This window comes from Campylobacter rectus, from assembly GCF_004803795.1.
Taxonomy (GTDB): domain Bacteria; phylum Campylobacterota; class Campylobacteria; order Campylobacterales; family Campylobacteraceae; genus Campylobacter_A; species Campylobacter_A rectus.
This window is the reverse complement of sequence record NZ_CP012543.1, coordinates 284,827-1,207,572: the sequence shown is the minus strand read 5'-3', so window position 1 is coordinate 1,207,572 and position 922,746 is coordinate 284,827. Positions and strand designations below refer to the sequence as shown.

Genomic DNA, 922,746 nt, shown 5'->3' with positions numbered 1-922,746 from the left:
TTTTCCATATCTTCGAGGCTATTTTGAGCCGAATAATATCCCAAAACCGGTGGCGCGATAACGGCGCCAAGAGCGGAGAGCTTAGCTGCGTGCTCGAGTGCAAGCGTAGAAAACGGCATCTCTCTAACGCCCAAAATCAGCCTCTTTCGCTCCTTTAGCGCGACTGCGGCGGCGCGAGTTATCAGCGTGTCGGCAAAGCCTGCGTGGATTTTGGCTAGAGTGTTGATAGAGCAGGGTGCTATGATAGTAGCGCCTATGCCGAACGATCCCGAGCTCGGCGCTGCGGCCAGATCGGAGTCGCCATAGATAACGGCGCGATTTTGCAAATCTTGCCAAATTTGATGAATTTCGTCTTGTTTGGCGCCGTTTTGAGATAAAAATTTATCAAAATTATCTTTATCTTGAGATTTTACGGCACTAAACTCGCGGGAAATTCCGGCTTTATTTTTTTCATTAAAGCGAGTATCGAATTTATCCGAATTTTTAGCGCTGTTCTCGGCATAAATTTTATCAAAATTATCTTTATTTTGAGATTTTATAACGTCGATTTTGCCGCAAATTTTACCGTCTTGCTCTTTGATTTTATCGTCGTAACCTCCGTAAAATTTACCGCTATTTTGGCAAATTTGACCGTTTGCATCGTCAAGATCGCCGTTATCCCGGCTGCCGACACCGCCTATCGTTTTACAATTTTTTAAATTTTCATCGCTAAAAATTTGCGTGCCGTTTGAAACAAATTCGCTGTTTTTACTTTTAGATTTTTTATCGCTATCGCCAAAATCCGCCTCGCTCTGCGCGAAGCTCAAATTTGCAAATTTTGCGCTTTCGCCGTAGCGCTTTTGCGAGTCGTTTTTATTTGCTCGTTTTAAATTTGGCGCCCAAATTTGAAAATCTGCGTCCGAGTCGTTTTCATCGCCGTAAATTTTGTCAAATTTGACCGCGTTTTGGTCGGTGCGAAAATTTAAAACTTCGCCTCTGCGCGCCGCATTGCTAAATTTAGCCGTCGCTTCGTCAAATTTACCACTCGTCGCGCCGATGGTGTTTAAATTTTCGCCGTTTTTACGGAAAAAATCGGTAAAATTTAACTCTTTTTCCAGCACATTCATCGCGTTCTTACTCACGCACAGGTGCAGTTGCGCTCTTTTTGCTATCTCAAAAGCGAGCTTAAGCCCCAGATTTACGCCGCTAGCGCCGCTGATGCCAAGAAAAATTTTCATCTTATCATCACCTGTTTTTTTGAGACGATTTGCGCGCTAAAGACCTTTTTGTCGTTGTTTTTGACCTTGATCGTATCGCCTAGATTGCCGTTTTCTAGCGCAGTAACCTCGACGATGATGCTAAGCGCCCCATCGCTAAGCACGGCGCCCACGCGCTCGCCTTTTTTGATAAGCGGAAGCGAAGTAAACTGCCGCAGCCGCAAGACTTCGCCGCTTTTTATATTTTGTTTGGCCGCTAGCCTCGCATTTGGCGCCTCGCTCATCATATCGGGGCTAAACTCGCCAAGCTCCACCCAATCCTTTACAAAGTCGCCCACGCCCAACATTTGGCGTGTGGCAAGCGGCCTGGTCGCTCTTAAAACGGGCATTTTCGCGCCGATCTCATATCTAAAAAATACGCTTGGCCGCGAGCCGTTTGGCGTGACGAAACCGGCCCTAAAGCTGCCTTTTGGATTGATTTTGTTTGTGTAAATTTTGTCGAATTTGTATTCATGAAAATTTTTAGGAAGCTCGTTTTGAGGCTCGATGAGCGGAAATTTGACGAATTTTATATCTTTAAACTCGCTCGTAACCGCCTGCAAAAACGCTCGCTGCACCAAATTTAGCGCGTCGCAGTTTTTGACGAAAATCGTCTCTCCGCCGCTTTTATCCTCGAGTCGTACGTCATATTTTTTTAAAATTTCGGCTAATTTTTGAGAATTTATTTTTGCGGCTTTGCTATCGTTTAAATTTAATATTTCATCATTTTTGCCTTCAAAGCCAAGATCAGCTAGCGTTATTTTGCCGTTTGAAACGCAATACATCGGCCAAAGCGCCAAATCCGAAGAAAATAAAAAAATAGGAAAAAAAAGTAAGAAAAAAATGGAGCGGGAAACGAGATTCGAACTCGCGACCCCAACCTTGGCAAGGTTGTGCTCTACCCCTGAGCTATTCCCGCACCGTTTGAGAAGTCGCAATTTTAGCAAAAACGTTTTCATTTGTCAAGAAATTCGCAAAAATTTTACGATTTCGCCCGCTTTTAGCGCGCTATCGCTTTCGCTGGTTATCAAAATCGCATTACTTTTGATAAGAGGCATTATCATACCCGAGCCAAATTTATTATCGTCCGTGACATTAAATTTACCGTCCGCAAAGCTGCCAAATACGATGTTTTGACGTCCTGATTTTATTTTTACGTCTTGGTTTAAAACGGCGCCAAATTTTTCAAACTGCGTGCCCTTTAAAAACGGAACGACCAGCAAAAAAGACATCAAAAACGCAGCCATCGGGTTTCCGGGCAAGATAAAAACGATTTTTTTGTCCTTTATGAAAACTTTGCTCGGTCGTCCGGGGCGTATATTTACGCCGTCAAAAAGCTCGCTAAAGCCTAAATTTAAAAGCGCCGTTTTCATAAAATCGGCCTCGCCCTTGCTGGCTCCGCCGCTTGTGATAATAACGTCAAATTCAGCCGTCTCAAGCGCGCGCGTCGTGCTTTCTAGGTCGTCTTTTATGATGCCCGCATACGAGCTAGCAAAGCCGAAGCTTTGAAGCAAAGAGGCGATGCCTGCGGCGTTTGCGTTGTAGATTTGCCCCTGGCCAGCGTTTTGCCACGGCTCGACTACTTCGTCGCCGCTCGAAAATATACCGATCTTTGGCTCGCGCTCTACGCAGACGCAGTAAATGCCCTGCGCGGCTAGCATCATCACTTTTGCGGGCGTTAAAATTTCACCTTTTTTAAGTAAAATTTCACCCGCTTTGACCTCTTCGCCCTTATATCTCACGGCGTTAAATTTTTTGATTTTGCTTTGCGGCGAGAGCTTGCCGTCCTGCAAAACCGCATCCTCAAAAGGCACGATAGTATCGGTGTTTGCCGGCATTTTCGCGCCGGTCATTATCTTTACGCATTCGCCTTTTTTTAGCGAGATTTCGGCCGTATCGCCCGCCAGCACGGTCGCTACGACGCTTAACGGCTCATTAAAATCGTCAAATTTAAGCGCGTAGCCGTCCAATGCCGAATTGTCAAAAGATGGCAAATTTTTAACCGCTACGACGTCTCCGGCTAAAATTTTACCCGTCGCGCGCTCAAGGCTTATAAACTCGCCGTATCCGTCAAATTTAGCTTTTTCTAAGATCAAATTTTGAGCAAGCTCTAGCGTCATTTTACTCCTCCAGTCTGCGTATTTTTGCGCCCAGAGCCGCTAGTTTGCGCTCCAGCCCCTCGTAGCCTCTATCTAGGTGATAAATTCTATGCACGCGGCTAGTTCCGTTTGCGGCAAGGGCCGCCAGCACCAGAGCCGAGCTGGCGCGCAGATCGGTAGCCATCACGTCCGCGGCGTTTATCTCGCCTCCGCCGTAGATCGTCGCGATGTGGCCGTTTAGACGGATATCGGCACCCATACGCGTGAGCTCGCTAACGTGCATAAAACGGTTCTCAAAAAGCCTCTCGTCGATCGTGCTGACGCCGTTTGCCGTGAGCGAGAGCGCCATAAACTGCGCCTGCATATCGGTCGGAAAGCCCGGAAACTCAGTCGTCACGATCTCGACGGGATTTACGTTTTTAGCGGGCATTATCGTGATTTTGTCGCTGTCCACGACGGTTTCAAAGCCCATTTGGTTAAATTTAGTAAGCACGGCTCGCAGATGCGCAGCGTTGGCTTTTGTTACGGTGATTTGCGAGTTCGTGATCGCTCCGGCGCAAAGATACGTCCCAGCCTCGATCCTATCAGGGATGACCGTTATCTCGCCGACGTCCAGTAGGCGCCTGTCCGTGCCCTCGATCACGAGCTCGTCCGTGCCGATGCCCTCGATCCTCGCGCCTCCGCCGGCCAAAACCTCGCAAAGCTGCACCACCTCAGGCTCCTTGGCGACGTTGATTAGATGCGTCGTGCCGTGAGCGAGCGCGGCGGCCATGATGATGTTTTCGCTGCCCGTTACCGTGATCTTGTCAAAGACGATCTGCGCGCCCTTTAGCCCGTCGGGTGCGGTGGCGACGACGTAGCCTTGTTTGATTTCGATGTTTGCGCCCATTTTTTCAAGCGCGCTTAGATGCAGATCGATCGGCCTTTGTCCTATCGCGCAGCCGCCCGGCAGGCTCACCTCGCAGTGGCCAAACCTAGCTAGCAGCGGGCCAAGCACCAGGATGGAAGCGCGCATTTTACGCACGATGTCGTAGTTGGCCTTCGTGGAGCTGACGTAGTTTGAGTTGATTTTTAACGTATGATCGTCCGTAAATTCGCACTTTGCGCCCAAATTTACCAGCAGAGTAGCCAATGTCTTTATATCGGCGACGTTTGGCATATTTTTTAGCGTCACGTCGTTTTTTATGATTAGAGCCGCGGCTATGAGGGGCAGGGCGGCGTTTTTAGCCCCGCTTATGGCGACCTCGCCGCCCAGTTTCGCGTTTCCTTCGATTTCCAAATAATGCATCATCCCAAATCCTTAAATAAAATCCAAAGTATAGTGAAATTTAGCTTATAATTTAAATTTATGCCGATTTTTACCGATTTATTTATATAATTTTACTTTTAGACGGTTCGTCTCTTGAGTAAATTTAAATGATCCGGAAATTTCCTCCCTCGATGAACTATTGCGTTTTATCTTCGGTCGAAAATTTCGTCGAAACGTTTAAATTTATCACAAGATACTTCGCCTTGAAATTTACATAAAATCAGGATTTAAGATGAAATTTACGATTTTTTTACCGCTCGCATCGCTTGCGGCTTTGATTTTTAGCGGATGCGTGGGCAGTGCGCCCAAAATTTACCCGATCGATCAAAGCGGAGAGATTTTAAACGCGAGATTTTTAAACTCGCAGCAAGACGTATTTAACGATCTGGGCGGTATCGCGCTTTCAAATTTTATGCAGGGTTTTTTGGATAAAAAAGACGGCGGAGACTGCTCGGGATTTGTCTCGCTCGTGAATAAAAACATAAATAATATTTACTTTGCCGAGACAAATTTACTCAAATTTTACGGCGAAAAAGGGCTAAAATCGCAGGCGATTTTTAATTTTTATAAAAAGAGAAATTTGATCTCACAAACAAGCCCGAAGCTCGGAGATTTGGTGTTTTTTAGCAACACCACGAGCCAAACTAAAAGCAAAAACAAACAAATCGTTACTCATCTTGGCATCATAGACCGCATCGAAGACGACGGAACTATAAGATTTATGCATAATACTAGAGGTAAAAATAAGAACGGATTTATAAATCTCTTTCAAAAAAATAGCCATAAAATAGGCGGTAAAGTGGTGAACTCCTATATCGTAGCGTGCAAGGGCGGAAACGCCGACTGTCTAACGTCAAACAGATTCGCCGGCTTTGGCAAGGTTAAATTTTAGCTAAATTTATGTTCAAATTTTATATGATAAGGGCTTTAAAAAGGAGCCGTTTTTGAACGCTACGATATCGCTTATCGCACTAAATTTTCTAGTATATTTCGCCGTTTATTGCGGCATTTGCAGTAGCAATGTGATTCTTGGATTAAATATGTCTTTCACGGACGGGCTTTATGTCTGGCAGCCTGCGACCTCGATGTTTATGCACGCAAATTTGACGCATCTACTGATGAATATGGCGGTTTTGTATCAGTTCGGATCGCTTCTTGAGCGGCGCTACGGCAGCGAAAAATTTGCCGTCATATACTGCATCGGAGGCGTTTTGACCTCGCTGCTTAGTTTTATTTATATATATGTTATATTTAAGATCGACGGAACTTTTATAAATTTAGTCGGAGCTAGCGGCGCGATCAGCCTGTTGCTTGGCATTTTGGCGTTTTTGGACGCGAGCAGCCGAAAGGGGCTAATCATCGCCATCTTGCTAATGAGCTTCGTGCCCGTAGCTATGGGCGTAAACGTCGCCTGGTACGCGCATATCGTCGGCTTTGCATTAGGCTATTTCGGGGCAAAATTTAAGGTGATAAAATGAGATTTTTCGAGCGAATTTGGGAAATTTTAGAGTGCGGCGACAAAGAGCTTAAATTTGACAAATTTAAACGATTTTACGCCGAATACAAGGCCGGTAAATTTGACGCGCAAATAGAAGAGGGCGGCGAATTTGACGAGATAAAACCGCTAAAACGTCCAAGCTACGCGGCATTTTGCGAGGTAGTAGCGATGAGGGAAATCGGCGGCAAAAAGCAAGCGGACAAGCAAAAAGCCTTCCTTCACTCGATCGCGCATATCGAATACGGCGCCGTAGATATCGCGCTGGATGCGGCGTATCGCTTCCGCGCGCTGCCAAAGGCCTACTATGACGACTGGCTCGAGGTCGCGCAGGATGAGATCAGGCACTTTAGGTTGATAGAGGAGCATATGGCTAAATTTGGCGTAAAATACGGCGATTTTGCCGTGCACGACGGGCTTTTTATCGCTCTGCAAAACACATCCGCGTCGCTGCTCGAGCGTATGGCGGTGCTGCCTAGATATATGGAAGCAAACGGCCTTGACGCCAATGCTTTTATGCTAAAAAAGCTGGAAGCCGAGCGCGAAAAAGACGAGAGCAAGGCGCGGCTTTGCGAAATTTTGCAAGTCATATTAGACGAGGAGATCTCGCACGTCTCAAAAGGCGATCGGTGGTTTAAATTTGCTTGCGAAAAAGAGGGCGTAAGCCCCGAAACCTACGCGCAAATCGTGCAAAAAATCTATCCCAAAGCTTTTTTGCGCTCTCGCGAGCTAAACGTGAACGCGCGCCTAAAATCAGGCTTTAGCGAGGCGGAGATCGAGCGCATAAGAGGTCTGGCGCAAACGCAAAAGACAAGGCAGACAAAATGAAAAAAATCTACTTCATCAGGCACGCAAAAGCCGTAGAAGAGAGCGAGGGCGGCGACTTCGAGCGCGATCTAAGTGAGCGCGGCAAAAAGGATCTGGCGCTGATGTGCGAGCGGCTAAAAAAGCATGAGGTGAGGGCGGACGCGATATTTGCCAGTCCCGCCAAACGCTGCGCCAAAACGGTTCAAAAGCTGGCCGCGGCGGTCAAATTTGAAAAAAAAATCAAATTTAAAGACGAGCTCTACGGCGCGCAGATGCACGAGCTTTTGGAGTTTGTGCGGAAGCTGGACGATAAATTTCAAAGCGTATTTATCGTCGCGCACAATGACGCGATAACGGAAATTTGCGAGCTTTTAAGCGATGCCGCGATCGGAAATATCCCTACATGCGGCATCTTTTGCGTCAAATTCGACGGAAATTTCAAAGAGCTAAAAGAACACGGCGCAAAGGCCTTGTTTTTCGACTATCCTAAAAAGCATAAAAAGAGCTAAATTTCTTCAAACATCAAGCTGTTCGTCATCCTCTCTATCAAGCTGCGCAGATAGATGTCCGCAGCCTCGCTAGTGCCGACATTTACGACATTTCCTTTTTCGTCTTTTCTTTGCATCTTTATGCCTTTGCTTTTGATGATATTTTTTACGTCTTTTATGCTATTTTTACCGTTAAATTCCAGTATTATCTCAAGGTCGGCTTTGTTAAATTTGCTAAATATTATCTCGTTAAATTGATTTGAAAAACTAATGGCGGGCTCGTCGTCTTTCAAAAAATATTTTATATATCTTTCGTAAATTTCTTTGATTTTGCTTTTGCCGGGAGCGTATTTTACGCATTTTATCGTGACCGGCGAGATATCGACGCTATCGTTTAGTATCAGCGGAATAACGTTTGAATAAACCTCGTTTTTATCCTCAAATTTATCCACCAGCTCTTTGATGTTTATCGAGCCGGGATAGACCGAGTTTATCGCTTCGACGATTTTGGCGACTTTCGGATTTACGATTCGTCCCTTAATATCAACGATATTGCCGTCTTTTGCCTCAAATTTACCGCGAATATGAAGCACATTTAGACTTTTTTTGTCGTATTTTTTATCAAGCCTTGCATTTTTGGCGTTTATGGAGTGAGTTATTACGCTCCTACGAAAGCTTGAGTTTATCGCAAAATCGGTATATTGCTCCTTTACTATGCGTGCGGGCATATCTTTTATGGCGTCAAAAAGACTGTAAATTTGCTCGTCGTAAAGAGTATTTAAGGACAAATACAAATTCGTATCCGCAAGATACCCGAGCTCAAATTTTTCGATATCTTTTATAAACTCGAAGAAATAGTAAGGGTCGTTGAAAATCTCAAAAAATTCGTGATAGAGATAGTAGTCCATATCGGCATATTTATCATTGACGCTGTCGATGTGTCTTATCAACCACCCCTGATCGTTTTCAAGGCCGATTGTTTTTATGTAGTCTTTTAGAGTTTTTATATTTTCCTTAAAAGCCGCTACTTTCTCTCGCTCGCTCGCATCTTTGTGCGAATTTTGCACGAAGATATCGATAAAATCCCTCAAAACGGACCTTCCTTTCCAGCCCGGATATACATTATACGAAACATAAGCAAGCCCGTTTGGCGTTAGCAAATTTTTTATAACGCTTAAAATCGATTTTTGGACGTTTTTTGGCACCCAACTATAAACGCCGTGAGCTATGATGTAGTCAAATTTACCCAGTTCGTCCTTTAGCTCGCAGATATCTTTTTGATGCAGCTTTAAATTTGAAATCCCGATATCTTCGACAATCTTTTGCCCTTTTGAAATTTGAATACCGGATAGATCGATGCCGACGACGTCTGCGTTTTTATTATTTAGCGCAAACGGGATCAAATTTCCGCCGAACGAACAGCCGATCTCTAAAACTCTAGCTTCCGAAGCCGCGGGAGGATCAAGAGAGATAAGCCTCGCTATGGACTCAAGCTTTTGCGGATGAGTCTCTTTAAAAGACTGAGAAATATAGGGAAGGGCGTCGTAAGTTTGCTCAATATTATTTATAGTCATTTTTGTTCTTTCTAAAAAATTTAAAGCCCATTATAATATAAAATTTAATTTTCGAGAAATTTTACGACAAACTTTTTGTAATACAATGCGAAAAATATTTTATAAAATAAAACCCAAAATCTTGCGTCAAATTTAATGGATAAATTTTTTTAATTCAAAAAGTAAAACGGCTCTAAATACCTATATACCGCCATTTATTTATTTGTTCGGCACGCTTTGAAAGCGGTATCGATATTTATTTGAAAATTACAGTTTTCAATACAAAATAGCAAAAATAGTCTGCATTTTACCTTATCTTATTTTTCTTTACCGACCATTTACTAAACTCCGCTACGATGCTATTATAGATTCAAATATAATGTATTTTATTTTATAAAAATCATAAATATATTATCGTATTTGAAATATATTATATCGTCTATACTTACCTCGTTTTATGAAATAGCATTTTGCTATGCCTAATACTTTAAACATATATCCCTTTACAAAGGAGTCCCAATGTCCCTAACCCAGTCCCATATCTCTGCTTTATACATAGCATTGTTTGGTAGAGCCAGTGAAGGCGCCGGAAATAAATTCTGGCTAAATGCCGCAAATACTCAAAACCTAAGTATGGCGGATATCGCAAATGCTATGCTTAATACCGGTGCGGCAAAAGAGTATTTCGGAGGTAATTTAAATACCGACGAAAAGTTTATAAACCATATCTATGAAAACGTACTGGGTAAAGGTGCGGGTATAGATAAAGAGGGTAAAGCCTTTTGGATAAATAAATTAAAAGAAGGAGCTAATAAAGGTTTTATAGCAAGCCAGCTTCTTAAAGAAGCTCTTGATCCTAAATACTCAAACAGTACCGATGAAGCTACTAAAGCGGCTCACAATCTTTTAGTAAATAAAGTACTTGCTTCAAATATGGTAGCAGATAGCATACAAAACGTTCCTAACTCAAGCATACAAAACGCTTTAAAATCTTTTACGGATATTAATAGCAATATATCCTCTACTTTAAAAGCAAATGATATAAAAAAGGTTATACAAGACAATAAAGGAAATTTAACCGTAGACGAATCCAAACTGGATGAATCCGCAAAACAAAACAATAAGGTTAAGATTTTATCTCAAGTAACGGGTAAGAGTGAAGATGAGATAAAACAGATACTGCCTAAAGAAGATAATCCAAGTACTCCGGATACCCCTACTCCACCCGATAACCCTACTCCTCCTACTCCTCCTGCGCCAAATCCGCAGCCTGAACCAAACCCAAATCCTCCTCAACCGCCGGTACCGAATCCTGAGGAACCAAACAAGATAGTGGGTACTGATGGAACGGATCATATACGAGGAACCGATAAAAAGGATTTCATAGATGCCAAAGGAGGCAATGACTTCGTAGACGGTCTTGGGGGCGATGATGAGATATATGGAGGAAAAGGCAATGACAGTTTATTTGGCGGAGCAGGAAACGATAGTATCTACGGCAATGAAGATAACGACATTATCCATGGAGACGACGGCAATGATATTATTGACGGAGGAGAAGGAAACGATACGATTTACGGCGATAGCGGGGACGATACCATAAGGGGCGGGATAGGAAACGACGGGATTTATGGAGGGGCGGGAGACGATACTCTTTACGGCGGAGACGGTAAAGATAAAATTTCCGGCGGCGACGGCGACGATACGCTTTACGGCGATGATGGCAACGACCAAATGAATGGAGGAGACGGTAAAGATAAAGTTTACGGCGGCAAAGGAAATGATGAAATTTTTACGTATATGGACGATGAGATTGTAGATGGCGGCGAAGGAACGGATAAGCTATTTATCACTTCCAAAGATGATAAGCTAAAGCTTGATTTCGATACTTTGCGTGACGGACTGGACAAGCGGATAAACAGTTTTGAGCTGCTTCATCTGGGAGATGACGGCAAATTTTTCAATAAAGCCGTAGAAATCACAAATTTAACGCCGCAAGACGTCCTTGCCGTAACCGATGATGAAAATACAAAATTACTCATAATGAGCGATGAAAAAGACTCGATAAGATTAAAAAATTTCACGGTTTCAAGTGATACCACAAAGTTAAGAAAAGGCTATACCAGATATGAGGGCAAAGTCGGTGAAAAAACGATAAAAGTCGATGTCAAAGACGACTCAAATGTTATGGGCAAAGTCATAAACGGCGGCAATACAAGCGATAGCCTACGAGGCACTAAAGGCGATGATGAGATACGAGGCGGTAACGGTAACGATACCGTAAGCGGCGGTGTAGGCGGAGCGGACTCGCTTTATGGAGACGGCGGAGACGACCGTATAGAAGGCGATCTAAAAGATATAATCTTAGATGGCGGCGAAGGAGTAGATACGCTTGCTCTCGAAGATCACGAGATCGATCTTAACGCATTACAAGCGGACATGATCAAAAATTTCGAGATACTGGATCTGGGAAGCGGCAATAATCCCAAGACGCTAAGAAACCTTACTCCCCAAAATATCCTCAAAATCACCTCGCATAAAGATACGATCTTAAAAATAAACGGCGACGATAAAGATATCGCGGTTTTAAGCGGCTTTACCGCTTCGGCCGATACGAGCGGTTTGGATGCTAATTACAATCGTTACGAGGGATTAAACGATAAGGGCGAACTCGTCAAAGTCGATGTCAAAAAAACAATCAAAACCGCGCTTGCGACCACCGAAGCGACGGACGGCCCCGACTGCATCCAAGGAACTCAAGACGCCGATACGATAAGCGGAAAAGGAGGAAACGATATCATTTACGGCAACGGCGGAGACGATACGATCTACGGCAATGGGGGCAATGATGTGCTCTACGGTAATGAAGGGGCCGATAAAATTTACGGCGGCACGGGAAACGATCGAATACACGGCGGCGCACAAAACGATATCATCTACGGCGATGAAGGAGATGATGAAATATACGGCGATGACGGGGACGATACGATAAACGGCAATGACGGAGATGATGAAATCGACGGCGGACAAGGGGATGATATCATTCATGGAAATGACGGCGATGATACCATAAGGGGCGGCGCAGGAAACGATCGAATCGAAGGCGGCCAAGGAGACGATAGGCTTATAGGAGATGAGGGTAACGACCATATAGAAGGAGGAGACGGAAATGACCTTTTATACGGCGATAACGGCGATGACACCATAAACGGCGGCACGGGAAACGATCAAATTTACGGCGGTGAAGGAGATGATAAAATTTACGGCGGCCAGGGAAATGATAAAATTTACGGGCTTGAAGGCAACGATACGATTTACGGAGGAGAAGGAGACGATGAGATAGCCGGCGCAAACGGCAATGATATTATAAAAGGGGACGGCGGAAACGATATCTTGCAAGGAAACGACGGAAACGACAAAATTTATGGCGGAGAGGGCGACGATACGATTTACGGAGGAGAAGGTAACGATACGATAGACGGCGAATTCGGAAACAATACCATCTATGGCAACGAAGGCGATGATACGATTTACGGAGGAGAAGGCAACGACAAAATTTACGGCGGTCAGGGAAATGATAAAATTTACGGCTACAAAGGCAACAATACGATAATGGGCGAATCAGGGAAAGACAGCATTTACGGCGGAGACGGGGATGATACGATTTATGGTAACGATGGCAACGATATCATCTTTGGCAACGACGGAAACGATACAATCTACGGTAACGAAGATAACGATCTTGTATTTGGCGGAGCCGGAAACGACACCATAGACGGCGGCAAGGGGAATGATGCCATTTACGGTAATAACGGAAACGACAAAATTTACGGCGAGCTAAACGATACGCTGCTTGACGGCGGCGAGGGATACGATAGCTTGTATTTTAACGAAGATATTGATTTTGATGCGATACGAGATACGTTAAATCAAAAGATTTCAAATTTTGAACAGTTACACTTAGGATATACCGGCGATGATACGGTTAAGCTCAATAATATGACCGCGGCCGATATCTTTGCGATGACGGACAACAAAGATACCATCTTAAAAATCAAAGGCGATAAAAAAGATTCGGTAGGTCTTAAGGGCTTTAAGGTTTCTGCCGATACGAGCGGGCTTGAAGACGGATATACGCGGTACGAGGGTATCTACACCGATGATACCGGAACGCAGTTTAATGTCAAAGTGGATATCGACAGCGATATATCGGTCGGTCTTGCAGGTATGCCGTAAAGAGTCCGATTTACCGCAATTTTTAATTTAATTAAAAAGCTTCGAGGCCTATTTATCGGAATTTGCTTAAAAACTTCCCCAAAATGCTTGGGAAGTAAAATCGGTAAATTTTAAGGCATTAAATTTGATATTTTTCGCATTTAACGGTTTTCGTAAAAGTGTGAATTTTAGGGATTTTTATCGGTTTTGTAAGTATCGTGGTGCGCTCGAAGGAATTCGAATCCCTGACCTTTTGAACCGCAATCAAATGCTCTATCCAGCTGAGCTACGAGCGCACTTAAAAAGAAAGGTAGAGTATAGCAAAGCTTTCTTAAATCTTTCATAAATTTTGCCATATCGGCAAAATTTCTTAAATTTCCGCCCTATTACGTCAAATTTGCGGTAAAAATCCGCACGTAAAGTCTAAAATTTAGAATCAAATTTGATTAAAAAAGATATGCCGGGCGAGCAGAAGACGAAATTTACGTAGAAATAAAAAGCAAAGTCGTCCAAATTTAGCAAATATCCCGAAAAATCAAAATAGCTTAAATTTTCGGTAAATTTTACAGACTTTTTGCTGCCAAATTTTGCTTTCGTAAAAATAAGTTTGCCTCAAGTTTAATGCCCCAACCCAAGCTCAAATTCCCGCAAATTTAACTCGCAACCTCGCAAGCCAAAACCGCTTAAATTTACGCTATCAAGCTTACACGAGGCCCTAATTGCCGTTACGAGGGTCAAATTTCGCTCGAATTTACCGCCGAATTTGCAACCGCTTTTTCAAATTTTTACCACGTTCTCGCCAAACTCTACCATAAACTCGGTTAGCCCCTCCTTGCTTTTGCACGAGATTTTAAATCCCAGCTCGTCGCAAAAGGTTTTGACGATATGAAGCCCGATGCCAAAGCCGCCGTTTCGCTCGTCAAATCGCGCGTAAAGATCGAAAATGCGGGATAAATTTTCTTTTGCGATGCCCGCGCCGCCGTTTGAGATCGTTAGCGCCAAGGGGGTTAAATTTACGCCGACATCGCCGTTTTCGTCGCAATATTTTATAGCGTTGCTAAGCAGATTGTCGATGATTTTTCGCACTTTTTTGTATGACGAGCGCAGCTGCACTTCGGCGATTTGCGCGTTTAAATTTATATTTTTTTGCTCCAAATTTAGACCGAAATAGCTAAGTCTATCGCGCACGAGCTCGCTTAAGCTAAAGGTCGTCACCGCATTATCCTCTTCGCCTCCGAATTTCACCAGCGTTAGGTCTTCGTAGAGCGTCGAGATGGTTTTAGAGGCGGTTTTTATGTTATTTAGATATTTTTGAGGATCGGTTTCAAACATCTCTATACTCATCAAAATGACGCTAAGAGGCGTATTTATCTCGTGCGTCGTATCCCTAATAAAGCCGTTTAAAAAGTCGATGCGACGATAAAGCGGACGCAGCGAAAGACGGATGATAAAATAAGCTATGATTAAAATAGCAAGAAGTATTATAAAAGAAAAAAATATTATTTTAAGCTTTAGCATCAAAATCGCAAACTCGGGGTCGGCGACCTTGACCGCGACGTAATACTCCTCCTCGCCCTGCCCGTTTTTTAGATAAAACTGCACTACCGAATCAAGCCCGTCCTTGTAACGACGCGGCATGCCATCCCTGGGCTCAAAGTCATCTTCGATCTCCTCGCCCGTTTTGAGATTTATCGCAAAAGCTTCGATATCGTCGAAATCGCCGTCGTTTATCTTGCCCGCGATGCGGAGTCTGTTTTGCAGTCCCTGCTCCAGATCTCGCACGACAAATGCGTCGCGGTCGAAGATAAAATATTTCTCCCGCTCAAAAAACATTTGTGCGAAAAATACCAAAAATGCGGCGCTCGTGATGAAATAAAGCAAAAAAATGGGCAAAATTTGACGCTCGGACAGTGCGCGAAAGGCTTTTTTTATCAAATTTACGAATTTCATTTATCGCCTTTAAGTTTTTCTTGCATTTGATTAAAGGTGTTTTGGGGCAAAATTTTGGGTTTGTAGCGGTTATCCTCATAGATATTTCGCGCAAATTTAACCGAGCTTTTGTTTGAAATTTGAGACTTGGAGTCGAAATTTTCGCAAATGCTATCTGTAAATTTAAAAATAACTTGAAAAAATTTTTGAGGCTTAAAACAAATTTTCTCGCAAAAACCCTGTGTAAATTTTAAAAATTTATCTGCAAGAATTTGCGCCTTACGCCCAAATTTTATGCAACCGTTGCGGATAAATTTTAAAACTAATTTTTGAAATTTAAAGCAAAAATCCTCGCAAAAGTCGCGGATGGTTTTGGCTAAAATTTGAATCAATTTTTTAAGCCCAAAAACAAAATACTCAAGGTTTCTGGGCACAAATTTAAATAAATTTTTAGCTCCAAAGCGGGCACGAGCGCATATGCTTTTAACCGAGCTTTTGTTTGAAATTTGAGACTTGGAGTCGAAATTTTCGCAAATGCTATGCATAAATTTAAATAAATTTTGAACTATCATGCAAAATCTCGCACAAATTTTAGGCGCAAAGCCGAACGGTTTTTGCTTAAATTTTGAGCCCTTATTATCGAAAAAACGGGACTGTCGCAAGTAAATTTTAGAGCCGAAATTTGAGCTGCGCGATAGCCGCGAAATTTAAACGGGTTTTGAACCTTAAAGTAAGCATACACACAAACGTTGCGTAAAATTTTAAAATAGTTTTCATCCGGTTTTTGACTTCCGCAGACGCCGGACATTAGTTTAAACGCTTTGCAGTGCAAAATCTGAGCTTCACACCTAAAATCTACACAAATACCGTCCGTAAATTTAAATAATTTTTCGCCTAAAATTCGGCATTTACGATCAAAAAATAAGCAATAATTTTCAAAATTTTCGCAAATAAATTTAACTAAATTTTGAACTCTAGAGCAAATGCGCACGCAGAGGCGATGCGATAATTTAAACGTATTTTTAGCTAAAATTTGAAGCTCAAGGTAAAAAATCTTACAAACGCTAAGTATAAATTTAAATAAAAATTTATCTAAAATTTTAGGATTTTGCTCAAAATTCGCGCGATCGCTATGCATAAATTTAAATAAATTTTGAATCAAACACCGAGCCATGCGATAAAAACCATCGCAGACGTCGCATGCAAATTTAAGCGCATTTTTAGCTCTATTTTGAAAACCGCGATCAAATCTCGCTCGCTCGCTCGCCAAATTTTCAAACATATTTATAGCCCAGTTTTGACGCGCTCGCGATACGTTCCTTGCCCAAAATTTTACGTAGCTCCGCGATATAAACGCGCAGGCTAAGCTCGCTGGGACTCTCGTCATACTCCCAAAGCTCTCCGTATATCTCCTCTCTGCTTAAAAATTTATCCTGATTTTTTAGCAAAAGCGAGAGCAGTTTGGATTGCTTTTTGGGCATCGCGATCACTGCGCCGTCCCGAAATAGCAAGCCTTGCTTTATATCAAAACTCAAATTTTGTCCAAGCTCGATAAGCTCGTTTTTGTTGTGCACGAAAGTGCGTTTTAGCAGATTTTGCACGCGCAAAAGCAGCTCTTTTAGTTCAAAAGGCTTTTTGATGTAGTCGTCGCAGCCGCTGTTAAAGCCGCTTTGCAAATCATCAAGCGTATTTAGCGAGGTCGTAAATATACAAGGCGTGTTTTTACCCGACTTTCGCAGCTCGTCAAGTAGCGCAAAGCCGCTGCCGCCGATAATTTTGACATCGAATATCCAAAGATCGAAGTTGCTTTCGTAGGCCAGGTCTAGCGCCTCGTCGTAGCTCTTCACACCTGCGGTCTCGTAACCCTGCGCTCCCAGATACGCGCGCATCATATCAAGCAGCATATTTTCGTCCTCGACGATCAAAATTTTACTCATTTTCGCTCCGTATTTGCTTGTTTTTTGCGGCTTCTTGGTTAATTTTATCCGGCTAACGCGCTAAATTTGCGCATCCTGCCCGCAAAATTCGCCCTATTTCCGTCACGGTTTTCGTGCGTCAAATTTTTGCTTTTGATCGGTTTGCCGGGTTTGCTAAATTTGCAGTTTTGACGCCTTATAAATGCGCTAAATTTGAGGCTCGTTACGGCGGCTTTGGCTCTGGCCTATCTTGAGTCAAATTTTACAGCCCGCAATGCCGATTTTATCAGTTTGCACAGCTTGACATACGTTAAATTTAGCCGCAAATTTTACCTTAAACGTCTAAATTTTAGCTCTTTGCAAATCGAGCGAGCTTGTTTGCTCATCGCCGGTTTCTTATGTTATGCCGAATTTGACGCACTTTATCTTGCGAAATAAAGCTTTTTAAAAGGCAAGCGCATCAATTTGCGCTAAAATTAACCCGTATAAATTTATCAAATTTAGCTCGAATTTGAGATGAAATTTGATAAATTTATAAATTTGAGCCCTCGAAAGAAGGCTCAAATTTTATCGGTTCGTCGGCTGTTTAGGGCCTCTAAAGCCGCCTATTTGGTCGCACTCGCCGCTGCTTGGGCACTCAGGCGCCATCATGCCGTGACCGCCGTGTCTAAATCCGCCCCTGAAATTGTGCCTAAATTTCTTGTGAAAATCATCGTCATGGCCTTTTAGCTCGATATCCAGCTTCTTAGCTTCCGCTACGCTTAGCGCGTCTACTTGATCGTTGTAGCTCTTGCGAAAATCGCGCATAAAATTTTGCCTATCGGCGATGCTCATAGCCTCAAATTTCTTTCTCATCTCGGCTTTTAGACCGCGTCTGGCCTCTTTTGCCTCATATCTTAGCTTGCCCGCACGCTTGTCTATCTCAAACGCAACCTCGCTAAGCGTCTTTGCGTCGGCATTTGCGACCATAGCGTAGAGCTCCTCGTTGGTGCTTTTCTCAAGCGAAGCCGCAAACAACCCGCCCGCGACCAAAAGGCTGATTAGAACTATTTTTTTCATCTTCCCTCCTTAAAAAATTATGAGTGAAGTTTAAAGAAAAGTTGTTAAAAAAACGTTAATTTAAAATCTCATTGATCTTTTTGACGAAATTTAGCGGATTTACCTGCACTCCGCCTATAATCACGCCAAAGTGCAGATGCGGTCCGCTCACTCGCCCGCTAGCGCCGCTAAGCGCGATGATCTCGCCTTTTTTGACGACCCGCCCTACTTTGACGTTGAGCGCGCTTAGGTGGTAATACTGCGTATAAATCCCCTCGCCGTGATCTATCACCACGGATCCGCCCGCATAGTAGCGATCTTTTGCGATGACGACGGTGCCGTCGTTTGCGGCGATCACCGAGGAGCCTACGGCCGCCCTAAAGTCCGTGCCGCCGTGATAGCTCTTTAAAGTGCCGTTAAAAACGCGCGCGGTGCCAAAGGGGCTTGTTATAACCGAGCTCATAGGCAGGATAAATTCGGAGTTAAATTTTAGCCCTTCATTTACAGTCGCGTAGATTTTATTTGCCTCCTCGCGCTCCTCTTCGATACGCTTTAGCACGTCTTTTGGCGGCGTTACTTTGCTACCCTCGACGCTTATTTTTTCCTTTTTGTATTTGCCTTGGACGATTTTAAATACTATCGTTTCGCTTTTGCCGTCAAGCTCGTTTTTAAGCGTTATTTCGCCTTTTTGGCGGTAACCTGCCGCAACAACGGCAAATTTTAAATCTTCATCCCCCGGCACGCCAAGCCAACGCCAGGCTTTGCCGTCAATGCTCAAATTTCCGGCAAATTTAGACTCCACTCGGACTATCTCAACGTCGCCATTAACGATAGTTTGAGTTTCGCTTGCCGTGCCGCTCTCGGTCTGCGCACCCAAATTTAAACAAAGCAAAACCGTCCAAAAAATCTTTTTCATTTACATCCTTAAATTTGCGTAAATTTAACGAATAATTTTCAAATTTAATAAAAAAATACTATAATAGCAGGCAAATTTTACGAAAAAGGAAATAAAAATGAAAAATTTTTTAAAATTTACGGCTTGCGCGCTTTTGCTGGGACAACTTGCCTATGCGGACTTTACGCAAAATCAAAAAGTGCGAACTTCGCTTGATATTTTAAATGATCTAGGCTCCAAAAAACTGCTAAATTTAAAAGACACCAGCGAAATAAAAGGCATCATCGTCATCCCCGAAGTGGTTAGCGGAGGGCTCATCGCGACTACGCACACGGGAGACGGTATATTTGTCGGCAGAAATGACGATAACGAATGGAGCAGTCCGATATTTATCAATTTTAAAGGCGGCGGCATAGGTCTTCAAGCGGGCTACAAATCAACAGATCTTGTCGTGCTAATCAAATCAAGAAGATCTTATGCGGGGCTGATAAACGGCAAAGGCCAAATCGACCTTAGCGCGGATGCGGTGATAATGGGCGCGGGAGAAAAAGCGGGCGTTATGACCGACTTGCCTGAAATTTCAGCTTGGGCTACGTTAAGAGGTAAAAGCAGAGGGATTTTTGCAGGGGTTAGCGTAAATACGTCTTTAATAGTAGTCGATAAGCAAGCTACGTATGATTATTACGATAGAATGTATGATATGGAAGATATTTATAACAACTCTCCGAAAGACTCAAGATATACGAAAACGTTAAAAGAAGTATTGAATAAATTTTTTAAATAGTAAAAAAGTGCGGTTTAGTCCAAAGACTAAACCGTATAAAGAGAAACGAATCTTTTTTTATTGATCGGCGAAAACTGCGTCATATATTCAAACGCCTCTTCGTAGTCTCCGTCGGTGTATTTTGCGACCTCTTCGATAAGCTCGAAAAGCTCCTCGTCGTCAAGCGATTCAAAATTGCCTCGGTTTTCCAAAACCTCCAGCAAAACAGCTTCAAGCTCTAGCTCATCGTATGTCATAGCTTCCCTTTTAAAATTTTTGCGGAATTATGCCAAAATAACCTTTATAATCGCTTAGCCAAAATCCCTATTTTTTGAGAATTGGTCTTAAATTTATCGCATTATCAGTTTATTTTACTATAATTAAAAGTAATTTTTACCTGGAAAAACGGCGAAAAAATGCACACTTTTGACAAATTTTATATGAAATTTTTAGAGCTTTTGCGGGATTACGGATATAAAAATTCTGCCGCAAAAGAGCAAATTTTAAAAATTTTATTTTCTAGCGACGAGCATCTTAGCGCGAGCGAGATACGAGATAAAATCAAAAGCGAATTTAAGCGAAACGTGAGCCTCACGGCGATTTATCGGTTTTTAAATTTTTTGCAGGATTTCGGGCTGGTTTTGAGCATTGAAGAGAGCGGAATAAATAAATTCGAGCTAAATTTAAAGTCGCATCACGACCATCTCATCTGTATAAAATGCGGCATGACGGAGAGTTTTTTCGATAAATATATAGAAGAAAAACAAGAGCAAATTTGTAAAAATTCAGGCTTTAAACTCGAAGGACATACGATGATTTTATACGGGATTTGTCCAAAGTGCCAAAACAAATAGCCTATTTTGCGCCTCTTTATCAAAAATGATTTGATAACGATATGCAAAAAAGTTTCAGTTAAATTTAAGCGTAGCAAATGGATAATACGCCCAAAAACAAAGGAGAAACATGAGCGCAGCGCCACATATACCATCAGAGTTAGTCTTACGCATAGCTTCGTATTTCACGCCGATCCATCACGTCGCAGGCCGCCTAAGAGTCCGCGTCAGCAGCGATATCAAAAAAGAAGCGGATAGCTTGCCGTTAGAAAAAATAGATCAAACAATCAAGCAAATAGACGGCATAAAAAACGTCAAATTTAACAAACTAATCGGCTCGGCAACGATCGAATACGACAACGAAATTTTCCCGAAAAAGATATGGGACGATCTGCTAAAGGGCGAAAATCTGCACGAGATCTCAGCTCTAATCAACAACCTAGCTCAAAAAGCGACCGGCGGCGCAAGATGAGCAAAGATATAAAGCAAGCCGCAAATGCGGTCTTTTTACTGGAGTCGCAGGGCATTAAATTTTACGAAAACGTCTGTAAAAAAGATGAAATTTTCGGTCAAATTTTAGCGGTTAGACAAAGCGGGCTGGAGCTTTTGAGGCCTTACGCGGATCCTGCCGACTCGCAGGCATTTTGTGCTTTGGCGTGCGAGGATCTTGACGATTGCTTTATAAAAGCCCTAAACTACGAGCTTGAACTAAACGCGTTTTATGAAAATTTGACCGACAACCTGAGCGATGAAAATTTTAAAGACGTCTGCTTTAGGCTCTGGGCGACGTCAAATAACGAATACATCCCGGCTCTAAAAGCAAGGCTGGCTCAAATTTTAGCCGTGCAGTTTCAAGGTGCGGGTAACGCAAGCCAAGAGGAGCAGGCGCAAACGGCTCAAAATCCGAGCGAAAATATCTTAAACGCTTTTGACTCGGAGAGCTTTAAGCAAATCAGCCAAACGCTGGAGCGCATAAGCTCTGGACAAGGCGGCAAAGAGGATGCTATCGCGCTTTTAAACAACCCGAATTTTTCGTTTTTCGGCGGACTGGCGCTTGGCGGGCTGGCGAGCATGATGCTTAGTAAAAATTTAGATAAAGATAAAGAATAAAATTCAACACAAAGGATAAAAAATGGCACTACCGTTTATCGCAGGAGCGATCTTGGGAGGTTTAGCCGTCGCGGCTTTTAACAACAAAGACAAAATCAAATCAGTCCTTGAAAGCGGACTGGATAAAAGCAAGGAGCTTGCCGAAAACGCGAAAGAATTCGCTGAAAAAAAGGCGAGCGAGGCCAAAGAATTCGCCGAGAAAAAATTTACTAAAACAGCCGAAAAAACAACGACTGAAGTAAAAAAACGCAAAAGACGCACGAGCGCTGAAGTAGCGGCCGAAAAGGCAGCAAAAGAAGCGGCAAAAGAAGCGGCAAAAGCCGAAAAAACAAAAACCAAGAAAAAAAGAGCTCCGAGAACCAAAAAAGCTCCGGCAAAAGCGGCTGCACAGACTGAAATTTTGGCCGAAGATATCGCAAACGCACTTGAGCCGAATTTAGAGAAATAATAAGGCTGCAGTATGAATTTAACCTCAACAACCAGACTTCCCGTCGATCATATGATAAGCGGCGCGTTAATCGGCGCAATAGCAGCCGGCGGCATAGGCATACTAAACTATAAAAAAGGCAGCGCGAGCAAGGCTGAAGTAGTCGCCAAAACGACTAAAACCGCGATCCAGGGCGGCATCGTCACGGCCTGTGCCATCAGCGCGTCAAACAAACTAGTCTCCGCGCGCTATCTTGCCGCAGCCGTTACCGTAGCCGTGGGCATCGCCGGCGTGGTCGCTACCGAGAAATTAATCAAAAATTTAGAGGAAAGTAAATGAAAAATCCCTATATCAATCAAACTCAAACCGTAAATCAGCTAAACGACGACGGCAGCACGACCACTACGACTACGACGGTAAAAACTACCGGCGCGCCAAGCGCATTTGACCGCGGTATAAACGACGCGCTAAAGGACTTTATCCCGTCAAATTTTAACGCCGCGGGCTTTATAAAAGGCGCGCTGATAGGCGGCGTAGTCGCATACGTGCTGACAAACGAAAACGCGCAAAAAGCGATATTTTCAATGGTAGCCAAAAGCTCAAATTTGCTTCAAGCGGGATTTGAGGAGCTAAAAGAGAGATTTGAAGACATAAAGGCTGAAATTGACTCCCAAAAATAGCGTTCGCATCGCGCACCTAACCAAAAATCGAGTGCGCTTCGTCTGCGAGCGGATCGGGCTTGAGTGCGACGAAAGCCGCTTGGAAGCTCGAATTTCAGAGTTTAGATATGCAAAAAGCGTTAGGGTAAATAAAAAAGCAAAAAGCGTCATCATCGGCTTTGAGTCAAATTTTGACGAGATTAAAGAGTTTATCGAAAATTTGCCGATCGAAAATTTTAACAAGCGAAAAGTTAGCCCAAACAAGTCCAAAATTTACAAAGCGGCAACGGCTCTAGCCGTCACGCCTTTTATCACCGACAACGGTGCAAAAGCGCTATCTAGCCTCATCGCCGCAGCTCCGCTACTAAAAGAAGGCGCAAGCGAAGCGCTAAAAGGCGGTATCACCTCAAAGGTGCTCGAAGCCACCGCAGTGGGCGTGAGCCTAGCTAGACGCGACTTTTTAGCGGCAAATAGCACAAATCTCATGCTAACCATCGGCGAATACATGGAAGAAAGCGCCGTGCACCGCAGCGACGACCTCATCAAAGAGCTAGCCCGCCCCAACATCGAAGAAGTCTGGATCGAGGTAAATAATCACGGTAAAAAATCCCTCAAAAAAATAGCGACCGCCGACGTCAAGGTGGGCGACATCGTAGTCGTCGGCGCGGGCGAGAGTATCGGCATCGACGGCTATATCGTGGAGGGCACCGCAAGCGTAAATCAAGTCTCGATGACGGGCGAAGCCGAACCCGTCAAAAAAGAGCGCGGCGACCGCGTGATGAGCGGAACGGTCGTCGAGGACGGACGCATAAAAATCTGGGCCGAGAGCATAGCCTCCGAGAGCGCGACAGCGAGGATAAAATCCTACATCCAAAGCTCGCTAAACGAAAAATCGGCCGTCGGACTAAAGGCCACGAAGCTAGCCGACAAGCTAGTGCCCGTGACGCTAAGCCTAGCCGGCGTTTCGTATCTACTTAGCCGAGATATGACTCGCGTAGCTAGCGTCTTGCAGGCGGACTACTCCTGCGCGCTAAAGCTAGCCACTCCCGTCGCCTTTAAATCAAGCATCTCAAAAGCCGGCCGCAACGGCGTGCTGATAAAAGGCGCCAAAGCTATCGAAGCGCTAGCGAGCGCCGATACTTTCGTCTTTGATAAAACAGGCACGCTAACGCACGGCAGCCTAAGCGTCGTGAAAGTTCACTCGTTTAAAAAAGAATTTACCGAAGCGCAGCTGTTAAATTTGACCGCAAGCGCCGAGGAGCACTACTTCCACCCCGTAGCCGAGGCTATCGTAAAGGCCGCTCGCGAGATAGGCTTTCACCACATCCATCACGACGAGGTCGAGTTTATCGTCGCTCACGGCGTGAAAACCTATGTAGGCGGTAAAGAGGTCGTGATCGGCTCGCGGCATTTTTTAGAGGACGACGAGCAAATTTCATTTAGCAAGCACGAAAAGATCATCAAAAACGAAGTAGATAGCGGACTCACGCTACTATACGTCGGCTACGATAAGGAGCTCTTAGGCGTCATAGCTATGCGCGATACTATGCGAGAAAACGCCGCACAGACTCTAGCGAGGCTAAGAAAACTGGGCGTAAAAGAGCTGATAATGCTAACGGGCGACGTGCGGTCTAAAGCGGGTCAAGTAGCAAACGAGCTAGGCATCGACAGAGTTTATGCAAACTGCCTACCGACCGACAAGGCGGGCATCATCGAGCAGCTAAAAGCCGAGGGCAAAAAAGTAGCCTTCGTCGGAGACGGCATCAACGACGCGCCAAGCCTCACCAAAGCGCACGTAGGCATCAGTATGCAAAAAGGCGCCGATATCGCAAAGGCTACAGCCGACATCAGCCTACTAAAAGACGACATAGGCTCGGTCGCAGTCGCAAAAGACGCGGCAAACAAAACGATAAAACTAATAAACGCAAATTTTAACGCCACCGTGGGCATAAACTCGCTTATCCTAGCGGGCGCGACATTTGGGTTTTTTAACCCTATCGCCACAGCGGTGCTGCACAACGGCACGACGATCGGATTACTGGCAAATTCGATGAAAGGCGTAAAACTGAGCGCAAAATAAATTTAAAGGATGATAATTTGGTTGATAAAATTTTAGATTTTTTAAACGGCGAGATGTCGCGGGCAAACGACTTTTTATACGGCTATTTTTTAGTCATCGTGCTTGTTCTTACCGGGGTTTATTTTAGCTATATCACGAGATTTGTGCAGTTTAGGATGTTTTTCGAGGCTTGCAAAGTCCTAGTCGAGAAAAAGGACAAATACAACAAGCATCACCTCACTCCCTTTCAGGCGCTGATGATCTCTACCGCCTCGCGCGTGGGTATCGGAAATATCGCAGGCATCTCCGCCGCCATCGTCGCAGGCGGTCCGGGTGCGCTATTTTGGATGTGTCTGATGGCCTTTTTGGGCTCGGCTTCAGCCTTTGCCGAGAGTACTTTGGCTCAAATTTACAAGACCAAAGACGTCCTGGGCTTTAAGGGCGGACCGGCGTATTACATCAAAAACGGCCTTGGTATCAAGTGGCTGGCGAGCCTTTTTGCCGTCATTCTCATCGTCACCTATGCCTACGGATTTAACGGACTTCAAAGCTACACTATGACCTCCGCTTTTCAAATTTACTACGATCAAAGCGCGGGCGCTACGAGCTTTAGCGACAGCGGTTTGCCCGTGGGTATCGGCCTCATCCTTACTGCATTTGCGGCGGTGATGTTTTTTAGCAAGAGCCACGTCATCGGCAAGGTTAGCTCCTATATCGTGCCTTTTATGGCTCTTATTTACATCTTGCTCGCATTCGCGGCGATATTTTTAAATTTAGAAAAGCTCCCAGCCGTCTTTGATATGATCATAGAAAGCGCCTTTGATTTTAAAGCGATATTCGGCGGATTTGCGGGCAGCGTGATCGTCTACGGCATCAAGCGCGGGCTGTTTTCAAACGAAGCGGGTATGGGCTCTGCGCCAAACGCAGCGGCGGCCGCTCACACGAGCCACCCGGTAAAGCAAGGGCTCGTGCAGGCGATGGCCGTTTTTATAGATATGACGATTTGTATCGCTTCGGGTATGATAGTGCTTTTTTCACAGGCTTATATCACAAAGCAAACGGGCGCTAGCGGCGAGGTTTTAAGCGCGCTTCCTTTGGTGCAGGCTGCGATGCGAGAGTATTACGGCGAGCTAGGTCTTCACTTTACGACGCTTGCGGTGGTGCTTTTTGCGATCACGTCGCTGATCGGCAACTACTACTATGCACAGGCAAACATCAAATACCTCACCAAAAACGGCAACATCGCCACGGCGTTTAAGGTGACGGCGGTCGCGATGATATTCGTGGGCGCGCAGATGAACCTGACCATCGCATGGAACATCGCCGATATCACGATGGCGGCGATGGCTACGATAAATATCGCGGCGATTTTCATGCTATCAAAGGTCGTAATAAAAGCGATGAAAGACTACGAATCGCAAAGAAAAGCGGGGCTAAATCCCGAATTTGACCCTGAAAGCATAGGCATCGCAAATACAACCTGCTGGAGCAAAAAATGAAAATAAGCGGACAACTTTTAAATCTGCAAACACACAGAAAAGTAGCAAAAATCGGTATGAGCGTCACTCTGGCCGCCGTTTGCCTAACGGCGCTGGGGCTCGAGGGCAGAAACAAAGGCCGCTGTAAAAAACTGCACACGATCTCAGGTGTCGCATTCGTAGGTTTTGCGCTTTATCATGCGGGGCTTTACGACAACGGGATCTTTAGAAATATGATCGTAAACGCAAACAAGAAAAACGCCGAGGAAAAGAGGCTAGCAAGCGATGATAAAGATAAGTGACGCCGAAATTTTAAGCTTGATCGACGAAGACCTACCCTACTTCGATCTCACGACATCGCTTCAAGGCATTCGTAAAAACGCCGCTTTAACCATACTACCGCGCGAAAACGTGACGGTTAGCTGCGTAGACGTCGCGGCCGGTATCGCCAGGCTGCTTGACTGCCGGGCGCAAATTTGCGTCCAAAACTCCGCCGTCGTAGCCGCAAAAGAGCCGATCATAAAAATCAGCGGTAGCTACGACAGCGTGCATAAAGCATGGAAACTAGCGCAAATTTGCCTAGAGTACGCCTGCAAGATCGCCACCTACGCAAGAGCGATGAACGAAGCCGCCAAAAGCGTAAATCCAAAATGCGAAATCCTAGCCACGCGCAAGAGCTTCCCGTTTGCTAAGAAATTTTGCCTAAAAGCCGTGCTTGAGGGCGGCTGCGGCATACATAGGCTAAATTTGAGCGATAGCGTGCTGTTTTTCAAAAATCACATCAAGGCTTACGGCTCGTATGATGAGTTTTTGGCTCAAATTTCAACCTTTAAAGCAAAAGCCCCCGAGCGCAAAATCGCCGTCGAATGCGAAAATTTAGATGATTGCAAAGCGCTTTTAAAGGCAGGTGCTGACGTCGTGCAGTGCGATAAATTTACGCCGGGGGCCGTAAAGCGAGCAGTGGACCTACGAGATAAAATCGCCCCAAATGTAGCACTAATCGCAAGCGGTGGGATAAATCTAAAAAACGTCCGAGAATTCGCTAGCGCCGGCGCGGACGCACTCGTGACATCAGCTATGTACACGCAAGGTATGGCCGACATTACCGCGATTTTAGAGATAGTATAATTTATAAATTTTACGAGCAAACAAGGCGCCAAATCCAATTTTAAATAAAATTTAAGTAAATTTGCATTACCTTTTATACTCGCCGAGTAAAGGCTAGACCCATACGAATCTACTTTCGGCGACTATCTTTCAAATTTTCAAAAAACCATCGCCAAAAGCGCTAAATTTTAGCGATAAATTTAAAGCTGCCCTACCGTAACTTAAAGCAAATATGCCGAGTTTGAATTATGAATTTATGAGCTTAACCTTTGTCTGCATGGCCCGAAATCCTTCGGGATTTATTTCGCGTGAACCCAAAGATAAAATTTGCTTATTGCCTGAAATTTTATATAAAGCCGATAAAAACTCGTCAAATTCCGGCGAGCCGTCGGCATGGCAATTTATAATAAGCTTATTGCCATCGTAAAAACAAAGCGACGGTTTTTTAGCGGCTTTGAGCTTTACGCCAAAAAACCAAACGTTCTCAAGCGCAACTTTTTTACCGTTAAAAGTTATCAAAGATTTATTTGTAACTATGAGCCCTTGCCTGATAAATCCGACGACATCCCTATATAAAGCCAGCATTACGAAAAATATCGCAAGCGCGACAAAGAATTTATAAAGTAGCTCGCTAGATTTTACAAAAGAAACAAGCATCGCCGCCGTAAAAATAATCCAAAACAAAATCATAAATGCAACCAAAAGCCTGTTTACGCACGGATATTCGTAGATTATTTCTTCGCCGCTACCCAACCTTATACGCTTTGAAATTTGATCAAAATACCCCACTTGTCGCCTTTTTGCTACCGCTACCCAAACCATCAAAACAGTGTCGTCAATTAGCTATTCATTTATCTACCGCGCTTAAATTCGGCTTCAAAGACATTTTCTTACGCTTACAAAATCCGCACCCAAGCCGCTTTTTAGCAAGCAATTTCAGCCTCCCGCATCACCCGCTCAAACCACTCGTATCTTTCTTTGCTTATCCTCGTTACGCAGCTGTCTTGCTTTTTAGCGACTAGAGCCAAATTTGAAAATTTCTGTTCATCTTCGTTTTCGATCGGCGCGCTGTTGTCGTAAAAATATATCTCGTCGCAAACGCCGATGAGCCGCGCTAAATTTACAAAGCTAGCGTCATATCTGCGCTCCAACACGGCCTCGTCGATAGAGTGCCCGTTTTTAGCCGCACGTATCGCGACTCTGCGCTTTGAGAGCTCCACGCTATCTAGACCTACGTAAAATAGCGCGATGAAGTAGCCGCGCGCCTTGGCGTCTTTGATAAAATTTACGATAGAATGCCCGCTCAACGTCGTTTCGATATTAAAGCTGACGCCGTTTTCAAGGTAGTTTTTGCGAAGGCGCAGAGCCAGCCTTGCTGCACGCTGCTGGTCTTTTGCATTGCGCCAATCGCCGAATTCCCGCACTAATTCGTCGGAGTTTATCCTCGGCCCATAAATTTTATCGTCCTCTAGCTGCCTCACGTAAAAGGTCGATTTGCCCGCGCCGTTCACGCCCGCAAAGACATAGAGTCGCTTCACAAGCTTATCTCTTTTATATCGGCGATTTTGAGGAATTCCGCGTAAATTTGCCCCACGAGCGCAAGGCGGTTTTTACGCACGAGCTCGTCCTCGGCGTTTATCATTACGTTGTCGAAAAACTCGTCTATCGCAGCTTTTAGACCGAAAAGATTTTTTAGGCGTTCGCTGTATGAGCCGCCTGCTTTTACTGCAGCCTTAAACGCATCGTTTAGCTTTTTCTCGCTCTCGTTCTCAAATTTCGCCTCATCTACCACGCCGAAATTTTCGTCCTTGATGATGTTTGCCAGACGCTTAAACGTGCTGAAATTTTGCCTAAAGTCCTCTGCCGCACAGATCGCGCCTAGGGCCTCGATCGCCTCGCACTGCGCAAGTACGTCTCCCTTTTTACTAGCTAGGCAGGCCTTTACGACGGACGGGTTTACGTCAAAGAATGTGTAAAGCCTATCAAATATAAATCCTATCAGCGCCTCGACGTCAAATTTAGCATATCCCTCCGCCGTCTCGCGCAAAAACGCCGCGATGTCAAAGTTTAAATTTTCGTTTTGGATGATCTTGATGACGCCGTTAGCCGCGCGGCGCAGCGCATACGGATCTTTGTTTCCGCTTGGGATCTTGCCCGCGCTAAAGAGCCCGATTAGCGTCTCAAGTTTGATCGCGAGCGCGACGACGGAGCTAAAGATAGTGCTAGGTAGCGCGCTGGCCTCGCCGCTTGGCAGATACTGCTCCTTGATCGCGGTTACGACGTTTTCGTTTTCGCCCTTAGCCGCCGCGTAGTAGCCGCCCATCACACCCTGAAGCTCGGTAAATTCATACACCATCTGCGTGGTTAGATCGGCCTTACTAAGCATCACGGAGCGCTCCAGCAGCGCCTCGTAGTCCTCTCCCGCGCACGCTTTTAGCCTATCGGCGCAGATTTTTGCCAGCCGTTTTGCGACGCCTAGCTCGCGCGCGCTTTTATCGTATGTACTGCCTAGCTCCTTTAGATAGGTGATATTTTTTAGCTTTTCTGGGCCGAACTCATGCGCCAGGTCGCTGCGCCAGAAAAACATCGCGTCGCTAAGTCTTGCGCGCAGGACTTTTTCGTTGCCCTTTACGATGAGCGCAGGCTCGGGCGAGATAGCGTTGCTAACGACTACGAAGCGATTAGCGAGCTTGCCGCTCTCAAAAACGGGAAAATACCTCTGATTTTCCTTCATCGAGGTGATGATGACCTCGCTAGGCACTTCCAGAAACTCCCGCTCAAAGCCGCCAAGCAGCGCGGTCGGATGCTCGGTGATCGCTACGACCTCGTCTAGCAGCGCCTCGTCCACCTCGACCGTTACGCCGTTTTTAGCTTCGATCTGTTTAAACTCGCTCAAAATTTTCTCTCGGCGCGCGTTTTGATCGAGGATTATGCCGATTTTAGGCATCGCGGCGAAATAATCTTTCGCATTCTTGACGGTAAATTTATCGTAGCCAACGCTTCTGTACATAAAAATACTGTCGCCGCTTTCCACGTCAAATTTATTAAATTTAACAACCTCGTCTCCGAGCAAGCACAAAAACGAGCGTACCGGGCGGATAAACTCAAATTTACCCTCGCCCCAGCGCATTGATTTGCCGAAATTTAAGCTCAGCAAAAACTTCTCTATCATATCTCCCAGAAGCTCCGCGCTTGGTTTGCCCGCGACCGGCTTTTTATAGTAGAGCACCTCTTTGCCGCCGACGGTTTCAAATTTTAGCTCAGACTCATCGATGCCGCATTTTTTAGCAAAGCTTAGCGCGGCAGGCGTCCATGCGCCGTCTTTTTGCGCGACTTGCCTTGGCGCGCCGATAAACTCGCTAAAACCGTCCTCCTGGCGCACTGCAAATTTCGGGTGACAAAACGCAATCCTGCGCGGCGTGTAGTAAAACTCGCACTCGCTGTCCAGGCTGTTTTGCGCTAGCGTCTCGCGCCATTTTGCCGCGACGTTGCCGCACTCTTTTAAAAACGGGATCGCCGGCAGCTCCTCGACGCCGATCTCCACGATCAGTTCTTTTGTTTCGCTCATTTTTTATCCTTTTTTAAATTTTGTCTTCTTTTGTTTCTCTCAAGCGTCTGCGTGACGAATCCGCGCATCAAAAATATCGTAAAAAGCACGAATGCGCCAAGCATCACCGCGTCAATTATCTTCATTTTCTATCCAAATTTGAGGTTCGTTTTTATAGCTCACGACGCGAACGGAGGTGAAAATCGCCTCTTTTTCGTTGCGCGGTTTGCCCTTTGCGCCGTAAATTTTAATATCTCCGTAAGGCGTATAGAGTCTGCCGTTTCGCACTTCGCCGCCGATACGGCTAAACACGTCGCCCGGGCGCGCTTGCTTTAGGTTTTTAGCCTCCAGCATCTGCTCACGCGGATCTTGCGTTTCCTCGTAAATTTTCACCGCGTAATGCGAGCTAATCTCAAGATTTCCCTTAAACTCGTCTAGGCGGTTTACCGCTACGTCCATGACCCAGCCGGGCTTTGCGTCGTTTTTTGGCCCATAAACGTAGATACCGCGCTTATCTTGCGCTAGCGTAAAGCCTTTTTTGTCCTTTTGCACGACCGTAGCGCGTTTTAGCAAAACGGGTAAATTTGACTTTTTTGATAGCTCGCTAACCCGCGCCTCGGCGATATTTTGCAGCGTATTTTTAGCGTTTTTATCAAAATTTAGCCTAAAAACTAGTGCAAAATGATCCGAAATTTGCGCCCCGTCTAGCTCAACCTTAAAGCTGTTTAAAACGTAGTTTTGGCTAAGCGCGTCTTTTGAGAGCAGGACGTGATCAAGCGCGTTATTACTAGTATGCGAGTAGCGCTCGTGCTTTGGCAAAAACACCCAAAGATTGGCTAAATTTTTACTAGCCGCAAGATCGCCAAGCAGCTCTTTATCTCCGTAAGGAGCGTTAAAATCGCCCAAAACCACGACCTTTTCAGTATCCGTTAATGCTGATTTTAGCGTGATAAAAGCCGTTTTTCTCTGCTTTAACGGATTTTTTCTAGCGGGAAAATGTAAATTTAAAAGGCTAAATTTTTGCCCATTAACCTCAAAATCAAGCCTTAAAATGTCTCTGGTTTTTACGTTTGGCACGCTAAAGATCCGCGTTTTTTCAGGCTTTACGCGAGATAACACCGCTAGTCCTACGGGGCCGTTTTTACTATTTGAAAAGGCAAAATATTTATAGCTCGCCTCCCTCATCAGCTCTTTTAAAATTTGCTCGTTTTCGATCTCTTGAAGCGCGATGATATCGGCGTTTAGCTCTTTTATCTTTGCGCTTACGGTTTTAAATTTGGCGCTTGCCTTTTTCTCACTCCACTCCGATTTACCGACGACGAAATCTTTATACTCGCTGCCGTCGTTTTTCGCGTCAAATAAATTTTGCGCGTTAAACGTGGCGATCTTTAGCTCGGCGCCCGCCGCAAAAACGACGAAAAACAGGGCCGCAAAAATGAGCGCAAAGAGCCTATTTGCAGTAAATTTCATAGCGCGCTTCCAAGGCCTGACTGGGCGAAATTTTGCCTGATGGCCTCATAGGCGATGATGCCCGCGCTCGTGGCTAAATTTAAGCTTCTGCCGTGCTCGCCCATCGGGATTTTGATCGCGTTTGCGAAATTTCGCTCCATTAGCTCCATAGGCAGACCCGTGCTTTCGCCGCCGAAAAACAGAAAATCGCCTTTTTTAAACTCCGCTTCAAAGTAAAATTTATGCGCCTTCGTCGTCGCGTAAAAAAACCTATCCTCGAACTGGGCGTTTGCGTGTAAAAACTCATCCAAACTCTCCCAAATCACGGGATTTAGCCGCGCCCAGTAATCAAGTCCCGCACGCCTAACGGCCTTTTCGCTGATGTCAAAAACGGTCGGTTTGATTATATGAAGCTTAAGGTTTGCATTTACGCACATACGTCCGATCGAGCCCGTGTTTTGGGGAATTTGAGGATGAACGAGGACGATATTAAACATTTAAAAAGCCGCCTTAGCCCGCATTTTAAAAGACGCAAAAGCGCTTGCAGGGCCGCGTAAATTTAAGCTTTTTGCAAGGCTTGTAAAATTTAAAAAAATATTTTTTAAGTAGTATTTAAAAATATCGCCGCAAACGTATCGCGACGGCTCTTTTTTATTTTGAAAATTTATATTTGAGATTTTTTCCACTTTCGCCTCTTTAAAATAAGCCCTGATTTTAGCTAAGTTGGTCTTTTAAAATGATAAATTTAAACCAAATCCGCCAAATCCGCATACCTTGACAAAGGAAAATTTGCGCCAAGATACTACGATCATATTTTTGCGGGTTTGCTCCACGGGTTATCTCGTGGACGGCGTGATGATTTTTGTATGATTTTTGTTTCTTTTTGCGATTTTTACGGATACTCCCGCCGACGCTCAATGACAAAAAACTATTAACATTTATCGCTCCGACTGTTGCCGCATTTATATTGTATTGGATTTTGCTATTTTTAAAGCACAAATTCGACGACATTTTATCTCTCGTCTCTTTTGCTGTTTTTCTTTATTTTGGGTTTTATCGAGTGTTTTTATTATTTATCGCGCCCGCTGCCGTGCTCATTTTTACATTTAAATAAGCTTATAACGGCGCAAACTCGGACTTTTTAGCCGCTTTTGCATATTTTAGGTGCGATGATTTTGACGCTAGAAGCCGTAAAAAGGCGCCAAATTTAGACGCTCGGCTTAGCCAAACGCTCCTTGATCGCCAAATCCTGCCTGCGCCTTATCTCAGCGCCGATCGCAGCGCCTTTAAAGCCTTGCTTTAAAATCTCGGCCGTGTCGATAGCAGGCTCAAATTTAGCTTCATAAACGCCTAAATTTTTAGCTCTTTTTATGAGACTAGGCGAGTTTAGCCCGAGCCAGTTTTTTAACGGTTTATCAAGGGCGATTTTTAGCAAGTCTTTATCGCTCGGATGACTTTCAAAAAACGGCTCTTTGACGCAGGCTTCAAAGCTTTTTGGTAGTCCTAAATCGTAAAAATTTTTAACTCCGAAATAGCCGTTTAAAAGATATAAAAACTCGCGCTCGTCTTTTTTGCCGTTTTGTTTGGGTAGAAATTTGACCGCGCTTTTTAGCTTTGCAGCAAATTTTTTCGCCTCGGCGCTGCTCAAATTTAGCCCGAAAATTTTACCCAAAAGACCCAGTTTATAAAGATATAAAAAGCCGACCTCTTGAAATTTAGCGCCAAAAAGCTTCATCAGCTCGCCGTTTACGCGCTCACGGCTAAGATCGCTGATGCTTAGGCGTTTCATTAGCCGCAAACTATCACGCGCGATACGGAAATTTAGCCGAGCGCTAAACTGCACCGCCCGCAGTACGCGTAGGCTATCTTCGGCGAATTTCTCGTCGTCGATATGGAGCAAGATGCCGCGTTTTAGGTCGCGCTCTCCGCCGTAAAAGTCCAAAAACGAGCCGTCAAAGATATTTATCATCATCGCGTTTACGGTAAAGTCTCGGCGCAAAGACGCCGCGCGTTCGTCATCGGCGTATGCGACTTCAAACGCTTTGTGTCCCTCGCCAGTTTTGTTTTCGGTTCGCGGTAAAGAAAGGTCGAAGTTTTTAAATTTATAAACGAAGTAGTTTTTGCCCACGCCGCAAGCGCCGATTTGCGCCATCAGCGCGTCAAATTTAGCCGGATCGATGCCGTAAATTTCAACGTCAAAGTCGGAGGTTTTTTTACCGAGCATCGCGTCGCGAACGCAACCGCCGACGATATACGCGCGCTTGGTGTGCGGCGCGAGAAAATCTCGCAGCCATTTTAGATTTTTATTTTTGCAGATTTTCGAGCCGATTTTCGACATTTGCCAGCACGAATTCTAAAAATTTAAGCGTGAGCGAGAGCCTGTCTTTTAGGTTTTCCTCGCTCGTCGCGTTTAGCCCCTCAAAAAGCACCAAAATGCGCTCTTTTAGGTTTTTTAGAAATATCTCCTCGCCCGTAAAATTTGCAACCTCGACCTCAAAGGCTTTTTGCGGTGCAGCGGTCAAGGCGGCCTCCTGGACGCCGTCAAATTCTGCCGAGGTTTTTTGCGAGCTTACCGCGCTATCTAAAGTCTCCTCAAACTCGCTAGCCTCGTCCGCTACGCTTATCTCGCCGACTAAATTTGCAAGCCCAGCGGCATTGGTCAAATTTACGTCACCGCTTGATGCGGGAACGCTCCCCAAATTTGACCCGCTTTCAGCCTCGCGAGCGTCTAAGTTTTCCTGCGCGGCGCTCATTTGCTTTAGCTCCATCGCCACCTCGTCTATCGCCATTTTCGCTATTTCTTCCAGTTTCATAGTTTTATCAGCCACCTTTTAAATTCGGTTATTTCTTCGTCGGTTTTCATCTTGATGAAAAAGTCTCGCATCTGCTCGTTTACGCCCGTTTTTTTTCTGCTAAGGCCGCTTAGACGCCTTATCGCGGCGATCGCGGCGGCGTTTGTCGGCTCGCGCTTTAGGATGTTTTTATAAACTACCAGCGCGTCGTCTTTTAGCCCTTGAGCCTCGTAGATTAGGGCTTCCGTTATTGTATTTTTCATTTTTTTATTAGCGAGGCGATGATGCCGCCCATTTCGCTCGTAGAGCAAATTTCTTTAGCGCCGAATTCCGCTATATCCTTCGTCCTATATCCTTGCGCAAGAGCCGCTTTTACGGCGTTTTCGATCGCTTTTGCAGCCTCGTTTTCGCCGAATGAATACCTAAGCATCATCGCAGCGCTTAGTATCGTAGCGACCGGGTTTGCGATGCCCTGCCCCGCGATATCGGGCGCGCTGCCGTGGATAGGCTCGTAGATGCCTACCTTACCGCCGATGCTGGCGCTTGGCAGTAGTCCGATTGAGCCGCACACCATGCTAGCCTCGTCGCTTAGGATATCGCCGAAGAGATTTTCCGTCAAAATCACGTCGAATTTACTAGGCGCGCGCACCAGCTGCATCGCCGCGTTATCGACGTACATAAACTCCAAATTTACCTCCGGATAGCTCTTTGCGACCTCGCTCGTGACCTCTCGCCACAGCTGACTGGTCTCTAGCACGTTTGCCTTATCGACCATGCAGACGCGTTTTTTGCGCTTCATCGCGGTTTCAAATCCGACCTTTGCGATGCGCTCGATCTCCTCGCTCGTGTAGGTCATCGTATTGTAGGCGCTATTTTCTTTTTTCTCGCGCGGCTGACCGAAGTATATCCCGCCCGTTAGTTCGCGAACCACGATAAAATCGACGCCCTGAAGGACGGATGGCTTTAGCGTGCTAGCATCCACCAGCTCGTCAAATATCATCGCGGGGCGCAAATTCGCATACGCGCCAAGCTCTTTTCGCAGCTTCAAAAGCCCGCTTTCAGGGCGCAGATGACGCGGCAAGCCGTCCCATTTAGGCCCGCCTATAGCTCCGAAAAGCACCGCGTCCGAGTTTATCGCGCCGCTTAGCGTCTCGTTAGGCAAAGGCTCGCCGAACACGTCGATCGCTGCGCCGCCCATCAGGTAAAAGTTATAGCTAAGCTCAAAACCGAACTCCGCGCTAGCCGCATCCAGCGCCTTTATCGCCTCGTCCACTATCTCAGGACCGATGCCGTCGCCCTTTATTACCGCTATGTTATAAATTTTAGCCATTTTATATCCTTGTTTTGGCGTACTCTATGAGGCCGCCGCTTTTTAAAAGCTCTTGCATAAACGGCGGTATAGGGCTAAATTCATACTCTTTGCCGCTCGTTAAATTTACGACCGCGCCGTTATCCACGTTGATTTTTAGCTCGTCGCCGGCGTTTATCTCGTCCGTTTCTTTGATTTCTAATATCAAAAGTCCCGTGTTAAAGCTGTTTCTATAAAAAATCCTAGCAAAACTCTTAGCTATCACCGCGCCTATGCCTGCAGCTTTAAGCGCCAAAGGAGCGTGCTCGCGCGAGCTGCCGCAGCCGAAATTTTCGCCCGCTACGATGACGTCGCCGACGGAGATTTTTTTGCTAAACTCGGGATCGGCGTCCTCCATAATATGAGTGGCCAAGATTTTTTCGTCCGAGGTGTTTAGATAGCGCGCGGCTATGATGATGTCGGTGTCGATATTGTCGCCGAATTTCCAGACTTTTGCTTGTTTCATAATTCGCCTTAAGATTAAATTTGGGCGATTTTATCCAAAAGAAGCTAAATAAACAATCAAAGCGCGATAGGTAGCGGTCGGTGCGGGTAAATTTGAGGTTAAATTTAAACGGTTCGGCTCGCTGGTCAAATTTAAAATTTGGCATAAAAATAAGTGCGCTAAGGCGAGAAATTTAGCAAAACGCATTTTAGCGACGCAAATTTGAGCGCTAAAAGGCTGATTTCGCGACGGCGAGGACGCTCGTAAATTTAGCATTTTACGCGTGATTTTGATTAAATTTGCTTTAAAAACGGACGAGACATCGCCGCATTTGCAAAAAAAGGACAAATTTGCCGTCGATTTAGCTTTGAAGTTTAGAAATTTAAACCGGAAAAGACGAGTCTAACACCTTTTTACAGGAGATTAAACGCGACTAGCCTCCGAGCGACCCGCTCTTGTTTTGTATTTTACGTCGCTTTTAGCAGGTACCGACAGGCAAAACGGAGAGAAACCTCCCTCGAGTCGGCCTCGGACAGATTATTTTAAACGACTAAAATTTGACGAACAAGGCGATAAGTTTGGTTAAATTTATCAAAAATTTGAGCCAAATTGCTTGCGCAAATTTATCTAAACATCATCAAAACGCCGATACCGCAGATGATAACGGCCGTAAAAATCTCCAAAAGGCGCAGGTGAGTTTGCAAAAATTTCTTTAGTATCGCGCCGCCCAGAGCATAGAGGCTAAGCGAGCAAAACTCGATAAAAACGAGCGTAACCGTGATAGAGAGCATACGCGGCAGGCTAAAAGGATCGCTCGCGTCCAAAAAAGTCGGCAGCAAAGCGGAGAGAAAAATCCACGCCTTGGGATTTGATACGCAGACCATAGCTCCGTTTAAAAACATCTGCTTTTTGCTCGGCAGCCGCGAGACCTTCGTGATGCTAAGCTGCCCCTTGCTAAAAAACAGCATAGCGCCCAGATATAGCAGATAAAGCCCCGCGATGACGTTTAGAACCTTAAACGCAAAGCCGTAATGCGCCAAAACAGCGCCCACTCCGAGCATACAGCAGATCGCCACGAAGGCTAGAGACGCGAGCTGTCCCGACATCATCGGCAGCGCGCGCACGTAGCCTAGGCTCATTCCGATACTCATCGCGTAGGTCATGTTGATGCCGGGCATCAGGCTGATAGGAAGCAGCGTCGCGAAAAAAAGCGGATAGTTCATAAAGGGCCTTAAATTTTGAGGAAATAGTAAATCAAATTTGATAAATTTAAGATAAAAAACGGCAGGCGAAAATTCGGATAAATTTGACGTAAATTTTATTTTTGGCGGCTATTTCGGTTTTGGTTTGTGTTTTTGCGGTCAGGGGATTTTAATTTCGGTTATATTTGGCTTTTGAGGCAATGATGAGAAAATTTGAGCCGGGCAAAACCGCCTCGCATTTGATTTTTTATATCGGAACTTGCGATTGGCCAAATTTGAGTTTTGGCTCGCTTGCATGCAAATTTACGTCGCATAAAGCCGCCTTGCGCTTGTCTTTATCGCGCAAATTTGAAATTCGGCAAAATTAATCTTCTGAGCATCGGTTCAAATTTACCCCGCAAAACCCGCTCCGTAATCACTTCGGCCGCCTTTTAGCAAAGCGTTTCTACTCAAATTCGGCTTTTTGGATGCAAGATCCAAAATTTACGCTATCACTATCAGCGCGCCAAGCCCCTTGTCGGCGGCATTTTGATAAAAACCCAAAAGCCCGTTAAAATGCTCTTTTAGCTCCGCTTTGATGTCTTCAAATTCGCTCTCATACCCCATATCTCGGGGTAAGTGCCCACCTCGCCGAAGCCCGTAAAATTTACGCTTGCTAAAAGCGTGTCGATATCGGTACTCTGCATCGCTTTAGCTACGGCTTTTACGTCGTCCACACCCGCGTAAGATACCGCCTCGCTCCCGTCCTCGCCCACCGTGTCGAGTCCAAATATCGCCCAGCTAAGCGGATTTGGCGTCGTGAAAATCTCTCCTGCGCTCATCACCTCGAACACATTTTTGCCAGTTAGCGTTTTATGCATCGCGTCCCACATTTTATCCAGGTCGTATTCGTCCAGCGCCTCACCGTCGCCGCTGTTTTTGATCGCCTCGATAACATCTTGCGCATAGGCGTAGTAGTGCGCACTCATTCCTATTTTTCGCTCCTTAAATTAAAATCAAACAAAGTCTCAAATTTAAGGCAAATTTGCCGCAAGATGCGAGCTAAAACGTCATCACCTGATCACACTCCGCGACCCAGCTAGCAAGGATATCTATGCCGCCTATCTTGCTATCAAAATACGGCTTTCCAACGTGCAGACCGCATCTAGCCTCGTAGCTGACGCAAATTTTAACACTCGGTAAATTTTTACAAGACGCCGTGAAGCTTGACGAGTTTGACGGCTGCTACGGACTTCTAGCTCTACGCCGTTTGCGTGTAGCTCTTTTGGTTTCGCCGCAAGATCAAAGCCGTAGTTTTCGGGCTTTTGCGTGCTATTTTGCGTGAGGATCCGCCGCGTCGTTCATCAAAAATACCCAACCTCTTCGCCTCCGTTTTTTAGCGTCTCGGTTAGCCGCGATACGTTATACGCGTTGTCCGTGCCGTTATAGGGCTGATTTGCGAGGATGAGGCGCTTTTTGCCGCGCGGCCGTCAGGGGCGATCGCTTTTTTAGGCGGTTAGTAGGATTTCGTAGCTCGCTCGATGATGCGGTTTTGCTTAAGCGGCAAATCGGTTAGCGCATAAATGAGGTATGCTTGCAGTTGCGCCGGCAAACCCCACCCGCACCGCCCTTTACAGAAACCTCCCTTCGGGTCGCTTCGCTGGTTTTCGTAATGCAAACTAGGCGAATTTTAGCGAGGCTTGGTATAAAATATCTTAAATTTGAGCTCAAATTTGAAATAAATTCGTCGCCGTAAAGGCAGTCAAAAAAGAAAATTTATAAAAGAGACGGCGGACCATAAATTTAGCAAATCCGCCGTAATATTAAATAAGTGCAAATATCGCGAGATGATTTTTTACTTCGCCCTGCTCGTAACGCCAAAGCGAAGAGAGTTGCGACGTAAAATTTTGGCGCAGATAGAACACATAGTTCATCGAGCCAAAATTTTACTAGCTCTCTCAAAAGCGCTCGCGAGATACCGCACAAAAATAAAGCGCAAATATCGCAAAGCTAGGCGAGGCGAATTTTGCTTCGCGAATGAGGCGGGCTTATCGCCCGTCGCAGTGAAGCGAAGTAAAATTCAACGATGCATAGCAATGCGAGACGCCGCGCGCTTAGTGAGTTAGGAAAAGCTCCTGGATCTTAGCCTTATCCGTAGTCTGCGTAAGCGCAAGCATCAAAAGCACTCTGGCTTTTTGCGCGTTTAGGTTGTCGCTAGCTAAAAAGCCGTATTTGCCGTCGTCCACCTCGCCGTTTAGCGTGGTCTCGCCGCTACCTACGCGGGAGTCGCGCACGACTACTACGCCGCCTTTAACCGCTTCGCCTAAAGCCTCAAGCGCGCTTGGGAATGGATTTCCGTTACCCATGCCGGCGTTTATGATGCCTTTAGCTCCGTTTTTGACGGCTAAATTTACAAAGTCCGGGTTGTCGTTTGAGTGGCTGTAGATGATATCGACTCTTGGAAGCTCTTTGATCTTTGTGATGTCAAATGCCGAATTTACGGTGTGTTTGCGAACCGGATTCATATAAAATTTGACGTTGCCGTAAAACACGGTGCCGATCTTGCCGCTGTTTGGAGATTTAAAGGTATCGACCGCGGTAGTGTTGGTTTTAGTCACCTCTCTAGCCGCGTGGATCTCGTCGTTCATCACGACCATCACGCCCTTGCCTACGGCTTTCTTGCACATCGCGACGTTTACGGCGTTATAGATATTTAGAGGGCCGTCCGCGCTTAGCGAACCGCTGTTTCTCATCGCGCCCACCATAACGATAGGCTTGTCGCTTTTGACGACTAAATTTAGAAAATACGCCGTCTCCTCCATCGTATCCGTTCCGTGCGTGATAACGATGCCGTCGGCCTTGCCGCTAGTTAGTAGCTCATTTACCCTGTTTGCGAGCTTAAACCAAACTTCATTGTTCATCTCTTGAGAGCCGATGTTTGAGATCTGCTCGCCTTTGATGGTCGCTATCTTGTTGATTTCCGGCACCGCGGCGATCAGTTTATCGACCGTAACGGTTCCGGACGTATAGCTCGTATCAAGAGCTCCCGAGCCGCTACCGGCTATCGTGCCGCCCGTGGCCAAAATGTAAATCGTCGGCTTTGCAAAAGCCAAAGTCGCCCCTAAAAGCATAAAAAGCACCGCCTTTACTACAAAACGCATGTTTGCTCCTTGTGTTGAAATGTTGCGAGGATTGTAGCGTTTGTTTCTTAAATTTATTATTAATTCTTAACTTTTATTTTAACTTAAATAGCTCTAACAAGAGCCATATATATCGCAGTCGAAATCACAATGCTAAGCAAGGTGTTTTTAAATTTCAGATGAATAAAAAACGCGCTTAGCACCGCCGCCGCTTCATTTAGTCCGTATGGATAAACGTCAAATTTGACCTCTTTTAGGCCGTAGCAGACCAAGACGACCATTATCATCAGTCCCATATGTCGCTCCACGGCACTAAGCCACGGACTAGGCTTATAGTTTTTTATAACGTAAAACGGCGCGGCGCGCGTCAAAAAGGTTGCAAACGCGCTTAGCAACACGGCGGCGAATATCGCCCACTCGCTAGAATTTACGCTTATCAAATCTTATCCTTAAAAACTAAAATAAAAATAAAGCAAAGCGCCATCGAGCCTACCAGCATCGCTTTTGCAGGTATGAGCGCTACGCCGGCGACCCCGAAAAAGCACGCCGCGCCCAGCACCTTATAGTTTTTATCGTTTTTAAACATCTCCATCACGATCACGATAAAAAGCGCGGTTAAGCTAAACTCAAGCCCGCTCGTATCGACTTTTATCAGTCCGCCGGCTAGGCATCCGACCGCCGTTCCCGCCGCCCAGTAGAGCCACGAGAGCAAATTTAGCCGCGTAAAAACATAGCTGCGCTCCGCCGCGTCCAAGGTCTTAAGCGCCTTAAATATCGCAAAAGTTTCGTCCGTGAGAGTCGCGATATTAAAAAGGCGAAATTTGAGGTCTTTATACTCTTTTAAAAGCGCCAGCTCGTAAAAAGTATGACGTAAATTTACGAGGTAGCTCACGATAAAAACTTCAAAAAGTCCCGTGCCCGCACTAAAAAGCGATAGCATCATAAACTGCGCCGCGCCGCCGTATGCTAGCGTGCTAAGCGCTATGGCGATAAATGCGCTAACGCCCATACTTTTAGCTAAGATCCCAAAGGCGACGCCGAGGGGAAAATAACCCATAAATATCGGAACGCTAAGCTTAAAAACGTAACTGAATGACAAAAATTTTCCTTAATAAAAGCCCTATGATAACTAAAATTTTAAAAAATTTGGATAAAGGCGGGGAAATTTTTAGCCGCGAGTCGGTAGGACAAAAACGCAAAAGGAGACGGCTAAATTTAAGAAATTTTGCGCCGCCTTTAGAGCCAAATTTAGCCCGCACCAACCCAGCGCCGACGCGAGCTAAATCAAATTTAAGCCACCGCGTAGATCCTGATCTGAGAAGCCTTCTCAAGCAGCGGGCCAAGCTCGCGCACGACGTCTTTTTCAAAAAATTCGGTTTTTAGATACGCGTTTGCGAGCCCTACGCTGTCAAAGCCGTGAAGCGCCTGCACGTCCTCATCGCGCACCAAAAGTTCTTTTGATTTTGCGCCCGCGACAGTCTTTAAAAACGACTCTTTGTATTTGGCGTAAAACGCCTGTGCCTGTGTTTTTGACGTAAAGAGCAATCTGTAAATAAGCTTTTATCATTGTTTTTCCTTTAAATTTGATTTTCTTTTATAAAACTCGGGCGTATTATAAGCTAGACCTTGCCGCAAATAAACCATATATGTAGCACAAAGCCAAATTTTCGTATAACCGCCCCAAAGAACCAAAAATGCAGAAATTTGATATATTTAGCTAGCTGGACGCCGCGCGCATCGAGCAGATGAAAGCCGCGTCAAAATACGTCGAGCTACCCAAAGGCAGCATCTTGTTTTATGAAGGCGGACGCGTGCGAGAGCGTGCCATATCTCGCCGAGAGCGAGATCAAGATCCTAGTCGGCGCGCGCGACTACGCAAAAGCCGCGAAGCTCTACGACAAAACATGCGAGCTTAAAAGCCCCATTGGCTGCGCATTTCTCGGGGCTTTTTATAGAGACGGCCGCGGCGTGGCGCAAAGCTACGAAAAGGCTGCGGAGATTTTTACTAAGACTTGCGAGATAGATAGCGGCAACGGCTGCTACGATCTGGCCGAGCTCCACGAGGGCGGCCTTGGCGTAGGGCAAGACATAAAAACGGCGATGAAATATCTAGACAAAGCCTGCGAGCTAGGAGACCTCAAGGCCTGCGATAGACGACCGTGAAGCGAATGCGCAAATTTAGCAAAGCATTTTGTTCGGCTTTTCATCGGTAAATTTGAGCCAAAGCGGCACGGCAAGCTTGCATGGCTTTATGGCGTTTGGGCGGTAAATTTGAGCGAATTTGGCGGCGCACAAATTTAGCTCGCTTCGATTTCGCTACCGTTTGTCACAAAATTACTTTTGTTTTAATGACGAATTTTATAAAATAGCGATAAATTTTTTATAGGATTAAATTTATGAAAAAAGTAGTTATGACCATAGCCTGCGCGGCGATTTTGTTTGGAGCGGTCGAGGATATAAGGGTATTGCAAAAAGCTTGCGACGGCGGTAATACGATCAGTTGCGATTATATTGGATTTTTATACGATAACGGTCAAGGCATAGGACAGGACTACAAAAAAGATAGAGAGCTATACTCTAAAGCTTGCGATATGGGAAATGCAATAGGCTGCTATACACTCGGGATTTTATACGCTGAAGGTAGAGGCGTAAAACAGAACTACAAAAAAGCCGGCGAACTATACTCTAAAGCTTGCGAGATGGGAAATGCAAATGGTTGCTATAATCTCGGGATTTTATATAATAGCGGTCAAGGCGTAAGCCAAGATAAAAAAGCAGCCGAAAAATATTTCGGCAAGGCTTGCGAGATAGGAAATGCAATAGGTTGTTATACACTCGGGGTTTTATACGCTGAAGGTCGAGACGTAAAACAGGACTATAAAAAAGCTAGCGAGCTGTTTTTAAAAGCTTGCGATATGGAATATGCGGACGGTTGCTATACGCTCGGGATTTTATACGCTGAAGGTAAAGGCGTAAGACAAGACTACAAAAAAGCCGGCGAACTATACTCTAAAGCTTGCGAGATGGAATATGCAGATGGTTGCTATAATCTCGGTGTTTTATATAATAGCGGTCAAGGCGTAAGCCAAGATAAAAAAGCAGCCGAAAAATATTTCGGCAAGGCTTGCGATATGGAATATGCAGATGGTTGCTATAATCTCGGGGTTTTATACGGAAAAGGTCAAGGCGTAAAACAAGACCATAAAAAAGCTAGCGAGCTATACTCTAAAGCTTGCGAGATGGGAAATGCAAACGGTTGCTATAATCTTGGAATTTCATATAATAACGGTCGAAGCGTAATACAAGACTACAAAAAAGCTAGCGAGCTGTTTTTAAAAGCTTGCGAGATGGGAAATGCAAATGGTTGCTATAATCTCGGAGTTTCATACACTAACGGTCGAGGCGTAAAACAGGACAGTAAAAAAGCCAGCGAGTTATACTCTAAAGCTTGCGATATGGGAGATGAGATGGGCTGCCATAATCTTGGGGTTTCATATACCGAAGGTCAAGGCGTAAAACAGGACAGTAAAAAAGCCAGCGAGCTATACTCTAAAGCTTGCGAGATGGGATATGCAAATGGTTGCCATAATCTCGGAGTTTCATACGAAAAAGGTCAAGGCGTAATACAAGACTACAAAAAAGCTAGCGAGCTGTTTTTAAAAGCTTGCGATATGGGAAGTCCAATAGGTTGCTATACACTCGGGGTTTTATACACTAACGGTCGAGGCGTAAAACAGGACTGTAAAAAAGCTATCAAACTATACTCTAAAGCTTGCGATATGGGCTTTCAACCGGGCTGCGATAACACTGAGTTGCGATAACTACAAAATCCCGAACAAACAAGGGTCATTACGAAAACGGCCAAAATTTAGCTCAAATTCGGCTGTTTTAATTACGTAAATTTAAAAAGCCGCCCGGTTCGTCAAATTTGCAAAACAAATCCCAAACCAGGCGGCAAATTTAGCCTATTTTAGGTTATCTCTTTAGACTATTTACGATCGAGAGCATATCATCGCTCGTCGTGATCGCCTTTGAGTTTGCTTCGTATGCGCGCTGACCCGTGATGAGGTCGGTCATCTCCTCTACCAGCTGGACGTTACTCATCTCGACAAACCCCTGCCTGATCGTGCCTAGACCGTCAAGACCAGCCGTGCCGACTACGACCTCGCCGCTAGAACCCGTCGGCAGGTAGAGGTTGTCGCCCATAGAGTGCAGGCCTGCGGGATTGATGAAGTTGGCTAGCTCGATGCGGCCGACCTGCGCCATCTCGGTATTGCCGGGCTGGAGCACCGAGACGGTGCCGTCGGTGCCTACCGATATCTGCGTGGCGTCGGCGGGGATGGTCATCTGCGGCTGGAGCACGTAGCCGTCGGAATTTACGACCGTGCCTTCGCTGTTGAGCTTAAAAGCGCCGTTTCTAGTGTAGGCCGTCGTGCCGTCGGGAAGCTGCACCTGAAAAAAGCCGTTGCCGGCGATAACCATATCGAGGTTGTTGCTAGTTTCTTTAAAATACCCTTGCGAAAATATCTTCGTTATCGCCGTCGGACGCGCGCCTAGACCCACCTCGATACCCGTCGGGCTTTTCGTCGTGGCGCTGGTCGCCGTACCCGCGTACTCCATGACCTGATACATCAGATCGGCGAACTCGGCGCGGTTTTTCTTATAGCCGATGGTATTTACGTTTGCGATGTTGTGCGACGTGACGTCGATCTGGGTTTGTTGGGCGATCATGCCGGTGGCGGCAGAATAAATAGACCTCATCATTTTTGTGTTTTCCTTTCTTAGCGCGTTGTAGCTAGAGTGTATACTTCGTTGGGTTTTTCCTCGGCTTCGGTTACGTATTGCATATACGCGCCCTCGCCTCGCAAAAATCCGCCTAGTCTCCATCTCAAGCTACTGCCGCTTATCTTTATGTATCTAATGAGCGGCTCATCGCTTTTGCCATTGCAAAATATATTCCAAATTTGCAGTCTTAAATTTGACGCTTCTGCATAAAACCGTCGCCGCCCGTTTTTTATGCCGGGCGAACGTCTAAATTTTACAAATTTGACGCGATTTCTCGCATTTATTGGGCATTTAGCAAAAGGCGTTCCAAATTTGCAAATTTGGGAAAATTTGAAAATATTTTAGCGGAAGTATTTTTAATTTATATTAGCGGCAGGGATTTTAATGTATAGCGATTTGTGTTTATTGAAATTTAAAAACCTTAGCGGAAATATCTTTGAACGGATTTGCGAGCTGTGCAAATTTTTACGAACGAGACTAGGCATGTAGCCTGTCGCTGCGAGTAAAAATTAAATCTCTCGCAAATACGTCAAAGAGATAACGCTAAATTTAGACTTTCGTGCTAGCGAGCTTACTTATGGCTTCCTGATTTAGATCATCCATATGTGACGTCATCACCTTTTGATACATCTCGACAAAGCGCTGCGTCTCGATTAGTCCGACCATCTCGGTCACGGCATTTACGTTGGAGATTTGAGTGTATTTCCACGCGACCGCGTCTATCTCGCCGCCCACGTCTTCAAGCTCCTTTAAATTCGGTAAAACATAGAGATTATCGCCCTCTTTGGTTAGATTTCGTATCTCTTTTGGCTGCGCGATATAAAGCCTGGCTAGCGGCTCCTCGTTTGAGTATAGATTGCCGTTTTTATCGGCGGAGAAGCGCTCGCCTTCGGGGATCTGGATGCCTTGAAAATTATTCGAAAAATAATCGCTCGGCAGCACCTTGTAGCCTTCTTTAGTTACCAAAAATCCGTCCTCGTCGAGGTTAAACGAGCCGTTTTTGGTTAGGCGCACGTCGCCGGGCTTTACCTCGACTAGGAAAAAAAGATCCTCTCGCTTCATCGCAAAATCAAGGTCGTTGTTTGAAAATTTAAGCCCGCCCTGACTAAAATCCACGTATTGCTCCGAAATTTGCGGCACCCTGTCGATAGTTCTGTTTAGAAATTTCGCCGCGTCTTTCGTATGATTTTTTATCGGCAGCTCATCGCGATACTCTTTGAAAATCCTCTCAAAATCCCCTACCACGACGTCGTCGCGCTTAAAGCCGATAGTGTTTATGTTGGCAAGATTGTTTGCGATGACGTCTAGGCGGTTAAACTGCGTCACCATGGCGCCGGTTGCTTGGTAGTAGCCGTTGTTCATTTACTTTTCCTTATTAGTCGGCTTGTCTTTTGAGTACTTTTTGTGGATTTCGTTAAAATTTGACTCGATAGGCTACATGCCTTATCTTCGTCAAATTTTAACTTCAAAACCCCAAAAATCATCTCAAAATCCTTCGCCTCATTGTTTTATTTTTACAAATTTGGCGCGATTTATCACATTTTTCTGACAACTTTAGCAACTTCCGTTCCAACTTAAATTTAATAAATTTTTCAGCAAATTTATCCAACCTTAAAGCGCCCGAATATTCGTATTTTTATTAATATTTAAAGAAATTTGGGTATAATCCTCATTTTCTACAAAAAGAAGGAACCCCGAATGAGTACCGCAAAAAAAGAGGCATTGACGCTCATAGAAGAGCTTTTTAAAGAAAACGCCAAAGGCTACATCACTTACGAAAAATTAGTCAAATTTTTAGACAAAACGCCCACTGCGGCGATGGCAAAAAAGATAGAATCTCTTGCTAAAGCAAATAAAATCCGGCTCATCACCTCGGCTGAAATCGCAAAAATGCGAAACATCGAGGACGCCAAAAAGCGCCGCGAGGAGCTAGCCAAACTAGCCGATGACAATCTCGAAGAGGAATTTGACCTCGCTAGCGAAACGGACCTGCTCGAGTGGTCGCGCTCGGACAGCCCCGTGCGTATGTATCTGCGCGAAATGGGACAAATCGCGCTGCTAACCAAAGAAGAAGAAGTAGAAATCAGCAAAAAAATCGAGCTGGGCGAGGACATCATCATCGACGCATTTTGCTCGGTGCCCTATCTCATCGACTTTATCCTTGATTATAAAGAACCTCTCATAAACCGCGAACGCCGCGTAAAAGAGCTTTTTAGAAGCTTTGACGACGAAGGCGAAGAAGATAGCGAAGAGGTCGAAGAAGAGGAAGAGGAAGAAATCGAGGACGGCGACAACGAGAGCGAAGAGAAGGCGGTTAAGCCTAAAAAACATAACAAAAAAGACGACAAGCGCGCCGAAAAGGTGATAGAGAGCTTTAAAGCGCTCGAAAAAGCCAAAAAAGAGTGGTTAAAAACGGCAAATAAACAAAACGACGTCGAGACGGAGGATGAGTTTTTAGCAAAGATAACGCTTGCGTTTAAAAAGAAAATTTTAAAAGATAAGCTGATGGACTTAGGGCCTACCAGCAAGCTCATAACCGAGATCGTAAAGTCGATGGAAACGGCGCTAAAAAGCGATGACGACTTTGATAAAGAGCTAAAAAGGCTTGAGTATAAGCTGCCTATGTTTAGCGACGAACTAAAGAAAAATCACAAATCGATCCTAAAAGATATCATCAAGCTAAGCAAAGACGACATCATCGCTAGAGTGCCCGAGGCCACGATGGTCTCGACCTACGTGGAGATCAAAAAACTGTTTGCGACCAAGGAAGCGAGCAAGAGCGGATTTAACCTCGATCCGATACTTTTAAAGGAAATTTTAGAGCAAATCAAACGCGGCAAAAAGATATCCGACGAAGCAAAAGCCAGGATGGCAAAGTCAAATTTACGCCTAGTCGTGAGCATAGCTAAGCGCTACACGAACCGCGGTTTGCCGTTTTTAGACCTTATTCAAGAAGGCAACATCGGACTAATGAAAGCGGTTGATAAATTCGAGTATAAAAAAGGGTATAAATTTTCGACCTATGCGACGTGGTGGATACGCCAAGCCATCAGCCGCGCCATCGCCGATCAGGCCCGCACGATACGCATCCCTATCCATATGATAGAAACGATAAATCGTATCAACAAAATCAACCGCAAATACCTCCAAGAAGAGGGCAAAGAGCCTGATGTGAGCGTCATCGCGCAGGAAGTCGGACTAAGCGTAGACAAAGTAAAGCAAGTCATCAAAATCACAAAAGAACCTATCAGCCTAGAGGCTCCTATCGGTAACGAGGAGGACGGCAAATTCGGGGATTTCGTCGAGGACAGAAGCTCGCTAAGCCCGATGGATCACATCCTAAAAAACGACCTAAAAGAGCAGATAGACGAGGTCTTAGATCAGCTAAACGAGCGCGAAAAAGCCGTCATCAGGATGAGATTTGGCCTGCTCGACGACGAGAGCGACCGCACGCTAGAAGAGATCGGCAAGGAGCTAAACGTAACTCGCGAGCGCGTCCGCCAGATCGAAAGCTCTGCTATCAAAAAACTAAAACACCCGAAAGTCGGCAGAAAACTCAAAAACTACATCGAGGGCTAAATTTAGCCCTCCTTTTTAAACAGATTAGCTGAAAAAACCAACTATCAAATTTAAAGAAAAAATCCAAAAGCGCAAAAGATGCGTCAAGAACTCCTATCCGAGATAAAATTCCGCAGCATAGCTTCTAGTATTTTACTGATAGGCGGCTGTATGTCCATTTGGGCTTTGTGCGAATTTTGCAGCCGCGTCTGGCTGGCTGGATTTTTGACCGCCGTGTTTTTTGTTTGCCTTGTGTTTCTTGCGTCGATGATCTTTAGGCTTCTTGCCGCTAGACAAATTTCCGAACTCTCCGCAAGCAAACTTTTTATCAAAACTTCCCCCGCGCTAATCGCGGCGGCGCTAATAGCGATTTTATAGTTATCTATGGCTTTGCATTCGATAAATTATGTCGGATTTGGTGCAGTAGAGTATGCCGCGGTGCAGATCGGAGGCTCTTTTGCTGACAATGCTTATTTTGTAATCGGAGCAGTCGCAAATAATTTTTTAAATATACGGGACACGACCCTTACGATATTTCTTGCCGTAGATTCTATTTTTACTATCTACTTTTGGCTTATACTTGGCACGTCGTATTACCTGCTCGGCAAAGATACGCAAAGTAAATTTTTCTACCCTTGCACCGGCTTAGCTTTTATGTGCATAGCGCTTCAGTTTATCGATATTTCGCCACTTAACGGTTCGGTAACTCCTCACGCGCTGCTTACGATAGTGCTTTTGATCCCGCTTTGCGAGCTGGCGGCTTGGGTTAAGATCAAAAACATCGCTCTTGCGCAGCCTTAAAATTTAAAATTTTCAAATTTCATCGCAGCTACCATACTTGCCGTTTCGCTAAATTTATCAAAAACCGATAAAACGCTTCATTAAATTTTTCGCTATCAAATTTTATAGTCGCCCAAAGACAAAACGCCGCTCCTCAAATTTACCCTCAAAACAAAAACATAAATTTTATGATAAATTCATCGCTGTTTTTGTAATATACAGCTATTTATGAGCCAAAAATGCTAATTTAAGCCTATAAATAGGCTCAAGATAAGTTAAGCGGATTTTAGCTGCGACTTGCGTTGCTATTTATAAGACCTCTTATCAATTTTAGCACAATATGATAAGGTTTTTATAAAAACATCGCTTCGTGAGCGCTTCGCTTGTTTTGCATCTTTGCTGTTATTGTATCTAAACTCTACTTCGCTACACTCGTAGCTGCGTCTTGAAAAGCTACGAACGCAGTGAAGTAGAGCAGAACACATTCTTTAAGATAAAGCAAGAAATTCTCTTTTCTTAGCTTTCCTAAGATCGCTACCGTCGCTACGCTTGAGGAGATTCCTTTAAATTTAGATAATCTATGTTTAGCATATCTCCGTCTGCTCTACTTCGCTAAACTCGTAGCCTTTCAGGAAGCAGCAGCAACACAAGTCGCAGCTCTTGTGCTTAGCCGCGCTTTGCTTGCTACTGATAAGACGCACTCTCTTTGAGAAAAACTGCTTCAGCACCAAAGCCTAAACGCGCTAAATGAACTAAACGCGCTGGATAAGGTTGTCGGCATACAGGAGTCGTGGGAAAAGTCGCTAGGTAAAAACAAAAAAGCTTAAACCGTGCAGCAAATTTCCATATATTGTCCTTCTGCCGCGATCGTCATTCTTGCCAACCAACTTGCCCTTGTGCTATCATTGTAAATTCTTTTTTAATTTAGCAAATCTGCCACTTATCTTAACATTGTCATTTTCACCAACGCTTGTAGCCAAATCGCTTATAGCACGGTGTTGATTTTCCTTACCCTGCCCGATTAACTCATCAGCTTCACGGCGCGAATAATTCGTATTGTGAGATATAAATTTGTTTAAACGCATTTTTTCATTATTTCAACCACAAGCTTATAGGATAAAATTTCAATCGGTTTGCCGTTTCTAACAACGACCAACAGCTGAATTTTGTGTTTAATCTCGGCCAATGCATCAATAGCTAACATATTTTATTGCCAATTGTTTTTAGATTTTTTGTAGCATATTTTAAAGCCGGATCGTTTATATCAAAATCATCTCTCATCAGTGCTCTACACAAATCGTCATCGCTTAAAATTCCAACCGAAACCGTTTTGATCCACTGACAAAACGTTATCTAGTTTGCCGCGTGTCGTTTCGTTTATCACAAATTTTATACTCGCATCTTTGCGGACGGTTGGCAAAATTTCATCTTTCATAACGTTCTTAGCTTTCATAAACAAACGTTTATCTAAACTCCCGCCGGGTAAAAATTCGCAAAATTTTCGGTCTTAAAATTTCTCATTTTCATTAAACAAACGGCTAATGTGCCGCTAAAACGCCTTTTCTCATCTTTTGCCATACCGATTATTTCTACGCCAAAAAGTTTGATATGAGGTAAAATTTTAATCAATTCTTCACTTTCGCCAATAAAACTATTTTCCAAAACAATGCCATCGTGCCCTATCTTCCAAGATTGCCGTGCATAGCCTCGGTTGGAGTGCAAGAAAAGGCCGAGCGGCGCCGGTCCTTGCTAGGGTTGCCGCGATTTTTGCGCCTTTGTAAAAGCTAAATTTACTTTTTTATACTGCAGCGTCCGAAAATAGAGCACGCAGGGCACCAGCCGCTAAGCCCTATAGCAAGAGGTATAAGACCGATTAGCGCCCACCAAGGACTGCACATACCAAGCGAGCCGGCAATACCAAAACCGACGATCCATAAAAGACCTACCGCGCTTCTTATCGCTCTATTTTTTTTACTAAGCGATGATGGGCGGTCTAGCAACTTATAAGCCGGACAATAACCCGCAACACCGCTTAAAATCAATACCACTCCTATGATCGCCGGCCATAGCGGTAAGTGATTGCAAAAAAATCCAAACAGATAAACAACGATACAACCTATAAGAATTCTTAAAATTCTATCGACTAATTTCATTCAATCTCTCCTTAAATCCTGCCCGATAGCATTCCGCACATTACCATAGGCTTCATTATGTATGCTTTTAGTATCCACATAGTCCATCTTTCTTGCGTAGGATCAAGCGGGAAAGATGGCGCAGGATGTCCGCTCCAATCAAATTCCGCAAACATCACCGTACCTACGCCGGTTATAAGCGGACAAACGGTGTAGCCGTCATATTTCTCTTTAAATTCGGTGCCGCCTTCCATTAAAGTAACCAAATTTTCTACCAAAACTTTATACTGCTTACGTGCGCTTCCACCCGTTTTGCCAAGAGGAACGGCCGCACAATCGCCGATAGAAAACACGTTTTTAAATTTAACGTGTTGAAGAGTTTCTTTATCGACCGGCACGAAGCTAGTCGATGAGCCAAGCGGCGAATCTCCAACGGCTTTTGGAGCGCCTTGATGTGGAACGACATGTAGAAAATCGAATTTCTTCTCAAATGTTTCGGTTTTTTTGATCTCTTCATACTCACCCAAATCTTTGTCGAATTCTCCCTTTTCTATCCAGCTTTTCTCAAAAGTAGCGACTTGATTTTGAGTATCGACTTTAACGAGCCTTGTTTTGAAAAAGAATTTAATATCTCTTGCTTTAAACTGTTTCTCGATCGCTTCGGCATACTCCGGAACGTTAAAAAGCTTACCGGAATTTGTGTAAAATGTTATATTTACTCTATCTCTAACGCCGGCTTTTTTTATCAAATCGTGAGCTATATAAGCAATCTTTTTAGGTGCTCCACCGCATTTTATAGGGGTTGGTGAGTCTGAAAATACCAATTCCAGTTTAGGATCGTTTTTATCCATTTTTTTAGCTCTTTGGACGATGCTTTTTATGCCGTCTCTCGCATCAACCGAGCCGTCTATGAAATATAAAGAATAAACGCCGTTTTTACCGACTTTTTCGCGCACTTCTTTGCAATCTCCGCTCGTAGTGGTTTGTCCGACAAGTCCATCTACTGCGCCGTAATTTAATGCCATACCCATAGCGACTATTAGATAATCGTATGAAATTCTCTCGCCGTTGTCTAAGATTACAGTGTTGTTTTCAGGATCGAAATTTGCAGCCGATCGCTTTATCCATTTAACCTCGCTTGGCATATAGTCTTTTGTGTTATACCAAACGTCTTCTTTTTTATAAACGTCAGCGGCGATTAGAGAAGTACCGGCTTGATATGAAACGGAGTGTTCGTTTGGCTCGATTAACGTAACGTCCGGATTTTTTAATCTCCTGCAAAGCCTAGCCGCCGTTGATAAACCGCTAAGACCTCCGCCAACTATGACGATCTTTCCTTTTGCGTCCGAAACAGGCATAGCCTGAGCTTCCTCGGTCCCAAATATAGACAGAGCAAGAGGAGTAGCCATCGCCATTTTAAGGGCGTCTCTACGGCTCACGCTACTATTTTTGTTTATATCTTTTAAAATTTCTTCGGTTAATTTCTCACTCATTTTATCTCCTTAATAGCGGTATCTTAAACTAGCACGTATTTGTTGAGCTTTTTTCACTGCGCCAGGCGTTTGATCCACGTCCATTGGTGTTCCCGTCCAGCCAAAAAACGTATCACTTCCGGTATAGTCATAATCTATATGCAAAAAGCTTAATTGTGCGGTGAAATTTTTATCCACGATAGGCAAAATATAATACGTCTCATACGCATCGCCTCTTGCGGCTAATTTCGAGCCGATCAAAGTATCTTCGCCATATGTAAAACTTCTCCAATATTTCGAGCCGTGATTGTATTCAAACCCAATCCTATCTTTTTGAAAAAATCCAGGAATTTGAAGTCCGACATAAAGCGAAGATCCGAATTTACTATCTGTGCTTCCAAGCATTCCGGAAACTTTCCCCATTCCATTAGGCGTTATAGCTCCGAGCTTGTTATTGTTTGGTTTTGTTTTGCTAAACGCAAATGAAGCGAAAAATATGGAATCATCTAAAAAATCGCTTATACCGTCTCCTATGCCATTTACTTGCAACGACAACGCGCCACCGGTCATATCGCCTACATCTTTGAAGCTAAAACTAGGTCTGTTTATCGAACCTATCATATGCCCCTGAGCATCATATTTAGGTATGACAGCGATACCGTCAATATCCATATCCATCAAATTCTTAGCTACAAAGTAATTTCCAAGCAGCTTATACTGTCCGTCATCGTAAAACTGCAATATTAGTCCGGCCAAATCCATATTCGGATTTTTGTCATCATTGACGTATCCGGGATTAAAGCCCATTGTGCTCATATTCATAGAATACGCGCCTATCGTGTCAGAAAACCCTCTGCCAAGGCAAAGTTTAGCGTAAAAGCCCGGGATATTAGTCAGTTTATCAAGATCGAATTTAAAGCTCGCTCCGTCAAATTCCATATTGATGTTATGACCGATCGGAGAATTCGGATTTGCATTATCGGCGCGCAAATTCGTCAAAAATCCGTCCGTGCTCGGTCTTCTGCCAAAACTAACGGTATAAGGCACGCTACCCATTTCGTTCATATATAAAAAATAAGCCTCTCTTATACGAAGCGCGGTATCGTTTGGCTTTTGGTTATCATACCAGTCGAAATTCTGAAAATACGACGAATTTGCTATGTTGTTTTGTCCGTAAATTTTATACGCACCAACCGACCCGCGAAATACCAAATTATCCGTTGGAGCGGCGGACATCCCAAGTATAAGTTTGTTTGTCCAAATTCCGTTTCTTCTTTTCTTGCCGGTATTTCCATTGTATTTGTAATTGATCTCATCGTAAGCCGTTCGCAAATCCGCATTAAATTTGATATGATCGCCGGAAGTTTGCTTTTTAACATCGGTAAGATCGGTTCTAATCGATTTTATATCTTGCGCATTTTTGGCTACGCTTAATGTTTCGCCGTTAGCATTTACGACTTGAGTGGAATTTTTTAGCTTTTCTTGATCGGCTTTTAGCTCTTGAATCTGAGCTTGAAGCATCTTTACTTGCTCTTCAAGCGATTTTAGCGTATCGCTTTGACTAGCCGCCATCGATAGCGAAGCCGCTACCGATAAGATTACGAGTTTTTTCATTTTAAACCCCTCTTAGCAAGATGGCACTTTACCGCTATCTACCGCATATTCTATGCAAAAATCTTTAATGTGCGGCATAAATTTAGACCATTTTTCTTCTTGAAAAAATCCCTTTAAATCAGGATATTTTGCAGAAAATTCTTCCACAAATTTCTCGGCATTACCATCAAAAAGAGCTTTCCACTCGGCTTGCGTATGAAGAGCGGCAAATTTATCACCTTTCATTCCGGTAAAATCTTTCATAAATTTCAAATAATACTTCTGACCCTTAACAGAATCAGCCGAAGCGGTGGTCACAACCGCACCTAAAAGCAAAAAAGCGCTCAAAAATACACTAAACAACTTTTTCATAAAAGTCTCCTTTTGGTTAAATTTTTAATCTCGTATTTTACTAAGGAAATAAAATTTTATATGTGATGAAGTTACATTATTTGCCCAAATTTCAATCATCTTTAGAATTTATAAAAAACCGTCAAACTTAATCACCAAATTTTGTATCCGGCGATCAAATTATGTTTATTAGTGATGTATTTGATTTAGGCTCAAGATAAGCTAAGAGGATTTTTTCTTATCATCTTTAGTAAAATATGATAAAGCTCTTTCGTTATTATGTCTAAACTCTACTTTGCTGCGCTCGTTACTTTGCAATAACATCGGCAAAATCATAGTTCTTGCGCTTAACGGCGCTATGCTTGCTACTGCTAGGACGCGCTCTCTTTGAGAAAAACTCCTTTGAAAGTTTTTAACTTATCTTGAGCCAATCAAATTTTGCAAATTTTAACTTTACCTCCGTTAAATTTACCCTCAAAACAAAAACATAAATTTTATGATAAATTCATCGCTGTTTTTGTAATATATCGTTATTTATTTATGAGCTAAAAAATGCTTATTTCAAGCCTATAAATAAATATAATTTTAAAACTTAAGGAAAAGACATGGGTAAGTTTAAAATTTTCGCACTAGCTCTTGCGCTTTGCGCGAATTCGCTTTTCGCAGATCGCGTTATAACCGATCAGTTAGGTCGCGACGTCACGCTGCCTGATGAGGTTAAACGCATAGTCGTGCTTCAGCACCAAAGCCTAAACGCGCTCAACGAGCTAAACGCGCTAGATAAGGTCGTCGGCGTGCAGGAGTCGTGGGAAAAGTCGCTCGGTAAAAACTACATCCGCCTAGCGCCCAGCCTCAAAGATATGCCCACACCGGGCGATCTAAAGGTCATCAACTACGAGGCGGTGCTCAAGCTAAATCCCGACGTCGTGATCGTCACGAACTACATCCCAAAAGAATACATCGAAAAGATGAACGAGCTCAAAATCCCCGTCATTGCCGTTAGTTTTCAACGCAGCGACGCCGCCGATAAGGGCAAGCTAAATCCGACTTTCAAAGACGATGAGGCAGCCTACACCGAAGGCTTTTACGACGGGATCGAGCTTCTTGGCAAGGTGGCAAACCGCGATAAAGAGGCCGCCGAGCTCATAGGCTTCGTAAAAACCTCGCAAGAGCAGCTAAAGGCTAAATTTAGCGACTTCATCGTAGATAAAAGACCTAAAATTTATATGGCAAATCCCGATCTCACGACCTACGGAAGCGGCAAATACACGGGCATAATGTTTATGCGAGCAGGCGCGCAAAACGTCGCGGCGCAGAGTATCAAGGGCTACAAGCAGGTATCTGCCGAGCAAGTTTTAGCGTGGGCGCCGCAGATGATCTTCGTGCAGGATCGCTACCCGCAGGTGCCCGCTGAGCTCAAATCCAACCCTCAGCTTGCAAATTTAAGCGCGGTTAAAGAGGATAAAATTTACATGATGCCCGAATACGCCAAAGCGTGGGGCTATCCGACTGCCGAAGCCATGGCGCTTGGCGAGTGGTGGCTAGCGATGAAGCTCTATCCAACGCACTTTGACGAGGCGGAGTTTGACAAAAAAGTGGAGGAATTTTATCAAAAATTCTACCGCACGAGCTATAAATAATGCTAAATTTGGCGCTGATTGCGATCTGGCTGCTACTTAGCCTCGTATCTTTGTGCTTAGGGCAGTATCACGTAAGCATAGACGAAGCGATTAAAATTTTATTGGGCTCGGACGCCGACGCCACGGCGCGTAGCGTGATGTATGATATTAGAATCCCGCGTATCCTGCTCTCGTCTTTGTGCGGCGGATCGCTCGCGCTTGCGGGTTTGAGTCTGCAAGCGGTGTTTAAAAACCCGCTTGTAGGCCCGCACATCGTGGGCGTCAGCACTGCGGCGGCATTTGGCGGCGCGCTTTGCATACTGCTTGGTTTTGGTTCGTTTTATATCGTGGGTTTTGCCTTCTTTTTCGGGCTTGCGGCGCTTTTTATGCTCTATTTTATCGCCAAGCTCGTAGCCAGAGCCGATATTTTTTCGCTCATTCTAGCAGGCATCGTTATCAACGGCGTATTTGCCGCGCTTACGAGCCTCGTGCAGTATCTCGCCGATAACGAAGAGGTGCTGCCCAACATCGTGTATTGGCTACTGGGTAGCTTCGTTAGCGCTAATTACGACAAGATCACGCTTATGGCGATCGTTGCCCTACCCTGCGCGACGATACTCATAATGCTACGCTGGAGATTTAATCTACTAAGCCTAAACGACGATGATTTAAAGGTGCTCGGGCTAAACATCGTTCGGTTGCGATCGGTGATTTTGCTGCTTTGCACGCTGCTTATCGCCGTGCAAGTAAGCGTCAGCGGAAACATAGGCTGGGTCGGACTCGTGGTGCCTCACATCGTGCGGCTGATCGCAGGCAGCGACCATGTGAGGCTAATGCCCGCCTGCTTCATCGCCGGGGCGGTCTTTATGCTCGCGATCGATGACCTGTCCCGTTGTATCAGCAGCGCCGAGGTGCCGCTTGGAATTTTATCCGCGCTCGTAGGAAGCCCGATATTCGCCTTTTTACTAAAAAGGAGCTCAAAAAATGCAAAATCTAATTGAGGTAAAAAACGCAGGCTTTTACTACGAAGCGGGGAAATTTTGCTTTCGCGGCTTAAGCTTCGAGCTCGCTCGCGCCCAAACGCTAGCTATTTTGGGCCTAAACGGACAAGGCAAAAGCACGCTGATGTTTTGTATGATGGGGATCTTGCAACCCAAAGAAGGCGAGATCGCGCGCGAGGCTAAATTTGCCTTCTTGCCGCAGAGCTTCGGCGTGGCGTTTGATTACAGCGTGCTTGATATCGTGCTGATGGGGCGGGTGCGCGAGATTTCGCTCTTTTCCAAGCCCGGCAAAAAGGATATCCAAATCTGCCTTGACGCGCTAGATACGCTAGGTATCGCTCATCTGCAAAAGCGCAGCTTTAACGCCCTTAGCGGCGGGCAGAGGCAGCTCGTGCTCTTTGCCAGAGCCCTAGCTAGCGGCAGCGACGTACTGTTTTTGGACGAGCCCGCAAGCGCGCTGGATATAAAAAATCAAGACCGCGTGCTAAGCCTCATCGCAAATTTGCGCTCAAATAGCGATGCGAGCATAGTTTTCACCACTCACCAGCCTAACCACGCCCTAGCCGTCGCCGATCGCACGCTGATTTTGCGAAACGATCTTAGCTACGACTACGGCGAAAGCGACGAAATTTTAACCGAATCCGCGCTTAGCTCGCTTTACGATGTGCGGATCAAAACGGCTAAATTTGACGTCGAAGGCGAGCAGACGACCAGCATCACGCAAATTTTCAGCGCGCAGGTGAAGTAGCTTTTTTGGATTTTGATCGGCAAAATTTGCACCGCTAGTAAATTTTGCCGATTTTTTAAATTTTAAATCGGGAGCTCGCGCGACTTGTGAGTTTTTTGCCGCTCATTAAATCCTACGCGTGCCACTTAAATTTGCGGGGCGTAAAATTTAGATTTTTGCAGGCGTATTTGTTTAAATTTTATGCTTATAAATTCGCCGCTCATCAAACCGCATATCACATAAATTTACATGTTTAAATTTACGCGATTAGCCCTATTTTTCGCGCTTGAAATACTTAATTCGCTCCGTATTGCGCTCCTAAATTTGACGCAGACAACGTCCTTTCGTCCGCTCGTCGCTTTGCTAAATTTACTTTAAAAATTCTTGATTTTAAAGATAAATTTTAGCCATTTCAAAGCGAGCGATAATAAATTTAGGCTCTCTTTAACTTAGGCTCAAGCAAAAGAGCAGTAAGCCACGATAAGAACTATGTTCTTGAAAAGTAACGAGCGTAGCGAAGTTAAAAATATCTAAGTTTTCAGGTGAGATTTCCAAGCCCGCCTAGAAGCTTCGCTTTATATAAACCTGCCTGCGGCACCGCTTTCGCTCGTTTTACAGAAACTTTACTTTGCTCGTTTTTAAATAGATGAAAGCTGTTTTTACTTCGTAGTTGCAAGCATAACGGAGCTAAAAGAGTAAGAGGCAAGAGAGGTAGAGGTGCGGCAAACAAAACTTCGGTGCTTAACTTCGCTTACCGTCGCCTAATGGCTCGGGACTGCTCGTAACTGCGTCTTAAAAAGCTACGAGCGTAGCGAAGTAGAGTTTAGATATAATGATAAAACAAGCGAAACGCTCACGAAGTGGTGTTTGTATAAAAGAGCTCTATCATATTGTGCTAAAATTGATAAGAGGTCTTATAAATAGCAACGCAAGTCGCAGCTAAAAATCCGATTAAATTTAACTGAGCCTAAATTTTATACATCCAAGGGGGCAAAAATGAAGTTATATTTACTCCAAAAAAGCGAGCTTATTTTAGGAACGGTATTTCTTGTTTGTAGCCTTTTTTATTTAGATTTTTATTTTGAGCTAGGAATACTTAGAGACGGAACTATAGGGTTTGTCGCATTTTCGTTTCCGCTCACACTTGCATTTAATATTTTAATGTTAGCCATAAATTTCAAACGAACTCGCGCGATATTTTTTGCTTTGATCGGCACTTTTGTTTTATGCATCTTTAACGGATGGAAAAATATATTCAGGTCGTCAATTATCGATATCGGCATACTATTTGGCGTTACTATTTTATTTTACGCTGTCGCCGGCTGGAGACAAAACATCGGACTAAAACTGTTTTTTATTTTATTTGCGGCTACGATGTATTTTTGGTTTCACAACTTTAAGGTTATCGCCCTAAAGGACAGCCTTGTTTTAGCAGGCCTGCTCGCCAGCTGCGCCACAGCGCTTTTTGCCTCGGCTTTTAGCGAAAAACGTTAAATTTTACCGCAGATAAATACATAGATGAATCAAAATTTGATATTAGGCTTGCTCTTATTTTATCGTCAAATTTAACCGCCCCGCAAGAGACGCTACAAATTTCCAAAAACAATAATCATCCAAATTTGTGCGTTGAAATTTGGCAATAAAAACTTACGACAAATTTAAATACAAAAGCCGTCCGGCCCAAATTTAATCCGCCGGAGTCGGCAAATTCGGCCAAATTTAAGCTCAAATTTCTCGCCCAAAAAGTTAAAATAATGATTTAACAATAAGCAAATTTAACTATAAAAATTAGCCAAATTTGACTCTAACAAATCAAATTTAAGAAAAAAATTTGAAAACCTTAAGCTTGATTTCAAACGCCTTTTTAAAAACGGCAATGACGCTAGCAGATACAGCTTTATCGTATCGCTTGTTTTATATCTTGCGCCTGCTCTATATGGTCAAACAAGCTATCTTTAAGCGAAATTTGATGCTTGCGTAAGAGCTAAATTTAATAAAAATTAAAAATTTGTTTTTGTTTAATTCTTATTAAATTGATAAAAGATAAAAAAACGCAAGAAAACTTTATAGAGCGCATAAGTACGGCAAGAGCGCCGAGTGTGACGTCGGGGATTTTAGTTATTTTAAATTTGCTCTCGCAAGAGATGGTTTTTTCCAAAAAGTCTCTCTGGTATCGTAGTAAGCGCGTGTAGCGATGCCGCTTGTTTCCGTTTACACCTTTACGGCGCGATATCAAAGATAAACAATCTCGCAGGCGGAGGCGTGTTTAAGCTTTACCGCATTTTATCGCTATTGACGGCGCGATGATTTTGCTAAGTTTTAGCGCGAAATGCGCGCCCGTTAGCACGCGCAAGGTCCTATTTTTCGTTATTTGCGACACGGCGTGCTTGCATTTTTGCTTTAGATAAAAAATTTAAAACTCGCCGCCGTCACGCAAAAAGTCCTATTTGTAGGCTACGCGGCGCTTTGCGCGGTCGGCACCCTCATCACTGCGACGCTAGATTTCCGCCTGCCAAAAGCCTCGCGCAATCCCTATCTCACCGAAATAATCATACTTGATATTTGCTTAGTGTTAAAATTTATTTACGTATTGGCATAGTCGAGAGAGTTTGTCGAAAATCTCAAGTAAGATTAAGATAATTTTTAAAGCTTTGACTGCAAATTTAGCCGACTTTGGTTCTCTTTTATCAAATTTACGTTTCGCTGCTTTGGCGAAATTAGACGATAAAAACACAAAAACTACTTACTCACGGACTGATTTGCCGGCAAGGAGCCGGTCACTATTTCGCCGTCCGAAAGGTTGCGATGACTAAAAAATCTCATAACGATAAAAGAAATAGCCGCGCGAATTTAAGCCTCAAAAATGCGGGGATTTTATAAACGGCAAGGCTTGGGCAAGGATTAATAGGCAAACGTTTAAAAAGCCGAGCCTGCCGGCAAGCGCATTTTTCGCGATTTTTACGTTAAATTTTACCTCTTTTAACCCAAACCCGTCAAATTTAAGCTAGATCAAATTTAAATTTATCGCAAATCTGCAAATTTGAGCTAACGACGGCTTTAAATTTGGCCCCGCAAAAGTCCAAATTTAACTCGTAAAATGCGCCTAAAAACTTTGCCTCGACTACGTCTGCTTCGTATTTTTCGCCGCTTATGATTAGCTCCGGGCGAAACATAAAGTTTCTTTGCTCCAGCCACGCTTTAAATTCGGCGGGCAGGTTTTGCGCATCCTGCGGGCTAACTAAGTTCATATCGCCCAAAAAGCAGGCGATTTCGTAGGACGCAGGGTGAAAATACAGCTCCCTAGGCGCGCCGAAAGCCAAAACCTTGCCGCCTTTTATCAGCGCGATTTTGTCGCTTAGCAAAAAGGCGTCCTCCTTGTCGTGTGTTACCATGACCGCGCTGATGCCGTTTGCCTTTATCATCTGTTTTAGCTCGCCTCTTAGCGCGCTTTTTAAGTTGCGATCGAGATTAGCGAAGGGTTCGTCGAGCAAAAGCAGCTTTTCGCGGTTTGCTACGGCTCTGGCAAAGGCCGTCCTTTGCGCCTGACCGCCCGAAATTTGATCGGGAGTTTTGTCTTTTAGCTCGGAGATTTTAAATTTCTCCAGCAGCTGCGCACTCCTTTGGGCTCGCTCGGCACTAGGCAGTCGCCACAGTGCGAATTCCACGTTTTTGCAAACGCTTAAATGCGGAAAAAGCGCGTAGCTCTGAAACATCATCGCGGTGCCGCAGCCCTCCTTGACGGCGATTTGGCCGCCGTTTGGCGTCTCAAGCCCTGCGATTATACGCAAAAGCGTGCTTTTACCGCAGCCGCTATCGCCCAGGACGCTTAAAATTTCGCCCTCGTTAAGGCTTAAATTTACGTCCTTTAAAACCTCTAAATTTCCGAATTTCTTGTTTAAATTTATGATTTTTAAAATTTCAGCCATATTTTATCTTTCTTGTTTTTTTCCGGAGATTATCTCGAGCCAAAAGACGGCGACTAGCGACATCAAAACGATGAGAAACGACGGCAGAGCCGCAGCGTAAAGCCTCTCGTCGGCAGCATAAAAAAACGCCCTAATACTAAGCGTCTCAAAGCCCAAAGGCCGCAAAATGAGGCTAAGCGGCAGTTCCTTAATGATGTCGATAAAAACGACAATGAGCGAGAGAAAGAAAAAGTGGCGAAGCAACGGAAAATGCACTTTGAAAAACAAATTTAACCGCGAGTCGTTTAGCAAAAGCGCGGCGTCGTCGATATTTGCCGGGATCTTGGCGTATCCGCTCTCGATAGCATATATCGAGGTCGCCAAAAACCGCACGACGTAACCGAAAATAAGCACCACAAAACTGGACGAGAGCAGATGCGTGCCGAAATTTCTATCAACGTAGCCAAAAACTATCATCACGCAAAGCCCGATACTAGCGCCCGGCAGCGCGTAGCCTAGCGAGACGGATTTTAGCAAAAAAGTATTTAGCGCTTTGTTTTTTATAAGTCTCGTCGCAAAAACGAGGAAAAAACTCACCGCCGTGATCAAAATAGCCGCGATCACCGCCATCAGCAGCGAATTTAGAGCCATCTGCACAAACTCAAATTTAAAGCTGTCTAGCTCGTGCACGCTCCAATACAAAAGCCAGATAAAAGGAAACGCAAACGCTAGGCAAAACACGCTCGAACACCATAAAAACGCCGCTGCCGAGCCGAATTTGCCAAGCTCTTTTTTTTGCGTAAATTTAGAGGTGTCGTGCGCGGAGAAGCTATATTTTTTAGAGGTTTTATTAACGTGTTCAAATATCATCAAAATAAACACGAACATCATCAAAAGCCCCGCTAGCACGGACGCGGAGTACGAGTCGCCCATATCAAACCATAACTTAAAAATGCCCGCGCTAAAAGTCTCCACGCCGTAATATGCCGCCGTGCCGTAGTCGCTAAGCGTCTCCATAAGCACCAGCATCGCTCCGCCCACGATCGCCGGACGCGACAGAAATATCGCAACCCTAAAAAATACGGCAAGACCGGATAGTTTATAAATTTTGCAAACGTCAAAAAGAGCTGCAGACTGCGTTTTAAACGAGGTTTTGGCAAACATATAGATGTATGGATAAAGCGACATCGAGAGCACGAAAATCGCTCCGTAGATATTCATAAACTCCAGCCTAAAGCCGAAAATTCGATGAAAATATCCTCCGTAATCCATAATCCCGACGTAGCAAAAACTAAATATATAAGCAGGAATCGCAAGCGGGAGCATTAAGGCATATTCAAAGAAATTTGAGAGCGCGAAGCGGTAGTTCGCCACCAGCCACGCCGAAACTACGGCTATGACGAGGCTAAGAGTCAGCACGCCAGCAGCTACAAAAAAAGTTCCTTGAAGATACCTTACGAAAAGATACTTAAAAAAATGCTCAAGCAAAGAGTAGTCGCCCAAAGCGATCTCGAAAAATATGCTAAAAATGGGGATCAAAACAACAAGGGCGATAAAAATCGCCCCGAATTTTACTTTCATTATTTCCAACCGGCTACGTCGTAAATTTTAATAGCCTCGTTCGTGTTTTGCACGCTTTTATAAAGCGGAGTGGAGTCTTCTTTAAATTTGCCAAAGCCCTTCACGATGTCGCTAGGCTCGACCTCTGCGTTGATCGGATACTCGAAATTTATACCTGCGAGTATCTTTTGCGCCTCAGGGCTCACCATAAACTCCATAAATTTAACGGCGTTTTCTTTATTTTTGGCTGCCTTTGTTAGCGCGATACCGCTGATATTTACGTGCGTGCCGCGGTTATCTTGATTTGGGAAAATTATGCCAAGATTCTTCGCAGCCTCTACGTCTTCGGCTTTCGGAGAGGTTAGCATCAGGCCTATATAGTAGGTGTTCATCACCGCTACGTCGCCCTCGCCTGCGTAGATGGCCTTAGCCTGATCCCTATCGCCGCCTTTTGGATCGCGGGCTAGATTTTTTAGCGTGCCCTCCGCCCATTTAGCCGCCGCGTCTTTACCGTCAGCCTCGATGATAGCAGCTAGCAGCGACTTGCTATACGGAGCCGTCGCGCTTCTGATTAGCAGTTTGCCTTTTAGCTCGGGTTTTGTCAAATCCTCGTAATCCTTGATGCCTTTAGGATCAAAGTCTCTTTTGTCATAAACGATGATCCTGGCGCGCTTTGAGATAGCAAACCACTGACCGTCGTTATCTCTATACTGCTCTGGCACGATTTTTTCCAGAGTTTCTGATTTGACCGATTGCAACACGCCTTTAGATTTTGCGGTGTAGAAATTTCCCGCGTCTGCAGTGATGAAAATATCCGCCGCGGAGCTATCCCCTTCGACTTCGAGCTTTTTGATTAGCTCGCCGGCTTTTGCCTGCGTAGCATTTACCTTGATGCCCGTCTTTTGCTCGAAAAGCTTATAAAGCTCATTGTCGGCGTCGTAGTGGCGCGCAGAGTAGATATTTACCTCCGCAGCCAGTAAAAAGCTTGAAAGCAAGCTAAGCGCGAAAAAACTTTTTTTCATTTTTATCCTTTGTATTGATGTATATTTTGCGATTATAGCGACTAACCAATGAAAGTAATATTAATTATTAAAAAGGAAAAATTTATTAAGGAGTGATTTTGAGATGATAAAATGTTTAAATTTAAGTGCTAATATTCGCGCCGTTAAATTTGAGGAGAAAAAATGAGAAAAATTTTACTTTTAGGAGTGGCTGCGGCGATGGCTTTTGCGGAAATTTCTACGGTGCAAGTTAGTCCCGAAGCGATCAAAAACTACGAGCAGATCGTAGATATCAGGACGCCCGGCGAATGGATGGAAACGGGCGTGATAAAGGGCGCAAAGACCATCACTTTTAACCCGAGAGATAAAGAGGGATTTTTAAACGAGATAAAAAGCCAAGTCGATCTGAAAAAACCCGTCGCGCTCATATGCAGGAGCGGGCGCAGGAGCGCGATTGCGGCGATGATTATAGACTCGGCCGAGCTAAATATAATAAATCTTGACGGCGGTATGGGCAGCCTCATAAATCAGGGCTACGAAACGGTGCCGTATCAAAAATAGTCCGCCTAAATTTAAACGGGTTTAAATTTTCGTCGAGGCTTTTGAATTTTTCGCGCTAGGCTTAAATTTACGCTAAATTTAAAGATTTACACGCCCTAACCCGCATCTTGAAAACGCTAAAACTCCGTCAAATTTTAAATTTGGCGGAAGGCTTAAATGATAAGCGGATTGCGATACGAGCGCTTGCCTGTCAAATTTGAGCTTACGGCGCGAATTTTTGCGCCGGGACGAAAAAGCAATGCCAAATTTTAAAATACTCACTTTAAAACCTCAAAAATCTAAATTTATCTTTGAACCGTAAAATTTGATTTAAACTTAAGCCAGGCGCATCAAGTTTACCCATAAAATTTGTATTAAATTTTTAACAATCCCACACACTCTATTTAAAGATTTGTTTTTCAAATAATTTTAAAATCATCTTAACTATTTGTTTATTATTTACTGAAATACAAATTTCAAACTACAAATTACTACAAAAATATGTAAATTTTCATAGGTAATATTAAAATTTAAGTAAAATTTTATCCTAGCTGCATTACCATTCAATAACTATTTTCACGATAAGGAGAACGGCATGGAACTACTGATCCTTGTTTTGCTAGCGGCTGCCGTATGGCTAGTGTGGCGAAAGCCCGCGAAAGAAAAAGTTGCCTTTAGGCTCTTTATGATCGGTGCAGGATTGTGCTTTGCGATGTATTTTATCGCGAGTTTTCCTTCCGTATTGCCATTTGGAAGCTATTAGGAGGACGCCATGCAAAAGAGATTTAACCTACTGATGACCACGGCGGTTTTACTGATCCTCGCTATCCCCGTAGGCATCGCAAACATCTATCTCGGATACGTCGTGGGCGAGAGCCCCTGCACGCTATGCTGGTTTGAGCGCATCGGCATGATCTTAATCGGCGTTTTAGGCATTTTCATCTTGCGCTACGGAGCCAAGATCAAATACGTCTCGGCGGTCTTCATCTGCGCGGCATACGGGCTTTTTATGAGTATCCGCCATACCTCGCTCGACGGCTTTGCGTGGGACGTGGGGATGGGCTTTGGCGACGCGATCTTCGGCGCGCACACCTACACGTGGGGCGCATTCGTGTATTGGGCCGTCGTTTTGGTAATGCCCGTGATGTTGCTTTTTGCGCCGAAAGTGCAAAACCTAGACGAGCAAAGCGAAAGCTTCAACCCCTTTAGCGCATACACGACCGCAATCGTCGCGATCTCGTTCGCCGTCATCGTCTCAAACGCCTTTCAGGCCTTCTTCTCCACGGGCGTTCCGCCTTTTAGCGGCAAAGGCGAGCCCGAGAGGATAAGCTTAAATCTAGCTCAAGCGAGCGATAAATGGACCGCTCAAATTTGGACGAGGCTGCAAAGGCCATTTTCGCTTACGGGCAAAAATAAAGTGCAGATGCCCCATATCGCCGGCGCTTTAGAGGAAGGGGCGTTTAAATTTAACGAAAATCCAAACGACGGCGCCGTGAAAAATTTAAAACCAGCCCTTAAGATCAAAAGCAAAAAACCGCTTGCGTTTAAAGCGACGGGGATCTTCGGTCAAGGAAACGCAGGCGGGCTCGCATACGACGCCGCAAGCGATGAGTTCGCTGTCGTCTCGACGGCTGCGGGAGTATATTTTCTAGACGGCAGTCTGCAAAACATAACGCACCGCGCGATCCTAGATAAACCGAACGGATACGACATCAGATACAGCGTCGATAGCACCTTTGCAGACGGCAAGCTCATTACGACCGCTTTTAACAAAACCCTTTGGGCGGTGGAAAAAGCGCCGCAGGGCGAGATCGATAAATTTAAAGAGTGGAATACCTTCCGCGAAAGCAGCGGCGGGCTAAAGACTTCGTGGTATAGAGATCGCCCCGCCGTGCTAACCGTCAGGGCAAAAAAGGCCTACGTCCTATCGATCGCAAGCGACCCTGCAAGCGAGTTTATGTATATGTTCTCGGTGCCGAATGAGGTTTCAAAAAAAGTCGTCGTCATAAAGGTCGATAAAAACGATCAAACCTTAAGCGCCGAGAGCGTACTAAAACCGAGCGCAGGGCTTGAGCTAAAAGACGGACGCGATCTAAACGACTATTACATCACCGGCGCCGACGTGAAAAACGGTAAAATTCTAGCGCTTAGCAAAAACTACAACACCCTACTCGTCGTGGATGCAGAGACGATGAAGGCAGTGGATGCCTACGAGCTGCCTGCCGTCGGCGATATGCACGCTATCGCGATCAAGGGCGAGTCGCTCTTCATCCTAAGCGTAGAGGGCGGACAGGACGTCGTGTATGAGTTAGAAAGTCCTAACATATAGGGCGCTAGCAACGCAAAAGCATCAAATTTTGGCGTTTTTACGGTTTTTTGTTTTATTCGCCAAATTTGAGCTTCATAGCAAACTATATAAAACGTCAAATTTAGCTTGGAACGTGAAATTTACGCCGCAAACCGCCCGTAGCAAGCAGAGACGAATTTAACAAGCGGCGCAAATTTAACCCGAATTTACGCCAAAAATAAACTCGGCTTTAGCTTTAGCAGGCAAACATACGCCGCCAGCGCGCTTTGCTCTCTTATGTAGTTGCGATCTCCGTTTAAATTTAGCCTCTCGATGATACGCTCGCCGTCCTTTGCATAAGCCCCCACAAACACCGTCCCCACCGGCTTTGCCTCGCTACCGCCGTCAGGTCCCGCGATCCCGCTGATAGCTAGCGAAAAGTCCGATTCGCTCGCCTTTAGCGCGCCTTTTAGCATCGCCATCACGCACTGCTCGCTCACCGCGCCGTAGGTTTGTAAAATTTCATCGCTAACGCCCAGCCAGTCGCGTTTCATCTCGTTTGCATAGGTCACTAGCGAGCCGTTAAACGCCGCCGAAACCCCCGCAAAAGCACCAAATTTCGCCGCGGCAAGTCCGGCCGTGCAAGACTCGGCAAACGTAAGCTTGAGCCCGCTTGCCGTAAGCGTGCTAGCAACGTGGCGGAAAACGTCCTCGCCCTCAAAAAATTTGCCCGAAAAGAGATTTTTCGCGCCGTTTATAAAGCCGTTCGTTTGGCCGAATTTGTTCGCCTCCACTCTGATTAACGCCAAATTTGACAAAATTTGAGACGAATAAATCTGCACTTCGTAAGTTTTTGCCAGCGGTTCAAGCAGGATTTTCGCGCTCTCCTCGTCGATATCGACCAGATGAAAATAGCCGAAATCTCGCTGCGTTTTGATCTCTATGGCAGGCAGTTTTTGATTTGCATCAGCCTTTAGCAAATTTACGTAAGTTTGATTTAGTTTGATCAAAAAGCCATCGTCGCTAAATTTCTCGGCTCTGCTGGGAGCTAGCATTTGCGGGGATTTTAGCTCCAAAATATCGCCGCTTAACGTAGCTAAAATTTTAGCCGCGACGGAGCAGTTTTTACTCGACGCGTAGATACAAAGACTATCTGAGCGCGCGCAAAGATGCTCGATGATAAACGGCAACTCCTTGTCGCTTTTGCTAACGAACCTAAACTCGCCCAGCTCGCCGAAATGCCGCTTGTAAGCGCAAAAAATATAATCTAAAAAAGGCGCGTTTACGCCGATATCTTCGCCGATGATCAGTAGTGCGTTTTTCACTGTTTTCTCCTTTAAAAGCCGAAAACATATTACATAAATTTAGCTTAAAATAGCGTTTTTTCAGTAGCATTTAATCGCCGTTTGGATAAAATCTACCAATTTTTTACTTCAAGGCGAACCTATGGATTACAAAGATACATTATTGCTTCCAAACACCGAATTTCCCATGCGCGGCAACCTGCCGGAAAACGAACCCAGACGCTTAAAATCGTGGTTTGACGATAGAAAAATCTACGAAAAAATGAAAGCTAAAAGGCAAAAAGCCGCCAAAAGCTTCACTCTGCACGACGGGCCTCCCTACGCCAACGGCAACATCCACATCGGACACGCGCTAAACAAAACCCTAAAAGACATCATCTTAAAAACGCACTATTTCTTCGGCGAAAACATAAGATTTACGCCGGGCTGGGACTGCCACGGACTACCGATCGAGCAGCAAGTCGAGGTAAAACTGGGCGATAAGAAAAAAAGCCTGAGCAAAACGCAAATCCGCGAGCTTTGCCGCGAGCACGCCAGAGAGTTTATCGACGTGCAAAAGGAGAGCTTTAAACAGCTAGGCGTCGCCAGCGACTGGGACGACCCGTATCTAACGATGAAATTTAAATTTGAAGCCGAAATTTACAAAACGCTTTGCAAGGTCGCCAAGCGCGGACTTTTGATCGAGCGAAGCAAGCCGGTGTACTGGAGCTGGGCAGCTAGAAGCGCTCTAGCCGAGGCAGAGGTTGAGTACGAGGATAAAGAGGACTACAGCATCTACGTCGCGTTTAAGCTAGGCGAAGAAGCCGCCGCAAAAATCGGCGCAAAAGACGCTCGCGCGGTCATCTGGACGACCACGCCTTGGACGCTGCCGGCAAACCAAGCCATCTCGCTAAGTCCGAGCGAAATTTACGTTTTAACGTCTGAAAATTTGATATTTGCCAAAGAGATGCTTGGCGAACTGGAAAAAGAAGGGCTAACTAAGGGCGAAATTTTAAAAGAGTTCGCCGCCACCGAGCTTGAAAACCTGCACGCGGTAAATCCGCTAAACGGCAGAAAATCGCTATTTATCCTAGGCGATCACGTCACGATGGACGGCGGTACGGGTCTAGTACACACCGCTCCCGGTCACGGCGAGGACGACTACCACGTGAGCCTAAAATACGGCATCGAAGTCATTATGCCCGTCGATGAGGGCGGATTATACGACGAGACGCTAAAGGCAAAAAAATTATTCCCAAGCGGCGTAGTAGATGAGCTAATCGGCATGCATATCTTTAAAGCCAACGAGAAAATTTTAGAGCTTCTAGGCTCAAATTTGCTAAAAGTTAGCAAATTCGTCCACTCGTATCCGTTTTGCTGGAGGACGCATAAGCCTGTTATTTACCGTGCGACAAAGCAGTGGTTTATCGCTATGGACGAGCCTAAAATCGAGGGCAAAACGCTGCGAGAAGTCGCGCTAAAAGAGCTCGAAAACGTCAAATTTTACCCTGCAAGCGGCGTAAAAAGAATAGGCTCGATGATAGAAAATCGTCCCGACTGGTGCATCTCTCGCCAACGCGACTGGGGCGTGCCGATAGCGTTTTTTAGACGCAAAGATACAAAAGAGCCGATATTTGACGATGAAATTTTAGATAACGTCGCGGCGATATTTGAGCAAAAAGGCGCAGATGCGTGGTGGGATAGCGAGATCAAGGATCTCTTGCCGGCAAACTGCAAATTTGAGCCGCAAAATTTAGAAAAAGTTATGGACATCCTCGACGTTTGGTTTGACAGCGGCTCGACGTGGGCTGCGGTGCTAAAAAGCGGCGACTACGATGCGGGTAGCTATCCTGCGGATATGTATCTAGAAGGTAGCGATCAGCACAGAGGCTGGTTTCAAAGCTCGCTACTGCTAAGCTGCGCCGCACAAGGAAGAGCGCCGTATAGAAGCGTGCTCACACACGGCTTTACAGTCGATGAAAACGGTCAAAAGATGAGTAAAAGTAAAGGCAACGTCGTAGCTCCGGCAAACGTGGCTAAGACATACGGCGTGGAAATTTTACGCCTTTGGGTTGCGCTTAGCGACTACTCCAGCGACCTAAAAATCAGCGAAAACATCCTAAAGCAAGTAAGCGAACAATACCGAAAAATACGCAATACGATAAGATTTCTACTAGCCAACGTAAACGACCTAGAAGATATCGAAACGTCAAATTTCAACATCCTTGACCGCTGGATACTAAGCCGCGCGAAAAAAACATTCGACGAGACCGAAGCGGCGTTTAGAAATTACGACTTTTCAAAGGGCTTTAGCCTGCTGATGAATTTCTTAAGCGCGGATTTAAGCGGCATATACCTTGATATCTGCAAAGACCGCCTCTACTGCGACGCTCGCGACTCAGACGCGCGCCGCTCGGCTCAAAGCGCGATGGCGCTAATCACCAGAGTGCTCCTGCCGCTCATCGCTCCGACGCTCACATACACCGTGGACGAGGCGATGGACTATGCGCCGGGTATCATCAAAAACGGCTCGGCGGACGCCTTTGATCTAGAGTACGCGCCGCTTGAGCTTGAGTTTAACGTAGACGACGAGCTGCTAGTCGCTAGCCGCGAGAAATTTTTCGAGCTAATCGACGTGCTCAAAAAAGACAAAAAGATAAAATCGACCCTCGAGCTCGTGCTACAAACCAGCTCAAATTTGATCCTGAGCGAAGACATAAACGAGATCAGCGACTGGTATATGGTTAGCGACGTCCAGAGCCTAGACGGCAGCGACAGCCTAGCCGAATTTGACGTCGGAAACGATAAATTTAAACTCGTTTTATCGACGCGACACAAATGCCCGAGATGTTGGAAATTTACCGCTAAGCACGACGGCGAAACCTGCCCGAGATGCGAAAAGGTACTAAAAAATGTCTGAGCCTATCTCCGCTTGGCTCGTCGCGGCGACTATCGCGGCCATCCTTGCGGTCACAGCCGCGGGTATCGTAGCGGTAAATAAATTTAAGGATAAAAAATGATAACTTTAAAAGAAGCTTTAAAGCTAAGCGCCGGCGAAGTAGCCGAGCTTAGAAACGAGCTGGAAAAGAAAATTTTCGCGGATAAGGAGCTTGGCGCTTACGTCGAGCAGTTGGCAAATTTGCCGCTTGACAAACTGGGCGCGGGCATACCGATCGCTATCAAAGACAACATCCAGGTAAAAGGCTGGAGCGTAACGTGCGCGTCTAAAATTTTACAAGGCTACATAGCTCCATATAACGCGACGGTTATAGAAAAGCTGCTATCAGCGGGCTTAGCGCCGTTTGGCCGCACAAACATGGACGAATTCGCCATGGGAAATACGACCGAAAACAGCTACTACGGCAAAACGCTAAACCCTCTAAACCGCGAGCGAGTAGCGGGCGGCAGCTCGGGCGGCTCGGCTGCCGCAGTAGGCGCGGGACTAGCGGTGGCTGCTCTAGGAAGCGATACGGGCGGCTCGATACGCCAGCCTGCGGCATTTTGCGGTTGCGTGGGACTAAAGCCGACCTACGGACGCGTGAGCCGCTACGGCCTGGGCTCATACTCCAGCTCGCTGGATCAGATCGGTCCGATAACGCAAAACGTCGAAGACGCCGCGATCCTATATGATATCATCGCGGGACACGACGACAAGGATAGCACGAGCGCGGATATAAAATTCCAAGGCGTCGCAGACAAACTAAACGCGGATAAAAAACTCACGATCTGCGTCATCGAAAACTACATAAACGAAGCCTCGGAAGAGACCAAAAAAGCGCTTTTAAAAGCGGTCGAAATTTTAAAAGCCGCAGGCCACAAAATAATCTATAAAAATTTAGAAAACTCAAAATGCGACATCGCGACCTACTACATCATCGCCACGGCCGAAGCCAGCGCAAATCTCAGCCGCTTCGACGGTATAAGATACGGACGCAGAGCCGAAGCTAAAAATTTAAAAGAGCTCTACATCAACTCGCGCTCGGAGGGATTTGGCGAAGAAGTAAAAAAACGAATTTTGCTCGGTACCTTCGTGCTTAGCAGCGGCTACTACGACGCATACTACATAAAAGCGCAAAAAGCTCGCGCCTACACTAAAGCCAAGTATGAGCGAATTTTGAGCGAATGCGACCTCATTTTGATGCCGGTCGCCCCTAGCACGGCGTATAAATTCGGCGAACTAAAAAACCCCCTAGATTCCTATCTATCAGACATCTATACGATCAGCGTAAATTTAGCCGGTCTACCCGCCATCTCTGTTCCGGTAGCCAAGGACGCGGACGGCCTAAACGTCTCGGCCCAGCTCATCGCAAAGGCGTGGGACGAAAAAACGCTGCTAGAGGGCGCGCTTAGTTTAGAAAACTCTATAAAAGGATAAATGCATGAAGATAGTTACGAAGGCTCTCACCTTTGACGACGTTTTGCTCGTCCCACAGTACTCGGAGATTTTACCTAAACAAGTCGATATAAAAACGCGCTTTAGCAAAAACGTGGAGCTAAACATCCCGATCGTATCGGCTGCGATGGACACCGTCACCGAGCACCGTGCGGCGATCATGATGGCGCGCCTGGGCGGTATCGGCGTCATACATAAAAATATGGACATACAAAGCCAGGTCAAAGAGGTCCGCCGCGTCAAAAAAAGCGAAAGCGGCGTGATCATCGACCCTATCTCCATCTCGCCAAACGCCAGCGTAGGCGTGGCGCTTGATATGATGGCGGATCTGCACATCTCGGGCGTTCCGGTCGTGGACGAGGAAAATAAACTGATAGGAATCCTAACCAACCGCGATTTGAGATTTGAAAACGACAGAAGCGTCCTCGTAAAAGATAGGATGACCAAAGCCCCGCTAATCACCGCTCCAAAGGGCTGCACGCTAGACGATGCGGAGAAAATTTTCTCTCAAAACCGCGTAGAAAAGCTACCTATCGTCGATAAAGACGGCCACCTAGAGGGCCTCATAACCATAAAAGATCTAAAAAAACGCAAAGAGTATCCAAACGCAAACAAAGACGCATACGGCAGACTCCGCGTAGCGGCGGCCATCGGCGTCGGGCAAATGGATAGGGCAAAAGCCCTAGCGGAAGCCGGAGCAGACGTTATCGTAATAGACTCCGCTCACGGCCACTCCAAAGGCGTACTAGACACGCTAAGACAGGTTAAAGCCGAGCTAAAAGTGGACGTCGTCGCCGGAAATATCGCAAATCCCGCCGCCGTCAAAGACCTAGCGGAAGCCGGCGCCGACGGTATCAAGGTAGGCATAGGACCGGGCTCTATCTGCACCACTCGCGTAGTAGCAGGCGTTGGCGTACCTCAAATTTTCGCCGTCGATAGCTGCTCGGCCGAGGCTGCAAAATACGGCATCCCGGTCATCGCAGACGGCGGGCTAAAGTACTCGGGCGACGTAGCCAAAGCTCTAGCCGCAGGCGCTAGCTGCGTGATGGCGGGTAGCTTGCTAGCAGGCTGCGAGGAGACTCCGGGCGAGGTGATAACCTTCCAAGGACGCCAGTATAAAGTCTACCGCGGCATGGGAAGTATCGGCGCGATGACGAAAGGCAGCAGCGATAGGTATTTCCAAGAAGGCACCGCTCAAGACAAGCTCGTGCCAGAAGGCATCGAGGGCCGCGTACCGTTTGCGGGTAGCATAAAAGAGGTCGTGCATCAGCTAGTGGGCGGCCTACGAAGCGCGATGGGCTACATGGGCTCAAAAGATATCAAAACGCTTCAGGAAAAAGCCCAGTTCGTCGAGATCACGAGCGCGGGACTAAAAGAGAGCCACGTCCACGACGTCGTCATAACACAAGAAGCCCCTAACTACAAAGTCAATTAGTGCTAAATTTAAAAACCGGCAAAGTAAAATTTGACGAGCCGCTCTATCTGGAGAGCGGCCGAATTTTACCCGAATTTGAGCTCGCTTACGAAACATACGGCGAGCTAAACGAGGATAAAAGCAACGTCATAGTCGTCTGCCACGCGCTAACGGGCAGCCACCACGCCGCAGGTAGATATGAAAACGAGCAGAAATTTGGCTGGTGGGACGCGCTAGTGGGCGAGGGTAAGGGCATAGATACGAGCAAATTTTTCGTCATCTGCGTAAATATCCTCGGTTCAAATTTCGGCTCGACAAACCCCCTAAGTATCGAAAAAAGCACGGGCAAGCAGTATCGTTTGCGCTTTCCGGTGCTAACCATCAGCGACGTCGTAAAAGCGCAGATGAGGCTTTTTGAGCACTTAGGCATAGAGAGCGCGCATGCGGTCGTGGGCGGCAGCCTAGGCGGTATGCAGGCGCTTTGTTTTGCGATCGAGTTTCCAAATTTCGCCAAAAACGTCATCATCCTAGCCAGCACCTATCAGAGCAAGGCCTGGGCGATCGCGTTTAACAAAATCGCGATCGAAGGCATCCTGCGCGATCCAGGTTTCAAAGACGGTCAATACGACGAAAACGACATCGCCGCGCAGGGGCTAACCGGCATGGCGCTAGGGCGTATGGCAGGGCACATCAGCTTTCTTTCGCCTAGCTCCATGGACTCCAAATTCGGCCGCAACTACGTCGAAACCGACGGCCTTTACGAGCTTACGGGGCGGTTTCAGGTCGATCGCTATATGGAGTACAACGGCCACGGCTTTCCCAAGCGCTTTGATCCGCTGAGCTACCTTTATATCGTAAAGATGATGAATATCTTTGACTGCACGCGCCACTACGACGACCTAGCGCACGCTCTTTTGCCTATTTGCGCCAAGGTTACGCTGGTTGCATTTAGCGGCGATATGCTATTTCCGCCAAGCTGCATGCGCGAGATGCACGAGACGCTGTGCAGCATCGGCAAGGCGTGCGACTACCACGAGATAGACAGCGACTACGGCCACGACGCGTTTTTGGTCGAAGTGGATAAATTTGAAAAAATCATAAAAAAGGTTTTAGATGAGTGAAAATTTAAGCGAGGATTTTGAGAGCAAACTCGCCAAAGCAAATGAAATTTTAAAACAGCTCGGCGATGAAAATTTAAGCCTAGAGCAAAGCGTCAAGCTGCACAAAGAGGGCAAAAAGCTACTCGAGGAAGCAGACAAAATCCTACAAAACACAAAGCTAGTTGTGAAGGACGCAGACGATGAATAACGCGACCGCAGCCGTTTGCGCCTTACAGCTGCCGACCCAGCCCATGAGCGAGTCGCGGTTAGACTATTATTTTAGGATTTGCGCCGATGAGGGCGCTAGGCTTGTGGTGCTCGGAGAGTACGTGCTAAACAGCTTTTTTAAAGAGCTAGAGCTCATGCCAAAAAGCCTCGTCAAAGAGCAAAGCGAGCGCAAAAAGCACGCGCTTGCCGCGATGGCGCAAAAATACAATCTAGAAATCCTAGCTCCGCTCGTACTACCCAAAGGCAAAGGCTTTGTCAAGGTCGCGGCGAGATTTAGCCCCGCATCGTCGCGCTTTTACGAGCAGCAGATCTTGATGCCCTACCCGCACTGGAACGAGGCGAAATTTTTTGCTAACAAAGAGGATGGCGAGCTAAATTTGCCCGTCTTTAGCTACGAGAAATTTAAAATAGGCGTGATGTTTGGCTTTGAGGCGCATTTTGACGCGGCGTGGACGTATATGTCGCGCAAGAAGGTCGATGCTGTCGTAGTTCCCACTGCATGCACGTTTTTTAGCGAGTCGCGCTGGGAGGAGCTGCTAAAAACCCGCGCCTTTACAAACAACGTCTACGTCCTGCGCGTAAACCGCGTCGGCAATCACAAGGCCGCAAGCGGCGAGCAGTGGAGCTTTTACGGAGATTCGATGCTGATTAGCCCATTTGGCGAGGTGATTTCGCGACTAGGCAAAAATGAAGAGATGATGGTAGCAAAACTCGAAAAAACCGAACTCGCGCAAGCTAGACACCTGTGGGGATTTCCCCAAATTTTAAATAAAAGACTAGGCTAAATTTAGTTTTTAGGCGGCAAATAGGGTCAAATTTGCCGCTTTTTGCAGCTTTGATCTTTTACACGGCGGATTTTTGTGTTTTCCCGGTATATCTGCCCGCGCGGGCTTTTATAACGGTAAATTTTACGGCTTGCCCTGCTTGTTTTTAGCGATGTTAATTTCGTCCGCTTAGACGTTTTTTGCAGGCTAAATTTACCGATTTTACGCTTATTTCGCCGCACCGTTTTTCTGATTTTCTGCGCGAGCAACCGCTTTCTTTACGGCGCTTTTGCTTACTTAAACCCTGCTCTTTACGGCGCGAGCGGTCAAATTTGAGCACACGTCTTTGCGCCGCTATTAAAATCCTAATTTCACAAAATCTCGTTGCGGGTTTTTGATTTTGTAAATTTTACGAACGTTAAAAATATCTCAAAAACCGCAGTTGACGCAAAGACCGCAAAGCCAAATTTGCCCCGCCAATCAAATGCCGCAACCTCAAAAACGTCAAATTCGGCGCCGTAAATTTACCCTCGAGTTTCGCCCTTCGTTTTATTTATATTTAATAAACTTCAAGTTACAATTTTAAATCTAAATTTTAAAATAAAAATTAATACTAAATTTATCCAAAGGAGAAACCATGCAAAAAATCTCAAGACGCGACGCGCTAAAAATGAGTTTGGCGGGCGCAGGAGCTCTCGCGCTTGGCGGAGTGAACGCAAACGCCGCGACAAACGAAAAAGAGGTCAAATTTGACGAGGAATACGATGTCATCGTCATCGGCAGCGGCTTTGCAGGCTCGATGGCGACCCTAAAAGCGCTTGAGCGCGGACTAAAAGTGCTGATGGTAGAAAAGATGGGGCGCTCGGGCGGAAACTCCGTCATAAACGTCGGAAACATGGCTGTTCCAAATAACGAATATCAAAAAGAAAAAGGCATCAAGGACTCAAAAGAGCTATTTATCGCCGACTGCCTAAAAGACGGGCTAAATCTAAATCACGTCGATCTGCTCGAGGTCATCTACGACAGAGCCAACGAAGCCTACGAATACCTAAAAACCATCGGCGTCGAGTTTTCGTCAAAGGTCATCTCGGCTAGCGGCCACTCCGTCATGCGCGCCGTGCAGGTCAAAGTAGCAAGCGGCTCGGGCTACATCCGACCGATGCACAAAAAGATAGAAGAAAATCCAAACGCGCTCATCAAAAAAAGGACGAAATTTGACGAATTCGTGCTGGACGAGAGCGGCCGCGTCGTGGGCGTAAAATGCCGTGAGAACTATAAATTCGACGGCGAGCTAAAAAGCGACGATCTGGAAAACACGAGCGGCGAAGTAAAATTTATAAAAGCCAAAAAAGGCGTCATCTTGGCTGCGGGCGGCTTTAGCTCGGATAAATGGTTCCGTGCGCAGCAAGTGCCGTATCTAAAGACCGACATCGACACCGTCTCGCAGCCCGGAGCCACTGCCGGCGCGCTGACGGCCGCGATAAATATCGGCGCAAATCCGCTGCTTTTAAGCTGGATCCAGCTAAACCCATACACCAACCCGACCGAAAAGGGTTTCGGCACCTCGGCCGTTTTTACCAACCATTGCAGCAACGACTACGGCCTAAGCGTCAATCCAAAAACAGGTAAGCGTTTTATGAACGAGCACGCGGGGCGCAAGATAAAATGCGACGCGATATTTAAAGTGATGGCCGAGGGCGCAAATAACGACAACTATCCCGTAAATATCTGCGATCAAGCTGCCGTAGACGCAAACAACCCGCTTTACACCTCAAAAGGCGTAGAGTCGGGCTCGATAAAGAAATTTAACACGCTAGAAGAGCTGGCCAAAGCCTACGGTATCCCGGTAGAGCCGTTTTTAAAGACGGTCGCGGACTTTAACGGCTACGTCAAAGAGGGGAAAGATCCGGAGTTTGGCAAACCGCTCGCCAAGGCCGACGTGCACGGCATCGACGTATCTAAGCCGCCGTTTTATGCGAGCCTAAGCATGCCAAAAATCCTCTACTGCATGGGCGGCGTGCAGATAAACGCCAAAGCCGAAGTCATCTCTATGAATACGCAAAAGCCGATCCCCGGCCTATACGCATGCGGCGAGATCACCGGCGGCGTGCAAGGCGGCGGCAGGCTGGGCACGATGAGTATGAGCGATTGTATGGTGTTTGGTATGATTGCGGGAGAAAACGTCTAACTCCGCGGGGGGGGGTAAGCTCCCTCTCTTTGTAATGTCACTATCTCCTTTACTCTTTTTATAAAAACGTCTAACTCCGCAGGGGGGGGTAAGAAGCTCCTCTTTTGCGACCAAGTCTAACTCATCGGAGAGTCCCGTTAAACCAACTGCGCAAATCTACCGCTTGGTTTTTATGACATGATCATAGTTTTTTAAATTGGCTCAAGATAAGTTAAAAACTTTCAAAGGAGTTTTTAACTATGATTTTGTCAATGAAAAATAAGTATATCTATCGTTCCCGAATTTCAGAGAAGAAATTTAGAGAAATTCTATGGTATTTTTCATCTGATATAGAAGCTGTAAAAATAGCTGAATTTACTAATATCTCAGAAAAAACAATCAACAAAATAACTAAAAATATCAGAATTTTAATGGCTAGTGAGTGTGAAAAAATTAGCAAGTTTAGCGGTGAGATTTCCAGCTCGCAAGCTCGCCTAGAAGCTTCGCTTTGAGATTGACGAAAGTTACTTCGGATCTAAAAGAGTAAGAGGTAAAAGAGGTAGAGGCGCAGCAAATAAAACTCCGGTATTTGGAATGCTAAAGCGTGATGGTAAGGTCTATACCCAAATAGTTAAAAACTGCTCTGCTAGCGAGTTGATACCTATATTATCGCAATTTAGCGAATTAGACGAGAGCGTTATTTATTCAGATTGCTGGAAGGCCTATGACGGTTTGGTAGATTATGGAGCCAAAGCTCACTACGGAGTAAAACATTCAAAGAATGAATTCGCTAATGGTAAAAATCACATAAACGGTATAGAAAACTTCTGGGGATATGCTAAACATAGATTATCTAAATTTAAAGGTATTAAGAAAGAGAATTTCTTACTTCATCTTAAAGAGTGTGAATTTAGATATAATACTAAAACTACACAAGAAGACCTATATCAGAAACTATTGAAATTGATAAGAGAGAATCCGCTTAACTTATCTTGAGCCTTTAAATTTTACTAAAATATACGGCAAGCTGCAGGTAGGTTTCGCTCCAATCTCTTATCTTACCGTTTTTTCATTTTACGGAAATATTTAAAAGCGCTGTCCATAGCGGGAAAGCCGCCTTAGGCTTGATTTACGCTTAAAATTTGTGGAGCGATAAACTTTTTAGCGAGCTTAAAATGTCTTTGCGACTTTGCCGCTCTGCGAGATATAGTTAGCCCAATGATTATTTTCCCAAGATTTAGCGATATCTGGCGTCTATCTTTCTTGTGCTTAGCCGCACTTTTTGCTATCGCCTGGACGCACTTTTTAAAAACTCATCTAATAATCTTTTCGCCGTTAGCTAACTCTTATCCGCCGGGTAAAGACATTTATTTTATCTAATTGAAATTTTAATTGAAAGGATTTATACGGTTTGGTTTATAAGACAAAGCGGCGATGTTTGGTCTCGCCGCTAGTTCTTAAATTTTAGCTAAATTTGGCTTCAAATTTAGGCTATTTTGCTGCTACGCTTGCTCGCTCGTAGTGCGCGATGATTTTGTTATGTATCAGTAGCGAGATATAAATCACCGCACCGCCTAGGCAGAGCCTTAGTATATCTGCATCCTTATGCCAAAAGACTAAATTTACGATGATGGCTGCAGGTATGAGAGCGTTATTCATAATGGCTAGAGTTCCGCTATCTACCTCGCATGCGCCTTTGTTCCATAAAAAATACCCTAGACCGCTAGCTCCGATACCAAGCCAGAGCAAAACCGCACCCTGCGTGAGGTCGAGATTGATTTTTTCAGGATTGCCAAACATAGCAAAGGCTATGCCCGTAACCGCCGCGGCTCCGACGAAAAAGTAGCCAAAAACCCCTCTTTGCTCGTTAAAACCCTGCTTTTCCAGCAAAAATTTATACGCGCTCTGCCCGACGCCAAAGCACAAATTCGCCCCCTGCACGAGCAAAAATCCATACCAAAAGCCGCTGTTTACGCTGCCGTATTTGATGATGAGCGCGCCCAAAACCGCCGTGCCCACGCTAAACAGATACATCAGCCTCAGCCTGCCTGCGAGCACATCATAGACCACGCTCACGTAAAACGGCGTAAATATCGTAAAGAGCGCGACTTCGGCGACGCTGAGATAAGCAAACGAGTTGTAATAAAAAATATACATCACGCCGATTTGCACCGCGCCGATCGCGGCTACTTTGGCGTAGAGGGCGAGGTTTTTCGCGGCAAAATCCTTAATCATAAAGGGTAAAAATACGCCAAGCGCAAGCACGACGCGCGAAAACGCGGCGAAGTAGCTATCCACTCGTCCCGCCAAAAACTCGCCGATGAGGCTAAAACTAAACGCCCAAAGCACCGTAACAAAAATCAATTTTTTCATACATTCTCCTATTTTCGGATCAAATTTTATGTAAAATATTAGCAAAATAGACTTAAATTTTACGGATTTTTCGGCTAAAAAATTTAAAAAATAGATAGATTTTAGAAATTTACCCGGCACTCGTCGGAAAAATTTGCGCCGTTTGGACACGGTCGTTTTTGCGGTCGGGCATATTAAATTTAGTCCGATTTTTCGGCGTAAAACGCTCGCTAAATTTTGCCGATTTTGCTCGGACTGCTTTTTGGGACGGGTCGGCTCGCTCCAAATATACTAAAATTTAAAAATAACACGATAAGTCTAAATTTTGCCGTCACCGACGGGCGTAAAATTTAATTATGGCGCTATATTTTAAATAAAAACTGCGCGTTTGTTTTTCATCCGTCTTAAATTTGCAAGTCGTAAAATCCGCATAAAGTCGAATTTTGACATTGCGAATTTAGCTGCAAAATCAAGCCCGCTAAGCTAAATGGTTTTACTTGCATTATTTAAGTATTTAAAAACTACACCGAATTTAACGTCGCAACCTTATAAACTCGGTAAATCCAAATTTGCCTAAAATCGTCCGAATCAAATTTCACGCCCGCGTTAAACGGCGCCGTTTTAAACATCGGCGGTTTAAATTTTGACCTAAAAAATGATGTTTAAAAGCGCGTTTATAAAAAAGCACAAAACCGGCGAGCCTTTAAATTTCAGCGCCAAGAGTAAGATTATTTTATAAACGATGAGTTTTATGCCGCCTTAAGATAAATGACTTTTCGGAGAAAAATTATGCAAAATTTACAATCGATTTTAGCGCCGAAACAAAACGGGCAAAACGCTTTTTAAGGACTTCTATCCGCTCACGCAAGCCCCAAAATTTAAGCCTTCTTTAGCTTAAAAATCCTCGCATCATATACGCCCCGGCCGCACCCGCGTCCTTGATCGCGCTTAAATTTTCAAAATTTATCCCGCCGATAGCGTAGGTTTTTATGCTTAATTTCTCGCAAATTTCTCGCAAAAATTTTAGCCCCCTGCCCCGCTCTAGCGTATGAGAGGGCGTATCAAAAACGTGCCCCGCCACGACGTAATCGGCACCGAGCTCCTGCGCCGACAGGGCCTCCTCCAAAGAGTGCACCGAAACGCCGATTTTGCGCTTTTGCGTCAAATTCGGCGCGCGAACGCCTCCTTTACGAAAGCAAGCATCGTCAAATTTGGCTAAAAATAAATCCGTCAAATTTAGCCTGCGCTCGCCGCTTGCCGCACTTACGTCCGCACAAAATTCGTCGGATTTAGACAAATCCGGACTCATCGGTTTTATATCGCGCTCAAATTCGGTCGCATTTATGCCCGGTTCGTCAAATTTACGCAAATTCGGGCTTGTTAAATTTAACTCGCCTGCAGTCCGTTTATCGTTTGCCGTAAATTTACGCGATTTTGAGGTTAAACTTAACCCGCGCTCGCCGTTTTGCCCGCTCATACGCGCTTTGTCGGAGCCGCAAGCTTTATCAAATTTATCGGAAAGTAAATGCGGCGTATTTACGCAAATTTCGTCGCATTTAGCTGCGTTTGAATTTTCAAATTTCAACCCCCCGCTTGTGCACGCTTCGATAAATTTCGCAAAAGGCAGATGCAGCTCGCAAATCCCCAACCTGCCTGCAACATCCGCGTAAGTATGCACGATGAGTCGCGCGTTTTGGCTGTATTTGGCGATGACTTCAAGCGTGTTTCGCGCCAAAATCTCATACTCGCGCTCGGACAAATCGCTCTCGCGCAACAAAATTTTATCCGCTTTGCCGCCCTGAACCACGCGAGCGACATCCGCGAAAAAATCATCGCTCAAGCGACGATTCGTGACCCAGACGAGCTCAAATTTATCCGTTTTCATCGCCTTCCTATTTAAATTTTATTATTAAATGCGCGGCATCGTCGAAGATTAACGCGCAAAATCGTGCCCATCCGCGAAAACGACCGCCCAAAAGCATTAAAGTCTTTAAAAGTCGCATCCTCAAAAGTAAAACCGCCGACATCCCGAAACGATACGCCAGAGCCCGGAATAAGCCTAAATTTACCCGCCGCGAAGGCTAGAGTATCGTTATCTCTGTGTCCGCGTTTTTAAATCCGCCCGGCAATCTCCCGCAAAAGCAAGTTAAATTCGCCTTGCTTATTTGTTTTCAAGCGTCGACGAACTTGCGATCTAAAGTAAATCCACATCCCGCTCGTCAAAACCGCGCCGCGACGCATACTCGCTCGCATAAAAAATGCTCGTCAAAGCCTTAAAACAAGCAAAATTTAGGCTTTCCGCACCGCCAAAGCGCAAGAACAATAAACCTCTCCCGCAAAATCTCGCCAAAATAAAACCGCTCTGCTAAAACGGTAAAACATCTATAAAATAACGCAAAAAACGCAACCGAAACAGACAAAACACCAAAAATGGGCGCGCCAAAATCGCTCAAAAACGCCATCCAAAACGCGGCAACAAAGGCGCATAAAACAAGCGGAAAGCAAACGCCGCCTCAAACGTAAATATGCTCGCTCATCACGGGCTGTAAATTTAGCCCTCGCACGGCGCCTAGTATCTCCTCAACCGTTCGCGCGTCGCTGATCTCAAACTGCTCGTCGCCTTTTTTGGCCTTGTCCGAGTGCGTCCCCACGCCCGTGCTAACGCCGGCTGAGATTTTATTTGCGGCGACTGCGATGACGCCGTCTCGAAAGCGCGCCGACTCGCGCGTAGAGATCGTGATATTTGCGTAGGGCAAAAAAAGGCGGTACGCGCAGATAACCTGAAACAGCACCCTCTCATCGACGTCCCTCGGTCCGACGTGAGCCTTGTTTATCGCGGGGCGCAGGCGCGGGCAAGATAGCGCGATCTCGGCGTGCGGGTACTTTTGCTGGATGAGATGCGCGTGCAGCGCAGTGGCTAGCGCGTCCTTTCTAAAGTCGTCAAGCCCCAAAAGCGCGGCAAACCCGACGCTGCGCATACCGCCCATAAGAGCGCGCTCCTGGGCGTGGAAGCGGTAGGCAAACGAGCGCTTGACGCCGCCGAGGTGAAATCTAGCATACGCCGCCGGATCGTAAGTCTCCTGAAAAACCACAACGTAGTCCGCGCCGCAACCGTGCAAAAACGCGTATTCGTCGGCATTTAGCGGATAGATCTCGACGCCGACGTTGCTAAAAAGCCTAGACGCCTCTTTGCATACCTCGCCGATATAGCTCAGGTCGCTTTTTTTCGCGCTTTCGCCGGTTAGGATCAGCACGTCTTTTAGTCCGCTTTTTGCGATATTTGCTAGCTCCGTCGCCGCCTCGTCCGCCTTTAGCCGCACGCGAGAGATCTTGTTTCGCGAGCTAAAGCCGCAGTAGACGCAGTCGCTGTCGCAAAAATTTGAGATATAAAGCGGCGTAAAAAACTGCACCGAGTTGCCAAACTGCCTGCGCGTCCTATCTCGCGCCGCCTCCGCCATCTCGCCTAAAAATGCGCCCGCAGCAGGGCTTAGAAGTGCTTTTAGGCCCTCTACGCTTAGATTTTCTTCGCTTAGTGCGCGCCTTACGCTGAGGGCGTCAAATTTCTCGTAGTCGTAACCCTCGCGCGCGGCTAGCACCCGTCGCATCAACGTTTCGTCGATACGCTGGGCGTCCTGCGCATACTCCATCACGTCTAGATTTTTCAAATATTTCTCCGTTTTTTCGTCTAAATTTTAGCGATTTTTGCACGGTAAATTTGAGCCGAGATCGCGAGTTTGCTCGTATAAATTTGGCTCGAATTTGCAAGCTCGCCGTTACGAGGACTAAATTTATCGCGTTTGGCTCACTATTTTGAGTAAATTTATGCGGCGTTTCGCTAAATTTTACGACAAAATCGGTAAATTTTAACGCGCCGATATCGCAATGCTTCATCAAATTTCGCTACGACCTCCGCCCAAAATGCCGTGCAACGTCAGGCAAATTTATCATCCGTTTGTTCCAATAAAGCGAAGCGATGCCGACTTTAAACCCTTCCGCTCCGCGCTATTTTACGGGCAAGCTAAATCGGCGTGGTTTTCCTCGCAGCATAAATCAAAAAGGCAAATTTGACGACCCGTTTCGCTGCCGCTTCGCCGAATTTAAAAGCCGGCAAAAACAAATCATTTATCTAAATTTAAAATGCGAAAGTTCATTAAATTTAGGCGAGTTTTACCGCACGTATCAAATTTAAAACCTCAAATTTGCGCGTTAAATTTTACGTTAAATTTAAACCGTCGCGCGCATCGAATTTTACCGCAAAACCTACTAAAATGCCGAGCAAATCGTGTCAAGCAAATAAATTTCAAACCAAAAATCAAGCCTAGCACGCCGCAAAATCATCGCAAACCAAATTTAAAGCCGTTTTCGGCCAAAACAAGCCAAGCGCAAATTCGGCCGACTTTACTCCAAAAATCCCGTAAGCGGACTTGATGCCCTAGCGCTATCGCTCACGCCGCCAAGTCCCGATAGGTACGCCAGCCTGCCCGCTTGAATCGCTAGCGCAAAGGCTCTCGCCATCGTTTTTACGTCGCCCGCGGTAGCGATAGCGGTGTTTGCCATCACGGCCGCGCAGCCCATCTGCATCGCTTCGCACGCCTGCGCCGGACTACCGATGCCCGCATCCACGATCACGGGCAAGTCTATCTCGGCGAGCAAAATTTTGATAAATTCACGCGTACAAAGGCCTTTGTTCGTCCCGATCGGAGCGCCGAGCGGCATCACGCACGAAGCCCCCGCCGACGCCAGATCGCGCGCGACGTTTAGGTCGGGATACATATAGGGCATCACGACAAAGCCCATGTTTGCGAGCTTTTCGGTCGCTTTTATCGTCTCGTAGTTATCGGGCAGCAGGTATTTGCTATCTCTGATGACCTCAACCTTGACGAGATCGCCGCAGCCGGCCTCGCGCGCTAGCTTTGCGATACGCACGCACTCATCGGCATTTCTAGCGCCTGAGGTGTTTGGTAGCAGCGTCACGCCCTTTGGGATAAAGTCCAGGATATTTTCTATCCCGCCCTCGTTCACGCGCCGAAGCGCCAGCGTGACGATCTGTGCGCCCGCCTCGTGCACCGCGGCCTCTAAAAGAGGTAACGAAAATTTACCCGATCCCAGGATAAAGCGCGAGCTAAATTTATGCCCGCCAAGCTCTAAAATATCGTCTTTTTCGTCATTTTTCATCTTAGCCTCCGCCTACAAAATGCACTATCTCGGCCGAGTCGCCGTCTCTTAGCACCGCGTCGAATTTATCTTTGGGCAAGATTTCGCCGTTTAGCTCAACTGCGATGCGCTCAGGTTTTAGTCCCTTTGCGGCTAGCAGCTGCGCTACGGTTTTGCCGATAAATTCGCCCTCGTCCTTGCCGTTTATTTTTAGCATTTTCTTTCCGTTTTATTAAATTTAGCGCGCCCGTGCGGGTCAAATTTTGCACTCCGTGAGTCGCCGATTATACCGCTTTTTGCTAAATTTAAGCCAAATTTTTCATCGCCAGCGTGCAGGCGGCAAGCCCGTAAAACGCGACGCAAAGGCTAACGGCTAGCCCAAAAACGCTAACTGCGGGCGTCTGACTAAAACTAAGCGCAAAAAACGAGATAAAGCTCGTGATAAATGCGGCAAATATCCCAAATACGCGCTCCCGCCGCGACAAGTTCTCGTTTAGCGCAAAGATGAGATAATCGATCCCGACCGCGCTTGCCAAGATAAGCCCGAAAATCGCAAAAATATTTACGTGAATGCCGAGCGCCGCAAAGCCGCAAAGCACGGCTAGCACGCCAAGCGCGATGACGCTCATAACCAAAAACGAGCGCGCCGCCCCGAAAAATGCCCATAAAAGCGCAAACGCAAGCAAAAACGCGCCGCCCTTTAGTATAACGGCCCAGGCCTTAGCCTCGGTCAAATTTTGATTTAGCGCGCCGACGAAATCTACGCTAAAAGCGCCGTTTGCCTTTAAAATCTCATCAGTTTTCGCGCCGCCCGCTAGCCCCTCGGCGTACACCGCGCTACTGTTTTTACTCGGTAAAAATCGCGTCAAATTTTTCGCCGCGTCAAATTCTAAAATCTCGCTAGCGCCGATAATTTTGGCGTTTGCGATCTTTTCTAGCTCGGATTTTACTAGCTCGGCGGATAGGCCGAGCTGAGCGTAAATTTTAAATATTTCCTCATCCTTCACGGCTTCTTTAAAGATATTTTTTACATTTTCCTGCTCGGCTCGGCTTAGGATAAATTTAGAAACCGAGGCGTAGTCTTTGACGAGATTTACCTGCTTTAGCTCGCGCATCAGCCGCTTCTCATCGCCGACCAGATCGTCTCCACCCTTTAGCACGATGACGGAGTTTTGCGGCGCGGCGCCCGTTATCTCGCTGATCTTTTTAGACTGCTCCAGCAGCTCTGCGGGCGAGCTTGCGTAGTCTTTGATCTGCTCGGGCGCGCTTAGGCTTTTAAAATTTAGAGCCAAAATTCCCGCGCAAAGCGCAAATGCGGCAAGTAAAATTTTTAAATTTAGCGCTCTCGCCGCACGCTCGCAAAGTCCTGCAAATTTATCAAAAAATCTCGAAAACGCGGCGCTTTGCGAAAACGTCGCGCCCTCAAAGATAAAAGGCAAGCAAAAATAGGTAAATAAAAACGCCCCAAGCAGCGTAAATAGCGAAAATATCGCGGTTTGGCGCAGCAGCTCAAGCGACGAAAAGGCAAAAACGCCGTATCCGCTCATCGTGATGCAAAGCCCGAGCAAGAAAATTTTAAGCATCGGACGCACGCTCGCGGCCGCTACGGGCGCGTTTTGATTTTTACCCAGCCAGTGCAGCGCAAAGTCAAACATCAGCCCGACCAGGCTCGTGCCGATAACCACGATCATGACGCTAAGGCTCTCGTAGATCAAAAGCGAAGCCGCAAGCCCGCACGCAAAGCCGAAAATCGCGACGAAAACGACGCAAAAAATGCGCAAATTTTTAAACGCGAGCAGCAAAAAAATGGCGCAAAGGCTAAGCGAAACCGCGCTCATAGCGGCGCTTTCTTTGTCGCCGCCCTTTTTTCCGTAGGCTCCGTATAGCGCGCCGCAGCTAGCGTAAGCCTGAACTCCGTCCTGCGCCGCAAGCTCGCGTATGTTTTCGTAAAATTTGATCAAATTTCGCGGTTCGTAGCCGGGCTTAAGGCGCGCTTTTACGAGGTAAAATTTCGCGTCCTCGCTCGCCGCTTCCAGCATCAAATTTGACAAATTTAGGCTGATTTTTGAGCTCTCTAGGCTCATATGCGAACTTAAGGCGAAAAAATCATCCTTCGCGTTAAGCGGCTTAAAGGCAAACTGGTTAAATAAATTTTGCGCGCTTTGTTTAAAAAACTCGTTTTTGTCTTTTACTAAAAGCTCGTAGGTTTGCTCGTTTAAAAGCGCGATTTTTAGGGCGTTTAGCTGAGTTGGATACGAGGTTAAATTTACGTCCTGCTTTGCGCGGTACTCCTCAAAAACTCCGCTTTGCTCGGCTAAAATTTCGCTTTTTTCTAAAAACTCAGGCAAATTTGAAGCTAACAAAAACTCGTTTGAAGCGCTATCTAGCATCGATTTTAGCGCAGTTTGTTCGGTAGAGTTTTCAAAATTTACGAGAGAAAAAATATCCGCATTTATCTTTTTCGCGCTCGTAAAACAAACGGCGAGCGCGGCCAAAAACGCCGCTAAAAAGATAAAAAAACGCGCGGATTTTTTCATTTTACGTTGTAAAAATCATTTACCGTTTTATCGCCGCTAACCTCGTTTAGCACGATCTTGCGGACGAATTTATCGCCTCCGACTAAGATGCGCGTAAAGATTTGCTTTAGCAACAAATTTTTTGGCGTTAGCTCGATATTCCAGTTGCTTTTATCGCCCGAGATTTTAAAACTAAATTCCTTCTCAAGCTCGGCTTTATCAAGCTTTATAATAGATAAAAAGAGCTTTTTATCAAAATTTTGATCGATTTTTATGAGTCCGTTGCCGCTTTTTTGAAAGATCCCGCGCTCGTTTATGACGATGCTAACCGCGACCGGGCTTAGCGTGTCGTAGAGTAGTTCGCTTTGACTGAGTTCAAATTTGCCGTAGCTTTTAAACTCCGCGTTAAAGCCGCTCAAAAACTTCGTCTGAGCGAAATCGCCGCTGATATTTTGCGTTTTGATTTGAGATTTTATCTCGCTAAACTCAAGCCCCAACAGGCCGGCCGCCAGACTAAAAATCACCGCTATTTTTTTCATTTATATACCTTTTTACCGCGTTTTGTAGCTCTTGCGGGATCTCAAAGCACGTCTGCATCGCACGCATATCCACAGCCGCTTGCGAGCTCGTGCCCGTACACAGCGTCTCGCCGCTTTTGGCGCTTTTTACGACGTAGCCGATCTTTAAAAAGCACTCGCACTCCTTTAGCGTCGCCTCCACCTCGATCTCGTCTCCGAAAAACACGGGCTTAATATATTTTGCTTCGATTTTTACGATCGGATAGGCGTAGCCGTCAGCTCTCATCGCCTCGTAGTCGTAGCCTATCTCCTCTAAAAGCGCGCATCTAGCCGTCTCGAAATACTTCACGTAGTTGCCGTGCCACACGACGTTCATACTGTCCACGTCGTAAAACTGCGCCTTTAACGCGACCGATTTTGATATCATCTCATCTCCAAAAATCAAAAAAATTAAACCACTGCGTAGGCGTTTGCTTGCAGCGATTTTCCAGCTCGCGGACGTAAATTTGCAGATATTCGCGCGCTGCGGCGGCTTTATCTCGTCCCAGCTTTACGGCGCTTGCTAGCGGTACGAGCTCGATCCTAAATTTACCGCCCACTTTCTGGCACCACAGCGAGCTTATCTTTACGCCTAAAATCCCCGCGATCAGGTAAGGACCGTAGTTAAAGCTCGCCTCCTTACCCAGAAATTTAACGCGCGCGGCCTTATCGCCGCCAAGAGGCGTCCTATCGCCCATTATACCGATGTGCTCGCCGCTTTCAACGATATTTTTTAGCTCCAGCATCGCGGCTACGTCTAGCTTATTTACCGCCATCATGCGCACACTACCGTCGTTTTTACTGATTTCGCGCAGCACTTCGTTAAATTTACGCGAGTTCTCGTCATAGGTCAAAATCACCATCCTAAAGCCCTCGACCCGCGCGCCCAAAGCCTTGCAAATTTCGACGTTTCCAAGGTGTGCCGTGAGCAAAATTTGCCCTTTTTGCGCGCCGATTAGTTCGCTTTTTATGCGCTCTAGATCTATGATCTCCAGCTCGTCATCCTTGATCTTGCCTTTCCAGACTCTAAATTTATCGCAGATAGCGCCGCCAAACGCCTCAAAATGGCTAAAAACGCTCGTTCCTTTTAGCGTCTGCGCGCCGGCAAATTCGCTTAAATTTCGTCTAAATGCGGCGATGTTCTCGCGCTCGTTTTTTGAAAAAATATAATAAAACCAAACCACGATTTTAACGATAAGTTTTAGCGCAAACTCAGGCAAAATTTGTGCCAAAAAGAGGCTAAGTCTTAAAAAAAACGCCCCGCCCCTTTCCTGCTTTTTCCACCATAGATTTTGCTCGGAGTTTTCTTGGGATACGTTATTTGTTTTTGCGTCTTTTTGCGGCCTTATAGGGATTTGCACGGCATTTGCGACGGAGTTTTCTCGTGCGTCTTGAACAGAATTTTGCAAAGTTTTAAATTTATGCGGCGCGTCAGCCTCCTGCAAATTTATCAAATTTTGCTCGCCTTTCATTTTTTGCGTGCCGTTAAATTTTTCAACACCTCGCTCATTTAGGACAATCTCAAATTTGCTTGCCGCCGCTGCAGTCTGCGACTCCGATTCGCCTTGCAAGCATTCCTCGCGCCCAAACTTATGCGATTTAGCGTTTTCTTGCGGCTTTGTAAGTATCCGAGCACCGTCTGCATCATCAAACTTTAGAGGTTTTGCGACGGTTTGCTCTTGGGCGACGCTTTTAAATTTACTTTCGGTGCGCGTGCCCTCAGACGTCGAGACGGCTTGCTCATCCTTAAATTTGCGCGACATATCAGAGCTTTTTTTCTTTAAATTTACCCCGCACGCTCGCCAAATTTTACCCAGCGCAAATTTGGGCAAAGAAAAGAAGCATTTTGCGTGCATAAGGCTGATTAGCGCGTTATCGCGCAGCATCTTAAAGTGCGAAACGCCACCCTTTTCGTAGCGCACGTATGTATCGATCCAGCACACATTGATGCCCTGTCTCACGGCATTTACGAGGATCTCGATGTCAAACTCCATCCTATTTGTCTTACTTTTTGCCGCCGCTTTTTTTAGCTCCCGCAGAGGATAAACGCGAAAACCGCACATAGCGTCTTTGACGCCAAGGCTTAGCGTATTTATCGCGACCCAAAAATTCGTGATCTTCCTGCCGTAAACGCGGGATTTTGGCGCGTCCTCACCGTAGATGGGATTTGCGCAGACGATGCTTTGCGGGTGCGCCTCGCTCTGCCTCAAAAACTCGCCGATGAGCGCAGCGTCGTGCTGAAAATCGGCGTCGATTTGCAAAACGTGACTAAAACCGCACTCCAGCGCAAATTTAAACCCGTCCTTCATCGCGATGCCCTTACCGCCGTTTTGCGCGCGCGTGAGCAGCAAGATGTCCTCTGCGCGCTCAAGCTCCGCTAAAATTCGCTTACTCGCCTCGTCCGAGCCGTCATCCACGACGATAACGGGCAGCTTGTAAGCTTTTAGCGCGGCAATCAGGGCTTTGATATTTTGCGGGTGATTGTAAAACGGCACCAAAAACGCAAATTTATTCAAAGCGCCGCCCTGCCGACCGAGCACTTTTCGCCATTGCAAAATAGCTCGAAATAAAGCTTGCCACCGCGCTTTTCAAAACAAACGCGAAGCAAATCGCCCGGTCTTACAAACTTCATAAATTTTAAATTTTCTACCGTGCTAGCGCCGCTAACGTCGATACCGACGCCGCAAGCTAGCTCAAAGACGTAGTCAAGCTGCATAAACCCCGGCAGCAACGGTAAATTTGGAAAATGGCTCTCGAAAATCTCAAGTCCCGCGTGCATGATAGCGCTAAATTCGTATTTTTGCGCGTCGTCATCGAGCCGCTCGCCGTCCTCATCGTTTGCGAGACTTACTCGCCCTTCAAGGCTTGTCTCGTTTTGAGCGTCGCCGTCTTTTACGCTCTTGCAGCTTGCATTTTTTTTGCCGACTGCAATATTCTCCAAATTCCCACCGCTTGAGCAGTTTTGAAAACCGACCACGCTCACGGCATCCTTAAAACTCGCGGCACTCGTTAAAATTTGATTTTTTTCTCGGCCTTTTTCGCTTGCGCAACTCGTGCCGTTAGCTTGGTTTTCAAAATTTTTTCCATTTTGGTCGGCGATTTTTTCAAGGCTTGCGCCTTTATGCGATAAACAGTTTTTGCCGCCTCTTAAATTTTCGCCGTTTTTATAAATTTGACCGCCGCAAATTTCGCCCGCCTCATCTACGCGTCCGCCGCTCCAAACGGGCTTGGGGCTAGCAAATAGCGCATTTTCAAATTCGCTTTTTTCAAATTTACCCTGCTGATTTCGCGGCATTTTTTCCACGATTTTAAAGTATCGGACGCTGTTTTTAAACTCAAGCTTCAAAAGCTCTTTTAGCTCGGCTGCCACGCCTTTTTTGCCGATTTTTCTAAATTTTTTAAGCCCCTCGCCGTTAAGCTGTAAAAGCGCGGCGATGCGTTTAAATTTCGGGTGCGGCGCGCAGTAGCAGTCCGCGAGCAGACCGCTCTCTAGCAGCTTTGTTTCGATGCTCTCCAGGCTCACGCGCTTGTCGTTTAGCTTGACGATGCGATCTATCCTGCCTTGTAGCACGAGGCGGCCCTCGTCGATGCTAGCCGCGTCGTTAGTCTGAAAAAACTCGCACCAAGGCGAGCTCACGTTTAGCGCGCCCCTGTCATCCAGCCCCGCGTTCACCGCGCCAAACAGCCTAAGTCCGCACCCCTCGTCCCTAGCCACTATGCCCGTTTCCGTACTGCCGTAGATTTCGATGATCCGCGCGTCGCAGATTTGGCCTAGCTCGCCTCTTAGCTCCTTTTTGAGCGGCGAACCCGCGCTTACGATCCCGCTTAAGCCTTTTAGCGCGCTTGCAGCGGGGCTTTGGGTTATGGTTCTAAGCAGCACCGGACTAGCGATAAATACGTGATTTGCAAGGCCTAAGCTCAAAATCGCCTCGGGGTAGTTTAGCTCGTCCGCGATGACGCGAGCGCCGAGAACTAGCGGTAAAAAAACCTTAAACGTAAGTCCGAACATATGCCTGTGCGAAACGCTCGAAAAAAAGGTGTTTTGGCTGCTAAAATTTAGCTCGGTGGCCAGATACTCGCTCTCTTTTATCATCTGCGCGAGCGACTTTTCTATCATCTTGCTTTTGCCGCTCGAGCCGGAAGTCTGCAGGTAAAATTTAGCCTCCGGATCAAATTTTACCTTCTTTGCAGGCTCCTTTAAAAGAAAATTTGAAAAATTTTCGTCATTTACGGCCGTCAAATTTTCCTCGAAAATAGGCTTTGCCAACACGTAAGGCGCAGCGCCCGCCAAAAGCGAGCCGAAAAACGCGGCGTAAAATTTAAACGCGTCGTCAATGTAAATTTGCAGCTCTTTTATGCCGTTTTTTTCTAAAAATGCGGCAAATCCGAGGCACGCGTCAAAGACGTCGCGCGAGTCGTCCGTAAATCTAAAATTTTTTAAATTTTCTTCAAAGCTCATTATTTTTTATAAATCTCTTTCTAAATAAAATTTCCCCGAAAAACAGCGCTCCCATCAGCGCGTAAGATACTGCGCCGCTATAAACGCTCCAGTAAAATTTATCCTCCATCAAGGCTAGCGCAAGCGAGATAGCGGCGTTAAAAACAAAAAACGCGCACCAAATTTTGGTCAAATTTCGCGTATAAATCACGCCTTTTTCGTCCAAATTTGGCTCTTTTAGCCTTGCGATTTTGGTGATGACGGCTTCGTTTTTTAGACTAAAAGCAAAAAACGCAAAAAACGCCAAACTCACCAAAACGGGATAAAGATACGCTAAAAATCCGCCTCTAAAAATCATACAAACTATGAAAAAAACGGCGGCAAGGGCGCTAAGCTTTCTCTCAAAGCCGCTTGAATACGCCCCGCGCGCTATCCACAGCACGGCAAGCGCCCAAACGACCCAAAAGGCAAAATCGCCCGCGAAAAATAATGCGAACGGATAAAGGACGCTAACTACGCTTAGGGCGATTTTAAGCTTGCTCGTCAAATTTTTTAGCCACCGCGTTTACGATGTCTTCGAGCGTTTTTACGTTTTTAAAGTCTTCAGGCATCAATCGGTGGCCCGTTTTGCGCTTGATATGATCGATAAGATCGATCGCATCGATGCTATCTATCTGCAAATCCTCGTAAATGCGCGTTTGCGGCGTGATTTTGGACTCCTCTATCTCAAAAAGCTGCATGAGCGCGGACTTTAAAATCTCAAAAATTTCTTCCTGCTTCATCGTTATTTCCTGTTTTCAAAGATGTATTGCGCGAGGCTTTTTACGCTGTAAAAAATCTCTTTTAAATTTGCGGTTTTAGAATCAAGCACTAGGCCGTAGTTTTTTTGCACCGCAAGGCCGAGTTCGAGCGCATCGACGCTATCTAGCCCGAGCCCTTCGTTAAAAAGCGGTGCGTTTTCGTCGATATCGCTCGGTTTCATATCCTCCAAATTTAAGCTCTTTATGATGAGCTCTTTTATCTCATCTATTAGTTCGTTCATTGTTTAAACTCCTTTGTATAATTTTCGCTTATAAAAGCGTGCAGCCCTCTAGCCCTGATCGGGTTTGGCCTATCCGCGCAAAACCCGTCCAAATTTAGCCTAAAAAGCTCTTTGAACTCGTATTTTATCATAACGCTCGGGGTTTTGTACCAAGGTTCGTGTTTTTTGAGGCTGGGCGGATCCATTTTGATGGCGAGGGCGACTAGCTGTTTTGCCGAATTTACCGCGATATAGGCGGCGGCTTTATGAAAGACGATCTCGCCCGCCGTACGCGTGCCTTCGGGAAATATTATCAAACTCTCGCCGCTCTTTAGGGCATCTACGCTTTTTTGCAAAAGCTCCTCGTTTGCGGTGTTTGGGATGTATCCGCAAGCCTTTATCGCAGGCGCTAAGAAAATATTTTTTCCCAGGCTTGCTTTTACCACGCAGTTTGCGCGGCGCACGAGAGAGACCAAAAACACGACGTCCAAAAGCGACGGGTGATTTGCGATGATTATCTGCGAGGCGGAGCCAAGCTCGCCTGCAAAACTAAATTTAGTCCGCTGATAGCCGCAAATTTGCGTAGAAAATATAAAAAAACTCCAAGCTAGGCGAACTAAATCTCGGCAAAAATTGCGAATAAATTTAAATTTATAAAGCCCAAGAAGCGCGATAGGGATAAAGATCAAATTTCCGAGGCTACAAATGAGCCCGAAAAGCGCAAAATTCGCCCCTACGATAAAAATTTTAAACCCGTGACAAGGGCTCATAATCCCACCGCCAAGCGGAGTTTTTATCCACACTTTGCCAGGAGCATTTTTGCTTCGGATCAAAATTTTGCAAGAATTTAACGAGCAAATTTTCATCCGTTTCGCCACAGGATTTGCATTGAGATAGGCTCAAATTTTCGCCTTCGCTAACCAGCAAACAAACCATACAAGACGGCGCAAACTCGTCAAAATACTCCTGCGAAATGCTCTCGTGATAGGCTAAGACGAGCGCGTTTTTAGCTCCGCTATCAAGTATGAGGCGAGCCTGCACCAGGGCGTACTCTAGCGGAGCGTATGCCGAAACGGCGGAGATTTCGCTGCGGTTTTTAAAATTTATCGCTAAAAGCGAGGAAAGGGCGTTGTGCACCGAGAGCGAAAACGAGGTCGGCGATATGAGTTCGCCGTGAGCTAGCGTATTTTGCAGCTCAAAACAGCGATTTATCTCGCCTTCATACGAGCTGAAAACGATAGGCATATCAAGCGGCGCGATGTTTTTGGTTAGCTCAAAGGCGCATTTTGCCGCGCGGCTAAGCCTGCGCCGCTCGAGCGGAGGTACGTGCGAGACGTCAAGCTCTCTCTCGTATGCCGCTAGCCTTGCATCCTGCGCGCCGTTAAAAACTACCGCGTCAAAAAAATCGAGTTTAAAATTTAGCCTCATTCGCCCCTCTTGTCGCTTATTTTGCGATATCGCCTTTTAGCGTTACGCCGGCCATCAGCGCGCCCGCACCGCACTGAAACTGCGTTTTGGAGTCAAAAGGCTGTTTTTTGTAATAGCCTGTTAAATTTACCACTCTTGTGCCGCCCTCTTTTACCGCACGCTCTTGAAAAGTTTTTACCGCCGATAAAAACGCCCACTCGCACGCCTCTTTGTCGCTTTTGTTAAAGGCGTTTGTTTTTTTGTTCGCAGTTAAACCGCTTTTGATGATGCCGCCTTTCGTGCCCGAGCCAAAGCTTAGCTTGATGTTTGGATCAAGCACCCCTTTGGCCTTAGGCGAGCTTAGCGCCTCCTCGATCGAGAAGTGATGCACGTCGTCGCGCGCGCTCAAATTTAAGGCCAGGGCGCAAACGCCCGCTAAAACTAATAATTTTTTCATTTTTTCTCCTTTACTTAGCTATGTCGCCTCGTAATCTTACCGTAAATTTATTGGTATATAGACACTGAAACTCTGTTTTAGAGCTAAATTCCTTACCGTATAAAAAGCTTACGATATTTACCGCCTTTGTTCCGCCCTCTCTTTGATTTCGTCTTTGAAAGGCATTGACCGCGTCCAAAAAAGCCGTTTGGCATTTTTGTACCTTTTCGCTCATATCTCCTTTTTGTTTCCTGCTAGCCGTAGCTCCGACGACGATCCTCTCGCCATCGTAACCGCTTGCGAATTCTACCTTAACATTAGGCAAAATATATTTCTTTGCCGCTTCGCTCTCTAGGGCGTCTTTAATGCTTAGATTAAATATCTCTTCGGCGTTTAGGCTAAACGCTAGCACCGCTAAACAAAATATTTTTCTCACCCATTCTCTCCTTAAATTTTCTTAAATATCAGCGAGGTATTTACTCCGCCGAAAGCGAAGTTGTTGCTCATAACAAAATCCGTATCTATCGTCGTTTGTTCGGTCAGGTAAAAAAGCGGCGCGCAACTAGGATCAATGCGAGTCAAATTTATCGTAGGGAAAAATCTCTTCTCCCGCATCATCATCACGCTAAATATCGCCTCCAAACCGCCGCAAGCGCCCAGCGTATGACCGAGATAGCTTTTTAGCGAGCTGATAGCGATCTTATCGCCGAAAAGCTCGTTCGTAGCGATACTCTCGGCGATGTCGCCGTGCTTAGTCGCCGTGGCGTGAGCGTTTACGTAGCCGATCTTTCCCGGCGTTAAATTTGCGTCTTTTAACGCCAAAGCCATCGCGCCTTTCATCGTCGCGCTTTGCGGGCGAGTGACGTGCGAGCCGTCGCAGTTTGAGCCAAAGCCTACGACCTCGGCGTAAATTTTAGCTCCGCGTTTTACGGCGCTCTCTTCGCTCTCTAGCAAAAGTATCCCAGCGCCCTCGCCTAGCACTAGCCCGTCGCGCCCCTCGTCAAACGGAGCGGGCGACATCTCGGGCGAGCTGTTTTTCACGCTAGCGGCATAGAGCATATCAAACACATAAGCCTCGCTCGGACACAGCTCCTCAGCGCCGCCGGCTAGCATCATATCGATCTTACCGCTTTTGATGCTCTCGTAGGCGTATCCGATCGCGTGCGAACCGCTCGTGCAGGCCGATGACGTCGGGATGATGCGCCCTTTTAGCGAGTAAAAAAGCGCGATATTTGCCGCCGTGGTGTGAGGCATCATCTTGATGTATGTGTTGGCGTTGCACTCGTTTTCGCCGCGCTCTAGCAGCTTTGCCATCGCCAGTATCGACTCGGTGCTACCCGTGGACGAACCGCATGCGACCCCTAGTCTGCCCTCTTGCACGCTAGGATCGAGGCTCGCGGCGTCTAAATTTTCGCCTCGCATCAGTCCTGCGTCTCTTAGCGCTAGACCCGCCGCCTCGACGCTATACATAGACACTATGCCTAGGCTCCTTAGTTGTTTGCGGTCCCACGAGATAGGGCGTTCGTAGTCCGCTATGGGTGCAGCCAGGCGGGTGTTTAGATCGGCGTATCTATCCCACTGCGGCATATATCTCACGGCGTTTCGGCCGAGCTCAAATTTAGCCCTTATCTCCTCCCAGCTCTTGCCAAAGGCGCTCACCATACCCATACCGGTTACAAAAACTCGCATCAGCAAAGCCCTCCGTTTACGCCGATAACCTGCCTCGTTATGTAGGCTGCGCCCTCGCTTAGTAAAAACTCGACCAAAGGCGCGACCTCGTCTGCCTTGCCCGCTCTTTTGGCTGGGATGGCCTTTAAAATCTCCTCGATCGGCAAGCCGCCGTCCGTCATATCAGTCTCGATGAGTCCGGGCGCGATACAGTTTACGGTGATATTTCGCGATGCTAGCTCGACGGCGAGGGACTTTGCCGCGCCGATGAGGCCAGCCTTGCTCGCTGCGTAGTTGCTCTGGCCGCGGTTGCCGACGACGCCCGAGACCGAACTCATAACCACGATGCGCGCCGGCTTTCTAGCGCGGATCATAGGCATGAGAGCGGGCTTTAGGACGTTATAAAAGCCGTTTAAATTCGTATCCACGACGCTAAACCAGTCCTCATCCTCGATCGCTACGAATGTATTATCGCGCGTGATGCCGGCGTTTAGCACTACCGCATAATAAGCTCCGTTTGCCTCTATATCGGCCTCGATCGCCGCCCTTGCCGCCTGCGTATCCGCTACGTCAAATTTTAAAGCGCTCAAATTTAACTCGTTTTGCAGTTTTAATAGCCGCTCGCTCGCGCTTTTGCCGTGCAATACAACCTCGTATCCCGCCGCCGCCAGCCGCCTAGCCACCGCTTCGCCGATGCCGCGGCTTGAGCCCGTTATCAGCACTCTTTTACTCATCCAGTATCCTTTTTACGTATTCCTCGTCCGGGCTTAGCACGTTTAGCGTCGCGCGCGCTCCAAGCTCGCCATTTACGTAAAGCTCGCAGTCGTAAACGCCAAAACCGCTTGCGTCTTGTATCGAGCAAGCGGCTTCGACGACGACTTCGTCTCCGATCTTTAAAAACGGCTTAAATATCTCAAATTTTCTACTGCCCAGCAAAAAACCCAGTCCGAATTTCATCCCCTTTAGCTCGCGCATCTTTGAGTCGTAGATGCCCAGCGACTGAGCCATCATCTCGACGGTTTTATGCATGGCGAATTTGCCGTCTGCAAGAAATTTATTATCCTCTTTTATCACGCTTTTAGTTTTTATGCGCCCGTCTTCAAATTTAAGCACCTCGTCGATAAAAATGATCGCCGTGCCGTGCGGGAGATAATCTCCAAGGCTCATCTCGCCCTCCCAAACACGATCGCCGCATTATCGCCGCCAAATGCAAACGACAGCGACATAGCTGAATTTACGACCGCTCTTTGGCCGAATTTTACCAAATTTACCCCCTCTATCTCATCATCGTAAACGCCGTCATATACGTGCGGCGGCAGCGCGGTTTCGCTCTTAGCGCAAAGCATGGCGCAAAGCGCGCTCTCAATAGCTCCTGCGGCTCCTAACGTGTGGCCGATTAGAGGCTTAACGGAGCTGGCAAAAACGCTCGGCATAAGCGAGTGCACGATCTTTGCCTCGATTTTATCGTTTGCCTGCGTGCCCGTGCCGTGTAAATTTATATAATCAACGCTGCTTAAATTTGCCGCCCGAAGCGCCTTTTGCACGCACTTCGTTTGCATCTGAGCGCTAAAATCTGGCTGCGTCATATGAAACGCGTCGCAGTTTGAGTGCTCGCCCGCGATAACGACGTTTGAGATTTCGTCCCTACTCGCCACGAAAAACGCCGCGCCTTCGCCGATATTTATACCGTCGCGATTTTTGGAAAACGGATTGGTCTCGCGCGCGCTTAGGATACCCAGGCTATCAAAGCCGTTTATCGTGAGCGTATTTAGGCTATCGACACCGCCGCAGATCACGGCGTCGCAGATACCGGACTCCAGCAGTCTTTTTGCCGTTATGATCGCCTTGACGCCCGAAGTGCAGGCTGTCGAAACGGAAAACGCAACCGAGCTAAGCCCGTAAAAATCGGCGATAAATTCGGAAGGATTGGCTAGGGAGTTGCGATTTATGCCGAATTTGGAAGCGTTAAAAAACCTCGTCGCGGCAAAATCCTTAAACGTTTCGTAGTTTTCCTCTACGCCGCTAGTGGTCGTGCCCACTACTACGCCGACGCGATTTTTGCCGTATTTTTTGATGGCGTCTCGCACATCTTTATCTATCTGCAAAAGCGCGCTTAAAACCAGAGCGTTCGTGCGAGTTTGCAAGTGTTTCGGCGTATTTTGGCTAAATTTAGCCAGCTGCGCGCTAATCTTGCCGAGGACAAAGCTTTTATCCGCCCTAAAGCCTTCACAAACGCTTAAAAATCTATTTTCACCGCATAAATTTACAAAATTTTCCTCCGCAACGGCCCCGGCTGCGCTGATGATGGCGGGCTTGCTAACGTATATCAAGAGCTCTTACCTCGAAAATTTCATCATTTACGGTTACGATAGCCTCTTTTTGATTTGATTTAATGGTGTTTAGGATTTTTATGAAAAGCTCGTTGTAGGCGCTATTTGGCGGCAAAAAACCGATGGCTTCAAATTCGCCGCTCGGCCTTAAAACTCTCCTAGCCAGCGGAGTGCCCATAGAGTTTATCATCGTAAAATAAAAATCCTCTTTTTCGTGCGAAACATAGAGTAAATTCGAGCCGTTTTTGGAGCTCACTTCAAATTCGCGCTTGTCGAAATTTACGATCTGCGGAACGTCAAATTTAGCTTTCGCCGCACATCCGTAAAGCGCGATCGCCGTCACAAAAATAAATAAAAAATTTAAAACCCTTTTAAGCCTCACTCTTTGGTCGCCTTATTAAAATTTGATCGTTTTGGAATAATTTGTAAATTATATCTTTTTTACCTTTAAAAACAATGCAGAGAACATAATGTTTTCAAGATGCGGGTCTCGGTGGGTAAAATTTGAAGCCGAAATTTGTAAATTTAGCCGAATTTGACTTCAAATTTAAATACAAGAAATCAAGGCGAAGTATCGCGAGATGGATTTAAGGGCTTTGCTTCCCTTGCGGTCGCAACTGCAAGCAGAAGCGACGTAAAAAATTAGCAAAGATAAGGCATATAGCCTATCAAGCTAAATTTTTACTAGCTCCGTTAAAGACACTCGCGAGACAAGCTGCTATTTAAAAATCACTCAAAGATGTTTTTGTGAAGAATTTCCTCTAACACCACCGTCGCGTAGCTGCCTTTTTGCAGCGTGAAATTTATCGTAAAGTGCGCTTTTTCCTCGTTGTATTTGTAGCTCGCATCCTCCAAATAGCACCACGCAAAGCGCCTTGAGCCCGTCATTTTAGCTTTATATTCATTTGCCTGCGCGAAAATTTGATCCTCTATCACCCTAGCCGCGCCCTGCGCCTCATACGCCTTCGCGCCCGCGATCAGTCCGCAGCTAGTGATATCTCTAGCGTCAAAGCGCGCGCCCTCCGCGTCCAAATCCTCGCACAAAAAGCACTTACCGTGCGGGTAGTGCCCCAAAACTTCGCCCTCTATCAGCTTAAAAAATCTCTTTTGCGATTTTAAATTTTTCAAATTTTCGCCGTCAAGATACGGGTAAATTTGAGCTAACTCGCCTAGGCTAAAATCCTGCGCAAACCTCGAAATCTCCACGCGTTTGCTAAGCCAACGGTTAAAAAGATCACTCTGATATGCCGAGATCAAAAAGTCGTTTAGCTTTGGATTTTTGCTCTTTTTGCCGTTTACGGTGCCCGATTTTAACAGCTCCAGCCCGCTTGCGGCATTGTCGCCGTATTTGCCGAAACGCTGATAGCCAAAGTAGTTTGGATACCCGGCCTCATCGATGTTCCGGACGGCTTGCTCCAGCTTAGCCGCTTCGCCAGACATCACTTTTTTTAGGCGGATGAAAAAACTATTGCCCTTTAAGTGCCCGATTCGAAGCTTATTATCGTGCGCGCTAAGGTTTAAAATTTTCATCTTTTCATGGCTAAAATTTGCAATCGCCGACTCAAATTTACGCGGCATCGAGATAAACTGCGTCGTCATGCCTTGCTTATCTTTTAGCCCCGCGTAGCCGAAATCCCGCATCTTTACGCCGCTAACCTCGCTTAGAGCGTGCAAGGCTTCTTGCGTCGTCATATCTTTTTTGCAAATTTCGATTATCAGGTGCTCGCCCTGCCCGCTAAATGCGTAAAGCGGGATCTCGCGCACCACGAAATCGTCCGAATTTTTACTAAAATACGCGTTAATGGGCGCGTGAGTAAGCGCGTAAAGAGGCTTAAAAATGGTGGTTTCTTGCATTGCTTTTAAATTTTCCTTTCGTTATTTTTGCAAAAATCGTGATCTTGGTGCGGGTTTTGCGAGCGAGGCTTAAAATTTTGGCGCGGTTTTTCGTACTAAACGTAAATAAAATCTCGTATTCCTCGCCGCTATTTAGCTCGTGTTTGCTTAGCCGTTTGATAAATTTAGCCCCGCAGCGACTCTGCGCGCAAAGCTTGGCCAGATCTGTGCCAAGCCCGTCTGAAACGTCCATAGCGGCGTTTATCTTATCCGCTGCGGCGTAGAAAAATTTATCCTTTAAAACAGGTCTTTTAAAGCGCGAATTTGACGCTACCTGTCCGCCGTTTAAAAGCGTCCTAAGCCCTTTTAGACTGCCTCCAAGCTCGCCCGTAAAAGCGACTAGATCGCCATTTTTCGCGCCGCTTCGTAAAACCGCCTTGCCTCGGAGGCGCGAGATGATCGTAACGCTAAGTAAAATTTTATCGCTGCCGATCGTGTCGCCGCCGATGATAGTCACGCCGTACTCGTCGCAAACGTCGGCAAATCCCTTGCGTAGCGCCGAGATCTGCGCCGCGCTCGTGTTTTTGGGTAGCCCAAGTCCCAAAAGCACAAATTTAGGCTCGGCGTTCATCGCGACGGCGTCGGAGAGATTTACGAGCATCGCCTTGCGCGCGATCTCCTCCATGCTAAGCCAGCCTGCGCGAAAGTGCGTCCCCTCGCAAAAAAGATCCTTGCTATACACCAAGCGGCCGCGCTCATGCGCCACGACGGCACCGTCGTCGCCGATGAAGGAGTTGCTAAATTTGTCGATTATCAGGCGTTCTTTATCCATACCGCATTTTATAAAATTTGACGTTAAAATCTACTTCAAACGTTAGTTAAGCCGGAAAGTTGATTTTTGGTAGCAGGCGATGAGAGAGCGTTTTATATGTTCGACACCATATCAAAAGAGCTTGAAAAAATTAACGGCGGAAGCTTGCATAATTTTTATATATTAAGAGAGGGCGAGCTAGCCGTTATCGCAAGTAGCGGCGAGACTCCAGAGAGTCTAAAAGAGCACAAACTAAAAGTTCATCCGATATAACTTCACCTATTTTTTGTAATATTGTTACTGAAAAATCACAGCGATGATAGTAGCATAAACAAAAAGGATAAGCGATGGATAGACGAAATTTCTTCAAATTTAGCGCTGTTTCTGCGCTTGGAGCGACCGCTGTAGAGGCTAAAGCACTGCCTGATAAACAGATAGCAAGTATCATCGATATAGATCTTTGCGACGGTTGCGCAAACGAGACTATGCCGCTATGCGTAAAGGCGTGCAAGATCAAAAACGAGCCTATATTTCCCGTTCCAAAAGAGCCTATGATGGACTACTGGCCTCAGACCAAGCACGAGGACTACTCAAAACAAAAAGATAATATCTCAAGGCTTACTCCGTATAACTTCACGTATATAGAAAAGCTCGAAGTAGATGGAAAAACGCTCCATATCCCTAGACGCTGTATGCACTGCGATCACCCTCCTTGTCAAAAGATCTGCCCTTTTGGCGTTATAAGCAAGAGCGAAGAAGGCGCAGTAGATATAGATAAAAATTTTTGCTTTGGCGGTGCAAAGTGCAGGGATGCTTGCCCGTGGGGCGTGCCTCAAAGACAGGCGGGAGTGGGTATATACCTAAAAGTGATGCCAAAACTGGCCGGCGGCGGCGTAATGTTTAAGTGCGATATGTGCAAGGATCTACTAGAGCAAGATAAAAAGCCCTCATGCGAGGTCGCCTGTCCTAAAAATGCTATAAAATTCGGAAAGCGAGATGAAATTTTCGCCATTGCAAACGAGATGAAAAAAACTCGCTTTATATACGGTATGGATGAAAACGGCGGCACATCAACCATCTATGTAAGCTCGGTTGATTTTAATAAAATCGACGGCGCAATATCCAAAAAATACGAAAACAAGCCAAAAATGGGAATAATGGATATGAAAAAACATCCAAACCCTATGGAAAAATCGGAATTTTTAGCCGCTGCGACTCTGGTAGCTCCTCTTGCCGCTATAGGCGCTGCGAGCATAGCCGTCATAAAGAGCATAAAGGACAAAAAATGATCTCAAATGCCGATAAACAAAAAATAAAAAGACAAAGCCTACAAAACCGCGTTATTCATTGGGGTATAGCCATAAGTATATTTGGCCTAATAGTAACCGGGATTTTACAAATGCCGATTGCAAAGAGATACAATATAGCCAAAATTTTTGAATGGAGCGGGGATTATTATTTCACTCTAAGCCTGCACTATGTATTTTCTGCGGCACTTATATTTTTTGCATTTTATCACGTCGTATATCATACTATGAAGCGCGAATTTGATATAGTTCCAAGAAAAGGAGATATCAAAAACAGCTTTCTTGTGATTAAAGCAATGATGACGGGATCAAAAGAGCCCGCAAGCGACAAGTATCTACCCGAACAGCGCATAGCCTACATCGGCGGAGTGCTTATAATAGCGCTTTTGATAGTTACGGGTATGATAAAATCGTATAAAAATATACTCGGATTTGATATCTCAAACGATCTTTATATATGGGCCGCTACACTTCATAATCTAGGTATGGTTTTAATAATTTTGTTCATAATAGCTCATCTAATGGCCTTCGTTCCAAAAGCCAATCGACCTCTTATAAGCGGTATGTTTAGCGGTAAAATAGATGCAAAATACGCCAAACATCGACATAGCTTATGGAAAGATATCAAAGACGAGTCTAAATTTTCTTAGACGCCGACCTTTTATTTTGCCAAATTTACATACTTGATGTTAAATTTGGCGAATTCTTTTTCAAAAAATGTTTTAGACATCTCAACCTATCGTCATTCGTCTTGATTGGCTCGAGATATTTTTTATAAATTTTTAATCTTCCTTTTTTGTGCTTAAAACACTGCTCGCCATATTTTGTAAAAATAGTGAAAAACCCATCATCGCTCCGAGATTCGTCGTATAAATTTTAAGGATTAACGATTTGCCGCCGACGATCCCTTTCATTGCGACAAAGCGGATCGCATTTTTCTTCTGCACCGAATTTTACATTATCAAGAGTTTATCAGATGCGAGGACTAAAATTTTGTTTGGCTCTCTTTAACTTAAGCTCATACAAAGGGGCAGTAAGTTACGATGAGAACTATGTTCTTGAAAAGTAACGAGCGTAGCGAAGTTAAAAAACAAATATATAGTCCGTTCCCGAATTTCAGAAAAGAAATTTAGAGAAATTTTAAAGTACTTCGCAGAGGATATAGAAGCATCAAAGATATCGAATTTAACTAAAATTTCAGAAGTAACACTATGCAAAATCTTTAGAGAAATAAGAATTCTTATGTCTAAAGAGTGTGAAAAGATAAGTAAATTTAGCGGTGAAATTTCCAAGCCAGCCTAGAAGCTTCGCTTTGAGATTGATGAAAGTTACTTCGGATCTAAGAGAGTAAGGGGGAAAAGAGGTAGAGTGCAGCAAATAAAACACCGGTATTTGGAATGCTAAAGCGTGACGGTAAGGTATATACCCAAATAGTTAAAAACTGCTCTGCTAATGAGCTATTGCCGATACTGAAGGAATTTAGCGAGCTTGATAGTTCTACTATCTATTCTGATTGTTGGAAAGCTTATGATGGTTTAGTTGATTACGGAGTCAAAGCACACTACAGAGTAAAACACTCCAAAAATGAATTCGCTAATGGGAAAAACCATATAAATGGCATTGAGAATTTCTGGGGATACGCTAAACATAGACTAGCTAAATTTAAAGGCATTAAGAAAGGGAATTTCTTACTTCATCTTAAAGAATGCGAATTTAGATATAATACTAAAACTACACAGGAAAACTTATATCAGAAACTGTTAAAATTGATAAGAGAGAATCCGCTTAAGTTTAATTGAGCCATGTTTAGATTGTTGGAAAGCTTACGATGGCTTGGTTGATTATGGAGCTAAAGCACACTACAGAGTAAAACATTCAAAGAATGAATTCGCTAATGGTAAAAATCATATAAATGGCATTGAGAATTTCTGGGGATACGCTAAACATAGACTAGCTAAATTTAAAGGGATAAAGAAAGAGAATTTTCTGTTGCACCTAAAGGAATGCGAATTTAGATATAATAATAAGAGAGATACAAGAGAGCTCTATCATATTCTACTAAAATTGATAAGAAAAAATCCGCTTAAGTTTAATTGAGCCTTTTGTTTTTATCCGCTGCAGTTACCTGCACTATGTTTCACACGATAAGCTCGCCGATGATTCCTACGGCTTTATTTTGCAAAATAGGCATTTGAAGCTCAATCTTCTCGCCTATGATTCTAGCAAAAACGACCTTGATGGTATCGCCGTTTTTTAAAGTTAGACACATTTTACAAGGCACCCGCAAACCGCCTGTCCATACGTAGCAACGGGGCTTGTTGCAGGTATAACGGCCACTATGGTTATCTCTTTTGCAAAACCAAATGAGCTGATAGCTGCTAAAAATAGCGCTAAAGTCGTGATCTTTTTATACTCCTTAATAATTTATGCGTTATATTAAATTACATTTTTGAGTTAATCGGTATGATGTTAAATATTGATCGGTTTAGAATTTACTCGTTATACAAAAACAACGACTTTCGGTAATATTTTTATAATACAAAGCAAATTTTAAATATAAAATTTATCAAATTTACTTAAACCAGCCTTGCTTTAAGACCGGTTTAAGCAAAATAGGCTATCCGAAAATCTCAAATTTGCTAAATAGCTCGGGTTCGTCTTTTATTACGCCGCGCTTAACCAGATCCGCCACGACTTCGCGGTCGCAGTCGGTTTGCAGCGGCCAGCCGCGCGTATAGCCCTCGGCCTCACCTTTTGCCGTGGCGTCGATGCAAACCGCACCCTCACGCACGTAGATATCGCGCAAGGCGTCGATGTTATTTGTCACGCACCAAAGCAGCATATACGGGTTTTCCAGGCGGTTTTCGGGACCGACGAAAACGAGCAGTTTAAAGTGCTCTTTAAATTTCAAAAGCTCATCAAAAACCTCTTTTACGAGGCGGTTTTTGTCAAATTTGACGACGCAAATCGGAGTTTTGGTATTTGTTTTAAACTGCACGAGCTGCGTTAAATTCGGCTCTATTTCTTTAAATTTAGCCAGCAGTGCGGCATCATCCAAAAGTGACGGCGCAGGCATCGAAAAATCCTGCGTCGCGTCGATTCCCAGCTTACCGCCAAAGCACGAGTTTGGACTCGCGTGATCTAGCTGATCGCACACGCCTTCGCTGATTAGCAAGCTTTTTTCGCCGAAACGGTTTAAAATGTGCTCTGTAAGCGCGCCATAATCGCTCAAATTTGGCGCATCCTCGCCGACGAAAACTGCGTGTTTAACGAAGCTCATCTGCCCCACGCCCCAAAACGCGTGCATCGCCTGCTTGGCGTGAGCCGGATAAAGGGCGTTGATTTTAGCCAAGATCAGGTTGTGAAAGACGCCGTTTTCAGGCATGTTGTAGTCTAGAAGCTCAGGCACCGTCGTGCGCAAAAGCGGCAGGAAAATGCGCTCGGTAGCCCAGCCCATATACTTATCCTCAAGCGGCGGCTTGCCGACCACGGTCGCGTGAAACAGGGGCTCACGTTTGCTCGTGATCGCCGTAACCTCCATAACGGGAAATGGCTCGATCGGCGTATAAAAGCCTGTGTGATCGCCAAACGGCCCTTCAAACTCAAATTTATCCGTATCCACGAAACCCTCGATCACGTAGTCCGCGTCGTGCGGGACGTAAATTTCATTCGTCAGCGACTTTACGAGCTTGGCGGGCTCTTTGCGGATGAAGCCGTAAAGCAGCAGCTCAAACACGCCCTTTGGCAGCGGCGCCTGACCGCACCAGATATAGAGCGGATCTCCGCCGATAGCCACGGATACGGGCATCTTGCGGCCTGCGCGCTTGTATTCGTTAAAGAAATTCGCGCCGTCTTTGTGGATCTGCCAGTGCATGCCGAGACGATTTTTATCGTAAATTTGCAATCGGTACATGCCGACGTTTTGCAGCTCGCCGCCCGGGCTCTGCGTATAGACCTGCCCCATCGTGATAAAGGCGCCTCCGTCAAGCGGCCACGTCTTTAGCGCGGGAAGAGAGAACAGATCGACCTCATCACCCGTAAATTTGACCTGCTGGCACTCGCCCTCGCCCTTTAATCTTTTCGTGAAAATTTTTCTCATCTCAAACAAATACGCGGCAAAATTTAGCTTTTCGCCAAAGCTCTTAGGCTTTTTGAGTTTTAAAAGCCGCTCGATCTCGTCCGCGATCTCGTCCGGATCCCGTCCGAAAATAAGCTCTAAAGCGCGCTTTGAGCCGTAGATATTGGTTAGTACGGGAGCAAATTTGCGTCCCGTTTTTTTGCAGATAGGATTTGTAAAAAGCAGCGCCTGCGAGTTTTCTCGCTTGACCTCGATGTAGCTTGCGTGTGCGATCTCTAGATCGATATCCGCAGGCTCGTCGATGACGCGCAGTAGGCCGTTATCTTTTAGAAGCTTGATGTAGTCCATATTTCGCCTTTTTTGATTTTTGGGCGATTTTAGCCAAAAATAGCTGAAAAAGGCGAAGCAAAACAGGGAGCGACTATTTATCGCACGCGCCGATAGCTCGCAGGGTATCGATCATACCCTCCGCCGCCACGTCGTTTGCGATCTTGCCTCGCCCTTTAAATAATAAAAATTCATTACGCAAGCGTAAAATTTTCGTCCCGTCGCTGCAACGCCCGTAAAAGTCGTACTCATGCGTACCCGTGCAGAGCCAATACACCGCAACGCAGCGCTCATCGGCTACCGCGTCCACTACACCGTATCTTGCATCGCTCGCTACACGTCAGAGAAGCTATCTCGCATCATTTTTGCTACCACGAAATACCCTCTGCTCAGGCGAAGCAAGCGTGACGAAAGGCGCTTTAAAACCCAAGTTCTTTTAACGCCGCCTCGTCTGCGCTGTTTATAGACTTTTCAGAGCGTTTCATAGTTGCTTTATTTCGCGATACTTTACCCGTATTTTCGCTTTTAGCGCTTAGCGCGATAGGTAGTGCTGCGACCCCGAAACGGCGGCAAATTTTAGAAATTTTTGTCTTTTTATCTCTAAATTTAAACAAATTATTTTGATACGCTACGCTTTAGCAGCTCGCCGAATATCTCTTTGCAGTATTTCATAAAGCGTTCATTTAGCCTCACGCCTTCTATATTGGCGCTGATGACGCTATCCTTCACTTCAAAAACGATGGTTTTATCAGCGACCCTCGCGCATTTGCAAGCGTTGTAGCAAACGTCGCCGCTAAACTCCGCGTATAGGCCGTTTATATCGGCGTTTTCATCGTCATCTTTTTTGAGTTTGATCGGTCTTTGAAAGATTATGTAGTTTGTAGCCCTATTTGCCCTCTGCAAGACCGATCATATAGTAGTTGTCTTTGCTATTTAGTAGTGGTTACGGCTTTTGCTTTAAAATTTAGCTCAAGCACGCCTCTACGCCATCTCCTCGGCGCGTTTTAGCAGCTCTTTTGCGCCCTTGCCGATAAATATCCGTCCAAGCTCGGCGCCCACGCTTTTCCACTCGCTTTTTTGCGCGACGATATTTTCGCGTATGCTCTCGCTACCGTCGGGCAGTCCCACGACGGCGCGTATCTCGATCTTATCGCCGTTTAAATTTGCATTTACGCCGATAGGCACCTGGCAGCCGCCCTCTAGCATCGCGACGAAATCGCGCTCCACGGTCGTCTCTATCACAGCTTTTTCATCTTTCAAAAACTCTATCAAATTTAAAATTTCAGCGTCCTCTCTAGCCTCGATACCGAGCGCCCCCTGCCCCATCGCAGGTATCATCTGATCTAGCTCAAACGGCACTATATGCGCGACCTCGGAGCGTAAATTTAAGCGGTTTACGCCCGCCATCGCTAGTATGATCGCATCAAATTCGCCCTCTTTTAGCTTGCGCAAACGAGTTTGGACGTTGCCTCGCAGCGAGATTATCTCAAGGTCCGGACGCATCGCTAAAAGCTGCATCTTGCGGCGCAGGCTGGTCGTGCCCACGCGCGCGCCCTCGGGCAAATCCTCAAATTTAGCGTATTTTTCGCTTAACATCGCATCTCTCACGTCCTCGCGCGAGCAGATCGCGGCTAGCACTAGCCCCTCCGGAAATACGACGGGCACGTCTTTTAGACTATGCACGGCGATGTGCGTTTCGCCGCTTAGCATGCTGTCTTCTAGCTCTTTTGTAAAAAGCCCCTTGCCGCCGATCTTAGCTAGCGGCGTGTCGAGTATCACGTCGCCTTTGGTTTTCATACCGGTTAGCTCGACCGCAAGCTCCGGGTAGCGCGATAAAATTTTATCCCTGATATGCTCGCTTTGCCACATAGCCAGCACGCTTTTTCTCGTTGCGATTTTTAGTTTTTCCATATTTGCCCCTTTTCTTCTACGACTTCGACGTCGATGATATCGCCGTCATCGCGTGGTTTGCTCTGTTTGCTTTCAAATTTTTCGTAATAATATTCGCTCCCGCTCTTGCGTTCGCCGCCGTTTTTTAAATTTGCAAAAAATGCGACCACTACGATCGCCGCACCAAAAACGTCGGTGATAAGCCCTGGGATAAACATAAAAAAGCCCCCGATCGCCATACCTACGCTACTAAAGACGTCTGATGGCTTAAAAAACGCGATATTGCTCGTGAGCTGAAAAAATCCGACGCGAAACATAAAAAATAGCCCCAAAACGGCCGACGCGATGACCTCAAGGACTAAATTTAAAAATCCGTACGCGTGGATAAAAAAATACGCCGCCACGATCTCCAAAACGACGTAGGGCGTAAAAAAATGCTTTATCATAGGCTCTTTAGGCGCGCTAAAATTTCGCTCGCTTTGACCGTTTCTTTAACTAGGCCACCCCGCGTAACAAGCTCTACCGTGCCTTCTGCCAGCCCCTTGCCCACGATCACGGCATAAGGAAATCCCATCAGTTCAAATTCGCTCATTTTAACGCCAAAGCGCTCATTTCTATCGTCAAGTAGCACCGAAACGCCCGCCTCGCGCAAGTCCTCGTAAAGCCCCTGCGCAAATTTGACGCCCTCTTCGTCCTTTAAATTTGAGATGATGATTTCAAATTTAAACGGAGATAGGGTTTCGTTCCAGATTATGCCTTTTTCATCGTGCTTGGCCTCGACGGCGACGGCTACCAGGCGGCTAACGCCGATACCGTAGCATCCCATAATAAACGGTTTTGCCTTGCCGTTTTCATCCAAAAACGTAGCATTCATCGGCTCTGAGTACTTGGTGCCCAGCTTAAATATATGCCCGACCTCGATACCTTTACTAACGCTTAAATTTCCGCCGCAGCAAGGGCACTTATCGCCCGCTTTTACGGCGGTTAAGTCTTTGAAGCGCTCAGAGTTAAAGCTGCTAACGCTAACGCCGACGAAGTGATAATCCCGCTCGTTTGCGCCGCAGATCATCTGCGACTCGCCTTCAAGCTCTTTATCGATGTAAAACTCCACGCCCTTTAGTCCGACCGGTCCGCAAAATCCGCCGACTAACCCGGCCGCCGCAATCTCGGCCTCGGTCGCGTCCGCTAGCTCGAGCGCTGCGCACGCGTTTTGAGCCTTGACCTCTTGTAGTTCGTCCTCGCCGCGCACGAAAAATACCACGATTTTCTCACTCTTTTCGCCTTTGGCGTCAATAAAAATCGCCTTTTTTATCACAGCTTTTATGCAGTAAAACTCATCAACTCTAAAAAACTCCGCCACGTCTTTGATGGTTTTGGCATCGGGCGTTAAAAATTTAGCCGCATCGGCCTCGGGCCTTTCGGCCTGCGTCGTTCGTTTTGCGCGGGTTGCGGCCTCTATGTTTGCGGCGTAGTCGCAGTTTTCGCAGACGATGATATCGTCCTCGCCGCTATTTGCCAGCACCATAAATTCCTTGCTTCCGCTGCCGCCTATCGCGCCGCTATCGGCTCTAACCGCGCGGAAATTTAACCCAAGACGAGTAAAAATTTTGCTATAAGTTTTTTCCATCAGGTCAAATTCGCGGTCCAGATCCTCGGCGTTTGCGTGGAAGCTATATCCGTCTTTCATCAAAAACTCGCGCCCTCTAAGTAGCCCGAATCTCGGCCTTGCTTCATCTCTAAATTTGGTATTTATCTGATACAAATTTAGCGGCAGTTGCTTGTAGGACGTTACCTTGCCTCGCACGAGCGCGACCACGCTCTCTTCGTTTGTCGGGCTTAGCACAAAGTCGTTTTCTTTGCGGTCCTTAAAGCGCAAAAGCTCCTTGCCGTAGACGTCAAAACGTCCGCTCTCGCGCCAAAGATCCGCAGACGTGACGAAGCTCATCGATATCTCCTGCGCGCCCGCTTCGTCAAGCTCCTCTTTGACGATATTTTTTATATTTTCAAGCACCCGTTTGCCAAGCGGCAAAAAGTTATAAAGTCCGCTACCCACCTGCTCGGCGTAGCCCGCTCGGAGCAAAAATTTGTGGCTTGCCAAACTCGCGTCTTTGGGCGCTTCTTTTGCCGTCGGCGCGTAAAGTTTGCTAAATTTCATTCGTTCTCCCATTCAAATTCATTGTTTTCATCCTGCGTCGATTTCTCTTTAACGTTAAAAATTTGCCCGATCGCTTTTAACTGAGCTTCGCTTTGCTCGGCGCTTGCCAGGCTTTTTAAATTTATAGTCGGAGAGTGCAAAAACGCTTTAAAAACCTGATGTATGAAGCGATACGCCTCTTCTTCGTCGCTATGCTTTAGATAGCCCTTTTTTAGGGCTTTTGCTAGCTCCCTCCCGGCGCACTCTTTGGCTTGCTCTCTGATGCCTTTGATTAGCGGCGTGACGGCTAGCTCGCGCAGCATCTGAAAAAACGCCGCCGTATTTCGCCCGACGATGCCGTATGCGATCTGAGCTTGCTCTTCGCGCAGAGCTAGGTTTTTATTTACGATCTCTTGCAGGTCGTCCACGGCGTAAATTTTGATATTTTCACTCTCCGTGATCGCGATGTCGCGCGGAACGGCGATATCGAAAAAGTAGCGCTTAAACTCCCGCGGTTCGACCATCGCATCAATGAGCACCGGATGCGGAGATGCGGTCGCAGAGAAGACGACTTGGTGTTTATTTATGTATTGCGCAGCATTTGAGAGCGCGTCAAATTTATTATTATCACCCAGCGTCAGGGCTAAATTTTTAGCGTGCTCTTGATTTCGGCTTAAGATCACGACGCGAGCGCCGTTTGCTATGAGGTGCTTTGCGGCAAGCTCAGCCATCTCGCCGGATCCCACGATCACGGCCTCCATACCGTTTAGACTGCCGAAAACCTCCTTTGCCTTCGCTACCGCAACGCTTGAGACCGAGATCGGATTTTTAGAGATATCGGTTTTATTTCGCACCTCGGCCGCGCATTTGAAGGCAAACTCCATCGCCCTGCCCAGCTTCGCGCCGCATTTGCCGTCGGAGCGGGCAAATTTATAAGCCTCTTTCAGCTGCCCTGCGATCTGCGTTTCGCCGATAACCAGGCTATCTAGCGAGCTAGCCACAGCAAAGAGATGATGCACGGCGCCGTTATCCTCGTAGATGTCGGCTCTACTTTGCAGCTCCTCAAAAGGGATACCACAGATGAGCGACATGCAGGCGATGACGTGCTTGCTGGCGCCTTCTAGCTCCTTGACGCTGGCGATGATCTCGACGCGGTTGCAGGTGCTAAGCACCATACACTCGTTGATGTTTTGACTCGAGCCGATGAGTCGCAAAATTTCGTTTTTGCGCTCGATATTTGAGAAAGAGAGCTTCTCGCGCACGGAGATGTCGGTGTTTTTGTGCGTAAAGCTCACGCTTGCATAATGCATTAAAATTCCCTATCTATCATTGATTTTACGATGTTTTCTAGGCCGTCCGGGTTAAATTTCTCTACCGATTTTATCGCCTCAAGACCTAGCTTTTTGGCTAAATTTACGCTTTTTTCTATCGCGCCGGTTTCATTCATCTTTGTTCTCACCCAGCCGCGCTCGGCCTCGCTCAGATCCTTTTTAAAAAGGCTTTTTAGCGCCTCTTTGTCCGCTTCGTTTAAGCTCTTGTAAAGATAAATGTAAGGCAGCGTCGTTTTGCCCTCTTTAAAGTCGCTGAAATTGGGCTTTCCAAGCGTGGCGGCATCTTGCGTGACATCTAAGATGTCGTCGATTATCTGAAAAGCTAGGCCTAAATTTTTACCGTAAATTTTAAAATTACGAGTTTCAAGTCCCACCAGCATTGCTCCGACCGCAGCGGCGGCTTCGATCAAAACGGCGGTTTTATAGTAGATCATCGTTTCATACGCCGCGATATTTTCGTTAAATTTAGCCGATAGCTCCACGTCCATCATCTCGCCCACGCTCAACTTACTCACCGCGCCCGATATCTCGCCCGCGATCTCGTGCGGAAATTTTGAGAGTTCGTAAAAGCCCTTTGAGTAGAGGATGTCACCCAGCATCACGGCGTTTTTGGCGCCGAAACTCGCGTTTATGCTCGGACTGCCGCGTCTGGTGCCCGCGTCATCTATCACGTCGTCGTGAAGCAAGCTAGCTAGATGAATAAGCTCGATAATCGCGCAAATTTTTAGACTTTGTTCGCTCTGCCCCGCTATTTTTAAAAGCAGCTTAGAGCGCAGCTTTTTGCCGGAATTTATCCGCTCGAACATCGCGTTTGCCGGCTCGTATCCTAGCTCCGCGATAAAATTTTTCATTATTTCGTCGATTTTTTCCATTTGGCTCACTTAAATTTTACTTTTATCTGCCGTTTTGTCCGCTATTTTGCGCACTGTTTTGCTTTTTTGACGGGTCTAAAAACTCCACATCCACGCGCTGTTCGTCATCGTTTATCAGCACGCGAAATTTCGCGACGCCTTGCTTAAAATCCTCAAAAACAAGGTAAAGCGCGACGCGGTCGCTAGGCGGATACCTAAGATCCGGTATCAATGTCTGCTTATAGGTCTCAAGGCCGCGCCTTAGCGACATCACGAGCTGACGAGGATAGTTTCGGTATCGCGCGTGCACGATGATGTTCGTGTTATCAAAAAGCGTCCAGCGAAAATCAAAACTCTCGCGCTCGTCCGTGCCTTTTTTCGTCACGAAAACCCGCGCCCACTCGTCTTTTCTAAGCTCGAAAAGATGCTCCTCCTCAAAGATCACGGCGGCATTTACCGACCCGAAAAGCAACAAAAATATAACGGCTATTTTACTCATTTTGACTTAAAATATCCCCACTAAGCCCGATATAAATGTCGTTTAGTCTCTCATTTACAAGAGTCTGATTTTGAGAGATAAACGAATTTTGCGCTATTTCGTCAAAGCCGTTTTTTTCGCAAAATTCGCTCATCGCGATAAATTTTTCAAAGGTCTTTTCAAGCTCGTTTTCGACCAAATTTTTGTTCGCGTTAAATAAAATTTCAAAGAATTTTTCCCTCGGACTTTGAGAAAATATATCATAATCCATAAATTTTAAAACCTTTTGTAAATCTTAAGATACATATTATTTTTTGTAAAATCTTACCTAAAATCATACATACTATAATACGCTAAATTTTTATAATTTCTCGATATATAGGGCTGCTTCAGCCACCGTAAAGACATTGTCGCAGCTTGGACTTTCGCTACCGAAACCCCAACAAACGTTTAGATATTTCATATCTGCGTTACGTGCGGCAAGCTCATCTTTTTTACTATCTCCGACAAATATCGCCTTATCAAATTCGCCCGATTTTAATATCAAATTTAGCATCGCAGGATCAGGTTTTTGAGGTATATTTTCATCCGCTCCTACGATGAGATCAAAAAATTTAAATATCCCGCTTTTTTGTAAAATTTCATCCAAAGTATATCGCGGCGCATTGCTGGCAAGCGCGACGAAATGCCCCGCCTCTTTTAGCCCGGCTAGCAGCTCCCGGGCGCCCTCGTATGCCGCGGCGTATTCGCGGTAGTTTTTCTTAAATTTAGCTTCAAAGTTATCCCGCAGCTTCATATCCGGCTTATCGATACCGTAGAAGTCAAGCCCCAAATTTCGCCCAGGCTCGTTTATGGCCTTTACGATAAACTCCGCCGCCAGATCGCCCTCAAGCCCCAGCTCCCGCCGCACCTCGTTTACCGTCTCGCAGATCGCTTTTGCGCTATCTATGAGCGTGCCGTCCATATCAAATATCACGCATTTCACTCTTCGTCCTTATATTTTTTTCTATGTTTTTCTTTTTTATATGTTTTTTGGTTTTTTAGCTTTTCTAGCGCGTTGGCGCAGGCTATTAACTCGCTTCTCTCGCCGCCCTTTACGATCAAATTTACGAAATTTTCAAGAGATTTCGAGTAGGCGTTATCTAAAAAAACCGGCTCGATCTTGCGTAAAATTTTGGCGTTTTTGCCCACTCTAGCGCGAAATTCGTCCTCGTTAAAATCCTCTCTTTTTAGCGCGCTAATCGCGGCTTTGGCGAATTTTTCCAGGCCGCGCAGGTATTTTACGCGCTTAAATTTGTCGTTTTGTTCAGCCATTTTTTCCTTTCAAAAGCCCAATTATACCAATTTAAACTTTTAGCGGTTATAATGCGTGCAAAATTTACAAGGAGAAAAGATGCAAAAAGAAACGATCGCCACGCATTACGGCTATGATACCAAGGCGGGTCCGGGCGCTACGGCGGTGCCGATTTACCAGACGACGGCCTATGATTTCGGTAGCGCCGAAACGGCCGCGATGAGATTTGCGCTAGAAGCTCCCGGTCACGTATACACGAGGCTGGGCAACCCGACGACCGACGTGCTGGAGAGCCGCATAGCCGCGCTAGAGGAGGGCTCGGCCTCTATCGTGACGGCTAGCGGTCAGGCGGCGACATTTTACGCGATCGCAAATTTAGCCGCAGCGGGCGACAATATCATCATCTCAAAGAAAGTTTACGGCGGCACGATGGTTCTTTGTATGCACACGTTTAAACGTTTCGGCATCGAGGCGCGGGTGTTTGACAGCGACAGCGCGGATGATCTTGAAAATTTGATAGACGGCAAAACGCGCGCGATATTTTTCGAGACGCTCTCAAACCCGCAAATCGCCATCCCGAATTTTAAAAAAATCGTAGAGATCGCGGACAGGCACGGCGTCGTAACGATCGCCGACAACACCGTGCCTACGCCGATCATTTTCCAGCCGCTAAATCACGGCATAGACGTCGTCGTGCATAGCGCGAGCAAATATATCTGCGGCCAAGGCTTAAGCCTAGCGGGCGCGGTCGTAGCTAGCAAAAATTTAAACGCTAAACTAGTCGGCAACGCCAGATACGCGCACTTTAACGAGCCGGATGAGAGCTATCACGGGCTAGTTTACGCTCAAATGGCAGATAAATTCGACATTTATACGCTGCGTATGAGGGTGGCTTTGGTGCGCGATATAGGCGCTACGATCTCGCCTTTTAACTCATGGCAGCTCATCCAGGGGCTTGAGACTTTGAGCGTGCGTATCGAGAGGCACTCGCAAAATGCGCAAAAAATAGCCGAGTTTTTAAACTCGCACAAGCACGTCAAGCGCGTAACCTATCCGACGCTAAAAAGCGACCCGGAGCACGAAAAGGCGCAAAAATACTTCAAGGACGGTATGGCTAGCGGACTAATGTGCTTTGAAACCGATAGCTATGAGCGCGCCGTAAAAATGCTCGGCAAGGTAAAGCTCTTTAAAATCGTCGTAAATATCGGCGACTCAAAGTCGCTCATCACGCATCCGGCTTCCACCACGCATCAGCAGCTCTCAAGCGAGGAGCTAGCAAAAGCGGGCATAACAAAGGAGCTAATCAGAATCAGCGTCGGCCTAGAAAACGCGGACGACCTCATCGCCGATCTCGCGCAGGCTTTGGAGGATTGATCCTCCAAATTTTATTCGTCAAATTTTACTTAAAAATCACACTACAAACAAATAAAATATTTTAGAATAGTTGGCTTTGCATAAAATAAATTATGATAACATACCGCAAAATCATTAATAAGCTTTAAAATTTAAAAGGATGCTTAATGAAAATCTTCAAGATATTTATATTCTTATTTATTATTTACACTATACCGTTTTTGATCGCGCATGTTAGAAAAGCCGAAGTGCTAGAGTATATGAAAGATGAAGTTATAAACTATGAAATAAACTTTCTAAAGAAAAATATCAGAGCGAGAGCTATAGCATCGGGAAAAACCGAACAAGAAGCCGACGAGATAGTATCAAGCTACGAGCCTATATTCAAAAGAGAAAAAGATAAATTTTATAAGTATTGTAGCAAGAAAGTATGGGGAGACTATGATTCGATAGATACTGGGGAATACTATATAAACTCAACCGATCAAAAATCTAAAAAATACATAGGTTGCTTATCAAGCGTAGATTACAGTTTTAATTATTTTTTTGAAAGCGCGGCTTTTTTTCACTTTTTTTACTACTTTGACGACGAAACCAAAGCCCTATATGACAGTCTATCGATGATAGCCTTTGCGCATAATCGGCCAAATGGGCAATATTATAAAGTATCTAAAAGAAGAGCGTACTATATGATACCGTATTGCGCTTGGTGTAACTACGGATTAGGAAAATATCCGTTTGGAGATTTCGAAATAATGGACTTTGAAGGAGGCGAATTGGATAGAAGGGAGGTGTTAACATTAAAAGATGAAGACGTAGTGTGTAGAAAATTTACAAAAGCTTCCGACGACGAAGACCCAGAATGCTACAAATACTATAAAAAACTAAAATAAGGAGAAAAATATGGAAATCGAAATAAAAGTTACGCTAGAAGAGCTAATGGATCCTAAGGTAATAACAAATATATACCTCTACGGTCAAAAAACCACTCCAAGCAAAGAGGAGCTTGCCAACGAAAAATTTATAGGTAGAAAAGATGAAGTAAAGGTAACCGTAAACAAAGAATACATAGAAGAATTTATGAAGACATACGGAAGATTTGCAAATGCTAGCAAGATAAAAGTAGTTCAAAGGTTTTTCAATGAAGATACTCCTCTAATGCCAGGCATATATAGTAGAGAAAAATTCGCATATGGCAAAAGCAAGAAAGAAGCTGAAGGAAATTTAGAAGAATATATACATGCATATCAACACATATACTTCAAAGGAAATAATAATGAGGAATGGGCGAGAAGAACATATATACTAAACTCTCAAGGATATGCTATAAATAAATTTGCTAAATTTATAGTAACAAAAGATGGAGAGCGGTATATAGAAAATCTCACCTTGCTACCCCTAATGGATAATTTTGATTTTAGCTCTAAAAATTGGCTAGCTATACTAGGCAACTATGCATATCTTGAAGACGATATCGATCCCTATAGAATAGGCAAAAGATTTGATATAGAATTTCCTAGTTCAGTCGACCTAAAAGAAGTATATACAAACAATAAACCGTATACCAGATCGGAATTTGAATATGATCAAAATAGACACGCACAGGAGTATAGTCGCATTAACACTGTCAATGTTTTAAAACCTATACTAAATATAGTAGATGAGTTATGGGAAAGCGGCGTTACGCAGTTTATAGACGATAAAGGCAAAGTAATAATATACGGAACTAACGATAGCGAAACGATATCCGGCGTAAAAAGCTCCGCAAGACATTTGTTTAAATACTATCTCGAAAATCAAGATAAAGGCGTAACGATAATAGGAGGAAAGGGGGAGGATAAAATATTAGGAACGACATCTGGAGACGATACTCTATACTCTAGCGGAATCAGCGAACTCGAAGACAATGCGTCAGATACTCTAAAAGGTTTTGGAGGCTTTGATACTTATATAGTAGGAGATAAAGATATCATAGAAGATAGCGACGGTAAGGGTAGAGTATTGTTTGATGGGGTTGAGCTAAAAGGCGGAATATACGATAAAAACAAAGATGCCTATATAGGAAGCAACCAAGAGGAATACAAAATAGAAAATAAAAATGCCAAAACTACTACTCTGACGGTAACGATGAAAAACGGCAAAAAATTAACCATAATGGAATTTGATAAAAATTTTAGAGATAATGAAAGAGGGTTTTTAGGAATAGTCTTGAAAGACGACACACAAAATAATAAAAAATATCGCTATGACGGCATTACTTTTTTCTTTGAGGGGCACGCTTTTTCTGGTTATAGTGATTACTTTGGACGAAATTTAACCCAGTTGTCTGTTTTTGTTTGTTTTGATTTTTTGGGCAATGCTCGCCGCGGTATGCAGTTTTCTTTAGAGGATGGAAAAATGATAGGCCCAAAAATGGATGATGAAAGCGGCGATTGGGAAGATGGCGGCTCCATGTATCTTACTAAAAACAATATGCGCGTTTCTACTTCTAAATTTCAATCTATTCCGTCTTTTTATGAAATGTTTGAAGGAGTATTTAATGATTTTAATAAGAATGCCGACCATTATTATATTTCCTACAATGAGTTTTATTTTAAGCTAGATGAAAAAGCTATCAGATATTCAGATTTTAAAACCCCTTATGATATTTTTTATTCTTTTGCGCTTCAAGTCTATGAAGATTACGTAAGCTCAGGCTATGGTAAGACTTATGATTATTTTAATAAAACTTGCTCTTTTTATCAGGCTATCGAGGACGAAATAGAATAATAAAGCTTCTTGCGGTAATTCTTATTACCGCAAGAAAAATACAAAATTTCGTGGATTTAGGTGGTTACTGTGCCAAGCGTGACCCCCTCCACTACTGCAACTATGCCGTAAACGTCTTTATGATTTCGTTATATTTGTTCTCGTCCTCGCACTGAATGAGCAGCAAGTCGCCCTCCTCAAACACCGATGAGCCCGTCGGTTTGACGTATTCGCCCTTGCGTTTAACCAAAAGCACCAAAAAGTCGCTAGGCAGCTCGAGCTCGGCTAAGTTTTTACCGATGATCTCGGAGCCAAAGCGTATCGTATATTGGCGCAAAGTATGATAAAAGATCGGCAAATTCGACATTTCGACCTCTTCTGCGGCGACTTCTTCTTTGACGCCGCATTTTTGCGCGGCTTTTTCCAGCGTCATACCTTGGATGATGATCGAGATAAATACGACGAAAAATATCGTGTTAAAAATAAGCTCCGAGCGCGGTAAATTTGCGCCGAACGGATAGGTCGCAAGCACGATAGGAACGACGCCGCGAAGCCCGACCCACGAGATAAACATCTTTTCTTTGACGCTATACCTTGAAAACAAAAGCGAGAGAAAAACGCCCATCGGACGCGCGACGAACATAATCCAAAAAGCTATCGCTACGCCCGCAAGCGCGACGGCTGGCAGCTGAGAAGGATTTACCAAAAGCCCCAGCGTCAAAAAGATGACGATTTGCATCGTCCATGCGATACCGTCGTGAAAACCGATCAAATTTTTCTTATGCGCGAACTCTTTTTTATTTATAAACATACCCGCGATATAGACGGCCAGAAAGCCGTTACCGCCGATCTTGCCGGCTAGCACGTATAAAAGTAGCACCCAAGCCATCGAAAACACGGGGTAAAGTCCCCAGTACTCAAGCCTGAGGCGGTTAAAAAGCCCGGGTAGCGCGACGCCGAACATATAGCCCATCAGCCCGCCTAGCAAAAACTGCTTCACCAGCGTCAGCGCCACATCCGGAACGCTAGGGACCGTGGCTACGGAGATGATTTGTATCATCGTAAGAGTCAAAAATATCGCCATCGGGTCGTTTGATCCGGACTCCAGCTCTAAAAGCGGACGGATGTTGTTTCGCAGCGAAATTTCCTTCGCCCCGAGTATCGCAAACACCGCCGCCGCATCGGTCGAGGAGATGATAGAACCAAAAAGCAAAGCCTCGAGCCAATCAAGGCCGAGCAGATATTTTACGAGTACGGCTATCGCGCCGGCTGTGAGCACGACGCCGAGCGTAGCTAGGATGATGCCGTTTATCATAACCGGGCGGATAGATTTTAGATTCGTATCCAGCCCGCCCGCATAAAGTATAAAAATAAGCGCGATAGTGCCCACGTCCTGGGCGATTTGGCGATTATCAAAAGAAAGCCCCAGCAGCCCGTCCGAGCCCGCCAGCATACCGACAGCCAAAAAAACTACGAGCGATGGTATGCCAAATCTGTCTGAAACCTTGCTAGAGACGATACAAGCGATAAGCAGGATAGAGAAAAATAGTAAAAAAGTTTCTAACATTGTGCCTCATTTGAGTTCAAAGCGGGGCAAATTTAAGGCTAAATTTAGCGCCCTTACAGCCTCAAATTTGACGCGTTTTATAAATAAATTTTACCCGATTTTACCTTTTTTAACGATAAAAAGGCTTAACTTTTATCATCGTAAAAGATGAGATCAAAGCTATTTTTGCGCTTTACCAGAGCCTTTTTGGACGGTACGCCGCCCTGCTCAAATTTAGCCAGCTCCTCTTTCATCTGCTTGATCAAATTTTCAGACTGTTCGATCTGCTCTTTTAGCTGCAAGATGATATCGACGCCGGCCAAATTTACGCCCAGATCGCGCGTTAGACGCAGTATCATCTTGATGCGGTCCATATCTTTTTCAGAGTAAAGGCGCATCTTGCCCTCGGTTCTTGATGGCTCCAGCAGCCCCTCGCGCTCGTATTGGCGCAGCGTTTGCGGATGTATGGAGAGCACTTTGGCTACGACGCTGATTAGATAGACCGGTTCTTCGTATTGTTTCATCTTATGCCTCCGGGAGTTTTTGCTTCATAAGCTCGGCCAGCTCGCCGTCCAGGGCATTTACGTCCGGCAATGACACGCGCGCTCGCAGGTATAGATCGCCGAATATCCCGCTTTTTCTATTTTGCACGCCGTATCCTTTGAGCCTGATTTTTTGCCCGGATTTTGAGTTTTCGGAGATTTTTATCGTCACGTCTTTTTTAAACGTTTTTACCTCTATCTTACCGCCGAACATCATCGTTTTTAGCGGGATTAGCACGTCTTTATAGAGGTCATCGCCGTCTCTTTCATACTCATTGCTAGGCGCGACATTTACCGTGAGGATGAGATCGCCGCGACCGCCGCCGCCTTTGCCTTTTATGCGTAACTTTTCGCCGCCCGCAATACCGTTTGGGATTTTTATTTTGATACTCTCGCCGCCGAAATTTATCGTATGCTCTCCGCCTTTTACGGCCACGTCAAAAGGAATCGTTACTTTCGCGCGCGCATCCAAGTCCTCCTCTTCGCCAAATCCTCCAAATCCGCCCGTTTGCGTAAAGTCGCCAAAGCCTCTGCTGGAAAATCCGCTAAATCCGCCTCCGCCGAAGATATTTTTTAAAATTTCGTCCAAATTTCCCATACCCGAGCTTGATGCAAAATCGTGGAAATTTTGCCCGCCGAACATCGCATCGCCGTGTCTGTCGTATTGTGCGCGCTTCTTTTCGTCGCTTAAAATTTCATATGCAGCATTTATCTCTTTAAATTTATCCTCTGCGCTAGGGTCTTTGTTGATATCGGGGTGATATTTGCGAGCCAGCCTGCGATAGGCCTTTTTGATCTCGTCGCCGGTGGCTTTTTCGGACACTCCTAACGTTTCGTAAAGACTATTGCTCATATTATGTCCTTTTAGTCAATAAATTTTATAGAGATTATAGCACAAAGGTTTAGCGTGTGTCAATCAAGTTATAGTAAATAAAATGATTTTAAACGGCTTAAAGAATAATTAACTTTACATTGGACTTAACGCCTTATAATCGCACTTTGAAAAAACTCTATCAAAAGGAAAAGCAATGAAAAAGATAATGGTATTATCTTTGGCTACTTCTTGCGCGATCTTTGCCGCAAGCATAAATTTTAACGAACCCGCCGAGGATTTTACTAGAGTAAATCCCGAATTTAACAAAAATATCGTCCTGTCATATAATAGCTCTATCGCCGACGCTAAAAAATCCGTCGTAAATATCTCAACCACAAAAACCGTTAGCAATAACGCGGTCGGTATGAACGATATGTTTAGCGACCCGTTTTTTAAGGACTTTTTCGGATTTCAGTTTAACATCCCGCAAGAAAAGCAAAAAAGCAACTCTCTAGGCTCGGGCGTCGTCATATCCACCGACGGCTATATCGTGACGAACAATCACGTCGTAGAGGATAGCGACGAGATCGTAGTCACCCTACTGGATAGCGACAAAGAGTATAAAGCTAAAATCATCGGCACCGACCCGAAGACAGATCTAGCTATCATAAAAATCGATGCCAAAGAGTTAAAAGCCATACCTTTTGCCGACTCGGCCAAGCTGATGGAGGGCGATATAGTATTTGCCATCGGAAATCCTTTCGGCGTGGGCGGCAGTATCACCCAAGGTATCGTCTCGGGCCTAAATAAAGATAACATCGGACTAAATCAATATGAAAATTTCATCCAAACCGACGCCTCGATAAATCCCGGTAACTCCGGCGGCGCACTAGTCGATAGCCGCGGCTATCTAGTCGGCATAAACTCGGCCATACTTAGCCGTAGCGGCGGAAACAACGGCATCGGCTTTGCCATCCCGTCAAATATGACTAAAGATATCGCCAAAAAACTGATCGAAGACGGCAAGATCGAGCGCGGCTACATCGGAGTGACGATATCAAATCTCAACGAACAGCAAAAAGAGATCTATAAAAATAAAGAAGGCGCGCTCATTAGCAGCGTAGAAAAGGGCTTGCCCGCCGATACGGCAGGATTAAAAAGAGGCGATCTGGTCATCAAAATCAATGATAAAGAGATCAAAAACGCCAACGATCTCAAAAATATCATAGGCTCGCTAGCGCCGAACAAGGAGATCGCGCTAACATACGAGCGCTCGGGCAAAATCGAAACCGCCAAAGTAAAACTGGCTAACGCCAATACCCGGTCAAGTGGCGCAACGACAAAAGGCGGCGCAGCGATCGAGGGTCTCAGCGTAACGGCGATCGACGACAATACAAGGTATAAATATAGACTGGTGCCGGACGTCACAGGCGTTTTGGTAACGGACGTAAAAGCCGGCTCAAATGCCGAGAAAATCGGCTTTGAAAGAGGCGATATCATCATCCAGATCGCCGAGGAAAACATCAAAAATTTAGACGATTTTAACAAAGCTCTCGCAAACGCAAAAGGCAAAAAGACGCTCGTCTGGGTCAATCGCGGCGGACTTTTCCAAGGCCTTGTTATCAAATAACTTCTACTCTAAAGGCGCGGGCAACTGCGTCTTTTCTTAAATTTATATTTTTTAATATTTTCATTTTCGGATAGGCTTAAATTCGGCAAATTTTATGATATTTGCGCCTATGTCAAATTCGCTCAATGCCGTTTTGCAGGCCAAATTTATCCGCCTTATAACGCCGATTTGCTTGCTTGCGGCTAAATCGGCCGACTAAATTTACCACGCGTTACTCCGCTTTTTTCTAAAATTTTCTTATTTCACGATATCAAGCATAGTAACGAAACGGCTAAATTCTTGATATTTTATCTTAAATTTTACATTCCGACCGCAAGCTGTATTTAAATTTTATCAAAATTTATCCGTTAAATTTTGACGACAAATTTAGACAAATTCACATCTTTTTTTCTGAAAATTTAATCGCTTTTTTAGGCTTAAATTTCACTCGAATTCGACGCATCCTTAAAACTCTTTCCGCCTTGCCTTTTTAAATTTGACTTAATTAAATTTTCTCGATCCAAATTTGCGCGCTTCAAAATAAGCTCAAATTTAACTCGCTCCAAGTCAAATTTGACGACTAAATTTAACGCGCAAGACAATAAAATTTAAGCAAATTTGGGCTAAATTTATCTCAAATTTAAAGGATAGACTATGAACGAAGCTCAAATTTCGCTAGCGGGTAAAATTTCAGGCGCGCTAAAACGCCTGATCGCTAGCAAGCTCGGCTCGCAGTACAAGGGCGAGGCGCCGTATTTGGGGTGCCGCGTACAGGAGGGGTATTTTGATTTTTTGGGCGTGGAGTGCCGCAGATCGCGCATCAGGCTCTACCTTCACGACTTTGGCGCGGACAGCTTTAGAGCCGATGCGCCTGAGATAGACGAGCTAGAGCGCGAGGAGTTTGAGGCCATCGTCCCGCTCATCGCAAAGAGCGTGGAGGAGGAGTTTTTGGCTGAAGCAAATCTGCCGTTTTTTGCGTATAAGCTGGATTTGGCGGTCAAATTTGAAGGCGCGAGCGGTAGCCTAGCGCAGCGCAGCTGCGAGCATAAATTTTATTTTGAAAACACTGCGCGAAAAGCCGAGCTAAAGCGCAAAATGGACGATTATATAGACGAGATCATCATCCGCCGCGATAAAAAGATCAAAGACGGCCGAGAGATTTTCGTATTTATGGACCGCATTTTCGATCTTTCGCTTATGGATTGCGACGAAGCGGCGCTAACGGCGCTGCTTGAGCGGGTTATCACCGCGGTACAGGACGTCAAAAACAGGCGGCTTTTGGGGGATTTTATCATCGCGCTAGAGAATAATCTGCGGCGCTGGAAAGAGGAGAAATTCCTGCCGAAATTTTACGATATTTTAGGTGACGGCTGGAGTAAAGATTACGAGCTTAAAAAGGACTTTACGCGGCAAAGCGTGGACGCGGGCGAGCTTGCGTTTTTCGTGCGGGCGGCGCTTTGGAATATCAAATTTAAGCGCTACAGTTGGGACGTGGATCTTGCGCGCAAGGATTTGGAGTGCGCGGCGAAGATTTTCGGCTCGGCTCAGGCGCAAAGCTATCTGGATCACGGCACGGGCGAGCTTGGGGGCGAGCTAGTAAAATTTAAAGACGCGGACGTAGAGTGCTTGGCAAACGACGTTTTTGCGCAGGTTCGCGTAAAAATCAAAAACGAAACGGCGGGCGCGTATAAAAAGGCGTTAAATTTCATCATAAAGCTGCTGCAAGCGGGCTTTGCTGCGAGCTACGCCGTAAAGCTTAGCTCCAAGGCGCAGAAAACTTATCTGCCGATCAAAGGCCTTGCGCCCACGCCCACGCACCGCTTTTTCGCCGCCGCGCTCGCGCACGGGCTGGACGCCGAGCTTGAGCTTTACGCGAACGAGGCGTTAAAGCACAAGTTTGAGTTCTATGCCGATACGGACGGCGAAAAGTGTCTGATGGGCGGCAGCTACGCAGTTTTCGGCCTCGCGCTAAAGAGCGAAAAATACTTTGGTCTCGCGCGGCGCTACTTTGAGACGGTGGATGCCGAACATCAGAGCGCGCATATAAAATTTATCGAGGCATTTATCGATCGCCACGGCATTAGCGAGCGCAGTTTAGAGGTGATCGTTGCGGGGCTGCTGTCATATCAGGAGGATAAAATTTACAAAAGCTTGAAAGCGCTAATGAAGGGGCCTGCGAACAAAGCTCTGTTTGCGCGCGCGATCTCGGGGCTGAGCGAGTATGAGAAGGAGAGCGCGGCGTATGCCGTGTGGGGTAAAAACTGGCGGAAGGAAATTTCGATCTAGCGGCTATTTGCGGCTTGTCTTTTTTCTTTATACTTCGCTTTGCTTCGTTGCACTCGCAACTGCAAGCAGAAGGAAATTTCGCCGAAGCTCGGTTATATACTATATGTATGCGCCCTCGCTCGGCTCGTTTCCGCCTCGTCTCCTCGTAGTGAAGTTTAGCTTCACTGCGTTCGCTACTGCAAGCAGAGCGTTACGAGCGCTTGCGCGAAGTAAAAAAATACTTCGCCTTATCGTTTTACGCTCACATTTGAAGTCAAATTTGCAAATTTGAGTCGCCGAAACCCGCACCTTGAAAATGTCAAATTTGATTCAAACCTGCGACGCTTTGCGTTAGCAAAGCTATGTCGCCGCCTCTCACGTGCAGTGGGGTTGGTGGGTTTCTGCGTCGCTGCGCTAGCAGCTGCAAGCAGACGGGGGCGGGTCTGCTTCTGGCAGTTGCGAGTGCGTAGCACGACGCAAAGGAAGGCGACGCTCTACTTTAGCTTTACTACGTTCGCTACCGTCGCCCTACGGGCTTGAGACCGCTTCGCTCGTAGCTGTAAACAGAGCGTAAGTAGTTCTGCTCTGCTTCGCATTCTGCTCGCAGCTTTTGGGGAAGCAGTTACGAGCCGCAGGCGAAGTAAAGCCCCTTCCGCCTCCCAAAGAAAAGAGACAAGCGGATATAAAAGTGAGCTCTTTTGCTCTGCTAGGGGCTGTAGCTGATAGTAGAGCGTAATTCAAGCCCCCCCCCTTAACAAGAAAGATTGATTTGTGTAAAAAAATCTAATTTATAACGCCAAATTTAACCAAACCAAATTTAGCATCTTAAAGGTGCGGGTCTCGGCGCGTAAAATTTGGTAAATTCAGCCTAAAATTTGAACGTAGAAAGTTTAGGCGAAGTATCGCGAGATGATTTTTCGAGTTTTCTGCTTCGCAAGCTCGCAGCTGCAAGCAAAAGAAGCAAAATTGAGCGTGCGTTAGGCATATAAGCCTGCGGAGCGAAAATTTTGCAAAATCTCGGAAAGGCGCTCGCGAGACGAGCCGCGGCCGCCATTAAAAATTAAACCAAAACTCGCTATAATCCCCCAAAGGACTCAAAATGATAAAAATTCTGATGATAGAAGACGACCTGGAGCTGGCGGAAATTTTGACCGAGTTTTTAGCAAAAAGCGATATGGAAGTAACGACCGCGGAGGAGCCCTACATCGGGCTTTCGACGCTAAATGTAGAGAAATTCGACCTCGTGATCTTAGACCTCACGCTGCCGGGACTTGACGGCCTAGAAGTATGCAAAGAGATCCGCAAGCGCCACGACGTGCCCATCATCATCTCAAGCGCGCGCCACGACATCACCGATAAGGTAAATGCCCTAGATAACGGCGCGGACGACTACCTGCCAAAGCCTTACGATCCGCAGGAGCTGCTAGCTCGTATCAAAAGCCACCTGCGCCGCCAAAGTGCGGTAGCGGGCGCAAATTTAAGCGGCGCAAAGGAGTCTGTGCGCGAGAAAGATATCACACTAGACGACTTTAAACACGTCATCACGCTAAAAGGCGAGCCGTTAAATTTGACCGCAGCGGAGTACGACATCCTAAAATACATGCTGCAAAAAGAAGGCGGCGCCATCACGCGCGAGGAGTTTATCTACAACTGCGCGAGCATCAACGAGGACTCGACGAACAAGAGCATCGACGTCATCATCGGGCGCATCAGAGGCAAGCTAGGCGACGATCCGAAAGAGCCAAAATACATCCACGCCATCCGCGGCATCGGCTACAAGCTAGTGCAGTAAATTTTAAAGCCCGCAAATGAAACGCTCATCGGTTTTTTACACCATCACTTTTATCTTCGCGCTTGCGCTTACGAGCATATTTCTCGCGTTTTTGTGGCTGATGGACTACGACAAGCAAAACTACGCGCGCGAGCTAAACGCCAAGTACTCCACGATCGCTAGAAATCAACTCTTTTTGATGAGCGGTATCATAAACGAAAAAGAATACGAGCGCCAAACGGGCGACTTTAAGATGCCAGAGATCACGAACGAGCGGCAAAAAGAGGAGATCCTGTCAAACGCAACCGTGCTTGAGGAGATATCCGCAGACATCGGCTCCAGCGCTATAATGATCTATCAAAATCACCACTACCTCAAAGTCCGGCACGTGGATAAAGTCCTGCTTTTAAAGGATAACGACTACCAGCCATACCGCTACGACATCATCAAGATCATCTTTTCGTTAGTCGCGATCATACTTCTTGCCGCTTACGTTTTTGTTATCAGGAAGCTAAAACCGCTAAGAAAGCTAAAGCGCCAGATAGCCAAATTTGCCGCGGGCGAGATCGACGAAGTGCAAAACGTCAGCAGCGGTAACGACGAAATTTCCGAGGTTGCGGAGGCATTTTACGACGCTGTTTGCCAGATCAAAAATTTAAATGCGTCGCGCAAGCTGTTTTTAAGAAACATAATGCACGAACTAAAAACCCCGATCACCAAAGGCCGCCTCGCCGCCGAAATGATCGAAAAAAGCAAAAACCAAGAGCGACTCGTGTCGGTGTTTATAAAGCTTGAAAATCTCATAAACGAATTTGCCGCCGTCGAGCAAGTCACGTCAAACATCGCGCTAAATAACACTAAAATTTGCCGTATCGACGACGTCATCGACGAGGCTCTGGATATCGCGATGGTAGATCCCGGACAGGTCACCATCAGCAAGCTAGAGGACGTGAACCTAAATGCGGACTTTAAGCTACTGGCTATCGCCGCTAAGAACATGATCGATAACGCGCTAAAATACTCTCCAAACAAGCACGTAAATATAACTATCACGCGCGAATCTATCAAATTTATCAACGAAGGCGAGCGTCTGTCAAAGGAGCTGCGTCACTACGTCGAGCCCTTTACCAAGGGCGAAAGCGCGAAAAAGAGCTTCGGTCTGGGACTCTATATCGTAGAAAATATAATCAAAGCTCATAAGCTAACGCTAAGCTACGAATACAAAAACGGACTAAACGTATTTAGCTTTGAAAATCTGCAAAATATCGCGGCGTAGGCGTAAATTTGAGCGTTTTGTAAAATTTACGGAGTGCGAGTAAAATTTGAGTCAAAATTTAAACCGAGCCACATTTGCTTAAATTTTAAAATTCAGCGTATCGTTTGCGACCAATCAAACGCCAAATTTGAGTTATATATTTTGCCGCCCGCTTGTTTTAAATTTGCATCCGATCAAATTTAAGGGCTCCTCGCTACTCATAATAAAAAGACTTTGCGGGCGCAAAATTTAGTCCCGCCTTTTCGCACAGCGCATAAAAACCAACCTCGCCGCCGCGAGATTTAAACTCAAAATAGCACTCGTAAAACTTTATCAAGTATTCAAATTCCAAATTTAGCCGCGCGCTTATCTCGTGCTTTTGCATTACGTCGCGGGCTTCGCGGGTTAGTTGCTCGTAGTATGCGCGCTCTATCAAGCAACCCTCAGGAAAGTGGTGCGCGCCCCAGTCTAGCGCGTCTAATAGCATGCAAAAGTACAGCTCTACGGTGCATGCGTCGCAGCGCTCATGACGGTATGCGCGGCGTAAAAGATCATTCTTATCGAGCTCCCGCAAGCCGTGCGCGCAGATCTGATACGCCCGGCGCAGATGTGGCATCGCGCCTGCGATGCAGCGCCTTTTTAGATACTCGCCGACTAGCTCGCCAAGCCGAAACGGTAGCTCGCCGTTGCCGCGATTTTTAGCTTTTTTAGCTCGCTTTGGTTTTCGTCTAAAATTTCGCGGCAAAGTTTACCCAGCGCATAGTCCCGTTCCGCCTCGCTAAACTCGCTTTTAAATTTACGCACAGCGCCCTTTAGATGCGCGTTTGCTCGCTTTTTTAAGCCTACATCATAGAGCCTTAGGTACTCGCCGAGCTCAAATTTTAGCCGCCTAAAAGCGTCCGTTTGCATTTAGTTTCCTTGCTCACGTAAATTTAGCGAGTAAAAACCACGACCTCGCCGCGCTCAAACGCGACCTGCCGCCCCGCCAAATACAGCTCGAAGTATGGCTTTAAAAAGTCCGCCTGCGGCTTTTGCGCGTAGTTTGGATACTGCAAATATGCCGAGAGCAGATAGTCGCAATCAACCGAGTAATACGCCTCGCCGAGCACCGATAGCTTCGCATCGAGCCCCTGCGTATCTATCATCCACTCCGTGATCGCCTCGTATACGGCGCCCGCAAGCTCGTCTTCATACTCCCTAAAGTCAAAACTTTCCTGCACGCGAGCGGATTTTATTTCGCCAAGCATCTTTAAAAGCTCGTTATCGCCGAGAAACTCGGCAAAAATTTTTAGATTACGAACGTGCGCTAAAGCTAGACTCTTAAGCGCTTCTTCGTCAAATTTAGTATCCTGCGGCGGGCAAAAATACCCTGGCGCCGCGCCCTGATCAAACGCCTCCCGCGTCTGCTGCGCCGTGACCGCATAGATCGGCATTATACGCGCTTGCAGCTCGGAGCCGTTTTGCAGCGGCGCAAACACCGCCCGCGCGCCCGCACCGTCAGGCATAAAACACTGAAAAAGCCCGTAAAATTTATCCTGCAGATTGATCTCTTCGCAATCTAAATCAAGATCCAGTCTCGCCGCCTCGGCAATGCGGCGCGCATACTCGAAATTCGTCATTTTTGCTCCTCAAATTTGAGGCATTATATCCTAAATGGCTTCAAAAGGCGGAAAAAGATTATTTAAAATTCAGCTTTTAAATTTTGCTGGCGTTAAGTTTTTATTGCCTTAAATTTAACAATCCGTAATAAAATCATACGATATGCGTTAAGGTTAAAATCTCAAATCCAACCTTGCCAAACCTATCTTCCAGCTCGTTATTTGCCAAAACCGAAACCACGAATTTATCGTTTTTAAAGATATAGTATTTCTTAAATTTAAATGCGCTCAGCACGAAAAACATCGCCGTAAACGCAAGCTTTAGCGCAAAAACTATCGGAAAAGCCAGAGCGTTTTCATACTTTTCATTAAAATTTTTACCGCCTGATACGTAGTCTTTCACCTCGCCTTCGACAGGATAAAAGCCGTAGCCGATTTGTAAATCATCGTTAAACTCAAGCCGAATTTGATCCGCATGAGCTTTAAAAAATTTAGAGCTCGCCCCGTAAGTACCGTGGAGTAAATAATCGCCGTATATCCTCGTGTAAATCTTTTTTCTGTTTTCAAAAAACAGCACCGCCGAAAAATACGCGCTCCCAAGCATGCCGATAACGCCGGTAGCTAAAGCCGCTTTTCTGATATGTTCGTCAAAAGAGTCGGGCTTTGGCTCAAGGTTGTTGCAAATCAAAAACAAAGATAGCGGGATAAAAACGGCCGTAGTTATAAAAGCGATTTTGATTTTATAGTCATTTTTGACGATAATCGGCTTTTTGTCGTAATTTCTAATGGTATGCCTTTTGAGCGTATTTCGCACTTTTTCTCGCTCTAAATTTTCACTTTTATGCATTTTTGCTTTTACTATCTTTTCAAAGAAAACTACGTATATCGAAGTTAAAATCAAGACAAAAACGGCATAAACACCGAAATAAATGATACCTTCTATAAAGTGCATTTGGACACTCCTTTTTAATTGACCGTGTTTATTTTAAATTAAACCGTCCGAGACTCTATCTAAAATCAACTCCCGCCGTTAAGCAAATTTATTTTTGCTTGCTCTTTGTTCGGCACGATTTTGTTTAAAATTAAGAATTACCGAAATTTATCCAAAAACTAAAAATTTACAATGTTTCGGCATTTAAAAAGGCTAATTTACTCTAAATTTTACTTTCATTGCCCTGCTTATCAGCCCATACCGCTGCATCAATTTGCTTACTAAAATCTGCTACTTGTTTTTGCGCTATGTAGTTTTCACCTTAAATTTTAACACCGCCAAGGTGCAGGTTTTACCGACTATAAAAGTAAAATTTGCACAATAAGGTAAATCCGTTTAAATTTTGAGTTAGCGAATTTTGGTTAAATTGTAAAATAGAATAAATCTTAATCCATTGTTCGGCTTATTCTCATTGCGTAAATTCGGCCGCTTAAACGATCCAAATTTTTATTAGCCCGTAAAAACCAATCAAATACACGCTTTATGGAGCCGCTCACGGTCGATGTTTCTCGTCTCGCGAGAAGCGTGCACCCAGATGAAGCCATCCTTGCCTTTTAGGCAAATTCGGCAAAGCATATTTTACATCGAGCCAAAATCAAGTAAGGCGTGGCCATATAAACCTCAGCGGAGGACAAGGTAAAATTTGGCGTAAATAACGAATCAGAGCGTGAAATTTGCCCTATCGTTTTATGCGATGTCGGATTTTATCGGTTTTTGACCGATGCAAAATAACGGATATTTGCACGGTTTAAATTTGATCCGCCGTCTTTGATTTGATATGCGTCTTTTTATGATGTTATATTGCAGCTCAAATTTACCGCTTGATACTTTGTAAATTTTGCCTTCAAAAAGGAATTTTTTAAGGCAAGTTTGATACTATGCGAATTTTAGCGCCTTTTATTTTTGAGCAAGGTTACGGCGGAATCTACCAAACTATTTTTAGTTAAATTCGGTTTTGAGTTTTAAAGCCAATGATAAATCAAGCATAAACAGTTTTAAATTTATGCTTGATTAGGTATTTTGTAAGACGGCGACGCAGTCAAATTTAAACTTTTTATTAATCCATTTGGTTTCTGATATAAGATGGTGTCTCAAGGACGATCGAGGCCTCCTCGCTATTGTATCCGCCACTGACTTTTAATCTGCTTATCCTTTGATCTAGGAACGAATTTTTAGAATTCGTAACGATAGGAGCAGGAGCGGCTGCGGTAGGATTTTCGTCCTCTCTACCTTTGAAGCCGGTAGCGATGATGGTAACTTGGATTTTGTTGTTCTCAAAACTTTCGTCGCTTGTCGTACCGAATATAATATCGGCGTTGTCATCTACCGAGTTTTGAACTAGGCACATAGCCTCTTCGATATCGCTGAAAGGAGAGTCCGGATGATACTTGAAATGAACAAGAACGCCCACCGCTCCATCTATCGTTATATCGCTTAGCAATGGAGACTGGATCGCATTTTTGATAGCTTCCTGAGCTGCACCCTCGCCTTCGGATTCGCCTATGCCAAGTAACGCCATACCGCGGTGTTCCATTACTTTTTTAACATCCGCAAAGTCGGAATTTATATCGCTGTTTCCGGAGTCAAGCACGATGGTGCACATACCGCTGACAGCGCGAGCCAAAACATTATCAACTATTTTAAAACTTTCTTTGATGCCGGCTTTTTTATCTATAAGCGTTTTTAATCTTTGGTTTGGTATCACGACTATTGAGTCGGACTCTTTTTTTAGCTCCTCAAGCCCCTTTAGAGCTAAGTTGTAGCGCTTTTTGCCCTCGAAATCAAACGGCATAGTAACAACCGATATAGTGAGCGCGCCTATCTCTTTTGCAGCCTGCGCCACGATCGGAGCCGCACCGGTTCCCGTTCCTCCGCCAAGACCCGAAGCCACAAATACGATATCTGAATACTCAAGAGCGGTTTTTATCTCTTCATAGCTTTCCTGAGCGGCCTTGCTACCTACGTCAGGATTCATACCTGCGCCGAGTCCTTTTGTGATCTTCTCTCCAAGCTGAAGCTTAGTAAAGGCTAAAGAGCTGTCAAGCGCCTTTACATCAGTGTTGGCAACTATTAGCTCGATGTCCATCTCGCCGCCTTTTTCTCTGATGATATGATTTATCATATTACCGCCGCCGCCGCCTACGCCTACTACTTTTATCTTAGCACCGTATGAAGGTTTTTTCTCTTCTACCGTAAAGTTACCCATCTTGACTCAGTCTCCTTTTAAAATAGTTGTTTTAGTTTATTCAAAATTTGAGAAAATATGCCAGGCTTTTTCTCTGTTTTGTTTTCATCTTCGTTTAGTTCGTCTTGCAAAGTTCTTTCATCGTCTATTCTTAGATCGTCTATATAGTTGTCGTCCAAAACCGTTCCGTTAAAAATTTTTTCTCCGTTTTCGTCGGACTTTTTGCTATCATCCTTATTTTTAGCTTTTGGATCATCTACTATATTTTTTAAATTTTTATTTCTTAAGATCGCTTCGTCCCTAAAGCGCATTTTCTTCTCGGAGTCGATCTCATAAGGCGTAAAATAGCCCGCGCCATACATACAAAGCCCGATCGCACAAGAATTTGCCGGATCTCGTAAAATTTCGTAAAGCCCTTCCATTTCTTTCGGTCTTGCGATGCGCACAGGCATATTGTCAAATATTACCGTGGCAAGCTCTCTGATGCCTTCAAGCTTGGTCATACCGCCGGTTAGCACCACGCCTGCCGCTATCGAGGCTTTATATCCGCTATCTTCGAGCATCTTGGCCAGTATCATAAGAGTCTCTTCGGCTCTTGCATATATGACGTTTGAGATGACATCAAGAGAGACTTCTTGCATCTTTCCGTCGTCGTTTATAGGCGGAATTTCTACTAGCTCGTTTGCTTTATTGATAAGAGAGCCGTAGTCTAGCTTTATCTCCTCCGCTTTTAAAATAGGCGTATGAAGCGCGGCCGAGAGATCGTTTGTTATATTTGCCGAGCCGATACCTAAAAATTCGTTATATCGTATCGAATTTCCGGAATGAACCAGCATATTGCAAGTAGCGCCGCCCATATCTATAAACGCTACACCCAAATCTTTTTCGTCTTGATTTAACGTAGCGATAGCCGAAGCGTAACTGGAAAGCACGATGTTATCAGGCTGGACGCCGGCCAAATTTAGCGCTTTTCTAAGATTGCTCAAAGATGACTTTTGCGCCATTATGATATGTGTTTGCACCTCGAGCCTGCTTCCGTTCATACCCAAAGGATCTTCTATATGCTCTTGGTCATCTACTTTAAAATTATAAGGAAGTATGTGTAACTTCTCGTAGTCGCTGTGGATCTGCGCTCTTCGCTCGGATTCGGACATCGAGCGGTGGATCTCTTTTATGCCGATTTCGTATGTCGGCACATTTACTACGCCGTTACTATCGACGCTTTTCGTATAGGCTCCCGAGATCGAGACCACTACTTTTTCATAGCGGGTGCCGGCTATCCTTTGAGCGTCTATTAATGCGCTTTTTATCGATTTTGAAGCAAGTTCGATATTTGTTATGACGCCTTTTTTTATGCCCTGAGTTTTTGCGGTTCCTATTCCGATTATTTTAAGCCCTGTCTCATCATGCTGCCCTATGACCGCACAAATTTGAACGGAACCTACGTCGATGCCTAAAATTTTAGTACCCAATTCAATACCTTTTTAAAATATTTTATTTTTTACTAACGTAATATTCTACTTTATAACGCTTAGAAAGCGCGCCGCTTAAATCCCTAATAAGCTCGTTATTTTTCAGATAACCTACGTTTTGCGTTATTATCTCTTTATATTCTTTCTCTTTTTCGCTGTTAGATAGTTTTTGTTCCGTTATCTCATAAACTACCGCCTTGTTACCAAGCGATACGTAGTCTTTTTTGCCGCTTTTTTCAAAAAGGCGATTGACGAAAATATTAAATTCGCCTTCGCTTAGTCCGCTTTCAGCCTTTACGGTGTCTCTACTGATAAAGCCTATATCGGTACCTTGAAATCCTTTTTCAAGTAGCTCTTTTGCTTTCGCTTCTACCGTTTCTTGAGTTTTTTGCTCTTTATAAAGCTCTAAAATTTGATCTTTCGCCTCATCAAAGCTCATTACCCTTGGCGCTACGATCTCTTTTACCTTTACTATCATATAACCGTCTTCGTATTCAAACGGCTTTAAAGTATCGCCTTTTTTTGCTGATTTTAGCTCATCTATCGGCAAACTTGCGTTATCTTCAAGCGTAGTTATCGAGATGTCCGCTTGTTTCTCGTCTTTTTTGATTTTTAGATACTCTTCAAGCGCGACTTTTTTGGTTTGTTTTAGATTGTAGTCTTTTAAAACCTCGTCTTTGACGGCCTCGAATTCTTTTATCTTATCGTCGCTACCTTTATACTCGTTTTTGTTTTCGTTATAAAATTCCATTAGCTCGGTAGTGTTTGCATCGCTTGATATAGTCGGGATAAATTTGGTATCAAGCTTAAATTCGGTCATAGTCTTGTAGTCGTTTTTGCGCTCTTCCCAGAGTTTTTTTACTGCGTCTTCGTCTATTTTTATCTCGTCGGTTGCAGCTTCTACGACTTGCATAGATATTTTATCTTGCATCAAAAAGCTAGCCGTTAGCATATTTATATCCTGCTCTTTTGCAGGGAGGTTTAAAGCGTGTCTGAGTTTGTCTAAAAGTATCACGTTTTTGAGACTATCTTCATATTCGCTCTCTGTTATTCTTGCTCTTTTTAGGGTGTTTTTGTAAAGCTCTTTGTCAAATTTGCCGTTTACGTAAAAATTTTGATCGGCAACGATGTATTTTACTATATCCTCATCATTTACGCCAAGACCCAAGTCATCGGCAAAATTTAAAAGCAACGCATCATTTACCAACTCCTCTAAAGCCAAATTTTCGATGCCTAGCTCGCTTGCTTTTTTCTCGCTTAGCTGTCCGTCAAAAAGCTGGTTGTAATACGCATGAAGCTGTCCGTATCTGTTTTGAAACTCTTGAATGCTTATATTTCTATGTCCGACTTTGGCTACCGAGCTAGCGCGGCTCACATTTAGATCGTATGCTCCCCATCCGACAAAGCCCGCTCCGACGAAAGCTATCGTACTCACCCAAATCGTCACGACAAGGTATTTTCTATGCTTTTGCATCCAAGTTATCATCTGGTTCCTTCAAAATTTATAAAAATTTTATGCATTATTTTACTGAAATTTCGTAAATATCACCTTAAAAACGCACTTTTTATCGCTAAATTTTTAAAAATTTTACTAACATTTTTAAAAACGTTAGTTGCGCTCTACTTCGTAAAAGTGAGCGATGCTTAGCAATTTGCACGTATTTTCAAGGATCGCAACGTCTTTTGCGAGCTGATAGGGCGTCCTGCTATGCACGTATACGCCGTATCCTTTGATGACCATAACGTTAGTTTTATTTTCTAACATATAACGATAAATTTCCGTATCCGCGCGCTCATACCAATCATCAAACTGTTTTGGATCGTAAATCGGTATCTCGTGATGTTTAATATAAGCGAAATAATCCTTCGGGCGAATAAAGGCATGATTTAAGGTATAGGCCGTTAGGTATGGCGGCATAGCATAGCAGACGTATTTGGCTTCGTTTATATTTTTGTATATATTTAGATGGATGTCCGCATCTATGCTCGCGTCGTTCCAGCGATAATCCCTTTTTGAGTTTAACATTATCAAATCTTCTTCTTTGAGGTTATCAAAAATCGTCGTTCTTTTGTTTATCAAAAACGAATCATGCAAAATCCTAGCCGAGATAGAGCCGTGAAAGACGCCGAAAAAGTTTTTTCTAAACATAGAAAGAGCGATATTGCTAATCTCGCTTGCGCAGTATTTTAAGTCCATTTTAACCTTTTATAAACTTTTTTTGTTATTATACACAAAAAATAAAGGCTAAATTTGAACTCCCCCCACGTTCCCGTGCTGCTTGATGAAGTTTTGCGAGCTTTTGAAGGTATAAAAAGCGGCGTTATAGTTGATTGCACGCTCGGATACGGCGGGCATTCCGGCGCGATTTTGGAACAAAATCAAAACGTAAATTTGATAGCCTGCGACCAAGACGAAGAAGCGATAAATTTTAGTTCCGAAAGGCTTAAAAAATTCGGCCAAAGAGCGCAAATTTTTAAGAGCAAATTTTCAGAAATTTTAAACAAAATAGAACAAACTCAAATCCGCGGTATCCTGGCCGACATCGGCGTTTCGTCGCTGCAGCTGGATAAAAACGAGCGAGGATTTGGCTTAAAGAGCGAAAATTTAGATATGCGGATGGATGCGCAGGCTAAATTTTCAGCTTACGACGTCGTAAATTCTTATAGCGCGCGCGAGCTGGAGCGTATCTTTGAGGGCTACGGCGAGCTACCAAATCCAGCCAAATTTGCCGCTAAAATCGTAGAAGCCAGGCAAAACGGCGAGATAAAAAGCGCCGAACGCCTCGCGCAAATAATCGGGCTAAAGGGCGTAAACGGACGCAGCGTTAGCGCGGCTACGTTAGCTTTTCAGGCGATAAGGATAGAGGTAAATAACGAGCTTGGCGAGCTGCAAAATTTGCTCCAAGGCATCGAGGATTCGCAAATCGACGAGTGCGTCGTAGCGATAATCGGCTTTCATTCGCTAGAAGACCGTATCGTAAAAAATAAATTTAAGCAGTGGGCGCAAAGCTGCATTTGCCCGCCGCAAGCTCTAAAATGCACGTGCGGAGGAGATAACGCGCTGGGTAAAATCGTTAGTAAAAAAGCGATAACGCCAAGCGCTGCCGAGGTCAAGGCAAATCCGCGCTCAAGCTGCGCTAAAATGAGGATTTTTAAAATTTCAAGAGGTAAAAATGCAAGATAAAAACGAGCTTTTAGAGTTTGGCAGCGGCGAGCGAAAAAAGGAGAAAAATTTAGACTACAAGGTATTAGCGACAGCATATCTCGGGCTTTTTATCGCGCTCGCTTTGTTTTTGCCTAAAATTTATATCACGAATCAAATTTATTACATCAGTCGCGAAATCGGCGATCTAAGCGGCAAACGCGACGTTTTGCTCGAAGAAAACAGGGAGCTTCGTCTAAAACTTGAAAGGATGAAATATAAAAATCAAATTTTAGATCCGCTCATCCTAAAATAACTAAACTCCCGCCTCCGACTGAGCTACCAAGCGCTCAAGTACGTATTTTTCCAGATCTTTGCGCGGGATCTCGTTTTTTACCGCTTCGTTATAAATCATCTCGACTTTTGTGGAGTATTTTTCGTAGCTAAAATACGGAAAATGCACGCCCCAAGCCTTTTTGATAAGCTCTTTGCTCACGGCCTTTCTCGCCCAAATTTTAAACATATCAAATCCGATAAAAACCGCCGAGGTACCCGCCACTGCGCCAATGATAGAGAGGTGAAAGTCAAGCTTGGTAAAAAGATGGTGCGTAAAAGACAGCAAAGTAAGCAGCACCACAAGACACAAAAGCCCGTAAACCAGATATGTCCTTGCGTAACGAAATTTAAAATTTAACTTGGCCGGGTCGATGAGCATACCTTCGTTAAAGAGGCAGTTTGCTTCGAGTAGATCGCGAAACAGCACGGGCTGTTTCGAGACGACGAAAATATTTTGAAGTATGAGATTTTTAAATGCATGCTTTTCCATTTTGATTCTTTGTTTGTAAAATTTGACCGATTATAGCAAAAACTTCATAACACGAATCAAATTTAGCCTTAAAACAACGCTTTTTTAAGAGTATTTGAGCTAAAATTACTTAAATTTTAAGGAGAAAAAAATGAACGGGATAGTATATCTAAACGGCGAATTTATAGACGCGGCGGCGGCCAAAGTTAGCGCATTTGACCGCGGATTTATCTTTGGCGACGGCATCTACGAGGTGGTGCCCGTGCTAAACGGACGGCTCGTGGATAGGGATGATTTTTGGGAGAGATTTGAGAGGAGCCTAGCCGCGATCGAGCTAAATTTGCCGCTTTCAAAAAGCGATTTTGGGGGTGTTTTAGAGGAAGTAGTCTGGCGAAATAACTTAAAAGAAGGCGGCGTCTATATGCAGATCACTCGCGGTGTCGCTGACAGGGATTTTAAATTTATAAAAGGCTTAAAGCCGACTTGTTTCGTGTTTTGCTACGAAAAAGACATAGTCGCAAACCCTGACGCCGCAACCGGTATCGAGGTCGTTAGCGTCGAGGATATCCGCTGGAAGCGCCGCGACATCAAGTCCATCTCGCTTTTGGCGCAGTGCTACGCCAAAGAACAAGCCGTAAAAGCCGGCGCCTACGAGGGTTTTATGGTCGAAAACGGCTTTGTGACCGAGGCGACTAGCTCGTCGGCGTTTATCATAAAAGATAACGTCCTGATAACCAAACCACTCTCAAACGAGATTTTACCGGGCATCCGTCGCAAAGTGATCCTGGGTTTTGCCGAGAAGGCGGGGCTAGAGATCAGGCAGCGACCGTTTACGATGCAGGACGTTTATGAGGCCGACGAGGTGTTTATCTCGGCTGCGACGCTACCGATACTGCCCGTAGTCAAGGCCGACGGCAAGTCGATAAACGGCGGCAAAGTCGGTAAATACGTGCCGATACTAAGGCAAATGTATATAGATAGGATCAAAAAAGAGGCCGGGATTTAAGCTAAAATTCGGCGTTTTAAGCATAGCCTTGCGCTTGTTTTTGGCGTTTTGTTTGCCTTGAGCTTTGCGCGAGTCGGCTCAAATTCGGCTAAATTTAACGAAGATTTGAGCTTTGCTTGCGAAACGGTTTTATAAAATTTAGCAAAACAAATTTAACGCAGCGTCCGTTAAATTTAAGCCAAATTCGTCAAATTTGACTTGAAGGATCGGCGATAAATTCGACAAACTCAGTTTAATAAAGCGTTAGTAAATTTACTGCAAATAACACTTGCCGGACTATCAAATTCGGAACTAACGATGAAAAATAAACCCAAAATTTTAATCAGCGCCTGTTTGCTCGGCGAAAACTGCAAATATAACGGCGACAATAACGCAAACGCCATTTGCGCAGACGAGCTTGCTAAGCTTAGGCAAATTTACGAGCTCATTGCCGTTTGTCCGGAGTGCCTGGGCGGACTGACGACTCCGCGCGAACCGGCCGAAATTTGCGCAAACGGACGGGTGATAACCAAATTTAGCGGCCGCGACGTGACGCGAGAGTTCCTCTTAGGCGCGCAAATTTGCGCCGATATTGCCCGCGAAAACGGCTGTAAAATCGCGGTTTTAAAAGAGCGAAGCCCAAGCTGTGGAAGCGGCGAGATCTACGACGGTAGCTTTACTGGGCGGCTCATTAGCGGCGACGGGATAGCTGCAGCAGCGCTAAAAAAGCTGGGCGTTCGCATCGTCGGCGAGAGCGCGCTTGCGAAGCTAAATTTAGAAAAAGAGGCGGAAAACGGCCGAGTGGATAAACGTTAAAGATATAAAGGACGGCGCGAAATTTTGCATCGGTGCAGCGATTAAGATAATTTTGGCACCGCGCGGGCTGGAGGCAGAAATTTAACCTGTGCGCGGAGTTATTTATCTTATTGCGGACAGTGCTTCGGACAAGAGCTATTTTAACCGCACATACCTAAGCGTCGGTGAAGAAAGCAACGTGATCTGCCGCCTCGAGCGCAAGCAACTGCGTGCTTGAAGGAGAGATCAAGCGGATGTTTGAGGGCGAGCTGCTAGAGGCGTTTATAAGTAAAAGAATCGAGATCGCGGTGACGTAAAAATAAATTCTCAAGGCGGATGCGTGAAATTTATGGCTCGGCTTGAGTAAATTTGCCGTTTGAAATCAAGCTAAATTCGGCGGTAAAGCATTTAAAAAGCGATACGAGTTTTGCAAAAATTTAAGGTTCAAGATAAATTAAAAACTTTCAAAGGAGTTTTTCTCAAAGAGAGTGCGTCTTATTAGTAGCAAACAAAGTGAAGCTAAGCACAAGAACTATGATTTTATCAATGTTCTTGAAAAGTAACGAGCGTAGCGAAGTTAAAAAGATCTAAATTTAGCGGTGAGATTTCCAAATCCGCCTAGAAAACTTCACTTTATAAACCCGCTTGCAGCACCGCTTCGCTTGTTTTACAAAAACTTTGCTTCGCTTGTTTTTAAATAGATGAAAGCTATTTTTACTTCGTAGCTGCAAGCATAACGGATCTAAACGAATAAGAGGTAAAAGAGGTAGAGGAGCAATCGGTATTTCTACTTCGCTACGCTCGTAGCTGTAAACAGACGGTATGTTTAAAAGAGACGGCAGAGTTTATACTCAGATAGTTAAAACTGCTCTGCAAATGAACTGATACCTATATCATCGGAGTTTTTCAAAGAGAGTGTGTCGCATTGATAGCAAGCAAAGCGCGGTTAAGCGCAAAAGAGCTACGATTTGCGTTGCTACTGCTTACTAAAAGGCTATGAGCGTAGCAAAGTAGAGCAGACGAGGATATGCTAAACATAGATTATCTAAATTTAAAGAAATCTTCTCAAACGTAGCGACTGTAGAAAAGCTAAGCAAAGAGAATTTCTTTCTTCATCCTAAAGAATGTATTCCGCTCTACTTCACTATGTTCGTAGTTTTTAAAGACGCAGCTATGAGCGTAGCAAAGTAGAGTTTAAATTTAATAACGGTAAAAATACAAAACAAGCGAAGCGATCACGAAGTGATGTTTCTATAAAAGAGCTCTATCATATTGTGTTAAAATTGATAAGAGGTCTTGTAAGTAGCAAGACGTAGTCGCGGCTAAAAATCCGCTTGGCTTATCTTGAGCCAAATTTAAAATCTTTAGCACAAGTTACTGCAGTTAAAATTTAAATGCTAAACTTCGCGGCGTTTGGTTTGGCTAGCAAATACGGCGTAAAACTTAAACCCGTCAATTTTCTAAATGGCGTAAAATTAAAAAATCGCAAGCCGTCGCAGTAAAATTTAAGCCGCGAAGCTAAAACCGCTTACGTGGTTTAGTATTTAATTTGCCGACCTATTTAAGTTTTTATGAATCGCAAAACAAAAAAGCAAAATCCCAAACCGCACATTTTTGAGACAAAATCAGATCTCACGCTATTAAATTAGATAAAGGCAAATAGACGGCTTGTGATTGCCGCCCGCTCAAACAATCTTAAATTTTACGGGCAACAAAAATAAACAGATAAAATTAATTGTTGCCGCGCCTAGTTTCAGCCGCTAAATTTGATCCCTCGCCGCTATCCGCTTTAAATTTTGCAGGCGAAAAACTGCCGCGTTTAAGATGATCAAATTTAACAAACGGCAAAAATAAACTTCTCGCCGCCGTAAGCGCACTTAAATTTTAACAAACCGAAAAAGCCGCCGCACCGATTCGTTCGCCAAATTTGATCGTCAAATTTAAGCCGCATTTCGTCTAATTTTACCGCCAAACAAACCTAAATTTATATGAAATTACTATTTGCCCCGCAAGCCGACCGTCCGTTAAATTCGCACAAATTTACCTCAAATGCCCAAATTCCGGCCTATACTCGAAGTGCATCGTATCAAAGCTAACCCAGCGCCCGCCCCAGATGAAGCCGTGTTTTTCAAAAACGCGCACGATCTCCTCGGGGATTTGATTGCGGTAGCTGCCGTCCTTGCTCCAGCGCCAGTAGTCGCTCTTGTCGGTATTTATGTCGATTGCGATGCCGTAGGAGTGCGCACTCTTGCGCTTGGTGCCCGCAATCACGCGCCAGTTAAACGTACCTGACGGATTGTCAAGAAACTTTAGCAGCTCGGGCTTTTTTGCCACTAGCGCGTCAAGCTCGTTTGAGACGGCTTGCAGAGCTGCTGCCGCGCCGTTTTTGGAGTTAAATTTAAACGTTTTACCGCCGTGATCTTTTAGCCAAACGACATCCGTTAAATTTGCCTTCACTTCCGCCTCGCTCGCGCCGTAAATTTTATCCAAAAGCTCGTAGTTTCGGTATCTACCCGCGTCATTGCTAGGTAGCGCCAAAGGCTTAAAGAGCGGATAAGGCTGCGCAAAAGTATCCTCGACGTCCGCGAGATTTAGCAGATGCGCCGTGTCCTTTGCCTCGCCGTCGTCAAATTTAACCTTACTGCCGTCAGCAAAAATCACCTCGTTGCCGACGATTTTCACGCCGTAGGCTTTTTCGATTGCCGATTTTTTCGCGCGCACCGCCTCCTCGCCGCTAGTCACTTCAAAGGTATTCATCGAATTTATCCGCGAGACCAGCAGGCGCTTTGGATCGATTTCGGAGACGTCCGAGCCGATTTTTAGCGTCGTGATCGCCACGCCGCCGATCATAGCTCTGCCGTTATCTTTCGTGCGGATACCCCAGACGTCGTGTACGGCGAGCGGTTCGCCTCCGCGCAGGCCCGCGTATAGCATGATGTGCCCGTTCATGTGAAACAGCGTTCTATACGGCACGGCTTGTGTTTTGATGACGTGCAGTTTTTCTTCCGCGCTTAGATTTGCCAGGCTCACGACCTTGCCGATTTGGCCTTGCGCCTTTGAGTTTCGCGGCAGCCACACGCCAAAGCTACCGAGGAAATCCTGCAAAAACAGCGAGCAGTCTCGCTTGCCGCCGAACCCGCCCCAGCCGTAGCTTTGCCCGAGCAGCGATGACGCCAGCGCTCTTACGTTTTCGTCGCTAAATTTAAGCGGAAAGCGGCTCGCGCTTTGTTTTGATATCTCGTAGTTTTTTAGCCCGCTTTGGGTTTGGATTTTGCCGTAAAATTTAAACCGATCCTCGCTTTGAAACGGCAAAATCGCGCCTATGCGTCCGTAAAATAAAAAGTTGCCGTTTTTGTCGTAGACGGGCTCTTCGTCTTTGATAACGCTTAAAAATTTAGAATTTTTTAGCTCTTGCACGGCGTTTGCGCTTAAAATTTTGATTTCTGTCGATTTTATCCAAGCCCAGACGTTATCGCTACCGACGAATGCCCACGCGCCGTCGGCCGAAAAGTGCGAAACGTAAAGCGGATAGCCGATCGAGATGAAAGAGAGCTGGGCGTAGTCAAACGGCAGCCCCTCGCCCGCGCGCACGGGATTATACAGTACGGCTTCATCGGTCGGTAGATTTCGCAGACTCGCGTTTGCCGTCGTTATCGCAGGCAGCAAAACCTTGCCGAAGCTATCCATGCTCGCGTTTTTGCGCACTTTTTCAAACCATTCGTTCGGGATTTTGCGCATATTTGAGAAATAATACTGCCTTTTTGCCGTGTTTTTGTAGTACTCTAACGCCCAAAACGCGTCTTTTGCGGTTGCTAACGGAGCTTTTAGATCAAGAGCGTTAAAGCGTTTTTGCAGCAGAGCTTCGCCGCTACTTTGCGCTTCAAAAGGCAGCATCGGCAGCGCATTTGCATTTTGATCGACGTCAAATTCCAGATAACTGATATGGCCTAAATTTTCGTCCGCGATCTCCTCCGGCATATCGTGCGCCGATGCCGCGTTAGCGCCTTGACCCTGCAAATTTACCGCGCCCCGGGCATCTTTTGGCGATGCGCAACCGCCTAGTATCGCTAACGTTACCGCCGCAGAGAGTATAAATTTATCAAATTTCAATCTCGCTCCTTAAAAATAAGCTATAATTTTACAAAAAATAGGGAAATTTGTGTTAAACCAGCTGTTAGAAATATTAAAAAAATCAAACGTTTTTCTCACCGGGCGCGGCGGCGTGGGTAAAAGCCACCTCACACAAGCGGTCATCAAGCACTATAAAAGCGAGCTAAAAAACGTCGTGGTGCTGGGCAGCACCGGCATCGCGGCGGTAAACGTCGGCGGAGTGAGCGTGCATAGCTTTTTTAAATTCGGCATTTGCTCAAACCTTGAGGAGCTGCGCGGCTACGACCGCAAACAGCGAAATAAACTTGGCGAACTAAAAAAGATGCTCGACGTCTGCGATCTCATCGTAATAGACGAGATCTCGATGATAAGTGCGGGGCTGATGGATATGATTTATTACCGTCTGATGAGTTCGCGATTCGTCGGGCGCGTGATGCTCGTGGGCGACTTTTACCAGCTGCCGCCCGTGCGAAAAAACGGAGATGACGGCAACTCGCTCTTTAAATTTCTTTATGCTTTTAACTCTAGCTCGTGGCATGAATTTGAGTTTAAAAATATCGAACTAGTCGTCTCAAAACGTACGAAAGATAAGAAATTTTACGATATCTTATCCATGCTTCGCGTCGGGCGGCTTAGCGAAGAGGTATTTGCATATATAGAAAATTTACGCGTGCCAAGCGTGCAGGTAGATGACGATACGAGCGTGCTTTTTGGACGAAACTACGAAGCGGACGAGCTAAATAACAAGATGCTATCTAAACTACCCGCGCCGCTTGAAAGAGCCGAGGCGCTAGTGGAAATTTACGATGAAAATTTAAACGAAAACGCTCTGGATCGCTGGATCGCAAACCTCTACGCGCCTGAAATTTTAAATATAAAAATCGGCGCGAAAGTTATATTTACCGTAAATAAATGGGGTGAGTACTATAACGGCGAGCGCGGACAGATAATGCAAATTTTAAAAGAAAACGGCGAGATAAAAAGCGTCATCGTGCAAAAAGCTGACGGCGAGATCGTCGAGGTGGAGCGCTCAAGATTTGACATGAGCGAATTCGTGATGGCGGGCGAACACCTCGAGGAGCGTGCGAGGGCGTCTTTGACGCAGTTTCCGCTAAAGCTGGCCTACGCGATCACGATCCACAAATCCCAAGGTATGAGCATCGAAAATTTAGTCTGCGACCTAAATCATATCTTTGCCAACGGGCAGCTCTACGTCGCGCTATCTCGGGCGATCGATCCGAAAAAGCTGAGGATATTTTACGGCAAAGCTCGGCCGTTTAGAGAGTATTTGCAAAGCGTCGTTAAAATAGACGAAGAGGTCGAGAAATTCTATCTTGAAAACAAATTTGAAAACATTAAGGAAGACGTATGAAAAAGATTTTTGCGTTGGTTTTTGCCGCGGTTATGGCCTTTGCCGAGACGCTAAATATCGATAACTTTGAAACCGATCTATACTCCAGAGACGCCAAAAACTCGATCAAAAAAGTAAGCGTGAGCCTGCGTCTGGAGGGGCGCGACGTCACGGACAACGAAGCATACGTGCTTGATGCGCTAAACGTCGTTATCGGCAGCTTTTACGTCGAGGATCTGCTAACCTCGCTCGGCAAGGAAAAATTTAAAGATACGCTGGTTAAATACACCGCCAAAAAGCACTCGATCGACATCGACGAGGTGCTCATCATCTCACTAAAAACCGTGCGCGAACCAAATATCGAAGAGCTCATCGAGGCGCTAAAAAACATCAAAACCACGGGCTCTAAAAGATCGCAAAAAGAGCAGGTCGAAGATATATTGCGAGGAAATAAAAATCAGCTAAAGCCGATGGATTTAAATCAGATAGATGATTTTGGCAAAGACTTCGGAGAGCGGTAAAGTTTGAGGTTAAATTTACAAATTTGACCCAACGAGACCCGAGCCTTGACGGTGCTAAATTTTGGTTTCTCTAAAATTTAAGCTTTTTCTTTTTTCTTTCGGGAGAGGAAGGGGCTTTACTTCGCCTGCGGCTCGTAACTGCGAGCAGAACTACTTACGGTCTGCTTGCGGCTACAAGCGAAGTGAAGTAGAACGTCGCCTTCCTTTGCTTCGGCTTTGCCTCGCAACTGCCAAAAGCAGACCCTCTCCCGTCTGCTTGCAGCTGCTAGCGTAGCGAAGCAGAAGCCCTCTCTAACCCCACTGCACGTGAGAGGTTGCTGCGCTACGCGCAGGTTAAATTTAGCGCTTTCGCGCCTCGCGTTTTTAAATTTACGTTTTCAAGATGCGGGTCTAGGTGTATAAAATGAAAAAATTGAAGTCGAAATTTGAGAATTTAGTCAAATTTGGCTTCAAATTTGAACGTAGCAATGATAAGGCGAAGTATCGTGAGATGATTTTTCGAGTTTTGAAGCAAAATTGAGCGTGCGCTAGGCATATAGCCTGCGGAGCGAAAATTTTGCGAAATCTCGGAAAAGCACTCGCGAGACGAGCCGCTTTTTACTAAAAATTTATTGGTTTATGATATCGTAGTACGACGGTATCACCGGCGTCAGCAAATCATCGCTTATCTTAAAATCCTTCTTGGTATTGCTCAGCGTGATTTTGATCTTGTTGCCGAGCTTATCCTCGTAGTCGATCCTTGTCGGGATGTAGTTTTTGACGGTGATTAGGTACTCTACGCCGTCGTATTTGGCCTTATAGAGCGTGTCGGTGATCTTAACCGCGTTTCTAACGACGTCGATCAAATTCGGCGCCTTTTCAAATTTTGAGATGATCGCTTGCTCGAGCGCATCCTCGATCACGACGACGCGGTTTTTATCAAAGTAGATTTTTTTAGGCGTCGGGCGCTCGTAGATCCAGTAGGCGCGGTTGTTGCTTTTTGCGTAAAATTTACCGAAATAATCAACCGTTTCGTTCTCGCTCGTGATGGTTTGCACGAAGTCGCTTTGAAGCGTGACGAAATTTAACGTAACGCCGAAAGCCGAGGCACAAAAGAGCAAAAATGCTAAAATTTTCTTCATATATTTTCCTTTACCCGGCAAAATTCTAGCTAAGTTTAAATAATAAAATGTTAAAATCCAAGCTTTAACAAAATTTAAAAAGGCTAAAAATGATAACGGCGTTTATGCAGAAGGTATTCGGCACGAAAAACGACAGAGAAGTAAAAAAATATTTCAGACGCGTTGCCTATATAAACTCGCTTGAGAGCAAATATCAAGCGATGAGCGACGATGAGCTGAGGGCTAAATTTAACGAATTTAAAGCACAGGTGCAAAACGGCGAAAAGAACCAAGACGAGCTGCTGGACGATGTGTTTGCCATCGTGCGCGAGGCCAGTAAAAGGACGCTAAATATGCGCCATTTCGACGTTCAGCTAATCGGCGGCATGGTGCTAAACGACGGCAAGATCGCCGAGATGAAAACGGGCGAAGGTAAAACCCTCGTAGCAAGCCTACCGGTCGTGCTAAACGCGATGAGCGGTAAGGGTGTGCACGTCGTGACCGTAAACGACTACCTAGCCAAACGCGACGCGACGCAAATGGGCGAAATTTATAAATTTCTAGGCCTTAGCGTCGGCGTGATACTAGGCGGCGAATACGACGACTCGGCGCGAAAAGCCGCATACGACAGCGATATCACGTACGGTACGAATAACGAATTCGGCTTTGACTACTTGCGCGACAATATGAAAATGGATTTCAAAGACAAGGTGCAAAGAGAGCATAACTTCGTCATCGTGGACGAGGTTGATAGTATCCTCATCGACGAGGCCAGGACGCCGCTCATCATCTCAGGTCCCACAAACCGCACGCTAGACGGCTACATCAAAGCAAACGAAGTCGCGCGCCAGATGAAGCGCGGCGAACCGCCTGCGACTCCGCAAGAAAAGGCAACCGGCGACTTTACCGTCGATGAGAAAAACCGCACGATAGCGATCACCGAAGAAGGCATCTCAAAGGCTGAAAAGCTCTTTGGCGTGGCAAATCTCTACGATATGGAAAACGCGATTTTGAGCCATCACCTAGACCAAGCTCTAAAAGCGCACAATCTCTTTGAAAAAGACGTGCACTACGTCGTTCGCGACGGGCAAGTCGTCATCGTCGACGAATTTACGGGGCGTCTTAGCGAAGGACGAAGATTTAGCGAGGGCTTGCACCAAGCGCTCGAGGCCAAAGAAGGCGTAAAGATCCAAGAAGAGAGCCAAACGCTAGCAGATATTACATTTCAAAACTATTTTAGGCTTTATAAAAAACTATCGGGCATGACGGGTACGGCGCAGACGGAGGCGACCGAGTTTTCACAAATTTACAAGCTTGACGTCGTATCGATCCCGACAAACGTGCCTGTTATCAGAAAAGACAACAACGACCTTATCTATAAAACAGAAAACGAGAAATTTAAAGCGGTAATAGACGAGATCAAAAAGGCTCACGACCGCGGTCAGCCCGTACTTGTTGGCACCGCCTCGATCGAAAAGAGCGAAAAGCTGCACAACCTACTCGTAAAAGAAAAGATCCCGCACTCCGTGCTAAACGCTAAAAATCACGAAAAAGAGGCCGAGATCATCGCTCAAGCCGGCGCTCGCGGCGCGGTTACGATCGCTACGAACATGGCCGGACGCGGCGTAGATATCCGTATCGACGACGAGGTGCGAAACCTAGGCGGCCTATACATCATCGGCACCGAAAGACACGAAAGCCGCCGTATCGACAACCAGCTGCGAGGCCGTTCGGGACGTCAGGGCGATCCCGGAGTGAGCCGCTTTTATCTAAGCCTTGAGGATAATCTACTTCGAATATTCGGCAGCGACCGCATCAAGGCGATAATGACTCGCCTTGGTATCGAAGAGGGCGAAAGCATCGACTCGAAGATGGTCACCAGAGCCGTCGAAAATGCGCAAAAAAAGGTCGAGAGCCTGCACTTTGAATCGCGAAAACATATCCTCGAGTATGACGACGTCGCAAACGAGCAGCGAAAAACGGTGTATAAATTTAGAAACGAGCTACTTGATCCGAATTTCGAAGTCGGCGAAAAGATCAAACAAAATCGCGCCGAATTCGTCGAGCACCTGCTAGCTCAGGCCGAAATTTACGCAGGCGAGCCAAAGAGCGAATACAATCTCGAAAAACTAAGCTCCGTGATAATCTCAAACGGTGCGCTAATGCAGCCTGACGAGCTAAAAGATCTCGACTACGCCGAGCTAGAGGAAAAGATAACGGCGAAATTTGAGTCCGACTACGAGGAAAAAATGGGCGTCATAGGCGAGGGTCAGCGCAAATACCTAGAAAAGGTGCTTTGCCTGCAAGTCTTAGATACCGCATGGCGCGAGCATCTATATCAGATGGATATCCTAAAAACCGGCATCGGACTACGCGGCTACAACCAAAAAGACCCGCTCACCGAGTATAAAAAAGAGAGCTTTAACCTCTTTATGGAGCTCGTTAGCCGCATCAAATTTGAAAGCATCAAGCTGCTAACCGCGGTAAGACTAAGCTTCTCCGAGCCTACCGAGTCTGCGCCGCAAGAAGCGCAAGATAATGAAACCGCTAGCGCACCCGAGAGCGATGAAAAGCCCGGCAAAAAGGTATCGCGAAACGCCCCGTGTCCGTGCGGAAGCGGTAAAAAATACAAAGACTGCCACGGCAAGAGCGGCCCTAAAAAAGGAGCTTTTGCGGAGGATTGGGATAAAATTTAGCTTTGGCGTTTTGGCGGCGGTTTGTTAAATTTAGCATTTAAATTTGCCGCCTTTTTGTAGCGGTGTGCTTGATTTCGTCAAATTTGCCGCGCAGCCGCTACGATAAATTTTAAACGCTTGGCGCCGCGAGCGATTTTTAAAATTTGACGTCAAATTCGGCTGATCTAGGCGCGTTAGGTTTGGTAAAATTTAAAGCCGAAGCGCAAAAAGGTTGCGGGTAATTTTAAAGCGAACGTTAAATTTGCAAACGAGTTTTAGCTCAGTCAAATTTGGATTTTTGCCTGACGGGCGTTGCGCTTGCTCAAATTTAGTAAATTTAAATTTGGCGGCCAAATTTGCGCGAACCTAAAGCCAAAATTTAAACCGGCGCTCAGCATAAAATTTGACCAAAACCAAGCGGCGCAAAAGCGCAAATCGGCGCCAAAGCCGCAAAAGCAAGTAAAATTTAAAAGGCAAGCTCTAAAATTTATCAAAAATAAGCCGAGCCGAAAACGAGCTTTGGGATTTTAGCGGCATAGAAGATAAAAGGCGCCAAATTTACAATCGAGCGAAAATCAAGCCCGCAACCTTCGCGACCGACAAAAAGCGAAATCAAGGCGAGAAAACTCAAAATTTAAACAACGGAAAATCAAATGAGCCTAACCAAATATCTACTCTTCAAATATCTACGGTTTGACAAAACCCAGCCATTTATTATGCTTTCGGCGCTTTTGGCGTTTCTGGGTGTGGGCGTCGGGCTCATGGTGCTCATCGTCGCGATGGCGATTATGAACGGCTTTGACAAGGAGTTTGAGCGCAAACTTTTCACGATGAACTACCCGATCACGATCCTCTCCGCCATACGCGGCAACATCGACGAGAGCGACGTTAGCAAGCTGCAGCAAAAGTTTCCGAATCTCAAATTTAGCCCCTATATCATGAGTCAGGTTATCATCAAGGGCGCAAATAGCTTCGAGGGCGGACTGCTTTTTGGCGTAAATTCGACCGACGAAAAGCAGATAAACTCGGTCGTGGCGGCCGGTCTTGAGGACCGCGAGCTTGACGGATACGGCCTGCTCGTAGGTCAAGGCGTCAAAAACGAGATGATGATAAACGAAAACGACAAACTCACGCTCATTTTTACTAAAAACGACCCGAGCGGCTTCGCGCTAACGCCTAAAATGAAGCGCTTTGACGTCGTGAGCTCGTTTAGCTCGGGGCTCGTAGCCTACGACAAAAGCTACCTCTACACGAGCGTGGAGGCGCTGCGCAAGATCTTGGACTATGAGGAAGGCAAATTTGACGGTATACACGTGTTTTCAAACGATCCGTTCGCCGACATCGAAAAGATCTCGCGCGAGCTGCGATTGGGGCAAAAGGCCATCGGTTGGTGGCAGCAAAACGGCAACTTTTTCTCCGCCTTGGCGCTCGAAAAGCGCGCGCTTTTCATCGTTTTGATGCTCATCATCCTGGTTGCCTCGCTAAATATCGTAAGCTCGCTACTTATGACCGTTATGAACCGCCGCCAAGAGATCGCGCTACTGCTCTCGCTCGGCGCCAGTAAGGCCGAGATAAAAAAGAGCTTTTTCGCCCTCGGAGCCACGATAGGCGGAGGCGGGATAGTGTTTGGGCTCGTGCTCGGGCTCTTTGGCGTGTGGTTGCTCGGCAGCTTTGACATCGTAAATTTGCCGGCCGACGTCTACGGTAGCGCGAAACTTCCTATGGAGCTATCTTTACTTGATCTTACTATGATCTTAGTCGGAGCGGTCATCATCGTGGCGTTTTCGTCGTTTTATCCGGCTAAAAAAGCCGCGCAGATAAACGTGCTCGAGACGCTTAGAAACGAGTGATTGCCAAATTTACGAATATACCGGTATTACGTATCGCAATGATAAAATTTAAAAGCATAAAAGAAAATCAAATAGGCAAACGAGGCAAGGCGCTAAATTTGGCGCAAGATTTCAAAGCAGGACAGGCTTTAGCGCACTTGATTTATACGAGCGATTTGGCGGCCGCAAGGAGATGAGGTGGCGTGCTTTGCGCTAGCCGATGCACTACCGTGCGGACAGATAGTATGCGGCACGCGCAAGCTGAAATTTAAACCCGCGATCGCAAAAGAGGTAAAAGCATATGCAAATGATCACCGAGAAGATAAAAAAGAAAAATAACATTTGGTACTTCGACGATTATTTTAAGTCGCTTCGCAAGAGTGAAAACGAGATAGCGGAGCCTATCAGGCAGTTTGTGCTGGATCCTAAAGGTATCTGTTTAATACAAAAGAAACCCTTCACGATGCGGTTTTGACTGAATTCAAATTTGCTATTTTAAAAAACGAAGATAGACTAACGATGAAATTTTTATCGCCTTATCGCGATAGAAATTTTAAATTTATTTTCAAAAACGTCCTAGCCATCCGCTTTAAAACGGACGATAGGGGCTTTAAAAATGACGATTTGATCATTCATCAATTTTCGTTAAAACCTAAAGGCGTCTGCGAGTATGATTTTATCTTTGCAAGCGGGCGGAGGATAAGCGTAAAATTTAAGCGGCTAGAAATCATTGAAAAATTCGTATAAGCGCGCTGTTTTGCGAGCGGACGCGGGTGAGCGCGTATTTTATGCGGCGCAGGCAAAAGCGGAGAATAAAAATCGGCAAAAGAACGAAAAAATTACGGCAACGTTTATGAAATATCTTAATATCGTTAAGTAAAATCGCGCTTTCATTAGATGATTTTATAAACGGTATGAAAACAAAAGAGGAAGCATATGGGTAATATATTCGATCTGAAAGAAGGTATGTTATTTTCAATAAAATTAAATGAGAATGCGTGGACATTGGGACAATTCTGTAATGTATTCAGATTGGAGGGCCGGCGTTATGCACAAATACGCAGTGGCTTTCTTTAATTATTTGTATGTATCGAAACAGGCACTAAAAGAAAATATGGAAACCAGATTTAAAGCAAACCCGTCATAATTCTTACTATAAACGGTAATCCCATCCGAACATATCGGCTTAATGCAATCGGCAAAAGAGCGATCAATTATATAAACGTACCGAATTTTAAAGATGATATTTCAAAATCCTTAGGTTTATACAAAGATATGTCAGAAGACTTCGACCATCTCTTAAAAGCATTCTTCAGGTTTCATCCTTGGGACGGCTTTTATAAAGAGATTATATAGATGAGGTTTTGACCGACGGCACATCGAAACGAAATGATGTGAAATACCTAAATTTCAATATCGAAGAACTTAAAAAAATAATGCCGGCACGGAGCATTAAATTACAACAGCTATTGGAAAAAGATAAAACCTGCATGCCCGAAAAATAATAAACCTGTTTGGAAACTTCAGTTTCAAAGCAGATTTATTATGATACGTTTGATTCGGTAGAATGAAGCGGTATGTAATAACCGCGTCTCGCTTAAAGCCGCCTCAAGATTATCCGACAAAAATATATTCGATGACAAGATCACAGACAGCGCCGTTTTTATCATAGCCGAAATACACCGGATACCGTCGTTACCAAGCGAGCAGCGAGCAAACTCCGAGAAGCTCAAATTTCAAATCCGCTGCGATACCGCGATATAAATTTCGCCAAATTTAGCGCGCGTTTTTCGCTCGCTCGCCGATACGAAGCACGCAAATGTCTCGCAGCAGCGGCAAAAAGGGTGCCATGCCAAGCGACATATCCGCCGCCGCAAATTTAACCCCGCTTGTAAATTTCATCGCGTTTGAATTCGGCTGCGTCTTAGCACCAACGGCATTGCCGACCTCGCACGACGGCCGATTTTAAATTTAATCGCATTTTAAATTTCGCCGTCCTTCATACGCGCGCAAGCCGTAAAGCCCAATCTCACGCTCCTAGCGCCGCCTTCACCTCATCGCTCGCCATCTCGATACTCCACGCGGGCTCCCATACGAGGTCTATCTCGCACTCTTTTACGCCATCGATGCCTAGCACCGCCGTCTCTACCCAGCCTAGTATCATCTCGTGCAGCGGGCATGAGCGCGTAGATAGCGTCATCGTGACTTTCGCCTTGCCGTTCTCGTCGCAAGTCGCGTCGTAAATGAGCCCCAAGGACACGATATCAAAACCGACCTCGGGATCGACGATATTTGAGAGCGCGGCATAGATTTTTTCTTTCATTTTTCTTCCTTTACTCCGAATTTCATAAATTTAAAAACATTTATCATATTTATCGCGACCAAAACGATGCTAACGAGCAGGCTAGCCACGCCGCAGTGCGCGAGCGATTTTATCTCCAGCCAGACGCCAAACTCATAGAGTACAAGTCCAAGAACATTAAAGCCGATACCGATATATGCGGGCTTTTTAAGGATCATCTGATCTAGCAGAGGCACCTCCCTTTTGCCCACAAAGGGCGCGACATAGTGATACCAGATGAGAAACGGCGCGATCTTGTAAAGATGAGCTGCGATAAAGGCAAATAAAAAGCCGTAAATCAGCATAAACACCGCCATATCGTATCTATCTGCGGCGACAAATGCGCAAAACAGCACGAAAGCCGCAAGCGAAAGAGCGATATTGACGTTCCAGTAGTCATACGCCTTACGAACGCGTTTTTTTAGGATATGCAGCGCTTCTGCGACAAAACAAATGATCGCCGCCCCAAAGGCAAAGTACGCGTAAATATCGCTAGAAAAGAGCAAAACGCCGGCCAAAATATAAAACCCGAAGGCAAATTTGCTAAGCGTAAATTTGAGATCGTGCGCCAAAGCAAACATCGGCAGCAGCACGGTCGCCACGCCGACGATGATGAAAAAAACAAAACCGAGCACGAAATAGACGTGAAATTTAAGCGCGAACATAAAATCCATCGGCAAAGCGCCCGAAAGTATCATCAAAAGGCAAAATCCAAGCAAAACTCCGACAAACAAAAACGCCGCCGAAGCAAGTAACATAAACGCTGCAAAACTCTTTTTGCAGCCGTTCATAAAGCTCGCCGCATAAGTCGCGGTAAAAAACAGCAGCGCGATAAAAAGCGCCATACCCCCGCCGTGCATAAAGCCCGTCTCGCCGCTGATCATCCCGTAGCCGATCGACGCCGTGCCCGCGCAGTAAAGGGCTAAATTTACCACCGCGCCCTTGATCGTCGAAAACGGCTTTTCTAAAATCACCGAAGTTAGCTGATAAAGCGCGCCGATGATGACGCTCATCACGAATCCGACGAAAAACAGGTGCAAAAATCCCGCCGTCTCAAGCCCTGCGATCGCCTCAAAATCCGCCGCGAAAAAGGCGGGAATACTCGCGATCAAAAAGCAAATGCCCGCGATAAAATAACCGCCCACTAGCTTAAAAGGCGGCGCAAAGGTGTTTAAAAGCATAACTCAGTGACAAAGGCTAGCGTCGATACCGTCGATACTCGCGCCTTGTTTTAGGCTAAAGGTCATCTTGACCGCTTCGCCCTCCAGATCCTCGCGCTCGATGTCAAATTTCGCTTCGATTTTAGGTATCAAGCCGGCGGGAAATTTATGATTTACCATCACGATTTTGGTGTTTTGGTTTGCAAATTTGATCGCCACCAGCGCGTTTATCATAGGCTCGGGCGGTACGCACGGGCGGCTGTCAAAACCGACGAAATCCACGCCGTCCTCGCTATATCTGTAAAACGGCACCGTCGCGCCCTCAGCGTTAAACCGCTTGGCGTCTTTAAAAAAATCGCTCATTTTTTATCCTTGTTTTAAATTCGCAGGATTATATTCTATTATGCGTGCCGACGTCTTGATTTTGCTTAAGGAGTTAAATTTTAAATTTAGCGGTTGCGGCGTCAAATTTGAGCGGCAAAACCGGGGCCTTGAAGATGTGGAATTTAATCAAATAAATTTTAAAAAGGGATTTTTTGACAGTCAAATTTGATAATGTAAATTCGACCCCGCAAACGGCAAATTTTATGTCTTTAAAGGCGCGCAAATCATAGCGCAGCAAACAAACCGACTCCGCCGCATGGATGCGAGCTTAATACATTTGACTGAAGGGACGCCTAGCAATACCTCTTGTAGCCTTTTTTGCAGAGCTGTTTTTTGCCCTCTTGTTTTAGGATTTCGTTTTTGCTTTCGCCGTTATAGGTCGCATTTTGATCGCTACCGCCGACTTTTTCGCCGTTTACGTAGATGTCGGCCGCGCACAACCCTGCTAAAAATACTAAGAAAATAAAAATTTGCTTCATAGACTGCTTTCGATTAAATTTAATCTCCAAAGCGCAAGCAAATCGCAGTCCAAATTTGAGGGTCGGGCGCGGGAAATTCGGCTTGTTCTTTGTGCAAAATTTAAAAACGGCGCAAGCGTTTCAAATTTGACGCCGCCCGAGTAAAACGAGAGATTTTCGTCAAATTTTAAAATCCGCGACCTAAAAATAAACAGCTTAAATTTAACGCTTGCAAAATTTGAGCAACTCTGTAAATTTAAAGTAAAGCGGCGCGACTAAATTTAAACTTTGAGCGTCAAATTTTATGAAATCAGCGCGTAAAAACTTAAATTTGCTGCCGTTTTCGCTCGTAAAATTTGGGCAAAATCTAAGTCCGTATAATTTTTTTAAAAAACAGGTTTGATTTGCCCGCTCAAATTTGACGCAAATCGCCGAATTTGAGCAAAGTAAAATTTAAATAGATTTGAGCAAAACGGCCAAAACGCAGCCCAAGCCGCTCTGCCGATCGTAAATTTAACGTAGCGAACGCGGTAAATTTACGCCCCCACCGCCGCCAAATATTACAAATAAAATTCTTAAAACCGCTCGGGGCGACATACGATTAAATTTTAAATTTACGTTTTGCCGATAGCCCGCCACGAAATGAATTTTCTCATAGCGCCTCGGTTAAAAGGCGTGCATTTTCGCTCATTGGGCGAGCAAATCCTAAATTTACACGCCGCAGCGACACAAATCGCAAAAATAAAATTTCGCAGCCGCTCGAGAGCTTACGGTTAATTTTAAATTTATACCTACCGTCATCTCTATAACGTCGCACACACCGCACTATCTGCGTAAATTTTAAAATTTCGGGCAAAACGAAGCCGCCCAACTTGCTTAAATTTATCCGATAAATTTATGCCAAACTGCGTGGATACGGCAGCAGATAATATATTTTGCGCGATTAAATTTTAAATTTATGTCCGCAGCATCGCGCAGTTAGATTTATTAAATTTATGTCCGCCCGCCACAATCGCATCCATCGAAAGATAAAATTTTAGCGGCAGTTCAAAACGCCGCACGGTTAAATTTTAAATTTATGCGCACCCTAGACCGCTGCAAAACTAGCGAAATTTTAGTGTAAAAAGTGACGCACACCCGTAAAATACATCGCCATGCCATGCTCGTTTGCCGCAGCTACGACCTCGTCGTCTCGGATGCTGCCGCCCGGCTGTATCACGGCCTTTACGCCCGCCTCGCTTGCGATATCGATGCTATCTCGGAACGGGAAAAACGCCTCGCTAGCAAGCGCGCAACCGCGTAAATCAAGCCCCATATCGCGCGCCTTGGCCACGGCCGCACGTGCGGCGTCCACGCGGCTAGTCATACCCATACCGATGGCGACTACGGCGCTGTTTTTCACATAAACGACGCAGTTGCTTTTCGTAAGCGCCGCGACCTTCCACGCGATCTCGAGGTCTTTTAGCTCGGCCTCGCTAGCCGCGCGCGCGGTTTGTAGTTTCATATTTTCTAGCTCGCTAGCTTTTACCTCGTCGCTTTGCTGATAGACAAAGCCGCCGTCAACGTGTTTGAAGTCGTATTTGTCGTTTGCGCGCTGTAAAAATTTATTGCCCTGGGTGAAAATTTTGATGCGCTTTTTGGCTTCAAATACCGCAAGCGCGTCCTCGTCCACGTTTGCGGCGATGATGACCTCGACGTAGATTTCGTTGATTTTCTCGGCCAAAGCGCGATCTAGCGTGCCGTTTATCGCCACGACGCCGCCGTATGCGCTGACAGGATCGCATTTTAGCGCTTCGACGTAGCTTTCTAGCAGATTTGATTTTACGGCAAAGCCGCAAGCGTTAGCGTGCTTGACGATGGCGACCGCAGGAGCGGCGTCAAAGCTGCTTGCTAGCGCTAAAGCGGCGTTTATATCGGTAATGTTGTTAAAACTAGCTTCGCCTTTTAGCGCGGTGAAGTTGTTGCCAAAAAAATAATCAAATTCGTATAGCGCGCCCTTTTGGTGCGGGTTTTCGCCGTAACGCGCGTCAAAAACCTTGCTGCCGGCGATAAATTTCATCTCGCCAAAGCCGTCGTTAAAGCGCTCGTTCATGTAATTTGCGATCATCGAGTCGTAGGCCGCGGTGTGCTCATAGGCTTTTATCATCAAATTTCGTCTAAAAGCGGCCTTCTCGCTCTCGTCCGCGCCACCTATGACGCGTAAAACCTCGTCGTAATCAAGCGGGCTAGTGACAATATAAACGCTAGCGAAATTTTTAGCCGCCGATCGCACCATCGCAGGGCCGCCGATGTCGATGTTTTCGATAATCTCGTCAAAATCATCTGTGCGGATAGTGGTTTGTTTAAACGGGTATAAATTTACGCAGACCAGATCGATGCCGCCGATGCCGTGCTGCGCGGCTTGGCTCACGTGGTTTGCGTCGTTTCGCTTATGCAATATCCCGCCGTGGATCTTTGGGTGCAGGGTTTTTACGCGCCCTTCAAACATCTCGGGCGAGCCCGTGTATTCGCTCACTTCGACCGCCTTTACGCCCTGCTCTTTTAGCAGTTTGTGCGTGCCGCCCGTGCTTAATATCTCAAAACCGAGTCGCTCGAGTCCTTTTGCAAACTCTACAACTCCTTCCTTATCGCTGACGCTGATTAATGCTCTCATTTTTACTCCTCTTTCTAATATATCTTAAAATTTCAAGTTCGTTTAGCTCTTCATATCGCCTTGGCGCAAAGCTTTCATCGTGCTCAAAGCCAAATTTCTCATACATTTTTATAGCTATTTCAAGCTCTTTATTTGTATAAAGATAGGTTTGATTAAAATTTTCATCGCAAAATTTAATCGCCTCTTTTAAAAGCTCATTTCCAATGCCTCGGTTTTGAAATCTCTCATCAACAACAAACCATCTAAGCAGTCCCGCTTCATGAGCCTCATCAACAGCGATACATCCAGCCAAAACGCTATCTTTTATGCAAGTAAAAAGCTCTCGTTTTCCACTTCCTAGGCTGGCTACAAATTCGGCTATATCTTTAGCTATCTTCGTTTCAAAAGCTTTGCCAAAGTTAAAATTTTTCGCATAATATTTCGCATTAAGCGAGATTATATCGCCCACACACCCGCTTGTGTAGCCTTTAGTTATTCGCACTGCTAGCCTTTATCTCCTCGTAAGCCTCATTAATCTCTTGAAGCTTTCTGGTTGAGCGCTCTATCATCTCCTCGCTCTCGCCGCGCCCCATAAGGATATCTGGATGATATTTTTTCACCAGTTCGCGGTAGCGCTTTTTTACCTCGTCAAACGGCGCGCCCTCTTTTAGCCCAAGCACGGCATACGAGCTTTTCGTGCGCATTTCATAAGGATTTCGCCGCGTCTGCCTTTGATCGTAAAATGCCTCAAACCTCGCCAGTATCGCTTCAAAAATACCCTCGTCAAGCCCAAATCCTGAGGCGATCTGCTCGATGATATTATGCTCGCTTTTGCTAAATTCGCCGTCTATGTAGGCCAAATTTAACAAAAACGATATCTTTGCAGCCGCGGCGTCTTGGCTAAGACGGAAGCGATCTTTGTACTGCCGCGCGATAAAATAGGCGTTATGCACCGTCTCTTTTTCGCGGTTATAGATCTGCTTTAGCTCCGCTCTCATCGCTGCGTCGTTACCGAGCCTTAGCGTGATATCGTCTAGCGTCTCGCTGATGAGGCGAGCCTCTAGCTCATTTACCCTGCCGTCGCTTTTGGCGACTTTTGCGAGCAGACTAACTAAAAATTTAGCCTCTTCAAACATCGCCCGTTTTTGCGAGCCGCCTAAATTTGCGGGATTTTGGCTAAAATTTGAAACCAGATAGTAAATCCCGCAAAAGATCAAAAACCAAAAGAGAAAATTCAAAATATCACCATAAATGATAAATCGTATTTTTGAGTTTGCCGCCCACTAGCTCGTTTTTACGCCACGAGCTCTCGTCGTTCATCACGTTCCAGCGGCGCTCGTCGGGGCGGTAGAACCAGTCCTTGTCGATCTGATAATAAATCTGCTTGCCGTTTGCTTCGATGATGTTTGCGATGTTGTTATCGTGGTAGCTGTTCTCGTCGTAGTCGGTAAACGCGCGCTGTCCCATCTCGGAGTAAAGAAGCGTAAGCTCCTGAAGCATCTCGTTTAGCTCGTTGTCCATCTTTTGCACGTGCAGTCCGATCTCCTCGGCCTCGCGGAAAAGTATCGGATAATCATGCGCCGGATAGTCGCTGTTTAGGCGCTCGGAGATGTTTTGGATCTTTGCCTCGTCGTTCATATGGTAGCGCAAAAGCTCGCAGCAAATCTTTAGCGAGAGCGAGCTGGCGCGGTCTACGGCGCCGAAAACCAGCGGATGGATGTAGTTGTATAGCGATTTATACGGGTTTTCGTCGTTGTCTTTTTCGTGCATTTTCCACAGCTTTATGACGCGGTTTAGCTCGTCCATCGACACGCTAACGCGCTCGTTGCCGTTATCTATCGGGCTCATCGCGTGCTTTAGCGAGGTATCGACGGCTGTTAGATACGCTAGCGGACCCATCACGATCTCGTTTGCGCCAAGCGCCATCATAGTCGCGGCAGACGCGCAGTTAGCCGGGATGAGCGCGGTGATGTTTTTGCAGTAGTTTCGCAGAGTACTGATGATACGAAGCGCTGCGATACCGCTTCCGCCGTCGCTTTTGATAAACAAAAACGCGTTTTCTATCTTTTTGCCCTTTAAAATTTCATACATCGCGCTCGCGTCATTGCCGCAGACGCTGCCCGCGTTTGAGTTGTAGTATGTGATGAGCGTGCCGCCCAGTTTGGCCTCGACCGCCTTTAGTACCTGCTGAGTCTCGCTAAATAGCACCGGCGGCTTAGCTACGCTTTTTTGATCCATTCCTCTGCCCTCCTTTTGCGGCTGTTCTTCTTCTTTGTTGTTTAAAAAGTCCTTCCAAGACATCTACTTTCCTTTCAAATTCGTGTTAAATTTTACTTTTACGGTCGCTTGCAAGCTCGGCAAGATAGCAGATCATCATCGCGAGCTGCTTAAATTTGATCAAATTTGACGCCAAAGCGCGCCGATAAATATCGCCGAGGCAAGCTAAATTTAGCAAACGTCAAATTTACGCCGCTCAAATTTAGTCCGGCTAAACCTGCCGCGCCAAAATTGGGCGTCAAATTTTAGTCCTCTTGGCGGATGATTGCGGCAAATTTATTAAAATAAACCTCGCTCACGTCGCTTAGCTTTTCCTCGATATCGTTTAGCTTAAATTTATCTCCGCCCACGCTACCGATTTTTTCAAATTTGACGCCGTGTTTTGCGGCTAGAGATTCAAATTTAGCCTCGTCTTTTACGCCGACGATCGCGCGCGAAAAGCTCTCGTCAAAGATGAAACTCGGCTTTTTAACGTCAAATTTACACTCCGCGCCAAGCCCGCTTAGGCACGCCATTTTTGCTAGCGTTATGGCTACGCCGCCCACGCCTACGCTGTTTGCAAACTCTAGCGCGCCCGATTTATTTGCCTCGATGACCAAATCCCACAGCGCGCGCTCTTTTTTGTAGTCCACCGCGCACAGCTCGCCGCCCACCGCGTCAAATAGCGCCTTAGCGTAAAGCGACGCGGCAAATTCGCCCTTCGTCTCGCCAAGCACGTATATCGCCGTGCCGGCGCGCGTAAAGACGCTGGACAAATTCGCATTTGCGTCCTCATTCACGCCCACCGTCACGATCGCGGGCGTCGGATAGACGCTCACGCCCTCGGTGTCGTTATATAGGCTCACGTTGCCGCTGACGACGGGCGTATTTAGCTCGCGGCAAGCCTCTTTGATACCCTCGCAACCCTGCGCGAACTGCCACATAACCTCGGGATTTTGCGGATTGCCGTAGTTTAGGCAGTCGGTGATAGCTAGAGGCGTCGCTCCGCTCATAGCGACCTTTCGTCCGGCCGCCGCGACCGCTCTAGCCGCGCCGTTTTTAGGATCGACGAAATTAGCCCGCGGATCGCACTGCGCCGCCATCGCGATCGCCCTGCCCGTTTCTTTCACGCGGATAACCGCAGCTCCGAGGAGTCCGGGCTGCTTGATGGTGTTTGTTTGGATATTTGCATCGTATTGATCGTAGATTAGCGACTTGTTTAGCACCTCAGGCTCGCTAAGCAGCTTCCAAAACGCGGTTTTATTATCCGCGTTCCCCGGGATTTGTAAATTTTTGATTTCGTCTAGGTATTTTGGGCGCGCTGTCGGTCGGTCAAGCACCGGAGAGGCCTCGCTAAGCGGCGCTATGGGTATCTCGCCCGCTAGCTCGCCGTGCCAATAAAGCTCCATCACGCCGCTACTTGTCACCTCGCCGATGATTTCGGCGTCTAGATCCCATTTTTTAAATATCTCGAGTATCTTTTGCTCGCAGCCCTTTTTTGCGCAAATGAGCATACGCTCCTGAGATTCGCTCAGCATTAGCTCGTATGGCGTCATGCCCGTCTCGCGCATAGGCACGCGGTCTAGATACATCTTCATACCGCTACCGCTGCGTCCGGCCATCTCAAAGCTACTAGACGTTAGCCCCGCCGCGCCCATGTCCTGGATACCTACGACGTAGTCAGTTTTAAATAGCTCCAAGCACGCCTCCATCAGCAGCTTTTCGGCAAACGGATCGCCCACCTGCACGGTCGGACGCAGAGATTTGTTCGCGTCGTTAAAGCTATCACTCGCCATCACGGCACCCCCGAGCCCGTCGCGGCCGGTCTTTGAGCCGACGTAGATCACGGGGTTGCCGATGCCTTCGGCCCTTCCGTAAAATATCTCGTCGCTCTTACAAAGCCCGAGCGCAAATGCATTTACAAGGATGTTACCGTTAAAGCCAGGATCAAACGTCGTCTCGCCGCCGATAGTAGGTATGCCCATGCAGTTGCCGTAGTGAGCGATGCCCGCGACCGCGCCTTTTAGCAGATAGCGCTGTTTTTTCGCATTTTCGCTCTCGCCGCGCACCTCGCCGAATCGCAGCGAGTTCATATTCGCCACGACTCGCGCGCCCATCGTAAATACGTCGCGCAGTATCCCGCCCACGCCCGTCGCCGCACCCTGAAAAGGCTCGATGAAGCTCGGGTGGTTGTGGCTCTCCATCTTAAACACCGCTGCGACGCCGCCTCCGACGTCGATGACGCCCGCGTTCTCGCCCGGGCCCTGGATCACCCACGGCGCCTTGGTCGGGAAGCCGTTTAGGTACTTTTTACTCGACTTGTAGCTGCAGTGCTCGCTCCACATCGCAGAAAATATCCCAAGCTCGAGCAAATTTGGCTCTCTACCTAGGATCTTTAAGATCTCCTCATACTCTTGATCGCTGATTTTGTGCGCTTTTACGGTAGCTTTGTCCATTTTTAGCCTTTAAAAATTTTGTTGATTTTACTTAAATTCGCATAAAAAGTTGATAAACCAAAAGGCAATCAAAAAACGAGAAATTTGACTTAGTCGCCAGAATTTAACCTTCACGCAAAACTATAACTTTTCTCGATTTCGTCGATATTTATATCTTTTTGTAAAAAATATTCGCTAACCTCGTCGTAAATTTTCTCGTTGTAAAAATATATCAAAAAATGCCTTCTAGCTCTAAAACCTAGATATTTTGTTCCAAGTTTAATGAAAGGAAACGCCGTAAATCCCCAAAAACTCCCGTTTAAAATCAAATAAAGTAAAAATTTGATCGCCAAATTTGATAAATAATAGGCAAGTGCAAATAATAAAAATAGGCTCTTAGAAATCAGCGTCATGCCTATAAAAATAATAAAAATAAACGCCTTGTCGCCCAAATCCAATCCCTTATTATCTCCTACAAAAAACGGCCTGATCATATCGTGATTTTTAGTTATGCAGTAGCGCCTCTTAACCTTGCCTTTTTGGATAAACTCTATGCACCTGCTCGTAAATTTAATCTCGCGTCGATAGAAAAACATAAAAAACACATACGTCAAAAGCATAAAAGCAAATGCTATCAAAATAGGAGAAAAACAAGTAAAAAAGCTATCGCCCCTATCGTCAAAATAGTTTATCGCAAATAAAAAAAGCGACATGGCGCAAAAAAAACGACGCTCCACAAAGCGTAAAATCGATAAAGTTACTATAATCGGTAATCACGAGCGGATCTTTATCGTAGTCCCTCGCAAATTTATTTGAGCCCGAATTCGTCAAATTTAAGGTCTGTTCGTTTACCGTATTCAAATTTTATCCTCCAGGCCCGCGCTTTAAAAACATCAAATCCAATTTCAGTCAAATTTGGATAAAAATTTTAAATTCTTATTTGAAAAATAAACTCAAATTTGCTTCGACTTTATCTTATAATCATCGAAAGCAAACCCGCTCCTCATCTTTTTTAGGCGACAAAAAGGGTTTTGCTTGGCTTGGCTTGCGGTCGCCACCGTCGCCTTACGGGTTTGAGACCGCCTACGGTTCGTAACAAAAAACAGACGCGAAATCGCTTCGCATCACCTTTTATCTCTCTACCCCTACGACGCTTTTAAAGCGACGAAATAAAGCGTCACAAGATTTTTACATTTTCAGAGTGCGGGTCTCGGCAAGTAGCTCAAATTTTAGGCAAAAACCGCGTTTTGCATTAAATTTTATCTCGCAACTCAAAGCTCACGCAGTTTTTCAAACTCCTTGCAGCCCTCTTTTTCGCCCGTATCGCACGCCTTTTTGAGATACATTTTCATCTTTCGCACATACTCGTCCGTCATCCCGTCCCGAGCCTTATCAAAAAATTTAGCATACAAGCAGTCCATCCCGCCGCGCTCGTCGCAGCTCTTTTGAAAAAGCGCCGACGCTGCCACGCCGCCGACAAGCAAGACCTGATAGTACTTAGCAGCGTTTAGGCATTCGCGGCTTTCGCCGGACTCGCACGCTAGCTTCGTGCAGGCCAGCTTGGAGTCGCGCTCGTCCTTCGAGTCGCAGACTTTTTGCAGCGCCGCCAGCCCCTTTTGTTTGTCGTAAACGGAGCTGTTTTCGTCCAAACGCTTGTCCGCCAGCTGCATGCATGAAGTCACGCTAAATGGTAAAATCGACCCGCAAAACACCTCTAGCATTTTTACTTCTTTTCGGTTGCGAGCGGCATCTGCGTCCGATTTTACATCCTTTGGCGCGTCGCTAGCAAAGGCGAAATTTAAAGTAACCGCGAAAATAAAAATTTTAAACGGATTCATATTTTTCCTTTTATATTTTTCGTTTGACGCAAAGACGTCTAGCGCTCTGCCAAATTTGACCGCAAATTTATCGAGCAAATTTACCCGTCTAAAATACCTACTCGCTCGGCAAACTACAATATCAAAGCACGTTGCTCTTGATTTTTAAAGTCTTGCTCGATGACGTCTTGTCTAAATTTAGCAGAGGTCGCCTGCTCTTTAATCTCGGCTAGCTTACTGCTCGGCAGGTGAAATTTAAAGTCCAAATTTTTTATCTTAAAGCCTTTGTTTCCGACTATCTTTGCGTCGATCACGGTGGCGAAAAACTCGTCAAACGCGCCCACGTAGTAGCTTGTCATGCTTCTGGTGCTTATAGGTTCGCCGCTGAAAAACGCCTTACATACGGGAGATTTTTTGCGCGCTATAAACCAAGCTCTCTGACCGGTAACGCCCGCGCAACCGCTAAACGCTAATGCCGCGACAGTCGCTAGAAATAAATTTTTCATCTCGTGCTTGCGTTTAAATTTGATAAAAGCGATCAGTTTTTAGGCGCGGCGCAAACGATGTTTGATAGGATTTGCTCCTGTTTTTGCGTCGGCGTCTATAAATTTACTCCTAAAATCTCCCGAGCGAGCCAACGTCTGCGTGCTAGCTAGCTTGCCGTCGCTAACGAAAAATTTAAAGTCTAGATCTTTGATCTCGGTGCTTTTGCCTTTTTTCACTCCGATATCCATCACGGTTGCAAAAAATTCGCTATTGTTCGCGCTTTCTTTATCATAATAATTAGTTACGGTATGAGCTTTTACCGCCTTACCCGCCGCAAAACTCTCGCACACGGCGCCCGAGTCCGAGCTATAAACTACGCTCTCTAATATGCCGCCGCCAAACTGATAAATTTTGATCTTTTTAGCCTTTCCTAGGGTTGCAAGCTCGTTTTTATCGCGCATATTTATGTATCGGTAGGCGAATTTTCTTTCTCGTTAAACTCCAAAACCATAAACAAAATCCTGCTTAACGCGTATATAACACCCGGCTTCAAGCCGCGATCGCCTCTTTTTACGATCGCCATCCGATGATCTCGCCGTTTTTGCGCATAAGTTTCGCTTAAATTTCCGGAGTAAAATGCGATATCGCCGACGGTGCCGTCACTTTCCGGATATTTGCTTTACTTTGGCTCGGATGATGTTAGTCCGGTTAGATCATCCCGCGCAGGCCCGTAACCGCCTAGCGGCATAGCTAAAACGGCGACAGATAAATTTTTCATTATCTTTCCTTTTTAAGGAGTAAAATTTGCTCATTTGCCGAGGCAAAAGTTGCTAAACATCTCGTCTAAAATTTCGCTTCGTTCAAACGGCTTTGTGATGGACGAGATTTGCTCTATTGCCGTATTTAGCTCATAGGCAAAAAGCTCAAGCTCGGACTCGGCAAGCAAATTTAACGCCCTTTTTATCGCCTCGCTCGCCGCCTCGCAGCTTGAAATTTGACGAGTGGAATTTAGTAGTATCTCGCTCGTCTCCTGCGCATCAAGATAGGTTTTTAGGCTATTTATTACCTCGCCCGTTCCTTGCTTTGCACAGATTTTTATCGGATTTCCTGGACTTGCGAATTTAACGCCGAGGTCACATTTGTTTAGGACGTAAAAAATCTTTTTTTGCGAGTTTTTTAAAAGCTCCAGGATCTCGCTATCCTGCTCGTCGGCCTCCTGCGACGCGTCAAAAACGGCCAAAATGACGTCGGCCTCCTCGATAGCCCGCAGCGAATACGAAATGCCGATCTGCTCGATCTTACCCGCGTTTTTGCGGATGCCTGCCGTGTCGATGATTCGCACGAGGTGAGTGCCGATTTTTAGAGCCTCTTCGATGCTGTCCCTAGTCGTGCCGGCCTCATCGCTGATGATCGCGCGATCAAAGGACAAAAGCGAGTTTAAGATCGAACTTTTGCCTACGTTTGGCTTGCCTACTATCGCGATTTTAAAGCCCTCGAGCAACCCTTTTCTACTCTGGCTTATGGCGACGATTTTGTCTAGTTTGACGCTGTTTTGTTTTAACATTTGGCTGATGCTCTCTAGCAGGTCGGCAGGCAGATCATCGTCGGCATAGTCGATGCTGGTCTCCACGAATGCCAGAGTTTTTACCAGCTCGGAGCGGATTTCATTCGCAAATTTAGCCAGATCGCCTCTCATCGTGCGGGCGATGATTTTGACGCTATCCTCGCTTTTTGCATTTATGAGCGAGTTTATCGCCTCGATCTTGCTAAAATCCATCTTGCCGTTTATGAGCGCTCGCTTGCTAAACTCCCCGGCGCGCGCGAGTCTGGCGCCGTTTTTGATGAGCTCGCCCAGGATCAAATTCGCCACCACTAGCCCGCCGTGGAGCTGAAACTCCACCACGTCCTCGCCCGTGAAGCTGTGCGGAGCCTTAAAGTAAATAAGCAAGGCCTCGTCGATGAGCTCGCCTTCGGCGTAAATTTTAGTTAGAGTCGCGTAACGCGGAACAAGAGAGGTGATTTTGGTGAGTTTTAGAGCCAGGCTAAGGGCGTCCGCGCCGCTTAGCCTGATGATAGAGATCGATCCTACGCCGTGCGCGGTGGCGACGGCGGCTATGGTGTCGTTCATTTTTTGATAAAGTCGTTCACGACCACGAACTGCCCGTCGCCGCTCGACTTGACGCTGACGTATTTGTCGGGGAATTTTTCGCGTAGTTTTTCAAGGGCGATCTTAACTAAAACGCCGTCTAGAGGCTTGGTTTTAGCCTTGCCCGTTTCCTCTACGCGCTCAAATACCCCTTTTAGATATTGCTCGATCGCGGCTTCTTGATTTTGCAAAAACTGCGCGATCTCAAGCCGAACCGCTAGGCCGTATTTTGAGCTGATCCAGTTATAAAGCAGATATGAGATAGCCTTGTAGCGGTAGCCCTCCTTGCCGATAAGTAGCGCCGCATCCTCGCCGTCAAGCTCGACTAACACGGTCTCGTCGTCAAATTTACTCACATCTATCCTATCTATCGCAAAGAAATTTCCGCCGAAAAGTTTTTCTACGCCCTGCTTTATCTCCGGCAACGCTTTATCGATATCGGCTCGTAGCTTTTGCTCTTTTTGTTTTTGCGCGGACTGGGCGCGGGTTTGACGAGTATCGGAATTTTCTTTTTTAGCCAAATTTGGCGCAACTTGCTTCAAATTCGCTTCGCTCCCTACCGCTTGCGAGTCTAAATTTTCGCTACTGCCCGCTTTTTCCTCGCTATCGTAAAAGTCGTTTTTATTAAAAGTGTCGATGATGGAGTGATCTAGGATGCTTTTGCCGCTCTCTTTTTTCGGTTGTTCTTTCTTGTGCGCTTCTTTTTCCTTGCTTTGCGCTTTAGTTTGCGGTTGCGACTCCTCGAGTTTCGACGCATTTAAGGCGCTATCGTTTGATTTTGCGGCTTGATTTTTGTGATTTTCGTGACGATTTTTATGATTTTTTTTCTTATCGTTTCGGTGATTTTGCTCTTCGCTTAAATTTTCTTTTTTCTTAAATTCTTTCTTTTTCTCGGCGCCGTTTTCCTTTTGTCCGTTTTCGCGAGCGGCTTGAGGGGCTTTTTTTGCTTCTTTATGCGCGCCCTCTTTTACGGCTTCGATGATCGCCGTTTTTTTGAAAAACCCTAAAAATCCCGCGCAAGGATTTTGTAAAATTTTGATATCAAGCTCGGTAACCGAACAGTTTAGCTCCTGGGCGGCCTTTTGAAATGCTTCTTGTAAATTTGCGGCTTCTATTCGCATCAGGCCTTTACCTCCACTTTTTTATGCTTTTCAAATAGTTTATTAACAAAAATTTGTTGAATGACCGAGCAGACGTTGTTTACGAACCAATAAAGCGTAAGCCCCGCAGGGAAAGTTACGAAGAAAAACGTAAAGATAAGCGGTAAAAATTTCATTATCTTTTCTTGCATCGGATCGCTAAACGTGGTCGGCGTGAGCTTTTGTTGAAGAAACATCGTCGCACCCATCAAAATAGGCAGCACGAAATACGGATCCATCACCGAAAGATCATGTATCCACAGTATCCACGGCGCGGCTTTTAGCTCGATCGCGTTTAGTAGTACGCGGTAAATCGCAAAGAAAATCGGGATCTGCATAAGTATCGGCAAGCAGCCTCCCATCGGGTTCGCGCCGTTTTTCTTATATAGCTCCATCATATGCATATTTAGCTTTTGAGGATCGCCTTTATATTTGGCTTGCAGCTCTTTTACCTTCGGCGCCAGATCTTTTAGCTTGTTCATCGATAGCATACCCTTGTAGGTAAGAGGGAAAAGCACGATCCTGATAACCAGCGTTAGCACGACGATCGCCCAGCCCCAGTTGCCGATGTAGCCGTAAAGCAAATTTAAAAACGCAAACATAGGCTTTGCGATAAAGGTAAACCAGCCGTACTCGATGACATCGACAAGCTCCTCGTTAATTTGGCTTAGAGTCGCATGGTCTTTGGCGCCGATGTAGCCTTTGGCTTTAAAATTTTGCTCGCCTTTTACGAATATCACGGCATTGCCCGCGCCGTCTTTTGAAACGACGGGATTTAAAAGTCCGTCAAATTTGAAAAACAAAGCCGTATAGTATCTGTCGCTAGCTGCGGCTATGTTTACGTTGTTAAAGCTTTCGGTCGCGTCTACGTCGCCGTCCTCGATGATGGTTAGCTTGCCGTCGTTATGCTTAAGTAGCGCGCCGTGGACGGTGTAGCTGTCGATAGAGACGTTTGGACGAAAGCCCGGAGTCACGTAGTATTCGCCCGCGCTCACGCTAAGATCCAGGTCGTAGCTTCCGTTTGGATAAAATGTGATTTTTTTAGTTACGCTAGAGCCTTCCAAATTTTGCGTTAAAACAATGCTTTTTGGCTCGCTAGTTAAATTTATCTCGCTAACGTCGCTAGCATAAGCTACCTTAAAGGCCTGCTCGTTTAAAGCCTTGTCGCTAAAGCGAACTTCAAGCGGTAGCGGCTGAGCGCCGGCTAGCTCGATGCGCTCGCCATCGGCGTTTTTGTATTTTTCGTCGTTTAGATAAAATTTAGAAATCCTGCCAAGCTCATCGATACGCGCCTCAAAGTGCTCGCCCTTTATCACGGCGATCTCGCGGCTTTGCGTCGCTACGGCTTGCGGAGCGCTGGCGCCTGATGCGGTATTTGCGCTCGGAGCGGCGTTTGCTTGGCTAGTCTGCTGCGCAGCTACGGTTTGGTTTTGATCTAACGGCAAATTTTTAGGAATAAAAAAATAATCGTAAGCGATAAAAAAGATAAAAGATAAAACGGTCGCTAATATCACGCGTTTTTGAACTGACATATTGTCTAACACTATTTTTCCTTTTGAAAATCTAAATTTTTAATAACGTAGAATTTATTTTTTTTATACGGAACGAACCAAAATGCGATGTGTGATTTTAAATTTTGATTGGATATAAAAAAAGAGTTGAAATTTTTACTGATGACGGGGTAGTCGATGCCGCCCTTAAAGAGTTGATTACAGCGTAAAATTCTAAAAATAACCGCGAAAAGCGCCGAGAAAAAGCCGTTAAATTTAAACTGCCAAACGGCAAATTCCGAGCACGAGGGATAGTATCTGCAAGACTTCGGAGTAAATTTGGAGATATAATCTTGATATGCTTTTATCAAAAATAAAATAGCTTGTTTTATCATTTTCATATGTTTGATTTTATACATCCGAGTTTTTTCATAGCCCAAGAGATATTTTTTTTGAGCTTTAAAAACGAGCTTTTCTCTAGCCCGTTTTTAACGACTATCACGTAAATACCGTCCGCAAGCTCGTTTGAAATCTCGACTACGACCGCTCGCAAAAGCCTTTTGCATCGGTTGCGAACGACGGCTTTGCCTACCTTTTTGCTGGCTACGACGGCTAACTTGTTTTCATTGCAAGGCTTAAAAAAGACTATCGCCTCCTCGCAGTGCCATTTGACGGCCTCTTTGTAGACGCTTGAAAACTCCTTTTGGCTGCTTATAGAGCTAAATTTGCTTAAACGGCCAATCTTGCTCTGCCTTTTGCGCGTCTTGCGTTTAGCACTTTGCGGCCGTTTTTAGTTTTCATACGGACGCGAAACCCGTGAGTGCGTTTTCTAGGGGTTTTATGAGGTTGGTATGTTCTTTTCATAAATTTTTCCTTATGGTGATTTTGATATAAGTCGGTGATTTTATCAACAAATCGCTTAAAATCCTTTTAATAAATTTTTAAACTTCGTTTTAAAATAATAAAAATATAATCGCTCATTAAAATTTAGGAGCAAATTTGACTTACGTTATTAGAAAAGCATCCAGAGCCGATGTCCCGGCCGTTTGCGAGCTGGTTAAAGAGCTGGCCGCATACGAAAAAATGAGCGATGAAGTAAAATTTACGCCGGAAATTTTTGCCGAGTCTGTTTTTAAAAAAACTACGCCCGGATTTTAGTCTGCATAGCAGAGGGCAAAATCATGGCTTACGCGATATATTTTTATACATTTTCCACGTTTTTGGGGCTTGGCGGGATGTATTTGGAGGATTTATACGTCCAAAAAGAGCATCGCAACAAAGGCATAGGAAAAGAGTTTTTTAGGCATCTAGCTCAAATTTGCAAGGACGAAAATCTGCAACGCCTCGAGTGGGCGTGCCTGCACTGGAACGAGCCTGGCATCAAATTTTACGAAAAAATGGGCGCGAAAAACCAGTCCGAGCAGTGGCGAAACTACCGCTTGGACGGCGAAAATTTAATCAAACTAGCGCTTTGATTTATCTATTTTTAACGCCCTTTTGGATATTATCGCGCGATGAGTTACGCAAACGAAATTTTAAGAGAGCTTTACTATCTGAGGGCGTTCGGGTATAAATTTGCCGATTTTTCACCTTCGTCCGTGGCCTTGCCGAGTAGCCTTGCAGAGCTAAACGCAAGCATCAAAGAGTGCAATCTATGCGAGCTTTGCAAGAGCGCAAATCACGCGCTAGCGGGCCTTGGAGATAAAAGCGCTAAGGTTATTTTCGTATTTGACGCGCCAAACGCCGCCGAGGACGCGAGCGGAGAGTTTTTGGCTGGCGACGATAAATTTTTACAAAATTTAAATGAGATGGCCGGGTTAAAAAAGGACGAAATTTACGTCACGAGCCTGCTAAAATGCAAGCCCGCCGCCAAAGCTCCGGCAAGCGCATATGAGCTTTGCGAGCCGTATTTTAGCGCGGAAGTCCGTCTAATCGCGCCAAAACTCATCGTAGCGCTAGGCGAAGAGGTCTTTTACAAAATGATAAAACAAAGCGCGCAAAGCTTTGAGGCAATAAGGGGAAACATAATGAAATTTAAACACAGTGCCCTGCTAGCGACCTATTCGCCGACGGTCATAGCGAAAAATCCAAGCAAAAAAGAGCTGTTTTTCAGCGATTTAAAAAAGATAAAAGAGTACCTATGAGAAAAATTTTAACCGCTTTACTGATCTGTTCGGCGCTGTTTGCCAGGAGTGACAAACCCTCCGATATCCCGCCGGCAAGCGAAATTTATATAAATTTAGAAACCGCCAAATGTAACGACGCTTGTTTGCTTGATCTCGTTAGAAACGGTCTTTTGCATAGCTTTTTGGCTCGCTACGAGGGTAGCTCGAATCAAGAAATCTTGCAAGCCTTTAACGCCCTAAACGGCTCGTTCGCAAACGCCGGCGCCGAAAGCCTGACGCCAAACTCCAGTGCCGAGTTTAAGATCGCCGTCATCATCCCGCAAGATAGCATAAAAAGCTACGCCGGCGTCGTCTCAAACGCGGTTATCGCCTACGCCATAAGACAAAATGCCGCTATCGACGTTAAATTTTACAACATCGGCAACGAGGCTCCGAGCGCTATCGACGGCGCTCTAGCCCGCGCTAGAAGCGAAAATATCGCCTACCTCATCGCGCCCTTTACGCCAGTGGGCGCAAAATATCTAAACGAGGTTTTAGACCCCGCCATGACGGCTTTCGTGCCGACCCTACACATATCTAGCGTCGATTCGCCGCAAGACAATTTGATATTCGGCGGCATAGACTACAAAGGGCAAGTCGAGAAGCTGCTAAATTTCTCAAACGGCCAAGTCGCGGCGTTTTCTGACGGCAGCGCGCTAGGAGCGGCGCTAAATCGCTACGCCGACGAGCTTAGCGGCGGGCTAGCCTACGAAAACGAGATCGCAAGCGGCGTCACCGACCTAAAGCCGATGTTATCCGGCAACTCAAGGCTAAGCGACGCGACCGTTTTTCTAAACGTTCCGCTCGTAAAAGCCTCGATGGTAAGCTCTCAAATGCGCCTTTACGACGTCAAATTTAACGCCCTTTTAAGCACCCAGATAAACTACGCGCCGAGCATTTTCAAACTCACGCAACCGCAAGATAGAGAAAAACTCTACATAGCCAACTCGATTTCTAAAACCGACGGCGCGCTAGACTCAAACAACGAAATTTTGGGGCAGAATTTGAACTTCAACTGGGTGGGCTACTCCGCTAGCGTCGGGCTTGACTACATATACGCGACCTACCTAAACCGCGGCGCGCAGAGGCTTTTTAACGAGAGCGTCGAGGACTCGCAGATCATCTACGATACGAAGGTTTTAAAAGCCGGCGAATACGGCTTTTACGAGCAATAAGAGGAGAGAAAATCCACTATCTCCTCGCTCATCTTAGCAGGTCTCAAGTCGCTAACAAACGCGACTTCGACGTCCGCTTCAAATATAAGCTCGGGTTCGCATTCACCACTTAAATTTGCGATTTTATAAATTTTTTGATTTATGAGCGCGGAGGCTTTTTTCAGGCTTGTCACGCTCGTTTTTACCTCGAGCAGATCGCCTAGGACGGCGGGCTTTTTAAATTTCGCCCGAATCTCGCTCACGACAAAATGCCCATCCTTGCTAAAAGGCTTAACCTCCGAGCCGAAAAACATCTCGCTGCGCGCCCTTTCGCAGTATTTTATATAGTTTGCGTGATAGACTATGCCGCCGGTGTCGGTATCTTCGTAGTAGATTCGTATTTTCATATTTTCCTCTATATTTAAAATATGGTTATTTTATTTAAGTCTATTGGTCTGATTGCATCAAGATTGTAAAAACTATCCTAATTGGCAAGAAAATTAGAATTTTTATTTTCTTGATATTATTTTATTCTTTTATAATCCACTTTAAATATGTCAAATTAATAAAAAGCAACTTTCATAAAATATATTTAATATTAAAATAAAAACGCTGTGTTTATTGTCTACGTATTTTTATCTTAGCCTTACTGTATTTACTTTAATAATTATTTGATTAGATTACTATCTTATAACAATTTTTTAAACTATCCAAAAACTCCAAAATAAATATCTTTTTTTGCCCATAATTGTAGTTTTTGTTTTTTATTGGCTTAATTATCTTATAAAATCAATCCCATAATTTCATGTTTGCAAACTTCTGGTATATTAAGATTTTTGATATCAATTTTTTGAAGAGCATAAAAACAATTAGTAACCGTTGGTTCATCACAACGGAATTTCTTCGACATTTTTAATTTAATACTAGTAAGTCTAGATAATCCTAGCGAAATAAGACTCAAGATAGTTTTGTCTGATGTGCCACACTCTAGATATAATGGTAAATTTGGAATCAAATCAACATTGAAATCTTTACCTCTTTCCAAAAGTGCTAGTTTCAATATATCTAAATATGCATGTGTCGCAATAACATATTTATACCTGATCTGTTTTTCTATTATTTCAAGAACTTCTCTTATAGTAGAATTAATGTTTTCTTTTGTATATTTGTTTCTTTCTAATATAATTTGACTTATCGGCTTATCATGCATCCAAGATGAAGCAATAAAACTAAAAAGTTCATATTGTTTATTTTCATTCCCTTTATTGAACAGTATTAAATCTATAAGCTTAAAAATTAATTTTAAATTATCATTTGTATGTTTCTGATAGGCTTTTTTAGGAATAAATTCATTTAAATCATTACTACTATTTTCCTTAAAATACACATACATCTTTTGTAATCTTGCAGGATGGATTGAATAATGCTTTCTTATAATATTATCTGGTAATTGATGCGCAATTAGTTTGGAAATATCAAATAGATTTTGAATTTTTTCATAGCTTATATGCTCTTTAAATTGATCAATATTTTGTTCATTAATAATAAAATCTAAATAAAATTTTCCGAAAACAGCAACTTCATTGCTATCATTATTCTGATCTTTGGCGATTTCTATAATTTCATCAGTTTTTGTTAATAAGGAAGTTTCAAAATAAGCTCCTATTTCTTGAAGCTTATTACCTTCAAAGCTTTTTAACTCCCACTGATTTGGCTCTATACACCAAATATTTCCTTGAAATTCATATAAAAGCCTCCCGGCCCTTCCAATTAAGTTTAGAAAATCAGCTCGATTCATAGGTTGATTTTTGCCTTTATTGGGGCGAGATATTATAATATTTTTTGCAGGCAAATTAACGCCCTGCAATAAAGTACTAGTACAAAATACAAACCTCAATTTCCCAATATTAGCAAGACGTTCAATCTCTGCTCTAATTGAAGATGGCATATAGCCGTAATGGTAGGCGATTCCTTTTTTGAGACATTGAATTATTGAGTAATCCTTATGTATATCTTCTTTTATGAAATTTATTAAACCAATGATTTCATCATCAGTATCAATATTGTTTATTTTTTCCGTTAGCAACAAAGCCCTTTTTTCTGCCTCACCTGGATCATTACAATATATCAATGTAAGTTCATCTTCTCTACAAATTTGTTTAGCAAGAGAAATTATTTTTTCATTTTTTCTAAATTTAAAATCTAATTTAAATTCGCCTAAATTTTTTCTTTGCGAGTTAAAATCTATATTTTCAATAAATACGCTTTTTGGTTTATTTTTGATTTCACTTAACAATAAAATATTTTGTCCAACGGGCGATATGTTTTCTATAAAATACTCATTATCAAATTTTTGCTCGAACAATTTATTAAAATACTCAGGGTTTTTAATTAATGGGCTAGCAAAAAATAAATTTATATCATGGTTTCTTTTGATTAAAAGCTCAATTGTATTTTGCAGCACCACACCTCTATTATTCTGTATTTCTTGCGCTTCATCTATAAAGCATGTATTAATTTTTATATTTTCTTCCAATAAAGTGCTCAACCTTTCTTGAGTAAGTACATATACCCTGCCTTTGTCATTTGATTTATCTTCCAAAATAGGCAAAATTCTGACATCAACTTTTTCAAATAGATTATAATGTTTTAATTTTTTTATTATTTTTTCACTCAATTCTTTAATCAATGCTCTGGTTGGAACAATTAAAACAATTACCTCATTAGGATTTTTAAGTAGTCTTTTTACTATTGCTAGAGTAAAAATAAACGATTTACCTGCAGATGTTGGAGCAGATACACTAAAGAAATGTCTATCAGTCAATACGTCAAAAAATCGCTTTTGAAAGTCCGTTAAAAAAATTTGCTCGTTATTTTGCAATATGAGTTGATTTTCTTTTTCTCTTGCCATTCTTTCTAGGTCAATCAAAAGACTTTGCGATCGAAATTCTTCAGAAGGTTTATATTTTTTTAATAAATCCCTATTAGGAAAATTACCCAATCTTGAAAGAATGCTAAAAACAATAGAATATAAAGTTGGATATTTTTCATAAAAATTAATAAATAGCTTTGTAGAAATTTCATATGAAAGCATTTGTTCATCATCCTTATCAGATAATGCTAACAAAGAAGCATACTTACATAACTGCAGAATTTCTTCTCCACTAAATTGCTCCAAATTATTGTCCTGTTTAATGTTTAGACCCGATAAATAATTTACAATATCATACTTGACGAGTTTTTCTATTAAAACATTCATTTAGAGCTCCTCATTAAATTTATCTCTTAATTCTTGTACGCTTTTAACCGGCAAAAAGAAAACTTCAAAATGAAATTGCTTTTTTGAAAACTTGTCAAACCGCAACTGTATTAATCTCGCCAACCTAGTGGTATCTTTTTGGTATTTAGTTTTAAATGCATCAATAAATTCTTGCCTTTTGATTTGATCGTCAAGCTTTTTGTATTCACTCCAATTATATCCAACTAAACAGGCATGATTTATTTTTATATCTTGGCTTTTTATTTTACCACTTATAAAATCAAAAACTTTTTGCTTTTCGCCTTCTTTTAGGTATTTAAAATGAGTAGTTACCATATTGTATTCATGCTCCCACATTTTATCTTTATGAAACTTTTCAATACTTTCAAAAATACTATCTATAGCTTTTCCAACATCATTATAAAGCTTTGCTTCTCCAAAAAATATGTTTAAAACATCATCAATTATCTTCATATGAATACCATCAGAACCAAAAGACTCCATCTGTCTATTTGTTTTTAGATCCATTTTTGCAACTATTTGAGGTGATTCCAATACAGCTTCCATTAAAAACCACAATATCATTTCTCCCATCTCACCAGATGTGGACTTATTTTTATCCGTAATCTCTTGCTGCCTCCATTTTCTAAAAAGTTTTTTGGCTTCATGATACATTTCATTTCTTTCTTGTTCAGTGGGAGATTCGTTTATTCTTCGTTTTTGTGCAGAAAAGCAGTAATGGGTAAAATAACTTAGTAACTTTTTTATTAGTAAATCAATTTTTAGATCCCCATTTGGATCAAATTGAATAAATTTAAATCTGAGGTTTACATCTACCCCATTGATACTATTTGAATGTTCAACTTTGTTAAAAATACTATCGTAATCTTTTTTGGCTACAGATAAAAAGTCTTCCAATTTTATACCTCCATTCTTGCTTTTTCATTTAAAGATTCATAAAACCAAATCTCACAAATTTCTATTCTTTATTTTACCTTATTTTTATCAAATTCTGTTCTACTAAAAATAGAAAATCTTTTATATTTTTAATATAAAATAATACTTATTATTTAATTTATAGAGCATTCCCGCAAACACACAATACTTAAACATACTTTATAGATATTTTTACTATGCTTTTTATCTTGCTATATTCTACACTTTCGTTTATTTAGTGATTATTGCTGGATTTCTACTTTATCTTTTCGTCGCCAGATCGCACTTAGCGCCGCGAGTAATCATCAAGGACTGATCGTAAAATAAAATAAGCACCACCGAAACGCCCACACCTAGAGCTAACGAGACCGTCGTGGTCGTGATGGCGTTGTCGAAAAATATGATTAAGTATTCGTTTTTCTTAGCGATATCAGTCTCGTTTAGAAACGAAAACAGCGCCAAAATGCCCTTATATGCGTAAACTCCGGGCACCATCGGCAAAAGCGCCGGAAACGCAATGATCTCGGCGGGCACTTTTAGCCGTTTGGCAAAGAGCATACCTAAAATCCCGCTTAAAAAAGAGACGATGAGCGTGGCGACGCTGATGTTAAAAAATCCCATCTGCATGATCCAAAAGCGGCTAGCGTGCGCAAATGCCGCAAGCAGCGCGCAAAATGCGAGAGTCCTTTTTGGCGGAGAGCTAGCGTAGGCAAAGCCAAGCCCCGCCACCGCGGCAAAAGCGCCGTCTATAAGCGTCGCAGTAAAAAGCTCAAACATGTAAAATCTCCGCGCTGCTAAGCGAGAGCGTGATATAAACGCCCACCGCGATGCAAAGTATCAGGATGCCCGTGCTCACGGCCCTGCTGATGCCCACAAGCGTATTGTCGTTTAGGATATCAAAGACCGAGTTTATGAGAAAAACGCCCGGCATCAAAAAGAGTATCGACGAGCCGATCGCCACGTCGCTAGTGTGCGTAAAGCCGTAAAATACGCCAAGATAGGCGATAAATGAGACGATAAACGAGACCAAAACGTATTGGATTTTTAAATTTACGCCCATTTTAGCAAGCGCAAATCTAAGGCTATATCCCACGAGCGTCGCGAAAAATACGCAAGCCACCGAGCCCGCATCGCCGCCGAAAAGCTTGCAAAACGCCGCATTTGCAAGGCTGATCAAAATAAGCGAGCTTGCAAATTTATGCGCCCCGATGCGCAGGACGCTCTCAAACTGCTCTTTGGCCTCGTCTAGGCTCAAATTTTCATCCAAAATCCGCCAACTAAGCGACGAAAGCTCGGAAATACGGTTAAAGCTCACCTGCCCTACCTTGATCTTTTTCACGTAGGTTCGGCGCAGGGAGTTATCCTGCGAGTCCATCACGCTAATCGTAAAATACTTCACGAAAATCGTCACGCTAACGTCGTAGCCGTAGCGCCTAGCCACGCGGTCTACGCACTTTTCGACGCGCGCGGTGTAGGTGCCGGCGCTCACCATCGCCGTCGTGTAGTCGGAGAGAAAATCGGTTAAAATTTGGATATCGGGCTTCTCGGGCATCTTGCTTTCTTTATTTAAAATTTAGTCGATTTTATCAAAACCTAGCTAAAATAAAATTTTTAACCCAAGTTTTAAACGATAAATTTAGCGATAAAATATATTTTGGCTTTCTATTTTAAAAATTTCCGCCGCCCGCCGAGCCGGGTTAGGAGAAATAAATTTACTCCGCTTGCACCGATGCCAGCTTAGATCGCATAGCCGTTTTACCTAATCACGCGCACCATTCTCATCGGAATTTACCGCGCAAGGGCGCTATCTGCACGCTTTAGACCCTGTCGCCGGGCACATCTTTGCACTACCGCCGAGCAGAGCCGTATGATCGGCAAATTTACTCCGCTTGCGCCTTAAGTTTTTTATAAGAACGCAGGAAAAATAACGCCGTTTGCGCAATCATCATCATTTTCATCGCCCATTCGCTCGCTTTATGCATCGCGTCAAATTCGGCATTTCCGATGGTCGCATCCTGGCCCGCAGCCTGAGCCGCCACGATAAAATCAGTAAAATAAAATACGAAAAGCAAGGCCAAGCTTAAATTTATAAAGCTTAACATAAAGCCTGAAATGCGCACGCCAAAGCTCTCTTTGCCCCTTAGCGAAGCGGCCTCGTAAACAAACGCCAATGCGCTAACGCCCAGCAAAACATAATTGTATTTTATAAAAATTTGCGTCATCATTATTCCGCTTTGAAAATGCGTCAGCACACCTTCGCCTATGAGTTTTTGAGGGAAAAATATCACCGGCGCTACGAAAGCTCCCAGAGCGATCTCTACGCCCACCAAAGCAGCCAGTAAAAATAGATAAATATTTTTCATTTTAGTCCTTTGTTTTAAAATTTTTAGCTCTAGCGCGCTTGCGAAAATTTATAAATTCGCAAATGCATTTCGCGCGACGAATCCGCGATCAAATCCCGCTAAATCCCGATAAAATTCCGCCTCAAATCCACTAAGCTCAAGCACGCTTTCAAGCGAGGCTTTTTGATCGTAGCCCATCTCGCAGGCTAAGTATTTTACGCCGCGATTTTTAGCGACGAAGATTATGTTTTTTAAGATCTCGTCGCCCGCCGCGCCGCCAAACAGCGCCTCATGCGGCTCGTTTAGCACGAATTTATCAAGCTCGTAGTCCTGCGCGATATAAGGCGGATTTGAAACTAGCAGGTCAAACCGTCCGTAAATTTGGTCCAAATACGCGCATTTTACGAACTCTATCCTATCCTCTACGCCAAATTTCGCGGCATTCTCGCGAGCTAAATTTAACGCATCGTCGCTGATATCTGAGGCTATGATTTTGGCGCTTGAGTTTAGCGCGAGGCAGATGCTGATTATCCCGCTTCCGACTCCGATCTCGGCGACTAGGGGCGGCTCGTTTCGCGCAGGCAAATTTGATAAAACTTCAAGCGATTTTTCGACTAAAATTTCAGTCTCGGGACGCGGGATCAAGACGCCCTTTTTTACGTTAAAACTAAGCCCGTAAAAGCCCACCTCGCCCGTGATATACTCTAGCGGCTCGTGATTTGCGAAGCGTTTTGCTAACGCAAAATATCCCTCCGAATCCTCTAGCTCGCGGTTTAAATTTAAAAATATCCATTCGATTTTTACGCCGAGTTGTCGCATCAAAAGCGCCTTGGCTACGCGCGCCGGATTTGCGCCGCTTATCTCGCACGCAGGCGCGATCTGAGATGAGGCGGCCTTTAGCGCGTCATTTACCGTCATTTTCCAGCTCGTTTATACGCTCAAAAAGACTTGGGTGCGAGTGATAGACGAACGCGTAGAAAGGATGAGCCTTCGGGAAGGCCTTGTTTTCGGAGCCTAGCTTTTTTAGCGCGCTTATCATATCGGCTTTGTTTGAGACATCGCCTGCAAATTTATCGGCGCCAAATTCGTTCGCGCGGCTAAAATACGAGCTCACCGGCGAAAATAAAAACCCGAAAATCGGCGAAAAAAGTAGCAAAAACACGATCACTCCGCCGCCTGCCGGGCTGAGTCCCAGCGCCTGATACGCCGCGTCAGGGATGTTGCCGAATATAAAAAACATCGCAAAAAGCATAACCGCGCTTAGAGCAATCATTTTTAGGATATCTTTGTGCTTAAAGTGTCCCAGCTCGTGCCCCAAAACGGCGATTATCTCCTCTAGGCTCAGTTTTTTAACGAGCGTATCAAAAAGCACCACGCGTTTAGTCGCGCCAAGACCGCCGAAATAGGCGTTTAAGCGGTTGTCGCGCTTGCTAGCGTCTATCGTAAAAACGCCGCTGCTTTTAAACCCGCACTGCGCTAAAAGCCCTTCTATACGGCTTTTTAGCTCGCCCTCTTCTAGCGGCTGCATTTTGTTAAAAATAGGCGCGATGAGCGTCGGATAGATGAGATTTATCACAAGCGCGACGCCAAAGCTAAGCAAAAACGCCCAAAACCACCAAAAATCACCCAAAAATCTAATGCAAAGCAGCACCAGCCACACAAACAGCGTGCCAAACACCAGCGTTAGCGCGAGCGTTTTAAGCAGATCAAGCGCGAAAATTTTGGGCGTGACGTTTGAAAAGCCGAGCCTTTTATCTTTGACGAAGGTTTCGTAGATATTTAGCGGTAGCTCCAGCAGCGACGAGATGATCAAAAAGCTCATCACAAAGATGATATGATCTCGCAGTTCTCCCGTTTTATAGGCGCTTTCATACATCTCGCCAAGCCCCCAGCACGCCCACATCATAAATATCGCGGCGTGATAAAACAGGCTTGCTATCTCAAATTTTTGATTAGTTATCGCTGCCGCGGCGGCGGTTTCGTATTCATTCTGCTCTAGCACGACGGCTGGCTTTTTAGCCTCCGCGCGTATAAAGTTTATCTGTAAAATCGCCAAAATCGCCTTTGCGGCAACGTAAAAAAAGTAAATACCGAGTAAAAAATAAAACATATTTTTCCTTAAATTTTATAAAGACTAAAGCAGCCGTAGTCGGTGCGCACGGCCAAAAATTCCTCGCCGTTTATACGCTCAAATTTCGTCTCGCAGCGCTTCACGACGTGCGAGAGCTCAAAGCTAAGCTGCAAATTTTCGCTTTTTAGATCGATGATACGAGCTTTGTCGTAGCTAATTAGCGCCAGCCGTGAACCGTCCGCGCTAACGCAAAGCTCGTCCGCCTCGGCGCATTCGCCTCGCAGCCACGCAGGATTAAGCCGCTCGCCGCTTGCGGTATCGAGGCAAACTGGCTTGCTAGAGTAGCGCTCCTTGCCCAGTAGAGAGCCGTCCGCCAAAAAGCAAATTTTATCAAAAATGCCGAAATCGCCCCTGATCTCGTTTAAAATTTCGCCGCTTAGCGTGCTTAAAATTTTAATCTCGTTTTGCTTGCAGCAAAGCGCAAGTCGCGTACCGTCAGCGTCGAGCGCGGCACAAAGGATCGGCGCGTAGCTTTTCATTTCGGATCTGTACTCGGCCAGAGGCGAAATCTCGCCGCCGCGCAGAGTAAAAATTTGACCGAACATCGCAAACGCCGCCGTATCTTTCGCAGCGCAAACGAAACTCGTAAATTCTTTGCTGTTTTTAAAGCTTAACCCTTGAGAGAGATCGCTAAATTCGCCTCTTGCCGGGTCAAATTTAAAGATAAAATGATCCAGATCCAAAAGCAAAATTTCGCCCGCACGCTCCGCCTGCCACGCAAGCGGCTTTGGCAGGACGATCTGTTGCTTTACGGCGCCGCTCACGTCCAGTCTGATTAGAAAATCATCCAGCGCGCCGCCATCTTTGTAGCCGCCGCATTTATAGACGAAAAGCTCGCCTTCCGCGCCCGAAAAGGCTAGCGCGCCCGTGTATCCGCCGCCGATATAGACGTGCAGACTCGCCTCGCCCGCTTTGGCGCCCGCGTTTTGCAGGACGTAACCTTTTTTCAGGCTCTCCCACTCCTTTTTCGCGCAGGCTTTTTGCGCCTCATCCGTGCTAGCAAACTCCTTTTGCGTCTGCCTCGTTTTGCCGTTTTTGATGCTCTCACTTAGTAAAATTTGACTCTGCACGCGCAAATTTAGGCGATCGCCGTTTGTTAAATTTATAAAATTTTTCATCAAATTTACTTTAAAAAGTTATCGTAAAACGAGCTGATAAAAAGCACCAAAATGATAAACGGCACGACGAATTTGATATACAAAAACCAGATATTTACGAGTTTTGCGTATTTTTCGCTGCCCCGCATTATCTCGCGTTTAGCTTCGTCCTTTAGCACCCAGCCCACAAATATCGCGCATCCTAGCGAAGTCAGCACGAAAAATATCGTAGCGCTGATGGCGTCGTATGCGTCAAAGATATTTTTACCGAAAATTTTAACGTCAGAAAGCAAGTTAGTAGCCATCAAGGACGGTAAATTTCCAAAGATAAATATCGTGCCAAGCACAAGCAAGATCGCGCTTTTGCGTTTTATTTTAAATTTTTCCTGAAGGGTCGTGATGATGACCTCGTAGATCGGCAGCGACGTCGTGAGCGCGGCGATCATCAGTAGCGCAAAAAACGCCACCGCGAAAAATCCGCCAAAAGGCATATGCGAAAAAACGATCGGCAAGCTCTTAAACACGAGGCTCGGGCCGCTATCGGGCGAGACGCCGTAGCTAAAGAGCGACGGAAATATCATAAAGCCCGCAAGCACGGCGATGAGAGTGTTTAGGATGCCCGTGATGATCGAGATTTTCACAAGCCCTTCGTCCTTTTTAACAAAGCTTGAAAGCGTGATCATTACACCAAAACCAAGCGAGAGTGCAAAAAATACCTGCCCCAAAACCTCGACGAAAAGCTTGATATTTATCTTTGAAAAATCGGGCGTGAGGTAAAATTTGACGCCTTCCATCGCGCCCTCTAGCGTCAAGTTTTTTACGATCATCACGATCATGAGCACGAAAAGTAGCGGCATGAGGTACTTTGCCGAGCGCTCGATACCGCCGACCGCGCCCTGCACCAAGATCGCGTAGTTTACAAGCACGAACACGAGCGTCGCAAAGCTGATAGCCAGAGGATCGCTCACGATATTTTGTTCGTAAAACGCGCTCGTAGCCTCAAAGCTCAGCACCCGCGAGAGATCAAGCATGCCAAATGCGATCTGCGCGATGTAGTTTAGCACCCAGCCGCCGATAACCATATAGTAGGCCATGATGCCAAATGCGCCGAGCAGCCCCATCCAGCCCACGATTTTCCATGCCGGGCTGATATTTTTACCGCCGAATGCGTCCACGGCGTTGCATTTTAGGCGTCTGCCGATCGCATTTTCAGCTAAAATCATCGGTATGCCGATCACGATCATCGCGATGCAAAACACGAGCACGTAGGCGCCACCGCCGTTTTGCCCGACCAGATACGGGAAGCGCCACGTCGCGCCAAAGCCCACGGTCGCGCCCGCGACTGCCAAAATATACGTTATTTTCGAACTCCAAGTCCTTCTATCCATCATAAACCCTTTAATAAAACGCGAAATTATATAAAAAAATTGATTAAAATTTGCTAGCGGAGGGCAGTGTCGGCGCATAAGCTCGGCTTTTTTGCTAAATTTGAGGATTTTGCGAGCGAAATTCGTTTTTGACTCTGGGATTTGTTTTTTTGCAAGTTTAGGTTTTTGCGAGCAAATTTATAAAATTTAAACGACTTGACGCCAAGACGGCTCGCCACTCAAAAAATAAATTTAAGCCGCAATACGGGAAAAACGCGATAAACGGATCGAAAGTTAAATTTTGCAATAGAGCGGCAAGGCACAAGAAAGCAAAATTTAAACGACAAGGCCGGCAAGATTGACGGCAGTTTCAAAAAAATCAAATTTATCATTTGCCGAGCTAAAACGGCGATTGCGCAAGCTCGAAATAGCAAACCCGTTAGTCTAAAACGGCAAATTCTACGTATCCTTCCATCGCGACGAGTAAAATCCAGCCCACCTCGGGGCTGCAAAAATAGCGATGCTCGGGGATATTTTCAACCGTAAATTTTAAAAAATCGTAAAAATACTCGGACGCAAATTTGACCCCTGCGCCGGTTAGATTGTCGCCGACGTAGCTTATCTCACCGCTTAAAATTTTACTTTGGACACTTGAATTTGAGCTTAGAAAATTTTTAATATCGGCAAAATTTTTATAATCGGCCGTTTTGTAATCTTTTAAAATTTGCAAAACGGGCTTTGAGCCGACAAAGGTAAAATTTCGCTCTATAAACTCCACTACGCCATCGCTCACGCACCACTTTTGGCCTAAATTTGACAAAAAAGCGAGCATCTCTTCATCGGCTGAAATGAAATTTGAAACGGGATTTTTCGGACTCATTTGTCTCCTTTTGCGAGATTGCCGTAAATTTTATAAAAACGTAAAATTTAGCAAACCGCTCGTATGTTTGTTTTACAAATTTCAAGCACTGGGCTCGCGGCAAAATATTTTTTATCGAAATTTTATCTAAGAACAAAAGAGATATTATATCTTGGAGAGATTTTGAGAGTTACGAAGTGAAAAATAGGAGCAGGCTGGACAAGCCAGCCCGCCGAGCCGATTTTTCACGAGTTCCGTTAAAAGCTCCCGAGAGATAACTACACAAAAAAATCGCCAAATTTCGCGCACCAAACTCGCGGCAAAGAACTCGCCAAAAACCGTAAATTTAAACAAAAAGGCGTTATATCTTGAGGTGATTTTTAAAGTCGCGACGCAAAAATAAGACGGGGCAGATCGGTCGTCCGCGAGTATTTATTTTTACCAGCCCTTCAAAAAGCATCCGAAAAATCACTTCATAAAAGCCGTCAAATTTCGCACGCCAAACTCGCGGCAAAGAATTTTTGAACAAATTTAAATGTTTTTTATCGAATTTCGTCCCAAGATAGGACGCAAAGTCCATCGACGGGCGAAATTTGTAAAATCATTTAAAAGTGCCAAAAAATCAAGCCGCTATTTCAAAGCTTCGAGTCTAACCACGACAGACCGCCTATGCGCCCCCAGCCCCTCGGCCTCGGCTAGCTCCATACATGCATTTGCTAGCTCGCTTATGCCTTTTGCATTTAGCGAGATGAGCGAGGTGCGCTTCATGAAATTTTCAACCCCGAGAGGCGAGTAAAATCTCGCGCTACCGCCAGTTGGCAGCGTATGGTTCGGTCCGGCTAGATAGTCGCCCATAGCTTCGGGCGTAAAGTGCCCGATAAATATCGCTCCGGCATGCCTGATCTGCCTAGCTAGCTCCATCGCGTCATTTGTCGCGATCTCTAGGTGCTCGGGCGCTAGCTCGTTAGCCAGCCTCACGCACTCACCCAGGTCGCTAGCTACGATTATAGCGCCCTTTTTATCGATGCTAGCCTGCGCGATCGGCTGCCTGGCTAGAGTCTTGATCTCCTCGTTGATATGCCTTTGCACCGCCGCGCCGAAGGCTTGGTTAGGCGTGATGAGCACGGCGCTAGCCATCTCGTCGTGCTCGGCCTGCGAGAGCAGATCCACGGCGATGTGACGAGGGTCGGCGCTCTCGTCGGCGATGACGCAGATCTCGCTAGGGCCCGCGATCATATCGATATTTACCTCGCCGTAAACGAGCTTTTTAGCCGTCGCGACGTATATGTTGCCAGGACCCGTGATGACGTCGGTTTTTTTGATCGTTTGCGTGCCGTAGGCCATCGCCGCTACCGCCGACGCACCGCCTACTTTATAGGCCTCCTTGATGCCGCAGATATGCATGGCGGCTAGCAGTAGCGTATTTACCTTACCTCCGACGGCAGGCGTGCAGACCGCGATCTCCCCAACGCCCGCGACCAGAGCCGGGACGGCATTCATGAGAAGCGAGCTAGGATAGGCGGCCTTGCCTCCGGGGATATATAGCCCGGCGCGGTCTAGCGGGGTGTATTTTGCGCCTAGCAAAACGCCGTGCTCGTCGTGCTCCATCCAGGTTTTTGGCAGGCTTTTTTCGTGGTAGCTTTTTATGCGCTCAAAGGCTAAATTTAACGCGTTTCGCAGGCAGCTATCTATGCCGTCGTAGGCCTTTTGCATCTCTTCGGTGCCGATTTTTAGGCTATTTGTGTCAGGTTTCCAGCGGTCGAATTTCTCTATCTGCTCAAAAAGCGCCTCGTCGCCTCTAGCGCGCACGTCCTCAAGTATCTGCGAAACGGCGGGCGTAACCGCGCTCATATCGCCGTTTGAGCGGTTTACCAAAGCCGCAAAATAGTCCTTAAAATTTTCGTTGCTAGTGAGTAAAAACTTCATCTCGTCTCCTTAAATTTTCTTTCGTATCTTAGTTTTTGACTGATATTTCCGAGCGCGCCGCCTTGGTGGATGTATAAAATCTCGTTTTTAAACGCGCCCAGGTTTGCCATCATCGTTAAAAAGCCGACCGGATCGTAAATGAGCTCAAATTCTATCCCGGTTTGCTCGCACGCTTCGCGCCAAATTTGATAAAGCTCCGGCTTTAGATCGCCGAAATGATATTTTTTCGGCGGCGGCAAAATGCGCGCCTTCGAGTTTGGCGTCAGCGCCTCGATCTCGCTTTTTAGGTAGTTTGCGTCGCCCACGCAAGGACAGGTATAGACATCAAATTTGACGTGCTTGGCCAAAAACGCCGCCGACGTGCCGGTGCCTGAAGGCAAAAATATATCCACGATTTTGCCCTCCGCCTCCGCCCAGCGCTCTATCTGCCTAGCCTGCGAGATAAAGCCCTCCTCCGCCTGAGGCTGCCAAACGCCCTCGTTTATAAAAAGCGAATCGCCGATGAAGCAATCCTGCGCGGCGGGTAAATTTGAGCTAGACGGGTTTGCGGATTTTTTAAAATTTGAGTTTTTATGGCTTTTGCATATGCTGGATTTTACGCCCGCGAGCTTTGCTGGTTCGTCAAATTTACTCGAAATTTGCCTGTTTAAATCTTGTGAATTTGATTTTTCTATTTGCAAATTCGGCTCGACTTCGGCTTGCAAATTTGACATATTTTTTGCATTTAAATTTATATCCGTAAAACCGAGTCCTTCGTCAAATTTGCTCAAATTTAACCTGCCGGCATCCTTTAAATTTGAGCAAATTTCGCTGCGATTGTGCGTCAAATTTACCGCCTCGCCGCAGCAAATCTCGCCCTCTTTTAACCTTGCTAGCTCATAAGCTAAAGCCCTGGCTCGCGCTCGTCTATCTTTATCTACATATATTTTCATCCCGTTTTCAAGGGCAAATTTAAAATTTCCGATCGGATTTGCCGCTAAATTTGAGCTTAAATTTGAAACGACGTAGTGAAACTCAAAGCCCTTCATCTTCGCAAAGACGCTTAGGCTATACATCGCGTTTGACTGGCTTGAGCCGTAGCTAACGACGCGCTTTACGCCGCTTAAATCAGCGTGCAGAAAATATTCCAGCTTTCTAGCCTTGTTACCGTTAAATCCGCCCTCTACGAGATCGTCGCGAAGCACGTAAAAATCAGTATCTCGAAACTTAGTTTTTTGAATACTTTTTATTTTGTTGCTCCAAGAAATTTTCCATCTCTCTCATAGATTCTTTGTCGGAAATCGAAATTTTGATCTCTATACGCCTGGATGCATCCGGGTCCTCTTTGCCGTTTTTTATCACCAGATCGCTAAAGCTACGCCCGCTAGCGATGAGATATCGCTCCAGGCGCTTATCCTTGTTCCACGAGTAGATAAAATCCAGCACCGAATACGCGCGCTTTTGCGACAGATCGAGGTTATACATATAGCTTCCCACAGAGTTCGTGTGACCCTCGATCACGATCCTGTCGATGTGCTTTATGATCTCTTCGCTGTTTAGTATCGCTTCGAAATAAGTCTGTAAAATTTCTTTTAGGCGCACCTTAGCCTCGTCTTTTAGCTCGTATGAGCCCGTATCAAAGAGGATAGACTCAGGTAGCGATACGACACCCGAGCTAGGGTCGATATTTACCTTGCCGCCCAGCTTTGCCCTTAAGTTTGAGATGACGTTAGAGCGAAGCGAACTAAGGTCCTTTATCTTGTCTTTTGTTTTGTTAAAATCCTCTTCCAGCGCCAGATACCTTGAAATTTCACTGTTAAATTTTTCATTTAGCACCTTTATGACATCCTCTTTTTGGGCCAGAGTTGCATTTACATCTTTTAGAGTTTCATCCCTCTGGGCTAAAATTTGCCCGAGCTGCAGCACTCTATCCTGCAAATCAGCGATAGTTTTGTTTGCGTCGTTTAAATTTATCTCGTAGGTTTGGGTTAAATTTGTAAGCTCGTTTTTCTCTTTTTTGACGCCCTCAAGCATCTCGTTTACGAGCCTGTTTATATCGGCAAGCTCTTTATTTTCGCTCTTTGCGCGGTCTAAATTTGAAAAAATTTCTTTTATAACGTTTTCTTTGCGCACAAGCTCGTTTTGCGATGAGGCGATTTGCTTCTCGCGCTCGCTCAAATCTTTTTGCAGTTTTGCCAGATCGCTTTGGCTAAGGACGTATTTTACGACGACGGCGCCGATGATGAGCATAAAAACAAACATCAGCCCCGCCATCAGGTCCGCATACGATATCCAAAAGGTCTGATCGCCGCTTTTACCCTCGCTACGCGTTTTCATCTAGCATACTCGCCTTTTCGATGGTTTGCAAGATCTCGTTTGTCTCTTTGTCGAGTTCGTCGATATCTTGCTTTAGCCCTTCAATGAGCGCGCTATTATCCTCGTATGCTTCGCCGGCTTCGGCGTCAAAGGCCTTTTTAAACGCCTGCACGCCCTCGATCAGGCTCTCTTTAAAGCCCTCCATCGCCAGCTTTTGTTTTTCTAAAATTTCGCCGCTAAATTTAGAAAGCGATTCGCTAAAAATCCTGATGTTATGCTCAAGCTCGCCCACGCTCTTTTCAAGCCTTGTTATGCGCTCTCCGCCCACATCGTAAAGGCGGTTGTATTGCTCGGCAAATTTTAACTGCATATCTTTGATACTGCCGTTAAATTTGTTGATAACGTTTAAAATTTCGGCGTGAATTTTAACTAAGTCTTTTTGGTCTTTTGAGGATTTTAGCAGCGTATTCATCGTTTGCTTGATGTGTTCGTCGCTTAGTTTGACGGCCTCTTCTTCGTTTTTCAAGATATTTGTAAAAGTCTTAAATTTGCCATCGATAGTCTTGTCGAGCTCTTCGAAAAATTCGGCATTGCTAACGTGCTCGAATATCGCTCCGATCTTCTCAAAGTGCCTTAAATTCTCTTGCAAATATCTTCTATCAAGCTCCTCTTTTGTCCAAAAAAAGCCGCTTGTCGCATTTTTTTGTCTTCTTACCAGCGTTTCAAATTTACTTGTTCCGTATTTTTCAAAAAATATCCACCAAAGCGCTAAAAAAATACCGTATATAGAGACGTAAAACGCGGTTGCGACACCGCTAAGAAGGGTTGAAATTTCAGTTTCGAGCTGGATCGTATTTGAGGAGTTAAACTCAGGCATAGAAACCGCTATACTGATAAACGTTCCTAAAATGCCCAGCATCGGAAAGATGCCCGCACCTACGGAAGCGAAATTTTCATTACGCAAATTTCTGGTGTAGTAGGCGACAAATTCATCAAATCCTGCATTTGACTTCGTATCTTTGCCGATGACTAAAAGGTGCTTGATGATGTATTCTTTTAAATTTCGCTTAAAATCAGCCCCGCTTTGCTCGAAATAGCAGCAAGCAAGCTCGGCGCTATTTTTAGCAAAAACAAGCGAAATCGCCCAGATAACGCCCATCATAACGACCGTGTGTAGGCCGATCTGAAAATTTATATATCCAAAATACCCAAGAAGCGCGACGAGATAGATCGCCGTCGGTAAAAATACGATTTTCGCATAGACGAAAAATGACTGTCTGCTTTTTACTTCAGGCAGCGCCAAATCGGTAAAATTATCGTTTCTCGCTTCTTTTTTGGATTCCATTATGGGCCTTAATTTCTATTTAAGCAGTTTAAATCTTCAAACGCCGTTAGTAGGCGCTTTACCATCGATTCCTCGCCGCTTCGCAGCCATTTGCGCGGATCGTAGTATTTTTTGTTCGGTTTATCCTCGCCTTCGGGATTGCCGATTTGACCTTGCAGATAGGCTCTGTTTTTGAGCTCATACTCTCTCACGCCGTCCCAAAACGCCCACTGCGTATCGGTGTCGATGTTCATTTTTACCACGCCGTAGCTAACTGCGTCTTTTATATCGGCGATCTCGCTACCGCTACCGCCGTGAAAGACGAAATTTACGGGTTTATCGGATTGCAGATTAAATTTTTCGCGCACGAATTCTTGCGAATTTTTTAAAATTTCGGGTCGCAACACGACATTGCCCGGCTTATATACGCCGTGGACATTGCCAAAGCTCGCCGCGATGCTAAATCTATCGCTGATTTTGCTTAGCCGTTCGTATGCCTGCGCGACGTCTTCGGGCTGGGTATAAAGAAGCGCGTTATCGACGCTGGTATTATCCACGCCGTCCTCTTCGCCGCCCGTTACGCCAAGCTCGATCTCTAGGCTGATACCAAGCTCGCTAAGCTCATTCAAATACTTCTCGCAGGTGCTTAAATTTTCATTGAGGCTCTCTTCGCTAAGATCAAGCATATGCGAGCTAAAAAGCGGTGCGCCGTGGGCTTTTTTATATTTGCGGCTAAATTTAACCAGCTCATCTATCCACGGCAGCAGCTTTCTAGCCGCATGATCGGTGTGAAGGATCACGGGCACGCCGTAAGCCTGGGCTAGCAGATGCACGTGCTGTGCGCCCGCTACCGCGCCTAGGACGCCCGCGTCCTTACATGCTTTACCCGCGTAAAAGCCCGCCCCGCCGTTACTAAACTGGATGATAACGGGTGAGTTAGCCGTCTTCGCCGCTTCTAAAACGGCATTTATCGAGTCGCTTCCGACCACGTTTACCGCAGGCAAGGCAAAACCCTGCTCCTTTGCGTATTTATATAGCCTAGTTACGTCATCGCCGCTTAAAACGCCGGCTTTTACTACGTCTAAAACACCCATTTTACCGACCTTATTTGTATTCTACTTTCGCTTTCGCGCGAAGCTCGTCGCCTCTTTTTCTGATATCGTTTCTAAATTTCTCCATCTTTAGATTGCCTTCGATCTGAGGTTTTACCTCGTTTAGACCCACGGTGCCAGCAGCCTTGCTATCTTCTTTTAAGATCACGTGGTAGCCGAAATTTGATTTAACAGGCTTAGCGGTTATCTCGCCTTTTTTAAGAGCAAAAGCGGCGTCCGCGAAAGGTTTTACCATTTGGGATTGACCGAACCAGCCTAGCTCGCCACCATTTTCGGCAGAACCTTGATCCGTAGATTTAGCCTTGGCCAGCTCTTCGAATTTTTTAACGAGCGCATCGCCCTTTAGTCCTTTTAGCGCGGCTATCACGTCGTTGGCGTCTTTTTCGGCAGCTACTAGGATATGTTTAGCTTTTACTTGAGCGGGCACGGCAAATTCGGCTTTATTTTTGTTGTAAAAATCGCTGATTTCGTTTTCGCTTACTTTGACGTTATCGAAAATTCTCTTCATCCAAAGATCAAGCGCGATGTTATCTTTAACCTCTTCTAGCGCGGCTTTATATTCGTCGGTTTTTTCTAGTCCGCTTTTTTTAGCCTCGTCTAGCAAAAGCTTTCTGCTGATAGTCTCGTCGATCACTTTTTTTTGAGTGTCTTTAGGAAGCTGCTCTAGCGTGACGCCGGGCATCGCCGCAAGCGTGAAAGCTATGTCTTTATCGGTGATATCAGATCCGTTTACGGTCGCATGAACCGCAGCATTTAGGCTCATAGCCGCAGCCAAACTAAGAGTCGCGAATAAAAATTTATTCATTTTTTTTCCTTAAATTTAGATTTTTGCGAGGGTGATTATAGCAAGAAAGTCATTAAATATAAGTTATAATTCATCTAAAATTTAAATAAAAACGGCTAAAATCGGCGCTATGAGAACGAAAAAAGACGTAAACGCTATCAAAAATTTATTTTTGGAAAATTACAAAGACGCCGGCAGCGAGCTTAAATTTCAAAATCTCTATGAGCTGCTCGTGTGCGTGATGCTAAGCGCGCAGTGCACCGATAAGCGCGTAAATTTGATCACGCCTTCGCTTTTTGAGGCCTACCCGGACGTCGCGAGCCTCGCGCGGGCAAATCTAGCCAGCGTAAAAGCGCTCATAAATTCCTGTAGTTTTTTTAACAACAAGGCCGAAAATTTGATCAAAATGGCAAAGAGCGTGATGAGCGAATTTGACGGCGAGATACCCGCGACCGAAAAGGAGCTGATGAGTCTAGCCGGCGTTGGCCAAAAGACTGCGCACGTCGTGCTGATCGAGCATTTTGGATCAAATTTGATGGCCGTGGACACGCACGTCTTTCGCGTGGCGCATAGACTTGGTCTTAGCAGGGGCAAAACGCCCGAAGCCGTCGAACTTGACCTAACCAAAGCCTTTAAAACGCAGCTAAACACGCTTCATCAAGCGATGGTGCTTTTTGGCCGCTACACCTGTAAAGCGATAAAGCCAAACTGCAAGGAGTGCTTTTTAAACGAGCTGTGTAGTAGCAAAGATAAGAAATTTCCTTAATCGCCGAAAAAATTTTTCTTTGAGAGATACGGGTATTGCAGCTGCGACGAGCCGTCTTCGTCTATCAAATTTAACGCCTCGCCGAATGTGCCTTGCTCTACAAGCTCGCTATTTAAAATCGTATGCTTTGAAATAGCTTCGATAAAGCGCTCAAAATCACTCCGCGAAATAAAATGCCCGCCGAGGACAAATATCGGTTCCGAAGTTTTGCGATCGTAAAATTTAATACTACTTTTATCGGCAATCGTCCACTCTTTTCTTATGACAAATTTAATGTCAGCGTATAAAAACTCTAAATTTTTACTATTTTTCTGCACGACGATGCTATTTTCCATCAAAAACACTTTATCTATGCGAAATATCGCAAGCGCCTCAAGCAAAAACATAAAAACAGCGATTCCGAAAACAATAAAATAAAGAGTCTTGACCTCGAAAACAAGGTCATTAGTAGTCGCAATCGCATAAAAAACCAAAGCGGCGCAAGGCAAAAATATGATTATTATTGAGATTAAATTATTTTTGGCGTATCTTGCGTCCAAACGAAAAATGTAGTTATCTTTTTGCAAGTTTGTCCTTAAATTTTAAACTTGGCTTAGAAATCACTCGTTGTTTTTACTGTAATTTTTAAAAACCAAACACCGAATGCAAGTTGCCGCTTATGTCCATATAAACCACTGCAAATTTTAACTTTTATTTGTTAAAAAAGGAGGGACTTGAATTACGCTCTGTCTCTGCTTCACGCCTTGCGTTCGCAGCTTTTGGGGAAGCGGTTGCGAGCAAAGCGAAGCAAAAATCTCTTTCAAAACCAGCATAGAGACGCCGCAAGTGAGGTTTTTATAAAAGCGCTCTCGAGGCAAGCCGCCGCAAAATTTAAAGGCGAAGTATTTTTGAGATGGATTTGAATGTTGTGTAGAAATTTTAAGTCAAGGCTAGACAAGTAGTCTGCCGCAGACTTAAAATTTCAAACTCATTCAAAGACGCTCAAAAGACAAGCCTTTCCAAACTACTGAAGTCTAGCGACGATGTTTCTCACCACATCCACCATCATCTCCACCGACGCTATCTCGCAGTGCTCGTTTACCGAGTGGGGCGAGTGGATGTTTGGGCCTATGGAGCAGGCTTGCAGCTCGGGCTGTTTTGCGACCAGCACACCGCACTCAAGGCCTGCGTGCACAGCGGCAAATTTAGCCTGCGGCTTTTGTTTTTGCAGTTCCTCAAGCACCAGATGCGCGAAGTCGCTGATGCACGGCGCCCAGTTCGCCGAGCGGTCGGCCACTCTGACCTCAAAACCCAGCACACTAGCCAGCGTAGCGGTTTCAAAGCCCAGATTTTCGAGCCCCTCTCGCTTCATCGCGCGAGCGAAAAAGTCAAACTCGATCACGCCCTCTTTTTGCTTAACGGTCGAGAGATTTATGCTTTCATTTACCATGCCAAGCTCGGTGTCGTAGCTGCGCACGCCCTGAGCGAAGGAGTTAATTAGCGCTAAAATTTTGCCGCTATTTACCAGCACGTCCGCTTCGCCCTCGCCGAGGCTCTTTACCCACGCTAGGCCGCGCTGCTTTGGCTCATGCGCGCAGAGCGCCTTACACACGGCGTTTGCGGGGATCGAGTTGCTCCTCTCGCCAAAATCCAGGCTGATTAGCTCGCAGCCCTCCTCGGCGAGGAATTTCGCCAGCAGCTTCGTTGCATTTGGGATATTTTTGTGTATCTCGTTGCCCGAGTGTCCGCCGCTAAGCCCCGTGACGCCGATCTCGTAAATTTTACCGCTCTTTTTAACGCTCTGCGCGCCGATTTTTGCGCTTACGTTTATGCCGCCGGCACATCCTAGCGTTACGCGGTCATCCTCTTCGCTGTCTAAATTTAGAAGATTCGGCGATAAAATTTTACCTTTAAAGGCGTTTGCGCCCACGAGCCCAACCTCTTCGTCGTTGGTAAATAGGCACTCTAAATTTGCAAACTCCCGCATCGCGCCCATCATCATCGCCACGCCGATGCCGTCGTCAGCGCCTAGAGTCGAGTTTTTCGCCCTTAGTATGCCGTTCTCTTCGATGAGCTGCAAATTCGGCGCCGCGCCCACACAAACCATATCGTAGTGGCTTTGCAGGCAAATTTTAGGCTCGCCCTTTACGGCGTGGATATTGCCCGCCTGATCGACGTTCACGCTAAAGCCCTGAGAGCGCGCAAAATCCGCCAAAAACTCCCTCATCTGCTCCGTTTCGCAGCTGCAGTGCGGTATCTCGCACAGCTTCTTAAAATCGTTCATAACCTCGTTTTTTTGCATGTTTGCTCCTTAAATTTACTTAACTATCTCGCCCGTGTAGCCCGTCGTCGCCACCGCATCTAGCAGCTGTTTCTCGCTCACGCCGTCTTTCGTCTCGACGCGGGCGGTTTTGTCGCGCAGGCTAGCCTTGGCGCTGATGACGCCGTCAACGCTTAGCAGGGCTTTTCGCACCATCGCCGTACACAGCGGACAGTGCATCCCCTCGACTTTGATGATGAAATTTTGATTTGCGAAGGCCACGCTTGCAAGCAGTAAAATAGATAGAATTTTATTCATAAATTTTTCCTAAAACTTCGGGATATGATAGCAGAATAATCACAAAAATAGCTAAAAAAACATAGATGAAGATCCATTTTTTGCGGCGATTTGCGATATCGCAGGATTTTGGCTTTTTGAAAAAATAAAACACGCTCGCCGCAAAGCAGATCGCAGCAAGTGCGGTAAGATAAGGCCTTAGCTCAGTTAAGCTCTCTATGGCTTCCGAGCTTAGCAGGCTAAATGAAGCGCCGAAAATCAAAAATAAAAGCGCGGGCAGGCAGCAAAGAGTCGCCGCCAGCGCGCTCGCAACCGACGCCAGAGCTAGCCAAAAGCCCTTCATTTGACCTCTTGCGACTTGTAGTCGTAGCTAAATTCTTTCGGCGAATAGTAATTTAGCACGTTATCGTCCACTTCGCCGTAAGGATAACCGAAGTTATTTAGCGGAAATTCCGCAGGCTTCGGCGATAGGACAAAGTCGCGCGCGTCGTTAAAGCCGATCCAGCACATCTCCCAGTTGCCGAATAAAAACTCGCGAACTTTGGCGAGCTTGCTGTCGTCGTTGCTTAGCTTCTCGCCTAGGCGCACCTTCGCGACGTCTGCGGGATCGACCGGGATCCAGCCGTGGCCTTTGAGATAAAATTCCGCCCTGCAGTGCTGACCGCCAGAGATCGCCGCAAAACCCTTCTCGTCGGCCTTTCCCATCTCGTTTGAAAATCTGCTCTGCCCTACTCTGATACCGAAAATCTCACGCGCAGGGATACCAACAGCGCGGCAGAGTCCCACGAATACGGAGTTTATGTCGGTGCATTTGCCCACCAGCTTGCCGCTTTCAAGTATCGCTTTTACGTCGCCCGTGCCGCAGCCGATGACGCTGTTATCGCGCTGCATGGTGTTTGCCACCCACGTGTAGATCGCTTTTGCGCGCTCTAGATCGCCTTTTATGCCTTTAGCGATCTCCTCCGCTTTTTGCTTTACGATGCCGTCGTTTGGGATCTGCTGGGTAGGTTTTAGATAAAATTCCGTCTCGGCACTTAGCTTTTCGTTCGGGTTAAATTTAACCTTGCTAAAATCGGTGTTTCGCTCGAAGGTCTGGGCTCTAAATTTAACGCTAAGCGTCGGCTTTGCCACCTCGGCGTAATCTACGTAAAGCGTCGGGATCGCGCCATAATTCACCGACGGATTAGCAAAATTGCCGTCAAATTTGATATCGCTCACGCTTTGGTACTCCCTGATGAACGGCAGCGGTATCCACAGCCTGGTTTTCTTGCCAGCCTCTAAAATTTCGTGATTTAGAGTTACGTCAAAAACCCTCTTGTTGCCCACGGCCTTGCTCCCTCCAAAAACGGTGCTCGGAGTTGCCATAACGGCGCCTAAAATCGCAGTGTTTCTTAAAAAATCGCGTCTTTGCATGAAATGCCTTGTATAAATAATAGTTGCCCCGCAACTCTTGGGCGGTATTTTACTAACGAAAGGCTAAATTTGGCTTTAAACAGGGGTGTTTTCGCGAGTTGTTTGGGCGTGGTCAAATTTGGATAATTTTTTAAATTTTACCGGCCGAGACCTGCGTCTTTACGATGCTAAATTTGGGTTGCAAGTTGGATTTATTTGTGTGAAGTTTTAAATGTTAGCATTTTCGGGGTACGGGTCTCGGCGAATAAAATTTGTAAATTTGACTTCAAATTTGAACGCAAAACGATAAGGCGAAGTATTTTTGTTCTAGACGAGGCGCTTTTAAATTTGGCGACGGGAGTTACCGTGTTGGTAATGACCGAGCCGAATTTAAAAGTAACGAAGTATAGAGCAAAAAGACAAGCCGTTATTTAAACGCAACAAACGTTGCAAAATTTGCCCATCTAAACATACACTCCACATTTCTAAACCCCGCGCTAAGCGCCAAATTTCTATTTTCAGCCTCGGTGTAGGGGATCAGCACGTTTTCCAGCGCCTCGCGTTTTTGCGCGATTTCGTAGCGCGAGTACCCTTGTTCTAGCTTGTATTTTTCGTAGATTTCGATCATATTTTTACTTAGCGTCTTATCTTCAAATATCAGCTTCTCGCTAAAAACAAATACGCCGCCGTCATTTAACGCGCGGTAAATTTTAGCTACGAAATCCTGGCGCTTGGGCGGGCGGATAAACTGTAGCGTGTAGTTCATCAAAACGGCATCACGAGCGTCAAATTCGCACTCTAAAATGTCTGCTAGCTCAAGCTCGATCCTAGCGCCGTAGGCCTCTATCTTAGCGCGCGCGTTTTGCAGCATAGCCGGCGCGTTATCTACGCCTTTTAGCGCAAGATCGCTTCTTTTGCGCCAAAGGGCTAGCAGCGTCGAGGCGGTCGAGCAGCCAAGGTCTATCGCGCTTGCGCCTTGCGGTAAAATTTGCGCTAAAAAATCGGCGATCAGCTTTTGCGATGCCGAGTAATACGGCACCGAACGCCCGATCATATCGTCAAACACCGACGCCACGCTCGCGTCAAATTCAAACTGCTTTTTTATCGGCTCCTTAAAGATTTCGTCCTTCACGGCTCGCTCCTTTGAGGCGTAGTATCGCCCACGACGTAGAGATCGCACACGCCGACGAACTCCATCGCCTGCTTGATGTCGATCCCAATTTGCCCCTTTAGCTCCTCTAGACTTTCGAATCTTCGGTTATCGCGCAGCCGCTTGATAAAACAAACCGCGACGTCGCGGGCGTGCGCGATATTTTCGTTTAGCACGTGCGTCTCGATGCTAAAGCTACCGTCCGTGCTCATGCGGTTGCCGATAAACGTGACCGAGCCGTAGGTCTTGTAACCGATGCGGGTCCTCGTCGCATAAACGCCCTCGCGCGGCAAAAGGTAGCTTTTTACGTCCAAATTTAGCGTCGGCACGAGCTCGCGCGACCCGATACCCTGCCCCTTTATCACGCGACCTTCGATCGAGTATTCGCGGCCTAGCAGGCGGTTTGCTCTGTATATCTCGCCTTGCTTGATATACTCGCGTATAGCCGAGCTGTGCACGCCCATACCCTCGAAGCAAAACTCATCCACTATAACCGCCTCGCCGTCAAAGATGCGCCGCAAATCGTGCTTGTCCCATGCTCTGTTTCGACCAAAACGAAAGTCAAATCCGACGACGATTTTTTGCAGATTTTTAAAATCCCGCTTCAAAAGCGCGATAAACTCATCGCCGCTAAGCCCCTTTATCTCGTTAAAATCATACAAAAAGCACGGATATCTCGAGTATTCGGCGCGTTTGAGGCCCGGCGTGATGTTGGCCTTGTTTTTGTCGATCACGACCAGCCCGCCGTAAACGCCCAGGCGCTTTAAAAGCTCCTTGTGGCCGCGGTGCACGCCGTCAAAGTGCCCGATCGCCACGGCCGTGATATTATCTTTTGTTAAAAGCGTAGAAAAATTCGGCATTTCCTTCCTTTCCTTTTACCTCGCATTCGAGCGTTTGGCGCATTATCCAGCCCAAATTTGCCGCCGCAAGCTCAAATTTCGCCCTCGCCTCGCGCACGGCTTTTGCGTCCGTTACGACGCCTTTTTTATTTCGCTTGACGGTCCTGCCGACCTCAAACTGCGGCTTAAAAAGCAAGATAATATCACAGTTTTCGCCGGCAAGCGCATCGATAGAGGGCAAAATTTCTTTAAGCGAGATAAAACTCACGTCGCAGGTGATGAGATCAAATTTTTTCGCGACGTTTTTGGCGGCGCGAGGATTAGATTCGGCTATTTTTTCGGCGTTTGGTCGCAAGTTTGCGCGAGCTAAATTTGCCTCGCTTACATAGCTAGCTATTGCGGCGTTTGGTCGCGCGGTTTTTTGACGGCTTAAATTTGTATTTTTTGACGCCGAGTTCCGCCGTGCTAAATTTCGCTCTTCCGCGGCGGCGGTTTGCGCGTTTATTTTAGTCCGATTAGTTTCGTTTATGCAGGATTCAAATTTAGCATCGGTTTGCGCGTTTGGCTCGCTTTTCTCAGCCAAAACAGGCTTATGCGCTAATTTTTTTTGCGCGTCGGTCTCATTTGTCGTAGCATCGATTTCGCCGTCCATTTGCGCGTTTTTTATAGCGAAATTCGCCTCGTCTAAACGGACGGATCGCGTGCTTGCTTGAGCTAAAATCGGCTCATCCGCACAGCCCGTTTGCGCATTTTTTTTGTTTAAATTTGAGGTTTTATTTTGATGATCGATGCGTTTCACCGCCCATTCGCTCTTACCCGCCTTGGCTAAATTTAACGGCGTAAAATCGGACTTACTCGGCTCGCTTAAAAATCCGTCCCGCTCAGCGAAATTTGATCTGCCGAGTCCAAATTTATCGCATATTCGGCTATCTTTGCTTGGCTTGATTTGGGTTTTTAAATTTTGCGCAGAGCCGTCAAATTTACCGTCTCCGCCCGAGTTTTGAAACCCTGCCGCAAACTCGCGCACGTCGGTATTTTCGACCACTATCACTCGCGAGTCGGCTCGCAGGCTTTTATCCAGCTGAGAGCTGCCCACATCTAGCGCAGTAACGCTTTTTATGCCGTTTTGCAGCAAAATTTGCACGAAACCGCCAGTGCTTGAGCCTACGTCTAGGGCGTTTTTGCCTTGAACTTCGAGCAGATAGGCTGCCAAAAAGCTTTTTAGTTTTAGCGCGCCGCGTCCGACGTAGATTTCGCCGATAAGCTCGATTTTTACGCTGTTTGCGTCTAAATTTTGCTCGCTTTTACGAGCTTTTTTGCGTGTAGCCTCGGCGGCATCCGTCAAATTTGCGCCGCATAAATTTTGAGTCTCGTCCGCCGCGCCTAAAACCGCACTCTTTTGGGCGTCGTCGTTTAAATTTTTATTCTCAAGCATGGTTTTATCGCCGTATGTCGCTTCGTATTCGCCGTAGCTAAACTCGCTCCTACGGCAAAAAGCATCCTCGCCGTCGAATTTTTCTCTCCCCAAGCCGCACGCGCCGCCGATCTCACGCTCTTGAGGGCCGTTTTTGCGCGCTTGCAAACCGCTTTTTTTACCAAATGCGACGCTATTTTTTGCATGCAAATTTTGCGAGCAAAATCCGCCATCGGCATCAAATTCGCCGCCGTTTTCGCAAACTCTCAAATTTACGCTCAAGGTCTCGCTCAAAACCTTATCGCCGTCTAAATTTACTGCATTTGAGCTCTTAAATGCGTAAAATTCGCCCACCTCAAAGCTGGGCTTAGAGCAAATTCGCCCGTTTAGCAAAATCTTGCCGCTTTTTATGAGCTCGGCGGCCTTGTTTCGGCTGATGTTTAGGTGGCGCGCGGTAAATAGATCAAATCTCAATCATCCGCCTTAGCTCGTCCTCGGTTATCGCCTTGACGCCCAGCTCTCTAGCTTTATCCAGCTTGCTGCCGGCCTCATCGCCGTAAAGCACGAAGTCGGTTTTCTTGCTCACCGAGCCGCTTACTTTCGCGCCGTTTGCTTCCAAAACCCTTTTAAATTCATCCCTGCTCTTGCTAAGCGTGCCCGTTATCACGAACGTTTTACCGCTTATTGCGCTTTGTTTCGTCTCGTAAATTTGCGCTTGCGGGCTAACAAAACGCAAAATTTCGTCCAAATTTTGCCTATTTACCTGCATAAACTCTGCGTAACTCTCCGCCATCGCCTCGCCGAATCCTTCGATCGCGGCGACTTCGCCGAAGCTCAGCTCGCGCCAGTTTTGCGGGTAAATTTGCGCTATCTTTTTGGCCGCTACCTCTCCGATATGCTCGATGCCAAGGCTCGCTATAAAGCTGTGCAAAGCCGGCGTGCGGCTAGCCTCGATGGCGCCGAGCAGATTTGCGATCTTTTTATCTTTAAAACCCTCAAGACTTGCCAAATCCTGCGCCGTAAGCTCGTAAATGTCGGCGATTTTGGCGACTAAGCCCGCTTCAAAAAGCTGATTTACGATCGCTTCGCCCAGGCCGTCGATATTTAGGCACTTTTTGCTCGCAAAATGTATGAGCGAATTTATCACGCGAGCCTTGCACTCGAGGTTTTGACACTTGACGAAAACGCCCTCGTCTAGTAGCATCGACCCGCATACGGGACACTCGCGCGGCCGCTCGATAGGCATCTGCGAACCGTCTCTGCGCTGTTTAAAGACGCCGGTGATCTTGGGTATCACGTCGCCCGAGCGGATAATGCTGATAAAATCGCCCTTTTGCACGCCTAGGCGCTCGATCTCGTCGAAGTTGTGCAGCGTGGCGGACTTTACGGTCGCGCCGTCGATATTTACGGGCTCAAGCACGCCCACCGGAGTCACGACGCCGCTGCGCCCGACCTGAAACGCGACGTCAAGCAGGCGCGTGGTCTTTTCGATAGCGGGAAATTTATACGCGACCATAAATTTAGGAAATTTCTCCGTGTAGCCCAGCTCCTCGCTAGCCGCGATACTCTGCACGCGCACCACGAGGCCGTCCATCATAAAGGGCTTGCTATCTCGCTGCGCTACGAGCTGCTTATACGCCTCCTCGATCTGCTCTGCAGTGCGGCAAATTTTAAAAAACTCCTCTCGCTCAAAGCCCTGCGAATAGATAAAATCCATCATCTGCGAGTAGGTTTCAAGGCCCAAATTTTGCTCGCCGTAGCCCCAAGGCTTAAACCTCAGCCTGCGCGACGCCGTCACTGCGCTATCTAGCTGGCGCAGACTGCCGGCGGCCGCATTTCTAGGATTTGATAGCTGCGGCTCGCCCCTTTGCGCGCGAGCGAAATTTATCTCGTCAAAGTCGTTTTTAGCGATCACAACCTCGCCGCGGATCTCGATCCTACCGTTATAGGCGATTTGTAGCGGGATATTCTTGATGACTTTGGCGTTACTCGTGACGTCCTCGCCCGTTATGCCGTCGCCGCGCGTGATAGCTCGCACGAGAGCGCCGTTTTCGTAGAGTAAATTTAAGCTCGCGCCGTCAAATTTAGGCTGAAGCGCAAACTCCAGCCCCTCCTTGTCGCCGCGCTTTAGCCACGCTAGCAGCTCTTCAAAACTAAAAATATCCTCCATCGACCACATCCGCACGCTGTGGCGAGCCTTTACAAACCCATCGCTAACCTCGCCGCCGACGCGCTTTGTCGGACTAAACATCGAGATATCGCCAGGATTTGCTCTCTCAAATTCCAGCACTTTATGATAAAGCTCGTCGTACTCCTCGTCGGTAGCTATGGGTGCATCGTCGGTGTAGTAGGCCTTCGCCCACGCATTTAGCGTATCTACGGCCTCTAAATACTCTTTTTTATCCATTTTTCCTCGTTAAATTTGCTTTGCTTACCACGCCGCGAGCTTTCTCATCGCGTTTTCCAGCCTAAACATCTGCGCATGCTCGGCCACGTCGTGCGTGCGGATGATCTGCGCACCGTTTCTAAAGGCCTCCAGATGCAGATAAAGACTACCCGCCAAGCGGTCTTTTATCTCGCTAGGACTATAAAAATTTATGACCGATTTTCTACTAGCGCCCGCTAAGATCGGCAAACCGAAGCGCAAAAAATGCTCTAAATTTTTTATCAAAATCATATTTTGCTCCGCCGTCTTGCCAAAGCCGATTCCTACGTCTAGCACGATATCGCGACACCCAAGATCCTGCGCCGCGGCGATCTTAGCCTCGAAAAACGCGTCTATCTCGCCCAGCAAATCATCATAATGCGGATTATCCTGCATATTTTCTGGGCTGTTTTGCATATGCATAAGGCAGTAGCTCGCGCCGTACCGCGCCGCTAGAGCGCAGAGACTAACGTCGCCCGTGATATCGTTTATCATCTTAAAGCCGTGATTTAGCGCGTATTCTAGGCAGTACGCATCAAAGCTATCTAGGCTAAATATCGCCTTTTCGTGCAAATTTAGGCGGTAAATTTCGGTGATGATCTTTTCAAGCCTGGCAAATTCGACCTCGCGTCCGACGTATTTGCTGCCGGGTCTAGAGCTCACCGCACCCACGTCGATATACTCGGCGCCCTGCTCGATCATCTCTTCGATGCGAGCTATGCCGCTTTTTTCGTTCACGCGGCTTGCGGCGTTAAAGCTATCCTCATTTACGTTTACGACGCCCATTATCTGCGCGCGCTGCGGTTTTTTAAACGGAGATTTTAAAAATTTAGCCAAATTTTTTAGCCCGAAATCCTGAGCGGCCTCTTTTTTGGCAAGCGCAAGAACTTGCGCATCGGTAGCCATTAAAAGCGCGACCGAGTTTGCGCCACCCAGAATCACGTCGCGGTTAGTCACGAGCTCCGCGCCCACGCTTAGCGCATCTTGCTTTAGGATATTGGCCGCCGGCGAGCGCAAATCTTTGATCAAAAAAAAGTTGATCGCCGACTTTTTTTTCATCAAATTTCGCCCCTCGTCGCTAGGACGGATAACCTCGCAGATCTCGTTGAAACCCGTTTGCGGATTGATTTTAAAAATTTTCATCTAAGCCCTTTTTCGTAAATCATAAGAAGTATCGGCGTAAGAAGCGCGTGGGTTTTGGTATTTAGCTCGGCCAGGCGCACGGCTTTGAAAAAATACTCAAGCTCTTCAGCGCTAAATTTAACCCCCTGCGCCGTAGCCTCGAGAGCTATGGCGGCGATTAGCTCTTTTAGGTCGTTTTTGCCAAGCTTTTCGGAGCGCTCTAGAGCTGATTTTTCATCAATAAACGCGCAAATTTCTTTTAGCTCGAGACGTTTGTAATTTAACCCCGTTTTTTCGCGCTGCTTTTTTATGAGCCGATTTTCGGTAACCAGGCGCGAACGCACGGTCGGCAGGAGCATATTTTTCGACTCGCAAGCTATGATAAAAAAGATATTTTTAGGCGGCTCTTCGATGATTTTTAGTAGAGAGTTTTGAGCCTCGACGCGGAAATTTTTAGCGCCTAAAACCAGTAGTTTGGGCTCGCTCTCGGCGATATAGGCCTCGGCGGCGACCTCTTTTGCATTTTCCAGCAAAAAGTCCTCGGCGAAAAAAAATCTAACCGAATTTACGCCGTAAAGCCCTAAAATTTCCTCTTTCAAGGCTTCAAAGTCGCTCGTGATTACGATCTTGCTTTGCATTAAATTTAAAGTGCGACCTTCGCAAAAAGCACGACATCTACGCTTTTATCGAAGAGTTTGTAAAGAGATAAAAGTTTAATGTCGAGCATTTCGTCGCTTGAGCTGAGATAAAAGCTATTTTGCGCCTGCTCGTCAAAAAGCCACATATAGCTGTCGTCCTTGCCTTTGGCGATCTGAGCGCTTTTATCGGCGCTTTTACCGATATAAAAAAATACGTAACCGTTTGGAAACGCCAAAGAAAGCATATCTAAAAGCAGTGCCGCTTCCTCCTTGGAGCTAATAGCTTCAAAAGAAGGATAAAGCGCCTTTAGCGAAAAAAAGGGCAGCACGGGGCGAGCGTTCGTTGGCTTATTTATATTTTTTAAAAAATACTCCTCGAACCAGCCTCGCTCGCTATCGGTTATCAGGATAAAAGCGCGGCCTTCGAGTAAAAATTTAAGCTTCGAGGCTAGCAGAGGCGTCCACTCGGTGCGCCTCTCTTCCATCCAGCTCATCAGTGAGCCCTCCTCGCGGATCGCCTCGAGCGTCCATTTTATAAAATCGCTCATTTATCGAGTTTGTAGGCTTCGTGTAGTGCGCGGACGGCTAGCTCGCCGTATTTTTGATCGACGATCATCGAGATTTTTATCTCGCTAGTCGAGATCATTTGGATATTTATACCCTCGTTTGCCAGCGTTTGAAAGGCTAGAGACGCCACTCCGGTGTGGCTTTTCATACCTACGCCTACGACAGAGACTTTGACGATCTCGTCGTTATATAAAATTTCTCTTGCCGCATTTAGTCTATCCATACACTCCTTTGCGACGTGAAGTTCGTTTTGCGGCACGGTAAAGCCAAGATTGGTCGTGCCGTCCTGACCTACGTTTTGGATTATCATATCTACGTTTATATTTTTTTCTGCTAGCGCGGTGAAAATTTCGGCTGCGATGCCCGGCTTATCCACCACGCCTCTTAAAGTTACTCTAGCTTGGTTTTTATCTAGCGCGATGCCGCTTACTAGGACTGCTTCCATACTCTCTTCCTTTGTTATTAGTGTTCCTTCGTTGTGATTAAAACTGCTTCTGGTGACTAAATTTACGTTTAGCTTCTTAGCCAGCTCGACCGAGCGGTTTTGCAGCACTTTTGCGCCTAGGCTCGCAAGCTCTAGCATCTCGTCATAGCTGATTTTATCTAGCTTTTTAGCCTTCGGCTCGATGCGAGGATCGGTCGTATAAACTCCGTCCACGTCGGTATAAATCTCGCACAAATCCGCATCCAGCGCGCCCGCGATCGCCACGGCACTTAGGTCGCTACCGCCTCGTCCGAGCGTCGTCACGTCGCCTTTTTCGTCGATGCCCTGAAAGCCCGCAACGACAATGATCTTACCCGCTTTTAGCTCTTCTTTCATACGCTTAGTGTCGATGGCGTCGATCCTGGCCTTGGTGTGCATGCTATCTGTTATGATACCCGCCAGCCTACCGCTAAGACCCACCGCAGGATAGCCTAAATTTATAAGCGCTATCGTTAAAAGCGCGCAGGTGACGCGCTCGCCGGAGCTAAGCAACATATCCATCGCTACGCCGTCAGGCTCTTTGGTGTAGTGCGAGGCGTAGTCCACCAGCTGATTTGTCACGCCGCTCATAGCCGAAACCACCGCTACGACGTCCGCACCGCTATTTTTAGCCTCTATCACTCTAGCGGCGACGTTTTCTATCCTCTCGAGCGTCCCAACGCTCGTGCCGCCGTATTTTTGGACGATCAACATTAGATAAATCCTTTCTCTTTAAAGTAGCCGATAACCTTACCGTAGATCGGCTTTTTGAAGTGGTTTATGCCGTTTAAAACTTCGCGCGAATTTATAAATTTATACTCGCTAAATTCGGGCTTTTTGGTGTTTATGTTTATCTTCGCGCCGGGACGCAACCGCACTAAAAAATACTTTTGCGTCTGCCCGTCAAAGTTGTAAAATTTCCTGCTAGCTACGCCTTCCGGAAAGTCGTAGCTAAGCCACTGCGGATACTCGCTAAGCACGTCTATATCGTCCGTGCCTATCTCCTCTTTTAGCTCTCTTTTTAGAGCTTCGCGCGGCGTCTCGCCCTCGTCTATGCCGCCCTGAGGAAACTGCCAAATGCCTGTCAGATCGCACCTTTGCGCGATTAAAATCTTGCAATCGAACGGATAAGATGACGCGAGTATGACCGCCGCGACGTTTGGTCTATATCTTTTTTGCATCTTTTTTCCAAAAATTTTTAATGGGGATTTTAACGAAAAATAGTTAAGATATAGATAAATATCGCAAACGGGCGAAAAAATTTGATGTTTAGACTTAAAAATTTTATTTAAATTTAAAAGCGTCGAATTTAGCTTTTCCAAAGTGCGGTAAAGGCGGTAAAATTTGCGCGTTTGCTTGGTTATCCATCAAATTTTACCGCCTTGATAGCTAAATTTAAGCCGCCTATTTTAGCTCCAGTATCGCCCGCACCTCTTCGTCGGTAAACAGACTCGCGCTTTCGTGCTTTTTGCGCTCAAGCGCGGCTTTGGGCTCGGCGCGCGGCGTCAAATTTTGCCCGGACTCGTTAAAATCAAACAACGCAGCCTGCGCAGAGTCGTCCGAAACCGCCATTTTTGCGTCTTCGTTTGAGGTAGCCGTTTTGCCAAACGAAGCCGTTTGAGTAGCTCTGCCCAAAACGGAAGCTTCTTGCAGAGCGGTAGTTTGCGGGCTCTCAGTTGGAACCGCGGTTTTTGGCGCTTCGCTCAAAGAATCGGTTTGCAAAATCGCCTCTTCCTCGCGGCCGCCGTCTTGATACGGCGTAGCGTTCTGCATTTCTTGCAAATTTTGCTCCTGCACGGAAGCGGTTTTTCGCTCGCTCATAGCCGTTAAATTTGGCTCAAATTTGGCGTCGTCGTTAGCCTGAATCGTACTCTCAAATTTAACCGCCGTAGCCTCGTCGCTATCGTCAAATTTATCGTCCTGCAAAAACAAAGATTCGTCCGATAAAAGCTCGTCCCGCTCGTCTCGGCGCGCAAAAAGCTCGCTTACGTTGATAGCGTCCGCGTTATCCGCGTCTTTGCTCGGCACTCCCTTGACGCTTTGGCCGAGCTCCTCGATGCCCGTTATACGCAGGCTCGGCATCACGGCCTTGAAGCTTTGCAAAATAGGCAAAAAAGAGCCGTCAAATCCATCTAAAATCACTCGCATATTTAGCCTTTTTCAGTTTTTTCGAACGATTTTATCAAATTTATCTTTTGAGCCGTTTTAAGCTCATCCAAAAGCCGCTTATAACGAAAAACAAAACCGACGCCGAAGCTAAACAAAATATAAATTTACCGACCGCGCCCAAAAAATATCCCGAATGCAAGCTCAAAACCGCTTTATGAATTACAAAAGGCCTAGGCATCGAGCTTTTGGCGTCGTCAAACCTCGCGTGCCTAATAATTTGCCCCTTGGCGGCGTTTATCGTCATCGTATTTACCTTATCGTCCTCTTCTAACCCTTTGTCAAAGTAAAATATCATAAAATTTTCGCCGTCTTCTTGCGTGATGACGTTAAAAAGCTCGTAATTCTCTCTATCTCGTTTAAAAATATCTATTGCAGTTTGTAAATTGGCTATCTTAGCCTCGTCCTCCAGCGAAAATCCCCTCACCTGCGTAAAGCTCTTTTTTCTAAAAATTTCTTTTTCGCCAAGCGCGTTATTTACGAGCTTTGCCGCCCAGTCGTACGACCAGTAAAGCCCCGTAATGCTCATAAAAGCCAAAAATAAACAAAGATAAACGCCCGCAAATCCGTGCAAACTGTACAAAAACGCATAGCCTTTGGCCTTGATTTTTAAAGTAAACGCGCGCATAAATTTAGTTTTAAAACTAGGATAATAAATTATCAATCCAGATATAACCAAGATAACCAAAGCGATAGAGCAAACCGCAACGATATGCTTGCCTATAAGCCGTAGCGTCTCGTTTTCGCTAAGCCCGAGGCCTAAGTTAGTATGTAAATTTAACATTAGTCCGATAAATTTATCGCCGAAATTTTCGCCTGTTATCTCGCCGGTGTATTGATTTATAAAATACGACTTAAACTCGCCCTTAGCATTCGTGCCGGATACGCCTAGAGCGTGATTTGCGTCCGAGTTTATCTTGTAGTAGCTAAGCGTAAAATTTGGTTCCCTAGCTTTAAAAATATCTAAAATTTCTCTCGCGCTAAGCTCTTTTTCGCCTCGCTTGACGAATGTTTTTTGCGAGTTTGCAAGGTCTATAATCTCGTCGTGATAGGATATGACCGCGCCGCTAAGAGTGACGATAAGCAGCGGCAAAACACAGGCTAGGCTTAAAATCAAATGGACATTAAACCAAAATTTCTTTTTCTTTAAAAACGGCATCTTTCTCCTTAAATTTAAACTCAAATTTTAAGAACCGGTAGCAGGGCGGCGATCGCTACGCACCGCCCCGCTTAAATACGGCCAAATTTAAAAATTTACGTTAAATCCGAGTCTATATTTAACCCCGTCAGCGATTAAAATTTCGTAGCGTCCGGATTTTGTCGTTACGTATTCGTTAAAGATATTATAAACGCTAAAATTTACGCTTGCATTTTTAGTTAGCTTGTAGCTTGCGCCCGCGTCAAATAGCGTATAATCCCTTATCTCCTCGTCACCTGGTAGACCGTAAACGGCTCTGGTTTTGCCCAGATAGTTCATCTGCGTCCATAGATTTAGATCAGGCGTCATATCGTAGTCAAGCCCTATTTTTACGGTATGTACGGGTAGATTGTTTAGAGATTTGCCCTCGTACGCGCCCGATTTTTGCTTTGATCTGGTGTAAACGTAGCTTGAGTGCAGGGCTAAATTTGATAAAATCTGCCAGTCTGAGGCGAGCTCGACGCCCTTTACTTCGGCTTTGCCGATATTTACGCTCTCCCAGATGCCGCGCCTATAGGTCTTGCCGTTATGCACGCAAGGAACGCCCGGGCGCGCGACGCAAACTGGTTTCGTGCCTAGACCGTCTTTTATCCGCGTATAAAACGCTATCGCCGAAACGTTAATGCTTTCGTCCCCGTACGCGACGCCGGCCTCGTAGTTTAGGCTGGATTCGGGTTTTAGGTCGCTTTTACCCAGCTGCGCTCCCATACCGCCGGCAAAAGGCAGAGCAAGCCCGTCGGTTCGCATCTTGATATCAGGCGTCGAGTAGCCTGCCGATACGCCGCCTTTTAGCGATAAATTTTCGCTTAGATGATACACGGCATATCCTCGCGGAGATACGTGTCCGCCGTAGTCTTTGTCGTGATTATACCTTAAACCCGCAGTTAGCGTGAGCGCGTCGGTTACGTCAAAATCGTCCTCGCCGTAGAGCGAAAAATCATATCTCTTTACGTTTGCGGCGTCGGCCGTCGTGGCCTTTTCGTTTAGCCTTTCTCTTCTGTATTCAGCCCCAAGGCTCAGCGTGTTATTATCAAAAAAATACGTTCCCTTGGTATTTAGCGTCGTCGTTTTTAACGTGAGGTCTTGCTGACCGCTTTCTTTCATATTATCATGCATTAAAAAGCTTTCAAGCAGCAGTTTGTCGTATTTGCCCGTATGCGAGAGCGAGGCGGTATATCCGCTCATCTTCTCAAAAGCCACGCTCGTGTTATCGCTAGCCGTGCGGTTTAGTGTCTTGCCCTCGGTGCGCTCGTATTTATTTACTACGCGGCGTAGATCCAGCGCTATTTCGTCGTTTTCGGTGGCGTTATACATGATTTTCGCGCCGAAATTTACATCCTCGTTTTTGCGGTTCGTAAAGGCTCGCTCGTCTTCAAATTTATGAAAATACCGCCCGTAAAGCGCGATGCCTAGCACGTCCGGGATCACTGCGCCGTTTGCGTAAAAGCCGGTTTGGTAGTCATCATTTATCCCGCTTTTGCCCGCAAGCGTGTAGTAGCCGTTTACGTTACCGCTAAATTCGTTTGAAAAGCCCTTGGTGATGATGTTTATGACGCCTCCCATCGCATCCGAGCCGTATAGCGAGCTCATCGGCCCTCGCACGATTTCGATACGCTCGATCGTGTTTGCGGGCGGGAGGAAATTTTGAGCGCTACCGACCGCGCGAAGCCCTCTATACGCGCTATCGCTAGTTGCAGGACGGCCGTCTATTAAAATTTTAGTGTATTTTTGACCAAGGCCTCTCATCGTGATACCGCGTCTGCTAGCCGCCCCCAGCGTCGCGCCGAAAACGCCCGGAGCGTCTTTTACGATACTTTCTATATCTTGATGATTGCGCTTAGCTATCTCTTTTTGCGAGATTACCGAAACAGAAGCGGGCGCGTCTTTGATATTTTGCTCAAAACCCGTCGCGCTAGTTACGGTAACTTCGTTTAGTTTTACTTCATCGGCCGCCTGCGCGCAAGATAGTGCTAGGCAAGCTAGCATAGAAATTTTAGGCATACTTTTCATCTTTAAACTCCTTATTTAAATTTAAACCCTATTTTACTATAATCAGATAATTATTATCAATACTCTGATAAACGGTAGAAGGATTTTTTATCAACGCTAAAAGGATAAAATCAAATGAAGGTCGAATTTAAAGATATTTTACGCGCAAACGAGCAAGAAATCGCGCAAAATTCGGTGCGCTACGGACAAAGCGCGTGGCAAGAGCAAGATAGAAAATGCAAGGTCGAGTTTTTTAAAGGCACAAGCGGCGCAAGCTACTGCAGGAGCGAAATAATCTGCAACAAAAGCGTAAAAAGACGGCTTGAAAGGAGCGCGGGCTACTGCTTTTTGCTCTTTAACGACGCAAGAGGGGACACCGGGCTTAAAGCGGGTAAAAAAACTTTTTGCCTAAAGGCCGGAGAGTTTTGGATGGGGCGCGTGGATAGCGGATTTGAGGACATTTGCGAGTATCAAAGTAGCAGCTACGCCGGGCGATGCATCGTGCTAAAAAACGATCTAGCGAACAAACTAGCGGCATTTAAAAATCTAGGCGAAGAAAACGAAATCTGTATCCAAACGGCTAAGATAAATTTAGCCCAAAGCCTGATTTTGCGGGAGCTTTTAGCCTCGAGCGAGTTTGAGGGTAAGATGCGCGAAATCTTTATGGAAGCTAAAATTTTAGAGCTAATCTACAAAAGCCTAGGCACACCCAAAACGCCCAAAGCCGATGAAAAAAAGCGCGATTTTAGCGACGAATACGTAAAAATTTTAAATAAAGCAAGGCAAATTTTACTAAGCGACGTCCAAAATCCGCCCAGCATAAAAGAGCTAGCCAGAGCGTGCGCGACGAATGAATTTAAGCTAAAAACGGGCTTTAAAAGCTACTTTGGCGATACGATCTACGGGATGCTAGCGACCGAGCGGCTAAACGCGGCAAAAAAACTTTTAGAGCGCGGAGACGTCTGCGTAAGCGAAGCCGCAAAAATCGTCGGATACGCTAGCGCTCCGCACTTTGCAAAGATTTTTAGAGAAAAATTCGGCGTTTTGCCGACGCAAATTTTAAAACAAAAGAAATTTTACGCGTAAATTTAACACTCTTGCGGAGCTTTGCGGGCGTTAAATTAAAATCAAATTTAAACGTATCGGCGCGACTTTTTAAATTTAACGGGCAGTAAAAACGGCGGTAAATTTTAAAATTTAAAAGCGTCAAACAACTTATTAGAGTCGGTTTTACGCCCAAACCCGGCCTAAATTTACCGCAAATCTACACGCAGACGGCGTAAAGGCCAAAAATCCAAAATATCAAACGCCGCGCGACAAAGCCTCAAAATCTGCTAAAATACGGCAAAAACAAAGGTCAAAATGCTTCTTTACGTCCATATCCCGTTTTGCGAGAGCAAATGCCCCTACTGCGCCTTTGGCTCGGTGGTCGGCAAACGAAATTTAACGAGCGCGTATTTTGACGCGATGATTGCGGATTTTAGGGAGCAGATTTTAAAATTTGACGTCAGTCAAGGCGCGCAAAACCGGCAGCGCAGCGGCAAGACCGAGGTTTCTAAACAAAACAGCGGCGAATTTGACGATACAAGCGAGCAAACAGCGAAGCCGAATTTAACTACGAAAAATGCTCAAATTTCGCAAAATTTAAATCGCAAAAATATAAAAAACGCCGCCGTAAATCAAAAAAAAGCGGGTTTAAATTTAGCAAACCCAAATTTAAACACAAAAGAATGCGGAAAAATCGAAACCGTTTTCATCGGCGGAGGGACGCCCAGCGCCGTGGACGGGGGCTACTACGAGCGGCTATTTGAGGCGGTCGCGCCATATCTCGCGGCAAACGCCGAGATCACGACGGAGGCAAATCCAAACTCTGCAAGCCAAAAGTGGCTCTCGCAGATGAAATCGTGCGGCGTAAATCGCGTGAGCTTCGGCGCTCAGAGTTTTTTTGAGGATAAATTAAAATTCCTCGGGCGCATCCACGACGCGAGGCAGATCTACGAGGCAGTCGCAAATGCCAAAATAGCAGGACTAGAAAACATAAACGTCGATCTCATCTACGGCACGAAACTAGATACCAAAAAACGCCTCGAGCAAGAGGCGCAAAATATCCGAAATATAGGCGTTTCGCACGTCTCGGCGTATTCGCTAACGCTTGAGGAAAATACCCCCTTTGCCGGCAAAATAAACTACGCAAAAGATAGCCCCAGGCTGGCTAAATTTATGATAGACCGCATCGAGGAGGCCGGACTAAAACAATACGAAATCTCAAATTTCGGTCAAATTTGCAAGCATAACCTCGGCTACTGGCAGGGCAAAAACTACCTTGCCATCGGTGCTTACGCAGTCGGATTTTGGCGAGATCACCGCTTTTATAACGCTTCAAATTTAAACGCCTACGTAAAAAATCCGCACGCTAAAAAAATAGAAAATTTAAGCACGGACGAGCTAAATTTAGAGCGGATATTTTTAGGCGCCAGAAGTATCGTGGGCATCGAGCAAAACAACCTAAACGCCGAGCAAGGCCAAAGAGCGCGCCTACTAAAAAATAGCGGGAAATTAAAATTTGAAAACGGGAGATATTACGCCAAAAATTTCCTTACCGCGGATGAAATTTCTCTATTTATCGCGGGCTGATTTATGCAAATTTGAGATAAAAAACGCTAAAATGAGCACTTTAAAATAAAATTTAGGATAAAAAATGTTTGGCATGAGCTTACCCGAGATCATCGTCATAGCCGTCATCGCAGTGCTATTTTTAGGGCCTGATAAGCTTCCTAGCGCGATGGTCGAGATAGCGAAATTTTTTAAAACCGTCAAAAAAACGGTCAATGACGCAAAAAGCAGCTTCGATCAAGAGATAAAAATCCAAGAACTCAAAGAGGACGCGAAAAAATACAAAGAAAGCATCGCAAAAACCACCGAAACGGTGCGAAAAAAGCTCACCTTTGAGGAACTCGACGAGCTCAAAAAAGGCGTAAACGACGTCACTAGCGGCATCACGGACGGCCTAAACGACGTAAAAAAGAGCGTCGAAGCGGTCAAAAACCCGGGCGAAGCCGTCAAAAACGCCGTGCTGGGCGATAACGAGAAAAAAGAGGCGTAATGTTTGAAGAGCTAAAACCGCATTTAACAGAACTGAGAAAAAGGCTTTTCATCAGCGTTATGACCGTCGCTTTGATGTTCGTCGTTTGTTTTACTTTTTGGAATCAAATTTTAGACTTTATCATCGCGCCGCTGCAAAACACCCTACCCGAAAACCAAAAAATGGTCTTTCTCGAAGTGCAAGAGCCCTTTTTCGTAGCGATGAAGGTGGCGTTTTTCACCGGATTTTTGTTGTCGCTACCGATTATATTTTGGCAGTTTTGGCTGTTTGTAGCGCCCGGGCTTTACGAAAACGAGAAAAAATACATCATCCCTTTCGTGGTTTCGGCGACTTTTATGTTTCTCATCGGTGCGGCGTTTTGCTACTACGTCGTCGTTCCTATCGGCTTTGCTTTTCTCATAAATTTCGGCCAACAGCTATTTTCCGCGATGCTAAACATCGGCGGCTACGTCGGCTTTTTTACGAAATTAGTCATTGCATTCGGTATCGCGTTCGAGCTTCCCGTTATCACCTTTTTTCTCGCTAAACTCGGCCTAGTCGATGATAGGATGCTCAAAAACTCATTTCGCTATGCTATCATTGTTATTTTTATCTTTGCCGCGGTTATGACGCCTCCGGATATCCTCAGCCAGTTTTTGATGGCGGTGCCTCTCATCGGTCTTTACGGGCTTTCTATTTTTATAGCGGCCCGCGTAAATCCCGCTAAAAACGAAGAGCCGGAGCAAGAAAACAGCGAAGAAGAAGAGGACGAATAACTATGAAACCGGGTAGGCTAGCCAAATGAGTCAAATTTTAAACCCAAACTCGCTTGACGCCTACGACTACGAGCTACCGCAGGGGCTCATCGCAAATTTCCCGACTCTTCCCAAAGAGGACGCTAGGCTGCTAGTCTATGAGCGAGCCGGCGAAAAAATCTCACATCTAAAATTCGGCGACCTACCCGAAATTTTACCGCCTTGCGATATTATTTTTAACGATACCAAGGTCGTAAAAGCTAGAATTTTCGGCAAAAAACAAAGCGGCGGCGAGACGGAGCTTTTGCTAAACTCACCGCTTGCGGACGGCAAATTTAGCGTCTATATAAAAGGCAAGGTCCGTGCGGGCAGCATTTTAAATTTCAGCGAAAATTTAACCGCCGAGGTCTGCGAGCTCTTTAAGGACGGCTCGCGCACGGTCAAATTTAGCCAAAACGGAAGGCTTTTAGACGCGGCCGCGCTTTATAAAATCCTATCTCACATCGGTCACGTGCCTCTGCCGCCATACATCAAACGAAGCGACACTAAAGACGACGAGAGCTGGTATCAAAGCGTGTTTGCCAAAAACGAAGGCGCGGTGGCGGCTCCGACGGCGAGCTTGCACTTTAGCGACGAGATGATTGCCGGGCTGGCGAAGGACCGCGAGATAGCCTATCTCACGCTGCACGTGGGCGCGGGGACGTTTAAGGGCGTAGAGAGCGAGGACATCACGCGGCACAAGATGCACGCGGAGTTTTACGATATCCCGCAAGATACGCAAAATTTAATCAACTCAGATAAGCCGCTCCTAGGCGTAGGCACGACGGTGACGCGCTGCGTGGAGGAGTTTGCCAGAAGCGGCAAAGCTAGCGGCGAGTGCAGGCTGTTTTTAAATTTAAACAACAGGCCCATCCGCCAAAACTACCTGCTTACGAATTTCCACCTGCCAAAATCGACGCTAATTATGCTCGTTACGAGCTTTGTCGGACTTAGGCAGACTATGCGGATTTACAAAACCGCCGTGGAGCAAAAGTACAAATTTTACTCCTACGGCGATGCGATGCTGGTTATTTAGCTATGAACTTTGCCAGCATTTTTCTGCTTTTTGCCGCGCTTTATCTGGCTGCACTCGGCGGTTATTATTTTAATGATAAATTTAAAAATAAAAAGCTAAGGTCAAACAAAATCATAACAAAAAAAGAGACGGCAATGCAAAAAAACGAACCCAACGAACCTCGGGAAGTCGATATCGCAGGGAGTTTGCTGTTTTTGACCTCCTCGCTAAATGAGGACGCACAAAAAAACAAAAACTATGTGCTGCTAGACTACGACATCGCCTATCCTAGGCTTTTTTACGCAGATATCGCAACGCTAACGAAACTAATCGACGCGATGGCCCAAATTTTCCTTTTAAACGTCTCGGATTCGACCGTGACGATCAAATTTTTGCTCTCGAACTACTACAAAAACAACATCAAATTTACGCTTAGCGTCTACTGCGACCGCGACTTTTTTGCCAACAAAAATATATTGCAAGTAAATATGAATGCAAAAAGCCGTAAATTTTACGAAATAGCAAAGACTCTGGCCGAGCAAAACGGCTCGCAAATCATATTTGAGTTTGATCCCGGCGCACGCGCGAGCACTGAGATATCGATGACGCTCTCGGATAATAAGTTTGATCTCATGCAAAATCTAAAGATAAAAAATCCGAAAAATTTTAGCGTCCTCGTCGCCGAACCGAACCCTAATGCTTTTTTTGTGCTTAGAAAAAATCTCGAATTTATCGGCATCGACGTAAAGCCAAGCAGCGAGTGGAGCATCGTGAAACGCCACATAGAGGATATGATCTTTCGCCCGGGAGCCGTCTTTATCGAGGAGAACTTGTTAGGCGAGATAGATGACGCTCTGACCGCGCTTTTGATAGAAAAAAAGATCGCGCTAGTCGTGCTAAAAAATACAAATGCGGCGATAAATTTAAACCCGAAAATCCGCGTCTGGACGCTGCCGCAGCCATATTTACCGGACTCCCTTGTGCGCATTTTAAATGAAGCTTATGCATTTGGAGCGCAAAACGGAGATAAAATTTAGCTTTTTTTAATTTTACTTGCATTTGACGGCTAAACTTGCAGCCCTTTGATTACGGCGACGAATCCGATACAAACGCCGCTAACTCAAAAACGATACGATAAACCAAAAGCAACGGAGGCTAAAATGAACAAAATAACCTGCATCTGCCTAGGCGTGCGAAGCATGCAAAGGGCGCTGAAATTTTACAGAGACGGCCTAGGTTACGAAACGGATTGCAAAGACGACAACCCGCCGGTATGCTTTTTTAATACGCCCGGAACCAAATTTGAGCTCTATCCCTTGGGCGCGCTGGCGCGAGATATCGACGAAAACTATCCGCCCAGAGGTAGCGGATTTGGCGGCATCACGCTAGCCTATAACGTAAAAAACAAAGAGGACGTGGGTAGCGTCATAGAGCTAGTAAAAAAGGCGGGCGGAACCATCGTCAAGGAGCCCCAAGATGCGTTTTGGGGCGGATATCACGCGTATTTTGCCGATCCGGACGGATACTACTGGGAGGTGGTTTGGGGGCCCGGTTTTAAATTTGACGAGGATGGGCTGCTCAAATTTTAGAGTAATACAATATCAAAGCGCGTTTAGGCTTTAGCGGCCGGGCACCGCCGAACCGATGAAAGCGTTTTTACGACCTGCGACAAAATACTTGCGTCTTAAAGGTATTTCATCGCCCAAAAAAGAGGTAAAACCAAATCATATATACACCAAAAGCGAATGCGCGAAAGAAGCGTCGCTGCCAACAGCTTTTTGCAGATAGCGACGTGCTCGGATTTGATTACGAGGCTCGCTCGCCGCGCGAGGCGAAAGAGAAATTTGCGCCGTATTTTGATTTCGTTTTTAAAAACCGCAAATCCGCGACGATCGTCGCAAACGGTATCGGCGCGTTTTTACCATAATGCCTTGCGGGGTATAGGTATGAAAAAGGCGTATTTTATCTCCCATATCGTAAATATGGAAAATTTGATCCTAAACTTGATGTCGCAGGCAAACGCGAGCGAGGAGGAGTTACGAGATAAAAGCGAGCCGAATGCCGAATTTAAAGAAAAATTTTCGTGAAAGCATCTTTGTTACGCCAGAGAGCATCCCGCTTGCCGGACGGCGCCGACGCATATTTTATACGGCAAAAAGGATCGTCCAAGCTCTTTTGAAACGATTTGCGAGTTTGCGCAAATCAGATCGGCACAACGCTTACCGTCAGAAAAACAAGGAGCATCGGTTTTGCACAGCTGAGCAAATGCGATTTCTAGGTGATTGGATACGGCGCTTTATCTGACGTCGGCGCTCGGCAGAAATTTAAATTTTAATGCAGTCGTTTGCGCCGAGTACTTTTGACGCCGAGCCGTAGAGCGCTTAACCCGCAAGGTCAAATTTGACTCGCAAATCCGCCGATCAAGCCACCTTTGCCGCCAAAGAGCCTTGTTTAAATTGGCTCAATTAAACTTAATCGGATTTTTAGCTGCGACTTCGTCTTGCTACCTGTAAGACCTCTTATCAATTTCAACAGTTTCTGATATAAGTTTTCCTGTGTAGTTTTAGTATTGCATTCCTTAAGATGAAGTAATTAGCTTCCTTGGGGTCGCTACCGTCGCTACGCTTGAGAAGATCCCTTTAAATTTAGATAATCTATGTTTAGCATATCCCCAGAAATTCTCAATGCCATTTATGTGGTTTTTACCATTTGCAAACTCATTCTTAGAATGTTTTACTCTATAGTGAGCTTTGGTTCCATAATCAACCAAGCCATCATAGGCCTTCCAACAATCAGAATATATAACGCTCTCATCTAATTCACTAAACTCCGATAATATAGGTATCAACTCGCTAGTAGAGCAGTTTTTGACTATCTGGGTATAGACCTTACCGTCTCTTTTAAGCATACCAAACACTGGAGTTTTATTTGCTGCGCCTCTACCTCTTTTCTCAAAGAGAGTGCGTCTTATCAGTAGCATGAAGCTAAGGCACAAGACCCCTTACCCTTTTAGCTCCGAAATAGCTTTCGTCTATTTCAAAGCGAAGCTTCTAGGCGGGCTTGGAAATCTCACCACTAAATTTACTTATCTTTGCACACTCTTTAGACATCAAAATTCTGATATTTTTAGTTATTTTGTTGATTGTTTTTTCTGAGATATTAGTAAATTCTACTATTTTTACAGCTTCTATATCAGATGAAAAATACCATAAAATTTCTCTAAATTTTTTCTCTGAAATTAGAGAACGGACTATATACTTATTTTTTAACTTCGCTACGCTCGTTGCTTTTCAAGAACATAGTTTTTATCGTAACTTGCTGCTCTTTTGTGTGAGCTTAAATTAAAGGGGGTCTAAATTTTAAAGCAGTCGTTTGCGCCGAGTACTTTTGACGCCGAACCGTAGAGCGCTTAACCCGCAAGGTCAAATTTGACTCGCCCTCTACGCTAGCAACGATCGGCCGGGCAGCTTCCTTAAAAATACCGTCGGCGCTCAGCCTTAACGCAAAAACTCAAATTTGCCGCCAACCTCTACCGTTGCACGCAAATTTTGCGCAAACCCGCCTAAAGCCCCAAATACCGCTTCAAAATAATCATCGCCGCGATACTGTCAAGCCGCCCGTCGCGCCTGCTTTCAGCGTAAATTTCGCTCGCCTCAAAGCTGCTCATCGCCTCGTCTTGATAGACCACCTCGCCGTCAAATTCGAGCAGCGACACGAAGTGCTCGATCCGCCGCCGCATCTCGTCCTCGCTGGGTCCCCCAAGCGGCACGCCTACGACCAGCTTTTTTGCTCCGTATTCGCGTAAAACGGCGCTAACGTCGCGCGCTGCTTGGTTGCGATTTTTGCGCAGCACTGGCGTTTGGGGCATCACGGTTTGCCTGACAGCCAGCGCCACGCCGATACGTTTTAGCCCCACGTCGATGGCCATTATGCTCATTTTCGTCCTTTAGATTTTGATTTTTGCACCTGATTTCGGTTATTTGCGGGTAAATTTACATCGCAAAATCGCTGCTGTTTGCCGATTTTGCGAGACATTAAACCAGATAGCTCAAATTTGCATTACAAATAAATCCGCGCAAGGCGGCAAATTTAAGAGATTGCCGAAATAATTAAACCCGCCGCAAACAAATTTGCCGTAAAATTTATCGCACAAATTTGCCCAATCTTGACAAACGCAACCCGTCTTGCAAAAATGCACGGCTCGGCAAGCGCAATCCGCCAAAAATGTTACTCCAAACAAGCTCGTGTAAATTTAAAAAATCCGCAAAAACGAGTGAGCGGATTTCGCTCTCGCACGAAGAAAATTTTACGCAATCCTAAATTTTAAAAATCACCCGCAAACCGCACGAATTTAAAACTAAAAGCCGCTTAAATTTGCCGTCGCTTTTTTATTTTACCGAATTTAAAAGCTCAAACTCTAAGATAAACTTAAGCTTTTACAATGTCAATTTTTAACAAACCGATCCGAAAAACAACCCATTGAAGCCAGATTCACCGCAAATTTGCTATTTAAATTTAACCCGATTTTAAAAACCTCCCTATGAAACGCTTCGTAGGGTCGGCGCAGCCCTCCTAAAACCCAAACTTCGCCAGCCTAAAAAACGGCCGCTAAAAATGTTAGTCCGAATGAATTCACGCAATTTGTAAGCGACAAATTTAAAAACAAAATCCATAAAATAGCTCCAACTCGCACGCCGCAAATCTCACGCCGACGCAAAATTTTACGGCACTCCAAAAATCCTTTGAGTAAAATTTAGCGGTTTTATCGACAGTTTTTTAAATTCAGCCGACTTAAATTTTACCGAATTTGACACCAAACAGGTTCAAATTTGACGATCTCGCTCCGTAAAAATCTCTCAACTCACGGCAAAATTTTGCTTTCAAATTTTATATCGTCCAAGTAAAATTCGTCACCGTCAAGCCGCCTACAAGCTGATAAAATTCAGGCTTAATTTTAAACGTTTTGCCGAACGCAAATTTTAAATTTAACCGCGACAAAAAACGGCCAAATTTACTCCGCAAACACCGTGAGTCCCGATATGCGCAGTTTGCCTTCGAGCTCGTATTCGTAAATTTTATCGCCGAATTTCGCCAAAGCCACATCGAGGCTCGCGCCGTTTTTGCAAAATTTTATCACCTCATCGTCTTGTGCTGACTCCGGTTTGCCGCCGAAACGAAGCGCAAATTCGTCAAAATCGTTTATCAAATTTGCCGTGCCGCTAGCTACCAGCTCGTTCGTCCCCTCGCTCTCGCCTAAGCGCTGGGGCAGCGTAAATATCGGCACGCCAAGCTCTTTTGCCATGCGAGCGCTTTGCATCGAGCCGCTTTTGGCGTCGGCCTGCGCGACCACTAGAGCTTGCGAGAGCGCGACTACGATGCGGTTTCGCTCCAAAAATCTATACGCGAGCGGCGGCTCGTCAGGGTCGTATTCGCTCAGAGCCAGCGCGTTTTGGTAGATTTCTTTGATGATTTTGGCGTTACTTGGAGGATAGATTTTATTTAGTCCGTTGCCAAAAACCGCGACCGTGTGCGGATATGCGCCCCTATGCGCGGCGATATCTACGCCGATAGCCGCTCCGCTAACTACGCAAACGCCGCTGTTTGCCAGCGTCCTAGCCAGTGCCTCTACGCACTGCCTGGTGTAAGCGCTTGCCTTTCTAGAGCCCACGATCGAGACCATCGGACGCTCAAGCAAGGCTAAATTTCCCTCAAAATACAGCTTTTGCGGCGGCTTTTTAAGACGCAAAAGACCGCGCGGGATGCTCGTTAAGACGTTCAAAAAAGGTCCTTTAGATAGACGATCTCGACCTCTTGCAGGAGTTTGGCGCTTTCTCGCAGGACTTCGAGCGTATTTTTGTGCGGGTGACCGATCGCGATGGCGTAGGAGCGCTTTTTAGCCAGCTCGACGGCGTATTTTAGCTGCTTTCGCACCGCCGCTTTTGAGCCGTCGTGATCCAAAAACACGTCGCGAGCGATGTATGGCATCGAGTATTTTTTCGCCGCGCCGTAAACCTTGGTCGGCGAGGTCGTCTTGCTATCGACGAAGATCAGATTTTCGTCCCGCACCGCTCGCATCAGCCTATCCATCGCGGCTGCATCGCTCGTAAAGCGGCTACCCGTGTGGTTGTTGATATATTTTAGATCCGGAAAGTCTCGCTTGATGCTTTGCAGTTTTTTAGCGATCTTTTCGTAGTCGTCGTTGATCGTGAGAGTGCCGATCTCCGCGCCCTTAAAACCGCCTAGAGCCTGCATAGGCAAGTGAATCATATAAAAACTAAAACGTCGCGCCAAAATAGGCGTCTCGGGGTGAGCAGAAGTGCTTGGGAAAAACGAGGGCGTGAGCTTTAGATTTACCGATCTGATCGCGTCTGCTTGGTGCCGATACGCCACGTCGTCGATGATGATGACTAGGCGCGGTTTGGAGCCCGCTTTTACGGCGGCTTTTATCTCGGCGCCGGCTTTTTTGCCCGATTTATTCGAGCCCGCAAATTTAGCCTCGCCCTCTTTTTTAGCTTTTTTCTTTTCGTCTTTTTCTTTCTCGCTTGGCTCGGCGCTTTGCGGTGTATTTTCGGCGTTAAATTTTACTCCAACCTGCCCCACCTGATCGTTTGCATCGCTAAATTCGATATGGATTTTCTCGTTTTTTAGCGTCCGCTCTAACGCTTGATTTTGAGCTTGATTTTGCGATAGATTTTCAAACATAGGCGTATCGTCAAAGATCACGGCTTCGGAATTTGCAAAAATATGCGTTCTCTGAGGCATTCGAGAGGCGTCAAATTTGACGGCATTATCGCTATTTCGGGCGGATTTGGCGGGCTCGCTTTTTGGTCTTAAATTTGACGAATTTAACTCGTCGCCGCCTTTTTTTACATCCGTCTCGCCAAGCCCAGAGGTATCGCGGGAGATCAAATTTCCGCTATCAAGCGAAATTTTATCTTTTATCTTCGGTGCGCTCCATCTTTCTTTATCAAATTTATCCCGCTCTTTTGGCGAATTTAAAGCGTCATTTTCTTCAAATTTAGCTTTCTCGCCGCCGATTTTTATTTTACCTTTAGCTTTTGCCTCGTCAAAAAGCACTTCCATATCAGCCAAATTTGCCCTCGAGTGCGCGCCTGATACGGCTTGCTCGTCTTTTGCGGCGGCTTTTTCGGAGATATTCGGAGCTAAGAGGCTTGATTTTTGGCTTAAATTCTTCTTTTGCGAGGACGCTTCAGAGTTCTTTTTATCGCCCAAATACCGCTCGAGCCCGGCCACTAGCGCGTTGTCGCTCTTTTTTGCTTCGGTTTTAAAGTCCGCGAAATAAAACACTCCCGCAAGCAAGATGCAAGCGATAAAAAAAGCGAAAAATAGCAGCTTTAGGCCGCCGCGCGAGCGCCCCTTTTTGGAGCGCTTTTTGGCGGTCTTTTTTCTAGGTTTCGAGTTCAATTAATTTTTACTTTGGTCGATGAGTTTGCCCGAGCTGATCCAAGGCATCATAGAGCGTAGTTTTTTGCCAGTTTGATTTAGCAGGCTTCTCTCGGCGATGCCGCGCTCTGCGTTCATCCTGACGTATCCCGCCTTGCGCTCGAGGATGAAGTCTTTTGCAAATTTACCGTTTTGGATCTCTTTTAAAATTTCCTTCATCGCTTTTTTGCTGTCTTCGCCGATGACGCGCGGACCGCTCACGTAGTCGCCGTATTCTGCGGTGTTTGAGATAGAGTAGCGCATGTCCGCCATGCCGCCTTGATACATTAGATCCACGATTAGTTTTAGCTCATGCAAGCACTCGAAATACGCCATCTCAGGCTCGTATCCGGCATCCACCAGCGTCTCAAAGCCCGCATTTACCAGCGCGCAAAGTCCGCCGCAAAGCACCGCCTGCTCACCAAAAAGATCGGTCTCGGTTTCATCTTTAAAGGTAGTTTCTATGATGCCCGTTCTGCCCCCGCCGATCGCGCTAGCGTAGCTTAGAGCCAGCTCTTTGGCCTTTCCGCTCGCGTTTTGCTCCACGGCGATGAGATCCGGGATGCCGCCGCCTCGGACAAATTCGCTCCTTACTGTGTGGCCGGGCGCTTTTGGAGCGATCATAATGACGTCGATACCCTCAGGAGCCTTGATCTGTCCGAAATGCACGTTAAAGCCGTGCCCAAAGGCTATCGCGTCGCCCTCGTTTAAATTCGGCTTTATATCTCGCTCGAAAATTTCAGCCTGAAGCTCGTCGGGAGTTAGTATCATTATGACATCGGCCGCCTTTGTCGCTTCGGCTACGGTTTTTACCTCAAAGCCCTTCGCTTCCGCTTTCGCCCAGCTTTTACCGCCCCTTGCCAGACCTACGATCACTTTTACGCCGCTATCGCGCAAATTTTCCGCATGCGCATGCCCTTGAGAGCCAAAGCCTATCATCGCTACGGTTTTGCTTTTTATCAGGCTCAAATCGCAATCTTTATCATAGTAAATATTTACAGCCATTTTTTCTCCTTTTTAATAAAATTTGCGAGATTATACTATCTAAACACTAAAACAAACTTGACTTTAAGTTTTTTAAAAAGCCTTTTAGTGTAAAATTAGCAATTATAAAATTTCGACAAAAAGTGCAGAAAATGAACGAATCAATTTACAAACGCATAAAGGCTCTTCCTCCGCTTGACGATACCGTCACAAAGATCCAAGCCATTTGCAAAAACGAAAATAGCTCGCTTAACGATCTGTCTCAAATCATCGAAAAAGACCCGATGCTGACGGCAAATATCCTACGCTCGGCGAATTCTCCGCTTTACGGGTTTAGCAGAGAAGTAACGACGATATCAAGAGCCGTGGCGCTGTTTGGAATGGCTACGATCCGCGGCTTTGCTCTCTCAAGCGCGGTCAAAAAAAGCTTTAAGATAAATTTAGATCCCTACGGCATCACAAGTCAAGATTTTTTAAACATCTCCATAATACAAAACGCCCTAATGTATAACTGGTACTCGAAAATAAACGCTAGCGAGCTTGCGGTTTTAAGCCCCGCTTCGTTTATGCTCGAAGTTGGTAAGATCGTCATCTCTAACGAATTAAACGAAACGGGCAAAGCGGCCGAATTTAAGGCAAAATTGAAAAATATTTCAAATCCTTTCGACTTATCCGAGCTGGAAAATAAAACCGTCGAGATATCAAACGAGACCGTAACGGCCAAAATTTTCGAGCAATGGAACCTTGAAACCGAGCTTGTCGATGCGATTTTGTATTCAAACAGCCCCGACGATGCGCCTAAGCACATCAAAAACTACTCAAAAGCGCTTAAAGTCGTGAAAAATGCGGTAAATATCTTTAATCAACTAGACGACAATAGCCTGCAAAATACACTGATGTGCCTTGACGAATACGGCTTCGCACAAGATAAATTTTTAGAAGCCGTCGCAAAAGTCAAAGCCAATTTGTGAAAGAATTTTTAACCAAACTACTTGACGGCGTGAGCGAAAAGGAAATCGCCTCCGCCGACAAAGAAATCCTACGAAATTTACTAAATTTAAACGCCGTAAGCCACCACAAAGATCGCTACTACCTAAACAACGGCTTTGTCTGCGGCAAACTCGACATAAGTGCGAACGGCACGGGCTTTTTGGCGCCTTACGACAAACGCTTTAAGCAAGATATAATAATAGAAAATAAAAATTTAAACGCCTCGCACTACGGCGATATCGTGCTGGCAAAGCTTTTGCCGCTAAAGAAAAAACGTCAAAGCGCCAAAGTCGTGATGACGCTAAAACTCGCTAACGAAACGAGCGTGGTTTATACCAAACAAATAGGCTCTGTGATCCTTGGCGTAAACGTAAAAACCGCGATTAGCTCGCCGCTAAAAGCCTCGCAAAAATCGCTAAAAATGCTGCCGCCGGGCACGCTACTAAAAATCAGCAACCTAAATAACGAAATCATCGAGGTCGTCGGCAATATAAACGACCCGCTCAGCGACGAGAAAATCTCGCTCGCCGTATTTAACAAAAACGACGAATTTAGCCAAGAGTGCGAAGCCGAAGCGCTAGCGTGGGGCGACGAGGTCGATGCCGCGATGTATCCGCAGAGGGTAGATTTAAGGGAACTGCCTTTTTGCACGATCGATCCCGTCGATGCCAAAGACTTTGACGACGCGATATATTTTGACGAGAAAAAGCGCGAAATTTACGTCGCGATCGCAGACGTCAGCGAATACGTCACGCCATACTCTCCGATAGACGCCGAGGCCAAAACGCGCGGATTTTCGATATATTTTCCACACAAAGCCGTACCGATGCTGCCGCGAAATTTGAGCGAAAATATCTGCTCGCTCAAGCCAAATGCCGCTCGCCTTGCGTTTTGTTTCAAAATCACGATCGATGAAAACGACGAAGTCGTAAAAGAAGAGCTCCTAGAAGCTCTAATCGCCTCAAAAAGACGCTTTAACTATGACGAAGTCGATCAAATTTTACGCGGCGAACGCGAGGACGAGACCGGCTGGATCAAGCCTCTTTTCACGCTCACCTCGCGCCTACGCAAAAAACGCCTGAAAAACGCGTTTGACTTTAGAACGCAGGAGCTTCGTATGAGCCTTGACGCAGACGGCGGGCTTGCCTCTACGAGATTTGAGACCGATACTGACTCGCACAGACTCGTCGAGGACTGCATGCTGCTAGCCAACGTCGCTGCGGCAAAACGCATCGGCAAAGGCGTTTTTAGAAATCACGGCTCGCCGGATCTGCGAAAAATACAAATTTTACTCGAAGACCTCGGCGCTCTGGGCTTTGACTTCGTTTATGAGAGCGATATCGCAAATTTGGTTCGCAAAATCCAAGCGCAGGCCGATGCAGTAGGCAACCGCGAGGAGATCGACAAGCTCATCATAAAATCGCAAAAAAAGGCCGAATACGGCGCGCAAAATTTAGGCCACTTCGGACTGGGATTTGAGCGCTACACGCACTTTACGAGCCCGATCCGCCGCTACTCCGACCTCACGCTACACCGCCTTTTAAAGGCCAAACTGCGCAACGACGAGAAGTTTTTCAACTACCTACTTTTAAATATAGAATCGACTTGCTCAAATTTAAGCGAACTCGAGCGCGAAGCCGACAGGGTCGCGTTTGACTTTATGGATAGGAAATTCGCGCGCTGGGCAAAAGAGCGCATCGGACAGCGATTTAGCGCCTATATCAGCGAAAATCAAAACGCCGCGGTCGCTAGGCTTGACGACGAGATAAAAGGCGCTAGGATATTTTTGGGCGCGTACTGCGTAAATTTACTGCAAAAAGTTATCGTCGAAATCACGGACGTAAATATCGCAACGGCCGAAATTTTCGGCAAGGTCGTAAAGAAAATCGATGTATAGAAAAGAGCTTGAGGCTGCGCTAAATGCGGCTAAATTTCCAAATCATTTCTTGCTTTACGGCGCGGACGAATACCAAATCGAGCTTTTTACGAAGGAAATTTTAGCCAAATTTAAAGATTTTGAAATTTTGAGTTTTTATTATGACGAGTACGATTTCGACGCTGCGCGTGCGCATCTTTGCGAGCCTTCGCTCTTTGGCGATAGCCCGCTTTTGCACGTAAAAAGCGATAAAAAAATCCCCGCAAAAGAGTTAAAAATCCTGATAGAGGGTTGCAAAAACGGCGGCGCATTCGTTTTCGAGCTTTTTGAGTCCGACGCCAAAGCCGTTTTTGATACGCAAAAAGCTTTTGGGGTAAATTTTGCGAGATTTTTTAAACCAGGCTCGCCCGAAGAGGCCGTAAATTTACTCGGCAGGCAGGCCGCAAAAATGAGCCTAAATATAACGAGAAACGCGCTTTTTGAACTCTACCGCATACATAACGAAAATTTATATTTGGCCGCAAGCGAGCTAAACAAATTAGCCTCTCTAAACGAACCTATAAACGAAAATATCGTAAGAAGCTTGGTTTTTTCGCTATCAAGCGTGAGTTTTGACGATTTTTTCGATAAATTTATCGCGCTAAAAGATATTAGAGCGGATTTTTTCTCCTGCGCAGACGATGGAAATTTTAACGAAATTTTGTTTATAAACTCTCTTTACCGCGCGTTTTTCAGACTTTTTAAACTACATGCCGGCATCAAAATAACAGGCAAATTCGACATAAAAGAAACGCTCGGTTATACGCCGCCTCCAAACGTCGCAAACGAGCTAAAAAGGCAGTGCCTTGCCGTAAATTTAAAGGCATATAAAGAAATATTTACCGCGCTAAATTTGGCGGAATTTGAACTAAAGACAAACTCCGCGCTCGATAAAAAAACTTTTCTGCTCTCCTGCGTGCTCGGCCTTCAAAACCTTATCGGCAAAAACAGCAAATATTAAGTAAAAAAAAGATAAAATCGTCTCTTGTCGAAAGACTTCCTTGCCCGTTTGCAACCGCGCAAGCGAGCTTAATACCCACAAGGAGAATCAATGAAGCACTATGAGCTTTTGTTTATTTTAAAGCCTACTTTAACGGAAGAAGAAGTAAGCGCAAAAGTTGATTTCGTTAAAGAAATCCTAACCAAAAACGGCGCAAATATCGCGTCCGTGCAGACTATGGGCACCAGAAAACTAGCCTATACCGTGAAAAAATACGAGCGCGGAACTTATTTTGTCGTGTATTTCGAGGCTCCGACTCAAGCTATCGCCGAAGTCGAGCGTATCATCAGGATCACCGAAGAGATCATCAAATTCTTAACGGTTAAATTTGAAAACAAAAAAGAGATCGCCGCTTGGGAAAAGATGAGCAAGGGCATCAAACTAAATAAAAAAGAACCCAAAGTCAAAGCAGAAGAAGCTCCGACAGCGCAAGAATAAGGACGAAAAATGTTTAATAGAGTCGTTTTAGTAGGAAATTTAACGAGGGATATCGAGCTTAGATATACGACCGCAGGTGCGGCCATAGGCAACAGCGCCATCGCCGTAACGAGAAAATTTAACGTAAACGGCGAAAAACGCGAAGAAACGTGCTTTATAGACATAACATTTTTCGGAAAACAAGCGGAGATAGCAAACCAATATCTTTCCAAAGGCTCAAAACTTCTAGTCGAGGGTCGCTTAAAATTCGACCAATGGACGGACAATAACGGACAAAACAGAAGCAAGCATACGATCAGCGTAGAAAATATGGAGATGCTAGGCGGAGGGCAACAAGGCGGATACAATCAAAATAGTAATCAAGGCTACCAACAAGGCGGTTACCAAAATAACGCCTATGGCGGCTATCAGGGCGGACAAAACCAGCAACGCAGCGGCGAAGCCGAGGCTTATAAGCGAAGCGGACAAAACAGCTACGCTCAAAACGGCGAGCAAAGGCAAAATTTTAATAAACCGCAGCAAAAGCAACAGCCTAAAAACGAATACTACGGCGATAACGTCCGAGAAATAGATATAGACGCCGACAAATACGACGACGGCGACGAAACGATACCATTTTAATCAAGGAAAAAACGATGGCTGAAAAAAGAAAATATTCACGCAAATACTGCAAATTTACAGAGGCAAAGATAGAATTTATCGATTACAAGGACACTTCTCTTTTGAAGTACTGCTTATCCGAGAGATTTAAAATCATGCCAAGACGCCTAACCGGAACGTCTAAAAAATACCAAGAGATGGTCGAAAAGGCTATCAAACGCGCTCGCCAAGCGGCTTTGATACCTTACGTAGTCGATCGCGACGACGTAGTAACCAATCCTTTTGAAGGACTATGATTTTACCCAAGCCCTATTTTAAGGGCTTGCTTTCTCTTTTTTAATTCAAAATTTTAAATCAAATTTACTTACATTTTTATGTGTTCTTTTGTATCAATTCAATTTTTCGAAATACGCGTAAATAAATTGCGGCTATTTTTATTTGGCTCAATTGCCAAGCAGACTTTAGCTACGACTTGCGTTACTACTTGCAAGACCTCTTATTAATTTTAAGAGATTTTGATATAAGTTTTTCTGTGTAGTTTTTGGCATTATATCTAAACTCTACTTTGCTATGCTCGTAGCTTTTTAAGAGGCGGTAGCAACACAAGTCGTAGCCGAAAGTTTTCTTATAGCGTCTTGTAAAGTAACAAGCATAGCGTAGCTAAAATTTATTCTTTGAGTGTTTTACTCTGTAATGAGCTAAATTTGCATAATCGACTAAGCCGTTATAAGCCTTTGAGTAATCTAAATACTTAGTAGAGCTATCAAGATCGTTTTTGTGCTTAGCTTTAAAGTAACTTTCATCTATTTTAAAACAAGCGAAGCGGTGCTGCAAACAGGTTTATATAAAGCGAAGTTTGCTAGGCGGGCTTGCAATCCGTAAATCTCACTGCTAAATTTACTTATTTTTTTCGCACTCTTTAGACGTAAGAATTCTTATTTCTCTAAAGATTTTACATAGTGTTACTTCTGAAATTTTAGTTAAATTCGATATCTTTGATGCTTCTCTTGCGAAATACTTTAAAATCTCTCTAAATTTAGGCTCTAAAATCTAAAAACGGACTATATGCTTGTTTTTAAATTTGCCATGCTCGTTACTTACAAGAACATAGTCTTTATCGCAACTTAATACCCTCCCCTTTTTGCTTGAGCTTAAGTTAAAGGGGGCCTATGTTTTAAAATCAGGCCAAAATTTAGAGCTCAAGTCGTATTTGTATAGGGTGTCCGCTTTTTATATCGTAAATTTTTTAAAATTTAGTATTTTTTAGTCTTTTTAAAAAGATAAAATACAAAATCAAAATACAAAAGCACGTATCTTACGCTCGATAGAGACATTTTTCCAAAAAGCAAAACTCGATAAAAGCAAAGTTGTCGCCGTATTTTACAAATTTTAAAAAGACATTTTCGACAAAAACGCCTAGACCTAGCGATAAAAGGCGCAAAGACAACTGCCTCATCTGCAAATAAAGCCCCATAAAACAGTATAAGCGTCGGCGGCAATATCAAATTTTCCTAAGTCGCATCGGCCGAGCTATAAATTTGCGCGATTTTAGGACGGGTCGAGTGTGGGCATCACGATGGTAACGACGATCGCCTCGATACCAACGGACACCAAGGTGCGAATTGGCGTGGCGATGACGGGCGAGATCACTCTCGGCACCTATTTATAAAACGACAAAAATACCCGCCTTTCGCAAAAATTTGACGGCAGCGTCCGCGTAAATTCACGCGGTTTTGCGAGCAGTCCGTAAAATTTGGCTGACTATTAAGTGCATTCGCCTGAATTTACAAGACCGCCGGAGCAAAATTAGTAGTCGAATTCGCACATCAAAACCGCGCGCCAAAATTTGCCTTTGTATTATAAATTTACCCTGTCTCGTCGTAAATTTTATTTCAGAGTTAAAAATTTAAGTTGATTTTGCGATGCAATTTTTCTATAAATTTGACCAAGTTTATACCCGTGATTTTTAAAAATACTTTAAATTTCACCGACACCAAACCTCGTAAATTTTAATACGAAAATCAGCTAAATTTAAAAAATCGTAAATTCATAAATTTGGCCGAATTTGCTCCAATCCTTGTATTCAATTTTTAAAAAGAAATTTTATGCGAGTCAAATTAAGCGTATTTAAGTAGAAAATTTAGCCTCGCAAGCAAGGCTAAATTTAGTCGATCGCAACGACGTAGTAACTAATCCTTTCGAGGGCGTGTAATTTATATTTTGATCCGGCTATTTTAGCTAGACCTTTGCTTTTTACATCTATAAAGCCCGGCTTGTGCAACTAGTACAAAATGGCTTAAATCCGATACTTCTAAAAGCTTTTCATAAATTTCGCTCGCCTCTTTAAATTTGCCATCTTTTTCTAGCCTTTGCGCCGTTTGTGAAATTTCGCTTAGTTCTTCGTATCTTTGCGGGTTCTTATCAAATTCTTTTTTAAAATTTTGCTTTAAATCGGGTTTTCTCTCGTATAAAATTTCTCTAGCTTTCCATAGCTCTACTATACTGTTTGTAACTGCGTTTAAAAGCTCTTTGACCTCAACTTTTTCATCTTTTTGAATTTCATTTTTATATTTGACAAGCTCACCACCCGCTTCATCAAGCCGTTCTAGCGCCTCACCGAGACAAATATCTATATACTCCAATGCCATATTTACTCCTTTAGCATCCGTTTAAACATCTATCTATGCATACATTAAAGGGTATGCCTTGAGAAAATTTATCTTTGCCTAGCAGTGGGCACACATACCAAAGCAAAGCTCATATTCACCTTCTTCACTACGCGCATCTATGCACGCCGGTCTCGTTTCTTTGCTATTTGCTTTTTGTGCTAGCGTAACCTATAGAGACTAGCGCAAAAACTGCAAGCAATACCAAAATAATATTTTTTAAATTCTCCTCCTAATATAGATAATTGATATCATAATATTATATTTTAAAAAGCTTAAAAAACCAATAAAATTACTTTGATAAAAAAATTTAAGTAGCATTAAAGTCGGCGCTAACCGACTTTAATATCAACCTTACAAGATAAGCGCGTTTTTTAGTACGTCTTCGATGACGTCCACGGGTAAAATTCGTATGTCGTTTTTGACGTCGGCAGGTATCTCGCCCAGATCTCGCTCATAGTTTTTACGCGGTATCAAAGCGGTTTTGATACCGGCCTTATGCGCGGCGATGAGCTTTTCTTTTAGTCCGCCGATAGGCAGCACGCGGCCGCTGAGCGTGATCTCGCCCGTCATCGCCACGTCGCTTCGCACTTTTGTATCCGTTAGGATCGAGGCGATCGCCGTCACCATCGTGATGCCCGCACTCGGCCCGTCTTTTGGCGTGGCGCCCTCGGGTACGTGGATATGCAGATCGTAGCGGCGATATACTTCGCTCGGGCTTAGCTCCTTTTTCACGCCGTCTTTGACGTCGTCCGGCAGGCTCGGGATGATTTTGGCGGGTACTTTTATCTTTTTAGCATCGATCAGCACTTTAACTAGGCTAAACGCGATATACGCGCTCTCCTTCATTACATCGCCCAAAGACCCCGTGATCTGCAGCCCGCCTTTGCCCTGTATGCGGATGGCTTCGATCTTTAGTACGTCGCCGCCCACGCTCGTCCACGCCAGCCCGTTTACCTGGCCGATCTGCGGTTTTTTGTCTGCGTGCTCGATCTCAAAGACTTTTTTTTCTAAAAATTCGTTCAAATTTTTAGTCGTTACGGTTATCTTTTGCTTTTCGCCTTCAAGTAGCCTTTTAGCGGCTTTCCTAAAGATATCCGCCAGGCGGCGGCGTAGATTTCGCACTCCGCTCTCGCGCGTATAGTCTGAGATGATTAGGCTTAGCACGTCTTTGCCCAGGGTCACTTCGCTCGGCTTTAGGCCGTGTTTTTTGAGCTCTTGAGGGATTAGATATTTTTTAGCGATCTCAAATTTTTCCTGCGGCGTATAGGAGCTAAGTTCGATAAACTCCATCCTATCGCGCAGTGCCGGCGGTATGGCGCTCACGTCGTTTGCCGTCGCGACGAAAACGACCTTGCTAAGGTCGATATTAAAATTTAAATAATAATCCCTAAATTTGTTATTTTGCTCGGGATCTAAAATTTCCAGCAAAACCGCCGTCGGATCGCCGCGAAAGCTCCTGCCGACCTTGTCGATCTCGTCCAGCACGACGACGGGATTCATCTGCTTTGCTTCGATGAGCCCCTGCACGATGCGGCCGGGCATCGCGCCGATATAAGTGCGGCGGTGTCCGCGTAGCTCGTTTACGTCCTCTAGTCCGCCCAGCGCCACGCGCACGAGCTCGCGTTTTAGCGCCTTAGCGATAGAGTTTGCCAGGCTCGTTTTGCCAACGCCCGGAGGCCCCGCAAAACACAAGATCGCGCCGTTATTTACCTTACCCGCGACCCCTCGCAACTGCAAAAGCTCGCGCAGAGCAAAATACTCCTCTATCCTATCCTTTGGCTTTTCAAGCCCGTAATGGTCGGCGTTTAGCTGCTTTGCGACCTCCTGCACGCTTAGTTTTTTGTTGGCCAGATTTTCAAACGGCACCTCCACGACCCAGTCGAGATAGCTTTGTATCGTGTTGGCATCGGCGGAGTCGGGGTGCATACGCGCTAGTTTGTCGATTTGCTTTTTTATCTCTTTATACGCGTCCTCGCCCATAAATTTTTTCTTGACTTCCAGTTTCTTACGATACTCCTCGATCTCTTCCTCGCGGCTCGTGTCGCTGCCCAGCTCTTGTTGTATCTGCTTTAGCTGCTCTTTTAGGAAGTACTCTTTATTTACCTTGTCGATCCTCGAGTGGACTTTGTTTTTTATCTCGCGCTGGAGTTTGTTCGCCTCGATCTCCTCGATGACGTAGTCGATGAGCTTTAGCAGCTTCTGCTCCAAATTTTCCTCGATAAAAAACTCGTATGCCGTCTTTTTCTTTAGCCTTAGCGAGCTTAAAATAAGATCGCAAATACGCACAGACTCGGCGCTCTCCTCGATAGTTTTTAAAAGATCGGGCGGGAAAAAGTGGCTAAGCGCAGCCAAATCTCGTACCTTTTCGCGAAGTACGGTTAGCAGCGCGTCGCTTTTAGTGTTTTCTGGTCTTTTTTCATGCAGTACGTCCACGATCGCCCGTAGCGGCTTTTGACCTACTTTTGATACTATGCGGCCTTTGCTCGTGCCTTGAAATAAAATTTTTACCCTACCGTCAGGCAGCGGCACCTTCCTCATCACCGTGCCGATGACGCCCGCATCGTAGATGGCGTCAAATTCTCGAGCGCCTTCGTTTTGAGACTTTGTCGGCACTACGAGAATGGGACTTTGTGACTCAAGGGCTAAATTTAACGCTTCGATATTTTCTTCGTCGTTCAAAAAAAGCGGCGTGATCATAAACGGATACAAAAACAGCTCGTCCTCTACGATGACGGGTAGCTGCGCGGGGAACATTTTTGATTCGTAAATTTGCAATTTTTCTCCTATTATTCAAACATTTTTCTATACCAAGGAAGCTGCGGAAGCACGATATTCGCGTCGTTTAACGGCGAAGTCCGCACTTTTTCCTTGTAAATTTGCGCCGACTCGCTCCTGCCCGTTCGCTCATAAAGATCGGCTATTTGCACGTCCATACTGTAAATCGCGAGCTTAAATTTGATCAGCATCGTCTCGATCAGCGGGCGATACTGCGTATTTGGGTAAATGTAGAGAAATTTTTCTATCTCGGCGATGCTATCTTGCATTAGCTTTTGATTGCGGTTTGGCTGAGAAAACGAATCGAAATTCGCCTTTATCTTCAGATACTGCGCAAATTCGCTTCTAAGGCCGTTGTCGCCGTATCTTTTAAGATACTCGTCGAGATAAAAATTCGCCATCAGATACTCTTCGTCGTTAGCATGAGCTTGGGCCAGGATCAGTAAAATTTGCTCCAAAAGCGGGCTGGCTACGTGCTCGCTAGACATCGCAGTGTAGTGCTTGTCGGCGCTTTCCAGGTCACGATTTTTGATATCGCCGATGATCTCCGAGTACCACTGTTCGGGCGTCAAGTTGTAAAGTTCGGTGTATTTGTCCGCACAGCCCCCGACAAGGCAAACAAAAAATACTGCGGATAAAAATTTGATCAAATTTTTCACGCTTATCCTTAAAATTTAATTTTTTAAAAACGGCCTATTCTACCATTGTTTTTGTTGCATTTTTATAAATTTAATTTTTTTTATGCTTAAAAATAAGAAAATTTAGATACAATTCGCATAGCAAGGTAATGTTTGTCAAGGAGATACATATGGTTTTTCAGGTCAAAAGCCCGATCCTGGGTTTTGAACACATCAAAAGATACGAGCTAAAAGAGCTTGATAAATTTTTTGTAAAGCTTCAAAGCAAGGACGACGACACCTCTTTTACCGCGATCAACCCGTACGCCTTAAGAAATTACGAATTTGAAATACCGACTTATTATCAAGAATTAATGGATATCAACGATAATAGCGAACTAAGAGTGTATAATATTATGGTTGTGAGTGCTCCGATAGAGACTTCAACGGTGAATTTCATCGCTCCCATCGTCTGCAATATGACCAATATGACGTTATCACAGATAGTTTTGGATATTTATAGTTATCCGAACTATAAACAAGCGGAAAAAATTTCAGATTTTATACAAAAATAGATTTTAACTAATACAAGGAGAATAAAGATGAAAAATTTAAAACTTATTTTGATTGTTTTTATAATGCTGAGCGGCAATGCTTTTGCGCAAACGGATTTAAACGGATTAAACCATCCAATAAAAGCAAGCGGTCCGGGCTTCATAGACATAAACACTGATGAAAATCTTAAAAAAAGAGACATAATGCATGAAGGAAAGGAAGCTAAAAAAATTTATGGTGATATAGCGACTATAGGTGCTACGGTTTCCTTACCCATAGGCAACAGCAGTCAAGGTCACGGGTATGACTATGTTCCTCGCCTAGAATGGTTAAAAGGTTCTGTTGTTAATGTTTATTTCGTAAAAGATGAAAAAACCGGTTTTTCTTTCAACTCAGCAAAAGCCACTTTTGATTTTTCCGATGTAAAAAATATTCAAAACGAAGCGATCGGCAGCAAAATCACCGGCAAAAAGGTGATACTTGCAAGGCTGTATTGGGCCGGTGCGATAGCGAACAAATGGCATAATGCCCATGATTTACAAAAGAGATATTTTAAAGATATCGAAAATTTTCAGACTATTAAATTTAAGACCCCAAAGGGACTGCATACTATAACGGCAACTCAGGAAAATACTAAATGGTATGGCTCCTATACAAAAGATGGTATGCAGTTTATGTATCAGGCAAGCGCTGATGTAACCGATCTTGTAAAAGCTTCGTTGGGGAGTTCGGACAAAGAAAGAACCTTTGCTGCAGGTGATATCAAATCAACAGAAGGCGACCCTTTTGCTTTAAAGGGCTATCGCGACAACGGATGGTCTAACCGCCTATTTGCTCCACATTATGGAGGATGGGCGCTTACGATAGTATATGATTTTGGGGATACAGAAGAAGGAAGAAAAGTTAAACCGAAAGGTGTTAATATCTATGATGGACTTAAGATTTTAGCTCCGATACATTTATCTGGTGGACAATCAACAAGGCTAGACAGTACTTTTGTAACGTTTAGCGGTTTTTATACTCCTATCAGTGGCGCTATCAAATCATCCCTTACTGTCCTTTCTTTTGGCGCAAAATACGAAGTTGACAGCGAAGACTTGCAGTTTAAAAAAGGCAGTGTTTTTAAGTCGGTATCATCTGCAAATAATGGGGTAGGCAGTCAGTTTAACGGTACTATCACTAAATTTGGCAACCATATGAACAAAACCGATAACGGCAAACCAAAACCATATCACAACCAAATGGACCTTGATATATACGATATATCAGAGATGATGTCAAACAGGCAAACAAGTGCGGAGGCAAAACTTACGGCAAAAGTTATAAGAACAGGTAGTGCAACTTTCGGAGAGAGGGAAAATATAGGACTAGTCGCTTTTTCTACGGATCTTTACGAACCGCAGGTTTGTTATCAAGAGGAGTTATTTGTAAAAGGAAAAGACGAAGATGATAGCAAATTTAGACGCGTAGCGGTAAAAGGACAAGGTGAGACTAAGGCTAAAAAAGATGATATTCTAAGAACAAAACTTACCATAAAGAATGAAGGTAACGAGGCTGCAGAGAAAGTTTCTGTCACCACCGAAATCAATCCCAACAGTATGACATATCAAGAAAATACTACCTACATAAACAATAATACAAACGGAAGTTTCACTATTCAACCGTCTCATCACGTAAATGACAATACCGGACTTCAAAAAAAGATAGGCTCAAATCTTCAATTCTTTATCGGCAGAGGAGCTTCTGAGAATGATGGAGGAACGATCGATAACACCAATAAAACATTTATACAATACGATGCTACCTTAAACAAAGAATATAAAGAAACCAAATATACAGTCAAATTTTCCAATAAATCCATCAACCTTGAATATGAAGGACAACTTAGAAAATGCGTAGATAAAACATATAATTTAGTTATTCAAAATGTTAAAATAGATGACTTTAAAGCGGTCAATAAAAATTTCAAAAAAAAGGGCAATCCTGAAAACTTATATACGCAGTTAGCAGGTGAGCCTTTTGATGTAAAAATAGTATATTTTGATGAAAAACTTAATGTAGGCGAAGAGCCTACAGGTCCTGCAAGCAATATAGACGTAGATGTAAAAGTAGTAAGTACATGCGATTCCGACATCTCCGTATTGGATGGAGTGAATACTATAACTGCAAAATTTACTCCACAAAAAGGATTAGTAGAGCTCAAAAATTTGATCATAAAAAATCCATATCCCGTCTTGTATTTTAAATTATCATATACCGATTCATCCGGCAAAAATCATGCTACATGCACATCATCAGACGTATTTTCAGTTAGACCTAAAGATTTTAGAGTTTATGACACGGTTGCGAATAACATTTTAAATACTCCTAGACTCATAGGAGGAAGGCCTTACCCTAATATCGGCCTTATCGCAACAGACAAAAACGATCAGCCTGCAAAAGGTTATAAAAACATAATAAAAACCGATACGGCCAAGGGGAATATGGTGACATTTGTCCCTCAGCTGCCCACTACTTGCACCGCTACAGTACCTCCTGCTGTACTTGTACAATTGCAAGCCGTCTTCGATAAAGAAAACGGAACGGGCATTCTCCAAAAGATTTTACAAGGAGGAGCGGCTATAGCAAATAGAAATTTTTCTTTTGACGAGGTAGGAAATGTTAATTTACAAGTAGTTGATGCTTCGTATACCGCTATAGATAAAACCAATAACGACTGCATAGTAGGAAGTTCAACAACAACAAAAGATTCCTTTGGTAGAATAGGTTGCAATATAGAGTTGACACCAACACCTTTTACGTTTATACCTCAAGATATATCCATCGACAATGTCCGAATAGCAAATTTTCAAGGTGGAAATATGACCTATATCTCAAATCAGCCCGAGATGGCATCTACGGTAACATTTAATCTCACGGCCAGACTGGGCGATACGGTAAGAACAACATCGAGACTTTATACGAACGGCTGCTACTCTAAACAAAATTCATTTACGATAGGTATAGCAGGAAATTTACCCGGCTTTACCGATGAAACCGGACAAGCACCAAACATTGCCGATGCCATACAAAGAGATGTCATATATTCTAGTAACGCAGGCGATGCAAATACGGCAAAGGAAGCCAACACCGCAAACAACAACGGAGCATTTACCGTCAATGCGGCCGCCTTTAACCAAGGCATAGCAACAGCTTCTATAAATCTTAACTTTGCAAGACGAGTAAATGTTGCTAAAAATCCGTTTACTGTTCCGGATAATATATTTACTTTCACAGGAGTAAGAGATGACGATAACGTGCCAGGTGCAACATATACGGCTCCTTTGGCTCCTACAAGTTCAAGTCAGTTCTATTACGGTATCGTCTATGCGCCGGATTATAAAGGACCGTTAAGAGGATTTAACGCTAAAGTTTATTTTGGCGTATTTTGCAATGCTTGCAATACGACTAATTATCCTATAGCAAGCAGCGCTTTATTGCCAAGTGCATCAAACTGGTTTTTAAACACTACACACAATACTACTGCGCAAGGACAAGTAAATTTATACGATAGTGCAAATACCAACAGCCAAACCACTATCACACCAAGGCCAAATATAGCTAACGGCATTCAGATCATAAGATTATTGAGTGCTAGCAGCACGCCTGTGACCGATACGATACAAATGAATGCTTCAAATTGGCTGATATTCAATGCAGCAAATGTAAATGCTACATTCAATACGTTTAACGTATCATTTACAGGTGCGCCTAACTGGGGTGGAAACACAATAGATAGTGAAGGAAATTTACTAAACGGCGCGGGAAGTGCAGGAAATGTGCTGGAAAGCAATACGGGCAGTTTAAGAAACTATACCACCGATAAAACAAATAAGAGGTCGAATTGGTAATGAGACGCGGCTTTTCCCTACTTGAACTTATCGTCTCTATAGTTATAACGGGGCTGATACTTTTGGCGGTCCCGACCATAATATCGCAAACGTCAAATAATAATACGGCAGGGTTGATCCAACAAAGTATTATGGATGCAAAAACAAGAATGGCGCTTGTGTTAAAAGCGCCATATGACTGTCTTGGAGCCGGTAGTCCTCTTGATCATTACTCTGATCCTACGCCGATATTTGGAAATATGCAAAATTTTTATACTCTTAACGGTATAGCAGATGAAGGAAAAAGAAGACTTTATCCTACGCCCGCTATACCTATGGGAAATGCTTGCGACCAAGCAAATGGCGATGTAAATATAAATAGCTTTGCCAATAATATAACCGTGCAAACCTCGACCACCTTGGGTGCAAGAGATAACATAATAGTTTCAAATTTGGCGACAATCATAAACAATAATAGAATAGATGGAACAACCGATATCAATCAAAATATAAAAGAAATCTCGATAAGCACCGTTACTCAAATGGGGGATGACAATAGGACTATTTTGCTCAGAGCATATGCCACCAATATAGGCGATGGACCTGAAATTTTACAAAGGGCTTGGTAATGAAAAAAGCCTTTACGCTATTCGAACTTATTATTGTCATCGTTATTTTGGGGATTTTGGCGTCTTTTGGGGTAAATATAGCTTTGGAAATTTATAGGAATTATTTTCAGGCAAGAGCTATAAATACACTTGAGACTCAAACCGAAATAACTCTTGAGCAAATTTCAAAAAGACTCGCCTACCGAGTCAAAGAATCAACCATAGGAAGGATACCGCACAATACTCAGAATATTTTTGTTTCCACCAGCGATTCGGCATTAACCAACACATATGCTATTTTAGAATGGGTAAATTACAGCTATGAAAGTTTCCAAAACGGCGGTTGGAGCGGCTTTATAGATATAAACAATCCAAATACCGTAAAAAACTCTAATCCTACTATAAACGGCGGAACGCTTGTAACCCCCGGAAGCAACCTGGCCTCAGCAAATACCTATATATCGGATCTCACTCGCGGTCTTGCCGATTTAGCAAATGGACAAGTCGGACTGTTTTTTAGACAGCCTACGACAAATATAAATATAAATAGAGCTTTCGGTTACAACGGAACAAATTCTGACAACGTAGCAATAGCCAGTAGCAATGGGGCGACAAATCTTGTAATTTCAAACTATGCCAGAAATAACGAAATTTATGAGCAGTATTATCTGCTACATACGGCATATGCGGTTGTTCCCGTAAGGCAAAACGCTAGCGACACGGATTTTCAACTTTGGCTACATTATAATTATAGACCGTGGGTAGCACCAGGCTCCGGGACAAGACAAAGCTATAGAACAAGCGACAGAGCTTTGCTTGCCGAACATGTGACAAGATTTAATTTTACCGAATTAAACGGAGTTATGGTGCTTAAGCTTTGTATGAGAGATGCCAGAAGATCTTTAGACGATGGAGCGGAAGTTACGGTGTGCAAAACAAAGGCGGTGTATTAATGAGACGGGGATTTAGTTTGATCATAGCGATAATCTTTTTGGTGCTTGTTGCTACTATAGGTATGTTTTCGTTAAACACTTCTGCAGTTACGGCAAAACAAACGACCGACATATTTTTAAGAGAACAAGCCGATCTCTTGGCTCAAAGTGCGACAGAAGTAGCTATACTTAACCTACTTCAGCGAAACTTCTCGACGAATTGTCCCATTACCGCCGGCAATGAAATCATTGTTAACCAACCTTTTCCGGATGCAGCCAACACTTTATTTAACGTTACCGTTCGAGTAGACAGGCTATTTGGCACTATCGGCACTTGCGTAGGAAATGCTATCAGTACGCCAGGTTCAGTAAGCACGGTGATACTCGATACTGTCGTTCAATCTGCAACACCAATTCCTGTTAGAGTTCACAGACGAACTATTCAAAAGCTCTAAAATAATACTTTATATGCTATAATGGCGGCACTTTAATACCAAAGGAGAGATGATGAATCTAAGCATAGTAGGCAAACAATTTAACCTAACAGACCCTATCAAACAACACATAGAAAACGCATTTGACGCGCTTAACAAATACGGTCTGGATATAATTTCCGGTCGTTGCGTGGTTTCGGCGGATGAAAAAAACGGCAAAAAAGGCTTTAGCGTAGAATTTGCGCTAAATTTGGCAAAAAAGGATACCGTTGTAATCCGCCAAAAAGATAAAGACTTGTATGCCGCTGTCGATCTGGCGCTAGATCGCGCCTCAAAGGTTCTTCGCCGCGAGCATGACAAAAATACTACCGTTAAAAATAAAGACGATGACAAAGCCGCTAGAGCCGCTATCGCAGAAGAGCAGATCAAGGACGGCGAGATAGATGAGATAATCCCTATGGATCTTGAGCTATATAAACCGCTTGAAATCGAAGAAGCTATGCAAAAGCTAAAAGACAGCGATGCGCAGTTTTACGTATTTAACGACATAGATGCCAAAATGCGCGTAATATACAAGCGCTCTGACGGCAAATTTGGACTTTATTAATCAATTTTAGGCGAGAATTATCTCGCCTATTTTATTCTTACAAATTTAGATATTTTTATCACTAACTCTTTATAGACTCAAGAAAATTAATATCAAATTTAGGCGTTTTAAAATTTTACAGCATTTGCGTAAAAGGTATAAAAATTTAGGCTCAATTAAACTTAAGCGGATTTTCTCTTATCAATTTCAACAGTTTCTGATATAAGTTTTCCTGTGTAGTTTTAGTATTATATCTAAATTCACACTCTTTAAGATGAAGTAGGAAATTCTCTTTCTTTATACCTTTAAATTTAGATAATCTATGTTTAGCATATCCCCAGAAATTCTCAATGCCGTTTATATGGTTTTTACCGTTAACAAATTCATTCTTAGAATGCTTTACTCTATAATGCGCTTTAGCTCCGTAATCAACCAAGCCATCATAAGCTTTCCAACAATCAGAATAAATCACGCTCTCATCTAATTCACTAAACTCCGATAATATGGGTATCAACTCATTAGCAGAGCAGTTTTTGACTATTTGAGTATAAACTCTGCCATCTCTTTTAAGCATACCGAATACCGGAGTTTTATTTGCTGCGCCTCTACCTCTTTTACCTCTTACTCTTTTAGATCCGAAGTAACTTTCGTCAATCTCAAAGCGAAGCTTCTAGGCGAGCTTGCGAGCTGGAAATCTCACCGCTAAACTTGCTAATTTTTTCACACTCACTAGCCATTAAAATTCTGATATTTTTTAGAATTTTGTTGATGGAAATTCTAGAAATTCCGGTTAAATTTGCTATTTTAGTAGCCTCTATATCTTGCGCAAAATACTTTAAAATTTCTCTAAATTTCTTCTCTGAAATTCGGGAACGATAGATATACTTATTTTTCATTGACAAAATCATAGTTAAAAACTCCTTTGAAAGTTTTTAACTTATCTTGAGCCAAAATTTATCCTCAAATCTAACAACAAGGCCGCTAATTGTCAAATTTAAATTTTGTGATTGTCAAAAAGATAAATTTGAATTATTTAGATGGCCCTCAACCTGCATTACGATATAATAGTTTTGTAATAACAAGATGCAACCAGAACAAATAAGCCTTCGAGTATCAATTGCGATACGATTAATAAGCACTTTAATAAATTTAGAACTATCAAATTTTAAGTTTTAAAAACATAATAGGATTAGTAGAGCTTAATGAAGGTTGCTGGAATAAAAAGCATAAAATGTTTTAATTCGCTATTGTGCGTAATAAGCAGAGATTATACAAAATAAAGCTCCGAATATCATCAAAAAAGAAAATAGATTCCAGAGGCATTATATATGCTGACAGTTAGCGCGAATATATCGGACTTGTGGATATAATATATGATAAACTTTTTTAGAGTTAATCACGGCAAGAATAAATTTGCTATCAAGAGCAAATTTATAAAACGGCGCTGAAAGCTTTTTAACTTACTGCTCTACGAGGCGGGGTTTTGCCAAAAGAAGACTTTCTAAATTTAAGAACATAAAGGCCAAATTTAAACTTCATCTTTTTTGTAAAATAATGATAAAAGCGAAGTTAAAAAGAGTGCGAACCTAGGCAAAGGGCAAGAGATTGACGTATGATATAGTAAAGAATTTAATTAAGAAAAGGATTTGAAGGTTGAAAACAAATAATTCACACAGTTGATTTTGACAGGGTCTAGCCGGAGATACAGTAGCTCACAAATACGAGCTACTGCAAGATACAACTATTCAGATTTTTTCTTTTTAGTTTTTTTGATTTCGGCCTCTTTGTCGACAGCTTTTTTAACATTCTTTTTTAAAGACTTCGCCTCATCCGTATCCTCTACCGGTACAACCATCTTTTCTTCGGTATCTTTTATTTTTTTGGCGACATCTTTCTTGTTTTGTTTTACTTTATCGTCCATATCGACTTTAGCTTCTTTTACTTTTTTAGACACTTTACTGCTTGCAGGCATCACGTTTTCGCCGCTTATCGAGATATCGCCTTTTAAATTTTCAAATGTCTTTTCTCCGATACCGTTTACGTTTTTGATATCCTCTATGCTCTCAAATTTGTTTGTTTTTCTATACTCAATAATAGCATTAGCTTTCGTTTCACCAATGCCGTTTAGGCTCATCAGCTCCTCTTTTGTTGCGGTATTTAAGTTTATGGCTGCAAATACCATCGAAGCGCATACCAACATTGACAATATAAACTTGTTCATCGTTTTCCTTTCGGTTGAAATTATATTTTATAATTCTATCGAAAAAATGGTTACAATCTTATTAAAAAATATTATTAATATAGTTAAGTGCAATATAAACGCCTAGATTACATAAAAATACGCCAAAAACAGCTTTCAAGTATAGCAAATAAAAGTATAAATTTATAGCGTGATCTTTTGGTAAGTAACGCATAAATTTATACTAGCACTTCACCAACCTACCCCCTTAAACCCATCCTTACTCGGTTTATGCAGGTAAGCGCAAGTAAAAACGCCACTATGTAAAGCGCCCAGCTAAACCATATAGGCAGCTGACCTAATACCGCATATATAGTAGCGATGAACCCGAATACGAATGCGCGGTCGCTCTTACCCATAGGCCCGTCATATCGCCTGCTACTACCGTGTACCTGACCTAGGACACCTAAAAACTCGCTCATAAAAGATAGAAAAATAACGAGCGCGATAATACCCCACCCAAATGGAGCTACAAAAGCAAACGGCAAATAAAGCGCAGTGTCCGAGATGACGTCGGTAGCTTCGTTCAGATAGCCTCCAAGCGGTGTTTTTTGATTAAACTCACGAGCCAGCATACCGTCGATAGCATTTAGCGCCATACGTAAAAACATCCAAATAGGCAGTAGAAAAAATAGAGTGGAAACTTCGGCGAATTTAGCAAGTAGCATACCTAATAAAATAGAGAGAATGCAAGCTATGAGCGTGACTTGATTTGCCGTAACGCCGGCGCTATAAAGACGTCTTGCTAGCGGACGAAGCAGGTTTTGGAATTTGGGTTTTAACTCGTAGATGCTCATAACACTCCAAACAGTTTTATTTTTAGCATTTTCCTCTAAAAATACTTGAATAAAGTTTAATAATAGCTTGAGCGCATCTTAAAAACACTAAAAACAAGTAAAAATAGTATTTTACGTTTCGAGACATCGTTATTTGCCGGATATCTGTATTTTTAAGTAAAATTTGCCATTTTACCCCATCCATACTTCTTAAATTTGACTAATATAAAGGCAAAAAATATTGCGCTTGCATCCGCATTTTCAAATTTGATTCTTAAATTTTACTTTTATCTTTTTTGCTCTATTTTTTGCCGACGATGAGATATGATATATCAAGCCGCACTACTTATATTTTGAGTTATTATGGTTGGACCCGGGTTTGTTTATTTCTTGCAGGTAGGACACTTATACCAGGCGCCCTTTGTCTCTTGTTTTTACCGCGCTAATACCACGAGCGGTAGTTCGGACTCTTTGCTGTAACATAGCCTTTTTTGCTTGTTTGATACGGCTTTTATCTGCATTTAACTTGATTCTTTCGGGATCAAATTTAGCGGCTCTGCGATCAAATTCTAATCCTTATTTTAAACTCGTTATTTAAATTTGGCTTTATTTTAAATATCTCCGGCGTTAAAATTTAACTCCGAAATTTCTTTCTCATAAAATTTGCTTCATTTAAAAGAATAAATAGCAAAAACACCGGAAGAATAAAATCTAAAACGTAGGCAATAAAGGCTATAATCAACCGAAATTTAAAGGTATCGTATTAAGGCTGCAAGCGTTGCTGTTTTGTGATACGCTAACCAACCTCAAATTTATAAAAGAGCAACAATAACACTCCGGCCACCAACCGACACTCTATCATAATACACGATGCAAAAACAAATTACCGTATAATCCTAAAAACAATAAAATACAAAGAAGATGCTAAAAATAAAATTCTACGGAGTTATAAAATAAAGAAAGAAACAAAGAAAGAAACAAAGAATAGATTATAAAATAAGGATAAAATAAGAATAGTAAAAGACATAAAGTAAAGTATAAAATCATAAAGTAAAACAAAGATGTAAGAATAAACTATAAAATAAAAAATAGATAAGCAAATAAACTAAGAGATGTAAAGCAAAGCATAGATAGAATAAAAGCGTAAATAAACAAAGCCCGCAACGACCTACTTTTCCTTTCATCCCAGTAAGGGAGAGTATCATCAGCCAGGACGAGCTTAGCTTCTTGGTTCGAGATGGAGCAAGGCGTTTCCTCGTCTGTATAGTCACGGGCAGTGTTAAAGAAACCAACTTTATATTTTTATATTTCAAATTTAAAGCTAAAGTTTTATTTGCTTACTTATAAGCTTGTTAGCTTCTTTAACACTGCTATTTAATTGTTAAAAGTCAAATCTTGTTTTAATTAAAAACAAGGTCTTGGTAAGGATCATAGTAAATTTTACTATTTTATTAAATTGAGAACTAGTTTTTCGCTAAGCAAGACAAACGAGCAAAGACGAGGGAGCATACATACAGTATGTGACCGAAGTCTGTAGCGAAGTTTAACGAAGCATAGTAGAAAAATAGGAATCAATTTTACCCTTAACAAGGAAGTGATGCTTATTAAAAGATAAGCAGACGAGCTATTAGTACCGGTCAGCTAAAGGACTTTCATCCATTACACACCCGGCCTATCAAACTTATAGTCTATAAGAGCTCTTAAAAGAAGATTCATCTTGGAGTTGGCTTCCTGCTTAGATGCTTTCAGCGGTTATCTCATCCCGACATAGCTACCCAGCGCTACCCTTGGCAGGATAACTGGTACACCAGTGGTCGGTTCAACCCGGTCCTCTCGTACTAGGGTCAACTCTCCTCAATCTTCTTGCGCCCACGGCAGATAGGGACCGAACTGTCTCACGACGTTCTGAACCCAGCTCGCGTACCGCTTTAAATGGCGAACAGCCATACCCTTGGGACCTGCTCCAGCCCCAGGATGCGATGAGCCGACATCGAGGTGCCAAACCTCCCCGTCGATGTGAGCTCTTGGGGGAGATCAGCCTGTTATCCCCGGGGTACCTTTTATCCTTTGAGCGATGGCCCTTCCACACAGAACCACCGGATCACTAAGACCGACTTTCGTCTCTGCTCGACGTGTATGTCTCGCAGTTAAGCTGGCTTTTGCCTTTATACTCTACAAGCGATTTCCAACCGCTTTGAGCCAACCTTTGTAAGCCTCCGTTACATTTTGGGAGGCGACCGCCCCAGTCAAACTACCCACCAGACATTGTCCTACCTAAGGATAACTTAGGCTAGTTAGCTACCCGAATAAAGAAGGGTGGTATCTCAACAATGGCTCATCGTAAACCGAGATCTACGAATCAAAGCCTCCCACCTATCCTGCGCATCTTTATCCAAGTAGCAGTGTCAAGCTGTAGTAAAGGTCCACGGGGTCTTTCCGTCTTGCCGCGGGTAGGAGGAATTTTCACCTCCACTACAATTTCACTGGATCCCTCTTCGAGACAGCTCCCATCTCGTTACGCCATTCATGCAGGTCGATATTTAATCGACAAGGAATTTCGCTACCTTAGGACCGTTATAGTTACGGCCGCCGTTTACTCGGGCTTCGATCAAACGCTTCGCAGAGCTAACGTCATCAATTAACCTTCGAGCACCGGGCAGGCGTCACACCCTATACATCCTCTTACGAGTTAGCAGAGTGCTGTGTTTTTGGTAAACAGTCGGGAGGGACTCTTTGTTGTAACCTTCTTCGCTTACGAAGTAAATTCTTAACGAAGCTAGGCACACCTTATACCGAAGATACGGTGCTATTTTGCAGAGTTCCTTGAAGAGAGTTCTTCCACGCGCCTTAGAATACTCATCCCACCCACCTGTGTCGGTTTACGGTACGGGCAACTATAACTAAACTTAGAAACTTTTCTTGGCTCGACAGTATCAAGGATTCACACGCTGTTCCGAAGAACTTTGTGTGCCTGTGGGGTCTGGGCTTAAAAAGATCCGGATTTGCCTGGATCTTAACCTACACCTTTCGACCAGCACTACCATCCGCTGGCTCCTCTAACTCTAAGCGTCCTTCCATCGCACATTATAGTTGGCATTGGAATATTAACCAATTTTCCATCGCATACCCCTTTCGGACTTTGCTTAGGACCCGGCTAACCCTACGATGACGAGCATCGCGTAGGAAACCTTGGGTTTACGGCGTTGGGGATTCTCACCCCAATTATCGCTACTCATGCCTGCATGCTCACTTGCATTCGCTCCAGCGCTCCTTATCGGTACACCTTCGACGCTGAATGCAACGCTCTCCTACCACAGTGTCTATGAGTATTTATACTTTACTTAGGCTTGTCTTTTTGCTTTTGTTGCTAAATTTTAAAATTCTAAGAAATTTGAAATTTCTAAATTTAGATTAAGACGTTGCATTCAAATTTGAATGCAAAAAGCGAAGTATCTTTGAGCAGATTTAAATGTTGTGAAGTATTTTTCGATTGAGACTAGCCATATAGGCTGTCGATTGAGAAAAATACAAACTCATTTAAAGATGCCAAAGAGACAAGCTAGTATAAATAATCATAGACACTATCTAAAGCTTCGGTACTCATTTTAGCCCCGTTATATTTTCCGCGCAAAATCACTAGACCAGTGAGCTATTACGCTTTCTTTAAAGGATGGCTGCTTCTAAGCCAACCTCCTGGTTGTTTAAGTAACTTCACATCGTTTTCCACTTAAATGAGATTTAGGGACCTTAGCTGTTAGTCTGGGTTGTTCCCCTCTCGACGACGGATTTTATCACTCGCCGCCTGACTGCCATGATTACGCACTAGGTATTCGGAGTTTGATAGGGTTTGGTACATTGGTGTATGCCCTAGCCCATTCAGTGCTCTACCCCCTAGTGTTACTACATGACGCTATACCTAAATATATTTCGGAGAGAACCAGCTATCACGATGTTTGATTGACCTTTCACCCCTATCCACAAGTCATCCCATGGCTTTTCAACGCCAGCGGGTTGGGTCCTCCACCGGCTCTTACACCGGCTTCAACCTGCTCATGGATAGATCACATCGTTTCGGGTCTGCAGCATCTGACTAAACGCCCTATTAAGACTCGCTTTCGCTACGGCTCCGGGTTTCCTTAACCTCGCCAGACACCACAACTCGCAGGCTCATTATGCAAAAGGCAGTCCATCACACTGTGGATCTGTTTCAATACTAATCTTGGATTGTCTTATCTTGTTCGTTTTAAATTTTAAATTTAATCTATTTATTAAATTTAATCTACGGTTTGAAATTTTAATTTTAGGAGTTTTATTTCTCTTTACTTTTAAAATTTTAAATTTAATTCGATAATTTATAAAAATTATAAAAACAAGATAGATACCGCCCTAAAGGCGCGGTATTTTGAGACGGATTTAAATGTTGTGAAGTATTTTTCGATTGAGACTAGCCATATAGGCTGTCGATTGAGAAAAATACGAACTCATTTAAAAACGCTCAAAAGACAAGCCGTCTTTAATATTCAAACAGACCCACATAGTGCTCTGAATGATTGTAAGTAAATGGTTTCAGGTTCTATTTCACTCTGATCACCTCAGTTCTTTTCACCTTTCCCTCACGGTACTTGTGCGCTATCGGTCTAGTAGTAGTATTTAGGGTTGGATCGTGGTCGACCCGGCTTCAGACAGAATATCACGTGTTCCGCCCTACTCAGGATACCGCTAAGTAAAACAAAGCTTTCATATACGGGAGTATCACCCTCTATGCTTAATCTTTCCAGATTATTCTATTAGCTAAGTTTAGTCTATATCGCAGTCCTACAACCCCGTTAGTAAACTAACGGTTTGCCCTCTTACGCGTTCGCTCGCCGCTACTGGCGTAATCTCTTTTGATTTCTTTTCCTGAGGGTACTAAGATGTTTCAATTCCCCTCGTTCGCTCCATATTAGGTAGTTAAGCTCGCGCTTAACTGGGTTGCCCCATTCAGAAATTCCCGGATCAAAGCCCCTTGACGGCTCCCCGAGACTTATCGCAGCCTGGCACGTCTTTCATCGCCTCTACTAGCCAAGGCATCCACCACTTACTCTTAGTAGCTTACCTTTTTTAGTACTTCTCGCAAGAGCAAAGCTCTTGCTCCGACGGGAAGCGCAAGCGCTCCCTCGACCCACCTAAAGCACAGCGCTTCTTTCGGAAGCGCCGTATAGCTTAAATATTAGATTGCTCTAAAATTTAAACTTAAGCGGTAATCGGATAGAGAAGTTATTAGATTAATATATTCTAATTCGCATCACTTCCTTGTTAAAGGTAACTATTAAATTTAAGATTTCATAACGAAGTCTCAAATTCAGATCTATTACGAAATTTAAATCTCTTACTTTTAAGACGGAAAGCATTGACTAATACCCAGGTAAGTTTTAAATCCTATGATATCTTGTGACGTCAAACTTCTGCATTAAGCAAATAAGCAAGATCTTTAAATCTTTAACAAGTCCTGTAAAATTGTTTTATTTATTAAAACTTGATTGTGACTTTTAACAATGATAAATTAAATAACGTTTAGACTTCTCAGCTTGGCAAAGCCAAGCTTGCGACAAGGAGCTTCGCTCCCTCTACTTCGCTACACTCGTAGCTGCAAGCAGAAGACCCACCTAAAGCACAAAATTGCTTACGCAATTTCGTAAATTTAGAAAGAATGGTCGTTTCCTAAAGTCTAATTAGAAAGCTTGAGTAAAAAGTTCTCTAATTAAACTTTATCTATTATGTTAAACTAATTATGGTGGAGAATAGCGGGATCGAACCGCTGACCTCCTGCGTGCAAAGCAGGCGCTCTCCCAGCTGAGCTAATTCCCCAATTACTCGCCTAGCAGGATAAAACCGATTTATCGCACACAGCGTATTTTTCGGTTCGCTTAAGCTCACAACGAAAAATCCTAAAAAGCAAAGCAGTTTGCTTTTTAATGTGCAAAGCAGGACTCCTGGCTGAGCTAATTCCCCAATTATGGCTCGTTCTTTTTATTTTATACTTCGTCTGTTTTTAATTCAGCTTCGGTCATTATCCATATGATAACTCCCTTGCTTCATTAAAAACTTCCTCGTCTAAAATAAAGACTACTTCGCCATATCTTGACAAGCCTAGTAAAAAAGCTTATAAAAGATTAACTCTGGTGGGCCTAACAAGACTTGAACTTGTGACCTCACCCTTATCAGGGGTGCACTCTAACCAGCTGAGCTATAGGCCCCTCTACTCGTTCTTCTTATTTTATACTTCGTCAAAGCTCGGTCGCGACTGCGTCACGTATTATAGTATTATATATACGCTCCTTATCGCTCGGTCGCTTTTCCTCGTCTAAAAATAAAAACAACTTCGCATCGGCTAAAAATTAACTTATCGATAGTTAAAAAACAGCCTACAATACTTTATCTCTTTATTTTTATCAAATTTAGATAATCGTAAAGATAATCTAAAATCCAATAACCTAAAAAATCAAAGATAAAATTTATAAGTTTTATCGTCAATCTTTCAAAACTAAACAAGGATCGATTGAGTAGATATACTTTTAATCTTCTTTAACGTAGCGACAAGTCGCTACTAAGAAGCAATACTAAGTTACAGCTAAAACGATTGCTTCGCAATCTTATTTAGCATCTGGTATTGTATATCCAAATTTTCCTTTGACGAATATCTTGTGAGAGAATATTCGTTGTACTCTAGAAAGGAGGTGATCCAACCGCAGGTTCTCCTACGGTTACCTTGTTACGACTTCACCCCAGTCGCTGATTCCACTGTGGACCATAACCGGTTTGGTATTTGGGCTTCGAGTGAAATCAACTCCCATGGTGTGACGGGCGGTGAGTACAAGACCCGGGAACGTATTCACCGTAGCATGGCTGATCTACGATTACTAGCGATTCCGGCTTCATGGAGTCGAGTTGCAGACTCCAATCCGAACTGGGACGTATTTTATAGATTTGCTCCATCTCGCGATATTGCGTCTTATTGTATACGCCATTGTAGCACGTGTGTCGCCCCGGACATAAGGGCCATGATGACTTGACGTCGTCCACACCTTCCTCCTCCTTACGAAGGCAGTCTCATTAGAGTGCTCGGCCGAACCGTTAGCAACTAATGACGTGGGTTGCGCTCGTTGCGGGACTTAACCCAACATCTCACGACACGAGCTGACGACAGCCGTGCAGCACCTGTCTTAACATTTCTGCAAGCAGACACTCTTCCATCTCTGGATGATTTGTTAGATATCAAGTCCGGGTAAGGTTCTTCGCGTATCTTCGAATTAAACCACATGCTCCACCGCTTGTGCGGGTCCCCGTCTATTCCTTTGAGTTTTAATCTTGCGACCGTACTCCCCAGGCGGTATACTTAATCCGTTAGGTGCATTACTGCCTCGACTAGCGAAGCAACAACTAGTATACATCGTTTAGGGCGTGGACTACCAGGGTATCTAATCCTGTTTGCTCCCCACGCTTTCACGCATTAGCGTCAGTTAAGTTCCAGCAGATCGCTTTCGCAATGGGTATTCTTCTTGATCTCTACGGATTTTACCCCTACACCAAGAATTCCATCTGCCTCTCCCTTACTCTAGATTATCAGTTTCCCAAGCAGTTTAACGGTTAAGCCGTTAGATTTCACAAGAGACTTGATAATCCGCCTACGCGTCCTTTACGCCCAGTGATTCCGAGTAACGCTTGCACCCTCCGTATTACCGCGGCTGCTGGCACGGAGTTAGCCGGTGCTTATTCCTTGGGTACCGTCATAATTCTTTCCCAAGAAAAGGAGTTTACGCTCCGAAAAGTGTCATCCTCCACGCGGCGTTGCTGCTTCAGGGTTTCCCCCATTGAGCAATATTCCCTACTGCTGCCTCCCGTAGGAGTCTGGACCGTGTCTCAGTTCCAGTGTGACTGATCATCCTCTCAGACCAGTTACGCGTCATAGCCTTGGTAGGCCGTTACCCTACCAACTAGCTGATACGATATAGCCTCATCCTACACCGAAAAACTTTCCCGACTTAACTTATGTAAAGAAGGAGTATAGAGTATTAGCAGTCGTTTCCAACTGTTGTCCTCTAGTGTAGGGCAGATTAGCTATATATTACTCACCCGTGCGCCACTAAGATTAAATAGCAAGCTACTTAATCTCCGTTCGACTTGCATGTATTAGGCACGCCGCCAGCGTTCACTCTGAGCCAGGATCAAACTCTCCATATTAATCTTCTTTAGCGCAAAGCAAAGCTTTGCTAAGAAGCAACACTAAAGACTAAGATTGCTGACGCAATCTAAATTAGTGTCGCATAACCCCTAAAGCACACCGCTTCTTTCGGAAGCGCCGTAAAGAAAGCTATTATACTTATCTTTTTAAATTTAGGTGATTGACATATGAAGTTTTAATCAAAAAACTTTAATTTTATAATTTACAATCTACTATCTTTTAAATTAGCAAGCTAAATAAAAGATGATTGTTTTTAGTTTTTCTACATTAATTACTTTCCAAGGAAAGCCTATTAAGTAGATGGCTCAATCGATCACTTGTTTAGATTTCAAAGATTGACTAATTAGTTTAACAGTGTGAATTTAAAAAACACGCTTTCTGTGAAGCGGAAATTAAAGTATATAGAAAACATGCTTAAACAAATATAAAAATTTGCCTAAGCATGCTAAATTTTATTAAAAAAGAGATTTTAGAGATAAATTTTCGTTAAAGATCAAATCTTGCGTTCTTTTATTGTATTTAAAAATAGTTACGTATTTGCCGCCGTTTTTTATAAATAGCCCGCCATTTACCAGCATAGCGTCTATCCCCTCTTTTTCTTGACCGTTTCCGAATATAAACTCTCCGGGCGTCGTATCGAGCTCGATTTTGCCGCTAAAATTTATAGCGGTCGGAATATTTTGAAATAAATTTTGACTATCTAAGCCGTCGGGATCGATGGAAATTTCAAAATTTGAGACATAGCTCTTGCCTGCCGCATTTTTAAAATTTAGATTTTCAAAAGTAAGCTTCGGCGCTTTTTTTATAAATTTATCAAGCGCTTGCATCGCAACCATCAGTTGTTCTTCGGGCGCCCCCTTTGCATTAATGATATCTTCAAACGCACCTTTATCCAAATTTGCAACTTTTGATTTGATCAAAAAGTCTTTAAATTCAAAATTTGCGTATTTTATCTTTTCTATCGTGCTAGTATCGTCTTGCGTTAGCGTATCGCTTAGCACGATTAGCTTGGAGTCGCTCGTTATCTTTCCGATCTGTAGCGCCTCGGCGCCCAAGCTCACGTCTATACCGCCGAGCTCGAATTTATAAATACTATTTACAAACGCTTTCGAGATCATTTTCGGCTCGATCGGCGTTTCGTATTTCATATCGTAGTCGATATTTTTTACTTTTATGGCGATGCTTTCTTTGCCGGTAAAGTCTATCAAATCGTTTGCAAAAGACGCTCCGGTTATCTTTTTGTCGCCGTTAATAGTAAATTTCAAAAACGATTTGGCGAGATTTATCTTATTGCCGTCTTTTTCCTTTTGCACTCCGGCTAGCTCAAAAATGAAATTTTTATCTCCGCTCAAAGCTCCATTCGCGTGCAATTTGATAGGTTTTGAAGTATCAAATATCTCTTTTACCAAATTTTTATACGGATCGTTTAGATACTCGATATCGCCCGTAATGTCAAATTTGCCCAGCAAACTAGCAAATCCGTGCGAGATATCCATATCGATTTTCATCGTTAGATCTTCCGGCATACCGTATTCTTCGCCGAGAGAGACAAGCTCGTTCATATAGCTTTTAGACAAGGTCACATCGTAGTTTGCATGCGATTTTAGCAGTCCGCCGTCAAATACGCTGTTTTTAACGTCCATACCGTTTGCCTTAAACAAGCTCAGAGCCTCGTTATACTTCTCTTCCACCTTGTTTGCGTTAAATTTTAGTCCGCCAAAAACCACCGCGGCCAAAATCACCAACGAAATCAATAACTTTTTCATTCCGACTTTCCTTTCTTTTTCGTAGCTTGTTGTAGATATATCCAGATGCCCGCCAGCAGCGCAAGCATCGCCGCAGGCATCAGCCAGCCGTTCTCGCCCACAAAATCCCCCGCCCGCGTAAAGGCCTCGCCCGCGTAAAAGCTGCCAAGCCCTAGCAAAATCGCCCAAATAGCGGCGCTAACGACGTTTATGACGCTAAATTTAGCAAACGAATACTTCGTAAGCCCGATGGCAAGCGGCACGAGAGTTTTTAATCCGTAGATAAATTTTTTGAAAAATATTATTTTATTTCCGTGCTTTTTAAATAAAATTTGAGAAAAAGCAAGCTTGCGTTTGTGCTTGACGATATATGGCATCACGGCGGCGCGGTTATATCTGCTGACGTAAAAAAGCAGCGTATCGCCCATAGCGTTGGCTACGGCGGCCAGCACGATACTCACCGTTATGTCCATCTTGCCAAGATGAGCCAGCACGCCCGCTGCGATGATAGCTACCATGCCCCCTCCCAGCGAATACAAAAACACTACCAAATACCCGTAGGTCGATAGCGAGGTTAGCATCTCTTGCAAATTTAGCCTTTAGTATTTCGATATAGCGCTCATAAGCGCGTTGTATCCGTAGCTGTCCATCCTCAAAGGAGCGTCGCTTGTTTTAGCTATCACCGCTCCGCCAAAGCTCGCCCCGGCGAAAAATCCGTCGTTATTCGTGTATGCGTAAATGTCGCTAGTAAAGCTAAAATCGCTCACTTTTCCGTAAAATTTACCCGCATCGGCAAAGGCGAAAGAGGCGTCGGCGTTTATCGTGATTTTGGCGTCTTTTATGTCGGCTACAAGGCTATCTTTTAGGATAAAAAGCACGAGCGAGCTATTTTCGTAGCCCACTTGCAACCCAATACTGCCGCCGCTGACGCTAACCGTCAGCATTTCGCCGGGTGAGTATGGATTTCCCACGAGCATCACGCCCTTGCCGTGCATACCGCCCAGCACGAAGCCGATCTTAGTAATGCTCGGAAAAACGATGACCGCTTTTGCTTTTTGCAGTAAAGCCTTGGTCGGCGCGTCGGCGTTTTTACGCATGGTCGTTATGAAAGAATTCGATGCATTTAGCACGAGCTCGTCGTTGGCGCCAAGTGCCAAAACGCAAAAAATCGTTAATAAAATTTTTCTCATTTTATATCCAAATTTGACTATTTCGCCATCTCGATGGCTCTGGTTTCGCGTATCACATTTACTTTTATCTCTCCGGGATACTGCACCTTACTCTCTATCTCGGCGGCGATCTCTTTAGCTACCAGCACCGCCTCGTCGTCGTTTATGAGCTTGGCGTTTGCGATGACGCGGATCTCGCGGCCCGCGTTTATCGCGTAGGCTTGCTTGATGCCTTCTTTGCTTTTCGCAATATTTTCTATCTCTTCGACGCGTTTTAGGAAGCTCTCGAGCACCTCTCTGCGAGCTCCCGGGCGAGCCGCGCTTAGAGCGTCTGCGGCACAAACGGCGGCGCTTTCTACGCTGGTAGCCTCCTCATGCCCATGGTGAGCGTAGATAGCGTTTATGACGACGGGGTGTTCCTTATAGCGTTTACAGATTTCGGCACCCAGATCGACGTGACTGCCTTCAAATTCATGCGTCAAAGCCTTACCGATATCGTGCAGCAGACCCGCTCTTTTGGCTAGCTTTTCATCGCCACCCGTTTCAGCCGCGATGATGCCGGCTAGGTGCGCTACCTCGAGACTATGAGCCAGGGCGTTTTGTCCGTAGCTGGCTCTAAATTTTAGCTTGCCGATTAATTTCATTATCTCGGGATGAATTTTGCTAAGGCCTAGATCGATGACGATATTTTCGCCCTCCTCCAGGATAGAGGCTTCAAACTCTTCGCATACTTTTTTGTGCAGATCTTCTATCCTCGCGGGCTGGATGCGGCCGTCTTGCACCAAAAGCTCTATCACGCGCGTCGCGATCGCTCTTCGGTAGAGGTTAAAGCTGCTTAACGTGATGGCGTGAGGCATATCGTCGATGATGATATCCACGCCAAGAACCATTTCCAGAGTCTTGATATTGCGCCCTTCTTTGCCGATTATGCGGCCTTTTAGCTCGTCGTTTTTGATATCCACGACGTTTATCAGGCGCTCGGCGGCAAATTCTCCCGCAAATCGCGACGTAGCCTGCGCGAGGATGTAATTCACGCGTTTTTTGGCCTCTCGTTTGGCCTCTTCTTCATGCTTTCGCACGATATGAGCGATCTCGGCGCGGCTTTTTTCCTCTACTTTTTTTAGCACCTCTTCGCGCGCCTCTTCTTGCGTGAGGCCGGCGGCGCGTTCGAGCACTTTCAGCGCCTCTTGCAGCTTGGCTTGATAGCTTGCTTTTAGCCCGAGCCCTTCCTCATAGACGCTTTTAGCTTCGTTTCGCGACCTTTCCAGCTCGGCTCTGCTTTCGTTTAAAATTTCTTGCTCGTTTAGCAGAGTTTGCTCTTTTTTGCCGATCTCTTCAAGCTTTTGAGTGTATTCTTTTTGCAGTTTTACGGTTTTATCGTCGTATTTTTTTTTGGCTTCAAATTCCGCCTCTTGGACTTGGATTTTAGCGTCTTTTAGCGTGCGCTCAGCCTCAAATTCTATCGCTTTAGCCTTTGCCTTAGCCTGCTCTAAAAATATATTATAGTTCGCGTCGTTTATCTTTTTAGCGATGAGATAGCCTGCGCCAGCGCCCGCCGCACCTGCCCCTAAGCCGATTAAAATATCTATCATAGATCCCTCTTTTTGCGTAAATTTTGCTCGGGGTCAGGTAAAAATCACACGTAACGTCGTGATCCTCGGTTATGATTTCATTTGTAAAATTGTCTAAAATTTCAACGAATACCAAGATAGGTCGGTAAGGCAAATTTGCAAAAAATCTATCGTAAAAACCTTTACCGTGTCCTATTCGAGCCATATTTCCGTCCACCCCGATGACCGGAACCACGGCTACGTCTATGCGCTTTTTAAATATCTTGGTGCCAAGAGGCTCTTTTACCCCAAATTTCGTCCGAGATACAAGCGGTAACCTGGATTTTACCATTTCTAAACTAATACCAAGCATAAACGGAACGAAAATTTCATACTTTTTAGCGAGTTTTCGCCTCAAAATGTATAAATTCGGCTCATATGAAAGGGGGTTAAATATCAAAATCCGTTTCGCCCCCAACTCGGTCAGTAAATTTAAAAACGGTTTAAACATCTTATAGTGTTTTGCTTTTGCCGAAATTTGAACCTCTTTTTTTAAAGCCGTTTTCGCGCTGCGCCTAAAATCTTCTTTTTGCAAATTTAACGCTCGTTTCATAAATCTTATGTATAATTCGCCTAATTTCAAATCTCAAATTAGGAAGAACGATGAAAATAAACCTTTTGATTATACCATTTTTGGCGCTTTTTTTGAGCGGTTGCGATAATAAAGCGAATAACGACGCAAATGTCACAAAGGCGGCATCCGCACAGAGTCAAAGCGCGAGCCTCGAGGCGCCTTTTGAGCTAACGCTTATGGACGAAAGCAAGCTAAAACTGCAAAAATTTAGCGACGGATTTAAGGTCGAGGGTAACGACGAGGCGATCTTGTTTAACTTTTTCGCCACATGGTGCCCGCCGTGCAAGGCCGAGATCCCTCACCTAAACAACCTAAACGACAAATTTAAAGGCAAGCTAAAGATCGTAAGCGTGCTAATGGAAGATAAAACAAAAGACGAAATAGACGCATTTATGAAAAAATTTAACATAAATTTTAATGTTAGCTATGGAGAAAATAATTTCCTCTTCGCAAAAGCTCTGGGCGGGGTCGTAGGTATCCCGTATATGGTGCTGTATAAGCCAAACGGCGAATACGCCGCGCACTACGTCGGACTCGTGCCCGAAGAGATGCTGGAGAGCGACATAAACAAGGTGATAAACTAATGCTTTCATTTCTAAAAAAAGGGCTTGACAAGACGCTAGCGGCGATCCGCTCATCAAAGCCCGCCGATAAAAAAATCTCGAAGGAGATTTTAGAAGAGATCCTGCTCGAGGCCGACATCGCCTACGAGATCGTCGAGGAGATCCTCTACTACCTGCCGCCGCAAAACGAGGTCAAAAAAGACGACCTCAAGCGGCTTTTAAATACCTATTTTATATATGAAGAGGGGCGCGAAGCAAAAAGCGGAAAGCCTTTTGTAGAGCTCATTTTGGGCGTAAACGGCGCCGGCAAGACGACCACGATCGCAAAGCTGGCAAATCTTTATAAAAACAGCGGCAAAAGCGTTATTTTAGGCGCCTGTGATACGTTTAGAGCGGGAGCTATCGAGCAGCTGCGTCAGTGGGCGCAGCGAGCGGGCGTGCCTATCGTAGCCACGCAGCAGGGTCACGACCCATCAGCGGTCGCCTTTGACACGATCGGCTCGGCCGTAGCTAAAAATCTGGACAACGTCATCCTAGACACCGCCGGACGCCTGCAAAATCAAACTAATTTAGCGGGCGAGCTAAGCAAAATCGTGCGCATCGCGGGCAGAGCCTACGCGGGCGCGCCGCACCGCAAGATCCTCATCCTGGACGGCACCCAAGGTAACGCAGGCCTTGCTCAGGCAAAAGCTTTTAACGATATGGTGAGCCTTGATGGCGTCATCATCACCAAGCTTGACGGCACGCCAAAGGGCGGAGCGCTTTTTAGCGTCGCGCGCGAGCTGGAGCTGCCGATACTCTACATCGGCACGGGCGAGACGATGGATGATCTTATTAAATTTGACCCGCACGATTTCGTAGATACTATCGTGGATGAAATTTACGCCTAAATCTTACGGGCGTAAATTTCAGCTTTTCGCTAAATTTTATCCGATTTTACCCATCCCTTCCAAATTTCCCGATTTTAAAATCTCGCTTTTTTAAATTTGCGCCCATTTTTTCGAATTTAAGCGCAAACAAGCTCTTCTAAGCCAAATTTAAGTATAATCAAAGCTCGCACAAAAACCACTACGAAAAGAGTAAAAAATGACTCAAGAAGAATACAAAGCAAAATTTAGCGAGGACGACGCGCCCGGCTGGGACGCGATAGAGAGCGCGCTAGAAAAGATCTACAACCCCGCAAACGAGCGCCACTACTCGTCGCAGCTGCATGCGAGTCTGGGCGGCGAGGATTATCTGGCAGGCGTTAGCATATTTGACTCCGTCGAAGGCGCGCACCGCCACGTCGTGAGCTTTGGTATGAGCGAGCTTTACTACGATCCGCAAAGCGCGCAGGAGGAATTTAGCGGCTGGGGATTTGAGTTTAGTATGCGTATCGCGCCGTTTGCGGACGATCCGGACTCGAAGTCCTTTGGCGGCGCAGTAGCTTTGCACGAGCCTTTTTGGGCGATATCTCTTATGCAAAATCTCGCCAAATACGTCTATAAAAGCAAAAAATGGTTCGAGGCTTATCACTTCATACCGACCAATTCTCCCCTGCGCCTTAACACGGATACGAAACTCGTAGGCGTCGCCTTCGCGCCGGACCCGATATTGGGCGGCATAGATACTCCAAACGGCAGAGTCGAGTTCCTCCAGATGGTCGGTATCACGCAGCGCGAGCTAGACTGGCTGCACGAGGACCCGACTACGGGGCGCGTAGAGCGGCTCATAGATATGATGCGCGAGGACAATCCGCTACTAATCACCGATCTAAAGCGCCAAAAAGAATACGTCTAATCGCGGCCGGGTTAAATTTGGCGGCCGGGTTAAATTTGGCGGCCGGGTTAAATTTGGCGGCCGGGTTAAATTTGGCGGCCGGGTTAAATTTGGCGGCCGGGTTAAATTTGGCGGCCGGGTTAAATTTGGCGGCCGGGTTAAATTTGGCGGCCGGGTTAAATTTGGCGGCCGGGTTAAATTTGGCGGCCGGGTTAAATTTGGCGGCCGGGTTAAATTTGGCGGCCGGGTTAAATTTGGCGGCCGGGTTAAATTTGGCGGCCGGGTTAAATTTGGCGGCCGGGTTAAATTTGGCGGCGCGCCGACCTCTGACGAGTTCGGCGCTTTTGCCGCCCGGAGTTAAAAACTATTTTCCCTTTTTTCGAGTACGAGATGCAGTACATAGGTGAGCGCAAAGGTCACGGTACTAGGCACGATCCAGCCTAACATCGAGTCGTAAAACGGCATCATCTTGACAAAAGGCGTGACGAGCGGCACGGAGACGCCGATGATATCCATGCCGTTTACGACGCCAACGACCACGCAGACATAGACGCAGGCGCGGTAGACCAGCTTGCTCGAGTCGATGAGCGGGTTGATGAGGGACAAGATGATGAGCATGATCGCGATCGGGTAGATGGCCACCAGCACGGGGATAGAGCCCTTGATGATCGTGGTAAGGCCGAAATTGGCCACGCCAAAGCCCACTACGCACCACGCTACCGCCCAGATTTTATATTTTATGCGGCCTTTCGTGAGCTCTTCGAAGTATTCGCTAGCCGAGCTTATGAGCCCCAGAGTCGTCGTGAGGCACGCTAGGAAAAAGGCGCTGCCCAGGATCGCGATGCCGGCGCCGCCGAAATAGTGATGACTGATGCGAGACAACATCACGGCTCCGTTTATGTCTTTTACATCCATATCCTTAAAAAGATCCGCTGCGGTCGCGCCTAAGTAGCCCAACATCAAGTAAATACTCATCAAAATGATGCCCGACATCATACCCGCTTTGATCGTCGAGGATACGAGGCGACGCTCGTCTTTGACGCCGACGCCTTTGATCGCGTTTATCACGATGATACCAAACGCCAGCGACGCCAGCGCGTCCATCGTCTGATATCCCTCGACGAAGCCCTTGGCTGCGGCGTGCTGAGCATACTCTCCGCTAGGCGCGGCAAACTCGCCGATCGGGAAAAACAACCCCGCTCCAAAAAGTAACAAAATAAGCGCCAAAAGCAAAGGGGTTAGGTATTTGCCGAGTAAATCTACTAGTTTTGACGGATTCATACAGATATAATAATTTAGCGCAAAATACGCCGCCGAGTAAAAAAATAGCCAAATTTGCAGATTTTCGGCTGCGATAAAAGGCTTAATCGCGATATCAAAGGGCATATTCGCCGCGCGAGGTATCGCAAAAAGCGGCCCGATCGTGAGGTATAAAAGCGCGGTAAAAACCACGGCAAACACCGGATCTATGCGGCGCACCAGGCTTTGAAGTCCTTTCGCGCGAGCTATCGCAGCGACGCCAAGCACCGGCAAAAGCACTGCCGTAGCGCAAAAAAACATAATCGCTATGTAAAAATTTTGCCCCGCTTCGCGTCCTAAATTCGGCGGAAAGATAAAGTTCCCCGCGCCGAAAAACATCGCAAAAAGCGTGAGCGAGATAACCAAAAATTGATTTCTACTAAGTCCTTGTTTCATAAACTTACTCCGTTTTGAGTTTAGAATACGAGATTGTATTTATTTAAAGTTGAATTTTCGTTGATATGGGCTAAATTTGACGATATTTCATACGGCAGTGTTTCGATTTGAAATTTAACCATGCATCAAGAGTAAAATTTAAACATTTTAAAGTATAATCGCGCAAAGGAAAAATATGGCGAAAATAAAAACGGTATTTGAGTGTCAAGCCTGCGGCAATCAGCAGAGCAAATGGGTCGGCAAATGCCCTCAATGCGGGGCTTGGGATAGCTTTTTAGAGCTAAACGCGCAGCAAGTCGAAACGCTAAAAGAGATATCCAAAAGCTCCGCAAAACCGAGCCTCGCAAAGCAAATCAGCGAGATCGAGATCGAAAAAGTAACGCGTATCAGCACGCAAAATAGCGAACTGGACCTGGTTCTGGGCGGCGGCGTCGTGGAGGGCTCACTGGTGCTGATCGGCGGAAGCCCCGGCATCGGTAAGAGCACTTTGCTGCTAAAAATCGCGTCAAATTTCGCCGCCCAAGGCAAAAAGACGCTCTACGTGAGCGGCGAAGAGAGCGCGAGCCAGATCAAAATGCGCGCCCAGCGCCTAGACGCGGTAAAGGACGGGCTGTTTTTACTCACGGAAATTTTACTCGAAAACATCCTCGCCGAAGTGCGCAAAAACGAGTATAAAATCCTCGTCATCGACTCGATTCAGACCCTTTACAGCGAGAAAATCGCCTCCGCGCCGGGCTCCGTATCGCAGGTGCGCGAGATCACCTTCGAGCTTATGCGACTAGCCAAAAACGAAAATATCTGCGTATTTATCATCGGACATATCACCAAGGACGGCTCGATCGCGGGGCCGCGCATCTTGGAGCATATGGTGGACGTGGTGCTTTATTTCGAGGGGGATTCCAGCCGCGAGCTGCGTATGCTGCGGGGTTTTAAAAACCGCTTCGGCTCGACTAGCGAAGTGGGGATTTTCGAGATGAGCGAAAACGGGCTAATCAGCGCCAACGACGTCGCGGGCAAATTTTTCACGCGAGGCAAGGCCGCTAGCGGCTCGGCGATCACTATCACGATGGAGGGCTCGCGCGCGCTTAGCGTCGAGATCCAGGCGCTCGTGTGCGAGAGCGCGTATCCTAAACGCAGCTCCACGGGCTTTGACAAAAACCGCCTGGATATGCTACTGGCGTTGCTTGAGCGCAAACTCGAGATCCCGCTGGGCCACTACGATGTTTTCATCAACGTGAGCGGCGGCGTCAAGATCGGCGAAACGGCGGCCGATCTAGCCGTAGTCGCGGCGATCATTTCCAGCTTTAAAAACCGTCCGATCAGCAAGGAGAGCGTATTTATGGGCGAGCTTAGCCTAAACGGCGAGATTCGCGAGATATTTAACCTCGACCAGCGCCTAAAAGAGGCCAAAACGCAGAAATTTAAAAATGCGATCGTGCCGTCTAAACCGCTTGACGCGCAGGGGCTAAAATGCTTCGTCGCCGGCGATATCACGCAGGTTTTGGAGTGGATGTGACGGTTTTTGCGGTGAGATACGCGGATAAATTTAAATGCGCAAACTCGACGGCGATGGCGTAAAATTCGGTCAAATTTCGGTTTTTTGATTTTGATAGATTTTGCAGCAGCGCGCAGCGAGGTTTGGCGCTCGCCAAATTTTACCGACCAAAACCTGCACCGCAAAAACGCTCTACTCGGCGGCGACCGCATAAAATTTGGAATAAATTTACGACGCGGAGATTTTGCCGCTAGATTTTATTAAATCCGTCGCCGTTTGACAGACGCGCAAAATTTGACCAATCAAAATTTAGCGAACCGCGTAAGGCGCGCTTAAATTAATTTCGGCGGCGATTCGGAGCCTTTGGCGTTAAATTTTAGCTTGATTTACCGCCTAAACTTACGCGAGGTTTCAACTGCGCAGTTTGAGCGACCTACCCGCAGGCTAGGACCCGCATTCCAAAATGCTTTTAAAAAATGAACGCCCTTTAAAAGCAACGAAAAACAAAATGTAGGCGCTTTACCTTAGTCTAGCTCGCAAAGGCTCTCTCGGGCGGGCGCGAGGAGAAATACCCTCAAACGTAACGCAAGAAATTTTAAAATCATCGACAAATACGCGCTAGAGGTAAATTTAGAAATTTTAAACGCCGCTGCAAGATCCTCGGCGCGTCAAGCCGCCGTCTTTTCTTAAATTATTCGCCCTCAATAAATTGTTTGCAAGATCCTCGGCAATGTCAAGCCGATTGGCGGAGATTCGAATTCGTCGCTTGGAGTTACGATAGCCGCCGTAAATTTTCAAATTTTCACTCAAACCAAAAATCAGAACGAAACTTAAAAATGCGGCAATTTTCGCAAACATTTAAATTTTCACCGCAGATTTAATTTCGTTTGTAAAATTTAAAGACGACGCAAAGGAGCGATTTTGTATCTCGGCATTCGCGACGGCACGGTCGAAGGCTCGAAAAATTATAATTCTATACAGCCGTTTGCGGTAAATCAGTTAATTTTTTACAGAAAATTCGCAGGCTAGTTTTTGCGTATCGGCGTTTAAAAACAAATTTGCGACGATTTAAATCTATCGCGCGATGCGAAACCGCGTAAATTTGAACCGGCGCAAACGAGCGCGTCGGCGATGTCTGCGATAACCGCACTCGTATCAAAGATAAAATCCAAGACGGCAAAAACGGTCCGCTATGACGCAAAGGAAATTTAAGCAATATAACCGCAAAAACAGGCGCAAATGCATAAATTTACGGTAAAATCAAAACTCAAATACGGCAAATTTTACCTTGCCGAAAAAAGGCGGCGCGTCAAAATCCGCAAATTTACGCGTCCTTGGGCGCAAAAGCGTAGCAGCGATGCAAAACGGGAGCTATGCGGGCTTTTACCGATATCCGTAAAATCGCTAAAAAGTCGCAAAAACGGCGCTCAAATAAATCAAATTTGCGTCAAGGCGCAGCAAAACGAAGCTAAATTTTAAAAAGCGCAAAGGCGGTTTAGCTAAAAAAGGCGCCAAAAATAGGCCCTCTTCGCATAAAACGTAAAAATAGAAAAAGCAAATTTTACGTCAAAGCGATGCTCCGTAAATCGTGACGACCTGGTGGTTTCGCGCCTATATACGGGTTTGAAGGCAGGAAACTCCGTCCGTAAATCGCGGCGTTTGGGGTGGCTTTTCGCAAGCGTAAATTTTACGTCAAAAAGCGGCGCAAGACACGGTATCGGCGCGCCCAATATATTTTCGCAAGCGTAAATTTTACGCAAGAAGTATAAAAGCGGCGGCGAATTTTTCGCGTTAAAAAGCAAGAATCGATAAAATTTAAGCTTTCTTTCGCAGAGAGCTCAAGCGTCAAATTCTCGCGCTAGAAACCGCGCCGCTTTTTACGGGAGTGCAAAACGGCTCAAGCGGCGGAAAAATTTGACGAAAATAGCAAAATTTTGCGCCGAATTTTGCCAAAAACGCGATAAAAACAAAATAGGAACAAAATGTTTGGTTATATCAGATTTATTTTAGCGTATTTCGTGCTGCTATCGCACGTTGGTGTCGGGCTGGCGGGCAAAAATATCGGCGTTTTTGCCGTCGTGATATTTTACATCCTAGCAGGGCTCGTCACCTCAAAGGTCTTTATCAAAATCGCTCCGCAAAACGCGCAGATAAGCTACTTTGTGAAGGATAGATTTTTGCGTATTTATCCTGCATTTTTATTTGCATTCGTGCTCACGGCGCTGTTTTTTTGCGCGACCTCTTATTTGCAGCCGCATTTTAGCGCGAAAAATCTGCTCGCAAACGCGCTCATCGTGCCGCTAAACTACTTTTTTTGGCTCGATGTCTCCGTCATTGACGCACCCGCAGGGCTAAATTTCCTCATACCGCCCGCATGGTCGCTGGGAGCCGAGCTTCAGGCCTACGCCCTGCTCGTGCTTGCGATCAAATTTAGACGGCTGGGCTATGCGCTAGCCCTTGGCTCGCTGGGCGTTTATGCGGCTGCGAATTTGGGCTTTATAGACTCCGACATTTACGGCTATAGGCTCGTTTGCGGCGTATTTTTTATGTTTTATACGGGATTTTTGATTTATCAAAAGCAACATAGCAAGCTCGCCGTTTTTTACTCGGCGATGACGGCGCTGGCGTGTTATCTTTTTTACTCGCGAAATTTCGGCGTTTTTAGCGTGGAGACGGCGCTCGGCTATCTTTTTGGCGCGGCGATCGTCTATATCGTGGCTTGGTTTATAGAGCCGAAACTAAAAGAGCAAAGCGGATTTAAATTTGAGCTTTTTACGCTTTTTAGCCGAAAATCTACACGGATAGATGCTGCGTCCGACCCCTCGCAGACAAGCGTGATAAAGGGCGAAACGCAAGCCTCATTAAACGCGATAAATCGCGCCCAAACGCCTTTAGATAAAATGCAAAACGAGGCGCGACTACTCTTTGATACAGCGAAAAACAAGGCGCAAAGACTCACGGACGCGGCTCGCGAAACGGAGCAAGCGCAAACGACAGCGCAGATCAAATCGGCAAGTAAAAAAGCAAATTTAAGAGCGAAATTTAACGACATCGCAGGCTCGCTCTCGTATTCGCTTTTTATCAGCCACTTTCTTTTTATCTGGATTAGCAGGTTTTTATTTGGAAGCGTAAATTTAGCCTTTATCACGGCTGCTTCGGTCGTCTTCGGACTGGTAAATTTTTATCTCATCGAGAGAAAAATAAATAAAATAAGGTTTAAAAAGCATTTTTAAAAACGTCTGCTTAAATTCGGTATTTTTAATGTAAAGTACAGACGATATACATAATCAAATATAAAATACGATGCTTAAATTTGACATTTTTAGTATGAGGGTCGCGCTTGACTACCTTGCGGGTGCGGTGCAGGTTTGCCCTGGGTTGGTTTATAGAGCCAAAACCAAAAGAGCGAAAAAAGATTGCGTATAAAATAGTTTTTAGCAATTATTTTTTAGATAATCAAAAAATTCCCGTGCATATTTACCATGCTTAGCTACCTTATCGCCGTCCAACAAAGCAAGTATCTTAAAAGAATGTTTCCCTTTATCATATGAGCCCTTTGTCGTTTTTTGCGTAGATTTTCTCAATCCCTCGTTTAGCGCATCTTTGTCTATCCGCTCAAAATCACTCTGTTTAGGGAGTTTCGTTTCATCAAATTTGCTTCCAAAGAAATTTTTAAGCGCTTGGGTATCGGACAAAAACCACGACTCCATCATAACAACCATAAAAAATATCTTATCCTCCATCATATCTTTTATGCCGCTCCATTTATCGTTTTGTCGTATGTGTTCTACCTTTGAATCTACCGTTATCAACCCTTCGCTGTCTATAAGCAAGATGACACTTTCATTTTCGCTTTTTGTTTTCAACCCCAAACAAAAATCCTTAAACGCTTCGCCTCTCGTTCCGCAAGCAACGATTTTAGAGGGCTTTATTCTCATTTTTTCAAACAGTTGCCTAAAGCCGGCTCTAAGCTCTATATTTAGCTGTCTTTTGCGACCGCCTTCTATATAAATCGTTGTTTTCAAAACCTATTCCCTCCTAATCGTTGTTTTCAAAACCTATTCCCTCCTATTTGCCCTTTATTCCAGAGTTCGCCTAGCGTATAGCGCTCAAGCCAATCCTTAAGCTCGTCTTTATCAAGTCTTTTCATAGTAGTATAACCGTCATCGTTTTCGCATACGATCACATCTTCGGGCGAATCCGTCAGTGCATCTATGATTTCGTCAGAATGCGTAGTAACAACGATCTGCACGTCTTCGGAAACTTCTTTTAACGTTTGCGCCACAATCGGTAAAACATCAGGATGCAGCCCAAGCTCAGGCTCCTCGATGCAGAGCAAAGAAGGTTTATAGGGATTATATAAGACGGCAAGCAAGGATAGATACCGCAATGTCCCGTCCGAAAGCCTAGTGGCCGGTATACTGTAGTTTTTCTCGTTAAAAAATATCTGAACCGTAGCGCCTTCTATAATGACGCCGTAGTCCTCAAACCGCGGGTATAAAGCTCTCAATTTTTCCAACAACTTTTTTTTGAGTAAAGGATGAGCTGAAATTTTGTTTAATATAAGTCCTAAATTTCTATAATTCTCCTCCAGATAATCATTTCTCATATCCGCCATTTGAGGTTGCCTTGGCATAGCGTATCTACCGAAGGTCCACTCTCTATATATCCGTATCTTTTGATACTCCTTACTTATCTGCGTTATTTCGGGATATTGATCGGGGTCTTTTATCTGGGATAAGATGGATTGTTCGGGGTCTATATCGACTCTTTGGAGTTTCCTTTCTTTACCTTTTACGTTAAGCAATGGATGATTATGGCGGAATCGATAATAAAAATACGGCCGATCTTTAGAGCCGTCATACGACCTGCTGTCCTCTATACTCTCATCTTGTAGATCAAATTTATTGCCGGTCTCGTTAAAAGCGATATGGTGCCTTATGGGGATATCGTGTTTTGCTCCTTTGATATCCAAAACGACTTCGATATAAGCAGTCGGCTTTGTTTCTCCTCTATAAAGCCACGTGATAATGCCGCCGTTGTCTTTTACCGGAGAAGCAAGATAACCGGGAGCCGATTGCAGCAGACTTATGGCTTCGATAAAATTTGATTTACCGCATCCGTTAGAACCGACCAAAACATTAAATTTGTTTAATCGTAAGCTTATGCCTTCGTTATTAAATGAAAGTAGATTTTTTATCGATATGGACTCTATTAGCATCTTATAATTTCCTCTAAAATATAATAATATATTATTGCCTTTAATCTCTTTTAAGCACCTTAAAATAATCGATATCCGGCCCGTGGTCTCGTCGCCTGTAAATTTAGCCTTTATCACGGCCGGTTCGGTCGTCTTCGGGTCGGTAAAATTTATCTCACCAAGAGAAAGATAAATAAAATAAGGTTTAGAAAATATAATGATTGGGAGAAAAATACGATAAGTTTTGAATCAATCGTATCGCGTATGATTAAAATAATTAAAAAAGGTCTCCTAAAAGGAGACCTTTAAAACAACTATCCATAAAGAAAGAATCATTATGCAATAGTTATATCGCCATTAGCAGCACCAGTAGTTAGACCCGCAGCTTCATCAGTCGCGGTATTACCAACGCCTGCAAGTTCTACTACGGTGTCTTTGTTTCCGTCTTGGAACACATAAGTACTATCAATCTTTCCGTCGCCGTCTCTATCGTATCCGAAAGTAACGGTATCGCCGGTACCGTTAAGCTTTTCGGCTAAGAATTTTAAGACACTATCGAGATTCTTGGCATTTACGAGAGTTTTAGTCGTAAATGTATTCTCTTTATAGAATGTAATATTGCCTTTCGCACCTATACCCCAACCTTGGATACCGTTTGCGATATTCTCGGCAGCATTAGCCATAGTACTTTTTATCTTAGTCGTATCAAGATCGAGCACATCGTTTTTAGCGCCTCCTACCGTATCTGTCTTAAAGCCGTAGATTACATCGTTTGAACCCTTAACAGAGTCGCCGTCAGAAATCTTAACCTTCATCTTCTCTTTCGTATTGATAGAGACCTGATCTTTTCCTTCGCCGCCCTCTACTGTTATCATATCGGTTTGAGTTTTTGTGATAGTAAAGCTATCGTTACCCTTACCACCTTTCACTGTTGTTGTAGCCACGTTTGTAAATGGAGTTTCTTTTAAATTTGTAGAATCGTCATTGTATTGGGCGCCTACAAGGTAATGATCATCACCATCTGTAGATTTGGTAAGATCGGTTAAAGCTCTCTGTCCATTTACGGCATAGTTCTTCATCGTATCGCCTTCCCATACGGCCTGCACAGTTTCGCTGTCGCTAGCGATAAGATGATGAGTTGTAGTTGCAGCATTTTCACCGTCTGTAGCGAATTTAACATCGGCAGCACCGTCGGTCTTTGTGATAGAAGTTACTATCTTCTCATTTTTTAATTTAGTTCCAAGATTACCCTCGTATTTATCGCGACCGTTACCGAACTCAACAACGTTATTACCGTCTTTAGCCGTTACATAGTCATCACCGTTGCCTAGTTTTATATTGTTATTACCGGCGTCGGCATGAATCGTATTGCCTCCGTTACCGGCTATTATCTTATTGTCTCTAGCAGAACCAGTTATTTTGTTTTTACCGTTACCTGCAGTTATCGTGATATTGTTACCGCCTGAACCTTTCGCAGAGAAGACATTATCGCCGTTACCTAGTTTTACTTGAGAATTATCTCCCAGTGAAGTGACCGTAGCAGTAAAGGCTCCGCCAACATTCGTAGCGTCCACTTCTTGCATAGTCTTAAACGAACCGCCATCCGAAACGGTGCCGAGATTTACGCTACCTTTAGTCGCTACTTCTTTACCGTCTTTATCCACGCCGGTAACTTTAAGATGAGTGATATTTTTACCAAACACGTTATCGATCTTTGTTGTGGTAGTTTTATCTTTCTCGTCTTTGATTTTTACGTTAAATTTCTCTACGCCGTGAGCAGTAATCTTGCCGATAGTGTAGGATGTAGCTCCTTCTTTAATCCTATCAAGAGATGAACTGACATTAACGTTCAACTCTTTTGACTGATTGTTTAGCAATTCCACACCGTTAAAGTTCTGATCCTTATCGCCATCATCAGCAGCTACGTCGTCGTCTTTATTGTCTAAGTCGCCGGCAAAGTTAAGCTCGGATATATTAGATTTTTTCACAGTGATAGTTTTTTTACTAATATCGGTAGTGCCAAAAGTCGTATTATTCATTCCATAAACGCCGTATCCTAGGCTCTCAACATGGTCTGTTTGCTTGACGGCTTCTCTTGACATTAGAGTCATTTTCGTGATATCAGTATTTGTCACATCAAGATTTATATTGTCGAGAGCAGCAACATGAACACCCTCGATACCTTTAAGATTTAAAGCGTTATCTTTGCTAAATATCGCTCTTACGACATCGTTACCGCCTGCGTCGGTTATCGTATCTTTGCCGTCAAGACCATCAAGCTCTTTAAATGTAAGGACGTCATTACCGGTTCCTAGTTTGATGGTTTGCCCCGGATTTGCGGCTTGATCTCTTACGGTTAGTCTTAGATCGCTTTTTTGGCCGCTAGCATCGACTTCTTTTGCGACGATCTCGCTATTTACTGCAAAGTATTTACCTGCAGTGCCGCCGGTAAGGGTTACTTTGCCGGTATGATCGGCTGCGTTGGTAAGCTTCATCTCGTTGCTCTCGGTATCATCGTCCTTAACGGTTATGTTTTCGACACCCGCAGCACCGATCTCAAATTCAAAGCTGTTGTCCTTATTGTTTGCATCTAAGACTCTAAAAGTTAGACTATCATCTTTACCGCTTGCGTCCTTAAGGGTTGCCACGATTTTCGTATTGTAGTTATTTGGCTTATCTTCATTTCCGGCAGAATGCTCTATATCAATCACGCCCTCTTTTGAAAATTTCTCGGAAATATTACTCAAAGTAAAGGTGGCAAGCGTATCCATTTGCTCGGTTCTTACAAGCACTCTTTTTAAACTTGCGTCAAATCTATCAAAATCAGCAGATAAGTCGCCGCTTTGAGCTCTCATCTCCAAGTTTTCGATATTAGTGATCTTTGAGTCCGTTACGCCGTCGGCTCTCTTGCCTGTGCCTATGCTGCCACTTACCAACACTAGTTTGTCTTCGCCCGCACCGCCGTCGATATTTGTTCTAGAGCCAAGACCGCCTCTTAGATAAAACGTATCACCAAGCTTAGAACCGATGATATCGGTATTGAGTTTTCTTCCTGAGTCGAACGGATCGCTTGCTTCTTTTACAATATCGGTGATATCAAGAGTTAGGCTGCCTGTATAGCCTGAAGCGTCAAGTTTCGTAAAGCCTCTAGTGCCAGGCGTCTTTATGCCACCGTCATTTACCTTGTTAAATTGCGGATTAGCGCCGTCGTTAAGCTCTACATCGGCTATCTTTAGCTCGCCGCTTCCTTTGATAGTGAGCTCTCTAAGCTGATTGGCTTCGAATTTGTTCAACGAAACGCCTTGTTTTGAGATCAAATTTAAATTCTCGTAGCCTTCGGTATTTTTATCGCTGGTGATAGAAAGAGACTTAGCCTCTACATTTTCCAAAAATACGTTTGATTTGTCCTCAAAGCCGCTCAATACGCCTTTTTTGTGTTCAAATTTGACGTCGATGTCTTTTTTAGCGACATTAGCCAGTCTCATACCGACTAGTTTTTGACCTATGCTCTCGACGTTAAATTTATTGCCGGCTTCTTTAGTGATCCTGTGGATGTTGATTTTTTCCACATCGTTTGAATCGCGAAGATCAAGCGTATTAACGGTTCCGGTAACTTCGATGTTGATGTTTTGGATGTTGGTAAGCGTCGGAGTTCTTGAGGTCGGATCGCCTTCGTCGGCGTTGGCTTGTCCGAATTCGACGTTAAGGGTATTGTCGTGTCTGCTATAATCGCCTGTAAGCTTATCGCTGCTTTGTAGCGTCATAATCCTATCGGTGCCGCCGGGATTGTGTTTCATAGGAGCGTTAAATACGTTTGCGGTAGCATTATCGGTATTTGTTGTAAGCTCATACGCCTTTCCCGGATGCTCAGGGTTTGAGTGCCAATCCACGCTAGTATCGGTAGAAATGCCCGCCAATGCATCAACCGCAGGTTTAGCCGCATCGACGCTACTAGGATTGGAAGTTATCTTGTTAAGAACGCTTTTGAAAGGAGCAAGATCTTTAGCTTTTAGACCCTTTCCTTCAACTTTACCTGCGGTATAGTCGGACAAAGCGACTTTGTTGTTAAACAAATCTTGAGAGGCGCCTTTGTTTTTAGGATCTTGGGCGGCTTTTATGAGCTCGGCGACTACGGTGCCGCGTGAGACACCTGATTTTAGGGCCTTAACCCAAAAATTGATACCCTCAGGATCTTCTACTTCTGTTTTGTTAAGCGTATTTTTGTAGATATGCTTAATAAACGCCTCGTCGCTAGTCAAAGCGGAACCAAAATATTCTTTCGCAGCTTCCGTAGCGAGCATATTTGTAGCTGCAGTAGCAATATCTTGGCTGTTTTGCCAAAATTTATTTCCGGCGCCTTCTGAAACTCTACCGAAAAGAGTAACGTAAAGCTGGGAAACTTGTGTCTGTGTTAAAGCCATTAAGGACTCCTTAAAATGAAATTTTGGTAGTTGCAAAGACTTCCCATAGTAGAATCAACCGAGATAAGGTAACCGCAGATGAGCCTACTAAGGTCCGCTCTGTGTCCTACCTACTATCGATAGTACTTTTGCAAATACTTAAAGAGTATTATAACATAAAAGCTAGGAAATAAGTTTAATTCATTATTAAAAATGAGCGAAATTTACCGAAAATTTGCGAAAATTTTAAAAAAAATTATTTTACTTTGGCACTTTTTAAATATATTTTAAGTTTATAGGTGATAAGATTGCGCTTGATAAAAATTTATTTCAAGCGAAAGGAAGTCAGTGGGTAGAAAAGCAAGAGAGATAATCGGCGGAACGGTTTTAGTAAGACAAAACGGCGACTTTTGCAAAAACGAGGGCGAAATAGAGATATATAAGACCAAGCTTACGGACACGGCTAAGAGATACGGGGCGCAAATTTACGGCTACTTCATAGGTAAAGCAAGCGTGATGCTATATCTGCAAAGCGAAGACATAGCTAAATTTATGCAAGTGCTAAACAGCTCCTTCTCAAGAGAAAGAAATAAAAAAAGAGAGGATGGATGCATCGGCAAGACGGAGAGATACGAAGTGACGGTAGTCGGAGATAACGAAAAAGACGATGTGGCTAAATTTATAAAACAAAACGGAGGAACAGTCTTTGTAAAGACCAGCAAAAACATCAGTATAGATAAAAAACATAATATAAATAATATAAAGAAAAGGAAAAACATGAACATAACGGCCTTGCATTCGGATGAACACAGAGACCTAAGATATGTGGGCGGCGCTTTGCCTGATACGCCGGTAGCTAAGATCACAATATCGGAGATGAAAAAGTGCGCGGAAAACTTCTGCATAGTTTTTACTAACGATATAGTGCCGATGATGGTAGTCGTGCTAGGACGAGACGGCAATGCGACGATAGACGAAAATTTTGACGGATATGTGCCCGCGAGCCTAAAAAACTATCCGTTTTTACTCGGTAACGCAAACGGCAAAAGGGTGCTTTGTATCGATATGGACTCGGATCATATCCGAAAAGGCGGCGAAGAAGGCGAGATACTCTTTGATAAAGAGGGCAACAAGAGCGAATTTCTGGACAAAGTAGTATCGGCGCTAAAAAACTACGACGCGGACTTTAGAAAAACCGAAGCGATGATGGAAGAGATAAAAAAGGCGGGAATTTTAGTAGATAAGGAGCTAAATTTGAAAGTGGGCGAGGAGAACTATGTGCTGATAAAAGGCTTTTCCATAGTAAGTAAGAGCAAGTTAAACGAACTTGACGATAAGACTTTGGCGATGTTTGTTAGAAACGGATATATGAATCTAATCAACATACATTTAAGCAGTTTGGGCAACTTCCAAACTCTAGCTTCGAGGATACTTTCAAAATGAGCATAACTAAAAAAGAAAACGAACTAAAAAACATACTTAGAAAATCTAAAAAATGTCTGGTATATGCGGGCATCTTCAGCGCATTCGTAAATTTACTGATGCTCACTCCGCCTTTATATATGCTCCAGCTTTACGGCCGCGTGGTAACCTCAAGAAGCCTCGATACGCTTACTATGCTTACTTTGATAGTGGTGTTTTTGTTTGTAACGATGGGAGCTTTTGAAATACTTAGATCGCGAGTGCTTATAATATTCGCTAACCAGATGGATCAAAATTTATCAGGCAGAGTCTATGACGCGATATTTAAACTAGCTGCCGGAAACCCGTCAAGAACGACTTCGCAAGCGATGAGCGACATAAATACGCTCAAACAATACCTCAGCGGAAACGGAGTTTTTGCATTTTTAGACGCTCCGTGGCTGCCGATATATATCGCGATACTGTTTTTATTTCACCCGTATTACGGCTGGTTTAGCGTATTTGCGGCGATCTGTCTTTTTATTCTCGCGCTTTTAAATGAAAACGCGACGAAAGAGGGACTTAAAAACTCGAACGATAGTTATAGAAGAGAGATGCGCTTCGTGGATGCCAATCTAAAAAACTCCGAAGTCATACAAGCTATGGGAATGAATGCAAATTTGAGAAAAATTTGGGAGAAAAAACACGACGAGTTTTTAAATTCACATTCGGACGCAAGCTCAAAAGCGGGAATCTATGCGAACATAAGTAAAACGGCGCGCGTCACGTTTCAGTCCTTGATGCTGGGTCTTGGCGCGTATTTGGTCGTAAAGATGGAGCTAACTCCGGGAATGATGATCGCGGGCTCTATCATCATGGGTAGAGCGCTGGCTCCGCTTGATATCTTGATAGCCAGCTGGAAAAACTATAAAGGCGCGAAAGAGAGCTACCAAAGGCTGGATAGATTTTTAGACGAATTTCCGGTTCAGACCGATAGGATAAAGCTACCCGATCCCGTAGGACATATAGAATGTCAGGGCGTATCATTGCTACCGCCTAACGCAAAAACCTTGTCGCTAGCGGACGTAACGCTAAGCCTAAACGCGGGAGATATGTGCGCTATAATAGGGCCGAGCGCGGCAGGCAAGAGCTCGTTTGCCAGAGCGGTGCTCGGAGTGTGGCCTTTGTTTAAGGGTGTAGTAAGAGTGGACGGCGCGGATATAAATCAATACGATAGCGATCATCTCGGAGAATTTATAGGATACTTGCCGCAAGACGTTGAGCTTTTCGAAGGAACGGTGGCTGAAAATATAGCGAGATTTGGCGAACTAGACTCCGAGGAGATAATAAAAGCGGCAAAGCTAGCCAACGTGCACGAAATGATATTAAATTTACCCGAAGGCTACGATACCAGGATAGGCATAGGCGGCTCAAGCCTGAGCGGCGGACAAAGGCAAAGGATAGCTTTAGCAAGAGCGTTTTATAAATCGCCTAGGATAATAGTACTGGACGAACCGAACGCCAGCCTCGACGAAGCGGGAGAAAGGGCGCTGCATCAAGCCTTGCTGAATATGAAAGGCAAAGCGACTATCATATTGATAACGCATAAGCTAAATATACTAGGTATAGTCGATAAGATAGCGGTTCTAACCGCCGGCAGACTTATATATTTCGGACTAAGAGACGCCGTCTTGCACGAGCTTACCAAAAATCAAAACCAAGCGGTAGAGCAGCAGGCTAAACAAAAGATAACAGAGGAAAAAGAATGATATTGTCTGACGAAAAAGGAACGATAAGGTTTGGCTTACTAACCATTTTTATATTGGTCGGGGTTTTCGGCGGCTGGGCGGCTTTCGCTCCGCTTAAGAGCGGCGCCGTAGCGGTCGGAAAAGTAAGCGTAATAAACGATAAAAAGGTCGTGCAGCACCTAGAAGGCGGCGTCGTGGATGAAATTTACGTAAAAGACGGCTATAAGGTAAAAGAAGGAGACATACTTTTAAAGATGAGAAACTCCAAACTCCAAGCCGAGCTTAACGCTTCGCAAACCGATTACCTGCAAAACAGTGTTTTGGAAGCTAGGTTAATCGCGCAAAGAGATAATGAGGAGCAGATAAAATTTAGCGACGAGCTAAAGAAACTAAAAGGCTTTAAACGTGCTTCGGAAGCGCAAATAAGCATATTTAACGAGCAAAGAAAAATACTAAGCGATGAAAAAGAGATACTAAATCAACGCATATCTCAACTCTACAAGCAAATAGACGGGCTAAACGCCATAATATCTTCAAGGAAGCTAAGAGTGGAGTCGCTGGACGAAGAGACAAAAGAGTGGGATAGACTATATAAAGAGCAGCTAAGCGATAAGATAAGACTAAGGGACTTAAAGCGCGAAAAAATAGCCATCGACGGTGAGATAGCTTCTAATACGGCGGAGATCGCCAGGCTAAACGTCCAAATAACCGAAACGAAATCTCAAATGATCTTAAGGGAGAGCGCTTTTAAAGAGGATGTCCTAAAACAGCTTGAAAGCGTAACGAAGTCCATAAACACCCTCAGATCAAAATATATAGCCCTAAACGATCAGCTCGCTAGAACCGAGGTGAGAGCTCCCGTTAGCGGAACGATCGTGGGTATGACGGCTCATACGGTAGGAGGGGTCATCAGGCCCGGCGATCCGATAATGTATATCGTGCCCGACAGCACGGAATACATAGTAGAGGCGAGGATGAACTTGACCGATATAGATAAGGTCACGATAGGTCTGCTATCCGACGTTAGATTTAGCGCGTTTGAGCTACAGCAAGCCCATGTCGTAGAAGGAGAGGTCGTATATATCTCGGCCGACAGCTTGCAGGACGGTAACGGGCATCAATTTTACGAGATAAAGGTCAAGCTCACCGACAAAGGCGTAAAAGAGCTTGAGAATAACAAATTTTTCTTACTTCCGGGTATGCCTGCGGAGGTAATGGTGCAAACGTCAAACAGAACGGTTCTAAGCTATATCCTAAATCCGTTTACGAATATGTTTAAAAGGGCATTTAATGAAGATTAAAATTTTATCTTTACTCGCTGCGCCGATACTTTTATCCGCGCAGTCCGCGAGCTTGTCCGAAGCGTATAATATGGCTCTAGGAAACGACGAAGAGTATAAGTACTATATGTATAACAGTTTGGCCGGAGAACAAAGGTATAATCAGACCTTGTCCCAACTGTTGCCTACTATAAACGGCGATATATCTTATCACGGCGATAAATACAAAAGACAAAATAAAAACTCGAACGAAAGCTACACGAGCTACGGCGTTACGGTAAGGCAGTCGATATTTCAGCCGTCCTTATACTACCAAAGACAACAAGAGAAACTAAGGATGCAAGGAGGTCAAATCGAGCTCGAGCACAGCAGGCAAGACCTCGCTAAAAAAGTAACCAGGGCGTATTTCGAGCTGGCTTACGCGAATGCGAATTTAAAGCTGGCGTTAAGCTATCAAGATGCAAATAAGGCTAAATTCGAGCAAATGGAGCGCTCGCTCTCGCTAGGGCTTACAAATAAAATAGATATGCTCGAATCAAAGGTAAGATACGACGAGTCGATGCTAAGCGTAAGCAAAGCCCAAAGAAATATAGACATAGCCAAGATGTCGCTTTTTAAATTAGTCGGACAAGATATCGACACGATGGATTATTTCGAGAATATAAATATTGATTTTTTCAAAAATCTCGATCTTAAAAAATACAGCGATATAGAGCAAAATTTGGACTACAAGCAAAGCACGCTACTAACGAAAATAGCCGAAAAAGAGCACATTAAACGCAAAAGCGAGCATCTGCCGACCATTGATTTTTCAATAGGCTACTCAAATAACAGCTACAAGGACACTAAGGCTTTCGGCGATAAAAAACGCAGGGTCGAGACGAATATCCGCCTAAATATACCGATATTTTCGAGCTGGTACACGAGCTATCGGGTAGAAGAAGGTATGTTTTTAAGACAAGCTAGCATATCCAGACAAAACGAAGTCAGAAAAAACGTCGATATCGCTCAACGACAAGCAGCCATCGACTTTCAAAACTACATCCAAGAATACGACATAAACGTAAGATCGCTCGAGCACGCAAACGTCTATGAGCGCTCGATAGAGCGAGGATACGAAGAGGGGCTCAAAAACCTGGTCGATCTGCTTGACGCCAGAGCCAGGGTGCACAAGATAAGAAACGAGCTCATAGCTTCGGCCAGAAACGTGGTTTTGGCCTATCTTGAGCTTGAGAGCCTGATAAACGACATAAACACGCAAAGTATGAACAAGCTTGAGAGCGCGTTTAACTAATCAGCTTTAAAAATAGCTCGTTATGAGCTTTTGCGGACTTCGCCCAAGAAAAATCTTTGCAGCGGCGAAGTCCCAGTCTCGCAAAATTTTCCCGCATCTTTTTATCGGTAAGTAAAATTTGAAGCTTTTCTTTTAGGCTCGCTTCGTTTAAAGCATCAAAATAAACAGCATCTTCGCCGTAAATTTCTCTAAAAACTTCGATATCTGATAGCACTACCGCGCATCCGCAGGCCATCGCCTCAAGCGGCGGGATGCCAAAGCCCTCATAAACGGACGGATACGAAAAAACGCTAGCCGAACTATAAAGAGCCGCCAGCTCCTCGTCCGTGACAAAACCCGCAAATTTGATATTTTCGTTTTGATTTATGAGCTCGTGGATTTGCGAGTTTTCCCAGCCTTTCGCGCCGACGATAACCAGGTCGAATTTATCCTGCAAATCGCTTGGCAGCAGATTATAAGCCTTGATAAGCGTAGCGAGATTTTTCCTAGGCTCGATAGAACCCGCAAAAAGTATAAATTCTTTCGTCAAATTTAGTTTAGCCTTTACGGCCGCTTTTTGCGCGTCGTCCTTGGGATAAAAAACTTTATCGTCGTAGCCGTGGTATATCACGCTGATCTTACTCTCGTCAAAGCCTAGAATTTCCACGATCTCGTTTTTGGTAAAATTTGAGCCCGTGACGATATGCGTGGCTTTTTTAATATTTTGCATAAAGGTTTTTTCAAAAAACTCTATGCGATCTTTCGGATGAAATTCGCTAAATTTGATAAAAGTAAAATCATGCACGCAGACCACGACGCACCTCGCCTCGATATCAAGCGGGATGAAATTGGGCTGAAAATAAAGGTCGAATTTCATCCCTTTAAAATTTCGCTCGTTTAGCTTTTTTAAAAATAGTCTAAAACGCGTCTTCACGCCTAAGGGCAATGTCGATAAAAAACGCTTTACGCTTTTTAATAAAACTTTCTTAAACGCGCCAAGAGGGGAAGTTTTTTGCTCGTAGCCCTTAAAAATCAGCTCCTTTGAAACAAATCCGTAGTCATAAAATGGATCAAATTTATCCTTATCCAGCCTTTTTACGATCTCGTAAGCGTATCTGCCGATGCCCGTGAGCTGCGAAATGAGCGGCTTTGCGTCGATTAAAATTTTAGCTCTGCCCTCTTTTTTTGGCGCGCAGTTTTTAATTTTACTCGTTTTCATACATCCATTTTAGCGTTTGTTTGATGTGCGTTTTGCACAAATTTAGCCCGTTTGCTTCAAGCCTCGCGGTATCGGCCGTTATTTCCTCGGGCTCGTCCGCTCGCATAAACGCGGGATTTTGCTCGACTTTTATATCGCGCCCCGAAATTTCTCTCATAAAATCTAAAATTTCGCCTATGCCGTGCCCTTTACCCGAGCCGATATTAAAAATCCTTTCGCCGGTTTTTAAATTTAAAAGCTTTTCGTAAATTTTAACCACGTCCAAAACATTGTTGTATTCGCGCTTCGGGGTTAAATTTCCAAGCTCTATGACCCTAGCGTTTCGCTTAAAATGCGATACGATTTTAGGAATCAAAAAATTTACACCCTGCCCCGCTCCCGTGTAGTTAAATGGGCGCGTTATCAAGATATCAAGGTCGTAGTCCTTTGCTAAATTTTCCATTTGCAATTTACTTTTAGCATATGCAGATAGTGGATGCGGCGTCAAATTTTCGGACAAGGCTCCTGCTTCTTGCGCACCGTAAACCGAAGCCGAGCTTGCCAAAATCACTCTTTTTGGCTTTTTTCTTTGCTCGCTAAGCGCATCGAGCAGGTTTTTGCTGCCTGCAAAATTTACCTTAAAAATAAGCTCAGCATCGCTTGGCGCAAAAGAAATACCGGCCAGATGGATCACGAAATCAGGATCAAATTTGAAGGCGTCTTTTACGCTTTTTATATCGCAGATATCGCAGTTTTGCGTCGTAGCCTCAAAGACTTCGTAGCCTAAATTTTTTAGATGCGCGCACAAATACCTACCGCTAAAGCCTTCCGCGCCCGTTACGAAAACCTTAGAACTCAAAGCCGCGCTCTATTTTTTTAAGATCGGCCTTAACCATCATAGCGCAAAGCTCTTTGACGCCCGTTTTCGCCTGCCAGCCAAGCTCTTTTTTAGCCTTACTTGCATCACCGATGAGCAGATCGACCTCGGCGGGACGATAAAACTGCGGATCGACGCGGACTAAAATTTTGCCGTTTTTATCGCGCGCGACCTCATTTTGGCCCTCGCCTTCAAATTTCAGCTCGATATCAAGCGCCTCGAAGCTAAGTCTCACAAAGTCGCGAACCGTCGTCGTTTCGCCCGTAGCTAGCACGAAGGTATCGGGCCTATCGTGCTGCAAGATCGCGTGCATACCTTGGACGTATTCGTAGGCGTAGCCCCAGTCGCGCTTGGCGTCCATATTTCCCAGCTTTAAAACCTCGGCTTTTTTCAGCGCGATCTTTGCGGCGGTGTTTGTGATTTTTCTCGTAACGAACTCAAGGCCTCGCAAAGGACTTTCGTGGTTAAACAGTATGCCGCTCGAGCCGAAAATTTCGTAACTCTCGCGGTAATTTACCGTGATAAAATGCCCGTAAAGCTTAGCTACGCCATAAGGCGAGCGCGGATAAAACGGCGTATCCTCGCTCTGCGGGATAGCTTGCACCTTGCCGAACATCTCCGAGGTGCTGGCTTGATAAAATTTGATATTTTTATCCACGATGCGCACGGCTTCGAGTAAATTTAGCACGCCTATGCCGGTAGCGTTTGCCGTGTGAAAAGGCTCTTTGAAGCTAACTCCGACAAAGCTTTGCGCGGCAAGGTTATAGATTTCGTCCGGTCTAACCTCGGAGACGACGCTTAGGATGTTAAAAGGATCGGTTAGATCCATCTCTAAAATTTGCAAATTTTCGTTTTGCGCGACTTCAAGCTCGTTTAAACGCCACAAATTTAGGCTCGCCGTTCGCCTGCACGTGCCGTAAACTTTATAGCCCAGCTCCAGCAGATACTTCGCCAAATAGGCTCCGTCTTGCCCTGTAATGCCCGTGATTAACGCTTTTTTCATTATAATTCTCCTGTTAAAATTTGATAAGCCTGCTCGGTGCTTTGTCGCCACGACACAAGCTCTATCAGGTGTGATTTGATGTGTTTGTCCTCTTTAAAATCCCCGAGCCACCTCTCTATAACGCCCGCTAGATCATCGTCATCCTTAAAAAACGTCGCCGAGCCGTTTGAAACCTCTTTAAACACGTTAAGCTCGCGTGCTATTATCGGGATCTTGTGGATAGCGGCTTCAACGAGCGGCAGGCCAAATCCCTCGGCTCTACTTGCGGCGATAAGGCAGCTCGAGTTTTTATAAATTTCATCCAAAAGCTCGTCGCTGACGAAATTTAGATAAATAAGCCTTTTGCCGTTTTCCTCGTGTTTTTTTATCTTTTCGTAAAGCTCATCGACCATCCAGCCGATCTTGCCCGCGATGACCAAATTTATATCAAGCCCCTTTCGCCATAGCGTCTCGAACGCCATTATAGCCGCATCGTGACCCTTTCTGGGCTCAAGCGTTCCGACCATTATAAAGGTCGGTTTGGAGCGAATTTTATCTAAAATTTCAAGCGAGGCTTTATCGAGCCCGTAGCTTGGCGCGGTTGCTTTTATATCGCAGCCAAGCTTCATACTTTTTATGATTGGCGGAATTAGCAGATCATTTTTAGCGATATACTCTTTTACATCATCCACGACGGCATCCGATATGCATGCAAGACCGTCCGCTACGCTTATAACGGCTTTCGCCCAGCGATCGTGATTGCCCGGAGAGACGGAGGGCACAAACTGCGGATACAAAATCGGGATAAGATCGTAAATAACAAAAAACAGCTTGACGCCCTTCGCGCGAAGCCTTTGATAAACGCCGTTTTTGTATGCATTTACCGCGCCGATAGGCATATAATCAAGTCCGTAAAATATATCCCCTTCGCTCATATCGGTCGCTTCATTTACGGCGTTCCACTCTTTTAGTCCGTATAGATCCCTCATAAAATCTTTAGCGCAAAAATACGTAGAGCGCAGATCGTCGTAATATATCGGCTCTATTTGGTAGGCTAAATTTCGCATTTGCAAAAGCTGCAAAAGTTGAGCTCTAACTACGCGCTGGATGCCTGTTTTTATGTCCTTTACGTAAATTTCGGTTATATCGACGAAAATTTTATTTTTTTTAAGAAGCGGCGGTTTTAGCGAAGCTATGGATTTTGAAAGAGAGATGATATCGCTTTTGGATTCTTTAAAATCGGGCAAAATTTCTCTTAGTAGCGGCTTTTTGGCGTAAATTTTTTCTATAAATTTAAAATATTTCTCGGCGCAAAATTTAGGATTGTGAAATTTATCCAGATGATCTTTAGCGTTTTTGGCTATTTTTTCTCTTAAAAACATATCGCCGCAAAGCTCGTCTATAGCGGTTGAGAGCTCTTGCGAGCTAAATTTATCCTCGACAAAGCGCACGCAATCTTGCGACAAATCCCTCATAGAGCCGTGCTTATTTACGATAACGGGCAAAGCGTAGTTAAAACAGTCCAAAACCGCAGCCGACGTCTCGCCTCTGGAGTCCGCCCTTAACTGCACGGCTATATCGCAAGCGTTTAGATACTCTTTGTAGCTATCATCGTTTGTCCAACCCGTGATTTTTACGCGCTCTTGCAGATCGTGCTCTTTTATGTAGCGCTTTATGAGCGAGATATACTCCATACTCGTGCTGTCGCCGACTATGACCAAAATCGCCTCGTTTTTGGCATTTGCCAAGGTCTGCTTAAACGCCCTTACGATATCAAGCGTAAGCTTGGTGGAGCCAACGTAGCCAAACGTGCAAATAACAAGCTTATCTGCGGGTAAATTTAGCCTATTTTTGCATTCGTTTTTAGGCAAAATTTGAGCCGGTTTTCTAAGTAGCGGGATGACTTCAAATATACCGTTTTCGCCTCCGCAAAGCTCGTCAAATATCCTTTGAGGCTCGTTTGAATGAGCGATAACGCCCAGCGACGCGTCTATCAGGGCTTTGTTTGCGGGATATTTTAGCACCGTTTTTTCAAGTCCGTTTTCTTTAAAAAAGCTAAGCGCTTCGTATCCGTGCGAATAGTAAAGCTCGTCGTAAAATATGGAGTGATAATAAGCGTCCTGCGTGTAAATAAGCTGCGACATATAAAAATCGTGAAAAACGACGACGCCTTCGAATTTTTTCAAAATCTCATACATATAAAGATGATAGTGCGAACCGCCCATTTGATATATTATGCGCTCAAATTTATGCGGATCCTCCAAAAAAGCCTTCGCCTCTTTTATATCGTAAATTTGCTTTAATTCGGCATCTACATTTGCCGCGTTTTCGACAAAAACGGTTATCTCGTAATACGCGCCAAGCTCATCTAAGAGCTCTTTTGAATACAAGCTAACGCCGGTTTTTTCGTTCGGTAGCGGTGAAAAAAAGGCCAAGTTCGGCTTTTTATCGCTTATCTTTTCGGGCTCGCTTTCGGGGATTTTAAATTTTTCAAATTCGCCATAAGAAACGATAAAATCGGAATTGGTATTTTTCAAAAAATACCGCTTTAGCTTTTTTATCTCGTTTTGATCGCCGATATAAAGGGTCGGCTCAAAAATATAGCATTTAAATTTGCCGAGTTTTTTTCTCAAATTTAGCGTATTTACGTCTTTGTTCGCGTTTATCAAAAACTCTATCTCGCGCTCGTTAAAACCTTCAAATTTAGCAGTATCTATGTCGCTCAAAAAGCCCAAATCGACTAAAACGCAACCCATCTCAGTCCTTTTTTAAAAGATTATAAATTTGCAGCTCTTTTTTCGTGAGCGTCTTTGCTTGTTCGTTTATTATCATCTCTTTACTCATTAAAATTTTTGATTTGCGGGCGTATCTTTTTAGCCTGCCGACTATTTTTTTAGCTATTTTCATAGAAACTCGAAGCGGCTTTGTTATGCGCCACGATTTACTGTTTAGCATATCGTTTAGCTCGTTTTGAGCCGCCTCATAGCGCTTTATATAGGCATTTAAGACGCCGTCTATTTGCTGTTTTAATTTATCAAATTTATTATTGTAACTTGCCGAAATTTGAGCCAAATTTACTCCCGGCATCACCGCAAAAGCCTCGTCAAACAGCTCGCTTTGATCCCCATTTTTTTGCGCTATTACGGAGTAGTCGGGGCTCACCCCCTCAAATACGTCAAAGAGCCCCATATCGCGCTCGTATTCGGACGGCGATTTTTCGTTGGTTTTAAAGATAAAATTTCGCTCCAGCCCGTAATAATGCGTAGCAAACGACAAAAGTTCGCAAGGGATAGGATTTTTATGCGTAGCGTCGAGATAAAACCACTGCGTGCCGACCATTATATTTTCTGGATTTGGCGTCTCGAGGATCAAGATACCGCATGGAGCCAAAACCCTTTTGGCTTCCTTGATGAGCTCTAGCACGTCGTCAAATTTGATATGCTCCACGACTTGAAAAGCGGTTATGATATCAATGCTGTTTTCGTCTAAGCTTCTTAGTTCGCCCAAAGCGTCGTTTACCGCTGCGTTTAGCCCCTTTTGCGAGGCTAACCTGACCATACTTTCGTTTACGTCGATGCCGCGAGCGTTAAAGCCGTTTTCGTTTAGCAAGCTTATCCATTCGCCGCGTCCGCAGCCGATATCCAGGGCTTTTACTTCGTCTTTTAAAATTTTTAGAGGATTAATAAATTTTAGATATTTTTTCTGCCTCTCTTTTATGAGCTCTTCGCTACCTCTAAATTTTTCCTCAAACGCCACGTAAAAATCATCGTTCATTTTTTATCTCCACTATCGGTTCAAGCCTGCAAAGCCCGACAAATTCCTTTTTCTCCCCGCTTATAACCTCGAAATTTAAAGCGTTATCTATCCAGTGATAGCACTCGTTTATGTGCGTTTCGTCAGGATGAACGGCGACGGTCAAGGTGTATAATCCCACGCCGATATTTAGACGCACTTTAAAATCGACATTGTAAATTTCGCCCTTTTTAAACGCGTATTTCGCGCCTAGCAAACCAGTATTCGTGCCGTAGACGTCCTGTCCGAATTTATCTTTTATCAAAATCCCGATCGATGCGTTATCGCTATCTAAATCAGACAGAAGCTTGACGCTAAATTTTACCTCGTCGCCGCAGCTTACGGTCGCGGTTTGCACGCTATCCTTTTGCATCGAAATTTCTAAAATTTCAACCTCTTTCGTGCCGTAGTTATTTTCAGAAATCTTGATCTCTTCGTCCTCTTTTGATATCTCGGAAATCAGATAGTTATAAGTATCGAGCACGTCGGAAGGATTGCCGTCCTGGACTATCCTGCCCGTTTTTAAAAGTATTATACGGTCGCAAAGCAATTTAAGCGCGTTTAGATCGTGCGAGACGAAGATCACGCTTTTGCCCAGCTGCTTTATCTCTTTTAGCTTTTTGACGCATTTTTGCGAGAAGTGCGCGTCGCCCACGGACAGCGCCTCGTCGATGATAAATATGGACGCGTCCGAAAAAATAGCGATGGAAAAAGCAAGCCGCACGACCATACCGGAGGAGTATGTGCTTATGGGCAAATTTATAAAATCTTTTAGCTCGCTAAATTCGATGATGTTTTGCAAATTCGCATCGATATAGGCTCTATCCATACCGAGCAAATAGCCGTTAAAATAGATATTTTCTATGCCGTTTAGATCGTAGTTAAAGCCTGCTCCAAGCTCCAAAATCGCGGCGATTTTGCCCGTTTTCTCGACCGTGCCCGAGCTTGGCGTCAAAACGCCGCTGATTATCTTTAAAAGCGTAGATTTGCCTGCGCCGTTAAGCCCGATGATGCCCAGGCTCTCGCCGCTTCTTAGATCAAAGCCGATGTCGCGGTTCGCAAAAAAGCTTTTGTGAGATTTTTTACCGAAAAATATCTCTTTTAAGCGGTCGCTTTCACGTTCATAAACTTTAAATTCCTTGCTTATATTTTTTACGCTTAAAACTACGCTCACAAGACGTCCTTAACGGCGCTTATAAGCTTTTTATAAAAGTAAAATCCCAGCAAAAAAGCAACCGATGCCGCAAAAAACGGAGCGATAAAATCCGAAATTTTAAACTCGTCAAATAAAAATATATTTTGATACGGTTTTATAAAATAATAAAGCGGATTTATATCAAGCAAAATAGGCGCCTTTTTTTCCATAATCTCGGCTGGATAGACTATCGGCGTGGCCCAAAAAAGTAGCTGTAAAACTATCGGAACGACCTCTTTGATATCTCTAAAAAATACCGAAAACACGGAAAATAAAAGCCCTAGCCCGAAGGTAAAAACAAACTGAAGCGCCATAAGCGGAATGAGAAATAGCAAATTTAAGCTAAGCCCCTTGACCGCAGCTAAAAACAGAATGCCGATAAACATAGAAAACGCAAATATTATATACTGGATGATGAGCGGGCTAAGCTCGAACGCATAAAGCGGGGTGCTTACTTTTTTTAGTATGCCGGCTTTTGCAAAGGGCGTTTCTATCATTATAGCCAACGCACTACTAAAAGCCGAAAACGCAAAAAGCCCCGGTATCAAGTATATGCTGTAAGAGTAAGCCTGATCGCTGATACCAAGCCTAGCGCTCATAAAATCGGAGAATATAACGGTGTATATAAAAAGCATCACAACGGGCGAAACGATATACCAAATTTGACCGAGTCCCGTTTTCGCGTATCTGCTTTTTAGATCAAATTTTACGAGTTGATAAATATTTATTATTTCATTTCTTATCAATAATTAACCTAAAATTTTTATCTATATTCTACCCAAATTTGATTAAATTTTATACAAACTATCCATTTAAAACGATGCCGATCGTTTTAAAAAGTATCTTGATATCGCCCCAAACGGATAAATTTTCTACGTATTTGCAGTCGATTTGAACACGGTCGTCAAATGAAATTTCATTTCTGCCGCTCACCTGCCAAAGCCCGGTAAGCCCCGGTCGCACTCTCGTTATCTTGCCCAAATTTTTGCCGATTTGTCTTTTTTCGTAAAACATATACGGGCGCGGCCCGACTAGGCTCATCTCGAGCCTAAGGACGTTAAAAAGCTGAGGCAATTCGTCAAGCGAGGTGCGTCTGATAAAGCCGCCGACTTTTGTTATGCGCGGATCGAATTCGTATTTGTGAAATTTGGCGAAATGTCGGACTTCTGCGGGATTTCGCTCGAGATAGTCGTCTAAAATTTTACGCCAATTTTTATGCATCGATCTAAATTTATAGCAGTTAAACGGCCTGCCGAATCGCCCTATGCGCTTTTGTTTGAAAAATACGCTCTCACCGGGCTCGTTTATCTTTATGACGGCCGCCACGACCATTACGACCGCGAGCCAAAAAGGAGCGGCCGCAATGACGATAGCGTAGTCGGTCACGGCTTTTAGCAAAATTTTAGAGCGCAGATTCACAGCTCGCCTCCTAAAAATTTCTCGTAGCTATCCTCTACGAGCCGCTTTATCTCTCGCTCGAAGCGCTCTTTTGAAAATTTTAGCGCGTTTTGCCTGATCGCTTGCGGATCGAATTTATCGCTCGTTTTTTCAAATTTCGTCACCGCTTCGTTTAGGCTAGCTTCGTTTTGCTCGCTAAAATAAACGCCCGTAACGCCCTCTATCACGCTCTCTTTCGCTCCGCCCTCGCCTAGGCAGACGACGGGCGTCCCACAGGCCTGAGCCTCCACCGGCGCGATGCCAAAGTCCTCCACGGCCGCAAAGACGAAGGCTTTTGCCTTGCCCATCAGCTCCGCGGTTTCGCGCGCGCCCTGAAAACCCAAAATTTCGACGTTGCTTTTTGCGATATTTTTGATTTCCCTCATCTGCTCGCCGTCCCCTACCACGACTAGCTTTTTGCCGTTTTCGTTAAAGGCGCGCACGATTAAGTCGATCTTTTTATAAGGCACCATCCTTGAGACCGTAACGTAAAAATCCTCTTTGTTTTCATTAAATTTAAAATTCGCGGTATCGACGGGCGGGTAGATCACGGCTGCGTCCTTGCCGTAAATTTTACGTATGCGGCGCGCGATAAAATTTGAGTTTGCGACGTAAACGTCGGCTCTGTTTGCCGCGGCGACGTCCCAAAGGCGAATTTTATGCAAAAAATATCTAACGAGCATCGATTTTAGCCCGCGCTCTAGTCCGCTTTGACGCAGATAGTCAAAATACATATCCCAAGCGTAGCGCATCGGCGTGTGGACGTAGCTTACGTGAAGTTGGCGCGAGTGCGTCAGCGCGCCCTTTGCCACGGCATGCGAGCTAGATAGCACAAGGTCGAATTCGCTCAGATCAAACCGCTCGATCGCCAGCGGAAAAAGCGGCAGATAGCTTCTAAATTTGCTCTTAGCGAAAGGTAAATTTTGTATAAAGCTAACGTGAGCGAATTTGCCCTTTAAAATCTTTTGCCTATCGTCAAATTTAAGGTGATCTACGAGGCTAAAAATCTCAAAATCATCCCAAATATCCGTAAAGCTCTGCACGCAGCGCTCGGCTCCGGCATAGGTTTCCAGCCAATCGCAAACCAGGGCTTTTTTCATCCGCGACGCCTGTTATTTTCTATCATAATCGTCACTGATGCGCACGATATCATCCTCGCCCAGATATTCGCCGGTTTGCACTTCGATGACGATGAGATCGGTATTTGCAGTATTTTCGAGACGGTGAGTTTGCTCTTTTTTTATATAAATGGACTCATTTTGCTTTAGCGGCGTTTTATCGCTATCTATCGTTACCAGCGCTTCGCCCTCGACGACTATCCAATGCTCGTTTCGTTTGAAATGCTTTTGCAGGCTCAGCCTCTTGCCGGGTTTTACTATTATCTTTTTCATCTTATAGCCGTTGCCCTCGCCCAACACCTCGTAGCTGCCCCACGGACGATATACGCTCGTGTGCGCCTCGCAAATTTCGGGCAAAGAGTTTGAAAAATGTTTATAAACCTCTTTCACTTTTTGCGAGCTGCCTTTTTTAGCGATCAAAAGCGCATCTTCGGTATCGACGACGAGCAAATTTTGCACATCCACGAGCGCGGTCGGCTTTTTTGCGATGACGAAATTTTCACTAGCGTCTATTTGCAGCGGTTCGCCGTCGCTTTTCATCTTTTTACTAAGCTCGTCAAAGCTGCCCATATCGCTCCAACCGGCATCCAGCGGTACCATTTTGATATTTAGGCTTTTTTGCATCAGCGCGTAGTCGATGCTGATGTCCTCGATCTTATCCATAAAATTCGGACTTATTTTTAGCAGATTGAGCTCATTTACCGAGCCCTCTATCGCCGCTGTCACGTCTTTTACGATGCTTGGTGCATATTTTTTCATCTCGTTTAAAAACACGCCCGCCTTAAAGCAAAACATCCCGCTGTTAAAATAATACTCGCCCTCTTTTATAAATTTAACCGCCGTTTCGAGGTTGGGCTTTTCTATAAATCGCTCCACATCGCCGTTTTTATCGGCCTTGATGTAGCCGTAGCCGGTATTTGGCTCGCTGGGCTTTATGCCAAACGTCACCAAAAAATCCTGATTTGCATAGCTTTGCGCGATCAAAAGAGCCTTTTTGTATTCAGCCTCGTCCTCGATCAAATGATCGCTCGGAGTGATGAGCAAAATCTCGTCCTCGTCGCAGCAAAGCGCGGCAAAAGTGATCGCTGCGGCGGTGTTTTTGCCGAAAGGCTCGAGGATAAATTTATCTATTTTTTTGCCTCCGCACTCGTCAAGCGCCAAAAAATAGTGCGCCTCGTTGCAAACGATGATCGTTTTTTGCGCATGGACGTTGCGTCTAAGCGTGAGATCAAAGAGCGATTTGGCGTTAAAAAGCCTGATAAACTGTTTTGGCATCAGCGTGCGAGATAGCGGCCAAAGCCTAGTGCCCGAACCTCCGCAGAGTATAACATTTGTCATTTTTACGCCTTTTGCTTTAAATTTTCGACCAAATTTAAAAAGGTTTCTTGGAGTCTTGCAAGCAAATTTTGATCCTTGGTTTCAAATCTCGTGACGATAACGGGCGTCGTGTTTGAGGCTCGCACTAGCGCCCAGCTGCCGTCCTCAAACTTCACTCTAACGCCGTCTATGTCGATGATCTGGGCTATCTTACCCAGGCCTGCTAGCAAATTTTGCGCGTCGCCTTTTTCGTAAATTTCAACCAAAACCTCTTTTAGCTTTGCCACCAGCTTAAATTTTTGCGTATCGGTCGTTTTTACCTTGATTTCATCGGTGCTAAAGACCTTTGGCAGCTTACCCAGCTCGCCATCTAGGCTAAAGCCCTTTGCAACCAGCTCTAGCGCGCGAAACATCGCGTAGATCGCATCGTCAAAGCCGAAATACCGCTCCTTAAAGAAAATATGCCCGCTCACCTCGGCCGCCATATCGATATTTAGCTCCTTCATCGCCTTTTTGATATTGCTGTGGCCGGTCTTGCCCATAAAGCTTTTGCCGCCGTGAGCGTCGATCTCGTCATACATATTTTGCGAGCATTTGACCTCGCCCAGCACGCGCGGATTTTTCATCGCGAGGCTATATAGGTAGGCTAGCTCGTCGCCTTTGATATTGCGTTTTTTGGTGAGCACCGCGATGCGATCTCCGTCGCCGTCAAAACCAAATCCAATGTCGAATTCGCCCTTTAGCGCGGCTTTTAAATCGCTTAAATTTTTCTCCTCGCTAGGGTCGGGGTGATGGTTTGGGAAGTTGCCGTCGGGTCGGGGATATAAAATTTGAGCGTTTAATTTTAACGCCTCGCAAATTTCAGGTAGCACCGCGCCGACCGCTCCGTTTGCGCAGTCGATGACGATTTTAAGCGGTAAGGCTTTTAAATGCGCAAACTGCTCTATGAGGAAATTTTTATAAGGCGTCGCGACGTCGAATTTTTCGGCCCTAAAATCATCGGGGATTTGCGTTTTTGCCGCGATATCATCCAGTACGGCGGTTTTTAGCTTTTGCAAATCCTCGCCGAAGTAGCTATCCTTAAAAATCGTGATTTTAAAGCCGTTGTATTCTTTTGGATTATGAGAGCCCGTTATCATTATATTTGCGTCAAATTTATCCGCAAACACGCTAAAATACCCGATCGGCGTCGGCAGCAAGCCGATATCATAGACTTTGATCCCGGATAAATTTAGCCCGCTAACCAGCCGGTTGAAAATCTCTCCCGCGCTTAGTCTCGCATCAAAGCCGACGCTAACGTTTTTAGCGCCTCTGCGCAGCATCTCGCGCCCTAAATTTAGCCCGATCGCCTTGACGCTAGCTTCGTTTAGATCGCGCTCAAAAACCCCGCGTATATCGTATTCTCTAAAAATTTCATCTATCACAAATTTTACCTTTTTAAATTTATTTTATTTTAAGACGGCGTATTTTAACATTTTTGGGTTAAATTTCGCTAAACGGCGACGTCGCCGAGCTTTGCTTGGGTAACCTCTATCAGACTTCGGGGCGCTATCTTGATCTGTTTTCCGCGCACGCCCGCGCTCACATAGACATACTCCTGCTTCAAAATTCTCTCGTCAAAAAAGGTCTCGTAGGCTTTTTTCATAGCTATCGGCGAGCAACCGCCTCTGATGTAGCCTGTCACTTTTTCAAGTTTTTTTAAGTTTAAAAGCTCGCATTTTTCGTGTCCGCTAAGTCTGGCCAAAGCCTTTAAATTTAAGCTCAGATCGCCCTGTATGCACACTACGATATAGCCTTTGGGCTCACATTCGCAGACGATGGTTTTATATATCTTTTCTATCTCTTCGCCGCAAACGGCAGCCACGTGAACGGCGCCGAGATCGCTCTCATCCGCTTCGTATTCTACCAGTTCGTAAGGGGTATTTTTGCCGTCCAGAAACCTCGCTGCGTTAGTTTTATGTATCATTGCTTTCTCGTTTTTCAAAAATTTAAGATATAATTATATCTAAAATTTTAAGGAGAGCAGATGGCTGAAGAGGCACAAGGTAAAAAAGGCGGCAGCTTAGTTCTAATCATAATTATCGTTATTTTGATATTGCTTTTGGTGGTCGGGGGGTTGCTTGCGTTTTTGCTAATGAGCGGTAATGACGATGCTATGCAGGCTCAAGCGATGCATTCGCAAACCGAACAAGTCCAAACTCCGATGTCCAAAAACACGATGGGCAAGCGCTCGAGCGACTACATCAATATGGGGCCGATTTATCCGCTAGATCAGTTTATAGTAAATTTACTTAGCGATAGCGGCTCGAGATACCTAAAAACAAAGGTCGATTTAGAGCTTAGCGCCGAGTCGCTCACGTCCGAAATAGACAAGAAAAAGCCGCTTGTCAGGGATATCATCGTATCGACGCTCTCGTCTAAAACATATGAAGAAGTCAGCACTCAAAAAGGCAAAAATCGCCTAAAAGACGAGATAGTCGATCGTCTAAACGAGGTTTTAGCCGACGGCCATATAAAAAACATTTACTTTACCGACTTTGTGGTGCAATGATCGGCATAGACATCGTAGCGATCTCGCGTATCTCAAAGCTCAAACAGCGGCGAGGCGAGGAGTTTTTGAGATATTTTTTGAGCGATGACGAGATAAAGATCGCAAAAACGGACGCTACGATCGCGGGATTTTTCGCGGCTAAGGAGGCTATCAGCAAGGCTCTTGGCTGCGGGATCTCGGCGGAGTTTTCGTTCTTTGACGCTCAAATTTACAAAGACGACAAAAATGCGCCAAAAGTAAAATTTTCAGAAAAAATCATCAAAAATTTTAACCTAAAAGACGCGCAAATCACCATCAGCCACGACGGCGGCTTTGCGATCGCCGCGGCGATACTGCAAAAAGCGGATTAAGCCTTTCAAATTTAACTTAAAATTTATCCGTATCAACCGTAAAATTTACAAAATCGCCGTAAATAAACCAATGCGCACCCCTTGCCTCAAGATGAAGTCAAAGCGCGCGGTCGTTCCCGCTCGGCAAAAAACTGATGCAAGCCCTCGTTTTGATGACGAATCCGGCAAAATATTTTCCGCCGCGGCCGCCGCAGCGGGTCAAATACGACGATAATATCAAAAACGCCCCGCCGTAAAGCGTAAATTTATTTAAAAATTTGGGACGTTAAATTTCGCCGCTCGAGTCGTAAAATGAAATTTTAGCCGGTCTATTAAAAATCTCAAATTTAAATTAACGAATTTTACCGCCCCCAAGCGAAAGCGGCGTTAAATTTTCAAATTTTACGCGGCCGATAAACAAAAACAGCGAATAATTTTCACCGCACAAAAGCCAACGGATGAAAAATATTTTTAGCGGGCAGGTAAAAAATACCGCAAATTTGGGGCGTTAGATATACGCTTCATCTAAAATCTTAAATTAACGAATTTTACCGCCCCCAGACGAAAGCGGTGTTAAATTTTCAAATTTTACGCGCTATTTAGCTGTTTTTGCTATCTAAGTAAATGCGGTCGATTTCTCAAATTTCAAGCGCCGTTGCGACTGCGAAATAGAGCAAATTTCACTTCTGCAGCTTCGGCAAGCTCCAGCCTAGATAATACGCTGCCAGCCTAAACACGACGCCAAACGCGAAAAGCCCCATCACCCAAAATACGTTCGTGAGCCCCGCATAGTCCATCGCGAAATACAGCAGCCCCACGACGATGCTCACCGTCGCGTAAAGCCCGGTTTTTAGGCACCAGGGGATTTCGTTAAACAGCACGTCGCGCATCATACCTCCGCCCACGCCGTTGCAAAGCGCGAGCAGCACGACGCCGAAAACGTTGTAGCCAAACTGCAACGCCACGATCGCCCCGACGATAGAAAAGCTCACCAGGTCCACGGCGTCGGTAGTGACAAATAAAAACTTTTTCTCGATGTCGCTTCGCTTGTGCAAACGAAAAAATGCGGAAAAAAAGAGCATCGCCATCACGATGACGCCGGGAGCGTAGTTTGTAAAAGAATACGGCGGACGCGAGACGATGGCGTCGCGCATAAATCCGCCTCCAAGCGCAGTCAGCAGCGATGCGATGAAAATGCCCAGCCAGTCGCAGTCGCGCTTGACCGCAAAGATAAATCCGCTCGTAGCTGCCGAGGCGATGCCGATGTATTCGGCGACGAGAAGTGCGTTCATTTTTAGCCTTAAATTTTAAATACGATTTTACATCGTTAAAATGAAAAAGCAGATAAATTTTAAACAAAAATTTGGCCGAAATACGCCTATGCCGCACCCTAAATTCAAAAAAAGATATTTTGAGATTAGGCCAAAAGCGCCTCGGCGAGTTTCTTTAAAACGCAACGGCCGACGTCGGCGTCGTGTGGGGCTTGGGTTTTGGCTCGTGGCTCGAGCTCAAATTTAACTTGGTGCAAATTTGCGCTTTTCGGATATGGACGCAAATTTCAGCGCGGTTGCACGGTGCGAGCGTAAATTTAGGCCACCGAAGCTTGTGCGGACGACGGCGTATGGGGTTTTGGCGTGCAAGGCTTAGGCTTTGGCGCTCGGCTTGATGAAATACGGACGCGACCCAGACTCCAAAAGAGCAGCTATACGTGCGCGTATAGCTGACGTCGCTCGGCTGCGATAACCACGCCTCAAAAACTCTACCAAAGCCGCGAGTGCGGCATATGGGGCTTGGGCTTTGGTGTGCATTTAACTTGGTGCAAACTCGAGCTTTAAAACGATTTGAGACGTGCGCGGCGTGAGTGTAAATTTTGGCCACCGAGGCTTGTGCGGGCGGCGACGTGCGGAGCTTTAGTGTGCTGCGCAAGTGCAAATTTAATTTGGTGCCAATTTGAGCTTTAAAGTGATTTAAAGTGGGTGCGGCGCAAGTGCAAATTTTGTCCGCCCAAGGAGTGTGGGTGCGGCGTGCGGCTGGCGATGAAATGCGGACACGACCCAGACCCCAAAAGAGCAGCTACGAAATAAACGCTTGCAGTCGCTAGATAAATTTCGATTTTGGTTCAAATTCGAGGCTGATTTTACGGTTTAAATTTCAGCTTTCCCGTTTTAAATTCAGCTAGCACAGATCCCGCCGTCTCGGCGTTGTCCGCGCTGATGCAGTCGGCGACTATCGTTTAAATTCGGCCGGCATAGCCCCCGCAGGGTAAAATAAATTTCGCAAACGAGTTTTCGCAGAATTTGACGAATTTGCAAGCGAGCGAAATTTGAAACGCCGTAAAAATCCTTTGTCGCGATCCGCACAAATAAAAGCGGATAAAATTTAACTTAAAAAGCGGGTCGATAGCCCAACTCGCCGACGAATTTCGGGATTTTATCCGATTAGGTTAAATTTAATCGGCGGGATAGATTTGACGGCAAATTTATCTTTGGGATTTGGTTAAATTTAAGGGTATTTAAAAGCCTTAAGCACTCTAATCTCTGTCTCATTTTTATTAAATTTTGAGGTTAAATTTAAGGATATTTAAAAAGTCCGCCGCCAAAAGACGACGGACTAAAAAATTTAAGCGACGTCGGAGTCGCCAAGCTTGACACCGCTAAGCGATATTGGCGTCGCCAAGCTCGACGCTGCTATGCTCAACACCGCTAAACTAAGCTCGACCACTTCCAAGCTAAGTTACTATGCTCGGCACTGCTAAGCCGTGCTGGCATCACGATCCAAGAGACGGCGACTACGCACTCGCAAATCGGGCTCAATACCGCTAAGCTATGTTGGCGTCTTCTAACGCAACACCGCTATTAAAGGTGCCTACCAACTTCACTTCGCCGGCATCTATCGTGCCATTCTTATCTGCATCATTTACTTGATATACCTTGGTGACGTCGTTTCCTTTGACGGCTACTATGGATTTTCCTTCTGCGGCGGCAGCTGTTTTAAACGCCTTGCCGTCGCCGAACAACTCGCCAAAATCAGCTCCCCCGTAGTTTTTACCTGCAATATCGCCGGCTACATCGGTAGTATAAATTTTACCGTTTTCTAACTCTTTCCCTGCATCTGACGCGACCTTATTTACGCCTTTCTCGGTAGCTCCCAATGCGCTAAAATCCACTTTATCTTGCGTCTGCTCAAAGCCGTTTATATTTAGCTTGTCTCCGGCTATTTCAGTGCCGAATTTGATAGTATCGGATTTTGCGTTATTAGTTACATCGACATTGAGATTATGACCGCCGTCTTTTACTTTGCCAAGATCGATATTACCGCCGTTCGCACTCTTTAAAGTAAGATCGCCGCCGAGCGTAATCTCCTTGATATCCTGGTTCTTGTTTAGAGTATCTAAGCCTTTTGCGTTAAGCTCTGCGCCCGGTTTGATTTCTACTTTTTCTATACCGGCGAGATTAACTTTTCCGTTATTTACGTTTGCGACATTGACATTTTTCGTATTTGCAACACTAGTCGCTTCCGTATCTACGGTTACGGTATCGTTGTCGCCGCCCGCTTTATCGACTATATCCACGCTTTTTACGGTAGTTCCATCCGCTTCGTATTTAACGGTCTTTAGTATGCCGTTTTCGAGTTTTTCTTCGGATACCTTCTCGCCGTCTTTTGTTTCGGTGAGGGTGTATTTGTTTTCTCCTGCATCCGTGACGGTAAATTTATGAGTGCCGTCCTCATATACGCTATTTTTATATTGATTTTCATATTTTAATAAAAATTTACCGGCAACCTTTTCATAAAGTTGAGCCGAGCCGTATGGAGGATTATCGGTAAGCGTAAATTCCGCAGGGGTATCTGCAAATTTCATTTTTGATATTTCCATATTTCGTAAAGTATCAATATTTGGAACAAAGTCGGCAGGAGCTTTGACCGTTAGCTCTGTGCCGTTTTTTAGATCTATTTTTTCTACTTTTCCATCTTTAAGCTTGTAACTATGTCCCACTATATTGTACACGACGGACGAACTCGCTTTGTTTAGAGCGTCTTGAGCTCCGGCAGCAGCTAAACCAACAGCCTCGGCTAAGGTCTTATGTCCGTCCTCTTTTAGAGTATAGGTAAAATCACCTTTTTGAATGCTTTCGACTTTTCCGTCGGCATCGAAGTTATAAGCTTCTTTCGTTCCTGTTTTTGTTATGCTTTTTAGAATGTTGTTAGCATCGGTGTCGATATCGTATTCGTTTATCTTTCCCGCATATATCTTGCCGTTTATAACGGGAACCTTCACGACACCCATATCTTTAACCTGAAAATCCAAAGCGCCGTCCAAGATAGGCCTATCTTCAAACACATAGTCTTTTCCTGCGCCGCCCAAATCTTTGACCTGAGTTATCTTATACTGAGGATTATCCGGATTATGAGGCAAAGGAATTTTTACGGTTTCGATTTTATAGGTTTGTTGCTCGGCGCCGTTTGCTTCAAACTTACCCGCATCAAATGTCGCTTTTGACATAGTATCGTAGTCAGCCTTAACGCCCGGTTTTAGTATAAAGCCCTTAGTGCCGTCTTTGTCGAGTGCAGCTACGGCATTTCCGTCTTTTGAGATGAAGCTAAACTGCTCGATTCCATTTTTATAAACAGTGCCGCCCTTGTCGTTTGATTTTAGCAGCGACTTAGTATCATGCGCATTAGCTCCAAGGTTGGCGGAGTTTTCATCTATCTCATGCAAGGAACCGCCGTGACTTGCTACCAATGTTTTTCCTTCGGTTACCTTATCGTTGCCAAGATCCACGGTATATTTTCCGTCTTCGCTCTTATATACGTTTGTGTCGCCTACTTTTTTGAGCACGGTAGCGTCTAGTTCTGCGGCCTTAGCCATTGCTCCTGCGCTTTTTTCCTCGGCTTTTGCTTTCTCCAGCTGGGCTTTTGCCTTTTCCCAAGTTTCTTTTAGCTCTTCGTTGTCAGGATCTTTATCGAGATTTGCTTTAGCGGCTTTTACTTCGGCGTCTCTTAGGGCTACCGTTGCGCTAGCGACGGCGGCTTTAGCCTTGGCGACTTTTGCTGAAAAGTTTGTGATCGCGTCTTTATTTTTAGTATAATCAGGTAGCGCTCCTTTGTCGGGGCCGTCTTGATATGCTTTAGCGGCGGCGGCGGCTTTGGTATCGGCGGCTTGTTTATTTTCGTTAGCTTTGTCTTTTAGGGCGTTATTTGGCGCATCCAAATCTTTTAAATTCAGCTCCTTAGTCCATACCTCCAGTTGAGCTTTGGCGGCTATTTTTTGTTGGTATGTTAAGGATGAAGTTTCTATGTCGCTTTTAACCTTTGAAATATTTGCCGCTGCGTTGATCTTTGCTTGTAGTAAGTCGGCTATAGCTTTTTCGTCCTTGGCCTTTACTTGAGCATCGTATGCCTTTTGGGCAGCGTTAAATAAAGGAATCTCTTTGGCTATAGCTTTCGCGTATTCTACTTGATCTTGTGCCAGATCTTTTTGTTTACCCGCTACGTCTTTTGTTTTATCTGCTACCTCGGCCTCGCCCGTTACTTCGGTTAGTTTCTTATCATCCAGAGTTCTGCCGAAAGTATTTACTATATCTTTTGCCTTTTCCAGAGCTTCTCTTTGTTTATCGGTGGTAGATGGATCATCTATCTTGTTTTGGATATGGTTTAGGGCGTATTGTTTTATGCCGTTGTGGTTATTTATCGCATGTTCGACGGCATCTTTGATCTCTTTTGCTATATCGGCATCTTTTTTAGCTTGCTCGGCCGCTTCTTTTGCTTTTTGTAGGTTTTCTTCGGCTTGTTTTACGGCCTCTTCTTTTGCTTTTTGTTTTTGCTCTTCCGGAGTTAGAGGTTTTGGGTTATTGCTTCCGCCTGAGCTTCCACCGCCAGGATTTGGAGTAGGAGCAGGAGGGGTCGGAGGGGTAGGAGTGCTTCCTCCTTCTTCATATATATCAGTAGTAGCAGTAGTGTTATCCAAAGCTTTTTGTAGTGCATCCGCATCTACGGACGGGAATATGGATTTTGTGATTTGGGCCAGTTGATGACTGTTTAATACAGTCAAATTTCCTTTTAGGGCTTCTTGTTTTATGACCTGGGCTATCTGGGTAGGGGTGCTGGTGTCTTTGATATTTTTCAGTATATTGGCAAAGCTTGCTATCTTTTCTGTTATGCTTCCGCTGCTTGGAACGTTTTCTATAGCTTTATGAGCTATCTCGGCAGCTTTTAATTTATTTAAGAATAGTTTTTGAGCTTTAAGTTCTTCCGGTTTGGTATAGGTATTGCTCATAGCGGCTTTCAACATCTCAGATACTACGAAAGCTTTTGAGTTGCCTTCTTTTAGCTTATCTATCCAAAATTTAGAACCCTTAGGATCCTGGGCTATGGTTTTACCGAATAAATTCGAATAGATATGATTTACGAAGTCTTCGTTTGAGTTTTTACCCGCAAAATACTCTTGGGCAGGGGCGGAATTTAACATCTGCTGGGCTACTTGGCTCGTGTTTAGGCCTTGTTTTTTAGCGAGATTAAACCAAAATTTATGTCCCGCGCCTTCGGGAACTCTGTTAAACATAGTGATATATAAAGCACTGATGTCGATGCTGGTAATTGACATATCGTCTCCTTAAATTTAAAATTATGTAGCATTATAGCAGATTTTTAGATTTTTACAAATTGACGCTTAATATGTTTATTTGATACGGGTCTCGCCCGAAAACAGACTCGAATTTAGGCTCTAAATTTCCTCTCTTTTATAGATTTTACTTACGAATTTATCTATCTTATACACCGCACCAAAGAGCGCAGGCACGACTAGCAGCGTTAGCAGCGTCGAGCTAATAAGCCCCGAGATCACCGAGATCGCCATCGGAGAGTTGCCCTCGTATCCCGCGCCTCTGCTAAGCGCAAGCGGTAGCATCGCAAATATCATCGCAAAAGTAGTCATCAGTATCGCTCGCAGTCTTTTGACGCCAGCACGCACGATAGCTTCGTTTAGCTCCACGCCCTCGTTTGCGTATCGGTTGGCGAAATCCACGACCAAAATCGCGTTTTTACCCACCATACCGAAAAGCAAGATCGCGCCGACCATAACGAACAGGCTAAAGGAGTTACCGCTAAGATACAGCCCGACCGCCACGCCGCCAAAGGCAAGCGGCATCGAGATCATAATGATGATAGGCAGCACGAAACTCTCGTAAAGCGCGGCCAGGATCATATAGATAAGCACGACGCTAAGGCTGATCGTAAAGACGAAGGCCGCGTTCGTGTCGTTCATCATCTCGATAAAGCCCGTCATAACGTAATCAAAGCCGGCGGGCAAAATTTTACCGATATTTTCGTCGATACCCTTTTGCACGGCGCCCAGCGGGACGTTATCCACGTTTGCAACGATCCTGATCTGACGCTGTTTGTTAAAGCGGTTTATCACGGAAAAGGTCTTGCTCGTCTTAAACTCCGCCACCGCGCTTAGGCTTATGCTCTCGCCGCGCGCGTTTTTGATCTTTAGCTTTTGCAGCGCTTGCGCGTCCCTGCGGTACTCGTCGTCAAACCTCAGTATCATATCGTACTGCGCGTCGCCGTTATCAAAGCTACCCAGCCTGTTTTGGCCAAAGGAGGCATATATCACCTGCGCGACCGCGCTAGGATCGACGTTTAGACGTTTGGCTTTGTCTTTATTTACGCTGATTCGCAGCTCGTTTATCTTGTCCTCGTTATCGCTGCCAACATCCGTCGTGCCCTCGATAGCGCGCACCATCGCTATGGCTTTAGGCAAAATTTCGTCCAGCTTTTCCAGGCTATCGCCCGTGATCGTTAGCTGCACCGGCTCGCTGTCGCTGCCCGTATCGACGTATGGTATCTGCAGGACTTTGACGCTGAGGCCTTCAAATTTAAGCTTCTTTCTATACTCGTCCATTATCTGCGTTTGGCGCTCTTTTCGCGACTCAAAGCCCTTTAGGCGGACGTAAATTTTAGCCTTATACGCGTCCTTTGAGTCCGTGTAACCAGCGATCATATAGGAGTACTCGACGCGCGGATCGCTATCTACGGCGCGCACGACCTCGCCGGCTCTAGCGCTCATAGCCTCAACCGAGATGCCCGGGTTTGCCTTTAAAAATATCTCAAACTGCCCCTCGTCCTCGACGGGCAAAAAGTCCATACCGACCTTGCCCGCTAGGCTCATACAAAGAGCCAGCACGCCAAAAGTGAGGATAACAAACGCGGTTTTAAACCTCAAAATAAGCTTCAAAAGCCGCTCGTAACCGCTCTCAAGCGCCTCAAAAAATGGCTCCGTCACGCGGTAAAATTTACTCTCGCCCTCGCTCAAAAACCTCGCCGCCAGGCTAGGTATCAGCATAATGCAAACCAAAAACGACACCACGATACCGCCGCTCACGCTCATACCGAAGGAGTTAAAATACTGCCCGACGATGCCCTCCATAAAGGCGATCGGCACAAACACGCAAAGCAGCACCGCGCTAATGCTAAGCACGCTAAATGCGATCTCGCGCACGCCCTCAAAGCTCGCTTTTAGCGGATTGCTCTCGCCTTCTTGCATCTTTTTAGAGATATTTTCCACGACCACGATCGCATCGTCGATAAATATACCGATCCCAAGCGTGAGAGCCAGCAGCGTGAGGCGGTTTAGATCAAAGCCCAAAACGTCGATGATAAAAAAAGTCCCCACGATACTAGCAGGTATCGCAAGCGCGGCGATGATAGTCGCGCTAAAGCTTCGCAAAAAGAAAAAGACGATGACGACGGTGAGCGCGACGCCTAGCATCATGTCGAATTTGACCTGATTTATGTGCTTTAGGATGCTTTCGCTCTTTTCATAAACCCGCTCTACTTCGTAGTTTTCGCCCAGCCTTGCAGCTAGTTCGCCCGTTTTAGCTTTTAGCGCGTCTATCGTCTCGATCGTGTTTGCTCCGCTTACTTTTATAGCGTCAAGCAGCACTCCGCGCTTGCCGTTATACATCACTACTGCGTCGGTGTCGTGATGAGATAGCTCCACGCGTGCGACGTCCTTTAAAAACACATCCTTTTGCAGGCGGATATCCTCTAGCTCGCGCACACTTTTAGCGTCGAATTCGCTCTTTAAAAATATCTCGAATTCGCTATTTTCCAATTTGCCAAGCGGCGCTTTTAAATTTTGCGATTTGATTATATTTATGACCGAGGCTGCGGTTAGGGCGTATTTATCGAGCTTAAACGGATCAAGGTAAATTTTGATCTCAGGCTCCAAAAAGCCCTTGTCATCGACCTTGCCAACGCCTTTTACGCGCTGTAAAAACGGCTTTGCCTCGTCTTTGACCGCTTGCATAAGCGCGGTTAAATTTTCATCCTTGCGGCTAACGAAAAAGCTCGCCACCTTGCCGCTGTCGCTGTTGATCTTCTCTATCTCGGGCTGGGCGTCAAACTTTGCCTTTGCGACCTTGTCGCGCACGTCGTTTGCGGCGACATCGATGTTTTTCTTGAGATTAAACTCGACCGTGACGATGCTGAGGTTGTTAAAGGTATAAGACCTAATCTTTTTGATACCATCTATCGTCGAGACCTCGTCCTCGATCTTTTTGGTGACCCTGCTCTCGATGAGGCTCATATCACCCGGCGCGTAGGTCGTGATCTTAACCAGCGGAATGACGACCTCGGGGAAGAGATTTACCGGCATCCTAAAAAGCGACATCGCGCCGAAAAATACGAGCGCGACGAAAAACATCAGCGTCGTAATCGGGCGATTTATGGCTAGCTTATACATTTCGCGCCTTTGATAAAACGGGCCTTTGCGGCAAATTCGGATTTTCGTTCAAGGCTAATACGAGCGGTAAATTTGGTACAAACGACGAGATTTGCTTTTTGCTTCGATTTGCGTTCGGCGAAAAATTCGGTCGTTGAGCCGAATTTAACCCATAAGACGCAGTTTGCGACAAATTAGGCTCTGATTTTTTTGTCGGGTTAAAATTGGATTGCAAATTTAAATCCGCTCCGACCCGCCCCTGTGCCGAATTTAAGACAAAAGCCGCGCTCTCATTTTTAAATTCCTTTGCCGCGTTTATAAAATTTGCTCGCCGTATCAAATTTGAGCGCAAAGACGCGGCGCGCAGAAAATTTAGCTTACCGATTAAATTTGCGTTTTGGCTAAAATTTAATACGGCTTGCGCGAGCCGATGCGAGGTTAAATTTAACTCGAGTTTTTTCGTCGCGAAATCTTGTCGCCCTAACAAGCTCGAATTTTCGCTTGACGCCGTGATTTGCGGTAAATTCGGCACAAACGGCGCAGTTTGATTTTTGATTAAATTTAAGCTTTGCGGCGGATTTTTTACGGCGGCCGAATTTTGCTTTGCGCAGAATTCGGCTTGCGAGTTTAGATTAGCGCCGCTTGGCCGGCGAACTAAATTTAAACTCAAGGCCGCTCGGCTCGTTTTTTTAAATCTACGGTTTGCCGAATTTGTAAAATTTAAGCCAAGCTCGGGCAAGCTTAAAATCTCGGCAAAATTTACTCGCTCGCCTTTGCTCTCAAGCTCATTCGTCAAATTTGCATTTTTGATAGCGGCGCCAAATTTAACGCCGAATGCAGAATTTGAGTTCAAATTTATCCCGCTTTTCGTTTGTGCCGTCAAATTTAAAAACCTAGCCGCGCCGAAGCCGGTTTTTTCTGCGCCAAATTTTGCGTCCGCAGCGGCAAACTCGCTCTTTTTTGCGCCGGCCGAGCTGCCGAATTTAAGCTCGGACGTTTTGTTTGCATCCACTAAATTTGCGTCCTTGTTTTTAGGAGCGGCGGCCTTTTTATCGCTCGTTGCGCCCCAGTCCTGCGCGCTAGAGACGATATATCCCTCGCCAAAAAGTCCCGGCGTCAAATTTCGCGCCTGCACTTCGGCGTAAATTTTGCCGTTTTTCGTATCGATAGTCGGGTAGATGAGGCTGATCTCGCCGCGTCTTTCTTCGATTTGGCCGTCTAGTTTATAGATAAATTCGCTACCGATTTTCACGCGGTCTTTAAATTTTTCATCAAAGCTAAGCTTGAGCTTCACGTCCGGATACGAAAAAATCGACATCAGCTTTTGCGCTACGCCGCCAACGCCCTCGCCTATCTCGATACTCTTGGCCGAGATCGTCCCGTCAAAAGGCGCTAGCAGCCTCGTATCCCCTAGCCTCTTTTGCGCCAAATTTAGCGCCAGATACGCTCTGTTTTCGGCTAGCGCCGCGTTTTTAAAATCAAACTCCGCATTTTCAAAAGCCTGCTTCGAGCTCACGCTTTGAACGAGCTTAAATTTATCCAGCACGCTTTTTGCGTGGGCTTTTGCCGTCTGCGCGCTCTCTAGGTCGTTTTGAGCGAGCTTTACGGCTAGCTTTTCGCTCTCGTTTTCAAGCTCGAGCAGCACGTCGCCGCGCTTTACCGCGGAGCCGACTTCTACGTTTACGCTCTTTACGATACCGACGGCTTTTAGCGCGAGCTGCGCGTCTTTTGCGGGTGCGACGTCAAAACTCGCGTAGATCCTATCCTGAGCACAAAGCGCAACCGCCGCACTCAGTAAAAAAAGTAAAATTTTATTCATTTGCGCTCCGTTTTTTCGATATTTTCGGCGATTTTGCCGCCGCGCTCATATAGATACTCCGCCTTTTTGATCTCAAATTTACTCTTGCTTAGCTCCAGCGCGCTATCTGCGCTAAAGCTCTGCGCGGTCGCGTTTAAAAACTCGACGTACCCGAGCAGTCCCGCCTCGTACTTTTTGCTAACGGCATTTAGCGAGGTTTGCGCCGAGTTTAGAGCGCTTTTACCTGCGGCGATCTTTTGCTCGAGCGTCTTTAGGTCGTTTTTGATGTTCGTCAAATTTAGCTCGTTTTGCAATCGCTTTTGATCCAGATTTAACTTCGCTTGCAGCGCGCTAATACGCTTTATCTCGCGCCGCTTTTTGTTTGCACCAAAGTCAAACGCTTTCCAGCTAAAGCCTAAAATCAGCTCGTTGGTGTTTAAATTCGGCTTAAAAAAGTCGTCAAAATAGGGCTCCAGTACTCTTCGATACTGCGCGGGTAGCAAGTTTCTATCGTAATGCGTGCGCATAAAGGTGTAGATATTTTTGATAAAAATTTGCGGATTCGTCTCGGACGCGGTTATCTTTTCGTCCTCCAAAGCCGCGGCGAAATTTAGCCTAAGCGCCTCGAGCTCCGGCTTTTCGCTTTTTTGCGGCGCGAAGTCCTCACCCGCAAGCGCGATCCTAGAGCCCGCCACGGGCTTTATATCCCTGCCCGTTAGTGCATAAATTTGATTTTTTATCTCGTTTTGATTTTGCGAGATCTCGAGGCGTTCGGCGAGCGCCATGGCGTATCTGGCGTTTATCGCTTCATACTCGCTCTCGTCGCTAAGCCCCGCGCGGTAGTATTTTTCCAGCCTATTTAGCGCGTTTTTTAGGTAGTTTATCTCGCCCTCTTTTGCCAGCGCGAGCTCGCCCAGCGACAAAAAGCTGAAATAAAGCTTAGTCGCGTTAAATGCGAGCAGGTTTTGATACTCCTCGTTTTTTAAAATTTCGGCCGCGCTAAGGTGTGAAAGCGACCTTAACAGGGCTTCGCGTTTGCCGCCGTCATAAACGGCAAGCTCCAAAATAGCCCTGGCTGTAGCGGCTCTTTGCGGGCGCAGGACGTTTATGTCGCCGCTTAAAAAGCTGTATCCGCCCTCAACCGTGAGGCTCGGCATATACGCACTTTTTACGGCATCTTTTTGCAGCTGCGCTTTTTGCGGTTCGTAGTTTGAAATTTGAGCTAAATTTGAGCTCTGCGCGGCCGAGATCAGCTCGGGTAAATTTCCGTCAAATTTAACCTCAAAGCCGCCTAAAAAAACGCAAAAACTCAAAAATATATAAATTTTTTTCATTTAGACCCTCTTGTCTTAACTTTGGGCGGTGCGGGCTAAATTTGAGCGGGTTTGCGCCGTCCGAGATCCGTCACCGCAGGTAAAATAAAAATTTAAGCGGCGCGCGGAGCTTTTTTAAGATTATAGCGACAAAAAACCTAATGAAAGCTTTTAACGAGGTTCATAACGAGCAAATTCCACCCGTCGACGAGTATAAAAATAAGCAGCTTAAACGGTAAGGATATCATCGTCGGCGGCAGCATCATCATACCCATCGCCATAAGCACGGAGCTAACGACCATATCGATGACCAAAAACGGCAGATAGAGCAAAAAGGCTATCTCAAACGCCGTTTTCATCTCGCTGATCATAAACGCGCTCATCACGACCGTGAGCGGGATATCGTCGAAGCTTTGCGGATTTGGCATATTTCTGATGCGCAAAAACAGCGCCAGATCTTTTTCCCGCGTATTTTTTATCATAAACTCGCGAAACGGCTTCACGCCGCGTTCAAAAGCCTCTTGGTAGCCGATTTGCTCGCCAAGATACGGCCGCACGCCCGCTTCGTAGGCTTGCTTGCCCACGGGCTCCATGATAAAAAACGTAAGCACCATCGCAAGGCTAATGAGCACCGTAGAGGGCGGCATCTGCTGCGTGCCCATAGCTTGTCGCAAAAACGAAAAAACGATAATGAGCCGCAAAAAACTCGTCATCATAAAAACGAGCGAAGGAGCGAGCGTGAGGACGGTGAGGACGAGTAGGACGTTTAGCGAGCTAACCAGCTGGGTCGGCGTAGTAGGCGCGCTTAGGCTGAGATTTACGGTCGGGATCGTGACGTTATCCTCGCCTATCGCGACCGCCGCAAAGATAAAAAACAGCAAAAACGTCAGTTTTTTCAAATTTACTCCTGCACGTCCAGTATGCTTTTTTGCGTTTTAGCTTTGTCGTCCGAATTTAACGAAACGAAGTGGATCTCGACTCTGCGATTTTTCTCCCTGCCCTGCTCGGTGAAATTCGTCGCAAAGGGCTCAAATTCGGCCTTTGCGGATGCGGTTAGTTTTTTAGGATCGACGCCGTCTTTGATGAGCTCCGTCACCACGCTGATGGCGCGAGCCGAGGATAGCTGCCAGTTGTCTTTAAACTCCGCAGACCCCGGCTGCTCGCTATCTGTGTGTCCGATCACGTTTGCTACGACGTCGGGCGGTAGCTTTGCTATCACCATCGCGATACGTTTTAAAAACAGCAACGCATCGTCGTTTTGTAGCCGTGCGCTGTCCTTGTCGAAAAGCAAATTCGCGGGCAATCTGATCACAAATCCGCTCTCGCTCTCCTCAAACGTGACCTCGGGCGAGCCGCTGGCGTGCAAAAGCTCGTTGATAGAGCGCAGGGTCTGCTCGAAATTCGACTTCACGCCCGTGCGCTCTTTGTTTGAGGTGGCGTGGTCGTCTTGATTTTGCTCGGCGCCGGCATCGGGCTTTACGCCGCTCTCTAAAATCCCCAAAGCCCCGCTAAGCGAGCCGATCGCGGCTTCTAGCTTTTTAGCGTCCATAGTACTCATCGAAAGCAGCAGCACAAAAAAGCAAAGCAAAAGCGACATCAAGTCGCCAAACGCCGCTAGCCATCCCGGTAGGCATTTGGGGCAGTCGGCGGGATCGATTAACTTTTTAGCCATTTTTTCTACTTATCAAACTGACTTACGCGCTCTTTAGGCGGCAAAAACGACAACAGCTTCATCTCTAGCGTCCTAGGATTGTCGCCCGCTTGTATCGCCATTATACCCTCTAGCATCAGCACTTTTGCGGTATTTTCGTCCTTGTCGCGGATACCTAGGATATTTGCCACGGGCGCGCCTAAAATATTTCCTATCATCGCTCCGTAAAGCGTCGTAATGAGCGCGACCGCCATCGACGGACCGATAGCCGAGGGGTCGGACATATTCATCAGCATCGCGACCAGGCCGATGAGGGTGCCGATCATACCCATCGAGCCCGCAAAGCCTGAAATTTGATCGAAGATTTTGATATTATCGTTGTGGCGCGAGCTTGACTGCTCCATATCTATCTCAAGCAGCGTTCTGATGGCGTCGGGTTCATTGCCGTCCACCGCCATAGACAGGCCTTTTTTTAAAAACGGATCGGTTTCGTTGTTCGCATCGTTCTCAAGCGCCAAAATGCCGTCGCGACGGGCTTTGGTAGAGTATTCGACCATCTTTTTTACGATTTCGGGCAAATTATAAGTTTTAGGTTTTGCCGCGATACCGTAAAACGTGCCCAGTTTTTTTATCTGCTCCATCTTAAAGCCGATCATCAGCGCACAAATAGTACCGCCAAAAACGATCAAAACCGAAGGAATATCAATGTAAGCTCCGACGCCTACGCCCATTTGCATGGAACCGAGCAGAAGCACCATAATGACTATCCAACCGACGAGGCTACCTAAATCCATCTTAAAAACTTTCTATCTTAAATTTTGTTTGTATTTTAGTTTTTTTTAGTTGAAAAAACAGTTAAATTTAGGTTAGCTTTTTGCAAAAGGCGTTCCAAAGCGGCATAAATTTTTTTAAATTTTGCATTTTTGATCAAATTTCGATTTTTCAGCGCTTTTCTCCGTCAAATTTGAGCGCTTGTTTTTGCTCGAATTTTAATTTAAAAAACGAAGTAAAATTTTAAACGAAAGCAAAAGGCGGCATTTTGCGGCGAGCGTAAATTTGACGAATTTATTTTTATTATTCTTTTATCTTGCGTCGTTTTTTATTTCAGCCTTTTTAGGCTCGTTTTGGCTTGCGTTTTTTCGACCGCGCCTTTATCGTTTGCGCCGCTCGGAGGCAAATTCGACTAAAATTTTTCGGCTTAAACGCTCTTTGTCGTTATGCAAAATAGGATTTCGTGGCGCAGTGTTTTGCCCTCACTATCGCTTAAACGCCCTTTGTCGTTATGCAAAATCCGCTAAAGATAAAAACGCCGTCAAAAAGCGAGACGAACGACTATAAATTTACCGCAAATTTGCAAAAATAGGCCGTATGCAGCCGATAGTTCGCGCTCTTTACCGCACCTGCGGTTGGGTTATGCCGTCCGCCGTTTTACTCCTCCATATCGCCTCTTTGGCGTTTGCGACCGCCTTTTTTCGGGGCGAGCGGTTTTAGCGCGCAAGGCTCGTAGTATCGGGCGTCAATCCTATCTGCGACCGCGAACATCAGGCTAAATTTTTATATCTATGCCGCTTGATTTAAAATCAATTAAGCCCTCCGCGCGTCGCTAAATTTATACTCGGCGGCTTTTTGCTTTTTTGCGGGCATAGCGGCGCGGTCATTATGCGCAGGCCGAGCATGCGCGGGTTTGCGGTAAATCTTGCGAGCTAACAAAAAGCTCCGTCCGCCGCGGGGTTATACCTGCGATACGACCATATGAGCTCCGCTGGGCGGATAATGAGCTAAACCTGCGGCGCTTAGGGCTTCCAAGCTCATACGTAGATTATGAAAAGGCAAGCCTACGGTTAAAATTTAACGTTTTTGTATCCTTCCAAACTCATACGTAGATTATGAAAAGGGCGTATTTTGAGTTAAAATTCAGCTTTGCCGCCTCGGCAATTTGCGCTTTATCCTTGAAAAATGCAGCCAAAAGCCGCTTATTACGAGCGCCGCTATCGCAGCGACGCTTGCACCCGCGATCTGTTTGCCGACCTCGCCCGTGGTTTTGTCGCACGTTAGCGCAAGGCCTAAATTTCGGCGCAGCGACATCGCTATGCGCATATAAAGGCGATTCCGCCGTCCTCGCCGATGATCTGCGCGGCGTATGGATCGACCGGATAGGCACCGCTCTTGTTCGCATAAATTTTTATCGCTTCGTTTTTTGGCGGCACGAGACTTGCGAGCCGTTTAATGCCCGTTTGCTCGAAAGCTTTGCAAGATTTTCTCCGCGCTTAGCGTTTCATCCGTCTTTTAGACCTTGACGGCGTTTAAATTTATGAGCTCCTCAAGCTCGCGCCGATACGGTAAAATCGCGCTCGTAACGCCGATAAGCAGGAGCAAAGCGGTAAAAATAATCGATAAAACAGGGTGGAGATAAACAGTATTTTAATTCGCCTAAAATTGGATTCGTTTTAAATTATTATGCTATAAATTTAATTTTTATTTAAGAGAATGCGGTTATTTTATAAAAATTTAAACATTTTGAAAATCGATAAGCCGCAAAATCTTAATCCCGCATTTAGTAAATTTGAGATAAAATCGATCAAATTTAAACAAGGAAAAAAGATGAGCGATATAGGCGTAGTGGTGCTTGCCGCGGGGCTTGGCACGAGGATGAAATCAAGCAGGCCAAAGGTGCTTTTCGAGCTTTGCGGAGAGCCGATGATCATACATATTTTGCGCAAGGCTTATGAGATCAGTAGCGACGTGAGCGTGGTTTTGAGCTATCAAAAAGAGTTCGTCGAAGCCAAAATCAAAGAAATTTTCCCTCAAACTAAAATTTACGAGCAAAATTTAAAAGAGTTCCCCGGCACCGCGGGCGCGCTAAAAAACATCCCGCTAAATAGCGAAAAAACGCTGATTTTATGCGGAGATATGCCGCTTATCAAAACCAACGATCTGATTCGCCTAAGCGCGGGCAACGCAGACGTCGCGCTAAGCGTTTTTGAGGCGGCAGACCCCTACGGATACGGCCGCGTGATCGTAAATAACGGCAAAGTCGAGGCCATCGTCGAGCAAAAAGACGCGACCGAGACGCAAAAAATGATAAAAAGCGCAAACGCCGGCTGCTACTGCTTTAAAAGCGAGGTTTTGCGAGAGATTTTGCCTCTCATCGGCAACGAAAACTCGCAGAAAGAATTTTACCTAACCGACGCGATAAAAATTGCAAACGAGCGCGGTCTAAAGTGCTGGGCTATCAGCGTCGAAGAGCAAAATTTTATGGGCATAAACGATAAATTTCAGCTCAGTATCGCCGAAAATTTGATGCAGGAGGAGATCAAGAAAAATTTGATGAAAGCGGGCGTGCTAATGCGGCTACCAAACAGCGTCTATATCGATGCTAGAGCAAAATTTGAAGGCGAATGCGTCATCGAAGAAAACGTAAGCGTCATCGGAGAGTGCCTCATCAAAAACTCCGTCATCAAAAGCGGCTCGGTCGTAGAAAGCTCCGTCGTCGAGGATTCGGACGTCGGCCCTCTAGCGCACCTGCGCCCAAAATGCGAGATCAAAAACACCCACATAGGAAATTTTGTCGAGCTAAAGGCAGCCAGGCTAAACGGCGTCAAGGCGGGCCACCTAAGCTATCTGGGCGACTGCGAGATCGGCCAGGATACAAACGTAGGCTGCGGCACTATCACGTGCAACTACGACGGCAAAGCCAAGCACAAAACGATAATCGGCAAAAACGTCTTTATCGGCTCGGACACCCAGCTCATAGCCCCCGTAAAAGTCGGCGACGACGTGCTAATCGCCGCGGGAAGCACCGTAACTAGCGACGTGCCAAGCGGCGCACTAGCCATCAGCCGCACGAAACAGGTCAATAAAGAAGGCTTTTTTTATAAATTTTTTAACGACACGAAAAGCGACGAAAATGCTCAAAAATAAAAAAATTTTGCTCGCGGTTTGCGGCAGTATCGCATTTTACAAGGCTTATGAAATTTTATCCGCGCTAAAAAAAGAGGGCGCGGACGTGCGAGTTATGCTTAGCGAAGGAGCGCTCAAATTTTGCTCGGAAGCTGGCTTTGAAGCGCTGTGCGAGCATAAAATTTTAACCTCGCACACCGAGAGTTGGCAGGACGGGCTAAATCACATCGCCTACGCCAAAACCGATCTTATCTTGATCGCGCCCGCGAGCGTAAATACGATAAACAAGCTTGCAAGCGGCATTTGCGATAACGTCTTCATGCAGACTCTGATCGCTAGCCCGGCTCCGCTCCTCATCGCGCCCGCGGCCAACGATAAAATGCTAAATCACTTCTCTACGCGCAAAAATTTCGAGTTTTTAGCGGCAAACGGCGCGAGATTTATCGAACCGGTAGAAAAAACCCTAGCCTGCGGCGACACGGGTAAAGGCGCGCTGGCAGACGTTTCTACGATCATCTACGAAACCAAAAGGATGCTAACGGAGCCAAAATTTAAAGGACAAAAGGTTATCGTAACGGGCGGCGCCACGAGCGAAAAGATCGACGACGTAAGAGCCGTGACAAATCTATCTAGCGGCAAGATGGCAAAAGCGCTGGCGGGCGCCTTTTACTACGCAGGTGCGGACGTGACGCTGATAGCTAGCTTTGAGACGGCGAACGCGCCCTATAAAACGCTTAAATTTCAAAGCTCGGCGGAGCTAAAAGAGCTGCTACGCGCAAATTTGACGGACGCAAATTTGCTCGCGATGGCGGCTGCGGTGAGCGACTACGCTCCAAAAACCAAATTTGAAGGCAAGCTAAAAAAGCAAAACTTAGGCGAAATTTGGACGCTAGAGCTAGCGCAAAACGAGGATATTTTGGGCTCTTTGGCGGATTTTAAAAACGTAAAAAAAATCGGCTTTAAAATGGAAACGGACGCCGCAAACGCCATGCAAAACGCAAAAAATATGCTTGAAAAAAAGAGCCTCGACGCCGTTTGTCTAAATGTGCTGGGCGGCGATATAAATTTCGGCTCGGATAGCACGCAAATCACCTTTATCACGCATCGCGGCGCGCAAAATATCGCGCTAACATCCAAAGAGGACGCGGCGCGGCAAATCGTAAATTTAGCAAGCAACCTATGATAAATCCTGTCTCACGAGTGCAAAAAATCGCAAGCGGCGGCGCTGGCACGGCTCTAAATGCGAGCCTGCCCATCAGTATCAAAGTCGCCGAAAAGACGGGCTACAATCGCTACAATCTCAAAATGGGCAACAAAATCCTAAGCACGAAAAGCATGAAAAGCCTCGACGTAAACAGCGAATACTGGGGCGAAATCGCAAGCGGCACCGAAAATATCGTGATAAGAAATCTCTTTAAAAAGCCAAGCTTAGCCTACGCTGCGCCTGAGGGACTCGCGCTGATAGAAAGGCTGATAAGCGAGCCCGATCTAAACTGGTTTTATGAATATATATTTAACGGTCTTAGCGCGGCAGACTCGCGAGAAACGTTTGAAAATCTAGCTCAGATGCTGCTTGCGCTGCAAAAAAATATCATTAATATTTCGTTTGTTTATAATGGCGTAAAAGGCGTTTTTCAGATGAAATTTGACGGAGCCCGGACGAGTCAAATTTACCTTGTTTTTTCAAATTTCGCTCCAATTATTTTCACGCTAAAAGGCGCCCAGATAATCAGCGCTCAGACGCCGTTTGAAAAGGTCGCTAGGCTCTTGCGAAATGAATTTGACTGCGAAACGCAAACGACGCAAAACATCGCCGCTTTTTTTGATCCGAGCGGCAAAATAATTGATTTTAAGGGCTAAAATGAACGAGCTAAATCACCTCGCGATCATCATGGACGGCAACGGCAGATGGGCCAAAAGCCGCGGTTTGCTACGTACAAAAGGGCACGAAACGGGCGCGAACGTCGTAGAGCAGATGTGCGAGTTTTGCATCGACGAGGGCGTGGCGGTGCTGAGTCTTTATGCATTTAGCACCGAAAACTGGAAGCGCCCAAAGAGCGAAGTGGCGTTTTTGATGGAGCTTTTGCATAAATTTTTGCTCTCAAAACGCGAGAGCTTTATCAAAAACGGTATCAAATTTAACGTTATCGGCGACGAAAGTCCGCTAAGCGACAAGCTAAAAAACGAGATAACCGATATCAAAAACGCGACCGCTCAAAACTCTAGGCTAAAGCTAAATTTGGCCCTAAACTACGGCGCAAAAGATGAAATTTTAAGAGCTTTTAGGAGATTTTGCAAAAAAAACGGAGGAGAATTTGACACTCAAAACTTAGCTCTAAATTTAAGCGAAGATAGCCTGCAAGGCTGCCTCGATGAGCCCGCGCCCATCGACCTTCTCGTGCGCACGGGCGGTGAGCAGAGGCTATCAAATTTTATGCTTTGGCAAGCCTCATACGCCGAGTTTGCCTTTACGCCCACACTTTGGCCTGATTTTACGCGCGAGGAGCTAGCCCGGATAACGGCGAAATTTAAGAAAAAAGATAGAAGGTTCGGCGGGCTGTGAAATTTGGAGCTTGATACGAGCGACGGAAGCTTAAATTTGATGTTTGGAAGCTAAAATTTTAGACTGCTTTGGCTGGAAATTGAGTACAGATTTTTGAGCAAAATTTGATCGTTTATTTTAAGTTTATGGCGCTTTTGCACTCGCTCCGAATATTTTTTCGTATTCAAATTTTTATATCCGTGAAGCGCAACGACTTTTAAAATTTACCAACTAAAGCCTCGTCTTAATGCCGCTTTGTGTAAAATTTTGCTAAAAAGCGCAAATTTAAAATCCTTCAAGGCAATATTTCGCTAAAATCGCCTTTAAATTTTCTGTTTTATGCTTTTGCGGCGTAAATGAAGAGGCAAATTCGAGCCAAATTTTAGATCAAATCAGCGCGTTAAAATCAGCTTTTATTTAACGGCCGACGGCAAATTTATAAAAATTCGGACATCTTTTGCCTTTGGCGGCGGCAAATTTTTACAAACACCAAAGTCGTCCCGTATGACAACGAGCGGCGACTTTTAAAATGGTCACGATCTGGAGCCAAACGGTTTTTAAGCGTTGTTCAAACGACAAAAAGCCGGGTATATTGCACGTAAATTTGAGCCACAAATCACGATACAGGGCATAAAAATCGATGCAACCGCCGCCGAAGGGCGATAAATTTTGCAAAAAACATAAGCGCAAAAGCCCGAAAATTGGCGCAAAACCGCAAAAAGCGTAAAATAAATTCAAATAGGAGAGTTATGATTTTCGCCGTTTTATTTTTTGTTCTATTATTTTTCATCTTAGGCGCCGTAGTCGGCAGCTTTAGCAACGTCCTAATCTACCGCATGCCGCGCGGCGAGAGCATAAATTTCCCCGCCTCGCACTGCCAAAGCTGTAAGACCCCGCTAAAGCCGTATCACAACGTCCCGATTTTCGCGTGGCTGTTTTTGCGCGGCAAATGCGCATTTTGCGGCGAAAAAATCAGCTTTCAGTATCCGCTGGTCGAGCTTGCCTGCGCCCTACTTTGCGTGCTTGCGTATTTTTTCGAAACCCGCGGGCTGGAGCCTTTTGCGGACGGCTTTTATGCCGCGATTTTCAAGGCGGCGATGCTTGGTGTCTGCTTTATCTTGCTGCTAGCGCTTAGCTTGATTGATCTTCGCTACAAGGCCGTTCCCGATCCGCTGCTCTTTGCCAGCGTCGCATTTTCACTGCTTTACGGCTTTAATCCCCCTGCATCTTTTGACTCGGAGGGGCTTTTGAGCGCCTTTGATTCGTTTATAAACGCCGCGATTTTTATGTTTGCTTTTTGGCTACTGCGCGCACTCGTTAGTCTAGCCCTCAAGCGCGAGGCTATGGGCTCTGCAGATATTTTTATCGCGGGCGTTATGGGAGCGATTTTGGGCATCAAGCTCGGCCTTATGGCGATCTACGTCTCGGCGCTACTGACGCTACCCGCATACGTTATCGTACGAAAGCGCGGATACGAGCTGCCTTTCGTGCCGTTTTTGAGCCTTGCCACGCTCATCGTTTATGCGTTTAAGGATCAGTTTATCTACATCCTGAGGCTCATTTATGGATAGGACGGCGCGCTATCTTTTCTCAAATTTTCTAAGCACGTTCGCATCGCTGTTTGCGACGCTTTTTCTCATTATGTCGATCGTGTTTTTTATCCAGATCGCGCGCATCACCTCCTACATCGAGATCACCTTTTTAGAGCTTTTTAAGCTCTATATGTTTATGCTGCCTAGAGTGCTGCTTTTTACCGTGCCCATCGCGTTTTTTTCCTCGCTCGCGCTTATGTTTTTCAGGCTTTCTCGCGAAAACGAGAGCATCGTGCTTTTTACCCTCGGATATTCGCCCGTTAGGATCGCTAAATTTTTTCTCATCGTTAGCGGCGCGGTCTCAATCTTTCTCATCGTCACCGCGATAGTGCTGATCCCCACGGCTGCAGAGCTAAACTCAAATTTCGTCGCATACAAAAAAACCGTCGCCAAGCTAAATTTAAAAACAACCGAATTCGGGCAAAAATTCTCCGACTGGATGGTCTTTATCCAAAACGAAAAGCACGACGAGAACGGCACTCTTTACGAAGGCGTGACGCTTTATTCGCCAAAAGAAGGCGCGCATCGCCTGGTTCTTGCTAAAAACGCGCGCCTAACCAACGACAACGCCGTGCTTGAATTTACGCTATCAGACGGCAAAATTTACGATATCGGGGACGCTTCGTGGCACAAAACGGACTTTGGCACGATGAAAATCCGCACCGTCCAAGAGGACAGCGTCGCGCAGACGAAGTCGTTTTGGCAGTATTGGCAGGCGATGAGCGAGGATAAAAAACGCGCCAAAGACTTCGCTACCTACGTTCTCATCGCGCTTTTCCCGCTAGCGACGACGCTTTTTGCTTTGAGCCTGGGTATCGTGACCTACCGTTACGAAAAGGGCTTTGTGTATTTTGGTATTTTTGGCGTGCTTTTTGGCTATTTTACGCTCATTATGCTCTTTAGTTCGCGCGTTTTTATCGCGATTGCGGCGATATTTTCTCTATTTTTTATCTCCTCGATTTTTAGCTTTAGGGCTAAAATTTTAAAAAGATACTAAGTGCGCCTTAAGCTCGTTTTTAGCTACGACGGGTCGAAGTTCCAGGGCTCGCAGACCCAGCCGCACGAAAACGGCGTCGAGGACGCTCTAGGTGCGGCTCTAGCGCATGTAGGCATTTTTAGCAAAATAATCTCCAGCTCGCGCACCGATAAGGGCGTGCACGCAAACAATCAAGTCGCCTGCGTGGAGTGCGGCGAGCATTTTAGGGACTTTACCCGCCTAAAATCACTCATCAACCGTCACGCCCACCCCGCCGTTCACGTCAAATTTATAAGCCGAGCTCGGGACTGCTTCCACCCGCGCTACGACGCTACGGCCAGAGCCTACCGCTACGTCATAAATCACGGAGAATTTTCGCCTTTTTTGGCGCCTTACGAGACTTTTTTGCCGAGATTTGACCTAAATTTAGCAAACGAACTGCTTGCGCTTTTTGTCGGCGAGCACGATTTTAGCGCGTTTATGAAGCTTGGCAGCGATGTCAAAAGCCCAGTACGTCGCGTCTCAAAGGCATTTTGCTACGCGCGCGGCGAGCGGTCGATCATCGTTTTTAAAGCAAACGGTTTTTTGCGCGCTCAGGTTCGCCTTATGGTTGCTAGCGTCTTTAAGGCGCTCGAGCTTGCCAAAAACGGCAAATTTAAAGAAACGGACGTGCGGGAGTTTAAATTTAAGAGTGCCAAAGCGGCGAATTTGAGCGCAAATTTAACGGAGCCGAATTTTGAAAAAGGCAGCTTAAATTTATGCTCAAATTTAAGCGGCAAGCCTGAGGAGGTAAAATTTGATGCGGCAAATTTGAGCAAAAGAGCGGACAAAAATTTAAGTATAAATACCGCCAAAGAAAGCCGCAAGCTAGATTTTACCGCAGACGGGACGGCCTTTAAATTTGACGAAGATTTAAAAACAAGCGACGATAAAAATTTAGTCTCAAATTCAATGGGTCTTGGGCGCAACGTAAATTTGGACGGTATAGTAAATTTAAACGCAAACGCTGCGGGTTGCGGCGACGTCTTGGCGGCAAACGAAAAAAACATAAATCGGGACGAATTTAAAAGCAACGCGAATTTATCGAGCGCGAAAGGCTCAAATTTGAAAGCGAGCTCTACCGATTATGACGCCTTAAAATTTGGCGCCGAACACGTAAATTTAAGCTCAAATTTAAACAAAACCGGTAGCATCCGGCACCAAATCGCCGCCCAAAAAATCGGTAACGAAAGCATAAATTCGGCTTTAAATTTAACCCAAACGATAAGCGCAAGCCGGATCCAAAATGCCGAGCCAAAAATAAGCGGCAAAAATACAAACGAAAATTTAGCCTCGAGCGCAAGCGACTGCTTGGGCGCAAATTTTCTCAAAGCAAAAGAGCTTTTGCGCCGAGCTATCTACGAGCAAAAGCCGCTCACGCGCATCCCGGCGCCGCCAAACGGCCTTTATCTAAACCGAGTTTTTTACGAATAATAAATCCGAAAATCAAAGAAGCTATCGCCGTCGTCGCACAAAAGCAAAAGGCTCTCCGCACATTTCATTCGGTTTTGCTCGCAAACTCCGTCGTATTCGTTTTGGCGGCGTTTATGCGCTACCGATCCGTCGCCGAAGATCGCAGGAGTATCGCTCGTCATAGCGCCGCCCACACAAGGTACGGGCGACTTTTTTAACCGATATTTTATATAAGATAAACGGCAAGGAGCTAAATAAAAACGTTTGGCTCAAGATAAGTTAAGCGGATTTTATCTTATCAATTTTAGTAAAATATGATAGAAAGTTTTCGTATCTTTACTGTTATTATATTTAAATTCGCATTCTTTAAGATGAAGTAAGAAATTCTCTTTGCTTAGCTTCCTTGCGGTCGCTACCGTCGCTACACTTGAGAAGATTTCTTTAAATTTTGTTTAGCGTATCTCCCCCCTGCTCTACTTTGCTACGCTCGTAGCCTTTCAGGAGGCAGTAGCAACGCAAGTCGCAGCTCTTGTGCTCGCACTCTCTTTGAGAAAAACTCCTTTGGAAGTTTTTAACTTATCTTGAGCCAAACGTTTTTATAAACATCGCCATCAAAAGCATCGACGGCAAATTTAACCACGAACACGCTCGCAGCATCGCTAGGAGCGAGTTTTTAAAAGATCAAATTTTAAAGAGCTTGAGTTTAGGAGCAAGGATCTCATCAACGGCGTTTATAATAACGTCAAATTTCAACCGAGCAAAGCCATCGGCGAGAAGCGAAAACGCCATATTTACGTGATTTTATGGCACTTAAGGCGATGTTTGATATTTATACGGATTTTAAGGGCACGGTTTTCGTCCGTGAATTTTACAAAAGCTTCAAAAGCGTGACGATTTTGGCGGATAAAAAAGCGCCGAACACGAAAAAAACTAGGCGAAAAAGAGATGCTTGACGATACGGAGCTTAACAAAAAATTCGCATTTTTGTCGGTAACAAGATGAAGCGCGCTATCTTTTGAGCCTCGTTTTATGCGGCGACTGCGCGATGCGAAGCTTAAATTTGATAGTGCGGTATCGCTGCGATGCGTTTATGAACGATAAATTTCACTTTTTTTAACGGCGCGAAAGACCGCCTTGAAAGCTCACTCTTTAGCCCGCCGTCAAGCCTTGCGAACGTGCAGTCCGTAAAGGACAAAATCTCGCAGCTACCGCGCGTCATCCACGAGCCAAATTTGAGCCTTGACGTTTATAAATGATTTTTTCGGCGGTAAATTTGCGAGCCCAAGCTAACGGCGGGCTTAAATTTGCAAGCGTGCGTTAAATTTAGCCGCAAATTCGGCTTCAAATTTAGCTATATTTTCGTCCGCGCGATTAAATTAAAAGCACAGTCCGGCGACCAAAATCTTATATTTTTTAAAAATTTGCAAGATTATAAATATGTTATGTAAGCAACCAAAAAGTCCGAATTTGTAATTTTTGCTTGCAAATTTTGGCTCGCTCGTCGCTTTCTTAAATTTAAAATTAAATTTACAAATTTATATTGAGTAAATTTTACACTCCCTTTCAAATTTGGCGTTACCTTTCTAAACGAATTTTGTGCCTTTTGACGTCCATACGGTCTCAAAATTCGTAAATTTAGCCGCATTTTAGCCAAGCTTTTGTATATTTTACGCACTTTATTTTAAGGGGGAAAAAATGAAAAAACTTTTGTTTTCATTTTTGGCAATATTCGCCGCCGTCTTTCTAATGGATCAAGCTAATGTTTGCGCTGCCGAAACGGACGCTTTAGCTAAGATCAAAAAGCGCGGATACGTGCGCGTGGGCGTCTTTAGCGACAAGCCGCCGTTTGGTTACGTCGATAAAGAGGGCAAAAATCAAGGATATGATATCTATTTCGCCAAACGCATCGCAAAGGATTTGCTAGGCGACGAGAGCAAGGTAAAATTTGAACTCGTAGAGGCCGCGAGTCGCGTCGAGGTGCTGGTGTCCGACAAAGTCGATATCACTTTGGCAAATTTCACAAAAACGCCTGAGCGTACTAGAGTCGTTGATTTCGCGCTTCCGTATATGAAGGTGTCCCTAGGCGTCGTTAGTCCCAACGGTGCCGTCATAAAAAGCGTGGACGAGCTAAAAGGCAAAAAGCTAATCGTAAATAAAGGCACGACCGCGGATGCGTATTTTACGAAAAATCACCCCGACATCGAGCTTGTAAAATACGACCAAAACACCGAAACCTTCGCCGCCCTAGTCGATAAAAGAGGCACGGCTCTAGCGCACGATAACGCGCTGCTTTTTGCGTGGGCTAAAGAAAACCCGGGCTTTACCGTCGGTATCGAAGCCCTAGGCGAGATCGACGTCATCGCGCCAGCAGTCAAAAAAAGAAACAAAGCGCTACTTGAATGGCTAAATAACGAAATCATAGAACTCGGCAAGGAAAATTTCTTTCACAAAAACTACGACGCTACGCTAAGACCGATCTACGGCGATAGCGTAGATCCGGAATCTCTCGTCGTCGAAGGCGGCAAGCCGTAAATCCAGAGTCGGAAGAAATTCCGACTTTCTTTCTATAAATTTTAAAAAAGGCTCAATTAAACTTAATCGGATTCTCTCTTATCAATTTCAACAGTTTCTGATATAAGTTTTCCTGTGTAGTTTTAGTGTTATATCTAAATTCTACTTCGCTACGCTCGTAGCCTTTCAGGAGGCAGTAGCAACGCAAGTCGTAGCTCTTGTGCTTAGCTTCACTTTGTTTGCTACTGATAAGACGCACTCTCTTTGAGAAAAAGTTTTTATACCGTTGATATGGTTTTATCATTTGCAAATTCATTCTTAGAATGCTTTACTCTATAATGAGCTTTGGTTCCATAATCAACCAAGCCATCGTAAGCTTTCCAGCAATCAGAATAAATAACACTCTCGTCCAGATCGCTAAACTCAGATAATATAGGTATTAACTTACTAGCAGAATAGTTTTTAACTATTTGAGCATAAACTCTGCCATCTCTTTTAAACATACCGTTGTGCTCTACTTCACTGCATTCGTAGCTTTTCAAGACGCAGTAACGAGCGGTTTCGAGCCATTAGGCGACGGTAGCTAGCGAAGCGACGCTAAGCGAAGTTAAATACCGGTGTTTTATTTGCTGCGCCTCTACCTCTTTTCTCAAAGAGAGTGCGTCTTATCAGTAGCATGAAGCTAAGCACAAGACCTCTTACTCTTTTAGATCCGAAGTGGCTTTCATCTATTTCAAAGCAAGCGAAAGCGGTGCTGCAGGCAGGTTTATAAAGCGAAGTTTTCTAGGCGGGCTTGCGAGCTGGAAATCTCACCGCTAAATTTACTTATCTTTTCACACTCTTTAGACATTAGAATTCTTATTTCTCTAAAGATTTTACATAAGGTTACTTCTGAAATTTTAGTTAAATTCGATATCTTTGATGCTTCTATATCCTCTGTAAAGTACTTTAGAATTTCTCTAAATTTAGCTTCAGAAATTCTTGAACGGACTATACTTATTTTTTAACTTCGCTACGCTTGTTACTTTTCAAGAACATAGTTCTCATAACTTACTGCTCCTTTGCATGAGCTTAAGTTAAAGAGAGTCTTAAAAATTTATAGCGCCAAACAAATATCAAACCGCATAACCTATCGTTACGATATTTTACATACGACTAAATTTTATATTTTTACGCACGTTGCAATGAAGGCAAAATTTAAAAGATGACCGGTAAATTTACGAGCGCTTCTTGCTAAAATTAGAATTTAATCCGCGACGCCAAACAAGCAAGCCACCAAATTTAAACTCGCATAATAAAATTTCACTAAAAACACAAGTCGTAATTTTTTAAATTTTAATTGTCGTAGAATCCAAGAATATTTTTAAATATTAAAAAGGATAATTTTGAGAGTCCCCCTTGCTAAATTTGCAAGGGAAAATTTAAAGAAAAACCTGCGGAAAGCCCGAGCCTCCCGCAGATAAAGGCGTATTACATCATTCCGCCCATGCCGCCCATACCGCTCATATCGGGCATCGCAGGCATCGGTTTGTCCTCTTTTAGCTCGCTTATGGTAGCTTCCGTCGTTAGGAGCAGGCTCGCCACGCTAACCGCGTTTTGAAGAGCGATGCGCTCGACCTTGACCGGGTCGATGATACCTGCTTTAAACATATCCACATACTCGCCCGTAGCCGCGTTAAAGCCGTAGTTGTCATCCTTGCTCACGCTTACGGAGTTTGCTACTACGCCCGCGTCAAAGCCCGCATTTTCGGCGATCTGGCGGAGCGGAGCCGTTAGCGCGCGCCTTACGATATCTGCGCCTATAGCCTCGTCGCCGCTTAAATTTAGATCCACTTTCGCACCGGCTTTGATAAATGCGGCGCCGCCGCCGATCACGATGCCTTCTTCTACAGCCGCCTTAGTCGCGCTTAGAGCGTCGTCTACGCGGTCTTTTTTCTCTTTCATCTCAGTCTCCGTAGCAGCGCCGACCTTGATAACCGCTACGCCGCCGCTTAGCTTAGCTAGGCGCTCTTGGAGTTTTTCTTTATCGTAGTCGCTCGTAGTTTCTGCGATCTGAGCTTTTATCTGGATGATTCTAGCGTCGATTGCGGATTTCTCGCCTGCGCCATTTACGATAGTCGTGTTATCCTTGTCGATGATCACGCTTGAAGCTTGTCCTAGGTCACTTAGAGTCGCGCTTTCTAGCGTTCTACCCAGCTCTTCGCTCACTACTTCGCCGCCGGTTAATATCGCGATATCCTCAAGCATCGCTTTTCTGCGATCGCCAAAGCCCGGAGCCTTAACCGCAGAGATGTTTAGCACGCCGCGAAGTTTATTTACCACTAGCGTCGCGAGCGCCTCGCCTTCGATGTCTTCAGCGATGATTAGTAGCGGTTTGCCTGTTTTTTGGATCTGCTCGAGCACAGGCAATAGATCTTTTAGATTCGTAATCTTCTTATCGAAAAGCAAAATATATGGGCTTTGAAGCTCAACCTGCATCTTTTCGGCGTTCGTGATGAAGTATGGGCTTAGATATCCGCGGTCAAACTGCATACCCTCGACCACGTTTAGTTCATCTTGAATGGATTTTGCCTCCTCGACGGTGATGACGCCGTCTTTGCCGACCTTTTCCATCGCATCAGCGATCAGTCCGCCGATAGCGGAGTCGGAGTTTGCCGAGATAGTCGCTACTTGCGCGATCTCTTTTTTATCGGTAACCTTGCGCGATAGATTTTTTAGCTCGGCGATGATAGCTGCGGCTTGCTTATCCATACCGCGTTTTACCTCGACCGGATTCGCGCCTGCGGTGATATTTCTTAAGCCCTCTTTAAAGATAGAGTGCGCCAAAACCGTAGCCGTAGTCGTGCCATCGCCCGCTTCGTCGTTTGTCTTGCTTGCGACCTCTTTTACCAGACCCGCACCCATGTTTTCCAGAGCGTCTTTTAGCTCGATCTCTTTAGCCACGCTCACGCCGTCTTTGGTTATCGCAGGAGCACCGAAGCTCTTTTGCACCAGCACGTTTCTGCCGCGAGGCCCCATCGTCACTTTTACCGCGTCGTTTAGTTTTCTAACGCCCTCGTATAGCCTATTTCTAGCCTCGTCTGAAAAAAATATCTCTTTTGCCATCTTTTTTCCTTTCGGTTTTAATTTATTTTAAAAAATCAGCCTTGTTTATCATTGATAAAGGCATATTAATATCAAAAATTTTGCCGCGAATATTTGAATAGCCGTTTTTAGCCAGTCTTTCGCCGTGCATTTTCAGATACTTTTCCGCATTCTCCTTATTGTCAAAAAGATAAACTCCGCCGGCTTCTTTTGTTTGTTTGTTCTCGGTCCAAATTTTCCATATCATACCGGGTTCTTGGTTGATGCTTTTAGCCAAATCCTCAAAAGCTTTTGACATCTCGTCTCCAAAAAGACCTTCTTGCGGAAAATCAACATACATAATTGCGGCCATCTGCAGCCTTATTTTAAAACGCCTAAAACATCGTCGATGTTTAGAACCAAATAAGTCTTGCCCTCAAGCGCGACCTCGGTGCCGCCGTATTTAGCGAAAACCACGCTGTCGCCCACGCTCACGCCTTCTACCTCGCTTGACACCGCTAAAACCTTGCCGCTTAAAGGTTTTTCTTTTGCATTATCGGGTATAATGATGCCCGAAGCGGTCGTTTTAACGTCCTCGAGACGCTCGACTAAGACTCGTTTGCCTAACGGTTGAAAATTCATAATTCATCCTTTATGGTTTGATTTTACTTTTTTAGCACTCTTTTGTTTTGAGTGATGAAATTATAGTCAAATTTTTAGAATTTGTCAATAATTTAGCTAAAATTCTTAACAAGTCTTAGTATAATCGGCTCAAGTTTCATAATAAAATTAAACTAAATCTAAAGGATAAACGATGAAAATTTTAGGCGCCCTGCTCGGACTGGTTTTTGCTTTGATTATCGCGGCTTACGTCGCGGCCTTCACGGACTTTGGCAACGGTTTGGTTAGACCCTATGCCCAAAATTTGATTAAAGAAAAAAGCGGTTTTGACGTTAAATTCGATAAATTTCAGATCCGCCCCACGAGCATAGATATCGTAGCTAACATAAACGACGAGATCGCGGCGAACGTAAATGGCGGGCTTTCTATTTTCTCTCAAAGCCTCGATCTAAAATACGACGTCGCCGTTAGCGATCTAAAAAGCCTCGGCGTCAAATTAAACGAAGCTATGAAAATCTCAGGCGTCGCAAAGGGCGAATTTAGCGATTTCACCGCTAGCGGAGTAGGTCAGATGCTGGGCTCAAACGTCAGCTTTGACGCAAATTTAAAAGACTACAAACCGCTTTCTTTAAAGCTAGACGCTAAAAATTTACAGGTCGAAAAAGCTCTAGCGCTAGCCGGTCAGCCTATCTATGCGCACGGTAAAATTTCCGCCGTAGCAAATATAGTAGAAAGCGGCGGCAAGCCAAACGGCACCGCAAATATCGATATCCTAGACGTCAAAACCGACAACGCGCTCATCGCAAAGGATTTTAACATCACCCTGCCGCCAAATTTCGCCGCGAACGGCAAAATCGCAGCCGAGATAAAAGACGGTATCGTGAGCGCCAAAAGCGCGGTGATCACGCCGCTAGCCACGATCGGCAGCGACAAGACGATCTACGATCTAAACTCAAACACCCTAAGCAGCGACGTCAAACTCATCGTGGACGATCTGTCCAAATTTGAGCCCGTCGTGGGGCAAAAGCTTAGCGGCGCGTTTAAAGCAAACGGCAACGTCATCGCCACCGCCGGCGAGCTAAAAAACTTTGACGTCAAGATCGAAGGATTTGGCGGTAACGTCGATGCGGTGCTAAACGGCGGCAAACTCATCGCCAAAATCAGCTCGCTAAAGCTTGACGAGCTCGTTAAAATCGCCGCTTTCCCGGCATTTGTCGGCGGAACGATCAGCGGCGAAGCGGTGCTAAACGACGTGCACAACACGAAAAATATCTCGGGCTCGGTCAAGCTAGCCACCAAAAACGCGCGGCTAAATCCGGCCGAGCTAAAACAGGTCGCAAAGGAGATAAATTTGAGCAAACCTCTAGCCTTTGAACTAAACGCAAACGCCGACGTAGCAAGCTCGAAAGCCAAATTTAACGCCTCGCTAAACTCCGAGCTTTTAAACCTAAAGAGCTTAAGCGGCGTTTACGGACTGGACGATAAAAACGCGGACGTAAAATTTGACGCGGGTATCGATGAACTGGGTAAATTTGAAGAGCTAATCGGCAAAAAACTATCGGGCAAAGTAGACGTCAAAGGCGCGGCAAAACTCGTAAAAGGCGCGCTTAGCGAGCTAGATCTAAACGCAAATGCTTTAGGCGGTAAGATAGGCGCAATCCTCAAAAACGAAAAACTTACGGCAAATTTAAGCGCGCTTTCGCTCAAAGACGCATTTACGCTGGCTGCGCTGCCAAACTACGCCGACGCCGTGATCGACGGATCCGTAAATCTAAACGGACTGGATCCGAAAAATCTCAGCGGTACGGCTAAATTTAACGTCAAAAACGGCACCCTTAATAGCGAGGTCGTGGCAAAAGAGCTGGATAAGCGCTTCCCAAGCGGCACTAAATTCTACGCTAACGCAGACGTCGCTATAAACGGCGGCAAGGCTAAATTTGACGCGGTAGCGAACCTCGTCTCAAACGCAAACAAAAACCTAATCGCGCTAAAAAATCTAAAAGGCGACTACGAGCTTGAAAGCGGCTCGGCGAAGGCGGACTTTGAGCTTAGCATAAGAGAGCTAAAAGAGATCGAGTTTTTGATTGGGCGACCGCTTTACGGGCCTTTGCTGGTTATCGGCGATACGACGAAAACGGGCGAAAAGCTAAGCGCGAACGTAGATTCGCGGCTCTTTAACGGCGATCTTAAGGCGGTCTTAAAAGACGATATCCTAAACGCAAATTTAAAAAGCTTCACCGCTAAAGGTCTAACCGACTTTTTGGGCCTCTCGCACGTCTACGACGGCACTGGCGATATGACGATGGAGTATAATCTCGTCTCGCAAAAAGGTAAATTTGACGTCATAGTGGATGAAGGCAAGCTTGCCAAAACCGATTTTACCGAGCAGGTAATGACCTTCACGGGACGCGACATCACGACCGAGATATACAAAAACAGCAAAATAAAAGGCACGATAAATAAAAACCTTATCGACTTTAACGCCGATATGAACGCGACTAGAAGCCGCGTCTCGGTAACCGGCGGCAAATACGACATCGCAACCAAGGCCGTAAACGTGCCGATCAAGATGAACTACGAAAAAACCGACATCGACATCAAGGTCACGGGCACTAGCGACAACCCGAAATACGCGATCGGCTCGGACTATCTAAAGGGCAAGGCGATCAAAGAGCTGGATAGATTTTTGGATAAGAAATTCGGCAAAGACGACGAAAACGGCACCACCGGCGATGCGAAAAAGGACGTTATAAAAGGGCTTATCAAGGGGCTGTTTTAAGTAAATTTGAGCTGAGCGAACGGCGAATTTGACACCGATTTTGAGCTAAAGAAGGCTCGGCAAGTGCGGCAAATTTAAGCCAAAGCTCGCTGCTCGGCGCGCCAAATTTGGCTACTTGGTTTAAATTTGATCGCTTTGCCCGGCGCTAAATTTGAGCTTTTCAGGATCAAATTTGATTGCAGGGTTTGGCGGCAAATTTGAGCTTTTGCGGCTAAATTCGGCGGTACGGTTCGATGCTAAAATTTGAGCTTTAAATTTTAAGCCTTATCGGCGCCAAATTTTAAGACGGCTTAAGGCTGCCGAATTTGACGTCAAATTTAAACCGCTCGGCTAAATTTGACGCATTAGATTTAGCAAGCTTGGCATACTATTTGAGTTTGTTAGCCTTGGCAAATTTAAATCGCTAAGATCAAATTTTACGCTAAATTTAAGCTTGCTTGCTTTGAAAACAAATTTGAGCTGGGCGGACGAGACGGCGACGAATTTAGCTCAAAATCTCGGGCAGTTTTTAAAACAGCATATATTTCGGATTGATATTTTCGGCGTTTTAAAAACCGCAGACCAAAAGCCAAAGCGATAGCGATTCAAAGGAGTAAAATTTGAATACAGCAAACGAACAAACTAAAAATTCAAACAGCGACTTTCAAAACTCAAATTTAGCAAATTCAGGCTCGGGCAAATTTGCAAGGGATTACGACAAAGAGCCGTTGATTATTAAAGATCATAGCACTTTAATAATCGTTATCCAGTTTAGTTTGTTAATTTTTGTTCTAGTCGCAGCCCAGCTTGGGATATTAAGCGCACTTGATCTAAAAAAACCGCTAGAAACGGATGATTTTCCCTTCATCGCTATATTTCTTATAGTCATACCGTTTATTAGAGTTATTGAGCGAGATAGCCCTTCTAGCAAGCGTTTTATAATATTTAATCAAAATTCCATATCCATAGAGGTGGATAATGTAAGGATTGTTAGGATAAATTTGGATCAAATTACCGATATTTCAAAAAATGCCGATATAAGAAACTCTTCGCCGCCGTATTTTCCGATTTCAAAAGAGTTATTTTATATTTGCATATTCGTCGTTGTTATCGCAATGATGATGCTTATGTTTAATGATTTTATAATCATAGCTATATTGTTTATCGCGATTTTCTTTTTGCCAAAGAGCATTATTTGCGCATTGCAGGGCGGCATATGCTTTAATAGATTACTATATGACCGCTTGGCGATATATTTTAAAGACGGCACGATAATAAATATTTTTATAACCGCAGCGCAAGAATATCTAGAAATCAAACGATACTTTTTAATAAATAAAGGTATAAACATAAGCAAGGTAAAAACAGAATTAATAGTATTTAGCAAAAGAAAAAACAAATTTACACAAAATATCTTTCCATAAATTTAAATCTACACCTCGCCCAGCAGCCAAAATCTAGCAAGGCGCGATTTTACTTCGTCTTTTTAACCAGCTCCCTAAATTTAACGCAGCCTTCCGTGTATCCGTAGTCGCAAGCAAGGCCGTAAAGATCCATCGCTTTTTTCACATCCTTGTCGCCCTGCTCGCCCTTTTCGTATCCTTGCGCGAGTATATAGCAGCCTTGCGAGTCCTTGCGGTCGCAGGCTAGCGAGTAGTATTTGCGGACCTTTTGCGGGTCTTTCGCGCCGCCGTATTCGCCGCTGTGATGAGCAGCCGCCCTTGCGCACGCTTCGCCGACTCCGCCCTCGCAGGCCTTTTTATAAAGCGCCGCCGCCTTTTCGTAGTCTATCTGAGAGACTTGCCACAGTATGACGCCCTCATACGCCGCGGCTACGGCCGTGCAACCGTCCATATCGCCCATATCGCAGGCCTTTTTATATAGCGCAAACACCTTTTTGCCACCGCCATCGTTATCGTAAAAGACGCCCTGCTCGCCTAAAAACGCCGCCATATAGCAGCCGGCGGCATTTTTATCGTCGTTGCAAGATTTTTCAAACAGTCGCGCGCCGTTCTCGAAGTCCGATTTTTTTAGATACATTTTCGCGGCTTGTTCAAAGTTTCCGCCAAAAGCCGTCGCCGCCAAGATCGCGGCTAAAATAATCTTTCTCAACGCATCCTCCTATTTGCTAAATTTTTTAAATTTGGCGCAGCCGCGATCAAGGCCGTTTTCGCAAGCAAGGCCGTAATATTTCGCCGCTTCGGCGCTATTTTTAGGCGTTCCGTCGCCTGATTCGTAGATATCCGCCGCGTTGTAGCAGCCCTCGCTCTCTCCGGCATCGCAGGCTAGTTTATAGTATTTTAGCGCATCGGCGAATTTTGAGGCGTTGTCGTGCCGTTTGGCTATCTTTAGGCAAGCTTCCCCGTCTTTGCTCTCGCATGCTTTTTCGTAAAATTCGGCCGATTCTTCCGTATTATCCTGCGTTGCGACAAAATCATCATTTGACGGCGTAGAGTCATAAAAATCGCCCGCCGCCGAGCAAGCTTTAGCGTAGCCAAGATCGCAAGCGCTTTTATAAAGGGCGGAAACTTCGTCCCAGCTTCGCGCTTGTTCATCATAGCCGTTTAGATTATATGCTTGATATGATTTTAGCTGCGCGGCTATGTAGCAACCGACGGCGTTTTTATCCTCGCGGCACGACTTTTCGTAGAGCTCGGGCACGTTTTTGTCGCCCATATCCTGTAGGTATTTTTTCGTAGCGATCTCAAAATTCGTCTGCGCGGCCGCCAGCCCGACTAAAATCAAAAAAAGATAAATTTTCTTAAACATAGCGGCTCCTTATTTTTTGTTTTTATAAAGTTTTCTAAACTCGGCGCAATCCCTTCTATAGCCGTAGTCGCAAGCCAGCCCGTAAAAATCCATCGCCTTCGTCGCGTCTTTTTTTACGCCTTCGCCCTTTTCGTATATATCCGCTAGCGCATGGCAGCCGCTCGCGTCCTCGTACTCGCACGCGGTCTCGTAAAATTTAAACGCTTTGGCTAAATTTTGCTCCTCGCCTCTACCCTCGTCGTAATATCCGGCCACTCTCGCGCATGCCACGCCCACTTTGCCCTCGCAGGCTTTTTCGTAAAATTTCATCGCCTTTTTATAGTCCGTTTCCTGTCCGGCCTGTCCGTTTTCGTAGATGTCGCCCAGAGATTTGCATCCGTCCATATCGCCCGCATCGCAAGCTTTTGAAAACTGCTCAAAGCTTTTTATCTCGCTAGAGTTTTGCGAATAGACGTTAATGTTTATAAAGCCCGCGGCATAGCAGCCTGCGGCGTTTTTCTCCTCGTAGCAAGACTTTTCAAAGAGCTTTAAGGCGTTATCGTAGTTGCTTTGAGCCAGCTCCGCGCTCGCCTCCTCGAAAGCAGTCTCGGCGGCAAAAGCGGCAGACGCCAAAAAAGCGGCGCAAACGATTTTCTTTAGCATTTGTTTTCCTTAAATTTGATTATTTTTACGTGAGATTTAAATTTGCTCGGCAAATTTGACGGAAATTAGCGTTTAAATTTATCAAAAAACCACATAAAAGCAAACATTAGTCCCGTGGCCTTGGTCTTGGTTTCGTCAAACATAAACTCGCGCGCCCGCCCAAGCGGCACATAAACGGGCTTGATATTTTCGCCGTCTATGCCGCCGCCCTCGCCGATTTTCATCGCGTCGTTTATCGCGGCAAAAAACATCGTCTGCTTCGCTCCGCCAAAACCCAGCGCGCCGCGGGTGGAGGTTATGCGCTCTACCTTACTCACGGCAAAGCCCGTCTCCTCGGCGATCTCCTCGATGACGGTCTGCTCCTCGCTTTTGCCTTTATCCATCAGACCCGCGCAAAGCTCGTAGGTGTAGCCCTCGTCGCCTTTTTGCGTCAAATTCAGCTCGCGTCCTTCTTGCAAGTTAAACCAAACGGCAGGGCGAAACTGCTTAACCAACAAAAACGCGTCCCTATCCTCGTGATAAAGCAGCACCGAAACGCTGTCGTGAGCCTTGATACACTCCCATCTGACGGACTTTTCACACAGATCAAACGAAATTTGATACGGCTTTACGTAGCGCGGAACGGTTAAATTTTCTATTTTGATATTTTTTACAGAAGTATCCATTTTGCCAGTCCTAAAAAGCTAAAAAAGCCGACCGTGTCGGTAACGGTGGTAAGTAGCACAGCCGAGCCGACGGCGGGATCGATGTTAAATTTCTTTAAGCTCAACGGTATCAAAGTGCCGAAAAATCCCGCGAAAAACAAATTTATCAGCATCGATGCGCCGATGACGACGCCGAGCATCGGGCGGCTAAACCACAGCGAAGCGATAACGCCCATCAAAAGAGCAAAGGTTAGCCCGTTTATGAGTGCGATACCGACCTCGCGTTTTAGCGCATTTGCGGCGTTTTTAAACTCGATTTCTCCCAGAGTTAGTCGGCGCACGGTAACCGTAAGCGCCTGCGTGCCGGTGTTTCCGCCCATGGAGGCGACTATGGGCATCAGTACCGCAAGCGCTACGTAGCTAGCTATCGTCTCGTCAAAAAGCCCGATGATAGAGGAGCTAATGAGCGCGGTAAATAAATTTATAAGTAGCCAAATCGCGCGAGCTCTCGTAGCTTTGGCTAGATTCGTATCCTCCTCCTCGGCCTCGTCGTCTACGCCGGCTAGGTTATAGATTTGCTCCGTGGCGCTTTCTTTTATAAAATCATGGATGTCGTCGGTGGTGATACGACCTAGCAAATACCCCCTGCTATCGACGACCGCGATCGAGTTCATATCGTAGTTTTCGACCGTTTCTACGACCGTCTCGATAGGCTCGTTATCGACGGCTACGTGGGGTTTGTATTTATCCTCCTCGCTCTTTGCGATGATCTCTTTTAAGGTTTGGTTAAAGTCAAATAGTATCAGATCCTCAAGCGGCACGGCATAGAGCAAAACGCCCTTTTTATCGGTGATGAAAAGCTGCGAGACGTTTTCTAGCTTGCCCTCTTCTTTCTCGCGCCTTAGCCGCTCTACCGCCGTTTTTAGCCGCTCGTCGATATGTGCGCTAAAAAGCTCCGTCTGCATAAACGCGCCCGCCTCGCCCTCGTCGTAGCTGCGGATACGTAAAATCTCCTCTTGATCGTCCTTGTCCAGGCCGTCAAAGAGCTCTTTAGCCTTTTGCTCGTCGATCTCCTCGATATACTCCAAAAGCTCGGCCGCATCGTCGCTCTCCAGCTCTTCGATCGCCTCGATGATCTTGTCACTCGGTAGCTGCTCGATCACGTCCTTTAGCATATGATCGGGCATCTCGATCGCTACGTCGCCCAGGATCTCGGGATCGAGCTTTTCGAGGTATTCGCCAAACAGCTCCTCATCGTGCTTTTTTAGCGTTTTTAGGTGCTGGGCGAGGTCGGCGGCGCTTAGCTCCTCGTCGATCGTCTCGTTTAGATGCGAGTCGAGCAGCTCTTTAGCTTCGTTTAATTGCTCGTTTTCTTCCATCATTTACTCTTTTTATCGCTTGACTCGGCAGATTTGTCCGTTTTTGATTTCGCCTTTTTGTTGGTCGCATTTACGTCTTTTTGCTTTTTAGGCTTATCCTTGGAGGAGTTTGCGTCCTTTTTCTTTTTCGGTTCGTTTTTGGCTCCCGGGCTTGGTTTGTCTTTTTTCTTGGCCGTCTGCTTTGGTTTGTCTTTATTTTTAGCAGACGAATTTGACTCTGATTTTTTCGTCTCTTTGCCTGATTTTTTTGGCTCGGTCTTGCTTGCGGTTTTGCCGGCTTTTGTTTTTACGGCAGTTAAATTTGACTCTGATTTTGCGGGCTTTGCCGCGGCTTTAGCCGCTTGGCTCGCGTTTGCGTTCGTTTTTGTCTGTGATGAGTTGCTTTCGACTTTAGGCTGCGTTTTTGCGGTTAAATTCGACTCTGATTTTGCCGTCAAATTTACATCGGTTTTTATGCTTGCATTCGTTTCAGCCGTCAAATTTACGTCTTTAAAGCCTTTTGCGGGCTCTCTTGTCAAATTCGCTTCGGTTTTTAAAAATGCTGCTTTAGTTAAATTTTCTTCCGCCTTTTTAGAGTGCGTCGCCGTTAAATTCGTATCCGTCAAATTTTGCCCCGCCTTAGCGTCGGCTGCGGTCAAATTCGCCTCGGCATCGGACATAGTCGAATTTTCATCGGTTTTTGCCTCAACCAAAGCCCTCTTCCAGCTCATCGCCGCGTCAAATCTCTGCTCTTTTTCAGGGATTTTATCCTCGTTTGCAGCCTCCTTTATCTTGGCGTCAAACTGTTTTATATATTTTTGAAATTTAGCGCTTTCATTTGAAGCAAACACGCTTTTGGCGACTTTTATCTCGGTCTCGGGGTTTATCGCGGTGCCGTTTTTATAAACGCCGAAATGCAAATGCGCGCCGGTGCTTACGCCCGTATTTCCCACATATGCGATGAGCTGACCTTGTTTTACTTTAACGCCCGATTTTATACCCTTAGCAAAGCCGTTCGTATGCGCATACAGCGTCTCGTAGCCGCCTGCGTGCCTTATGATCACGACCTTGCCGTAGCCGCCTTTAGTGCCGACGAATTTTACCGTGCCCTCGCCCGCGGCCTTTATCGGAGTGCCTTTAGCGGCGCCGTAATCCACGCCCAGATGTGCCTTGTATCTTTTTAGTATCGGATGGTAGCGCTTGGGCGTGAAAGGCGAAGTTATGCGAGCGTTTGCGATCGGTCTGGTTAGCAAAAATTTATCGTTTTTCTTACCGCTTTTGTCGTAGTATTTGTTTTCGTATTTATAGACGGTGTATCTTTTGCCGCCGATTTCGATCATCGCCCAGTGGATCTCGGGCATACCAAAGGTGCGTCCGAGCCTAAATTTTTGCGTGTATCCCATCGCGATTCTGTCGCCTTTTTTAAGCTTTCTAAATTCTTTTTCGCCCACTTCGCCCTTCATCGCCATATAAAATCCGTGCGCCAGGCCCGCGCTACCCGTAGCTTCCAAAATATCCTGCGACGGGTTTGCGCTAACAGGCATGCTAAGCACGCGTTTATAGGTCTGATACGAGATCGAGGAGAGCTGAAATTTAAATTTATCATCTTCGTCTTTGTAAATTTGAGCCTGAAGCTCTTCGTTTATCGGGATCAAAACCTGCTTTATAGCGCCTTTTTCGTCCCGTAAAATTTGATACGCAATACCGGCTTTTATCTCGCTTACAAATTCCTTATCCTCCGAATCGAGATCATAATAAAGCTTTAGCGGAATGGAATTTTTCTCTAAAAACGTTAAAAAAGTATCTCCGCTAGGCCAGCTTAGCTCCTGGACGGTAGATTTTATAGGCTCTACGGCGAATAAATTTACAGCCAGCAGTAGTGCAAATGAAAATTTCTTCATAAATTCCCTTGATTTAAAAGCCGTATTTTACTCGAAAATTACTTACATTTTGCAAAACTAAGGCAGTTTCAGATATAATGAGCGTCAAAATTTCATACTTTCAGGAGATAAATTTTGAAAAAATTTCTTTTATTTTTAGCGGCGGCTTGCCTCAGTTTTGCGGCGGAATTTTCGATGAGAGAGTATAAAGCCCCGCTGATAAGCGTGGATGAGGGCGTAGGCACAATCATAGATAGCCCGAGTATCGTAACGGGCAGTAGCGGCGTCGTGATGCATAGATTTGACAACATCCAAAGCTCTATCATCGCTCGCGCCGTCGTTACGCAAAAAGGCGGCGGTTTTGCGAAGGTGCGCTTTGAAGTTTTTGACGCATTAGAGCAAAAAGCCCTGCCGCTGCCGGGAATTTTGCCTAAAAGCGGCGACGAGCTCGTCCTAAACTACCTCTACGACCGCTCGCTCATCGTCGCGCCGAACAAAGAAATTTACTCCGAAGTAGTCGGCGCATTTAAGGGCGTTACCTTCATCCACCCCGACATCGTAGGCTCGTATCTAAGCTACGAGTATAAGCCTAACCCCAGCCGCGACGACTTTCGCAAAATGTGCAACCAAAGCGCGGCGGGGCTCATTTTCATCGCTATGAACAACGAGGCGGTTTTTGCAGACTGTCAAAGCTTCGAGCCGCTAAAACGCTTCCAAAGCGGCGCGGTCAAATACTACCAGCTGCCTTTCTACACTCGCGTTAAGGACATCGATACGGTATTTTGGAAATGGGGCTCGGAGCAGATCAGCGACTTTGATCGCCACTACAAAGCTCTTTTGAAAGAAAAATGATGCACGAAAAACACGCTAAATTTTTTGTAAATTTATTAGGCGCAGACAACGCTTACTTCGACGACGCACACAGGATCGCCTACTGCTACGACGCGACTAGAAAGCGCCATTTACCGGACGGCGTGCTTTTTCCTAGGGACGAGCGCGACGTTAGCGAGATTTTAAAGTACTGCAACGAAAACGGAGTCAAAATCGTGCCTAGGGGTGCGGGCAGCGGCTTTACGGGCGGTGCGCTAGCGCACGAAGGTGGCGTGGTACTTGCCTTTGAAAAGCATATGAACAAAATCCTAGAGATCGACATGCAAAACATGGTCGCCGTCGTGCAACCGGGCTGTATAAATATAAATTTGCAGCGCGAAGCCGAGAAGCTAGGCCTTTTCTACCCGCCCGATCCCGCCAGCCAGGAGTACTCGACGCTAGGCGGCAACGTCAGCGAAAACGCGGGCGGTATGCGCGCGGCAAAATACGGCATCACCAAAGACTACGTCATGGCGCTACGAGCGGTGCTACCTAGCGGCGAAGTGATCCGCGCGGGCAAACGCACGATAAAAGACGTCGCGGGATACAATATCGCAGGCATCCTCATCGCCAGCGAGGGCACGCTAGCGGTAATAACCGAGATCACGCTAAAACTCATCGCAAAGCCTAAATTTAGAAAAACGGCGATGGGAATTTTTCCTAGCGTAAACGCCGCGATGAACGCCGTTTATAAGACGATGGCAGCAGGCGTGACGCCCGTAGCTATGGAGTTTTTAGACGCGCTTTGCATACGCGCCGTCGAGACTAAATTTAACAAAGGCCTACCGCAAGATGCGGGCGCGCTACTCATCACCGACGTGGACGGCGATGTTTTAGACGGCCTAGAGCAGGATCTGGCCACGATAGAGCGAGTGTTTAGAGAAAACGGCGCTAGCGAATTTAGACGCGCCAAAGACGAGGGCGAGCGAAACGACATCTGGTTTGCTCGCCGCAACTGCTCGCAGGCGATAAATATCTACGGAAATTTAAAGCTTAACGAGGACATCACGGTACCGCGCTCAAAACTACCAGAGCTACTAGGGCGCATCGGCGGCGTCGCGGAAAGATACGGCGTGCAGGTACCGTGCTTTGGCCACACCGGCGACGGTAACGTGCACACAAACGTCATGGTCGTGGATAAATCCGACCCTGCGCAGGTAGAGAGTGGACACAAGGCGATCGAGGAAATTTTTAAGATCGCGATAGAGCTTGGCGGCACGCTTAGCGGCGAGCACGGCATCGGTATTAGCAAGGCCGAGTTTATGCCGCTTGCCTTTACGCCTGCGGAGATGGAGCTTTTTAGAAGTATCAAAAAGGCGTTTGACCCGAATAATATCCTAAACCCGTTTAAGATGGGGTTGTAAAAAGCATTGCCTCGTGAGCGTTTTTCTTGCGCTAGGCGCTTTCTTTGAGAAATGAGTTTCGTTTTTTGCTAGCAGTTGCGACCATAGAAGCAAAACCTACTTGGTTAGCCTTGGTCGCAAAACCTCAACTTCTGCTTTGCAACTACGAGCAGAACAAAGTAGAACATTTACCATCTCACGATACTGCCGCTTAAATTTACTTTTTAATTTATATAATAAAATTGTTGCGGTGCTCTAAAATTCGGATCGATTTCAAGCGGTTCTTTTGGCGGTTCGTATTTGATTGCTCTTTTAATTTTTATAGCATACACCATTTCGCTATCATAATAGTCATAAAACCGGCTTCTACTTATACAAGAGCCATCACTTGCGGAGTATAGAATTCCACCCACTTCAAGCTCTCCGACTATTTTGGCTGTATCCGGGCAATACACATATATTTTCTTAAATTCCTTTGAAAATTTATGCTTTCGATGTATGATATTTTTCTCACCCGACACCAGCATCCCGGAGCTTGGCTCATGGATGGACATCACTATCGCTGTTGCCTTCACTGCGCCACCTCGACAAAACTATCTCCTCGCCCATTATCATACACATCATAGATTATCGTTTCTTGTCCGGTATCGGGATTATCATAGATACTCTTACTAAGCTCGTCTTTGCGTCTTTGCAGATCGCTTTCTATCTCTTTAAAAAAATCATTTTTTATATTTTGATCCTTCGCTGATAAAATCATTCCGTTTGTCTTAAAGACTTTTTCCATTACGAGCACGACTCTAGCCATGATTTTAAATTCGTTTTCGTTTTTTGGATTTTCTATAGTATATTTAGCCTTGCAAGTGGAGCGTTTGGCTCTGTCATTAATGCTCACAATTTCTCTTGAATTAATTTTGATTAAGGACATAGAGTCGTCTAAAATTTTATCCAGTCTAGTATCAAATTTATTATACATTTTATCGTAAGATTCAAGCTTTATGGCTTCAATGGTAGCCGCATCATTATCACAGTTATAGCTATTATCGCCGCATCCGACGACAAATAATCCAACAGCCAAAACGGCGCACATTTTTATTTTACTCATTTTTTCTCCTTTTAGTTAAATTTCTTTTTTGCCTGTTTGTATTTCAGCGCTTTTAAATCCGCAATTGGCGCATTCTCTAAACACCTTAACTTTTGCCACCTCGTATATAGCCTTTAGCGTTCTTGTATTGCCGTTTTTGTATTTACCTTTTTTAGCGCCTTGCATAATCTTTTGATCTAAAATTTCCCTACCGATCTCAACTGTTGAAAATAGCTTTCCGCAAGATTCGCACTTTGAACCGAGAGCAAAAATGTAAAAAGCGACTATAAATCCAACAGCCGCTACTATCCATCTTATTATCTCGCCCTCAACTCCAAAAACACCGGCTAAAAACCAAACAACTCCGCCGCCAAAAACAGATGCTATAAAACTAAAACCGATATCCGAGTAATTCAACCTAAGTCCCTTTTTGTGTTATTTTAAAAATTAAATTTTACGATTTTACGACATTATTTCTGAATTTATCATAAATTTACGAATATATGTCGCAATTTGCTATTAAATTTATAAAAGCTAAACTTGCGCTATGAAATACAGCCAACAAGACAAAGCTAGAATTTTAAAGATAACGACCAGAACGCTACAAAGATGGAAAACCACAAAGCCCGAACTCTACGCCATCATCGAGGCCGGCTTTAAAATGCGCGAGCTGGTAACGGACGAGGAGCAAAGCCTCTCCGAGATAAAAAAGATGATAAAAGAAGCCTTGCCGTAAAGCTAAATTTAAACCCTTATCGCCTCGAATTTGACGAAATTATCACGCCAAATTTAGCCGAATTTAACTTCGCTGCCGTAAATCCGAATTTTAAAATCGCCGACCATGTCAAATTTAACGCCATTATTGCCATCAAATTTAATCCTACCGTATCAAAAACAGCCGCATCGAAAAATGCAAAATAAATAAAATTTTATCTAACCGAAATTTCAAAAATTTTAAAGTAAAATACCTCAAATTTAAGGACCCAAAATGACCGCGCAAAAATTTGAAAAGATAAGACAAACACTTAAAATTTGGCTCACGGCGATGCTAAAGATCAAGGACAAACAGCTGCTGCACTACGCTTCTAGTCTTAGCTTTCACACGATGCTCTCCATCATCCCCGTGCTGCTCATCTCGCTCTCGCTTTTTACGCAGATGCCCAGCTTTCGCGTCTATTACACCAAGATCAAGGAATTTATATTCGCCCAGCTGCTACCGTCAAACCAAGAGGCAATCTCAAACTACATCGAGACCTTTTTGCAAAACAGCTCTAGCCTTGGCATCCTCGGACTTGGCGCTATCATCTTTACTTCGATTATGTTTTTTGCCGATTACGAATACGTCATCAACCGCATCATGCACACGAGCAGCCGCAAATTTTGGAACTCGCTGAGTGCTTATTGGACGCTCATTACGCTGGCTCCCTTAGGGCTTGGGCTTAGCTTTTATCTCTCAAATTTATTTCAAGATATGCTAAACTCCAGCGCCTACACGAAGTGGATAAATTTTCTCAGCATATTCCCGTACCTCATCATTTGGGCGATATTTTGCGTGACGTATCTCATCTCGATAAATCGCCAAATCGCCCTAAAAAACGCGCTTTTTAGCTCGTTCGTCGCCTCGCTCATCTGGTATCTGGGCAAAAATATCTTCGTCTTTTACGCCGCAAACAACAAAACCTATCTTAGCATCTACGGTTCGTTTTCGGTGGTGTTGCTCTTTTTCGTGTGGATTTACGTGTCGTGGATCATATTTCTTTACGGCGTGAAGCTGTGTGCGTATCTGGAAAAAGCGGGCGATAACGAGAAAAACGGTGAGAAAAATTTGGACGCGGCAGAGGATTAGCGGCTATTTTTGCTTAAATTTCAAAAGATTTTCGTGAAATTTGAAGCCGAAGTTAATTTTTTGTAAGTCTGCTCGCGCGAATTTTCGGGTGGATTTTTCAAATCCTGCGCATAAAATTTAAGATACCGCGCCGCCGCGTCTTCTCCTTTTGCGGCTAGCTTCTCGGCTTTTTCTATCGATTGCACCGCTTTTCGCACTCTAGCGTTTTTTGCGCGCCGTCTTTTTAAAAGTACCAAAACGAAAAAAATATCAAAAAGCAAATCGCAACGACGTTAAACGCATCCTCGAGATAATTAAAAAATTGCGCTTTATCATTTTTACCGCGATTCTTAAATTTTAAACAAGCGCGGTAAAGCAAAGTAAATTTAGCGGCACGATAACGGCGGCTAAAATTTTGCTTTTGACGCTTGCTAGGCTCAGCGCATTATAGAGTAAAAACAGCCAAAACGGCACGCTCAAATTTACGCCCTTTGCACGCCATGAGAGAAATTCTAGCAGGTATTCATCAAGCGCGCCGCCAGCGCCAAACGCGTGCAAAAGCGCACTTAGCGGATAAAACAAGCTAAAAAGCGGCGTGATCGGCAAGACGGCTAGCTGCTGGGCGCTAACGAGCGGGAAAAAGTAAAGCACGGGCAAAATCATCGCCGAAAATACCCAAAAATTTAGCAAGATAGCGTTGCTTAAATTTGAAAATCGCCCGCCGAAGTGCCGCAAATACAGATATATATAAAACACGCCCATGCACGAAAAATAAAATCCGATGCTAAAAAGCAGACTCGGCATCAGCGATACGGCGGCGCAAATCACGACGAAAAGCAGCTCAAAGCTAACGATGCGCACGTTTCTAGCGAGTAAAAAGAGCGCTAGCAAGCTCATCAAAAACGCTCGCAAAAAGGACGGCACGAAGCCGATCAAGGCAAGATAACAAAACAAAACCGCAAAGATCGTGGCCGAGAGGTCAAATTTGGCGTTTCGATACGGAAAATAGCGCGCCTGAAAATAGCGGTAAATCGGGCGCAAAATAAAATATAACGCCCCAAAAATCAGCCCCAAATGATAACCGGAAATCGCGATGAGGTGCGCTACGCCGTAGAAATTTACGTCTTGGCGCAGCTCCTTACCCACAGGCGCAGCCAGAAACAGCGCGGTAAAAAGCTCGGTCATTTTCTCGCTTTCGTGCTGCTCGGAGATAAAACCGTAAATTTTATCCCGCACGGACTCGCGGCTATCGGCGTAGCGAAGCTCTATGGTACCGTAGCTTGGCATAAAAAACGAGCCGCTTAGGTACTCTTTAAATTTAACGTTTTTGTTTTCGGCGCCGATTAAAATTTGCTCGTTGGCTCCCGCGTCAAAGTCCGCCCGCGTCGTCGTGTAAAAGCTAAAATCCTGCGTTTTTAGCTTTAAAACGCGGTAAATTTTGCCTTTTACGTTCGTTTTTTCGTAGTTTTGTAAAATTTTAGCTTGTAAGATAACGCCGTTTTGGGCTTTAAATTCGCGAAATTTATAGTAGCTAAAGCCCAAATTTAGCCCAAAAACGAGCGCGCACGCAAGGCAAAATACATAAACCTCGCGCGCATTTTCAAAGATGGATTTTTGCTGCGGCTTTTGCAAAATTTAAGCTTTGCATTTTTATGCGTTTGGGTTAAACTCCGCCACGTGCGCGGCGCCAAAGCTCTTATCGACAAAGCGCGTAAATTCCTTCTGAAATATTACTTCGACCGTGCCGACCGGGCCGTTTCGGTTCTTGCCCACGATGATTTCGGCGTCTTCTTCGATCTTGTTAGGGACGAATTTACGCACGTACTCCTTGCCCTCGGCATGCGCCTTTTTCTCGGCCTCCTTCTCCTCCTGCTCGCGGTAAACCTCGTCGCGGTAGACGAAAAGTATCATATCGGCGTCCTGCTCGATGGCACCTGATTCGCGCAGGTCGCTTAGCATCGGGCGCTTGTTGGCGCGGGACTCCAGGCTGCGGTTTAGCTGACTAAGCGCGACGATAGGCATATCCAGCTCGCGCGCTAGTAGCTTTAGTCCGCGCGAGATTTCGGCGATCTGCAGGTGGCGATCGGAGTAATTTGACGTCGCCATCATCAGGCCGATATAGTCGATGACGCACAGCGTGATCTCCGGGTGCGAGGACTTGAGCTTACGCATCTGCGTGCGGATCTGGTGGATATTTACGTAGCCGCTGTCATAGACGAAAAGCTTGCGGCTAGCCATATCGTCGCACGCGTCGCTTAGGCGCGACCACTCCTCGTCGTCCATTTTGGCGGTCATTATGTTTTGTAGCGGGATCGAAGTTTTGGCGCTTAGCATACGCAGCATGATCTGCTCGGCCGGCATCTCAAGCGAGAAAAATACCACGCCGCCGCCGCGCATCAGCACGTGGTTCATCAAATTTAAGCAGATCGTGGTTTTTCCCATACCCGGGCGCGCCGCGATGATGATGAGATCGCCGTGTTTAAAGCCCTTGGTCATCTCGTTTAGCTGGCGAAAGCCCGTGTCGATGCCCACGATATCCTTATCTTCGAGCAGTTTTTGCTTTTCTAAGTGCGCGATGACGTCTGCGATGATGACAGCAGCGTCCTTTACGACGCCCGCGCTCTGCCCGTCCACTAGCGAATAAAAACTCTGACTCAGCTCATCCACCATATCGCGGCTGGGCTTATCCTCGCTCACTTTGCTAGGTATCTGGTGCGCGATTTTGACGAGGCTTCGCTTGATTGATTTTTCTTTGATTTCATTGGCGTATTTTTTCACATCTAGGATCGAGTTCGTGCCGATGATCTCGCTCATCACGTTTTCATCAAATTTGCTTCCAAGCTTGGTTTTTAAAAACCCCGTTTCGACGGGCAAATTTTCGTTTAGGCACTTTACCATCGCGTCGTAAACGTCGCCGTGAGCGCGCAGGTAAAAGTCAAACGGGCTTATGATATCGAAAATTTCGCTTAGATTATCCGCGCTATAGATGATGGACGCGAGGATCGCGCGCTCCATATCCAGGTCGTAGAGATTGTGCATATCGATGTTTTCTTTTGCCATTTTCGTGTCCTTTTATCTTGTTAAATTTGCCTGCATTTGGGCGGATTATATAAAATTTGAATTCAATTTTGACGCTCGCTCGTAAATTTGCTTTAGCTTGAGGCGGTCAAATTTGAGTTAGCGCCGTAAAGGGTGCAGTTTCGCAACCTCGCACCGATAAAATAGATTTAAATTTGACGATCAAATTTAAACCCGAGCCAGAGGCCAAATTTATCGGCTCAAATTTGACCGAACCGAGCCGAGCGCCGCCAAATCTCAAATTTGACGCCTGAAATTTACGCCCGCGACTTTATCTCGTCGTCGATCTCTAGTAAAAATCTATCTACCAGCTCGCTCTCGGGCAGCCTTGCGACCACCTCGCCTTTGCGCATTATCATACCGTTTCCTTTGCCAAACGCTATCGCCACGTCCGCGCCCTTAGCTTCGCCGATCGCGTTTACGACGCAGCCCATCACCGAGACGTTTAGCGGCTCTTTGATGTGTTTGGTCTTTTCCTCGACGAGCTTCACCGCAGCCATCAGATCAGCCTGCAAACGCCCGCAGGTCGGGCACGAGATGATATTTAACCCCTCTTTTTGGCGGCCGCTGTCTTTTAGGATCGCTTTTGCGACCTTGATCTCTTCTTCTAACTCGCCCGTGATGCTAACTCGCATCGTATCGCCGATACCCTCTAACAGCAGTCCGCCCAGCGCGATCGCGGACTTTATCGTCGCGTGAAAGCTAGTGCCTGCCTCCGTCACGCCCAGATGAAACGGATACGCCACGAGCGGCCGAAGCGCGCGGTAAGCGGCCATCGTACGCTCGACATCGCTTGATTTTAGCGAGATTTTGATATCGGTAAAATCAAAATCCTCGAGCAAATTTATATTATAAAGCGCGCTTGCGACCATCGCTTCGACCGTGCGGCCGTATCTGTCCTCAAACTGCTTTTCTAGCGAGCCTGAGTTTACGCCGATACGGATAGGCAGATTTCGCTGCTTGCACGCGTCCACGACGGCTTTGATGTTCTTTTTCGAGCCGATATTGCCCGGATTTATGCGGATAGCATCGACGAACTCGCTAACGATCACGGCGTAGTTGTGGTTGAAGTGGATATCGGCGACGACGGGTAGCGGGCTAGCTCTCACGACCTCGCGCAGCGCAGCGGCGTCCTCTTTGTCAAACACGGCGCAGCGCACGATATCGCAGCCCGCAAAATAAAGCCTCTGTATCTGCTCTAGCGTGCCTTTTACGTCTTTTGTTTTGCTAAACGTCATCGACTGCACCGATATGGGCGCGTCTCCGCCTATTTTTACGCCTCTGATTTTGATCTGCTTTGTGGGGTATCTTTGCAAATTTTACCTTCAAATTTTTAGCCAATTATAAAAAAATTTCTCTTTAAATAGGCTCAAATCGCTATGAAAATTTACAACCCGGATAAATAATCCGCTTCGCACTCGCCGCGCAGAAGGCCTTCGTCTTTTAGCTTCGGACAGCCCAAGCTCTGTGACCGCAAAGAGCATTCGCTCGTTGTTTGCGATTAGCCCTTTTTTCGGTCTGCAGCGCCCACTTGTCCGCACTGCCGATGATGTTTGGATTTTATTTTTTAGTTTCATTGATTTTTTGCTCTCGCCGCGGGCAAGGTAGATAAAAAATATTCCTCTCGCCCCGCACAGCAGCCTACGATGATTATCGGCGATAAGCGCGGGCAGATAGGGCTTGCCAAAATAGGCGTTTAAATTTAGCAAAAAAGATGTGAAAGAAAGTCGTCGAACGGCAAGGTCTCTTTGCCTAAAATCGGCGCATTTTGCCTCAAAGGCCGCACGGCGTCTGCAATATCGCTTTCAAATTTTAGCGCCGTTTTGATATCGCTTTTGATTGCGACAGTCGAATATGTCGGCATTAAATTTATACCGCCGCGCAGTAGGTCGTGGATAAAAAAGGTCGAAATATAACAGCTCGGATACCTGAACCTATCTAAGAAAATGCCGAATATCAGAAGACCGTGCCGTTTTAGAAAGAAATTTTTCCATTTTACGAAGCCTCCAAACTCTGCTTGCCGGAGGCCTAAGGTTTTATTTATTCTGTTTTGATGCTAATCATTCTCCGTTTAATTTAAAATTTGAATGTAAACAGACTTAAATTTGAGCATAAAAAGTACAAGCGGCAGTATCACAGAGTCGGATGAAATTTGCAATGAGAGCGTAATATAAATACGTGACCGAGCAAATTTTAAGCAAAACGAAGTATAGTAAAGTGAGACAACGAAAAATAAGGCGAAGTATTTTCGCGAAATCTTGGCGAATTTAAATTTGAGCGAAAGAATGCAAGCGGCGGTATCGCAAGATGGTTTAAATGTTGTGCAGAAATTTTAAGTCAAGATAAGGCAGATAGCCTATCGCAGGCTTAAAATTTAAAACTCATTTAAAGACGCTTGTGGGATAATGCGCAAGATAAGGCGAAGTATTTTTTCTTTAGACGAGGCGGAAATGAGCCGAATGAAGGAGCGTATATTATAATACGTGACTGAAATTCGGCGAAATTTCTAACGACGTATAAAGGAAAAAAGGGCCGCTAAGTGTTCAAATCCGGATAATCCCACGCATTATATTCATCCGTCAGATTATCGTTCTCCGCCCCCTTGCAGCACAGCCACTCCAGCCCGCCGCGCCTCTCCATCACGACCTCTTCGTCGAGCCCCGCGCAGTCTGAGCCGTGCACGCGGGCATTGACGCACGCCCAGTGGTAGCGGTAGATGAGATCGAGCGCCTGCAAAATTTCATCCGTATCGCGCAGCTTCACGCGCGCCGAAAAATCGCCGCCGCTAAAGGTGTCCATCACAAATCCGCAGTCGCAGATCTCGCTCGGAAAGCTAAGCTCCTCCACGAGCTCCATCGCCCACATCAGCGCCCACAGCGACTCGTATTTCCAGCCCATATTTATGGCCTCGTCGCGGCTCGCCTCGCCCTGCGTGACGCGGCGCTCCATGCGCGTGAGCTTGTCTATGCAACCGTAGCGGTTATCTAGAAAGTCCCGCGCGCCCTGCTTATCCTCGTCTGCGAGCTTGTCCTCGTCTCTGATAGAGCAAGCGCACATTATCGCCGCGTACGAGCAGATCGCGCGAGCGATAACCTCGTCCTTTTCGCGCGGGGTGATTTCGTCCGTCTCGTACCGCAGCGGCAGATGGAGGGTAAACGGCACGCCCTGCGATTTTAAAATTTCGATGCTTATATCCTTGCGTTCCTGCGCGGTCTTGCCGATCTTTGCGGCGTTTGCGCTCCTTTTTTGCGCGATACCGGCCCCTTTTTTAAAAAAATCAAAAACACCCACGCTTTCTCCTTTAAATTTGCATTAAATTTATGCGCGTATTTTAGTATAGAAATACCCAATCTTCTCTTACGGCCGCGTTTTGTGCGCGCGTGGCTCGCCAAATCCGACGAGCAAAAGAGCGAGCGGCGGTAAAATTTATATGAAAATTAAAAAACAATAGACCAAAATCGGCGCGCATTAAATTTCAAAGGATGAAAAATTCAGCGATCTGCTTCATATCGCAGCAAGCACGCTATTTGGCGCAAGCGTAGATGAAATTATCGGTACGGCGCAAGCGGAAAAATCAAAAGGCGACCAAGTGGGCGCGCTAAAAGGCCATAAAAAAGCATTCAAGATATCGCACGCGCATGCTTGCAGACGCCCGCGAGGCTAGCCTACGATACGGTATAGGTGCGGCACAAGACTACGCAAAAACGGTGAAATTTATGAAAAAGTCCGCAAACTAGGTAGCGCCGACGGCCGCTCAAATCTCGCCGACGGCTACGTGCGGATCAGGGGCGTAGAGCGTTTGAAGCAAAATCGTTCGAGCTGTTTCGTAAAAGCTGCAAAATGGGAAGCGGCGGCGGTTGGCTACGAACCGGCGAGGCTTGCGATAGCGGCGAAGGCATTAAAAAATCAAGCGAGCAAGCGGCTAAATTTTATAAAAGGCCTGCGAGTTAAGGGATGCTTGGTCTAGGTTGTAAAAATGCGAAGTAAATTTGCGGCGAGGCCCGTAATGCTAACAATAAAAGGAAACAGCCGCGAGCGACAAGACGCCCAAACTCATAAATTTAGGCGCACCGCTCGCTAAAATCCGTAAAATTTTATTTACTCGTGCAGCTTTTGCAGCACTCTAAAATCCTGCGTGCCGCATTTGAGGCTACGATTAGTCCCGCAGCAGACATTATTACATCTTTTATCACGAGTCGTCCCGCGCCCGATAGATACGGGAAGCCGTGATTAGGACTTTCGGTGATACCGAGCGCAGGATTGCCTAGATTTGGCACCCAAGTCTCGGGCGTCGTTATCAAAAAGCTAAGCGTTACGATAGACATACCAAATGTCAGCAGCCCGCCGATAAGCCCTAGTTTAGGAAACCAGATGCCAAGCAGCACGAGAGTTCCGATAGTGCAGATAGTGGCGCCGATCAGGTATGAAACCGTGTAAGTGCCGTTTTGCTTATGCCACTCGATATTTTTAGGTACGACTAGGCCTTCGGGGTTTTTGTGCAGGTTGTACTCGGCGACCATTTTGCCCTTACCGTTATCTACGATCTCTTTTTTGCTATACATATAGCTAAAAAACGGGCTGTTGGTTACAAACGGCACGATGCCGTCGGCCTCGTATTGCACGACTTTGAGTCCGCCTATCCACGCCATCACGATGAAAATCGCGACGCTAACGTAGTTTGCGAAATATTTTTGCGAGCCTGCTAGGGCTTGTAAAAATTTTTGCATTAAGTTCCTTTTAGGGTGATTTTTATAATTTTAATTAGACTGTATATTTAAGGCTAGATAAAATTATAACGCGATTATATAAAAATCATATAAAATCGGGCTTAAAAAAAGTAAGCATTATCATAAATAAAATCTTTAACTGCATTTTGGTTTTATGTTCGGTAAAATTTTAAATTTACGATATAGTGAAAAATTAAAATATTATTTAAAATATGGCGCCACCGCTTGCAAGCGGCAGCAAAACAAAAAGGCCGAGCTTTGAAGCTAGGATACGAAGGAGCAAGTAAAGGGGATGCGGCGAAATTTAGGAGCGGCTTAGCTCGCGGCAAATATGAACGAGGGCTTGCTAAACGTAAATTTACGAAACCAAACTGCGCATAAAGCTAAATTAACGAAGGTAGACCGAGAGTAAATAAAGCAAATTCGAAGCAAACAGCAAGGCATCGAACAAATTTTAAACGCAATAAATAACCAAAAGGCACACAAAACGCCGTCTCGTTCACCGCCGCAGTAAAGAAGCGGTGATTTGAGTTGAGAGTCCGGATTTAACATCGGCAACGAATAAACTAAATTTACCCTACGGTTACCGGATCACATACCAAGATAGCGGCATAGCGCCTGGATCGTATCTGCGCAAGGATGACAAAGGTGCACTGCCGTATCATTTTATCAAGCCCTTATCTATGCTCGCAAGCCGTATCGTAAATTTAGCCGCATAAAATCCCTCCTAGGCGCGTTTAAGCGTTCAAATTTAAATAATGCTAGTGAATTTATACCTTTTAAGCCTACCCGAACGCACACGGCGACAAGCCGATAACGAAAACTTTTATGTCGCACGGCTTGAGGCTAAGCCGAGTGCAAAATTTAAGCAGGCAAAGGAAGCTGATTTTTGCGAACTCCGCAAAACATTTACGGCGACGCGTCTAAGCCGCTACGAATAAACGCCAAAAATCAAGTGAGACGAAAGCAAAATTTACGAGAAATTTATCGGATCCATATCGACGTCAAAGCCGTGCGTAGCGCAAATGCGAGCGGCCTTTATGAGCGGAGCGTGGGAGATGCAACACAGCAAAATCTCAAAACAAAATTTGCCGCCCAGTATCTCGATCGCGCATTTGCCGTGTCCGACGATTTGCAAATCGGGCAAAGCAAAATTTACGAGAAATTTATCGGATCCATATCGACGTCAAAGCCGTGCGTAGCGCAGATGCGAGCGGCCTTTATGAGCGAAGCGTAGAAGATGCAACGCAGCAAAATCTCAAAACGAAATTTGCCGCCCAGTATCTCTATCGCGCATTTGCCGTGTCCGACGATTTGCAAATCGGGCTCGGAAACGCGCAAAGCATCCAGCTCGGCCATGCAAGCCTCCAGCCTTTGCTTTGCCGATTGCTCACTTTTGTCCGCTACGACAGCTCGCAAGAGCCTCGCAAACGGTGGATATAGCGGCTCGCGCGCAGCGATCTCCTCTGCCAAAAACGCGTCGTAATCCTCGATAAAATTCTCAAAAAATTCCCGCTGCCTGCTCTGCACCACCACGCGCCCCTCGCCCGAGCGCCCTGCCCTGCCCGCCACCTGCATAGATAGCGCCAATGTCCGTTCGCGCGCGCGAAAATCCGGGAAATTTAGCAGCTCATCGACGCCCATGATGACGGCGAGGCCTACGTTGTGGTAGTCGTGACCTTTGCTTAGCATCTGCGTGCCGACAAGCGCGTCTATCTCGCCTGCGTTAAAAGCCGCAAGCGTCTTTTCGAGCTTGTTTTGCGTCGTGATCTCGTCGCGGTCGAATTTCTCGATCCTAGCCGCAGGAAACGCCGAGCGCAGGGCGTCCGTCAGCTCGTCCGTGCCGATTTTTTTCGCCTCGATCATCTCGCTGCCGCACTTGTCGCACTCGCGCGCCACAGGCATCGTAAATCCGCAATACTGGCACTTTAGCAGGTTGCGCTTTTTGTAAAAGCTCATCCCGACGCTGCAAAACGGGCACTTTATCGTGTTTGCGCATTCGCGGCACGCCAGGTAGCGGAAATTTGCCCGCGTCGGCAAAAAAACGACCGCCTGTTTGCCGCTCTCAAAGCTCGCGCCAAGCTCGCCCAGGACCATATCGCTCAGCCCAGTCTCGCTCTCGTCGTAGATAAATCTTTTCTCGCTTTTAAAAAACGTGCCTCTTAGTCTAAAACTAGGCTGCTTTTTAAAGCTCACGACGCTTGGCGTGGCCGAGCCTAGCACGACTTTGACATCAAATTTGCCCGCTAAAAACAGTGCGAGGTCGCGGGCGTTGTAGTGCGGATTTTGCGCGGATTTGTAGCTGTCGTCGTGCTCCTCGTCTATGATGATGAGCCCAAGCTCGCTAAACGGCAAAAACAGCGCCGAGCGCGCGCCGGCGATCAAGTTTATCTCGCGACTCTGAAATTTTTGCAGGATCTCGCCGCGCTTTTTTGGCGTTATTTTAGAGTGCCAGACGCCGAATTTCTCACCGAAATAGCTTTTTAGTCGCTTCGTCATCTGCGGCGTGAGCGAGATTTCGGGCATCAAAAGCAAAACCTGTTTGCCCAAAAGCAAATACTCGCGGATGAGCGAAAAATAAATCTCGCTTTTACCGCTTCCGGTGTCGCCGAAAATCAGGCTCGTTTTATGGCTTTTGGTAAAATTTAGAGCTTCTTGTTGGACGGAGTTTAAATTTGGGATTTTTGGAAAAATTTCGCTTTGGACCGGGTCGGCGGGGTTTGATTTTAGATTTAGCGTTTTTGGCCGGATTTCTTTTGCGACTAAAATACCCGAACCCGGACTTTGGTTTGGATTTGATTTGAACGACCGGGCGCAAGTATGCAAAGTCGGTTCGCAAGCCGCATCGTCGTTTAAATTTGCTTTTGAAAGAGCGACGCCGTCATTTAGACTCAAATCTTCGGCCGAAGTTTCATTTGTATCCGCTTGATTCAAGCAAGCATTTAAAGGATTGCCTAAGGAGCCAAATTTTGATTCAAAATCAGAAACATCGCCCAAATTTGACTTTTCGGTAAATTTTTTTTCGTAGGCTAAATTATCCGAATTTGAGACCGTATAAACGGCGCCATCTTTTAAATTTAGATTTTTTGTCAAAACTTTTCTTGCTGTTTTGCCCGAGCTTATACTAAACAAATCGGCCGAGAAATCAAAATTTGGCATAGAGATATCACGGATCGAATTTTCTCGATAACCGCCGTTGTTTAAATTTTGGGGTAAATTTGATTGTGAAATTTCGTCAAATTCCGTAGTCGAATTTTGCTCTGCGCTATCATCAAATTTTGCATTCAAATTTAAATTGACATTTAGCTCATTTTTATCGCCAAGAGCTCGCTTATCCGCCAAATTCTCAAAAAACGGCGAGAGCGGCGCGCCAATCTCCAGCGGAGTAAAAAGCCCGGCGGCAACGGATAAATTTACGACGTAATAATGTGAGATAAATTTTAAAAGCGAAATTTGTATCGGAGTGAGCACGGCAGGTAAAATTTCTAAAATTTCAAGCGTTTTAAAGTCGGGTTCGACGACGCTTTGCAAAACATAGCCGAGAGTTTTTTTGTTTTTTATATTGACTAAGACCTGAGTAAAATTGGGGATTTTAAAATTTGAACGATAGATGAGCGGCTTAAGATTTAAGCCGCTCGGCAAAATTCGGTAGTAGAGCATTACTCCGTTAAAGCTCTACAAAGGCTATCGTTTCTAGGGCAGGTAAAAGAGCCGTTAGTGCTACTATAGGTAAATTTTACACTTTGCCCAGCAACAGTAAAAGTGTATTCATTCCCACTTCTAGACCAGCCCGTTTTATCGTCTGCGCCTTTGGGTTTAATCCCACCTTGCAATACATTATCAAAGAGCTTTTCGCTAGTAGGACTTGAGTCAAGATTAGGATACGCAAATGTGCCCGATAACATATCGGTATTATGCCTATTTATTATACTACTTTTTATAGAAGCTATATCGGCCCTAGCTCTTGCGACTACCGCATCATCCCTAGTAGCAAAGAGTCTAGGCACTGCGATACTCGCCAAGATACCTAAAACCACTATAACAAAAACCAACTCTATCATCGTAAAAGCTCGTTTCATAGAATACACCTCATTTAGTTTTGATGGATTATACCATAATTCTCATTTAAAATTTCAGCCTAATGCCTAATTTCTTTTGATGATATTATATACTCCGTTTTTTTGACATTATCAAGAGCTCCATTTCTATCTAGCGCAATACAGTCCGTAGCTAAAGTCGCAGGGTCTAACTTTATAATAATAGAATCATTTGTATTTTTGGAAAATATAAATTTTAACATGCATTTATCCGTATTAAAAATGATATTAGGATAACTTTTGCCGTCTATCATAGTATTACCATTAAAAGCAACATTTTGTACGCTTGTAAAGCTTTGCGAATCGCCAGGTAATTCACCTTTGGATGTAACATAGGAAATCATATCGGACATTATCTGTTTTATGCTATTTATGATCTTTACATAGTGTGCGTCATCTCTACTAAGTGCAAGGCGCGGTATGGCAAAGGCCGCTATGAGCCCAAGTATAATGATAACAAAAATAAGCTCTATCGTAGTGAAAGCATTTTTATTCATAGTTAATACTCTCTATAAAATGAAAAAAGCCCAAATCCGCCTTAAGCGGATTTGGGCTAGAGTCTGGGGCTTTATACTAGATATTAGTATTGAACACCAAGACCACTTATTGCTATCTCACCTTCATTACTCTCAGTTGTAGTTGGAGGAGTAGTAGCAGGATCAGATATCCAACTAAATTTACCTTCTAATATCTTCTTTACAGCAGGCATAGCGTGGATTTTATCGCATATGGAATTATTAGCTCCAGTAGCTTGAACTCTTAGATTAGCAGGTTTTTTATTGGCAGGAGCATAATCAGTGAGAGTTAATGTTAAGCAAGCATTTCCAGCAGCATTAAGAGTAACACCAGTTAAACCGTTACCAGTAACTTGAACATTTGTCATCTGTGAAAGGTTACTAGCAAATTTAGCTTGTGAAGTATAGTAAGAGCTAACATCACTTATCAAAGTAGTAAGATTTGTAGCAGCCTTTGAAACCTCAGCATCATCACGAGTCGCAGTTAGTCTTGGGATAGCTACAGCAGCCAAAATACCTAAAATAACGATCACGAAGATCAACTCAATCATTGTAAAACCTTTTCTCATATGAGACTCCTTGTGTAAATTCTACATACACTTATGTAGTTGAACGGAATTATATATCTTTTAGCTTAAATAAAAATAAATTTATGACGAATTTCTATAAAATTTTTGAAAAATATATTTGAAACGCTAAATTTAGGCGTTTAAAGCCATATTTACAGCTTTAGTCAAAAATGCCAAGCGATTATCAAGGCAAGAATTATACTTGTGAGCAAATTTGACTTATCCCGCCAAAGAGATCGCTGTGGCTACCGACTTGCATTAAATAAAGCTCCAATACATCGTCATTTATCCGGTACATCAGCAACAAATCAGGCTTGATGTGACACTCTCTAAACTGAGAATATCTGCCTTTTAAAGCGCGATCGCAAAATTTCTCCTCTAAAGTTTCGCCGTTTGCGAGCTTAAAGACCACCGTATCGATTAAATCTTGATCTTTAGACGTCTGCTTTTTAAACCGAGCTCGATATCTTTTTGAAGTAGTGATTTTGCATGACACTTCACTCTCTCATCTTGGCTTGATAGTCTGAAAAGTCTTTGCAGCTTATAGTTTCACCATTTTCAAATTCCCTTATGGCTTCATCAAGACTGGGGATACAAATCTCTTTTTCATCTATCTTGCTTTTAGCTTTTAAAAATTTAACAAGCTCTTTTTGCGCTTTTATCTTGGTTTTAAACTCTTGCTCTAAGGCGTTTAGTTTCGCTTCGGCTTTTAATAGATGATTAAAAACGGTTCGTTTATCCATAAGTTCGTATTTTTGATAATCAATAGTCGTTTGCATTACGTTTTCCTCTCTATAATCATAAATTTAGGCGTTTAAAGCCGTATTTGTAGTCTTCCTCAAAAATGCCAATCGGTTTGAGCTGACTCTATCTATAGCATCAAGCAGCGACTTAGGCAGGCTCACGTTTACCCTTACGCGCTTTTCTTCGCCTTGAGGTTCAGGTATCACAACACCCTCTTTCAAATCGGTCTGAATACAAAATTTAAAAGCCTCTTTCACGTCGGATATCGCTTCTGCTTCGCTCTCTCCATCTCCCATAACGCCTTTAAAATCCTTATAATACGCGAAATATCCGCCACCCTCATCATCGGTTAGCTTTCTAACTACGATCTCATAAGGTAAATTTAGATAGTAATTCAGGTCTTTTTTCATTTTTTATCCTTTCAGAGCTTCTAAGGGCATTTTTACATAAACGGGTTTTACCGGACGTTTATAAGGTGTGGTTATTTTTTCCCTTCCTTTCTAAACTGCCAATGGGAAGAGCCGTTATTGGACGCTTTCCAGCCTTCTGATTCCAATAAATTTTTAAGTGTCTCAAATCTAACGTCTTTTGGATTATTCTCAAGTTTTTTTAATAACTTTTCTCTTTTGCTCATCTACCCATCTCGTATTGTGTGATTATACACAAGCTATATAAAATAGATATAAAAAATTATGTTCTAAACAATATAAAGATTATACGGGATTTCAGCCTATCTCTTGGCTAAGTTTTTTCGCAAGATTTTCCAAATCGCGCTCTTGTTGGTAGTTTTCGTAGCATTTTTGCACGAAGGCGCTTAGCAGCTCCTTGACGTCCAGATACCTTTTACCGCCCGTAAAGGCGTCCCACTCGCGCTCAAAGCTTTGCGCAAATTCGTCTTCAAGGCTGATAGTATAAGAAGTAGAGGCGATTTTGACCGTTATTTTTCTCATAGCTTATTTATTTTCCCAGTACCGCTTCGATCTTGCGGATGACGTCGTCGCTCTCGGTGTTTTTGGCTCTTAGATCTTCTTCTAGACGCGCGATTTGGTTACTTTTGGCTTCGTTTTGTGCCTTGACGCTTACTAGCTCGTTGCGTAGAGATTCGTTTTCATCGCAAACTTCGTTATATCTGGCTAGCAGGTCGTTTACTCTATCGGTTAGGGTATTTAGCACTTTATCGTCGTCAAACATCATTTTTCCTTAGTTTTGGTATAATTTTACGTAATTGTAACAAAAAAAGCTGATTTTTAAGGTAAAAAATGAAAAATTTTGAAATTTCGTCCAAATTTAGCCCGAGCGAGGATCAGGCCCGCGCAGTCGCTAACATCGTAGCCTCCGTAAGATCTGGCAACAAATACCAAACGCTTCTAGGCGTCACGGGCTCGGGCAAGACCTTTACGATGGCAAACGTTATACGCGAGCTAAATATGCCAACCCTAATAATGACGCACAACAAATCTCTCGCCGCGCAGCTTTATAGCGAATTTAAGGGCTTTTTCCCTAAAAATCACGTGGAGTACTTTATCAGCTACTACGACTACTATCAGCCCGAAGCCTACATCCCGCGTCAAGACCTTTTCATAGAAAAGGACAGCTCCGTAAACGAAGAACTCGAGCGTCTGCGCCTATCTGCGACGGCGAGCTTGCTTAGCTTTGACGACGTCGTGTGCGTGGCGTCGGTATCGGCCAACTACGGCCTGGGTAATCCTAGCGAATACCAAGGCATGGTCGCATACCTAAACGTAGGCGATAAAATCAACCAGCGCGCGCTACTGCAAAAGCTAGTGGATATGGGATACAAGCGAAACGACGTTTATTTCGACCGTGGCGACTTTCGCGTAAACGGCGACGTGGTGGACGTATATCCCGCGTATTTTAACGACGAGGCATTTAGGATCGAGTTTTTCGGCGACGAGATCGAGACGATGTATAGCCTGGACGTGCTGGAAAACAAAAAAAGACACGACCTGAAAAAATTTATCCTCTACCCGACCAGCCAGTTTATCGTGGGCGAAAACCGCCTAAAAATCGCCATCAAGCAGATCGAGGAGGAACTAGCCGAGCGGCTAAAGGAATTTAACGAGCAAAGCAAGCTCGTCGAGGCGCAGCGCCTAAAACAACGAGTGGAATTTGACCTAGAGATGATGAGCAGCACGGGCATGTGCAAGGGCATCGAAAACTATGCGCGACACCTAACCGGGCAAAAGCCCGGAGAGACGCCATACTCGATGTTTGATTATTTCGAGCTGGGCGGCAAGGACTACCTCGTCATCGTGGACGAGAGCCACGTGAGCCTGCCGCAGTTTCGCGGTATGTACGCAGGCGACCGCAGCCGCAAAGAGGTGCTGGTGGAGTACGGCTTTCGTTTACCCTCCGCGCTAGATAACCGTCCGCTCAAATTTGACGAGTTTATAAACAAACGCGCCAAATTTCTTTTCGTCTCGGCGACCCCGAACGAATACGAGATAAATTTAAGCTGCGGCCACGTATATGAGCAAATTTTACGTCCAACGGGACTACTTGATCCCTTAATCGAGATAAAAGACAGCGAAAATCAGGTGGAGATTTTATTTGACGAGGCGAAAAAAACGATCGAGAGAAACGAACGCGTGCTAGTCACCGTGCTAACTAAAAAGATGGCCGAGGAGCTCAGCCGCTACTACACCGAGCTTGGTATCAAGGTCAAATACATGCACTCAGACATCGACGCCGTTGAGCGAAACGAGATCATCCGCGGGCTAAGAGGAGGCGAGTTTGATATGCTCATCGGCATAAATTTGCTCAGAGAGGGTCTGGACCTGCCCGAGGTTAGCCTCATAGCCATCATGGACGCCGATAAGGAGGGCTTTTTGCGCTCGACGACGAGCCTCATACAAACGATGGGGCGTGCGGCTAGAAACGTAAACGGACGGGTGTTGATGTTTGCCAAAAAGATCACCAAATCCATGCAAGAAGCGATGGATACGACGCTGGCACGCCGCAAGATGCAAGAGGAGTACAACCGCGCCCACGGCATCACGCCGCGCTCGGCCAGCCGAAATATCGAGGAGAGCCTGCACGTCGAGGACGGCACGGAGATCTTAAGAAAAGGCGCAAATCTGGAAAAAATGCCTGCCGCCGAACGAGCGAGCATAATCAAAGAGCTAAGAAAACAGATGCTGGAAGCCGCGGCGCAGCTGGAGTTTGAGAAGGCGGCGGCATTGCGCGATGAGATCGCCAAGATACGTAAATTGTGAGCGGCTCGTTTCTTGCGCGCCTTTAAATGAGCTAGAAATTTTCTCCCTCGATGAACTATATGTTCTATCTTCGGTTGAAAATTTCGTCGCAACATTTAAATTCATCACAAGACACTTCGCCTTATCGTTTTTCGCTCAAATTTGAAGTTAAATTTGTAAATTTCTGCTTCAAATTTGACCCACCGAGACCCGCATCTTTAAAACGTCAAATTTGAATCATGTTTGCGACGCTTTGCGTCAGCAAAGCTATGTCGCCACATTAAAAGCGTCGTAGGGGGGGGGATTAAAGGGGGTGGGGAGCGACTTCGCAATTCAAGCCCCACCCCCTTTACAACAAAGTAAAAAACAACCTCAAACGGTTGTTTTTTACGCAAGGAAGCCGAACTCACAATACTAAATTTAACCAAGCCAAATTTAGCATTTTCGCGGTACAGATCTCGGTGCGTAAATTTCAAATTTTAGTCAAATTTAGCCTCAAATTTGACTAAAAATCACCCGCCGTCCTCGATATTTTCCTGCATAAAGACTCGCATGCTCGGAAACTCAAGCGCACAAAGATGGCCGAAACCCTGCTTATAAACGCAACCGGTGTCGATATTTGCGCTAAATTCCATGATATCGGGCTCGGCGATCGGCGTATGACCGTAGACGTTAAAGACGCCATCGTTTTGGCTAAAATCGCCCCTGCCGCAAAGTACGTGCCGCCTAAACTCCGCCGCGATATCGCCGTCCGAGCTACGTAGCGCCCACATTCGCCCGGCCGCTGAGTGCGATACGACGAGCCGCCTGCCCTGCACGTTTTTAAACTCGTCAAACTCCAAATAAAGCGGCAAATTTGACAAAAACTCTATGTGTGCGAGCTTCTGGGCGCGGCTGGCTTTGGCGTAGGATGCGAAAGTCTGCGCGCCGCCGACAAGGCAAATTCGGTTAAATTTATCTCTTTTATAAATATTCAAACCGCGCCCGCAAACTATATCATATATCAAAATCCAAACAACACACGCCTAAAAATTACAATTTTATATATTTTTTATTATTTATATCTTATAATAGTTTATAACCACAAAATTAGTTTTTATAGTTCAAGGAGGTTTAATAAATAACACCGACGACTTCAAATTTAGTCGTAGGCTTAGCTGAAAATATCTTTAACGCGATACCAAAGACGAGATAACCAAATTTCATTTCAAGGGAGAAAAGATGAAAAGACGAAATTTCTTAAAGCTTAGCGTGCTAGCTAGCGCCAGTTTGCAAGCCAGTAGGATAGAGGGCGTCACTCAGACGCTTTTTGACCAGAAAAGAGTTTTTTGCGCAAACAGATTCGGTCCGTTTTACGCAAACGTAGTCAGCGGACAGATAACCAGCGTAGATCCTTTTGAGGCGGATAAATTCCCGAGCACTTTAAACAACGCCGTCGCAGATTGCGTCCAAAACGAGAGCAGAGTGCTGTATCCTTGCGTGAGAAAAAGCTACTTGGAGAAAAAGGGGCCGAATAAACCCGAGCTTAGAGGCGAGGAGGAATTCGTAAGAGTTAGCTGGGATACGGCGCTTGATCTGGCCGCAAAAGCCCTAAAAGAAAATTTTGATAAATACGGCTCCGAGAGCATCTACGGCGAGTGCTACTGGTGGGGCGGCAGCGGTAAGGTCAGCTGGGGTAGAGCTACGGCAAGAAGGATGCTAACGATACTAGGCGGCTTCGTCTCGGAGGACGGCAACTACTCCTACGGCGCCGGTCACGTTATCATGCCTCACGTTATCGGAACTATCGAGCCAAACGAAGTCCCTACGAGATGGGAAGCGATACTAAGGTCGGCTAAAACGATAGTGTTTTGGGGAAGCAACCCCGTGATCACCAATGAAATAGGCGTAGGCGTTCCTACTCACGAGGGTTACGACGTGTATGCCAAACTAAAAGAGATGAACGCAAAGGGCGAAAAGAAAATTTACGCCGTAGATACCTATAAAAACGATACGATTAGGTATCTAAACTCGGATTTTATGGGCGTGGTGCCGGGGACGGATACGGCTATGATGATAGGTATGTGCCACTATCTATACGAAAATAATCTATACGACGAAGCCTTTATAAAAAAATATACGGTCGGATTTAGTAAATTTAAAGATTATTTCCTGGGCGCTAACGACAATGTGGTTAAAAATTTAGACTGGGCTAGCAAAATTTGCGGCGTAAGCGTCAAAAAGCTAGAGGAGCTATGCGTGTCGCTAGCCAAAAACGAGTCTTTGATAATAAGCGGTTTTGCCATCCAAAGGCAAGATCACGGAGAGCAGTCGTATTGGATGCTCATCACTCTAGCCTCGATGCTAGGACACATAGGCAAAGAGGGCTGCGGCTTTATGACTTGCGATCAGGGACATACGACCAGCACGGATAGATTTAAAGCGCCCGCCTTAAAGGGTTTAAGCTCGATCCCTAGCGAAAAATACACTACCGAAGACAGCCCTTGGGTAAAAAATAAAGGCTACGTCATACCAAATAGTAGGATAATAGACGCGCTGCTAAATCCGGGCCAAGAGATGCAAAGAAACGGCGAAATTTACAAACTTCCGCGCATGAGAGTTTCCGTAAGCGCCAGCGGCTCGATATTTACGAGGCATCAGGAGCTAAACCGCGCGGTACAAGCGTGGAAAAAGCTAGATACCGTAATAACTATGGAGCCTTATTGGACTAGCGGAGCCAAGCTTAGCGACATAGTCCTGCCTGCAGCTATCGAGCCTGAGAGAAACGATATAGAGCAGTCAAACGCTACGGGCGAATATATCTTTGCCATAAAGCAAGCCGTCCAGCCTATGGGCGAGAGCAGGAGCGATTTTGAAATTTGCAAAGGAATTTGCAAGAGATGGGGCATGGAAGAGGTATTTACCGAGGGCAAGACCGAGATGGAGTGGATAAAAGAAATTTTTGCCGACGCCATGGATCAAGCCAAAGCGCTCGGATACGATAATCTGCCTACGTTTGACGAGTTTTGGGAAAGAGGATACGTAAAATTCGACAAAAAAGACGAAGAGAAAAAATACTACACTAGATTTGCGAATTTTAGGGAAAATCCAAATAAATTTAGACTTGGAACGCCGTCGGGAAAGATCGAAATTTATTCGCCCGTCATCGCAAAAATGAAATACGACGACTGCTTAGGGCATCCGGCGTGGTTTGAGCCTACCGAGTGGCTTGGCGATAAAGAAAAAACCAAAAAATATCCTCTCGCGCTAAATACTCCGCACTCTCGCTTCAGGCTGCACTCTCAGCTAGACAATTCTATAGTCAGAAACTACTCCAAGATAAACGGCAGAGAGCCGATATTTATCAGCCAAAGCGCAGCCGAAAAGCGCGATATCGTCACGGGAGACGTGGTCAGGGTATTTAACGACAGGGGTGAAATTTTATGCGGCGCGATAGTAAGCGACAAGACCCAAGACGACGTCGTCATCGTGTGCGAGGGCGCATGGTACGATCCTGAAGTCTATGGCAAAAAGAGCCTGTGCCAACACGGATGCGTAAACGTGCTCACAAAAGACAAAGGCACGAGCAAGCTAGCGCAAAGCAACATCGCGCATACGAATTTAGTCCAGGTCGAAAAATACAAAGGCGCGATAAGGCCTATCAGAGCGTTTTCAAAGCCAAAAATCATAGGCGCTTAAATTTGCGGCGGGGCTTAGCTCCGCCGTTTTAAATTTTACCCTCGCCGGCGGCGGTCTTTATCAAAAGCCTGTTTGGGCCGACTTTTTCATTCTCTAAATTTTATGAAATTTCATCCGCACCCGCCTCGCTTGGATCTTGAAATTTAACGCCTCTAAATCAAAATACGCCGCCTTGCCGCTATCGCTGATTTAGGCGACACGGCTCGTTGAGAAATGCCGATTTGCCCGCGCGGGCGCCGAGCTCGTCGCACATTCGCAGATCATTTGCTTTATCGCTTTTTGATTTGCGCCGCTCGGACTTGTATGGCGCAGCGTTTGGGGCGAGTTTTATAATATTTTTCTCATAGGATTTAAATTTACCCGTCTTAGCCGACACTTTATTTTTCGAGCTCTCAAGCACTTATTTTAAAATTTATGCTTAAATTTACATCGCGCGGGCATCTGCTTTGATCCGCTTTGTCGCGTCCCTATCGGCATTGATATATGGATCGATTTGTAGGGCGGACGCATCTTCGGCGCCTTTAAATTTCGCTAAAATTTGCTATGATTTTCTTAGTCGGATTTAAATCCTCACTCGCCGCGCCTATCGCAACCTCTCTTGCCGTGTGCAAATTTTGCTCGCAAAACTCATCGTCCTTTAGGCTATCGCGCCTGCAAAATAGCAGCGCAATCACAAAAATAATCAGCTTTTCATCGCTTTTTCTAAAAGATAAATTTGCGAAATTTTACTACCTCACTCGCCTATTACCAGCATCGCGCCGAGCGTTATCATAGTGACGCCGACGAAAAACTCTAAAATTTTCCATGCGGCGGGCTTTTGAAACAGCGGCGCTAAAAATCTCGCCCCGTATCCGAGCGAAAAGAAAAACGCAAACGACGCACACATCGCGCCTACGCCAAAGAGCCCCGCACGCTCGCCGAATTTCGTAGAAACCGAGCCTAAAAGCAGGGCGGTGTCAAGATATACGTGCGGGTTTAGCCACGTAAAAGCTAGCGTGAGAAGCGCCGTTTTAGCCGCACCGCGCGCCTCCTCGTCGCCGGACGTTAGCGTATGCGAGGCGCTAAACGCACTATAAAGGCTGCGTAGTCCGTAAATGCTCAAAAATACAAATCCACCCCAAAGCGCGGCGGTTTTGATGACCTGATAGCGCTCAACCACATAGCCAAAGCCCGACACTCCCACAAAAATCAGCACGGCGTCGCTAAGCGCGCAGATAGTGCAAACGAGAAAAACATGCTGTTTTTTGATGCCTTGCTTTAACACGAAGGCATTTTGAGCTCCAATAGCTAAAATCAGCGAGAGTCCGAGCGAAAAACCCGAGAAAAAGGCGTTAAAAGAGTTCATTGCGTTCCTTAAATTCGACGTATTTTGGTATTTTGGCGACTTAAATATACGCCTGCATTTACTTTGGGCACGATGCTTGCGATGACGAGCAAAGCAAATTCGTCGATATAGTAAAAATACGAATAATAGTAAAAACAATACGAATTTTACCACAATCAAATCTTTAAATTTAGCGCTGTCAAAATTTGATGCGGAATTTTGCAATAAAATTAAGTCTTATAGTGCGCAAAAGCATTATAAGCGCGCAATCAAAACACAAAAAATAAAGTAATTTCGATACAAAAACGGCAAAAGCAAGCATTATAAAAATTTAATGCAATCGCTGGGCCATAAATGCCCGGCTTGCCCGTATAAAAATGCGCAAGTAAAATTTGGCTAGGTTTTTGCCGTCCGCAAGGTCGCTGCAGGGCAAATTTCACCGTAAGCCTCGCCAAGCAGCCGCTAAAAAGTGCGCGCCAAATTTTACCCGCACCCCAACAATCACCGATCGTAATAAATCTAAAATTTAGAAAGCTAATTTGGTCAAAATAGCGCAACGCAAAGCTCGCGTCAGTCAAATTTGCCAGACAATGCCGCTCAAAAATTTTAAAGCGAACTTCTCTCGTATCTAGCGGCATTGCGAACAAAATTTGCCCGAATTTCACCTATCCTCGCAGCTTGGAATTTCGAGCTTATACCCGTAGCCCTGTACGTTTACGATAAGTTCGTGGTAGGTTTTGGAGCGCAGTTTATTGACATACATCCGCATTGCATCGGGCGTGGCCTGCTTATAACGCCACACGTTTCGCTCCAAGCTTTCAAAGCTAACAACGCTGCCTGCGTTTGCGACTAAAATTTCAAGTAGTGCGGCCTCGGTTTTGGTTAGATGCACCACCGCCTCGCCCTTAAATAGCTCTTTTGCTTCTGCATCGTAAAAATACCCCCGTCCAAGACTCATTTGTCCGCCATCCACTTTGCCCAAGGCCATCAAAAGCGCGCCATAGAGCCGCTCTAAGCTAAAAGGCTTGTGCAAAAACGCCTCTGCGCCGATGTCGATCGCAGCCTCTACGTTATGCCCGCTATCAAACGCCGTGATAAAGATAATCGGTACGTTTTTGCCGACTTCTTTAATCTGGCGGGCCAGACTTAGCCCCGAAATTTTGGGCAAATTTATGTCCGTTACGACGACGTTAAAATCATCTGCAAAAAACCTCTCAAGCGCGGCTTTGCCGTCTGTTTCAAGCACCGCCTTGCCAGCATAGGGCTTTAGCGCCTCAAGCAGCGTTGCGCCCAAAAACGCATCATCCTCGACCAGTAAAATTTTAAGCTTTCTTAGCAAATTTAGCGTCTGTTCATCCATCCGCGCCCTCCAAAACGACCTCAAACACGGTCGGTTTTTCGTAGCTTACGACTCGCACGCAACCCTTTAGTCTATTTTCCAGCAAGAGCTTGCAAATATATAGCCCGTTGCCCGTACCTCGCTCGCCCTTGGTGCTTTTTAGCTCTTTAAACAAATTCTGCCTTACCGCCGGCTCGATGCCGCTGCCATTATCCTCGACACGGACGATAAATTTGCCATCGGTTTTTTGCGCGGTTACTTTTATGAGCGCGTCTTTTTTGTCTTTCTCGAAGGCATCCTTGGCGTTTGAAATTAGATTTAAAAAGACCTGTTTTAGGTAGTTTGGATAGGAGTTAAACTCGTAGTCGCCATCGTCAAATTTAAACTCTAGCAGAGCACCTTTTAGTTGCAAAAGCGGCCTTGCGATCAAAAAGACCTCGTTTAAAATTTCGATCAAATTTACCCGCTTGCGCTCGTTTTGCGGCTGATAAAACATCTTAAAGGAGCTCAAACTTTGATCTAAAAATTTCACGATATTTTCTATCTCGTCTGCATTTTTTAGGCTTTTTTGTGCGGACGGGTTGCTTTGTAGCCGCATTTTTATCATTCCGGTTAGAATCATTATCGCCGATATCGGCTGCCGCCACTGATGCGTCACGGCCGTAAACATTTCGCTCATCGCCGCCATTTTGGAGTTTTGTAGCAAAATTTGCTCCTTGATCTGCGCCTGCTTGGTCGCATAGCCGCTTATGCGTAGCGCATAATAACTCCCCGCCGCGCCAAATAGTGCCAAAATGAGCGCAAATGCGATGTTTTGCCTTAAATTTTTATCCAGCGGAGCAAAAATTTTACTCTCATCCAGACTCATCGCAAATATCCAATCTGCGTTCTTAAGCGGCTCGTAAAATAGGATAAAATTTTGCCCTTCCGCCTCGTAATAGTGCAAATTTTTCTCTACGCTGCCAAATTTTATCGCTGATATAGCCAGTTCGCACTCCGGACAGACGCTCGGGTTTTTGAGATTTGCCGAGGCGATCACGCTACCTTCTTTGGTCATTAAAAATGCAAAACCTTGTAAATTTTCGTTTATTTTTAAAATTTCGTTTTGAATTTTATCTAACGCAAGATCAGTGGAGAGAGCGCCGCGCATGCCTGCGCTTTTTAAGAAAAACGCTCTAATCAGCGAGATTATAATATTATCTTTCATAAAAGCGTTTTGATAAGATGGCGCGATATCTAGTCCTTTTAGCGCCATCTTATACCAATCTCTTTGCGAGACTTTGTAATTCGCAATCGCCGTCTCGTCTGCGCTAATGAGATACATATCGTCGTATTCGGCGTAAATGTCGCCAAAATCTCCCATCGCGTCGATGTTTCGTAAAATCTCCTCGATCAGCTCACGCTCGCTTGCGAGGCTTAAGCTTTCAACCGCCGCAAATGCTGGTGAGACGATCTTTTGTTTATCGCCCAGCCACTCGTCTAGACGTTGTTTATGAAAACTGACTAAATTTATATGCTCTGCTACGGCTAGGCTTTGCGCGGTGGCTCGGTTTTGGTAGTAGTAACAAAACACGAACCCCACGTAAAGCCCAAGCGCTGCGATTATGAGCGCCGAGACGAGATAGAAATTTTTGATTTTTAGCATAAATGACCCCTGCCGCAACAAAACCTTTCCCTCTACGGTATTTTAGCTCATTTTTATGTTTATTTTTACTTTTTGCACTCGCTATCGTACCACGTTTTTGTATTGCTAAAGTCCAAATCCTCGCTTAGCGTACCGTTTTCTTTCGCTTCCTTTAGCCATCTTCGTCCTGTGGTATCGATCCATTCGCATTTTTTCTTTATTAAAGCCTCGCGTTCAGGCAGATTTAAAAATGCATAAATTTCCTCCTTAGTTTTAAATTTAGGCGCTTTATAGTCCTTTGCGCCGTGAGCGGACAAAATTTTTGCTAGCTCGATCCTGGCCTTCATCGCGTAATTATTGCCGTCGGCAAATATCCTAAGAGCCTCTTCGGTCGCATGAAAATACGCACCATGGCTTGTTCCGGCATAAGTGTATCGCCATGTAGCTTTGCGAAGGTACTGCATCACATCTTTCATCTCTTCCGCATTAGCTCCCGCCTCCCATGCCTTAGCGGCTTCTAAATTCGCAGCTGCGAGATTATCTAGCGCTATACTGCCTATTTGATCATATTTTGACTTTTTATCCTTTAAAATTTGCATTAGCTCCTCTTTTTTGCCGGGGTGACATGTTAGGCAGCTTTTATCCATATTTTCAAGAGGTTTGCTTATCTTATGATATGAATATTTTACTCCGCCCTCAGCCGTATAAGGCAAGTGGCAATCCGCACAGGAAACGCCGTTTTTAGCATGTGTGCCTTTTACAAATATCTCAAAATCGGTATTATCGCCGATGATCGTAGGAGCTTTTGATAGCATATTTGTTATATGCACGGCAGGCTTACCGTCAGGAAAATTTGCGCCGTCGTCATAAAACGCCTCGATCTCCTCCACGCCTATGCCATTGCCCCAAGGGTTGGCTATATCTTTAGCGATATGTTTGGCGCCATTAGTATCCGTCCACTCATAGCGCGAAGTAAATGAGAGCATATGGCACTGAGCACAGATAAAAGTACGCTTTTGTTGGTGGCTCATCTTCTCAAAAACAGGTAGTCCCGCCGAGACCAAGGCTTTGTTTAGATGATCGCGCTTAACGCTTAGCTCCGTTGTCTTTGGATCGTGGCAGTCCACGCAACCGATAGGATTTTGCGCTTCGTGTCCATAAGCTGCAAGCGGGCGAGAGAAAAATTCATTGCGCCCATCACGCTCTATAAGGCGGATAGTATCGCTGGAGTGACACACGATGCACTTTGCATAGGGATATTCGTTCTCGTTTTTAGGGTCACTTGGAAACTCCGAGTTCATACTAAACATTGCGTCGATAGTAGAGTAGTATTTGCCGCGGTTATGTCTCCACTTGACGCCCATAGCGCTCTCGCCGGCACGGACGATCGTGACATTTGGTCTTACATCAAGCATATCTATGGATTTATCACTATCTTTAGAGTGCATAAAGCTCTCGTATTGATTTGGATAAAACTGCTTCCAATCGGAACTTTTACTAGGCATCTGCGGCACTCCGCGAGGTGTATTTATCGCGATACGCTGCTCCTCTTTTTTTGTTATGTCAAACCCGATAAAAATCATCGCAAGTATCGCTACAACGATACAGGCCAAAACTAAAATTCTTTTCATCTTCTCCTCCTTATTTGCTTAAATTTTCTATCAAATTTTTAACGCCTAGATTGCCCGGCGCCGTATGCAACCCGCTCATAGCCCCGTGCGGAGCGTCTCTGTGACAGCGCCAGCAGTACTCCTTATCATCTGCGTTTAGGCCGGTGCGAGCGTTTAGTGCGATGTTGATCGCAACCGTTTCTCCTTGTCTTGCATGGCAGGAGATACAGTTGTCTTGCGCGATCTTCGCGCCGCCGTCTGAAATTTTGATTGCACCGCCGAATTTATCAAAGCTAAACATAAAAACGTGATGCAAACCGTCTAAAATTTTGGTTTTATATTTGCCGATAAAATTTTGAGGTACGTGGCAGCTAAGACAGGTGGTGTTTCTCCCGTGCGCACTATGCTGCCAAGAGGCATAAAACGCATCCATTGCGTGGCAGTTGATACAGGCTTCGGGCTTGGTCGAAAAGTGCGTTAGCATACGCGATTTATCGGCGAGATAGATTCCCAGCACCGTAGCGACGATAAGCGCGCCGATGATAGCGAGATTTAACATGCTTGAGCTTCGCGCTTTTTTAAGCAGATTTTTTAATTCATTCATCATACACCTACCTTTAAGCGATTTTTACGCTGCTTCATTGCGTCCTCCTTTTGTCCTTGCGGCTTGTTTTATATAAAGGATAGTGCAAAAGCATAAAAAAAGTATAAATTTTTGAAATTTATTTTATGTTTTTAGCGAGACGAAAAATTTTGGATTTTTTGATGGGATTTACGGGTAAAGACAGAATTTGATTTTATAAGATAAATTGCGAACGATCGTAAATTTTTGATATCCGGGTGAAAATTGCAAAAACAAAGCAATAGAATATATTTTTGGGTAACAGGCCTTTTTAAATTTGATGTTTTAAATTTTTCACTCGCCCTGATGAAATTAGTTTGGTCAATGCGGTCTAAATTTAAGCGCTTTTGAATTTACCAATAAATTTAGCTTGGATGAAGAGTTACTTTGGGGTCGAGAGATTTGATTGCGTAAATTTTATGCTTTTACCGGTATTTACCAGAGCATACGATCTGAATTTAGATTTTTCACGACCGCTACACTAGCATAATCGCTGCCCGTATTTGGTAAAATTCGGTATGAAAAGAGTATAATCTCGACATGGTTTTAACGCAAAATTTGATCTATAAAATTTTATCGGTCGTCGAAGAGATACCCGCCGGCAAGGTCGCCAGCTACGGGCAGATCGCACAGATGATCGGGCTGCCTGCTCACTCGAGACTAGTTGGGCGCGCACTCTCCTTGTCGCGGCTTTACGGAGACTACCCTTGCCACCGCGTCGTAAATCATACGGGCGCTTTGGCAGCGAGTTTTACTTGGCAACGCAAGCTGCTGGAAGCCGAAGGAGTAGGGTTTAAAGGAAAATGCGTCGATATGAAAAAATACCGCTGGGAGTGGTAAATACCGCGCCGCGGAAATTTTAAGGTTATCGATACTTGCCAAATCTTAGCCGCACTAAAATTTAATCTTTTTTTGGGCGGCGAAAGTAGCCTTATTTGGCTTTTTGCGGTCGCTACAGTCGCCTTACGGGCTTAAACCTACGGCTCGTAACTTGCGCAGACCTACTTACGTTTTGTCCTACTTTGCGGTTTTTTAAGAAGTGGCCGCAAACGCAGCAAGGCACCAAAACCACATTATCCTCGCTACACATTCTTCGTAAAGAAGGACTCGTCGGCATCTCGTAATAAGTAAAACAGTCTCAGACGGAAAACGTAGTGAAGCTAAGTAAACGCATTTCGCACTCGCAACCTCTTCTTGTAAAGCTACAAGCATAGAATGTGAGCGAAGCGGACCGATCGTAAGAGTTGTATTTGCAAAATTTATGTAAAAAGTTATTTTGCGATAGATTTAAATGTCGTGCAGTTAAAATTTGCGCAGACCTAGATATTTCGAGAAAAATTTTAGCGTATGCTTATGGCTGCGAGTAAAACGAAGCGAAATCTCTTTCAAAACCAGCGTAGCGACGCCGCAGGCGGGGTTTCTATAAAAGCGCTCGCGAGGCAAGTTGTCATAAAAATTTAAGGTGCAGTATTTTTTCATCGGACGAGGCGGAAATAAGCCGAGCAAGGGCGCGTACATATAGTATGCAACTAGGCTTTGGCGAAATTTCTCTTCTGCTTTGCTTAACGTTTCGCGTTCGCAGTTTAAGAAGAAGCAGTTACGACCGTAAGCAAAACATGGCGGAAAATACGAGCCGCTAAAAATCAAGGCGAAGTATTTTTGTTTTTACTTCGCGCTTTGCGCCTAGGTAGCTAAAATCAGCGAAAGCCCGAGCGAAAAACCCGAGAAAAAGGCGTTGAAAGAGTTCATTTTATCCCTTAAATTTGGCGTATTTTGGTATGTTTAAAATTTTAGCAAAAATGCGTACAGCAAAAGCTCAGCAAAGTAGAATTTGCGACACGAAGGTTTAAATAAGGCGTCGCAGAGATTTTTGCAAATTTGCCCGCCGAATTTAGTAGCTTCAAGATGCGGGTCTCGGTGCGTCAAATTTGAAGCCGAAATTTACAAATTTGACTTCAAATTTGAACGTAAAACGATAAGGCGAAGTATTTTTCTACTTCGCTGCGCTCGTAGCTTTTCAAGAAGTTCTAGACGAGGCGCTTTTAAATTTGGCGACGGGAGTTACCATGTAGGTAATGACCGAGCCAAATTTACAAGCAACGAAGTATAGAGCAAAAAGACGAGCCGCTTAACTTTCTTTCAAAAGTTTCGCCACCATCTGCTCGCTCTTCCCCTTATCGGTATCCTTTTTCGTCGCCTTATATATCCCGCTCACGTACTCTTCGAGCACCTCTTGCGAGTTTATGCGCGCGTCGCCCTCTTTTGGCGTTACTTTAGCGTATTCGCCGCTGTTTTGCAGCTCAAACGCCAGCTCGTTATCGCTAAGCTGCAAGCGTAAAAACTCGAGCAAGCGCTCTTGCAAATTTTTATCGATTATCGGCGTCATAAGCTCTAGGCGGCGCTCGAGATTTCGCGGCATCCAGTCAGCCGAGGCTATGTAAATTTGAGGGTCGGCGTGCCTGAAATAAAATATCCTCGCATGCTCAAGATACTTGCCGATGAGCGATCTCACGCGGATATTTTCGCTAAGGCCTTTCACACCCGGGCGCACGCAGCAGATGCCCCGCACGATGAGGTCTATTTGCACGCCGGCACTGCCGGCTTTTACCAGCGCGTCCACGATGTCGCTATCGACCAGTGCGTTCATCTTCGCTACTATCCTGCCTCGCTCGCCGCGCGCGGTTTCGGCCTTTATCATCTCTAGCACGCGCTCTTTTATCTGCATCGGCGACATCAAAAGCGTCTGAAGGCGGCGGTTTTTAGAAAAGCCCGAAAGTATGTGAAAAAACGTCGTCGTATCGCTGGCAAATTCCTCCCTGCTCGTAAAATAGCTCACGTCGGTGTAAATTTTCGCCGAGCCGCCGTTGTAGTTGCCCGTGGCTAAGTGCATGTAAAATTTGAGCTTGCCGCCTTCTTGGCGGATGACTTGGCTTACTTTAGCATGCACTTTAAAGCCCGTGATGCCGTATATCACGTGTGCACCCGCATCTTCTAGAGCTTTTGCCCAGTGCAGGTTGTTTTCTTCGTCAAATCTCGCCTTTAGCTCGACCATCACTGTTACTTGTTTGCCGTCGTTCGCCGCGTCGATGAGAGACTGGATGATAGGCGAGTTTTTATCGACCCGGTAAAGCGTCATACGGATCGAGATCACGCGCGGGTCTTTGCCGGCTTCTTTTATAAACTGCACGACGGGATCAAAGCTCTCATACGGATGCACGATCAAAACGTCTTCTTTGTCGATGACGTCAAACATCGAGAGATGGCTGCTAAAAGGCGGCAGGGTCTTTGGCGCATACGGCGGCAGGCAAAGGTGCGAGAATTCTTTATTTCCCACGATTTGCCAGAGCGAATTTAGCGTGAGCGGGACGGTGTATTCGTAGATGTCCTTGTAAAAAATCTTCATATGCGAGTTTAGAAACTCGACTATATCGGCGTCGGCGTTCTTTTGTATCTGCATGCGCACGAAAGCCCCTTTTCGGCGTAGCTTGAGCCCTTGCTCGAGGATCATCATAAAATCGTCCGCCTCTTCCTCTTCGATGACGATGTCTGCGTTTCGCGTGACTCTAAACGCCGCTGAGCTAAGCAGCTTGTAGCCTGGGAAAATCTCCTCGGCATGGCGATGCACGATCGTTTCTATCGGTACGTAGACCTCGTCGCTAACCTGATAAAACCGCGGTAAAACGCGCGAAATGCGTATCATACCAAATTTCAGGATCTCGGGACTGTCCGCGTCGGCAAGCTTAACCGCGAGACTAAAGCTTAGGTTGTTTAGATGCGGATACGGATGCGTGGCGTCAACCGCGATAGGCACGATCACGGGCAAGATATTTGAGAAAAAATATTTGTCGCATTTCGCCTGCAACTCCGGCGAAATTTCGTCGTAGTTTTTTATAAAAAGTCCGTTTTGCGCAAGCTCTTTTAGCGCGTCTTTATAGTGCTTTTCTACGATCGCAAGTTCGTCTTTTATATATTTTCTGATCTCTCTTAACTGCTCGAGCGGGCTCATGCCGTCGCTACCGCTAGCCGCTACCCCCGCGGCAAAAAGCTGCTTAAGTCCTGCGATCCTGATCATATAAAACTCGTCCAAATTCGTCATATAAATCGCGATAAATTTTAGCTTTTCAAGCGGCGGCAAAGCCTTTTCGCACTGGGCTAAAACGCGCGAGTTAAAGCGTAGCCAGCTAAGCTCTCTATTGATAAAAACGCTTTTTTTATCGTTCATTTTTCATCCTTTTTAACCTTTCATAAATTTTATCGAATTTTCTCTTAAATCACGGACTTCCGAAAAGCCGCGAGTTTGTGCTATAATAAATGAAAAATAAATTTAGCCTCAAATTTGACAAGGAATAAAAATGGAATACGTTTGGGCGGTCGTGGTTTTGTGCATAGGGATAGCGGTTTTTTGGGCGTTAAAAAAGATTTCGATGTAACAGCCGCTTACCTTTTTCGCTTCGCTTGCAACTTGCAGACGAGCGCTTTTAAATGAGTTTTTCGCTCTTATAACAATCTAAATTATTCGGCCTTGCTCGCAAAAGCTTCAACAATATAAAAATCGTCTCGTGCGCTTGCGACTGCGAGCGAAGCGAGGTAGAAAATGCGGCGCCTTAGCTCTTTGCGTTTAAATTTGAAGTCAAATTTGCAAATTTGAGTTTTATAAGCTTCCACACTGCAAAAAATCAAATTTTAGTTTCAAATTTACGACAATCAAAAAGCGATAAATTCGTTCCGGTTTTAAACGGCAATCAAATTTTAGATGAAATGATAAAATTTTGCGGATTTTAAGAAGATTTTGAAGTAAAAAGCGACGGAGCAAGCTCGTCCGCCACGGTTAGTTTAAAGATTATTTTCCTTTTTATATTCGGATAAAAATGCGTAAATTTCATCTTTTAATCTGAGCTTTTCGCGCTTTAGGGTATCGACTTCCGCATCGTTATAGATGTTGCCTTTTTGCATCTGGGCGATTTTTTCATCTAGCTCGTTGTGTTTGTCGAAAAGCGAAGTAAATCTCGCATTCGCACCCTTTAGCTTAGTTATAAGCTCTCTTTCTTCATGAAACATATTTTGCTCCTTTTGTGGATTAAATTCAATTTAATTTTAGCGAATGTATTTTTAAGAGACGGTTAAAAACACGCCTTATTTGGGCTATTTGGTGAAATTAGAAACAAAAATTCATTCGACTTGCGCTTAACTCAAATTTGACAAAATGCATTAATTTTTGCAAGCCTTAAAAACTACTAAATTTAGAATAATTTTATAAAAAAGCGACTTTAAATTTGTAAAAATTTATAAATTTGCGCCAAATGCGAGACGGTTCCAGCGGTGCAGTAAAAACTACGCCGAATTTTTAAAAATTTAAAATGCAAAAACGCTCAAACCGCAAAAACGCCCGAATTTAGACGTATTTTAACTCTTCGGGTTTATGCCTGCTTTTGATGACGCGTTTGGTTAGACGTATGGACTCGCCCGTGCCGATAACCAGCAGCTTCGTGCCGGTTCCGATCAATATATCGCCTTTTGGCATCGGAATAAATTTATTATTTATGTCTTTGATGCCCACGACGTCGGCGTTTGTTATATTTCGCAGATTGGTTTCTTTTAGACGTTTAAAGCGCACCCACGAGTAGTCGGGCACCGAGATCTCCTCGATGTCGATCGGCGAGTCTTGCTTATACAAAAACTGCTCGAGCAAATTTTCCATATCCGGGCGCACGCTCATAGCGCTAAGGCGCTGGGCGACGAGCTTTGAGGGGCTCACGACGCTGTTTGCTCCAAGCTTTTTTAACCGCTCGGTGTCGTCTTGACTGTCGGAGTTTGTCATTATAAAATACGGTTTTTTGCGCCCGATCTCTTTTTCATAAAGCCTCACGGTGGCGATAAGCGCGATGTTGTCGGCGATATTTGGACTTAGCGTGATCATACCTTTTGCGCTCGAAAAATGCGTCTTTAAAAGCGCGGTTTGCGTGTGCGGCTGAGAGACGATATAGTAGGGATATTTGTATTTTTCGGCGATCTCGGGCAGGTCTTCTCGCGGGTCAATAACGACAAAAGGGATGTGATTTTCCCTAAATTCGCGGCTTAGCTCCATAGTGTATTGATTGTGATAGCAGATGACAAAGTGGTTTTTCAACCTTGCGATCTTGTATAGCATTCGTCTTTCCTTTATGATCGCTACGAGCGCGCCCTTTTTCAAAACTTCGAGCATCAAACCCGTAGAAAACGTAAAAACGGCAAAACCCAGCAAGATAAACGTGATGGTAAAAAGCCGTCCGGCCGGAGAAATGGGCGCGACCTCGGTAAATCCGACGGTCGTAAAAGTCATACCCGCCTGATATATCGCGTCTATCAGGCTAAAGCCGTCGATCGTGACGTAGCCCATAGCCCCGATCATCATCATCAAAACGACTAAGATGAGCGGTAGGCGAAAAGGGCGAAGTTGTTCGTAGAGTTCGGTATTGAGGTTGATTTGAGGTTTGGCGGAACTCGACCAGTTGAGGAATTTCAAAATCTTTTCAAACAAAGACAACTCCTCAAATTTGCGGTAAATTTAGCGTGACTGTTTTCTCATCGTTCTTAGCGTAGAAGCGGCTACCTTGATCTTTCTTGTAGTTCCGTCTTCTAGCGTGACGCGGATGGTTCGCAGATTTGGCAAAAATCTTCTTTTCGTTCTGTTTTTGGCGTGGCTGACGTTGTTGCCTACCATCGGACCTTTGCCCGTTATTGCACATACTCTTGACATATTTGTTTCCTTAAAAATAAAAATTTCTGCTGATTTTATCCAAAAAAAACAAAATATTAACTTAAAGCGTCTTTTGTAGGCGTATCGGTTTTTAAACTGAATTTATGGATAAAAAAGCTAAAATAACGAAATTTAAATGCAGTTAAATTTCAAAAATTTATCGGCTGATTTTTTTAGCAAAATATCAAAAATTTTAGGAAAGTTTTATTCCACATTTATGAGATTAAAATTTAAAGACAACATAGCGATATTTTATCCTCTTGGCTTTTTAGACGGAGATGTCGACAAATATGAAATCAGCGATAGAAATAGAAAATATCTGCTCCAAAAAGCCCCGCGCCATATCCTAATATCGCTTAAAAACGCCGTTTATTTTAATAAAGTAGGCTTTAACTTAATCCTAGATATCGTCTCGGGACTAGCAAAGCAAATCAATGCCGACGTAGGCTTTTGCGACTACAATGACATTAAATTTAAAGCCCTAAAAAGGATGTCCAGAGATGTTTCGAGCGTATCGTTTTTTGAGACCTCAAACGTTGCGCTATTGTTTTGGGGCACCTTTGAGCCTGAGTTTGTAGATAGACGTATCATCGTTTTTAACGCGGACGCCGAGCAAAAACGCCAAATCGCGCTAAGACTCTCGGGGCGCGGATACAAACCCGTGATCGCAAAAGACTTTAACGAATTTAACCGCTTGCATAAACAATTTGAATACGTAATCCATCTCACCGACATAAAATCAAGTAAAAAAGATATCAAAATAACACTCAAAGAAAACGTCGTTGTTTATGGATTGGAGGGCTTTATAGACTCGGCTTTTGCGGAAAATTTCGACTATAGAGTTTTTCTAAATTCGTTAAAAGTCGGTTTTAAATTTTTTGTTTTCGACATCGGAAAATCAAGCTCCATCAACATCCACGGCGTGTCTTTTTTAGCCAAGCTCGCGATGGAGTGCGCGGAGTTTGGCGCGACCATAGCGGTATGCGGACTAAGAAAAGCCAGCACGTCAAAAGCTCTTATCTACGATTTGGAGGACTGCGGGATACTGCTTTACGACACGGTGGATGACTTTTTTAACGATGACGCGACTATAGAGGGCGGCGGCGGCATAGGCGAAGAAAAGCCTAAAAATATAACAAAAGAGCTTATAGACGTCCTGCCCAGCATCCTAAAAGTAGTGATGGATACGCTGGCGTCTTTGTCAAATTTACCCGTGTCCCGCGTCAGTACGGAGATATCGAATTTTAACTGCAATGAGGATGAATTTTGCATGGGATCGGTAGCCTTTTACGGTGAGATGAATGCTAAATTTATTCTTTGCCTCGATAAATACGCCGTTCGTAAAATCTGCAAAATTTTACTCCAACAAGACGAAAGCGTGAGCATAACGGAGGCCTATGCAGACCTGCTCAGCGTTATCTCCGACCGTATCGAAGCGTGGCTAAAAAGCCAGAAAATAGAAGCAAATTTCACCCTCCCGCATGTTTTTGAAGCGATCAAAGAAGAGGACAAAAAAAACAAGGGCGTCCTCGTGCGGCTCGATATAGACGGTTTGGACGCGATATTTTTTCTAAGTAAATAAAAGGATAATAAAATGTATGTAGCGCCCAGTATTTTATCGGCCGATTTTGGAAATTTAAGAGCCGAGATCGAGGCCATCTGCGAGGCCGGAGCCGATCTCGTGCATGTTGATGTGATGGACGGACATTTCGTGCCTAATCTAACCATCGGACCCGTAGTCGTAAATGCCGTCGCCAAGGCCGCCACAAAGCCGCTAGACATACACCTGATGGTGCAAAATAACACCTTTTTTGCCGATCTTTTTTTGCCGTTAAAGCCTAAATTTTTAAGCTTTCATATCGAGGAGGAAAAGCACCCGCTACGCCTAATAGATCACATCCGCAGCCGCGGCACAGGGCCTGCGATCGTGCTAAACCCGCATACTCCGATTTCTACTATCGAACACATCATAGACGAGGTCGATATGGTGCTGCTAATGAGCGTAAATCCGGGATTTGGCGGGCAAAAATTTATCCCCTCCGTGCTCGAAAAAGCTCGCGGCTTGCGCGAAATGATCGAGCGTAAAAACGCCAAATGTATGATCGAGGTAGACGGCGGCGTGACGGGACTAAACGTCGCGCAGCTCGATGAAGCGGGCGTGGATATCGTCGTGGCGGGCAGTTATATATTTTCGTCAAATTCCTACGAGCACTCGATCCGCTCGCTAAAGCTCGAGTTTTGAATCAAGATTTCGAAGCTCTGCTAGCCGTCATCGCCAAGCGAAACGTAGCCTATGCCGACTTCGTCGCCGAAACCAAGCAAATGAACGAATACGCCGAGCTTTTCGACGTTCGCGACGTGCAAATGTGGCGCGCACTGGGACTTGACATAACCCGCACCGCAAAAAACCAAATCGAACTAAAAACGCGGCGCCGAACGATAAAAGATCAAATTTTTTGCGTCGTAGATATAGAAACCAGCGGCGGCATAAATAGCGGTCAGATCATCGAAATCGGCGCACTAAAACTGCAAAACGGCGAAATAATCGGCAAATTTGAGACCTTCGTGCACGCGCCCTACGTCCCGGAAAATATCAGCGAGCTAACGGGCATCACCGCAGAACACCTAAAAAACGCGCCGAATTTAGCCTTTGTTATGGAAAAATTTAAAGTTTTTTTAGGCCAAAGCGTTTTCGTCGCGCACAACGTCCGCTTTGATTACGGCTTTATCGGCGCGACACTGGAGGCGCTAGGATACGGCGAGCTGCTAAACCACAGACTCTGCACGATCGACTTAGCCCGCCGCACCATCGCCTCGCCAAAATACGGCCTGGGCACGCTAAAAGAGATTTTAGGCATAAATAACGCCCACCACAGAGCCCTAAGCGACGCTATCGCGGCGGCTGAAATTTTTAAATATTCACTGCAAAAGCTCCCGAGCGAGGTAAAAACGACTGAAGATTTAATAGAGTTTAGCAAATCGGCCAAGACGATGAAGCAACTAAAAATCACGATGAACGAAGCCGGCGAGCTCGCTAAACTGGACGCGGCGGCGCAGGCCGATAAATTTGACGATAAAGAAAATTTAGGCGAAGTAAGCGAAGCTTGAAATTTAAACGTCGGCGGCAAAATACAAAAAGAAAAAGAGCCAAAACTTCCGATATTTGAGGAGTCAATTTAGCAAAATTTGAAAGTAAAATTTAAATTATTCGACACTAATTTTTATCAAAGCGGTACAAATTTTATAGTTATCACATCCGTTTTTGACGAAAAACGACAACGATTATAAATAAACTTCCGTCAAATTTATTTGGCAACTCCTGATTTTTGAACTTTTGCGGCTTCCTCATATGAAATTTTAGTAAATACCTTGCTGGCGTTATTAAAAAACTCACTATCCGCTGCAAAAGGAAGGCTATCTCTTGCAAGTAAATTTCTACCGAAATTCATCTCGTCCAATATGCCCAAATACCCAAGCACGGTAGTAAAAGTATCAAATGAGGTGCCTCTTTTATCTATCGTAAATTCCCCGTTCAAATCCTCATCAAATATGATAAATAAATCTTTTGAACCCTTTAGTTTGTCGCCAAAATCGCCACCGATATCGCCCGAGTAAAAAAGAGGATGATCGTTTTGCACGATAATAATCGTATCTTTGCCATATTTGCTAGAACGTATTTTTTCGATAAATTCGCTTATCAGTTTATCGGTGCAGTGCACTGCTCTAAGCATCCGAGCATCGCTTGCGTTATAGTACAAATCCTCGCATGACTTCGATATAAATCCGTTTGGCGAGTGTGTGGAAAGAGTGATAAATCCCATCAAAAAAGGCTTTCCTGCCTCGCTTAAACGCTCAAAATCACCGTAAGCGACGTCTAACATATCATCATCCTGCACACCCCACTCATTTAACCGTGCAGCACTATTTTGCGCTAAAATTTGCTCCTTGCCTTTTGTTTCACAGTATTCGCGCTGACTTAAAAACCTGTCCGTCTCTTGAAAGGTTAAGCTTGCACCTTTGATGAAAAATGTATAGTACCCCAAAGATTTTAAAATTTCGCTTGCACAGGTTATGTTTTTGCTAAAATTCTTAGACCTCAGCTCATCGCTTGGAGCAAAAGTATAGTTTGCTGCGCAATGCGCCCCAAAAAACCCTTTAATCGTAAAATCGGTGTCGCGTATATGCTTGATATTTGTAAATTCCATTCTATTTTTTAATGCATTTAGTTTCGGCGTAAGAGCTGGAAACAGCTGCTCATCCGTATATGCTCTATCAAAACTTTCTAAAAAAATATAAACGATATTTTTTCTCTTGATAGGCTCTCGAGGAGCCGGAACGGCAAGATACGGATAAATTTGCTTTTTTATATCGTCTACGTGAGGTTTTAGCTGCAAATAAAACTCATATGCATAAATACAAAAAGGATTTAATAAAAATGCCACCACGATGCAAGGTGCGAATAAAAAGCCAAATTTTGAAATACGGTCAAATTTAATTATACGAACGCTAATAATAACGCAAAATAGTAAAATAGCAAAACATATTGCACTCAAAATTGCTATTTCGCGCGCAAAGCTTATGATGGGTGCGCCTTTTATGGACGTATTAAAAAAGGACACAACAAAAAGCCCGAAATGTTTACTAAAAACAAAAAATAACAACAAGTCAAAACCAAGAGTTATAATATAAACAAGTGATAATACACCAACGATAATTTTTAAGCTTTTACGGGGTAAAAATGCGGCAAAAAACAGCGAAGCGATAAAAAATATAACCGAAACAAACGTCAAAAACAAACTCCTTGATTAATAAAGTGCAATTCTAATAAAAGTGCACTAAAAATCATATAAAAAGTTAGACATTTTAAGTAGCGAATTTATAAAGGCTCAAGATAAGTTAAAAACTCCTTTGAAGGTTTTTAACTTATCTTGAGCCAAATTTAAAAAGGACGCAACAAGCACACCGACAAAAATACATCAAAATTTTACAATTTGGTAAAAGAAAAAACGAAGTGAATTTTTAAAAATAACAGTCCGAGTCGGCGCAAATTTGACCCTACTCACCGACTCGTTCGCCGTTTATTCGCACGATCCTAGCGGGGATGCCTACGACCGTGGCGTTATCAGGTACGTCTTTTAGCACGACCGAGTTTGCGCCTATTTTGGCGTTTTCGCCGATTAGGATGTTTCCCAGCACCTTTGCGCCGGCTGCTATCGTGACGCCGTTTTTTACGGTCGGGTGGCGCTTGCAGCACTCTTTGCCCGTGCCGCCTAAGGTCACTTGATGATAGATCAACACATCATCGCCCACTTCGGCCGTCTCGCCGATAACCACGCCCATACCGTGATCGATAAAAAGCCGCCTGCCGATCTTGGCGCCCGGATGTATCTCGATACCCGTCAAAAGTCGCGAAATTTGCGAGATAAAGCGCGCCATAAAACACCAATTTTTAACGTATAAAAAATGCGCAAATCTATGAAAAAAGACGGCGTGGATGCCCGGGGTATTGATAAGGATGGCTCCGTAGCCGCACGAGGCCACCGACGGGTCTTTTTCCTTTACGGTCGCGACCAGCTCATTTATCTCGGCGATCAGTCCCAAATCACACCTCGTAAAGCGGAGTACTAAGATATCTCTCGCCGTTATCCGGAGCTATGAAAAGCACCTTTTTGCCTTTACCCAGCCTCTTTGCGACCTTTACCGCAGCCGCCAGAGCCGCGCCTCCGGAGATACCTAGCAAGATACCATCCTCTTTAGCCAGCTTTCTAGCCGCCTCAAAGGCCTCATCGTTATCCACGCGCTCTATCTCGTCGATGCAAGCCGTATCGAGCGTAGCCGGGATAAAGCCTGCTCCTATGCCTTGGATCTTGTGCGGGCCGGGTTTTTCGCCCGAGATCACGGCAGAGTCGTTTGGCTCGACGGCGATGATTTTGGTTTTATAGCCGTTTGCTTTTAGCGCTCTTGCAGTGCCGCTTAGCGTGCCGCCCGTGCCTACGCCCACTACAAACGCGTCAAGCTCCCCAAAGTCATCCATGATCTCTTTTGCCGTCGTTAGCTCGTGAGCCTGCGGGTTAAATTTATTCTCAAACTGGCTTAGCATCACGTAGCCTTTTTCGCGCACGAGCTCGTTTGCTTTTTCGATCGCGCCTTTCATACCTTTTGCGCCCTCGGTTAGCACTAGCTCCGCTCCGTAGGCCTTTTGCAGCTTGCGTCTTTCTATACTCATGGTTTCCGGCATCACTAGTACGACCTTATATCCTAGCGCCGCGCCGACCATAGCCGCGCCTATACCGGTGTTGCCGCTAGTCGGCTCCACTATGACGTCGCCTTTTTTTAGCGTGCCCTCTTTTTGCATACCAAGGATCATATTTGCGGCGATTCTATCTTTTACCGAGCCGCCCGGATTAAAAAACTCAAGCTTTGCGTAGACTTCAGCCATGCCCTCTTCGTGCACGCTGTTTATCCTTACGATCGGCGTTTTACCGATGGTTTGAACGATGTTTTCATATATCATTTAGACTCCTTTTGAAAAAATCGTGTAATAATAACTTCTTTTTCCATAAATATAAATAAAATATAAAAAAATAAATTTTCTTTTATATTTCAGCCTAAAATTTAGCTCGCATTCTCTATGATTTTTAGCGTTTTTAGGCTGTCTTCTATGCTAGCGCCCGCGCTTTGCTCACCGCCTAAAAGACGCACGAAGTCCTCTAGTTCGCTTGTTAGCGGATCAGCTCTTTTGACGAATATATTTTGCGTTTTATACGAGCTAGCGTCAAATTCGCTAAATTTAACGAGGCTTTGATTTAGCAAATCAGCCTCGTAAACTGCCCCCTTACACGCGACCTCGACCGTTCTTTTGCGTCTGTGCGCTAGCCAGCTAGTAGCGATTAGAGCCGTTATCTCGCCCTCAAGCTCAAACGACAAAACCGCGTTATCTTCAAATTTAGCGTGGATTTTGCGCGAGCATTTTATATCGGCGCTTTTTATCTCTTTGCCGCTTAAAAACCTAATGAGATCGATATCGTGCACGGCTAGATCGGCCAGTATGCCCACATCCGCGATTCGCTGCGGAAAGGGCGCGTTTCTGGTTATTTGCACGTTATAAATTTCCTCGTTTTCAAGCTCTTTTTTTAGAGCCGCGATCGCGGGGTTAAAGCGCTCGACGTGCCCGACGGCTACCTTTATATCTTGCCGCTTAGCTTCGTCAAGTAAAATTTGAGCATCTGCGGCATTTGCGCAAACGGGCTTTTCTATAAGCAAATTTAGCCCCTTTCGCATGCATTTTAGCGCCGCTTCTTTATGTAGCGAGGTCGGCGTAGCGATGACGGCGGCGTCTAAATTTTCGTTCTCTAGCATCTCGTCAAGACCCAAGTAAATTTTTTGCGCGAAATTTTCCTTGCTAAACGGATCGCAAAGCGCGATTATCTGCACGCCCGCGACGTTTTGCAGCGCGCGGTAGTGGTTTTTGCCCATGACGCCAAGACCTATGAGCGCAAATTTAAGCATTATTTATAACCTCGATGACATAGTCTTGCTCCTCTTTGGTTACAAACGCGGACATTGGCAGCGCCATTATATCCTGCGCTACCGCTTCGCTCACGGCAAAATCCCCAAGCTTGTAGCCAAGATCCTTAAACACCTCTTGCAAATGCAGCGGTACGGGATAATAAACACCCGTCGGCACGCCTTTTTGCGCGCAAATTTCTAGCATTTTCGCTCTATCTTTTACGCGGATGCAGTACTGCGCCCACGCCGATACGTTACCCTCCGCAACAAAAGGCGTTACGACGCCTTTTAGCTCGCTAGTATATCTCGCCGCGATCTCTTGGCGTTTTGCGATTTCGGCGTCAAGGTACTTTAGCTTGACGTTTAAAATGCCCGCCTGGATGGCGTCGAGTCTGCCGTTTATGCCGACGTATTTGTGGATGTAGCGCTCGGACTGACCGTGGTTTAGCAGGATGTGTATCTTTTCGTTTAGGGCGTCGTCGTCCGTAAATATCGCGCCGCCATCGCCGTAGCAGCCAAGCGGCTTAGCGGGGAAAAACGAGGTCGTAGCGATGCGCGAGAGGTTGCAGGACTTTACGCCGTTTTGGCTCGCGCCAAAGCTTTGTGCCGCGTCCTCGACGACGGTTAGGCCGTGCTTTTGCGCGACGGCATTTATCGCCGCCATACCCGCCGCCTGCCCAAAAAGCGACACCGGCACGATAGCCTTGGTCTTTGGCGTGATCTTTGCCTCGATCAAATTTGGGTCTATGTTATACGTCTTCTCGTCGATATCGACGAACACGGGCTTCGCGCCCAAAAACGCTATCATCTCGGCCGTAGCGATAAAGGTAAAAGGCGTCGTGATGATCTCGTCGCCGGGCTTTATATCAAGCGCCATAAAGGCAAGTAGTAGCGCGTCCGTGCCGCTACTACAAGCTATAGCATGCTTTGCGCCGCTAAATTTAGCCAGATTTTCCTCCAGCTCGCCGACCTTGCCGCCGATATAGACCGAGCTATCTAGCACCTCTTTGATCTGCTCGTCGATTTCGTTTTTGTATTTTTGATACTGAGCTTGTAAATTTATAAAATTTATCTTCATCTTCGCCCCTATTTTATGGATTTTAGTATCTCTTCGCCGGTTTCGTCCAGCTTTTTGCCGTTAAAGTGCGCCTTGCAAAACTCCACTATCTTGCCGTGAAATTTGGCGTAAATTTCATTCATCTCTAGCTCGCGTCCGTACGCCTCGCAGATCCGCTCGCTATCTACGGCCTCCAGCCACTCCTGCGCCTCTTCGTAGCTTTCAAACTCATATCCAAAAAAGCTCAAAATCCGCAAAGCGTAGCTATCTACGACCATCACCTCGCGCCCGCACGCGTAGCAAAGCACTGCGTCGCAGGTCTCCGCGCCGATGCCTTTGACGCCTAGCAGCCACTCGCGGCTCGCGTTTTCTTTGAAATTTTCAAAATCTCCGAATTTTTTAAAAATCGCCTCGCAAAGCGTTTTTAGGCGTTTTGCCTTGGTGTTGTAAAAGCCGCTTGGCTTTATGAGTAGGGCAAGCTTGGCCGCGGGAGTTTTTACGATACCTTCCAGGCTCATCAAATTTGCGTTTTTTAGATTATTTAGCGCCTTATCTACATTTTTCCAGTTTGTATTTTGCGTGAGAACCGCACCTACCACAACCTCAAAAGTGCCGGCTCCCGGCCACCAAAGAGGGCCGTCCGCGTCGGCTTTTACGCCCGCGTTTTTTAGCACCAAAAAAAGCTGCGTGCTATCCATCGTTTTTCCTTTTTATATTTTTAGAGTAAATTTTAGCCAGCGACTCTTGCTCAAATTTATAGCGGCAAAAGCGTTAAATTTATCGCCAAAATAACGCGATTAAATTTGAGTAAAAGCCGCAGCCGTTAGCTCGGCTCAAATTTGAGCTCGTTTATGCAAATTTGACCGCGCGCTGCACCAAAGGCTCGCTAACTCCGTCTATCACGCGGACCTTAAAGGCATCCGTGCAGCGCCCGCCGTCAAATTCAAACACGACCATTTGAAAGATTCGCCTGCACTTTTCATTTACTTTAAACGAGTGCTTAAGCCCCGTTAAAAAGCTCTTCACGGGCGCCTCTGCGTCCATGCCGATGACGCCGTCAAACGCCCCGCTAAGCCCGACGTCGCTCACGTAGGCGGTGCCGCTAACTATTTGCAAATCATCGGTGCCCACGTGCGTGTGAGTGCCGGCTATGGCTCCCACTCGACCGCAAAATAGCCTAAAAAAGGCGTTTTTCTCGCTCGTGGCCTCGGCGTGAAAGTCTATGAGGATATTTTCGCTCTCGCACTCCTCTAGCGCGCGCTCGGCCTCTAAAAAGGCGTTGTTCGTATGCGGCAGCCCGTAGTGCCCCATCAAATTTACCACGCTTAGACTTTTGCCGTCTTTGCTCAAATTTATCGCTCCGCGCCCGGCCGTGCCCGCGAAGTGATTATACGGGCGGATGATAGGCAGGGTGTCCATCAGCGCGACCACGTCTTTTTTATCAAAGCTGTGGTTGCCGCCCGTGATCGCGTCGATGCCGCAGTCTAGCAGCTCGTGCGCGTTGGTCGCGGTAAGGCCAAAGCCGCCACTCGCGTTTTCGGCGTTTGCGACGATAAAGTCAAGCTCAAATTCTCGCTTAAATTTGGGCAAATTTTGTATAACCGTGCTTCGTCCAGCGCGTCCGACGATGTCGCCGACAAAACCTACTCTAGTTAAATTTGCCATCAAATTTTATCTTTATAGCTTAGATAAAACTGCCTCGCGGTGCGTCCAGAGCGGCTCGCGCGAAGCTGGGCGTATTGTTTGGCTAGCTCGTGAAGCATGGCTCTGTCGCCCGTGAAATCTTTAAAATAAAAATCCACGATCTTTAGATAGTCGGCAAAACTGCCCTGATAAAAGCTGAGCCAAAGCCCGAATCTATCGCTTAGCGCGATTTTTTCCTCGACCGCGTCGCTATAGTGCAGCTCCGTCTCGCCGACCCTTGCGCCTTCGTTGTCGCTTTTTAGCTCGCTGATCAGGTGGCGGCGGTTTGATGTGGCGTATACGAGCACGTTTTTAGGCGCCTTTTCGATCGAGCCTTCAAGCACGGGTTTTAAAAATTTATAGCTCCTGTCCCCCACCTCAAAGCTAAGATCGTCGCAAAAAATGATAAATTTAAAGCTACTATCCCTGATCTCGTAAATGATCTCGGGTATCATCTCAAGCTCGTCGTTTTTTAGCTCTATAAGCCGCAAGCTCTCGGGGTAAAATTTAGTAAAAACGGCCTTAACCAGGCTACTTTTACCGCAGCCTCGCGCGCCCCAGAGTATCGCGTGATTCGCGCCCTTGCCTTCTAAAAAATTTCGCGTATTTTCTACGAGCTCTTCTTTTTGCTTTTCGATCCCGACAAGCCCGTCAAGCTGCGTAAAATCAACGTCCGTTACGCCCTTTAAAGCGCCGAATTTGCGCCGATAAATCGCTGCGGCAGTCGTGTTCCAGTCTATCATTTTTCCGCCCGTCCTTTATTTAGTTTTCTAAGATAGATTAAGATCTCCTCTATCACGTCGTCATCGTCTTTGCTCTTTGACCTTAATCTCGTTTGTTCGCCGTTTTGCGCGGTTAACGCGATGTTTTGCTCGGCGTTTGAGATAGCTTTAAAGCCCGCTTTTATAGCTAAAATTTTAATTATAATGAGGCTTAAAAACTGCTTGGTGTAGATATCGGGCTTGCCGAATCTATCCTCTATCTCGCCCTCTATCTCATAAACCTCGGCGACCTCTTTGCACTTGCTAAGCCGCCTATATAGCTCTAGGCGCAGCCTATCCTCTCCGATAAACTCCGAGTTTAAAAACGCGTTTATGCTAAGTTTCAGGTCGATTTTCGCGCTCTCAAAGCTCTCTTTGTTTAGCAGTTTATTTATCTCTTCTTCAAGCATCTTGATATAGAGCGAGTAGCCGATTGCCTCGATATGGCCGCTTTGAGCTTCGCCGACGAGGTTGCCGCCGCCTCTGATTTCCAGATCGTGGTAGGCTAGTACGCTGCCAGAGCCCAAAAACGAATTGCTCTCAAGCGCGACGAGGCGTTTTAGGGCGTCTGCGCTTAGGGCGTTTTTATCCTCGACGAGGAAGTAGCAATACGCCTGCTTGTCGCTCCTGCCGACGCGTCCGCGTAGCTGATGCAGGTCCGCGATGCCGAATTTATTCGCGCTCTCGATGATGATGGTGTTTACGTTTGGTAGATGTATGCCGCTTTCTACGATGCTGGTGCTTAGTAGCACGTCGTATTCGCCGTTTTCAAACTTCATCATCTCCTCTTCGGTCGTCTTGGCGTCGATCTTGGAATGTAGCGTGAGAATGCGTAAATTTGGCATGATGTCTAAAATTTGCTTTTTTGCCTGAGGCATCGTGGCGATGTGGTTGTGGATATAAAAAATTTGCCCGCCCCGGCGCAGTTCACGCATCACGGCCTCTTTTACCGCCTTTTCGTCCCACTCGCGCACGCTGGTTCGCACATCTAGGCGCGAGCTTGGCGGAGTTTGCAGCACGGAGTAGCCCTTGACGCTTGAAAGCGCCATATTTAGGCTGCGCGGTATCGGGGTCGCGCTCATAGATAGCACGTGCGAGGCGCTTGAAATCTCTTTTAGCTTTTCCTTTTGCTTGACGCCGAATTTATGCTCTTCATCGATGATGATGAGGCCTAAATTTGATGGCTTAACCGACAAAAGCGAGTGCGTACCCACGCAAACGCAAGGCTGTCCCGCCTCCAGCGCCTTTACGGCTACCGCTTTTTCCCTCGCGCTCGTGAAACGGTCAAGTTTAAAGACGCTAACGTCAAATTTGCCCAGCCTCTCTTTTAGGCTTTTAAAATGCTGCGAGCTAAGAAGCGTCGTCGGCACGAAAAACAGCACCTGAAAGCCCGATTTCACGCATTTAAATATCGCGTTCATAGCAACTTCCGTTTTACCAAATCCCACGTCGCCGCTCAGCAACCTATCCATCACCTTGCCACTTTTTAGATCATTTGCGATATCGCTTGATGCGCGCTCCTGATCTCTCGTGTAGGCAAAGCCCGCGTTTTGCAAGAAATTTAGATACTCCGCATCGTCTTTTTCGATGATTTCGCCGCGGATTAGCTCGCGCTGGGCGGCTAGTGAAATAATCTTTGAGGCAATGACGAAAAGTTTGGCTCTAACTTTTTCTTTTATCTTGGCGAAATTTGCCTTGCCTAGGCGGTCTAAAACCGCGATACTGCCGCTGCTTGCGACGTATCTGTCGATCAAATTTAGATGCTCGACGGGCAAAAGCAGCTTGTCCTCGTTTTGATAAACGATCACGACAAACTCGCGCGTCCTGCCTAGCACCGTTAGCTTTTCAAGCCCCGTAAATTTGCCGATGCCGTACTCCTCGTGCACGACATAGTCGCCCGCCTTTAGCTCGTCGATGACTAGGCTCGGTTTTTTGGCGCGCTTTTTCTTTTCAAATTTATTTAGCGAGACGATGATTTCGGCCGCCGAGACTAAATTTAACGCCGCTTCGGTTTGCACAAACTCTACGTTTTTGTATTCGCTCAAATTTAATGCGTTAAAAAGTCCCTCGTTACGCGCTAAGACTTTGATTTTTTTATTTTTATTAAGCTCGAAAAAATCGGCGTTTGGAGTTACGCTTAAGTCCTTATAAACTTTAGCTGCGGGCAACACGGGCAAATTTGCCACCTCGCCCAGATCGCGCTCAAAGCCGTCAAATTTTTTCGTCAAAACCGTTTTAAATTCGCGCGTATAATCGATAAATCCCTCTATCGCCCAAAATCCGAGCGTCTTTAGGTCGCTGATTAGCGCGTCGGTCTCGATCTCTTTTATTTTTTCGGATGTTTTTTTAAATTCGGCTTCGCCTAAAGCCGCGATAAAAGGCGAAATTTCAACGCTTTTTAGTTCGGTTTTGTTTGAAATTTGCGTCTGCGTGCTGTAGTGCCTGATACTCTCTATCTCGTCGTCAAAAAGCAAAATGCGGTTTGGTTCCTGCGCACCGACGCAAAAAATATCGATAATCTCGCCGCGCACGCAAAACTCGCCCTCGCTCTCCACGATACCCACCGCCTCGTAGCCAAAGCGCAGTAGCTTTTCGGCCAGCTCTTTTGGATCGATTTTATCGCCGAAATTTAGAGTAAGTTTTTGTAGGTGTTTTTTGCCCGGAAGTTTGTTTAAGACCGTGCAAACAGGGCTGATAAGGAGCTTTTTGCCCTCAAATTCGTAAAATTTGGCTAGCTCCCCGGATAGCTCGAAAAGCTCGGTGCTAAAGCTGCGTAGATCATCGCCCTCGCGCGCTCTAAAATCGGGCAATCTAAAAACCTTAAGCCCGGCAAATTCCGCCGCGCTAAGAGCCGCGATAGCCTCCTTATCGTCTTCGCAGACGAGCAACTGCGCATCGCCTCCGTTTAAAAAATACTCAAAAACCTCACTTTGCACCGCGGTACCTTTTCAAGAAGGCTTCCACGAGGTAAAACGACCCGAACGCCAGATACTCCTCGTCCGCGCACACGTCCGCAAAGCCCTCAAACTCCATATTAAGCTGGCGCAAAGCCTCTTTTACCTGCGCCGTCGCAAGCTCGCGGCCCGGCGTCTCGTACTCGATGATGTAAGTTTTTTTAACGATCGGCTTGATCGCCATCAGGACGGCTTTTATATCCTTGTCGGCAAAGGCGTTAAAGATCAAATTTAGCTTTTTGCCCGCAAATCTTTTCACGAGAGCCTGCGCCGCCATCTCGTTGTGTCCGACGTCGATAGTAACGTTTGGCGCGATCTTTTCACAGCGTCCGCCAAGACTTAGCGCGCCTAAATTTGCTAAATTTAAACTAAACCCGAGCTCCTTAAACGCCGAAGAGCTAAGGGTTAAATTTGAACGCAAAAACTCTGGCAAGCCGAATTCTTCCGCATAAATTTTAATCTCATTTTTATCATCGTTGGTCAAATTTTGGGAAGCAAATTTGAGCGTTGCGCCTTTTTTAGCAGCGATTCTTCGCGCAATACCGGCGCAAAGCTCACTCATATCGTCGTTCATCAAGGCAACGTCCGCCATCGCGTTAAATTTAGTCGTCGCGATCCGCTCTAGCGTGTCGCCAAGCAACGCCGTGTGGTCAAAACCGATAGGAGTAAAGAGGCTAAGACGCTTACTAAATACGTTCGTAGCGTCGAATTCGCCGCCCACGCCCGCCTCGCAGACGAAAAAGTCGCACCCTTCAAAAAGCACAGCGCAAAGCAGCGTCGCATACTCGAAATACGAAAGCGAGCGCGCGACCTCGGGAGGTAAAATTTTAATCAGCCTCTCGTGAGCCGTCTCGAGCGCATCTGCGCTAGCTACGGCGCCGTTTATCCAAAATCTCTCGCGAAACTCGAAAATATGCGGGCTCGTATAGTGTCCGACGCTATGGTCGCGAGCGAGCATTTGCGCCAAAAATCGCCCCGTGCTGCCCTTGCCGTTTGTGCCGACGACGTGGATGATTTTTGGGATTTTAAACGCGCCTTGCACGAATTTAAAGGCGTTTGGCATACGCGCGCGGTTGATCTCCTTATAAAAAAGCGGCTTATTTTTTAAAAAATTATCTAACATTCATTATAAAGTTCCGGCATAACCTTGTTTCTGCCGCCTTGCTTTGCCTGATAGAGCATCTTGTCGGCTTCTTCGATCGTAACCGACGAGCCCGTATTTTCACTTCTGATGGCTACGCCGCAGCTTGCCGTCACGTCTATGCGTTCGCCTTTATACATAAATTTAGAATTTTGCACGATTTCCCGCATTTTGTCCGCAAATTTTATCGCATCCGCCAAGGTCGTTTCCGGCAATAAAATAACAAATTCTTCGCCGCCGTATCTACCGACGAAATCCACTTGGCGCGAGTATTTTCTAAGCATCTTTCCTATGGCGGCCAAGACGACGTCGCCCGCCTCGTGTCCGTAGGTGTCGTTAATGAGCTTAAAGTGGTCTATATCAAAAAAGCAAACGCCGTAATCGCTGTCGTATCTGTTATACTTTTGTTCCATCTGCTCAAGCTCTTCAATGAGCGCTTTTTTGGTTCCGGTTTTTGTTAAAAAGTCCTCTTTGCTCTGAGATTTTGCGCTTTCAAGCTCCACTTCCAGCTTGCTTATTTTTTCTTGCAGCTCTTTTATCGTCTCTTGATCGCCTACCATCTGATCGCCCAGCTGCTTGACCTCGCCGTCAAGCGTATCGGCGATGTTTAGCATTTTGCTTCTGATACCCTCAAAGCTATCCTCGTTCAAATTTATCGAGCTGAGGTCATTTTTGATAAACTGCATTTCGCTTGAGCTCTTAGACGAGCTGCTGATTAGGCTTACGACTTGGTTATTTATGCCGTCTAGAACCTTGTCGAGCGCTCCTACTTTATTTAAAATTTCAGCCTTATCAAGCTCGATTCGCTTTTTGGTCAAATTTTGTATATCTTCTCTGGTTTGACTACCAGCAAGCAGCGTCGGGTCGCTTTTTAAAATTTTAGTTATTTTTCTAACCTCGTTACCGATTTGATCGGTGATCGACGGTTCTAACATCGTAGCTATGAGCGGGGCTATTTTTTCATACACTTGCTCGCTATCCGATTCTTTTGGCACCCAGCTATCAAGCTCGTCGACGATAGTTTGCAAATCATCGAAATTTTTAACCCCATAGCGGCTAAGGCGTTTTAAAAATCCATCGTCGTAATCGGTTAAAAAGTCAAACCACTTATCTTTTATCTTTTCTACGGTAGCTACGTCAAGCCGCCTATTTAGAGCATCCATACTACTTTCCGAGAGCTCTTTGGCATTTTTATCGTGCAAAACCGATATGCTTTGCAGGATTCTTTTACTCATCGTCGCGAGCGCGCCTACGAGCTTTGAGTGATCGACCATAGCGGGCGAATTTAGCCTAGAAGCCATAAATGCAAAAAGCTCGTCCACGGTCCTTACGTTTTTTTGTTTTAGCTGATCTTGAAAATCATCGCTTAGCCTCGCAATATATTTTTCAAGCTTTTGGCAGTCCTGTAGAGTAACGCCGTTTCTTTTGGCTATATCGCAAAAAACTTCCGCATAGTTATCCGGCGTAAGTATGAGCCCGCGCTCTTTTATCGTCTGAATAGCCTCTCTGATGATCTGATTTACGCTAATTGCCATTTTTTAGCCCCCTTACCGCAAGCACTGCGATATATTCGTCAAAAGCCTCTTGCGAAGCCACTTTTATGGCGTTATATTTATCGCTTTCGCTAATAACGCCGTCTGCGTATCTGGTGTTTCTTACCTTTTGTGAGACTGTAAAATCATGCTCGCCCGAAGTCGTCACGGATAGCGTCTTGCCGTCTTTTAGCCCGGTATCGAAATTTAACGTCAAAAGCGCTTTATATGAAGTCACATAGCCGTGCTCGTCGTAAAGTAGCGGCTGATAGCTGACCGATTTTATCGAGACGATTATCCTCGTAGGCTCGTTTTTATCGTAGCTTATGCGTTTGCCCAGCCTTGTCACGATACCCTCAAACACGCTATCTTTGATCCAGACGCTGTTTTTAGGCTCTTCTTTGCTTATCAGCACATTTACGTAGACGCGCTCGCCCATTATGTCGTTCGTGATCTTTGAGACGGGCTTATAGCCGCATCCGGCCAAGATAAAAGCCGCCAAAAACAGTAAAATTTTTATTTTCAAAATTTAGCCTTTTATTACGAAATTTACGAGCTTGCCGCTCACGTAAATTTGTTTGATTATCTCTTTTCCTTCCAGCCATTTAGCCGCACATTGCCCGGCTAGGGCCAAAACCTCGTCCTCGCTTGCGCTGCTCGGGACTTCAAATTCGCCGCGTCTTTTGCCATTAACGGTGATAGCTAAATTTAAGCTATCTTTTTCAAAAACCTCGTCTAAAATTTCTATTTTCGTAAAATTCGCCCTACCGAATAGCTGCTCGCTAAGCTCGTTTGCGACATGCGGCACGATAGGCTCGAGCAAATTTAAGATGATAAAAAAGGCTTCCGTCGTTACATCCTGATTATCCTGCGCATTTACGGCGTTTAGAGCCTCCATGCAGGCGGCGATTAAGGTATTAAAGGTAAAATTTTCCTCATAAACGTCGCTTGATTTTTTAAGCGCCTCATAAACTTTCATACGTGCGTATTTTTCTTCTTTGCTCAAATTTGCGTGCGCTATCTGCGGGATTTGCGTGCATTTTTTTATGCCCGCGCTTCGTTCGTACAAGCGGTTTATAAATCTAAACGCACCCTCGACCGCGCTGTCGTTCCACTCAAGCTCTTTTTGCGGAGGCGCGGCAAAAAGGATAAAAAGCCTCGCCGTATCGGCGCCGTATTTGTTGATAATGTCATCGGGATCGACCACGTTGCCCTTGCTTTTGCTCATTTTTTTGCCGTCTTTTAGCACCATACCTTGGGTTAGCAGCCGCTCAAACGGCTCGTCGTCTCTGAGGTAACTCAGATCTCGCAAGGCCTTTTGGAAAAACCTCGCGTAAAGCAGGTGCAAGATCGCATGCTCGATGCCGCCGATATACTGATCCACGTTCATCCAATAATTCACGCTTTTAGCGTCAAATGCGCGCTCCTGCCACGTTTTTTCGTCGCTCGCGTATCTGGCGAAATACCAACTACTCTCAAAAAACGTATCCATCGTATCGGTTTCGCGGATAGCTTCGCCGCCGCATTTCGGGCACTTTACGTGCTTCCAGCTCTCGTGTTTATCGAGCGGATTTCCTTCGCCGGTTATCTGCACGTCGTCGGGCAAAGTAACCGGTAAATTTTCGATCTTTTCAGGCACGACGCCGCAGCACTTACAGTGCACTATAGGTATCGGCGCGCCCCAGTAGCGCTGCCTAGAGATACCCCAATCGCGGATTTTAAAATTTACGACGCGTTTGCCGATCTTATCCGCTTCAAATTTTTCTATGATTTTTAGTTTGGCCTCTTCGCTGCCAAGACCGTTTATGAGCGGCGAATTTATGGAAATTCCATACTCGGTAAATGCTTTAGCGTCCTCAAATTCACCCTGCGCAGGTTTAATCACTTGCTTTATCGGTAGGCCAAATTTGCTAGCAAACTCATAGTCGCGCTCATCGTGAGCAGGCACCGCCATAACCGCGCCGCTACCGTAGTCCGCCAGGACGAAATTCGCCACCCAGACGGGCACTTTTTCTCCGGTTAGCGGATGCAAGACGTTTATACCCAAATACAGTCCGTCTTTTTCGCTAGCTTGGCGTTCACGCGGGCTTTGGTTTAAAATTTTCCTGATTCTCTCGGCTTTGGCCGCCTCAAGCTTTCCGCTATCAAGTATCCTTTTTACGATCTTGTGCTCAGGAGCTAACGCCGTATAGCTAACGCCGTAAATCGTGTCCGGGCGCGTCGTAAATACCTCAAAGCCGTCTATCTGCTCGCCGCCCTCTAAAATCCCTTTCGACTCCTCGTCAAGCTCAAATTTAAACTCAAGCCCAAAGCTCTTGCCGATCCAGTTTTCCTGCATCGTGAGCACTTGAGACGGCCATTTGCCCTCAAGGCGCTTTAGGTCGTCCAGCAGCTCTTGCGCGTAGTCGGTGATCTTTAGATAGTAGCCCGGTAGCTCGCGCTGTATGACGGCGTTACCGCATCTCCAGCAGCATCCGTCCTCGACCTGCTCGTTAGCAAGCACGGTTTGGTCGAATTCGCACCAATTTACGACCGCGCTTTTACGGTAAACCAGTCCTTTTTCATACATTTTGATGAAAAATTCTTGCTCAAATTTGGTATAAAGCGGATCGGAAGTCGCAAATTCGCGCTTTTTAGAAAAGCTAAGCCCCAGCGCCTCAAGCTCGCCGCGCATATAATCGATATTTTCGTAGGTCCAAATTTTAGGATGTATTTTGTGCTTTATCGCAGCGTTTTCGGCCGGCATACCGAAGCTATCAAAGCCGATCGGATGAAGGACGTTGTAGCCGCGCTTGCGGTAGTAGCGAGCCAGCGCGTCGCCGATGGTGTAGTTTCGAACGTGCCCCATATGGATGCGTCCGCTAGGATATGGAAACATACTTAGGATATATTTTTTAGGTAGGCTATAGTCGTCTTTCGGTTCGAATTCGCCGCTTTTATTCCAAATTTCCTGCCATTTTTTCTCTATTTTCGAGGGCTCGTATTTTAAAATTTCACTCATTTTTGCTCCTAAAATTCTTCTTGCGTTTTGCTGGACTCGACCAAAACAAGCGCTAGCGAAAAGACGTTTGCTATCGCGGCGCCGATAGCTAGCGAATAAGCTATATGCGTGTCGCCGTTTATCTGAAGCAGCGCAAAGGCGGGTATGAGGTGCAAATCCGCCACCAGCGAGCTAGCAAAAAGCTCGGCGGCAAATATGTTTTTAACGCCGATTTTTAACAGCGTCGAGATCAAATTTACGCTCGCCGCTACAAATAGCGCAATCTCGTTTTTATCATACAAAAACCCTGCCGTCGTCGTCAGACTCATAAGCGCGAAAAATATATAAATAACCTTGCCCCAGTTCATCGCTTCTCCTTATATAGTGCCTTTTTCAAACATCGCGCGCTGCTTGTCTTTCTCTCTTTGGATGCGCGCCTTTTCAGCTTCCATCGCGCGATACTTCTCCACGCTAAATTTGAACCACAAAAGCATAGGCGCGGCAACGAATATCGAGCTTAGAGTGCCGATGACGATGCCCACTATCAGCGCTAAAGAAAATCCGTGTATCATATCTCCGCCGAACAAAAATAGCACGACGACCGTGATGAGCGTAGTGCACGAGGTAAGTATCGTTCTAGTTAGCGTCGCGGAGACCGATTCGTTTATGATTGCGTCGAGTTGCGTGCTCTTGCTGGTTTTTATATTTTCTCTGATACGGTCAAAGACTATGATCGTATCGTTTAGCGAGTAACCTATGACAGTGAGGATCGCCGCTAAAGTGTCCAAATTTACGTCGATAGCAAAAAAGCTGATCGCTCCCATCGTGATCACGACGTCGTGCACCTCCGATGCCACCGCCGCCATCGCAAATCTCCACTCAAACCTAAACGCGATATAAATCAAAATACCTACGAGCGAGATCGCAAGCGCCATTACGCCTTTTTCGCGTAGCTCGTCGCCGACTTTGGGTCCTACCACGTCGGTGCGGCGGATCTCAAATTTACCCGTATCTTTTAAAAGCTCGGCCACGCTAGCTCCGACGTCGCTGCCTAAATTTGAGTTCGCTCCCGAAAATCTAATCGTAACTTCCTCCGCCGAGCCAAACTCCGTAACGCTCGCATTTTTATAGGCTTCGTCTTTTGCCAAAGCCGCGCGAATTTTATCCAGCGATACCGCGCTATCGTATTTCACCTGGATGAGCGTACCGCCGGAAAAGTCGATACCGTAGTTAAAACCCTTCGTCGCTATCAAAAAAAGCGAACCGAAAAACAGTATCGCCGAAAAAGCTAGCGCGATATAGCGCTTGCCCATAAAATTATAAACATTTACCTTCGAGAAAAATTGCATTTATACCCTTTTGTAACCGAACCAAAACCGCGTGTTACCGCTTTTTTCTATTTTATTCACGACAGTATCAAACATCCCGTGAGTGCCCAGGATCGCCGTTATCATCGAAGCGATGATACCTATACCCATCGTCACGGCAAAGCCCTTGACCGGTCCCGTGCCGTAGGCGTAAAGCACGACCGAGGTGATGAGCGTGGTCAAATTTGCGTCTATTATCGCGCTCATCGCGTTTTCATAGCCCCTTTTTACGCTCGTTGCGATACCGACTCCGTCGCGTAGCAGCTCTCTGATACGCTCGTTTATGATCACGTTTGCATCTACCGCCATGCCGATGGTTAGCACTATGCCCGCCATTCCCGGTAGCGTTAGAGCCGCGCCAAACATCGCCATCACGGCGACTAATATCAAAATATTCGCCGTGAGCGCGATATTTGCCAAAATACCGCTAAATCCGTAATAAGCTATCATAAACAGCACCACCAAAACCGAAGCCGAGGCTAGCGCGATCATAGATTGATTTATGCTGTCGGCCCCCAGACTTGGTCCGATACTGCGTTTTTCCAGCATCTTTACGGGCGCCAAAAGAGCGCCGCTTCTAAGCGCGATGGCTACGTCGTGAGCCTCCTCGACGCTAAAGCCGCCGCTTATCTGACCGCTTCCGCCGCCGATTCGCTCGTTTATCGAAGGAGCCGAATACACCTTGCCGTCAAGCACGATAGCTAGGCGCTTGCCGACGTTTGCGCCCGTAAAATCGCCAAATATCCTAGCCCCTTCAGCGTTTAGAGTAAAGCTGATGATAGGCGAGTTCGTGCGCTGATCAAAGGCCACTCTAGCGTCCGTTAGCATCGCGCCGTCAAGAACCGGGACGTTTTTTACGATATATTTTATCTGCTCGTTTTTGACGTCCGGATAGATGATGTCGCCGTAGCTCTCGGCTTCGGCCTTGCTCATCGAGCCGGCTTGCGACTGGCGTTTTTCATCGACGGCCATCAGCTGGAGGTGCGCGGCTTTTGCGATGAGATCGCGTGCGCGCTGCTCGTCGGCTACGGTTTTGATGCCAGGAAGCTCGACTAGGATATTATCCTTGCCCTGTCTTGCTACCGTAGGCTCGGCCAGACCGAACTGATCGAGGCGGTTTCTGATAGTTTCGACCGCTTGATTTATCGCGTATTCGATAGTTTCGGCTTTCTCGGCGTCGGTTAAGCCGACCGAGTATTTTAGACCGTCTTTTTGCACGTCAAGCCCCTTGATATCTTTTAACATACCATCGATCTTAGCGGCTTCATCGGCATCAAGCAGTTCAAAATCCACCTTGTCCTCGCGGATCTTAAAGCTATCTATCAAAACGTCCTCTTTTTTCGCAAAATAGTTCACGCTAGCGGCGATCGATTTTATCTTTGAGTGCACGGCCTCCTCGGTCTCGACGCCAAGAAGCATATGAAGTCCGCCTTGCAAATCAAGTCCGAGGCTGATTTTAGCGCCTTTTTCCGTCTGAAAAAAGGACGGCACGGAAAAGATAATGCCGAAAATCAAAGCCAAAGAAAAGATGATCAGCCTATACGTTATTTTGCCGTTACACATTTGCTTTCGTCTCTGTTTTTTCTATTTTTCTCGCGACAAATTCGCGTGAAACGCGCACGATTACGTCGTCGTTAAGCTTAACTCTGATAAAATCCTCTTCCGGTTTTATCACCTCGCAGATTAGTCCGCCGCTAGTTATGATCTTGTCGCCCTTTTCGAGTGCGGCTATCATCGCTGCATGCGCTTTTTGCTGTTTTTGCTGCGGTCTGATAACCAGAAAATAAAATATCGCGAAAAGCACGACTAGAGGCAGTAATGAAGCTACGAAATTTCCTTCTTGCATGTGGTTCCTTGATAAAAAAAATTTTAAGCCCTTATTTTAGCACTAAAATTATAATAAAAGCCTTTGTCGGCGCGATTTTAATCTCAAATTTTATACTAGCCGATGTTTTAGGTGGCGAAATTTTAAATTTTATCTCGCCGTTTTTTGCGATCGCGGGCTTTTATTTTCTGCTCAAATTTGACCGCCGCGGCTTTTTTTGGACGGGATTTTTTATCGGGATTATTTGGTTTTACTGGATCAGCTTTAGCCTCGTTTATTACGAGCTTAGCTACCTCATCCCGCTTGAAATTTTAGCTATCGGGATCATCTACGGCGCGCTGTTTTTGATAGCGGGCATCCCGGCTCAAATTTGGCTAAAAGCTTTGCTGCTTATCTTAGTTTCAAACATCCATCCCTTCGGCTTTAACTGGTTAAATTTGGAGGCTATTTTCGTGCCGGGGATATTTGCGCCGAATTTGCTCGCGCTTGCGTTTATTTTCGCCGCGATTTTGTGCCTGTTTTACGTCAAAAACCGCTTCAAATTTATCGCTTTTGCCGCGCTTTTAGCCTGCGCGGTGCAGTATGGTACGCCAAATTTTAAAACTCTGCCTTTTGAAGTAAAACTGGCAAACACCGATGTCCCGCAAGAACTAAAGTGGGCCAAACAGCTAAAAAACGAGTTTATAAATCAAAATTTAGCCATCATAGATGAGGCGATAAACGCGGGCTTTAGGGCGATTATTTTGCCTGAAAGCGCCTTTCCCGTTTATATGACGCACGAGCGAAATTTGACCTCCGAACTACTCGAAAAGTCGCAAAAGATCGCTATCGTCACTGGCGCGCTAGCTCGCGAAAACGGCACGAACTACAACTCGGCGTTTTTCTTTGACCGCGGCAAGATGCGGCGGCTGGATAAATTTATCCTCGTGCCTTTTGGCGAAGAGATCCCGCTACCGGCGTTTGCGCGAGATTTGATAAATAAAATATTTTTTGGCGGCGCGAAGGATTTTGAAACGGCGAGCGCTCCGGGCGACTACGAGATAGACGGCGTAAAAATCAGAAACGCGATCTGCTACGAAGCAACCAGGGACGAGCTGTTTGCAGGCAAATTTGACGTTATGATCGCGGTTACTAACAACGGCTGGTTCGTGCCTAGCACAGAGCCAAATTTGCAGCGAATTTTACTCAAATACTACGCGACGAAATACGGCAAAGCCATCTATCACAGCGCAAACGGCTCGCCGTCTGAGATAATCACGCCAAAGCAAGGCTTGTTCGATAAATTTTTCAGATAAATTTGCTAAATTTAGGCGTTTTTGCGCTTGTGAAATAGCAACCGAATTTGCAACGCCGCATAAAATATACAAGCCGCTACAATAATCAAAAATATAAAATCAATCGTCATCTGCCAAAATAGCTCGCCGGGAGACCTCAGCACCCATTCGTATTCAGGCGAATTTCTTGGCTTACGATATCCGATATGATAACCCGTAAAATCCCTATTTATCAAAAAACCAGCCCACAAAATGCCGCAAAATGAAAGAAAAAATCCCACTACCGGATTTTCTTTTCTTGCTTGTTTCATCACGCGAGCTCTATGTTTTTTACTGCCGCACAGCAAGCAAGCCGCTACGAAACCGACAAGCGTAACGACCTTTATAATCCCCATATAAGCGATATAAAACGCTGCCTTTTGAGTAAAATCGGTATGAGAAAAAGCCCTCTCTACGGCCGGGTAAATTTTAAGCATAGCTTCCACGAAATCTCGCGCCAAAGAGGAACGAGCCAGAACATCAAAAGGCAATACAAAAATACCTAGCGCGCAAAGAAAATAAAAAGCGCAAAGTCCGAGCAAAACGAATCCGAGCGTCTTGTTTTTACCGTTTTGTTTTATCGCCGTTTGCATTTTAATTATCTTTAAATTTTACCGAGCGTTTTTGAAGCAAATTTAAGATGCAAAGCGGGGCGAAATTTCATACGAAGCCTTAAATTTGAGGGTAAATTTAAGCCCGCGTTAAATTTAGCGGGCTTAGGAAATTATTTAACCAAAGCCTTGAAAGTATCAACCGCGTCAAGCTTTTCCCAAGGATATTTGGCGTTTCCGACTTGACCTTTGGCTGCTACTTTAGCGTATAAAAACGTATCTTTGCTAGGTTTATCCAGGCCGAATTTATTCGTGATCCAGCGCGGAGTGAGGGCGAAATTTTCGCTAACGAAATTTGACAGCATATCGTCGTTTACGCCCGCGATCTGCGTGCCCATCGTATCGACGCTCACAGAAGTTGGCTTTGCCATACCGATAGCGTAGCTTAGCTGGACGATGCATTTTTTAGCAAGGCCGGCCGCGACGATGTTTTTAGCTATCCAGCGCGCCGCATAAAGGCCGCTGCGATCGACCTTGGTGTAATCCTTGCTGCTTTGCGCGCCGCCGCCTATCGGGCTATATCCGCCAAAGCTATCTACGATGAGCTTGCGGCCGGTTAGTCCGCTATCGTGAAGCGAGCTGTGATTTACGTAACGGCCGGTCGGGTTGATGTAGATTAGCGTTTTGCTCTTATCATATAGACCCTTCGGCAAGCCCGCATCGTCGATGAGAGTTTGCACTAGAGCGCGCAGCCCTTCTATCTTCATCGTCTCGACGCAAGGGGCCGAAACAACGATAGTGTGGATGCTTTGAGGTTTGCAGTTTTCAAAGTTATCCTTCGTGCCGTAGTCTATGGTGACCTGAGTTTTAATATCGACGCCGAGTTTATCGGGATTAGCTTTGGCAAATTTATAAACCTTATCGCAAAGCATTCTGGCGTAGGTTATGGCTGCGGGCATATATTCGTTCGCTTCGCAGCTGGCAAAGCCGAACATTATGCCCTGATCCCCGGCGCCTATCTCGCCGCCTTCTTGATCGACGCCTTGATTTATATCGGCACTTTGCTGATTTACGCAGACTTTTATCTCGACGTCGTCGGGGTGTAGGCACTGCTCTTTCGTAAATTTAGACTTGCCGTCGTAGCCGATTTTAGCCAGCGCGTTTTTGACGATACTTTCGTAGTCTTTGAAACTTAACTTGGCCTTAGAGTTTATCTCACCGCCTATTATAATGTTTTTACCCGCGACGAAAACTTCGCTGGCGACGCGACCATTTGAATCTTGCATCAAGATCGTATCGACGATGCTGTCGGCGATGATGTCGGCGCATTTGTCCGGGTGGCCCGGGCTAACCACCTCTGAAGTAAATAAATACATGCTTTTCCTTTTATGAAAATTAATCTCGCAATTGTAACATTTCATAATAAAATTGAAATTAATCTCGCCCAAACCTTTAAATTTGGCGCAAATTCGGCTATAATCCTAAACTAAAATTAAATTTTAAGGTAAGGACACTAGAATGTTTGGCAAACTGGTAAAAAGATTCGCCGACGGAAATTTGATCGTTCAAATTTTAATCGGCATAGCATTAGGCGCCGTTATCGGCTTTTGGACGCATTATCAGGCGGCTCCTTATAACGAGCTAATCGCAAAAGGAGTAAGCGACGCAGCGCAGCTGGCCGCGGCAAAAAAAGATCTGACCGATCTAGCCAATTCGGTCGCAACATCCATCGCCGTTTTGGGCAATCTCTTCGTCGGAGCGCTTAAAGCTATCGCGCCTATCCTAGTTTTCGTACTGGTAGCCACATCTATCATAGTAAAAGAATTCGGCCATGCCAAAGGTATGCAAAAGATAGTCGCGCTTTATCTGGTAGGCACGTTTTTAGCCGCCGTAGTCGCGGTCGTAGCGAGCTTTCTTTTCCCGATGGAGCTCGTTTTAAAAGGCGTTGAGAGCGCAAATATGAGCGCTCCGCAAGGCATCGTCGACGTGCTAAAAGACCTCATCTTTAAAATGGTTCAAAATCCTATCAGCGCGATTTCAAGCGGCAACTACATCGGCATCATCACTTGGGCCGTGGGCGGCGGTATCGCGATGCGATTTTGCACGCCCGAAACCAAAAAAGTCTTCCAAGACGTCAGCGACGGCGTGACTAAAATCGTTAGATTTATCATCCGCCTTGCGCCTTTTGGTATTTTCGGACTCGTTACGCTCGCTATCCACGAAACCGGCTTTGATGCGCTTGCCGGTTATTTAAAACTTATTTTTGTTCTAGTAGGCTCCATGGCCTTCGTCACTTTTGTCGTGTATCCTGCGATGGTATTTGCTATTACCAAGAAAAACCCTTATCCGCTCGTGATGACTTGCGTGAGAGAGAGTGCGGTTACGGCGTTTTTCACTAGAAGCTCGGCGGCAAATATCCCGGTAAATATGGCGCTTTGCAAAAAGCTAGGGCTAAAAGAGGAGCTCTACTCGATATCAATCCCGCTGGGAGCCACGATAAATATGGGCGGCGCGGCCGTGACTATCGGCATCTTGGCGCTTGCGGCGGTAAATTCTATCCCGTCTATCACGGTCACCTTCGGCGACGCGCTTTTGCTTTGCTTTATCTCGGCCCTTGGCGCTTGCGGAGCTTCGGGCGTAGCGGGAGGTTCATTGCTACTTGTGCCGCTTTCTTGCGCGCTATTTGGCATCGGTAACGACATCGCGATGCAAGTAGTCGGCGTAGGATTTATCATCGGCGTGATCCAAGACTCGGTAGAAACGGCGGTAAACAGCTCCTCGGACGTACTTTTCACCGCTGCCGCTTCGCAAACCATAGAGTAATTTAAGGCGGTAAAATGAACGTTTGGGATCTAACCCCGCTTTTTAAAAATGAAAAAGAGCTCGAAATTTCGGCTCTTTCTTTGCAAAACGAATGCGAAAAATTTGAAGCCAAATACTCGGATAAATTTTTAAATTTAAGCGACGAAGAGTTTTTAAACGCGCTTAACGAATATGAAATTTTGCTAGAAAATATCGCTCGCGTGCAAATTTACGTGGGTCTGGTTTTCTCAAAAGATACCTCAAAAGGCGCGTTTTACGCTAAATTTGACGAGCTTAGCTCAAAAGCGCAAAACCATCTGCTTTTTTTCGAGCTTAAATTTAACGAATTTGACGAAGACAGGCAAAACAAAATCATCGCCAAAAGCCCAAGGCTAGGCTATTATCTTGGCAATATCGCAAAAGAAAAAGCCCACCAGCTAAGCTTAAAGGAGGAGCAAATTTTACTCCGTACGGCAAACACGGGCGCGGAGGGCTTTTCACGACTTTTTGACGAGACGCTAAGCGCGCTTAAGTTTAAATTTAAAGGCAAAATGCTAGGCGAAGAGGAGATCCTGTCCAAGCTTCACAGCCCCGACCGCGCCGAGCGAAAAGCGGCCGCAAAGAGCCTCTCAGACGGACTAGCGCCGCAGCAGCATCTGCTTAGCTACATTTATAATATGATAAAAACCAGCCTAAAAACTAGCTGCGAGCTGCGAAAATTCGATCTGCCCGAAAGTCCGCGGCATTTTTCAAACCAAACGACCAAAGCCAGCGTGGACGCGCTCATAAAGGCCGCCGAGACGAGCTTTGATCTACCGATTAAATTTTACGAGAAAAAGCGCAAAATTTTAGGCTTTAAAAAGCTCTACGACTACGATAGATACGCGCCGCTTGAGCAGAGCAAAAGCGTTTATAAATTTAAAGAGTGCAAAAAAATCGTGCTCGAGACTTTTGCCAAATTTAGCCCCAAATTCGGCGAGATAGCCGCTCGCGCGTTTAAAGAGGGCTGGATCGACGTCTATCCTGCCCAAAATAAACGAGGCGGCGCCTTTTCTCAATCAGGCGTCGCAAAGGCTCATCCTTACGTACTTTTAAACCACACCGACGAGAGGCGGGATCTTTTCACGCTAGCGCACGAGCTAGGTCACGCCGCACATCAAAACCTAGCCTATGAAAGCGTAGGATTTCTAAACGCCGACACGCCGCTAACTACGGCAGAGACGGCATCGGTGTTTTGCGAGATGCTGGTTTTCGATCACGTCAAAAACACGCTAAAAGGCAGAGAAAAAACCGCTCTGCTCGCCGGCAAGATCGAGGATATCTTCGCCACGCTCTACCGCCAGATAAACTTCACGACCTTTGAGCGCCGAGTTCACGCGCATGATGGCGAGATCGGCGCCGAGGAGCTAAATAAAATTTGGCTCGAAGAGAGCGCAAAGATGTTCGGAAAAAGCGTCGCATTGAACGACTACTATAAAATTTGGTGGAGCTACATTCCGCACTTTATCCACACGCCGTTTTACTGCTACGCCTACTCATATGCGCAGCTTTTGGTGCTGGCGATTTTCGGGCTTTATAAAAGCGGCAAATGCGAAAATTTCGTGCAAATTTACACCGAGTTTTTAAGCGCGGGCGGCTCGCGCTCGCCAAAAGAGCTGGTCGGGATGTTTGGCTTTGATATCGAGGACGCGGCGTTTTGGCAGATCGGCATAAACGAGGTTAGAAAGCTGGTGGAGGAGTTTTGCCTGGAGGCTTAACGGGCGTTAAATTTTGATTTGGACGGCATAAAATTTGACCGAACGAAACAGCTAAAATTTGCAAATTTGCCGGGTGTAGCGATGCAAAACCCTGTGCAAATTTAAATAATTAAGGGCGTGCTTAAAATTTGCAAATTTTGCGGGCGATTTTTTGCGATTTTTAAAATTTAACGTCGGCAAATCGGCGAGGAATTTAAGGCTACGCGAAAGCTTAAATTTACGTTTTATTTGCGGCCGAATTTTGATATCGGGGCGGCTAAATTTTACCGCCGCAAAAGCTAAATTTAAGCTATCATAAGTGCCGCCGCGAGAACGCGAAAAACCGTTTATTTAACTTAGCGCAGATAGCGTCAAGCCGGACGGCTCGCCGATCGAGCGACGATGATTATTTTGAAAAATCGCATAAGGCGTCCGAACCGAAAAAGCAACGTCGGCGCTCGGGATATTTTGCAAGCCGACGTAAAAAATATTAAAATATAAGAGCGCTAGGCGCAAGGCAAGGAGCTAGGCTTAAGCAGCGGATACAAAGCGAGCGAGCGATAGATGCGAGAAAACAAACCGTTTCAAAGTCTGCTGCAAACGCAAAAACACCGATCAAAACATAACAAGGAGGGCAAAATGCTTGATGAAATTTTAGACGACGAGAGATTTTCGGCGATGATGAAAGAGCACGTTTTTGAGTGCGTGGAGTATCTGCTGCAAAACGACCGCCCGTTTTCGGCGATGACCAACCTTGATCTGGTCAAATTTGACCCCGAGCTGCCGGAGTATATAAAGAGCACTTTTAACGCACCCGTTATCGTATTTACGCTTGCGGGATATACTTTTAACAGCGCCAAGCTCACGCCCGAGGAGCTAAGCTTCGAGGCGGGCTTCGGTAAGGAAAATTTCGCCAGCGTCGTTAGCTTTCCGCTTGGAGCGATCATGCAAATTTTAGTGGAAAACAGCCCGATTTTGGTAAATTTTTCCATTTACAAATCCCAAAAAAATCAGCTCGAAAAGTCGATGTCGGCGCTAATGTCAAACCCGAATAATAAAGATTTGTTTAAAAAGTGAGCAAAATTTTACCCGCCGTTTTGCTCGCACTGTTTTTATAAGTTTGCTTTTATGCGCATTTCCTTCGGTTAAGCCTGCGGCATTGGTTTTGCTCAAATAGGCGGTTTTATGGCTATTGCGGTATTTTGCGCTTGCATTTTGACGGACGCGGATTTTGTTTTAAATTTACCGAATATGATACTTTCTTAATTATGGCGCTTCTACCGGCGAATGCCTTTCTTTTGTTAATTTAAAATTTTTAAAATAAATAGTAATAACGGACGTTTATTAAGTTGTCTTAAATTTCTTAAGCCGCTTTGCTTCTTATCTCAAATTTAAACGCAAAAAGATCGCAGTCGGCGCAGCGCGGCATAAAACGGTCCGCCCAAAAAGAGTCGGCAAGATGGCAAAAACCGCAAAAATGCTCAAAAAACAGTAGGCCAAAGACAGCAAAGATCTCACAAAAACGAAACGAGCGTAGCTATCGGCGAAAGCGAGCGCAATGAAAACAAGCGTATGCGCGGATAAGGCAAAAATAAAACTCGCCCAGCCATCGGCGACGAAGCGGCAGGCCCGAGAGATGCCAAGCTCTCAGGGCTTTTACGGCTACTTGAAAGATACGAAAATCTCAAATCGCCCGCAAGACATCAAAATAAAAAACAGCGATAGCAAAAGGTGCAAACTCGGCAAAAACAAGATATGGCGGATTTGAGGAGCTTAGCAATGTCTGAAAACGATGTTGGAGATTTTTACCGCTCGGCGGCAGCAAGAGAGGTTGTTTTAGCGTCAAAGTTAAAAATTTGAGCCAAATTTGATTAAATTTTATAAATTCCGGCTCAAATTTAGTGCGAATTTAAACCGCAAAATAGCTTTTTACGCTTAAAAATTTACGCAAAACTTCTTCGTTTTCTTTTAGCGCGGCAGCATAAACCGAGCGAGTGAGCTTAAATTTAGCGACGTTTATCTCAAAGAGTTTGCCTTCTTTTAACTTGTCCTCGATCAAAAATCTCGGCACAAACGCGACATAAGTATCGGCGTTATTTGTCGTCATCGCGCGACAAACCATTATCGAGCCGTCCAGAGAATACGCCACGTCAATCTTGCCCTCGTCCACGCCGTGCTTTTGCAAGACATCATCCAGATACGTATGCGTCCTATCTTTTATAAATCTAAAACCCAAAAGCTGCTCGAGTTTTATGTTCTCGGCGATTTTTCTGTTCGAGACTAAAATCAGCTCGTAGTCAAAGAGCTTTTTAACGAGCAAACTACTGTCAAGCGACTGCTCGAGGATGATGGCGATGTCACTGCGGCGATCTTTTAAAAAAGGAATGAGCTCGTTTTGCTCTTTTATCCTGATATCAAGCTCGCTACCCACGCTTTGCGAAATTTTATCCAGCATCATCGATAGCACCGCCTCGGCGACCAGCTGAGTCGCAGCGATGACTAGCGGGACTTTGTCGGTTTTTATGCGCGAAATTTCATCCTTAAACCTAAACATCGCTCCCTCAAACTGCAAGCAAAGCTTATGAAATTTCTCCCCTTCACGCGTCAAAACGATACCGTTTTTTTTGCGCATGATTAGCGTCGTTTGCAGCATCTCCTCGAGCTTTTTTATCTGAAGAGTAACCGCAGGCTGAGAGATACCAAGCGCTCGCGAAGCCTTTGAAAAACTACGCTCCTTGACTATTTCCATAAAAGTATAAAATTTGCTAAAATCATTGATCACGTCCGCATCCTTAATTATTATATCAACTTAATAAAACAATCTTTTTATTGTATTGATTTATAACTAAAAACGCTCTTAAGCGGCTAAAATTTTAAATGCGTGGTAACTTTTAAGCTTAATTTGTTAAAATTTAATGACTCTAACTCACGCAAGATGGAAAATTTTATGCCCGATTTATTAGACCAACTCAACGAAAATCAGCGCGTAGCGGCCTCTCACATCGACGGGGCGATGCTTATTTTAGCAGGTGCCGGCAGCGGAAAAACAAAGACGATAACGACGCGCCTAGCCTACCTCATAAGCGAGGTAGGTATCGCGCCGTCAAATACGCTAACGCTGACCTTCACCAACAAAGCCGCAAACGAAATGCGCACCCGCGCACTAAAAATGCTAGGAGACGCAGGCAAAAACTTCACTCCGCTACTTTGCACTTTTCACAAATTCGGACTTTTATTTTTAAAATTTTACATCGACCGCTTGGGACGCAAAAATAACTTCGTCATCATCGACACCGATGATAAAAAGCGCATTTTAAAAGGTTTTGAGAGCAATATCGCTACGCCCGTTTTGGCGAGCGAGATCTCAAATTTTAAAAACTCTCTTTTAAGCGTAGAAGACGCCGCGCATCACGCCGCTATCGAGATCGACGAGCATAAATTTAAAGATGGCTACTACGCAAGGCTAGCCAATATTTACAAGCTCTACGAGGAGTATCTGGCGGCGAACAATCTCGTGGATTTTGACGATCTGCTCTGCCTTAGCTATAAAATTTTAGACGAGGACGAGGCCTTAGCGCGCGAAATTTCACAGCGCTACGCCTACATCATGGTAGATGAGTATCAAGACACCAACGACCTTCAGTATAAACTACTAAAAAAACTCTGCCTAACGCACGAAAATATCGCGGTCGTGGGCGATGACGATCAGAGTATATACGGCTGGCGCGGCGCGAAAATCGAAAATATATTAAATTTCAAAGATCGATTTAAAGACGTAAAAGTCATCCGCCTGGAGCAAAACTACCGCTCGACGAGCCAAATTTTACGCGCGGCAAACGAGCTCATCGACCACAACCGAAACCGCCTGGGCAAAGAGCTAAAAAGCACTAAAGAAGGCGGCGAGGACGTCGCGCTAATAGAATCAGACGACGAAACGATGGAAAGTCTAAAAGTCGCCAAGCGCATAAAAAAGCTGCTGGGCAGCGGCGTAGCGGCCAGCGAGATCGCTATCCTCTACCGCATAAACGCCCTCTCTCGCTCGCTGGAAGACGGCTTAAACAAAGAAAAAATCCCCTACAAAATGGTCGGCGGCGTTAAATTTTACGAACGCGCCGAGGTCAAGGACGTCATCAGCTACCTGAGGCTTGTCGCAAACGAAAACGACGACTTCTCGCTAAAGCGCGTCATCAACCGCCCAAAACGCGGCCTAGGCAAGATAAGTCTCGCAAAGATCGAAAAAATCGCCTTTGAAAACAAATTTTCGCTATTTGAGGCTATCTGCGCTTTGGACGAAAGCGACAAAGAACTAAGCAAAAAAATCGTCTCGGCGCTAGACGAATTCGCCGCAAATTTAAAAGAGCTAAAAGAGTGCGGCTCGGCTTATGAACTGATCGATAAGCTAGAGGCCAAATTCGGCATCAAAAAATACTACGAGAGTTTGCCCGACGGCTCCGAGCGCGTAGCGAACATCGATGAGTTTTACGCGATGATAAAAGATCAAATCAAGCAAGATCCAAGCTTTTCCATCGAGGAGTTTTTAAACGAGATCGCACTACAAAGCGAGCAGGATAACATCGGCGGCGAGGCGATCTCGATTATGAGCATCCACGCTAGCAAGGGGCTTGAGTTCGAGCATCTTTTCGTAATCGGGCTCGAGGAAGGGTTCTTCCCGCTGCTAGGCGACGGCAGCGACATCGAGGAGGAGCGGCGCCTGGCCTACGTCGCGATAACCCGCGCCAAGAAAACGCTGGGGCTTAGTTACGCAAATTCGCGCTTTTACAAAGGGCAGCGAACAAGACTGGAAAAGAGCAGATTTTTAAGCGAGGCCGGCGTTTGCAGCGGCAGTCTCATCATACAAACGCAAACGCAAACCGTCGGCGAATACAAAAAAGGCGACCTCGTTAAACACAAAATTTTCGGCATCGGGCGCGTGACGGCGGTAACGAAGATCAAAAAAGATCTCAAGCTAACGATAAATTTCGGCGGTATCAGCCGCGATATAATGTCCGGCTTCGTCGAAAAAGCGGTGTGAGGATGGAGAAATTCAAGGCTAAATTCGTATATAAATTTGCGCAGGATAAACTTAAAGCGAGCAAATTTGACGCGGATTTCGCTTTATCTTTTCTGCGATTTAATGCGCTAAAATTTGACATAGATACGACAAATAGGCGAAATTTAAGAGCTTTGCGAGCCGGCGTGGACATAGAATTTGATAAAACTCACGCGGACGAACCGAGCTTGATCCGCGATGTAAATTTAAGCGAAATTTACGCAAACAAACGGGACTTAAATTTTAAATACCGCATAGACAAATTTGACGCGATACCCAAACGGCAAGATTTAAAGCAAACGGCTCAAAGTCCGCACGGCCCGCCAAAAGGTCAAATTTAAATGAACGCGCTTTTTGTCGTGAACAAGCCCGCAGGTATCAGCTCAAATCATTTCCTTGGCCGGCTAAAGCGCAAATACGGCGTAAAAAAGGCAGGCTTTTCGGGCACGCTAGATCCGTTTGCCAGCGGCTGCCTCATCGTGGCTCTGGGCAATCACACGCGGCTTTTTAACTACATAAATAAAACGCCAAAAATCTACGAAGCGACGATGTGGCTAGGAGCTACAAGCGCTAGCCTAGATAACGAAAATATCGAGGAGATCACGCTTTGCCCGCAGTTAAATTTAGCGGACGTAAAAGCGGCGCTAAGCGAACTAAAAGGCGAGATAGCCTACGTACCGCCCAAATTTAGCGCCAAGCACGTAGACGGCAAGCGTGCCTATGAGCTAGCAAGAGTGGGCGAAGAGTTTGAGCTAAAAAGCCAAACAATGAGCGTTTTTGACGTAAATTTGAGGGCATATATGCATCCGTTTTTGAGCTTTCGCATTAGCGTTAGCGAAGGCTCGTACGTGCGCTCGTACGCTCAAATTTTAGCCGCAAGGCTTGGCGCGAGAGCCACTCTAAGCGCGCTAAAACGCGTGAGCGAAGGTAAATTTGTTTATGAAAATGAGAGGTTTTTAAATCCGCTTGATTATATCTCGCTACCGCGAAACGAATATCTAAGGGATCCCGCAGACGTGATGCTGGGCAAAAAACTGAGCGTAGAAAAGCTAAAATTTGGCGCCGAGGGGCTATATTTAATAAACTTTGATGAATTTTTTAGTATCATTGAAATCAAAGACGAAACCGTAACATATAAACTAAATAAGGTCGAAAAATGCTAATACTCGCAAGAAAAGAAGACGAAAGCATAATGCTGGGAAACGATATCAAAATCACGGTCGTAGGTATCTCAAAAGGCGGCGTAAAAATCGGCATCGACGCGCCTAAAAATATGATGATCCTGCGCTCCGAGCTCGTCGAGGACGTGGCGGCGGAAAACAAACAGGCTCTAAACGGCGCGGGCGAAGCGAGCCTAAAAGAGCTGAGCGATAAAATCGTAAAATAATGAAAAGCTACGCAAAAATCAACTCCTTTTTAAAGATCGTCGGCACTCGCGGCAACTACCACGAGATCGTCTCTCGCTTTGTTTTAAGGCGCGAGATTTACGACGAAATTTTCTTTGAAAAATCTAGCGGCTTTGCGCTCGAGTGCGATAACGAAAATATCGAAAATAATATCGTTTTAAAGGCTAAATTTGAGCTGGAAAAAGCGGGCTTTAAAAACGAGCTGGACGAGTTTTTCACCTCGCATAAAATCGTGATAAAAAAGCAAATCCCGCTGGGTGCGGGCCTTGGCGGAGGCAGCTCAAACGCGGCTACGTTTTTAAGGATGGCGAACGAGGAGTTAAATTTAAAACTAACACGCGAAAATTTGATGAAAATAGGCGCAAATATCGGAGCGGACGTGGCGTTTTTCGCTAGCGGATTTGACGCGGCAAACGTCAGCGGTATCGGCGAGATAATAAGCGAGTTTAACGACGAAGTGCCAGAGGTAGAAATTTTAACGCCCGGCGTCTTTTGTTCGACGCCAGCGGTTTACGGTGAATTTAGGGCAAATTTTATGGATAGCATCGACGTAAATTTGGCGGCAAAAATGCGCGAGATGACGACGGCGCAGCTACTGGAGCGATACGAAAATCGCAAGCTAAACGATCTTTTCGCGCCGTGTTTTAAAATTTATCCGCAGATAGATAAATTTAAAGATTTTTTCCTCAGCGGCAGCGGCGCTAGCGTGTTTTTCTTAAAATAAAAAGGTAAAAAATGGGTAAGGATTTAGCCAAAAATAAAAAGGCGCTGTTTGACTTTAGCATCATCGAAACCTTTGAGGCGGGCATCGTGCTAAAGGGTAGCGAGGTAAAGGCTCTAAGGGCGGGCCGCGCAAATCTAAAAGATAGCTTCGCGCGCGTGATAAAGGGCGAGCTGTTTTTGCTAAACGCGCACATCAGTCACCTAAATACGACGCACTCGGCGTTTCGCCCGGACGAGCGGGCTCCGAGAAAACTGCTGATGCACCGCAAGCAGATAGATAAAATTTTCGGTCAAGTCACGCAAGATGGCCTCACGCTAGTCGTTTTAGCGCTCTATCTAAACGACAAAAACATCGTAAAGGCGCGCCTCGCGCTGGCAAAAGGTAAAAATCTGCACGATAAGCGCGAGACGATAAAACGCAAAGAAGCCGACAAAGAAGCGCGTGCGGCGATGAAAAAATACGCTTAAGGAAAACCGATGCCCTACGTAAATATAAAAATCACAAAAGAAAAAGAGGTCGTAAGCGCCGAGCAAAAGCGCGCGCTCATAGCAGGCGTGACGAAACTGCTGGGCGATACGCTAAAGCGCGATGCGAGCAGAACTGTCGTCGTGATAGAGGAAGTTAGCACCGACGACTACGGCTTTGGCGGCGAAAGCATAACCGAACTAAGATCAAAACAAGGAAAATAATATGAAAAAAACCATGAAGGCAATTTTTGCGGCTTTGGCCTGCGTGCTGTTTTTAGCAGGCTGCGGCGAAGACGAGAGCGCGAAAGCTCCGACCAAGCTTGAGGGCTACAAAACGGGCGAGGAGATCGCGCTAAAGAGCATATTTGGCAAAGATCTCACGCTAAAGCGCGTCGAGGGGGGCTTTGTTATAAAGGGCGACGAGGATAAAATTTTGATGTTTGATATATTCGGCACGTTTTGTCCGCCGTGTCAAAAAGAAGCTCCCGATCTCACTAAATTTCAGATCGACAATCTAAACGACTTCACGATCGTGGGACTCACGCATTTTGAAAACGTCACGAACGAATACGTTGCTGAAAATTTCGCACAAAAATACGATGCGTTTTACTTCATCTCAAACGACATCAAAACCAACGACAGGCTCTCGGCGCAAATTTTAGAGGATATCAAATACGAACGGCTTGAGAGCGTGCCGATAAAAATGGTGCTAAAAGGCGGCGTCTATCAGGAGCTAACCGACGTCGATAGCGGAAAATTCGGCGTGAAATACTACCTGGGCGGTATCCGCTTAGACGCGATGACGAAGGATTACGAGAGAATAAAAAATGCCCGTTAAGCGAAGTACCGAGCGGGAGCGAGACGTCGCGCTAAAAGAAAAGCCCGAATTCCCACGCAAATTTAAGGTTGTTTTACTAAACGACGACGTTACGAGTATGGATTTCGTGGTGAGCGTGCTGGTTGAAATTTTTCACCACACTACGCAAAGCGCGGTAACCGTGATGCTAAAAATACACAACGAGGGCAGCGGGATCGCAGGCGTCTATGCCAAAGAGATTGCCCAAACCAAACAAAGCGACGTCCTAAAAGCCGCTGCGGTCGCGGGATATCCGCTAAAAGCGATCATAGAAGAAGAGTGAGGAGGAAAAATGTTTGACTCGGATTTAAGCTATCTTTTAGAAAAAGCGGGAGAGTTTGCTTACACGAATTTTCACGAATACCTAACCAGCGAGCACGTGCTTTTCGTGTTGATAAATTTAAACGAAGAGAGTCGAGACATCCTAAAAAGCGCGGGACTAAGCGACGTCGAAGGACTCAAAAACGACCTAAAAAACTACCTCTTGCAAACAAACGAGCAAGTCGCGCGCCACAAACAGCCGCGCATGACGCTACTTTTGGAGCAAATTTTTAAAGAATTAAACGCCGAGTTAAAGGACAAAAATATCGGTATCAGGGATTTGCTTTTTAAAATCGCAGCCAGAGGCGACACATACGGAGCTAAAATTTTAGAATTTTACGAAGTCGATCCGCAAAAAATCAAGCAGGGAAACAAGCCGCACGCAGAGGACAAATTTCAAAATTTATCCAAATTTTCGCTAAATTTAACCAAGCTCGCCGCCCAGGGCAAGATAGATCCCATCATCGGGCGCGAAAACGAACTGGCCCGCCTCATGCAAACGCTAAGCCGCCGCAAGAAAAACAATCCTTTGTTAGTAGGCGAAGCGGGTGTCGGAAAAACGGCGATCGTAGAAGGCCTAGCGCTAAAGATCGCAAACGGCGAAGCGCCCGAGAAACTAAAAGGCGCACAAATTTTCGCCCTTGATCTTGGCGCTATGCTTGCGGGCACGAAATACCGCGGCGACTTCGAAAAGCGCCTAAAAGACGTGATGGACGAGGTAGCAGAGCAAGAAGACGCGATAGTCTTTATCGACGAAATTCATACGATCGTGGGGGCGGGAGCTACCGGCGGAGGCGGACTTGATATGTCAAATTTACTTAAGCCCGCCCTTGCCGGCGGCTCGCTTCGTTGTATCGGAGCGACGACGTATTCGGAGTTTCGCAGCTCTTTTGAAAAAGAAAAGGCTCTGTCTCGACGCTTTGCCAAAATCGACGTCGTAGAGCCGAACGCGGACGAGAGCATCGAGATCCTAAAAGGGCTTCGCGCTAAATACGAGAGCTTTCACGGCGTCAAATTTAGCGACGAAATTTTAGCAAAAAGCGTGGAGCTGGCTAAAAAATATCTGACGGATAGATTTTTGCCCGACAGCGCCATCGATCTCATCGACGAGGTCGGAGCCGCGCTAGCCCTAAAAGGCAAAAACAAAATCGTCAAAAAAGCCGATCTAAGCGCGGTTTTGAGTAAGAGTGCAAACATCCCCGACACGAATTTGACTGCCGGCGATACGGCAAATTTGAAAAATCTAGCCCAAAAGCTAAAGTCCGAAATCTTCGGTCAAGACGAGGCGGTGGACACGCTAGTAGCGGCGATAAAGCGCTCGTATGCTGGACTAAAACAGCCGAATACGCCCGTAGGAGTGTTTTTATTTACGGGTCCAAGCGGCGTGGGTAAAAGCGAGCTAAGCGCGGCTCTGGCGCGAAATTTAGGCGTACATTTCGAGCGCTTTGATATGAGCGAATATATGGAAAAGCACAGCGTCTCGCGTCTCATCGGCGCGCCTCCGGGATATGTCGGGTTTGAAGAGGGCGGCATACTCACGAACGCCGTCAAAAAGCACCCTTATAGCGTGATTTTGTTTGACGAGATCGAAAAAGCCGACGATGATATGATAAACGTCTTTTTGCAGATTTTCGACAATGCCAGCCTCACGGATAACACGGGTGCAAAGAGTGATTTTCGCAACGCTGTCATCATTATGAGCTCAAATTTGGGCTCAAAAGAGGCTCCGACGCTGGGCTTTAGCAAGGATGAAAGCGGTAAATCGGGCTCGGCGGTAAAGGGGTTTTTCAGCCCCGAATTTCGCAACCGTATCGATAAAATAGTGCATTTTAACGACCTTGGCGAGGACACGCTGGGCCTCATCGCGCAAAAAATCATTAACGAGATAAACTCAAGCCTCGTCGAGAAAAAAGTCGTCATAAAAGCCTCCGCCGAAGCTAAAAAATACCTCTGGCAAAAGGGATATAGCAAGGAATTCGGTGCGCGAAATCTAAAACGCCTAGTGCAAGACGAGATCTCGACTAAGCTTAGCGACGAGATACTTTTCGGCGCGCTGAAAAACGGCGGCGTCGCAAATATCACGCTAAAAAACGGCGAGCTGACGTTTAAATTTGAAGCTCTAAAATAAACGGACGCGGGGTCGAATTTGGAAAAAATTTATAACTTCCCAGACCCCGCAAACGCCCCTGCAAACTCGCCTTTAGCCGTCGGCGGCGACTTGAGCGCCGATGCTCTTTTGCAAGCTTACGACAAAGGCATTTTCCCGTGGTTTTTACCAGGCGAGCCCATATACTGGTGGTCGCCCGATCCGCGCGCGGTGCTGATTCCAAGCGAAGTAAGGGTGCAAAAAAGCATAAAATCCGCTCTTAAAAAATTTGAAGTGCGGTTTGACTACGACTTTGAAAATTTTCTAAAAATCTGCAAAAGCGAGCGCGAAAAACGCGAGCCCACATGGCTAAGCGAAGATATCGTGCGCGCATACGTAAATTTGCACCGCCTGGGCATATCACACAGCGTGGAGGTATACAAAGACGGCGAGCTAGCGGGCGGGCTTTACGGGCAAATTTTCGGCAAGGTCTTTTGCGGCGAAAGTATGATCAGCCTAAAAACGGGCGCGTCAAAAGTCGCTCTCATCTCGCTTTGCCGAGTTTTAAAGCCGTTTGATTTTCTCATCGACTGCCAGGTCATGAACGATCATCTAAAATTTATGGGCGCAAAAGCGATGAAGAGAAGTGAGTTTTTAGCCAAATTTAACGAACTAAAAAAGCAGCCTAGCGGCTTTAGCAAATTTAAAAATTTACTCTAGATTTGGAACGTCTTTTGCTTATTATCTCGTAAAATTTAGAGAAAAAAGGCAATAAAATGTTCGCAGGCATCCAAACCTCAAAATCAAAACCGCTCGTAGAAAGCGCGCTGGCAAGCAGAAATTTACGCCAGCAGATGATTTCCAGCAACATAGCAAACATCGACACGCCTTTTTACAAAGCCCGCGACATCGCGTTTGAAGCAGCCCTGTCGCAAACGGCGCAAGAGATCTACGGCAGAGACGAAAATAAAATTTTAAAACTCGCACAAACGGACGACGCGCACTTTCCTCGCGTGGATTTTCCGGCCTCAAACGCAGCGACGATATTTTTACGCGATGGGCACATGGCGCGAAACGACGCAAACACAGTCGATCTAGACGTCGAGACGACGGAGCTAAGCAAAAACGCGATAATGGTAACCGCACTCGACCGAGCTATGAGACAAAGCGGCCAGATATTTAAAAGCGTGATCGACGCTAGCAGCAAAATTTAAGGATAGATTATGAGTAATTATTTAAGCGACTTTGATATCAGCGGATACGGACTAAGCGCCCAACGCTTTAGAATGAACGTCATTAGCTCCAACATCGCCAACGCAAACACCGTGCGAACGGCGGAAGGCGGCCCGTATAGACGCCGCGAGGTGATATTTAAGGCGGTTGATTTTGATAGCGTACTAAACGACGAAGTGGCGAAAAAACATAACTTGCTCGAATATGAAAATCCGTTAGACGATAAATCCTATACAAAAGACGCAAAACCTGCTATAATGAGCGTCGTAGTTGATAAGATAGTGCGCGACGACAAGGACTTTAAGCTAAAATACGATCCGTCCCACCCGGACGCCGACGCGAGGGGCTACGTAGCGTATCCGAATATCAATCCCGTCATCGAAATGGCGGACTTGATCGAGGCCACGCGCGCCTATCAGGCAAACGTTTCGGCATTTCAGTCGGCTAAAACGATCGCTCAAAGCGCGCTAGAATTATTACAAGGTTAAATTTTATGACAAATATAGATAAAATCGGCTCGGTTGCTTCGCCGTTTGAAAAAAAAGAAGCAAAGACTCTGCAAAATCAAAAAGGCGAGTTAAATTTCGGCGATGTACTGAGTAGCTCGCTAAAAGAGCTAAACGAGATACAAATCAACGCTGACAAGGCTATCGCCGACCTAGCCACGGGCGAGGTAAAAGACCTGCATCAAGCCGCTATCGCCATCGGCAAGGCAGATACGTCGATGAAACTGATGCTAGAAATCCGCAACAAGGCCCTAAGCGCATACAAAGAAATCTCAAGAACGCAAATTTAAGCCTTGAACCAACGAAAATCAAAAACGATTACATTATTTTCTTTTATATTGGTCTTTATTTTCGTATTTTTAGTGGTCATTTTCTACCGCGCAAATATCGAAAGATCGCTGCCAAAGCTCGAAACTAGCGAAATAAACACTGCCCTGCGCGGCAACATCATCACAAAGGACGGCTTTAGCATAACCGGCAGCCAAAAGCTCTACAAAGTGATGGTAGACACCAGAAATATTGATCCCGATAAAAAAGACCTATTTATCAAGCTTTACTGCATATATAGCGGCGACGATATCAAGCGCGTAACTAAAATCATCAACGGACAAAAAGGCGCCGTAACGCTCTCCTACAAGATCGACGCCAAAGGCGCGGCATACCTGCAAGAGTTATCAAAAAAGCTATATAAAAAGAAAATTTTTATCTCATACGAAGACCCGAGCACCGGAGCTGCGATACTGCGTAATATGAGTATAATAGAAAGCGGCGAAAACAGGCAGTATGTAGCCGCCGACGCTCTCACGCCAATGATAGGCTACGTAAAAAAGGTCGAAAAAGACGGTATCACTAAAACAGAAGGAGTAAAGGGTGTAGAAAAAGCCTACGAATACTACATCTCCTCGATCCAAGACGCCAAACTGCTAGGCCCGAAAGATATCGGAAACAATATAATTTTAACCAGCGATTCAAATTTGGCTAGTCGCGTAGACGGATATGATGTCATCCTAAATACCTCGCTCAAATTTCAAACCAAACTCGAGCAAATCATTGATGAAAAGAGGGAATTTCTAAACGCAAAAGAGATAATAGTAGGCGTCATGGACTCAAAAACCGGCGATATGCTAGCGCTTGCCAGTACCTCTCGCTACAGCCCGTCAAACATCAGAAAGCAAGACTATAAGTCGCTAAATTCCTCAGCCACCGAGTACGCATACGAAGTCGGCTCGGTTTTTAAGCCGTTTATCTTCGCTATCTTACTAGCAAACGACAAAATCAACCCGCTCGAGCACATAAACACCTACAACGGCGTATACAAGCTAGGCAAACGAACGATCCGCGACACGCACCCGGAGCCTTTTCTCGTCGCAGAGGACATCATAGTGCATAGCTCAAATATCGGTATGATACAAATAGTCCAGCGCCTAGACGGTCCCCAAATTTACTCGGGGCTGTTAAATTTCGGCTTCACGCAAAAAACCGGTATAGATATGCCATACGAACAGACGGGAAGTATGCCGCCCGTAGCCAAGCTAAATTCTCAAATTTATAAAGCTACGATTAGCTACGGATACGGCTTGCAAGCGACTTTTATCCAGCTTTTAAAGGCGTATAACGTATTTAACAACAAGGGCGTGATGGTGACGCCAAAGGTCGTAGACTCGCTCTATAAAGACGGTAAATTTTTCGTAGTAAATGATCCCAAGCCGGTCGTTGTGCTAAACCAAGATGCCGCCGAAAGAATGAAACGCATCCTGGTAAAAACCGTAGAAATCGGCACGGGTAAAAGAACGAAGATAGAGGGGCTGGAGATCGGCGGTAAAACCGGCACAGCGCATATCGCTACGACGGGCGGCTACGGCAATACTTACAACGGCTCGTTTTTCGGCTTTGCCAACGATTCTCAAGGCAACGGCTACACGATCGGCGTTTTAACCAGAGAACCTAAAAAGCCCTATTATTATTTCGGCGCCCAAAGCGCCCTACCTACTTTTAAAGCAGCGGTGAAGCTGATGATAGAAGAAGGATTTTTAAAACCGGATGAAAATTTGACCGCTCCGGAGCAATCCGCAGCGATTCAGACAGAAAATTTAGACAAAAAAGCCGCAAGCTCTACTGCCAAAAAGAAAAAATAAGTTTTACCGCTGTTGATTATTTCATTAAAAACAAATCTTGACAAAATGCCAATACGGCATACCCCCAATCAAAATTTCCCTATTTGAGTTTGCGTATCTTAAAGCATCGTCTTTGTTTGAAGTCGCGGTAGAGACAAGAAAATGTTTTAAAACTCGGTAAACTTGACCGCCACCGAGCAATCCGCAAAGCCCTGCGCAAACGGCTATAATAAAAACCACGAGTCTTAAAAACACTAAAAACAAGTAAAAATAGTATTTTACGTTTCGAGACATCGTTATTTGCCGGATATCTGTATTTTTAAGTAAAATTTGCCATTTTACCCCATCCATACTTCTTAAATTTGACTAATATAAAGGCAAAAAATATTGCGCTTGCATCCGCATTTTCAAATTTGATTCTTAAATTTTACTTTTATCTTTTTTGCTCTATTTTTTGCCGACGATGAGATATGATATATCAAGCCGCACTACTTATATTTTGAGTTATTATGGTTGGACCCGGGTTTGTTTATTTCTTGCAGGTAGGACACTTATACCAGGCGCCCTTTGTCTCTTGTTTTTACCGCGCTAATACCACGAGCGGTAGTTCGGACTCTTTGCTGTAACATAGCCTTTTTTGCTTGTTTGATACGGCTTTTATCTGCATTTAACTTGATTCTTTCGGGATCAAATTTAGCGGCTCTGCGATCAAATTCTAATCCTTATCTTAGACTCGTTATTTAAATTTGGCTTTATTTTAAATATCTCCGGCGTTAAGATTTAACCCTAAAATTTCTTTCTCATAAAATTTGCTTCATTTAAAAGAATAGGCTCTCTTTAACTTAAGCTCGCACAAAGGAGCAGTAAGTTACTATGAGAACTATGTTTTTGAAAAGTAACGAGCGTGGCAAAGTTAAAAAACAAGCATATAGTCCGTTCCCGAATTTCAGAGAAGAAATTTAGGGAAATTCTCAAGTATTTTGCAGAAGATATAGAGGCTACTAAAATAGCAAATTTAACCGGAATTTCTAGAATTTCCATTAATAAGATTTTAAAAAGCATTAGAGTTTTAATGTCTAAAGAGTGTGAAAAGATAAGTAAATTTAGTGGTGAGATTTCCAAACCCGCCTAGAAGCTTCGCTTTGAAATTGATGAAAGTTACTTCAGATCTAAAAGAGTAAGAGAAAAAAGAGGTAGAGGCGCAGCAAATAAAACACCGGTGCTTAACTTCGCTTAGCGTCGCTTCGCTAGCTACCGTCGCCTAATGGCTAGGGACCGCTCGTTACTACGTCTTGAAAAGCTACGAGTGTAGCGAAGTAGAGTTTAGATATAATAACAGTAAAGATACAAAAACTTTCTATCATATTTTACTAAAGATGATAAGAGAAAATCCGCTTAAGTTCCGTTGAGCCAATAAAAAACAGATAAGCAAATAAACTAAGAGATGTAAAGCAAAGCATAGATAGAATAAAAGCGTAAATAAACAAAGCCCGCAACGACCTACTTTTCCTTTCATCCCAGTAAGGGAGAGTATCATCAGCCAGGACGAGCTTAGCTTCTTGGTTCGAGATGGAGCAAGGCGTTTCCTCGTCTGTATAGTCACGGGCAGTGTTAAAGAAACCAACTTTATATTTTTATATTTCAAATTTAAAGCTAAAGTTTTATTTGCTTACTTATAAGCTTGTTAGCTTCTTTAACACTGCTATTTAATTGTTAAAAGTCAAATCTTGTTTTAATTAAAAACAAGGTCTTGGTAAGGATCATAGTAAATTTTACTATTTTATTAAATTGAGAACTAGTTTTTCGCTAAGCAAGACAAACGAGCAAAGACGAGGGAGCATACATACAGTATGTGACCGAAGTCTGTAGCGAAGTTTAACGAAGCATAGTAGAAAAATAGGAATCAATTTTACCCTTAACAAGGAAGTGATGCTTATTAAAAGATAAGCAGACGAGCTATTAGTACCGGTCAGCTAAAGGACTTTCATCCATTACACACCCGGCCTATCAAACTTATAGTCTATAAGAGCTCTTAAAAGAAGATTCATCTTGGAGTTGGCTTCCTGCTTAGATGCTTTCAGCGGTTATCTCATCCCGACATAGCTACCCAGCGCTACCCTTGGCAGGATAACTGGTACACCAGTGGTCGGTTCAACCCGGTCCTCTCGTACTAGGGTCAACTCTCCTCAATCTTCTTGCGCCCACGGCAGATAGGGACCGAACTGTCTCACGACGTTCTGAACCCAGCTCGCGTACCGCTTTAAATGGCGAACAGCCATACCCTTGGGACCTGCTCCAGCCCCAGGATGCGATGAGCCGACATCGAGGTGCCAAACCTCCCCGTCGATGTGAGCTCTTGGGGGAGATCAGCCTGTTATCCCCGGGGTACCTTTTATCCTTTGAGCGATGGCCCTTCCACACAGAACCACCGGATCACTAAGACCGACTTTCGTCTCTGCTCGACGTGTATGTCTCGCAGTTAAGCTGGCTTTTGCCTTTATACTCTACAAGCGATTTCCAACCGCTTTGAGCCAACCTTTGTAAGCCTCCGTTACATTTTGGGAGGCGACCGCCCCAGTCAAACTACCCACCAGACATTGTCCTACCTAAGGATAACTTAGGCTAGTTAGCTACCCGAATAAAGAAGGGTGGTATCTCAACAATGGCTCATCGTAAACCGAGATCTACGAATCAAAGCCTCCCACCTATCCTGCGCATCTTTATCCAAGTAGCAGTGTCAAGCTGTAGTAAAGGTCCACGGGGTCTTTCCGTCTTGCCGCGGGTAGGAGGAATTTTCACCTCCACTACAATTTCACTGGATCCCTCTTCGAGACAGCTCCCATCTCGTTACGCCATTCATGCAGGTCGATATTTAATCGACAAGGAATTTCGCTACCTTAGGACCGTTATAGTTACGGCCGCCGTTTACTCGGGCTTCGATCAAACGCTTCGCAGAGCTAACGTCATCAATTAACCTTCGAGCACCGGGCAGGCGTCACACCCTATACATCCTCTTACGAGTTAGCAGAGTGCTGTGTTTTTGGTAAACAGTCGGGAGGGACTCTTTGTTGTAACCTTCTTCGCTTACGAAGTAAATTCTTAACGAAGCTAGGCACACCTTATACCGAAGATACGGTGCTATTTTGCAGAGTTCCTTGAAGAGAGTTCTTCCACGCGCCTTAGAATACTCATCCCACCCACCTGTGTCGGTTTACGGTACGGGCAACTATAACTAAACTTAGAAACTTTTCTTGGCTCGACAGTATCAAGGATTCACACGCTGTTCCGAAGAACTTTGTGTGCCTGTGGGGTCTGGGCTTAAAAAGATCCGGATTTGCCTGGATCTTAACCTACACCTTTCGACCAGCACTACCATCCGCTGGCTCCTCTAACTCTAAGCGTCCTTCCATCGCACATTATAGTTGGCATTGGAATATTAACCAATTTTCCATCGCATACCCCTTTCGGACTTTGCTTAGGACCCGGCTAACCCTACGATGACGAGCATCGCGTAGGAAACCTTGGGTTTACGGCGTTGGGGATTCTCACCCCAATTATCGCTACTCATGCCTGCATGCTCACTTGCATTCGCTCCAGCGCTCCTTATCGGTACACCTTCGACGCTGAATGCAACGCTCTCCTACCACAGTGTCTATGAGTATTTATACTTTACTTAGGCTTGTCTTTTTGCTTTTGTTGCTAAATTTTAAAATTCTAAGAAATTTGAAATTTCTAAATTTAGATTAAGACGTTGCATTCAAATTTGAATGCAAAAAGCGAAGTATCTTTGAGCAGATTTAAATGTTGTGAAGTATTTTTCGATTGAGACTAGCCATATAGGCTGTCGATTGAGAAAAATACAAACTCATTTAAAGATGCCAAAGAGACAAGCTAGTATAAATAATCATAGACACTATCTAAAGCTTCGGTACTCATTTTAGCCCCGTTATATTTTCCGCGCAAAATCACTAGACCAGTGAGCTATTACGCTTTCTTTAAAGGATGGCTGCTTCTAAGCCAACCTCCTGGTTGTTTAAGTAACTTCACATCGTTTTCCACTTAAATGAGATTTAGGGACCTTAGCTGTTAGTCTGGGTTGTTCCCCTCTCGACGACGGATTTTATCACTCGCCGCCTGACTGCCATGATTACGCACTAGGTATTCGGAGTTTGATAGGGTTTGGTACATTGGTGTATGCCCTAGCCCATTCAGTGCTCTACCCCCTAGTGTTACTACATGACGCTATACCTAAATATATTTCGGAGAGAACCAGCTATCACGATGTTTGATTGACCTTTCACCCCTATCCACAAGTCATCCCATGGCTTTTCAACGCCAGCGGGTTGGGTCCTCCACCGGCTCTTACACCGGCTTCAACCTGCTCATGGATAGATCACATCGTTTCGGGTCTGCAGCATCTGACTAAACGCCCTATTAAGACTCGCTTTCGCTACGGCTCCGGGTTTCCTTAACCTCGCCAGACACCACAACTCGCAGGCTCATTATGCAAAAGGCAGTCCATCACACTGTGGATCTGTTTCAATACTAATCTTGGATTGTCTTATCTTGTTCGTTTTAAATTTTAAATTTAATCTATTTATTAAATTTAATCTACGGTTTGAAATTTTAATTTTAGGAGTTTTATTTCTCTTTACTTTTAAAATTTTAAATTTAATTCGATAATTTATAAAAATTATAAAAACAAGATAGATACCGCCCTAAAGGCGCGGTATTTTGAGACGGATTTAAATGTTGTGAAGTATTTTTCGATTGAGACTAGCCATATAGGCTGTCGATTGAGAAAAATACGAACTCATTTAAAAACGCTCAAAAGACAAGCCGTCTTTAATATTCAAACAGACCCACATAGTGCTCTGAATGATTGTAAGTAAATGGTTTCAGGTTCTATTTCACTCTGATCACCTCAGTTCTTTTCACCTTTCCCTCACGGTACTTGTGCGCTATCGGTCTAGTAGTAGTATTTAGGGTTGGATCGTGGTCGACCCGGCTTCAGACAGAATATCACGTGTTCCGCCCTACTCAGGATACCGCTAAGTAAAACAAAGCTTTCATATACGGGAGTATCACCCTCTATGCTTAATCTTTCCAGATTATTCTATTAGCTAAGTTTAGTCTATATCGCAGTCCTACAACCCCGTTAGTAAACTAACGGTTTGCCCTCTTACGCGTTCGCTCGCCGCTACTGGCGTAATCTCTTTTGATTTCTTTTCCTGAGGGTACTAAGATGTTTCAATTCCCCTCGTTCGCTCCATATTAGGTAGTTAAGCTCGCGCTTAACTGGGTTGCCCCATTCAGAAATTCCCGGATCAAAGCCCCTTGACGGCTCCCCGAGACTTATCGCAGCCTGGCACGTCTTTCATCGCCTCTACTAGCCAAGGCATCCACCACTTACTCTTAGTAGCTTACCTTTTTTAGTACTTCTCGCAAGAGCAAAGCTCTTGCTCCGACGGGAAGCGCAAGCGCTCCCTCGACCCACCTAAAGCACAGCGCTTCTTTCGGAAGCGCCGTATAGCTTAAATATTAGATTGCTCTAAAATTTAAACTTAAGCGGTAATCGGATAGAGAAGTTATTAGATTAATATATTCTAATTCGCATCACTTCCTTGTTAAAGGTAACTATTAAATTTAAGATTTCATAACGAAGTCTCAAATTCAGATCTATTACGAAATTTAAATCTCTTACTTTTAAGACGGAAAGCATTGACTAATACCCAGGTAAGTTTTAAATCCTATGATATCTTGTGACGTCAAACTTCTGCATTAAGCAAATAAGCAAGATCTTTAAATCTTTAACAAGTCCTGTAAAATTGTTTTATTTATTAAAACTTGATTGTGACTTTTAACAATGATAAATTAAATAACGTTTAGACTTCTCAGCTTGGCAAAGCCAAGCTTGCGACAAGGAGCTTCGCTCCCTCTACTTCGCTACACTCGTAGCTGCAAGCAGAAGACCCACCTAAAGCACAAAATTGCTTACGCAATTTCGTAAATTTAGAAAGAATGGTCGTTTCCTAAAGTCTAATTAGAAAGCTTGAGTAAAAAGTTCTCTAATTAAACTTTATCTATTATGTTAAACTAATTATGGTGGAGAATAGCGGGATCGAACCGCTGACCTCCTGCGTGCAAAGCAGGCGCTCTCCCAGCTGAGCTAATTCCCCAATTACTCGCCTAGCAGGATAAAACCGATTTATCGCACACAGCGTATTTTTCGGTTCGCTTAAGCTCACAACGAAAAATCCTAAAAAGCAAAGCAGTTTGCTTTTTAATGTGCAAAGCAGGACTCCTGGCTGAGCTAATTCCCCAATTATGGCTCGTTCTTTTTATTTTATACTTCGTCTGTTTTTAATTCAGCTTCGGTCATTATCCATATGATAACTCCCTTGCTTCATTAAAAACTTCCTCGTCTAAAATAAAGACTACTTCGCCATATCTTGACAAGCCTAGTAAAAAAGCTTATAAAAGATTAACTCTGGTGGGCCTAACAAGACTTGAACTTGTGACCTCACCCTTATCAGGGGTGCACTCTAACCAGCTGAGCTATAGGCCCCTCTACTCGTTCTTCTTATTTTATACTTCGTCAAAGCTCGGTCGCGACTGCGTCACGTATTATAGTATTATATATACGCTCCTTATCGCTCGGTCGCTTTTCCTCGTCTAAAAATAAAAACAACTTCGCATCGGCTAAAAATTAACTTATCGATAGTTAAAAAACAGCCTACAATACTTTATCTCTTTATTTTTATCAAATTTAGATAATCGTAAAGATAATCTAAAATCCAATAACCTAAAAAATCAAAGATAAAATTTATAAGTTTTATCGTCAATCTTTCAAAACTAAACAAGGATCGATTGAGTAGATATACTTTTAATCTTCTTTAACGTAGCGACAAGTCGCTACTAAGAAGCAATACTAAGTTACAGCTAAAACGATTGCTTCGCAATCTTATTTAGCATCTGGTATTGTATATCCAAATTTTCCTTTGACGAATATCTTGTGAGAGAATATTCGTTGTACTCTAGAAAGGAGGTGATCCAACCGCAGGTTCTCCTACGGTTACCTTGTTACGACTTCACCCCAGTCGCTGATTCCACTGTGGACCATAACCGGTTTGGTATTTGGGCTTCGAGTGAAATCAACTCCCATGGTGTGACGGGCGGTGAGTACAAGACCCGGGAACGTATTCACCGTAGCATGGCTGATCTACGATTACTAGCGATTCCGGCTTCATGGAGTCGAGTTGCAGACTCCAATCCGAACTGGGACGTATTTTATAGATTTGCTCCATCTCGCGATATTGCGTCTTATTGTATACGCCATTGTAGCACGTGTGTCGCCCCGGACATAAGGGCCATGATGACTTGACGTCGTCCACACCTTCCTCCTCCTTACGAAGGCAGTCTCATTAGAGTGCTCGGCCGAACCGTTAGCAACTAATGACGTGGGTTGCGCTCGTTGCGGGACTTAACCCAACATCTCACGACACGAGCTGACGACAGCCGTGCAGCACCTGTCTTAACATTTCTGCAAGCAGACACTCTTCCATCTCTGGATGATTTGTTAGATATCAAGTCCGGGTAAGGTTCTTCGCGTATCTTCGAATTAAACCACATGCTCCACCGCTTGTGCGGGTCCCCGTCTATTCCTTTGAGTTTTAATCTTGCGACCGTACTCCCCAGGCGGTATACTTAATCCGTTAGGTGCATTACTGCCTCGACTAGCGAAGCAACAACTAGTATACATCGTTTAGGGCGTGGACTACCAGGGTATCTAATCCTGTTTGCTCCCCACGCTTTCACGCATTAGCGTCAGTTAAGTTCCAGCAGATCGCTTTCGCAATGGGTATTCTTCTTGATCTCTACGGATTTTACCCCTACACCAAGAATTCCATCTGCCTCTCCCTTACTCTAGATTATCAGTTTCCCAAGCAGTTTAACGGTTAAGCCGTTAGATTTCACAAGAGACTTGATAATCCGCCTACGCGTCCTTTACGCCCAGTGATTCCGAGTAACGCTTGCACCCTCCGTATTACCGCGGCTGCTGGCACGGAGTTAGCCGGTGCTTATTCCTTGGGTACCGTCATAATTCTTTCCCAAGAAAAGGAGTTTACGCTCCGAAAAGTGTCATCCTCCACGCGGCGTTGCTGCTTCAGGGTTTCCCCCATTGAGCAATATTCCCTACTGCTGCCTCCCGTAGGAGTCTGGACCGTGTCTCAGTTCCAGTGTGACTGATCATCCTCTCAGACCAGTTACGCGTCATAGCCTTGGTAGGCCGTTACCCTACCAACTAGCTGATACGATATAGCCTCATCCTACACCGAAAAACTTTCCCGACTTAACTTATGTAAAGAAGGAGTATAGAGTATTAGCAGTCGTTTCCAACTGTTGTCCTCTAGTGTAGGGCAGATTAGCTATATATTACTCACCCGTGCGCCACTAAGATTAAATAGCAAGCTACTTAATCTCCGTTCGACTTGCATGTATTAGGCACGCCGCCAGCGTTCACTCTGAGCCAGGATCAAACTCTCCATATTAATCTTCTTTAGCGCAAAGCAAAGCTTTGCTAAGAAGCAACACTAAAGACTAAGATTGCTGACGCAATCTAAATTAGTGTCGCATAACCCCTAAAGCACACCGCTTCTTTCGGAAGCGCCGTAAAGAAAGCTATTAAACTTATCTTTTTAAATTTAGGTAATTGACATATGAAGTTTTAATCAAAAAACTTTAATTTTATATTCTACAATCTACGATCTTTTAAATTAGCAAGCTAAATAAAAGATGATTGTTTTTAGTTTTTCTACGTTAATTACTTTCCAGGGAAAGCCTATTAAGTAGATGGCTCAATCGATCACTTGTTTAGATTTCAAAGATTGACTAATTAGTTTAACAGTGTGAATTTAAAAAACGTAATTTAAAAAGCTAAAACTCAAATTCCCAAAAAACGGAGAATACTTTATTTAGCTCAAAATTAAAACTTACGATATTAAAAGAAAAGGCTTTATTAACGTGAAAGTTAAAGGTGGTTTCTTAATTCGTGAGCTGGAATTATACAGATAGGATGCTTAAAAAATACTGAAGAAATGAACCAAAATTGTATATTTTTTAAATTTATGGACGATCCGCAAAAGCAACCTGCAAAAAGCCAGTTTCTGGAGTTACCGTTATAGTAGCTGTTTTTTTAGCCGTACTTAGAACTATTTGACAATTTTGTCCATTATGAATCAGCCTATCATATCCTCTAGTTGCGCTAGTGCCGGTGGTACTTACACCCCTCATAGGCCTTCCAAACTCATCAAAAGAGATGGTTTGCAAATTACTGTCTCCGCATACCCCACGTAGCTCTACATTAGTTATGCCAAATTTTGTCGCCAAATTATATTTACTACTAACATTTGCGCAATTAGCATCCGAGATACCAGCCCACCCTGAGCTCATAAATTTATTTGGATCCAATGGGTCTCTTGCAACTTCGTTTGCCGAATTTAAATTACCTGTAGTATCCCCATCGTCATGGTATACGCTATATCTCCATTCATTTGTACCCCTACAAAATGAAGCTCTAGTAAAAGTTATACTCCATCTTTTTTTATACCACTTGTCCCCGTCACCCACCTTACTATCCTGCATCGCCAAATGTTGTGTATAACGGATATGCGACATCACTTGGTCGGCAGCCTCGGCGATATGATCATCGTTTATTCTCGGTAGCGCCGCAACGGCTATTATCCCTATCACCACGATCACAACGACGAGTTCCAGCATAGTAAAAGCTTTTTTCATCAAATTTATCCTCTAATCATCTTTTATAATCTTAAAATTTGCGATTTTCACGCCGAATTTATAGACCGCTATATTACCATAATTATCTTTTAAGTCCAAATTCGCCAGCCGTAAATCCGCTCCCGAGCTCGTGTCTATACCGTAAAATTTGAGCCTCAAAGCCAGCTTTTTATCATCCGTGAAAATTTTTTCTACGCTTTCGTTTTTTAGCTCTTTTGCAAGCTCTTTTGCTACGTGATATCTATAAACAAAATGCTTAGTCGGGTCTTTTAACGCAGCGTAAAGCATTTCGTTAAAAAGCACGAACAAAAATCCCGCCAGTAAAGAAACCGCGACAAATGAAACTAAAATTTTATAATCTCGCCTAAACATCGGCAGCCTAACTCGATATGAGCTAAAAAATACCCGCACCAAAATCGGTACCGAAATAACGCAAAACGGCAGATAGTTTTCGAGCTCCAGACGCTGCCTGATCGACAAAACTATGCAAAATAAAAACGCCGTTATGCAGACAAACCAGAGCAAATTTTTAGTCTCTTTTATCCAAATTCTATACATCGCATAGACAAAATATACAAAAATAAAAGGCGAAAACGCAGCGGCAAAAATACTCACGGTATCAAGCAGATGGCCTCTTGGCTTACCGCCCGAGTCAAATCCGTAAAGGTAAAAGCAAAGCGCGAAAAGTAACGCCGCCACCCACGCCATCTTAGCGTCGCGCCTATAGACGCCAAAAATAAAAATCGCCAAAAAATAAACCAAAAATGCGCCGCTAACAAAAGGTAGCACGCATAAAAGCGCGTAAAAAACAGTGATCTTTCGCAACTGATAAAGATAAATATTTAAAAGCGCAAGCGCGATTATGACGCCTGCGTCATTTACCAAGATCGCCGACGCCATCGTCGCAGGAAGCAATATAAACGCTATCACGCTCACTACTCGGTCAAATTTACGTTTTAAAATTTGCTTTGAGACTTTGTAAAGAAGCGCGACGCTAAAAATGTGACAAATAACGAAAGGAAGGCGCAAAGCGTAGTCGTTTTGCCCGAAAATCCCGACTGACAACCTAGCCAAAACGGCTGAAATTTTAGATGAGTTATAAAACGCATCCGCCTCGTAGTAGCTGATGCTAATCGTGCTAATCGCATACGACAAAAAGCAAAAATCAATAAGGCAGATGATAAAAAGTAAAAACGTTTCCGAGCGCAACATAGTTAAATTTACGGCTTAAATTTGCTCTTCCCAGAAAAACTCTATCCACTCATGCGCCTCTTTTACCGTAAAATCAGGCAACAAAAGCGCTTTTCGTTTATAAAATATAGTAGCGATTTTTAGCTCGATATGCGGGAAGCGCTTTAAAAGCTCTTGTTTGATAGCTATCATACTCTCTCCCGTATCGATCATATCATCCACTATCAAAATTTTATTAAATTTAGATAGATCGGGGATGTTAAAGATATCGATAGTATCGAGCTTTTGAGTCTCTTCGTAGTGGATTGAGTTTAGCGTAAAAAGATTGCGGTTATTTAGCAGGCTCGCTAAAAAATGCCCCAAAGTAAGCCCGCCGCGGGCGACTGCTAAAATCACTTCGGGCTCGAAATTTTCTTTGATATCCCGCACCATTATCTTTACGTCTTTGTGGAATTCCTCAAACGGATACTTTAGCATATTCTCTCCTTAATGCACTAAAAATACTATGAAACTAATGAGCGCAAGCACGATAACGCCGATGTTTACGTATTCCCATTCGCGCCTCATAAGCCGAACCAGCAAATACGCCATAAATCCAAACGAAAGTCCCGTCGTGATCGAGTAAGTAAGCGGCATCAAAATAACTATCAAAAATGTCGATATGGCGATAGCGGGGTCTTTAAAATTTATATTTCCGAGCTCGCTAAACATCAGCACGCCTACCATCACCAGTATCGGATATATCGCGTTTGAAGGTATCGCTTTAAAAAGCGGCAACATAAAAATCGTAAGCACGAAAAATAGTCCGCAAAACACGGCCGTCAGCCCCGTCTTGCCGCCCTCCTCCACGCCGCTGGCGCTCTCGGCAAATGACGTCGTCGTGCTAACTCCTATGAGCGAGCCCGCAAGCGTAGCGGCAGCATCGGCTTCGAGAGTTTTTTCTAGCTTTTCGACGCCTTTTTGATTATTCTCATCGAAAATTCCGGCTCTGTTTCCCACGCCTGCAAGCGTGCCGATAGAGTCGAAAAGATCGGTCACGAAAAATGTAACGATCACCGGAAACAGCGCAAACGATAGCGCCCCCATGATATCAAGCTCTAAAAATATCGGCGAGATAGAGGCGGGCAGCGAGATAAATTCTTTCGGATAGGGCGCGATACCGAACACCCAAGCGATCACCGAGGTTGTAAATACCGCGATGATAAAGGCGCCTTTGACTTTCCACGCCCAAAAAAGTATGACGAAAAATAGGCCTACAAAGCCCAAAATCACGTTTGGATCTTTTAAATTCCCAAGTCCGACTAGCACGGCGTCGTTATTTACGACTACGCCCATTTGCTGAAGTCCGACGAAGGCGATAAATGCGCCTATGCCCGCGCTTATCGAGCGTCTGACATCGCTCGGGATAGATTTTAAAACCCAGATTCTAAAATTCGTAAAAGATAGCACGACGAAAATGATGCCCGAGATGAAAACCACACCTAGAGCCGTCTGCCACGGTATCTGCATACCAAGCACCAGCCCAAAGGTAAAATACGCATTTAGCCCCATTCCAACGCTCATAGCCACCGGCGTGTTCGCCCACAGGCCGTTTAGCACGGTGGCGATTACCGTGATGAGCGCCGTAGCGGTGATGAGCGCATCCATCGGCATACCGGTTTTACTCATAATGATCGCATTTACGGGCACGATATACATCATCGTTAGAAAGGTCGTGAGACCCGCACTAAGCTCGGTTTTGACGCTCACACCGTTTTGCTTGAGTTTAAAAAAATCCATCTTTGCCTCCTTTTAGTTATCGTAAATTTTTAGTTCGTTATACAAGCTATCTCGCTCGACAGGGACAAAGCCCGAAGTCTGGATGAGATCGGTAAAATTTCTAAGACTCATACCGCTTGCCGATTTCGCTCCGGCCGCGCTTTGGATGCTCTCTTTTTGTATCGTGCCGTCTAGATCGTCAGCGCCGAATTCCTGCGCGACCATAGCTAAATTTATCGTCGAGGTCGCCCAGTACGCTTTTATATGCGCGACGTTATCGAGCACCAGACGCGAGATGGCAAAGGTTTTTAAAATTTCGGCCGAGCCGGGATAGTTTTCTACTTTTAGATAGTTGTTGTCGCGCTGATAAACCAGCGGGATAAAGGCGTTAAATCCGCCCGTTTTGTCCTGCAAACCTCGAATTCGCAGCATATGGTCGATGCGGTTTTGCTTGCTTTCGATGTGCCCAAACAGCATCGTCGCGTTGCTTTGCTTGCCCTTTTCGTGCCAAAGGCGATGGATTTTGAGCCAGTTTTCGGAGCTTACCTTGCCTTTGCAGATTTTACGCCTAACGGCTTCGTCAAAGATTTCAGCTCCGCCGCCGGGCATACTATCGATACCGTATTCGAGCATCTTTTCCACGACTTCTTCGTAGCTAAGACCGTGTTTTCGCGAGAGGAAATCAACCTCCGCAGCCGTTAGCGCCTTGACGTGGATTTGCGGGTATTTTTCTTTGATTTTTTTAAAAATTTCCAAATACCATTGCCACGAGGTATCGGGGTTGTGCGCCGAGACGATATGTATCTCTTTTGCACCGCCGGCGACGCTTTTTTCGACGATTTTTAGTATCTCTTCGTGACTCATCGTGTAGGGGTTGGGGTTTTTGCGATTTGCCGAAAATGCGCAAAATTTACACACGTCCGCGCAAACATTGGTCGGATTTATGTGGCGATTTACGTTAAAAAATACCTTTTTGCCGTGTAGTTTTCGCCTTTTTGCGTTTGCAAATTTACCCAGCGTAAAAAGGTCTAGGTCGTACAAGCCGACGCATTCGTCCGCGTCCAAACGCTCGCCGCTTTGGAGTTTTTCTATTAAATTTGTCAAATTTTATTCCGAAAATAGATATTAAATGACGATTATATGTTAAAAAAGCTTTGTTTTTGCAAAATTTTAGTATCATCGCCTAAAATTTCAACGAAAAGGCGGCGATAAAAAGTGGCTTTAAAGGACAAAAAAGACGTTACTTATTATGGCGAAATTTTAGCCTCTCATCTAAAAAAACTTCAAGGCAAAGGCTTTGCAAATTTTATCGCAAAACAAAGCGACGAGCTAATAAAAGCTCTTTGCGCGAGAGTTTTGGACGAGATTTTCGCGGACTTTAACCCGAGCGCCGATTTTATCCCGTTTTGCGTCATCGCTACCGAAAAATACGCCGACAACCTCATCTCCACAAGCTCGGTTTTAGAAGTTTTACTCGTCTTTAAAGAAAACGCCGGCTTTAACGTCAAATTTATCCTAAAAAAGCTAGTCGCCGCGTTGGAGGGCTCAAATTTAAAGCTAAATATTAAAATTTGCGAACTGGACGAGATTTTTGAAGCGCACAAAAACGACCACAAAACAAAGGCCGCGTTTAGCCGCATCCGCTATATCTGCGGCTCGCGGACGCTTTATAAGGCCGCTCGCTCACAGATTTATAAAACTCGCGAATTTAACGCGCAGGAAAATCTCAAATTTTACGCTAAAAATTTAGGCGCTTTTAACGAGATTCCAAATATTAGGCAAGAGCCCGATCTAAAAAACGACCTAGGCGGCACGAACGACATCTACTACTTAAACTGCGCTCTAAACGGCTTTGAAAACGAGATCAGTATGCGTTCGCAGGCTCTAAAATTTATCGACGAAAAGGAGCTTAGCGCGCTAAATTTGGCGGCTGATTTCATCCTTTGCGTAAAATCGGCGCAAAATTTATCCTCCGACTCCGACGTTTTTGATCCCGCCAAGCTAAACGAGATCACCGCTCTTATGCAAACCAAGTCCAAAAAGACGCAAGAAAACAGCAGCGTCATCTCGCAAAAGCTCTTTTCTTGTATGCATTCTGTCGCCGTTTTCTCGCGCTATCTGGTCGCTAGCTTTTACAGGAGCAAATTTAAAAGCGGGGCTAAATTTAACGAACTTCGCGCGGGACGGCTGGGAAACGGCTTTTATAGATTCGAAAGCACTATCTATGTGCCCCTACATGCGCGTCCAAAGAGCCTTGTATCGGTGCTAAAGCAGCTTTTGACGCTTGGCGATACGGCTTATAAATTTGACGTTAGCGCGATTTTTTACATCAAACGCGCGCGTATAAATAAAAACGACTTTGAAGAGAGCGCCGAGCTTTTCAAGCAAATTTTACGCCGAAACCACGCTCATTGCATTATTAAAGCCCTTCTTGACGCCGAAGCGCTGCTAGGTATCGTTAAACCGCTCGAGCACGCCAGCCACTTGGCCGAATTTGACGGATATCATAAATTTACCGTCGGCGAGCACTGCGTTTTAAGCGTCAAATTTGCCGAAAATATCAAAGATAAATTCGTAAAATCGCTTTATGACGAGCTCTGCCTCGAGGGACGCACTCTGCTAAAGCTAGCCCTGTTGCTGCATGACGCGGGCAAGGGTCTTGGCGGCGATCACGAAGTCGTTGGCTCAAATATCTTTCGCGCTTACGCCGCAAAGCTAAATTTAAGCCAAAAAGCCGTAAATATCGGCGTTACGCTCGTGCGCTACCATACGCTGATGAACGACGTGGCAAACCGCGAAGATATCTACGATCAGCGCACGATTTTTAGCTTTATCTCAAAGCTGGGCGACCCGCAGACGCTGCGCCTGGCCTATATCATCACCTACTGCGTGATAAACGCTACCGACGAAAAGCTTTATACGCCCTATCTGGCGCGGCTTTTGCGCGAACTTTACGGCATTTGCTTGCAAAGCTTCGAGGATGAAAATCTACTCGACGAAGCCACAAGGCGCGTAAAAAAAGAACTTAGCATCAGGCGCAACGCTAAATTTGCCGCTTTGAGCGAAAATTTGAAAGAAAAAATTTTCGACATCCGCTCAAATTTGCTCTTTGCCAAATATCAGCCCGCAGACATCATCGGTATCGCCCAAACTGCGCAAAGCGCGGATAAGCTAAGCGTTCGGATACAAAATCATCAAAGCTTGAGCATAGAAATTTACGCGCAAAGCTACCCCAATCTTGCCGTTTTGCTCTCGGCTCTAGCGCACCTTGATCTTGGATTTATGGAGATTTTCGAGCTGTTTGAGGGCAAATTTTACATCAAGCTAGAGTTTAACAAAAACGTCAAATCAAGCGAACTGGAAACCCTAAAAAACCTCATCGAAATTTCGCTAAAAAGCGATGCTCCCGCTCAGATAAATCGCCCGACTATACTAAAAGGCGAGCTAAATTTCGACCCGAACCACTCGCAAGAATACGCAAAGCTGGGCATAAACGCCAAAGATCAACGCGGGCTGATGGCCTACGTGTTGGGAGTTTTTAAGGAATTTGATGTAAAAATAGCCAACGCTAGAATCCAAACCATCAAAAATAGAACGCGAAATCTACTGCTAATCCAGAAGCAAGCGGGCGTAAAATTTAGCGAGATTTTAAAATTATTAGAAAGCGAGTAAAAATGTGCGGAATCGTCGGCTACATCGGATGTAGCGAAAAAAGAGAGATTATTTTAAACGGATTAAAAGAACTGGAATACCGCGGCTACGATAGCGCAGGGATGGCGGTAATGAGCCAAAAAAACGATGATAAAAAAGCAGCCAAGGAAATCGCCTTTTTTAAGGCTACCGGCAAACTTGAAAATTTAGCCAAAAAATCAGAGGGCTTTAGCTCCAGCGGCGAGGGCGTCGCGATCGGACACACGCGCTGGGCGACGCACGGCAAACCTACCGAAATCAACGCCCATCCGCACCTTGGCGAGCACTCTTTCGTCATCCACAACGGCATCATCGAAAACTACAAAGAGCTAAAAGAAGAGCTCGAGGCAAAGGGCGTAAAATTCGTCAGTCAAACCGACACCGAGGTCATCGTGCACCTTTTTGAGGAGATACTGAAAGAAAACGGCGGCGATACGTTAAAAGCTTACGAGAGCGCGGTAAAACGCCTACGCGGAGCCTACGCGACGCTGCTAATCACCAAGCTCGAGCCGGGCAAAATCTTTTTCGCTAAAAATGCGGCGCCGTTAATCGTCGCCAAAGATGCAAACGGCGGTATATTTTTCGCATCCTCGGATGCCGCGCTCATCGGCGTAGCGGACGAAGCGGCATACTTAGACGACGGCGCATACGGAGTCGCGGGCACGGATGAGATCAAGATTTTTGCAAACGGCAAAGATATAAATTTAAGCTTCTCAAAACTCGCCAAAGACAAATCCTATGCGCAAAAAGAGGGCTATAAATTTTTCATGGAAAAGGAGATCTACGAGCAAAGCGCAGTCGTCGCCGAGACGCTAATGGGACGCATCAAAGACGGCGAAGTCTCGCTCGAAAAGATCGATGCGCAGGCGCTAGAGGATGTGGATGAAGTGATCTTTTGCGCGTGCGGCACGAGCTATCACGCAGCTCTTGCAGCCAGCTACTTTTTTGAGCGACTGGCCAAAATCCGCGCCAAAGTCGAGATCGCAAGCGAATTTCGCTACCGCGAGCCCTTGCTTAATAAAAACTCGCTTTTCATCGTTATCTCTCAAAGCGGCGAAACCGCCGATACTCTTGAAGCGCTCAAAATCGCCAAAAACGCGAGGCTAAAGACGCTAGCCGTCTGCAACGTCGATAACTCCTCGATCGTGCGCCTAGCCGACGCCACCGTGCTCACTCGCGCAGGTATCGAAAAGGGCGTGGCCAGCACCAAAGCCTTCGCCACGCAAGTCGTCACTCTGTGGATGCTAGCGCTGCAAATCGCGCAGGCCAAAGCCTCGGTAAGCAAAGAAGAGCTAAAAAGCGAGATCGCGGCGCTCCTGCATGTCCCGCAAATTTTAAATATCAGCAAAGAGCCTCAAGAGCGCATCCGCCGCCTAGCCAAGCACTATTTGCACGGCCACGGCTTCTTTTTCATCGGGCGCGATATCTTCTATCCGCTCGCGCTCGAGGGCGCGCTAAAGCTCAAAGAGATCTCCTATCTACACGCCGAGGGCTACCCTGCGGGCGAGATGAAGCACGGCCCTATCGCGCTTGCCGACGAGAGGCTCTTTACGATCGCGCTGATGCCGCAAACCGTCCTTTACGAAAAAACCAAAAGCAACGTCGAGGAGCTCGCCGCCCGCGACGCCTATATACTTGCGATCAGCCCCGAGGAGTTCGAGCTTAGCGACGATTTTATCAAAACGAGCAAGCAAGCTCACCCGATGAGCGAATTTTTCGAGATGATGATCATCCTGCAGCTTTTTGCGCTGGAAATCGCCGTGAGGCTGGGCAACGACGTGGATATGCCGCGAAATCTCGCTAAAAGCGTGACGGTAGAGTAAATTAATAGGCGAAATTTGGCGAGCGGCGGCGTTAAATTTCGCTTTTAGTCCTAATCTACAAATTTAGGCGAGAGGTTACCCGCCTAAATTTCTCTCAAACTTTATTCTAAATTTAAATACAAATTTATCGGCGCCGAGGAGGCATTGGTGCAAAATTTAGACGAAAAATATGAAATTTATCAAAAAAGGCTCGGTGCAAAAGCGCGCCGTCTCACGTCGCTGATGAACGATACGAAATGGCTCAAACTCTGCGAAATTTTAGAGGCCTCGGGCTGCGAGGGCATGCGCGTGAAGCTGCTATCAAGCGACGAGGAGATCGCGCTCGTCTGCGGCTTTGGACGCTTAGAGGACAGGTATTTTGACTGCGCCAACGGAGCGATTTTATTTAAAAATCTGCGCTGGGTTTTCGTGCCTAAATTTTACGAGCGGGCGCGTATGAACAGAGCCGAAAAGCTCGCCTCAAATTTTATCCCAAATCCGCTTGAAGCGGTGCTGGACGCCATGACAAAGGCGGGTAAATTCGACTATGAAATGGATGAGAGCGGGCTAAAAATTTACGGATACGGATAAATTTGCGCGGGCGATATAAAGCTAGTGCCCGCCTGCGCTCGTAGAACCGCGTGCAATGGGCACGGCGGAAATGCAGACGGACGACAAATGAGGCGAGCGAGCAAAGACGGCGTCAAATTTAAAGCTGCGCTTGCTCGCTAAAAGCGGAGAAATTTGATAAAATTTGACGAAATTTAACTCAAAGGAGCAAACATGAGCGCTCATCTATGCCTAAAATGCGGCGAAAACAGGATCTATTTCGACGGCATCTGCCGCTCATGCCGCCAAAGGCAGAGGCGAGAGGAGATTTTAAACCTAAGCGCGGACGAAGTGGATGCGATGATCCTAAAAATCGCGGATCGCATAGGCGAGATCGAAAAATGGCAGGAGATTTACAACGATTTTTGGGCGCTTTTTAGCCTGCTGGATATCCACGATCCAAGGATCGCGCGAGCTGCGGCGGCGGCGGAGATCTACTACCCGCCCGAGCTCTACCGCGGCGCGCCTAATGACGTAAGAGATGCGCTTATAGCAAAACTAGACTCGCTACAAGATAACTCCAAAAACGCGCTAAATCACCTTCTGTGCTCGCTTGCGTGGCAGGGCGACGAAAAAACGGCAGAGCTATTTTACGAGCTGTATCAAAACCCTAGGCCGTGGCGCAAAAAGCTCTACGTGGGCACTGAAATTTACGCGCAAATCGGCGGTTGGAGCTTTGACGAGACGGGCGAGCGCAAATCGCTCGTTTTTGATAAGTGCCTCGCGGTAGTGCGCGTAAAAGATGGCGCGGAGAAAAACGGCGAGCGCGAGCGCGGAGATGACGGTGCCGGCGCGCAAGGCAAAAGCGAGAGCACGCAAAATGGCGGCGCAAATGAAGGCGTGAGCACTAGCTTGCGGAACGAGCGCGCGAATTTCAAATCAGACGCGCAAAAAGACGCTAGCAGCGGTTTAAATTTAAGCAAAAATGCAAAGGATGCCCGCTGCGAATGCGCAAACCAAAACGCGGATGAGCCCGTACGTATCGGCAGACCTACGGGACAAAAGTGCGAGTTTTGCGGCTGCGAGATGATTGATATGCTGCGTCTTAAGGCCGATGAGCCGCGGCTTGCGTTTTTAAATTTAAAGCACGATGCGATCTTTCGCTGTTGCCCGACCTGTATCGGTTTAGTCGTTTATTTTTGCAAAAGAGGCGCGGACGGCGAGATGGAGCTAAGCTGCGAGGGCGAAGGGATGGAGAAAAGCTACTTTTCGCAGCAAGATCTTGTGCGGCTGTGTGGTATGAAATTTAAACTAAGCGGCGAAGTATCGCCCTTTTACGGCTGCTTTAGCGAGCTTGACGTGACCGTGGGAGGCTATCCGCAGTGGGTGCAGGACGCCGAGTATCTAGCCTGCCCTAGCTGCGGCGGGACGATGAAGCATCTAGCTCAGATCCCATTCGGCGAGCTGGTGCAGGGCGAGGGCATCATATACGTGCAGATCTGCGAGAAATGCGAGGTTTTGGGCGGCTGCTTTCAGTGCACGTGAGGGCGCGGGGGTTTTGAAATTTGCGCCCCGAGCCCGCGCAAAAAATTAGCTATAATGCAAGTAAAATTTGATTTAAGGAGAAAAATATGGGGTTATTCGGTTTTGGCAAAAAGGCTGAAAAGGCGCAAATTCCAAGCACTTTTGCCGGCAGAGTGGATAAATTTTGGACGGAATTTAGCGGCGTGATAGATGAGATCAAGGCTGATCTAGCGGCGAAGGAGTTTGAAAAGGCGATGCAAAAGACTGACGAGAAGCTTCGCATCTGCCTTGCGGAGCCTTATTTTATGACGGGGCTCGCGGGCGATAAGCTCGATCTAGTGCTAACTCCCGAGGGTATGAGACATCGCCTATTTTGGCTAAATTTTATCAAAAACGCTATGCCCAAGCAGCTCGAGGGCAGAATGCGCTGCACGCTCGGAAAGCCGCGCGCGCCGCGAGGTATCGGCGGGATCGAGATGTACGGCACGCGCGTAAGCGCCGAGGAGTCGATGATCTACGCGCAGTTTAACGAAAGCGACGTGGATATTAAAATTTACAACGAAAACCTAGCGGCTCTGCTCGCGCAGGATGAGGGTAAGGCCTACGACCTTAGCTTTATCCTGCTTGACAATATGATCGGCGAGACGACGGTCATAAATACGCTAGGCGAGCTTGAGGTACTGGCCGAGCCCGAAGAAAACGGCGTGCCGCTAAGCGAATTTGCCGACCTGGTCGATGAGAAATTCGGCGAAAAAGCCGCGCGCGAACCGTTAAAGAATTTTTTCAGCTACGAGATGGAGCCGCGCAGAAGCGAGGTGCGCGAGGACGTGGTCGTGGGCACCACCTGCCTAACAAGCATCATAAATCAATACCTAAACGGCGAGCGCGACATCTACAACGAAGCCTTCGAGCTCGGCATCAAATTTTGCTTTCTTAGCATAGGTAACGGCGGCGACATGCAGGCGGGTTTTGATCTGCGAAATAAAATCGAGGACGATGAGCTGGATAGCTGCGGCTCGTTTTTGGAGATAATCGGCGGCGCAACCGGGCAGAAGCACGCATATATCGATCTCATCTGCTATGACGAGGAGAGGCTTAAAGAAAAGGTGCAGCAGCTTTGCAAAAAATACGGCGCAAATATCGAAATCCACGACTTTAAGTGGTAGCAGCCTCTGTTTTTGCGGCAGATAAATTTGAAATTTTGCACCATCGCAGAAAATAAATTTTAAAATTCTATGCCGCATAAAATAAATTTAAAATTTGCCGCGCCGCACGCTTTTTGTTCGGTTTTACCATTTCGCCGACACGCGGTAAAATTGAGCGAGCCGTGAGTTTGCGGCGCAAATTTATAGTAGCGATCGAAATTTAGTTTTTTTGGTGTAGATTTGCCGATTTTAGCGCTTTTAAAGCCTCAAAAACGTGATAAAAATTTAAAGAAACGACGCAAAAATCATCTTAAAATTTAAAGACAATTATGATTTTATGGTATCAAAATACGAGCGGCGCCGATCTATGACCGCAGAAACTCCGCTCTCATTGGCCCTGACGAGCCGTGGGGTCTAACGAGGGCGATAAAAAGGAGTTTGAAAGAGATCGGCGGGACCCCTTTATCGGCGGCAAATTTACCACTTGGATTAGTTAAAATAGAAAATCTCAGCCTTTGCACGCCCGCACCATTTATTTGGCGCTAAATTTTGCTTTTGATATAGGTTGCGACGGATTATTTGCCTATTTGAGTTAGCTTAAAGTCGCATTTTTGGACATTGCGGATACCATCTCAAAGCTCGCAAATAAAGCTACGCGCCCTATCAACAAAATAGCAACACGGCGGGCTTTATCGGCATACACAGCGCTGCAGGCTTTGGATGAGCTTTTGACGCCACGCTCTGCTCTGTTACCTGCCCCACTATGTGTGATTTTCGAATTTAACCACGAGCTCACTCCGCCTCAATGCTTGCCATCGCAATTTTTCAAATTTACAGCAGTAAGGCTTATTTGCCCACTCATCTCAACGCAAATTTTTCAGATACCGGCACGCGCTAAATTCCCCGAGCTTGCAGCCCCTATCGTAAAGTTCTTTGGCGGCGTTTTTATTCTTTTCTACGCCCATGCCCTTTTCGTAGGCAAAGCCCAAATTTGCACAAGCTAGCGCGCTAGCGCCCGAGCAAGCCCGAGTAAAAAGCAAAGCGGCTCTTTGGTAGTCTTTTTCCACGCCCTCGCCCTTAAAATAACAAACCCCAAGATCGGCACAAGAGCCTACGTGCCCGCGCTCGCAAGATATCGCAAATATCTGCGCCGCCCTTGCTGCATCCTTTTCTACGCCGTCACCCATCGCGTAGCTTAAGCCAAGATTGTAGCACGCCGTTTCCTCGCCTAGTTCGCAGGCCTTAGCAAAAAGCTCATTCGTCTTTTTGCCGTCCGGATAGACGCCAAGCCCCTTGCCGTAGCTATACGCCAGGCTCGCGCACCCCTCGCCTACGCCCTTTTCGCAAGTTCTAGCAAAAAGCTCATTGGCCTTTTTATGATCTTGCGCCGCGCCCTGCCCGTTTTGGTAAAGCAGCCCCAGATATACGCAGGCCTTGTCCGCGCCCAGCTTGCAAGCCTTATCGTAGTATCGCACGGCTTTTGTAAATTCTTTATCAAACTCGTAAAAATACCCCAGCCCCGCGCAAGACATCGCGTTTTTCTCGCCGCCTTCATCGCAGGCAAGTTCGAGATTTTTGAGCGCGACCGAGAGCCTTTTGCAAATCTCGTCGTTTCCTTTCTTGCACTCGTTGCTAAGATCGGCTAGCTCGCCGCCAAAAGCCAGCGCCACAAAAAATATGAGCGAAATAAAACGTCTCATAAACTTAAATTTCCTTTCAAATTTTATAAATTACCGCCGCAAAGCACAAGGCCAAAACGCCCGAAGTATAAATTTAAAAAGATTAAAATTCAAATTTGGCTAAAATCGCTATCAAAAAGGAGCGTAAAATGATTTTTGAAGACGAGCTGATTTTCGTCGAGCGAGAAACGAGCGAGATACCGTGGGTAAAAATTTTTACCAAAACGCCGTTTAAGGAGCTAACAGACTGCGATGAGGCGACGCAAAAAAGAGTATTTGAAGCGGTTTTAACGACCGAAAAAGTAATGAGAAAATTTTATAATCCCGCAAAAATAAACATCGCAAGCTTTGCCAACTACGTGCCGCGCGTACATTTTCACGTGATGGCGAGGTTTGAGAGCGATAGCTTTTTCCCGGAGCCCGTGTGGGGTAAAAAGCAGCGCGAAGGCGAGCTAAATTTACCTGATTTTGCCGAATTTTCTCAAATTTTAGCGGACGCGCTAAAAAGAAGCCCGCGTGAATAAAAAAATTCTAATCCCCTTAATCATCGTTACGTGCGTGCTGGTCGGCGTTTTGGCATTTTATAGAGCCGAATACGAAAAGCAAACTCAAAGCGAAAATATCAAGAAATTTCTTGATTTTCAGACACAAATTTTAAATAAAAATATCGAAGAGGAAAAACTCTCCGCGATGACGGTAGCGGCGCTGCTGGCGCAAAACGAACACATAAAAAAATGTATGAGCGAAAGCAACCGCGACAAGTGCCTGCAAGCCCTGGCCGGCTTTACGCGCACGCTTAGCAAGGTGCCCATCTACAAAAACGTCAAATTTCACCTCCATACGCCGGAGATGAAGAGCTTCGCTAGAAGCTGGATACCGATGCGAGGCGACGATCTGACGAGCTTTCGCTATATGCTAGCGGAGGCTAAAAACGGCGTCACGGCGGGAATTGAAGTCGGTCGCGGAGGGGTTTTTATTAGATCGGTCGCACCGATTTTTAACGAGCAAAAGCAGCTAGGCAGTATCGAGGCGCTGCTTGATTTTAAACATTTGAGCGATTTTTTTTCGCAGCAAGGGCTTGATCTTTTCGTATTGCTTGATGTCGGCGGCGACCTGCCCTATCAAAACAGCAGCGACGAGGGCATCATCGAAGGTTTTCACTTCGTAAATAAAGACTACGCGAATTTAAACGTCCTGCCGATACTAAAAAACATCGAATTTAAAAGCGGCGCATTTTATATGACGGGCTCGCACGCCTTCACCGTCCAGCCGATGAACGATGCGCAGGGCAAGCGCATAGGCTACTTCGTGATTTATTTTAACTCGGACTTAAAAGAGCGAAATTTAGCCAAGCTCGGCGTTTGGTTTGATTAGTCGAGCAAGCTTTTTGAATACGGGGCGAATTTATACGTAAAGACGCTGCCTTTGCCAAGCTCGCTTCTCACGCCATACTCCACGCCGTTTTTCACGCAGATGCTTTGCACGATGTTTAGCCCTAGACCAAAGCCGCCCTGCACGCCGTCGTCTCTGGCGTAACGTTTCCAAATTTTAGCTGTATCTTTGATGCCCTCGCCTTCATCCTCGACTACGAGCACGATCTTGCCGCTTTTTTCAAAAAGGCGCAAATTTATTATTCCTCCTTCGCGGCTGTATTTTACGGCATTGCTTAGGTTGTTATCGATGATCCTGCCCGCCTCTATCTTGCTCATAAAAATTTGCAAATCAGGCTTCACGAAATCATAAATTTTGATATTTTTCGCCATCGCAAGGCCTCTCATATACCGCGCGCGCTCGAGGCAAAATTCGCTCAAATTTAAAATCTCGGGCGGGAATAAAATATAGCCGCGCTTGATATAGTATTCGGTGTCCTCGTAGGTGATTTGCATTTGCTTTAGAGCCGAGCGCATACGAGTGACGTATTTGTTATCAAGGCCCAGCATCTCAAGATTTATGCCGATGACGCCGAGCGGAGTTTTTAGCTCGTGCATCGCGTCGTTAAAAAAGTTATTCATATATTTCTTAGCGTCTTTATACGGCTTAATGCCGCTGATAAATGATAAATAAAGCGTAAAAAATACGACCGCCAAAGCAAAAGTGAGCGTAAGGGCCGTGATAAATAAAATTCTTGCGTTATTTTGCTTTTTAGCTAGCACGAGATAATAAAACTCGCTCTCCACGCTAAAATAGGTCTTGTAAAAAAGATAGCCATTTTCTTGGCGAGTGATAAATTTAAAATCGCTGGGGCGCGCATCTAAATTTGAAACGACTTTTCTTTCTTTCAGATTAAAAATTCCGTATTTGTAAATGAGCGACACGGGCAGAGTTTCGTTTGCGTCTAGCGCTTTGCGGATTTTGCCTTCGTATTCAAGCAGCTCAAATATATTTTTAGAGTATTCGTCCTTGGAGCTTAAATTTATAATCTCATAGCTTTGAAATATAAACAAAACCATGATGATGAGAGTGGCTAAAATAGGGGTTTTAAGGTTTTTCGACATCTATTTTGTAGCCTAGTCCGCGTGCTGATTTTATAAACTGAGGCGTCGTTTTTTGGCGGATCTTTAGTATGTGCATACGCACGTCGGCAGGATCGATTTCTTTGTCGTTCCACACTTCGGCGCGCAGCCTTTCGATACCTACGAAGCTGTTTTTATGAAAGAGCAAACACTCGATTATCTCAAATTCTTTCGTACTTAGTTCGACGGGCTCGCCTTTAAATTTAAGCCGCTTTTTGACTATATCCAGGCTAAAATTTTGATCAATCGCTATTAAATTTTTATCATCCTTGCCGTGATATTTGCGCATAAGCTCATTTACTCTAAATTTTAGCTCGGCAAGCTCAAACGGCTTTTTTAGATATTCGTTACAGCCCAGCTCGTATCCAACCGCCATATCGTCTATATCCACAAGCGAGGTCATTATCATTATGGGCGCCTCATAGCCGATATCTTTGGCGTATTTTATGACTTCATGTCCGCTAATGTGCGGCACCTTGATGTCAAGGATCAGCAAATGGTAAAAATTTGCCGCGATCTTATCACAGGCGATCTGACCGTTTGCGGCTTCATCTACATCGTAGCCGATGCTTTGCAGATACTCGCTAACGCTTTGGCGATATGCAAAGTCATCCTCAAGCAGTAAAATTTTCATAAATTCTCCGAATTTTATCGTAATATTTAAGTTAGGATAATAGCTAAAAAAGATTTGAGTTCGTCTGAATTTAAAAAGGCTCGGCGAGTTTTAAGCCGAGCCTAATATATCTAGTTTAGTCTAAATTTCACGCGCCGGTGAAAATTTGACCCGCATAAACGATGTAGTATCTTAGCATCACGACGCCGCAAATGACGACAAGCGAGTTTGCTACGATGTAGCCTACTCTATACGCGTGATTTTTTAGAGCCGTCAGAGCTATCGCGATAGGGGTCAAGAGCCCTAGTCCTACGACGCCAAGCCAAAATATAAGCGCGTATTGCCCCGTAGTGAGCGCTTGCTTTGCCGCGAGCGCACTCGCTCCGCCCTCGAAATATAGTCCCAAAAATAAAACCGCGATGAGAGGTATCTCAAAAAGCACGGCTCTTAAGTCCAAGACTAAAAGATATTTTACGTTTTCTTCGTGGATAAGGTGCTTGAAGCAACAAAGTCCGACCAGGATATTTGCTGCGATACCGGAGCTAAAGCCCGAAGTCAGGAATAAAATCGGCAAAATCGGCGTATTCCAAAGCGGGAGTTTCGTTATCGCGCTAAGTAAAAAGCCCGTATAGACGCCCACGCCGATAGCTAGGATAAACAGTAACGTCTCGATAGTCTTTGAAAGCGGCGCAAATGAGCGAATGAGCCTGGAAATCGGGCGCAAAAGCGCTAAAAAGCCGTATTTTTCTATCTCTTCTTCAAAGATGATAATCGCAAACAAAAACGCAAACGGCGTATAAAGAAGCAGCAAGGCCACACCTATGGACATAACCGAGCCGAAGTTATACTTTATCAAAATCCAGTAAAAACTAAGTGGTTTGCCAAGGTCAAGCACCAAAAGCGCAAGTCCCACGCAAATAGTTATCGGAGCTACGATGGCTCCGGCTTTTACCATCGCGTCCCAGATGCTATCGTCTTGCTTTTTATGATAGTTCCACTTAACAAGCAAGGCCACCATCATCGCCCCCGCAGAAAGTCCCGCCAAAAACAGATAAACCGCTATCGGCCACGGCCAGTAAATTTCGTTATATTGAGCTACGCTTCCCCACATATTATTCATGGCTTCCTCCTTTGCGGTTAGCTATCATAGCAAGCCTCGGTTTCGTTTTAAGCTCGGCTTTAGGATAGTAGTGAGATTTGATATTTAAAATTTTACTTACTTCGCTTTTTGGATCGTTTATATCGCCAAATGCCAGAGCGTTTGTCGGACAAACGGTGACGCAAGCCGGCTTCTCGCCTAGGCTGACTCTGGTTTCAAAGCAAAAGGTGCACTTGTCTATCTCGCCCGTCTTTGGCTCGACGTAGCGAGCGTCATACGGACAGGCCAGGATGCAGTATTTGCAAGATACGCAGGTGGAGCGATCTAGCAGCACCAGCCCGTCTGCGGTCTGAAAGCTCGCTCCCGTCGGACACACGCTCACGCACGGCGCATCATCGCACATCGCGCAGCTGTGCCTTATAAAATCCATCTTCAAATTCGGAAATTTACCGCTTACCTTCGTTTGCACTTGCAGCCTATATACGCCGTCGGTCACGGCGTTTTCGCTTCTGCAAGCTACCGAGCAGCCTTGACAACCTATGCAAAGATTTTCGTTGTGTATTAGTCTGTATTCTTTTCTCATCTTTTATCCTTATGCCTTTACTATATCCACGCCGACGTTAGTCACCATAGTCGAGCAAACCTCGCCGTAGCTAGGATCCAGTAGCTTGCTTTGATTGGTTCCTACGCCGTTTACGCGCTTTAGTCCCGCGCTCACGTGCCCAAAGCCGTGATACAAAAACAGCGTATCCTCCCTGATGCCCTCGGTGACGAAAACGGTAGCCTTATCTTTTGAAAATTTATTCTGCAAGAAAATTTTATCTCCCGTTTTTATACCGTATTTTGCGGCGGTTTTCGGATGCACCCAGACCGGCGAATCGCTCATAAGAGCGTTTAAAAACGGCACGTTTTGCGTATGTCCGTTGGTGTGGATAGGGGTTTTGCCCGTCATCAAGCATAGCTCGTGTCCGCCGTAAACGTCCATACCAAGAGTATTTAAACAGCCAAATCCGGGGAACTGCTTTTCGACCTTTTCGCTAAAGAGCTCGATCTTGCCGCTTTCGGTTTTAAATTTGACCTGAGACTCCATCAGTCCGTCCTCTCCGACAAACTGCGAGGCACTCGGATACTTTTTCACCAGCCCTTTTACGCTGTCTTTTTCTCTTAGTAAAATTCCCGGCACCTTCCACGTGACGTAGCCGTCTTTAACGAGCGCGGCCAAGAGCTCGGCATTGCCTTTTACTTGTTTCATTCGCCACTCGTCCATCGTATTTGCCGAGTACTGCTCGTCTATTTTCATCCTGCGAGCCAGCTCTCTAAAGATATCGTAGCCGTTTTTGGTATCGCCTACGGGATCTACGACTTTATTTCTTATCATATATGCCGGTTTTTGACCAGATTTATCCTCGATACCTTCGTCTCGCTCCAGATATGTGCTCTCGGGCAGTATGACGTCGGCGTAGATAGAAAAATCATTCATATATACGTCCGAGCTTACGATAAATTCAAGCTTTTTAAGGCTCTCTATCGTTTTGTCCGTGCCGGCGACGTTTATCGGGTGGTTAAACCTGATGCTAAACCAGCCCTTTACCGGATAAGGTTTCTCGCTCAGTATCGCGTTTGGTATTTCCATCAAAACGCCGTGGCTTCTGCTGACGAATTTATTTCTTCCGTCTTCGCCCGCAGCGTCTATCCTAGGCACCTTTGGCACTTTTATCGCGGAGTCCGGGTTTGTTATTTCAGGGATTAGCTCCTCGCCGATTAGCTTGTTGTAAAATTTAGCCTTCTTTCCTCCGAATATTCCGCCCTTTTTCTCCCAGTTACCCATCATCGCATTTGCCGTCATTATCGCGCGAGTGCGGATGTATTCGGCCTTTGCGGTGGTGGTTTTATGACCCCAGTCGATGATGACTTTGGGCGCTGCTTTCCAGATTTCGTCCGCGATGCGCTCGACCGTTTTTGCGGGTATTCCCGTGATCTTTTCTTGCCACTGCGGCGTGGTGTCTTTGGTTGCTTCTACGACCTTATCAAATCCGATCGTAAATTTCTCTATAAATTCTTTATCGTAGGTGTCGTTTTTTATCCACGTATGAATAAGCGCTAAAACAAAGGCCAGATCGGTGCCCGGTTTTACAGGTAGCCACTCGTCGGCCTTGCCCGCTACGACGCTAAATCTAGGATCGAGCACCAGCAGCTTTGCGTCCTCTCTTTCGGCTACGGCGGCTAGCTTTTTGGTATCGCTTATCACGATACCCTCAAAGAGATTGTGACCGAAATTTACGATATATTTAGCGTTTGAAAAGTCCCTTTTTAGCTTCGCGTCGCCATACATATGCTCGCACACCATCTGATAAGTGATCGGACAACAGGAAAAGTGAGAAAAACAGTTCGGCGAACCGTATGCGCTGGCAAAAGTGGTCATTAGCTTGTGCGTTTGGCTCGATTTTGCCGTAAATACAAAGCTCTGCGCGCCGTATTTTTCCTTGATCTCGAGCATTTTTTTAGCGACCAGATCCAGCGCCTCGTCCCAGCCCGCCTCGCGCCATTTGTTTTCGCCGCGCTCGCCTACTCTGATGAGGGGCTTAACTAGACGCTGCGGATCGTAGAGCTGATTGTGCCCGCTACCGCCTCTAGCGCACACGGATGTTGCCGTGCCGCTCGCTTTGTGATTGCCTTGGATGAAGATGTTTTTGCCGTCTACGACCTTGGCCTCGATGGGACAGCGAGAAGAGCACATCTCGCAAAAACTATAAACGGTCTTATCGCCGCCTTGCAAGGCTTTGGCTCCGACCGCGCCTAGAGTGCCGGGCGCGTAAGTCATCGCAAACAAGCCCGTAGCGGTGGATGCTTTTAAGAAATTTCGTCTCGAAGTATCCATTTTCTCTCCCTTTTCGAAATAATTTTGATGAAATCTTAAAAAAACTACGTAAATTTTACGTAAATTTTTTATCTCGATATAAATTTTATTTGATAACAATTATCTCGTTTTTTTAGGGATATGGCATATATTTTTAGTTCAAATTTATCAAACATAGAAATATCAAATTTTAGCCAATGATGATATTTTGGCAACTATTTACTTAAATTTATAACTTAAAAAACATTTTTTATAAAACTCGATTTTAAAAGACGAATTTACAAATTTATATCGCGCGCGGCTATGTCGCTTCGTCACAACGCTGCCTGCTTAAAAGCGCAAATAAATATCTAAACTCCGCCCCGCAAACATCAAAACCGGGTGAGCGGCTAGAGGCGTGGGCTAAAGCAAATTTGAGCCAAAACGCTTTCATTATCGCTCACAAAGCAGGCGCGATAATTTTCTTAGCAGGTTTTTAAATTTACTCAAATTTTGCGGCTTAATTTTCGTCTTGCCTTTAACGGGACCGTTTGGCGAGTTTCCCGCTTTAAACAAAATTTAACGCGACCGAGATAAACCACGAAAAATAAAAGCGGCGGCTAAATTTACTCGTCTTGAGCCATAAAATTTAAAGCAAAGCTAAAGGAGATGAATTTGCCGTTAAATTCATACGTTTTCGTTTGACGGGTTAAATTTGCAAGCAGGCTAAATTTGACCGATTAAACGAACCTATCGTAGGTAAATTTATAGCAAAATTTATCGTGAATATTTTTTATATCTTTGGATTTTGAGGTTAAATTTAAGGATATTTAAAAAGTCCGCCGCCAAAAGACGACGGACTGAAAAATTTAAGCGACATCGGAGTCGCCGAGCTAGGCACTTCCAAGCTGAGTCGCCAAGCTAGGCGCTTCCAGGCTGCTACTAAGCCGTGTCGGCATCACGATCCAAGAGTAGCTACTACGCACTAGCAAATCGGGTGATCGGCGGGATAAATTTGACGGCAAATTTATCTTTGGGATTTGGTTAAATTTATCGTTCTAACGAGGGGCAAATTTTAAGGGCTTTGTATAGATGGAGACGTTAGCGGGCGGTTAATACCGGGCGACGAGGCGACAAACGCCGCAGCGAGGTAGCGACGCGAGATCCGCTTAAAATTTGCGCTAAATTTTAAGTTCTAGCGGGCTACGTCATACGTGACGGCCTGTATCTTGATTTATGCAAATTTATAAATTTGAGCGAGTTTTTCCGCGCGGCGGTTAAATTTGTCGCGACACGGTTTGCGTTTCGTAAATTTTAAGGATATTTAAAAAGTCCGCCGCCAAAAGACGACGGACTAAAAGGCTCAAGCGACGTCGGAGTCGCCAAGCTAGGCACCTCCAAGCTAAGTCGCTAAGCTCAGCGCTGCTAAAGCTAAGCTCAACACCGCTAAGCTATATTTAAGTCGCCAAGGGACGACGGACTAAAAAATTTAAGCGATGTTGGCGTCGCCAAGCTCGACATTGCTCTCAAAGGTGCCTACCAACTTCACTTCGTTGCTATCTATCGTGCCGTTATGGTTTGTATCATTTACTTGATATACCTTGGTGACGTCGTTTCCTTTGACGGCTACTATGGATTTTCCGTCTTGGGTGATAGTCGTTTTAAATGTCTTGCCGTTGCCGAACAACTCATCGAAATTGCCGTTCGCATAGTCTTTACCTGCGATATTCTCATCTACCGTGGTAGTGTAAATTTTACCGTTTGACGCCTCTTGACCTGCGTTTGATGCGACTTTGGTTACATTTTTATCGGTAGCTCCCAGCGCACTAAAATCCACTTTATCTTGCGTCTGCTCAAAGCCGTTTATATTTAGCTTGTCTCCTGCCAGCTGCTTGGCGCCGAATTTGATAGTATCGGACTTTGTGTTACCCGTTTCGATCGTAAGTTTATAGTTGCCATACTTTATCTTGCCAAGATCAAGCTCACCGCCGCCTTCATTTTTTAAAGTAAGGTTTGAAGCAAGCTCGATCTCCTTAGCTCCGCTCTTGTTTAGATAGTCTAAGCCTTTTCCGTCAAGGGCGTTGGCGGTTGATTTGACATAAATCGTTTCTACACCTTTAAAGGTAACTTTTCCGGTGTTGAGGTCGTTGATATTGACCTTTTTCGTATCCGTAAGATCGGTCGGATCGTCATTTACGCTTACGTTAGTGTCGCTGTCGCCATTTTTATCTTCCATCTCCACGCTCTTTACGGTAGTTCCGTCGGCATCGTATTTGATAGTCTTTAGTATGCCCTTATCGAGCTTTTCTTCGGATACTTTCTTGCCATCTTTGGTTTCGGTGAGGGTGTATTTGTATCCGCCCTCCACATCCGTGACTACGACTTTATGCCCGTCTTTTTCGTATACGCTATTTACATAGCCGTCCGGACCTTCTAACAAAAATTTATCGGCAACCTTTTGATAATGTTTAGCCTTACCATACGTATGATCGCCGGCGAGCTTAAATTCCTCTCCGCTTGCAAATTTGATTTTGTCTATTTTCAAATCATTATATATAGTCTTGGGATTAAAAGGGGTAGAGCCTTTTGCCGTCAGCTCGTTTTTATTAAAAAGCCTTACGGATTTTACATTGCCGTCATCATCCAATGTATAAACAATCGAACCCTCCAAGACGGTAGAGCTTGCTTTGTTTAGAGCGTCTTGTAGAGTAGCCTGATCTTTTGTTAATTCAAGAGCCTCTTTGAAGGTCTTGCGATCTTTTAGGATATAGGTGAAATCAAATTTTGTAATGCTTTCGACTTTTTCGTCGGCATCAAAGTTGTAATTTAGTTCGCCGATATTTTTGGTGTCTTTTAATATACGTTTGATATTATTTTACCGTCGGTGTAGACACGGTACATATTCTTGCCGTTATCGTAGTCGTTATCGTGGTCGCCTACGTATCCCGCATATATCTTGCCGTTTATGAGAGGGATCTTTAGGTCGTCATTCAAGTCTTTAGCGCCCGTGATCTTAAAATCACCGTCCAGGATAGGCTTATCATCTTGAAAATCATAGTCTCTTCCTTCAAAATTTTTGATCTTGGTTATGTTATAGCGAGGATTATCCGGATTATGAGGCGAAGGAGCTTTTTCGGTTTCGATTTTATAGGTTTGTTGCTCGGCGCCGTTTGCCTTAAATTTACCGGCAGCGTAATCAAACTCCGCTTTTGACATCGTATCGTAGTCAGCTTTGACGCCCGGTTTTAGTATAAAGCCATTGGCTTTATTTGGGCCGTCGCCTTTGAGAGCGGCTACGGCATTACCGTCTTTTGAGAGGAAGCTAAACTGCTCTACTCCACCTTTATAAATAGTGCCGCCCTTGTCGTTTGATTTTAGGAGCGGCTTATCTGTATATTTAGGGCCATCGGCGGCATTTTCATCTACCTCGTATAGTTTATTGTCTTTGCCTACTACAAGCGCTTTTCCTTCGGCTACCTTATCGCTACCGAGATCCACGGTGTATTTTCCGTCTTCGCTTTTATAGACGTTTGTGTCGCCTACTTTTTTGAGCTCTACGGTATCTAAATTTGCAATCTTTTCCGCCATCTTTGCTTTTTCCAGCTCGGCCTGCGCGTTTTTCAGCTCGGATTGCGCTTTTTGCAAAGCGGCTTTGAGCTCTTCGTTGTCAGGATCTTTATTCAGGTTTGCTTTAGCGATATCTTCCTTGGCTTTTTTTAGGGCGACTATGGCAGTAGCGGCGGCGGATTTAGCTTGGGCGACATCTTTTGTAGTATCCTCGATCGCTTTTTTATTGTTAGCATAATCGGGTAGCGCTCCTTTGTTGCCGTCTTGATATGCTTTAGCGGCGGCGGCGGCTTTGGTATCGGCGGCGGTTTTGTTTGCATCGGCTTTAGCCTTTAGGGCATCATTTGGATTATCTCCGGAATTTAAATTCAGCTCTTTAGCCCATGCATCCAGCTTGGCTTTGGCTGCTAATTTTTGTTGGTATGTTAATTCGTTGGATATTTCTATCTCCTCTTTAATCACATATATTTTGGAATTTTCGTCGATCTTTTCTTTCAAAACTTTGGCTATAGCTTGTTCGCTCTGGGCTTTGACCTTATCCTCATATGCCTTTTTAACCGCATCCAGTAGAGGGGTTTCTTTGGCTACGGCTTTTGCGTGATCTACTTGCTTCTCGGCTACCTTTTCTTGTTTGCCTGCTACATCTTTTGTTTTATCGGCTATCGTTGCATTATCTTTCGCTTCATCGAGATTTTTTTGATCCAATGTTCTGCCAAGCTTGCTTACTATATCTTTTGCTTTTTCCAGAGCTTCTCTTTGTTTATCGGTAGTAGATGGATCATCTATCTTGTTTTGGATATGGTTTAGGGCGTATTGTTTTATGCCGTTGTGGTTATTTATCGCATGTTCGACGGCTTCTTTGATCTCTTTTGCTATATCGGCATCTTTTTTGGCTTGCTCGGCCGCTTCTTTTGCTTTTTGTAGGTTTTCTTCTGCTTGTTTTACGGCCTCTTCTTTTGCTTTTTGTTTTTGTTCTTCCGGAGTTAGAGGTTTTGGGTTATTGCTTCCGCCTGAGCTTCCACCTCCAGGATTTGGGGTAGGAGCAGGAGGGGTAGGAGGAGTAGGAGGGGTAGGAGTGCTTCCTCCTTCTTCATATATATCGGTAGTAGCAGTAGTGTTATCCAGAGCTTTTTGTAGTGCATCCGCATCTACGGACGGGAATATGGATTTTGTGATTTGGGCCAGTTGATGACTGTTTAATACAGTCAAATTTCCTTTTAGGGCTTCTTGTTTTATGACCTGGGCTATCTGGGTAGGGGTGCTGGTGTCTTTGATATTTTTCAGTATATTGGCAAAGCTTGCTATCTTTTCTGTTATGCTTCCGCTGTTTGGAACGTTTTCTATAGCTTTATGAGCTATCTCGGCAGCTTTTAATTTATTTAAGAATAGTTTTTGGGCTTTAAGTTCTTCGGGTTTGGTATAGGTATTGCTCATAGCAGCTTTTAGCATCTCAGATACCACGAAAGCTTTTGAGTTGCCTTCTTTTAGCTTATCTATCCAAAATTTGGAACCCTTAGGATCCTGGGCTATGGTTTTACCGAATAAATTCGAGTAGATATGATTTACGAAGTCTTCGTTTGAGTTTTTACCCGCAAAATACTCCTGGGCAGGGGTGGAATTTAACATCTGCTGGGCTACTTGGCTCGTGTTTAGGCCTTGTTTCTTTGCAAGATTAAACCAAAATTTATGTCCCGCGCCTTCGGGAACTCTGTTAAACATAGTGATATATAAAGCACTGATGTCGATGCTGGTAATTGACATATCGTCTCCTTGTTTAAATTTATAAAATACGCGGGAATTATAGCAGATTTTTAGATTTTTACAAAAATGAGGGGGCGTATGTCAAAGCTTTATTTTATCGGTATTTATGTAGTCTCAAGACAAGCTAAAAAACTTTCAAAGGAATTTTTCAAAAAAGGGTGCGTAAAAGCCGAACGAATTTAGTCGGCGATTTAAACTGCCCGGCGCAAATGTAATCAGGCCGTCTTGAGCGCAACCATAGTTTCGATAACATATCCGCAAAAGAAAAAATAATAATACCGGTCAATGAGGCTCGCAAAAATACTTCGATATCGACACTTTAACTATAAGCCGCAATGATTTCTTGCAACATTGGGTCGAGCGGGCAAAATTTCAAACTAAACATTAAAGCGAGATGCGAGGCGGCGTAAATTATGTTGTTGTTTTAAAGAAATTTACTAAATTTTAAAGACCGAATGTAAATGAAAGTTTTATAGAGCGGGCAGGCAAAACCCATCCGCTCTAGCTTTTTAGTCCTCGGACGGTTATTAAACCGTCGGATTTACTATTTTGGATCGAGCCCTTTTGATACGAGTAATAACCGAGCCAAATTTAAAAGTAACGAAGTATGGGACAAAAAAGACAAGCCGCTAAAATTATAAAATTATTAAGATAGCGATACATAAATAATACCCCCTCTATCTCATTTTACCGCCCGTATCTTGCTTGCGACCGCCTCTTTTGCCGCACCGTAGATATAGCGCTTATCGCGCCCCGCAAAGCGAGCGGAGCGGTTAAATTTAGAAGCTGTATTTTAACCTGTCGCCGGCATAATAAGCAAGCTTCCATGTCAGAGTTTGTTTTAGGTCTTTAAAGCCGTAGCCGCGAGCCTTGACTCTGTCGCCGTAGATCTTCTCTATCATCGCCGATTCGCCTACTAGCAGCGCCTTTGTCGAGCACATCGCAGCGCAGACCGGTACTTTGCCTTCGGAAATTCTATTTTGACCGTATTCCTCGCGCTCTACTTCGCTATTCGTCGCCTCCGGACCGCCCGCGCACATCGTGCACTTATCCATCGAGCCTTTCGAGCCGAATACTCCCTCGCTAGGAAACTGAGGCGCGCCGAACGGACAAGCGTATAGGCAGTATCCGCAGCCGATACAGATATCTTTGTCGTGTAGTACGACGCCGTCTGCTCTGATATAAAAGCAATCGACCGGGCAAACCAGCGAGCACGGCGCGTCCTCGCAGTGCATGCAGGCTATCGAGGTCGAAATTTCCTTGCCGGGTACGCCCTCGTTTAGCGTGATGACGCGGCGGCGGCGGATGCCTAGAGGCAGCTCGTGAGCTTCGTCGCAAGCAACCGCACAGCCGTTACAGTCGATACATCTATCGTCGTCGCAGTAAAATTTAAGTCTATTGTTATCGTTAAATTCGCTCATTTTACGCCTTTTCTATGCGGCATAGACCGCCTTTTGTTTCCGGGATTTGAGTGACTATATCGTAGCCGTAGTTGGTGACGGTATTTGCGCTCTCGCCTACCGCATAAGGCTTCGTGCCGTCAGGGAAATTGCCCGTCATATCGACGCCCTGCATGTGTCCCGCCCAGTGAAACGGCAAGAAAATCATATCGGGCTTGACCGACGGTACGATTCTAGCGCGCACCTTGATTTTCGTGCCTTCAGGTGAATGAATCCATACGAAATCCCAGTCTTTAATGCCGTGTTTAGCCGCAAGCTCCGGGTGGATATCCGCAAACATCTCAGGCGTGATACGCGATAGATACATACTAGCGCGCGTCTCCATACCCGCGCCGCTAAAATTTACGAGACGAGCGGTGACTAGGTTTATCGGGAATTCTTTCGAGAAGTCCTTACTTAACTGCAGGCTCTTGTATTTCGTAAATACGCGGTAGTGATTCGGCTTATCCTCAAAGCTCGGATACTTCTGCGCAAGGTCTTGGCGAGGCGTATGTAGCGGCTCTCTGTGCTGCGGTATCTGATCGACGAAGGTCCAAACTACCGCTCTGGCTCTTGCGTTGCCGTACGGAGCGATGCCTTTTTCCATACATTTTTCGGCGATTATGCCGCTACCGTCGGTCGCCCACGTTGCGCCCATTTTTTCGCGCTCTTCGTCTGTTAGCGTGATGCCCAGTATCTTTTCGATGTTATCTTTTTTGATCTCCGGATATCCGCCGCTTTGCGCTCCGCCTACAGGCGCGCTACCGTCGCCCGCTAGCTGATTTACGCCGTTATGCTCTAGGCCGAAGCGGTTTCTAAAGCCCATACCGCCTTGCATTACCGGCCTATTTATATCGTATAAATTTGGACTACCAGGGTGCTTTTCCGTCCAGCAAGGCCACGGCAAGCCGTAGTATTCGCCCGCTACCTCGGTGCCCTCTTTGCCCATTAGCGTTTTTTCGTCAAATTTATCCCAGTTAGCCTGATGGCGTTTTAGACGCTCCGGAGTCCAGCCAGTTAGACCGATGCTTTTTACGATGCTAGCGATCTCGCGAGTAGCTGCTTCAGGCCACTCGATCTTGCCCTCGGAGTCTCTGATCGTGCGAGTTAGCTCGTCGTAAAAGCCTATTCTCTTTGCAAGCTCAAATAAAATTTCGTGATCGGGCATACTTTCAAAAAGCGGCTCTACCACCTGGCTTCTCCACTGGCCGCTGCGGTTTGTGGCTACGACCGTGCCGCATCCCTCAAACTGCGTCGCAGCAGGTAGTAGATATACGTCGTCTTTTTTGTTCGTTATTACGCCCGCGTCATTTACGAAAGGATCAAGCAGCACCAAAAGCTCAAGGCCGTCAAGGCCCTCTTGCACTTTTACTTGTTGCGCTGTCGAGGTGATACCGTTACCGATGACGATTAGCGCTTTTAGGCTATCTCCTGCGTTTTCAACCGGGTCATTGCCGTTTTTGCCGTCAAGCACGCCCGCCCACCAACGAGCTAGCGTAAATCCCGGCTTAAACATCCATTCAGGTTTTACGAAATTTCCTTGCAGCCACTCGTAATCCACCTGCCACATTTTGGCGAAATATTTCCACGTAGCTTCGTTTTTAGGATAGTATCCGGGCAAGCTATCGGGCGCGTTTGCCATATCACTGGCGCCTTGGACGTTGTCGTGACCGCGCAGGATGTTACAGCCGCCGCCGCTTACGCCCATATTTCCTAGCACTAGTTGCAAGATCGGAGCGATACGAGTGTTTGAGCTACCTATGGTGTGCTGAGTTAGACCCATCGCCCAGACGACCGATCCCGGGCGGTTTTTAGCATAAACTTCGGTTATCTCTTTTAGCGTCGTAGCCGGTACTCCCGTCACATCTTCGACCGCTTCGGGCGTCCATTTTGCGGCCTCTTTGCGGATCTCGTCGATACCGTACGTGCGGTCATCTATAAATTTCTTATCTTCCCAGCCGTTTTCAAAGATCAAATTTATCATACCGTAAATAAAAGGTATGTCCGTGCCTGGGCGAATTTGAGCGAAATAATCGGCCTTTGCCGCAGTTCTCGTGTATCTTGGATCGACCACGATCAGCTTCGCGCCGTTATTTTCCTTCGCTTTTAGAAAATGTCTAAATCCTACCGGGTGGTTTACGGCCGGATTTGAGCCGATTATAAAGATAGACTTCGCGTTTTGGATATCTCCAAGGTGGTTCGTCATAGCTCCATAACCCCACGTATTCGCCACACCGGCGACTGTTGCGCTATGTCAAATTCTAGCTTGGTGATCTAGGTTGTTCGTCCCGAACATCGCGGTAAATTTGCTGATGTAGTAGCTTTGCTCGTTGCTGTCTTTTGCAGAGCCTAGAAACATCACTTGCTCGGGATTTTTCTCGCGATATGCTTTTAGTTTGGCGCCGATCTCGTCAAGCGCATCTTTGTAACTGATGCGTTTCCACTTGCCGCCCACCTTTTTCATCGGATATTTCACGCGGCAGTGAGAGCGCACCATATCGATGACGTCGCTGCCCTTACAGCAGTGGCCACCAGCGCTTACCGGGTGATCTTGGGCTACTTCTTGGCGTACCCAAACGCCGTTTTCTACCTCGGCTAGCACTCCGCATCCCACGGAGCAAACCGAGCAAACGGTTTTTACGATTTTAGAGTTTGGAAACGGATTTGCCCTCTCTTCTTGAGTCGCGCTTCTGGTTACGCCGCTGGCATGCAGTCCGCTCATACCGCTCGCTACGCCCGCTAGCGCGGCCATTTTTAAAAACGATCTTCGCCCGACTGCGTTTGAGTGGGGCATAAGACGTAAATTTGCCTCAGACATATTTATCCTTTCTTAAATTTTATTATTTCGCTTGTTCGTAGTATAGATCCCAGCTTTTGCTTCTTTTGTATAGCACTTCGGTCTTTTTGCTTTTGCCGTATTTTAAGTTTGACGCCGTAACCGTTATGGCTCCGGCCGTAGCCGCTACCGCTCCCGCGATGCCGGCTTTTTTTAGAAATTCTCGCCTATTTTTTTGCATTTTCTTCCTCCATAGCTTTTAGCTTTCTCACTCGGTTTTTTTGCCTTCTTATGGCCTCAGATCTTGAAACTCCGTCCAAAGTCTTTTTATTTTCGCCTTGATTTATAGGACGCGGCGCGCTTAAAACCACGCGTTCAAACTCGATAAATCCTTGCAACAATACCGCGACGTCTTTGTAAATTTCGCTGCTTTCGTGATTAAAAAGGCCCTCTATAAACTCGTCGATGTTTGGATTTATGATCTCTTTAAAAAGCTGCTCCTCAAGCTCGCCGTATAGCTCACGCTCGCCCTCGCGCGCGATAAATTCGCTCATCAGCGCAAACACGAAACCCACGTTGTCTTCGTTTTCTTTAAATTTTGCCTCGTCGCGTCTAAGGTCTGTGCGGGCTAAAATTTTACGCACTTTCGCGCAGGCGTGTCCAACCTCGTAGCCCTCGTCGTAGTACGACAGCGAGTTTCTAAGCGGACTTGGCGGAGCGTGGAAAATTTCATCGAATTCATCCGCTAAATTTTGCGGATTTTTCTCGTCGAATCTTGCCTGTATGCGCATTATCGCGGCGGCCGATTCTTCGTTTAGAGCGTGCGCAGAGGCAAGGCCTAGCATCGCATTTACGCCGCTAAATCTATCGGCGTCTTGGCTAAAAACGAAAAAACGCGAAAATAGCGAGTAGTAAAGCCCGCGTCCCGCCGCAAATTCGCCCTTGCTAGTCATCGCCTTCCTTTATCATTTTCGTCTATTTTTTGAGATTTTTCTCGATTGTGAAACTATACTACTTTTTGGCTTATTTCTTATACTTAAAAAAAAATAAATTAAAAAAATTAATATACGCTTAAATATGCCTTAATTGCATATTACTTGTAGCGAATTTTAGGGGGTAAAAGAAATATGAAATTTACGCATATATCTCGCATTTGCGCCACATTTTGATATTTACTTTTAACTCGGCTATTTTAACGGGCGTTAAACGAGCCTAAATTTAAAATCAGGAGCGAAATTTGCAAAATTTGAGGCTCATTCAAGCCCCAAAAACGCTCCTTCGTCAAATTTAAAATAAATACTCTCGCCGATATTAAATTTTTGCGAATTGGGCGCCAGAGTTTTTATCAAAAAGTCGCCGATTTTGATTTTTACCAAAAGATCTTTGCCAAGATAGAGCGAAACCGAGTGCAAGATGCCGCCCAAGTAGCCTTCTATCGGCGTTTTGCTTAGCGTTATTTTGCTTGGATTTACGGCGATCTTTACGGCGTTACGTAAATTTTGCGGCAAATTTACGCTCGCATTTTCGTCAAATTTTAAAACCCCGTCCCGCGCGTCAAATATATTTTTGTACTCGAATTCGCACACGCGACCCTTGTGCAAAAAGACGTTTTCTTCGGCGACCGCGCTTAGCCATTTGTCGTCGTGGCTAGCGATCACAAAGCCGCAGCCGTATCTTTGCCGCATATAAAGCACCGCTTTGCCGAAAAGCTTTGAGGTACCCACATCTACGCTGTTTGTCGGCTCGTCGAGTAGATAAAGCCGCGATCTAAGCGCCAAATTTAACGCAAAGCTAACGCGCTGCGTCTGTCCCGAGCTAAGCTCAAAGTGGCGCTTGTTTAAAAAGCTCTCGTCAAGCCCGACCAAATTTAACGCCTCGCTCGCTCGCTCGTCAAATTCTCCCAGTACTCCGCGGCTTTTTAAAACGGCTCTAAAATTTTCCCTCACGGAGCGTTTTAAAAGCGCGGGTTCTGGTAGCAAAACGCTAACATCGCGCAGCAAATTTAGACTAGGCGCGCTGCTTCCCCACAGCCGCACCTCGCCGCTAGTTGGCTTTTGTAAAAACGACATCACTCGCATTAGCGTGCTTTTGCCGCTGCCGTTGCTACCCGTTAGCGCGGTGATTTTGCTAACGTCGATATCAAGGCGCGGGATGTTTAAAATCTCGCTCGCGCCGTAGTTTAGGCGTAAATCTCTAACGTTTATCACTGCGCGCCTTTCTCGTTAAATTTAAACAAAAGGCTCAAATTTGACGCGCCTAGCCAGCTTTTTGCGAGCATAAATTTTTTAAATTTATCAAATTTCATCTATCAAGCCTTTTTAGCGCATGTATCGCCAAATTTACGGCAAACGCGATAAAGATAAGCACCAAAGCCAGCGCGATACCCATAGCAAACTCGCCTTTGTTCGTCTCCAGCGACACCGCGGTCGTGATCGTGCGGGTGAAGTATTTGATATTTCCGCCGATCATCATCGCAACGCCGACCTCGGCCACGATGCGCCCGTACGCCGTCGCTACGACCACCATCAAAGCGTATCTTAGCTCGTAAAGCACGCAGCTAACGAGCCTAGGCGCGCTCAGGCGTAAATTTAGGATGGTTAGATAGTGCTTTTTGTCCATATTTTCCACGACGCTGGCGCTTAGCGAGATGATGATAGGCAGAGCCAGCACGAACTGCCCGAGCATAACGGCCTTTAGAGTAAAAAGTAGTCCAAACTCGCCAAACGGGCCGTTTCGCGTGATAAACGCGTATAAAATAAGCCCGATCGCAACAGTCGGCATCGCAAGCGCCGTATCGCTAAGCAGCCTAAGCGCCCTGCGCCCTCTAAAGTCGTAAAATCCCAGCGTAAATCCAAGCGGAAAGCCGACTAAAATCGCAAAAAATATCGAAACGCTCGAAGTGTAAAGCGTCGCCCTGATCGCCGAATACGTCTCCTCGTCGCCGCTAAAGAGCAGCCTAAAGGCCTCCAAAAATCCGTTTAGTAAAAAATCCAAATATTCTTTCTCCGCATATTTCTAAGGTTAGTTTAATGTGCTATAATAGCATACTTTTTAAAAAAGGAGAAAAATGAAAAAAGTAATATTAGGCTCGCTAGTTGCGAGCGTTTTGGCGTTTGCGGGCGATAGCGAACTCATCATGGCAACCACGACCAGCACCGATAACACGGGGCTGCTAGACGCGATCTATCCTGCGTATAAGGCAAAAACCGGCGTCGATATCAAATGGACGGCGGTAGGCACTGGAGCGGCTTTAAAACTAGGCGAAAACTGCGATGCGGACATACTTTTCGTGCATTCGCCAAAAGTTGAGAAAGAATTCGTAGAAAAGGGCTTTGGCGTCGAGAGAAAAGCCGTAATGTACAATGACTTCGTCGTCATCGCCGATAAATCGATCGCGGATAAATTTAAAGGCAAAGACATAAAAGAGAGCTTTGAGCTGATCAAAAAAGAGAATATCAAATTTTTCTCTCGCGGCGATAAATCAGGTACCGACAACAAAGAAAAAGGTATCTGGAAGAAAATCAACGGCGAAGTACCTGAAAAAGACGGCTGGTACATGCAAACCGGCCAAGGCATGCTAGCTACTATCAACGCGGCAGCCGAGCAAAAGGGCGTGACGTTCACCGACCGCGGCACCTACATCAAGTACGAGGACACCAAAAAAGGCGTGCCTGAGATGGTTATCATCAACGAGGGCGACAACGACCTAAAGAACTTCTACTCGCTAATCGCGGTAAATCCGAAGCACTGCGCTAAGGCCGACATCGAAAACGCAAACAAATTTATCGAGTGGGCGACGAGCGAAGAGGGTCAGAAATTTATCGGCGACTTTAAGCTGCTAGATAAGCCGCTTTTTACGCCTGACGCGAATACTCGCAAGAACTAATTTTATTTACGCGCAAATTTGGGTCGAATTTATGGCTTAAATTTGCGTGATTCGGGCGCGCTTTGCGCCCGTTTTTTTCTTAAATTTACTCTTTTTATTTTTTAAATTTAATCAAATTTGACCGCCCAAACCCGTATCTTTACGGCGTAAAATTTCAAATTTGACCGCGTATTTTTGATTTGCTCGAATTTGACCTTTTCACGAGCCAAATTTAACCAGCTCAAATTTAAATTTTCCCGCCAAACATCTCATACATCGCCTTTTCCTCACCCCAAAGCTCGCGGTGCTTTTTGATGCAGGATTTTATCGCGTTCACGAGATAGTACACGTCCTGCTCGGTGTGCGTGTAGTGCAGGCTCACGCGCACGAAGCCAGGCTTGCTTTCTGGCATGCGCCCCTCCTTGATACCCAGCAGATCGTGAGCGTACGGACCCGCGCACATCACGCCGGCGCGCGTCTGGATGCCAAAGTCGTTGCTAAGGCTCGCGGCGAAATCATACGCCGAGACGCCGCGCACGTTAAAGGAAATTATCGGCAGCCGCGGCACGCCCTTTGGAGCGTAGTTTATGATCTCGTCAATGCCCGCTAGCTCGCTCTCAAAAAGCCGCGCTAGCTCGTCCTCGGCACTTTTTATCCTCTCAAAACCGACCTCGTTTCGCAGCGCGTAGGCCAAATTTGCTCGCATGAGCCCGGTGATAGGCGGCGTACCGCCCTCCTCTAGCTGCTCGGGATTTTTCAAAAATACGTGTCCTTCGCGGTTAGCGTAGGCGACCGTTCCGCCCGCGGCAAATGTCGGCACGTCACCGCTAAGCAGCTCCTTTTTGATCGCCAAAAGCCCGCAGCTAGCAGGTCCTCCGAGTAGCTTATGCGGCGAGAGGAAAATCGCGTCAAAGTAGTCGCAATCTAAATTCGCGTGCGAGCTAAGCGCCGCGCAGTCAAAGGCCACGATACCGCCTGCGGCTCTGATTAGCTCGCTAATCTTTTTATAGTCGCTAATGACGCCCGTGACGTTTGAGGCGGCGCTAAACGAGCCGATGATACGGCGTGTTGCGTTAAGCTTTAGGATGCGCTCAAGCGCAATCAGATCGATCTCGCCGCCCTCGCTAAGCGGCACGCGCAGGTAGTCGCAAAGCCCCTCGCGAAAGCTAAGCTCGTTTGAATGGTGTTCGTATGGCGAAACGAGCACGAGCGGAAGCTGCGCGGCGCGTAAATTTGCCTCGCCGATCGCGCTTCTGGTCGCAGGCGGTAGATAGATGCCAAGCAGCTCCTGAAATTTCTTGATCGCGGCCGTCGCGCCCTGTCCGCAAGCGATGAGATAAAACCGCTCGTCAAGTCCCAGCAGCTTTTTTAGGCTCGCGCGCGCGCCCTCGTAGCGACGCTGCGTGATGATGGCGCTCGAACTACTGTCGGAGTGGGTGTTGGCGTAGGTTTTTAAAATTTCGCCTATCTCGCGCTCTACGGGCTCATAAGCAAGCCCCGAAGCCGCGAAATCAAAATAATGCACGCCAGGTTTTAGTATGATATTTTTTCTTATTTCGTCTAAATTTGCCATTTTTTACTCTTTAAATTTGATGCGGTAATTATAGTAAATTTTCGCAAATTTAGGGCTTTTTTTGGGAAATTTGAAGCTAATTTTGCGGGCTATTATTTTAAATTTGCGCTTAGCTGTATAAAACTTGCCGCGCGGCGATTTACTCAAATTTAAAAGATATTTGCGCGTAAAATTTGGCGGCAAATTTGTAGGCTGATTTTAAAATTTACGGCTAAATTTTGCCCTAAATTTGGCGCGGAAAATAGATAAATTTAGCCTTGAGGCGCAGTCAAATTTGAGCAACGATGAGGACACGTTTTGATTTATCGGTCAAATTTACTCGCGTCGTTTGCGAGCTTAAAATTTACAAAACAAAAACGGAAATTTTAAAAGCGATTTTTGATTTTCTGCGCGGATATTTGCTTGCGGCGACTTCGCTGCGGAGGAAATTTAAGCGCTAAATTTAAAAAGTAGAATTTTAACCGCCAAGCGGCAAATTTAACGTTCGTTGCGAGTTTTTAAGACAAAGAGACGCTAGCCGCAGAGGCTCGCGACCCTTTGCGAGAGGTAGAAATTTTTATTTATTTATAAAATTTTTCTCTAGCCACTCGATAGCTTTTGCTTCGCTCTCGAAGCGTCCGCTTTTAGCGACCTGATTTTGCCCCTCGTAGAAGCGAATCCTGATACCGTCTTGGACGCTATCTACCTTTATCCTAGTGATCTTGTCTTTGTTTAGATAGACCCTATCGTTTAGTTTTACGTACATTTTTTCTCCCTTAAATTTGATGTGGTTTTATTTCTTTTTATCGTTTGCGTCGTCTTTGGCCGAGTCCTTTTTCTCGCCGTCTTTTTTCAAAAACAGCTCCTTAAAGCGCTTATCGGCAAAGTCCTCGATGTCGTTTTGTAGCTGCCTATAGGCGTTTATGAGCTCATGCGCGCGCTCGTTTAGCGTCGTGCCGGCGTTCTCGCCGCCGCCTTGTTTGGTGGTAAAGAGCTCCTCTTTTAGATTTTTTTGCAAAATTTGCAGATGATTCCAGCATTTTTTATAGTTCATACCTAGGATTTCGGCGGCCTTTGAGATCGAGCCGACCTCGGCGATGACGTCTAGGACTTCGGTTTTGCCCTTACCGAAGATCAGCTCGCCCTCGTCGTTTTCTATCCAGGTTTTGGTTTTTACTCTCATCTTTTTTCCTTTCTTCTCCTTAAAACACCCCAGCTGGCAGTATTTTACGTCGATTTTATAGTCTTTTAGCGCCCCGCGGATGGTCTTTAGTCCCACGCCTGCAGCTGCGTCTCTAGCGTCTTTACACAGTATTCTGCCCTTTTCGTCGGTCATCTGTTTTAGCTGCGTCATCACGGTGTATTTGCCACGTCCGTTTTCCAGCCCGCCAAACTGCCCTAGCTCGCAGTTGTCGATCTTTACGCCCATTTTTTCGGCTTCGTCGCTAACCTCGCCGACCGGAACGCCTAGCTTTGAGGCGATCTTAAACGCCGCTCCGCAGTCTAGCCTACCCTTTGGATTTAACAGTTTTGCGATGAGTCCCTGGATTTGCTCACTCATAGATTCTCTCCGCGCCGCTATATACGTTTATGTTTTCGCCGCGCGCGAAGCCGCACAGCGTGAGGTTAAATTTACGCGCTATCACGACGCCGAGGCTAGTCGGAGCCGTGCGCGAGACGAGCACGGGGATGCCGTGCATGACGGCTTTTGCGACCATTTCAGAGCTTAGCCTGCCGCTCACCATCAAAAACGAATTTTGCAGCTGCGCGCCGGCTAGTATAGCTTTGCCGACGGCTTTATCTATCGTGTTGTGCTGAGCGATATCCTCGCCGATATAAAACTGCTCGCCGCTCACGAAAAGCTTGGCCGTGTGCACGCAGCCCGTCATCTCATAAAGCTCGCACTGCGTGTAAAACTGCCCCATCTGGCGCAAAATTTCGTCTTTGTTAAATTTGACCTCGGCCTTTATAGCGCGCGCCGCCATAGCCTCAGGGTCGATATTTGCCGTAGAGCTGCGTCCGCAGCCGCTGATTATCACCTTTTCCTCGTCAAACTGCTCGAGGCGTTTTTCGTTGATTTTAGCCTTTACCAGCACGCTTAAAGCGTCGTCTGAGAGCTCTATGCTCTCGATATCCGCAGGGCTTGCGATCAAATTTTCACTGATGAGATAGCCCGCAGCCAGCGCCTCCTGATCGGTCGGAGTCGCCATCAGCGCGCCGAAACGCTTGCCGTTTATGTAGATCTCAAGCTTGATCTCGCGCACCAAAATATCATCAACGGCGCTTTTTTGCGCGCCTTTAAATTTGATGATTTGCGTCGTAAAAATCGGTTGCATGATTTTCCTTAAATTTTTGCAAAATGATAGCTTGAAAATCTAAATTTAAGATTTGATTGTAGTGAATTCTTGCTTAAATCAAGCAAAAACTTAAATGCTTTTTACCACGTTTTAATCGGTATTTTATGATGATTTATATATGCAAATTTAGCATATATCTTAAAGATAGTTTTTTGGGCTGTCGCTATAATATTACGCAGGCATACCTCATCAAATTTTACATTCCCTCCCACCCCTTTTCAAATTTAACCCAAAACCCATCTACCCCAAATTCAAAATTACGAAATTAAATTTTTCTACTTCATTTATCAAAATACCTAAAATTCCGATAATCGTTAATGTATGCGTTTTCAGTGATAAAGTTAAATTTTTGCATATATTCATTTTAAGTTTCGCCGAAGTTTAAGTCGTTACTATTTCGTCAAGATTTTAATACGAAATCAAATTTATTTACAAGGAGACGCAATGTTTAGCGCAAGAAATCAACTACAAGCTCAAATCACGGAGGTAAGAGAAGGAGCGGTAAATTCGCTCATCGTAGCAAAGCTACAAGGCGGAGAGACGGTAAAAGCGACCGTAACCGTAGATAGCCAAAAGGCTTTGGAGTTAGCGGTAGGTAAGAAGGTGGTTTATCTATTTAAAGCTTCTTCTATCATAGTAGCCAAGGGCGAAGACAAACTAAAGTTAAGCGCTACCAACCAACTAAAAGGTAAGGTGGTAAGAGTAGTAGAAGGTGCGGTAAACGCTGAAGTAGATATAGAGATAGCCGGCGGAGATAAGCTAAGCGCTATCGTTACCAACGAATCCGCTAAAAACCTATCTTTAAAAGCAGGCGATGAAGTAACGGCTATCATCAAAGCTACTCAAATCATCGTCGGGGCGTGATTTGATAAGTAAGCCTGCTTGCTCTTTTAGCTGGCGGGCTTTGTCTATTTTTGCTTATTTGAAGGCATACTTGGCGAAACGACTCTTTTAACTAAAGCAAAAAGTTAAAGCCGTAATTTAATCCGCTATCCGCGTCACAAGCACGTTTGGCATCTGCAAACGCAAGCTATCACTCGTAAAGGCGTTAAAGCCCGGGATTTAGTATCCCTCTCAGCTCTTCATCGCTTAGTTCGTAGCGGTAAAATTTGAGATAAAATTTCTTTACCTCGTCTTCTAAATTTAACTCGGTAAAATTTTCAGGATATAGGACTTTTGCCAGCCACAACGGATATAGCGCGCCTTCGGCGCTGCGCACACTCCATAGATACACGCCGCTAGGCACGACGAAAATTTGCCCCTGCCGTACCGCTTTTAACTGCGTAAATGACGGATTTTTAGCGATTTGCTCCTTGCTGGAACGCGAGTTTGTGATTATCACATCTGGGTTAAAAATGATAACTTGCTCTTCGTTTAGCGCCTTTGAAATTTTAAAATCCTCTTTGCTGATCTCTGAGCTCAAATTTATCCCGCCGGCGATTTTTATATACTCCGCGCCGATGTCCGAGCTGCTGATGGTACTAAAATTTCCGGAGTTGAAATTTAGCACCAAAACGCGCTTTTTAGGCTCGATCTTTGCCGTGCGTTCGCTTGCGAATTTCACGTTTTCGTCGAAATACGCGTTAAATTCTTTTGCGCGCTGCACGCTCTGCCCGCCCCAGATCTGCGCGATCTTGCTAAAGCTATCCTGAATCTCCTTCACGTTTGACATCTTATCAACCTTCACGACCGCGATGCTTGCGGCCTCTAGCTGCTTTTTGGCGTTTTCGTCAAACATCATCCCCACGGGACCGAACACCACCTGCGTTTTTGAGGCGATGAGAGTCTCGACGCTGCTACCCAGTATACCGCTTTGATTGCCGCTCGTGCGGATTTTTGGGAAAATTTTCTCCATCAACGGCGGCAGCCTCGTCGCGCCTGAGATGATACGATCTTCGTTACCCAGCATCGCGCTAACCTGCACGAACGCCCCGATCATCGGCGTAGCTCGCTCTATGACATCCGGAACCTGAACCTCCTTGCCGTCGCTATCAAGCACGACCCTAGCCTGCAAAATAACCGCCATCGCGGCCAAAAATAGAATTTTTTTAAACATTTTCGCTCCTTTGTTTTTCTAAATTTATCGTAAATTTTAGCGCTTTATGAAATTTTAAAATTTTACTCGCACAAAACGACTACTCGGCAAATTCCATCTTTTGAAATTCCTTTCTTGGGGGTAAAAGGAGCTTTACTTCGCCTGCGGCTCGTAACTGCTTCTTGAAAAGCTGCGAGCAGAATGCGAAGCAGAGCAGACCTACTTACGCTCTGTTTACAGCTACGAGCGAAGCGGTCTCAAACCCGTAGGGCGACGGTAGCGAACGTAGTGAAGCTAAAGTAGAGCGTCGCCTTCCTTTGCGTCGTGCTACGCACTCGCAACTGCCAGAAGCAGACCCGCCCCCGTCTGCTTGCAGCTGCGAGCTTGCGAAGCAGAAACCCCCACCTACCCCACTGCACGTTAGAGGTTGCTGCGCGCAAGTTTAAATTTATTGGCCCTATCACGCCTAAATTTGCAAATTTAATCTCGTCAAATTTAACGTTTTCAAGATGTGTATCTCAACGTATAAAATTTGCAAATTCGCCTTCAAATTTGAACGCAAAACGATAAGGCGAAGTATCGCGAGATGATTTTAAATGTTTTGAAGTAAATTTCGTCCCAAGATAAGGCATATAGCCTATCGCAGGGCGAAATTTACGAAATCATTTAAAAGCGCTCGCGAGACGAGCCATTTTTTAAAAAGACAAGCCGTCTCAATCTATAAAGTCACAATATAGCGACGCAGGAATAATGCTCCTCCCCCTCTATCTCGTTTCTCACCACCCTTATATCCGTCCCGTAGATCTCGCGCAGATTTTCGCTCGTAACCACATCTTTTGCCGCGCCGTAGATGTAGCTCTTATCGCGCCCCAGCATCGCAACTTTCGCACCTACATAAAAGACCTGCTCGGGCTGATGCGAGGTCATCACGACGATGTATCCGTGCGCGGCAAGCTCCTTTATCTGGCGCAGGACGCGCATTTGATTACCAAAGTCTAGATTGGCCGTGGGCTCGTCAAGCAAGATGACCTTCGAGCGCTGCGCCAAAGCTCGCGCGATCAGCACCATTTGCCGCTCGCCGCCGCTTAGATCGGTGTAAATTTTATCCTTAAAATCACCCATTTTTAACGTTTCAAGCGCGCCCAAAGCTACGCCCTCGTCCTCCTTGCTCGGTCGCTCAAACATTCCAAGCCGCGCGTTTGCACTCATCATCACGACGTCAAACACGCTAAAGGCAAAGGGCGGCACGTGCGCTTGCGGCACATAGCTGATGAGTTGCGCGCGCTGTTTGTCGCTCATAGCTAGCACGTTTTCGCCGTCCGCTAAAATTTCGCCGCCAAGAGGCTTTAAAAAACCCAAAATCGTCTTAAACGTCGTCGTTTTGCCCACGCCGTTGCTACCGAGTAGGCAAAATACGTCGCCGTCCGCGAGGCTAGCGTTAAAATTTTCTATCACGGTGCGATCATTGTAACCGCAGCTTAAATTCTTGATCTCAAGTCTCACGAAAAGCCCCTTTTGCTCTTATAGAGCAGATACACGAACACCGGCGCGCCGATGAGAGAGGTGATGACGCCCAGCGGTATTTCGCTCGCCATTATGCTGCGCGCGGCGGTATCGACGATGAGCAAAAACAGCGCGCCGCTAAGCATCGAGGCGGGCAAGAGCGTAGTAAAATTCGCCCCCACGGCAAAGCGCACGATGTGCGGGATGACAAGCCCTATCCAGCCTACGATACCGCAAAAGGACACGCACGTGGCGGTCAGCAGCGTAGATGCAGCGATGATGATGATATTATAAATTTTGACATTTAGCCCCATCGCGCGGGCTTCCTCTTCGCCAAAGCTAAGCGCGTTTAGCTTGTAGCGCAGCATAAATAGCGGCACCAGCGAGATAGCGACGACTGCAAGCAGGACGGCTAAATTTTGATACCCGCCAGTGCGAGCGAGGCTGCCCATCAGCCAAAAGGTGATCTCGGGCAGCTTATCCTCGCTATCGGCTAGAAATTTCATCAGCGAGCTCACGGCGCCGAAAAGCGATGAGATGACGATGCCCGTTAGCACCATCACGAGCAAATTTATGCGCCCCTTTGCTATCACGCCGCTGATAAAAACGACCGCGAACACCGCCGCAAGCCCAAAGCCAAACGCGCTTAACTGCACGCCGATATAATTAAAATTTAAGATGATAGCGATGCTGGCTCCGACCGATGAGCCGCTACTGACGCCAAGGATATCAGGCGAGACCAGAGGGTTGCGAAAGAGCCCCTGATACACCGCGCCCGAGCTCGCAAGCGCGGCGCCAACGAGCACTGCAAAGAGCACGCGCGGCAGGCGGATAAGCATCAGTACAGCGTAGCTTTGCGGCTCGCTTGGTTGCTCGCCAGAGATTGCCGCCTTAAAATGCGCCAAAATCTGCACATAGCTAAGCTCGAAACGCCCTACGCCAAGCGCCGCAAATGCCGCGAGCGCGACCGCTACGGCTAGTAGAATTATGATTTTTGAGTTGCTCAATGCTTTCCTCTTTTGTTTGGTTTTAAATCCGATTTTGTTAAATTTATTTTGGCATTCACCACTGTAAATTTTACCGATTTACGGGGATGTTTAAAATGACGATTTCGTCAAATTTACACAAGCGTTTAAAATGCCTCAAATTTTACCGGTTAAATTTTAGCATCCGGACCCACACGGCGAGAATGCTAAAATTTGACCGTAAAATTTTACGCTATTTGTTTTTATGTTGGGGGCTTAAATTATGTTCTGCTCTGCAGTTCGGCCTCTTCTTGCTTGCAAGCTGCTTTAGCAGAGCAAAGCGACAGTAGCGAACGTAGCGAAACTAAGTAGAGCGCCCTTTTCTTTGCGTCGTGCTATGCACTCGCCTTGTGCTTAGCTGCACTTCGTTTGCTACTGTTAAGACGCACTCTCTTTGAGAGCTGCTAAAGGCAGACCCTCTCCTATGCCCTCTCCAACCCCATTGCACGTGAGCGGTTGCTGCACTGCGTGCAGGTTAAATTTGCATTTTCAACGTGCGGGTCTCGGTGCGTAAAATTTGAAACCGAATTTTGCAAATTTGACCCCTAAATTTGAATGTAAAACGATAAGGCGAAGTATTTTTCTTTTTACTTCGCACAAGCGCTCGTAACGCTCTGCTTGCAGTAGCGAACGCAGTGAAGCTAAACTTCGCTACGAGGGGGGGGGAGCGAGGCGGAAATGAGCCGAGCGAGGGCGCATACATATAGTATGTAACCGAGCCTCGGCGAAATTTCCTTCTGCTTGCAGTTGCGAATGCAACGAAGCAAAGCGAAGTATAAAGGAAAAAGACAAGCCGCCTAAATTTGCGAAATTTCTCGTACGTCCCACCACATTACGTAGCTCCTCGCCCTTCTTTCAAACCTCCACCCGCTCGCCGTTTGCGTCAAATATTTATCCACGTTTGCACGGTAAATTTTCTCCTTCGAAGTAGGAATTTCACCTGCAAATCTAAAATGCTCGTACGCCTCCTCGCGGCTTGCGAACTCCTTTTCGTAGATGTCCTGCATGATATGCACATTGGGGTTTGCGCCCATGTCGTAGAGCATATTAAAGGTCACGTTGTAGCCGAACATTCTATCGTTTTCGCGCGCCTCTTCGCGTCTCTTTCGCTCGCAAGTCTCGGACGCGCAAGCTCGCCGCTCGCTCTCGCCGGCCTCCTGCGGCTGCTCATCCGCGACGCCTTGCAAAAATCCCTGCCAAATTTCGCGCAGGCTACTTTCAAAAAAACACATTAAAACTACGTATTTTTTAGCGGTTTTGTTTAGCTTTTCGATATTGCCGAGCCCTACCGAGCGTGATGCGATGATGACGTCGTGCTTGCCGATCGCCTCTAGCGCGTCATCGTCAAGCCAGCTTTTTTGCAAAAATTTTATATTTTTTAGCCCTGCGTTTTGCGCGTTTTGGCGGGCGAAGCTTAGCATCTGCGCGAATGCGTCAACGCCGGTTACGCTGCGAGCGATCTTTGCGAGAGGCACGATCAGCCTGCCCGGTCCGCAGCCCACATCCAGCACGCTATCTTCCGGTCCAATCGGCAGTAGCGATATCGCTTGCGCCGTCGAGCGCGCCTCCATACGCGTCATCTCGTTGTACATATTGGCGACTTCATCCCAGTTTACGCCGCCGCCCCTAGCTTTTTTATCGCCGCCCTTTTCTTGCGGCAAGCGCCTCATTAGCGACGCAAATTTAAGATCGCGAAGCACTTTCCAATTCACTAGCCCCTGCATTGACTCTCCAAAATTTTAAAATTTGACTTGAGCCGATAGCATAAACGTTCTATCATAGCTCCTAAACAAATTTGTGCCTGAGTTTTTGACCTCTCCGTCAAGCGAACCAGGGAACATACCTACCCAGTATTTTTTATCAAAGACGTTATTTACATTAAATCTTATCGTTGTTTCCTTGCCTAGCCACGCTTTAGTCGTGTATCTAGCGCCCAGATCCATCGTGAAGTAGCCGTCCACGCTTTTTGTATTCAATTCATCCACATAGCGTTTGCCCGTGTAGTGAAAATTTGTCGTAAAGGCGAGTTTTTCGGTATTTGGCACGACAAAGTCAAAGAGTACGTTAGCCTGCACTTTTGGCTCTCCGATCATCGTTTTACCCTCAACCGAGCTTTTTGCAGACTTGTTCATCTTAGGATCGAGGAATGTCACGCCGCCGTAAGCGCTCAAATTTGAAGTGAGTTTGCCGCCGCTGGTTAGCTCTAGACCTCTATTTCTCTGCTCTCCTTGTTCGCCAAATATCCCATCCACCTCATAATAAGTCGGTCTAGTGATCTGAAATACCGCCGCACTAAGGTCAAACTCCGCAACTCGAGCCTTTACGCCGAGCTCATACTGCTCGCTTCTATAGGGCTTAAAACTGATGGTTTGACCATATAGCGGGTGAGTAGGCCGATAAACGGACGGGTCGTAAAATTTGCTAGTGCCGTCTTGCAAACTGTCGGCATAAGTGAAATAGACGTTTAAATCCGGCGTTATCTTATATACGACGCTTCCGGCCCAGCTGACACCGTCTTTTTTATAGCCATTTTTTTTAAACCAAGTATTTGAGGCCGAGAGTATGACGTTCCAGCTCTCGCCAAAGGCGATGTCATCGACGATAGAGATGTTTTTCATATCGGTTAGCAGCGATCTGCCTTTGCCGCTTGACCATTTGTAGCCGTTTAAGGCGGTGGCGAAGTTATGCTTAACGCTACCGGTGTTAAAGTCCGCTTGAGCCTTTAAAAATGCGCTAGGTACGGTAAATACGCTATCGCCACTTCTGCTTCTGATGGCCTTTTGCCACTGATAGCCACCTTCGAAATACCAAGCATCGGTCGGCGCGTATTTAAATTTACCGCTAGCCGTTATCGTTCTCATAAACCTTTCCTTACCGATGGATGCGATCACGCTCGAGACGTCCGGGATATTTCCCATGGCGATACCGTTTCTGCTAGTTATGCGCGCGCTGTTATAGTAGCCGCCCATAGTGTGCTTATAGTAGCTGAAGTTTGTCTCGAAAGTAAGATCATCGGTCGGATAAAAATCAAGCGCCACTGAAGCCAGACGGCGTGAGGTGCGACTGTGTTTAGGCTCTCTTTCGCCTGCAGTGTAGTAAAATACTCCACGGTAGCCGACTTTTTCAAATTTATCCGAAGTATCTAGGCCGATACCCAAATTTCCCCTTGAGATATAATCGCCCCAAACAGCGTTATAATCGGCCATAGGGCGTTTGCGAGAGTAGCTAAAGATACCTGCGGGACTTTGTCCGCCGTAAAGCGAACCGGCAAGGCCGTTTTGCACCTGAAGGCTTTCAAACATCGTCATCGGTATGGCTGTCGTAGAAACTGCGTAAAATCCATCCCAAAGCACGTTACCTACGACGCTTCCTTGAAAACCGCGAGTTTGCGGGCGCCCCATCTCGCCGCCGCCTCTATACTGAAGCTGCGCGGACGGAAAATACTTGACCGCTTCGTCGAAGGCCTGCACGCCTTGATTGTCGAGCACTTCTTTAGAGATCGTATTTACCTGATAAGGCATATCAAAAACTTTTTTATCTGCTAATGGTCCACTAGCGACTTTTTTGTTTAAGATTCCCTCATCAATACCGCTTTCGCTGATGTTGTCACCGATACTATTTACCTCGACCGCTTGAAGCCTGACCGTTTCAGCTGCGTTTGCCTGCGCTGCAAATAGCGCTAAAACAGCACATACAGCGACTGAAATTTTAAATTTCATTTGGACTCCTTTTATGATATGTTAAAATATCTATTTTTATATTTTAATGTAAGGATATTACACATTATTTCCTTAATATGTAATTTAGAAACAATATATTTTTATAATTTTATAAAATTTACATTTACTTTATTGGGGCGTTCGGTTAAAATCGATTTTCATAAAATTTGAGTGAAAAAAGCGGGCAAAGATGCTAAATTTATGCTTTAATCGAACTTGAATTGCTTTTTAAGTACTACGAATGCAAAACACAAGAGAAGTAAAAATTTAGTTTAGAATGGACACATAGTTCACCTAACTAGATTTTTACTAGCTCCGTTAAAGCGCTCACAAAACAAGCCGCTTTAAATTCTAAAATTTGACTTCGGCAGATAATATAAACGTCCTACTCTCGCCAAGGCTTAACCCCGTGGTGCCCGCCACTCTCGTGCTGCCGGTAGCCGCGCCGTCCATACTCGCAGGCGAAATTCCCGCCCAATATTTTTTATTAAACACGTTATTTACGTTAAATCGCAAAGTGGTCTGTTTACCAAGCATCGTGCGGCTAGTATAGCGCGCACCAAGGTCGGTCGTAAAAAATGCGGACGTCTTTTGCGTATTTAGATCATCGGTGTAAAATCCGCTGTTGTAGTGGAAATTTGCGCTAAACGCAAGCTTATCGGTGCCCGGCACGAGATAATCAAAGAGTAAATTCGACTTGATCTTTGAGACGCCCGTTACGTTTTTATTATCCGCACCAGCAAGCTTCGGATTTTTAAGCTTAGAATCGATAAAAGTCACGCCGCCGAACACGCTCAAATTTTGTACTAGCTTGCCGCCAGCCATTAGCTCCAAGCCTTGATTAATCTGCTCGCCTTGCTCGGCAAAGGTGCCGTTGCTAACGTATGCGATCGGACGCTGTATCCTAAATAGCGCCGCACTTAGATCAAGTTCGCTTATGCGAGCCTTTGCGCCGATTTCATATTGTTTGGAGCGATACGGCTTTAAAACTACGATCGTACCGTCGGCGTTTACGCCCTGATCGCCTTTTTGCAAGCTATCCGCATAGGTGAAATATAAACTCACATCCTCGATAGGTCGGTAGATAAAGCTTGCTCCGTAGCTAAGCCCCGATTCGTCGTATCTCGTTTCAAGCGGATTGGCGCGGTTGTTGCCGGCACGGGATCTGGTTTTTATCCACGCATTTGAGAGGCTTAGTAGGATGCTAAAATTTTCATTTATAGTAATGTCGTCCAAAGCCGTTAAATTTTTCATCTGCGTTTGCGTCACTTTGAAAAGATTCGAGCCGTTGCGAGTGTTTGGACGAGCGAAAACATGCGGATCGCTCATACTATTGCCGCCGGAGTTCGCGTAGCCGCTAACGGGCGAGTTGGCAAATCTAAACGTATTCCAGCTATAGCCATTTGCCTGAAGGCTAAGATCGTGCTTTAGTCCGAATGTCTCAACGTCCGTCACGGCCTTTAAATAGCCGCTTGGTAGTTCATAACGGTAATTTGGGATGCCGCCAACGTGATATACGTTAAAGTCGCCGTTATTGCTGTAGATGTCGTTTATGATGCGATGCGTATCGCGATCGACGCGCTGCCACGCAAAGCCGCCCTCAAAATACCAGCGATCGGTCGGCGCATATCTAAGCTTGGCGCTTAGCATCGTTTTTTTTAGATTCATTCCGCCGAAAGGCTGCCCCATGCCGGCTACGTCGTCCCTCCTGGCTTTTGGAATTTTATACTTCATCGCGCCGCCCGTTACGGGGATGTAAAATAGCCCTGCAAAGCCGTGCGAACGGTGCTCGTAGTAGCTCGCGGCCGTCTCTATCGTAAGCGCATCCGTCGGGTAAAACTCAAATACCCCCGAAGCCAAACGGCGCTGCAAATTTCCGTATCTGTGCCGCGCGCCATCGCTGCCGTAAAACACGGTGCGGTAGCCGAATTTTTCAAATTTCATCGAGCTATCAAGTCCGAGCCCAAAATTTTTGCGGCTTACGTAATCACCCCAGATCGTATGCTCATTATCCACGGGACGCTTTTTAGTGTAGCTAAAGATGCCGACGGGATTTTGTGCGCCGTAGAGGGAGCCTGCGAGACCGTTTTGTACCTGAAGGCTCTCAAACATCGCCATCGGCGTCGCAGTAGTGGCTACGGCGTAAAAGCCGTCCCAAAAGACGTTGCCAACAACGTTTGCGCCAAAGCCGCGCGTCTGCGGACGACCGGCAACCGAGCCGCCGAACATCGTGATCGAAGCGGACGGGAAGTATTTGATGACGTCCTCAAAGCCGTTTACGCCTTGATTGCCCATCGTCTCTTTGGTGATAGTATTTATCTGATACGGCACGTCCAGAGCGCGCTTGCCCGCCAAAATGCCGTTTTGCACGTTTTTGCTCAAAAAGCCCTCGTCGATACCGCTGTTACTGATATTATCACCGACGCTATTTACCTCGACGGCTTCTAACTTAACGGGGGCGGTATTGACGGACTCCTTGGCGTTTGCTTGAGCGGCAAATATTGCAAAAACGGCACAAGCCGAAACTAAAATTTTAAATTTCATTTAGGCTCCTTTTGTTGTATATTAAAATATTTATTTTTATATTTTAATAGGCCGATGTTATATCTTATTTGCTTAATATTCAATTTTATCCATAATATATTTTTAGAATTTGATGAATTTATATTTACTTTTATGGCTCATTCGATTTAAATTTAAGTTTTACTAAAATTTGAACAAACAAAAGTGGTGACGAGGCAATAGAGGGACCAAATTTGAGCTCGGATATACAAGCTCAAATTTATGGATTAGCATTTTTATAAGTCATAGTTAATGAAAACAGCTTTTAAATTTCGATATTGTGCAGCATCCGAACAGCATTATACAAATAGCGCAAAAACTTATAGTTATTTTTTGGAGCCTATAAAAAACGCTTGAGATCCACTCGATAACGATATTAAAATATATGTCAATTTTATTATCATTTTGATGCTAAAAGCAGATGGATGAAGTAACTGCTATCATCAAAGCTACTCAAATCATCGTCGGGGCGTGATTTGATAAGTAAGTCGGCTCGCTCTTTTAGCTGGCGGGCTTTGTCTATTTTTGCTTATTTGTTTGTTAAATTTAAAGCAGAGCGTTCGTTAAATTTGACTATCGAATGTTTTACGGCAGCTTGCAAAGCCAAATTTGAATAAGCCGGCGTCCGCTAAATTTGAACGATTTGCTTACTAAATTTTGCCGAGCAAGAGCCGTTCTGGGCAATTTACTCGGCTGAACAAAGCAGGCTAAATTTGGCTTGCTCGCTCGAATTTGGATGGATAACCCTGGTTGATCTCTTGCCAGTTTGCCGATTTAGATAAATCAAACGGCTAAATTAGAAGGCTTATTCATTAAATTTGATCCGATTTTCAGGCTTGCCCATAAATTTAAAGCCGGCTTGAGATTTAACCTTGTCCGCTGATTTGATTTATATCATATCGCAGATCCATTGGATTTAAAGCCGGTATTTAACCGACGCATCAAATTTAGCCGTTTGCTTTGACGGCTTTGCTTGCTTTACTTGTTAAATTAAGCAAAAGACTGCCGAGTGCGATTAAAAAGCTTGCTTGGCTAAATTTTGCTTTAGATTTGGTATGCAAATTTAAGCTTTGCTTGGATAAATTTTAGCAACGGCTTTAATAAATTTACACTTCGCTTAAGTAAATTTAAGCAGGGTTCCTGAAAGCTACGCAAATCCCGCTTTATCTAAATCGCACTTGTGCGTTTTGTTTTACAGATACTAAATTATGATTATTTTTTACTCAATTTTAACTCTTTATTTTATCTCAATTTAATTTGTAAAAACCGCAAAAACTAAATCAATCTAAAATTTATCCGTTTTATCCACCCGCACGAACGCCCAGTGCATAAACTCCTGCTTAGGCGCACATTTGCCGCTATTAAAATACTCCGCCAGCCGCGCTTCCTCCGTGCTGCTTAGCTCGCCGCCAAGCCCCCAGCGAGTTTTTTGCACAAACTCTTCGGCGCTCGTCGCAGGACCCGCACTGCATGGGCTTTTGATATAGCTAAGGCTCGGCAGATAACCCATTTGAAACAAGATGTTTAAAAGATAGACGAAGTCGGGCTTTTGCTCCACCTTGCGCCCTATCGCGTCTAAAATTTCCTCGTCTACGAAGCTGCCGCCCACCTTAAACGTGATATAAAGCGATTTTTTGGTCTTTGAAAGAAGCTTGCCAAGCGCGGTTTTTAAATCGTCCACTTCAAGGCAGCGCGAGGCGAAAACCACGTCGCACTCGGGCACGTCCGACCAGTCATCTTCAAAAGCTTTTTGCGCAAATTTCACGTTTTTCGCGCCGTAAGTTTGAGCGTTCCCGCGGGCAAACTCTAGCATCTTAGGCGAAAAATCGTAGCCGTAAATTTGATCTACTTTTTTAGCCGCCAGCACGCTTAGCGCGCCCGCACCGCACGCAAAGTCAAGCAGCGTAGAAACGCCCGTAAAATCAACCTTGTCTATAAATTCTCGCGCATAGGCGCTTTTCATCACGCCCTCGTTAAAGCTGGGCGCCTTTTTGTCCCAGTCTGCGGCAATTTTTTTGCCGAACGAGCTTCTCGCCTTTTGCGCCTTATAAAGTGCGTCAAAGTCGATCTCGTCGTAGTTTGAAGGTAAAATCATAATTGTCCTTTTTTAAATTTAGTAGCAAATCGCACTGACTTTTTACTATATTTTAGCGTAAATTTTCATATCGTACTCAAACTGCTTAAAATTTTAAACCGTCGAGCAAAAGCGGCGGAGCATACTCGCTTTTTAAATACTTTGCCTGCCCATAATCCTTTAAATTTTCACCGAACAATCGCGGATAAATTTTAAAAAGCCTGTTCATAAATCAAAACGCTCGCGCTTATTTGCCCCTTGCTTAAATCGCCGCTTTGGACTTATTGCAAAGCCTCCAATCTAGACGCTATCACCTTTTGCATCGCTTGATTTTTCTTGTTTTTGGCTAAAATTTGTAGCCTCCTTTTGCCGATGCGTTTGTCGGCAGCCTTTAGGATATTTGCGAGCCCCCATTTATCGGCATCGAAGTGCTTTGCAAACAGCTCCTCTTTTGGCGTGTCGATATATTCGCGGATAAGCTCGCCGATGTCGCTTATGTCGTTACCATACGGATAAATTTTCGTTAGAGCGCCCTGTGCTAGGCTTTTTACGCCGCCGCTTTTTAGCACGAAATCCTTCGGGTAATCAAAAATAATCTCGCCCGCAAGCGTGATAAAATATCGCGGCAAATCCGTGCTGCCGCACCTGCTTTGCATCCTATAAACCGTGCAGTGGAGCTTAAAATCAATGCTTTCATCCACGAGCTCGTAAAGCCGTTTTTGAAGCTTGCTCCAGCGTTTCATTTTGCCTCCCATTATCTATTTATCGCCTCTTGCGGTTTCGCGCGTAGCTTTTGCCGCCCTTTGCGATGATCGCGCCTGAAAGCTGCGCGCCTTTTCTATTTTTTGCAAATCCGCTTTGTAAAATTCTGCCGCGCTAAACGGTCTCCCAAAATCTCGGCTCCGTCTTGATCGCTCCTCGGTTTTTCTCGCGCAAAATTTGCAAAAATTCTTTAAAGTTTGGCGTAAAAATCGAAGCGGCGGGCGCAAATTTATACTCGCTCGCGCCGTCCGCAAAGCGGATCCGCCAAATCCTAGCATGATTTATCCGTATTTTTGTAACCTCAAACGCTAAAATTTGCTCAAATTTATACCTCGCCGCGAGCTTCTGTCCGTTAAAAACGTAGATGAAATCCTGATCAAACCAAAGGCTCTCGCACGAGATAAAAAATCGCTCCAGCCAGAACAAAAACGGCCTCACGGAAAGCCTTTTTATCGCTCTTGTCTCGCTTATCTCATTTATCGCGGCAAGCCGGCGCGGGCTAAGCTTGCGAGTATTACGCCGAATGAGCGCCCAAATAATCCCGCCCAGAAGCAAGACGCTAAAAATTACGATTAAAATTTGAATTAAAATTTCAGCCATTTAAAATTCTAAGTCCTTTTACAAATGCAAATTTCGCCTCCGTATCGCCCACAAACGAACTTTTGCTAAAATCCGCCTCCGCGCCGTTTGCAAGCTCCTCATAAAGCTTATAAAATCGCCCTTTGTGCGTGCAATTGCTTAGGCAGATGTTGAAAAACGCCTCCGCCGTGTCCCTGCCGCCGAAATAATAGACAAAGTAGATCGGGCGCAGATCGAAAGCGCTTAGATTTTTGTTAAATTTAGCCCCGCGTCGCATCATAAACTCCACCGCTTTTTGTTTATCCTCAAAAAGCTCAAAAATAGGCAGTGCGTAGTCCTTGATAGCCGCGCTAATCTCCCGCACGCTGGGTTCAAAGCTAGCGCCCGCGAGTGCCGGTCGCGAAACTGTTTGCGCGGCGCGAGATAGCCCAGGTGCGATACGAAAACAAGATCGGTCGAGTAGGACAGCTCCTCTTGCATCAGCTTTTTTAGGCGCTTGCAGTAGATCGCGACCTGCGGTAGGATGCTCACGCTGCCGGCGTAGTTGCGCATGCTGGAGCTGAAATAAATTTCAAACGAAATATCTTTGTCGCTTGCGAGCTTCGTTAGTTTTTGTCCCTTTTGCGTGGGCTTGAAGTACGCAAAATTTGCCGCGATCTCATTGCAGCCGTTTAAATTTTGCTCCCTGTAAAGTTTTTATACTTCCTTATTGAAAGACTATTCTCATTTATAATGGTAAAATATAAATCTACTATATAATATTTTACATATTTTAAAATTACATTATTATAAATAATGCAAGTATTGTTAGAGCTTTTTTAAAGTGCATTTTAATGGATTCATACATTCTTTTAATTTTATATTTGCACTAAAAAATAATATTTCTTTTCCTTCTCTTGAAGTTGCTGCCGTGTGTTTAAGAGAGTATTTTATATTTTTACAGCCGTCATATAGCTTTTCAATCTCAGGTGTGTCATCATATGAAACTATCCATTTTACGTTTATCAAATTTTTAATTCTTTCTCCAACTGTTAGGTGATGAAATTTTTTATAATGATTCATATATAAGGAATCGCTTTTGTTATAATAAGGTGGATCAAAATACAATAATGTATCATTATAGTTTTTATTTTTATTTATTATTTTATCAATCAAAACAAGCGCATCATTATTATGTAAATCTATAGCACTTCTTTTTTCTGATATCTTACAAATGCGCTCTATTAGGGTATTTTTGTTAAATCTACAGTCCATTTTGTATATTCCATTTTGTTTATAACCCCCTATAATTCCAGCCTTGATTATCCCGGATCTATTTGTCCTATTTAAAAAGAATGTTGAGAATCCAAGATCAAGCAAATTTGCACTTTCCTTTATCGCTTGGATATCTTTTTGCCTTTTCCACTCTTCTAATGTTATTGGCGTATCTTTAATTAATCTGCATAAGGCTTCTGTTTGATATAGTACGGAATACCAAAATGCGTATATAGAGCGGTCTTTATCATTAATAGTAACTCTTTGCACAAAATTTTCTAACAATAAAAATAAGGCTACAGATGCCCCGCCCGAATATGGTTCCACATAGTGGTTTTTTATTTCATTATCATAACAAATTTGTGCAATAAAAGGAGCTAGCCTATTTTTTCCCCCTGGGTAACGCAATGGAGAATATATCACTTTTTATCTTCTTTGATATCTAATAACTCTTTGAATAATGGAAACAAAAAGTCCCAAAAGCTATTGACAAAATCATTGTGTAAATAACAAGTATTTTCTTCATGAATATAACCATTTAATATTGCCAATGAATAAGTAGAACTATCATCTAATAATTTAGCCACTATTCTTTTAGTGTGTCTCGACGACAATTCTCGTTCTTGGATATAACTTAAACGCTTGGTAAGAACGATTTCGCAAAACTTATTACCATAGTACTTTCTGATATCTTCCTCAATATTTTTTGATTGAATGTAATGTAACACCGCCAAATCTAAAAATACCCTTAATGATGCAGCCTTTACATTTAAATATTTTTTGCCTATTGCTTTTAATTCTTCAAACAATCCGTTTAATCTATAATCGGAACTATCTAGTTGATATATTGAAGGTATTAGTTTGTTTCTATGTGGATCATTTTTTACTATATTTTTATTAGTTTCTTTTTCGTTGCTATTATCAATAGAAACGGTATTTTCTTCTTTTATTTTCCCTCTAATGATACATTCGTCCTTTTCTCCCAAATTTACTTTGGGTAATTTTTCCAGTATTTCATCTAGGTTGGTTGTAATTGTTCGTGTATTTATATCTATTTTTGAATCGCTGGTACTAATAATATTTTTAATAAGTGCGCTATAGGCAATTAAAAACTCTTTTTTATTCTTTAATTTTAAATCAGTATTTTCAAATTCTATTCCCCATCGCTCCTTTACAGATTTATTGCTAAAAAATCTTTCTAGTATAGTAACGGGAAATTTGTGCGATATGGCTTCCCTATACTCTTGCTTAGATAGCACGCTTTTTACTTCATCAGTTTTTATCAGATCCAATAAATGCAACACTCTTATAAAATTTTCAAGTTCTCCTTTTGTCATTTTCGTGACAGAATAAATTTTATTAATATCTCCTGAATATTTATTATATAAATCAGTTATCCATTTTTGTTGTTGAATTCTTGACCATGGGCGTTGTAATGAAGACGCGTTGTTTCGTTGATTGATATACCATTCGGCATCCTCAAATGTAGGAGCTATATTAACTGATATTTTTTCGATATCTTCTCTATGCACAGAATTAGCCAGCTTGCGCACATATCGCCTGATGCTTTTAGGCGCTTTATCGGGATTTCTTAGTAGCTTTAAAGCTATAACGCGTCTATTCCCTTCTGCTACATAATATTTACCATTATTTTCTTGGCGCCAAACAACAATAGGATCAGCCGGCACAAACCCTTCGGAGATAGATTGCAGTAAATCAAAAAAACTACTTTTATCTGCTTCATCCGCAATCAAGTCTTCTACAAAATCAACTATAGTAAGATGCTTTTCATCTGGATTTAAACGAGGATTTTCATCCCACAATCTAAGCTGATCAACGCTACGCAAATAACGTTTATTTAACCATTCATATTTATTGTCCATATTTTTCCTTTGTTGATAGTACCATACACTTTATTTGATGGTAATACTATTGACTTTTGAAAGTATACCACATATTGAAGTTAAATAATATATGAATATTTATTATTTTTCAAAAAACTATTTGTAACTTTATATATTATACTAAGATATAGAAATCAATTGCTTTATGCTTACAACCTATCCTCGTATCTTTCGTAGTTTATGCCGTAAATTTTATCGATATTTTCGGCGTTTATGAGCTGCTCACTGCGCCCGAATGCTAAAATTTCGCCGTCTTTTATAAACAGCGTCAAATTTGAAACAAACTTCGCGTGGCGCGGGTAGTGCGTCGTCTGCACGAAGGTATAACCCTCGTCCCCCAGCGCTTTTATCATCTCGAGCAGTTTGATTTGATTGCCGAAGTCCAGTCCGTTTGTCGGTTCGTCCATAAAGATCACTTTCGCGCCCTGAACCAGCGTGCGCGCGATGTACGCCAGCTGCCGCTCGCCGCCGCTAACCCTCGTGTAGGGCGCGTTTTTTAGATGCGCGATGCCCATTTTTTCCAGCGCCTGCTCGGCTAGCTTTTTATCCGCTGCGCTAAAGCTAGAAAACAGCGGCGTCCTGCACAGCGCACCCATCAGCGCGACGTCAAAGACGCTGTAGTCATAGGACGGCGCGTGCGTCTGCGGCACGTAGGCGACGAGGGATGCGAGCTCGCGTTTGCCGTAGTCGCGCACGCTTTTGCCGCCGATTAGCACCTCGCCCTCAAATTTTAAAAATCCGAGCATTATGCGAAGCAGGGTGCTTTTGCCGCTGCCGTTGGCGCCTAGGATACTTAGCGTATCGCCCGTCGCGACGTCAAAGCTGATGTCCTTTAGCACGGGCTTGTCACGGTAGGCAAAGCGCAAATTTCGCACTTCTATCAAATTTTCTTGCATCAAAAGCTCCTCTTGGCACGGCGCAGCACGATGATAAACATCGGTATGCCAAATAGCGAGGTCACGATGCCGATAGGGATCTCAAAGGTAAAAATGAGCCGCGAGAAGCTGTCGCAAAAGAGCAAAAATATCGCGCCGATCATCGCCGAGCTAGCCAGAACCGCGCGGTTGTCGGCGCCGAAGATAAAGCGCGAGATGTGCGGCACGATAAGCCCGATCCAGCCGATGATGCCCGCGATCGTCACGCTAAGCGCGCTAACGAAGGTCGCAACTAGGATGATGAAAATTTTAACTCGCGCCACGTTTACGCCCAGGCTCTTTGCCTCCTCTTCGCCAAGGCTTAGCGCATTTAGGTATTTGCCGCTAAGCGCCAGCAGTAAAACGCCTGCGCACATCGGCAGGATCGAAATTTGGATAAAGCTTTTGGACGCAAAGCCGAGGCTTCCCATCAAAAAATATGTGATCGCAGGAAGCGCGTCGTTGGGGTCTGCGGCGTATTTTAGTACCGAGAGCAGCGAGGTAAAGAGCGAGCCGCTGATGACGCCGCCCAGAACCAGCACGATGACGCTACCGCTACGCGAATACAGCGCCGAGATGCCGAGCGCCACAGCCACGGCAAGAAAGCCGAAGCCAAAGGTGCTAAGCTGGATGAGATACTCGTTAAATTTGAAAAACATCCCGACCGCCGCGCCAAATCCCGCGCCGCTTAGCACGCCCAGGATCGAGGGGCTAACGAGCGGGTTTACGAACATCGCCTGATATGCCGCACCGCTGATCGCGAGGCTAGCGCCGATGAGCACGCACGCAAGTATGCGCGGCAGGCGAATTTCAAGCAAGAGCGTGTGCATGACCTCGAAATCTTTTAAGCTTTCACCCCGTAGCAGCGCCAGGGCGTAGCGCGCGTAGTCCTCTGCGCTAAAGCCGTATTTGCCAAGTAACATCGAGCCCGCGACGCAAAGCGTCAGCAGGATGGACAAAAACGCAAACGCCTTTTTGCTCATTTTTCTTTACTCACTCGGCGCCCCGTCCTAAAATTTTATAAATTTGCTCGTCTGTGAGCTCAAGATCTAAAAATAGCTTGTAAAACTCGCGCGTCTCTTTAACCATGTCAAATTTAAACGCCTCGGGATAGGTTAAGCTTATCAGCCATTTTAGCCCCAAAAACCTCATAAACGAAGGCGGGCGGTCAAACCACGAAAAGGGCTCGCGCGGGATGTAGTAGGCCTTTTTGTTTTTCACCGCGCTTAGCAGCTGCCACTTCGGGTCGCCGTAAATTTTATCAAACAGCTCTTTTTCGTAGATGAGGATGATATCCGGGTCGTATTTTACTAGCTGCTCGAAGCTGATTTTTACGCGTCCGAAGGATTTGGCGTTTGGATCCTCGCTACATTTATGCACGTTCTGCGCGCCGGCTCGCTCGATGAGCGTCGCGTGCCAGGAGCCCTCGCACTCGGTGGCTAGCCCGTCGCCGCCCTGCGCGTAGTAAATTTTCACCTTTTGCAGATTATTTTTCCTGATGTATTCCTCGATCTGCGCGGTTAAATTTAGCGATTCGCGCGCATAATTTATGAGTTGCGCGGCGCGCTCCTGCTTGCCCGTCACTTCGCCTAAAATTTCAAACCCGTCCAGATAATCCTCAAGCTGCACCGCGCTTAGATAGAGCATCGGCTTTTTAATCGAGCCGAAGACCTCGCTCATCTTTTTAGTGTTGCGCGAGCTTGCGTTTACGAGGATGAGCTCGGGGTTTAGGCGCAGCAGCATCTCGACGTTTGGAATTTTACCCTGGCCGAAAAAGCCGCCCACGACGGGCTGCTCTTGCACCTCTTTTTTGACGTAGGGCCGCTCGTAATCGTTCCACTCGAAATTTACGCCGCTGATTTTAGCGGGATCAAGCGCGTAAAGCATATATAAAAGCGGCGGCGAGCTCGCGTAAATTTTAGACGGAATACCCTGCAGCTGCTCTATGTTTTCGCTGTTTTGAGCGATGTAGTCCTTGATCTGCGCTTCGCTTAGAGCAAAAAGCATGCTCGCGGCACAGAGAAATAGAAATATTTTTTTCACCGTTTTTCCTTTTAAAATTTTTTATTTTACAAGTATAGCAAAAGAAATTTTAAAACAGATTTATCTTCGCTAGACGCCTTTTAGTCGCTAAATTTTAAAATTTAGAAAAGGCTATTTTAAACCGCGGGACGCAAATTTAATTTTAAAATTTGAATTTAAATTTAAAGAGGCGAGCGGCCCGAGATGAAACCCAAAACCGCACGCAAGTTGTATGAAATATTAGGCAAGATGCAACCGTCTAAAACCTGTTAAAATTTATATCTGATATTCGAGAAAAATACGCGACCTTCCTCGGGATAGCCCTCGTCGTACTCGTAGTTTTTATTAAACAGATTTGACACTCCCGCTTCTATGCTCAAGCTTTCGATTGGTTTATACGTTAGTTTTAGATTGGTTACGCCAAAGCCCGCCAGCCTAGTCTCCTTTTCGGATAGGACGTATTTTCCGGAAGAGATTTCTTGCGATACGTAAGCGGAAAGCTTAGGCGTGATCTTGTAATCTGCGTATAGAAAAGCCTTGTGCTTGGGCAGATTATACACCTTGGCGTCGCTTTTGTCGTTTGTGACTACGATATATGAGTAGTTACCGCCCAGCTCAAGGTCCTTCGTCGCAAAATATCCCGTACTAAACTCAAAGCCTTTATGAGTCGCTCGATTTATATTTACAAACATATCTCTGGTTTGACCGTTTCGCGTCTCTTTTCTAAGGCCGAAAGCGTCTTTTACCCTCGAATAAAATATTGCCGTTTCGATCTTTAACGTTTCGCCGAAAATTCTTTGATAATCTATTTCGTAGTGGTTCGCTACCTCCGGACGAAGTGCGGGATTTGCGAATGTTCGGCCGAATCTCTCGCTATATCTGTCTTTCATACTCGGAAAATAGGTCTTTTTCGCGTAGCTTAAGCTAAGCTCGTCGTTGCCGTCAAAACTGTGCTTATACGCCACTTGGTAGTTGAAAGCCGTCTCCTTTTTCAGATCCGTAAAGCTGTAAAAATGCGGTTTTTTGGCTAAAATAGAGCCGTATTTTTCGGCCTTTTTCGAATCTCTGATATCGTAGTCGACGCCTAAAATGAGTTTGTTATAATCGGTAAATTTATACGTATTTTCCAAAGCGAAGCTATACATAGCGTCTTTGGTCGTTTGGACCGGCTCGCCGTCGTTGTGCTCCTTGTGCTCGTCAAATTTATAATTTGCCGCAAATTTCAACGTATCTTGATCGCTCACGTCGCCGCCTACTTCCGCGCCGAAGCCATAGGAGTGGTCTCTATAATGGCTATTAAATGCATATCTTTTCTTTTGCGTGTTGTAGTTTTTGTCGTCGAACGATCTTAAGTCGTTTTTAAATTTATCGTAATACGCTTTCGTATTTACGTATAAACTATTTAAAATTTGCGTATGCGAGAGGAAATAGACGCTTTCTTTGTCCCACATCGGCCAGTCCCAGTAGCGACTATAAGCTTTGTAGCGGCCCGCATAACGAGGGGCTTGTTTTCTGCCTTTTTGATTGTTGTAAGCGATCGCGTATTCGTCGGTTTCGTTCGGAGTAAAGCCTATTTTGAAGTTAAATTTTTTATCTCGCTGCACGGAGTTGTCGCGTCTGCCGCCGTCTTCATCGTCGTTGATAGGCATATTAAATTTAGACGAAAGCTGCTGACCGCGATCTTCAAAAAAGCTGCCGCCGGCTTGCAGATAAAACAGCTCCTGCTTGGTTCCGATATTAAAATCTATGTTGTTGCCGACGGTTTTACTGCTCTTGCCAGCTTCAAATCCATAGCCGATCTCACCCTCAAGCTCTTTGCTAGGCTTTTTGGTGACCAGATTTATCGCGCCGCCCATAGTGTTCGGTCCGTAAAGCACGGAGCTGGCGCCTTTAGAGATTACGATGCGCGACAGATCAAACGTTGTAAATCGTCCGTAATCGATATAGCCGTCGTAAGGGATATAAACGGGGATGCCGTCGATAAAGACGGGCACTCTTCTGGCGTTAAAGCCGCGAACGTAAAAGGTCTGCTCGGCTCTTCCGCCGCCGCCTTTGCTTATTTGCAGGCCGGGCGTACTATAAGCGACCTCCGAGAGGCGCTTGATCTCGTTTTTCTGCATATTTTCCTCGTCTATGATGACGACGTTCGTATCGCTTTTTTGCGCGCCGCTGACGTTTTCTACGACCTCGACTTGTCCTAGCGTAAAAACCTCGCCGTGTAGCGCTATAGCGGCACAACATGCGATCAAGCTAATCCTTTTCATCATAACTCCTTTAGGATTAAGTTTTTATTTTATATTTTGTGAAATTACGTTTTTAACGGAATTAATATTATTAAAATATAAAAAGATAATTTTATTTTATAAATGGTTAAATTTAACTTAAAATCGAAGTTTTTAAAATGAAATTTAAATTGCCGCTCTGCACCAAACTCGGACGAGCTTGGCGGCGAGGTTTCGACGGGCTCGCTTGCAGGAGAGTTTGCCGCGTTTGACGGCCGATTCACATCGGTTTCATTTACTGCGCCCTATCGGCTTTTGTCTAGCCTTTGCGCCGACTGCGACTTTATATAAAAATTATAAATATATCCTTGGATAGTGCTTTTATATAAATTGCGCAATTCATTGGTTATTTGATACGATAAAACGCTTTATTTCATTTGACTTACGAGTTCGTATGTTTAGTGTATTAAGATTTTGTTTATAATTTCTTTTTAAATTTATTAAAAATAAAGACTAAAAAATATCATCAAATAATAACTAAAAAGTAAGATTATTTAAAAAAAATTACTATAATAGCCATTTTATTTTGTAAATTTATGTTTAAGGATCTATTGTGAGCGAGATAAAGTCCCTATTTTTCAGTATGACTTCGGCCGTCGTGTTACTCGTTATATTTGCGATCGGCAGCGGCGCGGCGACGATAATAGAAAGCTACTACGACACCAAAAGCGCGTGGGCGGCGGTTTACGGAGCGAGTTGGTTTGCTCTGGTGCAGGTGCTTTTGGGCATAAATTTAGTTTATAATATCTTCAGATACAATCTCTTTAGAAACGAAAAACTACCCGTTTTGATATTTCACCTTAGCTTTTTGTTTATGCTTCTTGGGGCCGCGATGACCAGATATATGGGCTTTGAAGGGACTATCCACATCAGAGAAAACGAAACCTCAAACGCCGTTTTCGAGTCTATCGCGAGAATAGAAATCGCCGCTGAAAAAGACGGTCAAATTTACTCAAATTCTATCCCTAAACAAATCACTTCTTTGGGTTCAAACGACTTTAATTTGCCGCTTGAAATCGACGGCAAAAAGGCAAATTTAAGCTTTGAAGGATATTACAAAAAAGCCCAAACCGAGTACTACGAAGCGGACAAGGGCGATCCTTTGGTGCGGCTGACCGTTTCTAGCAGCGATTCAAAAGAGGAGATAAGCCTGCAAGCGGGCGAAACTCGCGAAGTAGGCGGCGTTAGCTTTGCATTTGACGCGCAGCCTTTACTTGAAAATTTCGTCAAAATCGAGCTAAAAGACGGTAAATTTTACATCAACTCAAACCGAAATATCGAATACTTCACGATGACGACCAACGAAAAAGGCGAGTATCCAAAGGACAAAGAGATTGAGTTTTTGCCGATGCAGCTTTATACGGTTACGGATATAAATTTCGTCCCGAAATCCTTGCTGACAAAGGCCGCCAAGCGAGTCGTGAGCAAAAACGGCGAATTTGACGCGCTCGTGGCAAATTTGACCTTTGAAGGCCAAACGCAGCAGCTTATGCTATACGAAAACAGCTATATCCCCGCCAAAGCCAGGATTGACGGCGTGCTTTTTAACGTTTATTGGGGCGCGAAGATGGTCGAGCTTCCTTTTTCGCTCAAGCTAAACGACTTCGAGCTCAAGCGCTACCCGGGCTCAAATTCGCCGATGAGTTACTCAAGCGACATCATCGTCGAGGATGCCAGGAGCAAGGATTATCCTTATAAAATTTATATGAACCACGTGTTAGATCACGACGGATATAGATTTTTCCAAAGCAGTTACGACCAAGACGAGCTTGGCACCGTGCTGTCGGTAAACCGCGATCCGGGTAAAATTCCGACCTATGTCGGCTACTTTTTGCTGGGGCTGGGGCTGTTTTTTAATATCGTAAATCCTCGCTCGCGTTTTAGAAAACTATCAAAAATGATAAACGAAGACGCCGTGAAAAAAGTCGCGGGCTTTGCGCTGGTAACCTGTCTTACCGCATTTGCACCGAGCAAAACCTACGCGCTTGATAACGCTAGAAACATAGACGTAAATCACGCCAAAGAGCTCTCCACGCTGATCATCCAAAGCGCCGACGGTAGAATGAAGCCTTTTGATACGGTTGCAAGAGAAATTTTAAACAAAATCCACCGCAGCGACACTCTTGACGGCCTAAACGCAAATCAAGCCATACTTTCGATGATGGTAAACGCCCCGTACTGGCGCGAAGTGCCGATCATCTACGTCAGTAATAAAGAGCTAAAAAAGCTAATCGGCATAGACGAAAAGGCCAAATACGCGAGCTTTAATGACTTTTTCTCCAGCGAAGAAAACGGCAAAAGCGTCTATAAACTGGCCAAATTTGCCGAAGCCGCAAACCGCAAAATGCCGGGCGAGCGAGGCACCTTCGACAAAGACTTGCAAAAAGTGGACGAACGTCTAAATATCCTTTATATGGTGTTTGTCGGCGAAGTCTTTACTATGTTTCCGAAGATGGACGATCCAAACAACGCCTGGTATGCGCCGGCTTCGGCTATGATGTATTTTCCTAAAAACGAGAGCGAGCCTATCGGCAGGATGCTAAGAGATTATTTCGCCGGCGTAGCGGAAGCTAGCGAAAACAATAACTGGCGCCGAGCAAATCAAGCTCTAGCCGAGATAAAAACCTACCAACAAGAACACGGCAAAGCGGTCATACCTACCGAAAAACGCGTAGAGATGGAGCTATTTTTTAACGAATATAAAATCTTCGAGTCGCTCACGCCGATATATCTTTTGGCGGGATTTGGACTTTTATGCTTCGTGTTTGCCAAGATGGCAAGGCCTAAATTTAACATCAAATGGCTTTTTAGCATCGTCTACGGCGTAAATATTTTGGCGTTTTTACTACATACTTTCGGCATCGGCGTGCGTTGGTATATCGCCGAACACGCGCCGTGGAGCAACGCCTACGAGTCGATGATTTATATAGCTTGGGCGCTTAGCTTATCGGGTATCGTATTCTCGCGCCAAAGCCCGATAGCTATGGCGCTAACCTCGATTTTAGCGGGCGTTACGCTATTTGTAGCGCACCTTAGCTGGATGGATCCGCAGATCACCACTCTAGTGCCGGTACTTCAGAGCTACTGGCTAACGATCCACGTATCGGTTATCACGGCTAGTTACGGATTTTTGGGACTTTGCTCGCTGCTTGGTATGTTTACGCTCGTGCTTTTCGCCCTGCAAGGCGGCAAGGAGCACAAAGAAATTTCGCGAAATATCCTAGAAGCCACGCGCATAAACGAAATGGCGATGATACTGGGGCTTAGCCTGCTTACGATGGGAAATTTCCTCGGCGGCGTCTGGGCGAACGAGAGCTGGGGTCGCTACTGGGGCTGGGATAGCAAGGAGACGTGGGCGCTGGTTTCCATTTTAGTTTACGCAGCGGTTTTACACATCAGATTTGTTCCTAAGCTAAACAGCCAATACGCATTTGCCGTAACCTCTATGTTCGCCTACTGGTCGATCATAATGACCTATTTTGGCGTAAATTTCTACCTAAGCGGCATGCACTCATACGCCGCAGGCGAGCCGATACCGGTGCCGACTTTCGTATGGATGGGCGCGATTTTGATGATCTTGATCGCGGTTTTGGCGTATTTTAGAAAGCCTGCCAAAACGGTAAAACTGTGATGAATCAAACTCTGATAATAGCGATCTTGGCGGTGATTTTCTTAATAATCGTCGCCGCGCTGATTTTTCTCGTCGTAAAATTTAAACTCGGCGGCAAAACCGCCCAAAATGCGCCTGCAAAACAAGAAGAAAAAGAACTCACCCTACAAGATCTTATCGGCATCGTTAGCGATCAAAAAAGCGATAAAGACGATCTTTTAGCTGCCTTAAAGACATTTGCCGCCTCGTTTAATATCCCGTCCAAACAAAACGGCAAGTCCGCAAACGACGCAAAAGCTCACCTGAATTTCATCACGCTTTTAGCTTCCCACAAAAATGCCGACGCAAAGCTGATCGCCTTTATGAGCAACGAGCTAAAAAAGAAAAATCCCGAATACATAGCCGAAATAGACTATCACGAGCAGCTTGGAACCTCGCAAAGAAAGAAGTAAATTCGGCGTCAAATCCAAATTTCACAAATTTTCTTCGTCGCCATTTGTTTTCAAAGCAAGCGGCGACGTTAAATTTGACGCCAAAATCAAAACAATAAAAATTCGTATCCGTAAAATTTACTTAACCGAAAGCGACGCTTGGACGGATAAACGCAAGCTAAAATTTAAAGCTGCTTTGAAAGCGTCGTGGCGGCCTACTTCATAAACGGCAACTCAAATTTAACCCACTCGTAGTCAAGCCCGAATCTCACTAACGCCTCGTAGCAAATCGCGCTAAGAAGCCCCGCAAAAAGCCCCGCGACCATATCGTCGCCCATCACGCCAAGCCCGCCTTTTACATTTTTGTCGATTCGCCCGATCACGGATGGCTTCAGGATATCAAACACCCTAAAAAACAGGACCGAGAGCACAAACTGCACCGCCGTAGCGCCGCTGATAGAAATCGCCAGCCAAACACCCGCAACCTCGTCTATCACGATACTGCCGTGATCATGCACGCCGGTTTTAGCCTCGTAGTCGTCGATGACCCTGATACTAAACAAAAAAAGGCAAATCGACGCCAAAAACAGCGTGGAAGCGGGCAAAAACATCAAAATCCCGTAGGCTGCGACCGCGCCTGCCAGCGAACCCGCGGTGCCCGGAGCTTTGGGGCTTAACCCGGCGCCAAAAAACGTTAAAAATAACCTTTGCATAATTTTCCTTGCAATCAAATTTAAATCACGATCGGCGCATTTTCACTCGCCGATTTTTAGTGCGATTTTAGCAAATTTAGCTTGCAAATATCAAAATTCGGACGCTAAATTTGTGCCGAGTTCGGATATTTTCAAATTTGACGGCACAAATCGTTAAATTTGTTAGATTTTACAAACCCAAACTGCAAATTTTACTTTGTCTTTTTCGGCTCTCAAATTTATAGTTAAGCTCTTGCAAGGCAATCATCGCGGCAAATTTGGACTAAATTTTCCAAGCTGCAATACGAATTTGCCGATTTTATCGTGTGTATAAATTTAAAATTCACAGCAACGCCGTGCCGTATCGTCAAATTTACTTTCTCAAATTTTTATATTATTGATATTGCCGCAGTCTGCGACGCTTTGCTTGGTAATAAGCAAAGCAGTGTCGCTACCTTAAACGTGCAGTGAATGATGTGGATTTGGGCGTCTGCCGCTCTAGTAGCCGCTTCTTAAAATACGCTAGCCTGCGAAGCAAAGCAGACAAAGGTGCGGGTCTGCCTTTGGCAGCTCTTAAAGAAAATAAATCCAGTAGTGGCAAATACGGCGCATCTAAGCGCAAGGTAGCCGCAAAATATGAAGTAAAAAAGGCGACGCTCTACTTTAGTTTTACTGCAATTGCTACCGACGCTTCGCTCCGTGGTTACAAACAGAGCGTAAGTAGTTTTGCTTCGCCTCACATTATGCGTTAGCAGCTTTTTCAAAAAACGCCTAGCCGCTTAGCGGCAGAGCTATCCCCGGCTTCTAACTCTACTGCACGTTTTATGAGAGCGACCTGTCGCTATCTCGTAACGAGTGAAGCGGTCTCAAGCTCGATAGAGCGATGGTAGCGAACGTAGTGAAGCTAAAGTTTAAAGTTAAACAGGTGCGATAGCGCTAATGTGCCGCACGTTTTTAAATTCGGCAGGGCTAAATTTAGAAATTTATTTCCAAGTCCGAGGCACTTTGCTTGACAATAAGCAAAGCTATCTCACAACCGTAAAAGTATCGTCAATGAAAGAGATAAAGGGAGCGGGGAGCTCTTTTTGTATCGTTGCTCGCTTTGTGCTTGCAACTCTCAAAGAGAGCGCCGGCGGAGCGTAATTTAATCCCATTTCCTTATAATAAAGCAAAAAACAACTTCAAACGGTTGCTTTTACGCAAACAAGCCAAAATACAAAACTCTAAATTTGACCGAATCAAATTTAGAGTTTTTGCGGTGCGGGTTCGGGCGATCTAAATTTAAAATAAAGCTAAAAATATGGCGCAAATTTTACAAATTTAAAATGCGCCCAATTTATCGCTTAAATTTATACCGCTTGCGTAAATTTGACACCGCCCGGCGGCGACAAATTTATATCCCCCTAAACGCCGTTTTTGCCTTTTCCAGATCGTTTTCGTCCGGGTGACTCGCGGCTCTGGCCCATCTGGCTTCGCGCTCCGGCGTTATGGTATAACGCGGATCGTTTGGCATCGTCTCGCCCATTTTTCTAAGCTGCTCAATGATTTTAGGATCGATCGCACCTTGGCAGTAAAACTCGCGTAAAATCTCATTGCCTCCCTCTCGCAAGACGACTTTGACTTTTTCTAGACAGTTTGCCGCATGCTCATGCTGGGGATCCATACCAAGCGTCATAAAAACGCCCGTTTTTTTATCTTTTATCTGACTTAAAAAGTGCTTGAAATTAGGTTCCGCATCGCCTTTATCGACATAAAATCCAACTACAATAAAGTCGTATTCGTCTAAATTTAGGCTAAAATTTTCGTCAAATTTAACCGCCTCACAGCCAAGCTCCTGTGCGATAGCATGCCCGACTTTGGCAGTGTTGCCCGTCAAGCTTGAGTAAATAACTATTTTTTTCATTCAAAATCCTTATGTGCGATATTTCCTACTTCGGTAGCGATCGAGTTGCCCCAAAATACGCCGTCCGTCGTATAGTTTAAAAAGCCGTTTTCTATGCTCATATAGCCCTTGTTTTCACATTTTTTGAAAAATTCCGTAAGCTCGTCAAAGGTCGCGTCGCTAACAAAGCTTTTTACGCGCGCAAGCTCGATTTTAGGGTATTGAAAGAGGCTCTTTAGCCGTCCTTCGGCGCGCTGTTTGTCGTTTGTTTTGCTTATCATTTGCATATTCTCTTTAGCGTTATAAATGCCATAACAGCCAAGGTGTCCGCCTGCGCCCTTGCCTAGAGGCAAGATATCTGCGCCCTCGTGACTGAGGCGGATGTATTGATAGCGGTCACGCCCGATACGGTTAAATTTGGTGTATTCTAACACCTCATAGTTGCCGGTTCCCAGTAGCTTTTCGACGAATGCGTTGTGTAGTTTGTGTTCGTGCTCTACGTCGTAATAATCCTGCGAAATGCTCTTTGCGAGTTCGGATTTGTCAAAGAGCTGAAGCGAATAAAAGCTAGTGCTATCAATGCTTAGCTCATCTACGAGTCGTGCGTCTTCCAGCACCTCTTCCAGCGTCTGCTCGGGGTAGTTAAAGATGATGTCGGTACAGACCATACCGCTAAAATTTTGCCTGATCATTTGCAAGTGTTCTATAGCGCCTTTTTTGCCTTGGACGCGGTTTAGCAGCTTGCGGCCTCTATCGGAAAACGTCTGCACACCGATACTGAAACGATTTACGCCTAAGCTCTCTAATAGCCGCAATTTGCTTAAATTTAGATTATGCAGCGTGCTCTCCAAGCTAAATTCGCAATCCGCCGCGATGTTAAATTTTGATCTAATCGCATTAATGATGGGTTCTAGGTGACGCTCTTTTAATATCGTCGGAGTTCCGCCGCCAAAATATACGCTGCGGATATTTTTTGCTTTTAGATACTGAAATTTTCCGTATTTTTCTATCTCGCCTAAAAGATATTTCGTGTAATCGTCCAGTTCGTCTTCCAGCTTGGTGCGATACATCGAGCAAAACGAACAGATATTATCGCAAAACGGCACGTGAATATAGATCACGCCGTCTTTTTGCGTAGGCAGTTCTTCTTCTAAAAATTTCTCCACTTCGGCGCTGGTCGCCATCTCTACTTTTCTGGAGCGAGCAGGCCCCGCATGTCCTTTTTGTCTGGTTTTAAACATTTTATTTCTCCGTTTTAAATTCGTAAGGTTTGGTTATTATACAATGTGAAATATTTTTTAACACTTTAATTTCTAACTCTTTTGTTATTTTTACCGCTTCGTCTTTAAAAATTTTATTTTCTCCGCGCACGGCGATTATTTTTATTTCGCCGTCAAATTTAAAATCCACTTCGACTTTAAATGTCCCGTTTAGCCGCAACATCAACGCCTTTTTCGGATACTTGGCTTCAGGTTCGCGCACTACCTTAAATCCTACGCCGTCTTTACATACGCTTGCGTCTCTGGCTCCGTCGCTACTTTGCTGATTGGTTTCTTTTGCGGGAGCCGGAATTGAGCTGGGTTGCTCGGCGGGTAAAATTTGAGTCGGCACAGGAACGGGCTCAAATTTAGGCTCCTCTTTAACAACTTGCACCGGCTTTGGCGAGATTTGCTTTTTTGTTTTCGGCTTTGGCGGTTGTTTTTTTTGCTCCTTTGGTTTTTTGGGCTCTATCGGCTCGGGTTTGGGCTCCGGCTCTAAAATTTCAGGCTCCTCGGGCATCGGTTCTTCGGGCTCGGGCTCAAATTTAACCGGCTCGGGCGGCGTCTCTTGCGGTATTTCAAGCGGCTCGGCGCTTTGAGGCGGGATGTATTCCCTCATCTCTTTGCTAGGCTCGTCTCGCGTCAAATTTAGCTTTATGCTTATTGTCTCTTGAGGCTTCTCGCTCTCTATCTGGCGAGAGTTTAACGGCAAGAAAAGTAGAGCCAAATTTAAGATTAACGAGACTAGAAAATAGCGCATTATTTGTTCAGCATCTCGTAAAATTTATCTATGGCTTCGCCTATGCGAGGCGTTCCTCGAAGTAGCAACGAGGATGGCACGATGAGTATTTTGTCGTTTTTCGCGGCGGTCGTTTTTTTAAGCACCGGATTTTGTTTTAAGAAATTTTCACCGTCGCCGCCCATACCGCCGACAACGATGATGTAGTCCGGATCTTGCGTCAAGATAAACTCGGTCGAGACTATCGGAGTCGAGCCCTCTAGATTGTCGGCGATGTTTTTTAGTCCGAGTTTGTTAAAGATGTCGCCGGGGAGCGTCTTTGAGCTAAAGCCCGTAAGCGGCGTCGAGGAAAATACGCCCAGTATCTTTTTGCCTTTTACTTCGCTGTTTGCAAAAGAGTCGATTTTTGATTTTATCTCGCTTACGACCTCGCTTGCTTTTTGTTCTTTGCCGGTTATTTTACCGATTTCTTCGATATTTTTGTATATATCCTCAACCTTATCGGCTTTTAGAGATAGCGTTTTTAGGTTAAATTTAGCAAGGCTTTCGTTTACGTTTGCCGAATGGAAGCTCGTGACCACAAGATCCGGTTTTAGCTCGAAGATTTGCTCGATGTTGGGCTTTGTATAGGTTCCTACGCTTTTTAGCTTTACGGTCTGATCCTCGGGCCAAATTTTAGAAAACTGAAGCGTGGAGATCGCAACCAGCTGATCTTGCGCACCTACCATATAAACCATCTCAACGACGGAAGGGTCTAGCACGACTAGTCTTTTGGGCGCGTTTTGAGCGGTCAAATTCGTCAAAAGACAACTAAGGGTAAGCAAAAATGCAACGATTTTTTTCATAGAAAATCCTTTCAAATTTTGATTTTTGATTCAGTAACCTTATCATCTTGTGGGCGCTACGAAAGGCGTTCCGTTATGTTCTAAAATTTCGCAGTTTAATCCGTAAATTTCATATAAAATTTCTTTCGTAAAAAGCTCTTTTGCCGCTCCTGCGTGGCGTATCTCGCCGTCTTTTAGCATTATAAGTTTGTCGCAAAACATAGCGGCTAAATTTAGATCGTGCAGCACGGCTACTGAGAGTAATTTTAGCTCCCTGGTTAAATTTTCGCAGATTTTTAGCATCTGAACTCCGTAGCTTAGATCCAGCGCGCTAGTAGGCTCGTCAAGAAGCAAAATTTTAGGCTCGCTAACAAGGGCTCTAGCCAGCAATACCCGCTGAAATTCGCCGCCGCTTAAAGAGTGGGCGCTGCGTTTTGCAAATTTTTCTACGTCAAGCAGGCGCATGATCTCGTATGTCTTTTCGACGTCGTTTGCGTCATATCCGCTAAACTGGCTTTTTAGATGGCAAAATCTACCCATCAGCACGATATCCTCGACCGTAAGAGGCATATTTAAAATCGTTTTTTGCGGCACGAAGCCTAAAATTTTGGCTAGCTCTTTTAGCGAATAATCCTCCAGTTTTTTGTTTTTCAGCGTTATTATGCCGCTATTTGGGGATAAAATTTTTAGGATATTTTTTAAAAGCGTGGATTTACCGCAGCCGTTTGGGCCTAAAATCCCTACGAATTCGCCATTTTTAAAGTTTAAATCTATATTTTTCAGTATCTCTTTTTTGCCGTAGCTAAAGCATAGTTCGTTTATTTTCACTTTATATGCTCCTGCTTGAACGGATAGCTAAAAATAGAAAAAACGGAGCTCCGAAAAACGCCGTAACTACGCCGATAGGCACTTCCGTAGGGCTTAGGACGCTTTTGCCTATCGTGTCACAGGCCAGCAAGAAAAACCCGCCCGCAAAGGCGCTAATGGGTATCAAAACGATGTTGCTCGAGGTTTTTAGTATCATGCGCAGCGTATGCGGGATGATGAGTCCCACAAAGCCTATCATACCCGTAAACGCGACCGAAAACGCTACGGCTAAAGATGAAACGATGAGCAGGCGTTTTTTTATCTTTTCTACGTCCACGCCCAGGCTTTGAGCCTCTTCGTCGCCGCTTAGGATGACGTTTAGCTCAAAACGTTTAAAGTAAAAATACGCCATAGATAGCACGAGAGGAACGCTGATGTAGGTGATTTTCCCCCAGTTTGCCGAGCCCACGTAACCCATCATCCATGCTACTATCTTAAAGCTATCCTCGCCGATGAGGTAGGTCGCAAAGCTCGTAAATGCGCCCAAAAACGATGAAAATGCGATACCGATGATAAGAAGCGTGGCGATGGATTTGCCTTTTTTAGAGAGCTTAAAAATGAGCACGGAGAGTATCGCCGCGCTAAAAAAAGCAAACACTCCGTAGTAAAAATCGGGCAATTTTAAAAGATAAGCCGCCACGGCGCCAAAGGTCGCGGCGGAGGCGATACCGATGATGTAAGGGTCTGCTAGCGGGTTTAAAAATACGCTTTGCACGACGACGCCCGAGCTTGCCAAAAGCATGCCGATTAAAAAGGCCATTATGACGCGCGGCAAGCGAATCTCAAGCAAGATCGTCTCTTTTATCTCGTCTATCTCGCCGCCGCTTGCAAATTTGATTATATCTTGCCACGAGATATCGGCCCCGCCAAGACTAAGCGAAAATATAAAAAGCGATACGGTCAGCGCCGCTAAAACTACCCCGACTCTATTTTTAGTAAGCATACTTAAACTCTACGTAGTAATTTCTGTCGCGCGCGGGAACGTTTATGTCGATGTCGTATTTTTTATCCATCAAATTTTTCACGCCCGCAGCCACGGTAAAGCCTTTTAGCGGCCCGTAGCTAACGCCTAGATCGACCGTGGTTTTGCTATTTACTTTTTTATACGAAGCCGTCTTGTGACTGGAGCCGTATTTTATATCGGTCAAAATTTTAAATTTACTAATCGGCTCATAATCTATGCCCAGTATAAATTTACTCTTTTGCACGTAAGGAATTTCTTTGCCTTTGTCTGCGCCGGAGGAAATTTTAGCCTTTACGTAAGAAAAAGTCTGACTAAGCCTTAGGCTATCTAACAGGTATTGCTCCGCATATAGCTCCGCGCCGTAGCGTCTGGTTTTGGTTAGGTTGTAGTATCTCCAGCCGTCGCCGATATTCGGCCCTAGGGTTTGTCTGCCTATTTCGTCTTTGGTGTCGGTTAAAAATAGCGTCGCGCTGATAAATTGACCCCAAATTAAATCTTTAACGCCGGTTTCGTAGGTCTGATAAACTTCCGATTTTAGATTATTTATACGGTATGTCGTGCGGTTTATCTTGTCTATTAGCTGCACCGGCGTAGGAGATATGAAGCCGCGTTCAAATTTAAAATACAAATTTCCGCTATCCGAATATTTAAAATTCGGCGTTATTTCGTAAGCGTAGTTGTTGTTTTTCTTATTTCCTCGCATAGGCATACCCGCTACCTGAAAAACCTTCCTGCCTCTTATTCTTTTTTGATTGCTAAAGATATCGTAGTTCGCGTTCTCGTATCTGGCCCCGGCGCTAAGCGAGAAAATGTCGGTAAAATCATGCGTTTCTAAAAAATAAAACGAGTGCGTTATTTTTTCGATATCGTAGATATAGTTAAATCTCATAGGTCCGGTTGCAAAGTCTAAAAATCTATCGCCCGTGTTTTTTTGATAGTCGTAGCCGCCGATAAAATTTCCGCTACCGTATTTATATTTGGCCTTGAAATTCGCTCCGTATTTTTTATCGTTAAATTTAGAGTCGTCCAGCGTCGTTTCTATTTTTTGATAAAACGGCGTAACGCTGGCTTCTATTTTTTCGAAATTTACGCTGTAATCCCCGCTAACCCCTACTCTTTTTAGTAGGTTCGAGGAGTTTGAGCCCTTGCCCGCGCTTCTTCTATTTTGAGCCAGTTGGGCCTTGGTCGGACTTGGAGAGATGCTTTGCTTTTCTTTGTAGTAGCTTGGATTTATTGATATGCTTTGAAAATCCGAAATTTTATAGGTTAGACCCAGACTTGCGTATTTGCCGTCGATCTCGCCGCCGTATCTATAGGTATTTTCTTCAAAACCTTTTATGTTAGCTTTTAAAAATAGTCGTTCGGCTATAGTGCCGCCTACGTTTAAATTTAAGTCTTTATAGCCGTAGGAGCCGAATTTACTCGAGACACCCGCGTAAAAATCTCTAGGCTTGGTCTTCGTGATAATGTTTATGACACCGCCCCTAGTGCCGTTGCCGTAGAGCACGGCTCCGCCGCCCGGGATTATCTCCACTCGCTCGATGTCTTCGATAGGGATTAGATTTACTCGCACGGGGTTTGGCGTAGAGTCGATCATATTCATCGCGCCTACGCCGTTAACCAGCACTTTGACGGCGATGTTGGATTGATTGCCTTGGCCGCGCATATCTACCGTAGCGCCCGCGCCCCAGTTTATAAAGCTAACTCCGGCAGCTTTATCTAAAATTTCCTCCAAATCGCGGTATCCGCGGTTTTTCACGTCCTCTTGAGTTATGACCGTCACGTTTCTAGCCTCGTCTTTTAGCGCGCTTTCAAAGCCAGTTGTCGTTACGACCGTGGCGTCCAGTCTCGTGGCGTTATTGTCTGCTGCACAGAGATTCAGGCTTGCTATCAGCGAAAGCGCGATAGCCTTTAGACCTGATTTAACAATCATCGTTTTCTCCTTGGGTTAAATTTGTAGAAGGATAAAATTCGATTCATTTTTATCCTTTGGGTTTTTTCTTGATGTTTAGCTCGACGTTTTGCGTGCCGCTATCTTTTAAGATAGAGATCAAATTTACAACCTCGCCGTAGTTTATCGCTTCATCCGCGTTTAGTTTTATGCTCTCTTTTTGTTTCGGGGTTAAATTTGCGATTTCTTCGCTTAGATTCGTCAAATTTAAGCTTTTTTGCTCGCCGTTTATACTCAAAAGTACTTCGCCGTTAAGCAGATAAAAAACCTCAACGTTTTTCTTATCTTCTTCGTTTAAATTTGATGCGCTTTGAGGTAGGGCGATGTCGATGTGGGCGAATTTGTTAAAAGAAGTAGTAAGCATAAAAAACAGCAAAAGCACAAATATAACATCGATCAAATTTAGCATCGAGATGCCGGTATGTTTGCCCTTATCCCTGCGGACATATCTCACAGCTTCTCCTTTCAAAACTGCGTCCAAACAGGCTCATAATGCGGTTTAGATCGTTTAGGATGAAATCTATCTTCTTGCTGATCATCAGATAAAATATCACGCAAGGTATCGCTACGATAAGCCCGAAAGCCGTAGTGTAAAGCGCCTCCGAGATGCCGACTGCCACGAGCGGCGCGTCCACTCCGCCGCTAAGTCCGCTAAAGGCCTTTATCATACCCACTATCGTGCCAAGCAGGCCTAGCTGCGGACTCGCGCTCGCGCAAAGCCCTAGTATCCACGTGCGCTTCTCAAGCGAGGTTAGCTGCATAGATACGGCCTCCTCGGCGATGTAGTCGATCTGCGTTTTACTCGCGCCCTCGCCTAAATTTTGGGCCACGAAAAGCGCGGTTTTAGCAAGCGAGTTTTTGTATCTTTTGCAAAATTCCTTGATTTTTTCGTAATCGCCCTCTAAAATCAGATTACAAAGCTTGATCTTAAACGAGCTGGTAGCGTCTATTTCGATAAATAAAAAATACACGCCCTTTTCAAGCAACACCGCAACGCCAAGCACCGACAGGAAAAATATCGGCCACATAAAGATACCGCCGACTTCTATATACTCAAACATTTTAGTCCTAATATTAATTATCAAAAGCGATTTATTATACAGATATAATTATTAATTAATGATAAAATTTAGAGCATTTTTTTAATATTTTAAAATAAAATTTTAATATTTTTTCCATTATCGTTATCGATGCGCGCTATTTTTATCGAGTTAAGTAGAACTCGGTATGCGGTAAAGCGCGGATAAATCGATATTATTACTGCATTGATAACCACGTTTTTCAGGCCACGAGATACCGTTTGCGCTTTTGTAAAATAATATAAAACCTCACCCCGGTTTTTCTTTTTATTACTTTCTTGCTTGTTTGAATGAATTTTGGCCCTTAATAAGAGCGATTTTGCGTTTCGTATCCGGCGAATTTTATTGTCGCATCAAATACATATCGTCCGTCCGGCAGTAAAGATCGCATATCTTACCGCCAAAAGATGCTTGCGTTCTAAATAAAGAAAACAAGCAAGGATGGCGATAAAATTTAAGGTAAACCGGCCTTAATAAAAGCCGGTTTGTAAAATTTTAATAGGTATATTTAAACTCTACGTAGAAATTTCTTTCCGGAGACGGATAATAAACACCCTTTGCCCTACTATCATAATATGAATAGTATTTTTTATCAAAGAGGTTTTTGATGCCGCCGGATACGGAGAAATTTTTGGTAAATTTATATTTTGCAGAGATATCTACCAGGGTCTTTGCGCTCATATATTCATAGTTGTTGTTTAAAACTTTAGAATAGTTTCTTAGGCTCGCATATAAGTTAAGAGCCTTGATCGGTGCATAATCGACGCCCAAAACGATTTTTCTTTTCGCTACGTAAGGTATCGCTAACGTTACTTCTTTACCTTTCCTGTTAAATGTGGCTTTTGAGTTTACGTAGCTGAAAGACTCGGTGAGTTTTAGCTTGTCGTCAAATAAAATTTGCTCTGCGTAAAGCTCTAATCCGCTACGTTTGGCTCTGTCTAAATTTATATATTCTCGTTCGAATATCCTTTGATTAAGCCCGTGTTCAGGTTCTTTCCATTTTAAAAATATCATATCTTTGGTATAGGTTTTAAATACCGTAGCGCTAAAGAATTGATCGAAAATAGTGTCTTTTATGCCTATTTCGTAACTTCTAAAAGTCTCCGGCTTTAGGTCGTTAAATTTAAATTCGGTATGGTTGCCTACTTTTACGACGTCGACAAGCTCTTGAGGGGACGGAGATACAAAGCCTTTTTCAAATTTAAGATAAATATTTCCGGTATCGGAATATTGAAAATTCGGAATCACATCAAAGGCGTGACTGTTAGTATGTTTGCTTTGATTAAAAGCAGGTCTTTTGTTGGCTTTGCTTTCGGGTCTTTTTACGTCGTATAAAGCCCTTTCGTATCTAGCTCCGCCGCTAAGAGAGAACCAATCGGTAAAATTGTGTTTTTCGACAAGGTAGATAGAGTGTATCGTTTTGCCGAGCTCATCGCCTTGGGACAATTTATCGAATATATCTTCGTAATCATACCCGAATACTAATTCTCCACTGCCGTATTTGAACCTATTTTTCAAATTCGTTCCGTATTTTCTGTCGCTAAATTTGGTTTGATAAGGTCGCTTTTTGCCGCCCGGTAATGCGAGTTCGCCTTTTTGAATATATTTCGTTTTTAAATAATACGGCATTATGCGCGTTTGAAAGTTGTCGCTAAAATCGATCGAATAGTCGATACTAAGATCGGTTTTGGTATATTTTTGCGGATCTTGAGTTTTGCCGGACTGCCTTCTGTCTTGCTCGACTTGTCGCAATGTGAGCGGACCGCTTTGGTTTTTAGTTTTTTGAGAATAATAACTAGGAGTAATGGCGATATTTTGTTTATCGTTTATTTGATAATTTAACGCTCCGCTAAAATAGTGTCCCGTATTTTTTTCTTCTTTTCTGTAACTTTTCGAGTCAAAGCCTTTTGCGCTAAATCTTAAAAACAGATCTTCTCTAACGGGTCCGCCTATGCTAAAAGCGACATCGCGGTAATCATACGATGCAAGTTTGCTTGAAGCGTTTACATAAAATTTGCTCGGCTTTTTCTTTGTGATGATATTTATCACGCCGCCGGTCGTTCCGCCGCCGTAAAGCACCGATCCGCCGCCGGGGATTATCTCTATTCTCTCGATATCTTCAACTGCGATGAGGTTAAAAGGCGTCGTAATGTTGCCATGGCCGGCTTTTAATACGTTTAAATCCATTCCGTTTATCAGCGTCCTGACATTTGTTTTAGCATAGCTGCCCTGCCCCCTCAGGTCTATTTCTTCGGCGCCGAATTCTCCGGAATTTCTTATATAAATGCCGGGCGTTCTTTCAAGAACTTCCGTCACGCTCGTATAGCCGCGATCCTTGATCTCTTCCGAGGTTATTATATAGACGTTTTTGACTTCGTCTTTTAGAGGTGTTTCAAAACCTGTCGAAGTTATGACGGTCTTTTCAAGCTTTGTGTTTTCTTCATCGGCTGCATATAAATTTACAGCAACAATTAAAGACAGGATGCAAGCTGCACTTTGATGTCTACTCCATGGATTTTTCTTCATCTTTACTCCTTAAAAAATATTTGCTTCATATACGAAATTAGTAAGCGCGAATACACACATATAAATACAGATTATAATATGCTGAAATGTTATAATTTTATTCCTTAATCGATAATTAAAATTGATATCCAAGTAATATAAAATAAACATAAAACAACCGACAAATAATCGATAAAGATAAGCCAGCCTTTTAAAATTCGAAATTCTAAAAATAACTTTTTGCAGCTGCTTTATGTTGCAATTTATGAGTAACTAGTATTTTTATGTTACAAATAGTAACAATTAATCATTTTATTTTACTCAAACGCCCGTTTCGTATTTCGTAAATTTTATCCGCTGCGTCAAAATACGCATCATCGTGGCTGATGGCAAATATCGTATATCCTTGCTGCTTGAGTTCGCCAAGAAATTTTTCGTAAAAGAGTTTTCTAAATTCGGGGTCTTGATCCGCCGCCCACTCGTCAAGTATCAAAAATTTACGTTTTTCAAGCAAGGCCGCCACCATCGCAAGACGTTTTTTTTGCCCTTGAGATAAATTTAGCGTGCTAAAAATTCCATCTTTGACGCTGACTTTTTTATCCAGAACCATTTTTTTGAGTAGTTCGTCTATGAGTTCGTCGTCGTCGCTAAGCACCTCGTCAAATAGATAAAAATCGCTAAATACCGCACTTATCGTATTGGCATAGCTTCTTAGATTGTCTTTTGTTATCCGCACGTCATCTACAAACATCTCTCCGTTTTTGGTTTGCAAAAGCCCTGCTAAAATCATAAAAAGCGTCGATTTTCCGCTCCCGTTTTTCCCTATCAAAAATACCGTTTCGCCTCTGTTTATTTCCAGATTGATGTCTTCGAGTTTGAAATCGCCGGTTTCATCGTAAGCGAAATTGATATTTTTAAGGCTTAGCTTTTGCCACATTTGCGGCACCGTCTCGCCGAGCTCAAATTCTTTTTTGTATTCCGTCAAATCAAGCTTTTTGATGCGCTCATAGGCTATGCGTGAGCGAAAAATGCTCGGAACCGAATAAAGCAGCATCATTAGCGGCGCACGCAAAAACAAGATCGCTAAAGCTACGGTGATGGCATCTTGTAAATTTGCCATATCGTATGCTAAACAAAAATATAACACCACGCCGATAGCTCCGAGCATAATGGAGTTAAGCCAGTTGCTCATAAACGATTGATAAATTTCCGCCTTTATAATATTTTTGCGCAGATCCAAGGCGTTTGGAAGAAAGCGGTTTTCATAAAGCTCTCGCGCTCTTATGAGATTTAAGCTAAGCTCCCTATGGCCTTCGATGCTTGTTTGATAGTCTTTGTAGAGCGTATCTTCGTCTTTTCTATAAAGTTCGTAGTATTTATTGATATTTTTGATCGATTTTCGGCAAATGACTACTCCTATAGCCATCCAAACGATCAAAAATAAGCAAATTTCATACGAGATATAGCCTATATATAAACAGGCGGCGATGACGATCAGTCCGCCTTGGATGATGCTTGGAACTTGCATAAAACCGTTTGTCAGACTGTTTATATCGCTTGATAAAGAAGCGATGAGTTTTGATTTACCGATAGTGTTTATTTGCTGGTTCGAGGTGTCTAAAATTCTTTTTATAATCTTTGCTCTAAGCTCGAAGATAAAGTCGTTTCCGATGACCGAAAGCGCGATGCGAGATAAGATGGAAAAGCCTAAAAATAGCGCCAAAAGCACAAAAAACCAGAGCAGGATTTGGACATTTTGCTCTTTTAAACTTAAAAGATATTTATTGATAAAAGCAAGTATGAGTATGCTCGAACCGCTGTATATAACGCTCGAGGCGATCATTGCTGCGATTTGCAAAATCATTTTTTTCGATATTTTTTTTAACATAGCAATCTCTTATTCTAAAATCAAATTTGATTATGATACCGATTGTTTTATAAATTTTAAATTTATTGGCATATTTTTTAAATTGCGCTAAAATAAAATTTTTATTTAAGGACACATGTGCAAACGATCGATGAAATTATTACCGCTACTTACGAGATCAAAAAATCGACCTTTTTAAGCTTTTTATGCCCCGTCTCCGAGTTTAAAGCCCTGCACGAGCGGCTAAAAGCGGAGCATCCGAAGGCCGCGCACGTAGTGTGGGCATATAGGGAGCTAAACGGCTACGGCCAGGTCGTCGAAAATCAAAGCGACGACGGCGAGCCAAAGGGCACTAGCGGGCAGCCCTCGCTAAACGCGCTTAGAGGTGTCGAGCTCATAGATGCGGGCGTACTTATCGTGCGATATTTCGGCGGGATAAAGCTAGGCACAGGAGGCCTCGTGCGAGCATACGCAGCGGCGGTAAATGCGGCGATCGGCGCGGCACAGCTGAGCGGGCGACTGGTTAAATTCGAGATAAAATCGCCTTGCATATTTTTCGTGCCGTTTGTCTTAAACGCGCGCTTTGAGCACTATTTTGAAAAGCGAAATTTAGCGTTTTTGCGCGAATTTAACGAAGAAGGCGCGATCTGGCGAGCGAAGTTTAACGGCGGAGAATTTGACGAATTTTATGCATTTGCAAACGCGTTTGAGCGGGAGGGTTTTAAATTTTACGCCATTGCGTTATCTGCAAAAGGCGAAATTTATAACGAAACGTTTTAAGATAAATATGTGCAAATTTGCAGGTATGAAAAGCGGCTTTGCGAACGTGATCGCAGGAATTTTGAGTTCATCCAAAGCTATCTTTAAAAGCGCGAGGGACGAAATTTTAAAATACGGCGGTTTTAAAATTTCACTTTTTCGAAAGTAAAATTTTTATGGTTTTCTCGGATTGTTTTACGGCCCAGGCGTTAAATTTTAGCGGCGTCAAGGCCGTTTTTTCGGATATACCAAATTTGCCTAGAGATATTTCACGCTGAATTTATACTAAAACTTTATAATGCCGTCAAAATTTAGTTCAAAGGATAAAAATGACAAAAGGCATTTTTAAGAAAACGGCGATAGCCGGAGTTTTGGCGGTGTTTTTGGGATTGTTTTTCAATTTACAAGGGGAACAGATGGATACGAAAAACCAAGCGAAAGATACGATGGGAAAGAAAACTATCGTGCTCGCGGGAGGGTGCTTTTGGGGGACGCAGGCTTATTTAAAACAGCTTCCGGGTGTGCTTAAAACCGAGGTAGTGTATGCAAACTCAAAGCAAGTAAATCCAAGCTACAAAGACGTGAGCTACGGCGATACGAATGCCGCCGAAGCCGTTTATGTCGAGTATGACGAATACACGATTGATTTAAAGCATTTGCTAACATATTTTTTCAAAACAATCGATCCGACCAGTATAAACAAGCAGGGCAACGACAGGGGAAGCCAATATAGAAGCGGGATATATTTTACCGATAAGGCCGACGAAGCCGAGATACTTGCTTTTGTCAAAGAGCAGCAAAAAAACTATAAAAAACCAATAGTTACCGAAGTAATGGCCCTTGAGAATATGTATAAGGCCGAAGAATATCATCAGGATTATTTGGATAAAAATCCAAACGGTTACTGCCATGTAACCTTTGACAGCTTGCCGAAAAAAGGTGAAATTTTAAGCGATAAAAAACGCCCGAGAGATGAAATGAAACAAAATTTGCAAAATTATACGAACAAAGACGATAAGACGCTAAAAAGCGAACTAAGCGCGATGTCCTATGACGTCGTGAAAAACGCCGCTACCGAGCGTCCTTACAGCAGCGAACTAAACGATGAGGATAGAGTGGGAATTTATGTCGATATCACAAACGGACAACCGCTTTTTAGCTCTTACGATAAGTATGATGCGGGCTGCGGCTGGCCGAGCTTTACTAAGCCTATCGATATGAGTTTGGTCAATGAAAAGATCGATCTGTCGCACGGAATGGTCAGAACCGAGATCAAGTCCAAGATGTCCGATTCGCACTTGGGGCACATTTTTAACGACGGTCCGAAAGATAAAGGCGGAATGAGATACTGCGTAAACGGTGCTGCGCTCAAATTTGTGCCTAAAGAAGAGATGGCGGCGAAAGGATACGAGTATCTGATCCCATATCTAGACGCACAGTATGCTGCTAAATAAGGCTTGCCTTTTTCCTTTATACATCGTTGGATTTAAATTTTACTCGGTCACTACCGACAAGGTAGCTCCCGCCCTTAAATTTAAATCCGCCTCGTCTAAAGAAAAAATACTTCGCCTTAATTTTTTACGTTCAAATTTGAAGTCAAATTTGGCTAAATTTGTAAATTTGACTTCAAATTTTACGCACCGAGACCCGCATCTTGAAAACGTGAATTTAAAAACGTGCGGCGCGTAAGCGCTATCGCACCTGCTTAACTTTAGCTTCACTACGTTCGCTACCGTCGCCCTACGGGCTTAAGACCGCTTCGCTCATAGCTGCTTCCCCAAAAGCTGCGAGCCGTAGGCGAAGCAAAGCCCCTTCCTCTCCCAAAGAAAAAGAGAAAAGTGGACATAGAAGGGGGTTTTAGGTCGCACAAGAAAAAGCTTAAATTTTTGAGAAGTCAAAATACATAGGGCTAAAATTTGATGAAGCCAAATTTTAGCCCTTAAAGGTTCTGGTCTCGGAGCGTCAAATTTAAAAATTTATTCAAATTTATTAAGGCAAATTTAAATCTGCGCGAAACACGGCAGTTTCTTTCGTGGTGTGGGGTGGGAATTCTTGCGGGGGGGGGGCTGCTTTGCATATGTCGGCAGGGTGTAATCAGAAGTCCTTGTCCCCCTAAAAAGGAATTTGAGAGATTTAAATTCGGTTGAAATTTATTCTTTATGCTCTTTTAGCGCCTTTATCCCTTCGCACTCTTTTAGTTCTGCAAAATCGGCGTGTAGTTTTTCGTGGATTTTAAAAATTTGTACGCCGACGTCGGTAAAATCGCGGTAATAATCCTTAAAAATGGGGTCGCTTTTTGACATCTCGATAAAATTTTTAACCAGCTTGCCCGCCTCTTTTACCATATTTACTATCAGTTCATCGTTTTTTGTAGTAAATTATTTAAAATAACTTCTCTCATTAGCATTCGCTCCTCATACTGCTACATTCGCATCTATTTGCTTTTATATTGAGCTATTTTTTCACAGTAGTGAATGATATGGATAAATATTATCATAGAAATATTTATCTCATTCTTAAGAAACAATATGCAGCAGTAAAATTGAAAAATATGTCGGCATTTTCGTAGCACGAACCTTTGCGAGCAAATTTAAACAGCTGCTAAAAAAGATAAGCGACAAAAATTTATTCAAATTTAAGTAAGTCAAACCGAGTTAAATTTGCCGCTTAAATTCGGCGGACGTCAAATTTGCCCGCCAAATCAAAAACTAAAATCAAAATTTAAGCCGTCGCTCCCTCGTTCATCGCGGCGTATTCCTCAAAGGTTCCCTTAAAATCGACGACCTCGCCGTTTCCTTTGAGGTGGATGATGCGGTTAGCGAAGGCGTCGATGAGCTCCCTGTCGTGGCTCACGCAGATGACGTTGCCGACGAATTTATACAGCGCCTCGCCTAGAGCGATGATGGCTTCGAGGTCTAGGTGGTTGTTTGGCTCGTCTAGCACGAGCAGGTTGCCGCGCTCTAGCATCAGGCGGCTTAGCATCAGGCGGTGTTTCTCGCCGCCGCTTAGGCTGCCGACTGATTTTTCCTGCTCGGCGCCGCTAAATAGCATCCTGCCCAGGCACTTGCGGATCTCGTCCAGGTCCTTGTTGTTTTCGTCTTGCAGCCACTCGTAGAGCCTCAGCTCGCCGGTGATTTTGTTTGTCGTGTCCTGCGCGAAATAGCTAGGCTCTATCGTCGCGCCCACGTGCACGTCGCCGCTATCCGGAGCGACCTCGCCGATGATGATTTTAGCCAGCGTGCTTTTGCCTACGCCGTTTGCGCCGATGATGGCGACTTTGTCGTTCTTTTCGAGTTTGAAGCTAAAATTTTCAAACAAAACCTTGTCGTATGTTTTACTGATGCCGCGCACTTCCAGGATCTCGTTGCCGATGTCGCGTTTGGTGCGGAAAAGTATGCTAGGATCGCGTCTGCTTGATACCTTGATCTCCTCGATGTCGAGTTTGTTTAGCTGCTTTTGGCGGCTCGTGGCTTGGCGGGCTTTGCTTGCGTTTGCCGAGAATCGTGCGATAAATTTCTCCAACTCCTCTTTTTCTTTTAGCTTTTTGTCGCGCTCCATCTCGTGCTGTTTGGCTACGAGCGTCGAGGCGATGTACCAGTCGTCGTAGTTGCCCGCAAACTGCCTGATTTTCTTAAAATCCACGTCTAGGATGTGCGTGCAAACCGCGTTTAAGAAGTGGCGGTCGTGGCTGATTAGCACCATCGTGCCCTCGTGGCGGTTCAGCTCGTTTTCCAGCCACTTTATGCTATCGATATCAAGGTTGTTGGTGGGCTCGTCGAGAAATAGTATATCCGGCTTTGGAAATAGCACTTGAGCGAGCAGGACTTTAAATTTATCCGAGTTTTCGACCTCGCTCATCGGCTTTTCAAAGTCGCTAAAGCCAAGCGAGCTTAGGATTTTTTCGATGCGCACCTCATACTCGTAGCTAGGATCCTCCTCTGCGTTTATCATCTCAAGCTGCGCTAGGCGGTCATTTACGGCATCTGTGAATTCTTCACTCATATAGAGTTTTTCTTTTTCTTTGACTGCGTCATAGAGGCGTTTGTTGCCGTATAGCACGGCGTCCTTGACGCTAAAGTTTTCAAACGCGAACTGATCTTGTCCTAGCACGCCCACCCTTAGCCCATTTTCGATGACGATCTCGCCGCTGTTTGCCTCTATCTCGCCTGCAAGGATTTTTAGAAACGTCGATTTTCCCGCGCCGTTTGCGCCGATGAGTCCGTAACGGTTGCCGCGCGTGAGCTTTAAATTTACGTCCTCAAAGAGTAGCTGCACGTTAAATCTCATCAACAAATTTTTTACTTCAAGCATATTTATCCTTAAATTTTACTTTTAAAATCCCCGATTGTGCCAAAAAATCGTTTAAAATCAGTATAAACGTTTGCGAAAGGACAAAAACTATTTTAAACAAAAATGTGATAAAATGATTTGAATTTTAGAGAAACGGAGTTTTTATACTTATGTCCGAAACGACACAAGAAGTCTCGCAAAAAGAGCCGCAGATCGAGCGGCGACGCGAGGAAAAAGATAGTAAATTTAAAGAGCTAAAAACTAGGGCGCAGATGGCAAAATTTGAACAAAGTGCCGAGCAGACGGCACTTGCAGCGATCACTATCCCGCTGTTTAGATTTTTTACCTGTGCGCAGATTTTTTTTACGATTTTTGCGGCGTATGCCGGTATACCGACTAGATATTTAGCCGTTTATATTTTTTTAGCCGCACTTAGCGCCTATATAAATCTTAGATACGAAAACAATTACCAATTCGTTGCGAATTATATTCATGCCGTCGTTATATTTCATGGAATTTTCGGCGTAATTTTATACGGTTGGAACTGCGGATGCGAAAATTTTCTCATCTGGGGTATCGCGACTAGTTATTTGATTTTTATCGGCAAAAACCGCACCGTCCTTACCGTCATCATCCTTGAAGCCGTCGCCTATGTGCTTTTATATCTTTTTAGAGAAAATTTCGGCGTCGTAAATTTGAGCCCCTATGACCATGTCGTGTTTATTACGGTATTTATATGTATATTCGTATCGTTTTTGCGTCGCACAAGCACGCTAAACTCGGTTTATGCCAAGAGCATAAACGAGCTGGCCCTGCAAAACGACAAGCTCGAGTCCGCGTCCAAATTTGACTTTTTAACAGGTCTTGATAACCGCCGATACGCACAGGAGCAGTTTGACGAGATAGCCGCGCATTTTCCGCACCAAAAGGTGCTTGTCGCGCTCGGCGACATAGACGATTTTAAGGCTATAAACGATACGTTCGGGCATAAAACGGGAGACGAGACGATAAGGGCTATCGGGCGGATTTTACGCGAAAACTCGCGCGACGAAAAGGATATCGTATGCCGCTGGGGCGGAGAGGAGTTTTTGCTTTTAGCCTTGGTAAATGACGAAATTTCGGCGCAAGCGATACTAAAAAGAGCGCTTAAAAAAGTAAATACTCTAAGCTCTCCGGACGGTAAAAAAATAGGCATAACCTTTGGCGCCGCAATGTTTGATAACGCGCGAGTAACGACGCTGGGCGAGATGGCGGACGTTGCGGACGAGCTTTTGTACGAGGGCAAAAGGAGCGGCAAAAACCGCATAAATTTTAAAGGATACGGCGATGCTGCTTAATCTCTTTACCAAATACGACTTTTACGTCAAGCTTCGCGCGATGTTTGTGGTGCTGGGGCTCTTTCACGTATTGTATTTGGTGCTGTTTATCTACATAAACCAGTCTTTTTTGGTTCTTTTAAACATCTTTAGCACTATTCTTTACGCCGCTTGCGCATACTTTACGAGAGATCTAAAAACGTCCGCTCGCGCGATAATGGCCGTGAGGATCGAGATATTCGCACACGCTTTTATCTGCGCGCTGATTTTAGGCTGGGATTACGGATTTCAAAATATCATCTTAGGAGTTATGTCCATCGTGTTTTTCTCAAGCCTTGCGACTAAGGGCGTAAACAACTTTTTCGCTTACGTTCAAGGCGCGGCGTATCTGTTTTTGTATTTTTACGCAAAGACCCCGCCGGAGCTCGCCGGCGAAAGAGCGGAGTGTTTTTATTTTTTAAATTTCGCTATCGTCATTGCCGTTATCGTCATTTTGGTCGTGGATTTCGTTAAAACCTTTAGCGCGAAGATACGCCAAGATATGCTCGAGCGCCAAGAAAGCCTAAACGAGCTAGCCAACAAAGACCCGCTCACGGGACTTTTAAACAGAAACGCCTTTCACGTGCAAGTCTCGCCACACATAAATCTCCTGGAAAAGGAGGTTAGCGTTGTGTTGTGTGACATCGACGACTTTAAAAAGCTAAACGACACCTACGGCCACGCTTTTGGCGATGAGGCGCTAAAGACTGTGGCGCTTACGATCAAAAACAGCCTGCGCGAGGGCGATCTGGTGTATCGCTGGGGCGGGGAGGAGTTTTTGATATTTTTATCCGGGATAAATTTAGAAAACTCGCGGCGGATTTTCGAGCGTATCAGGCGCAAGATCGCCGAAACGGAGCTAAAATTTGACGGTAAAAGCGCAAAAACGTCTGCGACTTTCGGGCTGGTTAATTTTAATCCAAAAGCCCTAAAAGACGTCGAGGCTGCGATAAAGCAGGCCGATATTTTGCTTTACAACGGCAAAAAGAGCGGCAAAAACAAAGTCGTTGCGCAGACTTTTGACGACAAGATGTCGTAAATTTTACTTGTTGATTTGAGTTAAATTTTAGCGCATAAAGTGAAATTTGACGAGCTCAAATTTAACCGCAAAAAGCAAAATTTCTCGCGTTTAAAATCTACGATAAAGTCTTTTTAGCAGCTCGAATTTATCTAAATTTAGAGCCTGCCGTATAAATTTTCGCTAAAATCTTCCCTAAAATCCGGGCAATCAAAGGCAAAATCAAATGCAAATCGCAAAAATCCGCGCCAAAAATATCCTCTCGCGCTCCAAAATCGGCAGCGGAGGCTACGCGATCAACCCGTACGTAGGTTGCCCGCACGGTTGTATCTACTGTTACGCCGAGTTTATGCGCGGCGTCACCGGGCACGAGGAGGCCTGGGGCGAGTTTTTGGACGTGAAGGATTTTGATGCGGCGAGCCTAGTTAAATTTGCGGGCTTGCACGGCGGCGAACGCGTATTTATGAGCTCGGTTACGGACTGCTACAACTCGTACGAGGCGCGATTTGGAGCTACGCGCAAAGTCCTTGAGGCGCTTGCGGGCTCGGATATAAACCTGCAAATTTTAACCAAATCAAGCCTCGTAACACGCGATATGGATTTGCTGCAAACCATGCCAAACGTCCGAGTGAGCGTGAGTTTGAGCGTGATAGACGAAAGCTTGCGCCGCACGCTGGAGCCTCGCGCAAGCTCCGTAGCCGCAAGGATCGCAGCGATAAAAAAGCTACGCGCCGCGGGAGTGAAAACCTATATCTTCGTCGCGCCGATTTTTCCGCAGATCACGCCCGTTTTTGATATCATGTCCCGCTACGGCGACGCGGCGGATGAAATTTGGTTCGATAGGCTAAATCTCTATCCGAATTTTAGATATAAAATTTTATCCTTCATCGGGCGAAATTTCCCCGCGCTTTTGCCGCTTTATAAGCAAATTTATCTTTTCGGCGAGGACGACTATTTTGAGCGGCTAGCGGATGAGATCAGGCTTGCGGCGCGGGAGAAATTCGGAAGCGAGAGCGGCGAGAGGGTTAGGATATTTTTCGGACAGAGAAAGTCCTGCGCAGGTAAATTTGAAAGGCGAAGATGAACGTAATTTTGCGGCTTTGTATAGTGGTTTTGGTCCTATATATCGCGCTTTTGGCGCTGCTTTATTTTTTTCAAGAGAGGCTAATATTTTTCCCGAGCAAGCTTGAGCCAAACTATGATTTTAGCTTTGATCGGCCGTTTGAGGAGATAAGATTGGACGCGGAGGGCACGTGGATAAGCGGGCTAAAATTTTTAGCAGATAGCAAGGACGGCGGGCAAATTTACGGCGACGTGCGCAGCGAGCCGAATAAAACGGGCGCGCAAGAAATAAAAACTAGCGATAAAAACGGCGAGCGAACCAAAAGCGAGCGGACGAGGCAAAGCTCGGACGGCGAACAAATCCCTCAAAACGAGCGAGACGTCCAGGCATCACAAGGGCGGGGCGGTAAAATGTGCGGTAAAAAGGGCGCGGCGATATTTTTCCACGGTAACGCCGGCAATCTGCAAGGTTGGGGCAAGTATGCGCGATATTTTACCGATTTGGGCTATGATTTTTACCTGTTTGACTACCGAGGCTACGGCAAGAGCGGCGGCGAGATAGGCTCGCAAGAGCGGCTTTACGCGGATGCGGACGCGATGATGCAGTGGGTTTTGCGAGACTGTGACGCGGGCGAGATCGCGGTAGTAGGCTACTCGTTAGGCAGCGGGCTGGCGGCACGCGCGGCGCAGAAATACGGCGCCAAGCGGCTGATTTTGATCGCGCCTTATTTTAGCTTGGAGGAGCTGGCGAGAGAGAAAATGCCCTTTGTGCCTAAATTTTTGATCAAATACAAAATCCCTACTTTTGAATTTGTCGGCGGTTTTGGCGGGCCGGTGACGATATTTCACGGCGAGTATGACGAGTTAATCGGCGTGGATAACTCGCGCAGGTTGCTTAAATTTCTAAAATCCGGAGATAAAATTTATGAGCTAAACGCCAGCCACAACGATATCTTAGGCCTAAGCGAGCTTTGGGAAAAATTAGCGCAGAAGCTTGGCGAGTAAGGTGCATTTTCACTCGCTTAACGCTTTGCAAATCGCATAAAATATGTTAAAAAATCCTAAAATTTTTAACGCATTGCCGCCGATATGTTAAAAATTTAGTATTTTATTAACATATTGTAGGATCTTGTGCGTTATAGTACTAGTCCGCGTTGCAATATTTCAAACAACTTTAAATTTACAAAGTAATTTATACGACCGAGCTTTATGCATCTAAACGCTCCTAATTTTTCGCAAATTTTAAGATATTTAGAAGCGGTTTGCCTAGAGATATTTAGTTTTTTCTCTACCGATTCTATCTTCGTATAAGGATATGAAAAAAGCAGTTCCACAAAGTCTTTGCCGTATATGCCGCGCTGTTTTGTCTGCAAAAGCTCGCTAAATTTACGCATAGCGTCGTCTATCTCTTTTATGAGCGTGACGGACGCCTCTGCGGTGCGCTCTATACCGTTTAGCATATACTCTATCCATTCGCTCCATTTGCCGTTTTTGCTTACGTTTTCTAAAAGTTCGTAGTATCTGGATTTGTTTTTTATGATATAGGCGCTTAGATATAAAATCGGCAGATCAAGCAGCTTTTTGTGCGTTAGATATAAGACGTTTATGATGCGTCCGGTTCTACCGTTTCCGTCGTAAAACGGATGTATGGTTTCAAACTGATAGTGGATCACTGCTAGTCTAATTAACGGATCAAGCCCGTCCAAGTCATCGTTTATGTACTTTTCTAAATTTGCCATCAATCTATTTATATCGTCTATGTGTTGCGGCGGTATATGTTTTATCTCGCCCGTGGCGGGATTTTTAAGCATAGTTCCGCTTTGGGTGCGAAATCCGGCGTTACTACGCTGCAAGCGTTTTTGAATCTCCAGTATATGACGAGTTAAGAATAGATTATCTTTTTTTATAAGCGAGTAGCCTTTTTTTAAGGCGTTTTCGTAGTTCATAACCTCTTTTGCGCTTTGTGCGATTTTGGTTTCGTCTATTTGCGCTAAAAATAGCTCATCGTGCGTCGTGATAATGTTTTCGATCGCGCTTGAATCTTTTGCCTCTTGCAATACGAGAGAATTTATCAAAATATTATGGTTTGGAATGGTTTTTATAAAGCCGTTTAGTTCGCCGAGTTTTCTTGAGGCTCTATTTAGCGCTTTATAAATTTGCTCGGTAGGCTTAAAATCCAGCGGAAGCTCTTGGGGTATAAATTCTATTTTTTGGGTCATTGTTTCGCCTGCACTTTTTTGACTGGGTTAGTTTAGCAAAAAAGAATTAAAATTTAGGTTTAAAAATTTTTATGAATGACTTTGCGCGATTTATCCGTTATAACCGTATCTTAAATTTTTGTATAAAATTTAAGATAGTTAATGTTAATTAAAGCCAAAAAATACGCACTTATTTTTAGGATGTTTTAATGACAAATTCGCAAACTAAAGAGCGTTTCGGTTTGGCCGCATTGTTAGACATTCCTGTCGGCATTATGTCGGCTTTGTCAAATGAGGTCGGGAGTTTTTGCCGCCGCACGGTTTGCGAGATACGTCCGACGCCGCTTGCGGCCACGGCCTCGTCGGAGCGGCTGATTAGATTAGCTGTTTGAGGAATTTCTTAAATCCGCCGTATGTATTTTTGAGAGATTACTTAGGTGTCGCCGATCCAAATGCTGCGATCTGCGAGTTTGCGAGACGCGTTTAACTACGCGATGATAACGCACTTTGCGGTCGGATATTGCGTATTTGCGGAGAAAATTCCAAAAAATCCCGGTGCCGCAAGGCTAGACGGCAAGTGTCCTCGTAAATATCGCCGTGCGCGTTCTCGCTGCCGATTTTAGGCCTTATGCCGCCGCTTTGGATACTCTTAGCGCGAGTATGTTTTTTAGTTTGCGATGTATATGGCGTGGTTTTGGTAGGTAAATAAACCCGCATCCGCATCGCGCGCGAGCAGATCCGGTCGATGGATGCCGCGAGTGCCGGAATGGCGGTAAATTTATACTATCTTTTTATTTTTTAGATATTTTTGCATTTCGTCATCCGTCAAAATTCGATCGAATTCGCCGTCAAAGCGCTTTTTATTTTTGCTGTCGTAGTCTTTTACCGTTTCTAGAAATTTATTAAAATGCGGATTTTTCTTGCAAAGCTCATTTATGATATTAAAGTCTAAATTCGCCCTAAATTTCGGCTGAGCCAAGATCCTGCTCTGTGCTAAATTCTCGCTATCTAGGCTCAAAACGCCTATACCAAAGCTTGAGTTTAGGCTGCCGATCAGCTCCATTAGCTCCTCGTCGCTCTCATCGATATCTAAAGCGACCAAATAGCCCTCGTTCGCCCAGCTGGAGTTGCTAACGGCCTGGAAATAATACTCTCTTAAATTTGCTATGCTTAAATATTTTTTCATTTCAAACGAGTAAATTTTAAGCGGTATTTTTACGAATTTAGCTGCGAAATTTAGCACGCTATCCTCATAGCTTTCATGCTCGAAGCTAACGCCGACGATGTCGGGATAAAGCCATTTATCGCGTCCTTTTTTGCTTTTTAGGCTGCTTTCGTGAAAGATCGTTTTGACTCTGGCGTTGAAATTCGGACTAAGCTCGACAAAGCTTGCCAAAAGCGGATACAAATCGCGCTCGTCAAATGCGTTTTTAACTTGCTTTGTATCGCTTACGGCGTCGCTAAAACTTAAATTTTGACTTTTTAATTTTATCAAAATCGGTTTTTCGGAAATTTTTTCAAAAATAGAATTATCATTTTCTTTTAAATCCGAGTAAATTTGAGCCGAAAAACTATCTCACGGCGTTTTGCCGCTTAAATTTAGCTCTTTTGTAAGATCAAGTTCATCGGCTATTTTATAAATTCTATTCGGATTTAGCGGTTGCTTTTTGATTTCTAAAACTTTTTTGGCTACTTCGAGCGCAGTCATAAAATTTCTTTTATATTTATCGATCGTCAAAATTTATCTTAACAACAAAATTTAACTCCAAAGTCCGCCGTTTACGCTCATAGCGGACTTTGCAAATTTAGTTTTTAAAACTATGAATAGGAGCCGGTATCTGGCCGCCGCGGGCGATGAAGTCTGCCGATGAGTTTTTATTTACGCTCATCACGGGCGCGCTGCCCAGAAGCCCGCCAAACTCCAGCGTGTCGCCCTCTTTGCCCTTTGGGATTATGCGCACGGCGGTCGTTTTTTGATTTATCACGCCGATCGCGGCCTCGTCGGCTATGATCGCGGCGATCGTCTGCTCGGGCGTATCCTCGGGGATCGCGATCATATCGAGCCCCACCGAGCAGATCGCGGTCATCGCTTCAAGCTTTTCCAAATTTAGCGAGCCTGCGCGCACCGCGGCGATCATGCCCTCGTCTTCGGAGACGGGGATAAACGCGCCGCTAAGCCCGCCTACTTGGTTGCACGCCATCACTCCGCCCTTTTTGACCGCATCGTTTAGCAGCGCAAGCGCAGCCGTCGTGCCGTGCGTGCCGACGCGCTCTAGCCCCATCTCCTCAAGCACGCGCGCGACCGAATCGCCCACCGCCGGAGTCGGAGCCAGCGAGAGATCAACGATGCCAAATTTCACGCCTAGGCGCTCGGACGCCATTTGTCCGACGAGCTGTCCGATGCGCGTGATCTTAAACGCCGTCTTTTTCACGGTTTCTGCGACCACGTCAAAGCTCGCTTGGCGCACCTTCTCAAGCGCGCGCTTAACGACGCCGGGGCCCGATACGCCCACGTTTATGACGACTTCGGCCTCGCCCACGCCGTGAAATGCACCCGCCATGAAGGGATTATCCTCGACGGCGTTGGCAAATACGACGAGTTTAGCGGCGCCAAGATCGGAAAGTCGCGCCGTCTCTTTGATCACGCGCCCCATGTCGGCGACCGCGCTCATATTTATGCCCGTTTTGGTCGAGCCGATATTTACCGACGAGCAGACCTTCTGCGTCGCGGCGAGTGCGGCGGGGATGGAGTCGATTAAAATTTTATCGCCCTTTGCGTAGCCCTTTTGCACTAGCGCCGAAAAGCCGCCGATAAAGTCGATACCGACCTTTTGCGCCGCCTCGTCCATCGCTCTAGCAAGCGGCACGTAGTCTGCGGCATCCGTCGCCGCGCCGATGATGGCGATAGGCGTTACGCAGACGCGCTTATTTACGATCGGGATACCGAGCTCTGCTGAAATTTCATTGCCGACCTTTACCAGATCGCGCGCTTTATCGGTGATTTTTGCATAAATTTTCTCCGCCGCCTTGTCGATATCTGGATCGATACAGTCAAGCAGGCTGATACCCATCGTGATCGTGCGGATGTCGAAATTTTGCTCCTCGATCATCGCGATCGTTTCGGTTACGTTTTTGATGTCCATCTGCGCGCCTTAGATGTTGTGCATGGCGTCAAAGATCGCCGAGCTTTGGATGTTGATTTTAACTTTTAGCTTTTCGCCAAGCTCGTTTAGCTCCTCGCGTAGAGCCGTGAAGTCCTGCTTTTCGTCGCTGGAAACCACCGCCATCATCGTAAAAAACTCATCCAAAACCGTCTGGCTAATGTCGTCTATGTTTAGCCCAAGCTGTGCTAGCTTAGCCGAAACGCCCGCTACAATGCCAACCTTGTCCTTACCGATCACCGTTACGATCGCTTTCATTTGTCGTTCTCCTAAATTTGTAAATTTGCAGGTTTGGCCCGAATTTGATCAAATTCGCTCAAATTCGGGCTTTAAATTTTAAAATTTCAGTTAGAGCAAGCGCTCTTGCCGTCCATCACGGGCTGGATCGAGGAGTTGTCCGCGCCGCCCTCATCGTTGATATTTTCGATTATCTCCCACAGCCTAGCCGCCGCTTTTTCGTAGCGTTTAGCCGTGACCGAGTTTGGCTCGTAAAAGCTCACCGGCTTGCCGCTGTCGCCGCCGACTCTAACGGCAGGCTCGATAGGGATCTGGGCTAACACTTCGGTACCGTAGGCTTTTGCTACTTCCTCGGTCGTGCCTTTGCCAAATATATCATACTCCTTGCCGCTTTCAGGGCAGATAAATCCGCTCATGTTTTCTACGATGCCGGCGATCGGGATGTGAAGCTTCTCAAACATATCTAGCGCGCGTTTGCTATCATCTAGCGCTACCACTTGCGGCGTCGTGACACACACGCCCGCAGTCACCGGTACGCTTTGAGCTAGAGTTAGCTGTGCGTCGCCCGTTCCCGGAGGCATATCGAGGAACAATACGTCCAGCTCGCTCCAAAATACGTCTTTTAGCAGCTGCTCGATAGCTTTCATTATCATCGAGCCGCGCCAGATGAGGCTCATACCTTCTTCCATTAGCACGCCCATACTCATCATCTCGACGCCGTGAGTCAGGATCGGTTTTAGCTTGTTGCCGATGACTTGAGGCTGCGTGCCTACTTCGCCGAGCATTCTAGGGATGTTTGGACCGTAGATATCGGCATCTAGGATGCCTACTTTTTTGCCTAGCTTTGCCATCGAGATAGCTAAATTTAGCGTCGTAGTGCTCTTACCCACGCCGCCTTTGCCCGAGCTTACCATTACGAAATTTTTAATCTGCGGAGCGATGTTTTTACCGCTTTGAGTGTTGCTTTTTTCCTCGGGGATTTTTGGTTGGATGATGTTTATGACGCACTCGTTTGAGCCCATCACACGCTTTATGTCGGTTCGCAGCTCGTTTGCTACGTCCGGATTTGAGCTTACGATCTCGACCTCGATTAAAATTTTCTCGCCGATTTCGACGTTTTTTACGAATCCAAAGCTCACGATATCTTTTTCAAAGCCCGGATATATCACGCCTTTTAGTCTATTTAAGACCTCTTCTTTAGTTAGCATTTTTCTCCTTCGTTAGATTTTTTGAAATTTTATACGCGCAAAATTTCGGCCCGCACATCGAGCAAAATTCCGCCTTTTTAAACGACTCTTGCGGCAAGCTCTCATCGTGTAGCTCGCGCGCCCTTTCGGGATCTAGGCTTAGCTCAAACTGCTTGTTCCAGTCAAAAGCGTATCTAGCGTCGCTCATCGCGTGATCGCGCTCTATCGCGCCTGCTTTACCTAGCGCGACGTCGGCTGCGTGAGCGGCGATCTTGTGCGCTACGATGCCTTCTCTCACATCGTTTGCGTTTGGCAAACCAAGGTGCTCTTTAGGCGTCACGTAGCACAGCATCGAGGCTCCGTAAAAGGCCGCCATCGTCCCGCCGATAGCCGAAGTGATGTGATCATACCCCGCGCCGATATCCGTAGGCAGCGGTCCTAGCACGTAAAAAGGCGCGCCGTGGCACAGCTCGCGTTCGATTTTCATATTATACTCTATTTGGTTTAAAGGAATATGACCCGGCCCCTCGATCATCACCTGTACGTTTTTCTCCCATGCGCGCAGCGTTAGCTCGCCTAAAACCCGCAGCTCGCTAAGCTGAGCCTCGTCGGTCGCGTCGTATAGGCAGCCCGGACGCAGCCCGTCGCCAAGAGACAGCGCGACGTCGTGAGCGGCGCAAATTTCTAAAATATCGTCAAAGGCCTCGTAAAACGGGTTTTCTTTATGATGGTGCATCATCCAGCTAGCAGTTAGGCTACCGCCGCGGCTAACGATACCCATCTTGCGTTTTGCGACCAGCGGCATAAATTTGAGCAAAAAGCCCGCATGTATCGTAAAGTAGCTAACGCCCTGGCGAGCCTGCTTTTCAAGCGTTTTTAGGATGTCCGCCGCCTTCAAATTTTCGACCTCTTTTATATCGTGGATGATCTGATACATCGGCACGGTGCCTATGGGGACAGTCGAATTTGCGATTATGGCGCTTCTAATCGCATCCAAATCGCCGCCAGTGCTTAGATCCATGACCGTGTCGGCGCCGTATTTTAGGCAAATTTGTAGCTTTTCAAGCTCGGCGCAGATATCGCTACTTAGGCTTGAGTTGCCGATATTTGCGTTGATTTTGGTTTTTGCTTCTCTGCCGATCGCCATCGGGAGCAAATTTTCGTGATGGATGTTGGCGGGGATTATCATCTTGCCTGCGGCGACCTCGCTTCTAACGAGCTCGGGATCTAGCATTTCAGCTTGCGCTACGTAGTTCATCTCGGGCGTTATAACGCCTTTTTTAGCGTAGTACATCTGCGTCGGAGTTTTGTCGGCGGAGTCAAATTTGACCCGAAATTCTTTCATGTTTCGCTCCTTAAAATTTTAGTTCTAATCTTACTCAAAAAAGATAAAAACAAGCTTTTAGGATGTATAATATCGTAACACTTCGCCAAAGGAGAAATTTTGCTAGACGTTACGCTGATAATGCTCGGAGCCGGAAGCTCCAGCCGTTTTGAAATGCCCGTTAAAAAGCAATGGTTGCGCGTCGGAAGCGATCCGCTATGGCTCTTTGCGGCTAAAAATTTAAGCTCGCACTATGCCTTTAAAGAGATAATCGTCGCCTCAAACGAGGGAAAATATATGAGCAAATTTGCCCCGTCGTACCGCTTCGTAAAGGGCGGCGCGACGCGTCAAGAGAGCCTAAAAAATGCTCTTAAGCTTGTTCAAAGCGAATTTGTTTTGGTTAGCGACATCGCTCGTCCGATGATTAGCGCAGAGCTTTTCTCGCGCATAATGAGCGGCATCCAAAACGCCGACTGCGTCGTGCCTGCGCTAAAAGTGCCCGATACCGTTTATCTAGGCGCGGGCGTCGTCGATAGAGAGCAGATCAAACTCATCCAAACTCCGCAGCTCTCGCGCACGGCGATGCTAAAAAGCGCGCTCGAATCAGGTCAAATTTATACCGACGATAGCTCGGCGATAGCGGCTGCAGGCGGTAAAATTTGGTACGTGCAAGGCGACGAAAACGCGAGAAAAATTACGTTTAAAGACGATCTAGCCAAAATTTGCGGCCTTGGCGCGCCCTCAAGCGAAATTTACGTCGGAAACGGTTTTGACGTGCACGCCTTTGAAGAAGAGAGAAAAGAGGGAAGTTTCGTAACAATCGGCGGCGAAAAAATCCCTTTTGAAAGAAATTTAAAGGCCCACTCCGACGGCGACGTGGCCATCCACGCGCTCATCGACGCGATACTGGGAGCGGCCGGGCTCGGCGATATAGGCGAGCATTTTCCCGACACCGACGATAAATTTAAGGGCGCGGACTCGGCGCTGTTACTAAAAGAAGCATATAATCTTGTGCGAAGCGTTGGATTTGAGCTTATTAACGCCGATATCACCGTCATCACCGAGCAACCTAAGCTTGGTAAATTTAAATCGGCGATGGAGGCAAACATAGCTAGCGCGCTAAATTTGACCCCGAGCCGCATAAACGTAAAGGCCACTACGACCGAGAAACTGGGCTTTACGGGGCGAGGCGAAGGTATCGCGGCTACGGCGTCGGCGAGTCTAAAAATTTACGACTGGACGCAAAAATAAAACGACGAAAGTAAAAAAATGAGAGTTTTAATAATAGAAAACGAAATCTACCTGGCCCAAAGCATCGCCTCGAAGCTGGAAAATTTAGGCTATGGGTGCGAGATAGCAAGAAGCGCGGCGGAGGCGATAAAAAGCGAGCCAGCGGAGAGGATAAAAGAGGGCGACAAGGATGCGCACTTTGACGTAGTGCTGCTTTCTAGCGCATTTGCAGGCGACGATACGCAAAAAATCATACATAAATTTAAAGACTCCGTCGTCATCCTGCTCATCACGTATATCAGCAACGACACCGTCTCGATCCCGATAAAAGCGGGCGCTAGCGACTACATACAAAAGCCGTTTATGATAGAGGAGCTGGTGCGAAAGATCAAGCATTTCGAGGAGTTTAGGCGGCTGCAAACATTTATAAAGACCTATCAGGACTACCTAAATTATCATTTCAAGGCCGTCTCGGCGCTAAATTTCGACTTTAAGCGAATAAAGCTACCGCTTCTCATCAAGTGCAACAAAATGATAAACGCCGACAACTTCGTTTTCGAATATGCAAAGGCGCTAAATTTGAGCTTCAAATACGTCCCGCTCGAGCCCGGCACCGACGTATCGGCTATCGCCGCGGCAAACCCGCACACGCTTTTGTATTTTTCAAATTTTCAAATTTTACGACAAGAGGCGAAAAACCAGATAGTCGAGCTCGCCGCAAAACGAAAGCTCATCGTAAGCTCGACTAATCAAAACGAAGAAACGTCGCTAGAGACGCTAAATATCGCCAGCGATGAGAAAAATTTTCAAATCGACGAAATTTTGACGATCGACGACTACATCAAGCATATCATCGTAAATTATCAGGATAAATACCCCGACACCGAACTTAGCAAAAAGCTTGGCATTTCGCGAAAATCGCTTTGGGAAAAGAGGAAAAAATATGACGTCGTCAAGAAAAAATAACGCGATACTGATAAACGACGAGGCGCTTGGCGCGCTGGAGCTCATAGAAAATCAAATTTTTAGCAAATTTAACCGCCTGATGAATGAAAAAGAAGCGAACGAGATTTACGAGACGGGCTTTTTAGCGGGCGAGCCGATGCCTTATACTTTCGTATTCGCACCATACGGCAAGAAAAATCAAGAGACGATAAGAAACGCCGCAAAAGGCGAGCATATCGAGCTTTTAAACGGAGGCAAGGTTGTCGGACACATCGAGGTCGGCGAGGTTTTTAAATTTAACTCCGAAAAAAAATCGCAAAATATTTTTCGCGCCAACGAAGCCGCTTCCGCGCAACAAAGCCAAAGCGGCGAGCTGGCCCTTAGCGGCAAGATAAAGATATATAACGACAAGTTAAGCGAAGTAAAAAAGCTGATCAATGCCGTCAAAAGAGAGCAAAACGTCCGCAAAATCTCGGCGATCATGCTCACCGCCGAGCCCTTTAACCGCGCGCACGAACGCCTAATCAGGATGACGATCGATAAGGCTGATTTGGTGCTTTTGTTTTTGCTAAAAAGTCACGGCGCGGACGAGATGATGAGCTTCGCGCTCAAAAAAAGCGTGCTGGAGTATTTTATCCAAAACTACATCCCCAAAAATCGCCTGATCATCGTGCCTTTTGAGAACTCAAATCTCTTTAGCTCGCACCTAAATCCGACGCTGGAGTGCATCGCGGCGCATAGGCTGGGCGCGGGCAAGCTCGTAGTCGGGCAAAATCACGCGGGCATCGGGATGTTTTACGATCACAACGTCGTTCATACGGTGCTGGAGCGCTACAAAAACGATCTAAATTTGGAGGTCGTCGTGCTGCCGGAGCTTGTTTATTGCAACGAATGCAAAACGCTAGTTAGCACCAAGACCTGCCCGCACGGCCAGCATCACCACATCAAATACCACGCCGGGACGCTAAAAACCCTGCTGCTAGCGGGCATCTTGCCGCCTGCGATCCTTATGCGGCGCGATATCTCGGCGATGATACTGAGCGAGCTTTTTCCGAACCGATTTGAAAATATCCAAAAGCTTTGCGACGATCTTTTCCCTAGCAACGGACTGCTCGAAAAGCAGACCGAAAGGGAGTTTTACGAAAATTTGATGAAGCTTTATCAGACGACGTCGCTGACTTAAATTTGCTTTTAAGGCTTGTCTTCTTCCACTATATGTCGTTATCGGCTCATTCGGCTTTGGTTGCGGACGACCGATCCGCCCCATAGCCTCGTTTGCCGTCGCTTCGTCTAAACGCGAAATACGGCTCCTTGATTTTTTTAGGGCTCGTTTCGCGAGCGCTTCTTGCGTAGCTTTACTTCGCTACGCTCGCAGTTGTAAAAAACTTCCTCGATAAACTATACGCTCTATCTTCAATCAAAAATTTCTTCGCTTCTGCTAGCGCTCGCGACCGCAAGAAAAACAAGACATTTAAGTCCGTCTCGCGATACTGCGCCTAAATTTTTTACGCTCAAATTTATAAATTTCGGCTTCAAATTTTACTTACCGAGATCCGCACCGCAAAAACTCTAAATTTGATTCGGTCAAATTTAGAGTTTTGTATTTTAGTGTTTTGGCTTGTTTGCGTAAAAGCAACCGTTTGAAGTTTATTATATGGGACTAAATTACGCTCTGCCGGCACTCTCTTTGAGAGTTGCAAGCATAGAGCGAGCATAGAGCTGGCGATGATTTTACGGTTGCGACATAGCTTTGCTTATTGCCAAGCAAAGCGCCTTGGAGTTTAGAAACAAATTTACAAATTTATCTCAAAGTAAATTCTAAAACCGTTCGGCATAACAAAGCCGAATTTAAACCCGTGCATAGCGCGGTAACTTCGCGTATCACAAAGAGAGCGGGATAAAAAAGAGGGGACGAGGAGCTATTTTGTTTCAAACCGCAACTGCTAGCGGAGCATAGCCTCTTTAACACAAAAACAAGATGGAGCCAAATTTAACCAATTTAAATTTTGCATTTTCAAGGTGCAGGTCAGGATGCGTCAAATTTAACTTAACTCGCAAATTTACCAAATTTGCCCACGCTTTTAAATTTAACTTCAAATTTATACGCCGGGACTTCACTCTAATACTTGAAATAAGTCGAAATTCGCTATAATCCGTAAAATTTAAAGGAAAATTTATGATACAGACTTGTTTATTTCCGGCTGCGGGCTACGGCACTAGATTTTTGCCCGCGACCAAATCGTTGCCAAAGGAGATGCTGCCGATCCTCACAAAGCCGCTCATTCACTACGGCGTGGATGAGGCGCTGGAAGCGGGTATGAAAAATATGGCCTTCATCACGGGTCGCGGCAAGCGCGCGCTGGAGGATTATTTCGACATCAGCTACGAGCTCGAGCATCAAATCTCTGGCACGAACAAAGAGCACCTGCTCATCGAGATTAGAGAGCTGATGGCGAGCTGCACGTTTTCATTCACGCGTCAAGAGAGTATGCGAGGGCTTGGTAACGCGATCCACACAGGCAAAGTCCTCGTGCGAGACGAGCCCTTTGGCGTGGTGCTGGCCGATGACCTCTGCATCAACGAAGAGGGCGAAGGCGTGCTGGCTCAAATGGTAAAAATCTACGAGAAATACCGCTGCTCTATCGTCGCCGTGATGGAGGTGCCGATCGAGCAGAGCAAAAACTACGGCATAGTCACGGGCCGCGCGATCGAGGACGACCTACTGATGGTGAGCGATATGGTCGAAAAACCGGATCCCAAGGAAGCTCCGAGCAACCTAGCCGTTATCGGCCGCTACATCCTCACGCCCGACATCTTTACGATTTTAGAGCACACCAAGCCCGGCAAAAACGGCGAAGTGCAGATCACCGATGCGCTAAAAGAGCAGGCCAAAGGCGGCATGGTGCTGGCGTATAAATTTAAAGGCAAGCGCTTTGATTGCGGCAGCGTCGAGGGATTCGTGCAGGCGACCAATTTCTTCTACGAGCTAGGCAAAAATGCTAAAAAATGAGCTGTTTTTTGAGCGCACACCCATAACCACGATCGCATCTTACGCCGAGCGTATGAACGACGAGCTAAAAGGCGGCAAGATCGGCTACTATCACCTGCCCGAGATCGGGGCAAATTTGCTCGGCGAAATCGCCGAATTTGAAGCTACCCTCTCGCATATAAAAAGCGTCGTACTGGTAGGTATCGGCGGCAGCAGTCTAGGCGTAAAAGCGCTAAAAACGATGCTACCTGGCGCAAAAAGGAGCCGCGAGCGAGAGCTTTATTTTCTCGATAACGTGGACGCCTTTAGCTTCGAGCGCGTTTGCGCTAGCATCAAATTTGACGAGACGCTTTTTGTCGTCTCGTCAAAATCGGGCACCACGATCGAGACGATCACGCTTTTTAAGTGTATTTTAGCGCGCTTTGACTCGCCAAATTTGAGCAAAAACTTTATCGTCATCACCGATCCCGCCTCGCCGTTGGAGGTCTACGCCAGGCAAAACGGCGTCAAATTTTTTAACATCCCCAAAAACGTCGGCGGTAGATTTAGCGTACTTAGCGCGATCGGACTCGTGCCGCTGATGCTGTGCGGATACGACGCGGCGGCGCTGCTGGAGGGCGCGCGGGCATGTAAGAGGCGATTTTTAGAGGACGGCGACGATACGCTACTGCAAAAGGCCTACCACTACGCGACGCACAAAAACGCTAAAATCAACGTCGTTTTTAGCTATGGCGATAGATTTTTAGAGTTTAACGACTGGTATGTGCAGCTATGGGCGGAGAGTCTGGGCAAGAAAAAGGGCTACAAACGCTACGGCCTAACGCCGGTGGGGCTGATTGGCTCGCGCGACCAGCATAGCTTTTTGCAGCTGATTATGGACGGAGTAAAAGATAAAACGGTAAGCTTTATCAAGGTGGCGCTTGCGGATGCAGATGCGGCGGTACCGAACCTAAGCCTAAACGGACTTGAGGGCTGCGACTTCGTAAACGGGCTAAGTCTGGGCGAGCTAATAAATGCTCAGTGCGGCGCCACGACTCATGCGCTGGTACAAGAAGGCATCAGCACGGACGTCATCGAGCTTGAGCGGCTGGATGAAGCGAGTGCGGGATTTTTGATTTATTATTTCGAGCTTCTCACGTCGGCTACGGGCATTATGCTAGGCATAAACACCTACGACCAGCCCGGCGTCGAAGTCGGCAAACGCATACTAAAGACGATGCTAACGGCGGGCAAATAAGGTCGAAAAATAAGGCCTGAGCGCAAAAGCAACGCAGGCTTTAGGACTATGGAGAAAAAGCCGCAAACCCGTAAATTTACAAACTATCGACGCGACCTTGCGGCATCTCGGGCAAATATCGAGCGTAATCAACGCACGCTTGCCGATATTAGCGCGCTGACGGGCGATAAATTTGCCTAGATAAGGCGACATTAAATTTATTTTACGATTAGGCGGGGTAATAGAATTTATCGGCAAATTTAAAAGATTTTTATCTATCAATACGGCTGATCGCCTGCAAAACGAATCAATGCGCTTAACATACGAATCTGCAAGCAAATTTACTGAAATCCCCGCTTATCTCTTTTGATTTTTTGACGGCAAATTTTATAAATCTTTTACTTTTTTGCTCCCGACCGTATCCGTAAAATATTTTGGCGCGATAGCAAATTCAATCAAATTTGCCGACATTATTATTTCATCAAAAGCGCACAACAGGCAGAGTCGGCGCCGAAATTTTTGCAAAATTTATCGCGATTTAGCATAACGGCACCGATTCGCCGAAGCGACTCGCTATCGGCAGCATCAAAATTTCAAATTTGCATTTCTTTAAATTTAAGCCTAAGTTTTAATTTTTATACTTTTTCTTTATCGTATTTGGCATAAAATTATTTATACAAGGTTTTAGCCTTGACCTTTTACATCTGCAAAATCGCATTTTCTTTATCGAAATAAAACCGATACGTATATTTTATGTATGATTTTCGGCCCTTACCCGGCTCTATATTATTTATGTCTATCACAGCTCGCTTCTATCGGGGATATCATAGACGATTTTAAAAAGATTTGTTTTAAAATTTGCGGGGCGACAGTTTAAAAATTTACCCCTTTTTGAAACTTAAGATGATACAAAAACGGCATTTAGTTATTAAATTTGAGTTTTTAGATTAAACATTTTGCGCAAATTTGACGTTTGGCGTAAAGATATGTAAAATGATCGATCAGTCAAAATCGCCGTTTTGCAGGCTAAAATTGGCCGCCGATTAAATTTCGCTACTTTTTTGCCTTAGAGCTAGTAGCAAATAAACCTTGCGCTCTGATGATTAAGAGGCACTGCTTTTAGGAGTGTTTACAAGCGTAAATTTAAGCGATGATTTTATATGAAACGCCTCCCTCTACGCCACCGCCTTTAATCTTTACGCCAAAAAGCCGACCGTCTGCAAAATAAGATAATAAAACTAATGCGTAAAAAACGACCAAGCAAAAATAGCGCGGAGCTTTCGAGATAAATTTTAATAGCTACTTTGTCCGCATTTTTATAATACGAATTTTTTGAGCCGACCCATAAAACCGCTACCGCATTCATCCATATTTTGTTTATTTTAAATTTCCGATTGCGGCGCACAGCAAATAATTTAATTAGATTGATCAAATGCGGAGCAAATTTTACAAAAACTTGTTTTATCAGATAATAATTTTTATTGATTGCAAATTATTTTCTTTTAAGCTAGCTAGTTATATAATTCCGACAACAAATCGAATCAAAGGAGACAAAATGTCAAAAGTTGTTACTCAGTTAAATCAAATCCAGGCCGACGCTCACGCGTTATTTATCAAATTTCACGACTATCACTGGAATGTAAAAGGTATTCAGTTTTTTAGCGTGCACGAATACACCGAAAAAGCCTATGAAGATATGGCGGAGATATTCGACGATGCTGCGGAGCGCGCCATACAGCTAGGCGGTAAAGCCGTCACGAAACCGGAGGAGCTAAACAAGCTGGCTCACCCGAAAATCGACAACAAAGGCAGCTATACTCCTACCGAAGTATTAAATGGAATTTTGGGCGAGTATGAGCACCTTTTGGGTGAATTTAAAAAGCTGGAAGAAGTCGCGGACAAAGCAAAAGATAGCACAACCGTAGCTATGGCGCAAGATAAAATCGCCAAATACGAAAAAGCTATCTGGATGCTAAAAGCTACCTTGGCATAATTTACGGGGCGAAAGCCCCGCTTTTCTCTCAAATTTCACTTTTTCTTATTTTTAAGCTTCATTTTTTATAAAGATTTTTAATTATTAATTTTTTAAATTCAAAAAAATATAAAAACCAACGATTGTTTGCATTTTGGATTACAAGATATCAAGACGGCAATAAAACCAGACTAAATTTAAAATGTGTTTTTGCTCAAGGATATTTTATCGGATGCCAAAAAATCCTAAATTTAAAGCGCATCTAGCTTTAGCCGATTATGCTATACGCAGCGATATAGACCCAGTTTGACGAATTATTATGTTTAAAATTTAGATAGTAAAATAGAAAAAGTATGCAATCTATGCAAAAAGGATATCTCGGGATAAACCCGAGATATTTAAATTAGAATGTGTATTTAGCTTGGAATCTTAGCTGTTTAGTCTTGTCTTTTGAATTGTCTTGATGCTTATTGATCTCATATGCATAAAAGCTTGAGAACTTAAGCTTAGCACTGTAGTCGTAAGTTAGTCTTGCTACGTATTCTTGATACTTTTCTTTATCGCCTTTAGCATCTTTAACTTTACCGTTAGAGTAATCGCCGTCTATTTTAAATTTCTCAGCAAAAGTATATCCCGCTTTCAAGAACCAGAAGCTACCTCTACCCTCAAGAGCGGTATAGTCAAGCGCTGATTTTATCTCGCCGACCTCGATAAACGAACCTTGGTCTTCTAGAGTTATAAGGCCGGCGGCTTTGTCATGAACCTTATACCCGATATAGCCGGCAGCTAGGTCAGCGCCAAATACTTCTGCGCTAAGCTCGGTAGCATAAAAATCGGTATCTTTGAAATCAGGACCGACTTTATTATCTATATCGGCATGTCCGTATTGAATTTGAGCGCCGAGATTTACGTCATCGGATATGTTAAAGCTAAGGTTCACATCAGCTGCTATAAGATTAACTATGTCGATTAGGCTAGCATACCATAGTTGGAAACTTACAGGATCGTATGAGCCTATAGCTGCGACTCCGTAAAGATTTTCGGCAAATGCCGCGTTTCTTACCGCGTCAGGCAAGCCGTTATCGGTTTCTGAACCGTTTTCAAGAGCGTCAAATGCAATCGCGGCAAGAGTTAAACCTGTAATATCTTGATTTGTCACCCTAAGACCTGTGCCAACAACATCGTCGGTAAAGAATGAGCCTACGGTTTGCTTACCGGCAGTTATCGTAGTGTTACCTACTTTATATCCTAGGTAAAATTCTTTTACGTTAAACGTACTTGTAGTGTTTGTGTTGTCCTTGTTACCGTCAGCATTATGAGCCGAGCTGTCTTTGGCGTTATATCTCAAGCTTAACACGCCGTAGAAATTATCGTCAAGCGCGGCCTTGAAAGAAAATTCGGATTTAAATTGGTGATGTGCGGTCGTGTTATCTTTTTCACCGTTATTTTTTTTGACGGTGATATTATTATATCTATATCTTGCATATCCTGAAAGATCTACATTCTTAATAGCTTCTTCAAGCGGCGTAGCACTCGCTACGGTTGAGAAAGCACCTAGTGCAACCAAAGCTGCCAATGAAATTTTAGCAATTTTCATTATTTTCTCCTCAAATAAGATTAAATATCTTGAAATACTAGCATAATATAACCTTTGGTAAGCTTAAAAAGTTAGATTTTTCGGCAAATATTACCGAGCATTTACCAAAATATATTATAAGGGGTCAAATTTGTAAATTATTTTAGGGCATTGGGTCAAATTTGGCTCGGTAAATTTGATTATTTTAAATAGCTTCCTTGTGTAGGGGTAGTGGAAATATCCGAATTTTCCTGCTCTCTTCCTTTGTATTGCAACGCATCTTTGCCTTTTAAAAAGGCGATGATCGCTCCCAGATCGCTATAAGTTGTTTTTGAGGCGACCGATTTCATTAAATTTCTCATACTTCCGCCATAATCAGTATCATTCAAATAGCCTGAAAAAGCGGCTTCTATGCTCTCTGCACTTACTTTAGTCAGCTTTTCGGATACGCCGTAAGCCCTTTTGTTTCCATCCTCGCCGTGGCAAGAGGCGCAATTTTTAGCATATAGCTCGCGTCCTTTTTCTACGCTATATCTTCTTTTGCTATCCACGCCGATGTTTAAAAATTTACCGCCGCTATCAGTTTCGGGAGCTTTTTCATAAACGTTTATGCTTATATTTTCGTCTTTAGAATATTTTTCGACTAAGCTTTTTAACTCTTTTGCAAATTCGCCTTTTGCCTCAAATATATAACTGGGTTCGTCGGCGGCATTCAAGGAAAAAGCAAAAAAACACGCTAAAAGCGAAAAATGCATAAATTTCATAAAAAACCTTTTTGATAAATTTAAAAATCCCAAGCAAAAGGGAATTTGCTTGGGATTATAACATAAAATGAGCTTTTTTGATTAGAAGCTATATTTAGCCTCAAATCTTATACGATCGTGTTTATTTTTGTAATCTCCGTCTTTTTCTTTAGTTGCCGCATAGAATGTAGAGAAGTTAAGCTTTTTGCTGTAAGCATAATTGCCTCCGATATTCCACTCGTCTCTATCGATTCTTTTTTTGCGTGCCCAGCTGTAGCCTTTACCGTCGATATAGTTGGCAAATAGGCCAAATTTGTCAAATTTGTATGCTGCGCCGATAAACCAATAGTCGTTTTTATCTTTGATATTATTGTAGTATTGAGCGCTACCGTTCATTACGGAGTTAAGAAGTTTAGCCGGGTTGATTAGCTTGCCGTTGTCTTCAACAGTTACAAAAGACAATTTATTCTCTTTTGCCTTATAGTGGATATAACCGGCATTTAAATTAACTCCGAAAAATCCTACGTTACCTTTGGTTGCGAAGAAATTTGCATCGCCATAGTTATCGTCATCTTTTGATTCGTTATGAACGTATTGTCCTTGCAATCCTAGTTTTACGGCGTCAAAGTCGAATTTCAAAGCCACGTCCGCCGCAAATAAGTTTGCAGTATCTTCAAGATACGCCCACCAAGCTTTGAAATTTACTGGATCATAGCTTCCCATTGCGCCTAGGCCGTAGTAGTTAAGAGTTCTTGAGCCGGCTACGCCTGATAATAACTTACCGTCGTAATCGATTTTATCGGTTTCAAGAGCATCAAATGCGACACCTACTAAAGTAAGACCTGAAACATCGGTATTTTGAACCCTCAAACCGGTTGCAACCAAGTCACCTTCAAAATATGTACCGGCAAATTGCTTACCTGCGGTTACGGTAGTATTGCCCGCCTTATAGCCGAGATAAAACTCTCTTACGCCAAATGAACTTGTAGTATTTGTAAAGTCGTTATTATATCCGGAACCGTCACTTGCAGCGTATCTTAGGCCCAAAACGCCAAAGAAATTGTCATCAAGCGCAGCCTTAAACGTACCTACAAATCTGAAATTGTGATTTGCTTTCGTCTCTTTTTTGTCATTTACGTTTAGTTTATTACCGGTATATCGATACCTTGCAAACCCTGAAAAATCCACATCTTTAATAGCTTCTTCAAGCGGAGTAGCATTTAAAGTAGAGAAAGCGCCGAGCGCAACCAAAGCAGCTAAAGAAATTTTAGCAAGTTTCATAAGTTCTCCTTTGTAAAAGTTTTATGGGCATAATTTTAGCACAAAACAAGGCGCGGTAAGCTTAATAAGAAAAATTAATAAAGGCGGCTTAAAAATTACATATAATGCGGTATTTTATGAATTATTTTTGATATTTGATATTATTAAAATAAAAATATTACTAATAAAGCTTAAATACAAAAGCTAAATTTCAAAATTTTTTGTAAGATTTGATAAATAAAAAAGGGGATTTTCATCCCCTTTCTAAAAGGAGTTCTAACTTTGATTGCTTGTGAGAATTATAAAACATTTCGGTAAATCAACGGCTAATCAAAGCTGATATTTTCATTTTTTGGAACATCGATTAGGATTTTTTTGTTGTTTTCTTGCTGCTGCGGGCTTTTTGCGAGGCCTTGGTTTTTAAATTTCGACGTTTTTGCTTCATGTGTATGATTTGCGCCGCTTTTTACGAGTAGCATCTCGGTGATGACGCCGCCCGAAACGCTCGCGTAAACCGTATCGCCGCCGGAAAAGTAAAATTTATCCGCACAATACTCGCCGCTTGGCAGCTTACCGTTTGAAGTATCGATTGATCTTATTTCGTAGCAGTATTTCCCGCCGTCATAGGTCACGCTTGATATTACGCCGCGTAAAGAGCCCTTGATAGGTGCGGGTTTTTGGGCGGGCTGTTTGACGATTTTCGGTACCGGTTTTTGATTAAAAAATGCGCAACCGCTAAAAACCAGTAAAACAGCGGCTAAATTTAAAAACTTAAGCCTGGACACTAAAGATGTTTCCGCCGAGTTCGGCTATTCTTTTATCTACGCTCTGCGTCGCTTTTTCTATCGTTTTTTGCGATATTTCGGGCAGCTTGCCGCCCCAAATTCTCTCGGCCTCCTTAAAACCCTTTAGCATTCCTTCTTTTCCCGCTTCTAACTTTTGCAAGTCGTCTCCTGCGGCATTGATGATAAAATTTGAAATCCTATCCGCAGTATTTGCGATACCGAAAAATCCGTTCTCGCCGACTAGATCGCCGGCTTCGTCCGGGCTTAGACGCCCTATAGGTTTGCCCTCGTAGCCGATAGCCTTAAAATCAACGCCGGACAAGATACTCTCAAGAGAATTTGCGCTTTTATTTTGAGCGCCGAAAATATCGCTAAATTTTGCCGAGCCGTTAAACGCGGAAACTTGAGATAAAAAATTCGAGCTCGAATTTGAGCCGGCGACGCTTTGAAAATGCGCCAAATAGCTATTTGTTAGCTGCTTTACGTCGATATTGGCGTAAGCTTCTTGCATTCTTTTTACATTTTCGTTTTGATTTACGTTTGCCGCATTTCCGGTATTTTGAACGTTTTGCGCGTCGTAGCGGGCTTGCGGTATGTAGGGATTTTGGCGTAAGCCGTTGATGCTTTGCATTTTTTATCCTTTAAATTTTATCCGCATTATATATCGTCAAAATTAGAATAAAGTTAAGGGCGAAATTTATTTGGCTCTGTCGCCGATGTTTCCGTTATACACGATGTCCTTGGCGTCAATGTTTTCGTCGAATAAAATTTCGCTTATCTTACCGCTTTTTTTGATACTCTCGACATCTTTTTGCAGATCCTCTTGATAGCTATAAATCATCGCGACTCCCGCGACTCCCTCTACGCTTTCCAATACTTTAAAAAGCTCTATTTCGCCGTCAAGATTTTCCGCGCTCATCACGACCACGATCTTGCCCTCTTGCGCGGCGACGACCTCGCAGCCCTCGATCTTATCTATTTTCTTTGCTACATCCGCAGCCTCTTTTCCCTTTTTAGCATACGCTATCGCGCTTGAGATGTTCATTTTACGCTCCAAAATTTAACCTCTTTTTCGTATGCGACGCTAATTAGCCTGCCTTCGTTCGAGAGATAAATTTCATTCAAAATTTGCTGTCCCGTCTTTACGGTCGCCAGCTTTTCTTTGCTCGAGACGTCATAAACCAGGATATCGCTTTGCTCGCCGTTCATAAAGCTAAACGTCTTCGCATCTTCACTAAGCCCCACCGCATACACTATAAAATCTGATTTAAAATAATTCATCCGCCCGTCATAAACGCCCGCTTGCTTATCGATACTGCCAACGGCTACGACGTCGTTTTTGTAGTCGATGTCATACATATTGTCTTTAAAGAAATTTAGCGTCTGCTCGGTTTGGCGAGTTTTTAGATTATAGATATAAATCACGCCGCTTTCGGCTCCGATAGCGATTTTGTCGCGGGTTTTGTTTATCTCGAAATCCACGTAAAGCGCTATGGAAAATTTATGTTTAAAGACGGCTTTTTTGCTTTCTAGGTCGATGAAGTAAATTTCATTGCCGAAGTCCGACACCACCGCCGTTTTTTCGTCTATAAAAAACGCTTTTTTAGCCGATTTATTAGCTAGGCGCATATTACTAATCTCACTCCAGAGCGTACCCTCTTTTTTAAAAACATATAAATAGCGCTCGTTGTAGTCCATCTCGGTTAAAACCAAAAGCGTATCGCCCAAGCGGTCGATGCTAAAAATTTTAGTAGGTTCGGCGTCGCTAAAGTGGGTCTTTACCGTGCGAAATTTGATCGGTTCTAAAAATTTATCCGCTTTTATATCATAGATATCAAGCTCACCGCCGTCCGTGCCCAGATATAAAATTTCATCTATCAGATTTGAGCTTATCACGTTTGCGCCCGCTTTTATAACTCTATCAGGCTGCGAAATTTCAAGCGGAGCCGCCGCCAAATTTAACGCGGCGAAATTTAAGCAAAAAACCGCCGCTAAAAATAAAATAACCTTTCTCATAACGCCTCCATTTTGATACTATTTGCGAAGCAAACCTCCATACACTGCGCGCAGCCCGTGCATTTTTGATTTACGCTCGGGCGAAAAACGCCCAAAAACTCGATCGCTCTAAATCGGCAAACATCCTGACAGCTACAACAAATCGTCCCGTTCCACGCAAGGCAGCTATGCACGTCGATAAAAATTTTAGCTTCGATAATAGCTGCAAATTTTAAATTTAAAACCTCTCGTCCCGCCTCCTCGCAAGCGAGCGCGCACTCTTTACAGAAGTTGCAGCCCAAGGACTTAAATTTAAAATTTACTCTCTCGTTTTCAAAGCTCAAAAGCTCTCTATTACAAGCGCTAGCGCAAGGCGCGTCGCAATCCGTGCAGCCGAATTCGCCGCAAAAATAAGGCGGCGCAATAAATTTTTGAGCGGTTTTGCCGCCCAAAAATTTAGTAAATAGCTCGCGTCTGCCAGCGCTTTGCGTCATCTAACGCCTTCATTTAACACGTCGAGTAAATTTGAGCGCTCGGAGGAGTTAGCGTCGCGGTATTCGGGAACGAAATTATTTTTAAATTTCGGTTCGATATTTGCCTGCGGCGCGTGGCATACGGTGCATACAAAGCGGTCTTGGCTAAGCTGACCGCCTTTATCCTCGCTAAACCTTATGCTGTAAAGATGCGACTTTGGTATCGACGTCGCGCCTATGCCTTCCGCGACTTCTGGCATGTGGCAAGAGATACACATATTATTGTCCGTCGTTATCGGCATCAACCCCTCTAAATCATGCGGTATCATAGGCGGCGCGTTTTCAAAGGCACGCTCGTATCTTTGTGCTTCGCCGGCGGCGGGCAAAGTCCAGTTTATGTCGATTAGCTTTACCTCATCCTCGTCCAAAACGTCGCTTGCGCCGCGAATTATGGTCAGATCCTCTGCGCCTTTGCCGTCTGCCAGCTTAAATTTCTCCCGCTTTTCAGGCTTTGCTTCGCTAACGTTTTTGTCCGCTTTTACGACATCGCTAGCTTGCGCTTTAGTTTCGATTTTTTTCTCCGCCGTTTGGTTTTGAGTTTGCGGAGCGCTCGCGGCGACTTTTTGTTCGCTTTTATCGTCGCTGCAACCCGCAAATAGAAGAACTGCGCATGCCAGTCCCGCCAAAATTCTCGCCTTCATTGATTTTTCTCCTTTAGTAAATTTCTAATATTAAATTTAAGCGCGTTATCATCGCAGACGTCGATACAGCGTCCGCAGCTGATGCACTCGCTCGAGGTTATAAATCCGCTTTGTTTGCCGATGATACCAAGCACTTGATTTTCGGGGCAGACGAGCTTGCATTTCAAGCAGTTCGTGCAGCTTGAAACGTCGTGCTTTACTCTGATAAACGCAAATTTGCCCGCAAGCGCGTAAAAAGCGCCCAGAGGACAAAGCCTTGAGCAGATCAGCCTATCGCCGATAAACGCATCTATCGCAAATACTCCAAACGCTACGAATAGCCACAGCGTGCCGCCGTAGATGACGCCGCGCTGGATGATGCCGATGTAGCTAACCCCCTCAAACGCGGGTGCGCTCGTAACCAGCGAGACGAGAAGGGTAAATCCTAAAACGTAATATCTCGTGCTTCGCGTGAAATTTACGAATTTTTTATCCTTATCGTAGCCTAATTTTACCCTAATCCAGTGTGCGGTTTCGGTTATGATATTTACCGGGCAAACCCAGCCGCAAAAGGCGCGCGGAGCGATAATCGCATAAAAAGCAAACACGATACCCGCCCCTAAAAGCGCACCCGAAGCTATGCTAAAACTAGCCAAAAATAGCTGCAAAACCGCAAACGGATCGCTAAGCGGCAGGACTCCGAAAAGCAAAGAGGAGCTGAGATTGCCTTGTAAAATTTTGACGCCGTAATAGTTGCTCGCAAAAAACAGCCCTAGGATCAAAATTTGACTTATCCTTCTTAAAATCAAAAATTTCATAGCAAATCTCCGCTATTTAGATAGTCGTTTAGCTTTTTCTCGTCGGTTTTAAAGTCTTTAGGCGATGCGTCTTTTAGCTTTTTGTCCGCGCCCTCGACCCAGCCTTTTACGTATTGCTCGTTGCTAGATCCCAGCCCGACTTCGCGCGGAAGCACAAATATGGAGGCTTTTGGCGTCACGCATACCTGCTCGCACATACCGCAACCCGTGCAGTAGTCGGCATCTACGACCGGTTTAAAAAACGCGTGCTTTTGCGTGCGTTCGTTGCGGGCATACTCCAGTCTAAGCGCCTTGTCGATAAGAGGACAGGCGCGGTAGCAAGCGTCGCAGCGAAGCCCCTCGTAAGCGATGCAAAAATTCGGATCGAGCACCGCAATACCCATTTTGCTTTTATTTATGTTTAGCTTGCCGTTATCCTCGCTCACTAGCTTTACATCTAGCGCTCCGGTAGGGCAAGCTACGGTGCACGGGACATCCGGACACATATAGCAAGGGATGTTGCGCGGAGTAAAAAACGGAGTGCCAAAAGGCAGTCCGTCGTTAAGGTCGGCAAGCTTAAGCGTATCCCAAGGGCAGGCTTCTACGCAAAGCCCGCAACGTATGCACTCGCTAAGAAAATTTTTCTCCTTTAAGGCTCCGGGCGGACGGATGAGTAGGTTTTGAGCCTTCGCCGCAGTTTGCGTACTCCATATGAAGCCGCCGGCTAGCGCCAAACTGATCGCCTTTAGCCCAAATTTTAAGGCCTCTCTTCTATTTTGCATTACTACGCCTTGTAAATTTTAACCGCGCATTTTTTGTAATCCGTCTCTTTTGATATCGGGCAAGTCGCATCTAGGCAGACTTTGTTGATATATACGTTTTCATCGAAAAACGGCACGTAAACTAGCCCCGAAGGGGTTTTATTTCGTCCGCGCAGATCCAGTCTCGCTTTCACCTTACCTCGGCGAGACTCGACCCAAACTACGTCGTTATGCTGTAAATTTAGCTTCTGCGCATCGGCTTCGTGCATATAGCAAAGCGCTTCGGGTACAGCACGGTAAAGCTCGGGAACGCGCATAGTCATAGTGCCGGTGTGCCAGTGCTCCAGGACGCGGCCGGTACATAGCCAAAACGGATACGTGCCATCGGGCATCTCGCAAGGCTCCATATAAGGGCGAAAGAAAATTTTAGCCTTATGAGCGATAGAAAATTTCTCGTCTCCGCTCGTTACTTTCGCCAAATCGCCTTTTGGAAGTTTGGCTTTAGCATTGCCGTAGAATGCAAACTGCTTGCCTTCCTGCGCATATTTCTTCGCATAAGGATCGTATTTGGCGTTAAATCTCCACTGAGTTTCCTTGCCGTCTACGACCGGCCATCTTAGGCCGCGCACTTTATGATAAGTATCAAAGTCCGCTAGATCGTGTCCGTGTCCGGAGCCGAATTTGCGGTAATCTTCCCAGAGGTATTTTTGCACGAAAAATCCATATCCTTCAAAGACCTTGCCGTCTGAGCCGACTACTTTTCTGCTATCGCCGAAGACTTCGGAGTTGTCGAAATCTTCCATTATCGCGTCTTTTGCAGGGTAGCTTTTAGCTTCTTCGTTTGCAAAAAGCACGTCAAATAGCGTAGCCTCTTCGTCATATCCCATAGCTTTGGCCACATCAAGCACGTTTGGAAGCGTTAGCTTGTCATCTACCTTTTGCTCGCCCCAGACCTCTTTTAGTTTAAAGCGTTTTGAAAATTCTAAAATTTGCCACGTGTCGCTCATCGCTTCGCCTACGGGCAACACCTGCTGTCTCCAGTGTTGAGTTCTGCGTTCGGCGTTGCCGTATGCGCCCCATTTTTCATATATCATCGCGCTTGGTAAGATAAGATCCGCAACTTTAGCCGAGATGCCGGGATACGGATCGGAAACTACGATAAAGTTATCCATCTCGCGCGCGGCTTTTATCCAGTGATTGGCGTTTGCGGTGTTTTGCCAAGGGTTATTTACCTGCACCCACGCCCATTTCATTTTTCCGTCCTCCAAGTCGCGCATCATTTTTACATAGTGAGAAGCCGGCTTAGGATTTAGCGTATCTTTAGGCAATTTCCAAATTTTCTCGCAAACCGCGCGGTGATCGGCGTTATTTACGACCATATCCGCAGGCAAGCGGTGAACGAAAGTACCGACCTCGCGAGCCGTTCCGCAAGCACTCGGTTGTCCCGTTAGCGAGAAGGCTCCGTCGCCCGGTTTTGCTTGCTTACCAAGAAGCATATGTATCATATACGCTTGCTCGTTTACCCAGGTGCCGCGTTGGTGCTGGTTAAAGCCCATCGTCCAAAAGCTCACTACTTTTCTACCCTTTTCTATATATAGGTCGGCAAGCTGCTTTAGCTTTTTCTTAAATTCTTCCAGATCTTCATCGGGATCGCCTTTGATTAACGGCGCCGAGAAATCAAGCGTATAAGGCTTAAGAGCTTCTTTAAATTCTTCAAAAGTTATCAGCCAGTGCTTGCCTGCGCTTGCGGCGTTTTTATTTTCCATTACATCGCCAGCTTTATGTCCGAGATACCCTAAGGTCGCACCCTCACTCTCGCTTATAGTTTTCTTAAGCTCGACTTCCATAACGTCCTTTTCGGAGTTGTAGTTAGGGTGGCTCGGGTTATTTCTAAGGCCGTATCCGATATCTACGGGACCCGTGGTAAAAGCGCAGTGATTATTTACGTAGTCCCAGTCTATGACTTCGGGATGATTATAAACGATCTCGTGCGCGATGTAGTTCCAGATCACAAGGTCGCTCGAAGGAGCGAAGATAATCTCCGTATCGGCAATGTTTGAAGTTCTAGTCGAATACGTGCTTAAATTTACGACTTTCACGCGCTCGGGGTCGCTTAGCTTTTTATCGCTGACGCGCGCCCAAAGTATCGGGTGCATCTCCGCCATATTCGCGCCCCACGTCACGATCGTATCGGTTAGCTCGATGTCGTCGTAGCAGCCCGCAGGCTCGTCGATACCAAAGGTCTGCATAAAGGCCACGACCGCGCTTGCCATACAGTGGCGGGCGTTTGGATCGATAGAGTTACTTCTGATGCCGGCTTTCCATAGTTTTACCGCCGCATAACCCTCCATTATGGTGTATTGACCCGAGCCGAAAACGCAGGCTGAGTGCACGCCGTTTTTCTTCATAGTTTCTTTATATTTTTCCGCCATGATGTCAAACGCTTTTTCCCAGCTAATAGGCTTAAATTTGCCTTTTTTGTCAAATTCGCCCTTTTCGTTTACGCGCAAAAGCGGCTGAGTGATGCGATCCGCGCCATACATAATCTTTGCGTTAAAGTAGCCTTTGATGCAGTTTAGTCCGCGATTTACAGGCGCTTCCGGGTCGCCCTTGACAGCCACTATTTTGCCCTCTTTTGTCGCTATCATTACGCCGCAGCCCGTTCCGCAAAAACGACACGCCGCTTTATCCCAGCGCCAACCTTTTTCAGCGGCGTTTTCGGCCGCCGCCATAGATGAAGGCAATGCTATGCCCGCGCTCGCACAAGCGGCTGAAGCGGCGGCGCTTTTTATAAAATCTCGTCGATCCATTTTCTCTCCTCGTTTATTTTTTAAGATAATTCTTAAAAATTAAGTTAATATTAGCTACCAAATCCTAAATTTAAGTTGATTAAAATCAATTAATTATTTTGCGATATATGGTATTGAAATTAAGACCAAAATTATCTTTATTTCGCCTATTTTAGGGCTAAAGCTTAAAAATACGATAAAATATAAATTTTTATACGTCACAAATTTTAATATACTTTTTGATAGCCAAACTCATAATATTTCAAGGATTCTTTTTAAAACGTAAATTTAATGTGTATTTTCGTAACATTTTTACCTCATAAATATAAAATTTTGTATTTAAATCTAAAACGGTAGGATATTTTCCAAATTTATACATTAAAATGGCCAAATTTGGGCAAAATTATCCAAGATATAAAAAATATAAAAAATCAAGAGACTGATCGCACGCATAATGCACGAAAATCGCACGGATTTAAATTTATCAAAATTTGACCGCGATTTGTTAAACTACCGTTTTTTGTATCTAAAAAATAAAACGCATATCAAACAACCGTTAAAGATATCCAATATATCAAAAATAAACTTTAACATTTTCGCTTCCGACGATATTTAGGCTATTTTCACCGCAGCCGACGCAAATACGGAGCCGCTCGGTAGCGCCTTAAACATCAAAACGTAACGTCCGGGATGATGACTCAAAAGATTGCACGGCTGTTGTCATAACGATGCGAGCGCAGCGATAAATTTAGATAGTTAAAAGGCAAATTTTACGCCGATAAGCATAGTATCTTTTTTAAGTTCAAATTTAAACCCGAATAAAATTTAGCCCGGATGAACATTTGCACGGGCAAAAATAAGCAAATTTTAAAGAGAAAATCATACCGCGACCGACGAATAAAAACAGACTCAAAGCCAATTTTAAAAAACTTTTCGAGCTCGTAACGATAAAGCCTGATACGGCAAGAGGCGAAATTTGGCTTCGAGGATAGAGATAAATGCGTCCCGGACGCACTCGCGCGTCTTTACGAGCGGCATTTGCTTTTGACAAATTTACCCGGAAAAACTTAAGCGGCGAGCAAGCTTCGTTTCCGCCAGCGCCCCACGACCGCAAAACCTGTCCGCAAATAAACATAGAGCTTTGGCGCAAGCACCAAAATACGCCGCTTTTGGATGCCGAAACAAAGCCATGCAAACTCGCGAAGAGACAACGAAACTCGCGGCGGAATTTAGCGAGTAGCGGGCATTTTGGCTTTACGGGCAACACCGCCTACGCTACCGGCTCCGCCTCATCGCGCTATGACCGAGCAAAAAGATAAGAAAACACGAAAGAAGCTTAAAATTTTAACTTTAAATTTGCTTTTTGCGGGCAAATTTACTCTACCTGCACTTAGGCAAAATTTAAGCGAAACAAATCGGCATAGCGTTAGACTCGATTTTTGCAGTGTAAAACACAAGGCGGCAGCGTTAAATTTAACGCTTATTTTACGGCTTAATGACGATCGGAACAAATTTTTTGAAATCAGACTTGCAACATACGCAACCCAGAAGCAAGATTTAATAAAGCAAACAAGAGGTAGGGTTTTAGCAAATTTAAGGAGCGGTTATTAAATTTGCGAGTAGTTTTGATAGTGCAAAAACAAGCAAAAAGCGGTCAAATTTTATTTGTGGTAGGCCGCGCAAATGCATTACCGCAAAACAAAACACCCTCGGCGGGATAAAATTTACTCGCCCGCTAGATTTTGTTTAAAAGCGACTCTTGCGCCAAATTTGCGGCGTTTAAGCGATAAATATTCTTTGTCGGTTAAATTTAGGCAAAAGGCGAAACGGCAAAAAAACGCATCCCCATCTCGGTCAAATTTACGCAAACCAAATTTCAAACCGCACGCCGTTTAAAGCAAATTTGGCCGTCCTGTTTTTGCCGCGCTCAACCGCAAATTTATAAACAGCAAAAAATAGTCCGAAATTTAAGCTATTTTAGAGCCGGTCCGATAGTCGGCGCGCAAAACCAAGAATGATGACAGAAAATAAATTTGAAAATTTAGGAGTCGGCGACCAAAAAGCCGCCAAGATAATAAAATTATACTCCGTCGCAAGCAAAACAGCCGCCAAATCGCAGTAAACGCCAAAAATTCGACGGCGAGCAAGCGCGACGTCAAAACGGCAAAACCACTCCGCCGTCCGACGTCCGTTTAATCGCGTTATCTTTGCGTCCGCCCGCATCGGTGCCGATTTTAGCAGAGCCGATATTGCTACCCTGAACCAAACGGCATATATCACCGCCTTTAGCACTGCCGGATCTTAGCTTTAAATAGCTCATTTTCGGCGTGACGCGCACGATTTCGGCTTGTCCGGTCATAGCTTCTTCTTGCCCTCTTGCCTATCGACGGCTCTATTTAGCTTGATTCTAGCGTTATCGCGATCGCCCAAAGATATAAGATTAATGCCTTGTATGCGCTTATCATAACGCGCTCGCAATAAAACCCTTCGCAATCAGGCGCATTGTCATCAGTCAAAACAGCGCCCGGTCCGCCCTGCCGCTTTAGACTTGGCTCCTTCCTCATCGACATCGTTATCTATCTTCGGCGATACCAAAATATGCTATGCTCGCATTAAATTTTTTGCACTGTCCGGTTAGCAAGCCCGCTTGATCGGCGGCTAGTATGACGTCGTCGTTTTTTCTATTTTAGTTTTTTGCAAATTTACATCGCAGTTTGTTCGAGTAAAGTCTTTCGTATAGACGTCTATCTCCTCTTGATGTCCCGTTATCGCGCCGCATCCGAATAGTGCCGACAAGAGCATACACGCAAAAAAGATTTTGCGAACTTAAATTTAACAAAAGCCATCGTGTTTTCTTGTTGCTAAAATATTATAAGAATGACATATTAAATAAACATTAAAAAGACAAAAAGCATGCAGGGAAATAGCATACGGCGACAACCGAAAACAAAAGATTTCCAAATAAAATTTAAAAAACGGCGGACGCGCCAAAATTTGCGTCCGCGTTGGAGTCCTAAATGGTTAGTTTAGAAGGTCGAATTTATATCCTAGCTGTAGCCAAAGCTCGTTGTTGTCGGTCTTTTTGACTCTGCCTCTGGCGTTAAAGTTCTTTCTTTCGAGCTCTACGTAGGTCACGCCGGCGCTTAGTCCCTTGACCCACGGTATGTTGTAGCTTAGGTTTGCGCCCCAACCTTGGACGTTCATACGGGTTTTCGCCACAGTCAGGCCTGCATTGCGATGCGGAGCGTCTTGCTTGCCTTTGACTAGGTGGAGAGCGGCTTTTAGTCCGTCCGCACCGACTTCTTTAAAGTCGTAACTAAAGAGAAATTTATGCACATCCATACCTGCATACCCCGTAAAAACGAAAGGTCCGCGGATAGGAAGCAGCGTGTATGAGCCCGGACCGTTGCCTAGACCGAATGCCAAAGCATCGTTATCGCTGACGGTCGTGTAGGCATAAGACGCGCTAAAGCCTACGAAATCGTAAATCCCGGCTCGCAGACCGATCATATTTCCGTCGTAGTTTAGATTCTCAAGCCTGTCCGTAGTGCGAGAACCCTTATACATAGCGTCAAAGCCCAGTTTAAAGTCGCCGACCGGGATCTTGTAGTTCGCCTCCGCTAGATAAAAGTTGATATCACCCTGCAAAGCGCCGAGCCTAAGATCGGTCACTCTAGCGTATGCGCCGGTTAGCTTTAGTCCCGGGATGCTTTGGTTTATGACCGCACCGGTAAAGATATTGTCAAATTCGTGCGCTACCGGTCCCATACCGCCTACGACGACCTTGTCTTTAAATTGCGGAGCGCGCCCTTCTTTGCCGCCCGAGACGGTGGCGCTTCTGCCTTGAAATTTATAATACCAGCCGCCGATCATCGTGGTGTTCGGGATGTCTTTATTTACGATCGTTAGACCCTCGAAAGCTTCTTTAAACGCGCGCGTCGGATTGCCCGCTACTAGCGGAGTATTTACGTATTGACGGCCGAATTTGATATCCGTCTGACCTATAGCGTAGCCTAGATACGCCTCGGACATTACGACGCCTTGCATTCTCCACTCTTTGTCGTATAGAGTGCCTCTTTTTCTCAGACTGTTAAAAGGCAGAAAGTTCCCTTGTCCCGTCACGCCGAGCCTAAAACCGTAAAAAGGATCGGTAACATAGCCCAGTTCAAACTGCACGCTAGTGATCTCTTCGTCGCGTATCGCCGTGCGTTCGTCCTTTTGATCGGCATAGGTAGTTTGGATCTTACCCGATAGTTTGCCGTCCAAAAAGGCCTGAGCAAGAGTGTCTGCCGCGCTTGCCGAGCTTAAAAAGCCCATAGCCAAAACGGCGGCTAAACTTAATTTCGCTAATTTCATACAGAACTCCTTGGTTAAATTTAACAAATTTACGCCCCGCAAATTTAATGCGAGGCATTATTTTAGCCCAGGATTATAACATATAAATTAATCAAATCCATGCTAAATTTGCGATATTTGCGAGAAATAGGCAAATTTATACGACCGAACGCTCTTTAAGCAATGTATAAAGCTTGATCGTCGAGATAAAAAACGTCACGATAGCAGGTCCCAAAATAAGCCCCCAAAAGCCGAATGTCGAGATGCCCGCTATCATCGAGAAAAATATCAAAAGCTCGTTGATTTTAGCGGGAATTTTTACGAGGCGGTCGTTGATAAATTTAATCACGATCGGCTTTAAAAAGGTATCGGCGACGATAGAGATCACGACCACCGTATATACGGCGATGACGACGGCGGCCGCGGTGTTGCCGTTGGCAAACTCGTAAAGGCTGATCGGCCCCCACGCGAGCAAACCTCCGACTACGGGAATGAGCGAAGTAAAGGCGAAAATAATACCCATCAAAAAGCCGTTGTAGCCGTAAGAAATCATAATAATGGCAAATAAGCAGCCCTGCAAAATCGCGTTTAAAACGATGGAGTAGAGCACGACGCTCATAACGTTTACCACTTCGCTAAGGATAAACTCGCTCTCGCTCTCCTTCATCGGAAGCGCGCTTTTTAGGTAGCCCGCGAGCTCGCTGCCGTAAAGTATCGCAAAAAAGAAAAACACGAGGATAAAGACCATATCGATTAAGAAATTTACGCTTGATTTGCCGATGCCCGCCAAATTTGCGATGATATTCGCCGAGATCGCTTTGACATCGATATCGGCGATGATCTCTTTGATTTTCGGTTCCATAAATTTGATGGGTTCGGGCAGCTGAAAATTCCCGCTTTGAAAGTAATCAAGCGTGTTTGTCACATAGCTCGTGTTAAAGCTCGCGGCATTTCTGGCGATCTCGATCACGGCATACAAAAAAGGCGCGATAAACAGCGAAAACAGCACAATTGTCGTAAGCGCGGCCGAGAGCGTCTTTTTGCCCTTTGTCAGCTGCAAAAATTTAACGTTTATATTTGAGGTGGCGACCGCGAGCAAGGCAGCGATGAAGATATTTAGCAAAAACGGCTTAAACAGATACGCAACCAGCGCCAGAGCGCAAAGAGCGAAGATGCCGAAAAACACTCGATTATTCATTTTTTTCCTTTGATAGGCTTATTATATCAGATTTTGCGGGGTTTTGCGGACGGGCGGGCAGTGGACGCGGTAGTTTTAGCGCAGCTGATAAATTTAGCGCCGATTTTGAGTGAGGACAAGCTAGCTCTGACGGCAAATTTGGTGACAAATTTGAGCGCAAGATTAAGTGATTAAAAAAAAAAGGGGGGGGGTAGAATACCTTTGTATTTTATAAAGGAGATTTTTATCCGTTTAGTCCAGAGTTTACCGCACTTTAGACGAAGACGATTTCGTCGTCGCCTTGGGCTACGGCTCTCGCGCGCACATCGCGGCAATCGAGCGGTACGGGCTCACGCCTTTTCACCGTGCGAGCTACAAGATCAAATCGCTGCAACCCTCGCTGTTTGATTAATGAAATTTCTTTTGCCGTGATTTGTTTCGCGCTGTTTAGGACGCGCTCGCTCGCTTAAATTTCGACCTCGCACCCCCTGCGTGCATTCGGCACAGAATTTAACTCATCCGCATTGCGCCGCCCGTCGTTGAATTTATTTACCGAAAAATTTTAGAAATCCGCGTCTAAAGGCTTGAAAATATAATGCCCGAAAATATCGCACGGTAATGCAGCGCGTATAAAAGTTAAGTTTGCTTGATAAATGGCGTCAAATATCTTGGGGGGGGGTTATCTTAAATAAAGATAAAATATTGTCGATGTTGTGCTATGCTTTTGGCAAAGAGTAATGAATTTTATGGAAGCGCAAATGAATATAGCGTAAAAATGATGGTATAATTTTTCCAATACTTAAAAAATGAAAGGAGTAAAATGCTATGTCAAGACCGACTACAAAAAATGATTTAATGACTGCCGCCGAGCAAAACTATGAGAAGTTAAATTTACTCATTTCAAAGATGAGCGAAGAGGAGTTAAATACGCCATTTGATTTCTCAAAGGATGAAAAGAAAAAAGAGGCTCATTGGAGAAGAGATAAGAATTTAAAAGATATTTTAATCCATCTCTACGAATGGCATAGGCTTGTTTTGAATTGGGTAAATTTCAACCAAAAGGGAGAAGAAAAACCATTTTTGCCCGAACCGTATAACTGGAAAACTTATAGAGATATGAATGTCGAATTTTGGAAGAAGCACCGAAAGACTTCCCTTGAAGAAGCGGCTAAAATGCTTCATAAATCGCATAAAGATATTTTAGAGTTAGCCGAAACATTTACAAACGAAGAGCTGTTTTCAAAAGATGTATATAAATGGGTCGGGGGCAGCACGCTTGGATCATACTTCGTAAGCGCTGCTTCGAGCCATTATGACTGGGCGATGAAAAAGCTTAAGGCTCATCAGAAAAATTGCAAGTCAAAATAGCGAAAATAGGATAGTGAGGCGCATTTTACAAAAACAAAAGAAATTCTCTCTTCAAAAAATGGAATGAATTTGCGCAGAGCGGGTGTATTTATCGCAGCTAAAGACGTATTTCGCTAAATAATCTTTCATTTAGGTCTCGGCGTTTTGGATTTTGCGCCAAATTTTACCGCCATCGCCGCCTAGCCCAAACCGCAAGCGAAATCAAATTTGTCGTGCGATTTTTACGTAAAATTTTAACGAAACGACTACTTGCGTTTTTAAAATAACGAACAAAAGCCAAACCTCGCAATTAACTCAAATTTACGCTTGCCTCGCCTTAAATTTGAACTTAAGCATCGCAGACTTTCGCATTTGACGGCTCGCCTCCGCTAAAATCCGCAAGCGATTCAAATTTTACAAACTCCTCCGAATTTAAATTTAGCGAGAAAATCAGCTGCGAGACGGAGTCTATCGATCCACCGCCCACAAGTCCGCCTCCGCCAAAAATACGCGATAAATCAAGCCTTGTTTTCGGCGGATTCTCTAAATTTGAGCGCGAGCCAACTGTGCAGCGCTTGACGGTCGGCGAATGCAAATTTAATCCGGCGCAAAATTAGCGGAAATTTAAATCTCGCACTTCGCCGTTTTTACGTCTTTGCGACCAGTGCTTTACTAAATTTACACGCGAAAGCTTTTAAATTTAAAAGACGGCTTAAGATGATGCGACGATTTTACGCCCGCCGCATCGCGATTTTACCGCTTTTATCTAAATTTAAAGCCGCCTTTGGCACATCCACATCACTCCTCAAACAGCCCCTTTTGCGTATCCCCGTCAAATTTAAGCTTAAACACCTCGTAGGCTTTTGCGCTAGCGAGCCTGCCCTTTGCCGTGCGCTCGATGTAGCCGTTAGCGAGCAGATAGGGCTCGATCACGTCCTCGACCGTGCCCTCGTCCTCGCTTAGAGCCGCCGCGATCGTGCTTAGACCCATCGGGCGGCGTTTAGCGGCGAGAAGGATTTCTAGGTACTTGATATCCATCTCGTCAAAGCCGATATCGTTTACGCCAAGCGCGTCCAGAGCCTCTTTGGCGCGAGGTTGCGAGATGATCTCTTCGTCATTTACCTCGGCGAAGTCTCGTATGCGCTTTAGCAGCCGCAGCGCGATCCTGGGCGTAGCGCGCGAGCGAGCGGCGACCTCGAGAGCGGCGGCTTTTTCGCACTCTTTGCCAAGCTTTACCGAGGCGATCTGCACGATACGAGCTAGCTCCTCTCTGGTATAAAACTGCAGCCTAAAATCCATCCCGAACCTATCTCGCAGGGGTGCTGAAATCATACCCGCGCGCGTCGTAGCGCCGATCAGCGTAAATTTAGGCAGGTCGATCTTGATGGTTTGCGCCGCAGGTCCGGAGCCGATGATGATATCTAGGCGAAAGTCCTCCATCGCCGGATACAGCACCTCCTCGATCGCGGGACTCAAGCGGTGTATCTCGTCGATAAACAGCACGTCGCCCTCTTGGAGGTTTGTCAGCACTGCAGCTAGATCGCCGCTTTTTTCTATCATAGGCGCGGCCGTCATCTTGATGCTCACGCCCATTTCGTTTGCGATAATGTGCGCCAGCGTCGTCTTACCAAGGCCCGGCGGCCCGTAGAAAAGCACGTGGTCTAGGCACTCGCCGCGCTTTTTAGCAGCCTTTATAAAGACTCCTAAATTTTGCTTGATCTTTTCTTGTCCGATGTAGTCCTCAAAGCGCGTAGGGCGCAGCGACACCTCAAAATCGTTCTCGAAGCTTATTTTTTCTATTTCGACTATTCTATCCATTTTTTCGGCTCTGTTTTTCGTAAATTTGCTGCATTTTACAAAAATTTGGGTAAGTTTTGGCTTTGGGCCTCGTTTAAAATGGACTCGGCGATTTAGGGCAGATTTGAGCCGTAGAAGTAGGTGCGACAAAATTTTAGCGGATTAAATTTATGTCTCGCTTCTTGCTTTGGTTTGGCGTTTTGCTTATAGCTTGCGTCCGCGCCTCCGCCGGTTTTGCACTAAATCGCATTGATAAATTTATGTCGTGTTTCGCGATTTTTGACGGAAGCACGCATGCTAATTTAAGAAAAGGCCAAAGTCGCCCAAAGATAAGACGCGCTAAATTTGACGCTAAATTTACTCTCCCGTCCGAGGCTCAAAGCCAAAAATCACATAAAAAGTCGCGATCTAACGCTAGCGCCAGTCCGCCAAAACATCCTCGCCGTCGTCTTTAGCGCAAAAAGTTCGGTATTTATAGCCGTGTGATGTCCATGCTATAAATACAACGCCGTCGTTCTCGTACTTTTTGGCACAACCTTTATCATATAGCTCTTTCAGCCTCGGGCTATCCTTTGCGTAAAATTCATAACTCCTCTCGTAGTGCTCTACATAGCTGTAAGTTATGATAACCGCAGGTTCTGTTTTGCTATTTTTATCCGAATTTACGGTAACCTTTACGGAATTTACAGACTCGAGTCTAGCTTGCAACTCTTTAAATTTAGCCGTATCCCAGCCGATAAATTTTAGGCCGTCTTTGATGTCACGACTACTTATTTTCGTCCCGTTATCGTTAGAGCCGATCTCGATATGGCTTGCGCCGTACGCACTTTGGATACTTACGCGCAAATCGGCGGGCAAGTTCTTGCGAGCAAACTCTAGTAAATCTAAAATTTTTTCACGATTTAACTCATAGTTTTGCACTAAAGGGATTTTTTCTATCTCCTTTTGGTCGGGGTAGCCGCCAAAAGTGCAGCAAAGAACCGCTATAAAAAGAACAGTGAACGCAATTAAACAAACAACAACCGTTAAAAGCGGTTTAGGACATTATTTGACTTTTTCATCCACCGTCTCTTGTCTTTTTACGACAAATGCGCCATTTTATCAAAACTCCGCTATCCTCGCCTTTAAAAGCTTGCAGTCGCTATCGTTGCCAAACTTGCAACCCTCTGCCAGAGACTCTAATCTTTCATAAATTTCGACGTTGTTTTCATAGTTTTCAAAGCCAAGCGCCCTGCAGCCGTCGTCGTTGCCGAGCTTACAAGCGCGCGAATAGCCGTCGTAGGCGTCATAAACCGCAAACTCTACGCCCTGAGCGTGCTCATAAACGTAACCAAGGGCATAGCAGCCAAGCGCGTTTTTCATATAGCACGAGGTGTCAAAGGCCTTGCGAGCGCTTGCGAAGTCACGCTCCGTGCCCAGCCCGTCGTGCATCATCCTGCCATAGTTGTAGCAGCCCGCGCCGTCAAATTTCCTGCACGCTTTGGCATATAAATTTATGGATTTTTTGAGATCGTTTCGCGATTCGTAGATGAGACCGAGGTTGTTGCAAGCCGCTTCAGAGCCCAGCTCGCAGCCCTTTTCGTAGAGGCTAAATATTTTATTTTCATCTTTGGCGCCGAAAATTTCCTTGACGTTTAAAAGCGCCAGGTCAAAGCAACCCGTGCCGCTTCCAAGCCCACACGATTTTTCAAAGAAAAGCTCGGCTTTTTCGTAATCTTTCTCGGTCCCAAGCCCGCTAAAATGCATGCTACCCAGCGCCGCGCAGCTCATCGCGTCGCCCTCCTCGCAAAGCGGCGATAAAATCACGTAAGCTGCGTCATAATCGGCGTTTTCGATAGCCTGTCTCGCGGCATCCTCGCGCTTAGAAAATCGCTTCTCATTCTGCGTTTGCTCATTTTGCTCGCCAAGACTATCGACTCCTAGCCCAAAATGCGGATTTGAGGCCATTAGCGCACCAAAAAACGCCGCTAAAACCAATAAAATTTTCAAAATTTTCTCCTCGTTTTTAAAATTTATCGTTTGCGTTTTTGAGGCTACGGCTTTTACTTGCTTACGCGTTTTTGCAGGGGTTTAAATCCGGCTGTATTTACACTTTTCGGATCTTAAGCCATCGGCGTTTACCGCGCGACGCAAACAGCCGCACCGGAGTCTTCGCCTTCGCCGCTAGCTATATAGGTGCGGTTTGCGCGCTAAATTTGATTTTTGTCGCCGACTTAATTTTTGGCTTAAAAAAGCAAAACTAAAATTTATTTAGGCGCTCGGATTGTTTAAATCCGGGCGAATTTATCGAGCAAATTTTACTTATCAAATTAGCTTAGCTCGTATTTTTGCGGGCTTATTTGCGACTTTTGGCATTTATTTTTCGTCTAAATTTGCCTTAAAACGGATAAAATTCGTCGCCGATACCCTCTGCTCGCCTTAAATTTACGACGCAAATTTCGACTTATTAAATTCTATTGCTTTTTTAAATTTCACCGCAAATTTACTCATTTAAATTTACCGTTTCTTAGAGCGTACCGTAAATTTGACTTGCCAAATTTAAAAAACAATGCCACGACATAGGTGCTAAAATTTAACCTCGTTTATAGCAAAGATTTTACGCGCCAAGCAGCTTAAATTAGAGCAAATTTAGCTCATCAAATTTAACGCTTGCGACCTAATCGCCGCCGTTTTCCGAGCGATCAAATTTACCCTGCTAGCCGGATTTGCTCAAAACGAGCTAAATTTTATACTCGAACTCATTGCTTGGAAACGTCTTTTCTCTAACCTCGCGAGCATAAGCTTCAACCGCCGTTCGTACTAAATTTGCGCCGTCAAGGTAGCGCTTGACGAATTTTGGTTTAAACTCGTCAAAAAACCCGAGCATATCGCTCCACACGAGCACCTGTCCGTCTACGTCGGCACCCGCGCCGATACCGATAATAGGCATTTGCACGCTCTTTGCGACCTTTGCCGCAACCGGACTTAGCGTGCCCTCGACCACAGCCGAAAACGCTCCCGCGTGCTCGAGCGCCTGCGCCTCTTCAATGAGGCGCGCTTCATCAGCCTCGCTGCGTCCCTTTACCTTGTAGCCGCCCTCGTTTCGCACAAACTGAGGCATGAGCCCGATGTGAGCCATCACGTTTATGCCCTCGCCCACGAGCCTTTTTACGATAGGAGCGGCTTTTAGACCGCCTTCAAATTTGACCGCGTCCGCGCCCGCTTTGATAAATTTCGTCGCATTTTTTAGTGCGGATCTTTCGTCCTGATAGCTGCCAAAGGGCATATCCGCCACGACAAAAGCGCGCTTTGCACCCTGCAAAACGGCCTTTACGTGATAAAGCGCGTCGCTCATTTTTAGGCTAAGGGTGTCTTTTTTACCGTTAAAGCTCATATTTAGGCTGTCACCCACCAAGATAATATCGACGTAGTCGTCAAAAAGCCGTGCGAAAAGAGCGTCATAAGCCGTAATCATAACGATAGGCCGGACGCCTTTTTTATTAATTATATCATAAACCGTAACTCTTTTATCACTTGTCGGCATAAAATTTCTCCTAAATTTTTGACTTTTTATTTTTAATTTTATCAAAAAAATGTTACAATCGGGACAATAATTTTAAGGACAATAAATGGGAATACTAAGAAGCCTCGAGATAGACTATTCTTACGACATCGTAGAGGAGTTTTTATCACATTACGCCCTTATGTGCGAACTAATGGAGCCTCTCATCATCGGGCTAACCAGAGCTGATAGATATAGCGGCAACATCGACGAGCTCTTTAGAATTTTTCATAATATTAAATCTGCCGCGGGCTTTATGAAGCTCAATCCTATATTAAAATTAACGACTCTGGCGGAGGAAATTTGCGGCGAAGCGAGGGGGCTGAAAGGTCCTGCAAACGACGACTTCGTAGATTGGCTACTTTTGGTGAGTGATCAGTTTGACAGATATAAAAACGATATCGAAAACGATGCGGATTTTTTCGGAGTTTTGGACGCAAATATCGTGAAAATCCCTCAGAAGCTCGACGTTTGACAAAAAATACAAAAAGTATTATAATCCTTTGAAACGAGGCTAAATTTTAGCCTAATTTTTACGGGAGCGACTTGGCTTCGACAGGAGCAGAGCGGTCACGGTGGCACGTCGCTTTGAGCAAAGCGTAAAAAGCTCAAATAAATTTAAACGCAAACAACGTTAATTACGCTCCTGCTTACGCTAAAGCCGCGTAAGTTCAGTTGAGCCTCGCCTAGTTTGAAACTAGCTAAAACGGCGGCGAGTAACCCTAGCTAGCGTAGGTTGGCGGCCCGACGAGCTGCTAGCTGAAATCTTGTCTTAGTCTAAAATAAGGTTTTGGAAAGTGAGCCCTTTTAGATGAAATTTTCACTTTTGCTAAGCGTGTAGAGGCTGCGATCGGTTTGTTTTTGGACAGGGGTTCGATCCCCCTCGCTTCCACCAAGTGTCATTTTCACGAGATTTCAAAAGATTTTACCTTATCATAAATTTATCATACGTTTTCAAAAAAGAAGTATATTTTGAGCACGCAAGATCATCCCCGCTCTTTTTTAAAACGAGAGAAAACAAATATACAAGGCTTTGCAGTTTAATAAGTGCGGTTATCAAATTCGCACAGGCAAGCCGGGTCGAGTAAAACTTTTAAATTTTAATGCAAAATAAACGATGTCGTGAGCAAATCTAATTTTAGATTAACGCAAAATTTGACATTTTCACATATTTTTCAAAATTTACATACAGCAAGTATCGTCAAATTTGAACAAATTTAACCCGATTAAAAAAGCAAATTTGAAGATAAAATTTAAGATTAAAGTATAATAATTCGAAGCTAAATTTTAAAGAGATAGGGGTCTTACCGACCCCGTAGATATTTATTTTATTACAGCCATTTTGCGTCTCATATACGCGATCCTGCTTTGCAGCGGCAGGTGTTTAGGGCAGTTATCCTCGCAGCCTAGCAAAGTCATACAGCCAAACACTCCGTCATCATCGCCGATAAGCTCGTAAAAGTCCTCATCGGTTCGTTTGTCTAGCGCGTCGATTTTAAATCTAGCCACGCGGTTAAGTCCGACCGCACCGATGAAATCAGGCCTCATGATAGCCGTACCGCACGCAGCTACGCAGATACCGCACTCGATGCAGCGGTCGAGCTCAAATACTTCCTGCGCCACTTCAGGTTCGACTTTTTCCTCGAGCTTAGAGATATCGGTCTCGTGATCGGTGTGTATCCAGCTCTCCACGCGCTTACTCATCGCATTCATCCAGTTGCCCGTATCTACGCTTAGGTCTTTTAAAAGCTTAAATACCGGCAAAGGCATAAGCTCGATCACGCCGTTTGGATAGTCTTTGGTTAGCGTGCGGCAAGCAAGCTTTGGCGTACCATTAACTAGCATACCGCAGCTACCGCAGATACCGGCTCGGCAAACGAAGTCAAAACTTAGTTCGGGATCAAATTTTTCCCTAATCACGTTAAGCGCGATAAACAGCGTCATGCCGTCGGTTTCTTCTAGCTCGTAGGTCGCAAAATGCGGCTTTGAAATTTTGCTTAACGGATTATATTTAAATGCTTTTATGGTTATTTTTCTACTCATATCCTATTCCTGCTCTTTCGTTTGGTGCTTTATATTTAGGCTGAAGCTCGTAGTGCATTAGCGCTTCTTGGATTTCGTATCTGCCCTTGCCTTCGGCTTCCATTTTGGCGCGGATCTCATCGACCTGCGCTTGGCGTACGGCGCTGTCCGGGTGCTCGATGATGTTGCCCTTAGCTCCGTATCCGCGGAATGCCGGCGGAATTTCCATTTTCATAATATCAAGCGGCTCATACACGATAGTCGGTAGCGTATCGCCCTCTTTCCAGCTAGTTAGGGTTCTGTTTAGCCAGTTTAGGTCGTCGCGTTTCGGATAGTCCTCGCGGCAGTGCGCTCCGCGGCTCTCAGTGCGATCAAGCGCGCCTTTTGCGATACAAAGGGCTAGTTTTAGCATCTTTGGTACGCGGTAGGCCTCCTCAAGCTCAGGGTTGCCAAATAGTGCCTTGTTTGTGACTTTGACGTCTAAAGATTGTTTATAAAGCTCTTCCAGCTCTTTTACGGCCACGGCAAGACCTTCGCCCGTTCTAAAGATCGCTACGTGCTCCCACATAATGTCTTTCATCTTGTTTTTGATCTCAAATACGTTAAATTTGCCCTCTTTTTCGACCAGGCTCTTTAGATAGTCTTCCTCTTTTTTAACGAATTTTTCGATGTCGTTGGTATTTATCTCGATCTCGTGGCTACCGCAGTAGTCGGCAAAATAATCGCCCACGATCATGCCTGCGACGACAGTTTCCGAAACGGAGTTGCCGCCCAGGCGGTTAAATCCGTGCATATCCCAGCATGCAGCCTCGCCGGCGCTAAATAGGCCCGCCAGCGTCGGGCTCTCGCCTGTAGGCTTAGTCTTGATGCCGCCCATAGAGTAGTGCTGCATAGGTAGGATCGGCGCCCAGCCTTTACCGCGCTGTCGTCCGTTCTCGTCGGTATATACTTCGGTATCGGCTGGGTCGATGCCGTTAAAGATTTCGCAAATTTCTTGAACGTCACGTAAATTTTTCTCGATGTGCTCGCGCCCTAGGATCGAGATATCCAGCCAAACGTGATATCCGTATGGGCTAGGCACGCCTTTACCCGCGCGGATATGCTCCATAATGCGGCGACTTACGACGTCGCGGCTAGCTAGTTCTTTTTTCTCAGGCTCGTAGTCAGGCATAAAGCGGTATCCGTCCACGTCGCGTAAAATTCCGCCGTCGCCGCGGCAACCCTCGGTTAGCAAGATACCGCTCGGAACGATCGGAGTCGGGTGAAACTGCACCGCTTCCATATTTCCTAGTTGTGCAACTCCCGTCTCAAGAGCGATGGCCGCGCCGATACCTTCGCAAACTACAGCATTTGTGGTGTGTTTATAAACCCTGCCGTAGCCGCCTGTGGCGATCAGCGTGCCTTTTGCGACGTATGCGGTGATCTCGCCGCTAACCAGATCGCGAACGATCGCACCGTAACAGCGGTTGTTTGCGTGGATTAGCGCGATAGCTTCTTTTCTGTCGTGGATTTCGACGTTGTGCTTTAGAGCTTCGTTGGCCACGGCAAAAAGCATCGTGTGACCCGTAGCATCCGCCGTAAAGCAGGTTCTCCATTTTTTAGTTCCGCCAAAGTCGCGAGAGTGGATGAGTCCGTGAACCTCATCTTTTTCTACGATAGTCGTTTTTTGAGCGTTGATGATAGCGCTTCTTTCGCCTCGCGTAATCCTGGTCCAAGGCACGCCCCAAGCCGCTAGCTCGCGAATCGCTTTAGGAGCCGTTTGACAAAACATCCTAGCAACCTCTTGATCGCAGCCCCAGTCGCTACCTTTTACGGTGTCGGCAAAGTGTACGTCCTCGTTGTCGCCTTCGCTCATTTTTGAATTTCCCAAAGAGGCCTGCATACCGCCTTGCGCAGCTGCAGAGTGCGAGCGTTTAACCGGGATTAAGCTTAAAACTACCGTGCTTAGCCCTTTTTCTCCGGCAGCGACGGCCGCTCTAAGACCCGCCAGTCCGCCTCCGATAACTAATGCGTCATAATATTTTACGTTCATTTTTAATTTCCTTTATCCTAGTGACCTGCGACTTCGTAGCTGATCCACACGAAATCAGAGATTAGCGCGATAATCGCAAGCACTCCGAAAACAGCGAATATAATCGTTTTGGCTTTATTTCTTTTCGCCAGCATCTCCTCTTTATTCACGCCGTCGATGCTCACCCATTTTACGTATAGGCGATACATCCCGACGCCCGCATGAACAACCATAAATACAAGCAGCGCAAAGTAGAAAATCTCTAAGCGATGAAAAGCCATGATAGATTTATCCGCAGTGACATGTCCGCCAAATATTATATCCACCAAGTGCGCGCTAGCAGCAAAAAATAGTGCGAAACCGGTCAAGAACTGAAACCACCAAAGCGTAGTATCAAGATGCTTCATGCGGTCTTTGTGGCCTCTAAACATAATGTATTGTCTGTAGTTTGCAGGAAATTTTCTCATCGCCAAAAACGCGTGAGTGATAAATATCGCAAATATCACGGCCGCGATAGCGTTTGTTATCCACCATGTAGCCTCGCCAAATAAAAATTTAGCCTCGGCAAAACCCACAACGGCGTTAAATGCGCCCTTACCGAACAAAATGGTAGAGGTAAATACCATATGACACAAAATAAAACAGGCAAGAATCAGTCCCGTTATACTTTGCCATCTGTCCCAAACGGCAGGGGTACGACTTTTTTTCGTATCCGCTTGCCTACCCAAGAAGCCCTCGATTAGCCCACTCATGAGCCCTCCTATAAATTTGAAATGAATTATCATAACTTAAAAAAAAATTAAATTATGCTATTAAAAATACAGCTTAATAATATCGTAAAATACTTTAAAAACATTTTAAATTTTTACATATTTTTTACTTAATATAATATAAACACAAATCCCAAATAAAAACATAGCAAAGGATAAAATTTGCCCCATAGAAAAATTTAAAAAGACAAAGCCTATTCCCGTGTCGGGCTCGCGGAAAAATTCGCAAATAAATCTAGCAAAAGTATAAAGTATGGCGTAAAGCGCGATGAGCTCGCCGTCAAATTTTTTAAATTTTCTATAAACAAAAATAATGACAAAAACTACTAGCCCCTCTAAAACGGCTTCGTAAATTTGCGACGGATGACGCATCTGTCCCGCGACGTTGATCGCCCATGAGACGTCCGTGATACGACCGAACAACTCTTGGTTTAAAAAATTTCCTATACGACCGAAAAAATATCCAAGCGGAATGCTAAGCGCGACGAGGTCCAAAAGCCGCCACAAATTTTGCTTAAATTTACGGCAAAAGGCCCACGTCGCTATCAAAAACCCGACCACCGCGCCGTGATAGCTCATACCGCGAATACCGACGAATTCGCCGTTATGAAAGGGATTAAAAATCTGCCAAGGATACGCGAGATAGTAGCTCGTATTTGGATCGTAAATAACGATATAGCCGAGCCTCGCGCCCAGTATCACGCCGATTTCCACCCAAAAGAAATAATTATCAAGCAGCGAATTTGAAATTTGCATATTATCGCGCTTGACGATAAATTTAGCCATGCCGAGCGCCACGAGTAGCGCTAGGACGTACATTATCCCGTACCAGTGCACTTTTATGCCAAATAGCTCAAACGCGACGGGGTCGAAATTTAGATAAAAATCGTTCCACCAACTCATCTAGGCACGACTTTGACTTTTAGCGTATTTTCGATGCCGCTCGCAAAATCCTCGAAAAGATACCCCATCGCGCGGTAAAATTTACTTTTCGCTTCGTTTTGCAGGACGGGGGCCAGCCTTTTAGCGTAGGGCAGCAGATACGAGCTTAGCAAAACGCCCAAAATTTCCTTCGTCTGTTCGTCTTGTTTTAGCTCGACGACGGAGGAGAAAAATGAAAGCTCATTTGTTACGCTATCAAGCGCGCTGACATTTAAATTCGGGCTAAATTTGCATTTTTTATAAAAGCCCTCGAGCTGCGCCTTATCGCCCTCGAAAAAGAACTCCGCGTTAAAATATTTTTTCAAATTTGCGAAGTCCTTTGCGATCTCTTCGATGCTTTCGCCTTTTATCGACTCCTCATATAGCGCGCGCCCTTTGGCGTTTGCTTCGCTATCGTTTGTTATTATCCATTTCGGATTTTTATTTAGCTCGCTAAAAAGCTTCGCACTCGGCGGCAGAGCGAAATTTAGCGCAAATATCCTTGCGATCACGGCATAAAATTTACCCAAATTCATCATTTTCCTTATTTTAATTTTTGTACAATTTTACAAAATTTAGGCTAAATTTTAGATTTGCTTAAATCGTAATCTGATCGAATTTAACACGACCGTGACCGAGCTAAAGCACATCGCCGCAGCCCCGTAAACGGGCGTGAGCATGAGTCCTAACGGCGCCAAAACTCCCGCAGCGACGGGGATACAAACGGCGTTATAAACAAACGCCCAAAACAAATTTTGCCTTATCGTTTTCATCGTCTCTTTGGCCAAATTTATCGTAGCTACCGCGCTTTTTAGGTCGTTTTTTACCAGCACTACGTCGCCGGCCTCTTTTGCGATGTCCGCGCCGCTACTCATCGCGATGCCGGCATTTGCTTGTTTTAGCGGTGCGGCGTCGTTGATACCGTCGCCGACAAACAGCACTCCGCCCTCTTCTTGCAGGCGTTTTATGGTTTCAAATTTTTCATTAGGCAACATATCGGCAAAGACCTTCTCTACGCCTAGCTTACCCGCCACGTTTTTAGCGGTGAAGGCGTTATCTCCGGTTAGCATTACGGGCGTTACGCCGGCCTCTTTTAGGCTTTGCATAGCCTGCGCGGCGTCCTCTTTTACCGTGTCGCTAAGCGCTATAAATCCTACGTAAATTTTATCCACGGCCGCTAGCACTACGCCATTTCCTTCGTTTTGCGCTTTGGCGATTTGCTCTTTAGCCTGCGCGCTTATCTCTACGCCAAGCTCGCTTAAAAAGGCCTCGTTGCCCGCTATCACGCTATCGTCCTCGCTCTTTACGCCGCGTCCGGCGATATTTTCAAAGCCCTTTTCATCGCCTAAAATTTTTAGCCCGAGCTCGTTTGCGTATCTAACGATCGCGGCCGATATCGGATGTGAGCTTTTGGCCTCTAGCGCGGCGATTTTGGCTAAATTTTCATCGTTTATATCGGTAAAATTTACCGAAATTTCGCCCTTGGTTAGCGTTCCGGTTTTATCAAATACCGCGTATTTCACGCTGCCAAGAACCTCCAAGACTTCGGGATTTTTGATCAGGATTCCGTTTTTAGCGCCCAGAGATAGCGAGGAGACGATAGCTATCGGGGTAGCGAGCCCCAGCGCGCAAGGACACGAGATAATGAGCACGCAAACCGCGCTTAGCACGCCTTGTAGCGCATTTCCCGTAAGCGCAAACCACGCGCAAAACGTAACGACGGCGATAGCTATCACGCTAGGCACGAAGATATTTGCCACGCGGTCGGCAAAGCGGCTGATGGGCATCTTTTTGCTCGACGCGTCGCTTAAGAGCTCTAAAATTTGCGACAAAAGCGTTTGATTAGCGAGTTTAGTAACCTTTACGTTGATGTAGCCGTTTAAATTTATCGTTCCGGCATTGACCTCGTCGCCTTGTTTTTTATAGACGGGCAGGCTCTCGCCCGTTAGCATCGAGGCGTCGATCTCTGCGCCGCCGTTTATCACAACCCCGTCGCAAGGCACCGCGTAGCCGCTCTTTACGACCGTGATATCGCCTATTTTTAGGCTTGCGGCATCCACTTCCAGCGCGCTGCCGTCTTTTTGTAGCACGAGGGCGGTCTTTGGCGACATATCCATAAGCGATTTTATATAATCGCCAGCGCGGGCTTTTGAGCGCTCTTCTAAAAATTTACCCAGCAGCACGAAAGCCGTTATCATCGCCGCGCCGGAGACGTAGAGGTAGCGCATATTTTCAGGCAGGCGCTCGCCCGCGACAAAAACGCCCAGCGAATACGCAAACGCCGTGCTAGTGCCCAGCGCTACGAGTACATTCATATCGAAATTTTTATTTTTCAGCGCGCCGTAAGCATGGATGAAAAAGCCCCGTCCGCACGTAGTTATCGCGATAAAGGCAAGCGCTAGCATGATGGCTGATTTTGCGGTGCTTGGCTGCTCGCTCATCTCAAGCGCCATAATAACCGCGCTAATAGCGGCGGCGGCTAGGAAATTTCGGCGTAAATTTAAAATATGTTTCTCGCGCTTGGCTTCAAATTCCGCCAAATCCTTTGCTACGCCGTAGCCTAGCTTTTTTATTTTTTCTTCTATCGCGGCTTGCACTTCGGCGTTTTCGACAATAAATTCGCCCGAGCCGTTTGCGAAGCTGACCTTGGCATCGAGCACGCCCGCGATCTTTTTGGTTACGCGCTCGATGGCGTTTGAGCAGTTTACGCAGGTCATACCGGCGATGTTTAGTTTGATATTTTGCATCAAATTTTCTCTATGACGCTAAAGCCCAAATCATCCAGCTCCTCTTTAAATTTCGCCTCGTCTTTACCGTCTAAATTTACGCTCACGACCCTTGGTTCTACGCCAAGATCTACCTTTATCTCGCCGTAATCACCCTCAAGAGCGTTTTTTATGGTATTTGCACAGTTTTCGCAGTGGATATTAGCAACCTTAAATTTAGTCATTTTATCTCCTTTATCATATGGTAGTATTTGTGAGAATTTATGATCATTTCGCAGTCGGTCTCAAAGCCCAAACGCTCGTAAAAAGCCATTGTTTTAGGCTTTTTTTCATCGACGATGAGGGCTACTTTCTTGATATTTCGCTTGGAGGCTAGAGTAAAGATAAATTTGATCAGCTCTTTTGCGATGCCTCGTCCGCGAAATCTCTCGTCCACGGCAAGACTATCGATATATAGCTCGTCCGCAAAGCACTCCGTCTGCGGAAATTCGCTTAAACCGAGCGTTTGCAAATGCGACCTGATGGGCTCATCCAGCATCCGGGTCTCGCCTCCGTCGTAAGCGCAAATCGCACCCGCGATCTCGCCGTCAAATTTGAAAACAAAAACATTGTTGTAGCTGAGGCGGTTTATCTCGCTTCTAAAAAATTTATGCAAAATTTCATCGCTCTTAACGGGGTCGCTCACGCCGCTAAGCGTAAAAGCGATGTCCTCCATAGCTAAATTTAACAACTCTATACAACGCGTTGCATCGTCTTTTCGGGCATTTAAAATCATACGCGGATTATAGGACTTAAAGCTAAATTTTTTGCTAATACGCTCAAAACCTCGCGTTTTTAAAAAAAATGCAAAATTTTTTTAGATATAATTGCGAAAAAATTTTAAAGGAACAAAATGGGACGAGCGTTTGAATATAGGCGCGCCGCGAAGGAAGCGCGCTGGGACAAGATGAGCAAGGTTTTTCCAAAACTCGCCAAAGCCATAACCGTGGCGGCTAAAGAGGGCGGCACAGAGCCCGATATGAACCCGAAGCTTCGCGCCGCGATAGCAGCGGCCAAGGCGCAAAATATGCCAAAAGATAACATTGACGCGGCGATAAAACGCGCCAGCGGCAAGGATAGCGCGGATATCAAGACTATCTTTTACGACGGCAAGGGCGCTCACGGCGTGCAGATCATCGTCGAGTGCGCTACCGACAACCCGACTCGCACGGTCGCAAACGTCAAGGCGATATTTAGCAAAAACGGCGGCGAAATTTTGCCTAGCGGAAGCTTAAATTTTATGTTCGCCAGAAAGAGCGTTTTCGAGCTTGAGATGCCCGCAAAGGAGCTTGACGAGATCGAGCTAGAGCTCATCGACTTCGGTCTAACCGAGATCGAGGAAGAAGACGGCGTGCTTTATATCTACGGAGATTACGCGAGCTTCGGCACGCTAAGCGAAGGTATCGAAAAACTGGGTCTAGAGGCTAAAAAAGCCAGCCTGCAATACATCGCAAATTCGCCCGTGAGCCTAAACGAAGAGCAAATGAGCGAGGTAGAAAAGCTACTCGATAAGCTCGAAGACGACGACGACGTGCAAGCGGTTTATACAAATATAGAATAGATTCGGCAGCCCGTATGCTCTCTTGCGCGAGTCAAATTTAGCGGCGCGGCTATTTGGCTTAAATTTGATTCGCACTCGTTTTTAAGAGGTGCGAACCCGTGAAATTTAGGCTAAATTTAAAGAAATTCGCCGCACGGCGCGATACCGAAAAAGCGCAAAATATAAATTTAAGGAATAAAATGAAAAACGACGAACTAAAAATCTACGACATCGACGAGGCCGAGCTTGCCAAGCTCAAATTTGCCGTTATCCGCACCGAAAAAGGCGATATGAAGCTTGAGCTCTACGGCGACGAAGCTCCGCAAACGGTGATCAATTTCGCCAGACTAGCCAAAAGCGGCTTTTACGACGGGCTAAATTTCCACCGCGTGATCCCCAATTTCGTGATCCAGGGCGGCTGCCCGGACGGCACGGGCACCGGAGGTCCCGGCTGGCGCATAAAATGCGAGTGCGTAGGTCAAAAGCACAAGCACAAACGCGGAGCGCTATCTATGGCGCACGCGGGTCGCGATACGGGCGGTAGCCAGTTTTTCGTCTGTCACAGCGCGCAACCGCACCTTGACGGCGTGCATACGGTGTTTGGACAGATCACGGACGAGCAGAGCTTAAAGACGCTAGATAGCGTCAGGCAAGGCGACAAGATAAACTCGGTCGAAATTTTAGAGAGTCTGTAAGCAAAGCCTGCGCGGCGGCTTGAAATTTGACGAGGGCCGCCGTAGTTTTACTCTTTTCTCTAATATTTTTTGTTAAAATCGCTTTTTAATAAATTTTAAAGGATGTTTCTTGAATCCAAGCGTTTCAAACGCGGTAAAACCGCAAAAACCTTTTCTCGTTAGAATGCTTACCAGCCTCGCGTTTTGGGTGGTTTTGGGCATCGTCGCAGGCGTCGCCGTAGGCATGCTCTTTCCAAATCTCGGCATTGCTAGCAAGCCCGGTATCGACTACTTTATCAAAGCCTTAAAGGCGCTCATCGGACCGATTATCTTTCTCACGATAGTCTCGGGTATCATCGGACTTGAGAGTATGAAAGATCTGGGCACCATCGGACTTAAGGGCTTTATTTATTTCGAAGTCGTTAGCACCTTGGCGCTTGCCGTGGGCATAATCTTTGGCGAGACGCTAAAGCCCGGCCACGATATGCACCTTGACTACACGCAGCTTGACGCCTCTAGCGTAGAAAAATTTACGAGCCAAGCCTCAAATATAGACGCAAATAGTGGAGTTTTAGCGCATACGCTTCATATTTTGCGCGGCGCGGTACCGGTTGACGGCATTTTCCCTTATGTGCATCTGCTTGATCCGTTTATCAAATCAAACACGCTTCAGGTGCTATTTATGGCGATCGTGACGGCCGTCGCGATTTCGTTTTTAAAGCACGATCATAAAAAGAAAATCCTAAAACCGCTTGAAATCGTTCAACACTGGGTGCTAAAGCTGCTTACGATTTTGATGCTATTTAGCCCCGTCGCGGCATTTTCCGCGATGGCGTTTTTGATCGGTAAATTCGGCATCAACTCGCTTTTAGGTATGCTTGAGCTGCTTTTCATTATGGCGTTTGCGAGCTTATTTTTTATTTTTGTGGTTTTGGGCACGATTTGTTATTTTGCTAAGGTCAATATCTTTAAATTTATGCGCTTCATCGCAAAAGAGGTTTTGGTCGTATTTGCGACGAGCTCCTCGGAGACCGCGCTAGCCCCGCTTATGCAAAAGCTCGAAGCCGCAGGCATCCACAGGGGCGCAGTCGGGCTCATCATACCGACGGGATATTCATTTAACCTTGACTGCACAAATATCTACCTCTCGCTTAGCGTCATCTTCCTAGCCCAAGCTTTCGGTATCCCGTTAAGCATAGAGCATCTGATACAAATCCTTATCATTTTGATGGTAACGAGCAAGGGCGCGGTGGGCGTCACGGGCTCGGGATTTATCATACTTGCGGGTACTTTGGCCGCGCTTCCAAGCGCCGGTATCCCGGTAGTCACCGTTGCGGTGCTGCTTGGCGTGGATAAATTTATGTCCGAGATGCGCGCGGTCGGAAACCTCTGCGGCAACGCCGTAGGCTGCCTAGTCATCTCGATCTGGGATAAAAAAGTGGATATGGAGAAATTCCGCTATGCGCTTGATCACCCGGACGAGTTTCATTTTCATTCGTAAATTTATATACGTAAAATTTAACTACAAGGGCGGCGAGTTTAGCAAATTCGTCGCCTGATCATTCGCAAAAATCAAATAAATTTACATCGGAGTAATTAAAAAAGCGGCTTTTGCGCTCATAGACGCGGCGATCTTAGTGGCAAGCAAACGTAATCATGCCGCAAAAGACTGCCAAAGCGACAATGCCGCAAACCGCACAGACCCGGGATACGCGTATCATTACGCCAAAGGCGTAAAAACAAGCCGCCGAGCCGTATCTTAAGGCCTGCGATATGAAAACGCGGTCGGCTGCTTAAATCCGGGAACCATACACGAAAGTGCGGAAAATATCAAAACAGCCAAAAAATCATACCTAAAGGTATGCAGCTCCGAAAACGGCTTTGGCTACTCAAATCTTGGGAGTTTATACAAAAAAGACGCAAAAGCTATACTTTAAGGCCTGCAACAAAGGCGCAAAAAATCGGCCGCTTTAATAATCGTTTCATACGAAGAAAGCAAATACGAGATCAAGATAAAAAACAGCCGCAAACTACTCCTACAAAACCCGCGATACGGGTTTGCGCCAGGCTGCGACGAATAAGTAAGGACGTTAAATTTACGACGGGCGAGCCGTTTGCGGATACGGTGCTTGTTTAAAATTTACGAGTCAAATTTGCGCTTTTTAGCGAATTTTACGGCTCGACCGGGTCCTTAAGCGTTAAATTTGACGCACGAATCTTACAAAAATATGATTTTTATCCCATTATACGGCAAATTCGGTGCGCAAAAACGCAAGCGACGCGTAAATCAAGCCGCGCGCAAAAGCTGAATTTAATAAGTCCGCTCGCATATTTGCCGCAATCTTTCGCGGTTTTAAGACTGCAACTTGCGATTTTGAGCGGGCGAGTCGCGATCTAAATTTACCGAATTCGTCCGCTTGGCCTGTGTCGTAGATTTTAAAAGCGCCGCAAATTTTACTCACAGCCGAAATCTTAAATTCGACTGCATAAAACCATAATAAATTTAACGAACCGTGCCGGTTGCTGATACGTAAAATCGGTAAATCAAGCCTCCGTGCCGCAAAAGCCGTCAAGGCGTCAAAAGCCGGTTGCCGTAAGCGCCGTCAAAACGCGAATTTTACGCGCCAAGCTCGGCGGACGCATCATCAAAGCCTGGATCTTTACGCTTATCGGATTTTCAAATTTAAAAACGCAAAAAACAAAATTTAAACTCGCAAATTCGCACAAAAACCAAGCCGCGCCGCCAAACAAGCCAAAGTCATACGATAAAATCGCCACGCCGATTGACCGATCAAAACTAAAATTCGTATTTAAACCCGGCTATCCTGCCCTTATCGTCAAATTTGATCAAAAGCTCTTTTTCGAATTTAGCTACGATCTCGTCTTTGCCTTTCTTAAAAAATCCGCCCTTTTCGATCTTTTCATCAAATTTGACTCCGTTAAATTCCAAAAAGCTTTTGATGAAAATTTTATGATCGACGTCGTGATTTTGTATGCAGCCGCTTGCGATTTTAACAAACTCGTGCGCGCCAAGAGACTCAAAAAGAGAGGTCGGCGCATCGGTGATCGCCACAAATGCGCAGCCGTTATCGTGCCTGCAACCGTAGTAGCATAAATTTTCGCCCACCGCTCCGCACGCGGCGATAGATAGCGTATGTCCGTTAAAGGTTTCATCTAGCTCAAAGCTCGGTTCGCTAAAAGCCTGCAAGCCCCACTCCAGCCCTGCGCGCAACACCTCCGCCGAAAACCGCGTCGCCTCCTCGCCGAAGTTATTTACGTTCGCGTGTCCCCACAGCCACGTGCCGCTCACGTTTGACTCGCTGCCGATAAACCGGATCTTATAAATTTGATCGCCGAAAGCTATCTCGCATCGCTCAAAATCCACGTTCCAGTCGAGGTTGCCGACGATATCCGCAAATCTGTTTTGCACGATCGCCATCTTGCCCAGCGTCGCCGAAAACACCTGATGAAAGTCTGAAAAATCGCTTACGTAGCGTAAATTTCGCATTTTTGCTCCTTTAAATTTAGTTTGAGAATTATACCGTTTAAATTTTAAACTTTCTAAAAAATATTAAACTTTTATTTTAAGCTTAATTAAAAGATAGTATAATTTCATAAATTTTATCTCAAATTTAGGAGCGAACATGGACATAGTCGAGAGATTTTTGCGCTACACGAAGATCAACACTACGACGAACCGCGAAGCGGGCGCGGCGGGCATCATGCCTTCAAACCCTACCGAGCACGATCTGGCAAAGCTGATAGAAAGCGAGTTAAAGGAGCTCGGCCTGCAAAATATAAAAAGGCGAGAAAACACCATAACTACGGCCGTTTTACCGTCAAATTCCGCTAAAAAGCTGCCCTCCGTGGCATTTTTTGCGCACCTTGATACGAGCGCGGAGCAAAAAAACGACACGAAAGCGCAAATCGTGCGCTACGAAGGCGGCGACGTCACGCTAAACAAAGAGCTAGGCATAACGCTCAAACTTAGCGAATTTCCCGAGCTTGCTAACTACGTCGGAGACGATCTCATCGTAACGGACGGCACCAGCTTGCTAGGCGCGGATGACAAGGCAGCGATCGCCGCCATCGTAAATGCCGCGCAGTTTTTCATACAAAACCCGCAAATAGAGCACGGCGACGTGACGTTTGGCTTTTTGCCCGACGAGGAGCAAGGCCTGCGCGGGGCCAAGGCGCTTGATATCTCAGAGATCAAGGCCGACTTTGCCTACTGTCTTGATTGTTGCGGCATAGGCGAGCTGATTTATCAAAACTGGAATGCCGGCGACGCGGTCGTGACCTTCATCGGGCAGTCCGCGCACCCGATGAACGCCAAGGGCAAGCTCGTAAATTCATTGCTACTCGCGCACAAATTTATCTCAATGCTACCGGGCGGCGAAGCACCCGAATACACCGACGGCGTCGAGGGCTACTACTGGGTGAAGGAGCTATCTGGCAACAGCGCAAAGACCGTGCTAAAGCTCGACGTTCGTGAATTTAACGAGGCAAAATACGCGCAGCGCATGGCGTTTTTACAGGATCTTTCCGACTCGTTTGCTAAAATTTACGGCGCGCACAGAATTCAAATCAGCCTAAAAGACCGCTACAAAAACGTATTTAACTACCTCGAGGGCGGCGAAAACAGCCTGCCCGTCGTCGCGGCAAAGCAGGCCTACGCTCGCCTAAACATAGAACCCAAAGTCATCCCGATGCGAGGCGGCTACGACGGCGCGGTCATCTCGGAAAAGGGCGTACCGTGTCCGAATCTCTTTACCGGCGCGCACAACTTTCACTCCATCTACGAGTACCTGCCGGTAAAATCGCTACGCGCGGCCAGCAACGTCGTCTGCGAGATCGTAAAAATCATAGCAGAGAAATAAACCGGATCAAATTTGAGGGCGAATTCGCTCTCAAATTTGCAAGTTACAGCCGCGATAATTTTATTCGGTTTGCTTGGACTTGCGGCGGCGTTTCATCTACTTGCCCGCTAAAAGGCCCGGCGCTTAAAATTTAGAGTCGTAGCGTTTTGTGTTCCGCGGCGAGCCTAAAGGGGTTATCGCGGCGGCAAATTTATCTTGCTAGGCAAACCGACCTCCCCTTTTGCGACTATCTTTACGGGCTTAAATTTTACGTCGAATTTGAAAAAATTTAAGATTACTTTTAGCCTCGGCAGGCCGCGTAAGAAAAAAGACCAAATTTTGCACGCTTAAACCAAACCAAAGGGTCGAACTTGCAAAATTTCCGCTCGCGCTGAAGCTTCTAGCCGCCTTTTATCTTATGTCCCGAGACCCGACTCTTGATGACGCTACTTAAAATCCGCATCAAATTTAGCCCTTCTCTCGTAAGCGATTTGACTCGCAAATTTGACGAAACCGCTCAAATTTACGCTCGCTTTGCGTAAAAATAAGAAATAAATTTCAAATAAGGCAAATTTAATGAAAACGATATTTACGCTAATCGCGGCTGAGGTTTTACTAGCCGACGCCGATATAAACGCGCCGCAAATGGAATGCGACAAAGGCGGAGGCGCAAGCTGCTACGAGCTTGGCGTCTTGTACGATAGCACCAGGGAAGGAGCCGCGCGGGACTATCAAAAGGCGGCCGAGCTCTACTCAAAGGCTTGCAAATCGGTAGCTGCGGGCTGCTCAAATTTGGGCTTTTATACGACACCGAAAACGGCGTAGTGCAGAACCGCAAAAAGCCGCCCGGCTTTACGCCAAAGCCTGCGATGCGGGTGATGAGGCGGGCTGCCAAAATCCAGGCTTTGCCTACGCGAACGGACGCGGCGCCAAGCAAGACTACGCAAAAGCCTGCGAATTTACGCCAAAGCGTGCGGTGCGGGTAACGGCGGCGGATGCTAAATCTATACGCGCAAGAACAAAGCGTCAAAGAGGATAAAATGCGGCCGAAAAATAGCGTGCGATATGAAGCTCGAGCCAACCTACGACCGCTACGAAGAGTTTATCGCAAGAAGGCGCTGAGCTCGGTGCGGCAAAATTTAACGCGGTAAATTAAAAGGCGATTGCCGAGGATAAATTTCTTGTCTGTTTTGGCTTTTAGATTTTTGCGGCGACGCCCGAATTCGCCGCCTTGCTGCCGACAAATTTCGTTCAAATTTAAGCTCGCTTTACGTAAATAAAGGCAGTCAAAGAATAACCTGAAAATTTTGCGATGCGAAAATTTCGGCATAATGGGGCACATATGAAAAGTTAAGCGGGCCGGTTTTAAATTCGGCAGCAGTTTGATCGCCGCAAAATCGGCAAGAAAAATCGGCCAAGAGCGAGGTTTTAAATTTAACTTGTTTTTAAAAATTTGCCGTATGGATTGCGTCAAATTTGCCGCCCTTATCAAATTTAATCCGCAAATTTTAAAATAATTCGCTTGTTTTTAAAAATTTGCCGTATGGATTGCGTCAAATTTGCCGCCCTTATCAAATTTAATCCGCAAATTTTAAAATAATTCGCGCGTAAATTTATGCCGTCGAAATTTGGCTCCGCTATAAAAATTTAGACTCTCTTTGACTTAATCTCACACAAAGGCGTATCAAGTTACGATAAAAACTATGTTCTTGAAAAGTAACGAGCGTAGCGAAGTAGGGTTTAGATACAATAACAGTAAAGATGCAAAAACAAGCGAAGCGCTCACGAAGTGGTGTTTGTATAAAAGAGCTCTATCATATTGTGCTAAAATTGATAAGAGGTCTTGTAAGTAGCAACGCAAGTCGCAGCTAAAAATCCGATTAAGTTTAATTGAGCCGAATTTAAATCGCAAAACAAAAACCGTCTAAAATTAAACCCGAGAAATATTTGCAAAGTCGCGAAAAACCGTGCGGTTAAAAACGGCTTAAATTTACATAAAAACCGCACAAACCAAACGATCCCGGCAGTTTATGCCTCATATCGCAAAGCAAATCGGCAAGCGTAGCCCAAAAATAAAAAGTCGGCAAGGCGCCGACTTTATCAAATTTAGCTCCGTAAATTTAGAGCATAAAAAACGCTATCACGCACACGGCTATTGCCATCGCCGGAGCCGTTCGCTTAGCTATCTCGACCGGACTAACCATCGCTAAACCCGCGCACACGATCGCAGCGCCCGCGATAGGAGATGATGAGCGTCCTAGCGCGCCTGAAATCGCAGCCGCCATACCTAGCTTGCTTTGCTCGAAACCAAGTTCGGACGCATGAACGGTAATGGCCTGGTTAAACGCCATCGTAGCCGCGTCGCCCGAGCCGGTGACGGTGCCCATAACGTACGGCACGAAAGTACCGCCGTAGCGCACGAACTCTTGAGAGTGTTTTAACCACTCGGTGACCGCGTCGATCGCTCCGCACGCTTTTAGACCCGCGACGAAAACGCCCGCCGCGATGATGATACCCATAACCTCGGCGTAGGCGCTGCCCATACCGTTAAAAAACTCTTTAGTGATCTTTTCCGGGCTCGTCCAAGTGATAAAAACGGCGATGATAGCGCCAAGGATCATAGCCTCGGCAACGCCCATTTTCGTCCAGGCCAGCCAGGAGATTTTATTTAGCCCGGTGCCGCCGATAACGAGGATAACCAGCGGGATGAGCGGAGCGATAGCGAAAAGTAAATTTACCTTTATCTGCGTTGCTTCACCTGCGCTGTTACTTGATTTTATAGAGAAATCCTGCCCTTTTTGATAATCTTTAAAGATGATCGCTATAATGCTAAGCACGATCAAAACGATGATACCTGCGGCGACGGCATTTGGAAACTGCACGCCGATGACGTCTTGGACGGTGAAGGCTTCGTTGCTCTTTTTGACCATATCGGTCACGAAGATATTATGCGCGGAGCCGGGGCTAAGCACCCCGCCAAACGTACCCGCAAACACCGCCGCTCCCGCCATAGCAGGACGGATGCCCGAAGCCATCAAAAGCGGTATCATCGTAGCCCCGACCGCAGCCGAGCAGCCCGCGGCCGACGGTATCGCGATGTTGATAAAATAAGTAAGCACGAATGTAGCGGGAATAAGGAAAAATCCGATATTTTTCATCGGTTTTGTGAGCAACAAAACCAGGTGCTGGTCGCACTTAGTCACCTTCATAACGTAGGCAAAACCCATGCTGGCGCAAATAGCCTTGATAAGGCCGGCCGAGGTCATCGACTTCGTAAAGCTCTCAAGCGCTCCGAGCGGGTTTAGGCAGATGACGCACAGCACGAGCCCCACGCCGATGAGAACGGTTTTGGTCTCCCCCTTTTTGACCAATAAAAACACGACGGCGATCAAGCCTATGACCGCACAGATTAGCTTAGCAGTAGCCATTTTGTCCCCTTTCGTTTTGTTTTATATTTGTTTTTAAATTTCACTTAAATTTTGCGCTTTTTAGCTTTTTAGGCACCCAATTCGAGTGAAATTAAACTGTTTTATTTATTTTTAAATTCGTCGTCGATTTAGATCATATTTATCTTTATCCGCCTCATTATCCCGAGTCAAATTTCGCAAAAAACGTCGGCAAAGCTTTAAATTTACGCGGGTTTTAGCCGCCGCTCCAAATAAATTTTAGCTTTGGCGTTTAAAATCAACCTAAAATTTAACGCTTCAGACCGAATCTCGCTTTGGCGTTTTTGGCATTAAATTTAAAATTTAAGGCAAATTCGTCTTGCGATTTTTATGATTTTTTCAGCAAGATCGCGCTCTAAATTCGAAATTTTAGCCTTTTTGTAAATTTCAGACTTACCTTACCGTTTTGTTTGTCGCAAATTTTTGGGTGCGATTTGGATGAAATCCAAACAAAATTTCGTCGAATTTCGCTAAATCGCGACGATTATTTTAAAGAACGTTTTTACTAAAAATTTTTAAGCTTAACTTACTATCTTTTGGCTCCCTCGTTAAGACTAAAATTTAATCCCTAAACTTAAAATTTAAGCCGAATTTTGTTAAATTTTAGTCGTAAAACGGAGCCGAAAAGCAATTAAAACTTAAAGCTCTCGCCGACCTTGATAAGCTCGGTTTCTTTTTGATACGCCATTTTTAAGACGGGGCTGTTTTCCATACCCATCACGGTTGCATTTTCGCCCTTTATCCTTAGAGCCGTACCTTCAGGCAGCGCGTAGATCAGGCTTTTTTGATTTACTATCAAAAACTCCTCCAGCCTCTCCTCCCTGCTTTCGCCGTTGTGTCCGGCGATCTTGCCGCTGATAAAATGCGGATTTATCTGATGCGGGAAGATATTTAACGCGTCAAAGCTTTTTGGCATGATGATAGGCATATCGTTTGTCGTCATCATCGTGCTTCCGGCAACATTTGCGCCCGCGCTCCAACCAAAATACGGCACACCCGCCTCCACTCTTTGCTTAATCGCTTCAACTAAATCAAATTTATAAAGATAGTAAAGCAGCGCAAAGGTGTTTCCGCCGCCGATGCAGACGGCTTTAGCCTCGGCTACTGCGCGCTTTGGATCGCTAAATTTATGGATGGATGCGATATTTTTGTATTCTAGACAGTCGATGACCTTTTGCTCGTACCCGTCGTTCGTGCGGCGAACTCCGGCGTATGGGATAAAAAGTACCTGCTCGTCCCAAACTCCGCACTCTTTTAAAAACTCGTACACCCAGTTTTTACAATGCCTAAGATAGCCGGTATCCTTGTAGCTTGAGCTGCTTAAAAGCAAGGCTTGTTTCATAAAATCCTCCTAAATTTACAAATTTTATTTTCTCGAAACTCAAATAATGTAATTTAAAATATAAAAATAATATAAAAATTTTTTTTAAATAAAAACTTTAAAACTATATGCTAATAGAGCTTAAAAACCGATAAAAAGTGATAATATTATGAGCTAAAATAATATATTTGTTTAAAATTTTATGTCGAAATTTCAGCGTCTCGCAAGCCGCGGGGTTATATCATTATCAAATTTTAACGAGAAAGGGCAAAAAATGACGCAGTTTGACGCGAGAAATGTCAGCATGGTGATGGATCTTTACGAGCTTACGATGGCGGAGGGGTATTTTAAAAGCGGGAATCAGCCGCGCGTGGCGTTTGACGTTTTTTACCGCAAGGTGCCCGACGGCGGCGGTTTTGCGATATTTGTGGGGCTTGAGCAGATCATAGAATATGTAGAAAATTTACACTTTGACGAGAGCGATGTAGAGTATCTGCGCTCGTTAAATTTATTTAGCGAGGATTTTTTGGATTATCTGCGCAAATTTCGCTTTAGAGGCGATATATACGCCTTTGCCGAGGGTACGATCATCTATCCGCAAGAGCCTTTTATGACGGTCGTAGCCTCGCCTATCGACGCGCAGCTCATAGAGTCCGCGATCCTATCGCAGATAAACCACCAAAGCCTCATCGCGACCAAGGCTAGGCGCATCGTAAAGGCCGCGGACGGCAGGAGCGTGTTTGACTTCGGCGCTAGGCGCGCTCACAACCTGGATGCCGCGATCTACGGCGCGAGAGCGGCCTACATCGGCGGCGCGGACGGCACGGCGACGGTGCTGGCGGCTAAGGCCTTCGGCATACCGACGACCGGCACGATGGCGCACAGCTGGGTGATGTATTTCGGCGACGAATTTGAAGCCTTTAAACGCTACGCCCTGCTCTATCCGGACTCCGCTTCGCTACTCGTAGATACCTACGACGTGCTGCATAGCGGCGTGCCAAACGCAATAAAAACGGCAAAAGAGGTGCTAGAGCCGCTAGGTAAGCGCCTAAAAGCGGTCAGGCTAGACTCCGGCGACCTAGCGTATCTATCTAAAAAAACGCGCGCGATGCTGGATGCCGCCGGGCTACAAGACTGCAAGATCACAGTCTCAAACAGCCTGGATGAATACACCATCGCCTCGATCCTGGCTCAAGGCGGCCAAATAGACGGCTTTGGTGTGGGCGAGCGTCTGATAACCTCTAAGAGCAATCCGATTTTTAGCGGGGTTTATAAGCTAGTGGCAGTCGAAAACGGCGGCAAATTTAGCCCCCGTATCAAGCTATCTGAAGCCGTAGAAAAGATGACCAATCCCGGCATAAAAAAGGTCTGGCGCATCTACCAAAACGGTCAAGCCATAGCCGACCTCATCGCAAACGCGGACGAAACGCCCGATCTATCCAAACCGTACCGCTATATAGATCCCCAAAAGCCGTGGAAGGAGATGTATTTTGAGGGCTGCACGGCGCGGCAGCTACAAAATCTAGTCGTAAAAGACGGCAAACGCGTGAGCGAGAAAGTAAATTTAGCGCAAATCAGAGACTACGTAAAAGAGCAGCTCGAAAATGAAATTTGGCAGGAGGAGCAGCGCTTTGAAAACCCGCACAAACACTACGTCGATATGAGCGTGGACTACTACGAGATGAAGATGGGGCTTTTGCGCGATACGAAAAATAGATAAAACGGCGAGCCAAATTGGAAGCGAATCGGGTTGGGCGTTTGGCGGACGAGCAAAATTTATGCGATTTAAATTGACGGCGAGCCGCTTTGTTTGATCGTAAATTTGGCAAGCCGTTACCGATAAATTTGACACTACTTCAAATTTTACCCACTTAGTAGACCGATTTGACGCAACCTAAGCTTGGCGACCGAGCGCGTCATTGGACAAAAATAAAATTTAACGGCGAGCCGTTTGCCCGGTAATTAAATTTATCTTTTTTAAATTTGACGCTCAAAACGCTCGTTATTTGTTTCGCGGCGCGAATTTAAAGCCGTATAACCGCTAAAAGCGTGTTTTTATGCCGCTAAATACTCGCTTAAAGCGTCAAATTTACGCCGCCGATCCGCAAAAAATTTACGTAAAAAACCGATTTAAAGCGCCGATTAAATAAATTTAAAGCTACAACAAGAGATAATCTTTATCATAATTAATGCGGCGCATTCGATGAAAGGGTTAAATTTGATCTAGCCGCAAAGATAAATTTAGGAGACGAAAGTGAGCCAAGATACTATTTACTCCGTTTTTAAAGATAGGGTTTTAAAAGCTCCTAACGCGCTAGCCGTTTTTGACGAAAGACGCTCCTTAAGCGCAAAGGAGTTGGCAGCTCTTGCCGAAAGCATCGCGGCGAAAATCCCGTATGGAGCAAAAAGAATAGGCATCGTAATGGAACACGGGGTGCAGATGATAGGAGCCATACTGGCCGTACTTAAAAGAGGCTGCTCATATATTCCCGTCGAGCCGTTTTTCCCCGAGGAGAGGATAGAATTTATGATGAAAGACGCGGGCGCGGACGCCGTACTCGCGGATGCCAGACACAGTCAAAAGGTAGATAAATTTAATCTTATCGAGATCAACGATGACGTAGCGATGCTCGGCACAAACGACGAATGCGAAGCCGCCCCGGACGACGTCGCCTACGTCTTATACACGTCCGGTTCGACAAATTTACCCAAAGGTATCGCCGTTACGAACAAAAACGTCTGCGCTTACGCAAGAGCGTTTAAGAGCGAATTTAACATAAACGAAGCGGACACGATGCTTCAGCATTCGGTCTGTTCGTTTGACATCTTCGTAGAGGAGGTTTTCGCCTCGCTCTTAAACGGCGCGGCACTGGCGATCCCTTCAAATCAAACCAAATCGGATATCGGCGCTTTGATGAAATTCGTCCGAAAAAACAACGTAACGATAATAAGCGGCTTCCCGTATCTTTTGCTGGAGATAAACGGGCTGGCTAAAATCCCAAAATGCCTAAGGCTGCTAATCAGCGGAGGCGACGTTTTGCGCGCTAAATACGTGGATAAACTGCTAAATAAAATAGACGTCTATAACACCTACGGCCCCTCGGAGACCACCGTATGCGCCTCCTACTACCGCTGTAACGACGCGCCTGCGCTAAAAGACGGCACTTTTCCTATCGGAAAGGCGATTTTAGGCACGCGCATAGAGATATTAAACAAAAAAATGCAGCCCGTAAAAGAAGGCGAAACGGGCGAAATTTGCATAAGCGGAGAAGGGGTATCAGCAGGATACGTGGGCGATAGAAAGGCTGAAAACAGGGCTTTTATTAGGCGCGCGGACGGCTCGGTTATATATAGAAGCGGCGATCTGGGATATGTCTTGCCTGACGGAAATTTAGCCTTTTTGCGCAGAAAAGACACGCAAGTGATGATATTTGGCAAACGCGTAGAAACTACCGAAGTGGAAAACGTTTTATGCCGCTGCTCGCAGATCAAAAAAGCCGTCGTAAAAGCCTACGTCGATGAGAAAAATTTATCGTATCTGGTGGCCTACGTCGTCTTTAAAGAGCCGCATACGACTTTATCTACGCTTAAAAAAGAGATGGAGAGATTTTTACCGGGCTATATGATACCCGAGTTTTTTATCGCTATGAACGACATAAAAGTAAATCAAAACGGCAAAATAGACGCCAAGGCTCTGCCCGTCGTTTTAAAAGAGGGAAATTTAGATGCGAGGGAAGAGTAAAAAATATGAAAATAAAAATAATACAAGCTAAAATTTCAGACATCGACGAGCTGATGAAATGGAGGATGGAGACGCTAGAGCACGTATTTGAGCCTCAAAATGCCGAAAATTTGCAAGAGCTGTTTTTAGCAAATAAAAAATATTACGAAAGCTCTCTCGCAAACGGCTCTCACATCGCGTTATTTGCGCAAATAGGGCAAAATACCGTCGGTTGCGGCGACGTTTGTCTGTATAACGAAATGCCCTCGCCCGATAACCCAAACGGCAAATGCGCTTATTTGATGAATGTATATACAAAAAGCTCCCACCGCGGACAAGGAGTCGCCGCGGCCGTAGTAAAAGAGCTGATATCGCAAGCAAAAATGCGCAAGGCGGGTAAAATTTACCTCGAAACCTCATCTTTGGCAAAACCGTTATACTTAAAACTCGGCTTTGAAGATATGGGCGAATATATGATTTTAAAGAGAAAAGATGGATAAATTTATCAAATTTGACACAAACGGCAAACAAATATCTTTTTACGATTGCGGCGACAAAAACGCCGATATCGTTTATGTAAGCTCGTATATCGACTCGGCGGAAAAACTCCTATCCGAATGCAAAAAGCTCATTAAAAAGCCTTTTTCATTAATCAGCGTTTGCGGCATAAGGTGGGACGAGGAGCTCTCGCCCTGGCCTAGCGCTCCCATAGTGTCCAAAGACGACAGATTTACGGGCGAGGCCGGCGAATACGCTAAATTTTTAGCCGAGTATATATTGCCGCGAACCAAAACCGCATCAGAGCCTAAAAACCGCATCTTAGCGGGGTATTCGATGGCGGGACTTTTCGCCTTATACGCGCCTTACGTTACCGATAAATTTAATAAATTAGTTTCGGCTTCAGGCTCGACGTGGTATCCGGGTTTCGTTTCCTTCGTCTCGCATAGCGAATTTTTAAAAAAGCCCGAGGCGATATATTTGTCGCTAGGAGATCTTGAGAGCAAAAGCAAAAACGAATACCTGCAAGAAACGGAAAACAACACGAGGGAGCTTTATAAAATTTATGAAAAACGCGGGATAAAATGCACATTTGAGCTAAATAGCGGCAATCATTTTCAAGACGCTTTACACCGCTTAGCTAAGGGCATCGCTTGGGCGATCGAACCGAACAAGACCATTTAAGTAGATTTTATAAAAGATAAAACAATGGTGGGTTCACCAGGACTCGAACCTGGGACCATCCGGTTATGAGCCGGATGCTCTAACCAACTGAGCTATGAACCCACTAGTTGAAGTAAGGCTGTGATTATAGCAATGCAAAGCTTATTTAATGCTAAATTTGATTTAAAAACGCAAAAATGTATAATACGCCAAATTTAATCCAAGGCGAGAGATGAACGAAAATTTAAACGATTTCATAGATGCGTTTTTGTTAGACAGCAGCAAGCAGAGCGAAAAGGCGCTAATCGCAGCGCTAAAAAAGGCCGAGTTTTTGGCGCCGGTGCTCATAAATCAAGTTCTCGCAAAGCCCGGCGGCGGCGCAGTCTATGAAGAAGAGGGCTCAAATATCAAATTCGTCCTGCTAGAAGACGAGGAGAGCGGACTTAGCTATTTCCCGGCTTTTTCAAGCAGAGCCGAGATGATGAAGTGGCGAAACGACGCCGAGCAGGAGGCGATAAACTTGCGCCTAAAGGACTATGCCGCGATGCTAGATAGCGCCGAAGGCAAATACGCAGGCGTCGTGATAGACGCATTTTCGCATAGTTTGATTTTGGATTTGGCAAAGCTCAAAGCGATGTGCGCGGAGTGAAATTTGGCTCGATTTAGCATCGGCTTTGAGCGCGAGGCGCAGCTAAGGGTTATTTGGCGCAAACGAACGGACGTGCTTAAATGACCAAAACCGCAAGCTCGGCTCGGTAAAATTTAAAATTTGAGCCCAAATTTGCCGTTTTTGATTTTTCGGCGCATTTTTGGTCGAGTAAATTTTGATCGCCCGTGCGTTACCGAGCAAATTTGACTTTTTAAACGGCTTTAAATTTTAGGCTCAAGATAAGTTAAGCGGATTTTCTCTTATCATCTTTAGTAAAATATGATAGAAAGTTTTTGTATCTTTACTGTTATTATATCTAAATTCGCATTCCTTTAAATGAAGCAAGAAATTCTCTTTCTTAATGCCTTTAAATTTAGATAATCTGTGTTTAGCATATCCCCAGAAGTTTTCTATACCGTTTATATGATTTTTACCGTTAGCAAATTCATTCTTTGAATGTTTTACTCTATAATGAGCTTTGGCTCCGTAATCCACTAATCCATCATAAGCCTTCCAGCAATCAGAATATATAGTAGAGCTATCAAGCTCGCTATATTGCGATAATATAGGTATTAACTCACTAGCAGAGCAGTTTTTGACTATTTGAGTATAAACTTTGCCGTCTCTTTTAAGCATACCGAACACTGGAGTTTTATTTGCTGCTCCTCTACCTCTCTTACCTCTTACTCTTTTAGATCCGAAGTAGCTTTCGTCAATCTCTATCTCACCGCTAAACTTGCTAATTTTTTCACACTCGCTAGCCATTAAAATTCTGATATTTTTTAGAATTTTGTTGATGGAAATTCTAGAAATCCCGGTTAAATTTGCTATTTTAGTAGCCTCTATATCCTCTGTAAAATACTTGAGAATTTCTCTAAATTTCTTCTCTGAAATTCGGAAACGGACTATATACTTATTTTTCATCGACAGGATCATAGTTAAAAACTCCTTTGAAAGTTTTTAACTTATCTTGAGCCAAATTTTATTACGACGTAAATTTGACGATGACGCTGCTCGTAACCGCAAATTTTAAAATTTACCGCACGAGTCGGTGCGGCTTCGTTGAGAGATAAAATTTACGCCAAACGGCGAATTTAAGAGAAAAAATGGATAAATTTAGAGAAAAATATATCGCGCTTCAAAAGGCATTTTGGGATTCTGACGGCGGAGCGGCGAGCGTTGCGGCGCTGTATGAGTTCAAAGACGAGCTCGAAAAATGCGGCGAAAAAGAGGCAAAAGCCGTGCTGGTGGACGCTTACGAGCTACTAGGGCTTAAAAAGAGTGCCTGCGAGCTACTCGGCAAAATTTGCGGTCCGAAAGACAGAAAGCAGCTCAAAAAGCTCGGCTATCTGAAGCAGTATGCGGAAAACGGTGACGCGGACGCGATAAAGCGCCCTAAAACCGCAAGCAAAGCGACGCGTGCGAACGAAAAATCAAAAGACCTGCCTCATTTTCGCTACCACCCGAATCCCTTTAAAACGGGCGTGTTTAAAGACGATGTAAGCGTGATTTGCGAGTGCTGCGGGCAAGCGACGGACGCGTATTATTGCGGTAGCATTTACTGCGTGGCGGACGTGAACTACCTTTGCCCGCACTGCATCGCTAGCGGTGCGGCTGCGGCGAAATTTGACGCCGGCTTCATCCAGGACGCAGATCCTCTGCCGCCGGGCGCTGCGGACGCTCAGGGCAAAACCGAGGAGCTTTTTAAAAGGACGCCCGGGTATTTTAGCTGGCAAGGAGAGCGTTGGCTTGTTTGCTGCGACGATTACTGCGAGTTTTTAGGCGACGTGGGCACGAAGGAGCTGCAGGAGATGGGTATTGCCGAAGAGGTCTTTACCGAATACGCCCTGCGCGGCGAATTTGCGGTAGAGGATGCGCAGGGTTACCTCGTCGCAGGCGGCGATATGGCGGGCTATCTGTTTCGCTGCACCCGCTGCGGTAAATATAAAATTCAGGTCGATGCGAGCTAAATTTGAGGCTAAATTTGAAAAATTTTACTCGCCCAGACCCGCATCTTGAAAACGTAAAATTTAGTTTGTTAAAATTTGACGTTATTTTGCTTTTGTATTGATGGGTTTAAACTGCGCCATGCCTAGCGGTTGCAAACTCAGCAGTCTCTTCTTGCTTGCAAGCTGCTTTAAGCAGTAGCGAACGCAGTGAAGCTAAAGCAGAACTTCGCTTGGTTTTTAAATTTTGGCCGAGTCAAATTTGCAGATTTAGCCCCGTTGCAAATTTAAAATATGTAGCGCGGCGGCACACCGAACCAGTGCTTAATCAATATGCTTTTGCGTACTTGCACTATTTTATTAATTTCCTTATCGCATAGCTCTTGGCGAATCCATACGCTCCACTACCTAAATCAAATTTAAAATCTTCATTAAGCGAGATGTCGTAAATAGCACTCATCGCAGTTTTAAAATTTACATCATCCTCGACAAATAAAAAATACAAAAACTTTTTATTTTTATAAAAGACGATTACGGGACGATATCCGAATGCATAAATTGTATAGAAATATGATATTTCCTCTTTTTTTGTTTTTATATTATTTCCGGTAATAAAATTTTTATTAGTAATATATATGCATCGTCTTTTATAATTTAATATCTCGCAACACATAATGTAAAATAGAAAAATTGAAACGGCGGATATGACAATCATGGACAAGATACTGCCGTCTATGATATTAAACAAAACAAATAGCAAAAACACGTAAATAAACATCCTAACGGCAAAAAAATAATTTACATTTTGATAGCAATACAGAACCTTCTCATCATCATCAAGCCTGGCGCCTTTAGGCAAATCATAATCACTCAAATTTGAGCCTTTCGTTTTTAAATTTTAGCAGAGTAAATTTGTAAATTTAGTAGGGCATGGATAAATATTCCAGACGGATTGTGTGTAGTTTAAGTAGTTTTTGGCGGATACGACGGGAGCGGACTAGTCGTCCGTGACCCGAGTATCTTAGCCGAAAACTATTTGAAATCCAGCCGAGCCGGGGAATTTACTCCTCCTCGCCCGCATCAAACCCGAGCTCCAGCGTCTTTATCTCCCCTATCGCATTTCCAGCGATCCCCTTTATCGAGCCAAACATCTCGATCGCGTTGTCGCGCACCTTTTCGATCTGTTTTTCTCGGCTCTTCCAGATGCGTTTCATCGCGTTTTTCTCGCGCTCCAGCTCCTCGCTCATCGCAGAAAAACCCTCCACGATAGCCTCGATGCGCATCTTAAACTCGTTGCTAACCAGATACGAGTAGAGCATCTCCATCTTGTTTGAGCGATTTTGCGCGGAGTTCCTAGCGAAATTTAGCTCCACGACGCCCTGCCTTAGCACGAAACAAAGCGCCTTAAACTCCTCGTAGTTGCACACCCATACGCCATCCACCAGCCCCATGCGCTCTAGCTCCCGCGGCCGCGCCTCGCTAACTAGCACCCCGACGTCAGCGCCCGATGCGCGCATATCGGCCTTAAATTTTTCTATCCATTCGTTTGAGAAATTTTTCGTGCGTTTGCTCTCGTAGTAAATTTTGCCGCAGTTTTGCACCTCGCGGGTATTTACGATCTGCATCACGTCCGCGCCGTTTGCCCCCTTTTTGACCTCGTCTATGGTGTCAAATACGAACTTCTCGCGTAGCCACGCTTCGATGGCGAGCTCTTGCGTCTCGCCTTGTAGCTGCTCGCTGCCCTGCTCTATGCGCCTTTGTGCCTCGTTTAGCTGCTTTTTTAGTGCTTCTAGCTGCTCGTCTTTTTGCTTAAATTTTAACTCGTTTTGCTCGGCCAAAGCCTTGCCCAGCCGCTCTTTTTCCTCATTTAGGCGCTTGCTTAGCTCTGCCTCGGTTTTAGCCATCAGCGCGCTTTCAAACTCGCTCTTTTCGCGTTTTAGCTTTTCTATCTCAAGCGTCTTTAAATTTAGTTCGTTTATCTGCTTTGACTTGGCTTCAAGCTCGGTTTTTAGGGCGTTTACTATATTTAAATTTTCGCTCTCGATTTTTGCTTTTATCTCGTTTTCAAGCTCGGTTTTTTTAGCGTTTAGGGCTGCGGCAAATTTAGCGTCAAATTCTTTTTCCTTCGCGTTTAAAGCGTCTAAATGCGCCTTGTATTCGGCCCTTTTAATCTCGATCTCTTTATCAAATTCTCGCCTAGCCGCCGCCATTTTTTGCTTCATTTCAAGCTCAAGCTCGGTTTTTAGAGCCAAATTTACATCGACTTCAGCGCCGCAGTTACCGCATTTTACGCTACTTTGCATTTACAGCCTCGTTTTCATTTTTTCAAATTCGTCCTGCACGGTGGCCGAGTTTGGCTCGTTGCTCATCTTGTCTATCGCGTCGCCGTAGAGGCTGGTTAGATAAATCACGACGCAAGAAACCGCAAAGCCAGGCAATATCTCGTAAACGTAAGAGCTTAGCCCAAGCGCTATCCACGCGATCACCGTCGCTCCGCCCGTTATCATACCCAGCAAGGCCGCTAGCGCGCTCATCCTACGCCAATAAAGGCTAAAAAGCAGCACCGGCCCAAAGCTCGCGCCAAAGCCAGCCCACGCGTAGCCCACGACGTTTAGCACGCTTTCGTTAAAGCTAAAAGCAAGCGCGGTAGCCACCAGTGCGACGGCCACGACGGCGTATCTGCCCGCGGCGACCTGAGCTTTTTGCGAGATTTCTTTTTTATAAAAGGCAAACACGAAGTCCTGAGTCACCGAGCTTGCGCTAACCAAAAGCTGGCTAGAGATCGTGCTCATGATAGCTGAAAGCACGGCTGAGATGATGATACCCACGAAAAACGGATGAAACAGCGTTTCGCCAAGTTGCAAAAAGACCTTCTCGGGGTCTGCTAGAGGCAAATTTAACTCGCTGTAATACACAAAGCCGATAAGTCCGCTCATCATCGCCCCGGCAAGCCCGATCGCCATCCAGCCGATACCGATACGACGCGCCTGGGCTAACTCCTTTGAGCTTCGTATCGCCATAAATCTAACTATGATGTGCGGCTGCCCGAAGTAGCCAAGCCCCCATGCCATGAGCCCCAAGATGCTTAAAAAAGTCTGATCGTAAAAGACGTTTAGGTGGTTTTTGCCGTATTTCGCCACCTCGCTCCAAAATGTAGCGCCGTCCGGTAAATTTAGATTACAAAACGCGACGACGGGCACGGCGACTAGAACCAAAAACATCAGCGCGCCCTGAAACGCGTCCGTGATACAAACCGCGCGAAAACCGCCGAAAAACGTGTAAAAAACGACGATAGCCAGCGTAAAGATCGCGCCGAATTTAAAATCTAATCCAAAAAAGCTTTCAAAGCTCTTGCCGCCCGCGATTATGCCGCTACTCACATATAGCGTGAAAAATATCAAAATCAAAAGACCCGAAACTATGCGTAAAATTTTAGTCTCGTCCTTGAAGCGATTTTGTAAAAAATCGGGGATCGTGATGCTATCGCTGGCAACCTCGGTATAAACGCGCAGGCGCTTTGCTAAAAACAGATAGTTGCAATACGCGCCGATAACAAGCCCCAAAACCATCCAAATCGTAGCAAGCCCCGTGGCGTAAAGCGCGCCCGGCACGCCAAGCAGCATCCAGCCGCTCATATCGCTAGCTCCGGCGCTTAGCGCGGTTACGACCGGCCCTAGGCGGCGATTATCGAGCAGGTACTCGCCCATATTGGCGTTTTTGTTATAAGCATATCGCCCCACGAAAAGCAAAAATCCAAAATACAGCGCGATCGCGATATAGCGAGCGTAATCCATTAAATTTCCCTCGTTTTTTAAATTTAAGTTACGATAATATGATAAATTTGTTTAAAAGATAATTTTTTCGCGTAAAAAAGGTTAAATTTATATTTTTTTTCGTATTATTAACCCTTATTACACTTTTAAGGTTTAAAAAATGCTAAACGAAAAATTTTTCAGAGTTCTGTTTTTCGTCGTCATCGTTTCCGCGGGCGTTTACTATTTTTATCCGACGGAGTTAAACGAGGCGCAACGTCTAGCTTACCTTAAAAGCTACGGCGTGACGCTGGGGCTCACTATCGGCGGCACGGCTATCGGCGTGACTCTGGGCTTTATTTTGGCGTTTTTAAAGTTTTTAAATATCAAAATTTTAAGCTTTCTCATCGACGAGTACGTCGATATCCTGCGCGGAACGCCGATTATTTTGCAACTTCTTATATTTTCGGTCGTGATTTTCGCGACTTGGAGCGATAACTTTTACGTCGCCTTGATCGCGCTTGGGCTAAACAGCTCCGCATACGTCGCAGAGATCGTGCGTAGCGGCATAAATAGCGTCGATAAAGGGCAAATGGAAGCCGCAAGGGCGATGGGCCTAAACTACTACGTCTCGATGCGAGAGGTGGTGTTTCCGCAAGCGACTAAAAACATCTTGCCTGCGCTTGCGAACGAATTTATCTCACTGTTTAAAGAAACTTCGGTCGTAGGCTACATCAGCGTTATCGACATCACGATGCAAAGCAAGAGCCTGCAAGCGGTGTTTTATAGCCCCGAGCCAGTCATTTTCACGGGTATAGTTTATTATGTCAGCGTGAAGTTCTTTACGTTTTTGGTTAAAATTTTAGAGAGGAGACTAAATCGCCATGATTGAGATTAGAAATTTGAGTAAAAATTACGGCGATTTGCGCGTCTTAGACGATATCAGCGTAGATATCAGGCAAGGCGAAATCATCGCTATCATAGGCCCTAGCGGCGGCGGCAAGAGCACGTTTTTGCGCTGCATAAACCGTCTAGAGGAGCCAAGCGGCGGACACATCAAGATAAACGGCGAGGATATAACGGATAAAAAAACGGATATAAATAAAATCCGTCAAAAAGTAAGTATGGTTTTTCAGCACTTTAATCTTTTTGCAAACAAAAACGTCTTGCAAAATTTAACCCTAGCGCCGATAAAAGCAGGAATTTTGGATAAGCAAAACGCCGAAAAAAGAGCCGACGAGCTGCTAAAAAGCGTGGGTCTAAGCGATAAAAAATACGCCTTCCCGCATAAGCTCTCAGGCGGCCAAAAACAGCGTATAGCAATCGCCAGAAGCCTCGCGATGAATCCCGAGGTTATACTCTTTGACGAGCCGACCAGCGCGCTAGATCCCGAGATGATCGGCGAGGTGCTAGACATCATGAAGGACGTCGCGGCAAAAGGCATCACGATGCTAGTCGTTACGCACGAGATGGGTTTTGCTAAAAACGTGGCAAATAGGATATTTTTTATGCACGGCGGTAAAATAGCCGTGGACGACACGCCTAAAAACGTCTTTGAAAACCCTAGCAATCAGCGTTTGCAGGATTTTCTAGGTAAAATTTTAAACCACTAAAAGGAGGTCAAAATGTCACAAAACATCGTTGCGGCTTTGTCCGCCGGCAAATTTAAAAAACTTTTCGTTTTCGCAGTCACCGCTTTGATGCTTTCAGGTTGCGGTCAAAGCTCGAATGAAAAAGCGAGCAAAGACGCCGCAGTAAAAAACGAGGCGGCCCCCGTAGCGGTACAACAAACGATAAGAGTTGGTTCGAGCGCGGACTACCCGCCGTTTGAGTATATCGACGAGCACAACAAGATCGTAGGCTTTGAAATCGATATGATAGAGGCCGTCGGCAAGAAGATCGGCGTCAAATTCGACATACAAAATATGAGCTTTGACGGGCTGATCCCAGCTCTAAAAACGGGCAAGATAGACGCCGCGTTAAGCGGTATGAGCGCGACCGAGGAGAGAAGAAAATCGGTCGATTTTACGAAGCCTTATTATTTTTCGGATAATCTTTTCATCCGCAAAAAAGGAGCCGACGTAAATGCGACCAATATGCATCTCAAAAAAATAAGCGCGCAAGTAGGCACCCTGCAAGAGACCGCGGCTAAATCCATCTGCGGCGACCTGGCCGTGCCGGCTGAAAACGTAGCGGCTGCGATTTTAGCGCTAAAAGCGGGTAAGATAGACATCGTGCTGACCGATAGTCCGATCGGCTACGAGTATCTAAAGCAAAACTCGGATTTGGAGGAGTTTTTAAAGCTTCCCGACGGCACCGAGGGCTTTGCCGTCGCGTTTGATAAGGGCAAGCACTTAGAGCTAATCGGAAAGATAGATGCCGCGATAGAGGAGCTCAAAAAGAGCGGCGAATTTGACAAGATGATGGAAAAATACGGCTTAAAGTAAATTTACGAGCCCGCACAAAGACGCGGGCTAAATTTAAAACCAAATAAAGGAGAGAAAATGAAAAAGATTTTTACGCTGCTTTTAGCGGCTCTAGCTACGCTTGGCGCCGCCGAGCTAAAGATCGGTACCGCCGCCAACTATCCGCCGTTTGAGTATGTGGATGAGCAAAACAAGATCACCGGCTTTGATATGGATCTGGTAGCAGAGCTCGCTAAACGCGCGGGTTTTGAGTACAAGATCGTAAATATGAGCTTTGACGGCCTAATCCCAGCTCTAAAAACCGGCAAGATCGACGCCGTAGCAAGCGCGATGAGCGCGACCGACGATAGACGAAAGTCGATTGATTTCACACAGGCTTACTACGCGACCGAAAATATCTATTTGCGCGCTAAAGGCAACGACGCTATCGCGAGCAAAGAGGCCCTAAACGGCAAAAGAGTAGGCGTGCAGCAAGGCACAGTCCAAGAGATCGCCGCTAACGCTATCGCAGGCGCTAAAGTGGTGCCCGCAGAAGAGCCCGTACCTCTCATCATGGGCTTAAAAAAAGGCAAGATAGACGCTTTGGTATTAGATAGCTCGATCGGCTACGGCTTTTTAAAGAAAAATCCCGAGATTGAAGAGTTTTATAAAGAAGCCGACGGCAGCGAGGGCTTTTCCATAGCGTTTGACAAAGGCAAGCAAGCAGGTCTGATCGCTAAAATAAACGCCGCGCTTGACGATATGAAAAAAGACGGCAGCTACGATAAACTGCTAGAAAAATACGATCTGAAATAATGAAAAAAAGCGCATTTTTTACCCTGCTTAAATTTTGCGCTTTAGCCTTGCTGTCGGTAAATTTGCAGGCCCGGTTTACCGACATGCAAATCACGCAGACAACCAAATCCAAACGCGAAAAAGTCACTAAACAAGTTCTTTTTTTAGAAAAAATTTTAGACTACGATACCTTTGTCTTTAGGCTAAACGCCGCCGTGATCGCTCCTTGCAAGCTCGCAAACGTTAAATTTTACGATGGCGCAAAATGCGTAAAAAACAAAAAAGAGCTGGAAAATTTCAGTAAATCCTACGACAAAGAGATCAAAAAGATATTTCGTCCAGGGCGCAACTACTACGTGCTCACGCTAAAAAATCTAGGCGATAGATGGCTGTGCGAAATAAGCGATAAAAGCAGAATTTTAAACAAAACCCTAGTCAAAAACGGCCTTGTCTCGCCTACGAGCAAAGAGTATCAAAAAATCGAGGTCAAAGAGGATTGGGCGAAGAAAAATCACTCGCAAATTTACGAGTGCCTAACCGGCAAAAAGCTAGAAGAACCGAAGAAAAAACCTAAAAAAGCCGAAAATAACGCCACCAAAAACGCTCAAACCGAGCAAGACTCTTTAGGCTCACAACCTACGCAAACGCAGCCGCAAACTCCGCCGTCTATGCCGATGGAGTCGCAAGGAAACGGCCCCGTAAATTTAAAGGAGCTAGGCGTTGAGTTCGGCAAGGATTTTGGCGACAAATAAATTCGCCTAAAGATAAATTTAACAAAACCGCTCAAGGCAAAACAATGAAAAATCCCAAAAAAAATATCCTAATCATCGCAGGCAGCGACAGCATCGGGGGTGCAGGCATACAAGCCGACATAAAAACCTGCGAGGCCTACGGCTGCTACAGCGCGACTGCGATCACGGCTCTAACCGCGCAAAACACGAGCGGCGTGAGCGCGGTAATGCCCGTAACGCCCGAGTTTTTAAACGCGCAACTAGAGGCCGTCTGCGCCGAGCTAAAATTTGACGCCGTAAAGATCGGTATGCTCTTTAACGAACAGCTCATAGCCTGCGTAAAAGCCTGGCTGGAGCAAAACCGAGGCATAAGCGCCGTGATAGATCCCGTCTGCGTGGCGAAATCAGGCGCAAAGCTACTGCAAGACGGCGCCATAAACGCGCTAAAAGAGCTTTTGAGTCTAGCCCGCATCGCGACGCCGAATTTAGACGAAGCGCGCATTTTGGGGTTAAATTTTGACGGCGAGAGGTTAAATTTAGGCGCGGATCTGCCCTGCGACATCGTGCTAAAACGTACGCAAACGAGCGAGATTTGCGAGGATACGCTTTATCAAAAAAGCGGCGAGATAGTTAAATTCGGCGAACCGCTAGAGCGTCCCACGATCATGCACGGCGCTGGTTGTAGCTTCGCCACGGCTATCGCCTGCGCTCTAGCGTGTGGGGCAGACGAGATAACGGCGATCAAGCACGCCAAAGCCTTCGTCGCAAACGCGATCAAAAACGCTCACGGCTCAAATTTCGGCGTGCGGCTGTTAGATCACAAAGCCGCGGGCGCAAACCGTGGCTAAAATTTACGCTATCACGGACGACATCCTAACGCCCGAAAATAGCGTGGTCGAGCAAACTCGCGAGCTGCTAGAGTGCGGAGTGAAGTTTTTACAGTACCGCACCAAGCTTGAGCCAAAAAACGAGCGCGTAGCGACTGCTCTAAAAGAGCTTTGCGAGAGCTACGGCGCGAGATTTATCGTAAACGACGACGTAAAATTTGCCGCCAAAATAGGCGCAAACGCCGTGCACATCGGCAAAGACGACGGCGGAGTAAAGGCCGCTCGCAAGATACTAGGCGATGACGCTTTCATCGGCGTTAGCTGCTATGATAATCTAAATTTAGCGCTAAAGGCGCAGGATGAGGGCGCCTCTTACGCGGCATTTGGCGCCGTGTTTGCGAGCCCAACCAAACCAAACGCCTCGCTTTGTAAATTTGAAACGATAATGCGCGCAAAGGAAATTTTACGTATCCCCATTTGCGTGATCGGCGGCATAAACGTAGCAAATATCGCCCAAATCGCCGCGCTAAACCCAGACTACATCGCCGTTATCTCAGCGCTCTACCAGCCCGCATCCATAAAAGAAAATCTGCGAAATTTGCAAGCGTTTTTGTAAAAATACGCTAAATTTGCGTCGCTAAACCGCGCAAATACTCCGCTCAAATTTAAGCCAAGTTCGCTAAAATTTACCCTGTTGGAGTTTAAAACGCCGAAAAGCTGGCCGAGCTAAACAAGAAAAACGCGGGCTAAAATTTACTCCGATGGAGTTTGAAACAGCGTATTTGCAAGCTTGAGGTGGCGCTTGCCGACAGTTAAAATTTGCTCGATTAAAAAGGAGAAAAATGAAAACTCATCCTAGCCCACCCAGACATCCAAAACTCGGTCATAAACAAACGCCTGCTGCAAGAGGCCCTCAAAGAGCCGCAGCGCTTTAGCGTTTATGATTTGACGCAGGTTTATGGGGGCAAAAGTATCGACGCCGCGCGCGAGCAAGAGCTCATCAGAGCCCACGACGCCCTTGCTTTGCAGTTTCCGCTTCACAACTTCTCCTGCCCTCCGATTTTAAAATCATGGATCGACGCGGTGATGACGCACGGCTTTGCCTACGGACGCGGTTCGGACGGCATAGCGGGACGCAAGGTGGCGCTAGCCGTGACCGCAGGCATCAAAAAGAGCGACTACTGCCCGCAAGGACGCTATCATTTTAGCTTGCGTGAGGTTCTTACACCGTTTGAGCTTGCGTTTAAATACTATTTTCGCGCCGATTACCGCGATTTTTTCGCATTTTACGGCGCAGAGGAGACTCCGGGCGTGGACTACGTATCAAGCCAGGACGATTTAGAGCGCGGCGCTAGAGAATACGCGGAGTTTTTGCGAAATTTAGGCTAAATTTGACGGTCGCAGTTAGCCTTGCCGTGCGTAAATTTGCCTCGCTTAAATCACGAAGGTCGGGCTAAATTTAAGCTTTATCGCCGTTATTTCCGCGATTTACCGCCCGGCAAAATTTGCAAGGTTTTTTGTGAAATGCAGTAAATTCGCGCCAAATCCTTACTGCGAGAGCTTATCTTATCCTATCCGCCTAAAAAGACGACCGAGACGGCGTTTGTATCTTTTGCCTAAATTTAAGGCGACTTTACTTGAATTTTGATCTCCGCACTCTAAATTTAGATGCGTAAAAAGCGACCAAAAGCCGTGATTTATGCTTGATTTGCATTGCGGCAAGTCTAAATTTAGCCCTGCAAAATACAACCAAAAACGGCAAATTTAAGCAAAGCTCGTATGCAGCGGATCAAATTTATCTCGCTTGCACGGCAAAAACCGCGCCAAACGCTAATCTTTTTTATAAAACACGTTAAAGCAGACTCCGCCGAGCAAGATTATCAAGCCGGCAATCCCCGCAAAAGGCGAAAACCAAAAATCCATCGTCCCTGCATAGAGCAAAACAAGTCCCGCGCAAAGGCTAATCGCGATATCCGCGATAAAGCTAACGCCTCTCTCAAAAAAGCCTTGCGATTTTTTCGCCGTCAGATTTTTACTGAGATTTCGTATTTCTAAAACCTTGAAATTTTCGTATTTCACGCTCGCTTCGTCGCCGTTTGCTAGCTCCAGGGCGCGCTTTTTAGGGCTGCTACCCCACAAAAACGTATCGCCGATAGTGACGCTAAAATAGTTTTTCTCTTTCGTCTCAAAAACCCGCAGGTTGCGCACCGCGCCGCTAACCTTGCCGTTTGCCTTGGGCTCTTTTACGGCGCCGAGCACCAGCCTAACGCGTAAGCCCAAAAACGCCTCGCGGTGATATTTAAACCAAGCAAAGGCAAGAGAGCCGAAACCAAAAACAAGTAGCAAATCGCTAAAAAGCGGTTGCCGTCCACCAAATCCCGAGAAAATCGCCCAAACGCCGGCCGCGCCAAATAGCAAAAACAGCACGAAAAACAGAGCCGCAAAAAAAGAGCTAGGCTCGTAGGCGTACCAGGCTGCGGAGTTTAAAGAGCGGTTTTTTAGCCCCAAAACTCGCTCTTTTTTATCGCAAACAACCAGCGTTTCGTCGCCGCCATTTACCGGCAAGAGCGGACTTTGCAGCGTGCGGATGTTTAAAATTTGCCCATCCAAGCTAAAGCTGTAATCAAATCCGCTTTTGTCTTTATAAACGCACTCAAGCGAATTTACGCGGCCGCCGAGCAGTTTTAGGCCGTTTTGCGTTATCATCAAAAAGATCCGCTTAAATTTGGAGTCATTTTATAAATCCATCTCATTTAAAAATTTTCTTAAAACTAGATACGCCTGAACCGTGCCGCTTAAGCTCCTGTTTTCGCTCCAGTATATGTGCAAAAAGGGTAGCGATAAAAATAAGCAAACAACAAAGGCAAACAAGGCCGCCATGCCTGCAAATTCGGACAAATACTTGCTTAGATAAATGATAGGTATCGCAAAAATCGCGCCTAAAATTTTACCCGGAACGATATCAAAGATCGCCGCCCAAGATAGTATAAAGTGCGCGCGCCAAGCGTAGTTTTTGAGCCACTTGCCCGAGGTTAAGTTTTTAAAATTCCAAACCTCGTTTTTCGCGTCACAGGCGATAGCTAGGCAGTCGTTTTCGCGAGGCACGAGGCAATCTTTGAGGTTTTTAACGTTAAATTTCGAGCCCGCGATCTCAAAAGCGCACTCGTCCGTAGCCGCATTCCACCTCACGTTTTTTACCTCGCCCACTAAGACCTGAAACTCGCGCGAATCTCGCATCTAAATTTTCTCCAAAGTTTTTGTAAATTCGTAAAAATTAACGCCGCGCAAATTTGAGCTGGGCAAAACCCGCGCGAGCGCGTAAATTCGACCGCGCGCAAAAAAAGCGCAAGCGGAGGCTTTAAGCCTGACGACCGAATTTGCCTGGGCGCTAGCAGAATTTAGCAAATTTACGCCGTAAAGATAGCCGTAAAGTCCGCCGGGCAAAAGCTCGCAAGCCGCAAAATGCCATCAGGAGAGAGCTAAATTTATCCGTAAAAAGCGGTCAAATTTGAGCAAAAGCAAATTATGCGCCGCTCGATAAATTTACCCAAAAATCGACCCAAATTTAAGCCTAGCAATTTCCGACGCGTCAAATTTGAGCCAAGTAATCTAAATTTACATGAGACGCGAAGCCGTTCGCTAAAAGACAAAAGCGCGGACGGTCAAATTTGACGGATCGCCTGGCCGAAAAAAACAAATTTACCGCGTCGCCAGCCCGTCTAGCTCGTTCGCCAGCGCGTTTACTTTCGATTCGTCCATGCCGTTGCGCTCGACGTCGCTCACGACGATATCCTCCCACGTCTTGGCAAACTCAGTCTGCGATAGTCCGAGGCCGCCCTCGCCCTTTGGCAACATACCGCTGATCACCAGCGCGCGGAAGCACACGTGGCGGTCGCCCTTGTAGGCTTTGCACTGCTCTAGCGAGTTTTTAAACTCGGCTCCCAGGTGCTGCGTGACCTTGTCGTCCGGGTACTTTTCCGCCGCGCGAGCTATGTCAAGTGCGGCTTCGTAGTACTCCGATATGGCTTTAAACTCGTCGTTTTTGGCAGCGTACTCGAGTAGTTCGCCAGCCCTTTTGCTATCTCTTGGCGCGCCTAGACCGGTAACGTAGAGTAGCCCCAGGTCTCCGCACGCGTCTCTTAGGCCTTCGTCGCAGTATTTTTTGCGAAGCTCGAATTCCTCTTTAAATTTACCGCTTTCAAAATAGTTGTTCGCGCCCGCGACGGAGTTGTACTCGCGCAGTACCTTTGCGTACTGCTCGGGGCTATATGGCTTTGCCTGCGCGCAAACGGCGCAAAGAGCAAACAAGGCTGCGGCTAAAATTTTATTCATTTCTTTTCCTTTTTGGTTTTAAATTTTTTAATAGTTTTTTTGATAGCCTTTAGCAGATAGGCGACGTCTTTTTGCGTGTGCGAATAGTGCAGGCTCACGCGCACCCAGCCGGGCTTTTGATCAAATTTCTGATCGTCTTTTAGCCCGAGCAAGTCGTGTCCGTATGGGCCGGCGCATGCGCACCCGGCGCGAGTCTGCACGCCGTAGTCCTTGCTCAGCGCTTCGGCAAAATCATACGGCGAAACGCCTTTTACGTTAAACGCAAAAATCGGCAGCCTCGGCACTGCGCGCGGGCAGTAACTCACGACCTCGGGGATCTTATCCAGCCCCTCGCAAAATAGCCTTGCAAGTTCATCCTCGCGGCTTTTTATGACGTCTAGGCCGACCTCGTTTCGCAGCCTGTATGCTAACGCGGCTCTTATGAGCCCCATCACGTGCTGGGTGCCGCCCTCCTCGGTGCGCTCTACGCTTGGCGCGAAAAAATGCGAGCTGCGACTCACGTAACTAACCGTCCCGCCCGCAGCGAAGGTCGGTTTGTCCGACTTTACCAGCTCTTTTTTTATCGCGAGCAGTCCGCAGCTACCCACGCCTCCTAAAAGCTTATGCGGCGAGAGAAATAGCGCATCGAAGTAGTCCGCGTCGAGGTTATCATGCGAGCTGAAGCTAGCCGCGTCAAAGGCCACGGTCGCACCGTATCGCTTCATCATCACGTAGATTTTTTTATAGTCGCTGATTATCCCCGTGACGTTTGACGCCGCACTAAAAGAGCCGATGATCTCGCGCTTTGAGTTGATTTTGAGCAGTTGATCTAGCCTGCCGAAATTTATCTCTCCGCTCTTGCTTAGCGGTATGCGCACGACCTCGCACAGCCCCTCGCGCAGGCTGATTTCATTTGAGTGGTGCTCGTAGGGCGAGATGATGACGAGGGGCAAATTTGCGCCCTTTAGCCTCTCTTCGCCTAGGCGGTTTGCGCTCATAGGCGGCAGGTAAAGCCCCACAATTTCCTCAAATTTCTTTATCGCCCCGGTCGCGCCGCAGCCTGCAGAGATCAGATAAAATCGCTCGTCAAGCCCGAGCGCGTCTTTTAGTCTCTGCCTTGCTTTTTCGTAGCGTTTTTGCGTCTTTAGCGCGTTTGAGGCGCTTTCGGAGTGCGTGTTGGCGTAGGTTTTTAGGTATTTTGCGATCCTGCGCTCGATAGGCGCGTAGGCTAGGCCCGAGGCCGTGTAGTCAAAGTAGCGCACGCCTTTTTTTAAAATAATATTTTTTCTGATTTCGTCGATGCTAACCAAAATTTTTCCTTACAAAAAAAAGAAATTATAACCAAAGTTGTGCTAAAATGGGCTAAAAAGGAGCAAAAATCTACGCCTTAAAATCAAGCTTCGCGCGCTTTAAGCACCTTGATATCTTGCAGCTTATTTACTTTCATCTAGTCTTTGACGCGCTAAAATTTGAGGCGAATTATTACGATATTTTCGAGGCGATCGAAAAGGAAATTTTAGATAAATTTGAGCTTTTACGGATGAGATTTTACGTTGATTGCCCCTTTGCGGACGAGCTAAAATTCTCGCTTTGCAAATTCGCCAAAAACGACCGCAAAAAATTTACGCTCGGTAAATTCTTCCCTCGTCCTCTTGTCTTAAAAATTTACGCCGCCGCGATAAACTCAGGGCTAGTCAGCATCGAAAAGACGCTGGAAAAACCGCGCGTAAAAGATAAACGCCAAAGAGCCAAAAAAGGCGCGGGACGTGAGCTGGCGCAGGATAAATTTATATTTAACGACAATTTTACTAGATTTTGGTTTTATTTCATCGAGCCGAATTTTGCCCTTTTAAAAAACGGCGAAAAGGCCGAGCTGATAGAGATTATTAGACGTGAGTTCGACTCGTACGCGGGCTTTGGCTTTGAGCTGCTTTGCCGCGAGCTTTTGGCCTTTAGGCTAGGTATCGAGCCCGCGCGGGTGCGAAGCCTGTGGGCAAAAAATATCGAGATAGATATATTTTTAAACATTGATGGACGCATCGTCGTCGGAGAAGCTAAATTTAAAGAGCATAAAATTTGCAAAAACGTGGTAAATTTACTCCTTAAAAAATGCGAGCGACTAGGCTTTGAGCCCGATGCCGTCGCGCTATTTTCCAAAAGCGGCTTTAGCAACGAAGTGCGCCGCCTAAAAAACGACCGAATTTTACTTTTTGATTTAGAAAATTTCGAGGAGCTTTTATGACCCAGATCGATAAAACCAGCGTCCAAGACGGACTAAAAAGCCTGATCGAGCAGACCTATCTGATAGAGCGCGAGTATAAAAACCTAACCGCGTCGTATGCGAATTTGCAAGGCTTCATCAAAGATATCGTGGAAATTTTGCCCAATGCGATCTGGGTTTTGGACGAGGCGGGCGAGATATTTTTACAAAACTCAGAAGCCCTAAAACTCGGGCAAATTTTAAAATTTATCCCGCAAGAGGGAGGCGAGATAAGCGCTGCGGGGCAAATCTACCTCATCAAAATCGCCCAAAAAGAGGGTAAAAAAATCATCTCCGCAACCGACATAACGACCGAAAAACGCACCGAGCGCCTAGCCTCGATGGGTCAGGTCGCCGCCCACCTCGCCCACGAGATACGCAACCCCGTGGGCTCGATCTCGCTGCTAGCCTCCACGCTGATAAAAAAAGCGGGCAACCACGATCGCCCCGTCGTCGAGCAGATGCAAAAGGCCATCTGGCGCGTCGAGCGCATCATCAAGGCCACATTGCTTTTCACCAAAGGCCTCACGATAAACGCGCGCGAATTTAACCTGGCCGAGCTAAAAGGCGAGTGCGAAGCGGCGATAGAGTGCTACACCTACGGCAAGGAGATCAAATTTAGCCTAAATTTCCCCGACCTGCTCTATGTGGGCGACCGCGATCTGCTCGCGATGGTGTTTCAAAATATGCTGTTTAACGCAATCGATGCGGTCGAGGAAAACGAGGACGACGAGGGCTGGGTGCGCATAGACTACGAGCGGTGCGGCGACGAGCATAAATTTGCCGTGACCGATAGCGGCGTGCCGATCAAAAACCAAGCCATGGTCTTTGAGCCGTTTAAAACGAGCAAACTAAAGGGCAACGGCCTTGGGCTGCACCTGTGCCTGCAGATCGTCCAAGCCCACGGCGGCAGTATCGAGATCGAGCTTGAGCCAAAGAGCTTTTGCGTAAATTTGCCCGCAAAGACGCGCGGCTAGGCGGCAAATTTGATGAAATTTGACATTTTAGCACAGTTTATTGCTTTAGAGCTCGGGCGCGCAAAGCGAGCCAAAAAGCCGCGACGAGCACGAAAAAGCGCAGCCAAAAAGTCGCAAAAGAGAGTTTTTAGACGTGCGGGCTCTACTGGAGTTTAGCGCCGAATTGAGCTCGGACGAGAGGATTTACGCAGCGCCTACGAGCCTTTTGGGATATGCGAACTACCGCATAGCAAGCGACTGCAGATCGCGCGACCGCGCGCTCCGGCTAAAGCCGGAAGTCTGCGGCAAGACATCAAGACTCTCGGAAAGCAACGTCATCGTCAAAAGGCGGGTAAATAAAATTTACCGCGAAAATTTAGGGCGATGCGGTTTGAGATTTCGCTCGGTGGCAGGCGATTTGGCTTCGGCGAGCCGAGCAAACGGATACAAAAAATAACCAAAAAAGGAAAGAAAATGAAATTTGACGCAAAAATTTTAGAGGATTTGGCGGAGTGGTTTGAGGGGCTAAAGGAGATTAAATTTAGCGAAATTTTGGATGCGACGGATAAATTTGAGCGCGGCGCTGGGGCTGACGACGGCTCGCATAAAAAGGGCGGCGAATCTAACGCGGTAAATCAAAACGAGCGAAATTTGGCGGCAAATTTAAAAGAAAAACGCAGCGAAAATTTAGCAAGCGGCGCGGCGAATAAATTTGCAAATATCGCATTTATCAGCGTGGATATGATAGAGGGATTTTGCAGCACCGGGCCGCTAGCTAGCCCGCGAGTGGGCGCGATCGCGGACGGCGTAGTGCAGACTTTTAGCGCGGCTTACGTAGCCGGCGTGAGAAATCTCGTGCTACTCGAGGATAGCCACGAGGCAAACTGCGCGGAGTTTGACGCATTTCCGCCGCACGCTATCAAAGGCACCGATGGCGCAAATACGATACCTCAACTGCGCAAACTGCCGTTTTTTGACGAGCTAAAAATCTTTCGCAAAAATTCCCTTAGCGCGGCTTACTGCACCGAATTTAACGAATTTATAGCGCAAAATCCGCACATAAACACCTTTGTGGTGCTTGGCGACTGCACCGATCTGTGCGTCTATCAGCTAGTCTCGCACCTAAAGCTTAGCGCAAACGAGGCAAATATCAGGCGCAGAGTCGTCGTGCCAGCAAGCCTCGTCGCCACCTACGACGCGCCTGGGCACGAGGGGGACTTTTATCACGCGATGTTTTTGCGGCATATGCAAACGGGCCTTGGCGCGCAGGTCGTACGAGGGATTAAATTTTAGCGCCGATTTTATAAAAGGCGCGACCGGTAAATTTAGGCGGCTAGCGGCGTCAAATTTGAGCCCAAGCGCTAAATTTAAGACGTTTGGCGGCGCGTAAATTTGCCCTACGTATCGCTGCGAGTTTGTAAAAAATCTTTGGGATGATAAATTTGCACGCCCTTAGCCTCCGTCTGCGCGGCGGCGATGACGGCAGCCGCGATATCCTTCGCGCTCATCGGGCGGTAGTTCGTTAAGATAAACTTCGGCAAAAGCCCAAACAGCCAAATCATAAAGAGCTCGCCGATACGCACCTGCTCGCGCTCGCTTTTTATCGCAGGCAACCGCGCGATTTGCACGCTCTCGTATTTTAGCGCGACGATCTTTTTCTCCGCCTTGCCCTTTGCGCGCAGATAAAAAAATCTCGACCGCTCGTCCGCGCCCTGCGACGAAATAAGCGCGAAACGGCGCGCGCCCGATGCGATGCCCCATTTTGCGATATTTACGGGGTAGCTCACGTCCACTTTATAAAACTGCCGCGGCTACCGGCTTGCTTCATCGTCGTGCCCAGCGCGCAAAATATCTCGTCTATCTCGCGCGGCGGCATGTTTTTTACGTCGCTAAAATTTACGATCTGCGTCTCTAGCTTTTCGTGGCTAAATTTTAGCTCCCTGCGCGCCCAAACGATGATTTTGTCGTAGTTTTCATTCTAGCAAAGTCCGCGAACGATCTCGCGTCCTACCGCTCCCGTGGCACCCACGACCAAAGCAGTTTTACCCATTTTCGTTCCTTAAATTTCTTTAAATTTTAACACGCTTTACGGTCAAATTTAGCTCAGGCGCTGCGTTACTCAAATTTCACGCTTCGTCGCGCTACGCGTTAAATGCAAAAATTTAGCGTTTGCCCGCGTAGTCAAATCGCGGAGCTTGCAGACTAAACTCGAAGTTGTTTCGATCCACCGCGCCCACGCACTCGTCGCTATCGTAAAGCGTAAGCAGAAATTCCGCCATCTCTTCGCTTGAATGATAGCGCTTAAAAGCTGCGTCGTAGTCGTAGCCTGCATCGTCCGTCGCCACGGGACCGAACTCCGTCCTAGTAGCGGCGGGCGCTAGAACTTTAGCCTGCTTTTTGACCTCTTTATCCTGCGCCAACTCTCGGTGCAAGCCCTCCGTAAAGGCGCTTACGAAAAACTTGCTCGCGCAGTAGGTGACGGCGTTTGGCACCATGCTGTAGCCGCCCGCGGAGGAGATATTGATGAGCTGGGCGGGCTTGCGCTTGTAGTCGCGCACAAAGAGATGGCTTAACAGCGTAAGCGAGATGATATTAAGCTCCAGCATCTGCAAGACTTTGGATAGATCGCGCTCGCCGACCGCGCCGTAATCTCCAAAGCCCGCGTTATTTATGAGCGCCTTTAGCTCGTAGCTTTTTAACTCGTCCCAAAGTGTCAGGACGTTCTCGCTATTCGCAAGGTCGCAAATTTTAATCACGACGTCCGATTTGGGCGCGATCTGCGCGATCTCGTCCTTTAAGCTTTGCAGAAGCTCCGCTCTGCGCGCGATTAGGATCAAATTTTCTCCGCGCCTCGCAAATGCCTTTGCCGCAGCCGCTCCGATACCCGAACTTGCGCCGGTGATGACGATATATTTTTTTCATTTTCTATCCTTTTTTTAGATTCTTTAGTTTGAAATTTTACCGAAGCTCGCCGCGCATTCACGCGTGCGCTCGTCTTAAATTTACAAATTTACCGGCATTTTGAGAGGCGCTTACTCGCCGCCTATGGGCGTGCGCTTGGTATCTATCGCTTTGCCGTCCAGATAGTACCGACCGCCGGCGACGTAGTGAAGCGTTTTTAGCTCGTCAGGGATCTTTTCAAACAGCCAGTGTCCGCCGTCAAAGACCCTCTCGTCCGCGTATGCCGCGACGACCTCGCCGATGAAAAGATCATAACTCTGCTCGTTGTGAGGCTCGGGGATACGCTTGCAAACGAGCCATGCGGTGCAGCCCGCGATCAGCGGCACATCGAACTCCTCTTTATAAAAAATTTCCACGTTTTTCATCTTGTCCGCGTTATCAAAGCGCGAGTTGTTTTCGGCGTCCAGCTCGCTAACCAGCTCCGCCTGCGCGGTCGTAGGGATCTGCACGGCGAAATACCCGCTCTTTTCGATGAGCGTCCCCGCGCATGAGCCGTTATGCGGCACGATGGTAACCTTGTCGTAGTCAAGTGCCTGCGCCCACGTTATCGCCATTGCATTGACGTCATCGCCGTATTTGGCCGATACGAGCGTCGTCGCGCCTGGGTTTAGGATACGGTATAATTTTTGTAGATCTACTTTTATGATCGCCATTTTTGCTCCTTTGACCTAGTTTTTGTTAAATTTTTAGGCCGTCTTGACGAGTGCTTTTAAATTTGACTTCAAATTTACCTCGCCTCGCCGTGCCGCCTATCTCAAATCCAAAAACCGCAAATTTAGCTAAATTTACCGCGCTTTTTGGCAGTGTTCCCCGTGCGGCACCAACTCGCAAAGGCGCGCGTACAGCCGCTTCACCTCAGCCTCGCCGGAGATCTCGCGTAGCTCTTTTTCGTGATATTTAGCCAGCATGATGCAGCCTGCGAGCATATCCGTTTCGTGGCAGCTTCTAACAAGCGCTTTTATCGTTTCCTCTGCCCCGTAAGGCATCGCCATCGTGCCGAATCTAAAACATCGCCAAGCGTCCATCTCGCACGCCTTGCGCATATAGCCCACGGCCTGCTGCGGCGCACTGCTACCGATCGCTAGCCCTAGATGCTCGCACCCTAGCGCCGAACCCTTTTCGCATGCGGTTTCGTATAGCTTTTTCGCGCGTTTTTCGTCCTTGCCTGGCGCGCCGTCAGCCTCAAGAATTTTGCCGTACTGCACGCAAGCATCCTGATAGCCGCTATCGCAAGCCGGGCTCAAAATCTCCCTTGCGGCGATGAAATCTTTGTTGTTTATGTGCATTTCGCCTGCCGCCGCGCACGCGTCAAATTTGCCATCCTTGCACGCGCCGAGTAAAATTTGCATCGCCTCGCGAATGTCTTTTTCATTTTGCTTTTTGGCCTGTTTTTGGTAAAACAAGATCACTCGCTTGCAAGCTCTCGCGTCCTTTTGGGCGCACGATTTTTTAAACTCCTCGTATCTCGCATTTAAAAATGCCTCTTTTTCGGGGCTGAGTTCGCCTTTTTTAGACTCGCCGGCCATGGCCGCGATAGCAAAAAGTATCAACACAATCAAGTTTTTCATTTTCTACCTTAAATTTATTTTCTTAGCGCCCTTGCGAGGCTAATGCCTACGCCGATCGGTTCGCGCAGGGCTTTTATCTTAAATTTATTTTTCAAAATTTTGTAGCTAAACTCGTCCGCAGCGTATCTTTTTATTAGTTTTAGCTTCATTGCCTTATCTTTCCAAGCTGAAACGGTTACTTTTATATATACTCGCAAATTTTGCTGCTATTATAATGCAAATTTGGATCTTTTTACAAGGCGCCGAGGATAATTAAAGGGCAAATTTGCCCTTTAAATTTTAGTTTAATAGAAGCGATTTTATATCGATTTTATGCTCTATCATCTTGCTTTCAAACATAAATTCTTGCGTAGCTTCAAGGGCTTTTATGTCATCAGCCGTGATCTTTGAGCTAAAGTCGTACTGAGGATACATGCTCTTTACCGCCTCTATGCTTAGCCCAGTCTCCTCGGCCGTAAATTTAAGCGCCTCATCCTCGTTCGCCTTGATGTAGTCTAAAATTTCGTCCTGAGCCTTTTTAAATTTCTCAACGACGTCTTTATGCTTTTTATAAAACTCCCCGCTTGTTGCGGTGACGATGACCGGAGTGATGACGCCTTTGCCGGTTGTGACTACATTTAGGCCTGATTTTTGGGCGTTGTAGGCTGCCGGACCCGCAAGAAGCGCTGCATCGACGCTGCCGTTTTCAACTGCGGCTTGCGCAGCCGGGATGCCCATAGAGATGAACTCTACGTCATTTATGCCTAGACCGCCAAGAGCTAGGTATCTAACCAAAAGCTCGTTTAAGATCGTGCCTTTTGGACCTGCTACTTTCTTGCCTTTTAGATCTTTTGGCGACTTTATGTTTTGGTCCTTAGAAAATATCACAAATGCCTCTGGCGCCCTTGAATAAGCGCTTATGATCTTTATATCAGCCTTATTTGCAGCCGCTAGTATAACCGAAGTGCCGCCCACGCAGTTTAGAAACTGGAGCGAATTTGAAGCGAGCGCTTGCGTTTGTTTCGCACCTGAGGTGATCTCGGAGTACTCGACCGGCACGCCAAAAGACTTCGCGTAAAAGCCTTTAAATTTATCGACGATCGATGGGACGTTTAACGGCGATTTGACGTAGGTCATGCCGATCTTATCTAGGCCTTCGCTTGCGTTTGCGACTAGGCAAAGCAAAGAGGCTGCACACAAAACCTTGAAAAACTTTCTCATATTTGCTCCTTTAAAAATTTTATAAATTATATAATTTTTTGCTTCATTTTAGTTTTAGTTATCATTTTTTTATTCTAAATTTCACTCAAAATTTTGCGTTTTACGGCTATTAGCTCCTCACTTAGCAGATCTCTTGGCCTTGCTAAATTTGATAGGTCGTAGTTTGACTTTATCCCGCCCTTTTCAAGTAAGATGATCTCATCAGCCAAAAATAGCGCCTCATCGATGTTGTGAGTGACGAAAAGGATAGTTTTACCGGCTTGTATTTTTAAAATTTCAGCCTGCATGCTAGCTCTAGTAAACGCGTCAAGCGCAGCAAATGGCTCGTCCATGAGGATCAAATTTGCCTCGTACGCAAGCACCCTAGCAAGCGAAACGCGCGAGCTCATACCGCCGGATAGCTGTGAAACTGCGGCAAATTTAAAGTCGCTAAGCCCTATCATAGATATCCAACTATCGATCTTTGCAGCCTCTATCTCGTGCTTTTTAAGCGGAAAAACGATGTTTTCATAGACGTTTAAAAACGGCATGAGGCGGGCTTCTTGAAAGACGAAGCCTATCTTTGCCTGCTCTTTAAATTTTATCTCGCCTAGGCTTACGCTCTCAAGACCGGCGATGAGGCGTAAAAGCGTCGTTTTACCGCATCCGCTCCTGCCAAGTATGACGGTGATCTTATCTTTTTTTATGCTTAAATTTAGCTCTCTTAAAACGTCAATTCGCTTGCCATTAATAAAAAAATGCTTGGATAAATTTGAAATTTCTATCATTTCTCACCTCGCAAAAGGCTAAATTTCGCTATCAAAAGCAAAAACAGCCTATCTATGAGCACGCCGCAAACGCCGATCGTAAAAATGCCCACAAATATCCTATCCGCGCGCGAAAGTTCCTCAGCGTCAAGTATGAGGTAGCCCAGCCCGCTTGAAGCCGCTATCATTTCAGCTCCGATGATCGCGCGCATGGCGTAGCCAAAGCCTATTCGCATACCGACAAAGATATCTTTTAGCGCGCTTTTCAGGATGATCTTGTAAAAAATTTCAAATTTGCTAAAGCCAAAAATTTTACCAACCTCGATAAGCTTTATATCACAGCTCGTTAGCCCTTTTTGGATACTTAAAAACATCGGGAAAAACGAGGCTAGGATGATAATAATGATCTTTGGCGTCTCGTTTATACCAAACCAAAGCACTAAAATGGCAATCAAACTAAGCGGCGGGATGTTTCTAAAAAACTCCAGTATCCACTCGTAATAAACGCTGATCTTTGGCAAAAGTGCCGCTATACCGCCAAGCACGAGCGCTAAAGCAAAAGAAAGAGCATATCCTACAAATATGCGCTTAAAGCTGATGATCGTATGCGTAGCAAGCTCGCCGCTTAGGCTCATGCCATACATCGTCTTTAGCGTCGCTGCCGGACTTGGCAGGATATACGGCGTGAAAATTTCTAGCTCGCAAACGACCTGCCAGATGGCAAAGATCGCTAGGATCAAAATGCTCTTTTTAAAAATTTCCCTCACAGCCCATCTCCGTTGTGACAGCCGTTTTCGCAGTATAAAAGCTCGATGATCCGGTAGTTTTTAAGCTCGCTAAATTTATAAGAAAGGGCATTTTCTATCTTCTCTTTGCTACCAAGGCTTAGAGTTTTTACGCCCAAATTTGCGAAAAATCCCGGCGATATTGGACTTTGCTCGATACTACGCATCTTTAAATTTATAGCGTTTTGCTCCCTAAAGCTTTTCCATGTTAAAAATGTGATTCGCTCCAAATTTAGTCCCCTGCCAAGCTCGGCTAAGTCCTCACAGGGCGTCGTCACGTAAAGCCACTCGTCCTCTTTTAGCTTTGAGCTAAGCTCGATGGCGCTTTCTATTAAAATGGGGTTTAAATTTGAGATGAGAGTAGCCTGCTCTTTGAAATTCGCTCTGACGAAATTTACAGCCCTCGGACAGCGACTATCAAAGATGAGCTCGCTTTGTGCAAGGCCATTTTTGTATGCGTTTTTTACGCTTTGGACGTGGTCTTTTTTGCACTGGGCTACGCTAAAACCTTTGTCTTGCAAAATTTCTTTAAGCGCCGCAAAGTCGTAGATATTTTTTACAACAGGATTTAACCAAACCAGTTTTTTCATAAGAACTCCCGTCAAATTTAAAGACAAAATGTAATAATTGAAATCAGAATTGTATCATTTAAAAGCAAAAAGACGGCTTTGGAAGCCAAATTTATAAGAAAACGGGCAGACTTTTACGTCCGGCTTTTGCTTTTTCTGCGATTTACCACGAGTCTTAGTATGCTTTTTCAAGCCTCATTAGCTCTTTTGGCACGCTTTCTCGCATGTTTTCTCCTTAAATTTAAGCCCAAAGCTTGCCGATAAATCAGTCAAATTTGACTAATCTTGCGTCGTCAAATTTAATTCACAAAGCGCTCGCGAGACAAGCCGTCAAATTTAAAAATCTAAACGGCCTGCCTTAAACCTAACGCCCTCTCCCCAAACCCGTCGCCTACGATAAACTCCGTCGTATAAACCAGTGCGCGGCATTCCTGCGCGTCCTTGATGCGGATAATCAGGCGTTTGTTGTTTTTATCGGCTGCTGCACGGTGTTCGCCGATGGCGGCGCGGTAAATTTGCGCGATGATTTCTTTGTTCGCTTCGTCCAAATTTAGCTCCAAAACCAGATCCTCAAGCTCCCTTTTAGCTCTATTTTCGCCGGCTAGGCCGCCTTGACGACCGCCCTGATAGTTGCCGTTTTCGCTTTTTCGCTGTCTAAAGCTCCTGCTTTGGAAATTCATATCGCGCGCGTCCTCCAGGCTCACGACGTCGATTAGATTTATGCGAGCGCCCTGATCGTCGCGGGAGTAGCGCACCTTAAAGGCTAGCGGCGCCTCTCTTTGCTCGTCGGTTAAATTTTCCACGAGCGACATCTCGGGATCAAAGGCCGCGACCTTAAACGTGCTAAAAAGATCCATGATGCTTAGCATCATAAACTCTCTGCCCGTCTTTTTGCTGACGATCTTTGCAGCCTCGGAAATCTTACCCACGACCAAAATCTCGCTGGTTTTATCTATCTTGCCGAAGTCCTTGCTAGGCGTGTGTTTTATCTGCTCGATTTGCTCTTTAAATTTTTCAAGCGGATGCGAAAAATCCATATTTGCAGCCTCTTCGAGGCTTAAAATTTTATCCAAATTTATGCGCATAAACTGCCCGTCTTTGGAGTAGCGCACCTTAAAAACGTGCGGCAGATCGCGCTCGTCGGGGCTCATACTCTCAACCGCGCCAAGCTGCCTGTCAAACACCGCGATCTCGACAGTGCCGTACAGATCGAGCATCTCTATAGTGCCCATTTTTTTGCCGTTTTTCTTGCTGATCCTTGTCGTTAGATTCTCGATCTTGCCCACGAGCAGCATCTCGCCGTTTTCGGGTAGCTCGTCAAATTTATCGCTTAGCGTGTATTTTATCTTTGAAATTTGCTCGCGGTACTCGTCTAGCGGGTGACCCGAGAGGTAGATACCCACGCTTTCCAGCTCAAATTTGAGCTTGGTTTTTAGCTCGAGCTCGGAGTCGTCGCGCACGAGACTAGTTTTAACCGTCGCCATACTCTCGTCGTCGCCAAACAGACTCTCAGCCGCGTTTTTCTTGATAGTCGCGGCGTTTTTGCACGCCTCTACGATGTTATCGAGGTTATTTAGCATCATCTTGCGCGTTAGGCCGAAGCTATCAAACGAGCCCGATTTTATCAGGCTTTCAAAGACTTTTTTATTTACCTTAAAGTTATCCACGCGCGAGACGAAATCATCGATATCTTTAAACTCGCCCTTAGCCTGCTCCTCTAGGATATTTTCGATCGCCGCGCCGCCGACGCCCTTTATCGCGCCCAGACCGTAGATGATGGCGTCTTTGCCGCCTTCGCTAACGACTGAAAATTCTTTGGCCGATTTATTGACCGACGGCGGCAGGATAGCGATATCTAGGCGCTTACACTCGTCGATGTAGCGCGAAATCTTATCGGCGTTGGTCTCCTCGCTGGTGATGAGAGCCGCCATAAATTCGGCCGGATAATAAGTCTTCAAATACGCCGTTTGAAAGGTCACGTAGGTGTAGGCCGCGGCGTGGGATTTGTTAAATCCATACGAAGCAAAGTGTAAAATAAGCTCAAACAGCTCGCCCGATTTTTTACCGTCTAGCCCCTGTGCCTGCGCTCCTTCGATAAATTTACCCTTTAGCCTATCCATCTCCTCTTTTATCTTTTTACCCATCGCGCGTCGCACGAGATCGGCGCCTCCTAGCGAAAAGCCGCCGATAGTCTGCACGATCTGCATAACCTGCTCTTGATATACGATGACGCCGTATGTGGGCTCTAGGATCGGCTCAAGCTCGGGGAAAATGTACGTGATAGGCTCCAGACCGTGTTTGCGCTTGATAAAATCAGGTATAAGATCCATCGGACCCGGGCGGTAAAGCGAGATCATCGCGATGATATCCTCGAAGCAGTCTGGGCGCATATCGGCTCCGACTTTTTGCATGCCTTCGCTCTCTATCTGAAACAGTCCCAGCGTCTGGCCGCTGCTGATCGTCTCGTAGGTTTTGGGGTCGTTTTTATTGACCTGCTCCCAGATGATCTCTTTGCCGAATCTCTTTTTTACGAGCTTGACGGCGTTATCGATCACGGTTAGCGTCTTTAGCCCCAGGAAGTCAAATTTGATTAAGTCCACGTCCTCTAGGTACTTTAGACTATACTGCGTGACGAAGTGATCCTCCTCGGCGTTTGGCTGACGAAAAAGCGGGGTTTTGTTCCACAGCTCCTCGTTTGAGATGACCACGCCCGCGGCATGCATGCCGGCGTTTCGGTTTAGACCCTCAAGATCAAGGGCGAATTTCCAAATTCTGTTGGCATTTGAGTTAGTAGCTATCAGCTCGCCGATCTTTGGCTCTTTTTCAAAGGCCTGCTCCAGCGTGATGCCTATCTCGTCGAGGATGAGCTTAGCCATCGCGTCGGCCTCGGCGTACGGCATGTCGCATACGCGCGCGACGTCGCGGATGACGCCTTTTGCCAGCAGCTTACCAAATGTAATAACTTGCGCGACGTTAAATTTACCGTATTTTTCGATGACGTAGTCGATGATCTCGCCGCGGCGGTTTTGACAAAAGTCCACGTCGATATCGGGCATGCTCACGCGCTCCGGGTTCAAAAAACGCTCGAAAAGCAGGTTATACGGCAGCGGATCAAGGTCTGTGATCTTTAGACTATAGGCTACTAGGCTGCCCGCCGCAGAGCCGCGTCCCGGCCCCACTGGCACGCCGCGCTTTTTAGCTTCGTTGATAAAGTCCCAAACGATCATCATATAGCCCGGGAAGTTCATCTTGTTTATGATATCTATCTCGCGCTGCAAACGGGTGCGGTACTCCTCGTGGCGCTCTGCGGGGACGAATTTAAGCCTATCTTCTAGCCCCTGCCTGCACTCGTGCTCAAACAGCACGCTGTCGTTTGGTATGCTGTAGCGTTTATCAGGCTCGGGCAGGCTCAAATTTCGCTCGGCGGCGTATTCGAGCGTAAATTTAAAATTAGGCGGCGTCGCGTCGCCTAGCTTGATCGTGAGGTCGCATTTATCAACGATTTCTTGCGTATTTGTGACGGCTTCGGGGATATCGGCGAAAAGCTCGCTCATCTGCGCTGGCGTCTTGACGTAAAACTCATGCACGCTGTGGCGCAGGCGGTTTGGATCGTCAAGCAGTTTGTTCATCGCGATACACATGAAAACCTCGTGAGCTCCCGCGCGTTGCTTAAACGTATAGTGCGTGTCGTTAGTTGCGATAACCTTGATATTTAGCTCTTTGGCTAGGCGCAAAATTTCGTCGTCGATCCTGCGCTGATCGCCGATACCGTGGCGCATGATCTCGAGATAAAAATCATCGCCAAAGACATCTTTGTACCACAGTGCGGCTTCTTTCGCAGCTTCGTATCCGCCCGCGCCGAAACGCAAATTTCTCTCGCTTTGGTTGAGGTTCCAGTTCACCTCGCCTTGCAGGCACGCTGAGGAGCAGATGATGCCCTCGCTGTGCTCTTTTAGTATCTTTTTGTTGATACGCGGATAATAATAAAACCCCTCGATATAGCTCATCGAGCTAAGATACATCAGGTTTTTGTAGCCGATTTCGTTTTTGGCGATGAGGCAGAGGTGAAAGCGCTGCTTGGTGCTTTTATCCCCCAGCTCCTCGCCGTTGTGGATGTAAGCTTCGATGCCGATTAGCGGCTTTATTCCTTCATTTTTCATCGTTTTATAAAAGTCTATCGCGCCAAACATATTGCCGTGGTCGGTGATGGCTGCGGCTTTTACGCCTTGGCTTTTTAGCGTTTTGGCTAGCTCTTTGATACGGTTGGCGCCGTCTAGCAGCGAATACTCCGTGTGCAGGTGCAGGTGCGTAAAATCTGTAAAATCGCTCATTTTTCGTCCTTTTTAATGCTTTTGATTTTACAGAAACTTTGCTTTTAGGTGGATAAATCGGTCTTGTTTAAATTTAGCTAGGCTCGGAAAATAGGCTATTTGTATGGATTCTTGTGCGAAATTTGGGCCGGAAATTTTTATAAAATGTCGGCTCGGCCTTGCCGTCAAATTTTAACCCGAATTTGACGCTCGGGTTTTTGGGCCGGCGGCGTAAAATTTGCAGTCGGCGACGCGTATTTGATCTAAATTTACGACTCAAAATTCGGCTTAAATTTGAGCGGTAAATTTGACGCAATCTCGCAACCGGATGTAAATTTTGCTAAAATTCGGGTAAATTTAGCGGATAAAACGGAGCAAAATTTGAATACGACAAACGAACAAGACTCAAATTTAAACGGCGACTTTCAAAACTCAAATTTGACGAATTTTAGCTCAAAGAAATTTGTGAGAGATTACGACAAAGAGCCGTTAATCATTAAAAGTTATGAAGGATTTTTTGTTAAAACATCCGTGCTATGTCCTATGTTTTTCTGTATCACGATTTTAATTATTTTTGATAAGTACCAGGCAAATACTATTTTTGTTACCCTATGGCTGTGTTTTGTATTTTGCTGGATATTTATTCCATACTATTATTATGTCGTTAGGCATAAATTTGAAGTAAAATTTACAAATAATTTTATTGAGTTTTATAAAGACGGCAAGCTTAAACGTAAATCTGCGCGAAATGATTTGGATGAGATTATCGTAAAGCCGTTTTGGAAGCTTGGGCCGACAAAGTCCGACTTGGGTGATAAAATCTTTTATTTTATTATATTTATGGCATTACTCTATGCGATAGGATGGACGCTAGCGTGGCTTTTGGCGCTTTTATATATCTCAAATATTATTTACAAAATTTGCTCTCAGCTGCTTTTGGTCGGTAGTCTTAAGCGTTTTACATTGTTCCCTAGTATTATAGTGGATTATCCGATATACCCAAAATATTTTCTATACAACGGCATTATACTAGCCGGAGAATATTTTATGTTTCAGATTTTTAGCGATGATGAATATCAAGAAATCAAAACCTACTTTTTGGACAGAAAAAATATAGATATCGACAAGGTTAAAAAATATTATTTTATTTAAGACAAGAAAGAAATAGCAAAGGTTGAGCTAGATAAAGCTTATAAGAGACTTTTGAAAATACAGGTTTAACTAAGCGAATTGGGAAAGCTAAGGATGCAAAAAAGGAGTAAAATTTGAATACGGCAAACAAACAAACTAAAAATTCAAACAACGACTTTCAAAATTCAAATTTGACAAATTCCGGCTCAAAGAAATTTGCGAGGGATTATGACAAAGAGCCGATAATTCTCAAAAACTACGAGGATTTTTTTGTAGAGGCATTATTTTTTATGCCACTGGCGTTTAGCATTATCATAACTATTTTTATTATGAGGTGGGTTGAGGATAAAAGTATGGACAACATCTTGTCGTTTGTCGCGGCATTGGTCTGTATGGTGTGCTGGATGATTATCAACTACTTCTTTCATGTGGCAAAGAAAAAAGATACCGTCCATTTTGTGAACGATTCGGTTAAATTTTACGAAAACGGCATTTTAAAGCATACTTCATCGCTTAAGAATTTAGATGAGTTGATTTGCAAACCGCTGGACGCCAGTATGCCAAACAAAGGCGCGCGTGATATCGTCTTTTATATCATAGTATTATGTGGCTTTTTTGGTATGTCCGGCAGCTTACTGCTTGTTGTTTTATTCGTGATTTTTATATATCTTGGAAATATAATCATAAAAATATTTTTCCAGCTGGGAACGCAAGGAAATTTGAGCGGTTTTACGCCGTTTCCAGCTATTATCATAGACGAGCCGCATTATCCAAACGTCAAATTCGTTACATATTATCACGCGCTTTGTAAAAAGTATTTTATAATTTTTATTTTTGATAAAGACAAATATGCAGAGATCAGAACCTATTTTTTGGACAGAAAAAATATAGATATCGACAAGGTTAAAAAATATTATTTTATTTAGCGAAGCGATAAATGCAAAGGCTACATATTGCAAAATTTATCGGCCAAATTTCTCTTTAAACATCTCAAGCAAATTTGACAAAGTGTCGCATTTTGATGCATCGAGCCCGAGCTTAAGAGCGGCGAATTTATAGTGGATTTTGGCGCCGTCCGCTACGTTTACCGCCGGTGCGCGCGAGCTTTTGGATAGCTTTTTGCCGCTTTGTACCAGCAGGCCGTGATGGATGAAATTTGCATTTTCAAAAACGTAGCCCAGCATCTGCGCCATGTACTTTTGTGCCGCCGAGCACGCGAGCAGATCTTCGCCTCGCACTAGTAAATTTACGCCCAATATCTCGTCATCCACGAGGCTAGCAAGATTATACGCGGGCGTGTCGTCCTTTTTCCAAACGACGAAATCGCCCAAATTTTGAGCCAAATTTACGCTTTGAGTTTGCGCGAATTTTTCCGTCTCAAACGCTGCTTCGTCCGTCAAATTTAAGCCGTCCGAATTTGCCGAATTTAAAATGCATTTTTTCGGATTCTCTACCGCATTTAGGTTAAATTTCTTATCGCCGGGTTTGCCTCCGCCAAAGCCGCGCAAGTTTGTCAAATTTTTTAAACCGTTTGCCGTGCCGTCTTGCGCTTTTTGCGCATTACTCCAAAGCCCGCCCGCCATCCTCGCCTCCCCGCAGGAGTCGCACCCCAAAGCGTCAAAATTTATCAAATTTTGCCGAACGTTAATTTGCGCTCCGTCGATAGTGCTTAGCCGCATAGCCGTTTCGTTTTTTTTAAATTTAAGATTTTTATCCGCGCAAACCCGCGTATAAATGCCGTTTTTAAACGAGTTTTTCATCGAGTGCGAGCACTCGCAAGCGTAGCAAACGCCCTTTTGTTCGAGCTTTTTTAGCGCGTTTTTGTAAGCGCCGAGGCGAAATTTCGAGCTAAATTCGGCTTCAAATTCCCCCACTCCGCCGGGTCCGCCGTCAAAATCAACGCCCAGCATATCAAGCACGCGAAAGATATTTTCCACGTATTGCCTGCGGTAGCGCGGCAAGTCGTAGTCATCGATCCTTAAGTGTAAAATCCCGTCAAACGCACGGGTAAAAAGATAGGTCAACAAGAAGTTATAAACATTGCCCGCGTGCAAAAAGCCGCTTGGCGTCGGAGCGATACGGGAGATGATTTTTTGGTTCATTTGGAGCGAAATTTGGTTAAAAAGCTTAAATCTAAAAATTAGTTTAAAGCCGTCAGATTTGACGGCCGGATTATTCTTTAGGTTTAGATTCGTTTACTCTTAGAGCTCTGCCGCCTACTTCCTTGTTGTTTAGCGCTTCGATCGCTTTTAGCGCGTCTGCATCGTTCTCCATCTCGACAAATCCGAATCCTTTGGAGCGATTCGTATCGCGATCTTTGACGATTTTTGCGCGTTTTACTTCGCCAAACGGCGCAAATGTATCCTTAAGCTCTGCCTCAGTCATACGATATGACAAGTTACCGACGTAAATATTCACAGTAACGTTTCCTTAAATCAAATTCCCGATAAATCGGTTAAGAGATGATACCTGAATTTAAATAAAAAAGCTAGATACAAAACGTAATTTTTATAATTTTTTATTGATTTTAAACATTGGCGCCGATTTTTGAAATTTTATTTATTTTTGACGGTTTTTGATCGGATAAATTTGCCGTAAATTTTGGGGTTTTGGCGGTGATGCGGCAAATTTACAACTCGTATCGCCTCGCTATCGCGGACGAATTTTATGCCTAAAATCGTTTAGTGTCGTCAAAAAGGCGCTTTTGCAAAGTTTGTATATTTTATGATTAATGCCCGCTCGCCGGTTAAATTTGAACTAAAAATTCTAAACAAGAGTTCGTTTTATGGTTTTTGCGACATCGCCAAGATAAAATGCCGACGTCCGAATCACGATGTCGGAACTATCGGTTTTGATCCTGGCGCCTCGCATATTTTTACGTGAGCCGAATAAAACGCGACCGCTTTAACAATCTACGCGTTTCTACCGAAACAAATTTTACTAAATTGCTAAATTTTAACGCCCTTAAAAATAAGCTCGAATTTAGTTGAGCTTATTTTGTTTAGCGATAAATTGGCGCTATCCGGCGCTTTATCTCGACTTACGCTCGCCATAAACCGCCGTAACCGCGCCGGCTTTAGCCTTTTTAGGCTGCGCCCTATTTTTTAGAGCCAAAATTTATATAGTATATTAAATTCGGCAAATTTTATACATTTTATCAAACTTTGACTTCGACGCCTTTTGCCTAAACAGATACGCAGACGTATTTCATACTCGTCAAATTTGACGCAACAAGGCTATTTTACAAACAAAAGACCGTCTTTCACTTCGTTATAAACTTGCTCGCCGTTTAAAATTTTAACCAACTGCAAAGCAAACTCCATCGCGGTGGCGGGACCCTTTGAAGTGATGATATTTCCGCTTTGCACGACGTTTTTGTCGCTCACGTACGTTCCGCCCTCGACGTTAGCCTCGCAGCTAGGATAGCAAGTAAACTCGCCCTTCATCACCTCGGCCACCCCAAGAGCTATCGGCGCAGCGCAAATAGCGGCGACGAATTTGCCTTTTTTGTCAAACTTTTTGATCGTCTCTCTCATTTTTAGATTGCCGGAGAGGTTTGTGACACCGGGATACCCGCCCGGCAAAACCAGCATATCATACTCCTCGATCTCAAGGTCGTAAAGCGTCATATCGCATACGAATTTCATCCCGTGAGCGCCTGTAATAGGTAGCTTGTCAAGCCCGACCATATGAGCCTCCACGCCGCCTCGTCTAAGCACATCGACGATGCTAACGCCCTCTATCTCCTCAAACCCGTCGGCAAAAATCACGGCAACTTTTTTCATATCGTCTCCTTAAATTTTTCATAATTATACCGCCGTTTGCTAAATTTACGCTATAATCGGCGCACTTTAAATTCGAAAGGAAGGAAAATGGAAGTAAAGATTACATATTGCAATTCTTGAAACTATAGACCGGTAGCTTCTCGTGTAGAAGATGAATTTTTAAGTCAAATTCCAGGCGCTAATGTTAGCAAAATCGTCGGTAGCGGCGGAAACTTCATAATCGAAGTAGATGGAAAGATAATCTTTTCTAAAAAAGATCTCATCGGCACAGAGGTAAATGCCCTGCCAAATTACGAAGAGATCGTTGCTCTAGTCGATAACGTTAAAAAATCAGTTTAGAGTCTAAGCCGAGGCTTAGGCTTTGGCTTTAAATTCTTTCAAATTTTATCTCGTCTTTTTCGTATTTTTTAAGCAATCCGTTTATACGCCCCTCGAAAATTTTCCATCTAGCTTCATTTCCGTATTTTTGAAATAAATTTAACGCTTGGCGGATCAAAATTTCTTGCTCATGCTTTATGAGTAAATATTCAAAAAGCTGGTCAATCACCGCTAGGCCGTTTCGCTCCAACATCAAACCAATCAAATTTCGTTCGGTTTTTATCTCGTCAAAAAATATAAACGCCGCTTTTAAATCGCTTGATAAATTTTTGCAAAGCGCTGCCGTGTCGGTATTTTCATTGATTTCATAGTAGGCGGTCTTGGAGTCTATGATAGATGAAATTCTTTCTCTAAAATGGCATTCGTATTCTTTGGGTTTTGAGACGGTTTCTTTACGGGTTGCGGCGTCGATAAATGCGCCGTAAATGCCGCAATTTACGTAAAATCTGGTTTTAAATGCAGTATTGCCGCTACTTTTTTGAAAATTTACGACATATATAAATTCGGGAGTATTTTTGTAGAAATTTAGCCCGTTTTTAGTAAAGCCGTTATCTTTAAATAGCGGCTTTACTTGGGCTATGAGCTCGTCAAATTTTGCTTTCATCAAATTTGACGACTGCGATTATTTATTTGCGCGCTCGATGTATTCGCCGCGGACGGTATCTACGCGGATGACCTCGCCCTCAAGCACGTGAAAAGGTATCTGCACGACTGCGCCGCTCTCAAGAGTCGCAGGCTTTTTGCCGCCCTGCGTGTCGCCTTTAAAATTCGGCGGAGTCTCGACGATCTTTAGCTCGACCACCTGCGGTACTTCTACGCCGATAGCCTTGCCGTTGTGAAACAAAATCTCAACCATCATACCGTCTATCATCCATTTTTTGACATCGCCCACGTCCTCGTCGCTGATCGCCACCTGCTCGTAGGTCGCGGTGTCCATAAACTGACAGAACTCGCCGTCGTCGTAGAGATACTGCATCTCTTTTTCTTCCAAATTAGGCTGGTCGCATTTGTCGCCCGCGTGGAACGTCTTTTCAAGCACTTTGCCGTCGATGAAAGATTTTATTTTCGCGCGCACGAAAGCCGCTCCCTTGCCCGGTTTTACGTGCTGATACTCGACGACCTTATACGGAACGCCGTCCAGCTCGATCTTTAGTCCTTTTTTTAGGTCGCCCATAGAATAGGTTGCCATTTTTTCTCCTTGTGGTTTTAAAGGGTGATTATATCAAAAAAATTTTTAGTTCAGTTTAAGAAGCGGCGAGGCGGCAAAATTTGACCGCGATCGCCAAAATAAAAAACGCTTAAATTTAGGGTTTAAATTTAAACTCGCCTTTTTCCTTACTTTTACTTTGCTCGGACTGCGAGTAGATCTCTCTTTTTAACTGCTCGCTCACGCTAGGCTCGTCTTTTTGTATCTTTTGAAATTTCTTTTTTTCGGTCAAAATTTTCTCGAAATTTTTCGTGCTTTGCTTTTGCGCCTCGCTCTCGCAGCCGGCGATCAAAAATAAAATCGGAATAAAAAATAAAATTTTCATTTTTCTACTCTTTCTTTAAATTTAAGACCGAATTCGAGCTTAAATTTAGACGACAGCGTATTTCGCCCAGACGCAGACGTCAAGCTCGTTTAGCTTGGCCAGCGTCTCTTTAGTGATCTTTTCATCGACCAGCACCACCGCAAGCGCCATGCCGTGATCGTCGCGTCCTAGGCGGAAATCGGCGATGTTTATCTTTTCTGCCGCTAAAATAGTGCTTATCTGCGCGATAACGCCGGGAACGTCGTTGTTTTTAAAGATAATCATCTTGCCTTTAGGTTTAAAGTCCGTTTTAAAGCCGTTTATGGTTACGATACGCTGCTGATTTTCGCCGAACACCGTTCCGCCGATCGTCACGACGTCGTTTTCGGTCGTGATGCGAACGGTGATTTTATTTTTGAAAATACTGTCGCCGCCGACGCTACTCTCGGTCGTTATGCCCTTTTCGTCGCACAAAAATTTAGCGTTTATGTAGTTTATCGTGTCGCCGAGGCTCTCTTTTAAAGCGCCGACGATGGCGAAAGTGAGCATAGAGTTTGCATACTCGCTGATCGGGCCGTGCGTCTCGATACGAATAGCCTTGATCGCCTTTTTGTTGATCTGAGCGGCGAGGAAGGCCATCTTGCTCGTAAGCTCGATATAAGGCTCGACAAAGGGCGGCAAATCTTCCGTTTTTATCGGTAAATTTAGCGCGTTTGGATAACTGATGCCGCGCGCTGCAGAGATAGCCTGCTCGGCAGCCGCTACAGCGATGTTGGCTTGAGATTCGAGCGTATTTGCGCCAAGATGAGGCGTGACGCTGACGTTGTTTAGCTCAAGCAGCGGATGGCTGGTCGCGGGCTCTTTTGAAAATACGTCGATGCCGGCAAACGCGATCTTGCCGCTTTTTAGACCGTTATACAGCGCCTCTTCGTTGTAAAGACCGCCGCGAGCGCAGTTTATGAGGCGCACGCCGTCTTTCATCTTTGCGATCTCCGCCTCGCCGATCATATTGGTCGTCTCTTTGGTCTTTGGCGTGTGGATCGTGATAAAGTCGCAGGCTAGAATGTCGTCGAAATTTCGCGTATAAACGCCGCCCATATCGGTTACTTTCGAAGGATCGATATAAGGATCGTAAGCGACGATCTTCATACCGAAAGCCGCGGCTCTAATCGCCACGCGAGAGCCGATATTGCCAAAGCCGATAACGCCTAGAGTTTTGTTAAAAAGCTCGACGCCGTACCATTTCTCGCGCTTCCAAATTCGGTCGATTTTTAGGTCGTTGTGAGCATAGGGAAAGGATCTGGCGGCGGCTAACATATGAGCCATCGTTAGCTCCACTGCGGCGATTGTGTTTGCCGTAGGGACGTTCATCGCGATGATACCGCGCTTTGAGCAGCCGTCCATATCCACGTTATCCACGCCCACGCCCGCGCGCACGAGAGCTTTTAGATTTTTCGCCGCGCTTAAAAACGCCTCGCCGACCTCGGTCGAGCTTCGCGTGATGGCCACATCGGCCTCGCCCAATATCTCTAAAAGCTTATCTTTAGGCACGCTCACCGCGTCTATTACTTTTATATCCTCTTCGCGATTTAAAATTTCAAAGCCGACTTTATGTATCGCGTCGCACACCATTATCGTTTTCATAGCCTGATCTCCTTGAATGTTGAGCGTATATCATACGCTTTAAGCTCGTTTATAATGCGGTCTAAAACGCCGTTATCTTGCGTGTTGATGTAAATTAAATTTTGCGAATTTTCTTTTACTACGCTAAAATCGACGGGTATGTTTTTTAAAATTTGAGTAAGGCAAAACATCGAGTAAAGATCGTTTTTATCGATCATCAACTGATAAGCCGTTTTGATAGCGGCTTTTGGTTCATCTCTAAATTCTATAAATATCTCGTTGCTTGCCAGGGCGTATTTTTTAGGAGCTAAATTCGCCATTTCGCCGACCCATAAAGCAGGGCCGGCGCTCAAATTTTGCTCCTCGTTATTTTGCGACATTTTTAGCTCCGTAGGCGTCGGCTCTTTTAAATTTACGTCCGCGTACTTATACAGCAAAGCGCCGCACATACAGACAAAAACCGATAAAAAAGCCATCGCGCCCCAGAGCAGATATCGCTTCATTTAGTTATGATAGCTGCTCTTTGATAATATCGCCCAAGGTAACTTTATCGTCGCTGTTTATCTCGTTTAGCACTTCACGCTCTTTTTGACGAGCTAAGCGTCTGATGCTTAGACGGATTCTGTTTTTCTTCTCGTCGATAAAGGCTATCGCGGCTTCGATATTGTCGTTTATGTTTAGGCTTTCAGCGCTTACGTTACCGAGGTCCTCTTTGCGGATGAGCGCATCTACGTTATCGCCGAGCTCCACAAATACGCCAAAATCCTTAATGTCGCGAATTTTACCCGTTACGATATCGCCTACGTTAAATTTTTTCGCATAGGCTTGCACCGGACTTTGTTTTAGATCTTTTTGGCTAAGTGAAATTTTTTGCTCGTTAGCATCGATTTTGATGATTTTAACCTCGATCTCGTCGCCTATTTTAAACAAATCCTTGCACTTATCGTTTCTGTCCCAAGAAGCGTCTTCGTTGTGAAGCAAGCCCTCAACCGCGCCGATCCTAACGAATGCGCCAAAGTTCGTCACGCTAGTAACCACCCCTTTTGTAACGTCGCCTTCTTTAAATTTAGCTTTAAATTCGTCAAACGGTTTTTTAAGTAAATTTTTAAGGCTTACTCTTAGGCGGCGATCGTTTGCATCTATCTCGATGACCTCGACGTCAAGCTCCTCGCCTTCGCTAATATGGTCTTTAGGGTTTTTGATATTTTTATCCCATGAAATTTCAGAAATGTGCAAAAAGCCTTCTATATCGTTGCCAAGATCTACAAATGCGCCGTAAGGCTCGATGTTGCTGACGGTTACTTTTATCGTATCGCCTACTTCTAGTCCGTCTTTTATCTCTTCCCAAGGATCCGGAGTCGCGGCTTTTATAGATAGAGATAGGTGCTTTTTCTCGTTGTCGTATTTGATAACCCTTACTAAAACTTTATCGCCCTCTTTGTAGATAGAGCCCGGATTTACGGGGCCTTTGTAGCTTATCTCGCTGTAATGCACAAGGCCATCTACGCCGCCGACATCAACAAACATACCGTAGGTGGTGATTTTCTTGACCACGCCTTCTATCACGTCCGTATTTTCAGCGACTGCGGATATCGCTTCTCTTTTTCTTTTTCTATCTTCGTCGAGGAGTTTTTTTCTCGATACGATGATGCTTTGCTCGTCTTTGTCTATCTTTATGACCTTTACTTTAAACGACTTTCCGACGACTGCGTTTGCATCTTTAAAACCTCCTTGAGAGCGAGGCAAGAAAAACTCTACTCCGTCGCTATTTTGAGCGACGAAACCGCCTTTATTTTTACCGATGATTTTTACGTCGAATACGTCTTGATTTTCTTCGTTGTATGAGTCGATATAAGCTTTTACTTTTTCTTTTCTAAGCGCTTTTTTATGAGAGACGATCGGCTTTCCGCCTCTTGAACCGGTTATTACGACTTTTATCGTGTCGCCTACTTTAAATTTAATCTCTCCGTTTTCGTCTTGGATCTCGGAAATATCTAAAATCCCCTCCGACTTTTTACCGACGTTTACGAAAACCTCGCTATCCTTGATATCAACGATTATTCCGTCGCTATCTTCTTCGGTCTTTTTAAAAGACTCCTCTAACATTGCGGCAAAATCGACTTCTTCGATATCGTCGTTTGCCTTACTAAGCTGAACTTTTTTGTTCACCGCAGCCATCTTGTTCCTTTTTTGTATATTTTGCTTTTTAACACAATTAGCGCCAATTTTACTTAATATTAACTTATTTGTAGATTAACTTACTAAATTTCAGGGTTAAATTTTGAAATTTTATTTAAAAAAGTAATGCGAGATTATTAAATTTTAAAGCTCTCCAGCCTACCAACCACTTTTTGAATGATCCAGTCGGGCGTCGAGGCTCCTGCGCTCACTCCGCACAGATTTTTGCCCTCAAACCAAGCTCTTTCGAGTTCGGATTCGTTTTCTACGAGATAGCTATCCTCGCACGCACTTTTTGAGATGAGATAAAGCTGCTTCGTATTTGAGCTGTTTTTACCGCCCACGATCACCATTGCATCGGCCTTTGCGGCTAAATTTTTAACCGCCTCCTGATTTTCAAACGTCGCGTTGCAAATCGTATTAAAAACGCGCACTTCTTTCACGCGAAGCATCAAAAAATTTACGATTTGCATAAATTTTTCTACCTTGCGCGTAGTTTGGCTGATGACGGCGACTTTTTGCGCAAATTTAACGCCAGCTAGCTCACCCTCATCAAGCACGACGAAAACCTTACCTACGGCGTATGATTTCACGCCCTTTATCTCGGGGTGATTTTCATCGCCGAATATCACGATATCATAGCCCTCTTTGCTCATTTTCTCGCAAATTTGCTGCGGCTTGGTGACAAAAGGGCACGTCGCGTCGATCACCTTTATATCGCTTTTTTTTAGCTCGGCTAGGTCGCCTTTTGTGATACCGTGCGTGCGGATGATCGCCTTTTTTGCACCGTTGATCTCATCTATGCCCTCAAGCGTCTTGACGTTAAAATTTTTATTCAGGCGATTTATCTCGTCGTTGTTATGGATGATAGGGCCGATAGTTACGGCATCTTTGGCGTTTTCGGCGATCTTTATCGCGCGCTTGACGCCAAAACAAAAGCCGTAACTGCTAGCAAGCTCAATCCTCAACGCTAGCTCCAAGTTGCCTTAAAATCCCGCTAAAATTCGGAAACGAAGTCGCGATAAATTCGCTCTTTTCTATAACCATTCCGCATTTTAGCCCGAGCACCGCAAAGCTCATCGCGATACGGTGGTCGCCGCTACTGTCGATGATAGCGCAGTTTGCCTCGCCGCCTTTTACGCTAAAGCCGTCTTCAAATTCTTCGACCTCAAGCCCGCATTTTCGCAGACCTTGCACCATGATCGCGATGCGGTCGCTCTCTTTGACGCGAAGCTCTTTTGCGTTTCTCACGCTACTCGTGCCCTGCGCGTTTGCAAATGCGATGGCAAGTGCGGGCACCTCGTCGATTAGCCATGAGATATTTTCGCTCACGTCCACGGCCTTTAACGGTGTGTGCTTTATCTCAATCTCGCCGATACTTTCGTATGTGCCGGAAGTCTCTTTAAACGTTACTTGCGCGCCCATTTTGGATAAAATTTTAAAGGCTTCCACGCGCGTTTTATTTAGCAACATGTTTTTTAGCACGATGTGAGAATTCGGGATTATCGCTGCGGCTACGGCAAAGAAAAATGCCGAGCTAGGATCGTTTGGTACGCAAATTTCAAGCGGTTTTAGCGGCGTGCTCATCGGCCCCACTTTGACGCCGTGCGGTAAAATTTGCAAACCAGCACCCATACCTTTTAGCATACGCTCGGTGTGATCGCGACTAAGCTCAGGTTCGCTAAGCTCGCAGCCGTTTGATTTTAGTCCCGCCAAAATCAGTGCCGATTTTACCTGCGCAGAGGCGATTTTACTATCAAATTTAAAATACTCCAGCTTCTTGCCGCGTATCGCCAGTGGCGCGTGATCTCCGCCGTTTGCGCCGTCTATCTTAGCTCCGACGCTAATTAACGGTTTAGCCACGCGCGCCATCGGACGCCGATTTAAAAACTCGTCTCCGCTTAGCACGAAAAAGCCCTCGCTAGCGGCCAAAAAGCCCATAAAAAGCCTCATCGCCGTGCCAGAGTTCCCGCACTCTAAAACAACGCTAGGCTCTTTTAAATTTGCGCTCGGAGTTATGATTAGCTCGCCCTCTTTTTCCTCGATATGCGCGCCCAAATTTTTTACGATTTCTAGCGTATTTAGCGTATCCTCGGCCTTTAGATAGTTTTTCACGCGACTTGGCCTATCGCTTAAAAGCGAAAATATCGCGCATCTATGCGAGATGGACTTATCCGCCGCGATGTTTTCCAAGCTCGCGCTTATCGGCGTTCTTAATGCGTAAACTTTCATCTTAGTCCGATATTTAAATTTTGCTTTAAAGCGTCCAAAATTTTATCCATTATCGCCGCCACTTCCTCGTCTTCAAGCGTCTTTTGTATGTCTTGGAAGTTAAATTTGACGCTCAGGCTTACGTCGTCTCCGAGCTTTTCGTCTGAATATATATCAACCGGCGCAAATTCTTTTAGGCACTCGATTTTTAGCGCATTTATGCACTCTTTTATCGCTTCAAATTTCATGGATTTAGGCACGATTAGGCTCAAATCTCTGCTGATAGCAGGGAATTTCGAGTAGGCTTTGACGACCGCGATATCAAATTTAAGCTTTTCAAACTCTATCTCGCAAAGATAGGTTCGCGGCAGGTCGCGCGCAGCCTCGACTCGTACGTCTACGCGGCCGATATAACCAACGCAAACGCCGTTTTGATAGATTTTAGCTTGTTCAAATTCGCTTAGATATTTTACATCGTCGCACGCTTTTAGCTCAAATTCGCCGACCGCGTTTCTAACGGCCGTAGCAAAGCCTAAGAAGTCGATATCGGCAGGCTTTGCGCCGTTTAGCAGGCTGGGCTCTTTTGTAAGTCCGCTAGCTACGAAGCCAAATCTCTCGCTTTGCTCGCCATCCTCGCTAAATACGCTACCGAATTCAAAAATTTTGACCGATTTGCGCTGATTTTTTACGTTTCGCTCGGCCGATTTTAGCAAGTGATTTGCAAGCGTCGGTCTTAGCGTGTTTAGCTCGCTATTTATCGGGTTGGTTATCTCGGCCTTACAAGGCGCAAAACCGAGCGCCGCTAGCTCGCCAGCATCGTCAAATACATAATGCACGCTCTCGAAAAATCCGGCCGCAGCGGCTTTTTTACGCAAATTTAGAGCGTTTTTGTAGTCGGTAAAGGTATCGTTTATACGGTTAGCTTCGCTGAAATTTAGCGGCTTTGAGGCGATATTATCGATACCGACCATTCGCACGATCTCCTCGCACACGTCCTGCGCATTTACGATATCGTGGCGAAATAACGGTACTTTCACGTTCGCGCCCTCTTTTTCGGCGTTAAAAGTTACGCTAAATCCAAGCTTTTTAAGTATCCTCACAACGTCGTTTTGAGCGACTTCTTGACCGATCATTTTTTGCATTTCGCTCATCGTAAAGCTCACTACCTTCGGTTCGCGCGTCATTACGCTTTGCTGAGAGCCCGCATAAAGCGCTACCGATTTTAGCGCAGCTAGCTGTTTAAATAAAAAATCGGCTCCAAAACCGACGTTTGGCTCGCTACCTCTTAGCGAGCGATAAACCTGCGCTCGGCGCGGCATTTGCTTGTCCTCATAGACGGTGGTCGCGATCACTTGAGGATCGGTGTAGCTAGCCTCCACTATGATTAGTTTGCTATTTTCGTCAAGCCTCGCCGCGTCCGTTTGATATACGCCGCCAACGCCCAAAAGCTCGCCGCCGGCTAAAATTTCAGTCGCTAAATTTGTGCCTTTTTGCAAGTCAAAAACAGCGCGCTCGTCGTCCTTTTTGAGCTTGGCGTAATCATACGCGCTAAATAGCACGCCGGTTGAGTGCGTAGCGTAGTCTAGCAGGCGCTCGATGCGGTTTTGCTTATCGCACTCGATCAGCGCCAAACGGATCTTCATCAGCAAATTTTCATCAAAATACTCTTTTATCTCAAAGGCTCGGTACTGAAAGCCGCTTTGTAAATTTTCCTCGGCGTGGATAGCCAAAATGCGCCCGATACCGAGCAAATTTTCGCCCTCTTCGTATCTGGCGGCATCTTTTAGCGGCAAATCAAGCGCAGCCGATAGATCCCTCGCTACGCCGTAGACGCTCAGACAGTCGCCGCGGTTTGGCGTTAGCTCGATCTCGATGATATCGTCGTTTAGTAGCGGGTATTCGCAAATTTCTTTACCCAGTTTTAGCTCGCCGATACTTTCATCCAGCGGCATTATGCCGTCGTTTGTTTTTACGAGGCCTAGCTCGACGGATGAGCAGATCATACCGTTTGACTCGATGCCGCGTAGCTTTGCCCTCTTTATCTCTAGGCCGCTTGGCATAACGGCGCCTGATAGCGCCACCGGCACGAACTGTCCGGCTTCGACGTTTTTCGCGCCGCAGACGATTTGTAGCGTCTCGCCGCCTACATCCACTTGACAAACGCTTAGTTTCTCGGCGTTTTCGTGTTTTATCTTGCTTTTTACGTAGCCTACGACGATATTTTTAGGTACCCTGATCTCCTTAAAGCTATCAACCTCGAGCCCGATCGAATTTAACGTCTTTAGCAGCGTTTCGCTCGTTACGCTTGAGATGTCCAGCCATTCGTTTAGCCAATTTCTTGAAATTATCATTTAAACTGCTCCAATAATCTTAAATCTCCCTCGAAAAGCGAGCGCAAATCGGGAATTTGATGAAGCAGCATCGCAAATCTCTCGACTCCAAGTCCAAATGCGTATCCGCTCACGTTTTTGTAGCCGACGGCCTTAAAGACGTTCGGATCGACCACGCCGCATCCTAGCACCTCGAGCCAGCCCGTTTGCTTGCACACGCGGCATCCCTCGCTATGGCAGAAGATACAGCTGATATCGACCTCCGCGCTAGGCTCCGTAAACGGGAAAAAGCTAGGGCGAAAGCGCACTTTAACGTCGCCGAACATATATTTTAAGAAATTTTCAAGCATTGATTTTAAATTTGCAAAGCTCACTGCGCCGCCCTCCTCGACCACGAGGCCTTCCACCTGATGAAACATCGGCGTGTGCGTTAGATCCATATCGCGGCGAAATACCGTTCCCGGCGCTATCATGCGAATCGGCGGCTTTTTGCTCATCATCGTGCGCACCTGCACGGGGCTAGTGTGCGTGCGAAGCAGTCTAAAATCCTTAAAATAAAACGTGTCTTGCATATCGCGCGCAGGGTGGTATTTAGGTAAATTTAGCGCCTCGAAGTTGTGAAAATCATCTTCTATCAGCGGTCCCGTCTCGAGCGAGAAATTTTGCATCATAAAGTACTCGATGATCTTATCCATCGTAGCCATCACGGGATGCAGCGCGCCCGCGCCGCTTGGCTCGTTAAATAGCGTGATGTCGATGGCCTCAGCCTTCATCTTGGCTTTTATCTCGCCGCTTTCAAGCTCGGTTTTTTTAGCCGCCAAAAGCGCTTCAAATTCGTCTCTTAGCTTGTTTAAATTTGCCGCAAATTCCTTCTTGGCCGCTTCGTCCATATCCTTAAGCTTAGCAAACTCCGACGTGATCGCGCCCTTTTTGCCAAGTAGCGCGACGCGAATCTTGTCTAAATCCGCCAAATTCCCGCATTTTGCGATACTTTCTCTATACTCTTGCAAGTTTTTACCTTTACTGAATTTTGGGTTAGATTGTAGTCAAAATTTAATAAAATCTGCCTAAAAGGCGCGAAATTTTAACTTTTACTTGTTATAATTAAGCCAAATTTTAACGAGGAGAAAATCATGACGATATTTGAAAAAATCGTAGCGGGCGAGCTCCCGTGCAATAAGGTGCTAGAAAGCGAGAAATTTTTAGCCTTTAACGACATAAATCCAAAGGCTCCGATTCATATTTTGATTATTCCGAAAAAGCATTTTGAAAATTTCCAGGAGATGGACGGGGCGCTGATGGGCGAGATGACGAAATTTATCCAAGAGGTCGCGGTGCTGATGGGCGTGGATAAGAGCGGATATCGCCTGGTCACGAACTGCGGCGAAAACGGCGGTCAAGAGGTCATGCACCTGCACTTTCATCTGCTTGCCGGAGCAAAGCTCAGCTGGGTGGATGCCGCGACCGATCCGCAAAGCACGTTTTAAATTTTTAAAATTTACGCTCGGAATCCGAGTGTAAATTTGACTTAGCGAGCCGACTTTTAATCCGTGTCGGCTCGCTTGATTTTGCTTAAAATTTAAAGTCCGAATCAGGCTTTAAATTTAACCATCCCACCGGTTATAAATCCATTCGAAAAAGCTATCAGTAAAGCCGTATAATGGCGGCATAGATTAGCCATCTGATTATTGCAGCGTTGCGTTTTCTGCGTTTTTCACGCTTTTCCTTTTCCTCAAGCCAATTAAAAAACATATTGCTCAACTCGTAAAATATTTTTCCTGCTTTAAAACCTCCCCACAATGCCTCAAGTATCATTCTTCACCTTTATTTAAATAAACCTGCCTCAAAAAAGCCACTTGAATAACCGCAGGTATCGTCACTCTGTATGCAGGTCCGGCTATATCCACGGCAACCCAAAGTCCGGTAATCAGCCAGCCGATAGGTCCGGCAAATATTCCGATAGTCCTAGCGATGCCGGCGTTCGCTGCCAAACTTAACCCCCTGCCTAAAATCGCTTTTGCGATGGCATTTGCTACGATAAGAGCTATTTTATACGCCATAAATCCGCTTTGCCTGATCGCTATTTGTAAAGCCAACGTAATGCCTTCTGCAGTAAAATTCGTAGTATTGAGCCCCAACTCTTCCGAAACGACTTTTAGATCTTCCTCGCTCATCTTATCTAGGCTATCCGATAAAACTTTCATAAATAACGCTTGCTCTATGAGCTGAGTATTTTGCGCTTTATTATAATTTACCTTAAACTTATTGCAGACATCGTATAAAATTTCCTTATACAAAACACCGTGACCTCTAATTTTATTTACTATGGTATTTCCGCCAAAATACTGCAACTCCTCGAAAATTAATTCTACATACTTTTGATGATCGGGATAAAATTTTTTAAATAACTCATTATTGCTAAATTCTTCTGTCATTCTCTCATCGCCGTCTTTGCCCTTTAGGATTTCCACAAGCTCGTTCAAATCGCTACTTTTTAGCTCTCGCAAGAATTCCAAATCCTCATCAAATTTGTACGCCATTTTTACTCCTCGTTTAAAATTTGAAGAATGCTACTGAAACGAGCCTTAAGAGATATTAAATTTAAGGAATAAATCCTTATAAAATATAAATATAAAGTAATTATTCCTTAGTTGATAAGTCAGCCTATTTTCTCGAAAATTCCCGATAAAAAGGCTAAAAATGGGAAATAATCTATCAAAAAGAGATATTGCGGGGATTTTAAATATCGATACGAAAACGCTTTATAACTGGAAGAAAAACAAGCCCGAGCTCTACCGCATCGTTATGCTAGGGTTTAAATTCGACGAGCTCTTAAAACAAGCCGAAAACAACTTGGACGAGCTTCAAAAAATCGCGAAAGAAAATCAAAATTTTAGATTGAAGTAAATAGCGCGGACCAACCCTTAGCGCGATAAATTCGCAAGGGTTCGGCATCAAAATTTTAGTAAAAAATGCGGCGCCAAATTAAGCCAAATCCCGTAAAATTTGATGCCGTTAAAAAGATAAATCAAATTTAACCGCCCTGCAAAACGCGCCTTAAATTTGAGCGGAAATTTAAATTTGACTTGGCAAACCGATTTTTAAATCCGTTCGAATTTGCATCGATCCGCCTTAAAAAGCAAGCGCTAAAACGCCCGTCAAAAACCAATAATACTCGGCAGACATATTGAAAATATACGAATTTCGCATAATCTGCCGATTTTGATAAATTTAACCGCCCGCCGCAAAAGCGAGCGACCGAATTTTATTATTTCCTTGCCATCCTAACCGCGTCTAGTAGCGCCTCAAAGCCGACTTTGCTCGAATTTTCCACATCTTTTAGGATCTCCACCCCTGCGGCGTTGTCTTTGCCGCCGCCGGCAAAAATTTTGATCGCCTTATCAAGCCCGCTATGGACGTTTTCGTGGTGGCGCGAGATGTCCTGCACGACCTTGGCGTCTTTTACGATGATATTTTTGACCTTCTCGCTAAACCACCTGCCAAATCGGCAGTGCCCCACGTCGGGCACGCTTTCAAATTCGCCGTGAAGCGCAGCTCTGTAGCCGTTTAGTTTCATATTTATGTGGTCGATTTTGCCGTTGCTAACATTGACTTCGTTGGTCAAATTTAAAGCCTGATTTAAGATATTTTGCGTGTTTTCGTTTACGCTTGCGATAGCGTCCTGAAATTCGCCCAAAACCCGCATAACATCGCCCGATATTTTAGAAAAATTCTCGCTCATTCCTATCATCGTGTTTGAACTTTGTTTAAGTCCGTTTATATTTACCTCGACTTCGAGCGTCGCTTTTTGCGTGCGTTCGGCGAGCTTTCGCACCTCATCGGCCACGACGGCAAACCCGCGCCCGTGCTCGCCGGCCCGTGCCGCCTCGATAGCCGCGTTTAACGCCAGCAAATTCGTCTGATCCGAGATATCTTTGATTAGATTTATGATCTCCACGATAGACATCACGCTATCATTTAGGGACGAAGCGTCGTTTTGCAAGTCGCCGCTCATTTGCTGGACGTTTTCCATCGAGCCCACGATAAAGCTCGTTTGCTCGCGCAACTCGCCCGTTTTGGCGAAGGTGAGGTTGTTTAGCTCGTTTATGTTTTCAAGCATTTGTAAGTTTTCTTCCATCGTACCTTGCAAGAAATTCATACCGTCGGCATAGCTGGCCAGCAGTAGTTTCACCGTCTCCGCTTGAGGCTTTGGCGTATCTTCCTTGCCTACCGCACTAGATTTTACCGCCTCCAACTCACTTTGCAGCTTTTCGATCTGCGCTTTTAGGCTTTTATTTTCTTGCGCTAGAGCCGCATTTTTATCTTCTAACTCCTTTTTATATCCGCTTCCAAACATCTTTTCCTCCTTATTTTTTTATAATTATAATGAAATTTTCGCCTTTCGGCGGTAAAAATTTAAAATTTCGTTTATCTCGGCTTCGAAATTTAATTATCGGTCTCCGTCTATCTATCTGTCTTGTAGGTCTCAAGCAGTGCGATCTCGCCTGAGCTTAGTGCTAAATTTCGCCCGACTGCCCGCGCCGTCCTTAACTCCCGCGCGACCTTGCCCACGTATCTTAAGCCGGCTCTGCGCGTCTTTAGTTAAAAATATCGGGCAAATTCCCCGCCATCCTCACGCCCACGCCCGCTTCTATGCAACCGCCCGTTTTGGTAGCATAATTTTTACGCTCTCGCCGCTTAAATTTTAAAACGCTTAAAATTTCATTCTCGCATTTAAAAAACTGCGTTAGCCGGCTCTTTTTTATCGCACCTTTTCGTTCTCATCGCCCCGCCGACCTCAATGAAAATATGTCTGCCCTCATCCGTTATATACTCGCAAAGCTCTCGCACGGTCAAATTTGGCTCCTTAAATTTAGCCTTTCAGCCACTTGTTTAAAATTTCAATCTGCGCCGCCACGCTCTCATTTGCCGTGCCTCCTTGCGATTTGCGCGCCTCCTTAGAAGCGTTTAGATCAAGAAATTTAACCGCGCCCGCGTCCAAGCTTTCATCCACGCTTGCAAGCTGCTGCGCATTTAGCTCGCTCAAATCTAGACCCAAATTTTCCGCATACGCCACGGCCTTGCCCGTGATAAAGTGCGCCTGTCTAAACGGCACGTTTTTCTCCCGCACCAAAAAGTCGGCCAGATCGGTCGCCGTGAGGTGCCCGCGCCTGGTCATCGCGAGCATATTTTGCTCGTTAAATTTAGCCGTTTTTAACATCTGTTTTAAGATTTCAAGGCTCGCAAGCGCGGTAGAGACGCTGTCAAAAACGCCCTCCTTGTCCTCCTGCATGTCCTTGTTGTATGCCAGCGGCAAGCCCTTCATCACCGTTAGCAGAGCGACGAGATTGCCGTTTACGCGCCCCGTTTTGCCGCGGATTAGTTCGCACACGTCGGGGTTTTTCTTCTGCGGCATGATCGAGCTGCCCGTACTGTACGCGTCGCTGATCGTGACAAAGCCGAACTCCTGCGAGCTCCACAAGATTAGCTCCTCGCACAGGCGCGACGCATGCGTCATCAGCACGCTTACGTTAAACAAAATCTCCAGCGCAAAATCGCGGTCGCTGACGCTATCCATCGCGTTTGGCGTCACTCCCGCAAACCCCAGCTGCTGCGCGACCATCTCGCGATTTATCGGATGCGGCGTGCCAGCAAGCGCGGCAGAGCCTAGCGGACAGAGATTATTTCGCTCGCGCGAGCTAGCAAAGCGCTCGTAGTCGCGGCGAAACATAAACGCATAAGCTAGCAAATGATAGGCAAGGCTCACGGGCTGGGCGTGCTGAAGGTGCGTGTAGCCTGGCATCAGCGTGTCCGCGTGCTCGCTAGCTATATCTCGCAGAGCCTCTACTAGCTCGCGAGTTTTTTCGGCGAGCGCGGCACCGCTTTTAAGCACGTAGAGGCGAAAATCAAGCGCGACCTGATCGTTTCTGCTGCGCGCGGTGTGCAACCTGCCGCCAAGATCGCTTCCGATGAGCTCGCTTAGGCGCTTTTCGACCGCCATGTGGATATCCTCGTCGGCGGTTTTAAACTCAAATTTACCGCTTTTTATCTCCTCAAACACGGCGTCAAGCCCTGCGATGATCTTTTCGCTCTCGTCAGGTTTTAAAATCCCGCAAGCACCTAGCATCCGAGCGTGCGCCTTGCTACCTGCGATATCTTCTTGCCAAAGCGCCCTATCAAAGCCGATCGAGGCGTTAAACTCCTCCAAAAGCGCCGAACTCGCCTCGCTAAAGCGCCCTTCCCACATTTTTTTCACGCTCGCTCCTTCGTTTAAATTTTCGGTGATTTTATAAAATTTAAGTCGCAACACATTAAATTTACTCTATTATAGCAGTTAAATCTTTAAACTGCGAGGTATAGATATGAGTGAAATTTCTTTCTATTTTGGAAAGGGACATTTCGTGCTCGAGACTACAAAAAAAGTTGCCAAGCCAAATCACGCCGGCTCGCTCGTTTTTCGCAATAAAATGAATTCCGTTTTATTTCCCATCAACTTTACCGCTAGGGATTATGATATTTTCTTTACGATCTGCTGGTATGCCAAAGAAATGGGCTATACCGAAAATAAAGGCTTTATCGATATGCCGTATTCCGAGCTTGCGCGTTTTTATGAAAAAGGGATAAATAAAACCAGATTCAACGACGAAATAAAGGTATTTATCGATAAGGTTTTGGGTCGCAAGGGTTCGGCGATTTACAGATCGATTACTCACACGGAAGACGATGAAATTTTGAGCGTCGGCGTATTTTTTACCGATATCGATACTTTTAGAAACAAGCAGATTCTTCGTTTCAGAATGAATAAGCGCGCTCTTGACGTCCTTTTTGGAACTCTTAAATTTATGAGAATAAATCTTTATGACTTCGTTGCGATTAGGGGTAAATTTGCAAAGACTTTATATCGACTCTTACAGCAATACGAAAACATAAAGCCCGATAAAGACGGCTTTAAATGCGTAAATTTTACTAGATCTGATTTTGAAAATTTTATGTCTGCGCCTGAGTGCTACGGCTCAAAAGATCTTGATTGCCGGGTAATTCAGCCGTCCATTAATGAACTAAATGAGAGCTACTTTAAAAAACTTATATTTGAGAAGCAAATCTCAAATAAAAACAAAAAAGAGGTTGTCGGCTACTCGTTCAAATTCATTTTGAATGAAAAAACGGAAAGAATAGGGGCTTAAATCTGCGCCCCCTGTCGCTTTGGGCGTATAACCTATCGCCCTCTGATCTCGTTCGTCGTTTATAGGGCTTCTAGGGACTTAAAACTATCTTAAAACAACTCGCATTCCCGGCACAAATAAATTGCCGGGTTCTGCGCTATCCTCTTATTCTCATCGCAATGTATTCGTCCGTATCTAGGTCATAGTTGTTCGCTTCGGCTTTAAACTGCATCAATTCGTCAAAAGTAAAAATATCTTTGAGCTCGTATGTGGCTAAAATTTTAACGTCCGAATACGTCAGGATGCTTACTTCTAGGTTCTCTGCGATTTGCCTGATTTTCTCTTTCTTGGCATCGCTTACGAATACGATATAATTTTTTATATGCTGCATGTCCTTTGGATCGTTTGGCTGTGGCGCCTCTATAAGCCCCATTTTAAACCGCACAAACTCGCTCATACTGGTGTTGAACCATTTGGCCTGATCATAAATTGTTATCAGCACATCGTCTTTTATATGCGGTATCGGCGTAGTCAGGGCTAGCTCTATAAATTTGGCTAGCGTATACGTCGGGTACTTTTTTCGTATTTTTACGGCCAGCTCCTTTGAAAATTTCGTTCCTATCGCCGCTTTGCTCTTTTTTGCCGGCGCTTCTTTTTGCGTGTCCGCCCCGGCTATAAATTCCTCCAGCTTGTCCGTAGAGTTGCTTGCTCTTTTAAAGTCCATTTTCTTCCCTTTTATTTTTTTAAAATTCTAATCTCTTAATCTTAATAAAAAATAAAATATTAAAAATTAAGATAGCATTATTTTTAATTTTTCACAAAACTAAAAATAATAAATTTCCTAAATTTATACCAAAAAAGCGATAAAAATTATAAATTTTTATATTCTCTTAAAGAATACTAGCCAATGTGTTTGCCTGGTTGTTTTTTGTCCCAATATTGGATTTATAGGGAAGCATTTTAATACCTCGCTCAATTTTATTTGGTTTTCATTCCATTTAAAAATTAGCGTTCCATTGGGTTTGAGTACCCGCATGCATTCACCAAAACCATCCGCCAAGTCTTTGCGCCAATCGGTATTAAGCTTACCGTATTTCTTCGCCATCCAAGAGTTGCATCCTAGCCTATTGAGGTGCGGTGGGTCGAATACTACAAGGTAAAAACTCTCATCGTTAAAAGGTAAATTTCTAAAGTCGGCCACCGTATCCGGACTTACTTCAAAACTTCGGCCGTCGCAGAGTGTATGGCTTTCCTTTCGGATGTCACAAAAATTTACGCTTTCATTTTTTTTGTCAAAATAAAACATTCTGCCGCCGCAACAAACGTCTAAAATGGGCTTCATAATATTTGCTTCCTTATCTCGTCAAGCCTTAGCTTTTCTTGAAAATCGACCTTTATCGTATCGCGAAAATCTGCCAAAATAGCTATATATTTATCTTCTGTTATCGACATCTCTGTTTTGATTATGTCGTTAAATTTGCGTAAGTACTTTGTCCTGTTTTTATCGTCGATCAAAAAATTAAACTCTTCGTCATTAAGTAGCTTCTTTAAATTTTCTATAAGTTCTTTATTCGCCTTTTCTGTTTGCTTGGAGCTATAAAATATACAAAATAAGCCTATCGGTATAAATATGGATATTATATACCAGCTGTGTTGATCAAGCCAGCCCAAAATTTCTTTTATCGTCTCTATCGTCATTTTATCTCCTGTCGGTCGCTATCTTTTTTACATTTTGGTTCACCGATCGGCGCATAGTCGCTACCTTTTCCAAGAGTTTTCAGGATGCAGTTTTCAAGCTCAAACGTTACCCATTTATAGTTGCCTATTGACGAATCTATTCTCTCTATGATTTTGCCCTTATCTATTATTCTAGCAATAAGCCTGTCCCTGTCATAGCACTCAATAAACCACTTTTTGTATTCGTCTAGGTTATCGTACTTGTATAACGCACCGTCTTTATAATTTATAGTAAACTCATTATTGCCCAAATCTTTTATATTAAGCTGATAAGATAACGCGTCTATCATATGGCATACTTGCTGTTTAGTTATAGATTCAGCGTGTAACCCCACGCAAACTGCTCCTATTAGTAGTAGTTTATTTATTTTCATTTTACTATCCTTTTAAAATATCTCTTCGCATAAATTCTTGATTTCTTGCTCCGCCTTGTTGCCGTCGTTCATCTCGACCACTCCGTAGCCTAGTTGCGTGGCTATTTTGTAGCGCTCGCGCTCAAATATGATCGTGCTTGCTAGCCTTATATAATCCTCTTGGAGCTCCTCGATGAATGCTTTCAGGCTGTCTATCTTTTTGTATAAAAATGGATTGGTCGAGGCTCGATTGATCACGATATAGGCTTGTAGCTTTTCGTTTTGTTCTTTGGCCATTTTTACGATATTGACCATTTTATCTAGGACGCTTACGTCAAACTGACTTGGAATGGTCGGGATTATAACTATATCGCTCAGCGCGATGGCTATTCGCATCTCTCTGCTATCTCGGCCGCCAGTGTCTACGACTATGTCTTTGCCACGATCTACGCTTTGCAAAAATTCTTTTAAATTTTCGCCGTATTTGTAAGCGAAATCAAATGCCTTTGGATGCCCCTCTTCGTTTCGTATATTTAAAAACGTGGCGATCGACTTTTGCGGGTCGGTATCCAGCAGCAAAAGCAGCTCGCCTTTTACTATGCCTTGATTTATAGCTATGTTCGTGGCAAGCGTACTTTTTCCGCTGCCGCCTTTTTCGTTGCAGATCGATACTATCATCATCTCTCCTTTGCGTAAAAATTTAAAATGATTATATCGTCTTAAACTTAATAAATAATAAAATATATATTATTAAAATACTATTTCTTAAAATAATATCAAAAATAAGAGATATATTTTAGATAAAATTACATAAAAATAACAATAATATTTTATAAATTTCTACTCTTTTCTAGTCGATAGCAAGAAATGCATTTTTATGATTAAATAAAGCATTGCGTTAAATGCGATGTAGCAGATCGCGGCTAGCGTTATAAAGAAAGCGTCCGCGTTTAGTATCGTTTCTACCCTGTTGGGTAGTTTTAAAAAATATAAAACGACGTTCGTGCCGAACCCTAGCAAATTTATGGCTAAAAATACCAATATAAACCGCTTTGCGGGGCTGTTAAATAATTCTGTTTTCTTTGACTTCTTCATGATTTTAAATAAATTTGCTCCCTAAATTTGATTTATTACCCTAGTTCTGGGTTTAAGGCCGTTGATTCGCTGAATCATTATCCTGATAAATAGCTCTTGCCCGTTTAGGACGGCTGATTTCGTGTTGCTTTGGGCGTAGTCCTGCTTGACTAGCTCGGGGTATTTTTCTTTGATCTCAAAATCGCAGCCTAGTATATGAAACTGCGCCGGGTTGTGCCGCAAAAAGAACGTAAGAGGCACGCCGATTACGCCGTCGTAGTCGATCGGTATGTTTTTATAATTGGTTACTTCTATGATTTTGTAGTTGTCGTATTCCGGATACTCGTGCTCATTACCTTTATATTTTTTCATCAGCCTTACGCCGGTTTGATGCTTGGTGCTTTTTAAATTCGTAAACCACGATACGTGGCTAAACCTCTTTTTGCTGCCGTCCGGGCGAGTAAAAATATTTACTTGGTGATTTCCTAGCCAAATTTGGTTATTTTTGTATAGCTCAAATATCTTTTTATAGGTAATCGAATACGTTCCGCCTACGATTAAAAATTTCTTTTGACCGCTTTGGGCTATATCTATAAGCTCTCTAAAAAGGGAGAAGGGTGGATTGGTTACGACGATGTCGGCCTGCGCGATTATCTCCTTTACTTCGTCACTGCGAAAGTCGCCCTGACCGCGCAACTGTGTTTCGCTCATGCCGTCACTCGTGATCTCTATTTTCGTGCCTTTCGAGCTTGGTTCGTTGATGTTAAACGTCGTCGTGATCAGCTTTTTTAGTTCCAAAGTTTTAAAATTTAAGGCGAAATATCTATAAAAATTGCTATTTTTGCCGTCGTTGCACGGGCAGACCACGATTTTACCTTTAAAGTGCGCTTTATAGTCTTGTAGCTCTTCTCTGATCTCGTCAAAGCTCGTATAAAACTCGTCGTCGATCTCGTATTTGGCTTTCACAAAATAGACGTTGGCTCTCTTTTCCTTATCCGCCATCCAGCCTTGTTCTACCAGCTCGTTTTGGGTTGAAATTTGGCTCATTCTTTCCCTTTTTGTTCCGTTTTGCTTTTTGCATCGAAATACGATTTTAAAAAGCAAATTTCAAAGCAATCAGCCTCTGGATCATTTAAATAAGGCTCTAAAAATGAAGCTAGTTCTGAACGTACGCCACCAAACTCTTTAATAAATTTTTTCTTATTTTCTGTTGCGAAGCATATAAATTCGTCTTTGCCGATAATACACCCATAGCGACTTTCTAAATTTCTCCTGTATTTTTTAAAAATATCAAAAAATACAGGGTTCAACGTGTCTTTATATTCTTTACCGAAATAAAACCCGGCTATATCTTGCTCTTCATCGATTGTCGTTTTACGGCAAACACGAAAAAAGATTTCGGTGTTATTTACGACCATGTTATATCCTTTGTTACTTCTTCTTCAATGCCTTTTCTATAAACGCTTTACAAATTTTCAGATCCGTATCGTAGCCTTTGGGCAGCTCCAGCTTTTTGTCTTTTGCTAGATCTTGCGCTAGTTTGATTTGCTTATCGCTCGGCGGGCGAATGGCTTTGTCTTTATTCTTATTTATAAAATCCGAGCAAATTTTCCAGTCTGTTTCGATGTTGCCCGGCAATGCTATTTTTAAATCCAAAGCTATACTTTTCGCAAAATTTAACTGAGCTTCGCTCGGAGGCTTGGTCTCGCCGCTACTTAGCTCTTTAAAGCCCATTTTTTCGTGAAGCGGCTTTATAAAATCCAGATAATTTACTTTGCTGTCGCTTATCTCATCTAGCACGCCCTCCATTTGCTTCGTAAATTCGCTTTGCGTGATCCACTCGTCGTCTGCTTTGACGCTCTCAATAAAATTTATGCCCTTTGGCGTGGCTATGATATTTTGATTTTTGCCTTTGGTCTCGATAACTACGAATTCCCGCTTTAAAAGCGTAGGCAGAAACGTCGCGTACGTGCTTGGCCTGCCGATGCCCTCTTTTTCCAAAAGGGAGATAAAATTGCTTTCCTTGTAGTGCTGTGGGGCTTGCTTTTTAACTTCTTGCAGCTCGAAGCCTAGTATTTGCACTTCATCGCCTTTGTTTAAATTTAGCTCTATTTCCGCTACATCTTTGTCCCGTTCGTCTTCATCGTCCGCCTGCTCTTTCAAAGCCCCCTTAAAGCCTTTATAAATGCATTTGCCGGTCTTGGCCTTAAAGCTTAGAGCCTTGACGTCTATATCGTATGTTTTGTTTTCGTTTATGGCGTTTTTGGCTTGACTTAGGACTGAATTTAGAAAAATAAGCTCATAAAGCGATTTTTCATCGTCGCTTAGGCTTTCGCGCCCGGCTATTTCATCTATCTCGCCGTAATCGTGCACATGGCTTATACGGATCGCTTCGTGAGCTTCCGCTTGGCTTTGACTTCCGGCCTTATACTCCCTTTTTTCGTACCACTCTTCATTGCCGAATTTAACGCCTACTTCATCTATAAATTCATTTGATAGACTATTGCTGTCGGTTCTATGATACGTGATAAGGCCTTTTTCGAATAGCTTTTGAGCTAGACTCATGGTCTTATCCGAGCTAAACTCTAACCTTTTGTTTGCCGCTTCTTGCATTTGGCTGGTTCTAAACGGGGCTTGAGGCTTCATTTGGCTTTGTTTTGTGTCTATTTGATAGACTTTTGCTCTGTTACCGCTAAGCTCGGCGATTTTTGCGTTCGCTTCGTCTTTCGAGCTAAAAATATTATCGTTTATGGCCGTAAATTCTACGCCATCGCTGGTTTTTAGCTTTGTTTTGATTTTGTAGTCAATCTGTTTTGATGCCGGGCTTGCTAAAAACTCTTTTATTTCAAGCTCTCTTTTTACGATCAGGGCGAGTGCGGGCGTCTGGACTCGGCCGACGGATAAATTTTTATCGTTGAGCTTGTTGATGTAAGCAGGCGACATGATAAAGCCCACCAGCTTATCGCCTACCGCTCGCGCCTTAAAGCTATCAAATTCCTTTAAATTTGAGCTTGCAAACGGCACGGCTTTATCTAATCCTTTTTTGATGCCGCTTTCCGTGATTTCGTGAAACTCGGCGCGCTTTACGCTCTTTGCGATATTTTTAATCGTCTCATAAACCATGTAGCCTATGCCGTATCCCTCCCTGTCCGGGTCGGTGGCTATGATGACGTCTTTGCCTTTACAGTTGTTAAAAATTTCGTTCATCCTGTGCTTGCTTTGCTCTTTCATCTCGAATATCGGCTCATAGCCGGTATAATCGACCACTATCTCCTTTGCTAGCTCTTTAAAATGCCCTTTGGTAGCGTAAACCTTTGCGCCCGTTATATGCTCTATCTTGTCGCACTTGTTCGGGCTTTCGATAATAATTACGGCATCGCCCATTTTTTACTCCTTAGTTAAATTTTATTGCTCGAATGGCGCATCTTGCGCGTTACCCTCATACTCGTTTTCTATCTGTGGCGTAGGATAGGCTTGCTCGTTTTGCCCGGCTTCTTGCTTATCTTTGGTATCAAGCATTATCATTTTATCGACGATCACGCTATGCTTGCTTCTGTTTTGTCCGTTATTATCCGTCCATCGGTCAAATTTCAACCGCCCCTCGATGAATATCCTTGAGCCCTTAGCCAAGTATTGATTGGCTATTTCCGCGCTTTTACCCATAAAAGTTACGTCTATAAAGCATGTCTCTTCTCGCTTCTCGCCGTTTGCTGCATTAAATTTGTGCGTCGAGGCTATCGCGGTATTGCCTATAGCCGTACCGCTAGCCATGTATCTTAGCTCTATGTCTTTGGTTAAATTTCCTATGATCGTAGCTTGTGCGAACATTTTTACCCCTTTTAAAAGAATTTTCTAAATTTTAAACCTTACGGCACCGCGTATCCGCCGCGGAATACTTTATAGGCGTCATATACGCCTTTTCCTAGCATTTTCGTGCCCTTGCCTATATCTTTTCCAAGATTTACGCTTGCGTCTAGTCCTGCTTTCGTGATTTGCCCTACTGCGTTTCCGCCGGTGGCCTTGCCGAAGCTTTGCAGCGCTCCGCCGATAAAGCTGCCCCCGGTCGCTTTTCTAGCTAGTCCGCCCAGCAAAGTCTTTCCGGCTATGCCGCCGGCTACCGCGCCTGCTATTACTCCACCGGCTCCGCTTTCCATCTGCGTTCCTAGCACTGCGTTTATCCAATTCGGTATCTTTCTGATTATGAAAAGCGCAGTTATGCAAGTGATCGCGCCGGTTATCAAGTATTCAAACTGCTTTATAAATAATTCGCCTATGACATTTTGATATTTTTCAAGCTCCGTGATCGGATTCATCGCTAAATTTAAAGCGATAAACGCCAAAGGGGCGATGATAGCGTATGATAGGTATAGCTTATACCAGCTCCATAAATACGGCAAAAAGCGCGGCGTGATCAAAAACGGCAGCACCAATGGCAGCGTGCTTAATATCAAAAACGCCACGAATTTGCTAAAAAATATAACGATCGTGATGCCGATTAGTAGAATAAAAAATACTAGGTAAAATATCCAAAACGGGATCATTAAAAACGCCGTTACGACTCCCGCCATTATGTAATCCGTCGGACCATTAAAACTTAATCCCAGCATAGACCATTCTTGCGACTTTAAATAGGTCTTTGTTCCGTATTCCCACATTAAAGCTCTTAAATTATCCACTCTATTGGCCGACTCCGTCACGATCGTTCCGAAGTCTTGACTCTGAAAAATAGAGCTTACCGTCGCGGTTATCATGTTTTCGGGTATAGTCAGGACGTATAGGGCGCCGGTATATGCGCTAAATGAGCTAAGAACCGCAAAAATGAAGCAAAGCTTGATTATATATTTTATAGCGTTAAACGTCTCCTCTCGCGTCGGATAGCCGTTTTTTAGCTTGTCCAACAGCCAAAATACGACTATTAAGATTACGATCGTCGTCGTGGCGGTCGAATAAACTAAATCGTGAGCTCCTTGATAAAATTTTTCAAATAAACTCATCACGTTTTCTTGCATAACGGCTTGAGTCTTGTTTATCCAGTTGCTATCCGTTAAAAGCGTTTTCGCTACTTGCTGCTGTGCCATTTTACGCCCTCGTTATATTTTTTTTATAGGTTTTTATCGATATTAATGCCTTATTGTTATCTAGCGGCTCTGAGGTTTTTATCTTTTTGATTTCTATTTTTTTGCCGTCTTTCATTATCGTCTCGGTCGTGATCTCTTCTTGGAAATACGGGCTTTGCATCTCGATGATAAACTCTTCCGCCCCCTCTTTTATGTTTGCGTCATCCGCGCCTATCGGTTGCTTTTTGGCGGTTGTCCCGTCGCCGACTCCTAAAAAATTCAAAAATTCAAATAACATTTTAATCCCTTTAAATTTGGGGCTTTCGCCCCGTCTACCCTAAGTTTGATTTAGCCTATCTGCCTTGCTCCATGCCCTTATCTTTTTGCTTGGTCTGCTTTTTGGCTTTCTCGGCTTCTTTGGACATATCAAGCCTTTGCGCCGGGTTGTAGTAATCCACGCCTTTGATTTGAGCTATGGTTAGGTTGTCTAGCTGCTTTGCTAAATTTCCGCCAATTCCCAATGTCTTGCCGTAGTCTATCCTGACTTCGTATGCTTGGTTCTTGGCCGTCTCTCGGTAGTTTTGGATGGCCGTTAGATCCCGCTCCTTGATTTTTTCTTCGTTTAGCCCGTCGAATTGGCTTACGTGATAGAGCATTTTCGTCTCTAATCGCGGTTTTATCGGGATTTTTTCCTTGACTACGTACGTGATCGCCTTACCGGTATTTTCATCGAGCCTAACGTTGCCGTCTTTGTCTTTTACCGTCGCTACGACCTCTTTGCCGTCTTTGTCCAATTTCGGCCTTAACTCGTGATCTGCGATATAAAGCATTTTAACGCCGTCTACTCTCGCTTGTAGGCCGTTTTTGGTTTTTAAAATTTCGCCGGTTTGCTCGTCATGCTTGAGCTTGAGCACTCCGCCCATAGCGTTGCCTTGCTCCATCGTTACGAATTGAGCCTTGTCGTAGCCTTTTATGGCCATCTCCGCTCTTAAAAGCATGCTGGTCTCTCTTGAATACGTTTTGCCGGTTAGGGCGTTATAAGGCATAGTATTGTCTACCTCTTCCTTACTCATATCCCTTTGCCAGTCCGCTTTCTCGGTCTTGTGGGCTTCAAAGAGCTTATATTTCATGTATTTATCAAAGCTCTCTTTTTTCTCGGCATTACTCATTTGCTCCCAACCCTTTTTCTCTTGTTCTGTTGCCATTTTTTATCCTTACGTCTGTCGTTTACTCATAGCTTTTGGGCTATGAGTCGGTATTGGGCTCGTCTTGATCGGCGACTTCCATGCTTTGGTGGGACTTATTTAAATATTCCCACTCCTTGCTTTCGCCATCGCTTATTTCAAACTCGCCGTCTTCGCTTGTCGCAAATCGCTCGGCAAGATTTTTCTCATACTCTTTGTATGCCTTTTCTTGCTCTTGCTTTTCTACATAGGTCATTGCTTACTCCTTAGGGTAGATTTTAGAGCTTTGGGCTCTAATTTAAATCTTCGATAAAAATTTAGATTAAAGCTCTTAAAAAATAATAAAACATTTAAAAATAAAATTACATATAATTTAAATTTAGCAAAAATAAAAATATTATATTTTTAAATTTTTTGATAAATTTATTATAAAAATTTATAAAATTTCACTCCCTATCCACTTTAATTTTTAGAGCTTTTAGCAGCTCGTCTCTTTGTTGTTTTTTCTCGTCCGCAGGATTAATTCCGCTCTGGTTTAAATTTGCGTTATTTTCTGCCGTTTTCGCTTCACCCTCCGCCTCTTTTCCGCTCCCTTTTTTGGCGACATGAACGTCTTGCGGCGCGGTCGCCTCGTTTGGCTCGGCTTTTGCCTCAACTTCTAGCTTGTCCGCCCCTTTCCACTGCGCCATCTTGAACCAATAAGGCACTTTTGCTTTGATAGGCATCTTGTAAAAGCCTTTAACGAGAATTAAAATATCGCTGCTGTCTTGGTTTTTCAAATCTTGAGCGGTTACTAGTTTTTTGGCTTCTTTACTCTTTGAGATATTGCTTTTAAACAGCTCCATATTGCCTTGCGATTTGCTGATTTTAATATTGGTGTAGTCGCCTATTAACTTGCTCGTATCCTCTGCGTCTTTGTCGCTATTCATATTAAAAATTACGTGATATCCGCTGTTATTTTTTACGATATTCATATCGTCTTCGCCGTAGTATTTTTTGATCTGCTCGTAGCTTTGCGTAACGAATACCGGTAAAAGCCCGTAGCTTCTACAAAGCGCAGGGGCTTCTAATAAAAACGGCATCTTGCCGAAGCGGACGAACTCATCCCCGAAAAAGTATATAAATCGCTCGGGATCGCTGCACTCTTGACCGCTCATTAATTTTTTAAATAGCGTTTCTATAAATATACGGATTAAAGGAGCTAGAATATCGATGTCTTCGGTCTGAACGACTACGTACATCGATATTCTTTTCGCTCTTAAATCCTCGAATGTAAAGCTCATCTTGCTTGTCGCGCTAGCTACTTGCGGGTTGCTAAATACTTTCATAAACGTATCGTAGGTCGATTTTATACTTGCAAATTCGTTGTCCGCGGCTCTTGCGTATGCTCTCGCCTGGTTTCTCGTGCTTTCGTCTATACTTTCGTCAAAACTCGTCTGTTTTAGCCAAATTTTAAAAGTATCTACGTCGTAATCTCTCTCCCTTTCTTTATCTGGATCGTCCTCGTCTATCTCTTTCATCGCCTCTTCGCCGAATTTTTCGTCCAAATACTCAAAATAATCGGCTTTTGGGGCTTGAGCCAGCTGCGCTAGCGTCGCGTGTCTATCTCTTTGCATAAAGTATTCGGCAAAAAATACGAACATCGTTCTTGCCGATACTATCCAGTGATCGTTTTCGTTACCTTTTTCGCCTACGAAAATGGTAGAAGCTATCTGCTCGGCCAATTTTTTGATATGTATATACTCCATGTCTTTAACGATCGAGCGATCGAACGGGTTAAAAAATAGCGTATTATCCCAGCTAAAAGGGGAAAATAGCTGAATTTCGTTATTGAAGTATTTTTGCCTATACCCGGCCGTTTTTTTGTATAGTTCGCCTTTGATATCCAGCGTTACGCAAGAATTAAGCACGCTTAATAAATTTGGGATAATCATGCCCGCCGTTTTACCGCTTCCGGGAGGCGCTACCACTAGCGTTGAGAGCGGCTGCGTAGCCCTTAAAAACTGCGGATTATCACTATCTATATTGTGGCATCCTAACACCAAACCGTTTTTATAGTTTATATTCATTTTAGGGAAATCTTCAGGTGTCGCAAACCTTGCCGAGCCGTAATCTTCGCCGTCTCTAAAATACGGCAATAGCCACCACGTAAAGACTACCAAAAACGGGGCGATCAGCGTAAATAATGCGACGTAAGCCTTTAATTTTAGCGTCGGCGCGCCTATATTTATTAAAATTTTATACGCTACCGCCGGCACGTTTATCAAATCCGGATTAAAAATAACCTTGACTACCGCCAAATATAGCACTACGCCCATTATAAGCGAAACGAAGAAAGCCCAAGCCCATCTTTTAGCGGTAAATTCTTTTGAACTATCCATTTTCATCCCCTTTTTCTTCCTCGCCGCTCGGCGTTTTAGTGTGTTTGACATCTATTTTAATTTTTAAATCTTCCATTTTTGCGCTTAATTCTTTTATGGCTATTGCGAAACCCCGCATATTTTTTTCTAGGTCGTTTTTGGCTTCTTCGGGACCAGTAATGTTTGCATTTAGATGATAGGCGATTTGATTTAAATTTACTCCCAAGCGACCGAATTCTCGTAAGAATTCGCTTATTATTTCGTTATTCGTTTCTATCCGTTCTAGCACGTCAGCGTATTTTTCTACATGTACCAGCTTTCGAATTACTGCTGATTTGCTTTCATTGCGTCTTTGAGATAGGCGTTTCAGCACCCTTGCGTCGGCTTCGGTAAAATATATAAAATGCGCGGCTACTTTTCTCATGCTACGATCTTTGCAATGTCTAGTTCTTTTAAATTTAAAATATCCGTTATCACTCTTTGATTTTTTACTCTAGCTATTTGGATGATGTAATCGATCGCCGTAACAATAAGGCTATCTAGCATGCGATCGTCCACGCTTGATAGGCCGCCTCCTAAAATAATATTGGTTTTAATGGCCTTTATGGCGTCTTTGGGATTATTTGCGTGCAAGGTGCTTAAATTTCCGGCATGCCCGGTGTTGTTTACTCTTAAAAATGAAAAGGTATTACGGATGTCTATCTCGCCTAAAAATAGCCTATCTGGTCGCAAACGCATCGCATTGTCGATCGCTACCTGATAGCTGTAAATTTCGGTAGCGATTTTCGGTACGGCCAGCTGCGTTTTATTAACGTTTTCCACCCTTAGCTCTTGGCTGTCCTCTATGGTGACTACTCGCTCGCCCGGGTCTATTTCGCCCATTAGCGAGTTTAAAAAGCTGGTCTTCCCGCTTCCAGTTCCGCCGCTTAAAAGTACGTTTTTCTTATCCCGGATCAACTCTTTGATTTTTTCGTAAGTCCAGCCCTCGTTTATCACGTTTTGGCTTAGGATGAAGCTTTCTAATTTAAAGGCCTCTTTGCTGGGTATTCTTATGCAGATTGCGATATCGCTATTAAACAGACTTGATTTGTGCTGCGCTTGGATGCGGTAACGTAAAAACGGATCGGGCAACTCGCATGAGAGGTGGCAATGCGTTTCGTCGAAGCGCTGATTTCTCCTAGTGGCTAGCTCGATCAAAAAATTATTTAGAAATTTTATATCTAGCTTTGGGTCTTGCACTATTTCCCAGTGGTCGCCGTAGTCTATGTTTATTTCGCATGGCCGATTAAATATTAGTTCGTTTGCCCGCAGCGTCAAATACGGCTTTAAAACGCCTAAAATGTTATTTAAAATTATGCTTTCGCTCATTTTACTCTTCTTGGCTTGCTTCCGTTGTGCTCGCGCCATTTGCACCCGCTAAATCGTTCTTTTCTTGCACTAGCTTTTCTAGCTTCTGCCTTTCTTTTGCAGCGTTTGCCTCAGCCTTTTCGGTAATTTTTAGCTGATTTGCTATGCGTTTTAGTAGTCTATCGTTTGCTTTTTTATTTTGTAGCTCGGTCTTAACTTGGCTTTTGATTTGCTCGTATTGCATCGGCTTTCCCTTTAATCGTTAAAATATTGCATCATCACTTCGCCGTTTTTCGGTTTTGCAAACCACATATGATTTGTAGGCACTAAAAATATACGGCTTCCGCTTTTGATTTCTATGGTCGGCTTGATTTGGCTTTGCTGCTGGATTATGTCTTGCACCACGCTACTTATGTCGCTTCTAGCATTTGAGTAAATTTCGGTGGCGTAAGAGTTGTTTGAATTGCCCATTTTTGAGGCTATACCCAAAAGTAAAGCATTTGTAATCGTTGAAATTGAGTAGGCTATGCCGTAGCGTTCCCAATATTTATTATTTATCGCTCCTACGACTCCGTTCATTCCCATATTATCGGCGGCCATTGCATCGGTCAATATTATATTTATTCCTTGCGGCGTGATTATCTCCCGCCACCTGATTTCCAGCCTTTCGTGCCCGATTTTGGTATCGTTGGTATAAAAGCCTATCACTTTACTTCCGCGAGGGATCAGCACCGCTCGCCCCATCGCGGCATATATGTCTTGCTCTATTTGAGCCGTTACTATTCCGCTTAAATCCGAGCTTATCGCGCTCGTTAGAATTGCCGGGATCAGCCGTCCGGCTCTGATGGTGCGGTATAGTCTATGCTCGTTCGTGCTAATGTCTATACTCTTTTGATTTGAAAAGCCGTCGGCGCCGTATTTTGATGAGTTCTGATTTACGTTTTTTATTTCATTGTTGCGATTAGCTAAAATTTGAGCTCTGATTAGCTCGCGCATTTTGTTTTCATAGGCGGCTTGGTTGTCTCTTCTTATTTCTTGTTTTAGGCTCTCTTGCTTAGCTTTTAGCTCTTCTTGCTTATCTCTAGCGCGCTGCGCCATCTGCTCTTGCTCTTTCGTCATATCTTCGGGCGTAGCGGCCGGCGCTCCTGGCGCGATCTGCCCGGATTGCTTTTTGGCTTCGAGCTCTTCTAATTTTTTTAAAATTTCGCCTAAATTTTGCCCGTCTTCGCTCGGCGCTTTCTTCCCGGCTTTATAGATATAGTCGTCGACCGGGAATTTTGAATTTTCAAAAAGATGATTCAGATCCTTTTGGTTTTGTAAATTTCTTATTTGCTCGTCTTGCTGCTCTTGCCCGGCCGCCTCGTTAAAAATTTCCTCCGCCAAAAGGGGAGAGGAAATTATACTAAGCGTCGCAAGGCTTAAAAGTAGCGTTTTCTTCCCCTTTTTCATTTTAAAATCCCCTTGCTTTCTTTACGGATTCGTTATATTTTTCTTGGTTTTTCGTTATTGTTTTGCTATGCTCTTTTTGTCTTTGTTTTACGGCTTCTTCATCGGTGTTTAAATTCTTTCTTATCTCTTTTCTTAGTTTTTCGGCCTGTGTTTCTTTGCGATCTACGCATACGTAGCTATCGCCGCTTTTAATCGTAAATTTCGGATTTATAGTCTCTGCGATTATGTAATCGCCTATTACCCTCGTTTCTACCGGGCTATCTTGCTTATCGATGACTGCGTAAATGGTAGGGATTTGCGGCATTTCGTCTTTGGAGTACTTAAAATACGTAAATTTCTTATCGCTAAAAATTTCAGCCGATAGCAGCCATTCGTTTTCTTTTTTGGCTTTTTGCGTATATCCGCTATAAATATCGCTTTTTTTGACTTTCAGCTCGGCTATGCCGTCTTTTATGGTTAAATACTCCTTGCTATCGGTTTCGAGCTTAGCGAGATTGGCTTTTTGCGTTTCGCTGTCTTTTATGCGGACTATGAAGCTTGGATCGTTTGAATTTTTATAATCCGTCGAAAAAATATAAAAAGTGTGGATTTTTCCGTCGCTCGTAAAAATCGTTAGGCTTGTATCGATACCTATTAATTGCGGGATTATCGCGATGGCGTTAGGCTGGCTTGGGATTTGCTCTATTTTAAAGCCGGTTTGGTCGCCTAGCACGAAATTATCTATCTCGCTATCAAATATCAGCGTAGTGGCCATCGCATGGCGCGTGCGAATTTTGATAGTTTTATCGGGCTGATATTTGACCACTTGCGTATTTTCGTATCCGCTGTATTTCTTTGAGTGAAATTTTTGCTGCAATGCTTTTAAATCTTGATTGCGGATGGCGTTTTTCATGAGCTCTAGCTCGTCCTTGCCCATCTGCCTGTCCGAGGCATCGGGCGCACTGCCGAAGTCTATTACGTCTTGTTCAGGAATTTGTCCGCCGTTAGGATCGTTAAATTTTACCCCTTGAGGCTGCCGCCTTTGCTTATATAGACCAAGCGGATTTATTTTAAAATTTGATTGTATATTGTTGTTTACGTCTTTGTTTTTATCGTTAAATATATCTTCACCCATCGAGCCGTTTTGCTGCTGCTCGTTTACCAGCTCTTGCGTTTGGCGCATAATAGCGCGGATTTGATTCATTTGCTCTTCGCTCAGCCCCTCTTGCGGCTCGGCCGCGCTTAAATTTAAAGCTAGCGCCGAGACGATAGAAAGTTTTATTAAATTTCTCATTTTGAGCCTTTCTCGTCCAAAATTTGCGTTATTTGATATTTACTTACGATAAAGCCGGTAGGATTTTTCATCGTATCGGCGTACGTGCCGCTTTGGTTGCGAAAGTCGTACTCTATCGCGCTTCTATATTTTTTATAGCTTACTTCGGTGCGCGTAGGATTCGTGATCTCGGCTTGGAAGTCGACCGTCGCTACGTTTTGGCTTAAAACGGCTACGTTTAAAATTTGAATGTTGCGGAAATAGTTTTTGGTCGTATAGATCGAGTTTGGATCGCTTACTAAACTTTGAAACGCTTCCCATACCTGCCTGCTGCTTTGCGTGCGTATCTCGTTGTATCGCTCGGCGTCGTCTATGCGGTTTATCATCTCTCTGTTTTTAACGTATCCGGCTAAAATGCTTTTTAGCAGCTCTTCGTTACTGCGGACGTTTAGGCTCGTATCGTCTATGGTCACGAAGCGGGAGTCACCGTCTGAAAATTTAAGTAAAACGGGCTTTGTTTCCTTTAACGGCGTTAAAAGCGCTATTGCTACTGCTAGGCTTACGCTTACGACCGCAAGGGCTATGATCGTATAAAACATATACGCTTTGATGCTTCTTTCGGCTCTGAAAATAAAATTCGGGTCGATCTTTCTCTCTTCAAACGCCATTTAGCCCACCTTTATAAAATCGTAACAAGCGCAGGGGCTTATTCTTTCTATTTTGCTCGGCTTATCCGCGCATCCGCTTAAAAATGCGGCTAGTATCGCCACCGCCATGATGATTGCTATCTTTTTCATCCTTAACTCCTCTTCCCTTTAAATTCTATGTAATGTTTTCGCCAGTGGATCGGGCTATCGTTTTTAAGCTGCTTTAAAAGCATTACGTTGTCAGAGCTCGACGAGAATACTCGCAAGTAGCTTCCAAGCCTCGATAAATCTATATCCAGCTTTGCACTCTCGTTTCTTAACTTCATATTTAGCAGTATTTGCCTCGCGTTCGAATTGGTCTCTTTTAAAAATTTAGCCTCTGTCGGCGTTAATCCTATCATCGCGTTTAGCTCCGCCAGCGTCTCTTCGCTATTGGTCGGAAATATGATAAAATTTGCCATATTGTCCAAAAACGACGAGCCGCGCTCGATGTTATTAAATAGGCTCATGCTTTGAAATCCCATGCAAGCTACTCCGCCTATCTTGCGCCACTCCAAAATCGCTTCAAGGATTTTTTCCTGCATCGTCTCGTCCTGCAAATAATCCTTTAATTCGTCTATGAAACAAAAGAAGCCGCGCTTATCTGCGCTATTTTTGGCTTTATTTTTTAGCTTATGAAAAATATATATAGCCGTAAGCCCGGCGGTTTTTTTGTTTTGCAGTATGCCGTCCATATTTAGCACCGATAGCTGTTTGGTAAAATTTAAGGCGTCTTCTTTGTTATCGAATATTGAGCCTTTGTAATTGTCAAATCTGATTTTTAACCTTGATTTTTCGTTATTGTCGCTTGGAAGCGATATGATAAAGTCGCTTAGCGTTAGCGTTTGACCATCTTGCTTCATGTCGTATATACGATCTATCGTGTTGTTAATATCGTTTATGGCTTCATGCTCGTCGTTTTTAACTTCGGCCATAAAGCGCAGCCATGATTTTAAAAAGTCTCTATTTTCGTTTGTGTCAGCCAGACTGAACGGATTTAATTTAAAGCCGTCGCTCTCGCTATCGTGGTATTCGCCGTCTACGTAGTTCGTGAAGTTATACATACCGCGCAGCTTATCCATTGCAAATATATCTATGGGGTATTTAAATAAATTTGTCATTAAAAATTGCGCTAGCGTCGTCTTTCCGCTTCCCGTTCCGCCTACTATCATCGTGTGACCGGCGGGGCGATCGCCGTCCGGCTGCCAGTGGAAGTTAAATAAAAAAGGCGTGCCGTTTAAGTGCTTAAACGTCGTTATCGCTTCGCCGCCCCAGTCGTTTTGGTTAAAACCGGTTACCTCGTTTTCAAAATTTGCGATCGTGGCTAGGTTGCTGATGTTTAGCGTCTTCTTTCTAGCATTTAAATTTCCGCGACTAGGGAAGAAACTGAAATAAAGAGCTTTTTGATTTAGCGTCTCCCGCACGACGTTTAGTCCTTGATTCTCTAGGATATTTTTTAGCTCGTTCGAGCGGTTTTCCAGCTCTTTGAGGCTATCGGCTAGGCAATATACCGAAAAGCTCGTCTCCACTAAATTTTCCCTGTCGGCTTGGATCAGCTCCATTAACTGATCTAGCTCTTGGCGGACTAGCTCTACGGCAAACGCTTTAGTGTCTTTTATCTTCTTGATCGCCTTGCGTTTTTCGTAGGCTTTTAGATAAATCATAGCCATAAATTCGTTATTGCTTTTGATTAAATTTGAGGTGATGATCGACTTGATCTGCTCTGTTTCGTATGCTTTTACGCTTATGAACCTAGCATATTTGGTCGTACCGTCATTGCGGTAAAACTCTATGTAGTCTTTTTTAAATTCTACGTATGAGCTTATATAGCTATCGGTAATCAGCTCGTTGGTATATGCGAGATTCGTCTCTTTTGCGTTTGAATACGTAGCGTAAAAATTTATGATCTCATCGCCGCTTAGCTGTCTTGGCTGATAAATCGAGAAGTAGTTTTTGATATTTGAGAACGTATCGTTTAAAAGCTCGATTTTTTGCTTTAATTTTGCGCTTTCGTTACTCTCGTCGCCCTCTTCGCTAGTCATTTTGGTTTTAAAGCTCTCCAGTAGTCCTGTGATGTTTTTCGTCATCGTGGATATGATCAAAAAATATCTTATGGCGTATATATCTTGATTGGTCTCCCATTTCTTTATGATCTCGTTTGCATACGGATTTATATTTTTGTCCGTATATTCTTTGTCGTCTTGCTTTATTTTTTTGATGATTAAATTTATCTCTACGTCGTCTTTTAACGTCGTAAAAAACATAACGCGGTTTAAAAGGTAGTCCGTCTCGTCGTCTAAGCTGATTCCGGCGTAGCTTACCCCTTTTAACTCTACCGCTATACTTGCGTTGCCGTCTTTGGTGATTATTATATTCTCGCCGTATTTGCAGGCGATATTGTTTTCTTTTGCCAGCGTATAAATTTGCGGTTCTGCTATCATTAAAATTTCATCCGCTTTTTTATTGATTTTGTTGATTCTTGATAAAACGTCGTTTTCCGTTTTATTTTTAACGTTTGGTTTTTCTTGGCTTACGTCAATGCCAAGCTCTTTTTTTAGTTTTTCTTTCTTTTTGTTTTGATTCCACTCTTTGATTACGCCTATTATTCCGCGAGCCATTTTTATAACCTATGCATAAAATTTATTTTGCGATATTTTCATTTTAGAACCGATGATGTCATATATATCTTCATCGAAAAATTCTAAAATGAAGAAGAAGCAGTATAAAATAGCAACGACTGCTAGCGAATATAAAATCAAGATAAACCACGAAATAAATCCAGCGATTATAATCGTGAATAGACTCGTGGTCGTTAGACCTATGATTTTCGTTCTTTTGGTTAAGTCCATATAGCAGTCGGTCACTATCATTCGCTTTTACCTTTTACATTGCTGCGGCAGATAAGCCGTATGCAATACCAAGAATAATCGCGATGCCAAGTAGCAATTTTATATTATTTTTTAAAGCCTCGATGTTTACGAACATTATCGTTAAGAATACTACGACCCAAATAATACCAAATACGGTGATTACCGTATTGATAACGCTTGCGGTACTACTGCCGGCTTCCGTGATTTGTTCGTTTGCCTTTGTTTCCAAAGTTTTTAAAACGTTTTGGCCGCCCGCTCCGAATAAATGAAACGGCAAGAACATTAAAAAGTAAAAAATACTTTTCGCCTTTTTTGAGACTTTTCTCATTGTTTGCTCCTTTTTGATTAGAATATTTTTGATTTCTAGCACTATACTATTTTTTGAAAAGCGAGATTTTGTAAAAGTGATTTTGTAAATAACGATTTAAAGGGGGCTAAAATTATGCGCTTAAAAATTTTTAAAGTTTTTATTTACTTTTATGTTCTTTTGACTTGATTGGCGTATGGGCGTTTGTATCTATTTTTTAAAATATTACGCTTTGACAAAATGCCCTTTTTAAAAAATTTTACAAATTCTTTTAAAAATTTTCTTTTCCGTTTCATTTTGCTTATCTCTGAATACTTTTGCTAGATATTTTTAAATTTTTCTTATATTTTGTCTATAAGCTTATCCGAATAAATTTTTCTTATTCTGTTTTGTGTATTGCAAATATGATTTTGACTTTTTAAACATTTTTGAGATTTTTCATCGCTTTCCCTTTTAAAACCTACTCGATTTCTTTCAAAAATAAAATGCTCTGCGTTTTATTTTATTTTCGGTAATTGTAAAATTACCGAAAATCACAGCTTTTTAAGTTTAGTTTCCCCATTTTTAGGCGTTTTATCGCTATAAAATGGGCTAAACTTAAAAAAGTGATATACAAAGGGGGTTATCCTGCCTATTTTCTCGCATTATCTTTTCTTAAAGCTACTTACACTAACATCTTTTGCAAATATCTTTAAAAGCTATGAAAGCTTTTTTAAATTTAAAAGGGAAAAAATTTGACGAGACGTGATTGGGATGCGTTTTTTGAAGAGCTAAAAAGTATCAGGGCAGGCTATACCCGCACGGCAAAATCAGAGCATAAATATGTTTCCTTTGGAAGTGGCGCGGGATTTTCTCGCTCGCATATTCCTTTTCCTAAAAATAACTTTGCCAAACAATCAGTCGTAAAGATGATTTCAAATTTGCCTAAAACTTCCATCAAGCGCTGCATCGACTACGCTCTTAAAAACTCTCTCGACGGCTCGGCTATCAATGAAAAAGGGGAGAGAGTAGGCAGCGATGAAATTTTAAAAGATTGGCGCAAGGACTTCGGCGATAATCCAAACTCGAAGGATGCGTGGCATCTGATTTTTTCTATCAACGAGCCTTGCGACGATCAGAGAAAATTGCGGGCTTTAAAAGAAAGCGTGCATAACGTGCTAGGGTTAAATTTTAGCGGACACAAGTATGCTTTCGTGCTACACACTCATCAAAACAATCCGCACGTGCACGTGGTCTTGAATAAACGAAACAGCTTTACCGATAAAAAAATCCACTTTGATAGCAGAAGCGAAATCAGAGAGTTTTTCGACGACGTGCGCACGAATTTCGCCTACTCTCTCGGAGCTCGCGGGTTAAAATACGAGAATAAAAATTTCTTGCAAAAGGATTTAAAGCTCGAATTTAACAAAGTAAAATCTGCCGTAAAGCTTGAAACGGACGACTATACGGCAAAGGATAAAATAAACGACTACTACTCAAAAATGCAGGATAAAAATAAGCAAAGCTACGACGCTACGGCGGGGCGCATCGAGGCTATGAATAACGAGCTTGCCGCTCTTAAAAAGGATAACGAGGAGCTTTTGCGGCTCTTTTTGCTTTATACCAAAAAGCGAAATAAACGGGCGTATAAGCTGGCAAAGGAGCTAAAAGAAAGTAATCGCGTCATCAAAGAAAAGAGCAAGGCCGTGCTATCCGAAATCGACAAAATAAATAAAATTTCCAGTCAAGCTACGCAGCTTAACGAGATGCGGCTGGCGCACTATAAAGACCGCTCCGCGGGGCTAAGCTTGCTTGAAAATTTTAGCTACAACTATAATAAAATTTATCCGAAAAATAGGGGCGCGAGCAAGGCCGACTGGCAAAACTATAAAAAAGTGCGCCGCGCTATCGCTATTCATCGCGGCCGCGAGGACGACGCGGCTAGGAAATATTTCGAGGATAGCCTGCTAGTTACTCGAATGCTCGGCCGCAACGAAAGTCTTTTTAAGCTAAGCGCAAAGCTTGAAATTTTAGATAAAAACCTTTACGTCTTGCAGCATTCTGGCGTAATCGGCGAAGAAGCTAGCGCCTTTGAGAAAAGGCTAAAAAGCAATAAGGAATTTATCGCCGATATTTGTCAAAAACGCTTCGAATTTGTGCGCAAAAAGCTTTTAAATAGCGATAAAATCGATAAGGACGGCTTTTTGTTTAAGGAGTACTTTAAAGGCGTATCGGTGCTGGGCGTTAAGCCTGATGATCGGCTCGTAAAAATCAAAAATGAAAAGAGGTTTTATAAGGACGTCTTGGCTGAACGATCAGGCAAGACTAAAACTCAGGGTTCTCGCTCGGCGGAGCAAAATAAATTTAATAATGAACTTGGCGGTCGAGAGTAAATTATATTTAAGAAATAATAAAATATTTAAAAGTAAAATTATATTTTATTAAAATATAGCAAAATCAAAAATATCAAATTTTTTAAATTTATGTAAAAAGGGGTATAAAAAGTTTAAAATTTAGAAAAAGGGAAAGAGATTTATTTTATCTCCCTTTTAAAATTCGAACGTAAATTATTTTACGTTCTCGTTTGAGTTGCTTTTAACGATACCTTTTAGCTTGTCTGCGTATGATTTGTCAAGCTCAAGTCCATTCTTTCGTAGGTCGTCGTAGCTTTTTTGGATATCCATCCTAAGATCGCTTTTGGCTTGCGGGGTTAAAATATCCTGCTTCTTAACGAAGCGATCAATCTTTTTTTGTAAATCTTCGCACAACTCTTGCTTCGTTTCTTTTATGACTTTTTGTAAATTTTCCTTGAGACTAGGTAGATCCGTGCGGATCACGTCTTCTATGATTTCGTTTTGTATATTGTCGTAATCGTGAGAAGACCAATTTCTAATATCTCTTATCCCTTTTAGGTCTTCTTTTTTAAATTTATCTAAGACGTGGTATTCCTGCGCCTCTTCAAGCTTCTTGAATTGCTGATATACGACGTCGATGTGTTTCATTATCGCCGGCTTTGTAAGCAGCTCGTCTTCTAGCGCTGCCGTAACGCCCTTGGGCTTGCAAACTTCAAATACTTGGTCTATTTTTTCTACTGCTAGCTCTAGGCGATATATAATTTTTTTGTCAGACATAAATCGCTCCCTTTACTATCTTGTCGTCTTGCATTTTTTGCTCGGAATAAAAATCGCAAATATCTACCGATTTATGAAATTTGCCCGCGATCTGCTCTTTTAAATTATTTAAATATGCAAGCGCTTTAAATGCGTGTAGCCTGTCTAGAAAGTCTTTTTTATCGGCCAGAACAACTATGTCGATGTCCGAGTCTTCGCCCGCGTAGCCTTTGGCGTAACTTCCGAAAAGTCCTATCTTTTGGATGCCGTCTTTTTCAAGACCCGGCTTGAGCTCGGATAGATACGCCAGTATGGCTTCTTTGGTTAAAGGCGATGTTTTCGTTAAAGAAGGCTTGGATGCTTTCATCCTTCATCCTTGTGATTCAGGGCAGATTTCTGCCGTAAATCGATAAAATTTCTATCGTATCGTTTTCTTCATCTATCAAAAACGGGATAACATATTTTTTAAAAATCAGATCCCGGATTCGCTCGTCGTTTGCTGTTGTGCTTTTGCGGTGCTTGCGCGGCATATATGCGACTCTTTCTATGGTTTCTAGTAAATCATCGTAAAACTTTAAAGCTCTTGCCGGACTATCTTGCCATATAAAGCTGATTATTTCATCGGTTCTTCGGTTAAATTTATCATTATATATGATTTGCATTTGCGCCTAATCTTGAAAACAATTCTTTCTTGTGTCGCTTAAATTCATCATGGCTTATATATTTCAGCTCTCCGCGCTCTCTTTGAGCTAGGATTTCTCTCAAGTCCGCTTTGTCCGCTTCCGTTGGCTCGTATTCTTCATATTCGTCAACATCCGCTTTCTCCATCGTAAAGTGGGGGTTTATCTTCTGCAAGGCCTCATACGCGTCTTGTAAAATTTTAATAGCTTGAGGCGTGTCTTCGCCCGTAAAAGTTACCGATATCATGGCTCGCTCCTTTTATTTCATCTTTTTCCGTTTTCAAGAACCGTTATATGTTCCGGATCGCATTCAAATTTGCCCCATTTTGTACATTCGACCTCATATGCAGAGCCTACCTTTTTATTATTTTTATCCACTACGACTACTACGAGCTTCTCGTCTGTTATAAGATCGTTTTGGGCTTTCCATCTTGTAAATTTAGCAAAGCCTTGCTCTGATGTGTAGTTTTTCCAATTTTCACCGTTAAATAAGGTCTGCGCATGATAAAATTCAAAATCTGCATTTTTAACCCTCTCTTTTAGTTTATTTACCATTGCATCGTAATTTGCTTGTTTTATCGCCGGATTTGCATTTTCTAGCTTCACAAGCCCGTCATCCTCGCCGCATCCTGCCAACATAAGCCCGGCTATAACGGTCGCCGTCAATAGTTTGATCCTATTCATTTTTCCATCCTTATTTTCATAAATTATAGCATATTTTGCTATTTACTTTTGCCGCCTCTCGAGCTCTTCGTAGATCGGCATTAGGACTTCCTCTTTGTGGCCTCTAAAATCAAAGCCCAGCGAGTCTAAGTAATCCGCCATCATCTCTATGCTACTCCTTAAAAATCCGAGTTCCCTGTCGCTAATATTGCCGAGCTCTGCCGGCTCAAGAGGGAGCGGAGCTCTGCTTAGCTCTACCATTATATCGTGTGCTCTTTCAAATTTATTATAGTTTTTATTCATTGGCTCATGCCGCCCTTTTTCGTCTTTTCTTCGTTTCTCGCGGAGCTTGGTATAGCTCCTGAAAATGCTTGGGGTGCAATATAATTCTAGTCTCGCCCTCGTGCCTGTCAAGCTTTAATACAAGGCAATCCATTTTCTTAAATACGCCCAGCACCCCGTAAGTTTCGCGCTCATTTAGTAGTGCGCTTATCGTCTCTTTTTCCATTAAAGTCCTATAAGGCTTAAATCCTTTCGTGCTTCTTAGTACGTTTAGCATTTTAAGCTCGCCGAAATTTATAAATAACTCTTTCATTTCAGCTTCCTGCTATGCCGTCGCCCGGATGTATCTGTCCATGCAATCTTTAAGGCCTTTTAGCGTATTATATGAATAAAATTGCCTATTCCATGTATTTGCGCCGCATTCGCAGTATAAAAACAGAACCTCCTGCTCGTTCCAATTCGTGCTAGCGCCGTAAGTCCAGCCGTCTATCTCGATCCTCGCTCCGGTTTCGTCTTGTTTAACTTCGCCGTATTGGTTAAGTAGTTTAATCGCGTTTGTTAATTTCATCTTTTTAAGTTCCTTTCTTCTTAATTTATAAAACAATTATACCGCTTTTTAACTTAATAAATAATAAAATATTAAATAATAAAATATTAAATAATTAAAATATATAAAAATATAAAATATCAAAAAAGTAAAAATAACCTAAAAATAAATTAAAAATCTAAGCCTCATTTAAGCCCAAATTTGATTTTCTTTTCCCTTTTTAATTCCCGCTGCCGTCGTTGGCGGCAGCTCCTATATTTAGGGGCGTTGCGGGGTATCCCCGATTAAACCCCTAGAAGCCGAGACCTTAGGCTCGGCTTCGGCACGGCAGCACCTTAGTGCAGACCGCCAACATGAACGGCATTTTGTAAAAATTATACTTATCCCAGATCCGAGCAAACTCCCAAGAATAGGGATTGAAATGCGATTTCTAAAATCTTATCCAAACCTTAAACTTCAAAAACCGACCTAAATTTTGATTGCCCGGATTGAGCAATGTTTATAAAATCATATTTATCCAGTTCCGCAGTGGGCATCATGGACGGCATTTTGTAAAAATTCTACTTATTCAAAATCCGAGCAAACTCCTAAATAAAGGGGATAAAATATAATTTTTGAAAGCTTATCTAAACCTTAAACTTCAAAAACCGACCTAAATTTTGATTGCCCGGATTGAGCAATGTTTATAAAATCATATTTATCCAGTTCCGCAGTGGGCATCATGGACGGCATTTTGTAAAAATTCTACTTATTCAAAATCCGAGCAAACTCCTAAATAAAGGGGATAAAATATAATTTTTGAAAGCTTATCTAAACCTTAAACTTCAAAAACCGACCTAAATTTTGATTGCCCGGATTGAGCAATGTTTATAAAATCATATTTATCCAGTTCCGCAGTGGGCATCATGGACGGCATTTTGTAAAAATTCTACTTATTCAAAATCCGAGCAAACCCCCAAGAAAAGGGGATAAAATGCAAATTTTAAAAACTTATTTAAACCTTAAACTTTAAAAACCGACCTAAAATTTGCCTACCCAGATCGGGCAGCATTTTATAAATCATATAGCCCTAGAATACTCCCCGTCGATTTTTCTTTCGACGAGATCAAGTCGCTTAAAGCATTCTCTCATTCCGGCTAAACGCTGCACCTTTGAGGCTATCTCTTTAAATTTTGAAGGATTAAATCTTAAAAGCTCATTTACGCGCTCATTCTTTGCGCAAGGCTCTAAAAAATCATATTTCTTTGATAAATACTCTACTTTCTTGCCAAGCTCGCCCAAAGGCTTTAAAATGCTTTCTTTGCTGATATTGCGCGCTGCTAGCCCTAATGCCTTGCCGACTACCAAATCATCGTTAAAATCCTTTAATATCGGCATTTCCCTGCTGGCGTTGGGCACTATCTGTTCTACGATCCTGCCAAACTCCTTGCCGCGATCGTCATTATCGAACGCTAGCGTAAATTTTGCATCCGGGGCGAGTTTGCGAAGCGCCTTAATCGCATCTTTTTGCGCCGCCGATATTTGCCCATTGGTCGAGCATAGCAGCGTCTCTTGTAAATTTATCCCTCTCATTTCGCAAAACGATAGCGTGTCGATCATGCTCTCGCTGATTATGATACTTTTAAAATCTTTGGGGCTTTTATGCGCGTTATCGGCTTTTAAAATTTCTAGCCCCTTGTTTCCGTTGCAAAGCTGCTTGATTGGCTTATCGTAAGGTTTTCCTTGCGGATCGTGCGTTAAGGGCTTTGAGAGATAGCTTATCGTTCCGCTTTGCTTTAAAAATTCTTTCGTGCCGGCGTCCGTTTGTACCGACGCTAACGTGTATGTTGGCACGACTGCGTTTTGGTATTTGCCGTCCTTTTTTAGGCTGCTAAATTGCGCCAAGAGCTCGGCGCTTAATTTTCTTTTGAGGACTAAAAATGAATTTTTGCTCGTCTTATCTAATTTTTTAAATTTTTCTATTATTTCATTATCGATTTTTTTAGTAGTTGCTTTGTATATAGTATTGTTTTGTAATTCTTTTATATCTTTTATTTTGTCTTCGTCTATTAAATCTTTTACTTCTACTCCGCGATTTTTAGCGAAGCTGTAAATATTGCCCCGATCGGTGCTATCGTTTGGATTAAAATATAAGTAGTGGCCGTTTGATTGGCGCGATATGACTATCGTATCGCCATAGTCGTTCGTAAGCGTTTTATAGTTCCGGCTACTTTTGTCTCTTTTTTCAAAGTAGCCGTTGTTTTTTAAAATTTCGTCAAGTGCAAGCTCGACTAGATTTTCTTTCATCTTGGACACAGATCCAAAAATGCTTTTCTTTTTTGAGCCTGCTTGTGCGCCTTTTTAGCCGTAATCGAATAGTACTTTTTAAGGCTTGGGGCGCATTCCGGCGGACGCGTAGCGCTCGCGAGGCATAGCACCGCTTCGCATGCCAGCTTCTTATCGCCGGTAAACACGTCGCCGAACTCTTTTGGAGCGGACGCCTTCGTCGCCGTATCCTTTGCACTCGTCTCTTTTGCGGTCGCGCCGCTTGCTGCAAAAATTGCGCCTACGATCAAACTAAAAACTAGTTTTTTCATTCTTTCCCCTTTATTTGAAATATACGAATTTAGGTAATCCCAGCTCGTCTTTCGGAAGCTGCTTGGTTTCGGGCTCAAATATGGCGTCGTTGCGCTTGTATTCTACGACCGACTGATTAAAGCTCTCTTCGGTTAAATTTTTATTGCTGCCACTCTCGCTTAATTGCTTGCCGGTCGCCATCGTGCTGGTGTAGTTGATATTCAGCTCGTATTGGTGCTGTAAATTTTCTAAAATTTTAAGCAGTATCGAGTTCGTGAGGGCTTGAGCTTGCTTTTGGTTGTTTGACTTGCTTAGCTGCTTTGAAAGCTGCTTTAAATCGTCGTTCATTTTCGCTTTTGAGTAAGGATTGGTCTTATCGTCGCTATGAAACGTATCTTCAAAGGCTAACAGGGCGTTTGTTTTCTCGATATTATCCCTTTCTTGCAGAAATTTCTCGGCGTTTTTTATGTTGTTGATTTGCGCTTGATAGTTCGCTCTTTGGATAGGATCGACGGCTTTATTCATCTGCTCGGTCAGCTCGTCTATGCTTTTGCTTAAATTTGCGCCGTCTCGCAATGCGTAGGTGCAGCGATTGACCTTGCTCTTGATTGAACTTTTGGTTTTTCCTAGTGTCATTCCGAAAAATTGGCTATTGTTCTCCAAAAACGAGCATGCATTTTGTACTCTTGCTATATCGCCCATTACGTCATTGGGGATATTTTTGACGTTGTCGTAGATGCTTTGCATTTGGCTGATCATACTTTGCGCGTCGCCTAGTATATCGTAGATACTATTCATATCTACGCCAAGCTCGGCCATTTGCTTTTCAAAATTTAGCGTATCTTTGACCATTTGCTCGTACTGTCTGATTTGCTCGGCATAGTCTTTTAGGGTTTGGGTGTAACCCACCACCGCTTGCGCTATCGCGGCCACGTCTATGACCGGAACGCCTCCTGCGTTTGCGCTGCTAAAAAATAGCGCCGTTGCCGCACCGATAGATATTAATGTTTTCTTCATATCTCTCTTCCTCTCTGCTCGGTATTTTCTTTTTTAGTTTCCTTTTCAGCCCATTTTTCGATGGTTTGTTCTAGCATTTTGGTAGCATTCGGATAGCTGTACCTAAATCTATCCGCATCTATCGGTTTGCCCACCTCGTCTCCGTATTTTCTTTTTACGTCGATTTGCCCCTCTTGCAGCTCTACGTAAAGCGGCGTTAATTTATCTATGCCTTTATCCTTGTTGTCCTTGATTTTTTCATACAGCCTCGCTTCGTTATTCATGAGCTCTAGCTCGTTTTGTAGTTGTCTGAAAAGGACTGGGTTTTCTTTTTCGAATTTGTTTTGAAATTTTTCATCATCCTTGTGTGGGATCATCACTTTTTTGTTGTTATCTTCGTTTATTTCCCACTTTCCTCTCTCGTCTTGCTTATCTTCCAGTCCTTGTATCTCTTTGGCTGCGTCTAGGTATTTTTTAGCCCTTTGTTCGTCATGTTCGCACGCTAGGGCTAGGCTAAAATTTAAATCTATAAAGCTCTTCCTAAGGCTCAAAAAATCGTTTTCGCTTTTGACGTAATTTTCCAAGTCGCCCTCGATGACGTTTCTTCTTTGTTTTGGCGTTATATTATTCATTATAGGCTCCTGCCTCTGTCGTTTTCATTTTCTTGCCCTTTGGCCTTGTTTAAAATTTTATCCTTGGTCTGTGCTAGCGTATCATTTACCTTTTGATAAAATTTAGGGTAGCTGTCCTTAAAATTCGGCGTTTCTTTTTCGATGTCGCCCATCATCTTTTTTAGCTTTTCGTATCCTTTGACGTCAAGCCCTTTTTTGGCTTCCTTTTCGTAGGTCGTTTGCAATTTGGCGTAATTGGCTCGCTCGTTTTCCATCTCTTTAAAACCGCCTTTGACCTTTTTGCGTTGCGCATATACGTCCTTTACCAGATCGCCCACTGCCTCTTTAAATTTTGGGCTGTCAAAGGCTAGATCAAGCTTTTCTTGGCGCTGACGATCTTTTGCGATGCTTTCTTCCTTGCCTTGCTTAAGCATCATTTCAAGGCTTCTGTCCATCTCTTGCAGCGCGGTTATAATGTTGTTTATCCCGTCGCTATTCATGAGGTTGTCGATCGATTTTTGAAAATTCGCTTCAAGCTTTGATTGCTGATCTTTGAGATCTTCGAGCTCCTTTTCGTGCTGCATCTCTAGCTCGTCAGCTCGCTTGTTCCAGTCCTCTTGCTCCGCACCGCTTTCTTTGCTCGGCTGAGGCTCGTTTTGCTTGGGGCTTGGCTCTTTTTCTTCCCCTTTTTCCTTTTTGGCGATCTGCTCCTCTTTTGCCTTGATTTGCTCTTCTATTTTTTCTTTCTCTTTTAAAATTTGCAGACTCTCTTTTAAGGACTCATTTTTTTCTACGCCGTCTAATCTATCTTTTACGAACTCTCTTTTTGCTTTCGGGCTTTTAAATTCGTCTAACTCCTGCTGCTTTTCTTCAACTTTCGCGTCTACCAGCTCTTTTTCGCCTAGTATTTCTACGGCTTGCTGTGCGTCTTTGCTTAAATTTGCCGCTCCCGTTACTTCATAGGTAAATTTCTTGTTAATATCTCGTATCGTATATTCTTTGCCGTTGTCGAAGTCCTCTTTTAAATCCATATTCATTTCTCTTAGGGTGAGCTCTTTTATTTCGGTCACATCCCTTAGACTCATATTAGTTTTATAAATATCGTTGATCGCTTCTTGAACCTTACTATCGTCGTCCGTTCCATATGCGGTATAAAACTCTCTTACGCAAGCTACCGCGCTCGTTTCATTGCTTTTGAATAATCCGGTGTTTGCTATGGCCTGCTGGCAATCTAAAATCTTGTTTCTGGTATCGTACATATCTTTGTTTTGCGTTTGCGGCTCGTTTTCTTCCCCTTTGCGTATGTTTGAAGCCATGAGCGTCTGTTCATTCTCGCTTAGATATGCCCATTCGGCCATTTGCTCTTGCGTCAGCTCTTCTGCCACCTTAAATCCTTTTGATAGATTATTTTTCAGCAGTCTATCATTTGTTAAATTTAAAAAACTTTTAAAAAGTGATATATAAAAAATACTAAAATTCAAAAATGCTCACAAATGCCTTTTAAATGCTCTACAATCAAAAATAAGCTTTTTCCCTATTCTTTTCTTATTTTTTTATCTATGCGGCTTTAATAGCCTTTAAAATCGTTTTAAAGGCCTAACTGATTTAAAATTTAAAAATCCAGCTTCAAATTTAAAATTTTCTCGCCGCATTAACTATTAATTTTTAAAATTTCTTTTCTGTTTATATAAATATATTTTTAAGAAAAATTTAAGTTATCTAAAATTTAATTAAAATTTAAAAATTCTAAAAATTTAAATTTTCAGCAACACAGACTCTATCTAAATTTTATTTTTTCCATTTTTTAAATTTGTTTTTTACATATAGGTAGGAGGCGAGGCATTTTGTAAAAACTTAAACTTTTTATTTAATTTTTCATTAGGCCATTAAGTATCCTATATCTCTTTGTTTTAATATACTTTCTAGCTACTAATCTTAAAAATTATTCGAGGCATTTTGTAAAAAATCGCTTTTCTTAACCGCTTTTTTGTCAATTTTAAGAATTTCAAGCTCCGTAAAATCGCACTTTAAGCAAAAAATTTTTACTTCAAAAAATTTTAACCTTAAAGACGGCTACTTTTCGCTTACTTTTAATTAAATTTTGATAAAGTTACTCGTATGAAAAATTTAGAAAAAAATAAAAATATCTATGTGCAGCACGGACGTTTTTATATCGATTGCCAAAGGGACGGCGTTAGAATTCGCCGTGCTACGGGTCTTAAAAAATCGCCTCTGGCGTTTGATTTCGTTCGTAAAAATTATGATTTATTTCTCGGCTCTAAATCCGATATCGCGGAGGCTAAACGCCGGTATCGCGAGCTCGAGGACTTGCAGACCGACAGGCTCCTTAGAAAAGGGGAGAAAGACGCCGGCGCTACTAAAAATTCTAGCGAGTTTAGCTTTGATAGCGTGATCGATCGCCTCCTTGCCGAGAAGTCCTTTTTAAAGGATAAAACTAGGCGACTTTACGTGATTATGAGCCATACGATCACAGAATTTTTAAGCTCTAATGGTATTTTTTACCTAGCCGACTTTGAGAGGCATCACAGCGTAGAATTCGTTAAATTTTGCAAGGATAAAGGATTAAAAGATAGCTCCATTAGCGGCTACTGCTCCTTTTTTAAGATGGTTTTTCGATATGCCGTAAATAATGACATAATCTCCAAAAATCCGTTTTTTATTCCTAGATTTAAGCAGCATCTCGATGAATTAGAGGATGAAAAATTTCCACCGTTTAGCCTTGATGAAATTTTAGAACTCATTAAAAATGCCGACGACGAGCTGCGGCTGTTTTTGGTCGTGGCGTTCTTTACCGGTGCTAGAACCGGTGAAATTTTAGCTCTTACTTTCGGCGATCTCGACTTTGAAAATAGGCAAATCCGGATAAATAAAACGCTTTCGGACGTCGGCATCGTGGATTCGCCCAAAACTAAATCTAGCAACCGCACGATCGATATGCTGCAAATCGTCTATAATGAGCTTATAAAGCTTGATAGCAGCGACAAAGGTCAGCGGATTTTTAGGCTTTCTCGGTCTATGATGCGACTTAAATTTAATGATTTGCAAGCAAAACTTGGCTATAATACTCGTAGGCTTTACGATACTAGACATTCATTTGCTTCCGTCATGCTAAGTCGCGGCGAGGAGCCTATGTGGGTGGGTTGCAAAATGATGGGTCATAAGGATTTGAACGAGACTTATCGTTCCTATGCGAAGTATCTGCCAAAAGAAGTTAAACAAAGGGCAGTTTTTTTAAATGACGTCGTCATTTAAAATTTAATATTAGACATCTTATTTTAAAAAATATGTTATAATAAGATTAAATTTTACTAAAAATAGATTAAAATTTTACTTCTTTTAATGCGTAGAAACGGCGTTTTTACGGCACTGCGACTTATAAAATTTAAGCTAAAATAGCGCAAAATTTCGGCCTTTTGAAAGGAAAAACGATGATAGAGATGTTTTTGTGTTCGTATTTTGCGGGCGCGGCGACGCTTTTTGAGGATTTTGCCGAGCAAAATATCCGCGCTAAGGAGGTGCTTTTCATCCCGACCGCCGCAAACGTAGAGGAGTACCGAGACTACGTGGACGAGGCGAAAGAGGCGTTTGTCAAAATGGGCTTTGAGGTTCAAATTTTAGACGTTTCCAAAGCGAGCGAGGACGAAGCGAAGGCAAAGATCGGCGCGGCGCAGGTGCTTTACGTAAGCGGCGAGCTCGTGTGCGTGGGCGAGTCGGCGGGTGCGATGATCGCCGTACCCAGCGTGGAGTATGCGAGCGCGATGGACGATGCGGGCGACTACGGGGCTGGGGCGCAAACAGGGCTTGATCTGGTGAAATTTTACCCCGTATCGCACTACGGCGAGGAGCCCTTCGTGCAAAGCACAGCCGAAATTTTAAAAGCTTACGACGGTAAGCTAAATTTGGCGCCGATAAATAACGCCGAGGCGATCGCGGTGCACGGCGATAAATTTAAAATTTTGGGGCGGTAAATTTAGATGCGCGGCGTTTAAGAGCGCGCTAAATTTAGAAAAACGGCGTCTGAAATTTTACGCGCCAAAGCCTGCGTAAATTTTAAAAACGGCGGCGGCTGAAAACGAGCCGAAAATGCGGCGACGGCAGGCTAAATTTAACCGCCGCGAGCATTAAATTTAAAAGCAAAAACGAGTAAATTTTATAAGCTTAAGGAGCGTTTATGGAGTATTTCAAACCGTTTTTCGTAAAGATCGCAGGCCGCGCCAGAGATGACGATCACACGAGCGCGCATGAGCAGATCATCGCGCCGCTACTGCAAAACGCACTCGCCGCCTACGTCTATAACGGCCGCAAAGATAGCATCGTGGGAGCTTTCGGTAGCGTGGAGCACCCGCTAAACTTGAGCGAGTTTAGTTTTCTCGTGCGCGAGCGGGGCAAATTTCGCCTCGATCTCTCGCGCGAATGCGTAAACGGCGCCGAAATCTTTTGGAACGCTTGCAGCTTTAGGCGCGGCTCGGTTATTATTTTGTTCGAGGGAGAGTTTGATTTGGCGCCTATTTTGCGCCGCTGCGCCGAGATAAGCATAGACGAGACGCCAAATATGGGTAACAGCCCCGCGGCGACCAAGCTTGCTAAGCGCGCGATGAGCGAGGGACAGATAGCCGTACTTTTTAGCGCATCAAACGGGATAGAGTGGATGGATATCTACGCTCCTGAAGCGGTACAGGCTAAAATTTTAAAACTTGCGGGTGAGATAAACAGGGATGAAATTTAAAATATACGCTTGACGACCTTGCAGGTAAATGAGCCGTCAAATTTAAGACGCATAACGTTTACCAGCACAACCGTGCGTAGTTATAAGCTTTAGACGAGCAGCAGACGGCAAAAACTCAAACAAAATGCACCATTTAGAAAAAAGCTAAATTATCGCGCCTTAAGCATTATCAAATTTAATCAAAACGATGTCTGCAGGCGGGCGGTCGTCAAATTTGCAAGGAAATTCATTTTGCCTCTTGCGTCGTTAAATTTACAAAGCAAAACTTGCCGCCCAAAGCTCAAATTTGATGGCCCAATCCCCAAAAAAGCGGTGTAAATTTACCGCCTCATCTTTCTGCCAATTAGCGCAAAAACTACGATCACGCCGGCGATCATCAGCCCAGCCTTGACGTAAAACGCCCTCCTCTCGCGCACGGCTTCTGGCGAGCTGGTTTTGAGCCGCACCTTGACGCTCATGCCGCCCGCGACTATGCTTAGCGTATCGCCCGCCATGCCTTTTAGCTTTACGCTTAGCGTGTTTGTGCCGCTTTGCGCGACCGTAGGCGTCATAAAGCCCGAAGCCTTATATGAGTAGCGCGTCATGAGGTCGTTGCAGTCTTTGGGGCGGAAAAATATCTCGTAGGTCTTGTCCGCATCCACGCCCAGCACGTCGCCGTCGCGCGCGTCGAAATACGGATTTTGAGGAGTTTTGGTTTTAAAGCTCCATTTTATCTGCTTTACCTGCGAGCCCGCATTTTGCACGCTTTGATTTCGCGCGCCTGCTTGCTCATAGCTAAAAACCGCCTCATACTGCGCGCCAAAGTCAAAAACCTCTCGCGGAAAAGCCGCAAACTGTTTGGACGAAAATTTGGAGTTTATGTCGTTGGCGCTCGTGATGATGTGCAAATTTTGGATCTTTCGCCCGTCTTTAAATATCTCGAAATCTTTAAATTTTACCTCGCCCGCGTTTGCGTTAAACTCGATACTGACGGGATTTGCCGTGATCTTGCACTCAGGGAAGGGATCTGGAATCTCGCCGCTAAAATAGGGCGTCACCGCGGTGGCGTCCGGAAATTTGACGTAGGGCTTCATCGCGCCCGTGAAGTTGTCAAATTTGGCGTCTTTGATTTTTAGATTTTTATCGGCGCAGACATTTGTATAAAACCGCCCCGCGCCCGTATCGCTCGCACCCATAGCGCAAAAGGCGTTAAGCCTAGAGTTACCCATTTCAAAGACGAAGGCGTTAAATTTATCCTTGGACGCGAGCGCGTAGCCGACCTCATCGACGCTCAAATTTAAAAACGCAAATCGGTGATAGATCGCCGAAAACAGCCCGTCCACCGCCTCTTTAAAGTCGCTTTTATAAGCGATGTTTTCAAGCACTAGAGTTGATTTGTAGCCCACGGCTAGAGCTCTGTCGGCCGGAGTCGCGCCGCTAAATTTCGCCCGTCCGGCCGTCTCGTCGTGCCCCATGTATTCGTTTTGGGCGCTATAGTCGGCGTGATTTTTGGCGGCTTGGCTTAAAATTTGATTTGGTTTTAGACCAGAGAGTCCGGAGCCTCGGCGGTACTCGTTTAGATACGCGACCGCGTCTGAGTCGGGAACGAAAGAAAACTCGGGCTGCTTGGCGGACTTTAGCGCGGAGTCTTTACCCTGCCCGCCAAAGATATCGCAACCCGAGAAAAAAAAGGCGCAGGCTAAAAGGCTAAATTTAAGCCCGCGTTTTACAGAGTAAATTTTCAACCAGCGCCCTTTAAATTTAAGCCTTAGGGCCGGCTTTTGCGTATTCCACGCCCTCTTTTACGTCCTCGTAGCGTTTGAAATTCGCCTCAAACATGCTCGCTAGTTTATCGCGAGTCGCGACGTATTCGTCCTTGTTTTCCCATGTGTTGATAGGATTTAGCAGCTTTGTCTCGACGCCTGCGAGCTCTTTTGGGATCGCTAGGTTAAATTTCTCGAAATTTTCAAATTCGCACTTTTTGATGCTGCCGTCCAGGATCGCATTTATGCACGCGCGAGTGGCTTTTATACTCATTCGCTTGCCCACGCCGTATGCGCCGCCGCTCCAGCCTGTATTTACCAGATAGACGCTAACGTTATGTTTGTCGATCTTTTCGCCCAGCAGCTTAGCGTAGACGGTCGGATGTAGCGGCATAAACGGCTCGCCAAAGCACGCGCTAAATGTCGCCACGGGCTCGGTGATACCGCGCTCGGTGCCCGCGACTTTTGCCGTATAGCCGCTTAGGAAATAATACATCGCCTGCTCTTTGGTTAGTTTTGCGACCGGCGGCAAAACGCCGAATGCGTCGGCAGTTAGGAAGATGATGTTTTTCGGATGACCGCCCGCGGAGCTTGGCTCGTAGTTATCAATATGATAGATCGGGTAGCTGACGCGGGTGTTTTCGGTCTTGCTACCGTCTTTGTAGTCCACGACGCCCGCCTCGTCCGCGACCACGTTTTCAAGCAGCGCGTCGCGTTTGATCGCAGCGTAAATTTCAGGCTCGCTGCTCGGGTCTAAATTTATGCACTTCGCGTAGCAGCCGCCCTCAAAGTTAAATATACCCTCATCGTCCCAGCCGTGCTCATCGTCGCCGATTAGCTTGCGATTTGGATCGGTCGAGAGCGTCGTTTTGCCCGTACCGCTTAGGCCGAAAAATAGCGCCGTGTCACCTTCTTTGCCCACGTTTGCCGAGCAGTGCATACTTAGCTTGCCCTCGAGCGGCAGCCAGTAGTTCATCATAGAAAAAATGCCTTTTTTCATCTCGCCGCCGTACCAGGTGCCGCCGATAACGGCGACGTTTTCCTCGACGTTAAAGATAACGAAAACATCGGAGTTTAGCCCCTGCTCTTTGCACTCTTCGTTTTTGCATTTGCACGCGTTATAGACGACGAAATCGGGGCTAAATTTAGCTAGCTCCGCCTCGCTTGGGCGGATGAACATATTTTTTACAAAATGCGCCTGCCACGCGACTTCGGTCACGAAGCGAACTGATTTTTTGCTCTTTTCGCTCGCGCCGCAAAATGCGTCTTGGATAAAGATTTCCTTGCCGCTTAGCTGGGCTTTGGCTTTAGCTAAAAGCTTATCGAAAAGCTCTTTTGAGATAGGCTGATTTACCTTGCCCCAAGCGATGTATTTTTGGCTTGGGTCTTGCTTTACGAAGTACTTATCCTTTGGGCTGCGACCCGTAAAGATGCCGGTATCGACCATAAAAGTGCCGTTGCTTGATACGCGTCCTTCATTCATCGCTTTTTCAAGCTCGAAAAGCTCGTCGTAGCTTAGGTTGTGGTTGATTTTTTTGATGTCTTTAAGACCTAATTTTTCTATTTCATTTACCATTTTTCTTCCTTTTTTTGGATTAAATTTTCGCTAAAATTTGACCGTTTGCTACGGTTTGTCCTTGCTGTACCTCTATAGACGTCACTAGCCCGTCTTTTGGAGCGTTTACGTCTATTTCCATCTTCATGGCCTCTAGCACGAACATCCTTTGTCCCTTTTTCACGCTATCGCCCACTGCGACTAGGATTTTAAACACGTTTCCAGGAAGCGTGCTTTTTACCGGTTCGCCGCTACCGCCGGTCGTTTTAGCTGGCGAGAGCTCCGGAGGTGGCATGTGCGCTACGCTTGCCGGTTTTACGCTTTTTATCTCGGCCTTGCCCTCAGCGTCCGCGACCTCGACGTCAAATTTTTTGCCGTTTACGGTGACGCTGTATTTTTCGTTTATCGGAGTTTTCGCGCGGGTGCTCGGCGCGCTCGTTTCGCATGCATTTGTCGATTTTTTGCGGATATTTACCTTGCCTTCGCCTTTTAAAAATGCGATGCCCTTTTCTTTACACGCCGCAGCGATAAAGATATTTTCCTCGCTAGGCTCGATACCCTCTTTTTTAAGCAGCTCGCGCGTAAATTTAAGCGACTTGCTCTCGTCTTTATCCGCGATATCCATGGCGTGTTCTTTGGTCGGTTTTAAGCTTAACTGCTCGCTAGCTAGCTTAACTACGCTCTTATCGGGCTCTACGGGCGTCTTGCCGAAGTACCCTAGCACCATTTTGCCGTAGCCCTCGGCGATCTTTTTCCATGGACCGAACATCACGTTATTAAACGCCTGCTGGAAATAAAACTGACTCACCGGCGTCACGCTCGTGCCGTAGCCGCCTTTTTGCACGACTTCGCGCATAGCAAGGATGACTTCTGGAAATTTATCCAAGATATTATTATCGCGCATCATTTGGGTGTTTGCCGTTAGCGCGCCGCCTGGCATCGGGCTAAACGGGATGAGCGGGCTAACCTGCACGGCCTCAGGCGGCAGGAAATAGTCTTTCAAGCACTCATTTAGCACGCTTTCGTATTTTAGAATTTTCTCCACGTCAAGTCCGCCCAGATCGTAGTTTTTGCCCTTAACCGCATGCAGCATCGTTAGGATATCTGGCTGACTGGTGCCGCCGCTAACCGGGCTTGCGGCTAGGTCGATGCCGTCTGCACCGGCTTCTAGAGCGGCCATATAGCACGCGACGCTAACGCCTGCAGTTTCGTGAGTATGGAGTCTGATGTGAGTGTTTTGAGGGAGGAGTTTGCGAGCCATTTTGATAGTTTCATACACTTTTTGCGGACTAGAGGTGCCGCTGGCGTCCTTGAAACAAACGCTGTGATACGGTATGCCCGCGTCTAAAATTTCGCGCAAAATCCGCTCATAAAACGCCACGTCGTGCGCGCCCGAACAGCCCGCAGGCAGGTCCATCATCGTGACGACCACTTCGTGATTTAGTCCGTGGTGAGCGATACGTTCGCCCGAATATTTTAAATTTTCCACGTCGTTTAGCGCGTCAAAGTTTCGTATCGTGGTCGTGCCGTGCTTTTTAAAGAGCTTTGCATGCAGATCGACCAGCTCGCGGCTGCCCGTATCTAGAGTCACGGTATTTACGCCACGGCTTAGAGTTTGTAGGTTTGCCTCGGGCCCGACCGTTTCGCGAAATTTATCCATCATCGCAAACGCGTCTTCGTTTAAATAAAAATAAAGGCTCTGAAATCGCGCCCCACCGCCAAACTCAAAGTGCGTTATACCAGCCTCTTTAGCCGCGCTAACCGCGGGCAAAAAATCAGCCATCGCCACGCGCGCGCCAAAAACCGACTGAAAGCCGTCTCTAAAGGTAGTATCCATAACGTCTATAAATTTTTTCGCCATTTTGCCGCCTTGTCAAATTTCAAAATCGTGCTAATTTTACCTTGTTTTAGATTAAGTGGATATAATAAAATCAAAGCATTATCACAAAAATGTTTAACGAGGGGAGCAAATGCAAGAGCGCACGCTGGAAGAGCTTTATAAAAAGCTAAAAGAATTTGATAGATTGGCAGGTAAAGAAGAGTTTTTGTTTGACGAGATAAGAGACGCCGTAGAGGCGCAGGATTTGGCGTTTGCCGCGCAAATTTGCGACTTTGTGCTAAACGACGAATTTGAAAAATTCGGCGCGTTTTTGAGAACCAGAGCGCTAATGTGGCTCACGGACTATATCGCGCAAAATTTAAAAGAAAGCGAGAGCGAATATCCAAATTTCGACGACTTCGTGGGCTGCCTGTGGAAATTTAAATGGATCGTCTCGGGTGTCGCCAAAAGCTCCATGATAGAAAAGGAGCTCATAGACGAGGCAAACGAGGCGATGGCGTTTTACTACGAGCGCATGGAGCTCTCGCTGGCCTCATATTACAAGGCCTTGATGAATCAAAACATCGACATGGGCGATGCTAGAGAAGCAAAGGCAAACTACGAGCTGTGGAAAAAGCTTGCCAAAGATGACATGGCCGACTGCGAGGCGTGCGAGGCTAGCGATGAGATCGCATATTTAAATTTTGCAGGCGAGCATGCAGCGGCGCTGGAGCTTGCCGCACCGATACTCTCCGGCGAACTAACCTGCGGCGAAGTGCCTCACACGACCTACGCACCGATACTTTTTAGTATGATTAAAACAGGCAAGATAGAAGAGGCAAAAGCCCTTTTACCAAAGGCCGCGGCGACGATCGAGTCAAATCCTCGCGTCATAAACGAGATCGCCCCGCTCATCGAGATCGCCGTTAGGCTGGATGAGCGCGAGACGGCGCTAAATTTGGCGCGCAAGCACTCCGAGGCGATCCTTGACGGCAACGACGATCTAAACGACCTGCGATTTTTCATCGCAGTTAGCGCGTTTGGCGATGAGAGCGACTACAAAACGGCTTTGGAACTGGCGGGCAAATTTGACGCTAGAAACGGCAACACCTACTACTCGGACTACCTGAACGAATTTTACGCAGAGTCTGGTTTTTAGCTTTTGCGAGTAAAATTTGGCGGGTGAATTTGGAGTTAAATTTATAAAATTTGACGCGCTGAGACCCGCATCTTGACGATAGTAAATTTGGCTTGGTTAAAATTTGGCATTGCGAGCTTGGTTTCCTTGAGTAAAAAACAACCATTTGAGGTTGTTTTTTACTTTGTTGTAAAGGGGATGGGGGCTTGAATTACGCTCTGCTTTGCAGTTGCGAGGCAAAGCCGAAGCAAAAGAGCTCCCCCTTAACAATCCCTCTCCCCCTACGACGCTTTTAAGGTGGCGACACTGCTTTGCCTTGCAGGCAAAGCGTCGCAAATTTAAATTTGCATTTTCAAGGTGCGGGTCTCGGTGACTCAAATTTGCAAATTTGACTACAAATTTGAACGTAAAACGATAAGGCGAAGTATCGTGAGATGATTTTTGGGGTTGTGCAGATAAAATTTAGCGTAGGCTAGACATATAGTCTGCCGAGCTAAATTTTATCAAACTCCGCAAAAAGCACTCGCGAGACAAGCCGCAACAAGAAATTTACAATCTTATTCGCTAGGCTTAGTTAGCTCATATGAGAAATTTACTTCCTCGCTCTCGTTCGGCTTAAGCGCAAATTTCCACGTTACCTTGCCGTCTTTGCCTATCTCGTTTTCTTTCGGGTCGTTTTTCACGCTCACGCTTACGCTCTCATGCGTGCTAACCGGCGCTTGCTCCTCCAAAACCACGTCCCATGCGAGTTTTGAGCTGTTTTTGACGCTATATTTATATCCGCGCGAGATCTTGTTTTTCGAGCCGAAAAACGACTCTTTCGTATATTCGCCGTTGGCCTCTTTTTTCACGCTAACAAGCTCGTTTTTGCCGAAAAACTCCTTCGCCTCCTCGCCCGCGGCGTATCCTACGTATCTTTTGCCGATATTTATGCCGTCAATCTTAAACTCGCTTTGCGCGCTCTCGATACTACGCTCCGGCTTAAACGCGGCTCTAACAAACGCGCCCGCACTGCCGTAGCCGTCGATCACGAGGTCAAATTTAGCATCCAGACTCTGCTTGTCGTAGGCAAAATCAGCCGTTTCGTCCGCTTTTAGACTCACGCCCTCGATTCGCCACGCGTTTGCAAGCGCGTTTTGCTCGTTGATTGACTGCATGTCTTTGACGCTACTTTTCTTTGCGGGCGCCCTAGCCACCGACATATCTGCACTCGCCTCCATCATCGGCGCGGCTGCTAGCGGCATCATATTTCTCGGTGCCGGTTTGCCTTCGTAGCGCGGATAAAACGGCGCGGGCGTCAAATTTGACGAGTAGTAAAACGGATAAAGCGCAATGGTTAGGGAGTTTAGATCAATGCCTAGAGGATTTGTCACGGTTAAATTTTGCGAGATTTCGACCTTGCCTTTTGCGACGTCGGCCTGGATTTTGTTTTTCAAATTTACGCTAACGCCCACGGGATAGGAGATTTTGACCTGTTTTGGGTCGCATTCGAATTTCAAATCAAGCTTTTGAAAATTTTTAACCTCGGTCGCGTTCATTTTCTTTTTCAGCTCGTCGATTTGCTTTTTGGTTTGCGAAATTTGGGCTAGATTTTTTAGCACGGCTTCGTAAAATTTATCGCCGTCGGCGTCCAAATTTGCGACGCTTTGCTCTTTAAAGGCCGGGAAGTTATTTAAAAAAGCGTTTTTCGAGTTTAGCGCGTTTAGCTTGTCGTTTAGCTCTTCAAGCTCTTTTTCGTTTTGCTTAAATGTGGCGTAGGCCTCGTTTTCTGCGGGCTTTGCTTCGTTTAAATTTAGACTTAGCAGCTCGCACGACGCAGCCACGTCGATATCCTCAAGCTCGACGAAATCGGGCAAATTTAGGCTAAATTCGCTTTTTTGGTTGCTAAAATTTTGATGGATAAATGAGGCGTTTTTGTAGATTTCTATCAGATTGCTTTCGGCGCTCGCCGCAAGAGCAAACGCCGAAACTAAGGCTATTTCTCTCATTTTTTCTCCTTTGGATGATTTTAAGAGATTATATCCTTACAAAGATAAATTTTAGCCTAGCAAGATAATCGCAAAAGCGATCAAAAATAAAATTTGTATCGCGATAAAACGCATCGCGCCACAGCAGATGCTAGGGTCTCGGCTTCGGCGGACGCCACGCCTTTTGGCCAAACGCCAAGTTCTCCGTCGGGCGTAGCTATGCCCTCAAAATCAAGCCAAGCACCGGCACGACGAGCGCCAAAGGCGGTAAAAGACGCGATCGCGCTCAAAATTTGCTTTGGCTTAGGCGCGTCGCTCTGGACGGCGAAGCGGCATATAGTCCTTTTTGCGTAGCCCGCGACGTTGCCGAATTTATCGAAAAATCTCTTTATTTTTTTAAATTTCGTTCCATTTAACCGCCCAAAATTTGTCTTATCATTATCGCTAAAATGCAAATCGGCGCGACGAATCGCAGTAAAAAATACCAAATTTCAAAAACCGCCCTACCCATATACGGCAAAAATAGCTCCTCCAGGCTGCCTCTTTTCATCGCGTAGCCGACAAATACCGCTATCACGATACCGCCGAGCGGCAGCATGATATTTGAGCTAAGATAGTCTAAAACGTCGAAAAATCCCTTGCCGAAAAACGTGAGCGCGTCTTTAAATTCTGCGATGTTTGAAAGCGCGCAAAGCGTGCCCAGGCAATAAACGCAAACGCCCACGATCGCGATCGCGCCTAGGCGAGGGATCTTAAACTCGTTTATGAGATAAAAAACGAGCGGCTCGACCATCGAGATAGCAGACGTAAGTCCCGCAAAAATAAGCGCGGTAAAAAACGTAAAACTTAAGACGTTTCCCATTGCTCCTAGCTTAGCAAACAGCGTAGGCAGCGAGATAAAGGCAAGTCCCACGCCCTGGCTAGGCTGCTCGCCGTACTCGAAAACAAATGTAAAAACGACGAGTCCGATGACGACGCTAACGATGATGTTTAGCGCGACGACGTAGAGCGAAGAGGTGAAAAGATTGGTCTTGTCATCTAGGCTCACCGAATACGTCGCGATCGCTCCGATACCAACGCACATCGTAAAAAACGCTAGCCCAAGAGCTACAAACACCGCCTCGCTCGTGATCTTAGAAAAATCGGGCACTAGCAAAAACTCCGCCGCCTGCGAAAATCCGCCCATTTGCATCGAGTAAATCAGCATAAAAATAAGCAGTAAAAAAAGCGTCGGCAAAAGCCATAAATTTATGCGCTCGATGCCGCCTTTTATGCCCTTTGAGAGGATGAAAAAATAGGCCGCGAACGCGATGGTAAAGTATAAAATTTGACCCGAGATATTAGAGCTTATAAATTTGCCGAAATTTTCGCCCGAAACCGCGATACTTTGCGGAAGCTCACCAAGAGATAAAACCGAGTACCTAATAACCCAGCCGATGATGACCGTATAAAACGACGCCACCAAAACGCCAGTTATCATTATGACGCCGGCATACCCCCAAAATTTGCCGTTTTTAGGGGCGAGCGAGCGAAAGGCGTTAACCGGATCGGCGTTTGAAATTTTACCCATCGCCATCTCGGCAAAAAATATGCTAAGCCCGACCGCAACGGCAAAAACAAGATACAAAAGCACGAACGCCGAGCCACCGTTTGCGCCGACCATATATGGAAATTTCCACGCGTTACCAAGTCCGATCGCAGCACCCACGATGGATAATATAAATCCGATTTTAGAAAATTTATCGCTTGCCACGGTCAGCCTCTTAGCGCATTTATCGTGATGATGACTATGCTAATAGGGGCTACGAACCTAATCATAAAATACCAAATTTCAAAAACGGCCCTGCTCATATACGGCCCAAAAAGTATGTAAAGCGCGTCTTTTTTGATCACAAAGCCAACGAAAATCGATACCGTGATGCCGCCTATTGGCATGATGATGTTTGAGCTGAGAAAATCAAGGCAGTCAAAAAAGCTCTTGCCGAAAAATACCAAATTTTCTTTGATGCCTTCGATGCTTGAAAGTATGCACAAAATGCCCATACAATAAACGAATGCGCCGATTAACGCAAGGGCTTTTTTACGAGAAAAGCCGAATTCGCGTATGAGATAGTGCGTGAAAGGCTCTAGCATCGAGATGGCCGAGGTAATGCCCGCAAAAAGCAGGGCCGAGAAAAACGCGAACGCCAGTACGTGCCCGAGTGCGCCCAGCTTTGCAAACAGCGTCGGCAGCGAGATAAACACGAGCCCCACGCCCTGACTGGGCGTCGCGCCGAACTCAAACACGAAAGTAAAGATAACGAGCCCCATCAAAATACCCATCACGACGTTTATGATGACGATAATGATCGAGGAGCTAACGAGATTCGTATTATCAGGCAAGGACGCGGAATAAACGATAATAACGCCCACGCCCAAAGACAGCGTAAAAAACGCAAGTCCAAGCGCGGTGAGAACGCTGCTCACGCCCAGTTTTGAAAAATCGGGGACCAGCAAAAATTTAGCCGACTGCACGAAACCGTCCATCGTAAATGAGTAGCTGAGCATAATGACTAGCAAAACTAAAAGCGAAGGCATCATCCAGACATTTACGCGCTCTATGCCGCTTTTTATGCCCTTTGATACGATAAAAATACAAAGAAAAAACACGATCGTGAAGTAAAAAATTTGAGACGCGGCGTCGTTAGCGTAAAAATTTCCGAAAATTCGCTCGGAGGCCTCTATGTCTTTTGGCAACTCGGTTATTACCATGACTGCGTATTTTAGTATCCATCCGATGATAACCGTGTAAAAAGAGGCTATGATAATAGCGCCCGTCATCGTAAAACCTGCGAATTTCCATGCTTCTTTGCGCTTTGGAGCAAGCTTTTTAAAGGCGTTTACGGGGTCTGATTCGGAAAGCTTACCGATGGCTATCTCGCCGAAAAATATCGCAAGCCCGATAAAAAACGTCATAAAAAGATACAAAAGCACGAAGGCCGAACCGCCGTTTTGACCGACTAGATACGGAAATTTCCACGCATTTCCAAGACCTACCGCAGAGCCCGCGACAGCTAAGATAAAGCCGATTTTAGAAAATTTATCCTGCACTATATTTAACCTTAATATTTAAAATTTTGAAGCCAAGGCTAGCATAAAAAAGCTTTTAAAATTCTAATTTTTAAATAAATTCGTGAAAAAACGAAACATCATCGAAATTTTTTGTAAATTTGTAGCACTACGTGGGGGGCAAATTTGACGAGTAGAAAATTTGCGAAATTTTTCTCGGTTTTAAGTAACTCAAAGCTAAATTTATATAAAATGCGCTCTCAAAGCTTCAAAGTAGGGGTCTGATCCGAAATGGCTTAAATTCACAAGGAGACTTTATGAAAAAAGTTGTTTTCTTAATGATGGCAATTGCCAGCTTCGCATTCGCAGACGGCGGCGAAATGCTAAAATCTTACTCTGTTCTTGCGGCAGCAGTCGGCCTAGGCCTAGCGGCTCTTGGCGGCGCTATCGGTATGGGAAATACCGCATCTGCGACAATCTCGGGCACAGCTAGAAATCCGGGCGTCGGCAGCAAGCTAACTACGACGATGTTCGTCGCTCTTGCGATGATCGAAGCGCAAGTTATCTATGCGCTAGTTATCGCGCTAATCGTTCTTTACGCAAACCCTATGTTATAATCCACGGCGGGCTTCGTCCCGCTCTTTTTTTAATCCACGTGCGACCTTGGTGGAACGGTAGACACGCTACTTTGAGGTGGTAGTGCCGAAAGGTGTGCGAGTTCAAATCTCGCAGGTCGCACCATAACGCTTATAAACCTCGATAAAAAATCCCTAAAATGGCCAAATGTATAAAACCCGTCGTTAAGAAATCTATCGGATTATCGATGATTTGCCGACCAAAACATCTACTAACCTAAATTTATACTTTTAAATCTATATATCTTTATACTTTAGAAATTTCTGAAAAATGGAAAAATGATAAAGTAAGCGGCTGGAGCCAAATTTACTCGCAGCTTACTGTTAAATTCAGTGAAATTTTAAAACACTATGAGTAGGATTCATAATTTGAGCTTAGGAACAAGTGGCGAATTTACATAGTTAGTTGGGCGAGAATGGTGAATTTACGCAGTTTGGTTTACAGAGATGTATTTGCCATAAAGCTCCTCGCCTTCCTTCACCTCACGCTAAGCCCTTCATCCATATACTTGATTATCGGATATATAAATAGCTCTATGACCCTTCTTTTACCGGTCTTTACTTCGGCTATTACACTCATACCTATTTCAAGCCGCTTGATTTCTCCCTCTACTTTTATGTCTAGGCTGTTTGGTTTTATCTTGATCTCGTATATTAGCCCAAGCTTCTCGTCTTCTATGGCATCTTTTGAGATTTCTATTATATTTCCGTGCAAGAGTCCATACTTTTGAAAGCTAAAGGTATCTATCTTAATGGCTACTTCTTGACCTAGTTTTAGAAAACCTATGTCTTTATTTAGAACATTTGCTTTTATTATCAAAGGAGCATCCGAGGGAACGATCGATATTAGATTATCGTTTGGACTTACTACTCCGCCTTCGGTATGGATAAGCAGCTTTCCGACAAACCCGTCTACCGGAGATTTTATTTGCTGAGTTTTGTTTGAAAAAAGGATTGCATTTATCTGAGCACTTAGCTCTCTTTTTTCCTTTTCTTTGCCTAAAGATGTTTCTATCCAGCTTGATTTTATGGTTTTTATCGCTTTTTCATTTTCTTCTATGATCTCTTCGAGTTTTTTGTTTGACTCTTTCAGTCTATATAAGGCGATATCTCTTTGCTCTTTTAAATTTATGATATTTTTACTTACCTCTTCGTACTCTTTTTTGGCTATTAGATCAAGTACTTTTTGTAGTCTTACTTTAGCTTCCTTTTCTTTGTTTAGAAGAAGGCTAAGTCTATTTACTTCGCTTTCGTTAGCTTTGATGTCAAGCTTGGCCGAATTTAGTTTGGCTTTGTTGCTTTCATAGGTGCTAGCTAAAATTTGCCTTTGGCTGTTGTATAAATTTAACTGAGATGAATTTAGCTTATTTATCTCGTCTTTACTTAAATTTGATTCATTAATGAGAGCATACAGTAAGGCAATGTCCGAATTAATCACCGCTAGATCGTCTTGTTTGCTAGATAGCGAGGCATCGGTTACAGTGGGGTCTATTTGTATCAGGATGTCTCCCTTTTTTACTCTGTCCGATTCTTTAACGAATATCTTTGAGACCACTCCGCTTTCAAGAGGTTTTAGTATCTTTATCTCTCCGCTTGGTATAACTTTACCCTGCGCGCTTACTACTACGTCCACTTTAGCTAGTATCAGCCAAGCGGTACCAAATACCATAGTAGCTAAGACTAAATAAAGAATGATTCTACCCAAAGGATTAAGAGGTTTATCTTCTATTTCTATTAGTAGGGGTTTAAATTCGTGGAGGTCGTTTGGATGGTTTTTCAAATGAGGTCCTATTTTATTGTGTTCGGGTAATAATTTTCTAGATTTTTATTAGTTCTAGTCAATCTTATATCAAGTTTGGGAAAATTTTTATCATTTGTTATTATCGTATCGCAGCCGCTTTCTTTTGCACAAAAATACTGTAAGGCGTCTTCATAATCCGCATCATTTTCTCTGGCGTACTCTCTTGCTTTTTGTCTGATCTGCTTTGTTTCTAAAACAACCAAAAACAGATCCTCATCCTCTTCTATCATTGAAATTTTATCGATAACTATATCGGTAGCGATCTTTTGCCTGTCCTGGAGAAAGTATGTTGTATTTGTAATGGACGTAGTGTTTACTACAAGAGTATACCCTTGCTCTAAGTATTCTTCAATAACGACTCTACTGTTTTTTATATTGTCCGCGCTTCCTCTTATTTTATCGTATTCTTTGGAGTTATTTTCATCGATAAGGATATCGATTAAGCTATTAGTATCTAAAAATACCCTATTCATGTATCCTGCTTCTTGCTTGCTTTTTGTCTTCATCGGTGGGTATTTTATCTAATACTATCTTACCGGCTATTTGGTTAAATCTTCTTATTCTATCTTTATTTATGCTATTTGCGCTCAAATTTTCCTTTACGTCGGCAGAAACGATCTCTTTCACCCCTAGCTTCAAACCAACATTTAGACTTTCAAGGATTATTTTAAGAGTTTGAAGCTTGCTTGCGGGGATACCCTTTAGGATTAAATTTGCGGTAGGTTCGCTTTGCATAGTTGCTCCTTTGGCTAAATTTGATTCATATTGACTTAAATTTTACTATTTTTAGTATTATATCATTTTTGGGCTTTGGATTTGAATTTGCCATTACATCATCAAGCAGGCAAGTCTCTTGTCTTTTTAAATTTAGCTTTTTGTTTTTATTGTTCTATATGCCGGTGCCTACCTAGCCCAGTTTTCAATCTCTAAATTCGGCAAAAAGTTAAAGTCTTTTTCGTTATTGGTGACCAGCGTCGCATAGTTGGCTAGGCAAACGGCCGCTATATCCATATCTTTATCCCCTATGTTTCTTTTGTTGTTTTGATTAATAAAAAGCCTTATGTTTGCGTATTTTTTTGCTACCTTTAAATCAAATTCCAAGATATTACCTTTAAAGGCATTTAAGAATTTATCTAGCTTCATTAGATTTTCCTCTTTTCTTTTGGAGTTTAAAACTCCGTAATAAAGCTCCGAAATAGTAGGAGTGGATATGTAAATTTCATCGTTTTCATAAGAATTTAGATTTTTAAGCACCGAGGTAGGATTTTCATTGATGATGTATATACATATATTTGTATCGAGAAGATATTTTAAATTTCTGCCTTGATTAGTCAAAGTATTTCTCCCTATCTTGCGCGGGTATTTTTTTAACCTCTATTTTGTCGGCCTCTATCTTGCCGAGCTCTTTAAACAATATATCCCATTTAGTGGTTTTTATAGGTTTTGGTTTGATGATGATTTCGTTTTTTCTTTGATATATTACAGCTTCATCGTAGTTCGTGAGGTCTATCGCTTTTGGGATCCTGATTGCCATAGAGTTGCCGCTTTTAAATATCTTGGTGGAATATCCGCTTACTTGCATTTTTACTCCTTTTTTATAATATAAGTATATACATAAAATATAAAAATTAGCTTAAATCCTACCGCCCCATTAAGCAAGCAAGATAGCCGGGCAAGCACAGCAAATTAGAACAAGTCCTCATTGCTCCTTTATCCTTCCCTAGTTTCTTGCTGACTATTTAAAAAGCAATAATACCCTCTTTGCTTCATCAAGCTTTCGTGGTCTCCTCTTTCTATCAGCCTTCCTTTATCCAGCACTATTATCTCGTTACACTCTTTTACCGTGCTTAGCCTATGAGCTACGATAAATACGGTCCTGTTTTTCTTGATGGCGGCAAGGTTATTTGATATTATCTTTTCGCTTTCGTAATCAAGCGCGGAGGTCGCTTCGTCGAATATTAAAATTCTAGGATTGGTTAGTATGGCTCTTGCTATCGCGATACGTTGTTTTTGACCGCCGGAAAGTGACGAGCCTCGCTCTCCTACTAAGGTATCGTAGCCCTCAGGCAACGTGCTTATAAATTCGTCGGCTCCAGCTATCTTTGAAGCTTGCAAGATTAGATCCATAGGGGCGCTTGGATAAGCATAAGCTATGTTTTCTTTAACGGAGCCGCTAAAGAGGTAACTATCTTGCAGCACTACTCCTATGTTTTGCCTAAGCCAGGATGGATTCATATGTCTGATATCGACTCCATCTATATAGATAGCTCCCTCGTTTGCATAGTATAGTCTTTGAAGAAGCCTGGTTAGAGTGCTCTTTCCGCTACCGCTTCTGCCTACTATGCCTATACTGGTGTTCGGTTTTACTTCTAAGCTAAAGTTTTGAAGCACGATAGGAGAGTTTGGAGAGTATTTAAAGCTAACGTTATCAAATTTCACTCCGCCTTTTATCTCGCTAAGGGTTATAGCATTATCGTTTTCTTGCTCTTTTGGGGTATTTAGTATGTCTCCTAGTCTATCTACGCTAAGAAGCGCTTGCTGAAATTCATTCCAAAGCCCAACCAGTCTCATTATAGGAGCGCTAAATTGTCCCGCAAACATCTGAAAGGCTATTAGCTGACCTACGCTTAGTTTGTTTTCTATCACAAGCCCCACGCCTAGATAGAGTATAGCTAGCGTCATTAGTTTTGAAAGAGCGTTTGCGATGCCGGATAGGATATTTGATAAATTTGAAAGCTCGAAGCTTGATTTTACGTATTTAGCTAAAAAATCCTCCCAAAGGCGCTGCATGCTGCCCTCGATCGCCAAGGATTTAACGGTGGATATACCGGTGATTGATTCAACCAGATAGGAGTTTGATCTAGCTCCCATTTGAAATTTGTCTTCTAGCCTTGCTCTAAGCCTTGGAGTAGCAAAGAAATAAAGCGTAGCTATAACGGCTACAAAGCCCAAGGCTACCAAGGTAAGCTTAACGCTATAAAGCAACATCATTATTACAAACACCACGCTAAAAAGCATATCAAGCAGCACGGTAACGGATTTATTAGTTATAAACTCTCTTATGCTATCCAGCTCTCTAACTCTAGCTACTATGTTTCCTACTTTTCTGTTTTCAAAGTAGATCATAGGTAGTTTTATCAGGTGATCAAAGAGCATAGCCCCAAGCCTAGCATCTATCTTTGAAGTAGTATGGGCAAATATATAGTTTCTGCTAAGGCCCAAAAGCATTTCAAATATAATAACTGCTCCAAATGCTACTGCTATGACGTTAAGAGTGCTAAGCGAGTGGTGAACCAAAACCTTATCAAGCACCACCTGGGTAAAAAGAGGAGTAACTAACCCAAATAGCTGGATAACGAAAGAGGCTATTAAAATTTCGCCTACTATCTTTTTATAGCTTAACATCCTAGCGTAAAACCAACCAAAGCCGAATTTTATCCTATCGTTTAAGAGCTTATGCTTTAAGACTATCATCTTTGGATCTAAATTTAGCGAGTTTAATAGCTCTTCAAATTTAATAGCATAAGGCTCGTTTTTATCTTTAAAGATTAAGACTTCGTTTTTAGAGGTGTCGACTTTTAGGATATTAAAATAAACTCCGTTTTTATCTCTAGCTATGCAAGGCAATGGATAGCATGCTAAATTTTTAATGGTTAAAGGTTTAATCTTAGCCTTAAAGCCCTTGTCTTTTGCTATTCTTATTAGCTCTTCAAAGCTTGGAGTAGCATTTAGAGCGTAGTCTCTTATGATAGCCCTGCTGTCTATCCTAACGTTATTTAGAGCTCCTACTATCTCTAAGCTTCTTAAAGCGCTTTGCAATCTACGCTCTTTTCGTTTATTAAAAAGCGTTTTACCGTAAGCATATTTGCTTGCAGTAACGCCTCTTCGTTTTTGATGAGATTTTCGTTAAATTTAACTTTGCTTTCAAGTACGCTTAGTTTGTCCGACTGCGAGTTTAAATTTAATCTTTCTTGCATACCTAAAAGCTCTTTGGAGTAAGAGGTTAGCTCGGAAGTAGTTTTTAGCTTTTCTAAATTTGAGTGCAAATCATCATTTATATTTCTAGCCTCTTTTTCGTACCGCCTTTTTGCTTCGTTAAACTGCTCTTTGGCTAAAAGCAACTCAAGAGATGCGCTTTTGATGCTAGCTTCTCTATTAAAGCCGTCAAAGAGATTATAAACCATACTAAGGCCTATCCTGTAACCGTTTCGCTGCGTATCGCCCCAAGAGCGACGAAAGCTATCTTTATCGTCTCCGTAGAAGTCATACTTAGCATATAGATAAAATGCAGGATAATACTCTTTCTTTTTTGATTCAAGAGCGCTTTGTTTAGAGAGGATCAGGGCGTTTAACTCTTTAGCCTCGGAAGTTTGTTCAAAGGGAGGTAGAGGGGAGGAGATTAAACTATCTAAACTTAAAGTTTGAGGCGAAAAACCAAGAGCTTGTTTTAAAGATTTGGTTTGATTAGTTTGACTGGCTTGATTGGTTTGATTAGCCCGATTTAAAGAAACGGAGGTTTGATCAAATTTACCTCCCATATCCTCGCTGCTAAAAGGCATTATCTCATCGTCTATATAGATATCCTCTCCGCTTAAATTTGATATCTCGCTAAGTAGGTTTTTTATCTGCTTGTTTAGACTTGCTATATTGTCTTCTATCTCTACCAGTCTTATGGCGCTATTTGTCATCGCCGTTTTTGTATGATCGCCGTTTTCATAGAGGCGCTTGGAGATTTCATAGATCTCTTTATTGATTTGTTTTAGGTTGTTGTAGGAGTTTAGTTTATCTTTGCTATCTAGCAGATTATAATATAGCTCAAGCAGTCTTAGCTTTGCTTCGCTAATCACTACGCACTCTTTATAGCTTAGGCTTTGTTTTTTATAAGCGGCCGCATCTATGTTTAAGGCATTTGCTCCAAATTTATATAACTCGTAGTTTAGCTTTAAAGATACCGAGCTTGCAAAGCCCGTCGAGCCTACCAGGCTTTCATCGTTTATGTAGTTATTTCTAGTGTTTGCATACTTTTTAGAGTATTCGCTGTTTGCGTTTAGGCTTAGCCTGGGATATAGGCTTGATTTGGCGGCATTTATCTCTTCGTTTGCCAGTAGGGTTTGAAGCTTGGAAGATAGGATGGAAGGATTGGTGGATTCTAGGGATTTAGAGAGGGAGGAGAAGGATATGGATTTGGCGGATAAAGAGACGCCAAATAAGTAAACGATAAAAAACAAAAAAGATATCTTTCGCAAACTCTACTTCCCTAACTACTCTGAAATTTAAACCTAAATTTAATCACAATGATTCTTAATAAAGCATTAAAAATACCTAACAAACAATAATATTTTAAAAATAAATACCGATTATAACTTAAATGTGGTTTAAGGCGAGCAAGTGTAGAATATGGGAATTGAAGTTGGGTGGGGTGAGATGGGAAAAGATGATAACGAGTTTATGGATTTGCCTGACAATATTAAGCTTGATAAGGATGAGCATGTTTTATGCGAATTTGAGCTTGTAAATACAATCCATAAAGAAGTTAGGATGTTTCTTTGCATTTTATTGCTATTTTTATATGCAAACAGCAAAAACTTTGACATTGGAGTATTTTGGCTTGCTATGTTGATAAGCTGTATGGTTTTATTTTTTATTTTTTTGTTTCAAAGTATAAAAACCAACAAAGCAAAAAAACTTTACATAACCAATAGGCACTTTATAACGCATTCTGGTCATCGGACTGATATCGGTGACATATATTTTAGATATTTTGATTCAGGATATTCGTGGATGTCATTTAAAGTCGAGCTATGTTTTTATGAAAATAAAAAATTTCTATTTTACTGCGTGACAGATGAGCAAAGCAACGAGTATATAAATTTGATAAAAACTATACATGATATTTCTAAAAACGACCGCTTTTTGCAAGAGCATCTAGGTTATTATGTAAAACAAAAATTAATAAAACAATAAGGATAATAACGTGTCACAGTCGATTAACTTAGAAGGTACTCAATGGATATCAAACATACCTAGTATATATTTTGATGCAGTTGCAGAATTTACCAAAAAATTAGGAAATAAAAAACTTGGTACTTATGTAGGGAGAGTAGGTTTGGGAACTGGCACTATAGTAGATATTGTAATTAATCTCGCAAAAGACCCAGATAATCCCGGCAAAGTAATTGCCTCAACTGTTATCGCAAATACAACTTACTATATTGCTGGTTCTGCGGTATCATCTATTACGGCAGCATTAATCGGTGGTGTAGCGGCAGCGTTTGGATTAGCTACTGCGCCAGTATGGATGATGATAGGCGGAGCTTTAGTGGTGGTTGGAGCAACAGCGTATAATAGCACTGAAGGAAAACAGTTTATCTATGATTTTGTGTATAATTCATTAGTCGAATCAGAAAAAACTATGGAATTATTTGCCCCTACCATCTACGGCAAAATCTCCCAAAAAGAATTTATTCTCAAAGAAATAGAAAGCAGCAATGGAAATTTTTGCAAAAAAGTATTTCCCGAGTACGCAAGATATATCCAAACTAGGGATTTAAGCAAAGTAGATATCAGCACGGTTTCAAATTCTGATTTTATCCAAAGAATTACGCTCGAAAAAAACAAAAATGCACTAGCCATAAAAACAGCCTCCGAGGTAGGTAGCGTAAAACAAGCTACCGAGATATTTGAGGTCATAAACGCTATGCCTAACATCCCAACCGTCACCCTCAACTCCCACACCTACGACATAAGAAACCTTTCAAATTTAGAGATAAGAAATGCAATCGATAAGATACCTAAGGCATCATTCCTACTCTCCAACATACTAATAAGAACGGGTGAAGAGCTGGATCTGGGAAGCAAAGGAATATACAAAGTAAAAAGCGGAGATACTCTCTCAACCATAGCTCAAAGAAACGGTATGGTCACTAAAGAGCTACTAAAGCTAAACACTTGGCTGGTAGATGAAGGCAGAGTGTCTTTTTTGCAAAACAAGGTATTGGTAGAATCAAACATACTGGAACTAAACGAGATAGATCACGTCCTAGTAGGCGATAGAAACGCCGAAAATATCCTCATAGACGCAAACGGAGGAGACGATACCCTAGTAGGAGGCAATAAAAAAGATATCCTAAAAGGCGGAGAAGGCTTTGATACATACTACGCCGGAGACAAAGATATCATAACCGATAGTGATGGCAAAGGAGAGGTATATTTTGATAAGACTAAGCTAAAGGGCGGCACATACGATAAAGAGAAAAAAGTATATGTAAGCGATGATAAGAGTATAGAGTATAAACTAAGCGGCGATAAGCTAACGGTAAGCAAAGGCGGCAAGTCTCTAACGATCAATAAATTTACAAACTCCAAAAAAGACCCTCATCTTGGCATATATCTGGCGGAAAACGATGACGTAGAGATAACCGTAAGCGACGCAAGCGCTCAAGAGATGAAAGGGGTAATGAGCTTTGACGTATCTCTAAATAGAACCCTTAAAAAAGGCGAATATATCGATGTGCTGGTAAAAGCAAAAAGCGATAGACAAGGCTCTAAAGAGATAGAAAAAAAGATACGGTTTAAAGAAGATGATAAGGTTAAGACCTTTGAATACTTTTGGAACGATGACGAGGAAAAAGAAGAAGACGAAAAGATAAGCGTCAACGCCTCGGTAATAGATAAGTCTAAAAAACTAAAAGCCGAAGTCAAAAAGCAAGGCACAGGAACCATCAAGGACGATGACGGAGACGAGATAACGGTTACCGTGAGCGACGAAGAAGAGCTGGAAGCTACCGGAAAAATGACGTTTAAAGTGTCTTTGAGCAGAGTCCTTAACAAAGGCGAATACGTAAACATATCGGTAAACGGAGAAAATTTGGAATTCCTGGCAAAAGATCAAACTAAAGAATATATCAAAATATGGAAAGACGATAAGGATAAGCAAGGAGACAGGACTATCGACGCTATAGCTACCGTAGGCGACGTATCCAAGGGTCTCAAAGTAAGCGTAAAAAAACACGGAGTCGGCACTATAAAGGATGATGACGGAGATAAGATATACGTATCTATAAGCGACGCTTCAGCCAAAGAGTCCGAGCAAAAAATGACCTTTGACGTATCTTTAAGTAGGACGTTAAATAAAGGCGAATTTGTAAAATTGGTAGTCAATGGAGAAGTAATAGAATTTGGAGCCGGCGAGAAAACCAAAAAATACGAATATACGTGGAAGGACGATAAAAAGGTAGAGGTGGACGAAAAAATAGACGTTTTTGCTTCCGTCGCCTCAAAATCCCCGGGTTTGGATGTAGAATTCTTTAAAAAAGGCGTAGGAACCATAGAGGACGACGACGGAGGAGAAGTAACTGTATATACCACTAGCGCATCGGCTCCCGAGGCGGCGGAAGAAATGACGTTTTTCGTATCTATAAGCAGACCGCTCAAAGAGGGAGAATACGTCGTAGCTTCTATCTACGGACAGACCGTTCATTTCTATAAAGGCAGCTCGACTAATCACGAATGCAAATATACTTGGAAAGGCGAGGACGATAAGATTCCCGAAGAGGATTCCAAATTTAAGCTAACTCCTTCTATACTAGATCACTCTCCTGGTCTAAAAGTAAAAACCGAGTCCGGAACAGGAACCATAATAGACGATGATAAAGATCCCGACGATGACGATCCGGAAAACCCTACCATCCCGTCCGATCCTTTAGCCATAGATCTAAACAGAGACGGAACACGCACCCTAAAGCTAAACGGGGCTTTAAATTTCGATATAGACGGAAACGGATTTAAAGAAGCTACCGGATGGATAAGTCCCGAAGATGCATTTTTGGCCTACGACAGAAACGGAAACGGCATCATAGATGATGGAACGGAGCTGTTTGGAGACAAGACTGTTACGAATACTACTTTTGGTTACACCGGCAAAACGGCGGCGAACGGCTTTGAGGCGTTAAAGGCGTTTGACTCTAATAACGATAATATAATAGACGAAAAGGACGAGAAATTTGATAAACTTCTACTTTGGCAAGATAAAAACTCTAATGCCGTAACCGATAAAGGAGAGCTAAAAACCCTAAGAGAACATAATATAAAATCAATCGATCTTAACTATAAAAATATAAACTCTACCAACAACGGCAACTTCATAAGACAAACATCCAAAGTAACGTTTAATGACGGCACTACGACTACGGCCGATGATATATGGTTTAGCGTGGATTTAAAAGATACCATACAGCCCGATATGGCTATACCAAACGACATACAAGCGCTTCCTGAGGTGCATGGATTTGGAAATTTATACAACCTAAGAAGCGCTATGAGCAAAGATAGCAAGCTCACCGGTATGATAAAAGAGTATATGAATCTGGACTTTGAGGCCAAGCAAGAAAAACTGGATGATATCTTATTTAGATGGACGGAAACGGAAAATATAGATAAAACCAGCAGGGGTGGCAATATAGATGCAAGAGTCCTGGGCGCGTATGAAAAAATAACGGGAAAGCCTTTCTTGCAGTTTGGCAATAATCCAAATCCCTGGGCGAATGCCGCGATAACCATCAAAAACAGAGTTAAGCAGTTTAAGGACTATCTATATGCGAGTATTGAGCTTCAGACCAAATATAACGGCTTGCTGGATACGAAGTATCAATACTTTAACTACGACGAAAAAAGATTCGGATACGATTTTGGCAAAATAAATAAAAAGCTTTTGCAACTCTACAAAGACGGAAAATACGAAGAAGTAGCTATCCTGTCTGATCTAGTTAGAAAGGCGGGCAGCTATAAACCCAATCTGCTGGATAGTTTTAATGCAAATTTGACAAAGCTGGCTAATGGTGATAAATATTTTATGGCTATCAGCTCCTCAATTCCTTTATACGGTACAAAATCAAACGATAATCTGCGAGGAAGCGGCGGAAATGATTTGATAATGGGTAACGCCGGTAACGACGAGCTATACGGCCATGACGGAAACGATACTATCTATGGCCACGAAGGAAACGATCAAATTCAAGGAGGCAATGGAGACGATATCCTTTATGGTAATGAGGGCGAAGATAGACTTTACGGCAATGCAGGTAACGATATCCTAGATGGCGGAGCTGGTAACGATTATTTGGAAGGCGGAGCTGGTAACGATACCTACGTATTCGGTAAAGGAGATGGCAACGATACTATATACAATTACTCAAATTCGGGTAAGGACGAAGTAGATACAATTAAATTTAAAGAAGGGATCACTAAAGAGGATTTGACGTTTAGTAGAGTATATAACAACGACTACTCCAGTAATCTTTTAATAGGTATAAAAGGTACGAACGACTCTATTACTGTTCATAGCTTATTCGATGGTACCAGCAATGCCCAAGGCTCATTAAAGGAGCAATTCCTAATTAATAGAATAGAATTTTCGGACGGTTCTTATATGGATGCCGAGGATATTAAAAAAGCCGTTCTCTTAAGTCCTAATTCAAATAGTATTTACGGCTTTAATTCTAACGATACCATAAGAGGGGATTCGGCCGATAACTATATATTTGGCCATGACGGAAACGATACTATCTATGGCCACGAAGGAAACGATCAAATTCAAGGAGGCAATGGAGACGATATCCTTTATGGTAATGAGGGCGAAGATAGACTTTACGGCAATGCAGGTAACGATATCCTAGATGGCGGAGCTGGTAACGATTATTTGGAAGGCGGAGCTGGTAACGATACCTACGTATTCGGTAAAGGAGATGGCAACGATACTATATACAATTACTCAAATTCGGGTAAGGACGAAGTAGATACAATTAAATTTAAAGAAGGGATCACTAAAGAGGATTTGACGTTTAGTAGAGTATATAACAACGACTACTCCAGTAATCTTTTAATAGGTATAAAAGGTACGAACGACTCTATTACTGTTCATAGCTTATTCGATGGTACCAGCAATGCCCAAGGCTCATTAAAGGAGCAATTCCTAATTAATAGAATAGAATTTTCGGACGGTTCTTATATGGATGCCGAGGATATTAAAAAAGCCGTTCTCTTAAGTCCTAATTCAAATAGTATTTACGGCTTTAATTCTAACGATACCATAAGAGGGGATTCGGCCGATAACTATATATTTGGCCATGACGGAAACGATACTATCTATGGCCACGAAGGAAACGATCAAATTCAAGGAGGCAATGGAGACGATATCCTTTATGGTAATGAGGGCGAAGATAGACTTTACGGCAATGCAGGTAACGATATCCTAGATGGCGGAGCTGGTAACGATTATTTGGAAGGCGGAGCTGGTAACGATACCTACGTATTCGGTAAAGGAGATGGCAACGATACTATATACAATTACTCAAATTCGGGTAAGGACGAAGTAGATACAATTAAATTTAAAGAAGGGATCACTAAAGAGGATTTGACGTTTAGTAGAGTATATAACAACGACTACTCCAGTAATCTTTTAATAGGTATAAAAGGTACGAACGACTCTATTACTGTTCATAGCTTATTCGATGGTACCAGCAATGCCCAAGGCTCATTAAAGGAGCAATTCCTAATTAATAGAATAGAATTTTCGGACGGTTCTTATATGGATGCCGAGGATATTAAAAAAGCCGTTCTCTTAAGTCCTAATTCAAATAGTATTTACGGCTTTAATTCTAACGATACCATAAGAGGGGATTCGGCCGATAACTATATATTTGGCCATGACGGAAACGATACTATCTATGGCCACGAAGGAAACGATCAAATTCAAGGAGGCAATGGAGACGATATCCTTTATGGTAATGAGGGCGAAGATAGACTTTACGGCAATGCAGGTAACGATATCCTAGATGGCGGAGCTGGTAACGATTATTTGGAAGGCGGAGCTGGTAACGATACCTACGTATTCGGTAAAGGAGATGGCAACGATACTATATACAATTACTCAAATTCGGGTAAGGACGAAGTAGATACAATTAAATTTAAAGAAGGGATCACTAAAGAGGATTTGACGTTTAGTAGAGTATATAACAACGACTACTCCAGTAATCTTTTAATAGGTATAAAAGGTACGAACGACTCTATTACTGTTCATAGCTTATTCGATGGTACCAGCAATGCCCAAGGCTCATTAAAGGAGCAATTCCTAATTAATAGAATAGAATTTTCGGACGGTTCTTATATGGATGCCGAGGATATTAAAAAAGCCGTTCTCTTAAGTCCTAATTCAAATAGTATTTACGGCTTTAATTCTAACGATACCATAAGAGGGGATTCGGCCGATAACTATATATTTGGCCATGACGGAAACGATACTATCTATGGCCACGAAGGAAACGATCAAATTCAAGGAGGCAATGGAGACGATATCCTTTATGGTAATGAGGGCGAAGATAGACTTTACGGCAATGCAGGTAACGATATCCTAGATGGCGGAGCTGGTAACGATTATTTGGAAGGCGGAGCTGGTAACGATACCTACGTATTCGGTAAAGGAGATGGCAACGATACTATATACAATTACTCAAATTCGGGTAAGGACGAAGTAGATACAATTAAATTTAAAGAAGGGATCACTAAAGAGGATTTGACGTTTATGTATAGCGGCAACAATCTATCCATCAAATATGGAGCCGGCGATACTATCACGGTTAGCAATTATGTAAGTAACACTACATATCAGATTGATAAAATAGAACTAGACAACGGGAATTTCATCACTAATTCTCAAATTAGCAAGATCATTCAAGACATCAACGCCTATGCCAAGGACAACGGTATAACCAGTATAAACCATGATACCATAAGAAATAATCAAGATATTATGAATTTGGTAATGAGCGGCTGGAATTCCTAAATAATACACAAAAAATGGAGGCGGTCAAAAATTCGACCTCCTCTGTACTTTGGCAACCATTTTATCTATTTATGCTATTGACTTTCTTGCCCTACATTACCATTAATTTGTTTTAGCAATTTTTCGTTTTTTTGCTTTGTCGATACCAGGCTGGAGTTGACACAATCTTCCACTCTCTCTGATATAGATTTTAACAACTCACCCCTTCCATATAATAAGCTCTATTTTGATATTATTTGGTTTAAATTTTTAAGACATAGAGCTAAAAGATGAAAATATTAGACCAAATAAAAAACGGCGAAAGCAAAACTCTTGAGTTAAAAGAAAAACTGCCCGATAATAAATCAATAGCAAAAACGGTGATCGCCTTTGCAAATACCGGCGGAGGCAAAATAATAGTAGGCATAAACGACAAACTAAAAATAACCGGAGTGGACGCAAATAGCGTCTACGCGCTAAAAGATAAGATAGCTTCGGTGATATTTGATAGCTGCTCGCCGGACATCTTACCTGAAATTTATACGATAAATATTAACGGCAAACTTCTTTTAGTGATAGAGATTTTCCGAGGCAACCTAATGCCCTATTTCCTAAAAAGCGAAGAAAAGACTGATGGTGTCTACATAAGAGTCGGTGCCACAAATAGAAAAGCAAGCCCTCAAATCATAGAAGAGCTTCAAAGACATAAAAGATATGTAAGCTTTGACGAGGAGATAAACTACGATATAACCGTCAGAGAACCAGATATGATACCCCTAAAAACAAGATTTGCTAAAACCGGTAAAACGCTAAGCGATGAAAAGCTAAGAAATTTAAACCTCATAAAAACCGATAGGGGTATCACTTATCCCACAAACGCTCTTTTGATACTTCTTGGCAAATTTCCTCACTGCTCGGTAAAGTGCGCAAGATTTAAGGGTATAACGATGGAGGTGTTTATAGATAAAAAAGAATACAGGGGAAATATATTTAGTATCCTTGAAAACACTCAAAACTTTATACTAAATCATATAAATTTAAGCGCCAAGATAGAAGGACTGTATAGAACCGATAACTACGAGATACCTATAGTAGCTCTCAGGGAAGCGCTGATAAACGCGCTTATTCATAGGGATTACGCAAATTTCGGAAGAGATATAAAAATGGGAGTATATGATGACATAGTAAATATCGTCTCGCCTGGAGCTTTGCCAAGCATAGTAACCATCGAAGACATACTAAGAGGCAGAAGCGAGATAAGAAATAAGGTCATAGCAAATGTCTTTAAAGAGCTTGGCCTGATAGAACAGTGGGGAAGCGGCATAAATAGGATAATGCTAACCTGCAAGAAAGCAGGACTAGATCAACCTAAGATAAAAGAACAAGGGGGCTTTGTGGATGTTGAGTTTTATAGGCCTAAAAAATATTAGATAAAAATAAGCCCTACCTATAGCTTTATTCAACCAACTTGGTTCTAAATTTATTATAAATTCTACTCATAATTTTTCCAAAATTTCACCAAAATAAACAATAAATTGCAATGCGAATTTGATCCATAGTGACCCATATTAAAATTTAAAATGCAAGTAGCCCGAAATTTAAAAGACAAAGTAGATAAAAAATTCTAAAACCTCAAATTTTATCTACAGTCGCCCAAAATCGCCGTAAAATTTAAAAAGCGACCGACCTCTTATAAGAAGTCGATTGCTTAAATTTGCCTCGGAGCCAAACGTCAAATTTGAAAATTGGGCTCCGAATTTTATCTTACATAAAGACGGGTATCGTAGTATTTTTAAGAAAATATCTCGAAGTACCGCTCAAAAATATCTCTAAAAAGCCGTTTTCGCCGTATCTGCCCGCCACGATCAGGTCAAAGCCCCCCTCTTTGGCGCTTTTTAGCAGCGCTTCGCCCGGTACCGAGGTTGTATTTACGATTTCGTAAGTCGCATGGATGCCGTGCAGTTTTAGATACCCCTCGAGTTTTTTTAGATTTTCTTCCGCGTTTCCGTCGCCGGAATGAGGCATACAAGTGATGCAATGCACTTTTTTCGCATTTTTTAGCAGCTCGATGGAGCTGCTCACGGCACGCGAGTTTTGCGTAGAGCCGTTCCAGCTAACTAAGATATTTTCGGTTTTAAAGCTCGTCATACGCCTAGGTATCGCGATGGCGGTCTTGCCGCTTTTTAGCACGGCGGCCTGGAAAGTGCCCGTGATCTTGCCGTCAAGCGGCACCGCGGCAACCACCATATCGCAAAATTTAGACTCCTGCTCGACCAAGACGCTTCGTTTGCCGCTTTTAGTGATAAATTTAGCCGTTGTCTTGCCCTCGATCGGCTCGTCGCTGACCTGCACGCCAAACTCGGCGCAAAGCTTGTTAAAAATAGTTTCGTTTTGCTCATGCTCGAGTCCTAAATCAGCCTTTGCCGCTTTTAAAAACTCTTCGTAGAGTACGCCGCCTCGCAGCGTCATTTTCATATTATAAACCACGCTAGGATCGAGCTGGCAAGCCAAAATCTCGATATGGCTGTTAAAGTGCTTGGCGACTAGCAAAGCTCCGTATATGCGCTCCTTGACGTCATCGCCCGCACCGATAGGAAAAAATATTTTTTTATACTGCATCGGTTATCCTTTATATTTATTGCGCTAGAGAAAGGGATATCTTGTGCCCTTTTTGCTCGCTGATTTTTACCTTCACCCTGTCGCCGGCTTTTAGGGGCGTTTTGATCTTTGAGATATGCAAAAGTCCGTCTACACCGCCGGGAAGTCCGATAAAGGCGCCAAATTCCACTACGCTTTTTACCTCGCCCTCAAATTCGTCTCCGATATTAAATTCAGGCGTCTTATGAGCTCTGCCCTCTTTACCGTCTCTGCCGCCTCTTCTGCCGCCAAAGCCTTTACCGCCGTCTTTCGAGACTATTTGTATGATGTAGTCTTTTGCCGCGTCTACGCTTGATTTTTGCGCGCCGGCGATCTTTACCTCGCCTTTTTCGCGGTCAAGGTCGATGGCGACGTCAAATTTTTCGATGATCTCTTTTATCGTTTTGCCCGCTTGCCCGATGATATCTACGATCTTGCCCGGATCAACGCTAAAAAGCTCCAGTTTAGGCAAAATTTCCTCATTTACGCTGATGTTTTTGTTTGCCGTTTCCATCAAATTTAATATATGCAGCCTGCCCTCGCACGCCTGCAAAAGCGCCTCTTTTAGCACGTCAAGGCTGATGCCGCCCAGCTTTATATCCATCTGAAGCGCGGTTATGCCGTCTTTGCTGCCCGCGACCTTAAAGTCCATATCGCCGTCGTGATCCTCTAGCCCCATGATGTCGGTTAGCACGGCGTGTTTTTCGCCCTCGAAGATTAGCCCCATCGCGACGCCCGCGACCAGTTTTGGCGTATCGACGCCGGCAGCCCTCAGCGCCAAAGAGCCGCCGCAAACGCTAGCCATCGAGCTTGAGCCGTTACTTTCTAAAATTTCAGACACGAGCCTGATCGTATAAGGCGAATCCGAATCGATGCTAGGCGCAAGCGCGCGTTTAGCGAGGTTGCCGTGACCCAGCTCGCGTCTGCCCGGAGCTTTTAGCGGGCTAGCCTCGCCGACGCTAAAGCCCGGGAAGTTGTAGTTAAACATAAATTTATCCGTCACGGCGCCCTTTTCCGTTAGCATATCATACATCTGCGCGTCGCCGTCGGTGCCTAAGGTCGCCACCACGAGAGCTTGCGTCTGACCGCGAGTAAAGAGGCAGCTGCCGTGAGCATTTGGCAAAATATTCGTCTCGATGCTGATCGGGCGGACATCCTTAAGCCCTCTGCCGTCGGCGCGCACGCCCTCGTTTATGATCTGCTCGCGGACTATTTTTTTCTTAAATTTAGCCAGGACGTTAGAGACGACCTCCTCCTCCCAGCCCTCTTTTTGTGCTACTTCGTCGGTCAAAATTTGTTTAGCGATCTTGTTTAATTCGCCGGCACGTTCGCTTTTAGCCATTTGATTTATCGCGGCTTTGACCTCGTTTTTGTAAAATTCGTCTAGATAAACGGCGATGCTCTCGTTTTCGATCTCGGGTTTTAGCTCGAGCTGCGCATCCTCTTTTTTGTGCTGACTAAAGGCCTCTTCGTAGGCGTTTGAGGCGCGAAGTATCGCTTTGCCCGCTTCTGCGATCGCCTCTACGATGAGATCTTCGCTAAATTCGTTCATATCTTGCGTCGCTATCACTTCACCGCCCAAATTCGGATCCATCATAGGATCTAGCGCGATAGGCATCATCTCGTCTTTTTGCGTCGCGATGCTCCTCATCTCGATCATCAAAAGCTCGTCTTTCACACCCGCGACATAGAGATCGAGCGCGGAGGTTTTTAGCTCGGAGTTGCTAGGATTTATTACGAATTTATTATCTATGTAGCCCACGCGCACGCCGCAAACAGGTGCATTTACGGGAATGTCGCTAAGATAAAGCGCGACCGAAGCCGCATTTAGAGCGACGACTTGCAGATCGACTTCCGGATCGCAAGATAGCACCATCACGACGATTTGCGTCGGATATGCGTAGCCCTTTGGAAAGAGCGGGCGCAGCGAGCGATCGATGATACGCGAGGTTAGCGTCTCGAAGTCTCCGGGCTTAGTCTCTCTTTTTACGTAGCCGCCCGGTATCCTGCCCGCTGCATATGTTTTTTCGATGTATTGCACCGTTAGCGGCAAAAAATCTTCGCTAACTTGCGTATCTTCGCGAGCGACGGTAGCCAAAACTACGGTGTTTTTCACGCGCAAAAGCGCCGCGCCGCTAGCTTGCTTGGCGACCTTGTTTATATCGTAAATTTCGACTTGATTATTGACTTCTATTGAATACTGCATACCCTGTTATCTCCTTGCTTTTGTAATGGTATATAAAACGGACTCTCCTCTAAAATGGAAAGCACGGTTTCGGGTTTTGGTTCGATTTTGTTTTCGTAGTAAAAATCCACCTCGATAAAATTTGTGATCTTATGCACGGCGTAAATTTCATCCACCAGCGGCGCCATAGCTGCGGCGACGTCTGCGGCGATGAGCGGCGTGGCGTAGGTGACCGATTTTACCCGCTCACGCATAAGCGTTTTTAGGCAGGTTAGCGCCGTAAGCCCCGTCTCGCAACCCTCGTCGATGAGCAGGATATTTCTATCCTTTAGATCGCCGATGAGATTGCCTTTTCTAAATTTATAGACGTTTTTTAGGATTTTTTCGTCATATTTACGGTCAGCCTCGCCGTAGACGAAGTCGTAACTAATGCCAAAGCTCCGAATCAGCTCGTCGTTTAGCACCACGTCGTCTTTTTCGCTAACCATCGCGATTTCGCATTCGGGGTTATTCGGCGCGAAAATACGCTCGCAAAATAAAATCTCGTAACTCAAATTTAGCCCGCGAGCCACACTATCGACCATAATGACCGAGTTTATGGAGCCGCATATCATCAGATATTCGCCCGCGACCAGCTCTTTTTTTGGCAAAATTTCAAGCAGTTTTTCGGCCGCTTCGAGCTGGTTTTCAAACATAAAGTCCCGGTAATCGCCCATCAGCTGCCCTGCGTCGTCTGTCCTACCGAAAAGTCGTAATGCACGCCGCCCATCGGATAGAAATTTATAAAGAAATAAACGCCTCTTGATTTTTTCGCGGCCGTTCCGCTCGTGGTGGTCGTCGGCTCAAGCTCCTCTTCGTAAACAAAGGTGTAGTTCCAGCACTTTCTGCGGTGAGAGACGCCTAGCTGCCACTGCTTGTTGTAGTTGCGCTCGAGATCATACTGAGTGCCGCTAAATAGCTTGTAGCTGTGCGGAAGCTCGACGTAGCCGTTTAGGTGCAAGTAGTTTTGCTTTTCTTGCGCGTTTTTTCTTTGCAACGTGTGCCAAAGGCTAGCGCCGAATTTATCGTGCGTATAGCTAGCGCCGCTTTGGACTTTTTCAAAGTATTTATTTACATGCGAATACTCAAGTCTGTTGTAAAAAGATAAATTCGCTAGCGGGTACCAGCCGATGATATTTTTCAAATTTGAGCGCTTGTTTTCTTTGGTGTAATAACCCTGCGAAATCGTGTGGCGCAAAATTTTACTTCCGTTTTCGTTAAAGAAATACTGCGTCGCTCTAGCCGAAATCTCGTCTCTGGTGTGCTGGGGGTTGATAAAGCTTTGATATTTTCGTCCGAGCGTATCGTAGATATATACGTTGCCGTCATCCTCCGCAGTCTCGTATCTGTCGGGCAGATCGCCTTTATTATAGGCTTTAACCACATAGTCTAAGCCCAAATTTAGGCTATGATAAAAGCTCTCGTAAGCCTTGGCCAGATCCGTATGAAGCGAAAATTTATGATAGTTTTCTATGTAGTTTGCGCTCCTATCCTCGTCTCCCGTCGGACGGTAAATTTTCTTTGAATAATCCACGCGAGTAGCGTATAAATAGTGATAATAAGAAAATTTAAGATAATCGTCCGCCAAAGGCAGGTGAAAGGAAACGGGCAGATTAAACTCATACTGCGTCGCTTTTACGCCGATTTTTCTCGTGTAGTTATGCGAATAAAGATCAACCGAATAAAGCACGTTTGGCAAGATAAAGCTGTCGGTAAATTTATGATACTGAAAGCTCGGATACTCTTGAAGCGTGTCTTTGTTTTCGTTTGGACTACCGATTTTTGAGGTATTTACGTAGTATCTCGCGTATGCGCCGAAGTAGTGCTTGTCGCCGCTTAGGAAGTAGTTTAGCTTTGACGTCACAAGAGGGTTGTCGTCGCTACCGGTGCTACGTTTTTTCAAATTTATGTAGTCGATATCGTTTAGCGCCGTAGCATCGAGCCATAGACCCTCTTGCAAATCGCCGCTTATCAGGTGCTTAACGAGCCTGTCGCGCTCGTATTTTACCTCGGCACCCTTATGCGTTTTGTTTTTTAGCGGAAGTCTGAGCGAGTTTTTCTTCGTTTGTTTTTGACGGTAGCTCTCGGTATCCTTAAACGCGCCAAGCGTCACCGACCCCTTGGAATAAGGCGAATCGGCAAATCTAAGCGTACCGTAGATGCCCGCACCGCGTTTGGTGCGAATTTGAGGGTCGAACTGAAAGTCCCAGCTGTCGTATTCGGCGATATAAATAGGCTGTTTGTAGTAAAATCCGTCGTTTTTACCGTAGCCGAACTCCGGCGGCAAAAGTCCCGTACGTCTGCGAGTATCGGTGGAAAATCCAAAATACGGCAGATAAAACACAGGGACGTTTCCGACGTAAAATACGGGGTTATAAAGGTGTAAAAATTTACTCTCGCGGTTTAGCTTGCCGCTGCTAAATTTGATCTTCCAGTCGGGGTTTTGGACGTTGCAGCTTGATACGACCGCGCCGTTTACCGCATAAAATTTAGACGTGCTGTTGCTCTCGTCGCTTTGCATCCATACTTCCATATCGCGATTCATCATAAATAGCGTCTCGTAGTTGCTATCTTTGCTATTTAGATCGATTTTTGCGTATGAGCAGCGCGAAATTTCGTCCTTATTTTTCATCAAATTTACATTGCCGAAAAGCTCCAAAATCTCTTTTCGCTGATCATAAACGGCTCTATCTGCGCTTATTAAATAATCTTGCGAATAAACAAGCACGTTTTTATCCGCCGTAACTACGCCGTTATCGCGTTTTACGTCATCGGCTAAAAGCTCGAAATTTTGAACCGCAAGGCAACTAAAAGCCCCGAAAATAAGCGTCAGAAAAATTCTAATAAACATTTATAACTACCGTTTTCGCGGCCTTGTCTTGCCACGTTTGAAATAATGGATTTGAAAACGCCCACGCAAAGCCTAGGAAAAAGGCGTTTTCGCTGATGATGCGCACCAAGGAGCGGGTGAAAGAATTTAGCAGATCTGGCTTATCGAGCAGATCGACATCCACGCACATAATCTTCATCGCGACCTTGCCGATGCTAGCGCCGCAATACCACGTAAAAAACGTCTGATAAATGACCTCGAGCAAGATGATCTGCGGTATCATCTCCATAGCTAGCGCTCTGATCTGCTCGTAGTCCAACCCGTCAAATTTCTCGTAGTAAGCGACATAAAACAAAAACGAGATCAGAAATTTATCTATCCCCCACGCGACGGCCCTTTTGCCGACGCTAGCGAGCGTGATATCTTCGTTTTCGAGCTTATCGATGACGCTTCTGCTCATTCGCGCCCTTTTAGCATTTGCCAGGCGATATCTTTTCGGTACTGCGCGCCGTCAAATTCTACGTTTTCGCAAAGTTCATAGGCCTTTTGCTGCGCCTGCTTTATGCTTTTACCAAGCCCTACGCACACGAGCACTCGCCCGCCGTCGGCGTATATCTCGCCGCCCTGCTCGCTCACGCCCGCGTATGCTATGTGCGAATTTTCGGGTATGTTTTTTACGCCGATCTTGGCTCTGGACGAGCTTGAAAAAGGATAATTTTTACTAGCTATCACGACTCCGACGGCAAATTCGTCTTTTAGCTTCACGGGTTTTAGATCGCCTTTTGCCGCGTTTAATAAAATTTCGCCCAGATCGCCGTCGATCAGCGGCATTAGCACTTCGCACTCCGGATCGCCGAAACGCACGTTAAACTCAAGCACATATGGCACGCCCTTAACCACCATAAGCCCCACGAAAAGCACGCCGCAGAAAGGATTTCCCTCGGCTTTCATGCCTTTTAGCGTCGGTTTTACGACCTCTTCTTCGACCTGTTTTATTAGCTCGGGGCTTGCTAGCGGACTAGGGGCGTAGGCGCCCATACCGCCGGTATTTGGACCCTCGTCGTTATCTTTTAGGCGCTTGTGATCTTGCGCTACGGGCAAGCTGACGAAATTTTCGCCGTCGCAAATCGCAAAAAAGCTAAGCTCAAATCCGTCCAAAAACTCCTCCACGACCACGCGTTTGCCGGCCTCGCCGAAGCTCTCGCCGCTTAGCATATCGCGAGCGGCAGCTTTTGCTTCCTCGCAGCTTTGCGCGATTATCACGCCTTTGCCCGCGCACAGTCCGTCGGCCTTAACGACGACCGGAGCGACAAGAGAGTCGATAAATTTAGCCGCAGCATCGTAATCATCGGTATTTAGATAGGCAGCCGTTCGGATAGCGTTTCTAGCCAAAAAGTCCTTCATAAACGCTTTGCTGCCCTCAAGCCTGGCCGCAGCCTTGCTCGGCCCGAAAATATTTAAATTTCGCGCCTTAAAGATATCCACGACGCCGCCATTTAGCGGCGCTTCGGGGCCGACGATCGTTAGTTCTATTTGCTCAACCTCGGCAAATTCTGCGAGTTTCTTATAGTCTTTTATGCTTAAATTTGTGCCGAGCTTTGAGGTCGCTCCGTTGCCTGGAGCGAAGAAAAGCTCGTGTTTGTAGGATTCTTGAAGTTTTAGAGCTATGGAGTATTCGCGCCCGCCGCTTCCGATTATCAAAATTTTCATAATTTCTCCAAAAATAAAAACCCAAGTGAGCGGTGCGCATATAAGCGGCCCGAAAATTCAAAGCCAACCTTGCAAATAGGCGGTCCCTTTAGGTCGCAACTTCTCGCGCTCGCACGCTCAAACGAAGCCACGTCGCACAGTTCCGCACATCTTCGCCGATACTAATGTGTTGGACCCTGTAAAAATACGCTGCCAAATCACTCAGGCAAGGTTATTATATAAAATTTTAGCTTAAAGTAGCGTTTTTGCGAGGCTTACGCAGGAATTTATATTTTGCTCCGAGCTCACTGCGGGCGCGGTGAAATTTCCCAGCTCTTTTGCCGTCGTAAGCCCGATAGCGACGGCTTTATAGCTCTCATCCCAGCCAAAATTTCGAGTAAAATTTCGCACCGCTGAGGGAGCCGTAAAAATAATCGCCGAATTTTTAGGCGGTTTTTGCTCTTTTTCAAGCGGTTTAAAAACGTTTTCATAAGCGATTATTTGCGTCAAATTTACGCCGCTCTCGCGTAAAATTTCACCTACGCTAGAAGCCGTCTCGCGCGCTCTTAAAAATAACGTTTTTTTGCCATTTAAAAGCGATGCGATCTCGGCGGCAAAGTCGTTTCCGTGAGCGTTTTTTGCAGTGTAAATTTGAGCGAAACCAAACTCCCTAGCCGCGCGGCTAGTGCCTTCGCCGATAGAGTAAATTTGCAAACCAGCGGGCGAAATTTGATTAAATTTTAGCGCGTTTACGGAGTTTTTAGAGGTCAAAACCAGCGCGTCGAATTCAGCCAAATTTACGCTAAATTTATTAAATTTGATCTCGTTTAAAACCAGCGTTTTTACGCCTTCAAATTTCAAATTCGACCCGACCAGATAGATCATTTTCGCCCTTAAATTTATAATTTTGCGTCCAAATTTTACCGAATTCGACAGATTATTTATGCTTAATTTTTCGCGATCCAAAAATCGCTTATTTGCCAATTTTGCTCAATTTTTGAATGCTTCGTAAAACCCGCTCGGCTTTAGCGTCAAATTTTATCGTCTCTAAATTTTAGAGAATTTAAGCCGGTAAAACAATCTCTATGCATTTTAAGCAGGCAAAAACGATAAATTTTAACCCGAAAACATTGATCTTGGCTGCACCGACCCACATATCGTATGTCGATACGTCGGTCGTTAAATTTTAAAATCTCAACGCAAATAATCTAAACTTTAGCCTTTGCCGCGCGCTTATTCAGATACTCTTTGGCTTTTTGCTTTAGCGTCTTGTAGAGCTTATTTGCGGCGTCTGCACCGTATTTTTTAACCAAGCCGTTATGAAAATCGCCCAAATTTTTACTATCAAACGCTATTTTTCTGATCTCTTGCTTTTTGCTCTCGTCGATTTTGAGCGCGGACTGCGTTTTTGCCGTATTTTCAGAGCCGTTTTTCGCCCCGGCTTTAGTTTTATTCTTCGTTTCGTTTTGAGAAACGGTTTGTTTTGCCTTTTGAGTTTGCGGCTGACGTTTAGATTGCGGATTTTTCTGCAAATTATCAACCGCTAGCTCCTTAGCGGCCGACTCTACGCCAAATTTTTGCTCCGCATCGCCCGCCGATTTTATTTCAAAATCGCTTTGGTCGATTAAATTTTGATCCGCGCCGCCTAATCGCTCAGCCCGAAAAACGCATCCTTCATCGTTCAAATTTTGCGCTTCGTCTCCCGCTCGCCCCGATTCAAAAACGCTTTTACCGTTTAGATCGTGCTCGGCGCTCCTTGCTTGCTCTTCTTGCGCTTCATTTCCGCCGCCTAAATTTCGCTCCGTAGCATTGGCCGCTTGCGCCTTAACTAAAATTTGCCCGGCATCTGCCGCAGAACCCCTTTTGCTTTCTAAAGGAGCAGGATTGCCCGGCCGTAAAATTTGAACATTTTGCGAATAATTTTCTAAATTTTGCCTATTCGTCGCATCATTTTGGGCTCGCAAAGCCGACTCGTCGCTCAAATTTATTCCCAGCTGCGATCTTTCTCGCTCGTTAAATTCCCGCCAGCCGCTCTCGTTATTTATCGGAAATTTTTCCGATTTTAGCGCGGCGATCTGCTTCACATCACGTTTTTGCGGATTTTCAAGAAGCGCGCTTTGAGAGTTTTTGTAAATTTTCCTCGCATCCTCCTTGAGCGCGTTATACACGCCGGCTCCGTTTTTGCTGCCGAATTTCGAGATAAATTTCATATGAAGCTCGCTAAGACTGCCGGAATTTCTTATCAAAATCGCGATTTGGTCTTGATTTTCTTCAATTAGCTGCGCCGTTTGCGAGCGGCTGAAGTCAAATTTGAGTTTATAAAATTTGCCGCCGTTTTTATCTTGTTTATTAAAAAACTCTATCACGTCATCGTAAAATTTATCGTTGCTGACGATATAAATTTTGCCTTTTTTATGCGAGAGTTTGCCCATTAAAAATGTAATTATTTTATCGGCGTAGTCCTTGTGCGCACTTTCTAAAAGTATAATTTTTATTTTGATTTTTCGCGCAAAAAACCATGCTAAAACCGAGATACTTAGCTTTTGCCTATTGTTGGTTACGATATAAATTTTATCTTTTTCGCCCAGCTTTTTTAGCGTCGCTAGATTATCTATGCTTATATTTTCATCATCTATTATAAATCTTGCCATATATTTCCCAATCGGTCGGGGCTAGCACCCAAACCCTACATCTTGTCCTTTGTTACGATAAGCAGCATTTTAAATTTATCGGCGATTTTTAGCGCGTGCGGGATTTTGCCCGGAAGCACGATAGTATCGCCCTTTTTGATATCAAAATGCTCGTCGCCGATAGTTAGCTTCATCTCGCCCTCAAGCGCGATAAGTAGCGCGTCGCCCGGAGCTGCGTGAGTGGAGAGTTGTTGGTCTTTTGAAAACGATAGCAGCGACATCGAGCCGCTTTCGTTTTTTACGAGCGTTTTGCTCACGATTTTGCCTTCTTCGTATTCGACTGCGCCCGCTAGGCTAAAAATAGCCGCCTTAGGTAAATGATCTATCATTAAGTCCTCCTTAAAATCGATTGAGACGTATTTCGTCGGTTTGTTGAAAACTAATTTTCGCCACACTTTTTTCTCTATCAGGCAGGCCTGTTCGCCGCCTAAGCGCATCTGCTTTTCGCCGTAGTGCAAGCTCGCGCCGCCCTCCACGACCCACGCGAGGCTGTCGCAAAATAGCATCTCGTGATCTAGCTCCTCGCCCGCATCAAAGGCGAACACATCGACGTGAGCGTTCTCGCAATCAAAAATTCTCTTGCTAACAACGCTTTTTGCGATCACTTTCGTGTCGGCGCTTAGATTGTAAATTTCAGTCATTTTTCCCTTTCGTAAATTTACGCGTCATTGTAGCAAAAATTTTCAGACGATTTGTTGATGGGGGTTATTCTATAAATATTAATTGAGCCTAAAAATTTAAACAGAAACGCCTGCGTCTATTGCCTGTCCATATAATTTTATTAACTCTATTTTAAACGACCAATATTAAGACTCCATCTATTAAATCAAATAAAATATCATTTCTTAATGTTTATATTCTTCATCCTCTGACACATTTCGTGCTTTCAAATTTTTTATATTCTCTTTACTTTATAATGGGCATTTATATATTTCTTAAAATCTTATGGTAGTTGTTCAAGACCAAGCTCTTTCAAGAATATATTATGAGCATCTTTTGCCTTTTTGATGTCATACTCTATTGTCCTCAATTCCTTTGCTACTTCTTCGATGTCAATGATTTCTTCTTTAGGAGCTGTGCTTACATATCGAGAAATATTTAAGTTATATCCATTTTTCTCAATTTCTCCCATGGATACACGACGTGAATACCTCTTGTCATCTTCCCTACGGAACTGATATGTCTCAACAATCTTGTCTATATGTTCAGGTAAAAGAACATTTTGTCTTTTCCCTTTTTCGTAATATTCACTTGCATTGATAAATAATACATCATCAGGTTCCTTGCATTTTTTCAATACAAGAATGCAAACCGGTATTCCTGTTGAAAAGAATAAATTAGCCGGCAGTCCGATCACTGCATCAATATTTCCGTCTTTCAGAAGTTTAGTTCTAATTTTCTCTTCTGCACCCCCTCGGAACAATACGCCATGAGGCAAGATAATTGCCATAGTTCCATTTTTGCTCAAAAAATGAAATCCATGTAGTAAAAACGCAAAATCAGCTGCCGACTTTGGTGCAAGTCCATAACTTTTAAAGCGAAAATCTTCGGCTAATGTATCATCCGGTTCCCATCGATAACTAAAAGGTGGATTTGCTACTACAGCATCACACTCCAACTTTTTAGCCGGATTCATTTCATTGAGCAACGACCAATCATTTAACAAAGAATCTCCGTGAAAAATTTGAAACTCCGAATCCTTAAACCCATGTAATAACATATTCATTCGTGCAAGGTTATATGTCGTTATATTCTTCTCTTGTCCATATATTTGGCTAATACTATTTGGTTCAAGATGCTTTTTTACATTGATAAGCAATGAACCGGAACCACATGCGAAATCCAAAAGATTATTTATAAAATCCCTTTTTCCTAACTCCGGTTTATGGCTATCCAATATAACAATTCTGGAAAGAATATTAGAAATCTGCTGTGGGGTATAAAATTCTCCGGCTTTTTTACCGGAACCAGCTGCGAATTGCCCTATCAAATACTCATAGGCATTGCCTAGTAAATCTATTTCATTAGTAAACTCCGCAAGTTTCTCAGCAATTTCTGTTATTATAGAGCAAAGCATTTCATTACGTAATTGATAATTTTTACCCAATTTATCCGAATCAAGATTCACCTCTGAAAATAGTCCATAAAATGTACTATCAAACGATTCATTTTCAATAAATTTAAAACCGGCTTGCAAAGTCTTCAAAAGTTGATTGTTTTGTGTCCGTGATAGCTCGTAAATATTGCTCCATAAGTATTGCGGCTTAATTACAAAATGAACCTTTTTACGCATCTGCTTTTCAAAAAAAGATACTTGATCCAAATTATTGATATACCATAAACTCAAAGGAGTTAGCTTCTGACTTTCAAGTAAGCTGACATATTCATCGACAAGAGTTTGTCTTGCTCTTTGGATAATCTCATTATTTGTCTCGTTCTCTTTTACAGGCAACTTGCTTATGGGCAACATGTTAAAGTAATCTATCACTTTTGATTTTAATTCAGCTATAAATTGATCTATGTTTCCACTGTTTTTTATGTTTTCAATTTCTTTCTCACAATCCATATACTCTTTGCCAAGCTCCTTATTTGCCGCAGTTTCATAATTGTCTGAAAGATATCTTAGGAAAAGAAAAGATAACATATAGTCACGAAAATCGTCTGCATTCATAGTGCCTCTAAGTTTATCGGCGATTCCCCAAAGGGCTGATCCTAATTGTTTTTGTTGTATGTCATTCATTACTCTTCCTTCTGATTTTGAGTTTCCCCAAATATTCTCTGATTAAAATTATAGTCTTCCAAAAAGTTATTAAGGATGTTTCTAAAATATTCTTTATTTTCCTCTACCATTTCTTTAGGATCAAATAAAGAATAATTTCCATGACTCAAAAGGTTGACTATCCTTGTATATACTGGCTCATTTTCCGCATCACCTTTTCTAATGCATGAAGAAAAATGAGCGTAACCATGAAATGATGCTGTTTTTTCTAATATGTTTCTCAATATATTGAAATGATAAGTGTATAATATATCGGTATCGGACGCTTTTTTTAATTCTTTCAATAATGCAACATGATGAAAAAACGGCGTTTTGGTAGTATCTTTTAAAATATACGTAGCGTTGTCTTTGCTTTTTTGCAAAAATAACTGCTCAGCTCTGCTAATTTCATTACACAAAACATTAAAAAACAATGTGTGATGTGATGATACGATAACTTTTACACCTTCTCCTTTCATAAGTGCCGCCAAATGACTAGCTACGGCAATTACATTGTTATCATCCAAAGAAGATATCGGATCATCTACATAAATATATTTTACCCACTCATATGCCTCCGCTTTGTCTATTACCAATTGGACAATAGCCAAGAAAAAGCACCAAATAAAGATGTTCTCTTCGCCCCGAGACACCTTAATATTGTCTATTCTTTGCGTAGATTCTTCTCTATAAAAATTTATAGATGCATCATCATAATTGATACTAAAATCAAAGTCAGCATATCGCTGAAAAAGCGGGCGAATCCTGTTATCCATATCAAGATCTTTTAATCCATTGAAAAAGCGAGAACTCTTATTGAACTTTAACACACGCTCCGTATCATTGTCTAAATCATTATCCCAATAAAACAAATCTTCTGTAAAAGCATTGTAATAGAGTGTATCTGCTGTTTTTTCTCCAGTTTCTTCGTTTAAATGTTGCCCTAAAGACTTAAACTCACCAGAAAGTCTTGTTTTACCCGTTCCGTTATAAGCAAATAAAACAATGTATTTTTTCTCCTCCAATAATCTTTTAAAATATTCAGCAATTTCTCTAATTGAATTAAATTCTTTATATCCAATTCTTTTAAAAATAAAATCAATGTTTGCAAGTGCTTCATTAGATAATCCTTCTTTCAAAATATAATTTCCAGAACCTCTATCTTTTTTATAACTATCCGTAATTATTTTTTTATATTGCTGAAATGGATTATTATCCTGAGGTTTATTTCCTAAGGTTTTGTTTGTTAGTTTTTGAAATTCTTCTCTTGTGAAGCTTTTGGGGATATTCATACTCATTTACAAACCTCCTCAATAGAAGGAAACAATCCTTGCATCAATGCTGTTTTATGTTGTTTTAATGCTTCTATTTTTTCTTTTTGGTTGCTTGTCAACTCATCTATAACGGATAAGAAAGCTGCAATTCTATTTTGTTCGTCAGGTTCTTGTGGAGAACAAAGTTCAATTGACTTTACAATTTCTCCAGATAAATTTCCCTGCCCCCCTTGTATATATGTTCTGACTATCCAATTTTTCTTAAATGCAAGATAATGATATAAAAAAGCATTATTATTTTTATGCCTCAAACACAGAATTGCTTGGTTAATAGCTCCTTTAATTGGCGATATTGCAACATCACCACTATTCGCTCCATAAAGAGCCATTAAAACATCTCCTTTTTCAATCATTTTAGCAGAAGAATTATCCAATCCCTCTGAGGTTAAAAACAACTCTGTTTTTTCCTTACCTATTTCACCTGATCTAATAAATGGAATATCGCCATTATAATATTCTTTTTTAGAAGTAACTGGAGTTCCTCCGCTATATGAGGGATAACAAGCCTTCTTTATATTCAACTTTTCCCATCCCTCACTATCTTTAAATTCTGGAAATCTCCATTCAGGAACTGTCTTCCCTTCGGCTGGGAACAACTTTTGCATCCAGCCTTTTTTATAGTCATTCAGCAATAATAATTTCTTTTCTTCGGCAGAAATAAGGTCATCGATAGAAGATAAACAGTCCGCGATTTTTTGTTGCTCTGGCAGCTTTGGCACAGCAACAGGCATATTCCACAAATGCTTAGTATCAATACTTAATGCCCCATGAGCTCTGGCTCCAATTTCAATATATTTTCTTAACCATTTTCCATGATAGTTAGTGTTAAAAAGTTGCTCAAAAAATAGAGGTTCATATTCATCATCAATAACTCTAAAACAAGTAAAAATACTATTTGGAATAGCAGCTTCTTCATATTCTTTGAGCATTGATATATATCCTTCTGGAAATTCTTTAGTTGAGCTTTTATTATATGCAAAATCATTTTTCCGAATTACATAGTAATTTTTATATGAATTTCCTGCTATTTCTCTCCCAAATTTTTCAACCTGTGGAATAAGTCCCACTCCAGATGTTACGCTCATAAGAACATATTTTTTATCTCCAGCACGCTCATTAATTGGTTTCATGAGGCAACCCAATTTTTTGATATTCCACTTTGGATAGCTATCAAAACTTTCAAATCTCCATTTAGGAATTGCGCCTTTAATATTTTTACTCATACGCTTTTAACCCCACAATCTCTCGTCCACTCGCCATTTTCTTTAATAACGGAATCAATTCATCCATAAGCTCCAATTCTTTTTGTGTTCGTTCTCTCCAACTAAGATTCAGAGGTTCCAGTAAATCAATCAATTTTTCTCCATCAAAAATCATTCTTTCCATAATTCCATTAACAAAAGCCTCTAAAGAACCATGCTCAATCCCATACTTTTCAGATATGGAAATCAGCTTCTTAGAAGATTTTTCAGATTTAAATTTCTGGTATCCATCAATTACTTCCTTTTCACTTAAGCCTTTATTCTCTTCTGAAGATTTAATGAATCGGTCAAGCTCTTCTATATACTCTTCAATATCTCTCCGCTCATCCATGAGGTTAGAAGTAGAAGCGATCAAATCAATCAGTTCTTTTTTCGTCATTTTTTCTTTCTTTGGCACATTAGATTGAGTATACCTTGAAATAAGTGCCATAATATAATCATAATCAATAACCGCTGAAGCAAATAACACAAATTCAAAATCCAATTGCTCTACTTCCGGAGATACATTATGAATGTCTTTTTCCTGTTCATCTTTTAACCTTCCGGCAATATCCAAATATGCTCCTCTAAATGCTCGAACTGTATCTTCCGGTAATAAAGCCTCAATAGTAGCTACTTGCTCCTCTTTTATATCTGTATATTGATCAAGTTGGGTTTTGAGCTTCTGTATTTGTTTAAATTTATCAATAAACATGGCACGAGCCGTATCACCTTTAAGGTTACTTACTGCTTCAGGCTTACATTCAAGTCCTTGTGCATTCATAAACTGCTCAAGTTCATCTACTGCTTTTTCCAACTTTCTAATTATAGTAGGAGCCGGATCCACAAGCCAAATTTCTTTTACTTTCTCACTGTTTTCTTTTCCTGAAAACAGTCTGATCGCTACATCAACTTCATCTTCATGACCTCTAAAATCAATAATATTACCATAAGGCTTTGTAGTATTCAGCACACGATTCGTTCTTGAAAAGGCTTGGATCAATCCATGTTGCTTCAAGTTTTTATCTACATATAAAGTATTTAAATATTTAGAATCAAAGCCTGTCAAAAGCATATCTACAACAATAACAATATCTATTTTGTTTTCATGTGGATAATCCGCATTTGGATATTGTTGATCTTTTATCCGTTTTTGTACATCTTGATAATACAAATCAAAGTCGTTGATAGTATGATTTGTTTTGTATTTTGAATTATAGTCGTCAATAATTCTCCTTAAGGCTTCTTTTTTCTTGTCCGGCTCTTGTTTATTATCTTCTTTTTCTTGCACAAGATCCTCTTGCAGTTGTTTCACATCTTTATTGCCTTCAGCCGGAGGCGAAAAAACGCAAGAAATATTTAATGGAATAAAACCTTCATCTAAATCTAAGTATTCTTTCTGTACCTCATTAAATAAACCATAGTACTCTATTGCTTCATTGATACTTGCTGTTGCAAAAATAGCGTTATACCGTCTACTATATGTTGCCGCATCATGCTTGGACAAAATAGCTTCTACAATTTTCCTTTTGCTTATCTTTGTATCTGCTTTTGCTGCAACATGAGTATCATCAGGCTTAAAATAATCAATGTGAAAACGTAAAACATTGCCATCATCAATCGCATTTGTGATGGTGTAAGAATGAAGTTCTTTTTCAAAGACATCTTTTGTTGTTTTATAAGAACCAATTGTCCCATCAACTTGTTTATAATTTGAATTTTCTTCAAAAATTGGTGTGCCGGTAAAACCAAACAATTGTGCTTTGGGGAAGAAAGTCTTTATTGCTTCATGATTATCTCCAAATTGTGAACGATGGCATTCATCAAAAATAATCGCCATACGCTTATCTTGAAGCTTTAGTAGTCTTTCTTTAAAAGTTAATTCGCCTCTTTTTCTTTTTTCTTGATTACGCTTACTATCGTCATCAAGTGCAAGTCCAAGTTTTTGAATGGTAGTAACTATCACTTTATCCTTATAATCATCAGATGTGAGACGCTTAACTAAACTTTCAGTATTTGTATTTTCTTCCACACATCCTTCTTGAAACTTATTAAATTCTATACGAGTCTGTCTATCCAAATCTTTTCTATCCACAACAAACAAGCACTTTTCAATATCCGGATTATCTTTCAAAAGTGTTGATGTCTTAAATGATGTAAGAGTTTTGCCACTACCGGTAGTATGCCAAATATATCCATTGCCTCGATTTTGCTCAATACAATCCACAATGGCTTTCACAGCATAAATCTGATATGGTCGCATAATTAATAATTTTTGCTCACTTACTACCAGAACCATATACCTACTAATAAGTTCTCCAATAGTACACTTGGGCAAAAAATAATTTGTAAATTCATATAGGTTTGTTATTTTGTTATTCTCTTGATCTGCAAATTCATAAATAGGCAAAAATCTCTCATCCGCATTAAACGAAAAATGCTCTTTACGATTATTGGCAAAATAATAGGTATTGGTTTCATTGCTAACAATAAAAAGCTGAATAAAACAAAGCAGAGAATTTGTATACCCATTTCCCAGATCATTTTTATAATTCACTATTTGTTCCATTGCTTTTTTAGGGGTTATTTGTAAGGTCTTTAACTCAACCTGAACTACCGGGATACCATTAATAAGCAAAATAACATCATAGCGATGGTTACTATTTTCCGTATTAATACGCAACTGGTTGACTACTTCAAATTCGTTTTTGCACCAGTTTTTAAGATTCACAAGAGTATATTGCAAAGGAGTATCATCATCTCTTTTGAAAGTATTTATTTCTCGGAGCCTTTTTGCATTCTCAAAAACATCTGGATTTATTATACTCTCACGTAATCTTTTAAATTCAGAATCACTTAGTTTCACACGGTTCAATCTTTCAAAATGCTTTCTGAAATTTTCTTCTAAGGAAAATTTATCTCTAATATCTTCACGATAAACATATTTTAAATCAATCAATTTTTTGATAAATTCACTTTCTATTTGTTTCTCGCTCTTTACCATAACCATAATCCTCTATCTAGCTTAATGCATTAATTCTAGTGAAAAATAAACTCTTCATTGAATTTTTTTCTTTTTTGCAAAATCCCCATCAAAACATATTTCATTATTTGGCTAAGTTTCGTTTTTGATTTTCTTATGTATTTATGCATCTTAAATACATAAATTACTTATATATTATGATTTACAAGTGCAAATCATACAAATAAAAGTCACTCCCACTCTATCGTTGCAGGCGGTTTGCTCGAGATGTCATAAACTACGCGGTTGATGCCGTCCACTTCGTTTATGATGCGGCGAGAGACGTTTTCTAGCAGATCGTACGGCAGGCGCGAGAAGCTAGCCGTCATACCGTCGCTGGCGTCCACTACGCGTATGCACACGGCGTTTTCGTAGGTGCGGTTATCGCCCATAACGCCCACGGAGTGCACGTTTAGCAGCACGCAAAACGCTTGCCACGTTTTGTTGTACCAGCCGCTTGATTTTAGCTCGTCGCGCAGGATCACGTCAGCTTTGCGCAGTAGCTCGAGGCTCGGCGTATTTACCTCGCCCATTATGCGGATCGCAAGACCCGGGCCTGGAAATGGATGACGGAACACGAGCTCGCGCGAAAGACCAAGCTCAAGGCCGAGCTGGCGCACCTCGTCTTTAAAAATTTCTCTTAAAGGCTCGATCAGCTCAAAGCTCATCCAATCAGGCAATCCGCCCACGTTGTGGTGGCTTTTGATCGTCTTGCTAGAGCCCGCGACCGAGCTTTCGATGATATCGGTATAAAGCGTACCCTGAGCTAAAAATTTAACGTTATCGTGCTTTTTGGCCTCTTTTTCAAAAATTTCGATAAAAGTTTCGCCGATTATCTTGCGTTTTTTCTCCGGTTCAGTCACGCCGACAAGCCTTTCTAGGAAAGTTTTACTCGCGTCTATGCTAACCAGCTCCACGCCGAGTTTAGTTCTAAAAGTCGCTTCGACCTGCTCGCGCTCACCCGTTCTAAGCAGTCCGTTATCGACGAAAACCAGGATCAAATTTTGCGGTATCGCAGCAGCTAAAAGCGCGGCGGTGACAGAGCTATCCACGCCTCCGCTAACGGCGCAAAGTACTTTTTTGTTGCCCACGGTTTCTTTTATTTTAGCGATCTGGTTTTTAGCAAAGCTGCCCATATTCCACGTGCTTTCGCAGCCGCAGATATATTTGGCGAAATTTTTTAAAATTTGAGTACCAAACTCGCTGTGCTGCACCTCCGGATGAAACTGCAGCGCGTAAAATTTTCGCTTTTCATCGCCGAATACGCAATAAGGCGAATTTTCGCTAGTCGCGATCGCTTCAAAGCCGTTAGGTAGGTTTTTTACGAGGTCGGAGTGGCTCATCCAGACGATTTGCTTTTCAGGCGTATCGGTAAAGAGCGGATGAGTCTTCGTCACGCTTAGATCGGCCTTGCCGTACTCTTTGTGAGAGGCGGGAGCGACCTGTGCCCCAAAAACGTGCGCGATCAGCTGCATACCGTAGCAAACGCCCAAGATAGGCACCTTTAGCTTAAAAATTTTCTCATCGCAAAAATACGCGTCCGAGGCATAAACGCTAGCGGGCCCGCCGCTTAGGATTATGCCCTTTGGTTTTTTGGCCTTGATCTCTTCGATCTTAGCGCTAAAAGGCAAAATCTCGGTATAAACGCCTTGTTCGCGCAGGCGTCTAGCGATGAGCTGAGTGTATTGCGAACCAAAATCCAAAACTATTATCGTGTTATTCATCGTCGTCCCTTAAAAGTAAATGTGAAAAATCTCGAACTGCACGTACCAAACCGCGATCGATACTATGTAGCCGGCAACTACCGTCCATGCGTATTTCATATGCGCGCCGAAGGTATAGATGCCCTTTAGTTTGCCCATTACGCCCACTCCCGCAGCAGAGCCAAAGCTAATCATAGACCCGCCGATACCGGCAGTTAGCGTAACCAACAGCCACTGGCTTAAATTTTCGCCCGCATCCGCGCCCATCATAGGATTTGCTTTTAGCACGGCGGACATAACAGGAACGTTATCCACGATCGCAGACAGGAAGCCAACGCCGATATTTACGGTCGTAGCGCCGAATTTATCATAAAGCGAAACGGCGTAGTTTAAAAATCCGACGAAGTGCAGCGCGCCGACGGCGGCAAGGATACCGAAAAAGAACAAAAGCGTGTTGTTTTCGATCTTTGACATATAGTGAAAGACGTGCATCGGCTCTTCGTTTTTATTAGTTTTTTTGTAGATATAGGTGTAAATGCTAAGAAGCGAGAAGCCAAACATCATACCCCACATCGCAGGCAGATGAAAAAGCTGGTGCATCATAACGGCCGAAAATATCGTAACGATGCCAAGGCCGATGACGACTTTGCCACCTTTTTTGATGCTTACTTTCGGTTCTGCGGCCGGGTCAAAGTGCGGGCTGCCCGCAGGTACGACGCGCACTAGCAAAAACGCCGTAACCAGCCAACCGATGATAGAAGCGGGGAAGAGCGCAAAAAAGTCGATAAAAGGGGCCTTGCCTGCAGCCCACGCCATCAGCGTCGTTATGTCGCCGAACGGACTCCACGCGCCGCCCGCGTTTGCGGCTACGACGATGTTTATCGCGCCGGCCACGATAAAATTTGCGTTATTTTTATCTATCGTCAAAAGTACGGTGGAGAGGATGAGCGCGGTCGTTAGGTTGTCTGCGACGGGACTTATGAAAAACGCTAAAACGCCCGTTAGCCAAAAGAGTCTTTTGTATGTATAGCCCTTTGAGACGAGGCTGTATTTTAGCGCGTTAAACACGTCTCGCTCGATGAGCGCCTCGATATAGGTCATCGCGACCATGAGGAAAAATACGATCTGCGAAATCTCTAAAATCAGGTGATTTACCTCATTTTGCAACAAATGCACATCTAGGCCGTTTGCCAGCATATAAAAGCCGATGAGTAGGAACATAAAAGTGCCGATAAATATGGCCGGTTTAGCCTTGTCGATGTGAAAATTTTCCTCCGTAGCGATGAAAAAATATCCCACAACGAAAATGATGAGGCTTGCTATACCCACCCACGTAGTCGTTAAATTTAGCGATTCCGCAGCGTCGCCGCTACCGAAGGCTAAAGCGAAAAACAGACTCAAAAGTCCGACGATTTTCATTTACTCTCCTTGATTTATAGTTTATTTATCTTTTCGGTTTTGCTGCTTGAGGGCTCAGACGGCGCTTCATAGAACGGATCACTCTTGTGGCCGCAGCCCGCTATAAAAATTAACAAAAAAAATGCTAGAATCGCCCTATGAAAGACGCTAAGACTATTATTCGACATATTATTGATAATCCTTCTTATAAAGAGTTAAAAAACCGTAGCGAATGCGGGGAATTTCTAAAGCTTTTAAGTCTAAATCATCGCAGGCTCATCGCCTTTTGCTACGAGAAAAACGGCGTCTTGTTTTTCGCCCTGTTTCATCCGCTCGGACTTCAGGAATTAAAAAGAGATAGTAGTATAAAAATGTTAAAAGGCTTATTAAAAATCTATTCTAGCGTAAATTTTGACGGTAGGCTCGCTCGCGTAACGGACGTTAAATTTTTTGTGACAAAGCGTTTAAAATTTAAAAAACCAACCGACCCTTACGAAACGAAGCGAATTTTTACCTATGCCGAGCCGGCTAAGGGGGAGTTCGTAAATTTAGCCAAAAGCGAGCGGATTTTCGAAGGATTTGAAAAAATTCGCCTTGCTATAAAGCAAAATTTAGCCAAAGAATCAAGCGGGGCGCGATGAAGCAAGATAAAATAGAGCGAAATTTAGGCGCAGAGCACGCAAGCGCAGGGCTTTTAATTTATAAAAACTATATGGCGCAAACCTCGTCAAATTTAACCCCAAACGGCAAAAGCTCAAATTTACTAGCGGGAGCTAAATTTTGCTAATCGATGAGATCCGTTCACTGCCAGCACAGCCCGGCGTTTATCAGTATTTCGACAAAGCGGGCAAGCTTCTTTACGTCGGCAAGGCTAAAATTTTAAAAAACCGCGTCAAAAGCTACTTTTCATTTACGCCAAGTCTCGCCCCCTCGCCCAAGCTGGGCCCGCGCATCCACAAAATGATCAGCGAGGCCGTACACCTCGAGTATATCGTAACTCCCAGCGAAGCCGACGCGCTGATACTGGAAAACTCCTTCATCAAGCAACTACGCCCCAAATACAACATCTTGCTGCGCGACGATAAGACCTACCCTTACATCTACGTAAATTTGGACGAGGATTTCCCGCGCTTTGAGATTACGCGCAAGATCGTCCGAGGCAAAAACGTCAAGTATTTCGGGCCGTATTTTCGCGGCGCGCGCGAGCTTTTAGATGCGCTTAGGCTAAGCTTTAAGCTCGTGCAAAGCAAAAGCGCGCTCAAAGCCACGGGCGCATATCTACCCTATCAGATCGGCTACTCAGAAGCCCCGCTCATCAGTAAAATTTCGCCCGCAGACTACGCCAAGGTCGTAGAGGGCGCGATTGCAGCGCTAAACAATCCGCTTTCTATGCTGCCAAAGCTCGTAAATTTGATGAACAAATACGCCCAAAACGAAAACTACGAGCAAGCCGCCCTCGTGCGCGATAAGATCAACGCGATCAAGGATCTAGACGTCAAAATCGAGGTCGATCTGGCTAAGCTCGAGGATTTTGAGGTTTTTGCCGTGGGAGCGGAGCAAAATTTGCTTTGCGCGGTGCGTTTTAGCGTGCACGGCGGCAAGATCAGCGGCGTGTATCAAAATATCACGAACGCCAAAATGAGCTCGCAAGGCGATCTAAACGACGCGTACAAACAAATAGTTTTAGAGAGCTTCCCGGCAGGCGCGCCCGTCGTGAGCGCCAAAATTTACGCGCTAGAAGCCTTTGAGGACGCAAGCCTCGTAGAGGAGATATTGACCGCTCGTCACGGCCGTAAATTTAGCATCTCCGTCCCTAAAATCGGCGAGAAAAAGCGTATCTGCGAGATGGCGCTAGCAAACGCGCAAGTCTTTATCCAAAAATACCTAAAAACCCACGACGACGCATTTTTGGACGAGTTAAAGGAGTATTTCGGCCTCGCATGCGCGCCGCACGTCATCGAGACTTTCGACAACTCGCATATGTTCGGCACGGCCGCAGTCGGCGCGATGGTGCGCTTTGAGCACGGCAACTTCGCCAAAGAGCACTACCGCCACATGCACCTCTCTCACGCAAACGACTACGATCAGATGCGCCAGATGCTAGAGGGGCGCGCTTTGCGGTTTGACAAGCTTAGTCCGCCCGATCTCTGGCTCATCGACGGCGGTCAGGCGCTACTGGATCTTGCTACGGATATCATCGCCAGTAGCGGCGCAAACGTCGATATACTCGCCATTTCAAAAGAAAAAATAGACGCCAAAGCCCACCGCGCAAAAGGCGGCGCGAGGGATAAAATTTACGCTAGCAGCGGCGTATTTACATTGCCCGTCGGCGATAGACGGCTTCAGTTTTTCCAGCGACTTCGCGACGAGGCGCACCGATTTGCCATTACCTTTCATCAAAAAACCAAGCGCAAAGAGGATCTGGGCGCCAGCAAGCTAGCAGACGCCGGCGTATCGGCGGGAAGTATCGCAAAGCTCGTCAAATTTTACGGCAGCTTTGAAGCGATAATGACTGCAACGAGCGAAGAGATCGAAAAGGTGACGAATAGGAGCGTGGCGGCCAAGATCGAGCAACTAAAAGAGAGTGAAATTTGAAGTTGATTTTGCAAAATTTGCCCTGAAATTTCGAGCAAATTTGAACTAAATTTTGACCTTGCTCGGGCGCGTTTTCGAGTTTTAAATTTTCGAGTGCAAATTTTAAAAACGATGCTTTCGCGAAAATTTGACGTTATTTTTTGATCATTTTTCGGATGCGCTCTTTTCGTCAAATTTAGATCGCGGGTTTTACTTGCGATTTTTGGACGAATTTATAATTCTCCTCACGGTTATTTAAGCACTAAATTTAGCCCAAAACGCTTGAAAATCGGTCAAATTTACGCTGCCGACGGTGGTTTGATTTAGTTAAATTTTTCATTTCTCAAACCGCCTAAAATCAACAAACTCGGAACAAAAATTTAACCCGCTAGATTTGACGTAAAGCGTGGGTAAATTTAAGCGACGGGCGGTAAAAATGCGGTCGCGGCCGCCCTACCCGCAGCGATATTTTGCGCAACCAAACCGCTCCAAAAAGCATCCGCGCTCAAACGACCGCTCGCAAATTTAACCCGAACTAAAATTTAGAGTAGCGCTCTACGTCTTCATCGGCGATTTTGCCCTTTAGCTCGCGGCATTTTTATAATATTTCTTTGCGGCCTTATCGTCTTTTAGCGAGTTTTGACAGATCGCGCCTACGACGCAGCAAGCCTCGTAAATGCCGCGCTCGCAGGATATATCAAAGATTTTTATCGGTTTTTTATAGTTCTCGTCCGTTGCCTCTTTGTAAAATTTTTCCGCCTCTAAGCAACTTTTGAAGTATCCGTTTGGGCAGGCCCTTTCGGTGAAAATTTGCTATTTTTTGACGTCTTGTTGCGCGTTTTGACTCCGCGCATACGCCCTTGCCGGCTCGGCACAACCCTCGCCGTAACCTATGTCGCAGGATTTTGTTATCATATCAAGAGATTTTTTAGCGTCTATTGTCGCGCTTATGCCGCCGTCATAGAACCAAGACGGCACAAAATAGCTTGCGGCGTGCCCGCCGTCGTATGCGGTCTTGAGCGCGGCCGCCTCCTTGCCGCCGACAGCAAACAGTCCCGCGCTTATCAACAAAATAAAAACAAGCTTTTTCATACGATAAACCTTCTATGATCCGAATTTATCATACCGCTTCGCGGTTTTTCTATCGCTTTCGTCGCTTTGCCGTCACCAGACCGTAGGCGCAGGCCTGCAGATAGTTTTTTGCGCTGGCAACGTCTTTTTGCTTAGCATCGCGTTATCGCCGAGGTTAAAGCCGGATATGCCCTTCTTTCGCCTCGCAGGCCTTGTGCCGGATTTTCGCCCGCCTTTTGCGCGTTTTTGACGCCAAGCCCCCGCTCGTAAAGTGACCTAGGTTTGCACAACCTAGCGGATAGCCGCTATCGCAGGCCTTTTATAGAGAGGCAGCCTTTGGCGCGTCGGCTTTTGCGCCCTGCTTTTACGGTAGGCGACGCCCAAATTTACACAGGCGAGCATGTAGCCCGCGTCGCACGTCTTTTTAAACGACGCATAAGCTTTTCGTTTCGTCTAGCTCGCATCCATCAAGCCCGATGCCGATACATACGAAGTCTAGGTTCTCACAGCTCTTTTGCGCCGCGCTTACGTCGCACGTCTTTTGATTTGTAAAAAGTCACTCCGCCAAACTCAAAGAAACCGCCGTAAAAACGGCTAAGAAATATAAATTTATTCATCTTGTATTTTCAATGCCGAATTTGACGCGCCGTTTTATAATGAGCGCGAATTTAAGCCCGAACGGCTCGGCAAATTTGACGAAAGATCGGGCTCGCCAAAAGGCAAAAATTTGACGAAATTTACGCCTTTTTGCCCTTTTTCTTGCCTTTGTCGCCAGGTTCCTCGCCCTTAAACCACCCTTTTATCTTGTCTAAGATCCCCTCGTCCTCTTCCTCGTCGTAGCTCGCCCTACCGGCCTTGATACCGAAGCTTTCTTGTAGCTGCTTTAGCAGAGAGATTTGCTCGCCCGTTAGCTCTTTTGGCGTTTTTACGGAGATTTGCGCTACGAGCCTGCCGTATCTTTTGCTATTTACGTTTTTTACGCCAAGCCCGTCAAATACGAACTGCTGCTTGTCCTTTGCTCCGACGGGAAGTTTTAGCTCGGTCGTGCCTTTTAGCGTCGGGATCGTGATCGTCTCGCCCAAAACCGCCTGCGTGAAAAATACCGGAATCTCGATATAGACGTCGTTTTCGTGACGCACGAAATGCTCGTCGGCCTCAACCTCGATATGCACGTATAGATCGCCTCTGGCGCCGGTTGAGGAGACGTTGCCCTTTTCGCTCACGCGCATGCGCATACCGTCGTCGATGCCCTCGGGGATATTTACTTTCACGCTTTGGCGTTCTTCTTTATAACCGCTACCGCCGCACCCGGAGCATCTATCTTTGATCGTTTCGCCGGTGCCGTTACAGTAAGGACACTCCTGCACGAAGCTCATAAAGCCTCGCTGCTGCGATATCCGTCCCCTACCCTCGCAGTGCGGACAAACGTGCGTCTTGCCGTCTTTCGAGCCGCTGCCTTTGCAGGTTTGGCACGGTTTTTTTATCGTAAATTCTAGCTCTTTTTCGGCGCCGAACACCGCTTCGTTAAATTTGATCCTAAGAGCTATTTCTATATCGAGCGGATATTTGCCCGTGCTTTTTTTGCGGCTGCTTGCGCCGGGGCCAAAGCCGCCGCCGAAAAACGAGTTAAAAATATCGCCCAAATCAAAATCGGCGCTAAATCCGCCGGAGCTAAATCCGCCTCTGCTTTCAAGCCCCGCTTTGCCGTATCTATCGTATATCGCGCGCTTTTCCTCGTCGCTTAGCACTTGATAGGCTTCATTTACGAGCTTAAATTTTTCCTCGGCTTCTTTGTCGCCTTGATTGCGATCGGGATGGTATTTTAGGGCTAGTTTTCTAAATGCTTTTTTTATGGTTTCAGAGTCGCTGTTTTTGCTGATTTCTAAAATTTCGTAGTAGTTTATCTCCACAAAATCTCCTAAAGTTTTAAATTTAAATGGCGATTTTATCTTATTATTTCTAAATTTTCAAAACAGGCGAGAATTTTAAACAGAGATGTAAATTTAGAAAAAAAATTTAACATTTTTTGGTTATAATAGTTCTTGTTAAATCTACTTGAAAGGCTTAAAATGATTAATGTTTTAATGATTGAAGACGATCCTGAATTCGCGCAAATTCTCTCCGAGTATCTAAGCGATTTTAATATTAAAGTAACTAATTTTGAAGATCCTTACTTAGGGCTAAGCGCCGGAGTAAAAAATTTCGACTTGCTTATCCTGGACCTTACTTTGCCCGGTATGGACGGCCTAGAGGTATGCAAAGAGATCCGCAGCAAATACAACATTCCTATCATCATCTCTTCGGCCCGCAGCGACATCAGCGACAAGGTCGTCGGCTTGCAACTAGGCGCGGACGACTATCTGCCAAAACCTTACGATCCGAAGGAAATGTACGCACGCATAATGAGCTTAATCCGCCGCTACAAAAAGACCAACGAAGTGCAAGAGGAGGTCGTGGATACGCTATTTAGGATAGACGAGCGCAGGCATGAAATTTACTACAACAACGAAAGCCTGACGCTAACGCCTGCCGAATATGAAATTTTAAGCTATCTTATCAAGCAGCACAGCTTTTCCGTTTCGCGCGAGCAGCTGGTATATAACTGCAAAAGCCTAAAAGACAAGGACTCAAAGAGCTTAGACGTCATCATCGGCAGACTAAGAACCAAAATCGGCGACAGCTCAAAAGCGCCTAAACATATATTTTCGGTACGCGGAATAGGCTATAAACTCATAGGATGAGATACTCCTTAACAACGAAGATAACGGTAGTTTTCGCGCTGGCGTTTTCGCTTGTTTGTATTTTGTTTTACACGTTTGCGAACATCCAGCTGGACAATGCGCTGGAAAAGATAAAAAACAAGCAGCTAAACGCGATAAACTACCTCATCGCCTCATACGAAAAGTCAAATCCTCCGAGCGATTTGACGATTTATTTTAGAAATTTCGGACTAACCTACGTCAAAAGCGACAAAACCGTCGCAAACGTCCTAAGCGGCGGCAAAACCATATTTGCCAAGCAAACGCAGCTGGGGCTCTTCCAGTCGCTGCTTTTTCAGGATAGTTTATATTTGCAGATCAAAAATCCTTCGTTTCAAATTTTGCTTGAAAGCGATGACACCAAAAACATAAACGATCCCATCTGGGTGGGCTTTATCCTCACGAGCGCACTTCTCATTTCGCTTTACGTTTCAGTGATAAACTCGTTGATGCCGCTTAAAAAATTAAGTTCGGATATCAGAAAATTCGGCGCCGGAAACATGGACGTAAATATCGCCAAGCCCGACTCCAACGACGAAATCGCCAAGGTCGCGATAGAATTTGACGCCGCAGCCAGCAAGATCAGGGAGCTTTTGCGCTCGCGCCAGCTGTTTTTACGCACTATTATGCACGAACTAAAAACGCCGATCGGCAAAGGTCGCATAGTCTCTGAAATGGTGCAGAACGAAACGCACAAAAGCCGCCTAATAGCGATATTTGAGCGCCTTGATATGCTCATAAACGAGTTTGGCAAGATCGAGCAGCTGCTATCTAAAAACTACGCTCTAAACTATCAGGAGTCATACTTTTCAAACATCCTTGAACAGGCGCGCGACATGCTGATGCTCGATAAATTTGAAGAAAAAGTGAGCGTAGATATCCGTCAAGATATTTTGCTGCGCGTAGATTTCGGGCTCTTTTCGCTTGCGATCAAAAATCTCATAGATAACGCCCTAAAATACGCCGACGATAAAAAGGCGCAGGTTATCTGCGACAAAGACGGCATCGTCGTGAGAAATCTAGGCAAACCGCTGCAAAACCCCATCGAATACTATTTGCAGGCTTTTATCCGCGAAAAGGGCAACAAAAGCGGCGGTATGGGGCTAGGTCTTTACATCATCGATCACATCTGCCAGATGCACAAATTTAGCCTAAAATACTCATACGAAGACGGCTACCACGCGTTTAAAATTTGCACCAAGCCAAAGGAAAGCGTTGAAAAAAGGGCTTGAGAAATTTAACGAGCTCGTGGCGGCCTTTGAGCGATTGCCGGGCGTGGGCAAAAAGTCCGCCCAGCGCTACGCCTATCACGTCTGCTTAAAGGACAGCTTCGGCGGACTAAAACTCGCGCAAAGCATCGAGGACGCCGTGAGATTTACGGGCAAATGTCAAATTTGCGGCGGGCTTAGCGAGGATGAGATTTGCGACATTTGCAGCGACGAGACCCGCGACAAAGAGCTGCTGGCCGTCGTAGAAAGCCCCAAAGATATCCTGGTTTTCGAGCAAAGCGCGATCTACCGCGGGCGCTACTTTGCGCTCGAGGAGATAACGCAGGGGCAAACCGAAAAACTACGCACGGTCATAGTGCAAAACGGCGTAACCGAGATCATTTTCGCGCTAACGCCCGGGCTTAGCAGCGACGCGGTGATGATTTTTATCGAGGATAAATTAAGCGATCTAAACGTCAAATTTAGCAAGATAGCTCAAGGCGTGCCCACGGGCGTAAATCTCGAAAACATCGACATCCTCTCGCTTATGAAAGCGCTTGATAGCAGAACGAAGTTGTAAAATACGCATAAGCAATCGGCGCCTTATTTTTCCGATAAAGCCAAGGCGTTCGTTTGATCCTATACATTTAGTCTTGCTCGGCTTTCGTAATGTTTTGCGTCCGAATTTAATGCAAATTCGGCGAGACGGCAAAATTCCTTGCCAAATTTAGCGCAATATCTCGACTACGAATTTTATCCTAAATTTAAATGCGAAATTTGGTGAAGCAAGCAAATTTTGCCGTAGCATCGTCTAACTCAAAATGAAATTTTACGCTCGGCTACGACAGAAGCGAGCCGGTTGCTTTTATAAATTTAATTCTCGCAAAAATGCGGCCGAATTTATTTTTCCGCGCTCTTGCCTCCGTCACGTAAAATCAATAAATCAAATTCCGCGTTTCGGCGGTAAATATTCCTCCGAATTTAACGTCGAATTTGATGCTCCACCTAAAAAATATAGGCTCAATTAAACTTAAGCGAATTCTCTCTTATTAATTTTAGTAAAATATGATAGAGCTCTTTCGTATCTTTACTGTTTTAAATTCGCATTCCTTTAGTTGAAGTAAGAAATTCTTTTTCTTAATGCCTTTAAATTTAGATAATCTATGTTTAGCGTATCTCCGTCTGCTCTACTTCACTGTGTTCGTAGCTTTTCAAGACGCAGTAACGAGCGGTCTCGAGTCATTAGGCGACGGTAGCTAGCGAAGCGACGCTAAGCACCGAAGTTTTATTTGCTGCACCTCTGCCTCTTTTCTCAAATAGAGTGCGTCTTATCAGTAGCAAACGAAGTGAAGCTAAGCACAAGACCTCTTACTCTTGGCTTTAAAGTAGCTTTCATCTATTTTAAAACAAGCGAAAACGGTGCTGCAGGCAGGTTTATATAAAGCGAAGTTTTCTAGGCGATTGTGCGAGCTGGAAATCTTACCTGAAAACTTAGATATTTTTAACTTCGCTACACTCGTTACTTTTCAAGAACATAGTTTTTATCGTAACTTACTGCTCCTTTGCATGAGCTTAAGTTAAAGAGAGCCAAATATAATTTTAAATTTCACCGTGCCAAAACCGGTATCAAGCTAAATTTAGCACCGCCAGATTCAAATTCCGCCGAATTTAATAAAGGCAAAATCAAGCCCGCCGCGCACAAAAGCTCCGTAAAAACAAAAAATCACGACCCAAAAGCCGTAAATTTAAGTCGCCCGAAACGAGCGGCGAGAAGTTATTTCGTAGTTTTGGATATGATCGGTTCATTCGCGAGCCTTAGCTAAAAACGCTCTTTGAGAGTCCAAAATCTCCTAAAGAGCGAGTCTTTCGCCGCCTCTTCGCCTAGGATATCGCTTTTCTAGGCACGCCCGTAACGTCCCGCAAAAACAAAGCGACTCGATATCGGGATGCTCCGTCTCATCTTCGCCCGATACTCGTTAGCGTGCCGTGCTTGACCTCGACCAGGCCTGAAAGTCGGCGGGCGGCTTCTCGTAGGTCGTTTGCCTACGAAAAACCGAGTCCGAGCGCTTGGCTCCTGCCGGCTAGCGTAGTATTTGGCGATCTTAAAAGTCAAGACCCGTATCAAACGCAAATCTCATCCGCCCGACCGAGTCGATAGCGACCGTCTTTAGCGCCGTATATAGCTCGCCGGCCGAAACTATCGTCGCTCCCGCGCGTGATCGCTTTGCCGCCAAAGTCGGGGAGCCTCGAAGCTTTTGATCTCTTTTTTAAATCAACCGTCCGTTTGTGCGCCAATGTCGCTCGCGTTAAAGACCGAGATATCGTATTTATCGCAAACTTTTCCTCCAGCTGCTTGCCGCCGCTAAACTCATAATGCGCAAAACTCTCCCTCCGTCATACCGAAGGCGCGGCTGCAAAAACATAGCGTCTGCGTCCTTGCTCTTTGTAGCAATAAGACGCCGTGTAGCCGATATCGTATTAGCCGCTCTTAACAATCCCGTATGCTAAACGGCGCTTTGCGCCGGGACGAACGCCTTATCCTCGCCTCCAGCCCGCCGCCGCTTCGCGTCTTGCCTGCACGCTTAAATTCTTTCACCGCGCCACCTAAAACCAAAGTCGCGCTCTCTTAGACGCCGACTAGCTTTAGCTTATAGATTTTGTCCGCGGCGTTCGCGCCTAGCCAAAAGCAGCCAAACAGCTAAAAACTTTTTTTCATCTTTGCTCCTTAAAATAAATTTGCGCGATTATATTTAAAGCCGTTTGAAAAACATCCAAACCCCTCAAGCGGCAAAATTTATTTTTAAATTTGATGTAAAATTAGGCACTTCAACAAAAAGGATGAATTTTGAGAAAAAAGACGAAAATCCTAGCCACCATCGGACCGGCCAGCCAGAGCGAAGAGGTCATCGAACGACTGGCGCTTGCCGGCGTAAACGCCTTTAGGCTAAATTTCAGCCACGGCTCGCACGAATACCACAAAGAAACGATCAAAAAAATAAGGCGCGTCGAAGCCAAAATCGGACACCGAATCGGCATCTTTCAAGACATCTGCGGCCCAAAAATCCGCGTAGGCAAGCTAAAAGAGCCCTTTAGGCTAAAAGTCGGCGACGCGATAGAAGTGCATAAAGAAGAAATCTTGGGCGAAAAAAACGGCGAGCATAGCTATAAAATAAGCATAAATCAGCCTCAAATTTTACCCCTTTTAAAAGAGGGCGAGTATATCTATCTGTGCGACGGCTCGATCCGCGCCAAAATCGAGTGCCCCGGCGAAAACGTAGTGCTAGCGCGCATCGAAAACGACGGGATTTTAAACTCAAACAAGGGCGTAAATTTCCCAAATACAAAAATCAACATCGACGTCATCACGCCAAAAGACTTTGAGGATATGAAATTTGGAGCCGCTAGCGGCGTAAATTTCGTCGCTATCTCTTTCGTACAAAACGCAAACGACGTCATAAAGGCGCGCGAAATTTTACAAAGCTTCGGCTCGCGGGCTAAAATTTACGCAAAAATCGAAAAATTCGACGCAGTGGAAAATATCGACGAGATCATCGAGGCCAGCGACGGCATTATGGTCGCCCGCGGAGACCTGGGCATCGAGGTGCCCTACTACAAGGTGCCGACGATCCAAAAGCTCATCATCAAAAAGGCCAACGAAGCCTCAAAGCCCGTCATCACCGCGACGCAAATGATGCTAAGTATGGCCGAGCACGAAACGGCGACTAGAGCCGAGATCAGCGACGTGGCAAACGCCGTATTAGACGGCACCGATGCCGTAATGCTAAGCGAGGAAAGCGCCATCGGCAAAAATCCAGTCGCCGTCGTGCAGGCGATGCGAAACACGATCATCCAGACGCAGCAAATTTATCCGTTTAATAAATTTGACAAATTCGAGCGCTACGACGATATAGACGTGGTCGCGGCGAGTTCTGCCAGACTAGCCGTGCAGCTGGACGTCGATAGTATCGTCTCGATCACGAGCTCGGGCAAATCGGTGCTCAAGATGGCCAGATACCGCGCAAACAAGGACATCGTCGCTATCACGCACGACGAGGAGACCGCGCATCAGCTGACGCTCGCTTGGGGCGTGACGCCGGCCTTTGTGCTGGGCAGAGACGACCTCGACTTGCTCGTAGCAAACTCGATCCGCAAGGCCGCCGAGCTAGGCTTTGTGGATCGCGACAAGTCCTACATCATGACGGCGGGCTACCCCGTGGGAGTGGCGGGCAGCACGAACTTCATCCGCATTTTAAAACGCGAGCAGATTGATTATTACATAGAGTTGGCGCAAAAGCGAAAAAAGGGATAAATTCGCTTCAAATTTGACCGCTGCAAAGCTAGCCTGCGACGCAAATAGCGGGCAATGCGCGTTTTTGGCGCCAAAACGACAAGACGCGGAAGCGGTTCTTATAGCTCGGGTTTAAATTTGCCGACTTCCGCCGCTCTTGGGCGCATTTCGCTCGCGTCTTAAGGCTAAATTTAAGCGATATAGCGGCAGTTGGTTGCAAAAAGGCAAATAATTTACGAGCGTCTTTGCGGTTTTGCTTGTTTTGACGAAACACGGCTTTCGCGCGGCTACGGCAAGTATCTAGCCCGTCCGCCGTAAATTTTAAAATTTCAAGGCTAGCGGCGAACTTTATGAAATTTAATAAAAATACGGCGCCGTTTTTTGTGCGCCAAACTCAAATTTAATCCGAATTTATCGCAAGAGAGTTTTTGGAAATTTATAAAAATTTAAGACTCAAGATAAGTTAAAAACTTCCAAAGGAGTTTTTCTCAAAGAGAGTGCGTCTTATCAGTAGCAAATAAAACTTCGGTGCTTAACTTCGCTTAGCGTCGCTTCGCTAGCTACCGTCGCCTAATGGCTCGAGATCGTCGTTACTGCGTCTTGAAAAGCTACGAACGCAGTGAAGTAGAGCAGACGGAGATATGCTAAACATAGATTATCTAAATTTAAAGGAATCTTCTCAAGTGTAGCGACCGCAGGGAAACTAAGCAAAGAGAATTTTCTGTTGGACCTAAAGGAATGCAAATTTAAACTACACAGAAAAACTTATATCAAAATCTCTTAAAATTAATAAGAGGCCTTACAAGTAGCAACGCAAGTCGCAGCTAAAAATCCGATTAAGTTTAATTGAGCCAAATTTTAACTATTGAAACGCGAAAAAAGCGGAGTGAAAAATTTTAAAAACTAGCGAGCGAATTTAACGAAGAGCCAGCGCTTTTCGCATCGAGGCTTCGATTTTGGCCTCGTCAAGCGAGCCTTCAAAAAATAAATTTAACGCCTTTACCGCTTGAAAAAGCAGCATCTCCGAGCCGTCTTTGCACGCGAGCCCGCTAGCGGCGGCTAAATTTAAAAACGGCGTTTTTTTGCCGTAAATCACGTCAAAGGCAAATTTGGCTTTAGCAAAAAGAGGGCGTAAAATCTCGATGGGCGCGGGCAGATTTTCATCATTTAGTCCCGCCGAGGTCGTATTTATGACGAGATCAAATTTGCCGCACTTAAATTCGGCGAAATTCGCCCAGCTAAATTTTTCAAATTCGGCAAAATTTGCCAGCCTTCCCTCGCTTCTATTTAGCACGCAAACTCGCACGCCGCGGCTTTTTAGCGCGTAGGCGACCGCTCTAGCCGTCCCGCCGGCGCCTAAAACGAGAGCCGAATTTATCTGCCCAAAGCCTCCTATCGCTCTCAAAAATCCCGGCGCGTCGGTGTTGTAGCCGTAAATTTTACCGCTGCGAGATACGAGGGTATTTACGGAGCCTATTTTAGCAGCCGTTTCGTCCGCGACGTCGCACTGCGCGAGAGCGGCTTCTTTGTGCGGGACGGTCACGTTTGCACCGCTTAGTTTTAGTTCTTTAAATTTAGAGATGAGTCGCGAACCGTCCGAGAGCTCATAGCGAGTATAGAGGGCTTCGCGAGATAGATCCAGTTCGCCGAGGGCTAGGTTATGTAGCCTCGGCGAAACGGAGTGAGAGATAGGGTTGCCGAAAACGGCGAAAATTTTCATTTTATATTTACGATAAAAGCGTTTGGAGCGGTGTTTTGTTTGATCTTAGCAAGCTCGCTTTTTAGCTGAGCGCCGCTGTAAGGGCCGACTAGCACCTTGATAATCTCGCTACCGTTTACGTTCGTCCTATATAGCTTATAGGCGTATCCTGCGGCTTTTAGCTTGCCAAGCTCAGGCGCTTTTTCATTAAAGTGCTTGACCGCAAAAACCTGTATGTAGCTACCGCTATGAGCCTCGCCGCCGCTAGCTGCAGGAGCTTGTTTGGCCGGCTTTTGTTTAGCCGGTTTTTCTTTAGCCGCGTCGTTTTTAGGTTGTTTCGCCGTTTTTTCTTGCTTAGGCTCTTTTGGCTTGACGACGCTTATGTGCTGTTTTGGTTCGGATTTCGGCTCGCTTGGCTGTGCGCTCGGAGCGTCGTTTTGCTTTAAAGCGCCTTGTATGGTCGCAGGCTCGGTCGGCATAGGAGCGGCAGTCTCTGCTTCTTGCTGTCTTTTATCCTCTTTTTCTTTGAGCGCTTTTACCATATCTTCAAAGCTGTCTTGTCCTTTATTTTCAGACACGATAGGCACTTGCTCGAAAGTAGGATTTGGTTGCTGGGCCTGCGGCTCTGACGGAGGAGGCGGAGCGACGGGAGGGACGTTGGTTTGCGCTATTTGCGGTGCAGGTTCGCTAGGCGGCGGGGTAGGCACGCTCACTTGCTGCGGGATACTTCGAGTGTTATCGGGCTCCGGCGGCAAAGTCAGTCTAGAGTCAGGCTGCGCGACCTGATCATCGGTCTCGGGCGAATTTAAAAATTTCATCACGATGAGAACGCCCAAAAAGATAATGACGAAAACGGCGACGAGGATAAGGATCCTCTTGACGTTTTTGCTCTTTTTGTCTTCGTTGTTATCAAGCATAATGTCTCTTAACTCGTTATACTCCATTTTTACTCCTTACATATGTTTTGACCAGCTTGCGCCGCGCTCTTTTTGATAGACCTTATACGGCAATGTCAAGATATTAAATTCTTTCGGCATTTCCATCGTCGGAAACACTCTCCACTCTTTAACCAAACGCGAGCTAAGTAGCATAGATAGCTTATTTGCGATCTGATAGCCCTCGTTTAGCGTCGTGTGTCCTTTGTGCACGTAAAGGTGCAAGTGCCCCGGCGTCTTGCTCTCGTAGGCGGTAAAATTTATAAACCCCTCCTCGCGAAGCAAAAGCTGAGCTCGGTGCCAAAAGCGCTCGGGCATCCTGCCGTTGTAGTCAAAGACGATATTTTCGACCTTGTCGCCAGGCAGTATCAGCGAGTGCGCGACCGTGATCTTGCCCTCGTCGTGATCTTTCATCACCTGATAGCTTAGAGGCTCGTTTATGAGCTCAAATTTATTAAAAAACATCCGTCCCTTATACTCGATCTTGCTTACTATATTATCGCGCTTTATCCAGTAGTGGTTCGTGTTCATTTTGATTAGCGCCGTATCTATGCTCTGCATCAATAAGTCGCCTTATCGTAGATGATAAATTTGTTCGCAAGCTCTTTTAGCTCGGCTTTTACCCTGCTTTGAAGCTCGGCGTTATTGATATCGCTTAACACGTCGGCGATTTTGTTTGCGATGATCTCAAATTCCGCTTCTTTCATACCCCGAGCCGTAAGCGCCGGACTTCCGATACGGATACCGCTTGTAACGAACGGACTTCTAGTTTCGCCAGGAACCGTATTTTTATTTACCGTTATGCCTGCATTTCCTAGCGCGATATCGGCGTCTTTGCCGCTAAATTCGCGGTTTAAAAAGCTCATTAAAACCAGGTGGTTATCGGTGCCGCCGCTAACTAGATCAAAGCCGCGTTTTACTAAAATTTCGGCTAGCTTTTTGATGTTTGCTTTAACTTGTTTGGCGTAAATTTTCCACTCCGGGCTTAGGTTATGCTTAAAGCCTACCGCCTTTGCCGCGATGACGTGAACTAGCGGCCCGCCCTGAATGCCCGGGAAGATGGACGAATTTATCTTTTTGGCGTATTCTTCGTTATTTGTCATAATGATACCGCCGCGAGGTCCGCGAAGGGTCTTGTGCGTGGTCGAGCTCACCACGTCGCAATGCGGAAACGGACTCTGATGCTCGCCGGCTACGACTAGACCGGCGATGTGCGCTACGTCGGCAAAGAGTATCGCACCGACGGCATCGGCGATCTCGCGGAATTTTTTAAATTCGATCTCTCGCGTATATGCGCTCGCGCCGCACACGATCATCTTCGGCTTTACGATTTGAGCGATTTCCATCACTTTGTCGTAGTTTATGCGTCCGTCAAGCTCTACGCCGTAAAAAAAACTCTGGTAAATTTTGCCCGAGCTACTTACCTTTGCGCCGTGAGTGAGGTGTCCGCCGTGACTTAGATCCATGCCTAAAATTTTGTCTCCGGGGTTTAAAAACGCGCCGTAAACGCCCTGGTTAGCTTGCGAGCCCGAGTTTGGCTGAACGTTTGCAAATTCGCAGCCAAAAAGCTCTTTGCAGCGATCGATCGCTAGCTGCTCGATCTGATCGGCGTATTCGCAGCCGCCGTAGTAGCGTTTGCCGGGATATCCTTCCGCGTATTTATTGGTTAGAACCGAGCCCATCGCTTCCATTACCTCGGGATAGGTAAAATTTTCGCTAGCGATCATTTCGAGATGGTCGCACTGGCGCTCTAGCTCCAAATTTACTAAATCAAAAATTTCTTTATCGTAGCTTTGCAAGCTCATCGATTCTCCTTCGTTTCGTTTTTTAACGGTCTCATCGCAGGGAAAAGCACCACGTCGCGGATAGATTTTTTATTGGTTAGTAGCATCACGAGCCTATCTATGCCGATACCCTGCCCGGCCGTCGGAGGCATCGCGTAGCCCAGCGCTCTCACGTAGTCCTCGTCCATCTCGTGAGCTTCGTCGTCGCCCGCGTCTTTGGCTTCGATTTGCGAAGCGAAGCGGCCGTATTGATCGATCGGATCGTTTAGCTCGTTAAAGCCGTTAGCCAGCTCGCGTCCGGCGATAAATAGCTCAAATCTCTCGGCGATATCGGGGTTTGCGTCGCTTCTGCGAGAAAGCGGACTGATCGATATCGGATAATCGATGATGAAAGTCGGATCGATTAGCTTGCTTTCTACGTAGTTATCGAAAAGCTCGGCTTGTAAGCGCCCCAGATCAAGTTTGGCATTCGCTTCAAAGCCGTCGGCCTTAAGCTTAGCTAGAATTTTGTCTTTATCGCTTATGGTTTCAACGTCCAATCCGCCGATCTCAACAAGCGCTTTTTTATAGGTTATGCGTTTAAACGGCTTGCTAAAGTCGATCTGCATACCGTCAAATTCGATAACTTTAGGCATATCGAGTTTATCAAGAAGTACGTTAAATAGCTCCTCGGTTAGCCCCATCAAATCGTGATAAGTGTGCCACGCCCAGTAAAACTCTATGCTTGTAAATTCGGGATTATGCGTTAAGTCCATACCTTCGTTGCGGAAATTTCTATTCATCTCATAAACCGCGTCAAAACCGCCAACGATGAGACGCTTTAGATAAAGCTCGGGCGCGATGCGTAAAAATCTCTCCACTCCAAGCGCGTTATGAAACGTGACGAAAGGCTTGGCGTTAGCTCCGCCCGGGATCGGGTGCATCATCGGAGTCTCGACTTCTAAAAAGCCTTTATCCTCGAAAAATCTGCGGATCGTGCTAACGATGACGGAGCGACGTTTGAAATCGGCTCTGACCTCTGGATTCATTATCATATCGAGGTATCTTTGGCGGTATCTGGTCTCGATGTCCGTTAGTCCGTGGAATTTCTCGGGAAGCGGCGAAACGGCTTTTGATGCCAATGTCAGCTCGCTAACATGCATCGAAAATTCGCCCGTTCTAGTAACGAAAGCGTATCCGCGCACGTAGATGATGTCGCCAACCTCGATATTTTTCTTTACGACCTTAAACCAATCGGGATCAAGAGTTTTGTTGCTAAAGTAAATTTGAAGATTGCCGTCCTCGTCCTCGATGTTGGCAAATATCGCCTTGCCCGCGTCCCTGATGAGCTTAACGCGCCCGGCGAGACTTACCAGCTGACCTTCGGCGCTCTTTTCTTCGGTGTCGATTATATGTTTAAATTTGAGTCTAAATTTAGTTATATCCATATCGCGACGCAAAAAATGCGGATAAGGATTTACGCCGATATCTCTTAGTTCGTTTGCGGTCTCTAGTCTTTGTATCTCCAGTTGATTTTCAAATATCACTTGCCGCCCTTTGTCTCTTTGGCACCGCACTCTTTGCATACCCCGTAAAGCTGCATCATATGCCCCGTTAGCTTAAAGCCGTGCTCTTTTGCGATATTTGCCTGTCTTTTTTCTATCGTCGAGTCTTCAAATTCGATGATAGTTCCGCATCTGCGGCATATCATATGGTCGTGGTGAGGCTTGGTAGCGAGCTCGAATTTTTTACCTTGCGAGCCGAAGCTGATAGAGGTTACCATCTCGGCTTCTTCGAGCAAATTTAGCGTCCTATAAACGGTCGCGATACCCACGTTTAGCTCCGGATAAGTCTCTTTGATGAAAAAATAAAGCCTCTCGGGAGTGAAATGCTCGTCGTTATTGTAAAGCGTTTTTAGTAAAACTTCTCGTTGCTGCGTGTATTTTAGTCCGTTTTCTCTCAAAATTTTTTTAAATTTCTCAAGAAGCGCATCGTATTCTAAATTTTCAATCGTCATTTTTACTCCTTAATCGTCGAATTTATCTCTAAATTTAGCCTTTGCTCTTGCATCGAGGCGTCAAACGGCGTCTCGATATTTCCAACTCCGCTTGCTATGCCTTTTACATCCACATTCATTATCCATTTACCCGCATCCAACAAAATCGGATACAGCCTGCTCCCTATAAAGTAAGGTTCGATTTTATTGTTTAAAATTTGAATATTTGAAATAGTTACGATTAGCACCGCAAAAACTAGGAAAATTTTGGCGCTTCCGACGGCAAATCCGCCCAGCTTATCTAAAAATCCAAGCCCGCTTAGTCCGACCAGCTTGGATAAAAACGCGCCGATACCCAGGCAAACCACCCAAAATACGATAAGCGTCGTTAAAAATCCCGCAAAAAACAGAACCGAATCGCCGTCTAGCTTATAAATTTTGTCGCTTATTAGATTACCGACCCTAACGCCGAATCTACTAGCCACGACGATGCCTCCGATTAATCCGATGAGGCCGAAAATTTCTTTTATCAGTCCGCTTATCACGCCTTTTATGCCAAGTATCAAAACCAGCGAAACTACGACTACGTCGAATAATGTAATAAAATCCATTATATACCTAGCAGTCCGCCGAGCTCTTGTTGGTTTGTAGAGTACCTCATCGCCATCTCTTTGGTTATCTGATTTGCCCTAATGGCTTTCATTAAAGACTGGGTCTGCGTTATCATACCCGTAGATTGTTGATTTAACTGCATCTGAGAGTAAATTTGATGCACTTTATTTTCACGGATAAGGTTTGCTATGGCATTATTGTTTATTAAAATTTCATGCACGGCAAGTCGTCCGCTGCCGATTTTAGGAAGTAGAGCTTGAGATATGACCGCCGTTAGCGAAACGGAGAGCATATTTCGCACCTGAAGCTGCTCGCCGCCCTCGAAGCTATCTATGATACGGTTGATAGTCTGGATAGCCGAGTTCGTATGCAAAGTGCCAAATACCAAGTGTCCGGTCTCGGCCGCCGTGATCGCGGTCGATATAGTCTCTCTGTCGCGAAGCTCGCCGACCAAGATAATGTCGGGATCCTCGCGCAGAGCATATTTAAGAGCTCTAGCGTAAGATTGCGTATCCGTGCCTACGTTTCTGTGGGAAAAAAGAGCTTTTTTATTCGTATGAACAAACTCCACCGGATCTTCTACGGTGATTACGTGCTTTCTTTCGTTTAAATTTATCTCGTTTAGCATAGCCGCAAGCGTAGTCGATTTACCGCTACCCGTAGGTCCGGTGACCAGTATCATTCCTTTTTCGCGTTTTACGACTTCTTTGAAGATATTAGGCGCTTTAAGATCGTCCAGCGAAGGAATCTCAGTCGGGATGATACGAAACGCAGCGGCCAAATCGCCGTTCATCGTGTAGTAGTAGTTGCCTCTGAAGCGTCCGACGCCGGGAAGCTCTATCGCAAAGTCAAGCTCTCTGTTTTCTTCGAGTTCGCTTTTTTGCACGTCGGTTATGAGCGCATAGCAGATGTCTTGTATGTCGTGTCCGCTCAAAACTCCAAGCTCTAGCGGCCTTAAGGTGCCGTCTATTCTGATTTGCGGCTCGCTTCTTGATACGATATGCAAGTCGCTCGCTTTATTATGAACAACTGTTTTTAACAGTACTTCAAGGCTGGTGTTAAATTTCTCGTTTTCTTCCATGTTTTTACTCTATTCGATTATTTTAGGTACGACGAAAAAGTGCCCGCTGCTCATCGGAGCATTTTTTAGTATCGTCTCTATCACGTCCGAGCTTACGCTCACATCCTCTCTTAGCGGAGTTCCGCCCTCTATAGAGCTTACGACCGCCCTAGAAGCGCTTAGATCAAGCTCGTCCAGTATCCCGGCAAAGGTCAAAATTTCGCTAAGCTGACCTTCGATTTCCTTTCGCTTATCGCTCTCGACTTTGAGCGAGCTAAGCTTTTCAAGTTTGGTTAATAACGTATCGTCTATCTGCATAAAACCTCGTTAAATTTTTAAATTTTCCCGCATTATAACACAATTTGCCTTGATTTTTATGCTGTTTTATATTTATTATGCTACAATTACAAACTTTCAATAACTAAAATTTAAGGAAAAAACTTGGCTATCAAAGATGATATTGATTCTATAAAGGAAGAGTTAAATACTCAGGAGCAATTTTTAGAAAACATAATAAAAAGCGAAAGATTTTTTAAAAAATATAAAAAAATTATTATCGCGGTAGCCGTTTTGGGCGTCGTCGGCACGGCCGGATACTACATAAACGGCGTCTTGAAAGAAAAAGAATTTAAAGCCGCAAACGCCGCTTACGCAAAGCTGATACTTAATCCGAAAGACGAACAGGCAAAATCCGAGCTAAAGCAAAAAGACGCTTCGCTTTACGCGCTTTACGAATTTAAAAGAGCGCTTGACAACAACGACACGAACGCGCTAAAGTCGCTGGCAAACGAGCAGATCGATCCGCTCTTAAAAGACATCGTAAAGTCCCAGCTAAACGAGCCTAGCGGTCAAATTTTAAGCTCGTATAAGGCTATCGTCAGAGGCTACGAGCTGATGAAAGAAAACAAAATCGACGAAGCAAAAAACGAATTTAAAAAAATTCCGTTAAATTCGCAACTCCAATCCATCGTTAAAAATTTAGAACACTATCAAGGAAACGCAAAATGAGAAAATTTCAAGCTATTTTAGCGGCTGCGCTCTGTGTTGCGGTGCTTGGCGGATGCAGCACGAAAAGGCAGTATTTCGAGCCGACCGATGTGCAAAATGAAAAAATTTCAGAAAACAGACTACCGGCTAACATCGCGACTACGAGCCTAAACGGAGCGGTGTTAAAAAACGGCATGGCGATAACTAAAAACGGCCTACTCTCGCCGGAGATAAAGCTGCCAAAGGGCGCAACCTTGCTAAATTCAGCCGACGGTAAATTTATCAGCTCCGATTTAGAGGGAAATTTGATCGTCGCAAACGGCTCGAATGAAATTTTATTTCAAAGAAACTTTAGCGAGGCTATCGTCTCGGCCGCGCTTGAGGGCGATAAGCTAGCCCTTTTAAGCGCAGGCAACGTCATCTACCTCATCGACATCGCGACAAACGATACCTTGCTCGAGTTTGAGAGCTCAAACGTCTACGCGCAGGACTCTCGCGTCGCGGCGCCGTTTTTTATGAGCTCGCTCGTGGTTTTCCCGACGCTTGACGGCAAGATTATGATCGCGGATAAAAACCAAGGCCGAATTTTACGCGACGTGGTCGTGAGCAGCGAGCAGTTTTTTAACAACATCATATCGCTTGACGTCGTAAACGACACGATGATAGCCGCCACAGGCAAGCGTATCGTCTCGATAAGTCCCGAAAAAACGGTTTATTATAACGGTGAGATCAAAGATATAGTCATAAACGGCGAGTATGTATATATCCTGCTAAAAGACGGCAAGATCGTGCTTAGCAACCTAAATTTGCAAAAGATCAAGGACGTAGATTTTAAATTCGCCATCTTTTCAAGCGCGACCGCGCATAACGGCTCGCTTTATATAATGGAAAAAACGGGCTACCTCATCAAGACCGATCTTGCGCTTGACAATGCCAAAATTTACAAGCTCTCAAACGAAGTAAAGAGCCAAATTTTCGCCGGCGCGAAAGAATTTTACTACGACGATTCCAGCTTAGAGCTTAAATGACGAAGCAAGAAATTTATCAAGTTTTGGAAGCCAAAAAGATTATCTTGAAAAATTTAAGCTGGATAAAGCTTGATAAATTTACCAAAAAAAAGACCCTTGACGCACTTACGGGCGTCGATATGAAAGGGTTTTATACGCTTTTGTTTTTTCGCAGCGCAAAGGCTAGATTTTTGAGCAAAGAATTTGAAGCGATTGATGAAATAGCAGGCAAGATCGCCGAACAAACGGGCGTAAATTTTAAGAAAAAAGCTATTTTTTATAGCTCGGATATCTGCTCAAAAATCGCAAATTTGATGAAAGAAAACGGCTACAAACATGACTCTATGTGACGTAGGCAACACCAACGCCTCCTTCTTTGAAAACGGCAAAATCACCAAAATCAAGCTCGAAAATTTCAAAGATTTTAAAAGCGACGAGAAGATTTATTTTATCAGCGTAAACGACGAAATGACGGGCAAGCTTCAAAATTTGCCCAAATTCGTAAATTTAGAGCCGTATTTTGAGCTGGACACCATCTACGAGGGTCTTGGCATCGACCGTATCGCTAGCTGCTACGCGATCAAAAACGGCCTCATCATCGACGCGGGCAGCGCCATAACGATAGACGTGATGATGAACTCGATGCATCTTGGCGGCGCGATAATACCCGGCATCTCACACGTGCTAAAGGCCTGCGAAGCTATCTCTCCGCGGTTAAAAATCTCGCTAAATTCGCAAGTGAGTCTCGACGCGCTCCCGCAAAAAACAGCCGACGCGGTAAGCTACGGCGTCATCAAACCGATCCTGCTTCTCATCGAAAGCATGGCAAACGGCTCGAAAATTTACTTCACGGGCGGCGACGGCGAGTTTTTATCGAGATTTTTTGCCGACAGCATCTACGATCGTATGCTCGTATTTCGCGGGATGCAAAAACTAATCGAACAAAAAAAGGACATTTTATGCTGACGGTTGCTTTGCCAAAAGGGCGCATCGCCGACGAGACGCTTGATATTTTTAGGAAAATTTTTAAAAGCTCGTTCGAGTTTGAGGATAGAAAACTGCTGATGAGCGAGGGTGATTTTAAATTTCTAATGGTTCGCAACCAAGACATCCCGACCTACGTCGTAAATGGCGCTGCGGATATCGGCGTGGTGGGTCTTGACGTGCTCGATGAGCACCGTCCAGACGTCGTGCGCCTGCTTGATCTAAAGATCGGCAAATGCCGCGTCTGCGTGGGCATCAAAGAGGGCGAGGAGCTAAATTTAAACGCTCCCGAGCTAAAAATCGCCACTAAAATGCCGCATATCTCGCGCAACTATTTCGCTGCAAAAGCCACTGCGCTAAAGATCATCAAGCTCTACGGCTCGATCGAGCTAGCTCCGCTGGTCGGACTAGCCGACGCGATCGTGGATGTCGTGGAAACGGGCACGACAATGAAGCAAAACGGGCTAAGAGTCGCCGAGACCATTATGCGCAGCTCCGCGCATCTCATCGCAAACAAAAACAGCTTTATCATCAAAAAAGACGAAATTTTATCGCTTTACGAAAAAATCAGGGCACAAATTTAGCCCAAATTTCACCCTCGGCGCACGCCAAATTTAAGCGGCATGCTCCGCAGCGTTTTGACGGCGCTAAATTTGACCGAATTTAGTCGGGACAACGCTCGCTAAGTTTTTCTAAGCCGTCAAATTTCCGCCCGATGCAAATTTGACCCGCGGTTTTAAATTTTATCCGTAAATTTCTAAGCCCGAACCGCTATCAAATCGGCTAAGCTTAAGAGAGTGCGAGTTTTGGGGCGAGCGATAACGTGCATAGACAAGGTTAAAACCGATGCGTCCGAATTTATCCGAACTTAAAAATTTTTGGGCGCAAAAGCTTGGATTTCGCTGATTCTTTAGTCGAAACGCTCAAACTTCGGAAGTAAATTTAGCAAACAGAGCCGAGAAAGATAAATTTAAAGGCTCAATTAAACTTAATCGAATTCTCTCTTATCATCTTTAGCAGAATATGATAGAGCTCTTTCGTATCTTTATTGTTATTATATCTAAACTCTACTTCGCTACACTCGTAGCTGCGTCTTGAAAAGCTACGAACGCAGTGAAGTAGAGCAGAACACATTCCTTAAGATGAAGTAAGAAATTCTCTTTGCTTAGCTTCCCTGAGGTCGCTACCGTCGCTATGCTTGAGAATATTTCTTTAAATTTAGATAATCTATGTTTAGTATATCCTCGTCTGCTCTACTTCACTGCGTTCGTAGCTTTTCAAGACGCAGTAACGAGCGGTCTCGAGCCATTAGGCGACGGTAGCTAGCGAAGCGACGCTAAGCGACGCTAAGCACCGAAGTTTTATTTGCTATACCTCTACCTCTTTTCTCAAAGAGAGTGCGTCTTATCAGTAGCAAACGAAGTGAAGCTAAGCGCAAGACCTCTTACTCTTTTATCTCCGAAGTAGCTTTTATCTATTTTAAAACAAACGAAAGCGGTGCTGCAAGCAGGTTTATAAAGCGAAGCTTCTAGGCGGGCTTGGAAATTTCACCTGAAAATTTAGATATTTTTAACTTCGCTACGCTCGTTACTTTTCAAGAACATAGTTCTCATAACTTACTGCTCCTTTGCATGAGCTTAAGTTAAAGAGAGCCGATTTAAATTTATACGGCAAATTCATAAAAATGCGGTAAGGTTTTTTGCTTCGTCGGCGCCGATTCGTTCGTTTATAGCGCCAAATTTTACTACTTTTTGCCATATTTCGCCAAACTTCTCGTTGCTCGTGCCGTATTGCTACCAAGCCTTATATAGCGTGCTTTGCCGGCCCAAAAAGCTTTGAGCCTACCTTAAAACTCAAATTTGCCAAAAACCTTTTGGGCGCCAAAAATACGCGCTTCTTGTTTTAATAGGGCGAGCAAATTACACTCGTGCTCGATAAATTTCGCGAAATTTTTACCGGAAAATGCATAAGATTTACGCGTTTTAAAGTAGCCTGCCTTGAGACTAGCGCTACCTCGTCTACCGGTCCTTGCCTTATCTCGTTCAAATTTTATCGCAGGCCAACCCCGCAACTACGGGCACGGCCGGATAAACGACCCGGCTTGCGCTTAAATTTAAGCGCGCCAAGCGCCTTGCAAAGCTCCGTTGTTAGAGTTGATATTATCAAGGATACCGTAAATTTATCGCCGTTTTTACATCCGAATTTATACCAAGCTCCGATCGTATCGCCAGGCTCATTTTTAGCTTGATACGGCGTTTTGTATTAGATTTAGGCTCAATTAAACTTAAGCGGATTTTTAGCTGCGACTACGTCTTGCTACTTACAAGACCTCTTATCAATTTTAACAGTTTCTGATATAAGTTTTCCTGTGTAGTTTTAGTATTATATCTAAATTCGCATTCCTTTAGGTGCAACAGAAAATTCTCTTTCTTTATCCCTTTAAATTTAGCTAGTCTATGTTTAGCGTATCCCCAGAAATTCTCAATGCCATTTATATGATTTTTACCATTAGCGAATTCATTCTTTGAATGTTTTACTCTGTAGTGTGCTTTAGCTCCATAATCAACCAAGCCATCGTAAGCTTTCCAACAATCTAAATATTTAGTAGAGCTATCAAGCTTGCTATATTGCGATAGTATGGGTATTAGTTCACTAGCAGAACAGTTTTTAACTAGTCTTGGTATAGACCTTACCGTCTCTTTTAAGCATACCGTTCTGCTCGCAGTAACGAGCGGTCTCGAGCCATTAGGCGACGGTAGCTAGCGAAGCGACGCTAAGCGAAGTTAAATACCGATTGCTTTCCACTTGCGCCTCTACCTCTTTTCTCAAAGAGAGTGCGAGCACAAGGCCTCTTACTCTTTTAGCTCCGAAGTAACTTTCATCAATCTCAAAGCGAAGCTTCTAGGCGAGCTTGCGAGCTGGAAATCTCACCGCTAAATTTGCTTATCTTTTCACACTCTTTAGACATAAGAATTCTTATTTCCCTAAAGATTTTACATAGCGTTACTTCTGAAATTTTAGTTAAATTTGATATCTTTGATGCTTCTATGTCTTCTGTAAAGTACTTGAGAATTTCTCTAAATTTCTTCTCTGAAATTCGGGAACGGACTATATATTTGTTTTTTAACTTCGCTACGCTCGTTACTTTTCAAGAACATAGTTCTCATCGTAACTTAATACTCCTTTGTGTGAGCTTAAGTTAAAGAGAGCCTAGATTTAAGATAGTCTGCAAATATAAAACTTCGTCCTGAAGCGTCGATATTCGTTTGTTCATCTGCTCTATTTCTAAATTCCGTTGCTCTTGTTTCAGTTTTACCTCGGAGTTGCTCCAAGCTCTCAAAGTCTCTAAATTCCTCACTAAACATATCCCCTTTGAATCTTTTTGCTTTTTTGCTATTTGGTAATTTGACCGATATATAGTCTTTGCCGATTCTAGTTATATCTATGTCGCTACTTTTTAAAGCATTCAAGATGTCGTCTCTGCAAGTAAATTCTTGATTTATAAATTTATCGGTCAGTATTTTTTCTAGCTCGATGTAGTCTTTGATAACACCAATCTCTTTTCTTGATCCTTGAAGCATATGAGCTTTGACGGGGTCTTTGGGATCGGTAAATCCGAATTTTAAATTTATGTAGTTTTGCCAGTTATCGATTAGTGGCCTATCTACCCTATGGTAGTAAGGATTAAAAGCCATGTTGTTTTCTAAATCAATTTTAGGAACAGCAAAATTTAATTCTAATCTTCCTTTGTCTACATGCTGCACCCAAAGGATATTAAATCTCTCTTTGTATCTTCCGAGTAGCAATGTTTCAAATTCATCTATTATTTTTTGCTTGGTATCCAAATCAATGTCAGATTCTTCAAAGCTTAGACAACCCATACAGAGCTTTTGTTTTTTAGTTATGTTGGATACTATCTGCCTGGTAACCGCTTCGCAACCTTTTAAAACAAACGCCGTTTTATCTTTTACCCTACAATTTAAAAGATAACCAATTCCGGCAGTACTGCCACCGTTTTTAGTTTTAAAGAATTTTACTAGCATACTTAACCTCTTAGATTTACCTTCATCGTATTAAGTCGTCTAATTTTTTATTGACATCAATTATTTGCCTTAAAACAACACCATCTATGGCCTTGCCTATATTTACATGCTTTGCGATTTGGTTTAGGTTGTTGCCTATTTTTGCTACCTGAACTACCAAAGTTTGATCAAATTTATGGATAGGGGGCCTGGCATTTGACATAATATGTCTAATATAGGCGGATACCTTAAGACCAGATAAAGACGCATTAAGCTCAAGTTTTTCTTTTTCGCTGTCACTAAGGCGAACAGATACTTTATGGGGAAACTTTCTATGATTCACGATAGCACCTCCTTGCTTTCAACGGTATGTTTTTCAAACCACCGATCCAGCTTGTATCTATCATATCTTATTATTCTATTTATCTTCACATGCGGGATTATCCCTCTCATACGATATTGCGCCTGCGTATTTATAGAAATTCCATATTCAAGCGCAACATCCTTTGTAGTTAACCAGCGTTTAGGTATAGTTGTCATAGTTTGCCCCTTTTATTTTTAGTTATGCGAATCTTAACTAAAAACTAGAGCAAAAAATCACATTTTTAAGACGTGATTTTTAATATTTTTGAGGAAATTTTTTATGTTAAAACAAAATCTTCTTTATTAACTAAGTTATACTGTTTAATGACATACTTAATTCGGTTATCCAATATAGCCATATATTCATTTCTTTTTATCTTGTCAGATATTTTAAGTTTTCTAAGATTAGATATTTTTTCAAGATTTTTATTTATTATTTTTGGATATTTATTATGAGAACACTGCAGGCAATCTATATAAGCTTCGTTAACATTACCCAAAAGAGATTGTTTCCGTAGTACTTTTATTGAATCTAGAAATTCTTTATACTTATAATTTTTTTTATAAAGTATCTCGTTCATTTTAATTGAAACATATAAAAATGTATTATAGGCTAGAACTTGCAAATATTGATCATCCTCTTGCATGCATAAATTAAGCAAATTATCCATGTTGCCGTTAAACATCCCCTTAATATTTAATTAGGCTCTCTTTAACTTAAGCTCACACAAAGGAGTATTAAGTTACGATGAGAACTATGTTCTTGAAAAGTAACGAGCGTAGCGAAGTTAAAAAACAAATATATAGTCCGTTCCCGAATTTCAGAGAAGAAATTTAGAGAAATTCTCAAGTACTTTACAGAAGACATAGAAGCATCAAAGATATCAAATTTAACTAAAATTTCAGAAGTAACGCTATGTAAAATCTTTAGGGAAATAAGAATTCTTATGTCTAAAGAGTGTGAAAAGATAAGCAAATTTAGCGGTGAGATTTCCAGCTCGCAAGCTCGCCTAGAAGCTTCGCTTTGAGATTGATGAAAGTTACTTCGGAGCTAAAAGAGTAAGAGGCCTTGTGCTCGCACTCTCTTTGAGAAAAGAGGTAGAGGCGCAAGTGGAAAGCAATCGGTATTTAACTTCGCTTAGCGTCGCTTCGCTAGCTACCGTCGCCTAATGGCTCGAGACCGCTCGTTACTGCGAGCAGAACGGTATGCTTAAAAGAGACGGTAAGGTCTATACCAAGACTAGTTAAAAACTGTTCTGCTAGTGAACTAATACCCATACTATCGCAATATAGCAAGCTTGATAGCTCTACTAAATATTTAGATTGTTGGAAAGCTTACGATGGCTTGGTTGATTATGGAGCTAAAGCACACTACAGAGTAAAACATTCAAAGAATGAATTCGCTAATGGTAAAAATCATATAAATGGCATTGAGAATTTCTGGGGATACGCTAAACATAGACTAGCTAAATTTAAAGGGATAAAGAAAGAGAATTTTCTGTTGCACCTAAAGGAATGCGAATTTAGATATAATACTAAAACTACACAGGAAAACTTATATCAGAAACTGTTAAAATTGATAAGAGAGAATCCGCTTAAGTTTAATTGAGCCTTAATTTTTTTCTTATGTTATCTATTTTTAATAATATTTCGTTGGAGTATATATAAGATATATCCGATGGATTATATGTAGCCATTTTTTCGAGCGAGTCTAAACTATTTTGATACCATCCTCTCTTTCTTAAGACATAGTTCTGGAAAAAATCCTTTAGAACATATTTTGCCTCATAAAAAGAGAGATACGCATAGTAGCCAATAATAGACACGCAATTGTCGCTAAAAATCTCAAACGGGTGTCTAAACGTGTAGTAATCTAGTAAATCTATAGCATAATCTGGATCAAATTCTACAACTAGTCCATCTACCTCAATTTCCCTATTGTCCATCTATACCCTCCAACATCTCAAGAGCCTTACAGCTATTTATATAGGTATCGTAAGTTACGTAATTTTTATATATAACACCATCTCTTTTGTGAGTTAAATGATCTTTAATAATGTCACTATTTGCACCAAGTTCTTCGAGTGCCGAACCGCTTATGTGTCTAGTGCCGTGTAGCTTAAAATCATCAAAACCCACAAATTTATCGAGTTTCATTTTTTGTCTATCCGTATTTTTAATAGACTCACCAGTTTTTGGGCTTGCAAATACTAGGCCGCATCTATCGGTCGGTATTTGCGTTATGGCTTCTTTTACGAGCAAAGGAAGCGTCTTTTTATAGTCGTTTCCGTTTTTTGTATCTATTAGGTAATATACGTTGTTTTCCAGATCAACATTTTCCCATTTTAGGCTGGCTGCTTCTCCTTTTCGCCCACCATACAAACAAAATAAGAAAAATCCCCTCCAAAACGGATCGTCTTTATAAAGTTCTAAAATAGCCGTTTTTAGCTTATAAAATTTACCGATCGCATCTTTTACTATCGTTTTTCTGGTCGTTTTAGCTATTTTCGTTAGCAGAGCGCAAGGATTTACTACTATTAGCTGATTGCAAAGCGCTATGTCAAACATCTCACCTAAAATTCGTCTTGTATTATCATATGCTGTGTGCTTTTGACGGCAGCTGTATTTTTCTCGTTATATTATTAAATTTTCCGACATGCATTAGGTTGTATGTAGCGCCATCTATCTGTGCGGCTATAAATCCACTACGATCCCTTTGCCTATACTATCTTGCAAATAAGTTTCATAAAATGCTATATCGCTAGCTACCGACTTTTTGCCGATATCCTTTTTGCCTTTCCACGGCTCAAACAAATCATTAACCTTGGTAGTATCTTGAAATTTTAGCCGCTTTGCCTGCTTGCTTACGCCCTCTAGCCACTTTACAAGCTCTTTTTTGGCTTCGTTTTTATATTCTCTCTTGCTCCATCCGCTACGAGTATCTAGTGTAAGCACTTTTGTGAAGTATTTACTGCCTATAACCTTTCTTAGCAAAAAGACGTTTGGTTTTAGCTTATGTATAAATAAGCAGGTTTCGACCTTTTTATAATCACATTTATTGATCGCCATTTTAACGCCTAATACAACAATCCAAACAACCAAAGCGGTATTTTATTGCCGCTTCCGATCTCTATTTCATCGGCGGCTATATATGAGTCTGAGATATCCTTTATCTGTTCAAAGCTCTTATTTTTTCCGCCCACTTCAAATATAAATTTATCATCTACAATAAAGTCGCCTTGCTTTGGGATATTTAGCCTATGTTTTACCCTTAGTTGATTAGCAAAAAAAGTCTCTCTTATGGTGCCCGCCTTACAATCATCGCCGTAAGCGTAAATTAAATTTGTATTATTCATATATATTTTTGCCGGTTTTACTAGCTTACTAAGCCCCCTACTTTGCTCATCTACCATGTTTATTAGTCTTGCATCGTTTAAATAGGCAATATAATCATATAGTTTGGCTCTGCTTATCTCGGCAAGAGCTGCGATTTTAGTATAATTCACCTCAAACGGCTCGCTTTGGCAAACCACTTCAAGCAGTTTTTTGAGCTTATATGTGTATTTTTGCTCAACTAGTCCAAGAGACGTTAGATCTACGTCTATACTTAGATTAATCGTATTTAGCAAGCTTTCGTAGTATAAGCTTTGCTTATTAAAGTAAAATGGATAGTAGCCAAATTTGAGATATTTTTTAAATTGATTTTGCTTTATTTTTAAGTCATCTACTATTGCTTGATGGTCTTTTAGTATAGTTTCTAGGCTAAATTTATCTATTACTATACCGTTTTCAAGCTCCAAAAACTCCCTAAAACTAAGTCCTTCTAGGCTAAATACGCTAACTCTACGCGATAAATCGCTCTTTGCATTTAGTATGCTTGCCGCCGATGAACCAGTAAAAATTACATTTAAAGGACTCATATCGTATATAGTTTTTAGATGTGCGGCAAAATCTTCGTATTTATGCACTTCATCCAACAACAAATACTCGCCGCCGCTATCTACAAACTCAAAGGCAAGTTCGCTAAGACTAGCAGAACCTAGAAACGGATAATCAAGACTTATGTATAGAGTCTTTTTGTTTTGAGATTTTAATTCAATCAGCCTTTGAAATAGCATCGTAGTCTTACCGGTACCACGAGCCCCTAATATACCGATAAGCTTTTCATTAAAATCAATTTCATTATATAGATAACGCTTGTATGTTGTATTAAAATTTTTAAGAAATCTTTCTTGATACTGTTCTATTAAATTTAACATCTTTATTCCTTTGTGTAATTGTCTATAAGCGTAGACAATATTGAGATATATTAGCATGAAAAATTTAAATTGTCAACGTCTATGAACGTTTATATTATAATATGGTATTTTATTTAAATTTTATCCTTAAAATTTCTGTTTATTAAAGTTACTTATGATATCTGTCTTATCTATTTTTTAACGGTTTAAACTAACTGAGTTACCATAAGCCATATGTATACATTCTATAATAATAGGCTTTTGGATGTTTTATAAAATTCTTTGAATCATTCTTAGCAAATTAACATACATTTACATCATCAAAAGTTATATAGTTTGGTATATGTTTATATTATTTAAAAACAAAAATCTTAGTTTTCTGATTTAGCAAATATGCTAAAAGCATTTTAAAAGATTATTCATTGGGGAAATTTATTCATTCATACATATCTCTATTTACCTTTACTAATTGAAATGTTTTTCAAATTGCTTATTGATATACTTTTTTAATTTTCCATCAGTATCAAAAAATGCATATCCATTAAAATATAAACGACCTAAATCACTATTATCTGTTGTAAAAACCATCTTTTCACCAGATATAATCCAAACAATACATATATTACAAACATTTAAAAATTCATTTAATTTATCTTTTTTAATCAATAGTCGCTGCGCGGTTTGATTGTCTGAACTTGGGTCAAAACAAACAGTATTGCCATCTTTATCTAAAAAATATATATCTTTTTTGGAATATTTAAGTCCAAGCCCATCATATAAAATTTTAGACGGCTTACATATTTGAAAAACATCACCTTTGGAAACATCAAATTCTTCTTCCCAAAAATATTCAATTGTTGTATTTGCTACATCTATACCTTCTATTTTAAACCACTCAAATAGATAATCATCTTTTAGTGCATCATATGTTGCATAGTCGTAATGCTCCATATTAAATATCTTGTAACAATGTGGCAAATCAATCAAATTATAAATTAGGCTAGGCTTATCATTTAATGTTTTAGCAAATCTAGTTATATCATGTTTTTTAACTATATAACTTCTAATAAATAACTTAACATCCTTGTGAGCTATGCTTAAAATATCTTCAGTATCAAGAGGTTCGATAAATTTTTGGTACAAACTTAAAGTAAACCACTGTTCTTTATCGTTTTTACGCTCTAAAATATCACTTAAATTTGGCAAATCTTTTTCATACTCTAGCCATTTTTTATTTTCCATATCCCAGGCAAAATTATATTCAGCGTCCCACCAAAACTTTTTAGCAAAAGTGTTATTTCTTTCATAGTTTTTTAAAAGTATCGTAGGATCAATATCTCTTACATAAGGTTCAAAAGCTCCTATATATTTTACCTCCTTTTTATCATCGCCATATCCTACATACATTTTAAAATTATCGGTTATGCGTGCCATTGTCTCATAAAATGAAATCCATTGATATTTTTTACCGACTCTTTCTATCGTATACTTATATCTATTTAAATCATATTTTGTTCTATCCTTTATATCATTTTCTGCTTTATCAAAATATTCGCCATCATAGCCATACTTTTCAAAGATATTTTTTATAGCATAATTACTTATAAGTCCTGCACTATCTTTGCATTCAAAATCATATAAAGCACTTTCAAAAACATATCTTCCAAAATCACCATACATATATCCGTTGATACCTTTTTCAGTTGCCATTGATGATATTATCCTACTTTGATGATAATTTTTATCCCTATCCTCATATTTTTTAATCTCTTCATTTGATGGCAGTTCTTTTAATGACGGAAAATAGCTTTTATATGGCGGATATACTTTATCAATAATAATATCCAAATTTATGCCCTTTTTTATTATAAAATCAATAGAATTTCTAGCGTAATCTCTTAATAATATATGCGGATATACTTCATCTTTATTGAAAATTTGATTATAAATATACTCTCCAAGCTCTTTAAAATACCTAGTTTGAGCTGTTTTCACTAAGGCACCATAAGTCACAGCAAACAATCTTTCGCTTATATAAGATTCATCAATATCTTTAAATTTTTGTAGTAATTTTAAAATCAAATTTGCTCTATCAATCAAAATACAAATCAACGCCTTTGTGGCAGAGTCTCTTAGCCTTCTATTTGATGTACAAAAAAGCCAAGTAATAGCAATAGCTACTAAAAAAATGGACTCATCATCTATATAACTTTTATCTTTATTAGACCAACACCAATCTATCAGTCTAACTATAGGATTCATATCTGTATCAAGATAAATTTTATTTAGTATAGCCATAAAAAACAAATCTCTTTCTTTCATGCTAAATTTAGACAAATAATTAAACATAAACTCAGCATTAAAAGGATGATTTGGCAAGGTAGCACATGAGTAGAGCATATAAAAAATATCAGCATTAAAATTTTCATTAGAAATATTTTTTCGCACTCGTTCTACTGTGCTTTGCGGTATAGAAGCACCTCTGTATGGCAAACTTTTTAAAAAACAATCAATCACCACCATATTATCTGGTTCTAATAATTCATATATCTCAGTGCCATTAAATTTTTCAGGTATAAGCACGCTAAACGCCTCAATTATACCCCTGCGATAATATAAATTAGAATTTATATATGGCGAAATATTATCTATAAAGCTATCTTTTAAATTATCTTTATCTAGTTTTTCTATAAAGTAATTAGCCAAAAGATAATCACCCAGCTTTTCATATGCAAAGTAGATATATTCAGTATCTTCCAATATATTTTTAGCAAAAAGACCTTCACTTATCAAATCATCTAAAAAATCTCCATTAACACAAAACGGATTTAGCCTTTCATTGACTTGGATAAGTGCCTTTTCATATTCGACTAAGCCATGTTTTTCTTGCAATATTAATGAAACTACTACATTAATCACCTTTTGTATCAGTTTTAAACTTTTGCAATTTGGATATTTTTGTAAAAAATTGCACTCTACATTATCTATATACAGTTTAATCACATCAAAAAAATTTAATGACTTATATTGATATGATTTGTCATTTGATACTCCCTTGCAAAATATTTTTAAAAATAGCGGATTTGAAAATTCAGGATTTAGTAGCGGTATTGTCGGATGCGGCAGCTTATAATAATCAAAAAACACCCGCATAGCATCGTATTCTACGCCGCTAAAACCCTCATGATGAATTACGCAATTTTTAGATATCTCTTTTGGTATCATATACTTAAAGTAAGAACTCCTTATACTAAAAGCCACGCTCAACCACTCATATTTTTTAATATCTTCTATAAAACTTATAATAAAATTTCTCCAAAAATCTTTGCCGGCACCCTCATTTATCGCATCTATAAAAATAATAATTTTGTGAGAATTTGCCTGCGCCTTTGAGTTGAGCGCTCCAAGAAATTCATATTTATTAAATTTTGCAAAACCAAGCAAATTTAAAATTTGCGCCCATGGATCTTTAATCTCTATAAGATGCTGACCTAAAATAAGTATGGATTGTTGGTTATTTTTGGCTCTTTGTTTAATTATGTCCGCAAACAGATGCGATTTGCCAACTCCTGCATCACCGCATAATATCAAACAACGATCTTTAGTAATTTGTAATATTTTTTTATTTTCTCTAATAAAATTGTAAAAATCATATATGTTATCTTGGAATTTATCTTCATTGGATTCTTCGCCAGATGAAATTATTGAAACCAAATCATTTTTAAATATAATTTTTTGAATACCATCAAGAAGTCTTTCAAATTTATCATAGTCAAAATTGGCAAAATTCAAATTTGATACAAATTGTTTAATCAAATTAACTTCATTTTTTAATTCACTTCGAACGCTTGTAAGTAAAATGAAATCTTTACAAAATTTATTATAAATTTCAAAGAATTTGCTTCTTATTTTTGCTAAATACTGTGAGTTCTCATCAAAAATTTTAAAATATTTATAAATTTCAAGCTCAATACTAATTTGCGGTGAATACCTAGCTCCCAAGCTCTTTATGGCATTATCATTTTGTATATTATTAGATAAGTCAATCTCTCCAAAAAAATACTTAACTAATCCCGTGCTTTTTTCATCTTTAAGCATTTTAATTAATTCATGGCTTCCCCAATAAACAATATCTATCTCTTTAGAATAATCGCTCCTAGCCTTATCTTGCCATTTTTTGACCCATTTTTCCCATTTATCTTTAAATGATTCCTTATTATCCATTCTAGGATCAGCTCTATCAATAGGAATAGCCACATAATATGACTTTAAATTTGGGTGCTTTTCGAGTGCCGTTTTTATAGAGCTATCAAGTTGATTCCATTGAGTTTGTTGTGGCGTTGATAAAAAATACTTCGCCTGAAATCCAATCTCATCACCATTTTCTTTTATTGTATAACACTCGACTCCAGCATCAGGATTCCCTACTTTGATAAATTTACCATCTTTAGAAAATTCCAAACTTGCTAGCTGACAAACAAGCTCTTCAAAGGCATTATTTTGCGAGCCATTTAAACTTATAATATTATTCCAATTCATAATATAACACTTGTATTTATTTTAGAAATTTTTCATCATATTTCCAAAAAACAATCCAACTTTTTCTTTTGCCTCCTCTATCGTACGGCAAAATACTACCTTGATAAGCAACATTTCCAGCTTGCTAATTAAGACTTTTTGCATAGTGCTGCACTAACGCTACGTTATCTTTTTCGCCTTTTATGATGGCTTCAAAAAGATAGCCTTTGATTTTTGTAGTTAGTGGCGCGCAAATAAGCAAGATTGTTTTTCATTATATAATAGCTTTAACACTACAATAGAACGTCTTCTAGCTTATTCGTACTCTGTTTAAAGGCTAAAGTCTATCCGTATTATATCGCCTGTATCTGACAAATAGCTTATATCTATTCTTTGCAATCTGCGCTACTTACATCATTTTCGCTATACAAATTTCCGCAGTAATGTCTTCTAGTAACTTAATTAGTTTTTTATCTTTTATCCATTGTAGGCTCTTCGATTTTCCGTTTTTCTACTTTTATATTTGATTAATGTAACTTATCCTAAGCTCGCGAAAAATATTATTTAGCATTCTGAGCTCTACACTATTGCATCGCTTGCTTAATATTACCTGTATACAATATCCTTAAATTTTATTAAGTATAAAATATATAACTTAAAATATATTAATCCAAAAAGATAAACATACGGATTTAAAATCTGCATGTCGAAATAAAACACGCAGATCTTTAATTTTTAAATGGGTACCATATTGGGTGCCATCTATTTAGACATACTTAGCAATTATAATAAACTTATATAAAACTTGGAATGCCGTATTTTAGGGCTTTATAAATCAAGATAAATCTTAAGAAATACTTAATAGTTCGATTCTGCCTCTAACCACCATCCTAATATTTTATAATCTAAATCACTTTAATAAAATCAACCGACTTCATTATGTTTTTATTTTTAAATGTTACAGTAAATTTAGATGTAGATTTTTGTACATCCTAATAAAATTTAAACATAGATATTATCCTACGAATTTACAACCAAGGTTTGGCATAAATTCGTTCGACTCGGTTATTAAATTTAGCGATAATGATCGTGTCGGTTCCATACCATTATCGTGATCGTTTGAGATTTTCACAGCTTACTATTTTAAACCGCCGTTCGCTAAAGCGTTAAATTTAGCCGATTTTACTCGCACGGACTTAAATTTAATCTCCAAATTTGAATCTGCGCTTTAGATAAATTAAATTTAAACCGACACAAATTTTTACCTAAACCGACCTCAAAATTTAAGCTTATTTTTTATACAATCGCCTCCAAATCCAAAAAAGCGGAATTTAAGATGAAATTTATCCCCAAAACCTTACCTTTCGTAGAATTTATCGCGCTTATGGCGCTTTTAACCTCGCTTGGAGCGATGAGTACAGACGCGATGCTGCCTGCTCTCATGCAGATCGGCCTGGATCTTGGCGTGACACAGATAAATCAAACCCAGCTCGTCATCTCCTCGATGTTTGCGGGCTTTGCCGTCGGTCAGATATTTTACGGGCCGCTTAGCGACTTTATCGGGCGACGAAACGCCGTACTGCTAGCGCTTGCGATATTTACGGCAAGCTCCTTTATTTCGGTCGTCACGAGCGATTTTAGCGCGCTTTTAGCGAGCAGATTTTTCCAGGGACTAGGCGCTGCAGGCCCTAGGATCATCGCGATGGCGCTTATCCGCGATCTTTACGAGGGGCGCGCGATGGCTCGCGTGATGAGCTTTATTGCAGCCGTCTTCATCATCGTGCCCGCACTAGCTCCCATCATCGGCGGCTTTATTTTTAAAATTTATAATTGGCGCAGCATATTTTTGATGCTCACTTTTATGGGGCTTGCGTGCCTAGCGTGGTTTGGACTGCGTCAGAGCGAGACCCTGCCTGCGCAAAATCGCAATAAATTTAGCCTAAATTTGATAAAAAGCGAAGCCGCGCACGTCGTGAAAAACAGGCGAACCGCAGGCTATACGATCGTTTTGGGGCTGATTTTCGGGATGTTTTTGAGCTATATCAGCACCGCTCAGCAGATTTTCGAGGTGAGTTACAAGCTGGGCGAGGAGTTTCCTATCTACTTTGCGATAAACGCCCTAGCTCTGGGCGCCGCGTCGATGATAAACGCAAAGCTCGTGATGATCTACGGCATGCGCTACCTCAGCATGCGCGCTATGGGGACGTTTTGCGTTATCGCGGTCGCGTTTTTGCCCGTCGTCGTCGCGTATGACGGAGTGCCGCCGCTGTGGGCTTTTATGGCGTTTTGCATGAGTAGCTTTTTTTGCGTGAGCATACTTTTCGGTAACCTAAACGCGATGGCGATGGAGCCAATGGGCAAGATCGCGGGCATGGCGGCTGCGCTGATCGGCTCGGCTTCGACCTTTATCTCGCTTCCTATCGGGGTCGCGACCGGGCAGCTGTTTGATGGCACGCTACTGCCGATGGTTGCGAGCTTTGCGGTTATCGGAGCGGCGGCGTTTGCGCTGCTTTATAGGACTTCAAAGATTTCCGAGGAGTAAATTTACGCAGGCCGGATTTGATCAAATTTGAACGGTAAATTCGGCCGCCTTTTAGTTTATTTTAGATAACTTCGTCGTCCGCAAAAGCGCCTTATAAAGCAAATTTACGCTATCATTGCGCAAATTTAAAGGCAAAATATGAAACCCAAATACAACTTTTTCAAAAACTCCAAATTTGCATTCGAGGGGCTTGCCGCGATGCTAAAAAACGAGGCGGCGTTTCGCTTTGAGCTTTGCGTAATCGTTCCGCTCGCGCTAGTTTCGCTATTTTTACCCGTTTCCGCCGCACAGCACGCCCTACTGATCGCCGTTTTCGGCCTCGTTTTGATCTGCGAGTGCCTAAATACCGCGATTGAAGCGGTAGTGGACCTTGTTTCGCCCGATTTTCATCCGCTAGCCAAAATCGCCAAAGACTGCGCCTCCGCCGCCGTTTGCCTCTCTATCGGCACGGCTGCGATAACTTGGGCGTGGACGCTACTTGCGCTTGCGTTTGGCGAGTAAATTTAAGGACCGAGCGACTGTCAAATTTGCGATAAATTTTTACGGCAAGCTTTAAAAAACAAGTGCCGAAAAGCTAAATTTAGAAGCTCGAATTTTAACTCAAATTTGCCCGTCATCGTTATGCGTTACGCATCAAACCGCTCCAAAATCTACGCCGTCAAATTTATCTTACTTTCGTAAATTTGCCTCGCTGCACCCAAAAGCAAAACCCTCAAATTTTACGCCGAGCGACTAAAGCTTTAAGCTTTTTTTGGATAAAGTTTCACTCTTATTATCAATATTAGGAAAGCTATGAAGCTACGTATTTCTTGGTTTAAATTTACGCTTTTAAACGCCGTTTTTATCGCCGCGCTAAATTTCGCTTTATTTAAATTCGCCTACTCAAAGCTTAGTTTTGACGCGGACGCGCCGATGGCCGCTAGCCTGCCGGTTATCTATTTTTCGCTACTTTGCGCGCTCTTTTCGCTCGTTTTTTTACCATATCTAGCTAAGCCCGTTAGCATCGCGGCGATTGCGATTACGTGCGGCAGCAGCTACTTCATGCAAAGCTACGGTATCATAATCGATAGCGAAATGATAAGAAACGTCGCGCAAACGGACGCGGGCGAGGTATTAAGCTTTTTAAATCCAAAACTCGTTTGCTACATGCTATTTCTGGGCGTTTTGCCCTGCTTTCTAGTCGCTTTTACAAGGATCGAGTATGACGGCGCAAAGCGGCATCTAAAGGTCAAATTTACAGCATTTGCAGGCTTCTTGGCTCTCGCGGCGGCGCTATTTTTGCCTCAGACCAAATCTATCATCCCGTTTTTTCGAGAAAACAGCTTCATCAGAGCCTACAACCTGCCGTTTTATCCGATTTACGCGGCGCAAAAATACATAAAACTCGAGTTTTTTAAGCCCGAATTTAAACAAATCGGTCTAGACGCGACGATGAGGCCCAGCAACGAGCGACGGCTAATGGTGCTAATCGTCGGCGAAACGGCCCGCGCGAAAAACTATTCGCTCGGCGGCTACGCCAAAAACGATACGAATTTCTACACGAAAAAGGAGCCCAATTTGGTCTATTTCAACGACGCTCGCTCGTGCGGAACGGCTACGGCGGTTTCGCTACCGTGCTTGTTTTCAAAATCCACGAGAAGGGAATATAGCAGCAAAGAATTTAGCGAAAACGCGCTTGATATCTTAAAACGCGTCGGCGTCAAGGTCGTGTGGCTGGGCAACAACTCGGGCAAATGTAAGGGCGTTTGCGGCCGCTTGGACGCCGGCGACGTCGAGTACTTTGACGCAGGATACGATACGAATATGCTACCTTCCTTCAAAAAACGCCTCGAAAATCTCGCGCAAAACGAGATCATCGTCCTACACCTGCAAGGCTCGCACGGCCCGGCATATCACGCCCGCTATCCGAGCGAATTTCGCAAATTTACCCCGACTTGCGATACGAGCGAGCTTAGCTCCTGCGAGAGCGAGAGCATCGTAAATACCTACGACAACACGCTGCTTTTTACGGATTTTTTTATCGACGAGGTGATAAAGGCGGTCAAGGATGCGGGCGGCGATAAAAGCGCGGTTTGGTACTTCTCCGATCACGGCGAGAGCCTGGGCGAAAACGGCATCTACCTGCACGGCATGCCCTACGCCATCGCGCCCGAGACGCAAAAGCACATCCCGATGATGGCGTATACGAACGATAAAGCCATGCTATCTCGTCTGCGCGCGCAAAAAGACGACGCCGTCTCGCACGATAATGTTTTTAGTTCGTTGCTTGGGTTTTTTGGCGTAGTAACAAAAGAATACGATAAAAAACTTGATATATTTAATTAAGCAATTTCGGCGGCTTGTCTTTTTCCTTTATACATCGTTAGAAATTTCGCCGAAGCTCGGTTACGTATTTCGTATACGCGCCCTCGCTCGGCTCATTTCCGCCTCGTCTAAAGAAAAAATACTTCGCCTTGACTTTTTATATTCAAATTTGAAGCTGAAATTTACAAATTTGACTGTAAATTTGGAAGTAAAGCAATAAAGGCGAAGTATCGTGAGATGATTTTTCGAGTTTTAAAGCAAAATTGAGCGTGCGCTAGGCATGTAGCCTGCGAAGCGAAAATTTTGCAAAATCTCAGAAAAGCGCTCGCGAGACAAGCCGTTTTATTAAATTTGTTCTCTTTGCCAGATTATTTTCCCCCCAAACCCCAGCGCATTATGCGTAAATTTAACCCAGCCCAGACTCAAACTATAAAGGCTCGGGTTCATCGCCAAAGCGTAAGGAAAGCGCGCGAAGTAAATTTTGCCTTGCTGCGCGGTCGCGGGAGCGGCTAGAGCGCGAAACTGCACGCCCTCTATCTTGCCCACCACCTTCGTATCAAGCGCTACCGTGCCGGCTACGTTAGGTTCAGCTAAAAACGCCTTCACGTGAGCGCTCTCCTCGCCGCCTGCCACGATAAAAGCCAAATTTCCCTCGTCAAAGGCGTAAAAGCAGCTCGCGCAATAGGGCTTGCCGTCATCTAAAACCGCAAGGCTAAGCAGGTGCATTTTGCGGATAAATTTTAAAATTTTCTCATCCATTTTATCCGCCTTAAGCGCTAAAAATTTGAGTCAAATTTGCCGACAGCCGGCTAAAATTTAGCGCCAAAAAGCAAGCTAAAATCAGCCAAAAAGCAAAGATAAAAAGCTCGATTTTGACAAATTTAGCTCCCGCTTTTTCGCGTCTAAGTAAAGCCGCCCCGAGCCCCGCCGCAAAGCCGCCGATAAAGCTAAAATAGTGCACCGCTGCGGGTTTAACAAAGCTTGGAAGTTTACCCGCGAAAAATAGCGAAAATATCGCAAGCGAGATCAAATTTGCCAGCAAAAAATAAAACGCGACGACGGGAATTTGCGGGAAAAATCCATGCAAAACAAAGCTCAAAACGGTCGCGCTAATGAGCAAAAATACGCGCGCGGCAAAACAGCACATTTTCATCCTTTTTTGCGTGATTTTAGCGCAAGGGGTATTAAGAAAAAAGAAATTTAGCCGATATAAAGCCAAAAGGACGGCAAAAATATGAAACTACAAAACTACCAAAGCGCGAGCCTAAACAGCTTTGATTTTAGCTTTAAAACCAGCAGCGGCGACGAGATAAATCTAAAAATGTACGACAACAAAACCATAGATTACGCTAGTGTCAAAACAGCCGGCGCATCGGCATCCGCGCTCACTCTCACGCACGAGTACGGATATAGCTTCTCGTATAAAGGCGACGGACTGGACGCTCGCGATAAAGAGGAGCTGGCAGCCACTCTAGAAAAGATAGCGCCTAGCATCGATAAATTTATGAAAAACGTCAAAGAGGGCGAAAATCCGATATTTTCGCGCGTGACGAATCTCGCAAACTCCCTTCGCAAAGAGCTTCCCGAGATAAAAGACGCAAATCATAAAAATTTTATCGCGGACGGTACGCTAAAGCTTTTTGATAGGCTGATGGAGCAAAACAAGGCCGATAATAGGCTGCTGCAAAACTCCAAAAAGCTCTTTGACGAGCTCATTTCTCAGCTGGATAGCTTTAAATTTTACGTTTAGTTCGCGGTTTAAAAATTTCGCTATAATTCATAAATTTTAAAAATAGGAAAATTTATGAACGCGAATGAAAAAATCACCCAAATGCTAAATCTCCAGCAGAGCCTAAACGACGACACCAACGGCATCGGCTGGGAAAACGGCATAAACAAAAACGGCAAACTCATCAGCTGGAAACGCTGCATATATATGGAGTGCGCCGAGCTCATAGACAGCTTTGCCTGGAAGCACTGGAAAAGCATAAACGCGCCGACGAATGAAGACAATCTGCGCGTCGAGGTCGTGGATATCTGGCACTTTTTGATGAGTTTGATGCTCGAACAATACAAGCTAAACAATCTGGGCGATATCGCAAAGCTCTCAAGCGACATCTGCGCTAGCAGCGGCTTTGAGGCGTTTTGCCGCGAGCCGTTTAACGTCACTGATGAAAACATCTACGAGATCATAAACGACGTCGAAATGCTAATCAACAAGTGCTCGGGCTTTGAGTATTCGCTCTTTGACCTGCTTAAAATTTACTTCGCGATGAGCCTAAAATGCGGCGTAAATCTTGGCTCGCTTTACGAGTGTTATATCGCTAAAAACGTGCTGAATCGCTTCCGCCAAGACCACGGCTACAAAGAGGGCGCGTATAAAAAGGTCTGGAACGGCAAGGAAGATAACGCCGTGATGAACGAGATTTTGGCTCGCGGGCTAAAAAGCGTGGACGAGATCTACGCTGCGCTAGAGGCCGAGTATCAGGCGGTAAAATAAAATTTGTGGTGCGAGCCTGCTAAATTTAGCAAATTTAGCCAAAAGCTTAGCCGCGACGTTTGTGATTTGGCCTGTCGCTCGGCGAGGCTTAAATTTAGCAGTTTAAGCGGCAATTGCGGGCGGGCGTTTAAATTTGAGCGCGGTTTCGCTCCGCTAGCAAAAACGTAGCCATTTAGTCATCGGGAATTTGTGCCGTCTGAGAACTTTCGCGCTCGTTAGCCGAGACGATCGCCCGGGCTTGCTTTGCCGAGAAAAGGCTGGTTAAATTTGAGAAATTTAGCTAAATTTGCGGCTGAATTTAAGTCGGTCAAATTTGGCCGCAAAATCTATGCATGCGTCAAATTTTGCGAGTCTTTTTGCGTCGTTAAAAACATTCGCCGTGCCGACAGAAACTTTTACGCGCTACTTTTTGCAAGCAAGAAACGCGCATTTGAGCCGCGCCTAAACGCCCTTTCGCCGCATGACGGCTATAAATTTAAAATAAATGGAAATTCGTTGTTCGCTGATATTTTACGCCTTTCGTTAAAAGACCTTTTCACGCCCAAATTTATCGCGCTCTCCATCCTGCCGCTCGTTTTTTCCGCGCTTATTATCGCGGCGATTGCGATGTTTGGCGGCCGCGAACTATGCGAGGCGCTAAACGCGGCCATACCCGGCGAGGCGGGCGCTCTGGCCGAGTATCCGATGCTAGCTAAAATCCTTAGCCTAGGTATCGCAAAGTGGCTCATCGGCGCGATATTTTACGCAGTCGGCGCCTATCTGGTCGTCATGCTTTTGGTTTTTTGCGCACTCGCGGTCGCGGGCTTTCTAACTCCTATGATCGCGCGCGAGATAAACCGAAAGCACTACCGTGTGGACGAGGCGCAGCTGGCAAACGTCGGCCTAGCTCGCCAAACGGCTCTTATGGGCAAAATTTTGCTCAAATTTATCCTGATCACGCTTATTTGTTTGCCGATTTTAGCCGTGCCCGCGCTAAATTTCCTCGCCCTGCACCCGGCGTTTTTTTACCTTTATTATTCGCTGCTTTTCATCGACGTCGCGCCAAACGCCCTCTCGCGGCATAAATTCGAGCTTTACTTGCTTGATTGCGGCGGATATAAATTTAAAGCCGCCGCGCTATGCTTTTACTTGCTATGTTTGGTGCCTATTTTCGGGCTTTTCTTGCAGGTTTTTTTCGTTATTTATTTTTCGCATTTTTTCTTTTTACGCGAGACTTCGCGCTTGACGTAAATCATTTCAAATCAGCGAAAAACTAACTAAAATAAGACTAAATTTTAAAAAAGGGAAACAAATGAGAACTGAAAATATCGTAGTTTGTAACATCTGCGGACAAAAAAGCACGGAAAACGAAAACGCCGTATTTATCCGCGCTCACAAAAACGGCGAAGAGGTCGATATCTGCACGGCGTGTATCCCTAGCGTCATCCACGGCTCGGGTCTAGTCGTTCGCAGCAACGACGAAGTCAAAGAGGATATGTAATCAAATTTAGCCCGCTTTGGGCTAAAATTTACGTTTTTGCTCTTTTTATTGAAATTTAACCCGCCCGAATTTACTACCGCTTTTTTCAAATTTCCCACCTTATGTAGGTCAAAACAAGGCTATAAAGTTAATCTGCACTTACAATACGATCCGAGTTTAAATTTGAGCTCGCGCCGCCGTAAATTTAACGCTCCCAAATTTAACATAGTCCCATCCGGTCCGACTAAAATCTCCATCAAAAACCTCAAACAAAACTACGACAAATTTATCAAAAAGTTACGTTTGATAAATTTAGTTTCGATACGTAACACTTATCGCCTAAAATAAAAATATAAAAATAAATTTAAATAAAAATTTTTTCTAGGAGAGTTAATATTCAACTACGAAAATTTGACGAGTAGAAGCGAATATATCGAAAAAACGATGAAGCGGATAAAAAGAACCAATCCGGGACAAGGCGTGTTTGTGCAGGCTGCGACCGAGGTGCTAAACAGCCTCGAGCCGCTTATAAAAAAAGAGAGTAAATACCAAAAACACGCGATCTTAGAAAGTATCGTGATCCTTAAGCGCACGGTGATATTTCGCGTTACCTACACGGGCGATGACGGCAGACCGCAGGTGCATAACGGCTACCACGTGCAGTTAAACTCAGCCGTCGGTCCGTATAAAGACGGCATCAGACTACATCCTAGCGTGGATCTTGGCGTGCTAAAATTTCTAGGATTTGAGCAAATTTTTAAAAACTCGCTCACGGGCGTAAATATCGGCGGCGCAAAAGGCGGCAAGCACGCTTGATCCAAAAGGCAAGAGTGAAGGCGAGATAACGCGCTTTTCAAGCATTTATGAGTGAGCTTTACCGCCACATCGGCAACACCGTGGACGTGCCCGCAGGCGACATCGGCGTGGGCGCGTGAGATCGGCTATATGTTTGGGCAGTATAAAAAGCTCACGGGCAGGTTTGACGGCATACTAACGGGCAGGGGGGGCTAAACTGGGGCGGCAGCCTAGCGCGCACGGAGGCGACCGGATACGGGTTAGTGTATTTTACGCAAAACATACTGCAAAAAGCGGGCCTCGGACCGGAGAGCAAAAAGTGCAGCGTCAGCGGTAGCGGAAACGTCGCCATATACACGGTAGAAAAGCTCTATCAAGTAGGCGCGCTACCTATCACGGTTTCGGGGATTCAAACGGATACGTTTACGACGCAGGGGGCATCGATCTAGCGGTGCTTAAAGAGCTAAAAGAGGCGAGACGAGCGCGCCTTAGCGAATACGTTAAATTTAGACCGAACGCAAAATACGTGAGCGTAAGCGAATACAAAGATGGCGGAAACGGCATGTGGGACGTTCCGTGTGACGGAGTGTTTCCCTGCGCGACGCAAAACGAACTGCATCTAGCCGACATAAAGACGCTCTACGCTAACGGCTGCCGCTTCGTAGCCGAAAAAAAAAAGGGGGGGGAGGGCGAATATGCCAAGCACGCTTGATGCGATAAATTTTATGCTAGCGCAAAAGGATTTTTACTTCGCTCCGGCAAAGGCGGCAAACGCGGGCGGCGTGGGTACTTCGGGCCTTGAGATGATGCAAAATGCCGGCATGACCGCATGGAGCTTTGACAAGGTCGATCATAGGCTGCACGGCATCATAAATCACATCTTTGAGCTTAGTTACGAGACTAGCAAGGAGTTTGGCGACAAGGGAAATCTAGTACTTGGCTCAAATATCGCGGGCTTTCGCAAGGTGGCCGATGCGATGATAGATCAGGGATATGTGTAAATTTGTCTTAAAGGCCCTTTTTGCTGAGCTTTTGCAAACGAGCTTTTTTAGAGGATTTTGCTTCCTTTCAGAAAGACCGCTTTAACGAAGCAAATTTTAATCGCCTCCGGCGCACAATGCGGGAGAAAAATAAAAGCCGCCCAAATTTGCGAGCCTTAAATTTAACGCCGAATTTTCCGGCGACGCAAAACCCGAAGCCGTCAAATTTACAAAGCCGCGCCGACTAAAACGCGCCAAGACTCGGTCAAATTTTATAAGCCTCAAATTTAAGCAAACGACGAGGCAAGCGGAAGTAGTCAAATTTACAAAGCTGTTACGCACGCTCCGTGCCCGAGGCGCATAAATTTATCCGCCGTGCCGCGTATCCCTGCCCGCGTTCTTTTTGATTTGCGTAGAGCAAATTTACGCCGCTTCTCGCGCGCTGCAGTCACAGCGGATACGTCAGACAGCACTTTCTAGCTACTTGCTCGATGTACTCTACGCTCAAATTTAGCCCGTAAAGCTTGCTTAGATGCTCGCTTTCTATGATCTCATCCACGCTGCCAAAAGCCACCTCGCCTCCGCCCTTAACTAACGCCACGTAGCCGCCCAAAAGTACGGCAAAATCGGGATTATGCGTGGTTAGCACGATGGTGTAACCTTGCTCTTTTAGCTGCTTAACGGTGCGTAGGAATTTATACTGATTGCCAAAATCCAGCGCCGAGGTCGGCTCGTCAAACACGATGATCTCGGGCTTTGCCGCCATCGCGCGCGCGATCGAACACATCTGCTTTTGTCCGCCGCTCATCTGAGTGATAAATTTATCCTCAAGGTGCGTGATTTCAAGCTTTGCGGTAAATTCCTTCGCTATCGCCGTATCCTCCTCGCTAGGCCGCGCGAAGATGCCCAGATGCGCCGCTCGCCCCATCGTGATAAACTCAAGCCCCGTGTAGTCGTACTCGCAGATCTCGCTTTGAGCGACGTAGGCCATGATTTTGGCGCGCTCTTTGTTGCTAAGCTCCGCGCTATTTTTGCCGCCGAGCCAAACTTCGCCCGAGTGCGGCGCCTGCGTGCCGCTGATTAGGCTTAGCATGGTCGATTTGCCCGCGCCGTTTCGCCCTAGTATCGTTAGTATCTCGCCCTTGCCGACGCGTAAATTTACGTTTTCTAGCCTACCAGCGCCGTTTGGATAGGCGAAATTTAGATTTTTTACTTCTAACATCACGCGACCTTTTTATTTCGCCAGAGCACCCAGACGAAAAATATCGTGCCGATAAAGCCCGTAAGTACGCCCAGAGGCACCTCGCTAGCGCTAATAGTGCGCGCCAGGGTATCGACAAATAGCAAAAATATCGCGCCCATAAATATGCTCGCAGGCAGGCTACGGGCGTTGTTCGCACCCACTAGCATGCGCGCAAGGTGGGGCATCAGCAGTCCCACCCACGCCACGATACCGCTCACGCACACGCTGCATGCCGTTAGCAGCGTCGCGCAGACGATAATGACGCCGCGCTCGAGCGTTACGTTTACGCCCAGCCTTGCCGCACTCTCGTCGCCTAGCGAGAGCAAATTTATCCTCCAGCTCATCGCTACGAGCAGCACCGCGCAGGCTATCATCACGGGCGCTATAAATTTAAGATTGCCCGCATCGATCTTGGCTAGGCTGCCTAGCTGCCAGTAGACGATATCGGGCAGCTTGGTCTCGGGATCGGCGACGTATTTTAAAAAGCCGATAACAGAAGCCATCAGACCGCTAACGATGATGCCCGAGAGCACCAGCATCAGAGTGCTAGAGCGTCCCATCAGACGAGGTATGGATAGCGTCATACCCACGGCTGCGAGCCCGCAGACGAAGGCTAGCGCCTGCACCCAAAAAAGCGATAAATCAAACATGATCGCAACCGCGGCTCCGACGCAAGCTCCAGCCGAAACGCCCAGCAGATCGGGGCTAACTAGCTGGTTGCGAAAGACGCCCTGATACGCCGCTCCGCTGATGCTAAGCGCTGCTCCGACGAGGATAGCTGCGATGATACGCGGTATGCGGATATTTTCGATGATGTTTTGCACGTTTGCTGCAACGTCCGGCTGCGCACCCAAAAAGCCCACGATCACTCTAAGCACGTCAGAAGGAGCCACGTAAAATCTCCCCACGCCAAGCGCAATCACGCCGCAAACGACGGTCAGCACGATCAGCAAAATAAGCGTAAATTTAAAACTAATCTTTTTCATCTCTATCCTAAAATCAAATCTACGTCCGCGGTAGCGCCGCACGCAAAATCGCTCGCCTTAAGGGTCAAATTTGCCTTTTTAGCTCGCCTTATCGGCCTTTGCGGTATATTTCGTCCGTCACAGTGGCAGCTCGCTAATTCTTTTTGTCTTTGCGTTTTTTGCGGCTCTAGAGCTATCCAAGCCTTTATCTCGCGTTTGCGTTCGGCTTTAGTCGCAAGCTCGGCTCGCAACCTGCGACCGAGAATCCGCCCTAACCGCTAAATAGCTTGCCGTTTGCGGTCAAATTTGACTGCGCGCTTTTGTTTTTACGACTCAGTCGCTAGCGGCAAATTTGAGCCTAGCGAAACGCTATCAAATTTAAATTTGACATTCTTGCGAATTTCCGCCGCTTTGCCAAATTTAAACCCAGCGCACTGCTACATCAAATTTGAGCGCAAGCTTCAGTCGCGTCAAATTTCGGCTATTTTACGACGCGATCTATCCATCTAAAAAGCTCGTCTAGATCATAGTCGCCGCCGTGACCTTGCCCCCAAGGCGCAGCGAAATCAACCGTCTTGCCCGCATTTTGTAGCCCCAAAGCTAAGATAAGCGGGACGGCTAGAGCCGTATCGGAGTCAGCCGTGCCGTGCCTGATGCGGTAAAATTTAGCCGCGTTTGCGTTACCTAGATAGTTCATTGCATTTGCCATTTTTATGATTTTAGCGTCTGCGATCTCGCCTCCGCCGCGTTTGGCGCTAAATTCCGTAAAGTGCTTCGCCGCCGCGTCCGCATCGCCGAAAAAGTCGTTTTCGGGATTTTCGAGCCTTAGCCCGTCAAAAGCCGGCGCGGCTTTGGCGCGCGGCATAGACAGGATGTAATCGTCAAATTTAAAATCATACCCAAGCGTGCAGCCCTGCGTCTCAAGCGTGAAAAACTCGGGCTTTAGCAAGCTTTTGTCGCGGCTTTTTGCGGCGGCGTAGGAGTCTGCGAGCGTCTTTTTGAGGTACTCTTTAAAGCTTCCTTCGCCGTTAGGCTCAAGTATGAGCGCGCGACCTTTGGCGTCCTTTAAATTTAGGGAATTTACATAGGCGGGGAAAGCCGATTTTAGCGCGGCGGAGAGCTCTTTTTGCTCTCCGCTTAGTTCGCCATGGACGGTTTTTAGCTTGCCGCTTCGGTCGTTAAATCCAGCCGCGTCAAGCGTGCCAAAGTCCATTTTCTCGTATTTCGTCTGCGCGCCAAACATCCACTCGTAGGCCGTGTCGGCGTTTTCTAGGTTCGTAACGGGGCAGTAGGCAGAGACCGCGTAGATCTCGTCGCTAGCCTTTGCGGCTCCGAGTGCGGCTAGATATGGCTCAAACTCGGGCGCGTCCGCCGAGACACCCAGTAGAGCCGACATCGCTCCGCCAGCGCTCGTGCCGTTTGAGATTATTTTGTTTGCGTCGCCTGCCATCGCGGCGTCGTTAAATTTGAGATACCGCACGGCCGCCTTTAGATCGACGATGGCCGCGGACGCTTTGCCGCTAAATTTGCCGTTTGCGTCCTTTGAGCTCCTGCCTCTAGCTCCGGGCGTTGCTACGACGTAACCGCGCTCAAGCGCCGTTAGCACCGCGTTTGGCTTGCCGTTTTTATCAAGTGCGGGCGTAAAAGGCTCGCCCGGCATATATCCGCCGATGGAGTTTGGCAAAAAGATAGGTGCGCTTGACGCGTCAAATTTGCCCGTCTCGTCTTTTTTGTCCTCGAAATACCGCGCCGGAACGTAGAAATTTAGCCTCTGGAACCGGCTATCAACAGGCTTTGCTACGTAGACTATCCCCTCGTAGGCTCTAAATTTAACCTCTTTTTCGCCCGCTTTTATAGAGCGCGTTTCAAATTTATCAGGGTCAAATTTTAGATCCGCAGCCTGCGCGCTAATCGCCGCGCACAAGCAAGCCGCCGCGCTCAAAACAAGCGCCGTCTTTTTCATCTTTACTCCCTTTTGATTTTGCGAGATCTACCCGCAAATCCGCTCAAATTCGGCTATTTGCTTCCGTCCGGGCCTAGGCCGTGCAGTATGTATCCAAACTCCGCATCGCTCAGCTCATAATTCATAAATTTTTTATAAAACGCCTTCGTTTCGGCCTTTACGTCGATGTCCGTAAAGAGCCCCGGCTGGATGACCGTGCCCGCCCATAAAATTTGAAGCGCGGCCTCCGCACCGTATCTATCCCACGTAAAAACGCCGCTTGGGTTGCCGAACACCTTTTTGTTCGCGACGGCTTTGGATCCCGCATAGGCCGGGTGAGCGTAAATTTTCTCCACCGCCGTTTGATTATCCGCGCCGCCTACGATGATGATGTCGGGATTTATATTGATGAGCTCCTCGGCGCTCATCTCCATTTTAAATCCGTCCTTTTGCACGGCATTTACGCCGCCTGCGAGCTTGATCCACATATCGACGATCGTGCCCGTGCCGTCCACTTTAAGCAAATTTTTACCGTCTGCGATGTGAAGCACTTTAGGGCGGCTTTCAGGCGCGATCTTATCCGTTTTGGCGCTTAGCAGCGCGATATTTTTTTCGATATATCCGTTAAGCTCGGCGGCTTTTTTAGGCGCGTTTGCTCCGATGACTTCGGCGGTAAGTTCGATGCTTCTTCGCATACCCTCAAAATCCCTAAACCTCACATTTACAACCTTAAAGCCGTTTTTTTCGAGCTGCTCTTGCATATCGCTGCTAAAAACGACGTCGGGCGCCAGTTTTAAAAGCTCCTCTATCTGGACCGAGGTTTTTGAATTGCGCCCGGAAACGATCTCGGCTATACGCGGATAGACCTTTAAAAACCACTTGTTTTTCGCGTTGCCCTCGATGGCTACGACCTTATCCATCTCGCCGATAGCGAGGATGATTTGGTTGTTTGCGTTCCAAAGCGAGGCGACCTTGCTTACTTTCTCCGGTAGCTCGACGACGTTTCCGCGCATATCTTTAACCGTCCTCGGCTCGCCCGCGGCGGCGTTTAGACAAAACGCTAGAAATAAAGCGGCGACGAGCGCCAAATTTTTCCTTACGAACATACTCTCTCCTTAGTGTTGAAATTTTATAAAACGTCTAGGGCTGCGGCATACCCTAGGTTTTACCCTCCCCTTAGAAAAACAAAAAATATCTCGGCGTCTTGCGTTTATACTCTAAATACTCCCGCCCGTAGGCTTGCTCGCAGTAGCACTCCTCGCCCAGGACCACGAGATGATTGTATATGGCAAAGGGCACTATCACTATGAGTAGCCACAGCGACGCCGAAGCGACGCAAACGCCCGCCATGCCGAGGAAATAAAAGAAATACATCGGATTGCGCGATAGGCGGTAGATGCCGCCCTGTGCGGCTCTGTCCGTAGGAGCCGCCGCATAGTCGTAAAACGCCTTGATAAAGCCCGCAAAAGCCGCTACGTAGATCACCGCTCCGATCCAAAACCACGCGCTACCCGTCTTAAGCGGCACGAACACCGACAAAATAAGCAGCGCTACTTGCAGCAGCGAGCTTATGATCGCATTTCGCTTGTCCGCGAGCGTGTACCACGAGGTATCGGTGGCGCGCTTGCCGACCTCTTTGTAGACAAACATATATGCAAATTGTATCAGCACCATCGCAAATGAGGGTATCCAAGCGCCCGCTAGAGCGAGCTCAAGCGTCGTAAAAAATGAAATTTCCATGACCGCTTCCTTTGCTTTAAATTTTATCTTGTAGCTTTGTTTTGCCCTTTTATACTAGCTGCGGGTTTTAAATTTTACTCCGCATCGCACCACCTGTTTTAGCGTGCTGCGGCTATGTTTGTCCGCCGCGCCGCGCGTTAGGGATGCCGCTTCGGTAAGGCAATACGATAGCGACGCCGCTCATTCGGGTATCGGCACCCATAATCGGGCAACGATGCGCTTACTTTATGCAGGTAGTACTCACACTTCGACGATGCTCGCGATACGGCGGCGTTTGCTTGATTAGGCGATATGAAACGCCGCTTATCCGTGACGAGACGATATGAGGTGCCGTTTATTTGATACCGATGTGCCCTTTTGATTTGGTGTTCGGCATCACAAGACCGCTTATTTGGCGGGACGATCCGCCCTCAAGAGCCGATAAGATAGCACTCCGCTCGGCACCGATATGCCGCCGCATGATGAGACATTCGGCACGGGCGCTGCCTACTAGGTGGGGCGCCGACGTCGTTCGTTCGGTGCCGCGTCTTATTTACCCTCCGGGTTAAGTCCTTTTAAAATATACTCAAATTCCGCGTCGCTTAGCTCGTAATTCATAAATTTTTTATAAAACGCCTTCGTTTCGGCCTTTACGTCGATGTCCGTAAAGAGCTCCGGCTGGATAGTTTTGGCTGCCCATAAAATTTGCAAAGCTGACTCCGCGCCGTATCTATCCCAGCTAAACACTCCCTTAGGGTTGCCGTAGACTTTTTTGTCTTTGACCGCTTTTAGCCCTGCAAATACGGGATCGGCGTAGATTTTCTCGACAGCTTTTTGATTATTCGCGCCGCCTACGATGATGATATCCGGGTCTGAGCTCACGATCTCTTCAGCCGTGATTTCTATCATACTACCATCTTTTTGCACGGCGTTTTTACCGCCCGCATACTTGATCCAAGTGTCGATTATCGTCTTGGTGCCGTCGATTTTTAGCAGGTTCGCGCCGCCCACGATATGGAGCACTTTAGGGCGTTTAGCGTCCTCTAGTTTGCTCGTGCGCTCGCTAACCAGCGCGATGTTTGCATCAAGGTTTTCGTTTAGCTCCTTTGCTTTGCTGGCCGCATCGCCGCCGATGATTTGCGCCGTTAGCAGCACGCTTTTTTTCATATCGTCGTAGTCGCGAAATATCGCATTTACCGCATTAAAGCCGTTTTTTGCGAGATTTTCTTGAAAATTTTTATTTGAAACGACAACCGCATCGGGAGCTAGTTTGACCAATTCCTCGATCTGGATGTCGTTACCGTTTAGCGCGGCGGGCAGGTCTTTTACGCGCGGATAGATCTGCGCGAACCACTTATTTTTCTTGATGAGATCGGTGGTCGTAACGACCTTGTCCATACCTCCCAGCACCAAGATTATTTGGTTATTTGCATGCCACAAAGCGGCGATACGCTCCACGTTTGCGGGGATTTTTACCTCGTTGCCCGTCATATCGGTGAGAGTTTTGACCTCGGCTCCCAGCACCACCGCAGCGCTCAAAATCAAGGCGGAAAGAAGTTTTTTCATTGATTTTCTCCTTATGAAATATAACTTTTTAATTTTACAAAAAAGCATATTAAAACAAAATTTAAGCGGGAGCGAAATTTGATGCGGGCAAGGGCGGCTCTTAAATTTACCTGCCAAATTTGGTGCGACAAGGTAGCGAAAAGGCAAATTCGGCGTGGCGAGTCGGCAAGTCGGAAAACCTGCAAAAGCTGGCAAAATTTGACGCGGTAAGCCCGCGAAAAGAGGCAAAAATTTAGCGCTTAAATTTAAGTGGTAAATTTAACTCCTGAACTTAAAACGATAAATTTGAGCAAAACCCCACCCGAGGAGTAAAACGGACGGGGAGAAACTATGCGTGATGGTAATCGTCGTAGATGACCTTGTTGGTTTAGGATTTGATACGCTTTAACTCGCAAATACTCCCGATCCTTCGGATCTGGACGGCGGCCTTAAAGGTCGGGCTCTTGCCTATAACCCGGTCGTTGCCGGTTAGCTCGTCGTAGCGGCTCTCTCTGTAGCGGCAAAATCCGGATGACGCCGCCACAGACGACATCCGTGACGTCGGCCTTGATGATGTAGCCGTATCTACTCCATGCTTTGATGAAGTCTCCTTGCTTTATGCCGTATCGCGCGGCAAGCGCCTGGCTCATCTCCGCGACACATCCGATGCAGTCGCCGCCCTCTTTGATAGCCTTAAGCGCCTAGTCATAACGCCGCCCGCCAGCTACGCTAAATAACCGACCCAGCTAAACTCGCACTCCCGCAAAATAAACCAAATTTTAGGCTACTTGCCACTAATCCCGTAAAGATTCGGTTAAATTTCACGAACTTGCCGTATAAGTACTAGCAAATTTAGTCTATTTGGCGCCAAAAGCCAATCCTAATTTTCACCGATTTAGGCAGACTGCACGCAAAATTCATTCAAATCTTACCAGTCCGCCAAGCCAAGTCACCTCAGATCTCACGTACCGCCGCGCAAATTCTAGTAAAATTTTACGAGCCGACCGATTAATTGCAAAGCTCAGCGGTCAGCTCACGCAGATCAAAACCCGTGCGCCCTTTTTAGCTCCGGATCGATCGGCTTTTTCGCGCCGTCCTTGGTCACGCTCACGTAGGTCGCGATCGCCGAGGTGACGTGAATGCACTCGCGAAAGCCCGCCGCATTCAGCCGTAGCGCCGTAACTTCGATCTTGGTTTTGATCGAAGTGTTGCCCGCCGAGACGATCTTGGCGTAGCAGCTCACGACATCGCCGATGAAAACGGGCTGCTTAAATATAATCTCTTGCATAGAGATCGTGACGACGCGCTCGGGGGCGATTTCGCGTGCAGCCTGCGCGCCCGCTAGGTCGATCTGGCTCATTATCCAGCCGCCGAAAATATTGCCCGCCGAGTTCGTATCCTTGGGCAACGCCACGACTTTTATACGCGGTTCGCCCATCCCTTCTAAAGTTTTTTCCATTTTTATCCTTTCTATTTTTTGAAGTTTTCGCGCCCTATTTTATTTAAATTTGGCAGCGAATTTTGCCTTATTTTGGCTTAAATTTATCCTGCTTTACGACCGCAAATTCGGCTTGCCTTTTAGCTAAACTTGCACGTAAAAATCGCCGAAGCTGATTTTTTGATTTGAGCTTGCGCTCGAAAATCAAATTTTAGCTTCGGCTTTTTAAATTTGCGCCCGAATTTTAGCGCAAATTTACTCTCAAATTTCGCCTTGGTCCAGGATGCTTTACGCATTTAATTTTGCTTTCAAATTTCGCAAAATTCGGCGCGACGGCGTTTAAATTTGACGCACGAAACCCGCACCCCAAAAACGCGAACTTTAGCATTAAAAAGGTGCAGGTCTCGCCCGCTCGTAAAAGGTAAATCGATCGCTAAATGAGTCGCAAATTTAAGCCCCAAATTCGCTCGCTAGCAAAGCCGTATCCCAACCTCGCTCAAAATCGATAATTTACGAGCCGAATTTAACAACCAAACTCCGCCGCAAGCAACCTGGCGAACCGATCGCCTAAGTGCCAAAATAGCGCAAATACGCGAGATGCCGCCAAAAAGGCGCCTCATCTCGCGAAGCATAGTCGCAAATCCAAGCCCGCAAAATCAAAATCCGCTCGTCAAATTTATGCGCAAATTTAGCAAAAATCCCGGCGTAAAAACGCGTCAAATTTTGGATTTAACACGCATCATTTGCAATACGTAGAATTTCGGTCGTATTTCGCGAAAATAAAATCCGTCTAATCCGCAAAATGAGGCTAGCGTCGCGATATAAGCCGCTTGATCCGTAAATTTGCCGCGCAAATTTCCCAAACCGCCGCAAAATTTTATCGGCGAATTTAAAATCGCGATATCGTTTGCAAAATGTAGCGAGCCTAGCCAGCCTCATAAATACCGCGAAGCGATCAAATTCTACATCCTTAAAACGAGTTGCCAAATGAAAACAAGCTCGCGAATTTGCGGATAAATGCGGCGCAAACGACTGCGCTCATCCCGCGCGCAAAAGGACGACGCAAACGCTGCTCAAAAAATCACGGCAAACAAACTGAAATTTTACGCAATTTTTCAAACTAAACTCGCCTGATTCGTAAATTTGCCGCGCAAATTTCCCAAACCGCCGCACGGAAAGCTAAGCGCAGATCCCGCAAAATAGGCCGAATTTACGTCACAAAGCGAGCCGTCCAAAGAACCGGCGAATTTGATACAAAAGAAACTCTCTATCTCTCGCTCGCTTGCCACTTTTCCCATTCGCCGCTCTCGTCAAGCTCGTTTCCTATAGCCTTGTAGCGGGCATAGTAGTGCTCTACAAAGGCCCTTGCCTGCGCGTGTTTAGGCAGGTAGCTTTTGCCCTCTTTGTCGCAAAATTTCGCCAAAAACTCGCCCGCCGGAGCGCGCCTTGCGTAGTGAAGCGCCAAATTTTTATAGTTTGCGAGGCAAATTTCTTTAAATTTAGCATAGTGTTCGCGGTCAAATTTGACGATCAAAGCGCCGTCCTCAAAGCTAAGCGCGCCCGAGTCAAACAGCAAGCTAAGATGGATAAGCCCCTCGCAGTAGTACGCGCGCACCTCATCGACCTCGCGCCACGCGATAAGTCCGACCGCGCGGGCGATCAGCTCGTGAAATACGCTCATATCGTAGCTCGCATCGCCGCCGATAAAGAAATTTACGAGCCCGCCCGTAGTCGCCTTGTACTCCTCGATAAATTTAAACTCGCCGTCTGCGTTCATCGTCTTTTCCGTGTCGGTGCCGACGAAAAGTATATGCCCAAACTCGTGGCCGATCGTGGAGATCTCGTAGGTTTTCTTCCAAATTTGCGGCTTTTTAAACAAAATTTCGCGCCCGTAGTCCAAAAACTCGCGCGAAAAAATCTCCCCACTAAGCTTCATAAACGGCCTCGCCTTGGCACTCTCGTAAACGTGCTCGACGAAAGCGAATATCTTTTTGCCGCGCTCCTTGCTCACGGTCTCGTCGTTTGGCACGACCTGCGCGGAGAAAAGCCCGTTTAGCTCGGCGCCATAGTAGATCATCGGCACGCTGATGTACGTCTGCGTGCGTGCGACGTTTTGCGTCACTTGGCGCTCTAGCGCAGCGTCCTTGATACCGCACTGCTCGCAAATTTGCTCGTAGGCGCGGATGACGCCCTTTTTAAATTTCGCCTCGTCAAAGTCGCTCGTCCCCGCTAGCCTCACGTCCCACTCGAGCGCGACGGCGTGCGTGTAGGCATCCTCGTAGTACTCGAGCGGATGGCCGGGCTGCAGCGGGCCTTTTACATCCATCCACGCGCGCTCGGCGTCCTGCCACGCCGGGATCGCGCGGTCGTTTTCTCGCTCGCAAAACGCCGCCTTTAGCTTTTCAAAGTACGTTACGTAGGCTCTTTGCTCGTCGTTTGCGGCTAGCGTTTTTAGATTTTTGATTAGCGCGTCTAGAGCGTCTGCCACGCGTTTTACTTCTTTTTCAAAAGCCGCGGCATACGGCGCAAAGGCGTATTTTTCGCCGTTTTTTATGACTGCGCCGTAGCTTCGCTCGCCCTTTTCGCAGCCGTCTTTTTGATAGAGGCGGTTTTCGTCGATAAATTTGATCGCCTCGGCCATGCTTGCAAATTTAGCTTCGAATTCTTTATTCGTCGTTTGCAGGATTTGCCTGTCCCACGCGCTTTGCCACGCGTTCATCGCTAGTCCCGCGCCGTGCATGCCGCTAAGTAGCGCCGAGTAAAACTCGTCTAAAATTTTCTCCTCTTTTATCCGCGCCAAAAGCCTTTCAAAGCGCGCTTCGTAAAACTCGCGCACGAGCTCAAAAGCTTCGTCTTTTATGCGCCCTATCGCGGCCTCCTCGCGCCCCTGCTTTTTTAACTCGTTTTCTAGCGGCTCCGTTTTTAGATCGACTATGCGGCGTAAAACTGCGATTTTTTCACTCTTTTGCCCTTTAAAACCGGCGATTTTTAGCATCTTTAGCACGACCTCGCTTGGGTTATCTAGCTGCCGATACATCGCGTTTAGTTCGTCTTTGCCTACAGCTACTAGCTCGTTTAATCTTTTAAAATCGTTCACGTTTATCCTTTTAAAAATTTGGCCTATTTTAGCTTAAAAATGCTGGGCATGCATTAAAATCGACTAATTGGGAAAATTTAGTAACGCAGACGGGCGAGCCGATGGCGATAGCGCGCGAGACGACGAGGATGCCGAGCGCGTCAAGGTCGGTCACGATAAATTTAAGAGCAAAACAAGCTCGGACCAAATTTAAGTAACGATGCGAGACGGTCAAATTCGCTTTTGCGGAACGGAGCGCAAAATAGCAATGCAAAACGGATCTAGGTAGATAAAAGAGGCGCGCAAAATCTGTAAAATTCGCTAAATTTAAGAGGACGCGGGCATCCTCGCAACGCGAAACAGATGACGACGCGTAAATTTAATCCTGTTTTAAGAGCGAATTTACGAGTTGGCTTAAGCTCGTTAAATTCGGTCGCAAATTTAAATGAATTAAATTTAATCCCGAATTTAACGCGCAAATCAAACGATCAAACTCATGCCGGCCGCCAGCCGCGACGAGATTTGGCTTAAATTTAATATCTAAACCAAGATAAAGCCTAGCAACAAACAAACAAAATCAAATCCGAATAAGCCCCAAAATCAAGCAAGCTAAATCCAGGCCGCTCTAGCCCGTGCGCAAGCAAAATTTAGCGCTTTAGCGAACAACGATTTAAAAAATAGCAAGCGGGGCAAAAACCCGTGACGCCTACGGCAAACGGCACGAGTCCTACGAGTCCCCACCAGTTGCCAAACGCGACTCCCGCGATCATTATCGCTAGCCCGATTAGCACTTTCGCGATTCTAGTTCTTTTGCTTTGCATCGCTTCGCTCTTCTGTTTTGCATTTTTTGCACGTGTTTATGCCGAAAAATTTATAAAGCGGGCAGTAGCCGTAAACAGCGGTTAGTAACGGCACGAGCCCGACTAGCCACCACCAGCTCAAACATACGAATCCAAATACATATATCCAAATCGCCGCGATTATAAGGCGGATAGTTTTGTCTAAAATTCCAATATTTTGCATATTTTCTCCTTTACGCAAGCCCTCTTATCATGCCTTGCATGACCATCGGCTTCATCATATATAGTTTCATCGCCCAGTTTAGATAGCTCTCGCGAGTCGCACCCATGCACGCTATCGTAGGTTCGGGCTTACCCGTCCAGTTAAACTCCACCATCACCGCTTTGCCGAATTTCGTCAGCAGCGGGCAGGCGGTGTAGCCGCCGTATTTCGCACTCGGTTCGTGACCTTTTATGACGTCTGCGAGATTTTGCGCTAGCACGGGATACATCTTACGTATGCTAGCTCCCGTCTTGCCTGCAGGAAATCCGCAAACGTCGCCGATAGCAAAGATATTTTTAAATTTCGAGTGTTGCAACGTCTCGCGCGTAAGACTGATCCAGTTGCCTGCTACGTCGCCTTTTTCTACGCTTAGTCCCGCATTGGCGTAAATTTTAGAGGCTTTCATACGAGGCACGAGATGTAAAAAATCAAATTTGACCTCGACTAACTCTTTAGCGAGCTTATCCTCGCCGTTTTCACGGTATGGCATATAGCGTTCAAATACGGCTATATTCGCGCTTTTATCCACCTCGACAAGCTGATGGGATGTAAAATACTTCACATCTCGCTCCTCTAGCATCCCCTCTATCATTTTAGCATAAATCGGAGAGGAAAATATCGTTCGAGCTCCCGAATATATCGCAATGTCAAGCTTATCTCTGCCGCCCAAATTTCGCGCCATATCTTCGGTAAGCAATGTTACTTTTTTATTCGCGCCCGAGCACTTCATCGGAGTTTTGTTATCGCTAAAAACCGCCTTGCCGCCCTCTTTACCGAGCTTTTTCATCATCTGAGTCATATGAAGGGCGCCGGGGATCGTGTAGATCGAGGTGATCGCACCGTTACCGACATCTTCCGCGTTAATCCCTTTCACGTTCTCAAACTCATACTCCGTTCCGCTAGCGATCACTAGGTAGTCGTAAGTCAAATTTGAACCGTCCTCAAGCGTGACGGAATTTGAGCTAGGCTCGATCGAAGCGGCGTTTTGTTTTATCCACGTTACGCCTTCGGGGATCAAATTCGCCTTTTCGTAAGTTATATCCTCCGGTAGATAAACTCCCGCCGCAATAAGCGTAAAGCCCGGTTGATAGTAGAAGTATTCGTCCTTATCAAGGATCGTGAGCGCGGCGTTTGGCATATCTCGCCGCAATTTCGCCGCCAGGCTGATACCGCCTAGGCCTCCGCCGATTATCAGGATATTTGAGCGGATGTCTTCGTTTTCGCCGGCGTTTAGCTTGTCTACGCTCGCGACTCCCGCCGCTGCTAACCCCGCCGCACCTAAAATTTTCAATGCACCTCTTCTGCCGATGCTTTTCATAAAAGTTCCTTTTTAGAAGTATCGGCTAAATGATAGCGAGTTTTAAAATTTAAATATGTAACAAAGTCACTTTAATGTCACGACACCGCGTTTTTGCTCGATGCGCCCCTGCTTTTGCATCTCTTTTAACACTCTTGAGACGGCCTCTCTAGCCGAGCCTAGATGGTTTGCGATCTGTTCGTGCGTGATCTTTAGTCCTCTGCACGCGCCGTTTTGCTCTAAAAAATTTATTATGCGCTGCGCCAAAGGCATAAAAAGCGCTTGCTCCATCACGTTTATCGCGGCGCTAAATCTCCCCGCAACCAACTCCAAAGCGTGATTTGCCACCTGCGGATAGCTCTCGCGCAAGCGTTTAAAAAGCTTTTTTGGGATGAGGATCATTTGCGTATCCTCCTCTATCTGCAAATTTATCTCCACTTGTAGCGCCCCAAACGAGCAAAAAGCGCAAAGCATGCAGCTATCGCCCCGGCTTAGGCTAAAAACGGTGATTTCTTTAAAATTACTCGTGCTGACAAAGCCTCGCATACGCCCGCATGCTAAGATAGCGTAGCCCTGACATCCGTCTTTCGTATAGATCGTCTCGTCTTTTTTAAAGCTTTTTAAGACCGCGCCCTCTAAAACCGCTCTTTCATCTTCGCCGCTAAGTGAAAATTTAGACAAAAATCTTTCTATTAGCACGTTTTCAAGCTCATTTTGCAGCATCTTGGCCTCCCGCGTTTTAGTGTATTATATTATTTTTCGCAAAATTTAGCTAATCTACAGGCTTTTTATATCCGTTCAAACCCGGCTCGCCGTTTTGCAAACTTATTTTTTTAGCTCCCGGCTAGGGCGCCTTTTACATCCGTCCTCTCGCTCTTTGTTTTAAATTTTATCCGTCTCTCAAATTCGCCCTTAGTCTGTTAGCGTCTCATTTTGTTCGCGTCGCTCATACCGACTTTACGCTCTTATGCGCTTAGCCGACCACAAACCTTCGCATCCGCCTCTTTTTTATAGCGCCCATCTTTTCTTGCGCTCCGCATCGTTGCTTTGAGTTTTTACGTCCGACTCTCCGCCTGCTCATACAGCAGCGCTCTTTTTGAAACCTTTCTTTTCTGGACCATCCGCCGCCCTGAATTTCTCTGTAACCTCATCACCGAATGCGCACTAAAATTTGGCTAAAATCCCCAAAAAATAATAAGGAAAAAGATGAAAACACAGGACGAAAAAGCACCGAAAAATAGCTGGCTACAAAACTTCCCGATAATGTTTTATACCGTAGTTATGGGGCTTGGCGGACTAGCGCTAGCGTATGAGCGGCTAAATTTGATCTTTGGGATTTCTGGTTGGATTTTTGAGGTTTTGCGGTGGACGGCGAGCCTAGCATATACCGTCATCAGCGCACTTTACGCCGCAAAGATCATTAGATACCCGCAAGCTTTCACAGCGGAGTTTTCTCACCCCGTGCGGGTAAATTTTTTCGCGACTTTTTCGGTTTCGACGCTGCTTATCGCCGCGCTTTGGAAGGATTTTACGCCCGTATACGGCGTGCTTTTTTACGTAGGCATCGTCTTTCAGGGGATTATTTCTTTATACGTGGTCTCTTTTTGGATCAAGAACAATATCCTAATCTCGCACTCCAACCCCGCGTGGTTCATCCCCATCGTCGGCAACCTCTTAGTACCGCTTGCAGCACCTGCGGGTAGCGAGCTTGCGTGGTATTACTTCGGGGTAGGCATATTCTTTTGGCCCGTACTTTTTGCCGTTTTATTTTATCGCATCATCTTTCACGACCAGATGCCCCAGAAATTTATCCCGACGCTCTTTATCGTGATCGCACCGCCTGCGATGGCGTTTTTGGACTATACGAAGCTCACCGCCAACTTCGACGCGCCGGCGAAAATCATGCTCTATGTTACGCTATTTTTCGCGCTTCTCATACTTTTTATGTTTAAAAGCTTTTTGAGGCTCAAATTTTTCCTTTCGTGGTGGGCGTTTACCTTCCCGACCGCAGCGGCCAGTATCGCACTTTTGCGGGCTTACGAGCTTAGCGGGCTTAAGTTTTTCTTACTTGCGGGCAGTGCGGGATTTGCTATCTTGTGCGTTTTTATCGGGATAGTGGGCTTTTACACGATAAAAGCCATACTTCGCGCTGAGATTTGCGTAGCGGAGTGATGGTTTGGTAAAATTTAAGAGTAAATTTAAAAATCCACGCTTAAATTTGACTTTTAAACGCGGATTTTACAAAGGGCGGCTAAACTGCCGCCACTTTGGGCCGGGTTGCCAAATTTAACGTGCTAGCTCGGTTTAGATTATGAACCGGAGCTATTTAAATTTGATTTATCACTCCAATCGTTTTTAGCATATTTTCAAGCTCTTTTACCTCGGCTATGCCTTGATTGCACTTAGCCTCTTGCTCCTTTTTGCCGAGCTTTTTTATGTCTGCGTATTCGGCCTCAAACTCTTTTCTCGTTGCGGCGGCGTCAAAGTCCTTTTCGCCCTGAGCTTTGGCTTGTTTTTCCATCGTATCGATGAAAGCATAAGAAACTTTTTTGTACTCCTCGCAAGCCGCGGGCATATCAGCAGCAGCGAGCTGTCCGGCAAAAGCGCAAAGCGCAAGCAAAAGCAGTGATTTTTTCATGTTTATCCTTTCAAATTATGGTGCATTATTTTATCCAAATTTTATTTCATATAACCCATTTTCTTCATCAGCATTTTTGTCTCTTCCAGCGACTCTATGGACTGTTTGCAGGCGGCCTCCTGCTTGTCTTTGGTCTTATTTTTTATATCCTTTAGTCTTACGTCGAAGTCTTTTTCGGCGCCATCTATTTCGAGCTTGATGCCCGTATTCCCCGTAGCTTTAGCTTGCGACCGCCATTCTTTTATAAAGTCGCGAACGCCCTTTTCGTACTCCTCGCAAACCGCGGGCATATCAGCAGCAGCGAGCTGTCCGGCAAAAGCGCAAAGCGCAAGCAAAAGCAGTGATTTTTTCATGTTTATCCTCTTAAAAAATGCGATGTATGATAGCGAAATTCGGCTAAATTTAACTACGGCGCGCGATAAATTCACTAAAAGAGATCTCTTGCGCGTAAAATTTAACCCCCGAGTGAGGCGAGTTTGTCTTCCAGCGCCCCGGCAAGCTCCTGCGTGCCGCTAAAGAGGCAAAGCGGCAGATTTTGTGCCCTCTCTTTCACCCTAGCAAAGCTCTCGCTCTCAAAAATTTTCTTTAAAAACACGAGCGTTTTTACTGGGTCTGCGCCCAGATCCTCGATGAAAACGCTGAAATATTTATATTCGGGCTCCTCGCGCGCTTCATCCTCTTGCGCGTAGTCGTCCGCCAGCTCGCGGTAAAATTCGTTATTTAGGTCCGCAAGCGGCGCGATCGCTTCAAGCGAGCAAGGCGCCTCAAGCGCGGCAAGAGCGATTAAAATTTCTTCAAATTTAACGATGTCGTCCGCAACCTTTATCGGCTCCCACGAGCCCGCGCCGTGATACGCAAAATACACGGGCGAGGCGCCGCCTAGCGCAAAATCCACGAAAAACGGATCGTCCAGGGCGTTACGAGCGATGACCTGCCGGCTCTTGCGCCACTGCCCGGGCGCGCTGCCCGTTAGATCCTCGTCCGTTATTCGGTTGAATCTATATCCGTCCTGAAAGCTCTCAAACTCGTCAGGATAGAAAAACGGCAGCAAAATACACTCCGAAACGATACGTTTGCGGATAAAATTTCGGATCAAATTCGGGATTTGCACGGCTCGGCCTTCGGATTAAATTGAGCGAATTTTAGCAGAGTTTTTTACTCTGCGCAAAATTTACGCTCAAATTTGATGAATACGAAAGAAAGCGGGGCTTAGCTAAGAGATAAGTTTGACGTTCAAATTTTACGCTCCCGCTCAAACGGATGCGGCACCCGACTTCGTCAGCACGAAAATTTTGGCCCACTTTCATATTGCCTGAAATTTTCGGCGCATATGTTTTCGCTAGAAGGGCAAAATTTCAGTAAAAGGCAATGTTTGCGGTTTTGCCAAGATCGACGAATTTCAAATTTGAGCGTAAAAAGATAAGCGGAAGTATCACGAGACGATTTTGAGAGTTGTGCAGAAATTTTAAGTCAGGGCTAGACGGATAGTCCGCCGCAAACTTAAAATTTTCCTCTGCTCGCAGTTGCAAATGTAACGAAGCAAAAATCTCTCTCAAAAACACTCGCGAAAAGATACGCAATCAAAAAAACATAAGCGGAAGTATTTTAAGATGGATTTGAAATGTTTTACTTCGCCTGCGGCTCGTAACTGCAAGCAGAAGCGACGAAAATTTCGTCCCAAGACTAGGCATATAGCCTGTCGCAGGGCGAAATTTTCTAGCTCATTCAAAGACGCTTAAAAAACGACGCACTAAATACTTTGTAGTATTTTAGGTTTTGAAAACGCCGTTATCGGCTTAATCTCGCCTTTAAATTTCTCAATCTGCGCTAGCACGGTGTGAGCCGAGTTGCTTTGCGCGAGACTTGACGTGCCTTTATCAAACGTAAGCACGTTTACGCAGCCGTGCTGGCAGAGGCTCTTTTCGCCCCATTTTTCAGGGTCGTACCACGCGCCCTCGCAGATAGCCACGACGCGCTCAGGCACGATGTCGGTGACTAGCACGCCCGCTAGTATCTCGCCGCGGTCGTTAAATACGCGTGCAACGTCGCCCGTGGCTAGGCTACGCTCTTTGGCGTCTTTAGGATTCATTAGCACCGGTTCTCTGCCGCTAACTTCGGCAAAATTTCTAATGATAGAGTTGTTTAGCTGACTGTGCAAGCGGTAGCGAGAGTGAGGGCTAACGACATGCAGCGGGTACTTTTTACTAGCGTTGCCTAGCCACTCTTTAGGCTCTATCCACGTAGGCATCGGCGGGCAGTCGGCGTAGTTCATCTTCGCTATCGTCGGAGAGTAAATTTCTATCTTACCCGACGGCGTGCCTAGACGGTTTTTAGCCGGATTTTCGCGGAAGGCCGCTAGGCGCGTATAAAGCTCGGTTTCCGTGTTGTCTTTTTCAAATCTCACGTAGCCTTTTTCATAAAATTCCTCAAAGCTAGGCATGCTCAAATTTAGCCCCTTAGCCTGCTCGCTCGCATCAGCGTAAAATTCCTTCATCCAGCCCAGCTCGTCCTTGTCCTCGCTAAATACCTCGCCTCTGCCCCAGCGTTTGCAAATTTGCTCGCAGATCCAAAAGTCGCTCCTGCTCTCGCCCATCGGCTCTATCGCAGGTTTATAGGTCACGATATATTCACCCGTCGAGCCGGTTTGGTTGATGTCGTTTCTCTCGATCTCGATAGCTACTGGTAGCACGATGTCGCTTAGTCTTGCAGTGCTAGTCCAGTATGGCTCGGCGGTGATAACGGTGTCAAATTTTCGCCACTGTTTTACGATGTTATTTACGTCTTGATGGCGCGTAAACATCGAGCCGCTCGCCATATACGCGACCCTCATATGCGGTAGCTTGATCTTAGTGCCGTCGTAGTCGATCTCCTTGCCGGGATGCTCTAGCGCCTCGATGCTGCGAGAGGACGGGATAGTGATGTTTTTAGTCGTTTTCCACGGCGCGCCGTCTATATTTTCGTATTTCTCGCTGATGCGCGTACTTAGGCCTTTTAGCACCGGAGCGATCTTGTCCGTAGCACCCGCAGAGCCGTATCCTAGGCTAAACTCAAATCCAAGCCCCTCTTTACCCACGTGTCCTAGCATCGCGTTTAGCACCACTAGCGCCCAGAAAGGCTGCTCGCCGTGGTCGGCTCTTTGTAACGCGCGGCCGATCAGCACGGTCGTAGGCTCCTTAGCCAGATGCGTCGCAAACTGCGCTATCGTGCCCGCAGGTACGCCGCAAATTTTGCTCGCCCATTCGATATCTTTTACGACTTTGTCCTGCGTGCCAAGGAAGTAGTCTTTAAATTTATTAAATCCGACCGTGTATTTTTTGATAAATTCCTCGTCGTAGAGGTTGTTCGTAAATAGATAATGGCACATACCGATGATGAGCGCGGTGTCGGTATTCGGGCGTACGATGATGTTTTCGCTGCCGTAGTAGCGCGCGGTGTCGTTTATCATGACGTTTACGCTATATGTTTTGATGCCGGCTTTTTTGAGCTCCTGCATGCCTACGTAGCCGTCGTGAGTCGGAGGCACTGATGAGATTTGATTCGTCACGATAGGATCGGTACCCCAAAATACTACGTTTTTGGCGTTTTTGACGACGGCTTTCCACTTCGTCGGCGTGTCGTAAACCGCACTACCGCCTAACACGTGAGGCATGATGACCAGACCCGCTCCCGTCGAGTAGTCGCCGCTTTCCTCCACGTAGCCGCCTAGCACCTTTAGCATCCTGTGCGCGACCGTACGACCCCAGCTGACCTTGCCGCTACCGCCCCACCAGTAGCACTCGCCGTAGATCGCCTCGGCACCGTATTTGTCGAAGTTTTCTTTCAAAGCCTTTGCGGCTAGATCAAGCGCTACGTCCCAGCTAACGCGCACGAACTCCTCTTTACCTCGCAGTTCGCTCTTTGCCGCGCCTTTTGCTTTTAGATAGCTTTTGCGTACCATCGGATAGAGCACGCGGTTTTCGTTCTGCACGGAATCAGGCAGGCTATAGTTCATCGTATTTGGAAATTTATCGCCCTCAAATTCGCTAACCGAAACGATCTGCGATGAGTTTAAATTTACCCAAAACGGGCCGAATCTGTTTGCGCCGAATACTTTTTTGTTGTCGAAAATCGTCTGCTTGACGCCCTCTATCCTACTAGCCTGTGCAGCCGTAGCCGCCAAGGCCGAAAATTTGATGAAATCTCGTCTTTTCATCGGTTTCTCCCTTATTTAATTCTCGCAGGAGCAAGCCCCTGCTGCGAACAGAGAGCATAATACTCCCTGCCCCCTTCTGCTTGCAGTTGCGAAGTCGCATACCCAAGCAAAGCCAAAGCACGTCGATACTTGCGGCATCGGCGCAATTAGGCAACTCGTTTTCCATTATTTGCTTTTTAAAACCTATATTTTATCAATGAAGCTCGCTCGTTTTCTTTGTAACGTTGGGTTGTTTGGCGAGCGCGACGCTGGCAAAAACCGCTGCATAAATTTAGCTAATAGCGTTAAATTTGCCGCCGTCAAAGTATAAAATCCCAAATAAATCCAAATTTAAAGAACAAATATCGCAAAATTTTACATTTCGAGCGACGAGCAAATTTGAGCTTGACGCTAGTAAATAAAATTTTAAGCAAAAGCGCCGCAAATATCCGAAAATCTCATACTCAAATGCTCAAATTTTACTGCCGCGCGCCAAAGCTCTATTCTACAGCTTTTGCGTTATGCTGCAGGTATTTCACGATCAAATTTAGATCCGTTTCATCAAGAGCGACGAATCCGGACTCAATCATACCCTGTAAATTGCCCGGCCACTGAGCCGCCGTGAAGCTATTTGGCTCGTGCAGTCGGTGACACGGCGAGCAAGCCTCCTCGTATTTTTGTTGGGCTTGCTTATACAGCGTGTTAGCGTCGTTTCCAAGGGCGTCCGCGGCGATTTCATACGTGCCCTCGACCTCATACCAAATTTCGCCGTAGTCGTCCTCCACTTCTTTTATTTTCTTAAAATTTGCCTCGTTTTCATCGTCAAAAACCGTGAAAATCTCGGCGTTTTTGACGCTTCGCTGTATCTGGGCTATGTAGTTTCCCGAGACGGCGCCCTTTACGCTGATCTTGGCTTTCGCTCCTTCTTTTGCGATCACCTCGACAGGCGTTAGAACTTCGATTTTACCAACCTTTTTGCCGCCTAGCGATATCTCGGCGGTTTTGGTCAAAACCTCGGCGTTTAAGCATATCGCAGTCACACAAGCTACAATCAAAGCTAAATTGAGATTTTTCATTGCATTTCCTTAATGAATTTGACTAATATAATTTTATAAATTTATAGCTTAAAATTATATCATTATATTTTTATTACTATTTAGCATTTATATGTGAAAAATATTTTGGATTTATGAGGCATAGCGATTAAAAATGGGATTTTTATAAATTTGAACAAATTTAGCTTAGCAAATCCGAGTAAATTTCGAGAATAAAATTAGAGTAAAAAATGTCAAATAATTTCATAAAAGTGTGTAAATTTTACTCAAATTTAAATATATCGCAAATTTAAAAACTAAAAAATATCGATGTTTTTTAAAATTTTTAGTTAAATTTAAAATTCAAAGCACTTTATCAGAACCGCAGTTAGAGCTAGTTTTATAAATCATTGAAATGCGATAAAAATTTATGTAAATTTAACGGCTTTCTAACCAAAATCCGTAAAATTTAAGAAAAATTTGATCGCTAGCGAGCTAAAACTCGCGAAAAATAGTCGAATTTAGCGCGCTTTAGCGCTTTTTGAGCCTCATCGCAGCGATGTCTAGCGCGATCTCTTTGTTATCTATCGTGATGAGCCCGCACTTTAAAATTTTACTCGCGATCTCGTGCGCTTCATCCAGCGAGTGCATCTTGTATGTGCCGCACTGGTAAATGTTTAGCTCAGGGATATCCTCTTGATTTTTGACGCCCAAAATATCTTTCATCGACGCCGTCCATGCCTCTTTGACCGTTTCCTCGCTCGGCACGCCGATCACACTCATATAAAATCCCGTTCTGCAACCCATCGGCGAAATATCGATGATCTCGACTTCGTTGCCGTTTAGATGCTCGCGCATAAAGCCCGCAAATAGGTGCTCTAGCGTGTGCGTGCCTTTTTCGGGCATAATTTCCTCGTTCGGCTTGCAAAAACGCAAATCAAACACGCTTATATCGTCACCTTTAGGCGTTTTCATCGTCTTTGCCAGACGCACGCCGGGCGCTTTCATCTTGACGTGATCGACGCAAAAGCTATCAAGCAGCGGCATATTTTCTCCTTTTTTGAGCGTAAATTCGGTTTGATTGTAGCTAAATTTACTAAATTTTAGCTCAAATTTGAGATTGCCAAAAGGAGCCGGAAGTAGATTTATACTACGTTTTAAACAAAATTTAGCGTGCTTGCGGCGTTTTGAGCGATATCAAATTCGTATCGGCGCGACTCAGTAGCAAAATTTATCGCTATTTGAAAGCGAATTTCGGCTTGCTTTATTTCGCCGCTTCGTCTTAGTTTGGCTCACTGCTTTTTTAAAATCAAACGACAAGATTTCGGGCGACCGTCGCTCGCATAGATTTGATGCGGTGCGGGATATAAATTTAGCGACTAAATTTAACGGCAAAAACTCGCTCTAATTTCATTTAAAGCCATTAAATTTGACCCTTGGCATAGAATAAATTTTAAGGCTCAATTAAACTTAAGCGGATTCTCTCTTATCAATTTTAACAGTTTCTGATATAAGTTTTCCTGTGTAGTTTTAGTATTATATCTAAATTCACACTCTTTAAGATGAAGTAAGAAATTCCCTTTCTTAATGCCTTTAAATTTAGCTAGTCTATGTTTAGCGTATCCCTAGAAATTCTCAATGCCATTTATATGGTTTTTCCCATTAGCGAATTCATTTTTGGAGTGTTTTACTCTGTAGTGTGCTTTGACTCCGTAATCAACTAAACCATCGTAAGCTTTCCAGCAATCAGAATATATAGTAGAGCTATCAAGCTCGCTATATTGCGATAATATAGGTATTAACTCACTAGCAGAGCAGTTTTTAACTATTTGAGTATAAACTTTGCCGTCTCTTTTAAGCATACCGAATACCGGTGTTTTATTTGCTGCACCTCTACCTCTTTTTCCTCTTACTCTTTTAGATCCGAAGTAACTTTCATCAATCTCAAAGCGAAGCTTCTAGGCTGGCTTGGAAATTTCACCGCTAAATTTACTTATCTTTTCACACTCTTTAGACATAAGAATTCTTATTTCTCTAAAGATTTTGCATAGTGTTACTTCTGAAATTTTAGTTAAATTTGATATCTTTGATGCTTCTATGTCTTCTGTAAAGTACTTGAGAATTTCTCTAAATTTCTTCTCTGAAATTCGGGAACGGACTATATATTTGTTTTTTAACTTCGCTACGCTCGTTACTTTTCAAGAACATAGTTCTCATCGTAACTTACTACTCCTTTGTGTGAGCTTAAGTTAAAGAGAGCCAATTTTAAAATCTAACATAAAAAACGAAATTTATGCAAAAATCGTATTTAGGCTAAAACGCTAAATTCAAATAGTCTTAAGACAAGCTAAAAACTTTCAAAGGAGTTTTTCAAAAAGAGTGCGCCGCATCGGTAGCAAGCAAAGCTCGACTAAGCACAAGAGCGATCTTGATAGCTCTACTAAGTATTTAGATTACTCAAAGGCTTATGACGGATTAGTCGATTACGCAAATTTAGCTCATTGCAGAGTAAAACACTTAAAGAATAAATTTTAACTACGCTATGCTTGTTACTTTACAAGATGCTAAAGGTAAAATCATATAAACGGTACAGAAAATTTTTGGCTGCGACTTATGTTGCTACCGCTTCTTAAAAAGCTACGAGCATAGCAAAGTAGAGCAGACGGGAATACGGCTAAACACAGATTATCTAAATTTAAAAGGATCTTCTCGAGTGTAACGACGGTAGCGATCTCGGGAAAGCTAAGAAAAGAGAATTTCTTGCTACACCTAAAGGAATGCGTTCCGCTCTGCGTTACTGCATTTAAGATGCAGCTACGAGCATAGCGAAGTAGAGTTTAGGCACAATACTAAAACTACACAGAAAAACTTATATCAAAATCTCTTAAAATTAATAAGAGGCCTTACAAGTAGTAACGCAAGTCGTAGCTAAAAAATCCGCTTAAGTTAATTGGGTCATAAATTTAAATACGAAATGAAGTAAAAATTTAAAAGAAAAATCGGGCGAAAAGCCCGACTAAAAGTATTAAATTTTAAGAGAAATGAGGTTTGATTTGCTCTATCCAAGCCAAAATTCTAGTCTCGGTTTTGTCGCTTTCGTTATCTGCATCCAGCGGCAGACCGATAAATTTACCGTCTCTTACAGCCTCTGATTCTTCGAAGCTGTAGCCGTCCGTAGATACCGCGCCCACGACGTTTGCACCGGCTTTTACTACCTCGTCGTAGAGCTTGCCCATCGCACCGCAAAAGCTATCCGCGTAGCCCTCCGCATCGCCGGTGCCAAATATCGCAACCGTCTTGCCGCCAAGCTTTAGTCCGCCAAAATCAAACGCATCCCAGTCGTCTTGCAAGTCGCCCGTACCCCAGGTCGAAACGCCCAGTATCAGCTTGTCAAAGCCGTTTAGCTTGGCCGCGTCGCAGTTTGCTACGTTTAAAAGCTCGTTTTCAAGCCCTAATTTCTCGGCTAAAAAGCCGGCCGCCTCTTCAGTATTTCCCATACTGCTTCCAAAAATGATGCCTATCATTTCAAATTTTCCTTTAAAAAATGTGATGACTTATGGTGTAGGGCACCAGTCGCAACGACTCGCCGCGTCCGCACTCCCATCTAACCTCGATGTAGCGCGAGAAATTCGCATTTCTCGGAGCTACGATGAACATCTTGTCAAACTCCCCGCCGCTAAGCGCTTCAAAGCCCCTGGCGATTTCGCGATTAGCAAGATGAAACCGCTCTTTTGTTATCTCCTTAAAGCACGGCACGACGCCAAAAAGCTTGCGACCGTCCTGCTCCGCGAAGATTATCCCATCTTGAAAATAAACGTTTTTATCAAAATGTTTGGCGCTTATTTTATCATAAACAAACTGAGAAAACATTGTATCGGCGTCAAAACATATTCCGTTTTGCGATTTTACCAAAAGGATTAGCTTGGCAGCAGGGTGTTTGGGAGAGACGGCTAGTGGCGGAATATCGTTAAATTTACCCGATCTATAGGCGCAGATGACGGCATTTGAAGCGAAGCAAAAACTTGAAACTTTATTTTGACTAAGATTTTTAAATTCGCAAAGATCTTTTATGCGTTTTAAGAAAATTTCCTCCAAATTTAGGCCCGAATACGCATAAATCAGAGGAATTTTCAGCCCGTCTTGGACACAGCGATTATATAAAATTAGAAAAATTCGGGCTTTATTTATCCTATCAAGCCCTGAAAAAATACTTGGAGTTATTTCTCCAATACCTGATAAAAAGCCGAATTTCATCTATTAGTCTTTTACCTTGCAGCATCCGAATTCCTTATCTAGTCCAAAGACTTTGCAATACTCGCTAAACACGCAGCTGACGCTTCTTTTGGCGCAAACGATAGGGATGTTGCGCTTTTTGGCCTGGCTTTTTATCGTTTTCATCGTGTTGTGATTTAGAAAACTCGTCAGCATCACGACGCACTCGGTATCTTGCGGGATAGGTTTGCGATTTACGCGGTTTTCGTTACGCGCATCCCAGTGCTCAATCGCTTCTGCACCAAGGTCTTTTAAAACGGCTTTTATGGGCGTTATCTCGTCGGCTCCGATAACTAAAACTGACATATTTGATCTCCTATTTATTTGATTGTGATTATTATAAAATAGATTAACTAAAAAATAGCTTAGTTATGATAGTTATTATCAGTTTAATAGAAATTTGTAACGTTTATTAAAAAACGGTAATAAATTTTAAATTTGATCGCTTTGTTTTTACTTTTCGGTTCGTTAAATTTATAAATTTTTGCCCGAGAATCGGTTAAAATTTGGTAGTTTTTTTATTAAAATTAACGGTATTCGTATTTTAGAAGTGAAAAATAATGCGAGCGGTTACTCGGTATTTTTGGCTTTTTAGTTTTTCGGTTAAAAATCAAGAGCAAATCAATTTAACCCGCAATACTCCGCTTTTTCCGCCTAAACACGTCTTTGTCTTATTTTCCGGGTAAATTTTACTGCAAAAATCAAATTTTCTCATCTAAACAAACCCTTGATCACGGTTATCTTTAATACGCCCAAGTCTAAATTTGCTGCAAATTTAGACTTAAAACGGCTCAAATTTACCCGCCCGAATTTGCCGTCTTATCAAGCTCCATCTGCTTTTCGAGCCGCTTAAACTCGTCCGCATAAATGAGCGCATTATCGACGCACTCAAGCCAAAACTCCCGCGTTCGCGCATCCTTGCCGAAGTGCTTTTGCAATAGCTCCTCGACGCTCATCACTCCGCACTCTCGCAAAAACGCCTTGTATGCGCCGATAAATTTATCGCCCGCGCGCCTAAACTCGCCCAGCAAAAACTGCGAGAGCAGGTAGCCGACAGTGTAGGGATAGTTGTAGATGTATTGATCGGTTTTGTAAAAATGCAGCTTAAAATACGGCAAAAAGCCCTCCGCGTCCTGCGTCGTATCGCCGTAACGGCCTAGCCACGCCTTTTGCATGAGCTCCTCTATCTGCGCCGCGCCGACCGCGCCCTTTTGCCTAGCTTTTAAAAAAGCGATCTCAAAATCAAACCGCGCGCCGATGTGTAGCATGAAATTTGCCGCCGATTTTAGCTCTTGCCACAAGATATCAAAGAGCAAATTTTTATCCGAGCTGTTTTTTCGCAGATAGTTTCGCAGCACGGCTTCGTTAAAGGTGCTGGCAGCCTCCGCCAGCGTCATAGGAAACTGCGTGTGCAGCGCGGGCAGATCGCGCATGATCCAGTAGTGCCATGCGTGTCCGAGCTCGTGCGCCTGCTGGATCATATGCGCCTGCGTGCCCATGTAGCTAGAAAAAACGCGCGGCTGCCGAAATTTATCAAATCTCGTATAAAACGCGCCGCCTGCTTTGTTTTCGCGTACCTGCGCCTCGATCCAGCACTTCTGCAGCATCATTTTGATAAACTCAGGTATCTCCTCGCTAACCTCGCCCAGAGCCGCACAGATCGTCTCTATCGCCCGCTCATAGGGGATATCATCAGCGCTAGCAAAGGGAGATGGCGCGAGTAGATCGCAGGCGTAAATTTTACCCTGCGGAAAGTACTTCGCGCGCAGGCTCACGCACTCTCTTATTTTATCCATTCTTTGATCTAGCGCCGCAAACATCGCCGTTACGGCCTGCTCGCTGATTTTATTTTGCTGCAGGCTAGGCGTCAGAATATCCGTCCCCGCTGCACTAAATTCGCCCAGCCTAAAGCCCTGAAGCAAATTTAAAACGTCGACGTACAAACTCGCGTGCTTAGCGTAATGCTCCGCCAGTCCCTCAAACACGCTCTTTCGCAGCGCCGCATCGGGCGAGCCCTTTAAAACGCCCCCGCATTTTGAGAGATTATAGATGCTTTTTACGCCGTTTTTATCCGTAGCCTGCACGGCGATGAGGTTGTTTAGATGCCTAAATACGCCGTAAAGCGGAGCGAAACTGCTAGCCGCTGCGTCTTCGTAAATTTTACGCTCTTTTTCGTCAAATTTAGCCCGCCAGCTATTTTTGCGCTCGTCGTAGAGAAATTTTATCCGCGCAAACTCCTGCGTTTGGCGCGCGGTATCAGAGGGATCCAGCTCGTCTATCTTTTCAAAAATAATCTCTTTGATCCGCTCAAGACGCAAAAATTTCTCCCTGATTTTCGCCTCGACAGCACCTGCTCGCTCGTCTTTGGTGTCGTCGCTTGATTTGCAGCGGCAAAACGCGAGCAAGGAATTCGCCTCCTCAAAGCCGCGCTCGTACGCGTTTATCAGCAAATTTAGCCCGCCGCCCGCGCCTAGCAGCCCCTCTATCTCGCCTAAAATTTCGTCTAAATTTGACAGCGCATCCGCAAATCTCGCGTCGTCAAAATCGCCGTACGCGTCCTCAAACGTCCATCTAGGAAGCTCCATTTTACGCCTCACAACGAGAGTAAAAATACGAAAATATGGTGGCTAAGCAGACCCAAGACCGCCGGCACACTGCAACGTTTGACGATATCGAGCGGACTGCACTTTAGCATGCCCGCTATTGCGACGACCACGCCTGCTACGGGCGATAGAGGGCGAGCGATAGTCGAGGCCTGATGCATCGGTAGCACGAGCATCACGGAGCTCACGTTTAGCTTAGCCGCGATATGCGGCACCATCTCGATGAGCGGGTAGAAGCTCGCGCCGTTTGAGCCGGATATGATCGTAACAAGCGTCGTAATGACGACGAAAAGCACCGACATACCAAAGCCGCCAAAGCCAAGCGAATTTGCGAGCTTTACGATGCTATCGAGCATGCCTAGAGCCTTAAAGCCTTCTGCAAATACGCCCGCTGCGATGATAAGGATCACGACGCCGCTTAGGCTCTTGCCCATCGCTTGGAAAAATACCTTGACCCCCTCGGCAATCGGGTCAAATTTGAATCTATGCTTGAGCGCTTCAAAAAGCATCGCGATGACGACCGAAAGGATGATGATCGCCGAGATGTCAAGCTTGATAGAAGCGATGCAGTACTGCGAAAATACGACCACCAAAATCATCGGTAAAAACGGCAGTATCGCGTAAATTTTAGGCGCGGCAGCCTCGGGATTTTGCACGGCGCCGTCAAATTCCATCACTTCGCCCACGTGCTCGCTGCACACCCAGCCCTCTTTTCTATCCAGATATCTGTTCCAAAAAACGAGCGCGATGCCCATCACGATCGAAGTCGGAAGCGCGGCCGGAATTTTATAGATGAAAACGTAATCTAAAATGCTAAGCTGCGTAGCTTTCGCGGCGGCGGCGGTCGATGCGCCGATGAGCACCATCGATGCGGCTCCCGACATCGCGCAGATCGAGCCTACGGTGAGCTTGTTTAGCCCAAGCGAGATGAGCACGGGTCCTAGCAGCGCAAGACATAGCACGCCAAGCCCCACCGCGCTAGTGATAACCATGCTGATGAGCTTAGCCACCGCAAATGCGACGAATACCATGACGTACGGGTTTTTGATCCTAGCAAAGCGCTTCGTAGCGATAGAGACGAAAGCGTGGTTCGCGCCGATATGCGTCATGTAGCTCGCAAAGCCCACCATAAACATGATGATAAGACCTAAATTTGCAAATCTGTTTGAGAACATATATCGGATAAATTCGATGATATTTAGGTAGGCATTGCCCGTCGCTACGGCCTGTTTGGGCATGAAGCTTCCCGTGCCCAGCGCGACCGAACAGATCAACATAAAAACGCCCGAAAGAAAAAGCACGAGCGGCGCGTACTTGCCTCGCACTATCGCCCAGCCCACGATAAACAGCACCACCGTGCCGATAATAATGCCCGCAGCAGCCATATTTTGCTCCTTTTTAGTGTTTTTGTGTATTAAATCCAGAGCAAATTTTACTACAAATGTTGATATATTAAGCTAAAATAAAAATTATTTTTTAATTTTTTTAGACTACTCTTATTTTATGTAACTTTGATTTTTATTAAGATTTTAAACTAATGTGCGAGAATTTGACGTAAATTTTGCTGAAATTTGAGTTAGATTTAACGCTGCAAACAGCATAAAGCGCGCCAGAATTTGATAAATTTGCGCGGCTAGCGATAAAATAACACGCGACAAATATGCAGCGAACGCCGAGCATTAAAGCCTACAGGCGACATTTTGGCTAAATTTGGGTTAAATTTTTATGCTCTTTACGCTACATTGGGCAATATAAATTTATGCGTACCAATCTCATTGCGCGCATAAATTTATAGACTACCTCGCCAACTTAGTCGCTACTATGTTTGTCCGCCTGTATTTCAAAGCCGAAATTTGTTAAACAAGCTTTTTTGTCCTTATTTTAAGCCATTAAGCGTCTAAGCGTGCCGTAAAATCTAAACACCTACGACAGCGCCAGCCCTACAGCCTCGTCGATGTGTATCTGCGTCGTATCAAAAAGCCGCACGTCCGTATCCGCCTGCGATACCAGCATACCGATCTCGGTGCAGCCCAGTATCGCGCCTTGCGCACCCGCATCCGCCATTTTGTCTATCACGCGCAAAAAATCCCGCTTTGAGTCGGGCGAAATTTTACCCAGGCAAAGCTCTTTAAAGATGACGTCATTTATCATGCGCATATCCTCCGCATTCGGGATTAGCACGTTCACGCCGCCCTTTTGCAGCGTCTCTTTATAAAAGCTCTCCTTCATCGTGTAAATAGTGCCAAGTAGGCCTACGCGCTGCACACCGCTTGCAAGGAGTCGTTTCAGCGTAGCCTGCGCTATATGCACCACGGGCACGCTCACAGCGCTTTGCACGGCGTCAAAGCACTTATGCATCGTGTTTGTGCAGATGAAAATGAAATCACACCCGCCGCCCTGCAATATCCTCGCGTGTCGCGCCAAAATTTCGCCCGCCGCATCCCATCTGTTTTCGCGCTGGCAGGCCTCGATCTCCTCAAAATTTAGACTGCTAAGCAGGATCTCAGCGCTATTTAGCGCGCCCAGCCGCTCGTTTACTTTGCGGTTTATCTGCTCGTAGTAACTCATTGTGGACTCATAGCTCATCCCACCGATCAGGCCGATCTTTTTCATTTTCGCTCCTTAAAATTTTGGGCTAAATTTTAGGATTTGAAATTTAATCTAAGATAAAATCGCGCGAAATCTGATCCCAACAACCATTCTGTAATCATCGTCCAACAGACATATACCCCGCTACAACAGACTGGTTTTGTCAAGCAATGTTACTGCAAAAACCAATTTTAAGTTTTTATGTTAAAAATTACATTCAAATTTTTATTTATATCTAAGCCATACTGAAAACCGTTAGGGCCAGACCGAATTTGCGATTAAATTTGATTTCGCCCGTCAAATTTCGATGCCTTTTAACGCGTTCGTGACGACCATCCACTCGCGCACAAGCCTTTCAAAACTAAAATTTGCATTCGCGGGGCTCGTGGACGGTAGCTTGACGGGTCCTTTGCCGGTTGCGTTTAAAATTTGAGTTTTTAGGTATTTTTCGCAGATTTCGTGCGCCTTGCCGCCGTTTGCGAATACCTGCGCTATGCGCGCTCCACCAAAGATCGACTTTAAATTTGCGGGCACGACGGCGGTCATTTTGGCGTCGCTCGAGCCCTTTATCTCGCAGCAGATCGCAGCGTCGTAGATGGCGATGCCGTGGGCGAGTAGGAATTTTATCTTTTCCTCCGTGCTCGCAGGCGGCGGCACGTTTAAAATTTGCGCCAGCACCCGCCAAAAGCGATTTTGCGGATTTGTGTAGTAAAAGCCAAATTTACGAGAAACGACGGAGGGAAAAGAACCGAGGATCAAAATTTTAGAATTTTGATCGAAAATCGGCTTAAAAGGATGGGTTTGCATCTCGCTCATCGCGCGCCTTTTAAATGTTTTTAAAACTAATGCCGCCAAATTTATCCGCCATTTTCGCTCCTTAGATTATATGAATTTGGGTATAAATTTTAATCAAAGCGGCTCAAATTTCGCCGCTCAAAGTAACTCGCGAAATTTATTAGAATTTCGAGAGAAAAAACAAATTTGGTCGTTAATTGGCGACTAAATTTAAAGGCGCAAACTAAAATCTCATATGCCGAATTTCATTAAATTTAAAGATATTTTCTCCCGCCCATCAAATTTGAGCGAGAGAAATTTGCGCCCTATTCGGCACTTTCGGCAGTCTCCGCGCTAGACTCGACCTCATCGCTAAAGTCAGCCAAGCTTAGGCGTTTTAGCTGGCGGTAGCGTCTTTGCGCGTCGGCCTTGTTTTTAGCCAGCAGCTCGTCCGCGTGCTCAGGGTTGGTTTTCTTAAGCGAGTTATAGCGAACCTCGTTTAGCAAAAACTCCTCGTAAAGCGACCAGTCGGGCTCTTTTGAGGTCATTTTGAGCGGATTTTTGCCCTCTTTGATTAGGCGCGGGTCGTAGACGTAGGTCGGCCAGTAGCCGCATTTGGTCGCTAGCTCGCCCTGATCGCCCGAGAGCGCCATACCGCCCTTGATACCGTGCGCGATGCACGGCGAATACGCGATCACGAGGCTCGGACCATCGTAGGCCTCGGCTGCGGCGATGGCTTTTATCGTGTTTGCCTGGCTCGCGTTTGAGTTGATCTGCGCGACGAAGATATTTCCGTAGGTCATCGCGATGTAGCCCAGATCCTTTTTCTGCATCGGCTTGCCGCTAGCGGTAAACTGCGCTATTGAGCCTGCACGGCTAGATTTTGAGCTTTGGCCGCCGGTGTTTGAGTACACCTCGGTATCTAGCACCAGTACGTTTACGTTCTCGCCGCTAGCTAGTACGTGATCAAGCCCGCCAAAGCCGATGTCGTAGGCCCAACCGTCGCCGCCGATGATCCACTGGGATTTTTTGACGAGGTATCTTTTTAGCTCTAAAATTTCTTTTACGCCGGGAACGCTTAAATTTTGCTCCAAAAGAGGAGTCAAAATTTTAGCGATTTGCGTCGTTTTCTCGCCGTCGTTTTTGTGCGCGATCCAGTCGGAGTATAGCGCGGCTAGGGCATTTGGCGCGGCGTCTTTAGTGCGTAGCATTACGTCCTCGATACGGTGGCGCAGGGTCTCGACCGCGACGTTCATACCCATACCAAACTCCGCGTTATCCTCAAACAGCGAGTTTGCCCACGCTACGCCCTTGCCATCTTTGTTTGTCGTATAAGGCGTCGATGGCGCGCTACCGCCGTAAATCGAGCTGCATCCGGTGGCGTTTGCCACTATCATACGGTCGCCAAACAGCCTCGTAACAAGCCCTAGATAAGGCGTCTCGCCGCAACCCGGGCACGCGCCGTGAAACTCAAATAGCGGCTGAGCAAATCCCACGCCCTTGACGCTTTCTTTGCTCATCAGGTCGTCTTTGTAGGTTACTTTTTTAAATAAATAATCGGCGTTTTCCTGCTCGTTTTTCTCCATCTCCTCGGCTAGCGGCACCATGACGAGCGATTTTTCCTTGCTCGGGCAGTTTTGAGCGCACAGCTCGCAACCCGTGCAGTCCAGAGGGCTAACCTGGATTTTGTATTTTAGCCCTTTTACCTCTTTGCCCTTGGCGTCTAGGACGTGATCTTGCACGGTTTGAGGCGCGGCGGCGAGCTCGTTTTCATCGATGAGAAACGGCCTGATGACCGCGTGCGGGCAGACGAAGGCGCACTGGTTACACTGGATACAATTTTCCTCGATCCACTTAGGCACCATCACGCCGATACCGCGTTTTTCGTAGGCCGTAGTGCCTGATTTAAAGTGTCCGTCTTCAAAGCCAACAAACGCCGAAACGGGCAAGCTATCGCCCCTGGCGGCATTGATAGGTTTAACGATTTTTTCTATAAATTCATCGCCTACGTATTTTTCCTCGTTAGCGGCGTCATCCGTCAAATTTGCCCAGCTAGGATCGACCGCTACTTTAACTAGCCCATCCGCGCCCATATCGATAGCCTTGTAGTTCATCTCTACGATCGCTTCGCCCTTTTTGGCGTAGGCTTTGTGCGCGTACTCTTTCATGTATTTTTGTGCGTCGGCAAACGGGATGATGTCAGCTAGCTTAAAAAACGCCGACTGCATGATGGTGTTCGTGCGGTTTTTTAGCCCGATCTCGCGAGCTAGCTTAGTGGCGTTGATGATGTAGAAATTTACTCTTTTCTCGGCCAAAATTTTCTTGACCTTATTCGGCAGTTTAGCGATCGTTTGCTCGGCATCCCAGATCGAGTTTAGCAGGAACGTCCCGCCCTCGCGGATACCGTCTATGACGTCGTAAATTTCAAGATACGCCGCGACAGAGCAAGCTACGAAGTGCGGATTTGAGACGAGGTAGGTCGAGCGGATCGGGTTTTTGCCGAAACGCAGGTGCGAGCGCGTGTAGCCGCCTGATTTTTTGCTGTCGTAGGCAAAATACGCCTGCGCGTAAAGCTCGGTTTTATCGCCGATGATTTTGATGGAGTTTTTATTCGCCCCAACGGTACCGTCCGCGCCAAGACCGTAAAATAAGCACTCTTTTACGCTTGCGTCGCTTAGCGAAATTTTCTCGCCGACTTTTAGCGAGGTGAAGGTCACGTCGTCCTCGATACCGACGGTAAAGCCGTTTTTAGGCCCCTCTAAATTTAAGTTTTCAAAGACGGCTAGCATCTGCGCCGGACCCACATCCTTTGAGCTTAGGCCGTAGCGACCGCCCACGATCACGGGCTGATTTTTGCGTCCGTAAAACGCCGCCTTGACGTCCAGATATAGCGGCTCACCGAGGCTTCCGGGCTCTTTGGTGCGGTCTAGTACGGCGATCTTTTCTACCGTTTCAGGCATCACGTCAAAGAGGTATTTTAGGCTAAACGGACGGTATAGATGCACTTTTATCACGCCTACTTTTTCGCCCTTTGCACGTAGGTGATCGACGACTTCTTCTAGAGTTTGCGTTACCGAACCCATCGCGACCACGACGCGAGTAGCCTGCGGATCGCCGTAATAATTAAACGGCTTATAGTCGCGTCCCGTGATTTTTGAAATTTCTTTTAGATACTCGGCCACGATATCCGGCACCGCGTCGTAGTAGCGGTTGGATAACTCGCGCGTCTGAAAGTAGATGTCGTCGTTTTGAGCCGTGCCGCGAGTTTTCGGGCTCTCCGGACTTAGCGCCTCGTCTCTAAATTTACGCACGGCCTCGCGGTCTAGCAGCCTGTCAAAATGCTCGTAGTCTAGCACCTCGACCTTTTGTATCTCGTGGCTCGTGCGAAATCCGTCGAAAAAGTGCAAAAACGGCACGCGACCTTTGATCGCCGCTAGATGCGCGACGCCCGCGATATCCATAACCTCTTGCACCGAGCCGCTTGCCAGCATAGCAAATCCCGTTTGCCGACAGGCGTAGATGTCCTGATGATCGCCAAAGATAGAAAGCGCCTGGGCCGCCAGAGAGCGCGCGCTCACGTGGATAACGCCGGGTAGTAGCTGGCCTGCGATTTTGTACATATTCGGGATTTTTAACAAAAGCCCCTGCGAAGCCGTGTATGTAGTGGTTAGCGCGCCTACTTGCAGCGAGCCGTGCACGGTGCCCGCAGCCCCGCCCTCGCTTTGCATTTCGACGACTTTAACGGGCATACCGAATAAATTTTTCTTGCCCTGAGCCGCCCACATATCGGTATAATCGGCCATCGGCGAGCTAGGAGTGATCGGGTATATGCCCGCGACCTCGGTAAATGCATAAGATGCATATGCCGCAGCCTCGTTTCCGTCCATAGTTTTCATTATTTTAGCCATTTTTCCGCCTTAAATTTTCTTTACATCTTTTTAAAAATCTTTTATTATAGAGCTAATTTCCAAAATATCTTATTAATCCGCTGCTTTACATTTTCAAAAAGGGCAAAATTTAATAATCAAAAGCCATAAATTTTAGTTAAAATCAAAAAATATTTGACGGTTGATTTTAAAAATTTGCTAAAATTTAGCCGCTAAATTTATAACAAGGAGGCGTATGCGTAAAATTTTATCCGCACTGGTTGCGATTTTCGTCTTATGCCTTTGCGCCGCGGCGGTTGAAAATAGCACGAATGAAAATCGCGCAGGCGAAGCAAAATCTGCGATAGACTACCGCGAGGAGATGCGCCGCTTCGTCATCGCTATCTCGCAATACGGCAAAAAATTTGATAAAAATTTCATCGTCATCCCGCAAAACGGCCTTGAGCTCATTACCAAAGACGGCTCGGCTAGCGGCGAGCTACAGCAGGGCTACCTACGCGAGATCTCGGCCGTGGGCGCCGAGTCGCTGTTTTACGGCTACTCGGGCGACGACAAGCCCACCTCCGCCGACGCAAGCGAATACATGCTTAAGCTCTGCCGCCTCTACGCGCAAAACGGCGTGCGGGTGCTCGTTACCGATTATTGTTCCGCCGTGAGCGATGTGGACGCCTCGTACCGGCGCAATAAAGAAAACGGTTTTCTTTCTTTTGCTGCGGATAAACGCAACCTGACCGCCGTTCCAAAGTATCCAAACGCTCCGTATAACGCAAACGCCAAAGATATAAAAACGGTTTGGGATGCCGAAAACTTTTTGTATCTGATTAACAGCGAAAAATTTTCTACAAAACGGCAGTTTATCGATGCGCTCAAAAATACGGATTACGATATCATAATAATGGATTTGTTTCACTTCGAAAAAGCCTACGCTGCGTCCGAAATACGGGAGCTCAAAACAAAACGCAACGGCGGAAAGCGGCTTGTGATCTGCTATATGAGCATAGGGGAGGCGGAGGATTATCGGTATTATTGGAGCGACGCCTGGAAAGAGGGGAAGCCCGCCTGGCTTGCAGAGGAAAACCCGCACTGGAAAGGAAATTACGTCGTCAAATATTGGGATGCGGATTGGCAAAAAATAATTACGGGGAACGACGGGTCGTACCAAAAAAAGATCTTGGGCGCGGGTTTTGACGGCGTTTATCTTGACATAATCGATGCGTTTGAGTATTTTGAAAAAAGAAATAAAAACAAATAATCCTAATTTTACCTACTATTTATCTTTGTCGAACTTCATCTTATTCTTGAACACAAAAAGCCGCAAAAATATGCGCCAAATTAAATCTTAATTTTTATACTAAACAACCAATTCATTTTATCAACATTAGGCATGGTTAAAATTCTTAAATCTAACTAAAACTCCAATGCAATAACAACACATAAAATATAAATTTTACTAAAAAATTACTATTTAGAAATTATATTTATTTAATATTACGGTAAAACTTTATTTTAGGAGGAAACGATGAATATCGTCAGAAATTTATCTGTTGTAGCGGCGTTGGCATTAAGCCTAAATGCAAGCATTACGCTTGATGGTGAAAATTTAACATCCAAAGATATCGCGTATATTTCAAACGGAGCAAAAGTTGATATCAGCAAAAAAGCTATGCAAAAGGTCAAAAAGGCGCATGAAATTTTACTAAGCGCCGCAAAAGACGGGCAGAAAATTTACGGGCTTACCGTGGGCGTGGGGCTTAATAAAGACCGAAGCTTCGTCGATGCGAAAGGGAATTTGGACGCGGAAGTGATCGAGGCGTCTACGAAATTTAATATCGGGCTCATCCACGCGCACTGCGGCGGCGTAGGTGAGGATATGCCGCTAAAAACGGCTCGCGCGGTGCTTGCGACGAGGTTAAACAATATGCTATTCGCGGGCGCGGGCGTGCAGGAGGAGGTGATAAGCTTATACAAAGAATTTTTAAATCAAGACATCATCCCCGTAATGCCTAGCGTGGGCTCCATGGGCGAAGCCGACATCACGATTTTAGGTCACGTAGGGCTTGCGATGCTCGGAGAGGGCGAGGTGTATTACAAGGGCGAAAAGATGGCTGCCGCGCAGGCGCTGAAAAAAGCGGGGCTCAAGCCGCTCTCGCCGTTTGGCAAGGATAGCCTTTCGATTTTAAGCTCAAACGCCTACTCTGCGGCGCTTGCGAGCCTTGCGCTGGAGGATTTGAAGCACGCGGATAAGATGTCTAAGCTCGTCTTCGCCCTTAGCCTTGAGGCGCTAAACGGCAACGTCGCTCCGTTTTCGAGCGAGGCTGCGAGCCTAAGGCCGTTTCCGCAGTTTGAGGCCACAGCAAAGCAGATAAGAGAAATTTTAAAAGACAGCTATCTATGGGATAAGGACGATGCCAGAGCGCTGCAAGATCCGCTCAGCTACCGCGACGCGTCGTATTTCTTCGCCGCGATGAGCTCGTCCATACAGAGCCTTGAAAGCTTGATGAAAATCCAGCTCAACTCCTCCGACGACAATCCCGGAATTTTCATCGGCGAGCAGCCTGCGGGTGCAAAATTTCAAGAAAGCAAGCTCTTTACCAAAGGCGGCGCCGTCGTGCCTACGTCAAATTTTGAGCCGCTTTTGTGGGTGATAGAATTTGAAAAAGCATCCATCGTGCTCGCGCACAATTCAAAGGCCTCGTCGCTTCGCACGATCAAGCTATCGGATGATAACTTCACGCACCTAAGCCGCTTTTTAGGCACCGACAAGACCGTGCATGCATTCGGCGCGATGCAAAAGCCTTTCGTAGCGCTTGCGGGCGAGAACGAGTTTTTGGCAAATCCTGCGTCGCTTGATTACGTCCCCGTAGCGGGCAATATCGAAGACGTCGCGACCAATGCGCCTTTCGTGATGCAGAAATTTTTCAAGCAGATCGAAAATTTCTACTCGATCTTGGGCATGGAGCTCATCCACGCCGCGCAAGCGATCGATCTGAGAATGCAGCAAAATCCGAACCTAAAGCTCTCCGCGCAGACCAAAAAGCTCTACGAGCAGTATAGAAAAGTCGTAAAATTTATGGATACCGACCGACCTTTGACGGGCGATTTTAGAAATTCTGCGAAATTTTTAAAAGAGTATAAATAAGGATATGGCGATGAAAAAAAGCTTGATTTTAATCGCAGCGCTTGCATCTGTCGCAGTTGCCGGTAGCGAAAGTTTAGAGGATGCGTTTAAAAATGGAAAATTTAGCGGCGATATCACGGCCTGGTCCGAAAGCCGCCATATCAATAAAGGGCAAAAATCAACCTACTACGCCAACACCTCCTATATCGTAGGCTCTATAGGTCTTGGTTACGAAACCGATTTTTATAAAAATTTTAGGCTCGTGACCGGTTTTAGAGGCGCCGCGCCGCTATACGAGAGGCACAAAAACTTCCGCACGCTGCACGGCACGGGCGACTCTACAGAGAGGATCTACGAGCATGACCGTGTATTGCTTTCGACGCTTTATCTTGAATGGAACGCTTACGACACCTCCGTTAAGATCGGTCGTCAAGAGATGATAACCGACTGGATAGGTAGGTTTAACGACGGTGTGCGCATCACGAACAACTCCATTTCAAATTTGACGCTCGATGCGCTTTGGACGCGTGCGCAAGGAAGGGCGTCATATAAAGAGATGTGGGGCTTTAAATCTAGAAACAAAAAAAACGAAGGCGTCTTTAACGTGGGCGCTACATATAAATTCGACGGCGGATTTAGCGCTAAAGCTTATGTATTACATGCGAACGACGTCTTTGCGGGCGTGGGTAGTAAGGCGATGTATGACTGTACCATAAATGACGATTGGAGCGTGGGCGGTATGATCCACTATGCGCAAAGCGACGAGAAGAAGATAAAAGACGACGGCAAGATGTTTGAGGCTACGGCATACGCCAAATTTCAAGATCACAAGCTTACTCTTGGCTACACCAAATCAGGCAAGGCTATCGGCTGGGGTAGTTTAAATTTAACCGGCGATCACATCGTACCGTTTGAAGAGGGCGACGTGATGTATGAGCGGGACGCGAAGACATTTTACGCCATGCTAGATACCCAGATAGAAAAGCTAAATTTGACTGCGCTTGCCGGCACGACCATATATAAGCTTAAAGGCGGCGACGATACGAACTACAGACAGCACGAGCTTAGCGTATGGGCGAGCTATCCTTTGATGAAAAACTTAAAAGCGTTTATAGCTTACGATCAGGTCTTTAAAGCGCAGCCGGGATACCCGGCTCTCACTCAGATCGGCGCCGGGCTGAGTTATAGTTTTTAAAATTTAAAGGTAGAAAATGAATAGTAGAAGAAAATTTTTAGGCAGCCTGTGCATGGCCGCCGTCGCTCCTGCGTTTGCGAACGCGCAGATAGACGCGAGCGACGTGAAATGGGACGAGGAGTGGGATGTGCTCGTCGTGGGCTCGGGCTTTGCGGGCTCGGCTGCGACGTGTCAGGCGCTAGATGAAGGCGCAAAAACGCTGATGATCGACAAGATGCCCGTGCTCGGCGGAAACTCCGCCATCAACGGCGGAGCGATCGCGGTCGTAAATTCCAGCTTTCAAAAGGCGCGCGGCATCGAGGATTCATACGAGCTGTATATGAAGGACATCCTCAAGGCGGGGCTAAATTTAAACCAAACAGAGCTCATCGAAACGATCGCCAAAAACGGCAACGACGCTTATGAGTGGTCGCTTAAAAAGGGCGTTTATTACCGCGACGCTTTGGGGCAGTTCGGCGGACACTCGGTGCCGCGCACTATCTGGCCCGAGATAAACTCCGGCGGCAAGATCACCATCCCGCTGCAAGAGTACGCGATGAACCACGGCGCGACCATCCGCACGCGAGTGATCTTAGACGATCTGATCCGCGATGAGAGCGGCAAGATAATCGGCGCGAAGGTGAGGGAGAATTACGATTTCATCTTCGATCCGCTCAAAGACGAGGCGGACAACAAAAGCGGCACGGTGAAATTTTACAAGATCAACGGCGGCATCGTCATGGCTACGGGCGGTTTTTCGTATGACGTGAAATTTAGACAAACCATCGATCCTACGCTAACGCCCGATCTTGACTGCACCAACCACTACGGAGCGACCGCATACGCACTAAAGATGATGATGGCAAACGGCGTTGCGACGCGCGATTTGGAGTGGATACAGCTAGGGCCTTGGGGTAGTCCCGACGAGAAGGGATTTGGCATAGCGCCGGTGTTTGCGATACCTGCGTTTAGCTACGGCGTGATGGTCGATGCACGCACGGGCAAGAGGTTTATAAACGAGCTAGCCGACCGTAAAATCCGCTCCGACGCGATCTTGAAGATCCACAAAAACCCCGACGGCAGCCTCACTCACCCGATAGTTATCTGCGATAGCGTCGGCGCGCAGGGCACGACGAAGGCAAACGTTTATCGCGGTATCCACAAAAACGTCATTAAGGTTTTTGATACGATCAAAGAGCTCGCCGCGCACTACGACATCCCGTACGAAGGGCTGCAAAAGACGATCGATGATTACACGAGATACGCGCACGCGGGCAAGGACGAAGAATTTAACAAGCCGTTTTTTAAATTTAAAGGCATAGTTCCGGATCTTACTAAGCCTCCGTTTTACGCGTGGCGGGCGCTGCCGAAGGTACATCACACTATGGGCGGCGTCAAAATCGACGTTGAAGCGAGGGTTTATGACACGAACGGAGCGCCGATAGAGGGGCTTTTTGCCGCGGGCGAGGCGGTGGGCGGACCGCACGGAGCGAGCCGTCTTGGAAGCTGCGCGATACCTGATTGCTTGGTATTCGGCAGAATCGCCGGCGCAAATGCCGCAAATTTAGCCAAAAAGGAGAGAAAATGCTAAAAATTTTTAAAATTTTAGCGATCGCCTGTTTCGCTCTTTGCGTGGCATTTAGCGCAGACGGCGCGCTTGCGGACGCTGGTAAATTTAACAAACAAAACTATCCGATCAAATCTCATCACGACAAGCTCGGCTTTGACTGCAAAAACTGCCACAAGCAGGCCGATCCGAAGGACTATAAGGCTCTAAGCGCGGACGAGTGCCTAAGCTGTCACAAAAGCTACGACGTGCTAGCCGAGCGCAGCGGACATCTGGGATATGACGACAACGTCCACGCAAGCCCGCACTATCCGAAAATGGACTGCAACCTCTGCCACCGCTCGCACAAGCCGTCGCAGAACTACTGCGTGATGTGCCATTCGCAAGACTCGATGAAAAAAATATTGGTGCCGTAGGAAAGGAAGCGTTATGAAAAAAATATTTATAAAATTTTGTCTATTTTGCGTTTTCGCTTTCGTTATATTTTTCGGCGGCAATGCGCTTATCCACTCGACCGGCGACGATAAATTTTGCACCCTTTGCCACGAGTGGATGGATCCTATGGTGCAGGCGTATCACGGAGATAAGCACGGCGGCGCAAACCGCAAGGGAATAAAGGTAAAATGCGTGGACTGCCACCTACCGCACGACAGCTACATCTCATACGTGTTTCAAAAGGGACTAAACGGCTTTAACGAGGTTACGCATATGATGTTTAACGACGCGGATAAGATGGACTGGCAAGCGCATAGGCAAAACCGAACGAAATTCGTCTATGACAGCGGCTGCATAAGCTGTCATGAAAGAATTTTAGACGTAAATTCCACCAATGCGAACATAAACGATATGCATAAAATTTACGCGGATTTTAAAGACAAAAAGGATAAACTAAGCTGCGTTAGCTGCCACAAAACGGTAGGGCATAAAAATTTAGGTAAAATCCTTTACGAGATCAAAAATCCGCCGGTGGGCAACTGGGACGATGAACCCAAAAAGGACGAGCCGAAAAAATAGAAAAACGGAGACGCCTCGTGAAAGAGAATGTTTATAAAAATAATATTTTTGCGATATTCTCTTTCATCTTTCTTGCCTTGATGGCGGGAAATTATATGCTTAACCGCTCGTTCGTAAGAGAAATTTTAGTGCGCGAGCAGTTAAGCATCCTAAAAAGCTCGAGCGAGCGTATAGAAAAATGGCTCGAAAATAAAAAATCGAGCCTGCGCGCCGTAAACGAGCTCATATCCAAATACGACTCCGCAAAAGACGAGCAGATCATAACCGACATCTTAGACAAAAGTCAAGAGATCGCAAATTTTTCAAGCGTCTACGCAGGATACGAAAACAACATAACCGTCTCAAGCAGGCTGTTTAACAGGCCGCAAAACTACTCTCCCGTGCTTCGTCCGTGGTATATAAACACGGTAAAAGAGGATAAAATTTACATCACCAAGCCCTACTCGGACGTGGGTCTTAAGGTGCCCGTTATCTCCATATGCAGCAGCATCAAGCAGGACGAGGTTCTAAAAGGCGTGCTGTGCGGCGTAATATCCTTTAGCGACATCAAAACCGAAATTTTAGATCTGCGGATCGAAAACGGGTATCTGTTTTTGATCGACGAGAGCCTAAACGTGCTGCTGCATCCGGATGAGCGCATAGAGCTATCTAAGATCAAATTTAATATAGAAAATTTAGACCTAAATAAAACGCGAAATTACGAAACGGACGATGCGATCTTTACTTTTAGGCCGCTTGAGGGCTCAAAGCTCGTTTTGGTAGCCAAGACGCTTAAAAAGAACATCTACAACAAGATCAACGAGCAGTTCATCGTAAATTTAACGATCTACGTAATAAGCATATTTTTGTTTTTGATCCTTGCGTATTTTTATAACAAAAGGCTTGAGCGCCAAAGCAGGCTGCTTGAGCAGACGAAAAGGGAGTATGAGATACTTTTGTTTCAGCAGACGAAGATGGCCGAGCTCGGTCAGATGATCGCCGCGCTCTCTCACCAGTGGATTCAGCCGCTTAACTCGCTCGGGATTTTTTTAGGCAATCTGGTGCAGTTTAAAAAGACGGGCAAGCTGAGCGATGAAATTTTTTACGACAACATCAACAGATCGCTAGCCAATATCGATTATATGAGCAAGACGATGGATACGTTTAAAAATTTTTACAAGATAGAGAGCAGAGTTCAAAATTTTAATATATGCGACGCGATCCGCGATACGATCTGCGTGCTCTTCCCCAGCAAGCGCACGGTCGATATAAAAGTAAGCGTGGCAAGGGGCGTGAGCCCGCTATGCGAAAACTACGCCAACGAGTTTAAGCAGATCATCGCCTGTCTGATCCAAAATTCCAAACAGGCGCTGCAAAATGCAAAAAATCAAAAACGAGGCAGGATCGTCGTAAATATTAAGCGTGACGCCGAGCACTTCCTCATCAGGGTCATCGACAACGCAGACGGCATAGCCGTGCAAAGAGATAAAATTTTTACCCCTTTTTGCAGCACGAAGGGCAGCAGCGGGCTCGGGCTTTACGTCTCAAAGCTCATCGCAAACAAAAAATGCGGCGGCGATCTAAGCGTGGTAAATTTCAAAAATCCGACGATATTTATGCTAAAAATAGCCGTAAAGGTGGAAAATGATAAATGAAAATATTTTAAAAAAGCTCGGAAATATCTCCGTCTTGCTCGTAGAGGACGACGAGAACACGAGGCTTGCTATCGCGCAGTCGCTTCAAATTTATTGTAAAAATATCCAAACCGCAAGTGACGGCATCGAGGGGTTTGAGAAATTTTTTAAAGGCGAGTTCGACATCGTCGTGACCGATATAAATTTACCGAGCCTTAACGGTCTTGAGATGCTCGATGAGATCAAAAAGCGCGCGCCGCACGTAGCCTCCATCATCATCACCTCCTACGATACGAGCGAAAATATGCTCGCCTCAATCGAGCTTGGCGCATACAACTACCTGCGAAAACCCTTTAAGATCGAGGAGCTGCAAACTACGATCCTGATGGCGACTAAGAGCTTGTTTGAGAATAAAATTCGTCTAAAAGGGCTCTATGAATACGACCTTTTAGGCAAGAGCCTGTATAAAAACGGCGCGCCGATCGGTCTTACGAAGATCGAAGCCAAGCTCTTTTTCCTGCTCGCCAGTAACCTAGATAAGATCGTAAATTACGAGACGATCGAGAATTTCGTCTGGGGCGAAAAGCCGATGAGTAGCGAGGCGCTGCGAATGGTGGTAAAAAAGATCAGGCTAAAAACCGAAAACGATATGATTGAAAATTTCTCCGGCATAGGATATAAAATTTGTAAGTAAATTTTGCCCTTGAGATAGATATAGCGTGCGCATCAAAATAAAACCCTAAGCCTGAAGGCAGGTTAAAATTTACCGAGAATCGTGTTTTTAACTCTTTTTATAGCGATGGCTTAACCGTAATCCGCTTCCCATCTTGGCAAATGCCAAACTAAAACGCGATATCAACAAGTATAGGTTTTTGGTTCAACCAAGCCAAGCAAATGCGATGCTAGCAACCTTTAATCAAGCATCAAGGCTTTGCAAGTCGGCAAATAAAAGGCAATCAAAATTTTAAATTATCCAATCAAATCAGTCATAAATTTAGTCCATAGATACAAATACAACTTAAACCAACCAGGCTCAAATCCGTCAAATTTGAGTCAAATCACCAAGGGTGGCCCAACATTTAGCTCAAATTTAAATTTGCGGTTATGAGCGGATTGCGTAACGATCCAAAATAAATTTCAAATTTATGCCGGAGTAAATCGCCAATCTACTACTTTGACGATTTGAGGTAAAATCTACATACCGCGGCGCTCGCTCGCTGCGATAAATTTGACGGCATCAAATGCATTTGCAAAGATAAGACTTGAATACTCGCGCAAATCAGCTTCCTTGCCGTAGCCGCAAACCAGCCCGACTCCGGCGATCCCCGCGTGCTTCGCCGCTTCCAGATCCATCGTCGTATCGCCGATCATAAAAGCACTCGCCCTATCTTGCGCGCTCGTTTTACCAAGACGCTCAAGAGCCGTCTTTATGGGCTCGGGATCGGGCTTTGGATTTACGACGTCGTCTCTGCCGATTACGGTTTTGATAAATTTCATAACACCCAAGTGCTCAAGCAAAATGACCGAAAACTTCGATGTTTTCGTCGTCACGACGCCCACATCCGCGACCTCGCCAGCAAGCGCCAACGCACCCGCCGCACCCTCAAGCAGCGATGTTTGCTCCAAAAAAACCTGCTCGTATCGCGCCTTATACACGGCGATATAATCAGATACAAGCTGCGTCGGCGCGCCAAGCCCCGCAAACATAACGTCAAGCGGATGACCGACTAGAGCCTTGATCGCTTCAGGCTTCGGAGCAGGCTCGCCGTGAGCGCGAAACGCTGCGCCAAATCCGTCAAGGATCGCGGGCGTCGAGTCGATGAGCGTACCGTCGAGATCAAAAAGTATGGTTTTTTTCATTTTACTTCTTTCGTTTTTGATTTTGATACCGTAAATTTGACGGCATTTTCGCGCCGAATTTACGTTTTAATAAACTTTGATTTTACTTTTTGTATTTTAAATTTTGCCTTAAGCACGTTTTTGCGATTTTTATTAGGCTTCAAATTTATCCAACTTTTATTCCTTTTGAAAACATAAAAATTTAAGCTAATTTACCGCCAAATTTAACTTTACGGTTTTAAAAAATCTAAACAAAATTTGAAAAATAAAAAATTGTCGCAAGAAGTAAAATTTCGGCAACACTATTGCTTATTAAAATTTTAAGCATAAAAATAATCCGATCGACAAGCTACTTGTCGTGATAAGTGATGCTAGATTGGCGATGGCAACAGATGCCTCCTGCGTCAAATTTGCGCTTCGCGCCCTCTAACATAGAGTAACATACCAAAAACGCCGCTCACGCACCAAAATCTAGCGATCAAATTTACGCTACTTTCACCTATGTATCCAACGCCGCTTGACTCTTTTGATATCTTTTTGTTTTCGGCGGCTAAGCTAAAATAATCTCTTTTGCCAGCTTTAAATCATCTTTATAATTTATGGAAAATACGAGTTCGACGCGTCTGGTGCCCTCTTTTGAGAAGTTGATTATATTGCTACTTATAATGCATCCGTTTGGCATAATAATTGTTTTGTAATCGGTCGTACGCAAAACAGTGCTAAATATATTGATCTTTTTGACCGCATTTTGCATGCATGCGACTTAGCTATGATATTTTGTTTAAGGGGTCTAAAAAATATTATCAAAAAGTCTTGCGCCGATGTTTGAAAAAGTATCTTTAAACGCTATACCTACGGCAAGTCCGGTAGCGCCAAGAGCGGCGGCGAACATAAACGTCTCGACGCCCAAATTTGCGATCGCAACTATGATTATGAAAGCCATAAGAAACGTTTTATGATATTTAAAAAAATTTAAAAATACTTCGTCGGGTTTAGAAGAAATGGCTATTTTGATATGAGATTTTAATTGCCAGTCATTTGCCGATAAGTAAAATGGCGATAGAATATGAAATTTTAAAATCGGACGAGATTAACGATCAAATAAGTTCAAATTTAATCTCGTCCTGCTACCAAGCCAGACTAATTATTTGTTAAATCTAGCTTCAACGCGTCTATTTTCAGCGCGTCCTTCTTTTGTTTTATTTGTAGCGATAGGCTTAAGCTCGCCGTAGCCGATAGCGGTGATCTTATCCGCGCTTACGCCAAGTTCCTCAAGAGCTTTAGCGACTGCGTTTGCTCTTTTTTCGGATAATTTTTGATTGTAAGCTTCGGTTCCTACGCTATCGGTATGTCCGCTTAGAACTATGCGGTAGCCCGGATTTTCACCCATAAACATAGCTACTTTTTTGATCTCCTCAAGATATTTTGGAGTTATTTTATAGCTATCGAATGCAAAATTTACGTCAAGATCTCTAAGAAAGATAACCTTCTCGCATCCGGTCTCATCAACTACTACGCCCGCAGGTGTATTCGGGCATTGATCGACATCGTTCAAAACGCCGTCATTATCATCATCAAGGCTTACTACGGCAGGCTCTTGCATCTTTGGAGATTCAGCTACTACAGGAGCATTTTTAGCACCAAATCCCACTGCAAAACCTAGGGTATAAAATACATTGTGGTCGGCATGATCAAATTTAATAGCGTCTACCGCTTCGGCACGCAACGCAAAATTGTCGGTAATTTTGTATTTTAAACCTAAACCGTACTGGCCAAATCCGCCGTCTTTATTTTTAATAAATCTCTTTGAAACGTCTTCATAACCGGTGCCTAACAACCCGTAAATTGAAAAATTCTCGGTAATACCGAAATCTTTAATGGCATTAACGAAATATCTGGCGGCTCTGCCTTTTACTCCGTATTCTCTCACCTTATTCGCATAATTAAAACCGGCCTCTACTTGGTCGATAAAGAAATTTTCAAGGTTCCTGCCAACTCTTAACCCGATAGCGGCTTGCTCGTTCATTCCAAGATTACCCTCAGGGTGAACTCCGCCGATGGTTGGAGTTAATTCGTAATTGTAAGCCGAATCAGCGGCAAAAAGAGCCGTTGCAGCAACTAAAGCGATAGCAATCTTTCTCATAGAAAATCCTTTCACTGTGAAATGTATATTTCAATGATAACACAGAAAGTATAAATTTCGTTTTAACATTCGATATTTGCAAGCTTATAAAAGAATAACCGCAAATATCAATGCACCTTAAATTTACACCGCTCTCAAAACTATTAGCGTTTAGAGAACTGCGGGCTTCTTCTAGCTTTTCTCTTACCGAATTTCTTACGCTCTACGACGCGCGAATCGCGAGTTAGCAAGCCTTTTGGTTTTAGCGTAGCCCTAAAGTCGGCGTCAAATAGCGCTAAAGCTTTTGAAATGCCGTGTCTTAGCGCCTCGGCTTGAGCAGAGTATCCGCCGCCCAGAGTCGTTGCGGTTACGTCTACAGAGCCCTCTTGCTTTGTTAAAAGTAGAGGCTGAACCACTTTTAGCTTGATAGCCTCGTGCCCGCCGAGCCAAGTGTTTAGATCAAGTCCGTTTACTAAAATTTTACCGCTGCCCGGTTTTAGCCAGACTTTCGCTACGGCAGTTTTTCTTTTACCGGTTGCATAAACTTTCGCCATGATTATTTTCCTTCTTTTTTAGCTATTTGAGCCGTGTGCGGATGCTCGCTGCCGGCGTAAACTTTTAGTTTTTTTATCATCTCTCTGCCGAGTTTTGTTTTTGGAAGCATTCCACGAACGGCTAGTTTGAACAGTTTTTCAGGTTTATCAGCCAAAAGCTCGCCGAATTTCTCGCTCTTCGTGCTACCGAAATATCCCGAATGGCGATGATAAAGCTTTTGCTCAGCTTTATTGTTGCCCGTAAATTCAGCTTTAGAAGCGTTGATTATGATAACGTAATCGCCGCAATCGACATTCGGAGTGAAATTTGGTTTATGCTTACCGCGAAGCAGCGTAGCCACCTCGGTCAGCAATCTACCAAAACGCTTGCCTGCCGCGTCAAGCACGATCCACTCGCGCTCCACTTCGTTTGGTTTTGTTATTTTCGTCATTTCTTACCCTTTAGATAATTTTAAGTCGTGATTGTATTCAAATGCACCTTACAGATAGCTTAATTTAAGCTATATTTAAATATCAATGCTTCGAATTTCGTCCCGCAAAGCGTAAAATATCGCCGCTCTCACGCTCAAATTCGGATAAATTTGAGCCAGTATTTTTTTGTACTCCTCAACCTGCGCGATATTTTCATCTATATTTTTATCGCTCGTTTTATAGTCAATCACGCAGATTTCAGTTTCGTCCAAACAGAGCAGGTCAAGCTGCTTTAGCGCGCCCTCAAAGCGCAATGGCTGCTCTTTAAACACTCTCTTCGCCTGCGTCATTTGCTTAAATTTAGACTCGTTTATCAAATTTAGCCCGCGTGCGTAAATTTCATCCAGCTCGCCCTCGTTCAAAAATTTATGAAACGCGTTTCGCATCGAAATTTGCGCCGTTTTTAGCGATCTCTCGTCAAATTTTTCCACCATCTCGAGCAGATAGTGCAGCGCCAGCCCAAAATAAATCGCCTTTTGATTTTTGCCCTCGACTTTGGGCATTTCATCTACGATTTGCTTTGAAATTTGAACTAGCTCTATAGGCTCAAATTTGCCCACTGACGTCAAATTTCGCGCCTTACTAGGCGTAGGCTCGCCGAAGCTAAAATCAACCAAATCAAGATACTCGGTAACCTCGCCGCTACTCTCATACGCCCCAAAAAAGCTCGGATTTCTGCCGTTTGCGCCCGTTTTCTTGACGATGATTAGCCCGCCAATCGCCCGCGTTAGCGCGACGTAGAGCTTGTTCATATCCTCTTCGCGCTCGAGCCGCGCCGCCTTTTCTTTTAGCCTTGCAAAATCCTCGTCGATGCACTGCTTTTTGACGTTATGTCGCACCTGCCAGGAGCCCGCACTCGCGTCGTATTCCGCGATGAAATTTGACCCGTCATGCCGCCCAGCGCCCATTTTATCGCACACGATCACGTTTTCAAACTCCAGTCCCTTTGACTTGTGCACGGTCATGATTTTTACGCCCTCGCCGCTTTTTGCGCTCGCTTTAGCTTCAAATCTATCAAGATTATAGACAAACTCGGTCAAATTTGAATACGGCTGCGCTAGCTCAAGTAGTCGCAAAACGTCCGCGTCGCTCATATCTACGCCGAGCCTACCCGCTAGATAGTGCAGGCTCTCAAGCGCCGATTTTTGCGGATTTACGCTTAGTTTTACGGCATTTACGTCTAGGATCGCCTCGGTATTTAGCTTGTAAATTCGCTCGTCGAATAGGCAAAATTTAGCGTATTCCACTACTGCGCGCGCATTTTTGCTCGCTAGCAGCGACATCACGCCCTCGCTCACGCTTTTTACGCCCGCCTCGCTCAGCAAATTTGAGATTTTATTTATATCGTCGTTTTTCCAGCAAAGCACGGTTATATCGTCCTCGCAGACCCCTTTTTCAAGCAAAAATTTAACCTGCTGCGCCGCCTCCATCGCCACGTCATCGCCGCTACTTACCCGCACGAAGCCAAGATCGTCCTCCTGTGCCTCAAAGTACGGCATCTCGCCTACCAAATTTACCCGCTCGCCCTCTTTTTGTGGCGTTCTTTGCGGTTTAAAATTTTCGATCTTGCCCGCAAACACGGCGTTCGTAAATCTAACCAGCGCCTTTTTGCTGCGGTAATTTACCTCCAAATTTTGCGCTTTGATCTGCGGAAAATCGCGCATCAGTTTGCCAAAAAGCTCCTTTTTGCCGCCGCGAAAACGGTAAATGCTCTGCTTTACGTCGCCGACGTAAAAAAAGCTGCCAAGCCCGTTTTGTCCGTATCCGGCGACGATCTCTTCGATGAGCGGACGCATGATCTCGTACTGCGCGACGTTGGTGTCTTGAAACTCGTCGATGAGCAGGTGATTTATCCGCCCGTCGAGCCTAAAATAAAGCATCTGCGCGTCCGTCTCGCCGCCCCCTAAAAGCTCATAAACTAGGCGCGTCACGTCGCTAAAGGCGAGCGAATTTAGCCTTTTATTTAGCGAGATTTTGCACTCTTTGTAGATTTTTAAAAATCTAGCCAGCTCGGCGATTTTATACTCCTCCAGCGCGTCGAAATAGCGCTTTAGCCAAGCTTTTAACTCAAAAAACATCTCGTCAAGCTCCGGCGTATAAATTTTAGAAAACGTACGATAATCAAGGCTCGCGCGCGACATAAAAGAGCGAGCTAAAATTTCGCTCGGGCTACCCTGCTTTACGGCGCTTTGCGCGTCTTTGCCGCCGCCTCTAGCTAGGACGTATTCGCGCATATTTTTTAGCGCTTCCGCAACGCCGCTTTCGTTTGGAAATGCCGCATTTTCGCTGCTTTTAAGCTCGCCGAAATTTTCGTAAAACATCTCTAAGCTCTCAAAAAAGCTACTTTGGCTGCGCTCGGCCGTCGCTATCAAATTCGCAAGCGCTTTTAGTAGCCGCATATCCTTGCTCACGCTCGCGACAAACTCGCCCCGCTGCAGCTCGTTTAAATTTTCGCTCACTTCAAAATCCGCGCTTAGCCCCAAATTTAAGCAAAAGCTGCGCAAGATGCCCACGAAAAACGAGTCAAACGTGCCGATTTTTAGATCGCTTTCTAAAAAATGAGTCGCCCGAGCGTCGCGCATAGCTAAAATTTCATCCCTGCCCGCGCCCAAAATTTGCTCCAACTCGGCTAGCTCTGCGCCCTTTTCCTCGAGCCGCAAAAAGGTCTGCACGATGCGCTCTTTCATCTCGTTGGCGGCCTTTTTGGTGAAGGTCAGCGCCGTGATCTCGCGCGCGTCGGCGCCTGATAGCAAAATCGCGATAAAACGCACGCTAAGCGCAAATGTCTTGCCGCTGCCCGCACTCGCCTCGAGGGCCAAAAACGGCTTCATAGCTCGCCTTTCACTAAAATTTTATAGTCTTCGTATTCGCTCATCGCGCCCTTCGCCTCCCCGAAATTTATCGGCGTGTCGTTGATGGATTTTAGCTGCTCGATCGCCTCTGCAAGCGCCTCCGTGCTAGCCTCGCCCGCCACCAAGTTCATATTATCTTTTAGATCGTAAAAGTACCCCTCGCAAGGCCTACCCACGAGCGCCTCGTAAAAGGGCAGCTGCAAGGATTTGGCGTCAAATTTTCCGCTTTTATAATCAATCACCGCTAGCTCGCCGCCGCGCCCGTCTATGCGGTCGATTTTGCCAGTTATACGCACGCCTGCAAACACGCTATCAAGCTCTTTTTCGAGCCCATGCACGCGCCATCCGGCCTCATATCTCGCGTCCTCTACGGCCTTAAATTTTTCCATCTCTATCATCGTTATCTCGCGCTCTAGCGGTGGCATGTTTAGTTCCCTTAGCACCGTTTCAAATTTAGCGAGGTCAAACCTCTCAAATTTAGAGTAATACTCAAAAAGCGCCCTGTGCAGCGAGTTGCCAAAGTCCGCCGCGGACGCCGTTTGCGGCATCACGGGCGGCTTTACGCCTAGGATATATCTGTAATAATACCGCCGCGGGCACTGCAAATAGGTGTTTAGCCTGCTAAAAGAGAGCGGGATAGCGAAAAAATCGTGCTTGACGATGATATCTTGCTCGAAAATTTTAGGCTTTGCGGGCGTTTTTCGCGTAAATTTTATAAAATTTAGCGCTCGCGGATTTTGGCTCGGCGTTTTGTTTTGCGTAGCGTTTTCGTCAAATTTACCGACTAAATTTGCGCCAGAATCTAGCTCGCCCTGCACGTCAAATTCAAACAAACTCCGCTCTTTGGCGGTTTTTGCTTGTCCCGACTTAGCCTCGTTCTTTTCATCAAGATGCGGGTTCATCTCGGCCTCAAATTTCTGCTCGTCCGCAAAACCGGTCTTTGCGTCAAATTCGCCGTTAAACAGCGCCGCATAGCTCTCGTCGCTAAATCTCGCGTCCTCCACGGCGTTAAATTCGCCGAGAAATCTCGACGCGATTTTCTCCTCGTTTGCCGCGTAGCATATCGCCGCTTTTTTCGCGCCGCCGATTAGACTCTCGTAGTAAAATCTCTGCAAATTTTCACGGTCGACGTAGCCGATGAGGCCCGCCTTTTGGCGCACGCGCGAGCTTAAAAACATCTCGTTTACGCTACGCTTTGGCACCAAATCGTCGTTAAAATCAAGCACTATGACGCCCTCAAATTTAAGTCCGCGACTCTCCAAAACGCCCATGACGCCGATCTTGCCGCCGCCTACGTGATCAAGCCTAAGCCTGGCTAGCTTTATCAAAAATATCTCGCAAATTTGACGCAGCGTAAAGCTAAAATACCGCGCCAAACTCTGCGCGTAAAATAGCTCCTCGCGAGTTTTTTGCGCGGCGGCGGGGTCGCTCTCAAGCGCCAAAATCTCCTCCATAAGCGCCCTAAAATCCTCAAACGAGCAAGGCTCTTCAAAACCGTTTTTAAATTTAGCAAACAGCTCGGAGCCGACACCAAATTCGCACAGATTAAACTCGAATTCGTTAAAATTCGCGTAGTTATCCTCGCTCAAATTTACGCGGATTTTGTCGTTTATCGCGGTTACTATGCACTTTAAAATTTGAAAAAACCGCGTTCGCGTGAAGCTCTCGCCCATCGCAAAGTTAAACATCTTGCCGCGGTCGTGCAAGCGCAAGATCTCGGCAAAGCTCTCATCAGGCAAGATAACGGCGATGTTTTCGGGCTTGATGCCCCCTGCGACAAACTCGCTAGCCTTTGCCATCGCGTAGGCTGCCTGCAGGCTTCTAGCACTAAAGCTCCTTTTTAAAACGAGCGGATTTTTGCGCACGGCGCCCGTTTTTTTTAGCTCGCGCGAGCTCAAATTTAGCTCAAATTCGCCGTATAGGCTAAACTCGCTCGTGTCAATGCCGGAGATTTCGGCTAGTTTTAGGATCAGTTTTTTGTTAAATTTACTGGTTTGAAAGATGATTTTTAGCGTCGTTAGCTTGGCTATCTCGCCAAACAGCTCCCACTCAAATTCGCTCAAAAAGCCGTCTACTTCAAGATAAATCTCGCGAAATTCCCTCACAAACCCGCCGTTTAGCCGGTAAATTTCAGGCAGCGCGATGCCGTCGTATAGATTTTCGGCCGCGAGCAGCTCCTTATATCGCGCAAGCACCGCCTCGAGGATACCCAGATGCTCCTCGTAATCGGCGTAAATATCGCTAAATTTCAGATCCGCCACGCTCTTTTTGCTGATGGCGAGCTCCTTAAAAAAGCTAAAAAGATAGTCGTTGTTTTTCAAAAAAGCAAAAAACTCGGACGGGATACGCAGCTGCTCGGAGGCCTCTCTCACGCTCGCGCAGGCTCGCTGCATCAGCACCAGCGCGTACGCCTCGTCCGCCTCAAAGCGCCCCGGCACCAGCACGGCCTTTTGCTCAAACTGCGCTATCGTCATGGCCTTTGGCACGAGTTCGTTTTGAAATTTCGCGTTAAATTCGCGGATCTTACGGGAGTTGCTAAAAATATAAAGTTTGTCTAAATTTTGCATAAAAGCTCTTTGTTTTTTGACGCAATGATAACTCAGAGCGGCTGAAAATCAAAGAAAACTAGCGCGCTTCGAAGCTAAATTTATAAAAGCCCGTGTCGTTTGCGTCGGAGATTTTTAGCAAAATTTGCCATTTGCCTTTTTTGGGCAAAGCTACGGGCTGCGTTTTTAAAATTTGCCCGTCAAATTTGGCGTTTAAATTTTGATTTTGCTCGTTCGTCGCAGGTCTGGTTAGTAAAATTTCGTGAGTAAAATTTGGCGCTAAAGAGCCGTTTTTAGGCGTGACGGCGATCTTAAAATATCCGCTTAGCCCGTTAAATTCAGGCTCAAATTTAAGAGCATACTTGGCGTCAAACCTGCGCTGGCTAGCCTCGATCTCGTTTATATTTTCATCGACGTTTTGGTAGCGCTCGAAGTAAAAACCGTCCATCTCCACTGGGTTTTTGACGGCTACGACGATGGTCGCCACGCAGGAGATTATTATCAAAACGAGCGAGATAACGATAGCGTGAGGCCAGTAGTTTTTAGCCATTTTTCCTCCTAAATTTTCTAAAAATAGCGGCGCAAATAACCAGAGCGATAGAGCCGTAGATAAAAATCCTAAACGCATCTAACGTCAGGCGGTTTTGATTGCCTACCGCGTTTTGCAAGCTCACGCCTTTGCTCGCGGCGATCTGTTCGGCAAGATCCGCGTAGCCGTTTAGCACGGCGGCGTTAAAGATATCTTTGCCGTTTTTGGACGCTAAAATCGGCAAAATAGAGCCCGAGCTAGGATACGGGCTTAAAATTTTCTCTTTATCAAAAAGCTTTAGCGTCTGGTGATCGGCAAAAATTTCCACCTTATGCTCCGTTTTAGCAAGCATCAAAAGCACGTAAGGCGGGGTCAAATTTAGCTGCGCGGCCGCTTCTTTTAGCGTTTTACCGTCCAAGCTCTCATAAACCGCAACCCCTGCAAACACGCCGCTTTTGCTCGCTAGCTCCTCGCCCAAAACCGCGATTTTCTCGCTCACGGCGGGGCTTAAGATGTTTTGATTTACCAAGACTATCTCGCGAGGCAAATTTGAACCCTGTAAAGTCGCCGCGCCGTAAATAAAAAGCAAAAAGATAAAAAATGCGTGGGCCAAATTTGCAAATTTGAGCGCGAAAAAACGACAAAGAGCGGTCAAATCAAAGCAAATAAATTTTAGGAATTTAAATAAAAATAGCGAGAGAAAAGTTGCCAAACTCGAGCGGGCGAAATTTATAAATTTTAGCAAACGCAAGCCCTTTTTCTCGTGATTAAATTTGCGAATTTTAAAGAGCGAACAAATTTAATATTTCCGAATTTAACGACCCGTAAAAAAACCGACGCAATTAAATTTAAACGAGTAAAATTTAAAAATTTCATCGGCAAGATCATACTTTTTCGCGCAAAAAGCAAAACGCACCGCTTAAATTTAAGCGAAAAATTTGAAAAAGAGCGGCCGAGTCTCCGCTCCTTGATTTATCAAATTTCATCCGACGAAAAGGTGATTTGGCGTCAAAACCGCCCACGCCGCGATGACGGCAGACGCGATGAGACCCGCGACGATGATTTTTTCTAAAACCGCTTGCATACTCACTCCTTTACGCGCACTTGTTTGGCGTTATCCGCGCTTTTCATCCTTAGCTCGGATGCGTTTAGCGTGTAGGGCTTTTGCGCGACCTCTTGCTGGAGCTTAATAGCAAAATACGTGAGCGTCGCCAAAATCGCCAGTAGCAACACAGTCGCGATGAGCATCCCCGTCACGCCGTGCAGTCCAAAGACGTTTCTATCGGTGTTTTCCATTTATTCTCCTTTCGAGAGCGAGATGACGTATTCGCCGACCGCTTTTTGTTGCAAAGCATTTAGTCTGCCGTCGTTAAATTTAGGCATTGCGCCGATGTCGCCCTTTTTGCCGCGCTGCAAAACATCCTCTACAAAGGACGCCGTGCCGTATTTAGAGAGGTCCGGGCTCATACCCTCCATACCCTTGCCGTCCTCGCCGTGGCAGGCTGCGCAAGCCGCAAACAGCTCCTTGCCGCTCGCAACCAGATTTTCGTTTTTAGTCTTTTTTATACCGGAAATTTCCTTAGCGATGTAAGCCGCGATCGCCTTTGCGCCCTCTTCGTCCGCCATACCCGCAGGCATCTCGCCCATCGGATAGTCTAGTCCTTTAGAGCCCTTTAGGATCGCATCTACGATGCCCTCTTCGCTCCCCCAGAGCGCCAAATCGGCCGCCTTGCCGCCTATGCCGTCGCCCGTGATGCCGTGGCAGGCCGAGCACTGCACCAAAAATACGCTCTCTCCCATCGCGTGAAGCGTCTTGATGTCGGGGTTTGCGAAGCGTTTTTCAAATTTAGCGTTCGCAGCGGCGACCTCTTCGTTATATTCGCCGATTTGCGAGTAGGAGTTTAGCGGGTAGCCTGCGAGCATATACCACAAAGCCCAAACTATAACTAACGCATACACGATCGCCCAGCCAAGCGGCAAAGGGTTTTTATACTCGCCTATACCGTCCCAGACGTACTCGTCCAGCTCTCCGCCCTCTTTTGCGATTTTCATCTGCTTTACGTATTTGCCCGTCACGAAAGCCGTTAGCGCAAAGATAGCGAGCGCGCCGATGAGAGCTAGTAAATTTACATTGTCTTCAAGGTTAAACCATTGCATTACTTTTCCTTTTTAGCATTGTCGCTAGACTCTAAAATTTCTTCATCGATGCCGTCTTTTAAAGCGAGATCGGAGTATTTTTCGTAGTTTCGCCTGCCGCTTCGCTCGGACTTGTAAAGATGAAAATAATATCCGTAAAGAAGTGCCACCGCAACTACCACGAATGCGAAAAATCCGTAGCCTTGGATTTCTCTTAGAGTCTGCGCGTCCATAAATTTGCCTATTTTAAGCTATTCATATAGGCGATGAGCGCCACTATCTCGCGGATCTCGCCGCGTCCGAATGCCTCTTTGACCTCTTTGTCTTTCATCTCCGCTACGATAGCCGCGGCTTCTTCTTTAACGATCGCCTGCGCTTCCTCGTAGGTGCCGAGCTTTGGCATACCCTCTACGTCATACGGCACGCCGAATACTTTCTTCGTCGTTACGGCTTCGCCGTAGGCCGTATCGATGTCGGCGTTGTTGCTAAAGTGATGCTTGTATGCCGGCATTATGGAGCCGGGCACCACGGAGGTCGGGTCTTTCATATGATTTTCATGCCAGTCGGTGGTGCGGTAGTTGCCCACGCGCTTTAGATCGGGGCCCGTTCTTTTCGATCCCCAAAGGTGCGGACGATCGAACGCATATTCGCCGCTAAGCGAATACATACCGTATCTGTCGGTCTCCGCCTTAAACGGACGGATCATCTGGGTGTGGCAGGCATTACAGCTATCTTTCATATAAATATGTTTACCGGCAAGTTGTAAAACCGTAAGCGGCTTAGTGCCTTCAAGCGGTCTGGCTCTATTTGCGAAGTCGGGTAAAATTTCAACTATACCCGCGTAAGCGATAAATATAAAAACAGTAACCGCGAAAAAGAAAGGATTTTTCTCTAACCAACTAAACATTTGCCGCCTCCTTTACGCCAGCAGGGCTCGCATTTAGCGGCTCTTTCGCCAAAGGCTTAGCCGACATGGATTTGTAGATATTATAAACGAAGATAAAAAATCCGAGCAGATAAAGCAGTCCGCCTACGGCTCTAATCCAATAATAAGGCACGATCGCTATAACGGTATCGATAAAAGTATAGGCCAAAGTGCCGTATTCGTCGGTAGCGCGCCACATCATACCCTGCGTGATGCCTGCGATCCACATAGAGGCGAAATACAGCACAATGCCGATAGTCTGTATCCAAAACTGCGCTTCCATTAGGTATTTGGAGTAAATTTCACGCTTAAACACGCGCGGCGTCATATGATAAAGCGCCGCCATCGTCATAAAGCCGACCCAGCCCAGCGTGCCGTCGTGCACGTGTCCGGGCACCCAGTCAGTAAAGTGCGCGAGAGCATTTACGGACTTGATAGAAAGTATCGGCCCCTCAAGCGTAGAAAACATATAAAACGTAGATCCTAAAATCATAAATTTAATGAGAGGATTTTCTCTAAGCTGCACCCACTCGCCCTTCATCGTCAGAAGTATATTTATCGCCGAGCCCCAGGAAGGCAAGATAAGCACGATAGAAAAGACCGAGCCCATCGTCTGCATCCAGTCCGGTATCGCGGCGTAAATGAGATGGTGTCCGCCCGCCCAAAGATACAAAAACATAAGACTCCAAAACGAGAAAATCGAAAGTTTGTAAGAAAATATAGGCTGGCCGCTCTCTTTGGGCAGAAAATAATAAATTTGAGCTATGATAGGCACGGTAAAGACGAATGCCACGGCGTTATGCCCGTACCACCACTGCACCAGCGCGTCATTTGCTCCCGCATACATCGAGACCGAGTGCCACCAGTTGCCGTATCCCGAAACCAGCTTGGTCGGCACGGCCATGTTGTTAAAAAGATAAAGCATCGCGATACCTAAAAACGTCGCGATAAAATACCAAACCGATATATAAAGCGTCCTCTCGCGGCGAATGCCGATAAGCCCGAATATACCGACGCCCCAAAGCACCCAAAGCACGACCACGCCGATATCTAGCGGCCACTCTAGCTCTGCGTATTCTTTGGATGTGCTAACGCCCGCAAAAAGGCTAAACACACCGCCAGCCATCACCAGCATATATATCCAAAAGTGCAGCTTACCCACAACCATCAAAAACGGCGACTCGCTCATCGAGACCTTTAAGACCCTCTGACCTATGTAGTACCATGTCGCAAATACGCCCGAGAGCATAAATCCAAATATCACGCCGGCCGTATGCAGCGGTCTTAGGCGGCCGAAAATACCGTATTCGCCCGCTAGGTAGTTTAGCTCGGGATAAGCCATCTGAAAGGCTATTAGCACGCCTATAGCCATACCGACTATCCCAAACAGTATCGTCGCGAACATAAAATACTTGGCGACCGTGTAGTCGTAGCTTAGCGCCCTGTCTAGTCGCATCGATATCCTCCTTTGTTTATTTTGTTACGAAAATGTTATTTTATATAAAATAAAATATAAATATTCTTAATCGGATTAAATTTGTGTGATTTTAGAATTTACTTCTTTAGTTCGATTTTGTAGCCTAGACCAGGTGAGTTTTTGATGAGCCCTGCGCCCACTTTATCGCGTATTCGCTTGATGAAAGTCCTAACGGCGGGGTCGTTTACCTTTTCGCCAAACCACACCACGTTTCTTATTTCTTCGGTTAAAACCAGCGTGCCGATGCGTTTAACCAAAAGCGAGATAAAGGCCAGCTCTTTTTTGGTTAGCGCTATCTCGACGCCATTTTTTACGAGCACTTTTTTGGTTTGATTAAACGAATATCCGCCCGAAATCTCGATGATATCGGCGCCTATGATTTTGGTTTTTACGATCTGCTCCAGCACGACGAAAAGCTCGTCCATATCGATAGGCTTGATCACGTATTTGTCGATGCCCACGTCGATCGCTTTTAGCAATCTCTCTTTTTCGCTATACGCACTTAGAATGATAACGGGCGTATTTTTCGAGACCTCTTTTATCTGTTTTGACATCTCAAGGCCGTCCATGATAGGCATCATAATGTCGGCGATCACGATATCCGGGCTAAATTTTTTAAATTTCTTAAGCCCCTCGTCGCCGTTTGAAGCCGATATGACCTTTTGAAACATGCCGCTAAAAACCTCTTGCATCGACTCTCTTATACTATCCTCATCCTCGACTAGCAGCAACGTAAGCTCTTTAAAATTTTTCATCTTCCCCTCCTTTTAGCGGTAGTTTTATTTCAAATTCCGCTCCAAATTTTACGTTTCTAGCGCTTGCGCTTCCGCCGTGATTTTTGGCTATGGTTTTTAGCATATATAGCCCGATACCGGTGCCTGCGCTTGGGTGCTTGGTGGTAAAATAAGGCTCAAAAATCTTGTCCATTATCTCCTCTTTTATGCCGCCCGCGTTATCCGTTACTCTTATGATAGCAAATTTATCCTTTTTTTCTAACATTAGCGTTACTTTTTTATCGTCTTTTTTATTTGCGAGCGCGTCTTTAGCGTTTGAAAGTAGTATAATCACGGCCTGACAAAGCTGCGACTCAAAGCCGTAAATTTGACCATCGCTTTTTAGCTCTAAATTTACGTCGATTCCCTCTTTTTCGTAGGTTCCCTGCACCATTTTCAGCGCATTTTCTACCGCGGACGAAATGGAGAAAATTTCTCTCTCGCGCTCGACGCTAAAAAAGTTTCTAAAATTCTCGATCGTCTGCGACATACTCTTTATCACGCGCTTTGCATGCTCGTAACCGGTCTCGAATTTTTCGTTTGATTTTACGCTCTCTTTTAGCTTAAAAAGCGTAATGCTAAGCTCGTTTAGCGGCTGGCGCCACTGATGGGCGATATTTGCTATCATCTCGCCCATCGAGGCTAGACGCGACTGCAAAAATAACATTTTGGTTTTTTCCTCGTTTTTCTTGATCTCGGCTTTTACCAAATTTTCCAGATTTTGATTTAAATTAACAAGCTCGGCCGTCTGCTCGGCGACCCTGTTTTCGAGATTTTCGTTTAAATTTAACAGCTCTTTTTTCGTCTTTTTAAGCTCGTTGTTTAGGTTTATCACGTCCGTCACGTCATGCCTGATTGCTACAAACTCCTCAATCTGTCCGTGTAAATTTAAAATCGGTATAACGGTCGTGTTTAGATAGACGTCGCGACCGTCTTTCGTGCGGTTTCTTATCGTGCCTTTATGCACTTTTTTAGCTAAAATCGTCTCCCAAAGTCGGGCAAAAACCTCCTTTGGCACCTCCGGATGGCGCACGATGTTGTGATTTGCGCCGATTAGCTCCTCTCGCGAAAAGCCCGACATCTTGCAAAATTCGTCATTTACGAAGGTGATAATACCGTTTATATCGGTCTTTGAGACGATATTGCTGGCCTCGATAGCTTCTTGATACTGTCTAAAACGCTCTTTGATGTTATCCATTGCTTGCCGTAAATCCTATAAAAGATAGATAAATTCCATAAATTATTATCGCCGCGCCGCTTAAATTTAGTGCGTGTTTTTTAAATTTTTCGCTCGTGGTCTTTAAAACCAGCGCGTAAAAACTCATCGCAAAAAAACTAACCGCGCCAAAAGTTGCCGCTATAAGAGCGCCTTTTGCGCCGCTGCCGCTAGCTATGGCTAAAGCCAAAAAATAATAAACCACCCCGCACGGCAGCAGTCCGTTTAAAAACCCGAGCGTCAAAAACCCGAGCACGCTATTTTTGGCGATCGCGGCTTTCATTTTTTCGTTCAAAATTTTAGATAAAAATACGTTTTTTTCGATAAAATTTAGAACTTTTCCGCGCTTGATCAAAGCCGCTCCCAAAACCGCCATAAAAATGCCGATAGCGAAAAAGACGTAGCCGCGCGCCGCAAGAGACAGCGTAAAAACGCCGCCCAGCGACCCGAAAATAAAGCCTAGAAGTATATAAGCGCAAATCCTAGCCAGGTGATATCCCGCGATAACGGCAAGGCTAAATTTTTTACCTTTGCCGCTCAAAAACCGCGAAAGCAGCAAGGCAAATCCGCCGCACATCCCGATGCAGTGGCCTACCGAGCTAAGCGCCGCGACGCTTAAAATCGAAATAAATTCGGCGCTATTCATCAAATTTTACCCGCGCTTCGCCCAAATTCGACTTGCAAATTTAACTCAAATTCGACCGCGACTAGCAACTATAAAATTTCTAAAAATTGTTTAAAGATATACTTGCTCTCGCTCGGCCCGCCGCTAGCCTCGGGGTGATGCTGTACCGAAAATACGGGATAGTCTTTGTATCTCACGCCCTCGATCGTGCCGTCGAAAAGATTTCTATGCGTGATATCTGCGACCTGCGCGATAGCCTCGGGGATATTATAGTTGTGATTTTGCGCCGTTATCTCGACTGCCTTGGTATGCAAATTTAAAACGGGATGATTCGCGCCGTGCTGACCGAATTTTAGCTTGTAAGTCTCAAAGCCGAACGCGTTGCTAAGCAGCTGATGCCCGAGGCAGATGCCAAAAATCGGTACTCGCGCCTTAATCAGCTTTTTTATCTGAGCGATCTCGTTTTTTAGGGCTTTTGGCTCGCCGGGGCCGTTTGAGAGAAACACACCGTTTATCTCGCCTTTGTTAAATTTAGCGATAAGCTCCTCCGCCTCGATGTCGTGCGGGTAAATTTGCGTCTGCAGCCCCATCTCGCAAAGCTCGTTTAGGATGTTTCGCTTTACGCCGTAGTCGATGACAGCGATCTTTTTGCCGTTTGGTTTTAGCTGGGCGTAGGATTTGCTCGTATGATCCCAGGCGCCTCTTTCGTGAGCGTAAATTTTCTCCGTGCTCACCTTTGCGACGTAGTTTATCTCTGAGATTCTAGGCGAGCTTTCAAGCAGCTTTTTTAGCTCCTTTTCGTCTGAAATTTCAGTCGAGATCACCGCGTGTAGCGCGCCGTTATCGCGCAACATCTTGGTTAAAAATCTAGTATCGATATCGTAAACGCCGAATTTGCCTTGCTCTTTAAAAAACTCCTCCAGGTTTTTTTGCGAGCGGAAATTTGAAGGAGCGGCGTTAAAATCCCTCATCAAAACGCCGCTAGCGTGGATTTTCGCGCTCTCCATATCGTCTTCGTTTGCGCCCACTATGCCGATCTCAGGCATGGTAAAAACGATAAACTGCCCCGCATAACTAGGATCGCTTATGATCTCCTGGTAGCCCGTTAGACTCGTGTTAAATACCATTTCGCCGCTAGCCGTACCGCTTGCGCCAAAGGCCTTTGCCTGCAAAAAAACGCCGTTTTCAAGGTAAATATAAGCTCTCACAACATGCCTCTTTTTCTTAATTCGTCCTCATAGAGCCGCTCAAATACGATGTCGTACTCCTCAGTGCCCGGAATCAGCTTGCGCTTGTAGCCCTCGATCTTGTCGATGACCACGTCTTGTAAAATTTCATAAGTTTTTAGATACTCTTCGATCGAGCCGTAGATGATGTTTTTGATACGGTTTTCGGAGACCGTGTAGTCGATGAGTCCCTTTTTCCAAGCGCTTTCAAGCACGAGGTGAGCGACGTTGCTAAAGCGGTCCTCGTAAGCTAGGATCACGCCGTACTCTTTAGCGAGCTTCTTTTTTACGAGCCAAAACATATTTTTTCTATCGACTTGCATACTCTCCATATCGTCTTCGTTCTCGGTTAGCACCTCGTTTACGCGCTCTTCCAGAGCCTTTTCTTTTTGTAAATCGTTATCTAAAATTTCTTTCGCGCATGCCGCTACGGGCTCTACTCCGCGCGTTAAATTTACAAATCCGGACTTTAATAAATCAATAGCGATTTTGTGTGCGATATAGGGCGTGTGTGGGAGTTTTATACGCATTTTTACCTCTCTTTTTGGGTTTGATTTTAACCAAAATTTGGTAAGAAATACCTAAAAGCGCGCGGCGTTTTTAGGTTTTGTCGGGCTTTTAGGCGTGCTTGCGGTCATCAAAATTTGAAACTAAATTTTATGCGTAGATAAAAATACTTTTAGCGTTTTTAAGATTTGGCGCGAACTAAATTTAGGCTTTGGCGTTAAATTTTGATGCCTCAAAAGGAAATTTTAATTTTATGTCGCTTGCCAGGCGTCCAAAGCGGTATGTTAAATTTGATTTTACTTTACCGAGCAAATAGCGAGCATCGAATTTAGTCGCTATAAAACGGCGAATTTCGCGGCTTCAAATCCCGCTTCGAGCCGCTACAAATCCGCCCAAAACCTCAGCCAAAAGCGCTCTGCAAATTTGAGCGCGAGCCGATTTTAGGTTCAAATTTGCTACGAATATTAAATTTATCTTTCGAATTACCTGCGCAAATTTAACTCGATCGCTTAAAATTTAGGCCCAAGATAAGTTAAAAACTTCCAAAAGGAGTTTTTCTCAAAGAGAGTGCGTCTTATCGGTAGCAAACAAAGCACGGTTAAGCACAAGAGCTACGACTCGCGTTGCTACTGCGAGCAGAGAGGGATACGCTAAACAAAATTTAAAGGAATCTTCTCAAGCGTAGCGACGGTAGCGACCGCAGGGAAGCTAAGCAAAGAGAATTTCTTGCTTTATCTTAAAAGAGTGTGAATTTAGATATAATGATAAAACAAGCGAATCACTCACGAAGTGATGTTTCTATAAAAAAGCTCTATCATATTGTGCTAAAATTGATAAGAGGTCTTATAAGTAGCAACGCAAGTCGCAGCTAAAAATCCTATTAACTTATCTTGAGCCAAATTTAATACAAATTTTAGCTCGCTGATCCGTCCGTAAAATTTAACCGCGCTAGCTAAATTTAGGTCAAAATTTAAACACCGAGCGAATTTATCCGGGTTTTAAATCACAAATTTAACAGATTTCCCGCGGGGCCGTCGGGCGAGGTCGGAGAGACTTCCTGCGTTACGTTTTTTTCGGCCTTTATAAAGGGCGGGCCTTGCTTGATTAAAAGCGTGATTTCAGACGCTGCAGCAGGCTCCATTTTGGCCATTATCGCAGAGATTTTTTTAGGACTTAGCGAGTACATGATGCTAGCCGCATCCGCCCTATCCATCGCGCTTAGAACGTCGGCGGCGGCTTGATCTTTCATCTTGCCGTAGGTCTCGCCGACCTTGTCGCTAGTCATCGTTTTTAGCTCTTTTAGAATTTCGCCATTTTTCTTTAGTAGCTGCTCGGTCTGCCTTTTTTCCTCTTGCGCGCGGGCTAGAGTCGCGTTTATCTCGGCCTCTTTGGCGGCCAGTTTGGCGTTTCGCTCCTCAAAAAGCGCCGCCGAACTCGCCCGAAAAGCCTCCAAGCTCTGCCTTGCCTCATCAAGTCTTGCGATCTCTTTTTTTATCTCGTCTTTTCTAGCTTCAAAGATCGAAACGCAGTCCACGGGGATCTTAAAGCCGCTTTGGCTCGCGCTTTGGGCGTTCGCGCCGTCTGCGCCCCAAACGCATAAATTTAAAGTTAGTAAAATCAAAAAAATTTTCAAAATTTATCCTCTTGCTTTCAGTTTATTTTTTCCAAAACATGCAAATATTCAAACGTAGAATCGGCCTTATGCTTACGATTTTCGCTTTTATCGGCTTTAAACCTTTGATATTCTTTTTTTACTAAATTATACTTGCCGTATTTGAGTAAAATTTTGCGAATTTGATACTCATTCATCAGTCCTTCATTGTTGTAACTTAAAAAGATATATTTAAAATTTGCATTTTTTATTAAATTTTCAAATTCAGTTGCAACACCGTTTTTTGAACAATATTTCGAGCGCATATAGTTTCGCAATCCAGTCTTGCCCTTTGGCGTAAATTTATCATAAAGTGCTATGGTGTTCAATAAGTGGTAGTTTGCGCCATATTGCCGAGCATTATAAGGCGGATCTAAATACAAAATATCGCCGGCAATTTCTCTTATCAGTTTATTTGCATCCATCTGATAAACATCGTGGACATTGTCATTTATCTCAAATTTAGCTGCTTCCAAAACCAATGGCTTTAAGGCAGATGCTTTGATATTTTTTAGAAACGCTCCATAAACTGATGCAGTATTTGCGACTTTGTCTGCGCTTTCTATAAGCGAAGCCAACAAAAAATAGTAAATTTCATCGGTCATTTTTCCGATTTTATGCCATCTTTCTATTTCCTGCCTGACAGTATCTATTTTTTTGCCGTTTTCATCGCTAAAGTATTGGCGACCAGAACCGCTGCCAAAGCAGTAGTTCTTGTAAATAAACCCGTCTTCAACGGGTTTAAGATCGTTTAATTCATTTATCAAATCGTCCGTTTGTCTTAAAATTTTATGATTACTGATGTAGTTTTTATTTAAGACATAACTATAGGGCTCTATATCGTTTGCGATGACTTTTTTCACGCTTGCTTTAAAAGTCCGCCCGACTATACCGGTGCCCGCAAAGATATCGCAGAAGATTTTTTGCGATAAATCATTGCCAACAACTTTGCAAATCTCGTCTCTTATCCAGCTTGAGAGTTTAAATTTAGAGCCGATGTAGTTCATTAATATACGATTTTACTAAAATTTATACTATTATTCTCAATAGTGAATTCTATGTATTTTAAGTTGATATTGTTTATGGCATTAAAATTTTGAAATTCAGCTATTAGGTTACTGAAATATTGAGAATTTTTATCTAAGATTTGTCTAGAAATCAATACTGGCACCAAATCAGATTGACGATTTGGCAGATAATATTGTCTAATCCAATCAACATATCTTTGAATTTGATGGGTTATACCCAGATAAGCTTCGCTTGATTTTAATTCAATAGGCATACAAACTCTATTTATTCCATTTATTTTTGACAGCATAATATCGATACGTTGCATGCCAACACCGCATGAGACTTCATTTCCTATCCATTCTATCCATTCAAAACCCGAATTAAAAATTTGCTCTATATTCTGTAAAATGTAAGCCTGCAGATGAGTCTCAAACTGATGCCCTTTTTCGTATTTTGCCAAAAGTCTCGGCAAGATATTTATACTTCCAAATCTCCCATCGTAAGAATTACTTTGCGGAATTTGAATGATTTGTTGAGAGTATGAATCAAAACTAAAATTTTGTCCGCCAAGTGGAACATAATAATTTTTTTCTCTAATAAGCTGATATAGCCGCTCAAATTCATAAATAGTTATCATCGTATTTCCACGATTGCCTTTTAATTTCCTATATATCAAGCTCCAAAGCATTTGATTTGGCGAACAAATATTTTTTATCTCGTCAAGCGCCTCCCATTCAGTAACGCCATCTGCATAAACTTCCAAAGGTTCAATTAAGATTCTAAATGTGAGTGATTTTTGTAATTCATTTATTAAAAATTGTCCGCCATCATTATTATCTAAAAAGCCAAGGCTTCTTACTCTAAAAATACCATAAAATTTGCCCTCATATATACCTTTAGAATAATCTTGCTGTAAATAAAAAACAACATTATCGCCAATGCGAATTCTGCTTATATCTGCAATCATTCCAAGCAAATTATTTTCAGTCGCATAGTGTAAATTTGTAGTGCCAACACTATTAAAATCTATAAAATTATTTCCAGCCCCAGTTCCGGCAAACATATATTCCAAATGATATTTAAAGGTATTGTTATCAACTATAAAAACATGTGTTGTCATCAAAACTCCTTTTTAAAAACCAAAATATATTCGTGCTTAAAAATATAATAATCGTTTTTTAACGCACGATACCGCCAAATTCCGCTCGTGCCTAGTTTGCCGCGATTACCTTCGATATTTTTTACGACTATACCTTTTAACTTGACTTTAAAATTTCTCTTTATCATATCCATACAGTAAAAGCTAAGCGGCAAAATTTCGCTATTTTTATAAATATCGCCGATCACTACAGCAAAATAACGATTTTTGTCCAAAAATTTTAAAGAATTTTCACAGACAAGCTTAAATTTTTTTACAAATTCATTTATATTGTCACATCTAGATAGGTCGTTTTCGTCATCCGTAAATTTAACGATATCCATATAAGGCGGATGCATCAGGACGAATTGTACATTTTTAATACCCATATTTTCAAAATTTTTATCAACACTTTGGGCATTCATCGAATCACACTCAGCTATAAAAAAATCACTAAAATTCGAGTTTTGCATACTTTGGCGCACATAATCCAACATCAATGGATTTATATCAAAACCGATATATTTTCGATCCAAATTTTCGCACTCAAACAGCGTCGTGCCGCTACCCATAAAAGGCTCAAACACAAATTCGCCCCTTTTGGTATATCGGCGCAGGAGTTGATTTGGGATCTGCGGGATAAAATTACCGTGATAGATGTTTTTATGTTTACCGCTTTTATCGCGCTCTGCGATAAACCAAAGACTATCGGTATTTATGTCGCAGTTTTTCCAGTCACTCAAATCCAAATCATTGATCCGCATTTTTTTGCCTAGTAAAATTCATCGTCGCAAACTCGTCCAGAGCCGCCGCTTCGGCCTTTTTTATCTTTTCTATTTGCGCGCTAAAGTCCTGCGTTTGCAGGTATTTTATCTTTTCATACTCTAGATTGGCTGCCTTGTGCTGCCGCTCGAGATGCGCGATGTTTTTTTTCATTAGCTCCAGCCGCTCGGTTAGCAGATTCTTTTCTCGCCGCATCGCACCAAGAAGCTCCAGCGAACCTCGCAGATCGATCGCAGAGCCGCTTGATGGCATTTCAAATTTTGAAATTTGCTCGGCGGCCTGCGCTATGAAGCCCTCTATCATCGCGGCTTCGTTTCTGGTTCTTGCCAAATTTAGCTCGATTTTGTCTAAATTTCGCTTTTTTATATTTACGATTTGCGTAAATTTGCTTTTCATCTTAACGAACTATCGTGTCTTCGCGCTCCGGGCTAGTAGATACTATGCCGACCTTTACGCCCGTGATCTCCTCGATGCGTTTGATAAAAGCCTTGGCATTTGCGGGTAGATCGTCAAATTTGCGCACCCCTTCTACCTTATCCCAGCCCTCAAGCTCCTCGTAAACCGGTTTTACGCCCTCCAAATCGCTTGGGAAATACTCGATTATCTTGCCGTTTTTCTCGTAGGCTTTGCAGATTTTTACCTTTTTAAAGCCGTCTAAAACGTCAAGCTTCATCAGCGCAAATTTATCCACGCCGTCAAGCCTCGCTGCGTATCTCACTCCGACTGCGTCAAACCAACCCGTGCGGCGCGGTCTGCCAGTCGTAGCGCCGTATTCGCGTCCGATATCGCGTATCTTTTCGCCGTCCTCGCCCATATCCTCGGTCGGGAAAGTGCCGTTGCCAACGCGCGTGGTGTAGGCTTTGATGATGCCGATTACGTCGCCGACGTTTTTAGGGCTTAGTCCGATACCGCTGCAGCTGCCTGCGGTTACGGTGTTTGAGCTGGTTACGAAAGGATACGTGCCGTGATCGATGTCTAGCAGCGTGCCCTGCGCACCCTCGAGTAAAATTTTCTTATCCGCGTCTATGGCTTCCCACACCATATGCGTGGTATCTACGATAAATTTACCCAGCGCAGCCTCGTAGCTCTTTAGCTCGCCCAAAAGCTCCTCGCGCGCAGGCGCTTTGACGCCCAAAACGTCTAAAAACGCTTTATTTGCCGCAAAATCGGCTAAGATCGCGTCGCAAAGCTTTTCGGGATTTTTTAGCTCCCCTACGCGGTGTCCGCTGCGGCTGATTTTGTCGCTATACGCAGGCCCTATGCCCTTGCCGGTCGTGCCGATAGCGTGTGCGCCTTTGGCCTTTTCTTTGGCTTGGTCGATTTGCGCGTGATAAGGCAAATTTAAATGCGCCTTGTCGCTGATAAATAACCGCCCCGAGACGTCTCCAAACTGCTTTAGTTCTTCGATTATCGCGGCCGGACAGAGCACAACGCCGTTGCCGATGATGTTGATTATATTTTTATGAAGTATGCCCGAAGGAACCTGATGCAGCGCGATTTTCTTACCCTCCACGACGATCGTGTGGCCCGCGTTGTGCCCGCCTTGGCACCTGCACACCATATCGTAGTCGCCGCTTAGCAGATCTACGATCTTGCCCTTGCCTTCGTCTCCCCACTGCACGCCCACTATCACGTCAGCCTTGCTCATACTCTCTCCTTTTGATCTAAATTTTCGATTAACGCGTCGGTATATACGCCAAATCCGCTGCTTTTGATGCCCTCTATCTCGTAGTTGCCGCCGCCGCTTAGCACGGCGTTGCCGCCTAAAAATCTAAAAAACAGCTTGTCATAATACCTCATCTTTGAATAATATAACGGAACAATTCTTAAATTTTCATATTTTACCGCCTGCGCCAGCTCTTTTATCTCAAGTAGCGCGGTTTTTATCTCGTCCGGAACCAGCGGCAAAATCTCGTCGATGCCCTCGACCGTATTTACGAAAGCCAGCCTTTTTAGCCACTCTTCGTTTTGATTTAGGATTTTTTCGATCTCGCCGTGCTCAAATATCGAAATAGGCAAATTTAGCAGCCTGCACACGATCTGCGGGATCGCGATATGGCTGATTTGCAGCACGGGCGCGAGGTCAAACGACTCAAAAAGCTCCTTTGCGATCTTGACGCTAGTAGCCAGATCGCTCTCGCCGATTAGCTCGGCGCCGATTTGATAAATTTCGGCGCTGGGATACTTAAAAACGGGCTGGATATAAAACCAGCGTTTAGGCTCGGTATCTTTTAGCCGTCTAAGTACGATGCGCACGACGTCTACGGTGCTATCGGCGCGCAGACTGATTTGATGATTTTCGTGATCGCTAAAGCGCACCAGAGCCGTGGGCTGCACGCTTAGATGCTGGTGATACGAGAAAAACGGCGTCACGATCTCGTGAAATCCGTTTTTTTCTAAAATTTCGCTCGCCGTGCGCTCGATCTTTCTTTTTAGTTTCGCGCTTTGTCCGAAATACAACCTCGTACCGCTCGGTATATCGTGCTCATAAACGTTCGCGTCAAATTCGCTCACTCTTGCTCCTTTGCTTTTGATTCGTCCGGTTTTGCCTCGGGCTCCTTCCACGGCAGCTCGTGAAACGCCGCCACGAAGTAGCTAGGTTTTGCGCCGCTATAAACGGCGACGATACTTAAGCGTTCAAGATAAATTTCGCCGTTTTTACGCTTGTTGTAAATTTCGCCGCTGTAAAAGCCGCTTTTTAGCAAGCTTTTCCACATATTTATGTAAAATTTAGCATCATGCACGCCTGATTTTAGTAAATTTGACGGTTTGCCGACGGCTTCGTCTTTAGTGTAGCCCGTTATTTTACAAAACGCCTCATTTGCCTCCAAAAATACGCCGTTTAATCCGACTATGGCGACACCCTCGTTCGCGTTTGCGAATAAATTCAAAATCGTATTTTTGTGCGCATCCTCTTTTTCGTCGGTTAGCCTTTTTAACACATTAGTGCCGGATTCAGAGCTCAAATTCGCCACCAGTTCGCTTTCGATAAAATACCCGATCACCTCGTCCACGGTTCTGCCGTCTTTCGAGATAAATTTGATAAATACGCTACAGTTTATGACCTCTAAATTTTTTCTTATCAGCCTGCAAGCTTGCAGTGACTCGTGACCTTTTTTGAGCGAAGCGGCGTTAAATAGGCTAAATTTAATATTAAATTCATTCGTAAGCCTACCCAGATCGTCAGGATGGATGACGTTTTTAAAGTCAAATTCGCTTGAAAATATCTCGCTTTTTTTGTATCCCAGCACGCGTTCGATATTGTCCGAGACGTTTGCTATCTCGCCTATGAGACGATCTTTCCAAACGATACTAAATAACGGCGAATACGCGGCTATCTCGTTTTGTTTTTGCGCGTTTTTCTTTAAGATATTGCTTTGCGTAACATCCTTCACGATGCAAAAACCGATCTTTTCACCGTTATTTAGCTCATAATTTTGCTTACTGATGCGCACCTGCCTTATCTCGCCGTTTGCCGTAAATTGGCTGGTTTCGTAAATTTGCACCTCGCCTTCTTGTTCTATTTTTACATCTATCAAATTTGACGCATTTAGCTGGGCTAAATTTTTTTGCCGTATCTCTTCCGAACTTAAGCCGTAAAACTCGAGCGCCTTTGCGCTAGCACGAGTTATCGCACCGCTTTTTGCGTCGATTAACAACAAGATAAAAGGACCTTTTTCAAACAAAAATCCGAATTTATGCGAATCATCTTCAAATTTCGCCTTTTTTGCGTTATAGTCGCCGTAAATTTGCACGATCCCGCCGACAATCTGCTCAAACTCTTCTATTTCGCAAAGCTTGGCGCATACTTTTAGCTCCTCGCCGCGTGCGGTTTTCGCGAGCAAATTTTTGATGGATAAAACGGGCTTTATGACGCTATTTTTGAAAAACTTAACGCAGTAAAACGTAAAAAAAGCGCCGACGATAAAAAACGCCGCGCAAAGGGTTAAAAAGAGCAAATTTTCTTTTATAAATTTACCCATAGGATAATAAGAAACCACGGCAAAGTCGATATCGGGAATCTTTTGAACGTAATAAATATCACTGCTTAAAGAGCCGAATTTTGCAATCTTTACCTCGCGGCTATCCAAATAATCAGCGCTCAAATCGTAAAGATCAAAGATGCTTTTATGTTCTAAAACCAGTTCGCTGTCTTGATGAAATAAAATTTTGCCGTTTTTATCTATCACGAATGATTTTACTCCGTATTCCTCGTGCTTGCGCGCAAACTCCTCGTAAATCGCCGTAAAACACACGAGTACGGCTAGAGTTTTGCCTCCTTTTATCTTTTTGGCGATAAATCTCGAGGGTGCATCGCCTTTGTTAAACATAAACTCAGACCTTAAAATTTTATCCGTCGGCTCGCTTTGCCAAGGCTTTGAGAGAAAAAAAGCGGAGTATTTGGAGCGCAAATTTTCATCGCTGGCAAACTCTATCTCGCCTTGCTCGTTTGCGATGAAAAAGGCCTTGTATTCAGGATTGTCTTTTAAAGAAAAATCAAAAATATCTTTTATGTTAAAATCGCGAGCGCCGATATATTTTTCGATGAGTTTTAGTTCGTTTCCCACGGCCAAAGCGCGCTCTTTGATGAAAAATTTAAAATAAGAATTCGCCGCATAAATGTCCTCTTTGACGCTTTCGAATTTTAAATTTAACCCAAAACTAGCCGCGCAGATCAGTGCAACGGCGGCGGAAAAAATCACCGCGTATATCTTGCCTAAAACGGTACGAGCGAGAGAAGATTTAGAAGCTGACGACTTAGCCAAAATAAAAACCTTAAATTAATTTAACATAAACGGCTTATTGTAGCTGAAATTTGCTTGTTTTAAGATAATAAATTTAGAAGTTTGGCGAGAGGATGAGAGAATCGAACTCCCCGCGAAGCGGTCAACCGCCCCGCCATCGGATTTGAAGTCCGCGAGCGCCACCAGATCGCTTTATCCTCCGCGTTTTTGGATGGTGAGCGCGATTATAGCAAATTTATATAAATTTTAGTTTGATTTTTATAGTATTTAGGCAAATTTTATAGGCCTGTGATGAAAAAGCTATTTGCGCGAATTTTTTTAAAAAACATTCTCATTTTTACGCCGATATTTTTCCTCGGCGGCTGCCTCGAACTCTTTACGACCGTGACGCCGCTAACGGGCATAAACATCTACGACGCCTACTCTATCAGCCAAGACGAGCGCGGCATATACTCGATAACAAAAGACAAATTTATAAAAACCAAAATCCAAACTAAAATTTTAGGCACGAGCGGGCTTAGCAACCTAAACCTGGACGTCGAGAGCTTTTACGGCGACGTGTATCTAATCGGCGTGGTGCCCGATGCCGAGCACAAAAACAAGCTAATAGAACTCGCCAAAAATACGAGCGGCGTGAGTAAAATCTACACGTATATTCGCTTCCCCGAAAACGGCGGCGAATGCGAAAGCAACCTCGCCATAATGCTAAATTTGAAAAACAGCCTTTTTAAAGATAGCATCATTAGCGGCACCAGCATAAGAGTTGGCGTTGTGCAGTGTAACGTCGTATTTACGGGCATCATCACCGATATCGAGCAGGAAAAACACGCGATCTGGTATGCCAAGCACATCGACGGCGTGAGAGACGTGTATTCGTTTTTGAAGGTTTTAAAGGAGTAGTTTTAACCTTTGTGGCGGCCTGTCTCGCAAGCGTCTTTAACGGAGCTGGTAAAATTTAGCTCAGCAGACTGCCTTTGCCTCGTTACACTCGCAACCGCAAAGCAAAAGTCCGGCCTACGCTAAATTTTTATGCAAGCAGTTGCGTCCATAAGGAAAGCAAATCCCTTCCTCGCTTTAGCGTTGTGAGCGCAGCGGAGTAAAAATCCATCTCGCAATACTTCGCCTTGACTCTTTGTGGTCAAATTTGAAATCAAATTTGTAAATTTCAGCTTCAAATTTTACCCGCCCAGACCCAAGTCTTGACGATGCTAAATTTGGCTTGGTTAAAATTCTACTCGCCTTTCAAACTACTTTAATTTTAACCTTTATGCAAAGAACAACCATTTAAGGTTGTTTTTTGCTTGTTGTAAAGGGGTGGGGGCTTGAATTGCGCTCTGCTAGCAGCTCTCAAAGAGAGTGCAAGCACAAGGCGAGCGCTAGCGGTCTCTTCTTGCTTGCAAGCTGCTTTGGCAGAGCGCAGCGACGGTAACGAACGCAGTGAAGCTAAGCAAAAGAGCTCCCTTCCCCCTTAACAATCCCCTATCCCCTACGACGTGAGAAGTTGCTGCACTGCGTGCAGGTCTAATTTGGCGCTATCGCGCCGCACGTTTTAAATTTACGTTTTAAAGATGCGGGTTTCGGTGGGCAAAATTTGCAAATTTCGTAAGATATGATATAAGTATTCCAGACGCAATAGGCGTAGTTTAACTTTAAAATTTTAACCCGCGAGGGCGCGTATATGAAATACGTAACCGAAGCGGGTTTAAAATTTTAAAGCTTGAAATCCGTCGTTTACGGGGAATCAGCAGGGAATTTTAACCCGGTAAAAGGTAGAGATCAGGGTCGGCAGCAACACCAACGCCCCCAGCAACATCATTATCATAACAAGATCGGTCAAAAGCCCGAAATAAATCGTAGGGATAAAGTTACTCGTCACCATTATGCTAAAGCCCAGTATAACCGCAAACGAGGTGTAATACATCGCATAACCGATGCTGGCGTGCGAAGCTTTGATAGCCTCGGCGACGTTTCTGCTTCTAAGCTCGATTTTTAAGCGGTGGATATAGTGGATGATGTCGTCCACGCCGATACCTATGCTGATAGCCGCTATCGTAATACTCATTATATCAAGCGGGATGCCCAGCGCTCCCATAACGCCAAAAACCGCGCAAAGCGGGATCAAATTCGAGATGATGGCGATGGCGGCAAGCTTAATGCTTCTAAAAATAATGCAAAACACGATAAATAGCGCTAAAACGACAAAACCGAAGGAATCGACCTGCGAGACGATGAGGCTTTGGAGCAAGTTGTTGTAAAGCACCATCGCGCCGCTAACTTGCACGCTAGTGTTGTCGTTTGCGGTCAAATTTGCAATATCGGTTCTTAGCTCGCGCAAAAACTCGTCCCTGCGTAGCGCATCGTCGCTATCTAGCGTGCGCGCAGTGAAGCGCAGCTCGTTATCCTTTATGCTTACATAGGGGCTTAGGATGATGTCTTTGTATTTTTGCGGGATCTGTTCGTAGAGGATCGAGAGCATGAGTCCGTCGATAGGCTTTCGGGTGATGTTTTCCACGATCTTTACGATGGTGCCCATACTGCTCACGTGGCCGACGAAGCGTTTGTTTTCAAGGTAGTTATGCACCTTTTTAGCAACGTCGATTTTATGCTGGTTAAACCAATATTTATCCTCATTCGCACTGGCGGCAAATTCGTCGTCGAATTCGTCTTTAGGCTCATTTTTAGCAGCGATCTCATTAAATTTGGGCTTGTTAAATTTGATCAATATATCAACGGGCACGGTGCCGCCCAGCTTGGTGTCTATTACTTGCATACCTTTATGGATCTCGGTCGTATCTTTAAAATAACTAATGAAGCTGTTTTCAACCCTGAGCTTTGAGATGCCGTAGAGCCCGAAAATAAGCACCGCAAGCGCGATCATATAAACGGCGTGACCGTGCTCTAGCGCGAATTTTGCGCAGTATTTGGTAAAGCCGAATTTGCTTTCAAACGTCCTAACGGGCGCAAGTTTTGGCATCAGCGTCATCGCAGAGCCAAATAGCAAAAACGCTAGCGCTAGCGAGACCGTGATCGAAGCGCTCATCATAACGCCAAGCATTATGATGGGTTTGATATCCGAAAGCGCAAGCGACAAAAAGCCGATGACGGTCGTAAAAATCGCGAAAAAAGACGGACTAGCCTTATCTCTAAGCGTGAGATAGACCAGCTGGGAGTTGCTAAGGTGCGGCTTTGTTAGGTAAAATTCGCGGTAGCTCACGATCAGATGGATGACGACCGAGATCGTGATGATGAGCTGAAGGGCGATGTAGTTTGAGCTAATCACCGTGATCTCCCAGCCGAAAAACCCAAACAGCCCGCTCGCCCAGATAACGCTAATCACGCAGATAAAAATAGGCATAAAGACGTAGCGAATCTGCCTGAAAAACAGCCAAAGGCTAAAAATCAAAAGAAGCGTAACGCTGATGCCGTATGATGCAAGATCGGAGCGCACGAAGCCCACCATATCATCCGCGATCATATTGGCTCCGCCTAAAAATAGGCTCTCCTCGCCGCTAAATTTAGCTACCGCCTTGCGGATTTGCTCGATCGCGGCATGCTCTTTTACGCGCGCTTCGTCGCGGTAGGCTTTAAAGCGCGCATTTACCGTGCTTAGACGCTGTTTTTGCTCGCTTGTGATGTTGCCGTCAAGCTTGGCGTTTAGCAGGGCATTTCGCTCGTTTAGTATGCTTTGATATTTCTCATCGGTTTTTAAATTTAGCACGATAGCCGTGGTCTTTAGATCGCCGCTGACGATGTTGTTCGTATAAAGCGGACTGTCTCCAAACTCGCGGCGCACTAGAGTTTTGTTTATGTCCGCATCAGCAAGGCTTGGCACGTGCTTAACCAGCTCGCCTAGCTCGTTTGAGCCGCTTTGCAAAAGAGGAATATTTAGGATAGAAATGACGTTTGATACGAGCTCGTTTTTAGCCAGCTCGTCGCTTAAATTTTTTATCTTTTCAAGCGTCGCGGGCGCTAAAATATCGTCCTTTGGCGTATAGGCGACGACTAGGTAGTTGGGGCTTACGTAGCGCTTAAAAACGTCTCTAAAAACGGCTAAATCTTTATCGTTTTCAAGCAGCAACGTCTCGGTCGAGGCATCAACTTCGAGCTTGCCGCTAAAATATCCAAAAAATAGCGTCGCGGTGAGTACGCCTGCGATAACGCTTTTTGGGAAAGTAACGATAAATTTAAAAATCCGCTTCATCAGCGCCTTTATTGTTGCGGCGCTTGGACCGAATTTAGCTTCTCAAGCAAATTTTCAAAGCTCTCGTTTTCCATTAAGCTATCAAACTGGCTGCGATAGGTCTGAATGATACTAACGCCTAAAATTTCGATGTCGTAGATGAGCCAGCCGCGTTCTTTGGCGTTGTAAAATTTATATGTAAAGCCGTAGTTTTTACCGTCCTCGCCGACTAAATCGGCGTTTAAAAAGTAACGATTAACGTTTGGTTTGGTCGCGTCTTTAAAATTTATAGCTTGATTTTTGTAGCTTAAGAGTTTATCGACGTAGTTTGATTTTAGTCGCTCTTCAAAGGCTTTATTAAATTTAGCCTTTTGCTCGGCGCTTAGACTGTTGTAGCGCTTGTTTAGAGCGATTTTCGACATCTGCTCGTAGTCGAAATACGGATCAAAAACGGCGAAAATTTTACTCACTTTTTCGTCTTTGCTCAAATTTGCGTTTTTTAGCACTCCTATGGCGTCTTGCGTCGTTTTTTGCATCGTAGGTTTTATCTGCTCCTCGCCGATGGCAAATAGGCTCACTGCGCCAAAAAGCACGAGCAAAAGCGTTTTTAAAAATTTCATTTTATTCCTTTATTAGGTGATTTCGGCGCTGTTCGTAGGCGTCGCGCAAAAACGGATACAAGTCGATCGCATCCTTTTTAAGCTCGTCGTAAGCGTCCGGATGAAGCGATAAGAGATTGCCCTGGCGAAAAGTTTTTATAGCAAAGGAGTCCAACATCGGTTTTACGTAGCTAACGGGATCTAGGTAATAATCCCCGATCATACCCGCCATATCGCGCAAATTTGAAGGTCCGACAAAGGGCAAAACAACGTGAAAACCGCTACCCACGCCCCAGTATCCCAACGTCTGGCCGAAGTCCTCGTCGTGGCGTTGCAAATTGTAGTATTTCGCGCCGTCGGTTAGCCCGCCAAAGCCGATGATCGTATTTGCTAAAAATCTCAGCGTCTCCTCGCCGGCCTCGCTAAATTTAAGTTGCAAGAGGTTATTTACGAATCGAACGGGGTATAAAAGATTGTCGAAAAAATTTCCCGCCGCCGTTCTTGCAGGCTCGGGAACTACGTAGTTGTAGCCTTTTATCGCCGGATGGATGGCCTTTGTGTAGATAAAATCGTTAAAGCCCGTCATCATTCTATTGTAGCCGCCAAGCGGATCGAAAATCTCGTTAGGTTGAGCAAATTCGTCGTCAAATTCGCTCTTTTCCTGCATTTGTTCGGCAAAAACGCAGCCAAAAACGAGCAAAAATGACAGTAAAATTTTTATCATCAAATCTCCGAATTTCAAATCTACCGATGCGGTAGCTTAGGATTTTATCTCAATGTAGTTTTTAAATTTATAAATTTCAAAACGCCTAATATCACGAAATTTACTTAAGTTATTTTTCATATATATTTAAATATACTTCTTAACAAATTTCAATAAATTATTTTATATTACTGACTAAAATTCGGGAGATTTTTATGAAAGCAGACGTTAGTTTAGAGCTATTTTTAGACGGCGGAGCATCGGTGCTGGCTAAACATATAGAGCTTTTAAAAGCCGTCGAACACACAAAAAGCATAACCAAAGCCGCCGAGTACGTCGGCATCTCTTACAAAAACGCATGGGACAGCCTGGACGCGCTAAATAACCGCTCGGACGAACCGCTAATCGCAAGAGCCGAGGGCAACAGGAAAAACAGCGGCTCGGAGCTCACCGCATACGGTAAAAAGATGATCGCGCTATACGACGCGATGCTGGAGAGCCAAAAGATATTTTTAGAAAAAGTTTGCTCAAATATAAACGTCGATACGAACGAAATTTTAAATTTACAGCGTATGAGTATGAGCCTAAGCGCGCGAAATCAGCTTAGCTGCGAGATCACGGAGATAAAAACCGGCGCGGTAAATTCGCAGATCAGCGCCAAGCTCTCAAACGGCGAAATTTTACGTGCCACCGTCACGGTCGAATCTGAAAAAAATCTAAATTTGAAAGTCGGCAAAAAGGTCGTATTTATCTTTAAAGCTCCAAGCGTAATGCTCGCAAAAGAAGAAAATCTAAAACTAAGCGCGGCGAATTTGCTAAAAGGGCGCGTGATCGAGGCCAAAATCGGCTCCGTAAACGCCGAAATCGTACTGGAAATCAGCAACCACCAGACGCTAACCTCCATCATCACGAAAGATAGCGCGATGGATATGAAAATCGGCGTTGGCGACGAGCTCACCGCCATAATCAAAGCAAGTCAAATCATAATAGGAGTATAAAAATGAAAAAAACATTTTTTTCGTTAGTCGTCGCGGCTCTCGCGGCTTTTCATCTAAACGCGGGCGAGATCAACGTATTTGCAGCGGCAAACGTCACTTACGCGTTTGACGAGCTAAAGACGGAGTTTGCTAAAACCAATCCCGATACGAAAGTGACCGTCACGCTAGGGGCTAGCGGCGCGCTATCTACGCAGATCAAAAACGGCGCTCCGGCGGACGTTTTTATGGCGGCGAATATGAAATTCGTCAAGGATCTCTACGACGTTAAATTTGCCGTAACAGAGCCTGTAGTCTATGCTCAAGGCGCACTTGCGCTATTTACGATCAGAGATATCGATCTGGCTAAGGGTATAAATGCGGTAGAAGGCCTAAAAGCCATCGCGATCGCAAATCCCGAGACCGCTCCTTACGGCAAAGCCAGCATCGAAGCGCTCAAAAAAGCCGGCATCTACGATAAGGTCGAGAAAAACGTCATCATCGCAAAATCTATCGGCGAAGCTCTAAGCCAAGCTCTAAGCGCAGCCGACGTCGGATTTATCGCGGCTTCGGCTATGTATGATAAAAAAATGGCCGAGTATAAAGAGGGTAAAAATTTCATCCTTGTTAGCCCCGATCTATACGCTCCGATCGATCAAGGTATGGTCATCCTAAAGCACGGCGAAAACAACCCGGAAGCAAAGGCTTTCTATGACTTCATCAGAAGCGACCGCGCAAAAGAAATCTTTAGAAAATTCGGATACGTCGTCCCGTGATAAAGGCTAAAATTTCGGCGATAGAGCAAAACGACGGCGTTAGTGTTTTTGAGTTTAGCGCCGAAAATTTAAGCCTAAAAATGCTCTCTTTGGAAAATCTGCAAAATCTAAAAATCGGCGACGAAGTTCGGCTAAACTTTAAAAGCTCGGACGTCTTCGTCGCTACCTCCCCGCTTTTAAACTGCTCGGTCTCAAACGAGATAAAAGTGCGAATTTCAGACATCCAAAAAGGCGAGATCACAAGCTCGCTGCATCTAAACGCCGGCGAGTTTGAGTTTGAAAGCATCATCACTACCGCATCGCTAAAGCGGCTAAATTTATCGCTTGGCGATCAAATTTACGCCTACGTCAAGGCAACCTCGCTTTACATCGCATGATAGAACTAAATTGTAAAAAAAGCCTAAACGGCGCAGACGGGAAATTTGAGTTAGACGTAAATTTAAACGTCAAAAAGGGCGAATTCGTCGCTCTTTACGGCAAAAGCGGTAGCGGTAAAACGACGCTGCTGCGCCTAATCGCAGGTTTTGAGACGCCGGATAGCGGAGCGATAAAAGCGGGCGGTAAGACGCTTTTCGAGGGTAAAAATTTCGCTCCTCCGCAAAGCCGAAATATCGGGTTTTTATTTCAAGACTACGCGCTTTTTCCAAATATGAACGTGATGAAAAACCTGCTTTTTGCAAATAACGACTTAAATTTAGCGCATAAGCTGCTAGATCTAGTCGAGATGAGCTCGCTGGAAAACGCCGCTATCTCGCAGCTCTCGGGCGGCCAAAAGCAGCGCGCCGCCCTAGCTCGCGCACTTATGCGAAAGCCTGAAATTTTACTACTCGACGAGCCGCTCTCCGCACTTGATAACGCGATGCGCGAAAAGCTGCAAGACTACCTGGCTAAGATCCACGCCGAATTTAATATGACGACCGTTTTGGTTAGTCACGACGTCGCCGAGATCTATAAACTCGCATCAAAAGTTTTTGTGCTTGAAAACGGCAAAATAGCGCATGTCGGAAGCCCTAGCGAGATATTTTTGCGGCATTCGGGCTCGCAAAAATTTAGCCTGCCGGCTAAGATCTTAGAGATCTCAAAACGCGACGCTATCTACGTCGCCGTCGTGCTAGTCGGCCAGCAGCTTTGCGAAGTGGCTCTTAGCGCAGCCGAGGCGGCAAATTTAAGATCGGACGACGAAGCGGTATTGAGCGCAAAAGCGTTTGGGTTAAATTTGCAAAAAAGCGGTGATTTTGACGGCGAACGAGGAAGCTGCGCGAGCGACGTAGCATATGACGAAAACGCTAACGTCAAATTTGTCGGCGGACGCGATAGCAGCGAAAAGGACGCAAATTTGACGGCGGAGGCAAAGGCAAGCCGTAAATTTGACGGCGGACAAAACAGCGAAAATAGTAGGTGCGACGCGCTAAAAACCTGCGAACCGCACGGCAAAAATACTAATGTTAAATTTAGCGAACGTAGCCGCGTCGAAATTTACGGCGCACAAGCCAATTTTAAATTTAAAAGTATGCACGGAGAGCAAAGCCGCGAAAATCATAATGCAAAAATAAGTTTTAAATTTGACAGCGCATACGAAAACCGCACCCAAAAAACCGCTCCCGATCTTGCCGATGAGCGGCGCAAAGGCGACAAAAACGGTGCGCCGATTGTAAATTTAGCAACAAACGCAAAAGCAAGCTATGAATTTGGCAGTGGCGTAAATATCGTGTGCGGTAAAATTTACGGAGATAAAGCTAATTTTAAATTTAATGAAAGTGGCGCCGAAAAATCCGCCCGCAGCCCGAACCGCGAACCAAAAAGCAACAAAAACGCCGAATTTCACGGTATGAAAGCGAGCTCAAATGAACATTGATTTTACCCCGTTCTACCTCTCGCTAAAACTCGCTTTTATCTCGACGGCTATCCTGTTTTTCCTCGTGATGCCGCTTGCGTTTTGGCTCAGCCGAGCGAGTTTTAGATTTAAGCCCGCACTCGAGGCCGTGATCTCGCTACCACTCGTGCTACCGCCCTCGGTGCTGGGATTTTACCTGCTGGTTTTTCTCTCGCCTTACAACTTTTTAGGCAAATTTTTCGAGGAAACCTTTGATATTCGCTTGGTTTTTAACTTTTCAGGCCTTATTATCGCTAGCTGCATTTACTCGCTGCCGTTTATGTTTCAGCCGCTTCAGGCGGGCTTTGCGAGCCTACCGAAGAGCCTTTTTGAGGCGAGCTATTCGCTGGGTAAAGGCAGATGGGAGACGCTTCTTAGAGTCGCTCTGCCAAATATCAAGCCTTCGCTTCTAACCGCACTGATCGTGAGCTTTGCGCATACTTTGGGCGAGTTTGGCGTCGTGCTGATGATAGGCGGCAGCGTCGGGGACAAGACCAAGGTTGCCAGCATCGCTATCTACGAGGCCGTCGAGCTTATGGACTACACCAAGGCGCACGTTTATTCGGCGATTATGCTTGCTATTAGCTTTTTGGTTTTGTTTTTGGTGTATTTTTTTAATGCACGGGCTAGAAAAATTTAGCTTAGGCATTTTAAGACGTTAAATCGTATAGTTAGGCAATTTTGGCCAAAGAGCTTAAGACGACAACGCGGATGGAAAAATTTTAACTCCTTAAACGAAGAGCGAAAAATTCAACAAGCCGTATAACGACCGGCCGAACGCGCAAATGGCAAACGAAAAAAGAGTAGCAAACAAGAGTCCGGCTACACGCCAAAGGAGTCCAAAATGGCCTTTTGGACGTATGATAGCGCTAAAAATAATACCGAAAGCGGCTTAAGGAGATCAAATTTCGACAAAAAACGCAGTCTTTAATAAGTTGCAATATTTTGCGTAAAATCGAGGCGCTATCAAGACCAAAATATAAAAAGCTCACGAACTCAAACATCGGCAAATGCCGCATATTACGAGAAAAAAGACGGCACGATCGTGATCTTGGACGTCGTAAATAGACAAAACGCATACGCAAGCAAAGAAATTTTTGAAATGAATAAATTTAAAGGAAAAAAATGAAAGACATAAACGGAAATTCGGTCAGTTTTAGCGAGCTAACCGGAGGCAAAAACTGCATCGTTTTTACTTATCCGAAAATGGGCGAAAGCGGGAAGTTTTTACCCGAAAATTTAAAAGATTTAAAAGGGCTAACCGGCTGCACGCTTCAGTGTAAAGCCTATCAAGAAAACCTTGCCGATATCAAAGCCGCAGGCTTTACACTAATCGCCGTAGGGTCGCAAAGCATAGAGAAAATGGCTGAATTTAAGCAGGGCCTGGGCGCAAATTTTATCTTTTTGAGCGATGAAAATTTTGAGCTTGAAACCGCGCTAAATTTGCAAACATTTACGACGAACGACGGTAAGAAATTTTACCACCGACAAACGCTTATTATCAAAGGCGGCGAGGTCGTTGAGAGATTTGACAAAATCGCCGAGCCCGCAAACGACGCGGCAAACGTGCTTGCGGCGATAAGAAATTTATAGGACGAACCGCTCTAAAATCAGTAAATCCGCTTAGCGCCGCTAAGTTTATGGCGATAAAGCATCTCTAAATTTAACCGCATCGCCGAGGTTTCGTAAGACGGGCGGGGCGATTTTCGGGGTCAAATTTAGTGCAAATTCGGCGCAAAACTTAAACCGACCGATTCGCGAGCCGTTTTTAAACTCAAATTTTAAGTCAAAATTTGACGCAAGATTTAAAACACGCCCCTCACATTGCCGGGTTTTTGCGATTTTTAAACTTAAATTTAAAGATGAAGCGATAAGGCAAAACGCCTCGGCGCAAAACCGAAAACTCGCGCTACGCCGCCCCGCTTACGCTAGTCTGATTGCGCTTTCGTACTCGATTTTACAAAAACTCACCCTCGCTCGCCGTTTGATTTGCAAGCGATTTTTCAGCATAAATTTAGTGTAAATTCGAGTTTAAATTTAAAAGACGCGTGCTAGCAAAAGTCGCAAATCACGGATTAAATTTTAAATTTACCGCAAACGTAGATTTAACCTAATCCGAAATAAAAATTTTATATAATTACGTAAAAATTTAGGTAGGATATGAATCTTTTTTCTATAGAATTTGGCTTGTGTTTTTTTATTTTTTGGCCGATTTATTATTTTTTAAACGATAAAACGCAAGCTCAAAAAGCCGTTTTACTCGCCTTTTCCTACTTGTTTCTGGCCTCGTTCGGGCTTAAATTTCTAATCATAAATTTTATCTTTAGCACGGCGATTTTTCTCTTTGTCAGAGCCGTAGCGGACAAAGACTCGGCACTACCGTTTGCCGCGGGCGTTATTTTCGTGCTTTGCGCGCTTGCGTTTTTTAAATACGGCGGCTATTTCACGATCAAATTCGGTGTCATAAGACTCGAAAACATCGCGCTGCCGCTTGGCATTTCGTTTTATTCGTTTATGAGCATCTTGCTGCTAAAGGCCGTGCGGGGCGGCGAACTGGAGGCGCCTAGCTACTTTGATACGCTCATTTTTCTTAGCTTTTTCGCCGCAATTATTTCGGGTCCGATTTTGCGGCCAAAGCCCTTTTTCGAGGCGTTAAATTCGCCCAAGGTTTTTAGCGCCAGCCCCGCCGTATTCGCGCTTTTGTGCTCCGCGCTTTTTAAAAAACTCATTATCGCAAACCATCTTTTCGAGCTCATAAACCCCATTTTCGCCGCGCCCACCCTGCCCGCCTCGCAGCTTCTTGGCGCGCTTTTTGGTTACAGCGTGCTGCTTTACGCCGATTTTAGCGGCTACGTGGACTTTGTAACGGCGCTCGGGCTCATGTGCGGTTTTACGCTACCGCAAAACTTCAACCGCCCTTTTACGGCGCGAAATTTAAAAATTTTCTGGCAAAATTGGCACATCAGCCTTATGAATTTTTTCAAAGAGTGCGTATATTTTCCGCTCGGAGGCAGTCGCGGCACCCGGGCGCAAACGCAGCTAAACGTGATGCTGGTCTTTGCGATCTCGGGCGTCTGGCACGGCGCCGGGCTTGGTTTTTTGCTCTGGGGGCTCATCCACGGCCTTGGCGTCGTGTTTTTAAATTTAACCAGCGAGCGCGAATGGCTAAAATCAGCTATGCCGGCCCGCTATTTTACTTTTATTTTCGTGAGTATGGTCTGGGTATTTTTCACGATGGATTTTGAGGGGGCGGTGCGCTATATCGGGGCTATTTTTAGAAACTCGCACGACGAGCTTTTTGCGATTTGCGCGCTATTTGCGGGCGTTTTCGCCTTTGTATTTTTATACGCCGCGTTTGACGTTTATCCGCTCTTGATCAAGTTTTTTGAAAATTTAAACATCTTTTTTTCAGCCGTTTTTTTGGCGATTTTTGGGATAATTATCTACTTTTTGATGCCTTCAGGCATGCCCAACTTCATCTATCAAGGATTTTAATGAGAGCGTTTTTCGGGGTTTTTCTTGCGTTTTTTACGCTGATCGCGCTGTTTTTGCGACCGCTGTCAAACTACTACGAAGCCAAATATCAAAAAGATTTTTTCATCACGGACGAGCGCGCGATGGCGCTGAGCGATAAATTTATAAACGCCGCCGAAGAGAGTGCGCAAAGCGCAAAATCCGTATTTGACAAAATTATGCGGATCTTTCACGCCGGACTTGACGAGTCAAATTCTAAAAATAATCAAGCTACGGCAAGCGTTAAAGCAGAGCAAAATTTAACCACCAACCAAACCGCGCCTTCAAATTTAAATGCTCAAAATACGCAAAATTTAACGCCGAGCACAAGCGCGATAAAAGAAACGAATTTAACGGCGCACAGCGCTCAAACTTCACACGCTCAAACACCTTTAAATTTAGACAAAAACAGCTCGCCGGCTCTAAATTTGTCAAATTTACCGCACGAAACCGTAGCCCGGACGGACAAGGGCGCGATATCAAAATCCGAGCCTTTTGATATCGAATTAAATGAAAATTTAGGCGTTATTTTGATAGGCGACTCCATAATGCAAGGCTTTGGTTGGGGCTTTGAAAATGCGCTAAAGACCAGAAAAATCGCGATAAAAAATATGGCGAAAGCCAGCACCGGACTCACGAATAAGAAATTTTACGACTGGAGCGAGGAGCTAAAAACCGCACTCGCAAACCTCAAAGAGCGCCCGCAAAATTTGCTCATTTTGGCGCTATTTGGCGCAAACGACGCTTATAGCTACTCCTTTGACGAGCGAACGCTGGACTTTGGCAGCGAGGCGTGGCGCGAAGCGTATGAGGGCAGGATCGCCGAGATCTACGAGATCGCCGAAGAGCACGGCGCGCAGGTCGTGTGGCTAGGAATACCGTGTATGAAAAGCGAGAAATTCGACAAAAAAATGAAAGCGCTAAACCTGATCTACAAGGATGCGGCGCAAAAATACGGCGCGCGCTACATCGATATCGGCGGCGCGATCTGCAAGGGCGGTAAATTTCTCAAAGCGGGCGCCGATAAAAAGCCGCTACGCAACGACGACGGCGTGCACATCAGTATGAACGGCGCGAAAAAGGTCGCCGTATATGTCGTGGATAAGCTGCTAAACGGGCAGAGCGATAAATTTTAGTTAGATTTGAGATTGCGGGATTTGTGTAAATTTGGCTAAATTTGCAGGCTCGGTAAATTTAGCGCGGTCGTAAATTCTTAAATTTGAAGCTTAAAATTTCGGCAAATTTGAAATTTTGCCGAAATTTGCGTCTTAAATTTGAGCAAATCTGCCGAGCCGTTCGCAAAACAAATACGGGTGCGCCCCAGTTGGCTCATACCGACTTTCACCGTGCAGCGCGGTTAAATACTCGCTCGTATAAAAAAGGCTCAATTAAACTTAATCGGATTCTCTCTTATCAATTTCAACAGTTTCTGATATAAGTTTTCCTGTGTAGTTTTAGTGTTATATCTAAACTCTACTTCGCTAAACTCGTAGCCTTTCAGGAAGCAGTAGCAACGCAAGTCGTAGCTCTTGCGCTTAGCCGCGCTTTGCTTGCTACTGATAAGACGCACTCTCTTTGAGAAAAAGTTTTCTATACCGTTTATATGATTTTTACCGTTTGTGTCTTGTAGAGTAGCAAACTAAAATTCATTCTTTGAATGCTTTACTCTATAATGAGCTAAAGCTGCGTAATCTACTAATCCGTCATAAGCTTTCCAACAATCAGAGTATAGTATATAGTAGAACTATCAAGCTTACTATATTGCGACAGTATCAGCATTAGTTCATTTGCGGAGCAGTTTTTAACTATTTGAGTATAAACTCTGCCATCTCTTTTAAGCATACCGCTCTGCTCTACTTCACTGCGTTCGTAGCTTTTCAAGACGCAGTTACGAGCGGTCCCTAGCCATTAGGCGACGGTAGCTAGCGAAGCGACGCTAAGCGAAGTTAAGCACCGGTGTTTTTTGCTATACCTCTACCTCTTTTCTCAAAGAGAGTGCGTCTTATCAGTAGCATGAAGCTAAGCACAAGACCCCTTACCCTTTTAGCTTTAAAGTAGCTTTCATCTATTTTAAAACAAGCGAAACGGTGCTGCAGGCAGGTTTATATAAAGCGAAGCTTCTAGACTGGCTTGGAAATTTCACCTGAAAACTTAGATGTTTTTAACTTCGCTACGCTTGTTACTTTTTAAGAACATAGTTTTTATCGTTACTTAATACGCCTTGTGTTTGTATTAAGTTCCGTTGAGCCAAATAAAATATCGCACGAAATAAGCGCGGCCGTCTTTTTTACCCCAGACGATTATCCCGTCGGGGCCGCCACCAGCGTTTTGCTGCGACCGACCCAGATAGCGCGACCGCTTGTCAAACGGCAGTTTGGCGCAAAGCTTTGTCGCAAAATCGTCAAAATCGCTAGAAACGTATAGATGCGCTTTCACATCATCTGCGGCGCACACGCTCTCCCTGCCGACGTAGATTTTATCGGTTCGTTTTTCATTTTCGTCGCCTCGGCAAATTTAAATTTGCATCAAATTTGAGTAACAAAACTTAAATTTAAAATTCGGCCGACGCCAAAACCGCGTTAAGCTTGCGCCGACCGCGTTAAATTTTAAAATTTCCGCAGCTGTTTTGCTATGAAATTTAATAAATCCACTTCACGATGTCGCTTAGTTCGCGGCGGTATTTTTTAGGCTGAGGATTTAGGCGGTAGCCAAACGGCACGACGATAGCCACGCGCTGCTTGCTCGTATCAAGCCCTAAAACCTCGTTTAGCGCAGCCCTGTCAAAGCCCTCAACCGGGCAACTGTCGATGCCAAGGCTCGCCGCCGCATTCATCATATTTGCCGCTGCGATCATACACTGCTCGTGCGACCACTGAAATGTAAGCTCGTCATCGTTTTTGAAATTCTCGACCAAGACATCGCGATAAAAATTTCGTCTCTGAGCGATCGTTTCGGGCGCCTTGTCCTCGCATCTGGCGATTATTTTATCGACGTATTCGCTGCCGTATTTTATCTCGGCGACCTTGCCCAAAATCACGACCAGGTGCGAGCAAGACGTGATCTGAGGCTGATCCCATGAGACTTCGCGGATCTTTTGCCTGAGCTCTTTGTTTTGCACGACGAGGAAGTCCCACTGCTCCAGTCCCATCGCGCTCGGGCTTAGCCTACCGGCCTCCAAGATAAAATCAAATTCCCCTGCGCTTATTTTCTTATTTTCATCGAAAATTTTGCACGCGTGGCGAAATTTCATCACTTCTAAAAAATTCATTTTCGCTCCTTTGATTGGGATGAACGATTATACAAATTTAGTCGGAATTTAAACTTAACGCACCTTAAAGCGGCGGGTAAATTTACCGCTAAAAGCCGCCCGCCGCACCAACCGACCTAACGACGACGGAAATTTAGCTCGCGCTAAGCTTTGTCGATTGATTGCCTATCCAAGCCGAGATTTGCCGTCCGTAACGGCAACCTTAGCGCCGACAAAGAGCGGATAAATCCGGCTAACTTTTAAATTTACATTTAGCCGCAGCTAAATTTCACATTAAAAGTCCGCATCCGCTCTTTAAATTTAACGAATTTGCGCGCCCTCGCCCGTAGCCAAATTTGCAAGATCCGCTTGACAAACCGCCTAGAATCTACTCCGCAAGAGGATTATTTAGCTCTACGACGCTTACTTTGCCCTCTTTATGCGCTAGAGCGTAGATGCTGCCGCCCTTTATCGCTAGCCCCGAGATATCGCCGATTTGCGGCATCGCGTAAGCGTCTATCACCTTTGCGTCCGCAAGGTCGATCACGAGCAAGGTGTTGTAGTTTTTGGAGTAGGCCAAAAATTTACCGCCCTCGACGTCGCCAGCCGTGACGTAGTAGTCTTTTAGGTCGCGTTTATCTTTTAGTGCGAGAGCTGATGTCACGATGGTTTCGCCGCTTAGCATTTTATCCTTGCTATCTACTTTTATGAGGATCAAGTTCTTAGCGCGCTCGTTTGGCACCGTGATCATATACATATAGGTGCTCTGCGGGTCTTTTGCGAGCGTTAGGACGTACTGTTTTTTCGCCCTTATCGTTAAGAGCGCCGGGCGGTCAAATTTCCACGCAGACTCGAGCCCGCCGGTGCTCTCCCTAAAATATCTCCACTCGTGATACGCGTCCACTTTTTCCACGGGCTTAATGGCGAAGGTGGTTTTGTTAAAGCCTGTAGTCACCAGCATATCGCCGACAAAGGTCGATGCGACGGCTTTTTTGATATTGCGGCCGTTTGGCTTGTCGATGACGGCGTGAGCGATCTCTTTAAAATTCGCGTCCGTAAAATAAACGCCGCCTTCGGTGTTTGAGATGCCGAAAGTATCGTTTTTAGCGTTGTACGCTAGGCCGCTCGTTACGCCTTTGCCAAAAATTCCCTTTGTCTCAAAAGGAAGCGGGAAGCTATTTTTCACGCTAAGCGCGGGCTTCACGTCCGTAAACGCGCCGGCGCTTGGATCGGAGTTAAATTTGACGCTTATATCTTTAGGTTCGCCCGCTATAAACGGATCCTCGACGACGTTTGAGCCGGTGAATGAAAACGGCTTTTCAAATCTTTTCCAAACGCCCGCCGTCCAAGTGTTGTTTAGGCTGATGCGCTCGGGATCGCCCTTGCCGCTATAGGGCGGTATGCCTGAGGAGATGAGCGCCTGAACGGCATTTGATAAGATCACGAATAGGCTCAAAGCGATCACGAATTTTGAATACGCGTTAAGAGGCTTGACCCTGGTATCAGCGCGCGCGATATCGTTAGAGACGACCTTGTCCTTGGCAAAAAGCATCATCAGCCCCATCGCTACAACCACGACCCAGTACACCAAAATGCCCCAAGTATAAGTATGCGCACCGAATATATCGCCGCCAAAGCCCATACCTACGTCTCTATATAGGCTAAAGCTAGCGTGTCTAAGCGTCATAAAAATACCGTATGCAGCGCCGAAAAGCACGGCGACTATATAGCGCGCCTTTAGGCCGTAGCGCAGTATCAAGATACCAGCGACGCCGACCACGACCATGCCGATCCGCTCCCACCAGCAAAGCGTGCAAGGGCCCTCTCCGATGACGTAGCCGAGATAAATGTTTGCGATACCGACGGGGATAGCAAGCACGAGCAAGACCGCGCTGGCCATGACGAAGTCGAAATTTTTCTCGTTAAAAAAACTCATCTAGCCCTCCTAATACGCCGCGTAAGGCAGCAGGGACGTCCAGCTGGCGATGAAAAACATAATAAAGCAAATCGCCGTCCCCACGGCAAATGCACCAAATGCCAAACCCTCTTTCTCCGGCTTTTTCCAAGCGATGAAAACGGCCAAAGCCAGAAAGAGAAACGATAAAAATTCCATTTTTATCTCCTTTGTTTCATTAAAATTAGAGAGTAATTTTAATTTAATTCTTTTATATTTTCGCTTAAAATTTGAGATAATTTTGATAACATATTGCATAATTCTCTTAAATTTAAGAAAAATATTTTAGGAATTTGACGGCTTTGGATTAGGATAAATAATAAATTTACATTGCTTTAGCGTAAGCTTTTTAGTTTGATTAGTTTAACTTTAGCGTTTGTTCGGCTTTATGAGAAATTTTGTGGATTTTTAGAAATAGACTTATGCATAATCACTGGAAAGCTTTTTGTTTTTATTAAATTTTATCTTTAAGGATATTTGGCTTTCGGGGATTTTAAACGGCTCAAATTTTACCTGTTTAACTTTTTGTATAACTTGTTTAGTAGCTTAAAAAGGCGCAAGATAAATTTGATGATTTTTATAAAATTTACGTTTAAAATTCTTAAGCGGGTATTTAAATAGCGAAAACAAAAAATCGGCGAGATTGCCGTTTCCGATCCGCCGCTTAAAATTTGACCGAATTTGAAGCGACTAACCTTTATGGCAGCCCGTCATCACGAGCTCAAATTTAAGCCCGATTAGCGTAAATTTATGCCGTATTCGCCGCGTTTTTTAGCTATACCCACGATCGCCGAGCTCTCGTAACCCGCCTCTTTTAGACGAGACAGAGCCAAATTTGCCTCGCTTTGCGGAACTGCGAGCAGTAATCCGCCAGAAGTCTGCGCGTCGTAAAGCAAGATATCCGCATCGCCGCTAACGAATTTGCACGCAAATTCGCGGTTTTTGTAGCTGCCCTCGGGGATGATACCCATATCGGCAAACTCGCGCGCAGCCGCTATTACGGGCACGTTATCCGCGTAAATTTCAAAGCCTATTTTATCGTTTAGCATTTCGCTTAAATGCCCTAAAAAGCCAAATCCCGTGACGTCGGTCGCCGCCGTTACGTTGATGCCTTTTAGCGCGCCCACGGCGTAGAAATTTAACTGCCGCATCGTCTCGACGGCCTGCTCGATTTGGGTTAAATTTAGCAGATCGGCCTTGATCGCCGTGCTTAAAATGCCCGTTCCCAGCGGCTTTGTAAGTATGAGCGCGTCGCCCTCTCGCGCGGTGTTGTTTGACCAAAAAGAGTTTGGCGAAACGACGCCCGTGACGCTAAGTCCGTAATACATCTGCTGCGTCTCTATCGTGTGTCCGCCCACGATCACTCCGCCGCATTCGGCGACTTTATCCTGTCCGCCGCGCAAAATTTCGCCCAAAATTTCGCCGCTTAGGTTGCAGCTGTCAAAACCGACGATATTTAGCGCGTTTAGCACCCTGCCGCCCATCGCAAACACGTCGCTTAGGCTGTTTGCGGCTGCGATCTGACCGAATATAAACGGATCGTCCGCCACCGGCGTGATAAAGTCCAGCGTCTGAACGAGCGCGATGTCGTCCGTGATCTTAAAGACGCTCGCGTCTTCGTTCGTGCCGATGTTTGAGAGCAAATTTGGGTGAGCTAAATTTAAATCGCCGATAGTTTTGTTTAGACCCGACGGGTCAAGCTTGGCCGCTCAACCCGCCGCTCGGACGAATTTCGTGAGACGTTTGTCGTTATAAATCATAGTTTGATTTGCTCGTGCGTAGTTAAAATTTGCATGACTTCGTATGCGTTTGACATCTCGCCGACGCTTAGATCGCTTACGAGCTTGTACGCCTCTAGGCAGCTGCCGCAGCTTAAAATTTTAACGCCCGCAGCCTCTAAATCTTTAAGCGGTTTAAAGCTCGGATGAGCGCGGTTCGTCGTCATTTTGACGGCGTTATTTACGCAAATGACGTACTCTGGTTTTTCTACCTGTAAAAGCGCGCCTAAAAATTTAGCTAGCAAGCTAACGCCCACGTCGCCGCTTCCGGCGTATTCTTCGTTTAGATAAACGACTGTTTTTTTAGTCTTTGGCATGATCTCGCAGGCGAATTTGTCAAAATTCGTTAGCTCAAGTTTGGATTCGCCCTTAACGGCGGTGATTTTTGTCTCGGCACCGTTTTGCAGGACGCTAAATTCGACGTTTTGGCTTTTTAAAAAACGGCTGATATTTTCTTTGGGAGCGATGGAATTTACTAAAATCTCAAGCTTTTCGCCGACCCTTAAACCGTCAAGTGCGTTTTTCGTCCTGATAACCGGCTCCGGGCAAGCTAAATTTCTACAATCGATTTGCATGATTTTTCCTTAAATTTATTACTCTTCAACCTGAAGTCTAGGGGAATTTTATCTAAAAGATTTTAAATTTCGTATAAAAAGGAGGCTTACAAGCTCGCCTCCGAGGCAAAAAGGAGAAAAATTTCTCCTTTTTTATTATTTTAATTTCGCGTAAGTTTTTTCGTATTCAGATACCGGGATTTTGTTTTTAGAGATGAGCTCTTGGTACCAGTAGTGGTGAAGTACGTAGACCTCTTCTTCTTCTTTATAGCCCGTTATCATCGACCAAATAGCGCCGTGTATCGCGATGGCCGCCATATATATGTGCACTAGGAAAAATACCGCGCAAACGATGCCAAGAACGTTATGAATAAGCGCGGAAGCTCTTAAAACTTCGATCTGCGATACGCCTAGCCAGGTTGCAACGTCCGGGGTTCTAAAGTCAAGGAAAAACATCGCAGCGCCTGTTAGTATCATTACGATACCGCCAGGGATCGCTACCCAGTACCACGCCTTTTGACCGGCGTTAAATTTACCCGCAGGCACAGGGCGTTTAACCTTTGATAGATATCCGCCCACAATCAGCATCCATCTAATATCATAAACAACAGGTAACATCCTCACAGTCCAAGCTATCAGCATCGGAGGTACCGAAACGGCAAACAAAATCGTCGCCAGTCCGTGGATGTCCTTACAAAATCTAACAAACGCGCCGCCGCCAAGCTCAGCGCCCCACATCATAATGACGCCGGTCGGTATGAGGATCATCCATGCGATCGCCGCAGCGCCGTGAGATACGCGCTCTATCATATTAAACGCATAGACCTTATTGCCGTCGTGGCTGAAGTGTTTCGGTCCGATGATCAAAAAGTGCAAAATGAATGCGCCGATGACTGCAAAAATAAGCGACAAAGCCGCTATGGCGAAGTAGTCGTTGCCTTGAAGAAACGTGAAAATCGGCCCCAAACCGTCTTCGTAAGGCTTAATGTTTTCGATTCTACCAGCAGCCCAGATATTGCTCTGGTATTGGTTTGTGCTAGGACTCGCCTCGATAGCGAAGGCCCAACAGGCGAAAACCGAAAGCAAACTAAAAATTCTCGTCATGCTATCTCCCTTGGTTTTGTTTTTCCGCCTTAAAAAGCCGGTCGTTCGGCATCCAGCCAAAGGCTAAATTTGTGCGGACTTTTGCGGAATTATATCAAAAAATAACGTAATGCAAGCTTAGCGGCAAAATTTCTCTTTTTTGGGCGGTCGCGCTGCGTTTTTATCAAAATCGAGAGTAAATTTATAATACGAGATATTAATTCATTTATATAAGCTAGATTTTATTTATCTTAAATTTAACTTCATTTTTGATAAAAGTCGGCGATGCGGCAAAAGATTAACGCCTCAAATTTGATCCGAATTTACAACCGAAACGGCACCGTAAAAAGGTCAAATTTGCGTCCCGGGCGTCGGAATTTAACGGAGCGAAAAACCAAATTTGAGCCCAACTATCATTACAAAATTTCAAGCGGCAAATTTATCAAATTTAACCGATAAGACGCGGATTTAAACGCAGCGCGCACAAACCGAACAAGTCGCAAAAAACGCCTAAACGCAAACGACTGCGAGAGCTCGGCAGCGGTTATCAAATTTTAAACAAAGCCCGTGAGCGCCGCCTTACATATAACGATCGATTTTGCAAGCATACCGTGATCGCTAAGCCATATGCCCAAATTTAGCAAAATCTATGCACTGTCAAGTTAGCCAAGCAAAGCCTGAAAATCAAGCTTAAGATTAAAATTTGACGGTAAATTCAGTTTCGCCTCTCGTACTCTTCAAAGCCAAATTCCCGCACGGTTACAAGCTCGCCGTTTTCTTTTAAAAGCAGCAAATCAGGCAGCTTGATGCCGTTAAAGGTCGTGTTTTTCACGATCGTGTAGTGGATCTGATCTTCAAAGATCACCTTATCGCCCACGCTTAGCGGTGCGTCAAATTTATACTCGGGCTCGCCCGCGTCAAGCCCCACTATATCGCCCGCTAGACAGGTATTTCCGCCGAAACGGTAGCTAAATTTACCGCCTTTGCTCTCGCCGCGCACCGCCGGTCGGTAGGGCATCAGCACGGTATCGGGCATATGCGCCTCGGCTGAAACGTCTAGGATGGCTATGGTTTTTTCGTTTTGTACGAAATCAAGCACCGAAGCGGCTAAAAATCCCGTCTGCCAGCCCACCGCTTCGCCGGGCTCGATATAGACCTCGACGCCGTATTTTGCACGGAAGTTTTTGATCAAATTTATGAGTAGGTCTACGTCGTAGCCCTCTTTTGTCACGTGATGTCCGCCGCCGAAATTTACCCACTTCATACGCGGGATAAACTCGCCGAATTTCTCCTCAAACGCCATCAGCACGGTCTCCAGACTCTGCGCGCTCTCCTCGCAAAGCGCGTGAAAATGCAGTCCCGTGATACCCTCAAGCGCGTCTGCGTCAAAATTTGCGCGAGTGATGCCTAGGCGGCTATAGCGACCGCACGGGTTATAAGCGTCAGTCGGCGCGACGGAGAGCTCCGGATTTACGCGAAGCCCGCAGGTAACGCCCGCGGCTAGGGCTTTTTGCTTAAATTTCGCCCACTGCGCAAAGGAGTTAAAAACCACGTGCCTTGAGAGCGCTAGCACCTCATCTATGTCCTCGTCTTTAAATGCCGGCGAATACGTGTGAATCTCGCCTCGAGCGTATTTTGCGGCAAATTTAGCCTCATATAGGCCGCTGCACGTTGCGCCGTCTAGATATTCGCCGACAAGCCCCATCACGCCGCTAAATGCAAAGCCTTTTAGGGCGACTAGCACCTTTGCGCCGCTTTCATCCTTGACGCGTTTTAAAATTTCGAGATTTTTGCGTACCTTGGCCTCTTCGCAGACGTAGGCGGGTGTTTTTATTTTGCTTAAGATTTCGTTCATTAGGGCTCTTTCGTTTAAAATTTGACGTAAGTATATCTAAATATTTTTTTAAGTAAAATCAAGAAAAAATTTTAATTTCAAAGGCGAATTTATGGTAGAAATCGAGTTTTTGGGCCCGATAAAGATGCATAATTTAAAACTGGAAGCGGCAAATTTAAGCGAAGTAAAAGAAAAACTAAGCGAATACGCGGAACTTGGCGAGTGGCTAAAAATCTGCGCCGTCGCCGTAAACGACGAGATAGCAAGCTCTCTTGACGCGCCGCTAAAAGACGGGGATAAAATTTCCATTTTACCGCCGGTTTGCGGAGGTTAAGATGCAGATTTTTGAAGGAAGCCTCGACGCTAAAGCGATCACAAACGCTTGGTACGACGAGTTTAAGGACAAAAACTGCGGCGCTCTCATCACGTTTACCGGCATCGTGCGCGAGGAAGGTGGCATAAGCGCGCTTAGCTTTGACATCTACGAGCCGATCCTACGCAAATGGCTAGCAGGCTGGGAGCAAAAGGCAAAGGATCTAGGCGCATACGTGCTTTTTGCTCACTCGCGAGGAGACGTGCCGGTGCACGAGAGCTCCTACGTTGCAGGCGTCGTGAGCCTGCAAAGAAAGGTCGCCTTGCGGCTGATAAACGAGTTCGTCGAGGACTTTAAAGCCAACGCGCCGATCTGGAAATACGACGTCATAGGAGGCGAGCGCATCTACGCAAAAGAGCGCAGCCAAGCGATCAAAGGCGCCGGACTTTTAGCGTAGCTTTTTAATTTCTCGTTAAATTTTCTTACTGAATTTGATTTTGCCGCAGCCTTTAATCGCTAGCCGTCAAATTTAGAGCGTAAATTTAATGGACTTTAGCCAAACGATTTGCTTTGGCGCCCTACTTTTTGCTGCTGCTGTGGCTTTTGGCGCGACATTTTGGCACTTTTGATTATGTTTTAAAGCTTCGGTTTTGCGCCAAGTAAAAATAAACTAGCCCGATTTGATGAAATTCGGTAGATACGATTTGATTTGCGCTCGCTAAATTTTGCCGCGACGACTCGGGCGAATTTTATAAATTTGACGTTTTATCGGCGTTTTTGCTCCGCACAGAGTTTAAATTCAAAGCAAATTTAAGCCCAACAAACCGATGTTGTGAAAATGCCGAATTTAAACTATTTTTAACGATACCGAGGTTTTCGCGTTAAGTTACGATGTCTACCGAGGCCTTAGCAAGGCTAAGTTTTTGATAAATTTTAATAGTTTTGTTTTCTTAGAGCCTCGTATTTCTCGCACGCTTGTAGCCATATCTTCTTTTGCTCCTCAATAACCTGCGCGCTGCGGTCGTTTTTGCCCAGATTGCATGCTTTTTTAAAGTATTCTTTGGCTGTTTTAAAAGATGCTTCCGACTTGGTTTTTTGACCGATAAGCTCGTTAGCAAGCGCAAAATTTGAGCAAGCACCCCAAAGTCCTTTATCACAAGCTATTTTTATATAGCCTAACCCTTTTATGGCGTCTGCTTTTACGCCCTGGCCCTTAAGATACATAGCCCCGACGTTTTGGCAACCAAAAACGTCTCCGCCCTCGCAAGCCTTGACGTATAACTCCGCGGCTTTATCAGGGTTTATAACGACGCCTTGGCCGGTAGAATACATAAACCCGAGATTCGAGCAGGTTTTGTAGTTATTTCCGTCGCAAGCTTTCGCAAAAAATTTCGCAGCTTTTTCGTAATCTTTCGTAAAACCGTTATCGCCCATATAGTACGATATCCCGACGCTACCGCATATAATAGCGTCTCCGGCCTCGCACTTTTGCTCAAATTCACGTATCTGAGCCTCGTTAAACATAGCGGCAGAGACCAAAGAACACGCCGCAACCAAACATAAAATTACTTTTTTCATTTTCTTTTTCCTAAAATAAATTTTAAATCTATTTTACGCCGAGGTGCATTAAATATCTATAAAATAGATATTATCCTAGTTTTTGGTTTTTGAAATAGAAAGCGACTTGCAAAATTTGATGTTTTATTCGTATTTTTGTCTTGTGGTTGATTTTAAATTTAAGCTAAATTTGACCCACCGAGACCCGCACCGCGAAAATGTCAAATTTAGCGAGGTTTTAAATTTGTGCAGTGAAATTTACAAATTTAGTAGAATATGAAATCAATATTCCAGACAGAATAGGCGTAGTTTAGCTTTAAAATTTTAACCCGTGAAGGCGCGTATATGAAATACGTAACCGAAACGGGTTTAAAATTTTAAAGCCTCCTCGTAGCGAAGTCTCGTAACGAGCGCTTTGCGCGAAGTTAAAAATCCGCTCGTCCGCAGCGAAGCGATTAGCGGTTGCGAGACGAAGTCGAAGCAAAATTATGGGGAATCAAGCGGCTTTTTTGTGAAAAAATCCCACATAAACCGCAAAAACAAACCCCATCGCCACCGCCCACGGAGCCGCCGCCGTTATGCCGCTCGGCGAGCTGGCGAGCAAGAAGTTGTGCGCTACGGCCGCGCCTGCGGTCATACCGATGACAAATATAACGGAGCTTAGATTGCCCGTGCCCATTTGCACGAGATGCTTGCCGGGGCAGCCTTCGCTCAGGCTAAAGCAAAGCCCGGCCAGCGTCATACTAAGGAAGTTCCAAAGCACGTCGTTGTGTGCGATAGGCTGGCCCTCAAAGCCGAATTTATACTGCCCGAGCGCCAAATTTACGACGCTAGCAAAGACCACGATGCTGACGATCCCCGTAAACATCGAGAAATCCTTTTTGAAAAGCCTACCAAACGCCCCGACGCTGCAAAATTTACTTTTGTGCATTAGCGCGCCCACTACGATGCTAAAACCAAGCGAGATCAGGATCGGAGCGTGCATGGAGCCGGGGCCTTTGGCAGAGCTAAAAAGCGCGCCGTTTTCGCCGAGCTTTAGTCCAAACGCAAGTGCAGCAAGCAGCAAAATACCCATAACCGTCGGCAAAACGCCTATCGCGGCCTGGGTTTTAGTCTCATTCGTGAGGCCGTAGCCGAGCTTTTTGAAAAATACGCCCGCGCACACGCCCGCAAAAATCCCGACAAATCCCGCAACCGCCGTCATATCGCCGCCGCCAAGACGCAAAAACGCTCTCCACGGGCAGCCCAAAAACACGAGGCAGCCGATCATCGCGAAAAATCCGAGAAAAAAGCGCACGAAAGGCGACGAGCCCGTGGTCGCGCCAAACTCCTTCGTCCAAAGCACGCTGGCTAAAAAGCCGCCCAAAATAAGCCCGATGATCTCCGGGCGCACGTACTGCACGACTCCGGCGCGGTGAAAGCCGAACGCTCCCGCCGTATCGCGCAAAAAGCAAGCCGCGCAAACGCCCATATTGCCGGGGTTGCCAAAATACGCAAGCAGCGCACCCAGAGCGCCGAGCGCCGCACCTGAGGCGATAAACCATTTTGAGTTTGAAAAATTCATAAAGTGTCCTTTGAAAAGGTAAAATCGACCCGATTTCTTGGGCGATATTTTACTGATGTTAAAATAAAAAATTAATAAAATTTGATTTGGATTTAATCAAATTTGAGGAAAATTTGCAAATTCGGCTCGGCGGCTAAATTTATAAAAGCCGCGGGCGATGCGGGCAAATTTGCCGTAAATTTATGGTAAAGCGCTAAATTTGGGCGCTTTGGGCAGGCGGTAAATTTTTTGGGGATTCTTAAAATTGGACTGTATGAAAGAATAGTCGTTTAAATTTCATAAATTTTCAAAATTTGGCGTCGCCAAAATCGCAAATCAAGCGCAAATTTTTAAATTTACTCGCCAAGACTCGTAGCTTGAAAATACTAAACTTAAAGTACGGCGCGTAAGCGCCAGATAAATCTACACGCAGTGCAGCAACTTCTCGCGTCGTAGGGGATAGGGGATTGTAAAAAAAGGGGGGGGCTTTTTTGCTTAGCTTCACTGCGTTCGCTACCGTCGCTGCACTCTGCCAAAGCGGCTTGCAAGCAAGAAGAGACTGCTAGCGCTCGCAACTGCTTCCCCAAAAGCTGTGAACGCAAAGCGTGAAGCAGAGCAGAGCGTAATTTAAGCCCCTTTCCCCTTAACAAAGAAGCAGGACGGTTTCAAACAATCATTTCCGTTTAAAGGAATTTAAGCGCATGGCATTAAATTTAACCAAAACCAAATTTAGCGTTTTAAAGGTGCGGGTCTTGGCCTGTAAATTTTACTCGCCCAAAACGGCTACTTACCAAATTTGCAACCGAATTTACTTTTTCTTCCCCTCTTTTTGCTCATTTGAGACGTTAGATTTCTCGGTCTCTTTTGAGCTCAAATTTGACGCGTCTTTAGGTTTTTCGCAGCCGCTTAGCAAGGGCGAAGCGATATTTTGTATTCCACCGTTTAGATCTATGCCTACTTGCTTCATTAGATCGTCGATTATGGGCGCATTTACTTTATAGTTTAAAGACGCATTTACGATTTGATCGGAGAGCGATGCGCCCGTGTTGCTAACGCCGCCGTTAGTATTTGAGCCGGCGCCGCCCTGATTTGCACCGCCAAGGCCCGCCATTTGCACGATTTTGATAGAGTCGATTTTCTCTGCGGGTTTTACGACCTGGGCGATGATTTGCGGCATAAACTCGATCAAGGCGAGCTTAAATCTATTTTCCAAAATCGCCGCCGAGACGATGTTTTCGGCGTTATTTATCTCGGTTTTACCCTTAGCCTCGACCTCGTAGTTTAGCCTGTTGGCTTCAGCCGTTATCTTTATGGCTTCGGCTTCTGCGGTAGCTTTGATCTTTAGCGCTTCGCTTGTGCCCATCGCTTTGATTTTAGCAGCTTCGGCTAGGTTTTCCTCGGCCTCTTTTTCAGCCTTTGCGGCGACGGTTTTCTCGATAGATAGCTGCTCGGCATCTTGCTGTGCTTCGATTAGAGCTAGCTTTTTGATACGCTCGGCCTGTTCTATTTCGGAGGCGGTTTTGATCTTTTCCAGCGACGCGGCTTCTAGCGCCTTTTTCTCGTTGGCTAGGGTTTTAGCCACGGCTTCTTCTTCGACCTTTTTAGCGATTTCGATATTTTTGCTCTGATTTGCCAGCTCAATGACCTTTTCCTTTTCTATCTCGGCTTCTTTGACAACTCTGGCCTTTTGCACCTCGACCGTTTCTATGGTTTTGGCCTTTTCGATTTCAGCTTGTTCGATGGCTTTGTGAGCGGCGATCCTGACCTCTTCAACCTCTTGATTTTTCTTGGCTATCTCGATGTTTTTGTTTTGAGTGGCGATTTCGAGGGCTTTTTCCTTTTCGATCTCGGTTTCTTTGATAGCCTTTGCTTTGTTTATCTGCGCCTCTTCGATGGCTTTGTTTGCGACGATCTTGGCTTCTTCGGCCTCCTTGCGCCTACTTTCGGCTTCTTTTGCTCTTAGCGCTTCTTGCTCGGCTTGGAAATTCGCTATCTTAGTTTGTTGCGTGGCTTCAGCCTCGGCTTGTTTTCTTTGGATTTCAAATTTCTCCGACTGCGTTTCGTAGTTTTTCTGCGCGATTTGCACCTCAGTCGAGCGCTCGATATCGTTTCGTAGCTTTTTGCGCTCCTCGATAGTCTGCGTTAAGCTGGTCAAGCCCTCAGCGTCAAAGGCGTTGTTTTCGTTAAAAAACTCTTTAGCCGTTTGATCTAGCGACGTGAGAGAGACGGACTCTAGTTGAAGGCCGTTTTTAGATAGATCGGCTTCGATAGCGTTTTTGACCTGCGAGCTAAATTCATCCCTTTTTTCGTGCAGTTCTTTCATCTCCATCGAGCTTGCCACCGAACGGAGCGTGGCGATGAGCTTGCCTTCTATCAGCCCGGTTAGCTCGCGCAGATCGATCGTTTTTTTACCCAGCGTCTGCGCCGCGCGAGAGATAGACTCTCTATCCTCGCCCACTCTGATATAAAAATCAGCCGTGATATCCACGCGCATCCTATCTTTGGTTATGAAGCTATCGCTTTTAGAGCGAGCTACCGTGACCTTCATCGACTGCATATTTATGTCGATATAATCATGCAGTATCGGCAGTATCAGCGCACCGCCGTCTACGACGACCTTTTCGCCGCCAAAGCCCGTTCGCACGAACGTAAGCTCCTTTGTCGTTTTTCGGTAAAGCCTTGAAAAGACGATACCCAAGATAATGATAGAAAAGAGTCCTATGCCGACAAATACGGCCAAAGAAGTCATCCCGTCAAAATTCATACTATTCTCCTTAGATTAAATTTATTATTTTTTCTTGATGTAAAAGTTATTTTTATCGATCTTAACGATAAGCGCGACATCGCCTTTTACAAGCTCATTTTCATCCGCAGCCCGCGCAAAGACGAAACGCTCCTTACCGTTTTTACCAGTGACCTTGACGTCGCCGCCTTGTTCTTTGGTTATTTTATAGTCCTTTACTTCGCATTCGCAGCCAAGAAGCTCTTTTTTGCTAAAGGCCGCGCTTTGCACCTGAGGCAGGTATTTTGCCGCAAGCAAGCTCACCCATCTAGTCCAAGCCAAAGCGGCGAAAAACGAAACTACGGCGATAACCGCGCTCATATACCACGCAGGCGAGGCGGAGCCGTAAAAAACGCTAACGACAAAAAGCCCGCACGCGCCAAAACTCATAAACAAGATCCCGTAAAAAACGGTGCTAGGCACGCCGCCTTTGTTTGCCCACGCCAGCAGTTCGGTACCGGGCGCGTCGATACCATCCACCCCGTCAAACAGACCGTTTAGCGGCTCAAGCAAGGAAAATCCAGTCACAATCAAAACAATCTCAAGCAGAGTAAAAACCGTAACGATAGCCAGCGGAACGGAAAAGATTAGGTTATTGCCAAGAAGCGCCAAAATTTGATCCATTTTTTACCTTTTTTTGTTTTTAAATTTTACCGCGTGCGAAATCAAATTTGACTGCCACGGCTTAAATTTGAACGAGGATTTGTCCGCCGAGCGTAAATTTGCTATCGCCAGAGCCGCAAAGCAAAGTTAAATTTGAGCGAAATTTTACCGTTTTACGCTCAAATTTAGCCCGAAAGCTTATCGCGTTTTAGGTCAAATTTAACCTTCGCTCCGCTCTATTCGATGCTATATATGTCGCTTTGCTCGATCTTTTCGAGCTTATTTACCTTGCTTTCCAGCGTCTTACTCATCTGCGCGATTTTAGCGATATTTTCTTTCATCTTCGGCAGCGCCTCGTTTTTGAAATTTTCTATCTTATCTAGCGAATCTATCATCAAATTTATCGCTTTTTCAAGGTTTTGGTTATCCAGCGCGCCGCCTGCGACCTTTGCCATCACGTCTGTTGCCGTATCATTTACATCCTGCGCGTTTTTTAGGATGACGTCGCTAGCTAGCTTGTCCATCTCGGAAACGGCCTTTAGCTGCTTTTTGCCTTCCTGTGCGGCGCTTGCGATATAGACGTTGGTTTTTAGCGCGGTGATGCTAGTGGTGATCGTGTTTTGCGTGGCGAAACTTAAAAGCGAGTTATTGTGCTTGATAGTGGCGTAGTTTGCGAGGCTTTGCTGCATCACCACGAGCACTTGTTGCAAATTTTGCAGATGCATACGGATGTAAAATAGCGCCTCTTCGAGGAGAAATTTTTTCTGCTCTTCGTCCGTTTGATTTGCCGCTAAATTTTCGATGAGCTCGTCTGTTTTGCTTAAAATTTCTATCTTGCCTTTTAGGCTTTCGATGATGAGCGAGAGTTCCTTTTGCTTCTCGGATATTTCGGCGTTTCTAGCTTCTAAAACATTTATCGAGTGCTTTAAATTTGCCGTGATCTCTTCAAACAAGCTTGACACGCTTTGATATTTGCTAGCTAGTTCGGCGGCCAGGTCTTTACCGAGCAAGAAATTTATAAATTTCGCACCCAGTCCGCCCTCTTTTATCTTATCGCTTGCCTTGATGAGCTCGGCGGAGTATTTTTTGACCGACTTTAGCGACTCGCCGACCGAGCTTCCCACGCTTTGGCTCATACTAAGCAGGTCGCCGACCTTCATATCCATATCGCTGTTTAGCTTTTCAAACTCGCCCAGTTCGTCCTTGCCAAACGATACGATAAATTCTTTCGGATCGTTAAATTCTTTCCTTTTTTCGATGAGTAGAGCGACGACGTCTTGAGGCGTTTTAGCGATCTGGGGTTGATTCACGGCTGATCCTTTGCTTAAATTTGAGAGCTATTATAACTAAATTCGTACGCTTTTTGACAGGCCTAATAATAAACTTCTATGCTTTATTAGCATAATTTACGATTAAATTTAGTAAAATCGGCAGAAATATTCCAGACAGAATAGGCGTAGTTTAACTTTAAAATTTTAACCCGTGAGGGCGCGGACTCGTCGTCCGTAACCGAAACGGGTTTAAAATTTTAAAGCTTGAAATCCGTCATTTATGGGGAATCAAAAAAGGACAAAAAATGAAAGAATTTATGAGCTATGAGGCCTCTCTTGAAATTTTACGCCTGACGCTCGCCCCCTGGGACCGCGTAGAAAAGGTCACTCTCACGCAAGCACTCGATCGACGTATCGCCGTAGATATCGCGGCGCAGGATAACTACCCCGCCCGGCCCGTCTCCGCGATGGACGGCTACGCTTTTGCGTGGCAAGAGGGCCTAAGCGAGCTTAAGCTCATCACCGACCTGCCCGCAGGTAGCGACAAAGGGCTAAAGGTAGAAAGCGTAAAATGCGTCAAAACTTTCACCGGCTCGCTGATGAGCGATGGTGCCGACACGTTAATCCCGGTCGAAAACGTCGAGGTATCAGGCGGCAAGATCTTTATCAAAAAGCCCGTGCCGAGGGGCTTTGCCGTGCGCGAAGTCGGCGAAAGCTACAAAAAAGGCGAAATCCTAATCAAAAAAGGCGCGACGATAGGCTACGCCGAGACTGCGCTGCTAGCCGAGCTTGGGATCTTTAACGTTAGCGTATTCGTGCGGCCTAGAGTTGCGGTGCTAGCGACCGGAAGCGAGATAAAGGACCTCGGAGAGCCGCTAGAAAACGCCGCGCAAATCCACAGCTCAAATCACGTAGGCATCGCGGCCATGGTGCGCAAAATGGGCGGCGAACCCGTGCTGTGCGAGATAGTGCGCGACCGCGCCGAGCTCGTAAAAGACGCCATCGTCCGCGCACTAAAATCAGCCGACGTACTCGTCACCACGGGCGGCATCAGCATGGGCGACTACGACTTCGTCAAGGGCGCGCTGGGCGAAAATTTCGACATCATAATAGACGGCACCGCGATCAAACCGGGCCGCCACATCAAGGTCGCAAAAGCGGGCGAAAAATACATTTTTGCGCTGCCGGGCTTCCCGTACTCGGCGATGGTGATGTGCGTGCTCTACGTGCGCGTGCTGCTAAACGCGTGGTTTGGCGCTAGTGAGCCCAAAATCACGGCGATCATGGACGAGGACTACAAAAAGCGCTCGCCGTTTTTGGAGTTTACGGCGGTAAATTTAGTAAATCTGGGCGGCAAAATTTACGTAAATTTAGACGGCAAGAAGCTCGGCAGCTCGGCGATCGTAAATAACCTAACAGGGGGCGCCGCGCTTTTAATCGTCCCGAAAGAGACCGAATTTATCGCAAAGGGCGAGATAGTCGAAGTGCTAAAAATGGTTTAAATTTGAGGTTAAATTTAGTTTTGCGACTTAGGGGCGCAGGGTAAATTCCGCCAGCGCCAAATTTAAGGAGTATCACTATGAAACAATTTCCGGATTTTCTGAAAGAATACGAAACCGCTTTAGAAAAATACAGGCAGCGTTCTGCCCGAATTCTTGCGGAACCCCTAAATGACAGTGAGACAACGGATATAAAAAGTTCCAAATTTTTAGGAATGCCTTATTTGCCTGTTGGTATGGACTATCCGAAAGACAAGGCCGGCAAGCCGCTTATTTTATGGGCGCAATTAAATTTTTCGGAAATTCCGCATATACCCGATTATCCGGAAAAAGGTATTTTGCAGTTTTTCGTTTCGGCAGATGGGTGGTACGATTGCGAAGAAATAAAAATACTTTTCCACGAGCATACGGACGCGCCGTCTCAAACCGATTTTCCGTTCTTAACCGAAGATTTGTACGAAGACTGCCCGATATGGTGCGGGCACCGTTTGCAGTTTAAAGAAACGGAAGAATACGGCGGTACCGAAGATTTCCGGTGCAGCTGTATGTTCAACGGAAAAAGCCCGTGGGATCTTTATGATACGCTTGAACCTGCACAAAAAGAAGTATTTGATGATTTATTTTACGACACGGGGCACAAGATAGGCGGTTATTCATATTTTACACAAACCGATCCGCGCGATTACGGGCAAGAACATAAGAATGATGTTTCGCTTTTGCAAATCGATAGCGATGATAAGATTATGTTCGGGGATACCGGCACGGCTCATTTTTTTATCAATAAAGACGATTTGAAAAACAGAAACTTCAATAAGGTGTGGATGTATTGGGATTGCTGTTAAACAAAAACTGAAATAAAAATCTGACAAACAAAGTGCAAATCAAAAAGCTCGGTGTGGGTAACGCTCAAAAGCATTACATTACGATAAGGAGTATCATATTAAAGAAGCTGATGATAGGCAAGCAACCCGTTTATATTAATATTAAGGCAATAATAATTTGATATAAAAGAGCTGTCAAACAAGTATAAATAAAGGAGCAATAAATATGATAAAACTTACAGAAATAAGAACTATTTTTGAAAAAGAAAAACCCGATGACCTCTTTTTGCAGTATTTCGAATGGGTAAAAACATTAATCCCGTTTTGGAGACAGGCTGTTACGAGGATTGCCGAGCTAAACGGCACGGCAGAGGAAAAAAGAGACAAGCATTTGCGAGTCATCGACAATTCTTTGGAACTGATGTACTCTTGGCGGTTTAAAAAGATAAAGTACGTAAATCTAAGAAGAAAAGAGATAGACAGCTCCATCAGTTTTATACGAAACGGAGCCATAACAACTAAGGTTTCGAACTATGCTTTTGCTCCCGTTTGTAGAAATTTAGCGGGCATTTTGCGCGGCTTTTTATATGTTTCCACCTTCGGTTATTCCGACGAGCAGCTGCCTACCGTATTAGCTCAAAAAGTTTACGCTATTGCGCTGTGTCATACACTATTTCCTTTTGATACAAGCGATTTTGTGTATTATCTTCCGCGAGAGAAATCTATCCATACCGAAGACCCTGCCGATTTGGACAACTGGCATTTGATGATGAGCGAGGCGGGCAATGCTTTGAAGATTACGGAGCTCATTGAAGAAGTAAATAAGCAGGCTTGTACAATTTGGGAAAATTACAAAACACCGTTTGAATGGAAATACGATGAATCGATTTGGTCTTTGGAATTTGAGAACCTGTCGAAAAAACTGCATTACGCCGCTGAGAGAGCTTTTCATAAAATGTAAAACGATTATTGCTTAATTGAAACAAATAAGGAGATAAAAATATGAATAACCTAAAATTAAGTTTATTGAAAAAATGGGAATTGGATAGTGAGCTTTATTCGGCGTATGGCGCATTATTTTCTTTCAGGTAAAATTTAAAATATACAACCCAAACGATAAATAAAAAGTAACTTTTGAACTAATTTTTGATATAATCAGTATCTAAAATTTAACAAAAAGCAACTATCTTGAATGAGCAAATAATATATTTTTTTAGAAAAAAGCCCTATTTTTTCTATTCGTTTTTCCTGGTTTTTGGCGCCTTGTATAGCTTTATATTAGCGGTTTTGTTTTTAAAATGGTCGCCTTTTAAAACGGACATTTTTATCGTGCTATTTTTTCTTAGCGCGCTTTGGTTTGCGGCATTTTATCTTAGCTACACAAAAACCCTACCTACCTATAAATTTGAAAGAGAAAAGGAAAAATTTACGCTTTTAGAGGCCAGGGTCATTTCTGATTTTAGCCTGAGCGACAGGGAAAATATTTTTAAAAAGATAGAAGCGGTGCGGGTTTTTGCCAGAAAAATATTTTCCAACCAAAGCCTAGTTTCGGTTAGAATTTTAAGTCTCATAAACAAAACGCTATTTTTATACATAGAAAATTTAAGTATCATAAAAAGCCTAAACGCAGGGCTTAGTGCGGTGACGGGCGAATCAAAAAAAGAGCAAATCGCAAAAAGAATGCAAATATACGAGGCTAGAAACGCAACGCTTTTAGAATATCTAGATAGCTACATAAACGAACTTGCGTCAAAAAACCAAAACGACAAAGAGATCGCGTCCATACAAAACGAACTTGAACGTATGCTGGTCGTATTAAAAAATATCAACAAAAAATAAGGAGAAAACAGTGGAAAAAACGGGCCAAGAGATACTAATAGACTACATAAAAGAGGATGCGCAAGATAGCGAAAAAAGCATGCAAAATTTGATCTTTAAAGATGATTTTAGCAAAGAAGACGAGGAAAAAATTTCTCAAAAAGCAGCAGAGCTTTTAGCTTTTTTATCAGGCAAGGATAGTGCGCAGATAAGAGAAATTTTAGAAAGTGTCACGATCGAAGACGCGCAAAGTCTAGAGAGCTCTTCGTCGCTCTTGATGGGTAAATTTGCAAAACTAGACGACATAAAAGACGAGCAAACGCAAAATTTAAGCCGCTCCATAATCGCTCTAAACGAGGAGCTAGAGCAGATAAATCCGCACAAATTCGACTTTGATAAAAAAGGCGTTTTGGCATTTATTCCCTTTGTCGCAAAGCCGATAAACAGGTACTTAAAGAAATTTCAAAGCGCAAAAGAAGTGATAAAAGATACTCTTTCGCACATCGAGGACGGCGAGAAAATTTTAAGAGAAGACAACGCTCTTTTACAAGAAGAAAAACAATACTACAAACAAAAAGCCGTAAGTTTGCAACGAAAAGCCGTAGTATTTGAAAAAATAGTAAAATCCATAGAGCAAAACGTCTCCAAACTAGACGCCAAGGAGAGAGAATTTTACGAAAATAACGTCTTGCTAAATTTAAATAAAAAAATCAGAAGCATATATGAAATTTTAGCCGTCACGCAGCAGGGATTTTTATCTAGCGACCTCATCATAAATACAAACTGGGAGCTGATAGATAATATCTCAAATGTAAAAGCCGTAACAAAAAGAGCCGTAGAGATCGGTATCGCGATGGCTATAACGCTACAAAATCAAAAAAATGCGCTCGAAACAGCCCAAAAGACTAAAAAATTCGCAAACGATATGATTTTATCCAACGCACAAAGACTAAACACGCAAGCAAGCGAAATCTATAAGATGTCGGGCGATGCAACGCTAGATATAGAGACGCTAAAGCAAGCTTTTAGCCAGATAGAAGAGGCCATGGGCAAGATAAATACATTTAAAGCCAAGGCCGTAGAAAAAATCAAAACCGAAGTAACGGCGCTAAAAGAAGTAACGGCCAAGCTCGAAAACAAAATCCAAGAGTCGCAAAAAGTTCAAGAATTTAAAACGTCTTTTTCAATGGACTTATGAGGCTTCTTAAATGATCGATCCTAACGTAAAGAAAAAACGGCAATTTACGATCTATCTTACCGTCTTGATCGTAATTTTGCCCTTTGTTTTTCTGTACCTAAAATATGCAGACAAGGAGCCTGAAAACTTAGCGCAAAATTTTACCATTAGCCGTCCTGAAACACCGGCAAAAAAGACGAGTAAAGTCGAGGCTCAAATTTCGCAAAATACCGACAAATTTGCCGACAATGACGACGTAACGATATACAAAAAAGACCTCATAAACAACTCCGTCCAATTACCGTTTGAAGTGCGCGACATGATGGTATCTCGCGACAAAAAAAGACTCTATACTCTAGGGCACGACAGAGACGGCATAAGCGTGATAGATATATCAAATTTAGACCATATAAAGCTACTCGGACTTTTTTATTTCCCAGAGGCCAGATATAATGTAGAAAACATCCAAGCCGCCGAGTCAAACGACGGTAAAAGCCTATACTTAGCAAGTCCGAATTTAGGTATTTTGCGTCTTGATGTTACGGATCCTCAAAATATAAATGTAGCAGCTAAATTTGAAGCCAAAGGATACTCTAAAATAAAAATAAACCCAAATAACAAACTAGCCTACGTAAAAGCTAAAAACGGTATGGTTATCTTAGATATTTCATCCGATAATATAAAAAAGATAGGCGAGTTTATAAGTATGGAAACTTTTAATCCGATAGAAAAAGGCGATGTAGCGATATACTCGGACAAATACGTTTTTATGTCCGATTTTGCGGGACTTCATATGCTTGACGTAAGCGATCCGAAAAGCATAAAAGAGGTTTATAAACAAGAGGACTTTAAAGTCGCTATAAATTTGCAAATTTCTCCAGACAAAAAATATCTATACGCAAACGAGCTTCATAATTTTAAAGTATATGGTATCAACGATACAAGCAATATCGAGCATCTAAAAAACTATATCGTTAGTAATAGAATTTATACTTTTGATATCGGTAGCGACGGTAAAATAGCATACGTATCCAGAAGCAAAGACGGCAGGGACGATACCGTTTTGCCTAGTATCGACGTCGTAGATATCTCTAGTAAATTTCAGTCTAAGCGCTTAAAAAGTTACTATACGCCTGAAATCGACACCGTAAATGTAGCACTACCTTTAGACGAACGCCGCATTATCGTGTCTTTGATGGTTAAATTTAGAGGCTTTATAAGCGTAATTAACAACGATGCGGACGCTTTGATGGAAAAAACGGCAAAAAATGAAGTAAAAATCAAAGAACCCCAGGACTCCGGTAGAGCCATAGACAAATCAAAGCCCATTTGGGATTTACCGTTTTCGCAAAACGGTTTTGCCTCCGTCAGCATAGCGGTGCCTACGGAAGACGGATATATATTAGCCGGAGAGCACGAGCAAGCAAGGACGCCTGATCTTTTTATGAAGGTCGATAAAAACGGGCGAGAAATTTGGAGAAAAGTAGTCGATAAAAACTATCAAGGAACAGCCCAACTAATAGCGGCTCAAATGCAAAGCTACTACGTAATAGGAAACGAAAAAACAACCTACGTCATAGACAAAGCAACAAACGAAATCTCAAACAAACTCCCATATCCCTTAAAACACGTAGCGCCGACGGATAAAGACGAATTTATAGCATGCGACTACACAAATAATATACTTAGAATGGACAAAAACGCAAAAATAATCTGGAAAAAGCAAATCGACGTCTCGCATCTAGAGGACGACTTTTATATCAAATACGAATACGATCCTAAAGACCCCAAAAAAGAACCCAAGCAAAGAACGATCAAAAAGCCCAAAGAAGGGCTTGAAAAGCTGATAAAAGCAAAAGACGGAAATTTTATCTTGTTCGTAAAAAAGCTAGGAGTTTTAAAATTTAGCCCTAGCGGCAAAGCGATCTTTGATACCAGAATAGAAATGGACGGATCTTTTAACGATATGCTCGAGGGCAACGACGGCTCGATTTCAACGCTTTTTAGATCAAAAAATAAATACGATTTGGAAACGCTCAAACTCGTAAAACTAAGCAGCAACGGCAAGCTTATAAAAAAATCGACCGTCCATAACAGCTTGGCGTATTTTCTGGTTTCAGCTTTTACTAAATACAAAGACGGCTATCTAATAGGTATAAGACCGTATGACGAGAAAAAACTACTGCTACTAGAGATAGACGGCAACGGACGCAAGGCAGACGAAGCCTACGTGACTGATCTAGGCGACGAAACCCCCTTTTACGAGATGCTAAACGTGGCGGATCAAGGAGTGTTGCTGCTAGGAAGCAGGATGTATACTAGACCAAGCCACATGGAATACGTAAAAGGTAAAGCCGTAAAATTCTCGGATAAATACGTCAAAGAAGCCTTTATGATAATGCTAAATTTAAACCAAAAAATAAGCGAGCAAAATTTAAACTTTGCGGATAAAGAGTAAGGCGCTAAGTTTTAAATTAGCAGTAGAGTTTCGCGTAAAGCCGGAGGCAATTTTAGCTCCGATTTAAAACTAAAATTTTAAGTCCGTCTCAAATTTAGGCAAAAACCGAATTTGAGCCTGTTTTAAATTTAACTGCAAGGGCGTCAAATTCTGACTTTTAGTTAGCTGCGCCGACGCCGTTTGATTCGCAAAAATGCAGCGCTTTTAATCATCCCCAAAGAAACCGAATTTATCGCAAAGGGCGAGATGGTCGAAGTGCTAAAAATGGTTTAAATTTGAGATCAAATTTGAGTTCTAGTATTTGCGGTTGCAGGTAAAATTTGATGAGGTTTTAAACGAACTTATGGCGATTGCCGGCACACAACGCTGCGCAAATGCGGCGTAGCAATGAAATTTACGCACTGCAAAATTAATTTTTTGGGCGGTAAAATTTTAAAATTTAGGCGAAATTTTACCGCTTCGTTTGCTCTTTTGAGATTTTGTGCGACACCGCAGACACTGTTTGATTTGCACCCACCTAGTCTTTTAAAAAAGATATCAGAAGCGTATTTGATATAACTTTGCTGTTTTTGTTTTTAATTAAAACAAGCACCGATTTGCAATCTCCTCTAGAGATTACAGAACCAATTTGCAAAAATACCACAATCATTACGCGATTATCTTCTCTAATTCCTCGATATACTCACCGACAAAATACATCAAACTACCATATTTTAATCTTGTACATCATTAAAATTTTAAATTTCCAATAATACATACTTTACATATTATGTAAAAAATATATTGACATTTTTCATAAAACAAGCTATAATTTTAAAAAATTAAAGAGGCGACATGGTAAAAAAACAGCTGCTAAGAGAACGATTAAAAGAGATAGATTTGCGGCTAGTGGATTTAGCAGAGCTTTTAAAAATTTCCCGTCCTACGGCTTATAAATTTATAGAACTATACGAAATTGGGCAAAGAGATAAATTTGACTCTAAAATTTTGAGATTTTTCGACTACGTCTGCCAAAACAAAATCAACAAAATGGATGCTATATCGTTTATCTTAAACAACATTTCAATACCAGAAAACCAAAGCAGTCAAGATAAAAAACAACAAATAATAAATTTACTAAAAAAGGATAACGAAGTGAAGGTAAATTTTATAGAAAAGCTAACTCAGGTCGATATTTTTGACCCTATTTTAAGCTATCTGCTCGAATGCGAAAAGATAATAACATCAAATAATAGATCTCGAAAAAAAGAGCTAAGCGATGATGACGATAAAAAACTAGAAGCATTAAAACAGTTTTATAATGCGCTCGGATTTAAGCTAAATATCAAAGGAGAAAAAAATGCGTAAAATTATTATCTCAAACTATAGAAACATAGGCATAGATGCGCCTGCGGAGCTAAAAATACCGCAAGACGGCGGACTAATAGTCCTTTTAGGCGAAAATAACGTTGGAAAGAGCAATGTTTTAAGCGCTATAGGCACTTTGCAAAATGTAGATTTAAACAAAGGCGATAGGCCCAATTTCTTTGATTTCGATGAATACAACGAAACAAGGGTTACGTTAACTGAGGATATTTTAAACGAATCAGGTATGGACTCCGAAATAGACGAAAATTTATTTCAAGATAAAATTTTTGGTGTAACATTTACTCAAAAACCACTAGAAACAATCAGTAAAAAACAAAATTTAACAACCCAACAGTATATACAAAATTTAAATGATAAATTTAACACAAGTGATATTTATGCACTACATGATTACGATGAAAAAGGACAGAAGGAAGAAATAAGAATAATACTACCCGAGCATAAAGAAGTCTATCTTTGTAGCACGAAAAGGGGCGGGGAAATACTTGAGTGCTTTGGAGTTTTCGATAGAGAATTCGATAAAGCAAAAAACCACGATAAAGCGATAAAACTATCTTGTAAATTGAAATTTATATCCGATAAAAAAGATATAGAAGGCATAGATTTAGACGATGCGAGAGAACTAAAAAAATATCTGAATGATAAATTTAAAGACTCTGATGATAAGAATATTGAAAATTTGCAAAAATATGAGTTTAAAATTTGGCTAAACAGCAAAAATATAGCAACATGGAGTTCTAGTTATCCATGGTTTGAAACCCTAAATAAGATAAAAAATGAATTTAAAAAACTTACGGATTGGTATATTGAAAACTATAAAGAAAATAGTAGATATAGACAAAAAGATAAGCAAATTTTTGATGAACTTTCAAAAGATATAAGTAGTGCGATATTTCGCCGAGAATACGATAAATTTGAAAGGTATTATGATAGGCTACGAGAAATTTTGACTGAATTATGGGAAGACAATAAACAAGTTTATTACTACAACAGTCAAAAGCCGGGACTTCCAAAATTTATAGACATAAAAGCATTGGTTACTGAACTATTGCGGTGTGACCCTGTAATACCAAACATCATATTTTACAAAGAACATGAAATAAAAAACGAAAATCTAAAAACAACACCCGATCAGTTATTAGAAAATGAGTTTTTTATCGCATTGTTTAATGCCATAAAATTTGATATATCAAAACTACAAAAAATTTACGAAAAATCAAAAGATAAAGGTGCTAGTTTTTACAATACAGCAGAAAAGGAGATAAATAAAATCTTAAAAGAAACTATAAATGTACGCTTTAATGAGCTTTATTATTCCAAATCAGATAGTGATGTTTATGGATTTGAGATAAATTTGGAAAACCAAAGTATCTCTTTTTCTATTGCCAAAAATAATGAAACCATAAGCCTAAGCGAGCAAAGCGTCGGTTTTAAAAAATTTTTCAATCTGTTTTTTAACTTTTTATACCAAGACAAAGTAGACAGCGGCGATATAGTCCTGATAGACGAGATAGAAAATCATCTAAGCATACCGGCTCAAAAAGATATTCGTAAATTTTTAAAAGAATTTGGACAAAAAAACGGTATAACTTTTATCGTTTCTACTCACTCAAATCATATTTTAGATATTCGCCATCTTGACGAGATAAGGATAGTAAAATCTAGCAGCAAAGGCTCAACTATAGTAAATGACTTTTCCATAATACCAGATCATGAAGCCGATACTTTAGCCCAGATAAAAAGAGGTCTTGGAGTGGAGTATCTTAGCTTGGTAGGCTACGATGATAAGCTTATTTTCGTCGAGGGGATAACCGATTACAATTACTTAACAGCTATAAATTTTTTATACGAAAAAGAGCGAAGCAGTGAGGAAAGGCTACTGTTCTTACCAATAAGCGGACTCGGAAAAATGAACGGAATGGAACAGCGACAAAGTAAAATAAATATAGTGATAGCTAAAGACCAAAAAAACATAGCAAATGAGCTAAAAACGCTAGCCAGAACGGCAAAAGACGGCAAGGCGCTACTTTTAGTAGATGGCGATAAGGCGGGACAAGCTATGGCGAAGCTAAACAACGATAAATTTATAGCAATACTGAACAATGAACAATTTAAGGAAAAATATCCTAATTTTAAAGAAATAGAGGATTTTTTCAGCGCCGATTTGAGAACAAAATTTGAAATGGATAAAAAATCAAGCGAGATATCGAGCAAATTTAAAAACGAAGTCGAGCAAGGCAAAATCGAGATAGACAAAGAGACCAAAGAGAATTTCTTTAAACTATTTGATTATTTATTGACATTTTAACCGCACAAAAGCCAAGGCTCGGTTGCGTCTTGGCTTTTTAAATTTCACTCAAACACCCTATAATGCGCCTCGTCGGCAAACTCCAGCATCTCCTTGTCGCCCCTGCTGTCGCCGTATGCGATCACGCGCTCAAAGGCGTCCGTGTCATACGCCTCGCGCACGCGGCGCACCTTCTCCGCGCCGTAGCAGTTGGCGCCGTCTATCTCGCCCGTTATCACGCCGCCCTTTTTCTTGATGCGAGTGCCAAGCAGCCCAAGCTCCTGCGCCTGACACCACGGAGCTAGCCAGTCCTCGAGCGACGCCGTCACGATCACGACCTTGTCGCCGTTTGCCTTATACTCGGCGATCTTTGCCATCGCGGAAAATTTCACGATATCCTCGATGTGCGTGTTTGAGTATTTTTTGCAAATTTGAGCGAATTTATCCGCGCTCATGCCCGCGAAAAAGTACGTCATCAGCCGCCTGCGAGCGTAGTTGTTGCTGCAAATTTTTAGCTTATAGCCGATCAAAACGGGCGAAAGCCAAAAAATCCCCCTAAAAAATTTCTTAAATCCTACGACGTAAGCGATAAACTCCAGCAGCGAGTCGTCGCGCGTGATCGTCCCGTCAAAGTCGAATAAAACCAAATTCATCTTCGTCTCAAATTTTAAATTTGCGCGATTATACCGCGCTAACGTTAAGGGACGGCAAATTTAGCCAGGTTTTGCCGCGCAAATTTGCTTTCTCTTTCGCGCTTGAAATTTAGCGCCCAAATTTCCCCTCAAGGCTCTTTAGCACGTATTTTATAAGCTCAAGGCCCTTTGATCGGTGCGAGATTTTTAGCTTTGTGTCGCCATCTAGCTCACCCAGAGTCTGCGTAAAGCCTTTGGGGATAAAGAGGCTGTCGTAGCCAAAGCCGTTGCTACCGCGCTCCTCGTTTATGGCAGTGCCGTGCATAAAGCCGTGCGCCGTAAAGTCGCCCAAATTTGAGCTAACCGCGATACAAGCGGTGTAAAACGCGGGCGAGCTAGTAAAATTTAGCGCTTTTAGCTCCGCGATCAGCTTTGCGCGGTTGCTAGCATCGGTCGCGCTTTTGCCAGTTATCTGCCCCTGCTCGTTCATATCGCTAAATCTCGCCGAGTAAATCCCGGGCCTTCCCCCCAGAGCCTCCACGCTGATGCCGCTATCGTCGCTTAGCGCGATAAACTCGTCCGCCAAATTTAGCTTGCGCAGTTTTGCCTGCACGGCGCGAGCTTTGATTAGCGCGTTTGCGGCGAAAGTCGCGCCGTCCTCGACGATGTCAAAGGGCTCGCAAATTTCGCGCAATGCGTAAATTTCGTAATCTTTTAAAAAATCTTTTATTTCGCGCACTTTGTCGGAGTTTGATGTTGCTAAAACTATTTTCAAAATTTTTCCTTTTTCTAGCTTGTCTTTTTTGGTTCTTTTTACGTAACTTGCTAAAATTTTGCTCGGCAGGCTACGTGCCTAGCCTACGCAAAATTTCATCTACGCAACCGTAAAAATAATCCAAAAAATACTTCGCTATGCTTTTTTAATCCGCGCATTTTATCAAATTCGGCTTTAATTTACGCACTTGACCAAATCGTTTTCTAACTAGAAAATACCGTTTATATAAAAATATTTTGTGATATAATTTTATATGACACTTTTTTGTAGGAGTTTTTTATGAATAAAATTTTATTGTGTATTTTTGCCGCATTAATGGTCGGTTGTTTTGGAGGACCTAAACCACTAGTGGATGGAGAAGGGCGAGTATATCATGCAGATAATCACTATAAAAGTTTTGAAGAGCCGGTAGAAATAAAGACATATGTTTTAAATACTCCACAGCAAACTTATGTTGGAGAAGCGTTTGTCAGCATAAAAAAGATTTTAAATAAGGTAGAGACATACGATGTCTTTAAAGCAGATAAAAATTTTGAAGTTGATTGGGTAATAGAAACCCCTTTTGTTACCGATGATATATTTACGGTTCAAGGAAGGTATTTTGTCGATAACGAAGAATACTTGGTAATCTCTAATAATAAATTAAACAAATATTATCAGCTATTGCTTGACAAGAACCTAAACGCTAAAGGGGTTTTAAGATATACACGCTCGCTAAATGCTTTAGACTCACTATATATAATTGATAAGGATGTTAAATTTTCTCCTAAAGATATAAACTTTAAAAAAGAAACCTTTAGAAAAGAAGAAAAAATCAAAGACGGAATGCGTTACGAGCTTATATATACCGGATGCATAGGGGATAATATTACGATGGTATATAGGGAATATACTGCAGACGATATGGCAAGACCTGCTTTTTCTCAAAATTTAAGTTACAGCACAAAACAAAGACGGATAAGGTTTCAAAATTTATCGATCGAGATCATATCTGCAGATAATGAAAAAATAAAATTTAAAGTGTTATCTGATTCGTAAAAGCTAATGCCATACAAAAACTTTTACTGGACGCTGCTATCATACTAATAGTAACAATATAGCTTAACAAATTATTTGTTCTAGGCAAATCAAGTTTTTGAGGTTTTTATTATCAAAATTCGGGTAAAATCAATCCTTTAAAAAGGAAAATTTATGATAGTAAAAAGCGCTTTACCGTTATCTTTTATCATCGGCAGCAGGTTTTTCGGACTCTTCATCATCCTCCCGGTTATCAGCGTCTATGCATTAGAGCTTGAGGGCGCGACCGAGTTTCTCATCGGCGTTCTCATCGGCGTTTATGCGATATCGCAGATCACGTTTCAGGTGGTTTTTGGCTATGTTTCGGATCGCTTCGGACGCAAGAACTCGATGCTGATTGGGCTGCTGGTTTTCATCGCGGGGGCGGTGATCTGCGCTGCGGCGACCGATATTTACGCGATGATTTTGGGTAGGTTCATACAGGGCGCGGGCGCGATAGGGGCTGTGGCGATAGCGCTGATGAGCGATATGACCAAGGAGGAGGTGCGCGGGCACGCGATGGCGATGATGGGCGCGTTTATCGGGATTAGCTTTACGCTCTCGATGATACTTTCGCCGATACTTAGCGCCAAATACGGCCTTTCTAGCCTCTTTTACCTCTCGATCGCGGTTACGGTCGTTTGTATAGCGCTTTTATACACGGCCGTGGGCGAAGAGCCCAAATTTACGCATTCGCAGGTCAAAATGCCGGCCGTGAAGCTACTCTCAAACAAAAATTTGCTACTGATGAATATCAGCAACTTCATGCAGAAAATGCTGATGTCGGCGGCCTTTATCGTGATCCCGATCGCTATCGTGAAGTATTTCGGTATGGACAAAAAAGACCTCAGCGGCATCTACTCGGTCGCGACGGTGTTCGGCTTCATCGCGATGGGTATAGGCGGCGCGATAGGCGAAACGAAGCGCATCACAAAGCAAATTTTAGTCATCGGTGTCTCGCTTTTCGTCGTTTGCTACGCACTTTTCGCGCTCTCGCTCGGGCACAAGCCGCTATTTTACGCCGGCGTGATCATATTTTTTATCGGTTTTAACCTGCACGAGCCGATCTTGCAATCGATGGCGTCCAAATTTAGCAAAGTGAGCCAAAAAGGCGCGGTTTTAGGCATCTTTAACGCCTTTGGCTATATGGGAAGCTTTATCGGCGGCATCGGCGGCGGCGCCTTGCTTAAATTTTACGGTCTTAGCGCGCTTTCCGCCGTCGTGACCGTGCTTTGCGTAGCGTGGCTGGTCGCGCTCAAATGGCTGGATAACCCCAATATCTTTAAAAATATCTACCTGCCCTCTAGCGCAAACGCCGATATGGCTACGCTAGAAATGCAAAAAGGCGTCGTGGAGTGTTACAAAACTGCACAAAATCTCGTCGTAAAATACAACTCAAAGCTAACGGACGAGGCGGCGATAAAACGAATTATAGGCATTTAGCTTTAAATTCGCCACTTTTTTAAAGTAAATTTCATATGTTAAATTTAGCCTATTTTTAGCTATTTTTAAATACGATTATCAAAACTTATATTTTGAAAGGATAAAAAATGAACGACTTAAAAAAGCAGATCGACGAGCTTTTCGAGGATAAAAAGATGTCCGTCTACGACGCTGCAAAGAAGCTTGGAGTGCGCGAATACGACATCTTACAACACAGAGGCGAAGAGGAATTTAAGGAAGTAGGCAAAGAGCACTTAGACAAAATTTTTGAGGAAGTCAGCACCTGGGGCGAGATGCTTTTTATCAAAAATACGCCGGAATTTATCATCGAGATCAAAGTGAACGTAGCTATGCCTAAAAAAGCGCATGGATTTTTAAATTTTAGTGGCAAAAGCGGCTTTTTGGGCGGACATTTAAAAGAAGATGCGATCGCTAAAATTGGCTTTGCAAGCACCAAATTTATGGGCCTTCTCGGACGTAGCCTGCACTTTTACGATTCGGAAAATAACATAATCTTTAAGCTTTACGTAAGCCGCGATGACAAAATGAAGCTTAACGAGGTTCAGGAACAAAAATTCTTGGCTCTAAAAAACAGCTTTTAGTTTAACTAGCTTTGCCGCGCGTAAATTCGGGATTTTGCAATGACTAGGGTTTGCAAAATTTACGACGTTTTGATAATCGGAGCAGGCGCGGCGGGGCTATTTTTAGCGGCGAATTTACGCGGTAAAAGCGTCGCACTACTCGAAAAAAACACAACCCCGGGCAAGAAAATTTTAGCTAGCGGCGGCGGAAGGTGCAACGTCACAAACCGCCGTATCGCTGCATCAAACTACCTCGGCGATGCCGATTTCGTCGCAAACATCCTAAAAAATCTCAGCTTCCAAGACGTTTTAAAATTTTTCGGCGAGTTGAAATTTAACGAGCAAAAGCAAAATCAATTTTTTTGCGAAAGCGGTTCGCGCACTGTTTTAAGCGTGCTTTTAAAGAAAGTCGAACAAAGCGGAGCCAAAATCTTTTACGGTATGTCCGTAGCTAGCATGCGTAAAATTTTAGCCGGCGAAAACAGCGAAATTTTGGACGATTCTTTTGCACAAGATATAAAATTTGACGACTCGGGCGGCAAAAACGGCACACCAATTTCGGAAAATTTTGACACTAAAAAACCGCAAAGCGGCGAACGAAATTTAAGCGAAATTTTTGAAGTAGTTACCGAAAACGGCGACAAATTTTACGCCGAAAACCTCGTCGTAGCTAGCGGCGGACTAAGCTACAAAAGCCTAGGTGCAAGCGATATCGGCTACAAAATCGCGCGAGATTTTGGCGTCGCCGTCGCCCCGCCCGCCCCAGCGCTTGTAGGATTTACCGCGCAAAAAGACGAGTTTTGGTTTAAAAATCTAAGCGGAGTTTGCTTTCCCGCCCGGATCATAGTGGGGTATGCGCAAAGCGGCAGGCAGGGCAGTGGTGATGAGTCTGATTTACCCTGCAAAGGAGTCGTCAAAGCCTGCGAAAACGCGAGCGGCGCAAGCCGAAACGAAAATAATTTTAGCGCTCCATACAAAGATTCAAGCGTATCAAGCGGTGATCAAGCGCTTTTGCAAACAGGCAATGCAAGCCCGCCGGAAAAAGCCGTCCCGCCTACTTTTTCAAAATCGGATAAAAAGATCGAATTTAACAAACCAAATGCTGATTTTGTCATCTCGCAGGAGATAAAATTTGACGGGGGCGGTAAATCCTCAAGCCGCAAAAATACCGTAAATCTACGGCAAAAAACGCAAAGAAAATTCGTCGGCGACATACTTTTCACGCATAAAGGCATAAGCGGTCCGGCCGTGCTAAACGCTTCGCTTTTTTGGCAAAAAGGCTTGATTGCGATAAATTTTTGCCCGAATTTTAACATCGAAACCGCGCGAAAAAGCAAAAAACAGCTCTCGACCATACTGCCGCTACCTAGGCGATTTACGCTCGAGTTTTTACGCGCGGCGGGACTTGGCGACAAACCTTACGGTGAGTACAAGGCGGATGAACTCGAGAAAATCTCGCGGCTTTTTTGCTACAAATTCGCTCCTGCCGGCACGTTTGGCTTCGAGCGCGCCGAGGTAACCAAAGGCGGCGTAGATACGGACGCGCTAGACGCAAACTGCGGACACAACGGCACTCGCGGGCTTTATTTCATCGGCGAGGTTTTAAACGTAACGGGGATGCTCGGCGGATACAATCTGCATTTTGCTTTCGCTTGCGCGGCAAATTTGGCAAAGCGGTTAAACGCTCGGCGAGCCTGTTTGGCAGATTATTGACGCGGCAACTTGCTTTTTGCGAAATGACCAAATAGCGCCGCGTTTGGTGCCGTAAATTTTAAAATGAAAGTAAAATCCGAAAGGGCGCAATTTATCGGCCAAAGTCCGAACCGTGCGAGCTTCGGATAAAATTTCAAAGCCGAGTTTCGCAAAATCTTCTCCGCGCAAATTTTGCAAGTGCGGCAAAATTTTGCCGAGGTATGGAATTTTAAAGCGGCTATGAAATTTTCAAATTTCATCCGCGATCGCCGATCTATCCTTTCGCGCATTGTTGTTACTCCGTGCCGATGTTTTGTCGTGTCGCTACGTCTGGGCGGACGGATCGCAACTCCCGCTGCCGCGTACCGGACCGCCGTTTTGCGCTATTGCTGCGCCGCCTTGCGGGCCCGTCACTCCGCCTCCTTTAAATTTTAAAATTTTATCCGCGCGCTACAGCGACCGATGTATGGCGCAAGACATATCGCGAAACGTTTGAATCCTCGCCACAGCCTGATTTTTAAAATTTAGACGTTTAGGCGCGCAGCGGCGATGAGGCGGATTTGTGCGGCTTTGGACTTGAGCGCCTGGTTGCTCGCTTCGTCGCTCGGCTATCGAAATTAAGCTGGAGCCGCGGCCAGGGTCGAAGTCTAGCGGCGGCACGGTTGGCTTTTGGGTTTATGAGGCGGCTAGCATTGCGGTTTCGTTTAGCTTTCGCGCATAGGGCGAAGGTCGCAACGGTTAATTTTTTAAGACTACACGCTGCCCTGTGCTTTAAAAAGGCACCTTGATGAGAAATTTCATAAAAGCGCTAAATGCGCCGTTTGATCGTTTTGCGCTCGATAAGCTCGCCTGCATTTGATTTTGATCAAAGCTTTCTCATCTCGGTCTCTATCTCGCTTTGCAGGCGTTTTGCGTGCTCATCGCCGCTTTTTTCTAAAATTTTATTCGCGAGCTCAAGGGCTTTTTCGTAGTTTTGCAGCGCCTCTGTTTTCTTGCCGAGCCCCGCCAGATCGCTCGCTAGTAGCGCATAATACTTCGTGCGTAGCAAATTTACGCCGTCTATGCCGAAAACCTCTTCGAAAATTTTAAGCGCGGCGGCGTGTTTTGCGTATGCGCCGGTAAAATCGCCCGTTTTATAGAGCGTATCGCCGAGCCCCGCGTAGCAGCTCATCAGATCTTTTTGCATATTCTCGCCGCCAAGCTCATAGCATCTGATCGCCGCGCCGAAATTCGCTATCGCCTCATCGTATCGCCCCAGCGCCGACTGTGCGCTAGCTACGCCGCGATAGGGCTTTGCAAGCGCTTTGTGCTCTTTGCCGAGCCCTTTTTGCAAAATTTTTAGCGACCGCTCATAAGCCTCAAGCGCCTTTTGCGGCTCGCCTGCAAACATAAAAAAGCTGCCCGAGTTGTTTAATGCTATGATCGTGCTCTCATGCTCTTCGCCATACTCAGCCATGCAAATTTGCGCCGCCTTTTCACTCACTAGCGCAGTAGCCGCGGCGTTGCGGTCGCGCTTGATAAACTCTTCGACGCTAAGCTCTATTGCCTCCTCGCAGCTCGTCCCAAATAGCCAAATCGGAAGCAGAAAAATTAAAATTTTACGCATAAAATTCCTTTAAAATTTCGCGCTATTGTAACGATTGAAAGCAAATTTTATATAAGCTTTGGGTAAAATCGGGAAAATTTTAAGGAGATGAAATGTCAAATATCTTAATCATAGGCGCGGGCGGCGTGAGCCAAGTCGCGACCGTAAAATGCGCGATGAACGCGGACGTTTTTAGCAAGATCACCCTTGCTAGCCGCACCAAAAGCAAGTGCGACGCGATCGCTAAATTTATAAAAGACCGCTTGGGCGTCGCTATCGACACCGCCCAGATCGACGCGGACGATATGGGCGCCGTGGTCGCGCTCATCAAAAAAACGGGTGCCGATTTGCTTTTAAATGTGGCGCTGCCCTATCAAGACCTAACCCTCATGGACGCGTGCTCTCGCGCCGGCATCCCATATATCGACACCGCAAACTACGAGCACCCGGGCGCCGCGAAATTTGAATACAAGCTACAGTGGGCGAAAGACGGCGAGTTTAAAGCCGCAAACACGATGGCGCTGCTGGGAAGCGGCTTTGATCCAGGCGTGACGAACGTATTTTGCGCCTACGCGCAGCAAAATTTATTTGACGAGATCCATGAGATCGACATCCTAGACTGCAACGCGGGCGATCACGGCTATCCGTTTGCGACGAATTTCAACCCAGAAATCAACCTGCGCGAAGTAAGCGCAAAGGGTCGGTACTGGGAGTGCGGCGAGTGGAAAGAGACCGAGCCGATGGAAATAATGTTCAAATGGGACTATCCAAAAGTAGGCGTCAAGGACAGCTACCTGCTCTATCACGAGGAGCTAGAAAGCCTTGTTAAAAACATCAAAGGGCTAAAGCGAATCCGCTTTTTTATGACATTCGGACAGAGCTACCTCACGCATATGAAGTGCCTAGAAAACGTCGGCATGCTGCGCATCGACGAGGTCGAGCACAACGGCGTAAAGATCGTGCCGATCCAGTTTTTAAAGACGCTTTTGCCTGATCCAGCGAGCCTCGGCCCCCGCACGAAGGGTAAAACCAACATCGGCTGCGTGATACGTGGGCTAAAAGATGGCAAAGAGCGCCAGGTCTATATCTACAACGTCTGCGATCACGAGGCTTGCTACGCCGAAACGGGCGCGCAGGCCGTGAGCTACACGACGGGCGTGCCTGCGATGATCGGCTCGATGATGGTCGCAAAGGGCATCTGGAGCGGAAAAGGCGTCTTTAATATGGAAAATTTCGACGCCAATCCTTTTATGGACGAGCTAAACAGGCAGGGCTTGCCGTGGGAGATAATCGAAATGAAACCAGGCGAGAGGTATGAAATAGACTAAAATTTTAGGCGAAAGTCGCCTAAAATTTTTATTTTTTACTATGATTTCTTTTTATTTCATTTAAAATTTTGATGGATTTGATGTCGTTTTTATCAGATTTTATACTCTCGAAAATTCCAATAAACTTATTTACCAAATTTTTAAATCCAGAATATCTAGAAAGACTGCTTTTTAAAAAACTAACAATACTAAAGCAGAATTCACGGTCAGATAAGATAAAGTCTTTTAATATTTTATCGTCAACCTTTTCAAGTATTTTCAACTCATATTCGTTTCTATTGTTTAAAATATTTAGAATTCCTTCTTTTGAGCTAACTTTTGCTTGATTAGACATATCTCTCAAATTATCATCATACCCTATTAATATAGGGTCAAATTCCAAAATTTTATCTATATCAGGATTATACGGCAAAATGGTATTGTAACTATTATTTTCCAATATGACCTTCAATATATTAATGGCAAAATTATGATATTCATCAGCTTGTGTCGGATTTCGTTCTTTGATAAACTCTATATAAAAAATAAAGTTACTCACCCCTAAAACATACACCATATCAATATTGTCAGCAAGAAAATCTCTTATTTTATTGCAATATTCTCCATCATCCAATTCAAAGTCGTATTGCAATCTATGCATATATCCATCCAATTCTTTAAGCTTGTCTTCTTTAAATTTTACAATATTAACAACATCTCTAATCTTTTCGTCATCTGTTATGGATTTTGTTATATAGCTTATGATTTCCTCTCTTATGTCACTTGGCTCAAGGTAATTTCTTTGAGCATATTCTATAACCTCGTCAAACTCTTTATTTTTCTCGTTATCTTTAAGATTATTAGTAAAGTACTTAAAAGAATATTTATCAAGCTCCTTAAAATCCATATTTAATTTCAAAGCATTTATAGTAGCTATTTCCATAATATCTTTTACTAAAATTTGCTCAGTATATTTAAAATCCTTTAAATCTTTTTCTAAAAAGCCAAAATCATTAAGCGCAGTTACTACTCGTTTCATAATCCTAATATTGTTTATATTGTGTTTTTTAAAATATTCGAGTGGATAATCCTTAAAAACCTTAAGTTTGTCTTCTATAATTTTATAGGTATTTTCCGCGGTAGGATTATAGTTAAATTCATAATCTACGATTTTATCTTTATATCTTTTGATATCATCTAATTTTAATTCCTCAGCATTAAAAATCATAACTATATGACAGTTTTTCTGTTCTTTTAATTCCGATATTAATCCAAATACATCTTTTATGCTTAATTTATTTGATAATCTTTCAAAATCATCAAAACAAATTACGATATTTTCGAAATCTTTCTTTTCAAAAAACGATATGCACCCGATAATTGCTGAGCCGAGCGTAGGCACAACCGAATCTAAAATTTTATCAAATTTTAAATATTTAGCTTTCTCTGAAACTTCAGATATAACCTTACTTGCCCTATAAGCTTGAAGTATAATCTCCTTTACTATCTGATTAACACTATCCTTACCGAATAAAGAAATATATACGAAACTTTTATTTAATTTCTTTGAATTATCTTCTACAAATTTATGCCAAAAGTAAGTTTTCCCAACACCCCATTTACCGTTTATAGTAGTACAAGCAGCACTTTCGTCTTTAAAAATCTGAATGAGTTTTTCTTTTATTTTATCTATTTCATTTTTTTCCATTGTTAATTGCCTCAAATTTCTGCTTTAAAATTTTAAAAACTTCGTGCTTTGAGAGCTCGTATTTGTCGTATATCACGGCATCGTCGTCGCCGATAGGCTGCATAAGGCCATCAGCGGCGTCGCGGTCTAGTTTGCCCTTTTTAAATCTCACGTTTAAAACGTCGATTTTACGCTTGGCGTCTATCGTGCGAACGCCGATTTCTTCGATATCTTTAAAGTAAAATTTAGCGTTCTTGCCGCCCTTTTGCACTAAAAATCCGTCGTCATCGACGCTCAAAAAGCTAACTTGAAATATCTTTTTCACGCAAAAAACGGCGCAGATCACGGCAACGGTCATCGTAAAAACGCCCGTCCCGCCTAGCCCGTAATAAAAATATCCCGCGCACCCCGCCGCAAACAGCGCAACTGCCAAAAATAGCGCGCTCGCCACCCCTTTTTTATTTTCTTTCGTCGTCATATTTTGCCTTGGATTAAATTTTTAGGCCCATTATATCTTAAGTCGGCGATTTTTAGGTGTATTAAATAAAAAATAAGAATAAATGTAGATAAATTCGGCGCAAGCTATGCGCTAGCACCGAATTTCGGAGTTATTTTACTTTCGCTTCGAGCGAAATTTCTACGTCCGGATAGCTTTTGCCGGCGTGAAACGCTTTAGAAGCGGCAGCAAATTTAGCAAACGTCTCGTCCAGCTTTAAGTCAGCCAGCAAATCAATGCCGATTTTAGCCTTTAGCTTACCGTCCTCCACCGCATACTGCGTTTTGTAGGTTTTCGAGTTGCCTTTTACTCCCACTTCGACTTCCAGTTCGCCAGCTTTTTCATCGCCGTTAGCAGATACGACTTTAGCGGCGATGACGTTGCCGTCAAAAATGATACCGATGCGTTTATCGCGATCTGGTAGCTTGGTGTTGATATTTTTAGGATCGATATTAAACTCGAAACTCTTTAGAAAATCCGTAAAATTTGCGTTTTCTGCGCTTTTAAAGCCAAGGTCTTTAAACGTACCTTCCAAGGCTGTTTTGTTAGCTAGCTTGTAGCCGACGAATTTAACGCTAGGCTCGCCGTCCACGCTAAAAGCGAACGCCGAAGCAGCTAGCAAAGACGTGGCTAGCGCACCTGAAATGATTTTTTTCATTTACTCTCCTCAATATTTAAGATTAATAACTACTATCGTTAGGACGGGAATTATATAATCTTAATCTTCAAAGAAAGCTTAAAGCGGATATTTTTTATCCTCTTTTTTTGAGTTGCCGTTTTTATGGTGCTTAGTAGGGCTTTGAAAAAAGACGTAGGTAAAATTTAGATACGAATTTTACCAAGCCATTCACTAAATTAATCCCAAATTTAGCGATAAAAATTACCGATCAAAACAAAATCGATTTTGATTGCCAAAGTAAATAATTTTACTCTGGATCGCCCGAAAATTCGTTATCTCTAAAAAATACGTAAAAGTAGGCAATCCAAAGTGTGAAGACGACAATATGGATTGCCGAAAAATAGAAATTATATTTTGATAACATCCCCGCCAAGCGCCGCATTCCAAAATTCGTCTTTATCCGTGTATTTTAGCCTTTTGCCATATACGTCATTTATGGCCATCAGGCTTTGCAACAAAAGCTCGCTATTGTCTTTACCGAAAGCCTCTTGCAAAACATTAAACGAACTTTCCAGCTTTGCACTCATTTGCTTAAATTTAGTTTTTATAAGCTCTTCTATTTTGTCATTGTCTTTTACTAGCACTGGTAACACCTCATCTACTAAGGCAGAAATCTCTGCAGCCTTTTGCCTTGATTTTTGCAGCTGCGCATACACGCCAAAGAAACAAACCAGCACCTTATCTATAAATTTAGCCCCAATTACGACTGCGATAGAACAAAGCACGATAGTAATCGCAGGCGATATAATACTAGATACTGCAGGTGTTAAAATTGGCGCAAGATATGCGTCTAGCTGGGTTTCTAGTAGTGCGGCACCAAAAACCATAGCAGCCGAAAAGAGCGACTTTACGACGACGTTTATCATCTCTCCAAAAGTTTTGATTTTACCACTCATATAGTCGCAAATGGCGTTGTATATGGATTTTGCACTAGTTCTTATACTATCCCATAGCTTAGCTATTCTTTTACCTATTTGAGTTAAAATTTGCGTTAAGCTTTTTATCAAAATATCAACAGCTCCAAAACCTGCACCCCTTTTGAAAGTTTCTATGAAAGGCTCCAATGATTTTTTGATTAGCCTTTCTACTCGTTCTATTAAAGTAGTTTGAGTACTGCCGCTAAAAACGTCTTTTATCTCATATATCGCTCCATTTGCTAAAGTGGATAAACATACAACTGTAGCGTCAGAGAGTCCAGCTTGCGCTATATGTCCAGCAGCTACGGCAGACTGTGTGATAGTAGCCGTAGTTCGCGGATTTTCTAACATCGTACGATTTATTAGGTTATTTTTATTTAGCTTTTCTAGGGCTTGCCTGGCTATTTCCCTTTTTTCTTGCGGTTTATTGGGATCATTTATTACTTTTTCCAGTTCTTCTTTGCAAAATACGTAATCATCGTATGGCACGGTTATATTATCGTTATTTTCTATGTATTTATATATGTCACTTCCATCTTTATGTTTTATGTAAATTTTTGAGCCATCTTGGCTTTCTATATACAAAATATCATTTTTGCCCTCATTAACCGCAAAAGCATTCTTTTTTTCATTTTCTTTAATGGCATCTATATGATTTGGGGTTTGCAGAAATTGGCATTCAGCGTTTTTCGTTACCTTCAATTGTTCTTTCTTAATTATCTTACCGTTTTTATCAAAAGTTACCGAGTCGGTAGATTCGTGATTTTTAAGTTTTTTACTTTTATAGTTGCCAACGGTCATTAAATTTTGCAACTCTTTTGAGTTAAAATTCATATTTTTTACTTCATCTGTGTAATTAGCCATTATAAAATCATAAAATTTAGGCAATTCTTTTGGCTTTTCACCATTTTCTATCTGCTTGTTTATTATCTGTGCTTCTCGTATCTCATGAAGCCTATCGGTGCTATATGATTTCTTGCAACTATCATCCAAAGCATTCTTTAAATTCAAAGCGTTAGAATGCAAAACATCAAACATATCGCCTCGATAACTAGAATACTTATCTGCATTATCTTTTGTTGGCTTTATTTTGTTTTTATTTGCATTGTGAGCATAAGTAGCTTCGTTTGTCATCTTCACGCTAGCGCCATATCCTGCATAAGTATTTAAACTAAAAATATTTAGCCCAAATCTTGCCAGCGTTTGCGTTCCTATCTCATCTATTATCTCTTCATAAATAGCTTTTGACATCTCATATCCTTACTAAAAATTTATAAGTGAGCTTGGGACAAATTTGTAAATTTAAACACGTCCAAGCTCAGAAAAACCGTCAAATTTAGACAAATTTATTTATATTTAGCATCTATATCGGCCATCTTTTTTAGTGCCCTATCGGCCTTCATCCTAGCTGCCCTTATTTCTTTGGTTATCTCGCCGTTTTCATCCATTAGAGCGACGCTTAAGAGATTTTTTATAGTTTGAGCCATATAAAGCGCATTTTCTACAATGGCTTGTTGCGCCTGTGAGTAAAGGTCGGCATCGTTGTTTTCATTAACTAAATTTTCAAGATTTTTTAGTAACGGATCGTTGAAAAATACTGCAAGTTTGGATAGCGTATTCGTAACCGATTTTATGGTATTGCTTACACTTTGCAGCTGCAGTACGACGGTTTTATTACTCTCTTCTATAGCTCTTGCTTTTTGAAGATTAGAGTAGGCTTCGTTTTTGGCAGCTTCTGCTTTTGCAGATAGCACCCAGCCCGCAACCGCTAATGCAGGCCCTGTCACCAAGCCGCCTAAAACCGCCATACCTCCCGCCATACCGAGTCCTCCGCTAGCTAGCGATCCGCCCCCAAGCCAAGCTAAAGTGGCATTTGTGGCAGCTACTCCGCTAAGCGAGCCGATAGCCGTACCCGTGCTAGCTGTCGCCAAAGCCCCTGTCAAACCAAATGCCCCAAATCCTGCCGCAGCGCCCGCGCCCACACTAACTACTCCGCCCCCGAGCATAGTTTTTATATCTAAAATCTCGGCTTTCAAAGCCTCAAATTCTTTCTCGGTTATGTTAAATTCTCCATCCAAACCCATATCTTGCTCGTATTCGAAATTTACGATCCTAGAAAAAATATCTATAAATTTAATCATCGACGAGTTAAAAATATCGACTTTATATTCACCAAATTTCACTATATCATTATTGGTTATCTTTCTTTGGTCGTCTAGCGCTTTTTGCGACTCTTCAAATATTGCGCTCGCGCTTTTATTATATCTATCGGCATCTTTTTTGTCGCTATAAGCGTCATAGCCTTTTTTGGCTCCAAAAACAGCTGTCGCTAGAGAAGTGCCCCATAAAAGCACAGGTATTAACGGTAACGGCATATATTATCCTTTATAAATTTCTTTTAGTTTTTTGCAGGCATTTTCGTTTAATTCGTAAAACGCCTCTTTACTGAAGTATCGTTTAAACTTCGCCTCATACATCTCGTCTATCCTACAAATTTGCGGACGCGCTTCGTAAATTTTACAAAGATTACTCATTTTATCTAAATTTACGCAGCTGCCGTCATCTAGCATAAAACGCTCAAGCTCCTTTATGTCTCTAATGTGCCTGCAACAAATACCGCAAGCATCGCAAGAAAACATCAGTCTATTCTTAGCTCTTTTTTAACATAGTTGCTAAAAAACAGAGTATTCATCACCCAGTTATCGCACAAATTGATTATTTCATCAGTCGCCTTAAGCTCGATTTTTATGAATTCGTCCATCAAATTTAAAATATCGTTTTGCTCCAAACCAGCTGCCAGCATTTTAAATTCTATGTAAAATTTTAAATCAGCGCCAGTTACTAACTCCTTTATTTCCTCGACAAGTTCGCTATGTTCCATTTTGGTTATAACTAGACCGTCATCCATCGCACCTTGCAGGTCAAATTCTTTTAGCTGAGCTTCTAAAATATAATTATTTAGTATGTGTCTTTTTTCATCATCCCTGCCTATGAAACCATAAGCAAGACCAGAAAATACTCCTGTAGCCAAAGCGCCCGCAAGTCCGAACACACTAATTCCAGCTACTCTTATCACACTTTTAGCGACTTGTGATACATCGGTTTGAACTTTAGGTTTATTTGAACCTAAAGCAATAGCGGCTAATCTTATAAAATTTCCTCTTGTTTCATCGTTGGTAAAATCCTTTAAAAACATTTTTATGCCTTTCTCGTTTTATTGTAAAGATTTTCTATGTCGTCAAAAACTTTAAAGTGGCTATTTACAATAGCCGCCAACATGTCTAGTTTACTCGCTTCGTATGCATCCAGCTTAGAGAGTATCGCATCCTCCAGCTCGTCCTTAACACCGTCTGCGTTTATCATTGCAAATAGCTCGAAACAAATAATCCTTTTGGCTCTTAAAATATCGCCATAGTCTTCGCGAATAGATTCTATTATTTCTTCTATCTCGGTATCAAATTTTGCTCTATCGCTCGTAAATGCGTCAACTATAAAATCGGCTCTAAAAGTCTTTTTTGGTACCTCAATATTCATTTCCTCGCAGTATCTCTCAAGCACTTCGCTTTCGGCTGCTCCAGCATATTCGCTTGATCTAGCACATATCAAAGCGAGCTCTAAAAACGCCTTTTTAGACTCCTCGCTCAATAAATTTAAAAACATATTTTCTCCTTTAGTTTAAAATTAAAACTCATTTTAGCTTTATCTCAAGCACCACCGACCAAATTACCATCTAAATGACCTCCTTTTATTCTATGATTGAAAATTCATACAAAAGCACTTTGATAAAACATAGATAATTTTAAATTGTTGAAATTTTTATAATACGGCAAATGACAAAAGCATAAAGAAGTATAATTAAGAACTTTAAAGACTAAATTTAAAATAGCAAGTAGAGCGCCAAAACTTAGCTGTCTTTTTAAATAAGATAATCTTTTAGAAAGGCTATCGCCCCCCCCCTAGATTTTTGAGCTCCCAAGAGTTTTCCCTTTTTACATTTAATTTTGGTTATTATACAAAATTTACGGACAGGTTGTGTCAAATTTGATGCATTTTAAAGATTTAGCTCCGGAGTAAAATAATTTTACTCCGGATCGCCCGAGAATTCATTATCTCTAAAAATTTTATAAAAATCGATAAACCAAAGCGCGAAGGCTACGGCGATAAGAGTTGCGGGCACATGGATGTAAAATCCGCTCCAAACGTAAGCTAAAAAGTCTCTGCAAACACCTGCGGCAATAACAAGCGCAAAGGCGATCTTGCTAAGGCGCAAAAACTCAAGCTCCTGCCCGCTGTGGCGCAAACCCGCGATGTTAAAGATAAGCATGATGCTAAAGATAATGCCGTTTAGCGCGATGACGTGCAGCATGTTCGCCTCCAGCCCTAGCCCCAAAATCCCGCTCGCGCCGTAAAGGATATACGCCGCGGCCAGCAAAAGCTGCATCAAGTAGTAGTAAATCACGAAGCTATGACGCAAAAGCTCCTTGTAGTGCCACTCTTTTAGCTTGGCTAAAATCGCGCTACCGCAGGCTATCGCGGCGAAATTTATAGCCTTGCTGCCTTCAAAAAACAAGCTAACTAGCAAAAACGCACAAACGCTCACGATCGCGATGTTTTTATAAACGAAATTTGGCACGAAAGCCGCGTCTTGCATGCCAGGCTCGCGGTTTAGCGCCTCTTTGCCAAGCACCACGCTAACTCGAAAAGATACGAGCAAAATCGCGATAACGTGCAGGTGGATTTGTAAATTTAAAAATTTCTCCTCACCGCTAATCAGATAGTAAATCTCAAATCCCAAAATGCCGAGTAAAAATGCTAAAACGCCCAGCTGATCGTCGTTTCTATCAAGCCAGATCATATAGACGCAAAGCCCTGCTAGATACGCCCAAAAAAGCGCCATAAAAAAATGAGCCGCAAACAGGCTAAAAAACGCGCTAAAAAAACCCGCCGCAAAAAACGAAAACATAGCGTAGGCGTGAGCTTTAAACGAACCTCCGAAATTCGTCCAGTCCGTTAGCCCCGTCAGCAAAAATCCCGCGTACGCAAGGGCTGCAACAAGGTGCAAAAAGATAAATTTGTGCCAGCTGACGAAATCTACGGGCGTAAAAAATATCGCCCCGCCTAGCACCGCGCAAACCGCACTCGTAAGGAAAAAAATTCTCATCGGATGAGTGAAAAAGTCGTTAATCATAATAAATTTTTCCTTTAAAATTTTCGTCTATCACACCGCTAGCGTAGGCAAAATCCCGCTGCGAAAAGGCGCGGTCAAGCTCTAGCTCGCGCTCGATCACCGCGCCCTTGCTCGCTAAAAAGCAAATTTTACTAGACATCCTGGCCGCCTCCATCCTATCGTGAGTTACCAGCACTACACTCATACCTTCCTCGACGCGGCGCGTGACGATGTCTATCAGGATTTCTTTCATATCATAATCAAGCCCCGAAAACGGCTCGTCCATCAGCAGCAAATCAGGCTTTGTCACGATCGCCCGCACGAAAGCAACCCTTTGGCGCATACCGCCGCTTAGCTCGTCAGGGTACTTTAACGCGTCTTTTTCGGTTAAGCCAAGTCTAGCAAAGAGCTCTAGCACGGTCTTTTCGTCAGGCTCATCCATCACGAGCAGCACGTTATCGAGCGCGTTTTTCCACTCGAGCAGGCGATTTTCCTGAAAGAGATAGGTCGTTTTGTTAAATTTATTGATTATTTTACCTTTGCGCGGATCGATAAGCCCCGATATCAGGCGCAGGATCGTTGTTTTACCGCAGCCGCTCGCGCCAAATAGCGTCACCACTTCGCCCGCGCCGACCTTTAGGCTAAAATCGCGCACGACCTTGTCGCGTAAAATTTCGTATTCTAAATTTTGAAGTTCCAGCATAGCAAACTACCTTTTCCACGGCATTAGCGTGATCTTTAGCGGCTCGATAACCAGATACTCAAAAAGCATAATGATAGCGATAGTAAGCACGACGTAGGCCATCACTTCGGTGGTATCTAGCATCACTCTAGCGCTTGCGATCTTAGCGCCCATACCGTCGTTTGCGCCTAGCAGCTCGCCCATGATGACGATCTTTACGCCCATACCCACGGCGACGCTTAAAGAGCTGATGATATGGCTGGTTAGGTGCGGAACGTATAGGTGGCGAATCTTTTTGCAAACGCCTAGTTTATACGCGTCAAACATCTCCTTTAGCTCCTCGCTAACGCTCATCATGCCTACCATCGAGCTGGCAAAAGTTAGCGGCAAAACCGTGATAATGATCGTAAAGACGGTGCTCGCGTTTCCAAACCCGAACCAAAATATAGCTAAAACGATCCAAATAATAGGCGGCATAGAAAGCAGCGTCGTGATAACGGGCTTTAAAAACGCGGCAAAGCTTCTATAAGCGCCCGCAACTAGACCTAGCGTGATACCGATGGCACAGGCCGTACCGACTCCGACTAGCGAGCGCACGAGAGTGATATTTATCTCGCTGTTTTTGTAATCCGCCAAAAGCTCGTAAGCCCGCACAAAAACCGCCTCGGGCGCGGGGAGCAAAAACTCCCCTCCCAGCTCGCTGCCGATCTGCCAAAGCGCGATAATAAGCGCTATCGTGGCAAGACCGCTAAAGCCGCCCCAAAGGTAGTCAGCGACCTTTAAAAACGCACCGCGGTCTTTTTTGACGTTATCGATAAGTATCATAAAAACAGGCTCTTATCAGGCATTTTACCGCCGAGAAGCTTAGGATTTAGCTCAAAAAGCACCTCAAAAAAGCTCATAAGCTCGTCCGTTAAATCCTTAGCCTTCGTCACGGTCAAATTTGAACGCTCAAACGCGTTTGCCAGCGCAGGCTCCGGAGCCGGCAGATACTGTGCGCCGATTTTAGCCGCGCTTTGTTTATTTTCCAGGATCCATTTTAGAGCGTTTTGCAGGTCTTTGTGAAATATCTCAAAAACCTCTCTGTTTGCGTTATAGTAGTCTAGATCCACGATGAGACCTGCCTGCGGGATATAGGGCTTGATACCGAAGCTCTCGCCCCAAACCTCGGGCAGCTCAAAGCCCACGCGCACGTTTACACCCATTTTTTTACCGCGCAGTATCGCAGCCGAGCTCATCGGCTCGATCGACAGGGCTGCGTCGAAATCTTTTTGCAAAAACAGCCCTATGGCTTCCGGCGGGGTTTGAACGTAGTTGATCTCGATTTTAGAGATATCTACGCCTCGTTTTTTGCAAATAGCGCGTAGCACGATATCGGGCATATCGTTTTTAAACGGCATGATTAGCTTTTTACCGACCAAATCCTCGATGCTTTTGATATTAGAGTCTTTAACGATGATGTTTTGAAGGCCGTTAGTCATAATGTTTAGCAGCCTGAAATTTATGCCTTGATTAGCCAAATTTACGCCCACGTTGCTAGGCGCCGCGGTTAGTTTCATCTCGCCGCTAGCCACGCCGGCGCGCAGCTGATCGGGGCTGTTCCAGATCCTTAGCTTCATATCGTGAGTTTTGTTTAGCTCGCCTTGCAGAGTCGCCACGGCCAGCATCGTGCTGGGGATCGCGGGCATCCCCCACACGTCAAACCTCTCTTTAGCAAGCAAATTCGGCGCAAAAGCCGTCGCGCCCAGCGCCGCGCCGAGCCCTAAAAATCCTCTTCTGTTCATAACTTTCTCCTTGTATTAAAATTCTATTTTTAAATTTACGCTTTGCTTTTTTAGCTCGCGGGTTAAATTTGGGCTAAAATTTGCCGTCACGGCTGTCAAATTTATTGCCTGTGCGAGATTGTGCCAGATTAAATTTTGATGCCGATTTAGCCATTAGTTAGCCAAATTTAAAATCCAAAGTTAAATTTGAGCTTGTCGCGTCGCGCGACTCTGCAAATTTGAACGCCCAATTTGTTAAATTTAGGCGGCCGAGACCCGCACCGCTAAAATGCTAAATTTACGCGAGGCAAATTTGACTTTACCTCAACTCATTTTTGATAATTATATCCAAGATTTAAATCCAAAATCTTGATTTAAATTTTGAAATTTTATTGATTTGGGTTGTTAAATTTAAATACTCAAATTTTTAAAATCCAACTTTTTTGTAACACGCTAGCTTTACTTGTTAAGGAAAAAGCAGCTTGAATTACGCTCTATTTTACAGTTGAAAGCGTAGCGATGCAAAAGAGCTTCCTTTTTGTATCCAGCTTTCTCTTTTTCTTGGGTGGCGGAAGGGGCTTTACTTAGCTTCCCTTGCGGTCGCTACTGTCGCCCTATGGGGCTAAGACCGCCTGCGGCTCGTAACTGCTTCCCCAAAAGCTGCGAGCAGAATGCGAAGCAGAGCAGACCTACTTACGCTCTGTTTACAGCTACGAGCGAAGCGAAGTAGAGCACCCTTTTCCTTTGCGTCGTGCTATGCACTCGCAACTGCAAAGCAGACCCGCCCCCCGTCTGCTTGCAGCTGCTAGCGCAGCGACGCAGAAACCCCCACCTACCCCACTGCACGTGAGAGGTGGCGACATAGCTTTGCTAACGCAAAGCGTCGCGGGTTTAAATTTAGCATTTTCAAGGTGCGGGTCTCGGTGAGTAAAATTTGAAACCAAATTTGTAAATTTGACTTCAAATTTGAACGCAAAACTATAAGGCGAAGTATCGTGAGATGGATTTAAGGGCTTTGCTTCCCTTGCGGTCGCAACTGCAAGCAGAAGCGACGTAAAAATTTAACGAAGATAAGACATTTAGTCTATCGAGCTAAATTTTTACTAGCTCCGTTAAATACGCCCACGAGACGAGCCGCCCGCTCAAATTTTAAAAACTAGAGTGAAAGCTGACAAACACTGCCCTCCCCGGCGCACGCACCACCGGGTTCGGATACAGCGCCCCTACGTGCTCGCCGCTGATAAACTCGGCGTAATCTTTATCAAAGATATTCGTGACGCCAAGCCTCACGCCCCAGCTGTTTTTAAACTCAAATCCGCCGTAAACGTCCATCGTCGCAAAGCTCCTAGCCGCTTCGCGCTTGTCGATGCCAAAGCCGGTAGTTTTATCAAAATCTCCCCTATTTTGCTTTGCTACGTAGCGTGCCACCGTGCCGATATTGTAGCTGCCAAAGCTCGCGTAGTCTTTGTAGTCAAGGGCCAAATTTGCCTCAAACGGACGGATCTGATAAAGCGGTCTGCCGTCGGTTTTATTTTGTCCGTAGTTGTAAAATAACGATGCTTTTAGCCCGAAATTTCGCGCGAAATTATACTCGCCGCGCAAATTTACGCTGTAAATTCTAGCATCGACGTTGCGCGTTATAACGGCGTTTTTATTTATCGGCGCAGCCGCGGCTAAGTGGCGGCGATCGTAGATAACCAGATCCTGCGCGTCGTCTGCGATAAAGTGCCCGCCTATGCTAAAGCTATCCTCGCCCTGACGCGAGCTTAAGTATTCTTTATAAAATTCGCTTTTGTAAGTAAAGCCCAAATTTACGCGGTTGTGACGCTCCGGTTTTAGCAGCGGGTTGCTAATCCAGCCGTTATCTAGCGGACCGTAAAGCGTGCTAAATCGCTCCATATTGCCCGGTATACGCTGCAAGCTCTCGAGCGCCGCATAGTAGCTATCCAGCTCGTTTGGCGCAAAATCGTATTTTAGGCTGGCGCTTAGGCCGTCTTGCTTGACGTTGCCGTCAAAATCATAGCCGTAAATGCTGCGAATAAGCCCTTTTACGGTCCTTAGCGGCACGGCCGGCGCGAAATAAGGCTCGTTTAGCCCCTTTAAATTCGACCTCATCCAATCGTAGTTTAGAGCAAGGCTAAGCTTGTGAAAGTCGTTAAATTTATAGCTTAGCGTATCAAAAATCCTCGTTCGTTTATTTACGATATCGGCAAATCTATATCCGTTAAAAACCCAGCCGCTCGGCCGTTTTACGTATCTTTTGCCCTCGTGATTATCGTGCTGATAGCTGATGCCGACAAGATTGTGAAAACCGCCCAGATCTGCATCGTATCTTAGCTCGGCGTCTACGATTTTTCTATCCAGCTCTACCTTGACCGTATTTGGTGCGCGCCTTAAGCGATAGTTATTGATCTTTCTTTCCATATCGCGCAGCATCAGCTCGAAATTTAGCGTATTTGATAGATCTTCCGCGCCGATACGGGCGTTAAATTTACCGACGTATCGCTCGGTCTTAACGGCGTCTATGAGATACTGAGGCTGTTTGTCGTCGTCGATGTTGTCGTGCACGAGCGTAAATCTAAACTCGCTTAGCTCGCTAGGCACGAAACCCACGACCGCGCTTTGTCCCTGCCTGGCGTAGCCGTAGTTCCACTCCCTGCCGCCGCCGTCTTTGTAGCGGTTGGCTTTAGAAAAATTCGCGTTTAAGATCGTATAGAAATTTGCGCCGCGGTATTTAAAAAGTCCCGAGCCATAAAACGTCCTGCCGTAAAATCCGCCCGCTACATGAAATTTATCCATCGAATTATTGAGCAAATCCGTTACGAAAAAATAATCGTCCCTAGGCGCGCGGTCGAATTGATTTTCCGGAAAAGCGCTTTGAGCGATGTTTGGCGTATAAGGCGGCGGAGGCGTAAAATCCTTAACCGGCTTTATGACGTCGGGATTTGCGCCGTTTGCGAGCAGTGCCGTCGCAGCCGCAACTAAACCAATAGTAACTCTCATGTAAATTCCTTTTTTAATAATTTTGATTTTTCATATCATAATTATATAGAAAATTTTTTAAAATCTCTTGATTTTTATTAAGATAAAATTTATAAATTTTATTTTGATAGATAATGCTAAAATTGCGTATCGAAGTTAAAAACTATGCGGTTAAATTTGATACGGTTTAGCTTGCAAGCAACGGTAAATTTGACTTGGGCGAAGTTAAATTTGATAAAAGTAAATTTTACCCGCCGAGACCTGCACCTTTAAGATGCTAAATTTAGTTTGATCAAATTTAGTCTTATATTTAAGCTTTTCATGCAAGCCAATCTTCCTTGCTAATGGAGAAAGGGGATTCGCTCTGTTTCGTAGTCCTCAAAGAGAGTTTAAGCAAGGCGAGCGTAGCGGTCTCAAGCCCGTAGGGCGACGGTAGCGAACGTAGTGAAGCTAAAGTAGAGCGTCCTTTTCCTTTGCATCGTGCTCCGCACTCGCCTTGTGCTTAGCTGCACTTCGTTTGCTACTGTTAAGACGCACTCTCTTTGAGAGCTGCTAAAGGCAGACCCGCCCCCGTCTGCTTGCAGCTGCGAGCTTGTGAAGCAGAAACCCTCACTATCCCCACTGCACGTGAGAAGTGGCGACACTGCGTGCAGGTTAAATTTGGCGCTGTCGCGCTGTAAATTTTAAATTTATGTTTTCGCAATACAGGTCTCGGTGCGTAAAATTTGAAACCGAATTTTGCAAATTTGACCCTTAAATTTGAACGTAAAACGATAAGGCAAAGCATCGCGAGGTGATTTTTAATGTTGTTGCAGTTTTTGCGACTAAGGCTAACCATGTAGGTTGCCGCAGGAGCAAAAACAAAACTCATTAAAAAGCGCTCGCGAGACAAGCCGCTTCAAGAAAAATCAAGCCGTTAAGGATAGAAAAACCCAAGTATCTGCGTCGCCGCCTTTTCCTCTATATATGGGATTATATAGCTTGGCGAGTATAGGTTGCGGCCGCTTTCGATCTCTAGATTGGTCCTTTGTTCGCTGCCGTTTGCGCGGATCATCACGCTGATAAAGGCTCTGTAAAGATAATAATCCGTCCTATCGTAAAAATCATCGTCAAACGGATCGCCAAAGAGCATACCGACACCTAGGCTGTGCCTGTATCCGTAGCCGCCCCAGCCGTAACCCATATTCATATACACTCGCGGGCGTTCGCGCTGTTCAAGGCGCTGCAAGCTGGCAAAATCGCCCATTATCACGACGTCGGCGTTCTTTTGATCCACGCTTTGCGTAAAGCCGTTTTGCAACAACTTGTTTCTCACGGTGTTTTCCAGCGTGCTTGCGTAGCCCGAGGAATTTTTAAAATAAACATAGACGCTGCGCGAGGTTTTATTTACGTCGCCGTTCGTGATAAAAATAGGGGTCGTGCTCCTAGAGTAAAGCTCGGGCGTGCGAGGCTCGCCGCATCCTGCGAGAAAAATCGCAAATAGCAAAATAGTGAAGATTTTTAGTTTCATTTCGCATCTCCTTGCGTAAATTTGCCCGCCGTAAATTTAACGTCGGCGGGTCAAATTTAAAATCGAATTTAAGCGTATTTTACTACTAAATTTTTACGTTTAAGTAAATTTATAATATCAACTTAATCTCATTCATCAGCGTATTTTTAGGCGTGAGGCCGATGAAGCGCTTTTTGAGATTGCCCTCGCCGTCAAAGACGAAGATCGCGGGCACGCCCATCACGCCGCCCACCGCCTTGCTAAAATAATCGACCGAAATTTTATCGCTAATCACGTCGTAGACGATATGGTGCTGCTTCACCATATCGATATCCTTATCAAAGCCAAGACTAGGTCCGAATATCCCGTAAACGCCGAATTTATCCTTAAACTCCGAGTAAATTTCATTTACGATCGGGGCTTGAGCCACGCAAGCGCCGCAAGACGTGCCGAAGAAAAATAGCATATATGGCTTGCCGTCGGTTTTAAGTCGTCTGCCCTCGGGAAAATAGTGCGTATCCACGCCCTTTGGCGAATTTAGGCTGATGTGGTGCCTATCAAAGCCGTTGTTGCCGCAACCTACAAACACCGCAGCTAACGCGGCTACGAAAATCGAAAATATATATCTTTTTATCATAATGCTCCCAAATTTAAACCGTCGCAAAAGCGCTCTCGTTATTTGACCAAACGGCCATTTTTTCGCATGCATCCGCACGCTCGCCATCGCTCACGTAGTGGATGTTTTCCATCTTGCCGTGCCTTAGATAGACGATCTTGTCACCAAACTGCCCAAGATCAGGGTTATGCGTGATGAGCAGGATGGTTTTGCCCTCGCTTCGCAGTTTTTGAAATAGCTCTAAAACCACGCGTTCGTTGGCTTCGTCGAGGTTGCCCGTCGGCTCGTCGGCTATCAAGATATCAGGATCGTTTATCAGGGCGCGTGCGATGCACAGACGCTGCTGCTCGCCGCCGCTAAGCTGACTCGGACGGTGATCGAGCCTATGTCCCAGCCCCACTCGCTCGAGCGCCTTTTTAGCGTCCTCTTCATCCACGCTGCTGTGGTAGTACTGCGCTATCATCACATTTTCGACGCAGTTTAGGTAGGGGATGAGGTGAAACTGCTGAAATATCAGCCCGATCTTTTCGCGGCGAAATTTGAGCGTCTCCTCGTCGCTAAGCCTGCTAGCGTCATCTCCACCTAGCGTGTATGTGCCCGCGGTCGGCTCATCCATCAGCGAGAGGATATTTACCAGCGTGCTTTTACCGCTGCCGCTCGGGCCCATTATGCTGACCCACTCGCCGGCGTTTACGTCAAAGGTAATGCCCTCCAGCGCTCTTACTTCGCCGAATCTTTTTTCTATCCCGTTTAATCTTATCGCGTACTGCATATTATTCTCCTCTTAAAATATCGGCCATATTATTTTCTAGCGCCCGTTTGATCGGATAGATCGAGGCCACGCCCGCAAAAACGAGCGAGATAACCATCGCTATCGGTATGCTCATAAATCTAAAATCGATGCTCGAATCAAAAATCGCGTAGCCTAAAATTTGCGCTAAGCCGTAGCCTAAAATCGCGCCCGCCAAAGCCGCCGCAAACGCCGTGACGAAGGTCTCGACGCCGAATAAATTTAACACGTTTTTCTTGCTAGCTCCCAGCGCTCTAAGCAGCGCGATCTCCTTTGAGCGCGAAAATAAAATCGCGCTTAGCGTCGTGTTTACGCACATCGAGGTAATGAGCAAGATAACAAAGCTAACAAGCGCCATCAAAAGCTTAATCTTATCCAAAATTAGGCCCTCTGATTTTGAAATTTTAGCCACTGGCTTAACGGAAATTTGCTCGTCGCTAAGACTCTTGCCAAGCTCGCTTATGTAGTCAAATTTGCCCGTTACTACGGCCTCGGCGTAGTTTAGCGTATTTGGCTCGTTTGCTATCTTTTGCGCTAGAGATAGCGAGATGATGAGCAAAGAGTCCTCCTTGTCGCCGTCTTGCACGATGCCGCGGATCTTTACCTTTTCGCCCGCGTTCGCGCCGATTTGCCTTACTTCGATCACGTCGCCGACCTTAAAGCCGCTTTGTTTGGCTAGATCGGTGCCGATTAGCGCGTTTCTCTCGTCAAAATCAAGCGTTATACCCTGACCTTCTTTAACCTCCAAAAACGGCTTAACCCGCGTTAGATCGCTAAATTTGACGCCCATGGCGATCGCAGTCGTAGGACCAATATTTACCTGCGTGAAAAGATATCCGCTCTGCCCGATTAGCTTATCGCTTGAGATTTTGGCGATCTTTTCGTTAAATTTAGCCTCGTCTATCGCGTCGCTAACCGGGTCTGCGGGGGCAAAAACCACGTTTGCGCCGTAGCTTTTTAGCTCCTTCGTTACTTTTGAGTCGATATCCAGATATACGTTTACAAACGCCGCCGTCACGCACGCGCCAAGCAGGATCGAAACAATGATGACGCCTACTCTGGCCGTGCCAAAGCGCAGGCTTTTAAAGATAACGTTATAAAAAAAGCCCTTATTTGCGATCATATAGCACCTCCGCAGGCAAGAGTTTGACGACGCTTCTCATCGGCACGAGCGAGCCCGCGATCGAGATAAGCAGCGCAAAAGCGATACTAAGCGGAAGCACGATCCACGCGATGCCGATGCCGTAGCCAAAGATACTGTAAGCGATTATGTAGCTTAGCGCGTAGCCTAAAAACGCCCCCAAAATGCCCGCAAAAAACGCCACGACCAGGCTTTCGCTCGCAAAAAGGGCGTAAATTTCAAAGTTGCTCGCGCCTATGGCTTTTAGCAGGCCGATCTCTTTTTTGCGCCTGTAAATTTCGCTGGTCATCAGCGATGTGATGCCGATAGACGCGACCGCAAGCGCGATGATGCTAACGATACCCATCAGGCTTTGGATTTTTTTCACGATGTTACTCTCGGCGTCGCTTACCTGCATCATCGCTTTTGCCGCGACGCCCGCGTAGTTCTCCTCGATCTGATAGGCTATGGAGCTAACGTAGGCCGAGCAGTACCACAGGTCGTATTCGGCGCTGTCTAGATTATCGAGGTTTCGCCTGGCCTTGACGGAGAGGTCGTTTTCCGGGATCGTCATCGCTGAAACCTCAGCCTTTGAGTATTGTCCGGGCTTACCTAAAAGCTCCTGAGCTAGCTTTAGCGAGGTTACGATTTTATAGCTTTCTTCGCCGGCTCCTTTTAACACACCTGCGATTTTTACGCTACGTCCGTTTAAATTTAGCTCGCCGCCGACGCTCAAATTTCGCTTTGCGGCTAAATTTTCGCCCACGAGTACGTTTTGCGCGTCATCGTCCTCTATCCATTTGCCCTCGACCGCCCAAAAGCCAAACAGCGTTTTCACGCCCGTTTTAAACTCGGGCTCGTCGGCTACGCCGGCAAATTTATCAAACCAAGTGCCCGTGATTTGATATTTTTCGCCGCTAGCGTCTTTTACTTCGCCGTTTAGAAACGGCGCAAAAGCCACGACGTTGTTTCGCCAAAAAATTTCCTTGATCTTATGCAAATCCTCTTCGTTTAGGTAGTTTTGCGATTTTAGCGGGGTGAAATTTTTACCCTCGATCTCGATGGCTAGCGCTTCGCCCTTTGGCAAGACGACGATGTTTGAGCCGTAGCCGCGCAGCTCGCTAGCGATCTGATCGCCGATTTTTAGCGTGATATTTAGCATACAAGCGATCAAAACCGTCGCCAAAAGTATGGTGATGAAAGCCATTCCTTTTTGCACTTTCGAGCCGGTGATCGAGCTTTTTATGAGCCTTAGTTGCATATTTTTCATTTTAGAGTTCCGTTCGTGTCGACGTATTTTTCAGGGTTGGCTTCAAATTCCGCCTGAGTTTTTTCGTTCTCAAAGAAATACGTCCTGTTGTAGTATAGATACGATTTTGAGTTTTGGTTGCTCACCTTGTTGCGGCTTACCGGATCTAGCACCATCTTTTCGATGACTTTTGAGAAGTAGTTCGCGCCGTTTTGGATGGTGTCGAGCGTAACGGTTATAAATTTACCGTCAAATTCGAAAGGCATAGGTATCGGGTTGCAGCCGCCCTCTTTGCCGACCGACGGCAAGAAAATGCGCACGTTGCACGAGATGCAGATGAGATCGGCGCCCTTTTTGACGTAGCCCATATCGCCGCATATCGCGCACGCGTCAAAGACGATGATCGGCGAAGCGCGGTCGGCGAAGCGGTTTAAAAGAAAAAATCTTATCTCCCTGCCCTCGTCGTTTATGTAGGCGTAGCGGTGAAGTTCGTTGTCGGCTAGCTTTGCCACGTCAAATTTAAACTCATTATTTACCGGCTCGACGATGATGGGATCAGAGATCTCGGGCGGCCTAGATGCATGCAGGTCATAGTAAAGCCCGAAAATCAGAGCCGTTACGACGATCGCCGCACTGCCTTTGGAATTTGCCGCCATAAAATTTCTAGCCGCGTTGTTAAATCTAAATTTGTTTGAACCCACGACTGATTTTACGAGCGGGGCCGGGCGTTTTTTGAAATTTATAACCGCCAAAACTAGAGTCAAAGCTATAAAAAAATACTGCGAGAACGTCGTGTAGTAAATGCCTTTAGCCACGAGCGAGAGCGCCCACGGATATGTAGGTATCATCCCCGCTCGCATAAACTCAAGCCCCGTGTTTGAAAGGGCCTGCACGACCAAAACCGCAAGCGAAAGAAGCGAAAACGTCCTCAAAACGTGCTTGCAGAGGCACTCTTTTAAATTTGAAACGACAAAAAACAAAATCAGCAAAAGCAAAAACGCAAATATCATCAAAAATAGGCTGATGATAGACTGCGTATCGAGTAGCTCGCCGGCAAATACCGGGAAATTCGCGCCCGCATGAGCATAGGTTAGGCCGTAGCCCGCGCCCAAGGCGAAAAACGTTATCATCTTTGCAGGGTTAAATTTGATAAAAATCCAAAGCGCGCTAACTAGCAAAAATACCAAAGTAGCCGCGTCAAATACCATTTTCACGCCGGCGTCGTGAAGCGTGAGTCTAGCGATCTTAAAAACGACTATGCCTGCTGCGATACCCAAAACCGAAGGTAAAAACAGCGCTTTTAGGCTCTTTTTGTCGTTGTTTAACGCTGCAAAAAAGACAAATCCCAGTAACGATGAGATAACTTGGACGAAATATATAGACATGATTAGCCCTAAAATTTGAGAATTTGAGTAAAATTTAGAGCGGATGAGACCGCTCTAAATTCGGATTATTTACCAGGTGCGCCTGTGTATTGGAATTTATAAGTCGTAGTGAAAGGCTCGAACCATTTGCCTACGCCCGTTTCTTTGTCCGCGTGACGACCAAAGCCTTGTTTTTCAGGATTGTCGATCATAAATTTTAGCTCGTAGTTGCCCACGCCAGCGTCCATTTTTAGGTTAGCGCCGTAGTGAGGGCCGTCTTGAGCGACCATAGGCATAAATGTGCCTTTTTTTACTTTGCCGTTATCTAGGTTTTTTAGCTCGTAGCTAACTTTTAGATAAGGAATCCACTCGCCCGCCGCAAAACCGTTTTTGTTTCCCTCGATAGCGTGGATGTCGGCCTCTAGGTGGATATCGGCTTTACTCGGAGCTAGGTCGATGCCCTTTGGCTCCATGTCAATCGGCTCTAGATAAACAGCAGCTATCTCCATACCGTTGATCTCTACCGGATCGCCGATAGGAAACTCGCCTGCTACGGCAACTGAAGCAGCAAGGCTGAACGCCAAAGCTGTTTTAACAAATTTGTTCATGTTCTCTCCTTTAATTGGTTTGTAAATTTATTTTTAAGCCTCGCAGCAACCCGCGAAAGCTGGAAACGTCAAATTTAAGCCTCTTTGGCTTGCTTATTTTTCATTATGATCACACCGATGATTAGCGCCGCTATCATAATAGCCTGCGGCACTAGGCTCTCGTAATACGGATAAATGCCCAGCCACTCGATAGTCGGGAAGCCATCGATCTTGGTCGGAACGAAAATTTTACCCTCGACGAACTCCATAAGCCCCTTGCCCACAAACACGATCGACATATAAAAGATGATCGCCGAAGTGACCAAGAAAAACGGCTTGATCGGTATTTTTATAGCAAAAATTTTAAACACGTAGTAAGTAACGAGCAAGACGATAAGACCTACTACAAATCCCAGCGCGATCATCGAGTAGCCCGCGCTATCTTTGGCGTCGAAAATCAGCGCTTGATAAAAAAGCACGGTCTCCGCACCCTCTCTAAATACGGCTAAAAATACTGTCCACCAAAGCGCCTTGGCCGAGCCTGCGGATATCGACTCGCTGACGTGGCTTTGGATATATTTGCTCCATTTTTTCGCGCCTGCGTTTGAAAGCAGCCAAAAACCGACGTAAAAGAGCAGCCCTACGGCGATAAGCATCACCGCACCCTCCATCACCTCTCTTTTTTGACCAGCAGCGCCGGCAAATATCAAATTCATAATCCACGCCATAACAAAGCTTAAAACCACTGCCACGCCAAGCGAGCTATAAACGATACTCATACGTTTTTCGTTGCCCGTTTTTAGTAGATAGGCAACGACGGCCGCTACGATGATGAGCGCCTCAAATCCCTCACGAAGTATGATCGTAAACGCATAAACAAATAGCGCCCAAGGCGAACTGCTGCCGCTTGTTTTTTCCAGCGCGGCGTCTAAATTTGCGCCTAGGTTATCGGCTGCTTGCTGGAGTCTCTCGACGCTCACGCCCGCTTTCATCAGCGCGACTACTTCGCCGAAATTTCCTTCTATCCTAGTTTTTAGGCCGACGTCTATCGCGCCTACTTTGTTTTCCATACCGCTTGCTTCAAATTCGTCAAAATATACGTCCTGCGCATCGCTCATAGCCTTGGCTACGTCTTTTGCGGCATATGTTTTAATGGCCTCTGCGATTTTAGCCTTTATGTTAGCAACGACGGGCGCAAAGTCCGTAGCCGCGTCATCCTCGGCGCTATCGGGCAAAACTACGTTGGTAGCTAACGAGCCCGAGTCCATAGGCAGCTTGGCGACGTTTTCGTATATCAGCGCGTCAAGCTCCTCCAAATTTGACTTTAGCACATCGGCCGAGATGTCGTTGTTTATCGCGATTATCGCCGAGCCCATTCGCTTTTGGATGTCGCCGTCGATGCCTTGACCGCCGCTTATAAACCTACGAATAGCCTCTTCTAACTTCGTGTTGCGATATAGCTCGAATTTGGCTTTATTATTTATCTGCTGCTTTGCGGCGTCTTTGTCGCCTTTTTCATAAGCCGCCGCAGCCGCTTCGAGAGCGGTTTTTATGTCGTTATAAACCACTTGCCAGTGCGGCTCTATAGCCATACCGCCGGCAGGCTGCGCCGTAGTTTGGCTAGCTACCGGAGCCTCGGACGAGGTCTCGGAGACGTCTGCGTTTTTAGGATCGGAGTACTCGCCAACTAGCTTATGGCCCGTGTTTATGATAGGCAAAACCTCATCCATCTCTTTGCTTAGCTCGTCCATTATCGCTTGTATCTCTTCTACGGGTTTTTTAGCGATGATGGCTTTGCGGATTTTGCCGAATTTAGACTCCATCGAGTAGGCTTTTTCCCGAGTAAAATTTACCCTGATCGCCGCTTCGATGTTTTCAAAATGTCCAAAATACGCGTTTTGCGTGGCGGTTTTGGCCTCGTCGATCTTGCCCTCTTTATACTGCTGTATGATACTCACGAAAGAGTCTTTTATGCTTTGTATCTCAGAGTCATAATCGGAGTCGGCCGCATTTAGCATAAAAGGGATAAAAAGCGCAAGTATAAATTTTAAAAATTTATTCATAAAAACTCCGAAAAAATTATGTTTTAAAGGCCTATTTTAGCATTATAAAACTTTAGCGAAAATAAAAACGGCTATCAAGTATTAGTCATATCAAGAAGCCGTCTTTTGATTATCAAGTTAATCCGGTTTTGAAATTTGAGAAAATTTAAAAAGTAAAATTTGAAAGAAATTTCGGGAGCGAGTCGCCCCCGAATTTAAGTTAAATAGTAGTGCCCGCTTGTCTTAGCATAACGCGCTTGCGATATACGTTTGATACCTCTGCGGCGTCGCCGACGAGTAACGCATTTGTAGCGCAAACGGCGGCGCACATAGGGACTTTGCCTTCCGAGATACGGTTTTGGCCGTACATATGAAGCTCCTCGTGAGAGTTCGTCTCCTCCGGACCTCCGGCGCACATAGTGCATTTATCCATAGCGCCTTTGATGCCAAACGCCCCGTCCCTAGGAAACTGCGGCGCACCGAACGGACACGCGTAGAGGCAGTATCCGCAGCCGATACATTTGTTTTTATCGTGAAGCACGATACCGTCGGCTCTGATATAAAAGCAATCTACCGGACACACCTGCTCGCAAGGAGCGTCGGTGCAGTGTTGGCAGGCTATCGTAGTCGATACTTCCTTGCCCTCTACGCCGTCATCTAGCGTGATGACCTTGCGGCGGTAGAGCCCCACGGGGAGCTCGTGAGCCGAAGAGCAAGCGACCTGACATCCAAAGCAACTGATACATCTATTAGTATCTACGAAAAATTTCATTCTTGCCATCTCTTGCTCCTTAGACTCTATTTTCGCCGTATTCGTGGAAGAATGTGGTTTCAAAACCGTTTTCTTCAGCTTTTTCTATCCTGCAAAGACCTGCGTTAAATTCCGAAATTTGAGTTACCGGGTCAAAGCCGTAGTTGGTTATGGTATTTGAGCTCTCGCCGATAGTATAAGGTTTGGTTCCCTCAGGATAGCGGTCGCTAATATCTATACCTTGCATAACGCCGGCGAAGTTATACGGCAAGCAAATTCTATCGGGCGTAACGCTCTTGTTATGGTAGCATCTAACCTTGATCTTAGTGCCTTGCGGAGCATGGATCCACATCATATCTCTGTCGCGGATACCGTATTTTAGAGCTAGTTCCGGGTGGACGTTGGCAAACATCTCAGGCGTAATTGCGGATAGATATTTGCTCGTTCGCTCTATCATACCCGCACCGCTTAAATTTACTAAGCGCAAAGAGCTGATAATGATAGGAAAATCCTTACTCCAGTCTTGTTTTTGCTGTTCGCCCTTAAATTTAACCTCGACGCGGAAATTTCTAGGCTGATCGTCGATGGCCGGGTATTTTTGTACCAAATCCCAACGCGGAGAGTGGATAGGCTCGCGGTGCTTTGGAATTTGATCGATAAACTCCCAAACTATAGCGCGCGCTCTAGCATTACCAAACGGCGCAACACCCGCTTCGCGGCATTTTTTATTGATGATACCGCTGTAGTCCATCATCCAGTTATCGCCGATTTTGGCCTTTTCTTCTTCCGTTAGCGTGATGCCGAGCACTCGCTCGATATTTTCTTTGGTTATTTGCGGATAGCCGCCTTTTACCTTCGAGTCTTTTAGCTGCACGGCCTCGGATGCGATCTGGCTAACGCCGTTGTGCTCCAAACCGAAGCGATTTCTAAATCCGCAACCGCCTTCTACGTAAGGTTTGTTTAGATCGTAAAGTATCGGCGTACCCGGGTGATTTTTATCCCAGCAAGGCCACGGCAAGCTGTAATACTCGCCCTTAACGTCGCCGCCGATGCCCATTAGCGTATCCGGATCGAAATTTTCCCAGTTTTGCTGATGTTTTTTTAGACGCTCGGGCTGCCAACCTTGAAGTCCGATAGTCTGTCCCATACGTGCTAGCTCTCTAGTCGCGTCGTCAGGCCATACGAAGCTATCTTTTACGACTTCCAGATCGTCGTTCATCCTAAGAGACTTTGTGTATTCGTCGTAAAAGCCCCATTTTTTAGCAAATTCAAACATTACTTCATGGTCGGGCTTGCTCTCGTAAAGCGGCTCTACGACTTTGGTTCTCCACTGCGCCGAACGGTTAGTAGATACGGCAATGCCTTCGTTTTCAAACTGAGTAGCGACCGGCAATATATAAATTCCGTCTTTTCTGCCGGAGAGGATCGCGATCTCGTTTACGAAAGGCTCTGCTACAACCAGTAGCTCGAGCTTATCTACGGCTTCTTGAATTTTAGTTAAATGCGCCATCGAAGTAATGCCCGTTCCTTGCACCCAAACTACCTTTAGATCGCCGCTTGAAAATGTTTTTTCCTCTTTTAACACGCCTTGCCACCATTTTGCCAGCGACCAACCCTTTTCGTTTCTCCAGTTTCTATCTTCCGGATTTTTCGGATCATGATAATAATACTCGCCAAACACCGTATCTTTTACAGGCGCGCCGCTCTCTTTAGGCTCTTTGGTAGATACCGCGAAGCGTTTTACGAACTCGTCGAAATTTTGTCCCCAGCCCTTACAGAAGTGCTTCCATGCGGCATCTCCGAGACCATAATAAGTAGGCAAGGTATCGGCTAGGTTACCCATATCGGTAGCGCCTTGGACGTTATCGTGACCGCGGATGATCTGGCAGCCGCCGCCCGGTTTGCCCATATTTCCGAGCACTAGCTGAAGGATAGGCAAAATTCTTGTATTTGAGCTGCCGATACTGTGCTGCGTCATACCCAGCGACCATGCTATCGCCGCAGGTTTAGTATGCGCGTAAATATCGGCCACTCGCTTGATGAGATCTACGCTCACGCCGGTAACGTCCGAGACCACCTCAGGCGTCCAGTTTTCGGCCTCTTTGCGAATCTCGTCTATGCCGTAAGTTCTATTTTCTATAAAGCTCTCGTCTTCCCAACCGTTTTTAAAGATAATATGGAGTAGTCCGTAAACAAAAGCGATGTCGGTACCCGGTCTTACGCGCACGTAAATGTCCGCTCTTGCTGCCGTTTTCGTAAATATCGGATCAACGACGATTAGTTTTGCGTTGTTTCTGTCTTTTGCCTGCAGGAAATGTTTCATACCACCGACGGGATTTGCGACCGCTGAGTTTGCTCCAAATACCATAATGGCTTTAGAATTTGCAGCCACGTCTCCAAAGTGGTTTGTCATAGCGCCATAACCCCAAGTATTCGCCGCTCCGGCGACTGATGCGCTGTGTCAAATTCTTGCAACGTGATCTATATTGTTTGTGCCCCAAAATGCAGCGAATTTTCTAAAATACCAAGCCTGCTCATCGCTAAATTTAGCCGATCCCAAAAACTCGACGCAATCAGGTCCGTGTTTTTTGCGGATCTCGAGCATCTTGTCTCCGATCTCGTTAACGGCGGTCTCCCAGCTGATGCGCTCCCATTTGCCGTTTACTTTTTTCATCGGATATTTGATGCGTTGTTTTGATTTCGTTAGGTCGATTTGATCGATACCTTTACAGCAGTGGCTGCCCTGAGAGATCGGATGATACATAGCCATATCTTGGCGCACCCATACTCCGTCTTTTACCTCGGCTTCGATGCCGCAGCCCGCCGAACAAATAGAACAAATAGTTCTAACTTTTTTTGAACCCTCGTAAGGATTTTTTATCTCCTCGTTGGTTGCTTTTCTAAACGTTTCGTTTTCGCCAAACGCCATCGTGCTACCGGCACCAAGAGCGGCAAGCTTTAAAAACG

General features: G+C 44.8%; 827 protein-coding genes, 9 tRNA genes, 6 rRNA genes, 1 other RNA gene and 28 pseudogenes (1 of these 871 only partly in view). 271 read left to right on the top strand and 600 right to left on the bottom strand.

The window, feature by feature from the left end; translation table 11 throughout:
- The 6 genes and pseudogenes from CRECT_RS05755 to murA form a co-directional block, all read right to left on the bottom strand.
- A protein-coding gene (locus CRECT_RS05755; RefSeq protein ID WP_407643371.1) for a UbiX family flavin prenyltransferase crosses the window boundary here: on the bottom strand, positions 1-1,106 show its 5' portion. 67 nt of this gene lie to the left of the window's left edge; only the first 1,106 of its 1,173 coding nucleotides appear in the window; the start codon lies at positions 1,104-1,106; its stop codon lies beyond the left edge, outside the window.
- 24 nt (positions 1,107-1,130) lie between these two features.
- Positions 1,131-1,217 (bottom strand): annotated as a pseudogene (locus tag CRECT_RS13210) (UbiX family flavin prenyltransferase); the annotation flags it as partial.
- The gene (gene flgA / locus CRECT_RS05750; protein ID WP_039888588.1) at positions 1,214-2,020 is read right to left on the bottom strand and encodes a flagellar basal body P-ring formation chaperone FlgA; all 807 of its coding nucleotides are present in this window, start codon (positions 2,018-2,020) and stop codon (positions 1,214-1,216) included. The gene flgA and the pseudogene CRECT_RS13210, both read right to left, overlap by 4 nt.
- Before the next feature lie 59 nt (positions 2,021-2,079).
- Positions 2,080-2,154 (bottom strand) — tRNA-Gly (locus CRECT_RS05745).
- A gap of 43 nt (positions 2,155-2,197) precedes the next feature.
- Positions 2,198-3,355, bottom strand: a complete 1,158-nt coding sequence (locus CRECT_RS05740) for a molybdopterin molybdotransferase MoeA (protein WP_004320693.1) — start codon at positions 3,353-3,355, stop codon at positions 2,198-2,200.
- A 1-nt stretch (position 3,356) separates the two neighbouring features.
- Positions 3,357-4,622: a UDP-N-acetylglucosamine 1-carboxyvinyltransferase gene (murA, locus tag CRECT_RS05735; protein ID WP_039888592.1), complete on the bottom strand. Its 1,266-nt coding sequence runs from the start codon at positions 4,620-4,622 to the stop codon at positions 3,357-3,359.
- 253 nt (positions 4,623-4,875) lie between these two features.
- Between murA and CRECT_RS05730 the strand changes: the two genes are divergently transcribed.
- Genes CRECT_RS05730 through CRECT_RS05715 form a run of 4 tightly spaced genes read left to right on the top strand, consistent with a single transcriptional unit; the run spans position 4,876 to position 7,454 of the window.
- On the top strand, positions 4,876-5,535 hold the full coding sequence (locus CRECT_RS05730; RefSeq protein ID WP_004320697.1) for an NlpC/P60 family protein: 660 nt from the start codon (positions 4,876-4,878) through the stop codon (positions 5,533-5,535).
- Positions 5,536-5,587: 52 nt separating this feature from the next.
- The gene (locus CRECT_RS05725) at positions 5,588-6,121 is read left to right on the top strand and encodes a rhomboid family intramembrane serine protease (RefSeq protein WP_004320688.1); all 534 of its coding nucleotides are present in this window, start codon (positions 5,588-5,590) and stop codon (positions 6,119-6,121) included.
- Positions 6,118-6,966 carry a ferritin-like domain-containing protein gene (locus tag CRECT_RS05720; RefSeq protein WP_004320703.1) on the top strand — a complete coding sequence of 283 codons (849 nt, stop codon included), beginning with the start codon at positions 6,118-6,120 and terminating at the stop codon, positions 6,964-6,966. The genes CRECT_RS05725 and CRECT_RS05720 overlap by 4 nt, the downstream gene beginning before the upstream one ends.
- Entirely contained in the window at positions 6,963-7,454 is a 492-nt protein-coding gene (locus CRECT_RS05715) for a SixA phosphatase family protein (RefSeq protein ID WP_004320685.1), read from the top strand. Before CRECT_RS05720 ends, CRECT_RS05715 begins: the two co-directional genes overlap by 4 nt.
- On the opposite strand, the gene CRECT_RS05710 is transcribed toward CRECT_RS05715, so the two are convergent.
- The gene (locus tag CRECT_RS05710) at positions 7,451-9,007 is read right to left on the bottom strand and encodes a methyltransferase regulatory domain-containing protein (protein ID WP_004320700.1); all 1,557 of its coding nucleotides are present in this window, start codon (positions 9,005-9,007) and stop codon (positions 7,451-7,453) included. The two genes, CRECT_RS05715 and CRECT_RS05710, sit on opposite strands and share 4 nt — an antisense overlap.
- A gap of 498 nt (positions 9,008-9,505) precedes the next feature.
- Here CRECT_RS05710 and CRECT_RS05705 point away from each other — a divergent pair, with 498 nt between their 5' ends.
- Entirely contained in the window at positions 9,506-13,222 is a 3,717-nt protein-coding gene (locus CRECT_RS05705; protein WP_171992682.1) for a DUF4214 domain-containing protein, read from the top strand.
- Positions 13,223-13,420: 198 nt separating this feature from the next.
- Here the strand turns inward: CRECT_RS05705 and CRECT_RS05700 are convergent.
- From CRECT_RS05700 to pgp3, 7 genes are all read right to left on the bottom strand, one after another.
- A tRNA-Arg gene (locus CRECT_RS05700) sits at positions 13,421-13,497 on the bottom strand.
- Between the two features lie 481 nt (positions 13,498-13,978).
- A complete protein-coding gene (locus CRECT_RS05695; protein WP_002945339.1) occupies positions 13,979-15,151 on the bottom strand; it encodes a sensor histidine kinase in 1,173 nt (390 codons plus the stop codon).
- Complete coding sequence (locus tag CRECT_RS05690; RefSeq protein ID WP_124851746.1) at positions 15,148-15,522, bottom strand: hypothetical protein; 375 nt, start codon at positions 15,520-15,522, stop codon at positions 15,148-15,150. Before CRECT_RS05690 ends, CRECT_RS05695 begins: the two co-directional genes overlap by 4 nt.
- Before the next feature lie 176 nt (positions 15,523-15,698).
- Positions 15,699-16,412 carry a hypothetical protein gene (locus tag CRECT_RS05685; RefSeq protein WP_039888472.1) on the bottom strand — a complete coding sequence of 238 codons (714 nt, stop codon included), beginning with the start codon at positions 16,410-16,412 and terminating at the stop codon, positions 15,699-15,701.
- A complete protein-coding gene (locus tag CRECT_RS05680; protein ID WP_002945334.1) occupies positions 16,405-17,067 on the bottom strand; it encodes a response regulator transcription factor in 663 nt (220 codons plus the stop codon). Before CRECT_RS05680 ends, CRECT_RS05685 begins: the two co-directional genes overlap by 8 nt.
- Before the next feature lie 546 nt (positions 17,068-17,613).
- Positions 17,614-18,105 (bottom strand): DUF1104 domain-containing protein, encoded by a 492-nt coding sequence (locus CRECT_RS05675; protein ID WP_002945356.1) that lies wholly within the window; start codon positions 18,103-18,105, stop codon positions 17,614-17,616.
- Positions 18,106-18,160: 55 nt separating this feature from the next.
- Positions 18,161-19,000 carry a peptidoglycan metallopeptidase Pgp3 gene (gene pgp3, locus CRECT_RS05670; protein WP_002945360.1) on the bottom strand — a complete coding sequence of 280 codons (840 nt, stop codon included), beginning with the start codon at positions 18,998-19,000 and terminating at the stop codon, positions 18,161-18,163.
- Positions 19,001-19,097: 97 nt separating this feature from the next.
- Between pgp3 and CRECT_RS05665 the strand changes: the two genes are divergently transcribed.
- Positions 19,098-19,763 (top strand): lipid-binding SYLF domain-containing protein, encoded by a 666-nt coding sequence (locus CRECT_RS05665; protein ID WP_002945369.1) that lies wholly within the window; start codon positions 19,098-19,100, stop codon positions 19,761-19,763.
- A 26-nt stretch (positions 19,764-19,789) separates the two neighbouring features.
- Here the strand turns inward: CRECT_RS05665 and CRECT_RS05660 are convergent, their stop codons facing one another.
- Positions 19,790-19,999: a hypothetical protein gene (locus tag CRECT_RS05660; protein WP_002945385.1), complete on the bottom strand. Its 210-nt coding sequence runs from the start codon at positions 19,997-19,999 to the stop codon at positions 19,790-19,792.
- A 159-nt stretch (positions 20,000-20,158) separates the two neighbouring features.
- Between CRECT_RS05660 and CRECT_RS05655 the strand changes: the two genes are divergently transcribed.
- The 10 genes from CRECT_RS05655 (at position 20,159) to modD (ending at position 27,436) form a co-directional block, all read left to right on the top strand.
- Positions 20,159-20,596, top strand: coding sequence for a Fur family transcriptional regulator (locus CRECT_RS05655; protein ID WP_002945363.1), 438 nt, complete (start codon positions 20,159-20,161; stop codon positions 20,594-20,596).
- Positions 20,597-20,705: 109 nt separating this feature from the next.
- Positions 20,706-21,047, top strand: coding sequence for an HMA2 domain-containing protein (locus CRECT_RS05650; protein WP_002945391.1), 342 nt, complete (start codon positions 20,706-20,708; stop codon positions 21,045-21,047).
- A complete protein-coding gene (locus tag CRECT_RS05645) occupies positions 21,044-21,685 on the top strand; it encodes a hypothetical protein (RefSeq protein WP_002945358.1) in 642 nt (213 codons plus the stop codon). The genes CRECT_RS05650 and CRECT_RS05645 overlap by 4 nt, the downstream gene beginning before the upstream one ends.
- Positions 21,686-21,707: 22 nt before the next feature.
- Positions 21,708-22,133, top strand: a complete 426-nt coding sequence (locus CRECT_RS05640; protein WP_002945402.1) for a hypothetical protein — start codon at positions 21,708-21,710, stop codon at positions 22,131-22,133.
- Between the two features lie 12 nt (positions 22,134-22,145).
- Positions 22,146-22,451, top strand: a complete 306-nt coding sequence (locus CRECT_RS05635; protein WP_002945346.1) for a magnetosome protein MamC family protein — start codon at positions 22,146-22,148, stop codon at positions 22,449-22,451.
- Complete coding sequence (locus CRECT_RS05630) at positions 22,448-22,792, top strand: hypothetical protein (protein ID WP_002945405.1); 345 nt, start codon at positions 22,448-22,450, stop codon at positions 22,790-22,792. The genes CRECT_RS05635 and CRECT_RS05630 overlap by 4 nt, the downstream gene beginning before the upstream one ends.
- Positions 22,776-24,851: a heavy metal translocating P-type ATPase gene (locus CRECT_RS05625; RefSeq protein ID WP_002945357.1), complete on the top strand. Its 2,076-nt coding sequence runs from the start codon at positions 22,776-22,778 to the stop codon at positions 24,849-24,851. Before CRECT_RS05630 ends, CRECT_RS05625 begins: the two co-directional genes overlap by 17 nt.
- A gap of 53 nt (positions 24,852-24,904) precedes the next feature.
- The gene (locus tag CRECT_RS05620) at positions 24,905-26,329 is read left to right on the top strand and encodes an alanine/glycine:cation symporter family protein (protein ID WP_227932346.1); all 1,425 of its coding nucleotides are present in this window, start codon (positions 24,905-24,907) and stop codon (positions 26,327-26,329) included.
- Positions 26,326-26,610 carry a hypothetical protein gene (locus CRECT_RS05615; protein WP_002945372.1) on the top strand — a complete coding sequence of 95 codons (285 nt, stop codon included), beginning with the start codon at positions 26,326-26,328 and terminating at the stop codon, positions 26,608-26,610. The genes CRECT_RS05620 and CRECT_RS05615 overlap by 4 nt, the downstream gene beginning before the upstream one ends.
- On the top strand, positions 26,594-27,436 hold the full coding sequence (modD, locus tag CRECT_RS05610; RefSeq protein WP_002945406.1) for a ModD protein: 843 nt from the start codon (positions 26,594-26,596) through the stop codon (positions 27,434-27,436). Before CRECT_RS05615 ends, modD begins: the two co-directional genes overlap by 17 nt.
- A gap of 225 nt (positions 27,437-27,661) precedes the next feature.
- Here the strand turns inward: modD and CRECT_RS05605 are convergent, their stop codons facing one another.
- From CRECT_RS05605 to CRECT_RS05530, 17 genes are all read right to left on the bottom strand, one after another.
- Positions 27,662-28,204 (bottom strand): hypothetical protein, encoded by a 543-nt coding sequence (locus CRECT_RS05605; protein ID WP_002945345.1) that lies wholly within the window; start codon positions 28,202-28,204, stop codon positions 27,662-27,664.
- 134 nt (positions 28,205-28,338) lie between these two features.
- Entirely contained in the window at positions 28,339-28,953 is a 615-nt protein-coding gene (locus tag CRECT_RS05600) for an ATPase (RefSeq protein WP_002945359.1), read from the bottom strand.
- A complete protein-coding gene (glyS, locus tag CRECT_RS05595) occupies positions 28,950-30,983 on the bottom strand; it encodes a glycine--tRNA ligase subunit beta (protein ID WP_002945335.1) in 2,034 nt (677 codons plus the stop codon). The genes CRECT_RS05600 and glyS overlap by 4 nt, the downstream gene beginning before the upstream one ends.
- Entirely contained in the window at positions 30,980-31,108 is a 129-nt protein-coding gene (locus tag CRECT_RS12965) for a hypothetical protein (protein WP_002945367.1), read from the bottom strand. Before CRECT_RS12965 ends, glyS begins: the two co-directional genes overlap by 4 nt.
- A complete protein-coding gene (locus CRECT_RS05590; protein WP_002945398.1) occupies positions 31,095-32,432 on the bottom strand; it encodes an endonuclease/exonuclease/phosphatase family protein in 1,338 nt (445 codons plus the stop codon). Before CRECT_RS05590 ends, CRECT_RS12965 begins: the two co-directional genes overlap by 14 nt.
- Entirely contained in the window at positions 32,429-32,908 is a 480-nt protein-coding gene (locus CRECT_RS05585; RefSeq protein WP_002945383.1) for a tRNA (cytidine(34)-2'-O)-methyltransferase, read from the bottom strand. Before CRECT_RS05585 ends, CRECT_RS05590 begins: the two co-directional genes overlap by 4 nt.
- Before the next feature lie 710 nt (positions 32,909-33,618).
- On the bottom strand, positions 33,619-34,749 hold the full coding sequence (locus tag CRECT_RS05580) for a tRNA nucleotidyltransferase/poly(A) polymerase family protein (protein ID WP_002945417.1): 1,131 nt from the start codon (positions 34,747-34,749) through the stop codon (positions 33,619-33,621).
- Positions 34,715-35,224, bottom strand: coding sequence for a CiaD-like domain-containing protein (locus CRECT_RS05575; RefSeq protein WP_002945361.1), 510 nt, complete (start codon positions 35,222-35,224; stop codon positions 34,715-34,717). The genes CRECT_RS05580 and CRECT_RS05575 overlap by 35 nt, the downstream gene beginning before the upstream one ends.
- Positions 35,221-35,466, bottom strand: coding sequence for a hypothetical protein (locus tag CRECT_RS05570; RefSeq protein WP_002945355.1), 246 nt, complete (start codon positions 35,464-35,466; stop codon positions 35,221-35,223). The genes CRECT_RS05575 and CRECT_RS05570 overlap by 4 nt, the downstream gene beginning before the upstream one ends.
- Complete coding sequence (gene leuB / locus CRECT_RS05565; RefSeq protein ID WP_002945375.1) at positions 35,463-36,533, bottom strand: 3-isopropylmalate dehydrogenase; 1,071 nt, start codon at positions 36,531-36,533, stop codon at positions 35,463-35,465. The genes CRECT_RS05570 and leuB overlap by 4 nt, the downstream gene beginning before the upstream one ends.
- 1 nt (position 36,534) lies before the next feature.
- Positions 36,535-37,017, bottom strand: a complete 483-nt coding sequence (locus CRECT_RS05560; protein ID WP_002945422.1) for a 3-isopropylmalate dehydratase small subunit — start codon at positions 37,015-37,017, stop codon at positions 36,535-36,537.
- 602 nt (positions 37,018-37,619) lie between these two features.
- A complete protein-coding gene (locus tag CRECT_RS05555) occupies positions 37,620-38,219 on the bottom strand; it encodes a LysE family translocator (RefSeq protein WP_002945421.1) in 600 nt (199 codons plus the stop codon).
- Between the two features lie 542 nt (positions 38,220-38,761).
- Positions 38,762-39,166 (bottom strand): DUF1877 family protein, encoded by a 405-nt coding sequence (locus tag CRECT_RS05550; protein ID WP_227932216.1) that lies wholly within the window; start codon positions 39,164-39,166, stop codon positions 38,762-38,764.
- A gap of 1,125 nt (positions 39,167-40,291) precedes the next feature.
- Entirely contained in the window at positions 40,292-41,338 is a 1,047-nt protein-coding gene (locus CRECT_RS05545) for a type II asparaginase (protein ID WP_002945424.1), read from the bottom strand.
- Between the two features lie 83 nt (positions 41,339-41,421).
- The gene (locus CRECT_RS05540) at positions 41,422-41,757 is read right to left on the bottom strand and encodes a branched-chain amino acid transporter permease (protein ID WP_002945349.1); all 336 of its coding nucleotides are present in this window, start codon (positions 41,755-41,757) and stop codon (positions 41,422-41,424) included.
- Positions 41,754-42,416, bottom strand: a complete 663-nt coding sequence (locus CRECT_RS05535) for an AzlC family ABC transporter permease (RefSeq protein ID WP_002945340.1) — start codon at positions 42,414-42,416, stop codon at positions 41,754-41,756. Before CRECT_RS05535 ends, CRECT_RS05540 begins: the two co-directional genes overlap by 4 nt.
- A 191-nt stretch (positions 42,417-42,607) precedes the next feature.
- Positions 42,608-42,862: a hypothetical protein gene (locus CRECT_RS05530; RefSeq protein ID WP_198400772.1), complete on the bottom strand. Its 255-nt coding sequence runs from the start codon at positions 42,860-42,862 to the stop codon at positions 42,608-42,610.
- 252 nt (positions 42,863-43,114) lie between these two features.
- On the opposite strand from CRECT_RS05530, the gene CRECT_RS05525 reads away from it, so the two are divergent.
- Both CRECT_RS05525 and CRECT_RS05520 read left to right on the top strand, forming a co-directional pair.
- Complete coding sequence (locus tag CRECT_RS05525; protein WP_002945412.1) at positions 43,115-43,480, top strand: tetratricopeptide repeat protein; 366 nt, start codon at positions 43,115-43,117, stop codon at positions 43,478-43,480.
- A gap of 233 nt (positions 43,481-43,713) precedes the next feature.
- A complete protein-coding gene (locus CRECT_RS05520) occupies positions 43,714-45,138 on the top strand; it encodes an SEL1-like repeat protein (protein ID WP_171992681.1) in 1,425 nt (474 codons plus the stop codon).
- 154 nt (positions 45,139-45,292) lie between these two features.
- Here the strand turns inward: CRECT_RS05520 and flgG are convergent, their stop codons facing one another.
- Together flgG and CRECT_RS05510 are read right to left on the bottom strand one after the other, a co-directional pair.
- Entirely contained in the window at positions 45,293-46,081 is a 789-nt protein-coding gene (gene flgG / locus CRECT_RS05515) for a flagellar basal-body rod protein FlgG (RefSeq protein WP_004320620.1), read from the bottom strand.
- 570 nt (positions 46,082-46,651) lie between these two features.
- Positions 46,652-47,464 carry a flagellar hook-basal body protein gene (locus tag CRECT_RS05510; protein WP_004320662.1) on the bottom strand — a complete coding sequence of 271 codons (813 nt, stop codon included), beginning with the start codon at positions 47,462-47,464 and terminating at the stop codon, positions 46,652-46,654.
- A 336-nt stretch (positions 47,465-47,800) separates the two neighbouring features.
- Between CRECT_RS05510 and rpoD the strand changes: the two genes are divergently transcribed.
- Positions 47,801-49,681, top strand: a complete 1,881-nt coding sequence (gene rpoD, locus CRECT_RS05505) for an RNA polymerase sigma factor RpoD (protein WP_171992680.1) — start codon at positions 47,801-47,803, stop codon at positions 49,679-49,681.
- 83 nt (positions 49,682-49,764) lie between these two features.
- Here the strand turns inward: rpoD and CRECT_RS12580 are convergent, their stop codons facing one another.
- Positions 49,765-49,992 (bottom strand): hypothetical protein, encoded by a 228-nt coding sequence (locus CRECT_RS12580; protein ID WP_227932214.1) that lies wholly within the window; start codon positions 49,990-49,992, stop codon positions 49,765-49,767.
- 52 nt (positions 49,993-50,044) lie between these two features.
- Here CRECT_RS12580 and CRECT_RS12575 point away from each other — a divergent pair, with 52 nt between their 5' ends.
- Positions 50,045-50,461 (top strand): hypothetical protein, encoded by a 417-nt coding sequence (locus CRECT_RS12575; RefSeq protein WP_004320623.1) that lies wholly within the window; start codon positions 50,045-50,047, stop codon positions 50,459-50,461.
- Between the two features lie 988 nt (positions 50,462-51,449).
- Here CRECT_RS12575 and CRECT_RS13205 read toward each other — a convergent pair.
- The 7 genes and pseudogenes from CRECT_RS13205 to CRECT_RS05470 all read right to left on the bottom strand — a co-directional run.
- Positions 51,450-51,525, bottom strand: a pseudogene (locus CRECT_RS13205) (pseudouridine synthase); the annotation flags it as partial.
- Positions 51,526-51,740: 215 nt separating this feature from the next.
- On the bottom strand, positions 51,741-51,893 hold the full coding sequence (locus tag CRECT_RS05495) for a CBS domain-containing protein (RefSeq protein WP_157752396.1): 153 nt from the start codon (positions 51,891-51,893) through the stop codon (positions 51,741-51,743).
- A gap of 14 nt (positions 51,894-51,907) precedes the next feature.
- A complete protein-coding gene (locus CRECT_RS05490) occupies positions 51,908-52,102 on the bottom strand; it encodes a hypothetical protein (protein ID WP_050771508.1) in 195 nt (64 codons plus the stop codon).
- Positions 52,103-52,230: 128 nt separating this feature from the next.
- Positions 52,231-52,593 (bottom strand): YgaP family membrane protein, encoded by a 363-nt coding sequence (locus tag CRECT_RS05485; RefSeq protein WP_050771509.1) that lies wholly within the window; start codon positions 52,591-52,593, stop codon positions 52,231-52,233.
- A gap of 11 nt (positions 52,594-52,604) precedes the next feature.
- Positions 52,605-54,065 (bottom strand): NAD(P)/FAD-dependent oxidoreductase, encoded by a 1,461-nt coding sequence (locus CRECT_RS05480; RefSeq protein WP_004320651.1) that lies wholly within the window; start codon positions 54,063-54,065, stop codon positions 52,605-52,607.
- A 9-nt stretch (positions 54,066-54,074) separates the two neighbouring features.
- Positions 54,075-55,658: a DUF3373 family protein gene (locus tag CRECT_RS05475; RefSeq protein ID WP_004320624.1), complete on the bottom strand. Its 1,584-nt coding sequence runs from the start codon at positions 55,656-55,658 to the stop codon at positions 54,075-54,077.
- A gap of 12 nt (positions 55,659-55,670) precedes the next feature.
- On the bottom strand, positions 55,671-56,009 hold the full coding sequence (locus CRECT_RS05470; RefSeq protein ID WP_004320642.1) for a hypothetical protein: 339 nt from the start codon (positions 56,007-56,009) through the stop codon (positions 55,671-55,673).
- Between the two features lie 584 nt (positions 56,010-56,593).
- Here CRECT_RS05470 and CRECT_RS05465 point away from each other — a divergent pair.
- From CRECT_RS05465 to CRECT_RS05445, 5 genes are all read left to right on the top strand, one after another.
- Positions 56,594-57,628, top strand: a complete 1,035-nt coding sequence (locus CRECT_RS05465) for an ABC transporter substrate-binding protein (protein WP_004320619.1) — start codon at positions 56,594-56,596, stop codon at positions 57,626-57,628.
- Positions 57,628-58,608 (top strand): FecCD family ABC transporter permease, encoded by a 981-nt coding sequence (locus CRECT_RS05460; protein ID WP_004320595.1) that lies wholly within the window; start codon positions 57,628-57,630, stop codon positions 58,606-58,608. Before CRECT_RS05465 ends, CRECT_RS05460 begins: the two co-directional genes overlap by 1 nt.
- Positions 58,592-59,356: an ABC transporter ATP-binding protein gene (locus CRECT_RS05455; RefSeq protein ID WP_004320644.1), complete on the top strand. Its 765-nt coding sequence runs from the start codon at positions 58,592-58,594 to the stop codon at positions 59,354-59,356. Before CRECT_RS05460 ends, CRECT_RS05455 begins: the two co-directional genes overlap by 17 nt.
- 975 nt (positions 59,357-60,331) lie before the next feature.
- Positions 60,332-60,829 (top strand): hypothetical protein, encoded by a 498-nt coding sequence (locus CRECT_RS05450; RefSeq protein ID WP_004320640.1) that lies wholly within the window; start codon positions 60,332-60,334, stop codon positions 60,827-60,829.
- Between the two features lie 337 nt (positions 60,830-61,166).
- Positions 61,167-61,316: a hypothetical protein gene (locus tag CRECT_RS05445; RefSeq protein ID WP_004320603.1), complete on the top strand. Its 150-nt coding sequence runs from the start codon at positions 61,167-61,169 to the stop codon at positions 61,314-61,316.
- Between the two features lie 1,018 nt (positions 61,317-62,334).
- Here CRECT_RS05445 and CRECT_RS05440 read toward each other — a convergent pair.
- Genes CRECT_RS05440 through CRECT_RS05430 form a run of 3 tightly spaced genes read right to left on the bottom strand, consistent with a single transcriptional unit; the run spans position 62,335 to position 65,822 of the window.
- A complete protein-coding gene (locus tag CRECT_RS05440; protein ID WP_004320665.1) occupies positions 62,335-63,261 on the bottom strand; it encodes an ABC transporter ATP-binding protein in 927 nt (308 codons plus the stop codon).
- A gap of 3 nt (positions 63,262-63,264) precedes the next feature.
- Positions 63,265-64,821, bottom strand: coding sequence for an ABC transporter permease (locus tag CRECT_RS05435; protein WP_004320611.1), 1,557 nt, complete (start codon positions 64,819-64,821; stop codon positions 63,265-63,267).
- Positions 64,821-65,822 carry a Fe(3+) ABC transporter substrate-binding protein gene (locus CRECT_RS05430; protein ID WP_004320658.1) on the bottom strand — a complete coding sequence of 334 codons (1,002 nt, stop codon included), beginning with the start codon at positions 65,820-65,822 and terminating at the stop codon, positions 64,821-64,823. The genes CRECT_RS05435 and CRECT_RS05430 overlap by 1 nt, the downstream gene beginning before the upstream one ends.
- Positions 65,823-65,984: 162 nt before the next feature.
- Here CRECT_RS05430 and CRECT_RS05425 point away from each other — a divergent pair, with 162 nt between their 5' ends.
- The 3 genes from CRECT_RS05425 to CRECT_RS05415 all read left to right on the top strand — a co-directional run bounded on the left by CRECT_RS05425 (position 65,985) and on the right by CRECT_RS05415 (position 68,670).
- Positions 65,985-66,362, top strand: a complete 378-nt coding sequence (locus CRECT_RS05425; RefSeq protein ID WP_004320626.1) for a rhodanese-like domain-containing protein — start codon at positions 65,985-65,987, stop codon at positions 66,360-66,362.
- 574 nt (positions 66,363-66,936) lie between these two features.
- Entirely contained in the window at positions 66,937-67,104 is a 168-nt protein-coding gene (locus CRECT_RS05420) for a hypothetical protein (RefSeq protein WP_004320646.1), read from the top strand.
- A 9-nt stretch (positions 67,105-67,113) separates the two neighbouring features.
- On the top strand, positions 67,114-68,670 hold the full coding sequence (locus CRECT_RS05415) for a disulfide bond formation protein B (RefSeq protein ID WP_004320616.1): 1,557 nt from the start codon (positions 67,114-67,116) through the stop codon (positions 68,668-68,670).
- Between the two features lie 185 nt (positions 68,671-68,855).
- On the opposite strand, the gene CRECT_RS05410 is transcribed toward CRECT_RS05415, so the two are convergent.
- Positions 68,856-69,953 carry a CinA family protein gene (locus CRECT_RS05410; RefSeq protein ID WP_004320607.1) on the bottom strand — a complete coding sequence of 366 codons (1,098 nt, stop codon included), beginning with the start codon at positions 69,951-69,953 and terminating at the stop codon, positions 68,856-68,858.
- Positions 69,954-70,074: 121 nt separating this feature from the next.
- Between CRECT_RS05410 and ileS the strand changes: the two genes are divergently transcribed.
- The 8 genes and pseudogenes from ileS to CRECT_RS05370 all read left to right on the top strand — a co-directional run bounded on the left by ileS (position 70,075) and on the right by CRECT_RS05370 (position 80,973).
- Positions 70,075-72,831 (top strand): isoleucine--tRNA ligase, encoded by a 2,757-nt coding sequence (gene ileS / locus CRECT_RS05405; protein ID WP_004320628.1) that lies wholly within the window; start codon positions 70,075-70,077, stop codon positions 72,829-72,831.
- A 96-nt stretch (positions 72,832-72,927) separates the two neighbouring features.
- A complete protein-coding gene (gatA, locus tag CRECT_RS05400; protein ID WP_171992679.1) occupies positions 72,928-74,286 on the top strand; it encodes an Asp-tRNA(Asn)/Glu-tRNA(Gln) amidotransferase subunit GatA in 1,359 nt (452 codons plus the stop codon).
- A gap of 4 nt (positions 74,287-74,290) precedes the next feature.
- Positions 74,291-75,739, top strand: a complete 1,449-nt coding sequence (gene guaB / locus CRECT_RS05395) for an IMP dehydrogenase (RefSeq protein WP_171992678.1) — start codon at positions 74,291-74,293, stop codon at positions 75,737-75,739.
- A complete protein-coding gene (gene metX, locus CRECT_RS05390) occupies positions 75,739-76,839 on the top strand; it encodes a homoserine O-acetyltransferase MetX (protein WP_004320609.1) in 1,101 nt (366 codons plus the stop codon). The genes guaB and metX overlap by 1 nt, the downstream gene beginning before the upstream one ends.
- Positions 76,832-77,026, top strand: coding sequence for an exodeoxyribonuclease VII small subunit (gene xseB / locus CRECT_RS05385; protein ID WP_004320601.1), 195 nt, complete (start codon positions 76,832-76,834; stop codon positions 77,024-77,026). Before metX ends, xseB begins: the two co-directional genes overlap by 8 nt.
- Positions 77,019-77,831 carry a carbon-nitrogen hydrolase family protein gene (locus tag CRECT_RS05380; protein WP_004320612.1) on the top strand — a complete coding sequence of 271 codons (813 nt, stop codon included), beginning with the start codon at positions 77,019-77,021 and terminating at the stop codon, positions 77,829-77,831. Before xseB ends, CRECT_RS05380 begins: the two co-directional genes overlap by 8 nt.
- 616 nt (positions 77,832-78,447) lie before the next feature.
- Complete coding sequence (locus CRECT_RS05375; RefSeq protein WP_004320630.1) at positions 78,448-79,998, top strand: flavocytochrome c; 1,551 nt, start codon at positions 78,448-78,450, stop codon at positions 79,996-79,998.
- A gap of 239 nt (positions 79,999-80,237) precedes the next feature.
- Positions 80,238-80,973, top strand: a pseudogene (locus CRECT_RS05370) (IS1595 family transposase).
- Positions 80,974-81,468: 495 nt separating this feature from the next.
- Here the strand turns inward: CRECT_RS05370 and CRECT_RS05365 are convergent.
- From CRECT_RS05365 to thiH, 3 genes are all read right to left on the bottom strand, one after another.
- A complete protein-coding gene (locus CRECT_RS05365; protein WP_039888553.1) occupies positions 81,469-82,350 on the bottom strand; it encodes an EamA/DMT transporter family protein in 882 nt (293 codons plus the stop codon).
- Positions 82,351-83,218: 868 nt separating this feature from the next.
- Positions 83,219-84,214, bottom strand: coding sequence for a thiamine phosphate synthase (locus tag CRECT_RS12570; protein ID WP_002945560.1), 996 nt, complete (start codon positions 84,212-84,214; stop codon positions 83,219-83,221).
- A gap of 628 nt (positions 84,215-84,842) precedes the next feature.
- A complete protein-coding gene (thiH, locus tag CRECT_RS05350) occupies positions 84,843-85,976 on the bottom strand; it encodes a 2-iminoacetate synthase ThiH (RefSeq protein ID WP_039888545.1) in 1,134 nt (377 codons plus the stop codon).
- Between the two features lie 326 nt (positions 85,977-86,302).
- Between thiH and CRECT_RS05345 the strand changes: the two genes are divergently transcribed.
- Complete coding sequence (locus tag CRECT_RS05345) at positions 86,303-86,518, top strand: hypothetical protein (protein WP_002945566.1); 216 nt, start codon at positions 86,303-86,305, stop codon at positions 86,516-86,518.
- A 209-nt stretch (positions 86,519-86,727) separates the two neighbouring features.
- Here CRECT_RS05345 and CRECT_RS05340 read toward each other — a convergent pair whose 3' ends face one another.
- The 21 genes from CRECT_RS05340 to CRECT_RS05235 form a co-directional block, all read right to left on the bottom strand.
- Positions 86,728-87,504, bottom strand: coding sequence for a thiazole synthase (locus CRECT_RS05340; protein WP_002945568.1), 777 nt, complete (start codon positions 87,502-87,504; stop codon positions 86,728-86,730).
- Between the two features lies 1 nt (position 87,505).
- Positions 87,506-87,700 (bottom strand): sulfur carrier protein ThiS, encoded by a 195-nt coding sequence (gene thiS / locus CRECT_RS05335; protein WP_039888537.1) that lies wholly within the window; start codon positions 87,698-87,700, stop codon positions 87,506-87,508.
- An 88-nt stretch (positions 87,701-87,788) separates the two neighbouring features.
- A complete protein-coding gene (locus CRECT_RS05330) occupies positions 87,789-90,020 on the bottom strand; it encodes an MMPL family transporter (RefSeq protein WP_002945563.1) in 2,232 nt (743 codons plus the stop codon).
- Positions 90,017-90,538 carry a LolA family protein gene (locus tag CRECT_RS05325; RefSeq protein ID WP_002945571.1) on the bottom strand — a complete coding sequence of 174 codons (522 nt, stop codon included), beginning with the start codon at positions 90,536-90,538 and terminating at the stop codon, positions 90,017-90,019. Before CRECT_RS05325 ends, CRECT_RS05330 begins: the two co-directional genes overlap by 4 nt.
- A complete protein-coding gene (locus CRECT_RS05320; RefSeq protein WP_002945592.1) occupies positions 90,513-90,944 on the bottom strand; it encodes an acyl-CoA thioesterase in 432 nt (143 codons plus the stop codon). Before CRECT_RS05320 ends, CRECT_RS05325 begins: the two co-directional genes overlap by 26 nt.
- A gap of 1 nt (position 90,945) precedes the next feature.
- A complete protein-coding gene (locus CRECT_RS12565; protein ID WP_002945604.1) occupies positions 90,946-93,072 on the bottom strand; it encodes a glycosyltransferase family 2 protein in 2,127 nt (708 codons plus the stop codon).
- Complete coding sequence (locus CRECT_RS05305; RefSeq protein WP_002945600.1) at positions 93,069-95,015, bottom strand: AMP-binding protein; 1,947 nt, start codon at positions 95,013-95,015, stop codon at positions 93,069-93,071. The genes CRECT_RS12565 and CRECT_RS05305 overlap by 4 nt, the downstream gene beginning before the upstream one ends.
- Positions 95,005-95,541 (bottom strand): COG4648 family protein, encoded by a 537-nt coding sequence (locus CRECT_RS05300; RefSeq protein ID WP_002945564.1) that lies wholly within the window; start codon positions 95,539-95,541, stop codon positions 95,005-95,007. Before CRECT_RS05300 ends, CRECT_RS05305 begins: the two co-directional genes overlap by 11 nt.
- Positions 95,525-95,776: an acyl carrier protein gene (locus tag CRECT_RS05295; protein ID WP_002945565.1), complete on the bottom strand. Its 252-nt coding sequence runs from the start codon at positions 95,774-95,776 to the stop codon at positions 95,525-95,527. The genes CRECT_RS05300 and CRECT_RS05295 overlap by 17 nt, the downstream gene beginning before the upstream one ends.
- Positions 95,777-95,778: 2 nt before the next feature.
- Positions 95,779-96,036, bottom strand: coding sequence for a phosphopantetheine-binding protein (locus CRECT_RS05290; RefSeq protein WP_002945599.1), 258 nt, complete (start codon positions 96,034-96,036; stop codon positions 95,779-95,781).
- Positions 96,033-96,785, bottom strand: coding sequence for a lysophospholipid acyltransferase family protein (locus tag CRECT_RS05285; protein WP_002945597.1), 753 nt, complete (start codon positions 96,783-96,785; stop codon positions 96,033-96,035). Before CRECT_RS05285 ends, CRECT_RS05290 begins: the two co-directional genes overlap by 4 nt.
- A complete protein-coding gene (locus CRECT_RS05280; protein WP_002945594.1) occupies positions 96,763-97,443 on the bottom strand; it encodes a beta-ketoacyl synthase chain length factor in 681 nt (226 codons plus the stop codon). The genes CRECT_RS05285 and CRECT_RS05280 overlap by 23 nt, the downstream gene beginning before the upstream one ends.
- Positions 97,444-97,459: 16 nt before the next feature.
- Positions 97,460-97,879, bottom strand: a complete 420-nt coding sequence (locus CRECT_RS05275; protein ID WP_002945584.1) for a hypothetical protein — start codon at positions 97,877-97,879, stop codon at positions 97,460-97,462.
- Between the two features lie 10 nt (positions 97,880-97,889).
- Positions 97,890-98,294 carry a hypothetical protein gene (locus CRECT_RS05270; protein ID WP_002945556.1) on the bottom strand — a complete coding sequence of 135 codons (405 nt, stop codon included), beginning with the start codon at positions 98,292-98,294 and terminating at the stop codon, positions 97,890-97,892.
- An 11-nt stretch (positions 98,295-98,305) separates the two neighbouring features.
- On the bottom strand, positions 98,306-99,547 hold the full coding sequence (locus CRECT_RS05265) for a beta-ketoacyl-ACP synthase (protein ID WP_039888542.1): 1,242 nt from the start codon (positions 99,545-99,547) through the stop codon (positions 98,306-98,308).
- Positions 99,547-100,260, bottom strand: coding sequence for a 3-oxoacyl-ACP reductase FabG (gene fabG, locus CRECT_RS05260; RefSeq protein ID WP_002945580.1), 714 nt, complete (start codon positions 100,258-100,260; stop codon positions 99,547-99,549). Before fabG ends, CRECT_RS05265 begins: the two co-directional genes overlap by 1 nt.
- Positions 100,253-100,693, bottom strand: coding sequence for a hotdog family protein (locus tag CRECT_RS05255; RefSeq protein ID WP_002945596.1), 441 nt, complete (start codon positions 100,691-100,693; stop codon positions 100,253-100,255). The genes fabG and CRECT_RS05255 overlap by 8 nt, the downstream gene beginning before the upstream one ends.
- Entirely contained in the window at positions 100,690-101,856 is a 1,167-nt protein-coding gene (locus tag CRECT_RS05250) for a beta-ketoacyl synthase N-terminal-like domain-containing protein (protein ID WP_002945569.1), read from the bottom strand. The genes CRECT_RS05255 and CRECT_RS05250 overlap by 4 nt, the downstream gene beginning before the upstream one ends.
- Positions 101,843-102,238, bottom strand: a complete 396-nt coding sequence (locus CRECT_RS05245) for a hypothetical protein (RefSeq protein WP_002945573.1) — start codon at positions 102,236-102,238, stop codon at positions 101,843-101,845. The genes CRECT_RS05250 and CRECT_RS05245 overlap by 14 nt, the downstream gene beginning before the upstream one ends.
- Positions 102,239-102,585: 347 nt before the next feature.
- Positions 102,586-103,710, bottom strand: a complete 1,125-nt coding sequence (truD, locus tag CRECT_RS05240; protein WP_002945590.1) for a tRNA pseudouridine(13) synthase TruD — start codon at positions 103,708-103,710, stop codon at positions 102,586-102,588.
- Positions 103,688-104,521, bottom strand: coding sequence for a thiamine-phosphate kinase (locus tag CRECT_RS05235; protein WP_002945552.1), 834 nt, complete (start codon positions 104,519-104,521; stop codon positions 103,688-103,690). Before CRECT_RS05235 ends, truD begins: the two co-directional genes overlap by 23 nt.
- A 66-nt stretch (positions 104,522-104,587) precedes the next feature.
- Here CRECT_RS05235 and CRECT_RS05230 point away from each other — a divergent pair, with 66 nt between their 5' ends.
- The 5 genes and pseudogenes from CRECT_RS05230 to CRECT_RS05210 form a co-directional block, all read left to right on the top strand.
- Positions 104,588-104,773 carry a hypothetical protein gene (locus CRECT_RS05230; protein ID WP_002945602.1) on the top strand — a complete coding sequence of 62 codons (186 nt, stop codon included), beginning with the start codon at positions 104,588-104,590 and terminating at the stop codon, positions 104,771-104,773.
- Between the two features lie 74 nt (positions 104,774-104,847).
- Positions 104,848-105,789, top strand: coding sequence for a 4Fe-4S dicluster domain-containing protein (locus tag CRECT_RS05225; RefSeq protein ID WP_002945553.1), 942 nt, complete (start codon positions 104,848-104,850; stop codon positions 105,787-105,789).
- Complete coding sequence (locus CRECT_RS05220) at positions 105,786-106,457, top strand: formate dehydrogenase subunit gamma (RefSeq protein ID WP_002945588.1); 672 nt, start codon at positions 105,786-105,788, stop codon at positions 106,455-106,457. Before CRECT_RS05225 ends, CRECT_RS05220 begins: the two co-directional genes overlap by 4 nt.
- Before the next feature lie 448 nt (positions 106,458-106,905).
- Positions 106,906-107,606, top strand: a pseudogene (locus CRECT_RS05215) (IS1595 family transposase).
- A 10-nt stretch (positions 107,607-107,616) separates the two neighbouring features.
- Positions 107,617-107,904: pseudogene (locus tag CRECT_RS05210) on the top strand (transposase); the annotation flags it as partial.
- A gap of 40 nt (positions 107,905-107,944) precedes the next feature.
- Here the strand turns inward: CRECT_RS05210 and CRECT_RS12960 are convergent.
- The 13 genes from CRECT_RS12960 to CRECT_RS05150 all read right to left on the bottom strand — a co-directional run bounded on the left by CRECT_RS12960 (position 107,945) and on the right by CRECT_RS05150 (position 118,210).
- Positions 107,945-108,076: a hypothetical protein gene (locus tag CRECT_RS12960; RefSeq protein WP_002945734.1), complete on the bottom strand. Its 132-nt coding sequence runs from the start codon at positions 108,074-108,076 to the stop codon at positions 107,945-107,947.
- A 348-nt stretch (positions 108,077-108,424) separates the two neighbouring features.
- Positions 108,425-110,233, bottom strand: a complete 1,809-nt coding sequence (locus CRECT_RS05205) for a menaquinone biosynthesis decarboxylase (protein WP_002945752.1) — start codon at positions 110,231-110,233, stop codon at positions 108,425-108,427.
- Between the two features lie 73 nt (positions 110,234-110,306).
- Positions 110,307-110,522 (bottom strand): hypothetical protein, encoded by a 216-nt coding sequence (locus CRECT_RS05200; protein ID WP_002945748.1) that lies wholly within the window; start codon positions 110,520-110,522, stop codon positions 110,307-110,309.
- Between the two features lie 305 nt (positions 110,523-110,827).
- Positions 110,828-111,115, bottom strand: a complete 288-nt coding sequence (locus tag CRECT_RS05195) for a hypothetical protein (RefSeq protein WP_227932212.1) — start codon at positions 111,113-111,115, stop codon at positions 110,828-110,830.
- A gap of 78 nt (positions 111,116-111,193) precedes the next feature.
- Positions 111,194-112,123 (bottom strand): hydroxymethylbilane synthase, encoded by a 930-nt coding sequence (hemC, locus tag CRECT_RS05190; RefSeq protein ID WP_002945736.1) that lies wholly within the window; start codon positions 112,121-112,123, stop codon positions 111,194-111,196.
- Positions 112,111-112,548 (bottom strand): FxsA family protein, encoded by a 438-nt coding sequence (locus tag CRECT_RS05185; protein WP_002945727.1) that lies wholly within the window; start codon positions 112,546-112,548, stop codon positions 112,111-112,113. The genes hemC and CRECT_RS05185 overlap by 13 nt, the downstream gene beginning before the upstream one ends.
- Positions 112,545-114,257: a proline--tRNA ligase gene (locus CRECT_RS05180; protein WP_002945738.1), complete on the bottom strand. Its 1,713-nt coding sequence runs from the start codon at positions 114,255-114,257 to the stop codon at positions 112,545-112,547. The genes CRECT_RS05185 and CRECT_RS05180 overlap by 4 nt, the downstream gene beginning before the upstream one ends.
- Entirely contained in the window at positions 114,254-115,546 is a 1,293-nt protein-coding gene (hemA, locus tag CRECT_RS05175) for a glutamyl-tRNA reductase (RefSeq protein WP_002945746.1), read from the bottom strand. The genes CRECT_RS05180 and hemA overlap by 4 nt, the downstream gene beginning before the upstream one ends.
- Positions 115,546-116,439, bottom strand: coding sequence for a polyprenyl synthetase family protein (locus CRECT_RS05170; RefSeq protein WP_002945724.1), 894 nt, complete (start codon positions 116,437-116,439; stop codon positions 115,546-115,548). The genes hemA and CRECT_RS05170 overlap by 1 nt, the downstream gene beginning before the upstream one ends.
- Before the next feature lie 22 nt (positions 116,440-116,461).
- Complete coding sequence (locus CRECT_RS05165) at positions 116,462-116,917, bottom strand: hypothetical protein (protein ID WP_002945756.1); 456 nt, start codon at positions 116,915-116,917, stop codon at positions 116,462-116,464.
- Positions 116,910-117,167, bottom strand: coding sequence for a DUF2018 family protein (locus CRECT_RS05160; RefSeq protein WP_002945722.1), 258 nt, complete (start codon positions 117,165-117,167; stop codon positions 116,910-116,912). Before CRECT_RS05160 ends, CRECT_RS05165 begins: the two co-directional genes overlap by 8 nt.
- Before the next feature lie 90 nt (positions 117,168-117,257).
- Positions 117,258-117,881: an HAD family hydrolase gene (locus tag CRECT_RS05155; RefSeq protein ID WP_002945716.1), complete on the bottom strand. Its 624-nt coding sequence runs from the start codon at positions 117,879-117,881 to the stop codon at positions 117,258-117,260.
- Complete coding sequence (locus tag CRECT_RS05150; RefSeq protein ID WP_002945750.1) at positions 117,878-118,210, bottom strand: hypothetical protein; 333 nt, start codon at positions 118,208-118,210, stop codon at positions 117,878-117,880. Before CRECT_RS05150 ends, CRECT_RS05155 begins: the two co-directional genes overlap by 4 nt.
- A 79-nt stretch (positions 118,211-118,289) precedes the next feature.
- On the opposite strand from CRECT_RS05150, the gene CRECT_RS05145 reads away from it, so the two are divergent.
- The 3 genes from CRECT_RS05145 (at position 118,290) to CRECT_RS05135 (ending at position 122,312) form a co-directional block, all read left to right on the top strand.
- Positions 118,290-119,564 (top strand): O-acetylhomoserine aminocarboxypropyltransferase/cysteine synthase family protein, encoded by a 1,275-nt coding sequence (locus CRECT_RS05145; protein ID WP_039888578.1) that lies wholly within the window; start codon positions 118,290-118,292, stop codon positions 119,562-119,564.
- 146 nt (positions 119,565-119,710) lie between these two features.
- Positions 119,711-120,436 carry a hypothetical protein gene (locus CRECT_RS05140; protein WP_002945744.1) on the top strand — a complete coding sequence of 242 codons (726 nt, stop codon included), beginning with the start codon at positions 119,711-119,713 and terminating at the stop codon, positions 120,434-120,436.
- A 10-nt stretch (positions 120,437-120,446) separates the two neighbouring features.
- Positions 120,447-122,312, top strand: a complete 1,866-nt coding sequence (locus CRECT_RS05135) for a hypothetical protein (RefSeq protein ID WP_002945741.1) — start codon at positions 120,447-120,449, stop codon at positions 122,310-122,312.
- A 100-nt stretch (positions 122,313-122,412) separates the two neighbouring features.
- On the opposite strand, the gene CRECT_RS05130 is transcribed toward CRECT_RS05135, so the two are convergent.
- The 3 genes from CRECT_RS05130 to CRECT_RS05120 all read right to left on the bottom strand — a co-directional run bounded on the left by CRECT_RS05130 (position 122,413) and on the right by CRECT_RS05120 (position 125,232).
- Positions 122,413-123,858 carry a potassium/proton antiporter gene (locus CRECT_RS05130; RefSeq protein WP_002945759.1) on the bottom strand — a complete coding sequence of 482 codons (1,446 nt, stop codon included), beginning with the start codon at positions 123,856-123,858 and terminating at the stop codon, positions 122,413-122,415.
- A gap of 125 nt (positions 123,859-123,983) precedes the next feature.
- The gene (locus CRECT_RS05125; RefSeq protein ID WP_002945729.1) at positions 123,984-124,361 is read right to left on the bottom strand and encodes a heat shock protein transcriptional repressor HspR; all 378 of its coding nucleotides are present in this window, start codon (positions 124,359-124,361) and stop codon (positions 123,984-123,986) included.
- Position 124,362: 1 nt separating this feature from the next.
- Positions 124,363-125,232, bottom strand: a complete 870-nt coding sequence (locus CRECT_RS05120) for a DnaJ family protein (protein ID WP_002945712.1) — start codon at positions 125,230-125,232, stop codon at positions 124,363-124,365.
- Positions 125,233-125,407: 175 nt separating this feature from the next.
- On the opposite strand from CRECT_RS05120, the gene CRECT_RS05115 reads away from it, so the two are divergent.
- From CRECT_RS05115 to CRECT_RS05100, 4 genes are all read left to right on the top strand, one after another.
- Positions 125,408-126,823: a Do family serine endopeptidase gene (locus tag CRECT_RS05115; protein WP_002945718.1), complete on the top strand. Its 1,416-nt coding sequence runs from the start codon at positions 125,408-125,410 to the stop codon at positions 126,821-126,823.
- 633 nt (positions 126,824-127,456) lie between these two features.
- The gene (locus tag CRECT_RS12560; RefSeq protein WP_002945720.1) at positions 127,457-129,088 is read left to right on the top strand and encodes a DUF6138 family protein; all 1,632 of its coding nucleotides are present in this window, start codon (positions 127,457-127,459) and stop codon (positions 129,086-129,088) included.
- 1,078 nt (positions 129,089-130,166) lie between these two features.
- Positions 130,167-130,859, top strand: coding sequence for a response regulator transcription factor (locus CRECT_RS05105; protein WP_004320339.1), 693 nt, complete (start codon positions 130,167-130,169; stop codon positions 130,857-130,859).
- Between the two features lie 16 nt (positions 130,860-130,875).
- Complete coding sequence (locus CRECT_RS05100; protein ID WP_004320341.1) at positions 130,876-132,114, top strand: ArsS family sensor histidine kinase; 1,239 nt, start codon at positions 130,876-130,878, stop codon at positions 132,112-132,114.
- A 193-nt stretch (positions 132,115-132,307) separates the two neighbouring features.
- On the opposite strand, the gene CRECT_RS05095 is transcribed toward CRECT_RS05100, so the two are convergent.
- From CRECT_RS05095 to CRECT_RS05065, 8 genes are all read right to left on the bottom strand, one after another.
- The gene (locus CRECT_RS05095) at positions 132,308-132,838 is read right to left on the bottom strand and encodes a hypothetical protein (protein WP_227932210.1); all 531 of its coding nucleotides are present in this window, start codon (positions 132,836-132,838) and stop codon (positions 132,308-132,310) included.
- Complete coding sequence (locus tag CRECT_RS12555) at positions 132,748-133,002, bottom strand: hypothetical protein (RefSeq protein ID WP_004320346.1); 255 nt, start codon at positions 133,000-133,002, stop codon at positions 132,748-132,750. Before CRECT_RS12555 ends, CRECT_RS05095 begins: the two co-directional genes overlap by 91 nt.
- A 23-nt stretch (positions 133,003-133,025) precedes the next feature.
- Complete coding sequence (locus CRECT_RS12550) at positions 133,026-133,712, bottom strand: hypothetical protein (RefSeq protein WP_004320335.1); 687 nt, start codon at positions 133,710-133,712, stop codon at positions 133,026-133,028.
- Positions 133,713-133,845: 133 nt separating this feature from the next.
- A complete protein-coding gene (locus CRECT_RS05085; protein ID WP_004320280.1) occupies positions 133,846-134,643 on the bottom strand; it encodes a hypothetical protein in 798 nt (265 codons plus the stop codon).
- Positions 134,644-135,739: 1,096 nt separating this feature from the next.
- Complete coding sequence (ftsZ, locus tag CRECT_RS05080) at positions 135,740-136,888, bottom strand: cell division protein FtsZ (RefSeq protein ID WP_004320326.1); 1,149 nt, start codon at positions 136,886-136,888, stop codon at positions 135,740-135,742.
- A 17-nt stretch (positions 136,889-136,905) separates the two neighbouring features.
- Positions 136,906-138,339, bottom strand: a complete 1,434-nt coding sequence (ftsA, locus tag CRECT_RS05075; RefSeq protein ID WP_004320328.1) for a cell division protein FtsA — start codon at positions 138,337-138,339, stop codon at positions 136,906-136,908.
- 22 nt (positions 138,340-138,361) lie between these two features.
- Positions 138,362-139,825, bottom strand: coding sequence for a peptidylprolyl isomerase (locus CRECT_RS05070; RefSeq protein WP_004320283.1), 1,464 nt, complete (start codon positions 139,823-139,825; stop codon positions 138,362-138,364).
- A 123-nt stretch (positions 139,826-139,948) separates the two neighbouring features.
- Positions 139,949-140,536 carry a class II aldolase and adducin N-terminal domain-containing protein gene (locus CRECT_RS05065; RefSeq protein ID WP_004320294.1) on the bottom strand — a complete coding sequence of 196 codons (588 nt, stop codon included), beginning with the start codon at positions 140,534-140,536 and terminating at the stop codon, positions 139,949-139,951.
- Between the two features lie 54 nt (positions 140,537-140,590).
- On the opposite strand from CRECT_RS05065, the gene rsmH reads away from it, so the two are divergent.
- Together rsmH and CRECT_RS05055 are read left to right on the top strand one after the other, a co-directional pair.
- Positions 140,591-141,523, top strand: coding sequence for a 16S rRNA (cytosine(1402)-N(4))-methyltransferase RsmH (rsmH, locus tag CRECT_RS05060; RefSeq protein WP_004320264.1), 933 nt, complete (start codon positions 140,591-140,593; stop codon positions 141,521-141,523).
- Positions 141,513-141,797 carry a hypothetical protein gene (locus CRECT_RS05055; RefSeq protein ID WP_004320255.1) on the top strand — a complete coding sequence of 95 codons (285 nt, stop codon included), beginning with the start codon at positions 141,513-141,515 and terminating at the stop codon, positions 141,795-141,797. The genes rsmH and CRECT_RS05055 overlap by 11 nt, the downstream gene beginning before the upstream one ends.
- Here the strand turns inward: CRECT_RS05055 and CRECT_RS05050 are convergent, their stop codons facing one another.
- Positions 141,798-142,307 carry a hypothetical protein gene (locus CRECT_RS05050; protein WP_004320300.1) on the bottom strand — a complete coding sequence of 170 codons (510 nt, stop codon included), beginning with the start codon at positions 142,305-142,307 and terminating at the stop codon, positions 141,798-141,800.
- 130 nt (positions 142,308-142,437) lie between these two features.
- On the opposite strand from CRECT_RS05050, the gene CRECT_RS05045 reads away from it, so the two are divergent.
- Entirely contained in the window at positions 142,438-143,292 is an 855-nt protein-coding gene (locus tag CRECT_RS05045) for a D-amino-acid transaminase (protein ID WP_004320337.1), read from the top strand.
- 297 nt (positions 143,293-143,589) lie between these two features.
- The gene (locus CRECT_RS05040; protein WP_004320295.1) at positions 143,590-144,087 is read left to right on the top strand and encodes a 2-thiouracil desulfurase family protein; all 498 of its coding nucleotides are present in this window, start codon (positions 143,590-143,592) and stop codon (positions 144,085-144,087) included.
- Positions 144,088-146,106: 2,019 nt separating this feature from the next.
- Here CRECT_RS05040 and CRECT_RS05035 read toward each other — a convergent pair.
- Positions 146,107-148,176 carry a bifunctional C40 family peptidase/M15 family metallopeptidase gene (locus CRECT_RS05035; protein WP_004320272.1) on the bottom strand — a complete coding sequence of 690 codons (2,070 nt, stop codon included), beginning with the start codon at positions 148,174-148,176 and terminating at the stop codon, positions 146,107-146,109.
- Between the two features lie 49 nt (positions 148,177-148,225).
- On the opposite strand from CRECT_RS05035, the gene CRECT_RS05030 reads away from it, so the two are divergent.
- On the top strand, positions 148,226-149,548 hold the full coding sequence (locus CRECT_RS05030) for an ATP-dependent DNA helicase (RefSeq protein ID WP_004320278.1): 1,323 nt from the start codon (positions 148,226-148,228) through the stop codon (positions 149,546-149,548).
- Positions 149,545-150,048, top strand: coding sequence for a hypothetical protein (locus CRECT_RS05025; protein WP_004320303.1), 504 nt, complete (start codon positions 149,545-149,547; stop codon positions 150,046-150,048). Before CRECT_RS05030 ends, CRECT_RS05025 begins: the two co-directional genes overlap by 4 nt.
- Before the next feature lie 608 nt (positions 150,049-150,656).
- Here the strand turns inward: CRECT_RS05025 and lolA are convergent.
- On the bottom strand, positions 150,657-151,169 hold the full coding sequence (gene lolA, locus CRECT_RS05020; protein WP_004320274.1) for a LolA-like outer membrane lipoprotein chaperone: 513 nt from the start codon (positions 151,167-151,169) through the stop codon (positions 150,657-150,659).
- An 89-nt stretch (positions 151,170-151,258) separates the two neighbouring features.
- On the opposite strand from lolA, the gene secA reads away from it, so the two are divergent.
- From secA to CRECT_RS12545, 5 genes are all read left to right on the top strand, one after another.
- Positions 151,259-153,844, top strand: a complete 2,586-nt coding sequence (gene secA / locus CRECT_RS05015; RefSeq protein ID WP_004320279.1) for a preprotein translocase subunit SecA — start codon at positions 151,259-151,261, stop codon at positions 153,842-153,844.
- Between the two features lie 632 nt (positions 153,845-154,476).
- Complete coding sequence (locus CRECT_RS05010; RefSeq protein WP_004320268.1) at positions 154,477-155,673, top strand: ABC transporter permease; 1,197 nt, start codon at positions 154,477-154,479, stop codon at positions 155,671-155,673.
- Between the two features lie 38 nt (positions 155,674-155,711).
- Positions 155,712-155,849, top strand: a complete 138-nt coding sequence (locus CRECT_RS05005) for a hypothetical protein (protein ID WP_004320289.1) — start codon at positions 155,712-155,714, stop codon at positions 155,847-155,849.
- A gap of 1 nt (position 155,850) precedes the next feature.
- On the top strand, positions 155,851-155,991 hold the full coding sequence (locus tag CRECT_RS05000; protein WP_004320350.1) for a hypothetical protein: 141 nt from the start codon (positions 155,851-155,853) through the stop codon (positions 155,989-155,991).
- Between the two features lie 132 nt (positions 155,992-156,123).
- The gene (locus tag CRECT_RS12545) at positions 156,124-156,399 is read left to right on the top strand and encodes a hypothetical protein (RefSeq protein WP_004320276.1); all 276 of its coding nucleotides are present in this window, start codon (positions 156,124-156,126) and stop codon (positions 156,397-156,399) included.
- 1,029 nt (positions 156,400-157,428) lie between these two features.
- Here the strand turns inward: CRECT_RS12545 and CRECT_RS12955 are convergent.
- The 22 genes from CRECT_RS12955 to rpmH all read right to left on the bottom strand — a co-directional run bounded on the left by CRECT_RS12955 (position 157,429) and on the right by rpmH (position 175,260).
- Complete coding sequence (locus CRECT_RS12955; RefSeq protein WP_004320262.1) at positions 157,429-157,554, bottom strand: hypothetical protein; 126 nt, start codon at positions 157,552-157,554, stop codon at positions 157,429-157,431.
- Positions 157,555-157,681: 127 nt separating this feature from the next.
- Positions 157,682-157,975, bottom strand: a complete 294-nt coding sequence (locus CRECT_RS04990; protein ID WP_004320315.1) for a metal-sulfur cluster assembly factor — start codon at positions 157,973-157,975, stop codon at positions 157,682-157,684.
- Positions 157,972-159,174, bottom strand: coding sequence for a hypothetical protein (locus tag CRECT_RS04985; protein ID WP_004320291.1), 1,203 nt, complete (start codon positions 159,172-159,174; stop codon positions 157,972-157,974). The genes CRECT_RS04990 and CRECT_RS04985 overlap by 4 nt, the downstream gene beginning before the upstream one ends.
- Before the next feature lie 3 nt (positions 159,175-159,177).
- Complete coding sequence (locus CRECT_RS04980; RefSeq protein ID WP_004320313.1) at positions 159,178-159,516, bottom strand: hypothetical protein; 339 nt, start codon at positions 159,514-159,516, stop codon at positions 159,178-159,180.
- 314 nt (positions 159,517-159,830) lie between these two features.
- Positions 159,831-160,016 carry a hypothetical protein gene (locus CRECT_RS04975; RefSeq protein WP_004320334.1) on the bottom strand — a complete coding sequence of 62 codons (186 nt, stop codon included), beginning with the start codon at positions 160,014-160,016 and terminating at the stop codon, positions 159,831-159,833.
- A 1,093-nt stretch (positions 160,017-161,109) separates the two neighbouring features.
- On the bottom strand, positions 161,110-162,648 hold the full coding sequence (gene purH / locus CRECT_RS04970; RefSeq protein ID WP_004320297.1) for a bifunctional phosphoribosylaminoimidazolecarboxamide formyltransferase/IMP cyclohydrolase: 1,539 nt from the start codon (positions 162,646-162,648) through the stop codon (positions 161,110-161,112).
- Positions 162,620-163,129, bottom strand: coding sequence for a GNAT family N-acetyltransferase (locus tag CRECT_RS04965; RefSeq protein ID WP_050771506.1), 510 nt, complete (start codon positions 163,127-163,129; stop codon positions 162,620-162,622). Before CRECT_RS04965 ends, purH begins: the two co-directional genes overlap by 29 nt.
- Positions 163,116-163,865 carry a TerB family tellurite resistance protein gene (locus CRECT_RS04960; RefSeq protein ID WP_004320301.1) on the bottom strand — a complete coding sequence of 250 codons (750 nt, stop codon included), beginning with the start codon at positions 163,863-163,865 and terminating at the stop codon, positions 163,116-163,118. Before CRECT_RS04960 ends, CRECT_RS04965 begins: the two co-directional genes overlap by 14 nt.
- A 4-nt stretch (positions 163,866-163,869) precedes the next feature.
- Positions 163,870-164,928, bottom strand: coding sequence for an SDH family Clp fold serine proteinase (locus tag CRECT_RS04955; RefSeq protein ID WP_004320299.1), 1,059 nt, complete (start codon positions 164,926-164,928; stop codon positions 163,870-163,872).
- Between the two features lie 86 nt (positions 164,929-165,014).
- Positions 165,015-165,146: a hypothetical protein gene (locus CRECT_RS12950; protein ID WP_257792189.1), complete on the bottom strand. Its 132-nt coding sequence runs from the start codon at positions 165,144-165,146 to the stop codon at positions 165,015-165,017.
- Between the two features lie 3 nt (positions 165,147-165,149).
- The gene (purL, locus tag CRECT_RS04950; RefSeq protein ID WP_004320296.1) at positions 165,150-167,339 is read right to left on the bottom strand and encodes a phosphoribosylformylglycinamidine synthase subunit PurL; all 2,190 of its coding nucleotides are present in this window, start codon (positions 167,337-167,339) and stop codon (positions 165,150-165,152) included.
- A gap of 110 nt (positions 167,340-167,449) precedes the next feature.
- Positions 167,450-167,914 (bottom strand): hypothetical protein, encoded by a 465-nt coding sequence (locus tag CRECT_RS04945; protein WP_171992677.1) that lies wholly within the window; start codon positions 167,912-167,914, stop codon positions 167,450-167,452.
- 82 nt (positions 167,915-167,996) lie between these two features.
- The gene (locus CRECT_RS04940; protein ID WP_004320259.1) at positions 167,997-168,179 is read right to left on the bottom strand and encodes a hypothetical protein; all 183 of its coding nucleotides are present in this window, start codon (positions 168,177-168,179) and stop codon (positions 167,997-167,999) included.
- 410 nt (positions 168,180-168,589) lie between these two features.
- On the bottom strand, positions 168,590-169,156 hold the full coding sequence (locus CRECT_RS04935) for a hypothetical protein (RefSeq protein ID WP_157752391.1): 567 nt from the start codon (positions 169,154-169,156) through the stop codon (positions 168,590-168,592).
- 113 nt (positions 169,157-169,269) lie between these two features.
- A complete protein-coding gene (locus CRECT_RS04930) occupies positions 169,270-169,641 on the bottom strand; it encodes a DUF8095 domain-containing protein (RefSeq protein WP_004320351.1) in 372 nt (123 codons plus the stop codon).
- Between the two features lie 39 nt (positions 169,642-169,680).
- Complete coding sequence (locus tag CRECT_RS12540; RefSeq protein WP_227932204.1) at positions 169,681-170,082, bottom strand: DUF8095 domain-containing protein; 402 nt, start codon at positions 170,080-170,082, stop codon at positions 169,681-169,683.
- A 347-nt stretch (positions 170,083-170,429) separates the two neighbouring features.
- Entirely contained in the window at positions 170,430-171,749 is a 1,320-nt protein-coding gene (mnmE, locus tag CRECT_RS04920) for a tRNA uridine-5-carboxymethylaminomethyl(34) synthesis GTPase MnmE (protein ID WP_004320260.1), read from the bottom strand.
- Positions 171,746-172,888: a Jag N-terminal domain-containing protein gene (locus CRECT_RS04915; protein ID WP_171992676.1), complete on the bottom strand. Its 1,143-nt coding sequence runs from the start codon at positions 172,886-172,888 to the stop codon at positions 171,746-171,748. The genes mnmE and CRECT_RS04915 overlap by 4 nt, the downstream gene beginning before the upstream one ends.
- A complete protein-coding gene (yidC, locus tag CRECT_RS04910) occupies positions 172,888-174,438 on the bottom strand; it encodes a membrane protein insertase YidC (RefSeq protein ID WP_039888104.1) in 1,551 nt (516 codons plus the stop codon). The genes CRECT_RS04915 and yidC overlap by 1 nt, the downstream gene beginning before the upstream one ends.
- 11 nt (positions 174,439-174,449) lie before the next feature.
- Positions 174,450-174,815 (bottom strand): membrane protein insertion efficiency factor YidD, encoded by a 366-nt coding sequence (gene yidD, locus CRECT_RS04905; RefSeq protein WP_004319460.1) that lies wholly within the window; start codon positions 174,813-174,815, stop codon positions 174,450-174,452.
- On the bottom strand, positions 174,794-175,138 hold the full coding sequence (gene rnpA / locus CRECT_RS04900; RefSeq protein WP_260425773.1) for a ribonuclease P protein component: 345 nt from the start codon (positions 175,136-175,138) through the stop codon (positions 174,794-174,796). The genes yidD and rnpA overlap by 22 nt, the downstream gene beginning before the upstream one ends.
- Positions 175,126-175,260 carry a 50S ribosomal protein L34 gene (gene rpmH, locus CRECT_RS04895; RefSeq protein ID WP_002946826.1) on the bottom strand — a complete coding sequence of 45 codons (135 nt, stop codon included), beginning with the start codon at positions 175,258-175,260 and terminating at the stop codon, positions 175,126-175,128. The genes rnpA and rpmH overlap by 13 nt, the downstream gene beginning before the upstream one ends.
- Positions 175,261-175,395: 135 nt before the next feature.
- On the opposite strand from rpmH, the gene CRECT_RS13200 reads away from it, so the two are divergent.
- The 4 genes from CRECT_RS13200 to CRECT_RS04880 are packed head-to-tail and all read left to right on the top strand — an operon-like array spanning position 175,396 to position 177,736.
- Positions 175,396-175,554 carry a hypothetical protein gene (locus CRECT_RS13200; protein WP_227932202.1) on the top strand — a complete coding sequence of 53 codons (159 nt, stop codon included), beginning with the start codon at positions 175,396-175,398 and terminating at the stop codon, positions 175,552-175,554.
- A gap of 23 nt (positions 175,555-175,577) precedes the next feature.
- Entirely contained in the window at positions 175,578-175,871 is a 294-nt protein-coding gene (locus CRECT_RS13195; protein WP_232501106.1) for a GNAT family N-acetyltransferase, read from the top strand.
- Positions 175,872-175,910: 39 nt separating this feature from the next.
- Positions 175,911-176,540 carry a uracil-DNA glycosylase gene (locus tag CRECT_RS04885; RefSeq protein WP_004319448.1) on the top strand — a complete coding sequence of 210 codons (630 nt, stop codon included), beginning with the start codon at positions 175,911-175,913 and terminating at the stop codon, positions 176,538-176,540.
- Entirely contained in the window at positions 176,537-177,736 is a 1,200-nt protein-coding gene (locus CRECT_RS04880) for a hypothetical protein (RefSeq protein ID WP_004319483.1), read from the top strand. The genes CRECT_RS04885 and CRECT_RS04880 overlap by 4 nt, the downstream gene beginning before the upstream one ends.
- Here CRECT_RS04880 and CRECT_RS04875 read toward each other — a convergent pair.
- The 17 genes from CRECT_RS04875 to CRECT_RS04795 form a co-directional block, all read right to left on the bottom strand.
- Positions 177,724-178,122 carry a YbgC/FadM family acyl-CoA thioesterase gene (locus CRECT_RS04875; protein ID WP_004319409.1) on the bottom strand — a complete coding sequence of 133 codons (399 nt, stop codon included), beginning with the start codon at positions 178,120-178,122 and terminating at the stop codon, positions 177,724-177,726. The genes CRECT_RS04880 and CRECT_RS04875 overlap by 13 nt on opposite strands.
- 374 nt (positions 178,123-178,496) lie before the next feature.
- Positions 178,497-180,974 (bottom strand): DEAD/DEAH box helicase, encoded by a 2,478-nt coding sequence (locus tag CRECT_RS04870; RefSeq protein WP_004319395.1) that lies wholly within the window; start codon positions 180,972-180,974, stop codon positions 178,497-178,499.
- Entirely contained in the window at positions 180,975-181,892 is a 918-nt protein-coding gene (locus CRECT_RS04865) for a HamA C-terminal domain-containing protein (protein WP_050771487.1), read from the bottom strand. It lies immediately after the preceding gene.
- A gap of 279 nt (positions 181,893-182,171) precedes the next feature.
- A complete protein-coding gene (locus CRECT_RS04860; protein WP_004319499.1) occupies positions 182,172-182,687 on the bottom strand; it encodes a threonine/serine exporter family protein in 516 nt (171 codons plus the stop codon).
- Positions 182,680-183,462, bottom strand: a complete 783-nt coding sequence (locus CRECT_RS04855) for a threonine/serine exporter family protein (RefSeq protein ID WP_004319399.1) — start codon at positions 183,460-183,462, stop codon at positions 182,680-182,682. The genes CRECT_RS04860 and CRECT_RS04855 overlap by 8 nt, the downstream gene beginning before the upstream one ends.
- 328 nt (positions 183,463-183,790) lie before the next feature.
- The gene (locus CRECT_RS04850; RefSeq protein WP_004319501.1) at positions 183,791-184,273 is read right to left on the bottom strand and encodes a DUF4149 domain-containing protein; all 483 of its coding nucleotides are present in this window, start codon (positions 184,271-184,273) and stop codon (positions 183,791-183,793) included.
- Between the two features lie 48 nt (positions 184,274-184,321).
- Positions 184,322-185,170 carry a peptide chain release factor N(5)-glutamine methyltransferase gene (gene prmC, locus CRECT_RS04845; protein ID WP_004319397.1) on the bottom strand — a complete coding sequence of 283 codons (849 nt, stop codon included), beginning with the start codon at positions 185,168-185,170 and terminating at the stop codon, positions 184,322-184,324.
- Entirely contained in the window at positions 185,157-186,362 is a 1,206-nt protein-coding gene (locus CRECT_RS04840; protein ID WP_004319386.1) for a M48 family metallopeptidase, read from the bottom strand. The genes prmC and CRECT_RS04840 overlap by 14 nt, the downstream gene beginning before the upstream one ends.
- A gap of 8 nt (positions 186,363-186,370) precedes the next feature.
- Positions 186,371-187,501 (bottom strand): hypothetical protein, encoded by a 1,131-nt coding sequence (locus CRECT_RS04835; RefSeq protein ID WP_004319372.1) that lies wholly within the window; start codon positions 187,499-187,501, stop codon positions 186,371-186,373.
- 5 nt (positions 187,502-187,506) lie between these two features.
- Positions 187,507-188,868: a sodium-dependent transporter gene (locus tag CRECT_RS04830; RefSeq protein ID WP_081451664.1), complete on the bottom strand. Its 1,362-nt coding sequence runs from the start codon at positions 188,866-188,868 to the stop codon at positions 187,507-187,509.
- 418 nt (positions 188,869-189,286) lie between these two features.
- The gene (locus tag CRECT_RS04825) at positions 189,287-189,727 is read right to left on the bottom strand and encodes a hypothetical protein (RefSeq protein ID WP_004319422.1); all 441 of its coding nucleotides are present in this window, start codon (positions 189,725-189,727) and stop codon (positions 189,287-189,289) included.
- A gap of 609 nt (positions 189,728-190,336) precedes the next feature.
- Positions 190,337-191,632 (bottom strand): histidinol dehydrogenase, encoded by a 1,296-nt coding sequence (gene hisD / locus CRECT_RS04820; protein ID WP_004319466.1) that lies wholly within the window; start codon positions 191,630-191,632, stop codon positions 190,337-190,339.
- On the bottom strand, positions 191,629-192,816 hold the full coding sequence (locus CRECT_RS04815) for a hypothetical protein (RefSeq protein ID WP_004319441.1): 1,188 nt from the start codon (positions 192,814-192,816) through the stop codon (positions 191,629-191,631). The genes hisD and CRECT_RS04815 overlap by 4 nt, the downstream gene beginning before the upstream one ends.
- 22 nt (positions 192,817-192,838) lie before the next feature.
- Positions 192,839-193,948: an OmpA family protein gene (locus CRECT_RS04810; RefSeq protein ID WP_004319444.1), complete on the bottom strand. Its 1,110-nt coding sequence runs from the start codon at positions 193,946-193,948 to the stop codon at positions 192,839-192,841.
- Complete coding sequence (locus CRECT_RS04805) at positions 193,935-195,272, bottom strand: MotA/TolQ/ExbB proton channel family protein (protein ID WP_004319413.1); 1,338 nt, start codon at positions 195,270-195,272, stop codon at positions 193,935-193,937. The genes CRECT_RS04810 and CRECT_RS04805 overlap by 14 nt, the downstream gene beginning before the upstream one ends.
- An 8-nt stretch (positions 195,273-195,280) precedes the next feature.
- Positions 195,281-196,345, bottom strand: a complete 1,065-nt coding sequence (gene fbaA / locus CRECT_RS04800; protein ID WP_004319403.1) for a class II fructose-bisphosphate aldolase — start codon at positions 196,343-196,345, stop codon at positions 195,281-195,283.
- Positions 196,346-196,355: 10 nt separating this feature from the next.
- Positions 196,356-197,168, bottom strand: a complete 813-nt coding sequence (locus CRECT_RS04795) for a peptidylprolyl isomerase (RefSeq protein ID WP_004319370.1) — start codon at positions 197,166-197,168, stop codon at positions 196,356-196,358.
- Between the two features lie 109 nt (positions 197,169-197,277).
- Here CRECT_RS04795 and nth point away from each other — a divergent pair, with 109 nt between their 5' ends.
- Positions 197,278-197,913 (top strand): endonuclease III, encoded by a 636-nt coding sequence (nth, locus tag CRECT_RS04790; RefSeq protein WP_004319384.1) that lies wholly within the window; start codon positions 197,278-197,280, stop codon positions 197,911-197,913.
- Here nth and CRECT_RS04785 read toward each other — a convergent pair.
- From CRECT_RS04785 to CRECT_RS04695, 17 genes are all read right to left on the bottom strand, one after another.
- Positions 197,910-198,299: a hypothetical protein gene (locus CRECT_RS04785; protein ID WP_171992675.1), complete on the bottom strand. Its 390-nt coding sequence runs from the start codon at positions 198,297-198,299 to the stop codon at positions 197,910-197,912. The genes nth and CRECT_RS04785 overlap by 4 nt on opposite strands.
- Positions 198,300-198,916: 617 nt before the next feature.
- Positions 198,917-200,194 carry a M20/M25/M40 family metallo-hydrolase gene (locus tag CRECT_RS04780; RefSeq protein WP_004319416.1) on the bottom strand — a complete coding sequence of 426 codons (1,278 nt, stop codon included), beginning with the start codon at positions 200,192-200,194 and terminating at the stop codon, positions 198,917-198,919.
- 15 nt (positions 200,195-200,209) lie between these two features.
- Complete coding sequence (locus CRECT_RS04775; RefSeq protein WP_004319433.1) at positions 200,210-200,470, bottom strand: heavy-metal-associated domain-containing protein; 261 nt, start codon at positions 200,468-200,470, stop codon at positions 200,210-200,212.
- Positions 200,463-200,792, bottom strand: a complete 330-nt coding sequence (locus CRECT_RS04770) for a hypothetical protein (protein ID WP_004319508.1) — start codon at positions 200,790-200,792, stop codon at positions 200,463-200,465. The genes CRECT_RS04775 and CRECT_RS04770 overlap by 8 nt, the downstream gene beginning before the upstream one ends.
- The gene (locus tag CRECT_RS04765; RefSeq protein ID WP_004319353.1) at positions 200,789-201,862 is read right to left on the bottom strand and encodes a transglutaminase-like domain-containing protein; all 1,074 of its coding nucleotides are present in this window, start codon (positions 201,860-201,862) and stop codon (positions 200,789-200,791) included. Before CRECT_RS04765 ends, CRECT_RS04770 begins: the two co-directional genes overlap by 4 nt.
- A gap of 406 nt (positions 201,863-202,268) precedes the next feature.
- On the bottom strand, positions 202,269-202,973 hold the full coding sequence (gene cmoA / locus CRECT_RS04760; RefSeq protein WP_004319510.1) for a carboxy-S-adenosyl-L-methionine synthase CmoA: 705 nt from the start codon (positions 202,971-202,973) through the stop codon (positions 202,269-202,271).
- Complete coding sequence (locus CRECT_RS04755) at positions 202,970-203,851, bottom strand: bifunctional riboflavin kinase/FAD synthetase (protein ID WP_004319407.1); 882 nt, start codon at positions 203,849-203,851, stop codon at positions 202,970-202,972. The genes cmoA and CRECT_RS04755 overlap by 4 nt, the downstream gene beginning before the upstream one ends.
- The gene (locus CRECT_RS12525; protein ID WP_002944528.1) at positions 203,817-205,718 is read right to left on the bottom strand and encodes an SAM-dependent methyltransferase; all 1,902 of its coding nucleotides are present in this window, start codon (positions 205,716-205,718) and stop codon (positions 203,817-203,819) included. Before CRECT_RS12525 ends, CRECT_RS04755 begins: the two co-directional genes overlap by 35 nt.
- Entirely contained in the window at positions 205,708-207,651 is a 1,944-nt protein-coding gene (ligA, locus tag CRECT_RS04735) for an NAD-dependent DNA ligase LigA (protein ID WP_004319439.1), read from the bottom strand. Before ligA ends, CRECT_RS12525 begins: the two co-directional genes overlap by 11 nt.
- 24 nt (positions 207,652-207,675) lie before the next feature.
- Positions 207,676-208,812, bottom strand: a complete 1,137-nt coding sequence (gene folP / locus CRECT_RS04730) for a dihydropteroate synthase (protein WP_004319479.1) — start codon at positions 208,810-208,812, stop codon at positions 207,676-207,678.
- Complete coding sequence (locus CRECT_RS04725) at positions 208,809-209,429, bottom strand: DNA polymerase III subunit delta' (RefSeq protein WP_004319380.1); 621 nt, start codon at positions 209,427-209,429, stop codon at positions 208,809-208,811. The genes folP and CRECT_RS04725 overlap by 4 nt, the downstream gene beginning before the upstream one ends.
- A 5-nt stretch (positions 209,430-209,434) precedes the next feature.
- Positions 209,435-209,977, bottom strand: coding sequence for a HobA family DNA replication regulator (locus CRECT_RS04720; protein WP_171992674.1), 543 nt, complete (start codon positions 209,975-209,977; stop codon positions 209,435-209,437).
- Positions 209,974-211,173 carry an aspartate kinase gene (locus tag CRECT_RS04715; RefSeq protein WP_004319393.1) on the bottom strand — a complete coding sequence of 400 codons (1,200 nt, stop codon included), beginning with the start codon at positions 211,171-211,173 and terminating at the stop codon, positions 209,974-209,976. Before CRECT_RS04715 ends, CRECT_RS04720 begins: the two co-directional genes overlap by 4 nt.
- Positions 211,173-211,640 (bottom strand): RNA pyrophosphohydrolase, encoded by a 468-nt coding sequence (locus CRECT_RS04710; RefSeq protein WP_039888116.1) that lies wholly within the window; start codon positions 211,638-211,640, stop codon positions 211,173-211,175. The genes CRECT_RS04715 and CRECT_RS04710 overlap by 1 nt, the downstream gene beginning before the upstream one ends.
- 223 nt (positions 211,641-211,863) lie before the next feature.
- Positions 211,864-212,607, bottom strand: a complete 744-nt coding sequence (locus CRECT_RS04705; protein WP_004319485.1) for a hypothetical protein — start codon at positions 212,605-212,607, stop codon at positions 211,864-211,866.
- Positions 212,608-212,647: 40 nt separating this feature from the next.
- A complete protein-coding gene (locus tag CRECT_RS04700) occupies positions 212,648-213,784 on the bottom strand; it encodes a PepSY-associated TM helix domain-containing protein (RefSeq protein WP_004319382.1) in 1,137 nt (378 codons plus the stop codon).
- 87 nt (positions 213,785-213,871) lie between these two features.
- Positions 213,872-215,833 carry a TonB-dependent receptor domain-containing protein gene (locus CRECT_RS04695; RefSeq protein ID WP_004319414.1) on the bottom strand — a complete coding sequence of 654 codons (1,962 nt, stop codon included), beginning with the start codon at positions 215,831-215,833 and terminating at the stop codon, positions 213,872-213,874.
- 114 nt (positions 215,834-215,947) lie between these two features.
- Here CRECT_RS04695 and CRECT_RS04690 point away from each other — a divergent pair, with 114 nt between their 5' ends.
- The 8 genes from CRECT_RS04690 (at position 215,948) to CRECT_RS12520 (ending at position 222,790) form a co-directional block, all read left to right on the top strand.
- Positions 215,948-216,898, top strand: coding sequence for a helix-turn-helix domain-containing protein (locus tag CRECT_RS04690; protein WP_004319468.1), 951 nt, complete (start codon positions 215,948-215,950; stop codon positions 216,896-216,898).
- 276 nt (positions 216,899-217,174) lie between these two features.
- Positions 217,175-218,446, top strand: a complete 1,272-nt coding sequence (gene hemW, locus CRECT_RS04685) for a radical SAM family heme chaperone HemW (protein ID WP_004319358.1) — start codon at positions 217,175-217,177, stop codon at positions 218,444-218,446.
- Positions 218,447-218,510: 64 nt separating this feature from the next.
- Positions 218,511-218,915 carry a Sec-independent protein translocase protein TatB gene (gene tatB, locus CRECT_RS04680; RefSeq protein ID WP_002946440.1) on the top strand — a complete coding sequence of 135 codons (405 nt, stop codon included), beginning with the start codon at positions 218,511-218,513 and terminating at the stop codon, positions 218,913-218,915.
- On the top strand, positions 218,915-219,670 hold the full coding sequence (tatC, locus tag CRECT_RS04675; RefSeq protein WP_004319388.1) for a twin-arginine translocase subunit TatC: 756 nt from the start codon (positions 218,915-218,917) through the stop codon (positions 219,668-219,670). Before tatB ends, tatC begins: the two co-directional genes overlap by 1 nt.
- Before the next feature lie 25 nt (positions 219,671-219,695).
- On the top strand, positions 219,696-220,724 hold the full coding sequence (gene queA / locus CRECT_RS04670) for a tRNA preQ1(34) S-adenosylmethionine ribosyltransferase-isomerase QueA (protein ID WP_004319368.1): 1,029 nt from the start codon (positions 219,696-219,698) through the stop codon (positions 220,722-220,724).
- Positions 220,725-220,858: 134 nt separating this feature from the next.
- Positions 220,859-221,740 carry a hypothetical protein gene (locus CRECT_RS04665; protein WP_227932200.1) on the top strand — a complete coding sequence of 294 codons (882 nt, stop codon included), beginning with the start codon at positions 220,859-220,861 and terminating at the stop codon, positions 221,738-221,740.
- A 123-nt stretch (positions 221,741-221,863) separates the two neighbouring features.
- Positions 221,864-222,292 (top strand): VOC family protein, encoded by a 429-nt coding sequence (locus CRECT_RS04660; protein ID WP_039888096.1) that lies wholly within the window; start codon positions 221,864-221,866, stop codon positions 222,290-222,292.
- A 357-nt stretch (positions 222,293-222,649) separates the two neighbouring features.
- On the top strand, positions 222,650-222,790 hold the full coding sequence (locus CRECT_RS12520) for a hypothetical protein (RefSeq protein WP_227932198.1): 141 nt from the start codon (positions 222,650-222,652) through the stop codon (positions 222,788-222,790).
- 364 nt (positions 222,791-223,154) lie between these two features.
- Here CRECT_RS12520 and CRECT_RS04650 read toward each other — a convergent pair.
- From CRECT_RS04650 to ilvC, 5 genes and pseudogenes are all read right to left on the bottom strand, one after another.
- Positions 223,155-223,957 (bottom strand): annotated as a pseudogene (locus tag CRECT_RS04650) (IS1595 family transposase).
- Positions 223,958-224,265: 308 nt separating this feature from the next.
- A complete protein-coding gene (gene ruvX, locus CRECT_RS04645; RefSeq protein WP_004319435.1) occupies positions 224,266-224,640 on the bottom strand; it encodes a Holliday junction resolvase RuvX in 375 nt (124 codons plus the stop codon).
- Between the two features lie 1,074 nt (positions 224,641-225,714).
- Entirely contained in the window at positions 225,715-226,482 is a 768-nt protein-coding gene (dprA, locus tag CRECT_RS04640; protein WP_004319389.1) for a DNA-processing protein DprA, read from the bottom strand.
- Positions 226,479-228,128, bottom strand: coding sequence for a divergent polysaccharide deacetylase family protein (locus tag CRECT_RS04635; protein WP_004319424.1), 1,650 nt, complete (start codon positions 228,126-228,128; stop codon positions 226,479-226,481). Before CRECT_RS04635 ends, dprA begins: the two co-directional genes overlap by 4 nt.
- Positions 228,129-229,151 (bottom strand): ketol-acid reductoisomerase, encoded by a 1,023-nt coding sequence (ilvC, locus tag CRECT_RS04630; protein WP_004319455.1) that lies wholly within the window; start codon positions 229,149-229,151, stop codon positions 228,129-228,131. It lies immediately after the preceding gene.
- A gap of 131 nt (positions 229,152-229,282) precedes the next feature.
- Here ilvC and CRECT_RS04625 point away from each other — a divergent pair, with 131 nt between their 5' ends.
- The 6 genes from CRECT_RS04625 to rpsR all read left to right on the top strand — a co-directional run bounded on the left by CRECT_RS04625 (position 229,283) and on the right by rpsR (position 234,369).
- The gene (locus CRECT_RS04625; protein ID WP_004319464.1) at positions 229,283-230,101 is read left to right on the top strand and encodes an HDOD domain-containing protein; all 819 of its coding nucleotides are present in this window, start codon (positions 229,283-229,285) and stop codon (positions 230,099-230,101) included.
- Positions 230,098-232,017 carry an RNB domain-containing ribonuclease gene (locus CRECT_RS04620; protein ID WP_004319401.1) on the top strand — a complete coding sequence of 640 codons (1,920 nt, stop codon included), beginning with the start codon at positions 230,098-230,100 and terminating at the stop codon, positions 232,015-232,017. The genes CRECT_RS04625 and CRECT_RS04620 overlap by 4 nt, the downstream gene beginning before the upstream one ends.
- Positions 232,010-232,996: a DNA polymerase III subunit delta gene (gene holA, locus CRECT_RS04615; RefSeq protein ID WP_004319366.1), complete on the top strand. Its 987-nt coding sequence runs from the start codon at positions 232,010-232,012 to the stop codon at positions 232,994-232,996. The genes CRECT_RS04620 and holA overlap by 8 nt, the downstream gene beginning before the upstream one ends.
- A 90-nt stretch (positions 232,997-233,086) precedes the next feature.
- Positions 233,087-233,473 carry a 30S ribosomal protein S6 gene (rpsF, locus tag CRECT_RS04610; protein WP_004319411.1) on the top strand — a complete coding sequence of 129 codons (387 nt, stop codon included), beginning with the start codon at positions 233,087-233,089 and terminating at the stop codon, positions 233,471-233,473.
- Between the two features lie 9 nt (positions 233,474-233,482).
- Complete coding sequence (locus CRECT_RS04605) at positions 233,483-234,094, top strand: single-stranded DNA-binding protein (RefSeq protein ID WP_004319497.1); 612 nt, start codon at positions 233,483-233,485, stop codon at positions 234,092-234,094.
- 14 nt (positions 234,095-234,108) lie between these two features.
- Entirely contained in the window at positions 234,109-234,369 is a 261-nt protein-coding gene (rpsR, locus tag CRECT_RS04600; RefSeq protein ID WP_004319507.1) for a 30S ribosomal protein S18, read from the top strand.
- Between the two features lie 367 nt (positions 234,370-234,736).
- Here the strand turns inward: rpsR and CRECT_RS13190 are convergent.
- Both CRECT_RS13190 and CRECT_RS12515 read right to left on the bottom strand, forming a co-directional pair.
- Positions 234,737-234,844 (bottom strand): annotated as a pseudogene (locus CRECT_RS13190) (IS1595 family transposase); the annotation flags it as partial.
- A 110-nt stretch (positions 234,845-234,954) separates the two neighbouring features.
- Positions 234,955-235,123: pseudogene (locus CRECT_RS12515) on the bottom strand (IS1595 family transposase); the annotation flags it as partial.
- A gap of 502 nt (positions 235,124-235,625) precedes the next feature.
- Between CRECT_RS12515 and CRECT_RS13185 the strand changes: the two are divergent.
- Positions 235,626-235,727 (top strand): annotated as a pseudogene (locus CRECT_RS13185) (S16 family serine protease); the annotation flags it as partial.
- A gap of 580 nt (positions 235,728-236,307) precedes the next feature.
- Here the strand turns inward: CRECT_RS13185 and CRECT_RS04590 are convergent.
- The 3 genes from CRECT_RS04590 to CRECT_RS04580 all read right to left on the bottom strand — a co-directional run bounded on the left by CRECT_RS04590 (position 236,308) and on the right by CRECT_RS04580 (position 240,176).
- The gene (locus CRECT_RS04590; protein WP_227932196.1) at positions 236,308-236,721 is read right to left on the bottom strand and encodes a porphobilinogen deaminase; all 414 of its coding nucleotides are present in this window, start codon (positions 236,719-236,721) and stop codon (positions 236,308-236,310) included.
- 372 nt (positions 236,722-237,093) lie between these two features.
- Positions 237,094-239,517: an endopeptidase La gene (lon, locus tag CRECT_RS04585; RefSeq protein ID WP_004319426.1), complete on the bottom strand. Its 2,424-nt coding sequence runs from the start codon at positions 239,515-239,517 to the stop codon at positions 237,094-237,096.
- 11 nt (positions 239,518-239,528) lie between these two features.
- Complete coding sequence (locus CRECT_RS04580; protein ID WP_004319428.1) at positions 239,529-240,176, bottom strand: outer membrane protein assembly factor BamD; 648 nt, start codon at positions 240,174-240,176, stop codon at positions 239,529-239,531.
- Between the two features lie 149 nt (positions 240,177-240,325).
- Between CRECT_RS04580 and fliW the strand changes: the two genes are divergently transcribed.
- The 6 genes from fliW to hpf are packed head-to-tail and all read left to right on the top strand — an operon-like array spanning position 240,326 to position 247,139.
- Positions 240,326-240,709 carry a flagellar assembly protein FliW gene (gene fliW / locus CRECT_RS04575; protein WP_004319504.1) on the top strand — a complete coding sequence of 128 codons (384 nt, stop codon included), beginning with the start codon at positions 240,326-240,328 and terminating at the stop codon, positions 240,707-240,709.
- 27 nt (positions 240,710-240,736) lie between these two features.
- Positions 240,737-244,579, top strand: a complete 3,843-nt coding sequence (locus CRECT_RS04570) for a hypothetical protein (protein WP_004319457.1) — start codon at positions 240,737-240,739, stop codon at positions 244,577-244,579.
- Positions 244,579-245,187 (top strand): PulJ/GspJ family protein, encoded by a 609-nt coding sequence (locus tag CRECT_RS04565; protein WP_004319374.1) that lies wholly within the window; start codon positions 244,579-244,581, stop codon positions 245,185-245,187. Before CRECT_RS04570 ends, CRECT_RS04565 begins: the two co-directional genes overlap by 1 nt.
- Positions 245,187-246,119, top strand: coding sequence for a prepilin-type N-terminal cleavage/methylation domain-containing protein (locus CRECT_RS04560; protein ID WP_002944527.1), 933 nt, complete (start codon positions 245,187-245,189; stop codon positions 246,117-246,119). The genes CRECT_RS04565 and CRECT_RS04560 overlap by 1 nt, the downstream gene beginning before the upstream one ends.
- A gap of 17 nt (positions 246,120-246,136) precedes the next feature.
- Positions 246,137-246,553 carry a hypothetical protein gene (locus CRECT_RS04555; RefSeq protein ID WP_227932193.1) on the top strand — a complete coding sequence of 139 codons (417 nt, stop codon included), beginning with the start codon at positions 246,137-246,139 and terminating at the stop codon, positions 246,551-246,553.
- Between the two features lie 52 nt (positions 246,554-246,605).
- A complete protein-coding gene (gene hpf / locus CRECT_RS04550) occupies positions 246,606-247,139 on the top strand; it encodes a ribosome hibernation-promoting factor, HPF/YfiA family (RefSeq protein WP_004319446.1) in 534 nt (177 codons plus the stop codon).
- A gap of 151 nt (positions 247,140-247,290) precedes the next feature.
- Here the strand turns inward: hpf and CRECT_RS04545 are convergent.
- The 13 genes and pseudogenes from CRECT_RS04545 to CRECT_RS04485 form a co-directional block, all read right to left on the bottom strand.
- Positions 247,291-248,026 (bottom strand): annotated as a pseudogene (locus CRECT_RS04545) (IS1595 family transposase).
- Positions 248,027-248,859: 833 nt separating this feature from the next.
- Entirely contained in the window at positions 248,860-249,339 is a 480-nt protein-coding gene (locus CRECT_RS13180; RefSeq protein WP_039888847.1) for a ComEA family DNA-binding protein, read from the bottom strand.
- Positions 249,340-249,557: 218 nt separating this feature from the next.
- On the bottom strand, positions 249,558-250,154 hold the full coding sequence (locus CRECT_RS04535; protein ID WP_039888898.1) for a CDP-alcohol phosphatidyltransferase family protein: 597 nt from the start codon (positions 250,152-250,154) through the stop codon (positions 249,558-249,560).
- A gap of 1,134 nt (positions 250,155-251,288) precedes the next feature.
- Positions 251,289-251,408 (bottom strand): 5S ribosomal RNA (rrf, locus tag CRECT_RS04530).
- Between the two features lie 332 nt (positions 251,409-251,740).
- Positions 251,741-255,230, bottom strand: a 23S ribosomal RNA gene (locus tag CRECT_RS04525).
- A 674-nt stretch (positions 255,231-255,904) separates the two neighbouring features.
- Positions 255,905-255,980: transfer RNA gene (locus CRECT_RS04520), tRNA-Ala, on the bottom strand.
- 312 nt (positions 255,981-256,292) lie between these two features.
- Positions 256,293-256,369, bottom strand: a tRNA-Ile gene (locus tag CRECT_RS04515).
- Between the two features lie 473 nt (positions 256,370-256,842).
- Positions 256,843-258,353 (bottom strand): 16S ribosomal RNA (locus CRECT_RS04510).
- The 16S, 23S and 5S rRNA genes sit together here with 2 tRNA genes alongside, the layout of an rRNA operon.
- Before the next feature lie 456 nt (positions 258,354-258,809).
- Positions 258,810-260,120 carry a DUF945 family protein gene (locus tag CRECT_RS04505; protein WP_039888756.1) on the bottom strand — a complete coding sequence of 437 codons (1,311 nt, stop codon included), beginning with the start codon at positions 260,118-260,120 and terminating at the stop codon, positions 258,810-258,812.
- Positions 260,117-260,689, bottom strand: coding sequence for a DedA family protein (locus tag CRECT_RS04500; RefSeq protein ID WP_004320877.1), 573 nt, complete (start codon positions 260,687-260,689; stop codon positions 260,117-260,119). The genes CRECT_RS04505 and CRECT_RS04500 overlap by 4 nt, the downstream gene beginning before the upstream one ends.
- Before the next feature lie 9 nt (positions 260,690-260,698).
- A complete protein-coding gene (locus tag CRECT_RS04495; RefSeq protein ID WP_004320868.1) occupies positions 260,699-261,289 on the bottom strand; it encodes a lipid-binding SYLF domain-containing protein in 591 nt (196 codons plus the stop codon).
- A 17-nt stretch (positions 261,290-261,306) separates the two neighbouring features.
- Positions 261,307-262,860, bottom strand: a complete 1,554-nt coding sequence (gene rny, locus CRECT_RS04490; protein WP_171992673.1) for a ribonuclease Y — start codon at positions 262,858-262,860, stop codon at positions 261,307-261,309.
- Positions 262,793-263,431: a 5-formyltetrahydrofolate cyclo-ligase gene (locus tag CRECT_RS04485; RefSeq protein ID WP_004320875.1), complete on the bottom strand. Its 639-nt coding sequence runs from the start codon at positions 263,429-263,431 to the stop codon at positions 262,793-262,795. The genes rny and CRECT_RS04485 overlap by 68 nt, the downstream gene beginning before the upstream one ends.
- A gap of 50 nt (positions 263,432-263,481) precedes the next feature.
- Here CRECT_RS04485 and CRECT_RS04480 point away from each other — a divergent pair, with 50 nt between their 5' ends.
- The 4 genes from CRECT_RS04480 (at position 263,482) to CRECT_RS04465 (ending at position 266,180) form a co-directional block, all read left to right on the top strand.
- The gene (locus CRECT_RS04480) at positions 263,482-264,036 is read left to right on the top strand and encodes a TlpA family protein disulfide reductase (RefSeq protein ID WP_004320866.1); all 555 of its coding nucleotides are present in this window, start codon (positions 263,482-263,484) and stop codon (positions 264,034-264,036) included.
- The gene (ftsY, locus tag CRECT_RS04475; RefSeq protein WP_004320871.1) at positions 264,036-264,905 is read left to right on the top strand and encodes a signal recognition particle-docking protein FtsY; all 870 of its coding nucleotides are present in this window, start codon (positions 264,036-264,038) and stop codon (positions 264,903-264,905) included. Before CRECT_RS04480 ends, ftsY begins: the two co-directional genes overlap by 1 nt.
- Before the next feature lie 196 nt (positions 264,906-265,101).
- Positions 265,102-265,794 carry a suppressor of fused domain protein gene (locus CRECT_RS04470; RefSeq protein WP_039888758.1) on the top strand — a complete coding sequence of 231 codons (693 nt, stop codon included), beginning with the start codon at positions 265,102-265,104 and terminating at the stop codon, positions 265,792-265,794.
- Positions 265,795-265,811: 17 nt separating this feature from the next.
- Positions 265,812-266,180: a hypothetical protein gene (locus CRECT_RS04465; RefSeq protein WP_171992672.1), complete on the top strand. Its 369-nt coding sequence runs from the start codon at positions 265,812-265,814 to the stop codon at positions 266,178-266,180.
- Here CRECT_RS04465 and brnQ read toward each other — a convergent pair.
- On the bottom strand, positions 266,131-267,468 hold the full coding sequence (gene brnQ / locus CRECT_RS04460; protein ID WP_039888417.1) for a branched-chain amino acid transport system II carrier protein: 1,338 nt from the start codon (positions 267,466-267,468) through the stop codon (positions 266,131-266,133). The genes CRECT_RS04465 and brnQ overlap by 50 nt on opposite strands.
- A 175-nt stretch (positions 267,469-267,643) precedes the next feature.
- On the opposite strand from brnQ, the gene radA reads away from it, so the two are divergent.
- The gene (gene radA / locus CRECT_RS04455) at positions 267,644-268,984 is read left to right on the top strand and encodes a DNA repair protein RadA (protein WP_002945123.1); all 1,341 of its coding nucleotides are present in this window, start codon (positions 267,644-267,646) and stop codon (positions 268,982-268,984) included.
- Here radA and CRECT_RS04450 read toward each other — a convergent pair.
- Entirely contained in the window at positions 268,959-269,120 is a 162-nt protein-coding gene (locus tag CRECT_RS04450) for a hypothetical protein (RefSeq protein ID WP_002945159.1), read from the bottom strand. The two genes, radA and CRECT_RS04450, sit on opposite strands and share 26 nt — an antisense overlap.
- A gap of 1,082 nt (positions 269,121-270,202) precedes the next feature.
- Between CRECT_RS04450 and CRECT_RS04445 the strand changes: the two genes are divergently transcribed.
- Together CRECT_RS04445 and CRECT_RS12505 are read left to right on the top strand one after the other, a co-directional pair.
- On the top strand, positions 270,203-270,442 hold the full coding sequence (locus CRECT_RS04445; protein WP_002945105.1) for a hypothetical protein: 240 nt from the start codon (positions 270,203-270,205) through the stop codon (positions 270,440-270,442).
- Positions 270,443-270,945: 503 nt separating this feature from the next.
- Positions 270,946-272,196, top strand: a complete 1,251-nt coding sequence (locus CRECT_RS12505; RefSeq protein WP_002945125.1) for an acyltransferase family protein — start codon at positions 270,946-270,948, stop codon at positions 272,194-272,196.
- 201 nt (positions 272,197-272,397) lie between these two features.
- On the opposite strand, the gene CRECT_RS04430 is transcribed toward CRECT_RS12505, so the two are convergent.
- The 3 genes from CRECT_RS04430 to CRECT_RS04420 form a co-directional block, all read right to left on the bottom strand.
- A complete protein-coding gene (locus tag CRECT_RS04430; RefSeq protein ID WP_002945145.1) occupies positions 272,398-272,988 on the bottom strand; it encodes a DUF4276 family protein in 591 nt (196 codons plus the stop codon).
- A 26-nt stretch (positions 272,989-273,014) separates the two neighbouring features.
- Positions 273,015-274,184, bottom strand: a complete 1,170-nt coding sequence (locus CRECT_RS04425) for an AAA family ATPase (protein WP_039888421.1) — start codon at positions 274,182-274,184, stop codon at positions 273,015-273,017.
- A 314-nt stretch (positions 274,185-274,498) separates the two neighbouring features.
- On the bottom strand, positions 274,499-278,584 hold the full coding sequence (locus tag CRECT_RS04420; protein ID WP_002945147.1) for a DUF4214 domain-containing protein: 4,086 nt from the start codon (positions 278,582-278,584) through the stop codon (positions 274,499-274,501).
- 327 nt (positions 278,585-278,911) lie between these two features.
- Here CRECT_RS04420 and CRECT_RS04415 point away from each other — a divergent pair, with 327 nt between their 5' ends.
- The 4 genes from CRECT_RS04415 to CRECT_RS04400 are packed head-to-tail and all read left to right on the top strand — an operon-like array spanning position 278,912 to position 284,286.
- Positions 278,912-280,006, top strand: coding sequence for a SapC family protein (locus CRECT_RS04415; protein ID WP_002945115.1), 1,095 nt, complete (start codon positions 278,912-278,914; stop codon positions 280,004-280,006).
- Entirely contained in the window at positions 280,003-281,733 is a 1,731-nt protein-coding gene (locus tag CRECT_RS04410; protein ID WP_002945128.1) for a type I secretion system permease/ATPase, read from the top strand. Before CRECT_RS04415 ends, CRECT_RS04410 begins: the two co-directional genes overlap by 4 nt.
- Positions 281,730-283,013, top strand: coding sequence for an HlyD family type I secretion periplasmic adaptor subunit (locus CRECT_RS04405; RefSeq protein WP_002945132.1), 1,284 nt, complete (start codon positions 281,730-281,732; stop codon positions 283,011-283,013). Before CRECT_RS04410 ends, CRECT_RS04405 begins: the two co-directional genes overlap by 4 nt.
- Positions 283,003-284,286 (top strand): TolC family protein, encoded by a 1,284-nt coding sequence (locus tag CRECT_RS04400; RefSeq protein WP_002945155.1) that lies wholly within the window; start codon positions 283,003-283,005, stop codon positions 284,284-284,286. Before CRECT_RS04405 ends, CRECT_RS04400 begins: the two co-directional genes overlap by 11 nt.
- Here the strand turns inward: CRECT_RS04400 and CRECT_RS04395 are convergent.
- The 12 genes from CRECT_RS04395 to ybaK all read right to left on the bottom strand — a co-directional run bounded on the left by CRECT_RS04395 (position 284,279) and on the right by ybaK (position 298,147).
- Positions 284,279-285,484: a glycosyltransferase family 4 protein gene (locus CRECT_RS04395; protein WP_002945114.1), complete on the bottom strand. Its 1,206-nt coding sequence runs from the start codon at positions 285,482-285,484 to the stop codon at positions 284,279-284,281. The genes CRECT_RS04400 and CRECT_RS04395 overlap by 8 nt on opposite strands.
- On the bottom strand, positions 285,471-286,322 hold the full coding sequence (locus tag CRECT_RS04390) for an NAD-dependent epimerase/dehydratase family protein (RefSeq protein WP_002945143.1): 852 nt from the start codon (positions 286,320-286,322) through the stop codon (positions 285,471-285,473). The genes CRECT_RS04395 and CRECT_RS04390 overlap by 14 nt, the downstream gene beginning before the upstream one ends.
- Positions 286,312-287,343, bottom strand: a complete 1,032-nt coding sequence (gene gmd / locus CRECT_RS04385) for a GDP-mannose 4,6-dehydratase (protein WP_002945124.1) — start codon at positions 287,341-287,343, stop codon at positions 286,312-286,314. Before gmd ends, CRECT_RS04390 begins: the two co-directional genes overlap by 11 nt.
- Positions 287,343-290,078, bottom strand: coding sequence for a glycosyltransferase (locus CRECT_RS04380; protein WP_002945110.1), 2,736 nt, complete (start codon positions 290,076-290,078; stop codon positions 287,343-287,345). Before CRECT_RS04380 ends, gmd begins: the two co-directional genes overlap by 1 nt.
- Before the next feature lies 1 nt (position 290,079).
- Positions 290,080-291,096, bottom strand: a complete 1,017-nt coding sequence (locus CRECT_RS04375; protein ID WP_002945118.1) for a class I SAM-dependent methyltransferase — start codon at positions 291,094-291,096, stop codon at positions 290,080-290,082.
- The gene (locus CRECT_RS04370) at positions 291,086-292,288 is read right to left on the bottom strand and encodes an ABC transporter ATP-binding protein (RefSeq protein WP_002945122.1); all 1,203 of its coding nucleotides are present in this window, start codon (positions 292,286-292,288) and stop codon (positions 291,086-291,088) included. The genes CRECT_RS04375 and CRECT_RS04370 overlap by 11 nt, the downstream gene beginning before the upstream one ends.
- Positions 292,285-293,055, bottom strand: a complete 771-nt coding sequence (locus CRECT_RS04365) for an ABC transporter permease (protein ID WP_002945109.1) — start codon at positions 293,053-293,055, stop codon at positions 292,285-292,287. Before CRECT_RS04365 ends, CRECT_RS04370 begins: the two co-directional genes overlap by 4 nt.
- Before the next feature lie 58 nt (positions 293,056-293,113).
- Positions 293,114-293,728, bottom strand: a complete 615-nt coding sequence (locus CRECT_RS04360; protein ID WP_002945126.1) for a sugar transferase — start codon at positions 293,726-293,728, stop codon at positions 293,114-293,116.
- Positions 293,725-294,846 (bottom strand): glycosyltransferase family 4 protein, encoded by a 1,122-nt coding sequence (locus tag CRECT_RS04355; protein ID WP_002945116.1) that lies wholly within the window; start codon positions 294,844-294,846, stop codon positions 293,725-293,727. Before CRECT_RS04355 ends, CRECT_RS04360 begins: the two co-directional genes overlap by 4 nt.
- A 12-nt stretch (positions 294,847-294,858) precedes the next feature.
- A complete protein-coding gene (locus CRECT_RS04350) occupies positions 294,859-296,202 on the bottom strand; it encodes a mannose-1-phosphate guanylyltransferase/mannose-6-phosphate isomerase (protein ID WP_002945161.1) in 1,344 nt (447 codons plus the stop codon).
- A 2-nt stretch (positions 296,203-296,204) separates the two neighbouring features.
- Complete coding sequence (locus tag CRECT_RS04345; RefSeq protein ID WP_002945113.1) at positions 296,205-297,605, bottom strand: phosphomannomutase/phosphoglucomutase; 1,401 nt, start codon at positions 297,603-297,605, stop codon at positions 296,205-296,207.
- Positions 297,606-297,673: 68 nt separating this feature from the next.
- Complete coding sequence (gene ybaK, locus CRECT_RS04340; protein ID WP_002945129.1) at positions 297,674-298,147, bottom strand: Cys-tRNA(Pro) deacylase; 474 nt, start codon at positions 298,145-298,147, stop codon at positions 297,674-297,676.
- 60 nt (positions 298,148-298,207) lie between these two features.
- Between ybaK and fliL the strand changes: the two genes are divergently transcribed.
- Both fliL and acpS read left to right on the top strand, forming a co-directional pair.
- Positions 298,208-298,732 carry a flagellar basal body-associated protein FliL gene (fliL, locus tag CRECT_RS04335; protein WP_002945104.1) on the top strand — a complete coding sequence of 175 codons (525 nt, stop codon included), beginning with the start codon at positions 298,208-298,210 and terminating at the stop codon, positions 298,730-298,732.
- Positions 298,729-299,082, top strand: coding sequence for a holo-ACP synthase (gene acpS, locus CRECT_RS04330; protein WP_002945112.1), 354 nt, complete (start codon positions 298,729-298,731; stop codon positions 299,080-299,082). Before fliL ends, acpS begins: the two co-directional genes overlap by 4 nt.
- 659 nt (positions 299,083-299,741) lie before the next feature.
- Here acpS and CRECT_RS04325 read toward each other — a convergent pair.
- From CRECT_RS04325 to CRECT_RS12320, 9 genes are all read right to left on the bottom strand, one after another.
- Positions 299,742-300,353 carry a trimeric intracellular cation channel family protein gene (locus tag CRECT_RS04325; RefSeq protein ID WP_002945157.1) on the bottom strand — a complete coding sequence of 204 codons (612 nt, stop codon included), beginning with the start codon at positions 300,351-300,353 and terminating at the stop codon, positions 299,742-299,744.
- Positions 300,354-301,879: 1,526 nt separating this feature from the next.
- Positions 301,880-305,662: a DUF4214 domain-containing protein gene (locus CRECT_RS04320; RefSeq protein ID WP_171992671.1), complete on the bottom strand. Its 3,783-nt coding sequence runs from the start codon at positions 305,660-305,662 to the stop codon at positions 301,880-301,882.
- 120 nt (positions 305,663-305,782) lie between these two features.
- Complete coding sequence (locus CRECT_RS04315; RefSeq protein ID WP_004319827.1) at positions 305,783-308,803, bottom strand: efflux RND transporter permease subunit; 3,021 nt, start codon at positions 308,801-308,803, stop codon at positions 305,783-305,785.
- Positions 308,796-310,601 carry an efflux RND transporter periplasmic adaptor subunit gene (locus CRECT_RS12500; protein WP_004319850.1) on the bottom strand — a complete coding sequence of 602 codons (1,806 nt, stop codon included), beginning with the start codon at positions 310,599-310,601 and terminating at the stop codon, positions 308,796-308,798. Before CRECT_RS12500 ends, CRECT_RS04315 begins: the two co-directional genes overlap by 8 nt.
- Positions 310,598-311,914: a TolC family protein gene (locus CRECT_RS04305; RefSeq protein ID WP_004319835.1), complete on the bottom strand. Its 1,317-nt coding sequence runs from the start codon at positions 311,912-311,914 to the stop codon at positions 310,598-310,600. Before CRECT_RS04305 ends, CRECT_RS12500 begins: the two co-directional genes overlap by 4 nt.
- A gap of 137 nt (positions 311,915-312,051) precedes the next feature.
- Positions 312,052-312,783, bottom strand: coding sequence for a flagellar type III secretion system pore protein FliP (gene fliP / locus CRECT_RS04300; RefSeq protein ID WP_375804288.1), 732 nt, complete (start codon positions 312,781-312,783; stop codon positions 312,052-312,054).
- Positions 312,784-312,794: 11 nt separating this feature from the next.
- Positions 312,795-313,565, bottom strand: coding sequence for a flagellar motor protein MotB (locus CRECT_RS04295; protein ID WP_004319820.1), 771 nt, complete (start codon positions 313,563-313,565; stop codon positions 312,795-312,797).
- Between the two features lie 5 nt (positions 313,566-313,570).
- Entirely contained in the window at positions 313,571-314,338 is a 768-nt protein-coding gene (locus tag CRECT_RS04290; protein WP_039888261.1) for a motility protein A, read from the bottom strand.
- Positions 314,339-315,458: 1,120 nt separating this feature from the next.
- Positions 315,459-315,641 carry a hypothetical protein gene (locus tag CRECT_RS12320; RefSeq protein WP_198400769.1) on the bottom strand — a complete coding sequence of 61 codons (183 nt, stop codon included), beginning with the start codon at positions 315,639-315,641 and terminating at the stop codon, positions 315,459-315,461.
- 504 nt (positions 315,642-316,145) lie between these two features.
- Between CRECT_RS12320 and glmU the strand changes: the two genes are divergently transcribed.
- The 7 genes from glmU (at position 316,146) to truA (ending at position 324,027) form a co-directional block, all read left to right on the top strand.
- A complete protein-coding gene (gene glmU, locus CRECT_RS04280; RefSeq protein ID WP_039888271.1) occupies positions 316,146-317,465 on the top strand; it encodes a bifunctional UDP-N-acetylglucosamine diphosphorylase/glucosamine-1-phosphate N-acetyltransferase GlmU in 1,320 nt (439 codons plus the stop codon).
- Positions 317,452-318,627 (top strand): bifunctional phosphopantothenoylcysteine decarboxylase/phosphopantothenate--cysteine ligase CoaBC, encoded by a 1,176-nt coding sequence (gene coaBC / locus CRECT_RS04275; RefSeq protein ID WP_004319895.1) that lies wholly within the window; start codon positions 317,452-317,454, stop codon positions 318,625-318,627. The genes glmU and coaBC overlap by 14 nt, the downstream gene beginning before the upstream one ends.
- On the top strand, positions 318,624-319,304 hold the full coding sequence (locus CRECT_RS04270; protein ID WP_004319901.1) for a hypothetical protein: 681 nt from the start codon (positions 318,624-318,626) through the stop codon (positions 319,302-319,304). The genes coaBC and CRECT_RS04270 overlap by 4 nt, the downstream gene beginning before the upstream one ends.
- Before the next feature lies 1 nt (position 319,305).
- Entirely contained in the window at positions 319,306-320,007 is a 702-nt protein-coding gene (gene uppS, locus CRECT_RS04265; protein ID WP_004319889.1) for a polyprenyl diphosphate synthase, read from the top strand.
- A 728-nt stretch (positions 320,008-320,735) separates the two neighbouring features.
- The gene (locus tag CRECT_RS04260) at positions 320,736-321,557 is read left to right on the top strand and encodes a prepilin peptidase (RefSeq protein ID WP_004319911.1); all 822 of its coding nucleotides are present in this window, start codon (positions 320,736-320,738) and stop codon (positions 321,555-321,557) included.
- The gene (locus tag CRECT_RS04255; protein WP_171992670.1) at positions 321,550-322,575 is read left to right on the top strand and encodes an LptF/LptG family permease; all 1,026 of its coding nucleotides are present in this window, start codon (positions 321,550-321,552) and stop codon (positions 322,573-322,575) included. Before CRECT_RS04260 ends, CRECT_RS04255 begins: the two co-directional genes overlap by 8 nt.
- On the top strand, positions 322,576-324,027 hold the full coding sequence (gene truA, locus CRECT_RS12495) for a tRNA pseudouridine(38-40) synthase TruA (protein ID WP_004319849.1): 1,452 nt from the start codon (positions 322,576-322,578) through the stop codon (positions 324,025-324,027).
- Here the strand turns inward: truA and CRECT_RS04240 are convergent.
- Positions 324,018-324,188, bottom strand: a complete 171-nt coding sequence (locus CRECT_RS04240; RefSeq protein ID WP_157752387.1) for a hypothetical protein — start codon at positions 324,186-324,188, stop codon at positions 324,018-324,020. The two genes, truA and CRECT_RS04240, sit on opposite strands and share 10 nt — an antisense overlap.
- Before the next feature lie 108 nt (positions 324,189-324,296).
- Positions 324,297-324,404, bottom strand: a pseudogene (locus tag CRECT_RS13070) (IS1595 family transposase); the annotation flags it as partial.
- A 420-nt stretch (positions 324,405-324,824) separates the two neighbouring features.
- On the opposite strand from CRECT_RS13070, the gene CRECT_RS12945 reads away from it, so the two are divergent.
- A complete protein-coding gene (locus CRECT_RS12945; RefSeq protein ID WP_257792188.1) occupies positions 324,825-324,959 on the top strand; it encodes a hypothetical protein in 135 nt (44 codons plus the stop codon).
- 101 nt (positions 324,960-325,060) lie between these two features.
- On the opposite strand, the gene CRECT_RS04235 is transcribed toward CRECT_RS12945, so the two are convergent.
- Complete coding sequence (locus CRECT_RS04235) at positions 325,061-325,225, bottom strand: hypothetical protein (protein ID WP_004319909.1); 165 nt, start codon at positions 325,223-325,225, stop codon at positions 325,061-325,063.
- Between the two features lie 476 nt (positions 325,226-325,701).
- On the opposite strand from CRECT_RS04235, the gene CRECT_RS04230 reads away from it, so the two are divergent.
- The gene (locus CRECT_RS04230) at positions 325,702-326,538 is read left to right on the top strand and encodes a cysteine ABC transporter substrate-binding protein (protein WP_004319854.1); all 837 of its coding nucleotides are present in this window, start codon (positions 325,702-325,704) and stop codon (positions 326,536-326,538) included.
- Positions 326,539-326,590: 52 nt separating this feature from the next.
- Here CRECT_RS04230 and CRECT_RS04225 read toward each other — a convergent pair.
- The 6 genes and pseudogenes from CRECT_RS04225 to groES form a co-directional block, all read right to left on the bottom strand.
- Positions 326,591-326,686 (bottom strand): annotated as a pseudogene (locus CRECT_RS04225) (IS1595 family transposase); the annotation flags it as partial.
- 101 nt (positions 326,687-326,787) lie between these two features.
- A pseudogene (locus tag CRECT_RS04220) lies at positions 326,788-327,023 on the bottom strand (transposase); the annotation flags it as partial.
- A 103-nt stretch (positions 327,024-327,126) separates the two neighbouring features.
- Positions 327,127-327,517: pseudogene (locus CRECT_RS04215) on the bottom strand (hypothetical protein); the annotation flags it as partial.
- A 470-nt stretch (positions 327,518-327,987) separates the two neighbouring features.
- Positions 327,988-329,622 (bottom strand): chaperonin GroEL, encoded by a 1,635-nt coding sequence (gene groL, locus CRECT_RS04210; RefSeq protein WP_004319891.1) that lies wholly within the window; start codon positions 329,620-329,622, stop codon positions 327,988-327,990.
- Positions 329,623-329,644: 22 nt separating this feature from the next.
- Positions 329,645-329,953: a monooxygenase gene (locus tag CRECT_RS04205; protein ID WP_004319887.1), complete on the bottom strand. Its 309-nt coding sequence runs from the start codon at positions 329,951-329,953 to the stop codon at positions 329,645-329,647.
- 8 nt (positions 329,954-329,961) lie between these two features.
- A complete protein-coding gene (gene groES / locus CRECT_RS04200; protein WP_004319821.1) occupies positions 329,962-330,222 on the bottom strand; it encodes a co-chaperone GroES in 261 nt (86 codons plus the stop codon).
- A gap of 172 nt (positions 330,223-330,394) precedes the next feature.
- Between groES and CRECT_RS04195 the strand changes: the two genes are divergently transcribed.
- The 3 genes from CRECT_RS04195 to CRECT_RS04185 all read left to right on the top strand — a co-directional run bounded on the left by CRECT_RS04195 (position 330,395) and on the right by CRECT_RS04185 (position 334,383).
- Positions 330,395-332,980: a hypothetical protein gene (locus CRECT_RS04195; protein WP_004319818.1), complete on the top strand. Its 2,586-nt coding sequence runs from the start codon at positions 330,395-330,397 to the stop codon at positions 332,978-332,980.
- 442 nt (positions 332,981-333,422) lie between these two features.
- Complete coding sequence (locus CRECT_RS04190; protein WP_157752388.1) at positions 333,423-333,560, top strand: hypothetical protein; 138 nt, start codon at positions 333,423-333,425, stop codon at positions 333,558-333,560.
- A gap of 19 nt (positions 333,561-333,579) precedes the next feature.
- On the top strand, positions 333,580-334,383 hold the full coding sequence (locus tag CRECT_RS04185; protein WP_004319866.1) for a hypothetical protein: 804 nt from the start codon (positions 333,580-333,582) through the stop codon (positions 334,381-334,383).
- 49 nt (positions 334,384-334,432) lie between these two features.
- On the opposite strand, the gene CRECT_RS04180 is transcribed toward CRECT_RS04185, so the two are convergent.
- The 6 genes from CRECT_RS04180 to CRECT_RS04155 all read right to left on the bottom strand — a co-directional run bounded on the left by CRECT_RS04180 (position 334,433) and on the right by CRECT_RS04155 (position 340,273).
- Positions 334,433-335,071 (bottom strand): tetratricopeptide repeat protein, encoded by a 639-nt coding sequence (locus CRECT_RS04180; RefSeq protein ID WP_039888263.1) that lies wholly within the window; start codon positions 335,069-335,071, stop codon positions 334,433-334,435.
- A 9-nt stretch (positions 335,072-335,080) separates the two neighbouring features.
- Entirely contained in the window at positions 335,081-335,728 is a 648-nt protein-coding gene (locus tag CRECT_RS04175) for a tetratricopeptide repeat protein (protein WP_039888264.1), read from the bottom strand.
- Positions 335,729-335,737: 9 nt separating this feature from the next.
- The gene (locus tag CRECT_RS04170) at positions 335,738-336,370 is read right to left on the bottom strand and encodes a tetratricopeptide repeat protein (protein WP_039888265.1); all 633 of its coding nucleotides are present in this window, start codon (positions 336,368-336,370) and stop codon (positions 335,738-335,740) included.
- Between the two features lie 65 nt (positions 336,371-336,435).
- Positions 336,436-337,035, bottom strand: a complete 600-nt coding sequence (locus CRECT_RS04165) for an NUDIX domain-containing protein (protein WP_004319834.1) — start codon at positions 337,033-337,035, stop codon at positions 336,436-336,438.
- Positions 337,020-338,393, bottom strand: coding sequence for a magnesium transporter (gene mgtE, locus CRECT_RS04160; RefSeq protein ID WP_004319861.1), 1,374 nt, complete (start codon positions 338,391-338,393; stop codon positions 337,020-337,022). Before mgtE ends, CRECT_RS04165 begins: the two co-directional genes overlap by 16 nt.
- Positions 338,393-340,273 carry a peptidoglycan DD-metalloendopeptidase family protein gene (locus tag CRECT_RS04155; RefSeq protein ID WP_004319918.1) on the bottom strand — a complete coding sequence of 627 codons (1,881 nt, stop codon included), beginning with the start codon at positions 340,271-340,273 and terminating at the stop codon, positions 338,393-338,395. Before CRECT_RS04155 ends, mgtE begins: the two co-directional genes overlap by 1 nt.
- 114 nt (positions 340,274-340,387) lie before the next feature.
- Here CRECT_RS04155 and CRECT_RS04150 point away from each other — a divergent pair, with 114 nt between their 5' ends.
- Genes CRECT_RS04150 through CRECT_RS12315 form a run of 3 tightly spaced genes read left to right on the top strand, consistent with a single transcriptional unit; the run spans position 340,388 to position 342,680 of the window.
- On the top strand, positions 340,388-341,104 hold the full coding sequence (locus CRECT_RS04150) for a plasminogen-binding N-terminal domain-containing protein (RefSeq protein ID WP_004319877.1): 717 nt from the start codon (positions 340,388-340,390) through the stop codon (positions 341,102-341,104).
- The gene (locus tag CRECT_RS04145; RefSeq protein ID WP_004319913.1) at positions 341,104-342,486 is read left to right on the top strand and encodes an FAD-linked oxidase C-terminal domain-containing protein; all 1,383 of its coding nucleotides are present in this window, start codon (positions 341,104-341,106) and stop codon (positions 342,484-342,486) included. Before CRECT_RS04150 ends, CRECT_RS04145 begins: the two co-directional genes overlap by 1 nt.
- A gap of 44 nt (positions 342,487-342,530) precedes the next feature.
- Entirely contained in the window at positions 342,531-342,680 is a 150-nt protein-coding gene (locus CRECT_RS12315; protein ID WP_216657916.1) for a hypothetical protein, read from the top strand.
- 9 nt (positions 342,681-342,689) lie between these two features.
- Here CRECT_RS12315 and CRECT_RS04140 read toward each other — a convergent pair whose 3' ends face one another.
- The 3 genes from CRECT_RS04140 to CRECT_RS04130 are packed head-to-tail and all read right to left on the bottom strand — an operon-like array spanning position 342,690 to position 343,966.
- On the bottom strand, positions 342,690-343,040 hold the full coding sequence (locus tag CRECT_RS04140; protein WP_050771498.1) for a hypothetical protein: 351 nt from the start codon (positions 343,038-343,040) through the stop codon (positions 342,690-342,692).
- Positions 343,037-343,570, bottom strand: coding sequence for a hypothetical protein (locus tag CRECT_RS04135; RefSeq protein WP_004319873.1), 534 nt, complete (start codon positions 343,568-343,570; stop codon positions 343,037-343,039). The genes CRECT_RS04140 and CRECT_RS04135 overlap by 4 nt, the downstream gene beginning before the upstream one ends.
- A gap of 15 nt (positions 343,571-343,585) precedes the next feature.
- Positions 343,586-343,966 (bottom strand): hypothetical protein, encoded by a 381-nt coding sequence (locus tag CRECT_RS04130; RefSeq protein ID WP_004319864.1) that lies wholly within the window; start codon positions 343,964-343,966, stop codon positions 343,586-343,588.
- Between the two features lie 130 nt (positions 343,967-344,096).
- On the opposite strand from CRECT_RS04130, the gene CRECT_RS04125 reads away from it, so the two are divergent.
- The gene (locus CRECT_RS04125) at positions 344,097-344,285 is read left to right on the top strand and encodes a hypothetical protein (RefSeq protein WP_004319833.1); all 189 of its coding nucleotides are present in this window, start codon (positions 344,097-344,099) and stop codon (positions 344,283-344,285) included.
- Positions 344,286-344,537: 252 nt separating this feature from the next.
- A complete protein-coding gene (locus CRECT_RS04120) occupies positions 344,538-345,395 on the top strand; it encodes a YihY/virulence factor BrkB family protein (protein WP_004319851.1) in 858 nt (285 codons plus the stop codon).
- Between the two features lie 20 nt (positions 345,396-345,415).
- Here CRECT_RS04120 and CRECT_RS04115 read toward each other — a convergent pair whose 3' ends face one another.
- From CRECT_RS04115 to CRECT_RS04085, 7 genes are all read right to left on the bottom strand, one after another.
- Positions 345,416-345,580, bottom strand: coding sequence for a hypothetical protein (locus tag CRECT_RS04115; protein ID WP_157752389.1), 165 nt, complete (start codon positions 345,578-345,580; stop codon positions 345,416-345,418).
- A gap of 151 nt (positions 345,581-345,731) precedes the next feature.
- Complete coding sequence (locus CRECT_RS04110; RefSeq protein ID WP_004319840.1) at positions 345,732-347,006, bottom strand: ComEC/Rec2 family competence protein; 1,275 nt, start codon at positions 347,004-347,006, stop codon at positions 345,732-345,734.
- Positions 347,007-347,024: 18 nt separating this feature from the next.
- The gene (locus CRECT_RS04105) at positions 347,025-348,434 is read right to left on the bottom strand and encodes a replicative DNA helicase (RefSeq protein ID WP_004319829.1); all 1,410 of its coding nucleotides are present in this window, start codon (positions 348,432-348,434) and stop codon (positions 347,025-347,027) included.
- 106 nt (positions 348,435-348,540) lie between these two features.
- Positions 348,541-348,693: a hypothetical protein gene (locus CRECT_RS04100; protein ID WP_004319842.1), complete on the bottom strand. Its 153-nt coding sequence runs from the start codon at positions 348,691-348,693 to the stop codon at positions 348,541-348,543.
- 16 nt (positions 348,694-348,709) lie between these two features.
- The gene (ispG, locus tag CRECT_RS04095) at positions 348,710-349,768 is read right to left on the bottom strand and encodes a flavodoxin-dependent (E)-4-hydroxy-3-methylbut-2-enyl-diphosphate synthase (protein ID WP_039888267.1); all 1,059 of its coding nucleotides are present in this window, start codon (positions 349,766-349,768) and stop codon (positions 348,710-348,712) included.
- A 1,219-nt stretch (positions 349,769-350,987) separates the two neighbouring features.
- The gene (locus CRECT_RS04090; protein ID WP_004319885.1) at positions 350,988-351,743 is read right to left on the bottom strand and encodes a DUF4272 domain-containing protein; all 756 of its coding nucleotides are present in this window, start codon (positions 351,741-351,743) and stop codon (positions 350,988-350,990) included.
- A gap of 803 nt (positions 351,744-352,546) precedes the next feature.
- Entirely contained in the window at positions 352,547-353,179 is a 633-nt protein-coding gene (locus CRECT_RS04085; protein WP_004319859.1) for a DUF417 family protein, read from the bottom strand.
- A gap of 258 nt (positions 353,180-353,437) precedes the next feature.
- Here CRECT_RS04085 and CRECT_RS12940 point away from each other — a divergent pair, with 258 nt between their 5' ends.
- A complete protein-coding gene (locus CRECT_RS12940; RefSeq protein ID WP_004319880.1) occupies positions 353,438-353,560 on the top strand; it encodes a hypothetical protein in 123 nt (40 codons plus the stop codon).
- 592 nt (positions 353,561-354,152) lie between these two features.
- Here CRECT_RS12940 and CRECT_RS04080 read toward each other — a convergent pair.
- The 10 genes from CRECT_RS04080 to CRECT_RS04030 form a co-directional block, all read right to left on the bottom strand.
- Positions 354,153-354,326 carry a hypothetical protein gene (locus CRECT_RS04080; RefSeq protein ID WP_002946111.1) on the bottom strand — a complete coding sequence of 58 codons (174 nt, stop codon included), beginning with the start codon at positions 354,324-354,326 and terminating at the stop codon, positions 354,153-354,155.
- Positions 354,327-354,334: 8 nt separating this feature from the next.
- A complete protein-coding gene (locus tag CRECT_RS12490; protein ID WP_002946117.1) occupies positions 354,335-356,839 on the bottom strand; it encodes a primosomal protein N' in 2,505 nt (834 codons plus the stop codon).
- Entirely contained in the window at positions 356,839-357,258 is a 420-nt protein-coding gene (locus CRECT_RS04065; RefSeq protein WP_039888727.1) for a prepilin-type N-terminal cleavage/methylation domain-containing protein, read from the bottom strand. The genes CRECT_RS12490 and CRECT_RS04065 overlap by 1 nt, the downstream gene beginning before the upstream one ends.
- A 59-nt stretch (positions 357,259-357,317) precedes the next feature.
- Positions 357,318-357,773, bottom strand: coding sequence for a type II secretion system protein (locus tag CRECT_RS04060; protein WP_002946113.1), 456 nt, complete (start codon positions 357,771-357,773; stop codon positions 357,318-357,320).
- 83 nt (positions 357,774-357,856) lie between these two features.
- On the bottom strand, positions 357,857-358,360 hold the full coding sequence (locus tag CRECT_RS04055) for a type II secretion system protein (RefSeq protein ID WP_039888729.1): 504 nt from the start codon (positions 358,358-358,360) through the stop codon (positions 357,857-357,859).
- A gap of 196 nt (positions 358,361-358,556) precedes the next feature.
- A complete protein-coding gene (locus tag CRECT_RS04050; RefSeq protein ID WP_039888731.1) occupies positions 358,557-358,856 on the bottom strand; it encodes a type II toxin-antitoxin system YafQ family toxin in 300 nt (99 codons plus the stop codon).
- Position 358,857: 1 nt separating this feature from the next.
- The gene (locus tag CRECT_RS04045; protein ID WP_002946107.1) at positions 358,858-359,139 is read right to left on the bottom strand and encodes a hypothetical protein; all 282 of its coding nucleotides are present in this window, start codon (positions 359,137-359,139) and stop codon (positions 358,858-358,860) included.
- 27 nt (positions 359,140-359,166) lie between these two features.
- Entirely contained in the window at positions 359,167-359,514 is a 348-nt protein-coding gene (locus CRECT_RS04040; protein WP_002946108.1) for a type II toxin-antitoxin system HicB family antitoxin, read from the bottom strand.
- Between the two features lie 315 nt (positions 359,515-359,829).
- On the bottom strand, positions 359,830-360,054 hold the full coding sequence (locus CRECT_RS04035; protein ID WP_002946121.1) for a hypothetical protein: 225 nt from the start codon (positions 360,052-360,054) through the stop codon (positions 359,830-359,832).
- A gap of 7 nt (positions 360,055-360,061) precedes the next feature.
- Positions 360,062-360,295, bottom strand: a complete 234-nt coding sequence (locus tag CRECT_RS04030) for a coiled-coil domain-containing protein (RefSeq protein WP_002946115.1) — start codon at positions 360,293-360,295, stop codon at positions 360,062-360,064.
- A 68-nt stretch (positions 360,296-360,363) separates the two neighbouring features.
- Between CRECT_RS04030 and uvrB the strand changes: the two genes are divergently transcribed.
- Positions 360,364-362,340 (top strand): excinuclease ABC subunit UvrB, encoded by a 1,977-nt coding sequence (uvrB, locus tag CRECT_RS04025; RefSeq protein ID WP_002946112.1) that lies wholly within the window; start codon positions 360,364-360,366, stop codon positions 362,338-362,340.
- Between the two features lie 491 nt (positions 362,341-362,831).
- Here uvrB and CRECT_RS04020 read toward each other — a convergent pair whose 3' ends face one another.
- Positions 362,832-363,296: a metallophosphoesterase family protein gene (locus CRECT_RS04020; RefSeq protein WP_002946004.1), complete on the bottom strand. Its 465-nt coding sequence runs from the start codon at positions 363,294-363,296 to the stop codon at positions 362,832-362,834.
- 244 nt (positions 363,297-363,540) lie between these two features.
- Here CRECT_RS04020 and CRECT_RS04015 point away from each other — a divergent pair, with 244 nt between their 5' ends.
- A complete protein-coding gene (locus CRECT_RS04015; protein ID WP_002945981.1) occupies positions 363,541-365,997 on the top strand; it encodes a molybdopterin-dependent oxidoreductase in 2,457 nt (818 codons plus the stop codon).
- A gap of 521 nt (positions 365,998-366,518) precedes the next feature.
- Here the strand turns inward: CRECT_RS04015 and CRECT_RS04010 are convergent.
- The 6 genes from CRECT_RS04010 to CRECT_RS03985 form a co-directional block, all read right to left on the bottom strand.
- On the bottom strand, positions 366,519-366,671 hold the full coding sequence (locus CRECT_RS04010) for a hypothetical protein (RefSeq protein WP_002945989.1): 153 nt from the start codon (positions 366,669-366,671) through the stop codon (positions 366,519-366,521).
- Between the two features lie 59 nt (positions 366,672-366,730).
- Entirely contained in the window at positions 366,731-367,342 is a 612-nt protein-coding gene (locus CRECT_RS04005) for a LysE/ArgO family amino acid transporter (protein ID WP_002946008.1), read from the bottom strand.
- A 640-nt stretch (positions 367,343-367,982) separates the two neighbouring features.
- Positions 367,983-368,681: a response regulator transcription factor gene (locus tag CRECT_RS04000; protein ID WP_002945998.1), complete on the bottom strand. Its 699-nt coding sequence runs from the start codon at positions 368,679-368,681 to the stop codon at positions 367,983-367,985.
- The gene (locus tag CRECT_RS03995) at positions 368,674-370,305 is read right to left on the bottom strand and encodes a sensor histidine kinase (protein ID WP_002945992.1); all 1,632 of its coding nucleotides are present in this window, start codon (positions 370,303-370,305) and stop codon (positions 368,674-368,676) included. The genes CRECT_RS04000 and CRECT_RS03995 overlap by 8 nt, the downstream gene beginning before the upstream one ends.
- A 65-nt stretch (positions 370,306-370,370) precedes the next feature.
- Positions 370,371-371,915, bottom strand: a complete 1,545-nt coding sequence (locus CRECT_RS03990) for an ammonia-forming cytochrome c nitrite reductase subunit c552 (protein WP_002946002.1) — start codon at positions 371,913-371,915, stop codon at positions 370,371-370,373.
- 10 nt (positions 371,916-371,925) lie between these two features.
- A complete protein-coding gene (locus tag CRECT_RS03985; RefSeq protein ID WP_002946010.1) occupies positions 371,926-372,501 on the bottom strand; it encodes a NapC/NirT family cytochrome c in 576 nt (191 codons plus the stop codon).
- A 555-nt stretch (positions 372,502-373,056) separates the two neighbouring features.
- Here CRECT_RS03985 and CRECT_RS03980 point away from each other — a divergent pair.
- Entirely contained in the window at positions 373,057-373,356 is a 300-nt protein-coding gene (locus CRECT_RS03980) for an MGMT family protein (protein WP_002946012.1), read from the top strand.
- A gap of 1,288 nt (positions 373,357-374,644) precedes the next feature.
- Here the strand turns inward: CRECT_RS03980 and CRECT_RS03975 are convergent.
- The 4 genes from CRECT_RS03975 to rpmB form a co-directional block, all read right to left on the bottom strand.
- A complete protein-coding gene (locus CRECT_RS03975) occupies positions 374,645-376,738 on the bottom strand; it encodes an RNA degradosome polyphosphate kinase (protein ID WP_002945983.1) in 2,094 nt (697 codons plus the stop codon).
- A 611-nt stretch (positions 376,739-377,349) separates the two neighbouring features.
- A complete protein-coding gene (locus tag CRECT_RS03970; protein ID WP_002946011.1) occupies positions 377,350-377,574 on the bottom strand; it encodes an HP1242/YdcH family protein in 225 nt (74 codons plus the stop codon).
- A gap of 334 nt (positions 377,575-377,908) precedes the next feature.
- A complete protein-coding gene (locus CRECT_RS03965) occupies positions 377,909-379,033 on the bottom strand; it encodes a potassium channel family protein (RefSeq protein WP_002946009.1) in 1,125 nt (374 codons plus the stop codon).
- 27 nt (positions 379,034-379,060) lie between these two features.
- A complete protein-coding gene (gene rpmB, locus CRECT_RS03960; protein WP_002945979.1) occupies positions 379,061-379,252 on the bottom strand; it encodes a 50S ribosomal protein L28 in 192 nt (63 codons plus the stop codon).
- Positions 379,253-379,388: 136 nt separating this feature from the next.
- Here rpmB and CRECT_RS03955 point away from each other — a divergent pair, with 136 nt between their 5' ends.
- The 3 genes from CRECT_RS03955 to CRECT_RS03945 are packed head-to-tail and all read left to right on the top strand — an operon-like array spanning position 379,389 to position 382,360.
- The gene (locus CRECT_RS03955; RefSeq protein ID WP_227932189.1) at positions 379,389-380,834 is read left to right on the top strand and encodes an STAS domain-containing protein; all 1,446 of its coding nucleotides are present in this window, start codon (positions 379,389-379,391) and stop codon (positions 380,832-380,834) included.
- 12 nt (positions 380,835-380,846) lie between these two features.
- The gene (rpe, locus tag CRECT_RS03950; protein ID WP_171992669.1) at positions 380,847-381,494 is read left to right on the top strand and encodes a ribulose-phosphate 3-epimerase; all 648 of its coding nucleotides are present in this window, start codon (positions 380,847-380,849) and stop codon (positions 381,492-381,494) included.
- Complete coding sequence (locus tag CRECT_RS03945) at positions 381,491-382,360, top strand: 3'-5' exonuclease (protein WP_004320400.1); 870 nt, start codon at positions 381,491-381,493, stop codon at positions 382,358-382,360. Before rpe ends, CRECT_RS03945 begins: the two co-directional genes overlap by 4 nt.
- A 197-nt stretch (positions 382,361-382,557) precedes the next feature.
- Here CRECT_RS03945 and CRECT_RS03940 read toward each other — a convergent pair whose 3' ends face one another.
- The 17 genes from CRECT_RS03940 to yajC all read right to left on the bottom strand — a co-directional run bounded on the left by CRECT_RS03940 (position 382,558) and on the right by yajC (position 402,082).
- Complete coding sequence (locus tag CRECT_RS03940) at positions 382,558-383,646, bottom strand: sulfatase-like hydrolase/transferase (RefSeq protein WP_227932186.1); 1,089 nt, start codon at positions 383,644-383,646, stop codon at positions 382,558-382,560.
- Between the two features lie 661 nt (positions 383,647-384,307).
- A complete protein-coding gene (gene cysE / locus CRECT_RS03935) occupies positions 384,308-384,853 on the bottom strand; it encodes a serine O-acetyltransferase (RefSeq protein ID WP_004320449.1) in 546 nt (181 codons plus the stop codon).
- 1 nt (position 384,854) lies between these two features.
- Positions 384,855-385,766 carry a cysteine synthase A gene (gene cysK, locus CRECT_RS03930; RefSeq protein ID WP_004320422.1) on the bottom strand — a complete coding sequence of 304 codons (912 nt, stop codon included), beginning with the start codon at positions 385,764-385,766 and terminating at the stop codon, positions 384,855-384,857.
- Between the two features lie 101 nt (positions 385,767-385,867).
- Positions 385,868-386,761, bottom strand: coding sequence for a Gfo/Idh/MocA family protein (locus CRECT_RS03925; RefSeq protein ID WP_004320426.1), 894 nt, complete (start codon positions 386,759-386,761; stop codon positions 385,868-385,870).
- Positions 386,754-387,839, bottom strand: a complete 1,086-nt coding sequence (locus CRECT_RS03920) for a DegT/DnrJ/EryC1/StrS family aminotransferase (RefSeq protein WP_004320432.1) — start codon at positions 387,837-387,839, stop codon at positions 386,754-386,756. Before CRECT_RS03920 ends, CRECT_RS03925 begins: the two co-directional genes overlap by 8 nt.
- A gap of 8 nt (positions 387,840-387,847) precedes the next feature.
- A complete protein-coding gene (locus CRECT_RS03915) occupies positions 387,848-388,516 on the bottom strand; it encodes a 3-methyladenine DNA glycosylase (protein WP_004320414.1) in 669 nt (222 codons plus the stop codon).
- A gap of 151 nt (positions 388,517-388,667) precedes the next feature.
- Positions 388,668-389,483, bottom strand: coding sequence for a TIGR00282 family metallophosphoesterase (locus CRECT_RS03910; RefSeq protein WP_004320424.1), 816 nt, complete (start codon positions 389,481-389,483; stop codon positions 388,668-388,670).
- Positions 389,483-390,244, bottom strand: coding sequence for an ATP-binding protein (locus tag CRECT_RS03905; RefSeq protein WP_004320418.1), 762 nt, complete (start codon positions 390,242-390,244; stop codon positions 389,483-389,485). Before CRECT_RS03905 ends, CRECT_RS03910 begins: the two co-directional genes overlap by 1 nt.
- On the bottom strand, positions 390,241-393,198 hold the full coding sequence (locus CRECT_RS03900; RefSeq protein ID WP_171992668.1) for a transcription-repair coupling factor: 2,958 nt from the start codon (positions 393,196-393,198) through the stop codon (positions 390,241-390,243). The genes CRECT_RS03905 and CRECT_RS03900 overlap by 4 nt, the downstream gene beginning before the upstream one ends.
- A complete protein-coding gene (locus CRECT_RS03895) occupies positions 393,188-394,339 on the bottom strand; it encodes a folylpolyglutamate synthase family protein (RefSeq protein WP_004320443.1) in 1,152 nt (383 codons plus the stop codon). The genes CRECT_RS03900 and CRECT_RS03895 overlap by 11 nt, the downstream gene beginning before the upstream one ends.
- On the bottom strand, positions 394,333-395,892 hold the full coding sequence (locus tag CRECT_RS03890; protein ID WP_004320430.1) for a GGDEF domain-containing protein: 1,560 nt from the start codon (positions 395,890-395,892) through the stop codon (positions 394,333-394,335). The genes CRECT_RS03895 and CRECT_RS03890 overlap by 7 nt, the downstream gene beginning before the upstream one ends.
- A complete protein-coding gene (locus CRECT_RS03885; RefSeq protein ID WP_004320361.1) occupies positions 395,882-396,415 on the bottom strand; it encodes a putative periplasmic lipoprotein in 534 nt (177 codons plus the stop codon). The genes CRECT_RS03890 and CRECT_RS03885 overlap by 11 nt, the downstream gene beginning before the upstream one ends.
- A 3-nt stretch (positions 396,416-396,418) precedes the next feature.
- Positions 396,419-398,890, bottom strand: a complete 2,472-nt coding sequence (leuS, locus tag CRECT_RS03880) for a leucine--tRNA ligase (RefSeq protein ID WP_004320388.1) — start codon at positions 398,888-398,890, stop codon at positions 396,419-396,421.
- A gap of 8 nt (positions 398,891-398,898) precedes the next feature.
- The gene (locus CRECT_RS03875) at positions 398,899-399,237 is read right to left on the bottom strand and encodes a DUF6394 family protein (RefSeq protein WP_004320439.1); all 339 of its coding nucleotides are present in this window, start codon (positions 399,235-399,237) and stop codon (positions 398,899-398,901) included.
- 9 nt (positions 399,238-399,246) lie between these two features.
- On the bottom strand, positions 399,247-400,218 hold the full coding sequence (gene secF / locus CRECT_RS03870) for a protein translocase subunit SecF (protein ID WP_004320437.1): 972 nt from the start codon (positions 400,216-400,218) through the stop codon (positions 399,247-399,249).
- A complete protein-coding gene (secD, locus tag CRECT_RS03865; RefSeq protein WP_004320410.1) occupies positions 400,219-401,799 on the bottom strand; it encodes a protein translocase subunit SecD in 1,581 nt (526 codons plus the stop codon). It abuts the gene before it with no gap.
- The gene (gene yajC / locus CRECT_RS03860) at positions 401,792-402,082 is read right to left on the bottom strand and encodes a preprotein translocase subunit YajC (protein ID WP_004320398.1); all 291 of its coding nucleotides are present in this window, start codon (positions 402,080-402,082) and stop codon (positions 401,792-401,794) included. Before yajC ends, secD begins: the two co-directional genes overlap by 8 nt.
- Between yajC and CRECT_RS03855 the strand changes: the two genes are divergently transcribed.
- Entirely contained in the window at positions 402,055-403,356 is a 1,302-nt protein-coding gene (locus CRECT_RS03855) for an apolipoprotein N-acyltransferase (protein WP_039888352.1), read from the top strand. The two genes, yajC and CRECT_RS03855, sit on opposite strands and share 28 nt — an antisense overlap.
- 11 nt (positions 403,357-403,367) lie before the next feature.
- Here the strand turns inward: CRECT_RS03855 and CRECT_RS03850 are convergent, their stop codons facing one another.
- On the bottom strand, positions 403,368-403,967 hold the full coding sequence (locus tag CRECT_RS03850) for a hypothetical protein (RefSeq protein ID WP_004320375.1): 600 nt from the start codon (positions 403,965-403,967) through the stop codon (positions 403,368-403,370).
- A 131-nt stretch (positions 403,968-404,098) separates the two neighbouring features.
- Positions 404,099-405,301 carry a methionine adenosyltransferase gene (gene metK / locus CRECT_RS03845; RefSeq protein ID WP_004320451.1) on the bottom strand — a complete coding sequence of 401 codons (1,203 nt, stop codon included), beginning with the start codon at positions 405,299-405,301 and terminating at the stop codon, positions 404,099-404,101.
- Between the two features lie 142 nt (positions 405,302-405,443).
- On the opposite strand from metK, the gene sstT reads away from it, so the two are divergent.
- The 4 genes from sstT (at position 405,444) to CRECT_RS03825 (ending at position 410,231) form a co-directional block, all read left to right on the top strand.
- The gene (sstT, locus tag CRECT_RS03840; protein WP_004320364.1) at positions 405,444-406,748 is read left to right on the top strand and encodes a serine/threonine transporter SstT; all 1,305 of its coding nucleotides are present in this window, start codon (positions 405,444-405,446) and stop codon (positions 406,746-406,748) included.
- A 14-nt stretch (positions 406,749-406,762) separates the two neighbouring features.
- Positions 406,763-408,484: a M3 family oligoendopeptidase gene (locus CRECT_RS03835; protein WP_004320420.1), complete on the top strand. Its 1,722-nt coding sequence runs from the start codon at positions 406,763-406,765 to the stop codon at positions 408,482-408,484.
- A gap of 618 nt (positions 408,485-409,102) precedes the next feature.
- Positions 409,103-409,540: a hypothetical protein gene (locus tag CRECT_RS03830; protein ID WP_039888351.1), complete on the top strand. Its 438-nt coding sequence runs from the start codon at positions 409,103-409,105 to the stop codon at positions 409,538-409,540.
- A gap of 481 nt (positions 409,541-410,021) precedes the next feature.
- Complete coding sequence (locus CRECT_RS03825) at positions 410,022-410,231, top strand: hypothetical protein (RefSeq protein ID WP_004320391.1); 210 nt, start codon at positions 410,022-410,024, stop codon at positions 410,229-410,231.
- 141 nt (positions 410,232-410,372) lie between these two features.
- Here CRECT_RS03825 and CRECT_RS03820 read toward each other — a convergent pair whose 3' ends face one another.
- Entirely contained in the window at positions 410,373-411,245 is an 873-nt protein-coding gene (locus tag CRECT_RS03820; RefSeq protein WP_004320378.1) for a LysR family transcriptional regulator, read from the bottom strand.
- A 165-nt stretch (positions 411,246-411,410) separates the two neighbouring features.
- Here CRECT_RS03820 and CRECT_RS03815 point away from each other — a divergent pair, with 165 nt between their 5' ends.
- From CRECT_RS03815 to CRECT_RS03740, 16 genes and pseudogenes are all read left to right on the top strand, one after another.
- Complete coding sequence (locus CRECT_RS03815; protein WP_039888356.1) at positions 411,411-413,495, top strand: ATP-dependent helicase; 2,085 nt, start codon at positions 411,411-411,413, stop codon at positions 413,493-413,495.
- Positions 413,496-413,497: 2 nt separating this feature from the next.
- On the top strand, positions 413,498-413,854 hold the full coding sequence (locus tag CRECT_RS03810; RefSeq protein WP_004320369.1) for a hypothetical protein: 357 nt from the start codon (positions 413,498-413,500) through the stop codon (positions 413,852-413,854).
- Complete coding sequence (gene truB / locus CRECT_RS03805) at positions 413,855-414,676, top strand: tRNA pseudouridine(55) synthase TruB (protein WP_004320416.1); 822 nt, start codon at positions 413,855-413,857, stop codon at positions 414,674-414,676. It abuts the gene before it with no gap.
- A complete protein-coding gene (gene csrA, locus CRECT_RS03800; RefSeq protein WP_002946591.1) occupies positions 414,670-414,900 on the top strand; it encodes a carbon storage regulator CsrA in 231 nt (76 codons plus the stop codon). The genes truB and csrA overlap by 7 nt, the downstream gene beginning before the upstream one ends.
- Entirely contained in the window at positions 414,900-415,643 is a 744-nt protein-coding gene (locus tag CRECT_RS03795) for a 4-(cytidine 5'-diphospho)-2-C-methyl-D-erythritol kinase (protein WP_004320395.1), read from the top strand. Before csrA ends, CRECT_RS03795 begins: the two co-directional genes overlap by 1 nt.
- An 11-nt stretch (positions 415,644-415,654) precedes the next feature.
- Positions 415,655-416,110: an SsrA-binding protein SmpB gene (gene smpB / locus CRECT_RS03790; RefSeq protein WP_004320441.1), complete on the top strand. Its 456-nt coding sequence runs from the start codon at positions 415,655-415,657 to the stop codon at positions 416,108-416,110.
- A gap of 9 nt (positions 416,111-416,119) precedes the next feature.
- Positions 416,120-416,332, top strand: coding sequence for a tautomerase family protein (locus CRECT_RS03785; protein WP_004320381.1), 213 nt, complete (start codon positions 416,120-416,122; stop codon positions 416,330-416,332).
- Position 416,333: 1 nt separating this feature from the next.
- Positions 416,334-416,948, top strand: coding sequence for a thioredoxin domain-containing protein (locus CRECT_RS03780; protein ID WP_171992667.1), 615 nt, complete (start codon positions 416,334-416,336; stop codon positions 416,946-416,948).
- Complete coding sequence (locus tag CRECT_RS03775; RefSeq protein WP_004320435.1) at positions 416,938-417,249, top strand: ATP-dependent Clp protease adaptor ClpS; 312 nt, start codon at positions 416,938-416,940, stop codon at positions 417,247-417,249. The genes CRECT_RS03780 and CRECT_RS03775 overlap by 11 nt, the downstream gene beginning before the upstream one ends.
- Before the next feature lie 9 nt (positions 417,250-417,258).
- A complete protein-coding gene (locus tag CRECT_RS03770) occupies positions 417,259-419,415 on the top strand; it encodes an AAA family ATPase (protein WP_004320386.1) in 2,157 nt (718 codons plus the stop codon).
- A gap of 18 nt (positions 419,416-419,433) precedes the next feature.
- A complete protein-coding gene (gene aat / locus CRECT_RS03765) occupies positions 419,434-420,093 on the top strand; it encodes a leucyl/phenylalanyl-tRNA--protein transferase (RefSeq protein ID WP_004320445.1) in 660 nt (219 codons plus the stop codon).
- Positions 420,094-420,149: 56 nt separating this feature from the next.
- The gene (flgB, locus tag CRECT_RS03760) at positions 420,150-420,587 is read left to right on the top strand and encodes a flagellar basal body rod protein FlgB (protein WP_004320372.1); all 438 of its coding nucleotides are present in this window, start codon (positions 420,150-420,152) and stop codon (positions 420,585-420,587) included.
- A 9-nt stretch (positions 420,588-420,596) separates the two neighbouring features.
- The gene (gene flgC / locus CRECT_RS03755) at positions 420,597-421,094 is read left to right on the top strand and encodes a flagellar basal body rod protein FlgC (RefSeq protein ID WP_004320412.1); all 498 of its coding nucleotides are present in this window, start codon (positions 420,597-420,599) and stop codon (positions 421,092-421,094) included.
- Between the two features lie 5 nt (positions 421,095-421,099).
- Entirely contained in the window at positions 421,100-421,402 is a 303-nt protein-coding gene (fliE, locus tag CRECT_RS03750; RefSeq protein ID WP_124850865.1) for a flagellar hook-basal body complex protein FliE, read from the top strand.
- Between the two features lie 3 nt (positions 421,403-421,405).
- Complete coding sequence (locus tag CRECT_RS03745; protein ID WP_004320397.1) at positions 421,406-423,247, top strand: peptidoglycan D,D-transpeptidase FtsI family protein; 1,842 nt, start codon at positions 421,406-421,408, stop codon at positions 423,245-423,247.
- A gap of 883 nt (positions 423,248-424,130) precedes the next feature.
- Positions 424,131-424,448: pseudogene (locus CRECT_RS03740) on the top strand (IS1595 family transposase); the annotation flags it as partial.
- Positions 424,449-424,713: 265 nt separating this feature from the next.
- Here the strand turns inward: CRECT_RS03740 and rrf (CRECT_RS03735) are convergent.
- From rrf (CRECT_RS03735) to mqnE, 10 genes are all read right to left on the bottom strand, one after another.
- Positions 424,714-424,833 (bottom strand): 5S ribosomal RNA (gene rrf / locus CRECT_RS03735).
- Positions 424,834-425,165: 332 nt separating this feature from the next.
- Positions 425,166-428,655, bottom strand: a 23S ribosomal RNA gene (locus CRECT_RS03730).
- A gap of 674 nt (positions 428,656-429,329) precedes the next feature.
- Positions 429,330-429,405 (bottom strand) — tRNA-Ala (locus CRECT_RS03725).
- 312 nt (positions 429,406-429,717) lie between these two features.
- Positions 429,718-429,794, bottom strand: a tRNA-Ile gene (locus CRECT_RS03720).
- 473 nt (positions 429,795-430,267) lie between these two features.
- Positions 430,268-431,778, bottom strand: a 16S ribosomal RNA gene (locus CRECT_RS03715).
- A gap of 574 nt (positions 431,779-432,352) precedes the next feature.
- Positions 432,353-433,024: a prepilin-type N-terminal cleavage/methylation domain-containing protein gene (locus CRECT_RS03710; protein WP_039888565.1), complete on the bottom strand. Its 672-nt coding sequence runs from the start codon at positions 433,022-433,024 to the stop codon at positions 432,353-432,355.
- 12 nt (positions 433,025-433,036) lie between these two features.
- On the bottom strand, positions 433,037-434,236 hold the full coding sequence (locus CRECT_RS03705) for a glycosyltransferase family protein (protein WP_002945689.1): 1,200 nt from the start codon (positions 434,234-434,236) through the stop codon (positions 433,037-433,039).
- A 15-nt stretch (positions 434,237-434,251) separates the two neighbouring features.
- Positions 434,252-434,692 (bottom strand): phosphoribosyltransferase, encoded by a 441-nt coding sequence (locus CRECT_RS03700; protein ID WP_002945683.1) that lies wholly within the window; start codon positions 434,690-434,692, stop codon positions 434,252-434,254.
- A gap of 9 nt (positions 434,693-434,701) precedes the next feature.
- Positions 434,702-435,994: an NCS2 family permease gene (locus CRECT_RS03695; RefSeq protein ID WP_002945682.1), complete on the bottom strand. Its 1,293-nt coding sequence runs from the start codon at positions 435,992-435,994 to the stop codon at positions 434,702-434,704.
- 12 nt (positions 435,995-436,006) lie between these two features.
- Positions 436,007-437,077, bottom strand: a complete 1,071-nt coding sequence (gene mqnE / locus CRECT_RS03690; protein ID WP_002945685.1) for an aminofutalosine synthase MqnE — start codon at positions 437,075-437,077, stop codon at positions 436,007-436,009.
- 111 nt (positions 437,078-437,188) lie between these two features.
- Between mqnE and CRECT_RS03685 the strand changes: the two genes are divergently transcribed.
- The 5 genes from CRECT_RS03685 (at position 437,189) to CRECT_RS03665 (ending at position 444,704) form a co-directional block, all read left to right on the top strand.
- Complete coding sequence (locus tag CRECT_RS03685) at positions 437,189-439,645, top strand: HD domain-containing protein (RefSeq protein ID WP_002945695.1); 2,457 nt, start codon at positions 437,189-437,191, stop codon at positions 439,643-439,645.
- Between the two features lie 2 nt (positions 439,646-439,647).
- Positions 439,648-441,486 carry a glutamine--fructose-6-phosphate transaminase (isomerizing) gene (gene glmS, locus CRECT_RS03680; protein WP_002945681.1) on the top strand — a complete coding sequence of 613 codons (1,839 nt, stop codon included), beginning with the start codon at positions 439,648-439,650 and terminating at the stop codon, positions 441,484-441,486.
- Positions 441,487-441,633: 147 nt separating this feature from the next.
- Positions 441,634-442,056, top strand: coding sequence for a DUF6678 family protein (locus CRECT_RS03675; RefSeq protein ID WP_100067282.1), 423 nt, complete (start codon positions 441,634-441,636; stop codon positions 442,054-442,056).
- A 192-nt stretch (positions 442,057-442,248) separates the two neighbouring features.
- Positions 442,249-443,559: a hypothetical protein gene (locus tag CRECT_RS03670; RefSeq protein WP_002945692.1), complete on the top strand. Its 1,311-nt coding sequence runs from the start codon at positions 442,249-442,251 to the stop codon at positions 443,557-443,559.
- Positions 443,560-443,645: 86 nt separating this feature from the next.
- On the top strand, positions 443,646-444,704 hold the full coding sequence (locus tag CRECT_RS03665; RefSeq protein ID WP_171992666.1) for a hypothetical protein: 1,059 nt from the start codon (positions 443,646-443,648) through the stop codon (positions 444,702-444,704).
- A gap of 842 nt (positions 444,705-445,546) precedes the next feature.
- On the opposite strand, the gene CRECT_RS03660 is transcribed toward CRECT_RS03665, so the two are convergent.
- Complete coding sequence (locus CRECT_RS03660) at positions 445,547-446,383, bottom strand: tetratricopeptide repeat protein (protein ID WP_002945703.1); 837 nt, start codon at positions 446,381-446,383, stop codon at positions 445,547-445,549.
- A 128-nt stretch (positions 446,384-446,511) separates the two neighbouring features.
- Here CRECT_RS03660 and CRECT_RS03655 point away from each other — a divergent pair, with 128 nt between their 5' ends.
- Both CRECT_RS03655 and CRECT_RS03650 read left to right on the top strand, forming a co-directional pair.
- Entirely contained in the window at positions 446,512-446,886 is a 375-nt protein-coding gene (locus CRECT_RS03655) for an HIT family protein (protein ID WP_039888568.1), read from the top strand.
- Positions 446,879-447,736, top strand: coding sequence for a cache domain-containing protein (locus CRECT_RS03650; RefSeq protein WP_002945684.1), 858 nt, complete (start codon positions 446,879-446,881; stop codon positions 447,734-447,736). The genes CRECT_RS03655 and CRECT_RS03650 overlap by 8 nt, the downstream gene beginning before the upstream one ends.
- Here the strand turns inward: CRECT_RS03650 and CRECT_RS03645 are convergent.
- The 13 genes from CRECT_RS03645 to tupB all read right to left on the bottom strand — a co-directional run bounded on the left by CRECT_RS03645 (position 447,733) and on the right by tupB (position 465,960).
- A complete protein-coding gene (locus CRECT_RS03645) occupies positions 447,733-448,857 on the bottom strand; it encodes a sensor histidine kinase (protein WP_002945693.1) in 1,125 nt (374 codons plus the stop codon). The genes CRECT_RS03650 and CRECT_RS03645 overlap by 4 nt on opposite strands.
- The gene (locus tag CRECT_RS03640; protein WP_002945676.1) at positions 448,841-449,509 is read right to left on the bottom strand and encodes a response regulator transcription factor; all 669 of its coding nucleotides are present in this window, start codon (positions 449,507-449,509) and stop codon (positions 448,841-448,843) included. The genes CRECT_RS03645 and CRECT_RS03640 overlap by 17 nt, the downstream gene beginning before the upstream one ends.
- Before the next feature lie 127 nt (positions 449,510-449,636).
- Positions 449,637-450,608: an NrfD/PsrC family molybdoenzyme membrane anchor subunit gene (nrfD, locus tag CRECT_RS03635; RefSeq protein WP_002945705.1), complete on the bottom strand. Its 972-nt coding sequence runs from the start codon at positions 450,606-450,608 to the stop codon at positions 449,637-449,639.
- A complete protein-coding gene (locus CRECT_RS03630) occupies positions 450,601-451,170 on the bottom strand; it encodes a 4Fe-4S dicluster domain-containing protein (RefSeq protein ID WP_002945687.1) in 570 nt (189 codons plus the stop codon). Before CRECT_RS03630 ends, nrfD begins: the two co-directional genes overlap by 8 nt.
- Positions 451,171-451,179: 9 nt before the next feature.
- Positions 451,180-453,465 carry a thiosulfate reductase PhsA gene (gene phsA, locus CRECT_RS03625; protein WP_039888572.1) on the bottom strand — a complete coding sequence of 762 codons (2,286 nt, stop codon included), beginning with the start codon at positions 453,463-453,465 and terminating at the stop codon, positions 451,180-451,182.
- A 1,447-nt stretch (positions 453,466-454,912) separates the two neighbouring features.
- Complete coding sequence (locus CRECT_RS03620; RefSeq protein ID WP_002945680.1) at positions 454,913-456,094, bottom strand: hypothetical protein; 1,182 nt, start codon at positions 456,092-456,094, stop codon at positions 454,913-454,915.
- Between the two features lie 182 nt (positions 456,095-456,276).
- Positions 456,277-458,751 carry a DUF4214 domain-containing protein gene (locus CRECT_RS03615; protein WP_171992665.1) on the bottom strand — a complete coding sequence of 825 codons (2,475 nt, stop codon included), beginning with the start codon at positions 458,749-458,751 and terminating at the stop codon, positions 456,277-456,279.
- 779 nt (positions 458,752-459,530) lie between these two features.
- Positions 459,531-460,172, bottom strand: a complete 642-nt coding sequence (fdh3B, locus tag CRECT_RS03610; RefSeq protein WP_004320759.1) for a formate dehydrogenase FDH3 subunit beta — start codon at positions 460,170-460,172, stop codon at positions 459,531-459,533.
- A gap of 1 nt (position 460,173) precedes the next feature.
- Positions 460,174-462,984 carry a formate dehydrogenase subunit alpha gene (locus tag CRECT_RS03605; protein ID WP_227932340.1) on the bottom strand — a complete coding sequence of 937 codons (2,811 nt, stop codon included), beginning with the start codon at positions 462,982-462,984 and terminating at the stop codon, positions 460,174-460,176.
- Positions 462,985-463,030: 46 nt separating this feature from the next.
- On the bottom strand, positions 463,031-463,207 hold the full coding sequence (locus CRECT_RS03595; RefSeq protein ID WP_004320754.1) for a twin-arginine translocation signal domain-containing protein: 177 nt from the start codon (positions 463,205-463,207) through the stop codon (positions 463,031-463,033).
- The gene (locus tag CRECT_RS03590; protein ID WP_004320756.1) at positions 463,194-463,919 is read right to left on the bottom strand and encodes a TorD/DmsD family molecular chaperone; all 726 of its coding nucleotides are present in this window, start codon (positions 463,917-463,919) and stop codon (positions 463,194-463,196) included. Before CRECT_RS03590 ends, CRECT_RS03595 begins: the two co-directional genes overlap by 14 nt.
- Positions 463,920-464,219: 300 nt before the next feature.
- Positions 464,220-465,173 carry a tungstate ABC transporter ATP-binding protein TupC gene (gene tupC / locus CRECT_RS03585; RefSeq protein ID WP_004320766.1) on the bottom strand — a complete coding sequence of 318 codons (954 nt, stop codon included), beginning with the start codon at positions 465,171-465,173 and terminating at the stop codon, positions 464,220-464,222.
- Positions 465,174-465,267: 94 nt separating this feature from the next.
- On the bottom strand, positions 465,268-465,960 hold the full coding sequence (gene tupB, locus CRECT_RS03580) for a tungstate ABC transporter permease TupB (protein ID WP_004320757.1): 693 nt from the start codon (positions 465,958-465,960) through the stop codon (positions 465,268-465,270).
- Between the two features lie 73 nt (positions 465,961-466,033).
- On the opposite strand from tupB, the gene tupA reads away from it, so the two are divergent.
- Positions 466,034-466,852 (top strand): tungstate ABC transporter substrate-binding protein TupA, encoded by an 819-nt coding sequence (gene tupA / locus CRECT_RS03575; protein ID WP_004320749.1) that lies wholly within the window; start codon positions 466,034-466,036, stop codon positions 466,850-466,852.
- A 226-nt stretch (positions 466,853-467,078) separates the two neighbouring features.
- Here tupA and CRECT_RS03570 read toward each other — a convergent pair whose 3' ends face one another.
- The 4 genes from CRECT_RS03570 to fdhD all read right to left on the bottom strand — a co-directional run bounded on the left by CRECT_RS03570 (position 467,079) and on the right by fdhD (position 470,719).
- Positions 467,079-468,404 (bottom strand): aminotransferase class V-fold PLP-dependent enzyme, encoded by a 1,326-nt coding sequence (locus CRECT_RS03570; protein ID WP_004320775.1) that lies wholly within the window; start codon positions 468,402-468,404, stop codon positions 467,079-467,081.
- A 556-nt stretch (positions 468,405-468,960) separates the two neighbouring features.
- Positions 468,961-469,149: a hypothetical protein gene (locus CRECT_RS03565; RefSeq protein WP_004320751.1), complete on the bottom strand. Its 189-nt coding sequence runs from the start codon at positions 469,147-469,149 to the stop codon at positions 468,961-468,963.
- Between the two features lie 27 nt (positions 469,150-469,176).
- Positions 469,177-469,944 carry a winged helix-turn-helix domain-containing protein gene (locus CRECT_RS03560; protein WP_004320772.1) on the bottom strand — a complete coding sequence of 256 codons (768 nt, stop codon included), beginning with the start codon at positions 469,942-469,944 and terminating at the stop codon, positions 469,177-469,179.
- Positions 469,937-470,719 (bottom strand): formate dehydrogenase accessory sulfurtransferase FdhD, encoded by a 783-nt coding sequence (gene fdhD, locus CRECT_RS03555; protein ID WP_004320752.1) that lies wholly within the window; start codon positions 470,717-470,719, stop codon positions 469,937-469,939. The genes CRECT_RS03560 and fdhD overlap by 8 nt, the downstream gene beginning before the upstream one ends.
- Positions 470,720-471,184: 465 nt before the next feature.
- Between fdhD and CRECT_RS03550 the strand changes: the two genes are divergently transcribed.
- Positions 471,185-471,604, top strand: a complete 420-nt coding sequence (locus CRECT_RS03550) for a TOBE domain-containing protein (RefSeq protein WP_004320755.1) — start codon at positions 471,185-471,187, stop codon at positions 471,602-471,604.
- 184 nt (positions 471,605-471,788) lie between these two features.
- Here CRECT_RS03550 and CRECT_RS03545 read toward each other — a convergent pair whose 3' ends face one another.
- From CRECT_RS03545 to CRECT_RS03470, 16 genes are all read right to left on the bottom strand, one after another.
- Positions 471,789-472,796: an ABC transporter substrate-binding protein gene (locus tag CRECT_RS03545; protein WP_004320768.1), complete on the bottom strand. Its 1,008-nt coding sequence runs from the start codon at positions 472,794-472,796 to the stop codon at positions 471,789-471,791.
- A gap of 705 nt (positions 472,797-473,501) precedes the next feature.
- A complete protein-coding gene (locus CRECT_RS03540) occupies positions 473,502-474,278 on the bottom strand; it encodes an ABC transporter ATP-binding protein (RefSeq protein WP_002944355.1) in 777 nt (258 codons plus the stop codon).
- Positions 474,275-475,285 (bottom strand): FecCD family ABC transporter permease, encoded by a 1,011-nt coding sequence (locus tag CRECT_RS03535; RefSeq protein WP_002944521.1) that lies wholly within the window; start codon positions 475,283-475,285, stop codon positions 474,275-474,277. The genes CRECT_RS03540 and CRECT_RS03535 overlap by 4 nt, the downstream gene beginning before the upstream one ends.
- A gap of 815 nt (positions 475,286-476,100) precedes the next feature.
- Positions 476,101-477,027: a class I SAM-dependent methyltransferase gene (locus tag CRECT_RS03530; protein WP_039888013.1), complete on the bottom strand. Its 927-nt coding sequence runs from the start codon at positions 477,025-477,027 to the stop codon at positions 476,101-476,103.
- 15 nt (positions 477,028-477,042) lie between these two features.
- The gene (locus tag CRECT_RS03525) at positions 477,043-479,022 is read right to left on the bottom strand and encodes a TonB-dependent receptor (protein ID WP_002944479.1); all 1,980 of its coding nucleotides are present in this window, start codon (positions 479,020-479,022) and stop codon (positions 477,043-477,045) included.
- A gap of 351 nt (positions 479,023-479,373) precedes the next feature.
- Positions 479,374-481,566 (bottom strand): TonB-dependent receptor, encoded by a 2,193-nt coding sequence (locus CRECT_RS03520; RefSeq protein ID WP_002944369.1) that lies wholly within the window; start codon positions 481,564-481,566, stop codon positions 479,374-479,376.
- A gap of 1,303 nt (positions 481,567-482,869) precedes the next feature.
- Positions 482,870-483,679, bottom strand: a complete 810-nt coding sequence (locus CRECT_RS03515; RefSeq protein WP_002944401.1) for a class I SAM-dependent methyltransferase — start codon at positions 483,677-483,679, stop codon at positions 482,870-482,872.
- 260 nt (positions 483,680-483,939) lie between these two features.
- Positions 483,940-484,401 carry an SF0329 family protein gene (locus CRECT_RS03510; RefSeq protein ID WP_100067262.1) on the bottom strand — a complete coding sequence of 154 codons (462 nt, stop codon included), beginning with the start codon at positions 484,399-484,401 and terminating at the stop codon, positions 483,940-483,942.
- Positions 484,402-484,534: 133 nt separating this feature from the next.
- Positions 484,535-485,020, bottom strand: coding sequence for a hypothetical protein (locus tag CRECT_RS03505; RefSeq protein ID WP_002944505.1), 486 nt, complete (start codon positions 485,018-485,020; stop codon positions 484,535-484,537).
- Positions 485,013-485,363 (bottom strand): hypothetical protein, encoded by a 351-nt coding sequence (locus tag CRECT_RS03500; protein ID WP_157752372.1) that lies wholly within the window; start codon positions 485,361-485,363, stop codon positions 485,013-485,015. The genes CRECT_RS03505 and CRECT_RS03500 overlap by 8 nt, the downstream gene beginning before the upstream one ends.
- A 443-nt stretch (positions 485,364-485,806) precedes the next feature.
- Positions 485,807-486,676 (bottom strand): DNA adenine methylase, encoded by an 870-nt coding sequence (locus CRECT_RS03495; RefSeq protein ID WP_002944315.1) that lies wholly within the window; start codon positions 486,674-486,676, stop codon positions 485,807-485,809.
- Entirely contained in the window at positions 486,673-488,136 is a 1,464-nt protein-coding gene (locus tag CRECT_RS03490; protein WP_002944416.1) for a ParB/RepB/Spo0J family partition protein, read from the bottom strand. The genes CRECT_RS03495 and CRECT_RS03490 overlap by 4 nt, the downstream gene beginning before the upstream one ends.
- A gap of 170 nt (positions 488,137-488,306) precedes the next feature.
- Positions 488,307-489,053 carry an ABC transporter ATP-binding protein gene (locus CRECT_RS03485; RefSeq protein WP_002944519.1) on the bottom strand — a complete coding sequence of 249 codons (747 nt, stop codon included), beginning with the start codon at positions 489,051-489,053 and terminating at the stop codon, positions 488,307-488,309.
- Positions 489,053-490,054 (bottom strand): FecCD family ABC transporter permease, encoded by a 1,002-nt coding sequence (locus CRECT_RS03480; protein WP_002944425.1) that lies wholly within the window; start codon positions 490,052-490,054, stop codon positions 489,053-489,055. The genes CRECT_RS03485 and CRECT_RS03480 overlap by 1 nt, the downstream gene beginning before the upstream one ends.
- A gap of 10 nt (positions 490,055-490,064) precedes the next feature.
- Positions 490,065-491,114, bottom strand: coding sequence for an ABC transporter substrate-binding protein (locus CRECT_RS03475; RefSeq protein WP_039888007.1), 1,050 nt, complete (start codon positions 491,112-491,114; stop codon positions 490,065-490,067).
- A gap of 248 nt (positions 491,115-491,362) precedes the next feature.
- Positions 491,363-493,357, bottom strand: a complete 1,995-nt coding sequence (locus tag CRECT_RS03470) for a TonB-dependent receptor plug domain-containing protein (RefSeq protein WP_002944392.1) — start codon at positions 493,355-493,357, stop codon at positions 491,363-491,365.
- Positions 493,358-493,928: 571 nt separating this feature from the next.
- Here CRECT_RS03470 and ccsA point away from each other — a divergent pair.
- Together ccsA and CRECT_RS03460 are read left to right on the top strand one after the other, a co-directional pair.
- Entirely contained in the window at positions 493,929-497,006 is a 3,078-nt protein-coding gene (gene ccsA / locus CRECT_RS03465) for a cytochrome c biogenesis protein CcsA (protein ID WP_002944364.1), read from the top strand.
- Positions 497,006-497,437 (top strand): hypothetical protein, encoded by a 432-nt coding sequence (locus CRECT_RS03460; RefSeq protein ID WP_002944389.1) that lies wholly within the window; start codon positions 497,006-497,008, stop codon positions 497,435-497,437. The genes ccsA and CRECT_RS03460 overlap by 1 nt, the downstream gene beginning before the upstream one ends.
- A 194-nt stretch (positions 497,438-497,631) precedes the next feature.
- On the opposite strand, the gene CRECT_RS03455 is transcribed toward CRECT_RS03460, so the two are convergent.
- Positions 497,632-498,129 (bottom strand): phosphatidylglycerophosphatase A family protein, encoded by a 498-nt coding sequence (locus CRECT_RS03455; protein ID WP_002944378.1) that lies wholly within the window; start codon positions 498,127-498,129, stop codon positions 497,632-497,634.
- A gap of 446 nt (positions 498,130-498,575) precedes the next feature.
- On the opposite strand from CRECT_RS03455, the gene CRECT_RS03450 reads away from it, so the two are divergent.
- Complete coding sequence (locus CRECT_RS03450) at positions 498,576-498,860, top strand: hypothetical protein (RefSeq protein ID WP_157752371.1); 285 nt, start codon at positions 498,576-498,578, stop codon at positions 498,858-498,860.
- 641 nt (positions 498,861-499,501) lie between these two features.
- On the opposite strand, the gene CRECT_RS03445 is transcribed toward CRECT_RS03450, so the two are convergent.
- The 11 genes from CRECT_RS03445 to CRECT_RS03395 form a co-directional block, all read right to left on the bottom strand.
- Positions 499,502-500,011, bottom strand: coding sequence for a flavodoxin family protein (locus CRECT_RS03445; RefSeq protein WP_002944488.1), 510 nt, complete (start codon positions 500,009-500,011; stop codon positions 499,502-499,504).
- The gene (locus tag CRECT_RS03440) at positions 500,008-501,231 is read right to left on the bottom strand and encodes a radical SAM protein (RefSeq protein WP_002944396.1); all 1,224 of its coding nucleotides are present in this window, start codon (positions 501,229-501,231) and stop codon (positions 500,008-500,010) included. Before CRECT_RS03440 ends, CRECT_RS03445 begins: the two co-directional genes overlap by 4 nt.
- A 1-nt stretch (position 501,232) precedes the next feature.
- Entirely contained in the window at positions 501,233-502,009 is a 777-nt protein-coding gene (locus tag CRECT_RS03435; RefSeq protein WP_002944377.1) for a hypothetical protein, read from the bottom strand.
- Entirely contained in the window at positions 502,009-502,833 is an 825-nt protein-coding gene (locus CRECT_RS03430; protein WP_002944475.1) for an ABC transporter substrate-binding protein, read from the bottom strand. Before CRECT_RS03430 ends, CRECT_RS03435 begins: the two co-directional genes overlap by 1 nt.
- A gap of 42 nt (positions 502,834-502,875) precedes the next feature.
- A complete protein-coding gene (locus CRECT_RS03425; RefSeq protein ID WP_002944342.1) occupies positions 502,876-503,640 on the bottom strand; it encodes an ABC transporter ATP-binding protein in 765 nt (254 codons plus the stop codon).
- A 1-nt stretch (position 503,641) separates the two neighbouring features.
- The gene (locus CRECT_RS03420) at positions 503,642-504,622 is read right to left on the bottom strand and encodes a FecCD family ABC transporter permease (protein WP_002944480.1); all 981 of its coding nucleotides are present in this window, start codon (positions 504,620-504,622) and stop codon (positions 503,642-503,644) included.
- Positions 504,612-506,576, bottom strand: a complete 1,965-nt coding sequence (locus CRECT_RS03415; RefSeq protein ID WP_002944326.1) for a TonB-dependent receptor — start codon at positions 506,574-506,576, stop codon at positions 504,612-504,614. Before CRECT_RS03415 ends, CRECT_RS03420 begins: the two co-directional genes overlap by 11 nt.
- A gap of 49 nt (positions 506,577-506,625) precedes the next feature.
- Entirely contained in the window at positions 506,626-507,048 is a 423-nt protein-coding gene (locus CRECT_RS03410; protein ID WP_002944421.1) for an ExbD/TolR family protein, read from the bottom strand.
- Complete coding sequence (locus CRECT_RS03405; protein WP_002944397.1) at positions 507,026-507,655, bottom strand: MotA/TolQ/ExbB proton channel family protein; 630 nt, start codon at positions 507,653-507,655, stop codon at positions 507,026-507,028. Before CRECT_RS03405 ends, CRECT_RS03410 begins: the two co-directional genes overlap by 23 nt.
- A gap of 513 nt (positions 507,656-508,168) precedes the next feature.
- Positions 508,169-510,199, bottom strand: a complete 2,031-nt coding sequence (locus CRECT_RS03400) for a TonB-dependent receptor (protein WP_002944462.1) — start codon at positions 510,197-510,199, stop codon at positions 508,169-508,171.
- A gap of 286 nt (positions 510,200-510,485) precedes the next feature.
- The gene (locus CRECT_RS03395) at positions 510,486-512,066 is read right to left on the bottom strand and encodes a cyclic peptide export ABC transporter (protein ID WP_124850430.1); all 1,581 of its coding nucleotides are present in this window, start codon (positions 512,064-512,066) and stop codon (positions 510,486-510,488) included.
- A gap of 117 nt (positions 512,067-512,183) precedes the next feature.
- Between CRECT_RS03395 and CRECT_RS03390 the strand changes: the two genes are divergently transcribed.
- From CRECT_RS03390 to msrA, 3 genes are all read left to right on the top strand, one after another.
- Positions 512,184-512,825, top strand: a complete 642-nt coding sequence (locus tag CRECT_RS03390; RefSeq protein WP_002944496.1) for an IMPACT family protein — start codon at positions 512,184-512,186, stop codon at positions 512,823-512,825.
- Positions 512,826-512,832: 7 nt separating this feature from the next.
- Positions 512,833-512,973: a hypothetical protein gene (locus tag CRECT_RS03385; protein ID WP_002944435.1), complete on the top strand. Its 141-nt coding sequence runs from the start codon at positions 512,833-512,835 to the stop codon at positions 512,971-512,973.
- Positions 512,974-513,133: 160 nt separating this feature from the next.
- Positions 513,134-514,258, top strand: coding sequence for a peptide-methionine (S)-S-oxide reductase MsrA (gene msrA, locus CRECT_RS03380; protein WP_002944415.1), 1,125 nt, complete (start codon positions 513,134-513,136; stop codon positions 514,256-514,258).
- A 696-nt stretch (positions 514,259-514,954) separates the two neighbouring features.
- Here the strand turns inward: msrA and CRECT_RS03375 are convergent.
- Positions 514,955-515,149 carry a hypothetical protein gene (locus CRECT_RS03375; protein WP_002944414.1) on the bottom strand — a complete coding sequence of 65 codons (195 nt, stop codon included), beginning with the start codon at positions 515,147-515,149 and terminating at the stop codon, positions 514,955-514,957.
- Between the two features lie 376 nt (positions 515,150-515,525).
- Complete coding sequence (locus CRECT_RS03370) at positions 515,526-517,115, bottom strand: ABC-F family ATP-binding cassette domain-containing protein (protein ID WP_002944370.1); 1,590 nt, start codon at positions 517,113-517,115, stop codon at positions 515,526-515,528.
- Between the two features lie 149 nt (positions 517,116-517,264).
- Here CRECT_RS03370 and CRECT_RS03365 point away from each other — a divergent pair, with 149 nt between their 5' ends.
- The 4 genes from CRECT_RS03365 (at position 517,265) to CRECT_RS12485 (ending at position 521,534) form a co-directional block, all read left to right on the top strand.
- Positions 517,265-518,431, top strand: a complete 1,167-nt coding sequence (locus CRECT_RS03365; protein WP_002944512.1) for a GGDEF domain-containing protein — start codon at positions 517,265-517,267, stop codon at positions 518,429-518,431.
- Entirely contained in the window at positions 518,421-519,488 is a 1,068-nt protein-coding gene (locus CRECT_RS03360) for a GGDEF domain-containing protein (protein WP_002944385.1), read from the top strand. The genes CRECT_RS03365 and CRECT_RS03360 overlap by 11 nt, the downstream gene beginning before the upstream one ends.
- Before the next feature lie 205 nt (positions 519,489-519,693).
- The gene (locus CRECT_RS03355) at positions 519,694-520,551 is read left to right on the top strand and encodes a radical SAM protein (protein ID WP_002944492.1); all 858 of its coding nucleotides are present in this window, start codon (positions 519,694-519,696) and stop codon (positions 520,549-520,551) included.
- The gene (locus CRECT_RS12485; RefSeq protein ID WP_002944406.1) at positions 520,548-521,534 is read left to right on the top strand and encodes an alpha/beta hydrolase; all 987 of its coding nucleotides are present in this window, start codon (positions 520,548-520,550) and stop codon (positions 521,532-521,534) included. Before CRECT_RS03355 ends, CRECT_RS12485 begins: the two co-directional genes overlap by 4 nt.
- Positions 521,535-521,665: 131 nt before the next feature.
- Here CRECT_RS12485 and CRECT_RS03340 read toward each other — a convergent pair whose 3' ends face one another.
- From CRECT_RS03340 to thiC, 7 genes are all read right to left on the bottom strand, one after another.
- Positions 521,666-522,748 (bottom strand): Fic family protein, encoded by a 1,083-nt coding sequence (locus CRECT_RS03340; RefSeq protein WP_002944339.1) that lies wholly within the window; start codon positions 522,746-522,748, stop codon positions 521,666-521,668.
- 757 nt (positions 522,749-523,505) lie between these two features.
- Positions 523,506-524,222, bottom strand: a complete 717-nt coding sequence (locus tag CRECT_RS03335) for an HrgA protein (protein ID WP_227932182.1) — start codon at positions 524,220-524,222, stop codon at positions 523,506-523,508.
- An 81-nt stretch (positions 524,223-524,303) separates the two neighbouring features.
- The gene (locus CRECT_RS12480) at positions 524,304-524,435 is read right to left on the bottom strand and encodes a winged helix-turn-helix domain-containing protein (RefSeq protein ID WP_227932180.1); all 132 of its coding nucleotides are present in this window, start codon (positions 524,433-524,435) and stop codon (positions 524,304-524,306) included.
- Between the two features lie 97 nt (positions 524,436-524,532).
- Positions 524,533-525,870, bottom strand: coding sequence for a PFL family protein (locus tag CRECT_RS03330; RefSeq protein ID WP_002944335.1), 1,338 nt, complete (start codon positions 525,868-525,870; stop codon positions 524,533-524,535).
- Positions 525,871-525,879: 9 nt separating this feature from the next.
- Positions 525,880-526,146 (bottom strand): ACT domain-containing protein, encoded by a 267-nt coding sequence (locus CRECT_RS03325; protein ID WP_002944456.1) that lies wholly within the window; start codon positions 526,144-526,146, stop codon positions 525,880-525,882.
- An 86-nt stretch (positions 526,147-526,232) separates the two neighbouring features.
- Positions 526,233-527,333 (bottom strand): Mrp/NBP35 family ATP-binding protein, encoded by a 1,101-nt coding sequence (locus CRECT_RS03320; RefSeq protein ID WP_002944402.1) that lies wholly within the window; start codon positions 527,331-527,333, stop codon positions 526,233-526,235.
- Positions 527,323-528,657, bottom strand: a complete 1,335-nt coding sequence (thiC, locus tag CRECT_RS03315; RefSeq protein WP_002944498.1) for a phosphomethylpyrimidine synthase ThiC — start codon at positions 528,655-528,657, stop codon at positions 527,323-527,325. Before thiC ends, CRECT_RS03320 begins: the two co-directional genes overlap by 11 nt.
- A 99-nt stretch (positions 528,658-528,756) precedes the next feature.
- Here thiC and CRECT_RS03310 point away from each other — a divergent pair, with 99 nt between their 5' ends.
- From CRECT_RS03310 to CRECT_RS03285, 6 genes are all read left to right on the top strand, one after another.
- Positions 528,757-529,887, top strand: coding sequence for a bifunctional 2-C-methyl-D-erythritol 4-phosphate cytidylyltransferase/2-C-methyl-D-erythritol 2,4-cyclodiphosphate synthase (locus CRECT_RS03310; RefSeq protein WP_002944411.1), 1,131 nt, complete (start codon positions 528,757-528,759; stop codon positions 529,885-529,887).
- An 18-nt stretch (positions 529,888-529,905) separates the two neighbouring features.
- On the top strand, positions 529,906-530,832 hold the full coding sequence (locus tag CRECT_RS03305) for a response regulator (protein ID WP_002944510.1): 927 nt from the start codon (positions 529,906-529,908) through the stop codon (positions 530,830-530,832).
- Positions 530,810-531,994, top strand: coding sequence for a sulfate adenylyltransferase (locus tag CRECT_RS03300; RefSeq protein WP_002944399.1), 1,185 nt, complete (start codon positions 530,810-530,812; stop codon positions 531,992-531,994). Before CRECT_RS03305 ends, CRECT_RS03300 begins: the two co-directional genes overlap by 23 nt.
- Positions 531,995-532,987: 993 nt before the next feature.
- Positions 532,988-533,821, top strand: coding sequence for a UTP--glucose-1-phosphate uridylyltransferase GalU (gene galU / locus CRECT_RS03295; RefSeq protein ID WP_002944500.1), 834 nt, complete (start codon positions 532,988-532,990; stop codon positions 533,819-533,821).
- Entirely contained in the window at positions 533,808-535,037 is a 1,230-nt protein-coding gene (locus CRECT_RS03290) for a glucose-6-phosphate isomerase (protein WP_002944413.1), read from the top strand. The genes galU and CRECT_RS03290 overlap by 14 nt, the downstream gene beginning before the upstream one ends.
- A gap of 1,534 nt (positions 535,038-536,571) precedes the next feature.
- Complete coding sequence (locus CRECT_RS03285; protein ID WP_002944448.1) at positions 536,572-537,009, top strand: Dps family protein; 438 nt, start codon at positions 536,572-536,574, stop codon at positions 537,007-537,009.
- Between the two features lie 382 nt (positions 537,010-537,391).
- Here the strand turns inward: CRECT_RS03285 and CRECT_RS03280 are convergent, their stop codons facing one another.
- The 17 genes from CRECT_RS03280 to CRECT_RS03205 all read right to left on the bottom strand — a co-directional run bounded on the left by CRECT_RS03280 (position 537,392) and on the right by CRECT_RS03205 (position 554,380).
- On the bottom strand, positions 537,392-538,585 hold the full coding sequence (locus CRECT_RS03280) for a major outer membrane protein (RefSeq protein ID WP_002944372.1): 1,194 nt from the start codon (positions 538,583-538,585) through the stop codon (positions 537,392-537,394).
- Positions 538,586-538,764: 179 nt separating this feature from the next.
- On the bottom strand, positions 538,765-539,328 hold the full coding sequence (locus CRECT_RS03275; protein ID WP_039888000.1) for a c-type cytochrome: 564 nt from the start codon (positions 539,326-539,328) through the stop codon (positions 538,765-538,767).
- 81 nt (positions 539,329-539,409) lie between these two features.
- On the bottom strand, positions 539,410-540,588 hold the full coding sequence (locus CRECT_RS03270; RefSeq protein ID WP_002944391.1) for a porin: 1,179 nt from the start codon (positions 540,586-540,588) through the stop codon (positions 539,410-539,412).
- A gap of 305 nt (positions 540,589-540,893) precedes the next feature.
- Positions 540,894-541,352 (bottom strand): hypothetical protein, encoded by a 459-nt coding sequence (locus CRECT_RS03265; protein ID WP_002944517.1) that lies wholly within the window; start codon positions 541,350-541,352, stop codon positions 540,894-540,896.
- Positions 541,339-541,983 (bottom strand): hypothetical protein, encoded by a 645-nt coding sequence (locus CRECT_RS03260; RefSeq protein ID WP_002944373.1) that lies wholly within the window; start codon positions 541,981-541,983, stop codon positions 541,339-541,341. Before CRECT_RS03260 ends, CRECT_RS03265 begins: the two co-directional genes overlap by 14 nt.
- Positions 541,984-542,049: 66 nt before the next feature.
- Positions 542,050-542,397: a chaperone NapD gene (locus CRECT_RS03255; RefSeq protein ID WP_002944490.1), complete on the bottom strand. Its 348-nt coding sequence runs from the start codon at positions 542,395-542,397 to the stop codon at positions 542,050-542,052.
- Positions 542,394-543,368, bottom strand: a complete 975-nt coding sequence (locus tag CRECT_RS03250) for a WD40 repeat domain-containing protein (RefSeq protein WP_002944330.1) — start codon at positions 543,366-543,368, stop codon at positions 542,394-542,396. Before CRECT_RS03250 ends, CRECT_RS03255 begins: the two co-directional genes overlap by 4 nt.
- Positions 543,365-543,841, bottom strand: a complete 477-nt coding sequence (locus CRECT_RS03245) for a 4Fe-4S dicluster domain-containing protein (RefSeq protein WP_002944485.1) — start codon at positions 543,839-543,841, stop codon at positions 543,365-543,367. The genes CRECT_RS03250 and CRECT_RS03245 overlap by 4 nt, the downstream gene beginning before the upstream one ends.
- Positions 543,838-544,521, bottom strand: a complete 684-nt coding sequence (locus CRECT_RS03240; RefSeq protein ID WP_002944314.1) for a nitrate reductase cytochrome c-type subunit — start codon at positions 544,519-544,521, stop codon at positions 543,838-543,840. The genes CRECT_RS03245 and CRECT_RS03240 overlap by 4 nt, the downstream gene beginning before the upstream one ends.
- A complete protein-coding gene (napH, locus tag CRECT_RS03235) occupies positions 544,518-545,318 on the bottom strand; it encodes a quinol dehydrogenase ferredoxin subunit NapH (RefSeq protein WP_002944518.1) in 801 nt (266 codons plus the stop codon). Before napH ends, CRECT_RS03240 begins: the two co-directional genes overlap by 4 nt.
- The gene (napG, locus tag CRECT_RS03230) at positions 545,315-546,079 is read right to left on the bottom strand and encodes a ferredoxin-type protein NapG (RefSeq protein ID WP_002944447.1); all 765 of its coding nucleotides are present in this window, start codon (positions 546,077-546,079) and stop codon (positions 545,315-545,317) included. The genes napH and napG overlap by 4 nt, the downstream gene beginning before the upstream one ends.
- 2 nt (positions 546,080-546,081) lie before the next feature.
- Complete coding sequence (gene napA / locus CRECT_RS03225) at positions 546,082-548,868, bottom strand: nitrate reductase catalytic subunit NapA (protein ID WP_002944359.1); 2,787 nt, start codon at positions 548,866-548,868, stop codon at positions 546,082-546,084.
- A gap of 1,703 nt (positions 548,869-550,571) precedes the next feature.
- The gene (locus tag CRECT_RS03220; protein ID WP_002944487.1) at positions 550,572-550,727 is read right to left on the bottom strand and encodes a hypothetical protein; all 156 of its coding nucleotides are present in this window, start codon (positions 550,725-550,727) and stop codon (positions 550,572-550,574) included.
- Positions 550,728-551,002: 275 nt separating this feature from the next.
- A complete protein-coding gene (locus tag CRECT_RS03215; RefSeq protein ID WP_002944333.1) occupies positions 551,003-551,206 on the bottom strand; it encodes a hypothetical protein in 204 nt (67 codons plus the stop codon).
- Positions 551,203-551,325 carry a hypothetical protein gene (locus CRECT_RS12935; RefSeq protein WP_257792187.1) on the bottom strand — a complete coding sequence of 41 codons (123 nt, stop codon included), beginning with the start codon at positions 551,323-551,325 and terminating at the stop codon, positions 551,203-551,205. Before CRECT_RS12935 ends, CRECT_RS03215 begins: the two co-directional genes overlap by 4 nt.
- Positions 551,326-551,868: 543 nt before the next feature.
- On the bottom strand, positions 551,869-553,203 hold the full coding sequence (locus tag CRECT_RS03210; protein ID WP_002944417.1) for an OprD family outer membrane porin: 1,335 nt from the start codon (positions 553,201-553,203) through the stop codon (positions 551,869-551,871).
- A gap of 136 nt (positions 553,204-553,339) precedes the next feature.
- Positions 553,340-554,380: an AI-2E family transporter gene (locus CRECT_RS03205; RefSeq protein ID WP_002944404.1), complete on the bottom strand. Its 1,041-nt coding sequence runs from the start codon at positions 554,378-554,380 to the stop codon at positions 553,340-553,342.
- Positions 554,381-555,184: 804 nt separating this feature from the next.
- Here CRECT_RS03205 and CRECT_RS03200 point away from each other — a divergent pair.
- Positions 555,185-555,727, top strand: a complete 543-nt coding sequence (locus CRECT_RS03200; RefSeq protein WP_002944395.1) for a ClbS/DfsB family four-helix bundle protein — start codon at positions 555,185-555,187, stop codon at positions 555,725-555,727.
- A 328-nt stretch (positions 555,728-556,055) separates the two neighbouring features.
- Here the strand turns inward: CRECT_RS03200 and CRECT_RS03195 are convergent, their stop codons facing one another.
- The 5 genes from CRECT_RS03195 to panB form a co-directional block, all read right to left on the bottom strand.
- Positions 556,056-556,301, bottom strand: coding sequence for a hypothetical protein (locus CRECT_RS03195; RefSeq protein ID WP_002944393.1), 246 nt, complete (start codon positions 556,299-556,301; stop codon positions 556,056-556,058).
- 203 nt (positions 556,302-556,504) lie between these two features.
- The gene (gene ruvB / locus CRECT_RS03190; RefSeq protein WP_039887998.1) at positions 556,505-557,524 is read right to left on the bottom strand and encodes a Holliday junction branch migration DNA helicase RuvB; all 1,020 of its coding nucleotides are present in this window, start codon (positions 557,522-557,524) and stop codon (positions 556,505-556,507) included.
- 393 nt (positions 557,525-557,917) lie between these two features.
- Positions 557,918-558,424: a hypothetical protein gene (locus CRECT_RS03185; protein ID WP_002944323.1), complete on the bottom strand. Its 507-nt coding sequence runs from the start codon at positions 558,422-558,424 to the stop codon at positions 557,918-557,920.
- 180 nt (positions 558,425-558,604) lie between these two features.
- On the bottom strand, positions 558,605-559,492 hold the full coding sequence (locus tag CRECT_RS03180) for a tetratricopeptide repeat protein (RefSeq protein WP_002944381.1): 888 nt from the start codon (positions 559,490-559,492) through the stop codon (positions 558,605-558,607).
- A 730-nt stretch (positions 559,493-560,222) separates the two neighbouring features.
- A complete protein-coding gene (gene panB, locus CRECT_RS03175) occupies positions 560,223-561,026 on the bottom strand; it encodes a 3-methyl-2-oxobutanoate hydroxymethyltransferase (RefSeq protein ID WP_039887996.1) in 804 nt (267 codons plus the stop codon).
- A gap of 85 nt (positions 561,027-561,111) precedes the next feature.
- Between panB and CRECT_RS03170 the strand changes: the two genes are divergently transcribed.
- Both CRECT_RS03170 and ssrA read left to right on the top strand, forming a co-directional pair.
- On the top strand, positions 561,112-561,519 hold the full coding sequence (locus tag CRECT_RS03170) for an Hpt domain-containing protein (RefSeq protein ID WP_002944486.1): 408 nt from the start codon (positions 561,112-561,114) through the stop codon (positions 561,517-561,519).
- Positions 561,520-561,581: 62 nt separating this feature from the next.
- Positions 561,582-561,939: a transfer-messenger RNA gene (gene ssrA / locus CRECT_RS03165) on the top strand.
- A 428-nt stretch (positions 561,940-562,367) separates the two neighbouring features.
- Here the strand turns inward: ssrA and CRECT_RS03160 are convergent.
- The 8 genes from CRECT_RS03160 to CRECT_RS03125 all read right to left on the bottom strand — a co-directional run bounded on the left by CRECT_RS03160 (position 562,368) and on the right by CRECT_RS03125 (position 570,224).
- Positions 562,368-563,087, bottom strand: a complete 720-nt coding sequence (locus CRECT_RS03160; protein ID WP_002944348.1) for a fumarate reductase iron-sulfur subunit — start codon at positions 563,085-563,087, stop codon at positions 562,368-562,370.
- Positions 563,080-565,098 (bottom strand): fumarate reductase flavoprotein subunit, encoded by a 2,019-nt coding sequence (locus tag CRECT_RS03155; protein ID WP_002944368.1) that lies wholly within the window; start codon positions 565,096-565,098, stop codon positions 563,080-563,082. Before CRECT_RS03155 ends, CRECT_RS03160 begins: the two co-directional genes overlap by 8 nt.
- Positions 565,099-565,115: 17 nt before the next feature.
- Positions 565,116-565,829 (bottom strand): fumarate reductase cytochrome b subunit, encoded by a 714-nt coding sequence (locus CRECT_RS03150; protein WP_002944499.1) that lies wholly within the window; start codon positions 565,827-565,829, stop codon positions 565,116-565,118.
- Between the two features lie 105 nt (positions 565,830-565,934).
- Positions 565,935-566,750 (bottom strand): prolipoprotein diacylglyceryl transferase, encoded by an 816-nt coding sequence (gene lgt / locus CRECT_RS03145; RefSeq protein ID WP_002944380.1) that lies wholly within the window; start codon positions 566,748-566,750, stop codon positions 565,935-565,937.
- Positions 566,747-567,304 (bottom strand): hypothetical protein, encoded by a 558-nt coding sequence (locus tag CRECT_RS03140; RefSeq protein WP_002944407.1) that lies wholly within the window; start codon positions 567,302-567,304, stop codon positions 566,747-566,749. The genes lgt and CRECT_RS03140 overlap by 4 nt, the downstream gene beginning before the upstream one ends.
- Positions 567,305-567,355: 51 nt before the next feature.
- Positions 567,356-569,515: a heavy metal translocating P-type ATPase gene (locus CRECT_RS03135; protein ID WP_081451654.1), complete on the bottom strand. Its 2,160-nt coding sequence runs from the start codon at positions 569,513-569,515 to the stop codon at positions 567,356-567,358.
- Complete coding sequence (locus tag CRECT_RS03130) at positions 569,515-569,718, bottom strand: heavy-metal-associated domain-containing protein (protein WP_002944419.1); 204 nt, start codon at positions 569,716-569,718, stop codon at positions 569,515-569,517. The genes CRECT_RS03135 and CRECT_RS03130 overlap by 1 nt, the downstream gene beginning before the upstream one ends.
- Entirely contained in the window at positions 569,715-570,224 is a 510-nt protein-coding gene (locus CRECT_RS03125) for a GNAT family N-acetyltransferase (RefSeq protein ID WP_002944400.1), read from the bottom strand. The genes CRECT_RS03130 and CRECT_RS03125 overlap by 4 nt, the downstream gene beginning before the upstream one ends.
- Before the next feature lie 162 nt (positions 570,225-570,386).
- Between CRECT_RS03125 and CRECT_RS03120 the strand changes: the two genes are divergently transcribed.
- The 3 genes from CRECT_RS03120 (at position 570,387) to CRECT_RS03110 (ending at position 573,248) form a co-directional block, all read left to right on the top strand.
- Positions 570,387-571,094 carry a YebC/PmpR family DNA-binding transcriptional regulator gene (locus CRECT_RS03120; RefSeq protein ID WP_002944507.1) on the top strand — a complete coding sequence of 236 codons (708 nt, stop codon included), beginning with the start codon at positions 570,387-570,389 and terminating at the stop codon, positions 571,092-571,094.
- A gap of 179 nt (positions 571,095-571,273) precedes the next feature.
- Positions 571,274-571,768 (top strand): peptidylprolyl isomerase, encoded by a 495-nt coding sequence (locus CRECT_RS03115; RefSeq protein WP_039888015.1) that lies wholly within the window; start codon positions 571,274-571,276, stop codon positions 571,766-571,768.
- 109 nt (positions 571,769-571,877) lie between these two features.
- Positions 571,878-573,248, top strand: coding sequence for a cation:dicarboxylate symporter family transporter (locus tag CRECT_RS03110; RefSeq protein WP_002944454.1), 1,371 nt, complete (start codon positions 571,878-571,880; stop codon positions 573,246-573,248).
- Positions 573,249-574,544: 1,296 nt separating this feature from the next.
- On the opposite strand, the gene CRECT_RS03105 is transcribed toward CRECT_RS03110, so the two are convergent.
- A complete protein-coding gene (locus CRECT_RS03105) occupies positions 574,545-575,255 on the bottom strand; it encodes a DUF6882 domain-containing protein (RefSeq protein WP_002944501.1) in 711 nt (236 codons plus the stop codon).
- Positions 575,256-575,391: 136 nt separating this feature from the next.
- Here CRECT_RS03105 and pepT point away from each other — a divergent pair, with 136 nt between their 5' ends.
- The 3 genes from pepT (at position 575,392) to CRECT_RS03090 (ending at position 577,592) form a co-directional block, all read left to right on the top strand.
- Positions 575,392-576,627, top strand: coding sequence for a peptidase T (gene pepT, locus CRECT_RS03100; RefSeq protein ID WP_002944426.1), 1,236 nt, complete (start codon positions 575,392-575,394; stop codon positions 576,625-576,627).
- Positions 576,628-577,182: 555 nt separating this feature from the next.
- A complete protein-coding gene (locus tag CRECT_RS03095) occupies positions 577,183-577,431 on the top strand; it encodes an SEL1-like repeat protein (protein WP_050771482.1) in 249 nt (82 codons plus the stop codon).
- Positions 577,431-577,592, top strand: a complete 162-nt coding sequence (locus CRECT_RS03090; protein WP_002944423.1) for a hypothetical protein — start codon at positions 577,431-577,433, stop codon at positions 577,590-577,592. The genes CRECT_RS03095 and CRECT_RS03090 overlap by 1 nt, the downstream gene beginning before the upstream one ends.
- Positions 577,593-578,726: 1,134 nt before the next feature.
- On the opposite strand, the gene dcuC (CRECT_RS03085) is transcribed toward CRECT_RS03090, so the two are convergent.
- Both dcuC (CRECT_RS03085) and pepE read right to left on the bottom strand, forming a co-directional pair.
- Positions 578,727-580,034 carry a C4-dicarboxylate transporter DcuC gene (gene dcuC / locus CRECT_RS03085; protein ID WP_002944361.1) on the bottom strand — a complete coding sequence of 436 codons (1,308 nt, stop codon included), beginning with the start codon at positions 580,032-580,034 and terminating at the stop codon, positions 578,727-578,729.
- Positions 580,035-580,683: 649 nt separating this feature from the next.
- Positions 580,684-581,394 carry a dipeptidase PepE gene (gene pepE / locus CRECT_RS03080; RefSeq protein WP_002944452.1) on the bottom strand — a complete coding sequence of 237 codons (711 nt, stop codon included), beginning with the start codon at positions 581,392-581,394 and terminating at the stop codon, positions 580,684-580,686.
- A 253-nt stretch (positions 581,395-581,647) separates the two neighbouring features.
- Here pepE and CRECT_RS03075 point away from each other — a divergent pair, with 253 nt between their 5' ends.
- From CRECT_RS03075 to CRECT_RS03060, 4 genes are all read left to right on the top strand, one after another.
- The gene (locus tag CRECT_RS03075; RefSeq protein WP_171992664.1) at positions 581,648-583,093 is read left to right on the top strand and encodes a nicotinate phosphoribosyltransferase; all 1,446 of its coding nucleotides are present in this window, start codon (positions 581,648-581,650) and stop codon (positions 583,091-583,093) included.
- Positions 583,094-583,627: 534 nt separating this feature from the next.
- Positions 583,628-585,115, top strand: a complete 1,488-nt coding sequence (locus CRECT_RS03070) for an amino acid adenylation domain-containing protein (protein WP_002946187.1) — start codon at positions 583,628-583,630, stop codon at positions 585,113-585,115.
- A gap of 5 nt (positions 585,116-585,120) precedes the next feature.
- Positions 585,121-585,594 carry a GNAT family N-acetyltransferase gene (locus CRECT_RS03065; protein WP_002946190.1) on the top strand — a complete coding sequence of 158 codons (474 nt, stop codon included), beginning with the start codon at positions 585,121-585,123 and terminating at the stop codon, positions 585,592-585,594.
- Positions 585,587-586,276 (top strand): alpha/beta hydrolase, encoded by a 690-nt coding sequence (locus tag CRECT_RS03060; RefSeq protein WP_002946184.1) that lies wholly within the window; start codon positions 585,587-585,589, stop codon positions 586,274-586,276. The genes CRECT_RS03065 and CRECT_RS03060 overlap by 8 nt, the downstream gene beginning before the upstream one ends.
- Before the next feature lie 25 nt (positions 586,277-586,301).
- Here the strand turns inward: CRECT_RS03060 and CRECT_RS03055 are convergent.
- Positions 586,302-586,378: transfer RNA gene (locus CRECT_RS03055), tRNA-Ile, on the bottom strand.
- A 109-nt stretch (positions 586,379-586,487) separates the two neighbouring features.
- Between CRECT_RS03055 and CRECT_RS03050 the strand changes: the two genes are divergently transcribed.
- Positions 586,488-586,904 carry an SseB family protein gene (locus CRECT_RS03050; RefSeq protein ID WP_002946186.1) on the top strand — a complete coding sequence of 139 codons (417 nt, stop codon included), beginning with the start codon at positions 586,488-586,490 and terminating at the stop codon, positions 586,902-586,904.
- A 234-nt stretch (positions 586,905-587,138) separates the two neighbouring features.
- Here CRECT_RS03050 and CRECT_RS03045 read toward each other — a convergent pair whose 3' ends face one another.
- Positions 587,139-587,840 (bottom strand): IS1595 family transposase, encoded by a 702-nt coding sequence (locus CRECT_RS03045; protein ID WP_039888879.1) that lies wholly within the window; start codon positions 587,838-587,840, stop codon positions 587,139-587,141.
- Between the two features lie 170 nt (positions 587,841-588,010).
- On the opposite strand from CRECT_RS03045, the gene CRECT_RS03040 reads away from it, so the two are divergent.
- Complete coding sequence (locus CRECT_RS03040) at positions 588,011-588,874, top strand: CbrC family protein (RefSeq protein ID WP_004319274.1); 864 nt, start codon at positions 588,011-588,013, stop codon at positions 588,872-588,874.
- A gap of 328 nt (positions 588,875-589,202) precedes the next feature.
- Here the strand turns inward: CRECT_RS03040 and CRECT_RS03035 are convergent, their stop codons facing one another.
- The 3 genes from CRECT_RS03035 to putP form a co-directional block, all read right to left on the bottom strand.
- Positions 589,203-589,724, bottom strand: coding sequence for a hypothetical protein (locus CRECT_RS03035; protein WP_004319144.1), 522 nt, complete (start codon positions 589,722-589,724; stop codon positions 589,203-589,205).
- Positions 589,725-589,911: 187 nt separating this feature from the next.
- Positions 589,912-591,153, bottom strand: coding sequence for a DUF2130 domain-containing protein (locus CRECT_RS03030; RefSeq protein WP_004319237.1), 1,242 nt, complete (start codon positions 591,151-591,153; stop codon positions 589,912-589,914).
- The gene (putP, locus tag CRECT_RS03025) at positions 591,154-592,644 is read right to left on the bottom strand and encodes a sodium/proline symporter PutP (protein ID WP_004319239.1); all 1,491 of its coding nucleotides are present in this window, start codon (positions 592,642-592,644) and stop codon (positions 591,154-591,156) included.
- Between the two features lie 139 nt (positions 592,645-592,783).
- Between putP and CRECT_RS03020 the strand changes: the two genes are divergently transcribed.
- The 8 genes from CRECT_RS03020 to CRECT_RS02985 all read left to right on the top strand — a co-directional run bounded on the left by CRECT_RS03020 (position 592,784) and on the right by CRECT_RS02985 (position 598,749).
- Positions 592,784-593,494 carry an amino acid ABC transporter permease gene (locus tag CRECT_RS03020; protein WP_004319290.1) on the top strand — a complete coding sequence of 237 codons (711 nt, stop codon included), beginning with the start codon at positions 592,784-592,786 and terminating at the stop codon, positions 593,492-593,494.
- Positions 593,487-594,215 carry an amino acid ABC transporter ATP-binding protein gene (locus CRECT_RS03015; protein WP_004319232.1) on the top strand — a complete coding sequence of 243 codons (729 nt, stop codon included), beginning with the start codon at positions 593,487-593,489 and terminating at the stop codon, positions 594,213-594,215. The genes CRECT_RS03020 and CRECT_RS03015 overlap by 8 nt, the downstream gene beginning before the upstream one ends.
- A gap of 12 nt (positions 594,216-594,227) precedes the next feature.
- Positions 594,228-595,049 carry a transporter substrate-binding domain-containing protein gene (locus tag CRECT_RS03010; RefSeq protein WP_004319151.1) on the top strand — a complete coding sequence of 274 codons (822 nt, stop codon included), beginning with the start codon at positions 594,228-594,230 and terminating at the stop codon, positions 595,047-595,049.
- A 57-nt stretch (positions 595,050-595,106) separates the two neighbouring features.
- The gene (locus tag CRECT_RS03005) at positions 595,107-595,823 is read left to right on the top strand and encodes a basic amino acid ABC transporter substrate-binding protein (protein ID WP_004319326.1); all 717 of its coding nucleotides are present in this window, start codon (positions 595,107-595,109) and stop codon (positions 595,821-595,823) included.
- Positions 595,823-596,554 (top strand): hypothetical protein, encoded by a 732-nt coding sequence (locus tag CRECT_RS03000; RefSeq protein ID WP_004319305.1) that lies wholly within the window; start codon positions 595,823-595,825, stop codon positions 596,552-596,554. Before CRECT_RS03005 ends, CRECT_RS03000 begins: the two co-directional genes overlap by 1 nt.
- A gap of 44 nt (positions 596,555-596,598) precedes the next feature.
- Positions 596,599-597,381, top strand: a complete 783-nt coding sequence (locus tag CRECT_RS02995; RefSeq protein WP_004319334.1) for a hydroxymethylpyrimidine/phosphomethylpyrimidine kinase — start codon at positions 596,599-596,601, stop codon at positions 597,379-597,381.
- Positions 597,374-597,976, top strand: a complete 603-nt coding sequence (gene thiE, locus CRECT_RS02990; RefSeq protein WP_004319207.1) for a thiamine phosphate synthase — start codon at positions 597,374-597,376, stop codon at positions 597,974-597,976. Before CRECT_RS02995 ends, thiE begins: the two co-directional genes overlap by 8 nt.
- Positions 597,977-598,212: 236 nt before the next feature.
- Positions 598,213-598,749, top strand: coding sequence for an NAD(P)H-dependent oxidoreductase (locus tag CRECT_RS02985; protein ID WP_081451660.1), 537 nt, complete (start codon positions 598,213-598,215; stop codon positions 598,747-598,749).
- Between the two features lie 441 nt (positions 598,750-599,190).
- Here the strand turns inward: CRECT_RS02985 and CRECT_RS12475 are convergent, their stop codons facing one another.
- The 4 genes from CRECT_RS12475 to CRECT_RS02965 form a co-directional block, all read right to left on the bottom strand.
- Positions 599,191-600,069 carry a hypothetical protein gene (locus tag CRECT_RS12475; protein WP_227932177.1) on the bottom strand — a complete coding sequence of 293 codons (879 nt, stop codon included), beginning with the start codon at positions 600,067-600,069 and terminating at the stop codon, positions 599,191-599,193.
- A 27-nt stretch (positions 600,070-600,096) separates the two neighbouring features.
- Positions 600,097-600,597, bottom strand: a complete 501-nt coding sequence (locus CRECT_RS02975; protein WP_004319279.1) for a hypothetical protein — start codon at positions 600,595-600,597, stop codon at positions 600,097-600,099.
- Between the two features lie 462 nt (positions 600,598-601,059).
- Complete coding sequence (locus CRECT_RS02970) at positions 601,060-601,692, bottom strand: SEL1-like repeat protein (protein ID WP_004319268.1); 633 nt, start codon at positions 601,690-601,692, stop codon at positions 601,060-601,062.
- Complete coding sequence (locus CRECT_RS02965) at positions 601,689-602,981, bottom strand: aminotransferase class V-fold PLP-dependent enzyme (RefSeq protein WP_004319331.1); 1,293 nt, start codon at positions 602,979-602,981, stop codon at positions 601,689-601,691. Before CRECT_RS02965 ends, CRECT_RS02970 begins: the two co-directional genes overlap by 4 nt.
- 116 nt (positions 602,982-603,097) lie before the next feature.
- On the opposite strand from CRECT_RS02965, the gene CRECT_RS02960 reads away from it, so the two are divergent.
- The 4 genes from CRECT_RS02960 (at position 603,098) to CRECT_RS02940 (ending at position 606,180) form a co-directional block, all read left to right on the top strand.
- Entirely contained in the window at positions 603,098-603,913 is an 816-nt protein-coding gene (locus CRECT_RS02960) for a DUF234 domain-containing protein (protein WP_004319316.1), read from the top strand.
- Positions 603,910-604,908 carry a sensor histidine kinase gene (locus CRECT_RS02955; protein ID WP_004319247.1) on the top strand — a complete coding sequence of 333 codons (999 nt, stop codon included), beginning with the start codon at positions 603,910-603,912 and terminating at the stop codon, positions 604,906-604,908. Before CRECT_RS02960 ends, CRECT_RS02955 begins: the two co-directional genes overlap by 4 nt.
- A gap of 133 nt (positions 604,909-605,041) precedes the next feature.
- The gene (locus CRECT_RS02950) at positions 605,042-605,344 is read left to right on the top strand and encodes a hypothetical protein (protein ID WP_004319191.1); all 303 of its coding nucleotides are present in this window, start codon (positions 605,042-605,044) and stop codon (positions 605,342-605,344) included.
- A 17-nt stretch (positions 605,345-605,361) separates the two neighbouring features.
- The gene (locus CRECT_RS02940) at positions 605,362-606,180 is read left to right on the top strand and encodes a cysteine hydrolase family protein (RefSeq protein ID WP_004319298.1); all 819 of its coding nucleotides are present in this window, start codon (positions 605,362-605,364) and stop codon (positions 606,178-606,180) included.
- A gap of 104 nt (positions 606,181-606,284) precedes the next feature.
- Here CRECT_RS02940 and CRECT_RS12470 read toward each other — a convergent pair whose 3' ends face one another.
- The 10 genes from CRECT_RS12470 to dnaE all read right to left on the bottom strand — a co-directional run bounded on the left by CRECT_RS12470 (position 606,285) and on the right by dnaE (position 617,047).
- Entirely contained in the window at positions 606,285-606,674 is a 390-nt protein-coding gene (locus CRECT_RS12470; RefSeq protein ID WP_227932175.1) for a Rossmann-fold NAD(P)-binding domain-containing protein, read from the bottom strand.
- A gap of 375 nt (positions 606,675-607,049) precedes the next feature.
- On the bottom strand, positions 607,050-607,790 hold the full coding sequence (locus CRECT_RS02930) for an SDR family NAD(P)-dependent oxidoreductase (RefSeq protein ID WP_227932338.1): 741 nt from the start codon (positions 607,788-607,790) through the stop codon (positions 607,050-607,052).
- A gap of 129 nt (positions 607,791-607,919) precedes the next feature.
- The gene (locus CRECT_RS02925) at positions 607,920-608,501 is read right to left on the bottom strand and encodes a flavin reductase family protein (protein ID WP_004319222.1); all 582 of its coding nucleotides are present in this window, start codon (positions 608,499-608,501) and stop codon (positions 607,920-607,922) included.
- Between the two features lie 132 nt (positions 608,502-608,633).
- Complete coding sequence (locus tag CRECT_RS02920; RefSeq protein WP_004319307.1) at positions 608,634-609,416, bottom strand: tetratricopeptide repeat protein; 783 nt, start codon at positions 609,414-609,416, stop codon at positions 608,634-608,636.
- 14 nt (positions 609,417-609,430) lie between these two features.
- The gene (locus tag CRECT_RS12930) at positions 609,431-609,565 is read right to left on the bottom strand and encodes a hypothetical protein (protein WP_257792186.1); all 135 of its coding nucleotides are present in this window, start codon (positions 609,563-609,565) and stop codon (positions 609,431-609,433) included.
- Between the two features lie 130 nt (positions 609,566-609,695).
- A complete protein-coding gene (locus CRECT_RS02915) occupies positions 609,696-610,616 on the bottom strand; it encodes an ABC transporter substrate-binding protein (protein WP_004319153.1) in 921 nt (306 codons plus the stop codon).
- Positions 610,617-610,690: 74 nt separating this feature from the next.
- Positions 610,691-611,383 carry an ABC transporter ATP-binding protein gene (locus tag CRECT_RS02910; RefSeq protein ID WP_004319332.1) on the bottom strand — a complete coding sequence of 231 codons (693 nt, stop codon included), beginning with the start codon at positions 611,381-611,383 and terminating at the stop codon, positions 610,691-610,693.
- Positions 611,380-612,129 (bottom strand): ABC transporter permease, encoded by a 750-nt coding sequence (locus CRECT_RS02905; protein WP_004319327.1) that lies wholly within the window; start codon positions 612,127-612,129, stop codon positions 611,380-611,382. The genes CRECT_RS02910 and CRECT_RS02905 overlap by 4 nt, the downstream gene beginning before the upstream one ends.
- Positions 612,126-612,737, bottom strand: coding sequence for a hypothetical protein (locus CRECT_RS02900; RefSeq protein WP_039888070.1), 612 nt, complete (start codon positions 612,735-612,737; stop codon positions 612,126-612,128). The genes CRECT_RS02905 and CRECT_RS02900 overlap by 4 nt, the downstream gene beginning before the upstream one ends.
- Before the next feature lie 323 nt (positions 612,738-613,060).
- Positions 613,061-617,047 (bottom strand): DNA polymerase III subunit alpha, encoded by a 3,987-nt coding sequence (gene dnaE, locus CRECT_RS02895; protein WP_004319234.1) that lies wholly within the window; start codon positions 617,045-617,047, stop codon positions 613,061-613,063.
- Between the two features lie 273 nt (positions 617,048-617,320).
- Here dnaE and CRECT_RS02890 point away from each other — a divergent pair, with 273 nt between their 5' ends.
- Positions 617,321-618,178 (top strand): hypothetical protein, encoded by an 858-nt coding sequence (locus CRECT_RS02890; RefSeq protein WP_004319157.1) that lies wholly within the window; start codon positions 617,321-617,323, stop codon positions 618,176-618,178.
- 113 nt (positions 618,179-618,291) lie between these two features.
- On the top strand, positions 618,292-619,083 hold the full coding sequence (locus CRECT_RS02885; protein ID WP_004319167.1) for a hypothetical protein: 792 nt from the start codon (positions 618,292-618,294) through the stop codon (positions 619,081-619,083).
- A gap of 36 nt (positions 619,084-619,119) precedes the next feature.
- Here CRECT_RS02885 and CRECT_RS02880 read toward each other — a convergent pair whose 3' ends face one another.
- The 3 genes from CRECT_RS02880 to CRECT_RS02870 all read right to left on the bottom strand — a co-directional run bounded on the left by CRECT_RS02880 (position 619,120) and on the right by CRECT_RS02870 (position 621,942).
- Positions 619,120-620,259, bottom strand: a complete 1,140-nt coding sequence (locus tag CRECT_RS02880) for a tRNA glutamyl-Q synthetase (RefSeq protein ID WP_004319197.1) — start codon at positions 620,257-620,259, stop codon at positions 619,120-619,122.
- A gap of 70 nt (positions 620,260-620,329) precedes the next feature.
- Entirely contained in the window at positions 620,330-620,575 is a 246-nt protein-coding gene (locus tag CRECT_RS02875; RefSeq protein ID WP_004319321.1) for an RNA-binding regulator, read from the bottom strand.
- A gap of 818 nt (positions 620,576-621,393) precedes the next feature.
- On the bottom strand, positions 621,394-621,942 hold the full coding sequence (locus CRECT_RS02870) for a DJ-1 family glyoxalase III (RefSeq protein ID WP_004319186.1): 549 nt from the start codon (positions 621,940-621,942) through the stop codon (positions 621,394-621,396).
- Positions 621,943-622,029: 87 nt separating this feature from the next.
- Here CRECT_RS02870 and CRECT_RS12925 point away from each other — a divergent pair, with 87 nt between their 5' ends.
- Entirely contained in the window at positions 622,030-622,281 is a 252-nt protein-coding gene (locus CRECT_RS12925; protein WP_257792185.1) for a SelT/SelW/SelH family (seleno)protein, read from the top strand.
- 28 nt (positions 622,282-622,309) lie between these two features.
- Here CRECT_RS12925 and CRECT_RS02860 read toward each other — a convergent pair whose 3' ends face one another.
- From CRECT_RS02860 to pheS, 10 genes are all read right to left on the bottom strand, one after another.
- Positions 622,310-622,924, bottom strand: coding sequence for a DUF4304 domain-containing protein (locus CRECT_RS02860; RefSeq protein ID WP_004319254.1), 615 nt, complete (start codon positions 622,922-622,924; stop codon positions 622,310-622,312).
- An 18-nt stretch (positions 622,925-622,942) separates the two neighbouring features.
- A complete protein-coding gene (gene efp / locus CRECT_RS02855; protein ID WP_002948377.1) occupies positions 622,943-623,509 on the bottom strand; it encodes an elongation factor P in 567 nt (188 codons plus the stop codon).
- 115 nt (positions 623,510-623,624) lie between these two features.
- Entirely contained in the window at positions 623,625-623,852 is a 228-nt protein-coding gene (locus tag CRECT_RS02850; RefSeq protein ID WP_004319243.1) for a hypothetical protein, read from the bottom strand.
- Between the two features lie 45 nt (positions 623,853-623,897).
- Positions 623,898-625,475 (bottom strand): phosphoglycerate dehydrogenase, encoded by a 1,578-nt coding sequence (gene serA, locus CRECT_RS02845; protein WP_004319208.1) that lies wholly within the window; start codon positions 625,473-625,475, stop codon positions 623,898-623,900.
- The gene (locus CRECT_RS02840; RefSeq protein ID WP_004319147.1) at positions 625,472-625,957 is read right to left on the bottom strand and encodes a hypothetical protein; all 486 of its coding nucleotides are present in this window, start codon (positions 625,955-625,957) and stop codon (positions 625,472-625,474) included. The genes serA and CRECT_RS02840 overlap by 4 nt, the downstream gene beginning before the upstream one ends.
- Before the next feature lie 4 nt (positions 625,958-625,961).
- A complete protein-coding gene (locus CRECT_RS02835; RefSeq protein WP_004319203.1) occupies positions 625,962-627,632 on the bottom strand; it encodes a 30S ribosomal protein S1 in 1,671 nt (556 codons plus the stop codon).
- 137 nt (positions 627,633-627,769) lie between these two features.
- Positions 627,770-628,600, bottom strand: a complete 831-nt coding sequence (locus CRECT_RS02830) for a 4-hydroxy-3-methylbut-2-enyl diphosphate reductase (RefSeq protein ID WP_039888074.1) — start codon at positions 628,598-628,600, stop codon at positions 627,770-627,772.
- The gene (gene aroA, locus CRECT_RS02825; protein ID WP_004319181.1) at positions 628,590-629,864 is read right to left on the bottom strand and encodes a 3-phosphoshikimate 1-carboxyvinyltransferase; all 1,275 of its coding nucleotides are present in this window, start codon (positions 629,862-629,864) and stop codon (positions 628,590-628,592) included. The genes CRECT_RS02830 and aroA overlap by 11 nt, the downstream gene beginning before the upstream one ends.
- Complete coding sequence (gene pheT / locus CRECT_RS02820) at positions 629,861-632,194, bottom strand: phenylalanine--tRNA ligase subunit beta (protein WP_004319322.1); 2,334 nt, start codon at positions 632,192-632,194, stop codon at positions 629,861-629,863. Before pheT ends, aroA begins: the two co-directional genes overlap by 4 nt.
- The gene (gene pheS / locus CRECT_RS02815; RefSeq protein WP_004319193.1) at positions 632,191-633,183 is read right to left on the bottom strand and encodes a phenylalanine--tRNA ligase subunit alpha; all 993 of its coding nucleotides are present in this window, start codon (positions 633,181-633,183) and stop codon (positions 632,191-632,193) included. Before pheS ends, pheT begins: the two co-directional genes overlap by 4 nt.
- A gap of 123 nt (positions 633,184-633,306) precedes the next feature.
- On the opposite strand from pheS, the gene CRECT_RS02810 reads away from it, so the two are divergent.
- Entirely contained in the window at positions 633,307-633,660 is a 354-nt protein-coding gene (locus CRECT_RS02810; protein ID WP_004319333.1) for a histidine triad nucleotide-binding protein, read from the top strand.
- Positions 633,661-633,817: 157 nt separating this feature from the next.
- Here the strand turns inward: CRECT_RS02810 and CRECT_RS02805 are convergent, their stop codons facing one another.
- Together CRECT_RS02805 and CRECT_RS02800 are read right to left on the bottom strand one after the other, a co-directional pair.
- Entirely contained in the window at positions 633,818-633,988 is a 171-nt protein-coding gene (locus tag CRECT_RS02805) for a hypothetical protein (protein WP_157752378.1), read from the bottom strand.
- On the bottom strand, positions 633,985-634,713 hold the full coding sequence (locus CRECT_RS02800; RefSeq protein WP_004319210.1) for a YaaW family protein: 729 nt from the start codon (positions 634,711-634,713) through the stop codon (positions 633,985-633,987). Before CRECT_RS02800 ends, CRECT_RS02805 begins: the two co-directional genes overlap by 4 nt.
- A gap of 160 nt (positions 634,714-634,873) precedes the next feature.
- On the opposite strand from CRECT_RS02800, the gene CRECT_RS02795 reads away from it, so the two are divergent.
- Positions 634,874-635,080, top strand: a complete 207-nt coding sequence (locus tag CRECT_RS02795) for a hypothetical protein (RefSeq protein WP_004319198.1) — start codon at positions 634,874-634,876, stop codon at positions 635,078-635,080.
- A 361-nt stretch (positions 635,081-635,441) separates the two neighbouring features.
- Here CRECT_RS02795 and CRECT_RS13175 read toward each other — a convergent pair whose 3' ends face one another.
- The 4 genes and pseudogenes from CRECT_RS13175 to argH form a co-directional block, all read right to left on the bottom strand.
- Complete coding sequence (locus CRECT_RS13175; RefSeq protein WP_375804299.1) at positions 635,442-635,750, bottom strand: CZB domain-containing protein; 309 nt, start codon at positions 635,748-635,750, stop codon at positions 635,442-635,444.
- A 57-nt stretch (positions 635,751-635,807) separates the two neighbouring features.
- Positions 635,808-636,128: pseudogene (locus CRECT_RS13170) on the bottom strand (methyl-accepting chemotaxis protein); the annotation flags it as partial.
- Between the two features lie 779 nt (positions 636,129-636,907).
- On the bottom strand, positions 636,908-637,030 hold the full coding sequence (locus CRECT_RS12920) for a hypothetical protein (protein WP_004319176.1): 123 nt from the start codon (positions 637,028-637,030) through the stop codon (positions 636,908-636,910).
- A gap of 16 nt (positions 637,031-637,046) precedes the next feature.
- Positions 637,047-638,420 carry an argininosuccinate lyase gene (argH, locus tag CRECT_RS02785; RefSeq protein ID WP_039888072.1) on the bottom strand — a complete coding sequence of 458 codons (1,374 nt, stop codon included), beginning with the start codon at positions 638,418-638,420 and terminating at the stop codon, positions 637,047-637,049.
- A gap of 115 nt (positions 638,421-638,535) precedes the next feature.
- On the opposite strand from argH, the gene CRECT_RS02780 reads away from it, so the two are divergent.
- Positions 638,536-639,357: a replication initiation protein gene (locus tag CRECT_RS02780; protein ID WP_039888065.1), complete on the top strand. Its 822-nt coding sequence runs from the start codon at positions 638,536-638,538 to the stop codon at positions 639,355-639,357.
- 136 nt (positions 639,358-639,493) lie between these two features.
- Here the strand turns inward: CRECT_RS02780 and CRECT_RS02775 are convergent, their stop codons facing one another.
- The 25 genes from CRECT_RS02775 to CRECT_RS02660 all read right to left on the bottom strand — a co-directional run bounded on the left by CRECT_RS02775 (position 639,494) and on the right by CRECT_RS02660 (position 659,075).
- Complete coding sequence (locus CRECT_RS02775) at positions 639,494-640,060, bottom strand: hypothetical protein (protein ID WP_004319303.1); 567 nt, start codon at positions 640,058-640,060, stop codon at positions 639,494-639,496.
- A gap of 156 nt (positions 640,061-640,216) precedes the next feature.
- Positions 640,217-640,678 carry a class I SAM-dependent methyltransferase gene (locus CRECT_RS02770; protein WP_039888063.1) on the bottom strand — a complete coding sequence of 154 codons (462 nt, stop codon included), beginning with the start codon at positions 640,676-640,678 and terminating at the stop codon, positions 640,217-640,219.
- Positions 640,675-641,034, bottom strand: a complete 360-nt coding sequence (locus tag CRECT_RS02765) for a hypothetical protein (RefSeq protein WP_004319300.1) — start codon at positions 641,032-641,034, stop codon at positions 640,675-640,677. The genes CRECT_RS02770 and CRECT_RS02765 overlap by 4 nt, the downstream gene beginning before the upstream one ends.
- The gene (locus CRECT_RS02760; protein ID WP_039888062.1) at positions 641,031-641,447 is read right to left on the bottom strand and encodes a hypothetical protein; all 417 of its coding nucleotides are present in this window, start codon (positions 641,445-641,447) and stop codon (positions 641,031-641,033) included. The genes CRECT_RS02765 and CRECT_RS02760 overlap by 4 nt, the downstream gene beginning before the upstream one ends.
- 12 nt (positions 641,448-641,459) lie before the next feature.
- Positions 641,460-642,104, bottom strand: a complete 645-nt coding sequence (locus CRECT_RS02755; protein ID WP_004319281.1) for an AAA family ATPase — start codon at positions 642,102-642,104, stop codon at positions 641,460-641,462.
- Between the two features lie 162 nt (positions 642,105-642,266).
- Positions 642,267-642,521 carry a hypothetical protein gene (locus tag CRECT_RS02750; RefSeq protein WP_050771486.1) on the bottom strand — a complete coding sequence of 85 codons (255 nt, stop codon included), beginning with the start codon at positions 642,519-642,521 and terminating at the stop codon, positions 642,267-642,269.
- A gap of 21 nt (positions 642,522-642,542) precedes the next feature.
- Entirely contained in the window at positions 642,543-643,547 is a 1,005-nt protein-coding gene (locus tag CRECT_RS02745; protein WP_004319270.1) for an adenine-specific methyltransferase EcoRI family protein, read from the bottom strand.
- Positions 643,544-643,918: a hypothetical protein gene (locus CRECT_RS02740; RefSeq protein WP_039888061.1), complete on the bottom strand. Its 375-nt coding sequence runs from the start codon at positions 643,916-643,918 to the stop codon at positions 643,544-643,546. The genes CRECT_RS02745 and CRECT_RS02740 overlap by 4 nt, the downstream gene beginning before the upstream one ends.
- A gap of 13 nt (positions 643,919-643,931) precedes the next feature.
- Positions 643,932-645,884, bottom strand: coding sequence for a type IA DNA topoisomerase (locus CRECT_RS02735; RefSeq protein WP_004319202.1), 1,953 nt, complete (start codon positions 645,882-645,884; stop codon positions 643,932-643,934).
- 21 nt (positions 645,885-645,905) lie between these two features.
- A complete protein-coding gene (ssb, locus tag CRECT_RS02730) occupies positions 645,906-646,328 on the bottom strand; it encodes a single-stranded DNA-binding protein (RefSeq protein ID WP_004319264.1) in 423 nt (140 codons plus the stop codon).
- Between the two features lie 38 nt (positions 646,329-646,366).
- Complete coding sequence (locus CRECT_RS02725; protein ID WP_004319226.1) at positions 646,367-647,578, bottom strand: type IV secretion system protein; 1,212 nt, start codon at positions 647,576-647,578, stop codon at positions 646,367-646,369.
- 1 nt (position 647,579) lies between these two features.
- Positions 647,580-647,855 carry a hypothetical protein gene (locus tag CRECT_RS02720; protein WP_004319149.1) on the bottom strand — a complete coding sequence of 92 codons (276 nt, stop codon included), beginning with the start codon at positions 647,853-647,855 and terminating at the stop codon, positions 647,580-647,582.
- 55 nt (positions 647,856-647,910) lie between these two features.
- Positions 647,911-648,762: an ArdC-like ssDNA-binding domain-containing protein gene (locus CRECT_RS02715; RefSeq protein WP_004319172.1), complete on the bottom strand. Its 852-nt coding sequence runs from the start codon at positions 648,760-648,762 to the stop codon at positions 647,911-647,913.
- A 40-nt stretch (positions 648,763-648,802) separates the two neighbouring features.
- Entirely contained in the window at positions 648,803-648,997 is a 195-nt protein-coding gene (locus CRECT_RS02710; protein WP_004319177.1) for a hypothetical protein, read from the bottom strand.
- 190 nt (positions 648,998-649,187) lie between these two features.
- A complete protein-coding gene (locus tag CRECT_RS02705) occupies positions 649,188-651,122 on the bottom strand; it encodes a type IV secretory system conjugative DNA transfer family protein (protein WP_039888059.1) in 1,935 nt (644 codons plus the stop codon).
- Positions 651,115-651,525 (bottom strand): plasmid mobilization relaxosome protein MobC, encoded by a 411-nt coding sequence (locus CRECT_RS02700; protein WP_004319324.1) that lies wholly within the window; start codon positions 651,523-651,525, stop codon positions 651,115-651,117. Before CRECT_RS02700 ends, CRECT_RS02705 begins: the two co-directional genes overlap by 8 nt.
- The gene (locus tag CRECT_RS02695) at positions 651,522-652,469 is read right to left on the bottom strand and encodes an ATPase, T2SS/T4P/T4SS family (RefSeq protein WP_004319283.1); all 948 of its coding nucleotides are present in this window, start codon (positions 652,467-652,469) and stop codon (positions 651,522-651,524) included. Before CRECT_RS02695 ends, CRECT_RS02700 begins: the two co-directional genes overlap by 4 nt.
- 1 nt (position 652,470) lies before the next feature.
- A complete protein-coding gene (locus CRECT_RS02690) occupies positions 652,471-652,692 on the bottom strand; it encodes a hypothetical protein (protein ID WP_004319287.1) in 222 nt (73 codons plus the stop codon).
- Between the two features lie 11 nt (positions 652,693-652,703).
- A complete protein-coding gene (locus CRECT_RS02685) occupies positions 652,704-653,897 on the bottom strand; it encodes a DNA type IV secretion system protein ComB10 (protein WP_004319194.1) in 1,194 nt (397 codons plus the stop codon).
- A 1-nt stretch (position 653,898) separates the two neighbouring features.
- Entirely contained in the window at positions 653,899-655,170 is a 1,272-nt protein-coding gene (locus tag CRECT_RS02680) for a TrbG/VirB9 family P-type conjugative transfer protein (RefSeq protein ID WP_004319292.1), read from the bottom strand.
- Positions 655,167-655,817, bottom strand: a complete 651-nt coding sequence (locus tag CRECT_RS02675; RefSeq protein WP_004319155.1) for a VirB8 family type IV secretion system protein — start codon at positions 655,815-655,817, stop codon at positions 655,167-655,169. The genes CRECT_RS02680 and CRECT_RS02675 overlap by 4 nt, the downstream gene beginning before the upstream one ends.
- Positions 655,818-655,946, bottom strand: coding sequence for a hypothetical protein (locus tag CRECT_RS12915; protein ID WP_004319245.1), 129 nt, complete (start codon positions 655,944-655,946; stop codon positions 655,818-655,820).
- 2 nt (positions 655,947-655,948) lie between these two features.
- On the bottom strand, positions 655,949-658,453 hold the full coding sequence (locus CRECT_RS02670; protein ID WP_004319183.1) for a VirB4 family type IV secretion/conjugal transfer ATPase: 2,505 nt from the start codon (positions 658,451-658,453) through the stop codon (positions 655,949-655,951).
- A gap of 9 nt (positions 658,454-658,462) precedes the next feature.
- On the bottom strand, positions 658,463-658,705 hold the full coding sequence (locus tag CRECT_RS02665; protein ID WP_002952523.1) for a hypothetical protein: 243 nt from the start codon (positions 658,703-658,705) through the stop codon (positions 658,463-658,465).
- 13 nt (positions 658,706-658,718) lie between these two features.
- The gene (locus tag CRECT_RS02660) at positions 658,719-659,075 is read right to left on the bottom strand and encodes a hypothetical protein (protein WP_227932171.1); all 357 of its coding nucleotides are present in this window, start codon (positions 659,073-659,075) and stop codon (positions 658,719-658,721) included.
- A gap of 671 nt (positions 659,076-659,746) precedes the next feature.
- Between CRECT_RS02660 and CRECT_RS02655 the strand changes: the two genes are divergently transcribed.
- Positions 659,747-661,384, top strand: coding sequence for a relaxase/mobilization nuclease domain-containing protein (locus CRECT_RS02655; RefSeq protein ID WP_004319309.1), 1,638 nt, complete (start codon positions 659,747-659,749; stop codon positions 661,382-661,384).
- A 174-nt stretch (positions 661,385-661,558) separates the two neighbouring features.
- On the opposite strand, the gene CRECT_RS02650 is transcribed toward CRECT_RS02655, so the two are convergent.
- The 13 genes from CRECT_RS02650 to CRECT_RS02590 all read right to left on the bottom strand — a co-directional run bounded on the left by CRECT_RS02650 (position 661,559) and on the right by CRECT_RS02590 (position 669,821).
- Entirely contained in the window at positions 661,559-662,122 is a 564-nt protein-coding gene (locus CRECT_RS02650; RefSeq protein WP_004319160.1) for a HepT-like ribonuclease domain-containing protein, read from the bottom strand.
- Positions 662,115-662,468, bottom strand: a complete 354-nt coding sequence (locus CRECT_RS02645) for a nucleotidyltransferase family protein (RefSeq protein WP_004319214.1) — start codon at positions 662,466-662,468, stop codon at positions 662,115-662,117. The genes CRECT_RS02650 and CRECT_RS02645 overlap by 8 nt, the downstream gene beginning before the upstream one ends.
- A gap of 16 nt (positions 662,469-662,484) precedes the next feature.
- The gene (locus CRECT_RS02640) at positions 662,485-662,763 is read right to left on the bottom strand and encodes a type II toxin-antitoxin system RelE/ParE family toxin (RefSeq protein WP_004319164.1); all 279 of its coding nucleotides are present in this window, start codon (positions 662,761-662,763) and stop codon (positions 662,485-662,487) included.
- Complete coding sequence (locus CRECT_RS02635) at positions 662,747-663,028, bottom strand: hypothetical protein (protein WP_004319224.1); 282 nt, start codon at positions 663,026-663,028, stop codon at positions 662,747-662,749. Before CRECT_RS02635 ends, CRECT_RS02640 begins: the two co-directional genes overlap by 17 nt.
- Positions 663,029-663,045: 17 nt before the next feature.
- Positions 663,046-663,465 (bottom strand): hypothetical protein, encoded by a 420-nt coding sequence (locus CRECT_RS02630; protein ID WP_039888057.1) that lies wholly within the window; start codon positions 663,463-663,465, stop codon positions 663,046-663,048.
- 42 nt (positions 663,466-663,507) lie between these two features.
- The gene (locus CRECT_RS02625; protein ID WP_004319179.1) at positions 663,508-663,747 is read right to left on the bottom strand and encodes a hypothetical protein; all 240 of its coding nucleotides are present in this window, start codon (positions 663,745-663,747) and stop codon (positions 663,508-663,510) included.
- A 4-nt stretch (positions 663,748-663,751) separates the two neighbouring features.
- Positions 663,752-664,039 carry a hypothetical protein gene (locus tag CRECT_RS02620; protein ID WP_004319171.1) on the bottom strand — a complete coding sequence of 96 codons (288 nt, stop codon included), beginning with the start codon at positions 664,037-664,039 and terminating at the stop codon, positions 663,752-663,754.
- A 12-nt stretch (positions 664,040-664,051) separates the two neighbouring features.
- Positions 664,052-664,294 (bottom strand): hypothetical protein, encoded by a 243-nt coding sequence (locus CRECT_RS02615; RefSeq protein WP_050771485.1) that lies wholly within the window; start codon positions 664,292-664,294, stop codon positions 664,052-664,054.
- A 1,038-nt stretch (positions 664,295-665,332) separates the two neighbouring features.
- Positions 665,333-666,559, bottom strand: a complete 1,227-nt coding sequence (locus tag CRECT_RS02610) for a toprim domain-containing protein (RefSeq protein WP_039888687.1) — start codon at positions 666,557-666,559, stop codon at positions 665,333-665,335.
- The gene (locus CRECT_RS02605) at positions 666,556-666,849 is read right to left on the bottom strand and encodes a TrbM/KikA/MpfK family conjugal transfer protein (protein ID WP_002946092.1); all 294 of its coding nucleotides are present in this window, start codon (positions 666,847-666,849) and stop codon (positions 666,556-666,558) included. Before CRECT_RS02605 ends, CRECT_RS02610 begins: the two co-directional genes overlap by 4 nt.
- A 10-nt stretch (positions 666,850-666,859) precedes the next feature.
- Positions 666,860-667,846 carry a TrbJ/VirB5 family protein gene (locus CRECT_RS02600; RefSeq protein WP_002946075.1) on the bottom strand — a complete coding sequence of 329 codons (987 nt, stop codon included), beginning with the start codon at positions 667,844-667,846 and terminating at the stop codon, positions 666,860-666,862.
- Positions 667,843-668,457, bottom strand: a complete 615-nt coding sequence (locus tag CRECT_RS02595; protein ID WP_002946076.1) for a hypothetical protein — start codon at positions 668,455-668,457, stop codon at positions 667,843-667,845. The genes CRECT_RS02600 and CRECT_RS02595 overlap by 4 nt, the downstream gene beginning before the upstream one ends.
- The gene (locus CRECT_RS02590) at positions 668,457-669,821 is read right to left on the bottom strand and encodes a hypothetical protein (RefSeq protein ID WP_227932169.1); all 1,365 of its coding nucleotides are present in this window, start codon (positions 669,819-669,821) and stop codon (positions 668,457-668,459) included. The genes CRECT_RS02595 and CRECT_RS02590 overlap by 1 nt, the downstream gene beginning before the upstream one ends.
- A gap of 733 nt (positions 669,822-670,554) precedes the next feature.
- Here CRECT_RS02590 and CRECT_RS02585 point away from each other — a divergent pair.
- The 3 genes from CRECT_RS02585 (at position 670,555) to CRECT_RS02575 (ending at position 673,183) form a co-directional block, all read left to right on the top strand.
- Positions 670,555-671,709, top strand: a complete 1,155-nt coding sequence (locus tag CRECT_RS02585; protein WP_002946088.1) for a tyrosine-type recombinase/integrase — start codon at positions 670,555-670,557, stop codon at positions 671,707-671,709.
- Positions 671,710-671,885: 176 nt separating this feature from the next.
- Positions 671,886-672,425, top strand: coding sequence for a Type 1 glutamine amidotransferase-like domain-containing protein (locus tag CRECT_RS02580; RefSeq protein WP_002946077.1), 540 nt, complete (start codon positions 671,886-671,888; stop codon positions 672,423-672,425).
- Between the two features lie 203 nt (positions 672,426-672,628).
- A complete protein-coding gene (locus tag CRECT_RS02575) occupies positions 672,629-673,183 on the top strand; it encodes a hypothetical protein (protein WP_002946083.1) in 555 nt (184 codons plus the stop codon).
- Positions 673,184-673,503: 320 nt separating this feature from the next.
- Here the strand turns inward: CRECT_RS02575 and CRECT_RS02570 are convergent, their stop codons facing one another.
- From CRECT_RS02570 to CRECT_RS02560, 3 genes are read right to left on the bottom strand one after another with little or no spacing between them, the layout of a single operon-like run.
- A complete protein-coding gene (locus CRECT_RS02570) occupies positions 673,504-674,907 on the bottom strand; it encodes a CAP domain-containing protein (protein ID WP_002946081.1) in 1,404 nt (467 codons plus the stop codon).
- A 16-nt stretch (positions 674,908-674,923) separates the two neighbouring features.
- Complete coding sequence (gene pckA / locus CRECT_RS02565; protein WP_002946090.1) at positions 674,924-676,501, bottom strand: phosphoenolpyruvate carboxykinase (ATP); 1,578 nt, start codon at positions 676,499-676,501, stop codon at positions 674,924-674,926.
- 19 nt (positions 676,502-676,520) lie between these two features.
- Positions 676,521-678,341 carry a biotin/lipoyl-containing protein gene (locus tag CRECT_RS02560; protein WP_002946086.1) on the bottom strand — a complete coding sequence of 607 codons (1,821 nt, stop codon included), beginning with the start codon at positions 678,339-678,341 and terminating at the stop codon, positions 676,521-676,523.
- A 109-nt stretch (positions 678,342-678,450) separates the two neighbouring features.
- Here CRECT_RS02560 and CRECT_RS02555 point away from each other — a divergent pair, with 109 nt between their 5' ends.
- The gene (locus CRECT_RS02555) at positions 678,451-679,458 is read left to right on the top strand and encodes a hypothetical protein (protein ID WP_002946078.1); all 1,008 of its coding nucleotides are present in this window, start codon (positions 678,451-678,453) and stop codon (positions 679,456-679,458) included.
- A gap of 536 nt (positions 679,459-679,994) precedes the next feature.
- Here the strand turns inward: CRECT_RS02555 and CRECT_RS02550 are convergent.
- The 4 genes from CRECT_RS02550 to CRECT_RS02535 form a co-directional block, all read right to left on the bottom strand.
- On the bottom strand, positions 679,995-681,425 hold the full coding sequence (locus tag CRECT_RS02550) for a DUF4139 domain-containing protein (RefSeq protein ID WP_002946021.1): 1,431 nt from the start codon (positions 681,423-681,425) through the stop codon (positions 679,995-679,997).
- Positions 681,426-681,505: 80 nt separating this feature from the next.
- On the bottom strand, positions 681,506-681,859 hold the full coding sequence (locus tag CRECT_RS02545) for a hypothetical protein (protein WP_002946028.1): 354 nt from the start codon (positions 681,857-681,859) through the stop codon (positions 681,506-681,508).
- A complete protein-coding gene (locus CRECT_RS02540) occupies positions 681,817-683,157 on the bottom strand; it encodes a sodium-dependent transporter (RefSeq protein WP_002946036.1) in 1,341 nt (446 codons plus the stop codon). Before CRECT_RS02540 ends, CRECT_RS02545 begins: the two co-directional genes overlap by 43 nt.
- A 2-nt stretch (positions 683,158-683,159) precedes the next feature.
- Positions 683,160-684,494: a sodium-dependent transporter gene (locus CRECT_RS02535; RefSeq protein WP_002946032.1), complete on the bottom strand. Its 1,335-nt coding sequence runs from the start codon at positions 684,492-684,494 to the stop codon at positions 683,160-683,162.
- A gap of 275 nt (positions 684,495-684,769) precedes the next feature.
- Between CRECT_RS02535 and CRECT_RS02530 the strand changes: the two genes are divergently transcribed.
- Together CRECT_RS02530 and CRECT_RS02525 are read left to right on the top strand one after the other, a co-directional pair.
- Positions 684,770-685,069, top strand: coding sequence for a F0F1 ATP synthase subunit C (locus CRECT_RS02530; protein ID WP_002946023.1), 300 nt, complete (start codon positions 684,770-684,772; stop codon positions 685,067-685,069).
- A gap of 40 nt (positions 685,070-685,109) precedes the next feature.
- Positions 685,110-685,193, top strand: a tRNA-Leu gene (locus CRECT_RS02525).
- Between the two features lie 372 nt (positions 685,194-685,565).
- On the opposite strand, the gene CRECT_RS02520 is transcribed toward CRECT_RS02525, so the two are convergent.
- From CRECT_RS02520 to CRECT_RS02490, 7 genes are all read right to left on the bottom strand, one after another.
- A complete protein-coding gene (locus CRECT_RS02520) occupies positions 685,566-686,867 on the bottom strand; it encodes an HlyD family type I secretion periplasmic adaptor subunit (protein WP_002946034.1) in 1,302 nt (433 codons plus the stop codon).
- 8 nt (positions 686,868-686,875) lie between these two features.
- Entirely contained in the window at positions 686,876-687,361 is a 486-nt protein-coding gene (locus CRECT_RS02515) for a type II toxin-antitoxin system VapC family toxin (protein ID WP_002946019.1), read from the bottom strand.
- The gene (locus tag CRECT_RS02510) at positions 687,354-687,623 is read right to left on the bottom strand and encodes a hypothetical protein (protein ID WP_002946024.1); all 270 of its coding nucleotides are present in this window, start codon (positions 687,621-687,623) and stop codon (positions 687,354-687,356) included. The genes CRECT_RS02515 and CRECT_RS02510 overlap by 8 nt, the downstream gene beginning before the upstream one ends.
- Before the next feature lie 168 nt (positions 687,624-687,791).
- The gene (locus CRECT_RS02505) at positions 687,792-688,223 is read right to left on the bottom strand and encodes a type II toxin-antitoxin system VapC family toxin (RefSeq protein ID WP_002946030.1); all 432 of its coding nucleotides are present in this window, start codon (positions 688,221-688,223) and stop codon (positions 687,792-687,794) included.
- On the bottom strand, positions 688,216-688,470 hold the full coding sequence (locus CRECT_RS02500) for an antitoxin (protein ID WP_002946035.1): 255 nt from the start codon (positions 688,468-688,470) through the stop codon (positions 688,216-688,218). Before CRECT_RS02500 ends, CRECT_RS02505 begins: the two co-directional genes overlap by 8 nt.
- Positions 688,471-688,598: 128 nt before the next feature.
- Positions 688,599-690,707 (bottom strand): peptidase domain-containing ABC transporter, encoded by a 2,109-nt coding sequence (locus CRECT_RS02495; RefSeq protein WP_002946022.1) that lies wholly within the window; start codon positions 690,705-690,707, stop codon positions 688,599-688,601.
- Complete coding sequence (locus tag CRECT_RS02490) at positions 690,692-692,116, bottom strand: TolC family protein (RefSeq protein ID WP_100067286.1); 1,425 nt, start codon at positions 692,114-692,116, stop codon at positions 690,692-690,694. Before CRECT_RS02490 ends, CRECT_RS02495 begins: the two co-directional genes overlap by 16 nt.
- 169 nt (positions 692,117-692,285) lie before the next feature.
- Between CRECT_RS02490 and CRECT_RS02485 the strand changes: the two genes are divergently transcribed.
- From CRECT_RS02485 to CRECT_RS02475, 3 genes are all read left to right on the top strand, one after another.
- On the top strand, positions 692,286-692,852 hold the full coding sequence (locus CRECT_RS02485; RefSeq protein ID WP_039888662.1) for a hypothetical protein: 567 nt from the start codon (positions 692,286-692,288) through the stop codon (positions 692,850-692,852).
- Between the two features lie 448 nt (positions 692,853-693,300).
- Complete coding sequence (locus tag CRECT_RS02480; RefSeq protein WP_171992663.1) at positions 693,301-699,726, top strand: SPM autocatalytic domain-containing protein; 6,426 nt, start codon at positions 693,301-693,303, stop codon at positions 699,724-699,726.
- A gap of 269 nt (positions 699,727-699,995) precedes the next feature.
- Entirely contained in the window at positions 699,996-701,135 is a 1,140-nt protein-coding gene (locus tag CRECT_RS02475) for an RNA-binding domain-containing protein (protein ID WP_004320122.1), read from the top strand.
- A gap of 334 nt (positions 701,136-701,469) precedes the next feature.
- Here CRECT_RS02475 and CRECT_RS02470 read toward each other — a convergent pair whose 3' ends face one another.
- The 15 genes from CRECT_RS02470 to nhaD all read right to left on the bottom strand — a co-directional run bounded on the left by CRECT_RS02470 (position 701,470) and on the right by nhaD (position 723,252).
- Positions 701,470-702,324: a universal stress protein gene (locus tag CRECT_RS02470; protein WP_004320098.1), complete on the bottom strand. Its 855-nt coding sequence runs from the start codon at positions 702,322-702,324 to the stop codon at positions 701,470-701,472.
- 16 nt (positions 702,325-702,340) lie between these two features.
- Positions 702,341-704,548, bottom strand: a complete 2,208-nt coding sequence (locus tag CRECT_RS02465) for a polyribonucleotide nucleotidyltransferase (protein ID WP_004320079.1) — start codon at positions 704,546-704,548, stop codon at positions 702,341-702,343.
- Positions 704,533-705,243, bottom strand: a complete 711-nt coding sequence (locus tag CRECT_RS02460; RefSeq protein WP_004320074.1) for a phosphoribosyltransferase family protein — start codon at positions 705,241-705,243, stop codon at positions 704,533-704,535. The genes CRECT_RS02465 and CRECT_RS02460 overlap by 16 nt, the downstream gene beginning before the upstream one ends.
- On the bottom strand, positions 705,243-707,417 hold the full coding sequence (locus CRECT_RS02455) for an LPS-assembly protein LptD (RefSeq protein WP_004320054.1): 2,175 nt from the start codon (positions 707,415-707,417) through the stop codon (positions 705,243-705,245). Before CRECT_RS02455 ends, CRECT_RS02460 begins: the two co-directional genes overlap by 1 nt.
- Positions 707,407-707,856 (bottom strand): RDD family protein, encoded by a 450-nt coding sequence (locus tag CRECT_RS02450; protein WP_004320124.1) that lies wholly within the window; start codon positions 707,854-707,856, stop codon positions 707,407-707,409. The genes CRECT_RS02455 and CRECT_RS02450 overlap by 11 nt, the downstream gene beginning before the upstream one ends.
- Complete coding sequence (gene purD, locus CRECT_RS02445; protein WP_004320100.1) at positions 707,853-709,106, bottom strand: phosphoribosylamine--glycine ligase; 1,254 nt, start codon at positions 709,104-709,106, stop codon at positions 707,853-707,855. The genes CRECT_RS02450 and purD overlap by 4 nt, the downstream gene beginning before the upstream one ends.
- A gap of 231 nt (positions 709,107-709,337) precedes the next feature.
- A complete protein-coding gene (locus tag CRECT_RS02440) occupies positions 709,338-709,970 on the bottom strand; it encodes a uroporphyrinogen-III synthase (protein WP_039888291.1) in 633 nt (210 codons plus the stop codon).
- A gap of 323 nt (positions 709,971-710,293) precedes the next feature.
- Positions 710,294-711,736 carry a PIN domain-containing protein gene (locus CRECT_RS12465; RefSeq protein ID WP_004320083.1) on the bottom strand — a complete coding sequence of 481 codons (1,443 nt, stop codon included), beginning with the start codon at positions 711,734-711,736 and terminating at the stop codon, positions 710,294-710,296.
- A 35-nt stretch (positions 711,737-711,771) separates the two neighbouring features.
- Positions 711,772-712,416, bottom strand: a complete 645-nt coding sequence (locus CRECT_RS02430) for a cupin domain-containing protein (protein ID WP_004320138.1) — start codon at positions 712,414-712,416, stop codon at positions 711,772-711,774.
- Positions 712,417-712,718: 302 nt separating this feature from the next.
- Positions 712,719-714,515, bottom strand: coding sequence for a type I restriction-modification system subunit M (locus CRECT_RS02425; protein WP_004320120.1), 1,797 nt, complete (start codon positions 714,513-714,515; stop codon positions 712,719-712,721).
- The gene (locus tag CRECT_RS02420; protein WP_227932167.1) at positions 714,515-715,825 is read right to left on the bottom strand and encodes an AAA family ATPase; all 1,311 of its coding nucleotides are present in this window, start codon (positions 715,823-715,825) and stop codon (positions 714,515-714,517) included. The genes CRECT_RS02425 and CRECT_RS02420 overlap by 1 nt, the downstream gene beginning before the upstream one ends.
- A 2-nt stretch (positions 715,826-715,827) precedes the next feature.
- Positions 715,828-717,090 carry a restriction endonuclease subunit S gene (locus CRECT_RS02415; protein ID WP_004320113.1) on the bottom strand — a complete coding sequence of 421 codons (1,263 nt, stop codon included), beginning with the start codon at positions 717,088-717,090 and terminating at the stop codon, positions 715,828-715,830.
- Positions 717,083-720,112: a type I restriction endonuclease subunit R gene (locus CRECT_RS02410; protein ID WP_004320044.1), complete on the bottom strand. Its 3,030-nt coding sequence runs from the start codon at positions 720,110-720,112 to the stop codon at positions 717,083-717,085. The genes CRECT_RS02415 and CRECT_RS02410 overlap by 8 nt, the downstream gene beginning before the upstream one ends.
- Positions 720,113-720,321: 209 nt before the next feature.
- Positions 720,322-721,854 carry a glutamine-hydrolyzing GMP synthase gene (gene guaA, locus CRECT_RS02405; RefSeq protein WP_004320136.1) on the bottom strand — a complete coding sequence of 511 codons (1,533 nt, stop codon included), beginning with the start codon at positions 721,852-721,854 and terminating at the stop codon, positions 720,322-720,324.
- 9 nt (positions 721,855-721,863) lie between these two features.
- Positions 721,864-723,252, bottom strand: coding sequence for a sodium:proton antiporter NhaD (gene nhaD, locus CRECT_RS02400; protein WP_004320046.1), 1,389 nt, complete (start codon positions 723,250-723,252; stop codon positions 721,864-721,866).
- A gap of 137 nt (positions 723,253-723,389) precedes the next feature.
- On the opposite strand from nhaD, the gene CRECT_RS02395 reads away from it, so the two are divergent.
- Genes CRECT_RS02395 through uvrC form a run of 3 tightly spaced genes read left to right on the top strand, consistent with a single transcriptional unit; the run spans position 723,390 to position 725,826 of the window.
- Complete coding sequence (locus CRECT_RS02395) at positions 723,390-723,872, top strand: hypothetical protein (protein WP_004320103.1); 483 nt, start codon at positions 723,390-723,392, stop codon at positions 723,870-723,872.
- The gene (locus tag CRECT_RS02390) at positions 723,869-724,018 is read left to right on the top strand and encodes a hypothetical protein (RefSeq protein ID WP_004320062.1); all 150 of its coding nucleotides are present in this window, start codon (positions 723,869-723,871) and stop codon (positions 724,016-724,018) included. The genes CRECT_RS02395 and CRECT_RS02390 overlap by 4 nt, the downstream gene beginning before the upstream one ends.
- Positions 724,012-725,826: an excinuclease ABC subunit UvrC gene (uvrC, locus tag CRECT_RS02385; RefSeq protein ID WP_004320081.1), complete on the top strand. Its 1,815-nt coding sequence runs from the start codon at positions 724,012-724,014 to the stop codon at positions 725,824-725,826. The genes CRECT_RS02390 and uvrC overlap by 7 nt, the downstream gene beginning before the upstream one ends.
- A 792-nt stretch (positions 725,827-726,618) precedes the next feature.
- Here uvrC and CRECT_RS02380 read toward each other — a convergent pair.
- Complete coding sequence (locus CRECT_RS02380; protein WP_039888286.1) at positions 726,619-726,897, bottom strand: hypothetical protein; 279 nt, start codon at positions 726,895-726,897, stop codon at positions 726,619-726,621.
- Between the two features lie 716 nt (positions 726,898-727,613).
- The gene (dnaJ, locus tag CRECT_RS02375) at positions 727,614-728,786 is read right to left on the bottom strand and encodes a molecular chaperone DnaJ (protein ID WP_004320126.1); all 1,173 of its coding nucleotides are present in this window, start codon (positions 728,784-728,786) and stop codon (positions 727,614-727,616) included.
- Between the two features lie 159 nt (positions 728,787-728,945).
- Here dnaJ and CRECT_RS02370 point away from each other — a divergent pair, with 159 nt between their 5' ends.
- From CRECT_RS02370 to recR, 3 genes are read left to right on the top strand one after another with little or no spacing between them, the layout of a single operon-like run.
- The gene (locus CRECT_RS02370; protein ID WP_002948262.1) at positions 728,946-729,617 is read left to right on the top strand and encodes a response regulator transcription factor; all 672 of its coding nucleotides are present in this window, start codon (positions 728,946-728,948) and stop codon (positions 729,615-729,617) included.
- A complete protein-coding gene (locus tag CRECT_RS02365) occupies positions 729,614-730,867 on the top strand; it encodes an ArsS family sensor histidine kinase (RefSeq protein ID WP_004320070.1) in 1,254 nt (417 codons plus the stop codon). The genes CRECT_RS02370 and CRECT_RS02365 overlap by 4 nt, the downstream gene beginning before the upstream one ends.
- Positions 730,851-731,423, top strand: coding sequence for a recombination mediator RecR (recR, locus tag CRECT_RS02360; protein ID WP_004320065.1), 573 nt, complete (start codon positions 730,851-730,853; stop codon positions 731,421-731,423). Before CRECT_RS02365 ends, recR begins: the two co-directional genes overlap by 17 nt.
- A 440-nt stretch (positions 731,424-731,863) precedes the next feature.
- On the opposite strand, the pseudogene CRECT_RS02355 reads toward recR, so the two are convergent.
- Positions 731,864-732,018, bottom strand: a pseudogene (locus tag CRECT_RS02355) (IS1595 family transposase); the annotation flags it as partial.
- Between the two features lie 927 nt (positions 732,019-732,945).
- Positions 732,946-733,077: a hypothetical protein gene (locus tag CRECT_RS12910; RefSeq protein ID WP_004320134.1), complete on the bottom strand. Its 132-nt coding sequence runs from the start codon at positions 733,075-733,077 to the stop codon at positions 732,946-732,948.
- A gap of 611 nt (positions 733,078-733,688) precedes the next feature.
- Here CRECT_RS12910 and pyk point away from each other — a divergent pair.
- The gene (pyk, locus tag CRECT_RS02345) at positions 733,689-735,152 is read left to right on the top strand and encodes a pyruvate kinase (RefSeq protein ID WP_004320090.1); all 1,464 of its coding nucleotides are present in this window, start codon (positions 733,689-733,691) and stop codon (positions 735,150-735,152) included.
- A 619-nt stretch (positions 735,153-735,771) separates the two neighbouring features.
- Positions 735,772-735,959: pseudogene (locus tag CRECT_RS02340) on the top strand (hypothetical protein); the annotation flags it as partial.
- An 88-nt stretch (positions 735,960-736,047) separates the two neighbouring features.
- Here the strand turns inward: CRECT_RS02340 and CRECT_RS02335 are convergent.
- The 9 genes from CRECT_RS02335 to gatC are packed head-to-tail and all read right to left on the bottom strand — an operon-like array spanning position 736,048 to position 743,514.
- A complete protein-coding gene (locus tag CRECT_RS02335) occupies positions 736,048-736,851 on the bottom strand; it encodes a shikimate dehydrogenase (RefSeq protein ID WP_004320104.1) in 804 nt (267 codons plus the stop codon).
- A complete protein-coding gene (locus CRECT_RS02330) occupies positions 736,848-737,774 on the bottom strand; it encodes an SPOR domain-containing protein (RefSeq protein ID WP_004320058.1) in 927 nt (308 codons plus the stop codon). The genes CRECT_RS02335 and CRECT_RS02330 overlap by 4 nt, the downstream gene beginning before the upstream one ends.
- 9 nt (positions 737,775-737,783) lie before the next feature.
- Complete coding sequence (locus CRECT_RS02325) at positions 737,784-738,326, bottom strand: DUF1882 domain-containing protein (protein ID WP_004320117.1); 543 nt, start codon at positions 738,324-738,326, stop codon at positions 737,784-737,786.
- Positions 738,326-739,570, bottom strand: a complete 1,245-nt coding sequence (locus CRECT_RS02320) for a serine hydroxymethyltransferase (RefSeq protein WP_004320095.1) — start codon at positions 739,568-739,570, stop codon at positions 738,326-738,328. Before CRECT_RS02320 ends, CRECT_RS02325 begins: the two co-directional genes overlap by 1 nt.
- A complete protein-coding gene (gene lysS / locus CRECT_RS02315; protein ID WP_227932336.1) occupies positions 739,567-741,072 on the bottom strand; it encodes a lysine--tRNA ligase in 1,506 nt (501 codons plus the stop codon). The genes CRECT_RS02320 and lysS overlap by 4 nt, the downstream gene beginning before the upstream one ends.
- Positions 741,072-741,545, bottom strand: coding sequence for a Fur family transcriptional regulator (locus CRECT_RS02310; protein ID WP_004320130.1), 474 nt, complete (start codon positions 741,543-741,545; stop codon positions 741,072-741,074). Before CRECT_RS02310 ends, lysS begins: the two co-directional genes overlap by 1 nt.
- A 2-nt stretch (positions 741,546-741,547) precedes the next feature.
- Positions 741,548-742,135: a CvpA family protein gene (locus CRECT_RS02305; RefSeq protein WP_004320108.1), complete on the bottom strand. Its 588-nt coding sequence runs from the start codon at positions 742,133-742,135 to the stop codon at positions 741,548-741,550.
- Positions 742,135-743,217 (bottom strand): type IV pilus twitching motility protein PilT, encoded by a 1,083-nt coding sequence (locus tag CRECT_RS02300; RefSeq protein WP_004320052.1) that lies wholly within the window; start codon positions 743,215-743,217, stop codon positions 742,135-742,137. The genes CRECT_RS02305 and CRECT_RS02300 overlap by 1 nt, the downstream gene beginning before the upstream one ends.
- A gap of 9 nt (positions 743,218-743,226) precedes the next feature.
- Positions 743,227-743,514: an Asp-tRNA(Asn)/Glu-tRNA(Gln) amidotransferase subunit GatC gene (gatC, locus tag CRECT_RS02295; RefSeq protein ID WP_004320068.1), complete on the bottom strand. Its 288-nt coding sequence runs from the start codon at positions 743,512-743,514 to the stop codon at positions 743,227-743,229.
- Between the two features lie 123 nt (positions 743,515-743,637).
- On the opposite strand from gatC, the gene CRECT_RS02290 reads away from it, so the two are divergent.
- Genes CRECT_RS02290 through hisG form a run of 5 tightly spaced genes read left to right on the top strand, consistent with a single transcriptional unit; the run spans position 743,638 to position 746,758 of the window.
- Entirely contained in the window at positions 743,638-744,204 is a 567-nt protein-coding gene (locus tag CRECT_RS02290; RefSeq protein ID WP_004320101.1) for a tetratricopeptide repeat protein, read from the top strand.
- Positions 744,201-745,211, top strand: a complete 1,011-nt coding sequence (locus tag CRECT_RS02285; protein WP_004320050.1) for a PQQ-binding-like beta-propeller repeat protein — start codon at positions 744,201-744,203, stop codon at positions 745,209-745,211. The genes CRECT_RS02290 and CRECT_RS02285 overlap by 4 nt, the downstream gene beginning before the upstream one ends.
- Positions 745,208-745,540 (top strand): hypothetical protein, encoded by a 333-nt coding sequence (locus CRECT_RS02280; RefSeq protein ID WP_004320056.1) that lies wholly within the window; start codon positions 745,208-745,210, stop codon positions 745,538-745,540. The genes CRECT_RS02285 and CRECT_RS02280 overlap by 4 nt, the downstream gene beginning before the upstream one ends.
- Entirely contained in the window at positions 745,527-746,156 is a 630-nt protein-coding gene (locus tag CRECT_RS02275; protein ID WP_004320092.1) for a type III pantothenate kinase, read from the top strand. Before CRECT_RS02280 ends, CRECT_RS02275 begins: the two co-directional genes overlap by 14 nt.
- On the top strand, positions 746,150-746,758 hold the full coding sequence (gene hisG, locus CRECT_RS02270; RefSeq protein WP_004320112.1) for an ATP phosphoribosyltransferase: 609 nt from the start codon (positions 746,150-746,152) through the stop codon (positions 746,756-746,758). Before CRECT_RS02275 ends, hisG begins: the two co-directional genes overlap by 7 nt.
- 1,722 nt (positions 746,759-748,480) lie before the next feature.
- Here hisG and CRECT_RS02265 read toward each other — a convergent pair.
- The 5 genes and pseudogenes from CRECT_RS02265 to CRECT_RS02245 all read right to left on the bottom strand — a co-directional run bounded on the left by CRECT_RS02265 (position 748,481) and on the right by CRECT_RS02245 (position 751,245).
- Positions 748,481-749,286 (bottom strand): annotated as a pseudogene (locus tag CRECT_RS02265) (IS1595 family transposase).
- A gap of 82 nt (positions 749,287-749,368) precedes the next feature.
- The gene (locus CRECT_RS02260; protein WP_124853110.1) at positions 749,369-750,217 is read right to left on the bottom strand and encodes a relaxase family protein; all 849 of its coding nucleotides are present in this window, start codon (positions 750,215-750,217) and stop codon (positions 749,369-749,371) included.
- Between the two features lie 22 nt (positions 750,218-750,239).
- The gene (locus tag CRECT_RS02255; protein ID WP_171992662.1) at positions 750,240-750,539 is read right to left on the bottom strand and encodes a plasmid mobilization protein; all 300 of its coding nucleotides are present in this window, start codon (positions 750,537-750,539) and stop codon (positions 750,240-750,242) included.
- The gene (locus tag CRECT_RS02250; protein WP_039888841.1) at positions 750,536-750,736 is read right to left on the bottom strand and encodes a helix-turn-helix domain-containing protein; all 201 of its coding nucleotides are present in this window, start codon (positions 750,734-750,736) and stop codon (positions 750,536-750,538) included. The genes CRECT_RS02255 and CRECT_RS02250 overlap by 4 nt, the downstream gene beginning before the upstream one ends.
- 101 nt (positions 750,737-750,837) lie before the next feature.
- Positions 750,838-751,245, bottom strand: coding sequence for a hypothetical protein (locus CRECT_RS02245; RefSeq protein WP_039888839.1), 408 nt, complete (start codon positions 751,243-751,245; stop codon positions 750,838-750,840).
- Positions 751,246-751,362: 117 nt separating this feature from the next.
- Here CRECT_RS02245 and CRECT_RS02240 point away from each other — a divergent pair.
- A pseudogene (locus tag CRECT_RS02240) lies at positions 751,363-752,168 on the top strand (IS1595 family transposase).
- A 326-nt stretch (positions 752,169-752,494) separates the two neighbouring features.
- On the opposite strand, the gene CRECT_RS02235 reads toward CRECT_RS02240, so the two are convergent.
- The 4 genes from CRECT_RS02235 to CRECT_RS02220 form a co-directional block, all read right to left on the bottom strand.
- On the bottom strand, positions 752,495-753,127 hold the full coding sequence (locus CRECT_RS02235; protein WP_039888377.1) for a tyrosine-type recombinase/integrase: 633 nt from the start codon (positions 753,125-753,127) through the stop codon (positions 752,495-752,497).
- Between the two features lie 126 nt (positions 753,128-753,253).
- Complete coding sequence (locus CRECT_RS02230; protein WP_039888375.1) at positions 753,254-753,628, bottom strand: hypothetical protein; 375 nt, start codon at positions 753,626-753,628, stop codon at positions 753,254-753,256.
- An 8-nt stretch (positions 753,629-753,636) separates the two neighbouring features.
- Positions 753,637-754,818: an ATP-binding protein gene (locus tag CRECT_RS02225; RefSeq protein ID WP_004320550.1), complete on the bottom strand. Its 1,182-nt coding sequence runs from the start codon at positions 754,816-754,818 to the stop codon at positions 753,637-753,639.
- Between the two features lie 444 nt (positions 754,819-755,262).
- The gene (locus tag CRECT_RS02220) at positions 755,263-759,336 is read right to left on the bottom strand and encodes an ATP-binding protein (protein ID WP_004320557.1); all 4,074 of its coding nucleotides are present in this window, start codon (positions 759,334-759,336) and stop codon (positions 755,263-755,265) included.
- A gap of 1,315 nt (positions 759,337-760,651) precedes the next feature.
- Between CRECT_RS02220 and CRECT_RS02215 the strand changes: the two genes are divergently transcribed.
- The 3 genes from CRECT_RS02215 to CRECT_RS02205 all read left to right on the top strand — a co-directional run bounded on the left by CRECT_RS02215 (position 760,652) and on the right by CRECT_RS02205 (position 764,182).
- Complete coding sequence (locus CRECT_RS02215; RefSeq protein WP_004320522.1) at positions 760,652-761,857, top strand: multidrug effflux MFS transporter; 1,206 nt, start codon at positions 760,652-760,654, stop codon at positions 761,855-761,857.
- Positions 761,858-761,995: 138 nt separating this feature from the next.
- The gene (locus CRECT_RS02210) at positions 761,996-762,358 is read left to right on the top strand and encodes a diacylglycerol kinase (RefSeq protein ID WP_004320563.1); all 363 of its coding nucleotides are present in this window, start codon (positions 761,996-761,998) and stop codon (positions 762,356-762,358) included.
- A gap of 291 nt (positions 762,359-762,649) precedes the next feature.
- The gene (locus tag CRECT_RS02205; protein ID WP_004320547.1) at positions 762,650-764,182 is read left to right on the top strand and encodes a phosphoethanolamine transferase; all 1,533 of its coding nucleotides are present in this window, start codon (positions 762,650-762,652) and stop codon (positions 764,180-764,182) included.
- Between the two features lie 324 nt (positions 764,183-764,506).
- On the opposite strand, the gene CRECT_RS02200 is transcribed toward CRECT_RS02205, so the two are convergent.
- Both CRECT_RS02200 and CRECT_RS02195 read right to left on the bottom strand, forming a co-directional pair.
- A complete protein-coding gene (locus CRECT_RS02200) occupies positions 764,507-764,920 on the bottom strand; it encodes a pyridoxamine 5'-phosphate oxidase family protein (RefSeq protein ID WP_004320480.1) in 414 nt (137 codons plus the stop codon).
- A 10-nt stretch (positions 764,921-764,930) separates the two neighbouring features.
- The gene (locus CRECT_RS02195) at positions 764,931-765,308 is read right to left on the bottom strand and encodes a hypothetical protein (protein WP_004320532.1); all 378 of its coding nucleotides are present in this window, start codon (positions 765,306-765,308) and stop codon (positions 764,931-764,933) included.
- An 87-nt stretch (positions 765,309-765,395) separates the two neighbouring features.
- On the opposite strand from CRECT_RS02195, the gene CRECT_RS02190 reads away from it, so the two are divergent.
- The 5 genes and pseudogenes from CRECT_RS02190 to gdhA all read left to right on the top strand — a co-directional run bounded on the left by CRECT_RS02190 (position 765,396) and on the right by gdhA (position 769,916).
- Complete coding sequence (locus CRECT_RS02190; RefSeq protein ID WP_004320492.1) at positions 765,396-765,911, top strand: hypothetical protein; 516 nt, start codon at positions 765,396-765,398, stop codon at positions 765,909-765,911.
- Between the two features lie 54 nt (positions 765,912-765,965).
- Positions 765,966-766,661, top strand: coding sequence for a dUTPase (gene dut / locus CRECT_RS02185; RefSeq protein ID WP_004320490.1), 696 nt, complete (start codon positions 765,966-765,968; stop codon positions 766,659-766,661).
- A gap of 267 nt (positions 766,662-766,928) precedes the next feature.
- Positions 766,929-767,891 carry an EI24 domain-containing protein gene (locus CRECT_RS02180; RefSeq protein WP_227932164.1) on the top strand — a complete coding sequence of 321 codons (963 nt, stop codon included), beginning with the start codon at positions 766,929-766,931 and terminating at the stop codon, positions 767,889-767,891.
- A 61-nt stretch (positions 767,892-767,952) separates the two neighbouring features.
- Positions 767,953-768,141 (top strand): hypothetical protein, encoded by a 189-nt coding sequence (locus CRECT_RS02175; protein WP_004320487.1) that lies wholly within the window; start codon positions 767,953-767,955, stop codon positions 768,139-768,141.
- 423 nt (positions 768,142-768,564) lie between these two features.
- Positions 768,565-769,916 (top strand): annotated as a pseudogene (gene gdhA / locus CRECT_RS12870) (NADP-specific glutamate dehydrogenase).
- A gap of 427 nt (positions 769,917-770,343) precedes the next feature.
- Here the strand turns inward: gdhA and CRECT_RS02165 are convergent.
- The 10 genes and pseudogenes from CRECT_RS02165 to ciaB form a co-directional block, all read right to left on the bottom strand.
- Positions 770,344-771,117, bottom strand: a complete 774-nt coding sequence (locus CRECT_RS02165; RefSeq protein ID WP_004320570.1) for an ABC transporter ATP-binding protein — start codon at positions 771,115-771,117, stop codon at positions 770,344-770,346.
- Entirely contained in the window at positions 771,117-772,124 is a 1,008-nt protein-coding gene (locus CRECT_RS02160) for a FecCD family ABC transporter permease (RefSeq protein ID WP_039888372.1), read from the bottom strand. Before CRECT_RS02160 ends, CRECT_RS02165 begins: the two co-directional genes overlap by 1 nt.
- Positions 772,125-772,584: 460 nt before the next feature.
- On the bottom strand, positions 772,585-774,066 hold the full coding sequence (locus CRECT_RS02155; protein WP_004320555.1) for a subtype B tannase: 1,482 nt from the start codon (positions 774,064-774,066) through the stop codon (positions 772,585-772,587).
- Between the two features lie 53 nt (positions 774,067-774,119).
- Complete coding sequence (locus CRECT_RS02150) at positions 774,120-775,151, bottom strand: ABC transporter substrate-binding protein (RefSeq protein ID WP_004320538.1); 1,032 nt, start codon at positions 775,149-775,151, stop codon at positions 774,120-774,122.
- A gap of 70 nt (positions 775,152-775,221) precedes the next feature.
- The gene (locus CRECT_RS02145) at positions 775,222-775,785 is read right to left on the bottom strand and encodes a methyltransferase family protein (protein ID WP_004320498.1); all 564 of its coding nucleotides are present in this window, start codon (positions 775,783-775,785) and stop codon (positions 775,222-775,224) included.
- 528 nt (positions 775,786-776,313) lie between these two features.
- Positions 776,314-777,330 (bottom strand): ABC transporter substrate-binding protein, encoded by a 1,017-nt coding sequence (locus tag CRECT_RS02140; RefSeq protein ID WP_039888371.1) that lies wholly within the window; start codon positions 777,328-777,330, stop codon positions 776,314-776,316.
- A gap of 367 nt (positions 777,331-777,697) precedes the next feature.
- Positions 777,698-778,030, bottom strand: a pseudogene (locus CRECT_RS13165) (molybdopterin dinucleotide binding domain-containing protein); the annotation flags it as partial.
- A 321-nt stretch (positions 778,031-778,351) separates the two neighbouring features.
- A complete protein-coding gene (locus tag CRECT_RS02130; RefSeq protein WP_004320574.1) occupies positions 778,352-778,768 on the bottom strand; it encodes an acyl-CoA thioesterase in 417 nt (138 codons plus the stop codon).
- A gap of 1,094 nt (positions 778,769-779,862) precedes the next feature.
- Entirely contained in the window at positions 779,863-780,045 is a 183-nt protein-coding gene (locus CRECT_RS02125; RefSeq protein WP_039888368.1) for a hypothetical protein, read from the bottom strand.
- Complete coding sequence (ciaB, locus tag CRECT_RS02120) at positions 780,015-781,844, bottom strand: invasion protein CiaB (RefSeq protein WP_004320501.1); 1,830 nt, start codon at positions 781,842-781,844, stop codon at positions 780,015-780,017. Before ciaB ends, CRECT_RS02125 begins: the two co-directional genes overlap by 31 nt.
- A gap of 67 nt (positions 781,845-781,911) precedes the next feature.
- On the opposite strand from ciaB, the gene CRECT_RS12905 reads away from it, so the two are divergent.
- Positions 781,912-782,037 (top strand): hypothetical protein, encoded by a 126-nt coding sequence (locus CRECT_RS12905; protein WP_257792184.1) that lies wholly within the window; start codon positions 781,912-781,914, stop codon positions 782,035-782,037.
- 433 nt (positions 782,038-782,470) lie between these two features.
- On the opposite strand, the gene CRECT_RS02115 is transcribed toward CRECT_RS12905, so the two are convergent.
- From CRECT_RS02115 to CRECT_RS02100, 4 genes are all read right to left on the bottom strand, one after another.
- Positions 782,471-782,644, bottom strand: coding sequence for a YgaP family membrane protein (locus tag CRECT_RS02115; protein WP_039888366.1), 174 nt, complete (start codon positions 782,642-782,644; stop codon positions 782,471-782,473).
- Positions 782,625-782,846, bottom strand: a complete 222-nt coding sequence (locus CRECT_RS02110) for a YgaP family membrane protein (RefSeq protein WP_004320503.1) — start codon at positions 782,844-782,846, stop codon at positions 782,625-782,627. Before CRECT_RS02110 ends, CRECT_RS02115 begins: the two co-directional genes overlap by 20 nt.
- Positions 782,847-782,856: 10 nt before the next feature.
- Positions 782,857-784,203, bottom strand: coding sequence for an NAD(P)/FAD-dependent oxidoreductase (locus CRECT_RS02105; protein ID WP_004320519.1), 1,347 nt, complete (start codon positions 784,201-784,203; stop codon positions 782,857-782,859).
- A 66-nt stretch (positions 784,204-784,269) separates the two neighbouring features.
- Positions 784,270-784,905 (bottom strand): Crp/Fnr family transcriptional regulator, encoded by a 636-nt coding sequence (locus CRECT_RS02100; protein ID WP_004320518.1) that lies wholly within the window; start codon positions 784,903-784,905, stop codon positions 784,270-784,272.
- Positions 784,906-785,388: 483 nt separating this feature from the next.
- Between CRECT_RS02100 and CRECT_RS02095 the strand changes: the two genes are divergently transcribed.
- On the top strand, positions 785,389-786,354 hold the full coding sequence (locus CRECT_RS02095; RefSeq protein WP_004320561.1) for an SLAC1 anion channel family protein: 966 nt from the start codon (positions 785,389-785,391) through the stop codon (positions 786,352-786,354).
- A 154-nt stretch (positions 786,355-786,508) separates the two neighbouring features.
- Here CRECT_RS02095 and CRECT_RS02090 read toward each other — a convergent pair whose 3' ends face one another.
- The 8 genes and pseudogenes from CRECT_RS02090 to CRECT_RS02055 form a co-directional block, all read right to left on the bottom strand.
- Complete coding sequence (locus CRECT_RS02090) at positions 786,509-786,820, bottom strand: DUF5339 domain-containing protein (RefSeq protein ID WP_004320526.1); 312 nt, start codon at positions 786,818-786,820, stop codon at positions 786,509-786,511.
- A gap of 41 nt (positions 786,821-786,861) precedes the next feature.
- The gene (locus tag CRECT_RS02085) at positions 786,862-787,173 is read right to left on the bottom strand and encodes a DUF5339 family protein (protein ID WP_039888363.1); all 312 of its coding nucleotides are present in this window, start codon (positions 787,171-787,173) and stop codon (positions 786,862-786,864) included.
- Positions 787,174-787,274: 101 nt separating this feature from the next.
- Entirely contained in the window at positions 787,275-787,931 is a 657-nt protein-coding gene (locus CRECT_RS02080; RefSeq protein WP_004320478.1) for a hypothetical protein, read from the bottom strand.
- A gap of 639 nt (positions 787,932-788,570) precedes the next feature.
- Positions 788,571-791,012, bottom strand: a complete 2,442-nt coding sequence (locus CRECT_RS02075; protein WP_004320521.1) for a molybdopterin-dependent oxidoreductase — start codon at positions 791,010-791,012, stop codon at positions 788,571-788,573.
- Positions 790,954-791,178: a hypothetical protein gene (locus CRECT_RS02070; protein ID WP_157752393.1), complete on the bottom strand. Its 225-nt coding sequence runs from the start codon at positions 791,176-791,178 to the stop codon at positions 790,954-790,956. The genes CRECT_RS02075 and CRECT_RS02070 overlap by 59 nt, the downstream gene beginning before the upstream one ends.
- Before the next feature lie 313 nt (positions 791,179-791,491).
- A complete protein-coding gene (locus tag CRECT_RS02065) occupies positions 791,492-792,067 on the bottom strand; it encodes a hypothetical protein (protein ID WP_004320539.1) in 576 nt (191 codons plus the stop codon).
- A gap of 489 nt (positions 792,068-792,556) precedes the next feature.
- The gene (gene luxS / locus CRECT_RS02060; protein WP_004320534.1) at positions 792,557-793,072 is read right to left on the bottom strand and encodes an S-ribosylhomocysteine lyase; all 516 of its coding nucleotides are present in this window, start codon (positions 793,070-793,072) and stop codon (positions 792,557-792,559) included.
- A gap of 413 nt (positions 793,073-793,485) precedes the next feature.
- Positions 793,486-794,187, bottom strand: a pseudogene (locus CRECT_RS02055) (IS1595 family transposase).
- Positions 794,188-794,446: 259 nt separating this feature from the next.
- Here CRECT_RS02055 and CRECT_RS13160 point away from each other — a divergent pair.
- Positions 794,447-794,629 (top strand): annotated as a pseudogene (locus tag CRECT_RS13160) (hypothetical protein); the annotation flags it as partial.
- Positions 794,630-795,057: 428 nt separating this feature from the next.
- Here CRECT_RS13160 and fldA read toward each other — a convergent pair.
- The 8 genes from fldA to nifJ all read right to left on the bottom strand — a co-directional run bounded on the left by fldA (position 795,058) and on the right by nifJ (position 806,171).
- Complete coding sequence (fldA, locus tag CRECT_RS02045) at positions 795,058-795,549, bottom strand: flavodoxin FldA (RefSeq protein WP_004318795.1); 492 nt, start codon at positions 795,547-795,549, stop codon at positions 795,058-795,060.
- A gap of 13 nt (positions 795,550-795,562) precedes the next feature.
- Complete coding sequence (locus CRECT_RS02040) at positions 795,563-796,279, bottom strand: hypothetical protein (protein ID WP_004318717.1); 717 nt, start codon at positions 796,277-796,279, stop codon at positions 795,563-795,565.
- Positions 796,280-796,282: 3 nt separating this feature from the next.
- Entirely contained in the window at positions 796,283-796,603 is a 321-nt protein-coding gene (locus CRECT_RS02035; RefSeq protein WP_004318881.1) for a DUF2325 domain-containing protein, read from the bottom strand.
- A 491-nt stretch (positions 796,604-797,094) separates the two neighbouring features.
- Entirely contained in the window at positions 797,095-798,882 is a 1,788-nt protein-coding gene (locus CRECT_RS02030; RefSeq protein WP_004318831.1) for a M3 family metallopeptidase, read from the bottom strand.
- An 8-nt stretch (positions 798,883-798,890) separates the two neighbouring features.
- Positions 798,891-800,285, bottom strand: a complete 1,395-nt coding sequence (dcuC, locus tag CRECT_RS02025; protein WP_004318860.1) for a C4-dicarboxylate transporter DcuC — start codon at positions 800,283-800,285, stop codon at positions 798,891-798,893.
- A gap of 538 nt (positions 800,286-800,823) precedes the next feature.
- The gene (locus CRECT_RS02020) at positions 800,824-801,513 is read right to left on the bottom strand and encodes an aspartate/glutamate racemase family protein (protein WP_004318752.1); all 690 of its coding nucleotides are present in this window, start codon (positions 801,511-801,513) and stop codon (positions 800,824-800,826) included.
- A 273-nt stretch (positions 801,514-801,786) separates the two neighbouring features.
- Complete coding sequence (locus CRECT_RS02015) at positions 801,787-802,305, bottom strand: DNA-deoxyinosine glycosylase (RefSeq protein ID WP_039887920.1); 519 nt, start codon at positions 802,303-802,305, stop codon at positions 801,787-801,789.
- Positions 802,306-802,589: 284 nt separating this feature from the next.
- On the bottom strand, positions 802,590-806,171 hold the full coding sequence (nifJ, locus tag CRECT_RS02010) for a pyruvate:ferredoxin (flavodoxin) oxidoreductase (protein ID WP_004318812.1): 3,582 nt from the start codon (positions 806,169-806,171) through the stop codon (positions 802,590-802,592).
- Between the two features lie 214 nt (positions 806,172-806,385).
- Here nifJ and CRECT_RS02005 point away from each other — a divergent pair, with 214 nt between their 5' ends.
- The 8 genes from CRECT_RS02005 to CRECT_RS01970 all read left to right on the top strand — a co-directional run bounded on the left by CRECT_RS02005 (position 806,386) and on the right by CRECT_RS01970 (position 815,330).
- On the top strand, positions 806,386-807,402 hold the full coding sequence (locus tag CRECT_RS02005) for an endo alpha-1,4 polygalactosaminidase (protein WP_004318859.1): 1,017 nt from the start codon (positions 806,386-806,388) through the stop codon (positions 807,400-807,402).
- A gap of 267 nt (positions 807,403-807,669) precedes the next feature.
- Positions 807,670-809,289, top strand: coding sequence for an HAL/PAL/TAL family ammonia-lyase (locus CRECT_RS02000; protein ID WP_004318666.1), 1,620 nt, complete (start codon positions 807,670-807,672; stop codon positions 809,287-809,289).
- A gap of 10 nt (positions 809,290-809,299) precedes the next feature.
- On the top strand, positions 809,300-810,463 hold the full coding sequence (locus CRECT_RS01995) for an Opr family porin (RefSeq protein WP_171992661.1): 1,164 nt from the start codon (positions 809,300-809,302) through the stop codon (positions 810,461-810,463).
- A gap of 16 nt (positions 810,464-810,479) precedes the next feature.
- Positions 810,480-812,033, top strand: coding sequence for a flavocytochrome c (locus CRECT_RS01990; protein ID WP_039887898.1), 1,554 nt, complete (start codon positions 810,480-810,482; stop codon positions 812,031-812,033).
- Positions 812,027-812,425: a cytochrome c3 family protein gene (locus CRECT_RS01985; RefSeq protein ID WP_004318830.1), complete on the top strand. Its 399-nt coding sequence runs from the start codon at positions 812,027-812,029 to the stop codon at positions 812,423-812,425. Before CRECT_RS01990 ends, CRECT_RS01985 begins: the two co-directional genes overlap by 7 nt.
- Positions 812,426-812,438: 13 nt before the next feature.
- The gene (locus tag CRECT_RS01980; RefSeq protein WP_004318790.1) at positions 812,439-813,023 is read left to right on the top strand and encodes a cytochrome c3 family protein; all 585 of its coding nucleotides are present in this window, start codon (positions 812,439-812,441) and stop codon (positions 813,021-813,023) included.
- A gap of 17 nt (positions 813,024-813,040) precedes the next feature.
- Positions 813,041-814,657 carry a sensor histidine kinase gene (locus tag CRECT_RS01975; protein ID WP_004318748.1) on the top strand — a complete coding sequence of 539 codons (1,617 nt, stop codon included), beginning with the start codon at positions 813,041-813,043 and terminating at the stop codon, positions 814,655-814,657.
- Positions 814,647-815,330 (top strand): response regulator transcription factor, encoded by a 684-nt coding sequence (locus CRECT_RS01970; protein WP_004318810.1) that lies wholly within the window; start codon positions 814,647-814,649, stop codon positions 815,328-815,330. Before CRECT_RS01975 ends, CRECT_RS01970 begins: the two co-directional genes overlap by 11 nt.
- 500 nt (positions 815,331-815,830) lie before the next feature.
- Here the strand turns inward: CRECT_RS01970 and CRECT_RS01965 are convergent, their stop codons facing one another.
- The 29 genes from CRECT_RS01965 to CRECT_RS01830 form a co-directional block, all read right to left on the bottom strand.
- Positions 815,831-816,496, bottom strand: a complete 666-nt coding sequence (locus tag CRECT_RS01965; protein ID WP_004318753.1) for an HAD family hydrolase — start codon at positions 816,494-816,496, stop codon at positions 815,831-815,833.
- A 529-nt stretch (positions 816,497-817,025) separates the two neighbouring features.
- A complete protein-coding gene (locus CRECT_RS13155) occupies positions 817,026-817,229 on the bottom strand; it encodes a mechanosensitive ion channel domain-containing protein (RefSeq protein ID WP_227932162.1) in 204 nt (67 codons plus the stop codon).
- 36 nt (positions 817,230-817,265) lie between these two features.
- Positions 817,266-817,418, bottom strand: a complete 153-nt coding sequence (locus tag CRECT_RS13150; RefSeq protein ID WP_227932160.1) for a mechanosensitive ion channel domain-containing protein — start codon at positions 817,416-817,418, stop codon at positions 817,266-817,268.
- 201 nt (positions 817,419-817,619) lie between these two features.
- Positions 817,620-818,618, bottom strand: coding sequence for an OmpA family protein (locus CRECT_RS01955; protein WP_039887897.1), 999 nt, complete (start codon positions 818,616-818,618; stop codon positions 817,620-817,622).
- A 143-nt stretch (positions 818,619-818,761) separates the two neighbouring features.
- Positions 818,762-819,151 (bottom strand): 30S ribosomal protein S9, encoded by a 390-nt coding sequence (rpsI, locus tag CRECT_RS01950; RefSeq protein ID WP_004318819.1) that lies wholly within the window; start codon positions 819,149-819,151, stop codon positions 818,762-818,764.
- 2 nt (positions 819,152-819,153) lie between these two features.
- Positions 819,154-819,582 carry a 50S ribosomal protein L13 gene (gene rplM, locus CRECT_RS01945; RefSeq protein ID WP_002949135.1) on the bottom strand — a complete coding sequence of 143 codons (429 nt, stop codon included), beginning with the start codon at positions 819,580-819,582 and terminating at the stop codon, positions 819,154-819,156.
- Between the two features lie 75 nt (positions 819,583-819,657).
- Positions 819,658-822,453, bottom strand: a complete 2,796-nt coding sequence (locus CRECT_RS01940) for a RecB-like helicase (RefSeq protein WP_004318799.1) — start codon at positions 822,451-822,453, stop codon at positions 819,658-819,660.
- Positions 822,450-825,041 (bottom strand): PD-(D/E)XK nuclease family protein, encoded by a 2,592-nt coding sequence (locus tag CRECT_RS01935; protein WP_004318787.1) that lies wholly within the window; start codon positions 825,039-825,041, stop codon positions 822,450-822,452. Before CRECT_RS01935 ends, CRECT_RS01940 begins: the two co-directional genes overlap by 4 nt.
- A gap of 58 nt (positions 825,042-825,099) precedes the next feature.
- Positions 825,100-825,570 carry a FixH family protein gene (locus tag CRECT_RS01930; protein WP_004318671.1) on the bottom strand — a complete coding sequence of 157 codons (471 nt, stop codon included), beginning with the start codon at positions 825,568-825,570 and terminating at the stop codon, positions 825,100-825,102.
- Positions 825,563-826,294 (bottom strand): hypothetical protein, encoded by a 732-nt coding sequence (locus CRECT_RS01925; protein WP_039887893.1) that lies wholly within the window; start codon positions 826,292-826,294, stop codon positions 825,563-825,565. Before CRECT_RS01925 ends, CRECT_RS01930 begins: the two co-directional genes overlap by 8 nt.
- A 341-nt stretch (positions 826,295-826,635) precedes the next feature.
- Complete coding sequence (locus CRECT_RS01920) at positions 826,636-826,845, bottom strand: DUF4006 family protein (RefSeq protein ID WP_004318694.1); 210 nt, start codon at positions 826,843-826,845, stop codon at positions 826,636-826,638.
- Positions 826,846-827,706: a c-type cytochrome gene (locus CRECT_RS01915; RefSeq protein WP_004318678.1), complete on the bottom strand. Its 861-nt coding sequence runs from the start codon at positions 827,704-827,706 to the stop codon at positions 826,846-826,848. It abuts the gene before it with no gap.
- Complete coding sequence (locus tag CRECT_RS01910) at positions 827,706-827,918, bottom strand: cytochrome c oxidase, cbb3-type, CcoQ subunit (protein WP_004318668.1); 213 nt, start codon at positions 827,916-827,918, stop codon at positions 827,706-827,708. Before CRECT_RS01910 ends, CRECT_RS01915 begins: the two co-directional genes overlap by 1 nt.
- Positions 827,919-827,926: 8 nt before the next feature.
- Positions 827,927-828,592, bottom strand: coding sequence for a cytochrome-c oxidase, cbb3-type subunit II (ccoO, locus tag CRECT_RS01905; protein ID WP_004318706.1), 666 nt, complete (start codon positions 828,590-828,592; stop codon positions 827,927-827,929).
- Positions 828,585-830,066: a cytochrome-c oxidase, cbb3-type subunit I gene (ccoN, locus tag CRECT_RS01900; RefSeq protein WP_004318824.1), complete on the bottom strand. Its 1,482-nt coding sequence runs from the start codon at positions 830,064-830,066 to the stop codon at positions 828,585-828,587. The genes ccoO and ccoN overlap by 8 nt, the downstream gene beginning before the upstream one ends.
- Positions 830,067-830,164: 98 nt before the next feature.
- On the bottom strand, positions 830,165-830,842 hold the full coding sequence (locus tag CRECT_RS01895; RefSeq protein ID WP_004318762.1) for a response regulator transcription factor: 678 nt from the start codon (positions 830,840-830,842) through the stop codon (positions 830,165-830,167).
- The gene (locus CRECT_RS01890; protein ID WP_004318784.1) at positions 830,829-832,058 is read right to left on the bottom strand and encodes a PAS domain-containing sensor histidine kinase; all 1,230 of its coding nucleotides are present in this window, start codon (positions 832,056-832,058) and stop codon (positions 830,829-830,831) included. Before CRECT_RS01890 ends, CRECT_RS01895 begins: the two co-directional genes overlap by 14 nt.
- Entirely contained in the window at positions 832,051-832,722 is a 672-nt protein-coding gene (locus CRECT_RS01885; RefSeq protein ID WP_004318792.1) for a sulfite exporter TauE/SafE family protein, read from the bottom strand. Before CRECT_RS01885 ends, CRECT_RS01890 begins: the two co-directional genes overlap by 8 nt.
- A 68-nt stretch (positions 832,723-832,790) precedes the next feature.
- Positions 832,791-833,909: a glutamine-hydrolyzing carbamoyl-phosphate synthase small subunit gene (carA, locus tag CRECT_RS01880; RefSeq protein WP_004318716.1), complete on the bottom strand. Its 1,119-nt coding sequence runs from the start codon at positions 833,907-833,909 to the stop codon at positions 832,791-832,793.
- Positions 833,906-834,457 carry a DUF507 family protein gene (locus CRECT_RS01875; protein ID WP_004318780.1) on the bottom strand — a complete coding sequence of 184 codons (552 nt, stop codon included), beginning with the start codon at positions 834,455-834,457 and terminating at the stop codon, positions 833,906-833,908. The genes carA and CRECT_RS01875 overlap by 4 nt, the downstream gene beginning before the upstream one ends.
- A 980-nt stretch (positions 834,458-835,437) precedes the next feature.
- On the bottom strand, positions 835,438-836,067 hold the full coding sequence (locus tag CRECT_RS01870) for a MotE family protein (protein WP_004318742.1): 630 nt from the start codon (positions 836,065-836,067) through the stop codon (positions 835,438-835,440).
- Positions 836,068-836,084: 17 nt separating this feature from the next.
- The gene (locus tag CRECT_RS01865) at positions 836,085-837,092 is read right to left on the bottom strand and encodes a DNA adenine methylase (RefSeq protein WP_004318815.1); all 1,008 of its coding nucleotides are present in this window, start codon (positions 837,090-837,092) and stop codon (positions 836,085-836,087) included.
- Positions 837,092-838,216: a hypothetical protein gene (locus CRECT_RS01860; protein WP_004318841.1), complete on the bottom strand. Its 1,125-nt coding sequence runs from the start codon at positions 838,214-838,216 to the stop codon at positions 837,092-837,094. The genes CRECT_RS01865 and CRECT_RS01860 overlap by 1 nt, the downstream gene beginning before the upstream one ends.
- On the bottom strand, positions 838,216-838,998 hold the full coding sequence (locus CRECT_RS01855) for a DNA methyltransferase (protein WP_004318673.1): 783 nt from the start codon (positions 838,996-838,998) through the stop codon (positions 838,216-838,218). Before CRECT_RS01855 ends, CRECT_RS01860 begins: the two co-directional genes overlap by 1 nt.
- Entirely contained in the window at positions 838,985-839,413 is a 429-nt protein-coding gene (locus CRECT_RS01850) for a flagellar export protein FliJ (protein ID WP_004318847.1), read from the bottom strand. Before CRECT_RS01850 ends, CRECT_RS01855 begins: the two co-directional genes overlap by 14 nt.
- Before the next feature lies 1 nt (position 839,414).
- Positions 839,415-840,665: an adenylosuccinate synthase gene (locus CRECT_RS01845; RefSeq protein WP_004318759.1), complete on the bottom strand. Its 1,251-nt coding sequence runs from the start codon at positions 840,663-840,665 to the stop codon at positions 839,415-839,417.
- Positions 840,662-841,531, bottom strand: a complete 870-nt coding sequence (locus CRECT_RS01840; protein WP_004318842.1) for an ATP phosphoribosyltransferase regulatory subunit — start codon at positions 841,529-841,531, stop codon at positions 840,662-840,664. The genes CRECT_RS01845 and CRECT_RS01840 overlap by 4 nt, the downstream gene beginning before the upstream one ends.
- Positions 841,528-843,720 (bottom strand): PAS domain S-box protein, encoded by a 2,193-nt coding sequence (locus CRECT_RS01835; RefSeq protein WP_004318782.1) that lies wholly within the window; start codon positions 843,718-843,720, stop codon positions 841,528-841,530. Before CRECT_RS01835 ends, CRECT_RS01840 begins: the two co-directional genes overlap by 4 nt.
- Positions 843,721-843,865: 145 nt before the next feature.
- Positions 843,866-843,963: transfer RNA gene (locus CRECT_RS01830), tRNA-Sec, on the bottom strand.
- A gap of 90 nt (positions 843,964-844,053) precedes the next feature.
- Between CRECT_RS01830 and CRECT_RS01825 the strand changes: the two genes are divergently transcribed.
- Complete coding sequence (locus tag CRECT_RS01825) at positions 844,054-844,662, top strand: BON domain-containing protein (protein WP_004318727.1); 609 nt, start codon at positions 844,054-844,056, stop codon at positions 844,660-844,662.
- Between the two features lie 841 nt (positions 844,663-845,503).
- Here the strand turns inward: CRECT_RS01825 and CRECT_RS01820 are convergent.
- The 3 genes from CRECT_RS01820 to CRECT_RS01810 are packed head-to-tail and all read right to left on the bottom strand — an operon-like array spanning position 845,504 to position 849,262.
- Positions 845,504-847,963: an efflux RND transporter permease subunit gene (locus CRECT_RS01820; protein ID WP_004318729.1), complete on the bottom strand. Its 2,460-nt coding sequence runs from the start codon at positions 847,961-847,963 to the stop codon at positions 845,504-845,506.
- An 8-nt stretch (positions 847,964-847,971) separates the two neighbouring features.
- Entirely contained in the window at positions 847,972-848,562 is a 591-nt protein-coding gene (locus tag CRECT_RS01815; protein WP_004318732.1) for a Tgt2/MlaC family protein, read from the bottom strand.
- A gap of 1 nt (position 848,563) precedes the next feature.
- Positions 848,564-849,262 (bottom strand): MlaA family lipoprotein, encoded by a 699-nt coding sequence (locus tag CRECT_RS01810; protein ID WP_039887918.1) that lies wholly within the window; start codon positions 849,260-849,262, stop codon positions 848,564-848,566.
- 197 nt (positions 849,263-849,459) lie between these two features.
- Here CRECT_RS01810 and CRECT_RS01805 point away from each other — a divergent pair, with 197 nt between their 5' ends.
- From CRECT_RS01805 to CRECT_RS01770, 8 genes and pseudogenes are all read left to right on the top strand, one after another.
- On the top strand, positions 849,460-850,242 hold the full coding sequence (locus tag CRECT_RS01805) for a TOBE domain-containing protein (protein WP_004318747.1): 783 nt from the start codon (positions 849,460-849,462) through the stop codon (positions 850,240-850,242).
- Positions 850,243-850,244: 2 nt separating this feature from the next.
- Positions 850,245-850,994, top strand: coding sequence for a molybdate ABC transporter substrate-binding protein (modA, locus tag CRECT_RS01800; RefSeq protein WP_004318808.1), 750 nt, complete (start codon positions 850,245-850,247; stop codon positions 850,992-850,994).
- Positions 850,991-851,371: a TOBE domain-containing protein gene (locus tag CRECT_RS01795; RefSeq protein WP_004318825.1), complete on the top strand. Its 381-nt coding sequence runs from the start codon at positions 850,991-850,993 to the stop codon at positions 851,369-851,371. Before modA ends, CRECT_RS01795 begins: the two co-directional genes overlap by 4 nt.
- Positions 851,368-852,222 (top strand): annotated as a pseudogene (locus CRECT_RS01790) (ABC transporter ATP-binding protein); the annotation flags it as partial. The gene CRECT_RS01795 and the pseudogene CRECT_RS01790, both read left to right, overlap by 4 nt.
- A gap of 616 nt (positions 852,223-852,838) precedes the next feature.
- Positions 852,839-853,507, top strand: a complete 669-nt coding sequence (gene modB, locus CRECT_RS01785) for a molybdate ABC transporter permease subunit (protein WP_004318692.1) — start codon at positions 852,839-852,841, stop codon at positions 853,505-853,507.
- A 485-nt stretch (positions 853,508-853,992) separates the two neighbouring features.
- Positions 853,993-854,460 carry a redoxin domain-containing protein gene (locus CRECT_RS01780; RefSeq protein WP_004318698.1) on the top strand — a complete coding sequence of 156 codons (468 nt, stop codon included), beginning with the start codon at positions 853,993-853,995 and terminating at the stop codon, positions 854,458-854,460.
- Between the two features lie 567 nt (positions 854,461-855,027).
- Positions 855,028-856,362 carry an MBOAT family O-acyltransferase gene (locus CRECT_RS01775; RefSeq protein WP_004318715.1) on the top strand — a complete coding sequence of 445 codons (1,335 nt, stop codon included), beginning with the start codon at positions 855,028-855,030 and terminating at the stop codon, positions 856,360-856,362.
- Positions 856,362-857,516: an SGNH/GDSL hydrolase family protein gene (locus tag CRECT_RS01770; protein ID WP_004318684.1), complete on the top strand. Its 1,155-nt coding sequence runs from the start codon at positions 856,362-856,364 to the stop codon at positions 857,514-857,516. Before CRECT_RS01775 ends, CRECT_RS01770 begins: the two co-directional genes overlap by 1 nt.
- A 248-nt stretch (positions 857,517-857,764) precedes the next feature.
- Here CRECT_RS01770 and CRECT_RS13145 read toward each other — a convergent pair.
- The 9 genes and pseudogenes from CRECT_RS13145 to CRECT_RS01730 form a co-directional block, all read right to left on the bottom strand.
- Positions 857,765-857,860 (bottom strand): annotated as a pseudogene (locus CRECT_RS13145) (IS1595 family transposase); the annotation flags it as partial.
- Between the two features lie 98 nt (positions 857,861-857,958).
- A pseudogene (locus tag CRECT_RS13140) lies at positions 857,959-858,225 on the bottom strand (transposase); the annotation flags it as partial.
- 387 nt (positions 858,226-858,612) lie between these two features.
- A complete protein-coding gene (locus CRECT_RS01760) occupies positions 858,613-858,816 on the bottom strand; it encodes a hypothetical protein (RefSeq protein WP_004318657.1) in 204 nt (67 codons plus the stop codon).
- A 202-nt stretch (positions 858,817-859,018) separates the two neighbouring features.
- Positions 859,019-859,648 (bottom strand): NAD(P)H-dependent oxidoreductase, encoded by a 630-nt coding sequence (locus tag CRECT_RS01755; RefSeq protein WP_004318797.1) that lies wholly within the window; start codon positions 859,646-859,648, stop codon positions 859,019-859,021.
- 367 nt (positions 859,649-860,015) lie between these two features.
- Complete coding sequence (locus CRECT_RS01750) at positions 860,016-861,563, bottom strand: disulfide bond formation protein B (protein ID WP_004318793.1); 1,548 nt, start codon at positions 861,561-861,563, stop codon at positions 860,016-860,018.
- A gap of 9 nt (positions 861,564-861,572) precedes the next feature.
- Positions 861,573-861,740: a hypothetical protein gene (locus CRECT_RS01745; RefSeq protein WP_171992660.1), complete on the bottom strand. Its 168-nt coding sequence runs from the start codon at positions 861,738-861,740 to the stop codon at positions 861,573-861,575.
- Positions 861,741-862,318: 578 nt separating this feature from the next.
- Positions 862,319-863,341 (bottom strand): selenide, water dikinase SelD, encoded by a 1,023-nt coding sequence (gene selD, locus CRECT_RS01740; protein WP_390888125.1) that lies wholly within the window; start codon positions 863,339-863,341, stop codon positions 862,319-862,321.
- A complete protein-coding gene (gene yedF, locus CRECT_RS01735; protein ID WP_004318879.1) occupies positions 863,338-863,934 on the bottom strand; it encodes a sulfurtransferase-like selenium metabolism protein YedF in 597 nt (198 codons plus the stop codon). Before yedF ends, selD begins: the two co-directional genes overlap by 4 nt.
- Before the next feature lie 135 nt (positions 863,935-864,069).
- Positions 864,070-865,017, bottom strand: coding sequence for a formate dehydrogenase subunit gamma (locus CRECT_RS01730; RefSeq protein WP_004318730.1), 948 nt, complete (start codon positions 865,015-865,017; stop codon positions 864,070-864,072).
- Positions 865,018-865,281: 264 nt separating this feature from the next.
- Between CRECT_RS01730 and CRECT_RS01725 the strand changes: the two genes are divergently transcribed.
- Positions 865,282-865,455, top strand: a complete 174-nt coding sequence (locus CRECT_RS01725; RefSeq protein WP_004318740.1) for a hypothetical protein — start codon at positions 865,282-865,284, stop codon at positions 865,453-865,455.
- A gap of 256 nt (positions 865,456-865,711) precedes the next feature.
- Here the strand turns inward: CRECT_RS01725 and nspC are convergent, their stop codons facing one another.
- Positions 865,712-866,851, bottom strand: coding sequence for a carboxynorspermidine decarboxylase (nspC, locus tag CRECT_RS01720; protein ID WP_004318674.1), 1,140 nt, complete (start codon positions 866,849-866,851; stop codon positions 865,712-865,714).
- A 91-nt stretch (positions 866,852-866,942) separates the two neighbouring features.
- Between nspC and CRECT_RS01715 the strand changes: the two genes are divergently transcribed.
- A complete protein-coding gene (locus CRECT_RS01715) occupies positions 866,943-867,164 on the top strand; it encodes a MoaD/ThiS family protein (RefSeq protein WP_004318686.1) in 222 nt (73 codons plus the stop codon).
- A gap of 1 nt (position 867,165) precedes the next feature.
- Positions 867,166-867,600 carry a molybdopterin synthase catalytic subunit gene (locus tag CRECT_RS01710; RefSeq protein ID WP_004318710.1) on the top strand — a complete coding sequence of 145 codons (435 nt, stop codon included), beginning with the start codon at positions 867,166-867,168 and terminating at the stop codon, positions 867,598-867,600.
- Between the two features lie 476 nt (positions 867,601-868,076).
- Here CRECT_RS01710 and CRECT_RS01705 read toward each other — a convergent pair whose 3' ends face one another.
- Positions 868,077-868,721 carry a tetratricopeptide repeat protein gene (locus CRECT_RS01705; RefSeq protein ID WP_004318659.1) on the bottom strand — a complete coding sequence of 215 codons (645 nt, stop codon included), beginning with the start codon at positions 868,719-868,721 and terminating at the stop codon, positions 868,077-868,079.
- 118 nt (positions 868,722-868,839) lie between these two features.
- Here CRECT_RS01705 and CRECT_RS01700 point away from each other — a divergent pair, with 118 nt between their 5' ends.
- Entirely contained in the window at positions 868,840-868,980 is a 141-nt protein-coding gene (locus CRECT_RS01700; RefSeq protein ID WP_157752363.1) for a hypothetical protein, read from the top strand.
- Positions 868,981-869,196: 216 nt separating this feature from the next.
- On the opposite strand, the gene yedE is transcribed toward CRECT_RS01700, so the two are convergent.
- The 4 genes from yedE to CRECT_RS01680 all read right to left on the bottom strand — a co-directional run bounded on the left by yedE (position 869,197) and on the right by CRECT_RS01680 (position 874,938).
- Complete coding sequence (gene yedE, locus CRECT_RS01695) at positions 869,197-870,264, bottom strand: YedE family putative selenium transporter (protein WP_004318700.1); 1,068 nt, start codon at positions 870,262-870,264, stop codon at positions 869,197-869,199.
- A gap of 787 nt (positions 870,265-871,051) precedes the next feature.
- Positions 871,052-873,007: a flotillin family protein gene (locus CRECT_RS01690; protein ID WP_004318772.1), complete on the bottom strand. Its 1,956-nt coding sequence runs from the start codon at positions 873,005-873,007 to the stop codon at positions 871,052-871,054.
- A gap of 24 nt (positions 873,008-873,031) precedes the next feature.
- Complete coding sequence (locus CRECT_RS01685) at positions 873,032-873,649, bottom strand: OB-fold-containig protein (RefSeq protein WP_004318827.1); 618 nt, start codon at positions 873,647-873,649, stop codon at positions 873,032-873,034.
- Positions 873,650-873,864: 215 nt separating this feature from the next.
- A complete protein-coding gene (locus tag CRECT_RS01680) occupies positions 873,865-874,938 on the bottom strand; it encodes a toxic anion resistance protein (protein ID WP_004318766.1) in 1,074 nt (357 codons plus the stop codon).
- 266 nt (positions 874,939-875,204) lie between these two features.
- On the opposite strand from CRECT_RS01680, the gene CRECT_RS01675 reads away from it, so the two are divergent.
- From CRECT_RS01675 to CRECT_RS01640, 8 genes are all read left to right on the top strand, one after another.
- Positions 875,205-876,401, top strand: coding sequence for a molybdopterin molybdotransferase MoeA (locus CRECT_RS01675; protein ID WP_004318660.1), 1,197 nt, complete (start codon positions 875,205-875,207; stop codon positions 876,399-876,401).
- Between the two features lie 77 nt (positions 876,402-876,478).
- Positions 876,479-877,240 carry a YwqG family protein gene (locus CRECT_RS01670; protein ID WP_004318764.1) on the top strand — a complete coding sequence of 254 codons (762 nt, stop codon included), beginning with the start codon at positions 876,479-876,481 and terminating at the stop codon, positions 877,238-877,240.
- Between the two features lie 205 nt (positions 877,241-877,445).
- Positions 877,446-878,180, top strand: a complete 735-nt coding sequence (locus CRECT_RS01665; RefSeq protein ID WP_004318725.1) for a hypothetical protein — start codon at positions 877,446-877,448, stop codon at positions 878,178-878,180.
- A gap of 227 nt (positions 878,181-878,407) precedes the next feature.
- Positions 878,408-879,058 (top strand): hypothetical protein, encoded by a 651-nt coding sequence (locus CRECT_RS01660; RefSeq protein WP_004318776.1) that lies wholly within the window; start codon positions 878,408-878,410, stop codon positions 879,056-879,058.
- Positions 879,059-879,068: 10 nt separating this feature from the next.
- On the top strand, positions 879,069-880,235 hold the full coding sequence (locus tag CRECT_RS01655) for a toxic anion resistance protein (protein ID WP_004318670.1): 1,167 nt from the start codon (positions 879,069-879,071) through the stop codon (positions 880,233-880,235).
- 10 nt (positions 880,236-880,245) lie between these two features.
- A complete protein-coding gene (locus tag CRECT_RS01650; protein ID WP_004318746.1) occupies positions 880,246-882,672 on the top strand; it encodes an LVIVD repeat-containing protein in 2,427 nt (808 codons plus the stop codon).
- Positions 882,673-883,506: 834 nt separating this feature from the next.
- Positions 883,507-884,019 carry a hypothetical protein gene (locus CRECT_RS01645; protein ID WP_004318750.1) on the top strand — a complete coding sequence of 171 codons (513 nt, stop codon included), beginning with the start codon at positions 883,507-883,509 and terminating at the stop codon, positions 884,017-884,019.
- Positions 884,012-886,348, top strand: coding sequence for an ATP-dependent nuclease (locus CRECT_RS01640; RefSeq protein WP_004318662.1), 2,337 nt, complete (start codon positions 884,012-884,014; stop codon positions 886,346-886,348). Before CRECT_RS01645 ends, CRECT_RS01640 begins: the two co-directional genes overlap by 8 nt.
- Before the next feature lie 44 nt (positions 886,349-886,392).
- Here CRECT_RS01640 and CRECT_RS01635 read toward each other — a convergent pair whose 3' ends face one another.
- Positions 886,393-886,980: an HAD-IB family hydrolase gene (locus tag CRECT_RS01635; RefSeq protein WP_004318682.1), complete on the bottom strand. Its 588-nt coding sequence runs from the start codon at positions 886,978-886,980 to the stop codon at positions 886,393-886,395.
- 109 nt (positions 886,981-887,089) lie between these two features.
- Positions 887,090-887,734, bottom strand: a complete 645-nt coding sequence (locus CRECT_RS01630; protein ID WP_004318805.1) for a non-canonical purine NTP pyrophosphatase — start codon at positions 887,732-887,734, stop codon at positions 887,090-887,092.
- A 279-nt stretch (positions 887,735-888,013) separates the two neighbouring features.
- Here CRECT_RS01630 and CRECT_RS01625 point away from each other — a divergent pair, with 279 nt between their 5' ends.
- The 4 genes from CRECT_RS01625 (at position 888,014) to CRECT_RS13135 (ending at position 892,527) form a co-directional block, all read left to right on the top strand.
- Positions 888,014-888,772 carry a hypothetical protein gene (locus CRECT_RS01625; protein WP_004318731.1) on the top strand — a complete coding sequence of 253 codons (759 nt, stop codon included), beginning with the start codon at positions 888,014-888,016 and terminating at the stop codon, positions 888,770-888,772.
- A 156-nt stretch (positions 888,773-888,928) separates the two neighbouring features.
- Positions 888,929-890,233: an MFS transporter gene (locus tag CRECT_RS01620; protein WP_039887904.1), complete on the top strand. Its 1,305-nt coding sequence runs from the start codon at positions 888,929-888,931 to the stop codon at positions 890,231-890,233.
- Positions 890,234-890,340: 107 nt separating this feature from the next.
- The gene (gene hutX, locus CRECT_RS01615; protein WP_004318852.1) at positions 890,341-890,835 is read left to right on the top strand and encodes a heme utilization cystosolic carrier protein HutX; all 495 of its coding nucleotides are present in this window, start codon (positions 890,341-890,343) and stop codon (positions 890,833-890,835) included.
- 39 nt (positions 890,836-890,874) lie between these two features.
- On the top strand, positions 890,875-892,527 hold the full coding sequence (locus tag CRECT_RS13135) for an NAD(P)/FAD-dependent oxidoreductase (RefSeq protein ID WP_004318880.1): 1,653 nt from the start codon (positions 890,875-890,877) through the stop codon (positions 892,525-892,527).
- Positions 892,528-893,371: 844 nt separating this feature from the next.
- On the opposite strand, the gene CRECT_RS01600 is transcribed toward CRECT_RS13135, so the two are convergent.
- Complete coding sequence (locus tag CRECT_RS01600; RefSeq protein WP_004318774.1) at positions 893,372-894,112, bottom strand: tetratricopeptide repeat protein; 741 nt, start codon at positions 894,110-894,112, stop codon at positions 893,372-893,374.
- Positions 894,113-894,204: 92 nt separating this feature from the next.
- On the opposite strand from CRECT_RS01600, the gene CRECT_RS01595 reads away from it, so the two are divergent.
- The gene (locus tag CRECT_RS01595; protein ID WP_004318844.1) at positions 894,205-895,419 is read left to right on the top strand and encodes a saccharopine dehydrogenase family protein; all 1,215 of its coding nucleotides are present in this window, start codon (positions 894,205-894,207) and stop codon (positions 895,417-895,419) included.
- 28 nt (positions 895,420-895,447) lie between these two features.
- Here the strand turns inward: CRECT_RS01595 and CRECT_RS01590 are convergent, their stop codons facing one another.
- The 25 genes and pseudogenes from CRECT_RS01590 to CRECT_RS13065 form a co-directional block, all read right to left on the bottom strand.
- On the bottom strand, positions 895,448-897,106 hold the full coding sequence (locus tag CRECT_RS01590; RefSeq protein ID WP_004318817.1) for a P-loop NTPase fold protein: 1,659 nt from the start codon (positions 897,104-897,106) through the stop codon (positions 895,448-895,450).
- The gene (locus CRECT_RS01585; protein WP_004318856.1) at positions 897,093-897,563 is read right to left on the bottom strand and encodes a hypothetical protein; all 471 of its coding nucleotides are present in this window, start codon (positions 897,561-897,563) and stop codon (positions 897,093-897,095) included. Before CRECT_RS01585 ends, CRECT_RS01590 begins: the two co-directional genes overlap by 14 nt.
- Before the next feature lie 130 nt (positions 897,564-897,693).
- Complete coding sequence (locus CRECT_RS01580) at positions 897,694-898,239, bottom strand: hypothetical protein (RefSeq protein WP_004318708.1); 546 nt, start codon at positions 898,237-898,239, stop codon at positions 897,694-897,696.
- Positions 898,240-898,607: 368 nt separating this feature from the next.
- Positions 898,608-900,428 carry a hypothetical protein gene (locus CRECT_RS01575; protein ID WP_004318680.1) on the bottom strand — a complete coding sequence of 607 codons (1,821 nt, stop codon included), beginning with the start codon at positions 900,426-900,428 and terminating at the stop codon, positions 898,608-898,610.
- A 95-nt stretch (positions 900,429-900,523) separates the two neighbouring features.
- A complete protein-coding gene (locus CRECT_RS01570; protein WP_004318664.1) occupies positions 900,524-901,552 on the bottom strand; it encodes a hypothetical protein in 1,029 nt (342 codons plus the stop codon).
- A gap of 3 nt (positions 901,553-901,555) precedes the next feature.
- Positions 901,556-901,816 (bottom strand): YkgJ family cysteine cluster protein, encoded by a 261-nt coding sequence (locus tag CRECT_RS01565; RefSeq protein ID WP_004318712.1) that lies wholly within the window; start codon positions 901,814-901,816, stop codon positions 901,556-901,558.
- Positions 901,816-902,373, bottom strand: a complete 558-nt coding sequence (locus CRECT_RS01560; RefSeq protein WP_004318714.1) for a hypothetical protein — start codon at positions 902,371-902,373, stop codon at positions 901,816-901,818. The genes CRECT_RS01565 and CRECT_RS01560 overlap by 1 nt, the downstream gene beginning before the upstream one ends.
- A gap of 2 nt (positions 902,374-902,375) precedes the next feature.
- Positions 902,376-902,837 carry a hypothetical protein gene (locus CRECT_RS01555; protein ID WP_004318854.1) on the bottom strand — a complete coding sequence of 154 codons (462 nt, stop codon included), beginning with the start codon at positions 902,835-902,837 and terminating at the stop codon, positions 902,376-902,378.
- Between the two features lie 421 nt (positions 902,838-903,258).
- Positions 903,259-904,365 carry an NnrS family protein gene (locus tag CRECT_RS01550; protein ID WP_004318804.1) on the bottom strand — a complete coding sequence of 369 codons (1,107 nt, stop codon included), beginning with the start codon at positions 904,363-904,365 and terminating at the stop codon, positions 903,259-903,261.
- Positions 904,358-905,047 carry an ABC transporter ATP-binding protein gene (locus CRECT_RS01545; RefSeq protein WP_004318846.1) on the bottom strand — a complete coding sequence of 230 codons (690 nt, stop codon included), beginning with the start codon at positions 905,045-905,047 and terminating at the stop codon, positions 904,358-904,360. The genes CRECT_RS01550 and CRECT_RS01545 overlap by 8 nt, the downstream gene beginning before the upstream one ends.
- A 6-nt stretch (positions 905,048-905,053) precedes the next feature.
- Complete coding sequence (locus CRECT_RS01540; protein WP_004318840.1) at positions 905,054-905,851, bottom strand: ABC transporter permease; 798 nt, start codon at positions 905,849-905,851, stop codon at positions 905,054-905,056.
- A complete protein-coding gene (locus tag CRECT_RS01535) occupies positions 905,848-906,810 on the bottom strand; it encodes an ABC transporter substrate-binding protein (protein WP_004318711.1) in 963 nt (320 codons plus the stop codon). The genes CRECT_RS01540 and CRECT_RS01535 overlap by 4 nt, the downstream gene beginning before the upstream one ends.
- 1,128 nt (positions 906,811-907,938) lie before the next feature.
- Complete coding sequence (locus tag CRECT_RS01530; RefSeq protein ID WP_039888466.1) at positions 907,939-909,792, bottom strand: TonB-dependent receptor domain-containing protein; 1,854 nt, start codon at positions 909,790-909,792, stop codon at positions 907,939-907,941.
- A gap of 505 nt (positions 909,793-910,297) precedes the next feature.
- Positions 910,298-910,642, bottom strand: coding sequence for a hypothetical protein (locus CRECT_RS01525; protein WP_081451681.1), 345 nt, complete (start codon positions 910,640-910,642; stop codon positions 910,298-910,300).
- A gap of 45 nt (positions 910,643-910,687) precedes the next feature.
- A complete protein-coding gene (locus CRECT_RS01520; RefSeq protein ID WP_002945324.1) occupies positions 910,688-911,281 on the bottom strand; it encodes a complement resistance protein TraT in 594 nt (197 codons plus the stop codon).
- A 109-nt stretch (positions 911,282-911,390) separates the two neighbouring features.
- On the bottom strand, positions 911,391-911,897 hold the full coding sequence (locus CRECT_RS01515) for a TlpA family protein disulfide reductase (RefSeq protein ID WP_002945308.1): 507 nt from the start codon (positions 911,895-911,897) through the stop codon (positions 911,391-911,393).
- A 13-nt stretch (positions 911,898-911,910) separates the two neighbouring features.
- Complete coding sequence (locus CRECT_RS01510) at positions 911,911-912,648, bottom strand: ABC transporter ATP-binding protein (protein ID WP_002945269.1); 738 nt, start codon at positions 912,646-912,648, stop codon at positions 911,911-911,913.
- A gap of 1 nt (position 912,649) precedes the next feature.
- Positions 912,650-913,789, bottom strand: a complete 1,140-nt coding sequence (locus tag CRECT_RS01505; RefSeq protein ID WP_002945295.1) for an ABC transporter permease — start codon at positions 913,787-913,789, stop codon at positions 912,650-912,652.
- The gene (locus CRECT_RS01500) at positions 913,776-915,056 is read right to left on the bottom strand and encodes an ABC transporter permease (protein ID WP_002945275.1); all 1,281 of its coding nucleotides are present in this window, start codon (positions 915,054-915,056) and stop codon (positions 913,776-913,778) included. The genes CRECT_RS01505 and CRECT_RS01500 overlap by 14 nt, the downstream gene beginning before the upstream one ends.
- Positions 915,053-916,420: a Fe-S-containing protein gene (locus tag CRECT_RS01495; RefSeq protein WP_002945290.1), complete on the bottom strand. Its 1,368-nt coding sequence runs from the start codon at positions 916,418-916,420 to the stop codon at positions 915,053-915,055. Before CRECT_RS01495 ends, CRECT_RS01500 begins: the two co-directional genes overlap by 4 nt.
- 65 nt (positions 916,421-916,485) lie before the next feature.
- A complete protein-coding gene (locus CRECT_RS01490) occupies positions 916,486-917,007 on the bottom strand; it encodes an iron transporter (protein ID WP_002945315.1) in 522 nt (173 codons plus the stop codon).
- 74 nt (positions 917,008-917,081) lie between these two features.
- Positions 917,082-919,049, bottom strand: a complete 1,968-nt coding sequence (locus CRECT_RS01485) for an FTR1 family iron permease (RefSeq protein ID WP_002945321.1) — start codon at positions 919,047-919,049, stop codon at positions 917,082-917,084.
- A 199-nt stretch (positions 919,050-919,248) separates the two neighbouring features.
- Entirely contained in the window at positions 919,249-919,809 is a 561-nt protein-coding gene (fdh3B, locus tag CRECT_RS01480; RefSeq protein ID WP_002945277.1) for a formate dehydrogenase FDH3 subunit beta, read from the bottom strand.
- A gap of 10 nt (positions 919,810-919,819) precedes the next feature.
- A complete protein-coding gene (locus tag CRECT_RS01475) occupies positions 919,820-922,453 on the bottom strand; it encodes a formate dehydrogenase subunit alpha (protein ID WP_322745950.1) in 2,634 nt (877 codons plus the stop codon).
- A 108-nt stretch (positions 922,454-922,561) separates the two neighbouring features.
- Positions 922,562-922,708 (bottom strand): annotated as a pseudogene (locus CRECT_RS13065) (hypothetical protein); the annotation flags it as partial.
- Positions 922,709-922,746: the final 38 nt, after the last annotated feature.

Coding starts and splice junctions, on each gene's coding strand:
- CRECT_RS04665 (WP_227932200.1), top strand. CDS start 220,859: ATGCAAAAAAACGAACCCAACGAACCTCGGGAAGTCGATATCGCAGGG.
- CRECT_RS04780 (WP_004319416.1), bottom strand. CDS start 200,194: ATGCAAAAAAACGAGGTTATGAACGATTTTAAGAAGCTGTGCGAGATA.
- mnmE (WP_004320260.1), bottom strand. CDS start 171,749: ATGAACGACACCATAGCCGCCGTCGCCACCGCGCACGGCGTAGGATCG.
- CRECT_RS02975 (WP_004319279.1), bottom strand. CDS start 600,597: ATGCGAGATTCGCGCGAGTTTCAGGTCTTAGTGGGCGAGGTAAAAAAC.
- serA (WP_004319208.1), bottom strand. CDS start 625,475: ATGAAAACGATAATGGTGTGCGACGCGATACATAAAGTCGGCTTTGAA.
- CRECT_RS03285 (WP_002944448.1), top strand. CDS start 536,572: ATGTCAAAAGTTGTTACTCAGTTAAATCAAATCCAGGCCGACGCTCAC.
- CRECT_RS02195 (WP_004320532.1), bottom strand. CDS start 765,308: ATGTGCTGTTTTGCCGCGCGCGTATTTTTGCTCATTAGCGCGACCGTT.
- CRECT_RS02870 (WP_004319186.1), bottom strand. CDS start 621,942: ATGAAAAAAGTTGCCGTGATTTTTGCCGACGGGTTTGAGGAGATAGAG.
- fbaA (WP_004319403.1), bottom strand. CDS start 196,345: ATGGGTGTTTTAGACGTAGTAAAAGCCGGCGTTTTAAGCGGCGATGAC.
- CRECT_RS05655 (WP_002945363.1), top strand. CDS start 20,159: ATGCACACTTTTGACAAATTTTATATGAAATTTTTAGAGCTTTTGCGG.
- folP (WP_004319479.1), bottom strand. CDS start 208,812: ATGAAAATTTTTAAAATCAATCCGCAAACGGGTTTCAACGAGATCTGC.
- CRECT_RS04690 (WP_004319468.1), top strand. CDS start 215,948: ATGAAGGTCGAATTTAAAGATATTTTACGCGCAAACGAGCAAGAAATC.
- CRECT_RS03655 (WP_039888568.1), top strand. CDS start 446,512: ATGATTTTTGAAGACGAGCTGATTTTCGTCGAGCGAGAAACGAGCGAG.
- CRECT_RS02620 (WP_004319171.1), bottom strand. CDS start 664,039: ATGAAAGAGTTATTTATAAATTTCGGCGAGCTTAAAATGCTAAACGTA.
- CRECT_RS02335 (WP_004320104.1), bottom strand. CDS start 736,851: ATGAAAATTTTCGCCGTTTTCGGCAACCCTATCTCTCACTCCGTTTCG.
- CRECT_RS03325 (WP_002944456.1), bottom strand. CDS start 526,146: ATGAAAGCGATCGTAACGGTGATCGGTAAGGACAAGGTTGGCATTGTA.
- CRECT_RS03320 (WP_002944402.1), bottom strand. CDS start 527,333: ATGCTAACTAAAGAAGAGGTCTTAAATAGACTAAAAGGCGTGATATAT.
- CRECT_RS05170 (WP_002945724.1), bottom strand. CDS start 116,439: ATGGAAAAAATCGACGAAATAATGAAAAATTTTATCGCGGAGCTAGGA.
- CRECT_RS02640 (WP_004319164.1), bottom strand. CDS start 662,763: ATGCAAATCATATATAATGATAAATTTAACCGAAGAACCGATGAAATA.
- CRECT_RS04975 (WP_004320334.1), bottom strand. CDS start 160,016: ATGAAGCAAATTTTTATTTTCTTAGTATTTTTAGCAGGGTTGTGCGCG.
- CRECT_RS02390 (WP_004320062.1), top strand. CDS start 723,869: ATGAAGCAAGATAAAATAGAGCGAAATTTAGGCGCAGAGCACGCAAGC.
- CRECT_RS12465 (WP_004320083.1), bottom strand. CDS start 711,736: ATGGCAAGATTTATAATAGATGATGAAAATATAAGCATAGATAATCTA.
- CRECT_RS02130 (WP_004320574.1), bottom strand. CDS start 778,768: ATGGAAAAAACTTTAGAAGGGATGGGCGAACCGCGTATAAAAGTCGTG.
- CRECT_RS03275 (WP_039888000.1), bottom strand. CDS start 539,328: ATGAAATTTATGCATTTTTCGCTTTTAGCGTGTTTTTTTGCTTTTTCC.
- CRECT_RS02105 (WP_004320519.1), bottom strand. CDS start 784,203: ATGAAAAGCATCGGCAGAAGAGGTGCATTGAAAATTTTAGGTGCGGCG.
- CRECT_RS04795 (WP_004319370.1), bottom strand. CDS start 197,168: ATGAATAAATTTTTATTCGCGACTCTTAGTTTGGCTGCGGCTATGAGC.
- hisD (WP_004319466.1), bottom strand. CDS start 191,632: ATGAAGTTTTTACTCACTAGCAACGAAAATTTTAAGGACTATTTTGCG.
- rpoD (WP_171992680.1), top strand. CDS start 47,801: ATGAGTACCGCAAAAAAAGAGGCATTGACGCTCATAGAAGAGCTTTTT.
- CRECT_RS03215 (WP_002944333.1), bottom strand. CDS start 551,206: ATGACCGGACAAGCCGAAATCGTGCGCGTCACGCCGAAAATGAGCTAT.
- CRECT_RS05345 (WP_002945566.1), top strand. CDS start 86,303: ATGCCGACTTTAAACCCTTCCGCTCCGCGCTATTTTACGGGCAAGCTA.
- CRECT_RS02765 (WP_004319300.1), bottom strand. CDS start 641,034: ATGACGATAGAGACGATAAAAGAAATTTTGGGCTGGCTTGATCAACAC.
- CRECT_RS01710 (WP_004318710.1), top strand. CDS start 867,166: ATGCAGATTTTTGAAGGAAGCCTCGACGCTAAAGCGATCACAAACGCT.
- CRECT_RS03835 (WP_004320420.1), top strand. CDS start 406,763: ATGAACGTTTGGGATCTAACCCCGCTTTTTAAAAATGAAAAAGAGCTC.
- CRECT_RS03240 (WP_002944314.1), bottom strand. CDS start 544,521: ATGAAGGCGAGAATTTTGGCGGGACTGGCATGCGCAGTTCTTCTATTT.
- CRECT_RS03015 (WP_004319232.1), top strand. CDS start 593,487: ATGATTGAGATTAGAAATTTGAGTAAAAATTACGGCGATTTGCGCGTC.
- CRECT_RS04495 (WP_004320868.1), bottom strand. CDS start 261,289: ATGAGAAAAATTTTATTAACGATTTTTTGCGTTTTGGCACTTGGCGCC.
- CRECT_RS02740 (WP_039888061.1), bottom strand. CDS start 643,918: ATGGTCGTAAATAACACCGAAATCTTTTTTCGTGTTTGCCGTAAAACG.
- CRECT_RS05130 (WP_002945759.1), bottom strand. CDS start 123,858: ATGTTAGAAACTTTTTTACTATTTTTCTCTATCCTGCTTATCGCTTGT.
- CRECT_RS04915 (WP_171992676.1), bottom strand. CDS start 172,888: ATGCGAATAGAAGCCGCAAATTTACAAGAAGCATTTCAAAAGGCCGCC.
- CRECT_RS04480 (WP_004320866.1), top strand. CDS start 263,482: ATGAAAATAAACCTTTTGATTATACCATTTTTGGCGCTTTTTTTGAGC.
- CRECT_RS05635 (WP_002945346.1), top strand. CDS start 22,146: ATGAATTTAACCTCAACAACCAGACTTCCCGTCGATCATATGATAAGC.
- CRECT_RS04605 (WP_004319497.1), top strand. CDS start 233,483: ATGTTTAATAGAGTCGTTTTAGTAGGAAATTTAACGAGGGATATCGAG.
- CRECT_RS05695 (WP_002945339.1), bottom strand. CDS start 15,151: ATGAAATTCGTAAATTTGATAAAAAAAGCCTTTCGCGCACTGTCCGAG.
- CRECT_RS03665 (WP_171992666.1), top strand. CDS start 443,646: ATGGGGTTATTCGGTTTTGGCAAAAAGGCTGAAAAGGCGCAAATTCCA.
- CRECT_RS03245 (WP_002944485.1), bottom strand. CDS start 543,841: ATGACGCAAAGCGCTGGCAGACGCGAGCTATTTACTAAATTTTTGGGC.
- CRECT_RS03140 (WP_002944407.1), bottom strand. CDS start 567,304: ATGAATTTGGGTAAATTTTATGCCGTGATCGCAAGGATATTTGCGCTA.
- CRECT_RS05135 (WP_002945741.1), top strand. CDS start 120,447: ATGGAAATCGAAATAAAAGTTACGCTAGAAGAGCTAATGGATCCTAAG.
- CRECT_RS04590 (WP_227932196.1), bottom strand. CDS start 236,721: ATGGCATTGGAGTATATAGATATTTGTCTCGGTGAGGCGCTAGAACGG.
- CRECT_RS03915 (WP_004320414.1), bottom strand. CDS start 388,516: ATGGATAGCACGCAGCTTTTTTTGGTGCTAAAAAACGCGGGCGTAAAA.
- CRECT_RS02310 (WP_004320130.1), bottom strand. CDS start 741,545: ATGACGATTGAAAATTTAGAATACGATGCGCTTCTTGAGAAATTTAAA.
- CRECT_RS04695 (WP_004319414.1), bottom strand. CDS start 215,833: ATGAAAAGTATGCCTAAAATTTCTATGCTAGCTTGCCTAGCACTATCT.
- CRECT_RS05305 (WP_002945600.1), bottom strand. CDS start 95,015: ATGAGCTTTGAAGAAAATTTAAAAAATTTTAGATTTACGGACGACTCG.
- CRECT_RS05265 (WP_039888542.1), bottom strand. CDS start 99,547: ATGCGAGTTTTTGTAACCGGTATGGGTATGGTGAGCGCCTTTGGCAAG.
- CRECT_RS01540 (WP_004318840.1), bottom strand. CDS start 905,851: ATGATACTTATCGATAACGTCAAAAAAGACCGCGGTGCGTTTTTAAAG.
- CRECT_RS01500 (WP_002945275.1), bottom strand. CDS start 915,056: ATGAAAAATATGCAACTAAGGCTCATAAAAAGCTCGATCACCGGCTCG.
- CRECT_RS01845 (WP_004318759.1), bottom strand. CDS start 840,665: ATGAGCAAGGCTGACGTGATAGTGGGCGTGCAGTGGGGAGACGAAGGC.
- CRECT_RS03200 (WP_002944395.1), top strand. CDS start 555,185: ATGTCAAGACCGACTACAAAAAATGATTTAATGACTGCCGCCGAGCAA.
- CRECT_RS01865 (WP_004318815.1), bottom strand. CDS start 837,092: ATGAACTACATCGGCTCTAAATTTAAACTCTCAAGCTGGATAAGAGAC.
- CRECT_RS05435 (WP_004320611.1), bottom strand. CDS start 64,821: ATGAAAGTAAAATTCGGGGCGATTTTTATCGCCCTTGTTGTTTTGATC.
- secA (WP_004320279.1), top strand. CDS start 151,259: ATGATAACGGCGTTTATGCAGAAGGTATTCGGCACGAAAAACGACAGA.
- CRECT_RS05040 (WP_004320295.1), top strand. CDS start 143,590: ATGAAAAATAAACCCAAAATTTTAATCAGCGCCTGTTTGCTCGGCGAA.
- CRECT_RS04715 (WP_004319393.1), bottom strand. CDS start 211,173: ATGTTGATCGTCCAAAAATACGGCGGCACGAGCGTTGGGACGCTCGAG.
- CRECT_RS05140 (WP_002945744.1), top strand. CDS start 119,711: ATGAAAATCTTCAAGATATTTATATTCTTATTTATTATTTACACTATA.
- CRECT_RS05715 (WP_004320685.1), top strand. CDS start 6,963: ATGAAAAAAATCTACTTCATCAGGCACGCAAAAGCCGTAGAAGAGAGC.
- CRECT_RS12560 (WP_002945720.1), top strand. CDS start 127,457: ATGAACGAAGCTCAAATTTCGCTAGCGGGTAAAATTTCAGGCGCGCTA.
- CRECT_RS02605 (WP_002946092.1), bottom strand. CDS start 666,849: ATGAAAAAACTAGTTTTTAGTTTGATCGTAGGCGCAATTTTTGCAGCA.
- metK (WP_004320451.1), bottom strand. CDS start 405,301: ATGTATTTATTTACTTCAGAGGTGGTTAGCCCGGGCCACCCGGACAAA.
- CRECT_RS01485 (WP_002945321.1), bottom strand. CDS start 919,049: ATGAATAAATTTTTAAAATTTATACTTGCGCTTTTTATCCCTTTTATG.
- CRECT_RS05560 (WP_002945422.1), bottom strand. CDS start 37,017: ATGAAACAAGCAAAAGTCTGGAAATTCGGCGACAATATCGACACCGAC.
- CRECT_RS04205 (WP_004319887.1), bottom strand. CDS start 329,953: ATGGCCGCAATTATGTATGTTGATTTTCCGCAAGAAGGTCTTTTTGGA.
- CRECT_RS01515 (WP_002945308.1), bottom strand. CDS start 911,897: ATGATAAAAAGATATATATTTTCGATTTTCGTAGCCGCGTTAGCTGCG.
- leuS (WP_004320388.1), bottom strand. CDS start 398,890: ATGAGTGAAATTTTAAAATACGAGCCCTCGAAAATAGAGAAAAAATGG.
- CRECT_RS01915 (WP_004318678.1), bottom strand. CDS start 827,706: ATGCAATGGTTTAACCTTGAAGACAATGTAAATTTACTAGCTCTCATC.
- CRECT_RS13155 (WP_227932162.1), bottom strand. CDS start 817,229: ATGCAAAATGCGGTCAAAAAGATCAATATATTTAGCACTGTTTTGCGT.
- CRECT_RS03280 (WP_002944372.1), bottom strand. CDS start 538,585: ATGAAAATTGCTAAAATTTCATTGGCAGCTTTGGTTGCACTAGGTGCT.
- CRECT_RS04175 (WP_039888264.1), bottom strand. CDS start 335,728: ATGTTTAAGAAAATTTATCTTTTTTTGATTTTAGTCGGGCTGGCGGCC.
- CRECT_RS02095 (WP_004320561.1), top strand. CDS start 785,389: ATGAAAACACAGGACGAAAAAGCACCGAAAAATAGCTGGCTACAAAAC.
- flgB (WP_004320372.1), top strand. CDS start 420,150: ATGTTCGCAGGCATCCAAACCTCAAAATCAAAACCGCTCGTAGAAAGC.
- CRECT_RS03020 (WP_004319290.1), top strand. CDS start 592,784: ATGCTAAACGAAAAATTTTTCAGAGTTCTGTTTTTCGTCGTCATCGTT.
- CRECT_RS02200 (WP_004320480.1), bottom strand. CDS start 764,920: ATGGATGAGAAAATTTTAAAATTTATCCGCAAAATGCACCTGCTTAGC.
- CRECT_RS04135 (WP_004319873.1), bottom strand. CDS start 343,570: ATGAGTAAAATAAAAATGTGCGCCGTTTTGGCTGTTGGATTATTTGTC.
- CRECT_RS03405 (WP_002944397.1), bottom strand. CDS start 507,655: ATGTTTGAGTATATAGAAGTCGGCGGTATCTTTATGTGGCCGATATTT.
- CRECT_RS12480 (WP_227932180.1), bottom strand. CDS start 524,435: ATGACTGCGCTCGAAGTAGCCAAAAAAGTTTTAGAAATCAAAAAGCAA.
- CRECT_RS12505 (WP_002945125.1), top strand. CDS start 270,946: ATGTTTGGTTATATCAGATTTATTTTAGCGTATTTCGTGCTGCTATCG.
- CRECT_RS04045 (WP_002946107.1), bottom strand. CDS start 359,139: ATGCAAACGACTATTGATTATCAAAAATACGAACTTATGGATAAACGA.
- CRECT_RS01775 (WP_004318715.1), top strand. CDS start 855,028: ATGAATCTTTTTTCTATAGAATTTGGCTTGTGTTTTTTTATTTTTTGG.
- CRECT_RS04810 (WP_004319444.1), bottom strand. CDS start 193,948: ATGAAAACGCGTAGCGAGGGTAAAAGCGGCGATCAGACCTTTTGGATA.
- efp (WP_002948377.1), bottom strand. CDS start 623,509: ATGGCAACCTATTCTATGGGCGACCTAAAAAAAGGACTAAAGATCGAG.
- CRECT_RS03075 (WP_171992664.1), top strand. CDS start 581,648: ATGACGCAGTTTGACGCGAGAAATGTCAGCATGGTGATGGATCTTTAC.
- CRECT_RS05010 (WP_004320268.1), top strand. CDS start 154,477: ATGAGCCTAACCAAATATCTACTCTTCAAATATCTACGGTTTGACAAA.
- CRECT_RS02560 (WP_002946086.1), bottom strand. CDS start 678,341: ATGGCGAAAAAATTTATAGACGTTATGGATACTACCTTTAGAGACGGC.
- CRECT_RS03510 (WP_100067262.1), bottom strand. CDS start 484,401: ATGAAACGCTGGAGCAAGCTTCAAAAACGGCTTTACGAGCTCGTGGAT.
- CRECT_RS04315 (WP_004319827.1), bottom strand. CDS start 308,803: ATGTATAAGCTAGCCATAAATCGCCCGATTACGACGCTGATGTTTTTC.
- CRECT_RS02260 (WP_124853110.1), bottom strand. CDS start 750,217: ATGCTAGTAAAATTCTTTAAAACTAAAAACGGTGGCAGTACTGCCGGA.
- CRECT_RS02015 (WP_039887920.1), bottom strand. CDS start 802,305: ATGAGCGAGATGCAAACCCATCCTTTTAAGCCGATTTTCGATCAAAAT.
- CRECT_RS02955 (WP_004319247.1), top strand. CDS start 603,910: ATGACCCAGATCGATAAAACCAGCGTCCAAGACGGACTAAAAAGCCTG.
- rpsR (WP_004319507.1), top strand. CDS start 234,109: ATGGCTGAAAAAAGAAAATATTCACGCAAATACTGCAAATTTACAGAG.
- dcuC (WP_004318860.1), bottom strand. CDS start 800,285: ATGGCTGCTGCGGGCATTATTATCGGCACGGTGGTGCTGTTTATCGTG.
- CRECT_RS01970 (WP_004318810.1), top strand. CDS start 814,647: ATGATAAATGAAAATATTTTAAAAAAGCTCGGAAATATCTCCGTCTTG.
- CRECT_RS05065 (WP_004320294.1), bottom strand. CDS start 140,536: ATGGACTTAAAATACTGCGCAAGCGAGATTAGCAATATCGCTCTTTCT.
- uppS (WP_004319889.1), top strand. CDS start 319,306: ATGAACGAGCTAAATCACCTCGCGATCATCATGGACGGCAACGGCAGA.
- CRECT_RS03710 (WP_039888565.1), bottom strand. CDS start 433,024: ATGAAAAAAGCTTTTACTATGCTGGAACTCGTCGTTGTGATCGTGGTG.
- CRECT_RS03395 (WP_124850430.1), bottom strand. CDS start 512,066: ATGTTAAAAAAAATATCGAAAAAAATGATTTTGCAAATCGCAGCAATG.
- CRECT_RS01805 (WP_004318747.1), top strand. CDS start 849,460: ATGAAAGCAGACGTTAGTTTAGAGCTATTTTTAGACGGCGGAGCATCG.
- CRECT_RS01700 (WP_157752363.1), top strand. CDS start 868,840: ATGTTTTATTCGTATTTTTGTCTTGTGGTTGATTTTAAATTTAAGCTA.
- CRECT_RS03705 (WP_002945689.1), bottom strand. CDS start 434,236: ATGTTGCGCTCGGAAACGTTTTTACTTTTTATCATCTGCCTTATTGAT.
- CRECT_RS04030 (WP_002946115.1), bottom strand. CDS start 360,295: ATGTTTGACGACGATAAAGTGCTAAATACCCTAACCGATAGAGTAAAC.
- yidD (WP_004319460.1), bottom strand. CDS start 174,815: ATGTATAAAATCAAACATATGAAAATGATAAAACAAGCTATTTTATTT.
- CRECT_RS02595 (WP_002946076.1), bottom strand. CDS start 668,457: ATGAATAATATAACGCCAAAACAAAGAAGAAACGTCATCGAGGGCGAC.
- purL (WP_004320296.1), bottom strand. CDS start 167,339: ATGGACAAAGCTACCGTAAAAGCGCACAAAATCAGCGATCAAGAGTAT.
- CRECT_RS02840 (WP_004319147.1), bottom strand. CDS start 625,957: ATGAAGCGATATCTGCTCTGGGGCGCGATGGCTTTTTTATCGGTTTTT.
- CRECT_RS02115 (WP_039888366.1), bottom strand. CDS start 782,644: ATGCAAAGCAAAAGAACTAGAATCGCGAAAGTGCTAATCGGGCTAGCG.
- CRECT_RS02610 (WP_039888687.1), bottom strand. CDS start 666,559: ATGAAAGAAAATCTAGTCGAGCTTGCACTTGACGAAATTTTAAAAAAC.
- CRECT_RS03815 (WP_039888356.1), top strand. CDS start 411,411: ATGCCCGATTTATTAGACCAACTCAACGAAAATCAGCGCGTAGCGGCC.
- rny (WP_171992673.1), bottom strand. CDS start 262,860: ATGATAGATATTTTAATCGGCTTAGGGGCAGGTGCGGCGGGCGCTGGC.
- flgC (WP_004320412.1), top strand. CDS start 420,597: ATGAGTAATTATTTAAGCGACTTTGATATCAGCGGATACGGACTAAGC.
- CRECT_RS01940 (WP_004318799.1), bottom strand. CDS start 822,453: ATGAAGCCGTTTTTGGCCCTCGAGGCGAGTGCGGGCAGCGGCAAGACA.
- CRECT_RS02530 (WP_002946023.1), top strand. CDS start 684,770: ATGAAAAAAGTTGTTTTCTTAATGATGGCAATTGCCAGCTTCGCATTC.
- CRECT_RS05520 (WP_171992681.1), top strand. CDS start 43,714: ATGAAAAAAGTAGTTATGACCATAGCCTGCGCGGCGATTTTGTTTGGA.
- rplM (WP_002949135.1), bottom strand. CDS start 819,582: ATGACGAAAATAACAAAACCAAACGAAGTGGAGCGCGAGTGGATCGTG.
- CRECT_RS02475 (WP_004320122.1), top strand. CDS start 699,996: ATGAAAATATTAGACCAAATAAAAAACGGCGAAAGCAAAACTCTTGAG.
- CRECT_RS01645 (WP_004318750.1), top strand. CDS start 883,507: ATGGTAAAAAAACAGCTGCTAAGAGAACGATTAAAAGAGATAGATTTG.
- smpB (WP_004320441.1), top strand. CDS start 415,655: ATGGGTAAGGATTTAGCCAAAAATAAAAAGGCGCTGTTTGACTTTAGC.
- CRECT_RS02465 (WP_004320079.1), bottom strand. CDS start 704,548: ATGCAGTATTCAATAGAAGTCAATAATCAAGTCGAAATTTACGATATA.
- CRECT_RS02755 (WP_004319281.1), bottom strand. CDS start 642,104: ATGATAGTATCGATCTGCAACGAAAAAGGCGGCAGCGGAAAAAGTACG.
- CRECT_RS01690 (WP_004318772.1), bottom strand. CDS start 873,007: ATGAATTTTGACGGGATGACTTCTTTGGCCGTATTTGTCGGCATAGGA.
- CRECT_RS03955 (WP_227932189.1), top strand. CDS start 379,389: ATGCAGTTAAATTTCAAAAATTTATCGGCTGATTTTTTTAGCAAAATA.
- guaA (WP_004320136.1), bottom strand. CDS start 721,854: ATGAATAACACGATAATAGTTTTGGATTTTGGTTCGCAATACACTCAG.
- CRECT_RS02940 (WP_004319298.1), top strand. CDS start 605,362: ATGAAATTTGACGCAAAAATTTTAGAGGATTTGGCGGAGTGGTTTGAG.
- ybaK (WP_002945129.1), bottom strand. CDS start 298,147: ATGATACATAAAACTAACGCAGCGAGGTTTCTGGACGGCAAAAATACC.
- ccoN (WP_004318824.1), bottom strand. CDS start 830,066: ATGCGACTAGACAGGGCGCTAAGCTACGACTACACGGTCGCCAAGTAT.
- thiC (WP_002944498.1), bottom strand. CDS start 528,657: ATGAAAGAATTTCGGGTCAAATTTGACTCCGCCGACAAAACTCCGACG.
- tupA (WP_004320749.1), top strand. CDS start 466,034: ATGAAAAAAGTAATATTAGGCTCGCTAGTTGCGAGCGTTTTGGCGTTT.
- CRECT_RS02235 (WP_039888377.1), bottom strand. CDS start 753,127: ATGTTTGACATAGCGCTTTGCAATCAGCTAATAGTAGTAAATCCTTGC.
- CRECT_RS04145 (WP_004319913.1), top strand. CDS start 341,104: ATGCACGAAAAACACGCTAAATTTTTTGTAAATTTATTAGGCGCAGAC.
- CRECT_RS05005 (WP_004320289.1), top strand. CDS start 155,712: ATGATAAAATTTAAAAGCATAAAAGAAAATCAAATAGGCAAACGAGGC.
- CRECT_RS02675 (WP_004319155.1), bottom strand. CDS start 655,817: ATGGCGTTTGAAGAGAGAAAGATCGACCCGAATTTTATTTTCAGAGCC.
- rpsF (WP_004319411.1), top strand. CDS start 233,087: ATGAAGCACTATGAGCTTTTGTTTATTTTAAAGCCTACTTTAACGGAA.
- CRECT_RS04770 (WP_004319508.1), bottom strand. CDS start 200,792: ATGAAGGGCTTTTGGCTAGCTCTGGCGTCGGTTGCGAGCGCGCTGGCG.
- CRECT_RS05375 (WP_004320630.1), top strand. CDS start 78,448: ATGCAAAAAATCTCAAGACGCGACGCGCTAAAAATGAGTTTGGCGGGC.
- CRECT_RS03160 (WP_002944348.1), bottom strand. CDS start 563,087: ATGAGTAGAAAAATAACCATAAAAGCATTTAAATATAATCCGTTAAGC.
- CRECT_RS04260 (WP_004319911.1), top strand. CDS start 320,736: ATGATTTTCGCCGTTTTATTTTTTGTTCTATTATTTTTCATCTTAGGC.
- CRECT_RS05510 (WP_004320662.1), bottom strand. CDS start 47,464: ATGAACAACGGCTACTACCAAGCAACCGGCGCCATGGTGACGCAGTTT.
- CRECT_RS05120 (WP_002945712.1), bottom strand. CDS start 125,232: ATGAGCAATAGTCTTTACGAAACGTTAGGAGTGTCCGAAAAAGCCACC.
- CRECT_RS01525 (WP_081451681.1), bottom strand. CDS start 910,642: ATGAGTTTTGTTTTTGCTCCTGCGGCAACCTACATGGTTAGCCTTAGT.
- CRECT_RS02630 (WP_039888057.1), bottom strand. CDS start 663,465: ATGAATAGGATCAAACTATTGACGGCGACCGTTATAGCCGGGCTTATG.
- CRECT_RS03780 (WP_171992667.1), top strand. CDS start 416,334: ATGAAAAAAACCATGAAGGCAATTTTTGCGGCTTTGGCCTGCGTGCTG.
- CRECT_RS02285 (WP_004320050.1), top strand. CDS start 744,201: ATGAGAAAATTTCAAGCTATTTTAGCGGCTGCGCTCTGTGTTGCGGTG.
- CRECT_RS01600 (WP_004318774.1), bottom strand. CDS start 894,112: ATGCGTAAAATTTTAATTTTTCTGCTTCCGATTTGGCTATTTGGGACG.
- CRECT_RS04445 (WP_002945105.1), top strand. CDS start 270,203: ATGCATAAATTTACGGTAAAATCAAAACTCAAATACGGCAAATTTTAC.
- CRECT_RS03795 (WP_004320395.1), top strand. CDS start 414,900: ATGAAAAGCTACGCAAAAATCAACTCCTTTTTAAAGATCGTCGGCACT.
- CRECT_RS03305 (WP_002944510.1), top strand. CDS start 529,906: ATGAGAGTTTTAATAATAGAAAACGAAATCTACCTGGCCCAAAGCATC.
- CRECT_RS04120 (WP_004319851.1), top strand. CDS start 344,538: ATGACCGCGCAAAAATTTGAAAAGATAAGACAAACACTTAAAATTTGG.
- CRECT_RS03970 (WP_002946011.1), bottom strand. CDS start 377,574: ATGTTTCATGAAGAAAGAGAGCTTATAACTAAGCTAAAGGGTGCGAAT.
- CRECT_RS04700 (WP_004319382.1), bottom strand. CDS start 213,784: ATGCCGTTTTTAAAGAAAAAGAAATTTTGGTTTAATGTCCATTTGATT.
- CRECT_RS12960 (WP_002945734.1), bottom strand. CDS start 108,076: ATGTGTCTAACTTTAAAAAACGGCGATACCATCAAGGTCGTTTTTGCT.
- dnaE (WP_004319234.1), bottom strand. CDS start 617,047: ATGAGCGATTTTACAGATTTTACGCACCTGCACCTGCACACGGAGTAT.
- glmS (WP_002945681.1), top strand. CDS start 439,648: ATGTGCGGAATCGTCGGCTACATCGGATGTAGCGAAAAAAGAGAGATT.
- CRECT_RS12320 (WP_198400769.1), bottom strand. CDS start 315,641: ATGCGCATAGCGATGTCGCTGCGCCGAAATTTAGGCCTTGCGCTAACG.
- fdh3B (WP_004320759.1), bottom strand. CDS start 460,172: ATGAGCGAATTTAACGATAACAATAGACTTAAATTTTACTGCGACGAC.
- CRECT_RS03875 (WP_004320439.1), bottom strand. CDS start 399,237: ATGAACTGGGGCAAGGTTATTTATATATTTTTCGCGCTTATGAGTCTG.
- CRECT_RS01850 (WP_004318847.1), bottom strand. CDS start 839,413: ATGAAAAGCAAATTTACGCAAATCGTAAATATAAAAAAGCGAAATTTA.
- CRECT_RS04705 (WP_004319485.1), bottom strand. CDS start 212,607: ATGCGAGTGATTTTAGATGGATTTGACGGCTCTTTTTTGCCTATTTTG.
- CRECT_RS03065 (WP_002946190.1), top strand. CDS start 585,121: ATGAAAATAAAAATAATACAAGCTAAAATTTCAGACATCGACGAGCTG.
- pepT (WP_002944426.1), top strand. CDS start 575,392: ATGGACATAGTCGAGAGATTTTTGCGCTACACGAAGATCAACACTACG.
- CRECT_RS03435 (WP_002944377.1), bottom strand. CDS start 502,009: ATGCGCTATTTTCTAGTCTCGTTAATCTTAAATTTGGCTCTACTTTTC.
- CRECT_RS05295 (WP_002945565.1), bottom strand. CDS start 95,776: ATGAAGCAGGAAGAAATTTTTGAGATTTTAAAGTCCGCGCTCATGCAG.
- CRECT_RS04410 (WP_002945128.1), top strand. CDS start 280,003: ATGAGCATAACTAAAAAAGAAAACGAACTAAAAAACATACTTAGAAAA.
- CRECT_RS04065 (WP_039888727.1), bottom strand. CDS start 357,258: ATGAAACGAGCTTTTACGATGATAGAGTTGGTTTTTGTTATAGTGGTT.
- CRECT_RS01935 (WP_004318787.1), bottom strand. CDS start 825,041: ATGCAAAATTTAGACAAACTTTATATTTTTAGCAACTCCCGTAAGATC.
- CRECT_RS04105 (WP_004319829.1), bottom strand. CDS start 348,434: ATGGCAAAAGAAAACATCGATATGCACAATCTCTACGACCTGGATATG.
- CRECT_RS04935 (WP_157752391.1), bottom strand. CDS start 169,156: ATGAATCCGTTTAAAATTTTTATTTTCGCGGTTACTTTAAATTTCGCC.
- CRECT_RS13135 (WP_004318880.1), top strand. CDS start 890,875: ATGACTAGGGTTTGCAAAATTTACGACGTTTTGATAATCGGAGCAGGC.
- CRECT_RS02575 (WP_002946083.1), top strand. CDS start 672,629: ATGGAGTATTTCAAACCGTTTTTCGTAAAGATCGCAGGCCGCGCCAGA.
- ileS (WP_004320628.1), top strand. CDS start 70,075: ATGGATTACAAAGATACATTATTGCTTCCAAACACCGAATTTCCCATG.
- CRECT_RS02110 (WP_004320503.1), bottom strand. CDS start 782,846: ATGCAAAATATTGGAATTTTAGACAAAACTATCCGCCTTATAATCGCG.
- CRECT_RS04885 (WP_004319448.1), top strand. CDS start 175,911: ATGAGTTACGCAAACGAAATTTTAAGAGAGCTTTACTATCTGAGGGCG.
- CRECT_RS12520 (WP_227932198.1), top strand. CDS start 222,650: ATGAAAAAGGCGTATTTTATCTCCCATATCGTAAATATGGAAAATTTG.
- CRECT_RS02585 (WP_002946088.1), top strand. CDS start 670,555: ATGAAAAATTTAGAAAAAAATAAAAATATCTATGTGCAGCACGGACGT.
- CRECT_RS05450 (WP_004320640.1), top strand. CDS start 60,332: ATGAAGTTATATTTACTCCAAAAAAGCGAGCTTATTTTAGGAACGGTA.
- CRECT_RS05465 (WP_004320619.1), top strand. CDS start 56,594: ATGGGTAAGTTTAAAATTTTCGCACTAGCTCTTGCGCTTTGCGCGAAT.
- CRECT_RS02725 (WP_004319226.1), bottom strand. CDS start 647,578: ATGGCACAGCAGCAAGTAGCGAAAACGCTTTTAACGGATAGCAACTGG.
- prmC (WP_004319397.1), bottom strand. CDS start 185,170: ATGACGGTAAATGACGCGCTAAAGGCCGCCTCATCTCAGATCGCGCCT.
- CRECT_RS02030 (WP_004318831.1), bottom strand. CDS start 798,882: ATGGAGCTTCCTAGATGGACGTTTGAGGACGCGTACGGCGATTTTGAC.
- CRECT_RS05425 (WP_004320626.1), top strand. CDS start 65,985: ATGAGAAAAATTTTACTTTTAGGAGTGGCTGCGGCGATGGCTTTTGCG.
- CRECT_RS12500 (WP_004319850.1), bottom strand. CDS start 310,601: ATGAATAAAATTTTACTTTTTTTACTGAGTGCGGCGGTTGCGCTTTGT.
- CRECT_RS05730 (WP_004320697.1), top strand. CDS start 4,876: ATGAAATTTACGATTTTTTTACCGCTCGCATCGCTTGCGGCTTTGATT.
- CRECT_RS01650 (WP_004318746.1), top strand. CDS start 880,246: ATGATCGATCCTAACGTAAAGAAAAAACGGCAATTTACGATCTATCTT.
- CRECT_RS04535 (WP_039888898.1), bottom strand. CDS start 250,154: ATGAGCATCTACGAGTTAAAACCCAAATTCCAAAACCTGCTTCGTCCG.
- CRECT_RS02615 (WP_050771485.1), bottom strand. CDS start 664,294: ATGAAATTAACAAACGCGATTAAACTACTTAACCAATACGGCGAAGTT.
- hutX (WP_004318852.1), top strand. CDS start 890,341: ATGAACGACTTAAAAAAGCAGATCGACGAGCTTTTCGAGGATAAAAAG.
- CRECT_RS02625 (WP_004319179.1), bottom strand. CDS start 663,747: ATGAATAAAAACTATAATAAATTTGAAAGAGCACACGATATAATGGTA.
- CRECT_RS02900 (WP_039888070.1), bottom strand. CDS start 612,737: ATGAAAAAACTGGTTTGGTTAAATCCTGTTGTAAAAAATATCTACGAC.
- CRECT_RS02165 (WP_004320570.1), bottom strand. CDS start 771,117: ATGTTAGAAGTAAAAAATCTAAATTTCGCCTATCCAAACGGCGCTGGT.
- CRECT_RS05235 (WP_002945552.1), bottom strand. CDS start 104,521: ATGGATAAAGAACGCCTGATAATCGACAAATTTAGCAACTCCTTCATC.
- CRECT_RS04230 (WP_004319854.1), top strand. CDS start 325,702: ATGAAAAAACTTTTGTTTTCATTTTTGGCAATATTCGCCGCCGTCTTT.
- nspC (WP_004318674.1), bottom strand. CDS start 866,851: ATGAACGAAATCTTAAGCAAAATAAAAACACCCGCCTACGTCTGCGAA.
- CRECT_RS05330 (WP_002945563.1), bottom strand. CDS start 90,020: ATGAAAAAATCCGCGCGTTTTTTTATCTTTTTAGCGGCGTTTTTGGCC.
- CRECT_RS04170 (WP_039888265.1), bottom strand. CDS start 336,370: ATGCTAAAGAAAATCGTTTGCGCCGCTTTTTTGGCGTCTGCCGCTTTT.
- CRECT_RS04425 (WP_039888421.1), bottom strand. CDS start 274,184: ATGCTAATAGAGTCCATATCGATAAAAAATCTACTTTCATTTAATAAC.
- CRECT_RS05145 (WP_039888578.1), top strand. CDS start 118,290: ATGCAAAAAGAAACGATCGCCACGCATTACGGCTATGATACCAAGGCG.
- CRECT_RS02035 (WP_004318881.1), bottom strand. CDS start 796,603: ATGTCAGTTTTAGTTATCGGAGCCGACGAGATAACGCCCATAAAAGCC.
- fdh3B (WP_002945277.1), bottom strand. CDS start 919,809: ATGGCAAGAATGAAATTTTTCGTAGATACTAATAGATGTATCAGTTGC.
- tatC (WP_004319388.1), top strand. CDS start 218,915: ATGTTTGAAGAGCTAAAACCGCATTTAACAGAACTGAGAAAAAGGCTT.
- CRECT_RS02460 (WP_004320074.1), bottom strand. CDS start 705,243: ATGGGCGATTACCGGGACTTTATGTTTGAAAACCAGCTCGAAGCGGCC.
- CRECT_RS02920 (WP_004319307.1), bottom strand. CDS start 609,416: ATGAAAAACTTGATTGTGTTGATACTTTTTGCTATCGCGGCCATGGCC.
- pgp3 (WP_002945360.1), bottom strand. CDS start 19,000: ATGAAAAAGATTTTTTGGACGGTTTTGCTTTGTTTAAATTTGGGTGCG.
- CRECT_RS01955 (WP_039887897.1), bottom strand. CDS start 818,618: ATGAGAAAGATTGCTATCGCTTTAGTTGCTGCAACGGCTCTTTTTGCC.
- CRECT_RS04725 (WP_004319380.1), bottom strand. CDS start 209,429: ATGCAAAGCAAGATCGTAATCACGAGCGACTTTGAAGCCTTGAAAGAG.
- CRECT_RS02000 (WP_004318666.1), top strand. CDS start 807,670: ATGAATATCGTCAGAAATTTATCTGTTGTAGCGGCGTTGGCATTAAGC.
- lolA (WP_004320274.1), bottom strand. CDS start 151,169: ATGAAGAAAATTTTAGCATTTTTGCTCTTTTGTGCCTCGGCTTTCGGC.
- CRECT_RS02645 (WP_004319214.1), bottom strand. CDS start 662,468: ATGAAAGCATCCAAGCCTTCTTTAACGAAAACATCGCCTTTAACCAAA.
- CRECT_RS02395 (WP_004320103.1), top strand. CDS start 723,390: ATGAAAGACGCTAAGACTATTATTCGACATATTATTGATAATCCTTCT.
- CRECT_RS02715 (WP_004319172.1), bottom strand. CDS start 648,762: ATGGCAACAGAACAAGAGAAAAAGGGTTGGGAGCAAATGAGTAATGCC.
- CRECT_RS05545 (WP_002945424.1), bottom strand. CDS start 41,338: ATGCGTTTTGTAGTAAAGGCGGTGCTTTTTATGCTTTTAGGGGCGACT.
- CRECT_RS03565 (WP_004320751.1), bottom strand. CDS start 469,149: ATGTACGTAAAACTAAACGATAGGGTCTATCTAAACAAAGACAAGATC.
- CRECT_RS01685 (WP_004318827.1), bottom strand. CDS start 873,649: ATGGATCAAATTTTGGCGCTTCTTGGCAATAACCTAATCTTTTCCGTT.
- CRECT_RS03365 (WP_002944512.1), top strand. CDS start 517,265: ATGTCCGAAACGACACAAGAAGTCTCGCAAAAAGAGCCGCAGATCGAG.
- napA (WP_002944359.1), bottom strand. CDS start 548,868: ATGGATCGACGAGATTTTATAAAAAGCGCCGCCGCTTCAGCCGCTTGT.
- CRECT_RS02760 (WP_039888062.1), bottom strand. CDS start 641,447: ATGAAAATAAATAAACTACTACTAATAGGAGCAGTTTGCGTGGGGTTA.
- CRECT_RS03660 (WP_002945703.1), bottom strand. CDS start 446,383: ATGAGACGTTTTATTTCGCTCATATTTTTTGTGGCGCTGGCTTTTGGC.
- CRECT_RS03825 (WP_004320391.1), top strand. CDS start 410,022: ATGAAAACAAGCGTATGCGCGGATAAGGCAAAAATAAAACTCGCCCAG.
- CRECT_RS01815 (WP_004318732.1), bottom strand. CDS start 848,562: ATGAAATTTTTAAAAACGCTTTTGCTCGTGCTTTTTGGCGCAGTGAGC.
- coaBC (WP_004319895.1), top strand. CDS start 317,452: ATGCTCAAAAATAAAAAAATTTTGCTCGCGGTTTGCGGCAGTATCGCA.
- CRECT_RS04775 (WP_004319433.1), bottom strand. CDS start 200,470: ATGAATAAAATTCTATCTATTTTACTGCTTGCAAGCGTGGCCTTCGCA.
- yedF (WP_004318879.1), bottom strand. CDS start 863,934: ATGCAAATCGATTGTAGAAATTTAGCTTGCCCGGAGCCGGTTATCAGG.
- dcuC (WP_002944361.1), bottom strand. CDS start 580,034: ATGGCTACTGCTAAGCTAATCTGTGCGGTCATAGGCTTGATCGCCGTC.
- CRECT_RS03890 (WP_004320430.1), bottom strand. CDS start 395,892: ATGGCAATTAGCGTAAATCAGATCATCAGAGAGGCTATTCAGACGATA.
- CRECT_RS05320 (WP_002945592.1), bottom strand. CDS start 90,944: ATGATATCAAAATCGGTCGCGTTAAAGGCGCAGTTTTACGACGTGGAC.
- CRECT_RS05630 (WP_002945405.1), top strand. CDS start 22,448: ATGAAAAATCCCTATATCAATCAAACTCAAACCGTAAATCAGCTAAAC.
- CRECT_RS03470 (WP_002944392.1), bottom strand. CDS start 493,357: ATGAAAAGGATTAGCTTGATCGCATGTTGTGCCGCTATAGCGCTACAC.
- fliE (WP_124850865.1), top strand. CDS start 421,100: ATGACAAATATAGATAAAATCGGCTCGGTTGCTTCGCCGTTTGAAAAA.
- msrA (WP_002944415.1), top strand. CDS start 513,134: ATGACAAAAGGCATTTTTAAGAAAACGGCGATAGCCGGAGTTTTGGCG.
- CRECT_RS02860 (WP_004319254.1), bottom strand. CDS start 622,924: ATGAAAGCAAAATTTGACGAGCTCATAGCCCAAGTAAAGCCGCTATTT.
- CRECT_RS02485 (WP_039888662.1), top strand. CDS start 692,286: ATGGGAATTGAAGTTGGGTGGGGTGAGATGGGAAAAGATGATAACGAG.
- phsA (WP_039888572.1), bottom strand. CDS start 453,465: ATGGATACTTCGAGACGAAATTTCTTAAAAGCATCCACCGCTACGGGC.
- CRECT_RS03300 (WP_002944399.1), top strand. CDS start 530,810: ATGACGTCGTCAAGAAAAAATAACGCGATACTGATAAACGACGAGGCG.
- CRECT_RS04400 (WP_002945155.1), top strand. CDS start 283,003: ATGAAGATTAAAATTTTATCTTTACTCGCTGCGCCGATACTTTTATCC.
- CRECT_RS05685 (WP_039888472.1), bottom strand. CDS start 16,412: ATGTTTGAAAATTTGGCGAGCGAGCGAGCGAGATTTGATCGCGGTTTT.
- CRECT_RS05165 (WP_002945756.1), bottom strand. CDS start 116,917: ATGAGTAAAATAGCCGTTATATTTTTGTTGCTTTTCGGGTCGGTAAAT.
- CRECT_RS05575 (WP_002945361.1), bottom strand. CDS start 35,224: ATGAAACTGGAAGAAATAGCGAAAATGGCGATAGACGAGGTGGCGATG.
- CRECT_RS04565 (WP_004319374.1), top strand. CDS start 244,579: ATGAGACGCGGCTTTTCCCTACTTGAACTTATCGTCTCTATAGTTATA.
- CRECT_RS13180 (WP_039888847.1), bottom strand. CDS start 249,339: ATGAACAAGTTTATATTGTCAATGTTGGTATGCGCTTCGATGGTATTT.
- CRECT_RS03005 (WP_004319326.1), top strand. CDS start 595,107: ATGAAAAAGATTTTTACGCTGCTTTTAGCGGCTCTAGCTACGCTTGGC.
- CRECT_RS01820 (WP_004318729.1), bottom strand. CDS start 847,963: ATGAAGCGGATTTTTAAATTTATCGTTACTTTCCCAAAAAGCGTTATC.
- nifJ (WP_004318812.1), bottom strand. CDS start 806,171: ATGGCTAAAATAATGAAAACTATGGACGGAAACGAGGCTGCGGCATAT.
- CRECT_RS05255 (WP_002945596.1), bottom strand. CDS start 100,693: ATGAGCCTTGGAGATTATCTCCCGCACGGCACGGCGATCATTTTTATC.
- CRECT_RS05710 (WP_004320700.1), bottom strand. CDS start 9,007: ATGACTATAAATAATATTGAGCAAACTTACGACGCCCTTCCCTATATT.
- CRECT_RS03330 (WP_002944335.1), bottom strand. CDS start 525,870: ATGGACATCAAAAACGTAACCGAAACGATCGCGATGATCGAGGAGCAA.
- CRECT_RS04125 (WP_004319833.1), top strand. CDS start 344,097: ATGAAATACAGCCAACAAGACAAAGCTAGAATTTTAAAGATAACGACC.
- CRECT_RS03250 (WP_002944330.1), bottom strand. CDS start 543,368: ATGAGAAAGGTTATTTTATTTTTAGCGGCGGTTTTTTGCTTAAATTTC.
- CRECT_RS03700 (WP_002945683.1), bottom strand. CDS start 434,692: ATGCTAAAGTATCCGTTTGAGGAATTCCACAAAGACGTAAAGATAATG.
- CRECT_RS02155 (WP_004320555.1), bottom strand. CDS start 774,066: ATGAAAAAGACGGCGCTTGTTTTGAGCGCGGCGGCTTGCTTGTGCGCG.
- CRECT_RS12490 (WP_002946117.1), bottom strand. CDS start 356,839: ATGCTCTACTACCGAATTTTGCCGAGCGGCTTAAATCTTAAGCCGCTC.
- flgA (WP_039888588.1), bottom strand. CDS start 2,020: ATGTATTGCGTTTCAAACGGCAAAATAACGCTAGCTGATCTTGGCTTT.
- CRECT_RS02680 (WP_004319292.1), bottom strand. CDS start 655,170: ATGAGAAATTTAATAAAACTTTCTATCGTCTCGGCGCTAGCTTTAAAT.
- CRECT_RS03490 (WP_002944416.1), bottom strand. CDS start 488,136: ATGGACAATAAATATGAATGGTTAAATAAACGTTATTTGCGTAGCGTT.
- glyS (WP_002945335.1), bottom strand. CDS start 30,983: ATGAGCGAAACAAAAGAACTGATCGTGGAGATCGGCGTCGAGGAGCTG.
- fliL (WP_002945104.1), top strand. CDS start 298,208: ATGGCTGAAGAGGCACAAGGTAAAAAAGGCGGCAGCTTAGTTCTAATC.
- modD (WP_002945406.1), top strand. CDS start 26,594: ATGATAAAGATAAGTGACGCCGAAATTTTAAGCTTGATCGACGAAGAC.
- CRECT_RS05325 (WP_002945571.1), bottom strand. CDS start 90,538: ATGAAAAAAATAGCGGTGATTTTTAGTCTGGCGGCCGGCCTGTTGGGG.
- CRECT_RS03290 (WP_002944413.1), top strand. CDS start 533,808: ATGCTAAAAAATGAGCTGTTTTTTGAGCGCACACCCATAACCACGATC.
- CRECT_RS12555 (WP_004320346.1), bottom strand. CDS start 133,002: ATGCAAACGGACGCTTTTAGGCGGCTAAAATTTGAGCTCGGCGAGTAC.
- CRECT_RS04295 (WP_004319820.1), bottom strand. CDS start 313,565: ATGGCTAAAAAGTTAATCGATCCCGCCGACTGCCCCAAATGCCTACCG.
- CRECT_RS04830 (WP_081451664.1), bottom strand. CDS start 188,868: ATGGATAGAAGGACTTGGAGTTCGAAAATAACGTATATTTTGGCAGTC.
- CRECT_RS05580 (WP_002945417.1), bottom strand. CDS start 34,749: ATGTCGAAAATCGGCTCGAAAATCTGCAAAAATAAAAATCTAAAATGG.
- ruvX (WP_004319435.1), bottom strand. CDS start 224,640: ATGAGCATAATGGCCATCGACGTGGGGCTAAAACGTATCGGCGTGGCG.
- CRECT_RS01555 (WP_004318854.1), bottom strand. CDS start 902,837: ATGTTTTTAAATTTATTGAGCGAGGAGTCTAAAAAGGCGTTTTTAGAG.
- CRECT_RS02910 (WP_004319332.1), bottom strand. CDS start 611,383: ATGATAGAAATTTCAAATTTATCCAAGCATTTTTTTATTAATGGCAAG.
- CRECT_RS03810 (WP_004320369.1), top strand. CDS start 413,498: ATGGAGAAATTCAAGGCTAAATTCGTATATAAATTTGCGCAGGATAAA.
- CRECT_RS01550 (WP_004318804.1), bottom strand. CDS start 904,365: ATGATTAACGACTTTTTCACTCATCCGATGAGAATTTTTTTCCTTACG.
- CRECT_RS03905 (WP_004320418.1), bottom strand. CDS start 390,244: ATGATAGACTGGAACACGACTGCCGCAGCGATTTATCGGCGCAAATTC.
- CRECT_RS03530 (WP_039888013.1), bottom strand. CDS start 477,027: ATGCAGGGGCTAGTGAATTGGAAAGTGCTTCGCGATCTTAAATTTGCG.
- CRECT_RS05455 (WP_004320644.1), top strand. CDS start 58,592: ATGCAAAATCTAATTGAGGTAAAAAACGCAGGCTTTTACTACGAAGCG.
- CRECT_RS05185 (WP_002945727.1), bottom strand. CDS start 112,548: ATGATAAAGCATTTTTTTACGCCCTACGTCGTTTTGGAGATCGTGGCG.
- CRECT_RS02365 (WP_004320070.1), top strand. CDS start 729,614: ATGAGATACTCCTTAACAACGAAGATAACGGTAGTTTTCGCGCTGGCG.
- CRECT_RS01705 (WP_004318659.1), bottom strand. CDS start 868,721: ATGAAAAAAGTAATTTTATGTTTGGTTGCGGCGTGTTCTTTGGTCTCT.
- CRECT_RS02065 (WP_004320539.1), bottom strand. CDS start 792,067: ATGAAAAATCTCAATTTAGCTTTGATTGTAGCTTGTGTGACTGCGATA.
- CRECT_RS02635 (WP_004319224.1), bottom strand. CDS start 663,028: ATGATATCGGTAACTTTTACGGGCGAAGACACGCCTCAAGCTATTAAA.
- CRECT_RS02140 (WP_039888371.1), bottom strand. CDS start 777,330: ATGAAAAAACTTCTTTCCGCCTTGATTTTGAGCGCTGCGGTGGTGCTG.
- CRECT_RS03460 (WP_002944389.1), top strand. CDS start 497,006: ATGAATCAAACTCTGATAATAGCGATCTTGGCGGTGATTTTCTTAATA.
- CRECT_RS04710 (WP_039888116.1), bottom strand. CDS start 211,640: ATGCAAAAAAGATATAGACCAAACGTCGCGGCGGTCATACTCGCGTCA.
- CRECT_RS05440 (WP_004320665.1), bottom strand. CDS start 63,261: ATGGCTGAAATTTTAAAAATCATAAATTTAAACAAGAAATTCGGAAAT.
- CRECT_RS05485 (WP_050771509.1), bottom strand. CDS start 52,593: ATGAAATTAGTCGATAGAATTTTAAGAATTCTTATAGGTTGTATCGTT.
- rpe (WP_171992669.1), top strand. CDS start 380,847: ATGTATGTAGCGCCCAGTATTTTATCGGCCGATTTTGGAAATTTAAGA.
- CRECT_RS02835 (WP_004319203.1), bottom strand. CDS start 627,632: ATGGCTGCGGTGAACAAAAAAGTTCAGCTTAGTAAGGCAAACGACGAT.
- CRECT_RS03830 (WP_039888351.1), top strand. CDS start 409,103: ATGCTTGATGAAATTTTAGACGACGAGAGATTTTCGGCGATGATGAAA.
- CRECT_RS12915 (WP_004319245.1), bottom strand. CDS start 655,946: ATGAAAAAGATAGCAATCATCATGGCGGTGGCGATACTAGCCGCATTT.
- CRECT_RS04195 (WP_004319818.1), top strand. CDS start 330,395: ATGAAAATTTTAGGCGCCCTGCTCGGACTGGTTTTTGCTTTGATTATC.
- CRECT_RS02070 (WP_157752393.1), bottom strand. CDS start 791,178: ATGGAAAACGAGTTGCCTAATTGCGCCGATGCCGCAAGTATCGACGTG.
- CRECT_RS05115 (WP_002945718.1), top strand. CDS start 125,408: ATGAAAAAGATAATGGTATTATCTTTGGCTACTTCTTGCGCGATCTTT.
- CRECT_RS05495 (WP_157752396.1), bottom strand. CDS start 51,893: ATGAAAGCTAAGAACGTTATGAAAGATGAAATTTTGCCAACCGTCCGC.
- tatB (WP_002946440.1), top strand. CDS start 218,511: ATGTTTGGCATGAGCTTACCCGAGATCATCGTCATAGCCGTCATCGCA.
- modA (WP_004318808.1), top strand. CDS start 850,245: ATGAAAAAAACATTTTTTTCGTTAGTCGTCGCGGCTCTCGCGGCTTTT.
- CRECT_RS02995 (WP_004319334.1), top strand. CDS start 596,599: ATGAAAAATCCCAAAAAAAATATCCTAATCATCGCAGGCAGCGACAGC.
- CRECT_RS03910 (WP_004320424.1), bottom strand. CDS start 389,483: ATGGCAAATTTAACTAGAGTAGGTTTTGTCGGCGACATCGTCGGACGC.
- ligA (WP_004319439.1), bottom strand. CDS start 207,651: ATGGATAAAAAAGAGTATTTAGAGGCCGTAGATACGCTAAATGCGTGG.
- CRECT_RS03400 (WP_002944462.1), bottom strand. CDS start 510,199: ATGAAGAAAAATCCATGGAGTAGACATCAAAGTGCAGCTTGCATCCTG.
- CRECT_RS12540 (WP_227932204.1), bottom strand. CDS start 170,082: ATGCGCGATAAAAACGAGCTTGCAACCCTAGGAAAGGCTAAAAAGATC.
- CRECT_RS03785 (WP_004320381.1), top strand. CDS start 416,120: ATGCCCTACGTAAATATAAAAATCACAAAAGAAAAAGAGGTCGTAAGC.
- CRECT_RS01510 (WP_002945269.1), bottom strand. CDS start 912,648: ATGCAGTACGCGATAAGATTAAACGGGATAGAAAAAAGATTCGGCGAA.
- CRECT_RS01920 (WP_004318694.1), bottom strand. CDS start 826,845: ATGGAAAACACCGATAGAAACGTCTTTGGACTGCACGGCGTGACGGGG.
- CRECT_RS02800 (WP_004319210.1), bottom strand. CDS start 634,713: ATGGCGTACAAATTTGATGAGGATTTGGAATTCTTGCGAGAGCTAAAA.
- CRECT_RS01520 (WP_002945324.1), bottom strand. CDS start 911,281: ATGAAACTAAAAATCTTCACTATTTTGCTATTTGCGATTTTTCTCGCA.
- CRECT_RS05705 (WP_171992682.1), top strand. CDS start 9,506: ATGTCCCTAACCCAGTCCCATATCTCTGCTTTATACATAGCATTGTTT.
- napH (WP_002944518.1), bottom strand. CDS start 545,318: ATGAAATTTTTGATTTTAAGAAGGATAAGTCAAATTTTGATCCTAGGG.
- CRECT_RS03985 (WP_002946010.1), bottom strand. CDS start 372,501: ATGATGAATGAATTAAAAAATCTGCTTAAAAAAGCGCGAAGCTCAAGC.
- CRECT_RS05585 (WP_002945383.1), bottom strand. CDS start 32,908: ATGTTTAATATCGTCCTCGTTCATCCTCAAATTCCCCAAAACACGGGC.
- CRECT_RS01980 (WP_004318790.1), top strand. CDS start 812,439: ATGAAAAAAATATTTATAAAATTTTGTCTATTTTGCGTTTTCGCTTTC.
- CRECT_RS01715 (WP_004318686.1), top strand. CDS start 866,943: ATGGTAGAAATCGAGTTTTTGGGCCCGATAAAGATGCATAATTTAAAA.
- CRECT_RS05275 (WP_002945584.1), bottom strand. CDS start 97,879: ATGAAAAAATTATTAGTTTTAGCGGGCGTTTGCGCCCTGGCCTTAAAT.
- CRECT_RS05555 (WP_002945421.1), bottom strand. CDS start 38,219: ATGAACTATCCGCTTTTTTTCGCGACGCTGCTTCCTATCAGCCTGATG.
- CRECT_RS02915 (WP_004319153.1), bottom strand. CDS start 610,616: ATGAGAAAGTTTTTCAAGGTTTTGTGTGCAGCCTCTTTGCTTTGCCTA.
- CRECT_RS04805 (WP_004319413.1), bottom strand. CDS start 195,272: ATGGAATCCAAAAAAGAAGCGAGAAACGATAATTTTACCGATTTGGCG.
- CRECT_RS03975 (WP_002945983.1), bottom strand. CDS start 376,738: ATGAACGATAAAAAAAGCGTTTTTATCAATAGAGAGCTTAGCTGGCTA.
- CRECT_RS03130 (WP_002944419.1), bottom strand. CDS start 569,718: ATGACTAAATTTAAGGTTGCTAATATCCACTGCGAAAACTGTGCAAAT.
- CRECT_RS05480 (WP_004320651.1), bottom strand. CDS start 54,065: ATGAGTGAGAAATTAACCGAAGAAATTTTAAAAGATATAAACAAAAAT.
- CRECT_RS01545 (WP_004318846.1), bottom strand. CDS start 905,047: ATGCTGGAACTTCAAAATTTAGAATACGAAATTTTACGCGACAAGGTC.
- CRECT_RS04930 (WP_004320351.1), bottom strand. CDS start 169,641: ATGAAAAATTTATTTCTAGCGACTGTCGCGGCATTAGCGTTTAGCGGT.
- CRECT_RS13150 (WP_227932160.1), bottom strand. CDS start 817,418: ATGGCTTTCATAATCATAGTTGCGATCGCAAATTTGGGCGTCGAGACG.
- CRECT_RS03355 (WP_002944492.1), top strand. CDS start 519,694: ATGCAAATCGCAAAAATCCGCGCCAAAAATATCCTCTCGCGCTCCAAA.
- CRECT_RS04835 (WP_004319372.1), bottom strand. CDS start 187,501: ATGAAAAATTTTATAAATTTAACAAACGGCGATCGCCTAAATTTGCGC.
- CRECT_RS03645 (WP_002945693.1), bottom strand. CDS start 448,857: ATGTCGAAAAACCTTAAAACCCCTATTTTAGCCACTCTCATCATCATG.
- CRECT_RS04380 (WP_002945110.1), bottom strand. CDS start 290,078: ATGGGTTGCGTTTTAGTCGATTTGGGCTTTTTGAGCGACATAGATACT.
- CRECT_RS02275 (WP_004320092.1), top strand. CDS start 745,527: ATGACTCTATGTGACGTAGGCAACACCAACGCCTCCTTCTTTGAAAAC.
- CRECT_RS04270 (WP_004319901.1), top strand. CDS start 318,624: ATGATAAATCCTGTCTCACGAGTGCAAAAAATCGCAAGCGGCGGCGCT.
- CRECT_RS02245 (WP_039888839.1), bottom strand. CDS start 751,245: ATGTTTAACGGCAACATGGATAATTTGCTTAATTTATGCATGCAAGAG.
- CRECT_RS05470 (WP_004320642.1), bottom strand. CDS start 56,009: ATGAAAAAGTTGTTTAGTGTATTTTTGAGCGCTTTTTTGCTTTTAGGT.
- CRECT_RS02175 (WP_004320487.1), top strand. CDS start 767,953: ATGAGAACTGAAAATATCGTAGTTTGTAACATCTGCGGACAAAAAAGC.
- CRECT_RS05070 (WP_004320283.1), bottom strand. CDS start 139,825: ATGATAACTTGGATGCAAAAGCATAGAAAATACCTTGTCGTGACGATT.
- CRECT_RS04055 (WP_039888729.1), bottom strand. CDS start 358,360: ATGAGAAAAGGTTTTACAATGATTGAGTTGATCTTCGTGATCGTTATT.
- CRECT_RS05125 (WP_002945729.1), bottom strand. CDS start 124,361: ATGAAACAATACGAAGAACCGGTCTATCTAATCAGCGTCGTAGCCAAA.
- CRECT_RS02710 (WP_004319177.1), bottom strand. CDS start 648,997: ATGACCTATGTAGAAAAGCAAGAGCAAGAAAAGGCATACAAAGAGTAT.
- CRECT_RS02480 (WP_171992663.1), top strand. CDS start 693,301: ATGGAATTATTTGCCCCTACCATCTACGGCAAAATCTCCCAAAAAGAA.
- radA (WP_002945123.1), top strand. CDS start 267,644: ATGGCGAAAATAAAAACGGTATTTGAGTGTCAAGCCTGCGGCAATCAG.
- CRECT_RS05660 (WP_002945385.1), bottom strand. CDS start 19,999: ATGACATACGATGAGCTAGAGCTTGAAGCTGTTTTGCTGGAGGTTTTG.
- CRECT_RS01875 (WP_004318780.1), bottom strand. CDS start 834,457: ATGCGTATAAAACTCCCACACACGCCCTATATCGCACACAAAATCGCT.
- CRECT_RS03520 (WP_002944369.1), bottom strand. CDS start 481,566: ATGAAATTTAAAATTTTAGTTTCGGCTTGTGCCGTTTTTGCAATATTT.
- CRECT_RS02515 (WP_002946019.1), bottom strand. CDS start 687,361: ATGAATAGGGTATTTTTAGATACTAATAGCTTAATCGATATCCTTATC.
- glmU (WP_039888271.1), top strand. CDS start 316,146: ATGAGCGATATAGGCGTAGTGGTGCTTGCCGCGGGGCTTGGCACGAGG.
- ssb (WP_004319264.1), bottom strand. CDS start 646,328: ATGTTCGCACAAGCTACGATCATAGGAAATTTAACCAAAGACATAGAG.
- CRECT_RS04880 (WP_004319483.1), top strand. CDS start 176,537: ATGAGAAAAATTTTAACCGCTTTACTGATCTGTTCGGCGCTGTTTGCC.
- CRECT_RS04850 (WP_004319501.1), bottom strand. CDS start 184,273: ATGAAAAATATTTATCTATTTTTACTGGCTGCTTTGGTGGGCGTAGAG.
- CRECT_RS01490 (WP_002945315.1), bottom strand. CDS start 917,007: ATGAACAAATTTGTTAAAACAGCTTTGGCGTTCAGCCTTGCTGCTTCA.
- CRECT_RS02735 (WP_004319202.1), bottom strand. CDS start 645,884: ATGGGCGATGCCGTAATTATTATCGAAAGCCCGAACAAGTGCGACAAG.
- CRECT_RS05680 (WP_002945334.1), bottom strand. CDS start 17,067: ATGAGTAAAATTTTGATCGTCGAGGACGAAAATATGCTGCTTGATATG.
- putP (WP_004319239.1), bottom strand. CDS start 592,644: ATGGATTACGCTCGCTATATCGCGATCGCGCTGTATTTTGGATTTTTG.
- CRECT_RS04985 (WP_004320291.1), bottom strand. CDS start 159,174: ATGCTTTTAAACACCTTTGCGCCGCCTTTTAAGCTAGTGGGCGGTTAT.
- CRECT_RS03260 (WP_002944373.1), bottom strand. CDS start 541,983: ATGCAAAGCATCAACGGCTTACGCCAAAATCCCTACATACCGCAAGCC.
- CRECT_RS05205 (WP_002945752.1), bottom strand. CDS start 110,233: ATGGACTACATCAAGCTTCTAAAAGATAACGGCCTACTGCGCGTCATC.
- CRECT_RS02330 (WP_004320058.1), bottom strand. CDS start 737,774: ATGGAGTATAACGAGTTAAGAGACATTATGCTTGATAACAACGAAGAC.
- CRECT_RS03415 (WP_002944326.1), bottom strand. CDS start 506,576: ATGATTGTTAAATCAGGTCTAAAGGCTATCGCGCTTTCGCTGATAGCA.
- CRECT_RS05055 (WP_004320255.1), top strand. CDS start 141,513: ATGCAAGATAAAAACGAGCTTTTAGAGTTTGGCAGCGGCGAGCGAAAA.
- CRECT_RS05650 (WP_002945391.1), top strand. CDS start 20,706: ATGAGCGCAGCGCCACATATACCATCAGAGTTAGTCTTACGCATAGCT.
- CRECT_RS03515 (WP_002944401.1), bottom strand. CDS start 483,679: ATGATTTTACCTTCAAACTACGACGAGATCGACTTTGACGCACTTTAT.
- CRECT_RS05665 (WP_002945369.1), top strand. CDS start 19,098: ATGAAAAATTTTTTAAAATTTACGGCTTGCGCGCTTTTGCTGGGACAA.
- ruvB (WP_039887998.1), bottom strand. CDS start 557,524: ATGGATAGAATAGTCGAAATAGAAAAAATAAGCTTCGAGAACGATTTT.
- CRECT_RS02215 (WP_004320522.1), top strand. CDS start 760,652: ATGAAATTTATCCCCAAAACCTTACCTTTCGTAGAATTTATCGCGCTT.
- CRECT_RS04235 (WP_004319909.1), bottom strand. CDS start 325,225: ATGACGCGCGGTAGCTGCGAGATTTTGTCCTTTACGGACTGCACGTTC.
- CRECT_RS03505 (WP_002944505.1), bottom strand. CDS start 485,020: ATGGCTGAAATTTTAATTCAAATTTTAATCGTAATTTTTAGCGTCTTG.
- CRECT_RS03590 (WP_004320756.1), bottom strand. CDS start 463,919: ATGACTAGCAAGGGCGAATTTGCGGCGGGACGCGGGCTTTACTACTCG.
- CRECT_RS02225 (WP_004320550.1), bottom strand. CDS start 754,818: ATGTTAAATTTAATAGAACAGTATCAAGAAAGATTTCTTAAAAATTTT.
- nhaD (WP_004320046.1), bottom strand. CDS start 723,252: ATGAAAATCGTCGGACTTTTGAGTCTGTTTTTCGCTTTAGCCTTCGGT.
- CRECT_RS03155 (WP_002944368.1), bottom strand. CDS start 565,098: ATGAACGTAAAATATTATGACGCATTAGTTATCGGAGGCGGACTGGCG.
- CRECT_RS05100 (WP_004320341.1), top strand. CDS start 130,876: ATGAAACGCTCATCGGTTTTTTACACCATCACTTTTATCTTCGCGCTT.
- CRECT_RS03445 (WP_002944488.1), bottom strand. CDS start 500,011: ATGAAAAAAATAGTTATTTACTCAAGCTTGACGGGCAACACTGCCAAA.
- CRECT_RS04015 (WP_002945981.1), top strand. CDS start 363,541: ATGAAAAGACGAAATTTCTTAAAGCTTAGCGTGCTAGCTAGCGCCAGT.
- fabG (WP_002945580.1), bottom strand. CDS start 100,260: ATGAGTAAAAGAGTGCTGATAACGGGCTCAAGCCGCGGCATCGGCGAA.
- CRECT_RS12945 (WP_257792188.1), top strand. CDS start 324,825: ATGTTTGATATTTATACGGATTTTAAGGGCACGGTTTTCGTCCGTGAA.
- CRECT_RS04350 (WP_002945161.1), bottom strand. CDS start 296,202: ATGACAAATGTTATACTCTGCGGAGGTTCGGGCACTAGGCTTTGGCCG.
- truB (WP_004320416.1), top strand. CDS start 413,855: ATGAACGCGCTTTTTGTCGTGAACAAGCCCGCAGGTATCAGCTCAAAT.
- secF (WP_004320437.1), bottom strand. CDS start 400,218: ATGCAATTTTTCTCGAAGGTAAATGTTTATAATTTTATGGGCAAGCGC.
- CRECT_RS05550 (WP_227932216.1), bottom strand. CDS start 39,166: ATGAGTGCGCACTACTACGCCTATGCGCAAGATGTTATCGAGGCGATC.
- fldA (WP_004318795.1), bottom strand. CDS start 795,549: ATGATAGGCATCATTTTTGGAAGCAGTATGGGAAATACTGAAGAGGCG.
- CRECT_RS03170 (WP_002944486.1), top strand. CDS start 561,112: ATGGGAATACTAAGAAGCCTCGAGATAGACTATTCTTACGACATCGTA.
- CRECT_RS02075 (WP_004320521.1), bottom strand. CDS start 791,012: ATGAAAAGACGAGATTTCATCAAATTTTCGGCCTTGGCGGCTACGGCT.
- CRECT_RS03030 (WP_004319237.1), bottom strand. CDS start 591,153: ATGCAAAGTAGCGTAAAATGCGGTAACTGCGGCGCTGAAGTCGATGTA.
- CRECT_RS01825 (WP_004318727.1), top strand. CDS start 844,054: ATGAAAAAGCTATTTGCGCGAATTTTTTTAAAAAACATTCTCATTTTT.
- truD (WP_002945590.1), bottom strand. CDS start 103,710: ATGCAAGAAACCACCATTTTTAAGCCTCTTTACGCGCTTACTCACGCG.
- CRECT_RS01755 (WP_004318797.1), bottom strand. CDS start 859,648: ATGAATTTTTTAGAAGTGATGAAATTTCGCCACGCGTGCAAAATTTTC.
- CRECT_RS03545 (WP_004320768.1), bottom strand. CDS start 472,796: ATGTTTAAAAAAATTCTATTTTTGGCCGCGATGGCGGTTATTTTGCAG.
- CRECT_RS05430 (WP_004320658.1), bottom strand. CDS start 65,822: ATGAAAAAAAGTTTTTTCGCGCTTAGCTTGCTTTCAAGCTTTTTACTG.
- CRECT_RS02380 (WP_039888286.1), bottom strand. CDS start 726,897: ATGAAAAAGCTTGTTTTTATTTTGTTGATAAGCGCGGGACTGTTTGCT.
- CRECT_RS04085 (WP_004319859.1), bottom strand. CDS start 353,179: ATGCAAAAATTTTTACAAGCCCTAGCAGGCTCGCAAAAATATTTCGCA.
- CRECT_RS01505 (WP_002945295.1), bottom strand. CDS start 913,789: ATGATCGCAAATAAGGGCTTTTTTTATAACGTTATCTTTAAAAGCCTG.
- CRECT_RS03640 (WP_002945676.1), bottom strand. CDS start 449,509: ATGAAAATTTTACTGCTTGAGGATGACTTTGCATATCGCCAAAGCGTT.
- CRECT_RS04040 (WP_002946108.1), bottom strand. CDS start 359,514: ATGAAAAAAGACCTGAATTACTATCTAAATTTACCTTATGAGATCGTA.
- CRECT_RS05050 (WP_004320300.1), bottom strand. CDS start 142,307: ATGGAAAAGCATGCATTTAAAAATCTCATACTTCAAAATATTTTCGTC.
- luxS (WP_004320534.1), bottom strand. CDS start 793,072: ATGCCGCTGCTTGATAGCTTTTGCGTCGATCACGTCAAGATGAAAGCG.
- CRECT_RS03855 (WP_039888352.1), top strand. CDS start 402,055: ATGAAGCTACGAAATTTCCTTCTTGCATGTGGTTCCTTGATAAAAAAA.
- CRECT_RS03525 (WP_002944479.1), bottom strand. CDS start 479,022: ATGAAATTTAAAATTTCAGTCGCTGTATGTGCTGTTTTAGCGCTATTT.
- CRECT_RS02925 (WP_004319222.1), bottom strand. CDS start 608,501: ATGGCGATCATAAAAGTAGATCTACAAAAATTATACCGTATCCTAAAC.
- CRECT_RS12570 (WP_002945560.1), bottom strand. CDS start 84,214: ATGAAAACGGATAAATTTGAGCTCGTCTGGGTCACGAATCGTCGCTTG.
- CRECT_RS05365 (WP_039888553.1), bottom strand. CDS start 82,350: ATGAAAAAATTGATTTTTGTTACGGTGCTTTGGGCGTTTAGTTTTAGC.
- CRECT_RS02145 (WP_004320498.1), bottom strand. CDS start 775,785: ATGGAAATTTCATTTTTTACGACGCTTGAGCTCGCTCTAGCGGGCGCT.
- CRECT_RS01565 (WP_004318712.1), bottom strand. CDS start 901,816: ATGTTTTCTTGCGATGCTTGCGGTATTTGTTGCAGGCACATTAGAGAC.
- CRECT_RS04405 (WP_002945132.1), top strand. CDS start 281,730: ATGATATTGTCTGACGAAAAAGGAACGATAAGGTTTGGCTTACTAACC.
- CRECT_RS02720 (WP_004319149.1), bottom strand. CDS start 647,855: ATGTTATTTGAATTTTTGAATTTTTTAGGAGTCGGCGACGGGACAACC.
- CRECT_RS12965 (WP_002945367.1), bottom strand. CDS start 31,108: ATGAAGATAATTGACGCGGTGATGCTTGGCGCATTCGTGCTTTTTACG.
- hpf (WP_004319446.1), top strand. CDS start 246,606: ATGAATCTAAGCATAGTAGGCAAACAATTTAACCTAACAGACCCTATC.
- CRECT_RS02325 (WP_004320117.1), bottom strand. CDS start 738,326: ATGCAGAGCATAGATACGGCGCTAATCAAAATGAACACGAACCACTAC.
- CRECT_RS04825 (WP_004319422.1), bottom strand. CDS start 189,727: ATGAGTCCGAAAAATCCCGTTTCAAATTTCATTTCAGCCGATGAAGAG.
- hemA (WP_002945746.1), bottom strand. CDS start 115,546: ATGCATTATGCAAGCGTGAGCTTTACGCACAAAAACACCGACATCTCC.
- aroA (WP_004319181.1), bottom strand. CDS start 629,864: ATGAAAGTTTACGCATTAAGAACGCCGATAAGCGCGAGCTTGGAAAAC.
- CRECT_RS03050 (WP_002946186.1), top strand. CDS start 586,488: ATGAACGAAAATTTAAACGATTTCATAGATGCGTTTTTGTTAGACAGC.
- secD (WP_004320410.1), bottom strand. CDS start 401,799: ATGTGTAACGGCAAAATAACGTATAGGCTGATCATCTTTTCTTTGGCT.
- CRECT_RS13175 (WP_375804299.1), bottom strand. CDS start 635,750: ATGAAACTAAACGGCTACAGAGCTGCGCTTCACGGCGAATTTGAAAGC.
- CRECT_RS03920 (WP_004320432.1), bottom strand. CDS start 387,839: ATGAAGATAAATTTTATAAATTTACAAGCTCAGTATCAAAAATACAAA.
- CRECT_RS12575 (WP_004320623.1), top strand. CDS start 50,045: ATGGCTTTGCATTCGATAAATTATGTCGGATTTGGTGCAGTAGAGTAT.
- CRECT_RS02425 (WP_004320120.1), bottom strand. CDS start 714,515: ATGAATGACATACAACAAAAACAATTAGGATCAGCCCTTTGGGGAATC.
- CRECT_RS04560 (WP_002944527.1), top strand. CDS start 245,187: ATGAAAAAAGCCTTTACGCTATTCGAACTTATTATTGTCATCGTTATT.
- CRECT_RS02970 (WP_004319268.1), bottom strand. CDS start 601,692: ATGAATAAAATTTTAGCCGCAGCCTTGTTTGCTCTTTGCGCCGTTTGC.
- CRECT_RS02510 (WP_002946024.1), bottom strand. CDS start 687,623: ATGCAAAGCGAACCTACCGCAAATTTAATCCTAAAGGGTATCCCCGCA.
- CRECT_RS02190 (WP_004320492.1), top strand. CDS start 765,396: ATGAAACTACAAAACTACCAAAGCGCGAGCCTAAACAGCTTTGATTTT.
- CRECT_RS04355 (WP_002945116.1), bottom strand. CDS start 294,846: ATGAAAAAAGCCCTGGTTTGCGATTGGCTGGAAACCTATGCCGGAGCC.
- CRECT_RS01995 (WP_171992661.1), top strand. CDS start 809,300: ATGAAAAAAAGCTTGATTTTAATCGCAGCGCTTGCATCTGTCGCAGTT.
- CRECT_RS02305 (WP_004320108.1), bottom strand. CDS start 742,135: ATGGATTTTATTACATTATTCGACGTAGTCGTAGTTTCGCTGGTTTTG.
- CRECT_RS04375 (WP_002945118.1), bottom strand. CDS start 291,096: ATGAACGATGATTTTTACGTGGCGTTTGAGGAAAAATTTAGAGGTAGC.
- CRECT_RS02440 (WP_039888291.1), bottom strand. CDS start 709,970: ATGATCTATCTGGTCGGGTCGAATTTGAAATTTGAAGGCGTAAAAACG.
- CRECT_RS01985 (WP_004318830.1), top strand. CDS start 812,027: ATGCTAAAAATTTTTAAAATTTTAGCGATCGCCTGTTTCGCTCTTTGC.
- CRECT_RS04305 (WP_004319835.1), bottom strand. CDS start 311,914: ATGAAAAAAATTTATATATTTTTGAGTTTTTGCGTTTTTTTAGGCGGC.
- ftsZ (WP_004320326.1), bottom strand. CDS start 136,888: ATGGGTAACTTTACGGTAGAAGAGAAAAAACCTTCATACGGTGCTAAG.
- CRECT_RS03045 (WP_039888879.1), bottom strand. CDS start 587,840: ATGATCCTGTCGATGAAAAATAAGTATATAGTCCGTTTCCGAATTTCA.
- CRECT_RS04785 (WP_171992675.1), bottom strand. CDS start 198,299: ATGTTTTTGCTTGAGGCGCTTGCGATATTTCGCATAGATAAAGTGTTT.
- CRECT_RS02795 (WP_004319198.1), top strand. CDS start 634,874: ATGGGAAATAATCTATCAAAAAGAGATATTGCGGGGATTTTAAATATC.
- hemC (WP_002945736.1), bottom strand. CDS start 112,123: ATGGAAAAACTAAAAATCGCAACGAGAAAAAGCGTGCTGGCTATGTGG.
- nth (WP_004319384.1), top strand. CDS start 197,278: ATGAGAACGAAAAAAGACGTAAACGCTATCAAAAATTTATTTTTGGAA.
- CRECT_RS05105 (WP_004320339.1), top strand. CDS start 130,167: ATGATAAAAATTCTGATGATAGAAGACGACCTGGAGCTGGCGGAAATT.
- CRECT_RS05285 (WP_002945597.1), bottom strand. CDS start 96,785: ATGAGCCCTTGTCACGGGTTTAAAATTTTTATCGTAGGGGCGAATTTT.
- CRECT_RS02775 (WP_004319303.1), bottom strand. CDS start 640,060: ATGGACTTTAAAAGAGCAAGCAACTCTACGGACAAGCTGGAGGAATTT.
- CRECT_RS05475 (WP_004320624.1), bottom strand. CDS start 55,658: ATGAAAAAACTCGTAATCTTATCGGTAGCGGCTTCGCTATCGATGGCG.
- CRECT_RS02020 (WP_004318752.1), bottom strand. CDS start 801,513: ATGAAAAAGATCGGCCTGATCGGTGGGATGAGCTATGAGTCCACAATG.
- hisG (WP_004320112.1), top strand. CDS start 746,150: ATGCTGACGGTTGCTTTGCCAAAAGGGCGCATCGCCGACGAGACGCTT.
- CRECT_RS03850 (WP_004320375.1), bottom strand. CDS start 403,967: ATGCAAACGGCGATAAAACAAAACGGTAAAAACAAGACGCTCGGATTC.
- CRECT_RS02650 (WP_004319160.1), bottom strand. CDS start 662,122: ATGTCTGACAAAAAAATTATATATCGCCTAGAGCTAGCAGTAGAAAAA.
- CRECT_RS01890 (WP_004318784.1), bottom strand. CDS start 832,058: ATGGATAACATCAAAGAGCGTTTTAGACAGTATCAAGAAGCTATCGAG.
- CRECT_RS05180 (WP_002945738.1), bottom strand. CDS start 114,257: ATGAAATTTAGCAAACTTTACGCGCCGACGGCAAAAGAAGCGCCCAAA.
- CRECT_RS01910 (WP_004318668.1), bottom strand. CDS start 827,918: ATGGACGCGCAGACTCTAAGAGAAATCCAAGGCTACGGATTTTTCGCA.
- galU (WP_002944500.1), top strand. CDS start 532,988: ATGATACAGACTTGTTTATTTCCGGCTGCGGGCTACGGCACTAGATTT.
- CRECT_RS05720 (WP_004320703.1), top strand. CDS start 6,118: ATGAGATTTTTCGAGCGAATTTGGGAAATTTTAGAGTGCGGCGACAAA.
- thiS (WP_039888537.1), bottom strand. CDS start 87,700: ATGCTAAAAATAAACGGCAAGGACGAGGGCGAATTTATCGGCAAAACC.
- napG (WP_002944447.1), bottom strand. CDS start 546,079: ATGCAAAATAGAAGAGAGGCCTTAAAATTTGGGCTAAAGGCGATCAGT.
- gatC (WP_004320068.1), bottom strand. CDS start 743,514: ATGCAGATAGACGATACGTTATTAACCAAACTTGAAAAGCTTAGCTCG.
- CRECT_RS02205 (WP_004320547.1), top strand. CDS start 762,650: ATGAAGCTACGTATTTCTTGGTTTAAATTTACGCTTTTAAACGCCGTT.
- pckA (WP_002946090.1), bottom strand. CDS start 676,501: ATGGTAAATGAAATAGAAAAATTAGGTCTTAAAGACATCAAAAAAATC.
- CRECT_RS05570 (WP_002945355.1), bottom strand. CDS start 35,466: ATGAAAAATACAATAACGGAAGCCCTAATCTACGAGGCTCAAGGGCTA.
- CRECT_RS02085 (WP_039888363.1), bottom strand. CDS start 787,173: ATGAAAAAATCACTGCTTTTGCTTGCGCTTTGCGCTTTTGCCGGACAG.
- CRECT_RS05590 (WP_002945398.1), bottom strand. CDS start 32,432: ATGAAATTTACTGCAAATAGGCTCTTTGCGCTCATTTTTGCGGCCCTG.
- CRECT_RS01575 (WP_004318680.1), bottom strand. CDS start 900,428: ATGTCAAAAGCTATTTATGAAGAGATAATAGATGAGATAGGAACGCAA.
- CRECT_RS02500 (WP_002946035.1), bottom strand. CDS start 688,470: ATGCAAGTAAGCGGATATTCCACCAAGATATTTAAAAGCGGCAACTCT.
- CRECT_RS03115 (WP_039888015.1), top strand. CDS start 571,274: ATGAAAAACGACGAACTAAAAATCTACGACATCGACGAGGCCGAGCTT.
- CRECT_RS02280 (WP_004320056.1), top strand. CDS start 745,208: ATGACGAAGCAAGAAATTTATCAAGTTTTGGAAGCCAAAAAGATTATC.
- CRECT_RS03560 (WP_004320772.1), bottom strand. CDS start 469,944: ATGAGTGAGCAAATCCAGGGACTCATCGCAAAACTGTTAAATCCAAAG.
- CRECT_RS02810 (WP_004319333.1), top strand. CDS start 633,307: ATGACGATATTTGAAAAAATCGTAGCGGGCGAGCTCCCGTGCAATAAG.
- CRECT_RS04470 (WP_039888758.1), top strand. CDS start 265,102: ATGACTCAAGAAGAATACAAAGCAAAATTTAGCGAGGACGACGCGCCC.
- CRECT_RS01730 (WP_004318730.1), bottom strand. CDS start 865,017: ATGACGAGAATTTTTAGTTTGCTTTCGGTTTTCGCCTGTTGGGCCTTC.
- queA (WP_004319368.1), top strand. CDS start 219,696: ATGAGTCAAATTTTAAACCCAAACTCGCTTGACGCCTACGACTACGAG.
- CRECT_RS05415 (WP_004320616.1), top strand. CDS start 67,114: ATGCAAAAGAGATTTAACCTACTGATGACCACGGCGGTTTTACTGATC.
- CRECT_RS01585 (WP_004318856.1), bottom strand. CDS start 897,563: ATGACGACGAAAGAAAATAAAAAAGGGGTGGCGAGCGCGCTATTTTTG.
- CRECT_RS02880 (WP_004319197.1), bottom strand. CDS start 620,259: ATGAACCAAAAAATCATCTCCCGTATCGCTCCGACGCCAAGCGGCTTT.
- groES (WP_004319821.1), bottom strand. CDS start 330,222: ATGAATTTTCAACCGTTAGGCAAACGAGTCTTAGTCGAGCGTCTCGAG.
- CRECT_RS04320 (WP_171992671.1), bottom strand. CDS start 305,662: ATGTCAATTACCAGCATCGACATCAGTGCTTTATATATCACTATGTTT.
- CRECT_RS03485 (WP_002944519.1), bottom strand. CDS start 489,053: ATGCAAGAAAATTTGATAGAAGTGCGAAATTTGCGCTTTGCCTACCGT.
- CRECT_RS02230 (WP_039888375.1), bottom strand. CDS start 753,628: ATGGCGATCAATAAATGTGATTATAAAAAGGTCGAAACCTGCTTATTT.
- CRECT_RS02580 (WP_002946077.1), top strand. CDS start 671,886: ATGATAGAGATGTTTTTGTGTTCGTATTTTGCGGGCGCGGCGACGCTT.
- CRECT_RS04155 (WP_004319918.1), bottom strand. CDS start 340,273: ATGAAGAAATTTTCATTTGCACTACTGCTGGCTGTAAATTTATTCGCC.
- CRECT_RS01675 (WP_004318660.1), top strand. CDS start 875,205: ATGAAAGAATTTATGAGCTATGAGGCCTCTCTTGAAATTTTACGCCTG.
- purD (WP_004320100.1), bottom strand. CDS start 709,106: ATGAAAATTTTGATAATCGGAAGCGGCGGGCGCGAATACTCCATAGCT.
- CRECT_RS01670 (WP_004318764.1), top strand. CDS start 876,479: ATGAAACAATTTCCGGATTTTCTGAAAGAATACGAAACCGCTTTAGAA.
- CRECT_RS05380 (WP_004320612.1), top strand. CDS start 77,019: ATGAATAACGCGACCGCAGCCGTTTGCGCCTTACAGCTGCCGACCCAG.
- CRECT_RS03550 (WP_004320755.1), top strand. CDS start 471,185: ATGTTTAGCGCAAGAAATCAACTACAAGCTCAAATCACGGAGGTAAGA.
- yidC (WP_039888104.1), bottom strand. CDS start 174,438: ATGTCAGTTCAAAAACGCGTGATATTAGCGACCGTTTTATCTTTTATC.
- mgtE (WP_004319861.1), bottom strand. CDS start 338,393: ATGGAAGAAAACGAGCAATTAAACGAAGCTAAAGAGCTGCTCGACTCG.
- CRECT_RS04720 (WP_171992674.1), bottom strand. CDS start 209,977: ATGAGCGATTTTATAAAATGGACGCTCGAGGCGATCCGCGAGGAGGGC.
- CRECT_RS01860 (WP_004318841.1), bottom strand. CDS start 838,216: ATGACAACACATGTTTTTATAGTTGATAACAATACCTTTAAATATCAT.
- csrA (WP_002946591.1), top strand. CDS start 414,670: ATGCTAATACTCGCAAGAAAAGAAGACGAAAGCATAATGCTGGGAAAC.
- pheT (WP_004319322.1), bottom strand. CDS start 632,194: ATGATAATTTCAAGAAATTGGCTAAACGAATGGCTGGACATCTCAAGC.
- thiH (WP_039888545.1), bottom strand. CDS start 85,976: ATGGAGTATGCGCAGGACGCCCAGCGTATCGACGAAACGTTGATGCGA.
- hemW (WP_004319358.1), top strand. CDS start 217,175: ATGCTTCTTTACGTCCATATCCCGTTTTGCGAGAGCAAATGCCCCTAC.
- flgG (WP_004320620.1), bottom strand. CDS start 46,081: ATGATGAGGTCTATTTATTCTGCCGCCACCGGCATGATCGCCCAACAA.
- CRECT_RS01855 (WP_004318673.1), bottom strand. CDS start 838,998: ATGCGGATCAATGATTTGGATTTGAGTGACTGGAAAAACTGCGACATA.
- CRECT_RS05615 (WP_002945372.1), top strand. CDS start 26,326: ATGAAAATAAGCGGACAACTTTTAAATCTGCAAACACACAGAAAAGTA.
- CRECT_RS03210 (WP_002944417.1), bottom strand. CDS start 553,203: ATGAAATTAGCGAAATTAAGTTTAGCCGCCGTTTTGGCTATGGGCTTT.
- CRECT_RS04290 (WP_039888261.1), bottom strand. CDS start 314,338: ATGGATTTAGGTAGCCTCGTCGGTTGGATAGTCATTATGGTGCTTCTG.
- CRECT_RS04855 (WP_004319399.1), bottom strand. CDS start 183,462: ATGCCCGAGAAGCCCGATATCCAAATTTTAACCGATTTTCTCTCCGAC.
- argH (WP_039888072.1), bottom strand. CDS start 638,420: ATGTGGGAAGGGCGCTTTAGCGAGGCGAGTTCGGCGCTTTTGGAGGAG.
- CRECT_RS02780 (WP_039888065.1), top strand. CDS start 638,536: ATGAGTGAAATTTCTTTCTATTTTGGAAAGGGACATTTCGTGCTCGAG.
- CRECT_RS02750 (WP_050771486.1), bottom strand. CDS start 642,521: ATGAAGAAGTCAAAGAAAACAGAATTATTTAACAGCCCCGCAAAGCGG.
- murA (WP_039888592.1), bottom strand. CDS start 4,622: ATGCATTATTTGGAAATCGAAGGAAACGCGAAACTGGGCGGCGAGGTC.
- CRECT_RS01725 (WP_004318740.1), top strand. CDS start 865,282: ATGCGGCAAAAGATTAACGCCTCAAATTTGATCCGAATTTACAACCGA.
- CRECT_RS02705 (WP_039888059.1), bottom strand. CDS start 651,122: ATGGATAGTTCAAAAGAATTTACCGCTAAAAGATGGGCTTGGGCTTTC.
- leuB (WP_002945375.1), bottom strand. CDS start 36,533: ATGGCTAAAATTTATAACATAGCGGTAATAAAGGGCGACGGCATCGGT.
- CRECT_RS02125 (WP_039888368.1), bottom strand. CDS start 780,045: ATGGGAAAAGTGGCAAGCGAGCGAGAGATAGAGAGTTTCTTTTGTATC.
- CRECT_RS02550 (WP_002946021.1), bottom strand. CDS start 681,425: ATGAGAGAAATAGCCTTAGTTTCGGCGTTTGCTCTTGCGGCGAGCGCC.
- CRECT_RS04860 (WP_004319499.1), bottom strand. CDS start 182,687: ATGTTTGAGCTTTTTACTGCGACGCTTATAGACGGCGCTTTTGCCGCG.
- CRECT_RS04755 (WP_004319407.1), bottom strand. CDS start 203,851: ATGCCGAATTTTTCTACGCTTTTAACAAAAGATAATATCACGGCCGTG.
- CRECT_RS02090 (WP_004320526.1), bottom strand. CDS start 786,820: ATGAAAAAATCACTGCTTTTGCTTGCGCTTTGCGCTTTTGCCGGACAG.
- CRECT_RS04955 (WP_004320299.1), bottom strand. CDS start 164,928: ATGTCTTGGAAGGACTTTTTAAACAACAAAGAAGAAGAACAGCCGCAA.
- CRECT_RS03385 (WP_002944435.1), top strand. CDS start 512,833: ATGTGCAAATTTGCAGGTATGAAAAGCGGCTTTGCGAACGTGATCGCA.
- purH (WP_004320297.1), bottom strand. CDS start 162,648: ATGAGAGCATTAATCAGCGTCAGCGATAAGGAAGGAGTTGTAGAGTTT.
- CRECT_RS01770 (WP_004318684.1), top strand. CDS start 856,362: ATGAGAGCGTTTTTCGGGGTTTTTCTTGCGTTTTTTACGCTGATCGCG.
- CRECT_RS02100 (WP_004320518.1), bottom strand. CDS start 784,905: ATGCTGCAAAATGAGCTTGAAAACGTGCTAATAGAAAGATTTTTGTCT.
- CRECT_RS02150 (WP_004320538.1), bottom strand. CDS start 775,151: ATGTTCGTAAGGAAAAATTTGGCGCTCGTCGCCGCTTTATTTCTAGCG.
- CRECT_RS01665 (WP_004318725.1), top strand. CDS start 877,446: ATGATAAAACTTACAGAAATAAGAACTATTTTTGAAAAAGAAAAACCC.
- CRECT_RS04660 (WP_039888096.1), top strand. CDS start 221,864: ATGAACAAAATAACCTGCATCTGCCTAGGCGTGCGAAGCATGCAAAGG.
- modB (WP_004318692.1), top strand. CDS start 852,839: ATGAACATTGATTTTACCCCGTTCTACCTCTCGCTAAAACTCGCTTTT.
- CRECT_RS02320 (WP_004320095.1), bottom strand. CDS start 739,570: ATGAGCTTGCAAAGCTACGATAAAGAAATTTTTGATTTAGTAAATTTG.
- CRECT_RS05290 (WP_002945599.1), bottom strand. CDS start 96,036: ATGAACGAACTAATAGATGAGATAAAAGAGCTCATCATAAAGAGCTTA.
- CRECT_RS02430 (WP_004320138.1), bottom strand. CDS start 712,416: ATGACTGAAATTTACAATCTAAGCGCCGACACGAAAGTGATCGCAAAA.
- CRECT_RS01635 (WP_004318682.1), bottom strand. CDS start 886,980: ATGAATTTGGTTTTATTCGACTTTGACGGGACGATCACGCGCGACGAC.
- CRECT_RS02455 (WP_004320054.1), bottom strand. CDS start 707,417: ATGTTTATTAGAATTTTTCTGACGCTTATTTTCGGGGCTTTTAGTTGC.
- CRECT_RS01885 (WP_004318792.1), bottom strand. CDS start 832,722: ATGAATAGCGCCGAATTTATTTCGATTTTAAGCGTCGCGGCGCTTAGC.
- sstT (WP_004320364.1), top strand. CDS start 405,444: ATGTTTGGCAAACTGGTAAAAAGATTCGCCGACGGAAATTTGATCGTT.
- CRECT_RS03340 (WP_002944339.1), bottom strand. CDS start 522,748: ATGACCCAAAAAATAGAATTTATACCCCAAGAGCTTCCGCTGGATTTT.
- CRECT_RS01965 (WP_004318753.1), bottom strand. CDS start 816,496: ATGAAAAAAACCATACTTTTTGATCTCGACGGTACGCTCATCGACTCG.
- CRECT_RS03630 (WP_002945687.1), bottom strand. CDS start 451,170: ATGAGAAAAGAATACAGACTAATACACAACGAAAATCTTTGCATAGGT.
- CRECT_RS03455 (WP_002944378.1), bottom strand. CDS start 498,129: ATGCAAAGGTTATTTTTAACGTTTTTTGGCGCCGGGTTAAGCCCCAAA.
- CRECT_RS03990 (WP_002946002.1), bottom strand. CDS start 371,915: ATGAAAAGAATTTTAGTTTTGGCCTGTATCGTTGTAGCGATACTTGCG.
- CRECT_RS01535 (WP_004318711.1), bottom strand. CDS start 906,810: ATGAACAGAAGAGGATTTTTAGGGCTCGGCGCGGCGCTGGGCGCGACG.
- CRECT_RS01560 (WP_004318714.1), bottom strand. CDS start 902,373: ATGTTTTTAAAGGATTTTACCAACGATGAAACAAGAGGAAATTTTATA.
- CRECT_RS04005 (WP_002946008.1), bottom strand. CDS start 367,342: ATGAACTCTTTTAACGCCTTTTTCTCGGGTTTTTCGCTCGGACTCTCG.
- CRECT_RS03360 (WP_002944385.1), top strand. CDS start 518,421: ATGCTGCTTAATCTCTTTACCAAATACGACTTTTACGTCAAGCTTCGC.
- CRECT_RS03430 (WP_002944475.1), bottom strand. CDS start 502,833: ATGAAAAAAATCGTTGCATTTTTGCTTACCCTTAGTTGTCTTTTGACG.
- CRECT_RS04840 (WP_004319386.1), bottom strand. CDS start 186,362: ATGTTTTATTTTTTACTCGGTATTTACTTTTTTTACGTTGCCGCAAAG.
- CRECT_RS02690 (WP_004319287.1), bottom strand. CDS start 652,692: ATGCAATACGAGCAAATCAAAAGCCAAGTTAAGACCGAGCTACAAAAT.
- rpsI (WP_004318819.1), bottom strand. CDS start 819,151: ATGGCGAAAGTTTATGCAACCGGTAAAAGAAAAACTGCCGTAGCGAAA.
- acpS (WP_002945112.1), top strand. CDS start 298,729: ATGATCGGCATAGACATCGTAGCGATCTCGCGTATCTCAAAGCTCAAA.
- CRECT_RS02685 (WP_004319194.1), bottom strand. CDS start 653,897: ATGAAAAAGGGGAAGAAAACGCTACTTTTAAGCCTTGCGACGCTTAGT.
- yedE (WP_004318700.1), bottom strand. CDS start 870,264: ATGAATTTTTCAAACTCAAAATGGTTTATCGCCTCAGGTGCGGCGCTC.
- CRECT_RS05220 (WP_002945588.1), top strand. CDS start 105,786: ATGATCTCAAATGCCGATAAACAAAAAATAAAAAGACAAAGCCTACAA.
- CRECT_RS01625 (WP_004318731.1), top strand. CDS start 888,014: ATGAATAAAATTTTATTGTGTATTTTTGCCGCATTAATGGTCGGTTGT.
- CRECT_RS05160 (WP_002945722.1), bottom strand. CDS start 117,167: ATGGATTATGATATATTTTCTCAAAGTCCGAGGGAAAAATTCTTTGAA.
- cysK (WP_004320422.1), bottom strand. CDS start 385,766: ATGATATATGAAAACATCGTTCAAACCATCGGTAAAACGCCGATCGTA.
- holA (WP_004319366.1), top strand. CDS start 232,010: ATGTATAGAAAAGAGCTTGAGGCTGCGCTAAATGCGGCTAAATTTCCA.
- CRECT_RS03980 (WP_002946012.1), top strand. CDS start 373,057: ATGGTTTTAACGCAAAATTTGATCTATAAAATTTTATCGGTCGTCGAA.
- CRECT_RS02600 (WP_002946075.1), bottom strand. CDS start 667,846: ATGAAGAAAACATTAATATCTATCGGTGCGGCAACGGCGCTATTTTTT.
- CRECT_RS03150 (WP_002944499.1), bottom strand. CDS start 565,829: ATGAGTGGGCTAATCGAGGGCTTCTTGGGTAGGCAAGCGGATACGAAA.
- dut (WP_004320490.1), top strand. CDS start 765,966: ATGAACGCGAATGAAAAAATCACCCAAATGCTAAATCTCCAGCAGAGC.
- CRECT_RS05280 (WP_002945594.1), bottom strand. CDS start 97,443: ATGAGGCTAAATTTTAAACTCGATTTTTTTGACGCGGTAGTTTTTAAC.
- CRECT_RS03205 (WP_002944404.1), bottom strand. CDS start 554,380: ATGAATAATCGAGTGTTTTTCGGCATCTTCGCTCTTTGCGCTCTGGCG.
- CRECT_RS02005 (WP_004318859.1), top strand. CDS start 806,386: ATGCGTAAAATTTTATCCGCACTGGTTGCGATTTTCGTCTTATGCCTT.
- CRECT_RS04875 (WP_004319409.1), bottom strand. CDS start 178,122: ATGAAAATACGAATCTACTACGAAGATACCGACACCGGCGGCATAGTC.
- CRECT_RS04485 (WP_004320875.1), bottom strand. CDS start 263,431: ATGAAACGAGCGTTAAATTTGCAAAAAGAAGATTTTAGGCGCAGCGCG.
- panB (WP_039887996.1), bottom strand. CDS start 561,026: ATGCCGACAAGTGATAAAAGAGTTACGGTTTATGATATAATTAATAAA.
- CRECT_RS03255 (WP_002944490.1), bottom strand. CDS start 542,397: ATGAACATCTCAAGCGCGATAGCGTATGCTAAAAAGGGAAAAGAGGCT.
- CRECT_RS12955 (WP_004320262.1), bottom strand. CDS start 157,554: ATGAAATTTACAAGCGGGGTTAAATTTGCGGCGGCGGATATGTCGCTT.
- CRECT_RS01780 (WP_004318698.1), top strand. CDS start 853,993: ATGAAAGACATAAACGGAAATTCGGTCAGTTTTAGCGAGCTAACCGGA.
- CRECT_RS04570 (WP_004319457.1), top strand. CDS start 240,737: ATGAAAAATTTAAAACTTATTTTGATTGTTTTTATAATGCTGAGCGGC.
- CRECT_RS04240 (WP_157752387.1), bottom strand. CDS start 324,188: ATGACGAGCGATACTCCTGCGATCTTCGGCGACGGATCGGTAGCGCAT.
- CRECT_RS13195 (WP_232501106.1), top strand. CDS start 175,578: ATGGCTTACGCGATATATTTTTATACATTTTCCACGTTTTTGGGGCTT.
- CRECT_RS02420 (WP_227932167.1), bottom strand. CDS start 715,825: ATGAATATCCCCAAAAGCTTCACAAGAGAAGAATTTCAAAAACTAACA.
- CRECT_RS03695 (WP_002945682.1), bottom strand. CDS start 435,994: ATGGATTTTTTTAAACTCAAGCAAAACGGTGTGAGCGTCAAAACCGAG.
- CRECT_RS03925 (WP_004320426.1), bottom strand. CDS start 386,761: ATGCTTAAATTTGCGCTCATAGGTCTTGGCGTCATGGGCAAAAACCAC.
- gmd (WP_002945124.1), bottom strand. CDS start 287,343: ATGAAAAAAGCGTTAATCACGGGCATTACAGGGCAAGACGGAGCCTAT.
- CRECT_RS04625 (WP_004319464.1), top strand. CDS start 229,283: ATGAACGAATCAATTTACAAACGCATAAAGGCTCTTCCTCCGCTTGAC.
- CRECT_RS03120 (WP_002944507.1), top strand. CDS start 570,387: ATGGGACGAGCGTTTGAATATAGGCGCGCCGCGAAGGAAGCGCGCTGG.
- CRECT_RS03270 (WP_002944391.1), bottom strand. CDS start 540,588: ATGAAACTTGCTAAAATTTCTTTAGCTGCTTTGGTTGCGCTCGGCGCT.
- xseB (WP_004320601.1), top strand. CDS start 76,832: ATGAGTGAAAATTTAAGCGAGGATTTTGAGAGCAAACTCGCCAAAGCA.
- CRECT_RS03095 (WP_050771482.1), top strand. CDS start 577,183: ATGAAAACGATATTTACGCTAATCGCGGCTGAGGTTTTACTAGCCGAC.
- CRECT_RS05045 (WP_004320337.1), top strand. CDS start 142,438: ATGAACGGGATAGTATATCTAAACGGCGAATTTATAGACGCGGCGGCG.
- CRECT_RS03775 (WP_004320435.1), top strand. CDS start 416,938: ATGCCCGTTAAGCGAAGTACCGAGCGGGAGCGAGACGTCGCGCTAAAA.
- CRECT_RS03105 (WP_002944501.1), bottom strand. CDS start 575,255: ATGCGAAATTTACGCTACGTAAGCGATTTTTCAGACTTTCATCAGGTG.
- yajC (WP_004320398.1), bottom strand. CDS start 402,082: ATGCAAGAAGGAAATTTCGTAGCTTCATTACTGCCTCTAGTCGTGCTT.
- CRECT_RS01595 (WP_004318844.1), top strand. CDS start 894,205: ATGTCAAATATCTTAATCATAGGCGCGGGCGGCGTGAGCCAAGTCGCG.
- CRECT_RS01745 (WP_171992660.1), bottom strand. CDS start 861,740: ATGGAATTTTTATCGTTTCTCTTTCTGGCTTTGGCCGTTTTCATCGCT.
- CRECT_RS04060 (WP_002946113.1), bottom strand. CDS start 357,773: ATGAATAAAAATGCTTTCACTACGATAGAGCTTATTTTTGTTATCATT.
- lgt (WP_002944380.1), bottom strand. CDS start 566,750: ATGAGTTGGTGGAACGATTTTTATCTAAATTTCGACCCCGTCGCGTTT.
- CRECT_RS05150 (WP_002945750.1), bottom strand. CDS start 118,210: ATGGCTGAACAAAACGACAAATTTAAGCGCGTAAAATACCTGCGCGGC.
- pepE (WP_002944452.1), bottom strand. CDS start 581,394: ATGAAACAAGCCTTGCTTTTAAGCAGCTCAAGCTACAAGGATACCGGC.
- CRECT_RS02220 (WP_004320557.1), bottom strand. CDS start 759,336: ATGAATTGGAATAATATTATAAGTTTAAATGGCTCGCAAAATAATGCC.
- CRECT_RS02250 (WP_039888841.1), bottom strand. CDS start 750,736: ATGACAACTATACCTAAACGCTGGTTAACTACAAAGGATGTTGCGCTT.
- CRECT_RS02370 (WP_002948262.1), top strand. CDS start 728,946: ATGATTAATGTTTTAATGATTGAAGACGATCCTGAATTCGCGCAAATT.
- CRECT_RS04165 (WP_004319834.1), bottom strand. CDS start 337,035: ATGGATACTTCTGTAAAAAATATCAAAATAGAAAATTTAACCGTTCCG.
- CRECT_RS04990 (WP_004320315.1), bottom strand. CDS start 157,975: ATGAAAGAAAAAATCTATGCCGCGCTCTCAAATATCGTCGATCCCGAG.
- CRECT_RS05420 (WP_004320646.1), top strand. CDS start 66,937: ATGGAACTACTGATCCTTGTTTTGCTAGCGGCTGCCGTATGGCTAGTG.
- CRECT_RS01570 (WP_004318664.1), bottom strand. CDS start 901,552: ATGCCGTTACCGTTAATACCTGTGCTTTTATGGGGCACTTCTCTAGCG.
- CRECT_RS03670 (WP_002945692.1), top strand. CDS start 442,249: ATGAGCGCTCATCTATGCCTAAAATGCGGCGAAAACAGGATCTATTTC.
- CRECT_RS04505 (WP_039888756.1), bottom strand. CDS start 260,120: ATGAAAAAGTTATTGATTTCGTTGGTGATTTTGGCCGCGGTGGTTTTT.
- CRECT_RS02450 (WP_004320124.1), bottom strand. CDS start 707,856: ATGAGCAGAAGCGTCATCGATAAGCTCGAAAACGAAGATATCACGCTC.
- CRECT_RS02700 (WP_004319324.1), bottom strand. CDS start 651,525: ATGAGAAAAGTAGCCGCGCATTTTATATATTTTACCGAAGCCGACGCA.
- CRECT_RS12550 (WP_004320335.1), bottom strand. CDS start 133,712: ATGACGAATTTCGAGTATGCGCGCCGCATTGCCGAGGCGGCGAGACTG.
- CRECT_RS04325 (WP_002945157.1), bottom strand. CDS start 300,353: ATGAACGCACTTCTCGTCGCCGAATACATCGGCATCGCCTCGGCAGCT.
- CRECT_RS05525 (WP_002945412.1), top strand. CDS start 43,115: ATGAAGGCGGACGCGTGCGAGAGCGTGCCATATCTCGCCGAGAGCGAG.
- CRECT_RS03420 (WP_002944480.1), bottom strand. CDS start 504,622: ATGCTTACTAAAAATAGAGTCGGGGTAGTTTTAGCGGCGCTGACCGTA.
- CRECT_RS05675 (WP_002945356.1), bottom strand. CDS start 18,105: ATGAAAAAAATAGTTCTAATCAGCCTTTTGGTCGCGGGCGGGTTGTTT.
- CRECT_RS02410 (WP_004320044.1), bottom strand. CDS start 720,112: ATGGTAAAGAGCGAGAAACAAATAGAAAGTGAATTTATCAAAAAATTG.
- CRECT_RS02470 (WP_004320098.1), bottom strand. CDS start 702,324: ATGCAGTATAAAAAAATATTTTTTCCTATCGGTGCGGGCGATGACGTC.
- CRECT_RS03995 (WP_002945992.1), bottom strand. CDS start 370,305: ATGCTAAAAATCAAAAATTTCTATCTCGTCTCGGCGCTCATAATCGCA.
- brnQ (WP_039888417.1), bottom strand. CDS start 267,468: ATGAAACAAGGACTTAGTAGAAATCAATTTTTGGTTATCTCGCTCACG.
- CRECT_RS01640 (WP_004318662.1), top strand. CDS start 884,012: ATGCGTAAAATTATTATCTCAAACTATAGAAACATAGGCATAGATGCG.
- CRECT_RS02695 (WP_004319283.1), bottom strand. CDS start 652,469: ATGAGCGAAAGCATAATTTTAAATAACATTTTAGGCGTTTTAAAGCCG.
- CRECT_RS05085 (WP_004320280.1), bottom strand. CDS start 134,643: ATGCACTTTATAGAAGGTATCATTTATTTCGGTGTTTATGCCGTTTTT.
- CRECT_RS05740 (WP_004320693.1), bottom strand. CDS start 3,355: ATGACGCTAGAGCTTGCTCAAAATTTGATCTTAGAAAAAGCTAAATTT.
- CRECT_RS03370 (WP_002944370.1), bottom strand. CDS start 517,115: ATGCTTGAAGTAAAAAATTTGTTGATGAGATTTAACGTGCAGCTACTC.
- CRECT_RS01990 (WP_039887898.1), top strand. CDS start 810,480: ATGAATAGTAGAAGAAAATTTTTAGGCAGCCTGTGCATGGCCGCCGTC.
- CRECT_RS12485 (WP_002944406.1), top strand. CDS start 520,548: ATGAACGTAATTTTGCGGCTTTGTATAGTGGTTTTGGTCCTATATATC.
- CRECT_RS03040 (WP_004319274.1), top strand. CDS start 588,011: ATGGATAAATTTAGAGAAAAATATATCGCGCTTCAAAAGGCATTTTGG.
- CRECT_RS03440 (WP_002944396.1), bottom strand. CDS start 501,231: ATGTTTAAAACCAGACAAAAAGGACATGCGGGGCCTGCTCGCTCCAGA.
- CRECT_RS03595 (WP_004320754.1), bottom strand. CDS start 463,207: ATGCAAAAAAATAGGCGAGAATTTCTAAAAAAAGCCGGCATCGCGGGA.
- CRECT_RS04395 (WP_002945114.1), bottom strand. CDS start 285,484: ATGAAAACGAGTAAAATTAAAAACTGCGCGCCAAAAAAAGAGGGCAGA.
- CRECT_RS02040 (WP_004318717.1), bottom strand. CDS start 796,279: ATGAAATTCGGCTTTTTATCAGGTATTGGAGAAATAACTCCAAGTATT.
- CRECT_RS03010 (WP_004319151.1), top strand. CDS start 594,228: ATGTCACAAAACATCGTTGCGGCTTTGTCCGCCGGCAAATTTAAAAAA.
- CRECT_RS05640 (WP_002945402.1), top strand. CDS start 21,708: ATGGCACTACCGTTTATCGCAGGAGCGATCTTGGGAGGTTTAGCCGTC.
- CRECT_RS01530 (WP_039888466.1), bottom strand. CDS start 909,792: ATGAGAGTTACTATTGGTTTAGTTGCGGCTGCGACGGCACTGCTCGCA.
- CRECT_RS02160 (WP_039888372.1), bottom strand. CDS start 772,124: ATGAAAAAGATTAGTTTTAAATTTACGCTTATTTTGCTGATCGTGCTG.
- groL (WP_004319891.1), bottom strand. CDS start 329,622: ATGGCAAAAGAGATATTTTTTTCAGACGAGGCTAGAAATAGGCTATAC.
- CRECT_RS04000 (WP_002945998.1), bottom strand. CDS start 368,681: ATGGATGAACAGACGCTAAATTTGCTAAGAAAGCTTAAAATTTTACTG.
- CRECT_RS04870 (WP_004319395.1), bottom strand. CDS start 180,974: ATGAATGTTTTAATAGAAAAACTCGTCAAGTATGATATTGTAAATTAT.
- CRECT_RS01580 (WP_004318708.1), bottom strand. CDS start 898,239: ATGAAAAAAATCATTTCAGGTGCGCTAGCCACGTCTTTGCTAGCTGCT.
- CRECT_RS05620 (WP_227932346.1), top strand. CDS start 24,905: ATGTCGCGGGCAAACGACTTTTTATACGGCTATTTTTTAGTCATCGTG.
- CRECT_RS02805 (WP_157752378.1), bottom strand. CDS start 633,988: ATGATACTTGAGGCATTGTGGGGAGGTTTTAAAGCAGGAAAAATATTT.
- fliW (WP_004319504.1), top strand. CDS start 240,326: ATGGTTTTTCAGGTCAAAAGCCCGATCCTGGGTTTTGAACACATCAAA.
- CRECT_RS03135 (WP_081451654.1), bottom strand. CDS start 569,515: ATGCAAAATATCAAACTAAACATCGCCGGTATGACCTGCGTAAACTGC.
- ccoO (WP_004318706.1), bottom strand. CDS start 828,592: ATGTTTAGTTGGTTAGAGAAAAATCCTTTCTTTTTCGCGGTTACTGTT.
- CRECT_RS03615 (WP_171992665.1), bottom strand. CDS start 458,751: ATGTCAATTACCAGCATCGACATCAGTGCTTTATATATCACTATGTTT.
- CRECT_RS05460 (WP_004320595.1), top strand. CDS start 57,628: ATGCTAAATTTGGCGCTGATTGCGATCTGGCTGCTACTTAGCCTCGTA.
- CRECT_RS03770 (WP_004320386.1), top strand. CDS start 417,259: ATGTTTGACTCGGATTTAAGCTATCTTTTAGAAAAAGCGGGAGAGTTT.
- ilvC (WP_004319455.1), bottom strand. CDS start 229,151: ATGGCTGTAAATATTTACTATGATAAAGATTGCGATTTGAGCCTGATA.
- uvrB (WP_002946112.1), top strand. CDS start 360,364: ATGAAAAATTTTGAAATTTCGTCCAAATTTAGCCCGAGCGAGGATCAG.
- CRECT_RS03375 (WP_002944414.1), bottom strand. CDS start 515,149: ATGGTAAAAGAGGCGGGCAAGCTGGTTAAAAATTTTATCGAGATGTCA.
- CRECT_RS03570 (WP_004320775.1), bottom strand. CDS start 468,404: ATGGCAAATTTAGACGAAATAAGAAAAAATATCATACTAAAACCTGGC.
- CRECT_RS05340 (WP_002945568.1), bottom strand. CDS start 87,504: ATGAAAAATGACGAAAAAGACGATATTTTAGAGCTTGGCGGGCATAAA.
- CRECT_RS02300 (WP_004320052.1), bottom strand. CDS start 743,217: ATGGAAGAAAACGAGAAATTTAACACCAGCCTTGAAGTACTGTTAAAA.
- CRECT_RS04035 (WP_002946121.1), bottom strand. CDS start 360,054: ATGAGAAAAATAACGGTCAAAATCGCCTCTACTTCTTATACTATCAGC.
- CRECT_RS02850 (WP_004319243.1), bottom strand. CDS start 623,852: ATGAAAATTTTATTTTTTATTCCGATTTTATTTTTGATCGCCGGCTGC.
- CRECT_RS04255 (WP_171992670.1), top strand. CDS start 321,550: ATGGATAGGACGGCGCGCTATCTTTTCTCAAATTTTCTAAGCACGTTC.
- CRECT_RS02745 (WP_004319270.1), bottom strand. CDS start 643,547: ATGAGCCAAATTTCAACCCAAAACGAGCTGGTAGAACAAGGCTGGATG.
- CRECT_RS02665 (WP_002952523.1), bottom strand. CDS start 658,705: ATGATAGTGACCGACTGCTATATGGACTTAACCAAAAGAACGAAAATC.
- CRECT_RS02210 (WP_004320563.1), top strand. CDS start 761,996: ATGAAACCCAAATACAACTTTTTCAAAAACTCCAAATTTGCATTCGAG.
- rpmB (WP_002945979.1), bottom strand. CDS start 379,252: ATGTCAAGAGTATGTGCAATAACGGGCAAAGGTCCGATGGTAGGCAAC.
- CRECT_RS04420 (WP_002945147.1), bottom strand. CDS start 278,584: ATGGCTTTAACACAGACACAAGTTTCCCAGCTTTACGTTACTCTTTTC.
- guaB (WP_171992678.1), top strand. CDS start 74,291: ATGAAGATAGTTACGAAGGCTCTCACCTTTGACGACGTTTTGCTCGTC.
- CRECT_RS01750 (WP_004318793.1), bottom strand. CDS start 861,563: ATGAGTTTTTTTAACGAGAAAAATTTCGACTTCGTCATGGCCAGCGCG.
- CRECT_RS03060 (WP_002946184.1), top strand. CDS start 585,587: ATGGATAAATTTATCAAATTTGACACAAACGGCAAACAAATATCTTTT.
- fdhD (WP_004320752.1), bottom strand. CDS start 470,719: ATGCAACCGATTTTTACGACGCAAATCATCAAATTTAAAGGCGCGCAA.
- CRECT_RS02770 (WP_039888063.1), bottom strand. CDS start 640,678: ATGAAGCCCATTTTAGACGTTTGTTGCGGCGGCAGAATGTTTTATTTT.
- CRECT_RS02555 (WP_002946078.1), top strand. CDS start 678,451: ATGCAAGAGCGCACGCTGGAAGAGCTTTATAAAAAGCTAAAAGAATTT.
- nrfD (WP_002945705.1), bottom strand. CDS start 450,608: ATGAATAATATGTGGGGAAGCGTAGCTCAATATAACGAAATTTACTGG.
- rpmH (WP_002946826.1), bottom strand. CDS start 175,260: ATGAAAAGAACATACCAACCTCATAAAACCCCTAGAAAACGCACTCAC.
- CRECT_RS01495 (WP_002945290.1), bottom strand. CDS start 916,420: ATGTCTATATATTTCGTCCAAGTTATCTCATCGTTACTGGGATTTGTC.
- CRECT_RS03895 (WP_004320443.1), bottom strand. CDS start 394,339: ATGTTAGATAATTTTTTAAAAAATAAGCCGCTTTTTTATAAGGAGATC.
- CRECT_RS01895 (WP_004318762.1), bottom strand. CDS start 830,842: ATGAAAAATTTTAAAGAGCTTACGTTGCTGCTAGTCGAGGATGAGGAT.
- CRECT_RS01590 (WP_004318817.1), bottom strand. CDS start 897,106: ATGGAAAAAAATGAAATAGATAAAATAAAAGAAAAACTCATTCAGATT.
- gatA (WP_171992679.1), top strand. CDS start 72,928: ATGATAACTTTAAAAGAAGCTTTAAAGCTAAGCGCCGGCGAAGTAGCC.
- CRECT_RS02415 (WP_004320113.1), bottom strand. CDS start 717,090: ATGAGTAAAAATATTAAAGGCGCAATTCCTAAATGGAGATTTGAAAGT.
- CRECT_RS03000 (WP_004319305.1), top strand. CDS start 595,823: ATGAAAAAAAGCGCATTTTTTACCCTGCTTAAATTTTGCGCTTTAGCC.
- CRECT_RS12930 (WP_257792186.1), bottom strand. CDS start 609,565: ATGAAGCTAAAACTAATAAAAAGATACGCTGCGGACGAGTTTAGCTAC.
- CRECT_RS02670 (WP_004319183.1), bottom strand. CDS start 658,453: ATGGCTCGCGGAATAATAGGCGTAATCAAAGAGTGGAATCAAAACAAA.
- CRECT_RS05645 (WP_002945358.1), top strand. CDS start 21,044: ATGAGCAAAGATATAAAGCAAGCCGCAAATGCGGTCTTTTTACTGGAG.
- CRECT_RS04945 (WP_171992677.1), bottom strand. CDS start 167,914: ATGTTTTTCTATCGACGCGAGATTAAATTTACGAGCAGGTGCATAGAG.
- CRECT_RS05025 (WP_004320303.1), top strand. CDS start 149,545: ATGAAAAAGATTTTTGCGTTGGTTTTTGCCGCGGTTATGGCCTTTGCC.
- CRECT_RS01930 (WP_004318671.1), bottom strand. CDS start 825,570: ATGGCTAAAAACTACTGGCCTCACGCTATCGTTATCTCGCTCGTTTTG.
- ftsY (WP_004320871.1), top strand. CDS start 264,036: ATGCTTTCATTTCTAAAAAAAGGGCTTGACAAGACGCTAGCGGCGATC.
- CRECT_RS05225 (WP_002945553.1), top strand. CDS start 104,848: ATGGATAGACGAAATTTCTTCAAATTTAGCGCTGTTTCTGCGCTTGGA.
- CRECT_RS04980 (WP_004320313.1), bottom strand. CDS start 159,516: ATGAGCGATTTTTTTAAAGACGCCAAGCGGTTTAACGCTGAGGGCGCG.
- CRECT_RS03480 (WP_002944425.1), bottom strand. CDS start 490,054: ATGAGCAAAAAGGCGTTTGCGTTTTTGTCCATCCTGCTGACGCTTTGC.
- CRECT_RS04765 (WP_004319353.1), bottom strand. CDS start 201,862: ATGCAAAGACGCGATTTTTTAAGAAACACTGCGATTTTAGGCGCCGTT.